Below are 922,746 nucleotides of genomic sequence, written 5' to 3' on the forward strand. Positions count from 1 at the left end.
AAGCAATGATGAAAAAAATTTCTGAAAACGAAAAGAAGAGTTTACTTAAAGTTCTAAAACAGCGGTTTGAGGAAAACCAACACAGGCACATTGGAATAAAATGGAATGACGTTGAAATTCATTTAACAAAGCAGCCCGACAAATTGTGGTCACTTAATGAGATGGAAATTACAGGAGGTGAGCCTGATGTAATCGGGTTTGACAAGAGTGAAAAGGCGTTTATATTTTGTGACTGTTCTACCGAAAGTCCCAAAGGCAGAAGAAGCGTTTGCTACGACCACCAAGCATTAGAAGCCAGAAAAGAGCACAAACCAAAAGATAGCGCAGTTAATATGGCTTCGGAGATGAATATAGAGCTTCTTGATGAAAAGCAGTACAATTATTTACAATCATTAGAGAGCTTTGATACAAAAACTTCAAGCTGGCTTAAAACTCCTGAAAAAGTTCGAAAGCTTGGAGGAGCTATTTTTGGTGATTTCAGATTCGGCAGAGTTTTTTGTTACCATAACGGAGCGGATTCTTATTACGCCGCGAGAGGTTTTAGAGGATTGATAAAAATTTAAGACAACTTAATTAATAATATTAATTTCAAAAAAGATATGTATAAGCTAATAGTATTCGCCTCGATTATTTTATTAATAATAGGCTGCATCTCAGAAAACAATAATTTAAAAGTTATGAAAAAACAAAAACCTGAAACAACGATTTCAACAAACGACAACAAACCAAGAGTAACCGGAATAGGAGGGATTTTCTTCTTCTCTGAAAATCCCGAAAAAGCAAAAGAATGGTATTCGAAAAATTTAGGACTGGAGGTAAATCAATGGGGCTCTAGTTTTGAATTTAGAAATGCAAACCGACCAGACGAAATCAACTATCTGCAATGGAGTCCCTTTAAACAAGGTGATAAATATTTTGAACCTTCAAAAAAGGATTTTATGATAAACTATCGGGTTCAGAATATCGAAGCTCTCATTAATAAGCTGAAAGAAAACGGAGTAAAAATTCTTGATAGTATTGAAGCTTATGATTACGGAAAGTTTGTACATATTATGGATGATGAAGGAAACAAAATTGAATTATGGGAACCAGTTGACAGCGTCTTTACAGCAATGGGCGGAAAGACAACCAAATAATAAAAGAAAGTTTGTAGCTCTTATTTCTGAAATTGTCTTTGGTAAAATATATAATCAGTCTTTGCTGGTTCGCCATCTGATTGCCCCACTAATAATGCAATCTGCGCACGGTGATTGTTGAGTGATTATTAGAAAATCTTTAGTTAGTTTTGACATATTAAAATCTCACTGTTATGAGACCTATACGCCTGTATTGGTTGTATATGTCTGATTTTGTGAGACCTATAAAGGAGTTAGCGGCAAGTGTAAAACGACAGTGCAAACATGAAACAGACGACTAAATATTAAACATTAACACAAGGACAAACCATTTTGACAGTTGGACAACATACAGACCATATTTCAAGCGGACAACGAGTAAGCCGACACTCATTGCCGACCCTGTGTTTTTTATTTTTTTCCCACCCGCAAGCCGACCCTTCGCAAAGCCAAAAGAGCCACTTTTTGCCAACACACAGACTGATTGACATGATTAAAAAAGTAACTTTGACTGATATAAATTTTAGATGACAAAAGAGATACAAATAGAAGATAGTTTGATTACCAAATTGACTGATCTGAAATACACTCACAGGGCAGACATTCGGGACAAGGCTTCCCTTGAAAAGAATTTCCGTGAGAAGTTTCAAGCCTTGAATCGTGTGAACTTGACTGATTCAGAATTTGAAAGACTTTTTAAGGAAATAATAAATCCGGACGTTTTTGCATCATCAAAACGACTTAGAGAAATCAACACCTTTACCCGTGAGGACGGAACACCTTTGCATTATACATTGGTAAACATCAAAGATTGGTGCAAAAACGAATTTGAAGTAATCAATCAATTACGCATCAACACAAGCAACAGCCACCACCGTTATGATGTGATTTTGCTTATAAACGGAATTCCCGTTGTGCAAATTGAATTGAAAGGTTTGGAGGTTAGCCCACGAAAAGCCATGCAGCAAATTGTGGACTACAAAAGCGACCCGGGAAACGGCTACACCAATTCATTGCTTTGCTTTATGCAGATGTTTATTGTGAGCAACCGTTCAAACACCTACTATTTTGCCAATAACAACGCTGCTCATTTCAGCTTTAATGCTGACGAACAGTTTTTGCCTATCTATCAATATGCCGGTGAGGACAACAAAAAAATCACACACTTAGACGATTTCTCTGAAAAGTTTTTGAGCAAATGCACTCTAAGCCAAATGATAAGCAAATACATGGTATTGGTTGCAAGCGAACAAAAATTGATGGTCATGCGACCATATCAGATTTATGCAGTTAAGGCAATTGTCAATTCTATTCAGGAACACAAAGGCAACGGCTTCATTTGGCATACAACAGGAAGCGGAAAAACGCTGACTTCTTTCAAAGCATCTACCTTGCTCAAAGACAATCCGAATATTGAAAAATGTTTGTTTGTGGTTGACCGTAAAGACCTTGACCGACAAACCCGTGAGGAGTTCAACAAGTTTCAAGAAGGTTGTGTTGAGGAAAATACCAACACAGAAACTTTAGTAAGACGAATGCTTTCGGAAGATTATGCCAACAAAGTAATTGTTACGACCATTCAAAAATTAGGTTTAGCTTTAGACCCAAACAACAAAAATAACTATAAAGAACGCTTACATGCGTTAAGCGACAAACGCATCGTTTTCATTTTTGACGAGTGCCACCGTTCACAGTTTGGAGAAAATCACAAAGCAATTAAAGAGTTTTTCCCAAAAGCACAGTTATTCGGCTTTACAGGAACTCCCATTTTTGACGATAACTCAACCTACAAGCAAATTGACGGAACAGTTGGTTCTTATGTAACCACTAAAGACATTTTCCAAAATTCGTTACATAATTACACTATCACTCATGCAATAGAAGATAGAAACGTGTTGCGTTTTCATATTGACTATTTCAAACCTGAAAAAAATGTAACCGTTGGCAGCACCGACCATAAAAAAGCGGTTGCAAACGCTATTCTGAAAAAACATGATGCGGCAACGCACAGCAAGCGTTTCAATGCTTTGTTGGCAACTGCTTCCATTAATGATGCCATTGAATATTACGAACTATTCAAAGAGATTCAAGCGAACAAACTAAAAGAAGATGAAACTTTTGTTCCGCTAAATATTGCTTGTGTATTTTCTCCACCAGCCGAAGGAAATAAAGATGTTCAGCAGTTGCAGGAAGATTTACAACAAGAAAAAGCCGATAATAAAGTTGAACCTGAAAAGAAGAAGAAAGCACTGGAAGCCATCATCAGCGATTACAACAAGCAATATGGCACCAACCATAGAATTACTGAATTTGATTTGTATTACCAGGATGTTCAGCAACGCATCAAATTTCAGAAGTTCAGCAATGCCGACTATCCACGCAAAAACAAAATTGACTTAGTGATTGTGGTGGATATGTTGCTCACGGGCTTTGACAGCAAATATTTGAATACGTTGTATGTTGACAAGAACCTGAAATTTCACGGACTGATTCAGGCTTTCAGCCGAACCAACCGTATTTTGAATGACACCAAACCTTATGGCAATATTTTAGATTTCCGCCAACAACAAGCCGAAGTGGACAGAGCCATTGCTTTATTCAGCGGTGAAAGTGTAGCAGAAAGAGCCAAAGAAATTTGGTTGGTTGACCCTGCTCCGAAAGTAATTGAGAAATACCAAGAAGCAGTAAAGGCAATGGAAAAGTGGATGGAGGATAAAAACATGGTAGCCGAACCGCAGGAAGTTTACAACATCAAAGGCGATGCTGCCCGTGTGGAGTTTATCAATCGCTTTAAAGAAGTGCAACGATTGAAAACGCAGCTTGACCAATACACCGACCTGAACGAAGAACAGAAAGCAAAGATTGAAAACTTAATGCCCGAAGAGCAATTGCGTTCGTTCCGAAGTTCGTATTTAGAAATTGCCAAACAACTCAAAGAAATACAACAAAAAGAAGGCGGCAAAGCACCTGAAAACATTCAGCAATTGGATTTTGAATTTGTGCTGTTTGCTTCTTCGGTAGTGGATTATGATTACATCATGAACCTGATTGCCAAATACACACAAGACACACCGAAAAAGCAGAAAATGACCCGTGACCAATTGATTGGTGTGTTGAGCAGCAGTGCCAACTTGATGGAAGAACGGGAAGACATTATTGACTATATTAAAAAGTTGGAAGTTGGTAAAGCACTCAATGAGCATGAAATAAAAGACGGCTATCAAAAATTCAAGGAAGAGAAAATTGCTAAAAGATTAACAGAGATAGCACAGAATAACGGTTTAGAATTTTCGGCATTAAACGAATTTACCAATGCAATAATTAGCCGAATGATTTTTGATGCCGACAAATTGAGTGAACTATTTGCACCCTTAGACTTAGGTTGGAAAGAACGCACCAAAAGAGAATTGGCATTGATGGACGAATTGACACCTATTTTAAAAAAGAAAGCCGAAGGGCGAGAAATATCAGGACTGAAAGCTTATGAGTAAGAACAACGAAATAAAATTGGTGCCTATTCTTAGATTTTCTGAGTTTAAGAATGGTGGAGTTTGGAAGGTTAAGCCGCTGGGTGAAGTTTTGATAAAAAACTCAACTAAAAATAAAGACCAAAAATATTCTTTGGTTGAAAGTGTTAGCAATAAATTCGGCTTTATTAAACAAGATGAATACTTTGACAACAGAATTATTGCAAGTAAAGACACTTCAAACTATTATGTTATCAATAGAGGATATTTTGCTTACAACCCTTCAAGAATTGATATTGGTTCTCTAGCCTATAAATCTGATGACAATACTTCAATAATTAGTCCATTATATGTAAGCTTCAAGGCAAACAATTCAGTAATTGACGATATATTTTTATTGAACTACTTCAAGTCAAATGAATTTTCCAAGCAGATGATTTTTGAAGGTGGTGTTAGAAATACTTTAAATTATGACAACCTTTCCCAAATTAAAGTCCCTATTACCCAATTAGATGAACAACGGAAAATAGCAGCTTGTCTTTCATCCTTAGATGAAGTTATCACAGCCGAGAGCCAAAAGCTGGAAGTGCTGAAAGAACATAAAAAAGGCTTGTTGCAAAATTTATTTTCAAAAGAAGGTGAAACGGTGCCCAAACTACGCTTTAAGGAGTTTGAAAATAGTGGGGAGTGGGTGGAGAAGAAATTGGGGGAGATTTCCGAAAATGTAATGTACGGAATGAATTCAGCATCAAAAGATTTTGATGGTGAAAACAAATATTTGAGAATAACAGATATTGATGAAAATACAAGGCTTTTTTTACAGGATTCAGTTACTTCGCCTGATGGCATATTGGAAGAAAAATACCTTTTAAAGATTGGGGATGTGGTTTTTGCAAGAACAGGTGCAAGCGTAGGGAAATCTTATCTACATCAAAAAGGAAATGATAAAGTTTATTTTGCAGGGTTCTTGATAAGATTCTCAATAAAGAATGAAATTCCTTACTTCATTTATGCTCAAACCTTAACTGAAAAATATAAAAAATGGGTATCGAAGACCTCTTTGCGTTCTGGACAACCTGGTATAAATGCAGAAGAATATAAATCCTATTCCTTTTTCGTTCCTCCATCTCTTCAAGAACAACAAAAAATCGCCTCTTGTCTTTCTTCCTTAGATGATTTGATTCGCTTGCAGGCTGAAAGAATAGAACAATTGCAACTTCACAAAAAAGGATTGTTGCAGGGTTTGTTTCCTAATCTAAATGAAGTAACAGAATGAGCGGAGTAATAAAATTTACAAACCTTACAGATATTGCCACACACTTCCGTAAGGACTTAACAGGTGATCACAGACCACTAAAAGATTTAGTGCTTTTCTTTGCTCATAATGGCACAGGGAAAACTCGCCTGTCAATGGAATTTAAAGAAGCAGGTAAAGAATACAATGCAGAAAGAGAAGTAACTAAAAGAGACACGCTTTACTTTAATGCTTTTACAGAAGACTTATTTTCTTGGCACAACGACCTTGAAAACGACACCGAAAGATATTTGAAACTTAACACCGATTCAGCATTTTTTGACGGCTTACGAGAATTGGAGTTAGATGCAAAAATTGAATCGTTTTTTCACAACTATGTTGATTTGAAATTCAATATAGACTATGAAAACGCAACAGTTCGGTTTTCAAGAAGTATCATAGTTGAAGGAGCAGAGCAAACAATTGAAAACATCAAAATATCAAGAGGCGAAGAAACACTTTTTATTTGGTGCTTCTTTTTAGCCATTTGCCAGTTAGTAATTGACAAAGACCCTTCATACAATTGGGTTAATTACATTTACATTGACGACCCGATTTCATCATTAGACGAAAATAATGCCATTGCGATAGCTTGTGATTTAGCCAACCTTCTTACCACAGAGGGCAGCGAAATAAAAACAGTAATTTCAACGCATCACAGTTTGTTTTTCAATGTATTGTTCAACGAATTTGGCAGAAAGGTTAAAAACAAGCGATACTTCCTTCATTTCAAAGAGCCAAACGATTATGCTTTGCAAGACACAGGCGACACACCATTTTTTCATCATATCGCAACAATAAGTGAACTCAAAAAGGTTGTAGAATCAGATAAAATATTCACTTATCATTTCAATGCTTTGCGTAGCATTCTCGAAAAGACCGCCAGCTTTTTCGGGTATGACAAAATTGATAAATGTATTCAAGGCTTAGACGATGAAGTTCTTTTTGAAAGAGCTTTGCAATTGTTCAGTCATGGCAAGTATTCAATTTTTGACCCTCAAGAAATGATTGGCGACAACAAAGACTTATTCAAACGAATTTTTAATGGATTCCTTGTGAAATATGAATTCCATTTTCCAGAAATATTTAATGAACCAACTCCAGCAGCAACAGCATGACAGAAAATAATCAAACACAATTAGGTAATACACTTTGGAAAATTGCAGACGAATTGCGTGGAGCAATGAACGCTGACCAGTTCCGTGATTATATGCTTTCGTTTTTGTTCTTACGTTATCTAAGTGACAATTACGAAGCAGCAGCAAAAAAGGAATTAGGAAAAGATTATCCTGTTCTAAAAGACAAAGACAAGCGAACTCCGCTTTCCGTTTGGTATGAGCAAAACGAAGCTGATGTAAAGGAATTTGAAAAGCAAATGCGAAGAAAGGTTCATTATGTAATTGAGCCATCGCATTTATGGAACAGCATTGCGGAATTGGCTAAAACCCAAAGCAAAGAATTGCTTCGCACTTTGCAAGATGGTTTTAAATACATAGAGAATGAATCATTTGAAAGCACCTTTCAAGGCTTGTTTTCTGAAATCAATTTAGATTCTGATAAACTCGGCAAGAACTACGAAGAACGAAATAAAAAGCTTTGCAATATCATTCAGAAGATTGCAGAAGGCATTAATAGTTTTAATAAACACGTTGACTACTTAGGCGATGCTTACGAATATTTGATTGGAAAATTTGCCGCAGGCTCAGGTCAAAAAGCAGGAGAATTTTATACCCCTCAAAGAATTTCAGATATACTTTCTTCTGTTGTGATACTTGACAGCCAAGACCCAAGTTCAGGCGAAAAGAAAAAGATTGAAAGAGTTTTAGACTTTGCCTGTGGTTCAGGTTCGTTATTGCTTAACGTTCGTAAGAAAATGACGGATGCAAAAGGAACAATCGGCAAAATTTATGGACAAGAAAAAAACATCACGACTTACAACTTAGCACGAATGAACATGCTTTTGCATGGCGTGAAAGACACAGAATTTGAAATTCACCACGGTGACACTTTACTCAATGACTGGGAAATTCTCAATGAAATAAATCCATCTAAGAAATTAGAATTTGATGCTATTGTAGCCAATCCACCATTCAGCTATCGTTGGGAACCAACGGAAGCAATGGGAGAAGATTTTCGCTTCAAAAGTTACGGACTTGCTCCTAAGTCAGCAGCCGACTTTGCTTTTCTGTTACACGGTTTTCACTTTTTGAGTAAAGAGGGAACAATGGCAATCATTTTACCTCACGGTGTTTTATTCAGAAGCGGAGCAGAAGAAAAAATCAGGAGAAAACTATTAGAGGACGGAAATATTGACACCGTTATCGGACTTCCTGCAAATCTGTTTTTCTCGACAGGTATTCCAGTCTGTATTTTGGTTTTAAAGAAGTGCAAAAAGTTTGATGATGTTTTGTTCATTAACGCAGTTGACCACTTTGAAAAGGGAAAACGACAAAACAGTTTACTACCTGAAAACATTGACAAGATAGTTAACACCTACAAAAACAGAACCGATGAAACTCGTTATTCTCGTAGAGTGACAATGGACGAAATTGTGAAAAACGAATTCAACCTAAATATCTCACGTTATGTAAGCACATCGTTAGACGAAGAAATAATTGACTTGAAAGAGGTAAACAAAAAACTCGTTGACCTTGACAAAGACATTAACAAAGCAAGAGAGACACATAATAAATTTTTAAAGGAATTGGGACTCCCACCAATATAAACTAATGACAAGCCCACGCTATTTGCAAGCACATTGCCAAAGCCGCACAAACCAACGCACAGACCAAAGCTTTGTCAAAGAGCTTGCAAAGCCAACGCAAGACAAAATTATTTTTTAAAAAATTCCCGACCATTCAAAAAAATAAAAAACGCAACGCACAACCCGACAGACAATGACACGGAAACTCAATACTGACAATGGTTTGCAGACACGGACGACAGAACACCAGCCGGTAACAGCGGTTTGGCGTAATGGCGGGTTCAGTGCTTCGTATGACAGTTTTGTGGTAGGTTCAAGTGTAATTCTTCGGTTGAACTTTTGTGCTAAAAATTCGCCACTGCGCCAAGCGCCAAAACATTGAAATTCAATTCCATATCGGTTCAACTGTCAGCTAAACAATTATCTAAATTAATTTGTGAGGCTGAAAAAAATTTGAATTATAATAAGCTAAAAGCAAATGTTGAATTGTGTTCAAATCTTTAAATCTATTCACTTGCTTTTTGATCTGAAGTATTCCAACGGTGTCTTTCCGGTATGAAGTTTAAAAAAACGGCTTAAGGCTTGCGGGGATCCAAAACCCAGATTGAAAGCAGTTTCGCTTACTGATTTGTTAGAAAATAATTCGCTCTTAGCTCTGTTGATGATAAAATTTTGAATGAAATAAATCGGCGGATTCCCAGTCTCCTTCTTCACCAAATCACCAAAGTAGTTCGTTGAAAGAAACAGATTTTCGGAACAATATTTTACGGTTGGTATCCCTTCTTTAAATTGTTTTTCAGCATTGTAATAATCAATTAACGTCTGTTCAAACCGAACTAAAATATCACTGTTCTCAATTTTTCTTGTTGCAAATTGCCTGTCATAAAACCGAAGGCAATACTCCAAAACAACGTCGATCAAACTAACGATAATAGTATTCTTATTTAACTTGTCCGAATTTTCCAACTCATATTTAAGAAGCTCTAAGCATTTTACAATGATTCCTCTTTCACTGGAAGTCATGTGCAGCGCTTCATTGATATGATAAGAGAAGTAAGTAAACTGGCTCATTTTATTTTCCAGAGATGTGCCGCGTAATAAGTCCGGATGAAATAGTAAAGCCCAGCCTTTTATATCAAACTTTTCGCCATTGTCTTCCACACCTCCAATTTGACCTGGAGAGACTGCAATTAATGTTCCCTCATCATAGTCATAACTTCCCATTCCGTAAGTAAGTTCTTCCAAACGATCGTCCCGCAAAAACAGAGCATACACACTAAATTTTGTACGGCTGTGGCGAATAGGTGTTACGACTGAATAAGGGATGACACTCACTAAAGGATGTAAGCCTTTAAAACCTACATAGTCTTCATAATCAGAAATATTTTCAACTTGCAAAATTTTAGTCATATACTAATTCCAATATCAGGATAAAGATAATATGAATATTCTAACAATAGGATTCAGTAAAATAGTTACAAAGTTCAGTAATCTGCATACAGCAAGCCTGAACTGAGATATTATTTTTGTATCAAATTTTAGAAAGAAAATATGCACTACAATTTTAAAGAAAAAGTTGCACTAATTACAGGTGCTGGATCAGGAATTGGACTTGCAACAGCGATTGCGTTTGCTGAAGCAGGTGCTTCCGTAGCCTTGGCTGACTTAAATAAAAACTCAGTTCAAACTGCGGTGAAAAAAATAACTAACGCCGGACATAAAGCAATTGCTATCAGTTGTGATGTAACAAACGAAGCAGAAGTTGCAAGTATGGTAGAGCAAACAGTATCAGCCTTTGGCAAACTCGATTTTGCATATAATAATGCAGGAATGCATGTCGCTGTTGTTGAAACAGCAGATGCGCTTTCAGAAGATTTTGATAAAGCCATAGCTGTTAACCTGAAAGGCATTTGGTACTGTATGAAGTACGAATTACAGCAGATGCGGAAACAAGGAAGCGGAGCTATCGTTAATTGTTCTTCACAAAGTGGTTTAGTAGGCACTGCAAATCTCGGTGCTTACACCGCAGCGAAACATGGCGTTGTTGGATTAACAAAAGCAAGTGCACTCGAATATGCTCATAGAGGTATTCGAATCAATTGTATTTGTCCAGGTACAACCGAGACGCCAATGGTTTCCAACGCAGTGGCTGACAGACCAGAACATATGAAAGCAGTTATAAATGCTATCCCAATGGGAAGAATGGGCAAAGCAGAAGAAATTGCCAGTGCTGTTCTTTGGTTATGCAGCGAAGGTGCAGGATTTATGATTGGTCAAACCGTAACGCCTGATGGAGGCTACACAGTAAAGTAAGTAAGTGAATATTTTTATTAATAAATAAAAGGAATAAAAATATGTTAGAGAATAAAGACTGGACACGCAGAACTTTTTTAAAAACTTCGGCTTCTGTAATGGCTTTACAATTAGTAAATCCATTCACCGGGTTTGCACAAAATTTTTCACCATTGAGGGAGAATTCAAATATGAATTCAAACTTAAAATCTTCAGCATTGCCAACTCGTAGATTAGGTTCTCTCGAAGTTTCGGCAATGGGCTTTGGATGCATGAGTATGCAGCATGGTTACGCTCCACGTTTAAGCAATGAAGAAACAGCAAAAGTCATCCGTGCGGCTTACGACAAAGGTGTAACATTTTTTGATACCGCGATAAACTATGGACCGTTTATTAATGAAGAATCGGTTGGGTTAGCTCTTTCTCCGATTAGAGATAAGGTGGTCATCGCAACTAAATTTGGTTACGGCTATGATGAAAACGGAAAAAATATTGGATTAAACAGTCATCCCGAGTATATAAGGAAAATGACTGAAGGTTCTCTCAAACGACTGAAAACCGATTATATTGATTTGTATTATCAGCACAGGGTTGATCCAACAGTTCCTATTGAAGATGTTGTTGGAGTCATGCAAGATTTAATTAAAGAAGGAAAAGTTCTTCATTATGGTTTATCAGAAGCAGGCGAAGCAACTATCCGCAGAGCACATGCTGTTCATCCGGTAACTGCTGTTCAAAACGAATATTCATTTTGGACTCGCGATCCGGAACATGAAGTATTACCAGCCTGCCAGGAACTTGGAATTGGATTTGTGCCATGGAGTCCGTTAGGTTCAGGTTATCTGACAGGAACAATCACCATCAACACGCCGTTTGACGATAAACTTGACCTGCGTGCGCATAGAGCACGGTTCACTGTTGAAGCGCAAAAACACAATTGGAAACTAATAGGATTACTCCAACAAATTGGGCAGCGCACTTATGCAACACCCGGGCAAGTTGCACTTGCGTGGTTATTGGCAAAATATCCATCGCTTGTTCCAATTCCCGGAACTTCAAATCCTAAACATATTGATGAGAATATCAATGCACTAAAAGTAACGCTTTCAGCAGAAGATATGGACGAATTGGAAAAAGGATTTGCAACGATAAAAGTTGAAGGTCCCCGAACCACCGAAGCACTATTTCTCAATCATGATATTGGCGCCAATCTGGGTGAAAGCTCAAAAGGTACACACGGCAAATCACCGTTACCTTCCAAAGGAAATTAATCTCAAACAGTAAGAAAATTATGAAACCAGGAAATAAAAATTTTACAACTTATAGATTGAAGGAGATAAATTATGAACAGAAGTAATTTTATAAAGTCATCAGCAGGATTAGCCGGATTTTTAACAATTGGAAAATCATTTGCAGCAACAGATTTTTTTTCTAACAGAAAAGATAATGGAACTGCTGAAAAAGATGTTCCATTGTTTTCATTGAACAACGGATTAAAAATGCCTCAGCTTGGATTTGGTACTTGGACTTTGACGGACAAACCGGATCAATATGTTCGTGAAGCAATCGAAGTTGGATTCAGACTCATTGATACTGCTCAAGGATATCAAAATGAAGCGGGAGTTTTCAAAGGAATCAAAGATAGCGGAATTGCCAGGAAAGATGTTTTCATCACCTCAAAAGTTGGACCTGATGTCATGCGAAACAGATCCGTTAAAGAATCTTTGGATATAAGTCTTGAAAAACTTGGAGGTGAATATATTGACCTGATGCTTATTCATTGGCCCGTAGTAGATCATATTCAGGAAACATGGAATATTATGGAAGAATATGTGAACAAAGGTCTTTTAAAATCAATCGGACTCAGCAATTTCAATCCGCATCACATAGATGACTTGTTGAAATATGCAAAGATAAAACCGGTACTCAATCAAATTGAAATTCATCCGACATTCTCAAATATGGAGAATACCGGTATTACATTATACAAAGATATTGCTGTTGAATGCTGGTCTCCATTAGCATCCGGAAACGACCTTGACAATAGCGTATTAAAAAGTATTGCCAAAAAATATGATAGAAGTGTTGCTCAAATAATTTTGAGGTGGGATATGCAGCGGGGATTAATTTCGGTTACCCGCTCAACAAATGTTGCTCACATGAAGGAGGATATTAATATTTTTGATTTCGAACTATCTCCCACAGATATGTCAATTATTAATGGAGTTAACATCAATCAAAGAACCAGTGCTAAGAATGATCCTGATAATTTTCCATGGTAAATCTTGAAAAACATATGAACAGACCATTTATTATTTTACACATGATTTCTTCCGTTAACGGAAAAATATTAACTGAGCCATGGCAACAAACCAAGGCTTGGGAAAATATAAAAGACACCTTTGATGAAATGTACAAATCGTTCGAAACGGATGGATGGATTTGCGGCAGAGTTACAATGGAAAAAGATTTTTCTGATGAACAACCTCAATTGATTACTCCGGATTTTGAAATATCGAGAGATCATTATGTTGGTGATAAAACGGCACAGTCTTTCGCTGTTGCCATTGATCCATCCGGTAAATTAGGCTGGACGAAAAATGATATTGGAGGAGACCATATCATCGAGATACTTTCGAATAAAGTGAGCAACGAGTATCTCTATTATTTGCAAAGAAGGATGATCTCCTATATCATCTCAGGTAAAGACAGTGTAGATCTTGTTACTGCTTTTGAACGATTATCAAAACTGTTTCCAATAAAAAGTTTGTTACTCCAGGGTGGTGGATATTTGAATGGCTCGATGTTGAATTTAGGACTTGTTGATGAGCTGAACATTGTGATGCTGCCAATTGCTGATTTAAATGAAGGACCTACTTCTTTTGAATTGGGAAACTATCAGCAATTAAATATGGTAAATGACCTTGAACTAGTTTCGGTGGATGCTAAAAATAATGGTGAAGTGCATCTGCGGTATAAAACATTAAATAATCAGATAATCCGATAAGGATTTCAATAATTGATTGGATCGATTTATAATCTATAACAATAAAAAATATTAAAATGAACAAAAGTAAAATTATTCAACTCATAATCTTTTTTATACTAACATTAAATACAATAAAAATGAATGCACAACAAAACACATCAATTGGTAATACGTTAACAGCAGAACAGCAAAGTCTGGTAAAAATTTCTGCGTTAACAGCTTCAGGTGATCTGGAATCACTTAAACAGCAATTAGCTGAAGGACTTAATTCCGGATTGAGTATCAATGAAATTAAAGAAGCATTGGTACAACTATATGCTTATTGTGGTTTTCCAAGAAGCATAAATGCTATAGTTACATTTAAAACCGTATTAGATGAAAGGAAAAAGAACAACATTACGGACGAACCGGGAAAGGAAATTGTTGTTGAAAACAACGTAGATGATAAATACGAGCAAGGCAGAATTGTTTTAGAACAATTAACAAAAGTTCAGCAGCTAAAGCCGGCTCCGGGTCTGGGAGAATTCGCTCCACGTATTGATGCATTTTTAAAGGAACATCTTTTTGCCGATATCTTCGCAAGTGATGTTCTGTCATATCAACAACGGGAGTTTGTTACGATTGCCGCACTGTCATCCATTCCAGGAGTAGAGCCCCAGTTGCAAGCTCATTTAAACATGGGAAAAAATACAGGCATTACAGAAAATCAGCTTGTTGAAGTTGCAAATCTGATTGAAAAAACTATTAATAAAACTCAGGCAAATGTTTTAAGAAAGCTTATCGGTAAAGAACCTATTCCAATTATTGAACCCGATATGATGGTGCGTATTTCAGAAATAGAAATTGTTCCTGAATTTTTTGAGGAATACAAATCCATTCTTCAAGAAGAGTCTTCTGCTTCAGTCAAAATTGAACCGGGCGTTATTGCAATATTCCCGATGTACCAAAAGGAAAACCCTTCGCAGATCAGGATTGTAGAAATCTACGCAGATAAAGATGCTTACGACTCACATATAAAGACTCCGCATTTTCAAAACTATAAAACCTCAACACTGAAAATGATAAAGTCGTTAAAGTTAGTTGATATGAACAGTATTGATAATGAAACAATTTTTGAAATCTTCAAAAAAATAAAATAGCTAATCACTAAAAAAATTAGAGAGGTGCAAAATGGAAAAGGGAAACAACTATCGGTCAAGAAGAAAATTCCTGGAACAAAGTGCTTTAGCCGGTGCCGGTTTAATGTTAGCAGGACCTTTGCAAATTTTTTCACAAACAACTAATAATAATTCGATCGTTATGAACAACATACAATCTAAAGGATATGCTGGTAAAGATGAGCACAGCAAATTGGAGCTATGGGAATTTGAAAGACGCCCTGTGGGTGATAATGATATTCTTATTGAAATTAAATACTCCGGTATTTGCCATTCCGACATTCACACAATCAGAGGTCACTGGGGAAAACAAATATATCCTCAAGTAGCTGGTCATGAAATCGCTGGTATCGTAACGGCGGTCGGAAAAAATGTTACGAAATTTAAAATCGGCGATAAGGCTGGAGTCGGGTGTATGGTTGATAGCTGTATGACATGCGAAAGCTGTAAAAATGGCGAAGAACATCAATGCGACAATAGTGCAACTGTGTTAACCTACGGAAGTAAGGATAAAACATCGCCCACAGGTATTACTCAGGGAGGTTACTCAAATAATCTTGTTGTAACAGAACATTTCGCAATCAAAATTCCAGATAGTATTGATCTGCAATATGCCGCTCCTCTGTTGTGTGCAGGTATAACAACCTATTCACCATTAATGAAAGCACAGTTCAAGAAAGGAGACAAAGTTGGTGTTTCTGGAATTGGAGGGTTAGGTCACATGGCTATAAAACTTGCAGTATCTAAAGGAGCCGAGGTATATGCGTTTACTACGTCTGCGAGTAAAAAGCAAGACATACTTTCCTGGGGTGCTAAGGAAGTAATTGTAGTCAATACACTTGATGATCTTAAACCATACAAAGCCACTCTCGACTATATGATTTCTACAATACCATATAAATTTGATGTTGCTGCTTATGCATCAGTTTTAAAACCTTATAAGAATTTTACTTATGTGGGAATGCCTGTAAACGGAGAACTGGTTATCAATAACTTTCTGATGATACGTAACAGGGTAAATTACAATGCTTCTACTATTGGCGGAATACCGGAAACGCAGGAGGTGATTGATTATTGTGCTGCAAATAAAATCTATCCGCAAATCGAGATCATTGCTGCCGATAAAATCAATGAAGCTTGGGATAAGGTGGTGAATAAAGAGGCACGATACAGATATGTAATTGATGGGGCAACATTTTAATTAATGAAATAAGTGTTTAATGCGTTCTGGTTAATTGGAGCTTTGTCTTTTTGATGAAGCTCCTTTTTTTATTGAATCTGACAACAGCAGCGGCAATGATTGTTTTCGTGAAGATTCGAAATAAAAATTTTTTAAAAAATAGTTACAATGGAAAGTTTTCAAAATCTGTGAAACAAAAATTTTGTAATTATCTTTACTTTACATGTATCGGTATATTTTAAACTAAATGCTGGTGACTTTTAAAATAGAAAAAGTATGAGTTAATATGATCGGACACTTTTCATTATTCCTGGCAGCTATTCTGGCTATTGTGTTCCTGATAATGCTGGCAAATAAAATAAAAGTAGCTTACCCTATCTTGCTTGTTGTTGCAGGACTTTTGATAAGTTTTGTGCCCGGTATACCTGTACTGCATATTGAACCAGATTTAATTTTTATCATCTTTTTACCACCGTTACTATACGAAGCTGCCTGGGCTATTTCCGGAAAAGAATTGTGGAAATGGAGACGCATCATCGGGAGTTTTGCATTTGTAGTTGTTTTCTTCACCGCTTCATCAGTAGCATTTGTTGCCAATGCTTTTATTCCTGGCTTTTCGCTCGCTTTGGGATTTTTATTGGGTGGAATTGTTTCGCCACCCGATGCCGTCAGTACAGGTGCAATTCTGAAATTTGTTAAAGTTCCCAAACGGGTATCATCAATCCTGGAAGGCGAAAGTTTGCTTAATGATGCATCGGCACTTATCATTTTTCGTTTTGCATTGATTGCTGTTGCCACAGGTCAGTTTGTTTGGTATAACGCTGCGCTTAATTTCGTTTGGATGTTGTTAGGAGGAATTGGGATTGGCTTGTTGATAGGATGGGTGTTTATGAAGATACATAAAGTCTTCCCTACAGATGCAAGAATGGATATCGTATTAACCATCGTATCACCATACATAATGTATATAGCAGCAGAAACATGTCATTGTTCGGGTGTATTGGCAGTTGTAAGTGGTGGTTTATTTCTTTCTCAAAAAAGACTTGATTTTTTAAACAGCTCTTCCCGCTTGAGTGGTATGAATGTATGGGAAGATCTTGTTTTTGTTTTGAATGGATTGGTGTTTCTGCTTATTGGACTTGAATTGCCGGAGATAGTTTCTGGATTAAAAGACATTAGTATTTTCACTGCTATTGGATATGGATTGCTGATTACATCGGTACTCATTCTTGGAAGAATTATAGCTGCATACGGGGCTTTGCTGGTAACGCTGATTATGAGAAATTTTATTACCGTGGCAGATAGCAGAAACCCTGGATTTTGGGCACCAATGATATTGGCATGGGCTGGCATGCGTGGAGTTGTTTCTTTGGCTGCTGCTTTATCCATACCTGTTTATCTTGAAAATGGTTCTGACTTTCCTCAGCGAAATTTAATTCTCTTCATCACCTTCATTGTTATTTTATGTACACTGCTGATTCAAGGTTTAACTTTACCGTATCTTATCAGGAAATCTCGGCTTCCTGATTTCAATGATCACATTTCAGAAAGCGAAGCACATAATCTCATAAAAAATGGATTGACAAATCATGCTTTACAATATTTAAAGGATAACCATAAAGAACAATTAAAGGATTCTCCCTATTTACAATTCATAGAGAGAAAATGGGAAGATCATACAAATGACAAAATAGAGCAGTCTATTACTGATGAGGGTAAATCAATTTATTTAAAAGTATTAGAACAGCAAAGACAATGGCTCATCACACAAAACAAAATGGACGACAGGATGGATGAAGATGTGATAAGAAAATATTTACTTCAAATAGATATTGAAGAGGAACGCTTGAAATTATTATAGACATTTTCAGATCAAAGATTTGATGCACTTTCAAACTACACTCCCCCCAAAAATCAATTATTATATTTTACAATATGAGTGGAAGAATATAATTCTTCATTAGGCATACCCATATAAACAGTAAAATGGATACAAAAAGCAGTAATCTGAATAAACTAATATTGAGATAGTGATGGTAATTTTGTACCAGATTAAATACTTAAAATGAAAGATGAATAGACCAAAAATACTTTTAACGATGCTTACTTCCATTGACGGAAAGATTGAAGGCGATTTTATTCACAACCACAACGATAAGTTGGGAAATTATTTCGAACTCATGAAGCTGGAAGGAAATGATGCCTGGGGCAACGGCAGCAATACTCATAAAAAATATTTCAGCGATGAATCGGTGGATTTAGTGAAATACAAAAATGTACCCATTGATTTTGAGGACAACATTCAAAGAGGTGAAAATATTTATATCGTTTCGTTTGATTCAAAAGGAAAAGTATTCTGGAAAGAGCGAACCTTGCTCTTCCCCGATGAGGTAAAAAACGATGTATTGGTGGTTACCACTAAAAGTGTAAGTCCGGAATATCTTGTCTATCTGAAAGAAAAAAATATCTCGTACATTTTTGCAGGAGAAGATACCATTGACCTGAGTACTGCGCTTGACAAATTGTACAATCTTTTTGATATAAAACATTTTGCTATTGTGGGTGGTGCTACCATAAACGCCAACTTTATCAAAGCTGATTTAGTGGATGAAATCAAAATTGTAATCGCTCCCTTTATCGATGGCAGCAGAGAACAAACTCTTGCTGAAACTTTTGACAACAGCCGAATCACCAAACAGTATGCTTTAAAGGAAGTGAGAAAATTAGAGAATGATGGTGTAATGCTTACTTATTATTTAAACACAACAATGAATAAAGAAAGAGAGTAATATGAAATCAGAAAATAAAAAATTTACAACAGAGGAATTAAAGAAGATTAATGATGCTGATGATCTTCAAATTTCTCCTTTCCGTGAAGATGGAAAAACATACGGTACGCCAACATGGATTTGGGAAGTTGTTGTTGATGGCGAATTATATGTGCGGGCTTATAACGGTGTTTATTCTCAATGGTATAATGCAGCTATAATTCAAAAAGCCGGACGAATTATTGCAGCAGGTATGACGAAAGAGGTAAGCTTTGAACCTGTGCAGGGTGAGATTAGCAAAGCAATTGATGAAGCATACAAAAATAAATATGGAAGCAGTCCTTATTTGTCGCCAATGATCAGCAATCGTGCACGTGCTGCGACTGTAAAAATTTTTCCAAAATAAACTTTATAAATTATATCTTTTTCAAGTGAGAGATGGATGAATCATTTTTATTGGAAGGTAATAAAAACAAAAAGTATTAACTCAACGAAAGGAAGCAAAGTTATGATTTTAGAAGAGAAATATAAGCTGTCTAATGGTGTTGAAATTCCTAAACTTGGTCTTGGCACCTGGTTTATAAATGATGACAAAGTAGTGCAAGCAGTAATAGATGCTGCAAGTATTGGTTATCGGCATATTGATACGGCCCAGGCATACGAAAATGAAAGCGGAGTTGGGAAAGGTGTTAAAGCTTCAGGTATTAGTCGTGAAGAAATGTTTATAACCACCAAACTTGGAGCAGAAGTAAAGTCGTACAAAAAAGCCGTTGCATCTATTAATACCTCACTTAAAAAATTGGGACTTGATTATATTGACTTGATGATTATTCATAGCCCGAAACCCTGGGCAAATTTTCTTGAAACTGAACCTTACTTTGAAGGAAACATCGAAGCATGGCGTGCATTAGAAGAAGCTTATGAAGCAGGAAAACTTCGGGCTATCGGCGTTTCAAATTTTGAAAAAGCAGATCTGGATAATATTCTTGAAAATTGTTCTATCAAGCCAATGGTCAATCAGATTCTGGTACACATCAGCAATACCCCGAAAGAACTTATACGATATAATCAAGAAAAACAAATTCTTGTTGAAGCTTATTCACCGTTTGGTCATGGAGAGATTTTTAAGAACCAATCTGTGCAGGCGATTGCTGAAAAATACAAAGTATCTGTTTCGCAGTTGGCTATCCGCTACTGTTTACAGCTTGGTTTGCTTCCTTTGCCTAAGACCTCAAATCCACAGCACATGAGAACCAATGCCGAAGTGGATTTTGTAATCTCTGATGCAGATATGTTATTATTGAACAATGTAAAGCAAATTGAAAATTATGGAGAACACAGCAAGTTTCCGGTGTTTGGTAAGGTTTAGGAAATAGAAGTGTCAGGATAATCATATTATCAAGTTTCTGTAAAACTGTTACAAAGTGCAGTAATCTGAATACGGTTTGCGCTATTGGTTGTTATTACATTTGTATTAGAAAATTAAACGATAAGGATTCTAATTATGAAAAATATATCCACTATAGCAATGATGTTCGCCGGAATCTTAATCATCACATCATTTAATTCTTTACAGGCACAAAATAAAAATATTATGGAGTCAACAATGTCAGAGAACGATATTTTCCCTAAAGGTCAGCGAGGTTCGGCTGATTATTTCACGGGAATAGTTTGGGTAGCACCTTTACTTGCTAAAGACAGCATCAACAATTTTTCTATTGGGAATGTAGTGTTTGAACCCGGTGCAAGAGCCAACTGGCACACCCATCCGCGTGGACAAGTACTGATAGTTACTGACGGTCAAGGTTATTATCAGGAAAAAGGGAAATCTGCCCAATCTATTAAAAAAGGCGATGTGATTAATATTCCGCCAGATGTTGAACACTGGCATGGTGCCTCTGCAAATAGTCCATTGGTGCATATTGCCATTACCAATTTTGAAAACAATGAGTTTGTAATCTGGTTGTCTCCTGTTACAGATGAAGAATTCAAAGAAGCAAATCAAATAAAATGAAAAAGTTTCTCTTAAACATGATATTTAATGTTTCAGTCAGCGTAACTGCACAAGTCAATCAGCAGAATAATCAAGACACAAACAGAATCCAAGTAACAAATATTATTCAAAATAATCAGGGAAAATCATGAAAAACGTAACATTAAATAACGGATTAGAAATGCCAATTCTTGGATTTGGCGTTTTTCAAATGAACGATCAGCAAGAATGCGAAAGAAGTGTACTTAATGCAATTGAAGTGGGTTATAGATCCATTGACACAGCCTCTGCTTATCACAATGAAGAAGCAGTAGGAAGTGCAATCAAAAGTAGTGGCATCCCTAGGGAAGAATTGTTTATCACTACAAAGCTATGGCTGCAGGATGGCGGATACGAAAAAGCCAAAAAAGCTTTTGAAACTTCAATTAAAAAGTTGGGTCTGGATTATTTAGACCTATATCTTATTCACCAGCCTTTTAACGATGTATATGGTTCCTGGCGTGCAATGGAAGAACTTTATCACGAAGGAAAAATCAGAGCCATTGGCGTAAGTAATTTCCGTCCCGACCGGTTGATGGATTTGATTCTTTATAATGAAGTTATCCCGGCTGTTAATCAGATTGAAACCCATCCGTACTTTCAACAAATTGAAAATCAAAAATTTCTTCAGGAGAATAACGTACAGCATGAATCTTGGGCACCTTTAGGGCAAGGGAAGTTGAATGTTCTTGGTGACGATCTGCTTCTTATCATTGCCAAAAAATACAACAAGTCTGTAGCCCAGGTGGTCTTGCGTTGGTTGATACAACGGAATATTGTTGTTATTCCTAAATCGGTTCACAAAAAAAGGATTGAAGAAAATTTCAACCTCTTTGATTTTGAATTAACAAGTCAGGATATGGAAGATATTAAAACTCTTGACCGTAACGCCAGTGAATTTAAAAATCATACTGATCCCGAAGTAGTAAAATGGTTCAGCGAGTTGAAATGAATTAACAAGACAAACTATTATGATCATACAGAAGAAATAAAAGTTTATGGTCCGCAGCAATACAGTAATTTTTATGAATGAGCCGATAAAGAGATGAATTATGAAAAAGGATGCAATTGTTTCGAACAACACACTTTTTATAGCAACGAAAGATATCAAGAACAACTTTCAAATTAATGGTATTATCCGCAAAGGAAAAAATGTATTTTCCGTCTCAAGAGAAGAGTACAGTGCAACAGCAACACTAATTGCATCATTGCTTGGTTTCTTCATGATAACACTCGACGCCGTAATCGTCAATGTGGCGCTTCCAGCAATGGGTCGCGATTTGAATGCGGGCATTTCCGGTCTGCAATGGATTGTAGATGGTTACACTTTAATGTTTGCTGCATTACTTTTATCAGCTGGTGTATTTTCTGATCGAGTTGGCGCTGACCGTGCTTTTAGAATTGGGTTGATAATTTTTGCCGTGGCTTCCGCTGCTTGTGGTTTTGCACCCAATTTGGGTTTTATGGTACTCGCCCGTTTCATACAGGGTTCAGCAGCAGCAGTAATGATGCCTTCATCCATGGCATTGATTAGCCACGCCTATCCGGACAAAGCCAAAAGAGCGCGTGCTATAGCTATTTGGGCAATGGGCGGCGGTATTGCAAGCTCGTCAGGTCCCGTATTGGGAGGAGTATTAAGCGAAGTGGATTGGCGACTAATTTTCTTTATCAATGTACCGATGGCTTTGATTGCGCTGTGGATACTAAGACGTACCCCCCAATCATCACACAAGAAACAGGCTTTCGACTGGACCGGACAAATCACTGCAATTTTAGCAATGGGTGCGCTGACCTTTGGTGTTATCGAAGGTGGAGCCATCGGGCTGACAGCACCGGTTGTAATGGGCGCTTTAACTATAGCAGTGATAGCAGTGGTCATATTTATGTTAGCTCAGAAGAGCGGGAAACATCCAATGGTACCAGCAAGCCTTTTCCAATCCCGCAATACCTTAATTTCTATCATTATTGGATTTACATTCATGGTAGGTTATTTCGGTCTTCCTTTTGTGATGAGTTTGTACTTGCAACAGGTAAGAGGATTTTCACCTCTTGCCACAGGTACGGTTTTTCTCCCTATGATGCTGATAGGCGCCCTTCTGACACCCTTTAGTGCAAGGCTGGCAGAAAAACTTGGTGGAAGAACACTAATAGCTGCCGGATTAATTTTTATGGCAATGGGATTGGTTATACTTGCTTTTGTTCCATCTTCAACACCGGTTTGGATATTGTCCGCCCTTATGACCTTGGTTGGATTAGCAGGTCCGTTTGTATCGCCGCCTATTACAGCGGTTTTACTGAACAGTGTATCCATGAATCAGGCAGGAATAGCAAGTGGGGTATTCAACACCAGCAGACAGTTAGGCGGGGCATTGGCAGTTGCAGTTTTTGGCGCTTTACTGGCTCAGCCTGGAATGTTTTTGCAGGGCGTACGGAGCAGTTTGCTGCTTGCAGCAAGCATCACAGTAATAACAACTATTATTAGCTTGAGATTGAAATCCTCTTCTAATATCGCCATAATAAACAATGAAGAATTAAAAAATTTATAAATTAAAATTCCATAATAATGAAGACAAGAAAATTAAGAGACCTGGAAGTGTCAACTGTAGGATATGGTGCAATGGGACTGAGTCATGGCTATGGTCCTATTCCTGAAAAGAAAGAAGCCTTGCGGCTTATTCGTTACGCTTATGATTTAGGCTGCACCTTCTTTGATACCGCCGAAGGATATGGTGCCGGCGCTAATGAAGAACTCTTGGGTGAAGCTTTACAACCTTTTCGTGACAAGGTAGTTATCGCTACCAAATTGCATATTAATAGTTATGCTGAAAATTATTCCAGAAAAGTACTATTTGAACAAATCAAAGAACGACTGGAAAAATCCTTACGCCGACTTCGTACCGACTATGTAGATCTTTATTACCAACACAGAGTGAATAAAAATATTCCTGTTGAAGATGTTGCTTGGTGTTTTGGTGAATTAATCAAAGAAGGAAAGATTTTGGGTTGGGGACAATCACAGGCAACGGAACAGGAGATAAGACGAGCACATACAGTAACACCATTAAGCGCCATTCAAAGTGAATATTCTATGATGGAAAGAATATTTGAAAAAGATGTCATTCCTACTTGTGAAGAATTGAATATAGGTTTTGTTCCTTTTTCTCCTTTGGCCAGTGGTTTTTTATCGGGGAAAGTGAGTGCAGATGATAAGTATGTGGGAGATGATGTCCGTCGTGTGATAACTCGGTTTAACAAAGAGAACATAGAAGCAAATCAGCCATTGTTGGATTTAATTCAACGATTTGCAGTGGAGAAAATTTCAACACCTGCACAAATTTCATTAGCATGGATGCTTTATAAAAAAGACTTTATTGTACCGATTCCTGGCTCGCGTAAAGCGGAACGTATTGAGGAAAATCTTGGTGCCGCCAACGTTGTGCTTACGGAAGTGGAATATTCAAAAATTGAAGCAGAGCTTGCAAAGATACAAATCTATGGAAACAGAACGGATGAAGATATTTCAAAATTGAGATTTATGAGATAACTAATTTATTATTAAGATCAGCAGAAAATTGATTAAAGCACAGATGTGTTTAAACTATCGTACATCAACCTTGGCAGCATTCCTGCAAAGGTCATTAAAACAATAGATGAAAGTTAGAGGAATAAAAAAATGGAAAACAATTCAAGAAGAAAATTTTTACAGCAAACAGCGTTAGCTGGCGCAGGCTTGATGTTTGCCAAGCCATTTAATATTTTTTCTCAAACCAATTATTTAACGACTATGAATAACACAGAAGAAAACACTGGTAAACGAAAATTAGGAACACTTGAAGTTTCTCCAATAGGACTTGGTTGTTTGCCGATGGTAGGTTACTACGGCAGTGGTCTCCGTGAGAAAAAAGCAATGGTGGAACTTATTCGCGCTGCCTACGAACAAGGCGTAACTTTTTTTGATACTGCAGAAGTATATGGTCCTTATCTGAGCGAAGAATATTTGAGCGAAGCTGTGGCTCCCTTCAGAGATAAAATTGTGATTGCTACAAAATTTGGTTTTGGTGTTGAAGAAAAACAACCCACTGCCTTGAACAGTGAACCCAAACATATCCGCAGAGCGGTGGAAGGTTCATTAAAAAGATTAAATACAGACAGGATAGATTTATTATATCAGCACCGTGTTGATCCTAAAATTCCGATGGAAGATGTTGCAGGAGCGGTTAAAGATTTAATTCAGGAAGGGAAGGTTTTACATTTTGGTTTGTCAGAAGCCAGCGCCAACTCGATTCGCAAAGCACACGCTGTTCAACCTGTTTCAGCAGTACAAAGTGAATATGCTGTTTGGTGGCGTGAACCTGAGACTAAAATATTTTCAATACTTGAAGAACTCGGAATTGGGTTTGTACCATACTGTCCGGTTGGTCGTGGTTTTTTAACAGGAGATATTAATGCACAACAACGATTTTTAAAACCTGAACGAAGATCAACACTACCTCGTTTTGAACCGGAAGCTTTAAAACAAAATGAACCTTTGGTTGATTTTATGAGAATCTGGGCAAAACGTAAAAATGCAAGTCCGGCGCAAATTGCTTTAGCATGGACTCTGGCACAGAAACCCTGGATAGTTCCAATTCCCGGCACCACACAGTATCATCATTTATCCGAAAACAACGGAGCTAAAAATATCAGTTTCTCTGCTGATGAGTTAAATGAATTCAATTCTGAAGTATTAAAAATAAAACTGGTTGGACACCGCGCTGATTCGTTTACAGAAAGTCAAATTGATAAATAAAGAGAAAGTCATGAAAATGAATAACATTAAAACAATATGCACGATTGCTCTTGGAGGTCTTTTGTTATTAACCGCCTGCAATCATAAAACAGAAACAAAGCAAGGAAATCAAAAGAATATGGAAACACAGGTGCCAAAAATAAGTGACTTCCCCACAGGGAAAGAGAATTCAGGATTTGCTCAATACTTTTCGGGTAAATCATGGCTTGCACAACTTACCACTAACAAGGAATTAAATGTTCCCATGTTCAATGTTACGTTTGAACCGGGTTGTCGAAATAATTGGCATAGCCACACAGGCGGACAAATATTGATTGCAGTTGGCGGTGCAGGATATTTTCAGGAACGTGGAAAAGAAGCCATTCGCATGGAACCGGGTGATGTTATAGAAATTGGTCCAAATGTAGAGCATTGGCATGGAGCAGCGCCTGACAGTTGGTTTTCACATATTGCCGTAGAATGCAACCCTCAGACCAATAAAAATACGTGGCTGGAACCGGTTACAGATGAAGAATATCAGGAAGCGGTAAAGAATATATAATTATTATATGAAAAAAATTCTTTTATTCTTTATTTTATTTTTGACTACTATATGCGTATCAGCATGTAATATTCCTAATGAAAATACTGTACAAACAGATACAATTAAAACGATGAAATTAAAAATAACAGCAGGCGATAAAATTCTTACCGCCACAATGATAGATAATGTTACTACCCGGGCATTTATGAAAATGCTGCCACTAATTCTAAAGATGACGGAGTTGCACAATAACGAAAAATACTGCAATCTGCCTGAACAGTTGCCTGGCAAAGCCGTCAAGCCAGGCACAATACACGCAGGAGATTTAATGCTTTGGGATGCCAATTATAAATGTCTTGTATTGTTTTACAAGACATTCAAAAGCCCCTACAGCTATGTAAAATTAGGCACGATAGATAATCTTGATGAACTTGAAGCCACATTAGGTTCAGGCGATATTGAATTAAGATTTGAGAAGATGGATTAAAATCGCATGCAAAAAATAATAATGACGGCTGTTGTGTATTTATGATTTTTATCCAATCCTGTCAACAGAATAAATTTAATAATAGGAACACTATGAACGAACAAGGAAAGAATACAATATTTAAAAGAGGTGAAAAATTATCTGCAGAAATCATTACAGGGAATGCGTGGCACAATAAATTAGTTAATGAAGATACCACGTACACAACCGCCATTGGCGTTGAAGAATTTGAAGCAGGGTCAAGGAATGTTTGGCACTCGCATCCAAGCGGTCAGATTATTATTGTGTTGGATGGTGTTGGCTATCATCAGATAAAGGGAGAGTCTTTACAGGTAGTAAGAAAAGGCGATGTAATAAAATGTCCGCCGGGTGTTTTGCATTGGCACGGAGCTTCAAAAGACAGCAGTGTAACTCAAATCTACATTCTTCCTAATACTGAAAAAGGATTGGCGAACTGGTTTGACAGAGTAACTGATGATCAATACAATAGTTTGTAACTATACTCTTTAAATGAAATTAATAATTTTATAAAAGCGGATAAATCAAATCACTTCAGCCAACTTGCCTTTTAACCTCAAGTGGTTGTGTTCAATGAACATAATAAAACTGAAGCCTAAATATGTTATTGCCTCAGTCAGAGTGACTCCGCTAAGTTGGAGCAGGCAGTACAAATTTGATGTTTTGTGCCTCTATTAAACTTTGGTAAAAACTTGAATCTTTGTGTCTGAAACTTGCCGGACATAAAGCCTCCAATTGTGATCAGTCAATTGTAACCAATAACACAACCCACAAAAAACAACATGATATGAAAACGAGAATTGCATATTTTATGTTTGCAGTTTTCATACTGACCTTGTGCAGTAATAAAATATTTAAATCAGATAATAATGTGAAAGCAATAACAAGCTATAACCCAACATTTAAGAGCGGGTATTCCGTTGTAAACGGATTGAAAATGTATTATAAAATTTACGATCAGGGCAAACCGTTTGTTTTAATCCACAGCGGAGGTTCAACTATCCAAACCACATTTGAAATTCTAAATATTAAATTTTAATGATTACTATGTTCACACATTTTGATGAAAGAGAAAAATTAGTTCACTATCCGGAAGACAGAAGCTTATTTGTTAATCTGAAACCGTTTGTGTTTGTTCTTCTCGGTATTGTTTTTTTAGCAACTGTGGGAGTAGCCTGGATACAATATTTATTTTTTGGTCTGCCCACAGACCCATCGCTTGCACTTTTAAATACTGCCGAAGTAAGCGTAAAAGGTTTTCCGGTTTGGCTGATACTGTGTCATTGGATAAACTTTTTCTTTTTGGTAATACTGGTAAGAGCCGGACTTTCAATATTATATGACCATCCGCGATTATATTTTAACGAAGGATGCACGCCGGGTTCTGAATGGTTGAAATTTACTCCGGTAAAAGTACCCAAAGATAAGTTATGGACTGCTAAAGATGATGCCCGTTATATAAACCCGTTTTTCGGTTTGCCCGGATATCGCCATACTGTAGGCATAGCACGAGGCTGGCATTTTATCCACGTGCCTTTTTTTGTATTAAATGGAATTGTGTTTGTTGTGCTATTATTTTTCAGCGATCAATGGATAAGAATCATCCCGACTTCATGGCAAATTATACCAGATGCCTGGAATGTATTTGTACATTATGCAACCTTCAATCTGCCGATAGAACCAAATGGTTTTTATCATTACAATGCTCTGCAGCAGCTTTCATATTTTTCCGTAATATTTATTTTGGCTCCGCTTGCAATGCTTAGTGGAATGGCTATGTCGCCTGCTATTGAAAATCGGTTTCACTGGCTGCCAAAATTATTCGGTAACAGACAAGGGGCAAGGTCTGTACATTTTTTAGTGATGCTGTCCTATGCAATCTTTTTTGTTATACATGTTACTATGGTGATTATAACCGGTTTTGTCAGAAATATGAATCACATTACACTTGGAACAGATGATCCATCAAGTACAACTGGACTTTACATTGTAATAGGTATCATTTTATTTACGATTGCTTTTTCAGTATATGCTCATTGGGTTTCCTGGAACAGACCTCGCTGGGTACAAAAAACAGATGCTTTTATCAACGGCAATTTATGGCAGAACACAATCGACAAACTGAAGCCTGTTCCTTATTATAAGAAGGAAGAGATTTCTCAATTTTTTTGGCCCAACGGAAAGCTTCCAACTTCTGAACTCTGGAAAGAGCTGGCAAAGAATAAATTCAAAGATTACAAACTTAAGATTGGCGGATTGGTTGAAAATCCAGTTGAACTGTCTCTTGATGAATTGATGAAACTTGGTAAAGAACAAAATATAACTATGCACCACTGCATACAAGGCTGGACAGGCGTAGCTGAATGGGGCGGTTTGCCGATAAGAGCTATTGTTGATCTGGTTAAGCCACACCCATCTGTTACTACAGTTGTGTTTTACTCATTCGGAGAAGGATTATACGGAGGTGTTTATTATGATACTCATACTCTGGACAATTGCCTGAAGCCAGCATCAATACTTGCATGGGAAATGAATTATGAACCGCTTACTGAAGTGTATGGCGCTCCACTAAGGCTGCGCGTTGAAAATCAGTTGGGTTATAAAATGGTAAAATGGATTGAACGAATTGAGTTTGTTGAATCTCATAAAACAGTTGGCAAAGGTTATGGAGGCAAAAACGAAGATGATGAGTATTTCGATTTGTTGGCTAGCTCATAATTATTTCATCATCAACTATTTATGACTTCCGAAAGATTGATTAAAATTAATTAGTAAAATCAAAGCAAGGACAGCTAACAGCTTCTCGGATCTTTTCCTTTTCGATATAGCTCAGGAAAAGAAATTAAATGATGGAGATAAGATTTTTCAATCTGCTAAGCATGATTTTTTAACAGCAGCAGCTTGGAGTATTTGTCAATTAGTTCAGATCTTTTCATGTTTTTATACCAGATAACTTTACAATTAAGGTTATAACGAAACAAAAATAGTTTTTAAAGAAGGATTCACGCAATACCGATTAATAGCGGGACAAGTATTTGCGTAAAGAATTATGTCAGCGGTAATTGAAGAGACTGGCTTTGAGCTATATACACTGTCAAAAGAGAAATTATGAAAAATAAAAAGTTCACTGCATTAGAACCACTTATTGGACAATGGGAATATACAATGTATAATTGTTGGTTTTTAGAAAGTATGGATACTAAAATAAAGGGATCTACAACCATTGAGTGGCTATATGATACATTTTTAACAATCCGTACTATAAAAGCAGACAAGAAGCCAAGTGATATTTGGGTTATCGGCTACAGCGACGCACAACAAAAATATCAAATGTTCTATCACGACCAACGTGGCGTTGCTCGAATTTTTAATATGACCTTTGACGGCAAAACAATTATCTTTTTAAGAGAAGACGAAGATTTTTATCAGCGAATAACCATAAAGATTGAGACAAGTAGATTACACAGTATTGCTGAGGCATCGAAAGACAAAGGCAAAACCTGGAGAAAAGATTTAGAAATGTCTTTGGTGAAGATTTAATCATAAAACAAGAAAAAACCTTACAGAAAGCATTGTAAAGTTATTGCACAATTAGTTAGTCAAAATTCTGGCATTCGGAAATTTCCAAACAAATACCGCTAACAAGGTATTGCCAAAAGCGTTTACGCGTGCTTTTTAAAAACTTTTTGATTTGTTGATAATGCAGTTTTTTCAAATACCAAAAAAAAGGGATGCTAATGCATCCCTGAAAATAATCGGTTGATTAAATTTTTATTTATCAATCAACTTTTTTAAAGACCATTTTAGTTTTTCCGCTGACAAGAGTCAATTTCATCTTATCAATTGAATAGCTAACTGTCTTTTGATCTAATGCGCTTACTACTGCTTTTTCTACCTTCATATTTTGACAACTCATAAGTGTTCCAAGCAATGCACCAAAAGAAATTTTATCGCCCGATACTGTGATATTTCCGGAAAAACTATTACAACCAGCATGCCCGTTAAATCTCATATCGGATAAAACAAATTCAAATTGCGGAGCACCTTTTTGCAGTTTCTCTTTTTTTAGATTGATGCCGGTCATTTCTTCCATTACCCAGATATCATATAAACGCAGGTCAGCAAGAAATTTTCCACATCCATCAAAGGCTTGAAATTTTTCATCAGCCGATTTTTTTGCTTCTACTCTAACTTTATATGGGAATATTTCTCCGGACATATTATCCTGGCAGTTTTCCCTGATCAGAGTAATTATAAGCTCTCCTGATTCGGATTTTGATCTGTACAAAGTTAGATCCTGATTTTTAATACCTTCAACTGATGGGGCTGAAACTGTCCATCCATCCATCATTGAAAAAACAAAGTTCTTTTCAAGATCAAGCTCTAATGTCCAGTTTGGCTCATTCCCTCTGCCAAAGAAGTCAATACCATCAACAAACTTTTTCTGGTAAAATTCAGGATTCAGTTCAGTCTTTTCTTTCATGGGCTGATCTTTATCATTGTCAATAGATTCATCAAATTTTTTCACAGTGCTCATATCTTTTTTCAACATATACTTTGCTTCAACAGAGGATTCAAATCGCTCACCGTATTCATTTAAGCGGATCAGGTTTTTAGATCCGATTAAATACAATTTATCTTCATCTGCTCCACTTAACATAATAACAGAGTCAGATTCAAAAGTCCAGCTTCCCTCATCAACCAGGGCTTCTTCATCTCTTCCTTTATAAAAAGATCTTTCCTTAAATGTATAATCATCTTTTAAGTTAAGCTGATAATCAATTTCTTCACAATCATTACAAGGGAATACACCAAGCCAAATTCCGTTTGTTATAAACTGAACCTGCTTTTGATCTGGTATGAAATCAGGACCAGATGAACATCCGATATAAACAACAGCGATAAACAGAGATAGTATAATAGTTTTTTTCATAAATGTTTTCTCCTTTAGATGAATTGTCTAAGTAATTTAAATGCTCTTTGAATAATATATACAAAAAAATCAAATATTATACCGATAAAACCTTATTGTTTAAGCAGTAAAAAATCAATTAGATATATAATCTTAGTAAAATTGGGCTTTATTGCAGGAAGAACTTACAGTGTTGAAAAATTTTTTATAACTGCTGATGTGTTGATAAAAAAACGCATCTTGTAAATAAGATGCGCTTTATCTTATTAAGCTTATGAAAGATTAAGATGCTTTAATTAATAATTCATTTTCGATTGCTTGTTTTAAGGATTCCTTTGGAAGAGCACCCACAGCCATCTTTGGCTGTCCAACTACCGGAACAAATAGTATAGATGGAATACTTCTGATTCCAAATACTGCTCCTAATTCTTGTTCTTCATCAGTATTTACTTTATAAATGTTTATCTTGCCTTTGTATTCTTCGGAAAGCTCCTCGAGTACCGGCCCAACCATTCTGCACGGACCACACCATGGCGCCCAAAAATCTATAATTGCAGGAAGCTCTCCATTAAATTTCCAATCCTGATTTTTTTCATAATCAAAAACTTTTGTTAAAAAAGTTTCTTTCGTTAACGACTCAGTCATTTATTTGCCTTTCTGTTTTATTCCTTTATTTATTTTAAAATATATTGAAGCGTATTTGTTTAAACTGCTTTAAAAACCCGCTCTAATTTTTTCTTAACTTCTTCTGCAACCGTTTTGACCTTTGGATTGTCTATTACTGCTGTCATAATCATCGGATCAAAAACCGAAACAACTGTTTTATCATCTTTTTCATAAACGATTACATTACAAGGTAAAAGCAAACCAATCTCTTCCTCAGCCTGCAGCACCTGATGTGCAAAAGGCGGATTGCAAGCGCCAAGAATAGTGTAATTCTTGAAATCAACATCAATCTTTTTCTTTAATGTATCTTTAACATTAATAGTTGTTAGAACTCCGAACCCTTCTTTTTTCAACTCTTCAGTTACTTTATCAATTGCCTGATCAAAGCTATAATCTGTTGTTTTAGAAAAACCGTATTGCATTATTTTATTTCCTCTGCTTCCTGTTTTTTATTTTTTTTAAAAATTTGTTTCCAATCAATTAACAAAAAACCGGCAGAGGCTCCATAGATAGTACTGATATATGGATTTCCGGAAATCGGGCAGCTGCCGTTGCAGCCGATATAATGATAATAAGCATATCCCGCAGTAGCGCCGGCTAAAACCGGAAAAATACGCTTTGTCCATTTCCATATTATTTCAAACCTGTTGCGTTCCAACGAACCATTCCTCCGCTTAAATTTGTAGCATTAAATCCCATTTTCTTTAGTTTAGATGCAGCATTAAGACTTCGGTTTCCGGTTTGACAGTAACAGATTATCTCTGCATCCTTAAACTTTTTCAATTCCTGTTCTTTTTCTTTTAAATCTGTAACGGGTATATGATAAGAGCCTTTAATTGAACTTTGTTTTCTTTCTCTTTCAGTTCTTACATCAAGAAAAACAACATTACGCTCTTTCTTTACCTTTGCATAAGCATCAGCCGGCGAATATTGTTTAATTGATTTTATCAGGTAAACTTTTTTACCAATATAAAAGATGATAAGAGCAATAAATACATAAAGAAATATCTGTCCTGTTGTCATAAGCTTAAAAATTAATAATTAATATGATTTGAAATTTATAAAAAAGATTCAGAGCAAGATGTGATGTTTGTTTAATGTTTGCTATTGAGCTGGATTATTATCTTTTCAGCGGGAAACAAAACACAAATTATCTAACTAAATAGACCGGAAAGGTCAAATGTTAATAATAAATCAACAAACCATCTGACAAAGAGAAGTTTTAAGCTTCTTTTATGGCTAAAAATTTATTATAGAGCCACATTAAGATTGTTGCAAGAACTCCTATTCCGATTAATACAATCCAAACTAATTCTGGCTTACCCGAAGCTTTTGATGATTGATACAACCATCCGCCGAGCGGATCACCAACAAATCTTGCAATTGCTATCGGAAGAAAAGCGTATCCTTGAAACAACCCCTGTTGACCCGGGGGTGCGATTTCAGAAATATACTCGTAGTATCTCGGAGCCTGTGTCATTTCACCGATTGCAAATGCAACTATTCCTGCCGCAATTGTTGGAATGCTGGGATATATTCCAATTATAATCCAGATTAGACTTGAGAGAGCAAAGCCAATGAGTATAGCGTTTCTTGTCGGAATGTTTTTTGTTAAACGGTTAATTGGAATTTGAAGAAGAATAATTGCGCCGCCGGCAGACCAGGATTGAACGATTTCATAAGGAGCATCAGCGCTGATAAAATCTGTTATGTAATATGGTATAATTATAAACTCCTGCCAAAAGATAATCCAATACAAAGAATAGATTAAAAGAAAAATCATAAACCGGACATTTGCAAGAACCACAAACAGATTGACAATCTTTTTCCCAAGTGATTCTACAACTTCGGGAGCTGTTCCCTTTATTTCTTTATATAAAAAAATATTTACAATAAGCATTGCTAAGCAGCTTAATGCCGAAACAACATAAACGAACTCGTTACCGAAACTGTTTCTGACAAAATAAGCTAAAGTAGGACCAATAACTGCGCCCACATTAACAAGCCAGTAATAAATAGCAAAGCCAAGGGATTTTGTTTCAGAGGTTGTGGAAACTGCAACAGTTCCTAACACAGCAGGCTTTATGAAAGAACCGCCGAATGCTGTAAAAATTAAAAATGCCATCATCAGCCAATACAAATCCATTCCATCATAAATTCCGGAAAACGCACTCATTCCAACAGAGCCAATTAAAAAATAGCCTAATGCAAGAATAGAAAATGCAACACTAAAAGCACGCCTGAATCCCCATTTGTCCGCAAGTGTTCCACCAAGTATTGGAAGCAGATAAATCAGCCCGCCAAATATTCCGGAAAGCTGCCCTGCCTCAGATTCACTAAAACCAAGTTTATTACGCATATAAATCATAAAAACAATCTGCTGACCATAGTAAGCCAATCGTTCAAACAACTCCATTCCATTTGCAACCCAGAAAGGTAGCTGGAATCCTGACTTAAGCTCTTTAAATTTGTTTTTTATATCCACTGCTATGCCTTAAAAAATTTTGTGCGCAATTTAGTTATGATGATTTATACTAACAAAGTTATTTTAATGAGTTTGTAAAGTTGATATGCTAAAATGTATATCGTCTGCCATCTTTAAATGTTATTAAGCAGATTATCTGATAAAGAAAAAAGTCAGATCAAATTATCTGAATGAAATATTTTCCGGGATTACCTTACGTGTGTTTTTTTCTTCAATGAAAATACAAAACAAGACATTTATCTGCTGCTTATCATTTCTTTACTTAAATTTTCAAGCTTAAAAAGCGGAACGATAGTTGAAGAATTCTTTAACCGATAAATTGTGTGAATCCAGTCAATCACGCTAATTGGAATTAAAAAAAATAATTTTTAAACATACAGAGGCAAAAAAAAGAATTTAATATGAAAACACACTGCAAAATATTTCTGCTTTTATTATTAACATCACAGATAATTTATTCTCAAAATAAAAATGCTGTTAATGCTGAGGTTAAAAACAGCGAAGTAAAAATTAAACTTCACAAGCTTATCGAGTTTAATGATTCCAAAGCTAAAGACGGCAACAAATTTTTAATTGCTGATATCACAATTGAAAACACATCAGATAAGAAAATAAACATGGGTTCCGAATACACTATGAGCATCACAATCAAAGATGATAAAGGCAACGAGTACCGTTCGGGTCTTAAGGGGGAAGGAATTGTTTCAACTTTTTTAACAAAGAATGAAAATGTAGAACAAAATCAAAAAGATCATACACTTGCATTCAGCGAGAACTTTCCGCCAAAAACAAAAGCAAGGTCTTTTCTTTGCGGATTTGAAGTACCCAAAGATGCAAAGATTGTTTCATTTGGTGTGAAGAAGAAAAATTTGTGGAGTGCGGTTAAGTAATTCGCAATTTTAATCTTTAGTATTTGGATTCATTTTATATCTTGACTGAACATTGAGCGTTTATCGCTTAGCATTCTCCATCCGTGCGTTTTTCATTTTTTAGAAAACAATTTTCTTTTTCCATTATTTGAAAAAATTCATTTCGTATTTAACAATTAAAAAACCACAATATTTAATTTAATCACAACATTTCAGAAGCTAATAGTGGCATAGTTTTAGAAAAAATCGGGTGCTTGATTTTTTTATTTATTTAATGTTGTTAATTGTAAAACTTTATAGAATTGGTTGTTTATGAGTCCAAAAACATTTCCAGGCGGCATTCATCCAAAAGAATATAAAGAGCTAACCGAACACCTTGCTTTTGAAACCATTCCAATACCCGGCGAAATAACGCTTCCTCTTTCTATGCATCTTGGCAAAGAAGCAAAGGCTCTTGTAAAAAAAGGAGATGAAGTTCAATCCGGACAAATGATTGCTCAGGCAGAAGGATTTGTTTCTGCTCCTGTTCACTCTTCTATTGCCGGCAAAGTTATAAGTCTTGGCAGAGAACATAATTCAAGTGGGTTTCCGAAAGATTCAATAGTGATTAAAACAAACGAAACCGTTGAATCACAAAAATTTCTTTTTACTTCCTTAAATCCCGAAACTGTTACACCTGATGAAATAAGAGAACGAGTTGCGCTTGCAGGAATTGTAGGACAGGGCGGCGCTGCATTTCCAACCTCTGTTAAACTTTCTCCGCCAAAAGATAAAACAATTGAGGTGGTAATACTTAACGGATGCGAATGTGAGCCATATCTTACAAGAGATTTTCGTTTTATGATAGAACGACCTGATGATTTGATTTCTGGATTAAAATTAATAATGAAAGCACTTGGCGTTAATCGTGGTGTAATCGGGATTGAAGATAACAAACCAGATGCGATTGAACTCTTATCAAACAAAGTAAAGTATGAGCAGGGATTGCAGGTTGTATCGTTAAAAACAAAATATCCCCAAGGTGCTGAAAAGATGCTGATTAAAGCTGTAACCGGCAAAGAAGTTCCTCCCGGTAAACTTCCAATGGATGTTGGTGCTGTGATACAGAATATCGGAACTGCAATAGCAATACACGATGCAATCGTTAAAGGCGAAGTTTTAATTACTGCAGCACTAACTGTTTCAGGTAAAGGAATAAAGAATCCCAAAAATTTAATTGTGCCTGTTGGAACACCAATTCAAGATGTGATTGATTATTGCGGCGGCGTAACTGATGATGCAATGAAAATTGTTGTAGGCGGTCCAATGATGGGCGTTGCACAGTTTGATCTTCGGGCACCGGTAATGAAAGCAACATCCGGAATTTTAGTTTTAACAAAGGATGAAGTTTCACAAAATCCTGAAACACCCTGCTTAAGATGCGGACAGTGCATAGAGGCTTGTCCATTAAACTTAATGCCGACAAAGCTTGCACGCTTTTCTCAGTTGAACAGATATGAAGATGCTGAAGGAGCAGGAATAACTGTTTGTATGGAGTGTGGAACGTGTGCCTATACTTGTCCGGCAAATATTCCCTTGGTACAGTGGATAAGATTAGGAAAACAAAAAGTATTACAAATGCAGAAAGAAAGAATTGCATCCGCCAAGTGAACCTGAGTGTTCTTAGTGTCAAAGTGGTAAATCTTTTTCACCACAAAGTCACATAGAGCATCAAGAAACACTAAGAAAGAAAATATGGAAACAACTACTACTATAGAACCAAAACAAAAAGTTTATTTTGATTTAACAACATCGCCGCATTTACACTCTAAATGGTCAACATCTAAAGTAATGTGGTTTGTTGTTGCTGCATTGTTCCCATCAATTGCTGCAGCATTAATTTTTTTCGGCTGGACACAGATATTTATCATACTTACTGCGGTTGTATTTGCAGTTGGAACAGAAGTCTCTATTCAGGTGATAAGAAAAAAACAAATTACATGGTTTGATGGAAGTGCTGCATTAACCGGACTGCTGCTTGCGTTAACTCTTCCTCCAAATTTTTCTTTATCTGCTACTGCAATCGGCTCGGTGATTGCAATTGGATTGGGAAAACAAATATTTGGCGGATTAGGTTATAACATTTTTAATCCCGCTTTAGTTGGAAGAGCCTTTTTACAAGCTGCATTTCCTGTTCAAATAACAACCTGGGTAAAACCAAATTTTTCGGTTGATTCTGTTACAAGTGCAACTCCGCTTGCTGCATTAAAGTTTGATAAGATTTTTACCGATACAACAACAATGGCTGTTGGAAATATCGGCGGCTCACTTGGCGAAACATCTGCAATTGCAGTTCTTATTGGCGGCATTTTATTAATTGCTGTTGGAATTGTTAATTGGAGAATTCCTATTTCTATGATAATCGGAATGGTTGTGTTTGGTGGAATTTTCTGGATGATTGATCCGCAAAACCCAACGCCGGTTTTTCACATCTTTGCCGGAAGTTTTCTTTTTGGTGCAATGTTTATGGCTACAGACTGGGTAACATCGCCAATTACAAATAAAGGTATGTGGGTTTTTGGCTTTGGGATTTCTCTTGTGCTTATAGTGATAAGAATTTATGGCGGCTTACCTGAAGGTGTTATGTATTCAATCTTATTTATGAATGGTTTTGTTCCTCTTATTAACAGATATACTAAGCCGACAATTTTCGGTGTTGTAAAGGAGGCTAAAAGCAAATGAAGCAGATAGCAGCAATAATTGCAGCACTAACTATTATCGGAGTAATTGCCGGCGGTTCGCTTTCGCTTGTTAATAACTGGGCTGCACCTAAAATTGCAATCAATCTGAAAGCTGAAACAGAGCGTGCAATTTTTCTTGTTCATCCTGACGGCAAAAGATATGAAGAGATTAAAAAAGCAGGATTTGAAGTTTATAAAGTTTTTAACGAAAAAGATTCTTTGCTTGGATATTCGCTTGTGTATGAAGGCAATGGATTTCAGGGTAAAATAAAACTGATGATCGGCTTAACAGAAGACTTAAATAAAACTACTTCAATTGAAATACTTGAACAATCAGAAACACCCGGGCTTGGAACTAAAATTCTTGAACCGCCATACAAAGATCAATATAATGGATTGGACGTTAATCCAGCAATAAAACTTGTAAAGGGTATAGAACCATCCAGTCCAAACGAAGTTCAATCAATAACCGGTGCAACCATCTCGTCAAGAGCTGTTGTTGCGATTGTTAACGAAGGAATTGCAAAATTGAAAAGCATTGAAAACAAAGGAGCATTAAAATGAAAAAACAAGTTACGCTCCTAAGAGAATTTACAAAGGGATTGTGGGAAATCAATCCGACCTTTAAACAAATACTTGGAATGTGCCCGACTCTTGCAGTTACAGTTTCTGCAATAAACGGAATTGCAATGGCACTGGCAACAACCTTTGTGCTTGTGTTTTCGAGCCTGATGATATCACTTGTCAGAAAACTAATTCCTAATCAGGTAAGAATAGCCTCATACATTGTTATCATCGCCACATTTGTTACAATAGTTGATCTTGTAATGAAAGCACAATTTGTGGAGCTGAGCAAAGCACTCGGTCCATTCATTCCCCTTATAGTTGTTAATTGTATAATCCTCGGAAGGGCAGAGGCATTTGCATCTAAGAATGGTCCGCTAAGATCGGTGCTTGATGCACTTGGAAACGGAGCTGGATTTTTTATTTCGCTGTTTGTTCTTGGAAGCATCAGAGAAATTATCGGGTCCAGAACAATTCTTGGATATCAGGTACTACCAGATGGATTTGAACCATGGTTAATTATGATTTTACCGGCAGGTGCATTTTTGGCGCTCGGTTTATTGATGGGTTTTGCAAATCTGTATATTGAAAGAAAAAAGAATCTTGTTAGAGAATCGCTGATTGCTCAATATAGAAGAGTAGGCAAAGAAGAAATAACTGATGAAGTATTAAAAGAAGCAGGAGTTTAAAATGGAACTGTTATTAATTTTTATCTCGGCTGCTTTGGTAAACAATTTTGTTCTCTCATACTTTCTGGGTATATGTCCGTTTATTGGAGTTTCAAACAAAACATCTTCTGCAATTTCAATGGGAATGGCTACTACTTTTGTGATGGCACTTACTGCAGTTGTAAGCTGGCTGTTGTTCAATCTTGTTCTTGTGCCGTTTAAGCTTGAGTTTTTACAAATACCATCTTTCATTTTGGTAATTGCTGCACTGGTTCAGTTTGTTGAAATGGTTATTAAAAAGGTTTCGCAGCCTCTTTATCGTGCACTTGGAATTTTTCTTCCGCTGATAACTACCAACTGTGCGATACTTGGTCTGGCATTGCTTGCTTCAATGCGCGAATATGATTTTCTGGAAAGTGTTGTGTTTGGAGTTGGCGCCGGTGCGGGTTTTACGCTTGCCCTTGTGATAATGGCAGGAATAAGAGAAGAGCTTGATTTAGCAGATGTTCCAAAACCGTTTCAAGGGGCTCCAATTACTTTAATTGTTGCAGGAATTCTTGCGCTTGCCTTTATGGGCTTTGCCGGAATGATTTAGTTTTAATTTTTTTTTTCGTCATCCTAAATTTATTGACGGATAACAATATGGAAAAATTTTATGATTCGTTTAAAATTTTTCGACTTAAGTTTGATAATAAAGGAGATAAAATGATGTCGCGAAGAAATTTCTTAAAGATTGCGGGATTATCATCAATTGCACTTGGTGCCGGGTTTACTGCAGGTAAACTTGTGAAAAGTAAAAAATCAGTTTACTTTGCTGTACATGGATTCATTCCTGCTGATGAACAAGTAATCGCAAGTATAATTACAGCATTTAAGAATAAGGTTAAATGTAATTCCGAGCCTGTTGTAATTTCTGATTCAAAGATTGGAGAGATGATAAATCGAATTGATTTGAGATCGAAAAAAGAATACTTCACTAATACCGGTTCTGTTACATACAGATTAACAAGGATAAATAAGTTAATTGATTCGGATATTATTATCAGTGACGCACATAATTCTGTTTATTCTGTTGATGATCTGAACTCTGCTTTTGAAAATATCAGAGCAGGATTAAAGTACAAAAAATCGGATATTATTTTTACTGCCGAATATAAAGAAACAGATTTTATCACTTCATTATTTAACTCTGATAAAAGAGAAGTTGTAATAGAAAATGAAAAAGGTCTGGTTGACAAAATTTCTTTAGATAAAAACTATAAAAATATTGTGATTGATGGGATGCAAGGTAAAACGGGATTGAAAATAGAAAACGGACTTGCACAAGTTCATACTTCAAGCTGCAGATACGGGATTTGTAAACATTCTATTGCAAGCGGAGTTGGAAATATAATCGCTTGTGCACCGAATAAAATTTTAATAAAAATTGTATGACGAAGTTTAGAGTTAAAGAATATGTGTAGCATTATGATTGTTATTATGTTTTCAATTACTCTTTTCATGCTGAGCTTATTGATGGATGAGGAAGGTCAGCCTAATCGTACCGTAACCTATTTCTATTGCTGTTGTAGAAAGCCGGCAGGTTAATAGTGGCATTAAACAAAAATAAAATCACTTACTCTATAAGCTGGGTGATTTTATCAACAGTTCTTTTTCTTATTGGATTTTTCATCGCAAGAAACAGCGACGATGAAATAAAAACAATTAAGCGAACACAAATTATACTTGGAACGATTGTCGAAATGCAGCTGCGGGATGCTGATGATAAAAAAGCCGATGATGCAATTTCAAAAGCTTTTGCTGAGATGAGAAGGATTGACGATCTGTTTACAACCTTTAATGATCAAAGTCCTGTATCACAAATCAATAACTCGGCAGATACAATAATTACAGTAGAACCTGAAATCTTTAATTTAATTGTTCTTTGTGATTCAATCACAAAATTATCAGACGGTTGTTTTGATGTAAGCCTTAACAATATTACGAAAGCATGGGGATTTTATACTGATGATCCTAAGCTGCCGGAGAAAGCTGTAATTGATTCTGCCTTAATACACAGCGGATGGACTAACATCAGACTTTTAGATGATAATAAGATTATTAAGCATAAAAATGCAGGGCTGAATTTTGGTGCAATTGCAAAAGGTTATGCCGTTGACAGAGCAATTAACGTTTTTAAGAAACTTGGATTAAAAGAAGCGCTGGTTAATGCCGGCGGCGAAGTAAGTGTAATAGGAAATAATTGGGCAGTAGGAATTCAGCATTCAAGAGAAATTAATTCAATCATTAAGAAAATAAAACTTAATGAGTACACAGTTGCAACTTCAGGAGATTATGAACAGTATTTTGAAGTTGATGGAGTTCGTTATCACCATATCCTTAATCCTCAAACCGGATATCCATCAACAGGATTGCAGAGTGTTACGATAATAAATAAATCAAACGCTTTTGCTGATGCACTTGCAACTGCGGTTTTTGTAATGGGAAAAGTAAAAGGAATGAAATTAATTGAATCTCTTGATGACACAGAAGTGATGATGATTGACGATGAAGGGAAAATTTATTACTCAGCAGGGTTTGAAAAATTTATTGTGGATTGATAATTGTCATCCCTTGACTCCACTCAGACTGACAGGAACAAGTGTTATACTGAGTTTATCGAAGTATGAGCTGATTTTTAATTATTGAAATAAAAATGTCATTGCAGATATTAATCCGTACTATTTGCAATTACATACAAAAACAGGAAAATAATTATGGATACAACATTAATAATTGCAATAGCCACAATGGGTGGATTAGGGTTTATCTTTGCAGGTGCATTGGCACTTGCGGATAAGAAACTACGTGTAGAAGAGGACCCAAGAATCGCTGAAATAAATGAAGTGCTGCCAAATGCAAACTGCGGCGGCTGCGGATGTGCAGGCTGTTATGATTTTGCCAGTAAGGTTGTTAATGGAGAAGTAAAAATTAATGGTTGCCCCGTTGGAGGACAGGAAGTTGTTGATGAGATTGCAAGAATACTCGGATTGGAAAGTACTCAAAGTGTAAAACTTGTTGCTCGTATTCTTTGCAACGGCGGAAATTTGGAAGCTGCAAAAAAAGAAGGAACAGAATATATTGGTCCGCAAAGCTGCGCAGTAAAAACAATTGTAGCAGGCGGAGAAAAGATGTGCTTATATGGATGCCTTGGCGGCGGTGATTGTGTTGAAGCATGTCAGTTTGGCGCAATATTTATGAATGAAAACGGATTACCTGTGGTTGTTGAGGAACTGTGTAATGGCTGTGGTCAGTGTGCTGAAGCATGTCCGCGCGGCGTAATTGAAATTCATCCAGAAGACAGGGAGTTATTTGTCTTTTGTAAAAATCATGATGATCCTAAAAGATCAAAAGAAGTATGCAGTGTATCATGCTTTGGCTGTGCAATCTGTGCGCGTAAATCTGACGGTGCAATCGAGATGAGAGATTTTCTGCCGGAAATTGATTACTCAAAATTAGACCTGAGCAAAATTCCCATTGATAAATGTAAAACCGGGGCAATAAGATTAGTGCATCCTGAAAAAGCTGCAGAAGTATTTGAGAAAGAGAATATAGAGATTAAAATTAATTGAAACTATAAAGCGGCTGGCTGAAGACAAAATGTATAAAGAAGAGTTATATGAAGATGGAATTGTAAAAGAATCCAGTAACGGATTTGCAACGGTTATTATTTCAAGCTCTGATCATTGTGAAGAATGCACCGCTAAGCTTTACTGTAAACCAGGTAATTCAAACGAACGTAGTCTGACAGCAGCTGATCCTTATGGTACTAAACCTGGTGATAAAGTGAGAATATCAATAAAGGGGAGTAAGTTAATTTCCGCATCTTTTATATTGTATGGTATTCCGCTTATACTACTGTTAACCGGATTATTAATCGGTATGAAAATTTTTGCAATCAACAAAGAACTGCTTTCAACTCTGTTATCAATTGGGCTGATTGTACTTTATATTCCGGTGGTTTTTAGTATATCAAGAAGAAAAAAACAAGATGAAGTCCGGATTAAATTAGAAATAGTTGAAAAAGAACATTCTTGAAAATTCGTGCTTTACGCACTACCCAAAATGCGATATGAAACTGATAGAAATTAATTATAAAGATATTCTGGTTGATAAGTGCTCATCTTGTGATGTTGTATGGCTTGATGCTGGTGAACTTGATGTAATTTCTAAGCTCGAAAAGGGCAAGCTTGATAAATTGTTTGGTGTTTTTAAGAAATAAAAAACACAACCAACAAAACAGTTACTGCAGCTTTAACAAACAAAGAAGAGTGCTTTTTGTGGCTGTCACGGTCGTACCGTGACAGAAAAAGTTATTTACCACTATATAAATCAATTCCAGCCATTTCGGTATTTACTTCTAAAACTGATTGGTCGTTAAACGCATAATTTCTTGCGCTTGAGTATTTGTAATCATCAGCTTTTAGCACAAGCCCGGCTTTTACAGGATTTTGATGTATGTAATTCAGTTTTGTCCAGAACATCTTTTGATCCCTTATTACTTCATCATCAAATCTCTTCATCCATAGCTTTCTTTCCTGATCATTAATCCCCATTGCTGCTTCTCTAAATAAATCCAGTAGCCTTTCGTTTTTGTCTTCCAAAAGCTTGTCAAATATTTTCCAAGCTGTGAACTTTTTGACATCTCTCATAATATCAGAGACACTTCCTGCATTATTATCAATTTCTACTATCCAGTGAAAATGTGTAGGCATAATTACATAACCTAAGACGGTAAACCTATACTTATTTCTATAATATTTGATGTTAGATAATAACATCTCGCAAAAAGCGGGGTTATTAAATATAGGAATAAACTTTACTACGGTAGTTGTAATAAAGAAAAAGTTTTCGTTTCGTAAATTATTTCTTCCTCTTCTTCCCATAGTTAAAGATAGTAAAGTCAAGGTTTATTGTCACGGTACGACCGTGACAACCAAAGAATCTTAAATGTTGGATGTTCAGTTTTCTAAAACATTAATGCATTTATTGAACATATATGATTATAGATTGATCGTTACTTTAACAGTATCATTTTCTTTGTTTCTGAAAAGACGCCGGCTTTTCCGTCTTTGCTTTGAAAATCCGAGACAAGCAACTGATAAAAATATATTCCGCTCGTCAAAGCCGAGCCTGATCGGCTTGGTAATGATGCTGTGTTGAACTCAACTTCATACTCACCAGCTTGTTTTTCTTCATTTACGAGTGTTGCAACTTCTCTTCCAAGTATGTCGTAAACTTTTAATGTAACAAAACCGATTACCGGTAACCGATAACTGATTACCGTGCTCGGATTAAACGGGTTGGGATAGTTTTGGGAAAGTGTGAAACTTTCAATGTTAAAATTAGTTTCACCCGATTTAATTGAACTTATTGGATCAATGCTCCTGTATAATCCGCCACCAATTGTTCCTGCATACATATACCCGTCTAAAGAGGATAAGAATACGTTGATATCTAAATATGGTAATCCATTATTTAATTTGGACCAGGTATATCCATCATCTAATGTGACATAGACTCCACCCCCATCTGTACCAGCATAAATGTTACCAACTAAATCCTCGCCAAATGTGTTTATCATTCCCGCTAACAATCCATTCCCAATTAAGCTGATCCAAGTCTGACCTTTATCTCTTGATAAGAATGCTCCATCATTACCAGTCCCAACATAAACATCATCATCTGAGGTTACAAAAATTGCATCCGGTATCATAGAAAAAAATGGTTCCCAAGAAGCACCATCATTGCTTGTCTTATATATACCTGATGATGTACCGCATAATAGATATTCCTCAAGGATTGCCAATTTATAAATCATCTGAGATGGTAAAGAGTAACTGATCTTAGTCCAGCTGTTACCGCCATTACATGATCTGTATAACCCAGCCCCGTAAGTTCCGGCATAAATACAATCGTTAATTATTATTAAATCTTCAAATCTTCTATATGTCATCCCAACACTTTTATCAATCCAGCTTGTGCCGTTATCTTCTGAAAAATAGACACCATCACTTGTGGCAATAAAAATATTATTATTATAATCTAATTTTATTGAACTCACTTTCTTTGTCGCCATACCCGTATAGTTCCAGGCTGAACCATTATTTACAGAGTAAAATAAACCAGTTCCCCAAGTTCCAACCCATATTGTGCTATCCATAGCTTGAGTCAGTGAAGTTATAAAACTATTTTTAATACCATTATTTATTACCTGCCAGTCGAAACCATTATTTGTAGATTTATACATTCCCCGTCCCCAATAATTACTTCCAGCATAAATATGATTATTTGAGTCAATGGTAAATGAACCCAGAAATCCTAGCTCCTGATTCATTTCAGACCAACTCTGTCCATTATTAAAAGAATAAAAAATCCTTTTGAATGCTATTGCAAAAACATAACCACTTGAATTGGTTCTAATTATATAAAACTCTTCCGTAGGTAAACCATTTGATAATTTAGTCCATGATAATCCATTGTTTGAAGATTTATAAATTCCATCTTCTGCTCCAACATAAATATCATTATTAATATTAATTGCAATTACATTTATTGAGTAATCAGATACTTTAATTGAGTCCCAGGTAGTACCCTCATCGTTGGACATATATATAAAACCGAGAGAAGTTCCTATAAAAATCTTATGCTGCGAATTTCTCGTAAAAGTTGTCATCCAAATATTGGTGAGATTAGAAGTTAAACTTTGCCACGTTTCTCCATTGTCCAGTGTCTGAAATAATCCATTTTGATTGCAAACATTTATAATATCATTTTCCATTAGAAACATCGAGTTTATACTACCGCTTGGCAAGTTAATTAATCTATTCCAAGAGATTCCATTGTCTGTAGAACGATATAGCCCATGGGCTACAGTTCCAGCATAGATAAAATTGACACTATTAATTAATAATATTGACGCAAATTCTTCAGGTATTCCATTTGTAACCAATTCCCAAGAGGCGCCTGAATCCATTGATTTGTGAATGCCGTTAAAGTAGTTAGAGATATAAATTGTACCAGAAGGTGCAAATTCAATATCTAAAACATTGGCAGCATATGGTCCGTTGCTGTGTTGCCAAAACTTTTGTGCAGATACAATTATTGAAAGAATAAAAACCATAAAAGATATTTTTATTGTGTTCACTTTTTCATTCCGTTAGAATTTAATTCGGCAGAAACTTAAGAAATTATTTTGTGAGAAGCGAGAGGTAAAAACCAATATTTGTAGCTCAGGACTCCAGTCCTGAGATTGTAGATTAAATTCCATCCTTTTACGATTTGCTCAGTTCTGGAGAACTGAGCCACTGAATGTGTTATTTAATTCCAATCTTTTTATAAATTGTAATATGCTTGACAAACATTTTCATCGCAGGAATCTTCCACATCTATATTATAACGAGGGGATTTATTTCGTAACATTTCGACTTTATGGGAGTTTACATCCTGAAGAGTTGAAAGGGTTACATATTTTACAGAAAAATCAGACCTTACATCCTGCTGATCAAAAGAAAACCAATTATATGTTAAATTACCGTTCCCTTATGATAGATTACAATACACATATCCATAAGTGCCTTTATAAATTGGAACAGGATTTTGAGTTATGTTTGCTATTACTGGAGCAACTAATGGTTTGCCGAGTACGGTAAAACTAAAGGTAACGTTCTGTGGTGAAGCAGGATAAAAACCAAAATAGCTTGAGGTATTCCAAACTTCATATACATATGTTCTTAAAGTCACGCTATTTGAATTATAATTTAAAATTTCACAAAATTTCATACCATGATTAGGTTGTGCTAATGACCAGCCGTTGGTTTCAGAACCCCTGCCCCAAACAAAATGATCATAACTAGTCGGAAAATTAATTGTCTTTCTGAGCTCATACCTCTTTACCCAATAAACTCCTGTTCCTAATCCAGACTCGCCTGAAAAAATATTTAGTTGATATAAATCTGAAGTAGAATATACTATTCCTCCGGTAGATGAAAAATGAATGAGTTGAAATGGCGTTTGTAAAAAATCTAGAGCCTTTTTAAAATTTATTCTACCATAACCATGCCTGTCGGTCCAGTTATTAGCCCCCATTTCAGGTAGCTTATCGCACGATAGTATTAATAAGTTTTCTATATCATCATTGCTCAAATCATTCCGTAATGCTAACAATAATCCAACCGAACCTGCGACTAACGGTGCAGAATACGAAGTACCGCTATTGTAAAAATAATCAGTACTTGAAGTTGTTAAAATATTTAAATTATTTGGGTATCCATAACCTTCACCTCCAGGAGCCAAAAATTTTATATGATTCCCATAATTGGAAAAATTAGAACGGGTATTTGATTTAGTTGATGATCCAACGGCTATTATTCCATGGTGATTTGCGGGATGACTGATGCCGCTTCCCAGATTATTCTCCATTGATTTAATAAATGTAATATTACTATTATAAATTGAAAACAATGCACCATATGGTTCTTCTAAAAATTCATCTGATCCATGCGAAAGACTAATTACTTTATTCCCATCGTTTTTAGCCTGAATTATCCTATCATCTAAATTATCCGAAATATCAGTAAACGAATAAGAATTAAGTGGTGAGTACCAATTTATCCCTACAATACCCCCATTATTCGGATTAGCAACGATTAATCCAGCAACCCCGGTAGCGTGTTCACTAATTGAAGATGTGTTATGCGTGGTTATTCTTCCAAGCAAATCGGGATGTGGCGCATTAGGTTCACCTCCATCTGTATTACTTGAAGTGTTTGATTCTATTATTGCAATTTTTATACTTGAATTCCCTTTTGTAATTGCCCAAGCTTCAGTGGCTCTAATATCAGCTCTTTGGTTCTGCGGGACTGCTTGATGGTATAAATACCATTGTTACCAAAATCTGTTATCTGTTGGGAAGACTTGTGAAAATATTTCTTTTAGAGAAATTAATAGAAATAAAAAAATTAAGTTAAAGTTTTTCATTTTTCCCTCTTTTTAATGATAAACATTGTTATTTGTTCAATTTAGTAAACCTTTTTTTGTTCGAACCATTTTTATTCATTATCCATAATCCTCCTTCAGATCTGTTTGTGTTAGTATAAATTATTTGTGAACCATCAGGACTAAAAGCTGGATGATTACCGATAGTTATTTTAATTAAAGTTTTTAGTTCAAGGTTTATTTTCCATATATATATATTTGTGGGGGAGTACCTTCAGAAGCAGCAAAAACTATTTCTTTTCCATCAGGAGAAATATTTAAGTCAGATAACCACAGATCAGCATTATTTGAATTAACATAAAACAAACTATCTACATTAAGTGTATTTAAATCAACACTTTTAAAAACAAAACCTTTGTAAAACCCCTGACTATAAACATTTTCATAATAATATAATCTATCCGAATTATTATCCCAGCTAGCATAACCACCAAATTTTCCAATAATCCTGGTAGTATTATTACTTAAATTATAAAGAGCAATACCGCAGTCAGGATCGCAAATAGATTTAGTATATGCAATATAATTTCCATCTTTTGACCAAGTACAGGAGAAATCCTGATATGAACTTGTTAATTGTGTTAAACTATCATTGGAAATATTTACCATTGACAAGTTCCCTTCTACAGAAACAACAATATTGTTATTACTTCCCCAAGATGGAGATGAAACATAATTCTTGCTAGAAATACTATCCAAAATATGTCCCAAATAAATACCATTTTTATCAACAAAATGAATCGCATAAATACTATCATAAAGTCCCTCAAAAACTATTTTGTGACCATCACGTGAAAACTGTGGATTGCTTTGCCAGTCAAAAATTAAATTATCATCTAGTACTTTTGGATCAGTAGTTTGACTGCAACCAATACTCACAATTAGTAAAATAAGGCTACTTGCCTTGAATATGTTTATAGTAAGAAAATGAGATGATATAAACCGAAGAAGGTGTTGGACAAGGGTTGCCATTAATATTTTATTTTCCATTATTAGCCTCTTTACATGTTTATTTAATGCAAATTTTATGCTAAATAAATAGCTGTAAAAAAAATTTCAAGCCAAAGCAAAATCTGTCGGTAAAAAATAATTTACTTAACAGGTAATTGTAACGCTACTGTAAAAAAAATATTAACTTATAAAAAACACAACCAAAAAAACAGTTACTGCAGCTTTAACAAACAAAGAAGAATGCTTTGGATATTTTTTCTTTGCCCAGCTCCATATTTTTGCTGCAACTATCATAAGAGCAATTAACAGTATTGTTGCGCCTATTGCTTCAATAACATTCATTGTCATTCCAATTTTATTGGCAAGACTTTTCCCGCTCCAGAAGACACCATAAATAATTATGAGGTGCAGCCAGTAAACAAGCAGTGATTCCCTGCTTGCATCCATTACAAAAGAATTTTTCGCTTTCGTTTTTCTATCAACAATCCAGCAGAGATAAAACAATACAAGTATATAACCCAATCGTTCAAGAAAGAAAACCGGGTTTGGCAGAATTGATGTAAATGTTTTTGGGAATAAACCCGAATAAAATAAATGACCGAAAAGTAAAACAACTAAACCCGCAATTGTAACATTCTTAATAAACTTCTCTTCTTCATTTCTTTCCCGTGCATCAACAAAATACTTTGCAAATATTCCTCCGGCCAATAAAAAGTTAAGCCACGGAAAGACCGGAAATAATGATCCGTTCAATCTGTTAAAATAATTTCCAATTACTGGATGAACATATTGATTGAAATCTATTTTCCACAACACGGGGGAAATTAATGTAACAACAACTAGAGAAGCTATTAAAAAGTAGTGGTATACTTTATCAGATTTGATCAACAATCTTGTGATAAATAAAAACAACAACCCAAATCCAATACATTGCAGAACATCAACAGCAAAAAAACTTTGTAACTGCTGCGGAGTTGATTTGTTAATGATTTTTGAAAAAGAATAGTAAGGCAGATGAAGTGCGTATCCAATCATTATTATCTGGAATATTCTCATCATCTTTTTCCAGAATGCTTTACCAAGTTTTCTCATTTCATCCAGCTTACTTCCTGTTGAAACCTGGAATGCGAATCCAGAAACAAAAAGAAATGATGGTGCAACTAATCCATTAATAAAATTGAGTGTACTAAACCAGGTTGTTTGTTTAAGTTCCGGCAAAAGAAATGCGTTAAATACGTGAACCTCAATCATAATAATGATTACAAGTCCACGCAGCAGATCTGCAGAAATGTATCTTACTTTTTCTTTCATGCCCTTCCCTTAATGGCACACGGATTTAACAGATCGAACAGATTTAAACAGATTTTTTAAACTTATTTTCAAATATCTGTCTCTTGAATTGCGGTTTCTTTCCAAAATTTAATAATAAGCCAACTTCAATTTCCGTTGCTTTTAAATAATTTAACAATTGTGCTTCGTGCTCTTCAATAATTCCTTCGGCTGCCTTCAATTCAAGAATTATTCAATCATCTACAATAATATCAGCAAAATATTCTCCAACACAATTTTCTTTAAAGTAAACAGAAATTGGCTTTTGCTTAACGCAATTCAATCCCATAGATTTTAATTCAATCATTAAAGCATTTTCATAAACTTTTTCAAGAAATCCAAATCCAAGTGTATTATAAACATTATAATAAGCTTTGATGATTTTTTCAGTTATATCATGATATTTAAACTGCATTTAAATCCGTTTTTATCCGTTTAATCTGTTCGATCCGTGTGCCATTGTGTTTTTGTTACTTAAGTTTTTCCTCAATCTCAAAAACAGGTTTAATATCCACAGGAAGAGTCTCAAGTTTTTTTCTAAGCTGCCCAATTGTTTTAGAATTAACAGCGTACTTAGCAATCAGGTCTTTAGCAGCCTGATAATTTCCCTCAGCCTGAATAGTCAGAACTAAATTACAAAGCTCTTTAAGTGCCGGATAAATTTTATCAAAATTAACTTTTACTTTTTGAGTGCTCTCATCAAAAACATAACCGCCTTTTTCTAAAAGAAAATTATAGATTATAGCATTACCTCCGCCGTGTGCTTCACCGATTCCAAAGCGCATACTTCGAAAAGCACCCGCAAGAAATGTTACCCAGATCTGATGTTCACTTTCTTTAGGATAAACACCCTTCTCTATCATAAAAATATTGTTGTACATTCCAAGGATATCTGCTTTACATTCCTCCATTGTTGAGTAAGTTTCCTTAAGCTCCTTCTTCACTTCAGTATCGCGTCCATTTACCTTAATAAAGCCGGGACCAACACCGTGAGACATTTCGTGCATTAACGTATGATTAAAGAAAGCATCAAACGTAACATACTTTAACTGATCGGAATCCAAAACAATTTCAGCAATCGGCTTTAAGAGTTTTTCAAATTTTGCCTCGTGAACATTTTTCAGCATAACTTTCTTTGATCCTTTTGCCTGTCTGACTCTTTCATCGTTTGGCAAATTGAATGCAAGTGTCTGCACTCCGGCTTTTGTATCTCCAGCAGTAAACACTTCGTTTGCAACAACAATTGGTGATTCCGAACCGCGTGTATAATTCTTATGCTTATCATCAAGTGGAAGATTTTTTTCAATATCAGTCAAATACTTTGCAAACACTTCAAGCTTTTTTGTTTCAACCGGATCCTTTATCGTTACAAAACTTTCAAACGCTGCTTTGTAATTGAACATTGCATCTTCATAAACTTCATAAGGACCAATTACAACTTCAATATTATGATCCTTCAAGTCCATCCAATCCATATCGCTTTGATAATAATCATTACTTAAAAAAGCATCAGCACGTGAAAGTAAATATTTCTTTAGCGATGGATTATCTGCAAACTCAGCTGCTTCTTTAAGAAGATTTGATGCTTTGGTTAGTTTATCCTTAAAATATTCGCTGTAAGGTATGGCAGCTAATTTTCCATCTTTTCTTCTGATTACTGTAAACTCGCTAGTAAAAGATTTTTCATCCTGTGGATTTTGCTTTATCCAGTTTTCAAACTCCTCTTTAGTCATATCTTCTGGATAGAAATTTGCACCAAGTGGTTTTTTATCTGTCCCGATAAACGGTTCGTCATCTTCAAGCCTATCAAAGGGACCGAACATAATATTAAATAGTTCAAGTTGAAGTTTAAGCTCTGGTTGTTCCGATAAAACTGACTTATTAGAGATCTTTGAAAGCAGATCAGATTTTATTTGATTGTTCTTTGAGTAAACCTGCTCAAGAAACAATTCATCAATTATTTGCGATGCGCGGTAAAGTTTTTCTAGTACAACTTTTTCTCTGTCTGTTAAAATCGTTTCATCATATTGTATTTCAACTGGAACAAATTTGGCAATCTTCTCTTTTAGCATTGTTACTTCCTCTGATTCCTTTTGTGGATTTTGGTTTTCTGTACAGGCGATCATTAATAAAAACATAAACGATGCGGCTAATAATTTTTTCATTGTAAAACCTATTAAAAATTAATTTTAAAATTGTTGGTAAATATAATTAATTGTTTAGCTTCATATTTTTTCAGCGTCATTTTTATCGCTAAAATTTTTACAAATTGTAATTTTGTAAAATCTCTTTTGAACTTTTTTACCTGCCTGGATAAAAATCTCTTATAATACCAATCAATACTTCAGGAATAATACTTGCTGTTGTTAACACATAGCTTAAACAAAAATTAGGACAAGAAACACTCTCTATTGTGTTGAATTAAACTATTTCTTTCTTTACGTTTGATTTGTTAATTATCTGTTTCACATTTTGGGTATGATATGTTACGTCAGTGTGAAAACCTTTGTTTAATTATTTTTATTTTCTCTATATTTTCAACATTATCTGCACAGGACAGCCTCTACCTTGTTGGTTCAATTACAGGTGTATCAACTGAAAAAAAAATCACCAATATTTCCAGAGTTGGCGATGTTAATGGTGATGGTTACGATGATTTTACAGTTTCCTCAAGAACAGGTAAAACAAGAAGTGATCAAGGTATTGTTCAATTATTCTTAGGCTCAGCAACACTTGATTTGATACCTGATGTTACATTCCATTATCCTTGTTGTGATACTTTGAATTATTTAGGAAATGCAAATGAATTAGGTGATGTAAATGGTGATGGATATGACGATTTTATGCTTACGGGAGGATTCGGTGATTTTGGTTTTAGCAAGGGTAAGGTATTCTTGTATTATGGCGGTGAAACAATAGATACAGTACCGGCAGCAGAATTTTATGAACCCTGGATTCAAGATGGTTTTGGTGGTGTAGTTGTGAAGTTAGATGATCTGAACAAAGACGGTTATGATGATTTTTCGATCAGTTCTACATATAATTGGGATAATGGGAAAGGGTATGTTTACTTATTCTGGGGTGGTGATACGATAACGTGGAACAAAAGTATTACTTTTACAAGTAATATAGTAAATGATTTTTTTGGAGAGAGTGTAACAAATATAGGTGATGTTAATTCTGATGGTTTTAAGGATATAGCAATTGGGGCACCCGCGGGACTGCTTATGGATGATACTAGTAAAGTCTATTTTTATTATGGTGGATTCATAATTGATACCACTAAAGATTATATATTAAATGGTGGAAGTATTTATAATATAGGTGATATAAACCTAGATAACAAAGTTGAATTTATTTTTTATAATGGTAAAATAAATATTTATTCTGGACTAGATAGCTTAATTTCATTTAGCGGGTATTTGAATAGTTCTTCATATGGGGACTTAAACAAAGATGGGTATGATGATTTTATCATTGGTAAAACTAATTATAGAAATTCAGACAGTATGATGGTTGGTGGAGCATATGTTTATTTTGGTAAACCGAATATAGATACTACATTTAATCTCTTACTTGAGGGAGAAAATAAATGGGATGAGTTTTCAAAGATTATTACTTCAGAAGATATCAATAGTGATGGATTTGATGAGCTATTTGTATTAAGTCCAAATTTCCCTGACTATACAAGTCCTAAAGGCAAAGTATATATCTATTCCAGAATAAATTTTACCGACATTAAAGATCTTCACGAAAAATCGAAACTTAACTTTCATTTATATCAAAATTTTCCAAATCCATTTAATCCTACTACGAATATTCAATTTTCAGTAAGTTCCAGGGAATACGTACAGTTAAAAGTTTATGATATTTTAGGAAAAGAGATCGCTATACTAGTAAACGAAGAAAAACCTGCAGGCAAGTACGAAGTAAACTTTAATGCAAGCAGTCTTGCAAGTGGAGTTTACATATATAAAATACAAGCTGGTGACTTTATAAGTTCTAAGAAAATGATACTTCTAAAGTAATAACTTGTCCTATCCTCTCCCCTTTTTCTAAAGAGCCTGCCCCGAACTTGTTTCGGGGGGAGGCTGGGAGGGGTTAATTAACCATACACATTTATTAAAATAAAAACATCAGTTATTTAACATTGATCCGCCGCGGCGAATTTAATACTTAATATTTTTAATACGATTCGAAAGAATCGTCTTTTTTATGTTTCACAAATCAACATTTCTTATTTGTCATTTAATTTATTTAAACGACAATTCTATCGTATAATTTTTTACAATTTGTAATTTGTGCTTAACTGTTTATATCTTTTTTACTTACCAGGAAAAAAAACAACTTATAAACTAATGATGTAATAAGGAATAATATTTGCTCGTATTAATACAACAACAAACCAATCCTTTTTCTTATTAATATTTTTATATGTATTGAATAAATTGGACTTATTGTTTACGTTTGTTGTAGAACTAATCTGTTTCTGAAGTAAAGGGATAATTTTGAAAGCCAATTATAAAAATTGTGGCACGATTGTTATCTATCTATCTGCGATTTCAAGAGAAGTTAGAGTTTTATCTCTTATGTCTTTTCACTCAACAAAAAAAATATTTTAAGACTTTGCAGGGGAGCTAATATGAAAAAATATATTATTTCTTTAGTTGTTTTCTTTTCTGTTCATTCTTACCCCCAAGAAGGTTTTTACTTACTCACTACAATGAGTGGTGATTCTGTTGGTGACCAGTTTAGTGTTGTTAGCCATATTGGTGATATTAATGCAGACGGCTTTGATGATGTTATTGTTGGTGCACCTGGTGGAGATTATGCTAAACTTTTCTTTGGTGGTACTGCTTTCGATACTATTCCTGACCTGATCTTTAAAGACTATAAACAATTAAATTGTCAATTTGGCTGTTCGATAGCAGGTGATGGGGATGTAAATGGCGATGGTTATCCAGACCTAATAATCGGTGCCAGTTCAACCTGGATTGGACCATCTTTTCCGTATCAAATTATGACAACCGGAGCTGCTTATGTTTACTTTGGTGGACCGACAATAGATACAACTGCCGATCTTACACTCATAGTTGGTGATTGGTTATCATCTACTGGTTGGTATTATGGATTTGGAAAGGCAGTCTGTATCCCTGGCGACTTAAATGGAGATGGTTATGATGATTTCGTTATTGGAGCTGCAAATGATGATTATGATGCACACGGGAGAGTTTATATTTACTTCGGTGGTACTAATGTAGATGATCAGTATGATGTGTTGCTCGAAGGGGAGGAGGTTTTTGATAATTTTGGATTTTCATTATCTGCTGTAGGCGATATAAATAATGATGGATTTAATGATGTACTTATTGGTGCTCCAATGTTTCACAATAATATCCCAAATAAAATTTATCAGGGTGGCAAAGCATATTTGGTTTATGGTGGTAATGAAATAAGCCTTAGTAATTCAATTGAGTTTACTGATGACACATCTTCATATTACTATGGTCGATTTATATCTGGACTTGGTGATGTAAATGGTGACTCAATAAATGATCTTGGAATTATGGGAGGAGAATATTTGAATGTTATTTCAGGAAATGATTTTAGTACTATCAATTCATATTACTCAGCAGGTGATATGTGGTACATAAGCAGTCTTAATAATTTAAATTGCGACGGTTTTAATGATTTTGCTTATGTGACCGATTCATTAAGAATATTTTTTGGCCAACCATTGCTTGATACAATACCAAATTACGTTTTCGATTGGGCAGAGCAAGTAAGTTATTTGGGTTTTATCAATAATGATTCAACCCCTGAGATAGCATTCACAGTTAGTGGAGGCTGGGATCCTACGGGGAAAATTTACGTTTACTCTTTTGAAGAGTTGAATAGTGTAGATGATGAAAAAGATATTAAGCTAAATAAGTATGTTTTATATCAAAACTATCCCAATCCTTTCAACCCAAGTACTCAAATTGATTTTTACCTGCCATCCTCTTCAAATGTTCAACTAAAAATCTTCAATTTATTAGGAGAAGAAATCGCGCAACTTGTAAACGAAGAAAAACCTGCAGGCAAGTACGAAGTAAACTTTAATGCAAGCAGTCTTGCAAGTGGAGTTTACATATATAAAATACAAGCTGGTGGTTTTGTTTCATCTAAAAAAATGATTCTTCTCAAATAACTTGCAAAGATATTCTGTTTTAAGGACGCATCTATTTGTTGCGTCTTTTTATTTAACCGCCTATCATAAAATAATTTTTAACAAGTTCAATTCTCTTTAAGTTTACCCTGCAAAATTCTAATTACACTAAAAGGTGGAGCAATGTCCAAACAAAAATTATTTCTTTTTTACACTTTAGTACTCTTATCATTTATTAGTTCAATTTATCCGCAATCACCGCAGAGAAAAGATGTTCCGGATAAATACAAATGGAATCTTTCTGATATGTATAAGTCTGTTGAGGATTGGAAATCCGATATTCAAAAAGTGGAAGCAGGTATAGGTAGTTTTGCTGATTACAAAGGTAAACTTGGAGTAAGCTCCCAAAACTTGCTGAATGCATTAAAATCTTACTTTGATTTTTATAAAATCTTTTCTCAGGCAGGTACCTATGCCCTTAACTTAAGCAACGAAGATGTCCAGATTTCAGAAAATCAGGCACTGCTCCAAAGGCTTTCTTCAGTAGGAACAAAATTCAGGGAAACTGCCTCATTCTTTGAACCTGAAATTTTAGATATTCCAAAAGAAACAATCGAAAAGTTTTTCAAAGAAAGACCAGAGCTTGAAACATTTTCAATATATATTGATAATATTCAAAGATTGCGTCCGCATACTTTACCCGAAAATGAGGAAAAGATTTTGGCAAGTTTCGGCTTGATCGCTGGCAATCAAAGCACTGTTTATTCAATATTTGCTGACGGCGAGAAACCAAAACCAACCGTTACTCTTTCGGATGGAAGCAGCGTTGAACTTTCGCCTGCTGCATTTACAGGAGTAAGAACGGTTGAAAACCGTATTGACAGGAAAAATATTTTTGAAACTTTCTTTAACAGCTACGGCGATTTTAAAAACACATTCGGAGCTAATCTTGTAGGAAAAGTCAAAAAAGATTGGGTGTTTGCAAAAAACAGGAATTATAAATCATCTCTCGAGTCGGCATTAAACGGTGATAATATTCCGACAACTGTTTATACTACATTGATTGAGCAGATAAATAAGAGTCTGCCAACCCTGCACAGATTTTTAGATCTTAAGAAAAAAATGCTCGGTGTTGATACATTACATTATTATGATCTCTATACGCCATTGGTAAAAAAAGTTGATATGAAGTTTACAATTGAAGAAGGACAAAAGATAATTCAGGATGCTCTTACTCCGCTTAAATCCGATTATCTTGCAACATTAAAAAAAGCCTTTAACGACAGATGGATTGACTATATTCCTACTGAAGGAAAGCGAAGCGGTGCATATTCAACAGACGGAGCTTATGATGTTCATCCATATATTTTAATGAACTGGAATAACGATTATGAATCACTTTCCACACTAACACACGAGCTCGGTCATACAATGCATAGCTTTTATTCAAATACAAATCAGCCGTTTCCGAAAGCTAATTATACGATCTTTGTAGCAGAAATTGCATCCACAATTAATGAAACTCTTCTTAATAATTATATGGTTAAAAATGCAAAGAGCGATGAGGAAAAACTCTTTCTGCTCGGCAGTTATCTGGATTTATTAAGAACTACAATTTATCGCCAGACTTCCTTTGCAGAGTTTGAGCTTGAAATACATAATAAAATTGAGCAGGGTGAGCCATTAACCGGCGATGATCTTTCCGATATTTACTATGGTATAGTAAAAAAATATTACGGGCACAATGAAGGGCATTGTATTGTTGATCCCAGTATTCAGTATGAATGGGCTTATATTCATCATTTTATGGATTATACTTATTATGTATTTCAATATTCAACTTCACTGATCTATGCAACAGCATTTGCAGAGAAGATTGTTAATGAAGGAACACCAGCGGTTGATAATTTTTATAAGATATTAAAAGGCGGCGGTTCTAAATATCCTGTTGACTTGATTAAAGAAGCAGGGATTGATCCGCTTTCATCAGAAGCATTTGATTTAACCATGAGTAAAATGAATAAAGTTATGGATGAGATGGAAAGGATATTAAAAAAGTAAAACAAACGTGCAGACCATCTTTTGGTGGTCTGCACATTTAATATTAAAACGACCAGTTAACAATCGGGAAGAACGGGAATGTACCACCTTGATTAATAATATTTATCAACCCGAATTGTATTCCGTTCATACTTCCTGCGTAGTTAACAAAACCAAGCTGCAAACCACTTACTTTTCCTTTATGATAATTAACAAAGCCCCATTGCAATCCTTCAAACTTGCTGTCTGTAAGATTAACAAATCCGGTTTGTAAACCTAAAAATCCACCATCAACAAGATTTATAAAACCATTCTGCCAGCCAACCTGGCTGCCGGTTGTTGAGTTTACAAGTCCCAAATCAATTCCGCTAACATTTCTGTTCTTTCCATATATCAGGTTTAATCTCAATCCGGTTATGGATGTGTTTTCAGGAAATATCTGAACAGGATTAAACAGCGCAAGCTGAATTGGTTTTGCCTGTGCCACTGCCGGCTCATTAAAGAATACTGCAAACACAAGTGCTAAAAATGCAATTACAAATATTTTTTTCATTTTAAAACCTATAAATAATATTTGATTCTGATACTAAACAGCTATTAGTCTTTTGGAAGTTTAAATCTTACACGCAAAACACCATCCTCAAAACTTGTAGAGATTATCTGAAACTTTCCTATTTCTTTTGTTGATGAAACGTGAACTCCACTGCAGGGACAGGCATCATAATCACCGATTTTAATTATGCGGATCGTATCGCCTGCATCATCGGGTAGCTGAGTAAGTTTAAAATTATTTATTGCTTCATCACGATGTAGAAATTCTTCTGTTACTTTTAAATCCTGCTGAATAACTTCATTTACTTTTTTGGTTATTGCTTCAACTTCTTCTTCGGTAAGATTTCTATCAAAATGATAATCGCATTTAGATTTTTTCTTTTCTATATGATTTGAAAACGATCTGCCCTTGTTAAACATTCTTACCATTGTTTGATTCAGAATATGTTCGGCAGAATGCATTTCTGGATTATAGTCTTTATTTGCCTTTACTTCGTTCAATATTACCTCAAAAATGATGTCTGAATAAAGGTTGTTCTGATTTAAACACTAATCCACCATTCCATTAGATGAGGTGTTTTGAGCTTAAGATTTTTCAAATGTTCTCCTTTTTTTTAAGGTTTCCTTTAATCCCATATCTCTTCTGAATATTTATTTCTACTTGCAAATATAATTACACTTATTTTTATCTTCGAGTTATAAAAGCATTTAATTATTAATACAATAATTTAGCAGGGATAAGAATGAACGTTCTTCAAAAAATTAAAGAAACCGTAATCAAAAAATCTAAACTTTACTATTTTGCTGCAGGAGCATTTAGTGTTCTTGTGTTGATTTATTTTTCAACAAATTTATCTTTTACCAACATTACTTACGCAAATACAGGTTCAAAAGCTGATGGTATATTTCCACAGGAATATAAAATCATTGCCCCGAAGGTACCCGACAGCTTATTTATTTTTGGCGAAAGAATTCCTTTAGAAAATTTTGAAGTTTATGAAAGAGTTGACCGGGAAATTTTAGTAAATACCTATTGGCACAGCGCAACTATACTTGCGATCAAGAGAGCAGCAAGATGGTTCCCGGTTATTGAACCTATTTTAAAGCAAAATAATATTCCAGACGACTTCAAATATCTTGCTGTTGTTGAAAGCAACTTAGATAATGTAGTTTCTCCAGCAGGAGCAACAGGTTACTGGCAGTTTATAAAATCTGCGGCTGCACAATATGGCTTGTTGGTAAATAACGAAGTTGATGAAAGATATGATGTGATAAAATCCACAGAAGCAGCGTGTAAATATCTTAACACTGCCTATACTATGTTTGGGAACTGGACAATGGCTGCCTCATCTTATAATGCTGGAACAAATGGTATAGAAAAGTGGAGCGGTGTTCAAAAAGCTGCAAACTATTGGAACCTTGTTCTCAATACAGAAACTTCACGATACGTTGCAAGGATTATTGCAATGAAGTTGATAATGGAAAATCCTGCTTACTATGGTTATGATATAAAACCAGAAGATTTATATCAACCGTTAAAATTTAAAGAAGTGGAGCTTAGTTCACCGGTAATTGATTTTGCTGATTATGCAGCATCGCTTGGTATTAATTATAAAACTCTTAAGTATTATAATCCCTGGCTGCGCGACACTTCACTTAAGAACAAAGAGAAAAAAACTTATAAAATAAAAGTACCGGCAGAAGGAAGTATAAAAATAATTAAAGAATTATAAACTGGATTTTGAAAAAGGATAAACAGCTGTCTGCAGCAGCCATTAAAAAATAAGATTATAATATCTGCTAATTTGATTCTGTAATTCAGAGATATGAATGTTTCTGGAAACCCTAATAGTTTCTTTGCCATCAAAATAGACTAAAATTGTTGGAACTGAAAAAACAGAAAGCTGACCAGATATTTCTTTAGCTTCGTTTAAATCAATATAACAGAATTGAATTTGCGTAAAATTCTTTTCAATCATTTCAATTACTTTGGGCTTTAATACTTTACAAACATTACAATCCTGTGTGCTTAAGTAAAAACAAACAGCATTGCTTGATGAGGAAATTTCTAAAAAATCTTCAAGGCTTTTAGGTGAATCAATATTCATCAGATTTATTAAATTATTGTTAACCGGATAATTATATAACCGTTTATCAAACAATTCTTTAAAATTTCAATATACTTAATAAACTTTACCTTCAAATTTAGTAATCATACACACCAAGGAAAACCAGTATGAAATCTTTTATTATTTCTGCAATAATAATTTTATTGATTATTCCTCCATCTTTTGCCTCAGATCTGAAGATGCCGAGAGAAATTAAGAAGGCTTATGATAAGAATACAAGATCTTACGATGGGAAGCCTGGAATAAATTATTGGCAAAACTTTTCGGAGTACAACATCAAAGCAGAGATTGATCCGAATACAAGGTTGCTAACAGGAAGCGAAAAAATCGTTTACCTTAACAATAGTCCAGATACACTTAAGAACATTGTGTTAAAGCTTTACCAGGATATGTACAAAAAAGGTGCGGCAAGAAACAGACAACTTAATCCTGTAACTGTAACAGATGGAGTTATAGTAAGCAAGCTAACTGTGGACAATGCTTCAGTAAGTCTTAATCCTGATGATAAAAAAATTTCTTACCAGGGGACCAACCTGATCATAAAACTTACTTCACCGCTTCCGCCGAAAGAAAACATCGCAATTGAAATTGATTGGAGTTTTGTGATTCCAAAAGGTACAGATATAAGAATCGGGACTTACGGCGAATTAACTTTTTTTGTTGGATATTGGTATCCCAAAATTGCTGTGTATGATGATATACTCGGTTGGGATTTGTTAAGCTATAATGCAGAACATGAATTTTATTTTGATTACTCCGATATTAATGTTGAAATAAAAGTTCCAAAGGGATTTGGTATCTGGGCAACAGGAATGCTGCAAAACCCAGAGGAAGTACTAAATGAACCGTACTTAGAAAGATATAGTCTCTCATTAACTTCCGACAATTTAATCAACATCGTTTCAAGATCAGATAGCGGTAAAGAGATATATAAATCTCAAAATGGATTTACAACTTTTAAATATTCTGTAAAAAATATTTCAGATTTTGCATTCGGGATGAGTGATTTTTATTTGTGGGATGGAACTAGCATTGAACTTGAACCCGGAAAAAGAGTTGGGTGTTTTTCAGCCTACAATCCTTCATCAGATTTCTTCACTCAAGCTGCAGAAATGGCTAAAAGAAGTATCGAGTTTTTTTCCAAGGAAATGCCCGGTGTAATTTATCCTTACCCGCAGATAACCGTATTTAATGGTGATGGAGGAATGGAGTTTCCGATGATTGTAAATGACGGACAATTCTCAAATAAAGTAAATGATGTTTACGTAACTACTCACGAAATTTCACATATGTACTTCCCTTTTTATGTTGGCACAAATGAAACCCGTTACGGCTGGATGGATGAAGGTATGGCATATTTTCTTCCATGGGATCTGCAGATTGAATTATCAGAATATGATCATAGAACACGCGCCGCAGTTGGATTTTCGAGGTGGGCTGGAAATGAAATGGATATACCGATGATATTCCCATCAATACTTTCCCGTGATCCACATTTAAGTATATTGAGTTATTATAAATCAGCATTAGCTTTTGAAATGCTGGAATCTGCGTTGGGAGATGAATTATTTAAGAAGTGTTTAAATGAATTTATTTCAAGATGGAATGGTAAACATCCAACCCCGTGGGATATGTTTTACACATTTGAAGATGTTGTTAATCATGATTTAAGCTGGTTCTGGAAACCATGGTTTTTTGAATCGCACATTCCTGATCTTGCAATTAAAGATGTTAAGAATGAAAACAACAAAACAAGTGTGCTTGTAGAAAATGTAGGTAATCTTCCAGTTCCAATTGATTTGACCTTAACATTTGAAGATGGGATACAAACAAAACTTACATCATCAACACTAATTTGGCAAAATGGAGATAAAGAGGTCTGGCTCGATGTTGATGTAAAATCAAAAGTTAAAACTGTTGAATTGACAAATAAAAATATTCCTGATGCAGATGTAACTAATAATTCAATGAGATTTGAACATTATAAGTAATAAAAATCAAAATAAGCATACTCTTCCAATTTCTATTAGGCTTGCTATCGGATTTAGCGCTGGTGCAATTATCGGAATTTTTGCAAAGACCTGGCAATGTGGATTTCTGTTGGAGCAGGTGCTGGAAGGGCAATTTGTGCTGGTTTAAGCCAGATGTTAAAAAAGAAAATTAATTAATAATAAAAGAGGATTGAAATAATTCAATCCTCCCAATTTCTAAATGTATATTAGTGATGATGATGTCCGCCTGGTCCGTGAACATGACCGTGTGCTAATTCTTCTACAGTAGCATCTCTTACATCCACGAGTTCTAAATCAAAATTTAAATTCATTCCGGCAAAAGGATGATTAAAATCGATTGTTATTTCATCATCATTTACTTCTATAATAGTAAAAGGCATTTGAACACCATCCGGATTACTTGCCATATATTCCATCCCGACTTCTAAAACAAAATCCTCCGGAAAATTTTCCTTTCCGACAACCTGCACTATTTGTTCATTATAATTTCCATAAGCATCAGCTGCATCCAATCTTAACTGCTTTTTTGTGCCTATCATCATTACACTAACTGCTTCCTCAAGTTTTGGTAAAACCATTCCCTTTCCGCTAATGTATGAAAACGATCCGCCATGATCAGTTGAATCTAAAACATTACCAGCATCATCAGTTAATGTAAAATTTAAGGTAACAACTTTATTTATTTCTATCGGCATTTTGTATCCTTATTGTTTTTAATTGACGCTGCATAATAGAGAAAGTGGAAAAGAAATAAAAAGAAAAATTACTAGTAAAGGTTAGAAATTAATTAAAGAAATTTATCTGATAGTTTTAGAACTATACTGAATTAGTTAAATTTGATTTGTAAAGAAACTCTGATAGTTAATAATATCCGAAAGAATTAAACTCCATTGAAAGAGTACCACAATATTAGGACTATTAACGGAAGCATTAATGTTACGGCAGCAGCCCGTTCATTATCCGAACAACCGGAAGTTAAGCGTTTACTTATTAAAGCTGAATCTTCACTTGCGTATCTAAAGATGAAATAAAATAATTGAATGAAAACTAATCTAATAAATATTATTTCAGACTCATTGAAATACTCAGATTTAAAAGAAATTAAAAGAAATTACTCTGCTCTGCTTAAAGAAGTTAAAGAGAGTAAAGAAGATATTTTAATCAGCGATGGCTATGTTTCTGTTACAAAAGATTTTTTATGCGGGGAAATAAATCAGATACTTGAAACTCAAACTCTTGAGCGGACAAAATATTATATTAAGCGATTATTGAAAAGCTTAACAGAAGAAAGACAAAGTAAAATTAATGATCTTAATCTTAACCGCTGGAAAGAATATAGCGACATAATTACGGACAGCCTGTGGATACTGGATAAACGCGATAAAACAGGTGTTCACCACGCAGGTTATTGGGGAAATTTTATTCCGCAAATTCCAAATCAACTTCTCAGAAGATATACAAAAAAAGAAGAGTGGATTTTAGATCCCTTTCTTGGCAGCGGAACTTCATTAATTGAAGCACAAAGATTGGGCAGAAATGCTGTCGGTATAGAGCTTTCAAAAAAAGTATTGAATCAGACAAGAAAAATAATTTCTAAAGAAAAAAATCAGCATTCTATTGAACTTAAATTTATAAACGGAGACAGCTCAAAAATTAATTTAAGAAATCACCTGGATGAATCAGGAATTAAGTCATTTCAATTTCAGATATTTCATCCACCGTATTGGGATATTATAAAATTCAGTAATAATAAATCTGACTTATCCAACAGTAAATCAATCGAAGAATTTATAGCTAAATTTGGAAGTGTATTAGATAATTGTCTTCCTCATCTTGATAAAAAAAGATTTGCAGCAGTTGTTATAGGCGATAAATATTCTGATGGTGAATGGATTCCGCTGGGATTTTATGTAATGCAGGAATTTTTAAAACGCAGAATGATTTTAAAATCTGTAATCGTTAAAAACTTTGATGAAACTACTGCAAAGAGAAATCAGAAAGAGCTATGGCGTTATCGTGCATTAGCCGGTGGATTTTATGTGTTTAAACACGAGTATGTTTTTGTGTTTCAGAAGAAATGAATAGATGTAATTAAAAGGTAGGCGCAAGCTTCAGCTTGCGGGATTAGGTTACAAAGTTATTAAATATTTATTATTCGTATTTGCTCAACCTGAAGGTTGAGGCTACCGTTGTTCTGATTCATTTGTAATATGAGATATAATTTTGAAATTATTGCTCAACCTAAAGGTTGAGGCTACCGTCCTTCAGGTTCATTTGTATTATGAAATATAATTTGGAAATTAATGCTCAACCTAAAAATTGAGTTTACCGTAAACAATGAAGCGAATAAGAGAAAACAAACATCGATTAGCTGCAGAAATTTACATTGGCGAAAGACCAATTGCTTTTACCTTATGTTTAAAAGGAAGGGTAAGTTATTTCACAAATGAAAGTGCATTTAAATATTTTGAAAAAGTACTATTAGAAGAATTAAAACATTATAATTGCTCTGCGTTTGTTTATTTATTTATGCCTGATCATTTGCATTTAGTGTTGGCAGGAAATGAACCAGACTCCAATATTAAAAAGTGCCTTGAGATGTTTAAACAAAAAACAGGATTTTATTTAAGTAAGAGCAAAGCAAATGTAAGCTGGCAAAAAGATTATTATGATCACATTTTAAGAAGTGAAGAAAATCTGGAAATACATCTAAAATATATACTCAATAACCCTGTTCGAGCTGGTATTGTGAACTATTGGAAAAAATATCCTTACATTGGTTCAACAGTTTATAATTTATATGAATGGGAATAGTGCAATTATTATGCGTTATTGCTCAACCTAAAGGTTGAGGCTACCGTCTTTCTGATTCATTTGTAATGTGAAATATAATTTGGAAATTATTGCTCAACCTGAAGGTTGAGGCTACCATTCTTACAGATTCTTGTAGGTGGATTTTATGTGTTTAGACACGAGTATATTTTTGTGTTTCAGAAGAAATGAATAGATGTAATTAAAAGGTAGGCGCAAGCTTCAGCTTGCGGGATTAGGTTACAAAGTTATTAAATATTTATTATGCTTATTTGCTCAACCTGAAGGTTGAGGCTACCATTCTTACAGATTCTTGTAGGTGGATTTTATGTGTTTAGACACGAGTATATTTTTGTGTTTCAGAAGAAATGAATAGATGTAATTAAAAGGTAGGCGCAAGCTTCAGCTTGCGGGATTAGGTTACAAAGTTATTAAATATTTATTATTCGTATTTGCTCAACCTGAAGGTTGAGGCTACCGTCCTTCAGGTTCATTTGTATTATGAAATATAATTTAGAAGAAATTGAAATTGAATTAAAAAAAAGATTAATCTATCCTTATAAATGGGGACAAAAACAGAACGATAACTTCGATAAACAAACAAATTTTATTTATCATACTTTTTTGTTTGAAGAACTTCTTAAAGAAATTGAATCAAGATTTAAATCTGAAAAAGAATATGATCTTTATTTCAATTACTCAATTAACCGGTGGTATAACTTCTGGTCAGCACAAGCTGTTGAAGATATATTCTGCTCGCTGCCAAACGTTAAACCAGCCCTGGATGATAAAGACAAACTGATTGACTTTACAATTCGGGGAGAGGCATTTGATCATAAAACATCAATCTTTCCGAAAAATTTTCCTTATAAAATTGATGATGCAATTAAAAAAACCGATGAATTGATTAGGTGGTTATACAAAAATCAATCACAGCAGCAGCGTAAGCATTATAAAAGCAGATTGTTTATTATTCTTTATTCTGCAGATGGGGAGCATTGGAAATTAAAATCAGAAATTGGCTGGCTTAAAGAACGAATCGAAAAATATATGCTCGGCTTTAATCCGAATTTTTTGCTTAAGTTTAATTTTGAAAAAGATAAACCAACTCTGGCAGATGTTATTTGGGCTATAAAAAAATAGTCTTGTAATTATTCATTATTTACAAAGCTGTTTAACAATTCTGTTGATAAAGTATTCGCAACGTAGGCAGGAGTAATCAAGATTCTTAAATTGTTTTGGACAATAAATACATTTTCCCGCCAATTTTGTCAAAAGAAATTTTTCTCAGACCAGCAATTTGATTGAAGTAAGATTTCGGTTTTACTATTTTCAATCAGAAAAAAATAATAAAGATTATAATTATGAGAAAAAAAATATTTTTAACCCTTTCAGTTGCTCTTTCTTTTTTTGTGCTGAGCTGTGGAGACAGCAGCAAAGACAGCTCTGATATTTCAAACAAAGATGCTTCCTCTGACACACAAAAAAGATACGGTATTAAATCAGCAGTTGTTGAATATATAATAACAGGCTCACAGGAGGGAACCAAAACACTTTACTTTGATAAATGGGGAATGAGACAAGCTGAATATACCCGTTCTGTTTTGACTGTTAGCGGATTTAGCAAACCAATAAATATTGTAAACATTATTGACGGTGATTATCAATATATGATAAACATTGATCAGAACAGCGGAACAAAAACAAGAAACCCGGTCTTAAAATCTATGGATGAATTAAAAGGTCAAAAAGGTTTTAACGAGTTTGGAGAACAGATGCTCTTAAGTATCGGCGCAAATAAAATCGGTAAAGAAGAGTTTCTCGGAAAAGATTGTGATATTTATGAAATGCGCAGTACCGGAACTAAACTTTGGGTTTGGAAATGGATTACGTTGAAATCCGAGACAAACTCAAGAGGATTGGAGATAAATGTAATTGCAACCAGAATTAACGAAGGCTCCGTTCCAAAAGATAAGTTTACAATTCCTGAAAAAATTACATTGAATGAAGTTGATCTTGATAATATTGAAAACGAAATGAGAGAAGAAAATAAATGATTTCATTTCTTCCGGTTGGCGGTGGAAATGAAATTGGTGCAAACTGTTACTACTTAAATCTTAACGGCAACGGAATTATTCTTGACTGCGGGATTCATCCGCAAAAAACAGGACTGGACTCACTTCCAAAATTTGATTTGCTTAACGATAGACCGATTGATTCCTGCTTGATCTCTCATGCTCATCAGGATCATATTGGCTCGCTTCCATTTCTGATAAAAAAATTTCCTTATGTAAAAATCATTACAACCCCGCAAACCAGAGCTATAGCTGAACTAACATTGCACAATTCTGTATCCATATTAAAAAAAGAAATTGATGATCAATCATTTGAGTTTTATTCACACGATGAAGTTGATCTTCTTATTAAAATGATTGAGTATAAAGAATATGGATATCAGTTCGAACTTAATTCATATCATCAGATTAAAAATTCTGAGGTTAATGTTACTTTTTATGATGCAGGACATATTTTAGGCTCTGCCGGAATTTTGCTGGAAAATAACAATTACAAAATATTTTATACAGGAGATATCAACCTTACCGATCAAACTATTCAGCCGAAAGCAAAGCTGCCTGAAGATAAAATTGATACCTTAATTCTTGAAACAACCTATGGTGCAACAGATTCAGATTTACTTTTAAACTGGCAGGCAGAATCACTAAGGTTTGCAAAAGAAGCAAATAAGATCCTGAATAACAGCGGATCTATTTTAATTCCTGTTTTCTCATTGGGCAAAATGCAGGAAATGTTAGCGACAATCTGGCAGTTAATACAGAAAAGGAAACTAACAACAGTAGATATTTATACAGGTGGAATTGGAACAAGAGTTAATCGTGTTTACGATTATAACAAATATGTTGTTGATAGAATTGATAAGGAGTTCGAGCTAAATTCAATTCCACAAAAAGATTATTATGAAGTTACAAATCCCGATGATTTCTTTTTAAATCCCTGCATTGTTCTTGCATCAAGCGGAATGATGGTAAAGAACACAGCATCGTACAATTTTGCTAAAAGGTTTTTAAAACAAAAAGATTCAGCTGTCTTTATTGTCGGATATATGGATCCCGAAAGCCCGGGTTATACAATAGCAAACTCAGAACAAGGCGATAAAATCTGGTTAACTGATTTTGATGAAGCAACAGAGGTTAAATGTGGGATAAAGAATTTCAAATTCTCGGCGCATGCCCGGAGAGAGGATTTACTAAGGATTGTTGATAAACTTAAACCTGATAATGTAATATTAACACATGGCGATGATGAAGCAATTGATTGGGTTGGGTCATCAATACTGAAAAAAAATAAGAGCATAAAACTTCAGATTGCAGAAGTAGGGAAAGAATTAAAAATCCTTTAATTGCGTAAGGCAATAATTGATTTTTCTTTGTATATTAAAAAAAACAAATTCAATTTCCTTGCTAAATAGGAAATAAAGATTTTCTTTCATCAAATTTTTTTTCAGGAGGAGAGCATGTCTCGTCTAAAAAAACAAGTCCAGGATAAAATAGAAGCCTGGCGCCCGCGCACAGTCCGACTTCTTAAAGAATTCGGTAACAATAAATTACAGGAAATAACAATTGAACAGGCAATTGGCGGTGCAAGAGATATCAAATGCCTTGTAACAGATATTTCCTATCTCGATCCGTTTGAAGGAATTCGTTTCCGTGGGTTTACAATTCCCGAAGTGTTGGAAAAACTTCCAAAAGTTCCTGGTGGAGAAATGCCTTATGTTGAAGGATTTTTCTTTTTCTTATTAACAGGTGATATTCCTTCTAAAGAAGATGTTGAAGAAGTTGCAGCAGAGTTTAAGAAAAGATCTTCTGTACCTAAGTATGTGTTTGATATTCTAAGAGTGATGCCTGCTGATTCTCATCCAATGGTAATGTTCTCAACTGCTATTCTTGCAATGCAGCGTGAATCTGAATTTGTCAAAGAGTATAATTCGGGTAAACTAAAAAAGAATGATTACTGGGCGCCAACTTACGAAGATGGACTAAATCTTCTTGCAAAACTTCCTGCGGTTGCTGCTTTCATATATAGATTGAAATATAAAAATGGAGATATTATTCCTTCTGATCCTACACTTGATCTTGGCGGAAACTTTGCCCACATGATGGGCATCGCAAAACCTTATGATGATGTTGCAAGAATGTATTTTATTCTACATAGCGATCACGAAAGCGGAAATGTAAGTGCCCACACCGGTCACCTGGTTGCAAGTGCTTTATCAGATCTTTACTACTCAATTTCTGCAATGACAAATGGACTAGCAGGTCCATTACACGGACTTGCAAATCAGGAAGTGTTAAACTGGCTGCATGGTGTTTATGATAAAATGGGCGGCAAAGTTCCAACCGAAGAAGAGATGAAAAAATTTGTTTGGGATACTTTGCAAAGCGGACAAGTAATTCCGGGTTTTGGACACGCAGTTTTAAGAAAAACAGATCCTCGTTATATGGCTCAAAGAGAATTTTGCTTAAAGCATTTGCCAAATGATCCTTTGTTTAAATATGTCGATCTTCTCTTCAAAGTTGTTCCGCCGATTTTGTTGGAACAAGGCAAAGCAAAAAACCCCTGGCCAAATGTTGATGCGCAATCGGGTGTTATACAATGGTACTACGGACTAAAAGAATATGATTTCTACACAGTTCTTTTTGCTGTTGGAAGAGCATTTGGTGTTGTTGCAAATATTATCTGGGATCGTGGACTTGGTTATCCAATTGAAAGACCAAAATCTGTAACTACTGCAATGCTTGAAGAAGTTGCGGGAATAAAAAGCTAGTTGTCAATAAAACAGGAATGTTTATTAATTAAGAAGTCACGGAATTCCCGTGACTTCTTTTTATATGATTATGATATTCAGAATCGTGACAGCTTAAGAATTAGACAGTAGAAAACACATCAATTAAAATCTAAATCTTGTACCAACATATCCGCCGCAATCCTGCAGATGAAAACTGCTTGGCCCTTTTATTTCATTAGACGTTCCGTTTTGTGTTTGAGTGATTGTACTTTTAGGCGTGATGAAGGCTCCCAAATTATACCCGGCATAAAACTCCCACTGAAGATCTTCCCAGGGTCTTACATAAGCGGAGGCATTAAGACCAACGCCTAATCTTGATGCAGAGTATTCATCTTTTGTTTCTGTGCCGGAAGTTGGTGTGTTAGTTTGGGTTTCGCTGTAGGATACATAGCTTGCCCATCCGCCAAGAGAATAATAAACTCGTTTATCCATTCCCAACGGGTAATAATTATATCCAAGCTTTGCCCCAAATTCTGATGAGCTGAACTCCTGAGTACCGCTTGTGTTCTCGGTTTTATCACTGCCGATACCAACACTGCCAAGAAGGTAAAGACTGGATTTTTTATTAAGGTAATAATCTATACCAAAGCCTGTTATATATTCAGATTCAGGAGTTGATAGATCGTAGTTAAGCTCATCGATTTTTTGCTTGCCTATGGTAAAATCCCTGCCCCACATAAAGTTAAGACCCCAGCAGTATTTATCATCATCTGTGTTTTGCGCATTGATTGAAGAAGCTGAAAGAAGAAAAGCGAGCAGTGAAAGAAATAGAAAATTCAGAAAAGACTTTTGCATAATGACTCCTGTTTTATTTAGAATAATTTATTAATTATTCCCCTGCCAAACGGAATACTGGCGGCTAACATAAAAAACAGAATTAAATTTTCCTATAGTACCGAAGATTTTTTTAATTACTCACATTCTTATTGTCTTAATTTATGAGTGCCAACAGCTTACCGAAGACTTAACTTTTAGTTGTTAATATTTAATCTGCATAGTCCTGCTGGATAACGATAGTCAGTCAGGCAGGCTGTAAATGATTTGATGTCATTTAATTTTTAGATCAATTCTTTTTATGTTCAATGACCGGAGCAGATAGGATTGACAAGAAATTATCTACATATCTAACGGACTTCTGACGCCTTAATAATATCTGCTAGTTCTTTTCCTAATAGCAGCGGACAAAATTAGATTTTATTGTTGTTTAGCAATTAAACAAAACTTTCTGCTTGAATTATTTAGGTCAGTTATGGATATTGAGAAAGGAAATAAGAGGAATTACCCAACAGATGATTGAGGGGGATTCCTTATAAGTATTAGTTAGGTGCTTACAAAATAATATCAGAGGAGTAATATTTTGGATACTTTTTTTTGTTATGGATACTCAGAGAGCAATAATCCAAACTATGGAGAGTCTCTATATTTTAGCAACTTCAAAAAATGTGGAAACAATTAAGGGTAGATACGATTTTCTCTTAACCTTGCTTCCCACCTTAAAATCTGCGAAAAACAATTCTCAATATTCTAATGTAATTCAATCAGCACTTGAGCAGTTCAAAACAATGTATCCAGCCGGTGTCCCACAAAATTATCAGATTGCAGTAATTAATAAACCTGAAACTTTTGACATAAACGAATTTTATTGCAACTCTTTTGTAAATGCTACCAAAAGATATTATGATAAGCAATTTGAAGAAATAAATGCTTTGAAAAAGGAAACCGCAAAGACAAAAAGAATTGGAAAATTATCCGATTCAATAAATTCAGTTCTGAACGAACTACAAATAAAATGTTCAAATTCTGAATCTTATCAAACAGCAAAAACAAAATTACGATTTACTTGATAGAGTACTTGATTTAGTAGGAGGCAGACCTTCAAATATTAATAAAATTCTTATTTCAGAAACAATGCAAAGAGATGACTTTTCTTTTCGTCCCTCAGAAAGATTGCGACAAGATGATCAAATTATTTATAAAGCGTAGTGTCTTAAGTAATACAAAAAGATTTAAAGCTGTTTTATTACACGAAGTAGCACATGCAAAAAGTAATGCGACTGATGCGACCAGAGACTTTGAAGATGAATTGACAAATATGCTAGGTGAAATTGGATTAAAGGTTATTACGACAAATGGAGAAGCAAAGAAAGGCTTTTTTAATAAGTTGTTTGGTTAAAGGCATATAACCAGCCAGCCAATCAACCCGACAGCGTATTCGCACTCAGTATTTGTATTCTAAGCTGCACTCTTGCTCTGGGCAGCAGCTTAACCACAACGCCGTTATGTGTTTAAATGAAAATGCTATCTCATATCCCTCAAGATAAAAAGAATTAATTTTTCTGTTCTGCTTTTTATTATATTCCTTAGGAAAAAATTTCATTCTCTTATAAAAGAATTTAGTACAATGAGCCTGTCTTTATTATCACTGAAAGAATTGAACGAAAAACTGCTCGCTGGCAAAGCTTCGCTTGAGCAGCACGAGATCGATGATCTACTAAATAATCTGATGATCGAATTGAATAATGCTATTGAGAATAACAATCTTAATCTGCCCGAGTTTTCGGAAGTATGGCAAAGCATTCTAAAGGGGTTAACCGATGGCGGAATCTCAGATGACTTTATGAATAATATGGATAAGGATCTGTTTTTTAAGTTTGGCAATTATCTTGCTTCTGATTCCGTTGGTTTAGATGATAAAATTACAGCAGTCATACACAGTTACCTGAATTATTTTCGCTATTCTTCCTTTCTTCAAAAAATTTACGATGAAAGAAGATGGGATTATCTTATTAAATCGCTGATAGATAAAAGCAGTTATACTTTTGATGTGATGTTTAATCAAAGAGTTGATCAGTATAAGAAGAAAAATCTTTTCAGAATAATAAAAGGCAGGCAGACAATAGATTACTCGTGGCAGAAAACATCAGAGCTTGTTTCCGCATATAGTTTATCTATTCAGAAATTATTAATTGAAATCGAAGGCGAACAAAAATTTACGGCTTTTCTTCTTGAAAACAGCCTTGATATGGCATTGCTTGATCTTGCATGCTTAACAAGCGGAATTGTAAATGTTATGATTCCTGCAAACTCAGTTTCTGAACACATTCAATTTATTCTTAATCAAACTAAATCGCCTGTACTTTTTGCAGATGATGAAAAACAGCTTGCAAAAATAAGAGCAGTAAAAAATGAAATACCAAATCTTAAAACCGTTGTTCTGATTAAAGGCAACGCCGCAGAGGACTGGGTGATCAGTTTTGATGAGTTCAAGGCACTTTCACTTCATCAGGAAAAAAGAATTTATACCAGCCTAAAACCTGATTCGCTTGCAACAATAATGTACACATCCGGCACCACTGGTGAGCCAAAAGGAATTATGTTTTCGCACGCCAATATTGTTTATAAAAGATTCTGCCGCGCAATGGCAATTCCCGTTATAAGTGATAAAGATCGTTATCTTGCTTTTCTTCCACTGTATCACACATTTGGAAGATGGCTCGAAATGACAGGTGCAATCTTTTGGGGTTCAGAATATTGTTTTATGGAAAACCCATCTGTGGAAACAATGATTGATAATATGCGTTTTGTAAAACCGAGCATTTTTATTTCAATACCAAAAAAATGGATACAGCTTTATGAATATATTACAGCACGGGTTGATGTGGAAGCAGATGATGATGATAAAATCAATTCAGTTGTTACTGATGCAACCGGTGGAAATTTAAAGTGGGGACTTTCAGCGGCAGGATTTTTACCGCCCGATGTTTTCAGATTCTTTCAGCGTTATGGTATCGAGTTAATGAGCGGTTTTGGAATGACGGAGGCAACCGGTGGAATTACAATGACGCCGCCGTTTCGATACAGAGAAAATTCACTTGGCAAAGCACTTCCGGGAATTGAAATTAAACTTGGTGAAGACGGCGAAATTCTAATACGCGGACCTTATGTTATGATAAATTATTTCGATCAGAAAAAGGAACAAACATTTGAAGCTGACGGATGGTTTGCAACCGGAGATATAATGAGAATGGATAACGATGGATTTATTGAGATTATAGACCGCAAGAAAGAAATATATAAGAACATTAAAGGCGAAACTATTGCCCCTCAGAAGATTGAAAATCTTTTTAGGGATTTTGAATTTGTTAAACAGGTTTTTCTTGTCGGTGATCATCGTCCTTTTAATACTGTGCTTATCTATCCTGATCTTAAATCTGCAAACTCGCCTTTAATTAATATGGACGAACATCAAAGGCAGGAATATTTTTCAAATGTTATAGTATCGGTAAATAATTTTCTCGCACCATTTGAAAGGATAGTTGATTTTAAAATTATCAGCAGACCATTTGATGATATACATGGCGAGCTTACGCCGAAGGCAACATATAAAAGAAGAGTAATTGAAAAGAATTTTGCAGACACTATTCAATTGATGTATGAAAAAGATCATCTGGCTCTGGGATTTGACAAATATGAAATCAAAGTTCCTAACTGGTTTTTAAGAGAGAAGGGTGCGCTTAGCCGTGACATTTCCCTCAGCTCAGATTTATTATCTATTCCAAAACTTAGTGCTTTGCTTAGTATTAAAGTGGTTGATGATGAGAAAAAAATATTTCAAATAGGTAACTATTCATATCTAATTAGAACAAAGCAATTAGATCTTCAGGATATCTTTACAAATCCTTTTTATTGGCTGGGTAATACTGGGGTGGTTGATTTTACAGGCTCAGGTATATTTCGCTGGTTCAGAAAATCAGAATCACAAAAAGAGCTTGAGTTTGTTGATCGTATTTCGGAAGTAAAGGTTAACGATACCGAAAGAGCAAAACTTAGTGAAATGCTTGAAGCAAAAGAGGTTTCTATCCCGGGACTTCATATTGCTACAGTTATGCTTCAATCAAACGACGACCAGGAGGTTGGAAAGTCTATAGAATATTTTTCTGCGATACTTAGCGATGTAAATTCCACACATTATAAATTAACTGTCGAGATTGTTTTCAGACCTAGTATCATTCAAAAGACTGAAACAAGAAGAAGGATTTTTCTTGCTGCCCTGCAGACACTTAGAAGAGAAAACTTTAAAAAATTACTAAAGCTTTATGTTTGTTCAGATAATGACTTTTTAAATAGTGAAATAATAAATGCAATTGATAACATCAGCAGGGGAGATGAAAATTTAAAGGAAATAGAAACTGTTTTAGAAGAACTAATTTCAGCAGCTGACCCTAAAACACTTCTCGACAAAACGCCGATACCTGGTTTATTTGATCTTCTGGTAAGTTATGGAGCTAACCATCCTGCAAGCTATGAAGGAATAAGAAGATTCATTTTACAGTTTGAATTATACGGTTCAATAAATGATCTGCGGCAGCTTGCACGAAAATCACGGCTGGAGTTAAGACGACTGTTTACTATCTGGCTGGGAGAAGTGCCTCGTGTTTCAATAGATCCTGAAACCGGTGAAGAATACAGATGGTCTGATGTATTAATATTTGATGAGGCAATTTCTGATAGTGATAAAAATATTTTAACCAAGGCACTTTCTGAAAGACAGATTATAAGAGAAGCAGTTTTTCTTATTTCAAACGGTGTGCTGATATCACTTAACAATATTTTACCATCGGGAATATGGATTAGTAAGTTTTCTGAAACTAAAAGAAGATCTGTATTTCGTTTGACTATTCAGACACGTTTCCTCGGCGGATTTGATATTGCAATTCACTTAAACCATACAGATAGCTCTGAAGTTATTGAAGAAGAGGGCAAATGGAAGGTTATTGCCGGTACTGATATTTTAGAAAAAAAGATCGCTGCTAAGTACGGCGGTCTTTGGGAAGATTTTAATTTGTGGACCGAAGAGTTTGTTGGTGATGAATCAATTGAGAGGTTTATGCGGCGCGAATCAAAAAGAAATGATGCGGTAACAAATGAAAAGCTAAGAAATCTTTGGAAATTTTTTGTATGGAATGCTTCTGCAGCTTATGTAAAATTTTGGAAACTTTCTGAAATGAAGACTGAGCTTGCTGAAATTAATACTGATACTGTTGTTGTTTCACAGCATGATTATCAGACTAAATGTATAATAACTTCTTTTTCCCAGAGAAGAAAATCAGAATCAGTTCTTTCTTTTGTAATGAACTTTTATGAAAAATTTGTTAAACCAGCAGAGGAAAAATATCCGCTGATAAAAAAGCCTTCTGTTTGGAACGCTGTTTTTTCAGGCATTATCGAAGCACTTGGTATTGATGAAGGTATTAATCTGATAAATAAATTCAGGAAAGAAGTTGAAAAATCTGATTTGGCTATTAAGGATAATATAACTTACCGGATTCAATTATTGATGAATAATATTAAAGAGCACGGTTATCTTCCTAAACAGCTATACTTTGCAGTTAAAAGATTTCATAGATGGTTTGAGCTCAACAAAGATGCGTCTTTATCTGCTCAGGCAGAAATGATATACGAGCTTTATGATACTTATCACTTATTTGATCTTGAAGAAAATTATCCAGCTGTAAGAGCAAGATTTTTTTTAGAAACTGTTTTTTATTCTTCATCTCAAAGGTTTAAAAATGTATTGCGCGAACTTGTAAGAAAACAAAGACACAGAAAAATTTCAAAAGAAGAATCATTAAAGCTCATCACATCACTGAACTTTGAGTTTGAGTTGGATGAGAAAGAAACATATTTTATTACCCGGCTTGGATATCCGCACCTTAAACCAACTGATTCGGCTGCACTTATTAAGATTAGATCAGAAGTTGCAGGATATCCAAATCTGGTTGTTCAGCTTCGTGACAATGATGGAAATGCTTTTACAATTAGAAATCCGGTCAGTCCAAAAGAAATCTCAAAACTATATCAGCTTTATCTTGAAGAAAATTTAAATGTTAACTTCAGACCCGAACATGAATTTCTTGTTGCTGTATCAGACAGAGGATTTATTATAGGCGGAGCTTTTTATTATCGAAGCGACGAAACAACTGTTCACATGGAAAAGATTGTAGTTTCTAATCGCTACAGAAGAAACGGAATAAGCGAAGGAATTATGAAAGAGCTGTTTAACAGAGTGAAATCAGAAAATTATAAATTTGTTACAACCGGTTTTTTCCGTCCGGAATATTTTTACCGTTTTGGATTTAAAATAGAAAGAAAATATTCGGGACTCGTAAAAGAACTTTAGTGCAGGAATAAGTATTATGAAGCTGTTGATAATATTATCTGTAATTATTATGAATCAAATATCTTTTACTCAAACAGACGATTGGGCTAATCTTAATAGATACAAACAAGAAAATTTGATTCTTGATCCGCCTTTGGAAAATGAAGACAGAGTTGTTTTCATGGGAAATTCCATCACCGAAGGATGGAAAACAGTTGATCCGGATTTCTTTACAGAAAACCAATTTATTAATAGGGGTATAAGCGGACAAACAACACCGCAAATGCTTATAAGATTCAGACAAGATGTTGTAAATCTTAAACCAAAAATTGTAGTGATACTTGCAGGTACAAATGACATTGCAGGAAACACCGGTCCATCAACACTGGAAATGATAGAAGACAATATTTTTTCAATGGCTGAGATTGCAAAGACAAATAATATTAAAGTTATTCTTTGCTCTGTTCTTCCAGTATTTGATTATCCGTGGAAGCAGGGAATTAATCCATCAGAAAAGATTATTGAACTTAATAAAAGAATAAAGACTTATTCGCAAAATAATCAATTCGTATATGTTGATTATTTTTCTGAAATGGCAGATGAAAATAATGGATTAAAGAAAGAGTATTCTAAAGACGGTGTTCATCCAAATGTTGATGGATATAAAGTGATGAAACCAATTATTGAAAAAGCCATAAATTATTTACTGCGGACAGAGCATTAATAGTCAAAACATACCTGCCGGCAGGTCGGTGTTTTTGTAATCATTAACTTCGCTTGGTAATTTTTTCGGACAGAGATTTTTTTATCTGGCGATTCACTCCTTATTTTTATATCAAACTCATTAAGTTATTCCGGAGAATAAGCAAAGAGTTTATCATAATTATTGTCTTAATATTTCTTATTTGTTATCTGCTTACATTTGCTCACCAATAACACAATCTCATAAAATAAAAATGTTGTTTGAATAGACAGACAAAAGGCATATTTTAATTTGAGCGTGTTTCTGTTTTTTTATTATAGCATAGTCACTTAATAACCCAACACTTGGAGATTGCTTATGAAAAAGTTTCTACTTTTCACTCTGCTTTTCAGTCCGCCGGTTTTCTGTCAAAATATAAATATGAACATTAATTTATCAGATGGCAGTACCATATCATTTTCAGTTAATGATATTCAACGATTAGAATTTGGAGAAGCCACAGATATAAAAGATTTTGAAAATCTAAAGCAGGTAATTGAAACATTTAGTGTTCTGCAGAACTACCCAAATCCGTTTAATCCTTCTACAACAATTACATATCTGATACCAAACACTTCAAATGTTAAAGTGTGTATTTATGATATTAACGGACAGCTCGTAAAAGACCTGCTCAATGAAACTCAGCATAAAGGAGAATATAAAATTACCTGGAACGGGACTAATGATAAAAATATTAGTGTGGTAAGCGGAGTATATATTTATACTGTTAGCAGTAATGAGCAGATAATTTCCAAACAAATGATTTTACTGAAATAAGGGAGAGATAGAAAATGAAAAAAAGTTTATCCTTTTTATTTGTAATACTGATTTGCTCAGGTTCATTTCCGCAAGCCCTTAATGTAATTAAAAAAGATGGGCAGACTCAATCAGTAAATCTCTCTGATATTAATAGCATTACCTATAGCAAAGTATCAGGCTTGTATGAACAGCAATTACCATTGAACAAATTAGTTGTTTATACTAAAACAGAGGCAAAAGATTTATTTATTCTCGGAATAGATAGTGCATTCTTTAACGAAGACAGAACCAAAATATTTTTCAAGACAACGTATGATCTTAATCAGTTTAATCTTGCCGATATAGACAGTATTACTTTTGAAGTTATTACAGATTCAACAATTTATATTACTTATGACGACAGCACTGCATCCATAATTAATCCATTTGTTGGACGGGGAGTTTCGGTTAGTTTGTCGGATGCTGATGTAATCGTTACTGCTAATTCCGGCGTTGAAAATCTTGATTATGTATTAAGCGGAATCACTTCTGACGGGATGTTTAAGATTTACTCAGATAAAAAACTTAATCTCCACTTAAACAATGTTCAAATTACAAATAACGATGGTCCAGCGATTAACATACAATCTGGTAAACAGATCTCCGTATTTCTTGAAAATGGAACGCAGAATATTTTAACCGATGGAATTACTTATTCAAATGCACCAACAGGCGAAGATCAAAAGGCAGCTTTTTTCAGTGAAGGACAGCTTGTCTTTTCCGGAGGTGGTGATCTTACAATAAACGGACGTGGAACAAATCAGCACGGACTTGTAAGTGATGACTATATTGTAATAAATCAGGGAAATATAACTATTAATAGCGCAGTTAAGGATGGTATTAATGTAAACGACGGGTTCTATATGAATGGCGGATCCGTAGATATCAAATCAGATAGCGATGGAATAGATGCCGGCGAAAGCTCTATTGAAATAACCGGCGGTACTGTTAAGGTTTTAAACACAGTCAATGATAAGAGCGCTATAAAAGCAGATGGCGTAATCAATATTTCAGGCTGTGAATTAAATATTACTGTTCAGGGAAATCAATCAAAAGGTATAAAGTCTAAACAAAACATAACACTTGAAAATAGTTCTGTTAATATAATAACTTCGGGTGGAGTTGTGCTGAAACCTTCCGGTTCCGGGTTTGACCCCTCTTATTGTACAGCTATCAAAGCTGACATGGATGTTATTGTTATTTCTTCAGATATTATAATTACCACAAGCGGTCCTGCAGGAAGAGGAATTTCTTGTGACCGAAATTTTGTTTTTAACTCCGGTTCTCTTAGTATTACTTCAAGTGGCGATGGAGCTGCATACACCAATCCGTCAGGTCAGCAAGATGCCTATGCAGGACATTGCATTAAAACTGATGGAAGTGTAATCGTTCTGGATGGAGAAATCACTCTCAGTAATTCTGGAAAGGGCGGTAAAGGAATTAATATTGATGCAAATATGCTCGTTGGAACATCAACAACTCAACCGATGATAAATATTACTACTACTGGTCAGAAGATATTTATCTCACAGAATAATTACGCAGAATCAAAAGCGATTTCTGCTGATAGCACTATAAGGATTTTTGATTGTAATATTACAATCAGTTCTGCAGATGATGGAATAAAATCGAAAGACTCTCTGATTATATATGATGGAACTATTAATATTACCCAGTCATTCGAGGGTCTTGAAACTCCCAACTTAATAATTAATGGAGGAGATATAAGCGTTAAAGCCAGTGATGATGCATTAAATACAACCTACGGTGTTGATGGAGAGTTTAATGATGGAAGTAAAATGATAATAAACGGCGGTCACATTTTTGTTAGTTCGACTCAAGCTGACGCAATTGATGCCAATGGTGATATTTATATTAATGGAGGTGTAATTGTTGCTCACGGACCGGATGCATCTGGATTTACTTTTGAGGTTGGGCTGGACTTTAATGGCGAATGTAAAATATCCGGCGGTTTTGTTGTTATTTCAGGGACAAACTCAATGCTAACACAGGCACCAAGTAGTTCTTCTACGCAACGCTCAGTTCTTTTGAAATCATTTTCAAGTCTGGCTGCCGGAACATTGTTTCATATAGAAGATTTAAACGGAAATAATTTATTAACCTTCGCACCCAACAAAAGATATTACTCAATAATATTTTCCGATCCGCTGCTTACTGCGGGATCTCAGTATAAAGTTTACACAGGTGGAACTTATAGCGGGGGAACAGTCCGCAATGGATTACACACAGGGGGAACATATTCTGCAGGAACATTAAAAACAACATTTACTCAAACGAATATGGTACAAGTTGTAAATTTTTAAAATATCTGTAAAAAATATCTTAGAAAAAATTAAACAGCCGGATAATTGAGTCCGGCTTTTTGTTTTTGAATTCATACCGATATTCGATATGTAAGCAGTATTCTACCCTGCTTTTTTTTACATTATTTTTTGATAATATATTAATAAAGAGAAATTCTCAAATCTATGCTTTTTACCGCTTACTTTTACTTTTAGCCTAAAAACATCAAATTCTGCACATTATTAAATATTATTTGCATCTGTGCTATTAAAATGATATCATTCCGATAGCAAATTTAGAAAGGTTTTTAAAATGGAAAAAGTAACTGAAAAAACAGCAGCAAAGGTGAAAGGATTTTTTATCCTGTTTGTCATTTTAATTCTTATTGTTCTTGACATATATCTTCTTGCTTACGGAATTCAGACCGAAGATTCAAACATCTTTTGGTTTTTTATTCCACTTGTGCTTATAACTTTTATTACTCTGGGTGGATTTATGATTGTTCAGCCAAACGAATCAAGAGTTCTGATACTTTTCGGTAAATATACAGGCACAATTCGTCAATCAGGTTTTTGGTGGGTTAATCCTTTTACTGTAAAAAAACATGTTTCATTACGCATCAGGAATTTTAACAGTGAAAAATTAAAAGTAAATGACCTTCACGGTAATCCGATTGAGATAGCTTCTGTTATTGTATGGCGTGTTGTAGATTCTGCGCGTGCAATATTTGATGTTCAGAACTACGAGCAGTTTGTTGCTATACAAAGTGAAACAGCAATTCGTTCGCTTGCTTCAGAATATCCGTATGATGTAAGTGATGAGGAAAAAGCTTCTTTACGCGGCACACCGCTGGAAATAGCAGATAATCTTAAAAAGACTTTGCAGGCAAGATTAGAAATTGCCGGAGTTGAGGTTATCGAATCAAGGATAAGCCACCTTGCTTATGCACAGGAAATTGCACAGGCAATGCTGAGAAGACAACAGGCACAGGCTGTAATTGCAGCAAGACAAAAAATAGTTGAAGGTGCTGTCGGTATGGTTGAAATGGCTCTTAAATCATTAAGCGATCAAAACATTGTTAATCTTGATGAAGATAAAAAAGCAACGATGGTAAATAATCTTATGGTCGCGCTGGTTTCAGAAACATCCGTACAGCCTGTAATCAATACCGGAACATTATATCAATAATAAATATGAAACCGCTTTCAAATTATATCGGTGAAGAATTGGTTTTAATACAACCTTCGCTGTTAAAACGTAGATATGAATTTAATTCATCGTCAGAGCTGTTAGCACAGATGTATTTTCCGAAGTTCTTTAGTTTAACGGCAGTTGTTGACTGCTTTGATAGCAAGTACGAAATATTTAAACCGAATTTTCTTAATTCAAAAATAGAAATCAGAAAGTATGGCAATGAATTATCTTTTGCTGTATTAACAGCCAATTTCTTTAGAACAAAAGGAACAATAGTTTTACCGAAAGGCGAAATTGTTAATCTTAAATTTGGTATGTTTAAAAAAATATGTGGAATTTATTCCGAGATGGGTGAGTTGCTGCTGGAAATAAAGAAAGTGTTTTCTTTTAAAGGAAAAGACATAGTAACCATTGTTAAACCATCGATAATCATTGATGAAAATCCATGGATAATAATGATGGTTTGGTATTTTTTAATTGAAAGCAAGAAAAGCGGAGTAGTATCTTAACGAAGAAAATTAAAAAATGGCAGAAAAGAAAAAATTTTTATTAAGAATAGATGAAAAAGTTTATGCCGCTCTTGAAAAATGGGCGGCTGATGATTTGAGAAGTATTAATTCTCAAATAGAATTTTTACTGATTGATTCGTTAAAAAAGAGCAATAGACTTAATTCAAATAATACACCAGAGGAAAAGCCCACCAAATAACCTAAAAGGCAATTTAGATGATTGCTAAAAATTGCTCGCCCTAAAAAACATTTAAAATTGGGCTTTCTTTCTTGGGTAGAGTTAATGTATTTCTTAAGTTTGTCTTAACGATTTTTTGCAGGAAATATTATGAAGCAATTAAAAATATTATTCATATTAATTATAAGCTTCTTCTACTATAGCTGTTCTTCCCTAACTTTAACTCCAGCAGAATTTGGATGGCCTTTGGAGGCAGTTTTAAAAATAGATAATCAGGGATTTGTAAAAGAAGAACGACATTCTATCTATTTCAATACAAAAGAATTATTTCTTGAAGAAATGCAAGACTCGCTTGGTTATGCCGGTAAAACGTTAAGATTAATAAGAAATAGTGAGGGCTACTATTTTATGACTGCGGTTGATTTTAAAAACGTTTATATCTTTGGTGAAGAGAAAAATTCTTTAATTCTTAAGAACACAATTCAAATAAATGAAATCGGGATGTCGGATCCTGTCTTTAACCAAAGATCTCTGTTTATAGAGCTAATTACGAATGGAAAGTCTTATCGATTAACCTCTGATGGAATACAAGGAGGAGATTAAATGACACAATTAAAATTTTTTATCAATATTTCGTTTATTGCCTTACTGTTTTCTTCAGCAGTTTTATTTGCACAATCTGATTATGAGATGGTGCAAAGCTTTAAAGAAAGAAATCTTAATTTGTCCAACAGTATTAAAGCGGCTAAAAGTCTTGAAGAGCTTGATAGCCTAAGATTAGAGATAGATAATTTCAAAAGAGACTTTGCCGCAAAAAAATTTCTGCTTGATCAAAGTCTTTATCCTGAGAACTTTTTATCTACAATTGATAACCTGACTGCATCACTTGAATTACGGCGTGATGATTTTACAGAAATTGACGTACTGAGAACTGAAGTAACAACATTAAAATCCGAAGTTGATCTGCTGAATAAAAGAAATAATGAGCTGCTTAATCGTATTAGCATTTTAGAGATACAAAAAAGAAAAGATGCTGCAACAATTGATGAATTGGAAAAACTTATAGCTGATTTAAGAATTACAGTACTAAAACGCGACCAGCTTATTTTTAGTATTGTTGATAGTCTTACTCCTAAGTTAGCCGGTGATGTCTCCTCTATGACCAAGCAGGATAAAGAACAAGTCTATTCACAGATAGAAAGAAACAATCTTCTTGCAACTATAAAAAAATCGTTAAGGGATAACAGCCGCTTTTTAGAGGTTACATCTTTAAAAGTTGAAGACCTTGATGATGTTAGAAAACAGCAGGAAAATTTCTTGAGTATGTGGAATAAAATCGGACCAAAGCTTTTAGATGTATATGCTGGTAAAAAGGAAAAATCCGCTGAGCTACAGGAAATTGATAACTTGTTAACTGTATGGGCTAACAGGATAAAAAAAGAAGCATGGGAATCTATAAACGAAGAGTTTTCTTTACACAATATAAATCTGCAGGAGTTTAACAACGGCAATGAGTTTACATCTATTCTAATAAAATATATCTCTGATGAGATTAAAAATTTTGGAATTAAGAATAAAGATGAGTCAGAGAAATCTTTTACAGCATTTACGGACAGTGTTTGGTTCAAATCTATTTCTTCAGAATGGATGCCTTATCTGTTGAACAGCAAACTTCTAACAATTGAACAAAAGGATGAGGTAGAAAAGAAAATTACTGAGTGGAAATCTGTTATGACACCAAAAGATACTTTATGGCTTTATGCTGTTGTCGGATTGGCAGTATTATTTGTTGTTGCACTCTTTTTTATTCTAAAAAAGAAAAAGGTTACTCCAGAAGTATAATTTTATTTTTGAGCCTCTGTTTCAGGGGCTTTTTTATTGCTGTAAATTATAATACTCCGTGATGGGCTTGACCATTCTTGTTCATCAGTTCATTTGCAAGTCTTAAATAGGCAACAGAGCCGGGTGATTTTACATTAAACAGCATAGTTGGCTTTCCATAAAACTCTGCTTCAGAAATCGTGGTGCTTTTAGGTATTACAGTATCAAGCATATCTGAGCCAAAGTTACTATAAAGAGCATTTTGAGTTAATCCCCATGCCTTGGTATTTTTTTCAAACATAGTAAGAAGTATTCCTTCAACAACTAATCTTTTATTAAGATTTTCTTTTACCAAGCAAATGTGATTATACATTTTTTTTATTGCAGAGATAGAAAACTGACCGGCACGGATTGGGATTAAAACAGAATCTGATGCCGCAAGAGCAACTGTTGTTAAGCCTTTTAAATATGGAGGGCAGTCAATAATTATATAATCGTAATGTTCAAGTGCGTATTGATTAAGAATATTTTCAAAGAGGTGTATGTTGCGGGTAAGCCTGCTTATCCTTTCTTCAACTTCTGCTGAGTTAATACTGCAGGGAATGAAATCAAGCATTTGTAAATCAGTATGATGAATAACAGAATCTATATGTTTAATAAAACTTATTACCTGAAATATATCTCCTTTCAGCTTTTCATTGTCAAACCCCAGCGAAACTGAGCAGGCACCGGAAGGATCAAAATCAATTAATAGCGTTTTCTTTTCAGCAATAGCAAAAGCGGCAGCAAGATTTACTGCTGTTGTTGTTTTTCCAACACCGCCTTTAGGTACTGCAACTGTAATTTTTTTGCCCATAAATTTTCCTGCTAAAGGAATATTATGTTAATTAATTGAATGTGTTATAAAATTATAATTTTACTTTGCTTAAAACAACTTTCATAATCATTAAAACACTGTGATTCTTCTCAAAAACAAAGCTGCTTAATGAAAATGAATTTATTTTCAACCGGGATTGTATTATGTTAAACCAGCTATTTTTGAAATAGAACCAGTCAGAACAATAGTGTAAAGAATAGTTGATGAGAAGAGTAATGAAAAATATCATATATGTAATTTATGCTTTGCTTGTAATAACCTTAACCTCGATTGGTTGTAACAAAAACAAATTTACAGAAATTCAGAAGAAGAAATCCATAATGAATGAAAGCAATTCAAGTTTAGATACAGCAACCTTTGGTTCGGGATGTTTCTGGTGCACGGAAGCAATTTTTGAAAGAGTAAACGGAGTTACATCGGTTATTTCAGGTTATTCCGGAGGAGCAGTTAAAAATCCTACTTATGAAGAAGTTTGTGAAGGAACAACTGGACATGCAGAATGCACTCAAATAACATTTGATCCATCAGTTATCAGTTATGACGAACTGCTTGAGATATTTTGGAAAACTCACGATCCCACTACACTTAACAGACAAGGCAATGATGTTGGAACTCAATATCGTTCGGTTGTTTTTTTTCACAACAATGAACAAAAGCAAAAAGCAGAATATTACAAGCAAAAACTTACTGATGAAAAGATATGGGATAAACCAATTGTAACCGAAATAACTAAACTTGAAAAATTTTATCCCGCAGAAAACTATCATCAGGAATATTATGAGAACAACCCTAATCAGGGATATTGTGCTTATGTCATTACTCCCAAAGTAGAGAAGTTTGAAAAGATTTTTCGTGAGAAGTTAAAGAAGTAAAAAACACTCCTATGGTGAAAAATCTTTTAGTGCTTTTTAGGAAAATATTGCAAGCGTTATCAGCTTATTAGTGAGCTTCCTTAGACTCAAACAACACAGCCTCACTTTTTTTAACAATAGATATTTCAACATATAGTTCTTAATCTGAACCTGCTATAAAAACATTTCTCACAAGGAGCGTAAATGGCAGGAAAGAAGATAGAATAATCTGTTTACATCAGTTTAATCTGTTCGATCCGTGTGCCATTTTTCTAAGAACTAAAAAAGTATTTAGTTTTTTAAATAACAACAAGAACAAGATATCGGTAAATAAGAGTATAATTATCTGTAAATATTTTCAAACAAGAAAAATCTCAGTTTCAAATACTCAGAATTCAGTGTTTTTGTTTTGCACAAAAGTTGAGCAATATGGAATATGATAATAGAAACGAAAATAGATTATCCAACTAACCATCAAAAACCACTTGTTGAAAACACATCAGCTTATTGTTTTATTGGAGAGATTGAAAGAGATTATATGGGAGGTGGGGTTTTGGTGGTGGTGAGGAATGGGTGTGATGAGGAGATAGTGGTGTGTAATAATTATAGCCCACCAATTTTTGAAAATGTTGGGACCATATCTGTTTTAGGTGAAAACGATCCATGGCAATGGGTAGATAAACAAGGAACTCCCCACACAGCAAATACAGGTGCTGTATGTAATTATGAGTTACCATCAGGTTGTGACACGGTTATATTTGGCCAGACCTATATTATGCCAAGTATCGGTGCACCACCTGTATATAATTTGCTTGATGATATGAAAGTGACGGTTTGTCTTGATAAAAATGACCCAGGCCATCATTACTGGAATTTTAGTCTTGAAAATTTTCGTGTTCCTTTATTTTCTTCTCACTGTCCTAACCAACCGCAACAATGTGGTTACATTGATTTAGGTGATGGGTCGAATCCTACACTGTTAACTCAACATATCAAGGATTGTTCTGATTATAACAAAGTTATGATAACGCTCAATTACTGGATTATTGGACCTGAAAGAATAGGAATGAAACCTTTATACAAATATTATTTTTCGACAGGCATTGTCGCTCACGAAAATGTACATGTTGAGCAAATTAAAAGACTCTTACCATTTTTCTGGAATGGTGTGGGAGGATTTGGAAGGTTGAAATCTAAAAAAATCGAAAAGAGTGAAATTTATCAATGCCCTGAAGATGCATTAATTAAAAATGAACTTGATATTAGAGATAATTTAAAATTTGACTTGGAATATTATTTTAATAATATGTCGCATTTAATGGGATACGATGTCGGAGGTCATTCTAAAGCTGAAATAGAAGCAGATAGAGTTGCATCATTAGAATATGAGAAAATAAAAGAAAGAATTATACTTTGGGCAAGTAAACAAAGTTGGTGGTGTGATCTTAGAATTATTGGTTTGTATGGTCCTCCATATTATTATGACTGTAAGTTCGTTCCGTGTAATCCTTAACAAATAAAATTTGATAACGGAGATAAAAATGAAAATTATAATTAAAATGATATTATTAATAACATTGATCTCAACAATTTCCTATGGACAAAATATGTGGTTGAGAGGCAAAATAGATCTTGGAAGTTTACATATGATGAGTAATCTTTCTGTTGATAGCATAAAACAGATTATCGTTACTGTTGACCTTGAATCTCAAAATCTTCTTTATCCTGCTTCCGTTAAGTATTTATATTATATTCAATCAGATGCAGAATTTCTATTAGATAATTTAAACTCTGAGATCGATACATCCTTATCGGTAAGTGAAAATTCTGCATACTGGTATAAAGTATATACAAATATTTTCTTTAGAGGGTTACTTGGGGATAATATGGCAGTTGAAAAAATGAAAATCATAGCAAATCATGCAACTTATTTAACGCGCTTACTTGCAATACGAACACTTGCAGAAATTGGAATTTACGATAACTATAGTTTTGTTATTGCTGGATATAATGATTCCCCTGAGTTATTCATTAACTTGCTTGCTTGGTATGGGAATGATAGCAGATATAAAGAAGAGGTTAAATCAATAATAATGAACAAAATTGTTTCATCAAGTACAACCTCACAGGTAATTATGCTTGCATATGATCTAAATATTTTTTCTAATGAGGGAACGATTTTATTAGATACTTACTTTGAAAACAATTTAGGTGAACAAAGATATGACTACTTTTTTGAATTGGGTATAATAGATAAAGATGGTCAACCAGAAAGAAGTATCTTCGCATTACAGAATGAAAACAATGACACGCTGAGAGCGAAATATTTGCCTAATCCATTCGAAGTATTGAATTATGGTTTTGAATCTAAAAGGTATATTGAACCAAGTTTTATTAATTTATTAAAACAATTGAGTATATCTGATACAAACTCACTAACATATCGCTCGAAAAAGCAATTTCTTTTATTGTTCGTACCAGCTCAACCAGATTCGTTGAAACCGACTATCGATTTATTAGATAACTTAAATAATTATGTTGATAGCGTTTTTAACTACACTTGGCTCGGCGATTTAACTTTCTCCAACGAACTCAAAAACATTTTAACCACAGCCAAAACAAACTTACAAAACGGCGACTCACTTGCTTGCAGAGTTCAGGTAAAAGCATTCCAGGATTTAGTGGATAATGTTTATAAGGACTCACTAAACACAGACCCTCGCTTTGTAACAATAGAAGGCTGGAAATTTCTTTACTGGAATGCACAATACATTTTAGACAGATTGCCAAAGCCTTAATCTTATTTAGTTAAATAGCGACTACTTCTTATCATATTATTGATTGATCTGTTTACATCAGTTTAATCTGTTCGATCCGTGTGCCATTTATTCGGCTTTATGAAAAGATATTTTCGTTAGGAAGAATAGAAAACTTTAGCGCCTTTTGTCCAAACAAAATCTCAAATAAATCCTGAGGATATTTGGAGCGCTAATGCCCTTCTCCATAAACCTTTTCACCAGCTTCAATTCTTAGCTTAAGATAATTTTGTAACGGAGGCAAAGGACACGTTGCATATTTTGTGAATACACAGGGGGGATTATAAGCTTTATTAAAATCCAGGTTAATTGTACCGGTTGAATCAGGTTTATTAACATACAAAAATCTTCCACCGCCGTAAGTTTCATCGCCGCTTGTCTGGTCTGCAATTATTAAGAAGAGTTTATCGCCGCCTTCATCCACAGCATCAATTCTGTATGTTTTTCCATCACGGTCAAATACAACTGCGCCGGGGGATTTTTCCTTATCGATTTGTCCGAGAACATTTGGAACCATAATTTCCCTGGGCGGAATGTATGCCTCAAATTTTGCTTGTATATTCCAGCTCTGATCAATTGGAAATCTCTCAACTCCATTAAAGTTTTTTACAAGCTCTGAGTTAAGATCACGTGCTCTGATGCCATACAAAGTATCTCTGATAATCAGATTAAATTTTATAGATCCAATTTGTAAAATTGTCATATCCTTTCTTTGGTCATCAATCATAATTACTTCTTTAACAGGATTGTTATTATGCAGCACCTTTATTCCATCGTTTGCTTTAAATGTTACAACAGTATCATTAAACAAAAAAGACCCTATATGCTCAGGCAGCTTGGAAGATTCAATAACAATGTCATTATCTTTTGAAGTTCCGAAAGTATTTTCGCCGGGTTTTAACCAGAATCTTCCTATAAGATTAAGCCAGCCATCATCGGCTTTTAATCTTGAAGTTCTTTTTGCATCCCATTCGTTTATTTCTTTTACATAATTTGGATCTGCTTCCGGCTTCTGAGTGCAGGAGAAAATGATATTCAGGGTAATTAGTAAAACAAAAATTCTTGACATAGATCATCTCAATTTTATTTAATCAAAAGTAATAACTTAATGTAGAAACATGCAATGCTATTCATCAATTGGAAATATAATTGTATAACTAACACCTGTTTCTTTATTCAGCGTTATTGTTCCATTAAGTTGTTTTGCTAACATAGAGACAAGCTGTGTCCCTAAACCGGCTGAATTTTCAATATCAAAATCTTCAGAAACCCCGATACCATTATCTGAAACTGTGATGTTAACTTTTTTATCAATTAGCTCCAGCGATATGGTTATTATTCCGTCTCTTTCATCTGGAAAGGCATATTTTAATGAATTAGTAACAAGTTCACTTACAATTAGTCCCACCGAAGTAGCGTTCCGGGTTGTAGTAAATACATTATCGTAGAATTGCTGCACTTTTACTTTTTCATAATTCTTAATGTATGTTAGTGAAAGAGTATCAGTTAATTGTCTTAAGTAAGCACCAAGATTAATTTTTTTAGATACTCCGCTGTCATTTAAGATTGAATACATCTGTGCCAGTGCTGTTATCCTCATTTCAATATTTTCCAGGACTTTGCTTGCCTTAGGATCTTTAATTTTATCCCGCTCAATAAAGATTAAAGATTTTATAAGATTAAAACTGTTTTTAACCCTATGGAGTAATTCTTTATGGAGCGCTTCTTTTTCAGCCGCCGCATTTCTAAGAGCAATCTCAGCATTCCTTTTTTCGGTAATATCATTAACATAACCCCAGAACTCGACGAGAGTATCATTTTTATCAAATATACCGATAATGTTTTCAAGTGTATAAATTTTTTTCCCGTTTTTAGTTATCACTTCTGCTCTAAAATCATTTAGCTTTCTTTCTTTACGAAGTAGATTTAAGAAATCTATCCTTTTTTGCGGATTGTCGTAATGTTCTACCGGATTGCTGGAAAGAAGTTCTTCAATACTGTTGTATTCCATCATTTTAACGTATGCCTGATTGCAGGCTTTTATTTTGCCCTCGGGAGTTGAAATAAAAATACCGCTTAAATCTTCTTCAAAAAACCTGCGATATTTTTCTTCGCTCTGTTTTAATTCTTCTTCGTACTTAATACGCTCTGAAATATCTCCATAGGCAACTGCAACGCCATAATCTTTTAGGGGAATTGGAGCAGCAGTAACATTTATCCAGGCTATTTCCTCATCCTTTTTAACTATACCCATTTGAACATTTTCAACAAGGCGATTTTCTTTAAGTGCGATCACACTAGCATATTCCTCAGGCAGCATAATCGATCCATTGGTTTTGATTATATACCATTCTTTGCTGTCTATCTGTCTTGAGTTCTGCTCCTGTGTTGTTATTCCAAGGAGTCTTTCAGCTTGTTTATTGCTTTCAAGTATATTGCCCGCCTGATCAGAAACGGTAATTCCAAGTGGAAACGAATCAAACAATACCTGATATTTAACAAGGCTTGTTTGCAGTGCTTCTTCAACTCTTTTTCTTTCGGTTATATCAATTGCTGTAAAAGTAACCCCAGCTGTAATATCTTCAAGATTAAGTGGTATTGAGCTTAACAGAATATTTATAATGCTGCCGTCTTTTCTTTGCCATCGTGTTTCAACAGTTCCAATTCCGTGGTTTGCAATTTGATCGTATTTAGCACTGCCAACATATTCAAATTCTTCCTGTGTCGGATAAAGGACCCTTGCGCTTTTACCAACCAACTCATCACAGGAGTAACCAAGCATAGAGCAAATTCTTTCGTTTACTTCAATAAGAATCCTGTTCGAAGTAAGTCCGAAACCAATTGGTGCGGCTTTAAATATACTTTGTAATTTATTTTTATTTTTTCTTAAAGATTCCTCAGCCAGTTTTTTTTCGTTAATATCTATATGAACACCCAAAGCTCTCAGGGGCTCCCCTTTTTTATCTCTTTCAAAAATTTTTCCCCAATTAAGAATCCACTTATAAGAACCATCTTTACATCTTAGTCTGTGTTCAACTTTTAAATACTCTGTTAAACCCTTATGATGTTTTTCTGTTTCCTTGATTACATATTCATAATCATCCGGATGAATAATCCCTTTCCAAAAATCAAGTGAACCGGAAGCTTCGTTTAGCTCATATCCAAGCATTGCAAACCAATTATCATTCCTGTAAACTTGTTGTGTTCTAAAGTTCATATCCCATAATCCGATGCCTGTACCTTCTAACGACATATTAAGTCTTCTCACATTTTCAAGCATTGTGGTATGTGCATTAAAAAGTTTAAATGCTGTTTTGATGGTTGCAAGCAGCACTGCTTCTCCGGTGTTTTTAACAAAAAATCCATAAGAAGTGATTTTTTCAGTTCTTTCTACAATTTCACTTTCGGCATGATTTAAGAAAAACACAACAGGAATTTCGCGGCTTTGAAGAATAATTTGAGCTGCTTCGATTCCATCAATTCCCTTCCCCAGATCAATGTCCATTAAAATTAAATCTATTTCTTTATTTTCTGATGCAATGACAACTGCTTCTTCTCCTTTGTATGCAATTATCACCTCATAGCCGTGTTTTTTCAGAGTATTGGCTTCTGTCATTGCAATTGTTGGTTCATCTTCAACAAGTAGAATAGTTTTTGTGGTTTTTATTATCATAAAGTTTATTGCTAAATAACGTAATCTCTTATGCCTGCTTAATTAAACCTTCTATTGAAAAATATTTGAATATCTTTACAACGCAAAAGTAATTTAATTATCGCAAATAATGTTTAAATAATTGAGATAAATTAGCATTGTTAAAAATTGATGATTATTAAAACATATCGGTTATATGGATAAAGCAGAAATAATTCTAAAAAATTATTTTGGTTTCGAATCTTTTAGAGGTTTACAAGAGACCATAATTAAGCGGATAACTGAAGAAAGAAAACATTCTTTAGTTCTAATGCCAACCGGCAGCGGAAAATCTTTATGTTATCAGATACCAGCACTTTATTTTGAAAATAAAACCATTGTAATAAGTCCGCTGATTGCTTTAATGCAGGATCAGGTTGATGCTTTAAGAAAGAAAAATGTACCGGCAGCTTTTATAAATTCTACTCTTTCAAAGCAAGAACGGGAAAAAGGGTTGGAAGATTTTTTAAATGGGAGTATCAAAATACTTTATGTAACGCCGGAAAGATTCCGTAAAAAAGATTTTGTTGAAAAACTAAAAACCGTTAAAATTGATTTGCTTGCTGTTGATGAGGCGCATTGTATTTCGGAATGGGGACATGATTTTCGCCCTGATTATTCGCGTATAGGAGAGTTCAGAAAAATACTTGGTAATCCGCTTACCATTGCACTAACAGCTACTGCCACTAAAGATGTTCAGGCAGATATTATATTAAAACTCAATCTCAAAACTGATGAAGTAAAAATATTTCATCAGGGAATTGAGCGCCCAAATCTCAGATTAGAAGCAGCAGATGTTTTTGATGATAAAGAAAAGTTAAAAGAAATTTGTTCAACATTAGAAAAATATGACGGAAGTGGAATTATATATTTTTCACTTATTAAAACTCTTGAAAGATTTTCTGAGATTATTGGTGATAAAGGATTTGAGCATGGAGTTTACCATGGTAAGCTGGAAGATAGGCAGAGAAAACAAATGCAAAGAGACTTTCTAAATGGTAAACAAAAACTCATTCTTGCAACAAATGCATTTGGAATGGGAATAGATAAAGCAGATATAAGATTTGTCATTCATGCTGAAGTTCCTTCGTCAATTGAATCATATTATCAGGAAATTGGCAGAGCAGGCAGAGACGGAAAAGATTCATTGTGTTTACTGCTTTACAATCAGGAAGACCTATACACACAAATGGAGTTTATTAAATGGTCAAATCCGGATGCGGATTTTTATTTTGCCCTTTACAATTTGTTACAGCGGGATATTGGATTGATAAACTCAAGCGGGATTGATTATTTACGTGAACAAATGAGCTTTAAAAACAGGAATGATTTTAGAATTGAAACTGCAATTGCAATGTTAGATCGTTATGGGGTAACTGAAGGAGAAATTGAACAGAAAAATCTTAAAGTTATTGAGTCTCTTCCAGCAATTTTGCTGGATGAAGATTACCTTAAAGAAAAATTATTAAACGACAATAAAAAACTTCTTTCGATGGTAAACTACTTTAGAAACGAAAAATGCAGGCGTATTTTTATTTCGGATTATTTTGGTTTTCCTGGAGAAAAACCTTGTGGCAATTGCGATAATTGTAGCTTAAATCCATAGACAAACACAAACTTTTTTGATTATAATCACAAAAAACAGTTTTTAATGTATTATTAATATCTCTGGCTTGACAAATGCGTGTCATAACACATATCTTTGACTAAAATTTAAAACAATTAATTAAAGGAGAATATTTTTATGACAATATGGAAAGTTGATCCGGCACATAGCGAAATTAAATTCAAAGTAAAACACCTTGTGGTTTCTACTGTTACAGGTCAGTTCAATTCCTTTTCCGGCACAGTTGAGTCAGAAAAAGCAGATTTTTCTGATGCTAAAATTTCTTTCGAAGCTGATGTAAACAGCATAAATACAAAGAATGAACAAAGAGACGGACACTTAAAATCAGCAGACTTTTTCGATGCTGCTAACCACCCCAAGCTTACATTCGTTTCAAAATCAATATCAAAAAAATCAGATCAGGATTATGTTGTTATTGGAGACATAACTATTCGTGGAACAAAGAAAGAGATTTCTTTGAACGTTACTTATAATGGGTCAACAAAGGGGTTTGGCGGTGTTGATGTTGCAGGATTTGAAATATCTGGAAAACTAAATCGTTTTGATTTTGGTTTACAATGGAATGCCTTAACTGAAGCTGGCGGTATTGTGGTCAGTGACGAAGTTAAGATTGAAATTTCAGCCGAGTTAAATAAGGCCTAAAAACTGCTATGTTTTCCATCAGAGCACTTGCTCTGATGGAATTAAATATCTGCCCTTAATTCTTTTTACTTACCGCTCATAAAAGTTATTCTTAAATAACACTTCACAATTTGTATTTTTAAATCAATCGTTTAATTATTTAAGGAAAATTATGAAGTACATTTTTGTTTTTCTGTTTTCTGCTGTTTCACTTTTTGCACAAGTTAAAGCAGATGATGTAAAATCGTTTACACTCAAAAACGGGATGAAAATTTTTGTTCTTGAGGATCATTCAATTCCAAATGCAAATATGTATCTGTTTTTTAAAGTCGGTTCTAGGAACGAATATACAGGTATTACCGGCATTTCACATTTCTTTGAGCACATGATGTTTAATGGTGCAAAAAAATACGGACCTAAAGAATTTGATCGTGTTATGGAAGCAAATGGAGGGTCTAATAATGCATATACTTCCGAGAACATCACTGCTTATACTGATTGGTTTCCTTCAAGCTCATTAGAAGTGATATTTGATCTTGAAGCAGACAGAATTGCCAATCTGAATTTTGATCCTAAAATGATAGAAAGCGAACGCGGTGTAATTCTTTCTGAAAGGAGCACTGGCTTAGAAAATAATCCGCTTGAACAATTGTGGCAGGAGGTGCAAGCCGCAGCGTTTATTGCACATCCTTATCAGTGGCCAGTTATTGGTTGGGAATCTGATATTAAAAACTGGACCAAGGAAGATCTGGAAAATTATTTTCATACTTATTATGCACCCAATAATTGTGTTGCAGTTATCAGCGGTGATGTAAAATTAAATGAAGTAAAGAAACTTGCAGAAAAATATTTTCAACCGATCCCTTCCGGACCAAAACCAAGAAGTCTGCACACAGTAGAACCCGAGCAAACAGGGGAAAGAAGAGTCTTCGTTAAGCGGGAAGTTCCTAATGCTTATTTAATGATTACTTATCACGTTCCACAATCAGGTACAGAAGATTATTACGCCCTTGATTTACTTAGCTCAATTTTGTCGGAAGGAGAATCTTCCAGACTCTACAGTTCGCTTGTTGATGATAAACAGCTCGCATTAGAAGTTGGAGCATTTTATTCCGAAGCATTTGATCCAACTTTGTTTTATTTATATGGTATATGCAGCGATGGTGTTAAAGCCAGTGAATTGGAAAATGCTATCCAGTCTGAGATTGATAAAATTATAAATGATGGAATTAGTGAAGATGAGCTGCAGAAAGTAAAAAACCAGAAGCTAATGTCTTTTTACAGAACTACTGAAACAATAAATGGAATGTCCAATACCATTGGAACTTATGAACTGTTTTTTGGCGATTACAAAAAAATGTTTACAGCTCCGGATGATTACAAAAAAGTTACAGCCGGTGATATTAAAAATATTGCAGTAAAATATTTTTCAAGACAAAACAGAACAGTTGGGGTGTTAAACACGGAGGAAGACAAATGAAATCCATAAACAATTATTTACTAAGTAATATTAAAAAAGATAAGAACAGAAGGATACCATCTATTATGCAGCCATTAAAACAAACTTTGTTATTCTTGCTGCTTAGTGTCAGTAGTTATTCACAGTTTAAACTTCCAGATTATAATCTCGTCCAGTTGGATAATGGTTTAACTATTTATTTAATGGAGAAGAAAGATGTTCCGATAATTTCTATTTCTGTGGTCATGGATGCCGGTGCAGTAAGAGATGGTGATTTAAGCGGGCTTTCTTCATTTACTGCGGAAGCGCTGAAATTTGGAACAAGGAAATTTCTAAAAAATCAGATTGATTCAATTTTCAATTTTTATGGTAGCAGCCTTAATACATATTCCAGATCAGATTACTCAGGTATTTCTACGCAGTTTATGAAAGAACATTTATCGACTCTTTTACCGGTACTTGCAGAAATAATTAAAGCACCTGTTTTTCCTGATGAAGAAATAGTTAAAAGAAAACAAAGATGGATTTCAGAACTTGATCAGGCAAAAGAAAGTCCAAGACAGGTTATCGGTTCATACTATAATAAACTTTTATTTGATGACTCACCTTATGGGAATCCGGTTGACGGCACTAAGAAATCAATTGAACAAATAGACAGAGCCAGAGTTTTAGATTTTTATCAGAAGAATTTTAGACCCGAAAACTGTGCAATTGCGATTGTTGGTGATTTTAATTCTAATGAAATGGAAGCTCAGCTTGTTAATGTCTTTGCTGATTGGTTTACAACTGCGCCTAAAATAATTTATGATACAAGACCTGATCAAAAAGAGCTGAAAGAACCTGTAGTTTATTTGATCAACAAAGAAAATGCAAGAGAAACCACATTTATGATTGGCGGTTTTGGAGTACCTGTGAGTAATCCTGACAAAAGTCAGATTGACGTAATAAATACAATCCTTGGAGGCAGATTTACAAGCTGGTTAAACGATGAGCTTCGTGTAAATGCCGGATATACTTATGGTGCAAGAAGCAGATTTACATCGTACAAAACAACCGGGACTTTTTATATCAGCACTTTTACGGCAAATCAATTTACTGAACCAGCAATTGATCTAGCATTAAAAACATATAACAGGCTTTTTGATAATGGAATTGATGAAAAAACTTTAGCTTCGGCGAAAAGTTATATCAAAGGACAGTTTCCTCCTAATTACGAAACTTCTGGTTCGTTGGCTGGATTTTTAACACAAAAATATATTTATGGAATAGAAGATTCTTACATCAATAATTTTGAAAAAGCTGTTGATGAAATGACAGTTACAAAAGCAAGTCAGATTATAAAAAAATATTTTCCAAAAGATAATCTGCAGTTTGTACTCATCGGTAAAGCAGATGAGATTAGAAACATTGCTAAAAAGTATGGAAGAGTGATTGAGAAAAATATCAGTGAAGACGGGTTCTAAAGTTTAAGTAAATCGAATTGGAACACGGATTAAACTAATCAAACGGATTAACCCGTGTTCCAGTTTTATAAACCTACTTGAAATAAAAAGTAATTACATCAACAAATATTTTTATTTTATTTAAAACAGGATTTTTTGTAGAAACAATTTTGTCTCCTACAATTTGATTCCATTCATTTTCAAATAAATTTTCATAATCGTAATAAAGCTGCACAGAATAGCAGTCAGATTCCAGATTTCCTTTTTCAAAAATTGCATAACCGCCATAATCCCAGTCAAAGCCCGAAAACTTAAAATGTTTTCCATTTAATTTAATCAGTTCTTTTAATTCCGTGCCAATCCTAATTCCATTATCAATTTCCCAAAGAGACTTATCACCATGAATTTCAATCCACTCAGGATATTTGAAGTTAACAGTATCGCGCCACTTAACAAAAAAGGATTGTGGAGTATCTTTAAAGAAAACGGTGCCGATAATTTTTTCAGTACCTTCACTATACCACCTTTCAACTCGTTCCGAATTATTTTTACCGGTCATTTTTATCAGCTCAGTTTCAGTTGTTTTGGAATTAAGCACCTGATTGCCGATACAAGGAGTTAGAACGAAATCACTTTTAACCTGAGCAAAAGCCGCATCAGATAAAAGGAAAACAATTAAAGCACCTAATGTTTTGAGTGAAAATGCATTGTTATATATTCTAAATCTAAAATTATACATCAAGAAATTTCTGCCTCCTTATTCCACCAACTGTTAAAGGAATTACAAAGATTATTTTTATCAAAACGACAAAAAAAGATACCGTCTAACTTAATTAGATTTTCTTTATGAATGCTAAAGTATCTGCACCAACATCTGCAAATGCCGGCATTGTTTTCAAAGGATAAAATCTCATAATTAAATTTAAGATTAGATTGATCTTTAAATAACTTTTCTGCTGATGATTTGATTTCTTCTCTTCCACTTGCAGGTGGATTAAAAGGTGAAGTGTAGTAAACTGAATCAATTGAAAATAAATTAGAAAAAACAGCAGAATTTTTATCCACCCAGGACTGGCTGAACACTTTCATCCAGGTTTTAAAATCCACCCCATTCATAATTACTTCTTTTTTGGTTTCCACTTATTTAAAAATTCAACAAACTTTTCTTTACTATAATCTTTGTCCTTTTCCAGTTCGCCGGTATTTTGTGAGTGTAATAAAGCACCGTCTTTTTCTAGCATAAAGAAATGCGGATAACCATCTATCGGCGGATATTGAGATAAAAACTTTTCATTCTTATTTTCTTTGCTGTAATTCACTTTAAGAATTATAAAGTTTTCTTCCAGCAATGATTTTACTTCTTCTGTGTTCTGCATAAAAGCATCAATTCTATGGCACCAGATACACCATTCGCCGCCGACATCGAGTATAATTCTTTTATCGGATTGCTCTGCTGCCTTAATAGTTATCTTTAGATCTTCAAAAGGATCTCTGTCCGGATCAAACTTTAAATGTGATTTATTATCCTGAGCAAATGAGTTGAGGAAGAATAACAGAAAGAAAACAAATAAAGGTTTTGAAAACATGTTGAATCCTGTTTTTATATCAAATAAAATATTTAATAACTAAAAATCCGCCTATAAGCAAAACTGTAAAAACCAGGGCAAGCCAGTTAAAATATTTATCAATAAATGACTTTATATGCGGACCGAATTTCCAGATTAAAAACGCAACGAGAAAAAATCTTGCGCCGCGGCTGATAACAGAAGCGACTATGAACATAACTAAATTAATGTTAAAAGCACCTGCTGTGATCGTGATAAGTTTGTAGGGAATTGGTGTAAATCCGGCAGTAAATATTATCCAGAAATCATATTCCTTATACATATCCTGAATTTTGTAAAATCCCTCAGGAGTAAATGATGGAATATTATTAAAGAAAAATTGTGCTATACCTGAAAATTCATTTGAAGGTGTCCACCACAAAAAATGTCCGATCACATAACCTAATAATGCACCAAGGACAGATCCAATAGTACAGTTTGCTGCAAACTTAAACGCTTTGGATTGAGAGCCTAATACTAATGCAATCAAAAGTGCATCTGGTGGAATTGGAAAAAAGGATGATTCAGCGAAAGCCAATATAAACAGGGCAATTGCCCCGTATTTAGTATCAGCCCAGTGAAGAACCCAATCGTAAAGTTTTCTAACAATTTTCATAATTGAGATCAAACTTAAATGATTTTAACCGAATTAAAAAACTGCAGATATTCTAATGGCATAATTTCTGAACATATATAATCAACTTTTGGCAAATATTGATGAAGATTTTGCAATTTTTCACGTAGCTATCTTACTGAGTTCTGATAATATTACTTCAAATGCAACATTATCAGAGGAAACAGGGGATTTTATGAATTGATTGATTGAATTTAGAAACTGTTTGACTTTGATTAAAATGTATTAAGATAAGAATTAAACTCTCTAAATGTTATATAATATACTTTTAGCTAATACCAATAGAAGTTTTATCTAAACTGTTTCTCAGCTAATTGTCAGATTTAATTTTAAATTTTTAATACATATAGCGTATTTTGTCTGAAAATTATTTTTTATATATTGTTTTCAGCTAAATTTAGTAAGCTTTGAGCATATATTTATAATCATATATATTTGATTAGGCATATTTGACAATTAATAATTTAAACTACAGACTTATGTAGTGTCGGTATTGAGCTAAACAAGTATCTTATAATTAAAAGAATCAGGGATATTTAACTAACTATATTTGATCACATAAGGAGAGAGATAAAATGAAGAGGACCTTTACATTTTTGTTGGCGGCACTAACTGTGTTTGCATTTATTAGTTGTAAGGACAATTCGACCTCACCAAACAATACTGGCGGATTTGGCGGTGGCGGAAACGGCGGCGGTGGTGGCAGTGTAACCTTTACTGTTAACCTTGCACAGGATCAGCAGCAGCAATATTTTTTTGAATTCAAACCAAGTACACCTGTGGTAATTAACACCATCACAGCAAATTGCCCAGCCGCTGGTGTTAATAATGAACAGGTAACAGATAATGGCACAACTGTTTACGATGCCAACAATCCGGCTTATGTTGGGCCAATTACTGTTCTTGCCCAAGGACAGAAATGGGATTTTTCAATTGTTGGAAAAGTGGGAAGCAGTACTGGAGCTTCATACACTTCGACAACAAGCATTACAATTCAATAATTATTAATAATCATATACGGAGAAAACAATGAAATCACTTAAGCAACTGATTATTTTGTCAGTTTTTCTTTTTCTATCCACAAATATTCTTGCTCAAACTACAGTAATGATTGGTCCAAGAATATCGGGTAATTTTAATATTTATAATGCAAAAGGACTAACCGGAAGCTGGAACGGAATCGGTGCTGGATTTGGGGCAACAGTTGATGTTACTTTTGGGAGAATGCTTGGATTGATGGTTAATCTGACCGCATTTGATATGAGAAATTTTTCTAACTCACAAACTCAAAACAATGTTACTCAAGAAACTTCTCTTAGTCTTTCTTATCTTGCAATTGATCCAATGTTTAAGATGGAGTTTAGCGGATTTTACATGACTGCTGGACCATCATTAGGTATTAAACTAAATTCAAGTGGTGAGTCAACACAATCGGCAACAGGTCAGCAGCCAGTTGTTCAACCGATGAACCCTGAAACGAAATCTATTCGTTTTGACATTGCTACAGGTATCGGATATACATTTAAACTTGCTCCTGATATGGGGCTGGGTACAGATTTTCTGGTTTATATCCCAATAACTGATACTTATAACTTCCCTGGACAAAGCAACAGCGTTCTTTCATTAAAGTTTGGCGCATCACTTAAATTTAAACTTTGATTTCCTATTTAAGACTGTTTATTTACACAAAACCCCCAAAGAAATTTCGGGGGTTTTTTTATGTAAAAAATAATCCAACTTTGTAAAAAAGACTGAATTTTTAGCTTAAATGTCTTTTTAAGCTATTTATTGTGCAAAAATTCTAATAAAATCTAATGGCACAATAACTGTCATTAAACGATCAACTTGCGGACTTACAATTAAACCTAAAGTGTTTTGTGCAACTAATTAAAAGCAATAGGATTTGTACCCGCATACCCATTGTTTTGTTACTTTTTTAATAGATTTGGGTGCCCCCAAAAACGGTTTTTTTTACTAATCACAAATAATAGGAGAATGTATGAAAGAAATTATTTCTTTCTTTTCAAATAACCTTTTAAGAAAAGGGTTATTATTTACTCTGGTTTTCACTTTTGCTGCAACAATGTTTGCACAAGAAGGTGAAAAAAAAGATATGCGTTACGGTGGATTTGCAAGATTATACAGTATGGGCGATAATCCTTACATTATTGATCCTGATAATATAAAATATAATACTGCATATTCTTCTGTTTACTCTAACTTCTTATGGGGAGATATAGGCTCATCTGCTTTTTCATCAACAGATGGTGTCGGGCAATTTGCAGCATTTAACTATAGAATAGGCAAAGAATTTACTATTGGTGCAATGCTAAGCAGAAATGATTTTTCTGCAGCAAGCATTGCTTCATTATTTGCAAATGATCTGGTTAACCAAATTAACAGCAATGTATCTGGTGCAGCCATAATTCCTCTAGACAATAATTTTGAACTTCTTGCATCATATTCGTTTGGAACTTTTGTTGTTGGACTTGGTGCCTCTTATTCTTCCACAACAAACGATTTTACTCCTGCCACAGGTACTGGTGATAAAAATGGTGCATCTCAGTTTGGAGTTAATCTTGGTATTATGGGTAAATTATCACCACAGTTTAATTTAGATGCTTCTTTCTCATTAGCTCTTCCATCAGCAAAATATACACCCGGTACTGGTAACGTAGTTGAAGCAAGCAGTACTTATATGATGGCTAATGCAAGAGGTTTTCTAAAAATTTCCAAAGTATTTACCTTGGTGCCGACTATTACCTTTGCCAATCAAAGCGGTTCATATAGTGTCGGCTCTCAATCAACAGATTTTCCATCTATGATGAGTTTCGGAGCTGGCGTTGGGTTAACATATCAGGTTGAAAATGTAATTATTTCTGGCGGACCAGCATTTATGTTTGAAAGTACTACTACACCTGCTGATTCAGGTACTCAACCAGAATTAAAAGACAGCCGGTTTGTATTTCCTGCATGGAATTTTGGTGTTGAATGGTTTTTAACTGATTGGTTAATCGGCAGAGCAGGATATGTTGCATCAACTTCTTCAGTTACAACTCAGACACCAGCATCGTCAACTACAGTCAACGAGCGTACAAGAACTAATTTTGGACGTGGTGATGTTAGACTTGGTATAGGATTCAGATTCGGAAGCTTCTCTTTAGATGCAACGGTTAATGATGAAATTTTAAGAGAAGGATTTAGAATTGTTGGCGGACCGAATAATACATTCGCTTACTTGTCGGCAAGTTTCGGCTTTTAATTATTAACAATAGGCTGTCTGTAAATGACAGCCTACTTTTAAATTTGCCAATAGTGTTTTTTTTATTAATTTTAATAAGCAAATAATTAACTAATCTAAAATAAACGTAAGGAAAAACTATGAAAAGGTTACTTTTTGTTTTCTTGATTTCAGCTCTCTGTACAAGTTTTACCAATGCTCAATTTTCCCCCAATAAACATCATTTAGGACCAAGTGTTGGATTTTCTTTTCTCGGTTCAACTCCACAGTTTGGTTTAAATTATGAGTATGGTATGGATGTAAAAGATTTTGGGTTAATTGGTATTGGCGGTGTTGTCCGTTATTGGAGTTATAGTGAAGATTATTTTTCAGGTAAATGGAAGTACACTGATATTTTGGTTGGTGCACAGGCAAATTATCATTTCAAAGTTGGAGATGGTAAATTTGATCCATGGCTTGGTGTTACATTAGCTTATGATGCCGGTTCAGTTTCCTGGGATGGTCCAGGTGGAAATAACTATTCCTCCCCGACTTATGGTGGAATGTTCTTCGGCGGTAATGCAGGTGCAAGATATTGGTTCTCACCAGCAATTGCAGTTTCTGCCAGACTTGGATTTGGTTCACTTGGTTACGGCGGATTGGACCTTGGCGTAGATTTCAAATTCTAATTTACTGAGGTATTAAAATAAAAATTATTTAGAATCTTTTAAGAGGTTGTCTCAAAAGGTATAATTGTAAGGCTTCCTAAAGTCTGACAAAAAATGATCCTATGCGACAGCCTCTTTTTTTAAATTATAATAAGAGGCATCCTCTTTTTTAATTAATTATCTTAAATACAGTGGAGAAATAATGAAAGCGTTTTCTTTTCTTTTTACAGCACTCTTTGTTTTCACAACACTTTCTTTTGCACAAAATTTTCCGAACAGAGGAACACTTGAAGTTGGAGGCAGTTTAGGTTTTTCCAGCAGTACAAGTGTTATCAATGGTCAAAGTGCAAGTAATTCTACATCAACTTTTAGAATTGAACCGTATATCGGTTACTTTTTTATAAACAGCTTTGAACTTGGAATAGAGCCTTCTTTCACAAGATCAGGGATTGGGGATTACTCTTCAACAACATTCGGAATTTATTTTGCACCATCCTGGGTGTTTAATCTGCGCAGCAATTTGTATCCTTTTATCGAAGGCAGAATTGGTTATAATTCATCTTCGACTGATGATGGTATTCCTTTAACACCGGATATTAGTTCCGGAGGTTTTGCCTGGGGATTTAAAGGCGGAATGAAATTTCAGGTTGGTAAGAGTTCTCTGATTAATTTTGCGATATCTTACGATCAGATAACAATGAATCCTAAAAGTTGGACTGGAAATAGAAACGGACAAAATATTTTTGGCGTAAATGCCGGATTTACTGTTTTCTTTACCCGGTAGATTAATTTAAAGATTTAATCCTGTTCTATAAAAAGATTGTTTGAAAATTAAAAATAATGTGGTAGCCGCAGGCTTCAGCCTGCGATATTAAGATGTAAACGCAACCTGAAGGTTGCGGCTACTTTAACAAATGTATTTTCACACAGTCCCTAAAAAGAGCAGGATTTTTTTTCGTCTATGCTCTGCCTATTTTTCCCCAGCAATTTTTTAAAGGTTTTAAAATGAAATTTGAGCGCAATGCCGGAATATTATTACATCCAACTTCTCTTCCTTCTAAATATGGTATCGGAGATCTTGGTGATGATGCATTTAAGTTTATTGACTTTTTAGAAAAAGCCGGACAAAAGCTCTGGCAGGTCTTTCCATTAGGACCAACGGGATATGGTGATTCGCCTTATCAGTGTTTTTCTGCTTTTGCAGGAAATCCAAATCTTATTAGTCCCGATAAACTAAAAGATGATAATTTGTTAAGCGAGAATGATTTGTTACATATTCCCCCGCACAATCCAAAATCAATTGATTACGGCGAGGTAATTGAGTATAAAAAATCTCTTTTAAAAAAAGCATTTAACAATTTTAAACATCATCAGGATAAATTTGATAATGAGTTTAATAAGTTTTGTAAAGACAACAAAAAATGGCTTGATGACTTTGCGTTTTTTATGTCAGCTAAAGAAGCTCATGGCGGAATAGTCTGGAAAGACTGGGATGAAGGACTTGTCTTAAGAAAGAAAAAGTCTTTGGATGAATGGAAGCAGAGATTAACTGAAGAAATTCATTATCAGAAATTTGTTCAATTTATTTTCTTCAGACAATGGCATAGTGTAAAAGAGTATGCAAATAATAAAGAGATTAAAATTATTGGGGATATGCCGATATTTATTGCATACGACAGCGCAGATCTTTGGGCAAATAAACATCTTTTTACAGTAGATGAATCAGGTAAATTAGAAACGGTTGCCGGCGTTCCGCCAGATTATTTTTCTCCAACAGGACAGCTTTGGGGGAATCCGCTTTACAGATGGAAAGAAATGGAAAAGGATGACTTTCAATGGATGCGTAATCGCTTCGAGCAGCTTTTTACAATGGTTGACATTGTTCGTATTGATCACTTCAGAGGATTCGAAGCATTTTGGGAAATTCCTGGCGATGCACTGACAGCCGAAAAAGGAAGATGGGTAAAAGCTCCGGGTAATAAATTATTTAAATCAATAAAAAAATATCTTGGAGATGTTCCCATTCTGGCAGAAGACCTTGGTGTTATAACTCCGCCTGTAGAAAAACTGCGCGATGATTTTGAATTTCCGGGAATGAAAATTCTGCAGTTTGCATTTGGAACAGGCATGGAAACTAAATTCCTGCCTCATAACTATATTCCGAATTGTGTTGTGTTAACAGGAGCACATGACAATGATACTACCCGTGCTTATTTTGAAAAAGCTAAAGTGGATAAAGATTCAGATATCTTTGATCATGTCCAAAAGTATTTGAATTATTTTGGAGATAATATTGTTTATGAATTAATCAGAGCTGCCTACGCATCGGTGGCTAGTATTGTTATTGTTCCGATGCAGGATATTTTAAATCTTGGCGGCGAATCAAGAATGAATTTCCCCGGTAAGCTTGGTGGAAACTGGATGTGGCGTTTTACGTGGGATCAGATTACAAATGATCTTCATCTGAAATATTTAGGCTTGACGAAGCTTTATGAAAGACCCCCGGCACCAAAAAAAGTTGAAGAAGTAAAAAGTGAAGCAGAATAGTTTTTTATAAGTTGATTAATTAAATGAAACTATAATTACAATATTGAATCTAAATATCAGAAAAATTAAAGGAGTATGATTTGAAAAAAGTAACATTATCGATGATTTTACTTTCAGTGCTTTTAATCGGATGCGGTAAAAGCGGTGCAAAGGATAATTTAAATTGGGAAACTAATCTTGAGACAGCATTACAAAAAGCAAAACAAGAAAATAAGGCAGTGCTTGTTAATTTTACAGGATCTGACTGGTGTATATGGTGTCAGCGTTTAAGTGATGAAGTGTTCTCTAAAGATGATTTTGAAAATTTTGCAAACGAGAAACTAATTCTGGTAAAGCTTGATTTTCCAAAAAACATTGAGCAAACTGTTGAAACGAAAATGTATAACAATAAACTTGCACAAAAGTATAACATACAGGGATTCCCGACAATTCTTTTGTTTAATTCAAAAGGAGATATGGTTCTACAAACAGGCTATCAACCTGGCGGGGCTGCTGAGTATGTTAATCATTTAAAAGGTTACTTATAAAAATGCACTTATCTTCGGGATTGTTTGGCAACAGTCCCGAGGTTCTGATTATATCTTCTCTAAAAATTTTCTGCATTAAAATATTTTCAATCTTTTACTAAATTTGTTCAACTTGAGTTTTCGTTTTAGTCAGATAAAAATTTCAAGTGTAATTATTGTTAAAATTCCTGATATCAAGTTTAGCAACTGCACATCAGTTTGCTAAAAGAGATATTACTATACAAATAAATAGAATAGAAGAAAGCAGTCATCAAAACAAAAAACAGGGAGACAGTTAAAGAGATTCTTGTAATAAGGCAGCACAATCAAATTGGCGATATGCTGTGCTCTCTTACGCTTTATAAAGGATTGAAGAAAAAATTTCCGGATGCCAGAATTACTCTTGTTGCTGCTAAAACCAATTATGAAATTCCTTTCTTTGATATAAATCCTTTTATTGACAGGGTTATTGTTTTTGATAAATCTTCATTATCGTCAATTATCCATTTTATCAAATTGCTAAGAAGCCGCAAGTATGAGATTGGCATAGTTCCTTCAACTATTGTGTTATCGAGAACATCTCATATTTTAAATTTCATATCCGGAGCTAAATTAAAAGTCGGCGTTAATTCTATTGATAAACTCCAAAATCCACTTTCAAAACTCCTTAATATTAAAACTGATTTTTTATGGAGCGGAGTTCATCAATCAATACGCAATCTTCAGATAATAAATCAAATTGGATGTGATTTATCCGAAGAGGAAATAAAAAGCATTAAAATTAATTTATCAGAATATGATTACTCTTTTGCTGATAAATTTATTAAAAAAAATTTTACGGACTGCAGTAAAATGATAATCGCATTTCATCCGGGTGCAGGAAAATCCGATAACCGATGGGATAAAGAAAATTTTGTTAGTTTGATAAAAAAAATATATGATTCTTTTCAAAGCAATATTTTAATAACGTCGGGCTGGACTGACGGCGAAATAATAAGTTCAATTTCGTCTTCTTTAAGAGAATCGGATATTAAGTTTGCAATATTGCACAATGCTTCTATAAAAAAACTTGCTGCAGTTTTATCAATTATAGACCTCTATATTACAAACGATACCGGCACAATGCATATTGCAGGATATGTTAATACTAAAATGATTTCTTTGTTTGGTCCGACTAACCCTAATGAATGGGCACCAACGGGAATAAATCATAATTTTATTAAATCGCCGACAGATAAAATTAATGATATTTCTATACAACAAGTTTTCTCATTGGTTTGTCAAATACTGACTCAAAAGAAAGATCAGGTATAATATTATGTGGATAATAATCAGAGTTATAATTGCAATTGTATTGATCACTATTTTAGAATACTATTTTGTTAGTAAGCTCAAGATTGCATTTAAAGTTCTACTATCAAGGTTCCCGATAAAAAAGCAGAAGATTTTCATCAACACTTTTTTACTTTTGCTAAATTTATATCCAGCTCTGTTGATTATTAATTCAATTTATGCCGCGATTACAAAACAGTCGCCCTGGTTTCCTGATAACTCCTTGCTGGATTATTTTTTAATTTATCCTTTCTGGTTCTTATTCATTTTAGTAATACAGCTTGTGATTTACTATTTGGTCTTTGATTTACTAAAGCTCGTTATTTTTCCGATTTACAAAAAAAATAAAGATAAATTTGTTAAATACGAATCAATAATAATTTTCATTCTTCTGCTCTTCTTTGTTGTTTATATACCGGCAAGAATTATTTACGATTACAATTCAGTAGATGTTAATCGGATTATATATAAAAAGAAAAATCTGTCAGATGGACTTAATGGTTTTAAGATAGCTTTCATTTCAGATGTTCAGGCTGATAGATATACAGATGATAAAAGGCTAAAAAACTTTATTGATGCAGTTAACAATGAAAATCCTGATCTGATACTGATTGCAGGAGATATAATTACTTCAACGCCAAATTATATTAATAAAGCTGCAGAATATATCGGAATGTTAAAAGCCGATTATGGAGTGTATTCCTGTGTGGGAGATCATGACAATTGGGCATACCGTCAGGATACAAAGAGAAGTATTAGCGAAATTACTGACGCACTTGAAAAACACAATGTTAGTATGATAAGTGATAGCTCGATTATTATTCCCGTTAATAATTCTGACATTGGAATAACCTTTATTACTAATACTTATGTTGAATCTGTTCCAAAAGATATTTTGGAGAAGCTTTCCAAATCAAATCACTCTGACTTGAAGATAATGTTGACCCATCAGCCTAAAAACGAGGTTATTAAAAGTGCCAAAGAGAACAATTTTGATTTATTTCTTGCTGGTCATACACATGGTGGGCAAATTACTTTATTGTTTCCATTTATACAGTTAACTCCAACATTGGTTGAAACAACTTTTATTAAAGGAGTTCGTTATTATGGTAATATGATGGCAATCGTTACTCGTGGATTAGGAATGTCTCTTGCGCCAATCCGATATAACTCAACTCCTGAGATTGTAATTATTACTCTTGCGAAATAATTCTCTTAAACTGTACAGAAAGTTTTTTTACTAAGAAAACTTTTTGTATCCGCTCTTCTTGTTGAAAAACAAAATCTTCTGAAAAAGGTTTTGATATAATTATCAGATTAACAAAAGCAAAAACACATTAAATAAACAAAGATTTTCACCTCTCTTGTAGTCGGGCAGCTTTGCTCAGTAATGACATATTTGATTTTTCAGAAGTAAAAAAAATACCATTTGACTTTGATTTCTTAATGAAAAATTTTATTTTAAAAATAAATTGCGTGTTAACGAGTCCATAAATGGACTCACAAATCAGAAAGGAGATGATATATGAAGTATTCATCTTATATGCTTCACAACTTCAGAAACATCCCTCAATTAAAGCATGTTTCCCCTGGAATTATCAATGCGATTGAAATTGTTGGCTCTGTTCTACCTTTTAAAACAAATAATTATGTGATTGAAAATCTTATTGATTGGTCAAATATCCCTGATGACCCGATGTTTATACTAACATTTCCCCAGTACGATATGTTAATTCCTGAGCACTTTGAAAAAATGAAATCGGTAATTAATAATGGTGCTGATAAACCAAGAATTAAAGAGGCTGCAAATGAAATCAGACGGCAGCTTAATCCACAGCCCGCCGGTCAGCTGGAATACAATGTTCCGATGATTGAGGGAGAAAAATTATACGGGATGCAGCATAAATACCGCGAGACTGTTTTGTTTTTCCCAAGTCAGGGACAAACCTGTCATGCATACTGTACATTTTGTTTTCGCTGGCCTCAGTTTGTCGGAATGGAAGATCTTAAGTTTGCATCAAAAGAAGCAGAATTACTGGTAAAATATGTAAAGAAACATAAAGAAGTTACTGATGTATTATTTACTGGTGGTGATCCAATGATAATGAGAACCAAACATCTTGAAACATATATTAGACCATTACTTGAAGCAAACATCGCACATCTTAGAAATATCCGTATTGGATCAAAAGCACTTGCTTATTGGCCGTATCGCTTTTTAACCGATGATGATGCTGATGATTTATTAAGATTGTTTGAAGATGTTAATAAAGCTGGAAAACATCTTGCATATATGGCGCACTTCAATCATCCTGCTGAACTTGAAGGAAAAGCTGTTGAAAATGCAATTAGTAAAATACTAACTACCGGTGCTGTTATAAGAACTCAATCTCCTGTTTTAAAAAACATAAATGATAATCCGAAGCTCTGGGCAGAGATGTGGAAGAAACAAGTTAAACTTGGATGCATTCCATATTATATGTTTGTTGCACGCAATACAGGTGCGCAGCATTATTTTTCAATTCCGCTTGTAGATGCCTGGAATATTTTTAGAAAAGCGTATCAATCAGTAAGCGGAATTTGCAGAAATGTGAGAGGACCGAGTATGTCCTGCCTGCCTGGTAAAGTTCAGTTACTTGGAGTTACTGATGTAAAAGGTGAAAATGTTATGGTTTTCAGAATGATTCAGGGAAGAAATCCAGATTGGGCAGCCCGTCCTTTTCTTGCAAAATATGATGAAGATGCAATTTGGTACACAGATCTGCAGCCGGCGTTCGGTGAAGAAAAATTTTACTTTACTGATGAGCTTAATCAAATACTTAAACCAGAAGAAATTGAATTTGAGCTTGAATGAAGACATATGGCATACCGTCTTTCCGATTCCTGATAGCTTAATACGGTTGACGAATTGTTCCGATAAGAAATTGAATGAGAAGGCTTTCGCTGGTAATAAGAGCATATTATTATAAGTTTCGTAGAGATGAGCAAATCTTAGTTTAATTTTCTCTGCTTGTGCCCTTCATATCGTTAAATCCAATAGAACGCGGATGACACGGATTATGCGGATTAACACAGATTAAGAATCATATTGATCATTTCTCTCTCTTAATTTGTATTTAATAAATATGCCTTCGGTAAGATTATTTTACCATTGATAAAGGAAATTCATTACAGAAAATAATTTATACTTAAATTCCCGTTTGAATTCACAAAATCATTACAAATAACTCTACAGGTTTAATATGAAGAACTTTTTCATTTCCTGCTTTGTTGTTTCGATCCTTTTGATAACACAAATCAATGCACAAGTCAGTGCAAAAATGTTTCAGTATCCGGATGTTTCAAAATCACAAATTGTTTTTACATATAGTGATGATATTTGGATCGTATCAAAAGCTGGCGGAACAGCACACAAACTTACATCTGCAAAAGGTATAGAAGCTTTTGCAAGATTTTCTCCAGATGGTTCGCAAATTGCTTTTACCGGAAACTACGACGGAAATCCGGATGTTTATGTAATGCCCTCAATGGGCGGCTTGCCAAAAAGAATTACTTATCACGGAATGACTGATCGAATTGTTGATTGGTATCCGGATGGAAAATCTTTATTATTTGCTTCAACAAGGGAGAGCGGTAAACAAAGATTCAGTCAATTCTTTAAAATTTCTAAAGATGGCGGTGCAGCAGAAAAACTTCCTTTGCCTTATGCTGAATTTGGGTCTGTTTCTCCAGATGGAAAAAAAATTGCGTTTACTACTTTATCCAGAATGTTCAGAACCTGGAAAAGATACCGCGGCGGAATGGCTGCCGATATTTATATTTTTGATCTTCAAAACAACACTTCAGAGAATATCACAAACAATATTGCTAATGATGAAATTCCAATGTGGCATGAAGATAAAATTTATTTCCTTTCGGATAGAGGTGCAAACCAAAGATATAATATCTGGGTGTATGATCTTTCAACAAAACAAAATAAACAAATAACCGATTTTGATAAGTTTGATGTTGAGTTCCCATCAATTGGCGATAATGAAATTGTTTTTCAAGCGGGCGGATTATTATATCTTCTGGATCTTACATCCGGTAAATATTCTGAATTAAAAATTAATGTTGTAACCGATGAATCAACCCTAATGTCAAGAAATGAAAATGTTGAAAAACTTATTCAGAATTTTTACGTTTCGTACAATGGCAGCCGAACTTTATTTGAAGCAAGAGGAGAAATCTTTTCTGTTCCTGCAGAAAACGGGACAGTAATTAATCTAACTCAATCGCCCGGAGTTGCAGAAAGATTTCCTTCGTGGTCGCCAAATGGAAAATATATTGCTTATTTCAGCGATCGGTCAGGAGAATATCAGCTTACCGTTCGCGATATGGAAAATCCAACCGCGGAAAAGAAATTAACTAATTTTGAATCGGGTTATCGTTATAATACTTATTGGTCACCAGATAGCAAACAGCTTGTGTTTATAGATCAAACGATGACTATAAATTTATATGATATGGATAAAGATCAGCTTAAAAAAGTTGACAAACAAAAATGGTTGTATGAAGGCGCATTAAAACAATTTTCAATCAGCTGGTCACCCGACAGCAGATATGTTTGTTATGCAAAAGATCTTGATAACAGATCCTCGGCTATTGCAATTTATGATACGAAAGAAGGGAAGATTCATCAGGTTACTTCAGGCTATTATAACGATATGTCGCCAACTTTTGATCCCGATGGAAAATATTTGTTCTTTTTAACCAACAGAAGTTTTAAACCGATTTACAGTGACTTTGACGGAACCTGGATTTATTCTAATGCAACCCAAATTGCTTCGGTATCACTAAGTTCTGATACTCCGTCTCTTCTATTTGCAAAAAATGATTCAACTGTTGTTAAGAAGGAAGAAGAAAAGAAATCCGATGATAAAAAGGGTGAGACAAAGAAAGATGAGAAAAAAGATGAATCAAAAGTAAAAGAAACAAAAATCAATTTTGATGGCTTTGAAGACCGGGTTGTTATTCTTTCACCTGAGGCAGGTAATTATAATAATTTAACCGCTGTTTCAGGCAAGGTAATTTATCATCATTTCCCGAACACAGGTTCTGCAGAAAAGAAAAAATCAATTGTTTATTACGATCTTGATAAACGGGAAGAGAAAACAATTGTTGATGATGCCGATAATTTTCAGGTTTCTGCTGATGGGAAAAAGATATTGGTATTAAAACAAAAATCATTCTCGGTTGTAGATATTGCACCTGATCAGAAGCTTGATAAAAAACTTCCGACATCACAGTTGGAAATGACAGTTGTTCCGCGTGAAGAATGGAAACAGATTTTTACCGACGCATGGCGCCTGGAAAGAGACTTCTTTTATGATAAAAATATGCATGGGGTTGACTGGAATGCTATGCGCAAGCAATATGGAGCTTTGATTGATAATGCAGTAACCCGAAGTGATGTGAATTTTATAATTGGTGAATTGATCGCTGAGCTTAATGCTTCGCATACTTATCGCGGCGGAGGGGATGAAGAACAAGCTCCGCGTAGAGCAGTTGGCTATCTTGGTATTGACTGGGAATTGAACAACGGTGCTTTTAGAATCAAGAGAATTGTAAACGGAGCCGACTGGGATACAGAAGTTCGTTCCCCTCTTTCAGCTTCAGGATTAAAAATTAAAGAAGGTGATTACATTCTTGCTGTTAACGGAGTTCCAATTGACATTACAAAAGAGCCATTTGCAGCTTTCGAGGGACTTGCAGATAAAACTGTTGATCTTTCTATAAACAACAAACCAACTTTTGATGGAGCGTGGAGTGTGGTGGTGAAGACGCTTTCAGATGAAACAAGATTAAGAAATCTTGAATGGATTGAATCAAATAGAAAAAGGGTTGATGAAGCAACAAACGGCAAAATTGGTTATATCTATGTACCTAGCACCGGACTTGATGGACAAACAGAACTAGTAAGACAGTTTTATGCTCAATTCAATAAAGAAGGATTAATTATTGATGAAAGATTTAATAATGGCGGACAAATTCCAGACCGCTTTATAGAACTGTTAAACAGAAAGCCGCTTGCATTTTGGGCTGTTCGGGATGGTGATAACTGGAAACATCCGGCTATTGCGAACTTTGGTCCTAAAGTAATGTTAATAAACGGCTGGAGCGGTTCCGGTGGTGATGCTTTTCCAGATTATTTCAGAAAAGCAAAACTTGGTCCATTGGTTGGATCAAGAACCTGGGGTGGATTAATAGGTATTACCGGTGCACCTCAATTGATTGATGGTGGAATGATTACTGTCCCGACTTTCAGAATGTACGATCCTGATGGCGAATGGTTTAAAGAAGGGCACGGTGTTGATCCTGATATCAATGTTCCTGAAGATCCGGGAAAACTTTCAAAAGGAGTTGATGTTCAGTTAGAAAAAGGTATCGAAACAGTATTGCAACTGCTGAAAGAAAATCCACCGGTTAATCCAAAACAACCGCCTTACGAGAAGAGATAGGTTTAAGTAATTTGTCAATCCGTCTGTAAAGGGCGGATTGACTTAAAATCTTATTATAAAAATATTCTGAAAAAATTATTTATCATTCAGACGCAGTAAAACTCAGTTATAAATCACATCTAATCTTCTGCTAATCAGTGTGGAAATTCTGATATAGTTAGTACAATTGATAAAGTTTTGTTTTTATAATTTACTACAGTTTTGGCCCTATAGTAACTTATCTTCTTATAAGTTTCTTACTTAGTTGACAAATCAAAAAGAGTTTTGCTTAACATCTTTCACAAGATATCTCTTAATTTTTTGAGTTGTGGTCTTTTCGAATTCAGTATCTCTTATATAAAACTTTCTGACCTGTTTATAAGTTGGCAGCTCTTTGTTAGCTTCTTTAATCGCATCTGAAATTATTGTGTTAACAAGTTCCGGCGTGATTTGTACTTTGTTTCTGCCGGAGTATTCTATAAAAGATTCTGCATCAGTTACAATTTGCACAGAAATAATTTCTGTATGTTTTTCGTCTTTTTCACCATATACAAGACACTCCTGAATAAATGGGCTGCGAATAAGGATATCTTCAATTTCTTCAGGATAAACATTTTCTCCGCTTTTAGAAATAATTACATTTTTCTGTCTGCCGTTAATATGTAGAAATCCATCCTTATCAAAAAACCCGATATCACCAGTTTTAAACCAGCCGTTTTCAAAAGCATCATCACTTAATTTTTGATTTTTATAATAACCAAGCATTACACTTGCACCCTTTACAAAAATTTCACCTGAACCATGCTCGTTTGGATTATTAATCTTTACCTCCAGTCCCGGAAGCGGTAATCCTGCAGCATTATCTTTAAAACTATATAATCTGTTTAGTGCAACGATGGGTGCTGTTTCTGTTAAGCCATAACCCTGTACAAAGTTAAAGCCGAGTTCGCGCAGTCCTTTTGCAACCTTGGGATCTGGTGCAGCACCGCCTGCAATAAATAATCTGATTGAACCTCCAAATTTTTCATGCAGTTCTTTGAACACTAATTTTTTAGATCCTTTCCAGCCGATTGATTGTAAAAAATTAGTTACAGAAACAAGCGGGGGAACAATTTTGGATTTTAATTTGTCTTCCTGAATTCCCTTATATATTTTCTTAAACATTTTATCATATAACAAAGGCACACCAAGCAGGATGGTAGCTTTAACTTTTTGCAGATCATCTACAACTGTTTTTAAAGATTGAGCATAGTGAGCAGAGCTTCCGGTATAAAGCGGGCAAAGCAGTCCGCAGGTGCATTCATATTTATGATGTATCGGAAGAACAGAAAGAAATTTATCTTCGGGAGTAATTTCTATCATACTTGTCATAGCCATAAGATTTGCAGCAAGATTTTTTTGAGTAAGCATTACTCCTTTTGCCCTGCCTAAAGAACCCGAAGTAAATATTATTTCGCAGATTGCATTTGGATCAATATAAGGCAGACGGTCAATTATCGGGTTTTGTTTTTCAATCATTCTGCTCATTGAAAATATATCATCACGGTCTTCATTAGAATCCATATTGATATAATATTTAAGATTTATAAGTGAATCTCTTTTATCCTTCATTAAAGGTTCAAAAGAATCAGAAAAAATAATCGCCTTTGCATCAGACTCGTGTATAATATTCAGCATTTCATTTTGATTGAGATTTTTATCCAGCGGCACAGCCACCATATTAAAGCACATAGTAGTAAGATATGATAATGACCATTGAACTCTGTTTTCGCTTATAATTGCGATATGGTCTCTTTCTTTAATCCCAATTTCAAAAAGTGACTTTCCAAATCTTACAACATAATTGTAAAGCTGTTTATATGTTACGCTTGTAATCGGTGTTAAATTCAAATCTTCTAATGCAAGTTTATCTGAGTATTCTTTTACAGACCTGAGAAGCATTTCCTGAATTGAATTGATATTTGGAACCTGATAAGTTGGATAATTTTTAATCATTTTAATTCCCTTTTTATAAAGTTTTAATAATAGAAACTGCGCCGCGAAGTTCATCTTTTTGATATCCGGTAGCTTTATCATCAGGATATCTTGAACTAATGATGCTTTTAACATCCGGGCTGATATTTTCATTACTGCCATGACAATTAAGACAAAGTGGCTGAACGGTAATTGGTTTTAAGTATCTTACTTTTTTAACTCCGCCTATTTCTTCAATCTCAATGAACTCTGAGAATTCAGTTAGTTTGCCGCTTGATTTTAACTCTTCAAAATAATGCAAAGCTTTACTTTCATACTTATCCGGAACACTATTTTGATTTCTGTTTTTAAATGTAACTCTTTTTATAAAAATTCCTTTCTTTACACCATAATCGTTAGTAAGAACCAGAGCAGTATCAGAACAAACATTAACGGCAGCAGCGATTCCGTGTGTTTGAATTTCTTTCACAAGAACATCTTTGAGAGATTCTAAAAATTCCTTAGCATCTTTTCTGAGTCCGTCTTTTATTTTGTCGGTTAATGCAGGCTGGGATTTATCACTACAGGCTGTAGAAATCAAAAGGAAAACAAGTAAAGCAAGCAAAAGGATTTCTTTCATAGCACTCTCTCCTGATTGTAAAAAAATATCAAATCCTCACTGTAATTTAATAATAATATAATACGATTAAGAAATATTTTTTAAGTTTGGATTTAAAATCGCTTTAATATTTTGAAAACTGGAAAACTTCTGACCCAAAAAGCAATATTCAGATTCTGGCTGCCACTGGCTATAACCTGGCTTATGATGTCCGTTGAAGGACCATATCTTTCAGCTCTTATTGCGAGACTGCCAGAGCCTGAGTTTAATCTTGCTGCTTATGGAATCGCTTTTTCTTTGGCTATGATTTTTGAAGCCCCTGTAATAATGATGATGAGCGCTTCGACTGCATTAGTTACAAATTATAAATCGTTTAAACAATTACGCCGATTTAATTACTTGCTGATTTTTCTGCTAACCGCTTTATTAAGTCTCTTTTGTGTACCTGGAATTTTTTATTTAATTACAGAAAAACTAATCGGTTTACCTGCTGAAGTTTCTCATCTTACTTACATTGCTGTTATAATTTTAATTCCCTGGCCCGGAGCAATTGGCTTCAGAAGATTTTATCAAGGGATATTAATAACACATGGATTAACAAAATTAGTGGCATACGGAACGGTAATCCGACTTACATCAATGTCGTTAACTGCTTTTTTATTTTTCATTTTTACAAATGTGCCGGGAGTAGTTGTAGGCGCAGCAGCATTATCAACAGCAGTATTATGTGAGGCGGTTGCCAGTAAAATGATGGCTTCCAAAATTGTTTCCAAAATAAAATCTGAAACTGAAGCTGTTGATTCAACACTGACACAAAAGAGTATTTTGAGATTTTATTATCCGCTTGCTCTAACTTCTTTACTTACATTAGGTATTCAGCCATTTGTTACTTTTTTTATCGGGCAGAGCAGAATGGCAATTGAATCGTTTGCAGTAATGCCGGTGGTAACATCACTTGTATTCATTTTTCGTGCTTTCGGATTATCTTACCAGGAAGTGGTAATAGCATTATCAGGTGATAATTTTATTAATCATAAAAGATTAAGAAACTTTGCAGCCAAGCTTGCAGTATTTTCTGCCGGCAGTTTAATGTTAGTTGCCTTTTCACCGTTATCAGAAATTTGGTTTAATAATATTTCCGGTCTCTCAGATTCACTTACAGTGTTTGCCAGAACTCCACTGAAAATAATGTCCTTTTTCCCCGTGCTTACGGTTTTAGTCAGTTTTCAAAGAGCTATCCTGGTTAAGGCAAAACAGACTAAACAAATTACTTATGGTACCGCTATAGAGTTTTTGGGAATAATGATAGTTGTTGCCATCAGCATAAAATATTTCTGGCTAGTAGGAGCAGTTGCAGCTACTATTGCTTTTGCAGCCGGAAGAATTGCTGCCTGCGCTTATTTGCTGATACCATCAAAAAAGGCACTGAAGCTTAATACAGGTCTTATTCAACGAGCTTAAAAATTTCGTTAAAGTCTTTCTTTTCCCTTTGTTTGTTAATTTCTCTTGGCTTTCCAATAGCTACACAAGCAGCTAAAGTATTAGGAGTTTTAACGCCAAGTATTTGCTCTAATTCATCTCTTGCAATAAGTAATCCTGATAACCAGCAAGCTCCATAACCCAAATCAAATGCTGATAGAATTAAATTTTCTACTGCAGCACCTATTGATTGAATATTCGGATAGTTTCTTAATTTGTCAACATCTTCCAGACTCAGTTCACGCCCTTTTAACAGCTCTTCAACAACGGTTTTGTATTGGCTCATCTCAACAGCAATTAATACAGGTGCATCCATAAAGAAGGTAGAAAATCTAAGTACTTTTGCCTGAGCAAACATTTTTTCTTCATTGTTCTCATGTGGAAAATAATCAAGCACTTTCTCCTGAACTATTTTTCCCATTTGGTCAATTACGTCTCTATTAGTAATTGCTATAAACTTCCAGGGCTGTGAATTATTTATGCTTGGTGCAAGTCCGGCTCTTCTTATTATTTCTTTTATATCTTCAACTGGAATTTTTTCATCAGTAAACATTCTGATACTTGCACGTTTTTCAATTACTTCTTTTAATTCCATATTAACTCTCCTGTTGATAAAATTATTGAGTTGATAATTATCATTTATATGAAAATATTCTAAATAAAACTTTGTATTTTGTTTACAAATATAACCAAGATATACATCTAATATGAACAAGATTATTTATGTATTCATTGTTATTGTTGCAGGCGTAATCTTATGGTTGTTATTAGAACCAACGTATCCCGAACATAAAAGAATATTTAACAACCATAGTGAAAGTGATACCTTAAATCCGAAAGAAAAAAATATGGAACAAAAAATCATAAAGACTGAAGAAGAATGGAAAAAAGAATTAACCCCCGAAGAATATAATATCTTAAGAGAAAAGGGAACTGAGCGTCCTTTTACTGGAAAGTATTGGGATCATTTTGAAATTGGTATTTATATTTGTGCTGCCTGCGGAGCTGAACTGTTTGCATCAGATACAAAGTTTGAATCCAGCTGTGGTTGGCCAAGTTATTTTCAGCCAATTGACAGCAGCCGGATAATCTACAAAGAAGATAGAAGCTTCGGAATGATAAGAACAGAAGTAATGTGTGCCAGATGTGGTGGACACTTGGGGCATGTTTTTGATGACGGACCACCGCCAACAGGACTAAGGTATTGTATTAACTCTGGTTCAATGAAATTCATTTCAAAGAAAAAATAATTTAAATAAAAATCATATCTTGCATCTTTTAATTTCTCAAAATATCAGAGGTTAATATTGTCTGCTACAAATAATCCGACTGTTGACCAATCAACAGCAAAACTGGGATGGAAATTTCCTAAAGATTTTTGGCTAGCTAATTTAATGGAGCTATGTGAAAGAGCTGCTTATTATGGCTTTTTCATTTTGCTTACTGTTTATCTGACTGATTTGGTTGGATTTGATGATTTATGGGGCAATACAATAGCAGGACTTTTTGCGGGATTTTTATATCTGCTTCCACCATTTTCAGGTGCAATAAGCGACAGGATTGGTTTTAAAAATGGACTAATACTTGCTTTTGGTTTACTTACTATCGGATATTTTTTCCTTGGAATAACTTACTCAAAAGTATCAGTTATTTTCTTTTTAATTGTATTGATGGTTGGTGCGTCCTTTATTAAACCATTAATAACCGGTACGGTTGCAAAAACATCTGACGAAGTAAACAGAGCAAGAGCTTTTTCAATTTTTTACTGGATTGTAAACATTGGTGCATTCAGTGGTAAAACTGTTGTCCCCTGGATCAGAAAAGGGCTTGGTCTTGAATATATTAATTTCTTTTCAGCAGGGATGTCTTTTATCGCTTTATTACTTGCTATCTTTTTATTCAGGAATCTTGAATTAAAAACCGAAAGAAAATCATTTAAAGAAATTTTAAACGCACTCATAAAAATTTTAACTAACGCAAGGCTGATTTTACTTACATTAATTGTTTCAGGTTTCTGGCTTATTCAGGGGCAGCTTTATCAAAGCATGCCAAAATTTGTTTTAAGAATGGTGGGGAATGATGCAAACCCTGAGTGGCTTGCAAATGTTAATCCGTTTATTGTAATGGTATTTGTATTGATTGTTACACAAGCAATGAGAAAAAAATCGGCAGTAAATTCAATGCTGGTAGGAATGTTTATTATGCCGTTATCTGCCTTCTCAATGTCACTGGGTCCCTGGCTGCAGGGAATGTTTGGTACCGAAATTCCGCTGCTCGGTATACTTTTTCATCCATACACAATAATGATGATAGTAGGTATTGGTCTGCAAGGTTTAGCCGAATGTTTTATCTCACCAAGATTTTTAGAATTCTTCTCATTGCAGGCTCCAAAAGGTGAAGAGGGTGTGTATCTTGGCTTCAGTCATCTGCACTCTTTCATATCTTATATTGCCGGTGGAATAATTTCCGGATTCTTATTGGAAAAATACTGTCCGGATCCTAAAACATTACCTTCGGGTTTAACCGAAATTCAGAAGGCTGCATATTATACAGATGCGCATTTAATCTGGTATTACTTTGCTGCAATTGGATTAACATCTGCAATTGCATTAATTATTTACAAGTGGTATTATGATAAAAAGGATAAACAGTTAACAGTTTAGAATCATCACGAGTGAAGCGAAGCGATCAATCAGATTGCTTCACTTCATTCGCAATGATAAAAGAAATTAATTTTTTCTCTCTTTCAATTCGGCTGCTCTGCCGCCGAGATACTTAAAGAAAAATTGTTCCATTGCACCATAAAAATCAAACCGATTTTCTTCATTTCTAAAACCATGCCCCTCATTATCCTTTACCATATACGGGACATCAATTCCTCTCTTCTTTAATGCCTCAACCATTTGGTCAGATTCATTCTTATTTACTCGTGGGTCGTGAGCACCTTGTGCAATTAACAAGGGAGCAACAATTTTATCAACATGAAAAACAGGAGAAGCATCATAAAGCAGCAAAGAATCTTTTTCAGGATTTCCTACCATTTCATAAAGCATTTCCTTCATAGGTGCCCAGTAAGGAGGGATAGAATTTTGAAATGTAAATAAGTTTGAAACACCGACATAATCAACTCCGCATGCATAAAGTTCTGGCGAAAAAGTTAAACCGGCAAGGGTTGCATAACCGCCGTAAGATCCGCCATAAATACCAATTCTTTTTGGATCAGCGATACCTTGGTTTATCAACCATTTAACACCGTCTGAAATATCATCTTGCATGGTTTTGCCCCACTGTTTAAATGATATTTCCCAGAATTCTTTTCCATAACCAGTTGATCCTCTGAAGTTCATTTGCAGTACTGCATAACCTCTGTTTGCAAGAAACTGGATTTCAGGATTAAAACCCCAGGCATCGCGCGCCCATGGTCCGCCATGTGGATTAACAACAACAGGCAGGTTTTTTGGCTCAACACCCTTTGGAAGTGTTAAGTAACCATGGATAGTAAGACCATCACGAGACTTATATGTTATCGGTTTTTGATCTGCAAGATAATCTTCGTTCAACCATGGACTTACTTCCGACAACTTTTTCAGATCTTTCTTGTTAACATCAAAGAAATAATACGCACCAAGTGATTTATCACTATAAGTTCTTACTAATAATTTATCTTCATTCTTATTAGCTCCGACAACAGCAATTTGCTTACCTGGTAATTTAGATGCTAAAAAACCATATTCATCTTCTGTTGTTTTATCAAAGAAATGATATTCCTGTTTCCATCCGAGATAAGAAGCAAATGTTATTACTTTTCGCTTCTTTGAATAACTAAGATTTTCAACATCATAATCTGGATTTTCGTACAAAACCCGGATCTCTTTATTATTTGCAATATCATACTCTACGATTGCAGCTTTATCTCTGCCAATATTTGAAGCCACGTAAAGATTTTTATTATCGAAGGTAAAAAAAATCGGGGCAAGAGTTTCTTTGAAAGTTGTTGTAATCAGAGTTTTAAATTCCTGGTCTTCATTATCACGGTAAAGAATGCTTGTGTTAACTCCATCTGTTGTGGTTGCAATTCTTAACTTACCATCGTGGTCGGTTTGCCAGCCTGTAATGTTGCCCGGATTTTGTCCGACCACTTTCATTTCTCCTGTATTGACATTAATTCGGTAAACATCAAATACCTGCGGATTGTTTTTATTTAACTGTATCAGCATTTCTGTGGGATTGTCTTCAAGATCGTCAACAATACCAGCCCGAACTTTTTCAAATGGAGTAAGATCTTTTTGATTTTTTCCATCACGATCAACCGCATATAATCTAAAATTCTCATCGCCTTTGGAATCCTGTATATAAATTATTCTGTTATTACCTTTCCAAAAATATCCTGCTACATCTCTTTCAGTTGCAAATGTTATCTGTGTTGTTTGCTCGTCTCCGATTTTCTGGATAAACACATTCATTCTGGAATTAACAGGCTGCATAAAGGATAAGTAATTTCCATCGGGTGAAATTTGAAAGCTTCTTTTTTCAGGATTTCTGAAAAAATCTTTCATTGGAATCAACGGCACTTCAGTTTGCTGTGAAAAAAGCGATAGGGTAAAAATCATGATCAGTCCTAAAATAGTTAATTGTTTCATGCTAATCTCCTTGTAGTTTTATTAAATGAATAATGAATGTTCACAAAACTCTGATTAGTAAAATATCTTTGCATATTAAAATACACAAACGGCAAATAGGATTGAACAATGATGTTAATAGAGTATGCGGGCAAAAAAAATCCGTGCAGTTTTTGCTGCACGGATTATAAAAGAATGATAACTATAGTTTAGAAGCCGAACGATAGTGCAAATATATGGTTTGAATCAAAATACTTAACAGGTACAAACGCATAATCCAATGTAAGATCAATACCGCTAAACTCTTTGAAGTTTAATCCCAAACCGAGTGTATAATTCTGAAAAATGTTTGGTGTATCATCTGTTGATTGCGGTGAAAAAAGATAACCACCTCTTACGAAGAGAATATCTTTATATGAGTATTCTGCACCAAATTTATAATCGTCATAAGTATAGTTATTGTTTTGAAAAGCTCCTGCTATCGTTACAGAATTTTCTTCGTCAAATTTGTTTTGATAAGAAACGCCAATCGAAATATCTGACGGTAATTCAGCAGTTGCTGCTTCAACTAAAAGATACGTTGGTCCTCTGTTTGAGTTGGGATCAATCGCATTAACATAAAGTGCGTTACCATCAAACTTCATTGGTGAGCCAAGATTTCTTACAACCACACCAAGGTCTAATCCTGGAACTTCCAGCATATCTCTATACTGAACACCGAAATCAAAACTGAATCCTGAAGCAGAAACTCTGTCAATAGATTCATTAATCAAATTAAAATTAGCTCCAACAGAAATTCTATCAGTTAACTGTTTTGAATAAGTTAAACCTAACACAAAGAACGTTGGGCTAATTACTCCGCCGGTTCCATCAGGCTGATCCATAGTTGTTTCTTGAATATCTCCAATACTAAAAGTTCTTATGGATAATCCAAGTGAACCAAAGTCGCCTAATCTTCCGCTTGCAGCCATATAGTTAACACTCATATCTGCCATATATGAACGATATGAAAATATAGCATTGGCAGAGTTGAGACTAAAATCAACTCCTGCCGGATTCCAATAGATACTTTCCAGACCTGTAACATTGGCAATTGTAGCACCTGACATTGCGAGGTATCTTGCACCAACCGGAATTCTTAATTCTGGTGAAGCTGAGGTACCTGCACGATTGTGACCACCACCGAATGTTTCAAAGACTGAAAAACACAGTATCAAGAGTATGAACATTATTCTTTTCATTTGAAACATAATTTCCTCCGAAATAATTAAAATTTTGTTTAAGAATGCAAGTAATTAAACTTGCATTCTTTTTTAATATCAATATGTTTTTAACATTTGCTGTTCTTGAATAATAGCCAGCTTTAAGACTTTTGTTGTTCCTAAATTCGGCATATCAATATAAACGATATAGATTCCACTGGCTACCGGATAGTTACTATCGTTTGCCAGATTCCAAGTTTCAAATTGTCCTTGTGCTGGAACATGATTAATTGTTTTTACAAGTACACCGCTTAAATCAAATATTCTGATAACAGCATCGTCTGGCAAATGACTAAAAGTTACATATTTGTTATTTGGTGCAAGCTCTCTGTATTGATATCCATAATATGGATTTGGAAACACATTGATCTTTTCAACATCCTTCTTAGCCAAATCTGTATTGCTGGTTTTTGGATCCGGAGCAGTAAATGTAAACTGGTCAGCAGCAGTATTGGCATAATTAGGTATTATAGTAAACACCTGACCATCCTGTGGGTTAAACGGCATAGATCCGCGCTGTAATGGCCACAATCCATATAGAGTTGCGAACTGATCTGCATCACCTAATAAATTTAATGATGTCAGGGTTGGGTCTGGAGTATCACTATAAGGTGTCTTCAAGAAAAACAAGTATTCTCTGTCAGCCGAGTTAGCAGTTGGCATCCAGGTAGCATCTGCTGATGGACCGCCAGCTTGCTCAACATAAGCAACAGATAATTGCTGTGGTGGATTTGCGTCAACATCCCATAAGGTGAAATATTGTTTTTCATAATCAACATAACCGTAATTTGGAGTACCACCTCTTAAATATCTATACGCTCTTTGTCCGTTATTTCGATCTGTAACGAATCTTAATTCTACAGTAACATATTGGTCGGGAGTAATGTTACTGCCGAAGAAGTCCGAACCAAGCACCAATCCTCCAAAGAATTGATCTCCACCTAATCCAGTGTAACCGGTAAACCATCTTGCTGCAGAAGGTGCAAATGACCATGTATTAATGGCAACAGGTGGACCAATAACCTTTATTATAAGTCCATCAACTATAGCATAATCATTATCACCCGCCTGATTTGTTTGACCGCTTAACTTCACTGTTCCGGTAGTAACATCTGTTACTGACCAGGTTCCATCAGTTGCAAAATCAACCCGGTATTGATGACCAGTTGTTACAGTTGGATCAACAACTAACGCAACCACGCTGCCGTCGCTATGTCCCTGGCTATGACTTACCTGAACGCTGTCTCCGACATTAGCATATAATCTATCTCCTGGTTTTGTAGTTTGCGGAGTTACTCTTTGAATCACAAATGGTGATCTTATAACGTGGAAAGGTAACAATGGTGATGGATTATAAGCATAAGCTACAACAGCAAAATAATACTCTTGTCCGTTTTTTAATTCTGCTTTTCTAATCTGATCCTGCTGAATCGCTAAATATTTAGTAAGTCCTTTATCTGTTCCACTTGCAACCAATGTTGGTATAAGTGTGCCATTGGCATCCGGAACATCATCATATATAGCAGTAACGCCGTCCACTATATCCCAGGTGCCGAGTAAAATTCCATCGGCAAGACTTGAAGAGGAAGAGGGGACTTGATAAACTTCGTATCCCTGAAAAGTATAGTTTTGACTATTGAAATTTTCAATTTCATTTATGCTGGCTTCATCAGAACCCCAGTTAAGTACAACTTCGTTAGATAAAGCGGCAACTTTAACTTTCGGTGGTTTTAATGAAGGCAATTGAAATAATTGATCAAAAACTATTTGAGCAGTGTTATCGTTTTGTTTTAAAGCTGACACACTGCCTAAATTATCCTGGCCTAATCCATAAACAATACCTAAAACTATTTGGGCTGTATCACCCAAACTCATTGTGATTGGTCCGTTTACGCACATAGTTCTTCTGTCGCCAGGACCTTCAGAAACGCCATCAATTTTGTTTGTAGAGCTTGCTGGTAGTGATGGATCACCTGCCAATAAATATGTACCATAAGGAGTAACATCAGCAACTTCAACAGGGAAAGGACTGCCGCTTGGATACCTTGGAATTGGTAATTTACCTCTCATCAAGTTGTAGAATTCGAGGGTACCATTGTAATTAAATCCAGGGTCGCTCCAGTTACCTCCGGCAGCAAAGTAGATAAAGCTACTCATTGGTTTTTGATTAATATACTTATATCCTTTTTTCCATTTGAGGTCAACAACTGCACTGTCATTTAGATTTCCTGTGAAACTTGAAGCTCCTGAAAAGAAATCATATCCAACAGCCGGAGAAGCTAATCCAAGACCTGCATAAGTAGCATCACCTGTACCTGATGTGTATGCATAACCTAAATTAAGGGTTGTATCACAACCGGCAAAGTCGTCTGATGATGTACCTACGTCCGGATCTGCCCATTGAACAATAAACATACTATCAATTGTTGCAGTAGAGGAAGATTGAGGAGTACCGGTGTAAACCATTGTCATCTGTTTATAAATTACATTACCAAGGGCACCAGAATATGCATAAGCCCAATAAACCTCTGAGATTTCAAGACCAATAGGCGGGGATCCATAGTTCGATTCAGACAGGTCATCATTATATTTAATAAATATACACTGAGATGCACCTGGAATACCGGGGATATCAACAAGGGGGTCATATAATCCATCACCATTTAAATCTTCAAATGGTGCACCTTGATCGCCATATTGTGAATTAGGGTTTCCTTTTGCAGGCCATTCCAACCAGTCTTTAGCATATTGATCTCTTATTGCTTGTATGTCTGCATCAGTTACCTGCCCAACCGGAATGCCGTTAAAAGTAGCAGCATCAGAAGATAAATCTCCGGTTAAGTAATCAGGTCTCACTCTAAATAATCTGGTTAAAGCGGCACAGCCAGTTCCATAAGTATTTCCATTAACTCTGACAACCGGGCTGCTTCCGTCATTTACCTGTCCGCCCCAGACAACTCCTTCAGCAAATATTGCTCCTATACTACTTCCATTAGGAAAGGCTCCGTTCCAGCTAGAGGCAACTACCCAATCATGGAAACCTTCTTCGGTTACCCACATTGTAACATTGTTGATGTTCATCAGACTTTGTCGAGGGTCTACCGTTGTCTTTTGAAGCGCTGGTTTTTTCCCTTTATCCTTTTCATCTCCTTTATAGTTTGCCAGCAAAGTATTTGAAGCAGTAAAAAAGGCAAAGAGAATTATTATTAAACTTAATAAATTGAGTTTTTTCATATTAAATAACCTCCGCGTAAATTATGTTTTTTACAGGATAACATTGCAATCTCCTATAAATTAAAAGTTAACCAAAATGCCAGCAACCAACTGTCTTGGAGGACCAAAGACATCAAAACCGTAAACATTAAATGCGGCTGCTCTGTTATTTAAACTTATTGCTCTGTAAAGGTCAGCAAATCTTTCAGTATACCTTGGATTAGCAATAAGAGTTTGTGCATCTGGCGTACTTAAGAATCCATCATCGTATGCGTTACCTGTTTTATCGTAAACATTTATCGCATTCTTTGTATTTAACAAATTAAAGACCTGAACATAGAGATTAAAATCAAAGTTCTCAATGTTAATGGTCTTGTCAATCCTGAGATCAAAATTATAAACCCATGGTGTTTCTGATGAGTTTATAGGTCCGTAAGGTCTTCTGCCTCTTGTATCACCAGTTCCGATTGGGGTAAGACCGCCAGTCCAGGCTGATGATTGACCCAAACCCTGCCAGGTTGAATAGGTGAAGGGATGTCCGCTATTAAATGTAAATAATAAGTTTACACCAAGTTGTTCTAATATAGGACCGCCGTCTCCTTTATCAAATCTGAAGTCAACAAAGAAAGAGCCTCTGTGAGTTTGATTGTAATCCAATGGAATTAATACAGTCGGTACGTTGCCGTTAACCTCTACTGAACCAACGCCACTGTTTGACAATGAGTTTGTGCCTTGTGCGGATGAGTAGGTATAATTTATTCCTGCACTAAATCTTTCAATTCTTCTCATCTTAAAGCCAAGCTCCAAACCTTTGGTTGTTGCAAAGTCCTGATTTGAGAAGACATTATATTTACTTCTTATAGCACCGGGTTCGGTAACCACAACTGTATATTGCAGCTGTCCTTTTATGTCCTTATAAAATAAAGTAACATCAAGAGCTGCAAAGTCTGTAAATTGATGTGATAATCCGATTTCATATTGAGTTGTTCTAATCGGGCTAGGATTATATGCAATCGGATTTGTAAATAAGTTAGCACCTTGAATCTGTTGAGCTGAGATGTAAACACCTCTGTAAGCAACATCCAAACTTGGTGACTGAACAAATTTTCCAAATTGCAAATGGAATACTGTTTTATCTGTAACCGGGAATGCAAATCCTAATCTTGGTGAGATATAACTAAATACATCACCTTTTCTGTAAGATGAATCAGGTATAGTATGATTTATCCTGTCGATATCCGGGTTTAATGGATTTTCCCATGCCCAGCTATCCATGTCAATATAATCGTATCTTAAACCGGCATTAATAATAAGATCACTAATTTCAAATCTGTCGGTTACATATCCTGAAATAAACAGTGGATGTTTGGGTGCAAATACACCATCAGCATCTGAGGTTTCATTACCGAACACGTCGAAACCATAATTATTGAAATTAGCGAACAATGTTGTTCCGATAAGAGTTGATAATGAATCTCTTGCCAAATCAGGATTATTTCTGATAGTTGACAAGAAGTTACTTGGTGATCCGTTATCCCAGCGTCTTACAGTCCAGTATTGAAAACTACCGCCAATTTTCAGGGCGTGTTTTTCTAACTGTCCTGTATATGAAGCAGTTGCGTTTATATAATTATTTTGATCTTTACGAAATCTGCTCAGGTTGGTTCCTGGTCTGTTAAACGGAAATCCATAAAAATCATATTGTGGTGGTGCTGAATAATAGTTTGCATATGTCCAGCCATGTTCTGCAGCAGCTAAGCTATCGCTGTATAGAAGAAAATTATCTTTGAAAATAGGATCATATATTTTTTCTCTGTAGTCAAAATAGCCGAGACTTGCTTCAATAAATGAATTTGATTCCAGCAGATATGTGCCCTTTAAATTTAATAAAAGACTTGATGCTTCAGTAACTTGCAATCTGTCGGAATTAAATATATTAAATATTCCATCTGTACCTTTTCCTGTTCTCCAAGTAAAAGCACCTGCCAGTCTTAATATCAATGGATTATTATCAAATAGCAGAGTTCCGTTAGTTGTATATCTGTTATTTGAATTACCAAGAATATTTGCCGCATCCCATTTCAGATACTGGTAGTCAGTCTTGGATCCTCCAAAGGTACCATAATCATAAATCTTTGTTGTATCAAGAAGAGCTCCATCCGAAAATGCTGTGGGGTTGGCATCAAAAAATTTTCTGCTGTCCCTATCAAATGTGTTTTCTGCAGACAAGAAAATTTTAAGTTTATCGGAAACAATCGGTCCGCCGGCAGTTAATACATAATTTGAATAACCATAAGAATAAGTTCCTAAAAACTTTTCGCCGGGGTATTTGCCAAAATTATCTGTTTCAGCTCTAAAAGAGAATTTATATTGATTTGTTCCTGTCTTGAACTCTGATGAAACAATACCTGCATTTGCGTTGCCAAACTCAGCAGTATAACCGCCAGCTTGAACAAGAACTTCTTGTAAAGCATCTGCAGTAACTGTTACAAGACTTCCGCCATTACGATTCAATATATTTTTTGTATCAGTTCCTTCAACAGTGTAACCAGTTTCATCTGGTCTGCTGCCACGGATAAATGTTAATCCGTTTTGAGTAACAACACCGGGTTGAATCTGTACAATAGCATTTAAAGTTCTAAGACCAAGATTTTCTACATCCTCTGGTCCAATTCTTCTTAAAGCGTTGGTTGATGTTTTATCTATCAATGGTCTTTCAGAAACAATTACAACTTCTCCGGTTGTAAGACCTGTTGGTTGCAACGTAAAATTTAGTCTGGTTGTTAAACCGGAAGTAACCAGTACATTATTAACCGTTACATCAGTATAACCGATGTACGAAGCTTTAACACTATACTGTCCGGCAACTAGGTTAGTAATTAAGTACTCACCATTAACATCAGACGCTGCGCCCAAACTAGTACCTACAACAATTAAATTTGCCCCTATCAAGGGCTCTCCCGTTTGCTGATCAGTTACCAGACCAGAAATTCTACCGGTCTGTGCAAAGGTAATGAAGCAGGCAAACAGTATTAAAAGTAAAACCTTGTAAAATCTGGGAAACATTTTTTCCTCCGTTAATTATTAACTAGTTTATTAATCATCTACTAAAACCGCATTTTTAATGCTGGCGGCAACATCATATACAACTGCTGTATATCTGCTTTTTGATGCTACATTAAGATCGAATGTAGTATTTAAAGTGTCGTTATATGATATATTAAAACTATGTGAACCAGCAGTAAGTTTTATGTACCCCTTTGCTTTACCCGTAGCAAGCCCACCGGTAAAAGTGGTTTCCGTACCGTCTATGCTAACGCTGTTAAGTACTGCATCGGGTGATCCGTTAAAAAATGCGACCCATCCGAACCCATCAGGGAACAATGCTTCCCCTTCTTTGGAATCTTTTGTTTGCCAAACGTATCTTTGATTCATGACAACAGCAGAATTTGAACTATCATTGCCGACAAGAAAAACTCTGAATTTTCTTTCTGTCGTAGCTGCAAATTTGTATGAGTTACTATTTGCACTAGCAAAATTAGCAGTAAGAGTTTTGTTTCCGGAAGTGATAGTTAGAAAACCATTCCCAGAGCCAGGAACTTCACCTCCTAAATCCGCTGAACCGAGGGACTGACCATTTAATATAAGAGACGCCAATCCAGCGCCGCTAACTAAATTGACAACCTTTATTTGACTGGAGTATTCAATACTGTCAGGAATAGGGTTGACACTAGTATCTACACATCCAGCAATAAGTAAAGCAGAAACAAAACTTATTGTAAATAGTAGTCTAGTTATGTAAGATGTTCTCATTTTACCTCCTAGTAAAATAATTTAATTTATTTGATTGGGTTGAGAAGCCTCTATTTATGATTGTGATTAATTTGATTATCATCCGACATTAAAAATTGTCACTAATGAACAACGAAGTATAATTAGGTTGATTTTATCCACCAGTGTTTTTTATTAAATAATCTTTGAGCCAAATATCAGCTCGCGATCCAAAATTTGTTATGAATAAAATCATCTTTTAAGATATTTAGCCCTCTTCTAATTGATTAAGATCAGAATAAATGCTGCAAGTTTAAGATGTGATATTTATCTAAAGTGTTTTGGCTTTGGATATTAGAAATATAATTCTGTATCAATTTAATCAAATAGAAAATCCTTTTTATAAATGAAATTAAAATTATCACTATGAAAGTCATAAAATTTATTCTTAAAGTCAATAAAAATTTCAAAAAAAATATGAATTATTTATAACTAACAAATTTATTTAAACGGGTAAGAGTTTGTAATCCATAGGACTAATGTGAGTAAAAAAAATTTAATGTATTAAACACTTTTATAAATCACAATTAGTTATTTTAAAAATATTGTAATCATAATCTTGTTAATAGTTTTAGTTCTATCCCCTGGAATGCAGGCTCAAACCGGCAAATACCGCCTATGCAGATATTACCTGCCTGCCTTGAACCAATAAGCAAACTTAAGTCTGAATGATTACTAAGTTTATATCCAAACTGTATAAAGCTCCAAAGTTTCCTGACAATTTTTCCTTCCTCGGGTTCTTTGGTCTGAATTTCGGTTACTAGTGACACGTTAAAAACTGGTGAACGTAAATATTCAATGGCTATAACATCATCATAATATTTTTCGCTGGTAGTAAGGTTTTCGGTTTGCTGATGTTCAATTACAATTTTGATTGTATTGATATCATCAAAATAAAATTTGTTTTCAATAATTGGAGTAATGTTTTTTGTATTTGTTGAAAGCTCTTCATTATATCCCAATGCTGCTATTGTAGTAAAGGATTCATTCCAATTATGAGCAGCCTGAAAGTAAAATTCCTTTAGCTGTGTTGAAATTGGATTTGAAATATTGTTTACTCTCTGAAAATAAGAGCTTGTTGGAAGCGTTTTAGTAACGCCGTAATTTGCAGTTAAAGATGTTTCATCCGAAGGATTGAAATTCACTTCTAAAGCAAAACCATCTTCATTAGATTGATCAAGCGGAGAAGGATGACGATTTAGTAATTGATAAGTATATTCTTTTCTTAATGAGGGCGATGTGTTGTAGAAAATTGTACCATCATAAGATGTAAATGCAAAATTGTCATAATGTTTGTACTCGCCAACAATTGAAAATGCATCGTAGTAAAAGTTTAAACTTCCATAAAACGCTTCTCCGATTTTCCACTCATTGTCATTAAAAATCTGTGACTGAATATCTTTATTACTCTTAAATCCATATTCAGCGTAACCGTCAAAATTCCAGTAGGATGGCTGTATTCTGAATGAGCTGAGAGTAGTTCTGGCAATGGTTTCAATCTCTGGCTTGTTTGATGCGAATGTTGTACCAAGCTTTATAAAATCAAATCCATTGTAACTTAAATCTGCTGCATGCAAAATATCTTTTCTTTCGTTAACAGAGTTTGCTGCAGAACCTGTTAATGCAGAAAGCGAGAACCCCAGATAATTTGCTTTTACTTTTACACCAAGCAGATTATTATCAATTCTGATATTTCTATCTTCATAGCTTTTTAAGATCATTCCTCTGCCGAATAATTCATAAAAGTTTCCCGCAGTTATGCTTATGCCTTTTTCAATATCACCTATATCAACAGCAAAATATTTATAAGCAATATCCGCGTAATGTACTTTCCCTCGGCTGATGGAAGGATCGGGGTCATTTGGCTGAAAGGCTTCAAATCTAAATCCCGCACTGAAAATATTTTTATTATAATCAAGTGTAAGCCAGTTCTCAAATATTTCAATTTTATTATCAATGTTATAAGAGTATTCAAGTTGATTTGAAATTCCTAATCCATCAGGCAGCAAAAACCAGCTATCCGATTGGCTATAAAGTGTTGAAGAAAAAAATATCAATAAAATAATAATTTGATAATAAGCAGAAGTTTTCATTTTAATTTTGAATTAAGTTGTATGATAGGAAAAATCCCTTGTATGATTTACAAGGGACTTTATTATTAAAATTATTTTTCAAGTAATTCCAGCAGTAATTTTTCAACCTTTATCTCATCGCCTCTCATATAACCTAAATGCGAATATACAATATTACCATTTTTATCCAGCATAACTGTATATGGCATCTGTTGGGCATAATACTTTCTGGCTACATCACTATTTGTATCAAACAAAACTGTAAAATCATAGCCCTTTGATTTGATATAGGGTTTAACTTTTGCTACTGTCTTTTCAGTATCAGTAGAAATTGCTAATAGCTTGAATCCTTTATCCTTGTATTGAGAGTAAATTTTGTTGAACTCCGCCATTTCTTCAAGACAAGGCTTACACCACGTTGCCCAAAAACTAATAAGAATCGGACCGCTTCCGGTTTCTTTATTCAGTTCAACATACTTTCCATTCAAATCAGTAAGTTTAAAGTTAGGTGCTTTTCTACCTTTAAGATCTTCTTCGCTTTGTGCAAAAATTAAAGTTGAAACGAGAGTAATGATTAGTAATACCAATAATGATCTCATCTATTTCTCCAGTATCATTTTTTTTGTTTGAACAAAACCATTTGCATTGATTTTATAGAAATAAATTCCGCTGCTTAATTTTGATGCATTGAAATCTACGCTATAAGTACCAACCGGTTTAAATTCGTTAACAAGCGCTGCAACTTTACTGCCAAGAATATTGTAAACAGATATTTCAACATTTCCGGCTTTAGCAATTCCATAGTTTATTTTTGTTGATGGATTAAAAGGGTTGGGATAATTTTGCTCAATAAAAAACTTTTTTACAGTAACAATTTCATCTTCAACAGATACAGGCATTGTTGTAGCTGTAAAATCAAGTGTTATTCTGTCGCTCGGATTCCTGAAAGTACCAACCTGAACCTGAACATTAGCCGTTCCGTTGTTATTGAGTGCCCAAACGTGGAGTGAGGTAATTAAAGTATCTCCGGGTCCTAAAGGATCAACAAAAAAATCCGGAGTAGTTGCAACGCTGTCGGTAAAAGGAGAAAAACAATTTATTCCAAAACATAAAGATGATTGCCAATCAGCCGGTAAGTTGTTGATTGTTCTTACTTCAAAAACAGTCTGCTGAAATGATGAAACATTTATTACTTCAAAATCAAAAACCATTTCTGAGCCAAGTGTGCTGTCAATAAATGTTCTGTGAACCACTACCTGAATATCCTGCGGGCTTGCTGTTTGTATTATCAAAACAGATAAGAAAAAAATCAAACTAAAAAATTTCTTCATCATATATCCTGCATTTATTAAATATTAAATCCTTGTAAAATTTATTAAGTGGAAGGAATCAGAAAGATTCCTTCCAAATTAATTTAGTCCTACTTTAAAATACTCATCTTTTTAATCTGAGAAAAACTATTTGTCGTCATTTTATAGAAGTAAACTCCGGAGGTTAAACCTGCGGCGTTAAATTCTACTTCATAATTTCCGGGCTGCTTAACTTCGTTAACAATAGTTGCAACTTTTTGACCTGTTAAATCATAAATCACAATTGAAACCAATCCGCTTTGCGGGACAGAATAATTTATTTTTGTCGAAGGGTTAAACGGATTTGGATAATTCTGACCAAGTGCAAAATCTACTGGAGTTTCCAAAACAACAGAAACAACATCACTATACTCTATACTGCCATTGTAATCAACTTGTTTTAATCTGTAATAAATTTTCTCTGTTCCTTTCAAGTCAATATTATCAGTAAAAGAATATGATTTAGATTCAGTTGTTGTACCGTTTCCTTTTACAAATCCTATAGAAATAAAGTTTTCTCCATTATAAGATCTTTCAACCTCAAATCCGAGATTGTTAATTTCTGTTGCTGTTGTCCAGTTAAGTGTTACCTTTCCAACAGAAGCTGCTGCAGTAAATGAAGTCAATTCCACCGGTAATGGAGCTAATTCATTCAAGGCGATTTTTGTCCCTTGCAGAATTTCTTTGTCATTTAGATTTTGAATAAAAGAAACCAGCTCGCAATTTTCTGCAACCCAGCTTGCATTGCGGGTAAAGTTCAAATTAATATCAACAACATTGCCAGATGAAAAGTCCAAAGCTGTTCCAAGTTGATCTGGTACCATAAGACGCTCAGCATTGTTTATCTTTGTCTGATTAAACCAGTTAAACGAAATATCTGATTCAGTTAAAGCAAGATGCAAAACCAGATTATTGTAAGAAGAAGGAATGGATGCAGTTTTAGTAACTCGTATTGTTAATGAATAATCAAGTTGATTATTTTGCCCGAAAATTTCAATCTCAAAAGCCGAGTTTTTATTCTTTCTGTTCTCATACATAGGAAGATAAACAGGATACAAACTGGTGGTGCCGCTTCCGCCTACATAGTAATTAACACCATCAAACACTGCTGTTGGATAACCGGAAATTCCGTAGTAACTGTTTCTTGCATTAGAATAATTGTTAGTAAATGAATCTCCGTTATGATATTTAATTACCCCAACCATTTTTCCATTATCAAGAAGATCGTGTGCGCCCATTGATGCTCCAGGGCAAAACTGACACCAGGTACCCGTAGCAATTTCCAGAATTACCATATCTCTGACTGTTGTGTATGTATCAAATGATTCTGTTCTCGAATCATTAGTTGGATCCATATCTCCTGAAAGATTTGTTGTAACCGTTATTTCGTATAGTTCATTTGCCAAGGCAGGTGTAAAATCAGCAAATGAAACTGTTTGCTCTTGACCAGCAGTTAATGTTACGTTAGAGCAGTCTTGTGTATATATGCTTGTTCCGTTAACTTTGATTACACAAGTTGCATTGAATGTTTCCGAGTTCAATCCAAAATTTTTTAAGATAGCTTGCGGTGTAAATGGAATTCCTGCGCTGTATTCTGGATCAACAATAATATCTTTAACCATTGCATCATGTGCAAACGGGATAAAGAGTTTGATATCATCAATATACCAGTAATTTATGTTATAAGAGTTTCCTGAAAAAAACATACACACCTGAAAGTTTGATGAACCAACATCAGGATTTGTAATAGTTATAATTTGCTCTTCCTGCATACTGCCTGTAGGATTAACCTTTGACCATACAACATTCCAGGTTCCATTGTTGGATCTGGTAGCAGCACCAACAGTATAAGAACCGCCATAATGATCAATTGAATGTTTGAACTGTAAAGTAACAGTTGTTTGTCCGGTAAGATCAACCGAAGGAGAAATAAAACGGCTGATGCCATTAAAGGTTGGTGAATAATTAAATCTTAATTCAGGAGCTGTTCCCCCTGCATTTGCACTATTAGTAGCTGTCCAATTAGCCGCCTGTGCATCGATTGTCCATCCAGCCGGCGGAAAAGAGCCAGTAAATGTAACATTTAGTAAAGTCTGAGCACTTACTAAGAAAGAAAGTAAGAACACGAAAGTAAATATTTTTCGCATATTATCCCCTGTGGATAAGTAAAAAAATAAAGTTAATTAATTTTAAGAAGCCAAAAAATTTTAATTCAATATATCCAGATAAAAAGTTTATTGTTTTGACCATTAAGAGTATTATAAAATTGAGTAAAGCCCGCTTTCTGTTTAGATAAAAGCTAAGCAAAAGCGGGCATAATGATTGTTACTTAAGCAGTAGCATTTTTCTTGTTTGTACCAGTCCGCTTGACTGAAGTTTATACAAATAAACTCCTGAAGAGAGCTTAGATGCATCAAAACTAACTTCATAAGTGCCGCCAGGTTTCTCTTCATTGATCAGTGTAATTATTTCATTTCCAAGAATATCATAAACCTTTAAAGTTGTTAAGGATTTTTCGCTTAAAGTAAAAGCAATTTTCGTTGATGGGTTAAATGGATTTGGATAATTCTGTTTCAGATCAAACACTAAAGGCAGGCTGCCTTGGTCTTCAATTCCCACAACATTTTCTGAGAGCCAATTCAAGCATCGTGATGCAAGAGTATCTTTGATTGCTTGTTCATTTATTTGTTCAAAACCTGCAACCATATAAATTACTCTGTAATTATCTGCGATTGCTCTGATACCGGCAATATCTGGTCCGTTAAAATATTGTAAGAAAGTTATTGCACTTGAATCTCTTGGACTAATTTTATCCAGCGATCTTGGATAAACAGCGTTGGCAATAATTTGAATTCCATTAGAAATAATATCACCCGGTATGCCTTTAATAATAAACAGGTTGGAAACATCAGCTACATAATTAGCATGTAAATAGTTATGATAGAAATCCTGTGCAAACTGACTGCTGCCGGAAGTTCCAAATATATCAGCGCCAAGATTTTGACCTGTAATTAATAGATTACCGCCGGCATCCAGGTAATCCTCTAATTTTGAAACTTCATTTTCAAAGAAAGCACGCTTAGCGTTACTGCTCTGCCAAACCAAAATTCCAAAATTGGATAGATCAACACCTGCTGGTTCCAATGCATTTCTGGAAACCAATCCGTATGTTCCATCAAAAACATTTTCTATTGAAGTGGTAACATCTGAGCCGAATGCAATATCTCCAGCTCTGATAACAAGAACATCTATTCCGCTGGTGGTTACAAAATTAAAACCAGTTTCTCTAGACATACCCGGATTATTCTTTGATTCAAACTCAACTGATATTTTACCATAGCCATCAGTACCTTGCGGGTTAACAACAACCTGTATTACTGCAGAATCACCAGGAATAACCTGAATCGAATCGAGTGTTCCAAAGGGAAAGGTTCCATTTGCGGTTGTAAATTCACCAGTCCAGTCGCCGGGTGCAGTAAGTGAACAGCTAATGTTATAAACATCCTGCTTCATTCCAACATTTTTAACCACTGAACTAAATGTTACCGGTGTATTATTATCAGCAATAATATCTGGGCTTTGCGGATTTATCTGTGCAACATAGTCTGGAGTAAATTCCAGCATTTCAGATTGATAGATATATTTATTGGTTTCATTTTGTATAAATGCAACTATCCTTAAACTATCCATATTTACTGCCTGTAGAAAAGCAGTGGTTGGCACATATTGTAGAATATATTCAACAGAATCACCGGGAGCGGGAATTGTTATTGTTGTTCCGTTTGCATCCGGAAGCATCTTTCTTGTAACACTGGAAAAATGCATTTCACCGTTTGTGCCCGGAGCAGTTTGGAAATAAACCATCTTTTCTGTAATGCCGACTTTAAGTTTTGTTGTAGTGAAAGTGGTATGGTCATTTGGGTCACGCAGTATTCTGACTCCAACTTCAATTAAGTTATCTGATAATGCCCTTTGCATCAAAACTATTTTAAACGGTGAAATTTCTGAGTTTCCGCTATTTACGGCATTCATCGTTGCTGTACTAGTGCTGGTAGAAACTCTTGTTCCGTTTACTATAATATCCGGAACGCCATTAACACTATAATAATTTGTTCTTATGGTATTGTCAGATTGATTTAATAGATACATAGGGTCATTAGGACCGGGCCACCAAACATGATAAATAATGTGTGATATAGTTTGTGACTGAATTAAATTTGCAACAGTGTTATTATACCATGAATTGTTAACAACTGCACAAGGTCCGCAAGACGCATTAGTAAATCTTTCAACAATTGATTTTCTATCGTAAGAATAACTGCTGAAAGCAAAACCCAATAGCAAAAGTATCAGTAATATTCTTTTCATAATTATCTCCTTTATATTGTTTGTTCATATCTTGATTAAAACGTTGAGCCCGCCTGATAAATTTCTTTGGTTTCTTTATTCTGTATAAATACTACTGTGTTAAGATTGCTTTGAATCCAGTTCTGATTAATTGCTATCTGCCTTTGGAAAGTATATGTGCCTGTCTGGTTTATTGATGCAAGAGATTCGCCTTGATTATCGGGAAGCATTTTTCTCATAACATCATAAAATTTGGTTTCGCCGTTCGATCCGGGCGGAGTTGCAAATTCTATATTTGTCTCTGTTACTACAGTGTGTAAAACAAGTTTTGAAAAATCCAGATTTGTTAAATCTTTTACTTCAACAGAAATTTCTATTATAAAATTATTTGCATTAATATTTGATTGAACAGTAATCCTGAATTGAGGGATCTTTGCCAACTCGCTTATCACTTTTGCTTTTACATCATTAGAATCAGATGGTATCGGTTTTAGCTTTCCGTTTACAACGTTTGTTGGTGCTAAGATAATTGAGTAATAGCCCATTCTTGAATTACAATCCGGACCATTAGCCAGATAAAACGGATCGACAGGCGAAGGGAAGTTTGTTGGAAATTTTACAGCGACAAGTTTACTTCTTCCGAAAGAATGATTTGTTAACTGCTCAAGTATTTTATTACTCGTTACACAAGGCACACAGCTTACATTTGCAAAATCTTCAATCAACACTACTTTATCAGCCGCATAAAGATTAAAGTTCATCTCAACAGTGCCGTTCTTAATAACATTCACATTCTGTTTTGTTATATCATACGCATCTTTTCTTAATTCTATTGTATGATTTCCAACTGTTGTTTTAATGGTATCCGGAGTTACCTTTCCTGTATTATTACCATCTAGGAATATTTGAGCATCACCAACATTTGAGAGAATCTTTATTGTCCCATATTCATTTATTACAACAGCGGGGGTTGTTGGGGGATTTGTCTGACAATTAAAAAGCAGTAAAGAAACAACAATTATTAACAATAAATTTTTCATAAATAGTTAAGCTTAGTAAATCTCTGACTGTTTTATATTTAGCAAATATAAAACTTAAGTTTTGTCTTAAAAATTGGAATTGATACAGTCATTTTCAAGATTTTTTTTACAAATATTTATTTTGAGAATGATAGAAATGACGCATTTTCAAACAATTCTTAATCTGCAGCAGCTAACCAGTAGCCGCTCATCGAAAATATTCGCGAGTCCGCCCAGGTTCTGACCTTGATAGTAAATCCATCTTTTGACACAGATACCGCCTCTGCTTTATATCTTAAATTTGAATTTTTATCAGCATCAAGCTGGGATACACTCAGAATAATCTCAGGTGTCTTTTCGAAGGGCGTGTCAAACTTAATTTCGAGAATCATGTTTCTATCACCATTATTTTTATCCAGCGAATACTCCGCAAGCGCAGGATTTACAGACCAACTGCCGCGTAGGATTGTGCTTTGGGCAAAGGTAGTAAATGAAAAAAGAATTAAAAGAAGAATTAATGAAAAATGTGTGGTCTTTGGCATAAACGTAAGTTTATAATTTGCAATAAAAATCTTTATTATGAATATATAAAATAACTAATGGCTCTGAATAATTTCTAATTAAATTTTTTATTCAGATATTTTTTTCTTCTCACTTTTCTTTAACCCTTTTACAACCTCTTCATAAGAATGATCAATCCATTCTTTCACATCACTCCAGCGGATATTTCCATCTATTATTACCGTGTTCCAATACTTCTTACTCATATGCCAGCCGGGTTGAATGTTTTCAAATTCTTCTCTTAGTTCAACAGCTTTTTCAGGATCACATTTTAAATTTATTTGTAAAGGAATTTTTTCAAGCGGAATTAAAGCAAACATTTTACCGCCGACCTTAAATACAAGTGTTTCCTCATCAAAAGGATAATCTTCTACAGCCCCTTTTTTGCTCAGGCAATATTTATGTATGGTTTCAATGTTCATTGTTCAGCTTTTAATTATTTTTACTTTACAAAAATTAAGTAAATATGATAGTTTATTTCAATTCAAGATTTCTTCATAAAGACGATGTTAAAATATCGCCTTTCGACCGTTCATTTCTTTTTGCTGACGGTGTTTATGAAGCATTAAGATCGTATAATCAAAAACTTTTTAGATTGGAAGATCATCTTAAAAGATTAAAACATAGTTTAAACGAGCTATCAATTCCTTTTTCTGATTTTAACAGTATTGAAACAATTGCTAAAGAGCTTGCAAAGAAAAACAGTATTAATTCAGAGTATTCTTTTTATGTACAGATTAGCAGAGGAATTAGTTTTCCAAGAACTCATCATTTTGCAAATAATATAACTCCAAATGTTTTTGCTTTTGTTAAACCAATTGCTGATAACAGGAAACAAATTGAAGAAGGTGTTTCAGTCGTTCTGGAAAAAGATCTTCGCTGGTTAAGATGTGATATTAAATCAACTTCTATATTACCGGCTGTCTTGGCAAGTCAAAAAGCTTTTTCGTCAGGTGCTTTTGAAGCTGTTTTGCACCGCAATAATTTATTAACAGAAGGTTCACACACAAGTTTTTTTGCTGTCAGGAATAATACTATTTACACAGCCCCGCTTTCAAACTATATTTTAGACGGAATAACAAGAAAAGTAGTATTAGAGCTTTGTAAAGATAGTCAAATAGATTTCAGTGAGATAAATATTAAAGTAGATGAATTAAAATCTTATGATGAGTTTTTTATTACCGGAACAACAACTGAGGTTACTCCAATAATTAAAATAGATGATTGGTTTGTAAATAATGGCAAACCCGGCAAAGTAACAGAAGACATTCAAAGGCTTTTTAATGTTTATACTAAAAATTTCCGATGAATAAAAAACGGGAAATATCGGCAGATGTTTTTATCCTCACGGGTGAATGGATTGATTATAATGGTAGAAACATATTAAAGCTTATCGGAACGAGTGATGAAATTGGACCGGTTGAAATTATAATCACAAACAATAAACCAGTTTTCTTCGTTGAAAACACAGCGATACTAACTCCGCTGAAAAAAAACTTTTTAAGAAAAGAAACCAGGCTTCAAAACTTCAATCGTCAGCCGGTTGATGCTATTTATTTTAATACTCAAAAAGAACTTGTCGCACTTGCCGATTCAATTCATGAATCAGAGATTAAAACCTATGAGTCAGATATAGATCCTTTACGAAGATATCTGATGGAAAAAGGAATAAACTCCCAACTAAAGGTTACCGGTACTATTGAGCAAAGAAGTTTACTGACTAGATTTATTAATCCGGTTATCGAGCCATGTACAATTAATCCGAGATTTGTTATCGCTTCATTAGATATTGAAACCGGCACAAAGTCAAATCAGCTTTATTCTATAGCTGTTCACATAACCGGAAAACAAGCAGAGCAAAAAAAGGTTTTTATGCTGGGCGAAAAACCAAAGAACTCCCCGGATTATATTTCTTTTTATGCCGAAGAAAAGGATTTGTTAGTAAACTTTTTTAACTGGTTCAAAGAAATTGATCCTGATATTATTATTGGCTGGCATGTTATCGGTTTTGATTTACTTTTTCTTGATAACAAGTGCCGCAGACTGGGGATAAGTCTTGATATTGCAAGAGCAAATGGAAGAGTTTCTATAAGACAAAGAAAACCATCAGGATATTTTATTTCTCTTACCGGAAGAGTTGTAATTGATGGTCCTGCAATGCTTAGAGCTTCATTTTTTAATTTTGAGGATTTCAAACTCGAAACAGTTGCACAGGAACTTTTAGGAGAAGGAAAGACAATCTCTCCTGATACGAAAAAAGTTGAAGAAATTGAAAGACAATTTAAAGAAGATAAAATATCTCTGGCTGAATATAATCTGCAGGATGCTGTTCTCGTCTCCGATATATTTAGTAAAACTGGTTTGATTGAATTATCCGTTCGCCGTGCTCAGATTTCTGGTTTGTTAATGGATCAGCTTGGAATGATGACTGCTGCTTTCGATCACTTATATCTTCCTAAACTGCATCAGGCTGGATTTGTAGCACCAAACCTAAAAGATATTTACATAGCCGGACACGCCCCAGGCGGATATGTAATTGAGCCGGTTCCGGGAATCTATGAAAATATTGTTGTTCTTGATTTCAAAAGTTTGTATCCATCAATTATGCAGACTTTTAAGATCGATCCTTATTCTTTACTGATGAAAGAAACAGATACGATTGAAACGCTTAACGGTTATAGGTTTTCGTCTTCATTGCATATTCTGCCTGGTTTTATAAATGAGCTGATGAAACAGCGTGATGAAGCTAAAAAGAAAAAAGATAAACAGCTTTCGCAGGCAATAAAAATTCTGATGAACAGCCTTTATGGTGTAATGGGCTCATACAACTGCAGATTTTATCATCCTGATTTGCCAAAGGCAATTACAGGAAGCGGACATAAACTTTTACTCGGAAGTAAAGAATATCTTGAAAAGAGAGAGCTTAAAGTAATATACGGCGATACTGATTCATTATTTGTTATGTTAAAAGATGTTGCCGATGAAAGTGGTGAAACACAGGGAAAAAAAATTGTTAAAGAGTTAAATCAATTCTGGAAAAACAAACTTAAGAAAGAATATAAAGTTGAATCATATCTGGAACTTCAATTTGAAAAATTTTATAAACAGTTTATTATAACTCCTGCTCGCGGTGCTGATATTGGTGCAAAGAAACGTTATGCCGGATTAGTAATTAAAGAAGACACAGAAAACATAGAGTTTGTTGGAATGGAATCTGTGCGTTCCGATTGGACTAAGCTTGCAAAGGAGTTTCAAATTGAGTTATATAAAAAAATTTTCCATCACGATGAGGTTGAGGATTGGATAAGAGAAGTTATTAAAGAATTAAAATCAGGTAAGTTTGATGATAAGCTGATCTACAAGAAAAGATTACGAAAGGAAATAATAGACTATACCAAAAACATTCCGCCACATGTAAGGGCTGCAAAATATTTGAATGAGCCAGGAGATATAATCTATTATGTAATTACTCAGCGCGGTCCGATACCTATCGAGTTAAAACATAATGATTTTGATTATGATCATTATATCGAAAAACAATTAAAGCCGATTGCTGATTCTGTTTTATCTTTACTTGGAAAAAACTTTGATGACATTGCAGGAGATGTTCAATTAAGTTTCTTTTAAAAAAACAATTTTATTTTATGCCCAGATATTTTGCTTTTCTTCGCGCCATAAATGTTGGCGGACATACAGTTAAAATGGATCATCTTAAATCTTTATTTGAAAAAATGGGATTTGTAAATGTGGAAACTTTTATCGCCAGTGGAAATGTTGTGTTTGAAGCAAAATCAAAAACTATAAATGTTATGAAAAAGAAAATTGAATCTGATTTGCATAAACAGCTTGGATATGAAGTTGCTACATTTATCAGAACAGCTGCAGAGTTAAAAAATTTAATCGAGTACAAACCTTTTGATGATTCTGAACTAAGAAACCCAACCAATACTTTGTACATAGGTTTTTTAGAATCCATTCCTTCTAAAGAAAATCAAAATAAAGTTTTTGCAATGCAGGATTCAGCTAATGAATTTCACTTCCATAATAATGAGCTTTATTGGCTTTGCAGAAAAAATTTTAGCGATTCTGGAATTACAGGATACAAGCTGGAAAAAGCCCTTGGGATGCAGACAACTCTTAGAAACTCAACAACCACGATAAAGTTTGCAGTAAAGTTTTCTTAATGATTCAAATTTTATATTTTACACAAAACAATTGATGAATTAAGCAAACATGAAAATTCTTAGCTCTTATTACAGATTGATGTGTCTTCTTTTATTCTCATTTCTCTTATTACAATGTAAAAGTGAAACTTCCATCACAAAACAGAATCTTGTAGAAATCGCATTGTCAGATACATCTAGTTTCTATTTTGTTGATGTTAAAAACTACCCGGTAAAAAACAAAACACTGCCAATTGGAATTTTTGATTCCGGAACAGGCGGTTTAACTGTAATGGATGCAATTGTAAATTACGATGGATTTAATAATCAGACAGGGAGTATTACTCCAGACGGAATTTTAGATTTCGAAAAAGAGTGTTTTGTATATTTAGCCGATCAGGCAAACATGCCATATGGAAATTATCCTTCGTTAAATAAATCGGATCTTTTATTAGAACACATTCTTAAGGATGTTCAATTTCTGTTAGGAAATAAGTATTACGAAAAGGCTTCCAATCCAGATTATAATTCGGATAAGCTTCCTGTTAAAGCAATTGTAATAGCATGTAACACTGCAACGGCTTACGGTTATGAAAAAATTAATGATTTTCTGAAATCTGCTAATCTTGATTTAAAAGTAATTGGTGTAATAAACGCCGGAGTTAAAGGTGCTTTTGAATCAATAAGAAAGGATGAAAACTGCAGCATAGCTGTTATGGCTACAGAAGGAACTGTTTTATCAAATGGCTATGTAAACGCAATAAATAAATATATAGAAGAAAATGAGTTTGTTGGCAATATACATATTTATCAGCAGCCGGGTGTAGGTTTGGCTGGTGCTGTAGATGGGATAAAAGACTACATTGATGTAAAAGCTACAACATTAAGAAGTCAGTACAAAGGACCTTCTTTCAAATTACAAAACGCAAAAATTGATAAGACAATTTTGAATCGTTACAACTTTGATTGGGATAGTAATAAAATTTTATTTAGTGGTACAAGAAATAATCCCACCGAAATTCAACTTAACTCAATAGAAAATTATATTACTTATAATGTGGTTTCATTACTTGAACAGATTAAAAACTCCAGATCAGCAAACCCGCTTAAAACAATAATTCTCGGATGCACACACTATCCTTTTTACAAAAATATTTTTGCTGATAAATTAAATGAGCTTTATAATCTAAAAGAAAATGGCAAGTATGTATATAGAGATCTAATGTATCCAACGATTGAATTGGTTGACCCGGCAGTTAACACAGCAAAAGAATTATATGAATACTTAAACAACAGCAATCTTTTTGGTGATAATAATTTGAGTAAAAGTGAGTTTTATATTTCAGTACCAAATACTTTGAATAATGATGTTAAATTAGACTCACTTGGAAATTTTACTTATGATTACAAATATGGGCGCACATTGGGAAATATTCAGGAATATATAAAACCTGTTCCCTTCAACAGATTAAATTTACACGCTGATGTGATAAAAATGTTGAAGGAAAAAACACCTCTTGTTTATAAACTTATTACTGACTTCAATCAGAAAAACAAGAAAACCGAATATTTAAGAAAAGACAATTTATTTTTATTCTAAAGGAAAACAATTTTGCAAATAGAATTTATTGGCGGTGCAAGAACTGTTACTGGTTCACAGCACTTACTTCATATAAATGGAAAAAAGATTTTGCTCGAATGTGGATTATTTCAAGGTAAGCGAAGCGAAACATACGAGAAAAATAAAAACTTTAAATTTAATCCATCTGATATTGATGCATTAATATTATCTCACGCTCACATTGATCACAGCGGTAACATACCAAATCTTGTCAGTAAAGGTTTTAATGGATTAATCTATGCAACTTCTGCAACGGTCGATCTTTGTCAGATAATGTTAAGAGATTCGGCACAGCTGCAGGAAAAAGATATTGAGTTCGTAAATAAAAAACGAAAAAAGAAAAATGAAGAGTCTCTTGATCCGCTTTATACCATTGAAGATGTTGAGCAGGCAATGCAGCAGTTTGTTGGCATTCAATACAATCAAGCGATTGATCTTTTCCCCGGGGTTAGATTTACATTCAGAGATGCGGGACATATTCTTGGTTCTGCGGGAGTTCAGTTAGAGATAGAAGAATCCGGAAATAAGAAAATTAATTTAGGTTTTTCCGGTGATATTGGAAGACCCGACTCACCTGTAATAAAATCACCCGATGTTTTACGCGATCTTGATGTTTTAATAATGGAATCAACTTACGGTAACAGGTTTCATTCTCCTGCAGAAGAAGTTGCAGAAAACCTTGCGTCTATAATCAGAGAAACAGTTGATAAAGGTGGTAAAATAATCATTCCTGCTTTTGCTGTTGGAAGGACACAAACAATAGTCTATATGCTTCATAAACTATCTGATCAGAATAGAATTCCTGAAATACCAATTTATGTTGATTCTCCGTTGGCTGTTGATGCAACTGAAGTATTTCGTTCTCATCCGGAATGCTTGGATAGGGAAACTTACAGAATATTTTTACAGGATGGAGATGATCCTTTTGGTTTTGGCAGACTCAAGTACATTAAAAAAGTTGATGAATCCAAAGAGCTGAACGAAAAAGCCGGCTCAATGATAATTATCTCTGCCTCAGGAATGGCGGAAGGCGGAAGAATTCTGCATCATCTTGCGCACAATATTTCAGATTCAAAGAACTTAATTTTATTTGTGGGCTATGCTGCAGGACACACTCTGGCACGTAAGATTATGGACGGAAATCAATTTGTGAACATTTTTGGAGAGGAGTACGAAGTTAAAGCTCAGTTTAAAAAACTGGATTACTTTTCAGGACACGCTGATCAACAGGAATTGTTGGATTATCTGCGTCTAAACTCAACAGATACATTAGAGAACATATTTTTAGTACACGGTGAAGAAGATATGGCATTACCATTTAGAGAAAAGTTGTTACAAAAGGGATATAAAAACGTGTTTTTTCCAGCTTCTGGTGAAAAATTTAAATTTTAAAAAAGAAACTTTTTTCACTTACATTTATCTAATTAAGTGTTATATTTGCCTCCTGCAAATTTGACATTTCGATTCTTCTAATATAGAAGAGTCATTTTGAAAACTAAATAATTAAAATCATAATTAAGGAGATGTGAAACTTGAAGATCACAAAGCAGTTTACCAACCGTGAAAGTAAATCATTAGATCAGTATTTACAGGAAATCGGAAAAGTTGATCTTCTTACATCGGATGATGAGATTGAACTCGCCATCAGAATTAAAAAAGGTGATAGATTAGCCCAGGAAAAATTAATAAAGGCAAACCTCCGATTTGTAGTGAGTGTTGCAAAACAATTTCAAAATCAGGGCTTATCTTTAGGCGATCTCATCAATGAAGGAAATATCGGATTGATTAAAGCCGCTGAAAGGTTTGATGAAACCCGTGGATTTAAATTCATCTCTTATGCTGTGTGGTGGGTTAGACAATCTATTATGCAGGCAATTGCAGATCAATCAAGAGTTGTAAGATTACCGCTTAACAGAGTCGGAAATCTTACTAAAATAAGCAAAGCTTACAGAGATCTTGAACAGGAATATGAGAGAAAGCCAACCACTGAAGAGCTTGCTCAGATTCTTGATATGACTTCTGATGAAGTTGCCTATGCCCTTCAGATTGCCGGAAGACAGGTATCTATGGATGCGCCTTTAAAAGAAGGTGATGATGGAAAAAATTCATTGGTAGATATTCTTCCGAATGATGAACAGCCATTGCCGGATAATAAGTTGATGACCGAGTCTTTGAAAAAAGAAGTTGCAAATGTTCTCTCAACTCTCTCAGAAAGAGAAGCAGAAGTAATAAAATTATACTTCGGAATTGATGGAGACCATTCAGCTACTTTAGAAGAGATTGGCGAAAGATTTAATCTTACACGCGAACGCGTACGACAGATTAAGGAAAAAGCTTTAAGAAATTTAAGGCAGTCAAAAAGAAGCGGCAGACTGAAAGCTTATTTGGGATAAAAAGTAATTCGTTTCAGGTTTTAAAGCCCCGATTTACCGGGGCTTTTGTTTTTTAAACTCAGAATTTTGAGATGACGTTCCTATGAATCGGGATGTCATCTATTTTAGGTTAATCTACTTTGCTAAAATCATCTTACGTGCTTGAGTAAAACCTGGTGTTGTTAATTGATAAATATAAACGTCGCTTGGAAGATTGCTTGCATTAAATTCAACTTCATAATTTCCTGCTGGTTTTATCTCATTTACTAATGTTCTTACTTCTTCACCAAGAGAATTAAATATTTTCAAAGATACTTTTCCATCATCCTTTAATGAATATTTTATTATTGTACTTGGATTAAATGGATTGGGATAATTTTGAGAAAGGAAAAACTCAAAAGGGATTCCAACTTCAACTTCTACTATATTTGAGTATTCGAATGACCCATCAAAATCTATTTGCTTTAATCTGTATTGATATTTCCCAGTTTCTAAATTCTTATCAACAAAAGAATATGCTTGGGGTTCTGTTGTTGTAACATTTCCATTTACAAAACCGATATTTATCCATTCCTCATTTTTCGTCTCTCGTCTTTCGATTTGAAATCCCTGATTATTCATCTCTGTAGCAGTAACCCAAGTAAGTAAAACATTTTCATTGATTACTTCGATAGAAAATGATGAAAGTTCTACTGGTACAATCCTGGTTGCAGTTCTGTACACCCCATCTAAATGATTCCCTGACCAAATATAGCCACTTAAATCTGTAGCAAGCCAAAATGCCCCTTGACCAGGTAATCCGTAATTTAACCATGAAATACCATTGTCATTGGTAAGATATACGTACCCCGCACTAGCATAGATATCATCATTTGAGTATACTACGAAATCAATTGGACAAGATAAGCCTGAAAAGGTATTTGTATTTAACCAATTTAATCCATCATCTGTTGTTTTATAAATCCCGCATGATCCTAACCCTGGATCATACGCACTTGCCAGAACAGAACCACCCGCCAGATAGACCAATGTAGTTACTCCAAGAAATGTATGTCTGTCCCAATTCAATCCTAAATCTGTTGAACGATATAGACCGAACCAGGAAGCAAAGTCATTTCCAAAAAACATATAGCCATTTGTATTTTTTCCAATATTCCTTGCTCCAGGATCAGTAAAATTTGTACTTTGCCAAGTAATACCATTATCAGTTGATCTATGTATGCCATAATAATTACTTGCATACATAATTCCACCAATTTCATTAGGTATTATCGTTATATCATAAAATTCATTTACTAATTTGCTGTTTAATGTATCTGCTATCTTTGCCCAATATTCACCCCCATCAGTTGATTTATACAAACCACATCCGGTATTAGGAAAACTAGTTGCTCCTATAAAAATATTTCCTTCATAATCAATAAAAATTTTGTTTATCAATCCAACTTGTAATCCATTATTTTTAAATATCCATGTCCCTCCATTATCTGTAGTTTTAAATACACCACCATTAGAACCAATGTAAATATATCCACTATCATCAGTTGCAATATCAAATACTTCTTCCCCTGCCAGCCCCATAAATTCCCACTGCGGGGTTTGTGCGAGAGTTTTATAATTTAATAATGTGGTTATCAGTATAATGAGAATCTTAAATCTATAGAGAATTAACTTATGGGGGTTAAATGATTTGTGTACAGCAAATCTTGTTCTGATTTTAGTTTCCATACCAATCTTCTCCTATATTTTATTCTAACAAATATTAAGCCTAAAACGTATCTTAAAATTATGTTAAAAATAAAGCCGTAACAAATTGTGGCGGGTAAAATGTATTATGCTTAAGAAAGAATTACAAAGAAAAAATATTTTACAAAGCCTTTTAAGTAATGTAAGCTAAATAATCGTTGGTAAAAATACTTTTAAATCGTTTTATAACAATAGAGTAATTTATTTTCTGTTTTTTGTATTGAAATAAATAAGGCGATCCAAAGACCGCCTTATTATTCTTAAATGTTGGATGTTCAGTTTTCTAAAACATTAATGCATTTATTGAACATATATGATTATAGATTGATCGTTACTTTAACAGTATCATTTTCTTAGATGAAACAAAATCACCACTTTGTATACTATATATATAAACACCACTTGGAAGATTGCTTGCATTGAATTCAACTTCATAATTTCCTGCTGGTTTTATCTCATTTACTAATGTTCTTACTTCTTCACCAAGAGAATTAAATATTTTCAAAGATACTTTTCCATCATCCTTTAATGAATATTTTATTATTGTACTTGGATTAAATGGGTTGGGATAATTCTGAGAAAGGAAAAACTCAAAAGGGATTCGAACTTTAACTTCTACTATATTTGAATATTCGAATGAACCATCAAAATCTAGCTGCTTAAGTCGGTAATTATAGCAACCATTATTAACATCGTGGTCAATAAAAGTATAGTGCCTTATTTCTGTTGTTGTTCCATTGCCATTAATAAAACCTATATTCTCCCAATCTTCATCTGTATTCTCATTTCTTACTTCTAGCTTCTCGCTTCTTTCAATCTCAAAACCCTGGTTATTAATTTCTGTTGCTGTTGTCCAATTTAGTATAACGTCATTTTCATTTACCGAAGCGGAAAAAGTAATTAGTTCTACTGGTACGGTTCTTCCTTCGGTTCTATATACACCTTCCTGATGTGCACCAGCCCAAAGATATCCGCTTGAGTCAATTGAAAGGCAAGTAACGGGATGGTAGCCCGATAGACCATAATTGGCCCATGAATTACCATTGTTAGAAGAAAGATATACCCCATCATAATTTAAACCACCTATGAAAACATAAACGTCATCATTAGTATCTAAGACAAAATCACTTGGATAATCTAGGCCAGAAATTGTATTAGTATTTATCCAATTTGAACCATTATTTGTAGTTTTATAAATCCCAAATGAACCTGATCCAGGATCATAACAACCGGTTAGAACAGAACCATCTCTTAAATAAACCATTGAACTTACTCCAAGAAATGTATGTCTTTCCCAGTTCAAACCTAAATCAGTAGAACGATAAATACCGAACCACGAAGCTAAATTATTTCCAAAAAACATATAGCCATTTGTGTTTATTCCTATATTTCTGGCTCCGGGGTCAGTAAAACTTGTACTCTGCCACATTTGACCATCATCGGTTGATCTGTAAACACCGTAATAATTACTTACATATATAAAACCACCCGGCTCATTTGGGATTATGGTCACATCTTCAAAATAATTTACAGGCCCACCATTTAATGTGTCTGCAAATCCTACCCAATTTTCTCCTCCATCAGTTGATTTATACAACCCATAACCCGGAAAATTAGCAGAACCGCATAAATATATATTTCCTGCATAATCGATAAAAAGCTTGTAAACATCTCCTATTTGTAGTCCATTATTTTTAAATTCCCACGAAGCTCCGTCATCAGTTGATTTAAAAATACCTGTCCAGGAAGCTACATAAACATTCCCGCTGTCATCTACTGCAATATCATATATTTCTTCACCTGCTAAACCCATAAATTCCCACTGCGGGGTTTGTGCGAGAGTTTTATAATTTAATAATGTGGTTATCAGTATAATGAGAATCTTAAATCTATAGAGAATTAACTTATGGGGGTTAAATGATTTGTGTACAGCAAATCTTGTTCTGATTTTAGTTTCCATACCAATCTTCTCCTATATTTTATTCTAACAAATATTAAGCCTAAAACGTATCTTAAAATTATGTTAAAAATAAAGCCGTAACAAATTGTGGCGGGTAAAATGTATTATGCTTAAGAAAGAATTACAAAGAAAAAATATTTTACAAAGCCTTTTAAGTAATGTAAGCTAAATAATCGTTGGTAAAAATACTTTTAAATCGTTTTATAACAATAGAGTAATTTATTTTCTGTTTTTTGTATTGAAATAAATAAGGCGATCCAAAGACCGCCTTATTATTCTTAAATGTTGGATGTTCAGTTTTCTAAAACATTAATGCATTTATTGAACATATATGATTATAGATTGATCGTTACTTTAACAGTATCATTTTCTTAGATGAAACAAAATCACCACTTTGTATACTATATATATAAACACCACTTGGAAGATTGCTTGCATTGAATTCAACTTCATAATTTCCTGCTGGTTTTATCTCATTTACTAATGTTCTTACTTCTTCACCAAGAGAATTAAATATTTTCAAAGATACTTTTCCGTCATCTTTTAATGAGTATTTTATTATTGTACTTGGGTTAAATGGATTTGGATAATTATCATATAATTTATTTTCTGTTGGTATAATTGGCTGTTCATTAAGTTTTGCAAGATTATTTTGTTTTGCCAAGAAAGTTGTATCAGTTTCATACCTGCCGACTGTTTTTAGAATATAAGCTCTGTTGCCGCTGTTTATGGTTGTGCTAAAGCTTAAATCTATTCTTTCAGTTGGGTACATCTCAGAATAGTTTTGATCTATGTCCGTTAGTTTTGATTTTATATCCCCATTTACGCTGTGAACAGCAGAAACTAATGGCAATTCTCTTGTTCTTGCTGTTCTTAAATCTGTTACAAAGACAAAGTAATCTAATGTTATTTCTTTATTAACTGTAATTTGAATTGTACCTGTAGGAAGATTTCTTAACTTTTTGCTTATGATGCTTCTGTTTGGTCTAAAATAAAAGTTTGTAATTGGTACTTTTTCAATAACTGTTTTTTCATTTTCACCGCTTATTTTACTTTCTTTTAGAACATTAAGTAATAAGGATGGACGATCTTTGATAATTATTGGTTCCTCGCCGCCCAACACAACATCACCATCTCCTTCGGTTGCATTTCTGGTTATTGTTATTTCATCACCAGGATAAAGTTTAACTACAACTGAATCCATTGATAACAAGTTTTCTGTTACATCTATATTGCCATTTAACATTATCCTTGCTGGTAATATACCTTTGTAGTTTATTACCTGTCCTTCATCATTCACGACTATGGTTTCATCAGGGTTAGCTCTGGTTTCAAGTAAACTAACATTATCGAACCAGGTGTGTTCTGTTTGAGGTTCGTGTATTGTTAGGTTTAATTTGTTGTTTACAGGTGTTAACGGTGTGTTAATTAAATAATAATCAGTTACATCTTTGCCGGGGGTCAGAATGGGCAAGCATTCTAAAAAGTATTGGATCTTGCTCGGTGGCAGCAATACCAACTTTAATAGTGTTGTTTTCATAATTAGTTTGTTGGTTAATATTAGCGATTGCCTGTGAGTTAGTTTTTAAGTCATTAAAACCAGGGCTATCTAACAAACAGGACACTATCGCATCCGAGAGTAAACTACCACCCCAAAGTAAAGAGGCTGTTACCCAATACTGTTCGTGCCTTCCAGTTTCATAAGTAAAGCCTAAGCCTTGTAAAGGATCATCCATTAAAATACCTGTTGGGGCAACTATTGAGTATGCACCTAGAATCAGAGTCTTAATTGCCTCAGGTCTGTTATTTGCTACTTTTGAGCCCAAATGCGGAGAACCAATAGTATAATGCTGATTTATTCTTTGAGAAAGATTATTGTCAAATTGTCTTTTCAAATGTGTTCTTGTGGTAACACCACCCATACTATATGAAATTGCAATACCAGAATTAATATTATACTGGTTTAAGTAATTCCTTAGATTCAAGCTTTGTGTTGCAGCCGTTTGCGATCCATTTAGGTTGGGTTGATAGATGTATGAATAACCAAACTCATTTTGAATCAATTGTTTTACATCTGTATTTGTAAAAACACCTCCATTGTTCATCCAGCCGTGTACTAAAATATAATTCTGACCAAAAATAAACTGAGCATAAATTATAAAACTACTTAATAAAAAAATAAATATTTTCATTTTAGTCCCTTTCTAAAATTGATAAGCAATAACTGCAAAGTTATCACCAGGATTTTCAAATGCCGTTAAATACATTTTGCCATCACCATCCCAAATAACAGATGAATAATCATATTTATCTCCTGTTCGACTTGAAATATCGTGTATTAGTTTTCCGGTTTTTTTATCACAAATTATAATTGCGCCTGAAATAAATACGACCATATCTCCATAAAACTGGGGCGGTATTCTGCTAATTGATCCCACAGTTTGATAAGACCAGACAAAATTTCCATTTGTAGCATTAATTGCATAACAAGTACGATTTAAAGTACCTGTATAAACTATACCTTCAGAAATCCTTGGCGGTGTTTCGGATGGCGCATCCATTAAATAAGTCCAGATTGAATCACCTGTCTCTTTATTAAAACAGTATAAATACCGATTGTCCGAACTTACATAAACGTTATTATTCCAAATTCCGACACCAGTTACAGAACCACCAAACTGACTTTTATCTTCATAATAAGGGATGATTTTTCTGAATATCACTTCACCAGTATATTTATTAAGACAATAAAAGTAACCATCCTGTCTATGCATCGCCCCAGTAACAAAATATAATTTCTCAGAGTTAATTTCTGGATTGAAGGAATTCTTACCAATTATTTCAGTTGACCATATTAAGCTACCGTCAGATTTCTGTAATGCAGAAATTCTATTTTCTTCAGTAACATATAAAGCAAATTCATCTGCCGCAGTTATTACCGTCCACTGAAACCCATATTTAGTCCAAATTATTGATAAGGTTTTTGGATTAATGGAATGAAGAGCTCCGCCTCGAGTGCCATTATAAATAGTGCTATCGAAAAGAGATGGCGAACCGAAAAGGTTTGTTGGGGTAACATTAACTTTACTTTTGTTACCACTAGCCTTTTCGATTTTATAGAAATTTGTAAAAGAACCATTAAAGTAAATATACCTATCATCCATAACCATCGGAGAATGTGCTGATTCTTCTAGTGGAATAATCCAAACGGCTTTTTTATAACTAGGTTCAATCGGATTATCACAGCCTAAAAGCCATAACAGCATATATATAAAAATTAATTTTGAATACATTTTGCTACTCTACTGTTCCATTTGTTTCTAAAGTAATATTTCTAATTGTTTCAATTGTATCAAACCACGGTACTGAATTGCCAGCTTCTTTATGTTTTGTTAGTTTCTCAGTAAACCTGTTCATTTTCTCTTTGTCATAAAGAAAATTTTTTAATTTATTTAATCGTTTGATTTCATCATCAGCACCAACTTCAATCGCTTTACGTTTACTATCAATATTAGACTTTGACTTCTTTGTATTGGTTCAGCGGAAAATGGAATTTGGTGTTAACTAAATAAGGTAGATTAGCTTGCATATCTAACCTCAATTCTTTTCAGTTTAGCTTCTTTAAGTTTTCGTTCTCTTACTTTCAGCTTTTCTTCAACTCTGTCAATAAGAAAATCTTCAGGTGTTAAATAAAACAACGAACTGTGAAGTCTTTTAGTATTGTAGTAATCAATATAAGATGAAATCTGTTTGCGTGCATCATCAAGATTGATTAAAGAGGTTTTCATTAAGCAGTCCTGATGAATAGTTCTATGGTATCGTTCGATCTTGCCATTACTCTGAGGATAAGCAACAGAGGTTCTTATATGCTGAAGTCCTAGAAGCTTCAGATATTCAGCAAAGTCTTTGGAAATAAACTGAGGACCATTATCTGAAATGATTCTTGGCTTTGTGCCGGGGTACTTCTCTAAAGCTCTCTGCAAGGTTAACTGAACATCAAACTGTTGCATACTTCGTCTTAGTTCGTGATGAACTATATATCGTGAGTAACCATCAATAACAGAAATAAGAAACAGAAAAGTTCCGTGATAGTTAACATACTTAATATCGGTATGCCAGTGCTGGTGAGGAGCTGTTGGCTGATCAAAGCCACCTCCTTTAGAAGATCTTTTAACTTTATTCCACCTGTTAAGTAAGCCGGCAGCTTTAAGTATTCTGTAAGTAGTAGCAGGCGAAACAGCAACAACATTATCATCAATCATCTTGTAAGTAAGGCGTCTGTAACCTTCTACGGGATGAACTTTAGCATAGACAATAATGGCTTTCTTCTCCCAGTCCAGGCACCAATGTTCCTTGGAAGTCTTTCCGTTATGGTTATTTTTTACTCCTTTCCTCTCAATCCAGGAATAATATTTACTGGAACTAATGCCTAAAAGAGGAGTGATGCCTTTAAGCGGAATATCAGTCTTGAGTCTTATGAAGTTTACAAACTCCACAACATTATCTCTTACGTCAGGTTCAACCCACTTTCTGTTCATATCTCCCCATCTATACTTTTTTTTATTTCGATGTTTTCTTTAAGCAGAAAGGCTATCGCCTCCTCACGATCTCTTAATTTAGACTGAAGCTTTTCAATCTTTTTCTGTTCCAGGGAGGTTTGTTTCTGATTAACTGATTTACTCTGAAAAATATCTTTAGCATATTCAAAGAGTTTTTTCTTCCAGTTATAGATGTCGTTAGGGTGAACCTGGTACTTTTCAGCAAGCTGGCTGATGGGAAGATTGTTTTCAAGAAGTTCTCTAAGGATAAGAACTTTCTGATCCGGGGAGTAATGTTTTCTTTCTCTTTTTGTTTCGGACATTAGAATTTCCTTTCTATTTTTACATTACACAAAATTATAAAATTCCATTTCCTTCTGAAGCGTTACATCTTCTTTATGTTTTGAATTTTAATTATAAGTTTATCAATAGTACTGGGTGAAAGTTCATAAATGATTTCATCATTTTTGTTCTTAAATACTAATTTAGTGTATTCTGCCTTGGTTGTCGGATCGGTTTCCGGTGTTGGTTCAACTATAAGATTACCGCTAACATTCCAGTCTGGTATATTGTATGTTATCGTAGATGATTGTGCAAATGAATTTGCACAGAAAAAATATGCAAATAGAGGTATAATGATTTTATATAATTGATTTTTCATATCAAGTTCCCTTATAAAATTTGATCAATATTTTACTTATTTATTGATTACAGCCCTCAAAGGATAAGTTTCCTTAATGATGTCTCTTGCCGGAGAAATTTTAATGGTACTGTCTTAGGGGGCTACTTTATAAACTGTCCATTGGTATCACCTCCTTATTTATTCGGTTTAGGATTAAAAGTTAATTGTCTTTTTCCCCCTGTTATTAAATCCAAAATCCACAATGTTCCATTTTCATACGTCCAAGAATTATTATTTACCAAATAAACCACTTTATCACGAATAGGGGAAATACTATATAAGTAATCCATTAGCTGATCAGAAAGTAGTTTTTGATTTGTGCCCAATGAGTCCATTATCCATAGACAACCTGCACTCCAAAATGTAATTTTCTTTTCATAAACATCTTGTGGACAACTGTCATCTAAAGTGTTGTTTGTTAATCTACTTATATTATTTCCGTTTTTATCCATTACAAATATTTCAGGTGCGCCGACTCCAATATATCTTGTATGAGCTATTTTATTGTTATCTATTGTCCAACTTGGCATTCTTATTTCACCTTTATTGGGATCATAGGCTATTCTGGTTTTTTGAGAACCATCTGATTTCATTTTCCAAATAAATTGCATTCCATTAGGGCTGTCGGTATTTGAATCATAAGCAATCCACTGTCCATCCGGACTCCAGCTTGGTAAAAAATTTCGTCCTTCAATCATCAATTGCATAATTGTCGTAGTATCAAATGTTTCACCATTAAATTTCATTTTAAAGATATGCCGCTCATCCCCTATTGGTACTACAAATGCTATCCATTCCCCATCAGGTGACCAAACAGGATTTAAAAGTTTATAAGGTAATATCCTGCGCATATTTGTTCCATCAGTGTTTATTAGCCAAAAACCAGATTGTTGGGAATACCATTCAATATTTTCAATATTCATTCCAATACTCTCAATAATCTCTATTTCACTTTTATTTTGTTCTTTACTATATGTGATTATTACTGTTCTTTGATCATCTGAAATTTTAAACTCTGAAATGTTTGGTAAATTTTTATATAGTTGCGGTTGATTTAGTGCAATTTTATCTTGTCTAAAAATTATCACAATAGATGATTTATCATTTGTAATATTTACTAATTTATCACCGATCCAAAAGTGATCGTTATTATTATAGTTTTGAGCTTGTACAAAAAAAGTTACAAATAAAAACAAGAATATTATTAAATTTTTCATCTTTTATTCTCCATTTTATTAAGTAGTTCTTTGGATTGAAAAAAGACTACATATTTATTAAGTTTACTCTACAAACAAAACAGCATATTGTTGTTTCAATACAACATCAATCCAAGTGCTAAGTTGTTTGTTATCTCGCCGTCAATGTGGGCAAACACATTGACGGTATTTATTTTCCAGTCATAAAAATCCTCCTTTCTTAAAAACTTTAGTATTCCCCAACTTTAATATTTCTAGGTAGGTTTGAAAAATAATTTGCTGAGTCATATGTTACTGTCAAATAATCAACGATTTTTCCATTTAATGCATCAACTTTTACAACACATGCTTTGTTTCCATCCTTCATCTGAAAAGAAACAACAGGAGTAATGAACAATGTTCTATTATCCTTAGCAACTGCAATTTTATCAGAATAGTATAAATCATTTATTAATACACTATTTGAATTCATTTTTACATCATATTTCCACACCTTGCCAGTACTTGCAAAACCATAAAGATACCCTCCCGGATCACTTATATAAATTGAATTACCATCAGGACTCATTGCTAATTTTGAAAATGCACCAACTTCAAATTCTTTGATAATTGTTTTTTTAAGTAGATCAATTACAAAAAAAGAACCATACCCTCCTAACCCTCGCCAGTTCCAAGCAGTACAAAAAAGATATTTATCGTCTTTAGATATTAAAATATCTGAGTTAGCTAATCCTGAATAACTTAAATTTTTAAACACAACTATTGAATCGACAGTTTTAAATAAGTCTAAATCAAAAATTCCAAAACCAATTAAATTATTATTAATATCATACATTGGATAATAAACTATATTATAGATATTAGCAGCGGCAATTCCTGTGTTGGTTTCCCCAATTGAAATCGTATCTTGTGTTAAGAAACTCATTGACGTTCTATCGTAAACTTGAATTCCTTTACTTCCAAAAGCAATGAGTAAATTATTATTACTATTCATTGTAAGTGCATAGTAACCGGGAAATAGTCTAATATACCGATTTATTCTTAATGGTTTTAAACCTATTTCATATAAATCATGTATGTAACTTGGCGACCCATGCCAAATTGAATATAGTCTATCGTTCTCAGGTGAAAACTCAACATTCCAAGGTGCAGCTGGAGTGGTAATTAGACTATCCATTAGCTGAAATGAGTTAGCATTATAAATCCTAAGACCTCCCTTTGTACCATCTATAGATAAGAAAATTGCTGCATTTTCTGGTAATGGTTGTAGAGGTGGAACATAGATATTTTCCAAATCATCACAAGATGCAAAGATTATAAACAGCACTGCGATGAAAATCATTCCCAAACAAATTCTGTAAAAGCTATAATATTTGACCGCGAAGAAAAATTTTTTTTTACTCATTGTGCCCTCCGAGCAGTTTTTATAAAGTAATTTTTATGCTATAAATATAATTGAAAAAAAAAATCAAATTCAAAGCCAAACAAATTGTGTCGGTAAAAAATTATTTACTTAACAGGTAATAGCTTCAAATGCAGTAATATATTTTGCTAAGCAAAGTATAACCTAATTATATCATTCATAAAAAATATTTACCGCTCATATAAAATTCCAAATAAAAACTCACTAATAAAGTAACTTTCGGCAGTTAAAATCAATCTAAAGTTTAAAAGCACTTACTTTATGAATAAACTTATATCACTTTTCATTTTAACATTCTCAACTTTTCTTCTTGCAAGCGAAGGAAGCAAGAACGAAAATAAGTCATTAACTCTTATTAAAATTGACAAAGAAATAAATATAGATGGAGTAGTTGATGATGTTTGGAATTACGCTGATTCAACAACAAGCTTTTTTCAATTAGATCCTTTTTTTAATCAGCCAACATCTGTAAAAACAGTTGCAAAAGTTTTAACAACAGATGAAGCAATTTATTGTCTAATGATCTGTTATGATGATAAAAACAACATCCAGGCAAATGCAGGCTTACACGATGCATATACAGGAGATATTGTTTCAATGATGCTCGATACTTTTGGCGACAAGCAAACTGCTTACAAGTTTGCTGTCAATGCATCCGGTGTTAAGTCCGATTCCCGAATGCTTGATGATGCACGCAACCGTGATTACAGCTGGGATGGAATCTGGGATGCCGCTTCACAAATTTATGATTGGGGTTATGTGGTAGAAATTAGAATTCCTTATAAATCAATTAAGTATGATAAAAATCTTACTGAGTGGGGATTGGACTTTGACCGCTGGCGATCTTACAATAAAGAAGATATTTACTGGTGCGAGTATGAACAAAGCGAAGGACAAAGAATTTCTAAATTCGGTAAACTTATTTTTGAAGATTTTAAACCAACAATAACCGGAATCAATTTAGAGATTTATCCTGTTGGAATTGCAAAGACAACTTATCTCGGTAATAACAAATACAAATTTGACCCTAATGCAGGCTTAGATGTTTTTTACAATCCATCCGAACGACTTACATTTTTATTTACTGCTAACCCTGATTTTGCTCAGGTGGAAGCAGACCCTTTTTCGTTTAATATAAGTCGTTACGAGAGTTACTTTTCTGAAAGACGACCATTCTTTACAGAAGGCAACGAAGTTTTTAATCCATCAGGTAAAGAAAGAAGTTCAGGTTTTTATAGCCCGTTAGAGCTTTTCTATTCAAGAAGAATTGGTAAACTTCTACCGGGCGGAAAAGAAGTTCCATTGATCTTTGGCACTAAGGCTTTTGGCAGATATGATGATTGGGAGTATGGCGGATTTGTTGCACTAACCGGAAAAGAAAATTATATATTCAACAATCAGCAGTTAACGGAAGAACAAGCTTACTTTGGCTCAGCAAGACTTAAAAAGAAGATTTTAGAAAATTCATCAATTGGTTTGCTGATGGTTGGTAAACAAACAAATGATAATACATACGGTGTAATAGATATTGATGGTGCATTTCGCGGTTCTGATTGGCAGCTTGCTTATCAATTTGCAAGATCTTTTGAAAACAGCAAGGGTGATTATGCGGCTTCTATTGGTTTTAGAAATATGAGCAAAAGCTGGGCGAACTTATTCAGGTTTAGGGCAATAGGAAATAAATTTAATATAAGCGAGGTGGGATTTGTTCCATGGAGAGGAACTCTTAATTCTGTAATTCTAACCGGACCGATATGGTATCTTGAAAGTGGTGTAATAAGAAATATGTTTTTGTATCTAGGTTCTTCAATCAATTATGAACATGCTGATCTATATACTGATTATTCAGGAGTTATTGGTTTTAATATGCAGTTTCGGGATGGATGGGGTTATGAGATTAATACTGATTTTGGTAAGAGTAAAGACGAAGGAATTTTTTATAATTCTTATAGTTTAAATTTTAGTTCCTGGTTTGATGTCTCGCAAATCTGGAGTGGAAATCTTTGGGGAGGTTATCAAAAAACTTTTAACTTTAACAGAAATTATCTTGCAGCTTATTCCTGGGTTGGATTCTCGGCTAGCTGGAAAGCACTGAATATTTTAACTGTGGGAACCTCTTACGATATGTTTATTGAAAATAATCCCGACGGTAACATTGAAGATATTACATACAATGCACGTCCGTTTTTTTCATTAACACCGATTAACAATTTAAACTTCAGGGTTTATGTTGATAATGTTTTTGTCAGATCAACAAATAGAATGGAAAGAATTATCGGCGGATTTTTATTCAGCTGGAACTTTTTACCAAAGAGCTGGATTTATCTTGCAATAAACGAATTCCGCGATAGAAGCGATGAATACGATTCAAACAACAACTTGCTTCCAAGCAGAATGCACACAACGGACCGCGCAGGAGTGTTTAAGATTAAGTATTTGTATTACTTCTAATCTCAGTTGTGCCGCATGCTAAGAAAAAAGACTATCATATAAAAAAGGGTAAAGTATGAACATTACATTAATTATTATCGTAGCGATTTTAGGAATATTTGCGATTGTATTTGTTTACTATGGAGGATTGATTAAAGTAACTTGTCGGATTGAGAAACAAGGAGGAGAAAAACTGGCATATAAACAAATGACAGGTGATTATGCAAAAAGTGCAAAGCTAATGGATGAAATTTATTATTCATTACTTAACAACTATGCTATTGATACCTGCAAAGGGTTTGGAATTTACTATGATAACCCGAAAGTAGTGGAAAAAAGTAAATTGCGTTCAGATATTGGTTGTATTGTCGAAGATAAGGACAGTTCTAAATTAACTCAGATTGCTGAAGAGTTAAGTACAAAAACATTTCCAGAAAGGTCATATATAGTTGCCGAATTCCCAAGTAAAGGAAAATTATCCATTTTGTTTGGCATAATGAAAGTATATCCTGCAATTGAAAAATATGTGGAATATAATGGTTATAAAAATGAAGGTTCTGTGATGGAAATATACGATGTTCCAAACAGGAAAATAGTTTATAGAAAAGAAATTATAGAGTAAAGAGCATGGATACAGTTGTTTCTGAAAATAACATAACAGAAATAATCTGCACAAGTGCACTGAATAAATTAAAGAGAAAAATTCCTTACGGCTGGGATTTGAATATATACAGGGGGTGCAGTCATAATTGCAAATATTGTTATGCGATTAATTCTCACGACTTTTTAAAAGAACAAGGCTTTTCAAAAGTTTTTGCAAAATTAAATATTGCCGAACTTCTTGATAAAGAATTAAGTAATCCAAAATGGAATAGAGAAATAATAAATATTGGCGGTGTGACTGATAGTTACCAAAAAGCTGAGGAGAAAATGAAAATTATGCCTCAGGTTTTGAAGGTTTTAATTAAACATAAGACACCAGCTATAATTTCAACCAAATCAGATTTAATTCTTCGAGACTTTGATTTAATTGCTGAATTGTCAAAACTTACCTATGTAAATATTGCATCAACAATAACGACAATGAACGAAGATGACCGTAAAAAGATTGAACCTTATGGCAGCCCAAGTATAGAGAGATTTAAGATGCTGAAAGAGTTTAGAAAAACTAATGTCTCTGTTGGATTACATACAATGCCAATAATTCCTTACATAACAGATAGCTATTCAAACATTGAAAGTTTATGTTCAGAAGCAAGGGCTTCTAACGTTCATTATATGCTGCCTGGAACTTTGTATTTACGAGGAGCAACGAGAAAGGTATTCTTTGAATTTATTAAAGACCAATATTCAGATAAATACGAGAATATGAAAATTCTATATAAAACAGGAGGAGCAGAAAAATCATACAAAGAAAAATTGTATAATGAGATAGTTAATCCATTACGTGAGAAATACGGAATTTCAAATAGTTATATTAAACCATTGAAAGAAAAAATACATAAAGATTGAAAAAGTACTGCGGCTCAACATCGTGAAAAAAAACATTTTGCATTCAGTGGTTTATCAAGAGTTTCAGCTCGTATCAAAAGTAGTTATAACTCGATAGTAAATCGCTTTGTAATGCCAAACGTTTCATAAACATAACCGGTTAACGAAACATTTTTTTTATGCGTCAAGTTAGTCGTTAAATGTTTATAATGTAAAGCTGTTTTTTTCTTATCCACGTGTAAATTTTGGCGACAATTAATGCATTTAACCGCCAAAACATAATTATTTAACAGCCAGTCAGTTGTACAAAATTTGATAAAATAATTTTCTAAATGGAAATTCAATAGTTTATCAAATTATAAATCAAGGGAGTTAAATAATGCCTCGAAAAATTTATTTATTAGTTAATGTAATGTTGTTTATAATCGTGTGCGAAATTTATCCGCAAACAGTTCCGCCTTTAGCTGCAAATCCTAAATATTCATTTGGTGTTCTGGTAGGATATACAAGAAATTTTGGTGTTAATGTTTCAGGAACTATTTCTGAGTTCACTTATGATATACCCTTATCAATAAGATTAAGTGCCGGCTATAATGTTAGAAATGCAGGCAATCCCTGGGATGCAAGAAAGATTTTTATAAATGATAATACAAACGGAGATCCTGATAAATCCGGACATACAATCGATTTTAGATTAGACTTTGCTGTGCCTGTTAATCTGTTCTCAATCAGGAAGTCTTTATTATATATTGGACCGCGTTACTCAATGCTGACATCAACATTTGAATTTATCGGAGGCAATGAGTTTTTTGATATTACAGCATCTCAGTTTGGATTAGGAACAGGATTAGATTTGTATTTCGGTATTAATCCGACTTTAAGTTTTGTTGTCTCAGGCGGGTTCGATTATTACTTTAGCAATAAAGTTGGCGGACACGATTCATTTTATATGCCCGATGGAACTGATATTAACGGAAGACAAGGGTACACCTACGATGATGCAGCAAAATCAGTTAATCTTCCTAAATATGAAGTAAGGTTTATGGCCGGATTAAGTTTTGGTCTTTAGTGTTAAAGTTGAGAGCCATCCTTGTAATCAGGATGACTCTCATTAAAAAATTATTTCATCAGCAGCATTTTGCGGGTTTCAACAAATTTACCTGAGGTTATTTTATAAAAATAAACACCGCTTGATAAACCTGAAGCATCAAAATTAAATTCATATCTTCCGGCTGGTTTAAATTCATCTATAGGCTTTGCAACTTCATTCCCAAGTATATCATATACTTTTAATGTTACATTACCGTTTACAGGTAATTGATAGCTGATTTTAGTACTTGGATTAAAAGGGTTTGGATAATTCTGATCCACAGAAAACCCAAGAGGTAAAACAAAATTAACTTCTATAATATCTGAATACTTGTAAGTGCCGGCAAAATCAATTTGCTTTAACCTGTATTGATATTCTCCCGTTTCTAAATTCTTATCAACAAAAGAATATGCTTGTGATTCTGTTATTGTACCGTTACCATTTACAAAACCAATATTATTCCAATCACCACTTCTCTCGTTTTTCGCTTCTCTTCTTTCAACCTGAAATCCAGAATTATTAAGTTCAGTTGCTGTAATCCAATCAAGTCTTACATACTCATTTACAATCTGCGCAGTAAACGATGTTAACTCAACAGGAATAGAATTTGAGAACGGCATAAATTTTACCAGGCCAAGCGTTGTATCATCTGCGAAATGGAAAATATGATCTTCAATTGATGCTGAATCATAAACACCCCAATCATTGTTTTGTGCATAAATCGGATCAGGTGTATTGTTATATAAATCATAAACGTTAGAGCCTTGAACATTGCCATAAATAATATTTAATCCATCATCAGTTGTATCCGGGTTTTCAATATTACCAAGATTAGGTTTAGCAGCGGGCTGTCCGCTTATTCCAACCTGAATAGTAACTCCCCACCAGTTACCATAAATTCGATTTCTGGAAATTATTGGTGCAACCACAGCAGTACCGAAGGTATTTATTCCGCTGCCGGCAGCCATAACATCAGGATTTATATTGTTATTATATATAATATTATCATGAACATAACAGGTAATTGGATTGTTGCCGGTCATTGTTATGCCGAAGCTGTTATTATAAATTTCATTAAATGCAATTTCAGATGACGAGGAAGAACCGCTAATCAAAGTTGATATGCTGATTCCGCCTGTTCTGTTAAACATACCACCGCGGATAATATTGTGTCTGATAGTTGGTGAATTATTGTTTTGAGTTCCAACAGTAATCTGATTTTTGGGGCTGGCATTCTGAGAGTTATTATTAATAAGTTCATTCCATTCAATTAACGGAGAGCTTCCGGTGGTTACATAAATTCCATACTCAAAAGTTCTTTCTATTCTGTTATGAGAAATTATTGGATTAGAACCGGATTGGAGATAAATACTTCTTCTGCATTTCCATAAATACGAATTTGATAATGTTGGACTTGCACCTGAACATCTAAAACCATAAGAAGCATACTCAATCCTTGCATAACTAATTGCACATGCAGAATCCACTGAAGGATTCAGAAAATTAAAACCATTGTATGCGCCGCCGGTTGAATCTTGAGTTAATGATGAAAATATAATTGAATCAGCCGCGGTACCAACCGCCCAAAATTTTCCGTTTATATCAAAACCGGATGTAGAACCAGAAAAGAGAACAGTTGTACCAGGGTTTATAAAAACTCTGTCATTTTCCGCAATAGTTACTTTAGCGCTAATTGTGTAAATAGGAAATGAACCGGTTACAACTCCGCCAGAATTTGCAACAAGATCATCAAGCCCCCAATTAACACTGGTATTTGGGGTTATATATTGCGCAAACATTTGTGAAGAAATTAAAATAAAAAGTAAAAATAATTTTTGCACTGGAAACTCCTTTTTGTTATTAAATATTGTTTAAGAAATTTTAGTTTTTGTCTTTGTCAAAAGTCATTTATAATAATTGTAATATAAACATTTTTTTTATACTTTGAATCAGAGCTTAAATAAATTAAAAAACCCATAACTAATTCTAATATACTTAAATACATTTACTGAGAGGTATGCATGAAAAATCTACTTACTGTTATTTCTGTTTTTCTCGTTTCATTTTTGCTCTTTACTGTTTCTGTTGATGCACAAATAAGGACAAGCTTTATAGCGGATATTGATCAACTTATTACATCTTCTGAAATTGTTGCTGAATCAAATCACTACAGCGATATGTATGATCCTGGTTATTCAGTTTATCCCGGCTTTCCAAAACAAGGGATGTACAATATATTCTCACCTAAAACAGGTGCTATTTACTGTAATCTTGATGCAGATGCTGAAATGGAAATACTATTTGGAGCAGGCGAAACTTTATATGCTGTAAACCTTGATGGTTCCGCAGTACCAGGTTGGCCTAAAACATTTACTCAATATTATGAAGTTGCCTGGGGAGTATCTTTCGGAGATGTTGATGGTGATGGTCAAGAGGATGTAGTTGTTAGTGCCGGTGGTCCGCTTGGAGGACATATCCATGCTTTCAAAAAAGATGGAACCCTGCTGGCTGGTTTTCCGGTGAGTGTTGGTAAATATGCTATGAATCCAACATTAGCAGATTTAGATGGTGATGGCGCAATGGAAATGATTATTGGCACAAGAACTAAGCAAGCATTTGTATATAAAGGTGATGGAACTGTTTATCCAGGTTGGCCCAAAATGATGGATTGGTATGTTGCTGCATCAGCAGCTGCTGGTGATGTTAACGACGATGGGGTTATGGATGTTGTAATGGAATCTCGGAATCTTTTATATGTGTGGAACAAAGACGGACAGATATTACCCGGTTTTCCTTATGCAATTATGGATTCAACTATTGGTTCTAATTCATATTCTGCTCCGGTACTTGTTGATCTTACCGGTGATGGAAAACTTGAAATTGTTTTCTGTTCACATTCTGATTCTACTAATGCAGGTGGAATTGTATATGCCGTAAAACATGATGGGACAAACCTGCCCGGTTTTCCCAAAACAGTAAATGACTGGATATACGGCGCACCAATTGTTGCTGATATAGACGGTGATTCTGAACTTGAAATAATCATCGCTGAATATGGATCTTCTCCAACACCTCAATTCTATATTTACGCATTCAATTTAGATGGAAGTATGGTATCAAACTTTCCAATGGGACCATATCACGGCACAGCAAACCAAATCCTTGTTGCTGATATAGATAATGATGGACAGTTCGAAATAATTTTTGATGAAAATGTAGTTGAAGTTACAACCGGCAGATATCGTGCTTTAAATATGGAGGGTTCTCAGGTTACAGGCTGGCCTCTTGAGTTGACTCAAAATACAAGTTTTCAACAGCCACTGCTTGGAGATCTGAATAATGATGGCACACTTGATATGGTAGGAGGCAGTTTTAATTTTGATCCAAGCAACAAGCAGGTTTTTCTGTATGTCTGGAATACTGGTCTGCCTTATAATCCGACAAAAATCGTAAATCCGATGTATCAGTTTAATCCTCAGCATTCCGGAGTTTTTGTTGATCCTTCACTTATTCCTGTTGAACTTGAATCTTTTTGGGTTGTAATAAATGGAAGTGAAGCAACTCTGCAGTGGATAACCGCAACAGAATTAAATAACTCAGGATTTGAGATTGAAAGATCAGCCGATAATATTAGCTGGGATAAAATTGGTTTTGTTCAGGGAATTGGATCCACTACAAATAAAACAACATATACTTTTGTAGATGCAAATCCTATTACCGGAAAGTCTTACTATAGATTAAAACAAATCGATTATGATGGAACGTATTCTTATTCTAAAATTATTACGGCAGAGTTTTATCAGATTATCAATTATACAATTGAACAAAACTATCCAAACCCGTTTAACCCTGCTACTGTTATTAAATATAATCTGCCCGAAGAAAGCAGTGTTCAGATAAAAATATTTAATGCAGTTGGAGAGCTCGTAAGTACGCTGGTTGATGAGATACAAAACCAAGGAAAGTACAGCAAATTATTTGATGCTTCAAATCTTTCATCTGGAGTTTATTTTGCAGTGTTAAACGCATCGTCTTTAAGCTCAAACACAAGTAAAACTGAAATGATAAAAATGTTGTATCTGAAATGATTTTTGTTTTATCATTGTTAAAAACCCGGTTCAAAATGAATCGGGTTTTTTATTTTATTTATTAAAATAATTTTAACGAAGCATATCATTCACTCATATTTTATAAATTTGTATTGTCATAAAAATCTAATACAGTCGGTACATAAATGAAAACTCATATTAAAAATGTTGTTAAAAGATCCGGTGCTATTGTTCCTTTTAATCAGGAAAGAATTTCAAATGCAATCTATCGCGCTGCGGTTGCTGTTGGCGGAAGAGATAAGTCAACTGCACAAAGCTTGTCTGAACAGGTTGTTGAACTTCTTAATCAAAAATTTCCCGAAGGCAGTGTACCGCATATAGAAAATATTCAGGACATAGTTGAAAAAGTTCTGATTGAAAACGGGCATGCAAAAGTTGCTAAGGAGTATATTCTATATCGGGAAGAAGCAGCAAAACGACGGGAAGCTGAAGGGCGATATGCTTCAAAGATTAATGAGAATATCCCCTGGCAAAAAATCTGGCGTAACCTTGATTGGGCTGTTTCACACAATCTGCATACAGTTGATCATCTGAATGAAAGAATTGCTAAAGACGAATTTCCCCATATCGTTCATGAATCTGAAGCTCTTTATGAAGATGATGTTGAGCTTGCTGCCAGTTTAATTATTGAACGACTTGATTCATTAAGAATGGTGATGATAAGCGGACCATCATCATCCGGGAAAACAACCACAACAATTAAACTTGAGCAAAAGCTGATTAAGAAGGGATTTAAGTTCAAAGCTTTAAATGTTGACCACTACTTTTTTGATCTTGAATTTCATCCCAAAGATGAATTTGGAGATTATGATTTTGAAACCCCGCAGGCTCTTGATCTGGAGCTGATCAATGAGCATCTTGTAAAGTTAAGTAACAGTGAAGAAGTGATGATTCCACATTACGATTTTAAAACCGGTACAAGAAGGTTAAATGTAACACCAATGAAACTGGCAAAAGACGAACTTCTTTTGATTGATAGTTTGCATGGACTTTATCCCTCATTTAGTAAAGATATTTCTGCTGCTGTTAAATTTAAACTATACCTTGAACCGCTGCTGCAAATGAAGGGGAGAGATGGCAGATATATCCGCTGGACAGATTTGAGACTGATTAGAAGAATGTTACGCGATTCGGTTTTTCGTGCTTACAATCCACAGCAAACTTTAGAGCATTGGCACTATGTACGAGGTAGTGAATTAAGAAATATTATTCCGTACTCAAATACTGCGGATTTTGTTATCAGCAGCGGAATGCCTTATGAAGTTCCTGTCTATGCAAACAGAATGCTTAAGCTTTTTGAAGAATGGAAAGAAAAATATATAGGTGATCCTCTTAAAGCAGATGCACTTGAAAGAGCAATCAGAGTATATGAGATGTTAAAAACTGTAACCCCCGTTACCGATGAATCCGCAATTCCGGGGGATAGTGTAATCCGGGAATTTATTGGCGGAAGCGCTCTGCAATATCATTAAGAGTATCATTTTAAAATAGTAGTCAGAGAATTATTCGGTTTAATACACTAATTTGCTGTTAACATAATATTTTTTTGAAATTTGCTTAGTTATATTTTGGAATGAGTTTTGTTAAAATCTTACGGCTGTGCTTAAAACTATTTCAATCATTATCGGAATCAGACTAAAAATGAAAATTTTTAACCGGTTAACTGTCGTTTTGTTAACAGGAATTATCTTTTTTGCTTTTTCAGATCTTAATGCCCAAAGAAGTTATTATGATAAAAGGCAGAAAAGTTCATCATTAAAAAGTTCTGCATCTGAGACATACCATTCTGTTGATAATAAATCTGTCCTGAAGAAAGATGTCGAACCTGATTTAACCTACTCTAATAACAGAATAAATAAAAGGAATGGCAAAACTTCCGATACAAGAGAATTCGATTCAGAAAATTATTTCCGGATCGATAAAAGCCGCAACTCGCTTTGGGACGGAAAACATTGGGAGGATTTCAGATTTCCGCTTAACATTTATGTAAAGGATTCCAACTCTGATTATTTTAAATCATCCTATAAAGATTATGTAAAATATGCACTTGATGTTTGGCGAAAGGCTGATGACCGGATAATGTATAATTTTGTAAAATCCATTAAGGAAGCTGATATCTCCGTTATCTTTGTTGAAAACTTGGGCGAAGAGTATGAAGAAAATTATCTCGGCTTAACAAATTATAATGTAGATAAAGACAAAATAATTGATTTTTCTAAAATCCAGATCAGCTTGCTGAAAAATGGTGATGAAAAAGTGCCGCCTGGTGAGTTGAAAGCGACAATTATTCATGAGTTTGGGCATGCGTTAGGATTAGGACACAGCAAAAACGAAAAAGATCTGATGTATCCATATATTTCACCTGAGCATACTTCAGAAATGAATTATGATGAACTTTCAACCGGAGATAAATTAGCAGTTAAAACACTTTTGGATATTAGCTTTATAAAAAACTACGTTTGGAATAATTATTAAATCTCAGTTCAAGGACATAAATAATTAATACAATATTATTCCTGTGCAGGCATTCCAAACTCTGACCATTCTTCTTTTGCTGGACCATAAACACCAGGTACTTTAAGTCCGTTTAATCTCATCACAACAGTTAATTGTGCACGATGATGAATTTGATGAGCAATTATAACTTTTAATGTAATACCTCTTTTCCACATTTCACCATACATATTATCTTCAACAGATAATGAATCATCATTCCAGTTAGAATTAATTGCAGTTATTAAATTTTCTGAAGCTTCTTCATAAGCATTAAGGATTTCCTTAGCAGTAAGCGGAACAGGTAAATTACCTTCTACTGCTTTAAATGATAAACCGGTTTGATGAGCCATTTCTCCCACTGATGTTGTAATATGCCAGGCTAACTTTCCTGCTGTTCTTACATTTTCATTAATCTTTTTAGATAATGATTCATCTGTTAGATTGCTAAATACTTTTAATGTTAATTCAGATTCAGTTTTCCAATCGTTTAGAAAATCTTGCAGTTTGTAATACATTTTTTCCTCTCTTTTTTTACCACACTTCGATGAACTCAGCGTGGCATTTGTTTTCATCCTGAGCGAAGTCGAAGGATGATCTTTGTTTCTGTCACATTTCGACTTCGCTCAATGTGACACCCATTTGTCAGTCTGAGCGGAGTCGAAGGATGATCTTTGTTTCTGTCACATTTCGACTTCACTCAATGCGACTATCACCTGTCAGTCTGAGCGAAGTCGAAGACTGACCTGTTGAATATTTATTTTAGATTATTTAGTATTTCTTTCAGCTTTGTGATATTGTCCTTCCAATCTTTTTGTTTTGTTCTTTCTTTTTCTACAATTTCCGGAGAAGCATTAGCAACAAATTTTTCATTAGAAAGTTTTTTTTCAATCCCGGCAAGTGAGCTTTCTAATCTGACTATCTCTTTTTGTATTCTTTGTTTTTCAACATCAAGATCAATCAATCCTTCAAGCGGAATATAAATTTCTACATTTCTTAAAACTGCCGAAGCACTTGCTTTTGGTTTCTGGATATTTGCATCCACGGTCAGTTCTTCAACTTTTGCAAGTTTTTTAATATAATCGATTTGATAATCTTTAACAGAGAAAGATTTTATCATTGCATTTATCTTTTTAGATGGAGCAATGTTCATTTCACCGCGAATGTTTCTTATTGCAGTAATAATATCTTTTACAAAATCCATCTCTTCATCAGCAGAGTCTTTGATTAATCTCTCTTCAAAGGTCGGATATTCCGAAGTAGAAATACTTTCGCCGACTTTCCTTTCATCAATCAGCTGCCAGAGTTCTTCTGTTATAAAAGGCATAAACGGATGAAGCATCTTTAATGCATCTTCAAAGATTGAAATTGCGCGGGTTAGTGTTGCAGATTTTATTTCTTTGTTATCAGAATAAAGTCTGTTCTTTATCATTTCAACATACCAGTCGCAGAAGTCATTCCATATAAAACTATAAATAATTTTTACTGCATTGTTAACTTCAAACTCATCCATTGCTTTGCCAAGCTGCTGCAGAGTTTTATTTAATCGAGAAATAATCCATTCATCTGCAAAATCTTTGTGCTTATCTGAAAGAGAAGAATTTAATTTTATTGTTTCTTTGTTCATCAGCAAAAATCTTCCCGCATTCCAAATCTTATTTGCAAAGTTTCTTCCAAGCTCACATTTATCTGTGCTGAATAAAACATCCTGCCCAAGCGGGGCAAGATAAATTACAGTGAATCGTAAAGCATCGGCTCCATAATCTTTAATCACATCGAGCGGATCGGGTGAGTTGCCAAGTGATTTACTCATCTTTCTTCCCTGTATATCGCGAATGATGCTTGTAAAGTAAACATCGCTAAATGGAATGTCTTTCATAAAATGCATTCCAGCCATTATCATTCGTGCAACCCAAAAGAAAATTATATCCGGTCCGGTAACAAGTGTGTTTGTAGGGTAATAATATTTTCTTTCATCATCAGTTTTAAATATTGCATGCGCCCACAGCCAGCTTGATGCCCAGGTATCAAGAACGTCTTCATCCTGTTTTAAATTTTTTGAACCGCAGTGCGGACATTGTTCCGGTGGATCGATTGAAACAATCGGTTTTTTACATTCAAGCTGGCAGTGATCATCTCCGATACAATACCAAACCGGAATTCTGTGTCCCCACCAGAGCTGGCGGGAGATACACCAATCTTTAATATTTTCCATCCAGTGGAAGTAAGTTTTTTCCCAATGTTTTGGATAAAACTTAACCTTGCCTTGCTGAACAACTTCAACTGCTGGTTTTGCAAGCTCATCCATTTTCATAAACCATTGTTCGCTCAAATAAGGTTCGATTGGAACATTACCGCGTTCAGAATATCCAACTTTATTTTGGTAATCTTCAGTCTTATGCAGTAAGCCAAGCTCTTCCATTCGTGCAACAACTTTTTTTCTTACTTCATAGCGATCCAGATTTTGAAATTCTTCCGGAACATTATTGTTTGTTGTTGCATTATCATTAAAGATGTTTATCATTTCCAGCTTGTGCCGCTGTCCCATTTCATAATCGTTTACATCGTGCGCAGGAGTAACTTTAACTACACCTGTTCCAAATTCCAGATCAACATATTCATCGGCAAATATTGGAATTTCTCTTTCGGCAATAGGCAGTAATACTTTTTTGCCGATTAGTTTTTTATATCGTTTATCATTCGGATTAACTGCAATTCCTGTATCGCCAAGCATTGTTTCGGGTCGGGTTGTTGCAACAATAACAAACTCATCAGAATCTATAGCCGGATATTTGAAATACCACAATTTGCCATTAACTGTTTTATAAATTACCTCTTCATCTGAGATTGCAGATTTATTTGCAGGATCCCAGTTTACCATTCTGTAGCCGCGGTAGATTTTTCCTTCTTTGTATAGATCAACAAATGCTTTTATAACTTCGTGATAATATTCATCATCCATCGTAAACCGCTCGCGCCGCCAATCGCAGCTGACACCGAGTTTTTTTAACTGCTGAATAATTATTCCGCCGTATTCTTTTTTCCACTCCTGGCAGTGTTCTAAAAAAGCTTCTCTTCCGATTTGATATTTATCAATCTGTTTATCAGCTAAAAATTTTGTTACTTTTGTTTCAGTTGCTATTGATGCGTGATCTGTTCCGGGAACCCAGCAAGCATTGTAACCTTGCATTCTTTTTGTGCGGATAAATATATCCTGAAGAGTGTTATTAAGAATGTGTCCCATTGTTAACATACCGGTTATGTTTGGCGGCGGGATTGCAATTGTGTAAGGCTTTTTTGTTTCGTCTATATCAGAATTAAAAATATTGTTATCATTCCAATACTTGAACCATTTATCCTCAACATCGGCGGGGTTATATGTTTTTGGAATTTCAGTAAAACTTTTTGCGGACATTTATTACTCTTTGTTAAAAATTTGAGTGCAAATATAAATAAAATAAGGATGGAATGATTTGTGACTATTTTCATTTATCTGGTCTTTTGAGAAATATAACCATTGGGAAGTTACACTTCATTAGGAAACACGAAGTCTTTAAATTTTAATTCATTTATAAAATTAGTTGGAGGAATCAGACCACTATCCAAAGAAATCAAAACAAATATCGCATTGAACGGTAACGATATTACGAATCATCTGAGCAGCAATATGGATATCAGTTTCTTTTTCTTCAAATGTTCTAATTTGTTGACCATTAAAATTTATAGTCTTTTTTAAAACCTTATCCAAGAAGAGTTGAAATTTTGGATTTTACTTTTTAGTCCAAAATAAAAATTGAATCAATCAGTATAATAGAAGATTCACTGTTTTTTATTAGCTATCAGATAACTTTGTTCTATTAAATATAGAAGCCCCTCTACAATTGAGGGGTTAAACACAGTACTTTCTCATTCTGTGGGGGTAAATGTAATGCAAATATATAATGGACATCCTACTGCAACTAGAATCTTTATAGATTTAGCAAGATATACTGTTAAATGTTAAGAATAATAAATTGATTTACCTGATCTCATACAGATAATTCGGAATTTTAATTTTAATTCCGCTAAAGGGTCCCTCCAAATCGCTCCACTGATCACCAACATTTCCTATAATTTCATATCCTTGTTGTGTCAATGCAGTTCTTGTGTTGGATTTATATTCAACAGCAGATAATTTCTCTTCTCCCGCTCTTCTTACAATTAGTGTATCAAACTTTGAATAACCTTCATAGACAAGATTTTGGAAAGTGTAATCATACTCATTGCTGAATCTGCCGGTAAGGAAAATAATTTTAATATTCCGGCTCAACAAATAGCTGTACAAATCTCTTACCTGATGAATAGCCGGCACTTTTGCATTCGATACCAATTTATCAACAATATCCTTAACATATCCAAAGCCCATTTTCTTGCTTGATTCATAATTAAGCAATGCTGTATCATCAACATCAAAAATGACAGCAGAATTTTGTTTTACCTCAACTTTACTGAATTTCATTTTTGCATCAGCAATGATTTCGTCAAGCTCTTTATCAAACAGACCATCTTCATAATAATGCTCAACTTGTTTTTTTGCAGCAGAAAGGTTTTGAAGTTCCGTTGGGCAGCACGAATAAAAAACAACGCAGGATACTGTAATAAAAATGAAAATTATTGATCTATTCATAAAAACTTCTGCTATAAATCTTTATCACTAAATGTATCACCCTGCCTGATATCACCGCTGATATATCCTTTATAAAACCACTTTTTTCTTTGTGCAGAAGTTCCATGAGTAAAAGATTCCGGAACAACGTAACCCTGCATTTGTTTTTGAATATTATCATCACCCACTGCGCTTGCTGCGTTTAATGCTTCATCCAAATCACCCTCTTCAAGTAATCCTTCCAACTTATCAGTATAATGAGCCCATACTCCTGCATAAAAATCTGCCTGAAGTTCCAGCCTTACCGAATATTGATTATACTCTTCTTCACTTAATCTTGAGCGAAGGCTCTGAACCTTATCCATTGTTCCGAGAAGATTTTGTATATGATGCCCAACCTCGTGAGCAACTACATAAGCCATAGCGAAATCGCCGGGAGCTTTAAATCTCTTCTGAAGTTCATTGTAAAAACTTAAATCAATATACAGCTTTTGATCGCCCGGACAGTAAAATGGTCCTGTAGATGATCCGGCAACTCCGCAGGCAGATTGCACGCTGCCATTAAATAAAACCAATTTTGGTTCAACATATTCTCTTCCCAAATCAGTAAAGATAGTATGCCAGACATTCTCAGTTTCAGCTAACACAACAGAAACAAAACTTGCAAGCTCTTTTTCCTCTGCTGTTTCCGAATAGTTAGTTGTAGATGACTGATCAGTAGTTTGAAGATTCTGCAGTAATGAAGAAGGATCTCCGCCCAAAAGCATCACAATAAGAATAATTGCAATTCCGCCAATACCTCCGCCGATAACTCCTTTTGACGAAAGACCGCGTCTATCTTCAACATTTGAACTTCCTTTTCTTCCCTGCCATCTCATAAAACCACCTTTGTATTTATTAAATAGAAATTCTTTTTAAAGTTTAATTTGCCATTAAAACTACATTGTAATTTAATAATTTCTGAATGATAATTGAGCGATTACGGATTAAAAATTATTTTGGATTTTTAAAAAAGAAAATCAATGGTCTTTCCAATCTTGCTGCCCATTCTTTTTCATTATGCTCTGCCCCTGGTGCATAATAATAATCAATATCCTGTCCAATTATATATCCTCTTTTAGAAAGTGCAACAGACATTCTTTGTCCTCGTATTGCTCCGTCTTCACCGTGATCAATATAAAACTTAACGTGTTTTTTTTGTCCTTGATAATCTTCAACCTGTTTTATGCTTCTATCATTATTATAATAGAATGAACTTGACATACATCCAGCCATTGAAAAAACATCAGGATGATGCCATGCGGCATAAAATGAAATCAATCCGCCCATTGATGAACCCATAATTGCAGTGTTATCTTTATCAGGCAGCGTTTTGTAAACAGAATCAATAAAGGGTTTCAGCTCGGTTACAATAAACTTTAGATAATTTTGTCCTTTTTCGCTCCAGCTATATTCATCAAGTCTTTCGGCTGTGTTATAAATTCCTACTACTATAATTTCTTTTATCTTTTTCTGTTTGATAAGTCTAGTAACTGTTTCATCAATCCGCCAATCTTTTCCTGTATATGCAGTTTTAGGATCCAGAATATTTTGTCCATCTTGCATATAAAGAACCGGATACCGTTTCCCAGATTTTTTCGATGAGCCATATCCTTTTGGCATCCAAACTACTATATCTCGTTTGTTATCAAGCAAAACCGAATAAAATTCCTTATGATACTCAACTTTGCCAATAACCTCGTCAATTTCCTGCCCGGGCTTTCTGCGTATTTTTTGCAATGCTTTTTTCCTTCAAATTGATTAACATAGATTTAATAAGAACCTAATTTTACTTTAGGGAAATATATAACTAAGATTTTTAAGTTATATCTCGTTTCATTGAAGTGTGTTTTGCACAAAACACGACATTCAATATACTCTCCTATTTATATTAAACACTTAAATGGTACGTTCCCAACGGGATTAATATAACTAAACGCAATGGTTAAGTTTAATTAATATTTTAATAATTATTTTGGGAGATTTTAATATGTACAAAGGCTTTATCATTTTTTTTACAAAGATTAGTATAGTCTTTATTTTAATAACCATGTTTAGTTGTGAGTCTTCAAACCTGCCTACCGAATTAAATAATCAAGGAACTTTAATGAAGTCATTTAATCAAGAGATCATTCAAGATGCCGCAACAACATATTCTTGGGAAACAGAATACTATAATAATGGTAATGGCAAAATTGAAGGATGGAATATAAGATCAAGTGATAGGTTTATCGCTGGATATTATTATTACGGATCTGGAACAACAGCCACAGATGAACCTCTAATGATTGTAATACATCCAAATGACTTTTATGGAGTTTTCAATAAAGTTGGGCATTTTAGTGATTTTCGTAATTATTCCTCAATCGGAGGTTGGCAGATTAGTTCATTTGATAAATACAGTTCATTTGTCGGAAATGGCAATAGGCTATATTTGTTTGCTGTTAATCATTCAAGCTATTGGGCTGCATTAATATATAATCACCCAAGTGCTGGTTGGATGATGCCGTGGTCAAATTCAGGCAACGACTGGATTGGTGGTTGGAGTAATAAACCCTGAAGATATTTTTGTTAGTGGAAAATTTAATCCCTTCGATCCAGCTAATCAACAAATATGGCTCTTAATTATAATACTCATTGGGCATCATTATTATCTTTTTCAGGTTCATGGGGATCACCTTGGAGTAATTCTGGAACTGGTGGACTAAATGGCTGGAATGTCGCAAGTGGAGATAAATATTTTACCTTTGATTTTGATGGTGATGGTTTCGATGAACTATTATGCATAAAAACACCTTGGGTTGCAATACTTAAATTCAATGGTACAAATTGGACTTGGTTATGGTCAAATAATGGCAATAATAATATATTAGGGTGGATAATGAATAATAGCGACAGGTATTCTTGTGGCAACATTATTAGGAACAATGTGAAACACGAGTTTATTATATCTAATGCATCAAGTGGTCACGCTGCAATATTTTGCTTAAATCAATCGGTCATTCAAAATTTGTGGGGAAATGCGGTAATCATTATATAGGTCCACATTACATTGATGTATTTGATCAGTATTTTGTCATTCAAGGTCTTGGTTCGAATTTTTCAAGTCTAATGGCAATCAATTTGTTTAATGCCCGAACATTGAAATTAAATGTTACTGTTGCCCAAAACGATGATAGGACTTTAGAGTAAGTTACTATTAAGAACATAGGATATAACCTATGCCTTTTTTACTTTTTGAATATGGAAATATCTTATTATTTCGTCAAAGATTTTATTGGTTGGTCTAAAACAGATCCTTTCGTTCAACAATTAATATTAAAAAACAATATAAAATCAATATTAGAGATTGGTGCAGGTGCAAATCCGACAATAAATCCAGACTTCATTCGACAAAACAATTTAGATTATACAATTAGTGATGTTGATGATTTAGAACTTTCAAAAGCTGATGGAATTTACTCTAAACTTGTAATGGATTTAAGCAAAAAGAATATTGTGTTAACTAAAAAATTTGATTTGATATTTAGCAGAATGGTTGGAGAACATATTTCTGATGCACAAACTTTTCATAAAAACATTTATAACCTATTAAATGTTGGCGGATTATCTTTTCATTGTTTTTCAACTCTTTATACTTTACCCTTTATGATTAACAGAATTTTACCTGAAAGGTTAAGTGATTTTATTTTAAATATTGTTGCTCCACGTGATGATAACAAACATGGAAAATTTAAAGCTTATTATGATTGGTGCCGTGGACCTTCAAATAAAATGATAAATAGATTTGAGAAAATTGGATACGAAATTATTGAATATGCTGGATACTTTGGTCACAATTATTACAATAAAATTCCCATACTATATAAAATTGAAGAAGTAAAATCAAAAATGCTTCTAAAATTTCCTGTCCCATTATTAACATCTTATGCTCATTTCATTTTAAAGAAACCGTAAAAATCTCTTCACGGAATTGTTTACTTGCAAGTAATTTCCCGCTTCCTAATTGGCTTATTATGTTTATTTTTTGGATTTTTGAGATACCAATTTTTAATAATCTTTTCTAAAAAACGGAGATTGATTTTATGGCAGTTATCAGATCTTTTAAAGCACTTAGACCAACGAAAGAAAAATCACAATTAGTTGCAAGCGTACCTTATGATGTTGTTAATCGGGAAGAAGCCGCGCATTTTGCCGAAGGAAATCCGCTTAGCTATTTACACATTACCAGATCAGAAATTGATCTGCCCGAAGTTAAAGATGTTTACTCAAAGGAAGTATATCTGAAAGCAAAAGAAAATCTTGCAAATATCACAAAAACTGCCCCTTTAAAAATTGATGAAAAACCACACTTCTATCTTTACAGATTAATTATGAATGGAAGAGCACAGACAGGAATTTGTGCAACTTTTTCTGTGGATGATTATGATAATGATGTTATTCTTAAGCACGAAAAAACCCGCAAAGCAAAAGAAGATGACAGAACAAATCATATTATTATAACCGAAGCACAAACCGGAGTTGTATTTCTAACTTATCGCGGAGTTAAAACTGTAAATGAGATTGTTGACAAAACTTTAAATGATGTAACTCCGGAATATGATTTTACTGCACCCGATGGAATTAAACACACTGTTTGGATTCTGCCTGATGAATACAACAATGTTATCGTTGATGAGTTTAAAAAGATAGCCAAACTTTACATTGCTGATGGACATCATCGTGCAAAAAGTGCAAGCCGTGCAAAAGAAGAAAAGATGAAATCAAATTCAAATCATACCGGCAGCGAAGAATATAATTATTTTATTGCTGTTATTTTTCCGGAAGAACAGTTAAAGATTTTACCCTACAATCGTGTTGTGTTTGATCTTAACGGATTAAGTAAAGCTGATTTTATGGATTCGGCTGCACAGAAATTCACAATTACAAAAACTGAAAACAAAGAACCAAAATCAAAAAACACTTTTTGTATGTATATTGATAAAGAATGGTTTGAGCTAAAACCAAGAGATTCTGTTTTTGCAAGCTTATCATTAGAAAAATCTGTCGGAGAAAAACTTGATGTAAGTATTCTTCAGAACTTTTTATTAAATCCTATACTTGGAATTGATGATCCAAGAACTAATAACAGAATTGATTTTATCGGCGGAATACGCGGAACAAAAGAATTGGAAAAACTTGTTGATTCTGGTAAAGCAGCAGTTGCATTTTCACTTTATCCTGTTGGATTAGACGACTTGATGAATATCTCGGATGCCGGAGAAGTGATGCCGCCAAAATCAACATGGTTTGAACCTAAATTGAGAGATGGACTTTTAACACATTTAATTTAAAACTTAGTGTCTTTGTGACTTAGTGGCGAGTTTTCTTTGCCATTAAGACTCGATGACACAAAGATTCACAAAGAAATAAAACAAAAGGAAAACATTATGGAAAAAAGAATCTATAACTTCAGTGCTGGTCCGGCAATCTTACCGGAAGAAGTTTTACTAGAAGCACAAAAAGAATTGTTTGCATTACCGGGAGTCGGAATGTCTATCCTGGAAATTTCTCACCGTTCAAAAACATTTGAAGCTATTCTGGCTGATGCGAAGGCTGGCATAAAAAATTTATTAAGTGTTCCGGATAATTATGAGATATTATTTTTACAAGGCGGTGCAAGCCTTCAGTTTTCAATGGTTCCGTTAAATTTAATGCCTCCTAAAAACAAAGCTGATTATATTTCTACCGGAAGCTGGTCCAAAAAGGCAATTAAAGAAGCAAAGAGAGTAGGAACTGTAAACATAGCAGCAACTACCGAAGAAGGTGAAGGAGATAAGAAATTCTTTAAACGCATTCCGAAACAAAGCGAACTCAAACTTGATCCGGATGCTGCTTATGTTCACTTTACATCCAACAATACAATCTTTGGAACACAATGGCAGAGCGAGCCGGAAGTCGGTAATGTTCCTCTTGTTTGCGATGCATCATCTGATATTCTTCACAAACCAATTGATGTGAGTAAATATGGATTGATATATGCCGGGGCACAAAAAAATATTGGTCCCTCGGGAGTTGTTCTTGTAATTATCAGAAAAGATTTGCTTGAAAGAAGTCAAGACTCGCTGCATACAATGCTTAATTATAAAATCCACGCAGAAAATGATTCTATGTATAATACTCCAAATACATTTGGAATCTATATTATTAAAATCGTTGCTAAATACCTTGCAGGCTTAGGCGGATTGAGCAAGATGTATGAGATAAATAAAGCAAAAGCAAAAACTCTTTATGATGCAATTGATAACAGCGGCGGATTTTATAAAGGACATTCGGAAAAAGAATCCCGCTCTTTGATGAATGTTACCTTTAATCTTGCAACTGCAGATCTTGAGAAAAAATTAATTGATGAAGCAACCAAAGCAGGATTTAACGGTCTGAAAGGTCATCGTTCAGTCGGCGGATTAAGAGCATCAATCTACAATGCCTTCCCGGCAAAAGGTGTAGATGATCTTGTTAGCTTTATGAGTGATTTCCAAAAAAGAAATAGCTAAAAAAGAAAGAACATTTAACCACAAAGTTCACGAAGAAAGCCCATACAAAGGATACCATAACATAATGACTGAGGATGGATTATCAAAAATAATAATTGGCTTAGCTATTAAAGTTCATAATAATCTTGGTCTATGAAGATGTAAAGCCTGATGTTGGATATAGATTTGATTTAATTGTAGAAAACAAATTGATTATTGAGTGTAAATCGGTTGAGACTTTAAATGATGTTCATCTTTCACAGGTATTAACATATTTAAAATTGAGTAAATACAAACTTGGCGCACTCATTAATTTTAATGTAAAGCTACTTAAAGATGGATTAAAAAGAATAATCCTCTAACTTCGTGTACTTAGAGACAAATCTTTGTGTTCTTTGTGGTTAGATTTTAACATTCGATTGCAAAGGAGTAAAATGAAAAAAGTATTAATAATTATTTTTGGTTTGTTTGCAATTGTTTCGTGCGGCAAGAAAGATGTAAAGTTTGAAGCCTTTAGTCCAGAAGCTTTTGCTTACGATCTGGGCGATAGCTGGGAAGTTAATTCGCAGGTTATGGTCAAAGGATTTCTTCAGTTTGAAAAAGACGGTATATACACCGCATCTATTAAATACTCAGTTGACTTAATAAAACCTAATGGCGAAAAAGTGCAGTCGATTTTTGCAGATGAAAAACAAGAGACAAAAGATGAGGCAATAATGGATGTTTCACTTGAAGCACAGTTTGAGCTTGATTCATCTTATCAGGAAGGCAGCTATAAAATAATTTATAAAATTCTCGACTTAAACTCCGAGAACCAAACAAATATTGAAGTTCAGCTGGAATTAATTAAATAACTCAGAACATAACTACTGCAGTAAAGTATCCCTGCTCATCACTTTCAATTTTTATATTAAAACTATGAAGATCAATTATATGCTTAACAACAGAAAGCCCGAGTCCAACTCCGCCAAGATTTCTGTTTCTTGATATCTCTGCTCTGTAAAACCTATCAAAAAGTTTTGGAATAATTTCTTTTGAAACCGGCTCACTCTTATTTGTTATGGAAAAATAAACCGCATCATTCTTATTTTTATCACACTTAATTAAAACGCTGCTGTTTTCAAGACTATACTTAATTGCGTTATCAATCAGATTAATCAATACTTGTCTTATCAGATCAGCATCAGCATTTATAACAATGTTGTTCTTGTGAGGAAACTCTAAAATTATATTAAGATGTTTCTCTTCAGCAATGCTTCCGAATCCTTCAATCAAATCAGTGATTAATTCAATCAAATTAATTTTGGTTTTGTTTAATTGAATAATTGAATTATCAAGCTTGGTAATAAAGAAAAGTCTTTCCACAATATTTATTAATCTTAAAGTTTCCTCATAACTGCTTTTAATGATTTCATGATATTGCTCCTTAGACTTTGATGATTTTAATGCGAGTTCCAACTCACCTCTTAAAATAGTTAGTGGGGTTTTCAGTTCGTGGGATGCACTGATAGCAAATTGATTCATATATTCAAAAGAGCCTTTAATCCGTGTTAACATTCGATTGAGAGTTTTTACAAGCCTTCCATATTCATCTGCATAATTTTCGCCATCAAGCAAAGTATCAAGATTAAATGTATCAATTTCATCAGTCCGTTTTATTATTTTGTCAATACGTGCTAATGCTTTAAATGAAAGAAAAGCCCCGCCGGCAAAAGAAAGAAAAAGAAAAACAGGTGCAATTATTATATAAAGACTTTCCAGGTTATCTAAAGTTTTTGAAATTGTTTCGAGCGGAAAAGCGGCAATGATCATATAATTATTCTTATCCAGATATGCAGCTCTAATCGGATATACAGACAAAGTTGTATCGTTGTAGTTAATCAGACTTAATGTATCGCTAAGCGGCTGGGCTTTAAAATAATTATTACCAAGATTGGCAGTTCTGAAGATTACTTTATCTTTGATTGACACTTGAACATAGGTGTTATTAGGGTTAAACGCCAGTGCTTCAAAAATAATATCATAAACTAATTCATCAGGAGATGAGTAAATAGAATCGGATTCAAACTCAGAAAGATTAACTTCACTTTCTCTGACAAAGCTGTAGATAGACTCAGCTTGTTTAGTCAAAGAGGTATCAAGCTCTTCCCTCATAGTTTGATTAACAAAAATATAAATTATCGTTCCCAATACTATTTCGAGCAATAGAAAAATAATGGAATACCAAAGAGTGGTTTTAAATCGTGTGCTTTTAAAATACTTTTCTAAATTTATTTGCATTGCAGCTCTTAATCATCTTTTATTAGATAACCTACACCTCTTACAGTCTGGATAATTTGTTTTTGAAATCCCTTATCAATTTTGTTTCGTAATTTGTTTATGAAAACATCTATAACATTTGTTTCGGGGTCAAAGTGAAATTCATAAATATGTTCTGATAGTCTGGTTCTCGAAATAACCCGGTTTTTGTTTCTCACTAAATACTCCAGAATTGAAAACTCTTTAAGAGTCAGCGGAATTTCCACGTTATTTCTAAGTGCTTTATGTGAATGTATATCTAAAATCAAATCACTGACTTTAAGAATATTGTTTTTATCCTGTGAGTTTCTTCTGAGAAGCGCTCTGATCCTTGCTAATAATTCTTCGAATGAAAATGGTTTGGCAAGATAATCATCTGCACCGGTATCAAGTCCGTTTACTTTGTCTTGAACAGTGTCTCTTGCAGTTAAAATCAGCACTGGAGTCAAAACTTTTCCATTCCGGATTTCTTTAAGAATTGTAAGCCCATCTTTGTATGGCAGCATCAGGTCAAGGATCATTAGGTCATATTCTTCATATAAGGCAAGCCTTAATCCCTCTTTCCCGTCAAATGCAACATCAACAGAATAATATTCTTCCTCTAATCCCTTTTTTATAAAGGATGCAACTTTCTTTTCATCTTCAACAACAAGTATTTTCATACTTAAAGTTATAAAAAAAAAGAGAGATAATACTCTCCTTTTTTTCATCAATCAATAAGCCTGCTATTTCTTATCGGCTGTCTTAGTATTCTTCTCAGTGTCTGTCTTTTTATTGTTATGCATAACTTTATGTGTTATTTCTTTTTTTTCATTTTCATTTTTGTTAATTGAGTTATGCTTTAATGTCTTATCTATCTCTTTCGCTTTCTCGGTAGTCTCAGGTTTATTTTGATGTATTTTATTGTGGTCTTGAACTGTTTTCATTTCAATTTTCTGCTCAGTTTTCTTTACATCTTTTTGATTTGTTTTGTTTGTCTGTTTATTCTGAGCCATTAAAGCAGTGTTTGCCGAAAATGCAATTAAAAGAACTGCTACTGCAAGTGAAAAGATACGTGCTTTCATTTTTTTATCTCCTGTTTTGTTTAAGATTATTAAATAAATTGTCTAAAGCTTACAGATGAAACTTAGTATTCAATTATTAAAGCAATATTAATTCCAGATTAAAAAAAATTAATGTTTAATTATTGCTTATTGTTTTTGCTCAGCATTAAAGGGATAAGACAAGATTATTTTGGTTATCAGTTGCATCCAAATTAATGATCAGAGAAAAATCCTTTCTTGCTTCTTCAAATTCACCCAGATCTACTTTTATTGTTGCACGGTTAAATAATGCTTGTCTGGAAGAAGGATCAATCCTAAGAGCTTTGTTGAAAAAGTTTAAAGCTTCCATAAGTTTTCCCTCATCTGCCTGTTTAACTCCTGCATAGTTATAGTATTTAACCAGCCTTTTTTGCAGAACAGGATCGCTATGTGCAAAATCTTTAAACTCGGGTAATGATTTCATCTTAAACTCCTTTCCTGATTTTCTGATTTAAAGCTACACAGGATTGATTAAGATATAATTAATCTAAGATTAATATCTTTTAATATTAATTATGCAAGTTCTAAGAATTGAAATGAGGTTAGAGATATTTTATAAAAATTGATTTATCAGATCTAAAACAAAACACAAGGAAATTTTAGTCAGCTGAGAATTTTAAATCGTTGGTTTCTCGAAGTATTGCGGCGGTATTAATTTTCTGCCTGAATATCCGGCATCTATACTATGATAATAAATTATATCTTCTTCATCACTTCGCCAGCATAAAAATACTTCTTCTCCATCAATCACTGCTGGAAAATCAATAAGCCCTATCTGAAATCTGGTATCTTTAAAATAGCAGCCGATCTCTTCAAGCTCGGCTAAAAACCCGTTAACATCCGAAGCTAATTTATTTATCCTTGTATCATCTTGTAAACCGGATTCAATTTCATCAGCAATTAAACGCATTTCTCTTGTTGCCTGCAATATATCCCTGACGATATTCTTAACTAACGGTAATGTTTTTCTCGCCTCGGCAGGAGTAAAATATTTTGTTTCAGTTGTCATCTGAATCCTGTGAAAAAGTTTTTGGCAAAGATACTATTTTCAAGCAAAAATAAAAGCACCCTGAATAATTATTCCTTTTATATGAGAAGGTATTCACTATCACAATAAAAATACTCAGTTTGATGATAAATTTGCTAAAGATGTTTCAGATTTTTAACAAATATTAATTCAAAAGATAATATGTCAAAATTCAATCAATCAATTATAAAAAGCTTCATCACTTACGATGAATATAAGAAACTATTTAAGAAACAGATTTCTATTGATGATGTTAATTCGCTTTCCGAAACTGATAAGGAGTTTTTTGAATATAGAAAGTTGAATTTTCAAAGATCATCAAGAGTGGAAAAAACATTTACTCCTTCTGATGAAACTAAAAAATGTTTTTTGTCTTTGACTAATAATCAAAGATGGTTTGTAATTACAGAAAGCTGGTGCGGAGATTCTGCTCAAAGTCTGCCAGTAATTGCAAGTCTGGCGCAGCTTTCCGATAAAATAGAATTCAATATCGTATTAAGGGATTCAAATCCTGAATTTATGAATCTATACCTGACAAATGGAGGAAAAAGTATTCCTAAATTAGTTGTGTTTGATAATGAATGGCGTGAGCTATTTAATTGGGGTCCGAGACCTGAGAAAACACAAGCGTTGTTCAATAAATTAAAAGAACAAGGAATAAGCAAAACAGATATCATTGCTAACATTCAGTTGTCGTATGCCAAAGACCGTGGGAAAGAAGTTGAACGGGAGATTACTAATCTTATACAAATGGTCAGCTAACATTTGGCAAATAACAATATTTTAATAACAGTGTTTTATATTAAAAAAACTCCCGCCAAAAACTTAATACTCAACTGAAATATTGCTAATTTTGATCAGTAAAAAATAACTACTGTAATTTTCGTGTTTATAGTAATTATTAGTCGTTTATTGTTTAGTAATATTATTTGAAAAGTTAACTAATTTCTACACTAACTCAGGATTTGTTATGAAAAAAGTTATTCAACTGTTTTTTGTTATTTCTCTATTTACTCAAATCAATTTATTCAGCCAAAGCCCTGTGATACAACAGATAGTCAATTCAGTAAATCAGGATTCAATTATACATTTTGTTAAAGAGCTGACAGGTGTTGTTCCGACAATGATAAACGATTCTTCACAAACAATTCTTTCCAGACATAAAAATCAGCCAGGCAATGCGCTGGCAGAGAATTATATAAGACAAAAACTGCAGTATTACGGATTGACAACAACTATTCAGTCATTCAGCACCACTGGAAAAAATGTAATAGGTACTAAAACAGGAACAGAGTTTCCTAATAAAAAATTTATTATCTGTGCGCATTATGACGATATGCCAAGTGGACTAATTGCACCCGGAGCTGATGATAACGGAAGCGGTACTGCAGCGGTTATTGAAGCAGCAAGAATTTTATCACAGTATTCTTTCCCTTATACAGTAATTTTCGCTTTATGGGATGAAGAGGAACAGGGGCTGATTGGAAGTGAACATTATGCTAATCTTGCCCAGACAAATAATGATTCTATTATTGGTGTTATCAATATGGATATGATTGCTTTTGATAGTAATAATGATGGAAATGCCGATGTTCACACAAGTTCTGTTGCTAATACAAATGAGTTAAAAGACAATATGCTTGAAGTTAATTTAGCTTATGGAATTAATCTTGATCTTGATGTTGTACCTACAGAACCCTACAGCGATCATCAGTCCTTTTTAGATCACGGTTATGGTGCTATTCTCTTAATAGAAGATGATAATGATTTTCATACTCAGTATCATACAGTAAATGATAATCTCTCTTACTATAACCAGCCATATTATATTAAAATGGCTAAGCTGGCAATAGGTACGTTTGCTACATTAGCACTAAATCTTGATGTTAAAATTATGCATACACCAATTGCTTCTAGAACGGTTTCAGAACCAATTACAACAACTGCATTTGTATCATCAGGCTTACAGATAGGTACAGGCAATCTTGCACCGAGGTTATATTACAGAACCAAACAATCAGGCGGAATTTATGGCAGCTTTACATCAGTAAGCGGTACACCGGCTGAAAGCGGTAATTATACGTTTACTATTCCGGCTCTTCCGCTTGGCACTGCGTGTCAATATTATATTGCAGTACAAGATGCAAACTCAACCATTGTTAAAACTTTACCTGTTGGAGGCAGCGGTTATAATCCTCCGGGCAGTACACCACCGCCAACTTTTTATCAATTCTTTGTAGCACCATTAAATGTTGCATTGTATGATGAGGCAAATAATATAACTAACTGGACATCAACCGGAGGCTGGAACACAACAACTGCAAAATATGTTTCTCCGCCAACGTCTTTTACAGATTCACCCGGTTCAAATTATCCTGCAAATGCAAATGCAAGTCTCAGATATAATAATCAAATTCAATTAACCAATGCACTTGGTGCAGTTTTAGAGTTTGATACACAATGGGATATTGAAGATGACTGGGATTATGGTCAGGTTCAAATATCTACAAATAATGGTACTAACTGGATTGCTTTGACGGGGCAATATACAAATCCGGGAACTGGTAGTTTTCAACCCCCCGGAGGGCCGGTTTACGATGGAGCACAATTATCGTGGGTTCATGAAACAATAGATATTTCAAACTATTCTGAGCAGCAGATTACAATAAGATTTTATTTCAGGTCTGATTATGCTATTCAGAAGGATGGGTGGTACGTTGACAATATAAAGATCTCAGTGTACAATGGTATTATACCAGTCGAATTAGTTTCTTTTTCAAGCTCGATAATTAATAACACAATTTGTTTGAATTGGATAACCGCAACAGAATTAAACAACTCTGGTTTTGATGTTGAGAAATCCACAGATAATGTTAATTGGAATAATATAGGATTTGTTAAAGGAAACGGAACCTCAACAGAAGTACATAATTATAATTTTGCCGATGAAACTCCTTTTGTAGGAACATCTTATTACAGATTAAAACAAGTAGATTTTGACGGAACTTCAGAATACTCAAATACAATTGAAGTTGTTTACGGTGTTGTTTCTGATTTTGCACTTGAACAGAACTATCCTAATCCTTTTAATCCTATAACTAACATTAGTTACAGTATTAAAGATGCAGGTTTAGTTAACATCAAGATTTATGATATTATTGGAAATGAAGTTGCGACATTAGTTAACGAAGAAAAAACTCCAGGAAATTATGAAGTTACATTTGATGCTTCGGCTCTATCAAGTGGAGTTTATTTATATACAATAAAAGCAGGTAGTTTTGTTCAGTCACGCAAGATGTTGCTGATGAAATAAATACGAAAAAAGAAAGACGCAAGAAGTTAGACGTTAAAAGGCACGAGAAATCGTGCCTTTATTATTTACTGCAGTAAATTTTTATCTCTTTGTTGAAACATAATATCTCCTTACTTACGTTTGGGTAGAATTATTCGGGATTTAATTTAAATCGAGGCTTGTATGGGAAACTTTGACACGATATTTAGCTCACTCTCTGAAAACTCACGCTCTGTTGGAGGAATAAGTTTTATGCTTTTATCCTATACTCTAATCTTACATTTCATTTACAATTTAAATCACTTAATAAATTATCTTAAAGTTTTGAAGGGGAATTAGAATGAAAAAACACAAGCTAATATTTTTATTAATTCTTGTTTCAATTTTTTTACTAATTACAAACTGCAACTCTACTGAACCACCCGATGATGAACTTAAACCCGGAAGACGTGATTATGCTTGGACTGTGGATACTTTATTGCCACCGGAATCTCATAGAACTGTGCCGTTTTTTATTTCAAACTTATGGGGCAGTTCACCTAATGATATGTGGGCAATTTGTCAAGGAGCTTCTCCGCTCATTTTATTGTGGCATTATGATGGAGCAAAGTGGTCGCTTTATCCACAACAGCTTGGCAGAGATCTTTTGGGTATTTATGGTTTTGCACAAAATGATATTTGGATTGGCGATGCTGAGAATTCAATCTGGCATTTCAATGGAAGTATCTGGTCTAAGGCTAAAAGTTTATCTTCTACCGGCTTTGATAGAGTTGGGGTAGAATGTATCTATGGTATTTCTCCAAACAATATTTATGCAGTTGGAGGTGCAGATCAATTTAATGGGGGCACTGAGTATAAAGGTGTTTTATTGCATTATGATGGAAGTGATTGGAAATTTATTGACATTCCAAATATCAGAGCTGCATTTTATAATGTAGTTAGGAATATTTTTACAAATGAGTTGGTTATCTATGGATTTAATAGCGATGTGGGGTTTCTTGATAAGCTATTTGTTTATGACGGTAAGAATTTTAAAGAAATATATTCCGAGTACAATGAACCTGGACTAAACGAAATGAATGGGGAAGTTTATGTTACTTTAGACGGGAAGATATATAAATTTAACAATGGACAATTAGATTTCTGGAAAGATTTTCCTGGAACATCTTTCTTAAATTTTAAAAGCGGAAGAAATGAGAAGGATTTTTTTGGAACAAGTATAGAAGGATTGTTACACTTCAATGGTTCTGATCTGCAAGCTATTTATAAAACCTATCCGAAAAATATCGAGTTATATCGAGTATTTATTTTAGAAAATGATATTTTTATTTCTGCTTTTGAACCCGATACTCAATTAAAGTTTATAATAAGAGGAAAATTAAAAAACTAATTATAGGAGATAAGGGAGAATTTATATACTATAACAAAAAAGGAACGGTGCGGCAACACCGTTCCCGAATGTAAATAAATATAGGCTGCTCACCTATTGGGAATAATTTATTCCTATTTTATTTACATCGAAAACTTAACTAATTGCCAGTTAAAAAAAATGAAAGATTAACAATGAAAAAACTGCATTTTTTATTTCTTGCATTAATTTTACTTATATCTTATTCAATTAATGCTCAACACATTCACTTTACAAGCCCAACAAATGGGCAAGTAAAGACAGGCTCTGGAACTGGTTCTACAGAATCTACAATACCAGTTAATTTAACCTATTATTTTCAAACCTCGGGCAATCCTAACTTAATTGGTTATTACATTAAGTTATTTCCACATCCTTATGGAAATCAGCAATCAAACCAGGGAGACGGTATTGCACAATGGTGGTACATTCCTGCCGGAACCTACACCTGGCGCATTGAATTATGGGAAACATATGTCAACCAAGGCTCTTCAAAGAAAGCTGAACAGACAATTACTTTTTATGTCAAAAACAATCTATTGTCAGTAAATAATTTTGGTGCTGGTGCAATTAATGTAGATGGACAACAACAAACCCACGGTTATACAACTCCAAAACTGACTGGTGAAATTTTGCAAGTTGAAGCCATTGATCAAATTTTTAATAATACAAATTATCTTTGGAATCAAAGTGGGATTAACAATAGTGTTTGGCAAAGAAAAGGGAAAAGTGATCCTGGGTTTTCAAATATTTACAATGCAACAACGAGAAGTTATAATTATACTGTTGCCTCAAATGACAATGGAGCACAAATTCAAGCCGCAATGCGTAAAATCGTAAAACCAAATTTTCAAAACAGTTTTGTAAGTTTAGGTAATGGCGGCGTAATAACGGTTAACAACATCCAATATAATTCTCCTACCTCTACGTTTGATGTTGTAGAGTTAAATCCAATTACTGCACAGGCAATTGGCGGACTAATTTTAAACGCAATTTATTATTCATTTGATCATTGGAGTGACGGCAGTACTTCGGCATATAAAACATTTAATCCGGGCAGCACTACAACTTATACTGAATATTATTAAGGCAAACCTTCTCGTTATGATCTTAATTTAGGTTATAACTTAAGCCTGCATACAAGTACAGTTGTTGGTGAGCCAATTACTTTATACTGGAATGAACATCCAAACACTAACGTTACCAAATATCAAATTTGGAGAAAAGAAAAATACAATGGCGTTACCAGCGATCCTCATTTGCTTGCTACTGTTAATCGGGGAACTACATCGTTTACTGATGATGATTTTTATTACACCACTATTAAGAATCAGTATATGCTTTATTATGATGTTAGACCTTATTATATAGTAGAAAACTCTTACGCCGATGCACTGTGGATGCCTGTGTTTGCAGAATATCCATTTTACAAAACAACAGATTCCACTTTAATATTATCATCCGGCTATGATAATTTTATTTCAAATTATCCTAATCCTTTTAATCCTATAACTAACATTAGTTACAGTATTAAAGATGCAGGTTTAGTTAACATCAAGGTTTTTGACTTACTTGGACAGCAAGTTGCTGAATTAGTCAATGAAGAAAAAGAAGCTGGTTACTACTCTATTACTTTTGATGCTTCAAAACTTCCATCAGGTATTTATTTATATACTATTAACTCTAGAAGCTTTATACAAACCCGTAAGATGTTGCTGATTAAATAAATACGAAAAAAGAAAGACGCAAGAAGTTAAACGTTAAAAGGCACGAGAAATCGTGCCTTTATTATTTACTGCAGTAAATTTTTATCTCTTTGTTGAAACATAATATCTCCTTACTTACGTTTGGGTAGAATTATTCGGGATTTAATTTAAATCGAGGCTTGTATGGGAAACTTTGACACGATATTTAGCTCACTCTCTGAAAACTCACGCTCTGTTGGAGGAATAAGTTTTATGCTTTTATCCTATACTCTAATCTTACATTTCATTTACAATTTAAATCACTTAATAAATTATCTTAAAGTTTTGAAGGGGAATTAGAATGAAAAAACACAAGCTAATATTTTTATTAATTCTTGTTTCAATTTTTTTACTAATTACAAACTGCAACTCTACTGAACCACCCGATGATGAACTTAAACCCGGAAGACGTGATTATAACTGGACAGTAGATACTTTGAAACCAGCTGAAGGTCGTTCAATTCCTTCGAGAATGTGGGGTGCTGATGCTAATGATGTTTGGGCAGTAGGTCTATCTTATCTTAATGCATATTGTATTTGGCATTATGATGGTAAAACATGGTCAAACTACACACCTGATCAATATATGGACCCAAGAGCAATATGGGGAACGAGTATAAACAATATCTGGATTGGAAGTACCGATGGAGCCTTTTGGCATTATGACGGTGTAAAGTGGGATAAGTTTTCAGAAACAACAATTCCAAACTATCAGCAATTTATAGTTCAATCAATGTGTGGAAGAAGTGCAAACGAAATATATGCAATTGGATTTGCGGATTCTTCAGAGGGTAATTCATTTAAAGCTATAATTATGCATTTTAATGGTGTTAAATGGGAAATAACAAATATACCATCTATAAAAAAATCTTTTAAGGAAATTTACTACGATAAAAATGATGATATTTTTTATATATCTGCCTGGGAGTTTAATTCATCTATTGAATCTATTTACAGTTTTGATGGACAAAATTTAAATTTAATTTATTCGACTGATAAATTGATATCACTAAGCAATATTGGTCAAGAAATAATATCGATAATAGACTATTCAAAAATATATAAAGTTAAATCAGGCACTATTGAATTAATAAAAGATTTTTCGGCTACAAGTTTTGCTGGATATTGTTTTGGAAGAAATGAATTAGATATTATTACGGCTAATGATGATGGTATTGGACACTTTAATGGTAATGATCTATTAACAATTTATCCTAAATGGAATATTGAACTAAATCGTATAGGTTCCATTATTTTCGAAAAAGATTTCTATTATATATGGGAAGACTCATATAAAACTTTTATTGTACATGGAAAACTAAAATAATTTAAAGGAATAATGAGTACACAAATATATTCTCCTAAAAAAGGGTAATGGTGCAGCCACACCATTACCCGGGAATGCAAATAAAATTACAGGCTACTCACCTGCTTTGGTATTACCCAATTTATTTGCATTTCTAATTTAAGAAATGGCAGTAATAATAAAAACAAAGGTACTGTTATGAAATCCCTTAAAATTTTTATTTTCACTGTTCTTTTTATTTCAGTAAGTTCTGAAATATTTCCGCAATCTTTTTATTTCACTTATTCAGGTCCAACTTCAGTTGTTGTACCTTACAATTCTAATGTTGCAACCGCTACTTATTATTTCACTTACTATAATCCAGGAAATATCACGTTAATCCGACCCAGACTCACAATTGAGTTTGATGGAACAACAATAGCCGGAGCTATTTGTGAAGGAAACAACATCTATTTACCAGGAGCGTATAGTTTTAGTTTAACACCTGGCACACATACAATAAAACTTACTTTATCTGATCTGGGGCAGCAATCAAATGATTGTACAGAAGCAAATATTTGGCAAGAAGTCGAATTTCAGGTAATTGCGTATTTCAAAGTACGAAATGAAAATATATTTGGTGGCGGTTCAATTTATGTGGATAACTACACATCGACAAAAACTTCTCCGTATGATAGAACTGCTTACGCCAGTTTTAGTTATGCTATTGGTGCTATTGATCAGGATTACGGCGGATATCATTGGGTATGGAATTCATCAGGAATAAATAATAGTAAGTGGTTGAGAGAACCAAAAAATTCCGGAGCAATAGATTATTCTTTTAATCGAAACACAACATACACAGTTCAAGCGAATGATAAAGACACAAAATTAATTGCAGGATTAAGAAAAATAGTAAAACCAAATTTTCAAAACAGTTTTGTAAGTTTAGGTAATGGCGGCGTAATAACGGTTAACAACATCCAATATAATTCTCCTACCTCTACGTTTGATGTTGTAGAGTTAAATCCAATTACTGCACAGGCAATTGGCGGACTAATTTTAAACGCAATTTATTATTCATTTGATCATTGGAGTGACGGCAGTACTTCGGCATATAAAACATTTAATCCGGGCAGCACTACAACTTATACTGCATATTATAAAGGCAAACCTTCTCGTTATGATCTTAATTTAGGTTATAACTTAAACCTGCATACAAGTACTGTTGTTGGTGAACCAATTACTTTATACTGGAATGAACATCCAAACACCAGCGTTACTAAATATCAAATTTGGAGAAAAGAAAAATACAATGGTGTTACCAGCGATCCTCATTTACTTGCTACTGTTAATAGGGGAACTACATCGTTTACTGATGATGATTTTAATTACACCACTATTAAAAATCAGTATATGCTTTATTATGATGTTAGACCTTATTATATAGTAGAAAACTCTTACGCCGATGCACTGTGGATGCCTGTGTTTGCAGAATATCCATTTTACAAAACAACAGATTCCACTTTAATATTATCATCCGGCTATGATAATTTTATTTCAAATTATCCTAATCCTTTTAATCCTATAACTAACATTAGTTACAGTATTAAAGATGCAGGTTTAGTTAACATCAAGGTTTTTGACTTACTTGGACAGCAAGTTGCTGAATTAGTCAATGAAGAAAAAGAAGCTGGTTACTACTCTATTACTTTTGATGCTTCAAAACTTCCATCAGGTATTTATTTATATACTATTAACTCTAGAAGCTTTATACAAACCCGTAAGATGTTGCTGATTAAATAAATACGAAAAAAGAAAGACGCAAGAAGTTAAACGTTAAAAGGCACGAGAAATCGTGCCTTTATTATTTACTGCAGTAAATTTTTATCTCTTTGTTGAAACATAATATCTCCTTACTTACGTTTGGGTAGAATTATTCGGGATTTAATTTAAATCGAGGCTTGTATGGGAAACTTTGACACGATATTTAGCTCACTCTCTGAAAACTCACGCTCTGTTGGAGGAATAAGTTTTATGCTTTTATCCTATACTCTAATCTTACATTTCATTTACAATTTAAATCACTTAATAAATTATCTTAAAGTTTTGAAGGGGAATTAGAATGAAAAAACACAAGCTAATATTTTTATTAATTCTTGTTTCAATTTTTTTACTAATTACAAACTGCAACTCTACTGAACCACCTGATGATGAACTTAAACCCGGAAGACGTGATTATGCTTGGACGGTGGATACATTAGTTGGTCTAAATAATCCAAGAGATAGAATGTGGGGAAGTTCTCCAAATGACGTCTGGGCAACAACTACGAGCAACTGGGCAAATTCATTTTCTCATTTTGGTGGAGGGTCATGGTTCTCGTACGGAGTTCCAGGAATAAATCAACCTAACGCTATTTATGGTTTTTCCAGCAGCGATGTTTTTGTTGGTGATGAAAATGGTAAGATATGGCGGGGGCCTAACTGGAAATTATTTGCAGAAATTACAAAAGACGGGCATAAAAATATTGGCTTTAATAATATTTGGGGAATCTCTTCAAATGATCTTTATGCAATTGGGGCTTATCCGGACACTGTTATTGGTGGGTATAATATAACGTTGGTAGCGGCACATTATTCAAATAATAATTGGTCGATATTAAATAAGAAAAACATCATTGGCATTGGATCTAAAATATATAAAGATTCTAATGATATAATTTAAATACTTACCTATAAATTAGGTGGTGGATTAACTCCTGACAGTTCTATTATTTATGAATACGATCAAGAAAATTTCAAGAAAATCTATTCTAGTATTTGGGTCGGAGGGGAACAAGCTAATATAAGCTTAATTAATAGCGAAGTTTATTTTATTCTTGGCAGTAAAATTGCCAAAAGAGTTAATGGGCAGTTCCAAACTTTTTTGCAAGTAAGTAATTCTAATTTCTATCAGCGTATTTGGGGAAGAAATTCTAAAGATATTTTTCTTTTAATGACAGATGGTTTAGCACATTACAACGGAACAGATATTCAATATTTATTTTATTTCAACAAAGTACCAAGAACTCAAATTTATGGAGTTGCCTTATTTGATAAAGATGCATTTTTTCTTGTTTATGAAAGTCAAACAGGTTTGAGTTTTGTTTATCACGGTAAACTAAATTAAGGTATAACTAAAATAAGATAGATTAGCCGACATTTCTAAACACGATTCTTTTTTAATTTAACAAGCTGACTAATGGGAAGGTCATTCTCAAGAAGTTCTCTAAGAATTAGAATCTTCTGTTCGGGTGAGTAGTGTTTTCCTTCTCATTTATTTTCAAACATAAGAAATTCCTCTTAATTTTTGTATTAAAAAAATTTAGGAAATTCCTTTTCTAACTGAAGAGTTACGGAATAACCTGCATATCTATATGAAACTTATTCTAATAAACTTTGTAACTTTAGACAGTAACAAAAAGATAATATAAACTATGGAATCAATTAAAGAAATTTTCAGAATAGGCAATGGTCCTTCCAGCAGTCATACAATGGGACCTAAAAATGCTGCGATGATATTTAAGACAAAGTTTAACAATGCCTCATCTTATGTTGCCACTCTTTACGGAAGTCTTGCAGCTACAGGGAAAGGACATCTTACTGATGCTGCAATTATTAAAGCTTTTGAACCAAAGAAAGTAACAATCGAATGGAAGCCCGAAATATTTTTACCAAAGCACCCAAACGGGTTAAAACTAGAAGCATTGGACATTGATAAAAATGTTATTGGCGATTGGACTGTTTACAGCGTTGGCGGTGGAAAGATTACAGATTTTGAATCTGACGAAACTGAAAATAAGCTTTATGATCTGACAATGATGGCAGATATTCTTGCCTGGACAAAGAAAACAGGAAAGTCTTTCTGGGAATATGTTGAATCTGTTGAGGGGGTTGAAATATATGATTACCTGCGGGAAGTATGGATGGTGATGTGTAACTCTATTAAACGCGGTATAGAGAACGAAGGTATTTTGCCAGGTGGACTGGGCTTAGCAAGAAAAGCTTCTTCGTATTTTGTTAAAGCAAAAAATTACAGCGGCTCATTAAAAGGAAAAACACTTATCTTTTCTTATGCACTTGCTGTTGCAGAAGAAAATGCAAGCGGCGGATTAATAAGTACTGCTCCAACTTGCGGGTCGTGTGGAGTTGTTCCGGCAGTGTTAAAATATTTGCAGGAAAGTTTTTCATTTTCAGATGAAAAAATTTTAAGAGCATTAGCTACTGCCGGACTCTTTGGAAACATAGTTAAGGAAAATGCTTCTATTTCCGGTGCAAAAGTTGGATGTCAGGGTGAAATTGGAACTGCTTGTTCGATGGCTTCGGCAGCGGCTACACAATTACTCGGCGGTACTCCAAAACAAATTGAATATGCCGCTGAAATGGGAATCGAACATCATCTTGGTTTAACCTGCGATCCAATTAATGGCTTAGTACAGGTACCGTGTATTGAAAGAAATGCATTTGCTTCCGAACGTGCATTAAATACTTCTACATTTGCATTATTATCTGATGGAAGACATCTGGTTTCATTTGATAAAATTGTAAAGACAATGAATCAAACCGGGCACGATTTACCCAGCATATATAAAGAAACTTCGGAAGGCGGAATGGCTTTGCTTGATATTTAACGTTTTGGATTGCTCTTAAAAAATTCCCAAATAATATCAGTAGCAGAAACATTTTTAACCGGGTTATCAGCAAACTTCCTGATTTTTTCTCCGCCCGGCCAGGAGTGACCACCTGAGAACATTTTAAATAATGTTATTTCGACTCCCTTTTCATTAATATAATTAACCTTTTGAAACAAAGAGCTGTCTGATGTTCGTATATGGACGCAATTGAAATTTTTTGCCCACATATCAATAACTTTTTCAACCGGAAGTGTTTTCATTCTGGCTGATGTATCTTCTTCTGATACGCCATTGTATGGGATATTTTCATCATTAATACTGTTGAAAGCGATAATTGATATCTCAGTTTCAGGATTACAGGAGACTGTATCAAACATTGATGCGGCAACGGGTGCGATTGCTGCAAAGTGTTCAGAAAGCTCGCAAGCCAGCAGATAACACATCATCCCGCCATTTGATAAACCGGTGGCAAAAATCTTTTTTTCATCAATCAGATATTCTGATTTTATTCTTTTAAGAACTGCATCAATAAAATCTACATCGTTAATATCGTTTTTGTCTGCATATCCGCAGCAATCCCATGTATTCCAGGTTAAAAGTTTTTTATTAAAAGAGCCGGTTCCATAAGGGTAAACAACAATGAAACCTTCTTTATCAGCTTTTTCAGAAAACTTCGTTTGTTTTGCTATTATATCCGGGTTTCCTAATCCACCATGAAATACAAAAACTAAAGGGTAGTATTTCTGAAAACTATACCCTGTTGGCAGATGAATTTTATAGAATCGATTCCTGCCATATAACATCAAAGTATCTTCAATATCCTGACTATATGAATTATATGGGATAGTTAAAAAAGTAATTAGAAAAAACAATAGGGTCTTCAAAATGATATCTCCGGATTTTATTTTAATTAACCTCAAAAGCTATGCTGAATTTTAGATCACTAAAAAATAAAAAACCCTCAGGCAGAGGGTAAAAAATACTTTGTTATGGTAAAAATTTATTGTACACCCGGGGGGACTCGAACCCCCGACCAATAGATTAAGAGTCTACTGCTCTACCAACTGAGCTACGGATGCGTGGCAAAAATAAGCAAAACCACACTTTTCACCAACGGCATTTTCCACTGTTTCTATTCTCGTTGGAGTCCTTAGCTCATAAGATTTCTGTAAGATAATTAATCTTAATTGTAATAAAGTTTAATTTTAATATGGGATTAAGTTAAGAAGCTTTTACGAAAGCTAACTGATAAATAACCGCTTTGATGAAAAATCCGGATCGCAGGTAAGATGAACACCAAGCTTTCTAAGACCGGCTTCATCTCCTGGTGAAGGTATATGTGTTAAATGAACCTCACAGCCTTCAAATTCTTTCATTTTTTCAAGAGCCATTTGTGCTGCTGGATTTGAAGTTGCACTTATACTTAATGCAATCAGAGTTTCTTCTGCATCAAGACTTACATCCTTTCCGCCTAAAACATCTTTTTTAAGATAGCTTAGTGAGTTCATTATACTTCTTGGCAGAAGATGGAGATTATCAGGAAGACCGGCAAGATGTTTTGAAGCATTTAAAATAAGACTTGCAGTGGCATGCAATATAGGTGAATTTTTTCCTGTTATTATGGTTCCATCTCTTAATTCAATTGCTGCACCGACAAAAATTCCATTATAACCATTCTTTGTTGTTTCAGATTGTTGTGCTGCTTCTCTTGCAGCTGTTACAGTTTTTCTATCTTCAACCTTAGCCCCAACATTATCCATAATCATTTCTGAGCGGTTAACTAAATCAGCTTCAATTAAACCAAGAGCATACTCGGTTATACATCTAAAATATCTTCGAATAATTTCCTGATGAGCCGCTTCTTGAACTGTTTCGTCATTAACAATCCCAAACCCAGCCCTGTTTACTCCCATATCGGTTGGAGAATTATAGAAAGAAGTTTCTCCTGTAATTTTTTCAATAATTCTTTTTAATAATGGAAATGCTTCTATATCTCTGTTATAATTAACTGTCTTCTGATTATAAGCTTCCAGATGATAATGATCAAGCATATTGACATCTTTCAAATCAATTGTTGCGGCTTCATAGGCAATATTAACTTTATGATTCAGCGGCAGATTCCAGATTGGGAAGGTCTCAAACTTAGCGTATCCTGCTTTTAATCCTCTTTTATAGTCGTGATAAAGCTGGCTAAGACAAGTTGCAAGTTTACCGCTGCCTGGTCCGGGACCGGTTACAACAACAATCGGTTTTGAGGTTTCAATATATTCATTGGCGCCATAACCTTCGGCACTAACTATTAAATCAACATCTGTGGGATAACCTTTTGTAGCTTTATGTGTAATTACTTTTACTCCTCTTCTTTCCAGCTTATTTTTAAATGCAATAGCAGAGTTTTGGTTATCATATCGGGTAATTACCACTGCCTTTACATCAAGACCCCATTCATTAAAGTCATCGATTGTTTTAAGCGAATCAACATCGTAGGTAATTCCAAAATCTGCACGAACTTTTCTTCTTTCAATATCACCAGCATAAATACACAGAATTACATCGATATTTTCTTTAAGATTTTGAAGCAGTCTCATCTTAACATTTTTATCAAATCCGGGTAATACGCGTGCTGCGTGATAATCGTAAAGAAGTTTTCCTCCAAATTCCAAATAAAGTTTGTTGTTAAATCGTTCAACTCTTTTAAGAATTTCCTGAGTTTGTTCTTTAAGATATTTTTCGTTATCAAATCCAAGTGTTCGAGGCATTTAGGTTTCCGGTATAAGAGTAATAATATTATAGATTGAGTGTTTCAATAGTCAAAAATAAAGATTTATATAAATATTCGTTATATAAAATTTAATTATAATTGGAATTTTTCTGTGATATACACAAAACAGGGGATTTGACTAATTTTTAAATCAATGGTGAGCCAAAAAAAAGACCGCAATTAAAGCGGTCACATAAAAACAATACTTTTTAACAAAACTCAGAATAATTTGCTTATTTCTTTTTTCTCTTTAATAATTGTCCTTCTCCAACGTACAAAATAAAAAGTAATAATAGCAGCAAATACAATTAATAGAATCATTATTTCCATTTTACTTTTTCTGTTAAGCAAAACTTTCCAAGGCTTCTTCTTTGTTCCGATACAGATTCAGAACACCATACAAACCAGTAATTTTAAATAAATACAAGGCTGAGGGCTGAGGAATAATGTATTTAATTTCTCCGCCTCGCTCTGCCATTTTTTTAAGTATTACAACAAGAGAGCCTAAAAAGGTTGAATCAATGTACTCACAAGAACTTAAATCTATGACTATTTTTAAATTGTTTGTAAGTATATCATAAACTAATCTGTCTTTGAATTCCTGAGCTTCTTTAAAAGTTGCTCTTGAAAAATTAACTTTTTCAATAAGCACATCGTTGATAACTTCTTTAGAATAATCTTCAAAGCCAAATAGAAAATTTTTCTTTACTTCTGTCATTTCGTGAACCACTATTATTTCCCTGTTAGTTTTTGTTATTAGTAGAAACAAATAAAAGGCCAGAGTTAATAATTGAGTTATTTTAATAAATTCCAATATTTCAATTTATCTATCTCAGTTATTGCTTATTATTAGCCAAAAGTAACTGAACCGATATGATTCAGAAAGATTACTTTGCCACATTTTGAGTAAATAATTGAATTTTAAGTATTGATCATTCTTCGTATGAACAGAAGTCTTTTGGTGATATTTCCGGCATTTCGGTCCAAAGCTCTCCTTACTAAATGCGGCTGTATTTCAATTAGTTATGTAAAAAAGAAAAATAATAAACAGTAAAAAATACGCAGCTTTTCTAATAGTGTCTGATAATCTGATAAATAATTGTGGTTTACTTTTTGTAAAAGCCCTCTGATTATATCTTATAATTGACTATCTGTATTGTATTCGTTTTTAACATAAAGAGTATTTAGAAATAAAATAATATTAAAAGGAAACAAAATGAAGAAATTCTTGATCTTTATTGTATTGTGTGCAGCAGGGTATTTTGCTTATGATTATTTCTTTGCAGAAAAAATATACTATGAGATAAATGCCTCATACAACAAACAAAGGGAGTCAGTAAGTATAGAAGGACCGGCAATAAGTCCGAGAGATTTCGCACATTATGAAGGACGGATTAAAAACATAAGTGAAAAAACTCTTAATAATGTTGTAATTGCTTATATGATTGATGCCCAGCTATCAGAGGTAACAATTGGTAAACTGGAACCGGGAGAGGTTAAAGAGTTTAAAACAAACGTTGTAATGCTGAGGCATATGGATCCGTCTCATTACTTAAAAGAGGTTACATTTGATCCTGAATAATTTAAGAAGTGTATTGTTGTATCTTTATTGAGTGTGCAATAAAAATTTTTGTTGATGGTATAATATTTTTCAAAATAGAGTAAAAGATTTTTACTGAATAAAAATTATTTCAAATAATTTTTTTATTTCTTCTTTTTATAAATAAATCTATTTACTTTACCGCAGTAAATTTTTTATCATAAAAAATTCTCTTCAGCTTTTTGTTTATGAAAAAGAAAAGAAAGTTAAAGCAGCAACAATCAAATCCAAATCAACTTTGTTTTGATTTTATTAAAGAAAATACTTCGATAAATGTTCACATACCCAAATCCTCTGCCACAATACTGAACTCACAATTTATTTCAGCAAAAAGATTGGTTATAAAGCTGGCAGAGCCTTGAACTATTGAAGTTTTAAAATAAAAAAACCATGGCAAAGCCATGGTTTTTAAGGAAATTACTCCTTTATTTTCTATTTAGTATATTCTTAATACCTTTATCAATCCACTTTTCAAGCAGAGTTAATAAATTATCGCCGGATAGTACCAAAGCCTGATTTTTAGGGCTTAAAAAGATTGTCTCGCCAACGGCATTTTCAGATTCTATTTTTGTTTTTAACCATTCAGAAAGCCGTTTTAGCCAAAGCTCTCTGTCTTTTTCTCTAACATCGCCCTCAAATACAATCAGCTCTTCTTCTTTAAATACACACCGCACTTCGTTGAATTTAAATTTTTGTCCGTCAGCTCCGAGATGATTGAATAAAGAGTTTGACAAATAATTAACTTTATATTCACCAACTGCCTGATCAATATCTCTCCATACTTTTGCTACAGGATCTTTATCCATTTTAACGGGAGGATTAACCTGACACAAATTGTATTGATTAAAAAAGAACTCAAGGAACTGAGATACTTCAAACAATCTCTGATTTGAATCAAGAGCATCCCATCTTTTACGTGAATTAGTTAATCTTTTATTTTCTGATGATGTTAAATTATTATAACCTTCTTTCACATTTTGCAAGTTAGCCCATTTTTCCAAAGGATTATCCTGGTATATCCAGCAATTTGAAGATATCCAGCTTTGTGTTTCCGAATCCAGAGCATCAGTAAAGAACGAAAAATAATTTGAATCAACAGAGTTTGTTAATTTATACTGAGCGAAAACTGATTTAATAAACTTAACTGCTTTTTTCTGATCATCAATTATTCCAACCGAGCCGATTGCTTTGCTAATAGATTCTTCTCTGATACTGCGGGTTGTAACAGAGTTTGATGTATCAAGCCAGGCTAAAAATGAAATTGGATTATCTGTTCTGCTTAATTCACCCAACATATTTATGCAGCTTAGAAGTAAATATGTTTTTAATGATGATAACTCGTAGGATTCATTTGAGGCATTTATCCATTTGGAAACCTCTTCATCCTGCAGGGATTTGGCAAGGCTTAGTCTTTTTAAAACAAACTGGATTTTATTTTGTAAGGAGGTGTCTGCGTTGTTCCAGTTTGGCAGATCAGGTGGTGAAATTGGTTTTGCTAAAGTTTTTTCAAATTCTGCTTCAAATTCATCTGTTAGTTTAGATTTTACTAAATCTTTTGTTAATTGATCTTCCACGCAGCTACCTCAACTTATTAAGTTAATATTTTTATAAAATACTTTTATTATATGTTATTTTTTGTTCTTATGATGCAATTATTATTCCACTTAGCGACTGGATTTAAGTGAAGAATTTCAAGCAGAAAAGGGAAAAAAGCACTTTATAAATAGTAAGTTGGTAAATTTTACAGCAAGATAATGTTTCCTGAAACTGTTTATCAGAAGGAAAAAGTGTTAACTTTTTTAAGTATTTTTGATACGAAAATTGAAATAATTATTGGACTTGATCCTGGAAACATTGCTGATATTTTCCGCAATTATATTTATTCTCCAGACAGTCATGTAAAAAAACAGCTTTATAAATGATGCTTTCTGCTAAGCAAAATGCGTCTGCATTTTAACAGGCTTAAAGATTATTTCTTAAGCCTATTCTATTAATGCTTGTGAAAACAACAATAATGCTTTTTCTCATTTATTTTCTTCATACTAAAAACTGATTAATTTTTTTGGAAAATAATTTTAAAAACCCTGATACAAAGTATCTTTCATCTGCAGCGGTGATAATAGCAGCCTCGCTTTGGGGAGTAGATGGAATAGTTTTACGTCCATCGCTTTATTCTTTGCCGGTTCCATTGGTTGTTTTTGTTGAAAGTGCGATAGTAGCAATATTATTAACGCCTTTTTTAATAAAAAGAATTACACCTTTGAAATCATTAACTGCCAAAGATTGGATCGCATTTGCCGGAGTAGCGCTTTTTGGCGGGGCAATAGGAACAATGGCAATTACCAAGGCACTTTTCTATGTAAACTTTGTAAATCTTTCTGTTGTTATTCTTTTGCAAAAGCTTCAACCCGTTTTTGCAATTTCACTTGCAACATTGTTATTAAAAGAAAAATTGCCAAAAGAGTTTTTTCTTTGGGCAAGCCTGGCAATAGTTGGCGCGTATTTTATGACTTTCGGTTTGTCATCTCCAAATTTATCAACCGGAGATAAAACAACAATAGCAGCATTATTTGCTTTGCTGGCTGCGTTTAGTTTTAGCTCTTCAACGGTGCTTAGTAAAAGAGCTTTAAGAAATGTTAATTATGAAATGGGTACATATCTTAGATTTTTATTTGCTGCTATTATTATGCTGGCAATTGCAACTACTACAGGTGATATTTCTAATTTAAAAGACATTACTACAAAACAAACCATTGTCTTTTTAATTATTGCTTTTACAACCGGAGGATCAGCGATATTTCTTTATTATTATGGATTAAAAAGAATTTCTGCCTCAGTTGCCTCAATATGTGAGCTTGCATTTCCATTAACTGCTGTTGTTCTTGATTATTTTGTCCATGATAATATTCTTTCGCCGGTTCAATGGATTGGTACAGGTGTTTTAATAATCAGCATTCTTAAAGTAAGCGGAATAAATATCACCCCAAGATTAAATCAAAAGAAATAGTTTATAGTTCTAATAATTCAGTTTTAATTGTTTATCAGTTTAATTGATTATCAGTTTTATAAGAAAAAATACTCCAAGAAAAGTCAATATCAAACCATATACTTTTTCAAGAAAGCTGGATTTGGATCTTATGGCAACTTTAGCACCCAGCATAGAAAAAGGAACAGAGCCGAGAGCAAGAATTACAGTAACAATCCAATCAATATGATCTAAATAAGCATGAACTATTGTTCCGGGTAAGGCAAGAAATGCTGAGACTGCAAGTGAGCATGCAAACGCTTTTTTAATCGGCTGATTCAATATGCGTGCATAACTTGGTGCCAATAAAAATCCGCCCGAATTAGCCAATAAGCCAGATATCAAACCAATAAAAAGAGTTATCAGAATTAATCTGCTGTACCAGGAAAATCGGTGCTTATTATTAAGTGATTTATCTTCTGTAGTGTTATCGGATTTTTCCTTTGGAAATAATAGAAAACTCAAACCAAAGCCGAGTACTAAAAAGCCAGTAATTATTAACAAAGGTAATGCCCCGGTATATTCTGTAAGAAATGAACCAACTATTGTTGCTGGCACACCGATCAAAATACTCCACAAAACAATTTCTCTGTCTAACAGATTAGATTTCCAATATTCAGCTGATGCAATTAATGTTCCTGGTATAGTTGCTGGAAGCGGTGCAGCAACGGCAATAAAGCCGGGAATTCCTATCAGGCTTAACATCGGTGTTGCAACTGCACTGCCGCCTTTACCGAACAGACCACCAAGAAACCCTACTACAATTCCAATAAAAAATACACCAACATAAGTAAAAAGCACCTGTTACTCCTTTTAGATTTCGTTTAGCGAATAATTATTTTCTATAATATCATAAATCGCTTTTATAATACATAAAAATTTTTGATAAAAGCATCGGGGCTTTTAAGAATTTTGAACAGCCAATCAATAATTTTTGGTTTTCAATACCACGCAGCTTTCAGATAACTGATTGAAATGCGAAATGATTGCAGCAAAATATTTTATAAGAAATAGCGATAGCTTTTCTGCTGCTTTTCATTATAACCACATCAAAGCTGATTGTATCTGAAGCAGCTGACCAAATGATCATTTACCATTCCGGTTGCCTGCATGTGGGCATAAACTATTGTTGATCCTACAAACCTAAATCCACGATTTTTTAAATCTTTACTGATTATATCCGAAAGCTCAGTTTTTGCAGGTATTTCTTTTACCGATTTGTAATTATTTCGTATTGGCTTGTTATTAACAAATGCCCAGATGTATTTGTCAAATGTTCCGAATTCTTTTCTTACTTTAATAAAAGCTCTTGCATTCTGTACAGCAGATTCAATTTTAAGTTTGTTCCGGATTATTCCCGCATCTTTCATTAAAGAATTAATTTTCTTTTTATCATATGTGGCGATCTTATTAAAATCAAAATTATCAAATGCTTTGCGGAAGTTTGCCCGTTTGTAAAGAATTGTTTTCCAGCTTAGCCCTGCTTGAAAACCCTCTAGTACGAGAAATTCAAATAACTTTCTATCATTGTGAAGAGGCTTTCCCCATTCTTTATCATGATATTTAATATATAAAGGATCGCCGGCTGGCCAAAGACATCTTGTTTTTTTATCCATATAAAAGAATCAATTAATTAACTGTTTTCAAAATAATTATTAACAGACAAAAGTTAAAAATTATTATTTAAATATTTTGTTTTTTTAATTAGTGATCTATCTTTTCTAAAAATGCTTTTACAAATTTATGTGGAGCCTCAGGATCTTTATTCAAGTATAAAGAAGGTTCGATTACTTCCAGTTCCATCAGAGCAAACTGATTTTTATGCACGCGCACAAGGTCAACCCTTGCATACAATGGTACAGAAGAAAGTTTATTTATTACATTCTTTGCTACATCAGTTATAAAGCCGGAGGCAGTTACGGGTTTAATATTGCCTCCGTGTTCTTCCTGAACTCTGAAATCATTTTCTTTTGGGGTCTTAAGAACTGAATGACTTAACTTTCCGTTAAAAAAGAATAATGAATATTCACCTTCCTCAACGATATTTTTAATGAAAGGCTGAACCATAAAATCACGCTCAGTAAAAATATTTTCAAGAATGTCAAAAGACTGCAGCAATGAATGCTTATTAAGCCTGAATGTTCTATCTGCACTTGCACTGATATTGGGTTTAATAATAATCTCTTCAGTCCCAAGCTGTTCAAAATAATTCAGTGCCTCTTTTCTGTCAAATTTATTTTTCCACAGGGTGTTAACAATCAACACTCCTTTATTCTTAAGGTCGTTAAGATAATTCTTATTCATGTTCCACTTCATCAAAGCAAGATCGTTTTCAAGATGAGTCAAAGAATTAATTTTTTGAAGAACCCGGAAAAATTTTTCCGAATCGTGCTGATAATCCCAGGTTGATCTTACAATAACTGCGTCATAATGGCTCCAGTCAGTTGCCTCATCACGCCAGGAAATTTCTTCTGCAAGCCATCCTGATTTTTTCATCGGTTCTATCAGAAGTTTATCGTAAGTAAAGAAATTCTCAAGATTATCAGTCGAAAGAAAAGCTGCTTTTTTGAGCATATATGTTTCTGTGTAGTGTGAAAGTTTTAATTGAAAATCACCAAAATTGAGTGCAGAGATTTGTTGTGCCAAATCTCTGCATCTGATATATTATTATTTAAAGATATTGTTCTTTACCATTTCATTTGAATTATATGGAGCAGGATTTCCTCCAAGATATTTATGAAACCACTCAAGATGTGCGTTATAATAAAGCGGCATCGACTTAATACTATTTGGCCAGTGCCCGTCATTCTTAAACACAATTAACCTGCTGTCAATACCCAATGATTGTAGTGTAGTAAAGTATTGTAGGCTTTGTGTATAAGGCACACGAAAATCTTTTTCGCCTGTAATTATTAGAGTAGGTGTAGAAAAATTCTGAACATAATTTGAAGGAGAATACTTAGCGTACAAATCTGAATTCCAAGGCTGTCCGCCTATATCCCAATTTACAAACCACAATTCTTCGGTAGCGCCCCACATAGATTCAAGATCGTACACTCCCATCATAGAGGCAAGACATTTGAATTTTTTTGTATGTCCCTGCAGCCAGTTCATCATATAACCGCCATAAGACCATCCCATTGCACCCATTTTATCACTATCTATATAAGGTAGTTTTTCAAGCGCCTCAGTTACTTTCATTACGTCTTCGTAAACTTTGCCTCCCCAATCTTTTGAAATTGCTTCGGTGAATTTGCTTCCGTATCCAGTAGATCCATGCGGATTAAGAAATGCAACTACATATCCGGAGCCCGGATAAATCTGCCAGTCACCGCGGTAAGAATCCATCCATTGCATTTGAGGACCACCGTGTACGTTTATTATTAATGGATATTTTTTATATTCTTCAAAGCCGTGCGGTTTAACAACGAATACATGAATTGGAACTCCGTCTGCACCATCAACCCACATTTGTTCTGCAGGTCTGATATCAACATCTTCGGATATTTTTTTATTGTAAAAAGTAATTTGAGAGTAAACTCCGCTGTTTAAAGTATATGAATATATTTCGGTGGGCTTATCAACACTGGAAAAATTTAAGAATACTGTCTGCTGATCTTTGCTGATCTGATAACCGCGGACAGCTTTATCGTCTGTAATTTTAGTAACAACTTTTGAAACAGCGTCCACTTTAAAAACCGGATTATAACCCTGAACATTTGCAGTAAAATAAATTGATTTAGAATCCGGCGACCATGATAAATCGCTTGTTGTATAATCAAACGCTTCTGTAAGGGTTTGTGTTTGTAAAGCTTTGATATCATATACCGCTACTCTGAATCTGTCTGCTTCAAATCCCGGAATAGTATGTGTTCTATAAGCGATAAAATTTCCATCGGGTGAAAAAACCGGCGTACCATCCCATGCATTATTAGCAAATGTGATGTTAACTGCTTCTTTACTTCCAATTGGAAGCAAATAAATATCTGTATTAGTTGATGCTGCAATATTTTTTTCGGGCGTTGAAACATAAGCAAGTATTCTGCTGTCCGGTGAGAATGCATACTTAGGACCGCCGCCAAGCATATAGCTACCTGATAAGACATCGCTGCTTGTTATTGTTTCATATTTTTTTTCAATCATATCGTATAAAATCAGAAAGGTCTCTTTTTCGCCTTTATATTCAGTCCAATGTCTGAACATCAGATTATCTGCAATATAAGCTTGAACAGGTCCATTTGAAGTGGACTCATCTAATTTTTTATTACAATCATTATCAACACCGCATTCAGGGAAAAGATCGGCAGTAAATGCAACATATCTATCATCGTTGGAAACTACAGGAGCTGAAATCCCGGGGTAAAAATCAGTTAGCTGTACAACCTTATCTGTTTCAAACGAATATTTATAAAGCTGCCCTTTACTTAAAAGATAAAGATCATCGGTAACAGACCAGAATGGCGAATATGCACCAGGTAATTTGTCAGTTATGCTTATAAGCGATGAACCGTTTTTATTCATAACATAAACAGTGTTTATTGTTTTAGCTGCAGGCAGATCGTATTCGGTTACAGAATAAGCTATTCTTTCACCTGAGTTTGAAAGAACAGGACTGCCGACTGATTTGATTTTGTAAAATTCTTCAATAGTAAACGGTTTCTTCTGTGCATTTAATCCGGACATAAATAAAATGAACAAAAGAAATAGAGTTGTGCTTTTCATCGTAACTTCCTTTCATAGATATATAATATAAATTGATTCATAAAATGAATAATTAAATTCAATGTTTTATAATTGGTATTCCAATAGATGCACTTGGCTCAGTAATTTTTAGAAGATCAGCGATTGTCGGAGCTATATCAACAATATAAACAGGCGTATTTATTGTTTGTGCAGGAATATTCCACCCATAAAAAATTATTGGGATATGTGTATCGTAGCTGAAAATTGTTCCGTGTGAAGTTCCTGTTTTCTTATAGTCTGGTAAATAACCCGGCTGCAGATCATAAGCAATATCTCCGGAGTAAGTCGGATGAAATCCATTTACTGTAAGATTTTTTTGATCCCTTGAAGCAACCTGTGTATCCAGATAATCTCTTGTAAAAATTGATGTCAGTTGAGGAAAAGTTTCTCTCATATATTCAACCAATTCTGTCCGGATTAACTGCAAATTAAGTTTGTTGTTTCTGATTAAATCATGATTTAAAAATATCTGTCTGTTTGAATGATCAGCAATTATTTCAGAACTGCCGAATGTTCGCTGAACAAATAATTTAATTGAATCAGAAAAAGCTTTATGATTTAAGTCGCCAACAGGCACTCTATTATCACGAAGATATGATTGCGTTTCAAGTGCAGCATGATCCGCGGTTAAAAACAATAAATAATTTCCTTTTCCAACCTGTGCATCAATGGCATTTAGAAAGTCAGCAATTTGCCGGTCGAGTTTAATGTAATTATCCATAAGCTCATAAGAATGAGTTCCAAATTCATGCCCGATTATATCCGGTGTAGAAAAACTAACTGCTAAAAAATCTGTAACATCGCCTTTGCCGAGATTTTCGCCTGCAAGAGCCGATATTGCAAGATCATTCAATATCTGATTGCCAAACGGAGTTGATATCAATCTGTAATAACGCTCTTTGTGCTCTACCTTTTCAAAAGAATGAGGAAAAGAAGTTTTTCCTTCATTAAAAAGATCCGGTTCATAAGGTGAATCATCCGGCGGATTGATTTGATAATTAGTTTCCGGTAAAGACAACTCCCACTTCTTTGTTAAGTATAGATCGGAATAATTTTTATTGTTAAAATCTTTTACCCATTGAGGCAATTCTGAATGGTAGTAAGTAGAGCTGATAAACCTGCCGGTTTTACCATCGTACCAGAAAGCCCCATCGGGCATATGCCCGCCCGGCAGAATAGCAGAACGGTCTTTTATTGAAACTGAAATGACCTTTGATTTGCCGTTAGTTGCAAGCTTCAATTGATCGGTTATGGTTGTAGATAATAATCTTCTTGGTGATCGTTGTCCGTTATCATTATCGCAGCCGACACTTTGTTCATTTGGGTCACCGACGCAGTTGATTGTTTTTTTCAGAAATTTATCATACCAGCTATTACCAATTATTCCATGATAAAACGGCGTTGTTCCGGTATAGATAGATGCATGCCCTAATGCTGTGCTGGTTGCTTCATAATTATAATGTGCAAATGTAAAGTTAGAGCCGTCATTTAGTAATCTTTTAAATCCATCGTTACCATAAAATTGATAGAAGCGGTAAAGATATTCGTATCGCATCTGATCCACTACAATACCGACAACTAATTTAGGGCGCTCAATATTTTGTGAAAAAACCGGTATAGAAAAGAGTACAATAAGAAAAACTGTAGAAAAAATTTTTTGAACTTTCATTATGAGACCCTAATTTTTTTAATAAACAATAACTTTTAGAAGTAATATTATTACAAAAATAAAAATTTATTTACTTAAATAGGTCTTTTTATTTGAGTTCATTAGAAGTCAATCAAGCAAGAAGTATTTATTTGTTCTTTTTTACTTGTTAATTATACATTGTAAATTGTTATATGAATTTTATTCCGTCATATAAAAAACTTTTGCAAAAAGGAGAGCTGCAAAAAAGAGTTGAGCTTGCTTATAATGATTTAATTTCCTGTACTTGCTGTCCGTTAGATTGCAAGGTTAACAGAATCGAAGGCGAACTTGGGATTTGTGTAAGCGGATATCTGCCGATTGTTTCTTCTTACACACCGCATTTTGGCGAGGAACCTGTTTTATCGGGAAAGAAAGGTGCTGGAAATATTTTTTTTGGTAACTGTAATCTAAAATGTATTTATTGTCAAAATTTTGAGATCAGTCAGAATTATAAATCAGAGCGTTTGCATCAGGTAAGTCATGAAAGACTTTCAGAAATAATGCTTGAGCTGCAGGGGAAGGGCTGCCACAATATCGGACTTGTTTCTCCAACTCATTTTTCATCAACTATTCTAAAATCAATTTACCTTGCTGCTGAAAAAGGACTTAATCTCCCAATCATTTACAATACAAATGGATACGATTCTGTAGAAATACTTAAGCTTTATGATGGAGTAATTGATATTTATCTGCCCGATATAAAATACGGGAATAATGAATATGCAAAAAAATACTCACATGTTGATAATTATTTTAAGTACGCAAAGGAAGCAATCAAAGAAATGTTCAGACAGGTTGGTGATGAGCTTGTTTATAAAGATAATGTTCTTGTGCGCGGATTAATTATCAGACACCTTGTTCTGCCGAATGATCTTTCCGATACCGAAAAAGTATTTAAATTTATTGCAGAAGAACTTAGTCCAAATGTTCATATTTCTTTAATGTCACAATACTATCCAACCAACAAAGCTTATAAAGATATTTTATTAAACAGAATATTAAGATATTCAGAATATAAAAGAGCCTTGGAATTGCTTGACAAATACGGTTTGTGCAAGGGATGGATTCAGGAAATGGAAAGCCCTTCTAATTATCTTCCATATTTTAATCAGGATAGGGTAAATCCTTTTAATAATTGATCAAGATTTTTTTACTCAGTTAAAAATATTAATGAAGATTTATATTCATTTTAAATCTTCTTCTCCTAATTTTTAGTTGTGGAATTAATTAAGTTTCTTTAATAACTATAAACAGAAGTTCGGGAGATAAAATTATGAGCAGAAAAGTTGAAGTAGCCGGGATAATGGGCCCGGTATGGTTTATTGGCTGGTTGTTTACAATTGGATTTTTAAAACTCACATTTTTTAAAGGTCTTTTAGCGTTAATCATTTGGCCATATTATATCGGTGATTTTCTTTCAGGCAAGATTATGTAAGAATGATAGAGTTCAGCTGGTTGTTAAACAGATACCGGCACTTGAATTTATTTGTAGAATAACAATAAAAGTTTACCTACTTATCCATCCACGCTTTGAATGCGGAAGATCTCTCAACACTTACGAGGGCTTCAACATCTTTTGGTTCCTGAGGGTTTAATTCTATTTTTATTCGTGAACGTGAATAAGGAATCATATTTTTGATTGCATTAAGAGCTACTATCATTTTTCTGTTTATGCGAAAAAATCTTTCCGGGTCTATTATCTCCTGAAGTTTATCAAGAGTAAAATCAACAGGGTAAGTGCTGCCGGATAATGTTGTAAGAAAAACATTTTTTTCCATTGCAAAGAAATAAGCAACCTCTTCAATTTCTACTTTCTTAATCTTTTGTCCATATTGAATTAAAAATCTTTTTTTAAAGTTGATTTCTCTGCTCTGAATATTCTTAATTATTTCTTCATAATCCATCAAGTAAGAAGTCTTGATACTTTTGAACTTATTCAGACTATTATGCAGCTCCTCTTTTCTGATAGGCTTAAGCAGATAATCAATGCTGTTTAGTTTAAATGCATTGATAGCAAACTGATCATAAGCAGTAGTGAAGATAATCGGTATATCAACAGTTACTTTTTCAAATATTGAAAAACTTGTGCCGTCTTCCAGCTGAATATCAAGAAAAATTAAATCCGGTTTGTTCTGTTTAAGATATCTGATCGATTGCTCAACAGAAGTAAGCACTGCAGAAATTTCAATTGATGGATCAATTTCATGGATTAGCTCTTCTAATCTCTCAGCAGCAAGCTTTTCGTCTTCGATTATTATTGCTTTCATTTTTATTCTATCAGTATTTAGAAAGATAATTTTCTTTTAGTTTGAAAAGATAAAGTTTTTACTCCGGTTTTATAATCGGAATTTTTGCAATGTATTCTTTTTCAGTAACAGAATATTGCGGAGGAATTTTACTAAGTAATTCATATCGTTTGTTAAGATTACTTAATCCTATACCTTTAGAATCAGCATTGTTGATCTTTGGCTGTAGATTATTTACAATAATTAAAAAGTCTCCATCAGTATAAATTTTTATTTTCAGCGGATTATCAGAGGAAGCTTTGTTATGCTTAAAAGCATTCTCAATTAATGTCTGTACAGTAAGCGGAGGAACCAAACACTTAAGCATAGACACATCTACGCTTATTTCCAGATCAATTGCATTTTCAAATCTGATTTTCTGAAGAAACAAGAATGATTTAGCGAAATCCAGTTCCTCTCTTAATTCAACAACCGGTTTTTCTATTACATCAAGTGTGTACCGGTAAACCGAAGCAAACTCATCCAGAAAAATCTGTGCTTTATCTGTGTCTCTTTTTATAAGTGATGACAGAACATTTAAACTGTTAAATAAGAAATGTGGACTTAACTGATTTTTCAGTGTTTCAAATCTTATCTGCGAATTTTCTTTTTCAAGTCTTTCTGCCATAAGCTGTGACTTTCGGTTTCTGCTAAACCAGGAAATTGCTTCTATAACGCTTACAATAATGATATTAATTACAGCAGTAATAAGTGAATTATTAATTAAATTCTTAATCAATCCATCTTTGTAATGTATTAATGCTTCGTTGATTATTGCACTTATTGAACCGATTACAGCTCCTAAAAAAACAGTCAGAATTAGTTCAGAAGGAATTCTCGGAATAAGTTTGTCGGGTAGCTTAAATATTGTATCAAGTTTGTTTATTAAAAGGATGTCAAGAAATATCAGAATAAGAGCATACACAAAACTGAATGCTGTTCCAAAAGCAAGTCTTGTTAAAAAATTTAACACACCAGAAACTTCGATAAATCCTGTAGCATAGTTGTAGGTGATGATTATAAGCTGTACAAAAAATGCAAGCAGCAGAATGCCCAGGATAGTATGTTTATTCAATTTCATTTTCACACTTCAAAATTCGTTAAAAAGGAATTAAAATGCTTAGCATTTCAATCTTTATTTATTTGTTCATCTGTTTGCTCTCTCAAACAAAAAAAAATTTCATTATACCATGCGATTAATTTTGGGAAGTAATAAATCACGAAGGCTCAATCCTCCCTGCACTGCAAACACTAAATAAAGCAAAACAAAAAGTCCATCCAAAATACCGGTAAACCAGAATGTTGAGGGAAAACTGCTGACAAATATCATAAAAGCATAAAGCTGGATAACATAGAATAACCGCCCAATTATCAGACATCCAATGTTAAATGAGTATCTCTTAATGTTGAAGGCGGAGAGAAATTGTAAGTAAGCGAAACAAATAAAGAATGATCCGAGAAAAATTGAAAAAAATGGATCAATAGGCGGATTATTAATAATGCGGTTAGAGCCGATAAAAAAGAAATACATAACAGCTGCAGTTGTATCCCATAATCCGCTTACAAAAAAAATAACTGCTAAAGGTTTTAAGTTATTATTATTCATTTAGTTCTAGTTTTTCAATTTGATAATTTTAATAAACCGGGAGTATTTATACTCCCGATATGTTTTATGTTTTTTTAAAAAGACAAAGCTAAGCCAAGTCCAACAGAAACATAATTAAGGTTAACAGATGTAATCTGATTTGAAATTTCAATATCTCTGTATAAAGAACGATATCTGACGCTCGGCATCAAACTTAATCTATCAAAGATTGGAATTACAATTCCAGCATCAGCCTGCCATCCTATCCCATGCCCTGAATCACTTATTATCTGCCCATCAGAATTTTCAACTTCAATGTGATTGAATATTCCACCCAGCCTAACCAAATAAAACAAACCTGTTTCACTTATTGGATGAACAAATTGAAAACCAAAAGTGTAACCGGTTTCTTCAAAATCTATATTGGTGCCAGCAAAAGAATTATCAGCAGAAAATTTATTCCATCCCCATCCGGCATAAGCAGCAAGATGCGGCATAAAACGATAAGCCACAGTACCTTCAAATCCTACCCCTGTTTTAATGTCCGTATCCACAAAATTTTCGGTGGAGAAAGAAGCTCCGCTTCTCAATTCCAGGTTCCAACGTTCTTGTGCAGATAAGTTATAAGGTATCCATATTATCATAAGGATAATGATTGTTAAAATTGTCTTTTTCATAGTATTTCTCCTTTTAGTTTTTAAAAAGTTATTTAAAGTTCTGATTCAAATTTATAGGGTAAGCCAAGTGTATGGAAAAAATAGGAGATGAGCCTGTCTGAACAGTGGCTGAATCAGTAAAATACTATGACGAAAAATCGGATTTAGCAGATAGAAAATTTTTTAAATAACTTTTATTGGAATCCTGCAAAGAAAATAGAGAATTAAGTAATTGCTTATTTTAAAAGGTTTCATTGTGGTGTTTAATTTTTGGTAATTTAATTTTACCAGATAACATCTCCGACAGCTTTCTTTAAGTTATAACTGCTGATAATTGCATCATAAACTGCCCGCAGATACTGCAGCTGTGCTTGTTCAAATGAGTTTTCAGAGTCAAGCAGATCAAGGTTTGTTACTACTCCATTTTTATACTGCACATTTGCACGATTGATAGATTCCTGAGCATAGCTGACCTGAATTTTAGTTGTGCTGATTTTATTTAACTTTGTTTTAAGATCTTCTACTGCCTGCTGAACTTCGGAGGTAATATCATTTTTAATTTGCAGAGTATGTGTTTCAGAAACTTTTATATTTGCATCTGCTTCTTCAAGACTTGCAGAGGTTCTGAAACCATTAAAAATCGGAACACTCACTCCAATTCCTGCCGCCCAATTACCTCTTAAAACATCAAGATTTGGTATATAGCCATTCTTCAATCCATAAGAAAAATTAACATTCAAAGATGGCATATTGCCAAGGCTTGCAATTTCTTTTATAAGATGAGTATTGTTTTCCTGATCAAGTGCCAGTTTAATTTCAGGTCTCTGCTTAAAAGCAATTTCTAACAACGAATCTTTATTTACAAAAAATTGATTCAAAGAAAAGTTTCCCTTTAGTTTTGTATCCGATTCATAAGGTATTCCGGTTAATTTTTTTAATTGAACAATTTGTTTATCAAGCAGATTTTGTAAATCAAGTTTTTGATTCTCTGCGTTTGATATTCTAACTTTTGTTGTGAGGACATCAAAATCTGTTGCACTTCCTGTTTCAACTTTCTTATAAGTAAACAAAAGATGATCATTAAGATTTACGATATCAGTATCCTTTACTGCAATGCTCTTTTCTAAAAGTAAAATTGAATAAAATATCTGAACTGTTTGAAAAGCAAGAGCCGATTTCACAAGGTCAACATTATCAATTTCTGATTGCTTTAACGATTTAGTAAAATCGATCAGCGCATCTCTTTTCCCAAAATCATATAATGTGTGAAACAGAGAAACATTAATATTATAGTTATCTGCTGGAAATAACTCAAATTGTTCTGAACCAAAAGCTATTACAGGCACAGGTCCAATGCGTGAATAAGAGGCATTAACATCTATAACCGGATAAAGACTGCTTTGCTGTTCTTTTATCTTAGCTTCGGCAACATTGATTTTTTCTTCTGCCTGTTGAATTAAGGGATAATTATTTATTGTTAAATCAATTACATTTTTTACTGTTAAGGAATCCTGCATGCTTTGGGCATTTAGAATCTGAAGACCAGCAATAACCATCAATAACAATCTTAGCATTTTATATTTAACTCCATAATAATATCTATTCTAAAATATCAACTCTTTCTCTATTCCCTGATTTTTTATAACGAAGAAACAATAAAGGAATAATTATCAATACAGTAATAAACGCAGCGGCAAGAAAATCATCTGCAATTCCCTGAACAAATGCCTGATTAGAAATGTGTTGCACAATTAGTGCTTTTGATCTTGACATCATTTCAGCTCCGGTGCTTCCTGTGCTCTGTTGAACAAAATGATTTACATTAGTAACTGTCTGCTTAAATACAAGTGAATTTTGATTAACAGATTCACCAAATAATGCGGTGTGAAAAATTACTCTTCTTGTAAGCCAGGAACCAAGAATTGCAACCCCAAAGCTGCCTCCTATCTGTCTAATTGTGTTAAACAAACCGGTTGCCTGAGCCATTTTAGCTCTGGGAACATTATTAATTGCCATTGTATTAAGCGGGATGAACATAAACCCAAGTCCAAATCCCCTGATAATAAGCGGGATCATTATATCGTTGTATTCGGTGTATATTGAAAGATCTTTATACAAGTATGTACTGATAAAGGTCATAATGGTTCCAATAAATATCAAAATCTTCGGATTCATTTTATCAGCAAGCTTTCCGATTATTGGAGAAGTAATTCCCTGAATTATTCCAACCGGAAAAAACACAAATCCAGCCTGAAGAGCAGTATAACCGAGAGAGTTTTGTAGATACAACGGTACAAGAAAGGTGATTCCGAAAAAACCAAGTCCGAATATAAACATCATCAAATTAGCTAATCCAAAATTTCTGTTCATCAAAAGTCTTAGCTCAACAATCGGATGTTTTACTGTTAGCTCGGCAGTAATAAAAATTATAAATGCTGCAAAAGAAATAGCAAAACAACTTAATATAAAATTGGAAGTCCAGCCGCCGGTATTCCAGGCTGCATTACCATCTGATAAAGCAAGTAAAAGAAAAACAAGAAACAACGTCATTGATATAAACCCAACAATATCAAAATCGCGGGTTTGTTCGGTTTTGTATTCGCGTTGAATAATCAAAGTTGCAACTAAGCCAACAATACCAACCGGTACATTGATATCAAAAATAGTCTGCCAGCTGAAAGCATCTATCAGGTAACCACCAAGCATAGGTCCAAGCGATACAGAAGCCGCTGACGCAATTCCCCAGAAACCCAAAGCCATACCTCTTTTTTCAGGAGGGAATTCTCTCGTTACAATTGCCATCCCTACCGGCATAATAAATCCGGCACCGGAACCCTGAAGGATACGGAATATAATCAACATGTTTTCATCAGTAGAAAGGCTGCACAACAAAGAGCCGAGCGTAAATAAAAATATTCCGAGGAAATAAGTTTTCTTGTATCCCAAATGATCTGCAACCCAACCAGAAGAAGGAAGCACAACAGCAAAAATTAATAAGTAACCTGTTATCACCCATTCAACTTTATCTACACTGATTCCGAATGCTGCCATCATTTTTGGCAGAGCAACATTAACAATAGTTGTATCAAGCACTGCCATAAAAGTACCGATCATTACATTGGCAAGCACAAACCATTTATAGGATGGATGCTGATCCAGCGCAGAAAGTTTAGTACTAAAACCGTTTTTGGTATTGTTTCCCATTTAATTTTTCAGCTTAATTTTTATCTCAACTGACATTCCCGGCAGCAGTCTTATCTTTTTATCTTGAACCATATTACCATTTTCATCAACCGGATAAATTGAAATTCTGATCGGAACTCTTTGAGTGATTTTTGTAAAATTACCAGATGCATTTGCCGGAGGAATTAAAGAAAATTGTGATGCAGTGTTCGATCCCATTAAATAAACTTTACCGGCAAATTTTTGGTCGGGATAAGTATCTACAGTTATCTGAACTGTATTGCCATTTTCTATAGAAGCAAGTTTTGTTTCTTCAAGATCAGCAGTTACCCAAATATTATTTACATCAAACACAGTGTAGATTGGCTGACCAGGTTGTACAACATCTCCCTGCAGCACCCATCGTTTGCCAATTACTCCATTTAATGATGAAGATACCACAGTGTTAGTTAGTTGTGTCTTTATTACATTCAATCTGGCAGCAGCAGATTTTAGATTGGACTTGGCAAGCTCATATTTTGCCTTTGCCTGTTCTAAAGAATGAAATGCATTATCAAACTTTTCTTTTGATATAATATTACTTTTGAATTGGGATTCGGCTCTGTTAAAATCTTCCTGAGCTTTAGCAAGATTTACCTTCTCAAGATTTATATTTTCTCTTGAAGTAGAAAGAAGAGCTTCAGCCTCATTTTTCTTAGCATAAAGATCGGCTGAATCAAGAGTTGCAAAGATATCCCCGATTTTAACAGTATCACCTTCATCGTAATTTAAAGAAGTAATTCTGCCAAGTATTTTTGAGCTTACAGTTAATTTATTAGCATCAATAAATGCATCATCAGTTGATACAAACCCAAGCTGAGCCTGATACCATCTCCAGGCAAATACTGCCGCAATTGCAATTACTATGAATGGTATAATAAATCTTTTCTTTGTGTAAAAACCGTGAGACTGATCTGCATTGCTGTTTTTAATATCAGCACTGTTGCTTTCATCATTAGAGCTTATCTTTTCATTAACTTTATTTGCCATTAGTCCGACTCCCGTTATGCTTTAATACCTTCTAAAAAAACTTTTATGAACAAACCTGATTCCTTTTTTAACTGTTTAACGAAAATTTTATCATCACTTCTGCCTTTCAGTTGACGCAGAACTCTGAACCTTAATCCCTGAAGTATATGCAGAATTAATTCCGATACATCGGAAGGGAGTGCTTTTTTAAATTCACCTTTACTTTTACCTTCTTTAATTATACTATCAATAAGCTTCAGTTCCTGATAGTGAAAATTTTCAAACAAAGATTTATAAATTGATTTGGTATTTGTAAATGAATGAACATTTAACATTCTTAGGTTTAATAACTCTTCAAAGAACTCTAATCTTTTTTCGACATAAAGGGCAATTTTTTTAGAGGCAGCGGTATTTTGTTTAATAGTTTTTTCAATTGCCTTAACAAATTCATCCTGTTCGTGCTGAATCACTGCCCGGAACAGATCTTCTTTTGCAGGGAAGTAGTAATAAAGGGATGCTTTGCCTAACTCAACATCTGAGGCAATTTCATCCATTGTTGCTTTGTTAAATCCAAATTGTGCAAAGCGCTCTCTTGCTGCTTTAAGGATAGCCTGCTCTTTCTCTTTTGTTTTGTTCATATTTTTTAACCTTCGACTGATTTACTTGAACGGTCGAAAAAATAATTTAAAAACAATGTATAAGTCAAACTCAGATATATGCTAAATATCTCACTATGATTTAGAGCAAAGGGAGGGAAAGAAAGGAAATATATTACTCGTACTCTTCAAAATATCTCGGATAAACTTTATCGGGGTTGTATTTTATAAACCTATCCATTGCTGATTTCTCAAAGACAATTCAGTTAAAAGAGTAAAAATTTATTTAGAACTTAACTGTCAATTAACAAGACTAACATGTGGTGGATGTATAATAATATCAGGTTAGCTGAGTATGAAATAAATATTGTGCATTGTAATAAGTTAATGTAAGAACTAACCGAAGATGGAAAACAAATAAACAAACTTGCTATTAATTCAAAGATGAAAACAAATATCATCTGACTCAAACCAAATGTAAGAGATTGATAATCAGGTTCTTTAAACATTCTGAGATCACTTATTTCTAAAAGGATATTAATTATAAATCGTGAACGTATTGTTTATTTATTGTAATATCCCGTCCAATATTTTTGGTATATAATTTTTATCCAAATTTCTGTGAAGAGGAGAGGTTGTTTTTTTATATGGAACTGCCGGTTACTAACTAATAAAAATTCTTACTTCTTTCAAGCATTTCAATAAATGGGATTTTGGGTCCGCGGCAGATAAATACTACCATATTGTTTTCATCAGGCGATACATACTCGTTATTAAACTCACCCGGAAAGAGCTCAACAGTATTAAACAATTGGTTAAGGTCACTATAAGCATCCGGACTGTCAATTTGAAGAAGGATATCTCCGTCTAATCTGTTCTTACTCCACAAATAATAATTATTATGCGAGCTTGCAGCAGGTGGAAGATTATAATCTTTTCCATACAACTCAATTGCCCCGGCTTTACCATAATTCCCCGCAGCAACAATTGTACGCTTTTTATCTGCTTCTGATAAGCTGTTATAGGCAGTAATAACAAGTTTTGCTTTTTCTTCCCAGCCAATTCTATCGGCGAGAAGTTGAGGCAATGGCGGCTTCTTTCCTCTTTCAATCTCAGTATTGAAACCAAGAAATTCTGTGTACTCTTTGACTGTTTCGTAATTAAAGTAAGGCAATATTATCGGCAGTGCTAAAGCTAATCCAATAAAAAGAAAAATTATAACAACATATTTTAACCACAATGCACTAAATCTGTTTGTGATATTTGAAAAAAATAGTGCACCTCCCGAAAATACAGCAGGATAAGCAAATGCAAGCCGGTCTGATCTGCTGGTACCGGAGAACATCATAAAAAGAAATAATCCAACAAACAAAATAGATAGAAACCGGAAATCCTTATACCGCTTTGAAAATAGAAGATAGAAAGTTCCAGCTAGCCAAAACGGAACTGTGGTTGGAGACATTTGCATTATTTGTCCAATTATAAAATCAAGCGGCGGTGTGTAAACATTTTTGTATAAACTTATATTTCTGTAAAACTCTAACGATGGAAAACCGTTTATGATCTGCCAGATAATATTGGGTAAAATAATCAAAGCAGTTAGTATGATACCGAAAGCAAACCATTTGTTAAATAACAATTTCCATTTGCCCCCTGCAGCCAAAGCAATTACAACAGCTACAATAAAAATTACAAATGTATGTTTATTCATTATGCCGAACCCCACAACAATTCCGGCGTACGGCCAGAGTTTTACGCTGTTGGATTTGATTATTTTCACGATTGTCAGTAAAAGTAAAACAGCAAGTAAAAGTTCGAATGCATTCATTGAATAAAATCCACCAGATGCAACTGTTACTGGCATTGCGGCAAAAGAACAGGCAGCAAGTAATTGTGCGAATTTATTCCCACCGATTTCTTTTGTCAGGATGCCAGTGAAAAAAACTGCCGCAGCTACTGTAAGAGCAGGCAGAATTCTGATTGCATATAAAGAATCACCAAAGAAAAACTGATAAATTGTCAGTAAGAACGGAGCTAGCGGCGGATGATCAACATAACCGAAAGCCGGATTGTTTGCACAGGCAATGTAATAGAATTCATCAATAAAATATCCGTAGCCTTTTGTGAATGTGGAAAGATAAATTATAAGGAATGTAAAAGTACTTACAAAATAAAGATGCCTTTCTCTTAAAATTGATAATTTTATTTTTTCAAACAAGCTTTTCATAAATGATATTGATAATATTAGAAAACGTAGAGGAAATTAATAACTGCAAAATAGTATTAAGTATTTATTATGATAAATGGTATCTGGAATTTTCAAACGGATTACTGTTCGGCTAAAATATAGATAATAATAATTTATTGATATCCTATTTGAAGGAAATAATACTGGAACAGAAAGCGCCTCAGTTTTTATACTGCTGCATTATTAATAAGCAGTGGTAAAAAAAGATTTTATAATAAGATTCTCCTTGTTAAGACTTTAGAGTTTCTTCCAGTATCTATTATATAATACGAATAGCAGGGTTAATGGTAGAAAACATTAATACTGATAATTAAACTGAGTGGCACAAATCAACCGCAGCCCCATCTTACAAATATTATTACCACTTATCCATAAATCCATGCACACACATTAAATAGAAAATATTTTTGGAGCGTCTTCTTCTTAAAATCTTGTTGAGCATACAAGAAAAAATGCACATGTAATATTTCTGCCGGCAGATGTTTTTTCTGTTCGTATTCTTAAAAATTTAATCTCCTGTTCTGAAGACAAAACTATTATTAAATAACTAATTAATTGTATTAACGTAATTCATAAAAGAGGCTAAGATGAAAAAGTTAATGAAAATAGGGGCGATAGTAATTGGGGGGCTTGTTGTGCTGGTAATTTCCGGTTCAGTTTATTTTACTCTAACATTTCCAAAGGATGTTCCTGTTATCAATGTGAAGGTTGTTGCAACACCTGAAAGGATTGAAAGAGGAAAGTATCTTGCAAACAGTGTGGCAGTTTGTATAGATTGTCATTCAACCAGAGACTTCACAAAATTTTCAGGACCGGTTGTGCCCGGAACTGAGGGTATGGGCGGTGCAATCTTTGGAGAAGAATCAGGTTTACCCGGTACTGTGCCGGTAAAAAATATTACTCCGGCAGCATTAGGAAAATGGTCTGATGGCGAAATAATCCGTGCATTAACTTCCGGATTAGACAAAGATGGTAAGTCATTATTCCCGATTATGCCGTATGAGAATTATCATACAATGTCGGAAGAGGATCTTTATTCAGTTGTTGCATATTTACGGACTCTGAAACCAATAGAAAATGAAGTTGGTAATAAGCAGCTTGATTTCCCGTTAAACTTTATCGAAAAAACCCTACCAATTGAAGTTTATAAACCGTTAAAATCTCCTGATAAATCTGATATGAAAGCTTATGGAAAATATCTTGTAACTTTAGGAGCCTGCATTCACTGCCATACACAATCTGAAGATGGTAAATTAGTTGAGGGAATGGAATATGCAGGCGGTGGTGAAGTAAAATTTCCATTTGGAATTATTCGCAGTGCAAATATTACTCCTGATGTTGAAACCGGAATTGGTTCCTGGACGAAAGAAGTATTTATTCAGCGATTTAAATCAATGGCTTCCGATCTGGCTAAGAATATGGCAGTAAAGCAAGGTGATTTTAATACAGTAATGCCTTGGACTATGTATGCTAATATGACTGAAGAGGATCTTGGAGCAATCTATGAATATTTACGCAGCATTAAACCAGTTAAGAATGCAGTAGAAAAGTTTTCTCCGTTACTAGCAAAAAAATAAACATAGGGTGGATTTTATAATTAGATGATTTTAGCAGCAGCATCTGTTATATAGTATAAGAAAGATAAATTGATCTTTGAAAAATTGTTAATAAAGGTGGAAGTGAATTAGTAGTTTGAACCTTGATCAAAAATTTGCCGAGTATTTATCCCGGTTGTTTTGTTTTGCAGTTATAAATTTTGGTTGAAGTTTGTTTAACTACAATAAACACTAAGATTTTCCTTTCATTAATTATTATTTCCTTTCTTCACTAACAGATGGCGGACTGCACAAATAAAAATTAAGTTTCGATTGAACGAATAACCATTAATTAAAAGGAGCACACAATGAAAAAATCTTTAGCATTGTTGTTTGCGCTTCTTGTAGTAACTACTCTTAAAGCACAAGTAACAGAATTCCCGGATGAAAAAAAATCTGCTATTGTTGATAACCTCACCATTGGAATAAAATCAGAAAACATCGGTCTTCACACCAGTTCAGCATTTGTAATGTATGATCTGATAAAAGAATCATATATTCAAAGCAGTGATGCAAATAAGGCAATGATTCCTCTTTTAAAAGTATTAAACGAAGGAAAAACAGATGATGAAAGAATAGCCGCTGCATTTGCATTATATCAGCTTGGCAACCCAATCGGGATTTATCAATTGCGGGGAGTTGCTGTTTTTGATAATAACCATAGAGTTTCTGAGATATGTAAAAACCTTTACGTTACTTATCACAAACTGCATGGAACAGAATATTTAATAAGCTTATGATCTGCTGAAAAATTTATAATCCTCAATTGCAGCCGGGTAAATATCCTGGCTGCTTTTTTTACTGCTGATATTTTTTTCTTCTTAATCGTAAATAAATGAATAAAGTTTGATGTATTCTGCTAATCCTTCAAAACTATTTTCAGTATAATTTCCTTTCAGGGTTCTGAAATATTCTGTTAAAAGAAAAATCTAATATGTAACCCTTTCCATTGTCTTTAATCATTAAATCAATCCGTCTGTAATAAGTTAATTGAGAACATACTAAAACATTCTTATGTTTCACTTAGAAAAATTCAGAGAGGTATATGATGCAAAAGGCTTTAATAATTGTTAACAATAAAAACTCTGCAAATAATAAATTCGGCGAATCAATTGCCCAGTTTCTTTTGCACCGAGGATTGACTGCTGAACTGATACCAATAAATAATTTTGAACCTCGTAAGCTTGAGGAAGTAGATTATCTATTACTAAGCGGCTGGAAAAGCAGATCACTGTTTTCTATAAGTAAGCCGGACAGCGAATGGATGGATTTTGTAAATAACCTTCCAAGCTTAAATGGAATTAAGACCGCGGTTTTTAATGTTTCTAAATTGTTTTCCGGCAGGATGTTTAAGCGAATGAAAAAATATCTTAATGGAAAAACAAACAAAGTTGATTTTGAATTTAAGTCTTCAGACGGATCTTTATCTATTTCTGATAAGCTTACACTGAATGAGTTTATTGGATAACCGGATTTATTATACCTTAAGATTTTATTGTTGCTTGATGTGAAAACTATTTATGTATTTTACCTCTTGCCAGTGAAGCAAAGATACCCAGAAAACATAAAACGCTGAAGAATATAAAAGCTGTTCGTAAGCTGATTAAAAATGCATCCTGATTTGCAGCACTTATCTTTTCACTGCCGATGAAAACCGATATAATTATTATAACAATTCCCATCGAAAACATTTGTCCAATCATTCTCATTGATGCTAATGTTGATGATGCAACTCCATAATATTCGCTTTCAACCGAGCTCATAATTGCATTAACATTTGGTGATGAGAACAATGCAAAGCCAAACCCCATCATTGCAAGATTACCAACGATAATAAAGTAACTTGTTTCTTTTGTAAGAAAACAGAAAATAATTAGTCCGAATGTCAGCAGTCCCATTCCAACCGATGCAACATATCCCGGTTCGGTTTTATCTGATAGTTTTCCGGATATTGGTGAAAACAATGCCTGCATTACCGGCTGTGTAATTAATATAATTCCGGCATCTTCTGGATTTAACATCTTAACACTTTGAAGATAAAAGCTCATTAAAAAACTAATTGCAAAAGTTGCACTGTAATTTATTAAAGCTGCTGTATTAGACATTGTAAATGTTTTGTTGCTGCGAAACAGAAGTATATTAAAAATAGGATATGCAGTTTTTGATTCAACAGTGTATAATACTACAAAAGAAAAAATGGAAACTGCTAACAGAAAATATCCAGCAGGCTTAGGAAAGAATGAAACAGATATCATTAATAAAATGATTGAGAGAATATAAATAGCTGCGCCCCTGTAATCATATTTGTTATCTTCAAATTTCTGCCACTCATGTTTAAGATAAATTGCATTGATAACAATAAGGCAGACACCCAGCAAAGCGTTTAAATAAAAAATTCCGCGCCAGCTTACATTTTGTGTTATCAAACCGCCAAGAAACGGTCCGGATGAAAGTCCGGTATAAACCGCAGAGGTATTTATTCCGAGCACCCTGCCGCGTTGTGATAATGGAAAAACACTAACAAGAATTGCAGTTGAACAACTGAAAATAAATGATGATCCAATACCTTGCATAACCCTGAATACAAGAAGCATTATTGTGCTAAAAGAAACTGCACTTAATATTGAGCCTGATGTAAAGAGAATAATACCCCATTTAAAAAATTTTGTTCTGCCGTAAATATCTGTCAGTTTACCAACAGGCAGTAACAATGCCGCGGTTGTTACAATATATGCAGTTGATAGCCAGCTGAGAAGTAAAGCATTTGCATTAAACTCTTCGCCAATAACCGGCAGGGCAATATTTATAGAAGAACCCATGAATGCAGTCATAAACGAAGCAAGTGTGGTGATCCACAAAATAAGCTTGGAAGGCGGGTTGTCGGAAGCTGCTATCATTTATTAAGACAGATTATAATTCGTATTGTTCCAGCAGTTAAAAACAGAATGATAACCCAAATATAATGCATTTTAGTTTTATTGGATAAAAATTCTTAATTAAACAAAAATAAATTGTTCAGTTAGAGTTTGAGTTTAAAAACCAACTGCTACTCCAACATGTACTATTGGCTCCCACTTCTTAAATGGAGAATTTTTATCCTGTAAGACATCAAATAAAATCTCAGCATAAGCAGTTGCATTTGAACCAATTGGCTGTCTGTATCCTGCGCCAAGCAGTACAAACGGAACCCACACTCTTTCGGACTCATATTTTTGGCTTAATTGATTGTAGGTATGGTGTTCATAGTTTGTAAATGCAAATTCTGCGTGCAAATATCCAAGTGGAACCGGACTGTATCTCATAAACAAACTTCCGCCAAAGTTATGATAAGTAAAATTTTCTCTGTTCTTATAATTTTCTTTTATAAAAGAATAATGAGCCTTGAGCCCGGATGAAAACTTAGAGCTGAAATTATATCCTATCATAGGTTCGGCACTAATAAGAATATAGTCGTTCCAAACATTAGCTCCGACATTACCGCCAAAATACCAATTGCCGGCTTTGGATGCGGGTGTATTGCTTAGCATAGTAGCTGAATAATCTTCTGCAAAATTAAGTGAAGAAGAAAAACAAAGAACAATGAAGAAAGAGAATGTAATTGTTTTTTTCATAAGACAACCTTCCTTTAGCTTAAATAATTAATAATAATCGGATGTGTAAAACTAACACTTAATCAAATAAATTAAAGCGGTTTAGGTAATTTTATCAAAACTGCATTGGCAACTTTGTTTTAAAAATCAGCAGACATATTTTTAGAATAACAACATAAGAATTATCTTTTTGCAAAGACAAATTTAATTATTAAATCAGCTTTATATTCTCAATTATTTTTATATAGGAAATTTTTATGGGAGCTTTAGAAAATGTTCTAACTCAAATTAGTGATATTCTTTGGGGTTATCCGCTTATTATTCTTCTTTTCGGTACACATATTTATTTAACTATAAGATTGAAGATAATTCAAAGGTTTATCGGAAAAGCAATAAAGATTTCTTTGGGCAGAAGTAAAGAGGGAAGCGGGGATATTAGTCAGTTTGGGGCATTAACCACGGCACTTGCAGCAACAATTGGTACAGGAAATATAGTTGGCGTATCGACTGCAATTGCAGCAGGCGGACCTGGTGCTGTTTTATGGATGTGGCTTACAGGTGTCTTTGGAATATCCACAAAATACAGTGAAGCATTGCTCGCAGTTAAATACAGAGTTAAAATGGCGGATGGATCAATGGCTGGCGGTCCTATGTATGTTCTTGAGCGCGGATTGAATATGAAATGGCTTGCTGTTTTGTTTGCTGCTTTCACATCAGTTACTGCTTTTGGAATCGGTAATATGGTGCAGTCCAATTCTATTTCAACTTTAGTGTTTGAAACTTTTAATATACCGATGTGGATAACAGGAATTATTTTAACTGTTTTAACTGCTGTGGTTATTATCGGCGGAATAAAATCTATTGCAACTGTTTGTGAAAGACTTGTTCCTTTTATGGCGATAACCTATTTGCTCGGCTGTTTGATAATTCTTGCAATGAACATTGGAGGAATTCCGAATACAGTTATGCTGATATTTAACAGCGCATTCAGCGGGCATGCTGTTGTTGGTGGATTTGTTGGTGCAGGAATGAAAGAAGCAATAAGATTTGGAATCGCACGCGGGTTGTTTTCAAACGAATCTGGTTTGGGCAGTGCACCTATTGTAGCAGCAGCAGCACAAACTAAGAACCCTGTTAGACAGGCGCTGGTCTCTTCAACCGGTACATTCTGGGATACTGTTGCGGTCTGTGCAGTAACTGGATTAGTAATTGTAAATTCAGGCGAATGGTTGAAAGGACTTTCAGGAGCAGCATTAACCAAACAGGCATTCAGTGATTTTCAGATAATTGGTCCTATTGTTTTAACTTTAGGACTGTTAACCTTCGTCTTCTCAACTATACTTGGCTGGTCTTACTATGGCGAGAAAGCTGCCGAATATCTTTTCGGAAACAAAGTTGTAAAACCTTACAGATATCTTTGGGTGATTTTTGTAATGATTGGCTCTGTGATGTCTTTAAATATAGTGTGGACTTTTGCAGATGTAACTAATGCTTTAATGGCAATACCAAATCTTGTTTCATTATTACTATTAAGCGGAGTAATCGTAAAGGAAACAAAAAAATATTTATGGAACGGAAATATTGAAGAGGAAGGGGAATAATAATTTTAAATTTTTGTCAACGAATAAATAATTTTTTTAAAAGGCTTTCAGGCATTGATTGGTAAAGCAAACTATTTAAAGATAATTACTGGCAACTATTTTATTTTTCCTCCTGACTCATCAACTGCTCAAAGAATTCCATATTTGGTGAATCAGAATTTGATATAATAATTTTAATAATTGCAGTAAGCGGAACAGAAAGCAGCATACCAACGATTCCCCAGATATAACCCCAAAGCAGAACTGAAAGTAAAATCAAAAGTGGATTTAAGTTTAATCTTTTTCCAATAATCATAGGTTCAGCAACATTAAATGCAAGTGTTTGAATTCCAATCAGCACCAATAACACCAAAAGAACAGCACCAAATGAATCAAACTGTACAAGAGTAAATAAAACAGGAAATATCAATGCAGCAGCAGAGCCAATTGTAGGAATGAAATTAAATAGAAAAACGAATAATCCCCAAACGATTGGGAAGTCAACCCCTATCAAGCCCAAAACAATAGTAGTAATTAAACCCGCAGCAAGATTAACTCCCACTTTTGCGATTATGTATCGCTGTATTTGATTAGTTATTTTGGTAAAAGTATCCTCAAGCTGCTGAATGCTCAGTTTCTTTCGATTATCCGGCTCATCAGCAGGTTCTGAACCATCAACTGACTCAGCATTTTGTTTAATATCTTTTTTTATCTCATTAAATCCTGAATAGGCTTTTTTAAAAACATATCTGCGTTCAATTGCATTGTAGATGGTTTTATTTCCTGAAAGAACAAATACAAAAAAGAAAAGCACAAAAAGCACGCTTCCGAGCAATGAAAAGGTAGATGAAAACAATTCGCTTAAAATATCTTGTAAGTTTAACGACTTAATTAAATTGTCGAATGAAAACTGTGTAAAGAATTTATCTGTAATTCCTAATGAAACAGCAGCATTTCTGATAAGACTGCTTAGCTTATCACCATAGAATGGCAATCCATCAGCAAATTGAAAGAATGAATCAACTACAATTCTTCCTATACCATAAAGCATAAAAAAAGTAATGGCAAGATCAATTAGAATAATTAAGAACATCGGAATCTTTTTTTTGGTTAGCCAGTTATTGAAAGGTGAAAATACAAAGAAAAGGAAAACCGCAATTAAAAGAGGGATGCAAATATGACTTAACTCTTTTAATACTATTCCAATTACAACTAAACCAATTACAACGATGAAGAACTTTGTTACTCCATCAAAACTTGTTTTATTTGTCATAATAAATTCATTTATCTTAATCCAACAAAAATGATGGATGATTTATAATAATTAATTATTACACGGTAACATACAGGTGATATTACACGGTGTTATCGCTGTTATTTAATTAATCCGCCAGGGGTTTGCGGTGTTGATAACAAATATTCAAAAAGCTCCCAGCGTTTTTTCAGATTATCAACTGTTCCGCCATTACTTTCAATATAATTTTTTACAATATCATATCCCAGATTATAGTTGATCACATAACTTCTGTAAGTTTCAATAAACGAAACATATTTATCAGCACTCTCTTTTGTTCGTAAAGAGTTTTTCTGCAGCCATTCAACGGTTTGATCACGGTTCCACTTTTCATTTAGATAATTTCTTGCTGCCTCATTTCCTGCATAAGAAAAATTCTTTTGCAGATCGAGAACTTTATAATAAAGATCAGCTTCATCAGAATTAATTCCGGCTATCGGAAACAAAATCTCTTTTTCAAATTTTATCCTTTCATTTCCGGGGAATGCCATTGCGATACCATAATTAGCTGTTCCTTCTGCAATTAGTGATTGCGGAGAAAACAGAACATAAACTTTAAACTCAACCCAATTTCTTCCGTTTGAAAGCTTTTGCTCGAGTAAAGTATTATAAACGTGATGTCCGGGATAACCTTCGTGAGATGCAAGATCAACCGCGCGGTCAATAAAAACCGGCAGGTCGGTATTTACTTCTATCAAACTGAAATAATTTCCTTTGTACCAATTATATGCTCCCCAGGGCTTGTCTTTTACATATTCTATTTTAAAAGATTCCTGTTCAGGTAATTTTATATAATTCAAAGTTCTTATTCTGCATTCTTTAATTGCAGCATCAAAAACATTTTTAAGTTTATCTGCAGGAATGATAAATTTCATTTTAAAATCATTTAATCGTTTTACAACATCACCTTTACCGGGTAATATATTATCGAGTTCAGCTATTGCATCCTGGAAATACCCGTCATTATGAACAGGTGCCTCAGTATCATATAATGCTTTTGTTTCCATATCAAAAGGAAGTACAACACCGTTTAACATATTAATATAAGTTTTACAGGCAAGCATCTGTTTGTAAAGATATCGAAATCTCAATGTTTCAAGTTCCGTAGCTTTATATGCACCCAGAGATTCTAATTCATTTAATATCGCATCAGTTTTTGAGGATAATTCATTAAACGCTGTTGAATCAAATTGTAAATTTGTTTTTAAACCAGAACGCCATTCTTCGGGCCCATAATAAGCATCAACAAAATCTGAATCATACTGCCCGATATTAAGAACAAGTTTTACATATTCTTCTGCAATTGAATTCATCTTTAATTCTAAATCACTTTGAATTATTGGTTCCTTGCGCTCGCTGCAAGAAATAAAAATTATTGTTGTAAGTAATATGAAAAATATTTTATTCATTTTATTTCCTTAATTATTCTAATATCAGGACTAATGATTTAATTCCAGTTACATTTATTGAAATCAAATTATTTTTTACCTCATAAATTTTTTCACTTATAATATCTTTAGCATTATTAATTTTATATACTGCTGGTAATTTCAGTTCAACATCTTGTTTGTAAATGCTTTTATTTAATATTACTAAAATTCTTTCATTCATATCCGATCTTAAATAAGCATAGATATTTTCATCAGCCTGTAATGTTAAAAAATCTCCGTATCTCAGAGCAGAATGTTCTTTTCTAATGTGAATCAGCTTACTAACATCTTTGAGAGTTTGTTTTTCATATTCGTTAAGCTCATCATTAAATCTCATCATTCTTCTGTTGTCAGGATCAGCGGCACCAGTCATTCCGATTTCATCTCCGTAATAAATAATTGGAATTCCTGGAATTGTCAGCAGGTAAGCTAAATGTAATTTAAGTTTATCATAACTTTCCGGATTATCAACCTGCGGTGGATTTGTCCATCCGATCTCTATTGCCTGTCCGTCATTTATAGCAAGATCACCATCAGCATAAGCCATGTATCGAATCTTATCATGACTATCCATTATATTGCCCATCAGATTATTATATCCGAATACCTGAAATGATTTTTGCATTTGATAATCAAGCAATTTGAAGGAAGCATTATCATCTAAAAAAGTAGGAATAGCAGCATCGTAAAGATTAAAATTAAACTGTGCGTTTAATTGTCCGTTATTAACATAAGATGCAATCAGATCAATTCCGCCGAATGTTTCACCAATTTGATAAATTTCTTTTTTCTCAGGGATTGAAATTTCTCTTTTAAGTTTTGATGTTAATAATCTCCAGTATTCATTCGGAACATGCTTAACGGCATCGTGACGAAATCCGTCAGCGCCGGTAACTTTTAGCCACCACACCGCATTATCTGTCATAAACTCAAGCGCTTCAAAAGAACTTACATAATCAAACGAAGGCATATAAGGTTCGAACCAGGTGGTTAATCTATATTCATCCCACAAACGCAAGTTTAACCTTCCGTTAGGTAAATTGTAATTACCGAACCAATCCCGGTGATCTTTCCACATCCAGTGCTCTTTGTGAACATGATGAGCAACATAATCCAAAAACACACTTGATTTTTTTTGATGTGCAAGATCAATAAATTTTTTAACAAGATTCATATCGCCAAAATGTTCTTCGACTTTGGTTGAAGAAACAGGCCAGTATCCATGATAACCAGTGTACCAGCGATGCGGTGCAGGAAACTCTCTGTAAGCATTATTAGTATTATCTACAATTGGAGAAAGCCAGAACGCATTTATTCCGAGCTGCTCAAAATAGCCTTCTTCAAGTTTGTTGATTAATCCCTGCAAGTCACCACCCTGATAATTAGCTTGGGTAAAAAGTGAATCGTGATTAATTGGAGCATCGTTAGATGTATCTCCGTTACAAAAACGATCGATCATTAAATTATAGATTATATTATCATTCAAAGTATGAATATCGGAGTTTCCGGCAATAACCCCATTGTGCAATTGAACTGTTTGTATATTGCTGTGTTTTCCCATTCTGTTAACAGCAAGCCGTATATAATGATTATCTATGAGCATTTTCCCTTTTACTGTTAGACTGATCTCTCTTCCATTCAGCTTTATCAATTCTTTGGGAAATAATTTATTGTCAAAAAGAACAACCAGACTTTCATCATCAACGAAGTTACTTCTATCGCTGTTTTCAAAATAAAATTTTAAGACAATTTCATCTTCCTTTTTTTCTGCTCCGGTGATGTGAAGAAACATTTTATCAATTGCAGGCTCTTCAATTATTCGTACTGAATTAAAATCACCCATTCCATTTGATACTTTAACCGGGTTTGCAGGATCAACAACTTCTTTTCCATCAATAAAGAATTTATATTCATATCTGCCAGGATCCAGAGGTATTTCAACTTCAAACACTCCATCACCGTTTGTATCTTTCATTGGTAAGCCTTGACGATCCCAGCTGTTGAATTGTCCGAACAGATTGATCTGTTTTTCTCCGGATTGGGGTTTATATGTAAAGAGATATTTTTTAGTCTTTATCAGTTTTACAGGCAGCTGATACGTTTCTCCATTATGCTTAAATGAAATCAATTCTATTCCTGAAAAATTATCTTTCGGGGTAAATGAGACTTCATTTAATGAAGCATTATATTCTACATAAATATTTTTGTTGGAAGTAAACTCTATATTATAACTATCTGAGTAAAAAATATCGCTTATCAATACTTTTGTTGTTTGTTCCTGTAATAGATTTACGGGTTGGATCAAATCATAAATTGGCTGTGAGGAAACAGTTGAATAAAAGAAAATTAGCGCGATTAAAATATTTCTAACCATTTTATTATCCTGGAATAATTGCTCAATTGTTTCGTTGATGAATGCTGAACCTGAGATTTATTGATGCTGTTTTTTGTAACACAAATTTACAACAAACAGATCAAATGTTTTAGTGGGAAAAGCTGTGATTATTTCAATTCGCTAATGTCATCAATAAAGTAACAGTAATTATGTTTTTTCATTCCGATCTTTGAGTAGTAATCAATTACAGACGGAGCAGAAAGTAATATGAGTTTTGCCTTCGGTGTTGCTTTTTTTGTTTCTTCAACAAGTTTTTTTCCGATTCCCATTTTCTGATACTCTACGTTAACTGCAAGATCAGAAAGGTAAGTGCAGTAAACAAAATCAGTAATTGATCTTGCAACCCCAATTAATAACCCGTTTAATCTTGCGGTAACAATTAAATTTGCATTGTTGCACATTGTTGTAATTCTTTGCTCATCATCAACGGGTCTTCGCTCGGCAAGAGTGCTTGATTTAAGCACTTCAATAAATTCATCAGGGTCAAGAAATCGTTCAATTGCATAATTTATTTTATCCATAGTAACTCCATAAATAAAAAAAGCGAAGAACAATTGCTTGTGCTTCGCTCTAAACAAATTTAAGTAATCTTATTTTAGAACAGCATCTTTTGCTGCTTTAGCTATTCTGAATTTCAATACTTTTTTTGCAGGGATAACCATTGTTTCACCGGTAGCAGGATTTCTTCCCATTCTTTTCTTTCGGTTAACAACAACTAATTTACCTAAACCAGGTATTGTGAATGCCTTCTTAGCTTCTTTGTATGATAAAGCTACGAGCTCATCTAAAAACTGACCAGCTAATTTTTTTGTAACACCGGTCTTCTTTGCCATGTGGTCAAGAATTTGGCCTTTGGTCATTGGTTTTACTGCCATAAATAGCCCTCTCTTTTAATTTATGAATGAAGTTAAATTACAAAGCGAAAATAAATATATTTTTTCTGAAAAGAAAAGAGCCGCACTAAATATTTTAATGTAATGTTAAAGCCTAATAAACACTGAGTGAAACAGAACCCCATGTTAAGTGTTAATTACTGCTTTGTTGAGGTGAAGTTAATTCTTTATTTTGATGTTAGTAATTTTTAGCAGATTATCTTCTTTATGTATAAAAGAATTGCAATCCTTTTTTTGATGATTCAGTTTTATCCGGCTGCACAAGTTGTTGATTCTCTTGAATCAAAAGTTAAAATAATAAATGATACTGTTTTTACTGTTCAGGATTCAGTTTTATTAAATGATTCTCTGCTTGCTTCTGTCAAGAAGGATTTAATTATTCCTTTACACTCTTCAACATTATCTGACAAACATTTTATTATCAGTAATAACCAGATTACTCACAATGATTATAAATATACCGGGGATTACCTGAGATTATTCCCTTTTAACTTTATAAAAGATTTGGGATTTACCGGGCAGCCTAATGAAACTTTTCTTTATGGAGTTGGCAATAGTTCTATCAGCTATTTGTTGGATGGAATATCAATAAATAAAACTTTTTCAAATTCGTTTAACTTGAATATGATTCAAAGTGAAGATATTGATTCGATTGAAATTATTCCGCTGCCAAGAGGATTTTTATATGGTGCAGATAATAATCCGGTTAGTATAAATTTTATAACAAAAGATTCTGTAAGACTTCAGCCTTATTCAAGATTAAGATATTATCAGGGCGCAAACCGCAATCTGATGCTCGATGGCAGCTTTGATGTCCATTTAATGAAAAGATTAATTGGCTCATTCTCAGTTACAAACAGAATACTTGACAGAACTTATAAGGCAACCGATTTCTCAATATGGCAGGGAAAGTTTAAACTTAAATATCTTTTATTAAACGATATTAACATTATAGCTTCATACAACATAACAGATTACAAAGCCGGTTACAGCGGCGGAGTTAATGTTGATAGTATTTTATCTCTAGGGAAAAATCCAGATAACATAATGTATGACTTCCGTACTGCACCTGTGTTGTATCCTGATGGAAAAATAAGTGTGTTAACCCATTTACCGAGATTAAGAGTTTTAGCAGCTCCGGTTAACTGGCTAAAGACAGATGCAAGTGTTTTTTATTTTTATAATGATTATGATAAAAAGACAAATGATAGAGAATATGCAGAGACTAAAACTTTTGGTTTTAATATCAACAATAAAATTAATCACGGTGTGTTTAATCTTGATATAAATCTTGATTATGAAAAAAGTAAAATCTCAGCAACTGATACAATTACACAAATCCCATTAAGTTATCTGCTAAAACAAAATTTTAACAACCTATCCGCCGCAGTTGCTTTTTCCTTAAATATTGACAGCGTAGCTATTCCATCTATATTTTATAAAATATCTAAAAACAGTTTAGATTATTCGAGGTTTGATCAACAAGAAAACATAGAAAAATTAAGTAATGGTGTTGGTATAGATGTGTTGTTTAACTTAAAGAAATCTTTAGCTGTTTATATAGGGGCTTCATATTTAAGACCGGATAAGACATCTTCTTCAGGGTTTTCGTTTATTGAAGCGGGGTTAAAATATTGTTCAGATATTTTTACAGGCGAAGTTAAATACTTCCTGAATGAATATACTTATTCAAAGTATATGTGGAATCATATTTTCAGCTCTGGAAACTTAAATGGATTTTCCGGAAGTATTAAACTTAATTATAATGTTTTTCTTCTTGAATCATCTTTATCTTTTTACTCTGCAAACAATAATCACACTATAAATGTTCCCGACTTTCAAACGCAAACCGGATTATATTATAAAAGCATTTTATTTAAAGATAATCTTAACCTTAAGACTGGTTTTGTTTTTTATTACACTGGTAAGAATAAAGTCTTCACTTATGAAAATGGTTTACTTGAAGTTCCATCATCATATAAGCTTGATTTTACACTTGTTGGTGAGATCCAAAAAACTGCAATAGTGTATTTTACTTTAGAGAATGTGTTTGATAATGATTTTTATATAACGCCTTACTATCCAATGCCTGAAAGAAACATAAGATTTGGTGTAGCCTGGGAAATGTTTAATTAAAAATGGAACACGGATCGAACTGATCAAAACGTATTAATCCGTTTAAATCAGTTGCATCAGTTAAATCCGCGTGCCATTATATCTACAAACTCAGCATCTCTTTAAACTTAACAGCCTGTCTTCTTGAAACTTCGATTTTATGTCCACCTTTAAGCTTAGCCAATAATCCGCCGTTTAGCCATGGCTCGATACTCTCAACCCATTTAAGATTTATAATATGTTTTCTGCTTGCACGGAAAAACGACTTGTTATCTAATCTTTCATCAAGATAATTTAATGTGCGTAGTATAAGTGGTTTATTGTCATCAAAAAATAACCTTACATAATTACCTTCAGATTCAAGCAATCTCACTTTTTCTAATTTTACAAACCAGCATTTATCTCCGTCTCTAACAAAAACCTGATCATCGGCAGTAAGGATTTCCTGAGCAAGAGTGTGTGATTTTTCTTTTCGTCTTCCCTCAATAAGTTTTTTTATTGATTCTGCAAGCCGTGATGGTTCGATTGGTTTTAAGAGGTAATCAAGTGCATTAAACTCAAAAGCCTTTAAGGCATATTCATCATAAGCCGTAGTGAAAATAACTTTTGGTACATTATCAAGTTCCTCCAGAAGCTCAAATCCATTTTTACCCGGCATCTGAATATCCAGAAAAATAACATCGGGGTTAAGTTCTGATATTTTATTGTGTGCATCATCTGCGTTTACTGCTTCGCCGATTACTTCAATTTCTTTAAATGGCTCTAATAATCTGATTAATTCAGTTCTTGCTAATCTTTCGTCATCAATTATTAATGCTTTCATAATCTTGTATCTCCTGATGGAATTTTAAGTGTTGCTAAAACTATATTTTTGTTTTCATTACTTAAAGACAATGATGCTTTTTCTCCATATAAAAGAGAAAGCCTTTGTTTAGTATTACTAATGCCAAAACCCTGAGAAATTTTTAAAGCAGTTTCATTAAACTGCCCGTTGTTTCTTATTTGAATTATTAATGTTGATTCATCAGTAGAAGCAGTAATATCAACCTCTCCGCCTCCGGTTAATTTTGAAATTCCGTGCTTAATTCCGTTTTCAACCAATGTCTGAACCATCATCGGCGGAATTTCAACCCTGTCTGCAGAGGGAGTTGAGCTGATATTATATTGTAATCTTTCTTCAAATCGGATTTTTTCCAGATCAAGATAATCTCGAATGGTTTTTAATTCATCAGAAAGAGGCACTGTTTCGGTTCTTTCAATTCTTAGAGTATATCTCATAATGTTAGAAAGTTTTGTAATTGCATCTTTTGCTCTTTGTGGATCTTCTTCAATCAAGGCTCTAATACTGTTCATTGCATTAAACATAAAATGAGGATTTAACTGAGCCTTTAATGTCTTAAGCTCAAAATCTTTTACAGCTGCCTCAAAAATTAGAGTTTCAATCTCAGCTTTTTTGGAATTTTCAAAATAGTGAATGGCAAAATAAATAAGCGACCATACAAGCATTATACTTGTTAAATTAATTATACTTACTGCGATGGAAGCTGTTAAATGTTGAGCATCTTTTTCAACTCCAAGTAAATAACCAGTGAAAAAAACAGGTATATAAATTATTAAACCGGTTATAAAGCTGCCAGTGATAACCCTTGGTGCAATTTTTCTTAATGGTAAAACAGACCAATTATTCTTCTTTATATAATAACGATAAAAATGAGATGCTGCTAAACCGATAATTCCCAGTGTCATCCATAAAACTATTCTGTTGAATGTGATTGATTCAAACGAAGAAATTATCAAAAGATTTACAACAGTGAATAATCCCCAGCCGGAAACCTGAGTTATCCAATATAGATTTTTTCTTTTCAAAATATTTATTGTCTTATATAGATTTTCAGTCTGATATTTTTTTAAGCCAAGCTTTGTTTTAATTACTGCAGTATCCATTTCAAATATAATCTTAACAAAATTAAAATAGAATCAGGTTGTTCCTGTGCCGAAACTTATAGGTTGAATAGCTTATAACAGGAACCTTTTTTATGATTGGTAAAGAAATGTGATAGAAGGGAAATATATAAACAATGAAAAAATTTCTTGTGTCAGTCTGTACCTGTGAAAGACTGATTAAATTTAACGCCACACTTTGACTATGCAAAGTGCAACTAACCAAATCTGCATTTTCATAGAATTTGTCAGGAATAAAAATGTTGAGCTCAGCAATCCTTAATACAACCCAAATGAATTGACCAAAAACTTTACTGAATATTGGTTAATAACAATTATAATTCTCTAAAAAAATTTCCTTAAAGATTATTTCACAAGGAAATTATATCATTATAGATTATGAAAGCCATCAACAGAAGCAGAAGAACTAATCCTGTATTTTGTATTGCCGCTTTGATCTTAATAGGTATTTCCCTCTTGATTATAGCTTCAATTATTATCATTACTAAATGACCACCATCTAAAACAGGGAACGGCATTATGTTAAGTATTGCAAGGCTAAGACTTAGCAGTGCAAGAAAATATAAGAAACTTGCTATACCCGAATCTGCGGACTTTGCAGCAATTTGTGCAATCTTAATCGGTCCGCCAAAAGCTTTTTTAACTTCAATATTACCCGAGAAAACTTTTCCTATCATCTGAAAAGTAAGTGCTGTTAATTTCTCAATATCTTTCCAGCCATAATAAATAGATTCAAATGCTCCGTAGGTTTGCATTTTTGTCTCGCCCATAAGTGTTGTAAAAAGAACAACTCCTATTTTTGAATCTTCGCCGGGTGTAACCGCGATGTTAATCTCTTCGGATTTACGTTTAACTACAAGCTGAATTTCTTTCCCTTTATTTGCAGAAATTAATTCAGTTGCTTGTTTTGTTGAGTAGAGTGGAGTTCCGTTTAAACTTAGCAAAATATCACCGGTTTGAAGTCCGGATTTTTCTGCTGGTGAATCTTTTAGAACATCACCAATGCCAGGTTTTTCTCCTTGTGGAATCAGGTATTGAGATATGCTTTCATCTTCGGGAATTAATTTTCTATCAATTAAAAGATTTTCTGTCTTGCCGTTACGTTCCAACTTAACATTTAAATTTTCACCAATTGTATTGATAAAAATATTTGAGCGAAGTTCTTCCCAATTGTTAATTTGTTTTCCGTTAATACTTAATATCTTATCTCCGGATTGGAATCCAGACAATGCTGCAGGGCTACCTTCTTCTACAAAAGCAATTGTTGTAGTAGGTGTTATTGGTTTTCCATGGAAAAAAATTGCTCCCCAGAATATTATCCAGGAAAGCATAAGATTCATAAAAACGCCAGCAGTAATGACAAAAATTTTTGCCCATAATGGTTTTGCGCGGAATTCGTAAGGCTGTGGTTCCTTTTCAACAAAACTTGTATCCATACTTTCGTCAACCATTCCTGCTATTTTAACATATCCTCCGAGCGGTAATAAACTTAATCGGTAATCTGTATTTCCTTCACCATCAAAATCTTTTGGCAGTTCACCGAATGAAAATCCGGATTTTCTATTCCAACCGAACAATCTTTTTCCGAATCCAATAGCAAATACATCGGCACGCATACCGCATAACTTTGCAGCAGCAAAATGTCCAAACTCGTGAATGAAAACCAAAATGCCGATTGTAATCGCAAAATAAATTATGTAATCCATTTTATTTGTAAACTCCTTAAACTAAGTCTTTTTATTATTTCGTTTTTTAAAATTGGTTCCGGATGCTTGATTCCGGATACTCGATACTTGATTTAAAATCATTTATCACTAAATGACTAGATTGAACTGATTGTAGAAATCAATTTATCTTCTTTTCTAAGATTTAATTTTAATAATTTCTTTTACCAAAACCTTCAACAATGTTTGATTTTGTTGATTTACTTGATCTTCTAATTTGACTGCCTTCTTCAAACAATTCAAACTTTGGCAAATTCAAAGTTATTTTATGAATACCAATCATAATTTCTTTTGCCAATTGCAAGATTTCCAAATCTTTATAATTTATTTTACTACCATAATAAATCTAAAATTTAATATAGCTTCAAGTATCTCGTATCCAGCATCTATCATCCAGCATCCAGAACAAACTCTCTTGTTTTTCTATCGCACTCAAAAATTATTTCAATATCAGGTTCGGAGTGATTTTCAATGTAGTTCAGTGCTTTTTCTATCAAATAAGGTATTTGAGAAAATTTGATCATTCCTTTTAAAAACTTATCGACAGCAACTTCATTTGCTGCATTTAAAATACAAGGTGTTGTTCCACCAGTTCTTATTACATTATAGGCTAATTTTAAGCACTCAAACTTATCAAAATCAGGCTCAAAAAACGTAAAGTTATTTATTGCCGGCAGATCCGTACGCTTAAAATCATTTTTTAATCTTTCCGGAAATGTAAGCGCATATTGAATCGGTAATTTCATATCCGGCAGACCAAGCTGTGCTTTAATTGATCCATCAACAAACTGAACCATAGAATGGATTATTGATTGCGGATGAATAACGACACTAATTTTTTCGACAGGTAAACCAAATAACCATCTTGCTTCAATAACTTCAAGTCCTTTATTCATCATTGTTGCGGAATCTATAGTAATTTTATTTCCCATTTTCCAGTTAGGATGGTTAAGCGCTTCATCCAAAGTGGCTGTTTCAAAAAATGTTTTTTCTTTATTTAGAAAAGGTCCGCCGGAAGCAGTTAAAATCAGCTTTTCAACTTCGTTTAGTTTTTCTCCAATCAGACATTGGTAGATTGCTGAATGCTCCGAATCAACTGGAATTATCTCGGCATTATTTTCAAGAACAAGTTTTGTAACAATTTCTCCAGCAACAACAAGAGTCTCTTTATTAGCCAGCGCAATTCTTTTTCCGCGTTTTATAGCTTCCAGCGTTGGCGCAAGTCCTGAAAACCCAACAATGGAGCCAAGCAGTACATCATAATCTCTTTCTGCAGCAGTATTTAATATTTGATCATAACCTGAAAGAACCTCACAAATATTACCGACATTAGATTTTAACTCCTTAGCTTTGCATTCATCAGTTACAACAACAAACTCAGGGTTAAACTCTTTTATTTGTTGTTCAAGTAAATCTATCCTTGAGTTAACAGTTAATCCGATAACACTGAATCTATCAGAAAAATTACGGATAACATTAAGAGTATTAACACCAATTGAACCGGTTGAGCCTAATATAAAAACTTTTTTCATTTGCTAAGAATTTGAATGCAAAAGTACCAAAGAATGATTTGTTTAGCAATTAAGACTTGTTTGGGTGTGATATACTTTTGGTTAATAAAAAAGCCAATCACTTCTGTGTGACTGGCTTTTAACAAATTTATCAGCTTACGCTAATACGTTACACTAATACGTTACATTAAATGTCTGAACACCATCAGCTGTAGAGGTAATTACTGTGATTTTAACAGTATGAGCTTTACCTGTTTGTGATGTAACATATTCAACAAGATAGCTGTTTGCAAGAGCGCCGGCAACTGGAAGATCCTTTAATGATAAACCGGTTGCATCGTAAGGTATGAATTTAATAGTACCGCCGGTGCAGAGTGAAACCTCCCAAGGTCTTTCGTTATATTGATTCCAGCTGGAATAAGTTGTATCAGCACTATAAATAGTGTGAATTGTTGCCTTGCCGCTGAGTAAACTGCAAGCTTGTGCATTTGTCCAATGTATTCCATCCATATTCTGAGTTGGTTCATCGGTAAATAAAACCATGACACGCTGAGCTCCTGGTCTCCAGGAATAAACTGAATCTGCAAAAAATGCAGCCATTACACCGTTTTCATCTCCTGCATAACCAAAGTTAAGTGCTCTGTTATAAAGGTTAGCGCTATCAGGTCCTGAAAAACCTTCGGTTCTATAGGTACCAGTAGAATGATTTAAGTAAGTGCTAAGTTTTTGAGCAGTGGTAAAATTAATTCCGCCATTAATATCGCCGCTTACAGAAAAACCAACCACTGCAAATTTTACATCAAGTCCGCTTGCCTGCAAGAAATTTGCAAATTCAATTATACTTGCAGCAACTGAATCAGCTTCCTGATCCATACTACCTGAGTTATCAACTAAAAACACCACATCTGCAGTAAGAATATTGCCTGATCCAACTTTTGTTACTTTCAATCCTTTTACAACTCCATCTTCTTGTATAAAAAGATTAGAGCTTTGTGGACTTGAAGAATTATAGTTAAATACAATTGGTTGTTGTGTTGTAGGATCAAGCAAGCCGAGAAGGTTTAATTTTATTCTGTTACCAGCAGCAGTAAATGTTGCAGACGGCAAAACATTGTTTTTTGTCGGTGCCGGTACTGTTACACCTGATGGATCAGCGGGAATATCGGAATTATCTGCAGGTGTTTCAGCAGAATCGCAAGAGAAATAGATTATTGATGTAAATGAAAAAAGTAAGATCAAAAATAATTTACGCATGTTATTTAATCCTTTTAATTGTTGATAGTTATTTAGTTATGAAATAATACTCAATTCTGATTTCCAAATATAAAACTGAATTGTCTAAGTAAAAATTACTTTAAGCGATAAAATTTCACACAATGGTTTTGTTAATAAATGTTATAACAATATTAGTAAGTTTATTATTAGAACATTATTTAATAACAAAGATTATTCCATTTGATTTTTCGTAGGAGCAGGAATTATTTATTTCTTTTTAGCTTCTTTTTGACAAGATATAATTGGATATTAAGACAAAATGCAGGTCAGAAGTAGGATTTACAATCTACTATTACAGATTTAGCCGCTAATTATTAGTCTCATTTTAATATTTTGAAACCAATCAACTCATTAATGAAGATGATTTTTTACCAATGGTTGAAAATATGCACGGGCTAATTAGTGGAATGTATGTAATACAAAGTAAAATAAAATATCCCCGAAGAGGTAGAACAGAATGAGATAGAAACTAAAGTCTTAATGATGAATGTAATAAAGCCGCAATGGATGTAATTACGAAAATAAAATTCACTCCCGGAATTAAAGACAACAAACTTGTAAAAGCAGAAGTAACAATTCCCGTTATGTTTAAGTTGTCTTAAATACAAATAGAACGCAGATTGAACTGATTAAACGGATATTAATGGATTTAAATCAGTTCTATTCAGTTACATCCGTTAAATCAGTGTGCCATTGTTCTCAAATATTACAGACTTGCAGAAACATTTCTTCCCTTGAATGCTTGTTATTAATTGCTATTTTTAGATTATGCTAAAGAAAATTCTTATAACTTTATTTTTGCTTTTTCCTCTACAAGCTCAGCAAAACCAAATGGATCAAAATCTGTTTATGCTTGCTGAGAGCTATGAACAACAAGGTGATCTAAACAAAGCGGTTGAGATAATTGAAAACCTTAATCAAAAAGATCCGAATAATGTTCAGTTCTTTAATAAACTTAACACACTTTACCTTCAGCTTAAAAAATATAACGAATCAGTTTCATTGATTGAAGCCAGAATTAAACTGTCGCCTCAAGATATAAGTCTATATGGAATGCTCGGTTCCACATATTACACATCAGGCGATCATGTAAAAGCTTATAAGGTTTGGGAAGATGCTATTAATCAGTTTAAGTCCAATCAGATGGCTATTCGGATCATTTCCAACTACGCAATTGAAAAGCGTGATTTTGAAAAGGCTATTGAATACCTGAGTCTTGGCAAAAAGTTATCAAAAGATCCATATTTATTTTCTTATGATCTTGCAGAACTTTATCAGATTACAATGCGATATCGTGAAGCAGCAAACGAATACTGCGGACTTATAAAAACTAATTCTTCACAATATCAGCAGATTGAAAGCAGAGTTCTTTCATATTCTAATAAACCTGGTGCGCTTGATGAAACAATTGAAGTAGTAAGAAAATTTAAGAATGAGAATATAAATTTCTCTCATTTACTTGCAAGGTTACTGATTGAAAAAAAATTATTTAATGATGCGTTTGATATTTATAAAGAAATAGATAAAAAAGGAGATAATCAAGGAATTGAACTCCAATCTTTTGCTGACTTTGTATATCGTGATGGTACATTTGAAACTGCATTAAATGTTTATGAATATATAATAGATAACTTTAATAATGAACAAATAATTCCACCGGCAAAACTTGGTTACGCAAAATCACTCGAGGCATTATTTATAAAAAAATTTAAATCTGATAATCCGGAATGGAAGACATACTTTATTCCGGTTGCTGCTAAAGAAAGTGATGTTCAGCCTGTTATTGATGCTTATAAAGAAATAATAACTATTTACAACCATTCTGAAGTTGCAATTGAGGCTAATCTAAGGATAGGGATTCTTTATGAATACTATCTTAATAACAATGAAAAAGCAAAAGATTATTTTAACAACATAACAGAAAACTATCCTGCGTCGAAATTCGTTTCACTCGCTCTGATTGAACTTGGAAATATCTCTATACGAAAATCCCGACTGGATGAAGCAGAAAAATATTTTCAATCAGTTGCAAATCTCCCCAGGGTAAACCAGGATGACAGAGGTTTTTCAAATTATATGCTTGCACGGATATATTCATTTAAAAATGATTTTGAACAAGCCAGACAAAAGCTGTTTACCGTGATGGATAATCTTAAAGACAATATAGCAAATGACGCAATTGAGTTTTCAATTCTATTGAACAATGCAAAAAATGACTCGTCTAATTTATCACTGTATTGTAAAGCAGAATATTTAACCGAACAGCAAAAATTTGATGAGGCAAAAATTATTTATGATCAGCTTGCTCAAAACCCGCAGGCTTTTATGTTTCACTCATTGGCAAAGATGAGAAGTGCAGAAATGCAGATTGCAAATAATGATTATTTAAATGCTTTATCAGCACTTAGTTTAATTGTTGAGGAGGCAGAAAAAAATATTTATTCTGATAAAGCTTTATATTTGCAAGGCAGAATTTATCAGTTTGGTTTTAAGAATAACGACAAAGCAATAGAATCATACGAGAGTCTGCTTATTAAATTTCCAAGGTCACTTTACCTTGATGCAGCAAGACAAAATATAATTGAATTGAAGAAAAAAATTAGTTAGGATAAACAATGTCTAAAAAACCGGGACAAAAAATAGTTAAGTGTTCTTTCTGTGGAAGAGATGGAAATGAAGTCGGAAGTATGATTGCAGGACCCGATGTTTATATTTGTGATATTTGTATAGGAAGCAGTGTTGATATTCTTAAGAACAACTTAGCGGCGGTAGCAAATCAAAAACAAAGTAAATGGACAAAACACTCCCCGGAAACTATTAAGAAAGCACTTGATGAATATGTAATTGGACAGGAAAGAGCTAAGAAAGTTTTAGCTGTTGCTGTTTATAATCATTATAAAAGAATTGGATCCAGAACAACTTTTTTTGAGCTTGATGATGTTGAAATTGAAAAGAGTAATATTCTTTTAATCGGACCAACCGGCGTTGGTAAAACATTACTTGCCCAAACTCTTGCTAAAACTCTGGATGTTCCGTTTGCAATTGCTGATGCAACAACTTTAACAGAAGCAGGTTATGTTGGCGATGATGTTGAATCAGTTCTTGTTCATTTATTACAAGCTGCTGATTATAATTTAGAGCGGGCACAAAAAGGAATTGTTTATATCGATGAGATAGATAAGATTGCGCGCAAAAGTGAAAGTACATCAATAACTCGTGATGTATCCGGTGAAGGTGTACAGCAGGCATTGTTAAAAATATTAGAAGGCACCATTGCCGGCATTCCTCCTAAAGGCGGAAGAAAACATCCTGAGCAAAGTTTAATTAATCTTAACACAAAAAATATACTGTTTATTGTGGGCGGTGCTTTTGATGGAATAGATAAAATTATTGCAAAAAGATTGAATGAAAACAGAATGGGTTTTTCTTCAGACTTAAAAGAAAAAACAAAAGATGAAGACCTTGTTTCACTTATACAGCCCGAAGACTTGTTAAAGTTTGGTTTGATTCCTGAATTAATTGGCAGACTTCCCGTTGCTGCTCCGCTTCATCAGCTTACAAAAGAAGCAATGCGTAATATTTTAACCGAGCCAAAGAACGCTATAATCAAGCAGTATAAAAAACTGTTTTTAATGGAAGGTGTTGAACTTGAATTTGATCCTTTTTCTCTGGATGCAATAGTTGAAAAGGCAATGGAAAGAAAAACCGGTGCACGCGCATTACGTTCTATTGTCGAAAACTTTATGCTTGATATAATGTATGATCTGCCTGCTAAAAAAAATATAGAAAAATGTATTATCACCAGAGATGTAGTTGAAAAAAACTCAGAACCGATATTTATAAAATCAGATGCTAAGTCTGCCTGATTGATACTAAGAAAGTTATTCGTGCTTGCCGCTGTTATAGCGAAATACAATCTTTTTATCTGGTTATCAGATTGCTTCTTTGCCGGCATTTGCGTTCAGCGATTTTTATTGTAAGATGAAAAACATAATTATTTACATATCTCTGCTGTTCATTTTATTTTCAGCTCAGTTTTATTCTCAAAACAAAATTTTTATCCCGATGGATCTTAGACAGACAGATCATCTTAAAGCTTATGGGATTACTTTTCACGCATTGGAGAATGGCTTAAAAGCCGACTGGCTGTTAAACTATCGGGGCGGTTCTTTTTTAATTGACCAGTCAGATAAAGTAGTTTCAGAGTGCCTGATAGAAGAAGTGTACTTTGAACAGATAAGTCTTGCTCAGGCTTCGCTGATTTATTCTGAAGTTCAGAGTGAAGACAACAATATGGATGTTGTAAGATTAGAAAAAGCGCCAAAGATTGCTGTTTATGTGCCGCCGGGGTTTTCACCCTGGGATGATGCTGTTACTCTTGCACTGGAATATGCCAAGGTAAAATATGACAAGGTTTGGAATGATGAAATCCTTCGAGGTGATTTGGAAAAATATGATTGGCTGCATCTGCATCACGAAGATTTTACTGGACAGTATGGCAAGTTTTACGCAAGTTTCAACAATGCACAATGGTATATTGATCAGCAGATTATGTATGAAAATAATGCGAAGAAAAACGGATTCAATAAAGTTTCTGAGATGATGAAAGCTGTTTCTTTAACGATAAAAAATTTTGTTGGACAGGGAGGATTTTTATTTGCTATGTGCAGCGCAACAGATTCTTATGATATATCTCTTGCAGCAGAAGATGTTGATATTTGTGCACCGGTTTTTGACGGTGATGCTGCTGATCCTGAAGCACAAAGCAAACTGGACTTTTCTAAAACTCTTGCTTTTAGTGATTTTAAATTAGAAATGAATCCGTATGTTTATGAATACAGCGATATTGATATTCAGCCTGTGGAAATTGGGTTACAACAAAATGATTACTTTACTTTATTTGAGTTTTCCGCCAAGTATGATCCCGTACCGACAATGTTAACACAAGACCATGCAAACGTAATTAAAGGTTTTATGGGACAAACAAGTATGTTCAGGAAAAACCTGATTAAAAATTCAGTAGTAATATTAGCAGAAAGACAAGGAACCAATCAGGTTAAATATATTCATGGAAATTTCGGAAGAGGAACATTTACTTTTTATGGCGGTCACGATCCTGAAGATTATCAGCATGTAGTAGGAGACCCGCCGACTGATTTAAGTTTATACAAGAATTCACCGGGATACAGATTAATACTAAATAATATTTTATTTCCTGCAGCAACCAAGAAAAAACAAAAGACATAAAAAAATGAATCTGATGTCTGTTATCCAGTAATGTGTTTTTATAATAAGCTGCATCAGTGCAGAGTTTATTCTGCCTGTTACTTGTTAAAATTATTTGGACTTGTTCTTTAATCATTTCCTCAGATTGAAGATCAAGCTGCAGAGAGTTATAGAGAGTATAGAAAAATGAAAACCATAAAAATTAAAAACAGTAGTAAAGAAATTACAATTGGAAAGATAGTCTGCGTTGGGAGAAATTATGCTGAACACGCTCAGGAACTTGGTAACAAGATTCCGGAGAAACCTGTTGTATTTTTAAAAACAGTTACATCTGTTATTTATTCAGGAGATAAAATTGTATGTCCTTCGTATTCAAATGATATGCACCATGAGACTGAGCTTGTACTGCTGATTGGGGAAGCGATCAAAGATGCTGATCTTGAAACATCTGAAAAAGCAATTACCGGATATGGAATTGGTTTGGATATGACTTTGCGGGATGTTCAATCGGAGCTTAAAAAGAAAGGATATCCCTGGACAACTGCAAAATGTTTTGATACTTCTACTGTACTTTCAGAGTTTATAGAAAAAACTTCTTATCAATTAACCCTTGAAGAAACCATTTCATTAAAAGTAAATGGTGAATACAGACAAAAAGATCAATTAAGTAAAATGCTTCATAAACCTGCAGAGATCGTTCAATACATTTCCTCTCTGATGAAACTTGAGTTTGGTGATTTGATTTTTACTGGAACACCTAAAGGAGTAAATAAAGTTGTAAGCGGTGATAAATTAACCGCTGAACTCAATGGATTATTAAAACTTGAATGCTCGGTAAGATGATTATTTATTCAATTCTGACAGGGCTTTTCTTATAAGCTCTTCTAAGGAGTAATTTGGATTTTCAGAAAGCAGATCTCTTATAACTTTATCACTTATTTGTCTTTGATAACCCAGCGTAGATAACGCTGCAACAGCTTCTTCTTTTGCTGATGATACTTTTACTTCTCCATCAGCTTTAATTGAGTCAACCTTATTTCTTAATTCCAGAACAATTCGTTCTGCAGTTTTTCTGCCGATGCCGGGGATAGCAATAAGTCTTGAAATATTTCCATTGCTGATAGCTTCTTTCAAATCATCAACAACAATACCCGATAATATCCCCATACTTACTTTAGGTCCAATGCCGCTAACAGAAATTAAAAGCTCAAACATATCTTTTTCGGATTGGGTATAAAAACCAAACAGAGTAATAGAATCTTCTTTGACATTTGTGAAAATAAAAAGTGAAACAGATTCTTTTTCAGAAATCTTTTCAAATGTGTTAACAGATATGTTTACAGAATAACCAACACCATTAACATCAAGCAAAATCTGTGTGGGTTTTGATGAAATTATTTTTCCTGTAAGATAGCCAATCATATCTTATTCAATAACTCTTTCCGGATATGCTTCAATAAAGGATTTCCAGTCTTTTGTTTTTTTTAATGGGATCTTTTTCCTGAAAGCGTGGCAAAGTGCAATTGCAAGTGCATCACTTTCATCAACTTTAATTTTTTCTGATTTAATATTAAGTAAAGTTTTAATCATATATAAAACCTGATCTTTGCTTGCAGAGCCTTTTCCCACAACTGATTTTTTTACTTCCCGGGGTGAATACTCGCTGGTAGGAATATTATTATGCAATGCACATAAGATTGAAACACCTCTGGCATAACCGATCTTCATTGCTGATTGAACATTCTTTCCATAAAACGCAGTTTCAATTGCAAACTCATCAGGCTTATGGCGTTTAATAATTTTGCCAAGTTCTTTGTAAATAATTTCCAAGCGATATGGTATTGGTTTATCAGATGGAAGGTTAATTGATCCGCTGGCGATTTTTAAAAAACTGTTATTGGTATATCTGATAACACCATAACCGGTTATTCTTGTCCCCGGATCTATACCTAAGATGATCATAAAGCAGTGTTAAACTGGTTTAAAAATAAATTCCCACATGTGTGGGAATAAAAAAGTTTTCTGAAACTCAGAAGTTTATTCGATAAAATCAGCGTTGGAGTAAACATTCTGCACATCATCAATATCCTCTAATACTTCAATAATTTTCATCGCTTTTTCAGCATCCTCTCCTTTTACCTCAATCAGGTTTTTTGCAATCCACTGGAGTGATGCATTTTCAACAGTAAAGTTTTTTTCTACAAGCGCTCTTCTAACAGGTTCAAATGATTCAACTGAAGTTTGAACTTCAAAAAAATCATCCTGAGTTGAAAGGTCATCTGCTCCTGCCTCTAAAATTATCTCCATAACATCATCTTCATTTTTACCTGCAGCAGGCATTGTGATTATACCTTTTCTATCAAACATCCAGGCAACCGAACCGGTTTCACCCATTGAACCGCCATGTTTGCTAAATAAATGTCTTACCTCTGCAACAGTTCTGTTTTTATTATCAGTTGCAACTTCAACCAAAATTGCGATTCCAGCCGGTCCATATCCTTCATAGGTTAATTCGTGATAGGTTACTCCCTCAAGTTCGCCGGTAGCTTTTTTAATAGCACGCTCAATATTATCCATTGGCATATTCTGTGCTTTTGCATTATCAATTGCTAAGCGTAATCTTGGGTTACCCGCAGGATCTCCGCCCGCCCGTGCAGCAATTGTAATTTCTTTAATAAGCTTTGTAAAAATTTTTCCTCTTTTAGTATCGAGAACAGCTTTTTTTCTTTTTATTGTTGCCCACTTTGAGTGTCCTGACATCCCAAATCTCCTAACTTTCTTTTTCTGATAGTCTTAAATCTTTTAATCTTAATTGGGGATAGGTTCTGCTATCCCTGACAGTTTTATCAATTGTATATACAATATCAACACTTGTATTTTTTTTCAGGAACAAATCTAAATACTCACGCATATTAAAGCCAATAGCATCAAATACCTTATCACTGTTTTTTTGTTTAAAACTTGCCATAATATGGTTATTACCAACTATCCGCGCGGTGTTACTTAATTCAACATTTTCAGTAAGAAAAACCGGTCTCATATTCTCTGGACCAAATGGTGCAAACTGATCAAGAATTCGTAAAAACTTTGGAGTGATATCAGAAAATTTGATCTTTGTATCAATTAAAACCTCCGGCAGAAGGTCGTCTTCATTTATAGATTCTTTTACTATCTGATTAAATTTATCTTTAAACTCCTGAAGTTTATCTAACTCAACTGCCAATCCTGCTGCAGCCTGATGACCACCAAAATGGATGAGCATGTCTTCACATTTTTGAAGTGCTTCATAAATATTAAAATTGGTTATACTTCTGGCAGAGCCCTTTGCAATTCCATCAATGGTTGTCAGCATAATTGTTGGTCGGTAATATTTTTCAACTAATCTTGAAGCAACGATACCAATAACTCCCGGATGCCACTCTTCCTGATGTAATACAATTGCAAGTTCGTTATCAAAATCAACCGAATTTTCTACAAGCTGAAGTGCATTATCAAAAGTATCGACATCAATTTTTCTTCTTTCATAATTTTCAGATTCCAGAACTTTTGCCATTGTTCTTGCTTCATCAATACTTTCGCTAATTAACAATTCAACTGCTCTTCTGGCATCACCTAATCTGCCGACGGCATTAATCCTTGGTGCAATTGTAAATACTATTTGTCCGGAATTTAAATTACCGGTCTGCAAACTGCTGGATTCTATCAACGCTAATATTCCCGGTCGCGGGTTTGTATTTATTTTATCTAATCCTTCTTTAACCAGTATTCTGTTTTCATCAATTAGCGGAACGATATCAGCGGCAGCGGCTAGTGCAACAAGATCAAGATATTTTAACGGCATTTCTCTTTTACCGATTTTTTCGGCAACTCCCTGAGCTAACTTAAAAGCAACACCGGCACCAGATAAATAATCAAACGGATATTGGCATTGTGGTTTAAGCGGATCTAATACTGCTAGCGCATTTGGTAATTCATCTTTTGGCTGATGATGATCGCAGATTATAACATCCATCCCTAATTGATTTGCATAATCAGTTTCTTCAATTGCTGTAATACCACAATCTACTGTAATAAGCAGTTTAGCATTATAGCTGGATTTTATTGCATCAATACCTTCCTTTGATAATCCATAACCTTCGTTTAATCTTCTGGGGATATAAAAATCAACATTTGCACCCAGCTTTTGTAAAAACATATAGAGCAATGCTGTAGCGCAGGTTCCATCAACATCATAATCACCATAGATACAAATCGGATGATTTTCGGTAAGTGCCCGTATAACCCGCTTTGCAGCATTTTCCATACCGTTCATCAGGTATGGATCGTGCAATGAATCTAAGGAAGGTCTGAAAAAATTTTTTGCTTGAGTGAAAGTTTTGATCTCTCTGAAGAATAGTAGTTTAGCTAAGACTTCGGAAATGTTTAGTGAGTCAGCAATATCCTTTAATGAATTTATGTCTTCAACTTCTCTGATTTTCCAGCGTTTATTTAACATAAAAGAATTAATTATATTTTATAAGAACACATCAAATAAAACAATCCTGTAAGCCGAATTTTGTAACCCCGACAATTAGTCGGAGCGGCAATTATTTATCTTACTTTACCGTTACCGATAAAGTTTAGCGGTCCACCCAAAAATCCAACCAGCAATTAAGCATTAGTTCAAAGCGAACAACTTTGTCCCGATGAATCGGGAAGATTTTTTTACTTGACCTTGCTTCAGGTGTGGTTTGCAAAGCACTTAACATTACTGTTAAGCCGGTGAGCTTTTACCTCGCCTTTTCACCTTTTCCCTGAATTACTTCAAGGTAGTTTATTTTCTGTTGCACTTTCAGTCGAAAATAGATTGCTCCATTTACGCCCGGGTGTTACCCGGCACCTTGTTCTGTGAAGTTCGGACTTTCCTCCCACCGGCAAACCGGAGAGCAATTGCCCGGATTGAATTATTTGATTATTCTTTAAATTTGAACCGGCATCTCTGCCAATTCAGCCAATTACAAAGTGATAGTTATTGAATATGATTTAATGAGAATTTTAACTGACGGAATATAATAAAATTATTACGATTTTTTCAGATTAAAAATGATCTAATCTTTATTTCCTGTAACATCATCAGCAATTTCCTGAGATATCAAAATCCTTCCACAGTATTCACAGGTAAAAATCCTCACATTTCTTCTTATTTCAAGTTGTCTTTGTGAAGGAACAATGTTATGACAACCTGAACAAGCAGATCTTTTTACAGTTGCAACAGCCTTGCCTCTTTTTGCTTTACGGATTCTGGTATATAATGATATATCTGGTTTGGTAACCTGTCCCTCAATCTTTTTTCTTTTTTCAAGCAGTATTGTTTCTTCTTCCTTGTTAGCCTTTATTATCTCCTCAAGGTCGGCTTGTCTTTCAGTCAATTCTTTCTGAAGTTCTTCGAGTTTTGGCTCAACTTCCTCAACCTGATTGGTAAGAGTTTTACTCAAATCTGCCAGAGTATCATTCTCAGCTGTTAATTTCAATATCTGTTCTTCTGAATGATCAATCTCTTTAGTTAAAGCATCGTATTCTTTATTGTTTCTGACCTGATAAAGCTGTGCCTTAAATTTTTTCTGGCTTTCTTTAAGTTTTTCAATTTCTTCTTCGTTGTGCGCTCTTTTATTAATTGATTCGTGCTGCTCAGTTGTTTTATTCTTTATTTCATCTGTTAATTCGTTAATCTGACTTTCAAGGCTGTTTACCATTCTTGGCAGATCACCTCTAAGTTCTTCAAGTTTATCTAATTGATCATCTACTAATTGTAACTGGTAGAGAATTTTTAATCTGGTATACAATTTTTGGCTCCTTAGTTATTATAAAAAACTATTGGGTTAGTTGAACCCTTATATTTAAAAACTTTTATTTTCTCTGAAATAGATTTTTCGATTTTAATCTTTATTGCTTCAAGTGAATGGATTTCTGTTTCATAATGCCCGGCATCTATTAAAAGGATTTTATTTTCAGCATCCTGAAAAGTATGATATTTAATATCTGCGGTTATAAAAGCATCAGCACCAGCTTTAATTGCAGTCTCTAAAAGCTCGCTTCCTGAGCCGCCGCAAACAGCAACCTTCCTGATTTTGGATTTTAATCCTTTGGAAAATCTGAGATTTTTAATCTTCAATGATTTTAATATCAGATTTAGAAATTGCTTGTCTGATAATTCCTTTTCCAAATTCCCGATTACTCCCATTCCATGATTTGAATCCTTATTGGCAAGTACATAAACATCAAAAGCAGCTTCTTCGTATGGATGAACTTTTTTCATTGCAGCAACAACTTTATCTACATCGAATGAGTTTACCAGAACTTCAAGCTTTACTTCTTCTACCGTTTCCAATTTATTTTTTAATCCAACTTTTGGATTTGATTTATCCGATCCCTTGAAAGTTCCGACACCAACAGTTCTGAAACTACAGTTTGTATATTCACCTATAATACCAGCTCCTGCTTCGTGCATTGCGTCAGCAACTTTATCAGCGTATTTAACGGGAACAAAGATGGAAATTTTGTTTTGATTTGATGAGAGGTTAAACAGAAATTTCTGATTTTTTAGTCCGAGTTTTTTAGCAAGCTGAAAACTTACACCGTCTTTTGTAAAATCCAGATTTGTATGAGCAGAAAAAAGGGTAATATCTTTTTTTATCAACTTTTCAACGATCTTCGAATGTTGATCTTTTCCGACATCGATTTTCTTTAATGGTCTGAAAAGTAAAGGATGATGGCTAATAATAAGATTGCATTTTAGTTTTATCGCTTCGTTAACAACATCTTCGTTAACATCTAAACAAAGTAGAATGTTTGATACTTCTCTTTGTAACGATCCAACCTGTAAACCAACATTGTCCTTTTCCCAGGCTATGGATTTAGGTGCCCAGTCTTCTATAATTTTTGCAATACTTTCACATCTCATAAAATCAAAAAAAAATGCACCCTTTTTTGGCTTGGGTGCATTTCTTAAAATTTTCTGGTCTTCGCATTCAGACCGCAAGGGTCATTTTTAACGAGGAATTTTAATTTTTTCGGGTTTAATCTTCTCATATTTAAGTGTTGAAATATATATCTATCCGATCTAATAAACAATTTTTAATTGCTTTAAATCAAGGCTCCACCCATTTTCCATCTTCTTTTATCAGTTTAACTAATTCATCAACAGCATTATTTGCCGGAATATTACGTTTTACAATATTTTTTTCCCGATAAAGAGTAATTTTATCAACTCCAGCTCCAACATAACCATAATCCGCATCAGCCATTTCTCCAGGACCATTTACAATACAACCCATAATTGCAATCTTTAATCCTTTCAGATGTTCTGTCCGTTTTCGAATCATCTCAGTTGTTTCCTGCAAGTCAAATAAAGTTCTGCCGCACGAAGGGCATGCAATATATTCTGTTTTTGATATTCTTTGTCGTGCTGCCTGCAGTATATTGAATAATAACCTGTTAATTATTTTTTCTTTGGTTTCAGATTTTTTAATAAAACTTTTTACATAAACACCGGAATTTTCAGATTTTATCTCATCAACAGATAACCAGACACCATCACCAAAGCCATCAATCATTAATGCTCCAAAATCCGTTGCTGAATAAAGCTGCAGATTTTCAGATGTTATGTTGAGATAATCCCGTTTAATTATTATCGGATTCTGAACATCATTTAATAACAAATCAAAAAGCACTCTGCGCTGCTCAGCCATTCCTGCAAGGTTTTTTGTTTCCAGACTAAGCACAACAGTTTTATCATTTTTTACTTTATCTAAAAAGGATTTTGAAGAATCATCGATAGTCATTGAAACAAAATTCAGCTCGCTTGATTTTACAGCAGCATTCAGGAATTGTTGTGCAGTATAGATTGGATAGCTGTTATAAGTGTTCTTCAAATCTTTCCATATCTCAAAATCATAAATTACATTTAAGCCATTCGGACAATCAAATGGCAGAATATTTTTTTTGAGATATATTAAATCAGCCGCTGTATCTGATAGATTCCATTTATCACTTTGTTCATCATAAGTGTATCCAATATCAATTAAATCTCTTTGTGAAGAAATTTTTCTTGAACTGTAATCGGCAACAACTCTTGGAACATTGCCATGCCCGATTGATAGAACATTAAATGACTTTCTTTTATTATAATTGAAAGGGTCGATAGGTGATTCATCAATTTCTTTAATAGGTTTATGATCATCTCTTTTTTTATATCTGTTTGCAATAGCAATTGCAACCGGTGCTTCAAATTCAGGATCTTCTGTTAAAGAAACACGTATAGTATCTCCGATTCCATCTTCGAGTAAAGCTCCTATTCCAAGTGAGGACTTTATTCTCCCGTCCTCTCCGCCGCCGGCTTCTGTAACGCCAAGGTGAAGCGGATAGTTCATTTCTTCAGCTTCCATTTTATTTATTAATAATCTGTAAGCCTGAACCATAACCTGCGGGTTGCTTGCTTTCATTGAAAGAACGATGTTGTGGAAGTTTTCGTCTTCGCATATTCTTAAAAATTCTAATGCAGATTCAACCATTCCGAGCGGTGTATCGCCATAACGACTCATAATTCTATCTGACAAAGAGCCATGATTTGTTCCGATACGCATAGCAGTGCCGTACTCTTTGCAAATCTTTACAAGCGGAGTAAACCTTTCTCTTATTCTGTCAATCTCTTCCTGATATTCAACATCTGTGTATTCAATCAGATCAAATTTTTTTTTATCAATATAATTACCGGGGTTAATGCGTACCTTCTCAACAATTCGTGCAGCCATTTCGGCAGCATTTGGAGTAAAATGAATATCTGCAATCAGCGGGACATTATAACCGCGTAAACGAAGTTCCTTTTTTATTTCCTCAAGATTTTTTGCTTCGTTAATACTTGGAGCAGTTATTCTTACATATTCGCATCCAGCTTTTACCATTCTGATTGTTTGCTCAACTGTTGCAATCGTATTCATAGTATCGGTTGTTGTCATTGATTGAATGCGTATTGGATTATTTCCTCCGAGCGGGATATTTCCTATAAAAACTTCTCTTGTAGTATATCTTGAGTATTTTGTTAAGCTATTACAGTAATGTTTTATGTTCTTTACAATTTCTTCCATAGTATTTTCTTATTTTTATAAACAAAGCAATTATTAAATCAATTTAGTTCTGTTTTAAATATAAAAATAATTCAGCCTACACTAAAAGCCTTAAATCATGTGTCTTAATCTTATTATATTTGGATATGCGAATCTCAGAATCGAAAATAGAAGAAATAAGAAACTCAGTAAGTATTGTTGATGTAATATCAGAATATGTTCAATTAAGAAAACGCGGAAAAAACTTTGTAGGATTATGTCCGTTTCATAACGAAAAAACTCCATCATTTACTGTTACAGAAGAAAAGCAGATATTTCACTGTTTCGGATGTCATACAGGCGGAAATGTTTTTAAGTTTCTCATGGAATACAGAAAAATTTCTTTTATTGAAGCAGTACAGGAAATTGCGGAACAGCAGGGCATTGAGATTAGTTATGATGATGAAGGTTACAACGAGAAGCAATCCGAACAGGAAATTCTGTACGATATAAATACTGAAGCTGCACGATATTTTTTTAATAATTTATTAAATGATCAGGAAGGCGAGGCAGCCAGAGAATATTTTAAAAACCGAAATCTCAAAATTCAAACAATGCGGGCATTTGGTTTAGGCTATGCAATTAACGGATACGAAAATCTTGTAAACTTTCTCAAAGAAAAAAACATCGATCTTGAAAAGGCATTACAACTTGGATTAATCGGACAATACAAAGACGGAAGAATCTATGATAAACTGCCGGGAAGAATTATCTTTCCAATCTTTTCACCAAACGGAAGAGTGGTTGCTTTTGCGGGAAGAAAATTAAGAGAAGAAGATACCGGCGGTAAATATATAAACTCGCCAGAATCCTTAATTTATGTGAAAGGCAGAATTTTATACGGACTATCGCATGCTAAAGATGATATAAGAAAACTTGATAAAGCAATTATTGTTGAAGGTTATATGGATTTAATCTCACTTTATCAGGCAGGAATTAAAAATGTTGTTGCAGTTTCAGGCACAGCATTAACAGACGATCAGGCACAATTGCTTTCACGTTACACTAAAAATGTTGTTCTTTTGTTTGATGCAGATGCAGCAGGGATAAAAGCATCAATGAGAAGTATCGAAATTTTGCTTAAGCGGAATTTTGATGTTAAGATTTCTACACTGCCAAAGGATGAAGACCCGGATTCTTATGTGAGTAAATTTGGCAAAGAGGCTTTTGAAGAAATTATTAAACGTGCAGAAAATTTTCTTGAATATCAGACTTCATATTATGAAACACAAAAAATGTTTGATGATCCAACTAAGATGGCAGGTGCTATTCGCGAGCTTGTAAAACCAATTGCTCTTGTTGACGATGAACTTAAAAGAAGTCTTTTAATCAGAAATATCTCAAGAAAATTTAATCTTAGAGAAAAACTTTTGGAGAGTGAATTAGATAAAGCATTGGAGTTTCAGAGAAAACAGAGCAGAATTCTATCCCAGAGGATCTTTAAAGATGAAGAGATTCCTAAAGAAGGATTGATTGTAAAGGAGAGAGTTAAAATTCCGCTGCACATTTACAACACTGAACGAGAATTGATACGATTATTATTTGAAAACAATGAAAAGATAATTGAATTGGTTATTGATAATATTCAGGCAGAGGATATTCTTCTTGATATCCATAAAAAAATATTTGAAATAGTTTATTTTGAGTTTGAGAATAGAGGTAGTTTAAACTCAGCCGACTTAATGAATTTATTTGATGATGAAACTCAGATATATTTGCGTGAACTTACAATTGAAAAATATTCGTTAAGTGATAATTGGGAAGATTTTTATCTTTCAGAAAGCAAGGAAATAATAGATAAAAAGTATGCTGCAGATATTATAATTAAGTATAAACAAAGCCATTTTGATATGCTGATAGCAGCAAATGTTAAAGCACAGGAAAACGCTGAGGCTGAAGAAAGATTAATTGAGCTTATGAAAGAAAAACAAGAGTTGGAAAAAAGAAAGAAAGCTGTTCGTAAAGAATTTGAAAAAGATTAAGTCTTTAAATAAACATCAATAATTTTAAATGGAACTAAATTACAGACAAGCAAAAACCGGAAAACTAATGATAGATATCCTGCCCGATAAGTGTGACTTTTGCGGATGCTGCGTTGGTGTTTGTCCCGAAGATGCAATTGAATTAAAAGAAGCCGAAATCTATATCATTGATGAGCGATGCACTAATTGTGCAAAGTGTGTTTGGTCCTGTCCGATTGAAGTTATTAAGTTTAATAAAAATGGAGTCTTGTTCTGACCAGCGAAAAACTGTGTGATCTGTGTTATCAGCGTTCAATCAAATCGCAATAGCACGCGGATGACACGGATTTAACGGATTAACACAGATTAAAAAAATGAAAAATGAATACGATATAATTGTAGTCGGTGCAGGTCCAGCGGGAAGTATGGCTGCAAGATTTGCTGCCGAGCAAGGCGTTTCTGTTTTAATGCTGGAAAAAGACAGAGATGTTGGCTATCCTGTCAGATGCGGCGAAGCAATCAGCAAAGCCGGTGTTGAGGAGTTTATTCCAATTGATGACAAATGGATTGCAGCAAAGATTAATAAATTTTCTTTTAATGCACCTGATGGAAGTGAAGTAATTGTTGAGTTTGGTGATGCAGGTTATGTTCTTGAAAGAAGAAACTTTGACTATGAACTTGCAAGAACCGCCGCAGAAGCCGGAGCAGAAATATTAACCCGCGCTTATGTGAATGATCTGTTGTTTGATAATGACAAGGTTAGCGGTGTGAAGTACGAACTCAAAGGTGAACAGAGAGAAGTGAAATCAAAAATTGTAATTGCGGCTGATGGTGTTGAATCACGTGTTGGAAGATGGGCAGGACTAAAAACAGTTACAGATTTTCGTGATATGGAAAGTGCTGTTCAAATAACTGCAGCAAATATTCCTGTTGATCAGAATACGCTTTATTTTTACTTTGGTCAGGAAGTTGCACCAAACGGATACTTTTGGATTTTTCCGAAAGGCAGTAATAAAGCAAATATAGGGCTTGGTATAAGCGGTTCTGTTAATAAGAAAAAGTATGCTCAATACTATCTTGATGACTTTATGAACAAACACTATCCTGATGCACCAATACTTACTAAAATTGCCGGCGGAGTTCCATGTTCAATTACACTCGATAAAATTTCTGCACCAGGAATTATGCTGGTCGGCGATGCAGCAAGACAGGTTAATCCATTAAGCGGCGGCGGAATTGCTAGCGGAATGATTGGCGGTAAGATTGCAGGAACGATTGCTGGTGAAGCAATCAAGCAGAACAAACTTGATCATATATTAACTTATGATAAAGTATGGAAAGACAGGCTTGGCAAACGCCACGAAACTTTTAACAGAATTAAAGAAGGCATTTACAATTTTTCTGATGATAAGTTTAACAGTATTGCACATTCAGTTTTAAAAATTCCAGTTGAAAAAAGAACACTTGGCAAAGTGTTTACAACTGCGTTAATTAATAATCCATCCTTGCTTGTTGATATTGCAAAGGTGTTTGTGGTTTAGCAAATAGTTTTTTATTGACATTGCAAATCCAGCTTCTTACATTACAACAGCTAATTCCTTTAACTGAAATGTAAGTTCAAAACTTTCTTCAATTGGTTTTGCTGTTTGTATAATAACATCAGAATTGATTTGTGGAAGATATCCAATTACTGATGATCTTACCTGGCAGGTGTTAACCAGAATATTTTCAATCTTAGAATTTCCGTTTATTTTGTAATGGCTCAAAAGATTGCTTAAATAACCCGAACATTAACAAGTGGAATAGACTGTCAGGTAACGAATTCAGAGTTTCTATTAAATTAATCTGCTTAATGATAAGTTTGAATAATTTCTTTTGTGTTATAGATTAAAACAAATTATTATATTTCAGATGCTAAGAAATAAATATGATTAATGCCTTCTAAAAAAAATAAAGAAGTAAAATATCCCAAAGAAACAAAGCCAAAGGCAGCGTTTCTATCTGGTATAAGACAAAAGAAACTTGTAACCGAACCACAGGATAAAGTACTATGTGATATAGCATCAGTATTTGAAGACCAGTTTCATTATTTACTTTTTATAAAAGGTGATGAACTGGAAATATTTTATTCACCGTCTGTAAAAAAAATTACCGGATACTTGCCTTCAGAGCTAATTAAAAAAGACTCGCTTGGCAGAGAATATGTTTATCAGGAAGATATTTCAGAAGTAAAAAAGAGGCTTCATAAAATTGAATCCGGAAAAATTCCCAGCCTTAAATTGCTCTTTAGATTTGTAAGAAAAGATGGTAAAATCATTTGGCTGAAAGAACAGATAAGATCTGAAAGAGTTAATGGCGGTATTATTTTGAAGGGTCTGGTGGTTGATGTTACCGAGTTTAAAAAAGCAGAGAATGATTATGGTGAGATTATTAATAACCTTTCAGAAGAAATAACAGCCAGAGATAATTTTCTTTCAATACTTTCTCACGATTTACGTGCGCCGTTTTCAAGCATACTTGGGTTTACCGAAATCCTTCTTAATGAATCAGCTTTGACTGAGGCAGAGCGCGCAGAATATTTAAATTATATTAATGATTCTTCAAGCAATCAGCTGAGACTGGTAAATTATCTGCTCGACTGGTCAAATCTGCAAACCGGAAGAATGAATCTTGATCCACAGCGTGTTCAGGCACAAAGTCTTGTATTTAATTGTATATCCGCACTTACCGGTATAGCAATGAGAAAAAATATTGATATCAGGGTTAATGTACCCGAGTCTTTATTTTTAAAAGCAGATGAAAGACTGATGATACAGGTTATTACTAATCTGGTTAGTAATGCTATAAAATTTTCTGAAGAAGGTAAAACAATCCGTATTTCTGCTGATAGATTTAATAATGAGCTTGTGGAATTTGTAATCAAAGACGAAGGTGTCGGCATACCCGATATTTATCAATCAAGAATATTCAGATTTGAGAAGATGTTTTCTACCAGAGGTACAAAAGGTGAAAAAGGCACCGGACTTGGATTATCGTTAGTTAAAGAGATAATAGAAAGACATAAGGGGCAGATTTGGTTTTACTCTAAAGAAAAAGTTGGCAGTGAATTTCATTTTACTGTGCCAAGCTCAGAGAATACAATACTATTGGTTGAAAACAATAAAAGTGATTTTATTAAGATTGAAAAGATTATTAGAGAAAATTATTCTTCGTTTAAGTTTATAGGTGCTGATAATGGTTTTGAAGCAATAAATGTTGTCTTAAGACAGCAGCCTTCATTAATTATTTCATCCCACGATTTACCGCTTATGAATGGTGTACAGTTTGTTAAATCAATTTTGCGCGGTGATAAAAAGTTTTACTCTCCTATTATAATAATGATTGATACGCGCGATGAAAATTTAATAAAAACTTATCATGATGTTGGTGTAAGAACTGTTATTTCTAAACCGGTAGATTTAAGGATTGTCAATCGCGAAATATCAATTGCTCTTAATTAATCTGTTGAATGGAATAAATTTTATTTACAAATAATAATTAGAGGTAGTATAGATGAATCTTGCTGTAATTGGAACCGGATATGTTGGATTGGTATCAGGGACTGGCTTTGCTGAGACAGGCAATAACGTAATTTGTGTTGATATTGATGAAAAGAAAATTGAAACTATGAGAGAAGGGCAAATACCTATTTATGAACCCGGGCTTGAGGTTTTGTTTTTAAGAAATATTGTTAAAAAGAGATTATCCTTTACAACCGATTTAAAAGATGCAGTTCGTAATTCGGAGATCATATTCCTTTGTCTTCCAACACCGCAAGGCAATGATGGTGCTGCTGATCTTAAATATGTGCTTAAAGTTGCTGATGACATTGGACTGTTCTTCAAACAGGAACCAGAACTTGGGTTTAAAGTAATTGTTAACAAAAGCACTGTTCCGGTTGGCACAAGCGACTTGGTACGGAATGCAATAAGAAAACACGCACCCGGTTTTGATTTTGATGTATGTTCAAATCCTGAGTTTTTAAGAGAAGGAATTGCAGTTGAAGATTTTATGAAGCCGGAAAGAGTTATTGTGGGAACCAGTAATGATAAAACAAAAAAAACAATGGAACAGCTTTATGAACCATTTTTACGCACTGGTAATCCTGTTTACTTTATGGATGAAAAATCTGCTGAGATGACAAAGTATGCAGCTAATTCTTTTATTGCAATGAAAATTTCTTTTATGAATGAGATAGCACGGCTTTGTGAATTAACTGGTGCACAAGTTGACTCAGTCAGGTTAGGCATTGGATCAGATTCCAGAATTGGGAAAAGATATTTATTCCCTGGTATTGGTTACGGCGGTTCTTGTTTTCCTAAAGATGTCCATGCTCTTGTTAATACCGCAAACGAGAAAAATTATGACTTTAAGATTTTAAAATCTGTAATTGATGTAAATAAAGAACAGGTTAAACACTTCTTCAGGAAAATTTTAAAACACTATAAAGATGACCTTAAAGGAAAACATTTTGCAATGTGGGGATTAGCATTTAAACCAAATACAGATGATGTCCGTGAAGCACCGGCTCAGTATCTTATCAAACTTCTGCTTGCTTCGGGTGCAACTATTACTGCATACGATCCGGAAGCAAACAATACTATGAAATCTGCTCTTGGCGATATTATTACTTATGTTGAAACATCTGATGAAACATTAAAAGGTGCTGATGCTCTGATTGTTGTTACTGAATGGAAAGAGTTTAGAAATCCTGATTTTGAGTTGATTAAAAAATCCTTGAATGCACCCGTTATTTTTGATGGAAGAAATCTTTACGACTTGGAAAAATTAAATGAGATGAAGTTTACTTATTATTCTATCGGAAGAACTGATATTATAAATTAAAGTTTTTTTGAAAGTTAGCTATGCTTAATCAACCTGATTTGTCTTCATTAAATAAAGGCGATTCAATCGATCATTTTTTGCTTGTTAAAAAGTGTGAAATAAGATTAACAAAAAACAACAAAGAATATCTTTCGCTGGAACTTGGTGATAAAACAATCAGCTGTCCTTCAAATCTGTGGGAGGATGTATCTGGGTTCAAATCAATTAAGAATTCTTTAACTGTTGGTGATATTGTAAAGATTGAAGGCTCAATGGATGAATATCAGGGGGGTGCACAGATTAAAATCGAAACGATTCGTTTATCAAAACAAAGCGATAATGTATCCCACACAGATTTTCTTCCCAAATCTTTACGCGATCTTAAAACAATGAAAGGCGAGTTCTTATCCAGATTAGAAAAAATCACAGATACTAATCTTAAACAATTAATGAAAAACATTTTTTCTGATGAAAGATTTGAGAAATATACTCTTGTTCCTGCAGGAAAAATGTGGCATCACAGCTATATAAGCGGATTGATTGAGCATACTTTAGAGATTATAAAAATATGCGAACTGATGAGTGATATTCATCCGGAGATTAACCGTGATCTGCTTGTGTGCGGTGCAATGCTGCACGACTTTGGAAAAATTGAAGAGCTTACTTATGAACCGGTTTTTGAATATACCGATAAAGGCAAACTGATTGGACATATTGTAATAGCTGCAATGATAGTTAATGATGAGATAAATAAAATTCCTGACTTTCCCGAGAACTTAAAAAATAATATACTGCACTTAATCCTTAGCCATCAGGGTAAACTTGAATATGCTTCACCTGTTGTTCCTAAAACACTTGAAGCAATTACTCTCTATCAGGCAGATGAACTTAGCGCAAAAGTTAACGCATATAAAAATGTGATCAATAATGAAATTAAACCAGGAACAAACTGGACAAAGTTTATTTCATTAGCTGGAACAGATATACATTCGCATGGCATAAAAAGCCAATCGGATGATACCAAAAAAACCTTATTTGACTAATCTTTAATTAAAGGAAGAATCATGAAAAAAAATCTACACTTGTTATTTTTTCTTTTTCTCATTGTTATTGGGGCAACTGTAATAACCTCTGCTCAAACTGTAGATGAGTTATTGAGTGAAGGTGATGGTTATGTAGAAAAGTTTGATAATCCAAATGCTTTGGAAACATATTTAAAAGCTGAAAAGATTGCTCCAAATAATTGGGAGGTTTTATGGAGAATCAGCCGTGCTTATGTAGATATCGGTGAGAAGATGCCGGACAAAACTGATGCTCAAAAAGATGAGCGTGAAAAAACATATAAAAAAGCTTTAGAGTATGCCGATAAATCTGTTAAATTAGCACCTGGTCAATCAATTACTTATGTCCGAAGAGCAATTGCTAATGGAAGAATAGCACTTTTTGAAGGAGTTTTTTCTGCAATCGGAACAGTTAAAGATGTTAAAGCAGATTGCGAAAAAGCTATTCAACTTGGTACCGGAGGAAATTATGTTCAGGCACTTGCACATTATGTTTTAGGAAGAACTCACCTTAAGGTTTGCGAGAAAGCTTATCTTGTCAGATTACCACTTGGACTTGGATGGGGCGATACAGAAGAAGCAGTTAGGCTTTTAGAAACTGCAGTAAAGCTTAAACCAAATTTCAGAATGTTTTTGTATGAATTAGCTAAAGCTTATATTGAAGAAGATGAATATGATAAAGCTAAAGAGACTTTAAAGAAGGTTGAAAAAGCTCCCAAAGCACACGAAGATGATGATCAGGTTTTAAATGATGCGAAAAATCTTTACGAGAAAATTAAGAACAAATAGTTTTAAGTTTTAATAGGTTGTCTGTCTTAACAAAATGAATTTTTTTCTATTGTCAGGACACCTAACACTATATTTAATTTTTGGAAGCTTAATGTGAATTTTAATCAGACTTTTTTGAACAAACTCTCTGAAGCAAAGAAAATAGTTTTCTTTACTGGTGCAGGAATATCAGCTGAATCCGGTATTCCAACTTTTAGAGGTAAAGATGGAATCTGGAAAAAACTTAAGCCTGAAGAGCTTGCCAACTTTAATGCATTTATGAAAAATCCACAGATGGTGTGGGAATGGTATAATCATCGCAAAAAAATTATTCATGAAGCAAAACCTAATGCAGGACATCTTGCCATTGCAGAAATGCAAAACCTTTTTGATGAGGTAACTGTCGTTACACAAAATATTGATAATCTGCATCACCGTGCTGGAAGCAAGAACATTTATGAGCTGCACGGAAACATTGAAAGAAATTACTGCATCAATTGCAGAACATTTTACAACGAAGAATTGGATTTTTCTAACGGAGTTCCTAAGTGTAAATGCGGCGGATTGATCAGACCAGACGTTGTTTGGTTTGGAGAATTTCTTCCGGAAGATCAATTTACAGGTGGAGAAAAAGCTTCTGTTTTATCCGATGTGTTTTTTGTTGTTGGAACTTCTGCGGTTGTTTATCCTGCTTCCGGATTGGTTCACGCAGCAAAACATGCGGGTTCCTTTATTGTTGAAGTGAATATCGAACAAACAGAGATTTCTTCTGTTAGCGATGAATCATTTTTTGGCGAAGCCGGAAAAATATTACCGGAGATAGTTAATCAGATTAAAAAGGTTAAGTCTATCAGATAATAAATGACTATTTCTTTTTAGGTACTATTATGCTCAGAACTGCTGTAAAAACAACTGCACCGATAATTGACCAGATAATAGGATAATCAATTCCGCGGATATTTATTGTCCACAAATCTGGAAAATTAAATTCACGCGCAAGTATAGTTCCAATATAAGCGCCGATAAATCCCACAACAATTGAAATAATACAACCGCCGCTTTTAAATCCTGTTATGGAACGACCGATACCGCCGGTAATGCCGGCAATTACAAGTAAAAGTATTATTTCAAACATATTAAACCACTTGAATTTTAATGCAATGATAAAATAGTTTTAATTCAGATAAAATTCTTGTATTATTTTGGCAGAAATATTTGTTCAATTTAGTTTTAGTACAGAAAAGTTAGTATGAATCGAAGACGTTTTATTAGAAATATATCGCTGATATCAGCAGGGTTTCTTTTCATAACTGAAAAAATTCAAGGTAAAGAACCGCCTGTATTTTCAGAATACAAGCCTGATCCTTCTCTATGGAAAGAAGATGAAATTAATATTGCATGGATTGGTCATTCAACAGTTCTGATTAATTTTTTTGGAACTACAATTTTAACCGACCCGGTTTTTTATGAGAGAATCGGAGTGAGTATATTTGGAATGACATTCGGTCCAAGCAGATTTACTTACCCCGCGTTAACAATTGATGAAATCCCTAAACCCGATATAATTCTTCTTTCGCATGCTCATATGGATCATATGGATTATGAATCACTTGATACAATTACTAAAACATTTCCAGACCAGATTGATTGTATTACTGCTTACAACACAGCAGATGTTGTAGCAGAACTTAAATGGAAATCACTTCAGGAAATTGATTGGGGTGAAGAAACAGAGCTGCTGAGAATAAAATTTAAAGCTAACGAGGTAAAACACTTTGGCTGGCGTTATCCCTGGGAAAAAGATCGTTCGAATGGTTATATGCAGGATGGAAGAAGTTATAATGCAGTGATAATTGAAAAGGATGGAAAGAAAATTTTATTCGGAGGCGATACTGCTTATCACGAATTATTTAAACCATTGAAGAATGAAAATATTGATATAGCAATTATGCCGATTGGCGCTTATAATCCCTGGAAAAAGAATCATTGTAATCCTGAAGAAGCACTAATTATGGCTGAAGAACATATTGGTGCAAAGTATTTTATTCCGATCCATACAAAAACTTTTAAACAGGGTATGGAGCCTATTGAGGAACCTTTAGCCTGGTTAAATGAATCTGTCTCAAAGTATAAGATCAATCTTGCACTGGATGATATTGGAAAAACATTTACACTTTCCAATCTTTAGGCAGCAAAAAATATTATTTGTATGAAAACAATTCTTGAGTTAAAGAATCAATTTATATCTGATACAGAATCTCAATTAAAGGAATTAAAATATTTTCAAGCTTTAACGGATTATCAGCTAAACTGGAAAATATCCGGCGATAGCTGGAGTATTGCCGAATGTATTGATCATCTTTGTGTTACAAATAAATTATACATTGATGAGTTTGAAAAACAGTTCTCTCAAAAACAGATTAAAGCTGATTGTTCTAAGACATCTGTTAAACATAGATTCCTGGGCAGATTTATAATTAAATCAGTTGATCCGGACAATCTTAAAAAAATAAAAACATTTCCTGTTTTTCAACCCTCGGGCAGTAACCACACTAAAGAGGTCCTTACACGATATTCTGATCTGCAAAATGAATTTATTAATCTCTTAAGCTCTGTTAAAGATTTAGATTTGAACAAGTATAAAATGTCTTCTCCGGCATCAAAACTTATTAAAGAAAATTTTTGTGATGTTCTTGAGATTATTCGTTTACACGATAAAAGACATTTCCTGCAAGCAAAGAGAGTTATAGATCATCCCAACTTTCCAAGAGAATAAATGAACAAGTTAGAAAAAGGCTACATACAGATTTATACCGGCAATGGTAAGGGAAAATCCACCGCCGCAATCGGGCAGGCAGTCAGAGCTGCCGGATATGGACTTAAAACATACATCGCACAATTTATGAAAGAATATCCATACAACGAGTTGGAAAGCTTAAAACATTTAAGTGAATGGATAACAATTGAACAATTTGCCGGAGATGATTTTGTTTACAGAAAAGAATTACCAAATATCATCGAAAGAGATAAGGCTAAGAGAGGATTGGAAAAAGCAAGGTCTAAAATGCTTAGCGGCAAATATGATTTAATTATTCTTGATGAAATTCTGGTTTCAATTCATTTTGGATTGTTCACAGATGAAGAAGTTTTAACATTTATGAAAATGAAACCTGAAAATGTTGAGTTGGTTCTTACAGGGCGATACTGTCCGGATAACATAATCGAAGCCGCCGACCTTGTAACTGAAATGAAAGAAATAAAACATTACTATCTTGATGGCATTCTTGCAAGAAAAGGAATTGAGTCATAATCTTTCTCAGTGAATCTCAGTGATTGCTCTGAGGTTCTCAGTGTTATAATTTTTTCACTGAGTATCTCATAGAAACAAAGATGGAATTTCACAAGAAACTATTATTGAAGCTTGTTCAGTGTGTCCGGTAAGTGCTCTTCAAGTTAATAACCCGGATGAGAAACAACTGGTTCCTTAACATAAGAAGGAAAATCAAAATTGAGCAACAGCTTTGGGAAACAAAACTAAAGGTAGGTGCAACAACAAGAAATTGTAAAACAACAAATAAACTTTTAAAAACAGCACAACAAACAACACAAAAAGATGAATAAAGAACTGACAATAACAACAAGCATTGAAATAATTGCTGACAAAGCAAAAGTTTGGGACGCTTTGACAAACCCCGAAAAAATAAAAATCTATCTTTTCGGGACGGAAACCTTGACAAGTTGGAAAACGGGAAGCGAAATTATTTTCCAAGGCGAGTATCAAGGACATCAATACAAAGACAAAGGAACAATCCTTGACATCAAGACAAACGAATTTTTGCAATACACTTATTGGAGTGGTTTTTCGGGACTTGAAGACAAACCCGAAAACTATTCAGTAGTAACATACAAACTTGACACAGCAGACAACAAAACTTTGCTGACATTGACACAAGCAGGTTTTGCAAACAAAGAAGCTCAACAACATTCGCAGACAAATTGGACGAACGTTTTACAACAAATAAAACAACTGACAGAAGAATAACCGCAGCTAACATCGTATTGGCAATAGGTGAGCTGAACAGCTTCGTATCAACGGAAATGCTAAATTCAGCTTTTGTTCTTTGTATCAACAGTAGTGCTGAAAATCCCGCCCATCGCCAATACGCGGCACGTTAGCAGTCAGGCTATGACGACACAATAGAAATGATATGACACCAAAGGAAACTCTACAAAAATGAAGCGTAAACAAATTTACCTATTGATTGGTCAAAAAGGGAGTGGGAAATCTTTCATTGGAAACCTTTTTGAAAAAAACTTTGGGATAAAATTCATTCGTGTAGAAGATTGGGCAAAGAGAATTAAGAAAGAAAGGGCTGTTGACAATGAAGAATACTTGATGCAAGTTTTTGACGAAATTGAAAAAGGCGTTAGGAATTGTTCAAAGGAATCAGACAAACTTGTATTTGAATCAACAGGATTAACCCAATATTTTGACAGAATGATACAAAACCTAAGTCGGGATTTCAGAGTAACTACTATTGGAGTTTATGCAGACAGCAAAACCTGTTTGCGCAGAGTAAAATCCAGAGACCAAGATATTCACATCAATGTTTCTGATGATCAAGTCTTTATGATAAATGAAAAAGTGAGACAAAGAAACTATAAATCTGACTTTTTAGTAATTAATGAGAATAAAAGCAAAGAAGAGTTAATCAATGAAGTTGCTAAAATTGTTAGAGCGATTGAAATGTAAATCCCAACTAAAAGTCCGAACCGCTAACAAGGTATTGCCAAAAGCGGGGGTGACGAACTTCTATGAAACTTTTGTGCTTAACCGAACATTAGTTTTTCAAATGAACAGTAGTGCAGAAACGCTCCGCCTTCGGCAATACCCGAAACCGTTATATCTCAATTCATTGATGCCCATCATCCCTCCAAAGGAGTCGCTCGGACAGCTTTTAACAGGCAGAATACCTTAATAATTGCTTAACAGTTTTTATAAATCATCGAATGGATTTTTAATTTTAGATAATTGTGAACTACTAATCTGTGTATAAAGAAGTGTTGTTTACCTGCAGTAAAGTTTCAAAATAAAATTAAAATTATTATAATTGCGGTAAACAATAAGTTGTGGGTAAGTTTAGAAAGACACCCAAACCGACAAAAGAACCGTTTAAAATTGTAAATTTGCCGAACTAACAAATAAAGACTTCTTGAAAGTAGAGCAGAACATATCAAGACTTAAATACCTGCTGACATTGTACAAAATGACAGTAGAAGACTTGCTATTGTCTATAAGTGAAGGACTTAAAAAACCATTAACCAAAGACGACATTTTTTCTAATGAGATAAACGTTAGTCACTTAAAACGAATAGACAAGGTATTTAACAAAGGACTTCACTACTATTTAGACCCAAAATCTCCAGAAGTTTCGAAAGATGCTAGCATATTCTTCAGAAAAAATAGGTTTGGGATAGAACTTAATATTGGTGCAAAAAAAATTGTAAACCAATTCGAAGAATTTAAAATATCGCTTTCAGCGATTTCAAAATTAGCTGAGATAAATATTGACAGGTCTTTGCCAGTCTTTTCAGTACAAGACGATCCTAAAGTTGTTGCAATTAAAATCAGAAAAGAGTTATACCCTGTTTTTAACCCGATGCCAAAAGAGTTTTTACGAGCATTGATTTCAAAATTTGCCGAAAAAAATATTTTGGTTTTTGAGTTTGTAGAAACTTGGAATAAAAAAGAGAAGGCGAATATTGACGGCTTTTTTCTTGCACCAAATGTAATTGTTCTTAAGCGGCAACAATCTTCTTTCAGAAGAGAGATTTTCACTCTTATACACGAGTTAGGACACTACTTGCTTAACGAAGAAGAAATTGAAGAACTTGACATTTCAAACTTCGCCAATAACAAACTTTCAGCCATTGAAAGATGGTGCAACGACTTTGCATACTATTTCTTGGCAGGAGAATACAATAAAGCATTTGAACAAATTGACAAAGTTGACGGAACAAATGACTATCACTTTGAATTGATTGAAAGCATTTCAAAGCATTCACATTTAAGCCAAATTGCATTATTTACAAAACTTCTGTTTCAGAAAAAAATTTCTCAAAGTAACTATAATACAATAAAAGCTGACTTTGACGAGCAATACAGATTACGTCAAGAAAAAGAAAAGAAACAAAAAGAACTTGATAAATTGAAGGGAATTCAAAAAGGTGGCTCAACTCCCAAACCTATGAACTCACCATTGCTAATATCAACCATTCAGACAGCTTTTTATGAAGGTGTAATAAACGAGTATGATGTTTGTAAAATGCTAAATATTTCACCTGATAAATTAGAAAACTATTTACAATGAAAGTAGTAATCGACACAAATTCGCTCTTGTCGTTGGTTCGTTACTACTTACCATTTGACAAAAAAGGAGTTCTATTTCAATTCATTAAATCTAAAATCGAGAACGGTGAAATAATCATTATAGACAAAGTTCTTGATGAATGCACTTATAATTCAAAAGGACTTGTTCTTTCCAAACTACCATATCTAAAGGACAAAACCTTTTTGAAATCTTCAAAAGTTCCTTATAAAACTGACAGCTTACTTGTTCCAAATACAAGACAGTTCTTTCACCAGTTAAATACTGTATTTGTAAACTCGCCAATTAGAAGAAAACTGACAAATGTAGAATTTGAAAATCAAAAGAACTCGTTTATTAAAAGTGCCGATATGAAACAAGTGATTTTGTCTTTGAATATAAAAAATCAAGGCGAGCAGGTGATTATAGTAACAGAAGAAACAGAAAGCAGTAACGATAACAAACTCTTCCAAAAGATACCTGCGATTTGCAAAGTGTTAGAAATTGAAACGATGACTTTGCCTGAATTAATTGCAAAATATGACGGTATTGACATTGACTTCCAATAGAAAACCTACGCACAACAAGGTATTGCCCAAAGCGGGGGTGACGAACTTCTATGAAACTTTTGTGCTTAACCGAACATTAGTTTTTCAAATGAACAGTAGTGCAGAAACGCTCCGCCTTCGGCAATACCCGAAACCGTTATATCTCAATTCATTGATGCCCATCATCCCTCCAAAGGAGTCGCTCGGACAGCTTTTAACAGGCAGAATACCTTAATAATTGCTTAACAGTTTTTATAAATCATCGAATGGATTTTTAATTTTAGATAATTGTGAACTACTAATCTGTGTATAAAGAAGTGTTGTTTACCTGCAGTAAAGTTTCAAAATAAAATTAAAATTATTATAATTGCGGTAAACAATAAGTTAGGCAACATTGCTAAACAGACCGGACAACAAAACGAATGACACATCTGCGGCAGACTATTTCACGGTAATTTGACGCAGAAGACAGAAAAACAAAAGGCCGACCCTTCAGAGATTTTTATTTGATTTTTGCCGACACACAATTTTTTGTCATAGTTTTTGAACCCACGCTTCCTTTAGCATATTTACAGGTTAGTTTTTAAAATGCGTAGGAAAAATTACGCATTTTAAAAACTTGCTCCGCACCACCTGCAAAAGAGCTAAAGCCCACTGCACAATCAAAAACATACGCCAAAAAAATCGCCCACCCGCCAATGAATGACGTTGTTAATAATTATTCTTTGACTGTAATGTACAATTTGTTACTTTTGGACATAAAATGTCAAGTCAAATGGTTTCAAGTTGAAAAATATAGCGGAAATAATCAGAGAACTAAGAGAGCAAAACGGACTATTGCTTCGACAGGTTGCTGCAGAAATAGAAATTGACCAAGCTCTTTTAAGCAAAATTGAACGTGGAGAGCGAATGCCGACAAAAGATCAAGTTATTCGTTTGGCTAAATTTTATAAGGTTGACCCGAATGAATTTTTGATTGCGTTTATAAGCGATAAACTTGTTTACGAATTGCAGGACGAAGAAGTAGCTTTAAAGGCCATGCAAGTAGCCGAGAAGAAAATAAACTATATAGCTAAAAAGAAAAATGGCAAATAAAAAACTCATAGAAAAAATTGCCAATGAGTTGCCGAGCCATTATGCTGACCGGCTTGGGTTGAATTATGCCAAATCTGTTAATCAGGAACACAAGAAAACAAACGGACAGTTTTTTACTCCGATTGAAATAGCCGGACTGATGGGAACATTCGCTGAATCTCGTCAAAGTTCTCTCAGAATACTTGACCCCGGTTGCGGCACAGCTATTCTGACATGCGCATTAATAGAATCACTTGCAGAGAGCAATAAAAAATTGAAGGAGATTGAATTAATAGTATATGAAACCGACAAAGCATTAATTCCATACACAAAAGAATCGATTGATTATTTGAGAAGTTGGTTAAGTGAAAAAAATATTGATTTTAAATCTGCGGTTCATACAAATGATTTCATTCTTGAAAACGCAGATTGCTTAACAGATAATGGCAACTTGTTTTCACAGACAATTGAACCGTTCGATATTATTGTTTCAAATCCTCCTTATTTCAAATTGCCGATTGACGACAAACGGGCGATTGCTGCAAAAGCAGTTGTTAACGGCCACCCAAATATCTACGCTATTTTTATGGCAATTTCCGCGAGATTACTGAAAGAAAACGGCCAACTAATATTTATTACACCGAGAAGCTACGCTTCCGGGAGTTACTTCAAATTATTTCGTGGGTATTTTTTCAAGATAATTGAAATTGATAAAGTGCATTTGTTTGTTTCCAGAAAGGACACGTTCAACAGAGATAAGGTATTACAGGAAACAGTAATCATAAAAGGCACGCGAAAGGAAAAAACAAATCCGAAGCACAAAGTAAATGTTTATTCATCACATGGGTTAAAAGATATTGATTCTCCAATAATCAAATCTTTCACACAAAAGGAATTGATTGATCTCAATTCAAATGAAAAAATATTGTACCTACCCACAAGCGATTCAGATGAAGTGATTTTGAATGTTTTTAAAAATTGGAATGGAAACTTGAATAAATACAATATTCAGATTTCAACCGGCCCTGTCGTTGCGTTCAGATCAAAAGAGTATTTACATGACACATATCAAAACGGAACAGTATTTTTAGCTCCACTCTTTTGGCTACATAACGTAAAGCAAATGGTCTTGGAATGGCCGATGCCAAAGCCCGAAAAAGGACAATATGTAAGAATACAGGATGAATCAAAGTCTATTCTCATTCCAAATAAAAACTACGTTCTATTGAGGCGCTTCAGTGCTAAGGATGATAAAAGCAGATTGGTCGCAGCTCCGTACTTTTGCAATTTCATTGAAGCAGAATATATCGGGGTAGAAAACAAGGTAAATTACATCTATCGTCCGAAAGGTCATTTGGAACGAAACGAGGTAATTGGGCTTTGTGCTTTATTAAACAGCAGTTTATTCGATTCGTATTTCAGAATTTTTAATGGAAATGTAAATGTGAGTGCAACAGAACTCAGGGAAATTCCACTTCCACCGCTCGAAATGATCAAAGAGATTGGCAACAGCATTATTCTTTCCAATGATTTTTCGGTAGATAACGCCAACAAAATAGTAAGTGAACAATTTGAATTTACACCAGCAATAATATGAGCAAACTTGACGAAGCAAAAAAGATACTCAAAGAATTAGGGCTGCCAACAGCGCAGCAAAATGAAATATCTGCATATACATTGTTGGCACTCTGCGGTATTAAGCCACGTGATAGTTGGAGTAAGGCTACTCGTAAAAGTTTAAAGGTTACCAAAGGAATTATGGCGTTTGTCCTTGATGTTCACAAAAAAGAGTACGCTCCAAATACAAGAGAAACATTTCGCAGACAGGTTTTACATCAATTTGTTCAGGCACGAATTGCTGACTATAATCCCGACAATCCAAAACTCCCTGTAAATAGCCCGAATGCTCATTATGCTATTACTAATGAAGCTCTGGAAGCCATTCAAGCCTTTGGAACAAAGAACTGGAAAAAAGCTGTTGAGAGATTTAAAGCAGAAGCCGGAGAATTGGCGAAGCGATATAAAAAAGAAAGAAAACAAAACCTGATTCCCGTAAAACTTAGTAACGGCAAGACTATTAAACTTTCATCAGGAAAACACAATGAAGTTCAAGCTGCCATCGTACATAATTTTGCAGCAAGGTTCGCTAATGGCGGATCGGTTCTTTATTTGGGAGATACAGCGAAAAAAGATTTGTTCGTGGATGAAAAGAAGTTGAAAGAATTAGGAATACCGATTGACCAGCACAGTAAACTGCCAGACGTTGTGATTTATGATGAGAAGAAAAATTGGTTGTTCTTGATTGAAGCGGTTACTTCACATGGGCCGGTTTCTCCGAAACGACTTGTTGAGCTGGAAGAATTTCTGAAAGACTGTAAAGCCGGGAAGATTTATGTAACAGCATTTCCCGATTTCACCGAATTTAAAAAACACTCCAATAATATTGCCTGGGAAACGGAAGTATGGCTGGCTGATACGCCAGACCATATGATTCATTTCAATGGCGATAGATTTATGGGGCCAAGGTAGAATTTAAGAACAATAAAAACAATTAAAGGGTATGTGGCCAGTATTAATAGGATTAGGGATAGGGGCGTTAATAGCAAGTGCTTTTTCAGATGAAGAAGAACCTCCTAAAAAAAGAAGGAGAGGCACAACCCGTAGGACAAAGAAGAAGATCTTTATCAGTTTTGCAATTGAAGACAAGAAGTACAGAGATTTTCTTGTTTCACAAGCTAAGAATGAAAGAACTCCATTTTCTTTTGTTGACATGTCGGTAAAAGAACCCTGGACACAAAAAATTTGGAAAGAGAAGTGTAGAGAAAAAATTCAGAAGTGTGATGGAATGATTGTCTTGCTAAGTAAAAATACGTGGCATTCAAGTGGCTCAAGATGGGAAATAACCTGTGCGAAAGAGGAAGGCGTTCCGGTTATTGGAATGCATATAAAGAAAAATGATAAAGGTGCGAAGCCGCCCGAACTTAACGGAAAGAAAGTAATTGAATGGTCATGGGATAATTTGGATGAAACAATTAGCAAATTTTAAATGAGATTATTTATCTGCAATAGGAATACTGACAAAATAGCAACAGAGAACGTCATCAAAGATTTGTTCGCTGTGTCAGAAAATTCTATAGCAATTCTTCAAGAAACTGAACACGTTGAAAATTGGAAAACTCTTGTAGAAAAGAAAATGCAAGAATCGGATTTTATTGTTTTCGTAATTGGAGCCGATACTTTTGCAAGTGATCAAGTCAAGTGGGAATATGCAAAAGCGAAAAGCTTGAATAAGCAGATTGTAGGTATTAAACTCTCGACAGCATCAAAAGAATCAATATTATTCTGCCAAGGGTTTCAAGTATTTGAAAAGGTTGAACAGTGTTTTAAATTCCTTTCAAAAACATTTGAAGACGATAGAAAACTGAAATTCGAGCAATATAAAATGATGGTAAGCTCAACAGAGAAGGTGACTGAGAGCAGAATGAAAGTTAATAACCTGTTTTTTACAATTACGTCCTCCATCCTCTCGGTTGGATTTGTTTTGGGTAAAACATTCGGATTTACTATTGCAGCTACAATAGGAATGATTGTTTTAACGGCATTATCACTTTTAGTATCATATTTCTGGGAGAAATTAATAGATTCTTACGGCAAGCTCAACACTGGTAAATTCAAAGTGATCGATAAGATTGAAAAACAACTTCTGGACGAACATGTTTGAGGATGAATGGAAAATTCTTACAGAGGAAATAAAGTACGAGCCAAACACAAGAACCGAAACGAAAGTCATAAAATATTTCAGAACATTTATAATAATAGTTGGAATATTTGAATTGCTTTATCTCGGCTATCATCTATATCAGTTAATCCCCAAATGTTATTGTTAATTAAAACCAAATAAATATGGCAAACAAAAGAGTATTCGTTGCATTTGCAATAGAAGATGAAACAACTAAAATCCTATTCACGGGTCAAGCTAAAAACGCAAAGGTTCCTTATGAATTCGTTGACATGTCAGTCAAAGAACCATTTGACGAAAAATGGAAAACAAATTGCAGAACAAGAATTAAAGGCTGTGATGGATTCATTGCATTAGTTTCTAAGAACACTAAAAAAGCAGCGGGTGAATTGTGGGAAATCGATTGTGCTAAAGAAGAAAAAATTAAAATGTTGGGTATTTACATTAAAGAAGCAACTTATGCGGACAAGCCAGACAATATGACTGGTGTAAATTGTAAAGAGTGGACTTGGGACAATGTGAAAGAATTCATAGAATCCCTTTGAATTTTTGTCATACTTTTTGTGCCGACACACATTTAGCACATTTGCCTCCTCGTTCCTGCGGGGCAAAAGAGCTAAGCCAACCCGCAAACAAAAAGATATGCCAAACGCCAACGCACAGTGACAAGAAAAAATCAAATAAAATCTCTCCCACCGCACTTTTAAAGACAGGTGGACAAGAATGTAAAATGACCGAACAGACCAAGCAGGACATAAGCAACGATTGCCTAACAGCGCACTGGCGCAATAGCGGGTGTAGTGCATATATGAACAGTAGTGCAATTAATAAACATGGCGCGTCTAGACAGGTTAGTGTTTCAAAGCCGCTACTGCGCCAGTGCGCAAAGCGTTATGTGTCAGGCAACGAGCGACTGTGCAAACAACAATCGAACAAACTAATTAGACGAATATGTCGATAACAAGACAAGATGAACTTATCGGAATGAAAAAAGCAAGTGAAGCAGTTGCTTTGACTTTGAAGGAAATGCGGAACTATGCTAAACCCGGTATGACAACAAAGCAATTAGACAACTATGGAGCAAAAATTCTGTCATACTTTGGTGCAAAATCAGCACCTTATTTGACCTATGGTTTTCCAGGTTGGACTTGTATTAGCGTTAACAATGAATTTTGCCACGGTATTCCGTCCGAAAGAAGAATATTACAAGAAGGCGATTTAGTGAACATAGATGTTTCAGCAGAACTTAACGGTTTTTGGTCGGACAATGGAGGTTCGTTTGTTCTTGGACAAGACATTAACCAACATCAAAAACTAATAGACGCTTCGCAAGAAATTTTACATAAAGCAATCTATAACATTAAAGGTGGTGTCAAAGTCGCTGACATCGGACACATAATGGAAACGGAAGCAAAGAAGAGGGGATTTAAAGTTATCAAAAACCTTGGAGGGCACGGAGTTGGTGGAAGTTTACACGAACAACCAGACGAGTTAATGAATTATCGAAACCGATTTGACCAAAGACGATTTAAGAAAAATTCAGTAGTAGCAATTGAGACTTTTATTTCAACATCTTCAAATTATGCAATTGAATTAAAAGACGGTTGGACTATGGTTGGTAACAAAGGTGGTTTTATGGCACAACACGAGCATACAATTGTGGTAACTGACGGGAAACCAATAATTCTAACTGAGATGAATGGAATATGGAATTAAAAACTGCCCGAACACATAACACGGGTTTTGCGTCAGGCGGGGTGACGTGCAAACTTGGAGCTTTGTGCTACTATTCAAGTTCAGTGCTGGTTGACAGTTTAGTGCTTCGAAATCCGCCACTGCGCCAAGCGCCAAACCGTTATATCTCAATTCATTGATGCCCATCATCCCTCCAAAGGAGTCGCTCGGACAGCTTTTAACAGGCAGAATACCTTAATAATTGCTTAACAGTTTTTATAAATCATCGAATGGATTTTTAATTTTAGATAATTGTGAACTACTAATCTGTGTATAAAGAAGTGTTGTTTACCTGCAGTAAAGTTTCAAAATAAAATTAAAATTATTATAATTGCGGTAAACAATAAGTTAGCGGTCATTGTAAAACGACAGACAAACAAAGAAAATGAGTATAGAAAACCTTAGACAGTTCATAAAAGAAAAAGCTGAACAATTCGGTGCCAAGACTGACAACGAATTTAATAAACCTTACGTTGAACGCAACAACACTGGACAAGAAGCTTTAAAAGACAACGGAGCATATTTTGGTTTTATTCATCCAGAAGAAGAAGCTTCGGGACCATTTCACGACTTTTCATTAACTATATTTCCAAACGACCAAGATCAACCTTGGTTAGTTTGTTTGGGTATTGGTTCTAGTGGTTTCAAAAATGACTACGAACTTGCAACTTATCCAGGACTTAGACGATTATTTTCAAAGCTGATTGATGAAAGGGGATTTTGTAAATCTGACTTTTCAGACATAGAAACTAGTCTACCAAAATCAATCACTGGCAGTCTAGATTTACAGCACATAAAAAACACAATTAAAACTTACACCAAAGTTTTACCAGCTTGCCAAATTGTTGATGACCCGGAAAGCGAAGAAGGCAAGAAAACAATTGCTGCATTTGTAGCTGGTTACGCAAAGCTTCGAGACTGGCCTTCAAACAAAGACCACCGCAAAGCTATTTCAGAAGCTTTGGAACCTTTCCTTAAAGCAGAGACAATTGATGAAGCAGAAGAAATAAAAAATCTTTTGAACGAAAGAAAATATATTGTACTTCAAGGACCTCCCGGTACTGGGAAAACAAGAACAGCAAAAGAAGTTGCAGAAAAAATTAAAGCCAAAACATTTTTTACCCAGTTCCATGCAGAGACAAGTTTTTCGGATTTTATTTTTGGTATTCGGCCAGACTTAAACAATAAAGAACTTAGATACAAAGAAAATTTGGGGAGTTTTACAGAAGCTTTGAAGTATGCGAAAGACCACGAGAATGAAAAAGTTCTTTTGATAATTGACGAAATAAACAGAGCAAATCTTTCGAATGTTTTAGGCCCTATTTTCTATTTGTTTGAACACAAGATGGACAAATCCAATGTTGAAATTGAAATTTCTACTGGTTTCAAGATTAACAAACTCCCAGATAATTTTTCTGTAATCGCAACTATGAATACAGCTGACAGAAGCTTGGCGGTAGTTGACTTTGCATTGCGTAGACGATTTGCTTGGTATTCATTAAAACCAAAGGCAATTAAATCGAACCAATTTTTCAAAGAGGATTTTGCAAGAATTCAAGAGATATTTGATTGGTATGCTTCAAGCACTGAATTAAACTTACAACCCGGTCAAGGCTACTTCATTGCTGACTCCGAAGAAGAAATGAAAAATCGTATTCGATATGAAATATTCCCACTGGTTAAAGAGTATATTCAAGAAGGACTATTACGAAATGCTAAAGAAGAGTTTAACAACTATTTCTCGACAAGAATAAATCTATCTCTTTTCGAATGACAAAGCCATTAGATGTTTTTTGTGAAATCCCTTGCTTAACTGAACAATCAAAAAAGTTGAGTGGAATTGCTTTACAAAAAAAGTGGTTTAAATCAGCAGATAAAAGAATAATTGGTCAATATCTCCAGAAATTTATAGACTACAACTCCGAGCAATTTAATTTTCTTGGTGTTCAACCTTATATAATTGGCTCAGACCAAAGCACTGCACTAACATTCCGTTCATCTGGTTTCATTGGCTCTATTCCATTAAGAGCTTCTGACACGGGAAAGCAAATCGGTGATTTTGTTGTTATGCCCAGGTTTACCGGACGTGACAGATTTGAGGACTACATCGAAATTCTAAACCTACTTGGAACTGAAATTAGCCCAGAGGTAATTGATAGTTTACCATTAGCATCAGGTAAGAATTTCAGACCACCTTTATATTTGGAGGCCGCAAAATTCATAGCAGTCCTTGAAAAACTGACAATAAGACCTTGGAGAAAGTTTGACAATATTGAAAAGGTTTCAAATCAGCCTACTGGTCAAATTAATTGGACAAAATATATCAATAACGAATATAAGGTAGAAAATAGGTTGAGATTTCCGGCAAGGAAAAATGTTTTAAGTGAGTTCCATACCGAATATTCTGAAATTAGATATGTCTTTGACATTTGTAAAAGTGAACTACTTTCAGCCAATACACCACAGAGAATTAAGAACACTTTGCGCACAAAATTGAGTTTTCTTGAAGAACGTTTATATCATCATAGACCCAAAGTAACCAACAAAATCGCTATCAGGTTCTCCGACAATCCTACTGTGAAAACTTGCAAGGAACAAGCTAATAGAATTTTAAACTTTAACCTTGTAGACAGTACTGCTTGGCGTGTTGACTTTTCAGATGTATTTGAAAAATTCGTTCAATACATTTTCAAAGCAGTTGCTAAAGAGACTGGAGGAAAATTATTTGCAAATTTCAAATTCCACTCGCGAACTTCTAAGCATTATTCGTGGGAACTAAAACACATTGAACCAGACGCTATTTATCAAAAAGATAACTTATTGGTATTCATAGACGCCAAATACAAATCAAACCTTTACAACAAGTTTGACAATAGCGAAGTCCTGAAAGACGACCACAGACACGATTTACACCAAATTATGGCTTATACTTCTTTTAGCAATACAGACTTTAAATATGGATTCCTTTGTTATCCATCGGACCAATTAGAATTGGAAACAATAAAATACAAGAACGTAATTAACGAAGTAAAAAACACAGTTTTAATAATGGGAATTTCATTAAAAAAAGACAGTATCAATGAAGCAAAGCGACTACTGACAAATGAACTTAACGAGCTTGAAAGAAGAACAACGACCCGGTAACACGGGTTTGGCAAAAGTGGCGGTTCAGTGCTCCGCAGACACATTTGTGGTTAATCAAAGTTTGGTTCTCCGCATCAACTTTTGTGGTGTATTGACAGTTTTGTGCTCGGAACCCCGCCCGAACGCAAAGTCCAGAATCGTTAGCTGCAAGCTTAAGTGACAGACTGCTTCACGAAAATATTATTAACTAAATAACGAATGTTTAATTAGACATAAAAGGCAGAAGTTTATGAAATCAGTAGCCCGAAAATATCCTGTTTTAACCTTCTTCACATTATCTGTTCTAATCTCCTGGGCAGGCTGGGTTCCTTATGCTGCTTCAAAATCAGGATTGTTGAATCTAAATATTCCATCCGAAATTATTTGGCTTGCAGAATTTGGACCATCACTTTCTGCAATAATTATTTCGGTATTAATTTATGGAAAGACTGACACTACAAGTTTACTTAAACGCCTTCTGATATGGAAGACAAGTATTAAATGGTATTTCTTTGCTATAGTGGTTACTCCAATTTTAATTTTAGCATCAATTGGAATTGATATTTTATTGTTCAATACAACCTATGACTTTTCGCTATTGAGTCAATGGGATACCAACTTTATTAATCGAACGGAAGCTTTTACTCCTTCAATGGGACTTATTACTCAATTAGTTTCCTTTATGCACACAGGGACTTTTGCAACAGGACTTGTCTTTTTAGTATTAGCTTTAACCAATGGCGGACTTTCGGAAGAGATAGGCTGGCGTGGATTTGCGTTAAGTAAATTTCAGGACAAACCATACAACTTTTTAGTTTCAAGTTTGTTCGTTGCTTTATTATGGGCATTCTGGCACACAGGAACACTATTTTGGCAAACAGTGTTTACATCTACTTTTTCAGAAGGAATTTCATTTGCAGCAGTCTATCTTTTTCAATATCTGTTACTCGTAATTCCTTTGTCAGTGCTATATACGGTTTTATACAATGGGACAAATGGAAGTATTCTTCTTTCAATAATATTACACGCCTCTTACAACATTTCAATTTCCATATTTGCAACAGCTCTTCCAAATTTCCCAATGATAATTTTAGTTGTTTTGCTTTGGATCTTTGCTATTTTACTGACAATTATTTTATGGAAAAAAAGTAAATACAACAAGACATATCCCAATGAAACTAATGAAGCCAGCCGCTAACACGGGTTTACCTTCGGTGCTGCTTCGCGGTTGCGTCAAGCGGGCTGATCCTGTAAAGCGGGACAAGTTGTGCAAACTTGGAGCTTTGTGCTACTATTCAAGTTCAGTGCTGGTTGACAGTTTAGTGCTTCGAAATCCGCCACTGCGCCAAGCGCCAAACCGTTATATCTCAATTCATTGATGCCCATCATCCCTCCAAAGGAGTCGCTCGGACAGCTTTTAACAGGCAGAATACCTTAATAATTGCTTAACAGTTTTTATAAATCATCGAATGGATTTTTAATTTTAGATAATTGTGAACTACTAATCTGTGTATAAAGAAGTGTTGTTTACCTGCAGTAAAGTTGCAAAGTAAAATTAAAATTTTTATTATTGCGGTAAACAATAAGTTGGTGGCAACTCTTAGGCGACAGCACTAACATCAATCAAAACATACAAAAATGGCAGATTTTGAAAAAGCATATAAAACAATAATGGCATTTGAAGGAAACAATCACAGACAAGAAATGGAAGACACCAACATTCTTCTTTGCTCTGACTGTTTTCGTGATGAAGGGCTAAAAATCGATGCTTTCAAAATCGGAATTGACAACAAAGACAAATGCCCAAAGTGCAATTCAACCAACGGACACAAATTGACAAAAGGGTTAGTTCAGGACTTGTGTTATAGATTTTTTGTTAGAGGCACAATTCTTAAACAAGAATATGGTGGTGCACCTTTAATTCAATTTAATCAGCAACACTTCAATAAAACCGATATAGATGTTTCTCCTTGGCTTGTAGACGATGTGAAACTAATTGAACAAGCAGGTGAAATAGGAATGTTTTATTACGGTCCAAGATTTTGGATGCTTGGAGAAGTTGAGCCTTTGAAGTCGCTTCAAAATGAGAACGAACGAAACGAAATAGTTGAAAAAATTCTGACCACATATCCCATTAGAGAACTTACAGACAAAGAATATTTTTATCGGGTAAGAGTAAATCCTAAAATTTCGCACAACTTCAGTGAGTATGACACTGCACCTGATGAGTTTTTAGGTAAAAACAGATTTGACGATATTGGTTTCCCTGTTCTTTATGGCTCTCCTGACTTAGAACTTTGTCTCCACGAATGTCGGACAACAGTTGAAGACAATCTTTTTGTGGCTAAATTAGTGCCGACACATAAACTAAAAGTGCTTGACTTGTCCACATTACTTGATGAGGAAAATATAACGGAATTTGAAAGTATTGACATTGCTATTCATTTTCTGTTTTTGGCAGGCAAACATTCATACAACATTTGCCGACAAATTGCACTCAAAGCAAAGGAGAAAGGTTTTGACGGAATAATTTACCCTTCCTATTTTAGCTACATTAGGACAGGTGCGTTTCCGTTTGAAACCATTTATGGAATATCAATAAGGCGTATTCCTCAATTAAAGGATTACGCACAATCACAAAGCATTCCAAACTTGGCTCTGTTCGGACGACCAGTGAATGAAAAAAAAGTTACAGTTGACTGCATAAATAAGATTGTAATAAATAGAGTTGGTTACGACATTACTTTTGGACCAGCATATCACAAAGCTTATGAAGAAGAATCAGATGAACAAGACAGTAAATAGAAATAGAGCAGCCACCAACAAGGTATTGCCAAAAGCGGGGCTGAACGGCTTCGATTGGACATTTGTGCAAGGTTCAACAGCAGTAATTCTATTGAACTTTTGTGCTAAAAATCCGCCACATCGCCAAGCCGAAAAACGTTATAGCCAATGCTAAAGGACGGACAGACCAAACATAAAATGACAGACGAAATGCCAACCGCACATTCAAGCACATTTGGTTGCCCCAACGCACGGGCGAACGCTTCGCAACCAAAAGAGCTTGAATTTTGCCACCGCACGACAACGATAATATTAACAAAATGATTTTAAACATTACGACCACTCATAAACCAGCGACCGACTTAGGTTATTTGCTACATAAGCATCCCGACAAATTTCAAACTTTGGAATTATCAGTTGGTAAAGCTCATGTGTTCTATCCTGAAAAAAGTGAAGAGAAAACAACTATAAGCGTTTTGCTTGACATTGACCCTATTGACATGGTTCGTGGAGCAAGAAATTTGGGTGGTGACGGCTTTGCTCTTGGACACTATGTAAACGACCGACCTTATGTTGCATCCTCATTTATGAGTGTTGCTTTATCAAAAGCGTTTTCATCTGCAATGAATGGAAAGTGTAAAGACAAACCCGAGTTGGTTGATGTCAAACTTCCATTTGAAGTTACTATTGCGGTTATTCCTGCACCAAAAGGTGGAGAAATATTAATTCGCAAATTCTTTGAGCCGCTTGGCTACAAAGTTGAATTAATAAGACATCAATTAGATTCTAAATTTCCTGAATGGGGCGATAGTAAATATTTCACTTTAAAGTTAAACCATACAATAACCACAAAGGAATTGTTATCTCATCTTTATGTTTTAATTCCAACTTTGGACAACGACAAACATTATTTTGTAAGTGAAAATGAAATTGAAAAACTTTTGCAAAAAGGTGAAGGATGGCTAAAAGAGCATCCTGAGAAAGAACAAATAATTAGGCGTTACTTAATCAATTTAAATTCCTTATCGAGACAAGCCCTTGAAAGATTAAGTGAAGGCGAAGAAATTGGAGACTTAAGCGATGAGTTAGTTGAAAAAACAGAAAAGCAAAAAAGAAAAGAAACATTACACGACAAACGAATAAAACTTGTCGCAGAGAAAATAACCGAATCAGGAGCAGAACGTGTTTTGGATTTAGGTTGTGGAGAAGGAAAATTAATCAGACAATTGATAAAACAAAAACAATTTTCTGAAATAGTTGGAATGGACGTTTCTTACAATGAATTAATTAAAGCCAAGGAACGATTACATTTTGAAGAAATGTCCCCGAAACAAAAAGAAAGAATTAATTTGTTTCAAGGCTCATTAACATACAAAGACCAACGATTGGAAGGATTTGATGCAGCAGCAGTTGTTGAAGTCATTGAACATTTAGACTTAAACAGGTTAAAGGCATTTGAAAGAGTTCTATTCGAATTTGCTAAACCTAAAACTGTTGTCCTGACAACTCCAAATCAAGAGTTCAATGTAATGTGGGACAAATTAGATGCTGAAGAAATGCGACATGATGACCATCGTTTTGAATGGACAAGAAATGAATTCAGAGAATGGTCAAACAAAATTGGAGAAACATATAATTATAAAGTGGAGCTTTTCCCTATCGGAGACGAAGTAGAAAACATAGGAGCTCCTTCACAAATGGCAATATTTACTTATGGAAATTAAAGTACCCGAATTATCGCTTGTTGTTTTAATTGGTGTTTCGGGTTCAGGAAAGAGCAGTTTCGCCAAAAAACATTTTAAACGAACAGAAATATTATCTTCTGATGAATGCCGTGCATTGGTTTCGGATGATGAAAACAGTCAGTCAGCAACAAATGATGCTTTTGATGTTTTGTATTACATCGCTGGCAAACGATTGAAAAGTGGTTTGCTAACAGTTATTGATGCCACAAATGTCCAAAAGGAATCTCGCAAAGGACTAATTGAATTGGGAAGAACATATCATTGTTTGCCTGTTGCTATTGTTCTTGATTTACCTGTAAAAGTTTGTGAAGAAAGAAATCAAAGCAGACCAAACAGAAATTTCGGAGGACATGTAATTCGTCAGCAAAATCAGCAATTAAAGAAATCAATTAGAGGATTAAAGGACGAAGGTTTTAGACAAATATATGTTCTGAAATCACTCGAAGAAGTTGATGCAGTTCTTGAAATCAAAAGAGAGAAACTTTACAACGATAAAAAAGATGAAACGGGTCCATTCGACATCATTGGCGATGTTCACGGATGTTTTGACGAATTGCAAGAACTTCTTTTAAAATTGGGTTATTCAGTAAAGAGAACCGATGAAACTGCAAATAATTTTGGCTTTAGCGTTCTAGCTCCTGAAAACAGAAAAGTAATATTCGTTGGCGATTTGGTTGACCGTGGCCCTGATTCACCAAGTGTTTTGCGTTTGGTAATGAGTATGGTTAATTCAGGTGTTGCTTTTTGTGTTCCTGGCAACCACGACTTGAAATTACAGAAATACTTAAATGGAAAGCAGGTTCAATTAAAGCACGGATTAGAAGTAACAGTTAAACAACTAGAAACTGAAACTGCACAATTCAAATCAACTGTAGAGAAATTTCTTTATGGATTAATCAGTCATTACGTATTTGACAATGGTAAATTGGTTGTTGCTCATGCTGGTCTTAAAGAAGAAATGCAAGGTCGTGGCTCAGGGGCAGTTCGTTCATTCTGTATGTATGGTGAAACAACAGGAGAAATTGATGAATTTGGTTTACCTGTAAGACATAGTTGGGCAAAAGAATATCGTGGGAAAGCAAAAGTTGTTTATGGACATACACCAGTTCCCGAAGCAGAATGGTTAAATAAAACTATTGACATTGATACCGGCTGTGTGTTTGGCGGTAAGTTAACAGCTTTACGTTATCCCGAAGAAGAACTAGTTTCTGTAAAAGCCAAAATGGTTTATTGCGAACCTATACGACCAATCAACTTTAATGAAAATCAAAACAAACTTAGTTCGCAACAAGAGTATGACGATTTATTAAATATTGAAGATGTTATTGGTAAACGTATTGTACAAACAAGACTTAGAAATAACATCACCATTCGAGAAGAAAACTCTATTGCAGCATTGGAAATAATGAACCGATTTGCAATTAACCCGAAATGGTTGATTTATCTTCCACCAACAATGTCGCCTTGTGCGACAAGCGATATTCCTGAATATTTAGAACATCCTGCCCAAGCTTTGAATTACTACAAGAAGCGTGGAATTGAAAAAGTTGTTTGCGAAGAAAAGCACATGGGTTCAAGAGCTGTATTGGTAATTTGTAAAGACGAAGAATCAGGAACAAAACGTTTTGGAGTTCAAAATGAAGGTATCGGAATTTGCTATACAAGAACAGGAAGAAACTTTTTCAACGATGCTGAAATTGAAAAGGAATTTGTTGGAAGAGTAAATCAATGTTTGACCAAAACAAATTTCTGGAAAAAATTCAACACAGACTGGGTTTGTTTAGATGCTGAATTAATGCCTTGGTCTGCAAAAGCACAAGCTTTGCTAAAAGACCAGTATGCAGCAGTCGGTGCAGCCGCTGGTGGAGCTTTGCCTGAAGTTGAAAAGGCTTTACAATTAGCTTTTGACAGAGGAATAAAAGATGCTTTACCTTCTTTGGAAAAATTTGCGGTAAAGAATAATGCGATTTCAAAATATGTAAAAGCATATCAAAACTATTGCTGGACAGTTGACACTATTGACGATTATAAATTAGCTCCGTTTCATATTTTGGCAACCGAAGGACAAGTTCACGTTGACAAAACAAATGAATGGCACATGGAAAATATTGCAAAAATCTGCAAGGGTGACACCAAACTATTTATGGCAACACCGTACAAAATTGTTGACCTTAACGACCAGACAAGCTATGACGAAGCTGTAAACTGGTGGATGGAATTAACTAAAAAAGGCGGAGAAGGAATGGTTGTAAAACCGTTCGACTTTATTTCTACAGGGACAGAAGGACTTTTACAACCTGCTGTGAAATGTAGAGGAAGCGAATATCTAAGAATTATTTACGGACCCGAGTACGACCTGCCTGAAAATATTGAAAGACTAAAAAACCGTGGACTTTCTAGAAAACAATCTTTAGCAATTAGAGAATTTGCTTTAGGCGTTGAAGGACTGGAACGGTTTGTGAAAAAAGAACCATTAAGACGAATACATGAAAGTGTTTTTGGAGTATTAGCATTAGAAAGCGAAGATGTTGACCCACGATTATAAGCCAACCCTTCGCAGTCATACACATTGGCAAGCCATACAATGCATCCGCACTGACCAAAGCTTGCCAAAGAGTATGCCTGCCCAACTGCAGGGTGGAAAAGAAAGCACTGGCTATAACATCGGTTTGGCAAAAGGCGGGGTTTCGTGTTACAAAGACAGTTTTGTGGTTAAACAAACATTAGTTTGCCAAATCAAGTTTTGTGGTAAAAGTCCCGCCCTTCGGGTAGCTGCAAAAACGTTGGGCGTAATTTTATATCTGAAAATCAAATATTCTTAACTTATCAAAATTCCAATAAATGGACGAACCGCATAACAATATTGAAATTGTCAAATCACTTTATGAAGCTTTTGCAGCAAAGGAAATAAACAAAATCTTGGATTTACTGCATGAGAATGTTGAATGGGGAGAACCTGATAACCCTTATAATCCTGCAGGAGGAACAAGACATGGGCACAAAGGGTTTTTAGAATGGATAGCCATCGGAAAAAAAGCAGAAGAAGTTTTGGAGTTGCACTTGGAAAGATTTCTAACTGACAATAACTCTGTTGCAGTTAGTGGACGTATGATATGTAAGGCTCTTAAGACACAAAAAATATACAAATCAGATTTTGTGCATATAGTCGTAATCGAAAATAAAAAAATTAAAAAGTTCCAGGAATATTTTGACACATATATTGCTGGTGAAGCTTTCAAATAAATTCGACAAAAAAACTACGCCCAACATCGTATTGCCAAAAGCGGGCTGAACGGCTTCGTATCAACGGAAGTACTAAACTCAACTTCTGTTCTTCGATTGAACGACTGTACTAAATATCAGCTACTACGCCAAGCCGCATACCACTAAGTAAATGCGGGCGACAACACAGTTAATAAGATGAAAGCAGTTTACTTTAATATTTTTGTATGAGTTTTTTGAGGAAATGAGAAAATTATGAGAATAGAAAAAATTATCCATAACAAGAAGCAATATCTTGACTTATTGCTATTGGCAGACGAGCAAGAGAATATGATTGATAGATATTTGGAAAGTGGCGATATGTTTGCGTTGTATGATAACGACTTGAAGACAGTTTGTGTTGTTGTAGAGATAGACAAAGAAACCTGCGAATTGAAAAACATAGCGACATATAAAAAATATCAGCGTAAAGGATATGCTAAAACATTGATAAAATTCGTCTCAGACTATTACAAAGACAACTATAAAACAATGCTCGTTGGTACAGGTGAAACTCCTGCAATATTGTCATTTTATGAAAGTTTAGGATTTGAGAAATCGCATTTTATCAAGAATTTTTTTACCGATAATTACGATCATCCGATGTTTGAAGACGGAATACAACTGATTGACATGGTTTATCTGAGAAAGAAATTATAAACGCCAGTTACGAACATTTAAGCGATGTAAGACTGAAAATAAAATTAGTTGTAAGATGAATCGAATTAATATTATTGCACTTGGCGTGTGAGATATACAAAAATCCGTAAAGTTTTATCGAGTAGGATTGGGATTTCAAACTAAGGGAATTGAAGATTGTCCGAAAGTTATCATTTTCAACACTTTTGAGACATAGTTTGAATGTATCCACTAGATTTATTAGCACAAGATATTAACGAATCAAATCCACCTAAAATTGCACAAGGTTTTAGTTGAATGACTTTAGCGTTCAATCTGAAAAACAAACAAGAAGTTCACGAAACGATTGAGTTGGCTCGCAAAGCAGGTGCAACTATCGCAAAAGAACCTCAAAAAGTTTTTTGGGGAGGTTACATGCTTATTTTGCCGACTCTGACATCTATTTTGGGGAAGTAGCATATAATCCTATTGTTCCTTTTGACAAAAATGATATTCTGCAAATACGATAAATATGCCAGCGGGTAATTTGCGGTATAGTCGATTGCTGGATTAGTGCGTATTCAAGCTGTTGTAGCCCGTATCAAAAGTAGTTGTAACTTGATAGGAAGGTGCTTCGAACTCGGCAACTAACCATACCAGTACCCGTTAGCGACAGGTATCTGCTGAAAACTCTGATAAAGTATTAAAAAGTAAAAAAATGTTTGAAACATTGATTTGCCACATAAGTTAGAAAATTATTTAAAGAAGGAACTGGTGTGATATAGTTGGAAGGCAGAGTTTTTAACTTTGCCTTTTATATTCACATTTTTCTATTTTAAGCACACTTAAAATAATAATTAGAAGAACTTAAATGGTTAATATCTCTCAGGAAGACTATCTGACGGCAATTTACAGAAACCTTGATAATGACGGTGAAGTTAAACCAAACTTACTGGCTGAAAAGTTGGAAATATCCAATGCAGCAGTTACAGATATGTTAAGAAAACTTTCGCGGGATGGTTTTATTGATTACAAAAAATACAAAAGTATTAAGCTTACTGATGATGGTGAATTTTATGCAAAAAGTATTTTGAGACGCCATAGGTTATGGGAAGTATTTTTGCACAGAACACTTGGTATGAGCTGGGATAAAATTCATGATGAAGCCGAAAAGCTTGAACATGCTTCATCTGATGAGTTGATCAACCTGCTGGAAGAATTTTTAGGCTATCCGGAAATAGATCCACACGGTTATCCTATCCCTGATAAGAGCGGAAAAATTAAAGATTCAAAAACAGTTGTTGCAATTACAGAGTTGGATAAAAACGATTCTGCAAAAGTTGTCCGGGTAAATGACGATGTAAAAAATCTGTTATCCTATATAACCAACATTGGGATCAATCTGGGTAAAGAGATTAAAATAAAAGATAAACTGGGTTTTGACGGTTCGGTACTAATTAAGATTAATAGAAACGATGTAAATCTAAGTAATAAAGTTGCATCAAATATTTTTGTAGAAAAGATTAAATAAGTAAAGACATGAATGAACCAATAACACTTTTAATAATCGGCATTGCAGTAATTATTTTTATTACGATGTTATTTTATCCTGCAAAAGGAATAATTGCAAAAGTCAAACGATCAAAAATTGCAAGTAAAAAAATATTAATAGAAGATGCATTAAAGTATTTATATAACTGCGAATATCATCAGATTGTCTGTACTTTAAACGGTGTTGCAGGTAATCTTTCAATTTCAGCTGATGATGCCACTGATATTATTTCTAAGCTGGAAGCACTTGGATTAGTAAATGCAAAAAAGAACGAATTAGTTTTAACCCCTGACGGAAGATCCTATGCGCTGCGTGTTATTCGTGTTCATCGTTTGTGGGAAAAATATCTTGCCGATGAAACAAGTGTTTCAGAAGATGAATGGCACATTAAAGCTGAAGAGATTGAACATACATTAAGCCCTGAGCAGGCAAATCAGTTGGCAGCACAAATTGGTAATCCTGTTTTCGATCCGCACGGAGATCCAATCCCTTCTGCTAAAGGTGATTTACCTTTAAGAAGAGGTAAACTTCTTACCGAAATGCAGGCAGGTGAGTTCGCAAATATTATTCACATTGAAGATGAGCCTTATGCAATTTATTCACAGATTATTGCCGAAGGATTATATGCTGGTATGCAGATAAGAATGTTATCAATTACAGATAGACGAATTAAATTTATTGCGAACGGAGAAGAATGTGTACTATCACCTTTAATTGCAAAAAATATTACCGTGGGAATTATAAAACTTGAAAAACAAATTGGAGAAAATTTTAAAACACTTTCTTCACTTAAAGTGGGAGAAAAAGGTACAATACTTGGGATAGCCAAGTCTTTGAGAGGTCAGCAAAGAAGAAGATTGATGGACCTCGGTATAGTACCGGGAACAAAAATAGAAGCCGAACTTGAAAGTTTAACAAATGATCCTATTGCTTACAGAGTAAGAGGAACAATTGTAGCTTTACGTAAACAGCAGACTGATAGAATATTTATTGAGAATAATGAGGTTGAAAATTGAATAAGTTAGAAATGAGTAATTGTGCTAATTGTCCTGTGCATAATATGGGCAATCTGAAAAAGCTCGGGATTGATATGAGCAGTTTCGATTTTGTGGTTGCACTTGCAGGAAATCCGAATACCGGTAAAAGCACTGTTTTTAATTACCTTACCGGCTTAAGACAGCATACTGGTAATTGGCCCGGTAAAACGGTTACTAGAGCTGAGGGTGGATTTGAGTTTAATGATAAAAAATTTAAACTAGTTGATCTGCCGGGTACATATTCACTTCTATCTACAAGCACCGATGAAGAAGTTGCACGTGATTTCATTTTATTCGGGCAGCCGGATGTTACAGTTATTGTTGTTGATGCTACAAGATTAGAAAGAAATCTGAATCTTGTTTTACAAATATTGGAAATAACTGATCGTGCAGTATTGTGTCTTAATCTTATGGATGAAGCAAGAAGAAATGGAATTAATATTGATGACAGAACATTAGCCAAAGAACTTGGTATTCCCGTTGTTGTTACTTCGGCTCGGCAGGGTGAGGGTATGAATGAATTGTTAAATATGATTTCTGATGTTGCTTCAGGTAAATATGTTTGTAAACCATACAGGATTAAAAGCAGCTCAAAAGAGCTTAATACTGCGATTGAAAAATTAAGTAATGAAATTGAAAAAGAATTTTCCGGGTTACCAAATCTCCGGTGGGTTGCTTTAAGATTACTTGAAGGAGATCAAAGTATTATGGATGCAATTCGAAATGGCGATTTGGGTAATCTTAAAAGACAAGAACTTGCAAGTATAGAAAATGAATAGAGAATATTTATTACATAACTCCGAATACTCAAAGAAATGCAAAATAAAAGTATTGAGTGATGATGCTGAAAGAACAGCCAAAATATTTTGGAAAACAATATGAATAACGGTGAATTAAGAAAAGAATCGATCTTGGTAACAGCAAATAATTTACGCTGGGAGGTTGGAGATAATCTTCACGATACATTGATGGAATCTATTTATGAAAATGCTACTTCAATTGCTAATAAAGTTGTAGAATATCCGGATAAAAAACAGGCATTTAGTTTTGATAGAACTTTAGACAAAATCTTAACCAGTAAATATCTCGGTTTTCCGATTATGTTTTTAATTTTAGCTGTTGTTTTTTGGATTACAATAGTTGGTGCAAATTATCCTTCTGCTTTAATTTCTTCGGTCCTTGTTGACAGCTTACATCCAATACTCAAAAACTTTACAGATTCATTTATGCCTTGGTGGTTAAGCGGTGTGTTAATTGATGGAGCATATCTTGCTATGGCTTGGGTTGTTAGTGTAATGCTTCCGCCTATGGCTATATTTTTTCCGGTTTACACTTTATTAGAAGACTTTGGATATTTACCCCGTGTTGCATTTAATATGGACCCGCTTTATAAAAAAGTAGGAGCTCACGGAAGACAGGCACTAACTATGGCAATGGGATTTGGATGTAATGCCGCAGGTGTAGTTGCCACAAGAGTAATTGATTCCCCGCGTGAAAGACTGATTGCAATAATTACAAATAATTTTTCATTGTGTAATGGAAGATGGCCGACACAAATACTGATTGCTACAATTTTTATTGGAGCTGCTGCTCCTGCTTATCTGGCTGGAATTGCTTCTGCTGCTGCTGTTGTTTTTATTGCAGTTTTAGGGATTACATTCAGTTTAATTGTTTCATGGGGATTATCAAAAACATTATTAAAAGGCGAGGCATCAGCTTTTAGCCTGGAACTTCCTCCATATCGTCCGCCAAGATTGTTGCAAACACTTTATACTTCTCTTATCGATAGAACAATTTTTGTTTTGTGGAGAGCAGTTGTATTTGCATTGCCAGCAGGAATGGTTATCTGGCTGGTAGCTAATATTACAGTAGATGGAATTTCTCTTGCAGATCATTTTATAAACTGGGTTAACCCGGCTGCTTTTATCTTTGGACTTAACGGAGTAATTATTCTTGCTTATATAATTGCTATTCCTGCCAATGAAATTGTAATACCAACTGTATTAATGCTGACTGTTGCTAACCTTGGTTTAACCAATCTTGGCGGTGGTAGCGGGGTAATGTTTGAGTTAGATTCTGCTGCTGATACTGCACAAATTCTCCACGCCGGCGGTTGGACATTATTAACAGGAATCAATCTGATGCTTTTCAGCTTGCTTCATAATCCTTGCTCAACTACTATCTATACAATTTATAAAGAAACTAAAAGTGTAAAGTGGACTGTTATATCAACCTTTCTCCCAATACTATTAGGATTAACTGTTACTTTCTTTGTTACTCAGTTATGGAGAATATTTTTATAGTTAATTAAAAAATTAAAGGGACTGTTTTTATGCGTATTCTTTCATGGAATGTTAATGGCATTCGTGCAATACAAAAAAAAGGGTTTGTTGATTGGTTTTTGACTGAAGATCCTTACATACTTTGTTTGCAGGAAACTAAAGCTGCACCTGAACAACTTTCTGAAGAACTGTTAAATATAAACGGATATAAATCATATTTCACTTCTTCCAAAGTTAAAAAGGGCTACAGTGGTGTTGCAATCTACACCAAACAAGAGCCGATTAAAGTTGAGCATGGTTTTGGCATTCCAAAGTTTGATGATGAAGGAAGAATTATAATAGCGGATTACAAAGATTTTGTTTTGCTTAACATTTACTATCCAAATGGAAAGATGAATAAGGAACGATTACAATATAAAATGGATTTTTATGACGCATTTCTGAAATATGCAAATAAGCTGGTTAAGAAAGGAAAAAATCTTGTTATTTGTGGTGATGTTAATACTGCACACAAAGAAATTGATTTAGCCAGACCAAAAGAAAATTCCAATGTATCCGGATTTCTGCCTATCGAAAGAGAATGGTTGGATAAGTTCATTTCAAATGGTTATCAGGATACTTTTAGAATGTTTAATGACGAACCGGATAATTATACTTGGTGGGATCAGTTAACACGTGCCCGCGATAGAAATGTTGGCTGGAGAATCGACTACTTTTTTGTGAGTGATAATTTTAAGAATAATGTAAAAGATGCTTTTATTATGCCGGATGTTATGGGGTCAGATCACTGTCCGGTTGGAATTGACATTAAGCTTAAATAACAGTTCAGAATTTACGCCACAAATTTGTGTACTAAGCAGCAGATAATAATCTGAAAAGTGAAAGATAAGAATTACTTTTTTGAGTGTTAATCACCGACAATCTGCACAAGATTGATTAAAAATTGACATAATTCTAAAATAATTACAGTAATCTGTTCCGAAAATAACTAATTTTCTTATATTATAGTTAGAATAATACGGCACTTTAATTGTTGTAATTATTAGGTTTATTGTTTTCCTTATAAAGTGTAATTTCTTAAAATTAACAGTCAGGAGTAAATGAGATCTAAATCTCAAAAACTGCAATTAAGGCTCACAATTGAATTTGCATTGTTCTTTATCGTAGTAGCAGTCTTCATCTTTGTATATTTTACCAGAAAATTTGAAGACCAGATAAACGAAAAATATGCCTATAAAGCTGATGTGTTTATCAACTTTTTTAAACAAAGCCCGAGTTCTTTTACTGATAAAGAGTTTACTGATAAAGAAGCGATTTCTAATTTACTTCAATTAAATGGGGCAGTTTATTTAGTTATTGAAAAACCCAGCGGAGAAGTATTAGATGCCATTAACTTAGATATTGCTGAAAATAACCTTTATGTACTTTCTAAATCTCAGAAGGAAGGGATTTCTCAGGACGAAAAAGTGTATCGAGTTGCACTGCCTGTTGAGAGGGAGAAAGTTACCGGAAAAATCTATGTTGGATTTGATTCGGGCGACGATGCGCATAAGATTCTTAAAAATCGAATGTTGACTGCATTATTCAGTTTATCAATTCTGATGGCTGGGATAGTTTTCACTTATTTCTTAAGCTCGATTTCTTTCCGACCTTTAGCAAAAATATTTAAAGCACTTGACTCGGCAAATATTTCTGCAGAACTAAAAGGCAAAAAGATCAGCAAAAAAAATGAGTTGAGAGTTCTTGAAGACCGTGTTAATATTCTGCTGGGTGAACTTGATAGATCAAGCGGTGAAGTTGAATCATTAAACAAAAAACTACACGATGTATTCAAAGACAAAATTGCAGAGTTAAATTTTGAAATTAACCAACGAAAGAAAGCTGAAATCCTGCTTCAAAAAAGCGAAGAACAATTCAGACTTGTATTTCAGAACGCTCCTATCGGTATAGTTATTATATCTACAGAAGGGAAAATTATAAGTGTTAACAGATCTTTTTGTAATACTGTTGGGTTTGAACGTGATGAAATAATCGGGGTTCCTGTTAAATACTTATTTGAAAAAAATGACCTCGAAGGTTTTGATATAGAATCACTTGAATATAATGGAAAACCAATTGCCGATATCCACACAGAAAAAACTTTGTTAAAAAAAGAAGGAAAAGAGATTAATGTTATAGTAAAATTAGTTTCGGTTCTGGATGAAAAGAATAAAGTTAAACATTATGTGATGCAGCTTTTAGATATCACTGAAATAAAGAGAGTTCAGCAAGAACTTGTTGAAGCACTAAGGAAAGCTGAAGAATCCGATAGATTAAAATCAGCCTTTCTTGCGCAGATGTCACACGAGATCAGGACTCCGCTTAATGTTATCCTGACTTCAATACCATTGCTTGCTGATGAAATCTCGAGCAAGGACGAAGAATTGAAAATTATTCTTGATTCTGTTAAAAGTGCAGGAAGGCGGTTACAAAGAACAATAGATATGATATTAAATATGTCTTCTGTTCAAAGCGGAAATTACAAACCAACTTTTGAAAAATTTGATTTAATAGAAGATCTTAAAAAGTTGATTAATGAATTTAAATCCTTAAGTGACGATAAAGGACTTGAGTTGAAGTTTACTCATTCAATAGTTAATTCATTAATTGTTGCTGATAGATATACTGTAAATCAGATATTTCAAAACCTGATTAATAACGCAATTAAATATACATTAAAAGGTTATGTTGAGGTATTTGTAAGATATGAGAATAATAATAAAATAAGAGTTGAAATACGTGATAGTGGTATTGGAATGAGTGAAGAATACCGTAAAAAATTATTTACACCTTTTTCTCAGGAAGATGTTGGATACAAAAGAGAGTTTGAAGGAAATGGATTAGGATTAGCATTAGTAAAAAAATATGTGGAGTTAAATAAAGCTGAAATTAACGTTGAAAGTGAAAAGAGTATCGGGTCTGTTTTTTCTGTTACATTTGATCTTAGTGTTAATTTTGAAAATGACTCTCAAATCAAAAAGTATTCTCAATATCAATAAACTGATAAAATATCTTACCGTAAAAAAATTATTCCGCTTATCTGTAATTCTTAAAATATTATATTTGTAGCACCGATTACTAAAATTCACTTTAAATTTTTAGAAGTATAATTACTAAAACTATACAAACAGAATCTTATAATTGAGTATAAATTAATATGAGTAAATACAGGATAGTCTCTTTTTACAAATATGTAACTATTGATGATCCGGAAGCTTTAGCAAAGAAACACCTTTCCTGGTGTATTGAAAACGAACTTAAAGGAAAAGTTTATCTTGCTAAAGAAGGAATTAATGGTTCGATATTTGGTAATAATAACAAAATAGAAAAATATAAAAACCACTTATCCCTCTATCCGATGTTTTCAGACATTTGGTTTAAAGAAACACCAACTGATGAAATAGCTTTTACTAAAATGCACGTCAGAGTAAAATCAGAGATTGTTAATTCAGGGTTAGAAAGCACTTCACTGGAGCATACTGCACCAAAAATTACACCTGAACAATTACTGAAATTTTATGAAGATAAAAAAGATTTTATAATTGTTGATGCACGAAACTGGTACGAAAGCAAGATCGGGAAATTTAAAAATGCTATCACACCACAGATAACTCATTTTAGAGAGTGGCCCAAGGTTGTTGAGTCATTAAATCAATACAAAGACAAAACAATTATTACGTACTGCACCGGCGGTATAAGATGTGAAAAAGCATCAGCGTATATGAGAGAGCAGGGCTTTAATAATGTTTATCAGATTGACGGCGGTATTTTAAACTATATTCAGAAATTTCCAGATACTTACTGGCAAGGCGGTATGTTTGTATTCGATGACAGGAGAGTATTTGAACCAAATACAAAAGAAGAACTTAAATATACAGCAAACTGCCACTTTTGCGGCAAGCCGACAGCATATCATATTAATTGTCATAATCTTGATTGCGATAAAATTATTGTATGCTGCCATGAATGTAAGATTATAAATGAATATTGCTGCAGTGATAAATGCAGGGCAAGTTCAAATAAAAGAAAAACCTTTTATGGATAAGTTTATATTTATGCGTCTCTGCCTTTAATAATCAGATGCAAAGACGCATAATTACAATTACAAAGAATTACTTTTTCCAATCAGCTAATAATTTTTTCATGTTTTCAAAATCAAAAGGCGGATTTTTCAATCTGCTGCCGAAATCAATTGCTTTTTCCATTGTAGAAATTGCCTCAGATTTCTTATTCATCTTTGCATAATATTGTGCCAGTAAACTCATATTAGAATAGTTCTGAGTAATCAAAGTAGATGCCTGAATCCAGTTAAAACCTTCATCAAGATTTATATTTTGCTGCAAACAGTAATTTGCTGCTGATGAAAGTGTTCGCCAGTCAACGGTATTGCGGGCGTTTTGCAAAACTAAATCCTGAGTGTTGATATTGATTTTAAATGGAACTTTAAGTTTTTCCCAAATCAAATTTACAATTGCAGAATTATCTGTTACATCAGTAATTGTAAATGCCATTCGTTCAGTGAAGGGATTTGATTCGGGTTTTACTTTTATTCTTAATACTTCTTTATCCGGATTAAAAGCCGGACTATCATCAACCTTTGTATCTTTGCTAAAAATAATTTCCCACTCATTTTTATTTGGTATTGTGTGGATACCGTAAGTCCCTGCCGGTAACTCAGTTCCATTAATATTTACTGCTTCAGAAAAAGTAATTGTTGTTGCTTCATTTGCACCAGTTCTCCAAACCTGTCCAAAAGGAACAAGTTCGCCCCAGATTACCCTTTCCTTAACACCTGGTGAACTGTAATCAATTGTAATTTTTGTAATACCCACAAACTGAGAAACAGTTGCATCCGGACTTGGACGTGGTGTTTTGAAACCTTGTGCATATACTGAGAGTGTCATTACTGCCAGTATAGACAACACAAATAAGATTTTTTTCATAAATGTCCCTTCCTTTAATTTATATTTTGAACGATTAGTATGGATTAGTTAATTTCAATACCAAGTTAATTATCATTTTTTATTTATGCAATTCAATGGATAACGAGTTTAAAAAAGAAATTGAACAAAGTCTGAAGAAATCAAAACCTCACACCAAAGTTGATGAAATTAAAAGATGGATCCCGAGCATTATTATTCTCCCGATTGCAATTTATTGGATATTGAATAGGGGAGAATATGGCTTACTGGATAATATTGATCTTGTAATTCACGAAGCAGGACATCTTTTCTTTAAATTTTTTGGAAAATATATCTACACTCTTGGCGGAACTTTAATGCAGATAATTCTTCCTTCAATTATTTTCTTTTATTTTTTCAGAAGCGAGTACAGAACCGGGATGCAGTTTTCATTGCTCTGGCTTGGACAAAATTTTATTAACATATCTGTTTATGCTGCTGATGCCCAGGCTCAAAGATTACCTTTGCTTGGCGGAAACAGAGTTTATCACGATTGGCATTACCTGCTTGGTGAAATCGGATTGCTTCAGTATGATGCTGAAGTGGGATATTTATTTTTCGGAATTGCAATTGCAATTTTTATTGTTGTGATAATAATGCCTCTAATTACTCAAAATTAAATATTATCTTTTGCCTCAAAAAATTAACGGATATTAATTGAAAAAGATTTTTCTTCTATTATTATTAATAATTATTCAAAATAATCTGTTTGCTCAGCAGGATACTGTAAAAACGTTTTTCCCAAACGGAAAACCCGAAGCGATTGTGGTTTATAATGGCGATCAGCGGCAGGGAGAAGCTTTATTTTACTGGGAAAACGGTAATCTTAAAGAGAGAAGAAACTATGTGAATGACAAAGTGTTTGGAACGGTTACTGTATATTATGAAAATGGAAAAATAAAGGAACTATATAGTATTGAAGATGGAAAAAGAGATGGACCCGCAGCTTATTATGATTCACTTGGTAATGTAGTCGAAGATGTGATCTTTGAAGATGGAGTAAGAAAAGGACAGGAGTTTTTACTTGTTGGTGAATATCGGGAAGAAGATTATCAGAAACTTTTAGCAGAATGGAAAGAAAGACAAAGCAATAAAAAGAAAGATGCCAACGAACTTAATCTTCCACCCATTGAAGATGATAAGATAAATATGGATGATGATCCTGCATATCTGCTTAGCCCGGAAATTATGCCTGAGCCGATTGGAGGAATGCATACTATTTACAAAAGACTTGTTTATCCAATCGAAGCGAAAAAGAATAAAATAGAAGGCACTGTAAAAGTGATGGCTTTTATTGAAAAGAATGGCGAAGTCTCTTCTGCTCAGGTTGTTGAGGGCATTGGTTATGGTTGTGATGAGAATGCAAGACTATCGGTTTACTACACAAGATTTAAACCCGGGCTGCAAAAAGGCAAAAGAGTTAAAGTTCAGATGATAATACCTGTTGAGTTTAAATTAGATGGTTCAAAGGAATAAGATTTTATATTAAATAATCTTAAATCTTAATTCTGCTAAAACTGATTTGATCGTCTCATTCAGATTTGTGCTTTTGATTTTATAGTTATTATATTCTCTTCTTACCGGATAGTATTTCCTTTGATTATCAAACTCATTTATAATATTTGAACTACTCATTCCTGCCATTTTTCTCATCCTTTTGTCATCATCAGCTATCGGATAAATTTCAGATATAAGCTGATTCATGGAATCCTCAAACCGTGTAGAAAAATTTATTTCGATAACAGGATTCTGTAGTACAGGGAGCTGAAAATCGTATTGTTTATCAACATTCAGAAATTTACAAAGTGAGTCATAGATCATGATTGTTCCATTTGCCTTTCCTTCATAAGAATATCCTGCAATATGTGGCGTAGCAATATCCGCTCTATCTAATAATTCCAGGTTTACTTCCGGTTCATTTTCCCAGACATCAAGAACAGTAATTATTTTTTTATTTCTAAGGGTTTCAATTAAATCATTGTTGTTTATTACTGCTCCGCGTGAAGTATTAATAAGAATAGTGTTTTCTTTAAGTTTGTCAAGCTTATCTTTATTGATGAGATGCAAAGTACTATCAATACCGCTAAGATTTAATGGAGTATGAAGGGTGATAATATCACATTTAAGGATTTCATTTAGCGAAACAAATTTTCTTGGATCTCCGCCTCTTTCAAGCGGCGGATCGTTTAAGAAAACTCTCATCCCAAGAGATTCTGAAAAATGTGCGACTTTGCTGCCAACATTACCTACCCCAACTATTCCGATTGATTTATCTTTAAGGTTAAAATTAAATTTAACACTTAGATAAAAAAGTGAAGCAACAACATATTCAGCAACAGAAAAAGCATTACAGCCCTGTGCATCTGCAAAAGCAATTTTGTTTTTTTTAAGATAATTCAAATCAACATGATCTGTTCCGATTGTTGCAGTACCGGTAAATTTTATATTAGTATTTCTAAGTAAGCCTTCATCAACCTTAGTGATAGATCGAACAATAAGAATGTCAGCATTTTTTAGAAGTTGATTTGAAATAAAACGTCCGGGAACAGTTTCAACGATTCCTAAATGGCTGAAAGCTTTTTCGGCAAACAAAATATTTTCATCAATAATAATTTTCAGCATATTTTTTTAGTTCTGATCTATAATAACAAAATTTTTAATTGGGATTTGCACATATTCAAACTATTTTTGCAAACCAATTAAGTCAACAAAATTAATTTACATGTAAAAACAAATTGTTTTTCCTAAAATAAGGATTTTCTGATGCTAAGCAGACTTTTACAACCTGAAATCCAGTCTCTGATAGAGGAGAGACAGCTTAGCATTCTTAAAGAAATTCTTTTAGAGTGGACTCCAGCCGATATTGCTGAACTTCTTATTGATCTTCCAGAAAAAGACCGGGTTATCATCTTTCGTTTGCTTTCTAAAGAACTTGCTGCTGATACATTTGAGTATATGGATTTTGATACTCAGATGGAATTGCTGAAGCTAATGGGTAAAGAAGAAAGCGCCGTTATCCTGAACGAAATGGATCCCGATGACCGTACCTGGTTGTTTGAGGAATTACCGGCATCTGCTGCCAAACAATTACTTCAGCTGCTTTCACCTGATGAAAGGAAAATTGCAGTACAACTGCTCGGATATCCGGAAAATTCAGTTGGAAGGCTGATGACGCCTGATTACATTGCCGTAAAACCTTCATACTCAATCCAGGAAACTTTAGACTACATACGCGAACACGGACAAAACAAAGAAACATTAAACATAGTTTATGTTGTTGATGAAAAAGGAAAGTTGATTGATGATATTAAGATAAAAGATTTTCTTCTTGCACCATTAAATCAAACAGTATCTGATTTGATGACAGAAAACTTTGTTGCATTACATGTTTATGATGATCAGGAAACTGCTGTTGAAGCATTTAAAAAATATGATAGAGTTGCTTTGCCTGTTGTAGATAGAGCCGGAATTCTGATAGGAATAGTAACTGTTGATGACGTATTTGACATAGCTGAAGAAGAAGCAACAGAAGATATGCACAAGCAGGCAGCTATGGAAGCTCTTGATGAACCTTACTCTTCGATTCCATTATTAGAGATGATAAAAAAACGTGCCGGCTGGCTGGCAGTTTTATTTCTGGGAGAAATGTTTACGGCTTCAGCAATGGCTTTCTTTGAAGACGAAATAGCTAAGGCAGTTATACTGGCAATGTTTGTTCCGCTGATAATTTCCAGCGGCGGTAACTCAGGTTCACAAGCGGCAACGCTTGTAGTACGTGCAATGGCACTTGGTGAAGTTACAATTAAAGACTGGTTTTTTGTTATCAGGCGCGAACTTATAACAGGACTGACATTGGGTTCTATATTAGCAGTTATTGGCTTTTTAAGGATTTTTGTCTGGCAAATGGCTTCGCATATTTATGGAGAGCATTGGTTCTTTGTTGCGCTTACTGTATCTACTTCTCTGGTTGGTGTTGTAATGTGGGGTACAATTACCGGCTCAATGCTTCCGTTTATATTAAAAAAATTTGGTTTTGACCCCGCATCATCTTCTGCACCGTTTGTTGCTACTCTTGTGGATGTTACAGGATTAGTAATTTATTTTTCAGTAGCAATTTTTATACTAAGCGGCAGACTTTTATAGAGAAGTTTGCTGTTTTCCTGGTAAAATATTAAGAATCGTAAACTTATTATTTTTATATTTACACCGTTATAAATTATCCAAAAAGTAATAATGTGAGTAAGAAAAAAATAACAAAAGGAATAATCTTAGCCGGCGGCTCAGGTTCAAGATTATATCCGATAACAAAAGTTTACAGCAAACAATTAGCATTAATTTATGATAAGCCGCTTATCTATTATCCCCTTTCTATCCTGATGCTCGGAGGAATAAAAGATGTTTTAATTATTTCGAATGAAGAAACAATACCATTATATAAGCAGTTATTTAACAGCGGTAACACAATAGGAATGAACATACAATATGCAGTTCAACCAGCACCAAATGGAATTGCAGAAGCATTTATAATAGGAGAAGAATTTATTGGTGATGATAATGTTTGTTTGGTTCTTGGTGATAACATCTTTTACGGCGATTTGACTTTTTTTTATGAAGCAATAGAAAAAAACACCGGTGCTACAATTTTTGGTTATCAGGTAACAGATCCCGAAAGGTATGGGATAGTTGAGTTTGATAAACAAGGAAAGGCAATTTCAATTGAGGAGAAACCATTAAAACCTAAATCACAATATGCTGTACCCGGACTTTATATTTACAACAGTGATGTTGTAAATATTTCAAAAAATTTAAAACCTTCTGCTCGCGGTGAGCTGGAAATCTCCGATGTAAACCGAATATATCTTGAAAAAGGTGAGCTATACGTAGAAAAAATAGGCAGAGGAATTGCCTGGCTGGATACAGGAACGCCAGAAGCACTATTACAAGCATCAAACTTTTTTGGAGTAATTGAAGACAGACAAGGATTAAAAGTAGCTTGTATTGAGGAGATTGCTTTTAATAAAGGATTTATAAATAAAGAGCAGTTTAGAGAGTTAACTAATTCGATTCCTAAATCGTTATATAAAGATTATCTTGAAAAAATATTGAAAGAGGGATAAGTAATTGGAGGTTATAAAAACAGAGTTTCCCGGTTTATTTTTGATCAAACCTAAAGTATTTGGTGATATAAGAGGATACTTTTTTGAAAGCTACAATAAAGATGTCTATCATAAAGCTGGAATAGATTTCCATTTTGTTCAGGATAATATTTCTAAATCAAAAAAGAATACTATAAGGGGACTTCATTATCAGATTGGCAACAAAGCACAGGGTAAATTGTGTCAGGTAATCTCTGGCAAAGTGCTGGATGTTGCAGTAGATATACGATTTGGTTCACCTACATTTGGAAAATATTTTGCTTCAGAATTAACTGAAGAAAATCACACCCAACTCTGGATTCCGCCCGGATTTGCTCATGGCTTTTCTGTTTTATCAGACGAAGCAATTTTTTCATATAAATGTACTGAACTTTATTGTAAAGAACTCGAAAGAGCAATTTTATACAATGACCAGCAGCTGAACATTGATTGGAAAGTTAACGCTCCGCTTGTTTCTGAAAAGGATTTACAGGCAAAGTTATTCAAAGAAATCAATAAAGACTTCATCTATTAATTTGTATTCAAAAAGGAAATTATATGCAAGTTCCGTTGTTAGATCTTAAACTTCAATACCAGTCATTAAAAAAAGAGCTTGATGAAGCTATTATAAAAGTAGCTGAATCACAGTACTTTATTCTTGGACCTGAAGTAACAAGTATGGAAAAAGAATTTTGCAGCTATCTTGGCTGTAAACATGCACTTGGTGTTTCATCCGGTACTGATGCTCTTCTATTAGCTCTGATGGCTGTTGACATAAAACCCGGTGATGAAGTTATCGTACCAACATATTCATTCTTTGCAACTGCTGGAGTTGTTTCAAGATTATTTGCTGTTCCGGTTTTTGTTGAGAACGATCCTGTTACATTTAATATTGATCCAAAAGACTTTGAAAGAAAAATTACTGCAAAAACAAAGGCTGTAATCCCTGTTCATCTTTATGGTCAGAGTGCTGAGATGGATGAAATAATGAAGATTGCAAAATCTCATAATCTTATCGTTATTGAAGATGCTGCTCAGGCAATCGGCACACAATATAAAGATGGAAGATTTGTTGGAACAATAGGTGATATCGGATGCTTTTCATTTTTTCCCAGCAAGAATCTCGGCTGTTATGGTGATGGAGGCTTGATTACAACTAATAATGATAAGCTCGCAAAAATCCTTACTATTAAAAGAGTGCACGGCGGTGAACCTAAATATTATCACAAAGTAATCGGCGGTAATTTCAGAATTGATGCTTTACAGGCAGCAGTGTTGAGAGTTAAACTTCCACATTTGGATAAATGGTCTGAGAAAAGAAGACAGAATGCAAATCGCTATACACAATTATTTAAGGACGCCGGCCTGGCAGAAGAAACAGGAAAAACATCCTTCGATTCTAAAAATAAAGTGTTGCTGCCTAAAGCTGTTTATGATTTAGCAAGTGTGAAAAATTATCATATCTACAATCAATATATCATCAGGATTGAAAACAGAGATGCTGCGAGAGAATTCTTAACTAAAAATGAAATCGGAACAGAAATATATTATCCGGTTCCTTTTCATTTACAGGAATGTTTTAATGAGCTTGGTTATAAAAAAGGAGATTTTCCCGTATCAGAATTTGCGGCAGATAAATCCTTAGCTTTACCAATATTCCCTGAGTTAAGTGATGATCAACTTGTGTATGTAGTTGAAACTTTAAAAAAGTTTTTCAATAAGTAAAAGTATCTTATGTTAAAAAAGATATTTCTGTCACTGCTATTTAGTTTTATCACATTTGCACAGGTGGTTTATGAGCCGCTGCACAAAGATATTTATTCATTCCTCGCAAGACTTAGCCAAAAATCTGTTATTGAGTTTAACGATCAGATAAGACCTGTTAGCAGAAAATATATCGCTCAAAAACTAATTGAAGTTACCGGAAAATCTGATAAACTGACTTCATTGGAGAAGGATGAATTAGACTTTTACAGCAAAGATTTTCGTTTTGAATTTGATCTGCTGAAAAATATTAAGGAAGATTCTTCAGGAATTTTATTTTTCAGATATGATAAATCAGAAAGATTAAGGCTATTCAGTTTTAATAATAATTTCTTCAGATTAAATATAAGCCCGATACTTGGTTTACAAATTGGTACTCGTGACAATGAAAAGCTAACCCATATATGGAATGGAATTGCCACTTACGGCTACATTGATAAATATATCGGGTTTAGTTTTGATTTCAGAGACAATACTGAAACCGGTAAAACAATAGATAAGTTAAAACAGTTTACACCAATAACAGGCGTCGAAGCAAAATCGGATTTAACTACCCCGGTTTTTCCTCCGGATAAAATGGAGTATAGTAAAATAAACGCTGTAGTTGCAACTGAATGGGATTGGGGATCGTTTGCAGTTGGTAAAGATTTAATGGAGTGGGGTTATGGTAAAAGCGGATTGCTGGTTCTATCACAAAAAGCTCCCTCATTCGGATTTATAAGATTGGATGTTAAACCTGTTGATTGGCTCAGGTTTAATTATTTGCACGGCTGGTTATCATCAACAGTATTGGACTCTAACACAATAATTCATAATCTATCAGGCGGCATCAGTTTTTCATTTATTGATAAGTTTATTGCTTCCCACACATTGACAGTTACACCACTAAAAGGATTGGATATTTCACTTGGAGAATCGATCGTTTATGATAAAAAGCTTGAACTTTTATACTTAATGCCAATAATGTTTTTCCGGTTAGCAGATCATCAGCTAAGCCATCAGTTAAACGCTGCCGGAAGCAATGCGCAAATGTTTTTTGGAATAAGTTCAAGGGGTAACATAACAAATACTCATTTGTACGGAACATTATTTATTGATGAAATAACAATCAGCGGTTTATTTGATTCATACAAACAGCGTAATCAATTTGGGTTTACTCTTGGTGGTTCGGTTACTGACTTGCCGATAGAGAATCTGACTGCAACAATTGAATTCACAAAAATATATCCGTTCGTTTACCGGCATTATATTCAAACAACAGATTATCAAAGCTCTGGATATTTGCTTGGTCATTGGATGGGACACAATTCTGATCTGATTTATGGATCACTCAACTATAGATTTATAAGAGGTCTGCAGGCTACAGTATGGGCTCAGTACATCCGTAAAGGTGAAAACGGAAATGTTCAGCAGCAGTACATTATTCAGCCGCAGCCGCCGTTTTTATTTGGCTTGCGAAAAAACTATTCTTACTTTGGAGCTGAAATAAAGTATGAATACACACACGAATTGTTTGGAAAATTACAATATCAAAGGACAAATTCTTCTTTGCAGCAAGATGATTTAAGTTTTGCTGATAAAGTATTAAATGAGTTTTATTTCTCAATTTATTATGGTTTATAATTTTGATAAATGACTTGAAAAATAAAAAGACTTACATTGCCGGTCATAATGGTATGGTTGGCTCAGCTATTTATAAAGTGTTGGTATCATCCGGTTATAAAAACATTGTTACCAAAGACTTCTCACAATTAGATTTAAGAAACCAATCAGATGTTTTAAAATTTTTCGAGACAGAAAAACCGGAAGTTGTTATTATTGCTGCAGCAAAGGTTGGTGGAATATTAGCTAACAATACTTATCGAGCAGAATTTATTTATGATAATCTGATGATAGAATCAAATCTTATTCATTCATCTTACTTAAATAAAGTTGAGAAACTTGTTTTTCTCGGAAGTTCGTGCATTTATCCAAAACTAGCTCCTCAGCCTTTGAAAGAAGAGTATTTGCTTACTGACACTCTTGAATTTACAAATGAGCCTTATGCAATTGCAAAAATAGCCGGAATTAAATTGTGTGAAAATTATTATCGTCAGTATGGATGTAATTTTATTTCTGCAATGCCGACTAATCTCTATGGACCAAACGATAATTTTAATCTTGAGACTTCACATGTTCTTCCGGCACTTATAAAAAAATTCCATGAAGCAAAAGTAAAAAATGAAAAGGAAGTTGTAATCTGGGGTTCAGGCAAGCCTCTTCGTGAATTTTTATTTGTAGAAGATCTTGCTGGTGCGATTTTGTTTTTAATGGAGAATGTAAACTCAGAAGATCTTTATGGAAAAGGAATCACTCATTTAAATATCGGAACCGGAAAAGATATTTCTATTAATGATCTTGCAAAAATGATAGCTGAGATTATTGGATATAAAGGCAGTATTAATCACGATACATCAAAACCGGATGGAACTCTTCGCAAGCTTCTGGATGTTTCGCGGATAAATTCACTAGGGTGGCGGTATAAGACTGAACTGCAAGATGGAATTGATAAGACTTATAACTGGTTTTTAAGTAAATTTGCTTAGTGAATAGAACACGGATTGAACTGATCAAAGGGATTTTCACGGGTTAGAAAATCAATTTAAATCGGTTTTATCAGTTAAATCAATGTCCCATTATTTTAATCAAAAGTTGAAGATATGAAAAGAGCATTAATAACAGGAATAACAGGACAAGATGGAAGCTACTTAACAGAAATCCTTCTTGAAAAAGGATATGAAGTTCACGGAATTATCAGGAGAAGCAGCTCTTTTAATACCGGAAGAATAGATCATCTTTACAACGATCCTGAAATTCTTAATAAGAAATTGTTTCTTCATTACGGCGATCTTGTTGATACAAGCAATCTGAACAGATTACTTGAAAAAATTCAGCCTGATGAAATATATAATCTTGCTGCACAAAGTCATGTTAAAGTTTCGTTTGAAGTTCCTGATTACACCGGACAAGTGGATGCACTTGGCACGCTAAGATTCCTGGATGCAATAAGAGAAGTAGGATTAAGAACAGTAAAATTCTATCAGGCATCAACAAGTGAATTGTATGGTAAAGTTCAGGAAATTCCACAAACTGAAAAGACGCCTTTCTATCCTCGTTCACCGTATGGCGTTGCAAAGCTTTATGGTTTTTGGATAATTGTAAATTATCGCGAAGCTTACGATCTGTTTGCCTGTAACGGAATTTTGTTCAATCACGAGTCACCGAGAAGAGGTGAAACATTTGTAACCAGAAAAATTACTCGTGCTGCATCCAGAATTGCAGCCGGGATGCAGCAAAGTATTTCGCTTGGAAATCTTAATGCTAAAAGAGATTGGGGATATGCTCCTGAATATTGCGAAGGAATGTGGAGAATACTTCAGTATAAGCAAGCTGAGGATTTTGTTCTTGCAACCGGTCAAACTAATACCGTTAGAAAATTTGTTGAACATAGTTTTAATCACCTTGGAATTGAGTTGGAATGGAAGGGAAAAGGAATTAATGAAAAAGGTGTTATCAGCAGTGTAGATTTCAACAAAGCCAGAGCTTTGATTGATTACAGAAAAAACTCTAAGTTTTATAAATATGATTTTACCACAAAACTTAAGAAGGGCAAAGTTGTTGTTACGGTTGATAAAAATTATTACCGACCTACAGAAGTTGATTTGTTGATAGGCAATCCGTTAAAAGCAAAAAAATTACTTGGCTGGAAAGCAAAAACAAAGTTTGAAGATCTGGTAAAGCTGATGATAAAATCCGATATGGATAAAGTGTTAAAAAGAGGATTTTAGATTCTGTGTTAAATCTTTATCAAATCAAATTTATAGCCTTTAGATTTTAGATTTTTGATAAGTTCTTCAAGTCTGTTATAAAATTTATCGGTTCGTTCAGGGCTTGTTCCGAAATGGATTAGAATATTTGTCCCGTTTAATCCATATTTATTTTCGAAGCTGATAATACTGTTAAAGATTTCGTCACTTGAACGATATTGTTTCCCCATCGAAGGAATTGTATAATCTGCGTTTGAAATGATTCCCGGAGTAAAATTGATTATCTTTATACCAATTTCATTTGCCCAGACAGATATCGTATCGTTATACCATTCATAAGGAGGAAGAAAAATTGAAGATTGACTTTTACTTACTCCAGCTTGATCTAAAGCCCTATAATTATTTTTCAGATCAGTTAGAAATTCTTTTTTTGTGATCAATGTGGAATCCCTCTTTTCCCAATCTGCATATAACAAATGTTTGTCCGAATGAGGACCGACATAATGACCATCGTTTTTCAATTCTTTTATTAATTCAAGATGAGATCTTACAAAATTTCCTGTAAAGAAAAAGTTTGCCTTAACATTTTCATCTCTTAAAGTTTTCATTATAATTTTTGCACCGTCATCAAATTCGTGTGCACTGAAAATAAGATGCACTTCTTTTTGTGTAGTATCGGTTTTAATAATTCCGCCATGATTGATAACAAAACTATCATAAGATTTATTCCCTTTGTTCTGAAGCGCTGACAAGTAGTAAGTTAAGCTTGCTGTTCCATCCATTGTTGGTTCATTAGTTGAGTAATCTCCATAATCATCGTGATAAACAACATAATTGTTTTGAAATTGTTCATATTCATCCGGGCTGTAAAGCTGTATCCCAATAAGTTTATTATAGATAGTTGCGTAAACCGGACCATCAACCAGCCCGCCAGTAATCGGATAATTATAAAGATGTGTAAAAGCAGAATGAGGATCAGATGGATAATCACCATTTGCCGGCAATCCGACTATCATACTTGTGCCCCACGGATTACATCCAAACAGCCAATCGCGTAATGAAGCTTCCATTTCAAGATAGTCTTCATTACCCGAAATCTCATTATACAATCTGCATTGAGTAAGTATTGCGGAAACTAAATTATTAGAACACCAGATAAACGGGATACCTATTTGGAACGGATTATCAATACCGCGCTGATAAACTGAATCAATTCCTCTTTTCATAAACGATAAAAAAATTTCTTTTGAAGCATTAAGATCATTCTCAGCCAACAAGTAATGACCAAGATTAACGAAAGGATACCATTGATAATGCCTTGCAGTATCAGCTCCCATCCACGGGGTAATCTGCTCGCTTACTCCAAAATTAATTGCATCAGATAAATAATTATCATCACCCGAAACATTAAATAATTGCACAGCAGCAAGTTCCATATCATCAACAAAGTTATCTTCTTCATAAAAATAAGGTGATACACAAGGTGCCGTCTGGCAAGCTCCGGGATTGTTCTTTCCGGTTATATACGCATCTTTAGATTTTTGATAAAATGTTTCAGACAATTCAGGATAATATTTACCAAGCAATTCTGCGGCTAAAGAAAACACAGAAGAAAACTTGCCTGCAGTTGAAGCAAGTCCCGTTGCCCTGTTCTGATATTTAAAAACTCCCTGCGGCTTTCCGGTTGCAAAATAAACAGGTCTTTCCAATCCTTTTCCATAACTTGTTGTATCTTCAGTTGGCAGTCTAAATCCGCGATGATCTCTGTCATCAGCAATCTGATTAAACATAACATCTTTTTCGGGATTCATTTTCATCAGCCAGTCAACTCCCCATTTTGCTTCATCAAGAATATCAGGAATTCCATTTGAAGCCTTGTTTCCATCTTTGTCATACTTATCGCCAAATGCTTCCGGATTTTTTGAATATGCGAATAACATCTGATAAGCTGCATTTGCAGATGTTGTAACATACTGCAAGTAATCAGAAGCATCGTGCCAGCCGCCGACAACATTGATAAAAGTTGAATCAAGCGCCGGATGATAAATTATAAATCCATCGTGAGTGTGACAGGAATCTTTTAAAAAGGGATTGTAACCACATCTTTGCTGACGCATATAGTTGAGCAGAAAATCAGCAGTTCCGTTATACACATCATCATCAATTCTGAAAGAAGGGGATTTAATTCCATTGCATTCGATATAAAACGCGCCTTGTATTTCAAACTCAGAAAAATCTAATCTTGCTGTTGAATTAAAAGACCATTGCGTACCGAAAGATTTTATTTTATTCGATGTAAAAACTATCTGCTCTGTCAGCGCATCCTTTATTGAAAAGTTTTCAGGTAATTTAAATTCTTTGCTGATAAAGACTGCAGCTTTAATTGATTTAGTTAAATAGCCAAGTTGGTTTATTCTTATCCAGCTCTTTTGGTCCTGCGGATAATTATTTACTATTATAAAAAAGAGCAGAAGCAAAATGATTTTTTTCATATCAAATAAATGTTTTGTTGCAGTTAAATTACAAAAGAAGCTGCATTATTCCTTAAACAAAGCATAATTTGTTTTTGCCTTCAGAAAGATTAAAGTTAATTTTGTAATAAAATATTATTGTACTATGCAAACAGAAATTTTTGCTCAAATTTAAATACCGGAGGTTTTATGTTCGACTCTAATTATAAATTTACTTGTGTTGAAAGATTTTTAAAGTATGTGAAATACGATACTCAATCTGATGAAGATTCCACTTCGTTTCCATCAACTGAAAAACAAAAAATTCTTTCAAAAGATCTAGCTGAAGAATTAAAGCAGATTGGATTAAAAGATGCACATATGGATGAATGGGGTTATGTAATGGCAACTCTTCCATCTAACACAAATAAAAAAGTTGATCCAATTGCTTTTATCTCTCACGTAGATACATCACCAGCTGTATCGGGAAAAGATGTTAAGCCAATGATAAGAAAAAATTATCAGGGTGGAGACATTAAACTTGAACATGGCGGCTGGGTAATTAAAGTTGATGAAAATCCGTATTTAAAAGAAGTGATAGGATACGACTTAATAACAACTGATGGTTCAACGCTGTTAGGCGCTGATAATAAAGCAGGTGTTGCTGAAATTATGGATGCAATCAATTATCTGTTAACTCATCCTGAAGTAAAACATGGCGATATCAAAGTATGCTTTACACCGGATGAAGAAGTGGGAAGGGGAACTGAAAAGATTGATCTGAAAAAACTTGGTGCAAAGTATGCTTATACTATTGATGGATCATGCAGAGGCGAACTTGAAACAGAAACTTTTTCTGCAGATGCTGTTGTAATAAAATTCTTCGGAAAAAATATCCATCCCGGTTATGCAAAAAATGTGATGATAAACTCTATTAAAATTGCATCCCGTTTTATTGAAAAACTTCCTAAGGATAGTCTTTCACCTGAAACCACAGAAGGACGTGAAGGTTATGTTCATTGCGGTGCTTTTAACGGGAATGAAGAATTAACAACATTGAAATTTATTATTCGTGATTTTGAAACACCAAAGCTTAAGGAGTACGAAGAATTATTAAAGAAAATTGCTGAAGATACAGTTAAAGAGTTCCCAGGTTCAAAGCTTGAGTTTCAGGTAATTGAGCAATATAGAAATATGAAGGAAGTTCTCGACAATCATAAACACGTTACTCAATATGCTATAGAGGCAATGGAACGACTTGGAATAAAACCGATTATGCATCCGATTCGCGGAGGTACGGATGGTTCTCGTTTATCTTTTATGGGATTACCAACGCCAAATATTTTTGCCGGTGAGCAGAGTTTCCATTCGCAGATCGAATGGGTTGCGGTTCAGGATATGGAAATGGCTGTTAAAACAATTGTTGAAGTTGCAAAAGTCTGGGAAGAAAAAGCTTAGGAAATTTGAAGATAATTGTTGCGCGATTTTTATAGGTTAATATCTGCTCTTATTAATCAGAAAAATCTGAAGAACTTGAAGTTATCTATTGCAGAAAAGCTGAATAATTTGACTTAGTCTTTTGTTAATTAAAATTCTTATAGAAACTTTCTTGATGAAAACTCAAAAGAGAAATGATTCAAATAACATAACAGACAGCCGGCTCCCAATCCCCAGCCGACCTCCGGAGTTAATGGCGCCTGCCGGAGACTGGACGATGCTGCGTGCAGCAGTAAATAACGGTGCTGATGCAGTCTATTTTGGTTTGGATAAACTAAATATGCGTGCAAAAGCAAAAAACTTTACTCTTGATGATCTGAAAGAACTTACTTCTTACTGCAAAGAAAATAATGTTACTACATACCTCACATTAAATACAATTGTTTTTGAAGAAGAACTTGAAGAACTTGAAGAAATAATTGTTGCAGCAAAAGAAAACAAAGTAGATCGAATAATCTGCTCTGATCTAGCAGCGGCTGACTTATGTTTTAAACATCAGATGCCGTTTTGTATCTCAACTCAAAGCTCAATTTCAAATTCACTTGCTGCTGATGTTTATAAAAGAATGGGTGCTGTAAGAATAGTTCTTGCGCGTGAATGTTCACTTGAAGAGATAAAAAAAATTCGTAAAAAGACCGATCTAGAGATAGAGACTTTTATCCATGGAGCAATGTGCATTGCAATAAGTGGAAGATGTTTTATGAGTCACCATCTTTTTGGTAAGAGTGCAAACCGCGGTGAATGTGTTCAGCCGTGCAGAAGAGAGTATGAAGTTTATGATTCCGCTGCAAAAAAATCACTTCTCATTGGTGAGGATTATGTAATGTCTCCACAAGATCTTTGTACAATCGAATTTATTGATAAGTTGATTGAAGCGGGCATTGACTCTTTTAAAATCGAAGGGAGAAAACGGGCACCTGAATATGTTGCAAAGTCTGTATCTGCATATCGTCAGGCTATTGATCTTTACTTTGAAGGAAAGCTTACCGCTGCAAAGAAAAAAGAGTTGCTTACAGAACTTGAAAAAGTTTATAACCGAGGTTTTTCATCAGGATTTTATTTCAGTGTCCCAAGCTCTGAAGAATATGCCGGAGTTGAAGGAAGTAAAGCGACGACCAGAAAATCTTATGTTGGTAAAGTTCTTAATTACTTTAAAGAAATTGGGATTGCACATATACTGATTGAATCAGGTCAGATAAAAATTGAAGATGAGTTGTTGATTATGGGCGAAACTACCGGAGTTCTTGAACTTAAACTTGAAAAAATTGTTGTTAATGATAAAGAGGGTCAAACTGCAAATCGCGGCGATGAAGTTACTTTTAAAACTCCTTCATTGGTAAGGAGAAATGATAGAGTGTATTTGATTGAACAAGTCGTTTAGAAAATACTAGAGTCTTAAAACAGAATTATTTGAAAAGTAAGTTGTAATTTTTATACTTATTAAGTGCTGTGTGCCTTTGCAAGTTTAGATTATTTTTCGCTTTACCCAAAAGCGTATTCCAATTACCAGACTAAATGATATAACAGCAGGGAGAGCGATAAATAAAAGTCCTAAACCCGGAGTGTTTTTCCCGGTTGCAGGATCATAGTTAAAGCAGGAAAACAGATTATTTGGAGTTGGTAAACGATAGGTGGGTGAAAAAACATTGTTAATACTGCTGATCAATAAGCTAATTTCTTTTTCATTTCGGAGTCCGATTAATTTTTTAGTTATGTAACCATCTGAATTTACGCCAACCAAAAGTGCATCATGATCAAATTGTTTAATTTCATCGTTCCATACCGGATTAAATCCAACAGAAGCATTAAGCTGATTAATGCTGTCGGTTATAGCAAATTGCCAATGTTCGTTATCATTTAATTCAATCCGCTGTGCCATCAACTTCATATCTTTTAATGAATCAAGCGGATCAAAACTAATTACTAAAACATAATAGTTTTTGTTTCTGCCGGAAGTGATATGTTGTAGATTTTCCATCAACTGAAAAAGTAAAGGACTGCATACACCTGTGCATCTGGTAAAAATCAGTGCAACAATTAATGGTCTTTTAGCGGCAAGCTGATGCAGATAAATATCTTCTCCGTTTATTAGTTTTAACGGAGCATTTGATATACTATCATAAATATTGGTTTCTTCACTCCAAGCAGGTGTTTGAGATTGAACGATACTGACCGCGGCAAAAACAAAAATCAGGAACGAGAAAATAAAATGCTTAAACATCTGTTAGATATATTTACAAAAAGAATTAAAATTCCAACCAGATAAACTGAAGCAAAAGCAGCGCCTATAGTTGCAAGTAATTTAGCACTTGTAAATGCATCGGGATAGTCGCTATATCTTCTTGGTATAGAATCAGCGCCGCCTACATAGAAAGCTAATAAAAAGCCTATCCCGCCCACTACAATAAATAAAAGTTTAAGTGTGGAAAACCTGTCATTAGTTTTACTATTAGTATATTGTTTAGAAAACCAATAAAAGAAAGCAAGACTAAAAAGCACATTTCCCAAAGCATTGTATGTATGGAAATGAGCAGGCACCCAAAGTGTATTATGCAAAACAAAATTATTTGAAATAGTAGCATCAATAACAGCGCCTATTCCTCCAATTACCCAACCGACTACTCCGATGAAAAATAAAAGATTTGGTAATGACCAATTAATTTTTTTCCGAAACACTGAAACAATAACACTAAATACAGTTACTCCTGCTGCCGGTAAGCTGGCTGAGTAAGATGCAATCTGCCCGATAATCTGAAATCCTTCAGGCTGAACAAAATCCATATACAAGTGATGGAAAAATGCTGTCAATATAAAGATCAAAGTAAAGTTCCAGGCTAATGCAACATACCAGGTAGTTTTCCATTTTGGCTGACCGCTTATCTCTGAGAACAATTCATATAAAATTGCCAAACCCAGGTACAACATCTCATTAGCGAGTGTATGTCCGAAAAAATAGGTTAGATTTTTCATCAACAGCGCATCATTCACAAAGCTGCCGTTTGAATAATACTCTGAAAAAAGTAAAACCAACAAAACCACGGCTGCAATTAAACAGGTAATTATACCAACCAGACTTATCATTGAGATCAAAACAAAAGGAGGAGTTTCAACTTTAGGATTTTTTTTAAAATGCTGCCATGCAAACACCTGAGGTATCGAGTATTTTTTTAACAATGCTGTAACCATACTTAAACACCAAATCAACCAGCCAACGCCAAAAGTTGTTAGTGAAAATAAAAATAAAGGTGTTGCCCAAGCACTCCACATTATTTTAAATGGCAGAGGATAAAGAAAAGTCCAACCGGCATGAAAATTTCCAATAAGTGTCGAAGTCCATAACATTAGTATGCCAGCAATTGTTAAAACCAAAGCCAGCAGATTTGCCAAATAGCTTGTTTTAACATATCGTTCCATAATAAAGTTTATCCCCGCCATTCCCGCAACAAACCATATCCCAATCATAGTAAGTCCGTGAATGGTCATATCAGTATAAAAAGTGACAGGGGATAAACTAATAACCGCACCTTGGTTTAATCGCATGATAATGCCAAGTATAATGCTTAATACGAACAACACCAGTATAGTTATAATCCAAAAAGCTGTATTTTTTTTTAATAAAATGTTTTCCATAATAATCTCATTTAACAATAAAAGAAGTTTTCATCACCTGATGCGCCATTCCGCAATATTCCAGACAATATACATCATAATTGCCAGGTTCGGTAAATTTCCAACGCAGTCTGTTGACATAACCAGGCATTGCCTGGGTTTGAGCAATTAATTCATTTGCAGAGTTATAAATTGCAAAGCCATGATTTACATCAAAGCTTGTAACTCTAAACTCTACTAACTCATCAACCGGAATATCAATTGAAGTTTCACCAGTTGGATTATCAGGATTTATTGCTTGATTAGACATTATAAAATAAAATTGCTTTGAAGCCACATGGATGATCTTTGCGGGTTGTTCATCTGCAAAAATAAAGTATGGTGATTTCGGAATTGTAATTGATGCAAATATTGCCAATACTATAAACAGAATCAGTATAAACCAGAACCGTTTTTGTAATGCATTCTGCATACCGTTTTGAATTTGTTCATCTCTTTTTGATGACAGAAATACATAAGTAAATATAATTATGATAATTCCTGTTAGAATGAGAAATAACAATAGAAGAGAATTCTGCATAACTAATTAGAATATAAATTCAAATAAAATTGTGGATGATTTAATGACATTGTGTACAAACATATCGAAATTTTTAATTCGGACAAAATTGTCTGGAAATAGAAAAAGTGTTATATGACTAAAATCATTTTATGATTTGCCGAAAAGCTCTAAGTGTTAGATTAATCACGAAAAGTTTAATTGGTGTTATAAATACAGAAGTAACTTACACTATATTTAAACTAATAGAAGAAGTATTTATCAAAATAAACAGATGAAACAATTACAAACTTTTGCAGAAAAGGCTATTGCATTTAACCAAGATTTAAAGTATTCAGGAAAACTCCCTGATGATTTTCAAGTGTTGAATCCATTTTTAGATAATCCGGAAACAATGCAGGTAATGCAAAAATTTTATTATAAATTTTATAATGATAACAAACAGAGGAAATTTATTATCGGAATAAATCCAAGCAGACATGGGGCAGGCATTACAGGAGTACCCTTTACTGATACAAAGCGCCTGGAATTAGTTTGTGGTATTCCGATGCGCTCGGCTTACAGTCATGAAGTTTCCTCAGTTTTTATGTACGAAATGATTGAAGCATTTGGCGGAGTGAAGAACTTTTATAAAAATTTTTATATCAATTCACCTTTCCCTTTAGCAATAGTCAGGAAAACAAAGAACGGGAAGTGGCTTAATGTTAATTATTATGATGATAAAAATCTTTTTGATAGTGTGAAAGATTTTATGATTGCCTCACTTAAAAAACATATTAATCTTGGATTGGATATAACAAAGGTTTTTATATTGGGAAAAAAAAACGCTGACTTTATTCAGATAATAAACAAAGAACAAAAAATGTTCGGAGAGCTGATTGTGCTGGAGCATCCAAGGTTTATTCAACAGTATAAATCGAAAGAAAAACAGTTATATATTGATAAATATATTTCAGCATTAAAAAGATAAGTTAAGTTAGTTAAACAGTTAACAGGCAAATGTTTTCATCAGAAGAACATATCATATATACGATTGGACATTCTACACATAGTATAGATGAATTTGTAAAAATGCTAAGACACTTTAATATTAAATATTTGATTGACATTCGCAGTTTTCCCGGTTCAAGGAAATTTCCGCACTTTAATAAAGAAAATTTGGAAATAGCATTAAAAGAAAACGGAATAAATTATACACATTTAATAGAATTGGGTGGAAGAAGAAAAGTTCAGAAGGATTCTAAAAACATTCGCTGGCATAATGATTCTTTTCGCGCTTATGCTGATTACATGGAAACTGAAACTTTTGAAAAAGGAATAGCAAAATTAGAAGCTATTGCATCTAAGCAGACAACTGCCTATATGTGTTCTGAAGCCCTTTGGTGGCGGTGTCATCGTTCAATGGTCTCTGATTATCTAAAAGTAAAAGGCTGGAAAGTCTTGCACATTATGGCTGAAGGAAAAGCAGAAGAACATCCTTATACATCACCAGCACGGGTTGCAGGAAATCGGGTTTTTTATTCAGAAGAAAATTTATTTGACAAATAACTTCTATTATCATGAAAACTAAATTTAAAATAGGTGATCACGTCAGTTGGAACTCAGAAGCTGGAAGAGTTTACGGAACGATAATAAAAGTGCACACAAAAGACTTTAATTACAAAGGTTATACTCACCATGCTTCAAAAGATGATCCGCAGTATGAAATCAAAAGCGATAAGTCTGATCACATCGCCGCTCACAAAGGATCGGCACTTACTAAAAAGTAAGATTACTCTGATAGTTTCATAATTATTAACCTGAGTTATTCAGAATGATTATAATATCATTCCAAACTTGTTTCGGAGTTATGTTTTTCAATTTTAAAATGCATAAATAAACCTGTTCTGAAAATAAATCATAAATCAGGACTCAGGATAATGCTTAAATAAGCTCATTTAGTAAAAGTATATTTTTATCTGATATTTTTGAATCAAAAAAGTCTTACAACAATGAAAGAAGATATGTTTTATATAAACCGATGTGAGGCACTCGGAAAAGCAGCTGCAAAAAAAGGCAATTCACCTGTTGGTGCTGTTATTATAAAAGATGATAAAATAATAAGTGAGGCTGAGGAAGCTGTGAAAAGCAAAAATGATATTACATGTCACGCAGAAATTGAAGCAATCAGAATTGCGATTAGAAAATTAAATTTAACCGATTTATCCGAATGTATTTTATACACTTCTCACGAGCCTTGCATTATGTGTTCTTATGCGATAAGATATTATAAAATTAAAAAAATAGTTTTTCTGAATGCTGTGGATTATCTGGGCGGAACAACATCTTCAATGGCTTTGCTTAAATCTGATGATGTGCCACCTAATTGGGGAAAACCACCGCAGATAGTGCATCTTAAATCAGATTCTTAGTAATTCACCTTCGACAATTGGAATGGTTTTATAAATAATTTATTAACAGAAATCCTGATGAACTGTTGTTAATGTAAATTCGAATTGGTCAAAACTCATCCTCGAGTCATGTAAATTTCTGCATGCAAAAGAATGCCTGATTATTTAAAATAAAAATTATCAGGCATCTAAAATCATATTTGAATCTTAATTAAACTAAACTTGCATCCAGGCTAATTGGAAGGCTAAGTGCTTTACTGATCGGGCAGTTTTCTTTAGCAGCATTAGCAATTTCCAGAAATTTTTTCTGATCAATGTTTGGAATCTTTGCCTTTACCGTTAAATGAGAACCAGTTAGCGCAAGTTTTTCCGGATCCATAGTTACTTCTGCATTTACATCAATTGAATCAGGTGTAAATCCATTCTGACCAAGAATAAGACTGAATGCCATTGCGAAGCAGCCTGCGTGAGATGCTGCAAGTAGTTCATCCGGATTGGTTCCAGCTCCATCTTCGAAACGAGTCTTGAAAGAGTATTGATGATTATTCAGAACTTTACTCTTTGTTGTTAAGGTTCCTTTTCCTTCTTTCAAAGAACCGTTCCAAACAGCATAAGCATTATGTTTTTTCATGATTATTATCCTTTCATTATTGTTAATATTCAATTAGTACACATTATCAAGTTGTAATAATTAGTAAGTTATGCTCTTTTAATTATGTTGAGAAGAGTTTCATTTGTACTCAACGGCAACATAATAATTTAAGTAAAGAAAGAGAATTGTATTTCTTGAGTTATCTCACAATCATTTGATCCGATAACAAAACCTGTGAAGTAATCCACATTGAAAATACTTTTTACTGTTTGTGAGTCAGAAAAATTTTAGATAGATAATTAATTGTATATTAAATTCAGATTATAGAGATGTATAATTAATAATTTTTAAAAGCTGAACAATGAAAGTAGAAATATGGTCGGATGTAATATGTCCGTTTTGTTACCTTGGCAAAAAACATTTTGAAAAAGCTTTGGAACAATTATCATTTAAAGAAAAAATAAAAGTGAAATGGAAAAGTTTCCAATTGGACCCTTCGCTGCCTGCTGAAGGACTTTCTGTTTCAACAACCGAGTATTTAATTAAACACAAAGGGATGCCTGAGCTGCAGATTGAAAGTATGTTCGATTATCTTAAGCAAAAAGGATCAGAAGTTGGAATTGATTTCAGACAGGATATTTCTATACAGGCTAATACTTTCAGGGCACATCGTCTGATTCATTTTGCTCAGGAAAAAGAGAAGGGAAATGAGATTGAAGAATCTTTATTCAAAGCTCATTTTTCTGATGGCAAAAATATTGGCAGCATCAGCGTCCTGGAAGAGCTTGCAGAAAATATTGGGCTGAATAGAACTGAAGTTATAGCATTATTAAGCAGCAACGAGAAAACAGAAGAGGTGATGAAAGATATTAAAGAAGCTCAAGCTTTAGGTATTCATGGAGTTCCGTTTTTTGTGATTGATAAAAAATATGGAGTTTCAGGTGCACAGCCTGTTGGAACATTTGTAGAAGCCTTACGACAGGCTTATCAGAAAAGTAAGACTGAATTTGATATCATGGACAAACAAAGCGATGGTGTTTGTGAAGAGGATAACTGCAGTATATAGAAAAAATTAATTCGATAAATTTGTTTTAAGTCAAATGAAAATTGTTTTTAATACTGTAGCTTAGAGTAACTGCAATTACTATGATCAGCAGTTCAGATCAATTAAAATAATTTGGAGTTTTAAATTTTTACACTTTACCAGTTTCTTGTTATAGTTCATATATTATCTGCCATACTTGGGATGGGACCCGGTTTTGTTATGATTTACATCGTAACAAAAGCAGCTAATATGACTGAATTAAAGCATGCATATTTTATCCGGAACAGACTGCATAATTTTGTAATGGTTGGCGGTACTCTTCTGCTTCTTTCCGGTTTGGGATTGGGATTTGTTAATCCTTATCTGTTTAAAGCAGCTTGGTATATAATAAGTTTAATTCTATTCATCATTGCACTAGCTTTCGGTCCAATCTTATTAACACCGCGATCAAAACCGATTAAAGAGTTGTTGAAATATTATAATGGTGATGAAATTCCTGAAGAATATTATGCGCTTTCAAAGAAGTTGTTCTTCTATGAAAGAATTGAGAACCTGATTTTCATAATCATAATCATACTTATGGTACTTAAGCCATATTAAAAATCAATTTTATATTTGATATTAATTAACTGACAAAAAAATTTTTACATAAATAATCAGATTGAAAAAAATGAAATCAAATGAAGAACTTGATGTAAGAACGCTTATTCCGATTAAAAGACACGAGCTGTTATTAAAAATATTCAAAGAACTGCCAGTCGGTGAAAGCTTTATCTTTATTAATGATCATGATCCCGTACCATTATTTTATGAATTTCGCTCAATCCATGGCGATGTTGTCGGCTGGGAATATTTGAATCGCGGCGGAAGAGAATGGAAGGTAAGGGTTACTCGTACTGAAGCTTCAAAAGAACGTGAGATGAAAAATGTTGCAACGCTTCTTGATCTTCGCAAAGCTGATAAAAAAGAATGGAAGCAGATTGTATTCCATCGCTATGGTATGATGGAAGAGGGAACCACAATGGAACTGGTTGCAAAAGAAGATATGAAGGAAATTGAAAACATTTTTAAAGAAAAGTTTGAGGGTAGATATAGCTGGATATCTAAAAGTAAATCTTCCGATGAATTTGTAATTCATATTAGAAAAGAAGATAACAGTGGTCTTGGAGATACCGGTTACTCAGTTGTAAATGAATTTGATGTGCGCCCTTATCCGCCTTCTGAGCGGCACGAAATGTTTTACAAAGCTTTTGCAGATATAAAACCGGGCGAAGCATTTGAATTTTTTAATGATCACGATCCTAAACCATTGTATTATCAGATGGAAGCCGAGAGTAAAGAGCCTTTTAGATGGGAATATTTAGAAAGCGGACCTGATGTCTGGAAAGTAAGAGTTATCAAGATAAAATCAGAATAATATGTTTTAATCAGTTGGAAATTCAATCGTTCAATCATTCATCATATTATTTAGAAATAATATTTAGCGGATTGCGAAAAATTGTTGTTATGTTCATTCCAAACTGAGCAAAAGTCGTCCTTAATTACTTTCAGTGTCTTGTTTGGATTGGAGTCAAGATGGTAAGATTATTAATTATCAACCGTCAGCTATGCCTTTGGTAACACTCTCCGGTTTTAATCAGTAATAATTTTTCAGGAGTTGCTTTAAATATTTTTAAGATCATAATTAATTTTTAGATTTGAAAAAATATTTTTAAATATTTTTGGTGGCTTTGAGATTAAAAGAATTATAAAGTAGAGGTTACAATTGCTTTGCATTTATCATGAATCAACTGATCCATATTTTAATGTTGCTGCAGATGAATATATATTAAAGTATATTGAAGAAGATTGCTTTATGCTGTGGCGCAACGATAACGCCATTATCGTAGGTAAATTTCAGAATACACTTTCAGAAATAAATTATGAATATGTCAAAGAACATAACATCTCAGTTGTACGAAGACTATCCGGCGGCGGGGCTGTTTATCACGACCTTGGCAATCTGAATTTCTCTTTTACACAATCAGGTAAGGATACCAGTTTATCAGATTTTGAAAAGTTTACCAGCCCTATTATTGAAGTTATAAGAAGTCTTGGAATAGATGCGCGCTTTGAAGGGAAAAATGATTTGGTGATTGATGGAAGAAAATTTTCAGGAAATGCAGCACACATTTACAATAACAAAATCTTACATCACGGAACTATTCTTTTTGCTTCTGAAATGAGAAATATTAGTGAAGCATTGCGGATTAACCCGGTAAAATATATTGATAAAGCCGTGAAGTCCATTCCTAAAAGAGTTACAAACATTTCCGAGCATTTAAAAACTAAAATCAGTCTTGAAGAGTTTACTAAGAAATTAATGGATTATGTTCTCGCAAATTATCCGGATGCACGCCTTTATAAATTTACTGAAGATGATAAAATAAAGATTCAAAAGTTAAGAGATGAAAAGTATGCAACTTATGAATGGAATTTTGGGAAATCGCCTGAATATAATTTTAAAAAGTCAGTACGCACAAAAGGCGGCTTGCTTGAAATGAATCTTGAAGTAAAAAACGGAATTATTGAAAAAGCAAAAATCTTCGGTGATTTCTTTTCTGAAAAAGGAATCGAGGACATTGAACATGCTTTAATAAACATACATCACGAAGAAAAAAACTTAAGAGATATCTTATCTAAATATCCGATTGAACAGCACTTTCGCAGCATCAATATTGATGATCTGATTGCTGCTATGTTTTGATGTCTGTATCGTCACAACTCAAAGAAGTAATTTTAATTACTTTAGACTAAATCTCAGCATTGTGTTTCTTAATCATTAGAATGATAAAAATGCTAATAGCTGAGAAAATATTTTTGGGATATCAGAGTCTAACAGAAATAGAGTTAAAATCTATTTTCTGAAATTAAAATTATTATAAGGAGTTGAAGTTATGTTTCTAACAAAAATATTAATCGAAGAAATTCAACAGGAAGCTGTTAACACAAAAAAAATGTTAGGGCGTGTTCCTGCTGAAAAATTTGAATGGCGTCCTCACGAAAAATCAATGACTTTAAAACAACTGGCGGTACATACAGCTAATTTATCCAGACGACCGGCTCAGATTATCACCACTAAGTATCTGGATATGGCTGATAGCTCAATTAAAAAACCAGAAGTAAATAGTACTCAGGATTTATTAAAAGAATTTGAAGAAGGAACCAGCCAATCCATTGATGCTTTAACTTCAGTTAGTGATGATGATTTAAATGTAAATTGGATTATGCGAAGAGGCGAGCATATTATAATAGATACTTCTAAAGCTGCTGCTATTCGTAATATGGGCTTGAGTCATCTTTATCATCATAGAGCACAATTAAGTGTTTATCTTCGGTTGTTAGATGTTCCTGTTCCCGGAATGTATGGGCAAAGCGCAGATGATAAATTGCTGGTTAAAGGATAAAACGTATTTAGATATTAAAAATATCCTTAATGATTTGTTTAATAAACTGAAGTCGTTATTAAAATTAAATAGAGTCAGATAATGAATAATAGATTTGATCATATCAGACAAAATGAATTATCAGAAAAATTTCACGCATTACATCATAGTGATGAAATGCTTGTGCTGCCAAATGCATGGGATTGTGCTTCTGCAAAGATATTTGAAGTTGCCGGATTTAAGGCGATTGCAACAACGAGTTCCGGTATATCCTGGTCCTGCGGATACAAAGATGGTGAACACATTCCGCCGGATTTAATGATTGAGGTTATAGACCGTATGTCGCATTGCGTTAATATTCCTCTTACTGCTGATATTGAAGCAGGATACTATGGAAATGATCTTGATAAATTTTCAGAGTTTATCGGAAATGTAATTAAAGCTGGTGCAGTTGGGATTAATCTCGAAGATGGTGATTCTAAAACCAAATCAATGATTAATATTAATCTTCAGATAAAAAAAATAAAATCAGTTAAAGAAGTTGCTAAACAAAAAGGAGTTAATTTATTTCTGAATGCCAGAACGGATGCAATTGAGCTGGTACAGGGAGATTTAAAAACTAAAATTAAAGCCTGCATTGAAAGAGCTAAAGCATTTGAAGAAGCGGGTGCAGACGGGATATTTATTCCTTTTGTAAAAGAAATAGAAACAGTTGAAGAATTAAAAAAGGCAATCAGACTGCCTTTAAATATTCTGATTAATGATACGGTAAAAATTGACGAGCTGAAAAAATTAAAAGTAAACAGAGTTAGTGTCGGCGGTAAACCAATGTTAGCTTCTCTGAATATACTCAAAGTAATTGCAACTGAATTACAGTCTGGTAATAATTGGAACTCACTTTTTGTAAAAGATCCGAATTATTTAGAAGTGAACAAATGGTTTGTGTGAATTTAACTTAATAAAGATCATTTTGATTTTACCTGCTTTTAAAAACAAATTAATTTATGAAAAAATCAAAATAAATTTTTGATTCCAGTTATTGCGATCTGCAGTCCGACACAAAAAATAAGAAAAGCAATAAAACGATTTGCAATTGTTTGTCCTTCATTACCTAATCTTCTAACTATATTCTTTGTATGTCCATAAAGAAAATATATTAAGATGCACATTACAATGATTGCTAAAAGCATTGCTGCATTATTAATCAGATAGCTTAACCAGTCTGCATTTGAGCTATGTGCGCTTAGTGTGAAAAGCACGGAGATAGTTCCGGCTCCGGTTGTAATCGGAAAAGTGATAGGATAAAAAAGTTTATCTTTTACATTATTGGTATAGTTGTTATTAGTAAGACTTTCTAAATCTTTTGCCTCGGTTTTAGTGTTATCACGTGAAGAGAGTGACTCCCAACCTAATATACAAATCACAATGCCGCCGGCTAATTGTATTACAGGAATTGAGATACCGAATAACTCAAGTATCCATCTACCGGCAAATAAAGCTACAACACAAATCGAAAAAGCATAAAGGGCAATTTTTTTTACCGCAGCTTTTTTGTCAGAGTCCGGAAGCTGTGACAGATATGGATTAACAATTAAAGCTGATCCAATAGGATTAATAACAGGAAACAACGCAACAATACTTATAAAAAGCATATTAATAAATGTATGAACATAGGTTAACATATTATCTCATAGTTTTATTTAAAGTTACTGATTGTTTGTGTTTTTTCATCAAGCACATTCCATACTTTTTTATGTCTGAAAGAAATTATTAATAAATATTTTTAATTAATCCAGATTGTTCTGAGTTAATTAAAAAAAATATTTTTATAAACATTTTATCTTTATCACTAAATGAATAAGTTAACATCAAAACTTATTTTACAATTTATATAATTCAGAAAGCATTATGAAAGCAGTTCGTTTTGTAGGGGTAATTAAACCTTTAAAATTGCAGGAAATCCCAATCCCTGAAATAAGGAAGCGCGACATTTTAGTGAAAATAAAAGCAGCAGGCATTTGCCATTCTGATGCGCATTATCGTGCAGGAATTTCACCAGTGAGTTTTACTCCGCTAACATTAGGCCACGAAATAGCCGGTATAGTGGAGAAAACGGGCGAAGAAGTTACAAATGTTAAACCCGGAGATAGAGTTTGTCTTCATTATCTTATTACCTGCGGTGATTGCTATTACTGTTCAACGGGCAACGAGCAATTTTGTAAACAAGGTAAAATGATAGGACATCATACAGATGGAGGTTATGCAGAATACATTGCGGTTCCATCACGTAATGCAATTCATCTTCCGGATGTAATTCCATTTGAACAAGGAGCTACTTTGATGTGTGCTTCTGCTACTGCCTATCACGCTTTACTAAAAAGCAGAATAAAACCCGGTGATAAAGTTGCAATATTTGGTGTTGGCGGTTTGGGGCAATCTGCGATACAGCTTGCAAAAGCTTTTGGTGCATCAATGGTATTTGCAATTGATATTGATGAAAAGAAATTGAAACTTGCTGCTCAGTATGGTGCTGTTCCGATAAACGGAAAAACAACTAATCCTGTTGAAGAGATTAAAAATTTAAACGCAAATAAAGGTGTTGATGTTGCAATAGAAATGATCGGATTAATACAAACACAAAAACAAGCTCTGCAATCTGTTGGTCCAATGGGACGAGTGGTGCTCGTTGGTCTTTCAAATAAAAATCTTTCTGTAAATACTTACAGCGAAATACTTGGGAATGAAGTTGAATTAATCGGCTCAAATGATCATCTGTTGCAGGAGCTTCCTAAACTGATTGATTTTGCAGCAAAGAAAATGCTTGATACTTCACAAATTGTAAGCCGGACTATCCCATTGGATGAAGATGCTATTAATGATACACTTGATGCTTTAGAAAAGTTTGATGCAGGAGTAAGGACGGTCATTGTCCTTTAACAGTTTCCTGAAAACTAATAGTACTAAGGGGATGGATGTCAATCTTCAATTGTATTTGTTTGCAATCAATTAAAAATATTTCCGATTCTGATAATATTAGTAATAATATTTAATTTGTTTTTTTATGTCTGATAATTCTCCTATTGATAATAAACCAAAGCGGCGCAGTTTAATTCTTGTTGCGTTAATGCTTACTATGATGCTGGCAGCAATGGACTCAACCATTGTTTCAACTGCTATTCCGCATATTGTATCTGACTTGGGTGGATTTACAAAATTCTCCTGGGTGTTTTCAATTTATCTGCTTGCACAAACAGTTACTATTCCACTCTATGGAAAGTTAACTGATCTATTTGGTCGAAAGAAAATTTTAATTTTTGGAATCAATGTTTTTTTAATCGGATCAGCCGCTTCTGCTGCTTCATGGAATATTGAATCACTTATCCTATTCCGCGGAATGCAGGGACTTGGAGCCGGTTCTATTATGGCTACAGTAAACACTATTGCTGGTGATATTTATACAGTGGAAGAAAGAGCAAAAATTCAGGGATATCTTTCAAGTATCTGGGGAATAAGCGCTATCGTAGGTCCTGCCCTTGGCGGTGCATTAGCAGAGTATGTGAACTGGCGCTGGATTTTTTTAATTAACCTTCCGATAGGTGCTTTATCAATTTATTTTATCACTACTTTTTTCAAAGAGAAAATTGTACCTGTAAAACCTGTTATTGATTATAAAGGAGCTGTTCTTATACTGGTTACCTTAGCTCTGTTATTTATTTATTTACTCGAAGGCGGACAGGCGTGGTCATGGATTTCTTTTCAGAGTTTTGGTCTTCTTATAACAATTCTATCATTAACGATCTGGACTATTAATTCAGAAAGGAATACAGCCGATGCAATTATGCCGCGATGGTTATGGAAAAATAAAACATTAGCTTTTACTAATCTTGCTATGGCCGGTATGGGAATCGTGATGATGGGACCCGAAACTTTTCTGCCAACATTTGCACAAACTTCACTTGGAATCGGAACCATTGCATCGGGTTTTATATTGGCAAGTATGAGCCTTGGCTGGCCCACTTCTTCGGCACTTTCAGGAAAATTGTATATGCGGATTGGATTCAGAGATACTTCAATTATTGGAGCAGTTCTTGTTCTTATGGCGTTTGCCGGATTTCTTTTTATTCCGGCACCTCAGCCTGTTTATTTACTGGTTATAGATCAGGTTTTGCTCGGTGCAGGGTTTGGTTTGCTTTCAACACCTTCTTTAGTTGGGATTCAATCAATGGTTGCATGGCAGCAGAGAGGAGTAGTAACAAGTGCTAATATGTTTTCAAGAAATCTCGGACAGAGTCTTGGTGCTGCAATCATTGGTGCAATCTTCAACAATTCATTCTTACAGCAGATGAAAAATAAACCATCAGATATTCCTGATTCTATAAAAGATATTATCGGAACATTCCATTCACCCAATTTAGCAGAATCATCTAAAGAGTTTTTGCGCGGGGCTATAAATACATCTATGCAGAATGTTTATCTGGGACTTGTCTTGTTTACATTGCTTGTTATTCTTTGTCTTTATGTGGTTCCTCAAAGAAGTGCAAAAGATAAAACACTTATTGATACTGGCGGATGATTTTATTAGTCTTTAACTGAAAGTGCAGTAAGTATTTTCAATAATAAACTTTTCATAGTCTCTTTAGAATTATTGGTAAACATCAATCTAATAACAATTAGTCTTTTCAAAATAAAATAAGCCCGCTTCTTCTTTAATTGTAGTCTTATAGATTTATCAACTCTTCAGTTTTTCCTAAAAATGAATTCTTGTTTACTTCCGGTGTTTTGCTATCAAATCAAAATCAAAACCTGCTCGACTTAAAGCATTCTTAGCCGCTTGCAATGCAAAGTCAGCTTTGTTATGCGGATGTACAGGTACCTCAGTAGTATTTTGTAACTGCTCAAGCAGATTTTGTGTTTCAGCCTCTGTTAACTTTTCACAAACATCATACATACCGCCCGGTTCTTCTTCAAGTAAATCATGTTTTTCCATTATATGCCGGATTACTTTTATGACATCGTGAGTTGGCGGCACAACCATCAATGCAGTTAAAGCACCATGATCCAAACGAAGCTTTGCCTGCAGAGGTAAAGGGACATTATTATTTGCTTTTTGTGCAGCCGGAAAAAGTATTTTCTCTTCCATTTTTATGTGCTTTAATAATCCTGTCCGGAATTGATGATAAAGCTCAGCATCTACTTCGTTTGGATTTTCAGTTGCCTTATCAAACAATGATTCAATTCTTCTGTGGTCAGTTGTGAAATAGTTATAAAGTGGTTTGTTCATCTTTCCTTAAATACATTTAAATAATTTTTAAATAATCTGCTACTCTTAAGTATATATTATCTGCAACAAAATTCTTTTTTCATTATTAAGAACTTACTGATTGATGCTGAATAATTCTAAGATAGAAATATGTTGAAAAATATCTATTTATTTGTAAGTTGCAGAGTTAGATAAATAATCATCGGTTTTAAACTATTCTTTTTAGAAACAAAACACAAAATCAATAATTATATATGAAGTATTCAAAAGCAAAATCGTTAAAAGAGTTTTCAGTTAACGGAACAAAGTATAATTACTGTTCCTTGAAAAATCTTAAAACAGGGGATGTAAATCATTTACCATTCAGTATTCGAATTCTTTTAGAAAATGTGCTTAGAAATTATGACGGGTTTAGCATAACAGATGAACACGTAGAAACATTGTTAAAATGGACCCCAGAAGCGGTTGATAAAGATATTCCTTTTATGCCCGCACGAATTTTAATGCAGGATTTTACAGGAGTGCCGGCTGTTGTTGATATGGCTTCTTTACGTTCTGAGTTTGTACGACATGGAAAAGATGGACAGAAAATTAATCCAGCCATACCCGTTGATTTAGTGATTGATCATTCAGTCCAGGTGGATTATTACGGAACTGATTATGCATACGATAAAAATGTTGAGCTGGAATTTGAAAGAAACAAAGAGCGTTACGAGCTGTTAAAATGGGCACAAAAAGGATTAAACAATTTTACTGTTGTTCCTCCGGGAATGGGGATCTGTCATCAGGTAAATTTAGAATATCTTGCTAAAGGTGTTATTGCAAGAGATGGCTGGCTCTTTCCAGATACTTTAGTTGGTACCGATTCACATACGCCGATGGTTAATGGTATCGGTGTTATTGCCTGGGGTGTTGGCGGTATAGAAGCAGAAGCTGCAATGCTTGGTCAGCCGATTTTCTTTACTTGTCCGCAGGTAGTTGGTTTAAAACTTACCGGTGATATTCCAAATGAATGCACCGCTACTGATTTGGTGCTTTCAATTGCAAGACTTCTTCGGGATACCGGTGTAGTTGGAAAGTTTGTTGAAGTTTTTGGAGACGGCTTAAAACATCTGACAGTTACTGATCGTGCTACTATTGGTAATATGTCGCCTGAGTTCGGCTGCACGGTAACTTATTTTCCTATTGATGATAGAACTTTAGAGTATATGCATTCTACCAACCGTTCTGAAGAGCAAATAAAAATTGTAGAAAAATATTGCAAGGAAAATCTTCTTTGGAGAACCGGAAATGAAGACATCAAATATTCTTCAATAGTTGAGCTGGATTTATCAACATTAGAGCCAACGGTTTCCGGACCTAAACGACCACAAGATAAAATACTTGTTAAAAATTTAGAGAAAAAATTTAAAGAGATTTTAAAAACTGAGTTCAGCCGCGAATATCAGCCTAAGAATGAAAGAGCTGAATATGCAATGCTCATTGAAGGCGGTTCAGGTACAGAGTTTACTTTGGGTAAAGTACCAATCAGCGGAGAAACACATTCACAAGTTATTCTTGACGGCAGCCATCTTCACTCGGTAAGGATAAAAGAATCGAACAGAGAATTTGTTCTTAGCGATGGCAGTATTGTAATTGCAGCGATAACAAGCTGTACAAATACTTCTAATCCTGCGGTAATGGTTGGAGCGGGGTTGCTTGCAAGAAATGCTATCGAAAAAGGATTGAGAACCAAATCCTGGGTAAAAACTTCTTTAGCTCCGGGATCAAAAGTTGTTACCAAATATTTAGAGCGCTCGGGTTTGAATGTTGATCTTGAAGCTTTACGTTTTCATACTGTTGGTTATGGCTGTACATCTTGTATTGGTAATTCAGGACCGCTTCCACCTGCTATAGCTACAGCAGTTGATAAGGGTGAATTGATTGTTGCTTCTGTTCTATCAGGAAACCGTAACTTTGAAGCAAGAGTTCATCCACAGGTAAAAATGAATTTTTTAATGTCTCCAATGCTTGTAGTTGCTTATGCTTTAGCAGGCAGGGTAGATATAGATTTAATTAATGATCCAATTGACTTTGATCCAAATGGTCTGCCAGTTTATCTCAAAGATATTTGGCCTTCAAGAGATGAAATTCAAAAGACTATCAGTGACTGTATGAAGCAAGATGATTTTCAGGAAGTGTATGATGTTATTTTTAACGGCTCAGCAGATTGGAAAAATCTGAAGGTTAATCTTGATCAGAATTTTGAATGGGATCTGAACTCAACTTATATCAGGGAAGCCCCGTTCTTCGAAAATTTAAAAGCCACACCTGACCCCGTTACGGATATTAAAGATGCAAAAGTACTTTTGTATTTAGGAGATTCTGTTACAACCGATCATATTTCACCTGCCGGATCTTTTAAAGAAACTTCAGCCGCAGGTAATTATTTAATCAGCAAAGGAATTTCTAAAGGAGATTTTAATTCTTACGGTTCCAGAAGAGGAAATCACGAAGTAATGATGCGTGGTACATTTGCAAATGTAAGAATTAAAAATAAAATTGCCGATAAAGAAGGCGGCTTCAGCCGATATCTTCCAACAGGTGAAGTAAAAAATGTTTTTGATACTGCGATGGAATACAAAAAAGATAATACGCCGTTAATTATTCTTGCCGGTAAAGAATATGGTTCGGGGTCTTCACGTGACTGGGCGGCAAAAGGAACTTTTCTATTGGGGGTAAAAGCAGTTATTGCGGAAAGTTTCGAGCGTATCCACCGAAGTAATCTTGTAGGAATGGGTGTTGCACCATTAGTGTTCACAGATGGTCAGAATGCTGTATCATTAGGTTTAGATGGTACTGAAACTTTTAGTATAAATGGTTTAGCTGATAATTTAAAACCACATAAAATTTTAGATGTAAAAGCAATTCATTCTTCGGGAAAGGAAACTAAATTTAAAGTTGAGGCAAGATTAGATTCAGCAATAGAAATAGAATATTATAAGAATCAGGGTATTTTACAGTATGTGCTAAGAGAGTATTTGAAGAATAATTAATTCTTATCGCCGCGGGTTCACGAATAGTAAAACAGTTAGTGCATTCGCGGCTGTATTTTGTCTTTTAAATTTTATTTGTTACTGATTTGTGAACAGATAAAACTATTTATGCGATCTCGGTTCCTATAGTTATTTAATCAGATTGTTTTTTTCTTTCGTATATAGTTCTACAGCTTCATTAACAATTCTATATGCTTCTTCTTTGCCGATAAACTGTTCTACAACAACCTGCTTGTGTTCAAGTTTTTTATAGTCCTCAAAAAATCTTCTTAACTCAATAACTGTATGCGGAGGTAATTCTGAAATATCATTTATATAATTAACCGCCATGTCATTATTTGCAACAGCTATTATTTTATCATCCTGCTCGTTATCATCAAGCATATGCATTACACCGATAACCTTTGACTCGATAATGCATAAAGGGTCAACATCAATTGAGCATATTACCAGAATATCTAAAGGATCTTTATCATCACAATAAGTTTGAGGAATGAAACCATAATTTGCAGGATAATGTACAGACGAATAAAGGACTCTGTCCAATCTTAATAAACCGCTTTCTTTATCCAATTCATATTTTCCCTTTGAGCCTTTTGGAATTTCAATTATTCCGTTTACTGTTTTTGGCACATCTTTGCCGGGACTAACATTATGCCATGGATTAAATGATTGTAGATTCATATTCGGTACTTAGTTATATAAACAGCAATTGAACTATAATGAATATCGGTAATAAGATAATAATAGAAAACTTAAACATATAACTGAAAAAATCAGGCATGTTAATATTGTTTTCTTCTGCAACAGCCTTTACCATAAAATTAGGTCCATTCCCTATGTATGTCATAGCACCAAAAAATACAGAGGCTGTCGAAATTCCTTTTAACAGAATTTCAGGAATTCCTGCAACCAAAGTTCCTTCTGTTATTCCGAGTCCTAATGCAAGCGAATGAAATGTAACAGCAGTTGGTGTATTATCCAGAAAGCTGCTTAATAGTCCGGTATAATAATAAAACTGTTCAACTGATTGGATTCCAAGATGTTTTGCATTTATTTCAAGATAGAGCAGCGCCGGAACCATCGTTATAAAAATACCGAGGAATAAATAAGCTACCTCTTCTATCGGATGCCAGGTAAAATTATTTGAAGTCCTTAGAAGTTTTGGTGTAAATAATAATGACAGATAAGCCATTAATAGAATAAATGCCTCACGAACGAATTTGAAATAAGGATTAATGTTTATGAATGAAAGATATTGCTCATTGATGAAAGCAACTGCAAGAACAACTCCGGCTAAAAAAATAAAATTTCTTTTACCTTCAATTTTTATCGGGCGGATATCTGTTTTATCGCTGACAATAGCTGAATGTGGCTCTTTCTTATAGTAATGAGAATCAACAAAAAAGTAAATAATAAGCAATAGTAAATTTGTAATGAACCATTCAGGTACCAAATGAAAAAACCATGTAAACGGTGCTCCTCTTAAGTACATCATAAACAGCGGCGGATCACCAAGCGGAGTTAATAAGCCGCCACAGTTGGCAACAATACCGATAAAGAATAAAATTGTGTGAATCTTGTATTTTCTTTCTTTATTTGTCTGGATGACCGGACGAATCAATAGCATCGCAGCACCTGTTGTTCCCATAAATGAAGCAAGCACAGCACCTATTCCTAAAAACAAAGTATTAATTTTTGGTTTAGCTTCAATATCACCGGTTAAAAGTATTCCGCCGGTTATAGTAAATAAAGCACCAAGTAAAATTAAAAACGGAACATAATCGAAAATTATTGCATGTTCTAGTTCGTGTGTAAATCCATTTAGCAGTAAATAGATTAAAACAGGAATGCTTAAAATAATAGCGACCAAAAGTTTGTTACGGTTTTTTTCCCAAAAGTGATTCCAGAACAAAGGGAAAAGGGCAATTGATAAAAGCATTAAAACGAACGGTAAAATACTTAACAATGGTATTTCGACATTTGATGTGTGTTCCATAATAATCTTTCGAGAGTATAAATGATTTAAAATTCAGGCGGTAACTTAAAAAAATAATTATTAAAAATTATTCCAGCTTATCACAAATCCTATTATTCTTTATAAAATTTTACTTGCTTTGATAAGCCTGTTCAAATCAGTATTTTAAGCCTCAAAATTTCACAAAAAACAAAAATTGTTTAGAAAAAAAGTTATGAGATTAAGTAAATATTTTGTTCCAACACTTAAAGAAGTTCCTAATGATGCTTTAGTAGCAAGTCATATTTTAATGTTAAGATCAGGAATGGTCAGGATGCTTTCTGCAGGAATCTATTCTTTTCTTCCACTTGGATATCGTGTAATCAGAAAAATATCCGAAATTATCCGCGAAGAAATGGATGCAATTGGCGGACAGGAATTTCATCTGCCCGCACTTAATCCAAAAGAAGTTTGGGAAGAGACGAATCGTGTTGCTGCTTTTGGTGATACTTTATTTCAGGTAAAAAATCGTGAATATGTTTTAGCTCCAACCCATGAAGAGATTATGACTTTTCATGCACGCAATGTTGTTAAATCTTACAAAGATATGCCGCAGATCTGGTATCAGATACAGACTAAATTCAGAAATGAACCGAGACCAAGAAGCGGTGTTATCCGGGGGCGGCAATTTCTGATGAAAGATGCCTATAGTTTTGATACGAGCTGGGAAGGTTTGGATAAGTCCTATGATCTGCACGATAAAGCTTACAGAAAAATATTTGATCGCTGCGGATTAAAGTATTTTGTTGTTGGCGCATCAAGCGGTGCTATGGGTGGTACCGGCTCCGAAGAATTTATGGTTAAATCCCCGGCAGGTGAAGATACGGTTGCTTACTGCAAATCCTGTGGTTATGCAGCAAATGTGGAAGTTGCCAGCTCAAGAGTTGATGGAGTTGAAAGAGATAGTGAAAGTAAAAGTGTTTTTGAAATTTCTACACCAAATGTTAAAAGTATTGATGAGCTTTGTGAATTCTTAAAGATTGATGAAACACAATGCGCAAAATCAAGAATATATATCCACAACGAAAAACCAATTTTGGTTTTAATGCTCGGTAATGATGAAGTAAACGAAACTAAATTAGAGAAAGAGCTTGGTGGTGCTGTACGCCCGGCTCATCCTGATGAACTAAAAGAAATTTCAGGAGCTGATGCAGGTTCAATTGGTCCTGTTGGTTTTAATGGAAGAATAATAGCTGATAATCGTTTGAAGAATGCAAACAATATGTTCAGCGGCGCTAATAAAAATGATTTTCATATTGGCGGAATAGATTTTATTCGAGACATACAAAATGTTGAATACGCAGATTTAAGAATAGTAAAGTCAGGTGAAGGATGCCCCGATTGCGAAAGGCTGCTTGAAGTTTTTCCAGCGATTGAACTTGGGCATATATTTAAACTCGGTACTAAATACTCAGACTCAATGAAAGCTCTTTTTACAGATGAAAAAGGCGAAGAGCATCCGATAATTATGGGAAGCTACGGAATAGGCGTTGAGCGTGTTATGGCTTGTTCTATTGAACAGAATCACGATGCAAATGGAATTATCTGGGATAAAGCTATCGCACCGTTTCTTGTTCATTTAATTGGATTGAACTTAAAGAAGCAGGATATAGTTGATACCTGTGAAAAAATTTATAATGATCTTAATCAAGAAAGAATAGATGTTTTATTTGATGATCGCGATGTAACAGCTGGATTCAAATTTAATGATGCAGATCTGCTTGGTATGCCCATTCAGATAGTAGTAGGTGAAAAAAAGCTTAAGGAAAACAAATGTGAAATAAAGATAAGAAAAACGGGTGAGAGATTTGATATAGTGTTAAATGAGCTGCAAAATAAAATTAAAGAATTATTACAGTAACAGTATTCATTGATCATATAAATTGTAAAACTCTGGCGGGTTATACTATAGCTTGTAAATTATAGCTGAGTAAAAAAGAAATCGTAAGAATTCAAATAGATAGAAAAAAATTTTTTAATATTAACTTAAGAAATTTGAAAACTCCGGTACCTGAAAAATTTTGGCTGCCAATAATTTCCCTCCTTATAATCTTTGGAGTATCTTTCGGATATTCTCAAACAAACGATCTGGCGGGAATTAAATTCAATTCCAAAAATGTATCCAAACATCAGAAAACATCAATTTTTCTGAATGAAGGAAAGCCATTAGAATTAAGTAATTCTTTTTACATCTCTTTCGATATTTCTTTTTGGGACTTTAAGAGATTTGGACCAATACTCAGAATTGAAGACGAAAAAGGAAATGAAATACGGGTAGTCTATGTACCATTTAAAAACAAAGATACCTCGTACATACAAATTACAGAACCATTTAATAAAACATCTTTAGAGATTAAAATCCCCCGAAATGAACTGACAAGAAACAGATGGTTTAATTTTAAATTGGAAATTGATCGAAAAGATAAAATTTTAAGAGCATACTGGAGTAATAATTCCATAGATAAAATTAATTATCCGATAAAAAATCAAGATCAATTTAAATTTGTTTTTGGCATAAAGGATTTAAAAGACTTTAGTGATTATGATGTGCCGGCTATAGCTGTAAAAAATATTATAATTAGTGAAAATGATAAGATAAAATATCAGTGGGAATTAAACCCTTTTAAGGAAAATCCTTTATACGATAGATTTGAAAATATTAAAGTGACAGTCGTTAATCCTGTTTGGATTTATCAGGATCATCAGAAGTGGAAACACATTACTGATTTTTTTATATCTGACTCACTGCTTAATTGTTTAGGCGTTGCATTTGATTCAGTTAATTCACGTCTTTTTATTGATCGTAAAAGCGATTTGCTGATTTATAACCTCATATCGGGTAAAGATTCTGTTATCAAATATGATTCGATAAGTCCGGGTTATTGGAATGAATTGTTTTATGATGACAGCAATCAGGTCCTTTACTCATTTATGAATGGAATGGGTCAGGTTTCTGTTTTCGATTTAAGAGAAAAGAAGTGGACGGTAATTGATTATTCAAGAAACTATAGCGGACATTATTTTGGCAGTGCAAAATTTATCTATCCCAAAGGAGGTAATCTCTATTTACTTGGTGGTTACGGATGGTATTCTGTAAAAAATGATTTATTCAAATACAACTTTTATCTAAAAAAATGGGAAAAGATTAACCTGAAAAAGAATGAAATGAACCCGCGTACATGGTTTGCATTTGGTAAGGGTTTTAATGAAGGGGAATATTTAATTTATGGCGGACTTGGAAACAAGTCGGGAAAGCAGGAAGATGGATTTAATAATTTAAATGATTTTTTTCTGCTTAATCTTAATGACTTAACTTTAAAGAAATTAAAATATCCCGAAGGACAAAAAATAAATTATGTTGTTTTGGCAAATTATCTTTACTTGAATAAAAAGATTCCACAGTTTATTTCTTATCAAAAACTGATGAAGATGATTATTTTAATATTTATTTAAATAAAATGAATCTCAATACAGGAGCCATATCCAGGATCAAAGATAACTTTTGGAGCTCTCGAACCGACAAATGGGTGTATCATTATCTGCATTACAATAAATCAACTAACGAATTTATATCTGTAATATTTGATTCTGCAAAAGTTGAACTGTATTCAATCAGCTATCCGCCAATCTCTGAAACTGCTGAACTATACACTGAAAATAATGATTCGGGGGAAAATAATTTTCTCGTGTTCCTTATTCCAATATTCATTTTAATTGCCGGCACAACAATTTTTGTTTTTCTGAAAAAAGGAAAATTAAATACTGGCGTTTCAGAAGCCGCTAATAGAGAAGTAAGCTATAATTTTATTGTCAGACGGAATAAAAATTCAGTTAATCTTTTTGGTGGATTATGGATTTATGATAAAGATGGAAGTGAAATTTTCCAATCACTTTCTCCTAAGCTTAAGGAAATATTCTTATTGATATTATTAAGAAGTTTAGGCAATCATCATAGCGGAATTACATCTGAAGAACTTTCTTCGATCATCTGGCCCGATTCTTCTCCCGAAAGTGTTAAATCAAACAGAGGGGTGGCAATTAACAGGCTTAGAAAAGCATTGTCATCAGTTGAAGGTATAGACCTGGAATTTTCTGAGAAGCTATGGATTATTAGATTCAGTAATGGTGCAGGCTGTGATTATTTAGATTATTTAAAATTAAAAACCAATAAACAAAATATTAATGAATTCAAGGATGAATCTTTTCAAACAATATCAAATATTTTCGGCGGCGGTGAATTTTTAAAAGGAATCAGTTACGACTGGCTGGATTCCATAAAATTTGCAATCAATAATGAAGCAATAACATTTCTTAAACAATATTTTGATGACAATGAAATATTTCAGGATTTTGATAATCGTATTAAACTATGTGATATAATATTATTATTTGATTCAGTAGAGCAGGAAGCTATCAAATTGAAGATAAAAACTTTATCCGATATCGGAAGACATCACATTGCTAAAAATTCCTTCAACTTATTTGTTGCCGAATATAAAAGATTGTATGATGAACAATTTCCTCTTTCTTTTGAAGAACTAATCAAATCTTAAAAAATATTTTTAAATTAACCGGAAATTAACCCCTTTACTAACCTTGCTGTTAACCCTTAGTCCTTTTATTTACATCTGAAATTAAAATTACTAAGGATAAACGGGAAGTCCCCCAATATTCTTTTTCTCCAGCCTGGGGGACTGGAGAGTATAAAATGGGATTAATAATGATATCAAAAAAAACAAAAACTAAACTCTGCCCACACTGCGGTAAGCCAATCAGTATAAATGCCTTAAGATGCAAATGGTGTAAGGTTTGGCTTGTTATGGTGTGAATGATGTTGAAAATTGTTCATACCATTTAAAAGTAGAGTATTCAGTTTAAATAAAATTTGCATTCCAATAACAAATGTTAGTGAAGGAACTTTTATAGTTGTAAGAATTAGAAAATTCACTAAGCAATAATATTGCAGAGCATCAAAACGAGTCCTTGCTTTTATAAAAGCATTAAAAATTTTCCTTAGTTAATCAATTCCAATCATTTCTCTATTATATTCTACACCCGCTCAGGTATAATTTCTTAGAAAACTCTTGTATTTATACCCATACAGGTATATTTCAGCTCCTGATAAATATAATTACACTCGTAAAGGTATAAAATGAGCAAGCTATCAAACTTTGTAAAAGAAAAAAGAGAAAAATAGATTAACAATAGTAGGATAATGGGGAAATTATATTTTAAAACCACCTGTTGAGCAATTTCCTGAGATGCCCGAAGTAGAGGATTTAACAATGTATCCTTCAGAATTATTAGGAATCAAAACAGCAGAACATTTATTGATCAAATTAAGATCTGGTGAACTTGCATATATCAGTAAAAGATTTGACAGGTTAAAATCTGAAAAACTTCATCTTGAAGATATGGCGCAAATAACCGAGATGCTAACAGCAAGAAAATACAGCAGTCCGATGGAAAAAGTTGGAAAAGCAATCTTAAAACACTCTGATTATGCTGGTAATGATGTAATAAGATTTTTTCAATTAACATTATTTTGCTTCATAACTGGCAATGCTGATATGCATTTAAAGAATTTTTCTTTATTAAAAAATTTAGATGGAAAGATAATACTTTCGTCTGCTTATGATTTACTATCAACAAAAATTCTTTACAAAGAATTGATTGAACAGAGATTGGATCGCTTAAAATAACCTGAGACGCATCAAGATCATTGAGGACTTGATTGATAAATTTATTAGTTTCTGATTGGAAAAACCGAATAAAATGAATTTATTAAATCCCAATACACCTTTAATAGAAATATTTGATGATCTCTTTACAAAAAAGCAAATTCGAGTTTTTGTAAAGCGTGAAGATCTTACAGATCAGTATATCTCTGGTAATAAGTGGTATAAACTAAAATATAATTTGATTGAAGCTGAGAAACTTGGCTTTAGAACTCTTCTTACATTTGGTGGTGCTTTCTCAAATCATATTCACGCCGCAGCAGCCGCAGGGAAAAAATTTGGTTTCAAAACTATCGGAGTTATAAGAGGAGAAGAGCATCTGCCGTTAAATCCTACCCTGTCATTTGCTAATGAAAATGGAATGTATCTTGAATACATTGATAGAGCATCTTACAGAAAAAAATATGATCATGAATTAATCCAAAAATGGAAAAATAAGCATGGTGATTTTTATTTAATCCCCGAGGGCGGATCAAATCATTTGGCTGTAAAAGGATGTGCTGAAATAATATCATCAATAAATATAAAGTTTGATTATGTATGCTCTGCCTGCGGTACCGGAGGGACATTAGCAGGTTTAATACTGGGTCTTAATAAAAATGCATTTGCATTAGGCTTTTCTGTACTAAAAAGCGGTGAGTTTTTGAATCAAAATATCAGCTCTTTTCTAAAATACTTTGATGCTGATGATTTTAAGAACTGGAAGATAAATTTGGATTTTCATTTTGGCGGATATGCAAAGGTAACTAAAGAACTTATTGAGTTCTGCAATATTTTTTTGAAAAAACATAATATAACTATCGAACCAATTTATACCGGTAAAATGTTTTATGGATTATTTGATCTGATTAAAAGAGATTATTTCCCAACGAATTCTTCAATTATCGCAATTCATACAGGCGGATTACAGGGGTTGGAAGGCTTAAAATTCAGAAAGAAGATATAATTCCAAAAAGTTATTACAATTTTCAAAAATATATTAAACCTTAAAAGCAGGTTGATTGATATTTTATTAGATTAACCACTGAAAATTTTAAGTTTTAACTTTATTGAGTTTTATGGATTCTGATATAGTCCTGATTGCAATTACTGATATTGATTTATTAAAAATTCTCGAAAAAGAGTTAGCCACAAAAAAATATACAGTATTAACTGCTGAACCTGATCAGAGATTATTTGATTCTATTTCTGCTAAAGCACCTTCTGCTCTGGTATTAGATATAAATCTTATAAATAATAATTCAAGAGTTGAGCTTGCTGACAGAATAAAAAAGATATATGACCTGCCGATTATTTTTCTTTCCGATTCTCCTGAAGAAAAAATATATGAACAAGCCAGACTTATTAATCCAACAGCATTCTTTTCTAAACCTTTTGATTCTAAAAACATTACAAGAGCAATTGAGCTTGGTATTAACAATCACAGGTTCCATAAAGAGATTGCAGATATTAAGAACAAATATGAGCTAGTCATTAGAGCTGCTAATGCCGGAGTTTACGAAATTGATCCTATAACTTTGGAAATTGATGCGGATGAACAGTTTATCAAAATATTTGGATATACAAAAACTGAAGTTAAAGAGCTTGGCTGGGGCTCTTTAATGCCTATTGAAGATTTTAATAAAAAGAAAGAGCTTCTTAGTGATTTACTACATGGCAAAATTGGTTCATATTGTATTGAACATAGAGTTATTAAAAAAAATGGCGAAATTGCCTGGGCTGTTTCCAGCGGGTCTCTTTCAAAAGATTCTAACGGCAAATCAAAAATAGTTGGAACACTTACAGACATTACAGAGAGAAAAATTGTAGAAGAAAAATTAAAAGAATATTCGGAAGAACTTAAACAAAGAAATTCGGCAAAAGATAAATTCTTTTCTATTATATCGCACGACCTTCGGAATCCGTTTAATTCACTTTTAGGATTTTCTGAGCTGCTTGCCAATAATATTGAAGACCTTACTGAACAAGAAATAAAAGATTCCGCAAAGAGTCTTAACCGCACGGCAAATCATTTATTTAACCTGCTTACAAACTTGCTTGAGTGGTCGCGGCTACAGACAGGTAATTTCCTGATGGAGAAAACAGATTTTAGTTTAAGCACTATCATAAATTACATTCTTGATGTTTACTCTAGCCCAATTTCTGAAAAGCAAATAAACATTATTAAAGAAACCGATTGTGAAATAAATCTTTTTGCAGATAGAAATATGATTGAAGCTGCAATAAGAAATGTTATTTCAAATGCAATTAAATACAGCAATATTGGCGGAACAATAAAAGTTGGATGCAGAATTAATGATAATACTGCAGAGGTATATGTAGAAGATAATGCTGTTGGTATTGCGATTGAAGATCAGGAGAGATTATTTAAGATTGATAGACAGTTTTCAACTGAAGGTACTAACTGTGAAAAAGGAACCGGCTTTGGATTACTGCTTGCTAAAGAACTTTTAGGAAAAAACGACGGCTCTATAAAATTTACTAGCACAATAAATGTTGGTTCAACATTTATAATTTCATTGCCGCTTACTAAATAATTAAAATACTTTTATCCGGGATTTATATGTCTGAAAATCAAACTGCACAACAAACAACAGAAACTGCAACGGCAAAAAGCATAATTAGAGAGTTAACTCAGCCATTTAAGGATTTATTTAAAGCTTCAAGAGCATTGTGGGGAATTAATCTATCCTATCTTTTAGAAGGAATAACTTACTTTGGTGTGGTTGGGTATCTGGTTATCTACTTTACAGATTTTATTAAACTGGATGATATCAGAGCCGGACAAATGGTTGGATTTCAAACAGCTGGTATTACACTTGCAATGTTATTCCTTGGCGCAACAGTAGATTGGATCGGTGTAAGAAAATCACTTCTGTACTCTTTGGGTTTTATGTTAATTGGAAGAGTATTCCTTACACTTGTACCCGATATTACTTCCAATACCGGATTATGGTCATCAGCGCATCTGATAGCAATGCTTGGTTTGTTAGGAATTATACTCGGTTATGGAATTTATCAGCCGGCATGTTATGCAGCAGTTAAACAGTTTACTAACGAAAAAACTGCTGCGATGGGTTATGCAATGTTATATGCAATCATGAATCTTGGCGGATTTCTTCCGGGAATTATTGCCCCGCCAATCAGACAATCTTTTCAGAACGATAGGGAAGGAATGCTTGCTGTTATGTGGGTGTATGTTGGACTAACTGTTTTGGGAATTATTATTGTTGCAGTAATTTTAACTAAAAAGACCATTGAAAAAACAATTCTTGAAGTAAGTGTTGAAACCAAAGAAAAAATAGAAGCAGATAAAAAAGAAGAAGAAGAGAAATCTTCCAAAGAGAAAATTCTTTTTTATCTTAAGAATTTTCCGATTAAAGATGCAAGATTTATGTATTTCATTTTTATACTTATTCCTGTTCAAACATTATTTGCACATAATTGGTTAACACTCCCAGTATATTATAAACGGGCGTTTACAGGAGTTGTATCTGATAATTTTGAATTCTTTACCAACTTCAATCCCTTATTAATTTTCATTCTTACTCCGATGGTTGCAGCATTAACAGTAAAACGCGATACTTATAAAATGATGATCTTGGGAACATTTGTAATGGCATTTCCAACATTCATTCTTACGTTAGGTCCAACAATTTTTAATGTTTTTGCCTTTTTGATTTTGATGACAATCGGAGAAGCAATGTGGCAGCCAAGATTTTTACAATGGGTTGCAGAAATTGCACCTAAAGGAATGACCGGTATTTATATGGGAATCGGTCAATTTCCCTGGTTCTTAACTAAAGTTGTAACCAGTTTGTATTCAGGCTGGTTCTTGATGACATACGCACCGGATGGCATACCGCCGGAACAAATGAATACAGAAACTATGTGGTTTATATACGGCTGTATTGCAATGGTTAGCACTATTGGATTATTATTAGCCCGTAAATGGATGATGAAAGGATTCAAGGTTAAACACGAAGGGTAAAGGTTTAATGAAATAATGGAATTGTGGAATTGTGAAGTTTTGAAATATATGAAAAAGAAATTTTATAAAATCTTTATATGCATATTATTTCTGATTTCTGCCGGATGTTCAACAGTTTCCTATGAGACTATCTATCCGACACTTATTGATGGAAAATATGATAGTGAGTTTCCGTACAAATCTACCTCTGAAGAATTAAAAAAAATAAGCGAAACGATACAACGAATTAACACTACTGCTTTCTACAAAATTTATATTTTTCATCAGGAAGAAAATATCACGGTTGAAGATCTAAAGAGCATTAAACTTTCTCAAAAGGCGGAAAGGGAATTAATTGCCGATAATTCTGCTGCCGGAACCGCTGTTGTTCTTTACTCTTCAAACGGCAATGTTGCTTTACTCACTTGTGCTCATACACTTACATTTAAAGATACAGTTTATTCTTTTCGATTACAGGATAACGGCAGCTATTCACAATATCTCGAGTCGATTCTTATTAAAGAAAAACAGGTTATTTATGTTGCAGGTTTTCCTGAAGGAAGCCAGCTAGACATTCTCGCGATAGATGATGAGACTGATCTTGCATTAATTGGTAAAAGTTATGGAGCACAGCAAAAAGTTTTCTATCCGGTTTTTAACTATCCTTTTGGAAATGCAAAAGAAGTTGAGTGGGGAACTTTTGTTTATTTGCTCGGATATCCGATTAATTATAAGATTATTACTAAGGCAATTGCCAGCTATCCTAAAAAAGAAGGTGACGGTTCATTTTTTGTTGATGCAGTAATTAATCCTGGATTTAGCGGAGGACCTGTACTGGCTATTCGTGATGGTGTTCCAAACTTCGAGTTAATTGGAATAGTTCAGTGGGTTCCTGAGGAAGAAGAAAGTCTTGTTTATCCTCAAAAATTAAACAGCCATTCTGTTTATAATCCTGTGGTTCCATATAAAGGCGATTTGTTTGTAAAAAAACATAAATCAATACGATATGGAATTGCTAAAGTTATTCCTGTTGAGAACATATTAAAATTTATTCTTTCTAATAAAACAGAGCTGAATAAAAAAGGCTTTTACATTTTCGAATAGAAAATTTTTTTTGTTTTAGTAACTTTTTCTCCTTTCTGAACGTCTTATTTATTAATACCGATATTGAAATGAAAAAAGAAATTGAGCAAATATCTTTAAAAATTGTCTGTCCTGTTTGTAATAAATCAATCTCAGAAATATGGATAGCAAAAATGGATTCAGTAATTGGGATTAGATATGCTTACATCTGCTGTAAGTGTGATCATTTATTGAAGATTTCTAAGGAAAGATTTTCTGACAGTTCAATTAATTCATTAATCACTATTCAAGAATAATGCTTCCGCCTATACAAATATCATCTTTGTAAAAAACAGCAAACTGACCGGCGGCAATGCCAAGATCTTCTTTTTCCAGAGTAACAAATCCTTTGTCATTATTTACTTCAAGGCTGCATTGATAAGATTTTTCACCGTGTCTTATTTTTACTCTTAATCCATTGTTAGGTGGAGTATCATTTATTATCCAGTTAAATTTTCCAACCGAAAAAGTTTTTCGAGCACGCTCAGTTAAATTTTCCCGCGAAATATAAATGATATTATTCTGAACATCTTTCCTAACAACAAACCAAGGACCGCCACCTAATCTTAAACCCGAGCGCTGACCGATTGTATAAAAGTAATATCCTTTATGTTTGCCCATTACTTTACCGTTGTCAATATCAATGATATCTCCTTCAATTTCTCCAAGATGATGTTTGATAAAATCAGTGAACTTAATTTTTCCCAAAAAACAGATTCCCTGACTGTCTTTCCGCTTCATATTTGGCAGATCATATTTTTCTGCTAATGCTCTTATTTCTCTTTTAGTAAAAGAGCCGACAGGGAACATTGCCCTGCTTAACTGGTTTTGAGTTAAGTATGCAAGAAAATAAGTTTGATCTTTTACCGGATCGGGTGAAGTTTTTAATAAATACTGATTGTTCACTTTTTCGGCTTTAGCATAATGCCCTGATGCAACCTTTTCAAATGAATTATCAATTTTGTTAAGAAACTGTCCGAACTTAATTAATCTATTGCAGAACATATCGGGGTTGGGTGTTCTTCCTTCTTTGATTTCAGAAATTGTGTAAGAGACCACAGAATCCCAATACTCGTTTTGCATATTGATAATTTCAAGCTGTGTATCAGCTTGTTTACAGACTGCCCGGGCAAATTCAAGATCCTCTTCCCAGGGGCAATCACCAAGAAACGAAAACTCATCCTGCAGCCAAATCTTAAGATAAAAAGCAGTTACATCGTATCCTTCATCTTTCAAAATACGAAGAGCAACAGAACTATCAACTCCACCTGAAAGCAGAACAGCAACTTTCATTTTACTTTTTTACTCCGTTTGACCTTTACTGCTTCTAATTTACCAATCACATCATCATAGATTTTTTTATCAACTGTGCTCAGAATTATTGTAATCAGTTTATTGGAATTTATCATCCTGTCAAAAAATCCGATACAAATTTTATTTTTCCCATCGCAAACTTTCATTAAACCTCTGTATCTGGCATCAAAAATACCTCCGGTTAAAGATTCAATATCTTTGAAATAAATAGTTATTGTTTTTCTTCTGAAGATAAACTCAGAACAGATCATCTTCTGCTCATCAGCTTCTATTTTGTATGGTACCAGTTTATAAAAAATAAAATAATTTTTGTTTATGTAGTAAAGCAGAAATAATGAAATTATAAATGGAAGCAGCAATAATAAATTATTATCAAGATTAATTGCCAATGATACTAAGTAGAAAACAAGTAAAACAGACACAACAAGATTTGCGTACCGGTAAATAAGCTTCCAAAACCACGAGTAAGTATAAACTTGCATAAACTTTTATAATCTTTTTAATCAAATTTACTCAAGAGAATATAAAGGTTAAAACGAATTGTGCAGAAATAAGAAAGGGCTCATCAGAGCCCTTAATTATCAATTAAAGTTATTTGTCAATTAATCTCAGCTCCAAGACCTTTAATCTGATAAATTGTTACTGGTCCTGTAACCGTTGATGGATCAAAAGTAACGCCTTGTTCTGCTGCTACGTGCTCATAATACTCTAACGCTTCTTCCTTTGTGAGATTTATTTTATAAACAGTTCCTTCTACAACTGCAGTTTTTCCCTTCGCTTCAACCGGAAATACAATATCTCCGTCTTTAACTTTTATTTTGATTTTCTGATTTTCAGCATCACTTTTTAATTCCATCCAACACCCAGCCATTGAGCAAACATCAAGAATTTCGCCTTCTACCAGAACTGTTTTGTCAATAAACTCCTCAGGGTTTGCCAATATTTTTGAAATACTGGTTTTGTCTTTAAGAGTAATTTCTCTTCCTAATTTTTCTGTTTGTGAAAAAGCAGAAAAAGAAGTTATCATTATCAGAAATAAAATTAGTTTATTCATATCATCTCCTTTTTTGATTAAAATTTAACAGTAATTTTATCTTTAAATTCTACTTTAATACCTTTAGTGTCTCCGACAATTTCTTTGAACTCTTCCATTGATTCAGGTTTTTTCTTTTGCAGGTTTTTCATTACTTCTTTGTTTTTTATTAATTCAGAAAAATCTACCTCAAGCAATGTTATGGTATTACCTTCAACAAAGGAAGCATCAGTTTCATTAATATTATTATTAAAGTTAATAAAAGTAGAAATCTTCAGTCCATCAAACATACCGGTTAATTTTTCAAGCTCCTGATTATTAAAGGTTGAATCTTCATATTCAGAAGTATCTTCTACATCATCGCTGCTTTTATGTTGTGGCTTCGGAAAATCAACTTCTAATACAGCGGGATTTCCTTTTGAAAATTTAAATTTTATAAAATCATTATCTGTAGTTGTATCTTCAGATTCTGCAGTATTTTCTCCGAAAGGAATCTTGTCTTCGGGACTTGGGTTTAGTTTGATTTTATTAATGTCTGTAAATGAATAAAGGGCTTTAAAACCTTCATAACCCGGAATTGAAAATTTTTCGCCCGAAACATATTTAACATCTTCTCCAAAATCAGAGACTCTTTCTTTTAATATGTCTTCATTAAACATATTAAACTCTTCTGTTTTAGCGGAGTCAAAAGCTGCAATAAATTCTTTCATCATGTTAATAAATTCAGTTTTCATCAAAACAGTTTCTTCAATTGTTCCGCTTCCATCCTGATTAAGATTTACTTTGGTATCAACCTGCAAACAGCCGCTGAATAATGTAATTGTAATAAGTCCGGCTAAAACAAATTTTATTTTTTTCATAATATTCCTTTATAAAAGATTACTTGCTAATTCAGCTAATTCAGAACGCTCACCTTTTTCAAGATTAATGTGAGCATATAATTTTTGTCCTTTAAATCTATCAATAAGATACGAAAGTCCATTCGATTGTCCATCAAGGTATGGATGATCAATTTGATAAACATCGCCCGTAAAAACAATTTTTGATCCTTCACCAGCACGTGTGATAATTGTTTTAATTTCATGCGGAGTAAGATTTTGTGCTTCATCAACAATAAAGAAAATTCTTTGCAGGCTTCTGCCTCTAATGTAAGATAACGGTTCTATTACCAGCTTTTGATCTTTAACCATAGTATCAATTGCGGTATGTTGTTTATCGTGTTCAGGAAACTGATCCTGAATAACTTTTAAATTATCCCATAAAGGCTGCATATAAGGTGCAAGTTTGCTTTCAACATCTCCCGGCAAAAATCCAATATCTTTGTTGCTTAAAGGAACTATTGGACGGGCAATAAAAATCTGCCGGTAACTTTTTTTAACATAAAGTGCGGCAGCTAATGCAAGTAATGTTTTACCTGTGCCGGCTTTACCTGTAAGGGAAACAAGTCTTATTTCCGGATTTATCAAAGCATCAACTGCAAATGTTTGTTCGGCATTTCTTGGGGTTATTCCATATACAGTAGTTTTATCAATCTTAATCAGTTTTTCCCGGGTTGAGTTTAAATGAGCCAATACTGATCTGAACTGATTTTTTAGAATGAAATATTTGTTAGGAAATGCTTCGCCGTTTAGTTTCTTTAAAAGTTTATTGGAGTTTACTTCATACGGCGGATGAAACAAATTTAAAAGAACATCGTCATCAAAATTTTCAATTATAGCTTTTCCGCTGTAGAGTTCTTCGATACTTTTTACTCTGTCAGTCGTATAATCTTCGGCAATTATCCCAAGAGCCTTTGCTTTCATCCTGAGGTTTACGTCTTTTGTAACAAGTATAACCTGAGATTTGTTTTTTAATCTATTCTGCCATTCGTATGCAACACTTAAAACACGATGATCCGGTGTATCATCAATGAAAACATCGCGTATAGCTGGTGAAATTCCTTTAGAGATAGCAATACGCAGTTTTCCTCGCCCTTTGCCCATCGAAATGCCGCCATTAAACAAAGCCGATCCGGTTATTGAATCAAGAGTTCGTGCAAACTGACGGGCATTCAGATTGATAACCTGACTTCCGCGTTTAAATTGATCAAGTTCTTCTATTACAGTTAGAGGTACGATTACATTATTTTCCTGAAACATATTTATTGATTCTGCATCGTGCAAAATTACATTTGTATCAAGGACAAAAGTTTTTGGTTCTTTTTTTGTTTTAGGAGTTTTTTTTATCGGCATAATAATATGATTGATTTAATTTAAAAGTGAAGACCACGATTAAAAGGTTGGGTATATTGTAATTGATTGTTGTAAAACTGTTGCTCAAAACAGCAGATGATTCCGTTTTTTTGATTTATATGCAAAAATCTGAAATTGGATTATCAATATCAATTGATATTTAATCGAAAAATTTACTATCAGAAGCCCTTAGATACCGGAATTGTTATTAAAAACTCTGTTCCTTTATTAATTTTACTTTTAACTTCAATATTCCATTTAAGTATATCAATCAGATCTTTTACAAGTACCAGTCCTAAACCAGTTCCGGCTTCGCCCATAGTTCCCCTGCCGGTCTGCATTTCGCCAAGTAAAAAAATATTTCTTAACTGGGATTCGTCAATTCCGATACCATGGTCTTTAATCGAAAGGGTGTAATGGTCATTATTATCTTTTACAGAAATAATTATTTCACTCAATGAATTTGAAAACTTGATTGCATTATTTATCAGATTGCCGATAATAGTTTGTATCATAAATTTATCTGAGTTAACAACTATTTCGCTAGAAAGGTTAGTAACTATTTTTATCTTTTTGTTTTGTGCAGATTGCAGATATGGAGTTATTGCTGATTCAATTACATCTGATAAAATAAGCTCTTCCGGATACATTTCGATCTTTTGATTAGATAGCCTTGCCCATGTCAAAAGATTTTCAAGTAGTACTATAAGATTCTTTGATGAAACATTCATCTGGCTGACAATTTCTTTTTTATCTGAGTTGCTTAATCTGTCAAAATCGTGTTCCAGCAAATCTGAAATGTTAACAAAAGCTGCAATGGGATTTCTTAAATCGTGTGCAATTATTGAGAAGAACTTATCTTTTGTTGCGTTTAAGTTTGCAAGCTCATCATTCTTTTGACTGATTTGCTTTCTTTGAATATTAACTTCTTCGTGTTTTATGAATAATTCGTTTCTGGTTTTAAGAATATTATTTCTGTTTCTTAAAAGCACCCAGATAAAAATAATTGATGCCACAGTAAACAAAGAAATGATCAATGCAATTATTCTTTGAAAATCTATAATTTTCTTTTGCAGTTCATTTTCAACTTTCAATATCTCTGATTCACTCTCAACTTTTTTCAACTCATTTTTTGTTTTTATATCAGCTATCATCTTAGTGTTAGATATGGTAAATAAACTATCACTGATTGTTTTATACTTTTGATGATATTCAAAAGCGTCTTTATAGTTTCTTTTCTTTGCGTATAAAGATGATAATCTGCCATAGATTACACTTAGATCAGTTAGCGAATTTAGTTCCTCAGAAAATTTCAATGCGGACTTAAAGTATTCTTCAGATTGATCAAGCTTATTGGTTGTTAAGTAGAAATGTCCAAGGTCAGTAAGTGAATGGATTATCTCAAGTTTAAAATCGGTTTTTTCAGCGAGCAGCAAAGATTCCTTAAAATATTTTTCAGCTTGATTATTGTTTTGCTTTTCAAGTTCAATTTTTCCCAAGCTGGAGTATACCCATATTAAACTTTTTGTGTCATTGGAAGCTTTGGAATTTTCAAGAGCTTTTTTAAGATACTCCTCAGCCTTTACATGGTTTTTTAATGTTAAATACACCTCTGCAATATAACTTTGAAGTAAAGCTATTACGGCTTTGTTATTTTCATTAACTGTTTCTAAAGCCTCAAGATAATATTTTAAACTGTTGTCAAGATCGCCGTTATTATCATAAGTAACACCAATATTAAGAAGGGTATTAACTATTGTTTCATTATCGCCGACCTTTTTTGCATAATCGAGCGAGTAAAAGAAAATCTTAAATGTTTGTTCAACATTACCTTTCAGATTCTGATTTATTGCCTGCGAATTAAAAACTCTAATCAAACTCAATGAATCTTTAAGTTCTTCATAAATTGGTATTGCTAATTCATATTGTATGTCAGACTCTGCTATTTTGCCAAGATGCCATAATGCTACACCTTTGTTAAAATATGCATCGGCAAGACTCCACTCTTCATCAGATTCTTTTGCAAGTTCAATCGCTTTATCAAGATATTGAAGTGCTTCATTAGGATTCTCAGATGATAAAAAATATCCGGCTTCTATTAATAGCTTTATCTTCTCTTTTCCTTTTGCAGTGGATAAAAGAGTCTTCAATGAATCAATTTCTGACTGAGTGAAAACTGTTGCAGATGAGATGAAGAGAAATATTAAGATTGTCAGAAAGAATATTTTAGTTTGATTAATAAGACCCAAAATGCCGCCAATAATTCTCTATGAAATTATTTTTCTTTATTAAATTCTTAAAAGATTATTATATATTTACAGACAAAAATAACGATGCCTTTGCTCAAAAACTATTTAATACTAGCTGTTGGAAATTGAAGATTAGCCGCTTTAGGAGTGGCTATTTTTTTAAATTGAGTTTTTATTATCAGGAATTATGAATTGTAATTGAAAATATTTAATAGAATTATGGCTAAACAAAAAACAAAAGCAAAACTGATACTTGAAGATGGAAGTGAATTTTACGGATTTAGTTTTGGATATGAAGCAAATACCAACGGAGAAGTTGTTTTTAATACCGGAATGGTTGGTTATCCTGAAACAATGACTGATCCGTCGTATAGAGGACAAATCCTGGTTTTTACTTTTCCAATGATTGGAAATTACGGAGTTCCGCCCAAAGAAAAAGAATATGGGTTATTAAAGAATTTTGAATCTGATATTATCCAATGCCGTGCTGTAATAGTTTCAGAATATTCTTTTAATCATTCGCATTGGAGTGCAGAGAAATCTTTATCCGATTGGATGATTGAAGAGAAAATTCCGGGTATTTATGGAATTGATACAAGAATGCTTACAAGAAGGTTAAGAGATAAAGGAACAATGCTTGGTAAAATTGTAATTGATGAAAAAAGTAAAATTGAATTTCAGGATCCGAATCAAACAAACCTTGTAAGCGAAGTTAGTGTTAAAGAAGTCGTTGAATATAAAGCCGGCAAACAAAAAATTATTCTCGTTGATTGCGGAACAAAGAACAATATAATCAGAGCTTTTCTTGGAAGAAATATTACAGTAATTCGCGTTCCTTATGATTATGATTTTACTAAAACTGATTCAAATGGAATTGTAATTTCAAACGGTCCAGGTGATCCAAAACTCAATAAAGTTACAATTGCTAATGCTAAAAAAGCTATGGAACTTGGTAAGCCAATTCTTGGAATCTGCCTTGGTTCTCAGATTCTTGCACTTGCCGCAGGTGCAAATACATACAAATTAAAATATGGTCATCGCGGTCATAATCAACCCTGTAATGAACTTGGTACAAAGCGATGCTACATCACTTCGCAAAATCATGGTTATGCAGTTGATTCGAAAACTTTAACTGAAGACTGGCGTGAATGGTTTATCAACGATAACGATGGAACCAATGAAGGAATAATTCATATTTCAAAACCTTTTTTTGCATCTCAGTTTCATCCGGAAGCTTCTCCAGGACCAGATGACAGCGAATTTATTTTTGATATGTTCGTCAGAGCATTAAAATAAACCCGCTCAGCGGCTTTCTGCGTATTGCAGTGTTTTTATATTTAAGGATTATCACAGTGGGATTGAATGAAAAGAAACAGACTTACACTTAGAAAGAAAGATCTATGATCAAAAAAGGAAAACCTAAAAAAGTTTTAATACTTGGCAGCGGCGCCTTACAAATCGGCCAGGCGGGCGAGTTTGATTATTCAGGCTCACAGGCAATTAAGGCTCTTAAAGAAGATGGAATAACAACAGTTCTGGTTAATCCGAATATTGCAACAATTCAAACTTCAGAAAATTTTGCTGATAAAGTTTACTTTGTTCCGATTAAAACCGATTTTGTTGAAAAGATAATTATTAAAGAACAGCCCGATTCTATCTTATTACAATTTGGCGGACAAACGGCACTTAATGTTGGTGTTGATTTATATGACAAAGGAATTTTAGAAAAATACAACATCAAAGTTCTTGGAACTCCGGTTGATACAATTAAAGATACTGAAGACAGATTGCTGTTTGCTGAACGAGTTTCGGAAGTTGGATTAAAAGTAGCACGAAGTAAAACAGCTATAAGCGTTGATGATGCTGTAAAAGCTGCAGAAGAAATTGGTTTCCCTGTAATGGTTCGTATTGCTTATGCTCTTGGCGGATTAGGTTCTGGGATTGTGAACGATAAAGAAGAGCTGATTGAAAAAGCAAAAAGAGCATTCTCTTTTACAAATCAGATATTGATCGAAGAATCATTATATGGCTGGAAAGAAATTGAGTATGAAATTGTTCGGGATAAGTATGATAATTGCATTACTATCTGCTCAATGGAAAATATTGATCCGATGGGGATACATACCGGAGATAGTGTTGTTATCGCACCGGTTCAAACGCTTTCAGCAAAAGAAAATTTTAAACTTCGCTCAATTGGTATAAAACTAATACGTCATCTTGGGATTATCGGCGAGTGCAATATACAATATGCACTTAATCCAAACTCGGAAGATTACAGAATAATAGAAGTTAATGCCCGATTGAGCCGAAGCTCGGCACTCGCATCAAAAGCTACAGGTTATCCTCTTGCCTTTATTGCAACAAAACTTGCACTTGATTATGCACTGAATGAAGTTGCAAACATTATTACTCAAGAGACCTCAGCCAACTTTGAACCTACTCTTGATTATGTAGCGTTAAAATTTCCACGCTGGGATTTACAAAAATTTCAGCAAGTAAGCACATTGCTTGGCTCTGAAATGAAATCAGTCGGCGAAGTAATGTCTTTAGGAAGAAGCTTTGAAGAAGTTTTACAAAAAGCAATTCGTATGCTTGATGTTGGTATGAATGGATTTGTTGGTAATAATATTAGTTTTAACGATCTCGATAAAGAATTATCCGAGCCCTCGGATAAAAGAATTTTTGCAATTGCTCAGGCTTTACAACAAGGATATTCTGTTGATAGAATTCACGAGCTTACAAAGATTACAAAATGGTTTTTGTATAAGATGAAAAATATTGTTGACCTGCAAGAGGAAATTGCTGGTAATGATATTACATCAATTGATTTTGGTTTAATGAAAGAACTAAAACAAACCGGATTTTCTGATATTCAAATTTCACAAGCAACAAATACAAAAGAGCTTGAAGTCAGGTCATATCGAAAATCATTAAATGTTATCCCTGTTGTAAAACAGATAGATACAATGGCGGCAGAGTTTCCTGCACAAACAAATTATCTTTATTTAACTTATCACGGAGTTGAAGATGATATTCATCTTGGAGAAAAAGATCAGATTGTTGTTTTGGGCAGCGGGGCTTATCGGATTGGTTCATCTGTTGAGTTTGACTGGTGTTGTGTTAATGCTGTTAATCAGGTAAATAAAAGCGGTTTTAAATCCATAATGATTAACTGTAATCCCGAAACTGTAAGCACCGATTATGATATTTGTGATAAGCTTTATTTTGAACAACTAACATTTGAAAGAGTCCTTGATATTTATGATAAAGAAAATCCAAATGGAATAATTGTTTCTATGGGAGGTCAGGTTCCCAATAATCTTTCAGTAAAACTGCATAATGCAGGAATAAAAATCATAGGCACATCTCCAGAGCAAATTGATAATGCAGAAAGCAGACATAAGTTTTCAAAAATACTTGATGAAATTGAAGTTGATCAGCCTGAATGGAAAGAAGTTACAAAGCTGGATGATGCAAAAACTTTTGCTGAAAAAGTTGGATATCCTGTCTTAATCAGACCAAGTTATGTGCTTAGCGGTGCTGCAATGAGTATTGTGCTTACAGAAGACGAACTTGAATTTTATCTGAAGAAAGCAACTGAATTAAACACAGAACATCCGGTTGTTATTAGTAAGTTTATTACCGATGCGCGAGAGATTGAAGTTGATGCTGTTGCAAATGGAGGCGAGCTGTTTTGTTATGCAATATCAGAACACGTTGAAAACGCCGGTGTTCATTCAGGTGATGCAACTCTTGTTCTGCCGCCGCAACGTACCTATCTTGAAACAATGCGTAAAGTAAAAATAATTACAAAGAAAATTGCCAGAGCATTAAAAATAACCGGGCCTTTTAATATTCAGTATATTGCAAAAGATAATAAGGTAAAGGTTATAGAATGTAATCTCCGGGCATCAAGAAGTTTTCCTTTTGTTTCAAAAACGCTGAAAATTAATTTTATAGAAATTGCAACAAGATTAATGCTTGGTGAAAAAGTACCGCACATTGATAAATCCTCATTTGATCTTGATTATGTCGGGGTTAAAGCTTCACAATTTTCTTTTACAAGATTAAAAGGCTCTGATCCGGTTACAGGTGTAGAAATGTCGTCAACAGGAGAAGTTGCTTGTCTTGGAGATGATTTTAACGAGGCATTTTTAAAAAGTCTTTTTGCAATCGGACAAAAAGTTCCAACGAAAGGAGTGTTGCTTTCTACTGGTACTCCTAAAAATAAAGCTGAACTTATTGATGAGCTAAAAGCCTTACAAACAATGGGATTAGAGTTTTACGGTACAAAAGGCACTTCCGATTTCTATAAAGAAAATGGTAGTATAGATATTAAAGTGCTGTTTCGTCCGCTTGATAATCAGGAACCCAGTATATTAAGTTATATGGCAAATGGTAAGATTGATTTAGTTATTAACATTCCGAAAACAACTGAAAAAGTTGAACTGGATAGCGATTATATTATCAGACGAAAAGCAGTTGACCTTAATATTCCGCTTTTTACAAATATTCAGATAGCTAAAAGATTTGTTAAAGCATTAAAGAACTATACACTCCAAACTCTTCCGGTTAAGAGTTGGGATGAATATGAGTAAAGACTATTTAAAGTACTTTTAACCTTAAGCCGCGGGTTTGCCTAACCTTTGACAATTAGCTGAAAAGATATTCTTATTTTGAATAAATGTAATTATGCAGCACCTCAACAGTTGTTCTGCAATGATGAAGATCAATTTCAAGAAGATCACGAACAGAAAGCACTCCGGCAAGCTTCTCGTTATCGATTATCAGAATGTGTCTGATCTTTGCCTCTTTCATTTTTGCAAGAACTGCTTCGGTTGATTCATCAATTTTTGCCACAATAAGATTAGTGCTCATTACATCACTAACCAGGGTTGTGTTTAAATCTTTTTCTTTGGCTATAACCCTTTTAACTAAATCCCGTTCTGAAAAAACACCAACTAGCATATCATCTTTCATAACAGGAACAAGTCCAACACCTCTGTTAGCCAGCTTGCTTACAGTTTCTTTTACGGATGAATCAGACTGGACTGTAAAAATTTCACGTCCTTTTAAAATCTCTCTAATTGATTCCATTTTCAGCTCCTTGTAAAAAATGATAGTTATTTAAAGCGAAAGTAAAAAAATATTTGACATTTACAAATTATTAATGAGCCCTAAATTGTATGATTTTGAAAAGGGAAAAAAATGCGGTATTCTTTAGATAGTTAATTGAAATAATCAAATCTGAATCAGTATTTGCAAATGTTGGGTTTTTCAGATGGGCAATAAAGTAGTTAATAAAATAAGATCATAGGGGATCCAGATTTATTAAATTTCGGTTCTTCTTATAAAATCTTCGATCACTTTATCAGAAGAATTAACCAATTCCTCAGGTGTGCCGGTAAAATAAATAACTCCTTCGTGCATCATTGCAACTTTTTTTGCAACATTTTTAACGCTGTACATATCGTGAGTTACAACAATAGAAGTAACCTTCAATTTATCAGCAAGGTCTTTAATTAAATGATCTATTGAGTCTGACATTATAGGATCAAGCCCGGTAGTAGGTTCATCATATAAAATATAGTTTGGGTTTGTTACTAATGCACGAGCCAATGCAACTCTTTTTTTCATACCGCCTGAAAGTTCTGATGGTTTTAAATTAAGAATACCGGTTAAACCGACAAGCTCTAATTTTTCATTTACAATTTTTAAAATATCATTCTTTGTATATCCGTTTTTGGACTCAACAAGCGGCAGGGAAACATTTTCAAATACTGTCATTGAATCAAAAAGAGCAGAGCCCTGGAAAAGAAATCCGAAATTTTTTCTAAGCTCGTACAATTCTATTTGAGAAAGATCAGATACAATTTTACCCTCAACTTTTACAAACCCATAATCCGGCTCTAATAATCCTACAATGTGTTTTATTAAAACGCTTTTCCCGCAGCCGCTTCTGCCGATAATAACAATTGTTTCACCGGCTTCAATTGAAAGATTAACGCCTTGTAAAACTTTTTTGCTTCCAAAGCTTTTTTGTAAATCATTTATTTCAATCATAAAACTATTTTTGTTAACCGAACAAAAATAAATAAAAAGTATTATTTATAATCAGATTATTTTGCAGTGGAATGACTAATCTAATTTTTAATTAGTCTCAATCATTTATTGTTCATTATTTCTTAATTTGTCATATTCAATTTTCAAAATGTATTAAGGTAAAAATATGTTTAGAAAAGTCGTTTATATTACAATCTTTATATTAACAGCCGCATTTAATCAGGCTCAGATTAGATTTCCATCTTATTATTCACAGAATGATATGGAATTTGCAACTCCGGGAACTATCCTGTTCAGCTTGGGAGGGTACAGTAATCCTGCAATACTATCCTTTACAGAACAACCGAACTTACTTTTTACCTGGAATGATCTTAATGCAGATTTTAATGATTTCAATAATTACAGCTTGTTTGCTTCTATGCCATATTTTGGTTTTAGTATGGTTGATAGAAAAGAAAGTGGTTATTCAATAACAGATTACAAAATTTCTACTGCTTTCGGTTCTTCGTCTTTTAGTTTTGGTTTGGGTTATGGCTGGTCTTCCGGCGATATAATTCATTTTGACAGATCCAATGTTCTGACAATCGGGACAATATACAGACCTGTAAACTTTTTATCATTCAGCTTAATCGGAAATCTTCCGGCAAATAATGAGCGGGAAGGAATTATTGGAGTAGGATTAAGACCGTTTGGTAATTACAATCTTACTTTGTTTGGAGATTATCTCTTTACTCAGGATACTATTCCTGAAAATGTTAATTGGAGTGCAGGTGCAATTTTTGAACCGGTTGATGGGCTTAGAATTATCGGGCGTTACTTTGAAGCTAAAGCTTTTAATGTTGGAGTTCAGCTTGGTTTTGGAGCATTAGGTATATCAACAATAACTCATTTTAACAACGATGCAAAGCACTCTTACAATACTTATGGAATCAGACTCGGTGCAAGAGACAGAAATCTTCTGAATGTATTTAAAAGTGATAATTCTTTTGTTGAAATTAATCTGGCAGGAGGACTAAAATATCAGAAATTTAAATTTTTTGATAACTCTAATACTTTATTCAATATAATTGAACAGCTTGATGCCGTGATTAAGGATAACTCGGTTTCAGGTATTGCTATTAACTTGTCAGGTGCAAACATCAACAAGGAAATGCTTTGGGAGTTGCGCGAAAAATTAAAAGAGATTAAATATTACGGTAAAAAAGTTTATGTGTATGTTGATCGTGCAGGAATTGAATTATATCATTTTGCTTCTGTTGCTGATAAGATTATTCTTGATCCGATGGGAACTATTTCTTTAGAAGGATACCTGATGGGCAGAACCTTTTTTAAAGGCACACTTGATTTACTTGGACTTGGATTCCATGAACTCAGATATTTTAAGTATAAGTCCGCTGTAGAAAGTTTTTCACGCGAAGATTTTAGCGATGCTGACCGCGAGCAAAGGCAGAAGCTTGTTGATGATAATTTTAGCTTGGCTCAACGGGATATTTGTGAAGCAAGAAAGTTTTCTACTTCTTATTTTAACGAACTTGTTGATAGCAACGGTATATTTTTACCTGATGATGCAATAAAATATAAACTTGCCGATACACTTGCACGCTGGAGCGATATTTCTGAGATTATTAATAAATATGAAAAAGAAAATAAAAGTCTTATCAATGCCGGTTCACTTGATGAATTTGTATTACCGGATGATTATTGGGGTCCAAAACCTAAAGTTGCGTTAATTTATGCTATTGGCGGAACAAGTATGGACGATGGAATTAAGGCTTGGTCTCTTGTTAAATATGTTGAAGATGCAATAAATAGTAATAATGTTAAAGCGATCGTTCTTCGCGTAGATTCACCGGGCGGTGATGCACTTGCGGCTGATCTTATTGCTGAGGTTTTAAGAAAGGGGAAAGGAAAGAAGCCAATCATTGTTTCGCAGGGTTATGTTGCAGCATCCGGCGGTTATTGGCTTTCTATGTATGCAGATACAATTGTTGCAGCCCCAAATACAATAACTGGTTCAATTGGCGTTATCGGTTCTTTTATTTTCAATAAAACTCTTAAACAGAATATTGGGTTATCTACAGACTTTGTTAAAAAAGGAAAGTTTGCTGATCTTGGTTTTGGTGCTGTACTTCCTTTGATTGGCATATCATTACCCGACCGTGATTTTTCTGATGATGAACTAAAATTATCTGAAACTGTTATCAAAACAATGTATAAAGGTTTTGTTGATAAAGTTGCTTTAGGCAGAAACAAATCATTTAATGAAATTGAACAAATAGCACAAGGAAGAGTATGGTCCGGCAGTGATGGATTAAATAATGGTCTTGTTGATGTCCTTGGCGGGCTTGATACTGCAATTAAAATAGCCTTACAAAAATCAGGATTATTAAACAAAGAATATGAAATTATCCAATTACCAGAACCTGGCTGGTTTGATCTTAGCTCTTTGTTGCCTGATATTTTTAGAATTAAACAAAAAGTAAGCGAAGATCAGTTTATTAGAGATCTGAAATTTCGATTGCAGTATAATGGAATACCGATGCCGCTGCTGCCGATAGATTTTATTGATGATAATATGATAATAAGAGAGTAATAATTTTATCTGCACTGATAGAAGAATAACATTGTTTCTTTCTGACTCTGTTAAAGAGTGTTCTTCATCAGACTTTAAATCAATATAACTTTCTTACTCTTAATTAATATTTTCTTAACAACTCGATAACTAATGGTATTGCACCCGCTGCCCATTCAGAATTTTTAAGTGCAGATAATAATTTTTCTATCGGAAATCCGGCTGGGAGTTCATCTTTATCACGCAAATCATAAAAAACATGATGAACACCTTCTAAAATAAAAACGGAGTCTGATTTCTTTGTTAGTGTTTCAAGAAGCGGTTTAATTGATTGTTTGCCAAGTTTAATAAGTCCTTCTGCAGCTATCCAGCGGATACCTACTACGTCATCTTCTAAAGCCTGAATTAACAGCGGTATAGCAATCGCGTCTCCTATCTCCGCCAATGTTTTTACAGCTTCCCAACGATAGATATGTTTGGGATAAGAGACAAACTCTGCCAAATAATCTATTGAGTCTTTTCCTATCTTAACTAATTCTTCACGCGCTTTTTGTCTTTCCAAACCATTATTGCTTTTCAGACTACTGATCAGTTTCTTTATTTCTGTGTCTTTTATTTTTTTACTTTTGTTTTCCATTACTTAACCTTTAATAATTTTAGTTTTTGAATTTAATATCACGATGATCTAATATCTTATAGATTTTTACTTTTAAAAAATCAGTTATTAAAAAAGCAGCTAAAGCGTATCCCCATATAAATAAAGCCAGTTCCCAGGAAATTGGAGAAATAAACAATCCATACACTGCAACTAAAGTAGCAAGAATTTTTGTAATAACAGCAGCCCAAAACATAGTTGCACTTGGTTTGATTGACCAAAAAGGACCGCGTGTTCTCGTCAGAAAGATTGTTAAGTGACCTGCAATTGCCAGTTTAAGAAAAATAAAAGTCTGGATTGATTCTTTTGACAATCGTAGTACCTCTTGTCCAATATAAAATATTCCGAAAGAGCTGACAACTCCAATTAAACCCAGGAAAGTAGCCATACTCAAGATAATTCTCATATCCCATTTTTCCGGTTCATTGGAATACTTTACATTATCAAAAGCAATAGCCATTATTGGTGCATCATTAAATAATGCAAGAAGCACAATCATTACAGCAGTTACAGGATAAAAGTTAAACACAATTATTGTCAGTGCAATAAAAAACAGAACGCGTATGGTTTCAGTTATCCTGTAAATTGCAAAACTATTCATCCGTTGAAATATTTTGCGGCTTTCTTTTAATGCATCAATTATTACCGAAAGACCCGGCAGAGTTAGAACAATTGCGGCGGCTGATTTTGCTGCATCGGTTGCTCCTGCTACTGCAATTCCCACATCAGCTTTTTTAAGTGCCGGAGAATCATTTACACCATCGCCTGTCATTCCAACTATGTGTTTTGTTTCCTGAAGCAGCTCAACAATTTTGTATTTATGTTCAGGAAAAACCTGAGCAAAGCCATCCGATGTTTCAATAATTTTAATTGCCTCTTTTTCTGGTTTATCTATAAATGCAGAAGCTTCCTGAATATTAGTTTTCAGATTTACTTTTTTAGCAATTTGTTTTGCAATGGCAGTATGATCTCCGGTAATCATTTTAACTTTAACTCCCAAATCAAGTGCAGCTTTAATTGTTTCAGCAGAATCATCTCTGGGCGGATCAAACAGAGGAACCAAACCAACATATTCCCACTTACCTTGCTCATTAGTCTTTGCTGTGCCCAGTGTTCTGAAACCATTTAATGCAAATTCATCAACCTGTTTATTGATAAGCTCAGATGTTTTTTCTTTTTCAGAGTTTTCTAACAAAGCTAATATTACCTGAGGTGCTCCTTTAGTAATTTTAAATACTTTATTACTCTTATCTGATACAGTTACTTCGCATCTTTTTATTACAGGATCGAAAGGTATGAATTCTTTTATTTCATAAGATGATAATTTACCTGCCAACGTGCCAGCAGATTTTACTTTTTGTATAATGGCACTGTCAATAGGATCTTTATCTTCCTCTCTTGATGCAAGTGAAGCAAAAAGTAAAACATCATCCGAAGTAAAGTTTCCGAATGATTTCACATCAGCAAGAGTTAGCTTGTTTTTAGTAATAGTGCCGGTTTTATCTGAGCAAAGAATATCCATTCCTGCCATTTCTTCAATTGCAACCAGTTTGCTGACAATTGCTTTTTTCTTTGCTAAGTATGAAGCTCCAACTGCCATTGTAACAGATAATACCGCAGGCAATGCAACAGGAATAGCCGCAATTGTTAATACAAGACCAAACTGCAGCGTATCTAAAAATGATTCGTGTCTGTAAAATGATACTAAAAAAATTATTGAGATTATAAAAGCAGCAAGAATAATTAAGTAGTGACTGATTTTTATAATTGCTTTTTGAAAATGACTTATTGTTTTCGCCTCTTCGACAAGCTTAGCAGTTTTACCAAAAAAAGTGTTTAGTCCCGTTGCAACAATTACACCATCCATCTCACCCTGTTTTACTACTGAACCTGAATAAGCAATATCAGTTTTATGTTTTTCCACCGGCAAAGATTCACCGGTTAAAGCAGATTCATCAATTGAAACATACTCGCCTGAAAAGAGTTTTGTATCAGCAGGTACAACATCTCCCAATCTTATTCTGACAATATCTCCCGGGACAAGCTCTCTTGCAGGTATGCTATTCCAATTTCCATTTCGCTTAACCCGCGCATTAAGAGCAAGCCTTTGTTTTAGCAGACTTATTGCATCATCCGCTTTATATTCCTGCCAAAAACCAACGATGGCATTTAATAAAAGCAAAGCAAATATTATCCAGAAGTCCTCCCAATGCTTGATTATTGCAGAAAGAATAGCGGCAAATTCGATCATCCAGGGAATCGGACCCCAGAAGTAACTTAGAATTTTTAAAAGTGGATTTATCCGTTTTTCTTCAATCTCGTTAAAGCCGTATAGTTGAATTCTTTCCTTTACAGATGATTCAGAAATTCCGGAATCACCGGATTCAAATTTTTTAAATATTTCTTCAACAGAAAGATTTTTCTCCTCCTCATTATTTAAAATTTCCTTTTTCATTTATCTTATCCTTTCTAACAATATCTACAAGTAATAATCTGAGCGCAAATTTTTAGTAATATTTTTTATTGATACTTTTAATTATAGAACAAATTAAAAAAATACTATTAAATCAAGGTAAAAAGTCAATTGAAATTTAAATATGTGATTTCACTTGTAATATAGAGATGAAAAATAAAATGATTGGTGAATAATTATTCTCTTTACATCACTTAGCGAAAATTTCTTTTCATTCAAAGACAATAATTCAATTTTGATAAAAATAATAAACAGTATTTGAGTAAAATTATGTTTGAAAGAACTGAATAATTTTCGTTAGTGTTGTTCAAATTGTTTTTTCTGCGAAAATTAATGACAAGAAAGAAATCATAAACAAAGAAATAATAGAAGAGATAAAATCCGAAATAGAAAGACTCAAAAAATTAAAATAGTGTTTATGTCATTCAATTCAACCATGCAGGTAAGAAGTCAATAGATTAAGTAAATGTTCTTAATAATATTTTATTTTGAAACTAAAAGAATTATCTGCCGCTGTTTTGATTCCGAACTAATTCAGATACTGAGTGAATTCAGAAGTATCCTTGATTAGTCCGGAATAACAATAACTAAAATTTTTCAGAAACCTCTATTTAAAATCAGATCTATTTTACTTCATCAGGACCATCTTGCGTGTTGCTGTAAAATTGCCTGATTTAATTGTGTATAAATATACTCCCGAAGTTAGAGCAGAAGCATTGAATTTAATTGTATGCTTTCCGGCTTCCATAAAATCATTAACAAGTGTTGCCACTTCTGATCCGAGTATATTATAGATTTTTAATGTTACATTATCATATTTTGCAAGCGCAAAAGAAATTTCTGTTTCAGGATTAAATGGATTTGGGAAATTCTGTGAAAGAGAATATTCCTTAACAATACTAAAGTCAACCTCAACAGCATTAAATATTTTTACGCTTCCGTCAAAGTCAGTTTGTCTTAATCTGTAAAAAGATTTTCCTTCAACAGGATTCACATCAGTAAAGCTGTATGATGATCTCTCTGTTGTTGTTCCTTTTCCGGCAACAAATCCTATTTTTTGCCAGCCGGTATTATTATTAACAGATCTTCTTTCAATATCAAAACCCAGATTATTTGTTTCGGATGCTGTAATCCAGTTTAATAGAACATCATTGCTTTGCGGGATAGCAGTAAACAAGCTTAGCTCTACAGGCACAATTCCGTAAATAAGAATTCCAATATCATCAACATACCATCCATCTCTGTTAATTGAACCATCTGACTTTAGTTGAAATTGCAGTTTAACCTGATTGGAATTATAATTAGATAGATCCATCATTTCATTTACCCAGGTAGATTGTGTTCCGCTATAGACTGGCTGACCAGATGGTTGGAATGAACCGCTGCCGGATTTTGTATAATTTCCGGAAAGCGGAAAGAATGTACTTCCATTATTTGAGGAAACTTTAACCTGTCCATAATCCCATCCGGATTCTATATCGTATTTTGTCCAGAAAGATAATTTTGGGTAGTTGTTTGCACTAAGATCAATTGAGTTTTTTAACGTCATGGTTACAGTTGCACTGTTTGCATAATTTCCACTCTTACTATCTGTAAAAGATGTTGGAGCGGAGTGATAAGAAAGTGTTGTTGCTTCCCATTTCGGACTAGAAGTTGGTGCACTTGTAATATCCCATAATAATGCAGGATCATTTGTTGAATCAGCAAATGCTAAAACGGGTACACCTGTAATAAAACTTAATGTATCAATAAACATTGGTATTCCGGATGAATATATTGTCAAAAACATCTTAACCTGAATATCAGCTTGAATAGTTTCTCCAATAGTAAAAGCAAAATTCTGATTATTGGTTACTGTTGTTCTTGCAGGAACATTTCCAATATTGATTGTACCTGTAAGTACAGTGATAAGCGGGTTATCTGAACTAAGTGACAAAGTAATATCAGATGCGTTGCTTAATCCTTTGTTTTTCAACTTCGGAATAATCAGTTCAACATTATCTCCCGGATTAAAATACTGTTGTGTAAAATGTGAATTAACCGGCTGAACAAAATCACCGGCAACATAAGCATAATATATATTTGGCATTAAGTTCTCGATTGCTAACGGAAAAATTTCAGGTTGACTTGGCCAGAAACCTGTACTCCCAACTTCAGGAGTCATTGCAAATATTTTTCCGTGATTTAATACTGTATCACCATCATAGAAATAATCATCACTGTTACCGCGTGTAGGGTATCCAACTGTTTGCTGATCAGTTCCGTATTCGTAACCATTATAAGCTGTCATATCGCGGGCAAATTCGCGAAAGGTTGCTGAATCAGGAGTTTCCATCACTAATGCACCATAAGGATAAATTAATAAATTGCTGTAAGTATGATAATTAAGGGCATTTTTAATATATCGTGAAGCTAAAAATTCTTTAAGATTAGCTGTCTCCGGTTCAGAAAATGGAGCAGTTCCTCTGTATGTATCACTTGATGGTGATGTGCTTGATCCTCCGTTTGGTGCATTCCAATAAGCATAAGGTCCAAAATTTCTGTTAAGATCTACACCATAACTTCCGCCGTTATTCTTTCTGTTTTTTCTCCACATTCCACCGCCGCCTGGATTTGTACTTCTGTTATATTCATATCCGTCGGGGTTTAATACAGGAATAAAATACATTTCTCTGTTATTAACAAGGTATTGAATAGAAGGATTTGTACTATAATTTTCAAGCAGATAGTACATAAAATATATCATCTGCATCATACTTTGAGGTTCACGTGCATGTATAAGTGCTGTATAAAGTATTTCAGCTTCATCTTCATCAATATCCGGATTATCAGATATCTTAACCATATACATTGGTCTGTTTTCAATTGTGCTGCCGATTGAAGTTTTAGCAGTAATAAGGCTCGGATATTTTTGTCTCATACTATCAAGATGGGCAATAACTTCTGTAAGAGTGTAGAAACCACCCATCGAACCAAATCCAAAACCTTCAACTCCATATCTTTCTTTACTATCTTTAATGAACGAAGCTTTTTCAGATTCAGTAAGTGAAGGAAGTTTTGAGTAATAATCGAACCAGTCATCTATTAATACTTCGTAGCTGAAACTTGTCATCTGAAGTTTATGAAAATCATCCTCACTTAGAAAAACAGTAATTGCATTATCTTTTGTAAGGTAAGGATGGTCGAATTGCAAACCAATATTCTGAAGTTCTGCAATATCCTGCAAGGTTTGAATTTTAATTTTAACTTCTTTATAGTTTTGCGGCAGAGCAACGGTAATCAATAAAAATGAGAACAGAAGAACCAGTTGATATTTCATTTTGCACCTTTGAAGAAAATGATTTATTAGTAATTCTAAATTACAAGATATTTTTTTAATACTTTATATCTTTGTTAGAACATTTTTTTAAGTGATGATACTTAAAACCGCTATTTTTATAATTGTAAATTAAGGAGTTAATTATGAGTAAGATAACCGTTTATGAAAAGCCAACCTGTACTACTTGCAGAAGAGTAGCAAAAGCTTTTTCGGAACAAGGTATAGATTTTCAGAAAGTGAATTATTACATCAAACCATTCAGTAAACCGTTGTTAAAATCTTTACTGAAAAAGATGAATATGAAGCCTTTGGAATTACTTAGAACTAAAGATGAATCATATAAGAAATTGAAGAATACAATTGAAAAACTTTCTGATGATGAAGTTCTAAATCTTATGATAGAAAATCCTGACTTGATTCAAAGACCGATTGTTGAAAAAGGTGATAGGGCAATTCTTGCCAGACCGCCTGAAAGAATAAAAGAGCTTCTCTGAATAGTGAATTTATTCCTTTTCTTTAAGTAAGATCTCTTTGGATTTATTTAATTCAGTAAGCCAATCATCAGAAGGTTTGGGATATTCCAGTTTTAATTTTTCCAGAGTTTCAACAATTATTTCGCTTACAACTAATCGGGTAAACCACTTCTTATCAGCCGGAATTACATACCAGGGCGCAAAGTTCTTACTCGTGGCATTTATTGCATCCTCATAGGCTTTATGGTATTCGTTCCAAAACTTTCTTTCATTGATATCATCAGCAGAAAATTTCCAGTGCTTAGCCGGATCTTCAATTCTTTTTAGAAATCTTTTCTTTTGTTCGTCTTTAGAAACATTCAAAAAGAATTTTAGTACAATAGTTCCGTTTTCATGAAGATACTTCTCAAAATCATTTATTTGTTCATATCTTCTTTGCCAGATTTTATCATCCACAAGTTCAGACGGAATCTGTTGATTCTTTAGCAGATTATGAACCTTAACCACTAATACTTCTTCATAGTGTGATCTGTTAAAAATTCCGATTCTGCCTCTTTCAGGAAGTGCTTTATTAATTCTCCATAAATAACCGTGGTCCAGTTCTTCTTTAGATGGCTGTTTAAAAGAATAAACTTGTGTCCCTTGTGGATTAAGACCGCTCATTACGTGTTTTATCGTACTATCTTTTCCTGCAGCATCCATTGCTTGAAAAATAAGCAGCAACGAATACTTGTTTGAAGCATAAAGTTTATCCTGAAGTTTAGTCATTTTATCAATATTTTTCTTTAACAGTCCTTTTGCATCGTCTTTGGATTTAATACCAGAGGTGTCATTTGTGGGATAAGCAGAAAGTATAAAATTACTATTTGCTTTTATAAGATAATCTGATGTTTTCATTGTTTGTCCATTTTTATTAAAACTAACAAAATCTCAAAATTCTTTTACAAATTAAAAAAATTTAGCCTTAAGACTAAACAAACTTTGGTTTTATCCGATAATAGTAAGAATGATTTTTAGGGACTCAAACTAGTGCTGTTTGATAATGAGACGTTAAATATTTTTTACTATCGCAATAATTACACGCTAAAAATGACTGAAAAGTAAAAAAAAGGTGATAAAGATATGTTTTCAATCATTCAATATTAAAAAGATACTTGGCATAAGTGTTGTCAAAAATATATGGTTTTGTTAGCAAAATATTTAATTCCAATACATAGAAGTGACAGATAAAATTAATAAAAGTATATCAGAAATATTACCTGATTTTTTCAGCAAAAAACAGGTTGATGAGTTCGTTTACATCTTCAAAGCTTCATTAGAAAGTAAATCAGATACAGAGATATTTCAGCAGGAAAATTCACTTGATTTAAAAATTGAATCAGGACTAAGCTACAGATCGCAAATTGATCTATTGGTTACTTTTGCTGAAAATAAACTTGAGCGGGAAAAATTCCTTTCTTTACTTCTTTATTTAGCCCAGGCTTCAATTACTAATGGAGAGTTTTCGGCAGCAATAGATGTAAATGAAAAGATTATTAACCTTACCAAAGAAGACCGCAACATGACAAATCTTGCTGCAAATGCTCATCTTTTAATTGGTGAAATTTACAGCAGACAAGCAAGCTGGCAGAATTGTCTTGAAGCAATCAACATAGCAATCGGATTGTTCTCTTCAATAAATGATATTAAAGGCATTGCAAAGTGTGAGAATTTACTTGGAACTGTTTATGGCGATCTTGGTGATATTCAGAAAGCTGTTGAGAACTTTGAATCGGCACTTGAAAAATCAAATGACGAATTAAACTATACCCAAAAGGGAAAAATCGAAATTAATCTCGGTATTGTTAAAAGCATTAAAGGGCTTTTTGATGAAGCACTTGCCTATTTTAAAAGAGCACTTATTAATTACGAAAAAGTAAATGATAAAAAGCGGGTCGCTGAAATTCATCAGAATATTGGTATGGTATATTTTAAAAAAGGCGAATATAAACTCGCTCTTAATGAATTTGATGAAAGTCTTGCTCTCGGAATTGAAACAAACTATCAACAGCAGATTGGGATTGTATATCTTAGCAAAGCTTCAGTTTATTCAAGTTTAAATGATTATTCGCTTGCAAATGCTTTTGCCGATAAATCACTTGAAGTATCACATAAGCTAAATGATAAGCTTACAATTGCAGATGTTTATAAAATAAAGGGGATAATTCAGAAGAATGTTTCTAACTTTTTGCTCGCAGAAAATTATTTGTTAACCAGTATGCGATTGAATGATGAAGCAAGCAATCAGTTAAATCTTGCAGAAACATATCAGGAGTTAGGACTATTGTATAAACAGATGGATAAAGTTGAAGAAAGTAAGAAGTATTTAAATCTTGCAATGAAGTATTTTAAAGAAATCAATTCAGAAACAGATATAGCATCTATCCAAAAATTACTTGGTGATTTTTAAAAAATAATGCCTGCAATAAAACAGGCATTATTATTTAATAAAATTATTATCACTTACCGAAATCAAATCCCTTTAAACTTTCAAGACTTCCGAAACTTGGCAATGCAATTGCAGCAACTACCAGACCTATAACAAAATAAACTATTATCGCAATGATTATAACAACTATAAGATAACCTACAAGTTTATCCTGTGGTGTTTCTTTAACTATCTTTAATCCTAAGTACATCAGGTAAAGAGAGTACAAACCTAAAATCCCAAGAATTCCTAAAAATGGAATAATATTGAAAATTCCGGCTATCCAAAATGCAGTGTAGGAATATACGGCTACCTTTAATGATGCATCCATATTTTTTGTAGAACCGAAGGATGGTGCAAGAGCATCAATGATAAAGGCAATTAGATAAACCCCCGCAAGATTAAGAACATAATATAAAACTGCATAGATCAATCCGCTTGTAACCGGAATTTTAAATGATCCAAATGGACCCAAAGATACTCCGATTAATGATTGTCCGATAAAAGTTGCAACAACAGGAATCAGTGCAAGTATCAGCGCATACTTTGTAAAAAGATCAGAAGTTGTAGTTTGTTCATTCTTTATTACTTCCCATTCAGTTTTTGGTGTAATAAGAATATTTTTAGCACGTTCAACAAGATTCATATTTGTACTCCTATAATTATTTGTTTAATGCGTACCAGTGACTAATAATAATTACTGTTCGACTCCAAAATCTTTCCAGCTTTCAAGTTTACCAAAATCAATCATCTCTGCAGCAGCTTTAATTTCATTCATACTAACATTATTTCCATTTGCCTCCACTACAAATCTTTTAGCTACCAGAATATTTAACTCTCCATACTGACTCTGTTTATCGTATTTTTCGTAAGCTTTGTTTCCTTTGAAGGTTGTTGTTTTTTCATAACCAGTTTCATTTTCTTTATCAATATCAACCATATACCAGCCATACGCAGCCAAACCTGATAAGCCTGAAATGTTTCCTAAATCTGTAATCTTAAGATCAATTGACTTATTACCTTCTTCGTCAGAATAATCTGCATTTGCAGTTGAGATATTCATTCCCATTGTTCCAACTTTTTCGCCTTCAATATTGGTTCTCTTTAGATTTGCAATAGCTTCTGGTAATAATGCCTTTAACTCTCTAAAGTCCACAGGATTAACTTTTTTACCTTCTGTAAATCCTTCTGACACATCTTTCATTTTATCGGTAAACTCTTCAAGATCCTTGGATTTATTAGCAATTTCGTCTATCGGAGATTCTTTCTTTTCACCGCAGCTAAAAAAAAGTGATGTAAAGAAAATGAGCAAATAAATATTCTTTTTCATGATTACTCCTGTTAAATAATTAAATACTGTTTCAAAATTCATCAGACAAACCCATTGTTTGATTGGTATGGAAAACTAAGAAAAATACTTCATCATCACAATAAGATTATTTGTTTTAAATTGTTTAACAAGCAACAATTAACATTTTTAAAATGTAATCATTTAGTTATTTGTTGTTAAATTAAAGTTATTAAAAAAATATTTAATTTTCTTAAAGGATTTGTATGATAAGTAAAGAACTACTTAATATTTTATGTTGTCCGGAAACAAAAGCAGAGCTTATACTTGATAATAACACTTTAGTTTCTGTTGATAAAAACACCAGAAGAAGATACCGGATAGAAGACGATATCCCGATAATGCTGATTGATGAATCAGAGCAGCTTAGTTTAGAAGAATGGACTAAGATTATGAAAAAATATGGAAAAGAAACATAATCTTTAATCAGCAAGTCTTTAATAGAAATTAAAACTTTAAAAGAAATTTTTTTTTATCTGAACAGCTGAAAAATTAATTTATCTATATATGGATCCAATAAATATTATAATTGGTTTAAACATCATTGCTACTTTTAGTGCAAATATCGGAGCTGCAAAACAGGGTGTTAAAGAGAAGGTGGGTGTTTTTAAAGATAAACCCAATACTTATCTTCAGACATTACCGCTTTTATTATCAACGATAACCCTTGTTGTTCTAATTATTAGTCTATTTCAAGTCGGAACTTTGGAATACAAACAGGAAAACCAAATAACAAGAATATCAGGATTGGTTTTTTACCTGTTCTTTTCCTGGGTGCAAATATGGTCTGTTAAAGTGCTGGGTGAAAATTATTCACAGGATATTGCTATCAAAAAAGACCACAAATTAATTACTAATGGTCCATTTAAAATTGTAAGACATCCTCAATATCTGTCTCAGTTTTTAATGGATATCGGAGCTGCAGTTGCTACATTAAGTTTTATACTTGCACCGATTGCACTGATTCAGATCCCATTTTTATTTATGCGTGCGTCATTAGAAGATAAACTTCTTGAAAAGCATTTTGGTGAAAGTTTTAAGTATTTTAAAAAGAAGACAGGACAGATTTTTCCTTTTATCAGATAATGTTTGTGATGAAATATTTTCTATTCATTTTAATAATAATATTCTCTTACTTATCCTATGGGCAGGATGGTAATAATGTTTTAATTGTTACAAAAGATGGAATGAAAAATATTCCCGCTTATATAAGAGAAGGAACTGTTTATTTTTCTCTTAAAGATTTTGCGGATGCGCTAGCTATCAATTACTACTATAATGAAGATGTACAAAAAATCGAATTGAAATTTGATGGATATTCTTTAAAGGCTTCTGCAAAAAATCCATTCTTTGTATTAACGGAAAGAAATACAACTACACAAACCGTATTTCAGCTTCCAACATCAACATACCGTATAAATAATAAAGTATTTGTTCCGCTTAAATATAGTTTAAGTTCTTTATCGCTTGCTTACGGAAAAGATTTATCGTTTGAAGCTCCAAATAAAATTCTTATCGGTAAAGTAAAGGAAGAGATAACATCTACAGAAACAAAAGGCAATTTTAATATTACCGGAATTGTGCTGAATGAAAAAGCAAATGGAACTTTAATCAGAGTTAAATCCAATAAAAGAATTCCCTCTTATCATAGTGCCTTTAAAAATAATGTTCTTACGTTAATATTCAGAAAGGTTAATGTAGATGCAGCAGGAGTTAAGTTTATAGGTGAAGAAGGAGTAGTTAAGAAAATAGATGCAAAAAATGTTGGGAGTGATGCGGTTTTTGAAATAACAGTCAGTAAAGAATATACAACCAACGAAGTTATTAATATTGAAAACAGCAATGATCTTCAGATAACGATTCATAATAAGTTGTTTAAGAAAAATGAAACAGCTAACAGATTAAAAGATAAGTGGGAATTTGATGTAATTGTTATTGATGCGGGACACGGCGGTAAAGATGCTGGTGCAATCGGTGTAAATGGTGTAAAAGAAAAAGATATAAATCTTTCAATTGCTCTTAAACTCGGGAAGCTGATTGAGAAAAACATGAAAGATGTAAAAGTTATTTATACAAGAAAGACAGATACTTTTGTTGATCTTTACAAGCGTGGTAAAATTGCAAATGAAAATAATGGAAAACTTTTTATCTCAATTCATTGTAATTCAACTCCTAAAAAACCAACTGACGCAAATGGATTTGAAGTTTATCTGCTTCGCCCCGGCAGAACAAAGGAAGCTATTGCAATAGCTGAGTTTGAGAACAGTGTTATCCAGTATGAGGAAAACCCCAACCGATATGAAAAACTAACTGACGAAAATTTTATTCTCGTTAGTATGGCACATTCATCTTATATGAAATACTCAGAAAAATTTGCGGAGTATCTGCATAAAGAATTTGACAAGCACCCAAGCTTAAATTCACGAGGTGTAAAACAAGCAGGTTTTTATGTTTTGGTTGGTGCTTCAATGCCAAGTGTACTTATTGAAAGCGGATTCCTTTCCAACTCAAACGATGCAAAACATTTGAGTACTGATTCCGGACAGCAAAGATTTGCTGAATATGTCTTTAGCGGGATTAAAAAATACCGCGAGAGTTATGAGCTTGAAATGCAGAGTGAATAAAAAGACTCGATTTAATAATTTTATTATAGTCTATTTATTTAATGTAATTGAATTTTATCTCTGTTTAATACTCATTATATTATTTCGGAATTGTACAACAAATATTGATGGAAAATTTTCATGAAGATTTTTACCGGATTTATTATTGTTATCTCATCGGGCTGCTTTTTTATCTCCTGCCATAGTGAAGTAGTTTTTCCTGGCCCTGCTCTTGGATTAGGATTAAAAGCTCATACCTGTACTGAAGCATGGATTGAAATTCAAATTGGAAATAATGATAAGACTGATAATATTTATCTGAAAAAAGATGGTCAGATTATTAAAACAATAAGAATGGGTCAGTCGGACAGTGTTATTTATTTTGATGACTTAATGCCGAACACAAGTTACAAGTTTGATGCGTTAACCTATGTTGATGGAAAAGAGTTAAACAGCAATCCACTAATTTTTACAACGTTAGATACAACTAGTCATAACTTAATCTGGCAAACTTTTTCTTTTGGAGAGCATAGCAGCAGTGTGTTATATGAAGCAGCTATAATTAGTGAAAACAATATTTGGGCTGTTGGTGAAATCTATTTAAACGATTCACTTGGCAATCCAGATTTTGAGAAGTATAATGCTTTAAATTGGAATGGGTTGAGCTGGGATATGTATAGAATCCCATATACTTATCAAGGATCGGATTACAATCCGATTCAATCCGTTTGTGCTTTTAATGCTAATGATGTCTGGTTTGGCGGAAATGGTATTATTCATTGGAATGGTACGGAATTTAAACCGGTAACAATTCCAAGCAGTGTTTGGGATGGCTATAGAATAAAAAAAATTTGGGGAAAAAGCAGCGATGATTTATATATTGTGGGCATTAAAGGAAGCATTGCTTATTACAACGGTAATAGCTGGTCAAAAATTGAAAGCGGCACTACATCTAATCTTATTGATATCAGAGGTACACAAGATGGAAAAACAATTTGGGTTTGTGGTGTTAACAATGATCATGGAATTTCAACATTATTAAGAATTAAAAATGGTATTTCTCAAATAGTATTTGAAGGCTCGAGCAATACACGGAACAACGGATATTATGTGGGACCAGTAAGCAGTCTTTGGTGCGATAATGATTACAGAGTTTTTTTAATGAATTGGAGCGGAATTTGTTTACAAAGAAATTGTGATAAACTATTTTTAGAAAAACAGATTGCCACTTTTGGTAATTTAGGTTTGAGTATAGATGGTTCAGCTTATAATAATGTTTTTACTTGTGGTCAAAGGTTTATTGGTCACTGGAATGGAGTTAGTTTTGTAAAATACGAGGAACTATCAGCTTCGCTAAGAACACTTATGAGTATTAATACTAAATCTAATATCCTATGTTCAGTTGGTTTGGATTATAATGGACCAGTTTACTCTAAGGCAGCAATTATTTTAGGCAGGCAGTAAGATTAGTCAGAAACTCTTACTTCATTTGGCAATTCATTAATATCATCTGGCTTGATAGGGAAGTGTTGTGAAAGAATTTTTCCGGCTTGCTCAATTCCGTTGATTATTCCTTTACAATATTCCTCTTGCTTAAAACTGTTTTTTATATCTTCAGCTATTTCATCCCAAACAGATTGTTTAACTTTTTCATTAATTCCTTTATCCGCAAGTATGCAGAACTCTTTTGCTTTAAAGATTATAAATATCAGTATTCCTGTTGCCTCTGCTGTTTTACCAATCTTTGCTGATACAAATTCCTTTTCTGCAAGTCTTCTTACAGATTTTGTCCTTTCTGACCAGCTTCGCTTTTCTTTAATAGTAATTACAATCTCACCGGAGGTTTTCTTTTCAATCTCTCCAATTATTGTAGATATACTTTTCAGTTCTTCTTCACTTAAGTATTTATAGATAAAATTCTTTGACATTTTATATAATTCAAAATCTTCGTTTCAAAATTCAAAAGTATTAGGTTAAAATCAAATTGAAAAAATGGAAGAAAAAAAGACTTATTGAAGACAGAAAGAAAAGGAGTTCTATGGAAAAATTATTCGGAGGTTAAATGTTGAATAACAAGATATCAAAACTTTGTCTAACTATTATATGTTTTTAATTCACGTCACGCTTCGAATACTCTTAGCGTGACAGTTAAGATTATCTTTGAGACGATTTGAGATTAAAAAATTATTTTTTCAATACAGTGATATTACCACCTGAGGTTATCGCAACTAACGGATTTCCGCCTTTATTAATATTTGCATCAATTTTAGTATCACTAAGTTTTATAACTTCATTTAAAGTTAAATTACAATCAATGTCGCCGCCTGATGTTTTTAATTCTGCTTTAGCGTTAAAATCAGCCGGAAGTTTAATATCAATATCCCCGCCGCTTGTTTTTAATTCGATACCTTGATTGAAACCAGTGTATTCTAATTCAATATCTCCACCTGAAGTATTTGCATCAATCTTTGCATTATTGCAGAAAAGATTTATATCTCCGCCAGAAGTTCTGGCTGAGAAATTTCCCTCGAATCTATCGCCCCAGATATCACCACCGGATGTCTTTAATTTAATATCACCATTAACACCAGCTACTTTAATGTCTCCGCCGGAAGTATTTGCATAAACATTAAAACTGGAAGGAACTTTAATTTCAAACTTCAGATTAATACTAGAAAACCAGTTCCAGCCGCTTTTTCTTTCTGCTTCAATTGTTACCTCTTCAGATGTTGCATTAAAAGAAAAATCAAATTTTTCCTCAACATTTTTGTTACCAAGAACTTTAACATACACTTCAGCTTTGTTCCAGGGAGTAATTTGTATATCTCCGCTGCTTGTATTCAATAAAATCTTTTTGCCAGCCGCGATATTAAATGACTTTTCTTTGATCACTCTTTCATCACCATATCTTAAACTTGCAAAGGAGAAATTAAGAGCAGTGACACTCAATAGAATTATTGCTGTTATTGCTTTAATGTTGGATTTCATGTTTATCTCCTGATTTTTTTACTGATCAAAAGTAAGATTTAACAATTAGCAGAAGAACAAATTATTTGTAACCGGCAATATTATCTGACTAAAGGAAACAGGGACAGATAATTCAGATTGATATTATTGGCTGTTTTATTATCAGAAGAATTTGATATTAGATTTAATTATTTTCTTTCGTGATATCTGATGAAGAAACGAATCCAATAACCCCGTGAGTTAACAAGAAAAATGGAAGGATTAAAATAAATAAATCTTTAACAGGAGGCAGCTTTGATTGATAAGCAGGAATAAACTGAATACTAATGATAATCAGGATTAACATTATAAAAATAATACTTAAACTATTAGATAAAACTTTGTAAAATATTTTAAAATAAGCTTCAGGATTTTTGATTTCTTCTTTTTTCATTAAAACAGGGCGCAAGGCAATTAAAGCAAGCGCTGTTATTCCTTTAGGTCCCATCAATGCAATTGAAATAATTGTGGTAAAGCCGACAAATATTTCCATCAAAAACGCAAGGCGAAGATTCTTATATTTCATTAAATCTGACCCCGGGTTTATAAATTATTCCGCGGTTTTCATGTCCGTTCATCCTTACAGTAATTGGCTGATCAAATCTGAGATGTCTTGTATAAATCATCTCCTCTGAAGCGTTTTGTTCAGAGAGCCATTGCCAATCAATAAATGAATTGTTATCAGTATTCACAGTAAAATATCCAACCCTAAACGAAGTTAAGTTCTGAAAAAAGTGAGAGCCTTGTGATGGTTCAACGGCAAAATCTTTAAAGCTGGATTCCACAATAACCGAAGCACCAGATATTTGATCCCACTTTACCGGGATTCCGAGCCAAGGATCAAGCGTGCCCCATCTGCCGACTCCAAATAAAATATAAGGTCTTTTTTCAGAAAGAAGTTTTGCGTTCAACTTACTAATTTCCAAAACTACCTCGTTACTTTTTGCACGATTAAATTTTTCATAATCAACAACAATAATATCCATTAAGCCTGTAACAGCTCCATTGCCAAGCACCTGTGTGCTGTAACAAATTGTTTCATCTTTTTTTATTTCACCTATTACCAGTTCTTCACTTTCACGGCTAAGAATCATTGGTCTCATCTGAAGCATTGCAAACTCTTTCCTTTCGCCAGCAGGTACTTCCAGATTAACTGCAAATTCAATTTCGATCGGAGTGCCCATTCCCCATGAACCAAAATCAAGAAGCAGATCAAGAATTTCGGGTAAAGGAAAAAGTTTGTGCTTAAGTATTGGTGCAAATGTAACTACTCTTATACCATCGCGTGAAAGTCCATCAAAAACTGCTTCATCTTCAGATGAATAAGTTGAACCAACAGAGAATAAAGTTCCGTCTTTCTCAGAATCGGATAAATCATAACTTCTGACGAGCTGGTCTTCTATGCTTTCCGGATGATGCTCAAGTTTTTTGTTCAGATCAAGTGCATAGAATTTTTGCTGAGCAGTTTTTAATGTTTCCTTAGTTGAAAAAAACTGAAGCATGTGTTTTGGATATTTTGGACAAAACCTTATACAATTACCGCCATCAACAACTGTTTTTCCGAGACCAAGAGCTGCCTGTGCAATTCCATCACCTGGCTTTTGTGGTCCGGTTGGATAAAAATTATATGACTTTGCGACGCCTGCAAAATCCGGATAAAATCTCTCCTGTCGTTTTGCGCCAACTAATCTTTGCACTACCACAGCCATCTTTTCTTCTTCTAATCGGTATGGTGATGATTTTATATAATCCTTTGCTCTTAAATGAAAAGTTGAAGCATATACACTTTTTATTGATTGAAGCAATTCATCTAATCTAATCTCAATATCCGGATTGCTGTTGGGTATCATATAAGTTTCGTAAACTCCTGCAAACGGCAGAAACTGTGAATCTTCCAATAGACTTGATGAACGCACAGCAAGCGGGCAATGTGTTATCTCCAAAAACTCTCTAAGTTTATTTGTTATTTCTTCGGGAAAGATTTTTGAATCTACAAACTTTTGTGTTAAGGTTAAATCATCAATTTCTGTAATTGCAAAATTTTCGAGTTTGTTATCTGTGATAAAATGATCAAAGACATCTGTACCAATAACAATTGCCGAAGGTACGCTGATTTCCACCCCATCAAACTTATGCTTAAGGTTATAATTTGTAAGCAGTATATTTATAAAGCCCAGTCCTCTTGCTTTACCGCCTAATGAGCCTCCGCCAATTCTTGCGAAACTATTTTTGGTATCGAAAATATCTTTATTGAAATCCAGAATAATTCCGCTTTGCTGTAGTTTTCTGTACTCCTGAAGTGAAGTCAGCAGTCTGTCACGCAATCCTTGCACTGATCCAAAATCTGTAACTTTGTGAGGTCTTAATTCATGTGCAAGATAAAATTCAGTTCTTGCTTTGAGCCATTTAGAAAAATGATTTCTTGAGGCATGGTAAACAAGACTTTCATCCGGAATTCGTTTCAACGCTTCTTCTAACTGTGATAAATTTGAAGCTCTGAAAACTTCCTTTCCATCATTGTTTATAAAAATAAAATCACCAAAACCAAAATTTTGAAGCATGAACTCTCTTAATTCCTGAAGTAATCTTGGTGAGTTTTTGTGGACGAATGCCGCATCTATCTGATAGGCTTTTTCGCGGAAGCTGTCATCGCTTGATTGAAGTAAAATCGGTATGTCCTTATGCTGTGCTTTTACTGCACGGGCAAATTTAATTCCAGCTTCAGGATCTTTAACTCCGTTATGCTTAAAATTTATATCGAGAATTAAACCAAGTACGTCTTGTTGATATTTTTCATAATACGACCATGCATCTTCGTAATTTGTGCAAAGTAAAATTTTAGGACGTGCACGCATACGCAAAAATTTATGTGTAAGATTTATGCCTTCTTTTATCAGCCGCTGTGATTGTTTAAATACTTCTGTATAAATTATCGGAAGGTAAGATGAATAAAATTTTATATTATCTTCCACTACGATTATCGATTGAACCCCTATATTTTTTGTATCGTTTTCAACATTGACTCTATCCTCGATATATTTAACAATTCCTATTAATAAACGGTAATCGCCGTTCCAGATAAAAATTCGTTCAAAAATCGAAGTATCATAATTAGTTGTTAATTCTTTTCTTTCACGGTTATCATAAGCAAGCAAAACAATCGGCAGGTTTATGCCTGATTTTCTAACCATTCTTGCAAACTTTACAACGTGCATATCCTCTATATGTAAAGTAGTAATTATAAGATCAAACGTATTTTCGGTACTAAGCATTTCCAAAGCTTCTTCACCTGTGGTAACATGGATAAGTTCAGGTGCAAAACTCAAGTTAAGAGATTGATATTCTTCCCGCACCAATTCATAAAGTCGTCCATCTTCTTCAAACAAGTAATTATCATAAATGCTGGAAACTAAAAGAATCTCGCGGATTTTATACCGCATTAGCTTCTGGAATTTTTTTACTCTCGAATTTAATACATCTTCAAAACTGTGCTGTTTAACTTTAGATGATCTGTTCTCCATAATACTTTCGGATGAGAATGTTTAATTGATAACTAAAATATAATAATTAGTTAATTAGAATTCAGTAACACTTTATTGAAATACTATAATAAGAGTATAAAGAAAAATTGTTGATAAATTCATCCCGAACTGTTTTTGAAATCATAACAACAAGATTCTGAAATATTCCGCCTTAACAGACAGAATGATATCCCTTGCTTTTTTCTGATAATAGTATTTGATGGACTAAGTTTAACTATGTCTTACAGAAATTATATCGCCATCTTTAACAACATAATCTTTTCCTTCAAGCCGCCACTTGCCGATGTCCTTTGCTTTTGCAAACGAGCCTGCTTCAACAAAATCATCGTAGTGCACAACTTCTGCACGGATAAACTTTTTATAAAAATCTGTATGGATTTCTCCTGCGGCTTCTTGTGCAGTCATTCCTTTTTTTATCGTCCAGGCACGGCACTCGTCTTCACCAACAGTTAAAAATGATTGCAAACCAAGCAGATCATAAGCTTCTCTGATCAGCTTATTCAGAGCAGATTCTGTAATTCCATAATCACTCATAAAGACCAGTGCATCTTCATCAGAAAGATCCGCCATTTCTTTTTCAATCTGCCCAAAGAATGATAGCGCTTTTGTGTTATGCCCGAGCTTATGTTTTACAAGTTCGTTCATATATTTTTCTGTATCGTTTACCTGACTTTCACCAAAGTTTAAAGCAATCAGCATAGGCTTGATGGACAAAAGCTGGTAAGTTTTTAATATCAGCAGATCTTCTTTGGGAAAATGATGATCACGCAAAGGTTTTTCTTCCTGCAAAAGTTCGTTGCACTTTTCAAGCACCGGGACTTCACGCTTTAATTTTTCATCCTGAGTTTTCAGGATTTGCTTTTTAATCGTTTCAAGTCTTTTCTCAACAATTGCCAGATCGGATAAAATAAATTCGGTTTCAAATGAATTAATATCGCGCATCATATTTATAGAACCATCAGGATGAGGAACAGCATCGTTATCAAATAATCTTACAACCTGAACCAGTGCATCATTTGTTTTAACTTTTGCTAAAAAATTTCCTGTAAACTGTGTGGAGCCTGAATCACCTTTTTGCAGACCGACAACATCAACAAATTCAATTATGGCATTAACTTTTTTCTTTGGGTTAAACATCTCGGTTAATTTATCTAATCGTGTATCAGGTACTTTTACAACAGCCTGATGAGATTCTGATTTTGCCAATTCAGATGGATCGAAATGTGTTTTTGTTATTGTTTGAAAGAGAGTTGATTTTCCTGTAAACGGCAATCCAACAATTCCTATTTGCATTTATTCCTCTTAGTTCTTTTTTCTTAATGATTATATGCAAATATACAAAGATTCTCTGCTTAGTTTTGTTTAACCTTTGTTCTCTGATGTCGTGATGAGCCTGTCCGGGTGTAACTTTTACTTTGAATGTCAGTCTTCGATAAGTTTAGACTGACAAATTAAATTGCTCTTCGTCTTTCTTGACATTCAAAATATCAAATTTTATCTTGCGGTAGAAATTAAAACAATAAAATCTTGAACAAAGAACTTACATATAACAACTTTTCATTTACTGCTAATCATACCTGGCCTTGGCGCCGCTAATCTTTTACATACTCTAAAAATCCGTTACATTTTTTAACACTTAGTTAACACTAATTATCTATTCAATAATTTATTATATAAGGAGTGCTCTATGAGTGCATCAAAAAAGATTCTGTTAGATGAATCCGAAATACCGCAAAACTATTACAACATTCAGGCTGATATGCCTAATCCAATGCTTCCGCCGCTACATCCCGGAACAAAGCAGCCAATTGGTCCGCAGGATCTTGCTGCATTATTTCCAATGGAATTAATTAAACAGGAAGTATCACAGGAAAGATATATTGAAATTCCGGATGAGATAAGAAAAATTTATAAACTTTATCGCCCAACTCCGCTTTACCGTGCTTTTGAATTAGAAAAAGCATTAGACACACCAGCCAAAATTTATTATAAGTATGAAGGTGTAAGTCCTGCAGGATCACACAAACCAAATACTGCGATTGCTCAGGCATATTATAACAAGCAGGAAGGTATCAAAGGGTTGACAACCGAAACTGGTGCAGGGCAATGGGGCAGTGCATTAAGTTTTGCTTGCCACAAGTTTGGATTAAGCTGCGAAATATATATGGTAAAGATAAGTTATGATCAGAAACCTTACAGAAAAGTTATGATGAATACGTGGGGCGCTACTGTAATTGCCTCACCAAGCAGGAATACAAATTCAGGCAGATCAATTTTAGAACAAGATCCAAATTCTCCCGGCAGCTTAGGTATTGCAATTTCTGAAGCAGTCGAGAGAGCTGCATCCACTGAAGGGATAAATTATGCTTTGGGTAGTGTGCTGAATCATGTTCTGCTTCATCAAACTATAATTGGGCAGGAGGCAATAAAGCAATTAGAGATGACAGGAGATTTTCCGGATATTGTTGTTGCACCGTTTGGCGGCGGGTCAAACTTCGCAGGAATCGCTTTTCCATTCTTGCGATATAATTTTCAGGAAGGAAAAAATGTTCGCTGTATTGCTGTTGAACCTGCATCCTGTCCTAAACTTACAAAGGGAGAATTCAGATATGACTTTGGCGATACAGTTGGATTAACTCCGCTTATTCCAATGTACACACTCGGTCATACATTCGTTCCGGAACCAATTCACGCTGGCGGATTAAGATATCACGGAGCTGGTGCAATTATAAGTCAGCTATTAAAAGATAAACTGATTGAAGCATCTGCTATTCCGCAATTAGAATGTTTTGAAGCAGGAGTTAAGTTTGCTCAGACCGAAGGAATCATTCCTGCACCAGAAGCTACACACGGAATTGCTCAAGTTATCCGCGAAGCACAAAAAGCTAAGGTTGAAGGAAAACAAAAAACTATTTTATTTAATCTTTGCGGACACGGTTACTTTGATATGGGGGCTTATCAGGCTTACTTTAATGGGGAATTAGTTGATCACGAATTAACAGAAGAAGAACTTTATTCTGCATTACGAGAATTAGATACACCGGTTTCTGTTTAGTTATTATTTTATAGATGACATCTTTTAAAAAGATGTCATCTTTCTATTAAATATTTATACTTTATTTAGTCACGCTTTCCTTCCTTAATATTTTATATATTTCGTCATACAAAAACGATAACATTTATGAGGGCAAAATGAAAATACTTAAAATATTTGCACCAATAATCTTGCTTGCACTTACTGTTTACTATTGCAGTACTGTTCCAATTACCGGGAGATCTCAGTTAAATCTTATTTCATCAAATGAAATGAATGCAATGAGTTTTCAGCAGTATGATGAATTTTTAAAACAGAATAAACTCAGTTCGAATAAAAGCGATGTTGATATGGTTAAAAGGATCGGGGCAAAAATTCAAAAATCTGTTGAAACTTATTTTGCCCAGCATAATTTGTCTAATGAACTTGATGGTTATCAGTGGGAATTTAATCTTGTTGAAAGCAATGAAATAAATGCCTGGTGTATGCCCGGTGGAAAAGTAGTTGTTTATACAGGTATTCTGCCGGTTGCAAAAGATGAAACTGGTTTAGCGGTTGTGATGGGACACGAAATTGCTCATGCTGTTGCTCAGCACGGGAATGAAAGAATGAGTCAGGGATTGTTGCAGCAGCTTGGCGGTGTAGCGTTAGCAATTGCATTAAAGGATCAGCCTGAAACAACTCAAAATATTTTTATGGCGGCTTATGGAATCGGAAGTACAGTCGGTATAATGCTTCCTTTCAGCAGAACACACGAAAGTGAAGCTGACCATCTGGGGCTGATATTTATGGCAATGGCAGGATACAATCCAAACGCAGCTGTTGATTTCTGGACAAGAATGGCTGCTAACAGTCATGGTACGCCACCAGAATGGCTGAGTACACACCCTTCAAACGAAACAAGAATTGCTGATATTAAAAAACTTTTACCCGAAGCTTTAAAATATTATAATCCAAATTAGTTTATCAGATGATACCCAATATTAATTCAATAGTTGAGATAATTCAGCTAATGCTTGCACCGGGAATAATGATTTCTGCGTGCGGACTTTTACTGCTTGGTATGAACAACAAGTACTCACTTGTTGTAAACAGAATAAGATTACTTAATGAAGAAAGAAGAAAGACTATTCACAGATCTGATAATTCGGATTTTAAACCTTATGAAAATCTCCGCTTGGAAAGCATATCAGTTCAGATTTCTAAATTAGTTTACAGAGTTAGTATTGTCAGAAATGCCTTTTTATGTTATACAATAGCCGTTGCACTGTTTGTTCTTACATCGCTTTCTATTGGTGTTGGTTTTTTGTTTGATATTACAAAATTAAATTCACTTATAACTGTTGAATTTCTGCTTGGGATGCTCTCGGTATTATTTGGAGTTATTTTTGCAGCTTATGAAACTTATAAAGGTTACGAGATAGTAAATTTTGAAGTTAAGATTGATGAGTAAGTTTTATTAACCCAATTCTTAAAAAAGAATTGGGTTAATAGTTAAAACCTTTGGAAGCTTACATAATTAAAATCATTATCGCCTTCTGCACGTGCAATCTGTTTTCTGCTTCGTCAAAAATTACAGAATTTGGTGAATCAGCAACCTCGTTTACTACTTCATCGCCACGATGCGCCGGTAAACAGTGCATAAATAAATAATCTTCTTTAGCGTGTTTAATCAACTTTGGATTTACCTGATATTTCATAAATTTCTTTCTGCGTTCAGCAGCTTCAGATTCCTGGCCCATACTTGCCCAAACATCTGTATAAACAATATCAGCATTTTTAACTGCTGCAACAGGATCTTCTAGAATTTCGATTTTACTGCCCATATATTTGGCAGACTTTTTAGCATTATCAACAATTTCTTTATTTGGTTTGTAACCGGAAGGAGAAGCAATTGCTATATTCATTCCTACCTTTGAACAGCCATTTAACAGACTGTGAGCCATATTGTTACCATCACCAATATAGGCGAGTTTTAATCCCTGCAGTTTGCGTTTCTTTTCTAAAATAGTAAATAAATCAGTTAGAACCTGACATGGATGAAGAAGATCTGTTAAGCCATTAATAACTGGAATGCTTGCATACTTTGCCAATTCTATAACATCTTCATGTGCAAAAGTACGGATCATAATTCCGCTTAAATATCTTGACAAAACGCGGGCGGTATCTGCAACGCTTTCACTTGTTCCAAGCTGAAGATCATTTGGTCCAAAGTACATCCCGATCCCGCCGAGTTGATAAATACCTACTTCGAAAGAAACCCTTGTTCTTGTTGAGCGCTTTGTAAAAATCATTCCAAGAGTTTTTCCTTCCAGCAAGCGATGCGGCTCTCCGGAATACAGTTTTTCTTTTAATGATTTGCTCACATCAAAAATTTCATAAATTTCTTCAAGGGTTAGATCAGCAATAGAGATTAGATCTTTGCCCTTCATATTAATTGCCATAAGTACTCCATTTTATTTTTTGATTTAAATTCACTGATAAATTAAAATTCAGATATTAAAAACTCAGAACTAACTATTTGCTGTTTACAACCCGCGTTCCGCAATTATGGTTTCCAAGCATAGTAGAGTCGGTAATGACTGTCTCTTTTCCGCCATTCTTAACAAAATGAATTGCGGCAAGGATTTTCGGTCCCATACTTCCATCAGGAAATTCCCCATTATCATAATATCTCTGTGCTTCATCAGCGGTAACGATATCAAGAGCCTGCTGATCTGGTTTATGAAATTTTAAATAAACTTTCGAAACATCTGTAAGGATATAAAAAGCTTCTGCACCAATTTCTTCTGCAAGCAGTGCTGATGCATAGTCTTTATCAATTACAGCCTCGACACCGTAAAGTTTTTTATCTTTTCCAAGATAAACAGGAACACCGCCTCCTCCGGAAGCAATAACAATATTACCTTTATCAACAAGGCTTTTAATAACTTTTCTGTTCAGTACATCAATTGGTTTAGGTGAAGGAACAACTCTTCTCCATCCGCGTTTCCTTGGGTCTTCCTTAAAAACAAAATTGTTTGCCCTTGCTAAAAGTTCAGCTTCTTCTTTCAGATAAAATGCACCTACCGGCTTTGTTGGATTTGAAAAAGCAGGATCATCTTGGTCAACCAAAACCTGTGTTACTACCGTAATAACATTTTTTTTGATTTTGTGTTCACGTAAGATATTAATCATCTGTCTTTCAATCATATAGCCAATTCCGCCTTGTGAATCGGCTACACAAATATCAAGTGGCATTTTGGGTATTTTATAACTGTTATAACCTGCTTCATTGCGAAGCATGATATTACCGACCTGCGGTCCGTTACCGTGAGTAATTACAATATTATAATCTTCCCTGATAAGATTAATTAGATTTATGCAAGTGTTATAAGTGTTTTTTTCCTGTTGCTGGATAGTGCCAATTTCATCTCCCCTGAGAAGTGCGTTTCCTCCAAGAGCAACAACAGCAGTTTTTTTCATAAAGAACTTTTTAGATAGCTTTATTTACAAAGTATTTTAAAATTGATGTGTTAACTTAAACAAGGTAAATTTCAAATAAAAAATAATTTGTTTTTTTGCATTTAAGTGATAAAAATGAGCGGTCCTGTTAACAAATTTTCTGATGAATTTCTTAAACCTAATAATATGATTAGGTTATATGCTACCGGTGCATTTCCAATGGCAGATGAAAAAACAGGTGCTATCGAATGGTATTTGCCTGAAATAAGGTGCATAATTCCTTTAGATAGTTTTAATGTTCCCCGCTCTGCAAAGAAAGAAATTGAAAAACAAAAATTTGAAATAAAATTTGATTCGGATCCACTTTCGGTTATAAGAGGATGTGCAGACCGTGAACATACCTGGATTTCAGAAAAACTAATTGAGGCTTATATAAGATTGATAAAACGCGGTCATCTGCATTCAGTTGAAACCTGGCAAAACAATGAATTGGTCGGAGGTTTGTATGGTATTACGTTTCGCGGAGCTTTTTTAGGTGAGTCAATGTTTTCAAAAGTATCTCAGGCTTCAAAAGCTGCGCTTCTAAAACTTATTTATCATTTAAGGGAGAATGATTTTGTTCTGCTTGATGTTCAATATATGACTGAACACTTAAAGATGTTTGGCGCTGTTGAGATATCTCTCGAAGATTATCGTGCTAGATTATTGGAAGCATATCAGCGTCCCTGCATGTTTTAATTGGAAATCTGATTTACTTCTGAATTACTGATATAGTTTCTTACTTTATTAATAAGATCTTTTTTAGCAAATGGCTTTGACAGATAATCATTAAATCCTGAATTAATGAACTTCTCTCTGTCACCAACCATTGCATGTGCTGTAACTGCAATAATTGGTATTTGTTTAAACTTAGGGTTTTCTCTGATTATTCTGAGCACATCAATACCGCTTGCACCTTTACCAAGACTGATATCCAACAGAACTAATGAGTATTCATTTTTGTTCATCAACTCCATGCCTTCTTTATCAGTTGAAGCTGACTCTATTTCAACCTCTCCTCTTAAAAACAGTTCAACAATTTTTCTTGAAGAAAAATCATCATCAATTACCAGCACTTTCTTGTTCCTGCCGATTTTTTGTGGAAGATCGTTTTCATCTGGCAGATGGTTATTTGTCTTGTTATTTGAAGATGATTCTTCAACCGGAAACACAACTGTAAATGTTGAGCCTTTCCCTTGTTCGCTTTGCAAAGTAATGCTGCCTCGCATTTTCTCAGTAAACTTTTTCGCTATAGTTAAACCAAGACCAGCACCTTCAAAATATCTGTTATAACCTTCACTAACCTGTCTGAACTCTTCAAAAATTGTTTCCTGATCTTCTTTTGCTATTCCGATTCCTGTATCAATAATGTTTATCATAGCATAGGTGCTTCCATTACTATTGATAACATTAAGTTCAATTGTAATCCCGCCCTTATCAGTGTATTTAACAGCGTTATTAATTAGATTAGAAATAATTGAATGAAACAGTCTCTTATCCAATCTTGCCAGCACTATATCGGACTCGATTTTCGATTTAATATAAAGATTTTTCTTCTGAGCAGCTGGAATGAATAAGTTTATAATATCACTGGTCTCTTCTGCAATATTCAACTCATTATAATTAACCTGAACTTTATCAGCCTCTACTTTTGAAAGATCAAGAATAAGATTTAGTGTTTCAAGAAGTCTTTTACCGCTGCTCATAATTGTAGAGATCATTTCATTCCACTCCTGGTGGTCAATCTCTGTTTTAAGAATTTCGGTATAACCAAGAATTGCAATAAGCGGTGTTCTTAATTCGTGGCTCATATTAGCAAGAAAGTTGGATTTTAACTTGCTCATTTCTTCAGCAGTTTCTTTAGCCTCAATCAGTTCTTTTTTAGTAATCTCACGCTCTATAACAGCACCTAAATTTGCTGCGGTCGTCTGAAGTGTGGAGATTTCACTTTCACTCCAGACTCTTTCTGATTTACAATAGTCAAAGCCGATAAAACCCCAAAACTCTTTTTTAACCATGATCGGAACAATCAAAATAGATTTGATTTTTTGAATTGACAATAAATCACGCAATTCCGGTTTAAGGTCTTTTATAAGACTGTTTATTGTACCGCCGGTTTTTAAAGTCGGATACCACTCTTCAAACATTGGGAAATAACTTAGGTTTTGCAGATCAGGATTATTTAATTCTGAACTGAAGTTACCATTTGTCCATTCAAATTTTTGACTCATTAAATACTTGGATTTTTCTTCATCAAAATCATTTTCGAAAATATAAACTCTGTCAATATCTGATGATTCACCTAAAGATTTCAGTGTATTCTTGATAGCAATATCAAAATCTCTTTCAGTTAAAAGTATGTTTGCAGCTTCCGCAATACCTTTAAAGAGATTTTTCTGATTAAGAAGTGTGTGCTCAAGTTCTTTTTGTAAGGTAATATCTTTAAGAGTACCAATTGTAGCTTTCTTATTCTGATAGTTAATTACTCTGGCGCTCATATTAACAAATACTCTGCTGCCGTTTTTATGCAGCATCCGCCACTCATAAGATGCAGGTGTAATTTTACCTTCTTGTCTTAACTTATAATTTCTTTTTACAAGTTCAAGATCTTCAGGTGCAACAAACTTAGTAAATGGCTCTCCTACAATCTCATCATTGATGTATCCAACCATTTTTTGAAAAGCACGATTTACAAAAGAAACCCTTCCATCAACTATCAGAAACACGCCATCCTGAATGCTGTCTATTAGTGTCCGGTATTTTTCTTCGGACTGAGCAAGCTCGGTTTCAGCTTCTTTTCTGCTTGTTATATTACGGCAGGAAAAAATCAATCCATAAGGAGATCCGTCGATTGATTTCAAAACTTCTTTTTGTATCTCAAACAGAGCCTGTTTGCCGTTAATATTTTCAAAAGTATATTCTTCCGGACCGGTATTTTGAATGAAAATCTTTTTAAAGCTTAAGAATGCCCGCTCTTTATCCTTTTGAGCAACAAACATCAAAAAACTTTTTTGTCTTATCTCTTCAAAACTTGAATAGCCTGAAATCTTTATTCCTATTTCATTAAGAAATACTATCTCACCTTTAAGGTTGGTTATTGCAATTATATCAGGAAGAGTAGCAATTAATTTTCTATAAAGTTCTTCACTTTCCTTTAATGCAGATTCAGTTTGTATTCTGCTGGTAATGTCGGTGATAAATCCTTCCAGAGCTTCTATCTTGCCTTTGCGTGAAAACTGGGCGGCACCTTTTTCCCAAACCCATTTTTCTCCGGCATTTTTTGTTCTGATTCTGTAGACAATCTGATACGGTTCTTTATTTCTAACTGCTTCTCTGACTGAAATAAAAACATTTTCTTTATCTTCAGGATGAATAAGTTCAGCATAGGTAGCAACTTTATTTTGAATCAGTTCATCAGGTAAAAATCCGGTAAGCTCAATAGACCCCTGGCTGACAAACTCCATAATCCAATCAGAATTGTACTTGCGTATATATGCCATTCCCGGCAAGTTTGACATCAGATTAGATAAGTACTTTTCACTTTGAAGAAGCTTTGCTTCGGTTCTTTTTCTTTCAGTAATGTTTCTTAAAATTGCCTGGATTCCTATCAGTGAATCTTTTTCCCGGATAGGAGCTGCTCTTAATTCATAAGTGAATATACTTCCATCTTTTTTTATAAGATCAGTTTCAAATATCGGTACATCTTTCCCCTGAATTATCTTTGTAATATAAAATGCAGATGAAACAGCCGATTTAGTAGTCAGCACTTGTGAAGAAAATATGTTTTGTCCGATTAATTCTGATCTGGTATAACCAGTTTCTACTTCAAATAAATGATTCAGCTCCAGCACTTTGCCATGCGGGTCCAGAATAATTATAATATCAGCAGCTTTATCAAAAAGTAAATGATATCGCTCTTCGCTGCTTTTTAATAGATTATGGGTTCTGGTTCTTTCAATAGCAAGCGCAATTTGGTCGGATACATAGATCAAAACATTTAGATCTCGGGTACCAAGTCTTATCGCTTCGTTGTATGACTGGACAACAATTACTCCTATTGTATTATCACCAATCTTTAGCGGTACGCCAATCCAATCAAGCGAGTCAGTACCATAAAGATCAACTTCACCGGCATCAACAAGTTCTTTAAATATTTTTTGATCAACGTGTAGCGGGTTTCCATTTCTTAATACATATTCGGTTAAGCCTTTTCCGGGCGGAGCAGTTTCATAAGGCTCATCAAATTCATCAACCATATAAGGAAAGCTTAACAGATTGCTTTCTTTATCATAGATTGCAATGAACAGGTTTTCGACAGGTAAAATATCGCCAAGTGATCTATGTATTGATTTATAAAGATCATCAAGATTTTCATTATCAATAACCGCTCTTGATATTTGATAGAGTGCTTTTTCAAGAGTTTCAGAGTTTTTGAATCCGCTGATTTCTTCTTTTACAGCAAGATAGTGTGTTATCTGATCTTCGGAATTTTTAACAGGTGAAATTGAAACTAATTCCCAGAACAGATCCCCATTCTTTTTTTTATTCAGTAATTCTCCCTGCCACTCTCTGCCGCTGGAAATTGTTTCCCATAATTGCTGATAAATATTCTCATCAATTTTACCCGACTTAAGTATTTGAGTGCTTTTCCCGATTACTTCTTCGGCAGTGTAGCCTGTTACCTCTGTAAATCGCGGATTAATGTATTCAATAATTCCATTGATATCTGTAATAATAACAGTTGATTTACTCTGCTCAACAGCAGTTGATATTTTAGTTAATTGTTCTTCTAAAAGTTTATGTTCAGAAATATCTAAACCAATTGCCTGATATTCAAAATCATTTGTTGATTTTTCATTGATCTTATTTATTGTCCATTCAATCCAGAAGACCGAACCATTTTCAAGTCTTAGCGAATATTGTTTTTTTAAATCGTTGGTTGGCGATTCAATTGAAACAGATTTTTCAAGTTCCGGAGTATCTATAAAAAACTTAGAGCCATAAATGTTTTCCTTTGTGGAATGAAAGAATTTTGAATAGGCATAATTAACAAAAAAGATTGTGCCGTCTTTTCTGAAACGACATAGTAAAACGGGAAGTTCATCTGCAATTATCAGATGATCCTGAAGATTTATGTTTTCCAATTTTCTGTTTGAGTTTTCACTCGAAAAGGTTTTGTCGTTTTTCAAATCAATTTCTTATACTTTCTTTAAAATCCCTTTGTTTTAGCATCGTAAAATTTGCAAGATTCATTCCAGAGAATAATATCTTTCATCGCTTAAAGGCTTGGATTTTCTTTTAATAATCGTGTTTTTCTCTAAAAATATTAGATTAGAAGTGCAAATTATTTGTAAAAATAACCGATGATTTGAGAATGTGAATATTTTTTTACGATCAAGAAGTATCAGCCCGGCAACAATTACCAGGCTGATTGAAACAATTATGCTTTAATTAGTATCAATTCTTTCTGTGGTGTGGAAATAAACTTGCATCCATCTTTTGTAAGATAAACTTCTTCTTCAAGTGTAGAAACCCCATAACCTTCAACAGGCAATCTTGGTTCAATTGTAAAAACCTGGTGCTCTTCGAGTTTTAAAAATGGAGTGTTGCCGTACTTTTCCCAGCGGGGAAATAATCCCGCGCCGCCATCGTGCACTTCTTTTCCAACCTGATGACCAAGTCCGTGCGGATATTCCGGATAACCATTTTCTGTAATATAGTTTCTTGCAATGTCATCCATTTCAACTCCGATAACGCCTGGTTTTATTGCATCTGCAACTTTTTGTATTGCATCACGAATAATATCAAATCCTTTTTGCACCGCAGCAGGAGCTTTTGTTTCGTCATCCTTCAGAACATACCACGTTCTCTGAAGATCGGAACAATAACCTTTATACTTAATTCCAAAGTCCATATTGATCAAATGACCTTTTTCAATTTTCCTGTCTGTTGGTCCTGAATGCGGATTTGACGGATTTGGTCCGGTAAACACTGCGGGGCAGGTTTCTTCATCCCAGGCTAAACCAAATCCCTTTCCTTTTGTTATCTTTAATACATAATCAGCTATATCCTTTTCACTAAGTCCGGGTTTTATGTAATTAGTAACAGCATCAAATATCTTCAATGTTTCATCAACAGCTTCCTGCATTATAGTTAATTCTTTATCAGATTTTCTGCCGCGCAAGGCTGATATTATTTCTTCTGAGCTTACTATCTTATTTTCATATCCGGTGCCTTTAAGATACTCCGTTAGTAAAGTGTACATTCCGTGAGTAAGTCCATCAGCAAGAACTGAGTTAACAGAATAATTTATTGCAATAGTCTGCGGATTTTTTTTCTTTACATATTCTATAAATGGATCTTTAAATGATTTAAGATATCCGATAATATTTTTGTAAACACCAGATTTAACAAAGTTCTCAAGTTCCATATCTCCAACAATTGCGGTTGTATCACCGTCTTTGTTAATTATAAATGCAGATTGCCAGGTAGAGTGGTCACCGACAATCATATCCATAATCGGATCTTTACTAACTTTTGTTTCACGCACAAATGTAACCCACATATCAATATTTTTTTCTTTTAAAATATCAACGGCTTGAGAAACTTTTTCCTTAATTATTTCAACGGACATTTTAACCTCACTTAAAAAATGATAAAAAATTTAATCAACAATTTATTCATTGATAGTAATAAATGTTATAAATTGAAGAACAGACTAAGCAATAATTTTTTTAGTTTAAAATCATTAACTGAAAAATAGATTGTTACTGATGCAAACTCAAACAAATAAAATTAAAGCTATTTATTTAAAAAGAGCATTTACATTTTTGTGTAAATTACAGAGTCTTCCAATATTCAAAAGGTAATTTTATCGAGCTGTATAACAATGAATCTAATATACACGATGATCCTTGGATAACAACATTAAACAGAATAGTTGCATTTGGTTGGGATAAAAAAGTCTTCCAATTGTACAACAATCAACCCAAACTATTATACGATTTTTCTTCCACATCAAAATCAACATCAAGTTTATGGGGTAGAAGTATTAAAGATTTATTTTTTGAAGTTTATGGTGGATTGGGTCATTATAATGGAGATAATATTCAAATACTATATCCCATTAATAAAACATTTTACATTATGAATTGCATACTTTTTGAAAAAGGAGGCATTCATTCTTTACTACGAATTTGAAAATTTTAAGTTTTATGTTTTAAGAGGTAAAATAAATTAAATTAAATCAAAGAGGTTAATGCTATAAAAACTTGGAGCAGCGTTTGCACCACCGCTCCTTAAAGAAAAAGCGGTTAAGGTTGGCACCCTGTAGAATCCTTTCTGACTCCTGCTTTTTTAAGATAAGGACATAAAGCAGTTAATATTTTTGCAGCAAAAAAAACATATACCCCAATTATTTAGGGAATTACTGTTTTTCTTCCTAATTTTGCCACACAAAAAGTATTGATTTTATCACTAAATGCTAAATGCAACAGAAAAAAATGTCGGGGGAAAAAGTTCTATAAAGTCTGAAAATAATCTTGTCTTTACTGTTATTTAATTAAAAATATTCTTAAAAAATTAATTCATCTTTGATGAACAAAAAATAAACAGAGGTCTTTATGTCAGATTACACAAATAAACTATTAGCAGAAGTAAAAGCTAAAAATCCTGCCGAACCAGAATTTCATCAGGCAGTTGAAGAAATAATGGGATCACTCGAGTTGGTATTACAACGTCATCCCGAATACCGTTCAATGAAAATATTAGAGCGAATGGTTGAACCTGAAAGAACAATTATTTTCCGTGTTCCTTGGGTAGATGATCAGGGAGAAGTTCACGTTAACCGTGGTTATAGGATCGAAATGAATTCGGCAATCGGACCCTACAAAGGCGGGATTAGATTTCACCCCTCAGTAACGCTCGGTATTTTAAAATTCTTGGCATTCGAACAAGTATTTAAAAACTCACTAACAACACTTCCAATGGGCGGCGGTAAAGGCGGTTCAGATTTTAATCCAAAGGGAAGATCAGATAATGAAATAATGAGATTCTGTCAGAGTTTTATGAACGAGTTGTTCAGACATATTGGTCCTGATACTGACGTTCCTGCCGGTGATATTGGTGTTGGTGCACGCGAGATTGGATATATGTTTGGACAATATAAAAGAATTAAAAACGAGTTTACCGGTGTACTAACCGGTAAAGGAATTAATTGGGGCGGATCACTTGTAAGACCAGAAGCAACCGGATTTGGCGTGGTTTACTTTGCTCAGGAAATGTTAAAAACCAAGAAACAAACTTTTGATGGTAAAACCGTAGTAGTATCTGGATTTGGTAATGTTGCCTGGGGAGCTGTAAGAAAAGTTACAGAGCTTGGAGGTAAAGTTGTTACACTTTCAGGTCCCGATGGTTATATTTATGATCCTGATGGAGTTAAGGGTGAAAAGATTGATTATATGTTAAAACTGCGCTCAAGCAACAAAGATATTGTTGAAGATTACGCAAAAGAATTTAAAGTAAAATTTGTCCCTGGTAAGAGACCCTGGGAAGTTAAATGTGATGTTGCTTTACCATGTGCAACACAAAATGAATTGAACGAAGAAAATGCAAAAGACCTTGTAAAGAATGGATGTATGTGTGTTTGCGAGGGTGCAAATATGCCTACAACTATCGAAGGATTTAAAGTGTTTACAGATGCAAAAATTCTTTATTCACCAGGTAAAGCTTCTAATGCCGGTGGTGTTGCAACATCTGGATTGGAAATGACTCAAAACTCTATGAGATTACCATGGAGCAGCGAAGAAGTTGATAAACGCTTACACGAAATTATGGTACGTATCCATGATACTTGTATTAATACAGCGGAAAAATATGGAACTCCCGGAAGCTATGTTAACGGTGCAAATATCGCTGGTTTCCTTAAAGTTGCAAATGCTATGCTGGATCAGGGAGTTGTATAGTAATTAACAATTGATAATTAAAAATTAACAATTAAGGCGATTCGAAAGAGTCGCCTTTTTTTATTTCTACACCAATATTTTTCTACGTCATTTCTATCTCTTAAATTTTTTCAACAAGTAAATTTTTATTGTCAGCTTAATTACCTTTTACCTGACACTAATTGTAAGTTAAATTGTTTATTGTGTTTTGGATTTTTTTTCTAATTTTTTTTTCTATCATATAAGTACAATAATTGTTATAAGAAAGCATAGGAGGAACAAAGGGATGCTTAAAATAAATTATTTGTTTCTAAGTTTGTTTTTAATTGCTTTGTTTGTTTTAACTATTAGCTGCAATACCACCGAACCAACCGATAACATTAAACCCGGAAGAAGGGATTATACATGGAAGGTGGATACCTTGGACATTCCGTTCACGACATTGCAGAGAATTTGGGGAAGTTCACCAGACGACGTATGGGCAATTGGACCCGGTGGTGACAAAGATAAAACCATATATCATTTTGATGGCAAAAAATGGAAGACGGATGGAATATCAAGACCACTAGCCCCTACTTCAATTTTTGGTTTTGCACCTGATAATGTTTGGATAGGTGGAAGAGGCGGTGAGATTTGGCATTTTAATGGATTTAATTTGAGCAAGATTTTTACAATGAACATTACTGGATACAACTTTTATGGGTTTGAAAATATCTGGGGCGATGCTATCAATAATGTATATGCAGTAGGCTATGCTGAAGATGGTGTAACATATAAAGGGATTATTGCTTTGTATGATGGCGTTACCTGGGAAAATTTAGATATACCTATAATTAAGAATTCATTTATTAAAATACAACGCGGTATTAAATCAAATAATAATTATTTCATTCTTGCTTATCGTTTCGAACAATTCGCAGAAGATACATCTTATATATACGAATTTGATGGATTAAATCTTAACAAAATATATCAGGGAATCACTACTACACAAGAATTAGCTGAACTAGCCTGTATTAACGGTAAAATATATATACGTGAAGGCTATAATATTTTTGAATATAATAATAAAAAATTAGACTTATTGTTTAAACTACCTGCGGAAGCATCAATATCAGGTAGAAATATTAAAGATATTTTTCTTGCAAAGATAGATGGAATTGCACACTATAATGGTAGTGATATCCAATATTTGTACCATTTTGGTAATAATATTTCATTAAGTGGTGAAGTGATATTTGATAATGAAATATTCTTTTTAGCTTATGATTTTAATAACTCATTAAATTTGGTGTTTAGGGGTAAACTTAAATAAGCATGAAAACTTTTATGTGAGAAGAATTTAGTGTCGAAAAAATTATATAATATTGTTAAAAGAAGGTTGTACTATGGTTAAAAAGAAAATAGAATACGTTTTATATTTAATTGTTTTTATTCAATTATCTGGTTGTACTTATAACGTTAGTAGATACGATTTTGATGCCCCTTTAACTTTTTATGACAGAGTAAATGAATTATGTTATCAGCAAGAGGTTAATATAGTCACCGATGATAGTAGCTTCTATTTTGGGACCAATTTTATTATTTCCGACAGCACTTCATCTTTCTTTAACATAAATACTGGAAATGAAAAAATAATTTTAACCCAATCTATAAATTACTTGGCATTTAAAAGTCACTCCTATGGTCTATTAAAGAATGCTACAGCGGGTGCAATCGCTGGTGTAGGACTAGGTTTGTTTTTAGGACAATTTTCTGAAAGTTTATTTGGTAAAAAACAGGAGGTTCCGGCACTATTATACGTTCCAATAGTTGGAATTGCTGGGGCTGTAATTACAACAGCTATTATATGGGTTCTTGGTAATGAAGTAATAATTAAATTTGAATGAAAAATCAAAGAGAAATTCATGAAAAAGTTCTTGTTATTACTAATATTTTTTAATCTTACTATTTTTTCAAATTTATTCGCACATGGACAGGGTGTGCATCAACATATGGTTAGACAAGCATATGAGGTTTTAAAAACTATTTATGGTGGCGACATTCCAATATTGCAAGATCATGTGGGTTTTAATGAACAGGGAACAATTGTTTTTGATCCCGGCAATTTATTGGTAATTGGTGCTTACAGGGAAGATGAAGAGGATGCAGTATACTGGAATTATGGACAACCAGGTGGCTTTGCTGTGACAAATACACACTTTTATGAACCTGATGGTGGTGAGAACTGGCACTTTGTTGTACTAGGGGCAACTTATGAAAATGCATATCAAAAAGCACTAAAGTATATTTACGGTGGGTATGAATTGCGTGTCCCATATCCTGGTGCTTCTATCATCGAATGCTATGATGCTCCTACAAATTTATTTGAATGGTATAAAAATGGCAGTATCTACTATAAAGGATTTATTGATATGACAGTACCTGCTCATGTACATGGGGATAGACATTGGCCAGATTTAGATACATATGAAGAATGGATGAATAACCCGACAGTTTATAATAATTATACAGCAAGCACTGGTTTATCTCAGGGTAATATATTTGATCTTAGTAATTAGGGAGTGTAAATAATTCTGTGTAAACGGTTAAAGTAAGAAATTAGTTAAGTGCTGTGAAGCCCCGATTTTCATCGGGATAAACTCCGCGGAACAGCAGTTAACTTGGCGAAAATCTGTTAAGGGTTTTCAAATTTTAAAAACTAATTACTTTTAACTATTATCCAAAAGGAGATTTACACAATGGAACTAACTCCCGAAATGATCGAGCAGCTTAATTCCCTTTTACCCGACACTAATTGTAAGTTAATTTATTTATTGTGTTTTGGATTTGTTTTCTAATTTTTTTTTCTATTATATAAGTACAATAATTGTTATAAGAAAGCATAGGAGGAACAAAGGGATGCTTAAAATAAATTATTTGTTTCTAAGTTTGTTTTTAATTGCTTTGTTTGTTTTAACTATTAGCTGCAATACCACCGAACCAACCGAGGAGCTTAAACCCGGAAGACGTGATTATGTTTGGTCAGTAGACAGTGTTGATTATGATACTCTACCTGGAAGAATAGAATTATATTCAATCTGGGGTAGTTCTCCAACAGATGTTTGGGGTGCAGGATTTTCAGAAGATGTAAGAAATTGTCTTTGGCATTATGATGGTGAAAAATGGAACCGTGCGGTATGGAATACTCCTATAACTGAATTTGGTAATGGTTCTAAAAGTGTTGGAGGGGTTTGGGGAACGGCGCAAAATGATGTATGGGCTTTTGGAGGAAGATTATTTAGCAATCCTGAAAGAGTTGAACCCTTTATAATGCATTATGATGGAAATCAATGGAAAGAAGTAATTGGACCTAAGGACCAAATGCCAATTGGCTTTAGAGATATTTACGCACTTAGAAAAGATCATTTTTGGATATCGTCATCTGATTTTGTAAGTGAATATAAAGATGGAATCTGGAAAAAATATTTTATTGGTGAAAATTATATTATTCAGTCCATAGAGGGAATTGGTGCCAATGTTTACTTAATAGCATATCCTATAGGTATAGACTCTTTATTTCTAATGAAATTAAATGGAAATAAATTCACAATAGTTGATAATACGTCTCTATTTGGACAAGGAAAATTTGGACATCTTGCTTTAACATTTATGGAAAAGAAAGTCATCACTGCGGACGACTATGGGATTTATGAAGCAGATGTAAGCGAAGCTACTATTCTTTATAATTCATGGAGTACCATTGTCAGTACATCATCAGTAGGATTCGCAAATTCTTTATGGTTATCTAATAAAAATATTTGGTTGGTAGGAAATTATATATATCCCTATCACTTCAACGGAACGAATTGGAAGGAAATAGATATTTATTTGGGAAATAATCAACAATCAGAAAATGTTTTTTGGGGTATTTGGGGAGATGGTAATGAAATTTTTATTGGGGATACTGAAAATAGTGTAGTGTATCACGGTAAATAATTTAAACTAAACGTTTAAAACAAAACAGGAGAAATAGCCATGAAATATTCTATACAAATTCTGCTAATCATTATTGTGCTACTTTCGTCAGTTGGATATTCACAATATGGTTATTGTAATGATGGACAAGGAAATGATAATAATCCTTGCGGCCTTCCGGAAGGGAATTATCAGATTAGCAATCATAAATGGTATAAGTCAGAATTAAAATATTTTTACGTAAATGGAACTAATGATATTGAGAGTGATTTGGAAAAACAAGCTTTTGAGGCTGCATTTGATAAATGGGCGGAAGCTGTTCCATTTGATTTTGTAGAAGTATTAAGCCAGAATGAAGCGGATATTAAAATTGTTTATTTGGCTTATTCGGATTTTTCCGAATTAATGGGACATGAAACAAGTGCATATGCCCTAGCTTTTCAACCTGAAAATGACTGTAGAGGATTGTTAGCGCTAAATGATGGGATGAGATTTTCTTTGGAAATGAATCCTTCTGTAACGCTTCAGAAGGAAATGGAATTTTATAATTTTGTGTAATGTAAAAATAGAAAGGAAATTCTAATGTCCGAAACAAAAAGAGAAAGAAAACATTACTCCCCGGATCAGAAAGTTCTTATCCTTAGAGAACTTCTTGAAAACAATCTTCCCATCAGCCAGCTTGCTGAAAAGTACCAGGTTCACCCTAACGACATCTATAACTGGAAGAAAAAACTCTTTGAATATGCTAAAGATATTTTTCAGAGTAAATCAGTTAATCAGAAACAAACCTCCCTGGAACAGAAAAAGATTGAAAAGCTTCAGTCTAAATTAAGAGATCGTGAGGAGGCGATAGCCTTTCTGCTTAAAGAAAACATCGAAATAAAAAAAAGTATAGATGGGGAGATATGAACAGAAAGTGGGTTGAACCTGACGTAAGAGATAATGTTGTGGAGTTTGTAAACTTCATAAGACTCAAGACTGATATTCCGCTTAAAGGCATCACTCCTCTTTTAGGCATTAGTTCCAGTAAATATTATTCCTGGATTGAGAGGAAAGGAGTAAAAAATAACCATAACGGAAAGACTTCCAAGGAACATTGGTGCCTGGACTGGGAGAAGAAAGCCATTATTGTCTATGCTAAAGTTCATCCCGTAGAAGGTTACAGACGCCTTACTTACAAGATGATTGATGATAATGTTGTTGCTGTTTCGCCTGCTACTACTTACAGAATACTTAAAGCTGCCGGCTTACTTAACAGGTGGAATAAAGTTAAAAGATCTTCTAAAGGAGGTGGCTTTGATCAGCCAACAGCTCCTCACCAGCACTGGCATACCGATATTAAGTATGTTAACTATCACGGAACTTTTCTGTTTCTTATTTCTGTTATTGATGGTTACTCACGATATATAGTTCATCACGAACTAAGACGAAGTATGCAACAGTTTGATGTTCAGTTAACCTTGCAGAGAGCTTTAGAGAAGTACCCCGGCACAAAGCCAAGAATCATTTCAGATAATGGTCCTCAGTTTATTTCCAAAGACTTTGCTGAATATCTGAAGCTTCTAGGACTTCAGCATATAAGAACCTCTGTTGCTTATCCTCAGAGTAATGGCAAGATCGAACGATACCATAGAACTATTCATCAGGACTGCTTAATGAAAACCTCTTTAATCAATCTTGATGATGCACGCAAACAGATTTCATCTTATATTGATTACTACAATACTAAAAGACTTCACAGTTCGTTGTTTTATTTAACACCTGAAGATTTTCTTATTGACAGAGTTGAAGAAAAGCTGAAAGTAAGAGAACGAAAACTTAAAGAAGCTAAACTGAAAAGAATTGAGGTTAGATATGCAAGCTAATCTACCTTATTTAGTTAACACCAAATTCCATTTTCCGCTGAACCAATACACTTCAAACGCTGTAGATTTATACTATGTTGCTCTACATGAGATGGGACATGTTTTGGGTTTATGTCATTCAAATAATACCAGTACTGTTATGCATTATGAATATGGAAGCAGTAAAAGAAATTTACATTCTTATGATATTACTGGCATTAGACAAATATATGATGTGGTAAAGGTAAAAAATGAATTTAAAAATCCAGGTGGTTCATTAGCGAATGGGGGTATAATAAATGCTGAAGTAAATCCAGGGGTTTATAAAGATTTTAATACGGATGGTTTACCAAATAATGAAAAATCTTTTGGTTTTAATAAAAATTCACAAAGGCGATTTGAAGCTAAAGAACAAACTTTTCAGAATTTAGATAGAAAGTTTAATCCTTTCCAACAAAATAATGGAGGATGGATTTTAAATGATGTTACTGTTTTGGGATACAATCAGGTTCTTAATACTTCAGTAAATACAGGGACGTATAAAGCCAGATATCGATATAAAACCAATATAGGATTAAATGCAATAACAGAGTTTAATGGAACAATCCCTACTGGAATAACTATAAGCCAAATATATCAATATGAAAATGGTTCAATAATGGCACCTTCACCATATCAACCAAGTGGAAGTAGTATAAATTACAACTTTTCCTACTGGACAGATGATTTTACAAAAGATAATCCAAGAGTAATTACACCAACCGACAACCAAACTTATACAGCACTCTACAAATACCCTCATCATTCAAACACTGGTTCATTTGTTAACAGCGGTCAGCGTAAAGTAATTCGATCTGAGGATGGATACCTACATCTTGTTTATGAGAGTATGGGTTATGTTTGGTATGAAAGAAGCACAGACAACGGCGCAACCTGGCATATAATGAATGGCGGTAAACCAATTGATAAAAATCCATCCAAATCTCCTTCTATAGATTTTTATTATGGCTATCAAAGACTTATTATAGTTTATCAAACCTGGGCAGAAGATTATAATGAGTTTGCAGCTATTAAAGCTGCTTGTTTTAAATTAGGTGAATTAGAATTTACCACAACGGTAGAACAAAGTTATCTTAGTACATACTCTGAAGTAAATTATAAGCCGGTTGTAGGTTATGCCAGCAATGATAATATTGCTGTTGCCTGGGAAGATTATGGCGTTTGGGTTTTAACCGGCGTGCTATCTTTTAGTACAAACCAGATAATCTGGAATAATATTATCGGAGTAGATAATAATAACAGTGATAATATAAATCCAACTATTGCAGCTTACAAAACAACACCAGGCACAGCAACATTTCACTTAGCGTGGCAGAGCAATTACAGCACTATCAGATATTGCAACTTAACCGAGCAAAGCAAAGGTTCTTTCCTGGTTTTTGCAGTAGATCAGGTTTCACAGGGCTGCGGTTTTCCTGTTAATTATTATCCTTCGATAAATGTTTCAAATTCAAATGATGTACAGCTTGTTTGGATAGGTACGCCTTATTATGGCTCCACTTACAGAAAAGCTTTATCAAGAAGCAGAACCACAAACTGGAGTTCTTCGTTTGCCTAGTATGGCAATAATGTTGAAAAATTAAAAACAGCAACTTTTAGTTTTAATATAACCGGTTTGCCTACTTCATCGTTAGCTATAAGATTAAAAGTAAATAATAATCTCAAACCACAATATGCTGCAGCTGTAATTAAATCCGATGAAAGCGTACTTTTAAAAAATAATCCTATTGAGTTAAACTTATCCGGGACAGAAACAGTTAAGGAATATTCTCTTGATCAGAATTACCCTAATCCATTTAATCCAAGCACAACCATAAAATTCCAGATACCCAAAGATGGTTTTGTTTCAGTCAAAGTATATGATATACTCGGTAATGAAATCACAACTCTTATAAATGAAGAAAAATCATAAGGAAGATATGAAGTTATCTTCAATGCAAGTTCGCTAGCAAACGGAGTGTACATATATAAAATCCAGTCTGGTGATTTTAATAGCTCAAAGAAGATGATACTTATCGAGTAATGTTCAATTAACAACTTACAATGCTCAAAATTTAATTTCTAAATTTAAGATTGAGCACTGAACATTTAACATTTTTGAGGCGGTCTTGGGATCGCTTTTTTTATTGAAACAATTTTTGACTTTAGATGATTTTGGTACAGAGGTTAATGCATTTATTTATACGCTATGGAAAATTGTGGAGTAATTTATAAACAGATATTAAAATGACTTTAATATCACATACATAAAACAGGTCTTATCAAAAACCTTCGAGATTTTAGATCATAATCCCGAAGGTTAAAAAGAATTCTTAAACACTCTGAATATTATAACCGCCGCTAAATAAAGAACTGAGCATTGTCCATAATGCAGCAAAGAAAATTATCATTAAAACAATTACAATAAGCATCATAATAAGTGCTGCCTGTGCCCACGTTTTTTTACTTGGATGAGTACTATCACTAAATGCCCAGACAAACATCATAATAATTCCAACAAGCGGAATTGCCTGAATGATAAAAGTAATTAACCAATCTCCAATTGTCATTGGTTTATAATTACTGTTAAAGCCAGTATTTAAAGAATCCATCTTACCTCCTAATGTTATGTTATTATTTGAAAGTAATATATCCCTTTGCAAAATTAGACTTAATAAGTTTTAGTGACAACAAAAGAAAAATAAAAATTACCGAACCTTCATAATTTTCAATAGTTAACTATCATAAAATATTATTCTTAAAATTGGGAAAAGCTTTTCACTTTTATTCTTCAGATTTAAAAATTCCTGTTGATTTTAGCTTCATTAATTCGTTTTTAAGCTTATTTGCTTGGTATTATTATTGGGTAAATCTTATAACTTAAAACTATGGAATTCAATCAAAACTTAACGGATTAAAAATGGAAAGAAAAAAAATAACGATTGATGGCAATGAAGCAGCTGCATATGTTGCATATAATACAAACGAAGTAATTGCTATTTATCCAATTACGCCTTCATCAAATATGGGTGAGTGGTGCGATGCTTGGTCAGCAGTTAATAAGAAAAATATATGGGGAATCGTTCCTTCTGTAAGCGAATTACAAAGTGAAGGCGGTGCATCTGGAAGTGTACATGGCGCATTACAAACTGGTGCCTTAACTACAACATTTACAGCATCACAAGGGTTGTTGTTAATGATTCCGAATATGTTCAAAATAGCCGGTGAGTTAACTTCAACAGTATTTCATGTTTCCGCTAGATCAGTAGCTGCCGCAGCACTTTCAATTTTTGGCGATCACTCTGATGTTATGGCAACACGTTCAACAGGATTTGCGTTGTTGTCATCCAATTCTGTTCAGGAAGTAATGGATTTTGCTTTGATTTCGCAAGCTGCAACTTTAGAGGCTCGTGTTCCTTTTATTCACTTCTTTGACGGATTCAGAACTTCGCACGAAGTAATGAAAATTGAAGAGTTGACAAAAGCAGATATGCAGGCTATGCTTGATGAAGACCTTATCTTTGCACATCGCAAACGAGCATTAACTCCTGATAATCCGGTTATGAGAGGTACAGCTCAAAACCCTGATGTTTATTTTCAGGGCAGAGAAACTGTAAATCCGTTCTATATCGCCTGTCCGGCAATTGTTCAAAAACAGATGGATAAATTCGCCAAGCTAACAGGTCGTCAATATCACTTATTCGATTATGTCGGTGCACCAGATGCAGAAAAGATTATTGTAATGATGGGCTCCGGAAGTCAGGCTGCTGAAGAAACTGTAGAATTCTTAGCTGCAAAAGGAGAAAAGGTTGGTTTAATTAAAGTAAGATTATACAGACCATTTTCTGTTGATCACTTTATTAATGCACTGCCCAAAACTGTAAAATCAATTGCTGTTCTGGATAGAACAAAAGAACCTGGTTCAAGCGGTGAACCGCTTTACCTTGATATTGTAAATTCAATATCAGAAAAATATATGGCTGGCGAATTGCAGTTTGCATATCCCAAAATTGTAGGCGGAAGATATGGATTATCTTCCAAAGAATTTACTCCTGCAATGGTTAAAGCTGTGCTTGATAATTTATCCAAAGAAAAACCTAAAACACATTTTACAGTCGGAATTATAGAAGATGTTACTAACAGTAGTTTGGATTTTGATCCAAAATTTTCTGTTGAATCTGAAGAGACTTTCCGCGGTAAATTTTATGGACTTGGTGCAGATGGTACAGTTGGTGCAAATAAAAATTCAATTAAGATTATCGGTGAAGGAACTGATTATTTTGCACAGGGTTATTTTGTTTATGATTCAAAGAAATCAGGTTCAACCACTGTATCTCATTTAAGATTCGGACCGAAAGAAATAAAATCAACCTACCTGATTAACAAAGCACATTTTCTTGCTTGTCATCAGCAGGTATTTTTAGAACAATGGGATATGCTCAAAGAAGCAAGTGAAGGCTCTACATTTTTATTAAATACAAAGATTGATAAGGAAAATGTTTGGGATTCATTACCTGAAAAAGTTCAAAGGGATCTTATTGAAAAGAAAATGAAATTCTGGATTATTGATGCTTACAAAGTTGCCGAAGAAACCGGAATGGGCGGAAGAGTTAATACAATTATGCAGACCTGTTTCTTTGCAATATCAAACATCTTTCCTCAGGAAAAAGCAATTGATCTGATAAAAGATTCAATTAAGAAAACTTACGGTGCTAAAGGCGATAAGATCGTTCAAATGAATTTTGATGCTGTTGATAAAACACTTGCTAATCTGTTCGAAGTTCAAGTTCCAAATAAAATCACCAGCAAAATAAAGATGCAGCCGCCTGTTTCCGGCAATGCACCTGATTTTGTTAAAGAAGTTACAGCAAGAATTATTGCAGGCGAAGGTGATCAATTACCGGTTAGCAAAATGCCGATTGACGGAACCTTTCCGCTATCAACAACAAAATGGGAAAAGAGAAACATTGCCCTTGAAGTACCTGTCTGGGATAAGGAAATATGTATTCAATGTAATAAATGCGTTATCGTTTGTCCGCATGCTGCTATACGTGCTAAAGTTTATGAAGAAAAAGATCTTAAAGGAGCACCTGAAACATTTAAGCACATCAGTTTTAAGTCTAAAGATTACGGCGACAATATGCTCTACTCGTTACAGGTAGCAGTAGAGGATTGTACTGGTTGTGAGCTTTGTGTTGATGTTTGCCCTGTTAAGAATAAAAAGGAAACTAAGTTAAAAGCAATCAATATGTCTGAGCAGCTTCCTATACGCGAGCAGGAAAGATTGAATTGGGATTTCTTCTTAAATATTCCTGAACTTGACAGAAGAAAAATTGCAGTTTCTAAAGTTAAAGATTCACAATTCTTAGAACCGCTGTTCGAATTTTCAGGTGCTTGTGCCGGCTGCGGTGAAACTCCGTATGTAAAGTTAGTAAGTCAGTTATTTGGTGATAGAACAATGGTTGCAAACGCCACAGGATGTTCATCTATTTATGGCGGTAATTTGCCAACAACACCTTGGGCAGCAAATAAAGATGGACGCGGTCCTGCCTGGTCTAATTCATTATTTGAAGATAATGCAGAGTTCGGTTATGGATTCAGATTGGCTGTTGATAAACACAATATGCAGGCAAAAGAACTTCTTAAATCACTATCTGCAGAAATAGGTAATGATCTTGTTGATGCCCTGATTAACTCACCGCAAAAGGATGAAGCTGATATTTATGAACAAAGAGAAAGAGTAACGGCTTTAAAGAAAAAATTAGAAGATATGCTGAATGCAAAGTCTAATGGTAAAACCAGCGAAGTCAAGCATTTATTAAGTCTGGCAGATTATCTTGTAAAAAAATCTGTTTGGATTATGGGTGGTGATGGCTGGGCGTATGATATTGGTTATGGCGGATTAGATCACGTGTTAGCTTCGGGAAAAAATGTAAACATTCTTGTTCTTGATACAGAAGTTTATTCAAATACCGGCGGTCAGTGTTCTAAATCCACACCAAGAGCTGCAGTTGCTAAATTTGCCGCTGCTGGTAAACCTGTTGCAAAAAAAGACCTTGGTTTGATGGCTATGACTTACGGAAATGTTTATGTTGCTAAAGTTGCAATGGGTGCAAATGATCAGCATACATTAAGAGCATTTCTTGAAGCAGAAGCTTACGATGGTCCGTCATTGATAATTGCTTACAGCCATTGTATAGCTCACGGAATCAATATGGGCACTGCAATGCAAAATCAAAAAGCTGCTGTTGATTCCGGCTACTGGCCCCTATTCAGATATAATCCTGAACTTGAAGCTGAGGGAAAGAATCCTTTTAAAATGGACTCAAAAGGTCTGAAGATTAATCTTAAAGATTATGCTTATATGGAAACAAGATACAAGATGCTTACAAAGTCTCATCCACAGCTTGCAGAACAACTGATAAAAGAAGCTCAGGATGATGTTATAAGAAGATGGAAAGAATATGAAAGATTAGCAGCTTACGATCCGCAAAAAACAGAAGCAGGTGCATAGGCTGATTATATATTAAGAAGGAGTTAGAGAATTAAGTTGCTTTAACTCCACTTATTTCCAAATAATAAAGAAGAAATTATTAAGGTAAAAACAATGGATATATCAACAACATATTTAGGATTAAAATTAAAATCGCCCATCGTTTGTTCAGCAGGTCCGTTATCTGAAAAAGTTTCTAATATACGTGAAATGGAAGATGCAGGTGCGGGTGCAGTTGTTCTATACTCAATTTTTGAAGAACAGATTGAACATGAGCAGCTCGAATTAGTTTATCATACAACAGCACATTCAGAAAGTTTTGCTGAAGCCACATCTTACTTTCCAGAGCCGTTTGAGTTTAAACTTGGTCCGGAAGAATATCTCAATCACATCCGAAAGGCAAAAGAAGCGGTTAACATTCCAATCATTGCAAGTTTAAATGGCAAATCTATTGGCGGATGGACTGATTACGCAAAGAAGATAGAGCAGGCAGGAGCCGATGCACTTGAACTGAATATTTATTTGCTTCCAACCGATCCCAGAAAGTTCAGCGCAGAAATTGAAAAAACATATATAGATATCGTTAAAGCCGTCAAATCAACAGTAAAGATTCCTGTTGCAGTTAAAATGCATCCGTTCTTCAGTTCAACAAGTTATATGGCTTCGCAGTTATGTAATGCAGGTGCAGATGGATTGGTTTTATTTAATCGCTTTTATCAACCTGATATTGATCTCGAGACACTTGATGTTGTTCCAAATGTAATATTAAGTACTCCAATGGCAATGAGACTTCCATTAAGATGGATTGCTATGTTATATGGACGTATTAATGCAGATCTTGCTGCAACAAGCGGGATTTACTCTGCACAGGATATACTCAAAATGATTATGGCGGGTGCAAAGGTTACTATGATGCTTTCTTCGCTGTTAAAATTTGGAATAGGACATGTTGCAGATGTAACCACTAATCTAAAAACCTGGATGAAAGAGAAAGAATACGAATCAATTGATCAAATGCGCGGAAGTATGAGTTATATGAAGGTTGATGATCCTGCAAAATTTGAAAGGGCAAATTATATGAAAGTTCTTCATTCTTATAAATAAAAATTATTTATCACGCTTTGATAAAACAAGTGTGATATTGTATTGTATCCATTGCCGGATGATGCTCAGAGGAGAATCCTGATCGAAACCGAAGCAGAATGTGAATTAACCGGCAGTGGATTTTTTATTTATGGCTTTATGTTTACAATTTACGAGCAACAACAACAACTGTTTTTAAAGTTTCCACAATTCCTGAGTTGTCATTAAGAGCCTCCAGAAATACAATATAAATTCCTATTCTTAATGCTCTTTTATCATCATCCAGTCCATCAAAAATTACAGAGCCGCTTGAACCGCTTGCCTGATTGTTTAAAAGAGTTCTGACTAATCTTCCTTTGCTGTCAAATATTTTTATTCTTACCTGTGAGATTGCTTGTGTTAAATTGTAGTTTATGATTGTGAAATCCTCAAATCCGTCATTATCAGGCGAAAAAGGATTTGGGTTCAGGGATATAGTCGCTGATTGATTAAGGTTTTCAGCAAATATACTGTTTTGCAATCCTGGTGTACCGCCAAGCAGAGCAACACTGGTACTCCAGTTAAGCGGATCGTTGGCATTAAGTGATGGGCTTATTCTTTCTAATGATTTGTTTTTTGTTGAAGCTATATTTTGATTATGCCATTTGGGATTATAAAAAACAGAATCAATAACATTATTTCTAACATCTTTTAATAGTATCAGCTCTCCGGTATTAACTAATCCAAGACTTGATTGATTTAGTATGTTTTTGTTTTCTGTTCCAATTAAATTATAAAACTCCACAGTTGTTGAATCAGCAATTAAAAGAAAATATTCTTTAGGAGGAATTAAAAAACTTGTTTGAGAAAGTTTGAAAAAATTTCCGTTTTCATCTTCAATTTTCCATCCTCCAATGTTAATGCTATCATAACCTATATTATAAAACTCTATAAACTCGCTGTTAAAATTTTCAGGGTCATACATTATTTCGTTAATGATCAAATCGTTTCTTTTATATGCAGGAATGTAGATGAATGAATTTTGTTTTCCCGGTGTGCTTTTATTTATATCTAATGAAGTTGCCCAATTTAAACTATCATTTGTCAGACCATTAAGAGAAATTCTTTCAAGTGAATATCCTTTAACATTACCCCAGCTTGAGCGGTAAAAAAGGCTGTCAATTATACCATTTCTGAAATCGTAAACAACAACTCCGTCTGTAGTATTACCAAGACTGCCGAAGTTTGAATAAAATACTTTTACAGCAACATCAGGATATGCACTGTTAAAAGAAGTATCTTTAGCAATCACGAAAAGTTCATCGGAGGCAACAAAAAGATTTTCATTGGTGATAAAACTTTTAACTGGAGTAGTTAGCACGTCACTTATCATCCAGTCTTTTAAATTTACTGAATCACCGCTAATGTTTATCAGTTCAACCCATTCAGGTTTTCCATCGGCTGGATTGTACATTATCTCGTTTATTTTTACTATATCCTGTGCATAACCAGGCTCAATAGATTTTTCATAATAATTGTTTAAAGTATCCTCATCCTGTTGATATACTACTCTGACTGCCGTTAAAATCTTTTTTTGCAGATTAGTAATCTTAACTGTTGAAGCAACTGTTATTGAATCACCGGATAAAAGGTTTTGCTGATTAACTGAAGATAAAAGCATATCAACAATATTGTTTGAATCAGAATCAATATAAAATTCAACATAAAAACTTTGAACTGTTTGATTGCCATTATTTTTAATTTTAGCTGTTAGCGAGATATCATCTCCGGCTGCAGGAAATCTTGGATTATAAGAAATTCCTGTAACAGACAGATCAAATTCCTTTGGTGCTATACTATTAATTCTTCCAGGTGTGCTTTGCTCAATATCATAACTGCTTGCCCAGTTAAACTGATTATTTGAAGAATTTGTAACCGAGATTCTTTCAAGTGAAAATCCGTTTGTGCCGCCCCATTGATTTGAATAAAAAACAGAATCAATAGTAAGTCCGCGGTTATCTCTTATCACTACTCCGTCACGATCGTTATTAAAAGAAGGCAGCGGAATTTTTAACAAATCTGATGGAATAAATCTATGATAATTAAACACTGATGAATCTTTGGTTAGCAGAACATATCCCTTTGGCGGAATTAACAAATTGTTTTTAATTGCTGCCTTAGCCGGAGTTGTGATTACATCCCAAATGGACCAGTCTTTTAAATCTATTTCTACATCAGTGTTATTGAAGAGTTCAATCCATTCCGGTTCACCGCCTAAAGGTGCAAACATTATTTCATTAACAACAACAGACTGATTTGGATAACCTGGCTCAATTATTTTATACTTAAAATTATCAGATGTATCCTGATCCTGACTATAAATAGCTTTGATAAAAAATGCTTTTCTAAATCGCAAATCGTTTGCAGTATAATTGAATTGATATGTGCTTGAATCATTTACTGATAAAGTTAAATTGGATATTGCTTCTATGAATAAATCTGGTATTGAATCAAGGTCTGAATCCTCATAAAGTTCAATTGAAAATATGGCAATATTTTTTCCGGTATTTTTTACAAAAGCTGAAAGTGTGATATTATCTCCAAGCAAAGGATATATTGGATTAAAAATTAAATCTGTTACTTTAATATCATAAGCTTTTTGTGTTATTGAATTAAAATCACCCGGAGTAGCTTTACTAATATTAATACAAGCAGCCCAATTTGCCGGATTACTGCTTAAACTATCCGCAGATATTCTTTCTAAAGATTTTCCACCGGTATTTCCTCCCCAACCAGGCAGATAATAAACTGAATCAATTATAAACCCCCGGTCATCTTTAATAACAACTGCATCACCTGTGTTATTAAGAGATGGAATATTTGCTTTAACAATTTGTGAAGGCACATTATAGAAATTTAAAATTGAGGAATCTTTTGTTATTACAATAAATGATTCCGGTGCAATAAATATATCTGTTCCGGTTATTGTTGTTGTCGAAGATGCATCAGAGAGTTTCCAGTTTTTTATACTTATAGATTGACTAGTCCTATTAAAGAGTTCAATCCATTCAGGTTCATTTGTTGAAGGAGCATACATAATTTCATTTATAACGATGTCATTATAGATATTGCCGGTGGGATAAACATTAAACTGTTTGATTAACAAATTATCTGCTGTGTTCTGATCTTTAGAAAAACTGACTCTTGAAATAATTTGATAATTACCCGCAGAGAGAGAACTAAGAATTACAGAAACAATTACAGAATCGCCTGGTAATAAATTAGAATAATCCTGATAGAATATTCTTTCACTTAATTCCGGAATAGAATCCTTATTCATATCATTATACAATTCGATGGAATAATTATCTGCCAAAAGAACCCCGTTGTTTTTAACTTTAGCAGCAATTGTAACATCATCCCCGCTGATTGGAATTGAAGGTGAAAACATCAGCGAATATAAACTAAGATCATAATTAACCGGTGTAACTGAGTTAGTAAAACCAGGAGTTCCATTGATTACTAATGAATTAGTCCAATTTGTTTGGAGTGAATCCCGATTTAATAATATCTTTTCATCGGATATGGCAGTGGGATTATTGGCAGAGTAAAAATAAAAATCTACAGTATCATTGCTTACAGTTAACAGCCATAAAGGTCGGTTTGTTGTATTAGCCATGCCGGATGAGCCAAAAGAATTATCGGATATCTTTAAAATCAAAGCACTTGGCGGAACCAATCCATTATAAATTCCAGTGGCGATATCGTAATCATTTTCAAAAATAACCGCAAAAGAATTTGGCGCTAATATGGTACCAAATCCTGCATCTGTAATCTGATCGGCTGTTGATGTATAGTATTTAATCTTGTAAAAACTTAGGTCAACACTTTCAGTTGAGCTTAAATTATATATCTCGATAAATTCATTGTTTCCCGAAGTTGGTGCAAACATTACTTCAGAAAAAATTAGCATAGTATCTGTTTGCGGTAAACTTATAGTAGCTGACAGGGCAATAAGTAAACTGATTTTTTTTAACATTTTAACCCCGAAAAAAATAGACTGTTTTTTATTTTTTCTTTGGTCTTAGTTCCTTGGAAGCCAATACTTCAAATAATTTAGTTGGCATTAGTTTTAATATTTTAGCACCAATTGTTAATTGCCAGGGAAATTCGATTATACGTTTATCTTTTTTTAATCCTTTAATTATAATCCTGCTGGCTTTTTCGACACTCATTAAAAACGGCATTTCAAATTCATTTTTATCTGTCATTGCTGTTTTAACAAAACCGGGTTTAACAGTAATAACTTTAACATTATATTTTTTTAGTTCTATCCGTAAGCTTTCTAATAAGATTGTTAACGCCGCTTTACTTGCCGCATAAAATCCACTTTTGGGAAAACCCTTTACATCTGCCAGACTAGATACACCAACGATATAGCCTTTTTTTTGTTTTATAAAATAAGGCAATAGTTCTTCGATAAAGTAAACCGGACCGAGAACATTTGTATTGAAAGTTATTTCAGCTTCAGATGAATTAAAATTCAGAACACCCAATCTTTCAGAAACTCCTGAGTTAAGTATTGCAATATCAATTTGCCCAAAATCTTCTTTGATTAATTTTACTGTATTATAGACTTCATCTTTTGAAGTAACATCACATTTGTAATACTTTATTTGGGATGTATCACCAATTTGATCAACTAATGATTTTAATATATCTGTTCTTCTGGCAACTAACGCAAGTTTTGCACCCTCCATTGCCAAATCTTTTGCAAGTTGATAACCAATACCCGAAGATGCACCGGTTAATAGAACTACAAAGTTTTTAAAATTCATTTGCTTCTTTTTGTAATTTTTACAAAGCAAGTAATTGAATTAAGAGATTAAAATCAACCAGATAGTAAATAAATTTTACAGGAAAGATTAAAAGTGGAAATTAAAGCAGAAAAATCGTTTCTTTAAAAAGAATTTTTACCATATATTTTGGCACGCTAATAGCAAAAATTATTCCAATGACAATAGATAAAATATTTGCAATAAATGATGTTTTGGTAAGGGATGAAATAGTAGAAATTCCCTTTTCCTGTGATTTAAAGAAATGTAAAGGTGCCTGCTGCACTTTGGATAGTGAATTTGGTGCGCCAATCAGAAAAGACGAAGTTGAAGAAATTGAGAAAGTTCTTCCAGTAGTTAAAAATTACCTGGCACAAAAGAATATTGACGAAATTGAAACAAGAGGATTTTACGAAATTAATGACGGTGAGATTTTAATAAACAGTATTAATAATAAAGACTGTGTGTTCTCTTACTGGGAAAATGGTATTGCCAGATGTGCTATAGAACGCGCTTATTTTGACGGTAAAATAAATTACAGAAAACCAATTTCCTGTCATCTGTTTCCAATTCGGGTATCAGATTTTGGAGGAGATGTATTACGTTATGAAAAGTTCAGCGAGTGTGCACCGGCACTTGAAAAAGGAAAAGAAGAAAATGTTACTATTGTAGAATTCTGCAAAGATTCTTTAATAAGATTATACGGAGAGCAATGGTACAATAAACTTATGAATTATACAGGTAAATAAAATGCTTTCACTCAGTCAACGACTAGCTCAAACACAAAAACTTTCGCCACAACAAATTCAGTATCAGAAACTGCTACAGCTTAATACCCTGGCTTTAGAACAGCGCATAAAAACTGAACTTGAAATGAATCCTGTGCTTGAAGAGGAAATGGAAATGAATCTTGAGCAGAATGATAAGGAAAAAGATTCTGATACAGAATCTGAAATAGAAGACGAGTACTCTGATAAAGATAATGAAGAATTTGCTTTGGAAGATTATATGAATGATGATGATTTTGATCATGAAAGAATCAACCGAAGCCCTGATGAAGAAATTTATCAACCGCTTGCGCCACAAAGAGAAACATTAAGTGAGTACTTAACAGAACAACTTAGAATGCTTAATCTTAGCGAAAATCTTTATATCCTTGGTGAAGAAATAATCGGTAACCTGGATGAAGACGGATATTTGAAAAGAGAACTATCAGAGATTCTTAATGAACTTGAAATGTTTGAACACATTAATATTGAACCTCAGACTGCTGAAGATTTGCTTAGACGAATCCAAAAATTTGATCCGATTGGTATTGCCAGCAGAAATTTGAAGGAATGTCTAATTGTTCAACTTCAGGAGAGTAAATCTGATCCCTACAACAAATATCTTGCAATTAAAATGCTTGAAGATCATTATGATGAATTTACAAAAAGAAGATTTGATCTTATCAGGCAAAGAATGAATATGACTGATGAAAGTTTGAAAGATACTGTCGAACTGATCCAGACAATGAATCCAAAACCAGGCGAAGGTAATATTTCATCAATGGAAATGAATCAGGTTACACCTGATTTTATAGTTGAAAAAGTAGATGAAAACTGGGTGATTACTCTTAATGATAAAAGTATGCCTTCAGTAACGATCAGCAAACAATATTTGGAAATGTTTAATTCCAATAAAAGATTAAAAAGAAACAACCGGGAAAAAGAGACTTATAAATTTTTAAGGGAAAAATTTGAATCTGCAAAATGGTTTATTGCCTGCATCCAGCAGCGACGCGAAACATTGATGAAAATTATGCGTGCAATCCTCGAAAGACAGTACATGTTTTTTGAAAAAGGTCCAAAGTTCCTTAAACCTATGATATACAAGGATATTGCTGAAGAAATTCAAATGGATATTTCTACAATAAGCAGGGTTGTAAATGGTAAATATGTTCAAAGCCCGATGGGAATACACGAATTGAAATATTTCTTCAGCGAAGGATTATCAACAGATTTTGGCGAAGAAGTATCCAACAAACACATTCGTGAAAGATTAAAAGAGATAATAGAACACGAAAATAAAAAAGCACCTTTTAGTGATGATAAACTTGCAGACTTATTGAATGCTGAGGGTATCCACATTGCAAGAAGAACTGTTGCAAAGTACCGCGAGCAATTAAAGCTGCCCGTTGCACGCTTGCGTAAACAGATGATTTAAATGCTGTATTTCTGGGATGTTGTTGCTTTAATTTTTCTCTTTGCACTTTATGGACTAGTACATTCCGTGCTTGCATCAGAAAAAATTAAAATTGCTTTTAAAAAACTATTCGGAAAATTTATAGCTTTTTACAGATTGTTATTTAACATCTTTGCGTTGCTGAGTTTATATTTTATCTGGGAAGCAGCACCCCATCCTTCATTACAGATTTATCAATTACCCCCGCCTTACGATTATCTTGTTTTAATTCCGCAATTAGCAGCAATGGCAGGAGTGATATGGTGTTTTAAGTATATCAGTTTAAAAGAATTTATAGGAGTGAATCAAATAGGCAGGTTAATAAACAATGAATACTCTGAAAATGAGCTTGATGAAAGATATACTTTAAGAATAAAAGGACCTTATAAATACAGTCGTCATCCGATATATTTTTTTTCAATCTTATTTTTGTTGTTCAGAGCTGAAATGAATTTGTCTTATCTCACAATGTTCATATCGTTTACAGCCTATTTTTATATCGGCTCGTATTATGAAGAAAAAAAATTGGTTAGGCTTTTTGGTGATGTTTATTCAAATTATCAGAAAAGTGTACCAAGAATTTTTCCAATTAGATTAAAATTTCCATCAAAATAAATTTGGAGTTCATTAGTAGTAATATTTGTAACTGACTTTTATTTGCTTAGCAAGTATTACTCCTTTTTTTTTATGTTGTCCAATTTAGAGGGTACAGTTCATATTGTTAAATTTGTATTGATTAAATTCAGGAATAATTAATTATGAAACAAAGATTAAAATCAACAACAATACTTGGTATTATACACAATGGTGTTGCCGCACTTGGAGGTGATGGACAGGTTTCTTTGGGTAACACTGTTATGAAACATAATGCAATGAAAATTAGAAAAATAGCAAACGGAAAAGTACTTTGCGGTTTTGCAGGTGCTTCGGCAGATGCTTTTACACTTATGGAAAGATTTGAAGACAAGCTTGAACAATACCGCGGAAATGTTAACCGTGCTGCAGTTGAACTTGCAAAAGACTGGCGAACAGATAAATTTTTGAGGAAACTTGAAGCAATGCTTGCCGTTATCTCTAAAGATACTGCACTTGTTGTTTCAGGAACCGGAGATGTTATTGAACCTGATGATCAGATTGTCGCAATTGGTTCGGGCGGAATGTATGCACTTGCTGCTGCGCAAATGTTAAAAAAACATAGTCAGTTATCAGCAAAAGAAATAGTGCAGGAATCATTAAAAACTGCTGCTGAAATTTGTATTTACACAAACGATAAAATTAATGTAGAGGTCATTGATTGATTATGGAAAATAAATCCTTAGAGAAAAATATTAATACTCCTTCAGAAATAGTAAAGGAGTTAGATAAATTTATTATCGGACAGACAGAAGCTAAACGTGCTGTTGCTATTGCAATCCGTAATCGTTGGAGAAGGCAGCAAGTAAAAGATGTACTGCGTGAAGAGATTATGCCAAACAACATAATACTTATAGGACCAACAGGTGTTGGTAAAACTGAAATTGCAAGAAGATTAGCCAGATTATCCCAAGCACCTTTTGTAAAAGTTGAAGCTTCAAAATTTACCGAGGTTGGATATGTGGGTAGGGATGTTGAATCAATGGTGCGCGATCTGGTAGAAGTTGGAGTTAATCTTGTTAAAGCAGAAAAAGCTTCGGAAGTTCAAACCAAAGCTGAAAAACTTGCAGATGAGCGAATACTTGATATTTTAATTCCACCGGTTAAAAAAAATCAAACAACTACTGTTGTTCAGGAAGGTGAAGAACAACAAGTAAGCGAAGATGAGAATGAAGCTTATCAGAATAAAAAAACTCGTGAATGGATGCGCGAAAAAGTTAAAAGTGGTGAAATGGATGATAAGATGATTGAGTTTGATTCTCAGGCACAGTCTTCAATTGGTATGCAGGTTTTGGGTCCTTTTGGTATGGATGATATGGGGATTAACATTCAGGAAATAATGGGCAGCATCATGCCGAAAAAACGAAAGAAAAGAAAAACTACTGTTAAAGAAGCCCGGCAAATTCTTGCGCAGGAAGAGATGCAGAAACTGATTGATATGGATGCTGTTCAGAAAGAAGCAATTGAACGAGTCGAAAACTCAGGAATGATTTTTATTGATGAAATAGATAAAGTTGCCGGCGGCGGAAAAGCTCAGGGTCCTGATGTTTCCCGCGAAGGTGTTCAGAGGGATCTTCTTCCAATTGTTGAAGGCTCAAACGTAAATACTAAGTATGGTGTTGTTAGAACCGATCATATCCTGTTTATTGCTTCGGGTGCATTTCATGTTTCAAAACCATCAGATTTAATTCCTGAGTTACAAGGACGATTTCCTATCAGGGTTGAATTAAACAGCTTATCTGAAGATGACTTTATTCAGATATTAACTACTCCACAAAATGCACTGCTTAAGCAGTACAGCGCTTTGCTTGAAACAGAAGGTGTAAAATTAAACTTCAGTAAAGATGGAATAAAAGAAATAGCGCGCATCGCAACAGAAGTAAATGAACAGGTCGAAAATATCGGTGCCAGAAGATTACACACAATTCTTACAACTCTGCTGGACGAAATACTTTTTGATGTACCGGATAAAATTCCATCAGACACAGTAAAAATTGATGCGAAATTTGTAAAAGATAAACTTGAAAAAATCGTTAAGGACAGAGATTTAAGTAAATTTATTTTATAATGTTTGAAAGCCCCTTTTTTAAGGGGTTTTTTATTTTACCTGGAGTTAATATGAGTAAAGTTTTGTTTGCTGCAGTTCTGATATTAAATACTTTTTTAGTCTTTGCACAATCTGAATTTACTACTTCAATAAATGGAACTATAATACATACCATTATAAATCCCGATGCAAAAAAAGAATCAGAAAATGGAATTTACTGGTGTAAGTATGATATAAAAGAAGTTACTGATGAAATGCGGAAACTTGTCAATTTCAGTTTTTATGAAAATGATAAGCTCTTGTTCACGATGACTGATATTCCTGGTTCTGATGTTGATATATCTAATTCTGGTAATATTGTTTTTTACGATCATTCTTATCACTTCAATAGAAAACTAAAAATTCATTTTTATTCAAAAACAGGAAGCAAACTAACAGAACTTGAATTAATAAATGCAAATCTGTTTGGGTTTTCATTATCAGGTAATCTGTTTGGAGCTGGTTCACCTGATGGAATTCAAATTATATCTGTTAAAGATTTGTCTGTTCAAAGATATCCCAAAGGGTTTCAATTTGCTGTTTCGGAGGATGATAAATTAGTTGCAATTGCATCTGAAGATAAGATTGAGGTTTTTAATAAAGGATTACTGATCAAATCAATCAATACTGGGTTTAAACATACCCGCAAAGTCATCATATCCACTGTAAATGATCTTATTGCTGCGATTGATAAAAGAAACCTGAAAGTATATTCTATATCTGATGGTCATATTAAATTTTCATATACTTCAGAGGTTAATAAATCTAACAGGGACTTGAAACTAATTGATAACAAAATTGCGCTTGGAGTTCACATCCGTACAAAAACTAAATCACAAGGCGAATTGATTTCATTTGACCAGCAGGGTAACATACAAGAATTGCAGACCGGGCAAAGCAGATACCTGAGTAAATCCAATGTTTATAAATCCTCTAATGAAACAGACACCTATGATAATATTCCCTGGCCCTTTTCTCCGTTCGATAGTATGCGTACTATCTGGAATCATTACGAACAACATATGGGCGGTTACGGATCAGGATATTCATATTTGCATCAAGGGCTTGATATTATTACGCCAATAGCTGAACCAACTTATGCTGTCAGAGGTGGAGTAGTAAAATGTGTTTTAACCACTGGCGGTTATATTTACTGGCGATTATCAATTTGCGATTCAAATACTCAGGATAGATCAAATGGTTGGCTGTATGCTCATTTAATCGAGAACACTATACAATTTGATGTGGGAGATACAGTTGAAGTGCACGACTATCTTGCAGATATAGTTGAGTGGACTTCCGAATGGGGGCATATACATTTTGTTGAAATAAATGATTCGGGATTTGTCTGGTTATATGATGATAACGAATGGGGAATTAATTTTAATCCATTACTTGCTTTAACACCAGTTAGTGATGAAACAAAACCTGTAATTGACGATGTTTTTCCCGATCAGAAATTTGGTTTTTGTACTAATGAAACGAGTAACTATTTACAACCTGACTCATTGTCTGGTGAGGTGGATATTATTGTAAAAGCATTCGATTATGCCGGAGATTCTGAGTGGCAGCAGCCTGCATTTAAAATTGATTATTGGATAAAAAGAATACCCGATGATCAGATTATTGTTCCGCGAAAAATGGCTCATATATTAAATCACTCATATCCGTTTTATTCGGGAGATAATTTTGAACCTTATGCAGCTGTAATGTATAAAAGAGATGATATTTTAACCCCGACAACTTGGATGAGTACAGTAAGGAACTTCCATCATGTTATTACAAACAGTGATGCTGATTCACTAATCACACTTGAAGAAAGAAATAATTCGTTAAATACTGCGGATTATTATGACTCTGAATACAGAATATATGTTGAAGCATTTGATCAGTCCGGCAATTCAACAATCGATAGTATGGATGTGTATTTTAAAAATGGAATTTCTTCTGTAGATGATAAGAGTATTCCAAATGAATTTATTCTTTACCAAAATTTTCCAAATCCATTTAACCCATCAACAAAGATAAAATTCTCAATCCCGAATTCTACAAACCCAAAAAGTAACAGAGGTGATGAGTTAGTAACTTTGAAAGTATATGATATACTTGGAAATGAAGTAGCAACACTTCTAAATGAAGTAAAGACAGCAGGCAGTTATGAAGTAGAATTTAATGCAATTGGTGGATTAAATACAGGCGGAGAGGTTTTCAGTTTGTCAAGCGGAATTTATTTTTATAGAATAACAGCCGGTAATTTAACCCAGGTCAAAAAGATGCTGCTGCTTAGATAATATATGTATAATCATCTTATCAAATAGTTTGTCCGAGAGAAAAAAATAAAAAAAATATCAACAATTTTATTGACCAAACCAAAATAAATTATAATATTAGCGAACCGATGGAGATATCTTAAATTCATTCAATGAACAGTTATTTTTTTGAGGACTGAAGCGTCTTAGAAAATAATTAGCATATCCCTGTTGATAATTTCATTAAAAAGAAGGTTCTAAACAATTAACTAACTATCATTCCAAAATTCGTTGAGGATATAATGAATACATATCTACGTAAACCATTCTCAGTAATTATCGCTCTCCTGCTGATGAGTTTTTCATTTGCTCAGAAGCCGCCAGTCGTTTCATCATTGCAGATAGTGCCTGATGAAACCGAAGCTACTTTTGTTAAAAATAATATGAGGATTAATCAGGAAACCGGAGTTCCTGTAGCCCTTTACAAACCTGATTATCTGGTAGCAAATGATTCACCAGAAAAAATGGCGCGGCAATTTCTTAAAGAAAACCATGACCTTTTTAAGTTTTCACCTGATTTATCTGAACTAAGATACCTGACTACCAGAGAAACTCCTGTCGGATATCATGTTCACTTCGATCAATACATCGGACAGTATCCGGTTTTAAATTCAAGAATAAATGTTACAATAAGTAAGAACAACCGGGTAGTGTTTGTTGCAAATGGTTCAAAGGTAAATTATAATACAAAAGTTACAAACGATCTTGAAAGGATTAATATCAGTTCAGAACACGCATTAATTATAGCAAAGGGATATTTAGGAATAAAGGGTGCAATCAACTTTGAGAAAAGTGAACCAGGGATTTATTATAACAAAGGAACCTTTAGACTCGCTCAGGTTGTAACGATTGTACCATCAGAAGAATTATTTGGTGAATGGCAGGTTTTAGTTGATGCACAGACAGGTGAGGTTTTCAGAGTTGAAGATGTTGCCTGCTATGATGACCCGATAAAATCAAAACCAGAATTGGCTGAAGGAAGCGGATATGTATTTGCACCTGATCCGATTACTCACGCAAGAACAACTTACGGCTCAACAGGATTTGTAGATAACAATGATGCAGATTCTGACTCGCTGACTTTTCACAGAGAGTTAAAAGCATTACGCGATATTACTTTTGAAAGCGGTGCATATATTTTGAAAGGTCCTTGGGCAGAGATAAGAGATTTTGAAGCACCTTTCACAGGACTGCATACAAATCCAACAACAGATTTCTTCTTTACAAGAAGCCACGATTCTTTTGAAGCAGTTAATGCTTACTACCATATTGATAATGCGATGAGATGGATTAACGACACTCTTAGCATACCATTACATCCGTTTCAATATACCGGCGGTATCAGATATGATCCCCACGGATTAAATGGCGACGATAATGCACATTACATACCAAGCACCGGTCAGATTGCCTGGGGTGATGGCGGTGTTGATGATTGTGAAGATCCGGGTGTTATTCTTCATGAACTTGGTCACGGACTTCATGATTGGTTAACAAATGGTTCTCTATCACAGATTCAGGGCTTAAGTGAAGGATGCGGTGATTACTGGGCAAGCTCGTATTTAAGAAGTACAGGATATTGGACGCCCTCAGATCCTGCTTATAACTGGGTTTTTATATGGGATGGACATAATCCTTTTTGGGCTGGCAGAATAACAAACTACGGTGCTCACTATCCAGAAGGATTAACCGGGACTATACATACTGATGGTCAAATGTGGGCTTCTTCTTTAATGTCTATTTATGACTTGATAGGAAGAATTCCTACTGATAAAAACTTTCTTGTAGCACTTTCTATGACTAATAGTGGTTCTAATCAACAAGATGCAGCTAATGCATTTATAGCAGCCGACCAGCTTAATTACGGCGGCAGTAATCTTGTTCATATAATTCCTGTTTTTGCAGACAGAGGTTATATAGCAGGACCCGTAACTGCAGATTTTATGGCAGATGTTACTGTTGGTAATGCACCGTTAACTGTTCATTTTACTGACTTATCTATCTCTCAGCCAAATCCAATTACTTCCTGGGAGTGGGATTTTAATAACGATGGAGTTGTTGATGCTACTGATAAAAATCCAACCTGGGTTTATACTGATTTTGGATTTTATACCGTTAAGCTTACAGTTTCTGATGGTTCTTATTCCAGCACTAAGACCAAAACAAATTACATAAAAGTTACTGATCCAAATGTTGTTGAGTGGTGTAATGAATTTAATAATTTAAGTAACTGGACTATTGTTGGACCGCTTGGTATGACAAACTGGACAGCAAATAATTCAGCAAATGCCGGAGGCACTTCACCAGAATTAAGATTAGGCTGGTCTCCATCATTCAATGGAACATCGAAAATTAGATCTTCAGTAATTAATTTGCCTGATAATCAAGTAGTGTTCTTTTCATTTAACTATTACTTCGATTATTATTCAAGTCCAAGCGGAACAGTAACTGTTGATGTAACTTACGATGGCGGAACAACGAGTACATCATTGTATAATCAGGTAAATGCAACAGGTAACGTTGGACCGCAGTTGTTTACAGGAAATTTTACAACCCCTGCATCAGGCGGAGCAAATACACAAGTGGAAATTACTTTTTCAGGAAATTCTTTTAATTATGATTATATATACTGGGATAATTTGTGCCTGCAATATATTATTCCGGTTGAGTTAACATCGTTTACAGCTTTTGCAATTGGAGCTGATGTTGAACTTAACTGGGCAACAGCCACAGAAACCAATAATCAGGGATTTGAAATTGAAAGAATGAGTGAAAATGGAAAGTATGAAAAAGTTGGATATGTTGCCGGATACGGAACCACAACAGATGCAAAATCATATTCATTTACTGATTCTAAATTGAGCGAAGGAAAATATAATTACCGGTTAAAGCAGTTAGATTATGATGGCACTTATAAATACTCAAATGAAGTAAATGTTGTAGTTAATCTTCCGCTGGAATACTCCCTTGTACAAAACTATCCAAATCCATTTAACCCAAGTACAATAATAAAATACTCATTAAAGGATGATGGAAAAGTAACATTAAAAATATTTAACTCTCTTGGTGAAGAAGTAAGAACACTTGTTAGTGAAATTAAACCAGCAGGAAATTATGAGGTTGAGTTTAATGCTTCTGATCTTCCAAGTGGAATTTATATATACAGTATGCAATCTGGTAATTTTGTTTCATCTAAGAAGATGATACTTTTAAAGTAATGATCAATCAACAATGATTATTGCTCAATAACTGATAAACATATTCAAAAACATTGAACATTAAAAATTCAACATTTAACATTAACAGGCGGTCTTTGGATCGCCTGTTTTATTATAGGAAACAAAATCATTACTGGTTAAGCAGTAGAACTTAAAGTCTTTTTACCAATGATAATTGAGCTTACATTAACTATAAAGTTTTTGTAATAAATATTACCTTTGCAAGAAATTATGCATTTAACTATCAATCAGTTTTAGAAGTAAATACTGAAATGGGCGGAGTTGATTTGTATTGTTGTAAATAGTTTTTCTATCACAGTACGACCGTGACAGCCAATTGAAAGTTATTAAAGATCACTATTTGAGTAAGTTTATTTTGTAATACTTTTTATGTCATCACGAGTCCCGAGAACCTGCCTGCTTACAGGCATGATTGTGACGAAGTGATCTGCAAAATTAGAGATTGCTTAATGTGGTTTTACCATACTCGTAATGACTGAGAACATTTGTTTATTATCAACAAATAAATATTTCTTTACTTTCCAACTACTATTTCTTAAGTTTATTGCAGTAATACATTATAAGAGGGTTTGTTATGAAAAAGTTTGGCTTGCTTTTTTTTGTTGTTCTTTCTTTAACATTTTCTTCTCAACTTTCTGCTCAAAATGTTTCTCCGCATTTCTCCGAATTAAAAGGAATGGAGGATGCTCAGGGTAATACACATCTGTTGTATAGGATATACAGTTACCAGATTTTACAACCATTCGGTTTTTATGAAGATAATTCTTTGTATCACTTTGACCTCGGAAATCAGAAAGATACTTTATTTATTCGAGAATCCGGCAGTAATATCTCTGCTCATATTTATATAGATGATTATAAAATTATAGACTTTAATCCAATACATTATATTTTTGCAGGCACTGTGTGCGGAATGGAATGTTCTCCATTTGCGTTTAATTCAGAATATGGAATAATTTTTAATAATGGTTCGTGGGGTAATAGTGAAAAAATAGATTATGCAAAACAAAAAGATTGTATTTATTATGGTTTAATCGCCTGGGATATAGACTCATCAATTACGAGCATTAAAAGTTATGATGGAGGTTTATCTTGGGATACTCTGTCATCCAATAAAGTGTTTGTTTCTGTTAATCCATTTGACAATGAAATGTCATTTTACATTAGTGATATAAATTCCACTGTTTATAAATCAACAGATGAAGGCAAAAATTTTTTCATATGTGATACTCAATATACTCATTCAAATCCTGCACCTAACTTTTACTATGATACTGATGAATCTCACATTTATAGATCTTCATCAAAAAATACATATCCAGGTATATATTATTTATCAATTTCGGATAACAAAGGCGAACCATTTTCTTGGCAAATAAAGTATGAAAGTATCGATCCGATTTTTATAACAATAGATGAATACCAATCTGGTGCAATTTATTTAGCTGATGGAAATAAAATTATGTATTCATCAGATTATGGAAATACATTTAATCTATACAAAGAATTAGATAAAAAAATCATAGGCATATTTAAAAAGCCAAATTCTAACAAGCTATACGCTGCAACTAAATATAACCTATATGAGATAACTAATAATAGTATAACTGTAATCAAATCATTGCCGATTCCAGCTGAGGCTTTAGACTTCTATCCATTACAAATCGGAAATAAATGGTTTTATGAAAGAATTAATTACTCGCTTGATTGGATAACTGGAAATACAATTATTGATACAAGCTATTTTCAGCGCAGTGTTATAGGATTAGAAAACAAACCAAACGGAAAGAAGTATTATAAAATTGATGACTATGATTTTTACAATAAAGTACAACTTGTAAATTTTGAGAGGATTGATTCGCTTACTGGACTGGTTTTTAGATATGATTCAACTTTAGATTCAACAAATTTTGAATGTATCATCGATGATCTAATGGCAGAGAAAGGAAATCAAATTAACACTTCAAGATTGTATTCATTTTATAATCCCATTGGAATGATTTTCGAAAATGAGGACTACTTTAATGATTGGAGTTCTTACAGAAAGAGAAATGGTTTTTCAACTGGTAGTTTAGGCGGTGATTATTATTCCTTAACTCAAGGTATTGGATTGGATTCTGTTTTTGTTTCATTAATAGATGCTTTTGATGCACATATAGATATTAAAGGTTGTGTTATAGATGGAATTGTTTACGGCGATACAACATTAACAGATATCATTGTGTGTTTTGATAGTTCCCCAACCAGTTATAATCTAAACCAAAACTATCCAAACCCATTTAACCCGGCTACAAAAATTACCTGGCAATCTCCATTAGCTGGTCATCAAACATTAAAAGTTTATGATGTTCTTGGTAATGAGGTTGCTACACTTATTGATGAATTTAGAAATGCAGGAATTTACGAAGTTGGTTTTGACGCATCAAAGCTTTCAAGCGGAGTTTATTTTTATCAGCTAAAGGCTGGAGATTACCTTAACACAAAAAAGATGTTGCTGATAAGATAATTGAGCGTTGAACATTCATCATCCATCTATCAATAAAAAGGCGATTACTTGATCGCCTTTATTGTTAAACTTTCTCATCATAAGGACAGTGTCTGCATCCGCTACCACAGCAATAACCCCGTTTAAGTAAAAACTCAGCAGTTAAAACAGCTAGTCCGGTATCAGGATCAAAGTAAATATCATTGTGTTGCTCAATTGCTTCTTTATGAAGTCTGATTATCTCATTATAGTTTGGATAATTTTTGTTAAGCCGGGATATAGTATAAAGTTTTTCTTTTGTTATTTGTTCAGTCATAAATAAAATATTTTATCAAGTAATAGCCAAATATATAAAAGAGTTTATTGTGTTTTGGTAAACCGCAAATAATTAATAATTCCCGTTCGTCAATTGTAAGGGTTATCTATAATAATAAACCATCTTTGCGCTTAATACATAAATATATTTGGTACAGAAAAAAATCTTTAGAGAAGTATATGTATAGATTAAAATTATTATCAGCTCTTATAATTATCTTTTCCTGCAGCTTTTCAATTGCACAACAGGATTCTTCTAAATCAACTGATGATTGGGATTGGCATTGGAAGTGGGATGAATGGAAAGATTGGGAAAATTGGGACTTTGATTTCGATTTCGAACAGACACACCCTTCAGTTTCTATGCAATATGGATTAGCAAATATTAATAGAACCGATATTAAATCTAATTTTGTTAACCCTAATCTATTTGAACTAAAACTTGGATATACTAAAGAAAGTAATACTTGGGATACTGATTATATCAATAGTCATAGTTTTAAATATGTTTATCTTTCTAATACATCAAACAAACTTACTGGTAAAGAAGCTGCTGGTTCAGAGATAGAATCTGATATGTGGAGATTTGGATTTGGCAGATTACACGGGTATGGATATAAGCTCGGCGAGAGCTTTGCAATTATTCCGTATTATTCTTCTACACTTAATTGGTCAAACATTGATTTCAGATATCCTGAAAATCAAGCACTCATTAACAGCGATGATATTGAAAAACTAAATCTGTATGATAAATCATTTAGATTTGGAACAAGCAGTGAGGGAGGAATTCGTATTAAATTAATTGATAACCTGATACTGGATGCAGGATATGAACGATCCATTGTTTTTCAAAGACATCTATTCTGGAAGTGGGCGGGCAGCGGATTAATCGAGTCAGCAGCGCAAGGACTACTCGACGGGTTTATCAATAAAATATTTAAATCTTCACCTTCAGCAGGACCAATTGTAAACTTTTTGCTTAAGAATGCGCTTGCGTATGGGATTTATGAATTAAGACAAGAGAAAATGAACTGGCCATTTAATAGTGAAGCACCAATTGCATTCGATCAATTTAAATTTGGCGTATCGGTTGTGTTTTAATTGGATTTAAAACTTCAAACCCAATTCCGAAAGAAATCGGGTTTGAATTTGTATTATATGGAAATATTCCTGATTTACTTTATTACTATCATCTTCTTTGTTTGAATAAAAGAACCTGATACTAGTTTGTACAGATACATTCCACTATTCAGATTACTTGCATCGAAATTTATTGTATGAACTCCGGCTTCTTTAATTTCGTTTAACAACTCTACAACCTGCTCGCCAAGTGCATTATATATAACTAATTTTACCTGACCAGCTTCCGGAATTGAATATTTAATAGTTGTAAAAGGATTGAACGGATTTGGATAATTCTGACTTAACTCGTATTTGACAGGTGAACCAAGATTCACTTCTATTGTCTTTGAGTATTCATACTTTCCATCATTATCAATCTGTTTTAATCTGTAATGGTGTTTTCCTGATGAGAGATACTTATCCTCGAAGTAATAATATTTGGGTGAATTGCTGTTACCATTTCCTTGAACGAATCCTATCATTGTCCAACCATTTTTATCATTCTCAGAAAGCCGATGTATCTCAAAACCATAATTGTTTACTTCTGTTTCTGTAGTCCAGTTCAATTTAATTGTTGAGCCGATAACCAGAACAGAAAAAGAGTTAAGCTCTACTGGCAACGGATTTGATACCTCTTGACCAATTGTTATAACTGGTTCAATAGCTGCAAAACTGCGAACACGAACATCATCATAATAGACTGCCACATTTCCATAATTCTGAAGACAGAAACCCCCGGTTAATACATCACCTCCGTCATTGGTAGGACTTAATATTAGAACATCATCTAAGTAAAGACTGATTGTATTACCATTTGCTACAATTTTATACTTGTAGTATTGATTAACATTGTAGTTATTTGACGTTACGGCATTAATAAATCCATTGTCGTTATAGTATTTTCTCAAAAACAAATCGTTTTGAGTTTCACCACGAAGTAATGTTATATATCTATTACCGTTACTTGTATACCGGAAGCCTATTTCTGGTGTACAAACATTATTAGCATCTTGAGTTAACTTAACTTTTGTTTCGAAAACGAAATTACCAAAACTCAAATCGGTTGTTCTAAGAAAGTTGTTATGAGAAAGGGAAGCACTTCTCAAACTAAGTACATTGCTGCCTTCATCTTCGACGATTTGTACAGTAACTCCATTTACAATCCATTTAGCAGGGTCAGGTTCCCAAGCAGATGTGTTCCAGTTAAGTAATCGAATCCATGTTCCACTTGTTGAGAAATATCCTCTGTTCGTTGGAGTATTTTTTGCTTGACGCACCATCATATCCAGATAGTTATATGCTTGTGTTGAGTGCGAAGACTTATAATTTGAAACCCAACCGTAATTCAGAGACATACCCCATAGTGCGGTTCCAATTTCATATGAACCTTTAAAGTTATTTGGTTGTATTAGTCCGTCAGATGTAACCAGTCGGTAAGAAAAGAATGCATTGTGATTAATATAGTTATGAACATACATATCTATATTCGGATAATTGGTATCAGTAAGGAAATGCCAGGCTTGCTCACCATATGAGAGATAATCATAGGAGTTATCTCTCTCATATAGCATACGCACTGCAATCATAAACCACTGTTGATGACATTCATAAAATTCACCTGAGGGCGTTGGAGAAGTCCAGGTCAAACCGCCATTGTTTGAAACCCATCTGTTAATCAAAATCCAGTCTATATTGTCCCTGACTTTAGTTAGATAGGAAGCGTCTCCTGTCACATCATAAGCTAAAAGAACTCCAAAATCTCTTTTTAGATGATCCTGTACACCACTTTGTCCAGTCCATCCACCAGAACTTTGTGTAAAAGTATTTACATAGTTTACTATTATTCCTCTGGACTCATCTGCTAAAGTTGTATTTCCATAGATAGTGAATGCTTTGCATGCATTTGCTAATCCCTGTAATGCGAGACTGTAATCTGGTGCAGTAGTTGGAGTACCATAAGTATTCTTCACATATTCATAAACATTTATCAAATCATCATAACATCTCATTGCCAGAGTCGGATTACTAACTCTAAAATATTCGTATCCTAGTGCTAAATTGGATAATACTAATCCGTAACAATAAATAGGTTCTGATGATAATCCAGTCACAGTGCCATTTGTATTTATCTGAGTATCCATATAATCGAATTCGTCTTCAATCTCATTATCTAACGATTCAATAGGCCAGCCATTTTGTGCTTTGATTATTGAGTAGTATAACGCTCCTTCTTGCATATGCATTGAATATTTCCAATCATGGCTAGCATATCCGCCCCAGTATTCCAATGTATTACTTCCTGAATTAAAGTCATCAAAGAACATAAAGGTATTTGTACCGTTGCTTACTGAAGTAGCTAATGAGTTTCCATAATATAAAAATATTGAATCGCCTGTTGTTGGTATGCTTTGTACCTTTACCCATATTACTGCCTGATGTGATGTCGTATCCCAGACTTCTATCCAGAATGGTATTTCTGTAGTTCCGTTACCTGTTGTAATTCTTATATCACTGCCGTCACTATTTGCATTTTGAAAATCAAATGCAGGATTAAGGTTGCTTAAATCAATTTTTACCTGATAATCAGTTAAAATAGAATTACTGTTATTAGTGATTGTAATTTCTCTTCTGTAGTCCCAATTATTAAGCCACGACTGGGCGTTAAGTGTTGTTATTATACTTGAAATAATTCCGACACTAAAAAGAAATAAGTAAAAGTTTTTTCGCATAGCTATCCTCAACCATTTAATTTTTTATTTGTTGTTTTAAATTCATAGGCAATACAAATAGAGATTGTAAGGCAGAAAAACTAATAATAAATATTATAGTAATAATAATTATTAGTGAAGTAATACTATAAAGAAGCGTATTTTTCATACTTCTAAGAAAATGCTCTCCTAACATTTTTTTATAAGTACTATTATTTGAATTCTACTAATTATAGAAATTAGTCTGATTGTTCAGGAAGGATAGTGAAAAATAGTTTAAGCTGCTCTCTCCCTGATTTCTAAGTTCCAATGTACAAAAATATTTTGATGAATACATTATTAAGAAAATATTTTTTTCCTTTTTTTGAGTTTAAACAGAAATACTGCATCTAAAATATAGATGTTTAATTAGACTATACTTTATTATCACCGATAATTGACTTTTGACAAATATTTAAACTGAATTTATTTTAAACAAATCTTTTAAAAATCTCAGTTAGTCTTTATTTCAGATTTTTTTTGAACAGGTTGTTAATTTAGGGCTGTAGTAATAATCGTTAAACAGCATTGTCTGAGTTTAAATATTTTGCTTAAGAATGCGCTTGCGTATGGGATTTATGAATTAAGACAAGAGAAAATGAACTGGCCATTTAATAGTGAAGCACCAATTGCATTCGATCAATTTAAATTTGGCGTATCGGTGGTTTTCTAAAAAGCAGTTTTGTTTGAATATTAATTTCTTTTAATTAAGCAGCTTATTTCAGCAGAGTCATTTTTTTGGATTGTAAAAAGGAAGTTATTCCATTTGAAATCTCTATCTGATAAATATAAATGCCGCTTGAAATATTTTTATCTGAAGAGAAAATATTAAACTCAATTTGATTTATACCAGCACTTTTATAATCATCTAATATTTCGCAAATAAAGTTGCCAAGCAGATCGAAAATTTTAATTTTCACGTTACCTTCAATTGGGGAGTGCCAGCTTATTGTTGTGCCGGGGTTAAACGGATTTGGATAATTCTGATAAAGCTCAAACGAAGTAATACTAAAGTTAAAAGTCAAAATGTTTGAATATGCTGTCTGACCATCGTTGTCTATTTGTTTCAACCTGTATTTTATATCACCATTTACTTTTGGCGGGTTATCTGTAAAGGTGTAGTATTTTGGTGAGTTAGAAGTTCCATTTCCGAAAACAAAACCGATGTTATTCCAGCCTGTATTATTTGTTTGCCGCTCAACTTCGAATCCATAATTATTAATTTCAGTAGCAGTATTCCAGTTTAACACTACATTTGAACCTATTATTTTTCCTGTAAATGAAATAAGTTCAACAGGAAGTGCCTCATTTATAATCTTGCTAACCGGAATTTTCCCAAATCCATTACGAAAATCAAGCTCACCATTTTCAGACCCATATATTCTTGCCAATGTTCTAGCTGAATCAAAACTAACATCAAGCGTATTTGAGATAAATGCGATTTGCCCTGCTATATATCCGTTTGCATAACTTGAAAGGTTTGTGCCGGTTATAGGATCAATAGAAAAAAACTCAAGCTTATAAGCAGTTTGATTCGAATCAATGCCTGCTCCTGTAATTACAACAGGTGAAGAGACAACATCACCGAAGAAAGTCTGAATGTGATCATTACTGCCGGCTGGCATAACTAATCTTACCGTTGGATAATTTGGTGCTAATCTGATTCCTGTTGAAAGTCCGGTTGTTGATCTGATAATTAAATCAAAGTCATTCCCAATTGCATAATCAAAACTTTCTTGAATATTATTCTGCAGTAATATTATTTCGCCCGGAAATGGTATAGAGTTGTAACTGGTATAACCAATTTGAAATGCAGTTTTAACATTACTATCATGCGAGCCGCCAAGCCCTGATATTATTACTTTATCAATCTGTTGTGAATACAGGTTGATTTGTATTAATAAGAATATAACAACAATACAGAAATTTAATTTCCGCATCATTTTCCCTTCGTTTAATCCCAGTTAATTGAAAGCGCACTAAATTGTGCTGCTTCCTAAACTTATTATCGAAGAGAATACAAAAAATTTTAGAGGTGTTTAGAAACAAAAAATGTCTTAGTTTATCTCTAAACCAGAACTATTATCTGAAAGTAATTTTAATATTTACAATCTCTGAAGAACTTCCGGTTCTGACCGGCGGACCCCAGGTACCGGCACCAGAAGAAACATAATAATGTGTATTACCTTTTTTAAGATAGCCCCAGCTAAGTTCATAAATCAGGTTTGTGATAATATTTGCAGGCCAGATTTGTCCGTGGTGTGTATGACCTGAAAGCTGCAAATCAATTCCATTTTGTTCAGCTTGTTCAAGTTTAACTGGAGTGTGATCTAATAAAATTTTTGGGTAGTTGTGGTCCAGATTTTTTATGATTTCAGATAGACTCTTTCTTTCTTTACCGGTAAACTGTTTCATTGAAACGTCTTCTCTGCCGATTATATAAAAACTGCTGTCTATTAATACATAAGAGTCCAGTAAAAATTTTATCCCGAATTGTTCAGCATACTTATCAGAGGATTTAACTTCATTGATAAATTCATGATTGCCGTTTATTGAATAAATACCATACTTAGGTTTTAATCTTCTAAAAGATTCACCAATTCTTCTCTGATTTAAAATAAAAGCATTATCATCAACAATATCACCTGCAAGTAAAATTATATCAGGGTTTAGAGAATTCATTTTGTCAACAATTTTTCTAAGCAGTTTTTCCCCGTCTATCGGTGAAAGGTGAATATCCGAAGCCATCACAACATTTAGTTCAGATAAATTGCTATTGCCTTTAGGAAGTGAAAGCTCAAGATCTTTTATTTTAATATCATGCTTATTCTTGTAACCAAGAAAAACAATCAGGCTTACTAGCAGTATTACAATTATTGCTGTGATTTTTTTTACAGACTCATAATTATTTATAATTGACTGAGGAAGAAAACTGAACCAACCATTAAACAATCTTAAGACATCAAGTAAAAATAAAGTCAGAATAAAATAAACAAAAAAAGCAAACCATAGAGCGCCGATTACTAGAATTATATCATACAACAGCGACGGAAGAACTTTATATAAAAGTTTAGCTAAAACATATCCATAGGCTATAAAGACAAATAAAAATGCATAAGGAATTTTTAGATATGAATAAGCAGCTAAAACCTGCCAGCCTCTAATAAAAATATAATAGTTTAGTGTTGTGTAAACTGTAAAAAATATGATAAAGAATAATGCCATAGTTCTGTTTTATTTTTGACGTGCAAAATAGTGATAATAATTCAGTACAAGTACCGTTGATATCACAAAGATAATATTGCTTTTTAATTTTTCAGCAGAAGATAATGTTTGAATTATTTACTGTTTTTGTGTTTGTGATATTAATACTTGGCTCTAAGTGTGTTATAACATAGGTTTGAATAAACAAAACTGAATATTAAAAAGGATAAGAGATGGAAAAAGAAGTTTACAGATCTGAAGACAGGGGAAAAGCAAATCTCGGATGGCTGAATACGAAATACAGCTTTAGTTTCGCCGATTATTATAATCCAAAGATGATGCACTTTGGAATGCTTCGGGTTTTAAATGATGATATTATTAACCCTGCAATGGGTTTTGGAACTCATCCGCATAACAATATGGAAATAATTACAATTATAACTGATGGGCAGCTTGAACATAAAGACAGTATTGGGATGGGCTCGGTAATTTACAAAGATGAAGTGCAGGTTATGTCTGCCGGGTCAGGAATTACACATTCCGAATTTAATCCGTCAGAAGAAGAAAGAGTTAATCTTTTACAGATATGGATATTTCCTAAAGAAGACAATATAAAGCCAAGGTATGATCAGAAATTGTTTTCAGCAGTTGAAAGAAAGAATAAACTTATTCCTGCTGTTTCCGGATATAAAAAAGAAGGTTCGCTTTATATCCATCAGGATGCAGAGATTTATCTCGGCAGTTTTGATAAAGGAAAAACTATTAATTATAAACTGAACAATACTGAGCATGGTGCATATGTTTTTCTGATTGAAGGAAATATAAAAGTGCTTGATGAAGATTTGTTTAGACGTGATGCAATCGGAATAACAGAACAATCCGAATTTACTATTGAAACAGTTGAAGAATCTTATTTTATAATTATTGATGTTCCGATGAATTAAGCAATACTCTTTTCATCGTCTGGCTGGCTGTAATTAAAAATTCTATAACTATTTCTTTTTTTAATTTCATAATAAAATAAAGTAATGACAGGCAGATGCTGAATATATTTAAAGTAACCGCCAATCGGATTTAAGTGATAAAGCGGGATTAAAAATGCATACATCAACAATGAATATTTAGGACTAAAGACAAGCGGTAATATCATCCATGTAACATACCACGGAAATTGTGTGGGGCTGATAAGAAATGCAACAGCAACTATGATTACAATTTTATTCATCAAGTCATGATTATTATTTGCTGGTTTACGGATTAAAAGGAATGCTGTTAAAATAATTATCCCGACAATTATCCATCTTGCAATGCAATCAGCACAAACATAATAGATTTTAAAAGTATCTGTGAACAAGATAATTCCGTCTTTAAGCAGAGTATAAAATGCAGCGTTGTTAATCCAGTTTGATGCATATTTAATAAAACCCTGATTTTCATCTATTCCTGCACGTAAAACAGGAATGAAAATAATAATTAGAAATAACCCAAACACAGCAAGATTAGCTGCCAGTTTTATTTTTCGATTAAAATATTTTCTTAAGAACAATGGCAGCAGCAATATTGGCCATAGTTTGAAACCTACTGCAAAAGAAAGGGTTACCATTGAAACAAGATGTTCATCTTTAAGATAATAATAGATGGAAACTGCTACGAATAACAATGTAAAAAGATCATAGTGAGCTGAGTTAAAAAACTCGTGAAGTACAATTGGATTAAGCCAGTAAATAGCAGCGAAGGAATATGGAAGTTTCAGCTCTCTGAGAATTCGGAAAATAAAAAAGAGAAGAAAAATATCTCCTACTAACAATATCAGTTTCCATCCGGTTAAACTCCACGGATATAAATAGTATGAAAATGCAAAAATTATCTGAGACAAAGCAGGATAAAGCGTCCTGATTTTAGGATACTTTATTTTGTTTATAACTTCACCGGATTCTTCAGAGAGTTTTAATATCTGTTTTGGAACTTCGGGATTTTTATCAATCACTTCCTGCGGGCTGAATACATAAGGATTATATTCATTAGCTGTTACAGCGCCATCCCAGAAGTATCTGTAAAAATCATCTTCAAGTATTGGTGAAGAGGGGATAAGGATTAATCTTGCAAATAATCCGGTAAAAATTATCCAGGCTATCCAGCTTTCTTTAAATGGAAGTTTTGTGATATTTATGATAGCAATGAAAAAAAGTAATCCGATTAAAATTCTTTGTAAGACAAATGATATTTTTTGTGAGTCAGTAGGCTGTGCATCATAGGTTAATGTATGAGAGACAAAAAGAATATAAATGGCATAAAGAATAACCCCAAAACCTAAAAGAATAAATAGAAGTTTAGCACGGGCAGATTTAGCTGAACTATTAATCAGACTTTTCATAAGCTATTAGCACATCACTTAAATCAAGCAGATATATTTATTAGAGCGTTTGTCATATAAACAATAAACTAATAGTTCAAATAATTTTAAACTGCTTTCGTTTATTAATTTATTAAGCAAACATAACAATTATATAATTTAATAACCCTTAACAGATTGGCAGCGATACTGATAATTGGGATAAAAACAGGTTCTCAAATAATTGAGAACCTGTAAAAAGTTTAAACAATCTTTCGATTTGTTATTACTATAGAAATTCTATCTTTCAGACAAGGTAATACTAACTTCGTGCTTTACATTATTTCTGATGATTGTTAATTTAATTTTATCTCCGGGTTTATGCTGCTTTAAGTAATTAGAATATTCGGTAAGATTCTTAACAGGCTTTTCCTCAAATCCTATAATCACATCACCCTTTTGCAAATTAGCATTTGCAGCAGGTGAGTTATCTGCTACATCAGCAATTTTAACACCTTCGCCTGTGAATGTAAAATCAGGCATTGCACCAGTACTTGCATTACGTTCGCCGGTATTCTTTTTTGTTGTGGAATTAGTTTCGCCCTGGGTACCAGTAAAAGGCATTGGCTCAGTTCGATCAGCTAAATATTCTAAGACCTCGCGTGATATTGCAGCAGTCTTTAATAACCCTTCAGCATCTATTTTATCTGCTTTATCTTCAGGTGAATGGTAATCGGATTTAATACCGGTATAAAATAGCTGAACTCCAGGAATTCCTTTTTCAATAAATGCTGTTTGATCACTTGCATCCAAATCCTGTGTAACTAACTCTGTAGGAACTCCGGTTGTAAAATTAGCACCCATAAAAATAAATTTCCATTCGCGTGCGGTATTAGTATTAAGCACCATTAATTTGTTACCAAATAATCTTCCAACCGTATCAAGATTAAGTACGGCAAATATTTTTGCAGCCGGATATTTTTTATAATTAGCAACAAAATATCTGCTGCCGATCAATCCGGCTTCTTCAGCAGTGAAAGCAATAAAAATTATTGTTCTGGCTGGTTTAAGTGACTTGCCAAGACTCTTTGCCAATTCGAGTAGAACAGAAACACCGCTGGCATTATCATCAGCACCATTATGGATTTTTCCCTCGTTTCCTTTTTTAACATCTGGCCAGCCAAATCCAAGATGATCATAATGAGCTGAGATAACAACTGCTTCGGATAAGTCAGGATTTGTTCCTGGAATTATTCCAATAATATTTTTTAGGCTGATATTTTTTTTATCGAGTACATCCTGTTTCCAAGATTGGAAATAAGTAGCATCATCGCTACCTGGTAATAATCCGTACTCTTCAAATTTTTTTGCAATATACTCTGCTGCTATATCTAATTCAGGGGTACCAATTCCTCGTCCTTTTAATTCATCAGAGGCAAGAAATTTTACTGTCTCCATCATTCTTTCTGCTGAGAATACAGGCTCTAATGAAGCAAGTGCTTTTCTGGTTTCTAATTTAACTTCAATATTGCTGTCAGTAGTAACAATGTTTTTAAACATCGGAGAATTAATAACCGGCCAGACTCCTTTTTCAATATTTGAAGGTTCGCTTCCATTAAAAGCCAAATAACTATATTTGGCATAATGCGGAAGTTTAGCATTAAGTCCTTCAACAGCTGAATTATTTCCGATTGTTAATAAAGTTATGACTTCTTTTATATTATTAGGATTGGTAACAGAAATGTAGAAACTATTATCATCTGAAGAAATTTCTCTCTTTCCGAATTTAATTCCATTATTAAGAATCTCTGAATTATATTTTTTTAACTCACTATTAACCACAGAATTAAATTTATTGTTCATACCGAGAAGCAGAACAGACTCATTAGCAGGAAGCTCTTTTATTTCATCCGGCGATTTTACAGAAAATTTATTTTCATTTCCTTTAATCCATAATTCTGCAAAATCTTTATACTGCTTATAATGTACATCTTTCTGATCAGGTAAAATTATTACAGATTTTTTAGAACCAAATGCTTTTGTAAAAGTTGGTGGTGATTCTCTTGGGTCTAATTTTCTCATCAAATCAAATTCCGGATCAATCAAAATTTTAAGAGGTGCAGAATCAACTGTAAAATTATATTTAGTTTCTTTTTCATTCATCTCAACAGTTTCAGTTTTTGTTCCATCTTTAGTAACAATCACAACAGGCACATCTAAATAAAAAACATCTTCAGGCTGGATTTGTTTGAGTGTAAAAGAAACATTGTTTGAGCCTCTGACTGAATTTACCTGAACATCTTCCAAAGCTAATTGAGGAGCGCCGGTGCGATTAACCCATTGATCAAAAAACCATTTCAAATCTTTTCCGGTAACTTCTTCAAATGCTTTTCTGATATCATCGAAAGAAGAGCGCTTAAATTTATTATTGCGGTTAAAAACCTGAAGGCTTTTAATAAACTGCTCATCTCCGACCTTTCTTCGAAGCATATGAAACATCATTGAAGTTTTTCCGTAACCAATTGCTTCGCTTGGCGGATCAAAACGTGATGAGAACTTTGAAAGAGGAAAATCATTTTCAGGAGTAACATAATCAGTAAATTTTTGCAAAGTTTCACTGCGGTATTCTACAGCTTGTCCGCGCTGCTCTTTAATAAGATGATCAGCCATATAAGCAGTAAGTCCTTCGCACCAATTACCAGATTTGAAATCTACATAAACAGAATTGCCCCAATAATTGTGAAGCAGTTCATGCGGATAAGATGAGTGTAGAATAAAAGGCAAGCGAATAATCTTTTCACCAAGCAGTGTGAATGAAGGCATTCCATATCCTGTTTCCCAAAAATTTTCCACTAACGCAAATTTTGTATAAGGGAATGGTCCTACAAGTTTGCGGTACATTTCCATGTATTGGGCAGTTGCTTCAAGATACTTATTTGCTAATGTTTCATCCGGAGTTCGTAAAAAAGCATAAGCTGTTACACTTCCCATAGGATAATCGTATTCATAAAATGGTGCAGCAATCAAAAATATTTCTTCCTGAGGAGTCGGAGATTCCCACTTATCAATATGTTGTCCGTTTTTCTTTTCATCAATGATTCTTGTACCGACTGATACCGTTTTCCAATTATCCGGCAGTGTTGTAGTTAAGTTGAATGAAACCAATTCATCACTAAAATAAGGAACCCAATAAGTTGAACCGGCAAGATAAACTCCTCCTTCCCAGATTATCCCTGGTGATTCGCTGAAACCTCGAGCATAATTTTCTTTACTTTGTTTAACAGGTGATTCAATCTTGCCTTTATATCTAAGAAATAATTTCAGATCGCCGGAAGTGTTTGGAGGAAGTTTAATTGTATAAACATTTAATTTGAGATCACTTTTGGTTCCGGAATCATCTAAGTCCATACCAATATCTTCTGCATCAACCAGCTTATCGAGTTTAGTAATCATTTCAGAAGGTTCAACTGATAATGCATTATGAAGTTTAAACTGAAGTCCGTCTTTAACCAATGATTTATCAATCGTTACTTCATCGGTAACTTCCAGTAAGGACATATCAGGTTTTATTACAACATTTAATTCGTGATGGATTAATGGACTTTGAGCGTTTATTGTTACTGCAAACAATACAAAAAACAAAATATTTTTAAACATAGCTGTTCCTTTTATAAACTATCATAAGAAATAATTTATCACATAATGAACATCAAAATTATTCATCATCTTTAACAGGCTTAATAACAAATGATAAATCAACTTGTTCATCGCCTCTTAGAAGTGAGAATGACATTTGTTCATCCCAGTTTTTAAATTGCAAATATTTTTTTAGCTGAGTTGAGTTTTCAAAAGTCTTTCCATCTATCGAAAGAATAACATCATTTCGTTTCAAGCCGTTTTCAAATGCAATTGTTTTTGGCATAACTCTTTCAACCAAATATCCGCCATCCTGAGGTTCATCTTTTATACTGAATCCGAACGCGGGATACAGTTCTTGTTTTACTTCTTTGACTCCCCAGATAAAATCTGCATAACTTTTTACAACAATTTTATAGGGAGTTTCATCTGACATCATAAGCATATGAGGATTTGAATGTTTTTCCTTTTCCTGCATTCCTTCTTTATGAGGCATATCAGTTTTATTATCATCTGTTTTTTCTTTCTTTATCTCTTTTCTGATCTGCATCATACCTTCTTCTTTGTTTTTTTCCGGAATATCAACCGGAACAACAGATGCGAATGAAAGGCTGCTTCTTTTTTGAATAATTTTACCGATACCGTTATTATAAATCACGTGTCCGCTTCCGGCTAATAAAACAACAGTAGCTTCGGGATATTTTTCAGCAGTTCTTATTGCGCCTTCACCCATTGCTGCATCCCAAAGACTTTGAGCAGGATACATATTATTAAATTGATCCGGCATTGTTGCATCCATTCCCTGCATCAAAACTTTTATCAAAAATTTATGTTCAATGTCAGTTGTATCTATTTTAGGGATAGCTTTAAGATCATCTTCAGTAAGGCTGGCTACACCGCTTCTTCCGATTTTAGAAGTGTACTTTTTCTCAGTATTAACTCCGTACATCGGAATATGTTTTTCTCTTGCGTAATCGAAAATGGCTTTGTAATAACGATAATTATGACCCCAGGTAGTTAAATAATCTGTTTGTTCCATAAATGTATTTGGATCAGTTTTACCACTGACCCAATTTGCAAGTGCTTCATCTTGTTTTGGATTATACATTTCAAGAGCAAGAACAACAGGTTTACCTGCTTCATACAAGCCTTTAATTACATTCAGTTCAACATCGTGATAAAGCTGATTTGTATGAGATTCACCAACCATAACAATACGATAATTTTTAAGTTCCGAGATCATATCATCATAAGTAATCTCTTTGCCAGCCTTTGTATCAAATATTTTATTTAGTTTAACCATACAGAAATCATATTTACGGTTACTGTCGCCAATTGGTAATCTTTCAGAATCGAAATCCTGAGCTATACCCGAACCTATTAAGAAAAACAATAAAACAAGTATTGTCAAAGCTTTCATACCATTCTCCTTTTAGTAAAAATAAAAAAATCTAATTATCAAGTTTCAAAACTTTTATTTGATGATTATCCAAATCAGCTATCCATAAATAACCAGCATGCACCAAAACGGCTGCAGGTCTGTTTAGTTCGTTTATTCCGGAGCCTGCTTTTCCATTTCCGGCTATTGTTGTAACATTGCCTTTAGTGTCAATCTTCAGAATTCTGTGAGTTCCCATATCAGCAATATAAATATTTCCGTTATCGTCAACAGCTATTCCATGAGGAGTATTAAGAGTGTCATTTAATCTAACGGTCTCAACAGTTTTGTATGGTATTACTTTCCGGATTAAGTTGCTTCCGGCATCAGCAACAAAGATATTTTCACCATCTGATACAATATCAATTGCATATACAAAAGAAGCTTCATCATACTTACCGTCATCATTACCTGATTTTCCGCTTCCGGCAACAGTAGATATAATACCATCTATTATTTGTCGCACTCGTGAGTTACCGATATCAACAACATAAACTCCGCCCTCCTTTCTTAAAATCACTGCGTGGGGGGAATTGAATAAGGCAGAATCTGAATTACCATCCTTAAAACCTTTTTCGTTTGGAACTCCGGCTAAGGTGCTGACAATAAATTCTCCGTTTTTGTTTTTTGTAATAGTTCTGATAAGATTAGCTCCTGCTTCAGCAACATAAATAATATCATAAACGCTGTCATACGCAACACCATGAGGAGAATTAAATTCAGCTTCTGAAAATAAACCATCGCGATAACCTTTTTTATCCGGACTGCCGGCAATAGTTGTAACTTCTCCTTCAAGTGTAACTATCCGGATAGCATGATTATTTATATCAGCAAAAATCACAGAGTTATTTTTATATGGTGCTAACCGGATTGGTTTATTTAACTCAGCATCTTTTCCATCTTTAAAACCAGCTTTACCGGAACCTGTAATAATTTGCAATGAAGAATTTTGACCTGATATGTTCAAGGTAAAATATGTTAATGATATGATTAGATAGAGGACTATTTTTTTCATATTGTCATAAAAAAAAGTTTATAAATAAATGTTTTTGTTATAGAAATAAAATGTCTGATTATCTTTTTAAATTCATTGTGAAGAAATTATTAGTGTCTGAAAACTGAAACTGCTGCGCCGGTAATAAATGCGATGAGCCATCCTATATATGCTATCCTTATATAATTATAAAAGCCCTTAGAAATAGATGTTTCACTTCCAAATTTTATTCTGAATCTGATCAAAAGAACGAATACTATTATCATTAAAAGCAAACCAGTGTAACCTACAATACCATGTAATGTAAAATAAGTTTGAGTTGCACCGATCATCATAAAACTTGTAGCTATAATATCTGAGATAATTGCAATAGTAATAAATACAAGCACTCTGGTTGAAGCCCGCTTTTCTTTGCTTTCATATACCATAAAAAGGGTGTAAAAAATCAGTGCCAGATGAACAAACAATATTCCGATTTTAATAATATCAGCCATAAATTTTCTTTCTTGTAGTAGTGTAATAAATATTAATTTTTACTTTGAATTACGATACTAAATATAATTAAAATTACTAATTACTACAGAATTTGAATTGTCTGAAAGGTCACAATAACAGATAAGATAATGCGACAGTATAATCTCTTTTTGACGGATAATGAATTACCTCGAAAAGAAAATCATCAAAGATTTTAAAACCAGCTTGATATGAAATATAATTTTCTTTCTTATCAACAAATTTAAATGTTTTAACATCAAATAACGGATTTGTTTCTTGTGTATAAAACAAACCAAGTACAGGATCCGAAAAAATTAGAAAATCCACTCCTGAAAACAGTTTATAAAACTGAAAAGCAGTAAACCCAACATTGTTAGCATTGTTATTAATTTTTTGATTAAGATGGACATAGAATAATGAATAATCAAAACTTTCATAGTCTTCAGAAATAGCAAGCAGTTTTCTTTGTCTTAATTGGCTGTTAACCCTCAAAGTAACACTGCTAACAAACATTCCTGTAACCATGCCCACAGCAGCGGGCTGAATAAAAAGATTCCGGTTGCCGAAGAAAATTCCGCCAAGTTGAAAATCATAATCAGATTTATGTTTCCAGATTAAAAACCCTGATGGCAAATAATCATAACGAAAAGGTGTCCATCTTCCAACTGCAAAAGTGCTGAGATTTTCAGATTCATCTGTACTTTTAATATAGCCGGCAAAAGCATAAAGATTAAAAGGTCCTGATAAAAAAGTTCCGGCACCAAAGCGTTTATTTGTTTTTTGTTCAACCCGTCCGCTTCCGATCACAGCCATTGGGGTAAGAAAATCCAGATTATATTTTGCTGCTATGTAATAAGATTTTAAATCAGAATGTACATAAGGACTTATAGTGTGACCTGCCTGATAACCGTTGTAATATTCAAATCCAATCCGTAACCAAAGTTCTTTAAAGGGACGATATGTAAATCTTGAGAATAAGATCGTATTGTATAAAGAAGTGTCAATAATATTATCAACAGTTCCGCCTAACTCAAACTGATATCTGTCATCATCGCTGAATGGAAAAACAACCGCACCTGCTGATATTTGTCTTACACGATATTGATTAGCGTTATCCAATCCATTATTAATTAGTGAAAGAAAAAGTGTTTTATCCCTTTGGTTTTTTTTATAAAAATTGAATGCAGATATATTTTGGTTTGCTGAATTCATAAAAGAAAGCTGGAACTTCCATTGATCAGGCGAAGGAGGACCAAAGACTGAATACCTTATATCAGAATTGTGTTTTAGGTTGTTTTGATGTGATAACGAATCAGCATTTTTATTAACCTCATTTTGGGCAAATGAAATAGATTCAATACTGCCCAAAACAAGGGAGAAGACGGCGATAAAAATTTTAATTCTTTTAAAAACTTTTTTTTTCAACAAGTTCAGATGAATTTTAAATAATAAAAAAGATTAAAATATCTTTCAATAAATATTATTTATTTTGGTCCAATATTGAGAGATGAGATATCCATCAAATATGGCGATAATGTTCTTACTCCAGGTGCTTCGTCTCTGCTTGATGAAAATGTAAGTAATTTTCCATCGGGAGAAATTGCCGGAAACCCATCGAATGCATTGCTGTAAGTTAAACGGATTTTCTCGCCTGTTCTTATACTCATTAAATAGATTTCGAAATTAAAAGGCGGCAGTACACGAACATAAGCAAAGTGATCTCCATCCGGTGCAGGGAACGGCGCCCAATTTGTGCCCTCATCGAATGTAAGCTGTTTCAGATTTGTGCCATCATCTTTAATTGTAAATATTGTCATCGGCGTTCCCCGTTGACCTTCATTTTCACGGAGCCAGGCTCTGTAAAGAATAGTCTCGTTATCATTTAAATAAAACGCACCGCCTTCCTGCCAGTCATCAGTAAATGTAATCTGATGTTCACCTGTTCCGTCAGAATTCATTTTCCACAAATCACACTTCCCATCAATTTGTCTGGCAAATAAAATTTTCTTTCCATCCGGTGAAACAGAAACTTCAGCATCATAATATTGATTGTTAGTCAATCTTACTACGTTTCCTCCGTCAAGATCGCTTGTATATAATTCTGCTCCTGTCGGATAATCTTTTGGATTTGACCAATTACCTTTAGGTAAGTCTATATTGTCTCTTGTTGATGTCCATATTAATTTTTTACCGTCAGGGAAATAAAATGAACACGCATCTTCACCAATAGAATTAATTCTTTTAATATCTGTCCCATCAATTTTTAAAGTATAAACCTGATGAGATGAATCATCTTCAAACTTAGCATTTCCAATAAGACTTTGTCCATCGGGCGAAAAGTAGAATTCAGCACCATTGGGCACATTTGGTATTTTCCACACTTTGAATTCTTTATCCGCTTCTTTCTTTTCTTCACTCTGAGCGTTAACCAAAGAAGTGAAGCTAAAAACTGTGAACAAAATTAAAAGAGTTGTTTTACAAGTTTTACTGATATAAGTAATCATTTAACACTGCTCCTGTTATATCTTTATTTAAGAAAAAATTATAATTGAAGTTGTACAGAAAACTGTGATACATTCCCGAGGTTTTCAAAACTAATATATGCGTAGTCAAAAGCAACCCTTTGATTACCAACAGGAATATTAACACCTAAGCCTAATGCCCATTTTTCTGTATCATAATTTATTTTATATCCTGCTCTTACAAAAACTGTTTCTGTCCAGGATATTTCGCTGCCTATATTAAAGCGTTCATTATTGTCATTAAGATGAGTTCCTTCAGCAGCTAAAGTAAGGCGATAATCTTCTGATTGAAATACAGATTCAATGCTTCCTCCGACAACATCCATTGAAAGACCGGCTCTGAAAATCAGAGGTAAGGGATATTCCTGAGTTGCTAATCTTGCATCAGGATTGTAATTGCCGACAAAAGACTGGTTTATATCAGCAATAGTAATCAGATCGCGCCCATCAAGCTGCATAGTACCGCCAAAATTGGAAATTGCCATCCCAATTATAAGATTATGAAATCCGGTTTTTAGATAAGAACCAATATCAAACGTAAAAGATGAAGCCTGAACATTGTACAGATTCTGCACAACATATTTAACCGATACCCCGACAGAAAATCTGTCTGTTAATTGTCTGGCATAAGATAGTCCTATTGATAAATCTCTTACATCGTAAAATATTCCGGTTCCATCCGGGCTTGAAACAGTGGTAACTTCTTGTTCGCCTGTATTAAGCATAATTGCCTGAATTGCAATAAAGTCCGAAAAAGAAACTGGAATAACTATTCCGGCATAATCATGTGAAATATCTGCAAACCATTCTGAATGAGTAAAACCTATAATTGGACGATCCAGATTTGCTATACCGGCAGGATTCCAATAGATAGTGCTAATATCATTAGCAACAGCTGTAAACGAGCCGCCCATTCCCATGGCTCTTGCACCAACACCGATTTTAAGGAATTGTGCTGCAGCAGTGCCAACCTTTGAAAATCCTCCTGCAAAAACAGAAACCGGCAAGATTATTAAAATTATTATTATCAATTTCTTCATAAACATAACCTAAAATTTCAATTAAGCGGTAATTTATTTTATCACTAAAAATTTTCCTACGTGTTGTGTTCCGTCAGGAAGCTTAACAACAAACACGTAAAGTCCATAAGCAATGTACTGATCGTTATATGTTCTAAGATCCCAAAAATCAAATCCCCTGTTATCGTTATGATAGATCTCATTAACAAAATCACCAGCCACAGTGTAGATTGAGATTTTACATTCGTTAGGCAAATGATTGAACATTAATCTTTTACCGAATTGTGAAGTTTCATATTCATTAGAAACGATGTAAGGATCAGGGACTGCTCTTATCTTACTTAAATCTATATTTTTTGAATCAGTATATCCAGCCTTCTTTGTTGAAAATTCATATCTGATTTCTTTTCTGAATGGTTTAAATGTTCTTATTGTAAATTGATCGCCTTGTGTAGGAGCAATAGCTATCTGATTCACAGTGATCCCATCAGCATTGATATAAGTATCCGGCTGATTATTCGTTCGTAGAACTAAGCCTGTTACAGTGGTATCGCTTGTAATGGGGTCAATCTCATATTTTTCAAAATTCAACATATCAGGATATCTCTCATAAAATCCGAAACTGCCGGCTGAATATGCGTTTCCACCGGGGATTAAATCCCATCCAAGCCTGCTATAATAGAACTTCCGGTATTCTTCCCAGGGTGCTTTAACTGCAAATTCAATCAACAATGTATTTTGGCTTACATCAATTGGATTATTTGGATCTGTAACAACTTCAACTTTTAAGGGTAAGTGATAGATTATTGTGTCATACAAAATGCCTGTAAAGTAATCATAAAGCTTTGCACTCAATCCACCTATTGTATCAATAGTAATTCTGTAATCGTCAATTGTATAAACTTCTTCCTGAGCTGTCTGTTGATCGCCAATGTATTTAGGAACTGGTTTTGTTGACCATTGAAAAGTCGAGGTATCTTCGTTTACCAAAGTCCACCCTTCAAAAGCTACACCTGATGGAGTATTAATAGCAACTAATCTGAATCCATCAGTAATGGGGAGGTTATCTTTTGAATCATCTGAAAATAAATGATGATCCAGAAGAATAGTTGTATCGCGGGTAACAGCATTAATTCTGTATAGATTAAGACCCAATACGTAGTTTGTATCAGAGCCGGTAACTTCAAGTGTAGAATCAACAAAAGTAACAACATAATCATCACCGGTGATTGAATCAGGTTCTACAATTTCTATTGAAACAAATCCCTGACAAACACCTCCGATAGGAGGGAATGAACCTTCGGGAGTTAAAGTAGGTGAAAAATCAGGAGGCTGAAAATTTTGAGGTCTTACGCCTGGGACAACAGAAACAGTATTGCTTTCTAAAATAGAGTTGCCAAGAGGAGACTGATATGATTGTTCTAAACTATCAGGGTGTTGATTTCCTTTATCGTATGAGGTAACGCAGTACCAGTATTCCACACCATTCAACAGATTTTTATCTGTATAGCTATGTTTAATGCCCGAATCGTCACCGAGCCACTGATTAAAAACAGGATCAGGGCCTTTTATGTTATCAATCAAATCAAAAATTTTAATCGGTTTATATCCAATTACTTTTCCAAATTGATCAGTAATCGGAGTTCCCCATGTTTTACCGAGATTATCGCTTCTGTAAATCTTATAACCTTCAAAGTCTTTCTTACCAGTTAAAACATCCTTTGAATCTTCGGCAGCAGAATCCCAAAATAGTTTTACTTCTTTATCACCGGCAACTGCCCTTACAATGGGAGTTTTAGGTGGACCGGAGCCCTGGAAAGCTCTTTTAGATAATTGCTGCAGCATTCTCATATTACTCATTAAATTTGTAGTATCCGGCTGATTAGGGATTGTACCTGAATTACCCATTACTAATCCAACTGCAGAATTAACAGTTTCACCGGGGTTTAGTGTAAAAGGTCCTGTCATAATAAAATAATTAATTGCAGCACCTTGAGGGAAATATTTATTTAAGCTGTCAGGGTCAGTAGTATCCATCCGCCGATCAGAGCCGTGGAAGTATGCAGACGGTACCATCAGATTAGGATTGTTTGGATTGCTGCTAATAATTGCCCACATTTCTTCATCCATTTTTGGTGCAAACTCCCGGCTGAAATAATGAAAATCTGTTACACCCATATTTTTAGGTGTTTCCAGAATATTAAGTCCGACAATTCCTAATTCTGTTGGATCAGTTGCCCAGGCGCCGTCTTTAGTGTTGTTTTTATCATAGATATAAACAAAATCTCCGTTTTGGTGTCCATCATTTGGGTTTGAATCAATGATATTTATATAATCTGCATTATCAAAATCAGGTCTGAAAATAGCATAGTAGCCTAAGTAAATACTATCTAAAACATTACTGCTGGTATTTCGTACTGTGTAGCTCCAGATTAACATATCTTCTGCATAAGGTCTTCCATAAGAGTAAGCAGTTTGTTCTACTTCTATTCCTAAGGGTCCTTGAGGATTAGAATTTTCCTTATCATCAAAGACACAATAAATATCTCTATCGGAAACAAACTCACCGACTACTTCATTTCCGAAATTTGGAGATTCTGGATCTATATCAATTCGATATTTACCGGGCCAATGTCGTTCATTTGGGGTTTCAATCCAGTTTCCACTGTTATCAAAATATCCTTTTGGCCAGGTTTCTGGATTATCACTTAAAGCAAGAAAAGGTGTTTCATCCGGCGGGGCGGCTTTTACATCACCGGAAAATAATTTTCCTCTTGAACCATCTTTAGGTGCCCAATCGTATTTATCTGACGGACCGCCAACAACTGATGTTATTACATTATTTTTGGAAGCAACAACTAATCCTAAACCATAACAATATTGAATTACATCAGAAGCATCCTTAGGCCAGCGGACTGATTCGTTAAAATATTCATGAAAGTTGGATAAGATACCATAATTGCCAAGGTAATTAGCAACCTGTCCTCTATCCATAATTCCCAAACCGCGTTCAGAACTGGAAATTACTTTCGTTAATTTTTTTAATTGTTCGGGTTTAAGATCCTTATGACAACTGATGCAGTTATTTTGAGCAAACAGTTTATCGGAAGATAAACTAACAATTAAACAGAAAAATAATATCTTGAATAAAACTCTAAACATATAAATTCTCCGGTTACCATATTATTTGTATTCCAGTAGTAATAGCCCGCGGTGGACCGACATTAGCGGGGTTATGATTAGCATCGGGTGAAGATCCAACTAAACCTGGTTCACCGCTGTCAAACGGCTTTCCGGTTCGTGAATATACAAATAGAACATTTTCATTGTTGAACAAATTGGTAATTTCCCAAAACCAGGCAATAGAAAAAAATGAAACAGGAAATTGTTTTTGCAGTCTGAAATCAAGTGAAGAAGTCCAGGGTTTTCTCTCAGAATTAATATCAATCCTAACTGTGGGATCAACATACGGAGTATAAGGCAGCCCGCTGCTTGCCCTGAATATTAAATTAAAATTCAGGTCTGATAATATTCCATGATCTTTGGGAACATAAAAGCTGAAGTTGGCTGCAAAATTATGGCGTTGATCAAAATCAAGGAAATACTCCTGATGTGGAATTTCTTCCTGTGTATATGCATTAAGATAACCACCGAGCGGCTGTGAATTATTTCCTTTAGCGATCATATAAGTGTAATCAACAGAGCCTGAAAAATAATCCGCAAATCTTTTCTTAATAGTTAAGTCAATTCCTTTAACGCTTGCATAATCTGAATTGTAGAAAATAACATAATCTCTTGAAAGATAACTTACCTGAAGTGTTGAGAGCAAATCAGTAATATCCTTATACCATGCAGTTATATCGAAAGCCCAGTTATCTCCAAGCTGATGTTTAAGCCCTGCTTCAAACGAAATAGTTTTTTGTGCTTTGACAGTTGGATTTCCAATCAGTGGAAGAGATGTAGATAAGTCTTTTTTTATGTTGTAGTACAGAGCATTGTAGTTAGGATTCTGGAAAAAGTGTCCGTAAGCAAAATGTAAAACCGATTGCTCTGTTATTGGAAATGCTAATCCAATCCTGGGGCTGAATGCATATTGTGGTTCTACTGCAACTTCTTTTGAAGGAATGAAATTATTATTCTGGTCAAATTCACCAAATCGTCTGATATCAGGCCACATAGTTGCTTCAGGATTTATATAGTCCAGTCTTACTCCAACATTAACAATAAGATAATCATATTCAATTTTATCCTGAATATAAGCAGAAAATTCTGTTGGCGATTTTGAATAAATATCTTTAAAGTTAGCTCCTGAAGGCCATGGAGCAGATTCTTCATGAACATCAATTTGATGTTTTATTATTTCTAATCCGCTTTTAAATTGATGATAATTGCCAGCCTGCCAGGTTGCGTCAAGTTTTCCTCTGTATGTTAAAGTTTTGTTATCAGCATATCTTGAATCATCACCATCAACATAAAAATATACTGATTCACCGGTTCTGCCGATGATATAATCTTCAGGACGTTTATTGCCAACTTGTGTTAATGAGTTATTTTCAAATCTTGATAGATTAACTGTATAAAATAAACTCTGGTTAACTGTATGTGTTGCGTTTAAAATTTGTCTGTTCGATTTAATTGTAGTATGTGTCTGATGATCGCTTCTGTATTTCCATGGATGACTGTAACCTTGTTGTTTTATATTTGTAAACTGGCTTGATAATCCGAATTTAAGTGTTGGTAAAACAAAATAGGTTAGCTTACCAAAACCATCAATAGAAGTATTATACCCATGCGGCAGATAACTGTCTTTATTAAGTGAATAACCTGAAATGAAAAAAGTTAAGTCAGATAAAACAGGACCGCTTAAAGAAGCCCTAAGTTGTCCGGGTATTCCAATCCAGGCTTCATCAAGTACGCTGGTTTCATGATATTGGTATAAATCCTGCACTCCGGGGAAAGCATTTGCCTTTCTGTACTTAGATTTTTCTAAAGTAGGAGTAGTGTATTCTATTCTTCCCTTTAAATTTTTGCCGCCATCCTGAGTTGTAATATTAACAATGCCTGACATTGCGTCACCGTATTCTGCGTTAAAAGTACCGCTGATTATCACCATTTGGTTTATCGCATCTTTATTAAAATTATTATTTGTTTCACGATAAAGCGGATCTTCCATCTTAACACCATCTACCATATATGAAATCTCAGAAGTTCTTCCACCTCTTACATGAAGATCACCGTTTGCATCAAGTGTAAATCCCGCTTTTGTTGTTAAAATTTCGGTGATGCTGTTGACAGGCATATTTACAATTTCATCGAATGTAACAGTTGATTGTTTGGAAGTTTCATCTAACTGAACAAGAGGGCGTTCAGCAGTTACAATAATATCTCCTTCAAGTTGAACAGAAGCAGATTCCAGATTAAAATCAATTTGTGTTGTTAGGTCTGCAATAATTTGAACGTTGTCCACAGTAATACTTCTGTACCCAACCATTGACGCTTTAACTGAATATCTTCCCGGTGTAATATTAATTATAAAATATTGACCATTAATATCACTTGCAGCACCTATAGTAGATCCAATGATTACAATGTTACAACCCGGGATTGGTTCACCAGTAACAGCATCTCTTACAATACCGGCTATCTTTCCCGTTGTACCGGCTTGTAAATTAGATACCGGTAAAAATACAGTAGTAAAGAAAACTAAAACGAATATTCTATATACTCGTTTGAATGATATATATCTTCTCACGTTTAATGTCATTTTAACTGTTAAGGTTTTAAAATTTTTTAAAGAACGCCCTATAAACTTTTAATAAAATTAAGGTGCTGACCTGATCAGGCAGCACCTGTTTTTTATAGTAATAAATTATTTCACTTTCATAATTCCTTTACATCAAATGAACAGGAATTATTTAAGCATTAACATCTTTTTGTTTATGACTACATTATTTGTTTGCAGTGAATAAATATATACTCCTGATCTAACCTGATTTCCTGCATTATTTAAACCATTCCAGCTTACACTATACTGTCCTGCTGATTGAAATTGAGAAACAAGAGTTTTAACTCTTTCACCTAAAATATCATAGATTATCAGTGAAACATTTCCTGCTTCTTTAATATTATAAATGATACTGGTTGAAGGGTTAAATGGATTAGGATAGTTTTGTGCTAAATAAAATTCTTCAGGTAGAGCAAAATCATATTTATCATCAATGGATGTAGTTGACTGAAGTTGTTTTATAACAATATTATCAAAATATCCCGGGATACCGCTGCTGCTTTGCTGAAAAGCATACAAGCCGAAACTTCCGGATGTGTTTCTTGTTGATGTTGTATCAACTATCGGACAGCCTGCTAAAAGTTGTCCGTCAAAATAACACCAGAAACTTGTTTCATTTGCACTTGTGTTTCTTACTTCTATCTTCATTTTATGCCAGCCCGAAACTGTAGGGAATAATCCCGGATTATCAACTCCTTTGAAATCTTTATTGAATAAAGGAAGAAAAGTATTCGGATCAGATTTACGTCCTGAAAAGTTGATTCTGTCATTGGTATCAAAATCTGCTCTTAGTTTATAAAAATCTTTACGTGTAGTATCAGCATAAACAACCAGTCCGGTATAAGCAGATAATGGCTCGTTAACATAACAATAAACATCAGCCTCAATAGAATAATTAGCTAAAGTAAAATCTCCGTTAAGAGCAGTAGCAGAACCGGTAAAAGAGCCGTCTAAATCCTGCAGATGACCTAAGAAATTTCCACCGCCAGTTAAAGCAGAAGGTGCATTTGCCATTGGTGCAGCAACAACAGTTTCTTCAGGCAAACCTGTGCTCGGATTTGGATAATAAAACCATCCTGCATTTGCTGTACCTGATTCGAAATCCTCCGAATAAAGTATGGTTGGAAGTTCTTCAACAACAATATTATCAAAATATCCCGGGATACCGCTGCTGCTTTGCTGAAAAGCATACAAGCCGAAACTTCCGGATGTGTTTCTTGTTGATGTTGTATCAACTATCGGACAGCCTGCTAAAAGTTGTCCGTCAAAATAACACCAGAAACTTGTTTCATTTGCACTTGTGTTTCTTACTTCTATCTTCATTTTATGCCAGCCCGAAACTGTAGGGAATAATCCCGGATTATCAACTCCTTTGAAATCTTTATTGAATAAAGGAAGAAAAGTATTCGGATCAGATTTACGTCCTGAAAAGTTGATTCTGTCATTGGTATCAAAATCTGCTCTTAGTTTATAAAAATCTTTACGTGTAGTATCAGCATAAACAACCAGTCCGGTATAAGCAGATAATGGCTCGTTAACATAACAATAAACATCAGCCTCAATAGAATAATTAGCTAAAGTAAAATCTCCGTTAAGAGCAGTAGCAGAACCGGTAAAAGAGCCGTCTAAATCCTGCAGATGACCTAAGAAATTTCCACCGCCAGTTAAAGCAGAAGGTGCATTTGCCATTGGTGCAGCAACAACAGTTTCTTCAGGCAAACCTGTGCTCGGATTTGGATAATAAAACCATCCTGCATTTGCTGTACCTGATTCGAAATCCTCGCTATAAATTATCTGAGCATAGAAATCAGTCGAAAGAAATAGTATAAATAGTACGTAGAAAAGTAAAACATTACCTCTCCTCATAGTAACCTCCGATTAGTTAAATAGTTTAAGCAATAATATCAAAATTTAATCTTCGTGTCAATAAAAATTATGTGATATCTCAATGATGCAAAATGAGTTAGTAATAGTTCAACTCCAGCAAAGTTGAGTTAAGTATAGTTGATCAATAATATAAGTAACTGAGAGATAACCATCTCTTTATCAACAGCAAAATATTAAATCAAATACAATTCAATATAAAGGTTTTCTGAATAACAGATGATGTTATAAATAACAAATAGCTTTTGATTTATTACACTATCGTGTTACAAGAATCCATGAGAAAGAAGAGTCTTTTCCAAAAAAATAATTGGTAAGTCTATTCTTTATAGTATTTGGGTTAAAGAGTAATTCATATCTGAAGTATCTGAATTCATCCATCGAATGGTGAAAGTAATATGAAGCCATTTCCGGTACCCCGATAGAAGTAAAATGCTTTAATGATTTGTTTTTATTTATCATTAATTCATTGCTGCTGAAAAATGGTGTGTCAATGATGTGCACTTCTCCATAGGTTTTAGAGATCAAAAAAAGCTCTTTCAGTAGCCTATCCAGCTTCTTAAAGTAGGGCAAAGAAGAGTTGAGTATTATTAAATTAAAAGTATCTGTCGGAAGTGATGATGTTAAGATATCTCCGTGAATAAAGTGGACATTCTCACGGTTAAAAAGCCGGGCAGCTTTTTCAAGCTCTGTAATAACTATATCTATTCCAAAATATTCATGATCAAATTCTTTAGCAAGCTGACCTATCAGCCAGCCGTTGCCGCAGCCAACATCAAGAATATTAAGTCTTTTACTTTTTTTTGAAAGATAATCTCTTAATCTCAAAAATGAAGTGGTACGGATTTCCCATTCTGATTTATGAGGATTTCTTTGCGAAGCATAAGGCAGCAGCTTTACTTCGTCATCATTATAAATTCTCTTATCCTTTTTTAGATATACAGAAAACACTTTTTCTAAAGAAGGATCTACATCTGGTAACTGAATTATACCATTTGAATTCTTCTTTTTCTTTAAATCATCAAGTATCATTAAATAAAACTATCTTTTTAGCAAAGATAAGAATGATATTTTACAATAAGTGCATTAAGAAGCACCTAATTAAGTATTTTGCGGGCAGGAAAACAGAAATCATTTCCGTATTTTTGTATATCAGATTTTGGAAATTTTCTATTCTGAAAAAGAAAGAGAGGAATGATGGAAAAGATATTATTATTGGGCGCTGAGGCTATTGCACAAGGCGCTATTGATGGGGGAATGTCTGGTATTTACGCATATCCCGGAACCCCATCCACTGAAATAACTGAATATGTTCAAAATAACAAAATTGCAATTGAAAGAAATCTGCACAGACTTTGGTCTGCAAACGAAAAAACAGCAATGGAAGCCGGACTTGGAATGAGTTATGCCGGTAAACGTGCAATGGTTTGTATGAAGCATGTTGGATTAAATGTTGCTGCTGATGCTTTTATTAACTCGGCTATTACAGGAGTTAATGGCGGTCTGATTGTAACAGTTGCTGATGATCCTTCAATGCATTCATCCCAGAACGAACAGGATTCCCGGTTCTTCGGAAAGTTTGCTATGATACCAATCTTTGAACCTTCAAATCAACAGGAAGCTTACGAAATGGCTTATGAAGGGTTTGAATTGTCTGAGAAACTTAAAGTGCCGGTTTTACTGAGAATAACAACCAGGTTATCACACTCCAGAGCTGGTATTGAAAGACGACCTTTGAAACCGGAAAATAAATTAAGCTATCCACAAGATCCGGTTCAGTTTGTTCTGCTGCCCGCAAATGCAAGAAAAAGATATAAGGGTTTGCTTGGTCTGCAATCTTTAATGGAGCAGAAATCAGAGCAGTCATCGTTTAATACTTATTATCCTGCCAGAAATAAATCAATAGGAATTATTGCCTGCGGAATTTCATTCAATTATCTGATGGAAAATTTTCCTGACAGAATGTTTCCTAATCCTGTTTTACAAATTGGTCAATATCCATTACCGTTCGAAAAAATCGAGAAGATAGTAAATGAGTGTGAGCAAATTATTGTATTAGAAGATGGTTATCCTTTTGTAGAAGAAATGTTAAAAGGATTTTTAGATCGAAGTAATAAGATCAGAGGAAGGCTGGATGGCACAATTCCGCGTGACGGAGAATTGAATCCTGATTTAGTTGCAAAAGCTCTCGGCAAAGAAGTAAAGTCGGGTATGAAAATACCTGCAATTGTAGCCAATCGCCCGCCTGAACTTTGTGCAGGCTGCAGCCATCGTGATATTTACAATGCACTTAATGAAACAATGAAAGAGTTTGGCAAGCAGAAAGTTTTTTCTGATATTGGATGCTATACCCTTGGCGCTCTTCCACCCTGGAATTCAATTAATTCCTGTGTTGACATGGGTGCATCAATTACAATGGCTAAAGGTGCAGCAGATGCCGGTGTTCGTCCGTCTATTGCTGTAATTGGCGACTCTACTTTTACTCATAGCGGAATGACTGCTCTGCTTGATTGTGTTTTTGAAAACGCTCCTGTTACCGTAATAATTTCCGATAACGCAGTTGCAGGAATGACTGGAGGACAAGATTCACCGGCAACAGGTAAACTTGAAGAAATATGCATTGGACTTGGTGTGAAACCAGAACACGTTAGAATACTTACTCCATTGCCAAAGTATCACGATGAAATGGTGAAGATACTGCGGGAGGAGATTATGTATGATGGTGTGTCTGTAATAATTTCAAGAAGAGAATGCATTCAAACTGCAAGCAGAACCAAACGTGAGCAGAAAGCGAAAACAGAGGAGGTTGTTAAATGAAATCAGATATAATATTATCAGGAGTTGGGGGACAGGGAATCCTCTCAATTGCAGCAGTGGTTGGGATGGCTGCTTTAGAAAACCAGCTCTACTTAAAACAAGCTGAAGTGCATGGAATGAGTCAGCGAGGCGGAGCTGTTCAATCTCATTTAAGAATTTCAGAAAGAGAAATTGCTAGTGATCTTATTCCTCAGGGCAGTGCAGATATAATAATTTCTGTTGAGCCGATGGAATCTTTGCGATATCTGCCGTGGTTATCTGAAAATGGATGGCTTGTTACTAATTCAACACCGTTTGTTAATATCCCTGATTATCCTGACTTAAATGAATTACTTGCTGAAATTGAAAAACTGCCGAAAAAAATTGTTCTTAATGCTGATGAAATTGCACGCCAAATAAAATCACCAAGATCATCAAATATGGTTATACTTGGTGCGGCATCTCCATTTATTGATATTCCTTATCAATCACTTGAAAATGGAATTAGAAAAATCTTTGAGAGAAAAGGTGAGAAAGTCGTTCAGCTAAATATTGACGCATTAAATGCAGGAAGAGATTTTTCGATAGCAAATAAAAAGTAATTTAGTTTTTAATGCTTAGTCGCAGAAAATTTACTCTGCGACTTTGCATTTCAGTATAGTAAACAGCTTTTAAGATTTTGCCCATGCTTCTACATCATCAGCTTCCTTAGGAATAGGTCGTCCAAGTACTTTATATCCAGTTTGTGTAACTAAAATGTTATCCTCTATTCTTATCCCGCCAAAATCTCTATACTCTTCAACTTTATCATAATTAATAAAGTTTTTAAACTTCTTTTGAGATTTCCAAAGGTCTATAAGTTCGGGAATAAAATAAATCCCTGGTTCACAGGTAAACACATATCCTGGTTTAAGTTCTTTACCTAATCTTAAATAAGCTAATCCAAATTGATTGCTCCTTTTGGTGATATTATCATATCCGACATAATCCTCGCCAAGATTTTCCATATCGTGAACATCAAGCCCCATCATATGCCCTAAGCCGTGAGGCATAAATAAAGCATGAGCACCGGCTTTAACAGCCGAATTAAGATCGCCCTTCATCAAACCTAACTGAGATAAACCGGCAGCAATTATTTTGGCGGCAGTCAAATGGACATCAATATGTTTTACATCCGGTTTAATCATATTTATTGCATTTTTTTGTGCGGTAAGCACTATCTCATAAATCTCTTTTTGCTTATAAGAGAACTTTCCGCCAATAGGAGTCGTTCGTGTAATATCACTGGCATAATGCAGCAGCGATTCTGCACCTGCATCACAAACTAACAGATCACCTTCTTTTAATACATTTCCATGATAATGATTGTGCAGAGTTTGTCCGTTTTTAGAAACAATAGAATGGAATGAGACTCCATTTCCAATTGAAAGTGCAATACCTTCAATTGCACCTGCGATATCTCTCTCGATAACTCCGGGTTTTGCCATACGCATAGCAGTTGTATGCATCTGATAAGCAATTTCCATCGCATATTCTATTTCAGCAATTTCTTCTTCAGCTTTTATTGATCTTTGTGCAACCACTGCTTCAATTAATTTTTTAGAAGACTTATTTTTTAACCGATTTGGATTTTCATCAAGCAGGTCGGATAGTTTAAGAATTTGTTCAGCTCTGTAAGGCGGCAGAAAATGGATTTTGGATTGTTTTTTCTTTTTTGATTTTAAGAATTTTTTCAACTCATCAACTGGTTTTGAATACTCTATCCCTGTTAGTCCGGCAAGTTCTGCAAGTTTTGGCTGAGGTCCCATCCAAATAGTATCTTCAACTGTAAACTCATAACCAAATAAATATTCTTTGTTATCATCAAGATCAATCAGTCCGGTTATCCCCGGGATATCAATTCCAAAGTAATAAAGAAAAGAGCTGTCTTGTCTGAACTTATAGGTATTGCCGGCATAGTTCATTGTTGCTTCATCATTACCAGGGAAAAACAAAATTCCGTTTTTAAATTTATTCTTTAACTCGTTTCTTCTATCAATATAAACCTGTTTATCAAACATAAGTCACCTTAAAATAATTATTACAAATATGTTAATGTAAAATTATGTAATAATTAGATGGATTTCCAGAATGTGTTTTGTCATTTTAACCTGATCAGAATAAGAGGCAATTAGAAAAAAAGGCAGCCTCCCCTTGGCTGCCTCAATAGATATATTAAGAGTGTATTAACTTTCCGTTTTGTCTCACTGCAAAATGGCTTGTTGAACTATCAACCTTAAACTGAGCAATTAACTCCTGCAGATTTAATGTTAATCTGTTCAGGTCTTCCGAAGCGTGTGCAATCTGCTGTAATCCGCTTGCACTTTGCTGTGTTACACTGCTAATTGATTCGATGTTTTTACTTATCTGCTCAGCAGCGCTGGATTGCTCTTCGCTTGCGGCAGCTACCTGTCCTATAACATCTGCAACTTTATTATTTTCAATACTTATTTCATTTAATACTATACCAACCTCTTCTGTAAGCTTCATTCCAAGTTCAACAGCAGTTTTAGCTTCAATCATTGATTCATCAGCATCTTTAGCTTCTCTTTGAATCATCTTGATCATATCAGCAATTTCCTTTGTTGCTTTAGTAGTACGTTCAGCAAGTTTTCTAACCTCATCAGCAACAACAGCAAATCCTCTGCCTTGTTCGCCAGCTCTTGCAGCTTCAATTGCAGCATTAAGAGCTAAAAGGTTGGTTTGATCTGCGATGTCATTTATTACCTGTGTTATTTCTCCTATCTGATCTGTTTTTTGCGTAAGCGAAGAGATAATTCTTCCAGTGTTTTGTGCGGAGTTAACAATTCCGTTTATACCTTGTTTTGTTTCTTCGATTTTAATAGTGCCTTTTTTTGCAGTTTCAGTTGATAGTTTAGAGCTCTCAGACGCAACAGAAGCATTCTTAGAAGTTTCAAGAATTGTTTTGGTCATTTCTTCAACAGCACCTGCAACTTCGGTAGCCTGCGATGATTGTTCCTGTGCACCAGCAGCCATCTCTTCAGTGGATGAACTTATCTGATTTGCTGCACTTGCTGTGGCTTGAACTGCTTCGGTTACCTTAATAATAGTATCTCTAAAATGGCTGACAACATTATTAAAACCTGAAAAAAGCTTTGTTACTATTTCATCTTTGTTCTCACAATTTAATTTGACATTAAGATCTCCTTGCGAGAATCTCTCCATCTGTGCAAGTATTTCTTTTGTGTTGTTCAGTAAATATTCTTCTTTAGCTTTAGATGCTCTTTTTTCCCTTTCTGCCTCTTGTGCAGCTTTCTCAGCAATTATGCTTTTATCTTCTATTTCTTTCATCGAGTTACGGATGTTTTCTACCATAACATTAAATGAATCCGCTAAATTTCCAATTTCATCTTTTGACTTGATCTTTAATAGCGGATAATCCATCTCTCCCTTTGCAAAATGATCCGCAGCGGCAGATAACTTTGTTAGAGGTCTGGTAATAGATTTTGAAACTATAATTATAACTGCTAACAATAAAAATGTTCCTACAATACATAAGACAACTAATTTTTTGATTAATGAATCAAGCTCATCTGTTAATTTATCAGGGTAAGTTACTGCTATTGACCAGCCATTAAGTGGAATAGAAGCATAATATATACAATTGACTTTATCATCTGTTTCATCAGTATAATTATACTTAGTAAAACCACTTTCTCCCTTTATCATCTTAGCAGCCACTTGTTCCAATTGCGGCGATTTTATAGACTTTGCTAAATCAAATAATGTTGAGCGCATTATCTTTTCACTATTTGGATGCGTAATTAACCGCCCCTCTTTTGAAACTAAAAAGCCATAACTGGATTCCAGTTCTTTATTTGTTGCTACAACCTGATCAAGCCATTCTAAAGAAATATCTGAAGTAATGATGCCTATAATCTTTCTTGTGCCATTTATTGTTTTAAAGATTGGAACAGAGAAAGTGGACATTAATGCATTTCCACCACCTTCATCATAATATGGTTCACTCCATATAGCCTTACCAAGTGATTTTGGTATTTTATACCAATCAGCACTTGGATAATTATAAGATTCGGTTGCAAGCGAAGATATCTCTAAGCTGCCAGAAGATTTATATACATAAGGAGCTAAATATTTCTTTTCTTTGTCAAACATGTATGGTTCAAATGCAATGGTAGCGCCATAAATTGCATCGTTTTCACCAACCATTATCTTTAGTATTTCGATAAGCTGGTTTTCAGAATAAGAAAATTTTTCAATAAGATTTGCAATATTCTGAGGAACCCTTTCAACTGAAACTAATACTGTTTCAACCTGATTTATTTTTTTTTGTGTGAGGTTTTCAGCTGTGTCTTCAACCTTCTTCTCAATAATTGAGCTTGTAACATTATAGTTATATAAAAATATAATTAAGAAGATAATTGAAATGCTTAAAAATATTGAGGTTACTATTTTAAATGATAGTCCGGTCTGTGGTCTTCTAATAGTCATGATATCGTTCCGTAGATTAAGGAGTTTATTATAATACAAGTAACTTGATTAACTGCATGTTTTTGTAGCTGATAATAACTTTGCCGTCCATTTTTGATTTTAACTAAGGATACTAAAAATTCCATTTTAACATTACTCTTATTCTCACTTCTGGAGTAATTTTGCCAGCAATTCTTAATTATTCTTTCTATTGGTTTCTAAAATTATCTCGTCATCAAAAAAAAACTATTTGTGTAAATTATTTTCTGCAATACTAATAGAATGTTTATTGTAACTTATTTGTCCAAGACATTTAATAAGAGCACTATTTCATTATTTTTCGTATTATTTCAAAAGAAGTTAACTCTTAATAAACTTAATAATTATTGTAATTTGATCAGGAGAAGTGCAGATCAAAAAAAAAGGCAGCCTCCCCTTGGCTGCCTCAATAGATATATTAAGAGTGTATTAACTTTCCGTTTTGTCTCACTGCAAAATGGCTTGTTGAACTATCAACCTTAAACTGAGCAATTAACTCCTGCAGATTTAATGTTAATCTGTTCAGGTCTTCCGAAGCGTGTGCAATCTGCTGTAATCCGCTTGCACTTTGCTGTGTTACACTGCTAATTGATTCGATGTTTTTACTTATCTGCTCAGCAGCGCTGGATTGCTCTTCGCTTGCGGCAGCTACCTGTCCTATAACATCTGCAACTTTATTATTTTCAATACTTATTTCATTTAATACTATACCAACCTCTTCTGTAAGCTTCATTCCAAGTTCAACAGCAGTTTTAGCTTCAATCATTGATTCATCAGCATCTTTAGCTTCTCTTTGAATCATCTTGATCATATCAGCAATTTCCTTTGTTGCTTTAGTAGTACGTTCAGCAAGTTTTCTAACCTCATCAGCAACAACAGCAAATCCTCTGCCTTGTTCGCCAGCTCTTGCAGCTTCAATTGCAGCATTAAGAGCTAAAAGGTTGGTTTGATCTGCGATGTCATTTATTACCTGTGTTATTTCTCCTATCTGGTCAGTTTTGTTTGTTAATGAAGAAATAATATGAGCTGTATTCTGTGCAGAGGCAACAATTTTATTCATACCGTAAATTGATTCTTCAACTTTTTTAGTTCCTTTCTGACCAGTTTCATTAGCAAATTTAGAGCTCTCAGCCGCAACAGAAGCATTCTTAGAAGTTTCAAGAATTGTTTTGGTCATTTCTTCAACAGCACCTGCAACCTCAGTTGCCTGCGATGATTGTTCCTGTGCGCCTGCAGCCATCTCTTCAGTTGATGAGGATATTTGATTTGCAGCACTTGCTGTTGCCTGAACTGCTTCTTTAACTTGATTTAATACTCTGCTTACTGAATCTCCCATTGTATTAAGGCTGTTTACAATAAGCTGATGATCACCTTTAAATCTGGAAGTTATTCTTGGTGTAAAATCACCTTCAGCATATTTCTCTATAAGTTTTGCACTTTCTTGTATTGGTAATATGACAGAGTCAAGTACATTATTAAATCCGTTAATAATCTCTTTATAAGCACCATCAAAAGATTTTGCATCGCCTCGTTTGTTTAATCTGCCTTCCTGTCCATCAATTATAAGTTCATTTGTTACTCCGCTTAGCTCAGTTATTTTGGATCTAACACCTTCATAAGAATCAATTGCACCTTGCGATTTAACTATTATATTATCAACAGTTTTTGCAAGATCTCCCATTTCATCTTTGCGGGTTAATTTTAATTGTTCTGTTTCCTTAACAGCTTTTAATGAAGCATTACCGACGGCTAATGCATCTAAACCACTGCCAAGATTTGTTATGCAGCTTTTTTCTAACTGAGCAACTCTATCCATAACTGATTTAACCGGCTTGGTTATACTTATTGTAATAAGATATGACATAACAACCACGAATATTATTGCTATTATACCAATGATAAGTGTTAACATAATTACTCTGTCCGCGGTCTTATCTGCATCAGTACCTAAATCATTAACAAGTTTGTTTTGATAATCAGTCATTTTTTTTACAATATCAAAATATTTAGTTTGTGCAGTTCTGAATTCACCAAACAGCATTTCTACAGCAAGGCTGCGGTTACCATTTTTTAAATGATTCAGCATTTTACTTCTTGCCTGAAAGTAATCGTTCTTTCTAACGTCCTGAAGATTAGCAATTATTCTTTTACCTTCTTCTGAATTAATTGTTCTGGTTAAAGAGTCAACACGAGCATCAACCAAGTCCTTACCCGCATCAAGTCTTTTTAATTCTTTTGCAATTTCTTCAGGATCGTCGAGAATAAATGCATTTCTGATCGCTCTCGAATTATCATTTATCATATCAATAATATCATTTGCCCAAATTGTTTTAGGAAATCTATCTTTAATAACAACGCTCATATCATCGTTTAGTGCATTGAGATTTACGATACTTAATACATTTAGAATAAGGATAACCAAAGCCGCAACCCCAAATCCCAAAGCCAAGCGAAGTCCAATTTTCATGTTATTTAACATTCTTTTTTTCCATTTTAAATTTTGTTAAAGAACTAAGCAGCAGTTTCAATCTGCTTAAATTCTTCAGTTGATAAAATTTTATTTAAGTCAAGCAGAATTAAAAGTCTGTCTTCTAATTTGCCGATTGATGTAATGTATTCACTGTTTACTCCTCCAACCATTTCAGGCGGTGCTTCAGTAATTTCTTTTGGAATGCGTAGTACTTCACATACCTCATCAACAATAAATCCTATTGTCTGATCTTTAAGTTCAACAACTACAATTCTTGTATTTTTACCGTGGTCTTTTCTGATCATACCAAGTTTTACTCTTAGGTCTATAACAGGTATTATTCTGCCTCTAAGGTTAATAACACCTTCTATAAACACAGGAGTATTGGGTACCTTAGTAATCTGAGACATTTTGTTAATCTCCTGAACACTAAGTATGTTTACCCCAAATTCTTCATCACCGATTTTAAAGCTAACCAGTTGAAGTAATTCTTTCTGGTCTTTCTTGTTTTCATCTATGTTTGCCATTATTTCCTCTTAAGATTTTATTAATTACAATTAGCTAAACCAAAATGTGTTCCATTAACATTATCGAAAGAAACTGGACTTTGTTTACAGATGAGTATTATTTTGCTCTGTTTTGAATGGGTTATTGGTAAATCACTACTAATAATTGTCCGATTGAAATTATAATATTAAACTATTGGTTAATATTAACATCAAAACATTCAGCCAGACATTAAAAAAAAGTGATTTTTTTCGATAATGAAATATGATGAGGAGATTTATTTGCTTTTGAATTCACTTATCATACATTTGTAAAGATAAAAGTACAAGTCATCAAAATAATTTTAGTAAGCTTATGAAGTTTCAGGAGAATATCAGCGCACTTAAATCAGAGGCAATCTTAAAAAAAATTCAAAATGTAACTGTCTTACCGCCAATACCAAGGGTTTTACAAGAGATTTCTCAATTGTTCAACGATCCAAGTATATCAGCCCGAAAAATTGAAGTACTGATTGAAAAGGATCCGTCATTAACCGTTAGGGTTTTATCAATTGCAAACTCGCCATTATTCGGATTAAGAAGAAGCGTTACTAACATCGGTTCTGCTGTACTAATTCTTGGTTTCCAGGAAATAAAATCAATTGTAACTTCTATTAAAATGGCTTCAACATTAAAAATGAAATCAGATAAATATTTTGATCCCGATCAGTTTTTGAATCATTCTCTGATAACAGGGATATTGACTCAAAGGATGTCGAAAGATCTTGGATTTAATTTTAATGGTGATGGTTTTACTGCTGGAATCCTGCACGATATTGGAATTGTAATTTTACATGAACATTTTCCGCAAGAATTTTTACAAATTATAGAATGTACTTCCCAAAAAAACATTTCATTTCTTCAGGCTGAATATGATGTAATTGGCTTATCTCATCAGGAAATAGGTGAATTTCTTGCTGATAAATGGTCTTTACCATCCGTCTTATCAGATGTATTACGATTTCATCATAGACCTGGTTATTCAAAAGAAAACAATTTTTTAACATCAATTTTACATTTGGCAGATTATGCAGTAAGTATTTATGAACCTGATAGTGTTCTTTGGGATTCAAATTATATTTTTGATGATGCTGCAGCAAGTGTGCTTAACTTTTTATCAACAGATGAATTGAATGATTTTATTGAAGCGTATAGAGAAGATTATTTTGAGTTATCTAAAACCAAGTTGATTTAATTGCAGTAAAAAGTTTCTATATGTTTAATCTTCGTTCTGATTAAGGTAAAATGTTTAAAGAAGTAGAACTCTTTTGATCTGACCTTACTGAGTCTTAAAAATAATTTCCTCTAAAAAATCCGTTACAGGTTTAAATCAATTATTGGATTTAGCTGGGTTGTTTAAAATGCTGCTTAACAATTGATGTAGATCTTTTTGAACAAATGGTTTTGAAATATATTTATTAAAACCTTTTAATAGAAATTCTTTCCTGTCAGACTCAGCAGCAAAAGCAGTTATAGCTATAGCTGGGATATTTTTATAATAATCAATTTTTCTGATTTCCTGCAAAAGTTGAATGCCATCCATACCAGCACCTAAATTTATATCAAGCATCAAAATATTATATTGTTTAACAGCCACAAGCTTAAGAGCCTCGGTTGCATTATATGCAGTTTCAACATCATAGCCGGCTTTTAATATAATACTTACAAATTGCAGTGCAACAACATCATCTTCAACATAAAGTACTTTAGGTTTTTCTGATGCTCGCTTTTTAGGCAGAAGCTTTGGTTCAGGTTTTATAGCTGCTTTTGTAGAAACCGGAATTGAAGCATCAGGTTTTAAAGGTAATGTTATAGTAAATGTTGTCCCATTATTTTCCTCGCTAGATAGAGAAATGTTTCCGGATAACAGTTCTACATATTTTTTTGTAATAGTTAAGCCTAAGCCTGTACCCTCAAATGATCTGTTAAATCCTTCACTTGCCTGTCTGAATTCCTGCCAGACTAAATTTTGTTTTTCAACTGGTATTCCGATTCCTGTATCTATTACTTTAATAATTAAAAAGTTTTCTTTATCAGTCAGCAATTTTTCTGCTTGTAGCGTAATGCTGCCATTTTTAGTAAACTTAACCGCATTACTTATAAGATTGTTCAATATATCTTCAAGTAATTTTGGGTCAGTAATTGTTTTTAAATCATCTTCTTTTAGTACTGTTATAATTTCTGTGTTGTTTAATTTAGCAGAGCTTGAGTAAAATGCCTCCAGATTTTTTAATAATATATTTATATCAGTTTCTTTTAATTTTAAATCTATCTTATCAAATTCAATTCTGGTGATATTCAAAATCTTATTAAGTGTATCGGTTAATCTTTTAGAAGATTTTAAAATCTGGTTTACAAATTCTTCTTCGGGTGTATCCTTCAGATTTTCCTTTAATATTTCTGCAAAACCAAGTATTCCAACAAAAGGCGTTCTCAATTCGTGACTCATATTTGCGAAGAAGTAAGATTTAAGCTTATTCATTTCTTCAGCTTTTTCTTTTGCAAGAATAAGTTCTTCAGTCATCTTCTTCTGTTGAGTAATGTCTTCATTAATAGCAAGGAATCTGAAAATTTCATTGTTTTCATTTAATAGAGGAGATATAGAAGCCGATTCCCAGTACAATTCACCGTTTTTCTTTTTATTGTAAAACTCTCCGCGCCATTCTTTACCGCTCAAAATTGTCTGCCACATTTGCTGATACTCAATTTTGGGTTTTGTGCCACTGGAGAGTATCCTTGGATTTTTTCCTATAACTTCATTAAAAGTATAACCAGATACTTCTTCAAACTTCGGATTTACATATTCTATATTGCCTTCAAGATCAGTTATAACAATTGAAACAGGACTTTGTTCAACAGTTCGAGAAAGATTTCTTAATTGGTTTTCTGCAAGTCTTCTTTCAGTTACATTACTTAATGTTCCTAACATTCTGACTGCAGTATTATTTTCATCTTTAATTATTGCTCCGCTTTCTTCAAGATAAATGAAAACTCCTTTTTTATGCCTGAACCTATACTCTGCCCTGTATTTTTCACCCATCGAAATAGATGCTTTACGTGTTCTAACTACATAATCTTTATCATCCGAATGCACATAATTATAGAAATCCTTAGAAACATCTGTAAGAAACTCGTGGTAAGGATAACCTGTAACCAGTTCGATTGCACCAGCCCATTTAATTTCTCCGTTTAATAAATTATAATCATAGATTATTTGTCCGGTTTGTTCTGCAGTCAGACGATATGTTTCTTCACTGCTTCTGATTATATCTTCAATTTTTTTCCGCCCAGAAACATCATTTGCAAGTACTATACGGGCTTCTTTACCTTTAAAATTTAAACTATGAGAAAATATTTCTACAAAAAAGATTTTGCCGTCTTTGCTTTTATGTTTCCAATATCCGGATTGTTGAATTTTCTGATCAGAAACAAAAATATAAGAGTCAAGTTTATCAAATTCATCTTCAGGTCTTATATCATATAAAGTCATAGAAAGGAATTCTTCTCTCGAATATCCGTATTTGAATACTGTAAAATCATTAACTGCCAGAAATTGAAGTGTATGTTTATCATATACAAACATTGGCTGAGGATTGTTTTCAAACAAGTATTTGTAGTTCTGTTCACTTTCTCTTAAAGATTCTTCAATCTCTTTTCTTTCAGTGATATCTCTTATTGTAACAAGATCAGCAAAGGAACCTTTAAAATTTATTTTAGTACTCGCTGTTGATATCCACTTTTTCTGCCCTTTGGAAGTTCTTATCTCATATTCACTGATTATTGGTTTATCAGAATTTATTACTTGTTTTATTACTTCTAACGCTTTTTTAGCATGTTCTTCAGGCATAAACAGAGTTATGTTTTGTCCGATCAGATTGACAGTTTGATCAACATCAACAAGCTGATGACAAGCTGAATTTGCAAATAATGTGATACCATCAGGATTTAAGATCAATATCGGATCAGCATTATTAGTAACTAAATCATTAAACAGTTTAGCGCTTTCTTTTTCAAGATTACTTGCTTTAATTCGTTCAGTAACATCGCGGCTGATTAATACCAATCCATTTACAGCTTTGTTATCAAGCATATTAATACCGATTGTTTCCAGATAACAAAAAGACTTGTTTTTACAAATTGCTATAAATAATGTCGGTTTACCTAAATTATCACCTTGAGCTACTTTATTAAGTTCATCTTTGGCTAATTCTTTATAATCATCGCTTACAAACTCAATTGGTTCACGCCCAATCATTTCGGACTCATCATAGCCAAGAGTCTTTTTAACAGAAGGGTTTATAAATGTAATCAATCCGTTTTTATCAGTTATAATTATTAAATCGGCAAGGCTGTTAATGATAGATCTATAGCGTATCTCGTTAGCTTGCAGAGCATTCTGCATTATGACAAAATCTGTGATATCTCTAATTGTTATAAATATAAACGAATTATTAGAAAAACTAATAATTTCGCCCGATAGTAACACAGTAACAATTTCACCATTCTTTCTTCTGAATCTGGTTTTAATATTACTAATATAACCATCAGTCTTAATGGTATTTAAAATTGTTACTCTATCAGAGTTATCTGCCCATAATTTTATGTCAGATGATATTTTACCGATAATATCTTCTTTTTGATAACCAAGTAATTTTTCAAAGCCTAAGTTTATATCAACGATCTTTTCTGTTTTTAAGTCGGTTAAGCTTATTGAATCAGAAGCAGAATTAAAAAGTTTCGAAAACTTAGTGGTAGTCTCAATCAACTGCTTTTCTTTCATCCGGTCAATTGTCTGATCTCTGAAAACAAGTACAACACCAATAATATTTCCGGTGTCATCTATAATCGGAGAGGCGCTGTCAGCGATTGGAGTTTTGGTTCCGTTTTTTGAAATTAGCAAAGTATGATTAGCTAAACCAACTATAATACCATTTCTGATAACAGAATCAACTGGATTTTCAACAGGAAGATTAGTGTCCTCGTTAACGATATTAAAAACTTCTGTTAAGTGTTTACCTTTTGCTTCTGTTTCTTTCCAGCCTGTTAATTGCTCTGCAACATTATTCATATTTACCACAATTCCAGAACCATCTGTTGTAATTACTCCATCACCAATACTATAGAGTGTTGTTCGGAAAAGTTTCTCTCTCTCTTTCAGAGTATTGGTCATGAAAATATTTTGTTCTTGCTCTGTTAAAATTTTACCAATAAGCAAAGTAACCAATGGAAATACAACAATAACTGCAAAAGAAATTTTACTAAAAACTTCAGGCGGAATTTGTATAGGCAATGTAATAGTTAGAATAAGCATTATAATATGCACGATAAGACTAAATGCAATAATCAATATCAGATTAAATTTTTCACTAGGTTTACTCTTTTGTCTGTATTTGTAAAAAAACAGTCCAACAATTAAGGCAGATAGAATTGTAAGAATTCCCATCTTTATTCCGGCACCTCCAATACTCAATCTATAAACAATTGGTAAAGCAGCTGAAATTATTCCGGAGATAGGACCAAAGAAGAATGTACATAGTCCCACAACTATTGTTCGCCCATCAAAAAAAAGCCCCTCCTCAAGTCTAAAGGGATATAACATTCCAATTATTGCTGTAATTCCAAATAATAAACCCTGTGTAATTTTAGCAATAAGACTTTGTTTTCTTAATCTAGCACTAAAAAAGCCTGAAATAGTACTTAATGTTATCAGGATAGTTAGGTTGTATAACAGTTCAGAAAAAACCATAATAATTAGCTGGGAATGAAAAGTTTAATTTTTTTAATAAAACATAAGTAATTACTTTATGTCTTATATTATCGTAAAATATTAGTCTTAATTGAGAAGTTCCTTAATAATTGTTTTCTATTTGAGCATCTCAAATAAACTCTTGTTACTAAATAGAGCTTACAAAACCAAACATAACAATACATTATAATTTGTCAAATTTAAGTAACTTAAATATAACCTCAATTTTCAACTTAATCCTCAAAGGTAATACAGGGTAAGCTGGTTCAGAAATAATCTTTCATAGATATTATCTAACCAACATTAAATATCCCTTTCAGCAGTTTGTGTAATTCTCCTTGTGTAAATGGTTTTGAGATATAGTAATCAAAGCCCTTTGTTAAAAACTCATTTTTATCTGACTCTGCTGCGTATGCAGTTATAGCTACAATCGGGATAGTTCTATAATAACTGTTTTTTCTTATTTTCTGCATAAGTTCCAAACCATCCATTCCGCTGCCAAGATTAATATCGAACATCAGTGTGTCATATTCTTTAATAGCAGTTTTTTCCAGGGCTTCTTTTGCACTGAAAGCGGTTTCTATATCGTAACTGGTTTTTAATACAATCTTAATAAACTCAAGAGCAACAACATCATCTTCTACATAAAGTATCTTTGGTTTTTCCGATGTTCTCCTTTTGGGCAAAAATTTTGATTCGGGTTCCTTTGGTGCTTTTTTAATAATCAGAGCGGGAGCAGAAAGATTTAGTGGTAATGTTATTGTAAAAGTAGTCCCTTTATTTTCTGAACTAAATAAAGAAATACTTCCGGATAATAGTTCAACATATTTTTTTGTAATAGTAAGTCCTAAACCAGTACCCTCAAAAGTCCTGTTAAATCCTTCGCTGACTTGCCTGAACTCCTGCCAGATTAAATTTTGTTTTTCCTCAGGTATGCCAATTCCTGTATCTTCAACCTTTATCTCAACAAATAAATTATTATCAGTCATTATTCTGGCAGCATAAAGATTTATTGATCCATTCTTGGTAAACTTAACTGCATTACTAATAAGATTATTGATTATATCTTCTAAGATTTTGGCGTCAGACTTTATTTTAATGCTGTCTTCTTTAGTAACGGTAGAAATAATTGTATTGTTGCTTTTTGCAGAGCTTGAATATAAAGCTTCAGCATTCCTTAAGATTTTAATAATATCGAACTCAGTTATATTAACTTCAACTTTGTCAAACTCCAGTTTTGTTACATTTAATATTTTATTCAATGTATCCGTAAGTCTTTTAGATGATTTTAATATCTGTTCTGCATATTGTCGTTCAGTTGAGTTGCTCAATAAATCCTTAAGTAACTCTGCAAACCCAAGTATTCCTACAAAAGGTGTTCTTAATTCGTGACTCATATTTGCAAAGAAGTACGATTTAAGCCTTACCATTTCTTCTGCTTTTGTTTTTGCATCAGTAAGCTGATTAATTAATTGTTTTCTATCAGTAACATCTCTGATTATACTAAGAAGCATTGCTTCTTTATCCTTTGGTTCAATAAAAGAATTTGTAAACTCTGCCCAGATTTTTTGCCCATTTTTTAGATAAAGTTCGGTGTCAAATTCATTTTTAATAGTTCTATTTCTAAAACGGTCTTTGTATGCTAACAGTGCATGATCGTTATCGGATATAATATAAGAAACATTTAAGGAGCGCCCGATAAGTTCCTCTTTTTGTAATCCAAATAATTTGCAATAAGACTCATTGACATTTATTATTATCCCATTTTTATCAACCAGTCTCATTGCATCAATTGAGTTTTCCCATATAGCTCTGAATTTTTCCTCAGACTCGGTTATTTCTGTTAATAAAATTTTTCTATCGGTTATATCTGAAATAAAACCATTCCAGACAATGCTTCCGTCTGATTCTAAAGTAGGAGTGGAGTGTCCTTCTAACCATCTAATTCCTTTTTTGGGATGAATAATTCTGAACTCAATAAACCAGTCAGTCATCTCTTCAGCTGACTTTTGAATACTTCTGCTGATATTTTCTGCATCGTCTTTATGTATTCTTTTATAGAGAGAAACAGCATCCTCTTTAACCTCTTCCTGGGTTATATCCCATATCTGCATCCAGGTATCACTTACATAAGGCATAGAGATTTTTTTGTCAGGGGTTAATTTAAACGTACATAAGCCGCCGGGTGCTGTTTTTGCTATCCTGCTTATCTGCTGTTCCAGTCTGAATTTTTCAAGTAATTCTTCTTCAACTTTCTTTCGAAAACTAATGTCTCTTAAGTTTACAACTATTGAATTCAGGTTTGGATCAGAAAGTAAATTGCTGAAGATGCCTTCTACCCAAATGTAATCACCGTCAAAGTTTTTGAAACGGTATTCAATAGTTTTGATTTCATCAGGGTCTTTTATCAGTTCAGCGATTACAGTATTAATACCTGTCAGATCATCAGGATGTATTATTTCATCAGGATGCGGGAAAACATTTTGATTTAACGGATATCCTGTAATTTTCTTGGCTGAAGGGCTGATATATGTTGGTAAACCATCAGCGGTTAAAAGCACAATTCCATCCGGTGCATTTTCAATTAATTTCTGATAATAAAGTTTTGTATTTATAATTTCTTGCTCTGCTTTTTTCCTGTCCGAAATATCCCGGGTTATACTAAGTATATGCAGTTCGTTATTTAATTCAATAAGTGTGGCGGACATTAAACCATCTTTAATGGTGCCGTCTTTTAATCTGAACTTTGCTTCAAAATTCTCAACAGAATTTGTTTTAAGAAGTAATTCAACAAGCTTGTGTCTGCTATTTATATCTGCCCATATATTAATTTCTGCTGAGGTTTTGCCTATAACTTCATTTTCTTTATAACCGGTTAGCGAAGTGAATCCATTATTTATTAAAATATATTTTCCATCAGAAAGACGATTTATATTGATAGCATCCGGATTGGTAATAAAAGCCTTCCTGAACCGCTCTTCTGATTCTTTTAATTCTTTTTGGGCTTTCTTTTGTTCAGTAAGATCACTGAAGAAGGATTGATAAGTTCCATCAGGCATTTGTTTAGATATCATTTCGATAGTAATCTCTGAACCATCTTTTCTGCTTATTGTTCTTTCGGTTCTCCAGGTTTCGCCTCTTCGCAAAGCATCGTAACGCAAAGGATTTGTTTCTAGCACATCTTTTGAAAAAAGATCCTTCATATTCATATTCAAAAGTTCTTCACGTGTATAACCTGTTAAATCGCTTAGCCTTTTGTTAACCGTAATAAAATTGCCTGCTTTATCTCCATGAACAAATCCATCTGGTGCAAATTCTATAAGCATTTTAAACTTTTCTTCGCTGGCTTTCAGGTTTTCTATAATTGTTTTTCTTTCAGTAATATCTCTGACAAATATCAGGATGCATGTTTGACCATTGATAACAATTATTTCACCTTGTAAAAGCCCTGCAAACTTCTCACCACTTTTTCTTTGACCTGTTGCCTCCAGGTTTCTGATCTTTCCGTGTGATTTAATTTCTTCAATCAATTTCTGTCGTTCTTCCGGATAAAACCAAAGACCCAATTCTAAAGTTGTTCTTCCAATAAGCTCTGCTTTTTCATAACCAAACATTTTTTCAAACCCGTCATTACATTCCAGAAGCAAGCCCGAATCTAAATCAGTTAAACTAATTGAATCGGCAGAGGAGTTAAAAATCTTAGCTAGCTTTTCATTGCTTTCGAATAGGATCCTTTCTTTGGCTCTTTTTTCTGTTTGATCTCTGAAGACTAAAACAACTCCTTTTAATAAATTGTTTTCATCTGTAATAGGTGCAGCACTATCAGCAATAGGGATTTCTTTACCAGATTTGTTGATTAATATTGTATGGTTTGAAAGACCTACCACTTTTCCTTCGGATATAACTTGTTCTACAGGGCTGGGAATGGATTTATTGGTGTCTTCGCTAACAACATTAAATACTCTGTTTAATGGTTTTCCACTTGCTTCAGTCTCTTTCCAGCCGGTTAGTTTTTCAGCAACGCTGTTCATATTTGTTATTAAACCGTTTTTATCTGTGGTTATCACAGCGTCGCCTATACTATAAAGAATTGTTTTAAATTCTTTTTGAGAATCAGCTAATTGTTTTTCTTTAATGAAAAGCCCTTTATACAATTCGCTCTGTCTGTTCTTTTTGATTAATATTAAACCTACCAATATCAAGAGAAATGAAAGCAGAATTATTGAGGAGATTGTGAACACCTCAAAATTCAAATCCTTCATTATAAATTCGTAATTAACTTTTGACAAAATAAACGAATTTGTGCCAGGGATTGAGTCAACTTCGGCAATCACTCTTTGGCCTAAATAATCATATCCTTCCACAAGTTTATCTGCATTTAAAAACCCGCGGGTTAAGATACTAGCTGTATCTTTTAGCGAAATAGAAATTGAGTGTGGAAACTTATTAGATAATAGTAATGGCGAGATTATTTTTAATGAATCATTGACTTTTTTAAACAAAAAAGTTTCAGTTTCTAAATTGTGCATATCAAAAGTCTCAAGAACCGGAAAAACAAACTTTTCAGGGTTGTTTCTCTGAACCAAGACAGCAATTACTTTATTATTTTCAATAATAGGTGCGAAGATATCAAGTGTAAGTTGTCTTTTTGAATTATGATAGATGTCTCTTTTAACTATTGTGCGGGAATCTACAACTTCTTTGATAATCTTCTTTGATGATGCCCTAAACTCTTTAAATGATGAATCGAAGCTTATTAAAACATTTCCGTTTGTATCTGAAAATACAATATCATTATACTCATGATTAACTTTGATTGAAGTTAAAGTGCTTATGATAAAGTTGCTGGCTTGCTTATCAGAAGGATTGGCTAATACTTTTTTAAATTGAGATAAAACCGGTTGGGTGGTTGACATAAAATCAACTTCAATTATTCTTTCTTTATACCAGCGAAGTATTTCAGCAGTTTTAGTTTTATTTATTGCTGATAGACGTTGATAGTTCTGTAACCTGATTTTTTCAGCTTGATAGTTATAGTATTGAAATATTATAAATACAATCAGGATTGAGGTTATAACTATTACAGATATTTTAGTTATTCTGTTTTTGTAAAAATCATTAATAAATGTCATAAACTATAAAGTCTCAGTTCTAAAATTTATTCTTTGACAACGTATTAAGTAAAAGGAATCAATAGCTAATCCTATGCCAAAATTTTGAAATGAAAGCAAAAAACAAATCAAGGATTAAACACTAAATTTTTCATTGAATTCAGGTTTCGGGTTTATAGAAATTATTAGTATCGAAAAATTGGTTTTAAATGTAAGAAAAGATTGCAGTTCAAATAAGAAAAGGGATGCCGAAGCAATCCCTTTTTGTGTGTGTTAATTCTTTTAATAATCGATTTAATAAAATCTATAAAACTACTCTCATTAAGATTATCGTGTATAATCTGGAATAGTTTAGTATCAGAAAATTAATTTATCAACTACTGATTATAAGGTCAGTTTCTTTTCCTTATCATCATTATAAAAAAGAAAACAAATGCCTGAAGTAAAATAATTGTTGCCCCGCTTGGCACATCAAGATAATATGAAACCCATAAACCGATCAGTGCTGTAACAGTTCCGGTTATTATGGAAAGTAATGTCATTTTGCTAAAAGATCTGGAAATTAATCTGGCAGCAGCAGGAGGAATAACCAGGAATGCTGCAATCAAAACAATACCGACAACTTTAATAGAAACAACAACTGTTACAGAAATTAAAATGCTTAACAAATAGTCATCAAGGTCAACAGGGATGCGGTCTGCAAGAGCAAGTTCTCTGTCAAAGGATGAGTATGCCCATCGTTTCCAGAATGGAAACAAAAGTAAGGTGATAATAATTAAAACAGCGGGGACAAGTATATCAGTAATCGTTACTGACAGAATAGAACCAAATAAATAATTAAACGCATCACTTGAATATTGTCTTTTAAGAAAAATAAAAATTACTCCAAGTGCCATTGATACGGAAAAGAATATGCCAATAGTAGTATCACCCCCAAGATTGGTTTTATCTTTTACCCAGGTGATACCGATAGCAACTAAAATAGTAAATGGTACTGCAGTCCAAAGCGGTTCCTGATTAAGCAGAACACCAAGTGCAACCCCGCCGAAAGCCGCATGCGCCAGACCGCTGCCAAGAAAGCCTAATCCTCTTTGTACAATAAACACACCGTAATAACCCGAAAGAAATCCTACAAGTACACCTGCTATCAAAGCACGCTGCATAAACTCTATTGAAAAAACCTCAAACATCTTTTAGTTTAATTTAAAATTTTATTTTTATGAATGTGCCCAATATGACCAAATGCAAATCGTAAATTCTGCTCACTTAAGGATTCTGCCGGAGGACCAAAGCTTACCTGTTTACGATTTAATAATAAAACAAAATCAGAATGATGGTTAGCAACATGCCAGTCGTGTGTAATCATAAGAATTGTAGCACCGGATTTTTGCTGATATGACTCAAGCAGATTATACAGATCAGCTTCACCTATTGCGTCAATGCCTGAAGCTGGTTCATCAAGTACGACAAGTTTTGGTTTCCTTACAATGCTGCGTGCAAGACATACTCTTTGTAATTCACCGCCTGAAAGTTCTGAAAGCGTTCTGTTTGCAAGTTTATCTGCATTTACAAGTGATAATGCCTCCAGTGCTTTTTTTCTGTGTTCGGCTTTTATCATCCAAGTCCATCTTCTTGTAATACCGGATAAAACAAGTTCAATCGCTAAGGCAGGAAAAGATCTATCCATTGTTTTGATCTGAGGAACATAACCAATTAATGAAGGATCAACTTTATCCGGGTTGTTTCCGAAAATTTTTACATCACCATTTGTATATTTAACCAATCCTAATAGTATTTTCATCAAAGTTGATTTACCGGCACCGTTCGGTCCTACAATCGATACAAAAGAATTTTCAGATACAGTAAGATTAATATCTTCCAGTACTTTTATTTCGCCATAGTTAAATGATAAATTATTTATTTCAATTACCGGAATCACTTCAATGCATTCTTAATAATTTGAAGATTATGCAAAATTATTTCCTCATAACTCGTTCTTCCTTCAACTCCGCCGATCGGATCCAGTTCGTACTCTTTGATTCCAGAGGATTCAGCCAAAACTTTAGCCGGCTTATCGCTGTGCTGCCTGTTTGTAAAGATAGCTTTTACATTTTCCCGTTTAACCAGTTCAATTAAATTTTTAATATCCTTTGGTGTTGGCTGACTGCCGGGCGCCACTTCCAGTGAGCCGGCAACTTTGAAATTATATCGTTCAAAGAAGTAACTATAAAAAGGATGAGAAGTAAAAACATTCCTGAAGTTTAATGAATCAGTTTCATTTTTAATTTTCTGATCAAGCCTAATTAGTCTTTCAGCAAACTTTTCAGCATTTGAATTGAATGCGGCTTCGTTTGTTGGATCAAGTTTCAATAATTCTTTTAAAAGTTCAGGAATCATAGCACGAACGACATTCGGGTCTGTCCAGAAATGCGGATCAACTCCCATATTTTCCATCTCATTATCATCTTGTGTATGTGAGTGAAAATGTGGAATCCTTATATCAATTATATTTTTGGGGGGGACTAAAGAAAGCAATTCGATTTTATTTACTGCAATAATTTTTGCTGCCCAGCCGTCCAATGTTTCTGAACCGTAGAAAAAAGCTCTGGAGTTTTGTATTGATTGAAAGTCAGACGGAAGCATTTCGTAAGTATGTGGATCAGCACCAGCTGGAAGTATTGCTATTACAGAAAATCTGTCTCCGGTTAACTCTTGAATAATCGCTTTGAATGGATAAATTGTTGTAACTATTTCAGATTTCTGTTCTTGTTTAGAACATCCCGGAACAATGAAAAAAAGTAACAGAATAAAAAGATATCTTTTCATTTTTTCTTTTTGATCAACTCTTTTTGCCTTCTGAACATAAAGAACAAACCTGCTGCAACAAAAGGGATGCTGAGTAATTGACCCATATTTAAAAATAAGTTTTGTTCAAAAGGTGATTGATTCTCCTTAACAAATTCAACAAAAAATCTGAATCCAAAGATCAGAACAAAGAATAATCCGAACAGGTATCCTTGTTTTGTTTTTTTATCTGTCTTTGAATAAACAAAATACAAAATGAAAAATGATATAAAGTAAAAAATTGATTCATAAAGTTGTGCTGGATGGCGCGGGATATCATCAACCCTTATAAAGATAAAAGCCCAGGGTAAGTTTGATGCTTTACCTATAATTTCAGAATTGAACAGGTTGCCTAAGCGAATCAAAGCACCGCCAAGAGCAACTACAATTACTAATCTGTCTAAAATCCAAAGCATCGATTTATCTTTTTGCTTCTTTGTAAGGAGATAGATTGAAGTAATTATTCCAATTGCTGCACCGTGGCTTGCAAGTCCGCCTTCCCATACTTTTATAATTTCAATTGGATGAGATAAATAATAGACCGGATCGTAAAACAAACAATGCCCAAGTCTTGCACCTATTACAGTTCCAAGTATTACATAAATCGAAAGTTGTTCAAGGTCAGACTGAGGTTTTTTTTCATTCTTAAAAATTCTGGAAAGGATGATAAACCCAAATACAAATGTTGACGCAAATAGTAATCCATACCAGCGGAGTGAAATGGGACCAAGCTTAATAATTTCAGGACTGACATTCCAGAAAATTGATGCAAAGTTCATTTTTATTTTTAAAATGTTTTAGATTGCTTGTAAATATAGTTTGATGACTTGAGGGATGCAAAGTTAATAATTAACTGAAAACATCCTGAGAAATTAATAATGTATCTACTTCTCTAAATGTATGTTCTTATAAAAATCTGATCGTTTAAAAAAGCAAGAACCACCGAAGTGACTCTGCAGTCCTGTTCGTAATTTATAGTGCCGGTTAAAATCCTGAATAAAGAAAAGAAAGGGTGTGATAAAACCGAAAGTAATTTTTTCTCAACTATTCTTCTTTCCTTCTCCTTCCGCCGCCCTTCTTTGTTTTATTTTTATCAGCATCTTTTGCAAGTTCAACACATTCTTCAAATGTAAAAGAAGAAGGTTCACGATCTTTAGGGAGTTTCACATTTTTTTTACCTGCTTTAAGATAAGCACCCCATCTGCCATTAAGGATTTGATATTCCGGATCTTCATCAAAAACCTTTATAAACTTTTCTGAGTCAGATACTCGCTTTGCTTCAATTACAGTAATAGCTTCTTCTTCATCTATTGTGTAGGGATCGTATTCTTTTTTTAAGGAATAAAATTTTCCATCGTGTCTTAAATAAGGTCCAAATCTGCCAATAGCTGCAACTATCTGTTTATCCTCAAACATTCCGACAACTCTGGGCAGTTTAAATAATTCTATTGCTTCCTCAAGTGTAATTTGTTCTAGTTTCTGATCCTTTCTTAAACCGGCATATTCAGGCTTTGCATCGGGATTATTTGTATCTGTTAATTGAGCAACAGGACCAAATCTTGCGATTCTGACTGAAACTGTTTTATTTGTCTTTGGATCTATTCCAAGTATTCTTTCACCGTTTACACGTTCAGAAGTCTCAGTAGTATGCTCAACCTTTTTATGGAAAGGATGATAAAAGTTTTTGAGCATTTTGTGATAGCTCATTTTTCCTTCAGCTATTTCATCAAGTTCATCTTCAATCTGAGCAGTAAATTGATAATCCATAATTTGAGGAAAATGCTGAATGAGAAAATCAGTTACAAGCATTGCAATGTCTGAAGGGAAAAGCTTGCCTTTATCAGCTCCAAAGATTTCTGTTTTTGTTTCGCTGCTGATTTCTCTTCTCTTATTTAGAGTTAAGATCTTATAAGACCGATCAGTGCCCATTCTTTCTTCTTTATTTACATAACCGCGTTTTTGTATCGTGCTTATCGTAGGCGCATAGGTAGATGGTCTGCCGATACCAAGCTCTTCTAATTTTTTTACAAGACTTGCTTCAGTGTAGCGCGGTGACGGTCGGGTATATCTTTGTGTGGCGGTTACTTCTTTCATCTCAAGTTTTTGACCAGCTTTTAATGGAGGAAGAACTGCATCAGAACCATTATCTGAATTTTCATCATCGGTATCTTCAAAATAAACTTTTAAAAATCCATCAAACTTAATTACTTCGCCTTTTGCAGTAAGAACATCATCGAGCCCGGTAATTTTAATTTTAGCAGTTGTTCTTTCAATATCAGCATCACTCATTTGTGAAGCTATTGCACGTTTCCAGATCAGTTCATATAAAGCTTGCTCTTCTTTTGGTCCGCTTATTTTTTCGATGTTAAAATCAGTTGGGCGTATTGCTTCGTGTGCTTCCTGGGCTGACTTTGATTTTGTTTTGAACTGTCTTTTTTGATAATAGTCTTTTCCATAATTCTGTTTGATTGTCTGTTCAGCAGCATTAAGTGCAAGATCAGAAAGAACAACAGAATCTGTACGCATATAAGTTATCTTTCCAGCTTCATATAGTCTTTGTGCGAGCAGCATTGTGCGTGATACTGAGTAACGTAATTTTCTTGCAGCTTCCTGCTGTAAGGTTGAGGTTGTAAATGGTGCAGCAGGTGAACGTTTAAAAGGTTTTTTCTCAACACTCTCAACAATAAAATCTGAAGCAGAACATTTCTTTAAAAATTCTTCAGCTTCTTTTTCTGTAGGCAAAAATCTTGCAAGCTCAGCTTTAAGATTTGTTTTATTACCCTTTTCATCTTCAACAATAAAATTTGCTACAACTTTATAACGGGATTCAGGTACAAATGAATCGATTTCTCTTTCTCTTTCAACAATTAATCTGACAGCAACCGATTGAACACGACCGGCAGAAAGTTTGGATTGTATTTTCCGCCATAAAATTCCTGATACTTCAAAACCAACTAAGCGGTCTAATATTCTTCTTGCCTGTTGTGCATCAACAAGATTATAATCAATCTTTCGCGGATTCTTAATTGCATTTAGGATTGCAGATTTTGTTATCTCACCGAATACAATTCTTTTGATTTTATCTTCTTTAAGATCCAGAGCTTCTTTCAAGTGCCAGGAGATTGCTTCACCTTCACGGTCTTCGTCAGTTGCAAGCCAAATTGTTTCAGCTTTTTTAACAAGTTTTTTTAAATCAGTTACAACTTTCTTTTTATCTTCGGGGATTTTATAAAGCGGTTTGAAGTTATTTTCAATATCAACACCCTTGTTCTTTTTCTCAAGATCGCGTATATGTCCGAAGCTTGATGCAACTAAAAATTCTTTACCTAAATAACCTTCAATTGTCTTTGCTTTGGCTGGAGATTCTACTATTACTAAATTTTTTGCCATTAGTTCTACTTAATAATTGAAAAAACGCTTGCAAATAAACCGATAAATAAAATAAAATTCAAAGTAAATAGTTGAGCCAGATCATTTTATTAATAGTTTCATCATTTTTGTAAATAGAATTTTCTTAATATTTGATATGTAAATCATAATATTTGATTGTTTTGAACATAAAATTTATTCTAAAAAAAATATTACAAATTTTAGCAGTGCCATTTATTCTGCTGATTAAAATTTATCAGTTGTTTGTTTCACCGCTTTTCCCATCTTCCTGCAGATATTCTCCTACTTGTTCTCATTACACTGTAGAAGCATTAAAAAAGTATGGATTATTTAAAGGCAGCTGGCTTGGAATAAAAAGAATTTTGCGGTGTCATCCGTGGGGTGGAAGCGGCTACGACCCGGTTCCTTAGATTTGTGATTTGTAATTTTATTTAATGTTACACTGAGTTTGGTAAAGTGTAACAATTCAATTAACAGTAGCCGGTTATCGGTAATTCGGATACGGAAAAATTTTGTAACTAAACTAAAATTGATATTACTTTAAGTGTAAGTAATGGCGAAAAATAAATCAGTAAAAAAATCATTCGGTACAAGATTGTTAAAATTCTTCAAATGGATTTTAAAATTTGCAATACTGTTTTTTATTGTTTCAATTCTGCTCGTTTTTTCGATGAGGTGGATAAATCCTATTACCAGTTCAATAATGATTCAAAGACAAATTGCAGGATTTTTGAAAGGCGATTTTGAGTTGATACACTACAATTGGGTAAACTATAATAGTGTTTCCAGGTATATGCCGATTGCAATTGTAGCCGCAGAAGATCAGAACTTTCCGGATCATTTTGGCTTTGACTTTAAACAGATTGAAAAAGCACTTAAAGAAAACAAGCGCGGCAGAAGAGTTCGTGGTGCAAGTACTATTACTCAACAAGTAGCAAAAAATCTTTTTCTTTGGGAAGGGAAAAGTTTTATTCGAAAAGGTATCGAAGCTTACTTTACAATATTAATAGAGCTGTTGTGGGATAAAGAACGAATTCTTGAAGTGCATATGAACATTGCTGAAATGGGAGATAAAATTTTTGGTGTCGGAACGGCGAGTGTTTTATATTTTAAAAAATCTCCTTCAAAATTAACAATCAATCAGGCTGCATTATTAGCGGCAATACTACCCAACCCAAGAAAGTATTCTGTTTTAAAACCAAGCGGTTATATCAGAGGCAGACAAAACTGGATAGTTAGGCAAATCTATTCACTTGGCGGACCAAATTACCTGGAAAACATTTAGTCAGAAAATTTTTCATCTTAAACTTTCTTCTTCTTTTAAGGTAAATAAAAACCAATAAAATCCGATAATGAAAGAAAAATGTCTTCATTTTATGGATTTCAGTCAAATAGAATTACAAGAAACTGAGCAAATAGATGAATTAATTGAATTAAATGCAATTAAATTTAGAAAACTAAAGCATCAGTACCTTAAAGGCTATCTCAAAAAGAACGAAACCTATCTGGACTATTTAAAGACAGGTTCACGCCATTTTGTGTTCCAGCTGCCCGATGAAATTAATGAGATTTTTATTCCTAAAGAAAATTCATCATTTTTTTGGCTGTTAGAATCCCCAACACTTTTAGCTTGTGAAAAATATTTTAATGAGAATTCAAACAGCAGAAATTCAGACAGCCTTGAGTTAAAGAAAAATTTTACAAAGTGGGCAATTAATTCTGATCCAAATCAAAAAAGAATTTTTGCCTCGATTACTCTTAAATCTTTTAAAGATTTCTATAACAGCCCAACATTTATTGATCTGATTTATTATGCCTTGGTTTTAAATTTTGAAGATTCAATCCGGGATCATCAGAAAAGCATTAACTATTTAGTTAAAGCACAGGAGCAGCTTAATGAAACAAGTATAGAACCTGCGGTAAAGAAAGAAATTGAATATTTGATTTTGTTATATAAAGCCTTTGCACATATTGCTTTGGCAAATTTTGAAGAAGCTGCAGAAGAACTGAACTATGCCATTGATATAAAAACTAATGGCATTAACGCAAAATTTTATTTTGCTTACGTATCTGCACTTCAAAAAAGAGATGATTTTACAAAAGGTTTACTTAAGGATATTCTTGATTATGATATTAAAAGGATAAACTATGCTATTGAAAGCAGCAGCATAATATTACTCAATTACTTTATGACAAATCCGGTATTTCCGAATATTGGCGAGTATATCGAGTTTTCAACTCTCAGCGATTATATTCTAAAAGATCTAATTGAGTCATCAATTGATTCCAATAATTTAATCAGGACGATTGTGCCAAGATTAAATAATCTGAAAAAGCTTGATTATGATGAATACTACAGCGACGAAGCAAGATCTGCAATTAAATTTTTATATGATGTTTGTGAAAACTATTCACAGGATAACTCGTTTTATACTAATATGATTTCTGGGAGTATAAATAACAAATTACACGGACTTCTTGATAGTGTAACTGAAAACATAAAAGAAAAACTTTATGAAAATTATTATAGGATAATGAGTTTATTCGAAAATACAATTGCAGAAAGTGAGAAACTTATTGAACAGTACAGTAAAGAAGTTGGAGAGATAAAATCCGGATTGTTGAAAAGATTAGCAACCTCCATCGAGCAAATAGAAGATTATGTGAAAGATGCTTTATGGGAAATTGAAGAACGTAAAAAAAATCTTAATTTTCAACCAAAGTATGATCCGGCAGTAACTTTTAGAAATTCGATGAGTTATAATGTGCTTGTTTCAATCATTGTGTTTATTATCGGCGGCATAGCGGGATATTTTAACAGTTCAGATTATTTTGAAAATGATTTTTATCTGATGCTTGGCAGAATTATCCTGACCGGAGTTAAATGGTCATCATTAACTTTTGTTATTGGATTCTTTATATCAGGATTTATATCCGGATTGGTAATTTTTGATAAATCAAATGAAAAACAACGGCTTGAAAAACGGACACTTGAACTGCAGAAACAAAAAGAAATAAGTATTGATATCTTAAAGAAAGAAGCTGAACAAAAACAAAAAGCACTTTCAGAAGGATATCTTGAAAGAATTGAATCACACAAGAATAAGATAGAAGAGACAAAAAAAGAAAAGGCAAATCAGGAAGTTGTTTTGAAAACAGAAGCTGATGAAAAACTTCAACCATATATAGAAAAACTCAAACCTCTTTATAATAAGTAACGCTGGCTATAATTAGCCAAGTTCATAAATACATTCAGTAATCCCGCCTAAATAATTCGTTAATCATAAATTATTAAACTGATTAAGTGGTATAGATGTTGGGTTTGCAGGGCAAAAAACTCTGCAGATGATGGAAGAAATTTTAATACCTGATAATTTACTGAGCTATAAAAGCGAAATTTTTAATAAGATTTATCCGGATTTTTTTGTAAGAAATATTTACAGAGAACTAAAAAACCGGATTCACGAATTATGCTATGTTCCTGTTTGGAATAATAGTCTTAACTCTGTAGAACAGTGGGATGAACAAAAAACTTCCGTAAACAGATTTGATTGGTTAAGAAAATATAATCTGATACTTCCTGAATCTAATGAAGCATTAAACCGAATTAAGTTAACTGGTCAATCATTTCTGAGTGTAAAGGAATCTGCTGGTCTAATCTCCCAGATATTATTTGAGACAAAATCAGTAGTAATTAATGAACAAAATGTTTTGGTAAAAAGTTTTGCTGATTCATCTTTAACTTATGCACAATGGAAACAGACAAGTGCGGGAAATGATTCAATTCATATTATTGATCCCTTTGTTAATCATCTGATTGGAACAAAACCAGCAGGACTAAAATCAGTTTTACTGCATGGTAGTCTTGCTGATGGTTTATTAAAACCCGGCTTTAGTGATTTTGATGTCCATTATGTAATAGATTTTTCTTTGCCCCCGGATAAACTTGTTGATTTGATGAGATGGATATTTTTATCCAATAATTATTTGCTGAACTATAATCCTTTTATGCATCATGGGCCAATGTTGGTTCTTGAAGATGAATTAGCTTTTTGTTCAGAAGCTGCTCTACCAAGTACAGTTATAGAAAATGGAGTCTGGTTAATCGGCGGAGTAAAGGAAATCCGGTATGCAAAAAACGATTTTGAGCTTGTTGAAACATTTAGACAGTTCCATGATTTTTTTGCGAATAAATTTCGTAAAGCTGAAGATATAAAATCTATTTTTGATGTAATCTGGTGGGTGGCAACTGCATTATTCCTTCCATTGTTAAATATACAATTACTTAATAAAAAATCTTTCTGGAAGAGAGATGTTCTTATAAACAAAAGTAAAATTCCTGCACAGTTTTGCGATATCATCGATCAGCTTACAATGATCAGAAACCGGACAAGTGAATATGTTTTAGCCAGAACAGCCCTGCCGTTAGAATCTAAGTATGATGTGTTTCCTCCGGGTTATGTACTGAATAAGTTTAAAAATCAATTTCAGTTAAGATCTGAAGAAGTTAATTCGCTTGGCATTACTGATGAACTAATTCAAAAAGTTAGAGAGTATTATCAGTATTGTGCAGTAAATGCAGTTGAACAAAATAAAATTAACTTCCGGGAAAAAGGTTATGATTTTGAAAAAGTAAATAATAACTGGATAAAGGAAGTTTGTGAAATACCCGAGAAAATTCCAATTGATAAATATCAGGAAGTTAGAACAGAATTTCTTGAAAGATGTAAATTAAACAAAAATGTAATTGCAGTTTATGAATTTGGATTGATTGGCTGTCCGGGATTATCAGATTTGGATTTTCTGGTTGTGCTGTCAGATAATTATTACGGAATACCATCAGAGTTATTGATAAGCAGTATGAGTTTAGAGTTTGCTGATGTAATGAATCATGATCCTGTTTTTGTTTCAAAGTCGCAAATAAAAAATTTTGGAGTTATAAGCCCTATATTCTATTACAATCAGATTTTTGGAGATAGTTTACATATTCCTGCTACCACAGATTTTAACACTGATTTACAGGAGATATGTTTTACTATTCAAAACATAACTAAATATCCTTCAGATCTGATTGCCTTATCTAAACAAAGAAAAATCAGATGGAAAACTCTGCTGGCGTTTTTAAATAGCTTTAATCATGTAAAAAAAACATTATCACTTTCTACAGATGATATACCGTTATCAGTACAGGAATGTATTGATCTTAATGCGGCAATAAGGAAAAAATTTAGCAGTGGCAAATGTACCATAGAAGATCTTAACCTGGCATTTGAAAAAATGATCGATGCAAGTATAGATGTGATTTTATTTTATCAGCAATACTGGGAAAACAAATTTCCAGGTCTTAGATCGTTCAATGAAAACAATGATTTTTATGATTACAAAACTGAAGTATATAAGGCAGTAAATGATACAGAAGAAATTATTCCGGCACTGCCCTTATCACTTAGTATATTTTTAGAACTTACACAAAGTATTAATTATGAAGAAACAACATATTTTGAAAGTAAAAATCTAATCAGCTTTAATAGCTTTCTTTCAGAGTATAATAAATTAAAACAGAACTATCTGTTAAATGAATTAAGCAAAGGAAGAAGAATAAGCAGTTACATTACACCAAACAGAGTAATTGAAGAATACTTATCCAGATATTGCAGCGCAGAATTATTATTAAATGAATCAAATGACTTTGAATATAGCACACCAATTCTGTTAATAATTAACTGTGAATCACAAAATACCTTTAACTCTTTGGAAGTCCTTAAAAAAATCAAGCCTCAAAAGTTATATGTTTATATCAATCAGGATGGTTTACAAAAACTATCTGAAAATAAAAATCTAAGATCGTTATTAAAGATTTTGTTAAATATAGATTGGGAATGCCAGTTAAAAACAAAAATCATAACAAATGAAACTGATTCGATAAATTATATCCCGGATTCACTTAACTGGTTTTTTGAAGATGAAGAGTTCGGTGTTATTTGGGAATCAAGAAACCTTACTGAAACAGAATATTTTTATTCAACCGAAACTCTATTACAGAAACATCAAACTGATGAAAATATCTTTGGTATTTCAAGCATTGATCACATGGTCTTTGATTCAGTAAAAAGAAACTCGCTGAATCTGTTCATAAATAACTCAACTAAAATCTTTGGAACATGGAGAAGCAGATGGAAGTTATTTGATGATGAGATGTCAGAATTCCCACATTTTATTTCTGATGAATCTTTTTACAATAATATGTTTGCAAAAGCTGAATTAGATTCAGTTACAAATAATCTATTTAATGCCTACTGTAATGCGCCAAATTCATTTTTTGTTAAATGGAATTTTAGTGCTCTGACAAAAAATAGCTCAATGATTTTAATAACTAAGAAAAATTCTGCAACTGAATTGAGTTATCTAACTTCTGATTATTCTTCATTTAGAATAAGTAATAAACTAAGTGCTGAAAGAATTGCACAGTATTTTTTTCCTGATAAAATACAAGTACTTATTTATAAATCAGAGATAGCTATATCAATGAACAATTTAGTTTTTGCAAAGAATTTGTTACACATAATTTTATCACTTGATAAGAATAATGTTGATGCATTAAACAATCTTGCAGTTATAGAAACAATGGCAGATAACTATGCAGCAGCAATTGATATTCTTAAAAGAGTTATTTCTACAGACCCTGCCAATGAGGTTGCAATTGATAATCTTATAATTATAAAAGATATCTTAGCTGAAAAACAATTATCAATCGGACAATTAGACAAATGATAAATCCAATAGATGTTTCAATGAAGAATCAAATTATTACTTTATTACAAAAGTTAAATCCCGTTTTACTCAGTAATCATCCAGAGCCAAAACAAAATGAAAGTCCGGCAGCCCTGACCAGAGAATTAAAGCTGCTGTATAATCAGATTAAAAATGTAGTTATTGTTCGTCTTGATGCGATTGGTGACAGTCTGCTTTTTGTAAATGCAATGAAACAAATTAAGGAATTATTTCCTCAGGCAGCTATAACATTTGTATGTTATAAAGAAACAGCAGAAATCATAAGTCGGAGTCCTTATATTGATGTTCCGGTTTATCTTGATCGGAAAAAATTAGAGGTTGATAAAAATTACAGAGAATCAATTTATACTGCATTAGGAAATTATTCGTTTGATGTACTTATTAATCCGTTATATTCAAGAGAGTTTTTTTCCGAAGAAATAGTATATTTTATTAATGCTGAACTTAAGATTGGTTTCAAGGGTGATGTTTCCAATATCTCACCGTTGTTATTGGGTAAGACTAATAACTGGTATGATATTTTGCTGGAAACTGAAAACACAATTAATAAATTTGAACTTTATAGAAATGCCGAACTGGTTAATTTATTAGGCGGCAGCAATAACCCCAATAATCTGCCCGAACTATACACTTCTCAGGAAGATTCCGAATTTATTTTAAAATTTATTTCAAATTACGATCTAAAAAATTATGCTTTGGTTTTTCCCGGCTCAAAAGGTGGTAAGAGCTCGATCAAATATTGGGGTTCAGAAAAGTTTGCTGCAATTATCGATTTTATACAGACTGATTTGAAATTAAAAGTGGTATTACTCGGCGGTACGGATGAGGAGCTGATTTGCAGTGAAATAATTTCTTTATGCAAAACACAGCCAATACTTCTGCAAGGTCAGTTTTCTTTATGGAAATCTGTTGAGCTATTAAGACACGCAAAATTTTATCTCGGCTCAGATACCAGCATCGCTCATTTTTCTGCCGCATTGGAAATTCAAACAATTGTTTTATTAGGCGGCGGGCACTTTAAAAGATTTTTTCCATATCCGGATCAAAAACATGTTAAAGCAATTTATAAGGAGCTTAGCTGTTTTAATTGTAATTGGAAATGTACTCAGGAAACAAACAGATGTATAGAAGATATTTCTGTAAATGATGTTAAACGAATATTAAATTCAATAAAAATTGAAAATGTTTCTGATAAAGAATCAAATAATAAAACTAAAAACATAAATCTGGTTTTTAATACAGGAAGTAAACCCAAGATAGATCTATTACTGCCTAACGGCAATATGCATTCTTGGCATTTAAAAGAAGCATGGGTAGTAAACCTCAGAAAGCATAATCTATTAAATAGAGCTTTTTACACAGATTCAAATAACTACCAGCATTTTTTTGATTATCTGAAAAAAGGCACAAACTCTGATTTTATTTTTGCCCTCGGCGGTGATCATCATTTGTTTTATTTACACGACTCTCAACAGAAGATCGAACTTTGGCATAGATACAAAAAGAGCAAAGTCTGTTATTCTTATGAAAGTACAATTGATTCTGAATACAATTTTTATAAGAACAGGGCAGAAAATGCGTCCAGGGTTTTTACACATTTTTTAGTTGCTGATGAAAAAGATATTCAATTTTATAAAGAAAGAAATAATAAAGCAGCCTGGTTTCCGCAATTTGTTGATGAAAAATTTTTCTTTAATAATAACCCATTTGATAAACGAATTAACAAAGTATTCTTTAAGGGGAAACTTTGGAGTGAATATAAACAAAGACAAAGGATTATTGATTCACTTATTAATGTTAAGTCCATCGAACTTTTAGATGGATATATTAATAATAGTGAGTTAGTAAGTAATTACAATAAGTATAAAGCAGTAATAAATCCGCCGGGAGTATTTGGAGGATTTAATGTCAGAACATTTGAAGCATTATCTTCTGGAAATCTTTTATTCCAATTTTTACCAGAAAACAGACCACTTAATAATGGTTTGTTCAAACACTTTGAGCATCTGATATATTTTAATCCAAAGGATACTACAGAAATTGTAAATCATATCTTTGATTTTTTAAGCGATACTGAATCATATAAAACAATTGCTGAAAATGGTTGTAACGAAGTCTTAAACTATCATACTTTAGAAAAAAGATTACAAACACTTCTTGATTTTGTAAATCTGAATAAAACTCCTGAATATCCTGACTATGGATTAGCAGATGAAAAAGTTAAAGACAATAAAACTTCAGTTAATCAAAAAGATAGGATTGAAGTAAACTCAGAAATTAAATTATCAGCGATAGTATCGGTTTATAATTCTGAAAGATTTATCGAAGACTGTTTAATAGATCTTGTTGAACAAACACTTTATAAAAAAAATCAATTAGAAATTATTTTAGTAAATACAGGCTCTCAACAAAATGAAGATATTATAATTGAAAAGTATTTAAACTTATATAAAAATATCAAATACATTAAAGTTTCGGAACGAGAGACAATTTACTCAGCCTGGAACAGAGGTATTAAAGCTGCTTCAGGTAAGTATTTAACTAACGCAAACACTGATGACAGACATAAAAAGGATGCTCTTGAAATAATGTGCAAGTTTCTTGATTGCAATAGTGATGTTGATGTGGTTTACGCAGATCAGTATATAACTACTAATGCTAAAGATTCGTGGGAAAAAAACAGCAGTAAGCATCAGCAGAAATGGTCTTCGTTTGATAAAGACCTAATACTATTTGGATGTTTTATTGGGCCCCAGCCAGTATGGAAAAAGAGTTTACACGATAGATTTGGCTTGTTTAACGATCAGTTAAAAGTTGTAGGTGATTATGAGTTTTGGTTAAGGATAAGCAGAGATGCCAAGTTTTATCATCTGAAGGAAACCCTGGGTATTTATTATTATTCACCTGATAGTGCAGAACATAGAGATGATAGTGTTACTAAAACTGAAAATAAAATGATTCAGGAATATTATTTAGCTCAATATATTTCTTCAGCAGTTGAGATTGAGAAACTTAGAAAGAAAATAAAAACGATTGATCTAAATAAAGTTAATGATGAGTATGCAAAGAATAGCGAAGAGCTGCTTTCAAAAAGAGAAAAGGGGATTCTGCTTGAAAAGGAAATGGATTATTATTTAAATAGCATAAAAGAATTAAGCGAGGCTGAAATAACTCAATTAGCTAAGCACTATCTGCAGGAAATGGAAAAATCTGAATCAATATTAAAAAAGGAGTATTATCAGGAATCGATTAATATAATTCTTGGCTTTTATTATTTAGATAACTATCGCCTGCAAGATTCTAAAAATTGTTTTGAGAATATTCTGGATATAAATAGTTTTTCCTCGCCTGCCTGTGAAGGTTTAGGTAAAATATTTATGCTCGAATCGGATTTAAACTCAGCCAAGACCATGCTTGAATGGGCAGTTAAAAATAATCCACAAAATCTTAATGCAATTGAAGCTCTAAAAACAGTTAACCAGAACTTATCATTAGCTGATGATCACAATTCACTTTTTGAAAATAAAACATTTACAGTTGAGAGCAAAGGTTAGCTAATGTCAACTTTAAGTTTATGTATGATAGTAAAGAACGAAGAGAAACATCTTGAACGGTGTTTAACTTCAGTAAAAGATGTTGCTGATGAAATAGTTATTGTTGATACCGGTTCTTCAGATAAAACAATTGAAATAGCAGAATCCTTTAACTCAAAAATTTTCCATTTTAACTGGATAAATGATTTTTCTGCTGCAAGAAATTTTTCACTAAGTAAATGCAAGAGTGATTGGATACTTTATCTTGATGCCGATGAAGAGTTGAATCCTGATTCGGTTGATGAAATTAATAGATTAAAAAAATCCCAGCCTGCTGCCGTCTATTGTAAAGTTATTAGTCAGGGCACAAATACTATCAACGGAAGTATATTCAAATATCCAAGGTTATTTCCAAATCTTCCCGGAGTTCAGTTTACCGGAAAAGTACACGAGCAAATAATTGATTCACTAAAAAAACTAAAACTACCTGTTATTGAATCAAACATTGAAATAATTCATTATGGATATACAACTAACGAAGAAGAATTGAAAAAGAAGAAAGAACGAAATCTTTCACTTCTTTTATCGGCAGTCAGTCAAAAATCTAATGTTTATGAAAGATTAAAACTTGTTCAAACTTTAATTTCATTAAACAAATTAAATGAAGCTGAAAGAGAATTAAATAAGCTGATAAAGTTTAAAGATCTGAAAGGTGAAAACCGTGGTCTTGCTTTTTTTTATTTCGCTTCTGTAAAATATGAGCAGAATGATTTAGACTCTGCATTTAGTTATGGCTTAAAGGCAGTACAAATACTTAATCAAAAACCAGAGTTAAATTATCTTCTTTATTTAATTCAACTGCGTAAAAACAATTTGACCGAAGCATTGCAGTTTTTAAGATCATCAGCCATTACTAATTTAAAGTTGTTGGATAGCCCAATGTCATTCAATAATGAAAATGTTTTAGATCAGATTGATCTTTATCTAAGGGCTATTAATCTTAGTTATAAAATGAAAGACTTTAAAAGTGCAGAAGTATATCTTGATTGTCTATCAGAATATTTATCTGCAAGTAAGAATATTGAAAAAGAGATAATGTTATCTGAATTAAGTGAATTGTTCTTAAAGTTTTCTGATAAAATAAAAACAATTGAATTTGTTTCGGCTTGTTTTAATTCTGTTCACATGCTGCAGATTACAGACATAATAAATAATTGTAATAATGATTGTATAGTTAAAAATATATTTGAGCAGCTTTTAATAAAATATCCTGATTCATCTGTGCTATATAAAAACTTAGCGTTGTTGTACACTGATTCAGAACCATTAAAATCTATTTTTTTGTTTCAAAAAGCGTTGGAGATTGAAAAAGAACCGCAAACATATATTCATCTTATATCGGTTTATATTGGTTTGAATGATCATAACAAAGCAGCCGAAACATTTTATTTACTTAAGCAGGAATTTTCCAAAAATGTCCAAATCAGCCCGCAAATAAACATTTTAGAAAGAAAACTTACCGCAATACTTACATAAAAAGATACTACAATACTCTTACAAAAAATATTTTTTAGCATCCACTAAACAAATTTAACACTCCTACGATAATCTAATTGAACACAAAAAGTTCTTTAAATAAACTAAATTAACAAACAATCAGGCAAGGATGCCTGATTAAAACAACACGGAGGTTCTATATGTCATTTCTAATTAACACCAACATGGATGCACTAAGTGCATACAACGCGTTAGCAAAAGTTAATGCTCAAACAACAAAAGCTCAGTTACGTTTAGCTACAATGAAGAAAATTAACTCTGTAGCCGATGATACATCTGGTTATAAAGTTGGAAAAGAGCTGGAAGCTGATAACTTAAAGATGAAAGCTCAGTTGAATAACATTTCTTCTGGTAAGAACTGGTTATCAACTGCTGAATCTGCTTTGTCGCTGGTTAACGACAAATTAAATGCTATTGTAGCAAAACAGGAAGACGCTAAAGATCCTATAAAAGATCAGGGAAGTCTTCAAAAAGATATCAAAGCAATTGCCGATGAAATAGATAGCATTCTTAATAATACCAAGATCAATGGTCAGGATGTACTTGCATCAGCAGCAGCATCTTTCGGTATTGGTTCTTCAGTTTCTGTAAATGTTGGAGTATCACTTGATTTGACAACACATCAGGCTGCTCTTACAGCATTACAAGCTGGCGATGCAGGCTCAGTTACTCAAGACATTACTGCATTCCAAACAGCAGTAAAGAGTACCTTGGGTTACATTGGTAACAATTTACAGGTATTTGATTCAAGAGAAGAATATATAACTTCTTCAATTGCAAACAATACTGCTTTGATCTCCAAATTATTTGATGCTGATATGGCAATGGAGCAATTAAATGCAACTAAAGGTCAGATTGGATCCCAGATAGGAACAGCAATGTTAGGAACTCTTAACATAGCTCCACAAGGACTCCTTTCATTATTCAGATAAACTTTAAATAAGTAACTGGGTGTTACCCCGGGGTTAAACCCCGGGGGATTTTTATAAAAGAACTGGGAAAATAAAATGTATCAAGCTGCTGTGCTAAATAAAAGTAAAATTAATCCTTATCTTGCAGATCAGATTCTGAATGCTACACCAGAACAGCTATTGTTAAAAGCTTACGATTATGCAGTTGTTCATTCTGAAAAAAAGGATATGATAAAAACCAATCGTGCAATTCAGGTTCTTACCGGATTTCTCAGATTTGATGATGAAAGCTATTCCGAGCTTTCGCAGCGTTTGTTGAGATTGTATCAGTTTTGTGAAGAACAAACCAGAAAAAATAATTTTGAAATAGTTACAAAGATTTTATCAGAACTTAGGGAAAGCTGGCTTAATGCTGTCCAAAACAAACAGGTTGCGTAATGGCTTATGATCTTTTAACAACTTCGGGCATTAATTCGTTAGTAAATTCCTATATCAATAGTGAAAAATCTAATCGTATTTCCCCTTTAGAAGTCAGAAAGACAAAGTACACAAAAGTTTCTAATATTTATTCCGGACTGCTTACTAAAGTTGATGCTCTCAAAAGTAAAATGAACGCTTTAAAAGCTACCGGAACATCATCTGTTTTTGCGGCAAAAAAAGCTGTTTCAAGTAATACTACTGCAGTTACAGTTAGTGCAGGACAGGCAGCACAAAAAGGAAATTTTTCACTTCGGGTAAATCAACTGGCAAAAAATGATCTTATAGTTTCTTTAGATAAAGAATCAAACGGCTTTTCGTCAATTACAACTCCTGGCACATATTCGTTTACTATAAAAAGTGGAGATGGCGAAGGCGGACAGTTTTACAGTAATGTATCATTAAATCTTAATGAAAGTGATTTTACAAACGGCAATATTACCTTTGATGCACTTTCTAAAAAAATATCTAAAGCAATTAATGATGATAAAGCAGAAGTATTATCTGATTCAGTTTCGGGGAGTTCAATTTCTTCAGGAACATTTAAAGTTAACTTAAACGGAACCGAAACAACAATAAATTATTCTGCTGGAACTTATGAAGAAGTAATTGATAGCATAATCTCTCAATTGGAAAAAGTTTCAGGTTTAACAGCAGAAAAAGTATTGGATGGATCAAACGTTAAACTAAAATTTACAGTTACCGATTCATCTAAATACATTTCGATTGGTGATGATACCGGTACATTATTATCCGAGTTAGGTGTTTCTGTAAATAAAGAAAAAGGTGCTTCGGGTATTGTAAGCGCCACATCTTTTTCTCCGGCAACCGGATTATCGCAAATTTCTTTGACTGCTAAGAATTCGGGCTCAGGTTTTAAAATTGAAGAAATATCTGATACAGCTGGAAATATTTTATCAGAGTTTGGATTAAATCTTGGAACAAACAGAACCGCATTTGTTCAGAATGAAAGCGGTGAAGATACTGCTGGTTTTGTTTACAATCTTTCTTCACTTAATTCAAGGATTAATTTTAATGGTTTGAACATTGAGAGAAATTCAAATACAATTTCAGATCTTGTTTCGGGTGTTACAATAAATCTTAAAGCAGTTATGTCTGAAGATGATACCGACATAAATGTTGATGTTACTAATGATGTAAATTCAGTTAAAGGTAAAGTTGAAGAGTTTATCTCTGCTTTTAATGATATTTATACTTATATAAAAACAAACTCAACATCAGTAGATGGAGTAAGAGGAGCGTTGCTTGGTGATGCATCAGCATCATCTCTACTAAGTATATTAAATTCGACTGCTTATTCTCAAATTAGTGGTCTTGGAAGCAATACAATAAATTCTCTTTCAAAAATGGGGATTACTTTTAACGCTAATACTGGATTATCAATTACTAATTCCTCACAGCTTACAAATGTACTGGAAGATAATATTCTAGAAGTTGAACAGCTGTTTGTTTCTGAAAATGGTGTCGCTTCAAATCTATATAACAAGCTTCAGCCATACACAGGTTCAGCAGGATATCTTACCACCAGAAAAAATTCATTGGATAATAATATAGAGTCGATTAATGATTCGATTACACAAGCTCAATCAAAAATAGACAAACGAGCAGAAGCCTTAAGAATGCAATACATTCAGCTTCAAAGCCAATTAAGTGAATTACTTGCATCAGTAGGAAATTTTAGTTCTGATATTTGGGGTATATGATGAAAAATATTCATTCCACACTTAATGAAGTAAAAATTATTGAAGATATTCTTGAAGAAGTACTGTGTGACCTGGAAAGCTTAACAGAAGATAATTTTGATTTAGTCTTAAAATCTGCAAAAGCAAAGATGGCTGAGGTAGATCAGAAAAGATTAGAAAACAAAGTAAAATTACAGGATTTTAATCAATCAGAAAAAATTGTACAATTGGCTAAACTTATTCCAGAGAAATTCGATAATGTCATAAAAGATTGGGCAGATAAGCTCAAAGTGGTTCAGAAGGAAATGGAATTAATCCAGAACCAGAAAAAAATTACTATCTACAACAGGTAAGATTATGGAAATAAGAAAGATATTATCATCAGTTTATAACAATGATGATAAGTTTAAATCAGCAGCAGGAAAAAATCCTGAAGTATCAAAAAAAGATAAAATAGAAATATCTGAACAGGCAAAAGCTTTGCATAATACATCAGAAATAAAAAATTTGAGTGAGATTCAGAAAAAAATTGAAAGTGGATTTTACAATTCTGAAGAGGTTTTAAGTAAAGTAGCCGATGCAATTTTAAAAGAAATCGGTAAGTAAAACTATTTACCGATTTTTATTTTCCCGCCTCAATACTTCATTTATTTCTTTTAATATTTTATATTGCCTTTAAACAATTTCTGTTTTAAAAAACTTTTACGTAAAGCATGAGTAATTCTGACATACTCAACAACAAACTTCAATTGCTTGGTAAACTTTCAGCCAGTCTGGTTCACGAAATCAGAAATCCATTGTTCGCTCTTAAACTTAATCTCGATTATCTCTCACAAATGAGATTACATGTTTCAGATGACGCTGCTGAAAGCATTCAATCCTGCTCCGAGGCTACAGACAGATTAATGTTTTTAATACAGAATTTTTCTGATTTTTCTAAAAAACAAAGTCAGGAATCAGAATTGTGTTCAATAAATGATATAACTCAGATTGCAGTTAATATTATGCAAAGTAACGCCTGCATAATTAATATGTATATCGAAACTGAACTTCAGCCAAATCTTCCTTACATATATTTTCAGAAAGACAAATTACTTCAGGTTTTTCTTAACCTTCTTACAAATGCTATAGAGGCAGAGAATACTAAAAATACTATTTTCGTTAGAACTTACATGGATGATTCTGATAGTGAAAATACTATTTACTGGGAAATTGAAGATAACGGTATTGGGATTAAAGAAGAAAACAGAAATAGAATATTTGAGGATTTTTATACCAGTAAAAAGCAAGGGACTGGATTGGGTTTAAGCGTGTGTAAAAAAATATTGAATGAATATAATGCTAAACTGGATTTTACAAGTAAATACAGACAAGGTTCTAAGTTTTTTATCAAATTTAAAACAAACAATGAAAATTTATGAGTAACAGAATAATTATAATTGATGATGATGAACTTGTCTGCAGAACATTGCAGCGGGTATTATTGAAATTTGAATATCAAGTTGAGTATTGCTTGGATGGAGAAAGAGCTGTAGAAAAAGTGAAAGATTTTGAACCTGATCTGATTTTACTTGATATTTATCTGACGACTGTAAATGGTTTGGATTTGCTTCAGGAATTTCAAAAGCAGTTTTTTAATATTCCTGTTATAATGATTACCGGTTACAGCGATGTTAATATAGCCGTTAAAGCAATGAAACTTGGTGCATATGATTTCCTGCTTAAACCTGTTGATATTGATCAATTAAAACTTATTGTTGAAAAAGCATTTTCCAATATAAATCTTAAAGCTGAGGTTGATAAACTTACTGCAATTGTTAAAGATGATGTACTTACTAAAGAGTTCTTTGGAAAGAGCAGTAAAATAAAAAGGATTGTTTCATCTGTTGAAAAACTTGCAAAAAGTATGGATACAACTATCCTTATTGATGGAGAAAGCGGCACTGGTAAAGAAATGATTGCAAGATTTATTCATCAAAATAGTCCCAGATCTAATGGACCATTTATTCAAATAAATTGCTCAGCCATTCCAAGAGAATTAGCTGAGAGTGAATTGTTCGGGCATGAAAAAGGTGCTTTTACAGGTGCACAGCAAAAGACCAAACTTGGTAAATTTGAACTTGCCAACAGTGGTACTATTTTACTTGATGAAATCGGAGAATTATCTCAGGACTTACAGGTAAAACTATTACGCGTTCTGCAGGAAAAGAAATTTTATCGCGTAGGCGGAGAGCGTGAAATTAATATTGATGTACGGGTACTTGCAGCAACTAATAAAAATCTTGAAGAAGAAGTGAAGAAGGGAAATTTTAGAGAAGATCTTTTTTACAGATTAAATGTTGGTACTGTTACTATTCCGCCATTGCGCGATAGGAGGGAAGATATTCCAATTCTGGCTTATGCATTTCTAAATGAGTTTTCATTAAAATTTGATAAAAAGATAAAACGGATAGACCCTGCTGCGCTTGAGATGCTGCAAAACTATTATTGGAAAGGTAATATAAGAGAGCTTAGAAATGTAATGGAAAGAGTTACACTTCTTCTGGAGGAAGATGAATTAAAAGACAGGCATTTCCAGTTCTTAATCCCGCAGGGGCAGACTGAAATTAAACATAGCAAAGATGAATTTATACTCAAGATTCCTTCCAAAGGAATTAAAATAGAGGTTGTTCTCAGAAAGCTTATCGAAAACACATTAAAAATAACGGACGGTAATCAGGTTAAAGCTGCTAAAGTTTTAGGACTATCACGCTCAAAACTTAGATATCGGATGGAACAACTTGGTATTGAGGTTACAAGAAAAGTAACAAGTTAAAAACTCTTTTTTAAATAACTGCTTTTATTATAGATAATTGTTCAGTCTTGTTGTTAACTACTTTATGCAGTGTTGCATCTGAACAATATTAAGCCTTTGCAAAACAATTATTCTGAGTCATTATTTCATACATATAATCCATTAGAATAAACAGCAAGCAGACTCCACACCGAAAAAAGCCCATCAAGCAAAAGAGTAAAACAGGCTAGTACTTTACCTTATAGAGATTGCTGTTCAATGTAAGACAGATGAAGCAGCAAGAGGTTTTATTTTTAGTTAAAATGAATAGTCCCTTGCATTCAGGTCCTGAATTGTTTTGCACAGAAAAGCTAAGACTTATTTGTTGTTGGGAATTTATGTAAAAAAATCATTCTGATATCTTGGAAATTGCTCTAATCCAGCAAAACTGATTAATTGCTAAAACTTTTGCTTAACAATTATCACTTTTTTTCGATAATAAAAAAAAGATATAAAGTAAAAGGAACTATTATGAAAATTAAACAATTATTGATTTACACTTATACAATTGCACTTTTTTTGCTATTAAGTTCACTTGCATTTTCTCAAAACACACCATCTGAAGACGAAGATTATCTTGCCTTTGCCACAACTATGCCTGAACTAAAAGGTGGAATGCCGGAATTAGTTAAAAAGATAAATTATCCAAGCATCGCAAAACAAAATAGAATCGAAGGAAAAGTTTTTGCAATGGCTTATGTTGATGAAAAAGGTAATGTAGATAAAGTAAAAATCATCAAAGGATTAGGTGCCGGGTGTGATGAAGAAGTATCAAGAGTATTAAAATCTTCCAAGTTTAGCCCCGGTCAACACGAAGGTAAAAACGTTAAGGTAAAAACAACTATCTCCGTTATGTTTAAACTTAATTAGGATAATTAAGATGAAAGTATTTAAAAATATTTCATTTAGGGTAAAAATTCAGTTTCTGCTATTAATAATTGCAGCAATTTCAACAATTCTGATATTTAGCGATCTATACCATTTTTTTCAGCTTTCAAAGATTAGTGAGAAACTAAATAAAGAAATAATAGTAGCCAATGAAAACCTGAATGAGTTTAAATTAGAATTTCAAAATCTACAATCACAGTTATTAAAATTTTCAATTCCTGGTTTTGAAGACCAATTTGATGCAAATTTTCAGGAAGTTGATAAAAGCAAAAAACAGATTTTAAAAATTGTTACACAGATTAAGGATTCTTCTCTTACAGAAATTTTTGGTGATCACGCAAATAGTTTTGGAAGTATAATTAATGAATTCTTTGGTCTTGTTGTAGATGGAACTCTTAGTGCGGCAGCAATGAAAGATTATGAAATGGCTTCTTTTATTGCAACAACTTCAGGTGAAGAAATAAGAAAGAAATTTGAAAAAGAAGTAAATGAAGTTGCCGAAAATCTGAACTCTCAAAAAACTAACCTTGAAGCCGAAGTAGGCTCTATTATGGCAAGAACTATTGCTTTCATAATAGGTGGAATGATTTTAGGCACATTAACTTTCCTAATAACATTCTTTAAAATAATTCCGCAGATTATCAAACCTGTAAATCAATTTCGGGAATTACTAAGTCAATACTCACTTGGTAATTTTCAGAACAGGATTGAACTAAAAAGTAACGATGAATTTGGTCAGATGTCTTTAATGCTTGATAAACTATGCGATTCTCAGTTAGAAAAAATTGAAGCCGCAGAAAAAATTGCCAAAGGTGATCTGGAAGTAAAAATTAATTCTCTTTCAGAAGATGATATTCTGTCTAAAAGTTTTGAAAAGATGATAAATAACCTGAAGAAACTTGTAATTGAAATTAACTTCTTAACCACCGCATCAGTAAAAGGCAATAGCAATGCAAGAGGTAATACAAAAGAATTCGAAGGCGGGTATAAAGAAATTGTAAAAGGAATGAACGAAACTCTTGATGCAGTATATGAACCGGTTAATGAAGCGATAGTTGCACTTGAGAAAATTGCATCCGGCGATTTTACGGTTAAAATATTAAAAACGTATTCCGGTGATCACGAAAAAATTAAAGATTCCATAAATTATGTTACTCAATCATTGGGAAAGACATTAAATGAAGTATCTTTGGCTGTAGTGGCAACAGCAAGTGCTGCAAATCAGATAAGCAGCAGTACTGAAGAAATGGCTGCCGGAGCTAGTGAACAAAGTACACAAACTACTGAGGTTGCTGGCGCAATTGAAGAAATGGCAAAAACTATTTTTGAAACTACAAAGAATACTACAAGAGCTGCTGAAGCGAGTAAAAAAGCAGGCGAGGTTGCTTTAGAAGGGGGAAAGGTTGTAGATGAAACTATTAATGGTATGATAAGAATTTCTGAAGTTGTTAAACAGAGTTCCGACACTGTTATGGCACTTGGTAAAAGCAGCAGTGAAATCGGCGAGATAATACAGGTGATTAATGATATTGCCGACCAGACGAATTTACTTGCATTAAATGCGGCAATTGAAGCTGCCCGTGCTGGTGAACAAGGCAGAGGTTTTGCAGTTGTTGCGGATGAAGTTAGAAAACTTGCTGAACGTACTACTAAAGCGACACAAGAAATTGCACTAATGATCAAACAAATTCAGAAGGATACTGATGGCGCTGTTAAATCAATGAAACTTGGAACTGATGAAGTTGATAATGGTAAATTATTAGCCGAAAAAGCCGGAGGATCGCTTAAAGAAATTATTGCTGGTGCTGAAAATGTTGCTGATATTGTTACTCAGGTTGCAGTAGCAAGTGAAGAACAATCGCGCACTTCGGAACAAATTAGTCAAAACATTGAGCTTATTAATAACGTAACTAATCAGAATACGATCGGTGTAAAACAAATTGCTCACGCTGCTGAAGAACTTAACCAGTTAACAGCTAATCTGCAAAAACTTATATCAGGATTTAAAATTGACAAAGTTTTTGAAACCAGATCATCTTTGGTTAATGCTGAAAAAGAATCCTGGATAAGCGTATAATGACACGATAAAAATTTTTATGAGACCGGTATAAATAAATTCAGCTAAAGCAGCAGTAATACCTGATTAAATATAAACAGGGTGCTCAAATTCTTGAGACTCACAGCAGCCATAAATGTTACATACTAAAAAGTAAATCCAAGTAATTATTCTGAATACAATAATTATTGCCCAAGAATAATTATTAAAAATTTTAATTGGATGATTATGTGCACAAATAAAGTTATAAAAAATCCATTCACACTAAAGAATGAGATTAAATTTTATTGATGGGATATTTAACAAAAAGAAACTTTGTGATGATAAGTTTTCATTTGGCTAATATTATTCATTTATTCAAAAAATTATTTATAATTTGATTAAAAACGAAGTAAATCTGTCGGCATTATAATTGAAATTTTTATCAAAAAATTATAAACCAAATTAAAATTAAATGGTAAGTGAAACAGAAAATAAGCAGGGAATTATAAATCTGATATCTTCCGGAGAATCTGAAAAATTAACTGATCTGCTCTACAGTCTTTCTTATAATGATGTTGATGAGGAAATAATCAAAAGTATTGTCCCTTTAATACTTCAGGGAAATAAATCCGTTAGAAATGCAGCATCAAACTTTTTAATTCAAAACCGTAATCAGGTAATTCCTGAATTGGTTATAGAACATATTAGCTCCGACAATATTTCAATCAGAAATCTTGCAGGGGAGATACTCCTTAAAAAAGGTTCAGATTCAATTCCGGCAATAAGTTCTTATATCCCAAATCTGAATAATGATGACGATATAAAGTTTCTTGTAGATATTCTTGGACTGATTGGGGATAGGAGGACTGAAGATTTAATTACACAAATTCTATGCAGCAATAAAAATGAAAATGTAATTGTTGCCTGTATAGAAGCATTAGGGAATATTGGAAGCGAAAAAGCTGTAAAACATATAATACCTTTTTATGACCAATTAGAAGTACTTAAACCAGTTGTAGTAGAGGCAATTGGCAAAATAGAAACATCAGAATCCTTGAAGTTTATTGTTGGAAAATTTAATTGTGAAGACGAACTGCTTCAATTTACTATGATTGAAAGCCTTGGACAAATAGGTGATCAGGATACCTTTTATTTCCTCCTATCTAAGATTAATGAGCTTAAGGGAGCTTTAATATGGCCATTATTAGAATCCATTTATAAACTAAAAACAAGATATGATCTTGAAGTTCCCTTTGATGAAAAGATTAAAAAATGTGTGCTTGATACAATAGTTAGTTCTGAACCGAAATATCAAATAGCTGCGGCTCATCTGGTAAGTGTTTTTGATGATCCTGAAATTCTCTTTGCTTGTTTGTCTATTTATGGAATGGATATGGAGCTGGATGAATTACTTTATAGAAAATTTATGGAGAATAAAGAAATAATTATTTCGAAACTGTATAATGCAATTGACAATTCCAATGAATATGTCGCATCAATTCTTGAACTCCTAAATAATATCGCTCAGGATGATTCTGCTGTAATCCAGGGGTTAACCACACTCGATAAAAGAAGATTAACTGAAGCACTTTCAAATTGTCTGACAAATCCAGATGAAGTTGTAAGGATTATAGCTGCCGAATTATTATTTGCTGTAGATACAGAGACGGCATTGCTATTTGTTGATACAATGACAGTAGATGAGAATTTTTGGAATCGAATCAGAATTCTGGATGTTCTTTCTGAAATTGATCATCCTCAGATAACAGAGTCAATTGAAAAACTTGTTAATGATCCCGAAGAGATGGTAAGAGAAAAAGCAAGAGAAATTTTACTTCGAAAACAATTTTTTATCAATTAAGTAAGAAAGAGAATGCATCAACTTAGCCCAAAGGATAACTTAATTGGTCAGCCGCTAACAGGATTAGCTGGAGTAAAACTAAACCTTTCTTTGAAAAGTTTCGAGACCTGGCGAAAATATATTTATGATAGTACAGGGATATATTTTCAGGATACTAAAAAGTATTTGCTGGAAAGCCGTCTGCATAAGCGTATTACACATCTGGGTTTAAAATCATTTGAACAATATTTTGATTTTGTAAAAACAAATCCTTCAGGCACTTCTGAAATAAAATATCTTTATGAAGCCATCACAATCAATGAAACATTCTTTTTCAGAAATCAGCCTCAGCTGGACGCCCTTGTTTCAACAGTGCTGCCGGAAATTATTGCTTCAAAAGAAAAATCAGGTAGAGAAAAAATCCGTATTTGGAGTGCAGCTTGTTCAAGCGGTGAAGAGGCATATTCAGTTGCAATGATGATTCAGGATATTATTAAACCAAAATATCCCGCAATAGAATTTGAGATAATCGGCACAGATATAAGTAATTCAGTAATTGACACTGCAAGAAGAGGCAGCTATAAAGAATATTCTGTAAGGAACACACCTGTTTATTACCTGAAGAAATATTTTAAGACAAACGGAACATCTTTTGAATTGGATCCAAAAATAAAAAGTATGGCAAGTTTTAAACTGCTTAATCTTTATGACGATATAAGTATGAGAACGATGATTAATTTTGATATAATATTCTGTGCTAATGTACTTATCTACTTTGATCAGGCTTCAAAGACAAAAGTAATAAACCATCTATATAATTCATTATATAAAGATGGATATCTTTTTATCGGTTACTCAGAAACTCTACATGGGATTTCAAGAGCATTTAAGCTAACAAGTTTTCCTAAAACAATAGGATACAAAAAGGAGTAAAATCAAAATGAAGAAAGTAGTTCTTGTTGCAGATGATTCACCTACAATAAGAAAATTTGTTTCAATCTCTTTAAAAGTTAAAGGTTTTGAAATAATACAGGTAGCTGATGGAATGCAGGCTTTGGAAATATTACCATCTGAACCGGTTGATCTTATTATAACAGATCTGAATATGCCAAATGTTGATGGATTTGAATTGATTAAAACAATCAGATCAAATAAAGAGTACAGCGAATTGCCGATAATTATCCTTTCATCACTATCCACTAATGAAGAAATTGAAAGGGGAATGCAATGCGGTGCAAATGCATATTTACTCAAACCTTTTGATTCCAAAAGGGTTTTATATGAAGTTTCTAAATTTTTAAACTAGAGGAAAATTATGGCACTAAAATTTTTAATTGTTGATGATTCGCAGACAATGCGCAGAATCGTGGTAAACTCATTGAAAAATCTCGGCTATGAAGATTTTGTTGAAGCTTCCGATGGTAAGGATGCGTTACTTAAACTTTCTGCTGATGAAACGATAAACTTTGTGATAACTGATTGGAATATGCCGGTGCTTTCTGGTCTTGAATTAATTAAAGCAATACGGTCAGATGCCAAAATGGGTAATACACCTGTTTTGATGGTTACAACACGCGGAGTTAAAGATGATATAATCGAGGCTCTTAAAGCAAAGGTAAATAATTATGTGGTAAAACCGTTTACACCAGCTATTCTTCGTGATAAAATTGATCAGATATTAGCAGCTACAGGAGGAGGTAATTAAATGATGAGTGAAGAAAATATGACACAGCTTTTTGAAAAACTTAATGATCTTAAAAAAGTTTTTTCTTATGGAGAAAAACTTATACCTGTTATCCATAGTCTTGGCGAATTTATGAAGGAGACAGTTCCTTTACTTGAGAACATTAATCAATCAATAGCAGAAAGCACAGCTAAGATTCCGAAAGCAACTAATCAGATTCAAAGTGTAACAAGCGCTACAGAAATGGCTACCACAGAGATTTTAGATCTTGTTGATGTGCTGAATAATGATTTGATTGATATAGAAAAAACAATGCTTGATGTTTTAGTCAAGGAAAAAGATAAAGAAGACTTTTTAACAAGCCTTGTTCCTATGCTTAATAAAGAAAATGCTGAATTGTTTATTGATGATTTTCTATCAAAAAACAGCAGTGCTGAAAAACTTGGCGAGTTGCTTTTGCAAGTCGGCAAAATGAAAAATGATTCCAATAATATTGCAGTCTCTTTACAGGTGCAGGATATTACGGCTCAGCAATTAGCAACAGTAAATCATTTAATCGAATCGGTTCAGGAAAAATTGTCTGCATTGATAGAAGATTTTGACAATACAAAAATTCTGGATAATCACGAGATAAATTTACCTGATAATGCATCATTCGATCCGAATGCAAGGTATTCAAAATCTTCGGTACCACAGCAGGAAGTGGATTCAATTTTTAATAAAAACTCACAAAAAGCGTCTCAAGCAGAAATAGATAAACTTTTTAGTTAGTATGGCAAAAATAAATCAAAACCCAATGCTCATCGATCCGGATATGAAGGAAATCGTTGAGAGTTTTATAGTTGAAACAAAAGAAATTCTGGAAAAGCTGGATGTTGATCTTGTTGAAATGGAAAGAAGACCTGACGATAATGAATTACTTAACAGCGTCTTCAGACATTTTCATACTATCAAAGGCACTTCTAGTTTTCTGGGATTAGATAAGCTTACCGGAGTAACTCATAAAGGTGAGGATATCCTTAATAAGCTGAGAAAAGGCGAAGTGATTTTAACTTCAGGCATTATGGACGCTTTGCTGAATGCTTTTGATAAAATGAAATCATTACTTTATAGTATTGAAGAATTTCAGAATGAAGATGTTGATGTTAAAAACACAATTAAAGAATTAACCAATTTAATTTCAGCTCTTGAAAATGGCGAGACAATAACCGAATCAAAAAAGACTGTTAAAAAATCAAAGAAAACGAATAGTAAATCTGAATCAGCTAAAACAAAAAAGAACAAGAATGAAAGTATTAAGCAGGTAGAATCAGAAGACGAAACAGCATTACTTCAAGTAGCTGAAGAAGAAAAAGAACCAGAACAAGAGCTTACCAAAACTGAACTAAAAAGTTCAGATGAAAATAAATTAAAACCAGAAACTGCTAAGAAAGTAGAAAATTCAATTCGTGTTGATGTAGAAAGACTTGATGAGCTTTTAAATATTGTTTCAGAATTAGTACTTGGCAGAAACAGACTGGCTCAGGTAAACTCCGAATTTGCACTTGAAAATGAAGGTACAAGATTTTCGCGGGATCTGTTTGATGTAACCAAACAGATTGATCTGATGACTAATGAATTACAGCTTGTAGTAATGAAAACAAGAATGATCAAAATCGGGAAAGTGTTTAATAAGTTTCCCCGACTGGTCAGAGATTTGTCAAGAGAAGCAAATAAGCAGATAAACATTGTTATTAAAGGTGAAGAAACTGAATTAGATAAAACTCTCATAGAAGAAATTAATGATCCTCTGGTTCATCTTGTAAGAAACAGTGTTGACCATGGTATTGAAACTCCTGAAAAAAGAAAAGAATTGGGTAAAGATCCTGCAGGAACATTGACACTTTCAGCAGAACACGAAGGAAATAATATCATCATTACAATTGAAGATGATGGAAAAGGAATTGATCCTGAGGTAATTAAAAATAAGGCTGTTTCCAAAGGTTTAATTTCGGTTGAAAAAGCAAGAGAACTATCTAAACAAGAAATTCTTAATTTGATTTTTTTCCCTGGTTTTTCTACTGCTGAAGTTGTAACTAATATTTCCGGACGAGGCGTAGGCATGGATGTAGTAAAAACAAATGTTACAAAATTGCGCGGGATAATTAATATTGATTCTACTACCGGTGCTGGAACAAAAATTATTGTCAAACTGCCTTTAACACTCGCTATTATTCCCGGAATGATTGTCAAAGTCAGAAATCAGTCTATAGTAATTCCCTTGAATACAGTGTTAGAAGTATTGCGCGTTCATCGTGAAAATATTCATTCAATTAATCAGAGACCTGTAATTAAAATGCGGGATAGTGTACTGCCGCTGGTTTCTGTTGAAAAGATTTTGTTTGGGAATGAAGAAAAAGACGACAATAAAATCTGGCAGTATGTTGTGGTAGTCGGAATAGCTGAAAAGAGATATGGAATTGAGGTTGACGGTTTGGTAGGACAGAAGGAAGTTGTTATTAAATCCTTAGGCAACTACTTTGGTAAAATACAGGGTATTGCCGGCTCAACTATTATGGGTGATGGCTCTGTTGTGATGATTGTTGATATAAACGAATTACTGAATATCGCCGAAGTATAGAGATGCAAAAAAAGATCAAAGCATTGGTTGTAGATGATTCTGCTTTTATGAGAAAATCTCTTTCAATGATGCTTGAAAGCACCGGAGAAATTGAAGTAATTGCTACAGCACGCGACGGTCAGGAAGGTGTTGAAATGGTTAAGACTAAATTTCCTGATATTGTTACGATGGATATTGAAATGCCGAGGATGGATGGATTAACTGCTCTGGAAAAAATTATGAAAGAGTTTCCTACTCCGGTTTTAATGATAAGTTCTCTTACAACTGAAGGGGCTAAAGATACAATAAAAGCTCTGGAGCTTGGAGCAGTTGATTTTATTCCTAAAGAACTTTCTTATGTTAATGTTAATATAATAAAGATTAAAGAAGATCTTATTTCAAAAGTAAAAGCTATTGTAAACCAGAGATCCCTCAGTCTTAGATTACAGCGAATCCAAAATCTAAAAATAAATAAGAGACCAGTTAACACGAATTCTACTGAATATATTTCAAAAGCAATTCCTAAGATTGGGTATAAAGCAGTTGCACTTGGTGTCTCAACAGGCGGTCCTATGTCGTTACAAAAAGTCATTCCAAAACTTGCTGAAAACTTTTCTGTACCGATGTTTATTGTACAGCATATGCCCCCAAAATTTACTAAATCACTTGCCGAAAGATTAAATGGATTAAGCTGTGTTGAGGTTAAGGAAGCTGAAGATAATGAGATTGTAAAAGCAGGGGTAGTATATATAGCTCCCGGCGGTATGCATATGAAAGTTGAAAAGAATTCTTCAAATACCAAAATTGTAATCAGTGAACATCCTTCAGATACACTTCACCGTCCATCGGTTGATGTGATGTTAAACTCGGTAATACAAACCTATGGTAAATATGTATTAGGAGTAATTATGACTGGGATGGGCAGAGATGGAGCTGATGCTATAAAAGAATTGAAAATCAAAGGTGGATACTCGATAGCACAAGATGAAGAAACCTGTGTTGTATATGGAATGCCAAAAGCCATAATAGATGCTGGATATGCAGACTCGATTGTACCTTTAGAAAAATTAGGAACAGAAATTAATAAGGCTGTAATATGAACAATATGATGGAAGAAGCTATGTTTAATTCTATAACTTCTAAAAACAATAAAAGAAAATCCAAGTTAATAAAAGCTGAAGATGTTCAATTATCCGGCAGTTCAAAAATACATTTTGAAGAAGATCACGCTGAAGGAATAAAAATTGTTCTTACTAAAGATGCCGATAACAATATTAAAGAAATTAAATTTATCTGCGCCTGTGGACAGACAAAATCTATCACATTAGACTACTCTGAGTAATAACTTACAACTGTTTACTTTTAGCCAACCAAATACATCTTTCCTTTAATATTAAGCAAATCTAAAACATTTCTGACTGGTATTATTCTTGTCTTAATGGATATAAAAAAAAGATAAGAAAATGCAGCCATCGGGTATTAAATCATTAGAAAAATTTATTGATTACTGCTCACTTAAAAACAAAGTGATAAGCAAAAATATAGCAAACATCGGTACTGAGAATTATAAGAGAGAAGATGTTTCCTTCAAAGAAGTGCTGAACAATCTTGGCAGCATGAAAGCAACAAATCCAAAACACATCAAACTTCAGGAAGACAATCAACTACAGTTTGAATTTTCAAAAGATAAATCTCTTGATAATGCTTCAGGTGTTAATAATGTTGATATTGATAAAGAAATGTCTGAGTTAGCTGCTAACTCAATTCAGTTCAGATTTGCTTCAAGAAAGATCGGAGATTATTACAGGGGCTTACAAAATGTAATTAAAGGCGGAGGTAAATTATGAAAATAGGCGATAACTTTTTGGGATTCGGTATCAGTTCAAAAGGTTTAAGTATTCAACGTAAAAAGATGAACCTGATTGCAGAAAATCTGGCAAACGGAAACACAGTGAGAACTGAAGACGGAAAACCAATCAACAGAAAAGTTTTAAATGTCAAACAAAAAGAAATGCCATTTAATACCGCTTTTAATGATATGAAAAGCACAATAAAACTTTCAACAACCAATTCAAATCATATTTCCAATCCCGCAGCATTTGAATTTCAGAATCCTCAGAATAACGGATTGGAATTCAATATTCAGGAAGATAAAACACAAGGCGATATAGTTTATATGCCTGAACATCCGGATGCAAACGAAGATGGGTATGTTCAGCTTTCAAACATAAATACTATAAACGAAATGATTGATATGATTGCAGCAACAAGAAGCTACGAGGCAAATCTTACTGCTTTCAACTCATCAAAACAAATGGCAAAAGATTCATTGGATATTTAGGAGAATATAAATGGCGGTAACTATGAATTCAATCGGAAATTATTCAGCATATAATTTTAAGACAACAAATGCTGGTAAATCATTTACTAAACACCCAACTTCAATAAAACCGGAAGAAATCAATAACGAAGAAAAAAAATTCTTTGCCGGGATGTATCCAGCAAAGCAAAGTGAAATAATGGAATATTACTATTATGAAAAATCCGGACGAATGAACGGGATTGCTGTCGGAACAAACATAGACAGGAGAGGATAAAATGGCTATTGAATCAATTGGTGTAAATCTTCCATCGTTAATTATTAAACAAGAAGCTAAGAAAACCCCGGCAGCAGAGTTTGGAAATCTGTTAACTGATTTTATCGGAGATGTAAATAAAGCTCAGCTTGATTCTTCCAAAGCAACACAAAGTTTTATTAATGGTGATGAAATTGAAATCCACGAAGTGATGATTGCAGGCGAAAAAGCAAAGACAAGTTTAGAACTGTTAATGGAAATCAGAAATAAAACCATTGATATGTACCGCGAATTAACAAGAATGTCTGTTTAAATTGATTTAGTATTATGAGTAAAAAACCATCAGATGCAATAGCAGGGCTGTTAAACCAACTTTCATTACAACAGAAAGTGATTATTGGCGGCTCGGTAATTTTAACTACAATATTATTAATTGTTCTCTTTACATTTCTTAACGAACCATCATACTCGCCATTGTATTCCAATATGACTTCTGATGATGCTTCAAAAGTAATAGAATTTTTAAACTCACAAAAAATTCAGTATAAAATTGAAGATAATGGAAAAACAATTCTTGTTCCTAAAGATAAACTTTATGAAACCAGGCTTAATCTGGCTGGCAAAGGAATACCAACATCAGGGACAATCGGTTATGAACTTTTTGATAAAAGCACCATGGGGATGTCTGAGTTTATGCAAAAGCTAAACTACAAACGCTCACTTGAAGGCGAGCTATCTAGAACAATCCTTGGAATAAATGGAATTGATGGCGTAAGAGTTCATATTGTGTTTCCTGAAAGAACAATTTTTCGGGATGAGCAAAAGCAACCTACTGCTTCTGTTGTTCTTAAGTTGAAAGACAATTTTGCTTTGCCCAGAACAAGTTCACTTGCAATAGTAAATCTTGTAGCAAGCGCAGTTGAAGGGCTATCAACCAATGCTATTACATTAATTGATACAAAAGGAAAACTGCTTTGGAAGGAAGATGATGAAAACTCAGTCTCGTTTTCAAGCACTAAACAATACGAAATAAAAAATTCTGTTGAAAGTTACCTTGTTCAGAAAGTTCAGACTATGCTGGATAATATTTTAGGATACGGCAATGCAATGATTCAGGTTAATGCAGATCTTAATTTTGATCAGGTAGAAAAAACAATGGAAACCTATGATCCTGAACAACAGGTAGTTGTAAGCGAACAAAGTTTGGTTTCTAATAATGCAGGCAAAAGTATAAGTGATACATCTGCACAGAATAGTCAGAGCAGTACAACAAATTATGAGATTGGAAAAACAATCGAGCGAGTTGTACAAGGAAGCGGAAATATTACCCGTTTAAGTGTTGCTGCAGTTATCAATGACATTCCGAAAGAGGTTCAGAAAGGAGATCAGAAAGAAATTGTTTTTGAACCCCGCTCTCCCGAGCAATTGAGAAAATTAGAAGACCTTATTAAGAATGCTGTAGGATTGGATCCTGAAAGAAATGATCAGATCTCATTAGTTAATCTGCCATTTCAGACTACAACAACCTCTGATTTTGTAGAGGAAAATTCAAACTGGTTTGAAGATTCAGATGGAATATCCAATCTGATTTTGGTGATAATAGCTATTATTGGTGCTATCTTCCTGCTTAGAGGATTAATGTCTAAACTTAAAAATGAACAAATATTTATTGGCGGAGTTAATTCAGAGCTGGCATTACAAGCTCCTATCTCTGAAATAGCTTTGAAAAGTAAAAAAGCACCTCAAATACTTACAGAGATGAAAAAGAAAAAAGAACTTTTGCCAATTGGAGATATTGAAGACGAAATATCTGATGAAGCGATCAACAAGAAAAATCGTCAGGAAAAAATAAGCAACTATGTCTCAAAAAATCCTACCGAGGCGGCTAAACTTATAAATGCATGGTTACACGAGGATGAATAGTATGGTTAAAACAGAAGAAAAAGACAGAGAAAGAGAAATTTCGGGTGTTCAAAAAGCTGCTCTGCTTTTAATTGCACTGAATATAGAAACAGCATCTGCTGTGTTTAAATATCTTGACCCCGAACAGGTTGAAAAAATTTCTGCTGAAATAACCCGGGTTAAAAATATCCCTTCTACAACAGTAGATAAAATTATGCAGGATTTTTATGATATGGTTACTGCCCGCGAGTATGTGCTCGAAGGAGGGCTTGAATATGCACAGGCAGTTCTGGAAAAATCTTTTGGTCCGCAGAAAGCAATGGAGATTATTGATAAAGTTAAAACTCTGACAACACTTAAAGGTTTTGATGTACTTAAGAAGGCTGAATCAACACAGCTAGTTAATTTTTTAAGCAAAGAACATCCGCAAACAATTGCATTAATACTTTGTCATCTAAGTCCTGATCAAACGGCAGAAGCACTTAAAGAATTACCCGAGCCTTTCAGATCGGATGTAGCCTACAGAATTGCAACACTCGGAAAAGTTTCTCCGCAGACTTTAAAACAGATAGAACGAGTTGTTGATGAAATGGCAGGATCATCAATGAGTCAATCAGTTAGCAAGATTGGCGGCACCAAAACTCTTGCAACAATTTTAAACCGGTTAAATGTTTCGATGAGCAAAGACATACTGGATAAAATGGATGGACACGATAGTGAAGTTGCTCTGGAGATAAAAAGGTTAATGTTCTTGTTTGAGGATATAATAAATATTCAGGATAAAGACATTCAGAAAATACTTAAAGAAGTTGATAGAAAAGATCTTGCACTATCTTTAAAAGTTGCAGATGAAAAATTGAAGAATAAAATATTCTCCAATATGTCTGAACGAGCTGCAGATTTGTTAAAAGAAGAACTTCAGTTTATGGGTATGGTTAAACTTAAAGAAGTTGAAGTTGCACAAGCTAAAATTATTGATATTGTTAAAAGTCTTGAAGAAACAGGAGAGATCTCAATAAACCTTCAGGGCAGCAAAGAGGATGTGTATGTCTGATGTTATTAAGATAAACAGAAGACCTACAAATATTGTTGCATTTTCAGAATCAGCGTCTGTTTTTCATACTTCAGCAGAACAGGAAAAAGAAAACCATCAGATAGCTCTGCATAATCAATACACAAAAGGGTTTAGTGACGGTCAAAAAGCAATAAAAGAAAAAATTGAAGCTGAGTATAATCAAAAACTACTGCTTAAATATTCTGATCTGACTAATCTGATTTCGGAGCTTAACGAAAAAGCTCAGCATCTTGATAGTCAGTTTGAAGAAGTTGTAATTGCGGTTTCTTTTCTGCTTGCTGAAGCAATTATTAAAAAGGAAATATCCAAAGAGTCTATTATTAAACAGGTTCTTGAAGAAGCATTAAGAAAGGTTATCGGTGCAAACGAAATTCTTGTTCGGCTAAATCCTGCTGATTATCAATCAATAATTGAAGATGAGAAATCATTTCAGTTAAAAGATTCTTTCTCTCATATAAAATTCGAAAAAGATGAAAGGATAGAACAAGGCGGATGCTTTATCGAAAGTGAAATTGGAAATGCTGATGGACGTATTTCTTCTCAGTTAAATGAATTAAAAAGAAAATTTGAAGCAGCAATAAACTCTGATTGAAATAAATGAACCTATCCGAGCAATACATAGAAAAATACTTAAGTAAAACTGCTAATTCAGACCTGATAAAACTAAATGGCAAGGTTACCGATGTTATTGGGCTGGTGATTGTTTCAGTTGGACCAAATGTTTCGCTGGGCGAAGTTTGCACTATTGTAAATAAAAATGGGCAGGAAGTCTGTAAATGCGAAGTAGTTGGTTTTAAAGATGGTAAAGTTCTTTCTATTGCATTAGGCGAAGTACACGAAATTTCACCCAAGTGTGAAATCATTGCAAGCGGAAGAAATTTTTCTTTCGGAGTGGGAAAAGAATTGCTCGGAAGAGTAATTGACGGACTTGGCAATCCGATTGATGGAAAGGGTGAAATAAAACTTACATCTCTGCGCTCATTGCATAGAGAACCGCCTAATCCGCTTGAAAGAAAAAGAATTGATACTGTATTGCAAACAGGAGTTAGGGCAATTGATGGATTGTTAACAGTAGGAAGAGGACAAAGAATCGGCATTTTTGCCGGCAGCGGCGTTGGTAAAAGTGTAACACTCGGAATGATTGCCAGAAATACTGATGCTGATGTAAATGTAATTACTTTAATTGGTGAAAGAGGAAGAGAAGTAAGAGAATTTATTGAAAAAGATCTTGGCGAGGAAGGATTAAAAAAATCTGTTGTTATTGCAGCAACAAGTGATAAGTCTGCTCTAGTAAGAATTAAAGGTGCATATCTCGGAACAACAATCGCAGAATACTTTCGTGACCTTGGAATGGATGTAGTGCTGATGATGGATTCTGTAACAAGATTTGCAATGGCACAAAGAGAAATTGGATTGACGATTGGTGAACCGCCGACAACTAAAGGTTATACTCCATCAGTTTTTGCAGCACTTCCTAAATTATTAGAACGGGCTGGCACAACCGATTCAGGATCAATTACCGGTTTATATGCTGTGCTGGTTGATGGCGATGATATGACTGAGCCGATTGCAGATGCTGTAAGATCAATTTTGGATGGACACATAGTACTGTCCCGCAAACTTGCAAACAGCGGACAGTTTCCTGCAGTTGATCCGCTCCAAAGTGTAAGCAGGGTTATGCCTGATATAATTACCAAACAACACCGCTACAGAACCATTGTGTTTAATGAAATTCTTGCTAGTTACAGAGAAGCTGAAGACCTTATTAACATTGGTGCTTATGTAAAAGGAAGTAATCCGCAGATTGATCATGCATTGAATAAGATCGGACAAATAAAAGCATTTTTAAAGCAGGACATATTTGAGTCATCAGATTATAAGTCAACTTTAAAACGATTATCAGAAATAATAGAAGTGTAAAACTATACGATGTCAAAATTCAAATTCAAATTCGAATCAGTAAAAAATGTTAAAGAAGCTTTTGAAAAAAAAGCACAGAAGGAATTAGCACAAATTGACTTGTTTATATCGAAGCATGAAGATATAAAACAAAAGCTGATAGTTGAAATAAACCAGCTCAGAAATTCTGCTTACAAAAGGAAAATGAATATAAGTGAGCTTCAGTTTTTAGACGGATATGATTCTGTACTGCGGCAGCAGGTAGATATGCAGACAGAAGTAATTAAACAGCTTGAGAAAAAGCGTGCAAAGAAAATTGAAGAAGTAATAATAAAGTCAAAAGAAAAAAAGATATTGAACCAGCTGGAAGAAACTCATAAAGAAAATTTTATTAAGGAAGAAAATTCTATAGAGATGAAATACTTTGATGAGATTGCGGTTCAGAATTTTAACAAGGTGAGAAAATGAAACAGGGATTGTTGTACGGAGGTACATTTGTATTTGTATTCGTGATTGTAACCGGATTGCTGATTTATCTGAATTCTTCTTATGAAAATATTTTTCAGTTTAACTTTGGACCTAAACAGGAGGCACAACTAAAGGACTCAACTTTTACTACACAAACTGAACCAGTTGAAGATGAAATTCCTGAAGATTCGAGTGCAGTTAAAGACAGTGTACTGCTCTCAGGTATTGGTGAAGTTGAAAAAATTGATTCGGTTAATACAGGGTTAAAAACAGATTCTGAAAATATTTTATCCAAAAATGCTAACGAAAACAGAGCAGTTAATAATGACAAAGGACAAAATTATTCTGTAACCGGACCACTGGGTCAATCGAATGAAAATCCTCAAACAAATAAAGATTTTTCAAACAGCACTGAATACAAAGACTGGATTCAGAAAGTAACCAGGATTTATTCTGCACTTGAACCTAAAAAGGCGGCTAAAATAATTCAGACTTATTCCGATAATGTAGCAAGAGATATTTTATATAATATGAATAAGAAGACAGCAGCGAAGGTTGTCTCTGAATTTAGCCCGGAAACAGCAAACAGAATTTTTAGGTTTGAATAATGTTCATTAATTCTATTTTTTTACCCAAAGCTATATCCGATCAGAAATTGACTGATACAGCAGATAATAGCATTGGAAATTTTACTCATCTGTTTTCAAATGTATTCAGATTTGTTAAAGACGGACAGGAAAACTCCGCTCCAATTCAACTTTGTCAATCTGAAGAATCATCTGTAGAAAATCCACAAAATGAATTATTAAAAGTCTCTCTGCTGGCTGATAATAAGATTGTTAGAGAAAATTCCAGCATTTCAATGATTGTCTCCATGTTTATGTCTCAGTTCAGGCCTGGGGAAAAAGCGCCGCAAATAATAGAAAGTGGTAAAGTTAAAACATCTGAGCATACACCTAAGTATTTTTCATTGAGTAAAAATGATTTGGTAAAAGAAATAAAAAATCTTTTTAATTCTTTGGATGATATTGATGTGAGTCAATCAGGAAATGCTGAGATATTGTTATTGGCAAGCGGAATTTCTATTCCATTAAACATTGAAAAATCTAATTATAGTGAAATTGAAAACCTTGTTGTAAATCAAATCAACACTAAAAGTGATTTTAAATTCTCTATCCAAATCGGAAATCAAAAACTTACATTAGATGTTGAACCAGTAATTGAAGAAAAAAGCCTATCAGTATATCCTGTTGAAATTGTTACAGATGATGCTGATTCTGATACAAACGAGATTATCCGGATTGAATCAAAAGAAAATAATATAAATCAGATTAATCAAAATAATACAAAAACCGGAGGCACATCTCAGCCCCAATTACAGGGCTCAAAACAAGCTTTGGATAATTTGGATGTTAAGACAGATATAGATTGGTCAAAAGTTCCGGAAACTGATGATAATAAGATTATTAATAATAGTACCGATGTTGATGATGAAAAGATTATTGTTCAAAATCAGACAACAGTAAAAAACAGCAGTAAAATTGTTATACCTGATTCTGCTAAACAAAACAATGAACCCGGATTATTAGCTAAAGATGTTTCTTCATCGTTAGATATGGTTAAACCCTTGCAGGTAACTGATAAATCTGATAATCTAAACACAATGTCAGCTGATAAAAGCGATAGCAAAGTAGTTATTAAGTCAGATCAAAAAATTAATTCTGGTTCTGTTAACTCTGCCGGCGTGGATAAAAGAAGTGAACTTAATATTCTTGCAGAGGAAACTGATCTGAAAGAAATTAAAATTGATACACCCAAATTTGTTAAAAATAGCAGCACAAATTCCAAAATAAATCAGGAGATAAAACAAAATTCTGATTATAAAGCACCAGTGTTTAAAGAAACTGATATTTCCTCAAATCATATTGAGCTAAAACCAAAATCTTCAGCAGGTATTATTAATTCTGTTAAACCAAAGAATGATAATAAGATATTTTTACAGCAGGAATTGGCTGCCGAAGAAAACAATGAAATAATTAAACCGGAATTATCAATTAAAACTGAAGTTAAAAACCTTACCAATCATGCTGAGACTAAAGATAGACCGGTTGAGAAAGTAACAAATTATACTCAGCCGCAGAAAGCCGGGAATTATAAGACGACAATTAAAGTTTCTAAATCACCTGAGGTTAATATTAAAAGCGAAACAACAGGAGATCAGAAAACAATAGTTAAAAATTCAGATACTGCTTCTTTACAAGTGGAAGAAACAAAATCTACTAAAAAAAATAATTCTGATGTAAGAATTTTAAGTGAAGAAGCTGATGAAACACAGCAAAAACCTTCTGTTGTTAAAGAGAATACTCAACAAACAGATAAATCTGCAATCATAAAAGAAAAACAGAATAATGAAGTTAAGGATCAGAAAGTTGGTAATGATCTTACTAAAGTAAAGAGTGCAAAAACTCCTGAAACAAAAACTGCTTCCAATGAAAATGAACACCGTGCTGTTAAAATAAACTATCGTGAGCGTAGAGTTTATTCTCAGATCCCAGAGCTTAAAATAATAAGTGATGAAAATACAGATAAGAATGCTGTGCAAAGTAAAATGCCGTCTGAACCAGTAGTAAAAGAAACAACCAGGAATACAGATGAAGTTGGAAAACAGCTATTAAGCAATCCAGAAATCAGACAGAAAGATGAAAAACAGGTTTGGGTTAAAGTAAGTGTAGAGAAAAATGAAACAGAAAATTCATCAGAGTTAAAGAAGAGAAGTGATGTTCAAAACAAAATTTCATTTGATGCGAAAGAAGTAAAAAAAGAATTCTCAGCAAATGGTAATCAGGATTATGAATCACAAAAGAATCCACAAGCAAAACAAGAAGCTATATCAGTTGAAAGAGTACAAAACACAGAAGTCAGTGAAAGTTTTAAGCTTAACCAATCATCAATCAATGATGATAATGTACTGCAACTGAAACCAGAGCAGAAAACTGAACAACTTCACTTCAAATCAGAAATAAACAGCGAGACTATAAAGCATAATACCAGAGCGGCTGAGATGATTGAAAAAATTAAAGTGATTTCATCAAGCGAAATGGTTAAAGAAGTTTATAAAGTAATTGAAGCTAATGAAAAGCAATCAGTTGTGTTGAAATTAGTTCCCAGAGAGCTTGGTGCTATAAAGGTTACTCTCGATACAATTGAGAACGTTTTAACTGCAAAAGTAGAAGTTGAAAATGAAACCGTTGGACAGATTATCAGAAATAATGTTGAACAATTAAGACAAAATCTTCTTCAAAGCGGTGTTCAGGTTAATTCAATTAGCATCACGTATAACTCTTCGCAGCAAAAGCAGCACGGATTTAATAATCAGAAAAGAAAGAACAATCCTTATCAGCAGGAAAACAATATTGATGAAGCTGAGGAAGCAGTTATCATAAAAAAAATGGGTTATAATACTTACGAATATTTAGCATAGGTGATAAAATGTATGATGGAATAACAAGTGTAAACAGTGGATATGGTACCGGAAGCTTAGCCGGAAAAACTTCAATGGGAAAAGAAGATTTCCTGAAGCTTATGCTAGCTCAGTTAAAGAACCAGGATCCATTAAGTCCGATGGAAGGAACTGAGTTTGCTGCACAATTAGCACAGTTTACCTCACTTGAGCAGTTAATCAATCTGAACAAGGCAATGGATACAAGTATAAATGCAGATTATTTCTTATCTCAATCTATAAATAATACGCTTGCAGCAACATTGATTGGAAAAGAAGTTAAACTTAATGTGAACAGTTTCCAGAATATCGGTGCAGAAAATGTTACCTTAGGATATAATTTAAGTACAAAAGCAAGCAGTTGCTCGGTTAAAATTTACAATGAAAGCGGGAAGTTGGTCAAAACAATTGAACCCGCACCAAAAAATTCAGGTGACAATAAACTTATTTGGGATTTTTACGATAATGATGGCAACAAGGTACCCGAAGGTAAATACACCTTTAAGGTAGAGGCAAAGGATTCAAAAGATAAACTGATTTCATATTCAGATTTTGTTCTTGGTAAAATTGATGGAGTAAAGTTCACCGAAATGGGCACTATGCTGGTTGTTGGCGGAGCAAACTATTACTTGTCAGATATTATGGAAATTTATAACCCTAATGAAGGATAAAACATATGCCGGAAATTAATGGAATAAGTGTTCCGTTTATTCCCATAGGCGATTACAACGGAACGACTCCCAGGATCAAAGGATCCAAGGATAGTTTTGAAGCGATCTTCCAGAAAGAGCTTGAGAAAGTTAAGTTCTCATCACACGCTCTTAAAAGGCTGGAAGAAAGAAACATCGAACTAAGTGATGCAGAGATGCTGAAAATTAATACCGCTGTTGATAAAGCAGAATTAAAAGGAGCAAAGGATTCACTTGTTATGATGAATGAAACAGCTTTCATAGTCAATATTCCAAACAGAACAGTTGTTACTGCTCTGCCGATTGCAGAAAGTAAAGAAAATGTTTTTACGAATATTGACAGCGTAGTTTTTGCAGTTTAGAAATTAAATATTAATTAACTATGGGCGGGACCTTTTAAGGACGCCCGGTTCAACTGACTGACTGAAGTTGAACGATTAGAAATAAAACCTTAGGAGGTTAAAATGTCTCTTATAAATTCTCTCTTCTCCGGTGTTTCCGGACTTCGTAACCATCAGGCAATGATGGACGTTATCAGTAACAATATTGCTAACGTAAATACAATAGGTTACAAAGGTTCACGCGTTACCTTTAGTGACACGTTTAATAAAGTAATCCGTTACGGTTCTAACCCTACAGAAACCGGCGGCGGAACTAATACTTTTCAGATTGGTCTTGGTATGAAAATGAACTCGGTTGATCGTAACTGGACACAAGGCACATTTGAAGGAACAGGTACAACTACAGACCTTGCATTACAGGGAAAAGGATTATTCGTTTTAGAAAATAACGGCGAAAGATTTTACTCCAGAGCCGGTGCATTTATTTTTGATGCTGCCGGAAGATTAGTAAACAGCCAGAATGGTGCAATAGTTCAAGGTAAAGTTGCAAACGATGAAGGACAAATTCCTCCCGGAAACTATCTTGAAGATATTATTATTGATTCTAACTTAAGATTACCTGCGGTTGCAACCACAGATATTTCCTGGGGCGGTAATTTGGATAGCTCTTCAAGTATGACAAGATCTGAATTATATCTGCAAACTGGTAATATCAATTCAGCTATGGCAGTTGGTGATTCAATTACTGATTCGAATACAATTTATGATGAAAACGGAAATGCTTATACTTTTCAGGTAACTTATACTAAAACCGCAGCAGATACTTATGATATGCAGTATCAATTATTAGATTCAAGCGGTGCTGCAGTAGTTGGACCAACAACTGCTGTAGTTGTGTTTGATCCGGTAACCGGGGATATGTTAACAATAAACGGTGCTGCACCTGCCCCGATTGGAATTACAAATGCAACTTTAGGAATTAATTTTTCTTTTGATCCTACTGCTGTTACGCAAGAAGCAAATTCAAATTCATTAGCTTCTAATGTTGATGATAACCGGGACCCAACGATCGTAACCGGCTCAGTAACTATTTTTGATTCCTTGGGATCAGCTCATACATTAACTCTGAAGTTTACAAAAACATCTAATAACAACTGGAACTGGAGCTGCAGTATTCCTGCTGCAGATGGTACTTTATCAGGCAATACTGGAACGATTTCATTTAATCCTGATGGTTCGATAAATGCAATTTCACCTAATCCTCCTGTTGTAACCTTTACCCCAACAGGCGGTGCAAGTTCACAGAATATAGTATTGAATCTCGGTGATAACTTTTCTGGAGTTACACAAACTTCTTCAAGCTCGGTTGTATCAGCCTTAACACAAAACGGTTCATCTGCTGCTTCATTATCAAACATCAATATTGACCAATATGGTTATATTGTTGGTGTGTTCTCAAACGGACAATCAAGACAGCTTGCGCAGATACTGCTTGCAACATTTCCGAACTTGAACGGATTGATAAGCATTGGCGATAATATGTTTACTGTTTCAGCAAATACCGGTGATGCATTGATCGGTGCACCAGGTGAATCAACCGGAACTACAATTCAATCCGGTGCGCTTGAGCAATCTAATGTAGATCTTTCTGAAGAGTTCACAAGAATGATTGTATCTCAAAGAGGATTTCAGGCAAGTGCCAGGATAGTAACAGTATCCGATACTTTATTACAGGAAATAACAAACTTAGTAAGATAGTAGATAAGAGATAGTAGTTAATGAAGGGAGCCGTAACAGCTCCCTTTTTTATTTTAATAGTGTTTGAAAACAGACGATACTTGAATTAGTCTGCAAAAAAAATCCCTCTAATTTTCTACAATCAGAGGGATGTGAAAAATACAGGTGTATAGTTACTTGACTAAAACCATTTTCTTAATATCCTGAAATTTCTGACCATTAATTCCGTTTGCAGTTATTTTGTAAAAATAGATACCGCTGGTCAAATGTCTTTCTCCTTGATCCATTGCATTCCAATTAACAGTATAATTTCCTGCTGTCATCTGTTCATTAATAAGTGTTACTAACTCTTGTCCCAATATGTTATAAATAACAAGCTTAACATCAGATTCAACAGCGAGTGAAAAATTAATTTTTGTAGATGGATTAAATGGATTTGGATAATTCTGACTTAACACAAAGTCAGCAGGTAAAACTGCATTATTCTGCTGCTCAATTATGCCGGTCGCAAATTGCTCCAGATAAGCCAGGCTTAATATGTGTTTCATTCCAACTGATCCAATTACAGAGCCTGCACCAGTAGAAGTATTAATACTGATAATATCATTCAACTCTGAAGCTAATCCAATTACGCCATAAAGATTATTGTTCTCATCAAAAACAATATCGTTAGTTTGTTTACCCAGTCCTGTATGACCAACTATTGTTGTATCACCAGTTGAAATATTAACTTTAAAGATTGCATCTTTGTTGGGTAAATTAGGAGCGCGGGAAGTTGCCCAAAGTTCGTTGGTTACAGGATTAAAAGTTATTCCCAGATATGAACCTGTTGCATTTACCAGAAAATTTGATGAGCCATTTGTTATATCAAGAGTGTACAAATCACCTGTTCTTGTTATTCCATATAAAACTCCTGCTGTATCAAATGCGATTGATGTCATTGAGGGAATATTAAATGTAAACAGATGATGAGCATTGCCACTTCCGGCATTTAATTTTAATAGCTTAGCATAGGAAGCTTCAGAAACGATTCCATATAATTTACCATCAATCGGATTTATTGAAACACTTTTAACTTCATCAAATAAGGTTGGACCAATGAGAGTTCCGGTGCCGGTTATTGGATCAACAGTTAAAAGGTTACCGCTGTTTTGAACTCCTGAAGACGCATAAATTGTTTTTTCTGTAACAGGGCTGATAGCATAACCGTTCCCGGTTAGTTGTATTCCATTGAATTCTGTATCATTTGAACTTATAGGATACACCACATTAAAATTTCCAGTTGAAGATGGAGAGAATTGAAATTCTAAAATAACTGAATCCAAAGAGGGAACAGTTACTGGAAATGAAAATGAAGACACAAAATTAAAATCTCCAAAACTTGCTGGGATATTTGTTATGATCAGATTCTGAGTACCGAGATTTGCAACACTAACGGTTTTAACAGTACTATTTGTTCCTTCCTCTACATCACCGAAATCAATCAGATCAGGATTTACAAAGGCAAATACTCCGGGACGTAATCCTATAGCAAAATCACCAATCATTACATTTCCATTTTTATGAATATTTCTGATAGATACGAAAGTATTTTGTAAAGCATAATCCTTACTGTTTGGGTTTGTATTCCAATCAAATCTTTTATTGTTTGTTGAACCCGGAAATGGATCGCCGGCATCGCCCCGGTTTTGATTATTATTCAGATTTCGTAAACCATCTGCCTGTTCAAGATCTACCAGATAACGATTTTCATTTTGATTGCTGTTTTGTGACTCATCAACATGATAGATTAAAAATCCTGAGTTCGGAAGATTAATATCAAATCCGGTTTTTTGTCGGTTCTCAATTAAAAAGTATTGGTTAGTGATCGTACTATTGCGCCACATTCTGTAAACCACCGGATTTTCCTCAACATTAAGAACTGAAAGTGAATCCTGATACGAAGTAAAATTAATCGGTGTTATCCAGCCGAGCTTAATCTTACACCAAGCACTCATTTGGGATGGAGTTTGTGGTGAAGAGCCATTTCCTCCCCAGGCACCACCAGCCATAAGACACCAGTTTCCTATACCTTCCGAAGAATAGTCTGTATCGTATAGATCAGGTAATCCAAAAATGTGTCCATATTCATGAGCAAACACACCAATTTCAATAAGTGAACCGCTGTTATTATTTCCACCATTACGTTCCGGCATAATTGCATAATCTCCATCAATTATAACGTTTTTGCCAGAAGCCGGATCAATATCATTTGTTGTAAAAGCCTGATTGCTGTAATTTTTGAAGTTCCATCTATGTGACCAGATATTACTGGCACCTGCTTCTGCACCTGCACCGGAATGAACAATAGCAATAAAGCCAATATGTGGTTTACCGGTGCCATCATAATACTGAATGTAATCAGCAAAATTAAGAGTTGGATCAGCAGCTTGCAGCAACTCCCATACAAAACGTGGTCCGCCGTTTGTGCCCATTCCGTTATTTGAACCAACATAATCTTCAAGCGTACGAGGCAGTGTGTACCATCCTTTTGCATCACCTGTAAAAAGAAGTTGACCGTAAGATATTTCTTGATAAAAATCAGTAATAGTTCCTGTAGGATTTGGTCCATCGTATAATTTAGATTGGAATTCCTGTTGAGTAAAATAGCCTGAAAGATTAGTGTATTGTCCCAACAATGTAAGAGCATTTACAGTATCAGTTGCTAATGTAGATTCCGGTAATAATCCTTGTGCAACTTTTTCTCTCAATAGTTTTCTCTCCTGAAACTTTTCTGCATAAAATCCTTTTGAATATTCCTTTTGAATCATTTTATGAAATTCTTTGACATGTGAAGGAACTGTAACACCTTTTTGAGGTGAAACTTGTGCGATAGAATTTGTAAAGAAAAGAAAAGATAAAACAAGTGCTGCATTAAAGATATTTTTATTCAAGGTATCCTCTAAAGAATTAGTTAGATGATTAAATTTTATGTTAAAATTAAATATTTGAAGTTTATGATACAATAAAAATTTTATGCTAAATGAAAAGATAGTTTAAATGTTTTGTTTCCTGAAGAAGATGTAGATGTACTTTCCGCTTGATTAATAATCAAAGATTTAGAAATGAAATTGTAATTGTAATTTAATCAGTTGTGCAACACTAAACTTTTGAACAATATATAATTGAGTATTCTTCATTCCGAACCAACTAAAATGTATCTGAGTTTTTATTCATCATTTTACTCATCTGAACAATATTAACCACTAAAAGCTTTGAATAATGAAATATTTATCGATTTCTGTCAAAATCTCTAGTGGCATATCGGTTGTAAAAAGATAAACACTATGGCAGAAGAAAAAACACAAATAGTTCCTGAATTAATTAAAACAGACAAATCATCGTCAATGTTCAAATCTAAATTTTTAGTAATCGGTTTACCGGTTTTTATTGTACAATTAGTAGCCGTGTATTTTATTACAGCTAATATACTGCTTTCAAGTTATAGCAAATCTGCTTCCGAAACAAATGATGAAAGCAATGTGAATAAGAACGAACAAACCAAACAAGAAAGTCCGGGTAAAGAAAGCGAGCGCGATCTAAGTAAAAATGCAGCAGGGCTCATTTATTCATTAGATGATTTGATAGTAAATCCTGCAAATACAAATGGAAAAATGCTGCTGCTTGCCAGTGTTGGTCTTTCAGTTGAAACTGAAGAATCCAAAAAGACACTTGAAGAAAAACAGGTAATAGTTAAAGATGCAGTAATAAGTGTTTTATCTAGTAAAAATGTCAATCAACTTGGCAGTGCAACATACAGAGATACACTAAAGACTGAGATATTAAAAAATCTAACAGTACAATTACCCGGCTCAAAAGTTAATAATGTTTATTTCAGCAAATTCATAATCCAATAAGAATTAAATATGTCTGAAGTTTTATCACAATCCGAAATAGATGCGTTGTTAAAAAGCGGTGGCGAAGCACTTCCGCAAATACAGGTAGAAGAGGAAATAATTCCTTATGATTTCAGATTACCTAACAGAATATCAAAAACTCAGTTAAGGACAATCAGAAACATTCACGAAAACTTTGCAGAAAGCCTAAGCTCATTTTTAGTAACAAAACTTCAAACAGTAGTAAATATTAAAGTAAATACTATTGATCAGATTTATTATTCAGAATATGTCCTTTCGGTTTCTAATCCTGCGTGTCTTTACACTTTCCATATAAAGAATACAGATATTAAGGGAATACTTGAACTCAATACAGACTTAGCTTTAACGCTTGTGGATAGACTTCTTGGCGGTAACGGCTCTAGTAAAAAGCAAAGCAATAATATTACATTGATAGAACAAAAAGTATTGAGTGTTATTGTTGAAAAAGTTATGGGTGATCTTAAAAGGACATGGCAGATCATTGAGAACATGGATTTTATTGTTGATCACTTTGAACCTGATATTGATTTTGTTCAATTGACTTCACCAAACGAATCTGTTTTGTTGATCTCATTCGAGTTTTCATTTGGTGAAGAATCTCATTTGATGAACATTTGTTTTGCAACTTTTGCTTTTGATGCAATACTGGCAAAAATGTCATCACAAAAATTATCTTCATCAATGTCATCAAGAAATCAGGGTAAACCTACAAAAGAATTAATCAGCCGGCATTTAAATCAAACTTATGTTCCGGTTACTGTTGAGCTTGGTACATCCGAAATTTCAATCAAAGATCTAGCTGATCTTAAAAAAGGGGATGTAATAGTACTTGAAAAGAAAATTCATGATGAACACATCATTAAAGTTTATAACAAAGTTTTGTTTCTTGGGCATCCTGGAATTTCAAATAATCATAAAGCAATTAAGATCACAAAAAGTTTAATCGGAAAAAATTCACTTTAAGGAAAGTTTGCTATGGAAGAAATATTTAAGCAAAACGCAGAAAATCAAAACAGTACCAAAAATGTGCACAACACTAAAGTAATTAGCGAAGCTGAACTTCCCGAATTTGAAGAATCGAGATTCAGCGGAAATGATTCGATGGAAAAATTAAACTTTCTTAAAGATTTGCAGTTAAGTATTTATATCGAGCTGGGTAGAACCCAGATGCAAATTAAAGAAATACTTGAGCTTGAACGTGGTTATGTTATCGAACTTGATAAACTTGCAAGTGAACCCGTTGATATATTTGTTAATAACAAGAAAATTGCCGAAGGTGAAGTTGTAGTAATTGATAAACATTTCGGAATAAGAATAGTTAATCTTGTTGATGTTAACAGCCGATTAAAAGGACTGTAATAATGTCTTTTTTCGATATTATTAAACTCATATTACCACTCTTAATAATAAGCCTGATGCTTTATGGTTTACTTCTTTTTGTTAAGAAGTATTCATTCAAACGTGGTGGAAAATCATTACAGAACATTAAAGTACTTAGCAATCAGATGATTATGCCAAAAAAATTCTTATCTGTTGTGCGGGTTAAAGATAAACTTTTAATTCTTGGTATAAGCGAGAACAGCATAAATCTTCTTAAAGAAATAGATGCAGATGAATCTGATCTTATTGATGAAACACATACTGTTCATAATCAGGGATTTACTGATTTGTTCAGGAAATACATAAACAAATGAAATTAAAAAATCTTATAACAATAATTTTTATTCTCTTTGTATTTGCCTCTGCTTTAAATGCACAGCAAACACAAAGCTTATCATTCCCTTTACCCAAAGTTGATATACAGGTAGGAAACTCCAATAACGGACAGGATGTATCCGTAACACTGCAGATATTGTTGTTGATGACCATTCTTGCGTTGGCGCCGTCTATTATGATAATGACAACTGCATATTTGAGAATTATAATTGTGTTCCATTTCCTTAAAAGTGCACTCGGTACCCAGCAAATGCCTCCTGGACAACTATTAGCCGGAGTTGCACTTTTTATTACTTTTTTTGTGATGGCGCCGACGTGGAATAAAGTTAATGAAGATGCTCTTAAACCTTTAATGGATGAAAAAATAACTACTGAAGAAGCATATAACAAAGGTATTGAACCGATAAGAGAATTTATGTTTAAACATGTTAGAGATGAAGATCTTGGTTTGTTTATATCACTTGCCAATATGACCCGTCCAAACAACCGGACTGAATTACCAACTTATGTTGTAATCCCTGCATTTGTATTAAGCGAACTTAGAACCGGATTTATAATCGGATTCTTTTTATTCATCCCATTCTTAATGGTTGATATGATAATTGCAAGCATACTTATGTCTATGGGTATGATGATGGTTCCGCCAATGCTTGTATCACTCCCATTCAAAATACTTTTATTCATTCTTGTTGATGGGTGGAATTTAATAGTTGGATCAGTAGTAAGGAGTTTTGGATGACAGAAGAATTACTTATTGAGATTTTAAAAGATGCGTTTACAACTGCGTTTATAATTTTATTGCCGATACTTGCTGTTGCAATGATTGTCGGAATTATGGTTTCAATTTTTCAGGCAGTTACATCAATACAGGAAATGACATTAACATTTGTACCGAAAATATTTTTAACAGTTCTTACAGTTGTTGTACTGCTCCCATGGATTATAGACAGGCTTACAACTTTTACTGAAAAGTACTTTACTATGTTTATCACTTTGGTAAGATAGCAATGTTTGGAATAATAGATTTTATAATAGTATTTTTAATCTTTGTAAGGATATCTACTGCATTAATTGCAAGTCCAATATTTGGCAGCAGATCAGTACCCGCATTACCAAAAATATTTCTATCACTTGTAATTGCATACATTGTTTATTTAACCATAGATAGAAATGCGATAGCTTCAGTTCCAACTGGCTGGATGCTGGTTATACTTTCTTTCAAAGAAGCCGTTACAGGACTGATAATCGGATTTATGCTTCAATTTGTTTTCTGGGGAGTTTCGTATGCAGGAACGTTAATCGGTTTTGATATGGGATTAACAATGGCAGAAGTCTTTAATCCAAGCTCTGATGAAAGCGGAAATGTTATTGGCGAATTTTTATACTATGGAGCTTTGATGATCTTCTTTTTAATAAACGGACATCATTACATAATTAGTTCCATAAAACATTCATTCTCTGTAGTGCCGCTTGGTAAGTTTGTAATCAGCAAACCTGTTTTTGATTTGATAATTATCTACTCTGCATCAGTTTTTATTATAGCTGTTAAAATTGCTTCTCCTATAATAGTTTCTTTTTTTCTTGTACATATTGGCGAAGGTATTGTTGCCCGGATCATTCCTCAGATGCAGGTATTTTTTGTAACGCAGCCATTAAAGGTTGGTATAGGTGTAGCGATGCTGGGTGCTATTACACCGCTGTACATTTATGTTATTAAAAATCTTCTACAGGATTATGAAAATAAATTATACAGCTTAATTGCTGCAATGGGAGCTTAATAATGGCTGAGTACGATGGCAAAGAAAAAACCGAACAACCAACCGGTAAAAAATTAAGCGATGCAAGAGACAGAGGACAGGTTGCTAAAAGTCGCGAGGTCAACTCATTAGCAGTTTTTTCAACTGGATTTATTGTGCTTTATTTGTTTCAGGGATTTATCGGCGGAAGAATCAAATCTTTTACCGTTTCAATATTTGATTCACTTGATACATTCCCAAACAGGCTGGCAATGATATCTCATTTTATGACTGACTGGTATATATTCTTTGCAATTACACTCGCTCCTGTTGTTGTCGGTTTGATTGTAGTAATATTTGCTGCTAATATTTCGCAGGTGGGCATTAAGCTAAGCCCAAAAGCACTTAGTATTAAATTTGATAAACTCAATGTAGTAAATGGAGTAAAAAATCTTATCTCTGCAAAGTCTTTTTTTGAGCTGATTAAATCAATTGTTAAACTAATTGTTACGGGTGGATTTCTCTATTATGTTCTTGATGATCTTATCTCATCAGCAACTCAGCTTGAATCATTCAGCATCAACGAGATACTGATATTTATGCTTGATGCAGCCTTTGATCTTATCTGGAAAATCGGGCTTGTATATCTTGCAATTGCTGCTGCTGATTTTGCTTGGGAAAAATATAAGTTCAAAAAAGACATGATGATGACAAAAGAAGAAGTTAAAGAAGAATGGAAACAGACAGAAGGCGATCCGCATGTAAAATCAAGAATAAAAAAATTGATGTACGAAGCTTCAAAAAGAAGAATGATGAAAGACCTTCCGACTGCTGATGTTGTAATTACAAACCCTACACACTATGCAGTTGCACTAAAATATGATATGAATAAAGATGCAGCACCTGCAGTAATTGCAAAAGGTGTTGATGAGCTGGCACAGAAAATTAAGGAAGTAGCTAAAAAGCATGATATCCCGATTCAGGAGAACAAAGAATTAGCACGAGCTTTGTATAAAATGTGCGATGTTGGTGATAAAATTCCGGGCTCATTGTTTAAAGCTGTGGCAGAAGTGTTGGCTTATGTTTATAATCTTAAAAAATCTAAAAAGAAATCTATCGTTTAATTTATTATGGGAATCTTCGGCAGAAATACTGATATAGTTTTAGCATTTGGATTGATCCTAATGCTGGGCTTAATGCTGATACCGCTTCCTCCTGGATTTCTTGATTTCTTTTTAGCACTAAGTATAACAGTATCAGTTTTAATTTTTGTTGTGTCATTATTTATTCAATCACCGCTCGACATATCTGTATTTCCGGGATTGCTTTTAATTTCTACACTTTTCAGATTATCACTTAACATTAGCTCAACAAGATTGATTTTAATTGATGGATATGCCGGCAAAGTGATTGAGACTTTCGGACAGTTTGTAGTAAGCGGCAATTATGTGGTAGGATTTATAGTTTTTATTATCCTGCTCATTGTTCAGTTTATGGTTATCGTAAAAGGTTCGGGGCGTATTTCTGAGGTTGCCGCCAGATTTACTCTTGATGCAATGCCAGGTAAGCAAATGGCAATTGATGCTGACCTTAACACCGGGTTGATAACAGAAGCAGAAGCAAGAAAACGCAGAGATAATATTTCAAGAGAAGCTGAATTTTATGGTGCAATGGATGGTGCTGGTAAGTTTGTTAAAGGCGATGCAATTGCAGGATTGATAATAAACGTTATAAATATTGTTGGTGGTTTTATTATTGGAATAGGACAGCGTGGTTTAGAGCTAACAGATGCACTACAACAGTACACAATTCTTACAATTGGTGATGGATTAGTTTCGCAGGTTCCGGCACTATTGATTTCTACGGCAGCAGGTATGGTAGTTACAAGAAGCGCTGCAGGTACTCCGCTTGATACACAAATAAAATCCCAATTACTTACAAATCCCCGTGTGCTTGGTATTGTTGCTACAACAGTTGTAATTTTTTCATTGCTTCCCGGAATGCCGACTATTCCTTTTATAATGATTGGAGTTACTCTCGGTGTTACTTCGTTTATAAAAAATAAACAGAAAGCAAGCGAAGCAACAATAATTGAAGATGAAATTTCAAGTTCTGAAAAAGGTGAAGAAGTAGTTGAACAGTATTTGCAAGTAGATCCTATTGAGATTGAAATTGGCTATGGTCTTATTAGTCTTGTTGATGAATCGCAGGGTGGAAATTTATTTAACAAAATATCTACAACAAGAAAATTTATTGCACTTGAATTTGGTGTTTTGATTCCGCCCGTAAGAGTAAGAGATAACTTACAGCTTTCGCCAAATGAATATATTATAAAAATAAAAGGAAACATTGCCTCAACTTTCGAGATACATCCAGATAGATTTCTTGCTATGAATCCTGGTGAAATTGAAGATAAGATCGATGGAATACCGACTAAAGACCCCGCCTTCGGATTGCAAAGTTTTTGGGTAACACGTGAAGAAAAAGACAGGGCAGAATTGTTAGGATTTACTGTTGTTGATGCAATATCAGTTCTTTCAACACATTTACAGGAGACACTGAAAGAAAACTTTGATAAAATATTAAGCAGACAGGCTGTTAAACAACTTCTTGAGAATCTTAAAAAAGATTATCCTGCAGTTATTGAAGATATATCCGCTGATGTTCTTCCGCTTGGAACAATACAAAAAGTACTGCAGAATTTATTGAAAGAATTAATACCGATTAAAGACCTTGTTCAGATAATTGAAGCGTTGATTGATTACTCAAAAGTTACAAAAAACATCGATGTGTTAACTGAGTATGTGCGGCACTCACTTAACAATACAATAGCAAATCTTTTTAAAGATGGAAACGGAATTATCCATGCTGCAGCTATAAGTGAAAAACTTGAGGCATATATAACAGCATCTTTTCAGAACCAAAAGGATGCAGTACAAACACTTGGATTAAATCCGGTTATGCTGTCAGACCTTAAGAATAAAATGCAGATGATTGTAAGTAAATTTGATTCACTCGGCTATAAACCAATCTTTATTACATCTGCTACTATTCGCCCGTATTTTTACAGACTTATTAATTCATCGTTTCCGACCGTTGCAGTATTATCTTATACAGAACTACCTTCACAAATTGAAATAGAATTTATTGATAACCTGGAGCTGACAAATGCATATTAAAAAATACAAAGCATCATCGCTTAAAGAAGCAACTCAATTAATGAAAGATGAACTTGGAACCGAAGCGTTGATTCTGGGAACACGAATCGTTCATGATGAAAATGATAAGAGATTGAAACTTTATGAAATAACTGCCGGTTATGACAAGTTTGAAGTTGCGGCTGAAACAAAAGAAAAAGCAGCAAAACAAAATCTATCTAAAGATATTTCCTTTGCTGATGAAATGAAGAAAATGACCGAGCATATTTATCAGCAGAACAAAGCACAGAAAAACAAATCACAGGAAGCCAAAGTAAGCAGTGCTTATAATGCAACAGATAAAATACAGGCGAATGAAAGAAAAACAGAAAACGATACTCAATCGGATAGCAGGCTGAAAGAGATTGTTAAGAATCTTACTGAAAAAGAAATTCATAAAGCTGTTGTTGTGTCAATAATGGATCAGTTAAAAAAGTATAAAAGCTTTTTAACAAAGGATAATCTTGAAAACTATGTTCAGACTTGTCTCAGTTCGTTAATACTTACCAAAACTTTAGACCTGAATATTAAGAAACAACATAAAGTTGTTGCGCTTGTTGGTCCTACCGGAGTCGGAAAAACAACAACCATTGCCAAGCTTGCATTGATAGCTAAAATAATTCACAAGCTTGACGTCGGCTTAATTTCTATTGATACATACAGACTTGGTGCTGTTGATCAGCTTAAAAGCTTTGCAGACGTAAGTCATACAGATTTTTTAGTTGCATATCAGGCTTCTGAAATGCCAGCATTGATGAAGAAGTTCGCAAAAAAGGATATTGTATTTATTGATACTGTAGGTCGTAATCAGAAAAATGAAGCACAGTTAAAATCAAATCTTGATTTTCTTTCTTCGGTAAAAGTTGATGAAACATTTCTTGTTTTGTCTGCTACCAGTTCAACAAGAAACCTTGTAGAAATTGCAAAAAAATTCAAGCTGTTTAATTACAGCTCATTTATATTCAGTAAGATAGATGAAGCTGTTGTTCATGGTAACATTATCAATCTTGTAACCAAGACCGCAACTCCTGTATCGTTTTTAACAAACGGTCAAACAATCCCGGATGATATTATCTCGGCTGATAAAGATTATCTTGCAAATTTAATTTATACAGGTCAAGTGAGATCGTGACCGGACAGTTAGACAGAATAATTGAACTTGAAAAGCTATATAATAAAAATCATAAAAGTTCTTCGTTAAAAAAGATTGCTATAGCATCAGGTAAAGGCGGAACAGGCAAGACTTTTTTTGCTGCTAATTTTGCCTATCAACTTTCTTTATCAAAAAAAGTATTGCTGATTGATCTGGATTTTAAACTTGCCAACATTCATCTGCTTTTCAATTTACATCCGCAAAAAAATCTTGCAGAATATTTTGAGTCAAAGAAATTATTTGAAGATGTTATCACTAAGTATAATTCAAATCTACATCTGGTTTTGGGTGATACAGGCTTTTCTGAAAAATCATCCCCCTCAGCTTCGCAGATTTATAAAATGCTTGAAGACATTGAAAAACTTTCGGATAAATACGAGTTTATTTTGTTTGATCTTGGTGCGGGAATCAGTAATGAAAATATTTATCTGCTGCAGCAATCGGATATTAAAATAATAGTTGCCACACCTGAGCCAACAGCTTTGATGGATGCTTATATGGTGATAAAGCAGCTTATCAGCAGCTCAGCAAAAGAAAATATATTAGTAACAATTAATAGAGTTGTTGAACCGAACGAAGCAGATCAAGCTTTCGATAATCTAAGAACGGCTGTCAATCATTTCCTGAAAGCGCGAATAGAATTTCTGGTTAGTATCCCCGAATCAGCGCAGATTCGAAAATCAATAATCGAACAAAATCTGTATTCAGCAAATCAGAAAACAGATAGGGTTATTAAGTCGTTTATCTCTGCAGACCACAAGATTAGCAAAATTAATCAAGTGTTTAATATTAACCATCCTTCTTTTGAACCGACATTATAAAGCATAAAAAACAGCTTCTATTCTCAATTATTAAACTTTTATTAAAGCGTCAGTAGTGGTACAGGGTTTGCCTAAATCACAGCAAAGGTGAATGAATGAATAAAATACTTATACAATTCGGATTACTTGTCTTTTGTTTTGCACTGATATTTTTCAGTCAAAGAGGTATGCCGCTGCAGGATGTTGTTCTAAAATCTTTTATTGTTTTTGTAGCATTTACAATTGTTCTTTCTGTAGTGGCTCTGTTTGTATTAAAAATGGTAAACAAAAACGAGACTCTAACAACAGTAGATTCAAAAAAAAGTGAGTAAAGAATAATGAATAACAACGCTGAACTCTGGTCTAAATACAAAAAGAATCCTACTCCGATTTTAAAAAAGCAAATCATTATGAATTATGTAAATCTTGTTCATTATGTAATTCATCATTCAAAATTTGCTTTAAATAATATTCTGGATGAGCGCGATTACTTTCAATACGGTATTGAAGGATTGAATGAAGCGATTGACAGATTTGATCCTGACTACGGGACTAAATTTGAAACCTATGCAATACAGAGAATCCGCGGAAAAATAATTGATGAGCTTAGGAAACTGCAAAGTAAATATAAAAACGATTCTAGTGAATCATCAATTGAATCATTTTATACAAATGTATCTTTAACCAAATCCCCTGATGATGAAGATGGTTATACACTTGGTGAGATTATCTCAAATGAAGAGGAATCAGTATCAACAACAGTGGAAAAAAACGAAATGAAAGAATTTTTAATGAATGCGATTAAGGAACTGAATGAAAGAGACAGACTGCTGCTTAGTTTATACTATTTTGAAAATCTTAACTACAAAGAAATTGCAGAGCTGTTGAAAATTACAGTGTCAAGAGTTTCACAAATCCACTCAAGAATAGTTAAAGAATTAAAATCCAAGCTTCTGGTATTAAATGATTAATCAATACGAGAATATTGAAGTGTTAAAGGAGAGAAGTAAAAGGCTTCTTTCGGGGATAAGAAATCTACCTTCAGCTCCGTTTATTATGGTAGAAGTTTCAAAGATGCTGGATAGCCCACGAACCGGTGCTTCAGATCTTGGAAGACTTATCAGCAAAGACCAGGCAATGGTTGCAAAGATTCTAAGTGTTGCCAACTCTCCGCTCTACGGGCTGCCAAGAAGAGTTTCAACAATTGAGTTTGCAATAGTAATTCTTGGTTTTGATCATATAAAGAATATCGTCATAGCTCTCTCTATGATGGAAGCATTTAAAAGCAAAGAAGATAAGAGCTGGAACAGAAGAAATTTCTGGCTTCATTCATTAATTACTGCAAGTGCTGCAAAAAGAATTGCTGATGATCTTGGTTATAGAAAATCAGGCGAAGCTTTTACTTGCGGGCTGCTTCACGATTTAGGCATATCAGTTATACAAAGATATTTTTATGATAGCTTTAAGCAGATAGTATCACTTGTTAATGAGCAGCAAATAAGGTTTATCAATGCTGAGGTTAAAATACTCGGTATTTCACATCAGGAAATCGGACAGTATCTGATCGAAAAGTGGAACCTTCCTTCATCACTTGGCAACGCAATCCTTTATCATCATAATCCATCTGAATGTGAAAATGAAAAAGAGATGGCAGCAATAGTACATCTAGCTGATTATATGACACAAAGATTTATGATGGGTGAACTAAGTTGGGATGAGAATTATGAATTAGACCTGGAAATTATAGATATTCTTAATCTTGGTGATCGGGATTATTTAGAAAGTTTTATTCAAAGTTATGAACAATTATTCCGTGTTCAGATAGAATCAATTAAATTCTAATGAGGAGAAAATGTTAACCGAAATTCAAGACATACAGACGAAACGAGAGAGGACAGAAAAAGTACTTTCCAGTGTTGTAAACCTTCCGGTTGTTCCAAAGATAATGTTTGAAACAATTAAACTCTTGGACAATAAATACACAACTGCCGGCGAGTTAAATAAAGTAATTTCAAAAGATCAGGCTTTACTTACCAAGATATTAACTATTGCAAATTCCCCGCTTTATGGGCTTCAGAGAAAAGTTACGACAATAGAGTATGCAATTTTGGTTTTGGGCTATCGTGAGCTAAGAAATATTATTTCAGCTCTTTCTGTTGCTGAGGCATTCCGAAATAAAACTGATAAGTATCTCAACTCTAAAGAATTTATGCTGCACTCATATTTAACCGGTACTGCTTCAAAGAAACTTGCTTCAGATATTGGATATAATAATTCCGGCGAAGCTTTTATTGCCGGGTTCCTGCACGATATTGGGCTATCTGTTATGCACAGGTATTTGCATTCAAGTTACATCAGTATAACTGAGTTAGTTGAAACTAAGGGGGTTCCTTTCAGAGATGCAGAATTAGATGTTTTAGGCATGACACATGATCAGATAGGATATTTCTTATTGGATAAATGGAACTTTCCGAAAGAAATTTCTGAACCGGTTTTAACTCATCATAATCCTCCTGAGTCAAACTCTGTGCTTGGTGCCATTGTTAATCTTGCAGATTATATTACCAACAGATTAAAACTTACAAACGCACCCTGGGATGACGATGTTAAACTGGCGCAGTTTACAGCTCGAAAATTTAGTCTTGAACGGGAGATTGATGTAGCAGTTTTTATAGATGGATATAAGGATATTTTCTGGAGTCAAATTGAATTTGTAAGGTTTTTAAGTTGAAATTATTGAAAGAAAATAAGCGGGAGTATCAGCCGTTTCTAAGCTCAGTTGAACAGCTTGAAAAATCATCTAACGGTCAATACAAAATAAAAGTTAAAGCCAATCTGCCGCTTTCTAAAGAACAAATATCTGTTCTTTCAGGTGGAAATCTGAAAATTGACTTGTTATCTTTTGCACAAAAAATCAATTCACTTGGTAATTCCCAGTTGGTTGTTGATGCTTTTAAATCGGAAGCAAAAAAACTTTCTTTTTTTGGGATCACAGAAATATTTTCAATTGATGATAAAACAAACGAGTGCATTCCTCTTAGTGATAAAGCCGATCAGAAACTTTACTTTTATGTTAAGAACTTTTTAAAGAATGGAATACTTGACTGGATAGCTGAATCCAGAAATCCAAAATTTCTTCCCTGGGATGTTGATGCAAAAGCTGCACAATCCGGCTTAAATTGTTTGGTTGTTCCAATATTCAGTAACAGCAGATTTGCCGGTGTTCTGACTGCATTAACTAATCTTAAATATTTAAGCGAAGATTCATTTGAGTACAGAACATTGCTTACTATTCTTAATCTGACTTATGCCAAGCATGAATTTCTTAAGTTAAAAGATGAACTGAATAAAACTTATTCTGAATATCAGATTCTGCAATCCAAATTGTTTAATGATTTTAAGTTTACAGCAATCGGCGAACTGACAAGTAAAAGTATTGAAGAAATCGGATCACCGTTACAGGTGATTTTAAGTTACACTGATCTGATCCAGAAAGAATATCCGGATCTGGATTCAGAAGCAGCCGAGTTTATTAAAAGCAAAGTGCACACAATAAAAGAAATTCTTGATAGACTTGGGAACTTTATTAACAACAGTGATAATAGACCAAAACTGTATGCTTGTTCAATCAATACTGCAATCAGTGAGTTTTACAAAGTTATCGAACATAGTTTAAAAGCAGATTCTTATGAGTGTGTTCTTGATCTTGAAGAAAGTATTCCATCTATACTTAGCAATTATAACATCCTTAAACAAATACTTATTAATGCTTTCAGCCTGATAAATCCATTACGAGGAACCGGTGGCGGAATGATTGTTCAAAGCAGGTATAGCAATGAAACTATTATTGTTAAAATGCTTTTTACTGATACTATTGATGAATTATCTAATGAAGAAAAAGAATTTGGACTAAACATCCTTAAACATCTTATGAATAAACACGAAGGTGATTTTAGAATTAATAATGATAAAAACTCAGGAACAAGCCTGATCTTTTCGTTTCCGCTTAAAAGAAAAATGAGAGAATAAAATGCTTGATATTTATTTTATTATAAAAATTGTTTTAGCTGCACTCGGGCTGTCAGTTGCCGGGATGTTCTTGTTAAGAAGAATCAGCTCTGATAAAACAAATGGGCAATCCCTTAAACACAATATATCATTGATAAGAAAAGAAAAACTATTGATTCATACTGACAAAAAGCTTGAAAAGAAAAGACAGCGCTTGTTAAAGAAAAGCAGATCGTTTAGAAATAAAAGTCAGAGTGATTTGATAAATAAATCAAAGAAACTTGGTATATCAACAGGTGAGATGATTCTGGCTTCAAAAATTCAGATGAGTCTGGATTAGTAAAGGAGAAAAAAAGATGATAAAAGGAATTTACCAATCTGCACGCAGCCTGTTGGCAGCTAATAAAAATATGGAAAGAATTTCCGGCAATCTGGCAAATCTTAATACTGTTGGTTTTAAACGCGAAGGTTTATTTACTGAAATACTTAAATCTGCAGGACAATCCGAGGTTAGAAGTTCTGTTGATACTTCTCAGGGAGATATTTATGAAACTTCCAACCCGCTTGATTTTGCAATATCAGGCGAAGGTATGTTTACTGTAAGAACTGCAAATGGTTATGAGTTTACACGTAAAGGTAATTTCAAAATTTCTGACGACGGATTTCTTGTTGAGGAAAACGGTAATCCGGTGATGGGAAGAGATGGAGATATAAATTTACTGGAATATCTCAACGGTCAGCAAACTGATATTAAAGTTTCGGCAAAAGGAGAGCTTAGTGTTAATAATGTTCATGTTGCAGATCTGCTGATTGTAAAAATTGATGATTATGAAAAAAGAAAAATGGGATTAAACTTTAGCTCAACACAGGATATAAAAGATTTTGCATTAGAGAATGAGTTTTCGGTAAGGCAGGGATATTTAGAAGAATCAAATGTTAACCCGATGATTGAACTTGAAAACATGATAAGTATCTCGAAGGATTATGAAACAGCTTATAAGATGGTAACCTATCTGGATAGCTCACTTGAAAAAACAAACGACCTTGGTAAAATTTAAAAGATGAAACAGAGGATAACATGAGTAATAGAGCCTTAAGAACAGCAGCCTCAGGTATGTATGCACAACAGCTTAATGTTGAAGTCATATCGAACAATATGGCAAATATGAATACAACAGCATTTAAGAAAAACAGAGCTGAGTTTCAGGATTTAATGTATCAGGAAGTAGTTATTAATACGGTTAATTCAACAACACCTGGCGATCGCAATTCAGGAACAGGAGTAATTCAGGTTGGTAATGGAGTAAAACCTGCATCAACACAAAAATCTTTTTTGCAGGGCGATATTACTGCAACCAGTAATCCGCTTGATGTTGCTATACAGGGTGAAGGGTTTTTTCAGGTTAGAAAAGTTGACGGAACTATTCTTTACACCCGTGACGGCTCATTCAAGTTGAATGCAGAAGGGAACCTTGTTACTGCCGGCGGATATTTGCTTGATCCTGAAATTTCATTGGATGAATCATCTGTCGGTGTAATTATAGGCAGAGATGGAACTGTTGAGCTTCAGCAATCAGATGGAAATAGATTTCCCGTTGGAAATATTCAGCTCGTTAGATTTTTAAACCCCGGCGGATTACTTGCACTTGGCGATAATCTTTATGGAGAAACTCCGGAGAGCGGCAGACCAATCCTTGGAAACCCTGGCTTTGATGATTTTGGAGAATTACATCAGGGATATCTTGAAGCATCAAACGTTGATATAGTTGAAGAGATGGTCTCAATGATAACTGCACAGCGGGCTTACGAACTTAACAGCAAAACAGTTAAAACTGTAGAAGATATGATGACAATGGCTAATAATCTAAAAAGATAGGTGGTGGTATGAAGTTTCTGTTTTTCATATTGTTTTGTATGTCAGCTTTTTCTCAAACTTTTGAGAATGAAGTTAGAAATCACTTAATGATGAGCTTCCCGCAATATGAAAATATTGAAGTGTATTTAAGTAAAATCTCTTCATCAGATGAAAAAATAATAATTGATAAAACACGCCCGGTTAGCCTGAGCAGAGGAATTGCTCTTATTCCAATAATTGCTGCCAAGGGATTGAAAACAGGTAAATCAGTTTTTTCCGTTAAAATTAAATTAATGCAAAAAGTATTTATTGCAGCAGATGATCTTGAAAAACACAAAGCTCTTTCGAAGCAGACTTTAGTTGAAAAAACTATCGATATAACAAATATAAACGGCACTCCTGTAAGTACAGATGCTGTAATAGATCAATACCGGACAAAATCCTTTGTTCAAAAAGGTGAAATATTATTTGATGAAAGAATTGAGAAAATCCCCTTGATTAGTATAGGTGATAAAGTTGATGCAGAAGTAAGAGCAGGCAATGTTACTGTTAGAACTGAAGCTGTTGCCAGACAAAACGGTGGCAACGGAGATCTGATTGAAATTGTTTCATCAGGAAATAAAATTATTAAAGCAAGAATTATAGATGCAAACAAAGTGATAGTAGAGTAAAGTTATGAAAAAAATATTTTTAGTATTAATGCTTACCACTGTGGTTTCATATTCGCAAAATATGAGACAAAATTCTTTTTATTCGCTGTTCTCTGATCAGAAAGCTGCTTATGTAGGCGATGCAATCACAATAATTGTTGTGGAGTCGTCGCTTGCAACTAATAAAGCAAAGACAACAAGCGGTAAGGAAAGCGACCTGAGTTTCGATTTAGGTGGTAAAGTATTAAAAAATGATGTGCCGGAAATAAATGTTGGTATTAACTCCGGTAATAAATTCAGCGGAGCAGGTTCAACAGAAGCATCAGGGGTTATTCAGACTAAAATCAGTGCAACGATAGATTCTGTTTTGAACAATGGAAATCTTGTTATCCGCGGCAGCAAAAAAATTGTTATTAATGGCGAAGAGCAATTGATTAACATAAAAGGTATTGTAAGAACTTCGGATGTTAGAGCAGATAACTCAGTATTATCCTACAATATTTCTGATTCTGAAATAACTTTTGAGGGAAGCGGATTGATTGATGACGCTCAATCACCGGGATGGTTGACAAAATTTTTACATTGGATCTTTTAAGGTGATTTATGAAGCATCTTAATAATTTTATAATAATAGTTTTACTTTTTAGCAGTTTAGGTTATCCGCAAAGAATAAAAGATATTGCTACAATTTCCGGAGATAATCAGGAACAGGTAATCGGATATGGTCTTGTAGTTGGATTAGCTGGAACAGGCGACAGCTATCGCACCCAGTTTACAATGCAGTCAATTACTAGTATGCTTAAAAGATTTGGAATCACCGTTCCGCAGACAGATGTAAAAACAAGAAACGTTGCAGCAGTAATGGTTACTGCAAATCTTAATTCTAATTATAAACCCGGTGCTAAGTTTGATGTAACGGTTTCATCAATGGGAGATGCAACAAGTCTTTTAGGCGGTACTTTACTAATGACTCCTCTTTCCGGAATAAGCGGCGAAGTTTATGCTTTTGCTCAGGGTCCTTTATCAATTGGCGGATTTGATTATAGAACATCCACCGGAAACAGAGTTGCAAAAAATCATTCTTTAGCCGGAAGAGTGCCGCAAGGTGGAATACTGAAAAATACCCTTAATGCTCCTTTAACTACAAATAAGATTGTCAGCATCTATTTACGAATGCCTGATATAACAACTTCAAATAACGTTGCACAATCTATAAACGCTGTATTCGGTGATTCTGCTGCAATTCCAATTGATGCTTCAGAAATACGAGTTAATGTTCCTAACAACAGACAAAATAACTATATAGGATTTCTTGCCGAGCTTGAAGCTTTAACAGTGCAAACTGATTATATTGCTAAAGTTGTACTAAATGAACGTACCGGTACTGTTGTAGCCGGAACAAATGTTCAGATCAAACCAGTTTCAATCACTCACGGTAGTTTAAATATCACAATAGAAAACTATCCGATTGTTTCACAGCCGGGTCCATTTTCAAGCGGAACAACTGCAGTTGTAAACAACTTAGTGCCTTATGCAGTACAGGATTCAACAAATACAATTGCAATTTCCGGCGCATCAAATGTTCAGGAAGTTGCCAGCGCACTTAATTCATTAAAAGTATCGCCAAAAGAAATAATAGCGATATTTCAGGCTTTGAAAGAAGCAGGAGCTTTAATTGCAGAATTAGTTATAATATAAAATGAATGAGATTGGATTAAAAATAACTAACGCACAAAAGCATATTCAGGTTACACCTGATTCAAGAAATTATTCTGTCTCAGAAAAACAAAGACTTGCTGAAGTTTCAAAGCAATTTGAAAGTCTGCTTACTACAATGATGCTTAAGAGTATGAACCAGACGACTGGAAATGGATTGTTTGGTGAAAATAGTTTTGGTGGTGATTTTTTTGATTCGATCTTTCAATTTGAGATTGCAAATCAAATGTCTAAAGGAACAGGACTTGGAGTTGCCGAACAAATATACAGGCGTTTGACCGGTGAAGGTTTTTCACCAGAGATTTCAAATCCGAAATTAAATCCGGTAGAAAAACTTTCTAAAGTTGAGGTTCAACAAAACACTCAGGATATAGGTCCTGTAAAACCATCAATTCAGTCTCTTAACAGGCTAAGCAAATACGATGAAATTATTAACTATGCTTCCGAAATGTATGGTGTTGATAAAAATATTATTAAATCGGTTATACTGGCAGAATCTTCTGCCAAAGAAAATGCAGTTTCATCAGCAAATGCAAAAGGGTTGATGCAGATAATTGACTCAACTGCCAAATATTTGGGTATTAACAATGTTTTTGACCCAAAAGAAAATATTATGGGTGGAGCTAAATATTTGTCCGAACTTCTTCGAAGATATGATGGAGACCTGAAGTTTGCTTTAGCAGGATACAATGCTGGTCCCGGTAATGTGGACAAATACAATGGAATTCCGCCTTTTAGTGAAACTCAAATTTATGTAAAACGGGTTATTGGTTATATTAAAAATTTTGAGGAGAACTCAAATGTATAATGATCAGATTTTAAAACTGAACAATGAGCAAATTGAAAATCTTGATAATTTATTGTCTGTGCTTAAAAATTTGCAGACAGCAATTGTACAAAATGATCTTGAGAAAATTGAATCTACAATTGAACAGGAAGAGAAAGTTTTAAACCGAATTAAACTTTGTGAAGAAAAAAGATTTGATACTCTTAAAACTTTATTAAATCATTATGGAATTAAAGCAGAAAAAACAGAAGCACTTGATGAACTTGCAAAGGTGATTTTAACAAGTGACCCTGAAGCGTATCAGGAATTTAGTCAGATGCGGTCAAATCTTCTAGAAAAAGTGAAGGAAGTTTTATTAATAAATCAGCAGAATGAAATTATTATTAATAATTCTCGAAAGTTCATACGCGATCTGATAAAAAGTGTTCTTGGAAGCAGGAAAGAAAATTTTTTTGATAGAAAAATTTAGAGCTTAAAATGGCACTAACTAAAATATTTGACATATCATCACGAAGTCTTGCTGTTTACAGACGTGCGCTGGAAGTTACTTCGCATAATATTGTAAATGCAGCTAATGAAAATTACTCAAGACAAAGAATTATTCTCGAAACGGAAATTTCCAATCTGACTGCTGGAGTTGTATGGGGCAATGGAGTTAAAGTTGCTGATGTTCAGAGAATGCGTGATAAATTGGTTGATGCTCATATTATAAGTACTAATCAAAAATATTCGGATAGCAGCAGACAGAATGATTTAATCAGACAAGTAGAAGATCTTTTTTCTGAACCCTCTGATCTGGGTTTATCTAATCTTATGACTACTTTCTTCAGCAGCTTTAATGAACTTGCAGTTTCACCAAACTCATTGCCTTTAAGAACTAATGTGCTAAATGCGGCTACTAATCTTTCAGCCAAGGTAACATCTATAAATCACTCAGTAACAAGTTTAAAAGGTGATATCAAACAGGAGTTTCAGCAAAAAGTAAATCAAGTTAATACCCTTTTAAACCAGATTCATCAGATTAATTACGAACAGTTTTCCAATGCATACAATGGTGTTCCGGTTAATGACCTGTTAGACCGGCGGGATGCCTTGGTTGATCAATTAAGCAAACTTGTAAACATTACAGTTGTTTATGATAATACCAATTCAGCAGTTATATCAATCGGAGGGGCACTTGCTGTTGATAGAATGCACTCTGCAGAATTTATTGCTGAAGAAAATAACGGTAAGTTAAATCTTAGAGTTAAAGATGGAAGCTATCCTGTTGTTCTTACAGGAGGTGAACTGAATGCATTATCAAATGTGTATTCAAAAAAGATTCCTGCTTATCAGCAAAAGCTGGATTCCGTTATCAATAAACTTGTTGAAGCAGTTAATGCTGAACACATTCAGGGCTACACAATAAGTGATCCGCAGAAAACCGGACTCAATTTCTTTGATGGTTATACGAATGGAGAATTGGTTGTAAATTCAGAAATAGTTAATGATCCAAATAAAATAGCAATTTCTTTGGATGGAACAGAAGGAAATGGTGAAATTGCTTTACGAATTGCGCAGCTAAACGATGTAAAACTTTTGAATGGAAACACTCTGCAGGAAGCATATTCTGCATTAATAAATAATATCGGTAATGATGGTATGCTTCAGAATAATTATGCTGATGCAAACCAGGTTGTTCTTGATGAATTGGCTCAGCTTAAAGCGTCTCAGTCTGGTGTATCAGTTGATGAAGAAATGACAAATGTGCTTAAGTTTCAGCGAACCTATGAAGCATCTGCAAAATTAATTATGATCGCAGATGATATGCTTAAAACAATTCTGGAGATGGTATAAAATGCGTATCAGTGATTTAATTATTTCCAATAACTACATAGGAAATACAAATAAAATAAAAGAAAGAATGTCAATTCTTAACAAACAGATTGTAACAGGCAAAAAGATAAGCAGACCTTCCGACTCGCCTGTAAGCACTTCAAGACTTATGAGAATTTCAGACCAGTCAGGTCAGCTTGATGCTTATAAAAACAATATAAAAACCAGTTTAGCATTTATGGATGAAACAATTTTTGCAATGGAGTCTATACAGTCAGAAGTTATGAATATTGTTGGGAAGCTTACTGATTTGCAAAATCCCATCAATCAGAATAATCTGGAGCTTTATGCGGATATGATTGATAAATCATTAAATATAATTCTTGAAACAGCTAACACAAAATCTGATGGAAAATATGTTTTTGGAGGAACAGATTACTCTGATAAACCATTTAGTATTTCGGCTGATAATCAATCTTATCAGACTAATACAGATACAAGCGGCAAGATAAATGTCAGATTTTCTCAGAGTGTAGTACACAATATTAATCTATCAGGATTAGAACTTTTCGGAACCAAAATTTCCAACAACGGATTTTTCGATAGAACTGCTGCTGTTGGCAGTACAACAAACTCTTCATTAACGATTTATGATAATCTTGGTAATCAGTATTCATTAAATACTACTTATCAAAAAACAGCGGATAATACATATCAGTTTACTTATGATATATTGGATGGAACCGGAACAACAGTATTTTCAGCACCGCCGGCAGCCAGAGAACTTGTATTCAATCCACTCAATGGAAATCTAGTTTCTATGGATGGCTCAACATCTAATCTCAGTTTTGAAGTAAATATACCTGCAAACAAAATTCAGTTTACTATGGATTTTAAATCTTTATCAGAAAGCAATTCTGCAACTTCAGTAAGTTTAAGCGCTAACCAGCCAACTGATATTTTTAATACACTTAAGCAAATAAGTGACAGTTTAAGAAATGGTGTTGTACCGGATAATAATATGATCGCTTCTGTAGAAGGTTTTAATTCAAGATTAACATCTTTACAATCAGAAGTAGGAAACAGGATTAATCAGATATCAACAATTGAAAATATGCTTACACAACAAAGTTTTAATTTGCAGGAACTTGCTCAAAAGGAAGATGGTGTTGATATAGCCAGAGCACTGGTTGATTTGCAGAACCAAAATTACTTGCTTCAGGTAACACAAAAACTTGGAGCAATGATTTTACCTAATACCTTGCTGGATTACTTATGATAAAAAAGTTCGGAACAATAAATGGTTTTATCTTAGGTGTATTATCAATTTTTGGTGCATTCCTGCTTGAAGGCGGATCAGTTAATGCTTTGTTTTTAATTCCGCCGATTATAATAGTATTTGGTGGAACATTTGCTGCAGTTATCATTGGTTTTGGATTTGAAAATTTTAAGAATATGTTCAGACTCATTAAACTAGCATACTTTCCACAAAAGTTTGAACCTAAAAGGATTATTAATCATATAGTTCAGTTTTCGTATAAGGCACGAAAAGATGGTTTACTATCTTTGGACAGAGATATAAATAAAGTTGAGTTTTTCTTTTGTAAGAAATTACTGCGTAATGCTGTTGATGGTACAGATCCGGATTCATTATTGGATATGGCTGAGCTTGAAATAAAAGCGGTTCAGGAAAGACATTACTCTAATATATTTATTTTTACAAAAATGGGCGGTTATGCCCCAACGATGGGAATACTTGGTACGGTTATGGGTTTGATAATGGCTCTTTCTCATGCTGGTGCCGATCCCAATTCTTTAATTAAAAGTATTGCTACTGCATTCATCGCAACGCTATGGGGTGTATTTAGTGCAAACTTAATTTGGTTACCAATTGCAGATAAACTTAAAAAATGTCATCAAGAAGAGAAACAAATGATGGAACTTTCTTTACAAGGAGTCTTGGCATTACAGAGTGGAGACATCCCGGCAATGGTCAAAGCAAGACTAATAAGCATGCTGCCGCAAAAAGATCAAGAGAGCATGTTTCCGCAAAGAGAGTTCGGAAAAATTTTAAGATAGATGAGTTTGAAGAATCACCTTTTAGCGAGAGTGGTGAAAAAGACCGTTATCTTATTACCTATGCAGATTTGATTACTTTACTGCTTGGGCTGTTTATATTATTATATACGGCTTCAAATCTGGACGTGCAAAAGTATGAAAAAATGGTTAATGCTATCGGTAATGTTTTTGGTGGTGAACATAAAACAATAAAGATTTTTCCCGAGAAAGAATTACCGGTTACAACTCCTTTGACGAGTCTTAAGTCCGAAATTGCTAACTTGATTGAAAAAAATAATTATTCCAGTTCAATTAAGCTGGAAGAAAATTCCAGAGGCGTAACAATTCATATTCTGGAAGATATTGTGTTTCCATCCGGCAGCGCAGAACTTAAAAAAAGTTCAAAAATCGTATTGCAGCAATTAGCCGCAATTATTAGAAGACTTCCGAATGATATAAGAATAGAAGGACATACTGATAATGTACCGATTAACACACCTCAATTTCCGTCTAATTGGCATTTATCAGTCTCCCGTGCATTAAATACGGCTTACTATTTGATGACAGAACAAGGTTTGGACCCTGAAAAACTTTCGATTGTCGGTTACTCAGAATACAAACCGTTAGAATCAAATCAAACATCGGATGGTAAAGCTGCAAACAGAAGAGTAGATATAGTAATAATTAAATAGTTAAGGGTTATGAAAATTAAAACACAGCAATTTGGCGATATCGAGTTTAATGAAGAACTTATAATTTATTTTGCCGAAGGACTTTTTGGTTTTGAACATCTCCACAAATATTTGCTGATCAAAACAGATGAAGAACTTTTTTATTGGCTTACTTCTGTTGAGCAGCCGGAAATTTCTTTTCCGATGATAGGGATCAGAGTTATTGACGAACATTATCCCTCAGTTGAAAATAATGAGGCTTTTGGCATCGTTATTCTTAACCGGAATCCAAAAGATGTTAAGGTAAATCTTAAAGCACCGGTATATATTAATCAGGACTCTAAGAGCGGGTTTCAGAAAATTATCGATAGTGATAAATATCCTATCGATTACAATCTTTTTATCGAAGAAAAATAAAGTTGAAAAATGCTAATACTAACTAGAAAACTTAATGAAGAAATTAAAATTGGCAGCGGTATTACTGTAAAGATTATTTCAATTTCAGATAACACTGTTAAAATCGGTATTGATGCTCCGCAAAATATTCAGATTGTCAGAACTGAATTGTACGATAAGGTTAAGGAAAGCTCGCTGCAAGCTGCTAAATCAATTAAAGAAAAGCCAGCGGGATACACTAAACTTAAAATTAAAAAAATCGACTAAAAATAATGAAATCTAAATTACCCTTTATATTGATAATTGATGATTCTGATGTTACACGAGCATCATTAACCAGAGTCTTTGATGAATACAATTGTCAGACTGAAAGCTGTGAAGATGGTTTATTTGGAATTCAGAAAGCCCTTGAAAAAAGACCAGATGTGATGATTCTTGATATTCTTATGCCAAACCTTGATGGAATAAAAACTTTGCAGATAAAAAAAGTGATTGATGATCTTAAAGATATTCCTGTTTTAATACTTAGCGGTAACATAAATAAAAGTAATATGTTTGCTGTAATGGAAAATGGTGCAGACAAAGTTCTGATTAAACCGTTTAATGTTGATGAGCTTGTTGGTGCAGTTAACGAATTGCTTGGTTATAAACTTGAGCAGAAAATCAGTGCTGATTATCAGTCAATTGATTTTAAGGATGATGTTGTTTCTGAACTTCAGAAGATTTTTATTAATTCATTTGTTTCACAGAAAAAAATTATTGTGGATAGTGTAAACCGAAGAGATAAAAATAAACTGAGAGTTGTTTGTCATCAAATAAAAGGAGTTGGAAAAACTGTAGGATTGCCCGAGGTAACCGATATTTGCAGAAATCTTGAGTTTAATCTTACTTCTGATAAAGTTGATTGGAACTTTATTATTAAGCAATGCGAAAAAATGTTTTCTCTGATACCTAAAACTCAAATGGAATTAAAAGGGGAGGATTAAATGTTTGTAATTGTAGGTGTAATTGTTGTTACTGCTGCCGTAATAGGAGGTTTTGTACTTGCAGGTGGAGATGTGATCCTTTTAATTCAACCGGCAGAATATGTTGTTATTATCGGAGCTGCTATTGGTAGTTTATTAATTTCTGCCCCTGTTGGTGTTATCAAAAAAATTATTAAAACAATTCCAAGCATTTTTAAATCTCATGCTTATTCAAAAGAAGATTATCTTGAATTGCTTAAAGCTTTTAACGATCTTTTTTTACTTGCACAAAGAGAAGGACTTCTTGCAATTGAAAAGCATGTTGAATTGCCTGAAGAAAGCGATATTCTTTCTAAGAATAAAAAGTTTATAAATAACGATCTTGCAAAAACTTTTTTCTGTGATACAATGAAAGTTATGCTTTCTGGTGGTGTACCGCCCCACGAACTGGAAAATTTAATCGATGCTGAAATTGAAACTCTTGAAGCTGAAACTAAACCGGCAATTAATGCAATAACAAAAATGAGTGATGCGTTTCCTGGTCTTGGTATTGTTGCAGCAGTTTTAGGTATTATTGTTACAATGGGCTCAATTGATGCTGGTGCAGTTGCAGTCGGACATCATGTAGCGGCTGCTTTAGTTGGAACATTTCTCGGTGTTCTTTTAGCTTATGGATTTGTAGGACCATTAGCAACAAATATGGAAGTAGCGCTTGAAGAAAAGATGAGATATCTTGAAACTATTAAAACCTGTGTTGTTGCCTATGCAAAAGGTAATCCTCCAATTATTGCAGTAGAAATTGCCAGAAGAACTATATTTACAGATGAAAGACCGACTTTTAGTGAACTTGAAAATTATATGCGAGGAAAAACTGAATAGATGCTCGGGGATAAAGAAAATATTATTGTTGTTAAAAAGATAAATAAACACAAAGGGCATCACGGCGGTGCCTGGAAAGTTGCCTATGCTGATTTTGTTACTGCAATGATGGCTTTGTTTATTGTACTTTGGGTTTTAGGACAAAGTGAAGAAGTTATAAAAAATGTAGCTGGATACTTTAAAGATCCTATTGCATTTTCTGATAAAATGAAGGGGATATCTATTATTGAAGGCGGAGTATTTGAATTGCCTTCAGACAAAGCGAAAGAAATAATAGACAAAGTAAAACAAAGGGAACAGGAAATCGAAAGATTGAATGCAATGAAAGATTCAATAATCAGCAATTTATCTTCTAACAGTGATTTTGCTTATCTGATGGATCAGATTAAAATAGAAATTGCAAATGAAGGATTAAGAATTGAAATGATAGAATCCAACGATGCTGTTTTTTTTGAAATAGGGACATCAGAACTCAGAGAGGATGCTAAAAAACTTCTTTATGAATTAAGTAAGAATCTTAAAGCGATACCCAACAAACTGATAATTGAAGGTCATACTGATGCCAGACCTTATCCAAATGATGGAAGAGGCTATACTAATTTTGAATTAAGTGTTGATCGTGCAAATTCTGCAAGAAGAGTAATCGTTGCAAGCGGGCTGGACCCGGTACGTATTGATGAGATAAGAGGATATGCCGATACAAGATTACTTGATAAAAAAGATCCTTTTAATCTGGTTAACAGACGAATAAGTATAATTATTAAATTTGCTACCGAGGCACCACAATGAAAAGAATAATCATTGTTGAAGATGACAGAATAACCCAGCAGTTTTATTCAATGTTTTTTAATAAGAATGGTTTTAATGTAACTGTTACTGATGACGGAGATAAAATATTAGATACTTTATCAAATGAAGAAGTCGGATTAATTTTGATGGATATAAATCTAAGTAATACTTATCTTAACGGTGTAAAAACTGATGGAATTAAACTTGCACAGATTATTAAATCTAATGAAGAATTTAAGAATATACCGGTTGTTTTAGTTACTGCATATTCATTATCAAGTCAAACTAATAAATTGCTGAACGAAACCAAAGCAGCTGATATAATAACAAAACCTATTTTAGATTATAACAAATTTTTAAATAAAATTAATACTTTAATTACAAATTGACTGAAAAAGAAAAAGATAAAATACTTGTTGTAGAAGATGAACGCGATACAAGATATATTCTTGAAAAACTGCTTACTAAAAATAACTTTGAAGTTCTTACAGCTAATAATGGACAGGAAGCTCTGGTTGCATTAGAATCCTTTCACCCAAAAGTTATACTTGCTGACTGGACTATGCCGGTTATGGATGGACTTGAGCTTTGTAATCAGATTAAAGGTAATGAAAATTATAAACTTATCTATTACATTATTTTAACTGCAAGAACTTCTTTAAGAGATAGAGTAACCGGACTTGATGTAGGAGCAGATGACTTTTTAATGAAGCCTATTGAAAATCAGGAGCTTATTGCAAGAATTAAATCTGGTATTAGAATATTCAATCTTCAAAGAGAACTTAAATCCATTGAGCACACAAAAGCAATAATAGAGCTTGCCTGCACTATCGGACATAAAATAAACAATCCTCTAAGCAGTCTGAAACTTGCGGTAAATGATCTGAAAGAAAATTTATCAGATAAAGCCACAGAACAAACAGAAGAAGATTTTCAGATTATCCAGCAGGCAATGGAAAGAATACAAACATTTGTTCAGCAGCTTACCAAGTTAGAAAATCCCGAAATAATAGATTACACTGATCAAAGTAAAATGATCAAGTTTGATTGATTTTCTGAGCTAAATTTTTCCTTAAGTTTTTCGATAATGTAGTGGAGAACTGGGAAAATGCTGAAAAAAATTGAAAATATCGCTAATGCAAACGAGCTGAAGGGCAATAATCGCTATTCGGGCGGCAGTAGTTCGTTATCTGTAATTAATGGTAATAAATCAAACATTTCTGACTCACTCAGTTTTTCGTCAGCTTTTAAATATTTATCCAGCCTAAAGTGGCAGTTAAAATCCTTAGAACACAACAGTAACGATGAATTCACTATAGAGTTTATAGTGGATAAATTACTATTTAAAACAAGAATAAGTATTAACGACAATAAAACATCAGATATTAATTACAGTATTACAAACGGGGCTGTAGTCAGCACTTCTGAGCATAAATATGATGTTACAATTTCATTTGATTTCGACCCGCAGGTCTTTTCTGAAGCACCTACTGCTTCATCAACAGAGTATTTAAACTGGTTGTTTGAAAAATTTGTCTCGTACGATAGTATTTTATTAAAAAATTCTAATGACCCGGAAATAAATTCATTTTTTTTGGATGGGGCAGAAAAAAAACTTCAGTATGAACTATCTCTGATTCATAGAAATATTATTTCTTTTGTAGAGAAAGTAAGCGGAGAAGTAATAACAAATCATTTGCGATACTTTTCACCGGACAGTAGTAATAAAAAAATTATCAAGATATTGAATATCAATGTTAGATTATAAAGAAGTAACCGCTCTTGATAATACTGCTATTCAGCAAGATATCATTCCAATAAATGTTTTGGCAGAATCTAAGCCGATTATTGTTATCAATCGGACTAACGCAATTGTTTTTTCAAATCAGGCAGCTCAGATTTCTTTTGGCTTAAACAATATTTCAAACATATCACAACTTCAGGCGGATATAAACTTCGCTAAAATCTTATCAGATTTTTTTGCCAGCAGTTATGCAAATATCAATATAAATGTTAACATACAAAATTTATCTGAATCTGCATCTGGTCAATACAATGCTGAGATTGAAAGAATTGAAATTGATAATACACAATATCTGCTTATAGTTTTTCATCATACTGAAAAAGAAATTATTCTTGAAGACAGGATTAATTCTATTCATGCAGCTATAGAATTTGCAAGCATTCCCTTGATGACAATCGACTCGAAAGGTAAGATATCATTTTTATCGCATTCAATGGAAGAGATTTTAGGATTTGGGATTGAAGAACTTTACGAAAAATTTTTCTGCACTCCGTTAGAAAGTTTTTTGTCAAAGGCTGATCTGCTGACAGCTGAAAGAGCGTTCTTCCTTAAACAAAACTGGGTAAAAATTATTTCGTTAAAAGATAAAGGAAAATTAAGGTTTAAAGAACTTCGGTTAACACCCTTTTTAACCCCGAATGCCGATTCGAATGCATTTATGCTCATTGCGCACGATATAACCGATTATATTCAGAAAAACTTAATTGCTAAAGAATCTGAAAATAAACTCAAATCAATAATCAACAATATCCGTGATCCATTATTTATAATAAAAAGAAAAAATGACAAGTTTTATTTTGAAAACGGAAATAACAGTTTTTTCAGAGTATTCAATCTTGAAAAATCTGGTATTATAAATACAGATATTAAAACAATTTTTACTGAAGGGATTCTTAGAAATATCCTTAAAAACAGTGAAATGATAATTAACGAGTCGTTACCTTCATTTGAGTTTAAAGAGAAATTTAATCTTATTCATTACAGTTGCAAAATTACATTAATGGATATAAGTAATGAGGATGAATCTTATGTGATGATTAGTTTTAATAACATAACTGATCAGCAGAATTATCAGACCAAAATGAAAACTGCATACGAAAAAGAAGTACAGCTTAATATGCTTAAAACCTCTTTCATTGAAAATATGTCACATGAGATCAGAACACCATTTAATGCAATTTCCGGATATGCAGATATCCTGGAGGAAAGTATAAAAGCCGGAGACTATCAGAATGTTTCTGAACTTTTAAGTCTTGTTAAAGATGTAATGTCTCGTGTTGCCCATCTGTTTGATCACATTATTGATATGTCTGAAATTGAATCGGGTGAAGTTACATTCGATTATGTCTATTTAAATTGCAATCAGGTTCTTAAATCTGTTGATAGTAAACTTAAGAATACTGCCAGACTCAAGAATATTGAACTGTTGACAGAACTTTCTGAAGAAGAGGTTATTATTAAGACAGACTGGGTTAAGCTTGAAAAAATTATATATGCCGTGGCAGAAAATGCAATAAAATATACTATGATTGGGAAAGTAGTACTTCGCTCATTTATTTTTAACAACTTTGCTTATATAACAGTTACTGATACGGGCGAAGGAATGAATCAGGAAGATATAAAGTATTTACTTGAACCATTTTCACACGAAGAAGATGCTTACTCAAAAAGATGTCAAGGTGCAGGATTAGGTTTAGCAATTGCAAGTAAACTGACTAAAATGATGGGTGGACTTTTTGAAATTGTCAGCAGAAAACAAACCGGGACAAAAATTACTCTTATTTTTCCACTTGTTAAGATAGGGTATTAGTCTGGGTCTTGCTGTGAATAATATTAGCCTTAAGTGTTTATTTAAACACACTTAATTTCAAAAAGAGATAAGTCTCATAATTTCTACTATAATCCATTCATTTAAGCGTCATATTTGCCAGTTTTTTAAGTCCATTACGAGACAAAAATAATATTGTGCTGGCATTTAACTTGCCACTTGAGTTCAGTTCTTTTCTTTGGTTTATTTAATTGTGTTTTGATTAAGTTATATCAAAAGGATGCATGCAAAAAACAGATAGTTAATAATTTATTAAATACAATTATCTATTGAGATGAATAAAGAAGAAAATATTTCTTCAAGTTTTTTTGCAAATCCTCATTTTGCATTCTATAGAATATCATCAAACGGTTATCCAGTCTTTGCAAATCAGACATTAGTAAGAATGCTTGGTTTCAGTTCCCGCGACGAATTTATTAAATCATTTAAGGAAAATCCCCAGTTCAGAGAGAATTTTTCTATTTCGAAATATCAGGAACACCTATTAAAGATTAATAATACAGATGGAGTTGAATCAAGATGGCGTAAAAAGAACGGAAGGATTGTTGTTGTAACCGAGTATATACAAAAATATTTTGATCCAACTGATGGCAGTATTTTTTATGATTGTATAGCAGAAGATATTACCGAGAAAAAAATAATTGATGAATTGATGAGCGATGTTATTGGGAGAGATTATGCAATTATCAAAGCCTTGCCGGATATTTTATTTATTTTATCTAATGACGGAAATTTTACTGATTATAAAACAGGTAACAATTCAGGTTTCCCGATATCACCAGATTACTTTGTCGGTAAAAGTTTATGGGATGTCTTCCCTCAGCAGATTTCAGATGACCTTTATAGAACAATAAAGGAAACACGCTTAAATGGACAATTAAGTACTTATGATTTTCAGATGCCCGGACAGTTTGGCTCAAAACATTATGAAGCAAGAGTAGTTAAGAGTCATCAGAATGAAGTTTTATTATTGCTGAGGGATGTTACTAATCAGAAACAAAATGAATTACAGATACTCAAGATTGCAGAAGATCTTAGACAGATAAATGATACTAAAGATAAATTTGTTTCCATTATTGCCCATGATGTTAAAACCCCAATCGTTGCACTTATCGGTTATGCTGAAATTCTTGCAGAAGACATTGAAGAATTACAGAAATCTGAGATAAAAGAATTTGCTTCAAGTATTGTAGAGATTTCTAAACAGACAATTGGATTATTAACTAATCTTCTTGAATGGAGCAGACTCCAAACAGGCAGAATAGAATTTCATCCAGTACAGATGAATGCATTTAATACTGTGGAAAATTCAATATCATTACTTGCATCCAATGCTGAACAGAAAAATATTAAGATAATTAACGAGCTTGATAAAGACACTTATATTTATGCTGATGAAAATATGATGCAATCAGTTTTTAATAACCTCTTAACCAACGCAATTAAGTTTACGAATAGAAATGGTGAGATAAATGTAACATCTGATAAGTGTGAGGATATGATTTGCTTTTCTGTTAAAGATAACGGTGTTGGTATGGATGCTAAACAGAAAACTTTACTGTTTGAAATGAATAAGAGTTTTACTACTCCTGGTACGACAAACGAAAAAGGCTCCGGACTTGGTATGATATTATGCAAAGATTTTATCGAAAAACATGGTGGTAAAATATGGGTTGAAAGTTCTGTTGGAAATGGATCTGAGTTCTTCTTTACTGTACCTGCCTCAGTCAACTATTATTCAGTAAAAGAATCCATTTTGTAAAAATAATTACATTCGGAAGATTTTTCCTGAGAATCGCCTGAAGTTATTGGCAGAAAGAGAAAAACAGCTAAATTTTCTATCAAAAAGATGGATGATTTAGTTTTTATACACTTTCAATTCATACCTTAAAACACACAATTTAATTAACTTCTGGCATAAAAGTGGCTAAAATGAAGAAATTAAATAGGTTGAAACCCAGTATAATAATTCAATTTTAGAGTTTTAATTTTTTAAGTAATTGCGATTTTGAAAACTACCGAACCTCAAATAATAAATTCTTTTAATAGTATCAGTTACAATAAACTTCTGCAAAATGCGATCTCCGTAGCTTTTTACAGGTGTGAAATAATTAATAATCAATTGATTAGAAAGTTTGATGAGAAAATTGTTGAGCTAACTGGTTACACAGAAGATTATTTTAATAATGAATATGATTTGTGGAATAATAATGTACACGAAGAAGACTATGACTTGGTAAAATGTGAACAAGAAGAGATTTGGACAAAAGATAATATTGAACTTATTTATCGCTGGAAATGTGCCGATGGGCAATACAAATGGTTCTTGGATAAATCAGAGCTTATTAAAGATGTTGATGGAAATCCAAAAGAAATTTTTGGGTTAATAGTGGATATTAATGAAAGAAATCGTGTAAAAAAGGAATTTGAAACTAACCGGTTATTTACTCAGAAAATTCTTAAAACAATCCCAGGTATCTTATTTATCATTGATTTAAATAAAGACAGAATAATCTATTCTAACTTTCCTGAGTTTAAATTCCTTGGATATAACGAAGAAGAAATATTACAACAGGGCGAAAAAATATTTTCAGAGATTATTTGCCAGGATGATAAACCGAAGTTAATTAATCTTCTGTCTGAGCTTAATGCTCTGCCAGACGGCACTGTCAAAGAAACAGAAATAAGAATCAGAGATAAGGCTGGCAAGTATTTTTGGTTTCTCGTTAAAATAACAATCTTTAAACGTGATGAAACAAATAAAGCAGCACAATTAATAGGGCTGCTCGAAAACAAACATAAGGATAAGATCGTTAAAGATAAACTTGAAGAAAGTGAACAGAGCTATAAAAATCTTTTCAACACAATCAGTGATGCAATATTTATTCAGGATTATGATTGGACCTTTATTGATGTAAACGACGGGGCAGTTTCATTTTTTGGATATACCCGTGAAGAACTGATAGAGAAGAACCCTGAATTTATCAGCAGCGGGGATGAGAACGACATTGATGAGATAAAAAGAAAGTTTGAATTTGCTAAAAGTAATGTTTCACAAAAAATTGAATTTGTCGGTAAGAAAAAAGACAAAACAAAAATCTTCACTGAAGTTCAGATTTTTAAAGGGATTTATTTTGGCAAAAATGTGATAATCGCACAAATGCGTGATATAACGAACAGAAAAAAATCTGAACTAAAAATGCAAGCTGCGCTTTCTGATAAGAATGTTTTATTGAAAGAGGTACACCACAGAGTAAAAAATAATTTACAAGCAATGATCTATCTTATTGAAATGCAGATAGATAAACTTGAAGATAAAAATGTTGAAATGTTTCTGCGGGAATTGCAGGAACAAGCCCGAACTATGTCGTTAGTCTATGAACAATTATATCAATCTGACCACCCAGCAAAGATTGATATGGAGAATTACCTTAAAAGCTTAACCTCTCATGTCTTTCAGGCATTTGCCTCCGGCAGAGAAATTATTTGTAATGTGGAAGCAGAAAATGTTATTCTTAATGTAGAAGCCGCAATGCCCTGCGGACTTATTGTTAACGAACTTCTTACGAACTCATTAAAATATGCTTTTAATGATTTAACAGATGGAGCAGCTAAACTCAATGTTAAACTAAGCAAAAATAATAACCTGATTGAAATAATAGTGATGGATAACGGTAAAGGAATACCCCAAAATTTTAATTGGGAAAATACGGAATCACTCGGGCTTAAGCTTGTTAACTATTGGGTCAAATATCAATTAGCCGGCTCAATAGAGCTTGATACAACTTCCGGAACAAAGTTCAATATAAAATTCGAAAATGTCTGAGATTAATAATTATAAAAAAATATTAATTGTTGAAGATGACGCAATTGTAGCTTCGCAGCTTCAGAGAATAGTAGATTCATTGGGATATACAGCATTAAATCCGGTAGCTACAGGCACTGAAGCTGTTAACCTTGCTCTGAAGGAAATTCCTGACCTTATCTTGATGGATGTTAAATTAAAAGGTGAATTAACAGGAATTGAAGCAGCAGATCTTATTCATACAGAATCGGAAATTCCCGTGATTTATTTAACTGCGTATGCTGACCAGGAAACTATCCAGAGAAGCAAAGACAGAGGAACTTATGGATTTCTGACCAAACCTGTGCGTGATAAAGAACTTGGGGCAATGATTGAAACAGCCATTTATAAATCTTCTACAGACAGATCATTAAAACATTTCAATCAACTGCTTAAGGCTATTAGAAGTATTGATAAACTGATTGCAAGAGAAAGCATTCCTGAAAAATTACTTTATGAAGCGTGTTCAATTCTTGTTAATTCAAAAGATTATTTAGCAAGCTGGATCAGTTATGAGCAGGAACCTGCTTCAAATCCCATGGTGTTCTCAGAAAAATTTAAAAAATCTTTCAAAGGCGGAGTTACAAATCATTTTATTAAAAAAAGGATTCAAAGTGTTATAGAAAAACCTTTATCAAAAAATGAATTTACCTTATTTAAGGATGATGAAGCTCTTAATCTTGTTGATAAATTATTTACTGATCACAACATAAAACAGCCGGTTGTTCTTTTATGCCCTATGATGGTTAAAGAAAAGTTTTTTGGATTTATTGTCATTATTTCCAAGGAGCCCTATGGTTTTGATACAGAAGAAATTGAGCTGCTTCAAACATTAGGTGAAGATATTGCATTTGCATTAAACAGTATTGAAATAGAAAAAGAAAGAATTTTAGCAGAGCAGGCGCTTAGTGAAAGAGAATCTTATTACCGGTCTCTATTACATAGTATGCACGAAGATATTTTAGTGATTGACAGGGATTACAATATTATTGACGCAAATAATTCTACTCTTAAAACAACTGGTTTTGCTACTTCTGAAATAATTGGCAAAAAATGTTATAAGATATCTCACGATCTGGATATGCCCTGCTGCGAAGCCGGAATTAAGTGTGAGCTGCAGAATGTTTTTGATAATGGTCTTCCAAAACTTGTAAGACATATTCATAAAAAAATCGATGGTCAGCCAGTTTATGTTGACGTATTGTTTTCGCCGTTAAAAGATGAAACAGGAAAAGTTACCAAAGTAATTAAGTCAATCCATGATGTAACTGATCTATTAGCTACTCAGGAAGCCCTTCGGGAAAGTGAAGAAAGAATCAAACAAATTGCTGATAATGTTGATATTGTATTTTTTACCCTTAACAGCGATGAAAGTGGAGAGAAAATAACTTACTTAAGTCCGGCTTTTAATCGCCTTTGGGGTATGGATAAAATGAAAGCTCTCGAAGATTCAAAAAACTGGCTGGATACAATTTATCTTAAAGACAGAAAAAGATTATTAGAACTGATAAGTAAAATTCGTCTTTCAGATAATCTGATTGGAAATATTGAATACAGAATAGTTAGACCTGACGGAAGCACTCGATGGATCAACTCAAGATTAAAAGCAATTTCAAAGAATAGTAAATCTTCAGTTAATATTATTGGAATTGCTGAGGATATAACTGACAGAATCTTGACAGAGAATAAATTAAAGAAATCAGAACAAGCCTATAAAAATCTTTTTGATAATGCTCATGATCCGATTATTATCTTTGAACCAGAAAGAGGAATAATACTAAACACTAACACAAGAGCCTGCGAAGTTTATGGATTAGAAAAAATTGAATTAATAGGAACATCATTTTATGCTCTTTGCAGCGATAAGCAGGAATTATACAAAAAAGTTGCTGATGCTGCGGATTTAGTTGATGTATCAACATTTGAAATTGAGTCATTAAGTAACAATGGAAAAAAAATACATCTCGAGGTAAATATATCACCGACAGATTATCTTGGACAAAAAGCAATTATTGCAGTTAACCGGGATATTTCATTCAGAAAGAATGCTGAAAAAGAATTAAGGTTCTTATCTGAAATTGTTAAACAAAGTCCTGCCTCAGTTTTATTGACTAATACTGATCTGGTTGTTGAATATGTAAATCCAAAATTTGTTGATCTTACAGGCTTTACAGAAACTGAAGTTATCGGGCAGAAAGTTAATTCTGTTAAACCACTTGCAGGTCAGAATTCAGAACAAATATGGTCTATTGTTAAAGAAGGCAATATCTGGATGGGTGAAGTGATGAATGTTAATAAAGATTTGCAATCATACTGGACTTCACTTATTATTTCTCCGATTATAAATGAAAAAGGAAAAACAATTCATTTTCTTTTAATTGAGCAGGATGTAACACAGCAAAAAGAATTAGAATTAGAATTAAAAAATGCTTTGAACAAAGCAAAGGAAATAAACAACTTCAAAACTCACTTGTTAGGCAATCTTAATCATGAAATAAGAACTCCAATGAACTCAATTATCGGTTTCTCTCAGATTATCGCAGAAGAAGCCAAAGATGAAGATGTAATTGAGATGTCCAACAAGATAATTAAATCGAGTTACAGATTATTAAATACTCTCAATTCTATTATTGAACTATCTGACCTTGAGTCGGAGAGATTAAAAATAAATAGAACTGATATTAATGTTTCTCATTTTGTAAGATATTTGGATTACAGTTACAAGAGCATTTCTGCTGAAAAAAATCTTTTCTTTGAAGTTGATATAAAAGATGAAGATATAATAATACAATCTGATGAAAAACTTTTAGAGCAGATATTCCGTAATCTGATTGATAATGCAGTTAAATATACAGAGAAGGGCGGCATAACAATTACTGTAAACCAAATTGAAGATGAAAAGAAGAATCTTAATTGTTTTATATCTGTTAGAGATACAGGAATTGGAATATCTGAGAAAAATAAAAATGTGATCTTTGATGCTTTCAGACAACTAAGTGAAGGTGCAACTAGAAAATATGAAGGTACAGGACTTGGACTTACAATAGCTAATAAAATGGTTTCTCTTCTTGATGGAAAATTAAATGTTGAAAGCAAAGAAAATGTCGGTTCTGAATTTTCTGTAATACTACCTTTTAATACAAATAGCAAAAAAAGCAGCAGCGTAATTAAAAATCCATTTGAAGTTGATTTTCAGATTGATAGCAGTTCGGCAAAAGTACCGCACTTACTGATTGTGGAAGATTATTTAATGAATGTTGATATCATGAAATATTTCTTAAATGATATTGCAACAATGGATACCACTACTAATTACGAAGAAACAATAGCCGCAATAAAAGATTCAGAGTACGATATTATACTTATGGACATAAACTTAAAAGATAGCATCGGTGGAGTTGAATTAATGAAAGAGATTAGAAAAATTAACCGTTATAAAAATGCCCCTATCATTGCAATTACCGGTTATACATCATCGATGGATCAAGAAATTTTTATGCAGGAAGGATTTACTGACTTTTTGGCAAAACCGTTTAATCAGAAACAGCTTAAGGAAATAATACTGAAAAATCTATCATAAAAACCAACAAATAACTTCATTAAGTATTTACCGATTTTTTCGATAATTAATTCATAAACCAATATGAATTGGCTAATGTATTATTAAAATAAGTCCATTTTTTAAGAACATTATTTTGTAATTAACCGCTTATATATTTCAAATAAAAGATGGTAATTCAGAAAAGATAAATAAAAAAAGAAATCTGTACACGATGCCCAAAAAAATTCAGATACGATTAATAATTCTGATTCTAGTTATATCATTTTTTTATGCTATATCAGTAATTTATTTAAAGACAAAAGAAACATCATTTCTCAATGAAATTTCTGTTGAAAAAAAATCAACTCTCAATTCAATTATAATTGACTATTTAACTCAGCCAAAATATAAAATTGAATTTATTCCGGAAAGAAAACTAACCGCAAACAATCTGATTGGATACATAAACAGTGGAAAATTCATAGTAAAGGATTCAATAATACAGATTCAATCAATACTTGATAATATTGCCAAATCAACAAATTCGACACTAAAGTTCATTACAAAAGATGAACTTAAAATAATAAAGGAAAAAACCGGGCCACAGTATATCAGAGCAATTTTTGAAATTGAAAATGACAAAGGATCATTAAAACATATTTTAGTTGTAGAAAAGGAATCAGAAGTTTTAACAAATAAATCTCTAGGACTAAGCAGTGAGTATATAGAACTTGGGTTGATTTTTTTGGGATTAATAATAGTTATAACTCACGTGATTTTTTTTCAGTTTATTAAACCATTATCCATAATCATAAAAAGTATCAGAACTAACAAGTTACAGCCACTTCAAAAATTTGAAAACAGTAAAAACGAATTTGGTGTTTTAACAAATCTTATAAAGGACTTTTTTGAACAGAGAAAATTACTTGAAGAGGAAGTTAAAGTAAGAAAAATAACACAGGAAGAACTTGAAACACTTAATGATGAGCTTGAGAAAAGAGTTGTTGACAGGACAGAAGAACTTGCCGTAACAAATCTGGAGCTTCAGAAAGAAAGAGACCAGACAAAAAAATATCTTGATATTGCAGGTACAGTTATCGCGCTATTAGACCGTGATGGCTACATACAATTGATTAACAAAAAGGGCGATGAAGTATTAGGCTATAAACCAGGTGAATTGGTCGGGAAGAACTGGTATGATACCTGTTTGCCTGTTTATGAAAAAGAAAAGCAGATAAAGTTGTTTTCAGATGTAATCAATAATAAACAGGAACCATTTAACCAGCTGATTATTGATGTGGAAACCAAAGGGAAAGAAATACGAACTCTTATTTTTCATATAACATTTCTGATGAATAAAGATAAGAACTATAAGGGTGTTTTGTTTTCTGCTGAAGATATAACAGAGCTAAAGCAAAAAGAAAAAGAATTAATTGAGGCTAAAGAAAAAGCAGATGAATCAAATAAACTAAAATCAACTTTTCTTGCAAATATGAGCCACGAACTAAGAACACCAATGATCGGTATCCTTGGATATTCAGATTTATTGGTTAATGAATTGGAAGATGATAAGTATAAAAAAATGGCAAGTGCAATTTATGAGAGCGGGCAAAGGTTAATTGAAACTTTGAATATGATACTGGATTTATCGCGTTTAGAAGCAAATAAACACAACATAGATTATCAAATAGTAAATGTAAACTCTTTAATTAAAAATATTACATTCCATTTTGAAGCTGCTGCTAAAAAGAAAAATCTTTTCCTGAAAACTTCTTTTCCTTCAATTGAAATTATGAGCAGAACTGATCCGAGAATGCTGAGAGATGTTTTTAATAATCTGATTAATAATGCGTTGAAGTTTACAAATAAAGGCGGAGTATTCGTAAGCCTGGAATTGTTTCACAGGGATTTTATAGTATCTATTAAAGATACAGGTATTGGAATTACTGAAGAAAATCTTGGGCTTGTATTCGAAGAATTTCGTCAGGTATCAGAAGGATTAGGCAGAGGTTTTCAGGGGACAGGGCTGGGTTTAACAATTTGTAAAAAGTATGTTGAACTTCTTGGTGGTCAAATATCAATCAAAAGCACACCGGGTAAAGGGTCAGAATTTACTTGTCAGTTGCCTCTCTTTTCTTATAGTACAGATGAAGAGGCAGTAAGAAATGAAGCAAATCAAATGTATGCTGATACTGCAGAAAAAAAATCTTCAGAATCAAGAATAGATAAAAAGATACTTATCGTAGAAGATGATTTGACATCAAGAGAAGTAATAAATCTTTTTTTGAAAAATCTTTATAAAGTTATATTTGCTGAAGACGGTGTAAAGGCAATTGAAATTGCAGAGAAAGAAAAATTTGATTTAATTTTAATGGATATAAATTTGGGTACAGGTATTACGGGCATTGAGGTTATGGAAAGAATAAGAAAAATTGCAGGATATGAAAAAACTCCGATGATTGCTGCAACTGCATTTGCAATGTTAGGTGATAGAGAAAAATTTTTATCAATTGGATTTAATCATTATATCTCCAAACCATATATTAAAGCTCAGCTTACAAAACTGTTGAGTGAAGCGCTAAAGAAGTAATTACTAAAATAATTCCCCATTAGTTTCAACTCTTAAGGCAAAGTAATATTGTCGATATATACCTGGCTTTACTTTTTACCTAACCTTATAATTACAGAAGTAAATTAATGCCGACAAATTTTGAAAGAACAACAAAATATTTTTGAATAAATGGATTTTATCTGGTTTAATTTTTGAAACTGATATAATGTATTTGAAAAGGTAAACCATGAAAATTTTCAGCTTTTTATCAGCACTAATTATTGTAATTGTTTCATCAAATGTTTTTTCACAGCCGGTCAGTTTTTCCATATCTGTTGAAGAATCACTAAGAACAATCAGTCCTTATATTTACGGCACTAATCAATTATTAACTGAAGAAGAACATTGGGGTGCATTAAGACAGGGAGGTAACAGACTGACAGGATACAATTGGGAAAATAATGCTTCCAATGCCGGAACCGACTACTTAAACTCCAGTGATAACTATCTTACCTGGATTGCAGGCATACAAAATGAATCTGAGCCCGGAATTGTTACTACAACATTCAGAGATAAATCAATTGAATTAAACGCATACTCACTAATTACACTTCAGCTTGCTGGTTATGTTGCAAGGGACAAAAAGGGTACTGTCTCACAGCAGCAAACAGCACCTTCATCCAGATGGCGAACTGTTAAATTTGAAAAAGAAAGTCAATTCACGCTACAGCCGGATACTTCAGATTCTTTTGTTTATATGGATGAATATTTAAACTTTCTTGTTGATAAATTTGGTATGGCAAATACATCAAGCGGAATAAAAGGCTACTCGCTGGATAATGAACCCGACTTGTGGAATTTGACACATCCAAGAATTCATCCTTTACAGGCAAAATGTGTTGAGATAGTTCAGAAAGCAATTGATGCAGCAACTGCTGTGAAAAATATTGACCCTTATTTGGAAATTTTCGGACCGGTTCTTTATGGATTCAATGGTTATTATAATTTTCAATCAGCTGAAGACTGGGATTCTTTACGCGCCGGAACAAACTATCAATGGTTTATTGATTATTATCTTGATAGAATGAAACAGGCTGAAATCTCTTCAGGAAAAAGGCTGCTTGATGTTTTAGATATTCATTGGTATCCTGAGGCAATGGGCAATAACAGAATTACACAAGCAAATGCCAACACAACCGCTGACAAACTTGCCAGAGTACAGGCGCCGAGAACTTTGTGGGATAATAACTATCAGGAAAACAGTTGGATAGCACAATGGTTCAATTCTTATTTACCATTAATACCCAGATTAAAACAATCCATTGATCAGTTTTATCCGGGGACTAAACTTGCATTTACTGAATTTTCCTATGGCGGAGAAAATGATATTACAGGTGCAATTGCAATAGCAGATGTATTGGGAATATTTGGCAGGTATGATGTTTATCTCGGAACATTCTGGCAGCTTGATTCTCCTTCAGACTATATCTCATCAGCTTATAAAATTTATAGAAATTACGATGGAAATAATTCAACATTTGGCGATTACTATGTATCTGCTTCAACAAGTGATAGCGTAAGTACATCTGTTTATGGTTCACTGAATGATGAAGGAAATGAGATACATTTAATAGCAATAAATAAAAATCTAAATGAAAATGTTGAAGGCAATTTTTCGGTTTTATCCCAGCAAAATATACAAAGCGGGCGTGTATGGAAATTAGACGGTAATAGCCCGCTGATTGCTGAGATTGATCCAATAGCCAATATTGTAAATAATAGTTTTACCTATACCTTGCCATCTGGCTCTGTTTGTCATTTCGTTTTACAAACAGGTGTAGTGAGTATAACAGAAGAATATACTGTACCCGAAAATTATTATTTGACTGCATATCCAAACCCATTTAATCCATCTTGCAGGATTGAATATAATGTTCCGATTAATTCTAATTCCTGCCTTAATATATTTTCTGTTACCGGTGAATTATTAAAAAGCTACACTGAGCTTTCAGGTGCAGGATATTTATTGTGGGATAGTTCAAATAGAAATGGAGAGAAAATATCCAGCGGAGTTTACTTTGCCGTACTTAACAGTAATGGCAAAATACTAACAACCCGTAAACTAGTCTTGATGAAATAAATGAATTTGCGGAGAGACAGGGATTCGAACCCCGGAAGGACTTGCATCCTTAACGGTTTTCAAGACCGCCGCATTCAACCACTCTGCCATCTCTCCGAATTATTTATCAGGCTCTTAAACGCCCTTCCCCCTTTGTAGGATTTAATTTGCTTTTCTCTTTCAAATGCAGTTGTTCTGGACGAATAATTTTCAACATAAATTAACGACCAGGGTGCATAAGCTTTTGTTGATACAACTTTTCCTAAATTATGCTCATCAATTCTTCTTTTAAGATTTGATGTACATCCTACATAGAATCGTTCTGGTTTTTGACTCTTTAATATATAAACAAAATACATATTAAGACCGCCGCATTTCCCGCCTAAGGCGGGATAAACAACCTTTACCCCGCAATTATGCGGGGACTCTGCCATCTCTCCGAATTATTTATCAGGCTCTTAAACGCCCTTCCCCCTTTGTAGGATTTAATTTGCTTTTCTCTTTCAAATGCAGTTGTTCTGGACGAATAATTTTCAACATAAATTAACGACCAGGGTGCATAAGCTTTTGTTGATACAACTTTTCCTAAATTATGCTCATCAATTCTTCTTTTAAGATTTGATGTACATCCTACATAGAATCGTTCTGGTTTTTGACTCTTTAATATATAAACAAAATACATATTAAGACCGCCGCATTTCCCGCCTAAGGCGGGATAAACAACCTTTACCCCGCAATTATGCGGGGACTCTGCCATCTCTCCGAATTATTTATCAGGCTCTTAAACGCCCTTCCCCCTTTGTAGGATTTAATTTGCTTTTCTCTTTCAAATGCAGTTGTTCTGGACGAATAATTTTCAACATAAATTAACGACCAGGGTGCATAAGCTTTTGTTGATACAACTTTTCCTAAATTATGCTCATCAATTCTTCTTTTAAGATTTGATGTACATCCTACATAGAATCGTTCTGGTTTTTGACTCTTTAATATATAAACAAAATACATATTAAGACCGCCGCATTTCCCGCCTAAGGCGGGATAAACAACCTTTACCCCGCAATTATGCGGGGACTCTGCCATCTCTCCGAATTATTTTAAGAACAAATTTGCGTGGCAAATATAATCATACTTGCTGTTTCTGCAAACTCATTTTAGCTATCTTTACAGCATTAAAATCCTATAAATGCTATGACTACAAATGAATTAATCCCATTTCTTAGATGCCTTTCTATGGAAAGTTCAGCCATTATTAAACAGTATTTCAGAACTGATTTGGCAGTAGATAAAAAAGCTGATGATTCTCCGGTTACAATTGCTGATAAAAAAGCTGAAGAGAAAATGCGGTTACTTATCCAAAAGGAGTTTCCTGTACATGGAATAATAGGGGAGGAGTTTGGTAATGAAAATGCTGATGCAGAATATGTTTGGATATTAGACCCGATTGATGGAACAAAAAGTTTTATATCAGGTGCTCTAAGTTTTGGAACTCTAATTGCTTTGATGCACAAAGGAGAACCTCTCATCGGTGTTATAAATCATCCGATCTTAAATGAATTTTTAATCGGTGATAATAATTCAGCCTGGCTTAATGATAATTTAGTTCGTTTGCGGGACTGCAGTTCAATCTATGAAGCTGTACTTCTTACAACAGATCACTTTAATATTGGTGAGTATCAGGATCAAACTAAATTTGATAAACTTGCAAGACAGGTTAAGCTTTACAGAAATTGGGGAGATTGTTACGGTTATTATCTCTTAGCAACTGGCTATGCAGATATAATGATTGATCCCATTATGAGCGTTTGGGATTCTATGGCTGTGATACCAATTATTAAAGGCGCGGGTGGAGAAATAACAGATTATAAAGGTAATGATCCTGTAACAGGAAATAGTATTGTCGCTTGTAATAAACTTATTCATTCGGGTGTGATAAAAATGCTTAATGATTAACTAATAAAAGATATAGAAAATCAGAAGTGTTAATACTGCCGAGAATAATGTTAAATATCTTATCTTTGATTTATTGAATAATACAATTGCAGTGATAACCCATAGTGCAAAAATTAGTAGTTCTGCCGCGGAGAATAATCTATCAATTGAAGGAACATATTGATTTATAAATCCATTTTTATAAGTTAGATAGAGTGGGTTTATCAAAGCAATTAGAGTAAGAAATATTATTAAAAAGATTATGATAAACTTTTTTGTTTTAATGTTTTTATTAAAACTTTCTAATCCTGTCCTGACTGCGAATACTAATCCGCCGTACAAAAAGAAAAATTGAAGTATGTTGACCACAATCGGAATCTTTCCAAAGAAAGTTATTTGAACATATTTCTTGTCAGGTATGGAGATGATATTATCTTTGTAACGGAGTTCAGCATAATACTGCAGTTTAGTTTCCGGCTTTTGTTTTGGCAGAATACCTGTTAAAAGAAAATTATCTTTTAATAATTCTTTTGAAGTCCAGATAGAATCATAGTTAAGTTTATAAAAATACTTCCCGGTTAATTCTTTTAAATCAGATCTGATTGAAAAAATATAATCATCATTTTCATAGCAAACCTTTTCGAATCTGTAAGATACTTTCTTACCTTCAATTCCAATAGTTCCTGTAATTGGATAATCAGCAGAAGTTATTTTGTTCATGTAAGAGATAATGAACACAATTACGATTGAACTGATCCAGAGTATTAGAGATTGTTTTTTCATTAAAGCAATAATTTCTTTTAGTAAATTTAAAAAGAATAGCTTGGTATGAAAAGTAAATAAAAAAGCCCCTGATAAATAGGGGCTGAAAAAATTGTAAATTGAACCTCAGAAAGAGGTGCCAATTTTAAATCGAATGTTTACAAATATTTTTGTGAAACCAAAATTACCAGAATCCAATCTTGAAAGACTTGCTGATGGACCTATTGAGAAAGCACTGAATCCCCATCCTTCCATTATCTTTTGAACTAAGATGTTAATGTTGTATTGAGGTTCACGATATTTACTGCCCGGCATCCCATCAAAGCTAAAATCAAAAGTGCTTCCGGCAAGCGATGCTTCTCTTAAAGATAAACCAAAATGCCATTCATCAAGATACTGTCCGAAATAAAATCTGCCTCGGGTTGACCCAAGTATTGATACTGGATATCTAAATTCCCAATTAAGGAAGGACTGCTCGTTATCTATAATTCTTGCCTGATACTTCACAGTTGAATCAGGATTAAGAACTGTTGCTCCTTCAGATTCATCAAGGTATCTTCGCTTCCGTTCATTGCCAATTTCAGTAGTTGCCTTTAAGTAACCAAATTCGAAGAAATTGCCAAATGGAATTACATAGGTAACCTGAAATCCTTCACTTACTATCAGGTTGTTATGATTTTGGCTTTTAACAGCCTCTATCATTGCATCAATATGACTGAATATACCTGCCTTTACCCCAAGTATGTGGAAATTAACTTCCATCATATTTGTTTCAAGAGCTCCTGAATATGGAGTTCCGATACCAAGCGATAAACCCACATCCTGTTTTAATGATAATCCTAATCTTTCACCGCCCTGCAACTGAAAGAATGGATTTACATATCCCATTGTAGGAGAGATCTGAAGTTTTGTCGGTGGCTGTGCAACTTTGTTAATCCTGATTTTTTGAAATACCCTTGTAAATACACTTCCGTAATTAATATCCTCTTCAAGGTTTAATTTGAAAGGATAAGTTATTACTCTTGCTCTTAATTCAGGTGGGATAGCAAGAAAAGGATATAATGCGCTTTTAATTGAAATAGTTTGATTATTAGCATCTCTCAGATCGACTACTATTTCTGCCTTGGGATCAGGAGGATCAATAAAGAGAGCATCCTGAATTTTTATAAACAAGCTGTCGTCAAGTGGCTCCATTTGGTAATATCGGATTTGCTCTTCTTCTTCCTGGGCAAAAACAGAACTTAATCCTGTAATAAATACAGTAGTTAAGAATACTAGAAGTAATTTAGATGCGTTCATTTTTATTTGTATACCATAAATAATTAATTAGAAAACTCTGTAAAGAAGAATGAATCTCCTACTTGAATTTTGTCTTTTGATATTTCGTCAAAAACATTAAAGAAAAAGTTAACTTTATATCTGCCATCAGCTTCGCGTAAACCGCCGTTTTTATCAAGCCAGGAATCAAAAGCATTTTCGGTATTAGCAATTTTTAGCGAAACATTATAAATCAGATTTCCATTGCTATCTTTTATTGGGCCTGTAACAGATATTGGTCCTGTATATGTAACTTTAAGCTGATCAGGTCTTTGATCTATTATTGTAACTTTAAATACTGTTATTCTTTGAAGTTCTTTTACATATATATTAGCAGCGTTCATTTTCGTTGTAACTCTTTCAATTTTCACTTCAGGCGGTTTGTTTGGCAGAACTTTTATTCTTTCTTCCTGCGATCCGAATTTCAACACCACTTCAGTTTGATCAGTCAAATCAAATCGTTTTTCCTGTCCAGCAGGAACTGTTACAATTGGTGTATTTAAGTTTTTAGGATCATAAATGCTTGCCGGAACTGTTCCGGTGTTGCGTGCAATATTCCAGGTGTATTGTATAAATGTTTGCTTTACAGATATTGGAGACTGAAGAAGAGTTTGCTCTTCAACCTTCTCTTCTTTCTTTTGATCTGGCGGCAGCGGTGGAACATAATCTTTTAACACTTCAAGTTTTTTGTTTAATACAGCTAATTGTTCGCGCATTTGTTCATTTTCTACAACAACATTAGGATCAATTTTGATAGAAAAATCTATTCCAAGTGCATAAAGAGAATCCAATACTGAAATAAGAGAATCTCTAACAGATTTGCTTACAGTTTCTTCTTCTAATGCAACTCTCCGCAAATCAAGATCAGCCCCTTTTAAAGCAAGTACAGTAATTACGAATATGTATAACACCTGATAGATAACAAATTTACTATCTCTGTTTTTATTTAACATTTTTTTTCTTCTTTATTTCTTTACAACTATTGCTTCTAAATGTTTTAAACTGGCAAGAGTTTTTTCATCACTCAATGAATGAGAAGCCTGATTTATTGAATTTGCCAGGGTATTTAGTTCTGAAATTTTTTGAGAACTTATGCCTTCATATTGATTAATTTTATCAGCTAGTGCACCAATCGCGTTGAAATTGACTTTCATTATTTCACTTAGTTTTGCAGACTGCTCAACAAGCATCTTGAACTTTTCAACCTCTGCTAATGACAGATCAGTTCCAGAGCCAAAACCGGTGCCGGGCTGATTTAACTGCTTAAGCAGATTTTTGGAATTTTCAACCTGAATTCTTGAAAAATATTTTTCTTTGATATCAGAAACGTGATTAACTATTGTCTGAAACTCTACTCCAAGCTGGTCAAGAACAGGTTCAAACAGTTTACCAAGAGCTAATACTATTAGTGCCTTTATTTCAAAAGGTACTGATAAACCTAAAAATACTTCTTCACCAAGTTTAATGCTTATTAACAAAATAGCCGCACCTATCAAAGGTAATGCAGTTGCAATACTATCGATAATACTTGTATAAGAGTTAACTATTCTGTCAATTGTACCACTGGCAGGGGTTCTGATAATTTCAAGTTTAAGTTTATTGTAAGCAAAAAAAGCTAATAACACAAATAGCGAATATGAAACAAGAGGAAGCCACCAGAATCTAAAAGGTTCTACATCACCTGTTACAGGCTGCCAACTTGGAAATAATGCTTTTGCAATATCTATAGTTATGTTTCCTAATATTGGTACTTCTGAAAGGTCGAGATAAAACGAGATGATTAGAGCTATTACTGAAATAATAGCTGGTTTAATCATAACTGTAAGTTTAATTTTTCTTACAGCTGATTTTGTATATTCTTCTAATTCCAGTTCCAGTTCGTTATTTGCTATATCCGGATTCAGAAGATTTTTTGTTATGTTTTCTTTTGGTTTTGTTGGTGAATTTGACATCAGTCTCCTCAATTATTTCAATTAATAAACTTTTATAACAATTATCATGTAAATAAATAACCAAAATTGTATCCTATATTGGCAATTATCATACCAGTTAAATAAATTTAACTTCCGGATACAATATTACTAACACTAAGAGCTTTGTTCGTTATATAATGAAAACATTTATTTTACTGCAAATACTAAAATTTTACTTTACCCGATTATATCTCAATTATAAAAATATTTAATTCATTTATAATTTTTTATACTTCCTCAAAAAAAAATTAAAAAAAAAAAGAACAACATTGAGCATTAGGTTAAAAATTCTTTACAGGTATGTAATAATTACCTTTGTAAATGACTAACATTTTAGGTAAAGAGTATGGTACAACAATTTTTTTTATCTTCGCATAAGTGAATTAAATTTCCCTTATATCAAAATGAATGTAAAATACCCAAGGTTACTAGAAATAAATTCAAGAGTTTGGATTAAAAAGTTTGGTGCAAAGGCAACCTTAGCTGATGTGCCTGACTCGCAAATAGATTTTTGGAAATCAAATGGTTTTGATTTGATATGGTTAATGGGCGTATGGACTAATAACAAAAGTGTTATTGCAGAATATTGTTTTGAACCTGAGCTAATTAAATCTTATACTGAAGCTCTAAAGGATTGGCGAAAAGAAGATGTAATCGGATCACCATATTCAATTGATAAATATGAGGTTAATAGTATTCTTGGTACAAAAGAAGATCTGCTCAATTTTAAAAAGCGATTGAACGAAGCAGGAATATTATTAATACTTGATTTCATATCTAATCACTTTAGTGCTAAATCATCTTTGATCTGGACGAATAAAGAAATATTTCTTCCTGCTGATGAGCACATCTTTAAAAATGATCCATATACTTTTTATCCATCGCCAGCAAATGATAATGAATATCTTGCTCACGGAAGAGATCCCTTATTCCCTCCCTGGAAAGATACAGCTCAAATTAATTTTTATGAACCTGAAGCAAGAAAGTTTCTTGCAAACATTCTTTTGGAGCTTACAGAACTATGTGATGGTGTAAGATGTGATATGGCGATGCTTCCGCTTAATAATATTTTTTACAATACCTGGATCGGTGTTTTAAAAAAGTATGGATATGAAAAACCAGAAAAAGAATTTTGGGAAGAAGCAATTGCTCAAGTAAAAGCTAAACGAGTTGATTTTCTCTTTATTGCGGAAACTTACTGGGATCTTGAGTGGCAGCTTCAAAAGCTTGGATTTGATTTTACTTATGATAAGAAGTTAACAGATAGGCTTGTTGGAGGTAATGTACAATCAATTCATAATCATTTACAGGCAGAAGAAGATTATCAGAATAAATCAGTCAGATTTTTGGAAAATCATGATGAAGAGCGAGCAGTTGTAAAATTAGGAAGAGAAAGATCACTTGCTGCTGCGGTTATAGCTGGCACTATTCCCGGGATTGCTTTATATTTTGATGGACAGTGTGATGGTAAAAAGATTAAGTTGCCTGTTCAGCTTGGCAGAGAACCTGAAGAAAAACAAGATGAAAAAATCAAAGAGTTTTACAGAAAACTTTTTAACATTACTAAGGAAGAAATATTTAAAAACGGAAAGTGGAAATTTTTGGATACAAACCCGGTAGCACAATCCGATTTTACTAATGAAAATTTACTTGCATGGGAGTGGCGATTAGATGATGATTTAAGAATCGTTGTTGTAAACTATGATAGTATTACTTCGAGATGCAGGTTAAAGTTTGATATTCCTGCAAAGCAGGATGAGATTGTGTTAAAAGACCTGATTAATAACAATACATACAAACGATCTCTAAAAGAAATATCTGAAAAAGGTTTATTTGTTGAGTTGAAGTCTTTTCACAGTCATATTTTTCAGATAATTTAGAATTAGCTAAGAATACCTGGAATAAATTTCTGCCTGAAAAATCTTTTTCTTTTTATAAATCAATAATTAAGTTAGTGCAACCAAAAACATAAATTGACATCTTACTGGATAGAATATGGCAAAAAAAACAAGTAACTCTAACAGAGAGCGAAAAACCGGAAAAAAAGCTGTTGAAAAAAAACCGCTTGTTGATCCTAAAACTAAAAATTTAATCTGGACCGTTATAACAATAATTGTTTTGTTAATATTTTTTATTGTAAACAATACAAGAAATGAACCGGAGGAAGGACCGTATCCTCCTGATTATAATCCTCAACAATTAAATAATTCTGAAAATTAGATAAAGGACAAACTATGATAATAAAAATGTTCGTTGGTTTAATACTGCTTATTAACTCAGTTACAGTTAATAATTCTGTTGAATATTCTAAACTATCAAAGACAGATGATTTATCAGTTATTATAAATCTTATTGATCGAAAGGCACCAGATTTTTCTTTGAAATCTGTTGATGGCAAAGTAGTTAAGTTTTCTGATTTTAAAAATAAAATCGTGATAGTTGATTTTTGGGCAACTTGGTGCCCGCCCTGCAGAAGAGGAATTCCGGATTTAATCTCCATTCAGAATGAATTTAAAAATGATGTTGTAATTATTGGTATTTCACTTGACGGAGATAAGACAATTAAAGATGTTCCGGGATTTATTAAAGATTATGGGATAAATTATCCTGTTGTGTATGGAGATGAAAAGACGGTTATTGCTTATGGCGGCATTGAAGCAATTCCTACTTCTTTTGTGATTGATAAAAAAGGCAATATAGTTGATCAGCACGTTGGTTTGGTTGATAAAAATGTTTATGTAAATAAGATAAAGGAATTACTTAAGAAGAAGTAATCACCAGTATTTAAAAATAAAAAATCCTTATTCATAAAAAACGAATAAGGATTTTTTTTGATCCGTTTTGTGAAGTGAGAAATTTTATAAACCATCTCTTAAAAATCTTGGTTCTTCCAATGTAAGCATTACAGAAATCCTGTGTGAATCATCCAATCTCTCAATAGCAGACTCATTAAATCTGGCAAATGAATAATCAATATTCAGTTTAGGTAATTTAACACCGGCGCCAACTGTAAATTGTTTAACATCGTTATAACCGCCTCTGATATATATGAGATTTTTGAATGTATATTCAAATCCTGCATGCATATCAAAACTAACCGGACCTAAATTAAAGTTGGAAGCAAATTGTCTGTTTTCAAACCTAATATCAAAATCTAATGCAGGCATTAAATAACCACCCAAAAATTCAGCTACTTTATAAGCTGCGCCAATTTTAAGAGTAGGTGAAACAAGCTCGTTTCTACCTGTATTCCACGCTATCAAAGTAGTGGTTGCATCCTGCAGGTTTGCGCCAAGAAAGAGATTTTCCATTGGGATATAATAAGCTCCTACATCAAAACCTATTCCTGTTGCACCAAACTCTGCCAAGTCTCTTCTTATAATTTTTGCATTAACTCCCCAATAAAAATCCTCTGATTGTCTTTTTGCAAATGTAAGATAAAAAGCCCAATCCTGGTTGCTGAATTCAGTAATTCTGGAATAGTCTAATCTATCATCATTTATATCAATAATGCCATCGCCGTTTGCATCAATAAGAGCATTTCTCGTATCTGGTATTCCATCAACACCCAATCTCATTGCACTTACTCCAAAACTCATATCACCCTGAAATGGAATAGCAACTGAACCGTAATCATAATTTACAAGATTTCCGAATTGCTCCGAATGCATCAATGCAAGCTGTGGATAATTCAGGTTTGCAAGCCCTGCAGGATTGTAATAACCGGATGTAACATCATTAGCAACAGCAACAAAAGCCCCTCCCATACCAAGAGCTCTGCCTCCAACGCCAAGCGCCATAAACTCACCGGCGTATTTTGCAATTACTGTTTGTGCATTTATTGTTGAAGCAATAAAAAGTAATGATGAGATTATTAAAAATGATTTTTTTAGCATATACTAAATCTCCTGTCAGCAAAGGTTATAAACTTGGTTGAGAAAATTAGCAATCTACGTGTTAATGTCAAGGCTAAATTATTTAGAGGAAGAGCTTGTCTTCAATCTGAATACAAAAATATTTCAAAAACTTTCGCTGATTGACAATTATTACTTTACTTTTCCCTGATTAGCAACTGCTGCTGCAGCTTTTGCTATTTCTTCCTGATTGCCAAGATAATAATTTCTTATTGATTTTAGGTTTGAATCCAGTTCATAAACTAAGGGAATTCCTGTCGGAATATTCAGTTCCACTATATCCTTTTCAGAAACATTATCAAGATATTTTAATAATGCCCTCAGACTGTTCCCGTGTGCAGTTATCAATACTTTTTTACCTGATTTGACCATTGGTGAAATTGTATTTTCCCAATAGGGAACAAAACGTGCAACTGTATCTTTTAAACATTCTGTTAATGGAAGTTCATTCTCTTTCAATTCGGCATAACGTGGATCTTTGCCAGGGAATCTGTCATCACTTGTTTCTAATGCCGGAGGTTGAATATCATAACTTCTTCTCCAGATTTTTACCTGATCTTCTCCGAATTTTTGTGCTGTTTCTGCTTTATTTAATCCTTGCAGTGCTCCATAATGTCTTTCGTTTAATCTCCAGTTACGGATAACAGGAATCCACATTAAATCTAATTCATCAAGAGTTATCCACAATGTTCTGATAGCCCTTTTTAATACCGATGTATAAGCGATATCAAATTTATATCCTTCTGATTTCAGAACCTGTCCGGCTTTTTTTGCTTCATCCAATCCTTTTTCAGATAGATCAACATCTGTCCAGCCGGTAAAGCGATTTTCTTTATTCCAGCTACTTTCACCATGACGCAGCAAAACTACTTTATACATTTTATCTCCAGATTTTAAGTTTAAATTTTAAGCTGTTAATCAAAAATACGGAATGATGTTCGAAGTAAAAAAATGTTTAACAATCAGAAAATAATTATTAAACCTTTGCAGTAATAATTAAATGACCTTGCTGACGTAAAGTAAACCTGTTCCGGAGAGGTATTACACAAAGACTCTGATACAAGTAATATCAACTGAGTAAAATCATAACAGAATTATACAGAGAATGTAAATTGTACGGATAATACAGAGCATATTTTATCTGTTAACATATAGTGTCAAATCAAACTGAAACTCTTAAGAATCAAAATACCTGCTGAAATTGTAAAGACAGATCCAAGTGTTGTTATCATAATAATGTTTCCTGCAAGTTTGGAATTTGCCCCCATCGCATCAGCCATAACAAAACTTGCTATTGCGGTTGGACAGCCGAAAACAATAAACAATATCCCAAGGTCGTTGCCTCTGTATCCGTAAAAATATGCAATAAGAGTTAATATTGACGGCAGTAAAATTATTTTTATTGTTGATGCTGTAAAGGCAAGTGTTGAAGCTTTTTTGAGATTCTCCAGATTCAGCGATCCGCCGATTCCAACAAGTGCAAGTGGTAAAGCAAGTTCTGCAAAATAGTTACCTGTTGATTCTAATAATGCAGGCAGTTTTAATTTGAAAAAAGAAATTGGAAGAGAAACGAGAAAGGCAAGTATAAGCGGGTTTAATAATATTTCAAGTGTAATAGCTCGCATTTTAATTTTTCCCTGATGCTTCGGAACAGTTAAAACAATTACCGCAAGTATATTGTAAACCGGAAGCAAAAAAGCCAATACCAATGTAGCTTTACCTAAAGCTTCTGCACTGAATAAATTAGAGATAATTGCAAGTCCAACAATAGCATAGTTGCCCCTGAAAGCTCCCTGAATAAATGCACTTTTATCTTCGGGTCTTTTTATAAACGGGATAGTGCCGAGCCAGATAATGATATAGGTAAGTATAGTTCCAAGTATAATAAAAATTATTTGGTCAGCATCAAAAACTTGTGTCATGTCTAATCGTGCAATTTCCAGAAAAACGAAAACAGGTAATGATATCTGAAATACAAACTTTGCTGTTACATCAACAAATGCTTCATTAATTATTTTTAGTTTTCTGGCAAGATATCCTACTGCAATAATCAGAAAGACTGGTGCAACAATGTTTGCGGTAAATACAATATTATCAAACATTTTTTATGCTTTAAATTAATTGTTTTTTAGTGATTCAATAAGTGATTTAAACTTTTCAGGTACCTGAACAAGTTTATTGGTGTTATAATCAAAGAAAGCTATACCGGTTTTAACACGCGCAATTTCTTTTCCATTTGATTTATTAGTTATTTTAAAAAAGAAATCGCATCCTGTTTTAATAAAGTTATCAACTGTAACATCAAATACAAGAATATCGCCATGATATCCTTGGGATTTATACTGAATTGCAGCATCAAACATTATTATTCCTGCGCCTTCAGTATCAACTTCACTATATCCCCAGTTTTTAAGGAATAATATTCTTGCCTCATGAACCATTGATAAAATTGAATCATTACTTAAGTGCCCGGCAAAGTTTACATCATAAACACGGACAGAAATATCTGTTATAAATAGAAACTTGCCCGGCAAGTCAATTCTGATTCTCTGCATTGAATCCTCATAATTTTTTTTTGCAATGTAAAAATAAAGAAAAGGGAATAATGATTTAGTAAAAAATATAGTTTATCAGACTTCTGGAAAATTATTCTTAAAATTAAAAAGCTGGGAATGCCATTCGGTTTAAAAAAGAAGAATTACCACAGTCTCGCGTTATTTTGAATCTGTTATCAGTTAGGATTTGCTGTTTATACTATTTGATAAACTGTAATTGGATTAGGAACTCCTTTTATTGTAATATCATCATGATTTATAGGTTCATTTTCCAACGCTACTCGTTTGTAAACTTCATCTGAAATAAGAATGACAGAGTTAAGCTCTTTGTTTATCTGTTCTAATCTTGCAGCAATGATTACAGGTTGTCCGGTAACAGAATACTGTTTTCTCTCGCTGGTACCAACATTTCCTGTAACAACTTCACCGGCATTTATTCCAATTCTGATAACTGTATCAGGAAGCAATCCTTTTTCATTTCTGCGTTTAAGTTCTTTATAGATTTCGAGAGAAGCATTAACAGCTGATTGGCAATCATTTTTGTGTTCAATTGGTGCACCGAATATTGCCATTAATCCATCACCCATAATTTGATTAACTATACCTTTATGTTTGTTTATAATTTCAATCATAAAAGAAAATACGTTGTTTTGATATGCAATGATTTCTTCAGGCGATTTATTCTGGGCAAAGATTGAAAAATTTCTTATATCAATAAACATTATTACAGCAAATCTAGTGCGGCTTTGAACTTCATAATGATTCTCTACAAGCTCATCGACAATTTCCCTTGATATCTGTTGACCGAATAATTTTTGAATTTCATTTCTTTCGGATTGAGCTTTGTAGTATTTCAATAAACCTCTTTTTATATGAACAGTAATTAATCCTGCTGTATGTCCTGAAATAAACAATAATGCAGCTGTTCCGATATGTATTGGAAAGATTGATAAGGAATCAAAAACTTCCGAAGGTCTACTGGTTAAATACAAAGCTATTATAATATACTGTAAAGCCGCCATAGTGCCTGAAAATAAACAGAGTTTAAAATCAAGTTCTAACGCACTAAGCATTATTATTAAAAAGTAGAGAAGTGAAACAGGCGTAAAAAGCGGATACATTGATGGTAAATTGAATGAGTAGATTATAAGAACAACACTGGGGATACTTATTTCAGTAAAGGCATTGATATATCTTATTAATATAAAAGCTTTTACCCCGTATTTATTCCATTTTTTTGCGGCGCGGCTTACAAAGATTGCTCTTACAAATATTACAGCAAGAATAAGAAGAGTAATTTCAATTGTGATTGAAAATTGAGAAACATCTTTAAAGTGTTTTGCAAAAGCAATTGATAACAGTAAAACAACAATAATCAGGAAACCAATTATTCCTGCAAGAACTTTTGAACGGAAGCTTTCGTTAGAAATTATTTCTTCTGTAAAAATTTCTTCAAAGATTTTCTCATTAGTATTTTTCATTTAGTCTGATAATTATTCAAAACCAAAAAATGATCCTTATTTAAATTTTATTTTCAGTGAATCAATTCACTTTCTTACAAACTTGTAAACCTTAGTTTATATAAAAATAAACCATAGAAAATTGTAGTAAAAAAACTGAATGATGAAATTTAATAAATAACCTGAATAAATCTCTAAATGTTTCAAACTCAGTTATCAGAAATATTGTTTTTTTATGGTGTTTGAGAAACTGCAAGTTTGTTTTTCTTTGAATCTTACTATTGGGGCTATGAATCCAATAAATTTGTTGTTAAACACTTCTCTCAAGTTTTCAAATATCTAACTATCCGTGCCAAATCTGTTTAATAATTTTCAAACAATTAAAAGCATCTGATTATAATATTAGATTTATCAATCTCAAAATTACACTTGAGAAAATCAGTTAAGTAATTCAGCTTAAATATTTTAATGTTTCAGTTTAAGTTTCAGATATTCACCGATTAATATTGCTGTTGGATAGGTTACTTCTTCTTCTTTTTTATCGTGCAATTTCAGATATGCAGCAAATATTGCAGAGTCAAATTACCTATCAGCAGGTTTAAGCCTTGTATAAGTTCGCCTTCTCCAGTCCGATGAATGCGCACTACAGTTTCAAAGAAATATATATCGGCAAGCTCCCGAGTTTCTTTGCCAGATTTTCTGACAGCAATAGTTTTTTCATAAGCATTTTTATATAATCTTCATAAGTTTACTGCACCATATAAAAACATAATTTACATTATGGGATTTAATCGCTTTAATAGCTGTTTTAACAACCAGCCATCTATTTCATCGCAATGAACGGAGGCACTGCTGCCTAATAAAAATATATTTACTAATACCAACAAAGAATTTTTCAAAATAAACTAAAGACTTGGTCTCTTAAAAAATCCTTTCATAATATCAACTCTCACTTAACCTAAAATAACTCAGATTAAATCATTGAACTATTGACAAAATTTATTTTTTTTTGCATACTCAAAATGCATGATCAACGAACATTTGTGTATAAAATCCCTCCCGGCTGAAAGCTCCGTCAATTCTCAGTAATAGGTTATTCATAAATATTCTTAGCCCTCCACCTGCACTCCATTTCATATCTGAATGTAAAGTTAATAAATCCCAAGCAGGTGCAACTCTGCCAATTTCTCCAAAAACAGCAAACTGCAGCCAGTGAACATTTAGCCCTTCTGTAACCGACCAATAACCAAAAGGATTCCAGTCAATGATTTGTCTATATTCTGCCCCGTAATAGATAGCAGCTCTGTCATTAAATCTTCCCTCATAAAAAGCACGCAAACGATACCTTCCGCCGAGATAAGCTCCGGTGTAAGGAGGAGGACGATGATATTGTTTGATTTCATTTCCATTTAGTTCTGTCCCAATCACATCGTAACTGTTCCAGGTAAGAGTGTTGATAGTCCAAAAACTTAATGCCAGTACTTTTGGAAGCGATTTTTTATCAGAAATAATTTCGTGAAGAGGCAGATACCATCTTAAATCAGTTTCTACAACGCTCCAGGGTGTCATTGTATTAAACCAACCGAAGTCTCTTCTGAAAGCAAACTTTTGAAAGCTACCACGTGTTGGATTAACATAAAAATCAGTGTTTTCTCTCGTTAATGCAAATTCAATTCCGTTTGTAGCTAATGAAACTCTCTTTCTGTAAAATGGTTTTATATCAATGAAAGTTCTACCGCTTTTGAAAGGGTTCCAATGAGTTCCCCCCATCTCACCGGATTTTAAAATTCCGTTTTCAAGTTTGGTTGAAAAATATACTTCATCTTTACCATGTCCAACAGGAAGCAGAAATCTGAATTTAATTTCGTACCATTGATCATAACCACTTGCTTCTATGTAGTCATTCTTATCCGATTCATTACTACCTGCTCGAAATTGTGGATCACTCCCAGGTGGAGAGTTCGGCGGATCTTTGTAAATATTTATAACGCCAAAGTATCCGCCAAGTAAGTCGGGGGTTATATAAATTCGCGGATAAAATGGCAGATAAAATTCTCTGAATTGAATAAACCCGTATTTAGTCCCGTTTGTGCTTATCAGACCGCCCGCATAAAGAGACATATTACTCTGCGATAGACCTTGAACTCCAATAAATCCACCAACTGCCCAGCCAAATATTTCGCTGTAAAGTGCAAATGGCAGGGCAGAAACTGTAACATTGGATATTTCTATCTCAGCAGAGTCTCCTTCAGTGGAATTAGTTTTGTAATGACTTTTTTGTGAAGATAAAGAGTCGGAAACTGCTTGTGCGTTTACTTCCAAAGCAAAACAGACAGCTAATATTAAAAAATAATAGATCATACTTATTTAAAATGTTAGTTTGTATTAACAGTATAATTGGTTAAGATAATATTCTGATATGCTGCAACTATACCATTTATTCGTAACAATCACTCTCTTCCACAATATGCTCCACACCATTAGATTCAAGATGAGTAATGGGTGTTTCGTTCATCAGTTTTCTTAAAGTATTTTTTAATTTCATTGATTGAATAAATAGATCATGTTCGGGAACAACATTTTCTGAATGCATTGGACTTTTGAAAAACAGCGACATCCATTCTTGAATACCCTTCATATTACTGCGAAGTGCCAAATCTGCAAAAAGAATAACATCAAGCATAATTGGTGCAGCAAGAATTGAATCGCGGCATAAAAAGTTAATCTTCAATTCCATTGGATAACCGAGCCAGCCAAAAATATCAATATTATCCCAGCCTTCTTTATTATCTCCGCGGGGAGGATAATAATTTATTCTAACCTTATGGTAGTAATCAGAGTAAAGTTCTTCGTAGAGTTCCGGCTGTAATATTGAATTAAGGACTGATAATTTACTTTCTTCTTTTGTCTTGAATGAGCCGGGGTCGTCAAGAACTTCACCGTCTCTATTTCCTAAAATATTGTTAGAAAACCAGCCGTTTAATCCCAGCAGCCTCATCTTTAACATGGGTGCAATAACAGTTTTTATCAGCGTTTGACCAGTCTTAAAATCCTTTCCAGCAACCGGAACGTTCATTTCGTTTGCAAAGTCAACTATTGCAGAAATATCAACACTTAAATTTGGCGAACCATTAACATAGGCAGCTCCTTCGGCTACTGATGCAAAAGCATAAAGCATACTTGGAGAAATATCTGGATCATTATTAATCATTCCACTGATAAAATTCTCTTTTGTCGAATGAACTTCCTTCTGTTCAATATAAGTTTCTGTACTGCCTGCCCAAATAACCACAATCCGGTCGAGAGAGTTTGTTTTCTTGAAAGACTGAATATCCTCTCTTAATTGCATCATTAAATCATATTTGTTTTTACCGGTTTTGATATAGCTGCCTTCTAATCTTTTTACAAAATTATGATCGAAGACTCCCCGCATTGACTTTATAGATTTTAATTCATCGGCAACATTGTTTAGATCAGTATCATTAAGTACCTTGGCATATTTAGCTGCTTCCAGAGAATTTTCATCTCTGATATCCCAGCCGCCGAATACTAAATCCTCGATTGCAGTAAAAGGTACAAAATCTTTAATGAATGGGAAATTATGATCAGACCTTTTCCCGATTCTGATTTTTCCCAATTGGGTTAATGAGCCAACGGGACGAGCTAAATTTTTTCTGATTGCAAAAATGCCGGCTAAAAAAGTTGTGGATACAGCTCCATTCAGTCCAACAATCAGAACGCCCAATTTGTTATCTGGTTTTTCAATTTTATAAGCTTCCATTTTATACTCCTATCTGTATTTTGTTAAAATATTCTTTAGTTCAAGCTTTCTAATAATTCAGGTAATTTTGTTATTGAATCTATTTTATAATCTGCACTACCATTGTCTGGGGGTGCATTCCAGCCTTTGTTCTGAACCCAGACAGTAAAACAACCGATTGCTTTTGCCGGAATAATATCATTTTCATAAGAGTCACCGATCATTATTGTTTCTTTTGGATCTGCTTCCAGATCATTCAATGCAGTTTTAAATATTTGTTCGTTAGGTTTTCTTACTCCGAGTTTTGTAGAATCAATGACAGAGGAAAAATATTTTTTTAGAGATAGTTCCTGCAGAACTGTTTCAAGATTGCCATAGTAATTGGAAATTATTCCAAGTGAATATTGCGGCTTCAGATTTTCAAGTAATTCTTTAGATTTAATTATTGTAGTAATGACGTGTCTATAGCAATACTCACTCAGTTCATATACAATAAAACTGAAGTACGATGGCAGAAAAAAATTGTTTTGCAGATATTCCAATTGATAAAACAATTGTTTCTCTAAGGTTTGTTTCAGGTTAAATTCAGGCTTTATAATATTCACTATTTTTCTTTCAGAATAGATAAATGCCTGTCTTAGATTTTCTTTTGTAACCGGTATATGGAAATGGACATAGGTCTCCCAAAATAATTCACTCCAGTGAATCCCATCTGTGTCGAGGGTTCCGCCAAAATCAAACAATATAGTTTTCATCAATTAACACCTTATTAATTTCTTTTTTAGTATTTCTTTTATCTGTAAACACCATTAAAAGTAAACCGATCATTATCCAGAATAATTCCCTTATTCTGTTAACCAGCCCTATATAAACGCCTAATAAAGGAATAAAATTCAATAACTGCAGAGTTAGGTAAAGACCGCCTTCTTTAACTCCGACTTCAAAGGGAACAATGAATAGAAGATTTGAAATAATAGATGCGCCCGCATTAATTAATAACGAATCAAATAAAGTCGGCGAATAACCAAGCGCAATCAGAATGAAATAAAACTCAAGAGTGCCTATCAGCCGGGATAGTAATTCAAAAATATTAGCTGCTAAAAAACTACCCGGGCGGTTGTTTAATAATTCCTTTATGTTCTTATCAACATCATTTAAGAATTCCTCTTTATCACGGATAGTTCCGTTAAATTTTTTTAGCAGCGGTAGTTTAACAATAAAGTAAGCAAATGATTTTGTTACACCATTTTTATATCCTTTGATAAAGAAATAAGCAGCAGCAAGAAATACTGCAAGACAAACAGTTATAATTAAGTATGCTGTTCCGGAAACAGGCAGCCAAAAATATATCGCGGCTATTGCAGCTATCCAAAATAAAAATGACGATAAGAAGTGAAGCATCAGATATGAAATCGTTACAGAAAGCGCCCTGTTTAAACCTAAATGTTTTTTTAGTGCAATTACTTTATAAGGTTCACCGCCAAGATGAAAAAACGGAGTCATATAATTCAAAGCATAACTGCTTATTGTAATGGAAAACAAATCAGAAAAAGAAATTCTCTTATCGTTTATTATGTAATTCCAAGCAACTGTATTGAAGAAATATATGAACAGCCAAATCCCTATAATCAGAGCAAAATACCAGCCGGTTTTTTGAATATTATCGATGATATTATTTATTCCGAAATCCCAGATGAGATAAACAAAAAAAGCAAAGCCTAAAATGAACAAAATACTTTTTGTTTTATTTTTCATTTTAACTCTTAACATCGTACAACTCAGATGATCTTAAACATTCATTCAATAAGTAAACAGACTGGTATGCCTCATCAATCCACTGCACATTTTGTTTCTTTTTATCAACCGCATCGAAGAACTCAGAAAACATTTTCACATAAAGCGCTGAGTAATGTGATTTTTCTGATGCATCCGGAACAACCAATTCTTCGGTTATATCTGCAGAAGTTTTCAACATCTTATTACCGCTCTGATAAAACAAGCTTCCGTTTGAACAAACTGCTTTTGCATCATTATGCCTTTTATCTGCTGCCCAGGTAACTGTTATTTGTGCAATACCTTTTTCTGATTCATAAATTACTGCCGCAGTATCTTCAGATTTATAATTTGAATGACTAAGGGTTGTTAAGTGTGAAGATATTTTAATCGGTTTACCAAACATCCAGTTAACCAAATACAAGTAATGGATTCCTGTGTCAATTAAAACTCCGCCGCCTTCTGTTTGTGCTGATGTTCGCCACTTGTTAAGTGTGGATTTTAATCCGGTATCTGCTTGCAGGCGGAAAACATTAAATTGGGCAAGTACTTTCTTGGATGCACTTTGTTCATCTATGAATTTTTTAAAATTTATCCATACCGGAGAATATTTATACTGATGACACGGTATAAAAATATTTCCGCTTTCAAGAAGCATCTTTTGTATTTTTTCAGCCTCACTTAGATTAAGAACGAAAGGTTTTTCACATATAATATGGAGATTGTTTTCAATGCTTTTCTTAATTATATCAAAATGAAATTCCGGGGGACAGGTTATATCTGCAAAATCAATTTTTTCATTGTTAATTAGTTCATCGAATGTAGTGTAGAATTTTATTTCAGGAAAATTTCTTTTGTTCTCTTTATAGTTTTCAATTACAGGTTCAACCGCTGCAACAATTTTTGCCCTGTCTTTTATATTGTCATTTTTATATGCATCAAGATGATTTGTTTGCGCAATATTACCGAATCCTATTATAGCTCCATTAAGCATAGACGTTCTCCACATTTAATCTTTTTGCTTTATCAAGTATTTCCTGCGAGTTCTGCTCGTGTTTATATACTACCCATATAAGCAGGATATTCAGTATTGAAATTTCAAAAATGAAATACAGCTGCAAATAACCGGTAAGTATTGATAAGAAAAGAACCATCATTCTTGTATTAGTTGTAAGGATATTATAATACTTAATAAGTTTTTTATTCTTTTCACTGAACATTTTCTGTATTTCAGCAGGCAGTTGATCGGGAAATTGTCTGGAAACAAAAGTGATTAAGTTTATAGATTTTTTAGAGAAGTATTCCTGTTCAATCGTATAATTTATATAGACTCTCATCAGAAATTTTTTAATGAAATGCTTTCGCCAGCTAAGTTCTTCGTAAAGCAATTGAAGCTCATTAGATTTTACAACTTCACTTTTGTTTTCACCAAAAACCATATAGAGATAATAATTACGATAATAGTCTGCCATAGCAGATTGTAAAGAGTGGCTGATACCGGCGATTATTGCAAGCAGAAAAATAGTGTACGAACTTCCGGACTCTATTAACCTGAAGCATAAATGAATGTAAATACTAATAAACCATAAATTACCTCCGAAGCCGTCAAGTATTCTTCCATACATACTTTTTCTGTCAGTCATTCGTGCAAGCTGTCCATCGGCACTATCTAATGCTTCGGCACTGATAAGCATTAAAATACCGATCATATTTATCATAAGATTGTTATAATAAAAAAGATGTCCCGCGATTACTCCGATAAAGATGCTTAATATTGTAACAGCATTTGGAGTCATTCCAATTTTCTTAGAGCCGAGTGCAATTAAATAACCAAGCGGTCTGTAGAAAATTTTATCCAGCAGTTCTTCGGTTTCTCTCGATTTAAATGTATTGTCAATTTTTGATTTGAGCTGAGACATATTCAAAAACCTCTTCCATTATTTCTATTCCTTCTTCAGCAATATCCTGAGTAATTACCAAAGGAGGGTTTATTCTGATATCAGGATTATAACCCATAATTATCAATCCACGCTTTAAACATTCCTGAAAGATCATTTGAGTGTATTTCTTATCCAATTTTTCATTACTGTTTTTATTCTTAGTCAGTTCAATACCAATCATTAACCCTTTACCGCGAACATCAGAGACGAAATCGAATTTCTCCTGAAATGCTTTTAATCTTTCAAGCATAAATGCGCCAACCTTTGCAGAGTTTTCAACCAATCCATCTTCGATGATTATTTTTAATGTTATATATGCCGCTGCCGATGCAATTGGATTTCCACCATAACTTGAGGAACTGCCGGACGGATTTGCAAATGGTTTTGCATTAATAATTTCTTCGTTTGATAGTAATCCCGTCATAGGAAATCCGCCGCCAAAACCTTTTCCAATTGTTATTATATCAGGGACAATATCATCGTGCTGACATCCGAACATTTTTCCGGTTCTTCCAAAGCCTGTAATCATTTCATCAACAATTAATAATGCTCCGATTTTATGCGCTGTCTTTTGAAGTTCTGCTAAATATCCTTTTGGCGGAATCACATTTCCATTAGTGCCTTGTATTGGCTCAACTATAAAAGCTGCAATTTGATTTGTGGTTTCATATCTGATTTTATCTTCAATAAACTTTACACATCTAAAATCACAGACAGGTAATGTTTCATTGAAAGGGCAGTGATTACAGTTTGCATAGGGTGTAGAAAATGTACCAACAGGCAAGGGACCTAATCCATTTTTAAATGTATCACTAAGTAAACCCAATACACCCATTGTCTTTCCGTGGAAACCGCCCCAGAAACTTATAAACTCATATTTTTTAGTATAAGATTTTGCAAGCCGTAATGCAGCTTCAACAGCTTCTGCACCGCTGCTGTAGAACTGACTTCTGTTTAAATCACCCGGACTTACTTCTGCTAAAAGTTCAACAAGTTTTGCTCTAGATTCTGTAGTAAAACTACCCACATGGATTTTAGCAAGCTGGTTGGAAAGATATTTGACATACTTTGGATGATTGTATCCCAGACTCGCAACGCCTACGCCGGCAAAAAAATCAATAAATCTGTTTCCGTCAATATCTTCAACTAAAGCACCTTCTCCTTTTGCTGTAACAATTTTTGAAGATGTTGCGATTGTTTGAGTTCCGGGTGCAATAAACTTTTGTTCTTCATTAAATATCTTTAACGAATTACTGCCCGGTATTTCAGTTTTTATTAGTGAATACTTTTTTGTCTTTTTAGTTTTGGTTAACATAATCTAATACCTTTCTATGAATTAATTTTCCAATAGCTTCAGCAGCTTTATCTCTAACCGGTGCAAAACTTGGCCAATCATTAACATCAATAACAGAAATTGATCCTGTTGGTGAGATAATAACATCACCGCCAAACACATCCAGCCCTAAGATTTTTGCTGATAAAAAAGCTAATTTTTTAAGTTTATCCACATCAAATGGAATGTGATTATTCCCATTCAGATAATACCAATAGAAATATTCTTCCTCATTTATACCATAAAACTTTATAGTATCACCCGGCAAATGCTCCTGAATAATTGCATTTTTAATTCCTCTTCTGATAAACTCTTCTAATGTGGTTAAAAGTTCTCCTTTCGAATAGATGAGAGTAACATCTTCTTTATGTTCAGCATGAACATCACCTCTTTTGAGCCAAAGTTTTTTTGCACCGAATAGACCGAAGTAATCTTCTGAGATATTGCTATCATTTAAAAAAATACTTTTGGGAAACGGAACTTTGTGGTCTGTCAGCATTTTTATCATAGTAGTTCTGTATGAGTTTAATGAAGCAGTTGGAGAGTTTATAATAAATCTCCCTTCCGATTCTAATTCTTTTAGCTTTGATAATCCGGTAATGCCTTGAGCCATTGAGAAAATATAGTCTTCCTCAATTCCGTAGGTTTCAATAAATGATTCATCGTAAATTGAAACTTTATGACCGAATGTCTTTAATACTTCTGCTGTTATGTTCAGTATTAAAGAATCGTTTGTAATATGATTTGGTGAATAAAGCTCTTTTCTTTTAACACCTGCAAAATTTAGTCTCATAATTTTTTATGCTTTGGTTAGTAAGTCTTTTACATTTTGTTACAATAAATTTTAATTTCTTTAAGCCCTTATGTTCAAACAATTAACTGCTAAAAAACTGATACATTTATATATCTATCCGGATTTTCTTTAATATCATTTATGAGTTTGCTCATATCAATTATCAATTCACTTAAATTCAAATAAAGTCTCTTATCGTTTAATAATCCATTAACAATTGTGCTGTCCTGGTTAGCTGATTTAAGTACAATATTCAACTGATCTGCAGAGCTGTTAAGATTATTGTATAAGGAATCATTTGTTAACAGTTTTCCCAACGTTCCTTTTCCGTCGTTTAAGTTATCACCCAGCAACTTCAATTCAGTAATTGCTGATGAAAGGTTGTTATATAACTTATCATCAGTTAAAAGTTTATTTAACGATCCGTTTTCATTTTGAAGTGATGTAAGAGTGAAATCAATTTTATACAGGATATGATTAAGTTTATCAATCAGGTCGGAATTATTAATCAGTTTCCCAACAGTGCCGTTTCCTTTAACTATTGCCTCAGTAATATCTTTTATATTCTCAAGTGTTTTATTAAAATTTTCTATCCCTGGTTTTAGATTTTCCGAAATGTTATCAATTGAAATGACTTGTTCCTGCTCAATAAATGAGTTATCCGGAATAATATTTTCATCAGGACTGCCGATTTTTATATCAATAAATTTTTCACCAAGAATTCCTATGCTTGTAATTCTGGCTCTTGAATCCATCCTTATCTTACTTTTATACTCAGTTTTTATTTTCAGTTTGATTCTTATCTCAGCTTTTGAATGTACCATAAGAAATTCGATATCATCAATTTCACCAATTTTATAACCGCCCAATGTAACCGGGGCACCGTTGACCAAGCCCGCAGTATTATCTAGCTTGATAAAAAGATTATATGTACTGGAGAAAAGGAAATTGTTTGTGCCTATTAAAACGCTAAAAATTAATAGGATTACAATGCCGATAAAAACTGTAAAACCTATCTTAAGATTATTACTTTTTTGTCTATGCTCTCTCATAAAGTTCTGCTTTAATTTTGTTTGATGTAGATTCATCGTAGTAGATCTCATAAAAGAAATCTTTTATAAACTGATTATTTGATTGAAGTATTTCTTTAACACTTCCAGAGAGCACAACTTTCCCTTCGCTGATAACACTTAAAACATCGCCGATCATAATTGCATCATTTAATATATGAGTAACAATTACTGATGTAGTTCCTGCTCTTTTTAATTTCTTAATGAGATCCAGAATTGCTTTTGAATTAATGGGGTCTAATCCGGTTGTAGGCTCATCAAAAAGAATTATCTTTGGGTCTGTTGCAAGTGCCCTCGCAATTGCTAAACGTTTTTTCATACCGCCGCTTAGTTCGTCCGGATACATGTTTTCTGATCCGTTCAGATTAACAAATGATAAAATTTCTTTTACTTTTCTCTTTATTTGTTCTTCACTTTTATCTGTAAAATAGGAAAGGAAGTAAGCGGTATTTTCAGCAGTTGTTAAAGAATCAAAAAGTGCATTTCCCTGGAAAACAAATCCGATTTTTCTTCTGATAGCCAGAATCTGCTGCTCATTTAGTGTTGTTATATCTTTTCCATCAATAATAACTTTGCCTTGATCGGTTTGCAGTAATCCTAAAATCACTTTAAGAATAGTGCTTTTTCCTGCTCCGCTTGGACCAAGAATTACATGCACACTGTTTTTCTCTACATTAAGAGAAACATCTTCAAGTATAAGCCTTTCATCAAATCGTAAAGATATATTCTGCAGCTTGATCATTTTTACATAATCTCCCAGACAACTTTTGTAAAGATGAAATCCAGAAACAACACAACTATTGATGAAGTAACCACTGCGTTAATTGAATTTTTACCAAGATTAGTTGTTCCGCCTTTTGTTATTAGTCCGTAATAGCACCCTATACTGGCTATGAAAAAGGAAAAGAATACCGGTTTTATTACACCGACAAAAATATCTTTAAACTGAAGCACGTTTATAGCAGTATTCCAGAAGTAGGCAAGGTCTATATGAAAAGTAGAATTTGTAACCAACATTCCGCCGATAATTCCTGACATATCTGCAATCATTGTTAATGGAAGAAACATTATTAGTGCGGCAATCACCCGAGGTACAATAAGTTTTTCGACTGGATTTAAGCCAAACGCGCATAATGCATCAATTTGTTCGCTTAATTGCATAGCGCCGATTTCAGATGCATTTTTTGCACTCGTACGTGCAGCAAGTAAAAGACCGGTTATAACTGGTCCAAGCTCTCTGATCATTCCTAATGAAATCGTACGGCTGATAAGCATAGCTGCACCGAACTTTTCAAGATTATGACCGGTTTCAATTGCTAAAATTACACCGGAGAAAAGACCGCCGAGTGAAACAAGAACGAGAGCTTTTGTTCCTATCAGATACATTTCACTTAAAACTACATCAAGGTTTTTTCTTACTGTTGGCATTAATTTAAATATGTCAATAACTAACAGGGTATAATCCTGTAACTTCTTAATTTTATCTAAGAATGATTTTTGAAAACTCGTTTTTGAATCAACTAAATTCATCATTCAATTTCACTTAAATATGATTCGGCTGCTTTAATATCTGAAATATGATCAACATCAATAATTTTTGAGAAACGGAAAGTTTGAATCCGGAATCCTTTTTTGATTAGAAAGCGTAAAAAATTCCGAAGCCGATTCGTATCAGCCTCAATTGCCTCTTTAATTTCTTTTCTGATTTCTTTTCTGAAGAGATATAATCCGCCTGTAACAAATTCAAAGTTTTCTGCAGTGTCATAAAAATCAACCACACTGCCATCTTCATCAAGTTTTATATAAAGTGGTTTTTCATCATCAATAAAATCAGTTGAAGCTACTATCACATCAGCATTGGAAACATTCATCCCGAATTCAATGAAGGATTTAAATTCATTTTCTCTGAAAATAGAATCTGTTGCAGCAATCAAAAAAGGCGGAGTAAGATATTTTGATACTTCTTTTAAGCTGTGGAAAGAGCTTATTGTATCCTTGACTAATAAATTAATTTTATGAGAACTATCATATTCATTAAGATATAATTTAAGGTCTTTAGAATTTTCGTTGATAATACAGTTTATCTTATTAATTCCACAACTGAGCGCTGATTCAATAATCCATTGAATTAATGGTTTACCGTAAATTGAAATCATTGGTTTAGATGGCTGAATTCCTTCAGCTTTGAGTCTTGAGCCTTCGCCGGCGGCAATAATTCCAAAATCAAGTTTTGCTGTTAAATTTTTACCTTTTTTCATCATAATTATTATTTCTTTTTTCTAAATATTTCTTCTTCATTATCTTAAACAACTTCCTGAATAGTAAAATAAAAATCAGCTCCTTCCTGGGGTTGGGCGAGATTGAGATGCTGCTCTCTATCAAGCAGATATCTTAATCCAATTCCGCCAGCTATTTTAAAATCATTTAAATTAGATTCTGGAAATCTTTGGCAGAACCTGACTGACACCAACGGATGCAGATGCACTAATTCTTCATAATAAGGATCTTCTGTATTCTGCATGAATAGCCCATAAGTTTTATCCAGATATTTTCCCAGCAGATAGCCTCGCATCATTTGATGATTGCCAAGTTTCAGCAACATTTGAATCGGAACATAGCTGGCTGCGCTGCCAATTAAAGTGTTCAAAGCTAAAACCTGTTGCTTTGTAATACCGATATTGTAACGAACGTATAGATCAAACCTTAAAAAATTAACATCAACGCCAGCTAGCTTATTAAAATAGAGTTTACTCATATCGGCAAAGATTTCTTCGGTTGGACAGAACAAACTAGCCCGCAGAACATAAATCACTTCCCAACCCAGGCTTGATGTTGTAACAGCTAACGAACCGAGCAGATCACCTTTAACAATAACACAATTTGAATCATCATCTGCATGCTCGAATTTTTCAGACCAGAAGTAAGTACCGATGTAAATATTATTTATCTTCGAGAAAAGAAAATCAATCTTAATTCTACACTTATTGTAAATAACATCTTCTTTTACTTTTGTAACCAGATCAGGTACAATTCCCAAAAACTCATATGGTGAATAGTAATGTGATACTTCAGGATCAAAGCGGTAATTATTATCTCCGTAGAATCGGTTTATCCTTACACATGTCTGCATTTGTTTTTTTGTAGAATAAGTTCCATATCCGTCAACGATATCTTGGGATCGCTTGAGATTATACGGGGTTGGATAATTATAATATATAAAAGCATCACCAATTGCATAACTTGTGTTAGGTAAATAAAAAAATACAGGAACAAGGTAAAACCCGTCTTTACTCGTTTTTACACTTTCATCTATTGTTTTACTAAACGATTCACTTCCGACAAAGAGTAAGCCGTTAACTTTTATAAAAAATATGATCATGTTTTTTTTCATTACAAAAAGGTTTATTTCTACTGACCAAAAATTTCTTCTTTACGAAGTCCTTGTAGATCCGGTTTTATTATATCTTTATATTTTTCTTTTTGTTCATCGTTCAATTGTTTTTCAATTTTTTTCTTCAGGTCTTTTATTTTAGATACTCTGTCATCTCTTCCTCTTTTAACTTTTATCTTTTCAAAGAATCCTGGTTCATCATCATTCATTACTCTTTTTTTCAAATCTTCAATTATCCGTTTATCTTCATCAAGTATTGATTCAATTTCTGTAACATTCTTTTTAATTGAATTGTATTGTGAGTCATTTAATGATAAATACACTTTCACTTTTTCCACTTCAGTTAAAGAAATTTTATCTTGTGCAGATAAAAGAGCAGTAACTGTTAATAAAATTGAAACTAAAAATATTTTGGTATTCATTATTTTTCCTTTTTTGTTTGTATATAATTATTAATTGCCCATATCGTAGTTGTAATTATCAACCAAAAAACTGTCCTGAATATCATTGCATACACACTGTGTATAGAAACCACTGAGTCAAAGAGATATAGCAAACTAATAGTAATCAATATGCTGATATGAAATAGAGAAATGACAGCAGAATTTCTTAACGCGTTTATGTGCTGCTGTAATATTTGAACCCCAACATAAACTCCGGTTATCCCCATAATAATATTATAGATCAGCAGGGGAGTAAAAACAACATATTCCGGAACAGATAATCCCAAGAGAACACGCGACCCTTCTATAAGGGAAAATACACTGAAGATTATTGCAGCTATTGCAATAATTATGTTTACATTTTTCTTCATTTAATTTATTCTTTTTTCTTTAACCTTTACTCTCGATTGTATTCTGATTTTATATTGAGTGTTGTATATAGAACCTGACAGCAGAATTAGCATCCTGAGTATCAGGGTAATATTTATATTCACCATATCTTTCATAAAGTAAAAAATCCAAACCAAGCGATGTTTTTGAATATAATTTGTGGGTAAGTCCTACATTAAATAATCCTACAAATTCTTCACTTTCTGCTCCGCTAAGAGTATGTATCCAATATCTTTTGTAGATGGCATAAAAATCGCCCAACGTTATGAAAGAAAGTTTAAACCCTACTTTACCGCTTGCGCCGGGTCCAATGTTATAATCTTTTCCATATTCAACAGCATATTGCGAATTTGTTCCTCCCATAAGAATAGTAGAAACACTCAAATAATTTTGCAAGGATATTGTTGGGGTTATCGGTATTTTATTTATTATTTGTCCTGATATACTTGATGCAGAAAGTTTATAAACGGTATTAATATGAATATCGACCTCTTTGTAAATTCCAATTGTATTCTTTGAAGTGTTGAATATTTTAATGTCATTGTCCCAGAGTACACCGCTGGCAAATATTCCAACAATATTATCATCAGCAGTTAAATTTATTTCAGTCCGCAAAGAGAAATAATCGAAGGGTTTGTTATGACTTTTAACATCAAATTGGTTACCATAATTTAAATCCGCTCTTAGGAAAGCATACATTCTGTTGTTGTTAAATTTTCTGCTGAAAAAAACATTGTGAGCTCCGAAGGAAATTACAGCATTGAAATCATGATTATTTTCTTTAAAACCAGACTTCCACATATCACCTCGTATTAGGCGGTTAAATCCCTTCATCGGATCAATAAGTGTTGAAGAAAATTCTCTTAAAACTCTTTCAAAACCAGTAGTACTTTCATCGATAATCAGATCAGAAACACGAAAAGAAATTTCACCAAGGATAATTCCCGTGACTGGAGTATTGATTATATCATTGTAGGATGGTGGTTCATTCTCCATAAAATACTCCCACATTAAGCTTCCGACAAAAGCATAGGGTGCAGATTCCCAAAAACTTAATCCATTTGATCGCGCCGCATTATAATAATTTGAACCATGATACGGATGCCAGAACTGATTAGTTAAATATCCGTCTGCATCCCATTCAAAACCATTTTTAAAATTTTCTTTTATCGAATTCCAGCTAATTGCAGACCAGCTTTCTTTGGTCAAATATCTATGAGTTGCCCAAACACCTAAGTTTAACCCTACTATCTCAACAGCAGGCAGCCAGTAATTTTTTTCTACCTGATTCAGCATAATAGAATTAGATGTATCAGCATTATTTGAATAAAAATCAGATAAACCCGAGGGCAGATATTCGTTGTTGGTAATTTGTGCCATCAAAGATGTTAAAGAAAACAAAATTATATATAGAGATACAACAGTGCTTCTTAATAATCTTTTTTTGTCCGGAATTGCTAAGCTTAATATCTTTAACCCGAATGATCTTATAATATTTTGTAAATTTACGTTCATTGATACCTTACCTTTTATTGCTTTTAATAATCTGATTAAATATGATTTCCGGCTGTTCAAAAGAACAACCGGAAAACTTACCAGTTGAACTTTTTACATTAATTGAAATAGTATCTTGCTGTTAACTGCGTTGTCGTATTTATTAACATATCGGTTTCTTCAACAGGTATATCTCTTGAAAGCTGTAAATCAAAGTTTAGATTCTGCTTTATTCCAAGACTGAATTTTTCGAAAAGAAAATAATCTGCACCCAGTACAAAACCGAACGTTACGCTGTTTTTAGGATCTGGCTCTACTGTATAATATCCGGCATTCTGTTTTATACCATAAATTGCTTCAATACCAAGATAAGGTGTAAGCTTATCCATATTAAAATGGTACATACTACCCAATCCGAATCTTAGATCATAACCATCAAGTTTTGTTGAGCCAGCAGGTGCATCTTCACCTAGGAATTCTAGGTTTACCCCAGTTATTAAATTCACTGAGAATTGATCAGAAAAATAGTACTTGAACAAGAAATTAGGTGATGAAGTTATATCATCTATACCAACGCCAAATTTACCTGCTCTGCCAGTTTGCGAAAACATATTCGTGCTAAAGAATATCAGCATTGCTGCAAAGATTATTGATTTCGTTTTCATTTTATTACTCCTTTTGTCTTTGTTTATTGTTTTTACAAGCTCTAAATAAGTATTATTAAGAGTTTGTGTTTTGTTTAGTTTGAATAAAAATATTTATTAATTGCGCACTCCATGTAAAAATCTAATACCCTGTTACTCAACTTTTTTACTAAATCTCATAGAACTAATAACTAACAGTAAAGCACCCATTCCAAATAAAATTAATACCTCTAACCACAAGGATGAAATACCTATTCCCTTTAATACAACACCTCTTAAAATTGTAATGAAGTACCGCAATGGAATTGCGTAAGTTATGTATTGGAAAAACTGCGGCATGTTTTCAATTGGAAATGCAAACCCTGACAAATAAATCATTGGCATCATTACAGCAAAAACCGAAGCCATCATTGCCTGCTGCTGTGTCTTAGAAATTGTTGATATAAATAAACCTATTCCTAAATTCGACAAAACAAAAAGAAATGCGGCAAATACTAAAAACAGTTTATTCCCACGCACCATTATTCCAAACCATTGTGTCATAATGACCATCACAATTACTAATATCACAAAGCCAATAAGCGTAAAGGGAATCAGTTTGCCAAGTAAGAGCTGATATGTTTTAACCGGTGTAACGATCAACTGTTCCATAGTTCCAATTTCTCTTTCTCTTACAATTGCCATTGACATTAGTGAAATTGTAGAGATCATTAATACAAGACCGAGAATACCTGGTACCATAAATATTCTTGATTTCATTTCTGGATTGTACCATACTCTTGGTTCAGGAATTATTGAGCCGCTTAACGGACCTTTGATTCCCAAATTATCTTTGGTTTCCAGGATCAGATTTTGTGAAAATTTTGTTGTTACACCTTGGATATATCCAAGTGCTATAGAAGCCTTACTTGCATCTGAACCCTCAAATATTGCCTGCACCGGTGCTGGTTGATGTTTATTGATTCTTTTTTCAAAATCTTTAGGAATTATTATAGAAACAAGAGTTTTACCGTCATTTAGTAGGTCTGTTATTTCGTCATAATCTTTAGCATAATAATCAATCTGAAAATATCCAGTTTCTAAAATACTTGTAATATAATTTCGGCTAGATTCTGTTTTATCCTGATCTAGAATGGTTGTATGAACTATGTCAACATCCATATTTGCAGCATATCCAAGAAATATAAGCTGTAAAATCGGGGCCATAAAAATTATCACAAGCATCTTTTTATCTCGTTTTACCTGTAATAATTCTTTTATGATAAAATGATAAATAGTTTTCATATTATTTTTTACCTCTGGATCTTTTATCAATAATTGTTGCTAAGGTTATAAATATTGTTCCGAATATCCCTAAATAAATTAACTGCTCCCAGAATGCCGATACCCCTGCACCTCTTAACAGAATTGCTCTTAGAATTACCACATAAAATTTTGCAGGAGTAATATTTGTAAGTACCTGAATTACGTTAGGCATCGTTTCAATAGGGAAAATAAATCCAGATAAAATGAACGACGGAAGCAGTGATGTAACATTTGCTGCCTGAAATGCTACTTGCTGTGAATCAGCAACAGTTGAAATGAAAATTCCCAAACCTAATGCAGCAAAAAGAAAAACCATTGTTGCAAACAAAAGCAGGAAAATGTTACCTTTTATCACAATTCCAAAAAGCACATAACCAGCAGCAAGAACAATCGTTGCATTTATTAAAGAAATAAAAATGTATGGTATTGTTTTACCGAGTATAAATTCAAGAGATGAAAGCGGCGAAACATTAATTTGCTCGATTGTTCCTCTTTCTTTTTCTCTGACAATCGATAGTGAGATAGAAATTACTGCCGTAACAATTAAAATCATCCCCATTAAACCCGGGATAAGAAACTTTGTTGATTGTAATTCTGGATTAAACCAAAACCGCGGCTGTAAGTCTATAGGCATGTATATATTTTTACCATGAACAGCCAGGTATTCTTTTGTTAATCCGATTGAATAAGTATAAGTAGCTGCGTTAATATAATTCTGTATAACACTTGCTGTACTTCCATCTACACCATCAATCAAATATTGAACTTTAACATCCTGTTTAGACATTATTTTTTTTGAAAAATCGTTTGGAAATACAATTACAGCCTGAACAACTTTTTCGTCTAAGAGTCTTTTTATTTCATCACTGTCTTCTATATAAGTTACAAGATCAAAATAATCTGAGCTAATTAATCCGTTTATATAATTTCTTGTGTAATCCGATTGATCCTGATCATAGACAGCAATTTTTATATGTTTAACGTCAAAGTTTATCGCGTAACCAAAAATTATTAACAACACAACCGGGAAAAAGAAAATGATGAATAACATCCTTGTATCTCTTCTAAGTTGTTTTATTTCTTTTTTGGCAATTGCAAATATTCTGCTGAGCATTTTATTTATTATCCTTTTCAATTAAATGAATAAAAACATCTTCAAGAGTTGGAATTATTCTTTCAATACGCTTAATCTTTATTCCGTTCTGTTCATAAAGTAATCGGGTAATATTCTTTTCGGTAATTGTATCATCATTTAAGATTACGTGGATATAATTTCCAAATATTGATGTTTCGCCAACCCATTTTTCTTTTTCAAGTATTTCCAGACTATCAACAACTCTGTTGCTTTCTATTTCAAGAATCGGGTTTTTTATGTAGTTAGTTTTTAGTGCTTTTGCATTACCCTGTGCCACTAATCTGCCAGCGTTAATAAGAATTATATCATTGCAAAACTCTGCTTCATCTAAGTAATGGGTAGTAACAAGAACAGTTGTTCCGGCATCTGAAAGGTCATTTATTAAGTCCCAGAAATTTCTTCTCGAAACCGGATCAACTCCACTGGTAGGCTCGTCAAGAAATACTATTTTTGGTTCGTGAATTACAGCAGTGCCAAGTGCGAGACGCTGTTTAATTCCACCGGGTAAAGATGCAGTAAGCATGTTTTCCATATTTTCCAGATTAGCAACCTTTAACACCCATTGTTTTCGCTCCTGATATTTCTTTCCATCAAGCCCATAAACTCCAGCATAAAACCTGATATTTTCAGCTACTGTGAGATCATTGTAAAGAGAGAATTTTTGTGACATATATCCAATATGCCTTTTTACCATTTCTGGATCATTCTTAATACTATAGCCGCCTACCATCGCATCACCCGAAGTTGGTTCTAATACACCAATTAACATTCTGATGGTTGTAGATTTACCGGCACCATTAGCACCAAGGAAGCCGAATATCTCACCTTGTTTAACATCAAAATTGATGTTATTAACAGCAGTAAAATCACCGAATTTTTTGGTCAGATTATTTACTTCAATTGCTTTCATCAGAAGATATTCCTTCCTAAAGATTTTAATAAATTGGTTTTTGAAATCTGGTAATCTACCTCGGCTGTTTTGAGATTTGTCTCAGCCTGCAGCTTTAGAGATTCAGCATCAATTAAATCTGTGCTTGAAGCGATTTGTAGATCATATTTTTCTGCTGTTATTCTGTAATTTTCTTTTGCCTGTTCTAAAGCAATTTTGTTTACAGAAATTTTTTCCTCATTTCTAAGTAAGTCCAAATAATTTTTTTGTACTTCCATTTGAATATTTTCCCTTAACTGGTCATAATTTGTTTCAAGCTGTATCTTAGTCTGCTCAGCCTGTGAGACCTTGGAAGATGTTTTTCCCCAATCCCAGAAGTTCCAGCTTAAGGTTACTCCGACATCCCAGTTATTATTGAATTCATTTACAGCAGGTTGATATCTTGGGTTAGGGTTACTATAATAATAATTGCCTGAAAGATAAACCGAAGGATAAAGCTCAGACCAGGCGGCTTTAATATTTTCTTTACTTCCTTCTATTCTAAATGATAAAGACTTTAATTCATTCCTATTACTTAAAGCTTCGCTCAAAAAATCCTTTTCATCAAATTCAATCGAACTAAGTTCATTTGGGTTAACAACTACATTAGTCTGAGAGTCCAGTTCAAATCCCAACGCTTTATTAAAAGCCATCTTCGAAATGTTCAGATTATTTATAGCATCAATCAATATTAATTTTGTATTTGAATATTGTACCTCGAGTTTTAAAACATCATTATTTGATACTAATCCCTGCGAATAAAAATTCCTTGTGTCATTAAGATGATTTTCAATCTGTATTAAGGTTTGTTCTACTACTTTTTTTATTTCCGTGGTCTTGTAATAATTCCAGAATGCGGTTTGAATTCCAAATGCCGTCTCATTTTTTTCTTTTGAATAGTCATATTCTTCCGCCTTCAGATTATATTTTGCAGCATTTCTTGATGATAGCAGTTTGAATCCTGTAAACAAAGGCTGTGAAAAGCCGATCTTAAATGTGTAATTATCATAAATCGGATCAGCTATTCTAACAGTCGAAGGCGAAAAGGGTAATGTTACTTCAAATGCAGGAATGTTATCACTGAGTCTTGTATAATTACCCAAAACATTAAACTGGGGTAAAAACATACTATTTACTTCCGACAGTTTATAATCGGCACTATTGGTTTTTGCACCTGCTATTTTCAAGTCCTTGCTGTTTTCTAAACCAATTCTGATACTTTCTTCTAATGTCAACAGCTTCTGCTGTGCCAGTAATGAACCAGTAAACAAAATCAGCATCATTATTTTCTTCATTTTTTTACCTTATTCTTTTTCTTTAATTCTTTATTTGTTCATAAAATGTATAAACACATTCTCCAGTGAAGGAGTTATAATTCTTTTATCAATTTCGGCTATCGAATTCTTCTCAAAGAGATCTTTGATAATCGGATAATCTTGTTCATAATCGTTTACCGCAACATTCAGTCTGTCACCATACATCTGAACTTCATAATTTGTTGATGCCTTTACCACGTTATATGCAGTTCTAACAGGATTACAAACAATCTCAATTACCTGCATGTGCATAGAATCCTTAACATTTTTTGGTGTATCACAACTGATAATTGAACCTTTATCCATTAAAGCTACTCTGCTGCATCTTTCTGCTTCATCCAGATACGGTGTTGTCATAAAAATTGTTACTCCGTCTTTCAGAAGATTTGAGAGAATTTTCCAGAAGTCCCTTCGGGATACAGGATCAACGCCGGTAGTTGGTTCATCAAGAAAAATAATTTTGGGTTTATGGATTAGTGTGCAGGCAAGTGCAAGCTTTTGTTTCATTCCACCAGATAGTTTATCAGCCAATCTGTCCCTAAAAGGAGTTAATCTTGTGAACTCAAGCAGTTCATTTCTTCTTTGTTCAAAATTTTTAACTCCATGTATGTCTGCAAAGAATTCAATATTCTCATCAACTGATAAATCACCATACAATGAAAAGCGCTGGGACAAATATCCGATTTCATCTTTAATCAGATTTTTTTGAGTCAATAAATCGTGTCCAAGAATTTCTGCATTCCCTTCATCCGGATTCAGCAATCCAACTAACATTCTCATTGTTGTAGTTTTGCCGGCGCCATCTGGTCCAACCAATCCGAACATTTCCCCCCTGTTTACATCATAACTAACACCATCTACGGCAATTAATTCGCCGTATTTCTTTTTAAGATTTTTTATTTTAATTAGAGGTTCCATCTTTCATCTTTCAGATTTTATAAATACACCTCAGCGTCTGCGGGCATACCAGATTTCAAGTCAAATTCTTTATTCGGCACTTCAATTTTTACAGCAAAAACAAGCTTGGTTCTCTCATCTTTAGTCTGGACATTTTTAGGAGTAAACTCTGCTTCCGGTGAAATAAACGTAACCCTTCCCTCGTATTTCTTTTCCGGATATGTATCAACGGTTATAACTGCTTTCTGACCGAGTTTAACCTTGCCAAGTTCAATTTCAGATACGTAGATTATCAGTTCTACAGTTGACAAATTAGAAACTTTTACAAGTGATGACATTGGTGTAACAATTTCACCCGACTCAACAAAATTTTTAACTATAAAACCATTCAAAGGTGAGATTATAAAACTATCTTTTATATTTTTCTTAAGAAGGCCTACCATTGCTTCGGCTTTTTTCAGGTTGCCTTTTGCCTGTTCAATTTCTTCAGGGCGGAAGATTCTTTTTACCTTTTTTAGATTCTCTTTAGCAGAATTAAATTGAGCTAAATTTATTTCATATCGCGACTTCATGTCTTCAAATTGTTTATCAGAAATTGATTTACTTTGCCACAGTTGTTCGTAACGTTTAAAATCTTTCTGAGCATTGTTATAATTAATTTCACTCTGCCTCATCATTTCTTCTGCTTGTTGTATATCTTCATTTCTGGCACCTTTAAGCATTAATTCAAGCTGAGCTTTTGCAATCTGGACTCCAGCCTCTGACTGAGCAAGTTGATAATCCAATGCCTCATGATCTATTGTCATTATAGTATCTCCGGCATTTATCAACTGCCCTTCACTATAAAAAATCGTTTCTACTTGACCTGCATTGCGAGCACTTATTAACACATTTGTTGATTCAATTGTACCGGTACCGTATAAAGAAGATGTGTTTTCCTCGTTGCTGCATCCAGTTAAAGCAACAGTTAATAGTGCCGCTGTTACTATTTTAATTATTTTCATTTTACTACCTCTATTTTATTTATTAATATTTGTTTGCCTTTTTTTGTTAAAATTCCATTTAGTAATAGGTTAAACGATTGTCTGAATAACCCTTCGTATGATTGTTGGGACTCAATTTTTGATTTTGATTGAACAATGTCGCTCAATGCAGAATTAAACACCCGTATAATGATTTCATCTGGAATTTCTAAAATCAGTTGTTTCTTCTTCCCAAGTTTTAACAGGATCTTTACTAACGGGATGATACGACTAGTTCTGAAATTTACGATAAACTCAGCCAGATCAGGGAAGTATTTATTCAAGTTCTTGATTGATGTCTCATTGAAAACAGAAAAATACTTTTCAATGATTTTGGATAGCTCTACAAACATTTCTACAATAGTAATCTGGGATTGAATTATTGAGACAAAATTTGTGTATGCTTCACTTAGTTGGTGAATCAATACTGTTCTGATTATTTCTTCCTTTGTTTCAAATCTCTTGTAAATCGTTTTCTTACTTATTCTAAATTTTAAGGCAAGTTCATCAAGTGAAAAGTTTCTAAAGCCGTGGAAAATGAATTGATTGTTCAGATAAGTAATGATTTCATTCTCTGATTCTAGAGGATTGTTATTTATAAAGTTTTTGTTTTTCATTTTATATTAATAGTTAGTTAGCGTTCACTAATCATTCAATTAAAAAATATAAAAGCTTATAAAAGAATTAATTTTTCCAAGATTTTTAATATATTTTTTCCTCTGTCGGTCAATTGAAAGCTAAAATTACTCAGCCTCCATTCCATGACTATAATTCTAATAGTGCCGAGAATTATGCTCAGTAATTCATAATTATCAACATCAACTAGTTCTCCTGAACTTTTTGCATTATCAAGTATTACTTTAAGAAGCTGCTTACGTTTCTGAATTATAAAAACCAGCTTTTTCTTCAATATGTCGCTCTGGTTGTACATTTCCTCAGAAATAAGAACTGAAGTCATTTCAGGGTTCTTTTCAAGAAATTCAAAGTGAAAAAGAACAAATTGCCTAATTTTTTGCTTTGCAGATTTTGCAGCAGCAATATTCTTATTTAACAATTCATCAAATTCGAGCATTCTGTTAAGTATCCCTAGAATAATATCTTCTTTATTTAAAAAATGTCTGTAAATTGCCGGTTCGCTAATCTTAACCCGCTTTGCGATCTCTCGTATTGATAAAGCTTCATAGCCACCGGAATGAATTATCTTGATAGCTTCATCAATTATCATTGTTTGTCTTTCTTCGGTTGTTAATCTTGACATAATTACTTTCAATAAATTAGTTAACACTCACTAACAAAAATAATGAAATAAAAACAATTGTCAAGACCTCTATTCTAAATATTTTATTTTGTGATTGTTATCAAGGTTACTAAGATATACAATAACGTTTTTGATTAGTAGAGTTTATTCCTAGTATAAGGATAAATTATTTCATCAGTCTATTTTCTTGCTAAATCTTAAAGCGCTTAATGTTAAAATTCCCACACCCATTCCCAAAAGTATCAAAGTTTCAAACCATAATGACGAAAAACCGGTTCCTTTGAGAACAATACCATGAAGAATAGTAATATAATATCTTAACGGAATGAGATAGGTTATATACTGGACTGTTTGTGGCATGTTCTCGATTGGAAATGCAAATCCAGACAGATAAACCATCGGCATCATAACTGCAAATACCGAAACCATCATAGCCTGGCTTTGTGTTTTTGATATTGTTGAGATTAATAAACCCCAGCCAAGATTGGATAGAACAAAAAGTAATGAAGCAAAAAGCAAAAACAATCTGCTTCCGCGTATAATTATCCCGAACCATTGCGTCATTATCACCATTACGATTAACATAACCACAAAGCCGACAATTGTGAATGGAATAAGTTTGCCGAGAATAAGCTGATAAGATTTTAAGGGTGTAACTATCAACTGCTCAAGTGTCCCGATTTCTCTTTCTCGAACAACAGCCATTGACATAAGCGATAAAGTAGATATCATTAGTATCAATCCCATAATACCGGGCACCATATAATTTCTGGTTTTCATTTCAGGATTGTACCAAACTCTAACTTCAGGAACAAGTGAACCAGCAATCGGAAGTTTCATCCCATATTTATCTCTTATATTGTTAACAATCTTTTGTGAATAACGATTTGTTACTGCTTGAATATATCCAAGTGCTATGGATGATTTGTTGCCGTCAGAGCCTTCAAACAATGTTTGAATTGATACAGTTTCGCGTTTATTTAATTCCTTCTCAAAATCTTTTGGGATTACAATCGTTACGATTGTTTTAGCTTTGTCAATCAGTTCAGTTACTTCATCATAACTTGATGCATAATAATCAATTGAAAAATATCCTGACTTTTCAAAGCTTCTGATAAACTCTCTGCTGGCTGGTGTTTTATCCTGATCAAAAATTGTTGTGTGAATGATTTCAACATCCATATTTGCTGCATAACCAAGAAGTATAAGTTGTAAAATGGGAGCGATAAAAATTACAGCCATCATTTTCTTGTCACGCTTTAGCTGAAGCAGTTCTTTAATTATAAATTCATATATCGTTTTCATTTAATATCTTCTAATTATTTTATGAAACCTTTAAGGTTTTAGTTTTTATCATGCTGCTTTTGCTTTTCTATCAACCAGTGTTGCAAGTGCAATAAATATTATTCCGAAAATCATCATATAAATTAGCTGTTCCCAGAAAGCCGATAGACCGACACCTCTTAATAAAATTGCCCGAAGTGTTACTACATAAAATTTTGCCGGGGTAATATTTGTTACCCATTGAATTACTGTTGGCATGCTTTCGATAGGAAAAATAAATCCTGATAATATCAATGAAGGTAATAACGCTGCTATGTTTGCTGCCTGAAAAGCAACCTGCTGCGAGTCAGCAACACTTGATATAAAAATTCCAAGTCCAAGAGCTGCAAACAAAAAAATAAAAGTGCTCAGCAGCAGTAAAAAGATGCTGCCCTTTATTGCTACACCGAAAAGAATGTAACCTGCAAGTAGTACAATAGCCGCATTGATTAATGAAATAACTATGTGTGGAGTTGTCTTTCCTATAATTAGCTCAAATGATGAAAGAGGGGAAACATTTATCTGTTCGATTGTTCCTCTCTCTTTTTCTCTTACAATTGATAATGAAACCGAGACAACAGCAGTTATAATTAAAATCATTCCCATCAACCCAGGTATTAAAAATTTTGTGCTTTCAAGTTCAGGATTGAACCAAAACCTTGGTTCAAGATTTATTGGAACATAGAATTGTTTTCCTGTTGCTGCCAGATATTCTTTTGTAAGCTTTAATGAATAATTAATTGTTGCAGCATTAACATAATTTACAATTACATTTGCTGTGTTTCCTTCAACTCCATCCACCAGATATTGTACTTTAACTTCTTCTTTGTTGTTTAATTTTTTGGATAAATCATTCGGGAAAACGATAACAGCCTGAACAATTTTTTCATCAAGTAATTTTTTAATCTCAGCATCGCTGTCGATGTAAGTAACGAGTTCAAAATATTCTGAGCTGATCAATCCGTTTATATATTCACTTGTGTACTCTGATTTATCCTGATCATAAACAGCAATTTTAATATGCTTAACATCAAAGTTGATTGCATAACCGAAAATGGCAAGCAGTACAACGGGGAAAAAGAATACTATAAAAAGCATTCTTGTATCCCGCTTCAGCTGCTTAAATTCCTTTTTTATAATTGCATAAATTCTATGAAACATTTGTTTTGTCCTTTTCTAACAAATGTATAAATACATCTTCCAGTGTCGGCACTATCTTATCAATTCTCTGAACTTTGATTGAATTCCTGTTTGTTAAAACATCAATAACGTCAATTTCAGTTTTTGAATTATCTTTTAATATTATATGAATGTAATTACCGAATATTGATGTTTCACCGACCCAATCTTCTTTTTCCAGTATTTCCATACTATCAACAATTCTGTCAGATTCAATTTCAAGTATAGTGTTTTTGATATAGTTGGTTTTTAATGCTTTTGCATTTCCCTGTGCAATCAATCTGCCGGCATTTATCAGAATTATATCACTGCAGAATTCAGCCTCGTCTAAGTAGTGAGTAGTAACAAGCACAGTAGTTCCACCAAAGGATAATTCGTGGATCAAATCCCAGAAATTTCTCCTTGATACCGGATCAACTCCGCTGGTTGGCTCATCAAGAAAAACAATTTTAGGTTCGTGTATAACGGCGGTTCCTAATGCAAGTCTTTGTTTAATTCCGCCCGGCAACGAAGCCGTTAATAATTTTTCCTTTCCTTTGAGATCTGCAACTTTTAAAACCCAGTTTTTTCTTTCCTGATATTGTTTTCCTGTAAGCCCATATACTCCTGCAAAGAAGCGGATATTTTCTTCAACTGTAAGATCATTGTATAAAGAAAATTTTTGCGACATATAGCCGATTTGTGTTTTCACTTTATCCGGTTCTTTCATAATGCTGTAACCGCCAACAATTGCATCACCCGATGTTGGTTCAAGTATTCCGGTTAACATTCTGATTGTAGTTGATTTGCCTGCACCATTAGCACCGAGAAACCCGAATATTTCTCCCTTGTTTACATTGAAGGATACATTATCAACTGCAGTAAAGCTGCCGAATTTTTTTGTAAGATTATTTACTATGATACTGTTCATTTTCAATATTCAGAACTCTGGAATCAGGACTCAGTTTTTGAAATTACTTTGGAGTATGAATAGGGCAGCTTACTTACTTCCTCTAAGATATTCATAGCATCTTTAACATCGCAATATTTAAGATCATTTGATAAAATCAAGTAATATCTGCACTCTTCAAGTGAGCTGTGAGCAATATTTAGAAGTCTTGATTTTTCCTTGTTACTCCACTTTTTATAGCTTTCCGCAATGTTAGCTGCAATTGAAATAGCTGCTCTTCTGAATTGTGAAGCTAATCCGTAAACTTCTTCATTCGGGAATTCTTTGGTTAATTTATAGACAGTCAGCACGAATAAATGTGCCTTTTGCCAAACGACTAATTCGGTAAAACTTTCTGTTGATTTCTTTTCCATTTAAAATCCTCTTAATTCTTATTTTAAAATTCTGTGTCCTGAGTTCTGACACCTGACTCCTGACTTCTGGCTTCTCAATAAATCTTTCTCCCCACTGTTAAATCCAGTTTCACTTTTGCAAGATGATATTCAATCAATGACGAAGTGAGATTAGTTGCTGCCTGAAGCTCAGAGACCTCTGCATCAATCAAATCGGTACTTGTAGCTAATTGTTCTTTATATTTCTCAGTTATAATGCGGTAATTTTCTGATGCCTGTTCCAAGCTAAGTTTGCTGACACCCGCTTTTTCTTTCGATTTAATTAAGTTCAGATAACTTTTATAGACTTCAATTTCAATGTTGTCATTCAGCTTTTCAAGCGAAGCCTGAGTTTGAACAGAAAGTTCTTCAGCCTGAGTAGTTTTAGATAAGGTTGATCCCCAATCCCAAACATCCCAGCTTAAAGTTACGCCAACATCCCAAGTATCATTCCATTTGTCAGTAAGCGGCTGAAATCTTGTATTAGGATTACTGTAATAATAATTGCCGGATAAGTAAACACTTGGGAACCAGCCCGATCTGGCTGAAGTAATATTTTCTTCAGCGGCTTTCAATTTATAAGATAATGATTCAATCTCGTTACGATTTATTTTTGCTTCCTTAATAAGTTCTTCGGGATTATAATTTATGTTCTGAACTTTTAATTCATCAGTAACAACTTCTGTTTTCGTTTCAAGCGGAAGTCCCAGAGTTTTATTAAACACAGCCCGCGTAACTTCCAGATTGTTTTCTGCTTCAATCAATTGCAATTGTGTGTTTAAATACTGTACTTGTAATTTAAGATAATCATTCTGAGTTGTCAGACCATTCTCAAGAAAGTTTTTTGTATCCTTAAGATGATTTTCGATTTGTCCCAGACTTTTCATTAAAAGATTTCTTATTTCATTAGCTCTGTAATAATTCCAGAATATTGTATGGATATTCATAACAGTCTCATTCAGCTCTTTTGAATAATCGGATTCAGCTGCATTGAAATAATACTCTGCTGCTTTTTTAGATGATAGTAGTTTGAGTCCTGTAAATATTGGCTGTTGGAGTGATAGCTTTAAATAATAATTATTTAATACCGGCTCAGATATTTTTATTGGCACAGCAGAAAACGGAGTGATAACTTCGAACGGAGGAACATTATCACTTAAACGGGTATAGTTTACTGTAAATTTAAACTGCGGAAGAAACATCGAATTAACTTCAGATACCTTTGCATCAGAACTTTTTAATTTTGATTGAGTAATTCTTAAATCTTTACTGTTCCTAAGCCCCAGCTCTATACTTTCCTGCAGTGTTAGTTTTTGCGCTTGTGAATAAAGAGATGATATTATCATTATGCTTAATAATACTATTTTTTTCATTGCTTATCCCTTTTAGGATGTTTTACTAATCAAGTGAATAAAAACATTTTCCAGTGATGGTGGAATGACTCTATGATCATGTATCTCAACACAATTATCAACAAGAAGTTTTTCAAGACTTTCATATTGTTCGTCATAATTTTGAACAGTTACATTAAGTCTGTCTCCATACATCTGAACCTCATAGCTTGTATTAGTTTTTATGATATTGTAAGCAGTACGGCTTGGAGAACATACGATTTCAACTATTTGTCCACCGAGTGATACTTTAATATTCTTTGGGGTATCCCAGCTTATTATTTTACCGTTGTTCATCAAAGCGATTTTATTGCACCGCTCAGCTTCATCAAGATATGGAGTTGTCATAAAGATTGTTATTTCTTCTTTAAGAAGATTAGAAAGTATCTTCCAGAAATCTCTTCTCGAAACCGGATCAACTCCAGTTGTCGGTTCATCAAGAAAAATAATTTTTGGTTTGTGAATAAGAGTGCAGGCAAGAGCAAGCTTTTGCTTCATTCCACCGGAAAGCTTATCGGCAAGTCGATTTCGAAACTGAGTCAGTCTTGTAAACTCAAGTAGTTCATTTCTTCTATCTTTATATTTTTTAACCCCATGTATATCTGCAAAAAACTCGATGTTCTCATCAATCGTCAGATCTCCATACAGTGAAAATTTTTGTGATAGATATCCAACCTGCTCTTTAATTTTATTTTTTTGAGTTCTTATATTATAACCAAGAACCTCAGCACTTCCTGAATCAGGATTTAATAACCCAATAAGCATTCTGATAGTTGTTGTTTTTCCAGCTCCATCTGGTCCCACAAGTCCAAACATTTCACCTTTCTCAATAGAGAGAGTTACATCTTTAACAGCCTCAATGCTTTCGTAAGATTTTTTCAGGTTTTCTATTTTAATAACAGAGTTCATAATTCATCCTTTGTCTAGATGTATGTCTATATGATTGCAGGTTTTCATACATTCAAACAATCATTCAATCGTGCTGTGTTAGAACGATAGTGGCATCAGCAGGCATGCCGGGTTTTAAATTATAATTATCGTTTGCAATCTTGATCTTTACTGCAAACACAAGTTTCGTTCTTTCGTCTTTAGTCTGAATATTTTTTGGAGTGAATTCGGCTTCGGGAGAGATATAAGTAACTTTCCCTTTGTAAACTTTGTCCTTAAATGCATCAATAGTAATCCTTGCTTCCTGCCCGAGTTTAATGTAAGCAAGCTCTTCGGTTGATACATAGATAAGCAGTTCAACAATATCAAGATCTGATACTTTGAAAAGCGAAGACATAGGTGTAACGGTTTCTCCACGTTCAACAAATGTTTTAACAAGAAAACCATTGATTGGTGAGACTACATAACAATCTCGGATATTTTTCTTTAGCAGTTCAACTCCTGCAATTGTTTTATTAAGATTTGCCCGTGCTTGTTCAATTTCTTCAGGTCTGAAAATCTTTTTAACTTTATCAAAGTTTTCTTGTGCAGATTTTAGTTGTGAGCTCATCAATTCAAATTTTGCAGCAGCATCCTCAAATTGTTTTAGAGTAATTGACCGGGAGTTATATAAATTCTGCATCCGATTCTTATCCCTTTCAGCAGTTTCAAAATTTACTTTAGCCTGATTCAGGTTTTGTTCAGCGAGGCTGATGTCTTCAAGTCTGGCACCTTTTAACATAAGATTTAACTGTGCTTCGGCAGCATCTTTTGCAGCTTGTGCCTGAAGTAGCTGGATATCAATTTGTTCGTGATCAATGATTAGAACAGTATCATCGGCATTTACTTTTTCGCCCTCAAGAAAATTTACTTTAATAATACTGCCCGAAGATTTTGAACTGACAACAATATTGGTTGATTCGATTGTACCTGAGGCTTCAATTGATTCAAGTTTATTATTACTTCCGCAGCTTGTTAAAATAACTGTAAGCAGTGCAGCCGGGATAAAACTAAATATTTTCATTTGATTTCCTTATTAAAAATTTTATCAAATTGTTTATTACCTTTTTCAGTAAGTATTCCGCTAATAACTATTCTAAGAGTGTATTGTGCAGCTTCGGAAAGTGAGAAACTATTATTAACGGTAAAATCCGGATTAACAACATGCCTGACAGCACCCACCAGGACATTCATAATAATTGCCGTCGGATAGTCGATAAAAAATCCTTCTGATTTTCCCTGTTCAATTACTTTGGTGATATTTTCAAACATCATTTTAGTTCTGAACTCATCAATTTCAATGAATAACTCAGGATAATATTTCTTCAGCTCTTCTATTCTTCTGGGTGAAACTTTTTGTGTGGCAGAAGCAAGTATATTTAAAAGGTCACCGAGCTTTTCGATGGCATTTCTGTTACTGTTTAATTTAGGAACGATTTTATTTTTTATTTCGTTCATAAAATGTCTGACAATCGCAATAAGCAAATCGTCTTTTGATGGAAAGAACTTATAAATTGTCTTTTTGCTCATTCCAAGTTCAGCGGCAACCTCATCCATTGTGGTTTTATAAAAACCATCTTTAAAGAATTTTTCTTCTAACTTCTCAATAATTTTGTTTTGCATATTTAGATCTCTAAGGAAACTATTTTCGTTTTTCTGGTTTCCAATATATTGTTTTTACTTTCAGTTGTCAAGTGATAGAAAATATTCTGATGAATTGTTGCCTATAATCAAACTAGTTACAAAATTTGTACATCAATAAAAAAGAGAGGGTGATATGAGGGTAATTTTAATTTTAACTTTTTTTTCAATTCTTACTTTTACTGCTAATTCCCAAACAAAAATAGAATCTGATATTGAAACAGCATTAGTAAATGCAAAAAAAGGTGTTTATTGGGCTTTATCCAATTTACAGGGGAAAAAAGTAAAAATTGATAAGTTGATCGTTAACGATGATAAATTAATTTCAAAAGTTAAGGTCAGTAAAGAAATTAATGGAGTGAAAATAGAATCTACGGGCTATTTTCAAACTAATGAAGTGAGTATTGTTCTATATAAATCCAGTGAATCCCTTATTAAAGATGGATATATTAAAAAAGGAGAACTCGAATTATATAACGAGGAAGATCAATAATTTTTTCTTACGACATATTGACTTAGGTGAAAATTTTTAGTAATCTGTAATAGTTATTACATCAACTTATAATATTGTAACATAAATTACAGATGAACGAACAAAGACTTGTAAACCTTTTTATAGAAGTTGCCAGGATAAATGCACTATCAGGCAGCGAAAAACCCATTGCTGATTTTATTAAAACATTTCTTAGTAAGCTTGGTTATCAGGTTGAGGAAGATGATTCAGGTCATCTAACTAACAGTGATACAGGTAACCTTATTTGTAAGATTGGAACTGGCGGTGATTTCGTGTTGTTATCCCACATGGATACTGCCCGTCCGACTAAGGATGTTAAGCCAATTATTGAGAAAGATAAAATTACATCTTCAGGAGATACTGTGCTTGGAGTTGATAATCGAGCTGGTGTTGCTGCTTTACTTTTTACCTTAGAAAAAATCGCTTTAGAAAAGATTCCTGTTAAAGATTTTACAGTTGCATTTACAACTTGTGAAGAAACAACCCTTTTTGGATCAAAAAATCTTGGTGTAAATGGAAAGATTAAACACGGGTTTATTTTTGATTCAGGTTACCGTCCTGGAAATTTTATTTATGCTGCCTGTGGTTCAATCGGATTAACAATTAAAGTAATCGGCAAAGCCTCGCACTCGGGTATCTCACCTGAAAAAGGTATCAATTCTATGCAAGTTGCTGCTAAGGCAATTAGTCAGTTACCGCTTGGTAGGATTGATGAAGAAACTACAATGAATATTGGATTGTTAAAAAGCGGTTCAGCAGTAAATGTGATTCCTGAATTAACAGAACTTGAGGGCGAAGTTAGATCTTTTAATCTTAAAAAAGCTGAAGATAATTTTAATCTGCTTGTAAACATCTTTAAATCTGAGGCTGAAAAAGTTGGTGCAAAAGTAGAAGTAAATCATTTTTGGGATTTTTTACCCTATACAATTCCGGAAAACGCATTCGTTTATAAAGAAATTATAAGAGTGCTTAATAAAGTTGGATTAAAGTCGAATCCAACAATTTCTCTCGGAGGCAGCGATGCAAATTCATTAAATGGCAGAGGAATAGAATCAGTAAATATTGGAATCGGAGCACAAAACCCTCATTCAAATGAAGAGTTTATTTATATTGAAGATCTTATAAAAACTGCAGAAATAGCTTTAGAATTAGTTAAGAAAGAATAATATGAAAAAAATAACACTAAGTATTATTATAATAATATTAACCTCTCAGTTATATTGTTCTCAAACTAAAGGTAAACTTGTAATCGTTGGCGGAGTACAAACTACAGAGATTGTAAAAAAATATGTTGAACTTGCCGGTGGTTCAGATGCAAAAATTATTGTTATTCCAAATGCCGGATCAGACCCTGTTTATTGGAGTGAAGTTCAGGTTAAGGAATTTAATGATCTTGGTGCACAAGCGCAGTATCTGCTTTTTACACGAGAGACAGCAGATGATAAATCCAATTTAGAAAAGATGGATTGGGCAAATGCAGTTTTCTTCCTTGGTGGTGATCAAAGTATTTTAACTCATGATATGCTTGGGTCAAAACTGCTTCAGAAAGTTTTTGATATTTATAACAATGGCGGAGTTGTTGGCGGCTCAAGTGCAGGTGCAGCAGTTATGAGTGAAGTAATGATTACAGGAAATGAATTAGTAAACAAAGATTCATCAGTTTCTTTTGTTACAATCGAAAAGGGGAATGTAGAAGTAAAAAAAGGATTTGGATTCCTTAAAAATGCAATTGTTGATCAGCATTTTATAAAGCGTAAAAGACATAACCGTACTATTTCAGCTTTAATTGAACATCCGGATTTATTTGGGATTGCTATAGATGAATCAACTGCGATTGTTGTTTACCCCGATGAAACTTTTGAAGTGATAGGTAATAATCAGGTTTTGGTTTATGATCCAACAAACGGAAAAAATATCAGAGAAGACAAAAACGGAAATCTTGGTATTACAAATATGCGGTTACAGGTTTTAATCAACGGCGATAAGTTTGATATGAAAACTAAAGAAGTTATTAAATGAGCGAAGCAAAAAAGAAATTTAAGTTTAAAGTACCAAATACTTACTTGTTAATTTTTTCATTGCTTGTTTTAATCGCAGCGATGACTTGGATAATTCCCGGCGGGCAATATGAGCGGGCGATTGTAAATGGGAGAGAAGTTGTTGTTCAGAATTCGTTTAAATATGTTGAAAATAATCCCCAGGGTTTTTTGGCACTGTTTATTGCGCCGCTAAAAGGATTTGTTGAAGCAGGTTTAATTATCGGATTTATCTTATTTGTCGGAGGTGCATTTAATGTACTGGCAAAAACCGATGCAATTAATTCATTAATTAGTAAACTGGCAAGAGCGCATAAAGATTCAAAGCTGCTGCAAAAGTTATTCATTCCTGTTATTATGTTAATGTTCTCAATTGGTGGCGCAACATTTGGGATGAACGAAGAGATAATTCCATTTGTTTTAATTATTGTGCCTATTTGTTTAGCTCTTGGTTATGATTCGATAATTGGTGTTGCAATTCCGCTTGTTGGGGCACATGTTGGATTTGCAAGTGCATTCTTGAACCCATTTAATGTTGGTATTGCGCAAGGTATTGCAGATGTTCCTTTATTTTCAGGAATCGGTTACAGATTTATTAGCTGGGCTGTATCTACAACCGTAGCTATTTTTTTTCTGTTGTGGTATGTCAATAAGTTATCTAAAAATCCTAAAATAAGTCCAACTTATGAAATGGATGAGCAAAGAAGAAAAGGTGAACATTTTGATACTATATACAATAATAATAATCATTTCTCTACCAGACATAAAGCAGTATTAACTGCATTTGCCCTTTGTTTAATTTTAATTGTGATTGGTGTTATTGAACTTGGCTGGTACATTGAAGAGATTTCTGCTGCGTTTTTTATTATGGGCGTTGTGGTAGGAATCATCGGCGGGCTTAAAGTTGATGAATTTACAAAAGCATTTATTGATGGAGCTAAAGACTTAGTTGGAACTGCACTTATCGTTGCTCTAGCCAGAGCAACATTGGTAATTTCAAGAGATGGGCAAATAATAGATACGATCTTATATGGTCTTTCTCCTTTTATTGAATCATCTTCACCCATCTTCGCTTCACAGAAAATGTTTGTTGTCCAAGCAATTATTAATTTCTTCGTTCACTCCGGAAGCGGACAGGCTGCACTTACTATGCCGATAATGGCTCCGCTTTCAGATTTAGCAGGAGTATCAAGACAAACAGCTATTTTAGCTTTTCAGTTTGGAGAATATACGAACATAATTATTCCAACTTCTGCGGTAACGATGGGTGCGCTTTCAATGGCAAAAGTTCCGTGGGAAAAGTGGGCAAAATGGGCGCTTCCATTGATGGTAATACTTTTTATTTTAGGATTTATTTTACTGATTCCGCCAAACTTAATTGGATGGCAATGATTTTAATTAATTAAATAATCTTTTACTAAATAAATAAGAGGTGAGTTATGAAGAATCTATCAACAATTCTTTTGATTGTGGTACTTCTATCTACTATTTCCATACAAGAAACTTATTCACAAGAGACATATAGTACTGGTACAATGAAAGTACGAGTTGATGCCTATGGTGCAATGAGATTTTGGACTATTGAAGGTACCGATACAGTGCAGCATATAAATCGCACAAATGTTTTAGTTGCAGGAAATCCAAACGAGGTTTTAGATTATTATAATGATATTGATACAGAAGTGCCAACTACTCTGGAGACCAATCCTTTAATAAGTGATTATGAAATTTCAGGTACTTATAATAATGCTTACTCAGAGCTACCGCCAAATGTTTTAGTTGAACAACACGTTTATGGATGGCAGGGGGGTAAATATGCGTTGATAAAGATGATTGTTAAGAATAATGAAGCATCTGCTTTACCAACAATTGTTGGTTTAGATATTGTTCAGTATGTTGATCTAACCTGGGAGAATGATCATGTCTTTTGGGATGCCAGTAATCTAATGCTGGTTCAGTTTGATTCTCATTATGTAGGAATAAAATATTTATCTGAAGCTGTTACTTCAGCTCAGGTTTTGGGTTGGTATGATGGATATTCTAGTGACGATCCAACAACTTATGCTTATTTAACCGAAGGAACTTTTGATACCGATACTCTAATTACCACTCCTGATGGATCTGTTTCTTTTTTGGCTGGCGAACAATTAACATTGCAACCACAGGCATCCAGAACTGTTTATATAGCAGTTTCATTGGGTGCTGATGAGTCTGAAATGCATGCTAATATGCTATTAGCACAGCAAAAATATAATCAGATTGTTTCTGTTGAAGCAGATTACAATAATATTCCGGCAGACTTTGTATTGGATCAAAACTATCCAAATCCTTTCAATCCATCAACAAAAATATCATTCGGATTGCCAGAGAGATCAAATGTTGTTTTGAAAGTATTTAATGCATTGGGACAACAGGTTGCAGAACTTGTTAACGAATCACTTGAAGCCGGAACTTACTTATATAATTTTGATGCATCAGCACTTACATCCGGAATCTATTTTTATTCTTTGCAAACAGATGCCGGAGTTGTTACTAAAAAGATGACACTAATAAAATAAACCTACTCATTTATGCAGTACTGAGTAATAATCAGTACTGCATTAAATTATTTTTGAATGGATCGATACAAAGAAATAAAAGAGCAGATAGTCAGCAAATACAATTCGCTACCCAAAAATCATCGTAAGATTGCTGATTACTTTATTAATAACTTTGACAAAATCCCTTTTCTTAATGTTCAGGATTTATCTTGTGCAACAGGTACAAGTGTTGCATCTATTGTCAGGTTTTCTCAGCGCGCTGGTTTTAAAGGATTTAATGAATTAAGAGATGAGATCACCGGCTCACTGCGAAAAGAACTTAGTAATAAACAAATATTTCCTCTTATTGAAAAGCATAAAATAAAAGAAGACCTTTTGACAGAGGTTGCAAATCTTGATATAAAAAACATTAACGATACACTTAATCTTATTGAACGAAAAACTTTCGATTATGTAATTGACAGAATACTTAAATCAGAGAGAGTGTTTACAGCCGGGTTAGGAATATCATATCTTCTGGCAGAAATACTTGCTTATCAACTTACTCAGGTTGGGGTTAGTTCAAGTATTCTTAATCACACACACACAGTATTTAATGAAAATATTTTATTTCTAAATCCTAATGATCTGTTAATGGTTTTTTCATTTCCGCCTTATTCAAAAGAAACAATTGAAGCAGCTAAATTTGCACAAGAGAGAAAAATTGATGTAATTGCTGTTACTAATCAGCCTGCTGCACCGGTTACTTTTTTCAGCAAAGCAAATCTTTTGGTAAAAAGTGAAAATATGCTGTTCACAAATTCTTTTGCCGCAATTTCTGTTTTGATTAATGCTTTAGCAACTGCCTGCGCAATTAAAGACAGACAAAGAGCTAAACGAATTTTAAAAGAATCCCAGGAAATAATGATTAATCAAGACCAAGTAATTATTGAGAGTAAACAATGAAAAAAATTATATCCTTAATTCTGCTGCTTCCGTTTTTTATCTATGCAGGTACAACCGGCAAGTTAGCAGGTACAATTAAAGATGCTCAAACAGGGGAACCTTTAGTTGGAGCGAATGTCATCATCGAAGGCACAAATTTCGGTGCGGCTACAAACCTTAATGGTGAATATGTCATACTTAATATTTCTCCGGGCAGATATAATGTTAAATTCAGTTTTATTGGTTATGAAACAATTGCTATGCAGAATATAGTAATTGTGGTTGATCAAACAACACTTCTTCAGGTAGAGCTGAATCCCCAAACCATACAGGTTGATGAGATCGTTGTTACTGCAAGAACTCCGCTTATTCAAAAAGATGTTACGGGCAGTATTTCTGTAATAACCAGAGAAGAAATTGATGCACTGCCGGTTTCCACTTTTACAGAATTGCTTTCTTTACAGGCGGGTGTTACTGGTAGTGGTTCAAATTTACACGTTCGCGGCGGCAGATCTAATGAAGTTGCTTATATGATTGACGGAACAATAGTAGTTGATCCGCTGCTTGGCGGGCTTGCAACCGATATTAATAATGATGCTATACAGGAGATGAGTTTACTAAGCGGTACTTTCAATGCTGAATATGGAAATGCACTAAGCGGAGTTGTTAACATTGTAACCCGCGATGGATCAGATAAATTCTCCGCTAAACTGGAAGCAAGAACAAGCGAGTTTGGTGTTGATCGTTACACTTCATTGCACGAAAACAGAATCAATGGAAGTATAAGCGGACCTATTGTTTCACCTGAATTTAATTTTTTCCTTTCTGGCGAGCTTGATAAACGCGGAAGCTATCTTCCATTTGGTTATAATGATACAAAATCCTTTTTTAGCAAACTTACTACCAATGCAATTCCATTTGTAAAAATCTCGCTATCTAACCGCGGCAGTGTTGGTAAAAGACAAAATTACAGTCATTCATATAAATATATCCCTGAGCAATATCTTCGCAAAAGAACAGATAGTTGGCAGAGTACATTAGGGCTGACTCATACTATTGCAAACAATTTGTTTTATGATGTAAAAATTTCTTATTTCAATCAGGGATATTATTCCGGAATTGATAAGGATACAGCAGATTACCTTGCTTCAAACGATACTGAGTACTTTGAAGAATACGGTACCGGATTTGAATTTTATAAACGGTCTGATCCGCCGGAATTGTATGACAGCCGCTCTGGAACAGCAGATTTTAAAGCTGATGCAGTATGGCAAATGGGATCAATGAATGAAGTAAAGTTTGGAGCAGCATTTAAGAAACACTGGTTAAAATTATTTTATGTTTATGATCCCAAGAGAAATTTTCCTTATTTAAATGATTACCATACTCAGCCGTTTGAAGGTGCTGCTTATATTCAGGATAAAATCGAGCTTCCGTATCTTGTTATTAATATTGGATTGCGGTTTGATTATCTGAATTCTAATGTAAAATTCAGAAGTAATCCTTTAGATCCTAATTCTATGGTTACTGTTAAATCCAGATCACAAATATCACCAAGATTTGGAATTGCACATCCGATATCTGACAGAACCAAACTGCATTTTTCTTACGGACACTTTTTCCAGAATCCGGATTTTGAATACTTGTTTGAAAATAGCCAGTATGATCTTAATGTAAGGGAGCCGTTATTTGGTCAGCCGAATCTTGATGCACAAAGAACAATCTCGTATGAAGTAGGACTATCACATCAGTTCTCAGATAATGTTGCAATGAATCTGACTGCTTATTACAGGGATATTACCGGTTTGATTGGCACCAGATATTACTTTCCGTTTGTTGATGGAAGATATACCGGTTATACACTTTATGTTAATGAAGATTATGCAAACATAAGAGGATTTGAGCTGACTGTTGATGTAAGACCAAACAGATATTTTTCTGGCGGACTTACATATACCTATTCAATTGCAAAGGGCAGTGCTTCATCAGAAACAGAACAATATCCTGGTACAGAAGAATCAACACAATTATATTATCTTGATTTTGATCGCACACATGTTTTTAATGCAAGCGGAACATACACCATTCCTAAAGACGATGGCCCGATGATATTTGATACTCCTGTATTCGAGAACATGGATTTCAGTCTAATTTTTAAAGCAAGTTCAGGAGCACCATATACTCCATCGGGCAGAGATATCGGATTTGTTGAAAAGAATTCATTACGTCAGCCGGGTCTTTATAATATTGATTTGATGATCGGGAAAGAAATTGAGTTCTCAAATAGTTTAAGATTAAGATTGTTTGCAGAAATTCTTAATCTGACTGATCATAGAAATATTTTATATGTATATGGCGATACCGGCGATCCAAGTTTTACCTATGTAGGAGGCTATTCAAAAGAATATATGCAGGATCCTTCTAATTTCGGACCACCGAGATCAATCAGATTAGGTTTTACATTAAGGTTTAATTAAAAATTCAAACTTAAGGTTTTAAGATGAAGAAAGTTTTTTATTTGTTATTTCCACTGCTTCTGTTGATGCAGATTAATCTCTTATCACAAAGTGATAAAAAAAGCTTTGAGGATAAAGAACCTTTAAGCAAGATATTAAGGATTCAGGATAGAGCAGGGGGTGTACACAATGCAAGCAATGTCGGTTTGTTTTTTGAAAACCGCGGCAAGCTTTACCCCAGAAGAATCACTCAAGGACCTTCCGGTGAATTTCCGATAAACAGCGGTAAACATTATATATATAGAATTAATCAGTACGTTGGAATTCCCGGTAATGTTATACAGGGAAGATTTACAACCAATGAAGAATGGGAAGCAGCCTATGGTTATCACAACAGTGATACTGCAAGAATAGCATTTAGTGATGATCCAAATTCATGGCATCCGCAGTTTGGATGGCCCGTTAAGGATGGAAATGGAAATGATGTTGTATTATCTGATCAGGATAGTTATTGTGTCTATAATGATAGCGGTAATACAGTAAATATTCTTGGAATACAAATGGCACAAATTGGTTATGCGTATGGTTCTAACTTTGCAAAAAATATGCTTTTCTTTAAATATGAAATAACTAATACTAGTCAAAATAGTTATAATGACCTTTACTTCGGACTTCATAATGATATTGATGTAGGAAATATAAGCGGCGGCGATCCGGAATATGCTGATGATAAAGTAGATTTTATTAAGGAAAAGAATCTGATATATTTTTATGATGACGGACTTTCAAATGAATGGCCTGATGGTAAAACAGGATTTTTCGGAATTATGTTCTTGAAAACTCCGGAGGTTAATGGAACTGAGCTTGGATTAACAGATTTCCACTACATGCTTTTTAATGATGATGAGATTGCTGATAAAGATACAATTCAATATGGATTTATGTCCTCAAGCAGAAGTCTTTATAATTCACCTGTTGGTGGAAAATATTTTCACGTTACTGATCCCAATAATATCCATTTTGATAATCCTTCTTTAATACCTGCTTCCGGAATGGATATACTTGCACATATGTCTTCTGGACCTTATACATTAAATCCAGGTGATACATTAGTGTTTTATACAGCTATAGTTGCCGGTGAAACTTACGATGAACTGATACAATCAGCTAACACCGCACAGTTTGCAATGAATAACCAATTTGATTTGGCAAAACCCCCTAGCCGTCCAAATTTATCTTCTGTTGATGGAGATTTTAAAGTTACACTTTACTGGGATGATTCGGCAGAAAAATCTATTGACAAGTTTTCTGGTTATGATTTTGAAGGATACAGATTATATAAAAGCACAAACAGAGGTTTAACCTGGAATAGAATTGCTTCGTTTGACCTGAAAAATTCAGTCGGAGCAAACACAGGTTTACAATATTCTTTTGTTGATACAAATGTAACCAACGGTTTCGAATATTGGTATTCAATTACAGCATACGACAAGGGCAGTAATTTATTTGAAAGCCTTGAAAGTCCAATAGGAAACACACTTGCTGCAGTTAATACAGTATCTGCTATTCCGCGCTCTGAAGCTATTGGCAGAACGCCTGTAACTCCGATTGATGTAGTTAATTTAAATACAGGTAGTACTAATTTTATCCTTAATGCTTCTTCAATTGATGATGAATCACTTGCTGGCAATCAATACAAAACAACATTTGAATTTGTCCCGCGTATTGAGTTTGGTGATCTCAAAACGAATGTTACAGTTACTATTACTGATACAGCAGCAACAAAACCATATAAATATGCAATTGAATTTACTTCGGAAACTAGTTTTGATCTTAGGAATGTTACACTTGATGAAATTATTAGAGAAAATTATCCATATCAATATGGCGGAAGAAGTCTTACAATAACTGGTCATGGATTAAGAGTTATTATGGTGGATTCTGTTGGTACCCCGGCTGAATTCAGACCACAGGCTGGCGATATTATAACAATAAACTTTTCTCTGAGTACAATAAGGAATAATAATCAGACTGTTATAGATAAAAGATCTTATCAGATTGATCAGGTTATAACTTCAACTGATGGCGTTTCACTTCAAATAACGCCGCCTGATATTATTCAGAGTATCTCAAGAGTAGGCGGAACTGATAATGTTGATATGACTTTTGAAGTAGTAGATGAATCTTTAGTTAAGAATACTGTGTATATAGCATCTGTTGAAGCGAGTGGAAAGATTAACAACAATGGTTTTGTTTTACTTTCTGTTTCAGGAACAAGCATTTCACTCGATACACTTTTCAGCGGCGATACATTTACGTTTGACGGAATTGAAGGCAAAATTGTGTTTCCATCTGGTTCACCTCCATCAGCAGGCAATAAGTTTTCGGTTGAAACAGTTAAACCTGTAGTTCTAAGTATAAAAGATTCTTATGCTTTTAAAATTGCAGGTTCAAAGGTTGATTATCAGCAGATGAAAAGTGAGATCAGCAAAATTAAAGTTGTTCCAAACCCTTATGTTGTATCATCTTTATGGGAGCCGGAGTTTGGTGAGTTAAGAAGAGAGCCTTTACGTCAGATTCAGTTTATTAATCTTCCACCTGAATGTACTATCTATATTTTTACTGTTGATGCTGATCTTATAAAAACTATTTATCATAATTCTGGCACCGGTACAGAAGCATGGGATTTACGTACAGAAGGCGGAAGAGAACTTTCAGCAGGGATGTATATTTATGTTGTTAAGACTAAAGACACTGAATTCAAAGAACGATTTGCAATTATAAAATAATCTGAAGCAGGAGTATAAAATGAAGAAATTATTAATATTAGTTTTATTTGTTATCAGCTTCGGAGAAATTTATGCCCAGAATCCGAATCTTGGTACTGCAGGAGCACAATTTTTACAAATACCCGTTAGCGCACGTACAGAAGCTATGGGCGGTGCTGTTGTTGGGCTTGCTGATGATGCATCTGCTGTTTTCTGGAATCCGGCAGGTATTGTAAAAGTAAATAATGTTCAGGCTCACTTTTCTTATATGAACTGGTTTGATCTTTTTGATTTTAATGCTGCATCAATAGTATATAATGCCGGAGATTTAGGAACATTTGGTGCAAGTATGGTTCTTTTTACTACCGATGAAATGGAGATAACAACTGAAGAAAATCCTAACGGAACCGGAAGATTTTTTGATGCGGGTGATCTTGCTTTTGGAATCTCTTATGCAAGATATCTAACTGATAGATTTAATGTCGGTATTACGATAAAGTATATCAATCAACAGATTTGGAACGAATCAGCTTCGGGATTTGCATTTGATATTGGTACTCAATACAGGCTGGATTTTCAAAATCTTACTATTGCTATGTGTATGACTAACTTTGGTGCAGATATGAAGTTTGATGGACCTGATCTTGATTTTATTTATCGTAAAGATAATGACTTCCCTTTAAGCAGATTGGTACCAAGCAGATTGAATACAGAAGAATTTCCATTACCGTTAGGTTTTCAGGTAGGTATTGGCTTTGATGTATTTGAATACGATTTTGTAAAAATGCGCGGTGCAATTGATGTAACTCATCCAAATGATAATGCTGAAAGGGCACACTTCGGAACTGAATTTTCTTTTTATGACAGGTTCTATGTACGTGCCGGATATAAATATAATTATGATGACCAGGATTTTTCATTTGGTGCCGGTGCCAATGTTCCCTTAGGAAGTTCAGCTGTATTTTTTGATTATGCATATTCTGTTTATAATATTTTACCAAGTGTACATCGTATCTCGTTAAACGTAAGTTTCTAAAATGAATTGTAAAATATTTATTTGTCTTTTTGTTTTACTGCTGCCATTCAGTATCTCAAAACCCTGTACAACTGCTGTTGTGTCAGGCAAAGCTACTGATGATGGAAGACCGCTTTTACTTAAAAACCGGGATTCTGATTTTTTACAGAACAGATTGGTTTATTTCTTTGATGGTAAAATCAGATTTATCGGATTAGTTAATTCAGCTGACAAAGAAAATAATGAAGTATGGAGTGGATTTAACGAAGCCGGATTTGGTATTATGAATTCAGCATCATACAACCTTAAGATAAATGATACAACAAAAATATCTGATCTTGAAGGAAAGATTATGAAGCTTGCACTTGCTGGCTGTAAGACTTTATCAGATTTTGAAGCGCTTCTTGATACACTTCCTAAACCGCTTGGTGTTGAAGCAAACTTTGGCGTTATTGATGCTGAAGGAGGAGCAGCATATTACGAAGTAAATAATTTTACATTCATTAAATATGATGCTAATGATCCAGCAGTTGCACCCAATGGTTATTTGATTAGAACCAATTATTCATTCGCGGGAAAAGAAAATAAAGGCTATGGTTATATCAGATACAAAACCGCATCTGATTTATTCTCAAATAAAATTAAAAATGGGAAGATTAATTTTAGGTTTTTAATAAATGATGTTCCAAGATGTTTGATCCATTCATTAACAGAAACTGATCTTTCAAAAAATCTTCCGGATGAATCGGATAATAAGTATGTTTTTTTCAGGGATTACATTCCCAGATACTCAACCACTTCTGCGATTGTTGTTCAGGGAGTTAAAAATAATCAAGATCCATCACTTACAACTATGTGGTCTATTCTTGGCTTTCCGCTTACATCAGTTGCTATTCCTGTTTGGCTAACCAATGATGGCTCGCTTCCAAAAATTTTAATTGCTGATGAAACAGGAAATGCTCCATTATGTGATCTTGCATTGAGTTTAAAGAATAAAGTTGTATCTGAACAAAACGATGCAAAAGAAAATTATCTGAATCTTTCTGCATTGATGAATAAAAACAATACAGGCATTAAGCAGAAGCTGACTGCAATAGAAGAAAAAGTATTAAACAAAGCTGAGGAAAAAATATCACACTGGGAAAAAACAAAATTTGACAGCAACGAAGCAAAAGAATTTTATGAATGGATTGATAAAGATATTTATCCTCAGATAAAAAGTAAGTTTTCAATTAATTGATCAGCTGTGAAATCACTGATAAAAACATACTGCATTGCCATTCTAATCTGTATCTTCACGCTTAATCTTGATTTTAGTCTTTTTGCTCAGGGTTATATTTGTGCTGTTGGCGGCGGCTCTGAAGATTATAATAATTGGAGCGATGCACCGTATGGCTGGGTAGTTGAAAAATCGGACAGCGGTAAAATTATTATTCTTGGTGCGGATGCAGGCGTTACCACATGGCTTCCGACATATTTTATGTCTCTTGGTGCAGACACTGCTTACAACAAAACCATCCCATCTAAAACAGTTGCAAATCTTCAGGAGACTTATGATGAGATAGTTAATGCCAAAGCTGTTTTTATCCGCGGTGGTGATCAATGGGATTATGTAAGAATGTGGAAAGGGACAAAAACTGATTCAGCAATTCAATTTGTATTTAATAATGGCGGAGTAATTGCGGGCACAAGTGCCGGCGCGGCTGTTCTTGGCGATGTTGATTTCAGCGGACAAAACGGCTCAGCTTATTCTGATGAAGCTTTGCTTAACCCGTTTTACAGCAGAATGAAGTTTGAAAGTAATTTCCTGAATTTTGTTCCTAACGTTTTGTTCGATACACATTTTACAGAAAGAGGAAGACAAGGCAGATTGATAGCAATGCTTTACAACCAGCATTTTAATTCAAATAGAGATTTAATCGGTGCTGGTATAGATGACAGAACAGCAATTTGTATTTCTCCCGATGGAGTAGGCGAAGTAATGGGCAGCGGTGCAGTTTCATTTTATTATAAAGATAATCTTACTCAATACTCAGATTACAATTCGGGTAAATACACAATTGAAAATTTATTCTGTCACATACTTACTAAAGGATGGAAGTATGACCTTGTAAATAATCAGATAGCTTTCATTCCGGTTTCAGCAAAAGATGTTGATATTAATTATCCATGGTTCTATTCGCAGACAAATATTTCATTAACAGGTAGCAGCAATATTTCATCTCATCTTAATAATCTTGCCATATTTTTAAGCGAAGTGAACAGTGAAAAAGTTTTACTTATTACTCATCCGGGTTTTAGCAATTCATCATCTATAATTACAGATTACCTAAGTGCAAATAATTTTGATTATAATGTTCTGAACATTACTACCGCTAACCTTAATGATGCCTCTGAAGCAGTAAAAATAAATGAATCAACCTGTTTTATATTTGCAGGCGATTCACTGAATGTGCTGAGCTATCTTAATCAGCCTGGTGGAGTAGTTAATGCTGCATTCTATAATCAGCTCACAAATAATACTCCCGTTTTCTTCTTTGGCAACAGCAGTAAAGCAGCCGGGCATTTTTATATTGGAAATACTGATACTGATATGTATGCGTCTTACCGCGGAAAGATGACCATAAATGTAGGGTTATTTATCTTTCCCGAGTTGATTTATCAACCGCTGATTTATGATAACCCGGATTTTTATGAAAACCGGACAAGCTCTGTTTTATGGGGATTGATGCGTAACAGAAAACGAATCGGAATTTATTCAAATGGAAATGATAAGATTGATATCAAATCATCTTCAACAAGCAACTCGATCAGTGGAAATGTTCAGATTCCATTTATAATTGTTGATGCAAGAGGTACTACAAAAGTTGATTCTTCAACTTACCGGGCAAGCGGAAGCATAGGACCAAGACAGATAGCTGCACTGAATAATTTAAGAATCTCTTTAACAAATTATTCAAATATCAATTACCTGCTTGAGACTGGTAAATTTGATTTTATTACGAATATTGAAAATGAAAATATATCTCAGCTAACTCCTGAAGGATTTGAATTGAATCAGAATTATCCGAATCCGTTCAATCCCAAAACTACTATAAGCTGGAATTTAACTAAGCCTGATAAAGTAACTCTTAAAATATTTGATTCACTCGGAAGAGAAATAATTACACTGATTGATGATTATTATGAATCAGGATTTCATTCTTCAACCTTCAACACGAATTCTAAATTTTCAAGCGGTGTTTATTTCTATCGCTTATCAACTCAAGATTATTCTGTAACTAAATCAATGGTATTGTTAAAATGAAAAAACTTCTATTCTTATCTCTTCTGCTTGTTAGCTGCCATAACTTTTCTCAGGAAGTTTTAACTCCACTCCAAAAGTCAGAATATAAAAAGCTCACTACTCACACAGAACTTGCTGAATTTATAAAAGAAGCCGATGATAGATCAGAATTGATTAAAGCTGAAGTTCTGACAAAGTCACCCGAAGGCAGAGAGCTTTATGTAGTTTGTTTTTCTAAAGATGAGTTCGGTAAGGATAAATCAAAAATCAAAGTTTTAATATTTGCACAACAGCATGGCGATGAGCAATCTGGTAAAGAAGGCTCTTTGTTATTGATAAATGAACTGCTCAAAGCTGAAAACCATTACTTGTTTGACAGAATAGATTTTGCATTAGTCCCGCAAATGAATCCTGATGGTTCTGAAAAGGATAAAAGACGAAACGGAAATGAGATGGATCTTAACAGGAATCATTTGATTCTTACTGAGCCGGAAGTTATTGGACTGCATAGACTGTTTAACAAATATTTATTTGAAGTAACAATGGATGTTCACGAATATTGGCCGTTTGGTAAATCATCCAGAAAGTTTGGTTATCGCGAAAACTATGATGAAACAATCGGTGCAATGACCAACATTAATATTTCTGAAAAACTGAGAAAGCTTTCATACGAAAAATATCTGCCGTTTGTATTTAATTTTATCTCCCAAAATGGCTATTCTGCATTTCATTATTTACCAGGCGGTTCCTCAGGAAGTGAGTATCTGCGTTACAGTACGTTTGATATAAACGATGGCAGGCAGAGTTTTGGAATCCAGAATACATTTTCGTTAATTCAGGAAGGATTGAACGGCGAGAATAGCAGTACTGATAATATTGAACATCGTGCAAAAGGACAAATGACAGGAATGATTGGACTGCTTAAGTTCAGTTATGATAATAAAGATGAAATAAAGAAACTTGTTGCTGCTGAAAGAGAAAAACTTGAAGAGAATAAAATTGATAGACCTGTTGCGATCCAGCTCAATCATTTTTCCGATGGAACTGAACTTAAATTAGATCTTGTTTCTTACAGCACTGGGAATGATACAGTTATTACTGTTAAAGATTTCAGATCAGTTGTTAGATCGCTTTATGATGTTGAAAGACCAAAAGGATATTTGATTCCGAAAAGTTTAAAAGAAATAATAGATTGGGCTGACAGACATGAATTGAAATATCTCGGTTACAACAAATCTGTAGAAGATAAAATTGAACAATACTTTATTACCGGTATTGACTCAATTGATTTTGAAGGTGATATGGTCGTTAATCCCGGAGTGATGAATACTGATATTACAAATCAGATTAATCCAACCGACTATATTTTTATTCCCGTCAATCAATTGCGAAATAACATGATCGTTATTGCTCTTGAACCAAAATCACAGCTTGGTTTGGCAGCTTATAAGCAATTTGAAGATCTGTTAAAAAGTGGTGCAAATTATCCAATTCTAAGAGTAGTGGATTAAAAAAATGTATATTATTGCGAGTGATTTATAAAGCGAAACAATCTGAGAAACTAAGAAAGTAATTGTTGAGTGTTTAAGTAATCTATAGTTTTTGAATGAGAATTATTTGTACATACTCGATTAAATATATCAATCGTTTCAGCGGGCTATAATATTTTTTTTTCTTAATATTTAACGGAGCTGTTTTGTAAAAAAAATTATTAGGAGAAGAAAAATGAATGTAATTGTTTTAGGCTCGGGTTTAATTGGTTGTCCGATGGCGATAGATCTTGCAAATGAAAAATCATTCAACGTTACTGTTGCAGATATAAGTCAGAAGAATCTGGATAAAATTCCCAGGCATCTTCCAATAAAAAAAATCCGCAAGGATTTTTCAGATCCCAAAAATCTAAAGTCATTAATAAAAAATAATGACATTGTATTAAGTGCAGCTCCGGGCTTCATTGGCTTCAGATTGCTCAAAGAAATTATTAAAGCTAAAAAAAATGTTGTAGATATTGCTTTCTTTCCGGAAGATCCGTTTACTCTTGATAAGCTTGCAAAACAAAATGATGTAACAGCAATTGTAGATTGCGGGGTTGCACCGGGCATGAGCAATCTTCTTTCGGGTTATGTCAATTCAATTTTAGATGTTACAGAAACTATTCTGATTTATGTCGGCGGCTTGCCTGTTGTGCGCGAATATCCTTATGAATATAAAGCAGGATTTTCACCAATCGATGTTATCGAAGAATATACTCGACCAGCCAGATATGTTGAAAACGGTAAGCTTGTTGTTCGTCCAGCACTTTCTGATGCAGAGCTGATTTATTTTGATGAAGTCGGAACACTTGAAGCTTTTAACAGTGACGGTTTGCGTACATTGGCTCAAACATTAAATGCTCCCAATATGAAAGAAAAAACCCTTCGCTATCCGGGGCATATTGATAAAATTAAAGTTCTTCGTGAAAGTGGTTTTTTTAATCAGCAGGAAATTGAAGTTAAAGGAGTAAAAATTAAACCTGTTGATTTCACATCAAAACTTTTATTTCCACTTTGGGAATTAAAAGCAGGTGATGAGGAATTTACAGTGATGCGAATTGTTATAGAAGGAGAAAAGGAAACGAAAAAAATCCGCTATATTTATAATCTGCTGGATAGACACGATAAGAAAACAAATGTTCACTCAATGGCGAGAACAACAGGTTACACAGCAACAAGCATCGTAAGGATGTTGGCAAAAGGTCTGTTTGATCAAAAAGGAATTTGTCCGCCAGAATATATCGGACAAAATCACGGTTGTGTTGATTTTATATTGAAAGAATTGAAAAATCGTGGAGTAATCTATAATCAAATAATAGAAAATATTGGTTAATAAAATTGAATCATTCACTTAATAAAACTCCAATAATAAAACTTGCTAATTATCCAACTCCTTTAGATGAAGCCAAACGATTAGCAGTTAAAATTGGTTTATCAAAACTTTTTATTAAACGGGATGATTTAACAGGGCTTGCCGGCGGAGGAAATAAAGCTAGAAAACTCGAATATGATTTTGCAGAAATTGTTAACGGCGGTTATGATGTTGTTCTGACAGCAGGAGGAATTCAATCCAATCACGCAAGAATGACCGCGGCGGCTGCACGTAAACTTGGACTTGATGTTAAACTTATACTTGGCGGAGCAGATTTTGAAATTGCAAAAGGAAACTTCCTTCTTGATGTTTTATGCAATGCGGAAATTAGATATTTAGTTGATGATGATGCAAATACAAGTCTGGAAAGTGAAATGAAAAGATGGTCTGATGAGCTTTTAATTGCTGGCAGAAAACCTTTTGTAATTCCAATTGGCGGCAGTACCGGACTTGGCGCTCTTGGTTATGTTAAAGCTATGGAAGAACTATCTTATCAATGTAAATATAGTAATGTGCAGATTATTTTAGGAGTTGGCTCTTGTGGAACTTTTGCCGGGACGATTTTAGGTACAAAGATTTTTCTTCCTGAAGCAAGAGTTATTGGTGTTAGTGTTTCAAGAACTTCTGAAGCAATCAAAAAAAGAACTGCAGAACTATTACAAGAAAGTGCTGAGTTGATAAATTTTAATTTAGATGATCAAATTTCAATTGAATGTTATGACGAATTTCATGGCGAATATGGAATTATTACTGAAACAGGAAGACAAGCAATTAATGATGCTGCTAATCTTGAAGGAATTTTACTTGATCCGATTTATACAGGTAAAGTGATGGCAGCATTGATTGATCTGACGAAAAAAAATATTATTGATAAAAATATTCCTGTAGTATTTATACATACAGGCGGAATGCCGATTATTTTTTCCTTTGAAAATGATTTAAGTAATACAATAAATTGTAAAAAGATTTATAAATAAGAGTTTAGAATATTTTGTAATCTTTGTTTAATTACCACGACTCTTAAGTCGTGTGCTCTATAAAACTAATTGCTTGGCTCTAGCCAAAATTGTTCTAGTTATTTGGCTGTGAAGCTATTATACTTTTTTCTTTTACCGCTACCTAAAGGTCCTGGCTATTAATAGAAAATAAAAGAATATTTAAAAATGACAAAACAGACCTCTTTAATTATTTTATTTTTCGTTATTACTTTATCATTTTCATTTTCACAAGATGTAAAAGACATAGACAAAGAAAAAGTAAAATCACTGATCATTCAATTCAACGATAAAGATCCCTGGATCAATGGAGTGGCGATCAATGAGCTTGTAAAAATTGGTGAGCCGGCTGTTGATGATTTAATATTGGCTTTGCAGGATAGTAATGAAAATGTTCGTTGGTGTTCTTCAATAGTATTAGAGAAAATTGCACCCAACGGGAAACAATCAATTCCGTTTCTCATTGAAGCATTGAAAGATCAAAATCCGAATATTCGCTGGTGCTCTGCTTTAACTTTATCAAAATATAAGTCTGATGCTTTATATTCAATTTCATCACTACAAAAACTTTTGTTTGATGAGGATTATGATGTAAGATGGGCAGCATATATCGCGCTTTCCAAAATTAATAAGAACTCACTAAACATAATTCCGGATTATTCAGACAAAATAAATATTATCGAAAGATTAACTCCAGAATTAATGAGCAAATTAAATGTTCCAGGAGTGTCAATCTGTATAATTCAAAAAAACAAAATTGCTTATTCAAAATCGTTTGGTGTAGCTGATGTAAATACCGGAAAGCAGGTTGATGAAAATACAATGTTTGAAGCCTGCTCAATGAGTAAACCGGTTTTTGCATTGTTGATTTTATATTTGGTTGAAAAGAGTATTATTGATTTGGATAGACCACTATTCAATTATCTTCCGGAATTATTTGTTAGTGATGACGATGATTATTCAAATCAAATTACAGCCAGAATGATTTTAGCACATACAAGCGGTATGCCTAACTGGAGAAAAGGGGATGAAGAGCGAACTCCGCCGGTCCCTTTGTATTTTAAACCGGGAACAAGATTTAATTATTCAGGTGAAGGGATTTATTATTTACAGCGCGTATTGGAAAAAATTACAAATCAATCTTTAGAAAATTATGCTAAAGAAAATCTATTTGATAAGATAGGATTAAACTCAACAAGTTTTGTGTGGAAAGAAAAATATGATAAGCAAATAGCAACAGGGCACAATGCTGAAGGTAAGTGCAATGAAAGGAAAAGATATCTTCACAGTAATGCTGCTTATACACTTTACACCACATCTGCTGAATACTCAAAGATTATTTTAGAAATATTAAAAACAAATGGTGGTACCGCAGAATATTTTTTAACTAAAAACTTTATTGATGAAATGTTAACACATCAAGTTCGTGTTGATACTCGTGAAGTTATTGATAGACCTGGTAGAAATTTTGGATTATTTGCATATCGCGGTTTGGGTTGGGCAATTGATTCAACAATAACCGGTGACGTGATTTATCATAGCGGAGCTAATCAGACCGGATTCAGATGCTACTCTCAGTTCAGTCCAAAAGATGGAAGCGGAATTGTAATTATGACTAACAGTGAAAATGGAAATGAACTATGGCAAAGAGTAATAAAAGAAATTGGTGACTTGTAAAAAAATATTAAATGAATAAAAAGACTGCTTAACAAATTGTAAATGATTATATCTGTTCTGATCTGTTCAATCAGTTTAATCTGTGTGCTATTTAATTGAAAGATAAAAAATGAAAATTGAAAAAATAGAACTGCATCATATAAAAATGGAACTCGTTTCACCTTTCACAACATCAATGGGAACTGAGTACGATGAAGAACATATTATTGTTCGTGTTGATGGAGAAGGATTAACTGGTTGGGGAGAAAGTGTTGCCGAAGGAACTCCATTTTACTCTTATGAAACGGTTACAACAGCGTGGCATATTCTTCAGGACTTTTTAATCCCATCTATTCTTGGTAAAAATATTTCTGGTATAGATGAAGCAATTAAATCTTATGAAAAAGTACGCGGACACAGAATGGCGAAAGCAGGACTTGAAGCAGCTTTGTGGGATTTGTTCGCTAAATCAAAAAACATTTCCCTTTCAAAAATGTTGGGTGGAGTTAGAGATAAAGTTGATGTTGGTGTAAGCATCGGAATTCAATCTTCAGTTCCTGATCTTATAAAAAAGATTGATGGTTATCTTGCTGAAGGTTATAAAAGAATTAAAATAAAAATCGCTCCAGGAAATGATATTCAATATGTAAAAGCTGTAAGAAAGGAATTCCCGGATATTTTATTTCAGATTGATGCAAACTCTGCTTACGAATTGAAAGATATAGATCTGTTTAAAAAAATGGATGATTACAATTTGCTATTGATCGAACAGCCGCTTGGATATGAAGATATTTATGATCATTCAAAACTTCAGAAAGATCTTAAAACTCCAATTTGTTTGGATGAAAGCATCCATTCGCTTGATGATACACGCGCAGCAATCGAACTTGACAGCTGCAGAGTAATAAATATAAAACCAGGTCGTGTTGGAGGATTTACTGAATCAAAACTTATACACGATTATTGTGCGGATAAAAATATTCCTGTTTGGTGTGGAGGAATGTTAGAAAGTGGAATTGGGCGAGCAGGAAATGTTGCTCTTGCTTCATTGCCTAACTTTACTTTGCCGGGAGATATTTCTGCAAGTAAACGTTATTACAAAGAAGATATTGTTGAACCGGAATTTCTTGTTAATAAAGATGGAACAATGGATGTTTCAACCAAACCTGGAATCGGTGTTGAAGTTAATATGGAAATACTGGAAAAGGTAACGGTTAAGAAAAAAGAAAATATATATTAGCAGAATTATTCGTTTATATGAAGTATTATTTTTTCAATCTTTAATTTAACATCAGGAATATCACGAATAGCAGTATCCCAGATAATATCAAGATCTAATTCATCATACATATGTATTAAGATATTTCTAATAGCCTTCATTTTCTTCCATGGCAATTCAGGATAATTATTTTTTAAGTCTTCGGAGATTCTGTTAGAAGCTTCACCTATAATCTCAATTTTTCTAATTACTGCTTCCTGGAGTATCTCATCAGAATAAAAACTGTCCTTTGTTTTATTGTTAATAAATTTTGCAATGCTATTACAAGCGTTCAGAATATCAATTAAAGATGATTTATCACGAGGTATAGATAACCTTATGATTATTTAAAATCATATTCTTTCTAATATCATTTTTACTTCTTTTGATAGCATTTTTAGAAACAATGTCAACTTCTCTTCCAAATAGTTTTTTAAACTCTTCCTGTATATCAATAATATCAAAAAGACTGATTCCAGATTCAGGAATAAACTCAACTAATAAATCTATATCACTTTTATCGTTAAAATCATCTCGTAAAGCAGAACCGAATAGAGCCAGTTCGTGAATCAAAAAGCGTTTACAGATTTCCCTAAGTTTGTCTTCAGGTATGCTGATGTTGTTTACCGTCATAATAAATTTTTTTGGTTTACTAAAACTTATAAAATGTTTTCATATTACTCTTAACCAAAATATAGTAAAAATATATGTAAAGATGTTGTCTTAGTAATAATTTGCATACAAAAAAATATTTTACTTGAAGGTATTTCATAAAGTAAACAGTGCTGCAAACAAGATATTATTGAACCGGAATTTGTTGTTAATAAAGATGGAACAATGGATGTTTCAACCAAACCTGGAATCGGTGTTGAAGTTAATATGGAAATGCTGGATAAGGTAACGGTTAGGAAAAAGGGATATTAATCTTTATTAATATTGTGTTCTAATTCTTCGGTCAAATTATTTACAAACAATTCAACTTGCTGTTCATTACCAAGCAAATCCTGTAGAGTAATTTTGCTAAGCAGGTTATCAAGAGTTGACTGGACTGTTTTCCATAAAGAGCGGATTGAACAATCAATTGAATGAGTGCAGATATTTTCTACTCCTGCGTGAAGATCACAAAAAGAAGATTCATATAATTTTCCACCAAGTGCAGTTAATACATCTCCAACAAGAATATCGTTTGGAGTGCGTGAAAGTTTGTATCCGCCTGTTTGTCCGCGTGAGCTTTCGACAAATCCTGCAAGCCTGAGCAGGCGCAAAATTTTTCCCACGTTTGCTTCAGATAGTTTTTCCTGTTCACTCAGTTCGGGAATAGTCATTCCTTTTTCAGAATCACTTTTCCCGATCCTAAGTAAAAGTCTTAAACCATATTCTTCTTGTGAACTAAATTTCATTTTCTACTCTTATTATCATTGCGAGGACGAAGAGATGAAGCAATCTATCAAACGGATTCCTTCGCCCGATTAATCTGTACTCGGAATGACTTATTCTTTAAACAAAGGAATTTTTGATCCGCATTGTTTTGCATACATTACTTGAGAAAACTGCTCCGGAGTGATTGATGGACCCTTACCGGAACATTTTTCATTAAACACTCTTTTTACATTAACAGCAATTTGCTCAGCAGTATATCCTTCAATATCATATCTTGGGAAAAAATGAATTAACTCTCCATTCTCAAACAAAGCAATGCTTGGTGATGAAGGTGGAAATCCTTTTATTTGTTCCCTTATATAATCAACTGCATCTCTCTCTTGTCCGGCAAAACTTGTGTAGAGTTTATCAGGAATAACATCGTTCTGTAAAGCAAGAGAGATACCAGGTCTTGCACTTCCTGCTGCACATCCGCAAACAGAATTAATAAAAATCAAAACAGTTTTACCTTCATTATTCTTTATGGCGTTATTAACATCTTCGGGTGTTAATAATTCTTCAAAACCTACAGCAAGTAGTTCATCACGCATCGGCTGAACTGCTTCCTGATCATAGATTGGTGGACGTGAACTTATATTAAACATTTGTGCTCCTTTTTTTAAGTATTATAAAAATTTTATAAAAATCCGATTAGAATTATTTCTACATAAAACCTAATTCAACTTTTGCTACTTCAGACATCATATCTTTATCCCAAGGCGGACTCCAGACTACATCAACCCGTGCATTTGTAACTTCCGGAATAGTTTTTATTTTCTCCTGAACCTCGGGCGGTAGAGAGCCTGCAACCGGACACATCGGTGAAGTCAAAGTCATCTTTATATTTACATTATGGTCATCATCAATTGCTATCTCATAAATCAATCCTAATTCAAAAATATCAACAGGAATCTCAGGATCGTAGCAGGTTTTTAAAGTTTGGATTATTTTTTCTTCTAATTCTTGTTTTGTAATAGTATGCATCATTTATTTCCTTATAATCGTAAAATTATTGTTTCACTGCTCAATCGTTTCATTGCTGTTAACAAAGGAACAGTAAAACAACAGAACAATGAAATTATTCCGTTACCACTTTTTCATTTTTATTGTGCAATGCACTTATCATAGTATGCCATGCAAGTGAAGCACATTTAACTCTTGCCGGAAACTCTCTGACTCCGGCAAAAACAGCTAATTTTCCTAGGTCATCAATATCCGGATTATCACCAAGCTTATCGGTTACCAATTCATGGAATTTTTCAAAAACATTTTCTGCTTCTTCAATAGTTTTACCTTTTAATATAGAAGTCATCAATGAAGCTGATGCTTTTGATATAGCACATCCTGAGCCTTGAAAAGAAATATCTTCAATTATTCCCTCATCATTTACAATCAGGAAAATATTAATATTATCACCACAAAGAGGATTATAACCTTCTGCAAAGTTTGTTGCATGTTCAATTGCTCTAAAATTTCTTGGACTTTTGTTATGATCCAGAATAACTTCTTGATAGAGTTCTCTTAATTCCTGTTCCATTATCCGAAAACCTCTAAAATTTTTGTAAGCCCTCGGACAAGAACATCAACTTCTTCTCTTGTATTATATAAACCAAATGAAGCACGTGAGGTAGCAGGAACATTAAATCTTTTCATCAGTGGCTGAGTGCAATGGTGTCCAGTTCGGATTGCGATACCTTCAAAATCTAAGAATGTACCAACATCGTGCGGATGAACATTTTCTAAATGAAATGATAACACACTGATTTTTTCTTTAGCTGTTCCGATTATTCTTAAACCTTGTAAATCGGAAACGGCATTAGTTGCATAATTAAGCAGTTCATTTTCGTAATGAGCTATATTCTCAAGTCCGATTTTCTGTACATATTCAATTGCGGCGCCCAGCCCGATAGCACCAGCGATATCAGGTGTTCCGGCTTCAAATTTATGAGGCAGTTCATTATATGTAGTTTCTTCAAATGTTACTTTAGAAATCATATCTCCGCCGCCTTGATATGGCGGCATGTTATCTAAATGATTTACCTTACCGTATAAAATTCCGATTCCTGTTGGTCCATAAAGTTTATGCCCTGAAAAAGCAAGGAAATCGCAATCAAGTTCCTGAACATCAATCTTGAGATGATTTACTGCCTGTGCAGCATCAAGCATAACAGGAATATTATATGAGTGTGCAAAATCAATTATTTTTTTTACGGGATTAACAGTTCCGAGTGAATTAGAGGCATAAACAACTGAAACAAATTTTGTCTTTTCACTTATTAACTTTTCATATTCTTCAAAGATAATCTCACCCTCATCATTTATCGGTATGACTTTGAGTTTTGCTTTTTTTTCAGCACACAGCATTTGCCAGGGAACGATATTGGAATGATGTTCCATTGTGGAAATAATTATTTCATCACCTTCTTTTATATTTTTCTTTCCATAAGATGATGCGACAAGATTTATAGACTCAGTAGTTCCGCGAGTATATATTATTTCATTTTTTCCAAGAGCATTAATAAAGTTTTTAACAATTATTCTTGCACTTTCAAATTCTTCAGTAGCTTCCTGGCTTAATGCATGTACACCACGATGAATATTTGCGTTATACTTATTGTAGTAATTATTTGTTTTATCAATTACATAAAGAGGTTTTTGTGTGGTTGCTGCGTTATCCAGATATACTAATGGCTTACCATGTACTTTTGTTTTTAAAATAGGAAAATCATTTCTGATTTTTTCTACATCGTACATTTTATTATTTATATTAAAAACAGCATCAACTTTGATATCCATAACGGACTTTCTATTGATTAAACCTTTTTGTGATTATTTCTTCAAGATAATCTCTTAAAGCAGGAATTTTTATTGATGTGATTACATCACTTGCAAATGCATGTATTAAAATCGCAGTTGCTGATTCTTCACCGATCCCGCGCGATTTAAGATAGAACTTAGCCTCATCATTTAATTTACCAATTGTAGCACCATGAGAGCATTTAACATCATCAGCAAAAATTTCTAATTGAGGTTTTGTATTCATTATCGCTTCATCGGATAAAAGAATTGTGTTGTTTTCCTGAAAAGCATTTGTTTTTTGTGCATCCTGACGAACCATTACTTTTCCGTTAAACACTCCTTTAGCTTTATCCTGCAAAATTCCTTTATAGTGCTCGTAGCTGTTACAATGAGGTTTTGCATGATCAATCATTGTATGAGCATCGAAAAGCTGTTCATTGTTGATCATAAACAAACCATTAAGCATACATTCACCGCCTTCATCATTAAATCGCGCATTAAAATCATTACGGGATATTGCGGCACCAAGTGAGATTAAATGCGAAGCAAAATTACTGCTTCTTTCCTGATCAACTTCCATTCGGGCAATATGAAAAGCTTTACTGCTTTCTTCCTGAAGTTTTGTATGATCAACAACCGCACCTTCATCTGTTACTATTTCCGTTACTGCATTTGTGAAGTAAATATCATCTTCATCTGAAACATAATGTTCAATAATAGTAACCTGAGAATTTTTACCAGCAACAAAAAGATTTCTTGGCTGTGTTATAATTTTTTTATCATCTGCTTTTGTGTAGAAAACAACATGAATTGCCTCTTCAACAACTTTTCCATCGGGCACATAAACAAAAGCACCATCCTTAATAAACGCTGAGCTTAATGTTGTGAAAAAGAAGTCTTCATTTTTTGCGTAACTGCCAAGATGCTTTTTCACAATTGGGTTGTTGTTTTTTAATGCTTCAGCAATACTTTCTACAACAACTCCTTTGGGAATGTCAGTAAGTTTTGATAGTTCCGGCGAGTACGAGCCATTTACAAAAACTAATAAACTGTGCTCAAGTTTATCAAATAAGAATTTTGAAATTACTTTAGGAGATATTTTTGTTTTATTATAATCTGAAAAGAAACTGTGATTTAATAACGAAGTGATATCCGTGTATTTCCATTCCTCATCTTTTAAAGTAGGGAAGTTAAGCTTTTCAAAATTATTGATAGCATTTTTTCTAAGTTGATGGAACTCTGAAGTTTTTTCTCCATTAAGTGATTCTTCAAATTCAGCAAACTGTCTGATGAAGTATTGGTTTATGTCTTTAATTTCTTTCATTATTCTATTTCTGATATTTTTATGTCAATACAAAGCAATAAATGATTACGCATTTATAACTTCTGCCTTATCGTTTTTAATCCAATCGTAACCTTTTTCTTCAAGCTCTAAAGCTAATTCCTTGCCGCCGGATTTCGCAATTTTACCTTGATATAAAACATGAACATAATCAGGGACAATGTAATTCAACAATCTTTGATAATGCGTTACCACAATAGTAGCATTATCTTTTCGTTTTAACTTGTTAACCCCGTTGGCAACAATTCTTAAAGCATCTATATCTAAACCAGAATCAGTTTCATCAAGAACAGCAAGAGTCGGATTTAACACAGCCATTTGAAAAATTTCATTTCTCTTTTTTTCTCCACCCGAAAATCCCTCATTAACTGAGCGGCTTAAAAACTTCTGATCGAGTTCGACAAGCTTGCTTTTTTCTCTAAGCAATGTTAAAAACTCCATTGCATCAAGTTCTTGTTCACCTCTGTATTTGCGAATTTCATTGACGGCTGTTTTTAAAAGATTTGTGTTGCTTACTCCCGGAATTTCAACCGGATACTGGAAGGCAAGGAAAACACCTTCTCTTGCCCTGTCTTCAGGTGAAAGTTCCAAAAGGTTTTTACCATTATATATGATCTCTCCTTGCGTAACTTCAAATTCTTCTCTGCCAGCAAGTACAGAGGCTAAAGTGGATTTACCCGAACCATTCGGTCCCATAATAGCATGGACTTCTCCGGCATTTACTTTTAAGTTAATTCCTTTTAATATTTCGTTTCCTTCAATCCTGGCGTGAAGATTTTTTATTTCTAACAGCATTTTATTTCCTTTTAATTCTCGATTTCTTTTTTAACATAACACTTAGTAAGTAGAAGTGTAACTGACATCCTTAGTCAAGTTATGAGTGACCTTGATATTTATCCAACACTGCCTTCTAAACTAATGCTTAATAATTTCTGTGCTTCAACTGCAAACTCCATTGGGAGTTCTTTAAATACTTCTTTACAATATCCGTTTACGATCAAACTAATTGCATCTTCGGTCGAGATACCTCTTTGGTTAAGATAAAATATCTGATCTTCACCAATTTTTGATGTTGTTGCTTCGTGCTCTACCTGAGCAGTTGGATTTTTAATTTCCAGATACGGAAATGTATGTGCACCGCATTTATCACCGAGCAATAGAGAGTCGCACTGTGAAAAGTTACGTGCATTTTCAGCTTTCCTGGTAATCTTAACTAATCCTCGATAGCTATTCTGACTTCTGCCTGCAGAAATACCTTTTGATACAATTGTGCTTTTAGTATTCTTTCCAATGTGAATCATCTTTGTACCAGTATCAGCCTGCTGCATATTATTTGTAACAGCTACAGAATAGAACTCGCCAACAGAATTATCACCTTGAAGAATACAACTCGGATATTTCCAGGTAATTGCTGAACCGGTTTCAACCTGAGTCCAGCTAATCTTAGAATTAACCCCTCTACAGGCACCACGCTTGGTAACAAAATTATAAATTCCGCCTTTACCATCTTTATCTCCGGGGTACCAGTTTTGCACAGTTGAATATTTTATTGTTGCATTATCAAAAGCCACCAATTCAACTACTGCAGCATGTAACTGATTTTCATCTCTCATCGGAGCAGTACATCCTTCCAGGTAACTAACATAAGCGCCTTCATCAGCAACAATTAATGTTCTTTCAAACTGTCCGGTATTAGCTGCATTAATTCTGAAATAGGTTGATAGTTCCATTGGACATCTTACACCTTTAGGCACATAAGCAAATGAGCCATCACTAAACACGGCAGAGTTTAAAGCTGCATAATAGTTATCAGTAATTGGAACTACACTATTCAAATATTTTTGAATCAGCTCAGGATGTTCTCTGATTGCTTCGGACATTGAACAAAAAATAATTCCTAATTCATTAAGCTTTTCTTTAAATGTTGTAGCAACTGAAACAGAATCAAATACTGCATCAACTGCAACACCAGCTAAAGCTTTTTGTTCTTCTAATGATATTCCTAATTTTTTGTAGGTCTCAAGTAATTCAGGGTCAACTTCATCAAGGCTGTTGTATTTAGGCTGATTTTTAGGTGCTGAATAGTAAGAAATATCCTGATAATCAACTGGTGGAAAAGTAACGTTTGACCATTTTGGTTCTTCCATTGTAAGCCAGTGACGATAAGCTTTTAACCTTCTTTCAGTCATCCATTCAGGTTCATTTTTTTTTGCTGAAAGCTGGCGGATTGTGTCCTCATTCAAACCCTTTGGCAGACTATCAGTTTCAATATCAGTTACAAAGCCAAATTTATACTCTTTATTTGCTAATTCTTCAATTTTTTGAGTTTCTGTTGTGCTCATTTAATCTCCGTTAATGCAAAATATTTAATTATTGCACAGTAAACCTATTTAATCTGTACAAAAAAGTCAAGATTGATATTTTAGATGTGATTTGAAAAAAGACAGTAAAGAGAAGAGCTTAAAATAGATTTTAAATCAAAATAATCAGATTGAAAAGTATTATAAAAAGATGCTGTTTGTTTTTAACAGATTAGTAAACAAAACAGCTGCTTAAAAACTGAGAAAATGATTCAGTTCATTGTTTTTAAAAAATTATTCAGCTAAAAAATGTATTTTCGTAATAGAATTTTCAAAAATAATAACATTAACCACCCCCGTAGCTCAGTGGATAGAGCAGAAGTTTCCTAAACTTTTGGTCGGAGGTTCGATTCCTCTCGGGGGTACAAGCTGCTAACAATATCATAAACAGATTCTAATTTATAAGTTGGTTCAATTTCAAGATTGCCATTCAGATACAATCTTACTCCTGTAGAAACAAGCGCAGTATCAACTCCGAGTTTATTTCCCATTAAAATATCTGTTTCAAGTCTATCGCCCAACAACAAAGTATTTTTAAGATTATTGTTCAGGATATTTCTTATCTCCTGCATCATAAATTCAGAAGGCTTGCCAAAATGCAATTCAAGTTTTTTGTGTGTTCTTTTTTCAAGTGCAGAAATTGTTGAACCTGCATCAAGAACTTCACCGCCTTCAACCGGACAAGTATCATCGATATTTGCCGCAAAAAATCTTGCTCCATTTTCTAATGCTTTAGCAGCAATTTCCAGTTTTTCATAATCAAGTGTTCTATCTAAAGTAACGATTAAGATATCAACTTCATTTGATTTATCGGTGAATACCATTCCGGCGCTAATCAACTCTTTTATAAAGATTTCTTCGCCAATTGCAAAGAATTTTTTTGAAGGAAAATTATTTGTCAGATATTTTTTTAAAACTAATGTTGAATTAATAATTTCATCTTTATCAATATTTAGTCCCCAGCTTTTTAGGAACTGAAAGTACTCTTCAATTGTTCCGGTTGTTTTGTTTGATATGAAAAGTATTTTTTTACCGAGCTGCTTAAGTTTATTTATTGTTTTATCTGCACCGGGGATTATTTCGCTGCCCCGATAAATAGTTCCGTCAAGATCAAAGATGAAAGTATTATATTTTTCAATCATTAGTTTACTTTAAAATTTTTTTGCAAAATAGAATTGATAATCACTTTACAATCCAAGTTCTCTTTTCATTAATTCCAGAGATTGAATTATTGAGTGAGGTTTATAGCCTAATTCACTCTGCGCTTTTATTGTTATTAGCCCTGACTTAAGCGGTCTTCGTGCAGGCTGATTAAGAGCTTCAGTTTGAATTTTTTTGATAAGATGTTTATCCAGATTAAAAAACTCTGCAATTATCATTGTAAAATCGTATCTGGATAAAACTTCGCTTCCGCCTATGTTATAAATTCCCTCTTTACGTAATTCAATAACTTTGTTTATTGCCTGAACCAAATCATCAATAAAAGTTGGATTATTAATCTGGTCATCAACAATTCTTATTTCTTTTCCTGCTCTTACAGATTCTACTACCCATTTTACAAAATCTGAGCGGCTGTGTTTCGCAGTACCATACAGTACATTAGTTCTTAGAATAGTGTTTTTAGTTCCGCTGATTTTTAAAACATTTTCGCTTGCTAATTTAGTTCTGCCGTAATATCCAAGCGGATTTGGAGTATCATTTTCGGTATAAGGACCATTTTTCCCATCAAAAATATAATCGGAAGAAATGTGAATGATATGTGAATCAAGAACTCTTGCGGTTTCGGTTATATACTCAACGCCTTTAACATTAATCTTCCAGGCAGTTTCTCTTTCAGATTCAGACTTATCAACATTTGTATAAGCTGCTGCATTGATGATAAAATCAGGGCAAAAATCATAAATAATTTTTTTCAGCTCATTTCTGTTAGTGATATCTGCCTGAATATAATTCTGGTTTTTAAATACAAAATCACTTTCGATTGATGATGCCAGCAGTTCGACATCTTTAAGTGTGGAATAAAACTCAAATAATCGCTGCCCGAGCATTCCATTAGCGCCAGTTATAATTATTCTTCTCTTTATAAAATCCTTTAAGATCATTAGTACTCAAAACTTAGCTGCAACAAATAACTCCGAATTATAAATCGCCTGTTGTAAGGAAAGGCGAACATCGTTGTTTCTAATATAATTATAAAAGAAAGCTGACCCAAAAACATCGCCGCAGCCAACTGACAGCACCTGCTCTAATTTATTAGCTGCAATAAAAAACGAAACAGCTTCTTCATTATTTTTAATGTAAACTTTTGCCCCATAACTACCTTTGGTAACACATAAAACTTTTACTCCAATATCAAGCAACTTAATAGCAATATCTATTTCAGAATCTAAAGGAAGCAGAGTAAAAACTTCTTTTTGATTGACTTGAACAACATCTAAACACTTAGCCCAATTTTCAAATTCTGGAATTAGTCTGAAGTTTCTTGATTGGTTTTCATCAAGTCCTCTTGATAAAGTGTGAACATCCATAAATATTGTTCCGTAAAATTTCTTGCGGATATCTTTTAGCTGATCAAGAGTAATATCAAAACCTGTAATCATATTTATTAAAATACCATCAAAGCTGTTGTAATCGGATAAGGTGATATTTAAGGGTTGATTTATATTTTCATATTTTTCATTTCTTTCTTTACCTGGCAGATGTTTCAGGTTTACTCTTGAAATCTTTTCAATCTTGTTTAATAAAGAAATGTTTACCTTGTCAAATTCGCTTTCAAAATAATGAAAAGTTTCATCATCAAAGCAAGAACACAAAAATATTTCATCCTCTGTGTTTTTAATTTTATTCAAGGCATAGATGGTATAGAAAATTCCACCAGGGCTTTTTCTTATAGAAAAGCCATCTTCAATAACATCAAATACTGAATGTCCAATAACCAGTAATCTCATTTTTTTGTTCATTTAATAATCAAAGTTACTATTGATTTTAATCAATCTGAATCACAGGTGCAAAACAACTGTCAGTATTTCTTCTAATTTCAATCAAAATCCTATATATTTGAAGTCAATAAACTGAAATATAGAAATGAAAATAGGAATTACCTGTTATCCTACATACGGCGGCAGTGGAGTTATTGCTACAGAGCTTGGTAAAGAACTTGCATTGCGTGGTCATGAGGTTCATTTTATTAGTTATGCTCTTCCATTCCGATTAACAAAATACATTGATAATATATTTTTCCACGAGGTTGATACAACCAGCTATCCATTGTTCGAATTTCCATTTTATGCTCTTTCACTTGCCAGCAAAATGTGTGAAGTAGCTGAGTTTGAAAAACTGGATTTATTACATGTTCATTATGCAATTCCTCATGCCATCTCTGCTTTTTTAGCTAAACAAATTGTTAAGAACAAAAAATTAAAAGTTACTACAACATTGCACGGAACTGATATTACTTTGGTAGGATTAGAACCTTCTTTTTTGCCTTTAGTTAAATTTAGTATTGAGCAGAGTGATGGTGTAACTGCTGTATCGCGGTTTCTTAAAGAAAAAACTCAGACTAATTATTATATAGAAAAAGAAATAGATATAATTCCGAATTTTGTAGATACTGAAATATTTAAAAAAGTATCTATTGATGATTGCTCATTTAGAAAGCGGATTGCACCTCACAATGAAAAGATTTTAGTTCACACTTCCAACTTCAGAGTAGTTAAGCGGGTCAATGATGTTATAAAAATTTTTAATTCAGTACAAAAAGAAATACCATCTAAGTTGTTATTGGTTGGCGATGGACCAGACAGATTTGAATGTGAAAGACTTGTAAGAGAATTAAATCTTACTGATAATGTTAAGTTTCTTGGCAAACAGGATGGTTTGGTTGAAATCTTAAGTTCATCCGATTTATTTTTAATCCCATCACAATCAGAAAGTTTTGGTTTAGCAGCTCTTGAAGCAATGGCTTGTGGTTTACCTGTAATCAGCTCCAGCGTTGGCGGATTGCCTGAGCTTGTTAAACATAATGAATGCGGTTTTATTTCTGAAATTGGAGATACTGATCGAATGGCTAAATACAGTCTTGATCTTCTTACAAACGAAAAGAAATACGAAGTATTCTCACAAAATGCACGCAGCCGGGCTGTTAGTAAGTTTGATAAATCAATTATAGTTCCTATGTATGAGGAACATTACAAAAAAATATTAAGTGTATAAAATGATTATCTATTGTGCCGGTCCGATAAAAGGCAATACAGAATATAGAGACAACTATTCTAAAGTTGTAGAAATTGTCGAATCATTAGGGCATACTGCTCTTTCTGAAATGAGTAAGAAATTTCTTTCTTCCATTCCTCTCAGTCCAAAACAGATTTATGCCAGAGATATGAAATGGCTTGAAGGAAGCAAGTTAATGATTGCAGAGATTTCAGGTCCAAGTCTTGGAGTTGGATTTGAGATTGCGTATTCACTTTTTGTAAAGAAGATAAATGTATTGGCTGTCTATAGCTCTGAGGCACCAAATTTATCTTCGATGATATTAGGCTGCAATAATCCAAAGCTTCTTATAGCCAAATACACTGACTCTGATGATTTGACTAAAGTAATTAATGATTTCATCCTCAAAAACGGAAGTAATTGAACGAAAAAGATTTTATTGACAAGACTGTTATTACAATTCAATCCTACGGTCTTAAAAGATTCCCATCGGATTTTTATGATCCCGCTCATCTTATAAAAATCTCTATCCCGGTTAAAACACTTATGTTAGGAAAAGAATTTTTTGGCACTCATCAAGTGCTAACAACAGATGGTGCTCTGATCTATCAGGCTGAAACATTGAATGAAGCAAGATTTTTTATTTATAGCTCGGTTAACAGAAATGGTATAACCCATTTGCCTGAAGACAAAAACCTGATTGATCAAACAATCAAAGAGTATCATCATTATCTTGATGGTTTGATTTCTATGATAATATCCGAATATAAAAAAGCATTTCCGGGAGGAAAGGATTCATTATCAGTTTCAAATAAGATTTTCCAGAAATTAAATATTATCAGGTACTGATGACTGTTGAAGTTTCTGACAGAATATATAATTACATCTCTGCTCTTTATGGTAGAGAATCTGCCGATAAATATCTTGTCTTTATTAAAAGGGAACCAACACAATATATAAGAGTAAATACTTCCAAAATCAGTAGAGATGAGCTTTCATCTATCCTCGTTAAAAAATATCAGATAAAAACAGAACAAGTAAATAATTTTGAAAATGTTTTAAAAGTATCTGAAGGGCAGGATAGAATCGGGAAAACTATTGAGCATATACTTGGATTTTATTACATACAATCTTTATCATCAATGCTGCCGCCGCTGGTTATTAATCCTGATCATAATGATATTGTTATGGACCTTTGCGGGGCACCGGGTTCAAAATCCACTCAACTGGCTGAACTTATGAATGGCAAAGGAACTTTAATAATAAATGAAGTTGATAATGAAAGGATTAAATCTCTGGTCTTTAATCTGGAAAGGATGATAGTAATTAATGCTTCTGTTATTCATTCTAAAGGTGAAGTATTAAGCAAGATTTATAATAATTATTTTACAAAAGTATTAGTTGATGCACCCTGCAGCGGATTGGGTATTATACAAAAAAAAGGTGAAGTGAATAAGTGGTGGTCACTTGATCATGTTCAAAGATTGCAGCAGCTTCAAATCAGATTACTTGTTTCTGCAATTAAAATGGCAAAAGCAGGTGCTGAAATTGTTTATTCGACTTGTACTTTATCAGTTGAAGAAAATGAAATGGTTATTGATAAAATTCTTGAAAAGTATCCTGTTAAACTCGAACAAGTAAAATTACCAGTACCAACACATCAGGCATTTACTGAATATGATAATTTCAAATTTAATCCTGAATTGAAAAAGGCAGTCAGAGTGCTGCCCTGGGAAATTGATTCTGACGGCTTCTTCCTTGTTAAAATGATAAAGACTGATAAGACAGATACGAATGAGAAGGGAGCACTTCACCAGACTGATTATAAAATTGTTGAAAGTAACCATAGAACAATAAAACCATATTTGGATTATGTAACAGAACATTTTGGAGTAGATAAAAATACGCTGGATAATTATAGATTTATTTTCAGAGGCAAGGATATTTTTTTTGTAACAAAAGACTGGCATGATGAAAATATCGGATTGTTTAATAGAATTGGTTTGAAGTTTGGCACATTGGATAAGAAGGAGCGTATAACTTTTAATTCCCAAGCTGCTCAGATTTTAGAAAAACATATATCTAAGTTTATCTATCACTTAAAAGATGAAGACGAACTTCATAGTTATATAACCGGATGGAAAATAAAGGATGCTGATATTCCGTTAGGGCAGTATGTTGTAAAATATAATAACTGGATGCTTGGAACTGCTGTTATGACAAATGAAGGTTTAAAGAGCAGATTTCCGCGGACAAAAAGAACACAGCGTTTTGATTTCTGATTTATCTCAGATAAATCATTTTTTTTGTTTGACTAAAATTACTCCCAAAATTTAAAGATGCCCCGTCTATTTGCAGTCTGTATAGATAAACTCCCGAACTCAAATTAAACTGGTCAATATTAAAGTTTACCGTATGTAAGCCAGCATTCTGATATTTATTTACTAAAACAGCAACTTCTTTTCCAAGCACATCATATACTTTTAAGCTAACAAATTGTCTGCTTCCTAAAGAATACCGGATGTTTGTTGCCGGGTTAAACGGATTAGGATAATTTTGAAAAAGTATAAAATCGTTTAACAATATTTCTTCATTGTTTATATCAGTAGAGGTAACTGGTGAAATGCTTAGTATTCCTTTATCCGGAATTACATTTAATAAAACCTTTCTGATCGAATTTTCTAATATAGTTGGCAATGTATCTATTTTTGTGTTTTGCTGAACTCTTACATAATGCCAGCTCTCAGGAATCTTTACATAAGCAGTTAAAGGATAATTATAAATTTCATTATCAAGATTATCGGTAACATTGATTTCAATTAATTGACTGTTAGATGTTAATATCTGATATTCGGCTGCTTCGCGCTGTTTTATATATCGGGTAATATTTCCGACAGTTTCAACCCATATTTCTTTGTTTAATGATTTTACTTCCAGCCAATCGCATAACCATCCGAGCCATTCATTTGTTACCGGTTCATAAATTCCGTTATTAATTAAAGATTGTAATTCATTGAATGGAACAACATCATGAATTATTATCATTCCCCATTGCTTTTTTGTAACAGCATTACCAAACCAATTAATAAAAGAATATAATTCATCCAGATCGTCATCAACAAAATTTCTTGGCATACTGAACTCAACAACTTTTGCTTTTAAACTAAACCAATCATTTCCGAAAAGAACTGAGTCGTTTGCAGTCTGCCCGAGTGTTCTGCCATTTTCATAAAATAATTTTGCAGCAGAATCAACTAAAGAGTTGTGCAGTGTATAAGGGTAATTAAGTGAAATACATTTTTGGAAAGGAATTTTCTGTTCAATAAATACTTTTGATTGATACAATTCATATAATAAGGTTCCAGGAGAATTAATATTTCCCCAATCAAGATTTGGAAGTGTATCATGATTCATTGTATGAGAACCAACTTCATGTCCATCGGCGGCAATCATCTGAAAATCACTCCAACGTCCGTATCTCCAGATTAACGGCTGATTATCTTCTGCAAGATAAGGCGGTAACACATAAAACGTGCCCTTAAAACCATATTGGTTTAACAACGGTCTCACATTAGTGCTATGGGTTAGCAAACCATCATCAAATGTTAAACTGAAAGCAGCTTTTTTGTCATCAGCATAGTTAGAAAAGGTTAATGCTCCATAACCTTGTGAATATATTATTCTGGATACGGCGAAGAAAAGTATTATTAAATATCTGATCATCTTAAAATAAATTTTACATGTAAAGATACATCTTAATAAAACATTTTACCCAGCTGAATGTATTATTCAGATAATATTATATTTGCTCGTGATTATTCACAAATACTTCTTTAAATATTTTCCGGTCCACGAATTGATATTTTCTGCGATCTCTTCAGGTGTTCCGGCAGCAACAACTTCTCCGCCTTTATCTCCGGCTTCGGGACCAAGGTCAATTACATAATCAGCGCATTTAATTACATCAAGGTTATGTTCAATTATTACAACAGAATTATTTCTTTCTAAAAGTAAATTAAAACAATTAAGCAGTTTGGAAATATCATGAAAATGCAGACCCGTTGTTGGCTCATCGAAGATAAAAAGTAAATGTCTTCTATCTCTTTGTGCAGTTAAGTAAGATGCTAATTTAATTCTTTGAGCTTCGCCGCCTGATAGTGTATTTGAAGGCTGACCAAGTTTTATATAATTTAATCCTACATCTGCAAGCATTTGCAATAGTCTTGTAATTTTTTCCTGTCCTTCAAAAAAAGTCAAAGCTTCATCTACAGTCATATCCAGTACATCAACAAGATTTTTTCCTTTATAAGTAATCTCTCTTATTTCTTTCTTATATCTTGTTCCGTTACAATCATCACATTCAAGATACAGATCAGCTAAAAACTGCATCTCAACTTTTATATAGCCGTCACCCTGGCAAGTTTCGCATCTTCCGCCGGGAACATTAAAAGAAAAATAACCGGGTTTATATCCTCTTGCTTTTGCCTGATGAGTTGATGCAAATAATTCTCTGATTAATTCAAATGCTTTAATATAGCTGATAGGATTAGATCTTGGAGATTTGCCAATCGGAGACTGATCAACAATAACAACATCATCAATGTATTCGCCGCCTTTTATTTCATCATACTTTCCTACAAAAGACGGAGCGTTACCAAGATATTTTGCAAGCCCTGCATAAAAAATATCATGTATTAGCGTACTCTTGCCCGAACCACTTACTCCGGTTATCACAACAAATTTGTTTAAAGGGATTTCAACATTAATATTTTTAAGATTGTTTTCTTTTGCCCCGATTATTTTAACAGATTTAGTTTTCTTCTCATTTCTTTTTTCAGGTAGCGGTATTGAAAGTTCTCCGGCTAAATATTTACCGGTAATGGAATTTTTATCTTGAATAATTTCGTTGTAATTACCAATTGCAACTATTTCACCACCCTCAATTCCAGCTTTAGGACCCATATCAAAAATAAGATCAGCTTCTTTCATCATTTCAGCATCGTGTTCAACTACCAGAATAGAATTACCAATATCTCTCAAATCCTTCAATATTTTAATCAGTTTAGAATTATCCCTGGGATGTAAACCAATACTCGGCTCATCCAAAACATACAATGTTCCAACAAGAGCAGAGCCGAGAGAAGTTGCAAGATTAATGCGTTGGGATTCACCACCCGAAAGAGTATTACTGTAACGGTCAAGTGTAAGGTATCCAATGCCTACATTATTAAGAAATGTAAGTCTTTTAATAATTTCACTCAAAATTCTTTCAGCAACTTTAAGATCGTAATCCGAGAGTTTTAGATTATTAAAAAATTCAAGTGATTTTTCAATCGGCATCTGAACAACTTCGTGAATAGACTTATTATCAATTTTTACCTGAAGTGCTTCTCGTCTTAACCGGGATCCTTTGCATGCAGGGCATAATGTATAACCGCGGTATCTGCTTAACATAACCCTTACATGAAGTTTATAAGTTTTTCTTTCAAGTTCTTCAAAGAAGTGATCAAGTCCTTTATATTTTCCAAATCCTTTTCGAATCATGAAAAGCTGTTCCTCGGTTAATTGCTTATAAGGAATATGAATCGGAAATTTATAATCGCGTGCACATTGAATTAAATCTCTTAAATATGAACTATACTTAGCACCTTTATAAGGTGCGATAGCTCCATCAGCAATAGTAAGATTAGGATTTGGAATTACCAGATTCATATCAATGCCGATAACTTTACTGAATCCCTGGCAAACCGGACAAGCACCAAATGGATTATTAAATGAAAAAAATCTCGGCTCAGGTTCTTCGTATCTTACACCGCAGCATTCATAAAACTTATTGAACTCCTGTTGTTCACCGGTATCAGCATTAATGATTACAATTCTGTCTTTTCCTTCTTTAAAAGTAACTTCTATTGAATCAGATAATCTTTCTCTAACCTCGCCTTTAGTAATTTTAAAACGATCAACAACAACTTTAATATCTTTCTTATTCTTTGGCAGCTTCGCCTGGTCTTCATTAAGATCTACAAATGTATTATTAAAGAAAACTCTGAAAAAACCCCGCTTCTTTAACAATTCAATTTCATCCTTTACAGAGCTTCCTTCGAGTCCATTAATAGGAAAAGCTAGATAAAACCTTGTACCATCCTGCTGTTGTTCGAGCCACTCTGCAACAGTTCCTGTAGTAGCTTTCTTTACTTCTTTGCCGCAATGAAAGCAGATAGTTTTTCCAATTCTTGCGAACAATAATCTGAGATAATCATAAACTTCAGTTGTAGTTCCGACAGTTGATCTTGAATTACGTGATCCGGTTTTTTGTTCAATTGCAACTGCAGGTGATATCCCCTGAATAAAATCTACATCTGGTTTATTCATTCTTTCGAGAAACTGTCTTGCATAGGATGAAAGACTTTCAACATATCTTCTTTGTCCTTCTGCATAAATAGTATCAAATACCAATGATGATTTTCCGCTTCCGCTTACTCCGGTAAAAACCACAAGTTTATTCCTTGGAATCTCGAAAGAAAGATTCTTTAAATTGTGCTCGCGTGCACCTTTAACAATTATTTTCTTTTCTTTTACTGATTTAGAGTTTGGCATAATGATTTGGTTAAGACGCAGGAGTTACTGTTATTATTCAGTTATTAAATTCAGAATAAATACACCCGGCAATTATTTATTATTCTCCAGAGCTTTAAGCTCTAAAATTTTATCATCAAGAATTTTAATTTTTTCATTTAGTTCAATTATCTTTTCGTCAAGAACCTTTTCATATTCTTCTTTATCCCAGTATCCGCGTTCCTCAAAATAGCTTTTAAACAGCCAATTATGTTTTAAGGCTTCCATATTTTCAGCAAGTCTTGAAGCTGAAGTTTTAGCATCTTCGCTAACTGTAACAAGGTTATTAAGAATTTGATTTAGTGTTTTTCCTTCTTTCCCTTTATCCGATACAAGTGAACCAAGTAATCCTTTACCTTCTGAAACACCGACCAGAACAGTATCCAACCGTGCTACCAGAGTATTAACATTAGTAACAACATCAGAAACACCTTTACCAAGTTCATCAAAAAGAGAAACGACACCTTTCAATTCATTAGTCAAAGAAACGAGGCTTTTATCAGCTGACTTAGTAAGTTCGGAAGCAACAGAATAAAGTTCATCATCATTAATAATTTTACCAAGGGTTCCATCTCCCTGATTAACTTTATAAACTATCTCAGCCAGATTTTTTGTCATATCTTTTGTATAAGCCATAATTCCCTGAGTTTCTCCGATAATATCAGCAAAACTTAAAGGCTCTTTAGAAAGAATTGTACCTTCATCCTTTATTTCACCTGCTTTTTCTGAGCCCATTGTTATTACAACAACTTTATTACCAACAAGTCCCTCAGTTTCAATACTTGCCTGCGAATCTGTTTTTATAAATCTTTTGATCTCTTCTTTTATTCGCATTGAAACTTCTACTCTGCCGCTTGTACCGCTTACAATATTTATACTTTTAACTGCACCAACATCAATACCCCCGAATCTTACCGATGCGCCATTCCGTAAACCTTCAGTATTTTTAAAGTAAGCCTTTATTGTAAATGTTGATGAAAAAAGCTGACCTTTATTACCTAAAAGGAAGATTAAAACAACTAACAAGGCGCTTCCTAAAAAGATAAAAATTCCAAGCTTTGCATTTGCAAGATTTTTAAACATTAATTTCTCCTGTTATGCTCTTGTATAATTTCATTACTAAAGAAATTTCTTAAAAATGGATCTTGTGATGACTTTAAATCTGCAATACTTCCTTCTTTCATTATAACTCCGTCGTTAAGCATAATGGCTCTGTCAGCAATAATTTCTGCACAAAGCAAATCGTGTGTTACAATTATTGAAGTCATCTTTAAAGATTTTTGTAACTCAAGAATAAGTAAACTAATTTCTTTTGATGTAATTGGATCAAGACCAGTAGTTGGTTCATCATAAAACATCAACTTAGGATCTATTATTATTGCTCTCGCCAGTCCGATCCTTTTTTTCATTCCGCCTGAAAGTTCCGAAGGCATTTTATCAATAGCTTCTTCAAGTGAAACTTTTTCCAAAACTGATTTAACTTTTTCTAATCTTTCTTCGGGTGTAAAATTAAAATGCCTTATCAATGGAAATTCCAAATTCTCTCTAACCGTCATTGAGTCATAAAGTGCGGCTCCCTGAAATAAAAATCCAAAATCCTTCCTCAGATCATTAAGCTGTTTCAGATCCATTGCAAGAACATCTTTACTGTCAATAAAAATTTCACCGGAATCCGGTTCCATCAATCTTACAATACATTTTAACAAAACACTTTTTCCGGTTCCGCTTTGTCCAAATACAACCATATTTTCACCTTCTTCAACTGTCAAAGACACATTTCGAAGGACACTAAGTGAATCGAATGATTTAGAAAGATTTTTTATTTCAACAACTTTATTCATAATAAACGATTAAACTGTCGGCCATAGCCACAATGTAATTTTAACCAGAACCATATCAAAAATTAAAATCATTAAAGACGAAACAACAACGGCAGTAGTTGCTGCTTTACCAACACCTTCAGTTCCGTTAGTTGCTGTATAACCTTTATATGAACCGACAATTCCTACAATAAATCCAAATGCAAAAGTCTTTAACACACCGGGTATTGCATCGCCAAATGTAACTGATTTAATAACTGAATCAATGAAGTATTGATAAGTCATATTCTGCACAAGAACGACAGCAATATAAGCGCCTAAGAAAGCTATAAATATAACATACACAGTTAAAATTGGTAAAATAAAAGTGCATGCAAAAACTCTTGTTACAACCAGGTATTTATAAGGGTTAACACCTGAAACTTCCATTGCATCAATCTGCTCTGTAACTCTCATCGAACCTAATTCTGCTCCGATTCCTGAGCTTACTCTGCCCGCAAAAATTAATGCAGTAATAACCGGTGCAAGTTCTCTCACAATAGAAATCCCAACAGCGCCGGGGAGAAATGCCTCAGCACCGAACCTGACCATTACAGGATGCATTTGCATAGTGATTACCAGCCCGATTATAAATCCTGTAACACTAACAATAGGCAAAGTTTTAATTCCAAGTTCATCCATATGTTTTCTGATTTGCTCAACTTCATAAGGCGGAACAAAAATCTGTTTAACAAACTCCCATTGGAATTGCCACAAGCCGGCAATCATGATAAAAAAATCATTAAGCTTTTTATCAAATGCGCTTTTTCTTGTTGTTTTATTTTTTGAGTCTGTCATTAGAGTTATGGATTGTATCAATTAATTCTTGATTTTCATATACCAAACTAAACAAATTCCTGAAAAGTTTTTAGGGCAATAATGATAGTGTGCAAAACATCAAAAGCTTACATAAAAGCATTTTCGTAATGTGTGATTTGCGGATTATTTTCTGAACCAAGTATAATCGCAATAACATCAAATCTGCAGTCAGCCTCTTCTATTTCATTATCAAAGAGATATAATTCTGCAACTTTTTTAATCTGCTGGATTTTCTTTTTGGTAATTGCATATTCTGGCTCACCATACTCAAGAGTCTTTCTTGTTTTTACTTCAATGAAAACAAGGGTTTCTCCGTCCATTGCAATAATATCAATTTCACCATGACTGAATTGGTAATTCCGCTTTAATATTTCAAAACCTTTTTCTAACAGATATTTTGCTGCTATCTCTTCACCTTCTTTACCAAAATCCTTTTTACTTTTTTTAGTCATTTCAGATCAAAGTCAAACGTTGTTTGGTAATTATTTTCATAAATCTTTTTTAAAAAAGTCTTTCTATGCAGATTGCAGGCGCCATAGTTAAGAATTGCACTGATATGATACTTTGTTGGATAACCTTTATTGTTTTCCCATCCATACTCGGGATACTTTGAAGCAAGTTTAATCATAATTCTGTCTCTTATTACTTTTGCAATTATTGATGCCGAGGCAATTGATAAAGATTTTGAATCTCCTTTAACAATTGGAATAATTTCTGCATCCGATTTAAAAATTTTATTACCATCAACTAAAACCACATCAGGTTTATGTTTCAGCTTTTCAACTGATCGTTTCATTGCAAGCAGTGAAGCATTTAAGATATTTATCTCATCTATTTTTTTATTTTGAATAACTGTATAAGAATACGAAATGGAATTCCTTTTTATTACATCAAACAATTCATCACGTAATGACTCATTAAGTTTTTTAGAATCATTAATTCTGTCATCATAAAAATCTTTTGGCAGAATAACGGCAGCAGCTACTACCGGTCCTGCAAGCGGTCCTCTTCCTGCTTCATCTGTTCCTGCCAGAATTGTTTTTGAATTCAGTAAATATTTATTGTCAAAGTTCTTCAATTACCTAAATAAATTGCTGTCAATCCGATGACCATATTTAATTTTAATAAGTTACTGGTTAATGCAATATCTGTTGCTTTTTTTTGCAAAAGATTTTTTATACATACCACAAAAACCGGATTTACAAATATCATCACAATTACAAAAAATTCAATTTTATATATCTGAAAAACAAAGGGATAAAAAGTAAATGCAATTAAGATAATAATCAGTATAGTGGCTAATTTTTTCGCTGATTGAATACCATATCTTATTGGAAAAGTAATAATATTTTGTTTTTCATCGCCATCAATATCCTGAATATCTTTAACTATTTCTCTAATTAGATTGATGAAAAATGCAAAAAGAGCCGGAATGACAGCAGCCTCAGGATTTTTAACTACAAAACCTCCGTAAATAAATGCTAATCCGGTTAATATAGCTACAGTAATATTTCCAACAAGAAGTATTTTTTTAAGATAAGCAGAATAGATGTAAAGTAAAGAAATTGAAAACAGTACTATTAAAAAAGATGATAGTGATAGATAAGCAGCTATTATTGCCGCAATTGTGTTTAAAAGAAAGTATTCAAACTTTGCTTCTGTTTTTGTAAGTCTGCCCGTAATTAATACTCTATCTGGGTGTGCTGTTTTATCAGTCTCAATATCAAATAAATCATTAATTACATTTCCTGCTGCGGCAGTTAAAGCAGCCGCAAGTGATGCGAGTAATATCAAACTTATTTCTGCTGGATTTTCCTGAGAAATTAGCATTGAGACCACTACAACACAAAAAGTAATTGCAGCATTAAACAGCCGGGTAATTTTAATATATGCCGAAAATTTCTTTAACACTGTCATTAAAAAATTATATTACTGTTACAAATTAATTGAAGCAGTAATGATATAGAAATAAATGAGTAATTTATTTCAAATACTTGAATTATTTATAGTAAAATGGAACGCGGATTGAACAGATTAAACTGATGTAAACAGATTAATCAATCTTCTGTTTATCAATCGCACTATTTGTAAGAAATGTTTTTAAAGTAGAGTAAGGCTAAGACTTAAAGTAATTTGATTGAGAATAGTCGGGTAATAATTTTTTTGATGTACGAATTAGAATTCATTTAAAATTCCAAAATGGATTTTGCCATCACTGAATGAATCATCTTTTCCTAATGCATAACTTACCCTAAGCACACCAAGTCCTGTTTCAATATTTAATCCTAATCCAAAACCATAAAGAAAATCTTCTTGTTTACTGATATTTTTATCTGCTTGTTCAGGTCTTAAATAGTATCCGGTATCAAAAAATAAAAAGCCGTAAGATCTTCTGGTAAATAGCGCCCGGTATTCCAGATTAGACCAAAAAATTCTTGAACCCAAAAACTGATCTTCTCTGTATCCTCTTAAAGTGTTAGTGCCTCCTAATCTAAACAGATCGCTGTTCTCAAAGCTTGAAGTTCTTAATTCTTTACCATTAACACCAACTGCAATAACTTGTTTTGAAAATAATTCGTAGAAGAAATAAAAACTTACTGCAAATCTTTGCAGATCAACTGATGTATTAGTTGTAGCAGTAATGTATTCAGCCGGACCGTTAATTTTTTTTCTGGTATAGGAGTAAGTATTGATGAACATAAGCCCTTCGGTTGGCGAATACGGATCATCTCTGGTATCTATTTTAAGATTTGCACCTGTAGTTAGATAAGATGAATTAAATATTGTGAAAACAGGTATTGTTCTTACAGTAGGAACAACACTTTCTGTGCTGATAACCAGACCGGCAGAAATGTTTTCAGTTGCCAGATAATCAATAGAACCCTCAATTCTTCTTTGGACATAAGTTGAATCCTGTATCCTCTGATATAAACCGGCATTTATATTTACAGGAAAATTTAACAGCCAGGGTTCTAAATACCTTAAATCAAGTTCCTGAGAATTACGATCATATTTATTCCATTTGAGCGATACGCCTCTGCCTGTTCCGAATAAATTTCTTAAAGATATATTTACAAGTCCGGTTACATAACCACTCGACTCATTTTTTCCGGGAGGAATGTAGCCGATTATTCCATCAAAGTTGTTTGTGTTTTTCTCTTTTACATTTAAAACTAATACTCCCTCATTTTTAGAGTTAATATAAAATTGCGGGACAGGCACTGGTTCAAAAAATCTCAGACGGTTTAGTCTTTTCGGAAATTCTTCTATTTTTTTTTGGTTATAGGGTTCAGTATCATCCAACCTTAGCTCTCTTACGATTACATAATCCTTTGTTGAGGTATTACCGGTAATATCAATTTTATCAATTTTACTTATGCTGCCGCTTTCAAGTTTCAAATTGATATCTGCAAATCTTTTACCTTCAGATGAATCATTTAATAACTGCACTGAATTTATTTTGATTTTTGCAAAAGGAAAGCCGGTATTTTCAAAATCAATAAGTATTTCATCAATAATTTTTTCAATATCATTTTTATTAAATACCTGACCTTCAAGAAATCTGAATGGCTCATAGTATTTATTTAATAATGTTGAGTCATCAGTTTGGATATTAATTTTATTTACAAGTGTTGGACTGTCTTCACTTATAATGATTTTAATATTAAACTTTGTTGAGTCATTCGGGGTTAAAACCTCTGCGCGGTTGAAATCAAAAAAGTAAAAACCATTGCTTAATAAATTTGTTGAGATTCTGTTTTTAACTGAATCAATTATTCCTTCAAAGTAATTCTGATTTAATGAAAGTTTTGACCATTTGAAATAAGTATCGTCATCAAATTCTTTATTACCATCAATTACAAATGAGTTTAACTTTTGTGATTGTAAAGAAGAAGTAAGAAACAACAGAAATATTAAACTAAATTTCGTGAGGCGAGTCATCTATTATCTTTGCTTTTTTCCCAACTGAACTTATGTGCACCTGATTTATAAAATTTTCTATCTCATTTACTTCTACTTCTGCTACGCTTAGCTTAGATGCATTCAATCCTGCTAATGCAGTTGAAAATTTTAGTGTTTCCTCAAAAACTTCCGATCTTATCCAGTTAAAAACAAGTCCGGCAACAAAGCAATCACCGCATCCTGTCGAATCTGATTCAGAGATTTTTATTGGCTGTATTTTATAATGATAATCAAAATTTGATGCATAGAATTCTTTATCACCATTTGTTAAGAAAGTTCTCTTAATGTTTTTATCATTGCAATAAGTCAAAAACTTACGGACATCATTTTCAGTTTGAAGATTAATATTAAGACTGGTTTTTATCTCATTAAAATTATTATGGAGCATAGTTGGTGAAGCTTCAATACAATCATTTAAATGTGAACCATAGGTATCACAAACGGAGATTTTATCATATTTATTTGCAAGCTTTATTCCAAACGGAATAATTGAATCAGTAGATTTACAAGGTGAACTTCCTGAAAACACCACTACTTCACAATTCTGAATCATCTTATCAAGCTTCGATTTGAATTCATCAGCTTCTGCTTCTGTAATTTCAGGATTTTGTGAAAAGAAAGTAGAGACCTGTTTTTCTTTTTCTGCGATGATTACAGCCGCATGTCTTGTTTCTGATTTTGTCTGGATGTATGTAAACTCAAGTCCGGAATCCTTTGCAATCTCTCTGAATAATTTCCCATTAGTACCGCCGGAAAAGAAGAAGTTAAATGAATTGACTCCGAATATTTTTAACTGACGGCTTACATTTAAACCTTTGCCGCCAAGTGCAGTAGAACTGGAATTACAATGATTAATTGAACCAAAATTAATTTTATTAAATAAAAATCGTCTCTCAAGCAGCGGGTTTAGTGTTACAATCAATATCATAATGAAAAACCAAGGAGCTTAAAAAATATTAATATCTATATCTGTATAAATCTCCGGTTAAAGGTGTAATTAACCTATAATCTCCAAAACCTGTTTGATCTAAAAAGACAAAACTTCTGTTAAGCTCATAATATTCCCACACCTCATAAGGTTTTGAATCATACTCAAAAGGATGCCTGTCAATATTATTTGGTGCTCCAAGAATAATATAAACCATACCTCTGTCTGATTTCCAGCCTTCTATATAGCTGGAAAAATTTTCATTAGTGTAGGCTACTCTCCTGAAATATTCATCTAGAAATTCATTCTCATCATTATTGGGTGATGGGTCTTTCTTCTTCCAGAACTCTAAGAATCTTTTTGTTTTTTCTTGTACCGTTTCACCGCTTTGCATGTAATCAAGCTCAGCAGGTGTTGCAATATAAAGTGTCTGAGCAATAGCTTTATCAATATCAGTTATAATTGCAGGCAAACCCTTCCAATGAGAAAAGAATATTTTACTTGTTTTGTCTATTACTTTTTCTGTGGAATCCGAAACGGAAATTGATAGAGTGTAAATTCCCAAATCGAATGGAAACTCTTTAAAAGCATATAAAATCTGATTTGCACCCGATTTAATGTTCCTATCTTCAATTTCTTTGTGTACTAATGTGTTCTCAGAACTGAGTACGGTATATTCAAAAGTCAATCTTGAATCAATAGTATCTTTCAGATAAAGCTCAAAGTAAAATTTTACTCTATCTTTAGATGATGGGATATTTCTGCTAACATTTGGAATTATCTCATTTTTTGTCTGAGCAGGTTCTTTAGTGGATATAAAGAGGATATCACTTAGTGAAATATTTTTATCGTAAGCTTTGACTGTAAAACTATTCTCACCGAATGCTTCTTTTCTGGAATCTTTATCCTCAAGCATTGTCCTTATAAAATAATTACCCGGTGCTAATTCAAAAGAGCGCTTGCTTAAATTATAATTTTCTTTTGAAGTTGCGATATTGTAATCAATTACATTTATCGTTTCATTCCAGGTTTTCTCTACAATTAACTTTTTCTTCGAGCTATCAAGCACTGATGCTGTTACCGAATACTTAGCAGTAAAGCCCTGATTTGATTTAACGAACTGAAGATTTTTATACGGCACCTGAATAAAAATATCAACACGGGATGTACTGCCGGAGCCAGAGTAAAAGTTAACAAAGTCCTGATAATAGGTCGGCTCCAATAGTTGTTTTTGATTGATAGTGGGATCTTTTCCCTGCGCTGAAAGGCTAATATTAAGGATAATAATAAATACAATTAGACTAAAAAATTTCATCAGGAATTCCTTTCTGATTGCAATAAATTGCCGTACAAATCATACTCATCGCAATCGTTAATAACAATATCATAAAATTTACCAATTTCAAGCTCATTATCTTTTGCCGGTATTAAAACTTCGCCATCTACTTCAGGAGCATCGCGGTAAGAGCGCCCTATATAAAACCCGCCTTCAATCGAATCGATCAGTACTTTTAATTTCTTCCCAATAAATGTTTCATTTTTTTCAAGCGATATTTCTTTCTGAATCTCCATCAAAATACTTTTTCTATTTTCTTTCTCTTCTTCCGATACAGGATCACCAAGAATAAAACTGGCAGTATTTTCTTCAACGCTAAATGTGAAAGTACCTATCCTGTCAAATTTTTCTTTACGTACAAAATCGCAAAGTTCTGTAAAATCTTTTTCGGTTTCGTTTGGATAACCGGTAATAAATGTAGTTCTTATTGTTACATCAGGAATTTCAGTCCGTAATTTATTAAGCAATACTTTTGTTCTTTCAGCGGTTACTCCTCTGCGCATAGATCTTAAAACATCATCTGAAATATGCTGTAACGGTATATCAACATACTTAAGAACTTTAGGATTTGTTTTTATTTCCTCTATCAGTTCATCAGGGAAGTGAGATGGATAAGCGTACATCAATCTAATCCATTCTATTCCATTAATCCCGCTCAGTTTTCTTAACAGATCAACAATACTTTTTTTGCCATAAATATCTTTGCCATAATCTGTTGTATCCTGAGCAATTAAAATTAATTCCTTAGCACCGTTTTTTGCAAGAAACTCAGCTTCGCTGAAAAGCTCTTCTATCGGTTTGGATTTATGCAGCCCGCGCATAAGCGGTATTGCACAAAAAGAGCAGGGATGATCGCATCCTTCAGAAATTTTTAAGTAGGCAGTATGAGATGCAGTTGTTAACAATCTTTCACCGAGCAGTTCTCTTTTAAGATTGCCGCCAAGTTCTTTGATTATTCCCTCATAATTTTCAGTTCCAAAATAAACATCCACTTCAGGAATCTCTTTTAACAATTCATCTTTATATCGTTCAGATAAACAGCCGGCAACAATAACTTTTTTTATAATCCCGCTGTTTTTCATTGCTACAGCTTCAAGAATAGTATTGATAGATTCTTCTTTTGCTAATTCAATAAAACCGCAAGTGTTGATTATTACTGTATCAGCTTTGTTTGGATCTTCGACTAATCCGATTTTATTAAGCTGAATTTGTTTCATTAGTCTTTCTGAATCAACTGTATTTTTTGAACAACCAAGAGTTATTACAGATACTTTGTTAGTCATAAATAATTATTTCGATTTCATCAAACCAAATATGTTAAATACAAATAAATTATTGGCGAAGAGAATAACAGCGAATCAAAGCGGTCAAATATTCCTCCGTGTCCCGGAATCAAGTTTGATGAGTCTTTTACCCCTGCATCACGCTTTATCAGAGATTCAACAAGATCACCGATTTGACCAAATGTTCCGATTATAAATCCAATTATTATTACATCTTTAATTGTTAAAAAATCAAGTACCAAATATTTTGCTGATATCATTGTAAGTATTGCAAAGACAAATCCGAATACTGCGCCTTCCCAGCTTTTCTTGGGACTTACTCTTAAAAATAGTTTATGTTTACCGAGTGCTGTTCCTCCAAAAAAAGCTGCTGAATCACAAATCCAGATTGCTGCAAAAACAGTAATTATCAGATATGCACCATTAATATATAATCCGGTTGACACCGGATAAAACTCCCTGATACCAACAAGAGCACTTCCGAACAAACCGAAATAAAATATTCCTAATAATGTAGAACCAAGATTAAGTATTGCTGAATCATAATTTCTGAATAATTCAATTATCAGAAGAATTATAAAAACAACAATTAAAAAATGGTACTGACTAAAAAAGTGGCTGTATTGATTAAGAATTAATATTATTACAGAAATTAATCCCGGATATACATTTGCATTGGCATTTTTCTTTTTAGCCATAACAGCATATTCATAAAATGAAATACCGGTAATTATCAAAACAAAGCTTAAAAAATAAACTCCGCCAAAGTATGCCATTAACAAAAGCGCTGGTATAGCAATTACTGAAACTATTATTCGAATTGCAGTATTACCTAATTTCATTATTCGTCATTATTTAATTTAGAGTCATTAAGTTGTTTAATATAATTAACAGCCGATGATACATCTTTGGTTTTTACCAGTAACTTAATAACTGCAAGGTCTCCTGTTGCTGGAAAGCTGCTATCCTTTTGTGACAGAATGTTTGTTTCTATTCCTGCACTTTCAAGAGTATCATTTAACATTTGTACATCATAAAGCTGATCGGATGTATAAACGATTACCCATTCCTCATCTATCAGTTCTGGTACTAAAGATACATTGCAGTCGGGACAGACTTTTATGCCTTCCTTATATTCATATCTGCAATTTGGACAAAATGGCATTTTTGTTTCTCCTATGTTGTTCTTTTTAAATAGTATTTATTTATTAAAACGATTAAAGCTGCAAATAAAATTACAAGTACAAAAAACATCATTACATAAGAACTCAGTTCGTTCTGATTAACAGCCGGGTCTGATTTAATTAATTCCTCATCACCAACTGTATGATACAGAATTACAGCCGAAAAATTATTTAAGAAATGAAGAAACATCGGAACTAAAAGAGTTTTGCTTTTATATGCAGCAAATCCAAAAAAGAAACCTAATACAAATAAAGGTATCAGTCCATAAGGATTTGCATGGAAAAGGCTGAAAAATAATGCCGTTATACCTGCAGCGATATATTTTCTATATTTTAATTCAAAACTTCGTTGTATAAAACCCCTGAACATTGCTTCTTCCGATATTGCTGGCACAATTGCAATAACTAAGATAACCAGCAGCAATTCAAAAACATTTGAAGCTTCTAAAAGATTTTTATAGGTTTTTTCAACCATATCATTCAAAATATCGAAGAAAGATTTTACAGAATTGAAGAATGACAAGTTCTTTGCAAGTATATCAAAAAAATAGTTTTGTATGTAGAGATAAACCTGCAAAAGCGGTGTAAGTATAATCATACCTAAAGTAAAAAATCCGGTCTCAATTAGTTTTGGTTTACGAATGCGGATAATTTTACCCACATCATTATAAATCCATTTTGCAAATAGCAGCGCAGGTAATAAAATAAACAGAATCTGTCCAGCCATTGTCATCAGGCGCAAATTATTAACCGGAACTGCCTCAAGGTTCATTCCAAGTATTAATATTGTTAAAAATCCGCCAACAATCTGATATAATAAAAATCCTCCGGCTAAACCAATAAATGCTGCTGCAACAGGTGAAATGGTAAATACCAAATCGTCATCCGGATCATACCCGGGTTGATTTTCTTTTGCAGTTTCAACTAATTCTTCAGAATCTTTATCAGGTCCGTGTTCGTGTTCTTCGTTTTTTTCTAAGTTATCCATCAGTATTTAAATATGAAATGATTATTTATGAATAAAATTACAGATATAAGAAGTGACCTTCAAATATAATTTGCGTGAAGTAACTAGGGTTTATCAGCTAAATTTTTAACATGCTTAAAATGTTTATTTGTGTACTTTAATCTAAAACCAGACTATTAATCTGCTAAAACTTTGGCTCTGTTGATTAACTCAGCATTTTTGTTTTTGGCTTCGGCTTATCAATGGAGTCGTAATATTTATTTCCTTTTTGTTTGACAATGCCGGGCGTGAATTATATTGACTCAACCTCTGGTTTAATTCATAATTAATCAAGTAACAACAGAAGTAAAAAATTGTGAGACTTCCGGGGAATTGTTGTTATGCTCACCACGAATCAGTTTTAACACTGAAATGATAAAAATCAATTAAAGAAATATTTGCGAAAATATTTTTTAGATATAAGAAAACTTTATTATTTTTTAAACGCTTGATATAGAAAATAGGTATTCATGTTCGGGTTCGTAAATACAAAAGTAAAACAAAAATATTTGGACAATAATGATCTTTTGATCAATCGAAAAAAAAGGGAAAGAAAATTTAAATTTATTTTTAGCTTACTGGCTTTTGCAATTCTTAATCTTGTTCTGTATTTGCTTACAAAATCATACTAATCAAAATTTTAAGTCCTGGTGTTTATGCAAAATAATAATGTGTATATAGAAACGTATGGCTGTCAGATGAATGTAGCTGATACTGAGATAGTTCTTGGAATTTTAAAAAAGCAGGGTTTTAACGTAACTGATAAACCTGAAAATGCTGATGTTATTCTGCTTAATACCTGCAGTGTTAGAGACAATGCAGAACAAAGAATTTATGGCAGAATTGGTAATCTGAAAACATTAAAACATAGTAAACCAGGATTAGTTTTAGGAATACTTGGTTGTATGGCTGAAAGACTGAAGAAAGATTTAATTGAAAATAAAAAAGTTGTTGATATAGTTGTTGGACCCGATGAATATAGAAGATTGCCCGAATACATAGATGTTGCTTTCAATGGTGATAAAGGAATCGGGGTTAAACTATCCCGAACTGAAACTTATGATGATATAGAACCATATCGTGAAGATGGGCTTTCTGCCTGGATTTCGGTAATGCGCGGCTGTGATAAGTTTTGTACATTTTGCGTAGTGCCATTTACACGCGGAAGAGAAAGAAGCCGTTCACTTTCATCTGTAGTAACAGAATTAGAAGAGCTATCCAAAAGAGGATTTAAGGATGTTTCATTGCTTGGACAGAATGTAAACTCTTATTTGGATGATAGAAATGATTTTGCTGATCTGCTTGCTGCTGCCGCAAAAGTTGATCCTGCAATGCGGATAAGATTTACTACTTCTCATCCACAGGATATTTCTGATAAACTGCTTAATACAATTGCTGAATATCCAAATCTTTGTAATTATATCCATTTACCTGTTCAATCAGGATCAAACAGAATTTTAGAATTGATGAATCGAACTTATACAGTTGAACACTATCTTAACATTATTGAAAAAGCGAAGAAGATTATTCCCGGTGTAAGTTTTTCAACCGATATAATCTCCGGTTTTCCAACAGAGACCTGGGAAGATCATCTTGCGACAATTGAAGTGATAAAGCAGGTTAGATATGATGGTGCTTATATGTTCAAATACTCGCCGCGTGAAGGAACAAAAGCATACAAAATGAATGACGATGTTCCTGAGGATGTTAAATCGAAAAGACTTCAGGAGATTATAGACTTACAGCAGCAAATATCGTATGAAAAAAATCAGGAATTGATTGGTAAGGAAGAAATTGTTTTAGTTGAGGGATTCAGTAAAAAGTCCGATGAGTTTTTTTCCGGCAGAACAGATACAAATAAAGTTGTAATAGTTCCTGTCAATGAAAAGATTAAAGTTGGTCAATACATAAAAGTCTGTATTAACAAAGCAACCTCAGGTACATTATTCGGAAACTATCTTTCTCATATTTACCCGGAAAAAGTAGGTGTTGCTCTTACAGTATAAACAGACTAATTTGCATTGAGTTTTTTAGTTTGTTATATCATTTATGAAAAAGAACATTTCGGTATTTCTTATAATATTTTCTTTGCTGATGCTTTCAAAAAGTTTTGCGCAGGAAGTTGATATTGTTCCTTACTTAAAAAAAGTTGAGCAGGGAAGTATTGAGGAAGTAAAATCTGAATTACTGAGTCTTAAAGTTGATTACCCAAAAAGTGCTAATCTGATATTTCTCGAAGCTGTGTTAACAGAAAACGGGCAGGATGCCGTTGCTCTCTATCAAAAGATAATTGATAACTATCCCAAAAGCAGATATGCTGATGCAGCATTATATAGAATATATTCTTATTATTTTGCTCTCGGCTTGTATAATACCGCTGATAAGCAATTTGAAAGACTAAAAAAGGAATATCCTGAATCACCCTATATAAAAATGGTAGATGTCAACACCGTTAAAAAAGATGATGAGGAAAGTTCAAACCAAATTGAAAATCTCAAACAGCAGAATGATTCGGAACAGGAATTTTCATACACAATTCAGGCAGGAGCTTTTACAAATTCTGCAAATGCATCCGGTTTGAAAAAAGAAATTGAAAATGCCGGTATGGTTTCTTTTATAAAAGAAAAAAATGTTGCTGGAACAGTTTTTAATGTTGTTTACGTTGGTAAGTTTTCTTCACGAAAAGAAGCTGAAGATTTTCTTCCGATTGCTAATACAAGATTTAAAATTAATGGACGAGTTACAGAGATAAATCAGTGAATATCAAGTTTTTAGGCACAGGCTCCGGCTTAACTTCTCTTGAGCGTTACCATTCATCATTCTTAATTACCTCATCAAATTATAAATTCCTTGTCGATTGCGGAGATGGTATTTCAAAAGCATTGCTTAATCAGAATGTAAATTTCGATACTATTAATTCTATAATTATTTCTCATTTGCATGCTGATCATTTTGCAGGATTACCATCATTACTTACTCAGATGAAATTGAATAACAGAGAAGAAAAACTATCAGTTTATATTCATAAATCTGATAAAGAATTTTTAACTCAGTTTATTCAGCATTCTTATTTGTTTTTTGACAGATTATTATTTGAATTAGAAATAATTCCATTTTCCGAAGAAGAGAATATTTTTTTAACAAATAAATTTTCTTTTTTATCTAAACGCAATTCACATCTTGATAAATATCGCGAAAATAAAACTTCAGTCGCCTTAGGTTATACTTCGCTTAGCTTTTTATTCCTGGATCACGAAAATTCTGTAATCTACACTGGAGATGTTGGCAGCGATAATGATTTGTATTTATTTGAGGATAAGGTTGATTGGTTCATCACCGAAATCACTCATGTGAGCCTTGCAGGTATTATAGGTTTGATTGAGAAAAAAAGTGCAAAAAAAATTATTCTTACGCATCTTGATAAACTGTCTGATAAAATTATAGTTGATCTGAAAAAACATTTTGATACTGACAATGAAAAGACTGATATCTTAATTGCCGCCGATGGGTTTGAATTAAATCACTATAGTTCAAACTGTCTTTAATAAATTCTCTTAATCTGTTATATTTGGCATACAGTTTTTACAAAATGGCAGATATATTTAACTATGACCCGCGAAGAGTTCAAAACCAGAAATGGGATAATTGGTAAATCCAAGGAAATTAATGATCTGATTGATATTATTATGCAGGTTGCAAAGTCCGATATTTCAGTACTGATCTTTGGTGAAAGCGGAGCAGGTAAGGAAGTATTTGCAAAGGCAATTCATGAGTTTTCTAACCGTTCAAACAAACCGATGATCTCTGTTAATTGCGGTGCAATCCCTGAAGGTATAATTGAAAGTGAATTATTCGGACATGTAAAAGGTTCGTTTACAGGTGCAGTTGATTCACGTAAAGGATATTTTGAAATTGCTAATAACAGTACCTTATTTCTTGATGAAATTGGCGAACTGCCCTTAACAACTCAGGTTAAGCTTTTAAGAGCAATCGAAACTCAGGAATTTATGAAACTTGGTGCTGAAACTGTTACTAAGGTAGATGTAAGAATTATTGCAGCAACTAATAAAGATTTGCAAAAAGAAGTTGATGCAAGAAGATTCAGAGAAGATTTGTATTTCAGATTGAAGGCAGTATCGCTTAATATACCGCCTCTTCGAAAGAGAAGACCGGATATTGAAGAGCTTGCTAAACATTTTGCAAAAGTTTATTGCATCAATAACAAGATTGATATTCCTGATTTTACAAACGGTGCATTGGAAATATTAAAAAATTATTCATGGCCCGGTAATATTCGTGAGTTAAAAAATACAATCGAAACCTCAATAGCGCTTAACCGTAGTAAAACAATTACAGAAGAAATGTTATCAGATCTGACATCAGAATTTGTTGATTATAATGAACAAAGAAATCTTCCTGTATTCTTAAAAAAATCTCCCGAAGATGTTGATAGAGAATTAATGTATCGTGCTTTATTTGAGATTAAGAAAGATATTCTGGAATTGAAAGATCTGATTGTTCATCGTTTTAATGTAGAAGATTACAAAAAAGATTCTGATGGCGAGGATGTGCTTTCTATCAGAGAACTTGAAAAGGATGCAATTATAAAAGCATTAGACAGAACTAAAGGAAGCAAACGGAAAGCTGCCCGGCTTCTTAACATCAGTGAAAGAACTTTATACAGAAAACTTAAAGAATATGATATTAACGAAGCGTAAAAAAAGTGTGGGCTTGTTTTACACAGTTTATCCGCTCTTGTTTGTAGTGATAATTGGGATTAATTTTACTGGGTGCTGTGTTTATTCTTTTACCGGTGCCTCAGTTCCGGAGCATTTAAAATCTATTGCAATACCAATTGCAGATGATAGAAGCGGTTCTGGTGAACAAGGACTTAGAGAAAGCTTAACACAAAGCTTAATACAGAAGTTTATTGATGATAATACTTTACAGGTTGCTGAAAGAACATCTGCTAATGCATTATTAGAATGTTCAATTGTTTCGCTTGGTTATGCTCCTGCTATTGTTTCTGCCGGTGAAAGTATTGCTACAATGAGAGTTACTATCGGTGTAAAAGTTATTTATCGTGATCTTGTTAAACGTACGACTATATTTGATAAAACATTTACAAAATATAGCGATTATCCTGCAAGCGGCGGAATTAACGAAAGAAAAGAAGCACTTGAAAAAGCAATTGACCTTATTAGCGAAGATATTTTATTAGATACAGTTTCAGGCTGGTAAAAAAGGAATTATAATAAAATGGATCAAATAGTATTAATCGGTTATTTCCTTTCACTAACTATACTTTTTGTTTTTGGTCTTCACGGTTTTGTAATGATTTTCTATCACTACAAATACGGGCACAAAACTCCGGTGCCGAAAGATAAATTAACTGAAGATTCAATGGTTACAATTCAATTGCCATTGTATAACGAAATGTATGTGGTTGAAAGATTAATTAACTCTGTTTGTCAGATTGATTATCCAAAAGATAAAATGGAAATTCAAGTCCTTGATGATTCAAATGATGAAACAACTTCGATTGTTGCAAAAGCAGTTGAAGAAAAGAAAAAAGAGGGATTTGATATTTCGCATATAAGAAGGGGATCAAGAGAAGGGTTTAAAGCAGGTGCACTTAAAGAAGGAATGAAAATAGCTAAAGGGGAGTATATCGCAATATTTGATGCAGATTTCATTCCACAAAAAGAATTTCTAAAGAAAACTCTTTCTTATTTTACTGATGATAAAGTCGGAATGGTTCAAACAAGATGGGAGCATTTGAACGGTGACTATTCCATAATCACAAAAGCTCAGGCTCTTGCTCTTGATGGACATTTTGTAATTGAACAAAATGTAAGAAACAAGTCAGGATTTTTTATAAACTTTAACGGTACCGGCGGTGTATGGAGAAAAAAATGTATTGAGGAAGCCGGTAACTGGCATGCTGATACTTTAACCGAAGACCTTGATCTTAGTTATCGTGCACAATTAATTGGATGGCGTTTTGTTTTTCTCAAGGACTTTACTTCGCCTGCTGAACTTCCTGCAGAAATAAATGCATTAAAGAATCAGCAATTCCGATGGACAAAAGGTGCTGTCGAAACCGCAAAAAAAATACTTCCACTTGTATGGAAATCAAAAATACCTTTACGGGTTAAGCTTCAATCAACTTTTCATTTAACTAATAATCTTGTGTTTCCATTTATTCTTCTGGCTGCAATCTTAAATGTTCCGCTTATATTTATAAAGAACAGCGGTTCACATGAGGCTTACTTTGCAATTATGTCATTATTTGTGATGGCTTCTGTCAGCTCATTTATGTTTTATCTATACTCACAAAAAGAAATCAGAACGGATTGGAGAAAGAAGATTGTACTATTTCCGCTGTTTCTTGCTGGCAGCATGGGGCTTGCTGTTAATAACTCCCGAGCAGTTTTTGAAGGATTGATGAACCGAAAAAGTGAATTTGTAAGAACCCCAAAGTTTAAACAGGAAAGCGATAAAGATTCCTTTGCCGGGAACAAGTATTTGAGTAAAAAAATCGGTTTTTCAGTTTATGTCGAAACTATATTAGCTGTTTATTGTCTGATTGGACTTTTTTCATCAATTTATTTCTTAGAGTTAGCATCCATTCCTTTTCAGATTTTATTCTTTTTAGGATTTGCGTTTATGTCTTATACATCAATTAAACACACTTTATCGACGAAATAAATAAAATGAGCAGTAATTCATACGATGTATTTAATCAGAAGGTTAGTTTAATATACGAGTATGACAACAAATCACCTTTGTTTGCTCGTGTAGCTGATATAGAATTGGAAAAAAACAATATTGATGAAGCAATACAGATATTAACTGAGGGCTTAACACATCATCCCGGTTTTTCTGTCGCATACTTTCTTCTTGGCAAAGCACATACTCTTAAAGGCAATTACGGACAGGCACTAAAATATGTTAAAAAGGGAAGTGAACTTATTCACTCATCAAAGTCTTTTGATTATTATCTTAGGGAAATTGATGCAATAAAAAAACAGAGACAATTATTTAATGTATCACGCTGGGCTGATACTGCAAATGAAAACTTTTATAACCAGCCTTCGACAGTATCAAATCATACCGAAGAGAAAAAGAGCTCAGAATCTATTGAGGAAACACTAAACAAACTTACTGCGGAAATTGATGGCGCATCAGCTCAGATTAAGGAAGCAAAAAAACAAATATCTGCCACTCGTTCAAAAGATTATTCTAAGAATGATCTAATCATTTCAGAAACTCTGGCTAAGATTTATGTAACTCAGGGAGAGTTCAAAGAAGCAATTACTGTTTATAAAAAATTAAAAGTCAAAAGTCCTGATAAAGAAGCTTACTTTGACTCAAAGATTTCAGAGCTTAACGCAAAACTTAGTAATTAGTTAATTCTATTTTACTGCATCTGTTTTTATTACCTTTGTATAATGATTGATACATCAAAAAAACTGGTTTTACCCAAAAAATTTTATATTCGGTCTGTTCTTGCAGTGGCAAAGGACTTGCTTGGTAAACTGCTGATAAAAACTGAAGGTAAAAAATTGTTGGCTGGTCGGATTGTAGAAGTGGAAGCTTATGATGGAAATATTGATCAGGCTTCACATTCGTTTATAGGTAAAACAAAACGCAATGAAGTTATGTTTAATACCGGTGGTTGTTTGTATGTTTATTTTACTTATGGTGCACACTTTTGCAGTAATGTTGTTACAGGAAAAAAAGGCTACGGTAGCGCTGTTCTTATTCGTGCTGTTGAGCCATTAGCGGGAATTGACTATATGATTATTAACAGATTTAACAGAGAATTAAAATCAGAAAAGGAATTGTATAATCTTACAAGCGGACCAGGCAAAGTTTGCAAAGCATTTGGATTTGACAGCTCGTATTCAGGTATGGATTTAACTAATAGTTCAGTTTATTTATTAGATCAGCCTAAATTAAATCAGAAGAAAATTGGTATTTCAAAAAGAATAGGAATAACCCGCTCTGTTGATTTTCCCTGGCGGTTTTTTGAAATAGGAAATCCTTATTTATCAAGATGAATAGAAGTCCTGAAAATATTTTGATTGTTAGAACAGATCGAATTGGTGATCTTGTTTTAACTTTACCTTTAGCAGGATTGATAAAAGATAAGTATCCTAATGCAAGAGTATGTTTCCTTGTCCGTGATTACACAAAGAGTTTAGTTGAAAATCATCCTTTTATTGATGAAGTGATTGTTCTTAAACAAAGTAGAAATAATGTAGTCTTTTTCGAAAACTTAAATCTTATAAAATCAAAAAAGTTTGATACTTGTATTGTTGTTTATCCGGTTTTTTTAATTGCTTTGATTTTATTTTTTAGTGGAATTAAATCCAGAATTGGAACCGGCTATAGATGGTATTCGTTTTTGTTTAATAAAAAAATGTATGAACACAGAAAAAATGCTGAACATCATGAGCTTGAGTATAATGTTAATCTTCTTAATAAAATTAATATTAAAAATAATGTTGATGAAAAAAACGTAAGATATGATCTTAATGTTGATAAAAGTTCTTTAAATGCTGTAGAAAAAATTTTATCTGATAGTCAAATTGAATTATCTAAAACGTTTATAGTTGTACATCCAGGAAGCGGCGGAAGTTCATTGGATCTTCCTTCAATCAAATTTGCTCAGCTTGTCAAACTTTTAACAGAAGACGGGCAGCAAATTCTTATAACCGGGACTAAAGAAGAGAAAACACTTTGTGAAGCAGTAAAAGCTGATTCAATAGCAGTTAACCTTGCTGGCTTATTTAATCTTGAAGAATTAACTGCATTGATAAGTTTATCATTTATGTTTATTTCAAACTCAACAGGACCGATACATATTGCTGCGGCTTTGAATAAATATGTAGTTGGATTTTATCCCAAAGTGATCTCCTGTTCTAAAGAAAGATGGGCGCCATACACTTGTAAAAAATTGATCTATGAACCATCAATTGATTGTAATAACTGTTCAATTGAACAATGTAAAAAGCTTAATTGCATGGAATCGATAGATATAAACAAAGTATTTACCGATATTAAAAATGTTCTTAATAAAAATCCGGAGAAGTAAATGAGATACTTTTTGAATATATATATATTAATTATTCTTATCATCGGAACAGGTGTTTCTTTAGAAGCACAAAAGAAAGATGAATTCCGAAAAGTTGAGAATAACGCTTTCCGTCAAGGTGAAAAACTTACTTTTGATGTTAAATATGGTTTCGTTACAGCAGGGATTGCATCATTTGAAATTCCAGCAATAAAAAAAATGTCCGGCAGAAATACATATCATGTTACTTTTGAAGTTAATACCGTTCCTTCATTTGATGGATTTTTTAAAGTTCGTGATAGATATGAAACATACATTGATGTTGAAGGGATATTTCCCTGGAGATTTGAGCAGCATATACGGGAAGGAAAATTCTCCCGCGATTTTTCAGCTTTTTTTGATCAGCGAAAAGGTAAAGCTAAAACAAGTGAAGGACAATATGATATTCCAATATACGTAAATGATATTGTTTCAGCATTCTTTTTTGCCCGCACTCTGGATTACTCAGGGTTAAAAGTCGGAGATAAAATTCCCCTAAAGAATTTTTATAAAAACAAAGTTTACGATCTTGATGTCGTTTATCACGGAAAAGAAACAATTGAGGTAAAAGCTGGTAAATTCGACTGTATCATTGTTGAACCGCTTGTTCAGGAAGGCGGATTATTTAAAAGTGAAGGCAGTATAATGATATGGTTGACAGATGATGATGCCAAATTACCTGTTAGAGTAAAAACCAAAGTTGTGGTCGGGGCAATAGATGCAGACTTAACTGGTTATCAGGGTGTTTATGGTAAATTAACTTCCAAAAGAAAATAAAGTAAGCTTTTATTAGTACATAAATACCTAATAATAATTCAGACAGTAATTAGTTCTTTAAGTTGAGAGGGGAACTTTGTACTTTCGAATTGGAAAAAATTAATTCAAAAGGTGGATTATATTATAACCTTTTTATAGCTTATAGTTGGAAATTAAACTCTTACAAGCTATTTCAATTAAGACAAATAGTTCTTAAAAAGTAAATATTCAATTAAACTATTCCTTAATTTTTTATAGGAGGGCTCGCTATGAAAAAACTTGGATTACTTATTTTGTTTTTTTCCCTTTTTATAAGCTTTGGACTAAAAGCACAAGAACTTAACAATGCTGGTTTTGAAAATTGGACCGATGGTAATCCAGATTATTGGACCCTAAATGATGAAGGAGGGGATTGTGTATTTAGTCAAGTTGCTGGTGAAGAAGGTTATGCTTTAAGAGCTGAAGTTATCACAAATGGCAGTGGCTTTGATGGAGAATTTTCTCAAATTGTTTTAGATATTGTTGAAGGGCAATCTTTTGATTTTTCGATCAGGGTTAAAGGAACGAATAATGTAACAAATGCTTTGAGATTTTGGTGTACTTGGATGAACGCAAGCGATGTTAATTTAACATCCACCAACATTCAACCCACTACATATTATTCAACTACCACAAATTGGACAACATATTCAATCATTGGTGCGATAGCCCCTCCTACTGCTGTTAAAGTTAAATGGGGTATTCGACTTTATGGTCTCCAGACAACCGATTTTGATTTTGGAGGAAATCTCCCGGTGGAGCTAACCTCATTCTCTGCAACTAAAATTGGTAAAAATATTAAATTGATTTGGAATACAGCCACCGAGATTAATAACTATGGATTTGAAATCGAACGTTCTGTTGTAAAGGGCGAATGGACTAAAATTGGTTTTGTAAATGGTAATGGTAACAGCAACTCCCCAAAGTACTATTCTTTTCTCGATAGTAAAGTTAGCGATAGCAAGTATGCATACCGCCTTAAACAAATTGATAACGATGGGCAGTTTGAATACTCTAAAGTAATTGAGATTGAAGTGAGTGGTGTTAGAGAGTACGAGTTAACCCAGAACTATCCAAATCCTTTTAACCCAACTACAACAATACAGTACATTCTTCCCCAGGCAGGAATGGTTAAACTATCACTTTACAACATTCTCGGAGAAGAAATCAGGACATTTGTAAACGAGATGAAAGAAGCAGGCACACATACAATAACGATTAATGCGGATGACTTGAACAGCGGAATGTATATTTACAAAATTGAAAGCGGTTCTTTTGTTCAGGCACGTAAGATGACAATAGTTAAATAAAAAATAATATTAATATCTTGATGTTCAATTAAGATTTAACAAGGGGTCTTGAAAATAGGAGTTAGCAGGGATCTTTACAGAAAATGATGTTGGTTTCTATATCAGGAGAATAAGTATTTAATCTTATAATTTCTTGACTGACTTTTACTTTTTTTGTTTATACACTGCATTCACTTTTACTATTTTTATTCAATTTATTATACCGGAGGTTTAGTATGAAAAAACTGCTTTTATTATTTATCTTTCTTTTACCGCTCAGTCTTTCTTACGGTCAACTTTTAGTAGAGGACTTTGACTATGCTGTTGGTGATTCACTAATTTGGCATGGATGGACTAAACATAGCGGCACTGCTTCAGCAATACTTGTTCAATCAGGAAGTTTAATCTATACCGGATATCCTTCTTCAGGAATCGGAAATCATGTAGATATCGAAGGCGGTGCTGGTTCACGTGAGGATGTTAATAAAGGAATTGATTCAATTTCTTCGAACGGAGATGTGATCTATTATTCTTTTCTTGCAAATGTTACTTCTGCATCTGCAACAGCGGATTATTTTATCCATATAGGAAACCGTGTTTCTCCAACTTCATTTACAACATTTTCAGCACGACTTTTTGTTCAGGATGTTTCCGGTAATCTTAGATTTGGATTAAGCAATACATCTACTGTTACAATGGGAACAACCGATTTTGCTTACAATACAACATATCTTGTTTTTGTTAAATATACAATTAATACCAGTGGTGCTGATGAGTGTAAACTATGGGTATTTAATTCTGGAGTTCCAGTTGATGAAACAGCAGCAGGTACACCAGAGGTTCTCAATGCTTCCACAAACGGGCAGGATATTATTGATGCGATCGCTTTAAGGCAAGGAGGTCAAGCTTATAAAGTATCGGTTGATGGAATCAGAGTTTCAACCCAATGGGCTGATTTAGTAATTCCTGTTGAACTTACTTCATTTTCTGCAATAACCGATAACAATAATGTGTTATTAAACTGGTCAACGGCTACAGAAACTAATAATTCTGGTTTTATTGTTGAGCGCAGATCAACTAACTCAGACTGGCAAAGTATTACATTCGTTAACGGTAATGGAACAACAACCCGTGCTCAGAAATATTCTTATGTTGATAGAAACTTAGCTGAAGGAAAATATTATTATAGATTAAAGCAAGTTGATTTTAACGGTTCGTTTGAATATTCAAACATTGTAGAAGCAGTAATCCTGTCTCCAACAAAATTTGAATTATCACAAAACTATCCAAATCCTTTTAATCCGAGCACTACAATTTCTTTCACTATACCGCAATCAGGTAATGTAAAACTTTCAGTTTATAACCTGCTCGGGCAGGAAGTCCAGAACTTAGTTAATGGATTTACTGAGGCTGGAAACCACACGATTAATTTTGATGCTAAAAATCTTAATAGTGGAATTTATCTTTATAAACTTGAAGCAAATGGATTTGTTCAAACCCGAAAAATGACGATGATAAAGTAATCCTGTGAAAAATGATTCAGTATTATTAAACTGAGTTTGTTCAAAATATTTAATCACTAACCCCGCTTAAAATAATGGCGGGGTTTTTTATGATTGCTGCAAAAATTGCGTTGATGATAACTATATTTTCAATTATCTTTAATAAAAGTAAAACTATCAATATCAATCATAATGTTATGCTGAAAAATTTATTATACTTAAGCGTAATGATTTCAATAATTTCTGCCTGCGGTAGTCCGGACTTACTAACCAATCTTTCTGATAATGAGTGGAAGGTGATTTCAATTAGGGGAAAAGATATTAATCCCGGTAACCAGCCGAAGAATTTTCCTACTTTAAATTTTGGAAACAACAATAAACTTTTTGGATCGACTGGTTGTAACAGGTTTATCGGATCTTTTAAAGCAGATAAAAATAATATTTCTTTAGAGCCGGGCGCAGTTACAAAAATGTATTGTCAGGATAGTCCTGAAGAAGCTTTCTTATCTGCAATAAAGCTGGTTAAAGAATTTAAGCTCGAAGGAAATACTCTAACTCTGTTAAACAGATCAGAAAAAATAATGACATTAATCCCGCTCAAAAAATAGATTATCCAACAAACAAAACTTTATTAGCTAAAAAAATAATTTACCTTCAGTGTTGTGTAATATTTTTTTGTAAGTAAATCAAATTACTTATCAGGAAGCTGATTTAATTAAAACATAGTTAACAAATTATTTAAATGTTATTTTTGATACAAAAAAAAACTATTCTTTTCAATAATTAAATCTAAGGATATCAAAATGGCTGAAGGTATTCTTGATAAGGCTAAATCACTTACTGATTCACTAAAAGATAAAGTTACTGGATTGAACGAATACATGCTTGAGAGTGACAAAAACGAAATAATTAATCTGTTTAAAGATAAAGGAATGAGCAGGATTGATGAGATTTTTGAAACTATAGAACATTATAGAAGTGTTTTTGTTGATGCCGGTTATCAGATTGGAGGTATTAATGCTTCTTTAGGACTTCCACCGGATATTACAATTGCTTTTAAGTTTTTAGGTACAATTGATCTAGAAAAAAGAAAAATTGTCTTGGAAGAAGCTGAAGAAAATAAACTTATAATTATTATTCTTGAAAGTCTGTTTAAAGCAAGTGATTTTAGTGAAAAAATAAAAGTAGGAGAGCTGACACTTAAAACAATAAATGTTAAGCTGGGTTTAATACCAGCCATTAGTATTGTATTAGGATAATAAATATGGATTTCATTGAGAAGGAAATAAAAAAAATTGAAAAGATAATTGATAAGATATTTCCAGCAAGCATTAATCTTGATACTATCAGACAACAGTTAAAATTATTTTATACTGGAGTTAAGATACCAGTTTTGGATAGACCCTGTACAGTATCGGATGGCATAATACAGATAAATCCAGAAATATTTGATAGTTTATTGAAATTACATTTTGAAGCCGCTGAAGCTGGGAGATTAATGAAGTTTGTTCCTGCATCGGGAGCAGCATCAAGAATGTTCCAAAAATTATTACCAGTTTTGAATGAAAGCAATGAACTTGATATGGATTCATTAAAAAAACTGGCTGAAAACGACAATAACTATAAAGCAGTTTATGATTTTCTTATAAATCTTAATCAGTTTGCATTTTATGAGGATATTAAAAATATATTAAATGTTAATGATGAAGAGTTAAATGAGAGTATATTAAATCATCCAATTAAAATTCTTAAAACATTACTTTTTGAGCCCGGTCTTAACTATTCCTCAAAACCCAAAGGTGCAATAAAGTTTCATAAATATGAAAATGAAAACAGAACTGCTTTTGAAGAGCATATCTATGAATCATTAAACTACGTTTTAGACAGGGATAAACAAGTTAAGATTCACTTTACAATCTCAGAAGAACATCAAAGCCTCTTTACAAAAATTATTGATGAACTTAAAGATAAGTTGAAAAAAGATTTTAAATTAGTCCATAGCCACTCATTCCAAAAAAAATCTACAGATACTGTTGCTGTGAATGAAGACAATGAAATTCTTTTGGATAAAAACGGAATGATCATAATGCGTCCTGCCGGGCATGGTGCTTTAATTGAGAATTTAAATGATCTCAACGCAGATATCGTAATTATAAAAAATATTGATAATCTGTCTGTTGAACCGCTTAATGAAGAAACAATCTTATTTAAAAAGTTATTAACTGGATATTTAATACAAATTCAGAACAAGGTGTTCCAATATTTAAGAATACTTGATGGTTGTAATCCTGAAACAGTTGATCTTGATGAGATAATCAGTTTTTGTAAAGATAATATATTTATTACTACTCGTAGTGACTTTGACAGTTATTCCAATGCTGAAAAGGTTAATTATCTTATAAAAAAATTAAACCGCCCCGTAAGAGTTTGTGGGATGGTAAAAAATGAAGGTGAACCAGGCGGCGGACCATTTTGGGTTAAAGATGATGATGGAACTTTATCTTTACAAATTGTTGAGCAAGCCCAGATTAATTTCAATGATGAACAACAGAAAAAGATTTTTACAGGATCAACTCATTTTAATCCTGTTGATATTATTTGCGGATTACGAGACTACAAAGGAAAGAATTTTAATCTTCTCAACTTTATCGATCACCAAAGCGGAATTATAACTAAAAAATCCAAAGATGGGATTCAATTAAAAGCTCTGGAATTGCCCGGATTATGGAATGGTGCTATGGCTGATTGGATTACAATTTTTATCGAGGTACAGATTTCAACATTTAGTCCTGTGAAAGAAATTAATGACCTTTTGCGAAAGCAGCATCAGAACTGATTCTTTGAAATTTTGATTATCCCACAAATAATGCCGGAAAAAATGCGCATGTAATATTTACATTTTTACTGGTAAAACATTTCATTTTATTTATGAACTAAACAAATTCTGAGCATTTTCCGATAATCTAAGTGGCATCAAGCTTGTAATTTTAACCAGTCAAACTTTTTTTAGAAAGGAAGAATTATAATGGGATTTACTGAAATAGGAGTAATTTTATTTTTAGTTGCGCTTTTAGCTTTTGGATTTATTAATTCAAGAAAAGTATCTCAGGAGTTAAAGAAATTAGGGGCAGATAAATAATTATCTGCACCATTTTAATTTCGTTTAATTATTTGGGTTGATTCACCTCTGCCAATTATTACTGCGTTAGCGATGTTGTTAAACAAACCAACTTCTACAACACCGGGCTGCATCTTTATTTTCATTTCTAACTCAAAAGGATTTTGTATTTCGCCTAAGTTTAAATCAATTATATAATTTCCTGAGTCAGTTAAAAAAACATCACTATCTTTCTTTCTTAATACAGGTTTATAACCTAAATCAATAAATTTATTTAATAATGATTTATAACCATACTGAACAACTTCAACAGGCAATGGAAACTTTCCTAATGTCTTAACAACTTTTTTTGAATCAACTATCCATATAACCTGTTTAGAATTTGAAGCGGCTATCTTTTCAAATAAAAGAGCTCCGCCCCCACCTTTAATTCCATTAAGATTATAATCAACTTCATCTGCACCATCAATAGTTAAATCAATATAATCAACCTGGTTAAAATCAAGAATTTTTATACCTAAACTATTGGCAAGCTCAGTGGTTTGTTTTGAAGTGGAAATACATTCAACACTAAGCCCTTTATTTACTAATTCAGCAAGTTTTTGAACCAAAAAATAAACAGTTGAACCAGTGCCCAATCCGAGTGTCATTCCGCTCTTAATAAATTCAATAGATTTTTCTGCTGCAAGTTGCTTTTCATTCATAAATTTTTATTTGTAATGAATTAAATCTTTAACAATCGTAATTTAGTAATAGAAATAATAAAAATTCTAATACATAATTGATTCGTTAAATTAAAGGAGGAGTTATGCATCATTATGATCCCATCAGTGAAATTCAGGATTATTTAGTTTTTGGTGAATATGGGGACGTTAATCCATCTATAACAGATTCATCCACTTACACTTTTCTGAATCCGCAAACTATGAATGAATTGTTTGAACAGAAAATTGAAGGTTGTTTTTTATATTCCCGTCATTGGAATCCGACAAACAAGTATCTTGCTGATGCTCTTTCTAAACTTGAGGATTCTGAAGCAGCAATTGTAACTTCATCGGGAATGGGTGCAATTTCCTGTGTTGTTTTACAACTTTGCAACAGCGGTGATGAAATAGTTTCAAGTAGAACAATTTACGGCGGAACCTATGCATTCTTTAAAAACTTTTTACCAAAGTTTGGAATAAAAGTAAAATTTGTAAACACTCAGGAATTATCTGCGGTTAAAAAGGCAATCACAAAAAAAACCAAATTGATTTATTGTGAATCTATTAGTAATCCACTGTTAGAAGTAGCTGACATTCCTAAACTGTCTGAGATTGCAAATGAAAATGGAATCAAACTTGTAATTGATAATACTTTCAGTCCGGTTATTATTTCACCTATTCGTTTGGGCGCTCATATAGTTATTCATAGTTTAACAAAGTTTATAAATGGAACTAGCGATTGTGTTGCTGGTTGTGTTTGCAGTTCAAAAGAATTTATTTCACAGTTGACTGATATAAATTCAGGTGCTTCAATGCTTCTTGGACCAGTGCTGGATAGTTTTCGTGCTGCATCAATTATGAAGAACTTACACTCACTTCATATTAGAATAGAAAAACATAGTGAAAATGCTTTATACTTAGCAGAAAATTTTCAGAGGCTTGGGTGTAAAGTATTTTACCCTGGTCTAAAATCACATAAAGGACATAAACTGCTGAAAAAAATAATGAACGAAGGATTTGGCTATGGCGGTATGCTGGCAATCGATGCCGGTACATCGGAACAAGCTAATAAAGTGATGGAAAATATGCAGAAAGAGAAAGTAGGATATCTTGCAGTCAGTCTCGGTTACTTTAAAACATTATTCTCTTCTCCCGGGCACAGTACATCTTCAGAAATTCCGGAAGAAGAAAGAAAAGCAATGGGATTATCTGACGGACTTGTACGAATATCGATCGGTTTGGATAATGATATCAAAAGGACATTTAAGAGAATAAAAAAATGTTTTAGTGAAGCAGGATTGTGCAAGTAGTTATATTCTAATTGTATCTACGAATAAACATAACAATCAAACATAAGAGGCGGATATATGAACAAGTTATCAAAAAATAATTTGAATGATTATTGGTTAGCCTTTATGATGTAGGTCTTTTATTATTTCAAAAAACTTTTTACTTATTAAAGCCCGGTCAAAAATTTTTATTAATGTTAGATCGGGCTTAATTTTTTCAAAGTCGTTAAAAAAGTTCTGACAGGGATCATTATATCCGTACATCATTCCTGAATTTGCTGATTCAATTATTTGTTTTACTTCACTATTATCATCTCCAAAGGCAATAATAGGATTGCCAGTCCGCAAAGCTTCAAATAATTTACCAGGTACATGGCGAGGTTCGGATGCACATACTAAAAGTATATCTGCCTCGTATATTTGCTTTATCATTTCGTGATAAGGCAGGAAACCTAAAGTTTCAACTTTGTCAAGCAAACCAATTTCTTTAAGATAATCTAGAACAATTGGGTCAACAGTTCCGATAAATCTTATCTTAAAATTACTGCCGCTATCATTCTTATCTTTTATTTGTTTCCAGAAATGTTTTGGGTTCTGATATGCAAATAAATTACCGGCATGTAAAATTACAGTTTCATTCTTCTGAGATACTTCTTTTTCAGCAGGGCGATTTGCAGGCAGACCTTTAAAATCATCTTCATCATATCCCCAATACAATACATTTGTTTTGTTTTCTAAAAACTTATACTTATTCAGATAATCATTCTCGGTTGATTTTGTAACAAATACAACTTGTTCTGCATTTAACAAAACAGATTTTTCAAAATGACTGTCAATCTTTTTTGTAATAAGACTTCTCTTTAGATTTTTGTAATAAACAATATCAACCCACGGATCAATTAAAACCGGTATATGCGGTAAATTAAACTTTCTGCTTAATTTTTGTCCAATAAGATGTGAACTATGCGGAGGTCCGATTGAAACAATAATGTCAAACTTTTCTTTAACATAAGCTTTTTTGGCTGTTCTATATGCGGTAAAATTCCAGCCTACTCTGGCATCGGGAATAAATAGATTCAATCTTATCCAAAGTGAAATTCTATGAGTTAAGCTTTTATTTTCTGTAGAGATTGTTTCAGATGCGATCAGTTTTTCGTTTTTCTTTTTTCCAATAAACTTTCTGTAAATGTTAAATGGTTCCAAAGCGTTGGATTTAAAAGTAATCCAGGCAGGATCAACTTTGCTTAATAAACTTTCGTCTTTTTGAGTAAATGATTCTTCCTTAACTGTTAGAATTATCGGCTCAATCTCATCTTTTGGAAGATGTCTGATAATATCCAAAGGCCAATGAAGCGAAGCCTTTCCGGAAGGGGGCCAAAAATATGAGATGAATAGAACTTTTTTCATTTTGATTTCAAAGATGATTTAAGGTTCAGTTTTTATGTTTAAGATTTTTTTTGCCATAAGTTCATGAATAAATGATTCTATAAGAATTAGTTAGAGCTAAATTTTATCATAAACATTTAATAAATAGTAAGCGATGGTTAAACTAATAATCTTATTATTCCATATATTCATTTCAAATTTATTGATTTATACATTTAATAAGAAAGTGATTCATTATCTAAAGGTTTACTATTTTTGCAGAGGTAATTTTTTAAAAACAGTAATTATTATAACTATGTTGAGGATATAATGAGTTTGAATTTTAAAAACCTTCAGAAGTTTATTGTAGTGGGCGACAGAGTCTTAATCAGACCGCAAGAAGATTCGAACAAAACCAGCAGTGGATTGTATCTTCCAGCAGGTGTAGCTGAGAAGGAAAGAATTCAAAGCGGTTATGTAATAAAAGTAGGACCAGGTTATGCTACATCAGCACAAAATGAAGATGAACCCTGGAAACAGAATGAGGAACAGGTAAAGTATATTCCGCTTCAGGCAAAAGAAGGAGACCTTGCTATATTTTTAAGAAAGGAAGCCTTTGAAATTGAATTTGAGAAAGAGAAGTTATTAATCGTACCAAACCCCGCGATTTTATTGCTAATCAGAAATGATGATTTCCTGGTGTAGTTCTTAGAAAACCAAAACTGCTATTGCAAATAGAAATGAAGATGCAATTACTAATTTTGTAATTATTGAAAAATCATTTCTTCTTTCTTTTGCAAATACACTTCCGTAATTAAAATCAACAACGTGAGAATCGTTTAATAAAACTTGTTTCATAATTATCGATTTATTTTTTGTTAGCGTTTGAATGACACAATTATTTAATATCATTCAACTGAATAGAAAGATGCAAGAATTATGCTAAACTTCAGTTCAAATATTCCAATCGAATATAGATTAAAAACAGGGTGGTAGTGATGAATTGTAAGTGGTTAATTTTCAGACGACATTTCAGACGAATAAAATGTCCAATCCTACAATAACTGACCTAATCCTCTCGTATCTTTTTTAACCTTCTTTGAAGGGTTCTTTCGCTTACTCCAAGTATAGAAGCTGCTTTCCGAACATTGTTATTTAATATCCCCATTACATTAATAATATGTTTTTTTTCTGCTTCTTCAAGAGAAACTAAGATTTCAGATTTTTTCAGTTCATTTTCAACTATCTCTGTAACTTTGGGTATTTCAACCACCTCTAATCTTTGATTATCCTCTGATTGAACGACAGAATTAAAAATAATATTTTCAAGTTCTCTTACGTTGCCAGGGAAAGGATAATTTCTTAATTGAGCAATAGCTTCTCTGGTTAAGCCTAAAACATTTTTATTGTAAGTTTTATTAGCAACTTTAATAAGATTGTTTGAAAGTAAAATTACATCATTTCCTCTTTTTCGTAATGGCGGCAAACTTATGTGCCCTCTGTTAAGGCGATAATAAAGATCTGCTCTGAAATTTCCCTTGTTAACTGCATCAACAAGGTCTCTGTTGGTAGCCGCAATAATTCTAATATCCAGTTTTACCGGATTGGAACTTCCGATTTTAAATATCTCATTGTATTGAATAGCCCTTAAGAGTTTTCCCTGAAGCTCTTTCGGTAGCTCACCTATCTCATCTAAAAAAATGGTACCGCCATTTGCAGCTTCAAAATATCCAATTTTATCATTAGTGGATCCGGTAAAAGAGCCTTTCAGATTACCGAACAATTCACTCTCAAACAATGAGTGTGAGATTGAGGCAAGATTAACAGCTACATAAGATTTGTTTTTTCTTGGAGAAAGATCATGAATTTTTTTTGCAATCAAATCTTTTCCAGTACCAGTTTCCCCAACAATTAAAATAGTCTCATTTGTTGGAGCGAATATTTCAACAAGATTGAAAACTTTACGCATTGCATCGGAATCAGTAATGATGTTGGAAAATTTATTTCCATCAACGGCAGTTACTGGAGAATCACCTCTTAAAACATCCCTTTCTTTTTCAAGAAGTTTATAACCGATTGCACGCCTTATCGTCAGAAGCAATCTATCTGTATCAGGCGGTTTAATTATAAACTCATAAGCCCCGAATTTTATTGCTTCAAGTGCGATATCTTTGTCATCAACTGCTGTTACAACAATTACCGGGATATTAGGATATTCGGGAGTAATTTGTTCTAACAGTTGTAAACCACTCATCTGAGGCATATAAATATCAAGAAGAATCAAATCAATCTTTTGAGTTTTTAAGATCTCTTTTACATTCAATGGATTTGATTCAGTTATTACATTTGAATAACCTTCTTGGTTAAGAATGCTTTTTAGCAAATCTAAATAAGCTAATTCATCATCAACTAATAATATTGTTTCTTTCAAAATAAAAACTTTCTTATTTCTTTAAATGTAAGAATAATGGAATGAATATTCCAGAATTGAAATATGTTTAAAAAGCCCAGTTAAATTTTACTCGAACCAAGAAACGATCTCAAACCCACCGGTGCCAGGGAAAAACGGAGGAGAAGCAACAAGAAACCGATCATCATATTTATAACGTTTTGCAAAACCAGTTGCAATGCTGCCACCACTTCCAATAGTACCAACTGCTCCTCTGGTTTTCTGAATAATTCCACCGACCAGATTTATATTTCCTCTAAATTTTTTACCACCGATCGGAGAATTACTATTATAGTTTTGAACACTGAAACCACCTTTTTCGCAATAGATTGACGCCTGGATGTTTATATCACTGCTGTTTGGTTTATTATCAGCTATAATTACATTATTTTCAGCACAAATACCAAGCAAATCTGTAGAATTAGGATTCTGTTTTGGATCTTTATTATAAACCAAGTCATCATCTAAATAAATTGTCCCCTTACTGCTTCCTGTAGATAGCGTACTATTACAAGCTACAGTGTATTGTCCCTTTACAGTTCCTTTAATACGAACAATAGAGTTTTTAGCAAATATCATTCCGTTATTTGCTGCTGTCGGAAGATATACAGTTGTGTAAGAAGCACTGTAGGAGTACTTATATTTTAATGAATCGTTAACAAAATATAAATAAACTGTATCTTTACCTGAAAACTTTAATCCATCTTCATCTGCAAAGGCTTCCAGCTCATCAACAGCATCTTTTGGTAAAGGCAAATCAACCCCAGACTCATAACCGCCTAAGAAATATGGTTTATGTTTATTCTTATTTTTGCTTTCATAATATTCAACATTTTTTAAGCTGCTTGCTTTGCCAAAAAATACCGGGCGATAGGCAGCTCTTAAAACATCTTGTGTGTGAAATGGACCCCAAACTGTATCAGTTCCATTCCACCAAATTGTTCCTCCTTCACTTACTGAGTAATAAGCAAATTTAGAAAACTTACTTGGTGAAAGAGTAACTATTACTGAACTGCTTGCACCATGGTAAGTTCCAGTAGAAGTGATTTTGATAATTTTTTTATATCCACCGCTATTTTGAACGGATACATTCAATGTTCCACCCGAGAAACTTTTATTTGAGTAACCATCTTCCCAGGTAGGATCAATAAATATCTGGTTAGAGGCAAGATTGGCACCGCTAACCGCGATGTTGTGTGCAATCATCTCACTATAGTAGTTTACCATATTACCAACTGAGTCAGTTGAAATACGACCAAAATTTTTAATTGCAACCATAAACAAAAGTGTAAAACCAATTATGGTTATAAATGTTGCTTTGCCCGCCATATTCTTTACCTGTTCCTTAAATTTCTTGATACCATTCTGATTTGACGCCAGAATGCTTTTGAATATTTCTGATCATAGGCATCAGTATTCTCAACTGTTAGGTTTATTTCAATTGATACTATGCCGCCATTTATACCAATTGGTGGTCTAAGAGTATCACCAAGAGCATCAAAAAAGACAAGCCGGAATTCTGTAATTCCTAAGTTTGCACTTTTATGCTGTTCTCCATTTAACACTCTATATAACAATCGGTCTCTTGGATTGGCAGTTGAGGATAGTTCCGATGTTGAGCCTAAATAATAATGTAATGAATCAACATTCCCATCAGAATCAATATCTGAATAAAACTTAATTTCAGATGAATCAGCATATAAAATTGCCTTGGTTGGATCCGGAATTAATGTCCAATCAGCACAATAACCTATCTTTCTAAAATCATATTCTATTATTTGAGCAGCGATAGCAAGATTTTGCTGTATTGTTAATTCACCGCTATTATTATAAGTCTTTTCAGTAATAGAATCGCTAAATCTAAAAGCGATTGACATTAAGACTCCGCCAATTATAACTGATCCCAGAATATCAAGTATTGTTGTAAATCCCATATTATCCTCTATCTGAAATGCCAGTAACTATAAATTGTTGACATCCTGATTGTGTCTTCCATTGATTCACTGGTTACGGTAATATCCATTTTTTTATGCCAGGTTCTTTTTCCCACTTTCACTTCAGGATTAGCTGCTTCGACATAATAAACCTCGCTGTAAACATCAAATTCTGCCGAAGGTAAATGTGTATAACGATGATGAAAACCATTATAATCATCAAAATCATCAAAAGTAGCACTTGAATCTTTTATTTCCCCTGCATTACGACCGAGAGGATAATTTGTGAGTGAAGAGCAGTCTGCAACTCCATTAGCCACAGTATTTGCATCAAAAGCTTTTTTACTTGCTTCCTCAATAAGTGATGTAGCCAAAGAAACAGCAAGTAATCCTAGTTTGGAATCCTGCATAACAGAATCGTTTACAAGAATAAAATTATTCATCTTCAGAATTGTTAATGATAATATTAACAATGCTCCAATACTAAAAAGCGTTTGACCAGTATTCATAAATTTAACCCTAAGTTGTCTCATTTGTATCAAACATCATGCAATTTAAAATCTCTTAGTGATACAGGATAGGTTTATTAATTAGAATTTTTTTTAGTTAGAATTTTAATCGGGAAAAAATTTACATCTGATCAGTAAATTTTACCTCAGAAACGTTGAAAAATATTAATTTTAAGCGACAAATATTTCGCCTAAAATAATACTTTACTCACAGTAAACTGATGAGAGTATTTTTGTATGCTATAAACAACAAAGAAATAAATAAAAGCATTGAACAAAAAGAAATTAAAGCGGCAAAATTTGGTTTTTAAAAACAATAGATAAGATTACTATTAGCAAGGTTAATACACAATAATAATTATTAAGTTTTTATATGGACAGTAAATACTTTTTAATTATTCAACCTGCATCCCATAAATTTTTTCTAACAAATTGGAGAGTGTCCTTTTCTCTGAATTCGTTAGGGCAGATGAAAAATAATTACCTAACACCTTCACTTCAGGATGCACTTGATTTAGAAGTTTAATTCCTTTTTCAGTTATCCGTGACATTGAAAGCCGTTTGTCTTTTTTTGAATTAAATCTCTCGACTAATTTGGCTTTGATCAGATTATCAATAATTCTAGTTACATCTGGTGCAGGTTCAATCATTCTGCTAATTATATCAAAGCGTGGATGACCTTCGGGATAGATACCTTTTAAAATTCTTAGAACATTATACTGCGGCATTGTTAATCCGTACTTACTCATAACTGCTTCGTACTTTGAGCGAAGAAAATAAGCAGTAACCAAAAGGTTTAACAGTACTTCCTGATTAAGATCTTCAAACTTGTCTTGTTTAAGCCATTGTTTAAGTTTTTTGCCCATCTTAAATAAATATTTTGTTTGTGTTATAACACCAAAGTTAATGCTATCTCATATTAATAAAAAGAGGTTTAATATGATTTTGTATGAAGTTTGTTTATTTAAGTAAAGGAATACAGCGGTGATGATGTATTAGAATAAAATAAATAAAATAATGGAATAGCAAATAATGGGATAATGATAATCGTTGATGTTTAATGATTATAATTAGGACTTTAAAACTCCGTCAATCCATCTTAAAATTTGCATAGCTTTCTCTAAGCATTATATTTACTTTTGATTTCAAAAATTTGTTGACAAAATAAAGTTTATGATTTTTCTTAATCCCGCTGTTTTATTAGGATTATTGGCTGCTTCAATTCCTATTATCATTCACTTGTTCAATCTTAGAAAACTAAAAAAGATTGAATTCAGCACACTTGTTTTTTTAAAGGAATTACAAAAAAATAAAATCCGGAAAATAAAACTTAAACAATGGATCTTACTTGCTCTAAGAGTTTTGATTATTTTGTTTGTGGTTTTAGCTTTTGCCAGACCGACATTACAATCAATACAGATAGGCGGAACAACTTCAGCTGCTAAAACTACTGCAATATTTATACTTGATGATACATTCAGCATGTCAGTTGTTGATCAAAAAGGATCATATTTTAATCAGGCAAAAGAAATTATTAAACAGATTATATCACAGCTTCAGGAAGGAGATGAAGTTGGTTTGATATTGGTTTCAAATAATTCATCTGAAAGTAAAATGACTTCTGACTTTTCAGAGTTTATTAAAAACCTTGATATACTTGATTTATCATATTCAACAGGCGATTTGAACACTTCAATTATAAAGGCTGCTCGACTGATTTCTGAAAGTAAAAATTTTAATAAAGAGATTTATATTTTATCTGATTTTCAGAAAAATAAAATTACAGATGAAATAACCCATAATGATTTAAGTGAATTGTTAAACGAAAAAGTCCGCCTTTATACTTTTGACATTGCTGATAAAGAAGTGTTTAATCTATCAGTTGATGAACTTAAGATTAATAATCAGATATTTGAAAAAGATAAAACAGTTGAATTTTCTGTAACTATTACCAACAACTCTGAGCAGGATATTAACAGTGCAGTGGTTTCACTTTTCATGAATAATGAAAGATCAGCACAAAAAAGTTACGATGTTAAAGCAAAGCAATCTGTAATAGTGAATATTGAGGCAGCTCCTAAAACAAGCGGCTTTGTTGATATGGTTGCAGAGATTGAGACTGATGAAGTCGAACAAGATAACAAGCGGTTTACAAGTATCTTTATTCCTGAAAAGATATCAGTTGGATTATTTACAGAAAGCCAAAATGATTTGACATTTGTTAATCTTGCTTTACAAACAACCGGTGAAAGTAAATATCAGATTGAAAGGAAAAATACTAATCAATTAACTACTCAGCAGTTAAGCAAATATCAGGTAATAATTATTTCTACTAATGCAATATTAAATGGTATTGAACAAATCAGGGATTATGTTAGCAGCGGCGGAGGACTGATTTTATTTCCTGCTTCAATTCCTGATGTTAGTTCATTCAACAGAACATTATCAAAGCTTAATCTGGGTAATTGTCAATCAATTGTTGGCAATGTTGGCGGAGATGAACTAAGAATAAAATTTGATAAGACTGATTTTAATCATCCGATGTTTCAGAACATTTTTAAGAGTGATGATAAAAAGAAATATGAATCACCTGAGCTTAACGCTTACTATAAATTGGCAAAGACTGGTAATCAGATAATTTCATTAATAGATGGCTCATCTTTTCTAAATGAGATAAAAATTGAAAAAGGAAAAGTTTTTGTTTTTAATTCTGCTCCGGTTCTAAGCTGGTCAGATTTTCCGATGAAAAGTATTTTTGCTCCTATGATAAATAAATCTGTTGTCTATCTTGCAGCAAAAGAAAGAGAGCAAAATATTTTTCTTGCCGGCGAGCAGATTAGTATCAACCTAAAAGGATCGAATCAGCTGCAAATCAAAATTGTTAAACCGGATAAATCAGAAGAGTTTATTAATTTGAATGATAATTCAGCAAAAGATTATTTAGTATATTCAAATACCAGCCTGGCAGGTAACTATAAATTTTATTCCGGTGATAAACTGATTGATGATATTTCTGTTAATACCGATCCAACTGAGTCAAAGACAGACTATGCAGATAAAAAAGATTTTGAGGATTATCTTTCTCAGATAAAATTTAACGGAGTTTATACTTCGATTGGCAAAGAAGAGAACATTTCTCAAAAAATTATGCAGGCAAGATTTGGATCAGAACTTTGGAGATATTTTTTACTCGCTGCTATAGTTTTAGCACTGCTTGAAATGACAATTGCAAGAAATACAAAAAAAGAATTGGAAGGAATTAAAAACGATTAAATTATTGCGAGCAGACTTCGACAAAGCAATCTTTAACATTCAATAGATTGCTTCACCCCCGATGAATCAAGGTTCGCAATGACAATCAAAAGAAAAACACTTTATGATAGACATTATAAAAAAAAATATTGAGCGGGCAATGCTCGTTTCTATTGATAACAAAGAATTTAGTAAAGAAGTTGTTGAAGAACATCTTAACGAACTTGAAGAACTTGCGAGCACTGCCGGTGCAGAAACTGTTTTCAAGATCATTCAAAGTAAAGCACGAATGGATCCGGCTTATTATATAGGCAAAGGTAAGGCAGAAGAACTCGCACAGCTTATTGAACTAAATGATATAAACATAATAATATTTGATGATGACTTATCGCCTGTGCAAGCCAGGAACCTTGAAAATCTTTTCAATCGAAAAGTAATTGATAGGAGCGGACTTATACTTGATATTTTTGCATCCAGAGCAAAAACAAAAGAAGCAAAAACTCAGGTTGAACTTGCACAGCTTCAATATATGCTGCCACGATTAACCAGAGCTTGGACGCATTTATCAAAACAGTATGGCGGAATCGGAACTAAAGGTCCGGGTGAAACACAGATTGAAACTGACAGAAGAATTATCAGAACCCGAATAACACATCTTAAGGAAAAATTAGCTCAGATCGAATCTCATCGTTCAACACAAAATGCCGGAAGAAAAAATACAACAAGGATTGCATTAGCTGGTTACACTAATGCCGGTAAGTCAACATTGTTTAATCTGCTTACAAATGCAGATGTTTTTGCCGAAGATAAATTGTTTGCAACACTCGATTCAACAACACGTAATCTTGAAGCTCACGAAACAGAGAGAATAATTATTACTGATACTGTCGGCTTTATCAGAAAACTTCCTCCGCAGCTTGTTGCATCATTCAAAAGCACATTAAGTGAAGTTCGTGAAGCCGATATTATTTTTCATATAATAGATGCTTCTCATCCTTTTTATGAAGATCAGTTAAAAGTTGTTGATGAAACTTTAAGAGAATTTGGAAGTAAAGACAAGCAGGTAATCAAAATATTTAACAAAATAGATCTGATAAAAGACAAAGCTAAAATTGATTTTATTCGTAACTCGCATAATGACTGCTTGATGATTTCAGCTAAACGAGGAATAAATATTTCGCTGTTAAAAGCCCGACTTAACGAAATTGTTGAAAACACTTTTGTCAGTGAGAAAGTTATACTTGGTTTGAACGAATCTAAAAAAGTATCTCAGATACATTCACTGGCTGAAGTTCTTAAAACAGAATATGATGAAGATGGAATAAAGGTCCATTATAAAACAAGTAAACAAAATGCAGACAAATTAAAGAAGATTATTTATGGCACTTAAAAAACTTATTGTTGATGGTAAATCACTTACACTTGACAAAATAGAATTTTTCTTAAACGAAAATCCGATTGTAACACTTTCAAGTGATTCAAAGAAAAAAGTAATTAAAGCCCGCAGGCTTATAGATAAATGGGTTAATGAAGGTAAAGTAATTTACGGAGTTACAACTGGCTTTGGTGAATTTGCCAATGTTTCGATATCAAAAAAAGATATTGAGAAACTTCAGGAAAATTTAATTATCTCACACTCAACTGGAGTTGGCGACCCGCTTCCACCGTTCATCGTTAAGATAATGATGCTGCTTCGTGTTAATGCACTTGCAGGCGGTCACTCAGGTATCCGTTTGGAAACTCTTGAGCTGTTAATTGCAATGATGAATAATAATATTATTCCAGTTATCCCTTCACAAGGCTCTGTTGGGTCAAGCGGAGATCTTGCACCCTTATCTCATCTTGTTCTTGCAATGATTGGCAAAGGCGATGTGCAGATTTATAATGATGTAATGAAAGATGATCAGCATAAAATTAAAGTTGTAAATTCTCCTGATGCACTAAAAAAGTTTGGACTAAAACCTGTTAAACTTGGAGCTAAAGAAGGTCTTGCTTTAATCAACGGCACTCAAATGATGACAGCTTTTGCATCATATATATGTATTGAAGCAAGAAAACTAAAAACAATTGCAGATATTGCCGGAGCACTTTCGCACGAAACTTTGCGCGGAACTGATAATGCTTTTGATTTACGAATACACAAGCTAAGACCATTCGCGGGGCAGATTGCTGTTGCAAAAAATATTCTTGCAATGATTAAAGATAGTGAAATTCGTGAATCACACAGAGAAAATGATCCGCGTGTTCAGGATTCATATTCAATTCGCTGTATTCCACAAATTCATGGCGCTTCAAGAGATTCGATTGATTATGTTTGTTCACGGGTTGAGATAGAACTTAATTCTGTTAATGATAATCCACTGATCTTTCCGGAAGATGAAGCTCATCTCGAAGGCGGAAATTTTCACGGACAGCCAATGGCACTTGCACTTGATTTTATGGCTATTGCATTATCCGAATATGCGAATGTTTCTGAACGCAGAACTGAAAGAATGTTAAACGGTTCACTGAGCAGTCTGCCAAGATTTCTAACAAAGAACGGCGGACTTAATTCCGGTTTGATGATTGCACAATACACCGCTGCTTCGCTTGTGTCTGAAAATAAAGTTCTTGCTCATCCAGCAAGTGTGGATTCAATTCCAACTTCTGCAAACCAGGAAGATCATAATTCTATGGGTTCAATCTCTGCAAGAAAATGTTATCAGATATTAAAAAATGTTCAATCAGTTTTATCGATAGAAATTCTAACAGCTTGCCAGGGATTGGAATTCCACAAACCGATGAAGTATGGAAAAGGAACGGAAGCTGTTTATAAACTTGTCAGAAAATCTGTTCAGCCGGTGTTAAATGATCGGATTATTTATAAGGATATTGAAAAGATAAGGGGATTAATATTGACTACCGATTTCTTAAGAGAAGTTAAAAAAGTTGTTGAATTAAATTGATCAAAGGATATAATTAATGAAAACATTTTTATTAACATTTGAACATGGTCCGAATTATCAATCAGAAAAAAGTTTTCATAATCAGCAAAATTGGGAAAATCATTCACGATTTGCTGATAAACTTTTTCTTCAGCATAGAGTTACAATGTGCGGAGCTTTGAAAGATGAGTCAAAGGTTATTGTTGTAGCCAATGGAAAAAGCGAAAGCTCAATTAGAAATCTTTTTAAAGATGATCCTTTTGTAAAAAATGGAGTTTTAATCCTGACACATGTTGATGAATGGGAGCTTTATCTGAACCCTGAGCAGATTGATGAGTAGAAGTGCAGATAATATTGATATCGATGTAATTGGAACAATGTCAGGCACTTCCTTAGATGGACTCGATATATGTTTTGTGAATTTTAAACTCGATAAAAATAATTGGGCTTATAAAATCCGCATAGCAGAAACAATTGAATATGATAACTCTATTAAAGATAAGTTAGCAAGTGCTCATCTGATGGATGCATTATCATTTTCAAAACTACACTTTGATTACGGAAAATATTTGGGCAAAGAGATAAAAGAATTTATTGATAAACATTCAATTGAACCCAAATTAATTTCATCTCACGGTCAAACTATTTTTCATCAGCCGGAATCAGGATTTACAACACAGATTGGCAAAGGCGCTTGTATAGCTGCAGAAACAGGTATAGATACAGTTTGTGATTTCCGTTCGACAGATGTTGCACTTAAAGGCAACGGAGCTCCATTAGTACCGATTGGTGATAGATATCTTTTTTCAGGATATGATTACTGCCTGAACCTTGGAGGATTCTCTAATATTTCTTTTGAAGATAATGATAAACGGATTGCTTATGATATTTGTCCAGTAAATTTTATTTTGAATTATTATATGAAGCAAAAAGGGAAAGAGTTTGACAAAGACGGCGAGACAGCAAGAAGCGGTAAAATAAATACCGAGTTGCTGAAAGCACTGAACTCAATTTCATATTATTCAAAAGCAGGACCCAAATCTCTTGGCAGGGAAGATGTTGAGAAAGAATTTATTCCATTAATTGATTCGTTTAATTTGACAGTTAAAGATATACTGAGCACATATTGTGAACATATTGCATTTCAGATTGGAAGAGAAATTAAACGGGGAAAAGTTTTAATTACAGGCGGTGGAGCATTTAATAAATTTCTGATTGAACGAGTGCAAAACACTGCTCTACAACACAATTATCTGCTACCTGATGAACAAACTATAAATTTCAAAGAAGCCTTGATCTTTGCATTTCTTGGAGTTTTGTATAATTACAATTTAATAAACTGTTTATCATCTGTAACAGGTGCTAAATCAGATTCGATATCAGGTTCACTTTATAAAGCAGTATAATTATCTCATTTTAAACAAAGCCGCTAAAGATTATTCGTAATAATCAATCTTGCATCCACATCCATCCCATTTGCGCTCGTAATAATCAAGGCGTTCCTGAATAAATGAATCAGCTTCTTTTATCGAATTCATTTTTCTCAATAAAACTTCCTTATTAAAAGTAATTTCCTGAATAAACAGAATACCATTATATTTTAATAAACGGATGCTGTCAGAAAGGTAAGTGTTCTCCTCTCTTAAAATCTCTGCGCTCTTTAGCAAAAGCTCGAGTTCGCGGTCTTCAATAATAATATATTTTGAATTTAAGGCTTTTGAAAATATTTCTTCAATTGTCATAACGAAAATAATTTTATTCTATTTGATGGTTATTTGTGATAAAAGTTGCAGAAAAAAATTACTGTGAATTTACTACTAAAACAGGGCAGGGCGCATTGTTAAGAATTCTTTCAACACGAGGTCCGAGATAGAGTTTATCCGAACCTGGTCTAACAGCAGTTCCGAGGATGATTAAATCAGAATTACTTTCCTTCGCCATTTTTAGAATGACTTTGTCAGGTTCTTCACCAATTTTTATTTCAGCAAATGAATTAACATTAAAAGATTCGCCTAACTTTTTCAATTCTTCTACTGTCTGATTAGCAAAAGTCAATCTTCTTTCTCTAAGACTGCCTTCAATATCCAAAGCTGAATAACCTTGCTTGCTTTCAACGACATTTAAAATGTGAACCTGATCTTGTTCGAGATATGCAATTCCAAATGCAACTTCGGCTGCATGCTTTGATGCTTTGCTTCCGTTAGTGGGGACTAAAATACTGCAAGGCTTCCAATCCTCAGATATTTCACTTCTCTGAACAACAATGCTTGTGCAAGGAGATAACCTGACAAGATTATCAACAATAGGATTAAACAACATATCCGAATTTTTATTTCTTTCAGTTGCACCGACTATCAGAAGATCATAATCTTTTTTTACTTCCTCAAGAATACTTTCGAGCGGATTGCTGCTTACAACAACCTTTTTAGTAACCGGCATTTGAGTAAAAAACTCTCCAAGCATATTAAGATATTGCATACTTGCAGCTTTTTCTTCTTCACTTGAAATAGTAAAGAGTGTAACACTTAAATCAGTTTTTCTGCTTAGTCTTTCCAATATTCTGGCTTCGATTAGCTTTGTTGGGGTTGACTGATTAACTGCTCTTGTTCGGACAGGAAGAAGTACGCGATGAATCTTATTCAAAATATTGTCTTTTAACTTCTCTTCCTTTTCCAGTCTTTTTATTTCTGCTTCCTCAATCTTAACGTGCTTTAAAGTCCATCTGAGCATAAACGGAGCCATTAGAGAAGTAACTACCGACATAATTATAATTAGAGAAAAAATTTCTTGTGAGATAATTCCCACAGATAATCCTATCGTAGCAATAATTATTTGAATCGCACCACGGGCATTTAAGCCGGAGCTAAATGATAAAGCTGTCCAATGATCGCTCTTTCCATATAAACGTGCACCAAGATAAACCCCGGCTATCTTACTTACTGTTGCTATTGCTATTAATCCAATACCAATAATTAAAAGCTCGGGTTCTAACAAAGGGGTAAGATTTACTTTTAATCCGGCAGCAGCAAAAAATATTGGTGCAAAAATTCCAAAAGTAATGCTTTCTAATCTGTCTATTGATTCTTCAGGAATAGCGGGTATCCGTGAAAATACAATGCCGGCAACAAAAGCTCCAAGCACAGCTTCTAATCTTAAAGACTGGGCAATTGCTCCGAGTCCTACACTGAATAAAATCAAAATTGTTAAAATTTTATATTGACTTTGGATTGAGTTCTGTGCAAAACTGATAGTTTTTGCTGCAATCCATTTGCCGGCAACAAAACTTACTGAAATAAACAGCGCAACTTTTCCGATAGAGAATAAAACATTTTGTGCAGTTATTACTCCAAATTCTATTAGTCCAAGTACTATTGATAAAACAATCCACGCGGCAGTATCATCTATCATCCCGGCAGCAATTGTAATTTGACCGATATCTCGTCGGATTAAATTTAAATCAATTAATACTTTTGCAATTACAGGTATTGATGAGACTGAAATTGCAGTTGCAATAAACAAAGAAAAGACAATTCTTTTTGAAGGATCAATTAATAACGAATCGGGTATTAGGAAGCAAAATCCAAATCCAAGAATCAATGGTAAAATCAAGCCGCCTATAGCAGTTCCAAAAGCTTTTTTAGAATGATGCTTAATCAGAGCAAGGTCAGTTTCGAGACCTGTTATCAATAACAGCAGCATTGCTCCAATTAAACTTACAACTTCAAGCAGGTTTGTTCCATCTATTGACTTAACGGACATAAAATCCGAAAATCCCGGGATTGCCCCAAGCAGCGAAGGACCTAAGATAACACCCGCCAGTATTTCACCAATTACACTTGGCTGTCCGACTTTTAAAAATATCTCACCAAGTATTCTTGCAAAAAGCAGCAGCAAGAAAAACTGAAAAAGCAGATATAAAATATCGTTATGAAATGATGCTTCAATCATTTGGTTTTCTATCAAGCCTTTAATTTAGTTTTATTAATAGATTAAATCGAAATAATAATTATTGAATTTAAGATGCAAAGTAACTAAAAGAACTAATATAATAAACGGAGGTAAAGGCTGGTTTAATCACTTATTCTTATCAGTTAAAAAATTAAAAGAATATGAATGTTAAATATTTCACTTCCATTTTACATTTAGCTAATTTTGATGAGTAAAATAAAGAGATTTTTGAATTAATAAGAGAAAAATCAGGAGTAAAAAATGACAACAATAATTGATGTTTTTGGACGGGAAATTTTGGATTCAAGAGGTAATCCGACTCTGGAAGTTGAGGTTGTTCTTGATAGCGGAGTTATTGGCAGAGCGGCTGTTCCCAGCGGCGCTTCAACCGGCGAACACGAAGCAGTTGAATTAAGAGACGGCGATAAGTCCAGATATAATGGTAAAGGTGTTCTTAAAGCAGTTGAAAATGTTAATGAAAAAATTGCAGATCATATAATAGAATTTGATGCAACTGAACAAGCTGCTATTGATAATATGTTAATAGAATTGGACGGAACAGAAAATAAAGGAAACCTTGGAGCTAATGCAATGCTTGGTGTTTCACTTGCATGTGCAAAGGCATCTGCCGAAGCTTTAGGATTATCATTATACAGATATATCGGAGGCGTTAATTCGCGTACACTACCGGTTCCGATGATGAATATTCTTAATGGAGGAAAGCATGCTGATAATAATGTTGACTTTCAGGAATTTATGGTAATGCCATTTGGTGCACCGAGTTTTAAAGAAGCTTTAAGAATGGGCGCCGAAACTTTTCACGCATTAAAATCTGTTTTAGTAAAAAAAGGTTATAATACTGCTGTTGGTGATGAGGGAGGTTTTGCACCAAATCTTAAATCCAATGAAGAAGCAATTGAGGTTATTCTTGAAGCAATAAATAAAACTGGCTATAAGGTTGGAACAGATATGGGCATAGCTTTAGACCCGGCAGCAAGCGAATTTTTTATTAGAGAAAAAAACGCATATCATTTATTTAAATCTGCTCCTAATCAACTAATACCGATTGAAAAAATGGTTGATTACTGGGCAAATTGGGTTAGACAATACCCGATTGTATCAATTGAGGATGGCTTAGCTGAAGATGATTGGGAAGGCTGGAAATTATTAACTGAGAAAATCGGAGGTAAAATTCAACTTGTAGGCGATGATTTATTTGTAACTAACACAGATAGACTTGCTAAAGGAATCGAGCTTGGTGTTGCAAATTCAATTCTGATTAAAGTAAATCAGATTGGAACATTAACTGAAACTCTTGATGCAATTGAAATGGCAAAGGTTGCCGGTTACACAAATGTTATCAGTCATCGTTCTGGTGAAACTGAAGATACTACAATTGCTGATATTGCTGTGGCAACCAATGCAGGTCAGATTAAAACCGGTTCAGCTTCCAGAACTGACCGAATTGCAAAATACAATCAGCTTTTAAGAATTGAAGAAGAGCTTGATTCAACATCATTTTTTCCGGGACTGGCAGCATTAAACTACAACGGTTAAATTCATTGTGTTTAAGGCTGGTCTTTTTGTTATTACCTGACAATAAAGACTATGAAGAATTTAATGTACTCGATTCCGAAAGAGAATTTACGATTTAGAAATTCTTTTAGCTTCAGAAGTCTTTTGCTGCAAAGAAGGCGATTATAACAGTAATACTTTATGTATCGTTTCATATACAAGTATGGATGTCAAATAAATTAACTTTTAATAAAACATTATTATTTCTAAAAATATTTATAAACAACTAAGAGATTAATATGGTTATTAACTATCTGGAAAACAGTAAACAAATTATTAAAAAAAATAAAATTGAATTTGTTGACCTGAAAGCAATAGATTTATCTGGAAGACTTCATCATATAACTCTTCCTGTTTATCCTGATGTTCTGGATAAACTGATAAGTGAGGGGGTAGGGTTTGATGGCTCCAGTTACGGATTCAGAAAAGTTGAAAACAGTGATATGATTTTAATACCTGATCTTTCAACCGCAAGAATTGATCCTTTCCGCGAAGCACCAACATTAAGTTTTTATTCTCATATTGTTCTTACCGATGAAAAGAGAAGTCCGTTCAGTCAGGATGGAAGATATCTTGCGAAAAAAGCTGAAGAGCTTTTAAAGAAAACAACCGGTGCAGATAAATCTTTGTGGGGACCTGAATTTGAATTTTATATCTTCTCTAAAGTTGAATATGATACAAGAACAGAATCCTCTTTTTACCGCATTGAAAGCGGAGAAGAGTTTTACAAAAAAGGCTATCACGCTGCAAATCCTTTTGATGAATTTGATGACTTTAGAGATGAAGCTTGTAAACTCTTAAGAGCACAGGGAGTGGAAGTAAAATATCATCATCACGAAGTTGGTGAAAAGGGACAGCAGGAAATAGAAACTTATTTTAGTGATTTATTAACAACCGGCGATAACATTGTAACAGCTAAATATATACTCTTCAACTATGCTAAGCAAAAGGGGCTTAACATTACCTTTATGCCTAAACCAATGTTTCAACAGGCAGGCAACGGAATGCATCTGCATTTCTATCTTACTAAAAAAGGAAAGAATGCGTTTTATAAAAAAGGTGAGTATGGAAATATAAACGAACTAGGAAGATATTTTATTGGCGGAATGTTAAAGCACGGACCGGCACTTGCTGCGTTTACTAATCCAAGTACTAACTCTTATAAAAGATTAGTCCCGGGATTTGAAGCACCTGTTGCATTAACCTATGGGCAGGGGAACAGGGCAAGTGCAATAAGAATTCCAAAATATATTTCTAATCCTGATGAAACAAGATTTGAATACCGTCCGCCTGATGCTACTGCAAATCCATATTATTGTACTATTGCAATGCTACTAGCTGGTATTGATGGTGTTGTTAATAAAATTGATCCGGTTAAAGAAGGATATGGACCAATTGATAAGAATTTTCTTGACCCAAGCTATACTGAAAAGATTCATTTTCTTCCAAGGAATCTTGAAGAAGCTCTGGACGCTTTGGCAGTTGATAATGATTTCTTAAAACGCGGTGGAATTTTTACAGATGAACTGCTTGATCAATGGGTCAAAATAAAAAATGAAGAAATTCATTCTATAAACACTATGCCACATCCGTTTGAATTTAAGATGTATTTTAATCTATAAATAGATTTCTTTTCTTCGATTTAACTGCCCGTTAATTACAAAGTTAACGGGCTTTTTTTTGCTTTTTATAATTTATTATTGATATGTGCGGTTGGTATTCTTAAAGAAGTTTGGTGATTTACACTTTTTAATATTTATTTGTACCCATATGTTTACTGAAACAGTTTAAGACAAAGTCGAAGGGTAGTTTTTACTCAAGATTATAAATCTGAAAAACGCTCTTAAATTACTATAAGAACTCTTAAAGTTTATCACCTTAAATTCTCAAATAGTTTATCAATAGAATATTTATTTCTTTTCTCGTTTAAAAAGGTTACTCGAATTTTATTTAACTATGATTAAATATTATTTCAAATTACTGTTTATCCTTATGTCGTATATTGGTGAGTTAAGCGCAGTTCTTACCGCATTTCTTTGGTCCGGTACTTCATTAGCATTTTCATCTGCTACTGAAAAAATTGGTTCACTTCAGGTAAATATCAGCAGATTATTGTTAGCGTCAGCCTTTCTTATTGTAACAATATTTTTGATGGGTTATAATTTTAATCTGTCTGAATCTCAGTTTGTTAATCTGATTATAAGCGGTGTTATTGGTTTAGTAGTAGGTGATTCATTTCTGTTTAAAAGTTATCAATTAGTTGGTGCACGGATTAGCATGCTGCTAATGTCCCTTTCGCCGGGAATGTCTGCTATCTTAGCATTTGTATTACTCGAGGAGCGAATAACACCGGTAGGTGTTTCAGGTATTTTTATAACAATTGCAGGAATAATGCTTGTAGTTCTTGAAAGGAATAATGGATCAAAATATAAAAATTCCAGATTAGGGATAATTTATGGTTTTATTGCTGCACTTGGGCAGGCAACAGGATTGATATTTGCAAAGTATGCGTTTGATGAAGGATATCTAGCTGCATTTGTTGCTACCTTCGTTAGAATATTTTCGTCTGTTCTGATCATTCTGCCGCTGGCATTTTTGTTTAAAAGATTTAGTAATCCATTAACTATGTTTACTAAAAACAAATCAGTATTCGGTTCAATATTTTTAGGGACAATCTTAGGTCCCTATTTGGGAATTACATTTAGTTTAATATCTATTGAATATACAAAAGTTGGAATTGCTGCCACACTTATGGCAACTCCACCTATAATTATGCTTCCAATGGTAAGATATCTTTACAAAGAAAAATTATCATGGCGTGCTATAATAGGTGCTTTAATTGCAGTTGTTGGTGTTGGTTTGATGTTCTTAAGCTGAGAAATGTTATAAGGTTAAAATAATAACTTGCTTTTTAGGTTGTACAAAAAGTAGTAGGCTTTAGCTTGTACAAAATTTACAAAGTTGCTGAATTAAGGACGCTGAGTTTTTATACTCTTTGTTAACTAAATACCTTCTTAACCTTTCAATATTTTTTTAAAGTTACCTCAGTTAGTAAACAACGGAGTTTTCAATCAGAAATTTAAAAAGACAGACTAAATATTTCTTCTTATTTTATAACATAAAACAGGTGGGATAGTTTCTCAATTCCCACTTCAATTCCAATCACATATTTAAGTACAGAAGCAGCAGCTTCAAGATTTAAACCCACAAGCAATTTTACATCTGAATGGTATGATACAGCTTAAACCATTTAGATCAGTGAGTTTCAGGTTTAAGATTTGAGTGAGAAAAATTTTAGGATATAGTAAAATCCGCTTGTGTGATTAGTTACAACTTTTAAGCTTATTTAGATTAAATAAAAATAAAAGATTATATTTGTTCAGTAAACTGTTAAAAAAAAGATAAGTTATGAATAAAATAAGTATCAGAAACGGAATTTTTGCGTTTCTTTTAGTGTTAGTTTTAATGCCGATTGGGCATGCATTAATGGTCTTAAATGATGAACTATTAGCAGATCAAAAATATATTGGAGCTATCGCTTTAGGCTTTTTAGGAATTGTGCTGCTCATTTCTGGAATAAAAATAAAATCTAACGAAACCACTGCTACAATACTTGGATTTTTAGGAGCAATTCTGGTATGGACTGGTTGGGTGGAATTCTCGTTTATGTGGATTGCGGAGAAAGAAAATGTTGCCAATCTGGTTAAAGGCGATATTATCATTACAAAACGAGAATATCTCGTAATGTTATCATCACTGGGTATTTTAATGACTATGACATTTTATTTCCTGTTTACAAGAACTAATTGCACTTTTTTTATCTGGTTTCAAAAAGTGTTTGGATTCAGAGAAGATATCCTGACACAAACAGGCTATAAAAAACCAAATGCAGTAGTAGTATTTGGAGAAACAATTATGATTGTCTGGTTCTTCTATATTCTCTTATTAATTGTTTACGATGATAAAATTGCCGGCGACCATCATTGGGCAACTCTTGTTGCTGCATGGGGTTCATTGCTCTGGTCTATCTATTTGATTAACCGGCTGTTAAGAATTATGTCATTTGATTATGCAATACGCTATGCAGTTCCAACTGTTGTTATTTTCTGGAATTTCATTGAGATCGTTGGTCGCTGGGGTTTATTTAAAGAAATTTGGGTACATCCTTTAGAATACTTGTTTGAAGTTTCTCTGTTCTTTATTTCGTTGGCAGTGCTTTTATTTTTCATTATAAGAAATCCTTCTTTTAACAGAGATCGAAAGATGACGACTTAAAGTATTTAATTTTTTTCTTCTTTCTTTTGTACTAAAACCACTTCTTTGTTGTTATTAATCTTGGATTAAAATGACAAAGAATTTGGTTTTTAAAACTTAATCTCATTACCAGAATTAAAACATATTTAGCACTTCAGTTGATTAAATATATTTTAATAATTTCCTCACATATTTCTGTCATTTCCGATAATTACAGAAGATACAGATGCACTTAATAGAAAAAAGGATTGTTACACTTCTATTTAATAATATTGATAAATCAGTTATCAAAATGCTGTGTTATTGCTGAAAGTTTGACAAGAGAAAAGTTATAAAAGATTTATGGAATATCAGGTAGTCAGGGTCAGATGATATGTTCATCACTGCGAAAATTTTCTCTGCATCTTAATATTTCACACCAGTCTAAAATGAGCTATAAGTCTGTTATTTGTTTAATCCCGACAGTGTTAATTCTATATTCTCCCTATTCGTTTCAATCAAAAGTACAGAGAAATATATTTGATGTAATTACAGCGCTATTTCGCCGCGTTCATTAGTTCTGATCTTAACTACATCATCAACAGTGGTTATAAATATTTTACCATCGCCCGGGTTATCAGTTTTTGCATTTTCCTGAATTGCTTTAACAACTGCTTCAGCCAGCTTATCATCTACAACCACTTCAACTTTTGTACGAGGAACAAACTCAACTTTTTCATAAATCACTTTATCATCAGCTGATTTTGCTCTGCCTTTTCCAAAACCAATTATTTCAGAAATTGTAACTCCGGGTAATCCTTCAATCTGTTGAAGAGCTTCAATTACTTCCAATAATTTGATTGGTCTGATTATCGCTTTAATCTCTTTCATTTTTAGGTCCTGCAAAATTGATTAATGTAATTTAATTACAACGTGAATTTAAAGAATAATAAGCAATAAATAGTATTATTCTAATAAGTTCTGAATAGCTGGAGAGTATTAGATTTTATCTGATTATCCTCTTGTGAATAAAGCATGACAATATTTTTACAATTCGCTGACAATTGAGCATAAACAACTTTCTAAATTTCCACAAGACCAATTAGAGATATAGAAGTGAAAACAAAAATAATTTTAATTGTATTATTCTTGATTGCCAATCTATTCCCTCAGGTTAGAGAAATTAAATCAATTTCTTTCCTCAGCCAGGGTGATTTTGAAGTTAATTTCTCAACGAGTCTCGGTGCGGCATTTTCTCGCTATCATTCAACTAATACAGACAAGTCTTTTAATTTTTATGATTCGACCTACTCTACAAACACATATAGTTCTGACCATTCCGGCAGAGATTTTCTATTTTTATTAAGTGCATCAATTGGTTATTATTTTATTGATGGATTAAGCTTTGAACCAGAGTTAGAAATTAACTTGATTAGTTCTGATGAAATTTCAGTTTCAATATTAGCTAATCTTACTTACAATATTAGAACTTCGAGCAATAAAGTTATTCCTTATATAAAGCTTGGCTATGGATTGGGTAACTATTTAACCGATTACAATTATTATGGTGGTTCATCTGATAATTCTCTGGACACAAAAGTATTTAATGCTGCCCTCGGTATTAAGCTGGCACATAATCCGGGGTTAGTAATGCGACTGGAATTAAATTATAAATCCTATAGTAATGTTAACTCATACTCATATAGCAATTCATATAGTCAGACATCAACTGAAACAGAATCGGGTATAGATGCTCTTTCAATTGCGTTCGGATATTCAATATTATTTTGAAAATAATTAGAGAGGACAAAAGTGAATAATATTCGAAATTTTATTAATTCAATTTCCTATCAGTCTATAATTATACTGATTAATATTGGATTAATTTTGCAAACCGCATGCGGAGATTCGAGGATCGGAAGAATATTACAACCGCCTGAACAATTTGAACCAATTAAGGGATCGGAGGATTTACCATACTTAAAACTACATATGCAAAATGGAGATCTGTATGTGTTAGAAAATTGGTTAATAGACACCGATGCTGATACTGTTAATGGTAAAGGTAAACTATTTAATCTAAGCAGAGAGCTGATTGCTGAAAATAATTATAAAGTACCGATGAAGGATATTGTTTTGGCTGAGACAAATAAAATCAATTCTACTGGCAGTGGATTACTTGCTGCTTTAACAATAATTACAGGAGTATTTACAATTATTTGTATTGCTAATCCGAAAGCTTGTTTTGGCTCCTGCCCCACTTTTTATACTTTTAATGATGATGATTACATTGTTCAAACTGAAGGATTTTCATCAAGTATTTTACCATCTTTAGAAGAAAGAGATCTGGATGCGTTATACAGAGTTAAACCGAATAACCGGAATTTTTCAATTCAATTACGAAATGAGGCATACGAAACACACGTAATCCGATCGGCTAATTTATTAGCATTACAAAAACCAGATAATGGAAGGGTATTTTCTACTAAAGATGGAAAGTTTTATCAAGCAGTAAATTTAAGAGAAGCAAATTCGATTGTTGCTCCGGAAGGAAATATATCAGAAAAGCTTTGTTCGTTTGATGGAGTTGAAAGATTTAGTAATGCTGATTCGATTAATTTAGCTGAAAGGGAAACTATTGAAGTTGATTTAGATATTCGCGGATCAAACAATCCCGGAATTGTTATTGCCGCACGACAAACATTACTTACTACTTTTCTTTTTTATCAGACATTAGCCTATCTCGGATCAACTGCCGGAGATTGGTTAGCTAATGTTGAGCGCAACGGGGCACAGTTCAAATCCCTTCTGGAAAATCCGCGCTCAGTTCTGGGTAATATTGATGTATTGATGCAGAATGAAAAAGGTGAATGGGAAAAAGTTGGTGAAGTTGGTGAAACTGGTCCGATTGCTACTGATATTAAAATAGTTCCATTAAACAAGAATATTTATCGTGGGTCCGAAAGTTCATCATCAAAGATAAGATTGAGAATGGCTAAAGGACTTTGGCGGATAGACTATCTGGCAATTGCTGATATTGGCAATGAAGTTAAACCAGTAATGATTCCTCCAACTTCTTCAACACCTTCATCTTTTGATAATAGTAATATAGTTGAGTTGCTTACTAATCCGGATTCTGTTTTGATAACATATCCGGGAAATGAGTATTTTCTTAATTACATATTACCTGAAGACTATGATAATTATGAATTATTTATGGAGAGTCAGGGTTATTATCTTGAATGGATGAGACAGGAATGGTTAGGAGAAGAAAACCCTGATAAAGTTTTTCAAATGCTATTTAATCCACAACAATTTTATAAAGATCTTGCACCTCAGTTCAAGAATATTGAAGCTGAGATGGAAGAAAAATTTTGGAGCAGCAAATATGTTTTACCATAATAAATTACTTTACCTTTTGGCAATTATATTTCCAATTATTTTTTTGGGATGTGCAACTAGTTATGCGCCAAACGGATGGCTGTCTGAAGCAGAAGATATACCTACAAATATTTACGGCGGATGGATTACAATTGTTACTAAGCCCAATAACTTACAAACTGAAGAAACTTCCATGCAATACAGCGGTGAATTTATTTCAGTTGACAGTACAACAATCTACTTACTTTACGATTCAGTCTATCAAATTCCTAAAAATATTATAAGAAATAGCACTCTTGAATTATATCAAAAGAAAACAAAGAGTTACTCAGCTTGGACAATTCTGGGTACACTAAGTACTATTTCAAATGGGTTTTTCCTGGTAGTTACTGCTCCGTTATGGCTTGCAGTGGGAATTCCAGTTACAATTAGTGAATCGTCAAGAGATAATTATGAAATGGAATATCCTGATGATGCATATTGGAATGAAGTGAAGCAATTTGCAAGGTTTCCACAAGGAATTGACAAAGCTGACTTAAACCAAATTAAGCTTTATTCGAATTTTGAGGAATAGGATATAAAAATCATTCTGAATATTAATATTCATTTCACAAACTTATATCCTGCTTTATGAATTGTTAACAAGTGTTTTGGATTTGAATGATCATCTTCTATTTTTTTCCGAAGGTTCATTATAAAGTTATCAACTGTTCTTGTTGAAGGATAGTTTTCATATCCCCATACTTCATCAAGCAGTTTGTTTCTGTCAATTACTTCACCCTCTCTTTGAACAAAATACTTAATTACTTTGTATTCCAGTACAGAAAAATCAATCGGCTTATCGCCTTTTTTTGCTTCCTGTTTTTTGAAATTAAAATAAACATCATTAAAAAAGTATTCTTCTATCTCTGGTTTTAATTCATGAGGACGTCTTAATAATGCTTTTACTCTTGCAACAACTTCTCTAAGACTGAAAGGTTTTGTTACATAATCATCAGCACCAATTTCAAGACCTATAATTTTATCAATTTCCTCTTTCTTTCCTGTTAACATTAAAACCGGAGTGCTGATTCCGTTTTTTCTCAAATCTTTACAGATATCAATTCCATTTTTATCCGGCAGGATTAAATCAAGAATGATAAGATCAAAACTTTCATGCATTGCTTTATCGAATCCCATCTGACCTGACATTGATGTAGTTACCTGAAAGTGTTCTTCTGAAAAAGTTTCTTCGAGTCCTTTTAAGATAGCCGGATCATCTTCGATAATTAATAATTTTTTCATCTCGCCTCCTTAATGATTAAATATTCCTATTACCAGACAGACTATTGCTCTATTTTAAAATACAATGAAAAGCTGCTTCCTTTATTTAATTCACTTTTAATTTCGATTCTGCCGCAATGCTCATCCATAATATGTTTAACAATTGCAAGACCAAGACCGGTGCCTTCTATTTTTCGGTTAATATCATCTTTTAATCTTACAAAAGGTTCAAAAACATTTTTTAAATTTTCAGAAGAAATTCCACATCCATTATCAATTACCTCTACAATCGCACAGTTATTAACTTTTGCAACTGAAAGGATTATTTTACTTTCTTCGCAAGAGTATTTAGAGGCGTTAGTAAGTAAATTCAAAATAGCTCTTTCAACAGCCGCTTCGTCAGCAAAAATATTTATAGTGTCATCGTTAATTATAAGCTCTAACTTTTGTCTCTTAATCATAAACTGATACTGAACTGAATTAACAGCTTGATGAATAACCGGGATCAGATTGATTCGGGATTTATGATAAGTCTGCATTCCTTTTTCGATTTTAGCATAATCCAGAATATTATCAATAAGTCCGTTAAGTTTTTTGCTCTCACCGTTTATCACCTTCAAATAAAACTCAGATTTATCTTTTGCAGGCAATTGATGGTTTTTCAACTTTTCAGTAAAAATTTTTATTGAGGTGAGAGGATTTTTAAGTTCGTGAGTAATAGTTTGCATAAAAAACGATTTTAATTCATTCAACTCTTCGAGACGTTCAGCTTCAAGTTTCTGGCGAATAAGATCTTCTTGCAATAAAATCCTGTCAATCGCAAGTGCGGCAGCAACAGTAACAGTACTTAGTAAGTCAATATCATCTTTATAATATCTTGTTCCAGCTTTTTTTTCACCCATAACTAAAAATGCATGAATAATTCCTGTAGGTGATTTAATTGGAAATACGAGTGTCATTCCCCATCTTTTAAAAACTCTGACATCAGCTGATTCGATGTTTATGCCTGCTTCTACTTTATCACTTACCGCAACAGGAAGGACAAGATTGTTTTTCAGTTTTTCTGTGTCAAACCTGATACTTCTGCCGCGAAGCAATTCAAATCCTTTGTCAGAAATAATTCTGATTTTTGAATCAGATTTATCGAGAATAAAAAATCCAATTTTATCTGATGGAATTAAATTGGTGGTATTTTTAATAATCAATTCTGCCAGTGAATTTATATCGTAGATATTTTTCATTTCTTCAAAAAATCTTTGCTGTTCTTTCCGGTAATCATATTCAATTCTGAAAAATCTTTTATCCACAAACTTTTGAATAAGATTTTTAGCTGGTTGAAGCAGAGCAACTGTTGCAATTGCTGTAAGAACAGTTGGTACAGCAGGATTTAAATTTTCAACGAAAAAAGTAATTACAGATGTAAGTAACACATAAGTGATAATTATTGCAAAGAGCACAACAGTATAAACAAAACTTCTTCTGATAATCAGATTAACATCCATAAGATGATACTTAACTATTGCGATACTAAAGGTAATCGGAATAGCAGTAAGAAATATCAAAATAACTGATTCAGGTAAAAGACTGTGTTCAAGAAAGAAAAGCGGGATAACCCAAAAAATTATAAAACTGAATGGTCCGATAAAATATCCAAGCAGCAGCCATTGGAGACGTTTTCTTTCATCTATCTCTTTTGATGACCTGTAAGCATAAATACAAATTGAAATTGCGATCATAATGCAGGTAATTAAAAACAATCTGAAAAAAGAATCGAAGAAAACAACATAGTATCTGATGTATTCGAAATCTCCGCCAAGAGTAGCTTTAAGAAAAAGGTAGCTAAGTATTATTGAATTGGCGAGAGCACTAAAATAAAAATACCAAAGAATATATCTCATTCGCTTTACTTTTTTCTTGGCGAATGATGAAGTAAAATGAATAAACAGGACCGGAGTAAGGCTGTAAATAAACAGCCAGATTATTCTGCTAAGGTAACCATAAAACTCAAGATTATATGTTCCGGCTGTTATTACAATAACCACTCCCAGACTAATACTTGCACGATGAAATAATCTGGCAGAATAATTTTCCGGGGATCTGATTCTTACAAACATCGCAATACTTATATAAATCAAACCCACAACTGCAATAATTATGAGAGTAAAGAGGTTGTAATAATTTGTTAGCTGAACTGAAGCAGATTTTATCTGATTATCAGTTTCGATTTTAATATTAACCGTTTCACCAATTCTTTTGCCGTCAAGATAAAGTTCTAATTCTTCCCAGTCATTAAACTGAAGATTATCAACAGACAAGAGAATACTGCCATCTTTTATACCGGTTAAATTATCATCTACATTAGTAATAATAAGATGACTGTCACTGTAATTTAATTCAAACGGCAGATTTGGTTTCAGGACATTAAGGTAGAACCCACCAACACAAACAAGTATAATTATTATCTCGATAAGTAAAAGTGCAGACTTTTTGTTAAGTGCACTCTTCATTTTACCTCCTTAATATAAAGGATTAACTCTGGTTACCTTATTGAGTAAAAAGATGCTGCTAAGAAATTAAGTTTTAAATCTTTTAAGTGCAATAAGGCTTTTCAAAATATTTAACTTTACTGGAGGCTTGAAGTAATTAATCAGCACCGGCTGACGATTTTTATAGTTTATTAATAAATATCTGTTATTTATATAATTTCTTATACCTTACTTAATCCTGATGGTATATAACTGATAACACTTGATTCAGGTTTTAATATGTTTCTTCGCATTGATTTAGCTTTTTTCCTTGCTTCCATATTCATTTTTAGAATCAGTGCAGCAATTCTTATATACGATACTAATACTCTTCTGATAATATTCTTCAGGCTTGTAGTTTTTGTAAACAGATTTACAAACCCTGCTTCAAGCTCTGCTTTTGATAAACCGGCAGATTTAAAATATGCAATGCTGCAGGGTGCACTGAATTTAGTTTGTCTGAATTCGTAATCATCGAAATAGTTTTCTAAAATATTTCCATCTGATTTCAGACCTTCTGCCATTGCGGTGCCGGGGATAGGAAAATAAATATGCACATACGGAACTTCAATTTTATTTTCCTGAAAAAAAGAATACACATTGTCGAAAGTGAATTCATCATCTTCATCCAAACCAAGCATAAAGAATGCACCAATGTGAATTCCGGCATTATGTATTCCCTTAACTTGTCTGTGGTAATAATCAACATTCATAGGTTTATTCAACGGAAGTTCTTTAATCAATTTACCATCCTTAAGGCGGTAAGTTGGCTGAATGATATAAACTTTCTTTTTCATATTATAGATTCTGAAAACTTACCCGTCATAAATGAATGAAAATAAAGAATTAAATGTCATGAACTTGTCAAAGTGTTGTAAAAACTCATTATTAAAATGCTCTAATCAGATGAAGTTTGTGATGGTTATTTGAGCTACACAGGATGAACAGGAAGGCTCATATATTCATTAATTCACATTGATTTTTCCTTAAATGAACAAATTATATTCTGCTTACCCGAATTATAATATTGGTTAACTGAAAAAAATCTGATGAAGTACTTATCAGATATTTTCAGTCAAATGTATTTTATTACTCGATAAATCAGTGATACGGCACTTTTTTACAGCATCATGACAATTCCTTGACAACTGCTTATAATCAGAATGTTAGATTTCTTACAGCAAAAATAAATCCGGCTTAATGAGATAATTCATATTGAACAAAAAAACACAATGAGGTTAACACATGTCAAGAACATACTTTTTCGTTATATCGTTATCTTTTTTATTCGTATCAATTGCATTTGCACAGACTGATACAATCACTATTCTCCACATAAACGATACCCATTCTTGTTTAGCACCATTAGGACCAAGAACTGCTGGATTAGCAGGGACACAAGGTGGAATAAGTCGCGCAGCTTCTATAATCGGTATGACAAAAATGACCGAGCAGAATGTTCTTACTCTGCACAGCGGTGATGCTTTTGTCGGTGACTTTTTCTTTAACAAATTCTTTGGTGTTGCTGAGTTTCAGTTAATGGCATCTTTAGGTTTTGATGCAATGGCTATAGGAAATACGAGTTTGATTTAACTCCCGCAATACTTGATACAGCTTTAAGAAATTCATTTCCTCCAGGTTCCGGGTTCGCATTTTTATCTTCAAATCTTATTCTTGATGATCCGCAGGTGCAGCCATTAAAGGATTACATCTTTCCTTATACTATCATACAATATGGCAGCACTAAGGTTGGAATATTCAGTCTTATTACACCGGAGACAAATTATTTTTCACTTCCTTCACCAGCAATAGTTGATACAAATATTGCAGCTACAGCAATGGCAATGCTGGATACACTTACCAGTAAAGGCTGCAATTTAATTATTTGTCTATCTCATCTTGGAATCCTGTACGATCAGGATTTAGCAGCAAACATTCCTGGTATAAATATTATACTAAGCGGGCACGACCATTTAAGAACAGATGCACCGGTAGAGGTTACTGATCCGCTTGGAGGAACGACTTACATTGTCCAGGCTGATGCATTTTACAAATGTATTGGTAAAATGAAAATTGCAGTTTCGGGTAATAATATGGAATTAATAAATTATACTTTGATAGACCTTGATGAATCTGTTCCTGAAGAGCCAACTGTCAAAGCAGTTGTAGATGGACTAATGACTGAAATCGAAAACACCTGGGGACCTGTTTATTCTCAGCAGATTGGAACTGCTACAGCCTTCTTTGAAGAAGTTGCCACAAATCTCGGTGAAGATGGAGCACACGATACACCTATTGGAAATATTGTAACTGATGCTTACAGATGGAAGACTGAAACAGAAATCGGAATTACTGTCGGCGGATTGACTGCACAGCCAATTTATGAGGGTCCGCTTGTTGCCGCTGATGCTTTTAGAGTTGTAGGTTATGGTTTTAATGAAGTCAACGGACTTGGATACAGGATTGTTAAAATAAAACTTACCGGTGCTGATCTTATTGCGGGATTAGAGTTCGGACTTTCAAATGCTGAATACAATGATGAACTACTCCCACAAGTTTCAGGTATGAGCTATTCATATAATTTGGAAAATCCGGTTGGTCAAAGAATTGTATGGGTAAAAGTTGGAGATATCCCGCTGGATCCGCAGACGGTGTATTCTATAACTACCAATGAATTCCTTTATTATGCATTAGGCAACCCTTTTATAATCGGAACAAGCATCAATATTATAGATCCATACCTATACACTGACTCATCAGAATTTCAGGTATTATCAGAATACATTATCAATAAGCAAACAATTTCACCGGAATATAAAGGAAATGTAGTAACAGATTTAGGATCAATTGATAACGGAACAACTCCAAAAGAGTTTAGACTTGAACAGAACTATCCCAATCCGTTTAATCCGACTACGAAGATAAGTTGGCAATCATCGATAGGCAGTTGGCAAATATTAAAAGTATATGATGTGCTTGGTCGTGAAGTTTCGGTACTTGTTAATGAATATAAACCTGCGGGAAAATATGAAGTCGAATGGGATGCAAGCAGTGTATCAAGTGGTGTGTACTTCTACCAGTTGAAAACTAACAGTTATGTTGAAACCAGGAAAATGATTTTAACGAAATAGTGCCAAATGATATCTGAGGTAGAATAAAACAAAACTACAAGTCAGATTGTGATAAACTAATATATTGGGTGACCACTTCTGACACAACATATTAAATTATTTGAAGAGTCATATTATTACTGTGCCATATTCTTGGTGTTGTACTGATAAGAAAACCGGACTAATGAGCAAACTTAAATAATAAAGTAAAAGATATTGTTGAGATATTAAAATTACTCGTTGTTGAAAATATAAACCCAGCATTGTTATTAGTTTGATTCAGCTGATAAAATAAGTGAAAAATCTTATGGTAAATCAGGAGAATATTTAATGAAAATTTATAAAACTGTTTACTTTGTGTTTATAATGACATCAGAAATTTTACTGCCGCATTCACAACATGTTCATCAATATATCGTTACTGAGGCTTATCAGCTACTGGTAAACCAATTAGGCGGAATCATATTTGATATGAATGAACACATAGGTGGAATTGGCTCAGAATTTTATGGAGATTATGCATGGCAGAAACCTTTTATTAGTACAGGTGCCTGGCGAGAGGATATTGAAGACCCAATATTCAATTATGATTTTGTTTTTGTTCAGGGTGTAAATATTGCATTAGTAAGTATCACACACTTTTGGGATGCTGATGATGGTGATCTAACAGAAAATCTTTTTCCCATTGTACTGCCGTTTCCTCCATATCCATCATTTAACATCGGACCATACGAAAATGCTTATGATAAATTGTTAAGATATTCAAACGGTGATTGGGTTTTATGGTTCCCTGATTCTCTTTGGTGTGTAAATAAGATAAATGGACATCAACTGGTTATCATACCTGATATAGTTACACCTCCAGCAAGATTCGGAATACCTCTAAAATATTTTTCAATTACCGAATTCTATAAGTACCATGAAATGAATTTACTTACAGATCAGAGCGGAGAATATTTCGTGTTTGATCTTAATACACTTCAATTCATTAACCCTGAAGAAGCACCCGAAATCGTAGTGACAAATAACATTCGAGATAGAATAGCATGGGAAGTGCTTGGAAGAATGTGTCATCTTTTAGCCGACCAAAGTGTTCCTGCACATACTCACAGAGATGAGCATGGTTTATTATCCGATAGTTATGAAAACTGGATGGGTGGTTCAAGTCAACCTTACCTTCAATGGAATTCTTCCAACGCAGGAAATTATATCAACCCGTATACAACTGATAATGATCCATTACACTTTTTGATTTACACGATGCAGCAGCAATCAGATCATTTTGGAAGCAATGGACCTGATGAAATTGGAAATGGAAATAATAATTTATTCGGAAACTCAAGATCGCAGGAATTAGATTTTCTTAATTCGTTAAACATTTCGGGTTATGGCGATCCAACTACATGGAACGGACCGTGGAGCAATACAAATCTGGAAAACATTCGGGATAAAACTTTTCCTTATGCTATTCGTGCAACTGCGGGTTTGCTTTTCTGGTTTGCGATAGAAACAGGGCTAATAACTTCAGTACCGGATGAGCAATCTGAGGTTCTGAATGAATTCATTCTAAAACAAAACTACCCCAACCCTTTTAACCCAAGTACAAAAATTAGTTGGCAGTCACCAGTAGGCAGTCATCAAACTTTAAAAGTTTACGATGTACTTGGTAATGAAGTTGCTACACTTGTTAATGAATATAAACCAGCAGGTAGTTATGAAGTTGAGTGGGATGCTAGTGCATTCCCAAGTGGTGTGTACTTCTATCAGTTGAAAGCTGAAAGTTTTGTTGATACAAGGAAAATGATTTTAATAAAATAGCTATACATATGAAATTAATAATGAGAAGAGGTTAAAATGAAAATGATATTAACAACAGTATCTATCTTGATTCTGATTCTACTGGAAACAAAAGTAATTTATTCACAGGAACAATATCAGGTGTTCAGGAACTCTATTAATACGATAAATCAAAGATTGTTAGGAAATGAAGACAGTACTCTTAGTAAAGTTATTTCATTCATAAATCCCGAAGGAAAATTAGTACCTAATAATTCGTTTATGGACAATTGGTTTTTGAATGATCTTACCTTTCAAAAATGGAATGGTGTAAACTGGATAAACGATTCAAATGTTGTTTTCACTTACAATGAATACTCTTTAATCAGTGAGGAACTGGATAAAGACTGGGTAGGCTCTCAATGGGTTGAAATTCTTAAACATCTTTACGATTATAATTCATCTCTGAATTTAAACCAGGTGAAATTACAATACCTATCAGGCAGTGTATGGACTGATTCATTAAAAAGTGTCTATAACTATAATTCCTTTGGTCAGGTTTCGACCATCACTACTTACGATTGGGATAATAATTCCTGGATAAATTACCAACTGATGACAGCTACATATAACAATAATCAGCTTGCTCAAGAGGTTTATAAGTTATGGGACGGAATAGGCTGGGAAAATTCGGAACGAAATGTTTACACTTATACAGATAATAGTCTTTCAATATCAGTTTCTTTCTGGATATTCGGAACCTGGATTAATGTATTAAAGCTGGTTGCGAATTACAATCAATCCGGGTATTTGAGTGAAATTTTATTACAGTATTGGAACCCTTTTGGTGGTTGGGAAAATATAACTCATCTGCTATTCGCTTATGATCAGAATAATAATATAGTGGAAGGATTGTGGCAGGACTGGGACTCAGGATCAAGTTCATGGATAAACTACTCCCGTACTACAACTACGTACCGTTCTGTTAATATTCCTTTAAATGATTTAACAGAATTATGGTCTAACAACAACTGGTATATCAATTCCCTTTGGACATATGAATATGACGGAAATTCAAATTTGACTCACAGGATTTATCAGATTTGGAACGGCACATGGGTTAACGATAGTAGACAAATTCTTTTATACACAACAACAGATGTTGATAACGAAGAGATTAATCCTTTAGTTTTCTCTTTGTATCAAAACTACCCCAACCCTTTTAACCCAAGCACTAAAATTAGGTGGCAGTCACCGGTAGGCAGTCATCAAACTTTAAAAGTTTACGATGTGCTTGGTAATGAAATCACAACTCTTGTTGATGAATATAAACCTGCAGGTAGTTATGAAGTTGAGTGGGATGCACGTGATCATCCAACTGGTGTTTATTTCTATCAGTTGAAGACTGAAAACTTTTTGGAAACTAAAAAAATGATTTTAATCAAGTAACTAATAAACAAGAAAATTGATGGAGGATTAAATGGAGTATAAAATGTATTTGTATTTGTTTTGCAGCTGTCTTCTTTGGACGCTATCAACAAAATATTTTGATGCCATCGCACAACAAGGTTGGATTAGCCAAACTCCTAAGCCTCAAGGAAGTCATCTTTTATCTGTCTGCTACAGAAATGAAAATGATATCTGGACAGTGGGAAATAACGGAGTGGTTTTGAACTCAACCGATAGTGGATATAATTGGAATTTAAGTACCATTAATCCTAAATGTAATTTTTTTAGGATCCAATTTGTAAATGAGAATTTCGGGATTATTTGTGGGAGAGAAAGAGAATATGAACCTAGTGCTTTGATTAAGGAATATGGTATCATTCTGACAACAGCAGACGCTGGTATATCTTGGACTAAAAAATTTAAGGTAAGTGATTTACTGCAAGATGCATTCTTCTTCGATCAAATGAACGGTTGGGCAGCTGCTGACTCTGGTAAAGTGTTTAAAACTACAGATGGAGGAAACAGTTGGATTAAATACTATTGTGGAGCAAATGTTTGGCTACAAGAAATTTATTTTTCTGATTTATTGAACGGATGGTGTGTAGGCTATGGAAGCGGAGGAGGTGTTTACAAATCTACAGATGGTGGAGCAACATGGATAAACGTAACACCATTATATCAAGCCTATTTCCATTCTTTGAACTTTATTAACAAAAGCACTGGTTGGGTTTGTGGAACCGAAATATTTAAAACAACCGATGCAGGTGTAACCTGGCAGCAGTTAACCACATCAGGAGGAATGGAATCATTTTCTGATATTTACTTCATTGATGAAAATGTGGGGTGGCTACTGTGGTCTAGCTCTTTTCCTAATCCAATTACCTCTATTTCTAAATCTACAGATGGTGGACTTAATTGGTCAGCGCAGAAAGATAGTGTAAATACGAGTAATTTGGAATTTACGAATGCAAATCTCGGTTGTGCTGTTGGATCCTGGGGAACCATTGAGACAACTTTAGACGGTGGTGAAAATTGGGCACTGAAGACTGAATGGTTATCCTTCTCATTGAACAAAGTTGACTTTCCTTCCTTAGAGATTGGGTTTGTAACTGCTCGCAAAGGTTCAGGTACTTCAGCTACTTTCTATGTGCTTAAAACCACTGACAGTGGAAGTAACTGGATAATCTCAGATAGTACCACAGATTCCTGGTTTCTGGATTTGGATTTTGTAAATGAATCTACCGGATGGATTGTTGGAGTTAATTACTTGACTTACGAAGGTACCATCCGCAGAACTACCGATAATGGTAATACTTGGGTGAATCAATATTCATTTCCCGGACATGGAATTTCTTCTATACAATTTATAAACAATTATTATGGTTGGGCAAGTGTTGGCGGTAATAATGGTGAGTTACTTTTTACAACAAATGCCGGAGAAAATTGGAACATAGTATCAACAGGATATTCATTTAATCCGGCAAAAATATGTTTTATTAACCTGGATGTTGGATGGGTCATTGGCTATTCAAGCAATGCAGCAAGAATAATAAAAACGACTGACGGTGCTCAAAGCTGGATAGATGTTTCACCTCAGAACCTTCCCGATCTTTTATACGATATTGATTTTATTAATGAACAGACTGGCTATGTAGTTGGTGAACATGGCATTGTCATAAAAACTACAGATGGTGGGAATATATGGAACCAAATTTCGCCCGACCCTTGGCCATTGGGTCCGGCATTTACCTCAATACAATTTGTAAATGAAAACTATGGATGGATTCTGACTGATGAAATTTACAATTCTTTAGGTTCATCGTTATTCTGTACAACAGATGGTGGATCTAGTTGGGATTTACAGGCCTTTTTACCCGGAACTAGAAGTTCAATTTTCATTTACGATCTAAATACTGGTTGGTATGTCGCTGGTAATAATATTGCTGGAGAACCAACGATTGGATTTGTTTACAAAACTACTAATGGCGGAAGTACATTCATAGAAAGCAATAATTTTACCAATCAATTCCCTAATAATTTTTTATTATTTCAAAACTTCCCAAACCCATTTAATCCAAGAACTGTAATCAGTTATCAGTTACCAGTAAGCAGTAATATTAAATTAAAAGTTTTTGATGTGCTTGGTAATGAAATTGCAACACTCGTTGATGAGTATAAATCAGCAGGTAGTTATGAAGTTGAGTGGGATGCTAGTGTATTCCCAAGTGGTGTGTACTTCTATCAACTTCAATCAGGAAATTTTAATGAGGCTAAAAAAATGATTTTAATGAAATAACTATTAACTCAGGAGGCATAATGAAACATTTAATTAAACTCTCTGTTCTAATTTTAATCTTCCACTATGATATATTTCCACAAGAAGAGTGGTTCTGGCAAAATCCATTACCTCAGGGTAATCACATCCGGGATATCATTGCCCTTGATGAAAATAATATAGTCGCTGGAGGATTATCAGGTGTTCTTACTAAATCTACGGACAGCGGATTAACTTGGAATATTTCTTATATAAGTGAAAATATTTTTTTTGCAAATTTAAAGTATTTCGACTCGGTTAATTATTTGTTTGCCCTCGCTTTTGATTTATCTCTTAGCGGAACAAAATTGTATAAATCAGAAGATATAGGACTCAGTTGGGATTCAACATTTACTTTCAACAATTTGTATATAACTGATTTAGATAAAAATTCTGAAGACGTCTTTTACGCAATCGGAAGTTCTGGTAAAATATTTAGATCTACTGACAGCGGATATAACTGGCAAAATATTTCTTCACCTACAAATAAAAATCTAAGTGGTATACAATTTTTTGATGATCAAAATGGTTGTATCATAGGAAATGACGGTTTAATTCTGAGAACTTCTGATAATGGAGAGAATTGGTCAATCGTGCAGTCTGGTACAAACAACGATATAGCTGCTATAGATTTTTTCGATTCAATGAATGGAATAGCTGTAGGACAAAATTGGAATCAATCAGAAAACACTATTCTTAAAACGACTGATGGTGGTCTGGTTTGGACAAAAATTGCGGTATCCGATACTCTACAAGAACTACTTGACGTTGAATTCATCGATTTACAAAACATTATGATCGTTGGTGGTAATGATGATTATTTTGGTGGAAGGGAGCCAATCGCTCTACGATCCAGCGATGGTGGAGAAACCTGGACAGATTTATCATTCCAATTTCTGAGAGGACTTAATAGCATATCATTTATTAATTCGAACAATGCAGTTTGTGGTGGTTTTGCAGGTGGAATTTATAAAACTAATGACTCAGGCAATAATTGGATTAGATTAAGCAGCGGATTTTTTCCATCATTTACGGATATCAGCACTTTTGACTCTTCAAGTTTTTATACAGTCGGTACAGATTTTTATGAAAACGAAACAATATTACTACATACAGATAATGGAGGGGAGACCTGGATAAAGAAAAATTCTCCGTTAATTTATTCCACGGCAAGCATTGATTTTTTAAATGAAAATTATGGAATGATCATTGGTGATTATCTTATATTCTATACAGAAGACGGATGTAGTACTTGGCACCAAGGTACCATTCCTCCTAATATTTATTTGAATGACGTGGAAATTATTTCAAGCAACAAAGCATTCTTATCAGGATATCAAGGAACATTATTAAAGTCCACAGATGGTGGATCTAACTGGTTTTCAGTCAATAGCAATACAAGCGGGAATTTAGAAAAAATAATATTTAAGGATCAGTCAAATGGAATTATTATTGCCAATGCAGGGTCATCAATTATTACCACAGATGGTGGAGATAATTGGAATCCAATTAATTTTAGTTTTGGATGGTTATGGAATGGAACATTCTTTGGAAATAGTAACATCGCTTTATCGGGATCAGGTGGAAAAATTTATATATCAAAAGATGCGGGACAAACCTGGAATGAAAAAATAGTTGCAGGCTCTGGTACATATATATCAGGAATTGCTTTTAAGGATCCATTAAATGGTACCGCTGTTGGAGAAACAGGCTTAATATTATATACAACTGACGGAGGAGATACCTGGAATCAACAGTTCAGCCCTACTTTAATAGACTTTTATGATATTAGATTTTCAGAGAATAATAATGCTGTAGTCATAGGAGAAGAAGGTGTAATCTTAGGTACAAAAAAAGGAATTCAAATTGTTCATGTAGAAGATAACATAACAAATTCATTGCCAAATGATTTTTTTCTAAAACAAAACTATCCCAACCCGTTTAACCCAAGCACTAAAATTAGTTGGCAGTCACCGGTAGGCAGTCATCAAACTTTAAAAGTTTACGATGTACTTGGTAATGAAGTTGCAACACTTGTTAATGAATATAAACCAGCAGGTAGTTATGAAGTTGAGTGGGATGCTAGTGTATTCCCAAGTGGTGTGTACTTCTATCAGTTGAAAGTTGAAAATTATATTGAGACGAAGAAGATGATTCTGTTGAGATAAAATCATATTGAAATAAAATTTATAAAAGAAAGATTCATAAATGAAATCTTTGTACAAAATCATCGCCATCAGTCTAATATCGGGTTCACACTATTTTTCTCAAACTCTCGATTCACTTCCTGTTATTTACGTTCCTGGAATAATGGCTTCTCCGCTCTACGATGATATTAATAATAATAACCAGTTGGCTCCAGATGAGAAAGCCTGGTTCGGTCCTCAATTTATCACTCATTGTCTTTGGTTGAAGACAAATGGAATTGATCCGGACGGGAACTACAATATCAAAGTTGCACCTTTGCGAAATGATACTGCAAACACGCTCAGAGATGAATTGCTTGATGTACCCATGGATTTATTCAAAGGATTTTTTGATAATATGGAAGCTAATGGATATCTCCTTGATGACTATGATGATAATCATAATGAAGGAGAAAATTTATTTTGCTTTACTTACGACTGGAGAAAAAATAATTCAACGAATGCAGAACTTTTATCCTTTTTTATTGATAGTGTAAGAAACTGGACAGGTATCAATCAGGTTAATTTAGTTGGACACAGTATGGGTGGAATTGTTTCCAAAACTTGTATAAATAATTTCGATAAGTTCAGAATAAAAAATATAGTATTCATTGCAACTCCAAATCTCGGTGCACCTGAAGTATTAACAGTAATGTTAAAAGGAAAACTTTTTGAGTGGCTTAATTTTGTTAATGAAATTGAATGGCCAGTAACAAGATCATTAGCAAGAAATCTTCCGTCGTGTTATCAGTTAATTCCCAGTTCCAGCTATTTTGATTTATCATTTAATAATGGTGTTTCTACTGATATAGATATATATACACAATGTTTTCAAATACCTGGTGGTAATTATTTAAACTACTCGGAACTTATTAACTACCTCCGTGATTATGAAACTTGTCTTTTGGGAATTGAGACATTAAATGACGGGCTACTCGATGCATCAGAAATATTCAAAGAAAATATAGATACTGTTGATTTCGGTCAGATAAATGTTTTCAATATAGTTGGACACAACCAACTAACCATTGGAAAGAATACGATAATTACTGGTGGTTTCCCCACATATTGCAATTCGGTTGAATATTCCCGAAATCTGAATGGAGATTTTACGGTTCCATTGCGCAGTGCAGAGTTAATTAATGGTAAAATTTTTGAACACACTTATTATGTTTCCAACATAAAACATCACGAACTGCCGGGTTCTCAGGAAACGCTTGAAATTCTGTTAGGTGTTTTTAGTAATCCACAGATAACAAATTTTCCTGAATTCGCTTCTCCACCACCAAGTTATAAAAATTTGATAGTAAATGTTATTGATGAAACCAGTACTCCAAATTCATTTTATCTATCTCAAAATTTTCCAAATCCATTTAATCCTTCAACAACGATTATATATTCATTGCCTCAAACAACAAATGTTTCTTTAAAAATATTTGATGTTCTTGGAAAAGAAATCGTTACGCTGGTTAACGAAGAAAAACCTGCTGGCAGCTATGAGATTGTTTTTTCACTGGGTAAAATCGTAAGTGGTCCATATTTCTATCAACTTAAAACAGATTCATTCACTGAAACAAAACATATGCTTTTAATAAAGTAAAAATAACTTTTACAAATTCATGACAATTCTCAGAAAAAGGATGATTGTTAAAAAACTATAATCGCATAGCGATAAGATAGATATGTGAAGGTAAGCAGATATCTTATCAATTTTAATTTAATGATCAATCAAGGTAATAAAATGAAAAAAATATCAACAATCCTTTTTGTATTGATTTCTTTACTATTTACTTACTGTGATGAAAGTGAACCAGTTGTTGGCTCAAAAGACGATACTTCTATTCCAAATCTGTCATTTGCAGTGGACACTACTTATCTGGATTCACCTAATAGCAGGCTGGTTGCAAAAGGAACTGTAAAGAATAAAAGCAGCTCACAAGTAACCTCTCCGTGGTATGTTGAGTGCCAGTTTTATACCAACTCATCAAAGACAACAAAACTTGGAGGAAACTATACGCAGATTGGAGTTCCACTTGCTAAAAATGAATCCACATTCTGGACCATCACTTACTCTTCCTCAAATGTGAATGTAAATGATTATCCGAATTTTGCTGTTGGAAATCTTAGAGGAATTTATAAATGAATTTAGTTAGTTTGTTTTTAAGGGAGACTTAAAAATGAAATTTTTTATTTATCTATCAATTATTTTTTCGATTTTAAATTTAACTCAGCAGAATAATTTATCAGCTCAAACTCAGCAATCTGCTGACAGGGTTAATCAACTCTATCTCGAGTTAGGTGGAAATGGTCTCATTTATTCCGTCAACTATGAAAGATTTTTATCAGATAATTTCACTATAAGAGGAGGATTCGGTATTACACCCGGGATAATTTTCGCCGAGGGTACTTTCATTCATATTCCATTTACAATAAGCTATCTCATCGGTGGTGTGTCTTCAAAATTCGAAGCTGGTTTAGGTGCTACTTACTTTTCAGGAACTGATGTTGAGATTTTTGGTCTGCCTGCTGGCGATCAATCATTAATTTTTATGACCGGTGTTATTGGATATAGATACACGAGCCCAGCCGGTTTTGCATTCAGAATCTTTTTTACTCCACTGTATAGTAAAGAGTCTGATCCTGATTTTATTCCAACAGGCGGACTGAGTTTTGGTTTCCTGTTTTAATTAACAATTAATCAAATGGAGGTAAATATGCTTTTAAGATTTTTTATATCGCTCCTAATTATATCAATTCTCAATTTAGGCGGCTGTTATTATTCGGCTGTGATGAACAAGGAAGAATTAGATAAAGGTAATTATCAATTAGATTTTAATGAAGAACTTTTCTGCACAACTAATGATTCTACAAGATATCATTTTGCGCCCGGGAACTTTTCAATCTCTAATGATTCACTTTTTGGAAAAGGAGCAATCGAGAGTCTTAGTCCCATTATTCCGTTTAAGGGTTCAATTCCAATAAAAGACATTACCAGCTTTGAACAAAAAAAATTTAATAATGGAGCAACCATCGGTCTAGTTGCTGGAGTTATTGTTGTAGGAGTGAGTGTGTTCACCTTAAGAATATTATCTGAATTCGAAGTCAATTAACACAATAGAAAGGAGCAATCGTCAAATGAAAAACATTATTAAGAATTTTATCTTTTTACTTTTTTTTACTGTTTTTTTAATTGGATGCTCAACAGTTGAAAGACTTTATCTTCAGGATGTTGAAGTTACAGGTCCAATAAATCAATCACCTATTCATATTTCAGATAGTACTGATACACCCTCTGTTTCTTTTTCGATGCGATTTGCATATAATCCTCAAAAAGAAGTAAAAGCAAAAACTGAAGGAACACCTATGGTAAATTCTCAGGGATTTTATCAGGTAGATACTATTTATCACAACGATGGAACTATTTCATATGAAAAAACTCCAGGTGTAAACAATTATCCCTATAAAGGACAAAACCTGACTTGGTCTTTCGCTAATGTTACTGCAGGATTAGATATCGATTTCAAAGTCAGTCGCAACTTCGCACTTTTTGCAGGAGTCAGTTATGCCAGCGGTAACGATAAATCACTATGGGGAGGTTCGGGTGGAATAGGATTATTTGGAGTAAAAAACGGAATGGCTTACCGGCTCGATGTTGGATTGCATATTCAAAGCATTTCTTACGATGCAAGTACTATAGCTGAAGTTAAAACAACTGCTTTGTGGGGTCCCTCCTATGATTATGTGATGTTTTATCATGATATTGATCAGGAAACCTATTTTGATCCGTTTATAAATTTTACATTCAATACAGCAAAACATAATTGGCTGCTGAATATTTTTATAAACGGTGGTTATAGTGTTCAATCATTATTAGACTTTCAACCACAAACAGTTGATTACGATTGGTTCTTTCTTCCTCCTTTTGTATTTAATGAAACAATTACTAATGACTATCGGGGAGAAACATCCGCAGGGTTCGTCCACTTTACCCCAGGGATTTATTTCAATTTCAATGAGTATAGTAGATTACTAATTGGTGTACGAGTGTTTTTGGAAACTAGATTAAATAAGTCAACTGAAAATTTATTTATTCTGCCAATGATGCAGGTTGATTTTACGTTATAATAATTCGAAACCCTGAATATGAAACAGATGATTAAAATATTAGAAAGAAATTATTTTTTTTCGACAATTGATTAATTATTGATTACTAATCTTATATCCTAATTCAAGAGATTATGCAATGAGAATGCGCGAGTGGGCATTCCTCAAAGCTTAAACTATTTCAGTTCCGCAAATTGAACCAATCCAAAATATGCTTCTAAAGTCAGCTGAAAATATTTAATCAAGCTAGCTATGGAGGATTTAACAGATTACCCGATTTCAAAGCCACTTATTCAGATTTGTAATGTTCCTGTTGATAAAGGACTGGTTCAATGAGATATTCTGAATATCACTCACGATTCTGATTCATTTACAGAAGAAAGAAAAATGCTTTTATTGCTGACAATGGGGAAAATGTTTATCCGGAACAAGTAGAAGATTTAATAAGCCGCAATCAGTTTGTGCTCGAATTGATGGTTTATGGTGAGAAAGATGAAAAGCACGATGAGAGAAAAACAGCTTTTGTTGTTCCTGACACAACAGCGTCATTGAACACTTAACAAAAAATAGAATAGAGATAACACCAGAGTTGATTACCAGATTATTACAGATGCAGTTAAAGAAACAAATAGCCAACTGTCAGCCTTCAGGCAAATTAAAAAGTTTTATATTTAAAAGAATGAACTGGAAAAAACGACTACGCAAAAAGTTAAAAGATACGTGGTTAGTATTGCAGTAACACAGAACCAATAAATGGAAATTTTTTATAAGACTGAAAAACACGAAGATCAGATAGATACCTGTGTTTTTCTTGCATCAGATGAATCGAGATACATTACTGGTCAAGTTTTTTCCTTAAATGGTTTAGAGACGAGAAATAATCTGCTTTATATATCACCCCTGACGGGGTTTAATCTTTTATTTCTCTGTATCCAACTATAAATATTCAATCGCTATGGGATTAGTAACAAAAAAAACAAGGAATGAGTATATGAATGCTCTGTTAGGGGCAAAATATTTCTAAAAAAATTTGACCACCAATAAGCAAAGATCCATAGGGACTAAATAGTCTTTCATTAAGCAAACACTCTTACATACATTTTACTTATAGCAGACAATTACAGTTTCTTCATTAATTAAGTTTCTATTGAATTCAATTCAATATTAACAATATTATGGAGGCACAATGTTTTACTCAAAATCAATCGCAGTGGTTCTTTTCGCATTACTTTCATTCTTTATCTTTGTTGATGAAAACTCTGCTCAATCATCAGCCACAAAGATGAAAGATTTAAGCGAGAACACAATTGCAAGTCTCATACAGGGTTTAAACTCTGATAACGATGGATTACAATCAAGCTGTGCTTATCAGCTTGGCGAGTTAGGAATAGAAGATGCTGTTATTCCATTACAGAGAGTTTTGAATAATGACGAGTCTGAATCGGTAAGAATAAGTGCAGCTTTGGCACTGTTCAAAATCGGAACACCAAAAGCAATCTTCTCAGTTAAACAAGCCGGAAGGTTCGATGAAAGTGATCGGGTAAGGAGACTTTCATCTATTTTCTATTTGGCTTATCTGGATCAATTAGAAGAAAATGAAAATCAAATTGAGGAAAAAGGATGGCTTGCAAGGAAAAATTAAATTGCCTGGAAAACTAACTGAGCCTGCATTCGTTAAGTGCAGGCTTTTTTATTTCTGGACTACAAATTTTTATTATACTCCAACAGCTCATTATCAATTTTTCACTGCCGCTCAATTATAATATTTGCAGAAAAACCAATCAATAAAGAATAACTAAAAAGTTCAACCAAAAGTAAAAAAGTAGTAATAGTCGTTGTGGTTAGTTTGGGAGGGATTTGATAAGAAAAGCAATCTTCCATCTGTATGAAGGCTGGAAACTTAATATCTGCAATAAAAACTCCACAATAATAATTCAAATCCCTCAGAGAGCAAATGGACTTTTTTAAGCATTAATAATTCTACCATCTTCTAAATAAATTATTCTATCAGCATATTCTTTCAAACGCAGATCGTGGCTTACAACTATCACACATTTATTTTTTATTTTCGCATAGGCATTAAGCAGTTCAATAATTATTGAACCATTTTCTGTATCCAAACTTGCGGTTGGTTCATCAGCCAAAATCAATTCGGCATTGTTTGCGATTGCTCTTGCAACCGCTGCTCTTTGTTTTTCTCCCTGGCTCATTGCAGTTGGAAGTTTATCAGCGAGATACTCGATATTCAATTCTCTAAAAATATTTTCTGCAATTCTTCTGGCTTCTCTTTTACTTTTGGAAGCAAACTTTAGAACAAGTTCAACATTTTGCAAAGCCGTAAGTGAATCAATCAAAAGAAAAGTCTGAAAAATAAATCCTAATCTTTCAGCTCTGAGCTTTTGTAATTCTGAAACTGAATAAGATTCGATTGGCTTATGAAACAAATTAATTATACCATTTGATGGTTTAAGAAGTCCGGCGATTAGTGTAAGCAGCGTTGTTTTTCCACTTCCGCTTGGACCGAGAAACAAAACAAGCTCACCATGTTTTGCTTCAAAGGTAATATCTGTTACTCCAACTGAAGAATGCTCATTTATCCTATATGACTTACTCACATTTTGAAGTGATACAATATTTTCATTTTCATCTTTCATAAAACACTTCCAGCGGATAAATTTTTCTCAATCTGCTTAATGCAATGATAGAACTCAGGACACCCATCAACAAACCAACTATCAGCACTATAAGAATTTGTGATAGAGTTGTAATCGTACTTACTTCCGGAGAAAGTTTTTCAATAATTGATACAAGCGGAAAGTAAAGTATTAAACTTAGTCCTCCTGAAATCAAACTGATAAATACAGCCTGCTGAATAATTAATTTAGGCAGAAATCCTGAAGGCGAACCAAGAATTTTCATTACTGCAAAATCTTTTTTCCTTTCAAGGATGTTGATTGAAAGTATAAGGCTCAAAACTGTAGTTAACACTATTGCGCCGAGTGAAGCAACAGCATAAAGTATTGGAAGAAATCCCGATTCCATTTCCTTGATATTATTTTCAAGAAAATCATTGTGGTTATAAACCACAGAGCCAGCAATTAATTCCTGAATTTCTGCTGCTGTTTCGTTCACATCACTTCCATTTTTCAATTTAACCAGATAACAAGTAACGATTCCCGGAAAGCCCAACAGCGATTGCGCTTCTGCAAGCGTTGTAAAGGCATATTGAATAACAAACGCATTTGTGCCGCTGCTAATTCCACAGACTTTCAATGTGTCTTCGAGAATAATAAGTTCATCTCCGACATTAAATCCATTATTTAATGCAAAAGAATTATCAAGTACAATCTCATTATCAGCATTAACATTTTTTCCTTTGATTAGTTTCGGTGGTCCGCCAAGTCCAGTTTCAATATCATAACCAGCTAAAAAAATAGTTGAACGTTTTCCGCTGTTTTTAACAGTAGTTAGCAAAAGCAAAGCCGGCGACACCTCTATTACGTTTTCATTCTTTTTGATTCTTCCGGTTTGATAAGCTGAAAGAATCGAAGTGCCTCTCAAAATATTTGTCGAATTTCTCTGAAGTACCCACAAATCAACTTTATTCTCGCGAATGTATTCAACAGATCCATCAGCAACTCCTTTATAAATTCCGAAAAGAAAAAGCATAAGTATCATACAAAGTGCAATTCCAATAACTGTAAGAATAAATCTCGTTGGATGATTGAGTAATATTTTTATTGTATAAAACATGATTATGCGAACATTTTAACTTCTCTTACAAGTTTCGTTGAAAATTTTTCAAATATTTCCTTCAGATTTTTTCCTGTGATAGTTAACCCATGATTTTTTAGTCCTACTGCCGTTGAAACAGGATTATCCGTTCTGCTGATCAGATCCAAAACTTCCTGGGCAAGTTCAATTGTTCCGCAAGGATAATTTTGTCTTGTACAAAAAACTCCGTTTATCCATGCATGCACATGTATTATTGCACCAATTTCCGGAAATGTTTTATAAATCATAGAATGTTCAACTGCATCAACAGAAACTCTTGCTTTCGGATTAAAATTCGACGGCATACTTAATATTGCTTCACGATTATTGTAATCGAAATCTTTAACAAGTAAAATATCTTTCCCTATTATTTGAAGATTAGATTTATCCACTCCTCTTCCTGTCATCCAAAACGTATCATTACTCAATTCAGGAATTCTTTCTCTTGCGCTCAGATTTCCGTAGCTGGCTCCTGTTATTCCATAAATTTTGTAAAGCTGTTTCATTTGCGATTCAGTTAAAAATTCTTTTAACGGAAAAGGTAAGGGTAAAACTCCGAGCTTATCCAATACCTTTCCATAGTGACTTATCTGTTTAGTGATTTCACTTCCGTTCCAGAATCTTTCAGGGAGATCCTGAACAAATTTATTATCTGTAGCAAAGTTTGAACTGATGATCGGTTTTATTTTCTCATAAATTTCATCCGGATTAAAATAGATTCGATAAAAACCTGCTTCGGGTGTGGTGAAAAAAGTTTCCAGGTTCGGAGCAATATATATTAAAAGATTAGACAACGATTTTACCAGTGCATTATATGAAAGAACTTTTATCTTATCTTCTTCTTCTGCAGAAACATTTCCTGATATAAAAGTTATTACAAATAGTGAACGTGATTTTCTTCTTACCGATTTCGGGTCTTCGATTGTTGTAAAATTCAAAGCATAATTTGATTGTTCAGTTGTACCTATAATTTGATCGCCCTTCCTGACACAGCCATCCATCAGAGATTCAAGAAGATTTTCTCTGAAAGTATTTGAATCATTTCTGACTACTGCAAATTTCATGGTAATTCTCCTTCTGATTAGGAATCTTTTTATTATTATCTCTCTCTATCATATCTGAAAAAGTTTCTCTTCTCCTTACTATTTTGCAATTTTCTCCGTTGATTGAAACAATTGCTGGTTTGTTAAAATTGAATGAAGACTCAAGAGTGTTGAAATAAGCACCTGTATCCATAAGAGCAAGGATATCTCCTTCATTTACTTTTGGAAGCAATTTGTTTTTGTAAACAAGATCAGAAGCAAAACAACAGGGACCAGTAACTGTTACTTTTTCTTGCGGGTTTCTTTTAAATTCATTACATAGAAACATCTCATGATATTCGTAATAAGTCGGCATTGTTATGGTTCCCAAACCGCCATCTGTGATGAGCCATTTTTTTCCGTCACGAATCTTTACCCGATAAACTTTTAAAAGCAGAAATTGTGCTGGACTTACAATACATCTTCCCGGTTCAAAAAATATCTTTGGTGATTTTGATCCGAAGAAACCCATAACCGATTTGTTAATTTCAGTCATGTAATCTTCGAACGAATAAAATTTCTGATTTCCAAATTTCAGTTGATATCTACTAACAGCCTGATATGCCAGCATTTCAAACGAAGACAATTCTCTTGTAGTCATTGAAGCGAAACCACCACCGACATCAATTATTTCAATTTCTAATCCAAGTGATTTTATTTTTCTGAAAAGCGGATATAATTTCTTAACTACTTTGTTGAACGATTTAGGATTCCTGATCCCAGTTCCGATGTGAAAATGAATTCCTCTGAACTTGAAATTAGGATAGTTCTCAATGATTTTAAGTGCTTGAATAATTTCTCTTTCATTTAATCCGAATGAGCAGGATTTAGATCCGGTAGCACTGCTTTTGCTTAATCCCTTTGGAATGAAATCCGGATTGACTCTTAAAAGAAGATTTACTTTAGAAGAACTTGAATCGGGTATTTTTGTAAGGCTAAGCAGTTCACTTATTGAATCAATAACGATCAGACTAACTTTACTTTTAATACAGTTGAAAAGAAACCGATCGGTTTTACAAGGACCATTGACAATTATTTCAGATGGATCAAATCCACTTTTTAGTGCGAGTTCGAGTTCAAACTCGGTCATAACTTCAGCAGAAAGTCCGGCGAGTTTAACAGCCTCAACAACTGCTGGAACGGAATTACATTTGAATGGATAGTAAACAGAGGAATTTCCGTTAAAAATTCTTAAAGAATTATTCTTAAATTTTTCTACATTGTCAGTGAGCATTTTTTCATTAAGAATGTACAACGGGGTGCCATACCGGCTTGCTAAATCAATCAGCTTAAATTTGTTAAATTTTAATTCGCCAGAAGAATCATAACTCAAGTTCCAATCTTCCGGATTTAATATTTTTTTTCCCGTTGACATTAAGGTTTAATTGTCCTTTCTCTATTGTAAATATGATATAAAAGACCAAGAGAAATGTCAGAGAATTGTCAGCAGGTTGTAAAAGGTTCAGTTACTGATATTTTTGAAATAGACGAGGAATTCTTTATCTCTTTTTAGACCGAGTCTTTCGGCAAGCGATATTATAGTTTTGTTTTCATCATACATCCAGGTAGTTTCTAAAGATCTGAATTTTCTTGCAATCTCAACTGTTGCATTGAACAGAAGATGCTTTACCCCGGAATTCCGGAAATTCTTTTTTATTCCGATTGCAAATACTATCGCTTTATTAATCTTCTTTCTCTTGAATAAAAATTTAATGTAATTACTAAAACTTTTCTCGCCTTTAAATCTTTTTAAAAGAGGATTTATATCAAGAACAAAATGAACAGCAGCCACTGGTTCACCTTTATATTCAACAAACTGAAGTAGATCAGGTGGAGTAACAAGCTTGAGGTGTTTTGAAGCAAACGCATATTCCTCATTACTTACCGGAGTAAAATGCCAGTTATCCGAAAATGCATCGTTAAAAATATTTCTGAGATGTTCAAGATCCTGTTCCTTATTTTTTTCATTAAAGCTTCGAACTGATAAACTTTCCAGTTCAAGATTGAGTGGCTTTGGGAAATGATAATTCAGATAACTATCAGAATTTGGATTTGACCGTGTATGAAGTGTTTCTAATAACTCGAAACCATTTTCTTTTAGTAAAGAATGATAGTACTCAGGATTATAAGTTTGAAAAAAAGTTACAGGATAATCATATTTATCTAACAGTAAACCAAGCTCTGAGTATAGATTTGGATTGAATGGTCCTTCGATTCTCCGGATGCCTTTATTCCGGCAAAATTCTAAAATTACTTTAAATAAAGTTCTGACAGCTTGTGGATTATTGTATGATTCGAAGAAGCCGAAGAAAGCTGTTCTCGTACCAGATTTATCACAATAACTTTTATTAACTGAAAGAAAGATTCTTGAAATAACTTCATTACCAGAATAGCAGTTGAATAAATCGATTGTAGCAAATTTGAAGTATGGATTTCTTCGCGGATCTAAAACTTTTACCAGTTCGGATTTTATTGGTGCTACCCAGTTTTTATCATCTTTATAAATTTTAAACGGAAGAGTTATAAAATCTTTCAGTTCTTCACGTGTTGATACTCTACTAACTCTGTAAGACATTTTCCTTCTTTCTTAATAATTTTTTCAACTACGTATTTATTATAAATAAAAGAAAGATCCTTTTCATGAAGCCGGTCAGCAAATGTTTTATGAGGGATGATCTGGTCAGAAAGTATCTCCGGTCGTTCACGGGGAACAAGTAAATTTCTGTAAGTAATAACAGCTCCATCCATTGCAACTCTGATTGTCTCTTTCAACAAATTCTCAAATACATCTTCCGATATCCACTCAAATATATTTGAGAAATTGAATTTTGATATAGATCCATCCGGAAGCTGTCTGAAGTAATTGTCACAACTGTCAGTTATGATTTGTATTCTGTTCAATCTGCTTTTTATAATCTCAAAATTTTCTTTTCGCAGATAGTATGGAAGACATTCTTCATTGTGATTACCGAGCAGAATATATCTCAGAAAATAATTTTGTTTAATCGGCAATTCGGTCAATGCTCGCTTCGTTTTTTCAGCAAAATGATTTCCAAATGAAAAATCTTCTTTGAGGTATTTGAAGAATGCTTTGTCAAATAGCAAGCTCATCGTTCTTCTGCTTAGCAAAACTTTGGTGAAAAGTTTCCATCGCAAGGTATTCCACTTTCTTTCATACAAATTCACTCTTTCATCTTTGTCTTCGATTTCAAAAAACTTTTTAACTGTTCTTTTAGTTACCAGAAGTCTCATAAAATTTCTTAACAGCCTCATATAATCTTCGTATCGTCCGCAGTGAATAATCCCGCGTTCAATTTTATCAATGTTCTCATTCCAGTATTGATATGCTTCCTCAGATAAAGAATATTTTAATGAATTATAAATTTTTTTTCTGCTTTTAGATTTTTGTACTCCAACGAACTCGAGCACTTCTTCATACGTTAAAAATTTAAATGCTGCAACTTTTAGTTCAAGTAAATAATTCTGATAAGGATTCAAATCCAATGCGATAACAGATTTTGGATCATCAACTAAAAAAGTTAGCAGGTTGCAGCCGCCTGATGTAACTGAGAAGACTACATCATCTTTCTGAATATTGAAAGCCTCTCTGTCAATCTGAGGATCTTCCCAGCATTGTGAATACAGAACTTTACTGAAAACTTTACTCTTTTTTTGTTTGGAAGATTTTGGCAATCCGATTTTTGTATGGACAATTCCCCAATCAATAACTGCCGGAATTCCGATTAATGCAGTTAATAAAAATGATTCGGTAAAATAACCTGCCACAAATCCAGGAATGAATAAAATAAAGAGTGCATTATGTCTTACTCCATCTTTATTCAAATAGATTTTTGGTTTTGTTTTTGCAAATTGTCTTGCACTTTTTATTGAAGGAATGAGTCTCGGAACTTTTTTCAAATAATCGGAATAACCTTCAGTATGAATTTTATGGAATGACCGTTCTTCATACTTAATTAGCTGGATGTAATGTATATAAAACAATATCGGCATCAGCAATCCTGATATTGGAAGAAACAGACTCAAAACAGTTAACGCGAGCAAATCAGAAAAATAAATCGGATTTCTGACAAACAAATATGGACCAGATAAAATAATTGAATCACTCTGAACTTTAAATGACATTACAGTTTTGGAAGAAAGCAGACTTCCAGCCCACATTCTCAAAACGGAAGCCAGTACCATTAATAATGCAGCAAACAAATAAGCATATTTTGAATACTCTTCAATGCCAACTGATCGAAAAATAAAAATGTAGTTTGAAGGGAAATCAGCAAAAAGTATAATTGAGATAAGACAGGTTATAATCACAATTGAAAATGAAACGAATATTCGGGCTTCAAATTCAATCTGATTTATTTTTTCCTTGAGTTTCATTGTACTGATTCCTAATTGTTTGAAATAACATTTAAAACAGAGTGTAAAACTTCAATGCCAACACACTTGCTGTTTATTAACTCACCATCAGACGATAATAATACTCCATCCTGATAATTAAATTCAATATTCTTCACCTTGTGCAGCTCAAAAGCATCAAGATCAATATGTTTTCCGGAATAAATTTTTGAGAAGCTGATATACCTTTGTGATAACGGCATGTCTTTAATTACAAGCACATCGAACAAGCCATCATCAAGTAAAGCATTCGGAGTTAACCTCATTCCACCACCAGTAAACTCACCGTTTGCAATAACAACTCCGATAATTTTTTCATTAATAGTTTTTCCATTAATGAGTATTTGTAATTCATCAGCTTCGTAACTGAATAAAGTTTTTACAGCTTCGAAACCGAAAGCAAATTTTCTCAGGATTTTTTTTGTTTTAGGTGAGATTGTTTTGTTTATAGATCCACCTATCCCAACCTGGAATTCATTTAGAAAATATTTTGGTAAGTAGTTATCATTAAAATGGATTTTACCGATATCAATCGATTTTGTAGGATTTTCTTTAATTAATTTTACCTGAGATGAAAGGTCTGCTGGTAATCCAAGACTTTGAGCAAACCCCTGACCCGTACCAAATCCAATTACACCAAGTGCTACATCCGGATTAATATAAATTCCGTTATGAAAAAAACCATTAATTACCTGGTTAAGTGTTCCATCTCCACCAACTGCGACAATAGTTTCACTACCATTTTCTATCGCTTTTTGTACGAATGAAGTTGCATTTGATTCGGATGTCGTTTCAGAAAAGATATATCCATCACCAAAATAAAATTTTATTTGATGCAGCAACTTTTCTTTTTCTTGCTTTGTTCTCCCACCGGCTGAAGCAGGATTAAATATGATTTGTATTTTTTTGTTGGACATTATTCCTTTTCTCCTGCTTAATTGTATATAGAAGTCAAGACTCAGATGTCATGAAAAAGTCAAAGAGTAGTAAAAGATTTTTTGAATAATTAAAAATATATTGAACATGATTTTTTAGAACCAGAAGCTAAAAATGCGTGCACTGTTCCGGTTGGCGATTCACAGGAAAGATGAGTGCCATTCTCTATCTTTAAAAACTTTTACATCCGCTGATTCCACTTTAAGACCAGTCTCTATTTTACCATCAACAGCAATGAGCAGCGGAAGATCTGTTTTAAGATTTTCGATTTCAAACCGTACACTGTTGCCTTTAAGCAAATCCTAACCTCGGTTTGCATCGTATTGATTGAATTGTCCAGCTAACTAATGATAAAGAATCCAAGATTATCAGCAGAACTTTTACAATTGAATGACAATTCTCTGACAAAAGATGTTTGTTAAATAACTACAATTACATAGGCTAAGATGGATCTGTGAGAGTTAAGCAGATATCTTAACAGTTTTATATTAACAATCAATCGAGGTGATAAAATGAAAAAAACAGCAGCAATACTTTTTGCAGTGATATCATTACTATTAACTTCCTGTGAGGAAAATAATGAATCAGTTGTTGGCTCAACAAGCGATACTTCTATTCCAAATCTGTCATTTGCAGTTGACACTACTTATCTCAATGCCGCAAATAACCAGTTGGTTGCAAAGGGAACCGTAATAAATGCTGGTAACTCAAAGGTAACCTCTCCGTGGTATGTTGAGTGCCAGTTTTATACCAACTCATCAAAGACGACAAAACTTGGAGGAAACTATACACAGATTGGAGTTCCACTTGCTAAAAATGAATCAACGTTTTGGACAATCACTTACTCTTCCTCAAATGTGAATGTAAATGATTATCCGAATTTTGCTGTCGGCAATCTCAGAGGAATTTATAAATGAATTTAGTTAGTTTGTTTTTATAGGAGACTTAAAATGAAAAATAATCAATTGCTGATTATTTGCATTTGCTTGTCTTTATTTTGTAATTATTCATTATATGGACAGAACCAAGAGACTTCAACTAATGGAAAAATAAAATCTAACAGTTTATATTTCGAAGCATTTGGTAATGGCTTATTATATTCTATCAACTATGAACATCTTTTTACAGATAATATGGGCGGCAGAATAGGATTTATGTATTTGCCTTCGTTAAATGTAGTAATTTCTTCTACTAAAGACTTAATTACTATTCCACTTATTTTTAATTATTTCATTGGTGAAAATCATAAACTTGAATTAGGCGGCGGCATCGTCTATGTATCTGCTGGTGAAGTTAATTCTTTATTTGGACTAATGAATGATGATCGTGGAGTATCGGCAGTAATCGGAACCGCAGTTGTTGGGTATAGATATCAGCCAAGAAACAGTGGCTTCTTGTTCAAAATTGGTTTAACTCCTTTTTTTAATAAGCGAGGCGCTATTATTTCGGGTGGAGTTAGTATTGGTTTTAACTTTTGAGATAATGATAACTTTAAGAGTTAAGAATATAATTCAATTTATTAAATCAAATATTATTCAACAAACTGCTTCAAAGTAATATGTGCCGTATCCACAGTTTATTTGAGTGAAGTAATATTAAAAAAGATGATATTATTTAGATAAATAATTTCTTATTTGGCAGAGTAAGGTAACTTAAATATTTAAATGTAAGTTTGTAACAAATTAAAAGTTTTTATGAAGTCAGCGGCGAATAAAAAGGTTTATATCGTCTTATTTTTTTGCTTCAGTCATTCATTTAGTTTTTTTGCTCAGTCTGATTCCTCCAATCGTGCAGAAACTGAGGTACTTCCAATTTTAAGTTACGATACTGATACCGGATTTGGTTATGGAGCTAAGGCTTTTCTTTATAACAAATTTAACATTCAGGAAAGCTTTGATTTAATTCTCTTCAACAGCACAAAGGGGGAACAATGGTATAAAGTTGTTTTTTCTTTACCTGATTTTGAAACCAGACAAGGTACAGAATTTCCATTTGCATTGGATTTAATATTTGAATACGATAAATGGAAGAAATATAATATCTATTATTACGGAAAAAGTCCTTTTGAAAAATCAAATCAGCAAGTTGAATACAATGATAAGTGTGTTTATGAGTTTATTGAAGCAAGAGTCCTGTTTAATCTTGCTCTGAGAAAAGATATAACAGGCTGGTTTGGGATAAAGTTTAATTCAGTTGCATCATATAATTATCAAAGAGATAATGGAATAGATACTACATTAATAGTTGAGAATATCTTTTTAGAAATTCCTTCTGTAAAATATTTATCAGCTAACATAAATTGTAAGTGGGATACAAGAAACAGTTATATTAACCCTTCAAATGGATATGTATTGGAAATGGAACTTGAGTTTGCACCTGATATTTTTAGTGGAAATAATTCTTTTTTCAGAGAGGCATTTATTATTAGATATTATCAGAATATATTATTTGAAAATCTTGTTCTTGCCGGCAGAGCGATGGAGCAGATTTTAATCTCTGAAACCGGCTCGTCACCATTTCTTGCAATACCGGTAGGCGGAAACAATACACTACGCGGTGTTTCAGTCGATAAGTTCAGATTCAAATCTTTATTGCTTTTTAATAACGAATTAAGATATCAGTTCTGGTGGCGTTTTGGTTTAATTACCGGACTGGATATCGGGCATGGATCAAATAAAAATCTTTATACTGAAAAAAGAATTGACTGGATTATTACTCCTGTTATCGGACTTCGTTTCTTTATGGATAATTTTATTGTAAGAGCTGATGTTGGTTTTTATAAAAACGATATCGGCTTTTATCTAAATTTCGGTCACATTTATTAGAAATTTTTAAATCCAATAAGTTTGATCTCGCTTATATTTTTTTGAAGCAAACTGATATAAAATAATACTTATTTATTCAGCACATTTTGATATACACTATAATCATGCTCGCTAAAACAAACAAAAATTATTTTCTCTACAGAGTCTTTCTTCTCTAAAAATATTTTTACTTCAGCTGCTGCAATCTTTGCTGCTCTTTCCAAAGGAAAACGATAAACACCTGTGCTGATTGCAGGGAAAGCGATCGTTCTGATTTTATTTTCAACTGCAAGCTTTAAAGAATTGTTGTAACAGTTTGCGAGTAATTTATCTTCATTATTATTTCCTCCATTCCAAACGGGACCAACCGTATGAATAATAAACTTTGCCGGTAGATTGAATCCGGGAGAAATTTTTGCTTCACCTGTTTTACATCCGCCAAGTTTTCGGTTGAACTCTAATAATTCTGGTCCTGCTGCACGATGAATTGCACCATCAACACCGCCGCCTCCAAGAAGTGAAGTGTTTGCTGCATTAACTATAGCATCAACTTTTAGTTTGGTGATATCTCCAAGCAGAATCTGGATTTTGTCTTTCATTTGTTTGAAATGCTTATATATAAAACCCCTCTTGTAGAGGGGCTTGATGAAACTTCAAATTCCCATCTCTTTTTTTACTTCAGAAAATTTTTCAACAGCAAAATCTAAATCTTCTTTTGAATGTGCTGCAGAGATCTGAACACGGATTCTCGCTGTTCCTTTTGGTACGACAGGGAAGAAGAATCCAATTACATAAACACCTTTCTCAAGCATCTTTGCAGCCATTGTTTGAGCTAATACTGCATCACCAAGCATAATCGGTACAATAGGGTGAATTCCTTCTTTAATATTAAATCCTGCGGCTTTAATTTTTTCTCTGAAATATTTTGTGTTCTCTTCAAGTTTATCTCTTAATCTTGTTGTGGAACTTAACATATCGAAAACTTTTAACGATGCAGCAACAATATTTGGAGCTACAGTATTTGAAAACAAATATGGTCTGGAGCGTTGACGAAGCAGATCAACAATTTCCTGTCGTGCTGAAGTATAACCGCCGCTTGCACCGCCAAGCGCTTTACCGAGTGTTCCGGTAATGATGTCAACTCTTCCAGCAACATTGTTGTGCTCGTGTGTTCCTTTACCGTGTTTACCCATAAAACCAACTGCGTGTGAGTCATCTACCATCACCATTGCATCGTATTTATCTGCAAGATCACAAATTTCATTTAGTGGAGCTATAAATCCATCCATTGAAAAAACACCGTCAGTAGCAACTAAAATATTTCTTGCATTATTTGATTTTGCTTCTTTAAGTTTTTCTTCAAGATCGTTCATATTGCAATTTTTATAACGGTAACGCTGAGCTTTGCTTAATCTTATTCCATCAATTATACTTGCGTGATTAAGTTCATCGCTTACAATTGCATCTTCCTCGCCGAGTAAAGTTTCAAACAATCCGCCGTTTGCATCAAAGCAGGATGTGTAAAGAATAGTATCTTCCATTCCAAGAAATTCAGAAATTTTCTTTTCTAATTCTTTGTGGATTTCCTGAGTGCCGCAAATAAATCTGACTGAGGACATTCCAAATCCCCATTTATCAAGGCTGTCTTTTGCTGCCTGGATGATTTCCTTATTATCAGCCAATCCCAGATAATTATTGGCACACATATTTAACACTTGCTGACCGGTTGTTACTTTAATATGTGCACTTTGCGGAGTAGTGATTATTCTTTCTTTTTTGTAAAGACCTTCCTTTTCAATTCCTGAAAGAATATCCGAGTAATGTTTTTTTGTTTGCTGTTTCATAATAATTCCTAAGTTTTAAAAAGAATTGAAGAACACTGCAAAATTAAGTGCAAAAATTGTTTTTAACACTGATAAAATAATAAACTAAGAGATATTAAACTTATCTGATTATTTTTTTAATTTGTAATGCAATTTTTAATAATCATTGTTCGTATGAATCGGTATTGCAGATTGTGATGAGATTACACTCCCTTCAATTTCCCTAATTAGATTTTGGGGGTGATGAGTTGATGATTTTAATAATATAACATCAATTAGAAAGCAATTAGACCTGACACCGTATCACGCAAAATATTTTGCATACGAGCTCACAAAAAAAATATCTTCTGATAATGTTCAGAAATTTGCTTCTACACTGCTTGATGCACAAGTTGACTTGAACCCTCACCAGGTGGAAGCAGCTTTATTTGCTTTCCGATCACCGCTCTCTAATGGTGCAATCCTAGCTGATGAAGTTGGATTAGGAAAAACAATCGAGGCAGGTTTAGTTATTTCTCAGAAATGGGCAGAACGAAAAAGGAAAATTCTGATTATTGTTCCCTCAAATCTTCGTAAACAATGGAATCAGGAACTACAAGATAAATTCTTCTTGCCTTCAATCATTCTTGAAACAAAATCATTCAATAATTTTATCAAAGAAGGTAAGTTAAATCCGTTTGATCAGACGTATATCATTATTTGCTCATATCAGTTTGCCAGAAAACAAGAAGCTTATATAAAGCACACTAAATGGGATTTGGTTGTTATAGATGAAGCTCACCGTTTAAGGAATGTTTATAAGCCTTCAAACAAAATAGCGAACTCAATTAAGTCTTCAGTTGCTGCCTGTCCTAAAATTCTTCTAACCGCCACACCGCTGCAAAATTCTTTATTGGAGTTATATGGGCTTGTCAGCATAATTGATGAATATTCATTCGGAGATCTGAAAAGTTACAAGAATCAATACTTAAGACTAAATGATGATTCTATTTATGATGAACTTAAATCAAGACTGAAACCTGTTTGTATTAGAACTCTTAGAAGACAGGTGCTTGAATATGTAAGGTATACAAACCGCATCCCGATTACACAGGAATTTTATCCAACTCCGGAAGAGCAGAAGCTTTATGAATTAGTATCTGATTATTTGCAGAATGAAAAACTGTATGCCTTACCTCCAAGCCAAAGATCATTGATGACTTTAGTTTTACGAAGATTGCTTGCGTCATCGACTTATGCAATCTCTGGAACATTAGAGGCTTTAGCTAATAAGCTGGATACCATAATCACTGAACAGTCTGCTGAAAATAATCAGCTTGAAGAGAACATCTCGGATAACTATGAAGAATTTGATGAATTAAAAGATGAATGGACAGAAGATGAAGAGGGTGATGAAGTAAAAGTTTATACTCCTGAAGAAATAGAAGAGATGAGAGACGAGTCAAATAAGCTTAAAGAATTTTTTAATCTTGCTTACTCCATCAAGAAGAATTCTAAGGGTGAAGTTTTACTAACGGCACTAAAACGGGGCTTTACCGAAGCAGGAAAATTAGGGGCAAATCGTAAAGCTATTATCTTCACTGAGTCAACACGAACACAAAAATATTTATTTGAACTGCTTGAGCAGACAGAGTTTGCAGGAAAAATTGTATTGTTCAATGGTTCCAATAACGACCAGAAATCCAAGGCGATCTATAATCAGTGGTTTACGAAGTATAAAGGAACAGACAGAGTTTCTGGTTCTAAGAGTGCGGACATCAGAGCTGCAATAATTGATTATTTCAAAGATGATGCAGAGATTATGATTGCTACAGAAGCAGCGGCTGAGGGTGTTAACCTTCAATTCTGTTCACTTGTAGTAAATTATGATCTTCCCTGGAATCCACAAAGAATTGAACAGCGAATCGGAAGGTGTCACAGATACGGACAGAAGTATGATGTGGTTGTTGTGAACTTCCTGAACAAAAGTAATGCGGCAGATCAAAGAGTTTATCAATTGCTGTCTGAAAAGTTCAAATTATTTGAAGGTGTATTCGGTGCAAGCGATGAAGTGCTCGGAGTGATTGAATCGGGAGTGGATTTTGAAAAACGCATTGCAAGCATATATCAAAATTGCAGAACAGTTGAACAGATTGAGTTAGCATTTGATGAATTGCAAAAATCATTTGAAGAACAAATAGATGAAACAATCAGTAGAACAAGACAACAATTACTTGAAAACTTTGATCAAGAAGTTACAGAAAAGTTAAAAGTCAACCTTAAAGCAAGTCGAGAGTATTTATCAAAATATGAAGAGTGGCTATGGGATTTAAGCAGATATTATTTGGCAGATTACGCTCACTTTGATAATAAAGAATATTCTTTCTATCTAAAGAGCAATCCCTTTCCAGAGGAAATAATTCACCCTGGACCCTACCGAATTGGTAAAGATATAAATGATGCAAACATATACCGCATTGGACATCCGCTTGCGCAAAGAATAATAAATGAATGCAAAAGAAACCAAACTGATAATGCAGAAATTATATTTGATTATTCTGGAGTGCCTGATAGAAAAATTACAATTCTAGAGCCCTTCATTGGTAAATCAGGATGGTTATCGCTATCACTTTTATCAATATCTTCATTTGAAACTGAAGAACATTTATTGTTTTCAGGAATAACCAATGATGGAATTGAATTAGACCAGGAAGCTATTTCAAGAATGTTTACCCTGCCAGCACAAATTGTTCAGACGCCCATTTATGAATCTCAGGAAGTTCTGCGAATAATAAACCAAATCAGAGAGAAACTAAAATTGGGTATTATGCAGACTAATGCTGAAAGGAATTCGAAATTTTTTGACCAGGAAATGGAGAAGCTTGATGATTGGGCTGAGGATAAAAAGAATAGTCTGGAGATTGAGTTAAAAGACTTGGATAAAGAAATAAAACTCTGTAAAGCAGAATCAAAGAAGATTCTGAATCTTGAAGAAAAGGTTGCAATGCAAAGGCAAATAAAGGAAATGGAAAAGAAGAAAAATGAATTACGATTGGAACTATTCAAATCCCAGGATGAAATAGATAATGCGAAAGAAAACTTAATAAATGATATTGAAAAAAGATTAAAACAGAATACTGTTTTAGACCAATTATTTTTAATTAAATGGAGTTTAATCTAGGAGGAATTATGAATGATAATCCTGACCAGGAATTATTAACAAGAATTTCTGATAAAATCCAAGGCGCAGAATTATTCACACCTGATGATCTTGAAACTTTTCGAACAAAAATTTTGAACAATTCAATGACAACAGAGGATCTTATTTTATATTTAGAAAATAAAATTATACTGGACAATCAACCTAATGGGGGTGGTAATGAGTAAATTACAGAGCATTAAGTTGGAATCCTTAAAAGGAGCTACGAACGAAATTGTTATTGATTTTGAGCCCAGAACAAATCTAACAGTTATTTATGGTGAAAATGGAACTGGCAAGACATCTATTGTTGATGCTTTTGATATAGTGTGTAATAATAAAATTGGTTCTTTAGAGACAAAAAGTGTTGGAACTCAGAAAGGAAAATATTTAATTGCTTTAAGAAAAAGAAGACAAGATTTTAAGGTATCATTACAGTATCATCATAATCAATGGCAATCGAGTCTTGGAAATAATTTTCAACCAACTACAATAGGCCCTGATAATAAACCCCGAGTTTCAATTTTATGGAGAGAAAAAATTCAGGAGTTTATTTCAGCACAACCTAATAAAAGATATGAAGCGATTAAATCATTTATTGAAACACCCAAATGTGAAAGAACAGAAAATCTTATAAATGAACTTAAGAAATCAAATGAAGAAAATTTAGAAAATTCCACAAATGCTTTGGTGGAAGCCGAAGAAGCGCTCAAAAACCTTTGGCAGTTGGAAGGTCAACAGAATGATGATTATCTAACTTGGGCCCAAAGTAAAATTTCACGTAGTACTGAAGAATTAGAAAGCGAAATATCCCGTTATAAAAATATTATAGAATTAACTTCTTCGACTAAATCTAAAAAACAGATATTTGACAATACAGTTAATTCTGTTACTGAGGTAGCAGAGTTATTTAATGCTACTAATCGTGAGTTCGAAAATAAAGCTGTTGGGATGGAGCAAAATATCTCACTTTTGATTGACTTGTTAAATGATGCGGAAAAATATATAGAGCTTACTAATGTTTTAGAAAATTGTCCAGTATGTGAACAATCTGTACAAAGGGGTGACTTGTTGGAACGAGTTAAGAGCAGACTAACTTCAAAAAGTGATTTAGTTATATTAAAAAACGATCTGATCAGACTTGAAGGGAGAAAAAATTCAGCTCAGACTCAATTACAAAGATACCAGGATGATTATATTGAATCTGCAAGTAAACTATATCGATCAGTTAGAGATTTTACTCCTCAAGAATTAGTCGATAATCAATTCCAAATATCAGAGTACTCTGCCTTAGATGAATCCTCACAAAATACAATTGAAGAAAAAATAGAAGTAACATCTTCACTTTTAACGAAAATTGAAGAATCAATAACATTGATGAATAATAAAAAAGATGAATTGATCGCGAATAAGAATCAGATAAACGCTATAACCAACCATCTAAACACTATTGAACAAAAGAGGAATACTGCTGAACATTTGGCATTGATGAAAAATAAGATTACTGAATTATATGATATATTTGTTGAAGAACGACAGCTCTATGTAAAAAGATTACTTGAACTTATTTCAGATGATATTGATAGAATGTATTCTAATATTCATCCAAATGAAAATATTGGCAGGATTAAACTTACTCCCGAACGACGTGCTTCAATAGAACTAAAAGCTATGTTTGAAAATCAGGATGATATTTTACCACAAGCCTACTATAGTGAATCGCATTTAGATACTCTTGGTATATGTCTATTCATTGCTCTAGCAAAACTTTTCCGCGACGAAGACACTATATTGATTTTTGATGATGTTATTACATCTGCTGATCAGATTCATCTTACAAGATTCTTAAGAATGTTGGAGGGTGAACTTGGACATTTTCAACACACAATAATTACAACTCATTACCAGGTGTGGAGGGATAAATATAGATATGGTGGAGGAAATAACGTACAGACAGTTGAGCTACTAAGATGGACTTTTGATAGAGGAATAAGACATACCAAAACAAAGTTGTACATTGAAGAGTTGAATCATTATCTTAGCCAAGAACCAATGGATAAACAAATTGTAGCTTCCAAATCTGGAATTTTTCTTGAGTTAATTTTAGATAATTTAGCTTTGATGTACAGATGTAAACTTCCAAGAAAGGCCGATCCATTTTACACCTTAGGTGAGTTTATGGGAGCATTTGACTCAAGTTTGAAAAGAAGATTGAAGGTTGAAATTGTTAATGAGGGGGACACTAACCAAGAAATTCAACTAGCCTCCTGTTTTAATGTGCTTCCAGAAGATAGTCAACTTCGTAATGAGGTAGGGTGCCACTTTAATACTATTGGCGAACATTTCTCTGAAGATGATATTCGTATTTTAGCTAATAACACAATCACTTTTGCTGATGCACTAATTTGCGCTGATTGTGGCGAGTTCCCCTACAGAAAACGATCAGGGAGTTATTACGAATGTGGTTGCAGCAAAAAGCGATTACATCCTTTTGCCGATTAGAGAGTAGTGACTTAATACTTCTAAAGAAAATTTAATTTAATTAGAGAGAAAAGTAAATGAACCTTAAAAAAATTGAACCTGAAGATTTCTCTGCATTTCAAAAAGAAATTGAAAAAATTCGAAATACAGTTGACAGGACATTAAATCTGTCCTGGTTTTATATGTATGCTCGCTTCAGGATGACCCAAGGAGAATTTCAAAGTACATTCAGTGTTGATGGTCGTAATGATGGTGGAATTGATTGTTATTTCAAAGAAGGTAATACTTTTTATATCATTCAATCAAAGTATCACATTAAGAGTCAGAAAGAAAGTTCTGCTAATATAAAACAAGAACTACAAAAAATTGAAAAAACAATCGTTGCTGAAAACACTAATAAATCTGCTGAAGAGTTTATTAACGGTTTACGTAGAGAAGTAAAGAATGATAACTTTTACCTGGAAATAATATGGCTCACTACCAATGAGATTACTGAAAAGGTTAGGGCTGAATCACAAGAATACTTGGATAAAATTTTAAGTAATCGAAGTTGGGAAATAAATGCCGAGATAAATTTTATTGATCGATTTGCACTTGAGGGAGTTATTTATGATATAAAACACGGCTATGTTCCCCATACAGGTAAAAAGTCTCTGAAAATTGAAGCTGGTGAATATATGAAGATAGGTAAGGATCGAAATAATATTGAAGGAATAGTATGTAACATTAAAGCGAAAGAAATTTTAAGCTGGTTTAATTCCGCAACTGATATCAATACATTTTTGCAAAAGAACGTGCGTGAATCAGTTGGAGATAAATCGACAATCAATAAAGCCATTCGAAGAAGTTATAAAGAAGATCCTACATTATTCTGGTATAAACACAATGGAATAATTGTTTTTGCTGATTGGATCGATATAAATGCACAGAATACAGTCATCAGCATTAGAAATCCTCAGATAGTAAATGGCGGGCAAACAGTGACTCAACTTTATAAAGCATTTGATGAGGATAGAAACTCAAATAATCCAACAAAGTTACTGGTAAGGATTTACAGGTTACCATATGAAGATGCAGAAACTTACAAAAGGAGTATCGACATTATCGCGGCACTCAATACTCAAAATAAAATTAAATCATCGGATCTTCATTCGACTGATCCTCGCCAGGTTATGTTGGAAAATAGACTTGATGAACTAGGTACAAGTTACAGATATTATCGTAAGCGAAGTGATCAGGGAAAAATTTCAAGTCCGAATAATATTTTTATGACGAAATTAGCATTGTATTATTATGTATGTGAGTATCGAAAGCCAGATGAAGGAATTGCGGGAGAGATTGAAACATTTTTTGAAGAACAAAAAAGATATGATGATTCATTCCCCGCATCATTAATTAAAAAACCCTTATCAAAAGGCGTGGATCATATTATATATAATTATGTGGAATGCTGGAATTTACATTTCTTAATCCATAGACATTTTTCCTGGGAAATAACCAAAAAGCAAGAGGAATATTTTTTGTATGTGTCCTGGTATTTATTAGTTGATATATACCAGCAGATTCAGAATTGGAAAGAAAAAGTATACACAGGAACAGGCAGGGAATGGCTTGAATTTATTGATAGTCCAGAGTTTAGAAATGGAATAATAAAATATTCAAAGTTGCGTTATAATATTTATATGAAGATGCTACCAAAACGTGAATTGGAGCCAAGAAATTTTTATAAATCTGTTGAAGGACGTAAAAAATTTCTTTCAAATTCAGGTAACATTAATCAATTCAAATCATTATTAAAAAAATCTTATGAGTTATTTAGAAAGCACAACCAATATTAGAATACTATGAACCACAAACCCAAACTTGAATTAACCTGGATTGGCAAAGACGAGCAGCCAAAGCTTGAACCGCGCATTTTAATTGAAGATCCAGAAAAGTCCTACGGTGATAAGAATAGTGAAAATATGCTAATTTATGGTGATAACCTCTTAGCTCTTAAAGCTCTTGAACAGGATTTTACTGGCAAGATAAAATGCATATATATAGATCCTCCATATAATACAGGGAATGCATTTGAGCATTATGATGATGGAGTGGAACATTCTTTATGGTTGAGCTTGATGAAACCTCGTCTTGAAATTCTAAAAAATTTATTAAGTGAGGACGGTAGTATATGGATATCCATTGATGCTGATGAAAGTCACTATCTTAAAGTTCTTTGTGATGAAATCTTCGGACGAAATAACTTTGTTGACGAAGTAATTTGGCAAAGAGCATTCTCGCCAATAAACTTGAAGAAAACGCTTTCAAGAAGTCACGACGCTATTTTGGTATATAGTAAAAATAGTTATGGTTTTAATCTAAATCAGATTCCGAGACGTGCAGAACAATTAAAAAACTATAAAAATCCAGATGAAGATCCGAGAGGGCTGTGGGCATCTGGTGGAATTGATGTTGGTCCAATTGTCCCATCGCAAGTCTATGAAATTATCACTCCGAGTGGTCGAAAAGTATTACCACCTGATGGTTATTGTTGGAGATTCAAAAAAGAAAAATTCTTAGAATTAGTAACGGATAATAGAATTTGGTTCGGCAAGAATGGGGATAATGTTCCTAGAATTAAAAGGTTCTTATCTGAAGTCAAAGAAGGTGTTACGGCAATGACATTATGGTTAAGAGAAGAAGTTGGCGACAATCAAGAAGCTAAACGTGAAGTCAAACAAATTATCGAAACTGATGTCTTTACTACCCCTAAACCTGAAAGACTATTACAGAGAATTTTAACTCTATCTTCCAATAATGGCGATTGGATTCTAGATTCATTTCTTGGTTCTGGCACAACTTCGGCAGTAGCACATAAAATGAATCGCAGATGGATTGGAATTGAGTTGGGCGACCATTGTCATACTCATTGTATTCCTCGTTTACAAAAAGTTTGTGACGGCGCTGATCAGGGTGGTATTTCTGAGGCTGTTAATTGGAAAGGCGGTGGTGGTTTCAAATACTATTACCTTGCACCGAGCTTACTCAAGCAGGATAAATATGGCAACTGGATAATAGAAGAAAAATATAATGCTGATATGCTTGCAGCGGCAATGGCAAAGCATAATAACTTCAACTATCAACCAAGCGAAGAGGTTTATTGGAAGCAAGGACAATCAACAGAGAAAGATTTTATTTATACAACAACTCAATTTATTACTGTTGAAAAATTGGATCATATTCACGAAGAAATGCAGCCTGACGAAAGCTTGCTTATTTGCTGTAAGAAATTCTCCAAACCCTGTGAAAACAGATATTCAAACATCACAATTAAAAAAATACCACAAATGCTTTTAGGCAAGTGTGAATTTGGCAAAGAAGATTACAGCTTAAATATTATCTCAATGCCGAGAAATGAAAACGAGCCTGAGTTTGTTCCCAAAGGACCGGAAAAGAAAGCAAAGAAAACAGAAAAGGACAGCAGTCCTGGTTTATTTACAAATGAAGACCAGGTGTAACAATGTCATCAAAGAAAAGTCTTTCCAAAAATATTTATAATGACATAAAGCAGGTTATTGACGATGCCCGGAGCAGAAGTTTTCGTGCAGTTAATTTTCTAATAGTAGAAGCCTATTGGAATATAGGGCGTTTAATTGTAGAAGAGGAACAAAAAGGAAAAAAGCGGGCAGAATACGGCAGTTATCTGATAAAAGAATTATCGGAAAGATTAACAAAAGATTTTGGAAGGGGATTTACGGAGAGTAATATCAAGTATTTTAGATTATTCTACTTGAGTTTTCCAATTCGTCACGCATTGAGTGACGAATTGGAACATTCAAAACTCCACGCATTGAGTGGAGAATCTGTTACTTCAAAACAGGTAATTCCTCACGCAACCCGTCACGAATCTATTGAACTAAAAAATTATCTTCGTCCGGAACTGAGCTGGACTCATTACCGTATCTTACTCAAATTAGAAAAAGAAAAAGCCAGATTATTTTATATGAACGAAGCTGCAAACTCTAATTGGAGCACAAGAGAACTTGATCGTCAGATTAATTCTCTCCTCTTTGAACGCTTATCATTAAGTAAGAATAAAAAAGCAGTTTTAAGGATGGCAAAAAGAGGTCAGATAATCAATAAACCAAATGATTTAATTAAAGACCCCTATGTACTGGAATTTCTTGGGTTAGAAAACCGTGAAAAATATTATGAAGCAGATTTGGAAAAAGCATTGATAGACCATTTGCAAAAATTTTTATTGGAGTTAGGTAAGGGTTTTTCTTTCATTTCCCGTCAGAAGAGAGTTACACTCGATAGCGAGCATTTTTATATTGATCTTGTTTTTTATAACCGGCTAACTAAAAGCCATATACTCTTTGATCTTAAAGTCGGAAAATTAACTCATCAGGACATAGGTCAGATGCAGATGTATGTGAATTATTTTAATAGAGAAATCAAATTGAAAGAAGAAAATGAAACTATCGGCATAATACTCTGTGCAGAGAAGAATAATGCAGTCATCAAATATACTTTGCCGCCGAAGCAGAAACAGATTTTTATTTCCAGATACATCCCGTATCTGCCTACCGAAGATGAGCTAAAGAATGAGATAATGAAAGAAAAATTGAATTTTGAAACCAGGTCAAATTATTTAAAGGGGAAGCGGTGAGCAATAATACATTATACATTCGCAACAGATTAAGTTTAAGAAAGCCACAGGAAGACAGCTTATTTATTCTAACTGAATTAGCGGACAGGCTTGAACTAAAAAAGAATTGTAATCTTGAACAGGAATTAGAAAAAGTAAAAAGCTCTTATCCAACCTGCACGGACTTTGAAAGAAATTTTCCTTCAATATGTTTTGCTCTTGCTACTGGTGTTGGTAAAACCCGTTTAATGGGTGCGTTTATTGCTTATCTTTATTTAGAAAAGAAAATTAAAAACTACTTTGTGCTTGCACCAAATCTCACCATCTATAATAAACTGATTACAGATTTTTCTGATTCATCACATCCGAAATATGTTTTTCAGGGAATTGGCGAGTTTGTTCATAACAAACCAGTCATTGTAACTGGTGATAATTATCAATATGCAAAAACACTTTTTGATCAATTTGAAATAAGAATAAATGTATTCAATATTTCCAAGATAAATGCTGAGACCAGGGGTGGAAATATACCGCGTATAAAGAGGCTCTCAGAATATCTTGGCGAATCTTACTTCGAATACCTTGTTGGTTTAGATGATTTAGTGCTGCTGATGGATGAATCACATCATTACCGCGCTGATAGAGGTATGGAAGTGATAAATGAATTAAAACCGATTCTTGGATTAGAGCTAACTGCCACACCACAGGTTGAAAGAGGCAGCAATACAATAAAGTTTAAGAATGTTGTATATGAATATTCGTTGGCTAAAGCAATTCGTGATGGTTTTGTTAAGGAGCCAGCAGTCGCTACACGAAAAGATTTTGATCCGAGCAAGTATCAAGTAGAAGAATTGGATCGAATCAAACTTGAAGATGGCATTCGCATTCACGAGGACACAAAAGTTGCGTTAGATATTTACTATCGTGATAGTAAAACAAAGTTAGTAAAACCTTTTGTCCTGGTTGTAGCTAAGGATACAGACCACGCCACTCAGCTTCGGCAGCTTATCCAATCAAAAGCATTCTTTGATGGCAGATATGCAGATAAAGTAATGGAAATCCACTCAAGTCAACGTGGAGAAGAAAAAGAAGAGAACATTCAGCAGCTTCTTTCATTAGAAGACCCAAACAATAAAATAGAAATTGTAATTCACGTTAATATGTTGAAGGAAGGTTGGGATGTAACAAACCTTTATACAATAGTACCTCTGAGAACAGCAGCTTCAACTACTTTAAGAGAACAGACCATCGGCAGAGGATTACGTTTACCATTTGGCAGAAAAACCGGATCAAAAAAAGTAGATACTTTGACTATAGTATCACACGATAAATTCCAGGAGATAATTGATGAAGCAAATAAACCAGACTCAATTATTAAACAGGAAAATGTTATCGTAATTGATGAGCTAGAACTCGGAAGACCAAAAGAAGTTGTTACTTCCACTTCAAGTTTTGAAAGACATATTCAGGAAGAAGAGAAAAGAATTGAAGCAATAGTTGAACCTGAAAAGAAGCAGGAAGAAAAATTAAAACTTGAAATTAAAAAAGATATTTACACTACCATCCCAACCCTTAATACAGCAGTAAGAAATGTAACTGATCTGAAACAAGAAGAAGTGAGAAAAGTTGCTGTAGATAATTTCAAACAAAGGATAATGAGTGATCCTCAGCAATCAATGTTTGTTGATGAAAGAATTAAGGAATTCACAGACCATTATGATGCGGTTGTAGATGAATTCACTAAAAATTTAATTGAAATCCCTCGTATTACAATCCAACCAACAGGAGTAATTAAAACAGGATTCAAAGATTTTGAACTTGATACGAACTTCCTGAATTATCAACCCGTATCTGAAGAAATATTAAGGAAGACTTTGCGCGAGCAGGAAATTGATATTATTGCCGGCAATCATTTTGGAGGGATTAAAAATGATTCACCTGAAAATTTAATTGTCAACGAATTAATAAACTATCCAGAAGTTGACTATGATGAACAAGCTGAGTTTTTATTCAGGCTTGCTAACAGTGCAACTAATAAATTCAGACAGTATTTGAATGAGGGTGATGTAGAGAGTGTAGTGCAATATCATAAATCTGAAATTGGAAGGTTCATCTATCAGCAGTTGATGGAACATTTTTATGTAGAAGCTCCGGAGTTTGAAAAACCTGTTATTGATGTAAAAGCTTTTACAAAGATTGAGGATCACAATTACTCAAAATATTCTCAGGACCAGATATACGATTATAAAGAAACAGTCAATCCAACCTCAGCAATTCCAACGAAGATATTTGCAGGATTCAGAAAAGCGTATCATCTGCTTTATAAATTTGATTCAAAAACAGAGAAGGATTTTTCAATAATTCTTGAACAAGATAACGATGTTGAAAAATGGTTAAGACCGGCACACAATCAGTTTAGAATATATTGGGCGCATAATTCAAAACAATATCATCCTGATTTTGTTGTGGAAAGTAAGGATTCAATTTTCATTATAGAAACAAAAAAACAAGACGCAATGAGTGATGATGAGGTTAAAGATAAAGCAAGAGCGGCACTTGAATATTGTAAATATGCCTCTGAATATACTTCTGCTAATGAAGGGAAGCCCTGGAAGTATGTTTTAATTCCACATAACGCTGTGCAAACGAATATGAGTTTTAAGCATCTGGTTGAGCAGTTTGAAAGAAGTTAATATTAATTCTTAAAGTATATTATCAATATATTGATTGGATACAGATTAGATTTATTTTGTTATTATATTCTTTTGCATTAGCTATATCATTATCTAGTTCTTCGGGTGGGAAGTTAAAAACAGAAACATTATAGTTGCCGAGCAGTTCCATAAATGTTTTTTTAGAATAACCTGCAAGTTCTGCTGCCTGTCCCAGGGAAAGTTTCCCGGATTCATATAATTTAGCAGCAAGCAGAGTAACTGTTTCTTTAGGAGAAAGATCAAATTTATCAGGAAGATGTATTGTTAATGTTTTCATAACAGTTCTAAAATAAGGAAATTCACATTCAATTTCACCTCTATACCAATTTCATTATTTGTAAGCCGCCAATAATTTTCATTAGCAATTTGGAAGTGATACTATTTACCGTAGAACCAAATGTTCTAGATACTGCTTGCCCCTTTGGGGGATACCGGATACCAGATAATGATAGTCTCCTAATCGTTTCTCTTCCTGCCTTTGATTAGTTGATTTAGCAAATCCATAACAATAAGCGATCATAATCGAAAAATCTTATAAGAATTTGTGATCGTAATCGAAATATCTTATGTTTGAGACCAGAATTGAGGATAAAAAAATGATTAAAAGAGAAATTCAGGATTCAATCGAATCCAGACTGTTCAAGGGAAAACTCATCGTAATTTATGGTGCAAGGCAGGTCGGTAAAACTACTCTTATAAAAGAGATTGGTAGAAAATTTTCTGACCAGGAAGTTTATCTCAACTGTGATGAGCCGGATATAAGAGAGCTATTAATTGATGCAACCTCAACAAAACTTAAAAATGTTGTTGGACAGAAAAAACTTGTATTAATTGACGAGGCTCAGCGAGTAAAAAATATTGGCATCACGTTAAAACTTTTTGTGGATGAATTAAAGGGTGCTCAGGTAATTGCAACCGGTTCATCAGCATTTGAATTATCAAATGAAATCAATGAGCCATTAACAGGAAGAAAATTTGAATACTCTCTTTATCCATTATCAATGAGAGAACTGAGTAGTGAATTTGGTTGGCTGGAGACAAATAGACTTTTGGAAGAGCGAATACTTTATGGTATGTATCCGGATGTTGTTCTCAATCCTAATGAAAAGAAAAATCTGTTAAAATATCTGACACGGAGTTATCTTTTTAAAGATGTATTAAGCTATCAGGGGGTTCGTAAACCTGAAGTGCTGGATAAACTTTTGCTTGCTCTTGCTGCGCAAATTGGAAGCGAAGTTTCTTATAATGAGTTAGCAGGAACTGTCGGGATAGATAAAGATACCATAAACAAATACCTCGACATTCTTGAGAAAGCATTTGTTATTTTCCGTCTGCATCCGTTTAGTCGAAGTGTCAGAACGGAGATTACGAAGATGAGAAAAGTCTATTTTTATGATACCGGGATTCGGAATGCACTTGTTTCAAATTTTAATTCGCTTGCTTCAAGAAATGATAAAGGAGCTTTGTGGGAAAATTTTTTGGTATCTGAGAAGCTTAAAATGAATTCTTATTTGAATATTGATGCAAAAACATTTTTTTGGAGAACGTCACAGCAACAGGAAATTGATTACATTGAAGAAAAAGAAAATAAATTATTTGCTTATGAGTTTTCCTGGAATGTCAATAAGAAAAAGAAAATCCCGCTTACTTTCCTGAAAGCTTATAGTACGAAAGAATCTGAAATAATTACTAAAGAAAATTATGAGAAGTTTTTGGGTATTGTTTAGAGCAAATTTAATGTCAGAGTAGATATTTGTCATCCCTGACTTTTTTGTTGCCTGATTTTCATTTCACTTCTAATTCAATTTCAATATTTTTGAATCGCCAATAATTTTTTGAGCCAGTGGCTCATCAGCCTTTGGCTGAATTAACTAACAAACATTAAGGGATACTATGTACCGCAGAACAAAATGTTCAGGGTGTGAGAAAACTACATCCAATCCAAAATAACTTTTCCCGAATTACCCGATTTCATAATTTCAAAACCTTCTATGTAATCATCAACCTTATAACGATGAGTAATGATTGGACTAATAGGTAAACCGCTTTGAACCATTGCCTGCATCTTGAACCAGGTTTCAAACATCATTCTACCATATATACCACGGATAGTTAATCCGTTGAATATAACTTTTCCCCAGTTGATGCCAGCTTGTTCAGGAAGAATGCCGAGTAATGCAATCTTACCTCCGTGATACATTACATCAATCATATCGTTGAAAGCATGAATACTGCCGCTCATTTCCAAGCCGACATCAAAACCGCCAACCATTCCAAGTTCTTTTACAACATCAGATAGTTTTTCTTTTGTTACATCAACAGCTCTTGTAACTCCCATTTTTTTTGCAAGCTCTAAACGATATGGATTCATATCAGTGATAACAACATTTCTAGCACCTGAATGTCTTACAACTACTGCCGCCATTATTCCGATAGGACCAGCTCCAGTAATAAGTACATCTTCACCAAGAACATCAAATGATAATGCTGTATGAACTGCATTTCCAAGCGGATCAAATATTGAAAATATTTCTTTCGGAAGTTTAGGATCGCAATGCCAGATGTTTGAAACAGGAATTACGAGATATTCAGCAAAACATCCGGGACGATTAACTCCAACTCCTTTTGTGTTCGGACAAAGATGACCTCTTCCTTCACGGCAATTTCTACAGGTTCCGCAAACAATGTGTCCTTCTCCGCTGACAAGTTCACCAACTTTTACATCGTGAACGTTGCTGCCAAATGCTTCAACAGTTCCAACATATTCGTGTCCGACATGCATTGGAACTGGAATAGTTTTTTTTGCCCATTCATCCCAATTATAAATGTGAATATCAGTACCGCAAATTGAAGTTTTGTGGATTTTTATAAGTACATCATTTGGTCCGTATTCAGGAACAGGAACTTCATCCATCCAGATACCGGGTTTAGCATATTTTTTAACGAGGGCTTTCATTTTTTTCATGGTAAGGTCCTTAGAGATATGAATTATAATAATGGTTAAACTTTTTTAAAATATCTAACCAAAATTAGAGATTAGGTAAGAAATCAACAAAGAAAAAATCTAAAAATAAAATTCAGAGATAAATCAAATAATTGAAAATAGAGCAAACTCTCTGTTTAAAAACGATCCTTTAATATTTTGATGCTGACTGATTTGTTTTTCGATAAGGTCTGAGTTCAAATCGTTTACAAAAGCTACGCTTTTTAACCATTCAATTTCGTCTTTTGTAACAAGTTTATTAACACAAGCTAAACTAATCGCATCCTGAAGGAAAGAGGTTGCTATACTTTTATCCGAGAAAACAATCGGGTCGGAATCAATATATTTGTTTGTGAGAAGATTTCTGATTGTTTCTTCAAAAAAATCTGATGCGAATCCTAATTTTTCTGAAATAGTCTTTAACATTTCCTTTTCTTTTGAGCTTAATTCTTTATCAAGCCTGGCGGTTATTAATAAGCCTTTTAGGTAATTGCTTCGGTCAATTAAGGGTATGTTCATTTCATCCTATAAAATAAGTTTTAGATAGTAGAAATAATCAATGTAGCCTCACAACTATTATGCCTTCAAATTTTCTATTACTAAAATATCATTTTTTATATAAAACGCTATGGAAATATAAATCTCATTGATTCTGCACACAAAAATCATCTCAAATCAGATAAAAGTTCTAATCAATTTCTAATTATAAGGCACTGGCTAAAGTTTTCTTAACTTCCCTCGAATATATATGGCTTAATTTTTCAGTAAAGATAAATAACTGGTAAATGCTCAGTAATAATTTATATGAGAGATTGAAAAATTTTCCGTTTTTTTTGGCATAATAATCATTCCTGTAAGAAAAACATCCTTGATAACTCAACATTTTATGGATTAAAACGATAGTTAATTAGATAAGTTTAAAAATTAATGTGCGTTTAATATCCAATTCAAACTAAATTAATATTAATAGTTGGAAACAGATGAATGCTGCCAAAAATAAAAAACATAGAATCATTTAATCCGACTTCCAATCTGATTCCTATCCAACCACAGTCTAATAACGGAATAGCTCATGATCCGGTCATAAAACAAATTCTTGAATGTTTTCCTGATCCTGTTTTGATTCTTGATAAAGACAGGCAAATAGTTACTTATAATGATAAAGCAAAAAATTTTTTTAATCATATAATTACAATTGATGTAGCAGCAAAAAAAATTGGTGAAGCACTTGGATGTGTGTATGCTTTAAGAAAAAAAAATATATGTGGTGAAACTGAGTATTGCTCTCGATGTGGTGTAAATAAAACTTTTTCTGATGTATTAATAAAACCAGGAAATTATGAGAATGAATTTGCGATAAAAGTGAATAATAATGGGCTTGAAACAACAATTGATTTTAGAACTTATATCTCAAATCTGAATTACGAGGATAAGGAATATGTAGTTCTGTCAGTTAAAAGTCTTGAAAGTGAAAAACGCAGGGAGCTTTTAGAAAGGATTTTTTTTCATGATGTATTAAATACAGCTTCAATTATTTTTGGTATATCTGGTATGATCTCCGAGGCTGATATTAACAAAGATCTGGAAAGATATACTGTAATACTTCAGAATATTTCTGAGCAGTTAATTCAGGAAATTCAGGCTCAAAGGGATTTAATCAATGCCGAAGCAGGCAATTTAATTATCTATCCTGCAGTAGATACAGTAAAAGATATTCTTGAAAAAACTTATCAGCTTTATCAGGATAATATTCTTACCAAAGGAAAAGAATTTGTTTGTGAATATCCCGAGGATACATTAATAATTGAAACTGATCATCATTTTATAATCAGATCTTTGGGTAATCTTATAAAGAATGCTCTTGAGGCAATCAATCCGGGCGGTAAAGTTTCTTTAACTGCAAAAGATTACGGCGATAATGTCCGTTTTGTTGTTTCTAATGATGGGGTTATTCCAAAGCATATTCAGCTGCAGATATTTAACCGCTCATTTAGTACCAAAGCAAAAAAGGGAAGAGGCATTGGTACTTACAGTGTAAAACTATTGATTGAAAATTATCTTAAGGGGAAAGTAAGTTTTATTTCAGATGAAGAAAATCAGACTAAGTTTATAATCGAATTACCTAAAAAATTCTCTGAGTAAGTATTTTCCTGCCGCAGCCTTCAAACCAATTTAATCTTGCTTCATTTATCATAAGTAGTTGACTAAATTTCATCAAAATTATTTTAAGTCTGGATAAAGTATATCTAAAATAAAATAGTAGTATTTTTAAATCATTAGATAAATAATTTTTCCAAAATTTTATACTGGAGTTAATCATGAGTTACCGGATTGAAAAAGATACAATGGGTGAAATTCAGGTACCTGCAGATAAATATTACGGCGCACAAACTGCAAGATCGTTAATGAATTTCAAAATAGGCGGAGATAGATTTCCGCGTGAACTTATTCGTGCTTTAGGTATTCTCAAAAAAGCTGCTGCATTAACCAATAAAGAACTCGGCACTCTTCCTTCAGACAAAGCTGATCTAATTGTAAAAGCTGCAGATGAAGTAATTGAAGGCAAACTTGATGAACATTTTCCTTTAGTTGTCTGGCAAACCGGCAGCGGTACACAAACCAATATGAATTCAAACGAGGTAATCTCAAATCGTGCAATAGAACTAGCAGGTGGTGAAATGGGGAGTAAAAAACCAATTCATCCTAACGATGATGTCAATAAAGCTCAATCATCAAACGATACTTTTCCAACAGCAATGCACATCGCAGCAGTAGAGGAGATTCATAGAAGATTAATTCCGATGGTTACAAAACTTCGTGATGCACTTGCAGCTAAAGAAAAAGAATTTAAGGATATAATTAAAATCGGCAGAACTCATTTGATGGATGCTGTTCCATTAACACTTGGTCAGGAATTCAGCGGATATGTTCAAATGTTATCAAATGGTCTGGATAGAATCAATGCCTCGCTGCCAAGATTATATGAATTAGCTTTAGGAGGTACTGCAGTTGGAACAGGGTTAAACACTCATCCTCAATTTGCAGTTAAATCCGCTGAACACATTGCAAAAATTACAGGTAAAAAATTTGTTACAGCTCCAAATAAGTTTGAAGCATTAGCAGCACACGATGCACTTGTTGAGTTTAGCGGAGTATTAAAAACTCTTGCTGCTTCTTTGATGAAAATAGCAAACGATATAAGATTTCTTGGTTCAGGTCCGCGCTGTGGTTTAGGTGAACTTAATCTTCCTGAGAATGAACCCGGCAGTTCAATTATGCCCGGCAAAGTGAATCCAACACAAAGTGAAGCTTTAACAATGGTTTGTGCACAGGTGTTTGGAAATGATGTGGCTGTTAATTTCGGCGGTGCAACAGGACATTTTGAACTTAATGTTTTTAAGCCGGTAATAATTTTTAATGTCCTTAACTCAATAAGATTAATTTCTGATGCTTGTGAAAGTTTTACAGATCATTGTGTGGTTGGAATTGAAGCAAACATTATCAACATTAAAAAACATCTTGAAAATTCTTTAATGCTTGTTACTGCATTAAATCCGCACATTGGTTATGATAATGCTGCTAAAGTTGCAAAGAAAGCTCATAAAGAAAATACAACATTAAAACAAGCTGCGATGGACCTTGGTTTACTTACTTCTGAGAAATTTGATGAAGTTGTGAGACCGGAAAAAATGGTTGGACCTGGAAAGTAAGTTAATCCTTACACAGAGTTCCACAGAGGAGTCACAGAGAAACACTGAGTTAAAATTAGAGATTCTGATCAATTAACTAGTCGAATTATCGGATGTGCGATTGAAGTACATAAAAATCTTGGTCCTGGTTTGCTTGAATCAGTTTATGAAGAATGCTTGTGCCATGAATTAAGTGAAAATAATATTTTATTTGAAAGACAAAAACCTGTTTCAATTAATTATAAATCTATAAAATTGGATGCTGGTTATAGGATTGATATTCTTGTTGAAAATTTAGTAATAGTAGAATTAAAATCTATTGATGCACTGGCTCCGATTCATACTGCACAAGTTCTTACATATTTAAAGTTTTCTGAAAAGAAAATTGGTCTTCTGATTAATTTTAATGTAACACGACTTAAAGACGGAATAAAAAGATATGTATTATAATTCTCTGTATTTCTCGGTGTAAGGATTTTTGATGAAAAACTGGAACGGAATAATATCCTTACTTCTTGCCTGTATTGAGTTTTTGTTACTCTTTAATTTGCTGGTGTTTGTTAAAAAAAACAGAGTAAACGTAATAGCCTTAATTATGATTACTTTACTCGCTGCTTATCAGACAATGGAATTTTTAATGTGCCAGATTGAGTTACAAAATTCATTTTATCCATACTTTGCTTTCATAATTATTTCGTTTTTACCGCCATTAAATCTGATACTTACTCTTTCACTTACTCATAATCCTGCTCTTACATTTAAAAGCTGGTTAATTTTTCTTCCGGCAATTTTATTTTCAATTTATTACTCGTTTGTAATTCCAGAATTTGAAGTAACAAGCTGCACTGTAATATACGCAGCTTATCATTATCCGCTTGGAGATCTTTTCGGATTCTTTTATTACCTGCCTATTCTTATCTCTATTATATTTTTAATTGTGTACATCAGAAAACATCAGGAAAAAAAGAAAAGAATAATCGGTAGGATTTTATTATCTGGAAATATTTTTATCAGTCTGCCAGTGCTGCTGGGATTTACTTTAATGTATTTTAATAATTACTCAATAATATCTTCGATAGAAAGTATAATGTGCAAGTTTGCATTTGTTTATGCACTTTGTCTTACAATTATATGCTTATATAACTCTCCATTTAATGAGGAACGAAACTATCTTAAACTTTTTTCCGGATTCAAATAACAGATATGTAATAACAGATTATCTAGCTATTTTGCTTAAGAAATCAGATTGTATAATGGGCAAGCAAGTGGATAGATGAATATTGCGGAAGTGTCTGAAAGAATGTTAATCCATACTCTGCTCCAACACTGATCTTAAATCCTTTCAGATCAAAATTCCTTAAATCATATCCCACTGAAATTGAAAGTACGATCCCATAATCCCAAACATCAGTATCGCTAAATGTGCGGTCATTAAGAGCTAAGAATCCTACACCTTCTTCAAGAAAAATTTTACTATCAAAATATTGAGTTGTAACTCCCTTTAATGACATTCCCAATAAATATGGATTATAAGGCTGCTTGGTATTTGGTAACAGTGCATTAAAATCTTTAACAAAAACAAAGCTTAATCTCGGAAAGACTTCCTGAAAAATCGGGAAATCTGCCTCTGCAAAAAGACTGGCTGTAAATCCGCCCACAGAAGTAGAGTTGCCTTTAAATGAACCGCCGCCAATAAAACCACCGACACTGAAATCAGTCTGAGAAAACGCGGTATATGAAAATATTATTATTGCTGACAAAAAGATTTTTAGTTTCAAGAACATTCCTTTAATTTTTAATAGCTCTAAAATAGTTTCATATAACAGAAAACAAAAGGAAGAAAAATGGAAAAAGTTCTCTATCATTATAAAGCTATTGTAGTTGACGTTTATGATGGCGATACCTGCACTGTTGATATTGATTTGGGTTTACATACCTGGATTAAAAAAGAAAAAATAAGACTAAGCAGAATAAACGCACCGGAAATAAAGGGTAAAGAAAGAAATGACGGATTAAAAAGCCGTGACTTTTTAAGAAGCATTATTTCAGGAAGGGAAGTGTTTATTCAAACTATAAAAGATAGAAAAGAAAAGTTCGGCAGATACCTTGCAGAAATCTGGTTTGAGGATAACAAAGGAAAGTTCATTAACATAAATGATAAAATGGTGAAAGAGGGCTTTGCCGTCTATAAAAATTATTAAGGAAAAAATTATGACAAGAAAATCAGAAATAAAATTTGTTGTTGAAATTGATGAAAAAAAGATGCCCGAAAAAATTATGTGGCAGGCTGATGATGCCGAGTTTGAAGGAATGAAGGAAGCAAAAACAATGATGCTTTCTTTGTGGGATAAGCAGGATAATCTTACACTTGGAATTGATCTGTGGACAAAAGATATGCTGGTTGATGATATGAATATGCATTTTTATCAGATGATACTTAAACTTGGCGATACATACAGAAAATCTACAAGCAATAATGATACTGCCAAAATGTTTGATGATTTTGCCAGTAACTTTGCAGCTAAGATTAAGCTGTTTGAAAAGAAATAGGTCTTAAAAAATCTGAGTTTACAGGAAGAGAAATTTCAAATTCAGTTCTTAAGAAAAATTTATTGTTTGTTGAACTGATTGTTACTGACCATTTGGTTTAAGAGAGATAAAAAATCTGTTTGAAATTTTTATGCAGTGATTATTTGGTTAAAATAAAAAACCCAATTTATTCAGCAAATTGGGTTTGATAAAAAATCGAAAATTAAAATTCATTCATCGAGTCATCCTCAATGTTTCGTTTCTCTCTGTCCCTCTCTTTATTTCCGTTACCCGGATTTAAGCGGTAGCTTACACCAAGATATGCGACCCGTGATTCCATTTTTCTGTAGCTTGATGTAAAGAAGTTATTCCCGAAAGTTTCAGAATCCATTTTACGCGTATTAAAAATATCGCTAACTCTGAATGTAACAGAAAGTTGCCCGTCTAGAAAATCTTTCTTTACTGCGAAGTCGGCTGAAAATAGTTCTTTAATTTTTCGCTGAGCTGTAAGAATAGGTGAATTATAATTTGCATTTATCTGAAAATTAAAATCCTTTGACAACATAAAAGTAGTATTAAGTTTACTTATCCAGCTGTTATCATTGGTAGAAATATCCATTCCATCAAACTTAGTATTAAAATATGAAAAGCTTCCGTTAATCCTTAACCAGTCAACCAATGGAAGAGAAGTTGTTAATTCAATACCATAAGAACTGCTCTTTGCCAGGTTTCGCCAGGTTGTTTCTGTAACGCCATCATCCCGCAGTGTTGTAAAGCTTGTAATAACATCATTGGTATATTTGTAAAAGAAGGATGATGTTAAAGCGATCTTGCCGAAGAATTTTGAATAACCGAGATCAAATGAATTAACATATTCGGGATTAAGCTCTGGATTACCATATTGAATATTTAAAGAATCTGATCTATCAACATAAGGATTAAGCATATTATTCCAGGGTCTCTGAACTCTTCTGCTGTAACTTAGTTGAACTTCCATATCATAAGGTAAGCCCTGAACAAAATGAATAGTTGGATACAAAGCAAAATAGTTTTTATTAAACTTTATAGAAGTAGTCAATTCACTTCCGTCAATATTAGCCTGCTCGGCTCTAAGTCCTAGCTGATACTGAAATTTATCAATGTTGTTTGAGTAGATCCCATAAGCAGCATAAACTTGTTCATTGTAATTAAAATTAGTTTCTCGTAAAGGATTGTTTATCCAATTTCCTGAAGATGAATTGAAATCAAGGTAATTGTTTTTGGAATTAAGATCCTGCAGATTGATTTTAAATCCGGTCTCAATTCTGCCAAAGCCTTCGATCGGATTTGTATAATTCGATTGAATTGTCCAGCGTACATTTGAATTACTTGAAATACCTTGTTGAAGATTTTCATTTAATGGATCAAGATTCAGATCAAAATTCTTTTGAGTAATATTTTCCTCACGGCTCATTCTATTTTTACCCAGAATTACATCAGCAGTTAACTCAGCACCTTTTTGTTCAAATGTTCTTCTGTAACTGAATGAATAACTGTTTCCGTTCATATCCCTGTCAGAATCACTGTATCTTTCGAAATAACTATTCAATTGATTTAAGTGATTTAAATTTGAATTCGAGTTTCTATTATCACCGCCAAAACCAAAATCCCTGAACCTGTAAGTAAAAGTAAAAGTGCTAAAATCATCGTAGAGATAATCAAAGCCAGCAGAAACATTATGTGAACCGAATTTGAACATTCCATTACTTAATGTGCTCAGATAAGACAAACTATTATTGATATTACTTGTTCTTAGGGAATTTCCTTCATTTCTGCTGCGCGATAGTCTGTTATCATACGAGCCGAAAAAATTGAAGTAAGGTGTTCTGTAATTAAGATTGATGGATGAATTATATTTATCCTTTGTTCCAACATTAACACTAATATTTCCATTTAATCCGCCGTCAATTCTTTTTTTGAGGATAATATTTAAAATGCCCGAAGTTCCATCGGGTTCATATCTTGCAGAAGGATTTGTTACAAGCTCAATTGATTCAATCTGAGTTGCCGGTATGCTGTTTAAAATATCACTGTTGCTTGCTCCGACAAGAGTGCTTGGTTTCCCGTCAATTAGAATAGTAATGTTCTGATTTCCCCGGTAACTTACATTTCCATCAAGGTCAACTGTTACAGATGGAATGTTACCCACTACATCAACAGCAGAACCGCCCGTACTGGTTAAATCCTTATCAACATTTATTACTTTTTTATCCAGGTTATTAATTACCATTTCTTTTTGACCGGTTACCAAAACATTTCCAAGCACTATTGATTGTTCATCAATGGTAATTGTTCCAAGATCAACTTCTGCTGTCCTTGGATTAATTCCTATACTGTCAATAAACCTTGCTGCGTAACCTATATATGAAACCTTGATATAGTATTGACCAAAAGGCAGGTTTTCTAATTTAAATTTTCCATCTTTATCAGTTATAGTTCCATTTACCATTGATGAATCCTTAACACTGAATAATACAACATTGCCATATTCAATAATCTGGTTTGTTTGAGCATCAATTAGTTTTCCGGTAATCTTGCCGTTTGATACCGCGCCCGGAAAATTTCTTCCTGTTTGATTTTGCGAGAGTGTGATAGAACTAAATATAATAGATATAACAACTGCTGCTTTAATAAAATTCATATACGATTTAACCATTTCTAAATTTTTAATTACCATTTCAAAATTAGACAAAAAAATCCAATATAAGGTTTAACAACAATCACAGTTAAACACTTCTAAAAAGAGATATAATACAGAAGCATTTGTTTAAAGAAGTTAACTAGCTCTTAACCATCTGAATACCTCAGACCATTTTGGCTTTTTACCTGTAAGTAAGATTCCGATTCTATATATCTTTCCGGCAAGTTTGAATATTCCTAATAAAACCAAGACATTTATTACTATAGAAAGTATTATCTGCCAAACCGGTACTTCTACCAAAATCATTCTTGCTGGCATTACTATCAGCGAAGAAAAAGGAAACAGTGATGCAACTACTGCAAACAGAGTTTGTGAGTTTGATTCCATACTTAGTGCAATAAAAAATGGAATCATTATCAGCATCATTAAAGGCCAGATACCCGATTGTGCATCTTGTGGATTGTCAAAGATTGCCCCTACTGTAGCATATAATGCTACATAGGTTATTAATGCAAGTCCATAGTTAAACAGAAAGTATAGAATATATTCTATACTCATCTGCGGCATAAATTCCGGTGGAATCAGAAACCAGCTTGTAGTGATTAGTAAAAGAACCGGGCTCAGCCAAATAGCCATTTGGATTAATTCAATTATTACAGTACCTAATATTTTTCCGGCTAATAATTCTGTGCTGCTTGCCGATGAGAGGAGTACTTCTACAATCTTGTTGTTTTTTTCTTCTACTACTGCATTCATAGTCATTGAGCCTGAGAACAACAAAGCCATATAAAGTAAAAACGAAAAAAGCACCATTGCAATCCTGTTACCGTAACCTTCCTGAGCAATTTTTTCATCAGAAGTAATTCTGAATCCGCTGATATCCACATCTTTTCTTGCAAATTTTATTTCGTCTTCAGTTAACTGTTTGCTGGCAAAATAGATTTCGATCAAAGCTTTATTTATAGAGGGTTTTATCTTGTAAAATAAGGCAGAGTTATTCGGATTATAAGAATAATAGCTAACCTCTTTTGATTGAAGAGCAGAAGAGGGAATAAAAACCAATCCTGTAATGCGCTGATTCAGTAAATTAGATTTATGTTCTTTGAGCTTTTCTTCAAACTGGCTTAACTCAACTTTTTCAGTAAATGATGTCAGATCACCGGATTTGAAAGCATCGGTATTAAAAAGTTCGTTCTGAACTTTGTTTAGTATTTCACCTGAATCTGAAACTATTATCAAATCTGATTTTTGTTCTCCTGCCATTGACTGAATAAAATACTGAATTGAAAAAACCAATATCATAAACAAGGGTACAAGCAGAGTCATTATTATAAAAGACTTACTGAAAAGTTTTGTCTTTAATTCACGTTTTATTATTGCAAGTGTTCTTCTATTGAACATCTTATGATTCCTTTCCGGCAAGTGAAACAAAAATTTCGTGCAGCGAAATCTCATCTACATTGAATTTCTTTATTACAATGTTGTTTTCAACAAGAAGTTTTAACAATTGCTGATCAGTATGGTTATCCTTTAATCTGATACCGGTTGAATTCCCAAAATTTTCTATACTTTCAATCAGATTATTATTTTTTAAGAAAGAAATATTTCCGCTGTAACTTAGACTAACATTTCGGCTGGCAAATCTGGATTTTATATCGCTCAATTTTCCATTTAAAATTATTTTTCCCTTATCTATCATTGCGATTGAATCGCACATTTTTTCTGCAAACTCCATAAGATGAGTTGAAAAGATCACTACTTTTCCTTTTTGTTTCATCTCAAGAATTATTTCTTTTATAATATTTGTATTGATAGGATCAAGCCCGGCAAATGGTTCATCGAATATAAGGAAATCCGGATCGTGCAGGATTGTTCCGATAAACTGCACCTTTTGCTGATTACCTTTTGAAAGGTCTTCCACTTTTGAGTTTTTTCTGTCAGCCAGATCAAATTTATCAAGATATTCTATTGCGGATTTAAGAACCTCCTGTCCTTTTTTCCCTTTTAATTCAGCAAGAAATAAAAGCATATCAATTACTTTCATCTTCTTGTAAAGTCCTCTTTCTTCAGGCAGATATCCGACAATATCTTTGAAGTTTTGTTTGGTTTTTTCTCCTTTGAATAAAACTTCTCCTTCATCAGGGAAATAAATATTAAGTATCATTCTGATGGTAGTTGTTTTACCGGCGCCGTTTCTTCCGATAAGCCCAAACACTTCACCATCTTCAACTGAAAATGATGCTTTATCAACTGCTGTTAAACTATTAAACCTTTTGGTAAGGTCTTTAACTTCCAATACATTCATTATTTGTCTCAAAAAATTTGAAATGCAATTTAATTACTCAAAAGTTAACAACTGCACCGTTTAAGTAAAATTTTATCCGCTTAAATAATTTTAATTGAAGTGATAATAAAGGAGTAAATATTCAGTTCTTAAAAAATGATCTCTGCAGACTTTGCATGAAAAATTCATTTCATGCAAAGAGTGCAAAGAAAAAAGATTTGACTAAGTTTATAATATTTTCACCCAACTTAAACATTAATCTGAATATCCTTAATGTTCGCTTCTTCCACTTTCTTTAATGACTGCTCAAGATCATCAATAAGATCATTTACATTTTCAATTCCAACAGAAATACGGACTAATCCGTCTGTAATTCCACCTGATAATCTTGCTTCTTTACCCATAGTAAAGTGCGTCATACTTGCCGGATGCTGAATTAAACTTTCTACTCCGCCCAGACTAACTGCAAGCTGAAATAATCTTACTGTGTTCATCATAACTCTGCCTGCTTCGATACCGCCTTTAAGTTCAAAGGTTATCATTCCACCGGGACCTTTGTGCTGCTTTAATCCGGTATTGTATTGAGGATGAGATTTCAATCCCGGATAGCTGATCGATTCTACAAGAGGGTGTTTCTCAAGCCATTCAGCAATTGTTTGTGCATTTTCACAATGTCTTTCCATCCTGATTGCAAGAGTTTTTAAACCACGATGGACAAGAAATGAATTGAATGGGTCAATAACTCCGCCAATCTGATTTAAGGTCTTTCGGAAGTGTTGATAAGTTTCTTCATCTTTAACAACAATAATTCCCCCGACAACATCAGCATGACCGTTTAAGAATTTTGTTAAACTATGCATTACCACATCAGCACCGAAAGCAATTGGATTTTGTAATGCAGGACTCATAAATGTGTTATCAACAACTACTTTTGCATTAGCTTTTTTAGCAATCTTAGAAATTTCCTCAAGGTCAGTAATGCAAAGAGTTGGATTGCCGGGAGTTTCAACATAGATAACTTTTGTGTTAGGTTTAACTGCTTTTCTAACTTCATCAAGATTTGAAGTATCAACAAAAGTAGTTTCAACCCCATACTTTTTCATAATTGTGTTTAACAAAGTTGTTGTTGGTCCGTAAACTGCAGATGAACAAACAACATGATCTCCGGATTGTGTTAAAGCTGCAAAGATTGTATGAACAGCAGCCATTCCGCTTCCGCATCCTAATGCTTTATGCCCGCCTTCAAGCTCAGCAATTGCATTTTCCATAGCTTCAATAGTCGGGTTCAACAATCGTGTGTAGATATAACCCTTTTCTTCACCAGCAAAAAGTGATGCTCCATGTTGAGCAGACTTAAATTTAAAAGTAGAAGTTTGATAAATTGGCGGAACCACCGAACCGTGCTCATATTCATCAATGCCGGAATGGACGCACTTTGTCTGAAAATCTGTTTTTTTATGATCTTTCATATCTTTTCCCGTTATAAGTTTAATAAAATACTACACAAAATTAGGTAAAATTATTGAAAGGGAGGGAATGATTTTTAGAATCACATTTAATTAACACAAAAAATTCATAATAAATTAACTTGTTAATTACTGGTTGATAATTCAGAATTAAAATATTCTGTTGCAGGTTCGGTACCCGCTCTTGTTTGCTGAGTAATTAAACTATAACACAAATCATTGTTTAAAATGCAATAAGATTTTGATAGTAGATAGAAATTGTTAAAAACATTAATGTTCCTGATGTTTATCATAATTCTACAGGCAGCCGGAATTACTTAAAAAAATATTTTCCTCAAACCATTTCTGTTTACTAAATTTCTGCAGCAGAAAATTTACTTTTAAATTGAATGAAATCATTTTAAATATTTATCTAATCATAAACAGCGGTATTGTAGAAGCTTTCAAAGTTGTTTCTTATGAGATGGAGGGTGGAGATGATAGAAAAATTGAATTTCTTAAATCACGAGTGAAAGAAGATTATAAGAAAGCTGTTGTGTTTGATGCCCCGACAGATAAAAACGGTGAGTTTATGAGTTATAACAAATTTCATAAACTTGAAAAGCGCGGACTGCACTTTCAGTTATTCGAGGATATATTTCAGAGTTTTAATGTTGCTGAAAACCCGCTTATTTGTGTTACGCCTGTAGTAGATGGCGAGATTTATTCAGAATAGAATATCTGATTGTTTAGATAATGCAATTATTCAGTTATGATTTAAATAAAGTATAAAAATCAGTTTAACATATAATTATCAACATATTGGATATGAAAATTTTTTTCGCAAAACCGATAATAATATCAGTTACAATAATTTTTTTAGGAAGCTCAGTGTATATAATTGATAAATCAAAAACTAGTACAAAAGACCAAATAGAGTATCAATCAAAACAAAATGAACTTGATAAGTATTACTCTGATAAAAAACTTGGTGCATTTACAGAAAATGGAAAAACTTATTTCAGACTATTTACTCCAAATGCTGAAAAAGTTTCGCTTGTAATTTTTGATAAAGTTGATGATGCAAAGGGCAAAGAATATGAAATGACACGGGATGAAAATGCTGTGTGGGAAGTTGCACTTGATGAAGAGCTTTATGAAAAATTTTATGGGTTTAATGTAAAACATAAAAACAAAGATGCTGTGTTTTGTCTTGACCCTTATGCAAAAGCAGTTGCAAGTTATAATACATACTTTACTCCAAGAAAAGGGATTATTATAAAAGACAATAACTATGATTGGCAGAATGATAATTGGGTACAAAGAGACTGGCGTGATATTATTGTATATGAAATGCACATCAGAGATATGACGGAACATTCTTCATCCGGTGCAGCACAAAGAGGAACTTATCAGGGGTTAATCGAAAAAGGTAAAACCGGTGGAATAGATTATATTAAAAATCTTGGTGTAAATACTATAGAACTTTTACCATCACAGGAATTTGCTAACGTAGAAATCCCATTTAAAGATTCATTGAAAGGAAAATTTAATACCTGGAATCCTTATGAAAGAAATCATTGGGGGTATATGACTGCTGCATTTTTTGCACCTGAATCATACTATGCTGAAAATGTCCGTAAAATTGAAATGAATAAATGGAGCGGAGCAGATGCAAAAGCAGTTTCTGATTTTAAGGATATGGTTAAAGCATTTCATAAAGAAAATATAGCAGTTATAATGGATGTTGTTTACAATCATCTTTCTGAATATGAATTCGGTAACCTGAAAGAAATTGATAAAGAATATTATTTTAGATTAAATCCTGATGGCAGCTATTGCGAAGTAAGCGGCTGCGGAAACGATCTTAGGACAGAAGCTCCGATGTTAAGAAGACTGATTGTTGAAAGTGTTTTATACTGGATGAAAGAATATCATATTGATGGTTTCCGGTTTGATTTAGGAAGAATGATTGATTGGCAGACAATTGAAACAATAATTTATAATGCAAAAAAAATAAATCCAGATGTTGTTTTTGTCTGCGAACCATGGGGCGGCGGATATGATCCAAATGGATTTTCTTTGCGCGGATGGGGTGCCTGGAATGACCAAATAAGGAACGGGATAAAAGGTGAAAATCCAATTAACGGACATGGCTGGATATTCGGAAACTGGTATGGAAATAATTCGCCGCAGAGAATTAAAAGTTATGTTAACGGAACTTTAACAAAAGACAGTTTGGGGTTATTTCAAAAACCCGGTCATTCAGTAAATTATCTTGAATCGCACGATGGTTATACATTTGGTGATTTTATCAGGATTGGACTTGGTGATGTTAAACCGGATGAAATAATTAAAGATGTTGATGCAAATGCAAAACTTACTCAAACTCAACTTAAGCTAAATAAACTCGGTGCTTTATTTTTGCTTACATCACGCGGAATGATTATGATTCATAGCGGACAGGAATTTGCCAGAAGCAAGGTTATCCCTCTGACAAATCAAAATGATCCTAATCGCGGAATGATTGATCACAACACCTATGATAAAGATAATGAAGTGAATTATATTAATTATAACCACACTAAACTTAACAGCGATTTGTTGGATTATTATAAAGGATTGATTGAGCTTAGGAAAAAATATAAAGCATTCAGAAAGGCTGAATATGATGATGTTAAGTTTATTTCAGTTAAGGAAAATGATTTTGCTCTTTGTTATGAATTAAATTATGAAGATGAACAATTTATTGTTTTGTTCAATGCACACCCATTAAAAGAAGTAACATTTAATCTGCCAAAAGGGAAGTGGGAAGTTCTGGTAAATAAAGACAAAGCTGGTACAAAAGCTTTGAACATTGTAAACGGTATAATTACAATCCCAACCACTGCAGGTTTAGTATTAAAAAAGAAATAATTTGAAATCAATATGTGGAATATTAGTTGACAGTAACTGATAACAATTACATTTAATCTTTGTGTAAACCTTTTTGCAAAGACTTTTCAATTGCAAGTTTAAAACTGGTTATATTAACCGGTTTGTGAAAAACATACTCTATTCCCAATTCAGTATAATCATTAACAGTTGATCTGTCAATATCACTGCTCAAAACAATAACCGGCGGTTTACCTTTAATGTTGGACTTCTTTAGTTCGATAACAAATTCATAACCATTCATTACAGGCATTGCATGATCAGTAATTACAAGTGCAGGTGGTGATGAAATAATTTTTTGCAAAGCTTCTTTACCATCTGAAGCTACTTCAACATTATATTCAGGAGAAATATTTTTTAATATTTTTGAATAAAGTAATCGATCAGTCTTATTATCATCAACTATTAAGATATTTGAAGATGCTATCGGCAGGGTAAAGATAAATTCTGTTCCAACACCAAATTGACTTTTTACAAAAATGTTTCCGTCATGTTTATCTATAATTTCTTTAACTAATGTTAAACCAAGTCCGCTGCCTTTTTCTCCGGCGGTTCCCTCTGAAGTAAATTTTGAATCAACATTAAAAAGTTTCGGAATATCTTCTTCTTTTATGCCGATGCCGGTATCTTTAACTGTAAATTTTAAAAATCTTGAGTTCTCTATAGTTTCATAGAAAATCTTAACTGACCCGCCTTTATTTGTAAACTTAATTGCATTTGAAATAAGATTATTAAATAACTGATTTATTAAACTTTTATCTACAAATAAATATATTGGGTCGGTTACTAAAGAAGTAACTTCAATCCCTTTCTGAATAGCCATTCCTGATAACGCATTTATCGAATCAATAATTATTTTTGATATGTCGAGTTTTTGAGGTTCAAATTTGATTCTGCCGGTTTGTAATCTTGTCCAATCCAATAAAGAATTAACTAATGCAAGCATAGAACGAGATGATTCCTGAATATACTTTATATATTGCTTTTTTTCATCTTCAGACAATTCATCATCATTTGCAAGAAGATCAGTAAATCCAAGTATTGAACTGAACGGCGTTCTTAAATCGTGAGATATAATTGAAATAAACCTATCTTTTGTTTCGTTAAGTTTAATAAGGTTCTGGGTTGATTTCTTAAGCTCTTCTTCGGCTCTTTTCCTGAATGTTACATCGCTTACTAAGCCAAACATTTTCAATATTCTTCCTGTACCGGAACGTACAAGGTTAACTTTTGCCCTTACCCATACGATATTTCCCTGCCGGTTAATAATTCTAAACTCGAACTCACCTGAAAGTTGTATTCTGCTTTTAAGCAGATTTGCCAGTTTTGGTTTGATAGCAGGAAAATCATCAGGATGTACAGATTTTAAAATAAGTTTTGAATCTGTCAGAAAATCTGTTTGTGTATAACCAATTACTTTTTGAATTGATGATGTGCAAAATATTGGTCTGAGTGTTAAACCTATTCTTTCATAAGTAAATAAAAAATCATCAATGTTCTCGGTAATATTTCTGTATTTTTCTTCGGATTCACGGATTGCTTTCTGAGTTCTGATTCGTTCTGTAATATCTCTGGCAATAATCACAATGTAAGATAACTCATTACTTCGGAAAGAGCGCACCGAAAACTCCGTATGTATATTACTGCCGTCTTTTTTCTTACCAAGAAAATCAAAACGCGAAGGCACGTCTTTTTTTCTTTCAAACATCCTAAAGTACTCGGCTACTTTAATTATATCATCGTTTGAAGAAAACTCAATCAACTCTTTATTTAACACATCTGTATTTTTATCATATCCAAATATGTTTGCAAATGCATCATTAGCTAATATTATTCTTCCTTCAATGCTTAATGCAATTCCGTCAAAAGCATTATTGACTATGGAAGTAAATAAATTAGATTCATTTATTTTATCTACATTTTCGGATATGTTTGTAAAAAAGCAGATAAAAGAACGAATATGATTCTCATTTTCTTTACTCGGATGGAATATGCCATTAAACAGAAGGATTTCCCCTAACTTGTTTATCAGCGGTAATTCTATTTGTCTGGTTTCTTCTCCTAAAAAACCTCTGAAATCAAAAATATTGTTTTCAATATAATGGCGGTCAATTAAATCATAAAAACTTTTGGACATTAACTCTTCTTCAGTATATCCCAAATACTTTTGAAAAGCTGGATTAGTAAAGATAATCATCCCATCCTGATCAACATTAGCGATCATAACGGGAGCTTTAGTAATAATATCTCTGAAACTTTTTAATGATAGTTTTAGTCCTTCTTCAAAGGTTATCTTATCACTTATATCTATACATTTAACTAAAATTCTTTTTGTAAAATCATCATAATAGGTAAAGTAAGTTTCGTAAGTTTTTTTCTCTTTATTTCTGTTAAAGTAAGAGATAACAATTTTGTGCAGCCCTTTTTCATTAAGTTTTATTCTTAAAGAATCGAGAAATGAAGGTGATAATATACTTACAGCATTGTATGCCTGATTACCTGTTGCTTCATCCTTGGTTAATTCAAATAATATAGCAGAGTTATCATCCCAGAATTCAATCTTATTTTCAGCATCAATTACAAACACACCTTCATTTGTCTGTTTAGAAAGAGTATGATATATCTCAAGTTTACCAACATCATTGTAAAGATTATCAATTTCTCTCTCCTGAGCAGTTATATCTTTGAAGAAAATATAAATAAAGGAAATATCTTTTTTATAGTTTTCCTGCGGAACGAAACGGCAGTCAAAAACTTTTTTAATTCCTCTTAACTCATAAGATATTTTTTCGTTTACAACAATCCTGTTTTTTCTGGAATACTCAAGATATTCCTTTACAATGTTTGAAGTTTCTGAGTCGAATAAACTTCCGATTGATGCAGTTTGAAGAAGATTAGGGGGTATGTTAATATAATGCAGTATATTCTTTGAAAAGAATTGGATTCGTTTAAGCCTGTCAACAACAAGAAAAAAATCAGAAACATTATGGATTGCATTATCAATAAAATCATTTCTGATAGCGGTTTCTTTTTTAGTTTTCTCAAGGATTTTTAAATCCTCAAAAATTACAATACCTCCGATAACTTCATCAGAATCATATATCGGTGCGGCTTTAATTATCAGATGGATTAAACCGTTGGATTTAGTATCAACAAGATCAAATTCTTTTTCAAATGAGATTCCCCCTAGTATATCATTTAGTTCTGTTCCAATAGGAAAATGATTTAATAAATCTTTGTCAAAAATGTTTGTACCAATAATGTTTGATGGAACTTCGAATCCATATAAAAGTTCTAAATCAAAAAAAGCTTTATTAACAAAATCAATCTCACCACTTTTATTAAATGATAAAATAGCAATAGGTGCGCTATCAATTAAGTTTAATGTTTTGTTTTCCACAGTTTAAATTTTAAAATAATTTTTGATAGACATAAATTATTACCAATTGAACATAATTTGCCGATAAAAGCGTTTCTAACTTACAGTAATTATAATGCCATTATTGAGAAAATTTTGTTTATAAAATGTGCTTTTTTATAATGACAGCATAACAATTTTATTGCTATTCGTGTCTCGTTTTGGGTTAATGTATTGTTATATAGTTAATCAAAAAAGAGATTGTAAAAATATTATATTAAATTAAAAACTAATTCAGATAAAATTAATTAAATTTGCCAATAAGATTAGGAAAAAAATGTTTTCAGTTACTCTCCAAAAAATTGGCAGCACAACACTGAATTTCTTTCAGGAATTTGGTCAGATTTCCAACTTGTTTTGGGGTATTTTCAAAAGTTTCCGGCAGATTCCTAAAAGCAAACGATTGATACTTTATCAAATGGAACACATAGGTGTAAACTCACTTCCATTAGTTTTGATAATTGCCATCTTTACCGGGGCAGTTTCTGCCTGGCAGGCTGCTTATCAATTGAAAGGAATAGCTCCACTTTCTTTTCTCGGCGGCGCAACAACAAGAGCAATCATAACTGAATTAGGACCCGTTTTAACGGGCATTGTAATTGCTGGAAGAGTTGGGGCTTCAATTGCTGCTGAATTGGGGACTATGAAAGTAACTGAACAAATTGATGCACTTGAAACTATGGCAATTAGTCCTGTCAGATATTTAGCTATGCCAAGATTTTTAGCATCTGTAGTAATGATGCCGATCTTAGTTGTTTTTGCAAATACAATTGCAGTATTAGGAGCTTATATAGTTTCAAATTATTTCTTAGGAGTTTCATTCGCAGTTTTTTTTAATTCGGTAAACAGATTCTTTAATTTTTCAGATCTTGTTTCGGGATTGATAAAAACAGTTTTCTTCGGGGGAGTAACTGCTTTGCTTGGATGTCATATAGGTTTTAAAACTACTGGTGGCGCTGAGGGTGTTGGATTAGCAACCATACGATCATTTGTTTTATCTGCAGCCTTGATATTAATTCTCGATTATGTGCTGTGGATGCTGATATTTTAATAATAATGTATATAAAACTTAAATAATAAAATTAAAGTTATACTCTAAACAAATAAAATTCTGATAACCTCCAATTAAATGGAAGGAACTAATAATGGAACAAATTAAATATATTATCAAAGAACGGGAAGAGAAAATTGTATTGCCCGAAAAACTTGGCTTCGGTCAGATATTTACCGATCATGTTTTTGAAATGGATTATAACCCTAAAAAAGGCTGGCACAATCCAACAATAAAACCAATTGAATCTTTACCAATGCACCCTGCAACTTCTTTTATTCATTATGGACAAACGATTTTTGAAGGCATGAAAGCATTCAAAACTATTACTGATGAAGTAGTAATATTTCGTCCTGATGTTCATATTCAGCGGCTAAATAATTCTGCAAAACGTATTTGTATGCCCGAAGTAGATGTAGATTTTGTTGTGGAAGCATTAAAGGAGTTGGTTGCTATAGATAGCAATTGGATACCCGCTAACAGAGGAGAAGCACTTTATATAAGACCATTTATGTTTGGTACTGATCCGGCACTTGGTGTAAGACCATCTTTTGAATATAAGTTTGTTATTGTGTTATCTCCTGTTGGTGCTTATTATCCTGAGGGATTTAAGCCAGTTAAAATCTTAGTGCAGGATGATTACGTTAGAGCAGTTAGAAAAGGATTAGGAGAATGTAAAACTGCAGCTAACTATGCAGCAAGTTTGTTAGCAACACAGGAAGCCGCTAGAAAAGGCTTTACTCAGGTTTTATGGCTTGATGGTGTTGAACAGAAATATTTAGAAGAGGTCGGCACGATGAATATTTTTGTTAACTTTAAAAATGAAGTTGCTACACCAAATTTAAATGGCTCGATCTTACCAGGAGTAACCAGAAGATCAGTCATTCAGATATTAAAAGAATGGAAAATGAATATTGTTGAAAGACCAATTTCGATAGATGAGGTAATTTCATCTTATGAAAAAGGAGACTTGCTAGGAGTTTTCGGAACTGGAACAGCAGCTATAATTTCTTCTGTTGGATGGCTTACATATAAAGACAAAAATATGATTCTTAATAACGGTCAGTCCGGAGAACTGGATACCAAATTATTTAATGAACTAACAGGAATACATCGCGGCGAAAAAGAAGATGAACACGGATGGATATGTAAAGTTGAAAAAAAAGATGTTGCAATTAGCTGATCATTAATTTTCAATTAATAAATAAAGAGGCATCAGCAATGTTGGTGTCTCTTTTTTTATATAAGAAAAGCACTTTCTTACTGATATTTTCTAATCTTGACAAATACCAGTTTATTATTGCACTTTAGATACGGTTAATATTTTTTCTACCAATTCCCTCCCCCAAATTTTTTTTAAATATCCCTTGACAAGTGAACATTTGCACACTATATTTGAAGTAAACAAATGAGCACTATTTATGAAAAAGAAATTAACTGAACGTCAAGAGAAAATTTTTATTTTCATTCAAGAATACCAACAAGAAAATGGTTATCCGCCGACTTTACGAGAGATAGGAAGAAAGTTTGATATTTTATCAACTTTCGGGGTAAAAAGACATCTTGAAGCATTAACTAAAAAAGGTTATTTAAATATTTTAAGTAATGCAAGCCGTGGCATAAGTATTAATAAAAATGAAATTGAATCGATGGAAGTTATCAATTATCAAGAGGTGAATAATAAATTTAAAATTCCAATAATAGGCAGAGTTGCTGCCGGTTCACCAATAACTGCTGAAGAAAATGTTGAAGGCTCGATTGTTATTGATCCGGCTTTTATAAAAAAGGATGAAGATTCCTTTGCACTAAAAGTAAAGGGTGATAGTATGATCGAAGCCGGAATATTTGAAGGGGATCTTGTTGTAATATCTCCAAAAGCACCTGTAAAAAACGGAGATATGATAGTTGCTCGCCTTGAAGATGAAGTAACAGTAAAAATTTATGAGAATAAAAGTAACATAATAAAATTGATTCCTCAGAATAAAAGCTATCAACCGATAATAGTTAAAAATAAAAATGAGTTTTCAATTGTAGGTAAAGTTACTGGCGTTATCAGATGGATAAATTAATAGGAGATGAAATGAAAACTGAAATATTTAAAACAGCTATTAAAAACAGAAATAGATTACAGTTTTTATATGGTTTAAATGAGTTCTTAATTGAACCATACTATTTAATGACTGAAAAAAATGGTAATAAAGTAATTTATGGAAAAGTTTCTGGCTCAAGTGAAATTAAAAAGTTTGCGTATAACAGGATTGCAAATATCAGAGTGCTTGATAAACGAAAATTTTCACCAATTATTCCGATAATACCAATGGCTTCATAAGGAGGAAAAAATGAATAATGATAGAAGAAAAGATGTTGATATGCTGATTGAAGAGTTCTGGAAAAAAGGTTATTTAACTTTGTTTCGCAAGTTTGGAACTTATTTACCGGAACCAACGGCAATTGGCGGATTTGAAGTTGATGCAATAGCTAAGTATAAAAATACTCTGGCTATCGGAATTACTTTAAGTGATCAGGAATTTAATGATCCTGTAGCGATTAAAAATAAACTTGCTTATCTTGCCAATCGCCACTTAAAAGGATCAAATAAAAAAGTGCAGCTTTTTGTTGGAGTTACATTACTAAATTTAAAAAATGCCAGAACTCTTCTTACTGAATTAGATGTTGATACAAAGAAGAACATAAAGCTATTTCAGATAAGTTATAGAGATAATATTTCATCCTATGAGGCTAAAAAATCTGAAAAAGTTTTGTTTTCTTGATTGTGATTTATACTCATAGTTTTAATAAACTGATAAATACAATCGTGGCGCTATAAAATCCGGTTTGTTTAAAAGGTCATCCCAAATAGCATATATTTTTTACTATTCTACCAGCTATTTTTCGCCTGCCAATTAGAATCACTAAGTGTAAGTTACCTTGACATTCAGGCAAGGTAAAACTAATTTTACACGCTAAATCAATAATAGGAATTGAATTTGCTGAAGAAGAACTCCATTAAGGATAAAAATATTCAGGAAGAGCTAAAAAAATCAGGTGATATTCCGCGTCACATTGCAATCATAATGGATGGTAATGGGAGATGGGCAAAAAAAAGAGGACTACCGAGAGTTGCCGGACACAAAAGAGGCGTTGATACAGTTAAAGAAATTGTAGAAGCTTGTGCAGAAATTGGGGTGAAGTTTTTGACTCTCTACACTTTTTCTACTGAAAACTGGAAAAGACCCAAAGATGAAGTATCAACACTAATGAGACTTTTACTTAAAAGCCTTAAAGACAGGGTTAATGAACTAAATGAGAATGATATCCGTCTTAAAACCATCGGAGATTTGGATGCATTACCAGCCGAAGTTCAAAAGCAGTTAAAAATTGATATTGAAAGAACAAAAAACAACAAAAAGATGGTATTAAATCTTGCTTTAAGTTACAGCGGAAGATGGGAATTACTTGAGGCAATAAAACAAATTTCAAAACTTTCGGCAAATGGAAAAATTACTGAACAGGATATTGATGAAAAGTTTGTATCTTCTTTCCTAACAACTAAGGACATTCCAGACCCTGATTTAGTCATTAGAACCAGTGGTGAATTCAGAGTTAGTAATTTTTTACTTTGGCAAATAGCTTATTCTGAGTTTGTAATTACAGAAACATTTTGGCCCGATTTCTCTGAATATGATTTATATGATGCAATTAAAGTATTTCAGAAGAGAGAAAGAAGGTTTGGCAAAGTTAGCGAACAAATAAAAAAGAAGTAAAGGAAAAAAGGTCCGAAGAATGTTCATTTCCTCCCTAATCAGATCTATAAAATATTTTTTAATAATTTCATTTATATTTTTTAATATAAGTTTAACTGCTCAGCAAAGGGAAACATACAAGGTTCTTGGAATTTCTGTTGAGGGTAATAAATCTTCAGATGTAAGTACAATAATTGTTGCTTCAGGATTAAAAATTGGTGATGAAGTACAAGTTCCCGGAGATAAAACAATAACAGCTATTAAAAATCTATGGGCACTTAATATTTTTTCAGATGTGCAAATAGTAATTGATAAAAAAGTAAATGAGGGTGTTTTTCTGATAATAAGGGTTAAAGAATATTCGCGGCTTGAAAAGGTTGTAATTGAAGGGAATGATGAAATTGATGAAAGTGATATAGAAAAGAAAATTACTTTTTTAAGAGGCGCAATTCTTAAACCGCAGGAAGTTGCAAAACTCGTCCAGAGGATAAACAGTTTATATGAAGAAAAAGGATATTTTAATACTATAATAACTCCACTATACTATAATTATTTTACTGCTGATACTATCGGAGAAAATGTTTTTGTAAGATGGAGAAATGTTTCTGATCTTGCAGATGAATATGAACTTAAATATAGCGGGAATGAGGTTAAATCGTCCAATCTTATAAATAAAATTAAAGAGAGATTGTTGTTGAAGCTTCTTATTAAAGAGGGAGAAGAAGTAACGGTTCGTGAGATTTCTTTTAATAATAATGAAGCTTTTGATGACAGCGATCTGCGTGATGAGATGGATGAAACTTCTGTAAAGAAATGGTGGAAGTTTTGGGGCGGAGGAAAATTTGACCCTAAAAATTATGCTAAAGATAAAGAGCTTATAATTAATTTTTATAAGAAAAACGGTTACAGAGATGCGGAGATTTTATCAGATTCTTTAATCTATTCTGATGATAAAAAAGATTTGCATATTGTTATGGATGTTTATGAAGGACCACAATACAAACTTAGAAATATTATCTGGGAAGGTAATACAGTATATCCTGCAAATGTGCTTTCTGAAAGATTGGACTTTGCTCCTGGTGATGTATATAACCTGGAAAAATTTGAACAAAATCTTAGAGGAAACGAAAAACAATCTGATGTATCTGCTCTTTATTTGGATAACGGCTATCTTACCTTTAATCTTCAAACAAAAGAAACAAAGGTTGATTACGATTCTATTGATGTTACAATAAGAGTTGAAGAAAGAAATCAGTTTAGAATTGGACGGGTTGATATTTATGGAAATGATAAGACTAAGGATAAAGTAATTCGCCGTGAATTATATGCCATCCCGGGTGATTATTTTAATCGTGGTTTGTTGTTTAGAAGCGTACAAAATCTTGCTAATCTTCAGTATTTTAGCGTGGAACAGTTGTATGGGCCAGAAGGAATTACAACAAAATTATCTAGTGACAGCACAGTTGATATTGGTTTTAAAGTTGAAGAAAAATCAAGTGACTATTTAAATGCATCTGTTGGCTATAGCGGAAGTTTTGGTTTTAGTGGTGCTATTGGTGTAACTTTAACCAACTTTTCAATAGCCGAGCCATTCAAACTCGGCGGAGGGCAGGTTCTTAGTTTTAACTGGCAGTTTGGTGTTGGTAGTTTATACCGAACATTTACATTAGGATTTACTGAGCCCTGGATGTTTGATACTCCTACTTCTGTTGGTGTAGAAGTTTTTGATACCAGACAACAATATGTTTATGATTTAAGACAGTCAGGCGGTACTTTAAGAGTTGGTAGAAGATTAAAATGGCCGGATGACTTTTTCTATGTTCAGGGAAGATTCAGATATCAGTATAATAATGTAATAGAAGGACAAAGATATTATCGTGAAGGTAAAAGTAATCAGTTTTCTATTGGGGCACTTATCACACGAAGAAATATTGATAATCCGATTTTCCCATCAATTGGTTCATCGTTAAAATTAGATATTGAGCTTTCAGGAAGTGCTATACTCCCCGGTGATGTTGACTATCTTAAAATAGGATTTACTGCTGAATGGTATCGTAGATTGTTTAATTCAAACCGGATCACTTTATATACAATTGCAGATTTAGGTTATATTGATGAAATAGTTGCAGGCACAAACATTCAGCCATTTGAATATTTTTATATGGGCGGTAATGGACTTATAATCGCTACAACCTCGCTGAGAGGTTATGACGATCGAACAGTAGGACCTATTAATCCAGCAACCGGGCAAGTTATTGGCGGTAAAGTGATGGCTAAATTTGGGGCTGAAATCAGATTGTCAGTTATACAAGAACCAATACCTTTATGGCTGTTAGCATTTGCAGAAGCAGGAAATGTTTTTGAAAGTTTTCAGAAAACAGATATTTTTGACCTCCGAAGATCTATTGGTGTTGGTGCAAGATTGTTAATAAACCCAATTGGTCTTATAGGTTTTGATCTTGGTTACGGCTTCGATCGTAAAATTACTGATGGAAAAGATCCTGAATGGCTTTTCCATTTTCAATTTGGAAAAGGTTTTTAGTTAAAAAAAATAATTCATTAAAAAGACGAGGAAAAGTAGTGAAAAATTACATTTTAGTATTTACGCTTATTGTTTTAAGTTCAATTTCATTTTCGCAATCTCAATTAAAACTTGGTTATATAGACTCTGAAGTAATACTTACACAATTTTCTGAAGCAATAAAAGCTCAAGGTGATTTGGATGCATTAACTAATAAATATTCTGCTCAGATTGATTCAATGACACTGGCGTATCAACAAGCAATTGCTGATTATCAGAAACAAGCTGAAACGATGACAGATGCAAAAAAGACAGAATTTCAACAGAAAATTGTTATGATGGAACAAAATCTTGTTGAATTCAGACGTGCTAAATTTACACAAGGCACTGGTGAGATATATAAAAAGCAGGAAGAACTGTTTTCTCCGATAAAAGCTAAAATCTATGCTGCAATCGAAAAGGTAGCTAAAGAAGAAAGTATGCAGTTTGTTTTTGATAAGAGCGGAGATATTATTTTACTTTATGCCGACTCAGCTTTTGATATAACATTTAAAGTTTTGGACAGACTTAGAAGAGGAAATTGATTTTATTAAGTGATAAAAGTTCTCTCCATAAATTTTTGGAGAGAACTTTATTGTTTTATTTCACATCTTTAGATAAGTTAAATTAACACAGGTCCGCAAATGAAAAAGATATTTATAACTTCCATTTTTATTCTTCTTTCTTCGATCTCTTTTGCACAGCTTAAAATAGGTTACATTGATTCTGATACAATAATGGATCAACTGCCGGATGTTCAGGATGCAAGACAAAAACTTGATGCTTTGATACAAGAGTGGCAAGGTGAATTAAATAAGATGGAGAATGAATGGAAAACCAAGTATGACGATTATGAAAAACGCAAGCTGATAATGAGTGATCAAACGCGCGCCGAAACTGAAGCTGCACTAGTGCAGCTAGAAACTCAGATGGCACAATACCGTGAAAAGAAATTTGGTACTAACGGCGAACTTTTTCAAAAGCAGGATGAGCTTATGAAGCCTGTACAAAATAAGATCTTTACTGCACTAAAAGAATTAGCTGAACAGGAGGATTTTGATTTTGTTTTTGACCGCAGCGGCGACATAATGATACTGTTTGCAAAAGATAAATATGATTTGACTTCTAAAGTTTTGGATAGGCTTAAACTGAAATAAAGCGGATGAAAATTAGTATCAGTGAAATTGCTACTTTAACCAACGGAAAAATATCCGGGGATAATTCTGTTTTAATAAATAATGTAGCAAAGATTGAAGAAGCTGTTAAAGGCGATCTTACTTTTCTTTATCTGCCGTCTTATGAAAAATTTTTCGCTGATACAAAAGCAAGCGCTATAATTGTTAAGTCTGGATTTAATAAAACCCGTAATGATATTACATATATTGAATGTGATTCACCCGATAAAGCTTTTTTTGATATCGTCAGAAAGTATTTTACTCCAAGAATAAATATTTCTGGTATTGACCCTTCAGCATCTATACATCCGACAACCAAACTTGGTAAAAATGTATCCATCGGGAAATATACTGTAATCTCAGCCGGCTGCACAATTGGCGATGATACAATAATACTTCATAACTCAACTATAATGGATAATACAAGCATCGGAAATAATTCAGTTATCTATTCGAATGTCAGTATTAGAGAAAATAGTATCATTGGAAACAATGTAACAATTCATAATAATTCAGTAATTGGAAGCGATGGCTTTGGCTATAATACAAATGAAAAAGGCGAGTATATCAAGATTCCACAGATAGGCAATGTAATTATTGAAGACGATGTTGAAATCGGTTCTAATGTTTCTGTTGATAGAGCAGCTTTTGGTTCAACTGTTATTAAACGGGGCTGCAAGATTGATAATCTTGTTCAAATAGCGCATAATGTTGTAATTGGTGAACACTCTGTTCTCTCAGCCCAGAGCGGGATATCCGGCAGTACAAAAGTTGGCAATCATTGTATTCTTGCCGGTCAGGTTGGATTAGTAGGACATATTGAACTGACAGATAATGTTGTTATCACTGCACAATCAGGAGTTTCTAAATCTATAAATAAGCCAGGCTATTATCTTGGTTCACCGGTTAGAGATATAAAGACTGCTCAAAAATTAAACGCTCATGTTCATAACCTACCAAACTATGCACAAAAAATAACTGAACTACAGATAGAGATTAATAAGCTTAAAGAAAAGCTTGGTTGATTTATATTCACTATGCAATCTTACTTCAGATTGTATTTCGTCAGCTATCTTGCTATTTTTTCATCAATTTTATAAAAAAATGGAAGAATAATGGTAGAACTTCAGAGAACTATCTCGAAACCAGTTTCATTGAGTGGAATTGGTTTACATACAGGTACTGAATGTACAATGACTTTTAAACCCGCACCAATTAATTCCGGGATAAAATTTATCCGTGTTGATCTTGGTGGAAATCCGGAAATACCTGCAATTGCAGATAATGTTGTTGATATTTCCAGAGGTACAACAATTGGAATCGGTGAGGCAAAAGTTTACACAGTAGAGCATGTTTTAGCGGCAATAGCCGGTCTCCAAATAGATAATATTAATGTTGAGCTTGATGGTATGGAACCTCCAATCGGTGACGGCAGCGCAATATCCTATGTTAATGCTTTATTGGAAGCAGGAATTGAGCAGCAGGATGCCCCTAAGGATTATCTTATTATTGATGAAACAGTAATGTATTCAGATGCTGCAAGACAGGTTGACATTGTTGCTCTTCCACTTGATAAATATAGATTAACAGTTATGGTTGATTATCAAAATCCTGCTCTTGGCAGTCAGCATACAGGATTGTTTGATCTTGACAAAGAGTTTGTTACAGAGTTTGCATCTGCAAGAACTTTTTGTTTTCTAAGTGAAGTTGAGGATTTAGCTGATCAGGGTTTAATAAAAGGCGGCGATCTTGATAATGCAGTAGTAATTGTTGATCGTCAGTTAAATCAGAAGCAGCTTGATGACCTTGGAGCGCGGATTGGTATTAAAGATAAATTTATATTGGGCGAAAAAGGAATTTTAAACAATAAAGAACTTCGTTATAAAAATGAACCGGTAAGACATAAACTTTTGGATTTAATCGGCGACCTTGCATTAATCGGTGTGCCAATTAAGGCTCAGATTCTTGCAGCAAGACCGGGACATAAAGCAAATGTTGAATTTGCAAGACAAATAAGAAAACTTTATCAGCAGAAAAAGCTTGTAAAGAAATTTCAGTTTGTCAAAAAAGAAGGTGTTGTATTTGATGTTAATGCTATCAGCAGAATACTTCCGCACCGATATCCGTTTTTATTGGTTGATAAAATAGTTCATCTTGAGGTTGAGAAAAAAGTAATTGGAGTAAAATGTGTTACAGTAAATGAGCCTTTTTTCCAGGGACATTTTCCAGGGCAGCCGGTAATGCCTGGTGTTTTGATTATTGAAGCAATGGCTCAGACAGGTGGAATTCTGTTACTGAACTCGCTTCCTGATTTTGAAGAAAAGCTGGTTTACTTTATGCAGATTAACAATGCAAAATTCCGCAAACCGGTTGTGCCCGGCGATCAATTGTTTTTAGAAGTTGAATTGCTGCAGAAAAAATCCAAGATATTTACAATGGCTGGTAAAGTTTATGTTGATGATTTGCTTGTAGCTGAAGCAGATTTTATGGCTGGCATTGTTGACAGACCAAAGAAAGTTGAAGAATAAATGAATAATATTCATCCTACCGCTATTGTAAGCAGTAAAGCTAAGCTTGGTGATAATATTACTGTTGCACCTTACGCTATTATTGAAGAAGATGTTGAAATTGGAAATGATTGTCAGATCGGACCATCGGCAGTTATTTACAATGGTGCAAGAATTGGGAATAGAGTTAAAATAAAACAGTCAGCTTCTATTGCGCATGTTCCGCAAGACTTAAAGTTCGAAAACGAGCCATCATATTTTTATATAGGTGATGATACAGTAATTCATGAATTTGCAACAATGCACAGGGGTACGAAAGAAACAGGATTTTCAAGAGTTGGAAACAGATGTTTGATTATGGCTTATTCACATGTAGCTCATGATTGTGTTGTTGGTGATAATGTTATTCTTGCAAACGGAGTTCAGCTTGCTGGACATGTTCAAGTGGATGATTGGGCTATTTTAGGAGGAATGTGCGGCATTCATCAGTTCTGTCATATTGGTAAGCACGTTATGATGAGTGTTAACTCTGTAGCGGTTAAAGATGTTCCGCCATTTGTTCTTTGTGGAAGAGCACCAATGAAGTTTGAAGGATTGAATGTAGTTGGTTTAAGAAGAAGAGGATTTAGTAATAATGATATTGAAGTATTAAAGAAAGCTTACAACTATATTTATAACTCGGGATTAAATGTATCCGAAGGACTTGTAAGAGTTGAATCGGAATTATCAGATAATAATTATGCTGCAGACATAATATCTTTTGTGAAATCAAGCAAAAGAGGAATTATTGGGAAATGAATTGGAAGTTCCTTAACTCAGGTTTGAACAGCGGCAGTTTCAATATGGACTTTGATCTGTTTTTGACTGAAAATATTGAACCAGATAATGTGTATCTGAGATTATACCAGTGGCATCCTTACTGTATCTCATTAGGAGTTAATCAATCAGAGGATGAGATAGATCTTAAAAAAGCAAAGTATAATATGGTTGATGTTGTTCAAAGACCAACTGAGGGTAGTGCATTTATTCACGCAATGGAATTAGCCTTTTCAGTTATCTATACAATTTGTAATAGTATTTCTAAAAAAAATTTTGTTGATGAAATCAATACGGCACTTAGAAAAGGATTGATTTTATTTGATTCAAAGTTAAGTGCGATTGAAATCAGGAGTAACATTTCAAACTCTGATGAATTTCATAATGATAAGATCGGCAATGAGTTTTCCACCAAGAGTGAAATATATCTTAATGATAAAAAGCTTGTAAGAAGCACCCGAAGAAGATTTAATAATGTAGTTTTACAGCAGGGATCAATATTATGCGGGAATTATTATCAGAATATTATTGAGTATCTTAAAATTAATGACGATCAGAAAAAAGAAATATCAAATGAAATTGGAGCAACAACTGACCTGCAGCGAGAACTAAAAAAAGATATTGATTACAACAGACTAAGTATGTCTGTTAAAAAAGGTTTTGAAAAGCATTTCGATTGTAAATTTGAAGAAACGGAACAGACCGAACTTGAAATTAGTTTTATTTCCTGAAAAGTTTTGTTATTTATTACTTCCCACTTATTGAAAACAAATGAATCTCTTAATAAAAATAATAATTTTAATCAGCATACTTTTAACCACTGAGAACTTTTCCCAGATAGAAGTTCAGTCGTTTCTTGAAGGTGCAAGAATTACTGATATAAAACAGGAAGGAAACTACTTGTGGGTTGCAACGTACGGACAGGGTATTTATCAATATTCACTTAAAGATGGTAAATGGACAAACTATTCAAGTAAAACCAGTAACCTTGAAAATGATCTTTTCCATTGTGTAGCTGCAAGTAAAGATTTTGTCTGGGCAGGTGCTAGTGAAGGTTTGTTTATCTATTCTAAAAAAACAAAAAAATGGACTAAGAGAAAATTTGCTCAAGGTGGTGAGTTTGGTAACTGGATTAGAAGTTTGACCTTTGATGAAAAGAAAAACAGATTATGGATTGGAAGGTTTAGAAATATTACTGTATTTGATGTAAAAACAAACAAGTTTACTGACTATAATCGTGTTCAGAATGGTGATGAAAAAACAAACAACTTTAATACTATTTCGTTTGAAGGTGATAGTGTTGTATGGTTTGGTGCAGAGTCAGGTGTTCATAAATTCTTAAACAAACAAAAAATAGATAATAAATCAGCCTGGTCTTATTTTAAAAATAGCGGACGTAACTTTAATGCAGAAGGATCATCAGTCTCAGTTACTGATTTTATTTTTATGCCTAAGGAAATTTGGTTTGCTACAGATGAATTTGTTACAAAGGAACAACCTGATTATAATCCCGGCGGTATTTATATCTGGGATAGAAAATTAAAATGGGATAGGATTTCAAAATCAAACGGACTTGGAGGGAATGGAATTTATTGTTTAACAAGAACCGGAAATTATATCTGGGCTGCTGTTTACGAATTTAAAAAAAATGAAAAGGAAGAATACGGTAAAGGATTGTATCTGATTAATCGTGTAACAAAAAAAGTAACACCCATTGATCTGGCAGAACTGAAACTCACTACTTCAAATATATTCGCACTCTATTTTGATGGAGTAAATCTGTGGATTGGAAGCGCAGAAGGACTAATTAAACTTAAAGTTGCAAATTCATTTGCTAAACTTCAAAAATAAGGTTTTTCTATTTCAACAAAATAAAACTAAGTAAGCTTAAATCAATTATTTACATTTCCCTCATATCTTGATGACAACTACTGAATAAATTTCAACTATGTTTTCATTGAAAATCTCTTAAAGGTGCTAAAATGAAAACAGGAAATAAATCAGTTTTATATTTGTCAGTATTATCAATAGTCTTTTCACTTATTGGATGTGCAATAGAGGTAGAGCAAACCATCTATTTAGGTGATGTAAAGGTTGATGCACCAATAATTACACCACCAACACATTTAAATATTAATAAAGAAACTGGTGATATAACCATCTCTCCTCGTTTTTCGATATTGACAAAAAATCATAAAATTATCTCTTCAACCGGTGGACGATATCAACATACTATAAAATTTAATGATAGTGTTTATTATAAGCCAAAGTATAAAAACCTCGTTTGGCAATCTTACAAATATACTGCGGGGTTAGATTTGGATTTCAAGTTATCTAAAGGAGTATCTTTATTTGGAGGTATGAATTTATCAGGTGGAGATGATATAAACCTGCTGGGGGGAAATATTGGAATTGGATTTCATACACACAATGTAAACCCAAATGTAAGATTTGATTTTGGCGCAACAATTCAAGAGTATAGTTTTGATGCTTTAACTATTGTTCGTACCAGAACCAGTTCTATCTGGGAGACAAAGGAATATATTTCATTTTACGCTGATAAGGGGGTAGTTACAAATATAAATCCATTCGCTACATTAACTATAAATTCATCGTATGATTCAAGTTTTATAAACTGGTATATTACCGGAGGTTATTTTATGCAAAATCTTTTGGGATATGAACCGGGCAGCTACAGCTATCCGCTTTTCCTCTTACCTCCTTTTTTCGGAAGCTATACAGAGGTTGATAAACGATCAGACTTATCAGCTGGATTTCTGTATTTCAATGCAGGTATTGCTTTTAATCTTGGGCAGTATTTCAGATTAGTTGTTTCAGCTAAAATGGTAAATGAAGTGTCAATAACAGGCGGAACAGAATTTTTATTTATGCCATCAGCACAAATTGATTTTCAGTTATAATTGGAATTTGTAGTTTAACAAGCATACGGCATCTAAACTATTACTTAAGATAAAATAGAGTGCTGATATTACTCCCTTCATTCCTGCTTTTTACCAATTTTTTTTATAACTATTTTTAAACCAGATTTATTAACTATTCTGGTTTATCAATGAATAAGATTTCTGCAAAGAGATTGTTACAATTAAAGAACAACATAAAAGGTAAACGTATTGCTATAGTTGGCGATATGATGCTTGATATATATTTCTGGGGTGATGTTAAAAGGATTTCGCCCGAAGCACCCGTCCCTGTGCTTGAAGTGGAGAATGAATTTTACAGATTTGGCGGGGCAGCTAATTGTGCATTAAATATTAATACTTTAGGCGGTATAGCTGAACCGATAGGTGTTATTGGTTATGATAATTACGGTGCAATTTTTAATTCATTATTAAACGAACAAAAAATAAATCGTAATGGAATAATTGAAGATGACTCAAGACCGACAACAACTAAAACAAGAGTAATAGCGGATAGTCAGCACATAGTTCGTATTGATAAAGAAAATAAACAGGTCTTGAATAAAACTATTCAAGGTAAAATTTTTGATTATATAAAAAGTTTAATCAAAAATCTCGATGGAATTATTTTGCAGGATTATAACAAAGGGGTATTATCAGCTCCAATGATTAAACAGCTGATTAAACTTGCCAATAAAAGTAATATAATCATTACAGTTGATCCAAAGTTTAATAATTTTTTTGAATACAAAAATGTAACCGTTATCAAACCTAACAGAAAAGAAGCTGAAGATATACTTGGAATAAAAATAAAAACTGATGTAGATATTTCTGTTGCAGGAAATACTTTATTAAAAAAACTAAACGCTAAAAATGTTTTGTTGACTCTTGGCGAAGGCGGTATAGCTGTTTTTGAAAGAGGCAAACCGGAAATGAGAATGCCGACAAAAGCAAGAAAAGTAGCTGATGTATCCGGTGCAGGTGATACTGTTATTTCTACATTAACTATTGCGCTTGCAGCAGGAGCAAATATTTATGAAGCATCTTTCCTTGCAAATTATGCCGGAGGATTGGTCTGCGAAGAAGTTGGAATTGTTCCTATTGAAATTGATAAACTGTTTAATACAATTATCAGAGAAAATAAATGAACAGTATTAAATCAATTGAAGAATTGAAAGAAATCCGTAATCGGTTAAAAGTGACAAACAAAAAAGTTGTATTTACAAACGGCTGTTTTGATTTAATTCATTCCGGACATGTTGATTATCTTGTTAAAGCAAAAGAGCTGGGTGATATTCTTATTGTTGCCTTGAATTCGGATCAATCAATTAAACGGATTAAAGGAGATAAAAGACCAATCTTAAAACAGGAAGAAAGAGCTTTTATAGTTTCCAATCTTAAACCCGTAGATTATGTAACTTTTTTTGATGAAGATACTCCTGCAGAAATTATTAATGAATTACTACCAGATATATTGGTTAAAGGTGCAGATTGGTCTATTGATAAAATTGTTGGAAGAGATATAGTTGAGGCTAATGGCGGCATAGTAAAAACAATCAGGTTTGTAAATGATCAATCTACTTCAAAAATTATTCAACTTATAAAAGACCGCTTTTAAGATCAGTGAAAAAAGAAAAGTTACAGCAAGAGGGGAATAAGATAATCGGCAGAGGAAGAAAAACTTTACGATACGGTGTGAATATTTTCATTTTTACATTTCTGTTTATTTTCATGCTCTTGATGATTTTTTTTGGAGTCTCTCAAACATCTTTCTTTAAAAGCTGGCTTCGTGATTTTGTAATTGAAACGGTTAACGATGAAATAAATGGAAAACTTTCAATTGGCGAAATTGAAGGTACAATATTTACCTCGTTGATAATTAAAAATGCTACTTTATCTACTTTGCAGAATGATACGGTAGTTTCTGCCGACAAGATTGAACTTAGAACAAGTCCGTTGAAAATTTTGTTCAAAAATATTTATGTAAGAAAATTTGAACTGAAAAATGCACGTATCAAATTAGTTGAAGAAGAAGATGGCGAATTAAATCTTCTCAAAATATTTCCATCATCAGATGAACCGGAAGATACAACTAGCTCTGAGTTTCCGTTTACCATTGAAGTTGCAGATTTTGCACTTACGAATGTTGATTTTTCTATGCAGCATTTTGATAAAGTTGGAAGTACCACTTCTTATCCGGATATCAACACCAGTGATTTGAGAATAAAAGATCTGAACTTAAGGTTTAATGCATTTGCTGATCTTAATAAATACAATTACAGACTGACAATAGATGATTTTTCTTTTTCACCGAACTTTGATGTTTTTCAATTAAAGAGTTTTTCAGGAACATTTTTAATCACTCCTAATCTTGCAGGTATAAATAAACTTCGGTTGAAAACTAATGAGTCTGATGTTGAAATTAATGCAGCTGTTTTAGGTGTGGATTTCCTGAATAACTTTTCTACCGAGTCGTTAGCTGAAGCACCAGTCAGAATAAGTATGGATGCGGTAAATTTAAATTTTGCAGACTTCTCAACATTTATTCCTGCAATGAGTATGCTCAACGGTTCAATTGCAGCACAAATAGAAACCTCTGGTACTTTAAGTGATTTGCAAATTAAAAATCTGGAAGTTCTTTATAATAATACAAGGTTGACTGGAAAAGCAAATCTTAAAAATCTGCTTGATGTTGATAATATGTTTTTTGATGTAAGTCTTAATGATTCTTATCTCGACCCTTCTGATCCAAATAAACTGCTGGCAGGTTTTGATTTGCCCGAATTTAATATGCTTGGTGTTGTTAAGTTTGATACTTTAAGTTACAAAGGCGGTCCGCTAAACTTTAATTCAAAGTTTGCACTAAAAACTGATTTGGGTAATCTTTCAGGTGAAGCAAAGTTAGATTTAAGACCTGTTGATATGTTATACGATATTAAACTTAAGACCTCAAAGCTTGATTTGTCTTCATTTATTTCTATTCCAACAAGCTTTAATTCGGATATAACAATAAGCGGAGCCGGTTTTGACCCAGACAAAATGAAGATGGAATTAGCCCTTGATGCTGGTTCATCAGTCTTCGGAGGCAGCTTTTTACAGGATTTGAAAATTAATTCCAAAGCTGAAAATGGCTTGATAACTTCTTCAATGTATTTCAGTGGAGATTCAAGCTCTGCATTACTTAATGCGGATATTGATTTTACTAATTCTAATGATCCTTCTTATGAAGTTAAGGGCAGAATAAGTGAAATTAATCTTGCCAGACTGCTTAATAACTCATCACTTCAATCAGATATTAGTCTTTCGTTTGATGTAAGCGGGCAGGGATTTAATCCCGATAGCATTGATTTGTTTTTAGTTACTGATATACAGAATACAGCATTTATGGATTTTAAGATTGACAGTACGCGTTTAATTCTTGATGTAAGAAGAAATGATAATGGAAACAAAATTGTAAATCTTATTTCTGATATTGCTGATTTTACGATTAATGGCGATTTCAAATTAACAACTTTGGGGAGTGTGTTTTCGAGGGAAGCAGAAATATTGAACAAAAATATTACAGAAAGATATTTAAGCGTTTTCGATGATGACTCAGTTAGCCTTGAAATAAATACTTCAGTTGAAAATAATTTGGATGAAAAACTGCAGGACTTTGCGTTTACATATCTTTTGGATTTTAAGGAGTCAGTAAAAATAGCTTTCGGTAACAATACTGTAGAATTGGATGGTTTGATAAGCGGTAAGATAAGCAGTAAAGATGAACAGCTTTTATTGGATATGGATTCTGATTTTGGATATTTGAAATTTCTGACTAACACAGATGTTTATTTTCTGATCAACACATCGTTGGATTTTAATTTAAGTAATAGTTTTAACCTTAACGATAAGGATATTTTGAATGCTGGTTTGAAGTTAACCTCAGACCGTATTTATGCTGGCAGTAACTTTTATAACCTCAATGCTGAATTAGATATTGATAACAATAAGGTGACTTCCAGAATACAAATGGATTTAGAAAAGAACTTAAAGACAGATATAACTGCTAATCTTAAAGTTGATGATCAAAAATTAATTCTGGAGCTACCCGCATTACAAATTATTTATAATGCATTAGAAGTTAAGAACAGCGGCAACATACAAATCGCTTACCGCGATAAAGTAATTACATTTGATAAATTTCTTTTAGATATAGCAGGTGCTGAGCTTGAAATCTCAGGTGAATCAGGATTTGAAGGAGATCATAAGGCTAACATCACATTAAAATCACTTGAAGGTGAAAAAGTAATAAATGGTTTATTGGCAAAAAAAACCGAAAGGAAAATTCAATCAGATATAAATTTATCAGGATCACTTACAGGTAATTTTTCAGATCCGGTTTTTAGTATTAATGCTTCAGTAGAAGACATTACTTATGGCAATAGTAATTTCGGTTCACTCTTTTCGGTGTTTGATTATGAAAATAATTCATTAAATACAGATATAAGACTTCTCGATTCAACTCTTGATTATAATGATCCGGCACTTTCTATAAGCGGATATATTCCGTTAAACCTCTCATCTGCAGCAGATAGTGTTGATAGGTCTGAGAGGTCTATCAATCTGTCAATTGAATCAGATGAATTTAATCTAAGCTCGTTAAAAGATATTATCCCTTTTGTTCAGTTTAACAAAGGCAAGCTGGAAACTGAAATTGATTTATCCGGAACATTATCCCAACCGATAGCAATGGGATATTTTAGTATTAATGATGCATCATTTAAAGTAACTAATAATAATCTTGATTATGATTTGCGGACAAAAGTTTGGATTGATGATGAAGATGTTACTATTGAAAATATTGAGCTGAAGAATTCTTCAGGAACTTTAAACGGAGGTACTTTAACAGGAAACGGATTTGTTAAATTAAAAGAATTTAAACTTGATTCTACCTTTCTATCTTTTACAGGCGATTTAAAAGTATTAGATCAGATTTCAAAAACCGCAAGTCCCATTATTTATGGCGATGTTGCCATCAGAATACGCGATGCGGTTACATATTCCGCAAATAAAAATACCTCTTATCTAAATTTACCAATTGATGTTACAACTGCTGATTTAATTGTTCCGTTAAGCAGTTCAGCTTACTCAAGCTCGTCTGGATTTATTTATAAATATGAAGAACAAGATATCCTCCGTGATCAGCTTGAGTCTGAGCTTGATAGTATAATTTCTGCACGAATTAAAAAAGATAGTATTAACAGTAATACTGCAGCTTCAACTAAATTTAATTACACTGTTGATATCAAGCTGGCTACAGAAGCGGAGATTGTGGTTATTTTGTCTAAAGAGCTTGACCAAAAGTTTGTAGTAATGCTTGGTGGCGATTTCTTTTTGCAGTCATTTGGAGGCAAGCAAAAATCCGGTGGCGAACTTACTCTTTTACCAGGGTCAACTTTAAGTTTTATTAAATCATTTGATGCTGCTGGTAATATTAAATTTGATAAAATTGATGATCCCATTGTAAACATAACTTCAACTTATAAAGATTACTATTTGCCTCCGGGCAATAATGCCGGACAAAGCGAACAAGAAGTTGCTGTAAAGATAAAACTAAAAGGTCCTCTGAGTGAACTAAACAAAAACTTTATTTCTGATGAAGATAATGTTGGGGTTTATATGGGCAGGCAGAATATTGATGAAGACAAGAAAGACCCTAGTAAGAATGTTACAGATGCAATGTTTTTTATTTTACAGGGTAAATTTCCAAATGATGAAAACGTAACAGAACAGGACAAAAATCTTTTTGCTTCTACTGCAACCTCACTTGCTGGCTCGTTAATAGGAAGCGTTTTAAATCAGTATTTTAGCGATTATGTGAAAGGGTTTCAATTGAGGCAGACTGCTACAGAAACAAAATTTAATTTAATTGGAAAAGCTGGTAAACTTAGATATGAAATTGGAGGATCAACCGAAGTGCTTCAGGATCTTAGCCGCGCTAATATAAGACTTGAATACCCGTTAACTCAAAGATTCCAACTGCGGCTTGAGAGAAAGGAATCTGAAAATGAATCTTCTTCGTTTAACAATCCGTTATTTTTTGAAGGCGGACTTAAATACAATTTTGAGTTTTAATGAAAAAAGAATTAAAAGCGTTTTTTAACCGCAATCAGAGCAGAGGTTATAAATCAAAAGATATTTCGAAAAAACTTGGTTTTATCTCCGAGTATGAATATGCATCTCTGAAGGCTGCAATACACAAACTTGAAGAAGAAGGTTTTTTGATAAAAATTGGTAAACGATATCAGCTTAATAAAGTACCGCCAACTAATAAACTTACAGGCAGATTAGAGATTAATAAAAATGGTTATGGTTTCGTAATTATCAATAATGGGAACAATAATGATATTTTTATTTCTTCGGGAAACTTAGGTGCTGCACTTGATGGTGATATAGTTGAAGTCGAATTATTTGCCAAACAAAGAGGAAAAAATCTTGAAGGGCAGATTATAAGAATCATCAAAAGAAAGCGGAAAGAATATGTTGGCAAGCTAAATAAATCCAAATCATTTTATTTCATTTCTCCTGATGATCCAAATATCCACAGAGATATTTATATCAATAAAACCCGTCTTAAAGGGGCTAAAACAGGTGACAAAGTTGTTGTTGGAAATTTATCCTGGGATAGTTCTATGCTTAATCCGGAAGGAGAAGTAATTGAAGTTTATGGAAAAGCCGGCTCTGTTGATGCTGAGGTTTTTTCACTTTCAAGGGAGTTTAATTTAAGATACAAGTTTCCTAAATCAGTATTAACTGAAGCAGATGAAATATCAGCTTATATTTCTGAAGATGAAATTAACAAGAGAGTTGATTACCGCGATAAGAATGTTTTTACTATTGATCCTGATGATGCTAAGGATTTTGATGATGCGTTATCAATTGAAAAATCTGAAAACGGGAATTATTCAATTGGGATTCACATTGCAGATGTTTCTTATTATGTAAAAAAAGGTTCGGCTCTTGATCAGGAATCAAGTTCCAGGGGCAACAGTGTTTATTTCGTTGGTAAAGTTATTCCAATGCTGCCGGAAAAATTATCTAATCAGATATGCTCACTGATTCCAAACAAAGACCGGCTTACTTATTCTGTAATTGTAAATATAACACCAAGAGGCAAAATAGTTGATTATAAAATAGCCAGGACGATAATCAATAGTAAAAGAAGATTTACCTATGAGGAAGCACAAAAAATTATAGAACAAGGTAATGGAGCATTTTCAGAAGATTTGCTGTTGCTTAATAAACTTGCACAGCTGCTCAGAAAAAAAAGAATGCGCGAAGGTTCATTTGATTTTATTTCTCCTGAAGTAAAATTCAAACTGGATGAGAATGGAGTTCCTGTTAGTATTGCAATAAAACAGTCTCTGGAAAGTAATATGCTTATTGAAGAGTATATGCTTCTTGCTAATAAAATTGTAGCTTCTCATATTTCATCAGATAAACAGGGGGCAGTTAAGCCATTTGTCTATCGGGTTCACGATTTACCAGATAAAGATAAAATCATCGAGTTTTCAAGATTTGTAAAAACACTTGGATATTCTTTCGATCCCAATGCTTCAGCTAAATCAGCAAGCTTTCAGAATTTATTAAATCAGATTAAAGGTAAAGAAGAAGAAGCATTAATTAATGAGTTAGCTATCCGCTCAATGGCAAAAGCGGTTTACTCGACACAGAACATTGGTCATTATGGTCTTGGGTTTAAATATTATACTCATTTCACTTCGCCTATCAGAAGATACAGTGATTTGATTGTGCATAGATTGTTGTTTTATTATCTTAATAATAAAGCGGGCGAAATTTATTCGCTTCCACAGTTGGAAGAAATTTGCGACAATATATCTGCAACTGAAAGAAATGCTGTAGAAGCAGAGCGATTCAGTGTTAAAATAAAACAGATAGAATATTTGAAGAATCATTTAGGCAATGAATTTTCAGCTATTATTTCTGGCATTATTAATTTTGGAATTTTTGTTAAACTTACAGACATACTTGCAGAAGGATTAATAAGATTACGGGATTTGGATGATGACTATTATGAGCACGACGAAAAAAAATATGCTATCATTGGAAAGAGAACCAAAAAACAATATCGTTTAGGTGATAAAGTACTTGTTAAGCTTATTCGTGTTGATGAGGAACGATCGGAATTGGATTTTATAATTGTTGATTCAAAGGATTAAAAAATGAGACCACTCAAAATACTTTTGACTGTTGTTCTGTTTTTTTCAACTACATTGTTTGCGCAGTTTGGAAAAAACAAACTGTATATCAAAGATTATGATTGGTATTATATACAAACTAAACATTTTGATATTTACTTTAATCAAGGCGGTGAAACACTAACCGAGTTTGCAGCAAAATCTGCAGAGGATGCTTTGACATCAATACAGAATGCTTTTAATTACAGGGTAAATAGCAGAATCACTTTAATTATTTATAATTCACAAAATGAATTTCAGGAAACTAATGTAATTGATGAATACGTTACTGAAGGTGTTCAGGGTTTTACTGAACTGTTCAAAAACAGAGTTGTTGTTCAGTTTACCGGTTCATATAAACAATTCAGACATCTGATTCATCACGAACTTGTTCATGCTGTTATGAATGATATGTTCTATGGCGGATCAGTCCAGAATATAATAACAAATAATATTTCTCTTCAGTTTCCTTTATGGTTTAATGAGGGTCTTGCAGAATATGAAGCATTAGGATGGGATGTTGATACTGACATGTTTATCCGTGATGCCGCTGTAAATGAGTATTTGCCTGAGATAAACAGATTAGATAATTATTTTGCCTATCGTGGCGGTCAGTCAGTTTTTTACTATATAGCAAATAAATACGGAACAGAAAAAATTGGAGAACTGCTTAATAAAATTAAAGGTGTCGGCAATGTTGAAGAAGGATTTAAAGCAACTCTTGGAATAGATATAAAAGAACTTGGGCAAAGATGGAAGAAAGAAATTAAAAAAACTTTTTGGCCTGATGTTGCATTAAGAGATGATCCAGTTGATTTTGCAAAACGTTTAACCTTTCCCGAAAAAGATAAAGGGTTTTATAATACTTCTCCAACGCTTTCGCCACAGGGGGATAAAATTGCATTTATTTCAAACAGGGATTATTATTTCGGTTTGTACATTATGGATGTATTAACTGGAAAAACAATCGGTCCGCTTGCAGAAGGAAATCAGACCCCTGATTTTGAAGAGTTAAATATTTTAACACCGGGTTTAACCTGGTCGCCTGACGGAAATAAAATAGCAATATCCGCAGAGCATAGCGGTTTTGATGTTATATACATTTTTGATCTTGAAGAAGATGAAAGAGAAACATTGAAATTTGATTTGGAATCTATCGAAAGTGTTACCTGGTCAAACGATGGAAAATATCTGGCATTTGTAGGTCAGACTTCAAAGCAGTCCGATATTTATATATATAATTTTGAAACTAAAGAGCTTACGGATCTTACAAATGATATATTCAGTGATTCAGATCCTGCATGGTCGCCTGACGATAAAGCGATCTATTTCGTTTCTGATAGAGGTGATTATCTTGATGTAAGTAATATTGATAAAGATTTTAAAATTTCAGAACATAATTACTCACAAAAAGATATTTACAAACTTAATATTTCCGATAGAGAAATTTTTAGAATAACTGATCTGCCGTTTAGCGATGAAACTTCTCCTAAAGTAGAAGCTAACGGAGAAAGACTGATTTTTATTTCAGATATTAACGGTATAAACAATATCTATATTAAAAACTTATCTGCTGATGAAAAATCAATCAAAGTTACAGATATTCCAATTATCCCTATTACAAATTCAATTAGCGGATTATATCAATTATCTTTATCCAAGGACAGTAAAAAGCTGGTCTTTTCATCTCTATACGAATCTGTATTTAATCTTTTTATGCTTGATAATCCATTTGAGCCTAAAACACAATTAGATACTCTTAAGCCAACTCTCTACATTTCCAAACTGGAAGAAAAGCGAAATGTTAAGACTGATGAAAAAATTGTTAAAGATACATTGGTTGCACAAACCAGTGAAAAAGAAGTAAATAAAGAGGAGCAGATAAAAATATTTACAGGAGATGTAGTAGAATCAGATACTACATCAAATAAAAACTCAAATGATTATTCAAAATTTATTTTTGGTACATCTGATACTAATAAAGAAAAAGTATATGCAAATGACTCATTGTTTATTCCAAAAAATAATCTTGATGAAAATGGTAATTATCTTGTTAATAAATATAAAATAACCTTCGGACCTGATCTTGTTTATGCAAATGCTGGCTATAGTACATTTTATGGATTAATTGGAACTACTGTTTTAAGTTTTAGCGATGTACTGGGTGACCACCGTTTAATTGGTGTAACTGGTTTACAGATTGACCTTAAAAATTCTGACTATGGTTTAGCGTATTACAACCTTAGCGGCAAGATTAAATATGGTATTCAAGGTTTTCACACTGCAAGGTTTGTTAACATCATTAGAGGAAATTATATTAATTTTTTCAGATACAGAAGTTATGGCATTTCATTATCAGCATCATTGCCTCTTAACAGATTCTACCGTTTGGAAGCCGGCTTAGGTTGGCTTAATGTGCGTGGAGAAAACCTTGATGATCTTTCCGATCCGCTTGATGAAGCATCGTTTATTGTACCTTCATTGGCTTATGTACACGATAATATTATGTGGGGATATACTGCTCCAATTCAGGGAACCCGTTATCGGTTTGAAGCTTATGGAAATCCGGGACTTGGAAATAAACGATTAAGCTTTTATACATTAAGCGGAGATTACCGAACCTATCTAAGATTCTGGACAGATTATTCATTTGCCATTAGATTTTCAGGAGGATATTCTGGCGGTGAAAATGCACAAAGATTTTTTATGGGTGGAATAGAAAACTGGATAAACCGTTCATTTGCAACAACAGAGATCCCTATAGAATCTACAAGCGATTATGCATTCTTAACTGCTGTGTTACCATTAAGAGGATATAATTATTCAGAACGTATCGGCACCAAATATTTGCTTATGAATTATGAACTGAGATTTCCTTTAATCAGGTATTTGATTCCGGGTCCTTTACCAATCTTATTTAATAACATTATTGGTGTTGCATTTATTGATGCCGGTGCCGCTTGGGATAATACAAGTAAGCTGCAATTGTTTAATAGAGATTCAGATGGTTATTTTAGAAGTAAAGATTTACTTATGGGTACTGGTGTAGGTGCTAGAGTATTCTTCCTTTACTTTTTACTTAGATTTGATGTTGCCTGGGCTTATAATTTTAATCACTTTTCAGACCCAATATTCTATTTTTCAATCGGTGCTGATTTCTAATCAGCACCAACTGCTATTACTCTTTATTTTTGGTTTTTGAATCAGATTTCTTCTCTGAACCTGCCTTATTACTGATGTCTTGATTGTTAGTTTTTGAATTTCCGGTTGAGGTATTATTAGAGTTTTTATAATCTGTTTGATAAAAACCGCTTCCCTTAAAAATTGGACCGGCACCTGCACCTATTAATCTTTTTATCTTACCTTTACAAACAGGACAGATTTTTAGTGGCTCGTCTTTCATTGATTGAAAAATTTCAAATCTATGTCCACATTTAGTGCATTTATATTCATACGTTGGCATTTAAAACTCCTAAATTTTGGATGCGAAAAATAATGATAAATTACTGAATGTTCTATAAATTTAAACTCATAAAAAATATTATTAAGGGATATTGAATTGAAAAAAATATTGTTGATCTGTTTTCTATCAGTAATATTGATTTCCGGTTGTCTTAATTATAATCAAAATACTATAATCTATCCTGATGGTTCTGGTGAAATGCAGATTAATTACTGGATGAAGTATTCCGACTCAAGTTCAGTTTCAACAATATTGAATCTGGAAATTTTTAATCCTGATTCAATAAGAAAAGAGTTTGCTTCTGATTTTACCACCATTCAAAATATCACTTCCTATTCTGATTCAACTGATTCAACAATACGGGCAGATATAAATATAAAATTTAACCATGTAGATTCACTGAATACAATCAAAGCTTTTGCTCAATCAAAATATCATTTAGAAGATGGTGCATCTGGTCAAAAGATATTTTCACAGTTTATACCTCCTATTGCTACCGGATTTGGAATTGAAGGAAGTAAATACCATATCACATATTCATATAATATACGGGGTGAAATTATCACTCATAACGCAACTAATAAGGCTGGAAATAATTTAACTTGGTCATATTCACTTGATGAAATTGGACGTGGAAAAACAATATCAGTTACTTTTAAGCCATATAAACTTAAAGAAACCCCTAGGTGGATTTACATCTTGGCTGGAAGTGTATTATTGATGGTAATTTTTTTCCTGATTAAGAAGAGAAAAGATTAGTCAAAAGTATTTCTTAAATATCAAATTTATTGACTTAACAAGCCCCATTGGTTATATTTGACGCCTATTTAAAAAATAAATTGAGTTTACAAAGTGTCATCAGATGGATTCTTGATTTTTGCAGGCAACTCAAATAAGCAATTAGCGGAAAGAATTGCTGAATCCATTGGTGTGCCATTAGGTATTCTTGAATCAAAGCGATTTAGTGACGGGGAAATTTGGGTTAAATATGGTGAAAACATCAGAGGCAGAGATGTATTTTTGATTCAATCAACAAATCCTCCGTCTGATAATTTGGTTGAATTACTTATTATGCTTGATGCAGCAAAAAGAGCATCGGCAAAAAGAATTACTGCTGTTATTCCATATTTTGGGTATGCCAGACAAGATAGAAAGGATCAGCCCCGGGTTGCAATTACTGCTAAACTAATGGCTAATCTAATTACTTCGGCGGGTGCCGATAGAGTGATGACAATGGATTTACATGCTTCGCAGATCCAAGGTTATTTTGATATTCCGATGGACCATTTATATGGATCATCCATATTTCTAAATTATCTTAATAATCTTTCAGATAATTTGGTTGTTGTATCTCCTGATGTTGGAGGCATTAAAATTGCCAGAGCGTATTCAAAAATGCTTAACTCAGGTTTAATTGTAATTGATAAAAGACGTCCCAAAGACAACATTACTGAAGTTATGAATATAATTGGTGATGTAGAAAACAAAGATATATTGTTAGTAGATGATCTTATAGATACTGCCGGAACTTTTGTTAACGCTACAAAAGCATTGAAAGAAAAAGGAGCTAATAGAATATTTGGAGCTATTACCCATCCTTTACTTTCCGGTCCGGCGTATGAAAGAATAAATAACAGTCAAATAGATAAACTATTTGTTACTGATACAATTGATTTTGATGAAAATAAATGTGAACGAATTATAAAAATTTCAGCAGCACCTTTATTTGGTGATGCAATCTTAAGAACATATAAAAACGAATCAATCAGTTCATTATTTAATATAGATAAAGGTTAATTTAGACCCGGAGATAAAATGGAGAAAGTAATATTAAACGCAAAGAAAAGAACCAAAATTGATAAAGCAGCTAGAAGTTTATTACGCAGAGAAGGAAAGATACCAGCAGTATTTTATTCAAAGCACCACGAACCTATTCCTGTTGAAGTTGAAGAAAGATTAGTAAATCCTATGGTTTTTACATCAAAGACACATCTGATTACGCTTAATGTGGATAAAGACATGGAGCTTGAATGTATCATTAAAGATGTTCAGTTTGATCCTGTTACAGATAGAATAGTACACGTGGATTTTTTAGGTTTACAAAAAGACGAAAAGATTCAATTGGAAATACCAGTTCAATTAGTTGGAAGTGCTATTGGAATTAAAGAAGGCGGAGTTCTTCAGCATATTCTTCATAAAATACTTATTGAATGTTTTCCTTCTGATATTCCTGCACATATTGAAATTGATATTACAGATTTAAAACTTGGGCAGGCTATTCATATATCAGATTTAAAGCCTGAAAAATATACAATACTTAATTCCGAGGAATCGATGATTGCTTCTGTAACACATCCAAGGGTAGAGAAGGAAGCAACCCCTGTTGTTGAGGAAGGTGCAGAACCTGCAGAACCTGAAGTAATTGCTAAAGGTAAACAGGATAAAGAAGAATAGTTTTAGTGCGCATTATATTTGGTATCGGAAATCCTGGTTCACGCTATCAGTTAAACAGACATAATGCAGGATTTTTGTTAACCGATTTTTTTGCAATACATAACTCATTAAGATTTGCTTCTTCTAAGTTTGATTGTCAATACTCAGAAGGGGAGATTGATAATAATCCATTTGCTTTAGTTAAGCCAACTACTTTTGTAAATTTAAGTGGTATAGCTTTGAAGCAATGCTGTGAGCATTATAAAGTTGACTTAGAAAATGTACTAATCCTTGTTGATGATATTAACTTAAATTTTGCAGAAATAAGGATTAGAAAATCTGGAAGCGATGGTGGACATAATGGACTTAAATCCATTATCTATCATTTGAATACCGATGAAATCCCAAGACTTAGAATTGGTATAGGAAGTATTTTTGATGAAGGTCATTTATCTGATTACGTTTTGTCAGATTTTTCAAAATCGGAATTTTCACAATTGATTAAATCATTTGAATTTTGCTCTCAGTTAATTGAAAGCTTTATTACAGGTGGTTATGATAAAATGCTTTTTACTTACAGTCAGTTAAAAAATCAGAATAATAAAAACAAAGAAACAGAATAAACATTCAGTAAGGAGTTAACTATGGATTTAATTTTTCATATTATACCATTATTTGGTGTTTTAGCATTATTATACACATTTTGGAAATCAAGCTGGATATCAAAACAGGATGCTGGCACAGAAAAAATGAAAGTTATTTCCAGTCATATTGCTGAAGGTGCAATGGCATTTTTAAAAGCTGAGTATAAGGTTCTTGTAGTGTTTGTTATAGTAGTTGCAGCACTTTTAGCTTATAGTGGTTCTAATACAGTTAACTCATCTCCTCTTGTTGGAATATCCTTTATCGTTGGAGCTTTGTGCTCTGCTTTAGCGGGTTTTATAGGTATGAGAGTTGCAACCAAAGCAAACGTGCGAACAACTCAGGCTGCGAGGATTAGCCTTGGTAAAGCCCTGGAAATTGCTTTTGCAGGCGGTTCCGTTATGGGTCTTGGTGTTGTTGGTTTAGGTGTGTTAGGATTAGGCAGTTTATTGTTTATTTATGGTGATACTTATGGTTTATCTGATGTTGATAGTCTTACTAAAGTGATTACAATTATTACAGGATTTTCTTTTGGTGCTTCATCAATTGCTTTATTTGCTAGAGTTGGAGGAGGTATTTATACTAAGGCTGCTGATGTTGGTGCGGATCTGGTAGGAAAAGTTGAAGCCGGAATCCCCGAAGATCACCCGCTTAATCCGGCTACAATTGCTGATAATGTGGGTGATAATGTTGGTGATGTTGCTGGTATGGGAGCAGATCTGTTTGAATCTTATGTTGGATCTATTGTCAGTACAATGGTTCTTGGAGCTGCGTTTTTTTTAATTCCGGAATTTTCAAATAATTTTAACGGGCTTGGTGCTGTTTTATTACCACTTGTTATTGCCAGTGTTGGAATTATTGCTTCGATTGTAGGTACTTTTTTCGTTAAAGTAAAAGAAGGCGGTGATCCTCAAAAGGCACTCAACTTTGGAAATATTGTTGCAGGAATATTAATGATGATCTCTTCCTGGTTTATAATTAAATGGCTTTTACCCGAGAGCTGGTATTATCAGGATCCCCTTTATCAATGGGCTGATCCTGTAAAAGGTAATCTTTATACTTCAACAGGAATCTTTATTGCAACAATCGTTGGCATTATTACAGGTGCATTAATTGGAATGATAACAGAGTTTTATACTGGAAGCGGAAAAAGCCCGGTGCTTGGAATTGCAAGACAATCAATTACAGGTTCAGCTACAAATATAATTGCTGGTTTAAGTGTTGGGATGATGTCAACTGCGCTTCCAATTCTTGTTTTAGCATTTGCAATTATTCTGTCCTTTAATTTTGGCGGTTTATATGGAATTGCTATAGCTGCTGTTGGTATGCTTTCAATTTTAGGAATTCAACTTGCTGTAGATGCTTATGGTCCAATCTCGGATAATGCCGGAGGAATTGCAGAGATGTCTGAACTTCCAAAAGAGGTTAGATCAAGAACTGATAAACTAGATGCGGTTGGAAATACAACTGCTGCGATTGGTAAAGGTTTTGCTATTGGTTCAGCAGCACTTACAGCGCTTGCATTATTTGGTGCATATATGACTGCTGCGAATATAAAAACTATTGATATTTCTAAATCTGAAGTAATGGCTGGTTTATTTGTTGGAGCAATGATTCCTTTGTTGTTTTCAGCAATAGCTATGCAGGCTGTAGGCAGAGCTGCAATGGCTATGATTGAAGAGGTTAGAAGACAGTTTAACTCAATTCCTCAATTAAAAGCTGCTTTAGAGGTAATGAAGAGGAATCATGGTAAAGATCAATCGGACTGGAATAAAGAAGATGTTGATATTTTTGAAGATGCACATGGGAAAGCTGAATATGGAAAATGTGTTGAAATATCCACAAAGTCAGCAATCAGACAAATGGTCTTTCCGGGTTTATTGGCGGTTATTGTGCCGGTTTTAACCGGATTTCTTGGAAATAAAGAAATGTTAGGAGGACTGATTGCTGGGGTTACTGTATCAGGTGTGCTGATGGCAATTTTTCAGGCAAATGCCGGTGGTGCTTGGGATAATGCAAAAAAGATGTTTGAAGAAGGAATTGAAGTTAATGGACAAAAATATTTTAAAGGCTCAGATGCCCATAAAGCTGCAGTTGTCGGTGATACTGTTGGCGATCCATTTAAGGATACCTCAGGTCCATCATTAAACATTTTATTAAAACTTATGTCAGTAATTTCACTTGTTATTGCACCATTAATTAAGTAATTTTTATTAGATAAAATTAGAATATTTTTAAACCCTGCTCTTGCTATTGAAAGACATAGCGAGAGCCTAAATGCCCATAGGGAGGTGATTACAGATGAGAACAGGTGTGTACGAAAGTGCCATTCTTATTAATGCTGCATTAGATGATCAGCAAATCGAAGCAATTCTTACCAAAATTAAAGATTTCATCATTTCTAATGGCGGAACTATCCGCGAAATTGAGAATTGGGGTAGAAAACGTCTTGCATATCCGGTAGCAAAAAGCAAAATAGGATACTATGCAATTTACAGGTTTGACGGTCCAAGAGATATGATTGCAAAACTAGAAAGAATTTATTTATTGGATGAGCAAGTACTAAGACATCTTACATTAAATCTTAGTAATGAAGCACTGGAACAGCTGGAAAAAAACAAATCTCTTTCAGCTGCACTAAAAGAAGAAATAACATCTGAAATAGCAGAAGCTCCGATTGCTTCAGAAGAACCGGATGTTAATAATGAAGAAAATGATAACTAACAATAATTTGATTTAGTTTGGAGGTTTACAAATGGCTGATTTGAAAATGCCGGAAATAAATTATGTGATTGTAGCTGGTAATCTTACAAAGGATCCTGCTTTTAGAGAAACTACTAACAGAACACCTGTTGTAAATTTTTCAATTGCTTCAAATAGAAAATTTAAGGATAGTTCTAATCAATGGCAGGAAGATGTTTGTTACATTGGAGTTGTTGCCTGGAATAAACTTGCTGAAAGCTGTAGAGATAGATTAAGAAAAGGATCTGCTGTGCTGGTTGATGGTGAGTTGCAAAGCAGGAGTTGGAAATCTGATGAAGGACATAACAGAAGTGTTGTTGAAATCAAAGCCAGAAGAATACAGTTTTTGAATAAAAGACTAATTGGTTCTGAAGAAAATGGTGTGATTGAAGATGATGAACCTAGTATAGCTGTTGATGATTCGATTGACTATACTGAAGATTCTTTTGATAAGTTTTTATCTGAAGAAGAATCAAGTTTAATTAAACAAACAGGTAGTGGAAATGAAGAAAGAAATTAAAACTAAAAAAGTCTGCAGATTTACTCAAAGTGGAATCAAATATATTGATTATAAGGATGTAAAACTTTTGCAGAAATTTATAACAGAGCAAGGTAAGATTATTCCTAAAAGAATAACCGGCACCAGCTCTAAGTATCAACGTGAACTTGCCATTGCAATAAAGCGAGCAAGACACATGGCATTATTGCCCTACGTTTCTGATACTGTCAGATAGTTAAAAAAAGTTGGAGTAAAACAATGAAAGTTATTTTAAGACAAGACTTCGAGAAGCTGGGTAAAATCGGAGAGGTTGTTGATGTTAAGGGCGGTTTTGCAAGAAATTTTCTCTTTCCCAGAGGTATTGCATATGCTGCCTTAAAGGGAAATATTAAAGCACTCGAAGAAGAGAAAAAAACCGTTGAAAAAAGAAATCAGCAGGAATTAAAAGCTGCCGAAGAATTTGCTGCTAAACTGGAACCAGTTTCTATTACTATACCTGTTCAGGTTGGCGAAGAAGATAAGATATTCGGTACTGTTACTACTCAAATGATTGCTGATGCACTTAATGAAAAAGGTCATAATATTGATAAGAGAAAGATTGAAATTGAAGAACCAATTAAAGCACTTGGTATTTACGGTGTTAATTTAAAACTTCATCCAAGTGTTAGTGCCAAGATTAAAGTATGGGTCGTTCGGGAATAGTTGATGACTTTTTTAAATTAAAAATGGGAATCCAACCGGATTCCCATTTTGTTTTTAAAATAAAAACAGAACTATCTTGCCTTAACTTTCTTCTCGGATATCATTTTTGCAATATGAGCAGTGCCCTTTTTATTGATAGTTTTTATTGCATTAGCAGATAATTTTATTGTTACATATCTATTCAATTCCTGCACCCAAATGCGTTTTTTCTGCAGATTAGGTAAAAATCTTGTTTTAGTTTTATTATGTGCGTGTGATATTTGATTTCCTGTAGCCGGACCTACACCTGTTACTTGGCATCTTCTAGCCATTTCCTAAACTCCTTAATTATTCTTTCTATTTTAGAGCCGTAAATATATAAAAATCATACTTAAAAACTAAAATTTTAATGTACAATTTTGCATTGATCCTCATCAGATTATTGAAAAATCCTGATTTTCTTCTTGATTTTAATTTACAGAAGCCTATTTTAGCAGTGAATTATCAGACTTATAAAAAATTAAATTTGTCGTTACTACGTTAATCGAAATCGCTGATCATTTTGTAAATCTTCAGACCAGATAAGAAGGAAACTATACATTTTAATTTTGAATAAGTCTTATTGTAACAACTCTTAAAGTTTAATTGAACTATGGAATATTTTGAACTACACCCCAAAAATCCTCAGGTTAGATATATTAATAAATCAGTAGAGGTTCTGAAAAGAGGAGGAATTATAATTTTTCCTACAGATACCTATTACGGGTTAGGATGTGATTTATTTAATCATGATGGAATTGAACAAATCTTATCAATTAAGGGAGAAACAGATTCAAAGTTGTTCAGCTTTATCTGTTCTGATCTTAAAGATATTTCAAAATATGCAAAAGTTTCAGATTACTCTTACAGAACAATGAAACATCTTTTACCAGGACCTTATACATTTATTCTGCCTGCTGCAAAAGTAATCCCAAAAAAATTCTTGAGTAAGCGAAAAACAGTAGGCATAAGGGTACCTAAACACAATGTTACGCTTCAGATAGTTAGAGAATTAGGTAATCCGATTATCAGTACAAGTGCAACAACAAGGCTTGGCGATCCATTATTTGATCCATTTGAAATTAAGAATATTTTTTACGCAAGAGTAGATTTAATGCTTGCCTCTGAAAATACCGGATTTGAACCATCAAGTGTTATTGATTTAAGCGGCGACGAACCAGAGATTATAAGAGAAGGCGCCGGTGATGTTAGTTTATTCAGATAGTTTTTTATCTAATTTCTTCTATATACCTGCGATGAAGATGCCTGTTGCACAGGTGTTAGAATTATTTCATTAATATTTACATTATCAGACCTTGTTGCACAAAACAATACAGCTTCTGCTACATCATCAGGTGAAAGCGGAGTGATGCCTTTATAAACATTATCAGCCTTTTCGGTATCACCATTAAATCTAACTTTACTGAATTCAGTATAAACCATTCCCGGATCTATACTGCTTACTTTAATACCTTTATCTAATACATCTAACCTGAAAGATTGTGATAATGCTTTAACAGCAAATTTTGTAGCCGAATAAACATTTCCGAAAGTATATACTTCATGTCCAGCTGTAGATCCAATGTTTATTATGTGCCCAGTTTGTCTTTCCACCATTTGAGGAACAATAATTCTTGATACATTTAGTAACCCCTTGATATTTGTATCAATCATCTCGTTCCAATCAGTAAGTTTACCGGTATAAAATTTATCCAATCCCCTAGCTAAGCCGGCATTATTAATAAGAATATCAATTTTTTTCCAGTCATCTGAAAGTTTATTATACATATTTTCAACATCTTCATAATTCCTCACATCTATTTTACTGCAAAGTGCTTTTATGTTATACTTTTGTTCAAGTTCATTAGCAAGATCTTTTAATCTTTCTTCTCTGCGGGCAGTAAGAATTAAATTAGCTTTAAGTTTAGCAAACTCTACAGCACAAGATTTACCAATACCAGATGATGCTCCGGTTATAAAGACAATTTTTCTCTCAAGATTTTTCATTTTAAGTCCTGTTTAGTTATTAAAATACACCAGATAATTTGTCTCCGCATATTTTACATTTGTTGCCTTTCAGATTTACCAAATTAACCTGATGCCAGTTTCTTTTTATTAAAAGGGAATTACAATTTTTGCAATATGTAGATTGATTAATGGAATCGTGAACATTACCCAGATAAACATATCTTATTCCCGCTGATATAGCAATACTTTTTGCTTTTGTTAAAGTTGTATGTGGAGTTGGTATTTTCCCCATCATTTTAAAATCCGGATGAAATGCAGTAAAATGTATTGGAACCTCATCACCAAGATTATTTAATATCCAGTCGCACTCTTTTTTGATTTCATCATCTGAATCATTTTCGCCGGGAATTAAAAGTGTTGTTATTTCAAGCCAGACATCTGTATCGTTTTTAATCCATTTAAGAGTATCAAGCACATAATCAATATGTGAATAAGTATTTTTGAAATAAAATTCTTCAGTGAATGCCTTTAAGTCAACATTGGCTGCATCAATATTTTTATAAATATCTTTCCTTGCTTCTTTATCAATGTAGCCGGCAGTAACCATAACCGATTTAATATTTTCTTGCCTGGCAATATTAGCAACATCAATTACAAATTCACCAAATATTGTAGGATCATTATAGGTATATGCTATGGATGGAGTTCCGTATTTTTTCGCAAGCAAAACTACATCTTCGGGTGAAGCAATTATTGAATTTGAATCATCAAGCTTTGCCTTACTTGTTGTCCAATTTTGGCAAAACTTACAGCCGAGATTACATCCAGCAGTACCAAAACTTAAAATTTTTGTTCCAGGATAAAAATGATTTAACGGTTTTTTTTCTATTGGGTCAATTGCAAAACCTGTTGGTCTGCCGTAACCAACTGAATAAAGTTTTCCATTTATATTTTGTCTGATGTAGCAAAAACCTGCCTGACCGGGACCTATCTCACAATACCGCGGACAAAGTGTACACAACAACTTGTTGTTTTTACTTTCTTCCCACCATCTTGCTTCCATAAGATTCTGATTTTTCATTTTATAATACTTCAAATCTTAACCAGTTAGCTCTGCTTTTTTCTGAATAAGGCGCACCTGCGGTAAAAATAATCAGGTCACCTTTCTTAGCTAAATTTGATTCAAGGATTAATTCTTTTGCATCATCTATTTCAATTTGTTCTTTATTAATTTGTTCACAGTATATTGATGTAACACCCCATCTAAGGCAAAGATTATTCATAGTGTTAAAGCTGTTTGATATTGCAATAATTTTTGCATCAGGTTTATACTTTGAAATGATTTTTGCGGTCCTTCCTTCAAATGTAAAAACTACTATTGCCTGAGCATTAATTTGCCGGCTAATATCAACAACAGCTTTGCCCACTGAATCAAAAAGTTTTTCTTTAAGATTATCAGGAGAAATAAAATATTCTGAAATTTTATCCTCAGCATGTTGTTCAGCTTGAATAACAATATCGTTCATTATCTGAACTGCTTTAACCGGAAATTTTCCAACTGAAGTTTCACCGCTTAACATAACAACATCAGTCCCATCCCAAACTGCATTTGCAACATCTGATGCTTCTGCACGAGTTGGTATGGGTGAATTGATCATTGATTCCAGCATTTGAGTAGCAGTAATTACTAACTTACCAAAAGCATTGCATTGTTTGATAATTGACTTTTGTAAAACCGGAATCTGCTGTGGCGGAAGCTCAACCCCAAGATCGCCCCGGGCAATCATAATTCCATCAGCAGCCGTAATTATTTCATATAGATTATCAACTGCTTCTTTCTTTTCTATCTTTGCAATTACCGGAATCTTCTTTTCTTTTTTTGCCAGCCAATCTTTTAGTTCCAAAACATCATCGGCACTTCTTACAAATGAAAGAGCAATGTAATCAACCCTGTGTTTGATGACGTATTCAAGATTCTCATAATCTTTTTTGGTTATTGATGGAGTAGATAATTTCATTCCCGGCAGATTCATCCCTTTATGCGATGTCAGAGTGCCACCGTTTACAACTTCGCATAATACAGATTGTTTAGTCTTTGATTTTATGACAAGTTTTATCAATCCATCATTTATAAAGATTTCATTTCCGACTTCTGCATCATTAACCAACTCTTTATATGATGTTGATATTATTTTTTCATTACCGATAACATCGTCAATAGTAATTTCAATTGAGTTTCCATTTTGCAGCTCTATGCTTGTTTTCTCAAGCTCGCCAATACGGATTTTAGGTCCTTGAAGATCAATTAAAACAGCAAGCGGTGATTTTTCCAAAGAACAAGCTGAGTGTATTGAGCCGAAAATATTTTCCAAAAAATCATAAGTGCAATGAGATAAATTTAATCTTACACCGTCAATCCCTGAACGAATGAGTTCGCTTATCATTTCAACAGTATTAGTAGCTGGTCCTAATGTTACAAGAATTTTTGTTTTTGCAATTAAATCCTGATCATTTAACATTATTTGATACTTCTCCTGTGCTTTATTACCGGTTTTTTCTTTTTGCTTTTTGTTGATTTCGGTGTTTTTCGTTTTATTTCTTTTTCATTATTGTTTGATTTTACTGCACGCGACTTTTCATATAATGTTTTAATCTTTTTTTCAACCAGATAAAAAACTGTTCCCTCTTTATATCCATCGTCTGATTTCTTTCCAGCTTTAACACCGGTTAAGATTTCAATTCCTTCTTCAACTCTTGAGATTGGATATATATGAAAAATATTCTTTCTAACTGCATCGATAATATCTTCACGAAGCATCAGATCATTGATATTTTGAACGGGAATTATAACACCCTGATCACCTGTTAATCTATTAAGTTTACAAATATCATAAAATCCTTCGATCTTCTCATTTACTCCGCCGATTGGTTGAACATCACCTTTTTGATTAAGCGAACCTGTTACAGCAATTGATTGTTTGATAGGCAAACCTGATAGAGTTGACAGTAATGCAAATATTTCTGTACAGGATGCACTATCTCCATCAACCATACCGTAAGATTGCTCAAATACAAGATTAGCATTAAATGACAGGGGTTGATCCTGCCCAAATGTTTCTTTGAAATATCCTGAAATTATTAAGACACCTTTATTATAATGTCTGCCGCTCATTCCAGCTTCACGCTCAACATTAATAATGCTTCCGCTACCCAGTGAAACAGTAGCTGTAATTCGTGTTGGTCTGCCGAAGGAATAAAAATCAGCATTGTAAACAGCCAATCCATTAATCTGTCCGATTCTTTCACCTTCCGTATCTATAAGAAGAGTTTTGTTTTCAAACATTTCAGTCACTTTATCTTCAAGCATTCCGTGTCGTTCACGTGTAAGCTGATAAGCTTTTTCTACATGCGCAGACGACACAATATTAAAACCATCATCTGCTGCCCAAAAACTTGCTTCACGTGCAATATCAGCAATCTTAGAAAAGCGCAAAGTTAGTTTATTTTGGTTGCCGGCTATTATTGCACTAATTTCCATCAAATGTGCAATTGCTGATTTATCAAACTCTTTAAGTTTTTCTTGCTTGATTAATTTTTTAATCACTTTAGCGTATTCGTTAAGGACATTATTTTTCCGGTTGATCTCATAATCAAAATCGGCTTTTACTTTGAACATCTTTTTGAAATCATATTCATAATCAGACAAATAAGCATAAACAAATTGATTACCGATCAGAATTACCTTTGTGTATATATCAATCGGCTCTGGTTTTAAGGAGGTTGATGCCATAGATAAAAGATAGGGCGACTCACGAATTTCAAGTTTATTATAAGTAAGAATTCTTTTTAAAGTTTTCCATACGCCCGGTTCTTCAAATAAGTGCATTACATTTAATACAAGATATCCGCCGTTAGCTTTAAGTATAGAACCTGCTTTTATGTTTGTAAAATCGCTGTACCAATTACCTTTGCCATCATTAACACGTTCAATATTTCCGAAAAGATTTGAAAATGTCGGATTAGTTTCAACTATTATCGGACACTCATTTGTTTGTGAGTTATCAAGAATAATATTGAGATCATAATCCCGAAAATAATCAATCATTAAACCTTCCTGAGTAACATCACCCTGTGGTTTAATCCCCTTAAAGATTTGGAGATTATCAAGAATATTTTTCTGAATCGTATTTAAATGTTCTACAATTGAATTAGAATTATATTTTTCTTTTAATCCCTCGATAATTCCCAGAACAATTACCTCAGCACTTTCCTTTTCTAATTGCTGAAGTTTTTCCTGAAACTCCTGACTGATCTTTAATCCTTTTTTGAAAATAATCTGAAGTTTTTGCTGATGTTCTCCATATTCGTTTATGATTTTTTGAGCATTCTCTTTAGAAATTTTATTCTGTTTAATAAGCTCATCAAGCTGAAAAACCGGTACTGGCTGCCCTTCAACTAGTGGAACAATATCTGGTCTTATCTGATCACCAACCCTTATTTGACCTAACGAAAAACCTTTTTCTCTAAGCTCAGCATCAAAGGCATTTAGCAATTCTTCTTCTTTTAAATTATACTCATCAATAATAATTTTTCTTCTTGAAAGATATAGTTCGCTTTCAAGTGCTATGGGAATTCGTTGTTTTAATACTTCAATAGCTGAGTTAAGATCTTGCTTAAATTCTTTAGCCTGACCTTTAGGGAAAATTAAAAGTAACGGCTGATCCGGATCAGTAAAGTTATTAATATAAGCGTAATCATAAAGCTTTGGGCAATCACTGCTTATTTTTTCCAGCATTTGCTTAATCGTAGTAGCTCTTCCTGAGCCTGATAGACCGGCAATATAAATATTGTACCCCGGACTTCTTAAATCGATACCCATACGAATTGCTTTTAACGCACGTTCCTGACCAAGTATTCCCTCAATGGGGTCAATATCCTCTGTTGATTCAAACTTAAATATTTCAGGATCACACTTCCAGCGTAATTCTTCAGGTTTTAGTTCTTTATGTCCGATTGATTTATGTGAAGCCATATTTTGCCTGCTGATTTTAGAAGAGAAATAATTCATTATTATTTTTATATTGTAAACTAAATAAACTAAAATCGAATTTCAAAGATGAATCTTGACAACATTAGGACGTTATTTCCTTATATAAATAATGAAATAATTTATTTTAATCATGCAGCAACTGGTCCGTTTTCAACTTTACTTGTTAATGCAATCAATAAAGTCTTAAAAGAAAAAAGTGAAAAGCATATTGATGACTTTGATTCTTTTAAGGTAGTTGCAGCTGAAACTAAATCTATTATCGCTTCAATGTTAAATACTGTTCCGGAAAGAATAGCATTTACAGATAATACTTCCAACGGATTTAATTTTTTAGCTCAAAGCATACAGTGGAAAAAGGGAGATAGAATACTATTAAACGATATTGAATTTCCAGCAAATGTTTATCCCTTCTTAAATCTAAAGCGAATTGGGGTTGAAGTAGATTTTGTAAAATCAGATAATGGAAAAGTTACTGCAGAAATGATAATTGATGCTATTAAACCTGATACCAGGCTTATCTCGGTTAGCTATGTTCAATTTCTTTCGGGTTACAGAATAGATTTAGAAAAAATAGGAGCACACTGCAGAGACAAAGATATAATATTTTCTGTAGATGCTATTCAGGCTTTAGGTGCGGTTAGCTTAGATGCTGCAAAATGCAATATTGACTTCCTTTCCTGCGGTACTCAAAAATGGCTGCTCGGATTTCAGGGGCTTGCATTTATTTATTTGAATGAGAAACTGCAAAAAAGAATAACTCCTTCAAATGTAGGATGGTTATCTGTAAATAATGCCTGGAATCTTTTGGATTATCAGATTGATCTTAAAACAACTGCTGATGTTTTTCAGGGCGGAACTATTAATGCACTTGGAGTTTATGCTCTTAATACTTCCTTAAAGTTATTTAACGATTTTGGTTTTATTGAAGTAGAAAAAAGAGTTTTAGAAAATTCAAAATATTTTCTTGGTAAGCTTGCTTCAATTGGAATTAATGGCTTACTTTTAAATAGTAAAGAAAGTGAATTAGCCGGAATAGTTACAGTAAAAATTCAAGATCCGGATTTAGTTATTAAGAAACTTGAACAAAATAAAATTATTTGTTCTTTAAGAGAAGGTATGATAAGATTTTCGCCGCATTTTTATAATAAATTTGATGAGATTGACAGAGTGGTTGATGTATTACAAAAAAATTAAATGACCTAATAAAACGAAAGGTATTAATATGAAAATAACAATGAGCTTTATACCCTTGCTAATATTATTTTCTTTTATTATTTCAAACAGATTAAATGCACAGGATAAAAAAGAGGAAGTAAGGATTAGTCCTAAAGCTGAATTGATGCAAACGATAGGCTTTACTGATGTTAAGATTATTTATAGTCGTCCGGGAGTTAAAGGAAGAACTATCTGGGGAAAACTCGTTCCTTATAATGCTGTTTGGCGTGCTGGGGCTAATGAAGCAACAAAAATAATTTTCTCTACAGATATTATTGTTGAAGGAAAAAATCTGAAAAAAGGTTCATATAGTTTTTTTGCGATTCCCGGAAAAAATGAATGGACACTGATCTTTAATAAGGTCGCTGATCAATGGGGTGCTTTTGAATATAATGAATCTGAGGATGCACTTAGAATAAAAGTCAAACCGCAAAAAGGTGATTGGGAGGAGTGGCTTGCTTACACAATAACAAAAACATCTGATAAAACTGCAGTGATAAAATTAGAGTGGGAAAAACTTAAAATACCTTTTAAGATAGAGGTTAAAATATAGATTTGGATTATGAGTCCTTCCAGCTAAAACTGGAAGGACTAAATTATTATTTCCGGATTATATCTAATAATTCATTTGTCTTTTCTTCCATTAACAAAACATCTCCTTTAGATTCAACATTCAGCCTGATTATTGGTTCAGTGTTAGACATTCGGAGATTGAATCGCCAATTATCATATTCAATACTTATTCCATCAGTTTTATCTACTTTACCACCGGTATATAACTTCTCTATCTGTTTAATTTTGCCGGCAGGATCGGATATAGTTGAATTGATTTCTCCTGAACAGGGATAATTTGCAATCATTTCTTCTACCAGATCACTTAGAGATTTATCTTCTTCAGACATCAATTGCATTATCAGAAGAAAAGGAACCATTCCGCTGTCTGAATATGAGTTATCTCTAAAATAATGGTGAGCAGACATTTCACCTCCGTAGATCGAGTTAACTTCACGCATCTTTTGTTTAATAAATGCATGACCACTTTTGGATTGAACAGGAATACCTTTACTATTTTCAACCACATCAATCGTATTCCAAACAAGTCTTGGATCATGTACAATTTTTTCACCGGGAAATTTTTTTAAGATAGATTTTGCAAGTAAACCAACTATATAATATCCTTCGATGAAATTTCCTTTTTCATCAAAGAAGAAACAACGGTCATAATCACCATCCCATGCAACCCCAAGATCAGCATTATTTTTTAATACTGAATCAATAGTTGGTTTTCTGTTTTCGACCAAAAGTGGATTAGGAACTCCATTCGGAAAGTGAGAATCAGGATCATTAAATAGTTTTATCATTTTTATTGGTAATCGTGGTTCAATTGCATCCAATGCTAACCCGGCGCATCCATTACCAGCATTAACAACTACTTTAAATGGCTTTATTTTTTTAGGATCGTAAAACTTTGAAAGATTATTGATAAAAGCATTCATTACATCAAGCTCTTCAATCTTACCTTTAGTAGCGGATTTTTCTCCAAGATCATTCTTTAGTATCATTTGCTCAATTACATTTAAGCCGGAATCATATCCAACCGGAACAGAATCCTTTTTCACGAATTTCATTCCGTTATATTCGGGTGGATTATGACTTGCAGTTATCATAATTCCGCCGTCAGCATTTAAAAACGGAGTTGAAAAATAAATCATCTCAGTTCCACATAATCCTATATTGACTATATCTGAACCTGCATCAGTTAAACCATCAACAAGTGCATTGCATAAATCCAAAGAAGAATGCCGTACATCATATCCAACAACAATTTTTTTTGCACTTATATATTTTGCAAAAGCTCTTCCGATTTTATATGCAAGATCAGGATTTAGCTCCGAAGGAACTTTACCTCTAATATCGTATGCTTTAAAGCCATTTAATTTTTCCATTTCAGATCCCATAAATAATGAAGAAATAATACTTAAAATATCAGGTGCTTTTGTGAAAAGAAAACCTGATATTTGTTTTGCAATTTAAGAAAATAGCTTATACTGCACTAAAGTATTTTTTAAGGTATTTATTTTTCATTGGACTTTTTGAAAATCACTGATTAGATTCACCCAACAAATTTTATGGAGATAGTTATCGAAACTTCTGATACTATTAAGTGGCACTTCGCTAAATGTAATAATACAAGATGCAATTCAATTTTTCTGGTTCATCCTGATGAAAAGCCGGGCGATCTTGGATTTATCTGTCCTGATTGCAGCCGAAAAGTTCATACTTCGCACATTGTTCAATGTTCAAGCTGTAGAACAATATTAAATTTTGTAAGAGCTGCACCCAACGAAGAGAAGGTTGTTTTTTCAGTTCCTAAATGTTCTCATTGCATTGGAACAATTGAAGATGAATGGGAGATTGAACCGCTTTATTTGCCGGATTCATACATTTAGTAAAGGTCTTTTTTATATAGATTTTGATATTAAATCAAAATCTTATTTACAGCCTATCCTTTTATGTAACCATTCATAATTTGTTTGGAGCATAAAAGGATTTTTTATTTAATCTTTGAATCGCTTTTTAGTTAATAATCTATAAAAATAATAGGATGTAGCTATGAAAATTCGTTTCGGAATGCTTACTGAAAAGTTAGCAATTTTTGTTGTTCTCTTAAGTATGATTTTACAGGTATCATCATTTGCTCAGAATGCAAACTGGATGAATCTTGATACAGTTAAAGCCGGCAGATTTGATACTGGAAGGATGTGGACTTTTGAATATCCACCGCTGGATTACTTTAACCAAGAATATAATTTCAAACCCGATGAAACCTGGTTTAATCATGTCAGAATGTCTGCATTAAGATTTGCAAATTATTGCTCAGCTTCTTTTGTTTCTGCCGATGGTTTGGTAATGACAAATCATCATTGTGCCAGACAAAGTATTACTCAGGTAAATAGAGAAGGTGAAGATCTGCACGCAAATGGTTTTATTGCAGAAACTCTTCAGGATGAAAGACCTGTGCCTGGTTTATATGTTGATCAGCTCGTTTTATTTAAAGATGTAACCGACGAAGTAATAGATGCGATGAATGAAGGTAAAACTAATGAAGAACGATCTAAGATTGAAAATGAAATTATTGATAAGATAGAACAGAGAGAAGCTGCAGCAACAGGTCTTACTGTTTCTGTAACACCCTTATATAACGGCGGAAGATATTCACTTTATGGATATAAGAGATATACAGATGTCAGATTGGTTTTAGCTGCTGAAGATCAGCTTGGATTTTTTGGAGGCGACCCCGATAATTTTACATATCCAAGGTTTAATTTAGATTGTTCATTCTTCAGGGTTTATGATGAAACTGGAAAGCCGCTTAAAACTGAAAATTATTTTAAATGGAGTGAAAACGGTCCTGCGGTTGATGAGCCGGTTTTTGTAGTTGGAAATCCTGGTAGTACAAATAGACTGAATACTGTTGCACAGTTAGAATATGCAAGAGATATTCAATATCCCAGAACACTTAGTTTGCTGTCAACCTTATCTAATATGTATAAAGATATGCTGAAAAAAGATCCAAGCCGTAAAGCTGAACTTGAAGACAGGATTTTTGGTTTTGAAAATTCAATAAAAGTTATTAATGGAACATTAAAAGGATTAAGAGATCCTGAATTAATGCAAAAGAAAAGGGATTTTGAAAAGAATTTTAAAAATGCAGTTAATGCTGATCCAGAATTAAAACAAAAATACAGTGATTTGTGGGATAAAATTTCAGATATCCGAAAACAGCTTACGGACATTTCAATTAAAAACTTTGCATTATCAATGAACAACAGATTTACAACTCCACAGTACTTCTTTATTGCTGATCAGATAATTGAAATTGCAAATGAATTGAAAAAGCCCGAAGCAGAAAGAGATGAACTGTATGTTGGCGATGAATTAAATAATACTTTGGAATCTTTGATACCTGCAGATTTTGATTATAATATGAACAATGCTCTTCTTGCAAAAAAAATTGAAGCATTAGAAGAAGCTTTTGGCAGTGATGATCCTGTTGTTAAAAAATTTACAGGCGGGAAAAAAGGACAAGAAGCAGTACAATATATTCTGTCGCATTCCAAAATAACAAAACTTGATGATATAAAAGCCTTATTAGCTAAAGGTGCTGATGAAGTTTTAGATTCAGATGATCCATTTATTTATTTATTACGCAATACAAAAGAAAAAGCCGATGAGTATTCTTCAAAAAGTAAAGAGCTTAGTGAGATTGAATCTTCCTATTCTCAGAAATTAGGAGAAGCAGCATTTGCTGTTTATGGTACTTCTATTCCACCTGATGCAACATTTACTTTGAGAATTGCAGATGGAGTAGTAAAAGGATATCCATACAATGGAACAACTGCACAGCCTTTTACAACATATTATGGCTTATATGATCGGTTTTATGGACAAGAAGGAAAATTCCCTTGGAATTTACCAGACAGATGGTTGGCTCCACCAACAGAGTTTGATCTTTCAACTCCATTGAACTTTGTATCAACAAATGACATCGTTGGCGGTAACTCGGGCAGCCCTGTTATTAATCAAAAAGCAGAGATTGTAGGTTTAGCTTTTGACGGAAATATTGAAAGTCTGTCGAGTAATTTTATTTATACAACAGAACAAAACCGGTCAGTTTCGGTTCATTCATCAGGGATGATGGAAGCTATTGATAAAATCTATAAACTAAACAGGGTTAGTGCAGAATTAAAAGCCGGAAGGATTGTTAATTAGCTTTATACTTATGCTCAAAAAAAAGCCCCGAATTTTTCGGGGCTTTATATTTTCAATTAACTTATCTTCTATTTTGCAAGTATCATTTTCTTAATTGAATTGAAATTCTGTCCATCAATTCCGTTTGCATCCAATCTATAGAAGTAAACACCGCTATTTAAATTTGAAGCATCAAAAGATACAGTATGTGTGCCGGCAGTAAAATTACTATTTAGTAACTCTGCAACCTGCTCGCCTAATAAATTATAAACACTAAGTTTTACTTTCGAATCTATAGCTAACCCAAAAGTAATTTTTGTTGATGGGTTGAATGGATTAGGAAAGTTCTGAGCAAGATTAAACTCTACAGGAGCAGTAACTTCAACATTTATAATTTTTGAATACTCAAACTTACCATCGAAATCAATTTGCTTTAGTCTGTAGGAATAATTTCCATCGACTAAATTTTTATCAACAAAAGTATAATTATGGATTGCTGTTGATGTTCCATTGCCAGTAATAAAAGCAACATTTGCAAAATCACTGCCATTAAAACTTCTTTCAACTTCAAAACCATTATTATTTGTTTCAGTAGCAGTTGACCAGCTAAGTGTTACATTACCATCAATTACACTTGCAGTAAAGCTTGTTAATTCAACCGGAACCACTGAATTTCCGTTTAGTCTAAATGCCATATCATAATATGGAGCATCGCCAACACCACAAGTGGCTACTCTGGGACTCCAGCTTGAGCAAGATGTACTAAATCCGCCACCCGGATTCTGCCAAACAGATGGATTACCCACTTGAGTATGTTCTGTCCAGCCGAATTGCCCGCCAACTGAGAAATCCATGTTTCCCTGAAGTGAAACCCAAAAAGTACCGGAGCTTAACTCAATTGGAGTTGTGAATGTAATTGTTAAAGAACCTGTTGCTGCACCATCAGAAGGAACCACATTTAATAATTCAGCAACTACACTGCCAGGTAAACCAGCATTGTTTTGATAAAACCATACATTTGCAGAAGCTACCGGACCAGTACCATTCCAATATGTTCCAACTATTTCCATAGAAGTAATCGACCAGGTTTCACCAGATGGTACCACAAAATCATCCGCTGCCTGATTATCAAAAGCATCATTAGATGCTTCGAAATTTTGAGATGAAAAGGCATTTGTACCAATTCCAGCCATCTGATCATAAAGAACAGCGTCTGAGGGAATAGTATTAATAGACTTTGTTTGACCAAACAATGTTGGCGAGTTTTGTGCAAAGATAACTGTGTTAATTGCACAAAACATCAAAAGAACAGAAAGAGATTTGAACATAAACAACTCCTTAACATTAGTGGATTAGTAATTATTATAATCAGAAGATTCTGATTTCTAAAATTAAGATTGTAAAAAAGAAATTTTATTGCAAGTATTTATTTAATTATTTCTGCTTTATACTTTCAAATAAATATATTTCTTTACAATTTCCGTATGAAAAAATAATAATATTGTTATGAAATGCCCTGCATGTAAATATGATATGATCATTTTGGAGCTCAATAAAGTTGAGATTGATTACTGTACCAACTGTAAAGGGATTTGGTTAGACTCAGGTGAGCTTGATTTACTATATCATAATTCTAACTTAACAATTGTTAGTGAACTATTTGCAAAAAGCAAAAATAATTCAGAACATAAAATAAGATGCCCAGTTTGTATGAAAAAAATGGAAAAAGTTGAATTCGGACAAACCAGAATTCTTTTAGATAGATGCAAAAACAATCATGGATATTGGTTTGATAAAGGTGAGTTAAAATCATTATTGGAATCAGACCTTGAAAGCAATTCTGAATTAATTGAATTATTCAAAGAGATTTTTGGTTAGTAAGAAGTAAAGACTAATGAGAAATATTGCTATAATATTAAGAGCCGGTTTCGTAATGAAAATATTGAGATTGTGGAATAATCAGCTTTTATCAGACAGAATAAGGTTTTCTGTCTTTTGATTATTAGAATAGTTTTCAGAAGTCTGTAACAGTTAAAAACATTTTTCAAATTAATCGGAGGCAGTAATGCTCTACTTTATTATTTTCATAATTATCATCCTTTTAATAGGAATGTATTTTGTTTCCATTTATAATTCACTTGTTGGACTGCGTAACAGAGTCAAGAATGCCTGGTCGCAGATTGATGTTCAATTAAAAAGAAGACACGATCTTATTCCTAATCTTATCGAGACAGTAAAAGGCTATATGACACACGAGCGCCAGATTATGGAAAACATAACAAAGTATCGTAGTCAGGCAATTGATGCAAATACTGTTGGAGAAAAAGCTGCTGCTGAAGGTCTATTAAGCGGTGCGCTCGGACAGCTGCGTGTGCAGGTTGAAAATTATCCTGATTTAAAAGCCAATCAGAATTTTTTGGCATTGCAAGAAGAATTGACCTCAACTGAAAATAAAATTTCTTTTGCACGTCAAGCATATAATGATCAGGTTCTTTTTTTTAATAATAAGATTCAGATGTTTCCTTCCAATATTATTGCCGGAATGTTTTCATTTAAAGAAGAGGAATTTTTTGAAGTTGAAGACAAAACTGAAAAGGAAGTTCCAAAAGTTAGTTTTAATTAATCAAAGCATTTAACAAGTATGTGGGAGCTTATACAAGCTAACAGAAGAAAATCTGTTTTCATCTTTTTTGGAATGGGTTTATTATTACTTCTGATTGGATATATCTTTGGAAGTTTTTATAACCCCGAATCCGGCGGATATATTGGTCTATTCTTTGCAATAGTTCTTTGGGCTGTTCTTTCAACAATAAGTTATTTTGCCGGTAGTAAAATTATTCTTGGTATTAGCGGCGCAAAAGAAGTTACAAAAGAAATTCATCCGCAGTTGTTCAATGTTGTAGAAGAGATGAGGATAGCGGCTAACTTACCTTATCAACCAAAGATCTATATAATATCTGATGCTGCACCAAATGCATTTGCAACTGGAATAAAACCAGAAAATTCTGCTATTGCTGTTACTGCAGGTTTACTCGGTCAATTAAACCGTGATGAACTTCAGGGTGTTGTTGCCCATGAAATGTCTCATATACTTAACAGAGATGTTTTGTTAATGACGTTTGCAGGCATGATGCTTGGTGCAATCACATTAATGGCTGATATATTTACACGCAGTCTTTGGTTTGGAGGAAGCGGTTCACGGTATAAATCAAGGTCTTCAAATAAAGGCGGAGGACAGGGACAAATCATTATACTTGTGTTAGCTGTTATTCTCGCTATTCTTGGACCAATAATGGCTCAATTACTTTACTTTGCGATTTCGCGTAAGAGAGAATACCTTGCAGATGCTTCTGCTGTAAGATTAACAAGATATCCTGAAGGTTTAGCTGCTGCCCTTGAAAAAATATCTGCATCTCATCTTGATCTTAAAACAGCCAATAAAGTTACTGCTCCGATGTATATAGTAAATCCTCTAAAGAAAACAGGGATGCAGATTGCAAACTTAACCAGTACGCATCCCCCTATAACAGAACGTATCAAAATCTTAAGAGCAATAAATCAGGGAGTTAACTATTCAAATTATCAGGCAGCGTTCAGTCAAGTAAAAGGTACACGCTCACCTGTGATTCCACTTTCAGGATTATCTGACAAGACAAATTTATCAGCAAGAACATCAGAAAGCAGTATTGGTGAAACTGATGAAGCACTTAACACAAAAAGGGAAGTCGGTGATCTGATGATGAAACTTAATGAATATAAGTTTATAAGTTGTACTTGTGGTCTGAAACTTAAAATTCCGCCGCAATTTAATAATGACAAAATTACTTGTCCCAAGTGCGGCAGAATTCATACAATAAATTTATGATTAAGGTGTGTTGAAGATTTTTGATACAAATAATAAATGCCTAAGTAATTAGATCTATTTATTATACTAACTAATGTTTGTAACCTTCAACTTTTGAGATGCAGTTACGGCAAAAAGTGCTTCCTTTAATATCTACTTCTTCGATTCCTGGCGATGAGTGCATTACACAATCCCAATCAATACAATGACGCAGCCCGTAACAATGCCCTAATTCATGAAGAAATTCCTTAATAGTTCGTTCCAATAAAAGATTATCATTAGAAATTCCGGAATAAAATTCCTCATGTAAACGGCAGACAGACAGAAGAGCATGCTTCCCATTTAGCTGTGCTTCTCCAAAAATAAATGTTAACACCGGAACAAAAATATCAACATCAGTTAACATGATTATTTTACCATCAAGATTATCGGTAAGCTTTATGGCTTCTGCTATTATTTGTGTAGAAAAGTATTGTTTGCGATCAACAGAAAAAAAATCATCAAGATTAATATTCAGGTCAACAATGTGAATTTTTGCTGAGAATCTTTTTGTTAATTCTGTTATAAGATTTTGCAAAAGCAAGTTGTTGTAAAATCTGAGTGGAGCGAGAAAAATATCCATCAATAATCATTTTTGCTGAGGTTGTACTTATTAATTTTATTGTAAAGTGTAACCCTGTCAATCTCAAGTATCTGTGCAGCTTTAGAAATATTCCATCCATTTTCATTTAATGTATTCAGAATAAACCTCTTTTCCATAGAGGCAAGGCTTTTTATCTCACCGTTTAATGCTAAATTATTACTTGAAAGATGGAAGGGAAGGTCTTCAACCATAATAGAATTAGTTTTACCGACCACCATTGCTCTTTCTATTGCATTTTCCAATTCTCTTACGTTTCCGGGCCAATTATAATTCATCAAAAAGTCCAGTGCTTCTTTAGAAACGGTTTTAACTTTTTTATTCATAGCTGTTGAAAACTTTTTTATAAAAAAATTAACAAGTAAAGGAATATCATCTCTTCTTTCACGCAAAGGCGGAATAACGATTGTAAAAACATTTAGTCTATAGTACAGGTCTTCTCTGAATTTACCAGCTTTAACAAGCTCCTCCAACGGTTCATTTGTAGCAGTGATTACTCTGAAATCACTTTTTATTAATTCATTTCCGCCAACTCTGTTAAATTGCTTTTTTTCAATAACTCTTAATAGTTCAACCTGCATCTTAGGAGAGATAGAGCCTATTTCGTCAAGAAAAATCGTTCCTCTGTCAGCCATTTCGAATTTACCTTTTCTTTTGAACTGAGCGCCTGTAAAAGATCCTTTTTCATGTCCGAACAACTCGCTTTCAAGTAGAGTCTCTGATAAAGCTCCGCAGTTTACTGTAATAATCGGAAAATATTTTCTGCTGCTGTTTATATGCACTGCTTTCGCAATTAATTCTTTTCCTGTACCGCTTTCACCCCTGATAATAACAGTTGTATCAGTAATTGCAACGCTGTAAACAAGTTCGTAAACTTTCCGCATCTGATAACTCTCACCAATCAGGTTATCAGGTTTAATTATTTCATCAATACTTTCTTTTAACTGAATGTTTTCAATTTTCAATGCTCTTTGTTCAAGTGCTTTTCTGACAGTATGAGCAAGCTCATCGGGATCAACTGGCTTTGTTATATAATCAAAAGCGCCATTTTTAAGTGCTGTAATCGCAGTCGGTACTGAAGCAAAAGCAGTTATCAGAATTACAAGTGCATCTTTATCAATCTCTTTAACTTTTGATAACAGATCAAGTCCACTCATACCCGGCATTTTCATATCAACGAGCAGAACATCATATTTTCCCTTTTCAAATTTTTGTAAGGCAGTTTCACCATCTTCAGCGGTTTCAACCTCATAATTATCTTCTTCAAACCAGTGAAAGAGAGATTCCCTTACTATTTTTTCATCATCTACTACAAGTATTTTTTCTCTTTTAGCCATAAATATTTCTCTTAACAAAGTTGTTTGTTTTGTGGTAATGTAATTTTAAATGTTGTTCCCTCAGATGAAGTTTTTTCAACTTCAATTTTGCCGCTATGATTGGCAATAATTCCATAAGCAACAGCAAGACCTAATCCGGTACCGGAAGATTGTGTTTTAGTTGAATAAAATGGATCAAAAATATGCGGAAGGTCATTATCGGCAATTCCTGTTCCTTCATCTATTACCCTAAGAATGACATTACTTTTTTCTGTAGTTAAATTAATTGTAATTTTTCCGCCGTTAGGCATTGCTTCGATAGAGTTTATTAATAGAGAAATTAATGCCTGCTGAATTTTATTTGCATTGCAGTACACTTCGATTGGTTCATCAGGATAATCTCTAACTAAAGTAATACCATTAATCTCAAGATGATGGTTTATTACTGTAACACTGTGGTAAATTATTTTTAACAGATTTTCTTTTGCAAATTCATCACGTTCAGAATGAGAGAAAATCAGCAAGTCTTTCACAATTTGACCGCAGCGGGCAGATTCGTGTGAGATCAATTCCAGATATTCAATAATTTTGGAATTCTCAGAATTGTTATCTGAAGACTGCAATTTTTTTGTTATCAGTTTGCTGTAGGTTAAAATTCCTGCAAGCGGATTATTCAGCTCGTGTGCAACAGTTGCAGAAAGTTTTCCAAGTGAAGCGAGTTTTTCAATTTGATTTACCTGATTGTAAATATTTTTAAGTTCTTCTGTCTTTTCATTTACTTTGTCATTCAGAGTTTCTGACCAGTTTTTAATTTCTTTATATGCTTCAGCAAGATTTTTTGACATTTCATTAAATCTGCGGGCTACTTGTCCAAGCTCATTTTTAGCCTGTATCTGAATTCTATAATCTAAATTTCCGTTTCCTACAGCTTCAATTCCTTCTTTAATTATTTTTAGTGGTTTATTAACCAGAACCGTTATAAAAAATCCTGTGGAAAGTGAAATAACAATTATCAGAAACACTGAAGCAAAAATTACTTTAGTTCTACTCTCCTCGATGATTTTATCAAGTGAATCTAACGAAACACCAACATCAAGAACACCCAGAATATTAACATTTTCCGGATGAGCATGACAATCAGCATTTGAGCAGTCAGGTTCATTCATAATTGGATTGATAAGACCAAGCACACGTTTATTTTCTGAATTCTTATATACTCTGATTTTATCTTTATTTGCCAAACTTTGCAGCGGCACAGAGCTGTTATGACAGACAATACAAGCCTCTGCTTTCAGATCGACTTTTTTCAGAATTTCCGAAGTATCTGTTGAGTAACTAATTATGCCTTGTTTGTTGTAAATGCGAATTTCTTCAACTCCCCTTAAAGTGCGAAGAGTATTAATTATTGCATGAACCTCTTCGGGTCGGTCTAGCAGCATATCATGGCGAGTTGATTTTTTTATTATTTCGCTTATGTTGTAGGAAGTCTGAAATCTTGAAGCGGTCAAATAATTATTCAGATTATTTAAAATAAAGTACGTGTAAACTGAAAGAAGGATTATCAGAATAGAAGAGAGGGAAAAGATGAGTCGAACACTTAGTTTGTTAAAGACTTTTGGTTTCATATAATCTGTTAACCTTGTTGCTCAAAGTTAGATAATACTTTAAATATTTACAATCTACCTGATGTTTAATAATGGTATTAGAAATGCAGATGTTTATTAGATAGTGTAAGATATTTATTACTTAACAGAATTGTGAAAATTATAATAAATATTCTTATAAGTTTAAGGAGTTTAAAATATTCAAATATTTTTTTCTGCCGATAAGTTGATGAAGAAACTTAATTTGGGTCCCGCCATCCATCATTGTTTCGCCAACAGCAGGAACCTTTGTTTTAATTTCTTCTATAGCTCTGATAGCTTTAGAGTGGATGATATTCCATTGTTCCTGATTTAATCTGGAATTAAGAACTTCTGATTGATTAGCACCCATAATAGCAAACCATTGTGATTTTAACGGGTTATCTGCAGGGTCACCAACCTCATTGTAGATTATGAAGTTTATTGGGGAAGTAATATTAAAACTTCCCCAATCACCATTAAATTGTATTATCGGCTGATCCATAGAAATGCTTTTCCTGCATTCACAAACAATTGTTGAGTTTACACTATCAATAAAACTTTTCCAAATGGGATTAATACCAAGATAAAATGTATTAGCACATATCTCCTTAGCAATAAGATTATTTCTTAAATATATGATATTGGTTTCATACTTAATGCTCTGTAGTTTATTGAAGATTGCATTTACAGCATTTACTATTCCGCCCAGCTTTGTTTCGTTTTCATCAGAAAGATTTCTGATAACTTTGTCAAATGGACAGTTTTCGCAATCAAAATTATTATCACATAATTTGTAATCAATAACTCCTGAGGTCATCCAGATGCACTTTAGCATCTCATATCTGTTTGATTTCAACTCAATATCACTATTCATATTATTAACTTATTGTTATTGGTTCTGTTTTAGCGATGTCTTTTTCATTAGTTGAATGTTCATGTTCTTCGTCAATAAAAACAGCAAAGTATTTTGCTACCATTCTGAAAGCGAATATTGCAAGAACAATGAGCATCAATGTAATACTGATTTCATCAAATGATGGAAAATAACTTACCCCTGAAGATGCAGCTAATCCTGTTATACTAACATTTATTCTGTTCAGTATAAGTCCTGAGATTACACATATTGAGATTATGTACAACCATTTTTTATCTTCTCTTAATTTTTTATAACTGAGCAGGTAAATCGGTACAATAGTGCCGAGTAATATTTCCAGGTAGAAAAGATATGTTTCAGTTGATGGAACAGTTAATAAATATAACTTACCATTATCAATAAAATCATAAATCTTTAACAATAAGCCCGCTATTAAAGCTATTAAAACAGCAAAGGCAGCTCCTGATAAAATATTCATTTTTAAACCGGTATTCTGAAAACCTTCTTCTTTTGTCAAACCTCTGGCGATTAAAAATGATTCAAAAATTATCATCGATAAACCTGCGGCAATACAAGAAACATAAAAATGAACCGGCAATAAAGATGAATACCATAATGGATGTAATTTCCCGGGAACTATCAGATATAAAGAACCAAAGGATGATTGGTGAAGTGTTGAAAATAAAACACCAATTATAACAACCGGGATTGAAATCGCTTTAAGAATTTTAATTGGCGCTTTTATATTGAACTTTTCAAGTACAACCGGGGCAAATTCTAATAACAGTACAGTGGAATAACAAATTAAGCACCAGGTAATCTCAAACATTACAGAGTGAATGTTCCACATATAAAGCGGATGATAAAAGTGTTCCGGCCTTCCGAGATCAACTATTAACAAGCAGACAACAACTGAGTAACCTAAAAAGGCAGTTAGAATTGCCGGTCTTACTAGTGGTTCATATTTATGTAAGTTGAAGATGTGAACAGTTGCGGCAATAGTAAAACCGGCAGCAGCTAATCCAACTCCGATAAAATCAAATCCTATCCATAAACCCCATGGAACTGTATCCTGCAAATTAGTTGTTGCGCCTAATCCTTGTGTAAACCTAAAATAAGTTGAAAATAAACCAACTATAACAATTATAGCCGAAGTTATTTTCCAAAAAGTAGGTCTTAAGATTTCATTTATATTAATATTCTTAATTTTCATTTTTACTTCTCTCTTCTTTAGCAATTTTATTTTTCCTTTTAGTCAGCCAATACATTCCGCCTAAGAATATGCCGCCGCCGACAACTACAGATGGAATTTTTTCCATTGCTCTTTTTGTAAACTCAGGCATTGCTTCTTTTGGTAGTTCAGGGATGTAGCCTAATTGTTCAAATGGTACCGGTGAAAGAACCAGCACATGACCTCCGCCTGCTTCTTCAAGTCCGTATATATGCTGATAGTATTTATCAGGATTTTCCTGAAGTCTTCTTTTGGCAATTGCAATCAGTTGATCCATATCTCCGTATAAAGTTGCTTCATTAGGACAGGATTCTGCACAAGCTGGTATAAGCCCGTTACTGACACGCTCAGCGCACATATTACATTTTCTGATGCGGGGAGTTGTTGTTCCCCATTCGTAACGAGGAATTTTATGAGGGCAAGCCTGCATACAATATCTGCAGCCGATACACTTATCAGCATCATAAACTACAGCGCCTGTTGTTGTTTTTGTTATTGCACCGACGAGGCAAACTGATTCGCATGCCGGTTCGTTGCAGTGCATACACATTTTTCTTGCATATAAATCATCATATTGTTCGATTACATTAAATGTATTATCTGAGAGATGATCCTTTAGAAAATCTTCACTTGTTTTCGGAAGATTATTAGCTTCTTTACACGCATCATAACAGGAACCACATCCTATACAAAGCGTTACATCAAATAGTATTCCTTTTTCTTTTAACATTTGCTTTACCTGTAACTATAATGAGAGAAATTCTTTTTCAAAATCACTTGTACTTTTATCAACTAATGAATAGAGCATATCGTTAGATAATGTACCTCCATCAAACATAGTTTCGCCAGCTAATTCTGGTTTAAGTGCATGTGTGTCTAAAAAACTTTTTAATTTCATGTATTCTTTTTTAATCCAATTAACAGCATCATTTCCTGAGAAAAACTTTTCCCGATTCTCAGAAAAATCTTTTGAAAGTAACTGAACTCCCCAGTTTTGGTACGGATCAGAAATATTTTTGCTTATAATATCTGAGTTAACTGATTGAACGGTACCGCTAACAGGGGATAGAAATTTTACTTTATTATTTCCATAAGCGCCTTCAAATAAAATGTCTCCGCGCTTAATCGTTTTTCCTACAAAGGCACTGTTTAATATTGTTAATGTGCCCAATGCGTTAATTCCGAATTCATCAATTCCAATATTTACTAATCCGTTTTCATCCTCTTTAAGCCAGGTATGTCCTTTTGAAACGAAAGTATTTTGAGGAATAATAAATCTGTTTTTCTCAAACATTGATAAATCAAATTGGGAGAATGATGGCTCAAACGCAGGATGATATTTCCCCTGAAATTTTAGTACGACGAGATCAACTAAAACAAAAAATAAAAATGCTGTCAAAACAAAAATCGCTACCATAGTATTTCCTTTTTTTATAATTCACTTTAATTTTTTATTGATTTTTAGTTGAGCTATCATCTTCTGTGATATTCTCACTATTGTTAGTTTCTTTTGACTTTTCGTCATCGTGCGGCTGCCCGCCGTCATACATTGTTTCGCTTGCAAGCTTAAGTGTAGGATCAAACTTTGACGCAAAGGGTTTTGAAACTTTATTTTTCTTATATGAACCTGAAGCTAATGGGTCAATTACAAATCTGACTAATAAATCAACCCCGATAAAAACTGCAACTAATACTATTAAAAATGTAAGCATTTTGAACTCCTGTTATTTTAATTTGTGCTACTAATAAGGCAACTAACATACCATTAGTTTTTGTTTTTTTATCATCTCTCTATCTTCTTAAGATATAAAGAGTTAGAGCATCAGCGTTGTAATATTATACTATTGTCGTTGCTAAAAGTGTAAATTATTTCAACAAAGCACTATTGAATAATTCTACAATTTTCTCAACTATTCTGAAATTAAATGTCGAAAAAAATTGAATAACTGGTTTCATTAATTTCTCATAATTGAATAGGATGAAACAGTCCGATACTATTTAATTAGCATCAATTATTTTATCGCAAAACTGATATCTATAAAGAATTTCTTATTGCCATATTTTCTCTATCCTTAAAAAAAGTATAAAATGTTTGCCACTATTGATAACTATTAGAAGTTAACGATTATACATTACCCTGTTTTTTGCCTCTAATTATTGCGATATCAACAAAAATCAAATAATTATATTTTTCAAAAATTATTTTCGGAATGGCACAAAATTGTATTTAGAAAAGCAATTATTTTAATTTGTTTTGAAAACATTTATATAAATCTTGAAAGGAATAAAAAATGTCTGGCAAAAGTCGCCGAGATTTCCTTAAAAAATCTGCTTTTGTTGGGGCAGGAATAGCCGGGCTTTCCACCTCATCCGCTAAAGCAGGTCCTAAAAATATTTTATCCGAAGATCGAATGGGTGTTTTAGTTGATACGACTGTTTGTATTGGCTGCCGTCAGTGTGAGTGGGCTTGTAAAGAAGCTCATGATTTACCCGCAGGTGATCTTGAGTCTTACAAAAATCGTGATGTGTTTGATAATATGAGAAGACCTGATCATACTGCATTAACCGTTGTTAATGAGTATTCGCCGGGCAAAAATTCAAATCTTCCTGTTGATGTAAAAGTTCAATGTATGCACTGCGATCATCCTGCCTGTGTATCTGCTTGTATTGTTGGTGCATTTACCAAACATGAAAATGGCGCAGTAACCTGGGATACTGATATGTGCATTGGCTGCCGATATTGTATGGCTGCTTGTCCGTTTCAGATTCCTGCTTTTGAATATGACAAAGCATTGAATCCAAAAATTATGAAATGTGATTTCTGCTATGACCGTACAAAAGAAGGGAAGCTGCCGGCTTGTGTCAGCATCTGTCCGGTTGAAGCCCTTACATACGGAAGCAGAACAGAGCTTATCAAAATTGCCCGTGAGAGGATAAAGAGAAATCCGGATAGATATGTTGATCATATTTTTGGAGAATATGAAGTAGGTGGAACATCATGGTTGTATCTGGCTGGTAAAGATTTTGCAGAACTTGATTTTCCTAAACTTGGAAATAATCCTGCACCGGGGGTTTCGGAATCAATTCAACATGGAATATTTGCATACTTCGTTCCACCGGTTTCTTTATATGCTCTTTTAGGCGGTATAATGTGGATTACAAAACGCCGCAAAGAACTTGATGAGGAGGAAAAATTATGAGTCACGATTCTTACAATCCAGTACCGATAAAACGTAAATATTTTACTCCGGGAGTAATTGGATTGATTGTTATTGCAGTAAATGGATTAATCTTTTTAATGGGCAGATTTTTCTTTGGCATTGGAGCAGTTACAAATCTAAATAATCAATATCCCTGGGGCTTGTGGATTGGAGTTGATGTGGCTGCCGGTGTAGCGCTTGCTGCCGGTGGGTTTACTACTGCGGCTTTGGGTCATATTATTCATAAAGAAGAATATCACGCAATTGTTAGACCAGCACTTCTTACAGCAATGTTAGGCTATACATTTGTTGCTCTTGGAGTGTTTGTTGATATCGGAAGATGGTATTTTATCTGGCATCCGCTGATTATGTGGAATGGTAGTTCAGCCTTGTTTGAGGTTGGTATTTGTGTTATGATTTATCTGACAGTTCTTTACATCGAATTTTTACCAATAGTTACTGAAAGATTTATCGGAAAAGTTAATCTTCCCGGATTTCTTTCAGGATTAAACAAACCTGTTGATAAACTTTTAAGAGCCCTTGATCGTGGTCTTTCAAAAACAATGTTCATTTTCATTATTGCCGGCGTTGTACTTTCTACACTGCATCAATCTTCATTAGGAACATTAATGATTATCGCAGGTCCAAAGATGCATCCGCTATGGCAAACACCGATACTGCCTTTGCTCTTTTTACTTTCTGCAATTTCAGTTGGGTTTCCAATGGTTATTTTTGAATCTTTAATTGCTTCAAGATCATTAGGGCTAAAACCTGAGATGCATGTTCTTTCCAGATTAGGTTCAATGATTCCGCCTTTGTTGGGAATTTATTTAGCATTTAAGATCGGCGATATGTTTATACGCGAAACTTTTGTTTACTTAGCCGAATTTAATACCGCAAGTGTTATGTTTACAATTGAGGTGCTGTTTGGAGTAATAATTCCATTAAGAATGCTTTTATCTACTAAAGTGCTGAAATCGCCGCTGTTTCTTTTTATTGCATCTTCTTTAGTTGTATTTGGTGTTTTAATAAACAGGATAAACAATTTTGTTGTAGCCTACACTCCGCCGTATTCTTCAGACTCATATTTCCCGTCGTTCGGTGAAATTTCTGTTACACTCGGGTTTGTAGCAATGCTTGTACTTGCCTACCGGTTTATTGTTCTTAATTTTCCGGTTATCAGTTTACCAGGAAAGACATCAGCACCTAAAACAAAATATACGATAAGGGGAATAAAATGATGAAGAAAATAATTACTCTTTTATTGGTCTTATTTATAATAATTACGATTAAACCCCAGCAAAATCCGGGTAAAAATCATTCTAAGTTAAATATCGAGTGCAGTACTTGTCACATTTGTGATGTTCCAACAAAAAAGGATCCGTGTCTTGTTCAGTGTCCGCGGGAGAAAATAAAAACTGTATATCAAAAACCCGAACAAACTCCGGAGTTAATCACCATAAATCAGCTGAGTGATAAATACGGTCCGGTTTATTTTTCTCATAGAATTCACGCACAAATGTCCGAGATGAGCGGCGGCTGCGAAACCTGCCATCATCATAATACTTCAGCCTCAATTCTCAGATGCAGTAACTGTCATTCATCGTCAAGAAATCGCGAGGATGTTAGTATCCCTGATTTGAAAGCTGCATTTCATAGACAATGTATGGATTGCCACCGTGAATGGAGTCACGATAATGGGTGTAATACTTGTCATACACTTAAAAAAGATTTGAAAAACGGAAAGCAGGACAAAAATATTCAGAAGAAATATGCTGGAAAAAATCATCCTGTAGTTTTAGAACCAACCAAGTTAGTTTATGAAACAAATTCTGATAAAGGTAAGATTGTAACATTCTATCATGACGATCACACGAAAAAATTTGGATTGAAATGTACAACCTGTCATAAACAAGAAAGCTGTACAAAGTGTCACGATGTTAATAGAAAAGAAAATAATAAACCTATTAAAGTAATTTCAAAGAAAACTTTTGAAGATCAGCATAAGAATTGTATCAGTTGTCATAAGAAAACAGAAAGCTGCAGCAAATGCCATAGTAATAAAGTACTTGAGCCATTTGATCATGCTAAGAAGACAGGCTGGCCCTTGAATAAATATCATATCAACTTAACTTGTGTAAAGTGTCATGGCACAGCCCAGCCTTACAAAAAAGTTGATAATAAATGTTTGAGCTGTCATAAATCCTGGCTTGATGGTAAATTCAAACACTCAGTAACCGGCTTACAACTGGACGAAATTCACATTGAGTTAAGCTGCGAAGACTGTCATAGCGATAATAATTTTGCAGTTAAGCCAACTTGCAGCAGTTGTCACGATGATTATAGTTTCCCGAAACAAAAACCAGGAAAGGTTATTGGTAAAAAATAGATTTTGTCTGCAGGAATAAATTAAAATTCCTGCAGTATCTTATAAATATTTATCAGACTGTAAATTATAAATGTTTAAGAAAATTGGTTTTCGTTTAATCTTTGCTGTTGCTTTTACTTCATTAGTAATAATCGGGGTGTTTGCTTTTTTTAATGTTCAAACTCAAAGCAACAACTTAACTGCAGAAGTTGAACGGCATGCAAATCAGTTAAGTGAAACAGTTGTATCTAGTACAAGGGTTGATATGATGCTCAATCAAAGAGACAGGATACAGCAGATTATCAGTTCAATCGGGGCACAACCGCATATCAGGGATGTAAGGATACTGAATAAGATTGGTGAAATAATCTATTCATCTGATCAAAACAGTATAAATAAAATGGTTGATAAAAATGCTGAAAGCTGTTATGCATGTCATGCAGAAGATAAACCACTTGAGCAAATCTCGATTACTGAGCGGACAAGGATATTTAAACTAAATCCTGATTCGGCAAGAATAATTGGGATCATAACTCCTATCTATAACGAAACATCCTGCTGGACGGCTGAATGTCATGCGCATCCAAGTGATCAGAAGGTGCTGGGCGTTCTGGATATATCAATCTCTTTGGCAGAGGTTGATAAAGAAATTTTAAGATCAAAAATTGAAATAGTAATATTTGCTTTTGCTGCCGTTTTAATTGTGGGTTTAATTATTGGTTTATTTGTTAAAAGATGGGTTTCAAATCCGGTTAATGATCTTTTAAGTGCAACACAACAAATAAGCGCAGGTAATTTGAATTACGCAATTAAAGAAATCAGCAGCGATGAAATTGGTAAGCTTGCTTCTTCTTTCAATAATATGACAAAAAAATTAGCTGAAGCACGTTTACAATTATTTCAATCGGATAAAATGGCATCTTTGGGCAGATTAGCTGCAGGTGTTGCACACGAAATAAATAATCCTTTAACAGGTGTACTTACTTACAGCAGTTTTTTGCTTAAAAGGACTAAAGATAATCCTGAATTTCAGGAAGATCTTAAAGTGATCGTAAGAGAAACAATCAGAAGCAGAGAGATTGTTAAAAGCCTTTTAGATTTTGCTAGACAGTCAGTACCAAAAAAGAATCCGGCTGATTTGAACGATGTTGTTGATAAAGCGATTTCAGTTGTTGAAAATCAATTATCAATCAAAAAAATAAAAGTAGAAAAAAAGTTAGAAGCAGATATTCCTAAAATAACTATTGATTCAAATCAGATGGAGCAGGTATTTATCAACTTGTTTGTAAATGCCGCCGATGCTATGGAAAAGAGCGGAGGAATAATTACAGTTGCAACACAATTAATTTCTTTGGCACCTTTCGGTACAACTCAGATAAAAAAAGCAGCCTGCAGAAAAAGACATAATCTGATAGATAATGAATTTAAGATTGGTGGGTTACCGGCAATCAAAGTAAAAGTTGTTTCTGATAATAATGAAGGAATAGTCCATATTGATCCGGTTTACGGAAAGCATTACAATAATTATAACGTTGGGTTTAAAATAAATAAAAATGCAAAGTTTGTTTGTCCGGAATGCAGCGTTTCACTGGTGCAGGAAGATAAGTTATGTCCTAAATGCGGGGCACCTATACTTGTATTTGATTTAGGACCCGAAGGTATTTATGAAGTTTGCTCTTCTGAAAACAGTGATTGGGAAAAATGGGATTATATTGAATCAGCCGGAACACAGGAATATGTTGAAATAAAAGTTTCAGATTCCGGATGTGGAATCAGCAATGAAGACCTTCACAAAATCTTTGATCCTTTCTTTTCAACAAAAGGACAAAAGGGAAACGGACTCGGGCTTGCTGTAATCTGGGGTATTGTTGATAATCATAACGGAACAATTTCTGTGGATAGTGAAATAGGAAAAGGTACAACATTTAAAATCAGGCTGCCTTTAACTCAACAAAGATGATTAAATGAATAAAACAGCTGATATATTAATTATAGATGATGAACAGGTTATAATAGATGCTGTATTAAAGATTTGTGCGCTTGAAGATTATTCAGTTGATTTTGCTATTGGTACAAAAACCGGATTGGATAAAATTTCTAAAAACTTTTATCCGGTTATTATTTCTGATATAATGATGCCTGATGGCGATGGATTTCAGATACTTGATGCTGTAAATAAATCTAAAAAAGATTCTGTTGTTATAATGACAACAGGATTTTCTACAGTTGAAAATGCAGTCAATTCACTTTATAAAGGTGCATTGAGTTTTATCCCAAAACCATTTACAGTTGATGAACTGTTAAGTGTTTTGTTCAGGGCAAAGAATTATATAAAAATAATAAGAGAAGAAAAATCTTTTTCGCCGCAGCAAAGGGATAAAGAATTAATTTATGTTACTTGTCCCGCAAAATATCTTCGTCTCGGAAATTCAACCTGGATAAATCAGGAAAGAGAAGGAAGTGTTTTTATTGGTATATGCGATATCTATATGAAAGCAATTGAATCAGTAAATAATATTGAGATGTTGCAGCCAGAGGATGAATTAATACAGGGAACTGGCTGTGCATCCTTGACAAGTAATGATGAAAGGATCCACAAAATTCTTGCACCTTTATCAGGAAGAATTATTGAAGTAAATAATAGTGTTATCAATAATCCATCCTTGCTGGAAAAAGACCCTTACTTCGAAGGCTGGTTATACAGGATAATACCAGCTAATTTGGATTATGAAATTAGATATTTAATACCTTGTAGTTCAGACAGGTTGTAATAACAGAAAAAGAAATTAAAATTTATACTTTAGGAGATACATTATGCCACTTTTCATATTAGCTATTGTCATTTTTATAATTGCTGATATTTTAATCCGGATGGTAAGCAAAAGAATGACAGAGCAAAAACAGAAAAAAGAACGTGAACAGGTTCTTCAGGAAAGTTTAAAGCTTGATTTTTCAAGTGAGGCTACAACATTAAAGCGGGCACAAGTTGATAATCCAAAAGCAAGAATACTATGTGTGGATGATGAAGAAGTAATACTTGGAAGCTTCAGAAAAATACTTGTGCTTGATGGTTATTCTGTTGATACTGTAGAAAACGGTCAGGAAGCACTTGGTTTAATTCAAAAGCATCATTATGATTTTGTGTTTACTGATCTTAAAATGCCGATGATGGATGGTGTTGAAGTTTGTAAATCAGTAAAACATCTTCGCCCCGATATTGATGTAATAATTATTACCGGCTATGCATCAATCGAAACAGCGGTTGAAACTATGAAATATGGTGCTTTAGATTATGTGGAAAAACCATTTACAGAAGATGAGCTGATTGAGTTTGTTAGAAAATCATTAATAAAGAGACAGGATAAAATTCAAAAGCAGTTAAAACCCAAAGTGCATATTACTCATTTACCTGCTTCAGATGATTTTATACAAGGTGAGTTTTCAATTCCAGGTGGTGTTTTTATTGCAAAAAATCATACCTGGGTTAGTATGAATCAGGAAGGAATTGCAAAAGTGGGTATTGATGATTTTGCATTAAAATTAATCGGAAAAATTAGCTCATTAGAATTACCAAATTTGGGTATGACCATAAAAGCCGGTCAACCGTTGTTTACGATTAAACAAGGAAACCGTACTGTAACATTTAATTCACCGGTTAGCGGAAAGGTTGCTCAGGTAAATACTCTGCTGCAGGATAATCTTGATTCGCTGGATATTACTCCTTATGAACGTAATTGGGTATGTGCTCTTGATGCGGAAAATCTTGATAGTGAGATAAAAGAAATGACCATTGGAAAATCAGCCGTGTCTTTCTTTCAGGATGATATTGAAAAGTTTAAAGTAATGTTTATGGATTTATTAAAATCTGAAAAAAAATCGGATGAGTATCTTGAAGATGGATTGTTTATCGGACAGTTAGCCGACCTTACTGATGTAAACTGGAATAAAATTATTGCTGAGTTTTTTGTAAGATAAGAATAAAGCAGCCTTCGGGGTTTAATATAACCCCGAGGGCTTATAATTTAATTAGTATTCATCATTTTTCTTTTTATCATTTCTTTTGCTTCAGCTTTGATCTCAATTTTTCCAGCTTGCTTAAAATGTAAAGTAACTTTTCCCTGGTAATTTTTTGGTATATCTGTTTTTAATTTCATCAGCATTACATGATGAGCACCGGGTTTAAGTTCAAAAATTGATTTTGATGGAATCACGATAAAGCCGACTTCACGCATTCCCATCATATCATTGCCTGCATCATAAGTTTCATGAATTTCCACTTTGCCTGCCGGTTCAAACTCAACTTTAAAAAGTGTATCAGCTTTATCAGAATTATTTTCAATTTTAAAATATAATCCGGTTGTTTGTCCCTTTGCACTTATTCTCATCCAGGGATCTGTAATTTTTATTTTATCAGATGGATAAGAAAAGATTATCAGAAGTGCAATTAATATTTTCATTTATTTTCTCCTTATCTCATTTAAAATTCTTATATGTATTAGATTCTTTGTTAAATAATCATTGATATTAAAATATCAGGACATCAAAATAAAACAAAAAAATATCAATCAGCCAAGTATTTAATATCTTCAATAAGCATATTTAAATCTGCAGTACTGCCCTTATAATTGGCGCGCAATTTTCCATTCTGGTCAATCAAGGAAATTCTATCCGTATGAATTACATTGTAACTAAGTGTTCCATCATCATCGTAAGTTGAATCAGCCGGTATAGCTACTATATCAAACTTTAACATAACTTCATTTGTATTCTTTTCATCACCAGAAAGAAAAGACCAGGTACTAAATGATAAATCCCTTATCTCTGCATATTTTTTAAAAATAGATGGAGTATCTCTCTTCGGATCAAAAGAAATTACGACAAACCTTACTCTGTCTTTCACATTATCAGGCAATCGCTGTTCAACCAAACTCATATTATGAGTTGTCATCGGGCAAATATCAGGACAATGTGTATAGATCATTGTAAACAATGTGATTTTATCTTTTATAATTTCGGGAAACTCAACCTGAATACTATCCTGATTGAAAAAAGTATTTTGAGTTCTGAAAATATCCTGCTCCAAAGGAAATCTTTTATCACAACCTGAACAGATAGTTATAAAAGATAACAGAATAATAATCCAGAATATTTTTGATTGATTTTTCATTTTTTGAAATAATTATTTGAATTGTGTTAACCAACTTATAGAAATAAGTTACCTTAAAAAAGTGAATTAAATGGTAATGATAAGTTTTAGTTCGTGTAATTAGTGACTAATATTTTGCTGCAAATTATTACTAATTTTAGACCAATTATTTTTAAAAATCAGGATGTAATATGAATGATATGCCGAAAGAGGAATTTCGTAAAGCTGGTCATCAATTAATTGATTGGATTGCTGATTATATGAACGACATTGAAAAATATCCGGTACTTGCGCAAGTAAAACCTGGTGATATTACAAAACGGATTCCTCACAGTCCGCCCGCTAATGGAGAAAAAATTGAAAAAGTTTTATCCGATATTGATAAAGTTCTGATAGATGGAATTACTCACTGGAATCATCCGGGATTTATGGCGTACTTTAACACTACATCAAGCGGTCCTGGTATTCTTGCAGAGCTTCTAACTGCTGCTTTTAGTTCAAACGGCATGTTGTGGAAAACATCGCCAACAGTAACTGAAATGGAAAAATCTATGATGAACTGGTTCCGTCAAATGGTTGGATTACCTGAAAATTATTGGGGAGTTATTTATGACACTGCTTCAACAAGTTCAATGCATGCTATTGCTTCAGCAAGAGAACAACTGAATTTAGCGTTTAGAGAGAAAGGTGCTGCCGGCAGAAAAGATCTTCCGAAAATAATCCTTTATTGTTCTGAGCAAGCTCATAGCTCGATTGATAAAGGAGCTCTCCTTCTCGGAGTTGGATTGGATGGTATCCGTAAAATCCCTGTCAATGAAAAATTTGAAATGATTCCAGAAAAACTTGAAGAAATAATAAATGAAGATATTAAAAAAGGTAATAAACCATTTTGTGTAGTTGCAACAGTCGGAACAACATCAACAACAAGTGTTGATCCGGTTGAACAGATTGCAAATATTGCAGAAAAATATAATTTGTGGCTGCACGTTGATGCAGCTTATGCAGGCGTAACAGCAATGATACCGGAAATGAAATGGGTATCAAAAAGCTGGGAGCGTGCTGATTCAATCGTAATCAATCCGCATAAATGGATGTTTACTCCGCTTGATTTAAGTATTTTATTTACAAGAAAAAAAGAAATATTAAAAAGAGCTTTTAGCCTTGTGCCTGAATATTTGAAAACTGCACAGGATGGTGAAGTTGATAACTTAATGGATTATGGATTTCAGTTGGGCAGAAGATTCCGCTCTCTTAAGCTTTGGTTTATAATCCGTTACTTCGGAGTTGAAGGAATTGCCAGCAGATTAAATAATCATATTAAGTGGGCAAAAGAACTTGAAAATAAAATTAATGGAGATAAAGATTTTGAGTTGATTGCACCGGTTCCGTTTTCGACGGTGTGTTTTAGATATAATCCCGGCAATAAAACTGAAGCTGAATTAAATGTGATTAACGAAAAGCTTTTAGACAGAATAAACTCTTCGGGAAAAATATTTCTATCCCATACCAAACTTTATGAAAAGTTCGTTATCAGATTAACGATTGGCGGTATAAGACATGAACATAAGCATATTGAAAATGGGTGGGAATTAATTAAAACAACAGCGCGCCAATTAAAATGATTAAACAAATTATTATGGATTAAATATATGGATTCACTCTTACAATTTTCATTACTTGCATTTACTTCTCTATTTACAATGATCAATCCATTGGGTGTTATTCCTGTTTATAATACACTAACCGAAGGTATGACATCAAAACAAGCTGCTGCAATAGCATTTAAAGCTACATCAACTGCACTGATTGTTCTTTTGCTCTTCACATTCGGGGGAAATATGATTTTCAATATTTTCAATATATCTGTTAATGGACTTAAAATTGTCGGCGGAATTCTGTTTTTCTATTCAGGCTATGATATGTTGAGAGGTAAACTTACACGTATAACTTCTGATAATGAAAAAAATGAAGAAGCTATAAAAAATTTTGCAATAGCTCCGCTTGGAATACCGATGATTACTGGTCCGGGAGTTATTACTATTTCTATCGTTTTAATGAATGATGCACCTGACTTTACTCATAAATCATTGCTGATTGTATCAATTTTATTTGTTATGGGCATAACACATATTATACTTTTAAGCTCTAGAAGAATTTTAGGTTTTCTTGGAGAAAGCGGCAATAAAGTACTAACCAGAATAATGGGACTGATTGTTATGGTTATAGCAGTCGAACTGTTCTTCAGAGGATTAAAACCAATTATTCAGGATATTCTGAACATTCACTAATATTTTGTAACCATTTTCAGTTATGATCATCTTACTTCAGAAATATTTTAATCTTTTATCAAAGGGAAAAAATGGCAGTTAAAAAAGCATTCGTAAAACAATTACAAGGAATCACATTTACAGGAAAAACTGATTCAAATCATTGGATAACAATGGATGGACCTGAAAATTTTTATGGCAGCAATGCAGGTATTCGTCCAAAGGAATTAATTTTACTAAGCCTTGCCGGCTGCACTGGTAGTGATGTAATTGCAATCCTGCAAAAGAAAAAAGTTAAGTTAGATAATCTTGAAATTAATATTACAGCAGAGCAGCAGGAAACTCATCCTCAGGTTTACACAAAAATACACATCGAATTTTTATTTTATGGAAAAGATATAGCCGAAAAAGATGTTGAAAGGGCAATAGAGTTATCTCAGAATACTTATTGCAGCGTAACTGCAATGCTTCAGAAATCTGTAGAAATAACTCATAGTTATAAAATCATCAAAAGTGAATAGAGTTTTACTGAAGTGATTAAGATCGGAATGGTGGATTTTGGAATGATGGAAGATCAGATTTTATTCTTATAAAATTCCGTTACTCCAAAATTCCATCACTCCATTTCAACAGAACTACATTATTAAAATCAGCTTTTCTGATATAAACCTATTGTATTTCCTTCAGAATCATTAAACAATGCATACCAGCCCATTGCAGGAATAACTGTTCTGGTTCTTTTAACAGCTCCGCCGTTTTCTTTTGCTTTTTTCAGTATTGATTCAATATCCGGAATGTTGACGTGAAAAATTGTTGAATCTCCCTTAATAACTTCATCAACTCTTCTTAATCCTACCATTGTTCCCTTATGATTATTAAAAAGTAAATAATCATGACCGAATGGTCTGAAATCCCACCCAAGTACTTTCTGATAAAACTCTTTGGATTTATTTAAATCTGTTGTAGGAATTTCGCAATGTGCGATTAAATGATCTGCCATATTTGTCCCTTAATAATTTTGAGATTTGTTTGTAAAAAGATAATTCTGCTTAATTATTATTACAAATTATTTGAAGCAATTATTTAATAAGTGTTTAAAAGATTTATTTGTTTATTTAACAATTTTCGAAACCTCTTTAAATACCGGGGTTCCGCAAACTTCGAGAAGTTCAAACAAAATTGATTCTGTGGTTGTAATTTCAGCACCAAGTGTCCGCATTCTGTCCAGAGCAATTTGGTAATCAATTTCTTTGCGTGAAGAAGCAGCATCTGCCGCAAGATCAACCTGAAAATCATTAGCAATTAAATCTAATACAGTTTGCTGAACGCAAACATGAGATTCTACTCCGCAAACAACTATTTGGCTTAATTTATTTTTATAAAATTCTTCGAAAAGATTTTCGGCACCTGAACAGCTAAAACTCATTTTTTGATAAGCCGTATAACCAGAAAGTTCTTCCAAAATTTTGGCAGAAGTTGGACCCAAACCTTTTGGATACTGTTCAGTAAAATAAATAGGTAATTGCATTGCTTTAAAACCCTTAATCAGCTTAACTGTATTTTCTAATACTGATTCATAATTTCTGATAACAGGAAGAATGCGTTCCTGCAAATCAATAATCAGAAGTGCAGTAGTTTCTTTTTTAAGTATAATTGGATTTCTTCTCATAGTTCTTTTCTTTCACTTGTAAATGCGATCCCGATTTATCGGGAGAAGCAATCTCAAACTTTAAACCAAAGATTGCTTCGGTTGATCGCCATCGCAATGACTTTTATTAATCTTAAACTTGAACTTTTAATAAATCTCATCCATTCCATATTTACCGCATGAATACATCATTAAAATAGATGCAAGGTCTATTAAGGATTTCTTTTGTTCATCTGCGTGAATTACGAGATCATAAACTTCAGCCATAAATTGGAAGTTACTAAGAATCTTTTTTAGCTCACGATGAGTAGGTGAACCATGCCAGTTTGCAACCTGTTTTACAAGAACTTTTTCATATCGTCTTAAAAAATCTCTGAACGAAATTAAATGAGTTGCATTTGCGTGGCGCGGATGACAGATTACAATTAAGTCATTGAAATAAGTATCCCATTTTTTTGCAAGCTTCTGATTTCTGGTATCCATTACAAATCTTGCCTGCTCTAAAGTAAACTCAGCTTTAGTAGTTACTTTAAATTGCGGAATGATCGCATAACCATCATAACTGATTTCATCATCATCTTCATCATAATATTTCCATCTTTTAAGAAGTTGATTTGGCGTATAAATAGTAACCACTTTATCAAGTGAGCTATCGGTTACAATAAATTTTCTTTGCTGATAATTAACAACAGTAAACCAGTGTTCCCAGTTATCAACGCTTAAAACGCAGGGATATCCTTTCTTTAGCTGTTCGATTAAGACTTTTATTGCGTCATCGGGCTTTTCACGACGGAAGTATTTCATCTTACAATTATAAAACTTAGCTGCTTTAGCTAAACCAATCTCATCTGTTCCATACCACCAGGTACTGCCGGCTTTTATTCCGATTTGATTCTCACTTTCAAATCTGCCAAGCATTACGAGTGCATATTTAAGAGCAAAAGGTCCACACTGATATTTAAACGGTTGGGGATAGAAACTCATTTTTACTTATAAGAATTTTTAGAACAGTGCAAACATTGTCAAATGAAGTTTTTTTTACAAGTGATTTTGGCTATTTTTTAGTATGAAAGAGAAAAAAATTAAAGTTCTTGTTCTTTACAACGAAGCTCACCCCGAGTTTTACCAGAAACCAACAAAACCAGCCCCAGAGCTTGATTTTAAGTTGTATTTTGAGGTTGAGACATTAACCCCGATGGAAGAGTATGAGATTATAGTTAAAAAGCTAAGAAGAGTTGGTTTTGATGCCTATGCATTAAATATCAAAGATGATTTATCAGTCTTTTTGAATGAGGTAAATAACAGCCAACCGGATGTAATTTTTAATTTTGTCGAAATATTTAAAGAGAAACCCCGTTTAGAAATGAATTTTGTCGGTCTTTATGAGCTGTTAGGCATCCCTTATACTGGCGCACCTGCAATAACCCTTGCAAATTGCCAAAGTAAATTTCTTACTAAAAAACTGCTTAACTATTATGGGATTAAAACCGCAGAATTTCATTTGTTTAAGAAAATTCCTGAAAAGCTAAATGTTGAAGTCAAATATCCTGTAATAGTAAAACCAGCTTACGAAGATGCAAGTGTCGGAATTGAAAATGAATCTATTGTTTATAACAATGAAGCACTGTTAAAAAGAATTGAATATATCTTTAAGCATTTTAATCAACCTGCATTGATAGAAGAATTTATTGAAGGAAGAGAGTTTAATGTTTCTGTTATGGGTGATCTTAAACCAAAAGTTTTACCGATAAGTGAAATTGATTTTAGTAAAATGCCGGATCATCTGCACAACATTGTAAGCTACCAGGCAAAGTGGGATCCGCACCATGAATCATATCATAAAACAATTCCAATTTGTCCGGCAAAAATTTCTAAAAGTTTGGAAGAAAAACTTAAACACACAGCAATCTCTGCTTTTAAGATTATGGGTACAAGAGATTATGCACGAGTTGATATGCGTGTAACAAGCGATGAAGAAGTATATGTTCTTGAAGTAAATCCAAATCCTGATTTAACAGAAGGTGCAGGGTTTATGCGCTCTGCACACGCTGCAGGATTAAGCTACTCACAGGCATTAAAAAAAATTGTTATGCTGGCTTATGAAAGAGGGAAGGGAGCGAAGTAAGTAGTTTGTAGTTGGCAATCAATTGACAAAATATTAGTGACTATGAAGTGAAATTTGAATTATTCCACAATAGTTTTTGTTAGTATTTTTAGATTCTTGAATGATGTTTGTTCTAATGTCATTGATTAATAGTTGAAAGAGCATTCATGAAAAAACAATTATTTTATTTTTTAATAGTATTTATTTTATCAACAAATATATTACTACATAGTCAACAGCAAGTTAAAATTCCTTGGCCTACTTTAGCCGATTCACCCTGGCCCACACTGCGTGGAGATATGCAAGGTACAGGCAGATCAGAATACATTGGACCCAGAACAAATAATGTTATCTGGAAAAAAGATATGCCTCTTGGTGTAATATATGGGCCACTTATTGGTTATGATAATAATTTATATATGGGTTCAAGAGCGTTATCATTGGATACGGTAAATTATTTTTACTGCCTTGATAAAAACGGAAATAATAATTGGATATTTGAAACTGAAACTTACTTAGCAAATAATGTTGGACCTTTGCTTGGTAGTGATTCATCTGTGATATTTGGCGGAGCACACGAAAAATTATACAAAGTAGATTTTTATGGTAATGAAAAATGGTATGTTTCCCGACTTCCTATCGGTGTAATAAATTTTACTCAATCAATAGACAGATTAGGGAATATTTATATTCCCACAAATGATACAATATTTGTTATTTCTCCAGTGGGTAACATAGTAAAAAAAATTCCGTGGTTTGGAATTTATTGGAGAGGAATTTGTTTTTCTCCTTCAGGCGATACAATGTATTTTAAGGATGAGAACAAACAAGTTGGATGGGCTGGCGCATTAAAATCTACTAATTTAGATGGAAATATAAACTGGAGTTTTAATCCGGGCATTATTAATTGGGGTTTACCACTTATTGATAATCAAAATAATATCTATATCTTAGGCAGAGATACAGTATTAAGCCAAAACTTTTTATTTGCAGTTTCTTCTTCAGGTAATATTAAATGGAAATATGAAATCGTAGGATTTAATAAATACACAGCTCCAACAATAGATAAAAATGGAAATATCATATTTCATGCATTTATTGATGGAACCCGGGAGTATCAAACTGCAATTATATCCCTTGATTACAACGGTAATGAAAACTGGACAACTATTTTAGATTTTGAAAAAGATACATATCAAAATTGGATTGATCACGAATTGGTATGTGACGCGGAAGGAAAAGTCTATTTTGGTACAAGTATAGCTTCATACTTTGGCTGTATTGATACAGATGGAACAATTCTTTGGATATTGGATATGGGAGATTTAGAATATGATTCGTGTCCAGCTATAGGTTCAGATGGAACATTGTATATTGGTGCGCATATAAGTTCAACATTTCCATATCACACTCAAAATCTAATTGCAGTAAAAGATAGTCCTAATTCAGTCTCGGATTATGCAGTAGTTACTGAATATTATCTCTATCAAAACTATCCTAATCCATTTAATCCAAGTACGATTATAAAGTATTCATTAAAAGACGAAGGAAAGGTTTCAATAAAAATATTTAATTCTCTTGGTGAAGAAGTAAGAACATTAGTAAATGAGATAAAACCATCAGGAAATTATGAAGTAGAATTTAACGCAAGCGATTTATCAAGCGGAATTTATTTTTACTTAATGCAAGCTGATAATTTTGTTTCTTCTAAGAAGATGATAGTAATTAAATAGTGCCACATGTTACCCTTGAAAATTAAATTTAACAAAAAACCCGATCCATTAATGAATCGGGTTTTTTAATCTTAAAATTTATCTAAGCTTTTACTTTTTGTAGTGCTGGTACTTTGTGTTTTATAAGTTCATAAACGCCAAACATTACACCGCTAAAGAATAAATCACCAATAAGTGAATTCTGGAAAAATGGAATTGCTGCGATGTAGCTTTCCATTAAGCCTGCTGCGGTTCTTGGATATAAAGTACCAAGTGCCCAAACACCAAAGTTAGTAATTACAAAGAAGCTGACTGAAGCTGTAAGTGAAGCAAGCAAAACATTTTTTACAGAAACCTTTTTAAGCATTACAACTCCAAGTAATACAATTACTGCAAGGCTTATATAAACGATAAATGCAAAAGGATAAAATCCAATTATTGCATCAGTAAAAAGAATTGCTAATAATGGAATAGCAAACGCAAATGCTTTTTTATTATAATGTGCGCCTCCAAATAAAGCCATAGCTGCAATTGGTGCAAAGTTCGGCGGATGTGGAAGTAATCGTACAAATGCTGCGATGCTAATCATCAGTGTAATTACCCAAAAGTTTGATGTGCTCTTTTCCATTTGGTTAGTCATTGTTTTTCCTTTCTGTTAAAATCTCAAGAAAAATATTTCTTTTATAATTGTTTCAAAGATAAAGGTTTAATAATTAAAAATTAAAAAAAAAATTGATTTAAAGCATTAAATGATTTTTTAACTTATTGATTATCGTGCTTAATTGATGAATAATAATCAAGTATTTGTTTTTCTTTATACAATTGTTTCATTTTAATAATACAATCAGCGCACAGGCAATCGTCATAGATTTCCTTAATAAACATCATCTCTGCATTGTTAAGTTGAACTGCAAAACATTGACACTGAGTTATGTTTCCGGGTTTGCATTCAAATGATTTTCCGCACTTGGGGCAATGCTTTATCTCGTACTTAGTGCTATTTAACATTTTTCAACATTATCTAATGAAATTTTATCAACATTAAATAAAATCTGCTTAGAGTTTATGATTGCCCCTTCAATTCCAGTTTTAAACTTATTTTTATTTACATAAAAGATAAAATCTGAAAAACCAATCTCCTTATTTTGATAGATAAATTTATTGTCTGATAAGACAATCCCATTTTTTTTGGCAATTCTTAGAATATCTTTTAACATAAAAACCTCTACATATTTTTATTTAATAAGCGTCATCTTCCTTGAGGATATAAATTCCTGGTTACCATTTGTAATACTGAGAATGTAAATGTAAACACCACTTGATAAACTGCTTGCATTAAAATCAACTGAATAATTTCCTGCAGATTTAAACTCATCTACTAACTTTGTAATTTCATTTCCAAGTACATCATAAATTTTTAGAGATGTTTGTCCGCTTACAGGCATTTGCCAGCTAATCTTGGTAGTTGGATTAAACGGATTAGGATAGTTTTGATTTAGCAAAAATGAAGTTGCAATAAAATTATCATCAATTGATGAAGGTTGAGTGTTATATTTAAATAGTAATCTTCTTGGTGCAACACTTGCTTGATATGTTCCTTTTACTGTGTAAGAACTATCGAGAATACTGAGAGTTCCATTAAGAATAAAGTTTTTTGCATCCAGTACAAAGTGTTGTTTGGTTACATAATCAAATGCATAGCCATAATAATAATTGTTTGGATATACAGATGATAGTACAACGGAAGCATTAGTGTTGGTTAAGTCAAATTTTACAATATCATTCAGATATGAAATGAAGAAAATATTGTTACTGTTTTTATCTACAAAAATATCTTTGCCGAATCCATAAAAAGAAACGCTGTAGTTTTCAACTTCCTGGTATGTTGAAACATCTATTTTAAATATTTTGCCTTCTGTTTCATCTCCAGGACAGCCGATCAATAAGTAACCATCATTCGAAATCGCAAATGATGATGGATCTTTTTTAACTGTAATTGTTGCAATAACAGAATCAACTGCAGGATCGATAACTGAAACTGTGGAATCGGAACCTCCGCCCCAAACACTTGTATTTGCAACAAAAACTTTATTATTGTGGGCTATTATTTCTTGTGGATAAACTCCTACAGTAATGTTTTTAACAAAAGAAAAATCATTAAGATTTAAAACAGAAACATTACCCACTGATCCGTTGGTTAAATAAATTTTATCATTGGTTATTGCAAGAGAGTAAGGATTTGTTCCGACTGTTGCAGAACTTATAACTGTCCCAAGTGTATCAAGTTTATATATTTTTCCGCTGCTTCCATAACTGCCTTGCTCAGTTAAGTAAAGATAACCTTCATGATAAACCAGTCCATCAGGATACAAGCCAATATTACCCGGTGAAAATATGCTTTGTATAAAATTACTCGATTGGTTATCATATAGAGATAACATTGATGAGCCGGTACTAAAGCCACCTTCTGAAAGCACATAAACTTTACTCAATTGCTGAGCATTTAAACTAAATGCAATCAAAATATACAAAACGAACGTTAAAAGATTCTTCATAGCACTCCTTTAATAATTTATTGATAATGTTAAAAAGTAATTTCTTAATGGCATTGGGTATCCCGATATAGTTTGGTAATCGGCATTTGTAATATTATTTACTTCAAGTTTTAGTGTAGATGCGATTTCCCAAAATTTTAATTTGAATGAGATATTTCCATCCAAAATATTAAATGATTTCATTGATTTTATATTTTCAAAATCAGAGAATCTTTTTCCAGTATGTGTGTAGAAAAAATTCAGACTAGCTAAATTGTAATCTATCATTAAGCCAAGTTTTACAGCTTGCAATGGCAGGTAGGGTAAATATTTATCTTTTGATGGATCACCGGAAAATGATTCATTTGTTTTTTTTGAATTGATAAGATTTAAGCCTGAGTTAAATCTTATATTAATTTGCTCGTTTAGTTTTTGATTTATAGAAATATTAATCAAATAATTATTTGATTCTGATGATGCGATATTTATTGGCGCCCACAGCAAATTCCTTTGAGGTATCCACATAATTTTATTCTTGGCGTTTATATGTGTGTATGTAAAATCGAATTGTATCGGTATAAAAAAAACAATCCCGCTTGTAAAACCGGTCTCAAAGTTAAAAGATCCTTCAGGTTTAAGATCAGGATTGCCAGATTCTTTCCAGTAAAGATCATTAAATGTTGGTGCTCTAAAATTATTACCAACATTCGCTCTTATATTTAAATCGATTTTTTCAAAAGGCTTGTAGTTTAATCCGATCTTAGATGTCAAAGCATTCTTTTTAAGATCAGAGAAATGATCGACACGGACTGATGAAAATAACTTAAGATTATCAAGAGCACTGCTGCCTGTGGATATAAATAGAGCGTGTTGATTTCTTCTTGAATTACTTTCTACTTCATTACTTTTCAATTCAGCATAAGCAAAACTGTAACCGGTTATAAGATCAAAATTTGTAAACTTTAGTTGTAATTCAGGTGCAAAACTTGCAACAATATTTTTATAATTACTATTTGTTACAGGTTTAATTTGATAGTTCTGCAAGTTATTCTGAAAGTTAAAATTCCCTTTAAAAATAACCTGATCAGAAAATATTTTTTCAAATGAAATTATATTATTCCAGTTTTTATCTTTTTGATTGGTTTTTGATGGAGGTGCCCCGGTTTCAATTCCCGGTACCTGTTTATTTTGATACGAAAATGTTGAATAAAAATTTATTTTGTTTGTGTTATTAAAAAATAACTGCGAATTTATTCCAAAATCATAAAGATTATAAGCGGCATTTTCCCGATCTTTTAACTGTGAAGTGCTGCCGTTATTAAAATAATACTCAAAGTTTCCATCTGATTTTTCGTAATCATAAAATACATTGATGTTAAAATTGTTAAGACGTTTGTTAAAAGTTAGTCCATATCTTGAAGTATTAAATGAGCCTAAACCAACATTTGCTTTAACATTAAAATTATCATCATTATAAAATGGGTTTTTATAATTAGTAATAATATTGATTGTGCCGCCTATAGCTTCACTTCCATAGATCGAGCTCATTCCATTATTTACAATTTCTATTCGTTCGATATTTTCTTTAGGAATAAGTGATAAATCTATTTGCCCATTCTGAAATGAATTTATTTTTACTCCATCAACCAGAATTAAAGTATGCTCTGCTCCTAATCCATTTAAAGAAATTGTTTTTAATGTTGGAGTTGCGCCGTAAGATTTGATATAAACGGATGATGAATTATTTAAGATTTCAGGTAAACGATTGCCATTAAAATTATTAATTAATTCAGCATCAATAATTTCAATTTTATTTGGTGAGCTTTTTAAATCAGTATTAAACTTTGTAGCTGTAACAATAATATTGTCTAACTGATACGTTTTTAAAGTATCATTCGATTGGCAAAAAGAATTGCCTGATAACAAAAACAAGGATGTAAAAAAAAGACAGCTTATCTTTTTTCTCACTGAAGTTACTTCTGAAAACATAAAAATGAATTTAAAACCATTAACTTTATTAAAGTAACTTCGCGGAATTAAGTTGAGATAAAACGATGAGGAATAAGAAGAAAATCGTTAATCTTGCCTTTTACGCGAAGGTGATTGATTAAATAATTTGCGGCAGGTCTCCTGGCTTTTAACAAAATGCTTAATGTTAAGTACTAAATGTTCAATGTAACTCATTGAGCATTTAAGATTGAAAATTTAACATTGCAACAAAGTGCTATTTACAGTTGCGCGACAGCGCCGGAATTTCCGCCTGAGGCGAAGCACCGGACTTCCCTATAATTTCCCTTGCTCAAAAGTATTGAGTGGGACACCGTAAATTCTGTTCAAAGAACGTGTACAAAAATACACTTAAATTTTTTGCGGTTCAAATAAAATAAAAAATTTTGCAAAAGTACTTTTTGTGATAACTTTTTTTTTCTATGTTGCAATTAAGTTTTGGTGTCATTTAATAAACATCTTTAATTTCGAATGTCTCTGATTAAATCTTTATATTTCTTCTTAGAACAATCTTACTGTAAATCATTCAATATCAACTTTAAGTTAATAACAGCTAATGATCAATCTTCATTTAAAAGGAGCTATTAATGGGCTGGGTATTCAAATTTATTGAGTCATCTATTGGTAAAAAATTTATGATGGCACTGACCGGAAGTTTTTTACTGATATTTTTACTTATCCATTTAATTGGAAATCTTACGTTATTTTTTGGTGCTGATGCATTCAATGCTTATGTGTTAGCTTTGGATGCAATAAAACCTCTTATTCGTGTTATCGAGATAGTTTTACTTGCAGCATTTGTTATTCATATTCTTAATGGAACAAGATTATGGATCTCTAATAAAAAAGCCAAAGGACAACGAAATCAAATTAACGGATCTCCTCAAAATAGTGATGTTTTCTCCAGAACTATGTTCTTAACCGGATCAATTATTTTCATTTTTCTTGTTATTCATCTTGGTACATTTTTTTGGAGATTTAATGTTTCTGATCCAATGGAGTTAGCGGATAAACATCAGTATTATGATATGGTTGTCTATTTTTTTAATATTTGGTGGTACGCTATTCTATATGTAATTGCTATGATTTTACTTGGTTACCATCTAAACCATGGATTTCAATCAGCATTCCAAACCTTTGGCTGGAATCATAAAAAATATATGCCATGGGTAAAAAAGATTGGAACTGTTTATGCAATTATTATGGCTTTAGGATTTGCCGCAATGCCGCTTTATTTTTTATTAGGAGGAGGTAACTGATGATAAAGCTTGATTCAAAAATTCCATCCGGTCATATTTCTGAAAAATGGACTAATCACAAGTTTAATATGAAACTTGTTAACCCGGCTAACAAAAGAAAATTTGAAATTATTGTTGTTGGTACCGGATTAGCCGGCGCATCTGCTGCTGCATCACTTGGTGAACTTGGATATAAAGTTAAAGCTTTTACTTTTCACGATAGTGCTAGAAGAGCACACAGCATTTCTGCACAAGGAGGTATAAATGCTTCTAAAAACTATCAGAACGATGGAGACTCCACCTACAGATTATTTTATGATACAGTAAAAGGAGGAGACTTCAGATCAAGAGAAGCAAATGTTTACCGGCTTGCAGAAGTAAGTGGTAATATTATTGATCAATGTGTTGCACAGGGCGTTCCTTTCGCCAGAGAGTATGGCGGAGTGCTAGATAACAGATCATTCGGCGGTGCACAGGTTTCCAGAACTTTTTATGCAAGAGGACAAACGGGACAGCAATTATTACTCGGTGCAGTTAGTGCACTTAACAGACAGATTGATAATGGTTCGGTAAAACTTTTTACACGAAGAGAAATGCTTGATTTAGTAATTGTTGATGGAGCTGCAAAAGGAATTGTATGTAGAAATCTTTTAACAGGAGAAATTGAAAAGTATGCTGCACATGCTGTTGTTCTTGCAACTGGTGGTTATGCTAACGTTTTCTTTTTATCCACAAATGCTATGAACTGTAATGCAACTGCTATATGGCGTGCACATAAGCGCGGTGCGTTCTTTGCAAACCCTTGTTTTACTCAGATTCATCCGACTTGTCTTCCATTACATGGCGATTCACAATCAAAACTTACTTTAATGAGTGAATCCTTGCGCAATGATGGTAGGGTTTGGGTATCAAAGAAAAAAGGTGATATGCGTAATCCAAATGATATTCCCGAAGATGAAAGAGATTATTATCTTGAAAGAAAATATCCTTCATTCGGAAATCTTTCCCCAAGAGATATTTCATCCCGTGCTGCTAAAGAAGTTTGTGATGAAGGAAGAGGAGTAAAAGGCGGACACGCTGTATATCTGGATTTTAAAGATGCTATTAACAGACTTGGCAAACATGTTATTGAAGAAAGATATGGAAATCTTTTTGAGATTTATGAAACAATTACAGGCGAACATCCTTATGAATATCCGATGATGATTTATCCCGCACCGCATTACACAATGGGCGGTTTATGGGTGGATTATAATCTGATGAGCAATGTACCCGGATTATTTGTACTTGGCGAGGCAAACTTTTCGGATCATGGCGCAAATCGTTTAGGTGCTTCAGCATTAATGCAGGGTCTTGCCGATGGTTACTTTGTCATTCCTTATACAATGGGTAATTATCTTGCTGGTGATAAACCAGCATACGTAAATACAGATCATCCGGAATTTGATAAAGTTGCAAATGGTGTTAGAGATTTAACTAACAAACTTTTGTCAATTAAAGGAAAAAGAACTGTTGATGATATCCATAAACATCTTGGCAGAATAATGTGGAATAAAGTTGGAATGGCTCGTAATGAAAAAGGACTAAAAGAAGCTGTTGATGAGATAAGATCATTAAAAACTGAGTTCTGGAAAAATGTAACTATACCGGGCAGCGGTGATGATGTTAATCAGACTCTTGAAAGAGCAGGCAGGCTGGTTGATTATTTCGAATTAGGTGAACTTATGGCTATCGATGCACTCGAAAGAAATGAATCTTGCGGTGGACACTTTAGGGAAGAATATCAGTTTGAAGACGGTGAAGCCAAGCGTAACGATGAAAAATATTCTTATGTTTCTGCATGGGAAATGGCAGGAGATAATAAATGGAATCTTCACAAAGAATCTCTCGAATTTGAATATGTAAAACCAGCGATAAGGAGTTATAAATGATGGAAGCAAAGAAATTAAACCTAACATTGCAAATTTGGCGACAAAAAAATTCTAAATCTGTCGGCAGCTTTGTTGAATATAAAGTTCAAGTTTCACCCGATGCTTCATTTCTTGAAATGCTGGATGAAATTAACAACGAGCTTGAAGCTAAAGATCAGGAGGCAATACATTTTGAAAGTGATTGTCGTGAAGGAATTTGCGGTACCTGCGGACTTGTAATTAACGGGAGACCACATGGTCCGTTACAAAAAATTGCAACCTGTCAGCTTCATATGAGAAACTTTAAAGATGGAGAAACAATTTGGGTAGAACCTTTCAGAGCTAAGGCTTTTCCAGTGATCAAAGATTTGATGGTAGATCGTTCAGGTTTTGATAAAATTCTTCAAGCCGGAGGATATGTTTCTGTTAATACTGGCGGTGTGCCTGATGGTAATTCGATTCCAATTTCAAAAGATCAGGCAAGTCTTGCAATGGATGCTGCTGCCTGTATTGGTTGCGGGGCTTGCGTAGCTGCTTGTAAAAACGCTTCTGCAGTTCTATTTGTTTCAGCCAAAGTTTCACAATATGCATTGCTTCCTCAAGGGCAGCCAGAGCGTTACCGCAGAGTCGAAAGAATGGTAAAGGTAATGGATGAACTTGGATTTGGGAGCTGCACTAATACTTATGCCTGCGAGGCTGAATGTCCTAAGGGAATTTCTGTGAGCAACATTGCAAGAATGAATCGTGAATATGTTTTAACAAAGGTGAAATCCAAAGAAATTGTAGATTAGATATTACAATGTTAATGTAACAGGCGATTCAAAAAAATCGCCTGTTTGTTTTGAAATACAAAGTGTTATCATCAATTTATCGAATTTCTGATAATACTCTCGCAAATATCTAAAATTACAATCATACCTTAAAAATTATCTGTTTTATTCAGTTTATTGTTAAATCTTAGTTTCCCAAATTGATCTTATTCCACTCTCAATCATCTATTTCCATAATCAGGGCATAGCCATATTCAGGATTTTTTTATATTTTTACCAACCAATCAAACTGAAAGATAAAAAAATGTTTGAAAATGAAATAAAATTCATAAGTGATTTTACCCTGAATAAAGTAAAGGAACTTGGTTCTTTTATTACTGTTGATAAGATACTTGCAACTGATATTCACCCTTCTATTAAAAAGTATGTGGAAGGAGAAGTTGATTATCTAATTTATGAGGATCGTAAAAAACTGATTGAGAATTCCTTATTTGATTATTCCGGAAAAGAAATCTCAAATTATTTTAATCTGATTGGAACAGAGATAAAGAAAACCAAGAAAATTTCTTATGAAGATATTAAAAACATAATACTGCAAGCTGTATCGTTTAATGCTAATTATGTTGCTCGTCCAAAATGGTCGTTATCCAAATTGATTTTTGGCAATAACAAATCAGTCTCTGTCAATGAAATCCAACTGATGTTTAATTATACTTATTACTACGAATATCTGAACAATGTCTTTCTTGCATATTTATCCAAGAAAAAGATCTTAAATGTTTCAGTAACTGAGTTTGAACTGATAGTCAATAAAATTGACCGTGAACTTTTTATGTTACATCAAAGTAAACTTGTAGATAACGCACTTTATGCAATTGCTGATTATTTCAGTATTGGCGGATTAAACAAGTCTTCTGTTGCAATTGAATCAGTTGAACACTTCTTAAAAGAAAAAAATCTTACTGAGCTCATATTTAAATTGAAAAGAGGTTATGCAAATACCGGTAAAAAGAAAGCTGACATAGATGAGGTTAGGAAAGTTCTCTATTCAACCTTGAATATTGATTCTATATTTGTTGAAGAAACAGAAAAAGAAGAAAAATTATCAGATGATAAACATTTTGAAAATCCTTTAGAAAATGAATTTACACCAGATGAGTTTATGGATGATGACGAAAGCATTAAAGAAACTGATATTCAGAATGTAGAAACAACAGAAAGTTCTGATCTTATTGATGAAAAATTAGATGTCGAAATAACTCAAAGTACAGATGAATCTCAATTTGTTGTTGCTGAGGATGAAAAACAAGACGAAATAAATGAAACTCAAATACCGAATATGATTCCAGATGATGGAATTAAAGATGAAAAGACTCTGGATCAGGTTGTTGTATTAAATGAAGAGTATAAAGAAACTGTTTTTGAAGATAAAAGTGAAGCAATAAATAACGATCTTGAGAAGATTGAATTAATGGAACCTGTTAAGGAAGAATCTATTACAGAGGAAGAAATGTTATTTAATCTTACTGAAGAGATTGATAAAGTTAATAATGAAGAAATAATAATTCTAGATGATAAAGAACAGGAAGATCTGCTGAACTTTTATGATAATGAACTTGAAATTTCCATAGATGATGATAATGATAAATTAAAGAAAGATCTTGAATCTGGTAATGAAACTGAAATTGATATAGAAACAACTGAACTAAACCTTGAACATGAATTGGAAATTAAAGAAAATCAGGATGAGGGTATAGCTATTGATAAAATTGATTTTGAAAAAGATCTAGCTCCTGCTATATCCGAAGAAAAAGAAGAACAATCAGATACTGCTTATAAATCAAAACTAAAAAGCAAATCTGAAGATATTTTCAGTTATTTATCAAAGAAAGAAATAGATAAGATCATAAAAAATCTTTTTAATTCTGACAGCGAAGATTTTGCTAATACTGTTGAGAAAATGAGTGAATGCAGCAATTACGATGAAGCAAGCAGAATACTTGATAATGTTTTTAAATATGCAAGAATTAAACCCCATAGCAAAGAGGCGGCGATGTTAAAGGGTGCTGTAGCAAAGTTTTTTAATGTTGATATTTAATGTTTATTGATTTTGCTCAAATTGAAGTTAGTTCTGGTAAAGGCGGGGATGGCGCAGTTACTTTTAGAAGAGAAAAGTATGTACCCAAAGGCGGTCCTTTAGGCGGAAATGGTGGACGAGGCGGCAGTGTTATTTTTGAAGCCCACTCTAATCTTTCTACTCTTTTAGATTTCAAATACAAAAAAAAATTCTTTGCCGGCAATGGACAACCAGGTGGTAACTCACTTAAAGATGGCAGGAATGGAAAAGATGTAATAATAAAAGTTCCAACAGGAACAATTGTTAAAGATGCTGAAACTGATGAAATTATTTTAGACTTATCAGAAAATGGTGTTCGAAAAGTTTTATTTAGTGGTGGTATTGGTGGTAAAGGAAACAGTAACTTTGCTACTCCTACCCGCAGAACACCCCGTTTTGCAACAAATGGTAAACCCGGTACTTATGCCAAATTAGTACTTGAGTTAAAACTTATCGCAGATGTTGGATTAGTTGGATTTCCAAATGCAGGTAAATCAACATTGATTTCAAAAATTTCTGCAGCTAAGCCCAAAATTGCAGATTATCCATTTACTACTTTAGAGCCAAATCTTGGCATTGTTAGTTACAAAGATTTTCAGAGTTTTATTGTTGCTGATATTCCCGGAATAATTGAAGGTGCCCATCAAGGAAAAGGCTTAGGATTAAAATTTTTACGACATATCGAAAGAACGAAAATATTACTTTTTCTGATTGATATTACATCAGAAGATTATCTGAAAGATTTTAATACATTATATAATGAATTAAAAAAGTACAGCAAAAAATTAGTTGAAAAACAAATAATTGTTTCATTCTCAAAATCAGATCTTATTCCAGAGAAAGAAATACATAAACTAAACAAGATAAAATTTAAGAAAATCAAAACTCCAACTTTTATTTTCTCATCAGTAACAGGGCAGGGGCTTAATCAACTGCTTGATGTATTATGGGAAACATTGAAGCATCAGCAATAACCCAAAAAATTTGAAATTTAGGCTCAAAGAATTATATTTACGGCTCAAATTTGGCGGGGTAGCTCAGTAGGTTAGAGCAGTGGAATCATAATCCACGTGTCGGGGGTTCGAATCCCTCCCCCGCTACAATATTAAGGAGATATATTTATGTATACTTTGTTAGTGTTGATAGCAACAATTGCCGCCATTCTTCTGATTGTTATTGTTTTACTTCAATCAAGTAAAGGTGGTGGATTAGCCGGAACATTTGGCGGTGCCGGAGGAATGGGTACTATGTTTGGTACGCGCAGAACAGCAGATTTCTTAAGTAAGGCTACATGGTGGTTAGCAGGTGCTTTAGCTGTTATTGCATTGTTAGTAAATTTATTCTTTTTACCCGGACAAACTACAGCCGAACAAAGGAGTATTATTCAGGAAAGTGGAAGACAGAATGTTCCTACACAGCCTACTCTTCCGCCACAAAATTTACCACCTACAAACTAATAATCATTTTTTATCAGCTCCGGTTATTGATCGGAGCTGTTAATATTAAGTTCCGAGAGAACATCTACAATTTGATCTTGAATGTCTCTGTAATATCCCCAACCGCCTTTTGTAAACTCAAACATAATTGTAACTATATAATCTTCACCATCTGGAGCAGTAAAATATCCTGCAAGCCCTGAAACACCGTTTAGTGTACCAGTTTTACCTCGAAAATTATTTTCTGCAAATGTCCCAGTCATTCGCCCTCTAAGTGTTCCATCTACACCAGCAATGCTAAGTGAATTATAAAATGCATCGAAATGATTGAGATCAAAGTACATTTTTTCCAGCACACCGTTAACTGATAAAGGAGTTACTTTATCAGAGCGTGATATTCCGGAGCCATCAACGATTTCTGTCCCGTTAAAATATATATTGTTATCTTTAACAAACTTTTGTATTGATTGCTGAGAATAGAAAGAATTACCTTGTTCTCCGGTCGCTTCAGCTCCCAGAGTTTTAAATAAACACTCAGCCAAAAAGTTATCGCTGTGTTTATTTATCAATGCGATTAATTCATTAAGAAAGATTGACTTTTGAGAGATAAGAATTGATTTATCAGGAGTTTTACCTTTCTGAGGATTTCCGCCAACTTCAATACTATTTTCTTTTAATTTTGTAAAAAGCCGGTTAGCTGCAAATAACGCAGGATCTTTTGCCATTTCAGTAACATACCTGAATCTTCTCCTCATCTTTTTTCGGGTAACTGTTTTGTTTCTATCCAATACTAATGCAGATATAGGAGGAAGTTTTATGTTTGAACCCTCACCTTCAATCCAGTCTTCACGGGTATAAATATTATCCAGATAGGTATCATCACCAATTATATTTCCGGTTATCTTATTAATTCCTTTACTGCTCAATTCATTAACCATTTCCTGCAGATCAAAATCGCTGAATGTAGAATTTCCATACCCTTTTATATAAAGATTTCCATTGATTACTTTATCAGAAATATTTGTATCATCGGTAAGGAGTTTGGTTGATAACTGATGTTCTTCTCCCATTATTGTAAGAGCTACGGCAGTTGTAAATAGTTTTGTTAATGAGGCGGGTGTCATCTGTTTTTTTTCGTTAACAGAAAAAATAGTGTCCTGACTTAGCGGATTATAAACGATAATGCCGCTTATAGTATTTGCAGGGAGTGAAGCGAGTATTTTGTTGATTCTGTCAACCGCTTCTTCTTTAGAAATACAATAGAGCAGATTAGTCAACAGCAAAAAGAATAGTATTTTTCTCTTCATATCTTACTAAAAAAAATTATATTTGCACGTTAATTTAAAAGCAAAATCCATGTTTTCTTTACAAATATAAAGATAAAGATTTCTGGATTTTATATCTCAGCAAAATCATTATTAATAAAGAAGGTAATTGATGGCAAAAATATCAAAGTCGGTAAAGGCATATCAGAACAGTGATTTCATGTCTTCTTCAGATGGCAGAACAATAAGATTGATTGCAGAATATCTTGAGCCTCAGGCAAGATTTAAGAAACATAAAATAATGGATACTATAGTGTTTTTTGGTTCAGCCAGATTAAAATCAAAAAAAGAAGCACTGACAGACTTTAATAAGATTAAAAATGCTAATCCTAAATCAACACCTAATTTTGCAAAAGAATTACGAAAAGCACAACAAGGTCTGGAAATGTCGCGCTATTATGAAGATGCAGTTGAGTTGTCAAAAAGATTAACTCAATGGTCTATGAATCTTGAAACAAGCGCAAACAGATTTATTGTTTGTACTGGTGGCGGACCTGGAATTATGGAGGCTGCAAATAAAGGTGCTAAAAAAGCCGGCGGCTATTCGGTTGGATTAAATATCAGCATTCCGTTTGAACAATTTGTTAATCGCTATGTTACTAAAGAATTAAGTTTTGAATTTCACTACTTCTTTATGAGAAAATTCTGGTTCGCATATCTTTCAAAAGCTTTTATAGTTTTTCCCGGTGGATTTGGAACATTTGATGAACTGTTTGAAATTTTAACTTTAGTTCAAACTGAAAAGATCAGAAAAAAATTAGCTGTGGTAATTTATGATGAAAAGTACTGGAAAAGTGTTGTAAACTTTAACGCATTGATTGAAAATGGTTTAATAAGTGAAGCTGATCTTAAACTATTTCACTTTTGCAACGATATAGATACAGCATTCAAAATTGTAAAAGAACATCTTGAAAGAAATTTCTTAAAGGAAAAAGAACCAGCAGTAATTGAACCAAGAATCCATATAGGATAAAGATATTTACATTGTAATTATTGGTAGAAAATGGCAAGGACTAAACCTTTTGAGAATTATGTTGGTGAATATGAAGAGTGGTTTAATAAATTTAAATTTATTTTTGAATCTGAACTGAATGCCGTAAATCATTTTATTCCAAAAGATAGAAAAGGTATTGAAATTGGTATTGGAACAGGAAGATTTGCAATTCCGTTAGGTATAAGAGAAGGGGTAGAACCTTCAGAAAGTATGAGAGAATTCTCATTGAAAAAGGGTTTGAAGGTTTATAATGGTATAGCTGAGAACCTGCCTTTAGATAATGACAGTTATGATTTTATTTTAATGGTAACTACAATCTGTTTTATTGATGATGTTAGAAAAGCATTTTTTGAAGTGAAAAGAGTTGTAAAGTCCGGGGGTTACTTTATTATTGGCTTTATTGATAAAGGCAGTCCGCTTGGTAAAACTTATGAGAGTTTTAAAAACTCGGATAAGTTTTATAATCAAGCAACTTTCTACACTGCTGATGAAATAAGATTACTATTGGAGGAAACCGGATTTATAAATATTCATTTTGTTCAAACAATATTTGGAGAGTTATCAGAAATAAAAAGCATTCAACATTATAAATCTGGATACGGGGAAGGCGGTTTTGTTGTAATTAAGGCTGAGAAATGATTTTTTAATAGAGTGAATTAAACAGAAAAAAAAAGTCTCACATATTGTGAGACTTTAAACTAAAATTAGATCATCTGATTTTCGGGACGCTGAGCACGCCTCTGAGCTTTTATTCTTTCCATTCTTTTCTTAATAGAAGGTTTAACAAAAAATGTTCTCTTCTTATATTCTTTAAGCACACCAGAGCGTTCATATTTTTTCTTAAAACGTCTAAGAGCTTTATCAATGGATTCGTTATCGCCTATTTGAATACCGACCAATTATATCACCTCGCTTTGTTCTTCCTGGTCTGTTTGTGGTTTATTATATGATTCAACTAATTTTTTATTACCAGATTTCTGAAACTCCACAGAAATCGATTTTTGTCCGTTTGAAAGAACTTCTTTGGATACTACTTTACCAAAGTCATTCCAGTTTTCATGAAAAATTGTTTGTCCGATTTCGTAACTGTTTTTCGGTGAATAGGTAACACAATCTTCATTTTCAATCCCATCGAGTGAAATCTTTTGTACAACAACATCTTCGGTCATATCAATAACCATAGTTTGTTTACATTTTTTACATTTTGCCCAGCGCTTATTATCTTCACCGGCAACTTCACCCGTCAATTCCATCTTTCGAACAGTACCACATATACTGCAGAAAGCCTCTACATTTTTAATTTTTGCCATAATACACCTACTAATCAATTATGCGAGTATCAAAATTATCAAAATCTACCTGATAATGCAAGAATTTTGACACATTAAGTTTTTGAAGGCGGAGTAGTGACTAAAACCGGTATTTTTGAGTATCTAATCACTTTTTCTGCAACACTTCCCAGCAAAGTATGTAAAATTCCGGTCCTTCCATGCGTAGCGATAACAATTATATCAATCTTTTTTTCCTGTGAGTATTTGATAATTTCTTCATAATCGATGCCTTTGCGAATAACTGATATTATTTCAAATTCTCCATGTTTTTTAATTTTCTTGATACATTCATCAAGATGTGCTTGTGCATCGGCATTAATTGACTTTATAATTTTATCTCTTGAGAGATCTAAAGACCTTATTGCAAGAATTGGAGGGATTTTTTCTAGCACATGCAGTACATGCAGTTTTGCTCCATATTGCTTTGTAAGATTAATTGCATACTCTGACGCAGTTAATGATGTTTTGCTGAAATCAGTTGGGAGTAAAATATTTTTGATCTTAAACATATAGTGAACCTCATTTGTTTATTGGCTGCAAAAAAATTTTTTAATTGTATCAGAGCTACTGTTTGAAACAACCGCACAAATATTTGATTCTATTTTTGTTAAAACTGAAACACGATTATCTGATACTTTTATATAGCAATTCCCCTCATCAAGATATTTTATGAAATCATCATTAAGTGTGATAATATGGTTATCATATAGATAAGACTCATCTATCTGATATATATATACCAGTTCATTATTCTCTCCTGTGTAAACAAGATTAGCAAAATTTTTTCCGTGTTCTTCAGATATAAAAGCTCCTGATAATATCCACTTTGGAATTTCAGGAACAATAGCATTGTAATTAACTGCTTTATCATGAAAGAATTTTAAAACTTCTTTAAAGTCTGAAGTGTTTATCTGAAGATCCAACTTTCCCTGAAGAATCAGATTAAAATTATTCTGCGCCTGAACGAGCAGATTATTCTCTCCAACCTGCTCAATATCAAAATCCTTTTTTTCAACAAAGTCAGCTCTATTCATAACTATCAGCGCAATTGCGAAAACAATAACTAACGCAGTAGCAAATACAAAGGCAGGTTTTTCAAATATATATGAACGGGATTTATTAGCTGACTTATAAACATTTAATCCTGAATTGGTGTGTTTTAAGATTCTTTTACGGACATTTGTTGGAGCTTCATATTTAATTACATTTTCTTTTACCAAACTTTTAACCAATAGCTGAACTTTATACTCAATTGCAAAATCACTTTCAGCTTCAATTTTCTTTTCTACTTCTTCGATAAGCTCATCTTTTATTTCTCCATCAACAAAAGCTGCAATATGATCTTTTTTTATTTCAGTCATATTGTAGCTCCAGGATTTTTCAGATTGTCTTTTTCTGCAGAATATTTTTTTAATTTAACAAAAAATATTTTTCTTGCACGATATAATCTCGATCTGACAGTTCCAACAGGTACATCAACAAAATCAGCAATTTCATCGTAATTTTGTCCGAGAATATCTTTTAAAATGATTACAATTCTGAAATCATAAGGTAAGGATGAAATTATTTTCGAAAGTTCATCCTTCCGAAGGTTATAATTTTCTACTTTCAGGATATAATCTTGAGTAAGTGATGGCTTGATACTTTCATATAATTTTTCAATTTCTTCATAATTAACCTCATCGGATTTTTTTGTTTTCTTCCAGTAAATACTTGTATAAGTATTTCGCATAATTCTGAATAACCATGCTTTGCAGCCGATTCTTTCATCAAGTTTTTCCCAAAACCAATATGCCCTCCTGAACGTTTCGATAAGCAAATCACTACCATAGCTGCTGTTTCCTGTTATTCTACATGCAAAATCATATAATTCATCTATATGCGGAATAGCTTTGCGTTGAAATTCTTCATTAAGTTTTTTCTCTTCGGAGGTTATTTTTGTAAACGGAAAAGCGAGCATAATTTACCAATTGCTTCTGATTATTTTTTGTAATTATAAAAATATAAGTTCACTAATCAAAGATTCATTTTATAATAAGACCATTACCTTCGGGTTTTCTATCATCATCAATTTTATATAAAAAACCATTTATTACTATGTATTCAATTTTATCATCCTTTTTGATTACGAAATTTGCAATTTCACCAATATTGATTGTAGTATCAATTTTGTTTTTTAATGCAATGTTTAATAAGGATTCAGAAAACTTTTCATCGGGCAGCTTGTTCACAAGAACTGTAGAATATCCTTTTGAGTAAAACTCATTGCAGTCAAGCTTTTTTAATTCCTTTAATGAATACACTTTTTTATCATATACTTTTGCTCGTTCGATCGAATATCCATTAAAATCATGATCCTCATAAGCATAAAAAACAGAAAGATCTCCAAGATCAGCAACCTGAGAGCGGTAGAAAATTTTATTTTTTTTCAACATCTCAAATTCATCACGATTAACAGCGATATCAACTTTAATTTTTTCCTTCCCGATATACATCGTAAGGTTTCTTAAAAGCATATCAAATATATATTCACCATTAAACGGAATTGAATCATAGATTCCTGGGCTTGTGTTAACATAACTTTCTTCAGCAATAGATTTAAACGCAGAAAGCAGAGCTATAAAATTTAATTTTCTGATAAACTGTTTTTCGGGATCATCTTTCCAGCCGCCGGATTCAATAAGAATTGTACTAGTACCCCATTTCTGAAAATTATCTCCGAATGCTCGTGGTTCATGTTCATCATCATACTTGGCAATATGACCGGGAATAAATTGTGAAAGAACATTGTACATATTTCCAATAAGTTTTACAGCGTTATTCCTAACGCTGTTAAATTCTTTTTGATGATTATATGCAGGTGCCAGAAAACTGATTGATGCTGTTTTGAAACTGTTTCCGACTGAGTATCTGTGTCCCTGATCGTGTAAGTTAAAACCAAAATCTGCTTTTAGGCTATCGAAAACGCTTTTTAGCACAATTGCTTCAGGACTTTGCTGCCTGATTGCATCACGATTCAAATCAATATCATAAAAATTCCTGCGTCTGAATCTTTCTGCTCCATCTGGATTTACCATCGGCAAGAAATAAAGCGTAACTTTTTCAAATAATGAATTACAAAAATCTTTGTTTGCAGAATCATTAATAAAATTAAAGATATCAAACAATGCTGCAGTTGCTGTAGGCTCATCACCATGCATTTGAGACCACATAAAAACTTTTATTTTTCCTTTACCGATGGTAATGAGATTCAGACTTCTTCCTTCAGCAGATTTTCCTACAATTTTAACCTTAAATCCGCTTTTATTTTTTAGTTTATTTATCAGCGGTACAATATCAGCATGTTTGAACCTTCTGTGAACAAGAGATTTTTCTTTGTATCGTTCGTAAGACTGATACAGATAATTTTCGAAATCATAATTTTGCGGCATAACTATTTCTGTTATTGTTATTAATAATATTATGAGGAATGTTTTCATTTTTAATATTTTTGACCAGTCAACTAAATGAATTTATATCTGAAGGAAAATTTACAATGCCTGATAACAAATTGAAAATAAATTCTTTTTTACCGCAGTTCAATTTAACCGGTACAGATGGAAAAATTTATTCATCTGAGGACTTTGCTGATAAAAATATTTTGGTTGTTGTGTTTAGCTGTAATCATTGCCCTTATGTGCAGGCTTATGAAGGACGAATGATAGATCTACAAAATGAATTCAAAGATAAAGGGGTTCAGATTGTTGCAATCAATTCAAATGATGATTATAAATATCCTGAAGACTCATTTGATGAGATGAAAAAGCGGGCTGATGAAAAACATTTTAACTTCCCTTATCTAAGAGATGAAACTCAGGAAATTGCTAAAGCATTCGGTGCATCACATACTCCGCAGATCTTTCTTTTTAATACCGAAAGGAGATTAAAATACGAAGGAAAGATTGATGATAATTGGCAGGAACCGGACAAAGTTCAGAATCATTATTTGCGTGATGCAATATCAGAGGTACTTTATGAAAAAGAGGTATCTGTTCCTGAAACCTTTTCAATCGGATGTACAATTAAATGGAAGTAAACGCGTTAATACATCAGCCCAAGATTTAGAGTAATAAAAAATCCCTGGATTTCTGTTTTCATTCTACCTTCAAGACTTTCGACTCCGCCATTCAAAATTTTTGAGTAGTAATATCTGATATTAATACCAATCAAACTGGATTTATCAAGTCCAAAGTTTGCGCCCAAACCGAAGTATCCACCGAGAGCGTACTTTGCCTGAGCTTTTCCGAATGAATTAAAAAACTCTTCTTTATAAGGTGTGGTAACAATAATTGTCGGACCAACACCAGCACTTAAATAAGGACGCAAATTATCAGCAATAGTATTTTCAAAAACTCTGTAATGAACGCCAACATTTATTGGTGCCTGAAAAACTCTGTTCTTTTTTCCAATAGTATGAACATTTCCCCAAAAATCAATGTATTCAAACTCCCGATCATCTTTTGTCTCTGCAAAAGAAATATCAACAAAGGCAGTCCATTTTAAATCAAGCTGCTTACGAAAGAAAGTTCCAAGTCCAAAACCAGCATCACCAATCATTATATCCACTCCCCATGCATTTAATGGGAAAACTTCAGGCAGCTTAGGCGGAGCTAATTCACCGATGTGTTGTGCAAAACTATTTTGTTGTGCAAACATCAATAATATAAAAGTAAAAAGTATCCCGATTCTTTTCATTCGCTTAATAATATTCTTATTTTTCTTATATTAAAATAATTATTGATTAGACAATATCAATGTATTTATATATCATTTTATCTTTTATTACAGATAAATGCAGATAAAATTCTGTTTATTAGTCTTTAAGATAAATAAATAAGAATTGTGTTTAGTTCTGAATTTTAAATTAAAAACAAAAAGTGATTTTAAGTAAAACTAAAACTGATGGTATTGATCCTGACTTGTTGATTGATGAATATATTCAGCAGCAAAAACTAAATCAGGTTTTAATAATTGTTCCGACTAACCGTAAGATACGATATCTAAAACGTGAACTTATAACAGCCTCACCAAATAAAGCTGTTTCTTTAATGCATCTCTATACACTTTCTACTTATACAGCAAAATTATTTTTTGAAAATGATCTTAAAAGAAATAAAGTACTTGGTGAAGCTTCCGGAGCTGTACTGCTAAACAGGGCTTTTGCTGAAACTGATCTGAAATATTTTTCAAGTTATATTGATGGTATTCCAAGTGGTACACTTGATAGAATTAAAAATGTTATTAATAAGTATAAACTTAATGGTATAAAACCAGAACAGCTTATAGAAGAATCTCATAAACTTTCAGGATCAGAAAAACTGAAAGCAGTTGACATTGCAAATGTGTACAATAAATATCTTCAATTATGTGTTAACCTTAATGTGTATGAAGATGGAGATGTTTATTCGGAACTGCTAAAATTTGATTTAAATAAATTTGAAGAAAGATTCAGAACTTTTTTCCCGGAAGTTAATCTCGTAATTGTAAATGGATTTGATGAGTTTACAATTCCAGAGATTGAAATAATCAACAACACAACAAATCTTAACGATCTGAAGCTATACGTGTTGTTTGATTATTATAATTATAATCCATCATTGTTTTCGCATCTTGATGAATGTTATAGAAATTTTTCTGTAAAAGGCTTTTCCGAAATAAAAGATACTTCACAGGCTGGTTTTACATTTTTCAGACAAGTATTAAGAGAAAAACTATTTACCCTTGCAGATAAAAGTCAAACCAGGAAGTCCGAAGTTGAAGTTATAAAAATAACCGGACAGACTCCTGAAGATGAGATTACACTTATAGCAAAAGAGATTAAATCGTTAATACTTGATCACAAAGCCGATGTTGGCTCAATTGCAGTAGCATTTAATCTAATTTCTGATCATTCAAATCTTATAAGAGATATTTTTACCCGGTATGGTATTCCTTTTAATCTGACAGACAGATTTCCGTTGAGTGAATCCCAACCTGTCATTTCTATTATAAATCTGCTTGAAATATCTGAGAATAATTTTTATTACAAAAATATTTTTCGTGCATTAACCGGAAGATGGATAAAAAATAACGAGATAGATCTTTCAAATCTGCTTAGAGTTTCATCAAACTTAAAGATCATTTCCGGCTATAATAACTGGATTGATCTGATTGACAGAGCATTGGAAGAATTAAAATTATCTGATGAAGATGATGAGAATAACTTATTACCTGCCGGTCTTTATACTAAGGCTAAAAGTGATATTGAAAAAATCTATGAGCTTGTTGGAAAATTCAGAGATAAAAAAACCATTTCAGAATTCAGGTCAGATTTTAAACAGCTTGTTTTTGATTTACATATTCCGGAAAGATTAGTCAATGATCATCCTGACTCAGTAGAGAAAAATGTTAAAGCAGTAACAACCTTGCTTCAAATATCCGATGAATTATTCAGCTTGCTTAGCCAGGAACTTGGTGACTTAACAAAATATCCGCTGGGATTTTTTATTTCACAATTAAAGACAGCTCTTCAGTTTACACGTTACAATATTAAAGAAAGACATTCAAGCGGAGTGCTTGTTACTTCAGTAAACGAGTTACGCGGTTTATACTTTGATAATGTTTTTATCGGCGGAATGGTTGATGGTGAATTTCCCACAAGATATCAGCCGGAGATTTTCTTTTCTGGTTCGTACAGAAAAGATGAGTATAAACATATACTTGAAGAAAGATATCATTTCTATCAAACATTATCATCTGTTAAGAAAAGAATTTATCTCAGTTATGCTAGAAACAGCGAGCGAAAAGAGTTTACACCTTCTTCGTTTTTAAATGATTTTACAAGAATTTTTAATCCAATTGAGAAAAGCACAATTGACTATGAATCATTGATTTATAGTAAAATGGAACTGCTGATGAAGGCTTCAACATTGATGAAAAAAGGTAAGGAGAATGTTTTATCTGATTCAGGTATTAATACTGAACAACTTAAACAAAGCATAGAAATTGAAAGAATAAGAAATGATGATCCGTTCGGTGAAAGTGAATATACAGGTTTTATTGGTGAATCATTAACTGATGAAGAAAAAAAGAAATTGCTCGAACAAAAAGAAAAACAATTTTCTGCATCTCAGTTAGAAGAATATGCAAAATGTCCGTTTCAATATTTTCTTAAGAGAATTCTCTTGCTGGAAACCATCGAAGAACCAAGTGAAGAAATCGAAGCTTTTGAGCTTGGCAGTTTGGTTCATTCAATCTTATATGAATTTTATAAAACTATTAAAGAGAAAAATATTTTACTTAAAAATTGTAACGACAAAACATTCAAGATTGCTGAAAAAATTATTTTTGAAGTTGCTGGAAAAAAAGTTGATAGATTAAATCTTCAATCAACACCGGCATTTTTTGAAAGAGAAAAAATATTTGGAATTGCTGGTAACAAACAAAACTCCATTCTTTATAGGTTTTTAGAAACTGAGCGCAATAATGAAGGTAGTTATATCCCTCAATACTTTGAAATTGCATTTGGAAGCTTTAATAAATCAGTGCCCGAATATGAAGTGAATGTTAAAGACGTTAAAATAAGAGGCAAGATTGACAGAATTGATCTGGATGAAGAGAATGAAAAGTATAAAGTAATTGATTATAAATTAAGCGGAAAAAAACCAACAAAACCTGATCTTGAATCGGGTATATCTCTTCAACTGCCAATTTATCTTTACGCTTCCAGAGTTTTGATTCAGGCTCAGTTGAATAAAGAATTAATTCCTGCTCAGGCAGTTATTTATTCTTTAAAACTTAAAAAAGGAGAATTTGGTGAAAAGATTATTCATATTTCCAACAAACGAAATATTGAAGAGAACGAACTGATCGAATCAAACAAAGAATTAATCAGGATTTGTAATGAGGTGATTCCGCTTTATGTAGATAAGATATCCAAAGGGATATTCAATCTTTCATCTCTGGAAAACAGAGAAAGCAAAGTATGCAAATATTGTGATTTCAGATCCATTTGCAGAATTCAGGAAGTTAATTGATAAATTGTAGTGTTGAATTATATTCGCACTAATTATTTTAGTAAATAATAAATAAAAATTCAGGAACTAATATGAAAAACTTAATCGTAGCTGTTTTGATGCTTGTAACACAATTTGCTTTTGCACAAAGTGGTAAAGAAAGTTGTATCCTTGGTAAGACAGCACAATTCAATCGCTTAAAGAAATTAGCGGAAATAAATTATCCAGGCGATCCCAAGTATGATGTAAAATATTACAAACTCGATCTTACTATAAATCATACACTGCAGACTATTTCCGGAAACATAACCTGTAACGCAAAAGTGGTACAATCTAATGTAACAGAAATTTATTACGATTTTATAAACTCAATGATTGTAGATTCTGTTTTGTTTAATGGGAACAGTGCTTCTTTTTCAAGAGGAACAAACACAGTTATTATTCAGACAAATACAACATTAAACCAGGATGATGATTTTACAACAATTGTTTATTACCACGGAACACCGGCTTCAGGTGGTTTTGGAAGTTTTAAATTTAGTTCACAGGGCGGTAATCCTTTAATTTGGTCTTTAAGCGAGCCATACGGTGCAAAAGATTGGTGGGTTGTTAAAGATACTCCTGGAGATAAAGCAGATTCAGCTGATATCTGGCTTACAGTAAGCACATCTTTAACCCCAGTTTCAAATGGTAATTTAATTGATGTTGTGAATAACGGAAACGGCACACACACATATAAATGGAATGTCAGCTATCCGATTGCACCATATTTAATATCATTGGCAATAACTAATTATGCACTTTACACAAACTATTATCATTACAGCCCTGCGGATTCTATGCCGGTTACTCATTATTTATATCCATCGAGTTTAAATGCAAATATCCCGCAATTGAATAAAACGCCGGGTATGATTGAAATTTTTGCTGAAAGGTTTGGAGAATATCCGTTTATTAATGAAAAATACGGACACGCACAATTTGGCTGGGGCGGGGGAATGGAACATCAGACAATTTCTTCAATGGTAGGTTTTGGCGATGGATTGATTGCTCATGAATTAGCGCATATGTGGTATGGTGATAACATAACTTGTAAAGATTGGCACCATATATGGCTTAATGAAGGCTTTGCAACAATGGGTGAGGGACTTATCTATGAAGCATGGAACGGAAAGTCTGCATACGATAACTATATTGCTGATGAAATGTATTTTGCAAAATTTGCAACCGGTACAATCTATGTGCAAAATATTTCTTCTGAATGGGAAATTTTTGATTCATACAGAACTTATTCAAAAGCTTGTGTAGTTCTGCATATGTTAAGAGGCATCGTTGGTGATTCAACATTTTTTAATATACTAAGAACTTATTCTTATCATCCGAGTGTTTCCTACGGTAATGCAGTTACAGAGGATTTTCAGGCAATAGCAGAAAGTGTTTCAGGACTGGATTTAAATTACTTCTTCCAACAATGGATTTATGGCGAAAACTTTCCAAAGTATTCGGTTGTATGGAGCAAAAACAGTCTTGGCGGTAATTTATATGATCTTGCATTAAAGATTACGCAGAATACAAATACAAATCCGTCTTTTTTTACAATGCCAATACAAATTAAAGTAAATTCATCTGTTGGAGATACAATAATTACAGTTTTTAATAATGCACAAGAACAAAATTTTAATGTAACAGTTGCAAATGAACCAACATCAATAACGATTGACCCTGGTAATTGGATATTAAAAAACATTAATTCTGTTGTTGTTGGAATTGAAGATGAAATACAACCACAAACATTTTTACTTGAACAGAATTATCCTAATCCGTTTAATCCGGCTACTAAAATAAAATTCAATCTTGCTTCAAATGAATATACCACATTAAAGGTATATGATATTATCGGGAAAGAGATTGCAACATTAATTAATAATCAGATGAACGAAGGGCAGTACGAAGTAACTTTTGATGCAAGTAATCTGCCAAGCGGAGTTTATATTTATACTCTTAATGCAGGCAGTTTTAATGAGACAAGAAAAATGATATTGATGAGATGATATAGAGTTTTATTATCAAAACTATCTTTGAATCGCTTTCATTTTTTACAACAAAAAAAATCCTGCGCTTAAAAAACGCAGGATTTTATTTTTAAATTCATTCTACTCTTAGTGAAGCAGTTTTAATATTCTATCAGGTCTGATTGAACCAAGTAATTTTATCGGTTGTGAAAACGGAATATCTCTATCCCACGAAAAGAGAGTAATAAAAGCTTCACCAATTACGGCATTACGGGGAACAAAGCCCCAAAATCTGCTATCCAGACTATCATCTCTGTTATCGCCCATCATAAAATAATAATCTTTCTTAAATGTATAAGAAGAAACCGGGATGTTGTCTATAACAACTGTATTGCCCTTAATCTCGACAACTCTTTTTCCAAATTCCCTGTCTATTGTTGTTCTCCATTGTTCGACATTATAGATATTTAATGGTATTATCATCCCTTTTTTCGGGACTACAAGCGGACCATAATTATCTTCATTCCAGGGCATTCCTTTTGGGAAGATTCTTGGTTCAACATAACCTTTTTGAATTGGTCTAAGATACTTGATATACGTAGGTCTCCAGAATTCCTTTCCATTTACATAGACAACTTTATCTTTTATTTCCACAGTATCACCGGGTATCCCGATACATCTTTTTACGTAGTTTACATTTTTCTGAGTTGGTTCAAGCTTATCGCGGTCACCGGGATATTCAAATACAACTATATCTTTTGGCTGTGGCTCTCTAAGAGCTGGCAATGTGAAATAAGGAAGTTTAATTTCGGTAAACCAAATATATTGAGGCGAACTTGAGCCGTAGATAAATTTATTAACAAGAACAAAATCACCGACAAGAATAGTGTTTTCCATTGAGCCCGTTGGGATTCTGGTATTTTGGACTATAAATGTTATAATAAAAAGTGCCGCTATTCCTGCAAAAGCCAGTTGACGAAAAAACTCCGCAATTTTACCTGCAAGTGTAGTTGGTTTTGGTCTTTCTTTTTTTCTAAACAGTTTCTTCAATTTTTCTAAAAAAGACAATTTATTCTCCTAAAAAGATTGTTCAAAAGTAAATTAAATGTTTATCCTAAAAATTAACACAATATTGAAAGTAAAAATACAATTTTAATTGGATAATACTTGTTTCAATATATCATTAACAAGTTTTGGATTGGCTTTACCCTTTGTTTCTTTCATTATCTGCCCGACAAAAAATCCAAAGACTTTTTCTTTCCCTGATTTATAATCTGATACCTGTTCAGGATTTTCAGCCGTAATCTTTTTGATGATTTCAGATAATTCCTCAGGATTAGAGATTTGTACAAGATTTTTTTCTTTCACAATTATTTCAGGATCAGAATTACTATTCAACATTTCAGCAAAAACTTCTTTAGCTATCTTACTGCTTATGGTGCCTTCTTTAATAAGATTAATCAATTTTCCCAGATTATCAGGTGAAATTGTAAACTCTGCTATGTTTAATTTTTTGTCATTTAATACTGAGAGAATATCACCGGTCAGCCAGTTACTTGCAAGTTTGTATTCATCAGTTACAGCAACAATTTTTTCATAATAATCAGCGAGCTCTCTGTTATTTGTGATTATCTCTGAATCATATAGTGGTAATTTGAAATTATTAACAAAACGTTTCAGTTTTTCATCGGGTAATTCAATAAGAGATGACTTTAATTCTTTTAGCCAATTATTATCAATTTCAACCGGCAATAAATCCGGATCAGGAAAATACCTGTAATCGTGTGCTTCTTCTTTGCTTCTCATTGGATAAACTTCATTTGCATCTGCATCCCAAAGCAATGTTTGCTGAGTTATCTTTTCTCCGTCTTCAATCAATTCAATCTGTCGTTTAACTTCGTATTCAATAGCTCGCTCAACATTTCTAAATGAGTTCATATTCTTAATTTCAGTTTTAACACCTAATTGATTATCACCTTTTAGCCGGACAGAAATGTTTGCATCACATCTAAGCGAGCCTTCTTCCATATTTCCATCACAAATTCCAAGATACTGTACTAATTGTTTGATCTTTGTTAAATATAAATAAGCTTCTTCGGAGGTTCTAATATCCGGTTCACTTACAATTTCGATCAATGGAACTCCAGACCTGTTTACATCTATTAATGTTGAAGAACTGAGATCGTGAATTGATTTTCCAGCATCTTCCTCAAGATGAATCCGGGTAATTCCGATTTTTTTTAACTCAGAATCTTTTGGATGTATTTCAACAAACCCATTTTCACAAATCGGCTCTTCATATTGTGAGATTTGATATCCTTTAGGAAGATCAGGATAAAAATAATTTTTGCGTGCAAAAACTGAATGGCTATTAATTGTACATTTTGCTGCAAGCCCCATTAAAACAGTAAACTCAACTGCTTTTTTATTTAGCACTGGCAGCACACCGGGATGACCAAGACAAACCGGACAAGTATTACTGTTTGGTTCATCACCAAATTTTGCAGAGCAGCCGCAGAATATTTTTGTATCAGTTAGAAGTTGTGCGTGAACTTCCAACCCGATAACTGCTTCGTATATTGGATTCATAATTTAATTGTAGCTTGTATTAACAAATATAAATATGTTGTTATTTATATAGAAAGATTAAAAACCTTCATTTTTTTAAGTTAAATATTTACTGATTAGTTTAAAGTGTTTAAGATAGGTTAAAATCATGTGCTGGATAAATGATTATGGGGTATAAACTAAAATTTCTATAAGTACATTAAAATGTGTTGCAATTTAGATTTTAATAAAATAGTTTAAGCTCAAAGACAAGATTAATTAATTCTGAAAGTTGTAAATGTATAGATTACTGCTACTACTGTTTCAGATTTTATATTTGTTTCTATTCACCAATTGCCGTGAAGAAATTTTGACTCCGGGAAATGATGCCGGCAATGTCAATGATCCAATTCAGGATAATAAAACCAACTATTACAGTTTAATAATCTTTGCAGAAGATTTAACCACTGATATTACTGCAATTACAAACTTTAATCTTAATACTACAAAAACCCTGCTCACTATTACAGATTTTGAAGGCGGATCGGTTTTATTTACAATCAGAGATAAAAAAGGTATTTCACTATATAGGTTCTCTGCTGAATCTGAAGTAAAAAATGAATTAAGGAAGATGACCAATGGTATTCCGGACAAGGTTGAACTAAATTTCCAAAATTTTTCAGGTAAATTGAAATTTTCGCTTTCATATTTTAATGAATGATCTTTGCTGACTTTTGATAAAATATTTTAAAAATTATTTAATGAGCATACTATCCTTTCCCTAAAAAACAGATTATCTCAGAATCTATTTATTTTGATTCCCAAACAAACACCAATACTAAAATGGATTCAGGTTTACTATTGGACGGTTCAAAATGACAATAACAACGATTTTAAACAGATCGTTTTTAATTATATACTGAATGCAGAGATGTTGTCAACAGTTTTCTGTTTTAATAAATTTATTTATACAAAAAGGGGTTTCTTTATTTATATTTGCTTGTGTTATAAATAGATTCTTAACTATGAAAAAAATGATTATCATCCTATTTCTTCTTGGAAGTCTGGAATTTGCCTTTGGACAGATAGCCTCTGATTATTTTCCGGAGCAAACTGGTTATAAATGGAATTATGAATTAATTCCGCTTGATTCTTTAAACAACCGGGTTGATTCTTTAAAATTTTATGGTATAGATTCTTTTTATGTTGAAGCACCTTTTAATGGAAGAGATTCAAAAATTGTTCTTACTAAAACCGGGGCATTGAATACAATAAACATCCAGCCTTTTATAGATTCACTTTTTTACAGTTTTAGCGGCTCAAATGGATTTGAATATTTTGACCCGAATTTATTATCAGGACTGCTCGGTAATCTGGATTCAACATTAGGAGTAAACTTCCTAAGTTTCTTTAATTCCTTAAAAGGCTGGTATTCATATTACAGATTTGCAAGCACAGTAAATCAGGAGTATGTAATTTTCAGCAAGGACACAATCATAGCTGTTAATTCAGTTAATTACCCGATCAGGTTTCAATTAATTGGTAAAAGATTAAGTGATGAAATAATAAGCACTGATATAGGGAGTTTTACTTGTAAAAAGTTTTTACTTGAGAGACGACTCAGTTATACACAGCTTATTCCGATCATAATTAAATTATTTGGAGTGGAAGAAACTATCTGGCTGGCACCTTCAAACTGGAAAGTTAAAAGCTATATTCCCTCAACTCATTTAAATTTGTCTTGGATTAATGGTCCTGTTTTTACAATACCTGGGCTGGAAACAAACATCAAAGATCAAATAACTAATGTTGATGATAAGTCTGTTAAGCCATTGATGTTTGAGTTATATCAGAATTATCCAAATCCATTTAACCCGTTAACTAAAATAAAGTATTCATTGCTGAACTCTGAGTTTGTTTTGTTAAAGGTATTTGATATTCTTGGTAATGAAATCAAAATATTAGTAAGTGAAATAAAACCTGCAGGCATACACGAAGTTGTGTTTGAGGCTGAAAATAATTTAGCATCAGGAACATATTTTTACGAGTTAAAGGTTGGCGGTCAGGTTAATTCCAGAAAGATGATTTTAATCAAATAATACTATAATATATTTGTGAAATAATTTAAAATATTTAATTCCACGTTAGAGGGGTGATTATGAAAAATCTAATTTTTAATACAGATAATTCAATTATTGAAATTCCAACCAGGGATCAAATTGATGAAAGATATAAGTGGAATCTTTCAGACATTTATACAACTGATGTTCAATGGGAAAATGATTTTAATTGGGTTAGTGATAATATTGTTAAATATAAAACTTTTGAAGGACGTCTTAATAATTCGTCTGATCTTTTAGCCTGCTTAAAATTTGATGAAGAAGTTGGTATTAAACTGGAGCGTTTAAATCTGTATGCTATGCTCTCAAAAGATAGTAATATGCGTGATACAAGATATCAGAGAATGGATGGAAGATACAAAAGTCTTTATGCACAGATACTTACTGCAAGTTCGTTTATAAAACCGGAAATATTAAGGATTGATGAAAATAAAATTACTGAGATGTTAAATAGTAATGCTGAGCTGAGGGTTTATAAACATTGGTTTGATGATTTGTTAAGATTCAGAAAGCATACCTTAGATAAAGAGCAGGAAGAACTTCTTGCTATGGCTGATGAAATTACACAAATACCTTATAATACATATTCGTTATTTACTAATGCTGATTTGGAATTTCCAAAAGTAATTGATGAAGATGGAAATTCAGTTGAGATTTCTCATTCGCGTTATTATGCTGCTTTGTATTCAAAGGACAGAACATATCGTGAAGATGCATTCAAGGCATATCTATCTGTTTACCGGAAAAATGCAAACTCTTTAAGTGCCTTATTTAATGGAAATATTAAAACTAATATTTTTTATGCAAGAACAAGAAAATATAAATCAGCAAGAGAAGCTGCATTATTTAGAAACAATATTCCTTTATCGGTTTATGATAATCTGATAAAATCTTTAAGCGATAATATGGAACCTATGTATCGCTGGGCTTTACTTAAGAAAAAATTATTAAAGATCGATGAGCTTCATCCTTTTGATGTTTATGTAACTGTATTTGATCCCAAGCTGGAAAAGAAATATCCATACGACCAAGCTGTAAAACTTGTTCTGGATTCCTTAAAAATAATGGGTGATGATTACTTAGGATCTTTGAACAAGGCATTTGAGAACCGCTGGATTGATGTTTATGAAACCAAAGCAAAAAGAAGCGGGGCATATTCATCTGGAACAACTTTTGGGGTGCATCCTTATGTACTTTTAAACTGGACTGATCTGTTAAATGACGTATTTACTCTTGCTCACGAAATGGGGCATAATATGCACTCCTATTATACAGGCTTAACACAACCATATATTTACGCTAACTATTCCATTTTTCTTGCAGAGGTTGCATCTACATTTAATGAAAATCTGCTGCTCGATCATCTGATAAAGATTTCTGAAACATCAGATGAGAAATTATTCTTACTTGAAAAATATCTTAATAACATAACAACAACTGTTTACAGACAAGTTATGTTTGCGGAGTTTGAAATGCTGACTCATTCCAAAGTAGAGAATGGAGAAGTTCTTACTCCGGATATACTTTGTAAACTTTACAAAGATGTTTATCAGAAGTACTGGGGTGATAAAATGATTGTTGATGAAGAAGAATCTTATACCTGGGCAAGAGTACCACACTTTTATTATAATTTTTATGTCTATCAGTATGCAACAGGATTTGCAGCTTCAGAAGCTTTAGCAGCAAAAGTAAAATCTGAAGGAAAACCTGCAGTTAATAAGTATCTGGATTTTCTGAAAGCAGGCAGTTCAGATTATCCGATAAATATCTTAAAAAATGCTGGCGTTGACATGAATTCGCCGGAACCGATTTTAACGGTAACAAAAAAAATGAATCAGATAATTGATGAAGTTGAAAAATTAATTTAAACTAATTTGAGAAAGCAATGAAGGTATATTCAAAAACAGAACTAAACTCTTATAGTCAATCACTTACTTATGACGATATAAGCCTTATTCCTACACAGATTTCAAGAATAAAATCCAGAACAGAAGCCTCTACTAATTGTAATTTTTTAGGACTTAAACTAACTGTACCGGTAATTTCCAGTCCGATGGATTCTGTAACAGGAATTGAAATGGCAAAAGAACTGACAAAGCTGGGAAGTCTTGGCATTATAAACAGATTTGATTCTTCTTTGGATGCAGTGTTGAACGCAAAGAATGGAAAGGGTATAAAAGCTGTTTCAATCGCACTGAATACAGATTTAAAAACAATAGAAAAAATTGCCGAAAAGAAATATTTAATTTGTATTGATACAGCAAATGCCAATAATAAAGAGGTGCTTAAGAAAACTGAAGCGATAAAAAAGAAATTTGATGTAAAAGTTATAGTAGGAAATATAGCTCACGGTGATAGTTTACATCAGTTAGAAAATGCCGGAGCTGATGCTGTTAGAGTTGGAATAGGCAGTGGAAGTGTCTGTACAACTTCAATCCAAACAGGTATTGGGATTGGACAGGTTTCATCGCTTCTGAATATCTGCTTCTCAAGAGCTCAGAAAAATTTGAAAATTAAAATCATTGCCGACGGCGGAGTGAAGAGCCCCGGCGATGTTGCTAAGGCAATTGCGCTTGGTGCTGATATAGTTATGCTTGGCAGAATGCTTTCCGGAACAAGGGAAACTCCTGGTGAAGTAATTAAGTACAATGGACAACTCTGGAAAAAGTATCGCGGCTCAGCATCCTTTGGAGTAAAAATGAGAAATGAGTTTATTGAAGGTGAAGAAACAATGGTTGCATACAAAGGCGCTGTTAAAAATGTAATTGATGGAATTTCTGACGGACTTAAAAGTTCTATGAGTTATATGAATTGCCTTAATTTAAATGAATTACGAAAAACCGAAACTTTTGCAGTATTAAGCAACAGCTCATTTTTAGAAAGACTACCGCGAATTTAATTATTCAAATGCCGGGAGAGGAATTTTTAGTAATGTTTTTAAAATGAATCTTCCGGTATTAAAGTTTACTGTTCTTAAGTCTAAGTGAATTACTTATTACAGATACTGAGCTAAGAGACATTGCTAATGCAGCAAACATTGGATTAAGCATTCCTAATGCAGCAAGGGGAATCCCGATTACATTATAAATAAATGCCCAGAAAAGGTTTTGTTTAATAACGCTGATTGTTTTGTTGGAAAGTTTTATTGCTTTTAAAACGCCTTTAAGATCACCGCTTAATAACACAACACCGGCGCTTTCAATTGCAACATCTGTCCCTGTACCAATTGCAATTCCTATATCGCTTTGTGCCAATGCAGGGGCATCATTTATACCATCACCAACCATAACTACTTTTTTATTTTCAGACTGCAATTCTTTTATCTTTAATAATTTGTTATGAGGCGTAACCTCTGCAAAATATTTTTCAATTCCAGCCAGTGCTGCAATTTTTTTTGTAGTGTTTTCGTTATCCCCTGAAGAAAGAACAGGAGTTACATTAATCTTTTTCAACCCGTCAATTACTTCTTTTGAAGTTGGTTTAATTGAATCAACTACAGTTACGAATCCTTTCAATTCTTTTTCAACAGCTAAAAAAATTATGGATGTATTCTTTATATTTTCATTTGATAATTCTTTAGAAAACCGTTCAACTGAAATCTTATTTTCCTGCATCAATTGAGCGTTACCTGCAAGAATAACTTTATTGTTGATTTTTGCAATTAGTCCTTTGCCTGATCTGTTTTCAAACTCTTCTGTTTCATAATAATTAACATCTTTATCAGCGGCATAGTCTATAACAGCTTTTGCAAGCGGATGATCGGATCTTTTTTCGAGTGAAGCTAAAACTGAGAAGAATTCTTTCTCAGAAATTCCATCAAAAAAGAAATTTTTTATCGAAAGCTTACCTTCGGTTAAGGTGCCAGTTTTATCAAAGACAATTGTATCTGCTCTGTGCAGTTCTTCAAGACTCTCACCGTCTTTGAACAATATCCCATTATGTGCAGCTTTTCCCATTGCAACTATCAGCGCTGTTGGAGTTGCCAAACCAAGTGCACAGGGGCAGGCAATTATCAAAACAGCAACAAAATTTATTAAAGCAATACTCAAATCTGACTGGGCAAATACTAACCAATAAATAAAAGTTAAGATTGCTATGATAATAACTGAAGGAACAAAGATAGATGCAACTTTATCTGCAATATTTTGTATAGGCGCTTTTGATCCCTGAGCGTCTTCAACAAGTTTTATAATATGACCAAGCACTGAGTTCTTTCCGATATCGGTGATTTCAAATTCAAAGTATCCGTTAGTGTTTATAGTACCGCCGATTACTTTTGAACCGATGATTTTTTCTACCGGCACACTTTCACCGGTTATCATTGATTCGTCAATTGCTGATGAACCGGAAATAATTAAACCATCGGCTGGGATTTTTGCCCCTGGCTTAATTATAATTATATCACCGGTTTTTATTTCGCTTAGTGGTTTTTCAATTTCAAGATTATTCTCTTTTACAAGTGCTGTTTTTGGCTGCAGCTCAAATAGTTTCTTTATTGCTGTACCTGTCTTTGATTTAGCTTTTGCTTCAAGCCATCTTCCTAATAATATTAAAGTAATTATCACTGCAGTCGTATCAAAATAAACATGGCTGATGTTTTGATGATGTGGAAACATTTCTGGAAAAAGTGTAACCAGCAGACTATATGTATAAGCCGAACCAGTTCCAACAGCTACCAGAGAATTCATATCAGCAGTAAAGTGCTTAAGATTTTTCCAGAATATTGAAAAAAATCTTCTGCCGGATATAAATATAACCGGAGTAGTAAGAATGAGTAGAATTTTGTTTATCTGTTCAGCATTTAAATGATTATTCAGAAAAAAATCTTCCCACATTATACCCATATTAATAATTGCAATGGGTATTGTCATAATGATTGAAAAGATAAGATTCTTTTTTAACTCCAGTTGATAATCAGTATTTGATGTTTTTAACTCAGTTTCCGGTATTTCTTCTTTAGTTGTTTCAGTAATATCAAGTTTATATCCAGCATCTTCAATTTTTGCAGCAACATCTTTCAAATCAACCAATTGAGGATCATAATCGAATGAAACTTTTTCTGTTGCCAGATTAACACTGACATTCTTTATTCCCTCAACTTTAGAAACTGTCTTTTCAACTCGGGCAACACAGCTTGCACAAGTCATTCCTTCAACCGGAAGTGATATTTTCTTTACTTCGATCATTATCAATTAATTATTGAATTACTGTATAACCTGCTTCAGTTATCGCTTCTTTTATCTGGGATTCACTTACTTTCTTTTCATCAAATTTTACAATTGCTTCACCGATTTTTACATCAAGACTATCAACATCAAGTTTTTGTATTTCTTTCTTTACTGCCATTACACAATGATTACAGCTCATTCCATCAATTTTAAATGTTGTTTCCATTATTATTCCTTTTTATAATTTTTCTTCGAATCAAATATACTAAAGAATATTTTTTAGGTGATGATTGGAATAATATCTGTGATTTGCATAACCGGAAAATTCAATAAAAGCAAATCGGCATTACTTGGTTTTGGGAGGTTGTTTTTTATCAGAAATTTTGGTTTGAGTGTGTGGATAATTATTACTTGCCGGCTTGAATATTTCAAACTTGTTTTTTTTCTTTTCAGCAATTGTAGGTTCACGTGTCAACGATTTATCTGGACTAAAACTATCATCTGTTTCGATAGACTTTTTAATTAAAACAGAATCCTTACTGGCTTTAGTAATCTCTTTGCTAACATCTTCAGAAGATATTTGCTTTTTTGTGTGGACTAATTGCTTCCGTCTTCTATAGGTAAAATAGGTGGTTACAAGAATGACCAGGCTTATAACTGTAAACCCAAGAAATATAAGTTGAATGATTTCAATTAATTGCATTATTATTTCCTATCCGCTAGCGATACCGACAATCATCTTGCCAAAATCAGCAATCTTTTATTTCGTTTTCCTTAAAATAACAAAGATCTTATATAAATTTCCTTTTCAATGTGAGAGAAAGTCTTAGATAATTCAAAAACGATGCACTTTCTAATATATTATAAAATAAGCATTTAAGTTGGATTTAGCTCAAATCTTTAATATTTTTTGCCTCCAAAAAAATTACTGTCAGAAAAATAGGTTTAAAATGACAAAAGCTGATATTGTAGATAGAGTTGCAGCAGGCACAGGGCTGACAAAACTTGAAACTGAGGCAATTATTGAAGGATTCTTTACTACTGTGATTGAAGCATTGAAAGAAGGGAAAGGCATCGAAATTCGTGGCTTTGGAAGTTATAAGGTTAAAAAGAAAAATGCCAGAACTGCCAGAAATCCAAAAACCGGTGAAAAGGTTTTTGTTGATGAACATTTTGTTCCTACTTTTAAGTTTTCTAAAGAATTTAAAGAAATCGTTAAAACCGGTCTTGCCGATAAATTATAAGGATATGTTTAATGTCTAAGTTTTGTAATCAATGCGGAAGTAAATTAGAAATAAATCATAAGTTTTGTCCGGAGTGTGGTGCTAAAATAGCTTTTAATAAAAACTCTAAATCCGGAGCTGATAACAATCAAAATATTTCTACTGTCAATGGAAAAACTTTAAATCCAAAAATTATTTACGGAGTTTTAATTGGCGGTATTGTTGTAATTGCAGTTATTATGTTTTCATCTGGAATGCTGGATTCTTCAAGTGGAGTTGTAAGTTCTGTTAATCAAAATGAACAGCAGGAAGTAACTAATTCGGGTGTAAATCTGAATAGTCTGCAGGCGATCAACGAGCTTGAAGCAAAAGTAAAGCAAAATCCGGATGACCAGCAGAGTCTTCTTGAACTTGCACATTTAAAGAATGATTCAGGTTTGTTTGAAGCTGCAATACAGAATTACAAAACATATCTTGAAAAAAATCCTGCCGATGCCGATGCAAGGGTAGATATGGGAGTATGTTATTTTAACTTAAGAGATTATCCAAATGCAATTAAGGAGATGGAAGCGGCACTAAAGTATGTGCCTAATCATCAGATAGCTCACTTAAATTTAGGAGTTGTAAATTTATCTGCGGGTAATCTTTCAAAATCAAAAGAGTGGCTGCAAAAAGCTTACGATCTAAATCCGACAAACGAGATCGGGCAAAAAGCAGAACAGTTATTGAAAAATCATTGATTAATATCTTAAAAGGAGAAGAATAATATGCCTTGTGGTAAAAAAAGAAAACGCCATAAAATGTCAACACACAAAAGGAAAAAAAGACTAAGAAAGAACAGACATAAAAAAAGAGTAAGATAATCCTTTACGTTTGATTTGCGGGCGGAGAGTTTTTCTTCGCCTTGTTTTTTGCAGTAAAGATATAAGCCAACTTAGCTCAGCTGGTAGAGCAAATCATTCGTAATGATTAGGTCGCCGGTTCGAATCCGGCAGTTGGCTCTTCTTTTGGGGGGCTTTAAAACTAATCCTCATTTGCTTTTCTATTTATACCTTCAATTACAACACTATCAGGTTATTATTTTCATTAGAACAAAAACTATTGACAATATCAGATTTTAATTGCTAATTACTATTAGAAAGATAATTGGTTTGTTAAGCCTATTTATTTTTCATTAACATAATTAGAAAAACAACTAAGCTTATAGAGGTGTAAAATGAAAAAGATAATTTTCATTTGTCTATTATTATTCATCTCGGGCTGTAAAGTTTTTCAACCCGAAGAGTCAAATTTTGTTCCTCCTTCTCTTATTAAGCAATCAGAACTGCCTCCACTTCAATTGTTAAACTTTCTGGATAGTTATGAATTCACCTGCGAGATGAGGGTAAATTGTTGTGGAGATGTGGTAAATGCCAAGATACTTACAACCAGCGGAGATGCTGAATGGGACTCGCTTGCCTGTCTCTCAATATTAAACTGGAAATACACTCCAGCTATCTACGAAGGACGTGCAATTGAACTTACTATTAAAAGAAGGGTTAGAATAGTAATTGAAGAACCTCAATTCTATTCACTTGCAGAAATTGAAATCCAAAATTACCATAAAGCAGATTCTGTTTATAAAGCATTGCTCGCAGGTGCTGATTTTGCCTGGCTCTGTATTAATTGTTCTTGTAGTCAATCAAAAGAAAGAAATGGTTTGCTTGGAAGAGTTAATATAAATTACTTTAACAATGAAATAAAAACTCAGATAGCAGCTCTGAAAGAAGGTGAGTTTACTAAACCGATCGTTTATGGTGAGCATTATATTATTTATAAAAGACTGGAGTAAAATAATAAATCATTTTTCTTTTTTAGGTGCTTACAGTGTGTTGTTTAAGAGAATTGTTGAAAATCCTAAAATTACCAGATACTAAAGTAGCAGAAGATTAATGGTTTGTTCATTATCGCAAAAAATTCTATTGAATAATTAAATCATCAAAATCATATTGAAATAAATCTTACTATTCTTTCTTATTCAACAGTTGGCTTTTTAACGGAATGCTTCTGCAGAGAAATATTTGTGTAATGATTTTGAAGTATTAAGTATCTGAATAATATTATTACAAGTAATAATCTGACAGAATCAACCGACATTTTGTTAAGTAATTGTAATTGTTCTTCTGCGGCTTAAATCATAGGAGAGTTAAATTCAGTTAACAATTAAGCTACAATTACGGTTTTTTAAGATGTCTATTTCCTAACAATAACAAAGATATAGCAATTCCGGCTGCAATTAAGTTTATGATACTGCTATTGCTTATAAGTTTATTAAGTATAAAATAATCCTGTATTAAAGAGTAAATAATATAGGTCAATAAAAGGAGTACTCCATAAAAAATATAGTTTCTGTCCTGTTCGAATAAAGCAATAGCAACAATAACAGAAGCAGAACTTAAGGCAATACAAGTAATAATTAGCAGAATCAGGATTATATAGCTATAATTAATATCAATCAGTATTTCAGAGTTATTTATCATAGCAATCAAACCACCAATACCTCTAATTAAACCAAACATAAATATGATTAATGAAGCTGAGCATAAATACCGACATTTCTTTTTTATATTCATAATGTCTCTTACTTAGGTTAAATATTTGTAAAATAGTTTTCGGCTGTATTAAAAAGTTATACAACCATTTTGTGTTAAAAAGATTTCCGGTTTGTTAGCCTCCAAACAAACCGGATTGATGTATTATATAAGTAATCTTATATCTACATCTTAATAATTTCCGGTAATCTAAAATTACCGGATATCTGTACAGGGTAATTATTAAACCAAACCCTTCCACCAGTAGGGTGTGGGAGTTTATAATTCCTGCAAATTAATAAAATAGTCAAGCTCAGATGAGTCAGAATCAGTAATGATTGATTTTCCATTTTTGGTTATCAATGCAACAATTGACCCTTTCTTCCACTCTCCTGTTTTTTCTTTTATAATAGTGTAAAAAGTTTTTCCATCATACATTGCATTGATTACTTCTTCTTTGGTCCAGGTGTAGCCCGCACCAATTTCTGTTCCCATATCATGATGTACTTTTAAATAAGCAATGGAATTTTTGATCACTTCATTTTCGTACCTGATTGCAGAGATAAGGAAATCTGCCCATTTAGTTATCTTGAATCCTGCTTGTATGTTGTAATCAACTTTAAACATTTTGACTCCACTCCTAATGTTAAATGAATTACTACTGTTCATTTTTTCATACTACAGTTGCAATAAATTTTGTCTGTTTCTCTGAATTGCTTACATCAGCATTCATATATTATATATCACATCTGCAGTAACAGATTAAAAAAATTATTAAAGAACCTATGTAATTCTAAAAGGTTGTTAAGAGAAAAGCATTAGTACATGTACTAACGAATTTATAGTGAAAAGTGCAATTTCAAACAGTTTTATATCTGAAATTAGGATGCAATTTTGCGAATTTGATTTTGGTAAAGTAATCGAAATAGAAAATCCGAAAAAATCCCGGATCATTTTTAGGTTGATTGAACAACTTTGTAATTCATTTTTGGATTATTCTCACTGAATATTGAAAAGAAAACAGCTAACAATAACTGAAATGCCAAATTAGTGTAAAACAATACTAATCCCTGATAATCGCCATTCAAGTATATCAATAGACTTGCAACAGATGTAATCATATAAAATGCAAGTACAAGACGAACGATATTAATTTTTTGATTATAGTGAAGATCTATTATAATTCTATAAATTGCTCTGATTGCTATTAAAGTATGAATGATAAGAAGAATGATATTTAAGTTGCTGACGAAATAAACCAGCGAATAGGCAAGTATAAAAACAAAAATCTCAATTTTACTAATCTTGAATGGCTTTGAGCGGTCAACGTTTATTGTGTAAAATAAGATTGGTGCAAATATAACAGCAATCAACTCATTCTCAACTGGTAGTATTGATATGACCAGAGATGTAAGTGGGTCACATATACCAAGAAAAAGGAAAAAATAGAAAAGATTAGTTTTAAATTGTCTGAATATTGGAAGTATCCAGACAACCATAGAAACATATAAAATTAGTAATGCCAATTTCATGTTTTAATCTGGACAATTAGGTGGACACTTGTTCCCAGTTTCCAGGGTTTTATTTTCAGTTGATAGTGATAATACTTCTTTACGTTGTTCTATATTAACAGCTTCAGATTCATCAGTACTTTGTTTATTCAATTTACTGTCAGTCAATAATTCTCTTACCTTCTTAGTGCCGTAAACAGTAAATACATCAGAATCACTATAATCTGCTTGTTCAGGAAAAATCAGTTTACGATTATCGTCGAGAATAATAAGCTGTCTATTTATTAATCCGAACATAATAGTTGTATTAGTTTTGTCCAACAAATTAATAAGATGATTCGAATCCATTTCAACAGAATAGATTACATTTCCGAATAGTTCATTGGCTTCATCAGTTGTATAAAATTTTCCTATTTTGGATCCTGGAGTACAACTGAAAAATAAAAGAGTCAGAGGGATAAGAACGATTAAATAATAATTTTTATTCATTGTATTACCTTTCATAAATTATGACAAAGATTTTAATTGCATCATATAACATTTTCACTATTTCTTTTTGAAAAATACAGCATGCCGCATTTTACAAGTTCTATTTGAGTCTTAGTGTCAAATTTTCTTAATAAGTTCGATCTATAATAATCAATTGTCTTTTTACTTAATGACATTTTTTCTGCCATTTCTTTACTTGTAATACCTTCCATTATCATTTTAAGTATTTGCTCTTCTCTGAAGTTAAGATCAATTAAGTGTTTTGTTTCTTCACTGAATTTTTTCTCATAATTCTGGAATAATGAACTGAGTGAAGCATCGTTCCAGTTTTTGCCAAAATATTTTTCTCCATTACTCACTTTTGAAATCGCATACACTAATTCCTCATCCAATATGTTTTTGTTAACTAATCCCATTCCGCCTGATTTAAGTACGTGGTAAACATATTCTTCAGTATCATACATAGAAAGAAATAACGCTTTAGTATTTCTATCCCGTTTAAGAATCTCTTCCACTGCTTGTATTCCGGTAAGCTCAGGCATAGCAATATCAGTAAGAACAATATCGGGACAATTATTAAAATATTTTTCTATCAGGTCTTTTCCGTTTTCAGCTTCAGCGATAACATGGTACTCTTTATGTTCTTCCAAAAGCTTAATAATACCTTGTCTGAACAAGGTATGATCATCTGCTACTAATATTTTAATTGTTGCTGTCTTCATTTGTCATCAATACTTCAATTGGAAAAGCTGCAATTATTATTGTCCCGCTGTTATTTGAAGAATCAATTTGAAAACTGCCTTTAAGTTTTTCAACACTTTCCTGCATGTTCATCATTCCAAGACCATCAGAAATATATTTTTCATTTAGCAGTTTTTTGGGTTTAAATCCAATCCCATCATCAGAAATAAACAATACCAGCGCAGTCTCTTCAAAAAACAGATTAATTGTAAATGATGTAGCTTTTGCATGTCTTATCATGTTATTAATTGACTCCTGAATAACTCTGAAAATACATATCTCAATATTTTTAGGCAAATGCAATGGCTGTTCAGGAAACTGTAATTGATATTTATACTTACCTTCGCGTGCAACATTATTACACATTGATCTTACAACAGTTTCTAGACCAAGCTCTTCAATATTCAAAGGTTTTAAATTATGAGCAAGCTCTCTTACATCTTTTAATGTAGAATCAAGAATATTAATTGTTCTGTAATATTCTTCTTCAATTAATCCAGAATTCAAAAACTTTTTATAGTTATTAACATTTAGTTTAATCAATAATAAATTCTGGGCGATTGAATCGTGTAATACTCTTGAAAGCCGGTTTCTTTCTTCTTCTATTACTTTTTGTAAATGTGCAGAAGAATTTCTTAAAAGATTTTGATAGTGAGTCATTTGCCGATCATATTCCTTCTGCTCGGTTGTATCCCAAAAATAAAGTTGTGCCATGCCAAGGAAGGATATACCGTGAAAATTAATATCATAATATCTGTCATTTATTTCCAGAGGAAGGATAAAAGATTTATCATTATTTATTATATCTGCTATCTGCAGATCAATTCCGGATATAATTGAATTAATGTAACTCTCATTTATCTTAAGATAAGTAAATCTGTTTTTAGCAGATTCATTCAAATTAATAATTAAACCATCCTGGCTAATTCTGACAATAGGATTCGGGTCAAGTTCTGAAAACATAGAAAGAATTTTTTCTGTTGTTACCTCAAATTGCTTTTTATCTTTCTTATGTTTTTTGATCATCGGGATGTAAATGCCTTTATATGAAATATAGATAATGGCAAGAACAAGAATAAAAATAAGTATAGATATAAAAACCGGATTGTACGTACTAGGAAATGATTTTAGATAATCATTAAACTCAGATGAATTTTGGATTAATACTAACAAAATACTTTCTTTATTATTAAATCATAAATTGAGCTAATACTAAATACAGTTTATAACATAATATTTCAACTTCTCATATTTTCTGATTGCCTGCTGTGTAATCCAAATACAAAATTTAACTTCTGATCCAGTCTTACTTAAAAAGATAATTCTCTTAGGTGAAAAATTTTTAATCTTTTTCTTGACTTTCGGTAAAATTTTCCATTATTTTGGGGTGTAGTGGGGAAAAATGTGGAAGATTAATTAAAAAGGAAATGTTTAGAGGTCAATTTACATATTCAATGGACTCTAAGGGCAGGATTGCAATTCCTGCTAAACTTAGAAAACACATATCTGCCGAAGCAAATGAAACGTTTGTGATGACCAGAGGTCTGTCTAATTGCATCGATTTGTATCCTTTAGACGAGTGGGTGAAGATTGAACAAGCATTGCTTAATCTTAACTCGTTTCAACCGGATGATGCAAGATTTATTAGAATGTTCGTTCAATTCGCTTCAGAAGATGTAATGGATGTTCAATCTAGAATAATGATCCCACCAGCGCTTATTAGTTATGCAGCAATTGAAAAAGAGGTTTTGATTTTAGGTGCTTTGAAAAAAATTGAAGTCTGGAATCCAAAAGTATATGAAGATTATCTTAGCCAATCGCCGCAAACTTATGAACAGATTGCAGCAAAAGTTATGGCAAGTAAATGATAGAGCATCATATTCCTGTGATGCTTTTTGAAAGTCTGGACCTTTTAATAACTGATCAATCAGGTGTTTACTTTGATGCGACACTTGGTTTTGGAGGACATACAACTGAAATTCTCAAACGGCTGACTAATTACGGGAGAATTGTAGCAGCCGATGTTGATACAGATGCGTTTGAATATTCACAGAAAAAATTTTCAAAAGAAGATAGAGTTAGTATTTACAATTTTAATTTTTCATTTATTGATGTGATTACAAAAATAGAATCATTAAAATATTTCGATGGTGTAATTGCTGATCTTGGTGTTTCATCATTTCAACTTGATAATCCTGAATCCGGATTTACTTTTCGTGCTGATGCACCATTGGATTTACGAATGGATAAGACAAAAGAAATTACGGCTGCAGATATAATTAACAGCTATAGTGAAGAAGATCTTGCTGACATTCTTTTTAAATATGGCGAAGAGAAGAATTCCAGGAAAATAGCGCGAAGTATAGTTCAGAAAAGACTGTTAAAAAAAATTGAAACTACAAGAGATATTACTGAAATAATTAGTGAACTGGTTCCTGAAATCTATCTCAGAAAATCTTTAGCAAGGATATTTCAGGCTTTAAGAATATATGTTAATGATGAACTTGGTAACCTTAAACTTTTTCTGGAAAACTCTGTTAACGTATTAAAAAAGGGAGGAAGGATTGTTGTTATCAGTTATCATTCTCTTGAAGATAGAATTGTTAAAGATTTTTTCAAAGGTGAAACAGTAGTAAACCTTAGTCCAAAAGAAGATCCTCTTGGACTGGTAAAAAGAGAAGCCAGATTAAAACTGATAAATAAAAAACCAATTGTTCCATCTGAAAACGAAATTAAAAATAATTATCGCGCCAGAAGTGCTAAATTAAGAGCAGCTGAGAGATTATGAAGAAAAGCTCTAAACCAACATTGCTGCTTGTATTAATTTTACTTTTAATAGTAACTGTCTTTGCTTTGTTAAATGTTGGTGTAAAACTTAAATATGAACAGAAACTGCTCTTAAAAGATAAGGCTGAAAAAATTATTAAAACTGAAAATCAGAAAAAAATAAAACTTACAGCTGAGTATCAAACAGTTACTGCTGAAGAAAGAATTGTTAACATTGCAAAATCTGAACTTGGAATGATCAGAAATACTGAGAATCCCGTTACTATTAAATTCGATAGTAAAAAACTTGAAGAAAGCCTGGAAACTTTAACTCAAAAATATGAACAATAATCGTGCTCTATTTGTAATACTGGTTTTACTGATCATCTTTATCACTTTGGTGGTAAGGTTAGTAAACATTCAGATACTTAAATCTGAAGAGTACTCTTATAACGCACAAAAGCAGCAGACCAAATTAGAAACCATTCAGGCTGAAAGCGGATTGATCTATGATCGAAACAATATTCTGTTAGTTTATAATCGTACTGATATCTCTTTTTATGCTGATTTACGGATGCTGAAACAAAAAGATAAAAATGATATTGCCCGCTTGTTTGCAAAAAAGTTTAATAAAAGTGTTAATTACTATCTGAACTTGTTAAAGGGAAATAAAAAAACTGTTACAATCGAAAAGAAAGTACAATCTGAATTAGCAGAATCACTGAAGAAAATAAAAAAAGATGGATTTTTCTTCCGTGAAGAATCTTCTAGAGTAAACCACTATAATAGTCTTGCATCCCATATTCTGGGATATATTAGCAGTGATGGACAGTATGTGATGGGTATTTCTGAGTACTTTAAAGAAGATCTTAAAGGTGTTGATGGTTCAAGGTTAGTTCAAAGGGATGCACTTGGTCGCATTGTAACTGTTGTTGATGAAAGTATTACGCCAGCAGTATCAGGCGATCATTTTTATCTTACAATTGATAAGAATTATCAGCAGATACTGGAAGATGAAGTTAGAAAAGGAATTAAAGATTATTCAGCCGTTTCAGGCACAGCAATAATGATGAATCCAAATACCGGTGAAATACTTGCACTTACAAATATCGAAGATTATGACCCGAATGAATATTGGAAAGCTAATGATTTTCAGAGAAGAAACAGAGCAATAACAGATACTTATGAACCCGGATCTACATTCAAATCTTTTACTTTAGCATCATTGCTCGATCAAAATCTTTGCAGGCTCGGTGAAACGCTTAATCTTGAAAACGGCAAGTATAAATTAAATTCTGTAAACATAAGAGATACTCATCCATTTAATAAACTCAGTGTTGCAGGAATATTTGAGCAGTCCAGCAATATTGGATTTGCTAAACTTGTGCAGAGAATTGATAATGAAAGATTCTTTAAATATTTACGCGGCTTTGGATTTGGAAACACAACTTCCATTACTTTGCCGGGAGAAACATCCGGGAAACTCCGCAAACCGAATGAGTGGTCAAAAGTCTCTAAAACATATCTGTCTTTTGGTTATGAAGTTTCTGTTACTCCAGTTCAAATGGCAGCAGCATATTGTGCTCTTATAAATGGCGGTGTTTTATACGAACCTCAATTAGTTCAAAGACAAATTTCTGCAAATGGTGAATTAATAAACGAGTTTAAACCGAAAGAAATCAGAAAAGTAATTTCAGAAAAAACATCTGAAGTTATAAAAAATCTTTTAGGTGATGTAGTTAATAATGGTACCGGAAAAAAGGCAAAATCTGATCTTATTACTATTGGTGGTAAAACTGGCACATCACAAAAACTTGTTGATGGAGTTTATTCGAAACAGCATTATAACTCTTCATTTGTTGGATTTTTTCCGGTTGAAAACCCACAGGTTGTTTGTCTGATACTAATTAACTCTCCCGATCAAGGGAAATATGGTGGTTTAGTAGCTGCACCAATATTTAAGAATGTTGCTGAGAGGATAGTTCAAACAGATAACGAAAAATTTCAACAATATCTGAATCCAAATTCTTCATTAAAACCAAAATTTGTTGAAGAAAAACAAGATGATTTCAAGAAGCAGGAATTAAAACATAAATCAAAAAATATTAAAGAAGTAAAATTATCTTCAAATAATAAAATGCCTGATCTGATCAACTGCCAGGTTAAAGATGCAATCAATGTACTTACAATGATGGGCATTAAGTATAAAATTAAAGGCTCAGGTGTAGTTGTTTCTCAAAGCATCACTGCAAATAAGAAATTAATTGGAGATGAGATTTGTTATCTGGAATGTGCTGAATACTTTGTTAAAGGGGCATCGTTTTAATAATGGAATTAACACAGTTGATAAATAGCGTAAGCTCAATTCAGATTACAGGAAATGTTCAGCGTAAAGATGTTGCTGATATTGTTTATGATTCAAGAAAGGTACAAAAGAATTCAGTTTTTGTTGCTATTAAGGGATTTAGTAATGATGGTCACAGATTCTTGCTGGAGGCTATAACTAAAGGAGCGATTGCAGTTGTTGTTGAAAATAATGAAGCATTACCTGATGATTTAATAACTCATTCTCAGATTGCCAAAATACTTGTTAAAGACAGCAGAAAAGCCCTGGCTGAATTATCAAAAGGATTTTATAAAAATCCTACAAGCACTTTAAAGTTAATTGGAATAACAGGTACAAATGGAAAGACTACATCTGCTTTTATTTTGAAAAACATCTTTCAAAGTAATGGATATAAAAGCGGACTGATCGGAACTATCGCAAATTATATCGGTAATGAAAAAGTTGACTCAAAATTAACAACACCGGAATCGAATGACCTTAACAAAATGTTTTACGAAATGATTCAAGCCGGCTGCGAATATGCGGTAATGGAAGTTTCATCTCATTCATTAGTGTTAAACAGAGTATATGGTTTAGATTTTAAGACAGCAGTGTTTTCAAATATAACTTCTGACCATCTGGATTTTCACAAATCATTTGATGATTACCTTAAGGCAAAGAAGATTTTATTTGATAACCTAAACAGCAATTCGTTTGCAATCATTAATAAAGATGATAAAAACTCCGGGCAGATTGTAAATGATTCCAGGGCAGAAGTTTTTACTTATGGAATAAGCGATGGATCAGATTTTAAAATAAAAAATATAATTTACGATTTAACAGGAACCGATTTTACTATTACTCATAAAAATGTTGATTATAAAATTCACACTTCATTAATTGGAGTGTTTAATGCTTACAATGCAGCATCTGCATTTGCTGCAGCTCTTTGTTTAGGCTTTAGTACTGATAAAATAGTAAAAGGGATAGAATCAGTTCCTCAGGTTCCGGGAAGATTTGAAGTTTTAGGTAAAGGAAAGAAAAAGATTATTGTTGATTATTCACATACTGCTGATAGCCTTGAAAAAGCACTGCAAGCAATCAGAGAAATAGTAAAAGACAAAAAACAAGTTGTAACAGTTTTTGGATGCGGCGGTGACAGAGATAAAACTAAAAGACCGCTTATGGGAAAAATTGCAAGTGAGCTTAGTGATAAAGTATTTGTTACATCAGATAATCCAAGGACTGAAAATCCAATTTCAATTATTGAAGATATTAAAAAAGGAATTTCCAAAAATAACTTTGAGATTGAACAGAACAGGGAAGAGGCGATTAAAAAAGCTATTCAAAATTCTAATGAGAGTGCAGTAGTTTTAATTGCAGGTAAAGGACACGAAAGTTATCAGGAGATAAATGGAGTCAGAAATCATTTTTCTGATCAGGAAGTAGCATTAAAGTATTTAGTTTGATGAAAAGAACATATTTAAATATTAAAGATATTTTTAACATCCCGACAGCAGTGATCCACAATCCTGATGTGTTTAAAACTATTTATAATGTTTCAATTGATTCAAGAACTGTTAAAAAAAATACTTTGTTCATTGCAGTTAAAGGTCAAAGATTTGACGGGCATAATTTTATAAATGAAGCTGTAAAAAAAGGTGCGGTTGCTGTAATAGTAAATGAAAATAATTTTAAAAACTTAAGTGAGATTGATATTCCGGTTATAACCGTTAAGGATACAACAAAAGCTTTAGGAGACATTGCAAAAATCTGGAGACTGAAGCTTAAAACTAAAATAATCGGAATTACCGGAAGCGCTGGCAAAACAACAACAAAAGAGATTCTTGCAGCTTTGCTTTCTGAAAAATTTAAAGTGAACAAAACAATTGCAAATAATAATAATCACATAGGAGTGCCGCTGACAATACTGAGCACTAACGAAAAACATAATATCCTTGTTGCGGAGTTAGGAACAAATCATTTTGGTGAAATACCATATACAGCCTCGATCTTAAGTCCTGACTTTGCACTGATTACAAACATTGGCGATTCGCATCTCGAATATTTTAAAAACCGCAAAGGAGTTTTAAAAGAGAAATCTGCATTATTTAATGAAACAATAAAACGTAATGGAAAAGTATTTATAAACAATGATGATAAACTGCTGAAAGAGATTGGAAAGAAAATAAAAAGTAAAGTATCATTTGCTTTGGATGAAAAGGCAGATTATAAAACAAAGATTTTAGGATACGATAAATCCGTAATGCCGCATATTGTAATCAAGAATAAGAAAAAATTATTTGATGCAGTTTTACCGGTTATTGGCGAGAAAAATGTATTAAACTTTACTTCAGCATTTGCAATTGCATCTGAACTTGGTCTAACTGATTTACAAATAAAAAATGCATTAAAGAAAGTAAAAACTTATAGAAAAAGATTAGAAGTTAAGAATTATAGAAAATTTACTCTAATCAACGACACTTATAATGCAAACCCTGATTCAATGAGATCTTCATTTGATGTATTAAATAAGATTCAATCACGCAAAAGAAGAATTGCAGTAATCGGTGATATGTTTGAACTCGGAAATGAATCAAAAGCCAAGCATTTAGATCTTGCAGACTTAATTAATAAAACACAAACTGATGAAATTTACTCGATTGGTAAAATGATGAAACTGATGGATAAAAAGCTTAATGGTAAAACGAAAACCCATCAGCATTTTACACAGCGGGAATCATTAAAAAATATTTTAAAAAAAATTGATATTACTGATTCTGCAATTTTGATTAAAGGTTCACGCGGAATGAAAATGGAAGAATTTGTTTCAGTAATTGAAGACAGAAAAAAATAATGCTTTATTATTTATTTGAATACATAAATAAAACTTTCAATCCTCCGGGATTTGATATTTTCAGATTCTTAACATTCAGATCTGCACTTGCAGCGATAACAGGATTGTTCCTGGCATTTTATCTGGGTCCCAAGATAATTAAAAGATTACAGGCTCATCAAATCGGTGAGGCTAAAAAAGCAGATGGTCCGAATTTTCACTGGTCAAAAGTTGGAACACCTACTATGGGAGGAATGATCATCATATTATCTGTGGTTATTCCGGTTTTACTCTGGGGAGATTTGAAAAGCATTTATATTATTTTAATTCTTGCCGGAACTATCTGGCTTAGTCTGGTGGGTTTTTTGGATGATTATTTAAAAGTAATTAAGAAACTTCCAAATGGATTAATTGCTCGTTATAAATTATTAGGACAGGTTTTTATTGGATTAGTTGTTGGATCGGTAATTTATTTTTCACCTGAGTTTAATGGATATAGTACTTTAACAACAGTACCATTTCTAAAAAATGTTAATCTGGATTTTTCATATCTGTACATCCCGTTGGTTGTGTTTATAATAACTGCAACTTCAAACGCAGTTAATCTAACCGACGGATTAGATGGACTGGCAACAGGAGTAATTGTAATTATAATGATTGCCCTTGCTTTGCTTTCTTACTTCAGCGGTAACCTAATCTTTGCAAACTATCTGAATATAATTTATTTGCCGGGCTCAGGCGAATTAACAATTTTTATTGCCGCACTTGTTGGTGCAGGATTGGGATTTCTTTGGTTCAACTCGTATCCGGCGCAAGTATTTATGGGTGATACAGGATCGCTTGCATTAGGCGGAGCTTTTGGAATTATTGCTGTGCTGATTAAGAAAGAATTGTTTATCCCAATTCTTGGCGGAATCTTTTTTATGGAAACTCTATCGGTTATCATTCAAAGACTTTACTTTAAATACACAAAGAAAAAGTACGGCGAAGGAAAAAGAGTTTTTAAAATGGCTCCGATTCACCATCACTTCGAGATGGTTGGATGGGCTGAACCAAAAATTGTTGTTCGTGCTTATATAATAGGAATAATACTTGCAATCATAACTTTGGCTTCATTTAAGATAAGATGATAGAAATCAGAAATAAAAAAATATCAATTATTGGTGCTGTAAGAAGTGGAATTGGCGCTGCTAAGTTATCAAAACAACTTGGTGCAGTTCCATTTGTAAGCGATTCCGGTTCAGAAAATAAATTAAAACCATCAATAGAAATTTTAAAAAACGAAAGAATTGATTTTGAAATTGAAAAACACTCTGATAGAGTATTTAATTGTGATATAATGATTGTTAGTCCGGGTGTACCTTCTGATTCAGAAGTTATTAAAAAAGCCAGGGCAAGAAATCTGAAAATTATAAGTGAACTTGAATTTGCTTCAGCATTATGCAGAGGAAATATAATAGGTATAACCGGAACTAACGGTAAAACTACTACAACAAGTTTATGCGGTTATCTTTTTAATGAATGTGATAAGAAAACTTATACTGCCGGTAATATCGGTTTAGCTTTTTCAGAAGTGGCTGATAAAGTTAATGAGAATGAATTTGTTTCTTTAGAGATATCAAGTTTTCAGCTTGATCTGATAGAGAACTTTAAACCAAAAGTTGCAATGATACTGAATATTACTCCAGATCATTTAAATAGATATGAAAACAGCGTTGAGAAATACGCAAAATCTAAATTGAGAATATTTGAGAATCAGAATGAAGATGATTTTCTGATCCTAAACAAAGACAGCGATTTGTTAAATCAGTATTTCACTAAAGCAAAAAGTAAGATTTTCTTTTTCTCAACTAAGAAAAAAGTTACTAACGGATGTTATCTAGAAAACGATGAGGTAAAATTTCTGAGAAATGATGTAGTTGAGTTTAGCTGCAAAGTCTCAGATATAAACATTAAAGGTGAACATAACATACAAAATGCAATGGCGGTTATAATTGCAGCTAAAATATTTGAACTTAATCATGAAAAAATCTTAGAAGCGTTAAAATCGTTTAAGGGTGTTGAGCACAGATTGGAATTAGTAAGAGAAATTGCAGGGATTAAATTTATAAATGATTCCAAAGCTACCAATGTCGATTCTGTTGAAGTTGCATTAAAGAGTTTTGATGAGCCGATATTTTTAATTCTTGGCGGGCAGGATAAAGGAAATGATTATTCAATGATTGAAGATCTTGTGGTAAAAAAAGTAAAAAAAATATATGCCATAGGTTCATCGGCAGAAAAAGTTTTTAATTACTTTCATCGCAAAGTTAAAACAGAAATAAAAACTGATTTTAACGATGTTGTTAATGCTTCTTTAAGCGAAGCACGAAGTGGGGATGTTGTTTTACTTTCTCCGGCTTGTGCAAGTTTTGATATGTTTGATAATTATGAACACCGCGGAAAAATTTTTAAGGAAATTGTAAATAGTAAATGAAAAAATTAGCTGTCATAGTATTTTTCGCAACTCTTAGTCTTATCCTGATCGGGTTGATAATAGTTATGAGTGCAAGCAGTACTTATAGTGCAACTAAGTTTAACAACTCATTTTATTTATTTAATCAGCATCTTTATAAAGTTTTGTTTGGCATAGCTATGTTGATTGCATTTAGTTTTATTCCATACGAGTGGTATAGAAATGTAAGTAAACCAGCAGTTATATCAGCAGCTTTACTTCTTTTAATTACACTCATTATAGCTCCACAGGTAAAAGGTTCTGGGCGCTGGCTTAATCTTGGATTTACAACAATTCAGCCGGCAGATATTGCAAAGCTGGTACTTATAATTCATTTGGCTTTTTTACTAGAAAAAAAGAAAGAATATGTAACAGAATTAAAAAATGGTTTTTTGGCTTTGCTTAGTTGGGTGTTCATCTTTGTTGTATTAATATTTTTTCAACCAAATGTCAGTAATGCTTTATTAATTACAGTAGTGTCATTAACTATGATATTTGTGGGCGGTGCAAGGTTAAAACATGTTTTGGTTTCTTCTCTTGTGTTATTAGCCAGTGCGGGAGTCTTTATGATGTTTTTAACGCACTCAAGAAAAAGAATTTTAAGTTTTATTCATTCGTTTGGAGAAAACGGACAATTAGCTCATCAGGTCAAACAAGGAATTATTAGTCTTGGCAGCGGCGGTTTATTTGGTATAGGAATCGGCGGAAGCAGACAAAGTAATCTATTTTTACCAGAATCTTATGGCGATTTTATTCTTGCAATTCTTGGTGAAGAAACTGGATTTGTTGGTGTAATAGTAGTTTTGTTTTTATATCTGACATTATTTACTGCGGGTATTTTAATAGCGAAAAAAACAAAGGACAGGTTTGGTCAGATGCTGGCTTTTGGAATATCATATTCAATAATTATTTATGCTTTTGCTAATACAGCAGTTGCAACCGGAGTAGTGCCGACAACTGGATTTCCGCTGCCATTTATAAGTTATGGCGGTACTTCAGTTGTTTTTTTGTGTATCTCAATTGGAATCCTGATTAATATAGCTATTAACAATTACTTGCTGGAAAAAAACAAACTCAAATCAACAGATACTAATTCGTATAACAAAACAACTTTAGCAGTTGAGGAAATAAGATAATGAAAAGTACAACTCCATATAGATTTTTATTTGCCGGAGGAGGTACTGGCGGACATCTATATCCTGCAATTGCTGTTGCGAATGAGATTAAAAGAATTAAACCAGAATCAGAAATAATTTTTGTGGGTACGAAATCAAAAATTGAAGGAAAAGTTGTTCCGAAGTTAGGATATGGTTTTAAATCGATATGGATAAAAGGATTTTCCCGAAAATTTAATTTTGAGAATTTAATATTCCCGCTAAAACTTTTTGTCTCGCTGATTCAGTCGGTAGTTATTTCTTTCAGGTTTAAACCAAAGGTTGCAATTGGTTCGGGCGGTTACGTTGCCGGTCCAGCTATCTGGGGCGCATCAGTACTTGGTGCAAAAATTATTTTAATGGAATCAAATAGTTATCCAGGAATTACAACAAGACTTTTGGAAAGATATGCAGATGAATTGCATGTTGCTTTTGAAGATTCGATAAAATATTTGCGAAAACCAGAGAAGGTTAAAGTAACAGGTAATCCTGTAAGAACAGAACTCGGTTTAACTAAGAAGGAAGAAGCAAAAAAATATTTTGGACTGGATGAAAACAAGAAAACTATTCTTGTACTTGGAGGAAGTTTAGGTGCAGCGTCTATAAACGAAGCGATTGCTGGTTGTGTGGAAGAGTTAGAAAAAAAATCATTACAAGTAATCTGGCAGACAGGAAAGAATTATTATCATAACTATAAAAATATTAACTTTAGTTCCGTGAAAATTCTGGATTTTATTGAAGACATGGACAAAGCTTACTCAGCTTGCGATGTTTTGGTTGCCAGAGCTGGTGCAACAACAATAGCTGAGTTAACCGTGCTTGGAATTGCTTCAATATTAATCCCTTCGCCCCACGTCGCGGAGAATCACCAATATTATAATGCTAAGTCTCTTGAAGATAATGATGCTGCTGTGCTTATACAGGACTCTGATGTAAAAAATATATTACATAATAAGATTATTGAAATTGCAGGTGATGAAAAGCAGTTAAAAAATTTAAGTGAAAATGCAAAAAAGCTTTCCAGACCGGAAGCTGCAAACATAATTGCAAAGAGTGCAATTAATTATGTGTTAAGTGTATGACGGATGAACAATTAAAAAATAAAAGTAAGTTTAAATACAATATGTCGTTTTACTATCAGTCAACAATTATTTACTTCATTGTTTTTATAGTTTATTTGTTGATAAGAGGACAGTTTGTAGAAAGCTCATATACTTTGATTATGCATGATCCAATTATTTATTTACTTGCTTTTATTGTTGTAGTTGCAATGATTGCTTTGTTGTTTAACATATATCGAAACAGATTTATTGAATTTAGCAGGGAAGGATTGATCTTTAGTGATCGCTTTGGTTCAAAGCTTATTAATAAAAGTGATATTAATATTATTAAGATAGGTAAAGACAGAAGATTTGATAAATCTAATCCATTAAAATTTATAAGGATTAAAATTAAATCAAGGATCAGACCGATTATTGTAAGACCAAGTGATTATGAAAATGAAAATGAATTAGTTAAAAGATTTCATCAACTTAAAACTGAAATTGAAAAACCATAAATGTTTAAGAATATTAAAAAAATTCACTTCGTTGGAATAGGCGGAATAGGTATGAGCGGAATTGCAGAGATTCTGTTCTATCAGGGTTTTAAAATTTCGGGCTCAGATAAATCTTTAAGTGAAGTTACAGATAGACTGCAAAAAATTGGAATCACTGTTTATGAAGGACATTCAGCTGAAAATCTGAAAGATGCTGATGTATTGGTTTATTCTTCTGCTGTTTCATTTGATAATCCGGAAATCAAAGCAGCAATCGCAAAAAAAATTCCGGTAATTAAAAGATCTGAAATGCTTGCTGAGACAATGAGAGTGAAATATGGAATCGGTATTGCAGGAACACATGGTAAAACTACAACAACTTCAATGGTAGGTTTAACATTAACTGATGGTGGAATTGATCCTACAATTATTGTTGGAGGAAAACTCAGCAGTCTGGGCGGAACGAATGCGAGATTAGGGAAGGGAGAATTTATTGTTGTTGAAGCTGATGAATTTGACAGAACATTTTTAAAACTTACTCCAGTTATTGCTGCACTTACAACTTTGGAAAGTGAACATCTTGATACTTATAAAGATCTGGATGATATAAAGGGAGCGTTTACTGAATTTGCAAATAAAGTTCCGTTTTACGGATTTGTTACTCTTTGTATTGATGAACCAGCGCTTAGAGAAATAATGCCGAAAATTAACAAGAAAATAATTACCTATGGATTAAATACCGAAGCAGATGTTCGTGCTGTTAATATAACTCATAGCGGGTTTACAAGTTCATTCAAAGTAGAATATTTTGGAAAGGAACTTGGTGAGATAACATTGAAAATTCCTGGTAAACATAATATTAAAAATTCACTTGTGGCAGTTGTAATTGCAAATGAACTTAGTGTTGATTTTAAAATTATTAAATCATCTTTAGAATCTTTCTCAGGCGTTTTCAGAAGATTTGAAGTTAAATATAATAAGGAAATTCTGGTTATTGATGATTATGCACATCATCCAACTGAAACAGAAGCAACGTTAAAAGCCGTAAGAGATGGATGGAACAGAAGGTTAATAGCTGTTTTTCAGCCGCATCTTTATTCACGTACAAAAGATTTTTATCAGGAGTTTGGTAAAGCATTTCTTAATTCAGATGTTTTTATTTGTACAGATATTTATCCGGCAAGAGAATTACCGATAGAAGGAGTAACTGGTGATTTAATCGCAACATCAGCAAAGGAGTTAGGTCATAAAAACGTTCATTATGTTGCTGATAAAAAAGAAATACCTGGATTTTTAAATCAAATTAAAAAAGATGGTGATATAATAATTACAATGGGTGCCGGTGATATCTGGAAGTACGGAGAGCAGTTAATAGCAATGCTCAATTAAGTGTTATGAAAAAAGATTTTGGAAAATTATTAAGTGTTATTCTTTTATCGGCGATCGTTGTTTTAACAACTTATTTATCTCTTGTTACCTACAGTAAAAAAGGAAAAGAGGATATAAAAATGATAAATATTTTCGGAAATAAATTACTGAACAAAGATATATATATGCGTTTTGCTAATATAGATCAGATATCAGTTAATGATAACATAAATCTAAACATTATTAAAAAAAGAATAGAAGAACATCCCTACATTGCAAAGGCTGAGGTAAAATCTGATGGACGCGGCAATGTTGATGTTAGGATTAAAGAAAAAGATATTTATGCAATACTGCTAACAAAAGCAGAACCGTTTTTTGTTACAAGTGATTTTGAATTGTTAAAGATAATGGAACATACAACCTATTCTGATATTCCTGTCATAAGTAATTTCAGATTATCAGAGAAACCTGTTCCGCAAAAATTGTACAAAACGGAAGATATTATTGAAGCATTTAAAATAATTGACGCAGCTAAAATTACTGATACAGACTTAGCAAAAAGAATATCGGAAATAAATCTGAAAAACGGCGGTGATGTTGTACTCACGTTTTCAGGAGTTAATTATCCTGTTGTTTTCGGAAGAGGAAGTGAATCAAAGAAGATGATTTATCTTAGTTTAGTCTGGGAAAGAATTAATAACTTAAAGGGTGCTTATCAGAATACTGAGTATATAGATTTAAGATTTAATAACGAAGCTTACATTGGAAGCAGAGAAAATACAGGTTTGATTTAATGGAAAAAGATATTCTGGTTGGATTAGATCTTGGTACAACAAAAGTTTGCGCAGTAATTGCAAAAAAAGTTCCTGAACAAAACAGAATTGATGTACTTGGATTTGGTATTGCTCCTTCTGAAGGATTGCATAAAGGATTGGTTGCCAATATTGGTAAAACCGCTGAGGCAATTAAAACAGCTATGGATATTGCTGCTAACAGAGCTGGGTTTGAAGTTACAACTGTAAATGTTGGTGTTGCTGGCGAACATATTACAAGTATGCGCCATAGAAATTATGTAACAATCAATCGTGCAGAAAAAGAAATTATAAAGGAAGATCTTGATAGATTGGAAGCTGATGTCAGAACAATCAGCATTCCGGGTGATAGGCAAATTCTTCATATTATTCCCGAAGAGTTTTCAATTGATCATCATGCTGGAATTGAAGATCCGATTGGTATGTCAGGTTCAAGATTAGAAGCAAGCAATCATGTTGTACTTGCATCAATTCCGGCAATGGAAAATATAAGAAAGTCAGTTGAACGTGCCGGCTTTCAGGTTCAGGATTATATCCTACAGCCGATAGCTTCCAGTGCATCAGTGCTTGAAGAAAGCGAGAAAGATCTTGGAATTGCTTTGATTGATATCGGAGGCGGAACAACTGATATTGCGATCTATCATAAAAAAGCGATTAAACATACACGGGTAATTGGTGTTGCCGGTAATCAGGTTACAAATGATATACGTGAATCACTCGGTGTTATGACAGATGAAGCCGAGAGGTTAAAAAGAGAATATGGCTATGCAAGTGAAAATGCAATTATAAAAGATGAAGATATTTTAATTAAAGGTGTCGGTGCAAGAGGAAATACAAAAATTCCTATCAGCTTACTAACACAAATTATAAGTTTAAGAATGAAGGAATTATTTACTCTTGTAGATAATGAATTACGAACTGCAGGATTTAAATCAAAGATTAAAGCAGGAATTGTACTTACCGGTGGGGGATCATTATTAAGAGGCGTAACAGAATTAGCTGAGGAAGTTTTTGGACTGCCGACAAGAATTGGCGTCCCGCAGGAGCTTGGCGCCGGATTGTCAAATGAAATTGAAAGTCCGGAGTTTGCAACTGTTGCCGGATTGATAAGAGGAATACCTGGCGGCAAATCAAGTGAGTATAAAGGCTTGATTAAAAAACAGAAAGATAAATCGCAAGGGCGGTTTATTATGACACTTAAAAAAGTTAGAGATTTTTTTAACGAATTATAAAATCATATTTAGGAGGACCTATGTCGCGATTTGCAACCATCGATAGAGAAAAACCGATGTCAGCAGTTTTAAAAGTTGTTGGTGTTGGCGGTGGTGGCTGTAATGCCATCGAAAGTATGATAACACGCGGATTAAATGGTGTTGAATACATTGCTGTAAACACAGATGCTCAGGTATTAAGAAGCAGTACGGCAAACTTAAAAGTGCAGGTAGGTAATTCAATTACCAGAGGCTTGGGCGCTGGTGCTGATCCTAACATCGGAAGAAAATCTGCTGAGGAAGATCGCGACCAAATTGCAGATGTTTTATCAGGAAGTGATATGGTTTTTATAACTGCCGGTATGGGCGGTGGAACCGGAACCGGTGCTGCTCCGGTGATTGCTTCAATTGCTAAAAGTATCGGCTCTCTTGTAGTTGGTATTGTTACTAAACCTTTCAAATGGGAAGGTAAAACAAGAATGATAAATGCTGAAAAGGGAATTCAGGAATTGAGGCAGCATGTTGACAGCTTGATTGTAATTCCTAATGAAAGATTGTTAAGTATTCTTGATAAATCTTCTAATGTATTTGCTGCCTTTGATAAACCAAACGAAGTA

Annotated in this window: 800 protein-coding genes, 5 tRNA genes, 1 other RNA gene, 1 pseudogene and 1 riboswitch (1 of these 808 only partly in view); of the genes and pseudogenes, 486 read left to right on the forward strand and 321 right to left on the reverse strand. The window is 33.5% G+C overall.

Going from position 1 to position 922,746, the window contains the following annotated elements; all coding sequences use genetic code 11:
* The first annotated feature begins 5 nt into the window (after window positions 1–5).
* From ROY99_03165 to ROY99_03190, 6 genes are all read left to right on the forward strand, one after another.
* Window positions 6–563: a DUF4256 domain-containing protein gene (locus ROY99_03165; GenBank protein ID MDT3695365.1), complete on the forward strand. Its 558-nt coding sequence runs from the start codon at window positions 6–8 to the stop codon at window positions 561–563.
* Between the two features lie 114 nt (window positions 564–677).
* A complete protein-coding gene (locus ROY99_03170; GenBank protein ID MDT3695366.1) occupies window positions 678–1,136 on the forward strand; it encodes a VOC family protein in 459 nt (152 codons plus the stop codon).
* 506 nt (window positions 1,137–1,642) lie between these two features.
* Complete coding sequence (locus ROY99_03175; GenBank protein ID MDT3695367.1) at window positions 1,643–4,606, forward strand: type I restriction endonuclease subunit R; 2,964 nt, start codon at window positions 1,643–1,645, stop codon at window positions 4,604–4,606.
* On the forward strand, window positions 4,599–5,858 hold the full coding sequence (locus tag ROY99_03180) for a restriction endonuclease subunit S (protein ID MDT3695368.1): 1,260 nt from the start codon (window positions 4,599–4,601) through the stop codon (window positions 5,856–5,858). Before ROY99_03175 ends, ROY99_03180 begins: the two co-directional genes overlap by 8 nt.
* Window positions 5,855–6,994 carry an AAA family ATPase gene (locus ROY99_03185; GenBank protein MDT3695369.1) on the forward strand — a complete coding sequence of 380 codons (1,140 nt, stop codon included), beginning with the start codon at window positions 5,855–5,857 and terminating at the stop codon, window positions 6,992–6,994. The genes ROY99_03180 and ROY99_03185 overlap by 4 nt, the downstream gene beginning before the upstream one ends.
* A complete protein-coding gene (locus tag ROY99_03190; protein MDT3695370.1) occupies window positions 6,991–8,601 on the forward strand; it encodes a type I restriction-modification system subunit M in 1,611 nt (536 codons plus the stop codon). The genes ROY99_03185 and ROY99_03190 overlap by 4 nt, the downstream gene beginning before the upstream one ends.
* 489 nt (window positions 8,602–9,090) lie before the next feature.
* On the opposite strand, the gene ROY99_03195 is transcribed toward ROY99_03190, so the two are convergent.
* Window positions 9,091–9,990, reverse strand: coding sequence for a helix-turn-helix domain-containing protein (locus tag ROY99_03195; GenBank protein MDT3695371.1), 900 nt, complete (start codon window positions 9,988–9,990; stop codon window positions 9,091–9,093).
* A gap of 141 nt (window positions 9,991–10,131) precedes the next feature.
* On the opposite strand from ROY99_03195, the gene ROY99_03200 reads away from it, so the two are divergent.
* The 21 genes from ROY99_03200 (at window position 10,132) to ROY99_03300 (ending at window position 30,355) form a co-directional block, all read left to right on the forward strand.
* Window positions 10,132–10,893, forward strand: a complete 762-nt coding sequence (locus ROY99_03200) for a glucose 1-dehydrogenase (GenBank protein MDT3695372.1) — start codon at window positions 10,132–10,134, stop codon at window positions 10,891–10,893.
* 41 nt (window positions 10,894–10,934) lie between these two features.
* A complete protein-coding gene (locus ROY99_03205; protein ID MDT3695373.1) occupies window positions 10,935–12,143 on the forward strand; it encodes an aldo/keto reductase in 1,209 nt (402 codons plus the stop codon).
* 72 nt (window positions 12,144–12,215) lie between these two features.
* Entirely contained in the window at window positions 12,216–13,154 is a 939-nt protein-coding gene (locus tag ROY99_03210) for an aldo/keto reductase (GenBank protein ID MDT3695374.1), read from the forward strand.
* 14 nt (window positions 13,155–13,168) lie between these two features.
* On the forward strand, window positions 13,169–13,879 hold the full coding sequence (locus ROY99_03215; protein ID MDT3695375.1) for a dihydrofolate reductase family protein: 711 nt from the start codon (window positions 13,169–13,171) through the stop codon (window positions 13,877–13,879).
* 56 nt (window positions 13,880–13,935) lie between these two features.
* Entirely contained in the window at window positions 13,936–15,000 is a 1,065-nt protein-coding gene (locus tag ROY99_03220) for a carboxymuconolactone decarboxylase family protein (protein ID MDT3695376.1), read from the forward strand.
* Window positions 15,001–15,031: 31 nt separating this feature from the next.
* On the forward strand, window positions 15,032–16,219 hold the full coding sequence (locus tag ROY99_03225; GenBank protein ID MDT3695377.1) for an NAD(P)-dependent alcohol dehydrogenase: 1,188 nt from the start codon (window positions 15,032–15,034) through the stop codon (window positions 16,217–16,219).
* 265 nt (window positions 16,220–16,484) lie between these two features.
* Window positions 16,485–18,059 (forward strand): Na+/H+ antiporter, encoded by a 1,575-nt coding sequence (locus ROY99_03230; GenBank protein ID MDT3695378.1) that lies wholly within the window; start codon window positions 16,485–16,487, stop codon window positions 18,057–18,059.
* 211 nt (window positions 18,060–18,270) lie between these two features.
* Window positions 18,271–18,987 carry a RibD family protein gene (locus tag ROY99_03235; protein MDT3695379.1) on the forward strand — a complete coding sequence of 239 codons (717 nt, stop codon included), beginning with the start codon at window positions 18,271–18,273 and terminating at the stop codon, window positions 18,985–18,987.
* Window position 18,988: 1 nt separating this feature from the next.
* Entirely contained in the window at window positions 18,989–19,372 is a 384-nt protein-coding gene (locus ROY99_03240) for a DUF2255 family protein (GenBank protein ID MDT3695380.1), read from the forward strand.
* A gap of 102 nt (window positions 19,373–19,474) precedes the next feature.
* Window positions 19,475–20,335, forward strand: a complete 861-nt coding sequence (locus tag ROY99_03245) for an aldo/keto reductase (protein MDT3695381.1) — start codon at window positions 19,475–19,477, stop codon at window positions 20,333–20,335.
* A gap of 135 nt (window positions 20,336–20,470) precedes the next feature.
* Window positions 20,471–20,980, forward strand: coding sequence for a cupin domain-containing protein (locus ROY99_03250; GenBank protein MDT3695382.1), 510 nt, complete (start codon window positions 20,471–20,473; stop codon window positions 20,978–20,980).
* 127 nt (window positions 20,981–21,107) lie between these two features.
* The gene (locus ROY99_03255) at window positions 21,108–21,950 is read left to right on the forward strand and encodes an aldo/keto reductase (protein ID MDT3695383.1); all 843 of its coding nucleotides are present in this window, start codon (window positions 21,108–21,110) and stop codon (window positions 21,948–21,950) included.
* A gap of 100 nt (window positions 21,951–22,050) precedes the next feature.
* Window positions 22,051–23,544, forward strand: a complete 1,494-nt coding sequence (locus ROY99_03260; protein MDT3695384.1) for an MFS transporter — start codon at window positions 22,051–22,053, stop codon at window positions 23,542–23,544.
* Between the two features lie 17 nt (window positions 23,545–23,561).
* Window positions 23,562–24,542 carry an aldo/keto reductase gene (locus ROY99_03265; GenBank protein ID MDT3695385.1) on the forward strand — a complete coding sequence of 327 codons (981 nt, stop codon included), beginning with the start codon at window positions 23,562–23,564 and terminating at the stop codon, window positions 24,540–24,542.
* 129 nt (window positions 24,543–24,671) lie between these two features.
* Window positions 24,672–25,787 carry an aldo/keto reductase gene (locus tag ROY99_03270; GenBank protein MDT3695386.1) on the forward strand — a complete coding sequence of 372 codons (1,116 nt, stop codon included), beginning with the start codon at window positions 24,672–24,674 and terminating at the stop codon, window positions 25,785–25,787.
* A 118-nt stretch (window positions 25,788–25,905) separates the two neighbouring features.
* Window positions 25,906–26,328, forward strand: coding sequence for a cupin domain-containing protein (locus ROY99_03275; GenBank protein MDT3695387.1), 423 nt, complete (start codon window positions 25,906–25,908; stop codon window positions 26,326–26,328).
* Between the two features lie 7 nt (window positions 26,329–26,335).
* Window positions 26,336–26,797, forward strand: a complete 462-nt coding sequence (locus ROY99_03280; protein MDT3695388.1) for a cyclophilin-like fold protein — start codon at window positions 26,336–26,338, stop codon at window positions 26,795–26,797.
* A gap of 92 nt (window positions 26,798–26,889) precedes the next feature.
* Window positions 26,890–27,294, forward strand: a complete 405-nt coding sequence (locus ROY99_03285; protein MDT3695389.1) for a cupin domain-containing protein — start codon at window positions 26,890–26,892, stop codon at window positions 27,292–27,294.
* A 308-nt stretch (window positions 27,295–27,602) separates the two neighbouring features.
* On the forward strand, window positions 27,603–27,854 hold the full coding sequence (locus ROY99_03290) for a hypothetical protein (protein MDT3695390.1): 252 nt from the start codon (window positions 27,603–27,605) through the stop codon (window positions 27,852–27,854).
* A gap of 8 nt (window positions 27,855–27,862) precedes the next feature.
* Window positions 27,863–29,533: a molybdopterin-dependent oxidoreductase gene (locus ROY99_03295; GenBank protein MDT3695391.1), complete on the forward strand. Its 1,671-nt coding sequence runs from the start codon at window positions 27,863–27,865 to the stop codon at window positions 29,531–29,533.
* Between the two features lie 390 nt (window positions 29,534–29,923).
* Complete coding sequence (locus tag ROY99_03300) at window positions 29,924–30,355, forward strand: hypothetical protein (GenBank protein MDT3695392.1); 432 nt, start codon at window positions 29,924–29,926, stop codon at window positions 30,353–30,355.
* A 238-nt stretch (window positions 30,356–30,593) separates the two neighbouring features.
* On the opposite strand, the gene ROY99_03305 is transcribed toward ROY99_03300, so the two are convergent.
* From ROY99_03305 to ROY99_03330, 6 genes are all read right to left on the reverse strand, one after another.
* Window positions 30,594–31,748, reverse strand: coding sequence for an META domain-containing protein (locus ROY99_03305; GenBank protein MDT3695393.1), 1,155 nt, complete (start codon window positions 31,746–31,748; stop codon window positions 30,594–30,596).
* A gap of 261 nt (window positions 31,749–32,009) precedes the next feature.
* Window positions 32,010–32,372, reverse strand: a complete 363-nt coding sequence (gene trxA / locus ROY99_03310) for a thioredoxin (GenBank protein ID MDT3695394.1) — start codon at window positions 32,370–32,372, stop codon at window positions 32,010–32,012.
* A 59-nt stretch (window positions 32,373–32,431) separates the two neighbouring features.
* Window positions 32,432–32,815, reverse strand: coding sequence for a DUF302 domain-containing protein (locus ROY99_03315; protein MDT3695395.1), 384 nt, complete (start codon window positions 32,813–32,815; stop codon window positions 32,432–32,434).
* A complete protein-coding gene (locus ROY99_03320; protein ID MDT3695396.1) occupies window positions 32,815–33,051 on the reverse strand; it encodes a hypothetical protein in 237 nt (78 codons plus the stop codon). Before ROY99_03320 ends, ROY99_03315 begins: the two co-directional genes overlap by 1 nt.
* A complete protein-coding gene (locus ROY99_03325) occupies window positions 33,027–33,416 on the reverse strand; it encodes a rhodanese-like domain-containing protein (GenBank protein ID MDT3695397.1) in 390 nt (129 codons plus the stop codon). Before ROY99_03325 ends, ROY99_03320 begins: the two co-directional genes overlap by 25 nt.
* A 199-nt stretch (window positions 33,417–33,615) precedes the next feature.
* Window positions 33,616–34,878, reverse strand: coding sequence for an MFS transporter (locus tag ROY99_03330; protein ID MDT3695398.1), 1,263 nt, complete (start codon window positions 34,876–34,878; stop codon window positions 33,616–33,618).
* Between the two features lie 401 nt (window positions 34,879–35,279).
* Here ROY99_03330 and ROY99_03335 point away from each other — a divergent pair, with 401 nt between their 5' ends.
* The 11 genes from ROY99_03335 to ROY99_03385 all read left to right on the forward strand — a co-directional run bounded on the left by ROY99_03335 (window position 35,280) and on the right by ROY99_03385 (window position 43,960).
* Window positions 35,280–35,768, forward strand: a complete 489-nt coding sequence (locus tag ROY99_03335) for a hypothetical protein (protein MDT3695399.1) — start codon at window positions 35,280–35,282, stop codon at window positions 35,766–35,768.
* A gap of 291 nt (window positions 35,769–36,059) precedes the next feature.
* Window positions 36,060–37,397, forward strand: a complete 1,338-nt coding sequence (gene rsxC / locus ROY99_03340; protein ID MDT3695400.1) for an electron transport complex subunit RsxC — start codon at window positions 36,060–36,062, stop codon at window positions 37,395–37,397.
* An 84-nt stretch (window positions 37,398–37,481) separates the two neighbouring features.
* On the forward strand, window positions 37,482–38,468 hold the full coding sequence (locus tag ROY99_03345) for an RnfABCDGE type electron transport complex subunit D (protein MDT3695401.1): 987 nt from the start codon (window positions 37,482–37,484) through the stop codon (window positions 38,466–38,468).
* Window positions 38,465–39,031, forward strand: coding sequence for an FMN-binding protein (locus ROY99_03350; GenBank protein ID MDT3695402.1), 567 nt, complete (start codon window positions 38,465–38,467; stop codon window positions 39,029–39,031). Before ROY99_03345 ends, ROY99_03350 begins: the two co-directional genes overlap by 4 nt.
* The gene (locus ROY99_03355) at window positions 39,028–39,720 is read left to right on the forward strand and encodes an electron transport complex subunit E (GenBank protein MDT3695403.1); all 693 of its coding nucleotides are present in this window, start codon (window positions 39,028–39,030) and stop codon (window positions 39,718–39,720) included. Before ROY99_03350 ends, ROY99_03355 begins: the two co-directional genes overlap by 4 nt.
* 1 nt (window position 39,721) lies before the next feature.
* The gene (gene rsxA / locus ROY99_03360; GenBank protein MDT3695404.1) at window positions 39,722–40,294 is read left to right on the forward strand and encodes an electron transport complex subunit RsxA; all 573 of its coding nucleotides are present in this window, start codon (window positions 39,722–39,724) and stop codon (window positions 40,292–40,294) included.
* Window positions 40,295–40,341: 47 nt separating this feature from the next.
* Window positions 40,342–41,133 (forward strand): NusG domain II-containing protein, encoded by a 792-nt coding sequence (locus ROY99_03365; protein MDT3695405.1) that lies wholly within the window; start codon window positions 40,342–40,344, stop codon window positions 41,131–41,133.
* 155 nt (window positions 41,134–41,288) lie between these two features.
* Window positions 41,289–42,299 (forward strand): FAD:protein FMN transferase, encoded by a 1,011-nt coding sequence (locus tag ROY99_03370; protein MDT3695406.1) that lies wholly within the window; start codon window positions 41,289–41,291, stop codon window positions 42,297–42,299.
* A gap of 156 nt (window positions 42,300–42,455) precedes the next feature.
* Window positions 42,456–43,310: an RnfABCDGE type electron transport complex subunit B gene (locus ROY99_03375; protein ID MDT3695407.1), complete on the forward strand. Its 855-nt coding sequence runs from the start codon at window positions 42,456–42,458 to the stop codon at window positions 43,308–43,310.
* Window positions 43,311–43,338: 28 nt separating this feature from the next.
* Window positions 43,339–43,776, forward strand: a complete 438-nt coding sequence (locus ROY99_03380) for a SoxR reducing system RseC family protein (GenBank protein ID MDT3695408.1) — start codon at window positions 43,339–43,341, stop codon at window positions 43,774–43,776.
* Between the two features lie 34 nt (window positions 43,777–43,810).
* On the forward strand, window positions 43,811–43,960 hold the full coding sequence (locus ROY99_03385) for a zf-TFIIB domain-containing protein (protein ID MDT3695409.1): 150 nt from the start codon (window positions 43,811–43,813) through the stop codon (window positions 43,958–43,960).
* 91 nt (window positions 43,961–44,051) lie between these two features.
* Here ROY99_03385 and ROY99_03390 read toward each other — a convergent pair whose 3' ends face one another.
* From ROY99_03390 to ROY99_03420, 7 genes and pseudogenes are all read right to left on the reverse strand, one after another.
* The gene (locus ROY99_03390) at window positions 44,052–44,624 is read right to left on the reverse strand and encodes a transposase (protein MDT3695410.1); all 573 of its coding nucleotides are present in this window, start codon (window positions 44,622–44,624) and stop codon (window positions 44,052–44,054) included.
* A gap of 131 nt (window positions 44,625–44,755) precedes the next feature.
* The gene (locus ROY99_03395) at window positions 44,756–46,885 is read right to left on the reverse strand and encodes a T9SS type A sorting domain-containing protein (GenBank protein MDT3695411.1); all 2,130 of its coding nucleotides are present in this window, start codon (window positions 46,883–46,885) and stop codon (window positions 44,756–44,758) included.
* Window positions 46,886–47,280: 395 nt separating this feature from the next.
* Window positions 47,281–48,456, reverse strand: a complete 1,176-nt coding sequence (locus ROY99_03400; GenBank protein MDT3695412.1) for a S8 family serine peptidase — start codon at window positions 48,454–48,456, stop codon at window positions 47,281–47,283.
* A 456-nt stretch (window positions 48,457–48,912) separates the two neighbouring features.
* Entirely contained in the window at window positions 48,913–49,614 is a 702-nt protein-coding gene (locus ROY99_03405; protein MDT3695413.1) for a hypothetical protein, read from the reverse strand.
* Between the two features lie 252 nt (window positions 49,615–49,866).
* Window positions 49,867–50,997, reverse strand: coding sequence for a heparan-alpha-glucosaminide N-acetyltransferase domain-containing protein (locus ROY99_03410; GenBank protein MDT3695414.1), 1,131 nt, complete (start codon window positions 50,995–50,997; stop codon window positions 49,867–49,869).
* A 43-nt stretch (window positions 50,998–51,040) separates the two neighbouring features.
* Window positions 51,041–51,430: pseudogene (locus ROY99_03415) on the reverse strand (GxxExxY protein).
* A 55-nt stretch (window positions 51,431–51,485) separates the two neighbouring features.
* Complete coding sequence (locus ROY99_03420; GenBank protein ID MDT3695415.1) at window positions 51,486–53,180, reverse strand: peptidase; 1,695 nt, start codon at window positions 53,178–53,180, stop codon at window positions 51,486–51,488.
* Window positions 53,181–53,498: 318 nt separating this feature from the next.
* Here ROY99_03420 and ROY99_03425 point away from each other — a divergent pair, with 318 nt between their 5' ends.
* From ROY99_03425 to pepF (ROY99_03435), 3 genes are all read left to right on the forward strand, one after another.
* On the forward strand, window positions 53,499–55,043 hold the full coding sequence (locus ROY99_03425) for a T9SS type A sorting domain-containing protein (GenBank protein ID MDT3695416.1): 1,545 nt from the start codon (window positions 53,499–53,501) through the stop codon (window positions 55,041–55,043).
* 614 nt (window positions 55,044–55,657) lie between these two features.
* The gene (locus ROY99_03430) at window positions 55,658–57,205 is read left to right on the forward strand and encodes a T9SS type A sorting domain-containing protein (protein MDT3695417.1); all 1,548 of its coding nucleotides are present in this window, start codon (window positions 55,658–55,660) and stop codon (window positions 57,203–57,205) included.
* A 141-nt stretch (window positions 57,206–57,346) separates the two neighbouring features.
* Window positions 57,347–59,224 carry an oligoendopeptidase F gene (gene pepF / locus ROY99_03435; protein MDT3695418.1) on the forward strand — a complete coding sequence of 626 codons (1,878 nt, stop codon included), beginning with the start codon at window positions 57,347–57,349 and terminating at the stop codon, window positions 59,222–59,224.
* Window positions 59,225–59,267: 43 nt separating this feature from the next.
* Here the strand turns inward: pepF (ROY99_03435) and ROY99_03440 are convergent, their stop codons facing one another.
* Together ROY99_03440 and ROY99_03445 are read right to left on the reverse strand one after the other, a co-directional pair.
* Window positions 59,268–59,756, reverse strand: coding sequence for a hypothetical protein (locus ROY99_03440; GenBank protein MDT3695419.1), 489 nt, complete (start codon window positions 59,754–59,756; stop codon window positions 59,268–59,270).
* A 44-nt stretch (window positions 59,757–59,800) separates the two neighbouring features.
* Window positions 59,801–60,256: a hypothetical protein gene (locus ROY99_03445; protein MDT3695420.1), complete on the reverse strand. Its 456-nt coding sequence runs from the start codon at window positions 60,254–60,256 to the stop codon at window positions 59,801–59,803.
* Window positions 60,257–60,498: 242 nt separating this feature from the next.
* Here ROY99_03445 and ROY99_03450 point away from each other — a divergent pair, with 242 nt between their 5' ends.
* Window positions 60,499–61,488 carry a lytic transglycosylase domain-containing protein gene (locus tag ROY99_03450; GenBank protein ID MDT3695421.1) on the forward strand — a complete coding sequence of 330 codons (990 nt, stop codon included), beginning with the start codon at window positions 60,499–60,501 and terminating at the stop codon, window positions 61,486–61,488.
* 42 nt (window positions 61,489–61,530) lie between these two features.
* Here ROY99_03450 and ROY99_03455 read toward each other — a convergent pair whose 3' ends face one another.
* Window positions 61,531–61,917: a thioredoxin family protein gene (locus ROY99_03455; protein MDT3695422.1), complete on the reverse strand. Its 387-nt coding sequence runs from the start codon at window positions 61,915–61,917 to the stop codon at window positions 61,531–61,533.
* Between the two features lie 74 nt (window positions 61,918–61,991).
* Here ROY99_03455 and ROY99_03460 point away from each other — a divergent pair, with 74 nt between their 5' ends.
* Both ROY99_03460 and ROY99_03465 read left to right on the forward strand, forming a co-directional pair.
* On the forward strand, window positions 61,992–63,875 hold the full coding sequence (locus tag ROY99_03460; GenBank protein ID MDT3695423.1) for a M1 family metallopeptidase: 1,884 nt from the start codon (window positions 61,992–61,994) through the stop codon (window positions 63,873–63,875).
* Window positions 63,859–64,023: a hypothetical protein gene (locus ROY99_03465; protein ID MDT3695424.1), complete on the forward strand. Its 165-nt coding sequence runs from the start codon at window positions 63,859–63,861 to the stop codon at window positions 64,021–64,023. Before ROY99_03460 ends, ROY99_03465 begins: the two co-directional genes overlap by 17 nt.
* A gap of 79 nt (window positions 64,024–64,102) precedes the next feature.
* On the opposite strand, the gene ROY99_03470 is transcribed toward ROY99_03465, so the two are convergent.
* Window positions 64,103–64,591: a peptidylprolyl isomerase gene (locus ROY99_03470; protein MDT3695425.1), complete on the reverse strand. Its 489-nt coding sequence runs from the start codon at window positions 64,589–64,591 to the stop codon at window positions 64,103–64,105.
* Between the two features lie 195 nt (window positions 64,592–64,786).
* Between ROY99_03470 and ROY99_03475 the strand changes: the two genes are divergently transcribed.
* The 7 genes from ROY99_03475 (at window position 64,787) to ROY99_03505 (ending at window position 71,550) form a co-directional block, all read left to right on the forward strand.
* Window positions 64,787–64,927, forward strand: coding sequence for a hypothetical protein (locus tag ROY99_03475; GenBank protein MDT3695426.1), 141 nt, complete (start codon window positions 64,787–64,789; stop codon window positions 64,925–64,927).
* A 9-nt stretch (window positions 64,928–64,936) separates the two neighbouring features.
* The gene (locus tag ROY99_03480; protein MDT3695427.1) at window positions 64,937–65,977 is read left to right on the forward strand and encodes a DNA methyltransferase; all 1,041 of its coding nucleotides are present in this window, start codon (window positions 64,937–64,939) and stop codon (window positions 65,975–65,977) included.
* Between the two features lie 256 nt (window positions 65,978–66,233).
* Window positions 66,234–66,710 carry a transposase gene (locus ROY99_03485; GenBank protein MDT3695428.1) on the forward strand — a complete coding sequence of 159 codons (477 nt, stop codon included), beginning with the start codon at window positions 66,234–66,236 and terminating at the stop codon, window positions 66,708–66,710.
* Window positions 66,711–67,208: 498 nt separating this feature from the next.
* Window positions 67,209–67,850 carry a hypothetical protein gene (locus tag ROY99_03490; GenBank protein MDT3695429.1) on the forward strand — a complete coding sequence of 214 codons (642 nt, stop codon included), beginning with the start codon at window positions 67,209–67,211 and terminating at the stop codon, window positions 67,848–67,850.
* A 221-nt stretch (window positions 67,851–68,071) separates the two neighbouring features.
* The gene (locus tag ROY99_03495; GenBank protein MDT3695430.1) at window positions 68,072–68,764 is read left to right on the forward strand and encodes a hypothetical protein; all 693 of its coding nucleotides are present in this window, start codon (window positions 68,072–68,074) and stop codon (window positions 68,762–68,764) included.
* On the forward strand, window positions 68,761–70,125 hold the full coding sequence (locus ROY99_03500) for an MBL fold metallo-hydrolase (GenBank protein ID MDT3695431.1): 1,365 nt from the start codon (window positions 68,761–68,763) through the stop codon (window positions 70,123–70,125). Before ROY99_03495 ends, ROY99_03500 begins: the two co-directional genes overlap by 4 nt.
* Window positions 70,126–70,239: 114 nt before the next feature.
* Window positions 70,240–71,550, forward strand: coding sequence for a citrate (Si)-synthase (locus ROY99_03505; protein MDT3695432.1), 1,311 nt, complete (start codon window positions 70,240–70,242; stop codon window positions 71,548–71,550).
* A gap of 123 nt (window positions 71,551–71,673) precedes the next feature.
* Here the strand turns inward: ROY99_03505 and ROY99_03510 are convergent, their stop codons facing one another.
* Window positions 71,674–72,366 carry an outer membrane beta-barrel protein gene (locus ROY99_03510; protein ID MDT3695433.1) on the reverse strand — a complete coding sequence of 231 codons (693 nt, stop codon included), beginning with the start codon at window positions 72,364–72,366 and terminating at the stop codon, window positions 71,674–71,676.
* Window positions 72,367–72,947: 581 nt separating this feature from the next.
* Here ROY99_03510 and ROY99_03515 point away from each other — a divergent pair.
* The 11 genes from ROY99_03515 (at window position 72,948) to ROY99_03565 (ending at window position 86,297) form a co-directional block, all read left to right on the forward strand.
* Window positions 72,948–73,415, forward strand: a complete 468-nt coding sequence (locus ROY99_03515; GenBank protein ID MDT3695434.1) for a hypothetical protein — start codon at window positions 72,948–72,950, stop codon at window positions 73,413–73,415.
* A gap of 113 nt (window positions 73,416–73,528) precedes the next feature.
* Window positions 73,529–73,744 (forward strand): hypothetical protein, encoded by a 216-nt coding sequence (locus ROY99_03520; protein MDT3695435.1) that lies wholly within the window; start codon window positions 73,529–73,531, stop codon window positions 73,742–73,744.
* 228 nt (window positions 73,745–73,972) lie between these two features.
* A complete protein-coding gene (locus ROY99_03525) occupies window positions 73,973–78,751 on the forward strand; it encodes a GNAT family N-acetyltransferase (protein ID MDT3695436.1) in 4,779 nt (1,592 codons plus the stop codon).
* Window positions 78,752–78,767: 16 nt separating this feature from the next.
* On the forward strand, window positions 78,768–79,454 hold the full coding sequence (locus ROY99_03530; GenBank protein MDT3695437.1) for an SGNH/GDSL hydrolase family protein: 687 nt from the start codon (window positions 78,768–78,770) through the stop codon (window positions 79,452–79,454).
* Window positions 79,455–79,790: 336 nt separating this feature from the next.
* Window positions 79,791–80,249 (forward strand): T9SS type A sorting domain-containing protein, encoded by a 459-nt coding sequence (locus ROY99_03535; GenBank protein ID MDT3695438.1) that lies wholly within the window; start codon window positions 79,791–79,793, stop codon window positions 80,247–80,249.
* A gap of 14 nt (window positions 80,250–80,263) precedes the next feature.
* Complete coding sequence (locus ROY99_03540; protein MDT3695439.1) at window positions 80,264–82,594, forward strand: carbohydrate-binding domain-containing protein; 2,331 nt, start codon at window positions 80,264–80,266, stop codon at window positions 82,592–82,594.
* A gap of 292 nt (window positions 82,595–82,886) precedes the next feature.
* On the forward strand, window positions 82,887–83,762 hold the full coding sequence (locus ROY99_03545; GenBank protein MDT3695440.1) for an SPFH domain-containing protein: 876 nt from the start codon (window positions 82,887–82,889) through the stop codon (window positions 83,760–83,762).
* A 5-nt stretch (window positions 83,763–83,767) separates the two neighbouring features.
* Window positions 83,768–84,277 carry a hypothetical protein gene (locus ROY99_03550; protein MDT3695441.1) on the forward strand — a complete coding sequence of 170 codons (510 nt, stop codon included), beginning with the start codon at window positions 83,768–83,770 and terminating at the stop codon, window positions 84,275–84,277.
* Between the two features lie 16 nt (window positions 84,278–84,293).
* Window positions 84,294–84,476, forward strand: a complete 183-nt coding sequence (locus ROY99_03555; GenBank protein ID MDT3695442.1) for an Arc family DNA-binding protein — start codon at window positions 84,294–84,296, stop codon at window positions 84,474–84,476.
* A 129-nt stretch (window positions 84,477–84,605) separates the two neighbouring features.
* Window positions 84,606–85,058, forward strand: a complete 453-nt coding sequence (locus tag ROY99_03560) for a hypothetical protein (GenBank protein ID MDT3695443.1) — start codon at window positions 84,606–84,608, stop codon at window positions 85,056–85,058.
* The gene (locus tag ROY99_03565) at window positions 85,059–86,297 is read left to right on the forward strand and encodes a hypothetical protein (protein MDT3695444.1); all 1,239 of its coding nucleotides are present in this window, start codon (window positions 85,059–85,061) and stop codon (window positions 86,295–86,297) included. It abuts the gene before it with no gap.
* Window positions 86,298–86,343: 46 nt separating this feature from the next.
* Here the strand turns inward: ROY99_03565 and ROY99_03570 are convergent, their stop codons facing one another.
* Window positions 86,344–87,132: a ParA family protein gene (locus tag ROY99_03570; protein MDT3695445.1), complete on the reverse strand. Its 789-nt coding sequence runs from the start codon at window positions 87,130–87,132 to the stop codon at window positions 86,344–86,346.
* A gap of 236 nt (window positions 87,133–87,368) precedes the next feature.
* Between ROY99_03570 and msrA the strand changes: the two genes are divergently transcribed.
* From msrA to ROY99_03585, 3 genes are all read left to right on the forward strand, one after another.
* The gene (msrA, locus tag ROY99_03575; GenBank protein MDT3695446.1) at window positions 87,369–88,025 is read left to right on the forward strand and encodes a peptide-methionine (S)-S-oxide reductase MsrA; all 657 of its coding nucleotides are present in this window, start codon (window positions 87,369–87,371) and stop codon (window positions 88,023–88,025) included.
* A gap of 415 nt (window positions 88,026–88,440) precedes the next feature.
* On the forward strand, window positions 88,441–89,517 hold the full coding sequence (locus ROY99_03580; GenBank protein MDT3695447.1) for a hypothetical protein: 1,077 nt from the start codon (window positions 88,441–88,443) through the stop codon (window positions 89,515–89,517).
* A 28-nt stretch (window positions 89,518–89,545) separates the two neighbouring features.
* Window positions 89,546–90,802, forward strand: coding sequence for a hypothetical protein (locus ROY99_03585; protein ID MDT3695448.1), 1,257 nt, complete (start codon window positions 89,546–89,548; stop codon window positions 90,800–90,802).
* 190 nt (window positions 90,803–90,992) lie between these two features.
* On the opposite strand, the gene ROY99_03590 is transcribed toward ROY99_03585, so the two are convergent.
* Together ROY99_03590 and ROY99_03595 are read right to left on the reverse strand one after the other, a co-directional pair.
* Entirely contained in the window at window positions 90,993–91,889 is an 897-nt protein-coding gene (locus ROY99_03590) for a DUF1684 domain-containing protein (protein MDT3695449.1), read from the reverse strand.
* 57 nt (window positions 91,890–91,946) lie between these two features.
* Window positions 91,947–94,493 carry a PAS domain S-box protein gene (locus ROY99_03595; protein ID MDT3695450.1) on the reverse strand — a complete coding sequence of 849 codons (2,547 nt, stop codon included), beginning with the start codon at window positions 94,491–94,493 and terminating at the stop codon, window positions 91,947–91,949.
* A gap of 175 nt (window positions 94,494–94,668) precedes the next feature.
* Here ROY99_03595 and ROY99_03600 point away from each other — a divergent pair, with 175 nt between their 5' ends.
* From ROY99_03600 to ROY99_03615, 4 genes are all read left to right on the forward strand, one after another.
* Entirely contained in the window at window positions 94,669–96,117 is a 1,449-nt protein-coding gene (locus tag ROY99_03600; protein MDT3695451.1) for an ATP-dependent DNA helicase RecQ, read from the forward strand.
* Window positions 96,118–96,255: 138 nt separating this feature from the next.
* A complete protein-coding gene (locus ROY99_03605) occupies window positions 96,256–96,780 on the forward strand; it encodes a YceI family protein (protein ID MDT3695452.1) in 525 nt (174 codons plus the stop codon).
* A 151-nt stretch (window positions 96,781–96,931) separates the two neighbouring features.
* The gene (locus tag ROY99_03610; protein MDT3695453.1) at window positions 96,932–98,239 is read left to right on the forward strand and encodes a pitrilysin family protein; all 1,308 of its coding nucleotides are present in this window, start codon (window positions 96,932–96,934) and stop codon (window positions 98,237–98,239) included.
* Window positions 98,236–99,681, forward strand: a complete 1,446-nt coding sequence (locus ROY99_03615; GenBank protein MDT3695454.1) for a pitrilysin family protein — start codon at window positions 98,236–98,238, stop codon at window positions 99,679–99,681. The genes ROY99_03610 and ROY99_03615 overlap by 4 nt, the downstream gene beginning before the upstream one ends.
* Before the next feature lie 73 nt (window positions 99,682–99,754).
* Here ROY99_03615 and ROY99_03620 read toward each other — a convergent pair whose 3' ends face one another.
* The 4 genes from ROY99_03620 to ROY99_03635 are packed head-to-tail and all read right to left on the reverse strand — an operon-like array spanning window position 99,755 to window position 101,880.
* Entirely contained in the window at window positions 99,755–100,399 is a 645-nt protein-coding gene (locus ROY99_03620; GenBank protein ID MDT3695455.1) for a hypothetical protein, read from the reverse strand.
* A complete protein-coding gene (locus ROY99_03625; GenBank protein ID MDT3695456.1) occupies window positions 100,399–100,800 on the reverse strand; it encodes a hypothetical protein in 402 nt (133 codons plus the stop codon). Before ROY99_03625 ends, ROY99_03620 begins: the two co-directional genes overlap by 1 nt.
* Window positions 100,779–101,246 carry a thioredoxin family protein gene (locus tag ROY99_03630; protein MDT3695457.1) on the reverse strand — a complete coding sequence of 156 codons (468 nt, stop codon included), beginning with the start codon at window positions 101,244–101,246 and terminating at the stop codon, window positions 100,779–100,781. The genes ROY99_03625 and ROY99_03630 overlap by 22 nt, the downstream gene beginning before the upstream one ends.
* A 19-nt stretch (window positions 101,247–101,265) precedes the next feature.
* Window positions 101,266–101,880, reverse strand: coding sequence for a YqaA family protein (locus ROY99_03635; GenBank protein ID MDT3695458.1), 615 nt, complete (start codon window positions 101,878–101,880; stop codon window positions 101,266–101,268).
* A 593-nt stretch (window positions 101,881–102,473) separates the two neighbouring features.
* Here ROY99_03635 and ROY99_03640 point away from each other — a divergent pair.
* The 11 genes from ROY99_03640 to ROY99_03690 all read left to right on the forward strand — a co-directional run bounded on the left by ROY99_03640 (window position 102,474) and on the right by ROY99_03690 (window position 116,671).
* Window positions 102,474–102,899, forward strand: coding sequence for a hypothetical protein (locus ROY99_03640; protein MDT3695459.1), 426 nt, complete (start codon window positions 102,474–102,476; stop codon window positions 102,897–102,899).
* Window positions 102,900–102,927: 28 nt separating this feature from the next.
* Window positions 102,928–103,557: an outer membrane beta-barrel protein gene (locus ROY99_03645; protein ID MDT3695460.1), complete on the forward strand. Its 630-nt coding sequence runs from the start codon at window positions 102,928–102,930 to the stop codon at window positions 103,555–103,557.
* Between the two features lie 340 nt (window positions 103,558–103,897).
* Window positions 103,898–105,160, forward strand: coding sequence for a hypothetical protein (locus ROY99_03650; protein MDT3695461.1), 1,263 nt, complete (start codon window positions 103,898–103,900; stop codon window positions 105,158–105,160).
* A gap of 119 nt (window positions 105,161–105,279) precedes the next feature.
* Window positions 105,280–105,807, forward strand: a complete 528-nt coding sequence (locus ROY99_03655; protein ID MDT3695462.1) for a hypothetical protein — start codon at window positions 105,280–105,282, stop codon at window positions 105,805–105,807.
* 181 nt (window positions 105,808–105,988) lie between these two features.
* Window positions 105,989–106,570 (forward strand): outer membrane beta-barrel protein, encoded by a 582-nt coding sequence (locus tag ROY99_03660; GenBank protein ID MDT3695463.1) that lies wholly within the window; start codon window positions 105,989–105,991, stop codon window positions 106,568–106,570.
* 188 nt (window positions 106,571–106,758) lie between these two features.
* A complete protein-coding gene (malQ, locus tag ROY99_03665) occupies window positions 106,759–108,333 on the forward strand; it encodes a 4-alpha-glucanotransferase (protein MDT3695464.1) in 1,575 nt (524 codons plus the stop codon).
* An 80-nt stretch (window positions 108,334–108,413) separates the two neighbouring features.
* The gene (locus ROY99_03670; protein ID MDT3695465.1) at window positions 108,414–108,860 is read left to right on the forward strand and encodes a thioredoxin family protein; all 447 of its coding nucleotides are present in this window, start codon (window positions 108,414–108,416) and stop codon (window positions 108,858–108,860) included.
* 318 nt (window positions 108,861–109,178) lie between these two features.
* A complete protein-coding gene (locus ROY99_03675) occupies window positions 109,179–110,153 on the forward strand; it encodes a glycosyltransferase family 9 protein (GenBank protein ID MDT3695466.1) in 975 nt (324 codons plus the stop codon).
* A 4-nt stretch (window positions 110,154–110,157) separates the two neighbouring features.
* Complete coding sequence (locus ROY99_03680) at window positions 110,158–111,381, forward strand: metallophosphoesterase (protein MDT3695467.1); 1,224 nt, start codon at window positions 110,158–110,160, stop codon at window positions 111,379–111,381.
* A gap of 315 nt (window positions 111,382–111,696) precedes the next feature.
* A complete protein-coding gene (locus tag ROY99_03685; protein ID MDT3695468.1) occupies window positions 111,697–113,025 on the forward strand; it encodes a lysine 2,3-aminomutase in 1,329 nt (442 codons plus the stop codon).
* Between the two features lie 388 nt (window positions 113,026–113,413).
* The gene (locus tag ROY99_03690; protein ID MDT3695469.1) at window positions 113,414–116,671 is read left to right on the forward strand and encodes a PDZ domain-containing protein; all 3,258 of its coding nucleotides are present in this window, start codon (window positions 113,414–113,416) and stop codon (window positions 116,669–116,671) included.
* Window positions 116,672–116,923: 252 nt separating this feature from the next.
* Here the strand turns inward: ROY99_03690 and ROY99_03695 are convergent, their stop codons facing one another.
* Both ROY99_03695 and ROY99_03700 read right to left on the reverse strand, forming a co-directional pair.
* Window positions 116,924–118,645 carry an AMP-binding protein gene (locus tag ROY99_03695; GenBank protein ID MDT3695470.1) on the reverse strand — a complete coding sequence of 574 codons (1,722 nt, stop codon included), beginning with the start codon at window positions 118,643–118,645 and terminating at the stop codon, window positions 116,924–116,926.
* A gap of 13 nt (window positions 118,646–118,658) precedes the next feature.
* Complete coding sequence (locus ROY99_03700; protein ID MDT3695471.1) at window positions 118,659–119,243, reverse strand: DUF3365 domain-containing protein; 585 nt, start codon at window positions 119,241–119,243, stop codon at window positions 118,659–118,661.
* Between the two features lie 111 nt (window positions 119,244–119,354).
* Here ROY99_03700 and ROY99_03705 point away from each other — a divergent pair, with 111 nt between their 5' ends.
* Window positions 119,355–120,683 (forward strand): hypothetical protein, encoded by a 1,329-nt coding sequence (locus tag ROY99_03705; protein MDT3695472.1) that lies wholly within the window; start codon window positions 119,355–119,357, stop codon window positions 120,681–120,683.
* Here ROY99_03705 and ROY99_03710 read toward each other — a convergent pair.
* Window positions 120,667–121,296 carry a nitroreductase family protein gene (locus ROY99_03710; GenBank protein ID MDT3695473.1) on the reverse strand — a complete coding sequence of 210 codons (630 nt, stop codon included), beginning with the start codon at window positions 121,294–121,296 and terminating at the stop codon, window positions 120,667–120,669. The genes ROY99_03705 and ROY99_03710 overlap by 17 nt on opposite strands.
* A gap of 112 nt (window positions 121,297–121,408) precedes the next feature.
* On the opposite strand from ROY99_03710, the gene msrB reads away from it, so the two are divergent.
* Entirely contained in the window at window positions 121,409–121,951 is a 543-nt protein-coding gene (gene msrB, locus ROY99_03715; GenBank protein MDT3695474.1) for a peptide-methionine (R)-S-oxide reductase MsrB, read from the forward strand.
* A 57-nt stretch (window positions 121,952–122,008) separates the two neighbouring features.
* Window positions 122,009–123,364, forward strand: coding sequence for an MFS transporter (locus ROY99_03720; GenBank protein ID MDT3695475.1), 1,356 nt, complete (start codon window positions 122,009–122,011; stop codon window positions 123,362–123,364).
* A gap of 66 nt (window positions 123,365–123,430) precedes the next feature.
* Here the strand turns inward: ROY99_03720 and ROY99_03725 are convergent, their stop codons facing one another.
* The 13 genes from ROY99_03725 to ROY99_03785 all read right to left on the reverse strand — a co-directional run bounded on the left by ROY99_03725 (window position 123,431) and on the right by ROY99_03785 (window position 143,396).
* Complete coding sequence (locus tag ROY99_03725) at window positions 123,431–125,341, reverse strand: S9 family peptidase (protein MDT3695476.1); 1,911 nt, start codon at window positions 125,339–125,341, stop codon at window positions 123,431–123,433.
* Between the two features lie 188 nt (window positions 125,342–125,529).
* Window positions 125,530–126,570 carry a PorV/PorQ family protein gene (locus tag ROY99_03730; GenBank protein ID MDT3695477.1) on the reverse strand — a complete coding sequence of 347 codons (1,041 nt, stop codon included), beginning with the start codon at window positions 126,568–126,570 and terminating at the stop codon, window positions 125,530–125,532.
* Between the two features lie 69 nt (window positions 126,571–126,639).
* Complete coding sequence (locus tag ROY99_03735; GenBank protein ID MDT3695478.1) at window positions 126,640–129,816, reverse strand: T9SS type A sorting domain-containing protein; 3,177 nt, start codon at window positions 129,814–129,816, stop codon at window positions 126,640–126,642.
* Window positions 129,817–129,876: 60 nt separating this feature from the next.
* A complete protein-coding gene (locus ROY99_03740; protein ID MDT3695479.1) occupies window positions 129,877–132,861 on the reverse strand; it encodes a TonB-dependent receptor in 2,985 nt (994 codons plus the stop codon).
* 30 nt (window positions 132,862–132,891) lie between these two features.
* On the reverse strand, window positions 132,892–133,608 hold the full coding sequence (locus ROY99_03745) for a hypothetical protein (protein ID MDT3695480.1): 717 nt from the start codon (window positions 133,606–133,608) through the stop codon (window positions 132,892–132,894).
* 569 nt (window positions 133,609–134,177) lie between these two features.
* On the reverse strand, window positions 134,178–135,719 hold the full coding sequence (locus ROY99_03750; GenBank protein ID MDT3695481.1) for a DUF6029 family protein: 1,542 nt from the start codon (window positions 135,717–135,719) through the stop codon (window positions 134,178–134,180).
* A gap of 71 nt (window positions 135,720–135,790) precedes the next feature.
* The gene (locus tag ROY99_03755; GenBank protein MDT3695482.1) at window positions 135,791–136,297 is read right to left on the reverse strand and encodes a TlpA disulfide reductase family protein; all 507 of its coding nucleotides are present in this window, start codon (window positions 136,295–136,297) and stop codon (window positions 135,791–135,793) included.
* Window positions 136,298–137,032 carry a T9SS type A sorting domain-containing protein gene (locus ROY99_03760; protein MDT3695483.1) on the reverse strand — a complete coding sequence of 245 codons (735 nt, stop codon included), beginning with the start codon at window positions 137,030–137,032 and terminating at the stop codon, window positions 136,298–136,300. It abuts the gene before it with no gap.
* 86 nt (window positions 137,033–137,118) lie between these two features.
* A complete protein-coding gene (locus ROY99_03765; protein ID MDT3695484.1) occupies window positions 137,119–139,194 on the reverse strand; it encodes a T9SS type A sorting domain-containing protein in 2,076 nt (691 codons plus the stop codon).
* 178 nt (window positions 139,195–139,372) lie between these two features.
* Window positions 139,373–141,415, reverse strand: a complete 2,043-nt coding sequence (locus ROY99_03770; protein ID MDT3695485.1) for a T9SS type A sorting domain-containing protein — start codon at window positions 141,413–141,415, stop codon at window positions 139,373–139,375.
* Window positions 141,416–141,450: 35 nt separating this feature from the next.
* Window positions 141,451–142,434 carry an Omp28-related outer membrane protein gene (locus ROY99_03775; GenBank protein MDT3695486.1) on the reverse strand — a complete coding sequence of 328 codons (984 nt, stop codon included), beginning with the start codon at window positions 142,432–142,434 and terminating at the stop codon, window positions 141,451–141,453.
* Between the two features lie 158 nt (window positions 142,435–142,592).
* Window positions 142,593–142,955 (reverse strand): H-type lectin domain-containing protein, encoded by a 363-nt coding sequence (locus ROY99_03780; GenBank protein MDT3695487.1) that lies wholly within the window; start codon window positions 142,953–142,955, stop codon window positions 142,593–142,595.
* Window positions 142,956–143,042: 87 nt separating this feature from the next.
* Window positions 143,043–143,396: an MmcQ/YjbR family DNA-binding protein gene (locus ROY99_03785; protein MDT3695488.1), complete on the reverse strand. Its 354-nt coding sequence runs from the start codon at window positions 143,394–143,396 to the stop codon at window positions 143,043–143,045.
* Window positions 143,397–143,440: 44 nt separating this feature from the next.
* Between ROY99_03785 and ROY99_03790 the strand changes: the two genes are divergently transcribed.
* From ROY99_03790 to ROY99_03815, 6 genes are all read left to right on the forward strand, one after another.
* The gene (locus tag ROY99_03790) at window positions 143,441–144,283 is read left to right on the forward strand and encodes an aminotransferase class IV (GenBank protein ID MDT3695489.1); all 843 of its coding nucleotides are present in this window, start codon (window positions 143,441–143,443) and stop codon (window positions 144,281–144,283) included.
* Complete coding sequence (locus tag ROY99_03795) at window positions 144,280–146,601, forward strand: DNA polymerase II (GenBank protein MDT3695490.1); 2,322 nt, start codon at window positions 144,280–144,282, stop codon at window positions 146,599–146,601. Before ROY99_03790 ends, ROY99_03795 begins: the two co-directional genes overlap by 4 nt.
* A gap of 17 nt (window positions 146,602–146,618) precedes the next feature.
* The gene (locus ROY99_03800; GenBank protein MDT3695491.1) at window positions 146,619–147,158 is read left to right on the forward strand and encodes a DUF1697 domain-containing protein; all 540 of its coding nucleotides are present in this window, start codon (window positions 146,619–146,621) and stop codon (window positions 147,156–147,158) included.
* Window positions 147,159–147,321: 163 nt separating this feature from the next.
* The gene (locus tag ROY99_03805) at window positions 147,322–148,737 is read left to right on the forward strand and encodes a hypothetical protein (GenBank protein MDT3695492.1); all 1,416 of its coding nucleotides are present in this window, start codon (window positions 147,322–147,324) and stop codon (window positions 148,735–148,737) included.
* 12 nt (window positions 148,738–148,749) lie between these two features.
* Window positions 148,750–150,150 (forward strand): MBL fold metallo-hydrolase, encoded by a 1,401-nt coding sequence (locus ROY99_03810; GenBank protein MDT3695493.1) that lies wholly within the window; start codon window positions 148,750–148,752, stop codon window positions 150,148–150,150.
* 140 nt (window positions 150,151–150,290) lie between these two features.
* Window positions 150,291–151,151, forward strand: coding sequence for a sigma-70 family RNA polymerase sigma factor (locus tag ROY99_03815; protein ID MDT3695494.1), 861 nt, complete (start codon window positions 150,291–150,293; stop codon window positions 151,149–151,151).
* 114 nt (window positions 151,152–151,265) lie between these two features.
* Here the strand turns inward: ROY99_03815 and ROY99_03820 are convergent, their stop codons facing one another.
* The 10 genes from ROY99_03820 to ROY99_03865 all read right to left on the reverse strand — a co-directional run bounded on the left by ROY99_03820 (window position 151,266) and on the right by ROY99_03865 (window position 162,657).
* Window positions 151,266–152,858 (reverse strand): T9SS type A sorting domain-containing protein, encoded by a 1,593-nt coding sequence (locus ROY99_03820; GenBank protein ID MDT3695495.1) that lies wholly within the window; start codon window positions 152,856–152,858, stop codon window positions 151,266–151,268.
* A gap of 349 nt (window positions 152,859–153,207) precedes the next feature.
* Window positions 153,208–154,836, reverse strand: coding sequence for a T9SS type A sorting domain-containing protein (locus ROY99_03825; protein MDT3695496.1), 1,629 nt, complete (start codon window positions 154,834–154,836; stop codon window positions 153,208–153,210).
* A 349-nt stretch (window positions 154,837–155,185) separates the two neighbouring features.
* Window positions 155,186–156,376 carry a T9SS type A sorting domain-containing protein gene (locus ROY99_03830; protein MDT3695497.1) on the reverse strand — a complete coding sequence of 397 codons (1,191 nt, stop codon included), beginning with the start codon at window positions 156,374–156,376 and terminating at the stop codon, window positions 155,186–155,188.
* Window positions 156,276–157,028 (reverse strand): hypothetical protein, encoded by a 753-nt coding sequence (locus tag ROY99_03835; protein MDT3695498.1) that lies wholly within the window; start codon window positions 157,026–157,028, stop codon window positions 156,276–156,278. The genes ROY99_03830 and ROY99_03835 overlap by 101 nt, the downstream gene beginning before the upstream one ends.
* 12 nt (window positions 157,029–157,040) lie before the next feature.
* Window positions 157,041–158,129: a PQQ-binding-like beta-propeller repeat protein gene (locus ROY99_03840; protein ID MDT3695499.1), complete on the reverse strand. Its 1,089-nt coding sequence runs from the start codon at window positions 158,127–158,129 to the stop codon at window positions 157,041–157,043.
* A 285-nt stretch (window positions 158,130–158,414) separates the two neighbouring features.
* Entirely contained in the window at window positions 158,415–159,374 is a 960-nt protein-coding gene (locus ROY99_03845; GenBank protein ID MDT3695500.1) for an IS3 family transposase, read from the reverse strand.
* Window positions 159,371–159,697 carry a transposase gene (locus tag ROY99_03850; GenBank protein MDT3695501.1) on the reverse strand — a complete coding sequence of 109 codons (327 nt, stop codon included), beginning with the start codon at window positions 159,695–159,697 and terminating at the stop codon, window positions 159,371–159,373. Before ROY99_03850 ends, ROY99_03845 begins: the two co-directional genes overlap by 4 nt.
* 62 nt (window positions 159,698–159,759) lie before the next feature.
* Complete coding sequence (locus ROY99_03855; protein ID MDT3695502.1) at window positions 159,760–160,035, reverse strand: hypothetical protein; 276 nt, start codon at window positions 160,033–160,035, stop codon at window positions 159,760–159,762.
* Window positions 160,036–160,190: 155 nt separating this feature from the next.
* Window positions 160,191–161,273, reverse strand: coding sequence for a hypothetical protein (locus ROY99_03860; protein ID MDT3695503.1), 1,083 nt, complete (start codon window positions 161,271–161,273; stop codon window positions 160,191–160,193).
* 208 nt (window positions 161,274–161,481) lie between these two features.
* Window positions 161,482–162,657: a hypothetical protein gene (locus tag ROY99_03865; GenBank protein ID MDT3695504.1), complete on the reverse strand. Its 1,176-nt coding sequence runs from the start codon at window positions 162,655–162,657 to the stop codon at window positions 161,482–161,484.
* A gap of 279 nt (window positions 162,658–162,936) precedes the next feature.
* Here ROY99_03865 and ROY99_03870 point away from each other — a divergent pair, with 279 nt between their 5' ends.
* The 4 genes from ROY99_03870 (at window position 162,937) to ROY99_03885 (ending at window position 167,665) form a co-directional block, all read left to right on the forward strand.
* Window positions 162,937–165,126: a DUF5916 domain-containing protein gene (locus tag ROY99_03870; protein MDT3695505.1), complete on the forward strand. Its 2,190-nt coding sequence runs from the start codon at window positions 162,937–162,939 to the stop codon at window positions 165,124–165,126.
* A 55-nt stretch (window positions 165,127–165,181) separates the two neighbouring features.
* Window positions 165,182–165,727, forward strand: a complete 546-nt coding sequence (locus ROY99_03875) for a GyrI-like domain-containing protein (protein MDT3695506.1) — start codon at window positions 165,182–165,184, stop codon at window positions 165,725–165,727.
* 5 nt (window positions 165,728–165,732) lie between these two features.
* Window positions 165,733–166,617, forward strand: a complete 885-nt coding sequence (locus ROY99_03880) for a radical SAM protein (GenBank protein MDT3695507.1) — start codon at window positions 165,733–165,735, stop codon at window positions 166,615–166,617.
* A gap of 358 nt (window positions 166,618–166,975) precedes the next feature.
* Complete coding sequence (locus ROY99_03885; GenBank protein MDT3695508.1) at window positions 166,976–167,665, forward strand: hypothetical protein; 690 nt, start codon at window positions 166,976–166,978, stop codon at window positions 167,663–167,665.
* A 50-nt stretch (window positions 167,666–167,715) separates the two neighbouring features.
* Here ROY99_03885 and ROY99_03890 read toward each other — a convergent pair whose 3' ends face one another.
* Window positions 167,716–169,527 carry a right-handed parallel beta-helix repeat-containing protein gene (locus tag ROY99_03890; GenBank protein MDT3695509.1) on the reverse strand — a complete coding sequence of 604 codons (1,812 nt, stop codon included), beginning with the start codon at window positions 169,525–169,527 and terminating at the stop codon, window positions 167,716–167,718.
* A 180-nt stretch (window positions 169,528–169,707) separates the two neighbouring features.
* On the opposite strand from ROY99_03890, the gene ROY99_03895 reads away from it, so the two are divergent.
* The 3 genes from ROY99_03895 to ROY99_03905 all read left to right on the forward strand — a co-directional run bounded on the left by ROY99_03895 (window position 169,708) and on the right by ROY99_03905 (window position 174,270).
* Window positions 169,708–171,774: a T9SS type A sorting domain-containing protein gene (locus ROY99_03895; protein MDT3695510.1), complete on the forward strand. Its 2,067-nt coding sequence runs from the start codon at window positions 169,708–169,710 to the stop codon at window positions 171,772–171,774.
* 146 nt (window positions 171,775–171,920) lie between these two features.
* Window positions 171,921–173,267 carry an ATP cone domain-containing protein gene (locus ROY99_03900; protein MDT3695511.1) on the forward strand — a complete coding sequence of 449 codons (1,347 nt, stop codon included), beginning with the start codon at window positions 171,921–171,923 and terminating at the stop codon, window positions 173,265–173,267.
* A 169-nt stretch (window positions 173,268–173,436) separates the two neighbouring features.
* Window positions 173,437–174,270, forward strand: a complete 834-nt coding sequence (locus tag ROY99_03905) for a matrixin family metalloprotease (GenBank protein MDT3695512.1) — start codon at window positions 173,437–173,439, stop codon at window positions 174,268–174,270.
* Window positions 174,271–174,305: 35 nt separating this feature from the next.
* On the opposite strand, the gene ROY99_03910 is transcribed toward ROY99_03905, so the two are convergent.
* The 5 genes from ROY99_03910 to ROY99_03930 form a co-directional block, all read right to left on the reverse strand.
* On the reverse strand, window positions 174,306–174,806 hold the full coding sequence (locus ROY99_03910; protein MDT3695513.1) for a DinB family protein: 501 nt from the start codon (window positions 174,804–174,806) through the stop codon (window positions 174,306–174,308).
* Window positions 174,807–175,045: 239 nt separating this feature from the next.
* Window positions 175,046–177,703, reverse strand: a complete 2,658-nt coding sequence (locus ROY99_03915; GenBank protein ID MDT3695514.1) for a valine--tRNA ligase — start codon at window positions 177,701–177,703, stop codon at window positions 175,046–175,048.
* A 603-nt stretch (window positions 177,704–178,306) separates the two neighbouring features.
* Entirely contained in the window at window positions 178,307–178,954 is a 648-nt protein-coding gene (locus ROY99_03920; GenBank protein MDT3695515.1) for an HAD family acid phosphatase, read from the reverse strand.
* Window positions 178,955–178,965: 11 nt separating this feature from the next.
* A complete protein-coding gene (locus tag ROY99_03925; GenBank protein MDT3695516.1) occupies window positions 178,966–179,811 on the reverse strand; it encodes a neutral zinc metallopeptidase in 846 nt (281 codons plus the stop codon).
* A gap of 115 nt (window positions 179,812–179,926) precedes the next feature.
* Complete coding sequence (locus ROY99_03930) at window positions 179,927–180,712, reverse strand: alpha/beta hydrolase-fold protein (GenBank protein ID MDT3695517.1); 786 nt, start codon at window positions 180,710–180,712, stop codon at window positions 179,927–179,929.
* A 367-nt stretch (window positions 180,713–181,079) separates the two neighbouring features.
* On the opposite strand from ROY99_03930, the gene ROY99_03935 reads away from it, so the two are divergent.
* The 7 genes from ROY99_03935 (at window position 181,080) to ROY99_03965 (ending at window position 186,338) form a co-directional block, all read left to right on the forward strand.
* Entirely contained in the window at window positions 181,080–181,532 is a 453-nt protein-coding gene (locus ROY99_03935; GenBank protein ID MDT3695518.1) for a hypothetical protein, read from the forward strand.
* 54 nt (window positions 181,533–181,586) lie between these two features.
* Complete coding sequence (locus ROY99_03940; protein ID MDT3695519.1) at window positions 181,587–182,012, forward strand: hypothetical protein; 426 nt, start codon at window positions 181,587–181,589, stop codon at window positions 182,010–182,012.
* A 203-nt stretch (window positions 182,013–182,215) separates the two neighbouring features.
* Window positions 182,216–182,929 carry a hypothetical protein gene (locus ROY99_03945; protein MDT3695520.1) on the forward strand — a complete coding sequence of 238 codons (714 nt, stop codon included), beginning with the start codon at window positions 182,216–182,218 and terminating at the stop codon, window positions 182,927–182,929.
* 128 nt (window positions 182,930–183,057) lie between these two features.
* Entirely contained in the window at window positions 183,058–184,305 is a 1,248-nt protein-coding gene (locus tag ROY99_03950; GenBank protein MDT3695521.1) for a DUF1015 family protein, read from the forward strand.
* A gap of 96 nt (window positions 184,306–184,401) precedes the next feature.
* Window positions 184,402–185,505, forward strand: a complete 1,104-nt coding sequence (gene serC / locus ROY99_03955) for a 3-phosphoserine/phosphohydroxythreonine transaminase (GenBank protein MDT3695522.1) — start codon at window positions 184,402–184,404, stop codon at window positions 185,503–185,505.
* A 125-nt stretch (window positions 185,506–185,630) separates the two neighbouring features.
* Window positions 185,631–185,846, forward strand: coding sequence for a GxxExxY protein (locus tag ROY99_03960; GenBank protein MDT3695523.1), 216 nt, complete (start codon window positions 185,631–185,633; stop codon window positions 185,844–185,846).
* Between the two features lie 72 nt (window positions 185,847–185,918).
* The gene (locus ROY99_03965; protein MDT3695524.1) at window positions 185,919–186,338 is read left to right on the forward strand and encodes a hypothetical protein; all 420 of its coding nucleotides are present in this window, start codon (window positions 185,919–185,921) and stop codon (window positions 186,336–186,338) included.
* 1 nt (window position 186,339) lies between these two features.
* Here ROY99_03965 and ROY99_03970 read toward each other — a convergent pair whose 3' ends face one another.
* The 5 genes from ROY99_03970 to ROY99_03990 all read right to left on the reverse strand — a co-directional run bounded on the left by ROY99_03970 (window position 186,340) and on the right by ROY99_03990 (window position 189,873).
* Window positions 186,340–187,764: an ATP-binding protein gene (locus ROY99_03970; GenBank protein ID MDT3695525.1), complete on the reverse strand. Its 1,425-nt coding sequence runs from the start codon at window positions 187,762–187,764 to the stop codon at window positions 186,340–186,342.
* 8 nt (window positions 187,765–187,772) lie between these two features.
* Complete coding sequence (locus tag ROY99_03975) at window positions 187,773–188,492, reverse strand: response regulator transcription factor (GenBank protein ID MDT3695526.1); 720 nt, start codon at window positions 188,490–188,492, stop codon at window positions 187,773–187,775.
* A 15-nt stretch (window positions 188,493–188,507) separates the two neighbouring features.
* Window positions 188,508–188,846 carry a hypothetical protein gene (locus tag ROY99_03980; GenBank protein ID MDT3695527.1) on the reverse strand — a complete coding sequence of 113 codons (339 nt, stop codon included), beginning with the start codon at window positions 188,844–188,846 and terminating at the stop codon, window positions 188,508–188,510.
* A gap of 145 nt (window positions 188,847–188,991) precedes the next feature.
* A complete protein-coding gene (locus ROY99_03985) occupies window positions 188,992–189,288 on the reverse strand; it encodes a hypothetical protein (protein ID MDT3695528.1) in 297 nt (98 codons plus the stop codon).
* Between the two features lie 192 nt (window positions 189,289–189,480).
* Window positions 189,481–189,873 (reverse strand): DUF2203 domain-containing protein, encoded by a 393-nt coding sequence (locus tag ROY99_03990; protein MDT3695529.1) that lies wholly within the window; start codon window positions 189,871–189,873, stop codon window positions 189,481–189,483.
* 180 nt (window positions 189,874–190,053) lie between these two features.
* Here ROY99_03990 and ROY99_03995 point away from each other — a divergent pair, with 180 nt between their 5' ends.
* The 10 genes from ROY99_03995 to ROY99_04040 all read left to right on the forward strand — a co-directional run bounded on the left by ROY99_03995 (window position 190,054) and on the right by ROY99_04040 (window position 202,291).
* On the forward strand, window positions 190,054–190,653 hold the full coding sequence (locus ROY99_03995) for a thioredoxin family protein (protein ID MDT3695530.1): 600 nt from the start codon (window positions 190,054–190,056) through the stop codon (window positions 190,651–190,653).
* Between the two features lie 208 nt (window positions 190,654–190,861).
* Entirely contained in the window at window positions 190,862–193,204 is a 2,343-nt protein-coding gene (locus ROY99_04000; protein MDT3695531.1) for a M28 family peptidase, read from the forward strand.
* Between the two features lie 319 nt (window positions 193,205–193,523).
* Window positions 193,524–194,573, forward strand: a complete 1,050-nt coding sequence (locus ROY99_04005) for a hypothetical protein (GenBank protein MDT3695532.1) — start codon at window positions 193,524–193,526, stop codon at window positions 194,571–194,573.
* A gap of 173 nt (window positions 194,574–194,746) precedes the next feature.
* The gene (locus ROY99_04010; protein ID MDT3695533.1) at window positions 194,747–195,679 is read left to right on the forward strand and encodes a hypothetical protein; all 933 of its coding nucleotides are present in this window, start codon (window positions 194,747–194,749) and stop codon (window positions 195,677–195,679) included.
* Between the two features lie 171 nt (window positions 195,680–195,850).
* The gene (locus ROY99_04015; GenBank protein MDT3695534.1) at window positions 195,851–196,318 is read left to right on the forward strand and encodes a T9SS type A sorting domain-containing protein; all 468 of its coding nucleotides are present in this window, start codon (window positions 195,851–195,853) and stop codon (window positions 196,316–196,318) included.
* 319 nt (window positions 196,319–196,637) lie between these two features.
* Window positions 196,638–197,663 (forward strand): hypothetical protein, encoded by a 1,026-nt coding sequence (locus ROY99_04020; GenBank protein MDT3695535.1) that lies wholly within the window; start codon window positions 196,638–196,640, stop codon window positions 197,661–197,663.
* A gap of 177 nt (window positions 197,664–197,840) precedes the next feature.
* Entirely contained in the window at window positions 197,841–199,427 is a 1,587-nt protein-coding gene (locus ROY99_04025; GenBank protein ID MDT3695536.1) for a T9SS type A sorting domain-containing protein, read from the forward strand.
* A 319-nt stretch (window positions 199,428–199,746) separates the two neighbouring features.
* Entirely contained in the window at window positions 199,747–200,346 is a 600-nt protein-coding gene (locus ROY99_04030) for a hypothetical protein (protein MDT3695537.1), read from the forward strand.
* A gap of 201 nt (window positions 200,347–200,547) precedes the next feature.
* Window positions 200,548–200,790: a hypothetical protein gene (locus ROY99_04035; GenBank protein MDT3695538.1), complete on the forward strand. Its 243-nt coding sequence runs from the start codon at window positions 200,548–200,550 to the stop codon at window positions 200,788–200,790.
* Window positions 200,791–201,097: 307 nt separating this feature from the next.
* Window positions 201,098–202,291 carry an L-serine ammonia-lyase gene (locus tag ROY99_04040; protein ID MDT3695539.1) on the forward strand — a complete coding sequence of 398 codons (1,194 nt, stop codon included), beginning with the start codon at window positions 201,098–201,100 and terminating at the stop codon, window positions 202,289–202,291.
* Here the strand turns inward: ROY99_04040 and ROY99_04045 are convergent.
* The 4 genes from ROY99_04045 to ROY99_04060 all read right to left on the reverse strand — a co-directional run bounded on the left by ROY99_04045 (window position 202,288) and on the right by ROY99_04060 (window position 205,785).
* Window positions 202,288–203,178 (reverse strand): PHB depolymerase family esterase, encoded by an 891-nt coding sequence (locus tag ROY99_04045; protein ID MDT3695540.1) that lies wholly within the window; start codon window positions 203,176–203,178, stop codon window positions 202,288–202,290. The two genes, ROY99_04040 and ROY99_04045, sit on opposite strands and share 4 nt — an antisense overlap.
* Window positions 203,179–203,300: 122 nt before the next feature.
* Window positions 203,301–203,373: transfer RNA gene (locus ROY99_04050), tRNA-Lys, on the reverse strand.
* 162 nt (window positions 203,374–203,535) lie between these two features.
* Window positions 203,536–205,053 (reverse strand): DUF1846 domain-containing protein, encoded by a 1,518-nt coding sequence (locus tag ROY99_04055; protein MDT3695541.1) that lies wholly within the window; start codon window positions 205,051–205,053, stop codon window positions 203,536–203,538.
* A 345-nt stretch (window positions 205,054–205,398) separates the two neighbouring features.
* Window positions 205,399–205,785, reverse strand: a complete 387-nt coding sequence (locus ROY99_04060; protein ID MDT3695542.1) for an STAS domain-containing protein — start codon at window positions 205,783–205,785, stop codon at window positions 205,399–205,401.
* Between the two features lie 486 nt (window positions 205,786–206,271).
* On the opposite strand from ROY99_04060, the gene ROY99_04065 reads away from it, so the two are divergent.
* Both ROY99_04065 and ROY99_04070 read left to right on the forward strand, forming a co-directional pair.
* Complete coding sequence (locus ROY99_04065) at window positions 206,272–206,637, forward strand: hypothetical protein (GenBank protein MDT3695543.1); 366 nt, start codon at window positions 206,272–206,274, stop codon at window positions 206,635–206,637.
* Window positions 206,638–206,843: 206 nt separating this feature from the next.
* Window positions 206,844–207,017 (forward strand): hypothetical protein, encoded by a 174-nt coding sequence (locus tag ROY99_04070; GenBank protein MDT3695544.1) that lies wholly within the window; start codon window positions 206,844–206,846, stop codon window positions 207,015–207,017.
* A gap of 63 nt (window positions 207,018–207,080) precedes the next feature.
* Here ROY99_04070 and ROY99_04075 read toward each other — a convergent pair whose 3' ends face one another.
* Window positions 207,081–208,229: a hypothetical protein gene (locus tag ROY99_04075; protein MDT3695545.1), complete on the reverse strand. Its 1,149-nt coding sequence runs from the start codon at window positions 208,227–208,229 to the stop codon at window positions 207,081–207,083.
* A 180-nt stretch (window positions 208,230–208,409) separates the two neighbouring features.
* Here ROY99_04075 and ROY99_04080 point away from each other — a divergent pair, with 180 nt between their 5' ends.
* Together ROY99_04080 and ROY99_04085 are read left to right on the forward strand one after the other, a co-directional pair.
* Window positions 208,410–208,577: a hypothetical protein gene (locus ROY99_04080; GenBank protein ID MDT3695546.1), complete on the forward strand. Its 168-nt coding sequence runs from the start codon at window positions 208,410–208,412 to the stop codon at window positions 208,575–208,577.
* 140 nt (window positions 208,578–208,717) lie between these two features.
* Window positions 208,718–209,662 (forward strand): EamA family transporter, encoded by a 945-nt coding sequence (locus ROY99_04085; protein ID MDT3695547.1) that lies wholly within the window; start codon window positions 208,718–208,720, stop codon window positions 209,660–209,662.
* A 39-nt stretch (window positions 209,663–209,701) separates the two neighbouring features.
* Here ROY99_04085 and ROY99_04090 read toward each other — a convergent pair whose 3' ends face one another.
* The 5 genes from ROY99_04090 to pafA form a co-directional block, all read right to left on the reverse strand.
* Window positions 209,702–210,481: a sulfite exporter TauE/SafE family protein gene (locus ROY99_04090; protein MDT3695548.1), complete on the reverse strand. Its 780-nt coding sequence runs from the start codon at window positions 210,479–210,481 to the stop codon at window positions 209,702–209,704.
* 248 nt (window positions 210,482–210,729) lie between these two features.
* A complete protein-coding gene (locus ROY99_04095; GenBank protein ID MDT3695549.1) occupies window positions 210,730–211,296 on the reverse strand; it encodes a DNA-3-methyladenine glycosylase I in 567 nt (188 codons plus the stop codon).
* An 88-nt stretch (window positions 211,297–211,384) separates the two neighbouring features.
* Window positions 211,385–212,326, reverse strand: coding sequence for a hypothetical protein (locus ROY99_04100; GenBank protein MDT3695550.1), 942 nt, complete (start codon window positions 212,324–212,326; stop codon window positions 211,385–211,387).
* A 21-nt stretch (window positions 212,327–212,347) separates the two neighbouring features.
* Window positions 212,348–214,402 (reverse strand): S9 family peptidase, encoded by a 2,055-nt coding sequence (locus ROY99_04105; GenBank protein MDT3695551.1) that lies wholly within the window; start codon window positions 214,400–214,402, stop codon window positions 212,348–212,350.
* Between the two features lie 58 nt (window positions 214,403–214,460).
* Entirely contained in the window at window positions 214,461–216,092 is a 1,632-nt protein-coding gene (gene pafA, locus ROY99_04110; protein MDT3695552.1) for an alkaline phosphatase PafA, read from the reverse strand.
* A 173-nt stretch (window positions 216,093–216,265) separates the two neighbouring features.
* Between pafA and ROY99_04115 the strand changes: the two genes are divergently transcribed.
* Both ROY99_04115 and ROY99_04120 read left to right on the forward strand, forming a co-directional pair.
* The gene (locus ROY99_04115; protein ID MDT3695553.1) at window positions 216,266–217,252 is read left to right on the forward strand and encodes a radical SAM protein; all 987 of its coding nucleotides are present in this window, start codon (window positions 216,266–216,268) and stop codon (window positions 217,250–217,252) included.
* A 134-nt stretch (window positions 217,253–217,386) separates the two neighbouring features.
* Window positions 217,387–217,548, forward strand: coding sequence for a hypothetical protein (locus ROY99_04120; protein MDT3695554.1), 162 nt, complete (start codon window positions 217,387–217,389; stop codon window positions 217,546–217,548).
* A gap of 76 nt (window positions 217,549–217,624) precedes the next feature.
* Here ROY99_04120 and ROY99_04125 read toward each other — a convergent pair whose 3' ends face one another.
* The 9 genes from ROY99_04125 to ROY99_04165 all read right to left on the reverse strand — a co-directional run bounded on the left by ROY99_04125 (window position 217,625) and on the right by ROY99_04165 (window position 227,653).
* A complete protein-coding gene (locus ROY99_04125) occupies window positions 217,625–218,380 on the reverse strand; it encodes a LytTR family DNA-binding domain-containing protein (protein ID MDT3695555.1) in 756 nt (251 codons plus the stop codon).
* 58 nt (window positions 218,381–218,438) lie between these two features.
* Window positions 218,439–219,479, reverse strand: a complete 1,041-nt coding sequence (locus ROY99_04130; protein ID MDT3695556.1) for a histidine kinase — start codon at window positions 219,477–219,479, stop codon at window positions 218,439–218,441.
* A gap of 102 nt (window positions 219,480–219,581) precedes the next feature.
* Complete coding sequence (locus ROY99_04135) at window positions 219,582–220,004, reverse strand: hypothetical protein (GenBank protein ID MDT3695557.1); 423 nt, start codon at window positions 220,002–220,004, stop codon at window positions 219,582–219,584.
* 74 nt (window positions 220,005–220,078) lie between these two features.
* Window positions 220,079–220,660 carry an outer membrane beta-barrel protein gene (locus ROY99_04140; GenBank protein MDT3695558.1) on the reverse strand — a complete coding sequence of 194 codons (582 nt, stop codon included), beginning with the start codon at window positions 220,658–220,660 and terminating at the stop codon, window positions 220,079–220,081.
* A 263-nt stretch (window positions 220,661–220,923) separates the two neighbouring features.
* Window positions 220,924–222,213: a TolC family protein gene (locus ROY99_04145; protein ID MDT3695559.1), complete on the reverse strand. Its 1,290-nt coding sequence runs from the start codon at window positions 222,211–222,213 to the stop codon at window positions 220,924–220,926.
* A 25-nt stretch (window positions 222,214–222,238) separates the two neighbouring features.
* On the reverse strand, window positions 222,239–223,843 hold the full coding sequence (locus ROY99_04150) for a DHA2 family efflux MFS transporter permease subunit (protein ID MDT3695560.1): 1,605 nt from the start codon (window positions 223,841–223,843) through the stop codon (window positions 222,239–222,241).
* Window positions 223,844–224,851 (reverse strand): HlyD family secretion protein, encoded by a 1,008-nt coding sequence (locus ROY99_04155; protein MDT3695561.1) that lies wholly within the window; start codon window positions 224,849–224,851, stop codon window positions 223,844–223,846.
* Between the two features lie 14 nt (window positions 224,852–224,865).
* A complete protein-coding gene (locus ROY99_04160; protein MDT3695562.1) occupies window positions 224,866–225,468 on the reverse strand; it encodes a TetR/AcrR family transcriptional regulator in 603 nt (200 codons plus the stop codon).
* A 625-nt stretch (window positions 225,469–226,093) separates the two neighbouring features.
* The gene (locus ROY99_04165) at window positions 226,094–227,653 is read right to left on the reverse strand and encodes a glycosyltransferase family 39 protein (GenBank protein ID MDT3695563.1); all 1,560 of its coding nucleotides are present in this window, start codon (window positions 227,651–227,653) and stop codon (window positions 226,094–226,096) included.
* A 608-nt stretch (window positions 227,654–228,261) separates the two neighbouring features.
* Between ROY99_04165 and ROY99_04170 the strand changes: the two genes are divergently transcribed.
* The 3 genes from ROY99_04170 (at window position 228,262) to ROY99_04180 (ending at window position 230,737) form a co-directional block, all read left to right on the forward strand.
* On the forward strand, window positions 228,262–229,251 hold the full coding sequence (locus ROY99_04170; GenBank protein MDT3695564.1) for a hypothetical protein: 990 nt from the start codon (window positions 228,262–228,264) through the stop codon (window positions 229,249–229,251).
* A gap of 326 nt (window positions 229,252–229,577) precedes the next feature.
* Window positions 229,578–230,009: a hypothetical protein gene (locus ROY99_04175; protein MDT3695565.1), complete on the forward strand. Its 432-nt coding sequence runs from the start codon at window positions 229,578–229,580 to the stop codon at window positions 230,007–230,009.
* A 308-nt stretch (window positions 230,010–230,317) separates the two neighbouring features.
* Window positions 230,318–230,737 (forward strand): hypothetical protein, encoded by a 420-nt coding sequence (locus ROY99_04180; protein ID MDT3695566.1) that lies wholly within the window; start codon window positions 230,318–230,320, stop codon window positions 230,735–230,737.
* A gap of 46 nt (window positions 230,738–230,783) precedes the next feature.
* Here ROY99_04180 and ROY99_04185 read toward each other — a convergent pair whose 3' ends face one another.
* Together ROY99_04185 and ROY99_04190 are read right to left on the reverse strand one after the other, a co-directional pair.
* On the reverse strand, window positions 230,784–232,166 hold the full coding sequence (locus tag ROY99_04185) for an MFS transporter (protein ID MDT3695567.1): 1,383 nt from the start codon (window positions 232,164–232,166) through the stop codon (window positions 230,784–230,786).
* A gap of 135 nt (window positions 232,167–232,301) precedes the next feature.
* Window positions 232,302–232,880, reverse strand: a complete 579-nt coding sequence (locus ROY99_04190; GenBank protein ID MDT3695568.1) for a hypothetical protein — start codon at window positions 232,878–232,880, stop codon at window positions 232,302–232,304.
* A gap of 236 nt (window positions 232,881–233,116) precedes the next feature.
* Between ROY99_04190 and ROY99_04195 the strand changes: the two genes are divergently transcribed.
* Window positions 233,117–234,460: a sodium:alanine symporter family protein gene (locus ROY99_04195; GenBank protein MDT3695569.1), complete on the forward strand. Its 1,344-nt coding sequence runs from the start codon at window positions 233,117–233,119 to the stop codon at window positions 234,458–234,460.
* A 100-nt stretch (window positions 234,461–234,560) separates the two neighbouring features.
* Here the strand turns inward: ROY99_04195 and ROY99_04200 are convergent, their stop codons facing one another.
* The 5 genes from ROY99_04200 to ROY99_04220 form a co-directional block, all read right to left on the reverse strand.
* Entirely contained in the window at window positions 234,561–235,712 is a 1,152-nt protein-coding gene (locus ROY99_04200) for an AI-2E family transporter (GenBank protein ID MDT3695570.1), read from the reverse strand.
* 101 nt (window positions 235,713–235,813) lie between these two features.
* Entirely contained in the window at window positions 235,814–237,142 is a 1,329-nt protein-coding gene (locus tag ROY99_04205; protein ID MDT3695571.1) for a hypothetical protein, read from the reverse strand.
* Window positions 237,143–237,155: 13 nt separating this feature from the next.
* Window positions 237,156–239,537 (reverse strand): alpha-amylase family glycosyl hydrolase, encoded by a 2,382-nt coding sequence (locus ROY99_04210; GenBank protein ID MDT3695572.1) that lies wholly within the window; start codon window positions 239,535–239,537, stop codon window positions 237,156–237,158.
* Between the two features lie 128 nt (window positions 239,538–239,665).
* The gene (locus ROY99_04215; protein MDT3695573.1) at window positions 239,666–240,079 is read right to left on the reverse strand and encodes a GNAT family N-acetyltransferase; all 414 of its coding nucleotides are present in this window, start codon (window positions 240,077–240,079) and stop codon (window positions 239,666–239,668) included.
* A gap of 69 nt (window positions 240,080–240,148) precedes the next feature.
* Window positions 240,149–240,433 (reverse strand): HU family DNA-binding protein, encoded by a 285-nt coding sequence (locus ROY99_04220; GenBank protein MDT3695574.1) that lies wholly within the window; start codon window positions 240,431–240,433, stop codon window positions 240,149–240,151.
* 225 nt (window positions 240,434–240,658) lie between these two features.
* On the opposite strand from ROY99_04220, the gene ROY99_04225 reads away from it, so the two are divergent.
* Window positions 240,659–242,587: a putative porin gene (locus tag ROY99_04225; protein MDT3695575.1), complete on the forward strand. Its 1,929-nt coding sequence runs from the start codon at window positions 240,659–240,661 to the stop codon at window positions 242,585–242,587.
* 82 nt (window positions 242,588–242,669) lie between these two features.
* On the opposite strand, the gene ROY99_04230 is transcribed toward ROY99_04225, so the two are convergent.
* From ROY99_04230 to ROY99_04255, 6 genes are all read right to left on the reverse strand, one after another.
* A complete protein-coding gene (locus ROY99_04230) occupies window positions 242,670–243,389 on the reverse strand; it encodes a response regulator (protein ID MDT3695576.1) in 720 nt (239 codons plus the stop codon).
* Window positions 243,386–244,510 carry a histidine kinase gene (locus ROY99_04235; protein ID MDT3695577.1) on the reverse strand — a complete coding sequence of 375 codons (1,125 nt, stop codon included), beginning with the start codon at window positions 244,508–244,510 and terminating at the stop codon, window positions 243,386–243,388. Before ROY99_04235 ends, ROY99_04230 begins: the two co-directional genes overlap by 4 nt.
* A 368-nt stretch (window positions 244,511–244,878) precedes the next feature.
* Window positions 244,879–246,234: an RIP metalloprotease RseP gene (rseP, locus tag ROY99_04240; protein MDT3695578.1), complete on the reverse strand. Its 1,356-nt coding sequence runs from the start codon at window positions 246,232–246,234 to the stop codon at window positions 244,879–244,881.
* Between the two features lie 169 nt (window positions 246,235–246,403).
* On the reverse strand, window positions 246,404–246,565 hold the full coding sequence (locus ROY99_04245) for a four helix bundle protein (protein ID MDT3695579.1): 162 nt from the start codon (window positions 246,563–246,565) through the stop codon (window positions 246,404–246,406).
* Window positions 246,566–246,641: 76 nt separating this feature from the next.
* The gene (locus ROY99_04250; protein ID MDT3695580.1) at window positions 246,642–247,784 is read right to left on the reverse strand and encodes a 1-deoxy-D-xylulose-5-phosphate reductoisomerase; all 1,143 of its coding nucleotides are present in this window, start codon (window positions 247,782–247,784) and stop codon (window positions 246,642–246,644) included.
* Window positions 247,785–247,937: 153 nt separating this feature from the next.
* Window positions 247,938–249,017, reverse strand: coding sequence for a VWA domain-containing protein (locus ROY99_04255; protein ID MDT3695581.1), 1,080 nt, complete (start codon window positions 249,015–249,017; stop codon window positions 247,938–247,940).
* Window positions 249,018–249,806: 789 nt separating this feature from the next.
* Between ROY99_04255 and ROY99_04260 the strand changes: the two genes are divergently transcribed.
* The 4 genes from ROY99_04260 to ROY99_04275 all read left to right on the forward strand — a co-directional run bounded on the left by ROY99_04260 (window position 249,807) and on the right by ROY99_04275 (window position 255,107).
* Window positions 249,807–251,645, forward strand: coding sequence for a tetratricopeptide repeat protein (locus tag ROY99_04260; protein MDT3695582.1), 1,839 nt, complete (start codon window positions 249,807–249,809; stop codon window positions 251,643–251,645).
* Window positions 251,646–251,653: 8 nt separating this feature from the next.
* A complete protein-coding gene (clpX, locus tag ROY99_04265) occupies window positions 251,654–252,904 on the forward strand; it encodes an ATP-dependent Clp protease ATP-binding subunit ClpX (GenBank protein MDT3695583.1) in 1,251 nt (416 codons plus the stop codon).
* 115 nt (window positions 252,905–253,019) lie between these two features.
* Complete coding sequence (locus ROY99_04270; GenBank protein MDT3695584.1) at window positions 253,020–254,285, forward strand: asparagine synthetase B; 1,266 nt, start codon at window positions 253,020–253,022, stop codon at window positions 254,283–254,285.
* A gap of 165 nt (window positions 254,286–254,450) precedes the next feature.
* On the forward strand, window positions 254,451–255,107 hold the full coding sequence (locus ROY99_04275; GenBank protein ID MDT3695585.1) for a fumarylacetoacetate hydrolase family protein: 657 nt from the start codon (window positions 254,451–254,453) through the stop codon (window positions 255,105–255,107).
* Here ROY99_04275 and ruvA read toward each other — a convergent pair whose 3' ends face one another.
* From ruvA to ispG, 8 genes are all read right to left on the reverse strand, one after another.
* The gene (gene ruvA / locus ROY99_04280) at window positions 255,108–255,686 is read right to left on the reverse strand and encodes a Holliday junction branch migration protein RuvA (GenBank protein MDT3695586.1); all 579 of its coding nucleotides are present in this window, start codon (window positions 255,684–255,686) and stop codon (window positions 255,108–255,110) included. It lies immediately after the preceding gene.
* Window positions 255,687–255,689: 3 nt separating this feature from the next.
* Window positions 255,690–256,226: a crossover junction endodeoxyribonuclease RuvC gene (gene ruvC, locus ROY99_04285; GenBank protein MDT3695587.1), complete on the reverse strand. Its 537-nt coding sequence runs from the start codon at window positions 256,224–256,226 to the stop codon at window positions 255,690–255,692.
* A gap of 75 nt (window positions 256,227–256,301) precedes the next feature.
* Window positions 256,302–257,024 (reverse strand): YebC/PmpR family DNA-binding transcriptional regulator, encoded by a 723-nt coding sequence (locus ROY99_04290; GenBank protein MDT3695588.1) that lies wholly within the window; start codon window positions 257,022–257,024, stop codon window positions 256,302–256,304.
* 10 nt (window positions 257,025–257,034) lie between these two features.
* On the reverse strand, window positions 257,035–258,759 hold the full coding sequence (gene recJ, locus ROY99_04295) for a single-stranded-DNA-specific exonuclease RecJ (protein MDT3695589.1): 1,725 nt from the start codon (window positions 258,757–258,759) through the stop codon (window positions 257,035–257,037).
* A gap of 33 nt (window positions 258,760–258,792) precedes the next feature.
* Window positions 258,793–259,209, reverse strand: an RNA gene (gene rnpB, locus ROY99_04300) — RNase P RNA component class A.
* A 142-nt stretch (window positions 259,210–259,351) separates the two neighbouring features.
* The gene (locus ROY99_04305) at window positions 259,352–260,086 is read right to left on the reverse strand and encodes a C4-type zinc ribbon domain-containing protein (GenBank protein MDT3695590.1); all 735 of its coding nucleotides are present in this window, start codon (window positions 260,084–260,086) and stop codon (window positions 259,352–259,354) included.
* Between the two features lie 11 nt (window positions 260,087–260,097).
* Window positions 260,098–261,204 (reverse strand): Nif3-like dinuclear metal center hexameric protein, encoded by a 1,107-nt coding sequence (locus ROY99_04310; protein MDT3695591.1) that lies wholly within the window; start codon window positions 261,202–261,204, stop codon window positions 260,098–260,100.
* Window positions 261,205–261,391: 187 nt separating this feature from the next.
* Window positions 261,392–263,386, reverse strand: coding sequence for a (E)-4-hydroxy-3-methylbut-2-enyl-diphosphate synthase (ispG, locus tag ROY99_04315; GenBank protein ID MDT3695592.1), 1,995 nt, complete (start codon window positions 263,384–263,386; stop codon window positions 261,392–261,394).
* 125 nt (window positions 263,387–263,511) lie between these two features.
* On the opposite strand from ispG, the gene dnaG reads away from it, so the two are divergent.
* From dnaG to ROY99_04330, 3 genes are all read left to right on the forward strand, one after another.
* Window positions 263,512–265,386: a DNA primase gene (dnaG, locus tag ROY99_04320; GenBank protein ID MDT3695593.1), complete on the forward strand. Its 1,875-nt coding sequence runs from the start codon at window positions 263,512–263,514 to the stop codon at window positions 265,384–265,386.
* A 28-nt stretch (window positions 265,387–265,414) separates the two neighbouring features.
* Window positions 265,415–265,642 (forward strand): 4Fe-4S binding protein, encoded by a 228-nt coding sequence (locus ROY99_04325; GenBank protein ID MDT3695594.1) that lies wholly within the window; start codon window positions 265,415–265,417, stop codon window positions 265,640–265,642.
* A gap of 97 nt (window positions 265,643–265,739) precedes the next feature.
* Complete coding sequence (locus ROY99_04330) at window positions 265,740–266,906, forward strand: NAD(P)/FAD-dependent oxidoreductase (protein MDT3695595.1); 1,167 nt, start codon at window positions 265,740–265,742, stop codon at window positions 266,904–266,906.
* 36 nt (window positions 266,907–266,942) lie between these two features.
* Here ROY99_04330 and ROY99_04335 read toward each other — a convergent pair whose 3' ends face one another.
* Complete coding sequence (locus tag ROY99_04335; protein ID MDT3695596.1) at window positions 266,943–267,131, reverse strand: hypothetical protein; 189 nt, start codon at window positions 267,129–267,131, stop codon at window positions 266,943–266,945.
* Window positions 267,132–267,299: 168 nt separating this feature from the next.
* Between ROY99_04335 and ROY99_04340 the strand changes: the two genes are divergently transcribed.
* The 5 genes from ROY99_04340 to ROY99_04360 all read left to right on the forward strand — a co-directional run bounded on the left by ROY99_04340 (window position 267,300) and on the right by ROY99_04360 (window position 272,915).
* On the forward strand, window positions 267,300–268,865 hold the full coding sequence (locus ROY99_04340) for an ATP-binding protein (protein MDT3695597.1): 1,566 nt from the start codon (window positions 267,300–267,302) through the stop codon (window positions 268,863–268,865).
* Between the two features lie 52 nt (window positions 268,866–268,917).
* Window positions 268,918–270,249, forward strand: a complete 1,332-nt coding sequence (locus ROY99_04345; protein ID MDT3695598.1) for a UDP-glucose/GDP-mannose dehydrogenase family protein — start codon at window positions 268,918–268,920, stop codon at window positions 270,247–270,249.
* A 20-nt stretch (window positions 270,250–270,269) separates the two neighbouring features.
* Entirely contained in the window at window positions 270,270–271,271 is a 1,002-nt protein-coding gene (locus ROY99_04350; protein MDT3695599.1) for an HD domain-containing protein, read from the forward strand.
* Window positions 271,272–271,292: 21 nt separating this feature from the next.
* On the forward strand, window positions 271,293–272,078 hold the full coding sequence (locus ROY99_04355; protein ID MDT3695600.1) for a tetratricopeptide repeat protein: 786 nt from the start codon (window positions 271,293–271,295) through the stop codon (window positions 272,076–272,078).
* Window positions 272,079–272,192: 114 nt separating this feature from the next.
* Window positions 272,193–272,915: an NAD-dependent deacylase gene (locus ROY99_04360; protein MDT3695601.1), complete on the forward strand. Its 723-nt coding sequence runs from the start codon at window positions 272,193–272,195 to the stop codon at window positions 272,913–272,915.
* Window positions 272,916–272,922: 7 nt separating this feature from the next.
* Here the strand turns inward: ROY99_04360 and ROY99_04365 are convergent, their stop codons facing one another.
* Window positions 272,923–273,192, reverse strand: a complete 270-nt coding sequence (locus tag ROY99_04365; protein MDT3695602.1) for a GlsB/YeaQ/YmgE family stress response membrane protein — start codon at window positions 273,190–273,192, stop codon at window positions 272,923–272,925.
* A 114-nt stretch (window positions 273,193–273,306) separates the two neighbouring features.
* Between ROY99_04365 and ROY99_04370 the strand changes: the two genes are divergently transcribed.
* The 31 genes from ROY99_04370 (at window position 273,307) to ROY99_04520 (ending at window position 306,006) form a co-directional block, all read left to right on the forward strand.
* A complete protein-coding gene (locus tag ROY99_04370) occupies window positions 273,307–274,245 on the forward strand; it encodes an MBL fold metallo-hydrolase (GenBank protein ID MDT3695603.1) in 939 nt (312 codons plus the stop codon).
* A gap of 21 nt (window positions 274,246–274,266) precedes the next feature.
* Window positions 274,267–274,833: a DinB family protein gene (locus tag ROY99_04375; protein ID MDT3695604.1), complete on the forward strand. Its 567-nt coding sequence runs from the start codon at window positions 274,267–274,269 to the stop codon at window positions 274,831–274,833.
* A complete protein-coding gene (locus tag ROY99_04380) occupies window positions 274,834–275,367 on the forward strand; it encodes a cob(I)yrinic acid a,c-diamide adenosyltransferase (protein MDT3695605.1) in 534 nt (177 codons plus the stop codon).
* Window positions 275,368–275,522: 155 nt separating this feature from the next.
* On the forward strand, window positions 275,523–275,678 hold the full coding sequence (locus tag ROY99_04385) for a hypothetical protein (protein MDT3695606.1): 156 nt from the start codon (window positions 275,523–275,525) through the stop codon (window positions 275,676–275,678).
* Window positions 275,671–276,099, forward strand: coding sequence for an SRPBCC domain-containing protein (locus ROY99_04390; GenBank protein ID MDT3695607.1), 429 nt, complete (start codon window positions 275,671–275,673; stop codon window positions 276,097–276,099). Before ROY99_04385 ends, ROY99_04390 begins: the two co-directional genes overlap by 8 nt.
* A gap of 192 nt (window positions 276,100–276,291) precedes the next feature.
* Entirely contained in the window at window positions 276,292–276,810 is a 519-nt protein-coding gene (locus tag ROY99_04395) for a shikimate kinase (protein ID MDT3695608.1), read from the forward strand.
* Between the two features lie 514 nt (window positions 276,811–277,324).
* Window positions 277,325–278,428 (forward strand): ImmA/IrrE family metallo-endopeptidase, encoded by a 1,104-nt coding sequence (locus tag ROY99_04400; GenBank protein MDT3695609.1) that lies wholly within the window; start codon window positions 277,325–277,327, stop codon window positions 278,426–278,428.
* The gene (locus tag ROY99_04405) at window positions 278,425–278,994 is read left to right on the forward strand and encodes a DUF4411 family protein (protein MDT3695610.1); all 570 of its coding nucleotides are present in this window, start codon (window positions 278,425–278,427) and stop codon (window positions 278,992–278,994) included. The genes ROY99_04400 and ROY99_04405 overlap by 4 nt, the downstream gene beginning before the upstream one ends.
* Window positions 278,995–279,759: 765 nt before the next feature.
* Window positions 279,760–280,068, forward strand: a complete 309-nt coding sequence (locus ROY99_04410; GenBank protein ID MDT3695611.1) for a helix-turn-helix transcriptional regulator — start codon at window positions 279,760–279,762, stop codon at window positions 280,066–280,068.
* Window positions 280,058–281,644: an N-6 DNA methylase gene (locus tag ROY99_04415; GenBank protein ID MDT3695612.1), complete on the forward strand. Its 1,587-nt coding sequence runs from the start codon at window positions 280,058–280,060 to the stop codon at window positions 281,642–281,644. The genes ROY99_04410 and ROY99_04415 overlap by 11 nt, the downstream gene beginning before the upstream one ends.
* A complete protein-coding gene (locus tag ROY99_04420; GenBank protein MDT3695613.1) occupies window positions 281,641–282,576 on the forward strand; it encodes a BsuBI/PstI family type II restriction endonuclease in 936 nt (311 codons plus the stop codon). Before ROY99_04415 ends, ROY99_04420 begins: the two co-directional genes overlap by 4 nt.
* Window positions 282,577–282,607: 31 nt before the next feature.
* Complete coding sequence (locus tag ROY99_04425; protein MDT3695614.1) at window positions 282,608–283,093, forward strand: TIR domain-containing protein; 486 nt, start codon at window positions 282,608–282,610, stop codon at window positions 283,091–283,093.
* Entirely contained in the window at window positions 283,094–283,768 is a 675-nt protein-coding gene (locus tag ROY99_04430) for a TIR domain-containing protein (GenBank protein ID MDT3695615.1), read from the forward strand.
* Between the two features lie 182 nt (window positions 283,769–283,950).
* On the forward strand, window positions 283,951–284,331 hold the full coding sequence (locus ROY99_04435; GenBank protein ID MDT3695616.1) for a hypothetical protein: 381 nt from the start codon (window positions 283,951–283,953) through the stop codon (window positions 284,329–284,331).
* Window positions 284,332–284,737: 406 nt separating this feature from the next.
* Entirely contained in the window at window positions 284,738–285,502 is a 765-nt protein-coding gene (map, locus tag ROY99_04440; protein ID MDT3695617.1) for a type I methionyl aminopeptidase, read from the forward strand.
* A 403-nt stretch (window positions 285,503–285,905) separates the two neighbouring features.
* The gene (locus ROY99_04445) at window positions 285,906–287,294 is read left to right on the forward strand and encodes an AAA family ATPase (protein ID MDT3695618.1); all 1,389 of its coding nucleotides are present in this window, start codon (window positions 285,906–285,908) and stop codon (window positions 287,292–287,294) included.
* Window positions 287,291–288,664 (forward strand): hypothetical protein, encoded by a 1,374-nt coding sequence (locus tag ROY99_04450; GenBank protein MDT3695619.1) that lies wholly within the window; start codon window positions 287,291–287,293, stop codon window positions 288,662–288,664. Before ROY99_04445 ends, ROY99_04450 begins: the two co-directional genes overlap by 4 nt.
* 229 nt (window positions 288,665–288,893) lie before the next feature.
* Window positions 288,894–289,841 (forward strand): CPBP family intramembrane glutamic endopeptidase, encoded by a 948-nt coding sequence (locus tag ROY99_04455; GenBank protein ID MDT3695620.1) that lies wholly within the window; start codon window positions 288,894–288,896, stop codon window positions 289,839–289,841.
* Between the two features lie 440 nt (window positions 289,842–290,281).
* Complete coding sequence (locus tag ROY99_04460; GenBank protein MDT3695621.1) at window positions 290,282–291,448, forward strand: RES family NAD+ phosphorylase; 1,167 nt, start codon at window positions 290,282–290,284, stop codon at window positions 291,446–291,448.
* Window positions 291,429–291,602 (forward strand): hypothetical protein, encoded by a 174-nt coding sequence (locus ROY99_04465; protein ID MDT3695622.1) that lies wholly within the window; start codon window positions 291,429–291,431, stop codon window positions 291,600–291,602. Before ROY99_04460 ends, ROY99_04465 begins: the two co-directional genes overlap by 20 nt.
* Before the next feature lie 145 nt (window positions 291,603–291,747).
* Window positions 291,748–293,151: a 3' terminal RNA ribose 2'-O-methyltransferase Hen1 gene (locus ROY99_04470; GenBank protein ID MDT3695623.1), complete on the forward strand. Its 1,404-nt coding sequence runs from the start codon at window positions 291,748–291,750 to the stop codon at window positions 293,149–293,151.
* Window positions 293,141–295,717, forward strand: a complete 2,577-nt coding sequence (locus ROY99_04475) for a polynucleotide kinase-phosphatase (protein MDT3695624.1) — start codon at window positions 293,141–293,143, stop codon at window positions 295,715–295,717. The genes ROY99_04470 and ROY99_04475 overlap by 11 nt, the downstream gene beginning before the upstream one ends.
* A 296-nt stretch (window positions 295,718–296,013) precedes the next feature.
* Window positions 296,014–296,415, forward strand: a complete 402-nt coding sequence (locus tag ROY99_04480; protein ID MDT3695625.1) for a nuclear transport factor 2 family protein — start codon at window positions 296,014–296,016, stop codon at window positions 296,413–296,415.
* 234 nt (window positions 296,416–296,649) lie between these two features.
* Window positions 296,650–297,093 carry a GNAT family N-acetyltransferase gene (locus ROY99_04485; protein ID MDT3695626.1) on the forward strand — a complete coding sequence of 148 codons (444 nt, stop codon included), beginning with the start codon at window positions 296,650–296,652 and terminating at the stop codon, window positions 297,091–297,093.
* A gap of 829 nt (window positions 297,094–297,922) precedes the next feature.
* Window positions 297,923–298,582: a metal-dependent transcriptional regulator gene (locus tag ROY99_04490; GenBank protein MDT3695627.1), complete on the forward strand. Its 660-nt coding sequence runs from the start codon at window positions 297,923–297,925 to the stop codon at window positions 298,580–298,582.
* 8 nt (window positions 298,583–298,590) lie between these two features.
* Complete coding sequence (locus tag ROY99_04495; GenBank protein MDT3695628.1) at window positions 298,591–299,619, forward strand: metal-dependent transcriptional regulator; 1,029 nt, start codon at window positions 298,591–298,593, stop codon at window positions 299,617–299,619.
* On the forward strand, window positions 299,616–300,419 hold the full coding sequence (locus ROY99_04500) for a FeoB small GTPase domain-containing protein (GenBank protein ID MDT3695629.1): 804 nt from the start codon (window positions 299,616–299,618) through the stop codon (window positions 300,417–300,419). The genes ROY99_04495 and ROY99_04500 overlap by 4 nt, the downstream gene beginning before the upstream one ends.
* A gap of 99 nt (window positions 300,420–300,518) precedes the next feature.
* Window positions 300,519–301,943, forward strand: coding sequence for a nucleoside recognition domain-containing protein (locus ROY99_04505; GenBank protein MDT3695630.1), 1,425 nt, complete (start codon window positions 300,519–300,521; stop codon window positions 301,941–301,943).
* Between the two features lie 29 nt (window positions 301,944–301,972).
* Window positions 301,973–302,743 (forward strand): exodeoxyribonuclease III, encoded by a 771-nt coding sequence (xth, locus tag ROY99_04510; protein ID MDT3695631.1) that lies wholly within the window; start codon window positions 301,973–301,975, stop codon window positions 302,741–302,743.
* A 279-nt stretch (window positions 302,744–303,022) separates the two neighbouring features.
* Window positions 303,023–304,960, forward strand: a complete 1,938-nt coding sequence (locus ROY99_04515; GenBank protein ID MDT3695632.1) for a PAS domain-containing sensor histidine kinase — start codon at window positions 303,023–303,025, stop codon at window positions 304,958–304,960.
* A gap of 158 nt (window positions 304,961–305,118) precedes the next feature.
* A complete protein-coding gene (locus ROY99_04520; GenBank protein ID MDT3695633.1) occupies window positions 305,119–306,006 on the forward strand; it encodes a rhodanese-related sulfurtransferase in 888 nt (295 codons plus the stop codon).
* Window positions 306,007–306,073: 67 nt separating this feature from the next.
* Here ROY99_04520 and ROY99_04525 read toward each other — a convergent pair whose 3' ends face one another.
* Window positions 306,074–306,904, reverse strand: a complete 831-nt coding sequence (locus tag ROY99_04525; GenBank protein MDT3695634.1) for a DUF2911 domain-containing protein — start codon at window positions 306,902–306,904, stop codon at window positions 306,074–306,076.
* A 95-nt stretch (window positions 306,905–306,999) separates the two neighbouring features.
* Between ROY99_04525 and ROY99_04530 the strand changes: the two genes are divergently transcribed.
* Entirely contained in the window at window positions 307,000–307,542 is a 543-nt protein-coding gene (locus ROY99_04530; protein MDT3695635.1) for a hypothetical protein, read from the forward strand.
* Between the two features lie 37 nt (window positions 307,543–307,579).
* Window positions 307,580–308,398: a TonB family protein gene (locus ROY99_04535; protein ID MDT3695636.1), complete on the forward strand. Its 819-nt coding sequence runs from the start codon at window positions 307,580–307,582 to the stop codon at window positions 308,396–308,398.
* Between the two features lie 9 nt (window positions 308,399–308,407).
* On the opposite strand, the gene ROY99_04540 is transcribed toward ROY99_04535, so the two are convergent.
* On the reverse strand, window positions 308,408–309,544 hold the full coding sequence (locus tag ROY99_04540; GenBank protein ID MDT3695637.1) for a 4-phosphoerythronate dehydrogenase: 1,137 nt from the start codon (window positions 309,542–309,544) through the stop codon (window positions 308,408–308,410).
* 141 nt (window positions 309,545–309,685) lie between these two features.
* On the opposite strand from ROY99_04540, the gene mgtE reads away from it, so the two are divergent.
* The 7 genes from mgtE to gmd all read left to right on the forward strand — a co-directional run bounded on the left by mgtE (window position 309,686) and on the right by gmd (window position 317,648).
* Window positions 309,686–311,065: a magnesium transporter gene (mgtE, locus tag ROY99_04545; GenBank protein ID MDT3695638.1), complete on the forward strand. Its 1,380-nt coding sequence runs from the start codon at window positions 309,686–309,688 to the stop codon at window positions 311,063–311,065.
* Between the two features lie 92 nt (window positions 311,066–311,157).
* Entirely contained in the window at window positions 311,158–312,039 is an 882-nt protein-coding gene (gene rfbA, locus ROY99_04550) for a glucose-1-phosphate thymidylyltransferase RfbA (protein ID MDT3695639.1), read from the forward strand.
* Window positions 312,040–312,043: 4 nt separating this feature from the next.
* Entirely contained in the window at window positions 312,044–312,592 is a 549-nt protein-coding gene (gene rfbC, locus ROY99_04555; protein MDT3695640.1) for a dTDP-4-dehydrorhamnose 3,5-epimerase, read from the forward strand.
* Between the two features lie 23 nt (window positions 312,593–312,615).
* Window positions 312,616–313,782 carry a DegT/DnrJ/EryC1/StrS family aminotransferase gene (locus tag ROY99_04560; protein ID MDT3695641.1) on the forward strand — a complete coding sequence of 389 codons (1,167 nt, stop codon included), beginning with the start codon at window positions 312,616–312,618 and terminating at the stop codon, window positions 313,780–313,782.
* 9 nt (window positions 313,783–313,791) lie between these two features.
* Window positions 313,792–315,444, forward strand: a complete 1,653-nt coding sequence (locus ROY99_04565) for a hypothetical protein (GenBank protein ID MDT3695642.1) — start codon at window positions 313,792–313,794, stop codon at window positions 315,442–315,444.
* 14 nt (window positions 315,445–315,458) lie between these two features.
* A complete protein-coding gene (locus ROY99_04570) occupies window positions 315,459–316,406 on the forward strand; it encodes a GDP-L-fucose synthase (GenBank protein MDT3695643.1) in 948 nt (315 codons plus the stop codon).
* A gap of 114 nt (window positions 316,407–316,520) precedes the next feature.
* Window positions 316,521–317,648: a GDP-mannose 4,6-dehydratase gene (gene gmd, locus ROY99_04575; protein MDT3695644.1), complete on the forward strand. Its 1,128-nt coding sequence runs from the start codon at window positions 316,521–316,523 to the stop codon at window positions 317,646–317,648.
* An 8-nt stretch (window positions 317,649–317,656) separates the two neighbouring features.
* Here gmd and ROY99_04580 read toward each other — a convergent pair whose 3' ends face one another.
* Entirely contained in the window at window positions 317,657–320,119 is a 2,463-nt protein-coding gene (locus ROY99_04580; protein MDT3695645.1) for a glycoside hydrolase family 9 protein, read from the reverse strand.
* 168 nt (window positions 320,120–320,287) lie between these two features.
* On the opposite strand from ROY99_04580, the gene pepT reads away from it, so the two are divergent.
* Window positions 320,288–321,535 (forward strand): peptidase T, encoded by a 1,248-nt coding sequence (pepT, locus tag ROY99_04585; GenBank protein MDT3695646.1) that lies wholly within the window; start codon window positions 320,288–320,290, stop codon window positions 321,533–321,535.
* A 154-nt stretch (window positions 321,536–321,689) separates the two neighbouring features.
* Complete coding sequence (locus ROY99_04590) at window positions 321,690–322,955, forward strand: peptidase U32 family protein (protein MDT3695647.1); 1,266 nt, start codon at window positions 321,690–321,692, stop codon at window positions 322,953–322,955.
* 84 nt (window positions 322,956–323,039) lie between these two features.
* Here the strand turns inward: ROY99_04590 and ROY99_04595 are convergent, their stop codons facing one another.
* The 3 genes from ROY99_04595 to ROY99_04605 are packed head-to-tail and all read right to left on the reverse strand — an operon-like array spanning window position 323,040 to window position 325,763.
* Window positions 323,040–323,795, reverse strand: coding sequence for a hypothetical protein (locus ROY99_04595; protein MDT3695648.1), 756 nt, complete (start codon window positions 323,793–323,795; stop codon window positions 323,040–323,042).
* Window positions 323,765–325,204 (reverse strand): cbb3-type cytochrome c oxidase subunit I, encoded by a 1,440-nt coding sequence (locus ROY99_04600; protein ID MDT3695649.1) that lies wholly within the window; start codon window positions 325,202–325,204, stop codon window positions 323,765–323,767. The genes ROY99_04595 and ROY99_04600 overlap by 31 nt, the downstream gene beginning before the upstream one ends.
* Before the next feature lie 7 nt (window positions 325,205–325,211).
* A complete protein-coding gene (locus ROY99_04605) occupies window positions 325,212–325,763 on the reverse strand; it encodes a hypothetical protein (GenBank protein MDT3695650.1) in 552 nt (183 codons plus the stop codon).
* A gap of 253 nt (window positions 325,764–326,016) precedes the next feature.
* Here ROY99_04605 and ROY99_04610 point away from each other — a divergent pair, with 253 nt between their 5' ends.
* From ROY99_04610 to ROY99_04625, 4 genes are all read left to right on the forward strand, one after another.
* A complete protein-coding gene (locus ROY99_04610) occupies window positions 326,017–326,712 on the forward strand; it encodes an SMUG2 DNA glycosylase family protein (GenBank protein ID MDT3695651.1) in 696 nt (231 codons plus the stop codon).
* A 29-nt stretch (window positions 326,713–326,741) separates the two neighbouring features.
* Window positions 326,742–327,290: a DUF488 domain-containing protein gene (locus ROY99_04615; protein ID MDT3695652.1), complete on the forward strand. Its 549-nt coding sequence runs from the start codon at window positions 326,742–326,744 to the stop codon at window positions 327,288–327,290.
* Between the two features lie 11 nt (window positions 327,291–327,301).
* On the forward strand, window positions 327,302–327,511 hold the full coding sequence (locus ROY99_04620; GenBank protein ID MDT3695653.1) for a DUF2945 domain-containing protein: 210 nt from the start codon (window positions 327,302–327,304) through the stop codon (window positions 327,509–327,511).
* A gap of 198 nt (window positions 327,512–327,709) precedes the next feature.
* On the forward strand, window positions 327,710–328,153 hold the full coding sequence (locus tag ROY99_04625; protein ID MDT3695654.1) for a nucleoside deaminase: 444 nt from the start codon (window positions 327,710–327,712) through the stop codon (window positions 328,151–328,153).
* A gap of 190 nt (window positions 328,154–328,343) precedes the next feature.
* Here the strand turns inward: ROY99_04625 and ROY99_04630 are convergent, their stop codons facing one another.
* Window positions 328,344–328,763 carry an OsmC family protein gene (locus tag ROY99_04630; protein ID MDT3695655.1) on the reverse strand — a complete coding sequence of 140 codons (420 nt, stop codon included), beginning with the start codon at window positions 328,761–328,763 and terminating at the stop codon, window positions 328,344–328,346.
* Window positions 328,764–329,085: 322 nt separating this feature from the next.
* Here ROY99_04630 and ROY99_04635 point away from each other — a divergent pair, with 322 nt between their 5' ends.
* The 6 genes from ROY99_04635 (at window position 329,086) to ROY99_04660 (ending at window position 334,142) form a co-directional block, all read left to right on the forward strand.
* A complete protein-coding gene (locus tag ROY99_04635) occupies window positions 329,086–329,790 on the forward strand; it encodes a DsbA family oxidoreductase (protein MDT3695656.1) in 705 nt (234 codons plus the stop codon).
* 150 nt (window positions 329,791–329,940) lie between these two features.
* Entirely contained in the window at window positions 329,941–330,369 is a 429-nt protein-coding gene (locus tag ROY99_04640; GenBank protein MDT3695657.1) for a DUF2269 family protein, read from the forward strand.
* Window positions 330,370–330,439: 70 nt separating this feature from the next.
* The gene (locus tag ROY99_04645; protein ID MDT3695658.1) at window positions 330,440–331,186 is read left to right on the forward strand and encodes a DUF2249 domain-containing protein; all 747 of its coding nucleotides are present in this window, start codon (window positions 330,440–330,442) and stop codon (window positions 331,184–331,186) included.
* Between the two features lie 348 nt (window positions 331,187–331,534).
* Entirely contained in the window at window positions 331,535–332,515 is a 981-nt protein-coding gene (locus ROY99_04650; protein MDT3695659.1) for a lipoate--protein ligase, read from the forward strand.
* A 190-nt stretch (window positions 332,516–332,705) separates the two neighbouring features.
* Window positions 332,706–333,215 carry a DinB family protein gene (locus ROY99_04655; protein MDT3695660.1) on the forward strand — a complete coding sequence of 170 codons (510 nt, stop codon included), beginning with the start codon at window positions 332,706–332,708 and terminating at the stop codon, window positions 333,213–333,215.
* An 81-nt stretch (window positions 333,216–333,296) separates the two neighbouring features.
* Window positions 333,297–334,142 carry an isocitrate lyase/phosphoenolpyruvate mutase family protein gene (locus ROY99_04660; protein MDT3695661.1) on the forward strand — a complete coding sequence of 282 codons (846 nt, stop codon included), beginning with the start codon at window positions 333,297–333,299 and terminating at the stop codon, window positions 334,140–334,142.
* A 65-nt stretch (window positions 334,143–334,207) separates the two neighbouring features.
* Here the strand turns inward: ROY99_04660 and ROY99_04665 are convergent, their stop codons facing one another.
* Window positions 334,208–334,876 (reverse strand): MarC family protein, encoded by a 669-nt coding sequence (locus ROY99_04665; GenBank protein ID MDT3695662.1) that lies wholly within the window; start codon window positions 334,874–334,876, stop codon window positions 334,208–334,210.
* 226 nt (window positions 334,877–335,102) lie between these two features.
* On the opposite strand from ROY99_04665, the gene ROY99_04670 reads away from it, so the two are divergent.
* Window positions 335,103–336,131 (forward strand): zinc-binding dehydrogenase, encoded by a 1,029-nt coding sequence (locus ROY99_04670; GenBank protein ID MDT3695663.1) that lies wholly within the window; start codon window positions 335,103–335,105, stop codon window positions 336,129–336,131.
* A 124-nt stretch (window positions 336,132–336,255) separates the two neighbouring features.
* A complete protein-coding gene (locus ROY99_04675; protein MDT3695664.1) occupies window positions 336,256–337,767 on the forward strand; it encodes an MDR family MFS transporter in 1,512 nt (503 codons plus the stop codon).
* 192 nt (window positions 337,768–337,959) lie between these two features.
* Here ROY99_04675 and ROY99_04680 read toward each other — a convergent pair whose 3' ends face one another.
* Window positions 337,960–338,475: a hypothetical protein gene (locus ROY99_04680; GenBank protein ID MDT3695665.1), complete on the reverse strand. Its 516-nt coding sequence runs from the start codon at window positions 338,473–338,475 to the stop codon at window positions 337,960–337,962.
* Window positions 338,476–338,708: 233 nt separating this feature from the next.
* On the opposite strand from ROY99_04680, the gene acnA reads away from it, so the two are divergent.
* A complete protein-coding gene (gene acnA, locus ROY99_04685) occupies window positions 338,709–341,489 on the forward strand; it encodes an aconitate hydratase AcnA (protein ID MDT3695666.1) in 2,781 nt (926 codons plus the stop codon).
* 129 nt (window positions 341,490–341,618) lie between these two features.
* Here acnA and ROY99_04690 read toward each other — a convergent pair whose 3' ends face one another.
* Both ROY99_04690 and ROY99_04695 read right to left on the reverse strand, forming a co-directional pair.
* Window positions 341,619–342,173 carry an inorganic diphosphatase gene (locus tag ROY99_04690; protein MDT3695667.1) on the reverse strand — a complete coding sequence of 185 codons (555 nt, stop codon included), beginning with the start codon at window positions 342,171–342,173 and terminating at the stop codon, window positions 341,619–341,621.
* A 13-nt stretch (window positions 342,174–342,186) separates the two neighbouring features.
* Entirely contained in the window at window positions 342,187–343,488 is a 1,302-nt protein-coding gene (locus ROY99_04695) for a sodium:proton antiporter (protein ID MDT3695668.1), read from the reverse strand.
* Between the two features lie 193 nt (window positions 343,489–343,681).
* Here ROY99_04695 and ROY99_04700 point away from each other — a divergent pair, with 193 nt between their 5' ends.
* The 9 genes from ROY99_04700 to ROY99_04740 all read left to right on the forward strand — a co-directional run bounded on the left by ROY99_04700 (window position 343,682) and on the right by ROY99_04740 (window position 354,593).
* Window positions 343,682–345,367 carry a proline--tRNA ligase gene (locus ROY99_04700; protein MDT3695669.1) on the forward strand — a complete coding sequence of 562 codons (1,686 nt, stop codon included), beginning with the start codon at window positions 343,682–343,684 and terminating at the stop codon, window positions 345,365–345,367.
* Between the two features lie 134 nt (window positions 345,368–345,501).
* A complete protein-coding gene (locus ROY99_04705) occupies window positions 345,502–346,959 on the forward strand; it encodes a hypothetical protein (protein MDT3695670.1) in 1,458 nt (485 codons plus the stop codon).
* Between the two features lie 5 nt (window positions 346,960–346,964).
* Window positions 346,965–348,059, forward strand: coding sequence for a hypothetical protein (locus ROY99_04710; protein ID MDT3695671.1), 1,095 nt, complete (start codon window positions 346,965–346,967; stop codon window positions 348,057–348,059).
* A 675-nt stretch (window positions 348,060–348,734) separates the two neighbouring features.
* Window positions 348,735–349,208 carry a HipA domain-containing protein gene (locus ROY99_04715; GenBank protein MDT3695672.1) on the forward strand — a complete coding sequence of 158 codons (474 nt, stop codon included), beginning with the start codon at window positions 348,735–348,737 and terminating at the stop codon, window positions 349,206–349,208.
* A 73-nt stretch (window positions 349,209–349,281) separates the two neighbouring features.
* Window positions 349,282–350,190 carry a pyridoxal-phosphate dependent enzyme gene (locus tag ROY99_04720; protein ID MDT3695673.1) on the forward strand — a complete coding sequence of 303 codons (909 nt, stop codon included), beginning with the start codon at window positions 349,282–349,284 and terminating at the stop codon, window positions 350,188–350,190.
* 112 nt (window positions 350,191–350,302) lie between these two features.
* On the forward strand, window positions 350,303–351,781 hold the full coding sequence (locus ROY99_04725; protein ID MDT3695674.1) for an ATP-binding protein: 1,479 nt from the start codon (window positions 350,303–350,305) through the stop codon (window positions 351,779–351,781).
* Between the two features lie 26 nt (window positions 351,782–351,807).
* Window positions 351,808–353,235, forward strand: coding sequence for an MFS transporter (locus ROY99_04730; protein MDT3695675.1), 1,428 nt, complete (start codon window positions 351,808–351,810; stop codon window positions 353,233–353,235).
* Between the two features lie 48 nt (window positions 353,236–353,283).
* Window positions 353,284–354,318, forward strand: a complete 1,035-nt coding sequence (locus tag ROY99_04735; protein MDT3695676.1) for a serine protease — start codon at window positions 353,284–353,286, stop codon at window positions 354,316–354,318.
* 68 nt (window positions 354,319–354,386) lie between these two features.
* Complete coding sequence (locus ROY99_04740) at window positions 354,387–354,593, forward strand: hypothetical protein (GenBank protein MDT3695677.1); 207 nt, start codon at window positions 354,387–354,389, stop codon at window positions 354,591–354,593.
* On the opposite strand, the gene mnmA is transcribed toward ROY99_04740, so the two are convergent.
* From mnmA to ROY99_04770, 6 genes are all read right to left on the reverse strand, one after another.
* The gene (gene mnmA, locus ROY99_04745; GenBank protein ID MDT3695678.1) at window positions 354,580–355,629 is read right to left on the reverse strand and encodes a tRNA 2-thiouridine(34) synthase MnmA; all 1,050 of its coding nucleotides are present in this window, start codon (window positions 355,627–355,629) and stop codon (window positions 354,580–354,582) included. The two genes, ROY99_04740 and mnmA, sit on opposite strands and share 14 nt — an antisense overlap.
* Window positions 355,626–356,132, reverse strand: coding sequence for a hypothetical protein (locus ROY99_04750; protein ID MDT3695679.1), 507 nt, complete (start codon window positions 356,130–356,132; stop codon window positions 355,626–355,628). The genes mnmA and ROY99_04750 overlap by 4 nt, the downstream gene beginning before the upstream one ends.
* Before the next feature lie 116 nt (window positions 356,133–356,248).
* Complete coding sequence (locus tag ROY99_04755; GenBank protein MDT3695680.1) at window positions 356,249–356,704, reverse strand: DUF4920 domain-containing protein; 456 nt, start codon at window positions 356,702–356,704, stop codon at window positions 356,249–356,251.
* A 17-nt stretch (window positions 356,705–356,721) separates the two neighbouring features.
* Window positions 356,722–357,543, reverse strand: a complete 822-nt coding sequence (locus tag ROY99_04760; protein ID MDT3695681.1) for a hypothetical protein — start codon at window positions 357,541–357,543, stop codon at window positions 356,722–356,724.
* A gap of 9 nt (window positions 357,544–357,552) precedes the next feature.
* Window positions 357,553–358,914, reverse strand: coding sequence for a PhoH family protein (locus ROY99_04765; protein ID MDT3695682.1), 1,362 nt, complete (start codon window positions 358,912–358,914; stop codon window positions 357,553–357,555).
* A gap of 179 nt (window positions 358,915–359,093) precedes the next feature.
* On the reverse strand, window positions 359,094–361,064 hold the full coding sequence (locus tag ROY99_04770; GenBank protein ID MDT3695683.1) for a tetratricopeptide repeat-containing sensor histidine kinase: 1,971 nt from the start codon (window positions 361,062–361,064) through the stop codon (window positions 359,094–359,096).
* 318 nt (window positions 361,065–361,382) lie between these two features.
* Here ROY99_04770 and carA point away from each other — a divergent pair, with 318 nt between their 5' ends.
* Window positions 361,383–362,459, forward strand: coding sequence for a glutamine-hydrolyzing carbamoyl-phosphate synthase small subunit (gene carA, locus ROY99_04775; protein MDT3695684.1), 1,077 nt, complete (start codon window positions 361,383–361,385; stop codon window positions 362,457–362,459).
* Window positions 362,460–362,563: 104 nt separating this feature from the next.
* A complete protein-coding gene (gene carB / locus ROY99_04780) occupies window positions 362,564–365,761 on the forward strand; it encodes a carbamoyl-phosphate synthase (glutamine-hydrolyzing) large subunit (GenBank protein MDT3695685.1) in 3,198 nt (1,065 codons plus the stop codon).
* 73 nt (window positions 365,762–365,834) lie between these two features.
* Here carB and ROY99_04785 read toward each other — a convergent pair whose 3' ends face one another.
* Window positions 365,835–366,260 carry a CBS domain-containing protein gene (locus ROY99_04785; GenBank protein MDT3695686.1) on the reverse strand — a complete coding sequence of 142 codons (426 nt, stop codon included), beginning with the start codon at window positions 366,258–366,260 and terminating at the stop codon, window positions 365,835–365,837.
* 234 nt (window positions 366,261–366,494) lie between these two features.
* Window positions 366,495–367,226: an ABC transporter ATP-binding protein gene (locus tag ROY99_04790; protein MDT3695687.1), complete on the reverse strand. Its 732-nt coding sequence runs from the start codon at window positions 367,224–367,226 to the stop codon at window positions 366,495–366,497.
* A gap of 166 nt (window positions 367,227–367,392) precedes the next feature.
* On the opposite strand from ROY99_04790, the gene ROY99_04795 reads away from it, so the two are divergent.
* Window positions 367,393–369,819: a S49 family peptidase gene (locus ROY99_04795; GenBank protein MDT3695688.1), complete on the forward strand. Its 2,427-nt coding sequence runs from the start codon at window positions 367,393–367,395 to the stop codon at window positions 369,817–369,819.
* 103 nt (window positions 369,820–369,922) lie between these two features.
* Here ROY99_04795 and ROY99_04800 read toward each other — a convergent pair whose 3' ends face one another.
* The 3 genes from ROY99_04800 to ROY99_04810 form a co-directional block, all read right to left on the reverse strand.
* A complete protein-coding gene (locus ROY99_04800) occupies window positions 369,923–370,435 on the reverse strand; it encodes a HEAT repeat domain-containing protein (protein ID MDT3695689.1) in 513 nt (170 codons plus the stop codon).
* 19 nt (window positions 370,436–370,454) lie between these two features.
* Window positions 370,455–372,908, reverse strand: a complete 2,454-nt coding sequence (locus ROY99_04805; GenBank protein MDT3695690.1) for a plasma-membrane proton-efflux P-type ATPase — start codon at window positions 372,906–372,908, stop codon at window positions 370,455–370,457.
* 646 nt (window positions 372,909–373,554) lie between these two features.
* A complete protein-coding gene (locus ROY99_04810) occupies window positions 373,555–376,245 on the reverse strand; it encodes a M14 family zinc carboxypeptidase (protein ID MDT3695691.1) in 2,691 nt (896 codons plus the stop codon).
* A 143-nt stretch (window positions 376,246–376,388) separates the two neighbouring features.
* Between ROY99_04810 and ROY99_04815 the strand changes: the two genes are divergently transcribed.
* Complete coding sequence (locus ROY99_04815) at window positions 376,389–376,739, forward strand: Spx/MgsR family RNA polymerase-binding regulatory protein (GenBank protein MDT3695692.1); 351 nt, start codon at window positions 376,389–376,391, stop codon at window positions 376,737–376,739.
* Window positions 376,740–376,748: 9 nt separating this feature from the next.
* Here ROY99_04815 and ROY99_04820 read toward each other — a convergent pair whose 3' ends face one another.
* Window positions 376,749–377,615, reverse strand: a complete 867-nt coding sequence (locus tag ROY99_04820) for a polyphosphate kinase 2 family protein (protein MDT3695693.1) — start codon at window positions 377,613–377,615, stop codon at window positions 376,749–376,751.
* 322 nt (window positions 377,616–377,937) lie between these two features.
* Here ROY99_04820 and ROY99_04825 point away from each other — a divergent pair, with 322 nt between their 5' ends.
* Window positions 377,938–379,167: a tetratricopeptide repeat protein gene (locus tag ROY99_04825; GenBank protein MDT3695694.1), complete on the forward strand. Its 1,230-nt coding sequence runs from the start codon at window positions 377,938–377,940 to the stop codon at window positions 379,165–379,167.
* A gap of 49 nt (window positions 379,168–379,216) precedes the next feature.
* On the opposite strand, the gene ROY99_04830 is transcribed toward ROY99_04825, so the two are convergent.
* Window positions 379,217–379,831, reverse strand: a complete 615-nt coding sequence (locus tag ROY99_04830; protein ID MDT3695695.1) for a Yip1 family protein — start codon at window positions 379,829–379,831, stop codon at window positions 379,217–379,219.
* A gap of 51 nt (window positions 379,832–379,882) precedes the next feature.
* Window positions 379,883–380,515 (reverse strand): hypothetical protein, encoded by a 633-nt coding sequence (locus ROY99_04835; GenBank protein ID MDT3695696.1) that lies wholly within the window; start codon window positions 380,513–380,515, stop codon window positions 379,883–379,885.
* A 224-nt stretch (window positions 380,516–380,739) separates the two neighbouring features.
* On the opposite strand from ROY99_04835, the gene ROY99_04840 reads away from it, so the two are divergent.
* From ROY99_04840 to ROY99_04855, 4 genes are all read left to right on the forward strand, one after another.
* Window positions 380,740–380,952 carry a hypothetical protein gene (locus ROY99_04840; GenBank protein MDT3695697.1) on the forward strand — a complete coding sequence of 71 codons (213 nt, stop codon included), beginning with the start codon at window positions 380,740–380,742 and terminating at the stop codon, window positions 380,950–380,952.
* Window positions 380,953–381,040: 88 nt separating this feature from the next.
* Entirely contained in the window at window positions 381,041–381,619 is a 579-nt protein-coding gene (locus ROY99_04845; GenBank protein MDT3695698.1) for an isoprenylcysteine carboxylmethyltransferase family protein, read from the forward strand.
* Between the two features lie 8 nt (window positions 381,620–381,627).
* Window positions 381,628–383,157: an N-acetylmuramoyl-L-alanine amidase gene (locus tag ROY99_04850; GenBank protein MDT3695699.1), complete on the forward strand. Its 1,530-nt coding sequence runs from the start codon at window positions 381,628–381,630 to the stop codon at window positions 383,155–383,157.
* A 120-nt stretch (window positions 383,158–383,277) separates the two neighbouring features.
* Window positions 383,278–384,600, forward strand: coding sequence for a hypothetical protein (locus ROY99_04855; protein MDT3695700.1), 1,323 nt, complete (start codon window positions 383,278–383,280; stop codon window positions 384,598–384,600).
* 2 nt (window positions 384,601–384,602) lie between these two features.
* On the opposite strand, the gene ROY99_04860 is transcribed toward ROY99_04855, so the two are convergent.
* From ROY99_04860 to ychF, 5 genes are all read right to left on the reverse strand, one after another.
* Window positions 384,603–385,064, reverse strand: a complete 462-nt coding sequence (locus tag ROY99_04860) for a TPM domain-containing protein (protein ID MDT3695701.1) — start codon at window positions 385,062–385,064, stop codon at window positions 384,603–384,605.
* Window positions 385,065–385,320: 256 nt separating this feature from the next.
* Window positions 385,321–386,124 (reverse strand): DUF4097 family beta strand repeat-containing protein, encoded by an 804-nt coding sequence (locus tag ROY99_04865; GenBank protein MDT3695702.1) that lies wholly within the window; start codon window positions 386,122–386,124, stop codon window positions 385,321–385,323.
* A gap of 163 nt (window positions 386,125–386,287) precedes the next feature.
* Window positions 386,288–386,668 carry a hypothetical protein gene (locus tag ROY99_04870; GenBank protein ID MDT3695703.1) on the reverse strand — a complete coding sequence of 127 codons (381 nt, stop codon included), beginning with the start codon at window positions 386,666–386,668 and terminating at the stop codon, window positions 386,288–386,290.
* Window positions 386,658–389,663: a PEP/pyruvate-binding domain-containing protein gene (locus ROY99_04875; GenBank protein ID MDT3695704.1), complete on the reverse strand. Its 3,006-nt coding sequence runs from the start codon at window positions 389,661–389,663 to the stop codon at window positions 386,658–386,660. Before ROY99_04875 ends, ROY99_04870 begins: the two co-directional genes overlap by 11 nt.
* Window positions 389,664–389,894: 231 nt before the next feature.
* On the reverse strand, window positions 389,895–390,977 hold the full coding sequence (gene ychF, locus ROY99_04880; GenBank protein ID MDT3695705.1) for a redox-regulated ATPase YchF: 1,083 nt from the start codon (window positions 390,975–390,977) through the stop codon (window positions 389,895–389,897).
* Between the two features lie 394 nt (window positions 390,978–391,371).
* On the opposite strand from ychF, the gene ROY99_04885 reads away from it, so the two are divergent.
* The 3 genes from ROY99_04885 (at window position 391,372) to ROY99_04895 (ending at window position 394,171) form a co-directional block, all read left to right on the forward strand.
* Window positions 391,372–392,739, forward strand: a complete 1,368-nt coding sequence (locus ROY99_04885; protein ID MDT3695706.1) for a TrpB-like pyridoxal phosphate-dependent enzyme — start codon at window positions 391,372–391,374, stop codon at window positions 392,737–392,739.
* Window positions 392,740–392,876: 137 nt separating this feature from the next.
* Entirely contained in the window at window positions 392,877–393,680 is an 804-nt protein-coding gene (locus ROY99_04890) for a M48 family metallopeptidase (protein ID MDT3695707.1), read from the forward strand.
* A gap of 8 nt (window positions 393,681–393,688) precedes the next feature.
* Window positions 393,689–394,171 carry a DUF2721 domain-containing protein gene (locus ROY99_04895; protein ID MDT3695708.1) on the forward strand — a complete coding sequence of 161 codons (483 nt, stop codon included), beginning with the start codon at window positions 393,689–393,691 and terminating at the stop codon, window positions 394,169–394,171.
* 58 nt (window positions 394,172–394,229) lie between these two features.
* Here ROY99_04895 and argF read toward each other — a convergent pair whose 3' ends face one another.
* Window positions 394,230–395,162: an ornithine carbamoyltransferase gene (gene argF / locus ROY99_04900; GenBank protein ID MDT3695709.1), complete on the reverse strand. Its 933-nt coding sequence runs from the start codon at window positions 395,160–395,162 to the stop codon at window positions 394,230–394,232.
* Between the two features lie 73 nt (window positions 395,163–395,235).
* Window positions 395,236–396,183: a carbamate kinase gene (gene arcC, locus ROY99_04905; GenBank protein MDT3695710.1), complete on the reverse strand. Its 948-nt coding sequence runs from the start codon at window positions 396,181–396,183 to the stop codon at window positions 395,236–395,238.
* Between the two features lie 114 nt (window positions 396,184–396,297).
* On the opposite strand from arcC, the gene aat reads away from it, so the two are divergent.
* Window positions 396,298–396,900 carry a leucyl/phenylalanyl-tRNA--protein transferase gene (gene aat, locus ROY99_04910; GenBank protein MDT3695711.1) on the forward strand — a complete coding sequence of 201 codons (603 nt, stop codon included), beginning with the start codon at window positions 396,298–396,300 and terminating at the stop codon, window positions 396,898–396,900.
* Here aat and ROY99_04915 read toward each other — a convergent pair.
* Together ROY99_04915 and ROY99_04920 are read right to left on the reverse strand one after the other, a co-directional pair.
* Window positions 396,897–401,390 carry a PAS domain S-box protein gene (locus tag ROY99_04915; GenBank protein MDT3695712.1) on the reverse strand — a complete coding sequence of 1,498 codons (4,494 nt, stop codon included), beginning with the start codon at window positions 401,388–401,390 and terminating at the stop codon, window positions 396,897–396,899. The genes aat and ROY99_04915 overlap by 4 nt on opposite strands.
* Before the next feature lie 251 nt (window positions 401,391–401,641).
* A complete protein-coding gene (locus tag ROY99_04920; GenBank protein MDT3695713.1) occupies window positions 401,642–402,835 on the reverse strand; it encodes a Xaa-Pro peptidase family protein in 1,194 nt (397 codons plus the stop codon).
* A 988-nt stretch (window positions 402,836–403,823) separates the two neighbouring features.
* Here ROY99_04920 and gdhA point away from each other — a divergent pair.
* From gdhA to ROY99_04970, 10 genes are all read left to right on the forward strand, one after another.
* Window positions 403,824–405,164: an NADP-specific glutamate dehydrogenase gene (gene gdhA, locus ROY99_04925; GenBank protein MDT3695714.1), complete on the forward strand. Its 1,341-nt coding sequence runs from the start codon at window positions 403,824–403,826 to the stop codon at window positions 405,162–405,164.
* A 265-nt stretch (window positions 405,165–405,429) separates the two neighbouring features.
* The gene (locus ROY99_04930; protein MDT3695715.1) at window positions 405,430–406,458 is read left to right on the forward strand and encodes a hypothetical protein; all 1,029 of its coding nucleotides are present in this window, start codon (window positions 405,430–405,432) and stop codon (window positions 406,456–406,458) included.
* 73 nt (window positions 406,459–406,531) lie between these two features.
* The gene (locus ROY99_04935) at window positions 406,532–407,032 is read left to right on the forward strand and encodes a hypothetical protein (protein MDT3695716.1); all 501 of its coding nucleotides are present in this window, start codon (window positions 406,532–406,534) and stop codon (window positions 407,030–407,032) included.
* A 162-nt stretch (window positions 407,033–407,194) separates the two neighbouring features.
* Window positions 407,195–407,704: a hypothetical protein gene (locus ROY99_04940; GenBank protein MDT3695717.1), complete on the forward strand. Its 510-nt coding sequence runs from the start codon at window positions 407,195–407,197 to the stop codon at window positions 407,702–407,704.
* 340 nt (window positions 407,705–408,044) lie between these two features.
* Complete coding sequence (locus ROY99_04945) at window positions 408,045–409,121, forward strand: hypothetical protein (protein ID MDT3695718.1); 1,077 nt, start codon at window positions 408,045–408,047, stop codon at window positions 409,119–409,121.
* 39 nt (window positions 409,122–409,160) lie between these two features.
* Window positions 409,161–409,658, forward strand: a complete 498-nt coding sequence (locus tag ROY99_04950; protein ID MDT3695719.1) for a matrixin family metalloprotease — start codon at window positions 409,161–409,163, stop codon at window positions 409,656–409,658.
* A 24-nt stretch (window positions 409,659–409,682) separates the two neighbouring features.
* Window positions 409,683–410,009, forward strand: a complete 327-nt coding sequence (locus ROY99_04955) for a transposase (protein MDT3695720.1) — start codon at window positions 409,683–409,685, stop codon at window positions 410,007–410,009.
* Entirely contained in the window at window positions 410,006–410,965 is a 960-nt protein-coding gene (locus tag ROY99_04960) for an IS3 family transposase (GenBank protein ID MDT3695721.1), read from the forward strand. Before ROY99_04955 ends, ROY99_04960 begins: the two co-directional genes overlap by 4 nt.
* Entirely contained in the window at window positions 410,955–412,562 is a 1,608-nt protein-coding gene (locus ROY99_04965; GenBank protein ID MDT3695722.1) for a matrixin family metalloprotease, read from the forward strand. The genes ROY99_04960 and ROY99_04965 overlap by 11 nt, the downstream gene beginning before the upstream one ends.
* Before the next feature lie 57 nt (window positions 412,563–412,619).
* Complete coding sequence (locus tag ROY99_04970) at window positions 412,620–412,916, forward strand: hypothetical protein (protein ID MDT3695723.1); 297 nt, start codon at window positions 412,620–412,622, stop codon at window positions 412,914–412,916.
* Window positions 412,917–413,316: 400 nt separating this feature from the next.
* Here the strand turns inward: ROY99_04970 and ROY99_04975 are convergent, their stop codons facing one another.
* Window positions 413,317–413,595: a hypothetical protein gene (locus ROY99_04975; protein ID MDT3695724.1), complete on the reverse strand. Its 279-nt coding sequence runs from the start codon at window positions 413,593–413,595 to the stop codon at window positions 413,317–413,319.
* 308 nt (window positions 413,596–413,903) lie between these two features.
* On the opposite strand from ROY99_04975, the gene nifJ reads away from it, so the two are divergent.
* Together nifJ and ROY99_04985 are read left to right on the forward strand one after the other, a co-directional pair.
* Window positions 413,904–417,497, forward strand: a complete 3,594-nt coding sequence (gene nifJ / locus ROY99_04980) for a pyruvate:ferredoxin (flavodoxin) oxidoreductase (protein MDT3695725.1) — start codon at window positions 413,904–413,906, stop codon at window positions 417,495–417,497.
* Between the two features lie 93 nt (window positions 417,498–417,590).
* On the forward strand, window positions 417,591–418,580 hold the full coding sequence (locus ROY99_04985) for a dihydroorotate dehydrogenase-like protein (protein ID MDT3695726.1): 990 nt from the start codon (window positions 417,591–417,593) through the stop codon (window positions 418,578–418,580).
* A 142-nt stretch (window positions 418,581–418,722) separates the two neighbouring features.
* On the opposite strand, the gene ROY99_04990 is transcribed toward ROY99_04985, so the two are convergent.
* Window positions 418,723–422,577 (reverse strand): lamin tail domain-containing protein, encoded by a 3,855-nt coding sequence (locus ROY99_04990; protein MDT3695727.1) that lies wholly within the window; start codon window positions 422,575–422,577, stop codon window positions 418,723–418,725.
* Window positions 422,578–422,605: 28 nt separating this feature from the next.
* Window positions 422,606–423,376 carry an SDR family NAD(P)-dependent oxidoreductase gene (locus ROY99_04995; protein ID MDT3695728.1) on the reverse strand — a complete coding sequence of 257 codons (771 nt, stop codon included), beginning with the start codon at window positions 423,374–423,376 and terminating at the stop codon, window positions 422,606–422,608.
* A 176-nt stretch (window positions 423,377–423,552) separates the two neighbouring features.
* On the opposite strand from ROY99_04995, the gene ROY99_05000 reads away from it, so the two are divergent.
* The 8 genes from ROY99_05000 to ROY99_05035 all read left to right on the forward strand — a co-directional run bounded on the left by ROY99_05000 (window position 423,553) and on the right by ROY99_05035 (window position 436,369).
* Window positions 423,553–424,122, forward strand: coding sequence for a DUF3109 family protein (locus tag ROY99_05000; protein MDT3695729.1), 570 nt, complete (start codon window positions 423,553–423,555; stop codon window positions 424,120–424,122).
* A 1-nt stretch (window position 424,123) separates the two neighbouring features.
* Entirely contained in the window at window positions 424,124–425,578 is a 1,455-nt protein-coding gene (rpoN, locus tag ROY99_05005; GenBank protein ID MDT3695730.1) for an RNA polymerase factor sigma-54, read from the forward strand.
* Window positions 425,579–426,211, forward strand: a complete 633-nt coding sequence (locus ROY99_05010) for a hypothetical protein (GenBank protein MDT3695731.1) — start codon at window positions 425,579–425,581, stop codon at window positions 426,209–426,211.
* Window positions 426,212–426,354: 143 nt separating this feature from the next.
* The gene (hslV, locus tag ROY99_05015) at window positions 426,355–426,894 is read left to right on the forward strand and encodes an ATP-dependent protease subunit HslV (protein ID MDT3695732.1); all 540 of its coding nucleotides are present in this window, start codon (window positions 426,355–426,357) and stop codon (window positions 426,892–426,894) included.
* 2 nt (window positions 426,895–426,896) lie between these two features.
* Complete coding sequence (gene hslU, locus ROY99_05020) at window positions 426,897–428,297, forward strand: ATP-dependent protease ATPase subunit HslU (GenBank protein ID MDT3695733.1); 1,401 nt, start codon at window positions 426,897–426,899, stop codon at window positions 428,295–428,297.
* Between the two features lie 50 nt (window positions 428,298–428,347).
* Window positions 428,348–430,606 carry a T9SS type A sorting domain-containing protein gene (locus tag ROY99_05025; protein MDT3695734.1) on the forward strand — a complete coding sequence of 753 codons (2,259 nt, stop codon included), beginning with the start codon at window positions 428,348–428,350 and terminating at the stop codon, window positions 430,604–430,606.
* A 260-nt stretch (window positions 430,607–430,866) separates the two neighbouring features.
* Entirely contained in the window at window positions 430,867–433,842 is a 2,976-nt protein-coding gene (locus tag ROY99_05030; protein MDT3695735.1) for a PKD domain-containing protein, read from the forward strand.
* 595 nt (window positions 433,843–434,437) lie between these two features.
* Window positions 434,438–436,369 (forward strand): T9SS type A sorting domain-containing protein, encoded by a 1,932-nt coding sequence (locus tag ROY99_05035; protein ID MDT3695736.1) that lies wholly within the window; start codon window positions 434,438–434,440, stop codon window positions 436,367–436,369.
* Window positions 436,370–436,433: 64 nt separating this feature from the next.
* Here the strand turns inward: ROY99_05035 and ROY99_05040 are convergent, their stop codons facing one another.
* Window positions 436,434–436,664 (reverse strand): DUF5522 domain-containing protein, encoded by a 231-nt coding sequence (locus ROY99_05040; GenBank protein MDT3695737.1) that lies wholly within the window; start codon window positions 436,662–436,664, stop codon window positions 436,434–436,436.
* Between the two features lie 179 nt (window positions 436,665–436,843).
* Here ROY99_05040 and ROY99_05045 point away from each other — a divergent pair, with 179 nt between their 5' ends.
* Complete coding sequence (locus ROY99_05045) at window positions 436,844–437,764, forward strand: hypothetical protein (GenBank protein ID MDT3695738.1); 921 nt, start codon at window positions 436,844–436,846, stop codon at window positions 437,762–437,764.
* 74 nt (window positions 437,765–437,838) lie between these two features.
* Here ROY99_05045 and ROY99_05050 read toward each other — a convergent pair whose 3' ends face one another.
* From ROY99_05050 to ROY99_05060, 3 genes are all read right to left on the reverse strand, one after another.
* On the reverse strand, window positions 437,839–440,514 hold the full coding sequence (locus ROY99_05050) for a DUF2341 domain-containing protein (protein MDT3695739.1): 2,676 nt from the start codon (window positions 440,512–440,514) through the stop codon (window positions 437,839–437,841).
* 734 nt (window positions 440,515–441,248) lie between these two features.
* Window positions 441,249–442,475: a T9SS type A sorting domain-containing protein gene (locus ROY99_05055; GenBank protein ID MDT3695740.1), complete on the reverse strand. Its 1,227-nt coding sequence runs from the start codon at window positions 442,473–442,475 to the stop codon at window positions 441,249–441,251.
* Window positions 442,476–442,614: 139 nt separating this feature from the next.
* A complete protein-coding gene (locus ROY99_05060) occupies window positions 442,615–443,757 on the reverse strand; it encodes a metallophosphoesterase (protein MDT3695741.1) in 1,143 nt (380 codons plus the stop codon).
* Window positions 443,758–443,969: 212 nt separating this feature from the next.
* Between ROY99_05060 and ROY99_05065 the strand changes: the two genes are divergently transcribed.
* Window positions 443,970–444,680 carry a pirin family protein gene (locus ROY99_05065; GenBank protein ID MDT3695742.1) on the forward strand — a complete coding sequence of 237 codons (711 nt, stop codon included), beginning with the start codon at window positions 443,970–443,972 and terminating at the stop codon, window positions 444,678–444,680.
* On the opposite strand, the gene ROY99_05070 is transcribed toward ROY99_05065, so the two are convergent.
* The 12 genes from ROY99_05070 to ROY99_05125 all read right to left on the reverse strand — a co-directional run bounded on the left by ROY99_05070 (window position 444,677) and on the right by ROY99_05125 (window position 464,873).
* Complete coding sequence (locus ROY99_05070) at window positions 444,677–446,110, reverse strand: glycosyltransferase 87 family protein (protein ID MDT3695743.1); 1,434 nt, start codon at window positions 446,108–446,110, stop codon at window positions 444,677–444,679. The genes ROY99_05065 and ROY99_05070 overlap by 4 nt on opposite strands.
* 258 nt (window positions 446,111–446,368) lie before the next feature.
* On the reverse strand, window positions 446,369–449,725 hold the full coding sequence (locus ROY99_05075; protein MDT3695744.1) for a M20/M25/M40 family metallo-hydrolase: 3,357 nt from the start codon (window positions 449,723–449,725) through the stop codon (window positions 446,369–446,371).
* A 58-nt stretch (window positions 449,726–449,783) separates the two neighbouring features.
* The gene (locus ROY99_05080; GenBank protein ID MDT3695745.1) at window positions 449,784–451,124 is read right to left on the reverse strand and encodes a ChaN family lipoprotein; all 1,341 of its coding nucleotides are present in this window, start codon (window positions 451,122–451,124) and stop codon (window positions 449,784–449,786) included.
* 31 nt (window positions 451,125–451,155) lie between these two features.
* Complete coding sequence (locus ROY99_05085) at window positions 451,156–452,157, reverse strand: SMP-30/gluconolactonase/LRE family protein (GenBank protein ID MDT3695746.1); 1,002 nt, start codon at window positions 452,155–452,157, stop codon at window positions 451,156–451,158.
* Window positions 452,158–452,246: 89 nt separating this feature from the next.
* Entirely contained in the window at window positions 452,247–452,630 is a 384-nt protein-coding gene (locus tag ROY99_05090; protein ID MDT3695747.1) for a hypothetical protein, read from the reverse strand.
* Between the two features lie 109 nt (window positions 452,631–452,739).
* The gene (locus ROY99_05095) at window positions 452,740–454,056 is read right to left on the reverse strand and encodes a hypothetical protein (GenBank protein MDT3695748.1); all 1,317 of its coding nucleotides are present in this window, start codon (window positions 454,054–454,056) and stop codon (window positions 452,740–452,742) included.
* Between the two features lie 59 nt (window positions 454,057–454,115).
* Window positions 454,116–455,135 carry a hypothetical protein gene (locus ROY99_05100; protein ID MDT3695749.1) on the reverse strand — a complete coding sequence of 340 codons (1,020 nt, stop codon included), beginning with the start codon at window positions 455,133–455,135 and terminating at the stop codon, window positions 454,116–454,118.
* Window positions 455,136–455,173: 38 nt separating this feature from the next.
* On the reverse strand, window positions 455,174–456,193 hold the full coding sequence (locus ROY99_05105) for a PorV/PorQ family protein (GenBank protein MDT3695750.1): 1,020 nt from the start codon (window positions 456,191–456,193) through the stop codon (window positions 455,174–455,176).
* 33 nt (window positions 456,194–456,226) lie between these two features.
* The gene (locus tag ROY99_05110) at window positions 456,227–459,334 is read right to left on the reverse strand and encodes a hypothetical protein (protein MDT3695751.1); all 3,108 of its coding nucleotides are present in this window, start codon (window positions 459,332–459,334) and stop codon (window positions 456,227–456,229) included.
* A gap of 13 nt (window positions 459,335–459,347) precedes the next feature.
* Window positions 459,348–461,936 carry a TonB-dependent receptor gene (locus ROY99_05115; GenBank protein ID MDT3695752.1) on the reverse strand — a complete coding sequence of 863 codons (2,589 nt, stop codon included), beginning with the start codon at window positions 461,934–461,936 and terminating at the stop codon, window positions 459,348–459,350.
* A 147-nt stretch (window positions 461,937–462,083) separates the two neighbouring features.
* Window positions 462,084–463,823, reverse strand: coding sequence for a FlgD immunoglobulin-like domain containing protein (locus tag ROY99_05120; protein ID MDT3695753.1), 1,740 nt, complete (start codon window positions 463,821–463,823; stop codon window positions 462,084–462,086).
* A gap of 276 nt (window positions 463,824–464,099) precedes the next feature.
* Window positions 464,100–464,873: a class I SAM-dependent methyltransferase gene (locus tag ROY99_05125; protein ID MDT3695754.1), complete on the reverse strand. Its 774-nt coding sequence runs from the start codon at window positions 464,871–464,873 to the stop codon at window positions 464,100–464,102.
* A 165-nt stretch (window positions 464,874–465,038) separates the two neighbouring features.
* Here ROY99_05125 and ROY99_05130 point away from each other — a divergent pair, with 165 nt between their 5' ends.
* A complete protein-coding gene (locus tag ROY99_05130) occupies window positions 465,039–466,658 on the forward strand; it encodes a thiamine pyrophosphate-dependent enzyme (GenBank protein ID MDT3695755.1) in 1,620 nt (539 codons plus the stop codon).
* Entirely contained in the window at window positions 466,655–467,239 is a 585-nt protein-coding gene (locus ROY99_05135; protein ID MDT3695756.1) for an indolepyruvate oxidoreductase subunit beta, read from the forward strand. The genes ROY99_05130 and ROY99_05135 overlap by 4 nt, the downstream gene beginning before the upstream one ends.
* Window positions 467,240–467,308: 69 nt before the next feature.
* On the opposite strand, the gene ROY99_05140 is transcribed toward ROY99_05135, so the two are convergent.
* From ROY99_05140 to ROY99_05155, 4 genes are all read right to left on the reverse strand, one after another.
* Window positions 467,309–468,697 (reverse strand): aminopeptidase P family protein, encoded by a 1,389-nt coding sequence (locus tag ROY99_05140; GenBank protein ID MDT3695757.1) that lies wholly within the window; start codon window positions 468,695–468,697, stop codon window positions 467,309–467,311.
* Window positions 468,698–468,851: 154 nt separating this feature from the next.
* Complete coding sequence (locus ROY99_05145) at window positions 468,852–471,149, reverse strand: methyl-accepting chemotaxis protein (GenBank protein ID MDT3695758.1); 2,298 nt, start codon at window positions 471,147–471,149, stop codon at window positions 468,852–468,854.
* 436 nt (window positions 471,150–471,585) lie between these two features.
* A complete protein-coding gene (locus ROY99_05150) occupies window positions 471,586–473,646 on the reverse strand; it encodes a methyl-accepting chemotaxis protein (protein ID MDT3695759.1) in 2,061 nt (686 codons plus the stop codon).
* A 32-nt stretch (window positions 473,647–473,678) separates the two neighbouring features.
* Window positions 473,679–474,164: a chemotaxis protein CheW gene (locus tag ROY99_05155; GenBank protein MDT3695760.1), complete on the reverse strand. Its 486-nt coding sequence runs from the start codon at window positions 474,162–474,164 to the stop codon at window positions 473,679–473,681.
* A 334-nt stretch (window positions 474,165–474,498) separates the two neighbouring features.
* Here ROY99_05155 and ROY99_05160 point away from each other — a divergent pair, with 334 nt between their 5' ends.
* On the forward strand, window positions 474,499–475,377 hold the full coding sequence (locus ROY99_05160) for an HDOD domain-containing protein (GenBank protein MDT3695761.1): 879 nt from the start codon (window positions 474,499–474,501) through the stop codon (window positions 475,375–475,377).
* Between the two features lie 135 nt (window positions 475,378–475,512).
* Here the strand turns inward: ROY99_05160 and ROY99_05165 are convergent, their stop codons facing one another.
* From ROY99_05165 to topA, 7 genes are all read right to left on the reverse strand, one after another.
* Window positions 475,513–479,928, reverse strand: a complete 4,416-nt coding sequence (locus ROY99_05165; protein MDT3695762.1) for a PAS domain S-box protein — start codon at window positions 479,926–479,928, stop codon at window positions 475,513–475,515.
* Window positions 479,929–480,221: 293 nt separating this feature from the next.
* Window positions 480,222–485,060 carry a PAS domain S-box protein gene (locus tag ROY99_05170; protein ID MDT3695763.1) on the reverse strand — a complete coding sequence of 1,613 codons (4,839 nt, stop codon included), beginning with the start codon at window positions 485,058–485,060 and terminating at the stop codon, window positions 480,222–480,224.
* A 371-nt stretch (window positions 485,061–485,431) separates the two neighbouring features.
* Window positions 485,432–486,229 (reverse strand): metal ABC transporter permease, encoded by a 798-nt coding sequence (locus ROY99_05175; GenBank protein MDT3695764.1) that lies wholly within the window; start codon window positions 486,227–486,229, stop codon window positions 485,432–485,434.
* A gap of 8 nt (window positions 486,230–486,237) precedes the next feature.
* Window positions 486,238–486,978 (reverse strand): metal ABC transporter ATP-binding protein, encoded by a 741-nt coding sequence (locus ROY99_05180; GenBank protein MDT3695765.1) that lies wholly within the window; start codon window positions 486,976–486,978, stop codon window positions 486,238–486,240.
* The gene (locus ROY99_05185) at window positions 486,975–487,865 is read right to left on the reverse strand and encodes a metal ABC transporter substrate-binding protein (GenBank protein ID MDT3695766.1); all 891 of its coding nucleotides are present in this window, start codon (window positions 487,863–487,865) and stop codon (window positions 486,975–486,977) included. The genes ROY99_05180 and ROY99_05185 overlap by 4 nt, the downstream gene beginning before the upstream one ends.
* Window positions 487,862–488,662, reverse strand: a complete 801-nt coding sequence (gene lgt / locus ROY99_05190) for a prolipoprotein diacylglyceryl transferase (GenBank protein MDT3695767.1) — start codon at window positions 488,660–488,662, stop codon at window positions 487,862–487,864. The genes ROY99_05185 and lgt overlap by 4 nt, the downstream gene beginning before the upstream one ends.
* Before the next feature lie 265 nt (window positions 488,663–488,927).
* Window positions 488,928–491,273: a type I DNA topoisomerase gene (topA, locus tag ROY99_05195; protein ID MDT3695768.1), complete on the reverse strand. Its 2,346-nt coding sequence runs from the start codon at window positions 491,271–491,273 to the stop codon at window positions 488,928–488,930.
* A 197-nt stretch (window positions 491,274–491,470) separates the two neighbouring features.
* On the opposite strand from topA, the gene yidD reads away from it, so the two are divergent.
* The 37 genes from yidD (at window position 491,471) to ROY99_05380 (ending at window position 532,335) form a co-directional block, all read left to right on the forward strand.
* Window positions 491,471–491,683 (forward strand): membrane protein insertion efficiency factor YidD, encoded by a 213-nt coding sequence (yidD, locus tag ROY99_05200; GenBank protein MDT3695769.1) that lies wholly within the window; start codon window positions 491,471–491,473, stop codon window positions 491,681–491,683.
* Window positions 491,684–491,826: 143 nt separating this feature from the next.
* Window positions 491,827–492,558: a monofunctional biosynthetic peptidoglycan transglycosylase gene (gene mtgA, locus ROY99_05205; protein MDT3695770.1), complete on the forward strand. Its 732-nt coding sequence runs from the start codon at window positions 491,827–491,829 to the stop codon at window positions 492,556–492,558.
* Window positions 492,559–492,625: 67 nt separating this feature from the next.
* Window positions 492,626–494,491 carry a hypothetical protein gene (locus ROY99_05210; protein MDT3695771.1) on the forward strand — a complete coding sequence of 622 codons (1,866 nt, stop codon included), beginning with the start codon at window positions 492,626–492,628 and terminating at the stop codon, window positions 494,489–494,491.
* 130 nt (window positions 494,492–494,621) lie between these two features.
* Window positions 494,622–498,044 (forward strand): hypothetical protein, encoded by a 3,423-nt coding sequence (locus tag ROY99_05215; protein ID MDT3695772.1) that lies wholly within the window; start codon window positions 494,622–494,624, stop codon window positions 498,042–498,044.
* A complete protein-coding gene (locus ROY99_05220; GenBank protein MDT3695773.1) occupies window positions 498,041–501,619 on the forward strand; it encodes a glycosyltransferase in 3,579 nt (1,192 codons plus the stop codon). Before ROY99_05215 ends, ROY99_05220 begins: the two co-directional genes overlap by 4 nt.
* Before the next feature lie 3 nt (window positions 501,620–501,622).
* Complete coding sequence (locus tag ROY99_05225) at window positions 501,623–503,134, forward strand: glycosyltransferase (protein MDT3695774.1); 1,512 nt, start codon at window positions 501,623–501,625, stop codon at window positions 503,132–503,134.
* A 161-nt stretch (window positions 503,135–503,295) separates the two neighbouring features.
* A complete protein-coding gene (locus ROY99_05230) occupies window positions 503,296–504,087 on the forward strand; it encodes a flagellin (protein MDT3695775.1) in 792 nt (263 codons plus the stop codon).
* A gap of 75 nt (window positions 504,088–504,162) precedes the next feature.
* Window positions 504,163–504,504 carry a flagellar protein FliS gene (locus ROY99_05235; protein ID MDT3695776.1) on the forward strand — a complete coding sequence of 114 codons (342 nt, stop codon included), beginning with the start codon at window positions 504,163–504,165 and terminating at the stop codon, window positions 504,502–504,504.
* The gene (gene fliD, locus ROY99_05240; protein MDT3695777.1) at window positions 504,504–506,267 is read left to right on the forward strand and encodes a flagellar filament capping protein FliD; all 1,764 of its coding nucleotides are present in this window, start codon (window positions 504,504–504,506) and stop codon (window positions 506,265–506,267) included. The genes ROY99_05235 and fliD overlap by 1 nt, the downstream gene beginning before the upstream one ends.
* Window positions 506,267–506,599, forward strand: a complete 333-nt coding sequence (locus tag ROY99_05245; GenBank protein MDT3695778.1) for a hypothetical protein — start codon at window positions 506,267–506,269, stop codon at window positions 506,597–506,599. Before fliD ends, ROY99_05245 begins: the two co-directional genes overlap by 1 nt.
* A gap of 4 nt (window positions 506,600–506,603) precedes the next feature.
* Window positions 506,604–506,852 carry a hypothetical protein gene (locus ROY99_05250; protein ID MDT3695779.1) on the forward strand — a complete coding sequence of 83 codons (249 nt, stop codon included), beginning with the start codon at window positions 506,604–506,606 and terminating at the stop codon, window positions 506,850–506,852.
* Between the two features lie 107 nt (window positions 506,853–506,959).
* A complete protein-coding gene (locus tag ROY99_05255; GenBank protein ID MDT3695780.1) occupies window positions 506,960–507,667 on the forward strand; it encodes a HAMP domain-containing sensor histidine kinase in 708 nt (235 codons plus the stop codon).
* Window positions 507,664–509,061 carry a sigma-54 dependent transcriptional regulator gene (locus ROY99_05260; protein MDT3695781.1) on the forward strand — a complete coding sequence of 466 codons (1,398 nt, stop codon included), beginning with the start codon at window positions 507,664–507,666 and terminating at the stop codon, window positions 509,059–509,061. Before ROY99_05255 ends, ROY99_05260 begins: the two co-directional genes overlap by 4 nt.
* 489 nt (window positions 509,062–509,550) lie before the next feature.
* Window positions 509,551–509,949: an energy transducer TonB gene (locus ROY99_05265; GenBank protein MDT3695782.1), complete on the forward strand. Its 399-nt coding sequence runs from the start codon at window positions 509,551–509,553 to the stop codon at window positions 509,947–509,949.
* A gap of 10 nt (window positions 509,950–509,959) precedes the next feature.
* Window positions 509,960–512,044, forward strand: coding sequence for a methyl-accepting chemotaxis protein (locus ROY99_05270; GenBank protein MDT3695783.1), 2,085 nt, complete (start codon window positions 509,960–509,962; stop codon window positions 512,042–512,044).
* 433 nt (window positions 512,045–512,477) lie between these two features.
* Entirely contained in the window at window positions 512,478–513,866 is a 1,389-nt protein-coding gene (locus tag ROY99_05275) for a hypothetical protein (GenBank protein ID MDT3695784.1), read from the forward strand.
* 12 nt (window positions 513,867–513,878) lie between these two features.
* The gene (locus ROY99_05280; protein MDT3695785.1) at window positions 513,879–514,778 is read left to right on the forward strand and encodes a protein-glutamate O-methyltransferase CheR; all 900 of its coding nucleotides are present in this window, start codon (window positions 513,879–513,881) and stop codon (window positions 514,776–514,778) included.
* Between the two features lie 7 nt (window positions 514,779–514,785).
* Complete coding sequence (locus tag ROY99_05285; protein MDT3695786.1) at window positions 514,786–515,151, forward strand: response regulator; 366 nt, start codon at window positions 514,786–514,788, stop codon at window positions 515,149–515,151.
* Between the two features lie 9 nt (window positions 515,152–515,160).
* Window positions 515,161–515,550, forward strand: coding sequence for a response regulator (locus tag ROY99_05290; GenBank protein ID MDT3695787.1), 390 nt, complete (start codon window positions 515,161–515,163; stop codon window positions 515,548–515,550).
* A complete protein-coding gene (locus ROY99_05295) occupies window positions 515,551–516,300 on the forward strand; it encodes a hypothetical protein (GenBank protein MDT3695788.1) in 750 nt (249 codons plus the stop codon).
* Between the two features lies 1 nt (window position 516,301).
* Window positions 516,302–518,149 (forward strand): chemotaxis protein CheA, encoded by a 1,848-nt coding sequence (locus ROY99_05300; protein MDT3695789.1) that lies wholly within the window; start codon window positions 516,302–516,304, stop codon window positions 518,147–518,149.
* A 2-nt stretch (window positions 518,150–518,151) separates the two neighbouring features.
* Window positions 518,152–519,228, forward strand: coding sequence for a chemotaxis response regulator protein-glutamate methylesterase (locus ROY99_05305; GenBank protein ID MDT3695790.1), 1,077 nt, complete (start codon window positions 518,152–518,154; stop codon window positions 519,226–519,228).
* Entirely contained in the window at window positions 519,225–519,470 is a 246-nt protein-coding gene (locus tag ROY99_05310) for a hypothetical protein (GenBank protein ID MDT3695791.1), read from the forward strand. Before ROY99_05305 ends, ROY99_05310 begins: the two co-directional genes overlap by 4 nt.
* A gap of 121 nt (window positions 519,471–519,591) precedes the next feature.
* Window positions 519,592–519,975 (forward strand): flagellar basal body rod protein FlgB, encoded by a 384-nt coding sequence (gene flgB, locus ROY99_05315; GenBank protein ID MDT3695792.1) that lies wholly within the window; start codon window positions 519,592–519,594, stop codon window positions 519,973–519,975.
* On the forward strand, window positions 519,972–520,469 hold the full coding sequence (gene flgC, locus ROY99_05320; GenBank protein MDT3695793.1) for a flagellar basal body rod protein FlgC: 498 nt from the start codon (window positions 519,972–519,974) through the stop codon (window positions 520,467–520,469). The genes flgB and flgC overlap by 4 nt, the downstream gene beginning before the upstream one ends.
* A 10-nt stretch (window positions 520,470–520,479) precedes the next feature.
* Window positions 520,480–520,725, forward strand: coding sequence for a hypothetical protein (locus ROY99_05325; GenBank protein ID MDT3695794.1), 246 nt, complete (start codon window positions 520,480–520,482; stop codon window positions 520,723–520,725).
* Window position 520,726: 1 nt separating this feature from the next.
* Complete coding sequence (fliE, locus tag ROY99_05330) at window positions 520,727–521,017, forward strand: flagellar hook-basal body complex protein FliE (protein MDT3695795.1); 291 nt, start codon at window positions 520,727–520,729, stop codon at window positions 521,015–521,017.
* Window positions 521,018–521,031: 14 nt separating this feature from the next.
* Window positions 521,032–522,627: a flagellar basal-body MS-ring/collar protein FliF gene (gene fliF, locus ROY99_05335; GenBank protein MDT3695796.1), complete on the forward strand. Its 1,596-nt coding sequence runs from the start codon at window positions 521,032–521,034 to the stop codon at window positions 522,625–522,627.
* Between the two features lies 1 nt (window position 522,628).
* Window positions 522,629–523,660: a flagellar motor switch protein FliG gene (fliG, locus tag ROY99_05340; GenBank protein MDT3695797.1), complete on the forward strand. Its 1,032-nt coding sequence runs from the start codon at window positions 522,629–522,631 to the stop codon at window positions 523,658–523,660.
* Window positions 523,653–524,273 carry a FliH/SctL family protein gene (locus ROY99_05345; protein ID MDT3695798.1) on the forward strand — a complete coding sequence of 207 codons (621 nt, stop codon included), beginning with the start codon at window positions 523,653–523,655 and terminating at the stop codon, window positions 524,271–524,273. The genes fliG and ROY99_05345 overlap by 8 nt, the downstream gene beginning before the upstream one ends.
* 5 nt (window positions 524,274–524,278) lie before the next feature.
* The gene (fliI, locus tag ROY99_05350) at window positions 524,279–525,601 is read left to right on the forward strand and encodes a flagellar protein export ATPase FliI (protein MDT3695799.1); all 1,323 of its coding nucleotides are present in this window, start codon (window positions 524,279–524,281) and stop codon (window positions 525,599–525,601) included.
* Window positions 525,602–525,610: 9 nt separating this feature from the next.
* The gene (locus ROY99_05355) at window positions 525,611–526,048 is read left to right on the forward strand and encodes a flagellar FliJ family protein (GenBank protein ID MDT3695800.1); all 438 of its coding nucleotides are present in this window, start codon (window positions 525,611–525,613) and stop codon (window positions 526,046–526,048) included.
* Window positions 526,045–526,656, forward strand: coding sequence for a hypothetical protein (locus ROY99_05360; protein MDT3695801.1), 612 nt, complete (start codon window positions 526,045–526,047; stop codon window positions 526,654–526,656). Before ROY99_05355 ends, ROY99_05360 begins: the two co-directional genes overlap by 4 nt.
* Window positions 526,656–529,529: a flagellar hook-length control protein FliK gene (locus tag ROY99_05365; protein ID MDT3695802.1), complete on the forward strand. Its 2,874-nt coding sequence runs from the start codon at window positions 526,656–526,658 to the stop codon at window positions 529,527–529,529. Before ROY99_05360 ends, ROY99_05365 begins: the two co-directional genes overlap by 1 nt.
* An 8-nt stretch (window positions 529,530–529,537) precedes the next feature.
* Complete coding sequence (locus ROY99_05370) at window positions 529,538–530,218, forward strand: flagellar hook capping FlgD N-terminal domain-containing protein (protein ID MDT3695803.1); 681 nt, start codon at window positions 529,538–529,540, stop codon at window positions 530,216–530,218.
* Between the two features lie 5 nt (window positions 530,219–530,223).
* Window positions 530,224–530,598, forward strand: a complete 375-nt coding sequence (locus ROY99_05375) for a TIGR02530 family flagellar biosynthesis protein (GenBank protein MDT3695804.1) — start codon at window positions 530,224–530,226, stop codon at window positions 530,596–530,598.
* Window positions 530,599–530,700: 102 nt separating this feature from the next.
* Window positions 530,701–532,335, forward strand: coding sequence for a flagellar hook-basal body complex protein (locus ROY99_05380; protein ID MDT3695805.1), 1,635 nt, complete (start codon window positions 530,701–530,703; stop codon window positions 532,333–532,335).
* Window positions 532,336–532,487: 152 nt separating this feature from the next.
* Here ROY99_05380 and ROY99_05385 read toward each other — a convergent pair whose 3' ends face one another.
* Entirely contained in the window at window positions 532,488–535,247 is a 2,760-nt protein-coding gene (locus ROY99_05385) for a M6 family metalloprotease domain-containing protein (GenBank protein MDT3695806.1), read from the reverse strand.
* Window positions 535,248–535,640: 393 nt separating this feature from the next.
* Here ROY99_05385 and ROY99_05390 point away from each other — a divergent pair, with 393 nt between their 5' ends.
* The 42 genes from ROY99_05390 (at window position 535,641) to ROY99_05595 (ending at window position 577,130) form a co-directional block, all read left to right on the forward strand.
* Entirely contained in the window at window positions 535,641–536,210 is a 570-nt protein-coding gene (locus ROY99_05390) for a flagellar basal body-associated FliL family protein (GenBank protein ID MDT3695807.1), read from the forward strand.
* Window positions 536,211–536,219: 9 nt separating this feature from the next.
* Window positions 536,220–537,194: a flagellar motor switch protein FliM gene (fliM, locus tag ROY99_05395; GenBank protein ID MDT3695808.1), complete on the forward strand. Its 975-nt coding sequence runs from the start codon at window positions 536,220–536,222 to the stop codon at window positions 537,192–537,194.
* Window positions 537,195–537,206: 12 nt separating this feature from the next.
* Entirely contained in the window at window positions 537,207–537,590 is a 384-nt protein-coding gene (gene fliN / locus ROY99_05400) for a flagellar motor switch protein FliN (GenBank protein MDT3695809.1), read from the forward strand.
* 2 nt (window positions 537,591–537,592) lie between these two features.
* The gene (locus tag ROY99_05405; GenBank protein MDT3695810.1) at window positions 537,593–537,925 is read left to right on the forward strand and encodes a flagellar biosynthetic protein FliO; all 333 of its coding nucleotides are present in this window, start codon (window positions 537,593–537,595) and stop codon (window positions 537,923–537,925) included.
* Entirely contained in the window at window positions 537,922–538,686 is a 765-nt protein-coding gene (gene fliP, locus ROY99_05410) for a flagellar type III secretion system pore protein FliP (protein MDT3695811.1), read from the forward strand. Before ROY99_05405 ends, fliP begins: the two co-directional genes overlap by 4 nt.
* Complete coding sequence (locus ROY99_05415; GenBank protein MDT3695812.1) at window positions 538,683–538,952, forward strand: flagellar biosynthetic protein FliQ; 270 nt, start codon at window positions 538,683–538,685, stop codon at window positions 538,950–538,952. Before fliP ends, ROY99_05415 begins: the two co-directional genes overlap by 4 nt.
* A 2-nt stretch (window positions 538,953–538,954) precedes the next feature.
* Window positions 538,955–539,725: a flagellar biosynthetic protein FliR gene (gene fliR, locus ROY99_05420; GenBank protein MDT3695813.1), complete on the forward strand. Its 771-nt coding sequence runs from the start codon at window positions 538,955–538,957 to the stop codon at window positions 539,723–539,725.
* Window positions 539,726–539,727: 2 nt separating this feature from the next.
* On the forward strand, window positions 539,728–540,807 hold the full coding sequence (gene flhB, locus ROY99_05425) for a flagellar biosynthesis protein FlhB (GenBank protein ID MDT3695814.1): 1,080 nt from the start codon (window positions 539,728–539,730) through the stop codon (window positions 540,805–540,807).
* Between the two features lie 6 nt (window positions 540,808–540,813).
* Entirely contained in the window at window positions 540,814–542,862 is a 2,049-nt protein-coding gene (gene flhA, locus ROY99_05430; protein ID MDT3695815.1) for a flagellar biosynthesis protein FlhA, read from the forward strand.
* Window positions 542,852–544,012 (forward strand): flagellar biosynthesis protein FlhF, encoded by a 1,161-nt coding sequence (flhF, locus tag ROY99_05435; protein MDT3695816.1) that lies wholly within the window; start codon window positions 542,852–542,854, stop codon window positions 544,010–544,012. The genes flhA and flhF overlap by 11 nt, the downstream gene beginning before the upstream one ends.
* The gene (locus ROY99_05440) at window positions 544,009–544,854 is read left to right on the forward strand and encodes an AAA family ATPase (GenBank protein MDT3695817.1); all 846 of its coding nucleotides are present in this window, start codon (window positions 544,009–544,011) and stop codon (window positions 544,852–544,854) included. Before flhF ends, ROY99_05440 begins: the two co-directional genes overlap by 4 nt.
* 95 nt (window positions 544,855–544,949) lie before the next feature.
* On the forward strand, window positions 544,950–545,165 hold the full coding sequence (locus tag ROY99_05445; GenBank protein ID MDT3695818.1) for a hypothetical protein: 216 nt from the start codon (window positions 544,950–544,952) through the stop codon (window positions 545,163–545,165).
* A gap of 6 nt (window positions 545,166–545,171) precedes the next feature.
* The gene (locus ROY99_05450; protein MDT3695819.1) at window positions 545,172–545,804 is read left to right on the forward strand and encodes a sigma-70 family RNA polymerase sigma factor; all 633 of its coding nucleotides are present in this window, start codon (window positions 545,172–545,174) and stop codon (window positions 545,802–545,804) included.
* Complete coding sequence (locus tag ROY99_05455; protein ID MDT3695820.1) at window positions 545,797–546,675, forward strand: HDOD domain-containing protein; 879 nt, start codon at window positions 545,797–545,799, stop codon at window positions 546,673–546,675. The genes ROY99_05450 and ROY99_05455 overlap by 8 nt, the downstream gene beginning before the upstream one ends.
* 10 nt (window positions 546,676–546,685) lie before the next feature.
* On the forward strand, window positions 546,686–547,564 hold the full coding sequence (locus ROY99_05460) for an HDOD domain-containing protein (protein MDT3695821.1): 879 nt from the start codon (window positions 546,686–546,688) through the stop codon (window positions 547,562–547,564).
* Entirely contained in the window at window positions 547,561–548,862 is a 1,302-nt protein-coding gene (locus ROY99_05465) for a HAMP domain-containing sensor histidine kinase (GenBank protein ID MDT3695822.1), read from the forward strand. Before ROY99_05460 ends, ROY99_05465 begins: the two co-directional genes overlap by 4 nt.
* A gap of 1 nt (window position 548,863) precedes the next feature.
* Window positions 548,864–549,181 (forward strand): hypothetical protein, encoded by a 318-nt coding sequence (locus ROY99_05470; protein MDT3695823.1) that lies wholly within the window; start codon window positions 548,864–548,866, stop codon window positions 549,179–549,181.
* A gap of 16 nt (window positions 549,182–549,197) precedes the next feature.
* Entirely contained in the window at window positions 549,198–549,899 is a 702-nt protein-coding gene (locus ROY99_05475; GenBank protein ID MDT3695824.1) for a flagellar hook basal-body protein, read from the forward strand.
* A 20-nt stretch (window positions 549,900–549,919) separates the two neighbouring features.
* A complete protein-coding gene (gene flgG / locus ROY99_05480) occupies window positions 549,920–550,717 on the forward strand; it encodes a flagellar basal-body rod protein FlgG (GenBank protein MDT3695825.1) in 798 nt (265 codons plus the stop codon).
* Window positions 550,718–550,725: 8 nt separating this feature from the next.
* Entirely contained in the window at window positions 550,726–551,367 is a 642-nt protein-coding gene (gene flgA, locus ROY99_05485) for a flagellar basal body P-ring formation chaperone FlgA (protein MDT3695826.1), read from the forward strand.
* A 4-nt stretch (window positions 551,368–551,371) separates the two neighbouring features.
* Complete coding sequence (locus ROY99_05490) at window positions 551,372–551,941, forward strand: flagellar basal body L-ring protein FlgH (protein ID MDT3695827.1); 570 nt, start codon at window positions 551,372–551,374, stop codon at window positions 551,939–551,941.
* An 8-nt stretch (window positions 551,942–551,949) separates the two neighbouring features.
* Window positions 551,950–553,044 carry a flagellar basal body P-ring protein FlgI gene (locus ROY99_05495; protein ID MDT3695828.1) on the forward strand — a complete coding sequence of 365 codons (1,095 nt, stop codon included), beginning with the start codon at window positions 551,950–551,952 and terminating at the stop codon, window positions 553,042–553,044.
* Window position 553,045: 1 nt separating this feature from the next.
* Window positions 553,046–553,870, forward strand: coding sequence for a transglycosylase SLT domain-containing protein (locus ROY99_05500; GenBank protein ID MDT3695829.1), 825 nt, complete (start codon window positions 553,046–553,048; stop codon window positions 553,868–553,870).
* Window positions 553,863–554,318 carry a flagellar export chaperone FlgN gene (gene flgN / locus ROY99_05505; protein MDT3695830.1) on the forward strand — a complete coding sequence of 152 codons (456 nt, stop codon included), beginning with the start codon at window positions 553,863–553,865 and terminating at the stop codon, window positions 554,316–554,318. The genes ROY99_05500 and flgN overlap by 8 nt, the downstream gene beginning before the upstream one ends.
* A gap of 8 nt (window positions 554,319–554,326) precedes the next feature.
* A complete protein-coding gene (flgK, locus tag ROY99_05510) occupies window positions 554,327–555,685 on the forward strand; it encodes a flagellar hook-associated protein FlgK (GenBank protein ID MDT3695831.1) in 1,359 nt (452 codons plus the stop codon).
* A 1-nt stretch (window position 555,686) separates the two neighbouring features.
* Window positions 555,687–556,943, forward strand: coding sequence for a flagellar hook-associated protein FlgL (gene flgL, locus ROY99_05515; GenBank protein ID MDT3695832.1), 1,257 nt, complete (start codon window positions 555,687–555,689; stop codon window positions 556,941–556,943).
* The gene (locus tag ROY99_05520; GenBank protein ID MDT3695833.1) at window positions 556,940–557,743 is read left to right on the forward strand and encodes a MotA/TolQ/ExbB proton channel family protein; all 804 of its coding nucleotides are present in this window, start codon (window positions 556,940–556,942) and stop codon (window positions 557,741–557,743) included. Before flgL ends, ROY99_05520 begins: the two co-directional genes overlap by 4 nt.
* Entirely contained in the window at window positions 557,629–558,414 is a 786-nt protein-coding gene (locus tag ROY99_05525; GenBank protein ID MDT3695834.1) for an OmpA family protein, read from the forward strand. The genes ROY99_05520 and ROY99_05525 overlap by 115 nt, the downstream gene beginning before the upstream one ends.
* A 9-nt stretch (window positions 558,415–558,423) precedes the next feature.
* Window positions 558,424–558,810 carry a flagellar assembly protein FliW gene (gene fliW, locus ROY99_05530; GenBank protein MDT3695835.1) on the forward strand — a complete coding sequence of 129 codons (387 nt, stop codon included), beginning with the start codon at window positions 558,424–558,426 and terminating at the stop codon, window positions 558,808–558,810.
* A gap of 9 nt (window positions 558,811–558,819) precedes the next feature.
* Entirely contained in the window at window positions 558,820–559,056 is a 237-nt protein-coding gene (gene csrA, locus ROY99_05535; GenBank protein ID MDT3695836.1) for a carbon storage regulator CsrA, read from the forward strand.
* A gap of 5 nt (window positions 559,057–559,061) precedes the next feature.
* Complete coding sequence (locus ROY99_05540; protein MDT3695837.1) at window positions 559,062–559,775, forward strand: response regulator; 714 nt, start codon at window positions 559,062–559,064, stop codon at window positions 559,773–559,775.
* Entirely contained in the window at window positions 559,776–560,633 is an 858-nt protein-coding gene (gene motA / locus ROY99_05545) for a flagellar motor stator protein MotA (protein ID MDT3695838.1), read from the forward strand.
* Complete coding sequence (locus tag ROY99_05550) at window positions 560,634–561,422, forward strand: flagellar motor protein MotB (GenBank protein ID MDT3695839.1); 789 nt, start codon at window positions 560,634–560,636, stop codon at window positions 561,420–561,422. It begins immediately after the preceding gene.
* Window positions 561,419–561,811 (forward strand): response regulator, encoded by a 393-nt coding sequence (locus ROY99_05555; GenBank protein ID MDT3695840.1) that lies wholly within the window; start codon window positions 561,419–561,421, stop codon window positions 561,809–561,811. The genes ROY99_05550 and ROY99_05555 overlap by 4 nt, the downstream gene beginning before the upstream one ends.
* Window positions 561,808–562,473, forward strand: coding sequence for a response regulator (locus tag ROY99_05560; GenBank protein MDT3695841.1), 666 nt, complete (start codon window positions 561,808–561,810; stop codon window positions 562,471–562,473). Before ROY99_05555 ends, ROY99_05560 begins: the two co-directional genes overlap by 4 nt.
* Window positions 562,474–562,530: 57 nt before the next feature.
* On the forward strand, window positions 562,531–563,190 hold the full coding sequence (locus ROY99_05565; protein ID MDT3695842.1) for a hypothetical protein: 660 nt from the start codon (window positions 562,531–562,533) through the stop codon (window positions 563,188–563,190).
* Window positions 563,177–565,036 (forward strand): PAS domain-containing sensor histidine kinase, encoded by a 1,860-nt coding sequence (locus ROY99_05570; protein ID MDT3695843.1) that lies wholly within the window; start codon window positions 563,177–563,179, stop codon window positions 565,034–565,036. Before ROY99_05565 ends, ROY99_05570 begins: the two co-directional genes overlap by 14 nt.
* A gap of 292 nt (window positions 565,037–565,328) precedes the next feature.
* Complete coding sequence (locus ROY99_05575) at window positions 565,329–566,816, forward strand: PAS domain-containing sensor histidine kinase (protein ID MDT3695844.1); 1,488 nt, start codon at window positions 565,329–565,331, stop codon at window positions 566,814–566,816.
* A gap of 246 nt (window positions 566,817–567,062) precedes the next feature.
* Window positions 567,063–568,880, forward strand: a complete 1,818-nt coding sequence (locus tag ROY99_05580; GenBank protein MDT3695845.1) for a PAS domain S-box protein — start codon at window positions 567,063–567,065, stop codon at window positions 568,878–568,880.
* Window positions 568,873–572,478, forward strand: coding sequence for a PAS domain S-box protein (locus tag ROY99_05585; protein ID MDT3695846.1), 3,606 nt, complete (start codon window positions 568,873–568,875; stop codon window positions 572,476–572,478). Before ROY99_05580 ends, ROY99_05585 begins: the two co-directional genes overlap by 8 nt.
* A 193-nt stretch (window positions 572,479–572,671) precedes the next feature.
* Entirely contained in the window at window positions 572,672–575,029 is a 2,358-nt protein-coding gene (locus tag ROY99_05590) for an ATP-binding protein (protein ID MDT3695847.1), read from the forward strand.
* Window positions 575,030–575,237: 208 nt separating this feature from the next.
* Window positions 575,238–577,130: a glycoside hydrolase family 44 protein gene (locus tag ROY99_05595; protein MDT3695848.1), complete on the forward strand. Its 1,893-nt coding sequence runs from the start codon at window positions 575,238–575,240 to the stop codon at window positions 577,128–577,130.
* A gap of 9 nt (window positions 577,131–577,139) precedes the next feature.
* Here the strand turns inward: ROY99_05595 and ROY99_05600 are convergent.
* From ROY99_05600 to ROY99_05615, 4 genes are all read right to left on the reverse strand, one after another.
* Window positions 577,140–577,226 (reverse strand) — tRNA-Ser (locus ROY99_05600).
* Window positions 577,205–577,543 (reverse strand): GIY-YIG nuclease family protein, encoded by a 339-nt coding sequence (locus ROY99_05605; GenBank protein ID MDT3695849.1) that lies wholly within the window; start codon window positions 577,541–577,543, stop codon window positions 577,205–577,207. Before ROY99_05605 ends, ROY99_05600 begins: the two co-directional genes overlap by 22 nt.
* Entirely contained in the window at window positions 577,513–577,866 is a 354-nt protein-coding gene (locus ROY99_05610) for a GIY-YIG nuclease family protein (GenBank protein MDT3695850.1), read from the reverse strand. The genes ROY99_05605 and ROY99_05610 overlap by 31 nt, the downstream gene beginning before the upstream one ends.
* Window positions 577,836–578,189 (reverse strand): GIY-YIG nuclease family protein, encoded by a 354-nt coding sequence (locus ROY99_05615; protein MDT3695851.1) that lies wholly within the window; start codon window positions 578,187–578,189, stop codon window positions 577,836–577,838. Before ROY99_05615 ends, ROY99_05610 begins: the two co-directional genes overlap by 31 nt.
* Window positions 578,190–578,297: 108 nt before the next feature.
* On the opposite strand from ROY99_05615, the gene hisN reads away from it, so the two are divergent.
* Entirely contained in the window at window positions 578,298–579,059 is a 762-nt protein-coding gene (hisN, locus tag ROY99_05620; protein MDT3695852.1) for a histidinol-phosphatase, read from the forward strand.
* Here the strand turns inward: hisN and ROY99_05625 are convergent, their stop codons facing one another.
* The 4 genes from ROY99_05625 to ROY99_05640 all read right to left on the reverse strand — a co-directional run bounded on the left by ROY99_05625 (window position 579,060) and on the right by ROY99_05640 (window position 583,069).
* The gene (locus ROY99_05625) at window positions 579,060–579,821 is read right to left on the reverse strand and encodes a hypothetical protein (GenBank protein ID MDT3695853.1); all 762 of its coding nucleotides are present in this window, start codon (window positions 579,819–579,821) and stop codon (window positions 579,060–579,062) included.
* A gap of 105 nt (window positions 579,822–579,926) precedes the next feature.
* Window positions 579,927–581,099 carry a hypothetical protein gene (locus tag ROY99_05630; protein ID MDT3695854.1) on the reverse strand — a complete coding sequence of 391 codons (1,173 nt, stop codon included), beginning with the start codon at window positions 581,097–581,099 and terminating at the stop codon, window positions 579,927–579,929.
* 23 nt (window positions 581,100–581,122) lie between these two features.
* A complete protein-coding gene (locus tag ROY99_05635) occupies window positions 581,123–582,070 on the reverse strand; it encodes a hypothetical protein (protein ID MDT3695855.1) in 948 nt (315 codons plus the stop codon).
* Window positions 582,071–582,082: 12 nt separating this feature from the next.
* Window positions 582,083–583,069, reverse strand: a complete 987-nt coding sequence (locus ROY99_05640; GenBank protein ID MDT3695856.1) for a hypothetical protein — start codon at window positions 583,067–583,069, stop codon at window positions 582,083–582,085.
* Window positions 583,070–583,494: 425 nt separating this feature from the next.
* On the opposite strand from ROY99_05640, the gene ROY99_05645 reads away from it, so the two are divergent.
* The 3 genes from ROY99_05645 to ROY99_05655 all read left to right on the forward strand — a co-directional run bounded on the left by ROY99_05645 (window position 583,495) and on the right by ROY99_05655 (window position 585,864).
* Window positions 583,495–584,970 carry an alpha-amylase family glycosyl hydrolase gene (locus tag ROY99_05645; protein MDT3695857.1) on the forward strand — a complete coding sequence of 492 codons (1,476 nt, stop codon included), beginning with the start codon at window positions 583,495–583,497 and terminating at the stop codon, window positions 584,968–584,970.
* 115 nt (window positions 584,971–585,085) lie between these two features.
* The gene (locus ROY99_05650; GenBank protein MDT3695858.1) at window positions 585,086–585,310 is read left to right on the forward strand and encodes a hypothetical protein; all 225 of its coding nucleotides are present in this window, start codon (window positions 585,086–585,088) and stop codon (window positions 585,308–585,310) included.
* 14 nt (window positions 585,311–585,324) lie between these two features.
* The gene (locus tag ROY99_05655; protein ID MDT3695859.1) at window positions 585,325–585,864 is read left to right on the forward strand and encodes a TlpA disulfide reductase family protein; all 540 of its coding nucleotides are present in this window, start codon (window positions 585,325–585,327) and stop codon (window positions 585,862–585,864) included.
* 84 nt (window positions 585,865–585,948) lie between these two features.
* Here the strand turns inward: ROY99_05655 and ROY99_05660 are convergent, their stop codons facing one another.
* The 38 genes from ROY99_05660 to ROY99_05845 all read right to left on the reverse strand — a co-directional run bounded on the left by ROY99_05660 (window position 585,949) and on the right by ROY99_05845 (window position 623,674).
* Window positions 585,949–586,986 carry a PorV/PorQ family protein gene (locus ROY99_05660; protein MDT3695860.1) on the reverse strand — a complete coding sequence of 346 codons (1,038 nt, stop codon included), beginning with the start codon at window positions 586,984–586,986 and terminating at the stop codon, window positions 585,949–585,951.
* A 150-nt stretch (window positions 586,987–587,136) separates the two neighbouring features.
* Window positions 587,137–587,883: a 2,3-diphosphoglycerate-dependent phosphoglycerate mutase gene (gene gpmA / locus ROY99_05665; GenBank protein MDT3695861.1), complete on the reverse strand. Its 747-nt coding sequence runs from the start codon at window positions 587,881–587,883 to the stop codon at window positions 587,137–587,139.
* A gap of 278 nt (window positions 587,884–588,161) precedes the next feature.
* Window positions 588,162–589,106 carry an AEC family transporter gene (locus ROY99_05670; protein MDT3695862.1) on the reverse strand — a complete coding sequence of 315 codons (945 nt, stop codon included), beginning with the start codon at window positions 589,104–589,106 and terminating at the stop codon, window positions 588,162–588,164.
* A gap of 15 nt (window positions 589,107–589,121) precedes the next feature.
* Window positions 589,122–589,559, reverse strand: coding sequence for a thioesterase family protein (locus ROY99_05675; GenBank protein ID MDT3695863.1), 438 nt, complete (start codon window positions 589,557–589,559; stop codon window positions 589,122–589,124).
* Window positions 589,560–589,753: 194 nt separating this feature from the next.
* Complete coding sequence (locus ROY99_05680) at window positions 589,754–591,040, reverse strand: adenylate/guanylate cyclase domain-containing protein (GenBank protein MDT3695864.1); 1,287 nt, start codon at window positions 591,038–591,040, stop codon at window positions 589,754–589,756.
* 996 nt (window positions 591,041–592,036) lie between these two features.
* Window positions 592,037–593,380 carry a BamA/TamA family outer membrane protein gene (locus ROY99_05685; protein MDT3695865.1) on the reverse strand — a complete coding sequence of 448 codons (1,344 nt, stop codon included), beginning with the start codon at window positions 593,378–593,380 and terminating at the stop codon, window positions 592,037–592,039.
* A 76-nt stretch (window positions 593,381–593,456) separates the two neighbouring features.
* Complete coding sequence (locus ROY99_05690) at window positions 593,457–594,800, reverse strand: inositol-3-phosphate synthase (protein ID MDT3695866.1); 1,344 nt, start codon at window positions 594,798–594,800, stop codon at window positions 593,457–593,459.
* 35 nt (window positions 594,801–594,835) lie between these two features.
* Window positions 594,836–595,534, reverse strand: coding sequence for an HAD family hydrolase (locus tag ROY99_05695; GenBank protein ID MDT3695867.1), 699 nt, complete (start codon window positions 595,532–595,534; stop codon window positions 594,836–594,838).
* A complete protein-coding gene (locus ROY99_05700; protein ID MDT3695868.1) occupies window positions 595,515–596,534 on the reverse strand; it encodes a lysylphosphatidylglycerol synthase transmembrane domain-containing protein in 1,020 nt (339 codons plus the stop codon). The genes ROY99_05695 and ROY99_05700 overlap by 20 nt, the downstream gene beginning before the upstream one ends.
* 1 nt (window position 596,535) lies before the next feature.
* Window positions 596,536–597,546 (reverse strand): Gfo/Idh/MocA family oxidoreductase, encoded by a 1,011-nt coding sequence (locus ROY99_05705; GenBank protein ID MDT3695869.1) that lies wholly within the window; start codon window positions 597,544–597,546, stop codon window positions 596,536–596,538.
* Window positions 597,539–598,471, reverse strand: a complete 933-nt coding sequence (locus tag ROY99_05710; protein ID MDT3695870.1) for a CDP-alcohol phosphatidyltransferase family protein — start codon at window positions 598,469–598,471, stop codon at window positions 597,539–597,541. The genes ROY99_05705 and ROY99_05710 overlap by 8 nt, the downstream gene beginning before the upstream one ends.
* Window positions 598,446–599,807 carry an aspartate aminotransferase family protein gene (locus tag ROY99_05715; GenBank protein ID MDT3695871.1) on the reverse strand — a complete coding sequence of 454 codons (1,362 nt, stop codon included), beginning with the start codon at window positions 599,805–599,807 and terminating at the stop codon, window positions 598,446–598,448. The genes ROY99_05710 and ROY99_05715 overlap by 26 nt, the downstream gene beginning before the upstream one ends.
* On the reverse strand, window positions 599,791–600,618 hold the full coding sequence (locus ROY99_05720; GenBank protein MDT3695872.1) for a hypothetical protein: 828 nt from the start codon (window positions 600,616–600,618) through the stop codon (window positions 599,791–599,793). The genes ROY99_05715 and ROY99_05720 overlap by 17 nt, the downstream gene beginning before the upstream one ends.
* Before the next feature lie 89 nt (window positions 600,619–600,707).
* On the reverse strand, window positions 600,708–601,670 hold the full coding sequence (locus tag ROY99_05725; GenBank protein ID MDT3695873.1) for an MlaD family protein: 963 nt from the start codon (window positions 601,668–601,670) through the stop codon (window positions 600,708–600,710).
* On the reverse strand, window positions 601,657–602,430 hold the full coding sequence (locus ROY99_05730; protein ID MDT3695874.1) for an ATP-binding cassette domain-containing protein: 774 nt from the start codon (window positions 602,428–602,430) through the stop codon (window positions 601,657–601,659). The genes ROY99_05725 and ROY99_05730 overlap by 14 nt, the downstream gene beginning before the upstream one ends.
* 2 nt (window positions 602,431–602,432) lie before the next feature.
* Window positions 602,433–603,221, reverse strand: a complete 789-nt coding sequence (locus tag ROY99_05735; protein MDT3695875.1) for an ABC transporter permease — start codon at window positions 603,219–603,221, stop codon at window positions 602,433–602,435.
* Window positions 603,218–603,946 carry a sugar phosphate nucleotidyltransferase gene (locus ROY99_05740; GenBank protein ID MDT3695876.1) on the reverse strand — a complete coding sequence of 243 codons (729 nt, stop codon included), beginning with the start codon at window positions 603,944–603,946 and terminating at the stop codon, window positions 603,218–603,220. The genes ROY99_05735 and ROY99_05740 overlap by 4 nt, the downstream gene beginning before the upstream one ends.
* Window positions 603,947–603,990: 44 nt before the next feature.
* The gene (locus tag ROY99_05745; GenBank protein MDT3695877.1) at window positions 603,991–605,079 is read right to left on the reverse strand and encodes a hypothetical protein; all 1,089 of its coding nucleotides are present in this window, start codon (window positions 605,077–605,079) and stop codon (window positions 603,991–603,993) included.
* Between the two features lie 17 nt (window positions 605,080–605,096).
* Complete coding sequence (locus ROY99_05750; GenBank protein MDT3695878.1) at window positions 605,097–605,501, reverse strand: hypothetical protein; 405 nt, start codon at window positions 605,499–605,501, stop codon at window positions 605,097–605,099.
* Window positions 605,501–605,893 (reverse strand): hypothetical protein, encoded by a 393-nt coding sequence (locus ROY99_05755; GenBank protein ID MDT3695879.1) that lies wholly within the window; start codon window positions 605,891–605,893, stop codon window positions 605,501–605,503. The genes ROY99_05750 and ROY99_05755 overlap by 1 nt, the downstream gene beginning before the upstream one ends.
* 49 nt (window positions 605,894–605,942) lie before the next feature.
* Window positions 605,943–607,427, reverse strand: a complete 1,485-nt coding sequence (locus ROY99_05760; protein ID MDT3695880.1) for a DUF3943 domain-containing protein — start codon at window positions 607,425–607,427, stop codon at window positions 605,943–605,945.
* Between the two features lie 98 nt (window positions 607,428–607,525).
* The gene (locus ROY99_05765) at window positions 607,526–608,071 is read right to left on the reverse strand and encodes a hypothetical protein (GenBank protein MDT3695881.1); all 546 of its coding nucleotides are present in this window, start codon (window positions 608,069–608,071) and stop codon (window positions 607,526–607,528) included.
* Between the two features lie 132 nt (window positions 608,072–608,203).
* Window positions 608,204–609,334, reverse strand: a complete 1,131-nt coding sequence (locus ROY99_05770; protein MDT3695882.1) for an ABC transporter permease — start codon at window positions 609,332–609,334, stop codon at window positions 608,204–608,206.
* Window position 609,335: 1 nt separating this feature from the next.
* Window positions 609,336–610,469, reverse strand: a complete 1,134-nt coding sequence (locus tag ROY99_05775) for an ABC transporter permease (GenBank protein ID MDT3695883.1) — start codon at window positions 610,467–610,469, stop codon at window positions 609,336–609,338.
* 1 nt (window position 610,470) lies between these two features.
* Window positions 610,471–611,400 (reverse strand): ABC transporter ATP-binding protein, encoded by a 930-nt coding sequence (locus ROY99_05780; GenBank protein MDT3695884.1) that lies wholly within the window; start codon window positions 611,398–611,400, stop codon window positions 610,471–610,473.
* Window positions 611,400–612,713, reverse strand: coding sequence for a TolC family protein (locus ROY99_05785; GenBank protein MDT3695885.1), 1,314 nt, complete (start codon window positions 612,711–612,713; stop codon window positions 611,400–611,402). Before ROY99_05785 ends, ROY99_05780 begins: the two co-directional genes overlap by 1 nt.
* 30 nt (window positions 612,714–612,743) lie before the next feature.
* Window positions 612,744–613,652, reverse strand: a complete 909-nt coding sequence (locus ROY99_05790) for an ABC transporter ATP-binding protein (protein MDT3695886.1) — start codon at window positions 613,650–613,652, stop codon at window positions 612,744–612,746.
* A 17-nt stretch (window positions 613,653–613,669) separates the two neighbouring features.
* A complete protein-coding gene (locus tag ROY99_05795) occupies window positions 613,670–614,635 on the reverse strand; it encodes an efflux RND transporter periplasmic adaptor subunit (GenBank protein ID MDT3695887.1) in 966 nt (321 codons plus the stop codon).
* Window positions 614,632–615,270 carry a TetR/AcrR family transcriptional regulator gene (locus ROY99_05800; GenBank protein ID MDT3695888.1) on the reverse strand — a complete coding sequence of 213 codons (639 nt, stop codon included), beginning with the start codon at window positions 615,268–615,270 and terminating at the stop codon, window positions 614,632–614,634. Before ROY99_05800 ends, ROY99_05795 begins: the two co-directional genes overlap by 4 nt.
* A 56-nt stretch (window positions 615,271–615,326) precedes the next feature.
* Window positions 615,327–615,911, reverse strand: a complete 585-nt coding sequence (locus ROY99_05805; protein ID MDT3695889.1) for a TetR/AcrR family transcriptional regulator — start codon at window positions 615,909–615,911, stop codon at window positions 615,327–615,329.
* Window positions 615,912–616,085: 174 nt separating this feature from the next.
* Window positions 616,086–617,216, reverse strand: a complete 1,131-nt coding sequence (locus ROY99_05810) for an ABC transporter permease (GenBank protein ID MDT3695890.1) — start codon at window positions 617,214–617,216, stop codon at window positions 616,086–616,088.
* A gap of 48 nt (window positions 617,217–617,264) precedes the next feature.
* Window positions 617,265–618,395 (reverse strand): ABC transporter permease, encoded by a 1,131-nt coding sequence (locus ROY99_05815; protein ID MDT3695891.1) that lies wholly within the window; start codon window positions 618,393–618,395, stop codon window positions 617,265–617,267.
* Window positions 618,385–619,323 carry an ABC transporter ATP-binding protein gene (locus ROY99_05820; protein MDT3695892.1) on the reverse strand — a complete coding sequence of 313 codons (939 nt, stop codon included), beginning with the start codon at window positions 619,321–619,323 and terminating at the stop codon, window positions 618,385–618,387. The genes ROY99_05815 and ROY99_05820 overlap by 11 nt, the downstream gene beginning before the upstream one ends.
* Before the next feature lie 23 nt (window positions 619,324–619,346).
* Window positions 619,347–619,715, reverse strand: a complete 369-nt coding sequence (locus ROY99_05825) for a four helix bundle protein (GenBank protein ID MDT3695893.1) — start codon at window positions 619,713–619,715, stop codon at window positions 619,347–619,349.
* A 74-nt stretch (window positions 619,716–619,789) separates the two neighbouring features.
* Window positions 619,790–621,106 (reverse strand): TolC family protein, encoded by a 1,317-nt coding sequence (locus ROY99_05830; protein ID MDT3695894.1) that lies wholly within the window; start codon window positions 621,104–621,106, stop codon window positions 619,790–619,792.
* A gap of 12 nt (window positions 621,107–621,118) precedes the next feature.
* Window positions 621,119–622,033 carry an ABC transporter ATP-binding protein gene (locus tag ROY99_05835; GenBank protein ID MDT3695895.1) on the reverse strand — a complete coding sequence of 305 codons (915 nt, stop codon included), beginning with the start codon at window positions 622,031–622,033 and terminating at the stop codon, window positions 621,119–621,121.
* A gap of 64 nt (window positions 622,034–622,097) precedes the next feature.
* Window positions 622,098–623,075, reverse strand: coding sequence for an efflux RND transporter periplasmic adaptor subunit (locus ROY99_05840; protein MDT3695896.1), 978 nt, complete (start codon window positions 623,073–623,075; stop codon window positions 622,098–622,100).
* Window positions 623,072–623,674 carry a TetR/AcrR family transcriptional regulator gene (locus ROY99_05845; GenBank protein ID MDT3695897.1) on the reverse strand — a complete coding sequence of 201 codons (603 nt, stop codon included), beginning with the start codon at window positions 623,672–623,674 and terminating at the stop codon, window positions 623,072–623,074. Before ROY99_05845 ends, ROY99_05840 begins: the two co-directional genes overlap by 4 nt.
* Before the next feature lie 154 nt (window positions 623,675–623,828).
* Between ROY99_05845 and ROY99_05850 the strand changes: the two genes are divergently transcribed.
* The 16 genes from ROY99_05850 (at window position 623,829) to menC (ending at window position 646,026) form a co-directional block, all read left to right on the forward strand.
* Window positions 623,829–624,185: a hypothetical protein gene (locus ROY99_05850; protein MDT3695898.1), complete on the forward strand. Its 357-nt coding sequence runs from the start codon at window positions 623,829–623,831 to the stop codon at window positions 624,183–624,185.
* Window positions 624,186–624,277: 92 nt separating this feature from the next.
* Window positions 624,278–625,372 (forward strand): M20/M25/M40 family metallo-hydrolase, encoded by a 1,095-nt coding sequence (locus ROY99_05855; GenBank protein MDT3695899.1) that lies wholly within the window; start codon window positions 624,278–624,280, stop codon window positions 625,370–625,372.
* 1 nt (window position 625,373) lies between these two features.
* A complete protein-coding gene (locus ROY99_05860; protein ID MDT3695900.1) occupies window positions 625,374–626,225 on the forward strand; it encodes a cyanophycinase in 852 nt (283 codons plus the stop codon).
* Window positions 626,222–627,634 (forward strand): YfcC family protein, encoded by a 1,413-nt coding sequence (locus ROY99_05865; protein ID MDT3695901.1) that lies wholly within the window; start codon window positions 626,222–626,224, stop codon window positions 627,632–627,634. Before ROY99_05860 ends, ROY99_05865 begins: the two co-directional genes overlap by 4 nt.
* Window positions 627,635–627,681: 47 nt before the next feature.
* Window positions 627,682–628,800: a T9SS type A sorting domain-containing protein gene (locus ROY99_05870; GenBank protein ID MDT3695902.1), complete on the forward strand. Its 1,119-nt coding sequence runs from the start codon at window positions 627,682–627,684 to the stop codon at window positions 628,798–628,800.
* Window positions 628,801–628,857: 57 nt separating this feature from the next.
* Complete coding sequence (locus ROY99_05875; protein ID MDT3695903.1) at window positions 628,858–629,727, forward strand: MurR/RpiR family transcriptional regulator; 870 nt, start codon at window positions 628,858–628,860, stop codon at window positions 629,725–629,727.
* Window positions 629,724–632,183, forward strand: a complete 2,460-nt coding sequence (locus ROY99_05880) for a TonB-dependent receptor (protein ID MDT3695904.1) — start codon at window positions 629,724–629,726, stop codon at window positions 632,181–632,183. The genes ROY99_05875 and ROY99_05880 overlap by 4 nt, the downstream gene beginning before the upstream one ends.
* Window positions 632,184–632,206: 23 nt before the next feature.
* Entirely contained in the window at window positions 632,207–634,951 is a 2,745-nt protein-coding gene (locus ROY99_05885; protein ID MDT3695905.1) for a hypothetical protein, read from the forward strand.
* 19 nt (window positions 634,952–634,970) lie between these two features.
* Window positions 634,971–635,966, forward strand: coding sequence for a PorV/PorQ family protein (locus tag ROY99_05890; protein ID MDT3695906.1), 996 nt, complete (start codon window positions 634,971–634,973; stop codon window positions 635,964–635,966).
* 1 nt (window position 635,967) lies between these two features.
* Complete coding sequence (locus ROY99_05895; GenBank protein MDT3695907.1) at window positions 635,968–637,185, forward strand: hypothetical protein; 1,218 nt, start codon at window positions 635,968–635,970, stop codon at window positions 637,183–637,185.
* Window positions 637,186–637,191: 6 nt separating this feature from the next.
* Window positions 637,192–639,252: a Type 1 glutamine amidotransferase-like domain-containing protein gene (locus ROY99_05900; GenBank protein MDT3695908.1), complete on the forward strand. Its 2,061-nt coding sequence runs from the start codon at window positions 637,192–637,194 to the stop codon at window positions 639,250–639,252.
* The gene (locus ROY99_05905; protein ID MDT3695909.1) at window positions 639,249–640,742 is read left to right on the forward strand and encodes a M14 family zinc carboxypeptidase; all 1,494 of its coding nucleotides are present in this window, start codon (window positions 639,249–639,251) and stop codon (window positions 640,740–640,742) included. Before ROY99_05900 ends, ROY99_05905 begins: the two co-directional genes overlap by 4 nt.
* Before the next feature lie 214 nt (window positions 640,743–640,956).
* Complete coding sequence (locus tag ROY99_05910) at window positions 640,957–642,096, forward strand: saccharopine dehydrogenase C-terminal domain-containing protein (GenBank protein ID MDT3695910.1); 1,140 nt, start codon at window positions 640,957–640,959, stop codon at window positions 642,094–642,096.
* 5 nt (window positions 642,097–642,101) lie between these two features.
* Window positions 642,102–643,112, forward strand: coding sequence for a D-cysteine desulfhydrase family protein (locus ROY99_05915; protein ID MDT3695911.1), 1,011 nt, complete (start codon window positions 642,102–642,104; stop codon window positions 643,110–643,112).
* Window positions 643,113–643,298: 186 nt separating this feature from the next.
* Window positions 643,299–644,807: a serine hydrolase gene (locus tag ROY99_05920; GenBank protein MDT3695912.1), complete on the forward strand. Its 1,509-nt coding sequence runs from the start codon at window positions 643,299–643,301 to the stop codon at window positions 644,805–644,807.
* A 109-nt stretch (window positions 644,808–644,916) separates the two neighbouring features.
* Window positions 644,917–646,026 (forward strand): o-succinylbenzoate synthase, encoded by a 1,110-nt coding sequence (menC, locus tag ROY99_05925; GenBank protein MDT3695913.1) that lies wholly within the window; start codon window positions 644,917–644,919, stop codon window positions 646,024–646,026.
* Window positions 646,027–646,031: 5 nt separating this feature from the next.
* Here the strand turns inward: menC and ROY99_05930 are convergent, their stop codons facing one another.
* The 10 genes from ROY99_05930 to sufB all read right to left on the reverse strand — a co-directional run bounded on the left by ROY99_05930 (window position 646,032) and on the right by sufB (window position 653,946).
* Window positions 646,032–646,391, reverse strand: coding sequence for a DUF86 domain-containing protein (locus ROY99_05930; protein ID MDT3695914.1), 360 nt, complete (start codon window positions 646,389–646,391; stop codon window positions 646,032–646,034).
* Complete coding sequence (locus ROY99_05935) at window positions 646,363–646,677, reverse strand: nucleotidyltransferase domain-containing protein (GenBank protein ID MDT3695915.1); 315 nt, start codon at window positions 646,675–646,677, stop codon at window positions 646,363–646,365. The genes ROY99_05930 and ROY99_05935 overlap by 29 nt, the downstream gene beginning before the upstream one ends.
* Before the next feature lie 287 nt (window positions 646,678–646,964).
* Window positions 646,965–647,444, reverse strand: coding sequence for an Rrf2 family transcriptional regulator (locus ROY99_05940; protein MDT3695916.1), 480 nt, complete (start codon window positions 647,442–647,444; stop codon window positions 646,965–646,967).
* Between the two features lie 90 nt (window positions 647,445–647,534).
* The gene (locus tag ROY99_05945; protein ID MDT3695917.1) at window positions 647,535–648,068 is read right to left on the reverse strand and encodes a BrxA/BrxB family bacilliredoxin; all 534 of its coding nucleotides are present in this window, start codon (window positions 648,066–648,068) and stop codon (window positions 647,535–647,537) included.
* A gap of 58 nt (window positions 648,069–648,126) precedes the next feature.
* A complete protein-coding gene (locus tag ROY99_05950) occupies window positions 648,127–648,450 on the reverse strand; it encodes an iron-sulfur cluster assembly protein (protein ID MDT3695918.1) in 324 nt (107 codons plus the stop codon).
* A gap of 91 nt (window positions 648,451–648,541) precedes the next feature.
* A complete protein-coding gene (locus ROY99_05955; protein ID MDT3695919.1) occupies window positions 648,542–649,000 on the reverse strand; it encodes an SUF system NifU family Fe-S cluster assembly protein in 459 nt (152 codons plus the stop codon).
* Window positions 649,000–650,217, reverse strand: coding sequence for a cysteine desulfurase (locus ROY99_05960; GenBank protein ID MDT3695920.1), 1,218 nt, complete (start codon window positions 650,215–650,217; stop codon window positions 649,000–649,002). Before ROY99_05960 ends, ROY99_05955 begins: the two co-directional genes overlap by 1 nt.
* 52 nt (window positions 650,218–650,269) lie before the next feature.
* On the reverse strand, window positions 650,270–651,586 hold the full coding sequence (gene sufD, locus ROY99_05965; protein MDT3695921.1) for a Fe-S cluster assembly protein SufD: 1,317 nt from the start codon (window positions 651,584–651,586) through the stop codon (window positions 650,270–650,272).
* A gap of 45 nt (window positions 651,587–651,631) precedes the next feature.
* Entirely contained in the window at window positions 651,632–652,399 is a 768-nt protein-coding gene (sufC, locus tag ROY99_05970; GenBank protein ID MDT3695922.1) for a Fe-S cluster assembly ATPase SufC, read from the reverse strand.
* A gap of 98 nt (window positions 652,400–652,497) precedes the next feature.
* Entirely contained in the window at window positions 652,498–653,946 is a 1,449-nt protein-coding gene (gene sufB, locus ROY99_05975) for a Fe-S cluster assembly protein SufB (protein ID MDT3695923.1), read from the reverse strand.
* Between the two features lie 310 nt (window positions 653,947–654,256).
* Here sufB and ROY99_05980 point away from each other — a divergent pair.
* Window positions 654,257–654,329, forward strand: a tRNA-Arg gene (locus ROY99_05980).
* A gap of 58 nt (window positions 654,330–654,387) precedes the next feature.
* Window positions 654,388–654,723, forward strand: a complete 336-nt coding sequence (locus tag ROY99_05985) for a hypothetical protein (protein ID MDT3695924.1) — start codon at window positions 654,388–654,390, stop codon at window positions 654,721–654,723.
* Between the two features lie 428 nt (window positions 654,724–655,151).
* On the opposite strand, the gene rfbD is transcribed toward ROY99_05985, so the two are convergent.
* Together rfbD and ROY99_05995 are read right to left on the reverse strand one after the other, a co-directional pair.
* The gene (gene rfbD / locus ROY99_05990; GenBank protein ID MDT3695925.1) at window positions 655,152–656,066 is read right to left on the reverse strand and encodes a dTDP-4-dehydrorhamnose reductase; all 915 of its coding nucleotides are present in this window, start codon (window positions 656,064–656,066) and stop codon (window positions 655,152–655,154) included.
* A 6-nt stretch (window positions 656,067–656,072) separates the two neighbouring features.
* Window positions 656,073–656,924 (reverse strand): PfkB family carbohydrate kinase, encoded by an 852-nt coding sequence (locus ROY99_05995; protein MDT3695926.1) that lies wholly within the window; start codon window positions 656,922–656,924, stop codon window positions 656,073–656,075.
* A gap of 124 nt (window positions 656,925–657,048) precedes the next feature.
* On the opposite strand from ROY99_05995, the gene bshA reads away from it, so the two are divergent.
* From bshA to ROY99_06015, 4 genes are read left to right on the forward strand one after another with little or no spacing between them, the layout of a single operon-like run.
* The gene (bshA, locus tag ROY99_06000; protein ID MDT3695927.1) at window positions 657,049–658,176 is read left to right on the forward strand and encodes an N-acetyl-alpha-D-glucosaminyl L-malate synthase BshA; all 1,128 of its coding nucleotides are present in this window, start codon (window positions 657,049–657,051) and stop codon (window positions 658,174–658,176) included.
* 1 nt (window position 658,177) lies between these two features.
* Entirely contained in the window at window positions 658,178–658,600 is a 423-nt protein-coding gene (locus tag ROY99_06005; protein ID MDT3695928.1) for a nucleoside 2-deoxyribosyltransferase, read from the forward strand.
* Entirely contained in the window at window positions 658,597–659,025 is a 429-nt protein-coding gene (locus tag ROY99_06010) for a hypothetical protein (protein ID MDT3695929.1), read from the forward strand. Before ROY99_06005 ends, ROY99_06010 begins: the two co-directional genes overlap by 4 nt.
* Window positions 659,025–660,458 carry an RsmB/NOP family class I SAM-dependent RNA methyltransferase gene (locus tag ROY99_06015; protein MDT3695930.1) on the forward strand — a complete coding sequence of 478 codons (1,434 nt, stop codon included), beginning with the start codon at window positions 659,025–659,027 and terminating at the stop codon, window positions 660,456–660,458. Before ROY99_06010 ends, ROY99_06015 begins: the two co-directional genes overlap by 1 nt.
* A gap of 1 nt (window position 660,459) precedes the next feature.
* Here ROY99_06015 and ROY99_06020 read toward each other — a convergent pair whose 3' ends face one another.
* The 15 genes from ROY99_06020 to ROY99_06090 all read right to left on the reverse strand — a co-directional run bounded on the left by ROY99_06020 (window position 660,460) and on the right by ROY99_06090 (window position 677,151).
* The gene (locus ROY99_06020) at window positions 660,460–661,899 is read right to left on the reverse strand and encodes a polysaccharide deacetylase family protein (protein MDT3695931.1); all 1,440 of its coding nucleotides are present in this window, start codon (window positions 661,897–661,899) and stop codon (window positions 660,460–660,462) included.
* Between the two features lie 96 nt (window positions 661,900–661,995).
* Window positions 661,996–664,773, reverse strand: a complete 2,778-nt coding sequence (uvrA, locus tag ROY99_06025) for an excinuclease ABC subunit UvrA (protein MDT3695932.1) — start codon at window positions 664,771–664,773, stop codon at window positions 661,996–661,998.
* Window positions 664,774–664,845: 72 nt separating this feature from the next.
* Complete coding sequence (locus tag ROY99_06030; GenBank protein ID MDT3695933.1) at window positions 664,846–665,874, reverse strand: MlaD family protein; 1,029 nt, start codon at window positions 665,872–665,874, stop codon at window positions 664,846–664,848.
* Window positions 665,874–666,632, reverse strand: coding sequence for an ABC transporter ATP-binding protein (locus ROY99_06035; GenBank protein ID MDT3695934.1), 759 nt, complete (start codon window positions 666,630–666,632; stop codon window positions 665,874–665,876). Before ROY99_06035 ends, ROY99_06030 begins: the two co-directional genes overlap by 1 nt.
* A gap of 9 nt (window positions 666,633–666,641) precedes the next feature.
* A complete protein-coding gene (locus ROY99_06040; GenBank protein ID MDT3695935.1) occupies window positions 666,642–667,448 on the reverse strand; it encodes an ABC transporter permease in 807 nt (268 codons plus the stop codon).
* Window positions 667,449–667,555: 107 nt separating this feature from the next.
* Window positions 667,556–667,921, reverse strand: coding sequence for a YraN family protein (locus ROY99_06045; protein MDT3695936.1), 366 nt, complete (start codon window positions 667,919–667,921; stop codon window positions 667,556–667,558).
* A complete protein-coding gene (locus tag ROY99_06050; GenBank protein MDT3695937.1) occupies window positions 667,918–668,547 on the reverse strand; it encodes a ribonuclease HII in 630 nt (209 codons plus the stop codon). The genes ROY99_06045 and ROY99_06050 overlap by 4 nt, the downstream gene beginning before the upstream one ends.
* On the reverse strand, window positions 668,544–669,380 hold the full coding sequence (locus ROY99_06055) for a geranylgeranylglycerol-phosphate geranylgeranyltransferase (protein ID MDT3695938.1): 837 nt from the start codon (window positions 669,378–669,380) through the stop codon (window positions 668,544–668,546). Before ROY99_06055 ends, ROY99_06050 begins: the two co-directional genes overlap by 4 nt.
* Window positions 669,381–669,644: 264 nt before the next feature.
* The gene (locus tag ROY99_06060) at window positions 669,645–671,411 is read right to left on the reverse strand and encodes a BamA/TamA family outer membrane protein (protein MDT3695939.1); all 1,767 of its coding nucleotides are present in this window, start codon (window positions 671,409–671,411) and stop codon (window positions 669,645–669,647) included.
* Complete coding sequence (locus tag ROY99_06065; GenBank protein ID MDT3695940.1) at window positions 671,389–672,360, reverse strand: PfkB family carbohydrate kinase; 972 nt, start codon at window positions 672,358–672,360, stop codon at window positions 671,389–671,391. Before ROY99_06065 ends, ROY99_06060 begins: the two co-directional genes overlap by 23 nt.
* Window positions 672,361–672,388: 28 nt before the next feature.
* Entirely contained in the window at window positions 672,389–673,675 is a 1,287-nt protein-coding gene (locus ROY99_06070; protein MDT3695941.1) for a GWxTD domain-containing protein, read from the reverse strand.
* The gene (gene rimO / locus ROY99_06075; GenBank protein MDT3695942.1) at window positions 673,675–674,979 is read right to left on the reverse strand and encodes a 30S ribosomal protein S12 methylthiotransferase RimO; all 1,305 of its coding nucleotides are present in this window, start codon (window positions 674,977–674,979) and stop codon (window positions 673,675–673,677) included. Before rimO ends, ROY99_06070 begins: the two co-directional genes overlap by 1 nt.
* 20 nt (window positions 674,980–674,999) lie before the next feature.
* Window positions 675,000–675,821: a phosphatidate cytidylyltransferase gene (locus ROY99_06080; protein ID MDT3695943.1), complete on the reverse strand. Its 822-nt coding sequence runs from the start codon at window positions 675,819–675,821 to the stop codon at window positions 675,000–675,002.
* The gene (locus tag ROY99_06085; protein MDT3695944.1) at window positions 675,821–676,144 is read right to left on the reverse strand and encodes a hypothetical protein; all 324 of its coding nucleotides are present in this window, start codon (window positions 676,142–676,144) and stop codon (window positions 675,821–675,823) included. The genes ROY99_06080 and ROY99_06085 overlap by 1 nt, the downstream gene beginning before the upstream one ends.
* A gap of 11 nt (window positions 676,145–676,155) precedes the next feature.
* A complete protein-coding gene (locus tag ROY99_06090; GenBank protein ID MDT3695945.1) occupies window positions 676,156–677,151 on the reverse strand; it encodes a CPBP family intramembrane glutamic endopeptidase in 996 nt (331 codons plus the stop codon).
* 689 nt (window positions 677,152–677,840) lie between these two features.
* Between ROY99_06090 and miaB the strand changes: the two genes are divergently transcribed.
* The 15 genes from miaB (at window position 677,841) to ROY99_06165 (ending at window position 692,712) form a co-directional block, all read left to right on the forward strand.
* Window positions 677,841–679,175, forward strand: coding sequence for a tRNA (N6-isopentenyl adenosine(37)-C2)-methylthiotransferase MiaB (miaB, locus tag ROY99_06095; protein ID MDT3695946.1), 1,335 nt, complete (start codon window positions 677,841–677,843; stop codon window positions 679,173–679,175).
* A gap of 43 nt (window positions 679,176–679,218) precedes the next feature.
* Window positions 679,219–679,929 (forward strand): SPOR domain-containing protein, encoded by a 711-nt coding sequence (locus tag ROY99_06100; protein MDT3695947.1) that lies wholly within the window; start codon window positions 679,219–679,221, stop codon window positions 679,927–679,929.
* Entirely contained in the window at window positions 679,926–680,714 is a 789-nt protein-coding gene (locus tag ROY99_06105) for a ribonuclease Z (GenBank protein MDT3695948.1), read from the forward strand. Before ROY99_06100 ends, ROY99_06105 begins: the two co-directional genes overlap by 4 nt.
* Before the next feature lie 63 nt (window positions 680,715–680,777).
* A complete protein-coding gene (locus tag ROY99_06110) occupies window positions 680,778–681,887 on the forward strand; it encodes a sigma-54 dependent transcriptional regulator (GenBank protein MDT3695949.1) in 1,110 nt (369 codons plus the stop codon).
* A gap of 13 nt (window positions 681,888–681,900) precedes the next feature.
* On the forward strand, window positions 681,901–682,410 hold the full coding sequence (gene lptE, locus ROY99_06115) for an LPS assembly lipoprotein LptE (GenBank protein ID MDT3695950.1): 510 nt from the start codon (window positions 681,901–681,903) through the stop codon (window positions 682,408–682,410).
* 18 nt (window positions 682,411–682,428) lie between these two features.
* Window positions 682,429–683,880 (forward strand): glycosyltransferase, encoded by a 1,452-nt coding sequence (locus ROY99_06120; protein ID MDT3695951.1) that lies wholly within the window; start codon window positions 682,429–682,431, stop codon window positions 683,878–683,880.
* Window positions 683,881–683,885: 5 nt separating this feature from the next.
* The gene (locus tag ROY99_06125; GenBank protein ID MDT3695952.1) at window positions 683,886–684,581 is read left to right on the forward strand and encodes a hypothetical protein; all 696 of its coding nucleotides are present in this window, start codon (window positions 683,886–683,888) and stop codon (window positions 684,579–684,581) included.
* Between the two features lie 42 nt (window positions 684,582–684,623).
* Window positions 684,624–685,235, forward strand: coding sequence for a DNA-3-methyladenine glycosylase (locus tag ROY99_06130; GenBank protein ID MDT3695953.1), 612 nt, complete (start codon window positions 684,624–684,626; stop codon window positions 685,233–685,235).
* On the forward strand, window positions 685,232–686,272 hold the full coding sequence (locus tag ROY99_06135) for a glycosyltransferase family 9 protein (protein ID MDT3695954.1): 1,041 nt from the start codon (window positions 685,232–685,234) through the stop codon (window positions 686,270–686,272). Before ROY99_06130 ends, ROY99_06135 begins: the two co-directional genes overlap by 4 nt.
* The gene (locus ROY99_06140; GenBank protein ID MDT3695955.1) at window positions 686,273–687,067 is read left to right on the forward strand and encodes a DUF3108 domain-containing protein; all 795 of its coding nucleotides are present in this window, start codon (window positions 686,273–686,275) and stop codon (window positions 687,065–687,067) included.
* 248 nt (window positions 687,068–687,315) lie between these two features.
* Entirely contained in the window at window positions 687,316–688,395 is a 1,080-nt protein-coding gene (locus ROY99_06145) for a T9SS type A sorting domain-containing protein (GenBank protein MDT3695956.1), read from the forward strand.
* 215 nt (window positions 688,396–688,610) lie between these two features.
* On the forward strand, window positions 688,611–689,897 hold the full coding sequence (locus ROY99_06150; GenBank protein ID MDT3695957.1) for a T9SS type A sorting domain-containing protein: 1,287 nt from the start codon (window positions 688,611–688,613) through the stop codon (window positions 689,895–689,897).
* Between the two features lie 74 nt (window positions 689,898–689,971).
* Window positions 689,972–690,484: an META domain-containing protein gene (locus tag ROY99_06155; GenBank protein ID MDT3695958.1), complete on the forward strand. Its 513-nt coding sequence runs from the start codon at window positions 689,972–689,974 to the stop codon at window positions 690,482–690,484.
* Window positions 690,485–690,679: 195 nt separating this feature from the next.
* Window positions 690,680–691,135, forward strand: a complete 456-nt coding sequence (locus tag ROY99_06160; GenBank protein MDT3695959.1) for a hypothetical protein — start codon at window positions 690,680–690,682, stop codon at window positions 691,133–691,135.
* A 5-nt stretch (window positions 691,136–691,140) separates the two neighbouring features.
* Window positions 691,141–692,712 (forward strand): DUF4301 family protein, encoded by a 1,572-nt coding sequence (locus tag ROY99_06165; protein MDT3695960.1) that lies wholly within the window; start codon window positions 691,141–691,143, stop codon window positions 692,710–692,712.
* Window positions 692,713–693,029: 317 nt separating this feature from the next.
* Here ROY99_06165 and rpiA read toward each other — a convergent pair whose 3' ends face one another.
* Entirely contained in the window at window positions 693,030–693,698 is a 669-nt protein-coding gene (rpiA, locus tag ROY99_06170; GenBank protein ID MDT3695961.1) for a ribose-5-phosphate isomerase RpiA, read from the reverse strand.
* Between the two features lie 104 nt (window positions 693,699–693,802).
* On the opposite strand from rpiA, the gene ROY99_06175 reads away from it, so the two are divergent.
* Window positions 693,803–695,008 carry an aminotransferase class I/II-fold pyridoxal phosphate-dependent enzyme gene (locus ROY99_06175; GenBank protein ID MDT3695962.1) on the forward strand — a complete coding sequence of 402 codons (1,206 nt, stop codon included), beginning with the start codon at window positions 693,803–693,805 and terminating at the stop codon, window positions 695,006–695,008.
* A gap of 96 nt (window positions 695,009–695,104) precedes the next feature.
* Here the strand turns inward: ROY99_06175 and ROY99_06180 are convergent, their stop codons facing one another.
* The gene (locus tag ROY99_06180; GenBank protein MDT3695963.1) at window positions 695,105–696,394 is read right to left on the reverse strand and encodes a glycosyltransferase; all 1,290 of its coding nucleotides are present in this window, start codon (window positions 696,392–696,394) and stop codon (window positions 695,105–695,107) included.
* 288 nt (window positions 696,395–696,682) lie between these two features.
* Between ROY99_06180 and ROY99_06185 the strand changes: the two genes are divergently transcribed.
* On the forward strand, window positions 696,683–697,057 hold the full coding sequence (locus tag ROY99_06185; GenBank protein MDT3695964.1) for a co-chaperone GroES family protein: 375 nt from the start codon (window positions 696,683–696,685) through the stop codon (window positions 697,055–697,057).
* Window positions 697,058–697,060: 3 nt separating this feature from the next.
* Here the strand turns inward: ROY99_06185 and ROY99_06190 are convergent, their stop codons facing one another.
* The 6 genes from ROY99_06190 to ROY99_06215 form a co-directional block, all read right to left on the reverse strand.
* Complete coding sequence (locus tag ROY99_06190) at window positions 697,061–697,210, reverse strand: hypothetical protein (GenBank protein MDT3695965.1); 150 nt, start codon at window positions 697,208–697,210, stop codon at window positions 697,061–697,063.
* A 211-nt stretch (window positions 697,211–697,421) separates the two neighbouring features.
* Complete coding sequence (locus ROY99_06195) at window positions 697,422–698,783, reverse strand: sigma-54 dependent transcriptional regulator (GenBank protein ID MDT3695966.1); 1,362 nt, start codon at window positions 698,781–698,783, stop codon at window positions 697,422–697,424.
* 87 nt (window positions 698,784–698,870) lie between these two features.
* The gene (locus ROY99_06200) at window positions 698,871–700,130 is read right to left on the reverse strand and encodes a hypothetical protein (protein MDT3695967.1); all 1,260 of its coding nucleotides are present in this window, start codon (window positions 700,128–700,130) and stop codon (window positions 698,871–698,873) included.
* 5 nt (window positions 700,131–700,135) lie between these two features.
* Window positions 700,136–700,735, reverse strand: coding sequence for a hypothetical protein (locus tag ROY99_06205; protein ID MDT3695968.1), 600 nt, complete (start codon window positions 700,733–700,735; stop codon window positions 700,136–700,138).
* Window positions 700,736–700,743: 8 nt separating this feature from the next.
* Complete coding sequence (locus tag ROY99_06210; protein MDT3695969.1) at window positions 700,744–701,244, reverse strand: hypothetical protein; 501 nt, start codon at window positions 701,242–701,244, stop codon at window positions 700,744–700,746.
* 395 nt (window positions 701,245–701,639) lie between these two features.
* Entirely contained in the window at window positions 701,640–702,110 is a 471-nt protein-coding gene (locus ROY99_06215) for a hypothetical protein (GenBank protein ID MDT3695970.1), read from the reverse strand.
* 307 nt (window positions 702,111–702,417) lie between these two features.
* Here ROY99_06215 and ROY99_06220 point away from each other — a divergent pair, with 307 nt between their 5' ends.
* The 5 genes from ROY99_06220 (at window position 702,418) to ROY99_06240 (ending at window position 708,826) form a co-directional block, all read left to right on the forward strand.
* The gene (locus tag ROY99_06220) at window positions 702,418–704,517 is read left to right on the forward strand and encodes a BatA domain-containing protein (protein MDT3695971.1); all 2,100 of its coding nucleotides are present in this window, start codon (window positions 702,418–702,420) and stop codon (window positions 704,515–704,517) included.
* 103 nt (window positions 704,518–704,620) lie between these two features.
* Complete coding sequence (gene hflX / locus ROY99_06225; protein ID MDT3695972.1) at window positions 704,621–705,886, forward strand: GTPase HflX; 1,266 nt, start codon at window positions 704,621–704,623, stop codon at window positions 705,884–705,886.
* Complete coding sequence (gene hutH, locus ROY99_06230; GenBank protein MDT3695973.1) at window positions 705,876–707,441, forward strand: histidine ammonia-lyase; 1,566 nt, start codon at window positions 705,876–705,878, stop codon at window positions 707,439–707,441. The genes hflX and hutH overlap by 11 nt, the downstream gene beginning before the upstream one ends.
* Window positions 707,442–707,457: 16 nt before the next feature.
* The gene (locus tag ROY99_06235; protein ID MDT3695974.1) at window positions 707,458–707,760 is read left to right on the forward strand and encodes a hypothetical protein; all 303 of its coding nucleotides are present in this window, start codon (window positions 707,458–707,460) and stop codon (window positions 707,758–707,760) included.
* Window positions 707,753–708,826 (forward strand): anhydro-N-acetylmuramic acid kinase, encoded by a 1,074-nt coding sequence (locus ROY99_06240; protein ID MDT3695975.1) that lies wholly within the window; start codon window positions 707,753–707,755, stop codon window positions 708,824–708,826. Before ROY99_06235 ends, ROY99_06240 begins: the two co-directional genes overlap by 8 nt.
* A gap of 30 nt (window positions 708,827–708,856) precedes the next feature.
* Here ROY99_06240 and ROY99_06245 read toward each other — a convergent pair whose 3' ends face one another.
* Together ROY99_06245 and ROY99_06250 are read right to left on the reverse strand one after the other, a co-directional pair.
* Window positions 708,857–709,162: a hypothetical protein gene (locus tag ROY99_06245; protein ID MDT3695976.1), complete on the reverse strand. Its 306-nt coding sequence runs from the start codon at window positions 709,160–709,162 to the stop codon at window positions 708,857–708,859.
* A gap of 58 nt (window positions 709,163–709,220) precedes the next feature.
* Window positions 709,221–711,368 (reverse strand): cation:proton antiporter, encoded by a 2,148-nt coding sequence (locus tag ROY99_06250; protein ID MDT3695977.1) that lies wholly within the window; start codon window positions 711,366–711,368, stop codon window positions 709,221–709,223.
* Window positions 711,369–711,629: 261 nt separating this feature from the next.
* Here ROY99_06250 and eno point away from each other — a divergent pair, with 261 nt between their 5' ends.
* From eno to ROY99_06270, 4 genes are all read left to right on the forward strand, one after another.
* Window positions 711,630–712,925 carry a phosphopyruvate hydratase gene (gene eno / locus ROY99_06255; protein ID MDT3695978.1) on the forward strand — a complete coding sequence of 432 codons (1,296 nt, stop codon included), beginning with the start codon at window positions 711,630–711,632 and terminating at the stop codon, window positions 712,923–712,925.
* A gap of 257 nt (window positions 712,926–713,182) precedes the next feature.
* Window positions 713,183–714,565, forward strand: coding sequence for a type I glutamate--ammonia ligase (gene glnA, locus ROY99_06260; GenBank protein MDT3695979.1), 1,383 nt, complete (start codon window positions 713,183–713,185; stop codon window positions 714,563–714,565).
* A gap of 370 nt (window positions 714,566–714,935) precedes the next feature.
* Complete coding sequence (locus ROY99_06265) at window positions 714,936–715,820, forward strand: DMT family transporter (protein MDT3695980.1); 885 nt, start codon at window positions 714,936–714,938, stop codon at window positions 715,818–715,820.
* Window positions 715,821–716,351: 531 nt separating this feature from the next.
* Window positions 716,352–717,218 carry a hypothetical protein gene (locus ROY99_06270; GenBank protein ID MDT3695981.1) on the forward strand — a complete coding sequence of 289 codons (867 nt, stop codon included), beginning with the start codon at window positions 716,352–716,354 and terminating at the stop codon, window positions 717,216–717,218.
* A gap of 507 nt (window positions 717,219–717,725) precedes the next feature.
* On the opposite strand, the gene ROY99_06275 is transcribed toward ROY99_06270, so the two are convergent.
* On the reverse strand, window positions 717,726–718,067 hold the full coding sequence (locus ROY99_06275; GenBank protein MDT3695982.1) for a P-II family nitrogen regulator: 342 nt from the start codon (window positions 718,065–718,067) through the stop codon (window positions 717,726–717,728).
* A 225-nt stretch (window positions 718,068–718,292) separates the two neighbouring features.
* Between ROY99_06275 and ROY99_06280 the strand changes: the two genes are divergently transcribed.
* From ROY99_06280 to ROY99_06290, 3 genes are all read left to right on the forward strand, one after another.
* The gene (locus tag ROY99_06280; protein ID MDT3695983.1) at window positions 718,293–718,967 is read left to right on the forward strand and encodes a hypothetical protein; all 675 of its coding nucleotides are present in this window, start codon (window positions 718,293–718,295) and stop codon (window positions 718,965–718,967) included.
* Window positions 718,968–719,063: 96 nt separating this feature from the next.
* Window positions 719,064–720,578: a hypothetical protein gene (locus tag ROY99_06285; GenBank protein ID MDT3695984.1), complete on the forward strand. Its 1,515-nt coding sequence runs from the start codon at window positions 719,064–719,066 to the stop codon at window positions 720,576–720,578.
* Window positions 720,565–721,131 carry a hypothetical protein gene (locus ROY99_06290; protein MDT3695985.1) on the forward strand — a complete coding sequence of 189 codons (567 nt, stop codon included), beginning with the start codon at window positions 720,565–720,567 and terminating at the stop codon, window positions 721,129–721,131. Before ROY99_06285 ends, ROY99_06290 begins: the two co-directional genes overlap by 14 nt.
* Before the next feature lie 29 nt (window positions 721,132–721,160).
* On the opposite strand, the gene ROY99_06295 is transcribed toward ROY99_06290, so the two are convergent.
* From ROY99_06295 to ROY99_06305, 3 genes are all read right to left on the reverse strand, one after another.
* Window positions 721,161–721,841: a response regulator transcription factor gene (locus ROY99_06295; GenBank protein MDT3695986.1), complete on the reverse strand. Its 681-nt coding sequence runs from the start codon at window positions 721,839–721,841 to the stop codon at window positions 721,161–721,163.
* Window positions 721,842–721,882: 41 nt separating this feature from the next.
* Entirely contained in the window at window positions 721,883–724,327 is a 2,445-nt protein-coding gene (locus ROY99_06300) for an ATP-binding protein (protein MDT3695987.1), read from the reverse strand.
* A 200-nt stretch (window positions 724,328–724,527) separates the two neighbouring features.
* The gene (locus ROY99_06305) at window positions 724,528–725,142 is read right to left on the reverse strand and encodes a hypothetical protein (GenBank protein MDT3695988.1); all 615 of its coding nucleotides are present in this window, start codon (window positions 725,140–725,142) and stop codon (window positions 724,528–724,530) included.
* A 448-nt stretch (window positions 725,143–725,590) separates the two neighbouring features.
* Here ROY99_06305 and ROY99_06310 point away from each other — a divergent pair, with 448 nt between their 5' ends.
* The 12 genes from ROY99_06310 (at window position 725,591) to ROY99_06365 (ending at window position 740,926) form a co-directional block, all read left to right on the forward strand.
* A complete protein-coding gene (locus tag ROY99_06310) occupies window positions 725,591–725,938 on the forward strand; it encodes a hypothetical protein (GenBank protein MDT3695989.1) in 348 nt (115 codons plus the stop codon).
* Between the two features lie 95 nt (window positions 725,939–726,033).
* Window positions 726,034–727,476 (forward strand): 5'-nucleotidase C-terminal domain-containing protein, encoded by a 1,443-nt coding sequence (locus ROY99_06315; protein MDT3695990.1) that lies wholly within the window; start codon window positions 726,034–726,036, stop codon window positions 727,474–727,476.
* A 309-nt stretch (window positions 727,477–727,785) separates the two neighbouring features.
* Window positions 727,786–729,273, forward strand: a complete 1,488-nt coding sequence (locus tag ROY99_06320; protein ID MDT3695991.1) for a T9SS type A sorting domain-containing protein — start codon at window positions 727,786–727,788, stop codon at window positions 729,271–729,273.
* Window positions 729,274–729,309: 36 nt separating this feature from the next.
* On the forward strand, window positions 729,310–730,680 hold the full coding sequence (locus ROY99_06325) for a T9SS type A sorting domain-containing protein (GenBank protein MDT3695992.1): 1,371 nt from the start codon (window positions 729,310–729,312) through the stop codon (window positions 730,678–730,680).
* A gap of 31 nt (window positions 730,681–730,711) precedes the next feature.
* Window positions 730,712–732,976 (forward strand): YCF48-related protein, encoded by a 2,265-nt coding sequence (locus ROY99_06330; GenBank protein MDT3695993.1) that lies wholly within the window; start codon window positions 730,712–730,714, stop codon window positions 732,974–732,976.
* Window positions 732,977–732,996: 20 nt separating this feature from the next.
* Window positions 732,997–735,162 carry a YCF48-related protein gene (locus tag ROY99_06335; GenBank protein ID MDT3695994.1) on the forward strand — a complete coding sequence of 722 codons (2,166 nt, stop codon included), beginning with the start codon at window positions 732,997–732,999 and terminating at the stop codon, window positions 735,160–735,162.
* A 40-nt stretch (window positions 735,163–735,202) separates the two neighbouring features.
* The gene (locus tag ROY99_06340) at window positions 735,203–736,780 is read left to right on the forward strand and encodes a T9SS type A sorting domain-containing protein (GenBank protein MDT3695995.1); all 1,578 of its coding nucleotides are present in this window, start codon (window positions 735,203–735,205) and stop codon (window positions 736,778–736,780) included.
* 141 nt (window positions 736,781–736,921) lie between these two features.
* Window positions 736,922–737,323 (forward strand): hypothetical protein, encoded by a 402-nt coding sequence (locus tag ROY99_06345; GenBank protein MDT3695996.1) that lies wholly within the window; start codon window positions 736,922–736,924, stop codon window positions 737,321–737,323.
* 34 nt (window positions 737,324–737,357) lie between these two features.
* Complete coding sequence (locus tag ROY99_06350; GenBank protein ID MDT3695997.1) at window positions 737,358–737,867, forward strand: hypothetical protein; 510 nt, start codon at window positions 737,358–737,360, stop codon at window positions 737,865–737,867.
* A 27-nt stretch (window positions 737,868–737,894) separates the two neighbouring features.
* Window positions 737,895–738,290 (forward strand): hypothetical protein, encoded by a 396-nt coding sequence (locus ROY99_06355; protein MDT3695998.1) that lies wholly within the window; start codon window positions 737,895–737,897, stop codon window positions 738,288–738,290.
* Window positions 738,291–738,315: 25 nt separating this feature from the next.
* Complete coding sequence (locus tag ROY99_06360; protein MDT3695999.1) at window positions 738,316–739,305, forward strand: hypothetical protein; 990 nt, start codon at window positions 738,316–738,318, stop codon at window positions 739,303–739,305.
* A 1,165-nt stretch (window positions 739,306–740,470) separates the two neighbouring features.
* Window positions 740,471–740,926, forward strand: a complete 456-nt coding sequence (locus ROY99_06365; GenBank protein ID MDT3696000.1) for a HEAT repeat domain-containing protein — start codon at window positions 740,471–740,473, stop codon at window positions 740,924–740,926.
* Between the two features lie 322 nt (window positions 740,927–741,248).
* On the opposite strand, the gene ROY99_06370 is transcribed toward ROY99_06365, so the two are convergent.
* The 8 genes from ROY99_06370 to ROY99_06405 form a co-directional block, all read right to left on the reverse strand.
* Window positions 741,249–741,938 (reverse strand): ABC transporter ATP-binding protein, encoded by a 690-nt coding sequence (locus ROY99_06370; protein ID MDT3696001.1) that lies wholly within the window; start codon window positions 741,936–741,938, stop codon window positions 741,249–741,251.
* Window positions 741,928–743,037: an FtsX-like permease family protein gene (locus tag ROY99_06375; GenBank protein MDT3696002.1), complete on the reverse strand. Its 1,110-nt coding sequence runs from the start codon at window positions 743,035–743,037 to the stop codon at window positions 741,928–741,930. Before ROY99_06375 ends, ROY99_06370 begins: the two co-directional genes overlap by 11 nt.
* 2 nt (window positions 743,038–743,039) lie before the next feature.
* Window positions 743,040–744,122, reverse strand: coding sequence for a class II aldolase/adducin family protein (locus ROY99_06380; protein ID MDT3696003.1), 1,083 nt, complete (start codon window positions 744,120–744,122; stop codon window positions 743,040–743,042).
* On the reverse strand, window positions 744,097–745,515 hold the full coding sequence (locus ROY99_06385) for a hypothetical protein (GenBank protein ID MDT3696004.1): 1,419 nt from the start codon (window positions 745,513–745,515) through the stop codon (window positions 744,097–744,099). Before ROY99_06385 ends, ROY99_06380 begins: the two co-directional genes overlap by 26 nt.
* An 87-nt stretch (window positions 745,516–745,602) precedes the next feature.
* On the reverse strand, window positions 745,603–746,715 hold the full coding sequence (locus tag ROY99_06390; protein ID MDT3696005.1) for a hypothetical protein: 1,113 nt from the start codon (window positions 746,713–746,715) through the stop codon (window positions 745,603–745,605).
* Entirely contained in the window at window positions 746,673–748,535 is a 1,863-nt protein-coding gene (locus ROY99_06395) for a DUF3419 family protein (GenBank protein ID MDT3696006.1), read from the reverse strand. The genes ROY99_06390 and ROY99_06395 overlap by 43 nt, the downstream gene beginning before the upstream one ends.
* Window positions 748,536–748,546: 11 nt before the next feature.
* Window positions 748,547–749,470 carry a diacylglycerol kinase family lipid kinase gene (locus ROY99_06400; protein MDT3696007.1) on the reverse strand — a complete coding sequence of 308 codons (924 nt, stop codon included), beginning with the start codon at window positions 749,468–749,470 and terminating at the stop codon, window positions 748,547–748,549.
* Between the two features lie 159 nt (window positions 749,471–749,629).
* Window positions 749,630–749,788 carry a hypothetical protein gene (locus tag ROY99_06405; GenBank protein MDT3696008.1) on the reverse strand — a complete coding sequence of 53 codons (159 nt, stop codon included), beginning with the start codon at window positions 749,786–749,788 and terminating at the stop codon, window positions 749,630–749,632.
* 213 nt (window positions 749,789–750,001) lie between these two features.
* Here ROY99_06405 and ROY99_06410 point away from each other — a divergent pair, with 213 nt between their 5' ends.
* From ROY99_06410 to ROY99_06420, 3 genes are all read left to right on the forward strand, one after another.
* Window positions 750,002–750,406 (forward strand): hypothetical protein, encoded by a 405-nt coding sequence (locus ROY99_06410; protein ID MDT3696009.1) that lies wholly within the window; start codon window positions 750,002–750,004, stop codon window positions 750,404–750,406.
* A 33-nt stretch (window positions 750,407–750,439) separates the two neighbouring features.
* Window positions 750,440–750,967 (forward strand): hypothetical protein, encoded by a 528-nt coding sequence (locus ROY99_06415; GenBank protein ID MDT3696010.1) that lies wholly within the window; start codon window positions 750,440–750,442, stop codon window positions 750,965–750,967.
* 216 nt (window positions 750,968–751,183) lie between these two features.
* The gene (locus ROY99_06420; protein MDT3696011.1) at window positions 751,184–752,314 is read left to right on the forward strand and encodes a BamA/TamA family outer membrane protein; all 1,131 of its coding nucleotides are present in this window, start codon (window positions 751,184–751,186) and stop codon (window positions 752,312–752,314) included.
* Between the two features lie 68 nt (window positions 752,315–752,382).
* On the opposite strand, the gene ROY99_06425 is transcribed toward ROY99_06420, so the two are convergent.
* Both ROY99_06425 and ROY99_06430 read right to left on the reverse strand, forming a co-directional pair.
* Window positions 752,383–752,892, reverse strand: a complete 510-nt coding sequence (locus tag ROY99_06425) for an O-acetyl-ADP-ribose deacetylase (protein ID MDT3696012.1) — start codon at window positions 752,890–752,892, stop codon at window positions 752,383–752,385.
* Window positions 752,893–752,946: 54 nt separating this feature from the next.
* A complete protein-coding gene (locus ROY99_06430; protein MDT3696013.1) occupies window positions 752,947–754,137 on the reverse strand; it encodes a glycine C-acetyltransferase in 1,191 nt (396 codons plus the stop codon).
* 391 nt (window positions 754,138–754,528) lie between these two features.
* On the opposite strand from ROY99_06430, the gene ROY99_06435 reads away from it, so the two are divergent.
* The 7 genes from ROY99_06435 to ROY99_06465 are packed head-to-tail and all read left to right on the forward strand — an operon-like array spanning window position 754,529 to window position 767,101.
* Window positions 754,529–757,276 (forward strand): SNF2-related protein, encoded by a 2,748-nt coding sequence (locus ROY99_06435; protein ID MDT3696014.1) that lies wholly within the window; start codon window positions 754,529–754,531, stop codon window positions 757,274–757,276.
* Window positions 757,277–757,284: 8 nt separating this feature from the next.
* Window positions 757,285–757,482, forward strand: a complete 198-nt coding sequence (locus ROY99_06440; GenBank protein MDT3696015.1) for a hypothetical protein — start codon at window positions 757,285–757,287, stop codon at window positions 757,480–757,482.
* Window positions 757,475–759,796: an AAA family ATPase gene (locus ROY99_06445; GenBank protein MDT3696016.1), complete on the forward strand. Its 2,322-nt coding sequence runs from the start codon at window positions 757,475–757,477 to the stop codon at window positions 759,794–759,796. The genes ROY99_06440 and ROY99_06445 overlap by 8 nt, the downstream gene beginning before the upstream one ends.
* A 56-nt stretch (window positions 759,797–759,852) precedes the next feature.
* Window positions 759,853–761,613: an AIPR family protein gene (locus ROY99_06450; GenBank protein ID MDT3696017.1), complete on the forward strand. Its 1,761-nt coding sequence runs from the start codon at window positions 759,853–759,855 to the stop codon at window positions 761,611–761,613.
* 6 nt (window positions 761,614–761,619) lie between these two features.
* Window positions 761,620–763,275, forward strand: a complete 1,656-nt coding sequence (locus ROY99_06455; protein ID MDT3696018.1) for a site-specific DNA-methyltransferase — start codon at window positions 761,620–761,622, stop codon at window positions 763,273–763,275.
* 2 nt (window positions 763,276–763,277) lie between these two features.
* On the forward strand, window positions 763,278–764,429 hold the full coding sequence (locus ROY99_06460; protein ID MDT3696019.1) for a PDDEXK nuclease domain-containing protein: 1,152 nt from the start codon (window positions 763,278–763,280) through the stop codon (window positions 764,427–764,429).
* Complete coding sequence (locus tag ROY99_06465; protein MDT3696020.1) at window positions 764,426–767,101, forward strand: DEAD/DEAH box helicase family protein; 2,676 nt, start codon at window positions 764,426–764,428, stop codon at window positions 767,099–767,101. Before ROY99_06460 ends, ROY99_06465 begins: the two co-directional genes overlap by 4 nt.
* A gap of 22 nt (window positions 767,102–767,123) precedes the next feature.
* On the opposite strand, the gene ROY99_06470 is transcribed toward ROY99_06465, so the two are convergent.
* On the reverse strand, window positions 767,124–767,399 hold the full coding sequence (locus ROY99_06470) for a UPF0175 family protein (protein ID MDT3696021.1): 276 nt from the start codon (window positions 767,397–767,399) through the stop codon (window positions 767,124–767,126).
* Window positions 767,400–767,718: 319 nt separating this feature from the next.
* Between ROY99_06470 and ROY99_06475 the strand changes: the two genes are divergently transcribed.
* Window positions 767,719–768,849, forward strand: a complete 1,131-nt coding sequence (locus ROY99_06475) for an ATP-binding protein (protein MDT3696022.1) — start codon at window positions 767,719–767,721, stop codon at window positions 768,847–768,849.
* Window positions 768,850–769,052: 203 nt separating this feature from the next.
* Here the strand turns inward: ROY99_06475 and tdh are convergent, their stop codons facing one another.
* On the reverse strand, window positions 769,053–770,087 hold the full coding sequence (gene tdh, locus ROY99_06480; protein ID MDT3696023.1) for an L-threonine 3-dehydrogenase: 1,035 nt from the start codon (window positions 770,085–770,087) through the stop codon (window positions 769,053–769,055).
* A 123-nt stretch (window positions 770,088–770,210) separates the two neighbouring features.
* Window positions 770,211–770,624: a hypothetical protein gene (locus ROY99_06485; protein ID MDT3696024.1), complete on the reverse strand. Its 414-nt coding sequence runs from the start codon at window positions 770,622–770,624 to the stop codon at window positions 770,211–770,213.
* Window positions 770,625–771,089: 465 nt separating this feature from the next.
* Between ROY99_06485 and ROY99_06490 the strand changes: the two genes are divergently transcribed.
* The 4 genes from ROY99_06490 (at window position 771,090) to ROY99_06505 (ending at window position 774,992) form a co-directional block, all read left to right on the forward strand.
* A complete protein-coding gene (locus ROY99_06490) occupies window positions 771,090–772,247 on the forward strand; it encodes a HAMP domain-containing sensor histidine kinase (protein ID MDT3696025.1) in 1,158 nt (385 codons plus the stop codon).
* 176 nt (window positions 772,248–772,423) lie between these two features.
* Window positions 772,424–773,815, forward strand: coding sequence for a class II fumarate hydratase (gene fumC, locus ROY99_06495; GenBank protein ID MDT3696026.1), 1,392 nt, complete (start codon window positions 772,424–772,426; stop codon window positions 773,813–773,815).
* Window positions 773,816–773,869: 54 nt separating this feature from the next.
* Window positions 773,870–774,244, forward strand: coding sequence for a GxxExxY protein (locus ROY99_06500; GenBank protein MDT3696027.1), 375 nt, complete (start codon window positions 773,870–773,872; stop codon window positions 774,242–774,244).
* 31 nt (window positions 774,245–774,275) lie between these two features.
* Complete coding sequence (locus ROY99_06505; protein MDT3696028.1) at window positions 774,276–774,992, forward strand: hypothetical protein; 717 nt, start codon at window positions 774,276–774,278, stop codon at window positions 774,990–774,992.
* A gap of 43 nt (window positions 774,993–775,035) precedes the next feature.
* Here ROY99_06505 and ROY99_06510 read toward each other — a convergent pair whose 3' ends face one another.
* Window positions 775,036–775,572, reverse strand: coding sequence for a hypothetical protein (locus ROY99_06510; GenBank protein ID MDT3696029.1), 537 nt, complete (start codon window positions 775,570–775,572; stop codon window positions 775,036–775,038).
* A 66-nt stretch (window positions 775,573–775,638) separates the two neighbouring features.
* Between ROY99_06510 and ROY99_06515 the strand changes: the two genes are divergently transcribed.
* Window positions 775,639–775,995: a thermonuclease family protein gene (locus ROY99_06515; GenBank protein MDT3696030.1), complete on the forward strand. Its 357-nt coding sequence runs from the start codon at window positions 775,639–775,641 to the stop codon at window positions 775,993–775,995.
* Between the two features lie 10 nt (window positions 775,996–776,005).
* Window positions 776,006–776,344 carry a gliding motility protein GldC gene (gldC, locus tag ROY99_06520; GenBank protein MDT3696031.1) on the forward strand — a complete coding sequence of 113 codons (339 nt, stop codon included), beginning with the start codon at window positions 776,006–776,008 and terminating at the stop codon, window positions 776,342–776,344.
* A gap of 202 nt (window positions 776,345–776,546) precedes the next feature.
* Here the strand turns inward: gldC and ROY99_06525 are convergent, their stop codons facing one another.
* The 4 genes from ROY99_06525 to ROY99_06540 all read right to left on the reverse strand — a co-directional run bounded on the left by ROY99_06525 (window position 776,547) and on the right by ROY99_06540 (window position 782,756).
* Complete coding sequence (locus tag ROY99_06525; protein ID MDT3696032.1) at window positions 776,547–779,054, reverse strand: TonB-dependent receptor; 2,508 nt, start codon at window positions 779,052–779,054, stop codon at window positions 776,547–776,549.
* Window positions 779,055–779,138: 84 nt separating this feature from the next.
* Window positions 779,139–780,404, reverse strand: coding sequence for an ABC transporter permease (locus tag ROY99_06530; protein MDT3696033.1), 1,266 nt, complete (start codon window positions 780,402–780,404; stop codon window positions 779,139–779,141).
* 1 nt (window position 780,405) lies between these two features.
* Window positions 780,406–781,308 (reverse strand): ATP-binding cassette domain-containing protein, encoded by a 903-nt coding sequence (locus ROY99_06535; GenBank protein MDT3696034.1) that lies wholly within the window; start codon window positions 781,306–781,308, stop codon window positions 780,406–780,408.
* Between the two features lie 227 nt (window positions 781,309–781,535).
* Window positions 781,536–782,756 carry an aminotransferase class I/II-fold pyridoxal phosphate-dependent enzyme gene (locus ROY99_06540; GenBank protein ID MDT3696035.1) on the reverse strand — a complete coding sequence of 407 codons (1,221 nt, stop codon included), beginning with the start codon at window positions 782,754–782,756 and terminating at the stop codon, window positions 781,536–781,538.
* Between the two features lie 382 nt (window positions 782,757–783,138).
* On the opposite strand from ROY99_06540, the gene ROY99_06545 reads away from it, so the two are divergent.
* Window positions 783,139–783,468, forward strand: a complete 330-nt coding sequence (locus ROY99_06545) for a hypothetical protein (GenBank protein MDT3696036.1) — start codon at window positions 783,139–783,141, stop codon at window positions 783,466–783,468.
* 92 nt (window positions 783,469–783,560) lie between these two features.
* Window positions 783,561–785,648: an alpha-amylase family glycosyl hydrolase gene (locus ROY99_06550; GenBank protein ID MDT3696037.1), complete on the forward strand. Its 2,088-nt coding sequence runs from the start codon at window positions 783,561–783,563 to the stop codon at window positions 785,646–785,648.
* Window positions 785,649–785,700: 52 nt separating this feature from the next.
* On the opposite strand, the gene ROY99_06555 is transcribed toward ROY99_06550, so the two are convergent.
* Entirely contained in the window at window positions 785,701–789,066 is a 3,366-nt protein-coding gene (locus tag ROY99_06555; protein MDT3696038.1) for a PAS domain S-box protein, read from the reverse strand.
* A 295-nt stretch (window positions 789,067–789,361) separates the two neighbouring features.
* Here ROY99_06555 and ROY99_06560 point away from each other — a divergent pair, with 295 nt between their 5' ends.
* The 20 genes from ROY99_06560 (at window position 789,362) to ROY99_06655 (ending at window position 815,253) form a co-directional block, all read left to right on the forward strand.
* Complete coding sequence (locus tag ROY99_06560; GenBank protein ID MDT3696039.1) at window positions 789,362–790,135, forward strand: ABC transporter permease; 774 nt, start codon at window positions 789,362–789,364, stop codon at window positions 790,133–790,135.
* 94 nt (window positions 790,136–790,229) lie between these two features.
* Entirely contained in the window at window positions 790,230–791,318 is a 1,089-nt protein-coding gene (locus ROY99_06565) for a branched-chain amino acid aminotransferase (GenBank protein MDT3696040.1), read from the forward strand.
* Between the two features lie 238 nt (window positions 791,319–791,556).
* Window positions 791,557–792,204, forward strand: a complete 648-nt coding sequence (gene lexA, locus ROY99_06570; GenBank protein ID MDT3696041.1) for a transcriptional repressor LexA — start codon at window positions 791,557–791,559, stop codon at window positions 792,202–792,204.
* Between the two features lie 11 nt (window positions 792,205–792,215).
* Entirely contained in the window at window positions 792,216–792,464 is a 249-nt protein-coding gene (locus ROY99_06575) for a hypothetical protein (protein MDT3696042.1), read from the forward strand.
* A gap of 10 nt (window positions 792,465–792,474) precedes the next feature.
* Window positions 792,475–792,906, forward strand: a complete 432-nt coding sequence (locus ROY99_06580) for a hypothetical protein (protein ID MDT3696043.1) — start codon at window positions 792,475–792,477, stop codon at window positions 792,904–792,906.
* A gap of 216 nt (window positions 792,907–793,122) precedes the next feature.
* Window positions 793,123–793,899, forward strand: coding sequence for an isoprenyl transferase (locus ROY99_06585; GenBank protein ID MDT3696044.1), 777 nt, complete (start codon window positions 793,123–793,125; stop codon window positions 793,897–793,899).
* A 19-nt stretch (window positions 793,900–793,918) separates the two neighbouring features.
* A complete protein-coding gene (gene bamA / locus ROY99_06590; GenBank protein ID MDT3696045.1) occupies window positions 793,919–796,420 on the forward strand; it encodes an outer membrane protein assembly factor BamA in 2,502 nt (833 codons plus the stop codon).
* A 38-nt stretch (window positions 796,421–796,458) separates the two neighbouring features.
* Window positions 796,459–796,983, forward strand: a complete 525-nt coding sequence (locus tag ROY99_06595) for an OmpH family outer membrane protein (GenBank protein MDT3696046.1) — start codon at window positions 796,459–796,461, stop codon at window positions 796,981–796,983.
* A 99-nt stretch (window positions 796,984–797,082) separates the two neighbouring features.
* Entirely contained in the window at window positions 797,083–797,595 is a 513-nt protein-coding gene (locus tag ROY99_06600; protein MDT3696047.1) for an OmpH family outer membrane protein, read from the forward strand.
* 5 nt (window positions 797,596–797,600) lie between these two features.
* Window positions 797,601–798,638 (forward strand): UDP-3-O-(3-hydroxymyristoyl)glucosamine N-acyltransferase, encoded by a 1,038-nt coding sequence (gene lpxD, locus ROY99_06605; protein MDT3696048.1) that lies wholly within the window; start codon window positions 797,601–797,603, stop codon window positions 798,636–798,638.
* Window positions 798,639–798,728: 90 nt separating this feature from the next.
* Complete coding sequence (locus tag ROY99_06610) at window positions 798,729–800,141, forward strand: bifunctional UDP-3-O-[3-hydroxymyristoyl] N-acetylglucosamine deacetylase/3-hydroxyacyl-ACP dehydratase (protein ID MDT3696049.1); 1,413 nt, start codon at window positions 798,729–798,731, stop codon at window positions 800,139–800,141.
* Window positions 800,142–800,918 carry an acyl-ACP--UDP-N-acetylglucosamine O-acyltransferase gene (gene lpxA / locus ROY99_06615; protein MDT3696050.1) on the forward strand — a complete coding sequence of 259 codons (777 nt, stop codon included), beginning with the start codon at window positions 800,142–800,144 and terminating at the stop codon, window positions 800,916–800,918. It abuts the gene before it with no gap.
* Window positions 800,915–801,667, forward strand: coding sequence for a hypothetical protein (locus ROY99_06620; protein ID MDT3696051.1), 753 nt, complete (start codon window positions 800,915–800,917; stop codon window positions 801,665–801,667). The genes lpxA and ROY99_06620 overlap by 4 nt, the downstream gene beginning before the upstream one ends.
* Before the next feature lie 40 nt (window positions 801,668–801,707).
* Window positions 801,708–802,787 (forward strand): hypothetical protein, encoded by a 1,080-nt coding sequence (locus ROY99_06625; GenBank protein ID MDT3696052.1) that lies wholly within the window; start codon window positions 801,708–801,710, stop codon window positions 802,785–802,787.
* 131 nt (window positions 802,788–802,918) lie between these two features.
* Complete coding sequence (locus ROY99_06630) at window positions 802,919–803,857, forward strand: hypothetical protein (GenBank protein MDT3696053.1); 939 nt, start codon at window positions 802,919–802,921, stop codon at window positions 803,855–803,857.
* 149 nt (window positions 803,858–804,006) lie between these two features.
* Window positions 804,007–805,002 carry a D-glycero-beta-D-manno-heptose-7-phosphate kinase gene (gene rfaE1, locus ROY99_06635; GenBank protein ID MDT3696054.1) on the forward strand — a complete coding sequence of 332 codons (996 nt, stop codon included), beginning with the start codon at window positions 804,007–804,009 and terminating at the stop codon, window positions 805,000–805,002.
* Entirely contained in the window at window positions 804,999–805,472 is a 474-nt protein-coding gene (gene rfaE2 / locus ROY99_06640; GenBank protein ID MDT3696055.1) for a D-glycero-beta-D-manno-heptose 1-phosphate adenylyltransferase, read from the forward strand. The genes rfaE1 and rfaE2 overlap by 4 nt, the downstream gene beginning before the upstream one ends.
* Window positions 805,473–805,477: 5 nt before the next feature.
* Window positions 805,478–809,968: a hypothetical protein gene (locus ROY99_06645; GenBank protein ID MDT3696056.1), complete on the forward strand. Its 4,491-nt coding sequence runs from the start codon at window positions 805,478–805,480 to the stop codon at window positions 809,966–809,968.
* Window positions 809,968–812,073 (forward strand): ribonuclease R, encoded by a 2,106-nt coding sequence (gene rnr, locus ROY99_06650; protein ID MDT3696057.1) that lies wholly within the window; start codon window positions 809,968–809,970, stop codon window positions 812,071–812,073. Before ROY99_06645 ends, rnr begins: the two co-directional genes overlap by 1 nt.
* Before the next feature lie 3 nt (window positions 812,074–812,076).
* Window positions 812,077–815,253 (forward strand): peptidase MA family metallohydrolase, encoded by a 3,177-nt coding sequence (locus ROY99_06655; GenBank protein MDT3696058.1) that lies wholly within the window; start codon window positions 812,077–812,079, stop codon window positions 815,251–815,253.
* 16 nt (window positions 815,254–815,269) lie between these two features.
* Here ROY99_06655 and ROY99_06660 read toward each other — a convergent pair whose 3' ends face one another.
* Window positions 815,270–815,554 (reverse strand): FmdB family zinc ribbon protein, encoded by a 285-nt coding sequence (locus ROY99_06660; protein ID MDT3696059.1) that lies wholly within the window; start codon window positions 815,552–815,554, stop codon window positions 815,270–815,272.
* Between the two features lie 96 nt (window positions 815,555–815,650).
* On the opposite strand from ROY99_06660, the gene ROY99_06665 reads away from it, so the two are divergent.
* The 9 genes from ROY99_06665 (at window position 815,651) to rplI (ending at window position 822,572) form a co-directional block, all read left to right on the forward strand.
* On the forward strand, window positions 815,651–816,313 hold the full coding sequence (locus tag ROY99_06665; GenBank protein ID MDT3696060.1) for a hypothetical protein: 663 nt from the start codon (window positions 815,651–815,653) through the stop codon (window positions 816,311–816,313).
* Window positions 816,314–816,424: 111 nt separating this feature from the next.
* Entirely contained in the window at window positions 816,425–817,351 is a 927-nt protein-coding gene (locus ROY99_06670; protein MDT3696061.1) for a ribose-phosphate pyrophosphokinase, read from the forward strand.
* A gap of 18 nt (window positions 817,352–817,369) precedes the next feature.
* Window positions 817,370–818,008: a 50S ribosomal protein L25 gene (locus ROY99_06675; protein MDT3696062.1), complete on the forward strand. Its 639-nt coding sequence runs from the start codon at window positions 817,370–817,372 to the stop codon at window positions 818,006–818,008.
* A gap of 5 nt (window positions 818,009–818,013) precedes the next feature.
* On the forward strand, window positions 818,014–818,610 hold the full coding sequence (gene pth / locus ROY99_06680; protein MDT3696063.1) for an aminoacyl-tRNA hydrolase: 597 nt from the start codon (window positions 818,014–818,016) through the stop codon (window positions 818,608–818,610).
* Window positions 818,611–818,631: 21 nt separating this feature from the next.
* On the forward strand, window positions 818,632–820,836 hold the full coding sequence (locus tag ROY99_06685; GenBank protein MDT3696064.1) for a sodium-translocating pyrophosphatase: 2,205 nt from the start codon (window positions 818,632–818,634) through the stop codon (window positions 820,834–820,836).
* Window positions 820,837–820,930: 94 nt separating this feature from the next.
* The gene (gene rpsF, locus ROY99_06690; GenBank protein ID MDT3696065.1) at window positions 820,931–821,353 is read left to right on the forward strand and encodes a 30S ribosomal protein S6; all 423 of its coding nucleotides are present in this window, start codon (window positions 820,931–820,933) and stop codon (window positions 821,351–821,353) included.
* Window positions 821,354–821,384: 31 nt separating this feature from the next.
* Entirely contained in the window at window positions 821,385–821,891 is a 507-nt protein-coding gene (locus ROY99_06695; protein MDT3696066.1) for a single-stranded DNA-binding protein, read from the forward strand.
* A complete protein-coding gene (gene rpsR / locus ROY99_06700) occupies window positions 821,875–822,105 on the forward strand; it encodes a 30S ribosomal protein S18 (protein ID MDT3696067.1) in 231 nt (76 codons plus the stop codon). Before ROY99_06695 ends, rpsR begins: the two co-directional genes overlap by 17 nt.
* 23 nt (window positions 822,106–822,128) lie before the next feature.
* Entirely contained in the window at window positions 822,129–822,572 is a 444-nt protein-coding gene (gene rplI / locus ROY99_06705; protein MDT3696068.1) for a 50S ribosomal protein L9, read from the forward strand.
* Window positions 822,573–822,643: 71 nt separating this feature from the next.
* Here the strand turns inward: rplI and rpmB are convergent, their stop codons facing one another.
* Entirely contained in the window at window positions 822,644–822,883 is a 240-nt protein-coding gene (rpmB, locus tag ROY99_06710; GenBank protein ID MDT3696069.1) for a 50S ribosomal protein L28, read from the reverse strand.
* 320 nt (window positions 822,884–823,203) lie between these two features.
* Between rpmB and ROY99_06715 the strand changes: the two genes are divergently transcribed.
* The gene (locus ROY99_06715; protein ID MDT3696070.1) at window positions 823,204–823,815 is read left to right on the forward strand and encodes an L-threonylcarbamoyladenylate synthase; all 612 of its coding nucleotides are present in this window, start codon (window positions 823,204–823,206) and stop codon (window positions 823,813–823,815) included.
* Window positions 823,816–823,823: 8 nt separating this feature from the next.
* Here the strand turns inward: ROY99_06715 and ROY99_06720 are convergent, their stop codons facing one another.
* Genes ROY99_06720 through ROY99_06735 form a run of 4 tightly spaced genes read right to left on the reverse strand, consistent with a single transcriptional unit; the run spans window position 823,824 to window position 829,590 of the window.
* Window positions 823,824–824,597 (reverse strand): SDR family NAD(P)-dependent oxidoreductase, encoded by a 774-nt coding sequence (locus tag ROY99_06720; GenBank protein MDT3696071.1) that lies wholly within the window; start codon window positions 824,595–824,597, stop codon window positions 823,824–823,826.
* Window positions 824,598–824,616: 19 nt separating this feature from the next.
* Window positions 824,617–825,639, reverse strand: a complete 1,023-nt coding sequence (amrS, locus tag ROY99_06725) for an AmmeMemoRadiSam system radical SAM enzyme (GenBank protein MDT3696072.1) — start codon at window positions 825,637–825,639, stop codon at window positions 824,617–824,619.
* 1 nt (window position 825,640) lies between these two features.
* On the reverse strand, window positions 825,641–827,077 hold the full coding sequence (gene pyk / locus ROY99_06730; GenBank protein ID MDT3696073.1) for a pyruvate kinase: 1,437 nt from the start codon (window positions 827,075–827,077) through the stop codon (window positions 825,641–825,643).
* Entirely contained in the window at window positions 827,077–829,590 is a 2,514-nt protein-coding gene (locus tag ROY99_06735) for an ATP-binding protein (protein MDT3696074.1), read from the reverse strand. The genes pyk and ROY99_06735 overlap by 1 nt, the downstream gene beginning before the upstream one ends.
* Before the next feature lie 84 nt (window positions 829,591–829,674).
* On the opposite strand from ROY99_06735, the gene ROY99_06740 reads away from it, so the two are divergent.
* Entirely contained in the window at window positions 829,675–830,802 is a 1,128-nt protein-coding gene (locus ROY99_06740) for an aminotransferase class V-fold PLP-dependent enzyme (GenBank protein ID MDT3696075.1), read from the forward strand.
* A gap of 28 nt (window positions 830,803–830,830) precedes the next feature.
* Window positions 830,831–831,376, forward strand: coding sequence for a DUF2911 domain-containing protein (locus tag ROY99_06745; protein MDT3696076.1), 546 nt, complete (start codon window positions 830,831–830,833; stop codon window positions 831,374–831,376).
* 46 nt (window positions 831,377–831,422) lie between these two features.
* On the opposite strand, the gene ROY99_06750 is transcribed toward ROY99_06745, so the two are convergent.
* On the reverse strand, window positions 831,423–832,769 hold the full coding sequence (locus ROY99_06750; protein ID MDT3696077.1) for a phosphomannomutase: 1,347 nt from the start codon (window positions 832,767–832,769) through the stop codon (window positions 831,423–831,425).
* 183 nt (window positions 832,770–832,952) lie between these two features.
* On the opposite strand from ROY99_06750, the gene ROY99_06755 reads away from it, so the two are divergent.
* Both ROY99_06755 and ROY99_06760 read left to right on the forward strand, forming a co-directional pair.
* Complete coding sequence (locus ROY99_06755) at window positions 832,953–833,273, forward strand: hypothetical protein (protein MDT3696078.1); 321 nt, start codon at window positions 832,953–832,955, stop codon at window positions 833,271–833,273.
* A 163-nt stretch (window positions 833,274–833,436) separates the two neighbouring features.
* On the forward strand, window positions 833,437–835,596 hold the full coding sequence (locus ROY99_06760; GenBank protein ID MDT3696079.1) for a S46 family peptidase: 2,160 nt from the start codon (window positions 833,437–833,439) through the stop codon (window positions 835,594–835,596).
* Between the two features lie 68 nt (window positions 835,597–835,664).
* Here the strand turns inward: ROY99_06760 and ROY99_06765 are convergent, their stop codons facing one another.
* Window positions 835,665–836,903 carry a T9SS type A sorting domain-containing protein gene (locus ROY99_06765; GenBank protein MDT3696080.1) on the reverse strand — a complete coding sequence of 413 codons (1,239 nt, stop codon included), beginning with the start codon at window positions 836,901–836,903 and terminating at the stop codon, window positions 835,665–835,667.
* A 178-nt stretch (window positions 836,904–837,081) separates the two neighbouring features.
* Here ROY99_06765 and ROY99_06770 point away from each other — a divergent pair, with 178 nt between their 5' ends.
* The 3 genes from ROY99_06770 to ROY99_06780 all read left to right on the forward strand — a co-directional run bounded on the left by ROY99_06770 (window position 837,082) and on the right by ROY99_06780 (window position 839,440).
* Window positions 837,082–837,453, forward strand: a complete 372-nt coding sequence (locus tag ROY99_06770; GenBank protein ID MDT3696081.1) for a zf-TFIIB domain-containing protein — start codon at window positions 837,082–837,084, stop codon at window positions 837,451–837,453.
* Window positions 837,454–837,640: 187 nt separating this feature from the next.
* Entirely contained in the window at window positions 837,641–838,198 is a 558-nt protein-coding gene (locus ROY99_06775; protein MDT3696082.1) for a LemA family protein, read from the forward strand.
* Between the two features lie 18 nt (window positions 838,199–838,216).
* Complete coding sequence (locus ROY99_06780; protein ID MDT3696083.1) at window positions 838,217–839,440, forward strand: M48 family metallopeptidase; 1,224 nt, start codon at window positions 838,217–838,219, stop codon at window positions 839,438–839,440.
* A 70-nt stretch (window positions 839,441–839,510) separates the two neighbouring features.
* Here the strand turns inward: ROY99_06780 and ROY99_06785 are convergent, their stop codons facing one another.
* From ROY99_06785 to ROY99_06820, 8 genes are all read right to left on the reverse strand, one after another.
* Window positions 839,511–840,041: an archaemetzincin family Zn-dependent metalloprotease gene (locus ROY99_06785; protein MDT3696084.1), complete on the reverse strand. Its 531-nt coding sequence runs from the start codon at window positions 840,039–840,041 to the stop codon at window positions 839,511–839,513.
* Window positions 840,041–841,396: a sigma-54 dependent transcriptional regulator gene (locus tag ROY99_06790; protein MDT3696085.1), complete on the reverse strand. Its 1,356-nt coding sequence runs from the start codon at window positions 841,394–841,396 to the stop codon at window positions 840,041–840,043. Before ROY99_06790 ends, ROY99_06785 begins: the two co-directional genes overlap by 1 nt.
* A gap of 11 nt (window positions 841,397–841,407) precedes the next feature.
* On the reverse strand, window positions 841,408–842,883 hold the full coding sequence (locus ROY99_06795) for a HAMP domain-containing sensor histidine kinase (protein MDT3696086.1): 1,476 nt from the start codon (window positions 842,881–842,883) through the stop codon (window positions 841,408–841,410).
* A 271-nt stretch (window positions 842,884–843,154) separates the two neighbouring features.
* Complete coding sequence (locus ROY99_06800; GenBank protein MDT3696087.1) at window positions 843,155–843,874, reverse strand: hypothetical protein; 720 nt, start codon at window positions 843,872–843,874, stop codon at window positions 843,155–843,157.
* Window positions 843,875–843,878: 4 nt separating this feature from the next.
* Complete coding sequence (gene hybB / locus ROY99_06805; protein MDT3696088.1) at window positions 843,879–845,087, reverse strand: Ni/Fe-hydrogenase cytochrome b subunit; 1,209 nt, start codon at window positions 845,085–845,087, stop codon at window positions 843,879–843,881.
* Complete coding sequence (locus ROY99_06810) at window positions 845,077–845,835, reverse strand: 4Fe-4S dicluster domain-containing protein (GenBank protein ID MDT3696089.1); 759 nt, start codon at window positions 845,833–845,835, stop codon at window positions 845,077–845,079. The genes hybB (ROY99_06805) and ROY99_06810 overlap by 11 nt, the downstream gene beginning before the upstream one ends.
* A gap of 15 nt (window positions 845,836–845,850) precedes the next feature.
* Complete coding sequence (locus ROY99_06815) at window positions 845,851–846,522, reverse strand: hypothetical protein (protein ID MDT3696090.1); 672 nt, start codon at window positions 846,520–846,522, stop codon at window positions 845,851–845,853.
* Window positions 846,523–846,556: 34 nt separating this feature from the next.
* Window positions 846,557–846,817: a hypothetical protein gene (locus ROY99_06820; protein ID MDT3696091.1), complete on the reverse strand. Its 261-nt coding sequence runs from the start codon at window positions 846,815–846,817 to the stop codon at window positions 846,557–846,559.
* Between the two features lie 579 nt (window positions 846,818–847,396).
* Here ROY99_06820 and ROY99_06825 point away from each other — a divergent pair.
* The 6 genes from ROY99_06825 (at window position 847,397) to ROY99_06850 (ending at window position 854,648) form a co-directional block, all read left to right on the forward strand.
* Complete coding sequence (locus tag ROY99_06825; GenBank protein MDT3696092.1) at window positions 847,397–848,305, forward strand: 4Fe-4S dicluster domain-containing protein; 909 nt, start codon at window positions 847,397–847,399, stop codon at window positions 848,303–848,305.
* Complete coding sequence (gene hybB, locus ROY99_06830) at window positions 848,302–849,546, forward strand: Ni/Fe-hydrogenase cytochrome b subunit (protein ID MDT3696093.1); 1,245 nt, start codon at window positions 848,302–848,304, stop codon at window positions 849,544–849,546. Before ROY99_06825 ends, hybB (ROY99_06830) begins: the two co-directional genes overlap by 4 nt.
* Window positions 849,543–850,694, forward strand: coding sequence for a cytochrome c3 family protein (locus tag ROY99_06835; GenBank protein MDT3696094.1), 1,152 nt, complete (start codon window positions 849,543–849,545; stop codon window positions 850,692–850,694). The genes hybB (ROY99_06830) and ROY99_06835 overlap by 4 nt, the downstream gene beginning before the upstream one ends.
* 70 nt (window positions 850,695–850,764) lie before the next feature.
* Window positions 850,765–852,633: an ATP-binding protein gene (locus tag ROY99_06840; protein ID MDT3696095.1), complete on the forward strand. Its 1,869-nt coding sequence runs from the start codon at window positions 850,765–850,767 to the stop codon at window positions 852,631–852,633.
* Window positions 852,634–852,637: 4 nt separating this feature from the next.
* Window positions 852,638–853,444: a response regulator gene (locus tag ROY99_06845; protein MDT3696096.1), complete on the forward strand. Its 807-nt coding sequence runs from the start codon at window positions 852,638–852,640 to the stop codon at window positions 853,442–853,444.
* Between the two features lie 43 nt (window positions 853,445–853,487).
* Window positions 853,488–854,648, forward strand: a complete 1,161-nt coding sequence (locus tag ROY99_06850; protein ID MDT3696097.1) for a response regulator — start codon at window positions 853,488–853,490, stop codon at window positions 854,646–854,648.
* A gap of 47 nt (window positions 854,649–854,695) precedes the next feature.
* Here ROY99_06850 and ROY99_06855 read toward each other — a convergent pair whose 3' ends face one another.
* Both ROY99_06855 and ROY99_06860 read right to left on the reverse strand, forming a co-directional pair.
* Window positions 854,696–855,130 (reverse strand): copper chaperone PCu(A)C, encoded by a 435-nt coding sequence (locus ROY99_06855; GenBank protein MDT3696098.1) that lies wholly within the window; start codon window positions 855,128–855,130, stop codon window positions 854,696–854,698.
* A gap of 104 nt (window positions 855,131–855,234) precedes the next feature.
* Complete coding sequence (locus ROY99_06860) at window positions 855,235–855,840, reverse strand: SCO family protein (protein ID MDT3696099.1); 606 nt, start codon at window positions 855,838–855,840, stop codon at window positions 855,235–855,237.
* A gap of 170 nt (window positions 855,841–856,010) precedes the next feature.
* Between ROY99_06860 and ROY99_06865 the strand changes: the two genes are divergently transcribed.
* The 3 genes from ROY99_06865 (at window position 856,011) to ROY99_06875 (ending at window position 858,607) form a co-directional block, all read left to right on the forward strand.
* On the forward strand, window positions 856,011–857,441 hold the full coding sequence (locus tag ROY99_06865; protein ID MDT3696100.1) for a pyridoxal-dependent decarboxylase: 1,431 nt from the start codon (window positions 856,011–856,013) through the stop codon (window positions 857,439–857,441).
* 27 nt (window positions 857,442–857,468) lie between these two features.
* A complete protein-coding gene (locus ROY99_06870) occupies window positions 857,469–858,107 on the forward strand; it encodes an NAAT family transporter (protein MDT3696101.1) in 639 nt (212 codons plus the stop codon).
* A gap of 71 nt (window positions 858,108–858,178) precedes the next feature.
* Window positions 858,179–858,607, forward strand: coding sequence for an OsmC family protein (locus ROY99_06875; protein ID MDT3696102.1), 429 nt, complete (start codon window positions 858,179–858,181; stop codon window positions 858,605–858,607).
* Window positions 858,608–858,735: 128 nt separating this feature from the next.
* On the opposite strand, the gene ROY99_06880 is transcribed toward ROY99_06875, so the two are convergent.
* From ROY99_06880 to ROY99_06890, 3 genes are all read right to left on the reverse strand, one after another.
* Window positions 858,736–859,086, reverse strand: coding sequence for a VOC family protein (locus tag ROY99_06880; protein ID MDT3696103.1), 351 nt, complete (start codon window positions 859,084–859,086; stop codon window positions 858,736–858,738).
* A gap of 111 nt (window positions 859,087–859,197) precedes the next feature.
* Window positions 859,198–859,755, reverse strand: coding sequence for a hydrolase (locus ROY99_06885; protein MDT3696104.1), 558 nt, complete (start codon window positions 859,753–859,755; stop codon window positions 859,198–859,200).
* A 126-nt stretch (window positions 859,756–859,881) separates the two neighbouring features.
* Window positions 859,882–860,718, reverse strand: coding sequence for a hypothetical protein (locus ROY99_06890; protein ID MDT3696105.1), 837 nt, complete (start codon window positions 860,716–860,718; stop codon window positions 859,882–859,884).
* An 82-nt stretch (window positions 860,719–860,800) separates the two neighbouring features.
* Between ROY99_06890 and ROY99_06895 the strand changes: the two genes are divergently transcribed.
* Window positions 860,801–861,859, forward strand: a complete 1,059-nt coding sequence (locus ROY99_06895; protein MDT3696106.1) for an ATP-grasp domain-containing protein — start codon at window positions 860,801–860,803, stop codon at window positions 861,857–861,859.
* Between the two features lie 146 nt (window positions 861,860–862,005).
* Window positions 862,006–863,571 carry a T9SS type A sorting domain-containing protein gene (locus ROY99_06900; GenBank protein MDT3696107.1) on the forward strand — a complete coding sequence of 522 codons (1,566 nt, stop codon included), beginning with the start codon at window positions 862,006–862,008 and terminating at the stop codon, window positions 863,569–863,571.
* An 82-nt stretch (window positions 863,572–863,653) separates the two neighbouring features.
* Here ROY99_06900 and ROY99_06905 read toward each other — a convergent pair whose 3' ends face one another.
* The 5 genes from ROY99_06905 to ROY99_06925 form a co-directional block, all read right to left on the reverse strand.
* Window positions 863,654–864,190 (reverse strand): DUF6580 family putative transport protein, encoded by a 537-nt coding sequence (locus tag ROY99_06905; protein MDT3696108.1) that lies wholly within the window; start codon window positions 864,188–864,190, stop codon window positions 863,654–863,656.
* 122 nt (window positions 864,191–864,312) lie between these two features.
* Complete coding sequence (locus ROY99_06910) at window positions 864,313–864,558, reverse strand: cysteine-rich CWC family protein (protein MDT3696109.1); 246 nt, start codon at window positions 864,556–864,558, stop codon at window positions 864,313–864,315.
* Window positions 864,552–864,767, reverse strand: coding sequence for a hypothetical protein (locus ROY99_06915; protein MDT3696110.1), 216 nt, complete (start codon window positions 864,765–864,767; stop codon window positions 864,552–864,554). Before ROY99_06915 ends, ROY99_06910 begins: the two co-directional genes overlap by 7 nt.
* A gap of 18 nt (window positions 864,768–864,785) precedes the next feature.
* Entirely contained in the window at window positions 864,786–866,105 is a 1,320-nt protein-coding gene (locus tag ROY99_06920; protein MDT3696111.1) for a T9SS type A sorting domain-containing protein, read from the reverse strand.
* Window positions 866,106–866,114: 9 nt separating this feature from the next.
* Window positions 866,115–868,052 (reverse strand): TonB-dependent receptor, encoded by a 1,938-nt coding sequence (locus ROY99_06925; GenBank protein ID MDT3696112.1) that lies wholly within the window; start codon window positions 868,050–868,052, stop codon window positions 866,115–866,117.
* A 134-nt stretch (window positions 868,053–868,186) separates the two neighbouring features.
* A riboswitch (cobalamin riboswitch) is annotated at window positions 868,187–868,424 on the reverse strand.
* A 254-nt stretch (window positions 868,425–868,678) separates the two neighbouring features.
* On the opposite strand from ROY99_06925, the gene ROY99_06930 reads away from it, so the two are divergent.
* The 7 genes from ROY99_06930 (at window position 868,679) to secG (ending at window position 875,582) form a co-directional block, all read left to right on the forward strand.
* Window positions 868,679–869,350, forward strand: a complete 672-nt coding sequence (locus ROY99_06930) for a succinate dehydrogenase cytochrome b subunit (protein MDT3696113.1) — start codon at window positions 868,679–868,681, stop codon at window positions 869,348–869,350.
* Window positions 869,350–871,260: a fumarate reductase/succinate dehydrogenase flavoprotein subunit gene (locus tag ROY99_06935; GenBank protein ID MDT3696114.1), complete on the forward strand. Its 1,911-nt coding sequence runs from the start codon at window positions 869,350–869,352 to the stop codon at window positions 871,258–871,260. The genes ROY99_06930 and ROY99_06935 overlap by 1 nt, the downstream gene beginning before the upstream one ends.
* Window positions 871,257–872,030 (forward strand): succinate dehydrogenase/fumarate reductase iron-sulfur subunit, encoded by a 774-nt coding sequence (locus tag ROY99_06940; GenBank protein MDT3696115.1) that lies wholly within the window; start codon window positions 871,257–871,259, stop codon window positions 872,028–872,030. The genes ROY99_06935 and ROY99_06940 overlap by 4 nt, the downstream gene beginning before the upstream one ends.
* A gap of 283 nt (window positions 872,031–872,313) precedes the next feature.
* Window positions 872,314–874,107 carry a hypothetical protein gene (locus ROY99_06945; GenBank protein MDT3696116.1) on the forward strand — a complete coding sequence of 598 codons (1,794 nt, stop codon included), beginning with the start codon at window positions 872,314–872,316 and terminating at the stop codon, window positions 874,105–874,107.
* Entirely contained in the window at window positions 874,107–875,099 is a 993-nt protein-coding gene (gene obgE, locus ROY99_06950) for a GTPase ObgE (protein ID MDT3696117.1), read from the forward strand. The genes ROY99_06945 and obgE overlap by 1 nt, the downstream gene beginning before the upstream one ends.
* A 52-nt stretch (window positions 875,100–875,151) precedes the next feature.
* Window positions 875,152–875,225: transfer RNA gene (locus tag ROY99_06955), tRNA-Met, on the forward strand.
* A 21-nt stretch (window positions 875,226–875,246) separates the two neighbouring features.
* Window positions 875,247–875,582 carry a preprotein translocase subunit SecG gene (secG, locus tag ROY99_06960; protein MDT3696118.1) on the forward strand — a complete coding sequence of 112 codons (336 nt, stop codon included), beginning with the start codon at window positions 875,247–875,249 and terminating at the stop codon, window positions 875,580–875,582.
* A gap of 23 nt (window positions 875,583–875,605) precedes the next feature.
* Here secG and dacB read toward each other — a convergent pair whose 3' ends face one another.
* Complete coding sequence (gene dacB / locus ROY99_06965; protein MDT3696119.1) at window positions 875,606–876,868, reverse strand: D-alanyl-D-alanine carboxypeptidase/D-alanyl-D-alanine-endopeptidase; 1,263 nt, start codon at window positions 876,866–876,868, stop codon at window positions 875,606–875,608.
* A 130-nt stretch (window positions 876,869–876,998) separates the two neighbouring features.
* Between dacB and ROY99_06970 the strand changes: the two genes are divergently transcribed.
* Both ROY99_06970 and ROY99_06975 read left to right on the forward strand, forming a co-directional pair.
* On the forward strand, window positions 876,999–877,859 hold the full coding sequence (locus ROY99_06970) for a TIGR00730 family Rossman fold protein (protein ID MDT3696120.1): 861 nt from the start codon (window positions 876,999–877,001) through the stop codon (window positions 877,857–877,859).
* Between the two features lie 30 nt (window positions 877,860–877,889).
* A complete protein-coding gene (locus tag ROY99_06975) occupies window positions 877,890–878,519 on the forward strand; it encodes a class I SAM-dependent methyltransferase (GenBank protein ID MDT3696121.1) in 630 nt (209 codons plus the stop codon).
* A gap of 65 nt (window positions 878,520–878,584) precedes the next feature.
* Here the strand turns inward: ROY99_06975 and rpsU are convergent, their stop codons facing one another.
* From rpsU to ROY99_07005, 6 genes are all read right to left on the reverse strand, one after another.
* Entirely contained in the window at window positions 878,585–878,779 is a 195-nt protein-coding gene (rpsU, locus tag ROY99_06980) for a 30S ribosomal protein S21 (GenBank protein MDT3696122.1), read from the reverse strand.
* Entirely contained in the window at window positions 878,780–879,190 is a 411-nt protein-coding gene (locus tag ROY99_06985) for a hypothetical protein (protein MDT3696123.1), read from the reverse strand.
* Window positions 879,191–879,264: 74 nt separating this feature from the next.
* Window positions 879,265–879,720, reverse strand: coding sequence for a universal stress protein (locus tag ROY99_06990; GenBank protein MDT3696124.1), 456 nt, complete (start codon window positions 879,718–879,720; stop codon window positions 879,265–879,267).
* Between the two features lie 18 nt (window positions 879,721–879,738).
* Complete coding sequence (locus tag ROY99_06995) at window positions 879,739–880,572, reverse strand: hypothetical protein (protein ID MDT3696125.1); 834 nt, start codon at window positions 880,570–880,572, stop codon at window positions 879,739–879,741.
* On the reverse strand, window positions 880,569–881,171 hold the full coding sequence (locus tag ROY99_07000) for a sigma-70 family RNA polymerase sigma factor (GenBank protein MDT3696126.1): 603 nt from the start codon (window positions 881,169–881,171) through the stop codon (window positions 880,569–880,571). The genes ROY99_06995 and ROY99_07000 overlap by 4 nt, the downstream gene beginning before the upstream one ends.
* Before the next feature lie 64 nt (window positions 881,172–881,235).
* Window positions 881,236–882,690, reverse strand: a complete 1,455-nt coding sequence (locus ROY99_07005; GenBank protein MDT3696127.1) for a M14 family zinc carboxypeptidase — start codon at window positions 882,688–882,690, stop codon at window positions 881,236–881,238.
* A gap of 56 nt (window positions 882,691–882,746) precedes the next feature.
* On the opposite strand from ROY99_07005, the gene ROY99_07010 reads away from it, so the two are divergent.
* Entirely contained in the window at window positions 882,747–883,286 is a 540-nt protein-coding gene (locus ROY99_07010) for a thioredoxin family protein (protein MDT3696128.1), read from the forward strand.
* Between the two features lie 5 nt (window positions 883,287–883,291).
* Here ROY99_07010 and ROY99_07015 read toward each other — a convergent pair whose 3' ends face one another.
* A complete protein-coding gene (locus ROY99_07015) occupies window positions 883,292–883,945 on the reverse strand; it encodes a hypothetical protein (protein ID MDT3696129.1) in 654 nt (217 codons plus the stop codon).
* A 182-nt stretch (window positions 883,946–884,127) separates the two neighbouring features.
* On the opposite strand from ROY99_07015, the gene ROY99_07020 reads away from it, so the two are divergent.
* Window positions 884,128–887,265, forward strand: a complete 3,138-nt coding sequence (locus ROY99_07020) for a PD-(D/E)XK nuclease family protein (protein ID MDT3696130.1) — start codon at window positions 884,128–884,130, stop codon at window positions 887,263–887,265.
* Window positions 887,266–887,336: 71 nt separating this feature from the next.
* On the forward strand, window positions 887,337–889,295 hold the full coding sequence (locus ROY99_07025; protein ID MDT3696131.1) for a M1 family aminopeptidase: 1,959 nt from the start codon (window positions 887,337–887,339) through the stop codon (window positions 889,293–889,295).
* 108 nt (window positions 889,296–889,403) lie between these two features.
* On the opposite strand, the gene lepB is transcribed toward ROY99_07025, so the two are convergent.
* Together lepB and gatB are read right to left on the reverse strand one after the other, a co-directional pair.
* A complete protein-coding gene (gene lepB / locus ROY99_07030; protein ID MDT3696132.1) occupies window positions 889,404–890,324 on the reverse strand; it encodes a signal peptidase I in 921 nt (306 codons plus the stop codon).
* 84 nt (window positions 890,325–890,408) lie between these two features.
* Entirely contained in the window at window positions 890,409–891,845 is a 1,437-nt protein-coding gene (gene gatB / locus ROY99_07035; GenBank protein MDT3696133.1) for an Asp-tRNA(Asn)/Glu-tRNA(Gln) amidotransferase subunit GatB, read from the reverse strand.
* 256 nt (window positions 891,846–892,101) lie between these two features.
* Between gatB and ROY99_07040 the strand changes: the two genes are divergently transcribed.
* The 4 genes from ROY99_07040 to ROY99_07055 all read left to right on the forward strand — a co-directional run bounded on the left by ROY99_07040 (window position 892,102) and on the right by ROY99_07055 (window position 896,822).
* A complete protein-coding gene (locus tag ROY99_07040) occupies window positions 892,102–892,524 on the forward strand; it encodes a hypothetical protein (GenBank protein MDT3696134.1) in 423 nt (140 codons plus the stop codon).
* A gap of 304 nt (window positions 892,525–892,828) precedes the next feature.
* A complete protein-coding gene (locus ROY99_07045; GenBank protein ID MDT3696135.1) occupies window positions 892,829–893,902 on the forward strand; it encodes a T9SS type A sorting domain-containing protein in 1,074 nt (357 codons plus the stop codon).
* A 59-nt stretch (window positions 893,903–893,961) separates the two neighbouring features.
* Entirely contained in the window at window positions 893,962–895,791 is a 1,830-nt protein-coding gene (pepF, locus tag ROY99_07050; GenBank protein ID MDT3696136.1) for an oligoendopeptidase F, read from the forward strand.
* 17 nt (window positions 895,792–895,808) lie between these two features.
* Window positions 895,809–896,822 carry a guanosine monophosphate reductase gene (locus tag ROY99_07055; GenBank protein ID MDT3696137.1) on the forward strand — a complete coding sequence of 338 codons (1,014 nt, stop codon included), beginning with the start codon at window positions 895,809–895,811 and terminating at the stop codon, window positions 896,820–896,822.
* A gap of 58 nt (window positions 896,823–896,880) precedes the next feature.
* Here ROY99_07055 and ROY99_07060 read toward each other — a convergent pair whose 3' ends face one another.
* The 3 genes from ROY99_07060 to ROY99_07070 form a co-directional block, all read right to left on the reverse strand.
* Window positions 896,881–899,109 (reverse strand): heavy metal translocating P-type ATPase, encoded by a 2,229-nt coding sequence (locus ROY99_07060; GenBank protein ID MDT3696138.1) that lies wholly within the window; start codon window positions 899,107–899,109, stop codon window positions 896,881–896,883.
* A 10-nt stretch (window positions 899,110–899,119) separates the two neighbouring features.
* The gene (locus ROY99_07065) at window positions 899,120–899,317 is read right to left on the reverse strand and encodes a cation transporter (GenBank protein MDT3696139.1); all 198 of its coding nucleotides are present in this window, start codon (window positions 899,315–899,317) and stop codon (window positions 899,120–899,122) included.
* Window positions 899,318–899,437: 120 nt separating this feature from the next.
* Window positions 899,438–899,794 (reverse strand): hypothetical protein, encoded by a 357-nt coding sequence (locus tag ROY99_07070; protein ID MDT3696140.1) that lies wholly within the window; start codon window positions 899,792–899,794, stop codon window positions 899,438–899,440.
* A gap of 247 nt (window positions 899,795–900,041) precedes the next feature.
* Between ROY99_07070 and ROY99_07075 the strand changes: the two genes are divergently transcribed.
* From ROY99_07075 to ROY99_07090, 4 genes are all read left to right on the forward strand, one after another.
* Window positions 900,042–900,335 carry an HU family DNA-binding protein gene (locus ROY99_07075; protein ID MDT3696141.1) on the forward strand — a complete coding sequence of 98 codons (294 nt, stop codon included), beginning with the start codon at window positions 900,042–900,044 and terminating at the stop codon, window positions 900,333–900,335.
* Window positions 900,336–900,346: 11 nt separating this feature from the next.
* Window positions 900,347–901,054, forward strand: coding sequence for a tetratricopeptide repeat protein (locus tag ROY99_07080; protein ID MDT3696142.1), 708 nt, complete (start codon window positions 900,347–900,349; stop codon window positions 901,052–901,054).
* Between the two features lie 188 nt (window positions 901,055–901,242).
* Window positions 901,243–901,315: transfer RNA gene (locus ROY99_07085), tRNA-Thr, on the forward strand.
* 215 nt (window positions 901,316–901,530) lie between these two features.
* Entirely contained in the window at window positions 901,531–902,145 is a 615-nt protein-coding gene (locus ROY99_07090; GenBank protein ID MDT3696143.1) for a peptidylprolyl isomerase, read from the forward strand.
* A 382-nt stretch (window positions 902,146–902,527) separates the two neighbouring features.
* Here ROY99_07090 and ROY99_07095 read toward each other — a convergent pair whose 3' ends face one another.
* The 6 genes from ROY99_07095 to ROY99_07120 form a co-directional block, all read right to left on the reverse strand.
* Complete coding sequence (locus ROY99_07095; GenBank protein ID MDT3696144.1) at window positions 902,528–902,926, reverse strand: hypothetical protein; 399 nt, start codon at window positions 902,924–902,926, stop codon at window positions 902,528–902,530.
* Between the two features lie 237 nt (window positions 902,927–903,163).
* A complete protein-coding gene (locus ROY99_07100; GenBank protein MDT3696145.1) occupies window positions 903,164–903,511 on the reverse strand; it encodes a hypothetical protein in 348 nt (115 codons plus the stop codon).
* A gap of 329 nt (window positions 903,512–903,840) precedes the next feature.
* Window positions 903,841–904,416, reverse strand: coding sequence for a hypothetical protein (locus tag ROY99_07105; GenBank protein ID MDT3696146.1), 576 nt, complete (start codon window positions 904,414–904,416; stop codon window positions 903,841–903,843).
* Between the two features lie 3 nt (window positions 904,417–904,419).
* Window positions 904,420–904,884, reverse strand: a complete 465-nt coding sequence (locus tag ROY99_07110; GenBank protein MDT3696147.1) for a hypothetical protein — start codon at window positions 904,882–904,884, stop codon at window positions 904,420–904,422.
* A 41-nt stretch (window positions 904,885–904,925) separates the two neighbouring features.
* Window positions 904,926–905,606 carry a response regulator transcription factor gene (locus ROY99_07115; GenBank protein MDT3696148.1) on the reverse strand — a complete coding sequence of 227 codons (681 nt, stop codon included), beginning with the start codon at window positions 905,604–905,606 and terminating at the stop codon, window positions 904,926–904,928.
* The gene (locus ROY99_07120) at window positions 905,587–906,798 is read right to left on the reverse strand and encodes a sensor histidine kinase (protein MDT3696149.1); all 1,212 of its coding nucleotides are present in this window, start codon (window positions 906,796–906,798) and stop codon (window positions 905,587–905,589) included. The genes ROY99_07115 and ROY99_07120 overlap by 20 nt, the downstream gene beginning before the upstream one ends.
* Window positions 906,799–907,052: 254 nt before the next feature.
* Here ROY99_07120 and mraZ point away from each other — a divergent pair, with 254 nt between their 5' ends.
* The 15 genes in view from mraZ to ftsZ are tightly spaced (at most 20 nt apart) and all read left to right on the forward strand, a layout consistent with a single transcriptional unit that may run on beyond the window.
* Entirely contained in the window at window positions 907,053–907,493 is a 441-nt protein-coding gene (gene mraZ / locus ROY99_07125) for a division/cell wall cluster transcriptional repressor MraZ (GenBank protein MDT3696150.1), read from the forward strand.
* Window positions 907,490–908,413 carry a 16S rRNA (cytosine(1402)-N(4))-methyltransferase RsmH gene (rsmH, locus tag ROY99_07130; GenBank protein ID MDT3696151.1) on the forward strand — a complete coding sequence of 308 codons (924 nt, stop codon included), beginning with the start codon at window positions 907,490–907,492 and terminating at the stop codon, window positions 908,411–908,413. The genes mraZ and rsmH overlap by 4 nt, the downstream gene beginning before the upstream one ends.
* A complete protein-coding gene (locus ROY99_07135) occupies window positions 908,410–908,742 on the forward strand; it encodes a hypothetical protein (protein MDT3696152.1) in 333 nt (110 codons plus the stop codon). Before rsmH ends, ROY99_07135 begins: the two co-directional genes overlap by 4 nt.
* Window positions 908,732–910,717, forward strand: a complete 1,986-nt coding sequence (locus tag ROY99_07140) for a penicillin-binding protein (GenBank protein ID MDT3696153.1) — start codon at window positions 908,732–908,734, stop codon at window positions 910,715–910,717. Before ROY99_07135 ends, ROY99_07140 begins: the two co-directional genes overlap by 11 nt.
* A 2-nt stretch (window positions 910,718–910,719) precedes the next feature.
* Window positions 910,720–912,186, forward strand: coding sequence for a UDP-N-acetylmuramoyl-L-alanyl-D-glutamate--2,6-diaminopimelate ligase (locus ROY99_07145; protein ID MDT3696154.1), 1,467 nt, complete (start codon window positions 910,720–910,722; stop codon window positions 912,184–912,186).
* The gene (gene murF, locus ROY99_07150) at window positions 912,186–913,574 is read left to right on the forward strand and encodes a UDP-N-acetylmuramoyl-tripeptide--D-alanyl-D-alanine ligase (protein ID MDT3696155.1); all 1,389 of its coding nucleotides are present in this window, start codon (window positions 912,186–912,188) and stop codon (window positions 913,572–913,574) included. Before ROY99_07145 ends, murF begins: the two co-directional genes overlap by 1 nt.
* Window positions 913,574–914,683: a phospho-N-acetylmuramoyl-pentapeptide-transferase gene (gene mraY / locus ROY99_07155; GenBank protein ID MDT3696156.1), complete on the forward strand. Its 1,110-nt coding sequence runs from the start codon at window positions 913,574–913,576 to the stop codon at window positions 914,681–914,683. The genes murF and mraY overlap by 1 nt, the downstream gene beginning before the upstream one ends.
* Entirely contained in the window at window positions 914,680–916,029 is a 1,350-nt protein-coding gene (murD, locus tag ROY99_07160; protein ID MDT3696157.1) for a UDP-N-acetylmuramoyl-L-alanine--D-glutamate ligase, read from the forward strand. The genes mraY and murD overlap by 4 nt, the downstream gene beginning before the upstream one ends.
* On the forward strand, window positions 916,026–917,183 hold the full coding sequence (locus tag ROY99_07165) for an FtsW/RodA/SpoVE family cell cycle protein (protein ID MDT3696158.1): 1,158 nt from the start codon (window positions 916,026–916,028) through the stop codon (window positions 917,181–917,183). Before murD ends, ROY99_07165 begins: the two co-directional genes overlap by 4 nt.
* The gene (murG, locus tag ROY99_07170; GenBank protein ID MDT3696159.1) at window positions 917,183–918,283 is read left to right on the forward strand and encodes an undecaprenyldiphospho-muramoylpentapeptide beta-N-acetylglucosaminyltransferase; all 1,101 of its coding nucleotides are present in this window, start codon (window positions 917,183–917,185) and stop codon (window positions 918,281–918,283) included. The genes ROY99_07165 and murG overlap by 1 nt, the downstream gene beginning before the upstream one ends.
* Complete coding sequence (locus tag ROY99_07175; GenBank protein MDT3696160.1) at window positions 918,280–918,759, forward strand: hypothetical protein; 480 nt, start codon at window positions 918,280–918,282, stop codon at window positions 918,757–918,759. Before murG ends, ROY99_07175 begins: the two co-directional genes overlap by 4 nt.
* Window positions 918,760–920,127, forward strand: coding sequence for a UDP-N-acetylmuramate--L-alanine ligase (gene murC / locus ROY99_07180; protein MDT3696161.1), 1,368 nt, complete (start codon window positions 918,760–918,762; stop codon window positions 920,125–920,127).
* A gap of 5 nt (window positions 920,128–920,132) precedes the next feature.
* Window positions 920,133–920,900 carry a cell division protein FtsQ/DivIB gene (locus tag ROY99_07185; GenBank protein MDT3696162.1) on the forward strand — a complete coding sequence of 256 codons (768 nt, stop codon included), beginning with the start codon at window positions 920,133–920,135 and terminating at the stop codon, window positions 920,898–920,900.
* Window positions 920,900–922,150 carry a cell division protein FtsA gene (gene ftsA, locus ROY99_07190; GenBank protein MDT3696163.1) on the forward strand — a complete coding sequence of 417 codons (1,251 nt, stop codon included), beginning with the start codon at window positions 920,900–920,902 and terminating at the stop codon, window positions 922,148–922,150. Before ROY99_07185 ends, ftsA begins: the two co-directional genes overlap by 1 nt.
* A 20-nt stretch (window positions 922,151–922,170) precedes the next feature.
* Window positions 922,171–922,746, forward strand: partial view of a cell division protein FtsZ gene (ftsZ, locus tag ROY99_07195; protein MDT3696164.1) — the 5' portion only. Its footprint extends 711 nt past the window's final position; 576 of the gene's 1,287 nt are visible here — the first part of the coding sequence; it begins with the start codon at window positions 922,171–922,173; the stop codon falls past the right edge of the window.

The sequence above is a fragment of the Ignavibacterium sp. genome, from assembly GCA_032027145.1.
Classification (GTDB): domain Bacteria; phylum Bacteroidota; class Ignavibacteria; order Ignavibacteriales; family Ignavibacteriaceae; genus IGN3.

Bases quoted from the DNA above. Each gene is read 5' to 3' on its own strand.
- ROY99_03165 (MDT3695365.1), top strand. From the start codon at position 6: ATGATGAAAAAAATTTCTGAAAACGAAAAGAAGAGTTTACTTAAAGTT.
- ROY99_03170 (MDT3695366.1), top strand. From the start codon at position 678: ATGAAAAAACAAAAACCTGAAACAACGATTTCAACAAACGACAACAAA.
- ROY99_03175 (MDT3695367.1), top strand. From the start codon at position 1,643: ATGACAAAAGAGATACAAATAGAAGATAGTTTGATTACCAAATTGACT.
- ROY99_03180 (MDT3695368.1), top strand. From the start codon at position 4,599: ATGAGTAAGAACAACGAAATAAAATTGGTGCCTATTCTTAGATTTTCT.
- ROY99_03185 (MDT3695369.1), top strand. From the start codon at position 5,855: ATGAGCGGAGTAATAAAATTTACAAACCTTACAGATATTGCCACACAC.
- ROY99_03190 (MDT3695370.1), top strand. From the start codon at position 6,991: ATGACAGAAAATAATCAAACACAATTAGGTAATACACTTTGGAAAATT.
- ROY99_03195 (MDT3695371.1), bottom strand. From the start codon at position 9,990: ATGACTAAAATTTTGCAAGTTGAAAATATTTCTGATTATGAAGACTAT.
- ROY99_03200 (MDT3695372.1), top strand. From the start codon at position 10,132: ATGCACTACAATTTTAAAGAAAAAGTTGCACTAATTACAGGTGCTGGA.
- ROY99_03205 (MDT3695373.1), top strand. From the start codon at position 10,935: ATGTTAGAGAATAAAGACTGGACACGCAGAACTTTTTTAAAAACTTCG.
- ROY99_03210 (MDT3695374.1), top strand. From the start codon at position 12,216: ATGAACAGAAGTAATTTTATAAAGTCATCAGCAGGATTAGCCGGATTT.
- ROY99_03215 (MDT3695375.1), top strand. From the start codon at position 13,169: ATGAACAGACCATTTATTATTTTACACATGATTTCTTCCGTTAACGGA.
- ROY99_03220 (MDT3695376.1), top strand. From the start codon at position 13,936: ATGAACAAAAGTAAAATTATTCAACTCATAATCTTTTTTATACTAACA.
- ROY99_03225 (MDT3695377.1), top strand. From the start codon at position 15,032: ATGGAAAAGGGAAACAACTATCGGTCAAGAAGAAAATTCCTGGAACAA.
- ROY99_03230 (MDT3695378.1), top strand. From the start codon at position 16,485: ATGATCGGACACTTTTCATTATTCCTGGCAGCTATTCTGGCTATTGTG.
- ROY99_03235 (MDT3695379.1), top strand. From the start codon at position 18,271: ATGAATAGACCAAAAATACTTTTAACGATGCTTACTTCCATTGACGGA.
- ROY99_03240 (MDT3695380.1), top strand. From the start codon at position 18,989: ATGAAATCAGAAAATAAAAAATTTACAACAGAGGAATTAAAGAAGATT.
- ROY99_03245 (MDT3695381.1), top strand. From the start codon at position 19,475: ATGATTTTAGAAGAGAAATATAAGCTGTCTAATGGTGTTGAAATTCCT.
- ROY99_03250 (MDT3695382.1), top strand. From the start codon at position 20,471: ATGAAAAATATATCCACTATAGCAATGATGTTCGCCGGAATCTTAATC.
- ROY99_03255 (MDT3695383.1), top strand. From the start codon at position 21,108: ATGAAAAACGTAACATTAAATAACGGATTAGAAATGCCAATTCTTGGA.
- ROY99_03260 (MDT3695384.1), top strand. From the start codon at position 22,051: ATGAAAAAGGATGCAATTGTTTCGAACAACACACTTTTTATAGCAACG.
- ROY99_03265 (MDT3695385.1), top strand. From the start codon at position 23,562: ATGAAGACAAGAAAATTAAGAGACCTGGAAGTGTCAACTGTAGGATAT.
- ROY99_03270 (MDT3695386.1), top strand. From the start codon at position 24,672: ATGGAAAACAATTCAAGAAGAAAATTTTTACAGCAAACAGCGTTAGCT.
- ROY99_03275 (MDT3695387.1), top strand. From the start codon at position 25,906: ATGGAAACACAGGTGCCAAAAATAAGTGACTTCCCCACAGGGAAAGAG.
- ROY99_03280 (MDT3695388.1), top strand. From the start codon at position 26,336: ATGAAAAAAATTCTTTTATTCTTTATTTTATTTTTGACTACTATATGC.
- ROY99_03285 (MDT3695389.1), top strand. From the start codon at position 26,890: ATGAACGAACAAGGAAAGAATACAATATTTAAAAGAGGTGAAAAATTA.
- ROY99_03290 (MDT3695390.1), top strand. From the start codon at position 27,603: ATGAAAACGAGAATTGCATATTTTATGTTTGCAGTTTTCATACTGACC.
- ROY99_03295 (MDT3695391.1), top strand. From the start codon at position 27,863: ATGTTCACACATTTTGATGAAAGAGAAAAATTAGTTCACTATCCGGAA.
- ROY99_03300 (MDT3695392.1), top strand. From the start codon at position 29,924: ATGAAAAATAAAAAGTTCACTGCATTAGAACCACTTATTGGACAATGG.
- ROY99_03305 (MDT3695393.1), bottom strand. From the start codon at position 31,748: ATGAAAAAAACTATTATACTATCTCTGTTTATCGCTGTTGTTTATATC.
- trxA (MDT3695394.1), bottom strand. From the start codon at position 32,372: ATGACTGAGTCGTTAACGAAAGAAACTTTTTTAACAAAAGTTTTTGAT.
- ROY99_03315 (MDT3695395.1), bottom strand. From the start codon at position 32,815: ATGCAATACGGTTTTTCTAAAACAACAGATTATAGCTTTGATCAGGCA.
- ROY99_03325 (MDT3695397.1), bottom strand. From the start codon at position 33,416: ATGACAACAGGACAGATATTTCTTTATGTATTTATTGCTCTTATCATC.
- ROY99_03335 (MDT3695399.1), top strand. From the start codon at position 35,280: ATGAAAACACACTGCAAAATATTTCTGCTTTTATTATTAACATCACAG.
- rsxC (MDT3695400.1), top strand. From the start codon at position 36,060: ATGAGTCCAAAAACATTTCCAGGCGGCATTCATCCAAAAGAATATAAA.
- ROY99_03345 (MDT3695401.1), top strand. From the start codon at position 37,482: ATGGAAACAACTACTACTATAGAACCAAAACAAAAAGTTTATTTTGAT.
- ROY99_03350 (MDT3695402.1), top strand. From the start codon at position 38,465: ATGAAGCAGATAGCAGCAATAATTGCAGCACTAACTATTATCGGAGTA.
- ROY99_03355 (MDT3695403.1), top strand. From the start codon at position 39,028: ATGAAAAAACAAGTTACGCTCCTAAGAGAATTTACAAAGGGATTGTGG.
- rsxA (MDT3695404.1), top strand. From the start codon at position 39,722: ATGGAACTGTTATTAATTTTTATCTCGGCTGCTTTGGTAAACAATTTT.
- ROY99_03365 (MDT3695405.1), top strand. From the start codon at position 40,342: ATGGAAAAATTTTATGATTCGTTTAAAATTTTTCGACTTAAGTTTGAT.
- ROY99_03375 (MDT3695407.1), top strand. From the start codon at position 42,456: ATGGATACAACATTAATAATTGCAATAGCCACAATGGGTGGATTAGGG.
- ROY99_03380 (MDT3695408.1), top strand. From the start codon at position 43,339: ATGTATAAAGAAGAGTTATATGAAGATGGAATTGTAAAAGAATCCAGT.
- ROY99_03385 (MDT3695409.1), top strand. From the start codon at position 43,811: ATGAAACTGATAGAAATTAATTATAAAGATATTCTGGTTGATAAGTGC.
- ROY99_03390 (MDT3695410.1), bottom strand. From the start codon at position 44,624: ATGGGAAGAAGAGGAAGAAATAATTTACGAAACGAAAACTTTTTCTTT.
- ROY99_03410 (MDT3695414.1), bottom strand. From the start codon at position 50,997: ATGAAAGAAAAAGTAAGATACATTTCTGCAGATCTGCTGCGTGGACTT.
- ROY99_03420 (MDT3695415.1), bottom strand. From the start codon at position 53,180: ATGAAAAAATTATTAGCCGCATCGTTTATGTTTTTATTAATGATCGCC.
- ROY99_03425 (MDT3695416.1), top strand. From the start codon at position 53,499: ATGTTACGTCAGTGTGAAAACCTTTGTTTAATTATTTTTATTTTCTCT.
- ROY99_03430 (MDT3695417.1), top strand. From the start codon at position 55,658: ATGAAAAAATATATTATTTCTTTAGTTGTTTTCTTTTCTGTTCATTCT.
- pepF (MDT3695418.1), top strand. From the start codon at position 57,347: ATGTCCAAACAAAAATTATTTCTTTTTTACACTTTAGTACTCTTATCA.
- ROY99_03440 (MDT3695419.1), bottom strand. From the start codon at position 59,756: ATGAAAAAAATATTTGTAATTGCATTTTTAGCACTTGTGTTTGCAGTA.
- ROY99_03450 (MDT3695421.1), top strand. From the start codon at position 60,499: ATGAACGTTCTTCAAAAAATTAAAGAAACCGTAATCAAAAAATCTAAA.
- ROY99_03460 (MDT3695423.1), top strand. From the start codon at position 61,992: ATGAAATCTTTTATTATTTCTGCAATAATAATTTTATTGATTATTCCT.
- ROY99_03470 (MDT3695425.1), bottom strand. From the start codon at position 64,591: ATGCCGATAGAAATAAATAAAGTTGTTACCTTAAATTTTACATTAACT.
- ROY99_03480 (MDT3695427.1), top strand. From the start codon at position 64,937: ATGAAAACTAATCTAATAAATATTATTTCAGACTCATTGAAATACTCA.
- ROY99_03485 (MDT3695428.1), top strand. From the start codon at position 66,234: ATGAAGCGAATAAGAGAAAACAAACATCGATTAGCTGCAGAAATTTAC.
- ROY99_03490 (MDT3695429.1), top strand. From the start codon at position 67,209: ATGAAATATAATTTAGAAGAAATTGAAATTGAATTAAAAAAAAGATTA.
- ROY99_03495 (MDT3695430.1), top strand. From the start codon at position 68,072: ATGAGAAAAAAAATATTTTTAACCCTTTCAGTTGCTCTTTCTTTTTTT.
- ROY99_03500 (MDT3695431.1), top strand. From the start codon at position 68,761: ATGATTTCATTTCTTCCGGTTGGCGGTGGAAATGAAATTGGTGCAAAC.
- ROY99_03505 (MDT3695432.1), top strand. From the start codon at position 70,240: ATGTCTCGTCTAAAAAAACAAGTCCAGGATAAAATAGAAGCCTGGCGC.
- ROY99_03510 (MDT3695433.1), bottom strand. From the start codon at position 72,366: ATGCAAAAGTCTTTTCTGAATTTTCTATTTCTTTCACTGCTCGCTTTT.
- ROY99_03515 (MDT3695434.1), top strand. From the start codon at position 72,948: ATGGATACTCAGAGAGCAATAATCCAAACTATGGAGAGTCTCTATATT.
- ROY99_03520 (MDT3695435.1), top strand. From the start codon at position 73,529: ATGATCAAATTATTTATAAAGCGTAGTGTCTTAAGTAATACAAAAAGA.
- ROY99_03525 (MDT3695436.1), top strand. From the start codon at position 73,973: ATGAGCCTGTCTTTATTATCACTGAAAGAATTGAACGAAAAACTGCTC.
- ROY99_03530 (MDT3695437.1), top strand. From the start codon at position 78,768: ATGAAGCTGTTGATAATATTATCTGTAATTATTATGAATCAAATATCT.
- ROY99_03535 (MDT3695438.1), top strand. From the start codon at position 79,791: ATGAAAAAGTTTCTACTTTTCACTCTGCTTTTCAGTCCGCCGGTTTTC.
- ROY99_03540 (MDT3695439.1), top strand. From the start codon at position 80,264: ATGAAAAAAAGTTTATCCTTTTTATTTGTAATACTGATTTGCTCAGGT.
- ROY99_03545 (MDT3695440.1), top strand. From the start codon at position 82,887: ATGGAAAAAGTAACTGAAAAAACAGCAGCAAAGGTGAAAGGATTTTTT.
- ROY99_03550 (MDT3695441.1), top strand. From the start codon at position 83,768: ATGAAACCGCTTTCAAATTATATCGGTGAAGAATTGGTTTTAATACAA.
- ROY99_03555 (MDT3695442.1), top strand. From the start codon at position 84,294: ATGGCAGAAAAGAAAAAATTTTTATTAAGAATAGATGAAAAAGTTTAT.
- ROY99_03560 (MDT3695443.1), top strand. From the start codon at position 84,606: ATGAAGCAATTAAAAATATTATTCATATTAATTATAAGCTTCTTCTAC.
- ROY99_03565 (MDT3695444.1), top strand. From the start codon at position 85,059: ATGACACAATTAAAATTTTTTATCAATATTTCGTTTATTGCCTTACTG.
- ROY99_03570 (MDT3695445.1), bottom strand. From the start codon at position 87,132: ATGGGCAAAAAAATTACAGTTGCAGTACCTAAAGGCGGTGTTGGAAAA.
- msrA (MDT3695446.1), top strand. From the start codon at position 87,369: ATGAAAAATATCATATATGTAATTTATGCTTTGCTTGTAATAACCTTA.
- ROY99_03580 (MDT3695447.1), top strand. From the start codon at position 88,441: ATGATAATAGAAACGAAAATAGATTATCCAACTAACCATCAAAAACCA.
- ROY99_03585 (MDT3695448.1), top strand. From the start codon at position 89,546: ATGAAAATTATAATTAAAATGATATTATTAATAACATTGATCTCAACA.
- ROY99_03590 (MDT3695449.1), bottom strand. From the start codon at position 91,889: ATGTCAAGAATTTTTGTTTTACTAATTACCCTGAATATCATTTTCTCC.
- ROY99_03595 (MDT3695450.1), bottom strand. From the start codon at position 94,493: ATGATAATAAAAACCACAAAAACTATTCTACTTGTTGAAGATGAACCA.
- ROY99_03600 (MDT3695451.1), top strand. From the start codon at position 94,669: ATGGATAAAGCAGAAATAATTCTAAAAAATTATTTTGGTTTCGAATCT.
- ROY99_03605 (MDT3695452.1), top strand. From the start codon at position 96,256: ATGACAATATGGAAAGTTGATCCGGCACATAGCGAAATTAAATTCAAA.
- ROY99_03610 (MDT3695453.1), top strand. From the start codon at position 96,932: ATGAAGTACATTTTTGTTTTTCTGTTTTCTGCTGTTTCACTTTTTGCA.
- ROY99_03615 (MDT3695454.1), top strand. From the start codon at position 98,236: ATGAAATCCATAAACAATTATTTACTAAGTAATATTAAAAAAGATAAG.
- ROY99_03620 (MDT3695455.1), bottom strand. From the start codon at position 100,399: ATGTATAATTTTAGATTTAGAATATATAACAATGCATTTTCACTCAAA.
- ROY99_03630 (MDT3695457.1), bottom strand. From the start codon at position 101,246: ATGTTTTCAAAACCTTTATTTGTTTTCTTTCTGTTATTCTTCCTCAAC.
- ROY99_03635 (MDT3695458.1), bottom strand. From the start codon at position 101,880: ATGAAAATTGTTAGAAAACTTTACGATTGGGTTCTTCACTGGGCTGAT.
- ROY99_03640 (MDT3695459.1), top strand. From the start codon at position 102,474: ATGAAGAGGACCTTTACATTTTTGTTGGCGGCACTAACTGTGTTTGCA.
- ROY99_03645 (MDT3695460.1), top strand. From the start codon at position 102,928: ATGAAATCACTTAAGCAACTGATTATTTTGTCAGTTTTTCTTTTTCTA.
- ROY99_03650 (MDT3695461.1), top strand. From the start codon at position 103,898: ATGAAAGAAATTATTTCTTTCTTTTCAAATAACCTTTTAAGAAAAGGG.
- ROY99_03655 (MDT3695462.1), top strand. From the start codon at position 105,280: ATGAAAAGGTTACTTTTTGTTTTCTTGATTTCAGCTCTCTGTACAAGT.
- ROY99_03660 (MDT3695463.1), top strand. From the start codon at position 105,989: ATGAAAGCGTTTTCTTTTCTTTTTACAGCACTCTTTGTTTTCACAACA.
- ROY99_03675 (MDT3695466.1), top strand. From the start codon at position 109,179: ATGCTGTGCTCTCTTACGCTTTATAAAGGATTGAAGAAAAAATTTCCG.
- ROY99_03680 (MDT3695467.1), top strand. From the start codon at position 110,158: ATGTGGATAATAATCAGAGTTATAATTGCAATTGTATTGATCACTATT.
- ROY99_03685 (MDT3695468.1), top strand. From the start codon at position 111,697: ATGAAGTATTCATCTTATATGCTTCACAACTTCAGAAACATCCCTCAA.
- ROY99_03690 (MDT3695469.1), top strand. From the start codon at position 113,414: ATGAAGAACTTTTTCATTTCCTGCTTTGTTGTTTCGATCCTTTTGATA.
- ROY99_03695 (MDT3695470.1), bottom strand. From the start codon at position 118,645: ATGATTAAAAATTATCCAACTTATCAGGTTCCAAATATCAATTCAATT.
- ROY99_03700 (MDT3695471.1), bottom strand. From the start codon at position 119,243: ATGAAAGAAATCCTTTTGCTTGCTTTACTTGTTTTCCTTTTGATTTCT.
- ROY99_03710 (MDT3695473.1), bottom strand. From the start codon at position 121,296: ATGGAATTAAAAGAAGTAATTGAAAAACGTGCAAGTATCAGAATGTTT.
- msrB (MDT3695474.1), top strand. From the start codon at position 121,409: ATGAACAAGATTATTTATGTATTCATTGTTATTGTTGCAGGCGTAATC.
- ROY99_03725 (MDT3695476.1), bottom strand. From the start codon at position 125,341: ATGAAACAATTAACTATTTTAGGACTGATCATGATTTTTACCCTATCG.
- ROY99_03730 (MDT3695477.1), bottom strand. From the start codon at position 126,570: ATGTTTCAAATGAAAAGAATAATGTTCATACTCTTGATACTGTGTTTT.
- ROY99_03735 (MDT3695478.1), bottom strand. From the start codon at position 129,816: ATGAAAAAACTCAATTTATTAAGTTTAATAATAATTCTCTTTGCCTTT.
- ROY99_03740 (MDT3695479.1), bottom strand. From the start codon at position 132,861: ATGTTTCCCAGATTTTACAAGGTTTTACTTTTAATACTGTTTGCCTGC.
- ROY99_03745 (MDT3695480.1), bottom strand. From the start codon at position 133,608: ATGAGAACATCTTACATAACTAGACTACTATTTACAATAAGTTTTGTT.
- ROY99_03750 (MDT3695481.1), bottom strand. From the start codon at position 135,719: ATGAAAACTTCTGCTTATTATCAAATTATTATTTTATTGATATTTTTT.
- ROY99_03755 (MDT3695482.1), bottom strand. From the start codon at position 136,297: ATGAGATCATTATTGGTATTACTAATCATTACTCTCGTTTCAACTTTA.
- ROY99_03760 (MDT3695483.1), bottom strand. From the start codon at position 137,032: ATGATGAAGAAATTTTTTAGTTTGATTTTTTTCTTATCTGTTTTGATA.
- ROY99_03765 (MDT3695484.1), bottom strand. From the start codon at position 139,194: ATGCGAAAAATATTTACTTTCGTGTTCTTACTTTCTTTCTTAGTAAGT.
- ROY99_03770 (MDT3695485.1), bottom strand. From the start codon at position 141,415: ATGAAAAGAATATTACTGATACTTTTGCTATTGGGTTTTGCTTTCAGC.
- ROY99_03775 (MDT3695486.1), bottom strand. From the start codon at position 142,434: ATGAAAAATTTATTGTTAATAATTGTTGTTTCTTTACTGCTTTTTAAT.
- ROY99_03780 (MDT3695487.1), bottom strand. From the start codon at position 142,955: ATGCCAAAGACCACACATTTTTCATTAATTCTTCTTTTAATTCTTTTT.
- ROY99_03785 (MDT3695488.1), bottom strand. From the start codon at position 143,396: ATGAACATTGAAACCATACATAAATATTGCCTGAGCAAAAAAGGGGCT.
- ROY99_03790 (MDT3695489.1), top strand. From the start codon at position 143,441: ATGATAGTTTATTTCAATTCAAGATTTCTTCATAAAGACGATGTTAAA.
- ROY99_03795 (MDT3695490.1), top strand. From the start codon at position 144,280: ATGAATAAAAAACGGGAAATATCGGCAGATGTTTTTATCCTCACGGGT.
- ROY99_03800 (MDT3695491.1), top strand. From the start codon at position 146,619: ATGCCCAGATATTTTGCTTTTCTTCGCGCCATAAATGTTGGCGGACAT.
- ROY99_03820 (MDT3695495.1), bottom strand. From the start codon at position 152,858: ATGGAAACTAAAATCAGAACAAGATTTGCTGTACACAAATCATTTAAC.
- ROY99_03825 (MDT3695496.1), bottom strand. From the start codon at position 154,836: ATGGAAACTAAAATCAGAACAAGATTTGCTGTACACAAATCATTTAAC.
- ROY99_03830 (MDT3695497.1), bottom strand. From the start codon at position 156,376: ATGAAAACAACACTATTAAAGTTGGTATTGCTGCCACCGAGCAAGATC.
- ROY99_03835 (MDT3695498.1), bottom strand. From the start codon at position 157,028: ATGAAAATATTTATTTTTTTATTAAGTAGTTTTATAATTTATGCTCAG.
- ROY99_03840 (MDT3695499.1), bottom strand. From the start codon at position 158,129: ATGTATTCAAAATTAATTTTTATATATATGCTGTTATGGCTTTTAGGC.
- ROY99_03845 (MDT3695500.1), bottom strand. From the start codon at position 159,374: ATGAACAGAAAGTGGGTTGAACCTGACGTAAGAGATAATGTTGTGGAG.
- ROY99_03850 (MDT3695501.1), bottom strand. From the start codon at position 159,697: ATGTCCGAAACAAAAAGAGAAAGAAAACATTACTCCCCGGATCAGAAA.
- ROY99_03855 (MDT3695502.1), bottom strand. From the start codon at position 160,035: ATGAAAAATCAATTATATAAAATCATTATACCTCTATTTGCATATTTT.
- ROY99_03860 (MDT3695503.1), bottom strand. From the start codon at position 161,273: ATGAAAAATTTAATAATATTCTTGTTTTTATTTGTAACTTTTTTTGTA.
- ROY99_03865 (MDT3695504.1), bottom strand. From the start codon at position 162,657: ATGAGTAAAAAAAAATTTTTCTTCGCGGTCAAATATTATAGCTTTTAC.
- ROY99_03870 (MDT3695505.1), top strand. From the start codon at position 162,937: ATGAATAAACTTATATCACTTTTCATTTTAACATTCTCAACTTTTCTT.
- ROY99_03875 (MDT3695506.1), top strand. From the start codon at position 165,182: ATGAACATTACATTAATTATTATCGTAGCGATTTTAGGAATATTTGCG.
- ROY99_03880 (MDT3695507.1), top strand. From the start codon at position 165,733: ATGGATACAGTTGTTTCTGAAAATAACATAACAGAAATAATCTGCACA.
- ROY99_03885 (MDT3695508.1), top strand. From the start codon at position 166,976: ATGCCTCGAAAAATTTATTTATTAGTTAATGTAATGTTGTTTATAATC.
- ROY99_03895 (MDT3695510.1), top strand. From the start codon at position 169,708: ATGAAAAATCTACTTACTGTTATTTCTGTTTTTCTCGTTTCATTTTTG.
- ROY99_03900 (MDT3695511.1), top strand. From the start codon at position 171,921: ATGAAAACTCATATTAAAAATGTTGTTAAAAGATCCGGTGCTATTGTT.
- ROY99_03905 (MDT3695512.1), top strand. From the start codon at position 173,437: ATGAAAATTTTTAACCGGTTAACTGTCGTTTTGTTAACAGGAATTATC.
- ROY99_03910 (MDT3695513.1), bottom strand. From the start codon at position 174,806: ATGTATTACAAACTGCAAGATTTTCTAAACGATTGGAAAACTGAATCT.
- ROY99_03915 (MDT3695514.1), bottom strand. From the start codon at position 177,703: ATGTCCGCAAAAAGTTTTACTGAAATTCCAAAAACATATAACCCCGCC.
- ROY99_03920 (MDT3695515.1), bottom strand. From the start codon at position 178,954: ATGAATAGATCAATAATTTTCATTTTTATTACAGTATCCTGCGTTGTT.
- ROY99_03925 (MDT3695516.1), bottom strand. From the start codon at position 179,811: ATGAGATGGCAGGGAAGAAAAGGAAGTTCAAATGTTGAAGATAGACGC.
- ROY99_03935 (MDT3695518.1), top strand. From the start codon at position 181,080: ATGAAGTCATTTAATCAAGAGATCATTCAAGATGCCGCAACAACATAT.
- ROY99_03940 (MDT3695519.1), top strand. From the start codon at position 181,587: ATGGCTCTTAATTATAATACTCATTGGGCATCATTATTATCTTTTTCA.
- ROY99_03945 (MDT3695520.1), top strand. From the start codon at position 182,216: ATGGAAATATCTTATTATTTCGTCAAAGATTTTATTGGTTGGTCTAAA.
- ROY99_03950 (MDT3695521.1), top strand. From the start codon at position 183,058: ATGGCAGTTATCAGATCTTTTAAAGCACTTAGACCAACGAAAGAAAAA.
- serC (MDT3695522.1), top strand. From the start codon at position 184,402: ATGGAAAAAAGAATCTATAACTTCAGTGCTGGTCCGGCAATCTTACCG.
- ROY99_03965 (MDT3695524.1), top strand. From the start codon at position 185,919: ATGAAAAAAGTATTAATAATTATTTTTGGTTTGTTTGCAATTGTTTCG.
- ROY99_03970 (MDT3695525.1), bottom strand. From the start codon at position 187,764: ATGCAAATAAATTTAGAAAAGTATTTTAAAAGCACACGATTTAAAACC.
- ROY99_03975 (MDT3695526.1), bottom strand. From the start codon at position 188,492: ATGAAAAAAAGGAGAGTATTATCTCTCTTTTTTTTTATAACTTTAAGT.
- ROY99_03980 (MDT3695527.1), bottom strand. From the start codon at position 188,846: ATGAAAGCACGTATCTTTTCACTTGCAGTAGCAGTTCTTTTAATTGCA.
- ROY99_03985 (MDT3695528.1), bottom strand. From the start codon at position 189,288: ATGAAATCATTACCCGAGTTTAAAGATTTTGCACATAGCGATCCTGTT.
- ROY99_03990 (MDT3695529.1), bottom strand. From the start codon at position 189,873: ATGACAACTGAAACAAAATATTTTACTCCTGCCGAGGCGAGAAAAACA.
- ROY99_03995 (MDT3695530.1), top strand. From the start codon at position 190,054: ATGTCAAAATTCAATCAATCAATTATAAAAAGCTTCATCACTTACGAT.
- ROY99_04000 (MDT3695531.1), top strand. From the start codon at position 190,862: ATGAAAAAAGTTATTCAACTGTTTTTTGTTATTTCTCTATTTACTCAA.
- ROY99_04005 (MDT3695532.1), top strand. From the start codon at position 193,524: ATGAAAAAACACAAGCTAATATTTTTATTAATTCTTGTTTCAATTTTT.
- ROY99_04010 (MDT3695533.1), top strand. From the start codon at position 194,747: ATGAAAAAACTGCATTTTTTATTTCTTGCATTAATTTTACTTATATCT.
- ROY99_04020 (MDT3695535.1), top strand. From the start codon at position 196,638: ATGAAAAAACACAAGCTAATATTTTTATTAATTCTTGTTTCAATTTTT.
- ROY99_04025 (MDT3695536.1), top strand. From the start codon at position 197,841: ATGAAATCCCTTAAAATTTTTATTTTCACTGTTCTTTTTATTTCAGTA.
- ROY99_04030 (MDT3695537.1), top strand. From the start codon at position 199,747: ATGAAAAAACACAAGCTAATATTTTTATTAATTCTTGTTTCAATTTTT.
- ROY99_04040 (MDT3695539.1), top strand. From the start codon at position 201,098: ATGGAATCAATTAAAGAAATTTTCAGAATAGGCAATGGTCCTTCCAGC.
- ROY99_04055 (MDT3695541.1), bottom strand. From the start codon at position 205,053: ATGCCTCGAACACTTGGATTTGATAACGAAAAATATCTTAAAGAACAA.
- ROY99_04065 (MDT3695543.1), top strand. From the start codon at position 206,272: ATGAAGAAATTCTTGATCTTTATTGTATTGTGTGCAGCAGGGTATTTT.
- ROY99_04070 (MDT3695544.1), top strand. From the start codon at position 206,844: ATGAAAAAGAAAAGAAAGTTAAAGCAGCAACAATCAAATCCAAATCAA.
- ROY99_04080 (MDT3695546.1), top strand. From the start codon at position 208,410: ATGTTTCCTGAAACTGTTTATCAGAAGGAAAAAGTGTTAACTTTTTTA.
- ROY99_04095 (MDT3695549.1), bottom strand. From the start codon at position 211,296: ATGGATAAAAAAACAAGATGTCTTTGGCCAGCCGGCGATCCTTTATAT.
- ROY99_04105 (MDT3695551.1), bottom strand. From the start codon at position 214,402: ATGAAAAGCACAACTCTATTTCTTTTGTTCATTTTATTTATGTCCGGA.
- pafA (MDT3695552.1), bottom strand. From the start codon at position 216,092: ATGAAAGTTCAAAAAATTTTTTCTACAGTTTTTCTTATTGTACTCTTT.
- ROY99_04115 (MDT3695553.1), top strand. From the start codon at position 216,266: ATGAATTTTATTCCGTCATATAAAAAACTTTTGCAAAAAGGAGAGCTG.
- ROY99_04120 (MDT3695554.1), top strand. From the start codon at position 217,387: ATGAGCAGAAAAGTTGAAGTAGCCGGGATAATGGGCCCGGTATGGTTT.
- ROY99_04125 (MDT3695555.1), bottom strand. From the start codon at position 218,380: ATGAAAGCAATAATAATCGAAGACGAAAAGCTTGCTGCTGAGAGATTA.
- ROY99_04130 (MDT3695556.1), bottom strand. From the start codon at position 219,479: ATGAAATTGAATAAACATACTATCCTGGGCATTCTGCTGCTTGCATTT.
- ROY99_04135 (MDT3695557.1), bottom strand. From the start codon at position 220,004: ATGAATAATAATAACTTAAAACCTTTAGCAGTTATTTTTTTTGTAAGC.
- ROY99_04140 (MDT3695558.1), bottom strand. From the start codon at position 220,660: ATGAAAAAGACAATTTTAACAATCATTATCCTTATGATAATATGGATA.
- ROY99_04145 (MDT3695559.1), bottom strand. From the start codon at position 222,213: ATGCTAAGATTGTTATTGATGGTTATTGCTGGTCTTCAGATTCTAAAT.
- ROY99_04150 (MDT3695560.1), bottom strand. From the start codon at position 223,843: ATGGGAAACAATACCAAAAACGGTTTTAGTACTAAACTTTCTGCGCTG.
- ROY99_04155 (MDT3695561.1), bottom strand. From the start codon at position 224,851: ATGGCAAATAAAGTTAATGAAAAGATAAGCTCTAATGATGAAAGCAAC.
- ROY99_04160 (MDT3695562.1), bottom strand. From the start codon at position 225,468: ATGAACAAAACAAAAGAGAAAGAGCAGGCTATCCTTAAAGCAGCAAGA.
- ROY99_04165 (MDT3695563.1), bottom strand. From the start codon at position 227,653: ATGAAAAGCTTGTTTGAAAAAATAAAATTATCAATTTTAAGAGAAAGG.
- ROY99_04170 (MDT3695564.1), top strand. From the start codon at position 228,262: ATGAAAAAGTTAATGAAAATAGGGGCGATAGTAATTGGGGGGCTTGTT.
- ROY99_04175 (MDT3695565.1), top strand. From the start codon at position 229,578: ATGAAAAAATCTTTAGCATTGTTGTTTGCGCTTCTTGTAGTAACTACT.
- ROY99_04180 (MDT3695566.1), top strand. From the start codon at position 230,318: ATGCAAAAGGCTTTAATAATTGTTAACAATAAAAACTCTGCAAATAAT.
- ROY99_04185 (MDT3695567.1), bottom strand. From the start codon at position 232,166: ATGATAGCAGCTTCCGACAACCCGCCTTCCAAGCTTATTTTGTGGATC.
- ROY99_04190 (MDT3695568.1), bottom strand. From the start codon at position 232,880: ATGAAAAAAACAATTACATTCTCTTTCTTCATTGTTCTTTGTTTTTCT.
- ROY99_04195 (MDT3695569.1), top strand. From the start codon at position 233,117: ATGGGAGCTTTAGAAAATGTTCTAACTCAAATTAGTGATATTCTTTGG.
- ROY99_04200 (MDT3695570.1), bottom strand. From the start codon at position 235,712: ATGACAAATAAAACAAGTTTTGATGGAGTAACAAAGTTCTTCATCGTT.
- ROY99_04205 (MDT3695571.1), bottom strand. From the start codon at position 237,142: ATGAATAAAATATTTTTCATATTACTTACAACAATAATTTTTATTTCT.
- ROY99_04210 (MDT3695572.1), bottom strand. From the start codon at position 239,537: ATGGTTAGAAATATTTTAATCGCGCTAATTTTCTTTTATTCAACTGTT.
- ROY99_04215 (MDT3695573.1), bottom strand. From the start codon at position 240,079: ATGGATAAAATAAATTATGCAATTGAACGATTTCTTGACCCTGATGAA.
- ROY99_04220 (MDT3695574.1), bottom strand. From the start codon at position 240,433: ATGGCAGTAAAACCAATGACCAAAGGCCAAATTCTTGACCACATGGCA.
- ROY99_04225 (MDT3695575.1), top strand. From the start codon at position 240,659: ATGTATAAAAGAATTGCAATCCTTTTTTTGATGATTCAGTTTTATCCG.
- ROY99_04230 (MDT3695576.1), bottom strand. From the start codon at position 243,389: ATGAAAGCATTAATAATTGATGACGAAAGATTAGCAAGAACTGAATTA.
- ROY99_04235 (MDT3695577.1), bottom strand. From the start codon at position 244,510: ATGGATACTGCAGTAATTAAAACAAAGCTTGGCTTAAAAAAATATCAG.
- rseP (MDT3695578.1), bottom strand. From the start codon at position 246,234: ATGGATTACATAATTTATTTTGCGATTACAATCGGCATTTTGGTTTTC.
- ROY99_04250 (MDT3695580.1), bottom strand. From the start codon at position 247,784: ATGAAAAAAGTTTTTATATTAGGCTCAACCGGTTCAATTGGTGTTAAT.
- ROY99_04255 (MDT3695581.1), bottom strand. From the start codon at position 249,017: ATGCGTAAATTATTTTTGATCTTACTTTTTTCATTTACATCAATAATC.
- ROY99_04260 (MDT3695582.1), top strand. From the start codon at position 249,807: ATGCTAAAGAAAATTCTTATAACTTTATTTTTGCTTTTTCCTCTACAA.
- clpX (MDT3695583.1), top strand. From the start codon at position 251,654: ATGTCTAAAAAACCGGGACAAAAAATAGTTAAGTGTTCTTTCTGTGGA.
- ROY99_04270 (MDT3695584.1), top strand. From the start codon at position 253,020: ATGAAAAACATAATTATTTACATATCTCTGCTGTTCATTTTATTTTCA.
- ROY99_04275 (MDT3695585.1), top strand. From the start codon at position 254,451: ATGAAAACCATAAAAATTAAAAACAGTAGTAAAGAAATTACAATTGGA.
- ruvA (MDT3695586.1), bottom strand. From the start codon at position 255,686: ATGATTGGCTATCTTACAGGAAAAATAATTTCATCAAAACCCACACAG.
- ruvC (MDT3695587.1), bottom strand. From the start codon at position 256,226: ATGATCATCTTAGGTATAGATCCGGGGACAAGAATAACCGGTTATGGT.
- ROY99_04290 (MDT3695588.1), bottom strand. From the start codon at position 257,024: ATGTCAGGACACTCAAAGTGGGCAACAATAAAAAGAAAAAAAGCTGTT.
- recJ (MDT3695589.1), bottom strand. From the start codon at position 258,759: ATGTTAAATAAACGCTGGAAAATCAGAGAAGTTGAAGACATAAATTCA.
- ROY99_04310 (MDT3695591.1), bottom strand. From the start codon at position 261,204: ATGAGATGTGAAAGTATTGCAAAAATTATAGAAGACTGGGCACCTAAA.
- ispG (MDT3695592.1), bottom strand. From the start codon at position 263,386: ATGGAAGAAATTGTAAAGAACATAAAACATTACTGTAATAGCTTAACA.
- dnaG (MDT3695593.1), top strand. From the start codon at position 263,512: ATGCGAATCTCAGAATCGAAAATAGAAGAAATAAGAAACTCAGTAAGT.
- ROY99_04325 (MDT3695594.1), top strand. From the start codon at position 265,415: ATGGAACTAAATTACAGACAAGCAAAAACCGGAAAACTAATGATAGAT.
- ROY99_04330 (MDT3695595.1), top strand. From the start codon at position 265,740: ATGAAAAATGAATACGATATAATTGTAGTCGGTGCAGGTCCAGCGGGA.
- ROY99_04340 (MDT3695597.1), top strand. From the start codon at position 267,300: ATGCCTTCTAAAAAAAATAAAGAAGTAAAATATCCCAAAGAAACAAAG.
- ROY99_04345 (MDT3695598.1), top strand. From the start codon at position 268,918: ATGAATCTTGCTGTAATTGGAACCGGATATGTTGGATTGGTATCAGGG.
- ROY99_04350 (MDT3695599.1), top strand. From the start codon at position 270,270: ATGCTTAATCAACCTGATTTGTCTTCATTAAATAAAGGCGATTCAATC.
- ROY99_04355 (MDT3695600.1), top strand. From the start codon at position 271,293: ATGAAAAAAAATCTACACTTGTTATTTTTTCTTTTTCTCATTGTTATT.
- ROY99_04365 (MDT3695602.1), bottom strand. From the start codon at position 273,192: ATGTTTGAAATAATACTTTTACTTGTAATTGCCGGCATTACCGGCGGT.
- ROY99_04370 (MDT3695603.1), top strand. From the start codon at position 273,307: ATGAATCGAAGACGTTTTATTAGAAATATATCGCTGATATCAGCAGGG.
- ROY99_04375 (MDT3695604.1), top strand. From the start codon at position 274,267: ATGAAAACAATTCTTGAGTTAAAGAATCAATTTATATCTGATACAGAA.
- ROY99_04380 (MDT3695605.1), top strand. From the start codon at position 274,834: ATGAACAAGTTAGAAAAAGGCTACATACAGATTTATACCGGCAATGGT.
- ROY99_04385 (MDT3695606.1), top strand. From the start codon at position 275,523: ATGAGAAACAACTGGTTCCTTAACATAAGAAGGAAAATCAAAATTGAG.
- ROY99_04390 (MDT3695607.1), top strand. From the start codon at position 275,671: ATGAATAAAGAACTGACAATAACAACAAGCATTGAAATAATTGCTGAC.
- ROY99_04395 (MDT3695608.1), top strand. From the start codon at position 276,292: ATGAAGCGTAAACAAATTTACCTATTGATTGGTCAAAAAGGGAGTGGG.
- ROY99_04400 (MDT3695609.1), top strand. From the start codon at position 277,325: ATGACAGTAGAAGACTTGCTATTGTCTATAAGTGAAGGACTTAAAAAA.
- ROY99_04405 (MDT3695610.1), top strand. From the start codon at position 278,425: ATGAAAGTAGTAATCGACACAAATTCGCTCTTGTCGTTGGTTCGTTAC.
- ROY99_04415 (MDT3695612.1), top strand. From the start codon at position 280,058: ATGGCAAATAAAAAACTCATAGAAAAAATTGCCAATGAGTTGCCGAGC.
- ROY99_04420 (MDT3695613.1), top strand. From the start codon at position 281,641: ATGAGCAAACTTGACGAAGCAAAAAAGATACTCAAAGAATTAGGGCTG.
- ROY99_04425 (MDT3695614.1), top strand. From the start codon at position 282,608: ATGTGGCCAGTATTAATAGGATTAGGGATAGGGGCGTTAATAGCAAGT.
- ROY99_04430 (MDT3695615.1), top strand. From the start codon at position 283,094: ATGAGATTATTTATCTGCAATAGGAATACTGACAAAATAGCAACAGAG.
- ROY99_04435 (MDT3695616.1), top strand. From the start codon at position 283,951: ATGGCAAACAAAAGAGTATTCGTTGCATTTGCAATAGAAGATGAAACA.
- map (MDT3695617.1), top strand. From the start codon at position 284,738: ATGTCGATAACAAGACAAGATGAACTTATCGGAATGAAAAAAGCAAGT.
- ROY99_04445 (MDT3695618.1), top strand. From the start codon at position 285,906: ATGAGTATAGAAAACCTTAGACAGTTCATAAAAGAAAAAGCTGAACAA.
- ROY99_04450 (MDT3695619.1), top strand. From the start codon at position 287,291: ATGACAAAGCCATTAGATGTTTTTTGTGAAATCCCTTGCTTAACTGAA.
- ROY99_04455 (MDT3695620.1), top strand. From the start codon at position 288,894: ATGAAATCAGTAGCCCGAAAATATCCTGTTTTAACCTTCTTCACATTA.
- ROY99_04460 (MDT3695621.1), top strand. From the start codon at position 290,282: ATGGCAGATTTTGAAAAAGCATATAAAACAATAATGGCATTTGAAGGA.
- ROY99_04465 (MDT3695622.1), top strand. From the start codon at position 291,429: ATGAACAAGACAGTAAATAGAAATAGAGCAGCCACCAACAAGGTATTG.
- ROY99_04470 (MDT3695623.1), top strand. From the start codon at position 291,748: ATGATTTTAAACATTACGACCACTCATAAACCAGCGACCGACTTAGGT.
- ROY99_04475 (MDT3695624.1), top strand. From the start codon at position 293,141: ATGGAAATTAAAGTACCCGAATTATCGCTTGTTGTTTTAATTGGTGTT.
- ROY99_04480 (MDT3695625.1), top strand. From the start codon at position 296,014: ATGGACGAACCGCATAACAATATTGAAATTGTCAAATCACTTTATGAA.
- ROY99_04485 (MDT3695626.1), top strand. From the start codon at position 296,650: ATGAGAATAGAAAAAATTATCCATAACAAGAAGCAATATCTTGACTTA.
- ROY99_04490 (MDT3695627.1), top strand. From the start codon at position 297,923: ATGGTTAATATCTCTCAGGAAGACTATCTGACGGCAATTTACAGAAAC.
- ROY99_04495 (MDT3695628.1), top strand. From the start codon at position 298,591: ATGAATGAACCAATAACACTTTTAATAATCGGCATTGCAGTAATTATT.
- ROY99_04505 (MDT3695630.1), top strand. From the start codon at position 300,519: ATGAATAACGGTGAATTAAGAAAAGAATCGATCTTGGTAACAGCAAAT.
- xth (MDT3695631.1), top strand. From the start codon at position 301,973: ATGCGTATTCTTTCATGGAATGTTAATGGCATTCGTGCAATACAAAAA.
- ROY99_04515 (MDT3695632.1), top strand. From the start codon at position 303,023: ATGAGATCTAAATCTCAAAAACTGCAATTAAGGCTCACAATTGAATTT.
- ROY99_04520 (MDT3695633.1), top strand. From the start codon at position 305,119: ATGAGTAAATACAGGATAGTCTCTTTTTACAAATATGTAACTATTGAT.
- ROY99_04525 (MDT3695634.1), bottom strand. From the start codon at position 306,904: ATGAAAAAAATCTTATTTGTGTTGTCTATACTGGCAGTAATGACACTC.
- ROY99_04530 (MDT3695635.1), top strand. From the start codon at position 307,000: ATGGATAACGAGTTTAAAAAAGAAATTGAACAAAGTCTGAAGAAATCA.
- ROY99_04540 (MDT3695637.1), bottom strand. From the start codon at position 309,544: ATGCTGAAAATTATTATTGATGAAAATATTTTGTTTGCCGAAAAAGCT.
- mgtE (MDT3695638.1), top strand. From the start codon at position 309,686: ATGCTAAGCAGACTTTTACAACCTGAAATCCAGTCTCTGATAGAGGAG.
- ROY99_04560 (MDT3695641.1), top strand. From the start codon at position 312,616: ATGCAAGTTCCGTTGTTAGATCTTAAACTTCAATACCAGTCATTAAAA.
- ROY99_04565 (MDT3695642.1), top strand. From the start codon at position 313,792: ATGTTAAAAAAGATATTTCTGTCACTGCTATTTAGTTTTATCACATTT.
- gmd (MDT3695644.1), top strand. From the start codon at position 316,521: ATGAAAAGAGCATTAATAACAGGAATAACAGGACAAGATGGAAGCTAC.
- ROY99_04580 (MDT3695645.1), bottom strand. From the start codon at position 320,119: ATGAAAAAAATCATTTTGCTTCTGCTCTTTTTTATAATAGTAAATAAT.
- pepT (MDT3695646.1), top strand. From the start codon at position 320,288: ATGTTCGACTCTAATTATAAATTTACTTGTGTTGAAAGATTTTTAAAG.
- ROY99_04590 (MDT3695647.1), top strand. From the start codon at position 321,690: ATGAAAACTCAAAAGAGAAATGATTCAAATAACATAACAGACAGCCGG.
- ROY99_04595 (MDT3695648.1), bottom strand. From the start codon at position 323,795: ATGTTTAAGCATTTTATTTTCTCGTTCCTGATTTTTGTTTTTGCCGCG.
- ROY99_04600 (MDT3695649.1), bottom strand. From the start codon at position 325,204: ATGGAAAACATTTTATTAAAAAAAAATACAGCTTTTTGGATTATAACT.
- ROY99_04605 (MDT3695650.1), bottom strand. From the start codon at position 325,763: ATGCAGAATTCTCTTCTATTGTTATTTCTCATTCTAACAGGAATTATC.
- ROY99_04610 (MDT3695651.1), top strand. From the start codon at position 326,017: ATGAAACAATTACAAACTTTTGCAGAAAAGGCTATTGCATTTAACCAA.
- ROY99_04615 (MDT3695652.1), top strand. From the start codon at position 326,742: ATGTTTTCATCAGAAGAACATATCATATATACGATTGGACATTCTACA.
- ROY99_04620 (MDT3695653.1), top strand. From the start codon at position 327,302: ATGAAAACTAAATTTAAAATAGGTGATCACGTCAGTTGGAACTCAGAA.
- ROY99_04630 (MDT3695655.1), bottom strand. From the start codon at position 328,763: ATGAAAAAACATAATGCTTATGCTGTTTGGAACGGTTCTTTGAAAGAA.
- ROY99_04635 (MDT3695656.1), top strand. From the start codon at position 329,086: ATGAAAGTAGAAATATGGTCGGATGTAATATGTCCGTTTTGTTACCTT.
- ROY99_04645 (MDT3695658.1), top strand. From the start codon at position 330,440: ATGAAATCAAATGAAGAACTTGATGTAAGAACGCTTATTCCGATTAAA.
- ROY99_04655 (MDT3695660.1), top strand. From the start codon at position 332,706: ATGTTTCTAACAAAAATATTAATCGAAGAAATTCAACAGGAAGCTGTT.
- ROY99_04660 (MDT3695661.1), top strand. From the start codon at position 333,297: ATGAATAATAGATTTGATCATATCAGACAAAATGAATTATCAGAAAAA.
- ROY99_04665 (MDT3695662.1), bottom strand. From the start codon at position 334,876: ATGTTAACCTATGTTCATACATTTATTAATATGCTTTTTATAAGTATT.
- ROY99_04670 (MDT3695663.1), top strand. From the start codon at position 335,103: ATGAAAGCAGTTCGTTTTGTAGGGGTAATTAAACCTTTAAAATTGCAG.
- ROY99_04675 (MDT3695664.1), top strand. From the start codon at position 336,256: ATGTCTGATAATTCTCCTATTGATAATAAACCAAAGCGGCGCAGTTTA.
- ROY99_04680 (MDT3695665.1), bottom strand. From the start codon at position 338,475: ATGAACAAACCACTTTATAACTATTTCACAACTGACCACAGAAGAATT.
- acnA (MDT3695666.1), top strand. From the start codon at position 338,709: ATGAAGTATTCAAAAGCAAAATCGTTAAAAGAGTTTTCAGTTAACGGA.
- ROY99_04690 (MDT3695667.1), bottom strand. From the start codon at position 342,173: ATGAATCTACAATCATTTAATCCATGGCATAATGTTAGTCCCGGCAAA.
- ROY99_04695 (MDT3695668.1), bottom strand. From the start codon at position 343,488: ATGGAACACACATCAAATGTCGAAATACCATTGTTAAGTATTTTACCG.
- ROY99_04700 (MDT3695669.1), top strand. From the start codon at position 343,682: ATGAGATTAAGTAAATATTTTGTTCCAACACTTAAAGAAGTTCCTAAT.
- ROY99_04710 (MDT3695671.1), top strand. From the start codon at position 346,965: ATGAATCTCAATACAGGAGCCATATCCAGGATCAAAGATAACTTTTGG.
- ROY99_04720 (MDT3695673.1), top strand. From the start codon at position 349,282: ATGAATTTATTAAATCCCAATACACCTTTAATAGAAATATTTGATGAT.
- ROY99_04725 (MDT3695674.1), top strand. From the start codon at position 350,303: ATGGATTCTGATATAGTCCTGATTGCAATTACTGATATTGATTTATTA.
- ROY99_04730 (MDT3695675.1), top strand. From the start codon at position 351,808: ATGTCTGAAAATCAAACTGCACAACAAACAACAGAAACTGCAACGGCA.
- ROY99_04735 (MDT3695676.1), top strand. From the start codon at position 353,284: ATGAAAAAGAAATTTTATAAAATCTTTATATGCATATTATTTCTGATT.
- ROY99_04740 (MDT3695677.1), top strand. From the start codon at position 354,387: ATGAAAAAAGAAATTGAGCAAATATCTTTAAAAATTGTCTGTCCTGTT.
- mnmA (MDT3695678.1), bottom strand. From the start codon at position 355,629: ATGAAAGTTGCTGTTCTGCTTTCAGGTGGAGTTGATAGTTCTGTTGCT.
- ROY99_04750 (MDT3695679.1), bottom strand. From the start codon at position 356,132: ATGCAAGTTTATACTTACTCGTGGTTTTGGAAGCTTATTTACCGGTAC.
- ROY99_04755 (MDT3695680.1), bottom strand. From the start codon at position 356,704: ATGAATAAACTAATTTTATTTCTGATAATGATAACTTCTTTTTCTGCT.
- ROY99_04760 (MDT3695681.1), bottom strand. From the start codon at position 357,543: ATGAAAAAAATAAAATTTGTTTTAGCCGGACTTATTACAATTACATTA.
- ROY99_04765 (MDT3695682.1), bottom strand. From the start codon at position 358,914: ATGCCGATAAAAAAAACTCCTAAAACAAAAAAAGAACCAAAAACTTTT.
- carA (MDT3695684.1), top strand. From the start codon at position 361,383: ATGGCTAAACAAAAAACAAAAGCAAAACTGATACTTGAAGATGGAAGT.
- carB (MDT3695685.1), top strand. From the start codon at position 362,564: ATGATCAAAAAAGGAAAACCTAAAAAAGTTTTAATACTTGGCAGCGGC.
- ROY99_04785 (MDT3695686.1), bottom strand. From the start codon at position 366,260: ATGGAATCAATTAGAGAGATTTTAAAAGGACGTGAAATTTTTACAGTC.
- ROY99_04790 (MDT3695687.1), bottom strand. From the start codon at position 367,226: ATGATTGAAATAAATGATTTACAAAAAAGCTTTGGAAGCAAAAAAGTT.
- ROY99_04795 (MDT3695688.1), top strand. From the start codon at position 367,393: ATGTTTAGAAAAGTCGTTTATATTACAATCTTTATATTAACAGCCGCA.
- ROY99_04800 (MDT3695689.1), bottom strand. From the start codon at position 370,435: ATGGAAAACAAAAGTAAAAAAATAAAAGACACAGAAATAAAGAAACTG.
- ROY99_04805 (MDT3695690.1), bottom strand. From the start codon at position 372,908: ATGAAAAAGGAAATTTTAAATAATGAGGAGGAGAAAAATCTTTCTGTT.
- ROY99_04810 (MDT3695691.1), bottom strand. From the start codon at position 376,245: ATGAAATATCAACTGGTTCTTCTGTTCTCATTTTTATTGATTACCGTT.
- ROY99_04815 (MDT3695692.1), top strand. From the start codon at position 376,389: ATGAGTAAGATAACCGTTTATGAAAAGCCAACCTGTACTACTTGCAGA.
- ROY99_04820 (MDT3695693.1), bottom strand. From the start codon at position 377,615: ATGAAAACATCAGATTATCTTATAAAAGCAAATAGTAATTTTATACTT.
- ROY99_04830 (MDT3695695.1), bottom strand. From the start codon at position 379,831: ATGAATCTTGTTGAACGTGCTAAAAATATTCTTATTACACCAAAAACT.
- ROY99_04835 (MDT3695696.1), bottom strand. From the start codon at position 380,515: ATGAAAAAGAATATTTATTTGCTCATTTTCTTTACATCACTTTTTTTT.
- ROY99_04840 (MDT3695697.1), top strand. From the start codon at position 380,740: ATGATAAGTAAAGAACTACTTAATATTTTATGTTGTCCGGAAACAAAA.
- ROY99_04845 (MDT3695698.1), top strand. From the start codon at position 381,041: ATGGATCCAATAAATATTATAATTGGTTTAAACATCATTGCTACTTTT.
- ROY99_04850 (MDT3695699.1), top strand. From the start codon at position 381,628: ATGAAATATTTTCTATTCATTTTAATAATAATATTCTCTTACTTATCC.
- ROY99_04855 (MDT3695700.1), top strand. From the start codon at position 383,278: ATGAAGATTTTTACCGGATTTATTATTGTTATCTCATCGGGCTGCTTT.
- ROY99_04860 (MDT3695701.1), bottom strand. From the start codon at position 385,064: ATGTCAAAGAATTTTATCTATAAATACTTAAGTGAAGAAGAACTGAAA.
- ROY99_04865 (MDT3695702.1), bottom strand. From the start codon at position 386,124: ATGAAATCCAACATTAAAGCAATAACAGCAATAATTCTATTGAGTGTC.
- ROY99_04870 (MDT3695703.1), bottom strand. From the start codon at position 386,668: ATGAAATATAAGAATCTTCGCCTTGCGTTTTTGATGGAAATATTTGTC.
- ROY99_04875 (MDT3695704.1), bottom strand. From the start codon at position 389,663: ATGGAGAACAGATCATCTAAAGTTAAACAGCACAGTTTTGAAGATGTA.
- ychF (MDT3695705.1), bottom strand. From the start codon at position 390,977: ATGCAAATAGGAATTGTTGGATTGCCGTTTACAGGAAAATCAACTCTC.
- ROY99_04885 (MDT3695706.1), top strand. From the start codon at position 391,372: ATGAGTGCATCAAAAAAGATTCTGTTAGATGAATCCGAAATACCGCAA.
- ROY99_04890 (MDT3695707.1), top strand. From the start codon at position 392,877: ATGAAAATACTTAAAATATTTGCACCAATAATCTTGCTTGCACTTACT.
- ROY99_04895 (MDT3695708.1), top strand. From the start codon at position 393,689: ATGATACCCAATATTAATTCAATAGTTGAGATAATTCAGCTAATGCTT.
- argF (MDT3695709.1), bottom strand. From the start codon at position 395,162: ATGGCAATTAATATGAAGGGCAAAGATCTAATCTCTATTGCTGATCTA.
- arcC (MDT3695710.1), bottom strand. From the start codon at position 396,183: ATGAAAAAAACTGCTGTTGTTGCTCTTGGAGGAAACGCACTTCTCAGG.
- aat (MDT3695711.1), top strand. From the start codon at position 396,298: ATGAGCGGTCCTGTTAACAAATTTTCTGATGAATTTCTTAAACCTAAT.
- ROY99_04920 (MDT3695713.1), bottom strand. From the start codon at position 402,835: ATGTCCGTTGAAATAATTAAGGAAAAAGTTTCTCAAGCCGTTGATATT.
- gdhA (MDT3695714.1), top strand. From the start codon at position 403,824: ATGTCAGATTACACAAATAAACTATTAGCAGAAGTAAAAGCTAAAAAT.
- ROY99_04930 (MDT3695715.1), top strand. From the start codon at position 405,430: ATGCTTAAAATAAATTATTTGTTTCTAAGTTTGTTTTTAATTGCTTTG.
- ROY99_04935 (MDT3695716.1), top strand. From the start codon at position 406,532: ATGGTTAAAAAGAAAATAGAATACGTTTTATATTTAATTGTTTTTATT.
- ROY99_04945 (MDT3695718.1), top strand. From the start codon at position 408,045: ATGCTTAAAATAAATTATTTGTTTCTAAGTTTGTTTTTAATTGCTTTG.
- ROY99_04950 (MDT3695719.1), top strand. From the start codon at position 409,161: ATGAAATATTCTATACAAATTCTGCTAATCATTATTGTGCTACTTTCG.
- ROY99_04955 (MDT3695720.1), top strand. From the start codon at position 409,683: ATGTCCGAAACAAAAAGAGAAAGAAAACATTACTCCCCGGATCAGAAA.
- ROY99_04960 (MDT3695721.1), top strand. From the start codon at position 410,006: ATGAACAGAAAGTGGGTTGAACCTGACGTAAGAGATAATGTTGTGGAG.
- ROY99_04965 (MDT3695722.1), top strand. From the start codon at position 410,955: ATGCAAGCTAATCTACCTTATTTAGTTAACACCAAATTCCATTTTCCG.
- ROY99_04975 (MDT3695724.1), bottom strand. From the start codon at position 413,595: ATGGATTCTTTAAATACTGGCTTTAACAGTAATTATAAACCAATGACA.
- nifJ (MDT3695725.1), top strand. From the start codon at position 413,904: ATGGAAAGAAAAAAAATAACGATTGATGGCAATGAAGCAGCTGCATAT.
- ROY99_04985 (MDT3695726.1), top strand. From the start codon at position 417,591: ATGGATATATCAACAACATATTTAGGATTAAAATTAAAATCGCCCATC.
- ROY99_04990 (MDT3695727.1), bottom strand. From the start codon at position 422,577: ATGTTAAAAAAAATCAGTTTACTTATTGCCCTGTCAGCTACTATAAGT.
- ROY99_04995 (MDT3695728.1), bottom strand. From the start codon at position 423,376: ATGAATTTTAAAAACTTTGTAGTTCTATTAACCGGTGCATCTTCGGGT.
- ROY99_05000 (MDT3695729.1), top strand. From the start codon at position 423,553: ATGACAATAGATAAAATATTTGCAATAAATGATGTTTTGGTAAGGGAT.
- rpoN (MDT3695730.1), top strand. From the start codon at position 424,124: ATGCTTTCACTCAGTCAACGACTAGCTCAAACACAAAAACTTTCGCCA.
- ROY99_05010 (MDT3695731.1), top strand. From the start codon at position 425,579: ATGCTGTATTTCTGGGATGTTGTTGCTTTAATTTTTCTCTTTGCACTT.
- hslV (MDT3695732.1), top strand. From the start codon at position 426,355: ATGAAACAAAGATTAAAATCAACAACAATACTTGGTATTATACACAAT.
- hslU (MDT3695733.1), top strand. From the start codon at position 426,897: ATGGAAAATAAATCCTTAGAGAAAAATATTAATACTCCTTCAGAAATA.
- ROY99_05025 (MDT3695734.1), top strand. From the start codon at position 428,348: ATGAGTAAAGTTTTGTTTGCTGCAGTTCTGATATTAAATACTTTTTTA.
- ROY99_05030 (MDT3695735.1), top strand. From the start codon at position 430,867: ATGAATACATATCTACGTAAACCATTCTCAGTAATTATCGCTCTCCTG.
- ROY99_05035 (MDT3695736.1), top strand. From the start codon at position 434,438: ATGAAAAAGTTTGGCTTGCTTTTTTTTGTTGTTCTTTCTTTAACATTT.
- ROY99_05040 (MDT3695737.1), bottom strand. From the start codon at position 436,664: ATGACTGAACAAATAACAAAAGAAAAACTTTATACTATATCCCGGCTT.
- ROY99_05045 (MDT3695738.1), top strand. From the start codon at position 436,844: ATGTATAGATTAAAATTATTATCAGCTCTTATAATTATCTTTTCCTGC.
- ROY99_05050 (MDT3695739.1), bottom strand. From the start codon at position 440,514: ATGCGAAAAAACTTTTACTTATTTCTTTTTAGTGTCGGAATTATTTCA.
- ROY99_05055 (MDT3695740.1), bottom strand. From the start codon at position 442,475: ATGATGCGGAAATTAAATTTCTGTATTGTTGTTATATTCTTATTAATA.
- ROY99_05060 (MDT3695741.1), bottom strand. From the start codon at position 443,757: ATGGCATTATTCTTTATCATATTTTTTACAGTTTACACAACACTAAAC.
- ROY99_05065 (MDT3695742.1), top strand. From the start codon at position 443,970: ATGGAAAAAGAAGTTTACAGATCTGAAGACAGGGGAAAAGCAAATCTC.
- ROY99_05070 (MDT3695743.1), bottom strand. From the start codon at position 446,110: ATGAAAAGTCTGATTAATAGTTCAGCTAAATCTGCCCGTGCTAAACTT.
- ROY99_05075 (MDT3695744.1), bottom strand. From the start codon at position 449,725: ATGTTTAAAAATATTTTGTTTTTTGTATTGTTTGCAGTAACAATAAAC.
- ROY99_05080 (MDT3695745.1), bottom strand. From the start codon at position 451,124: ATGAAAGCTTTGACAATACTTGTTTTATTGTTTTTCTTAATAGGTTCG.
- ROY99_05085 (MDT3695746.1), bottom strand. From the start codon at position 452,157: ATGAAAAAAATAGTCCTCTATCTAATCATATCATTAACATATTTTACC.
- ROY99_05090 (MDT3695747.1), bottom strand. From the start codon at position 452,630: ATGGCTGATATTATTAAAATCGGAATATTGTTTGTTCATCTGGCACTG.
- ROY99_05100 (MDT3695749.1), bottom strand. From the start codon at position 455,135: ATGATTACTTATATCAGTAAAACTTGTAAAACAACTCTTTTAATTTTG.
- ROY99_05105 (MDT3695750.1), bottom strand. From the start codon at position 456,193: ATGAAGAAATTGATAATAATAATTTTAATAATCTTGCCGGTTTCTGTT.
- ROY99_05110 (MDT3695751.1), bottom strand. From the start codon at position 459,334: ATGTTTAGAGTTTTATTCAAGATATTATTTTTCTGTTTAATTGTTAGT.
- ROY99_05115 (MDT3695752.1), bottom strand. From the start codon at position 461,936: ATGACATTAAACGTGAGAAGATATATATCATTCAAACGAGTATATAGA.
- ROY99_05120 (MDT3695753.1), bottom strand. From the start codon at position 463,823: ATGAGGAGAGGTAATGTTTTACTTTTCTACGTACTATTTATACTATTT.
- ROY99_05125 (MDT3695754.1), bottom strand. From the start codon at position 464,873: ATGATACTTGATGATTTAAAGAAAAAGAAGAATTCAAATGGTATAATT.
- ROY99_05130 (MDT3695755.1), top strand. From the start codon at position 465,039: ATGGAAAAGATATTATTATTGGGCGCTGAGGCTATTGCACAAGGCGCT.
- ROY99_05135 (MDT3695756.1), top strand. From the start codon at position 466,655: ATGAAATCAGATATAATATTATCAGGAGTTGGGGGACAGGGAATCCTC.
- ROY99_05140 (MDT3695757.1), bottom strand. From the start codon at position 468,697: ATGTTTGATAAACAGGTTTATATTGATAGAAGAAACGAGTTAAAGAAT.
- ROY99_05145 (MDT3695758.1), bottom strand. From the start codon at position 471,149: ATGACTATTAGAAGACCACAGACCGGACTATCATTTAAAATAGTAACC.
- ROY99_05150 (MDT3695759.1), bottom strand. From the start codon at position 473,646: ATGTTAAATAACATGAAAATTGGACTTCGCTTGGCTTTGGGATTTGGG.
- ROY99_05155 (MDT3695760.1), bottom strand. From the start codon at position 474,164: ATGGCAAACATAGATGAAAACAAGAAAGACCAGAAAGAATTACTTCAA.
- ROY99_05160 (MDT3695761.1), top strand. From the start codon at position 474,499: ATGAAGTTTCAGGAGAATATCAGCGCACTTAAATCAGAGGCAATCTTA.
- ROY99_05165 (MDT3695762.1), bottom strand. From the start codon at position 479,928: ATGGTTTTTTCTGAACTGTTATACAACCTAACTATCCTGATAACATTA.
- ROY99_05170 (MDT3695763.1), bottom strand. From the start codon at position 485,060: ATGACATTTATTAATGATTTTTACAAAAACAGAATAACTAAAATATCT.
- ROY99_05175 (MDT3695764.1), bottom strand. From the start codon at position 486,229: ATGTTTGAGGTTTTTTCAATAGAGTTTATGCAGCGTGCTTTGATAGCA.
- ROY99_05185 (MDT3695766.1), bottom strand. From the start codon at position 487,865: ATGAAAAGATATCTTTTTATTCTGTTACTTTTTTTCATTGTTCCGGGA.
- lgt (MDT3695767.1), bottom strand. From the start codon at position 488,662: ATGAACTTTGCATCAATTTTCTGGAATGTCAGTCCTGAAATTATTAAG.
- topA (MDT3695768.1), bottom strand. From the start codon at position 491,273: ATGGCAAAAAATTTAGTAATAGTAGAATCTCCAGCCAAAGCAAAGACA.
- mtgA (MDT3695770.1), top strand. From the start codon at position 491,827: ATGGCGAAAAATAAATCAGTAAAAAAATCATTCGGTACAAGATTGTTA.
- ROY99_05210 (MDT3695771.1), top strand. From the start codon at position 492,626: ATGAAAGAAAAATGTCTTCATTTTATGGATTTCAGTCAAATAGAATTA.
- ROY99_05215 (MDT3695772.1), top strand. From the start codon at position 494,622: ATGGAAGAAATTTTAATACCTGATAATTTACTGAGCTATAAAAGCGAA.
- ROY99_05220 (MDT3695773.1), top strand. From the start codon at position 498,041: ATGATAAATCCAATAGATGTTTCAATGAAGAATCAAATTATTACTTTA.
- ROY99_05225 (MDT3695774.1), top strand. From the start codon at position 501,623: ATGTCAACTTTAAGTTTATGTATGATAGTAAAGAACGAAGAGAAACAT.
- ROY99_05230 (MDT3695775.1), top strand. From the start codon at position 503,296: ATGTCATTTCTAATTAACACCAACATGGATGCACTAAGTGCATACAAC.
- ROY99_05235 (MDT3695776.1), top strand. From the start codon at position 504,163: ATGTATCAAGCTGCTGTGCTAAATAAAAGTAAAATTAATCCTTATCTT.
- fliD (MDT3695777.1), top strand. From the start codon at position 504,504: ATGGCTTATGATCTTTTAACAACTTCGGGCATTAATTCGTTAGTAAAT.
- ROY99_05245 (MDT3695778.1), top strand. From the start codon at position 506,267: ATGAAAAATATTCATTCCACACTTAATGAAGTAAAAATTATTGAAGAT.
- ROY99_05250 (MDT3695779.1), top strand. From the start codon at position 506,604: ATGGAAATAAGAAAGATATTATCATCAGTTTATAACAATGATGATAAG.
- ROY99_05255 (MDT3695780.1), top strand. From the start codon at position 506,960: ATGAGTAATTCTGACATACTCAACAACAAACTTCAATTGCTTGGTAAA.
- ROY99_05260 (MDT3695781.1), top strand. From the start codon at position 507,664: ATGAGTAACAGAATAATTATAATTGATGATGATGAACTTGTCTGCAGA.
- ROY99_05265 (MDT3695782.1), top strand. From the start codon at position 509,551: ATGAAAATTAAACAATTATTGATTTACACTTATACAATTGCACTTTTT.
- ROY99_05270 (MDT3695783.1), top strand. From the start codon at position 509,960: ATGAAAGTATTTAAAAATATTTCATTTAGGGTAAAAATTCAGTTTCTG.
- ROY99_05275 (MDT3695784.1), top strand. From the start codon at position 512,478: ATGGTAAGTGAAACAGAAAATAAGCAGGGAATTATAAATCTGATATCT.
- ROY99_05280 (MDT3695785.1), top strand. From the start codon at position 513,879: ATGCATCAACTTAGCCCAAAGGATAACTTAATTGGTCAGCCGCTAACA.
- ROY99_05285 (MDT3695786.1), top strand. From the start codon at position 514,786: ATGAAGAAAGTAGTTCTTGTTGCAGATGATTCACCTACAATAAGAAAA.
- ROY99_05290 (MDT3695787.1), top strand. From the start codon at position 515,161: ATGGCACTAAAATTTTTAATTGTTGATGATTCGCAGACAATGCGCAGA.
- ROY99_05295 (MDT3695788.1), top strand. From the start codon at position 515,551: ATGATGAGTGAAGAAAATATGACACAGCTTTTTGAAAAACTTAATGAT.
- ROY99_05300 (MDT3695789.1), top strand. From the start codon at position 516,302: ATGGCAAAAATAAATCAAAACCCAATGCTCATCGATCCGGATATGAAG.
- ROY99_05305 (MDT3695790.1), top strand. From the start codon at position 518,152: ATGCAAAAAAAGATCAAAGCATTGGTTGTAGATGATTCTGCTTTTATG.
- ROY99_05310 (MDT3695791.1), top strand. From the start codon at position 519,225: ATGAACAATATGATGGAAGAAGCTATGTTTAATTCTATAACTTCTAAA.
- flgB (MDT3695792.1), top strand. From the start codon at position 519,592: ATGCAGCCATCGGGTATTAAATCATTAGAAAAATTTATTGATTACTGC.
- flgC (MDT3695793.1), top strand. From the start codon at position 519,972: ATGAAAATAGGCGATAACTTTTTGGGATTCGGTATCAGTTCAAAAGGT.
- ROY99_05325 (MDT3695794.1), top strand. From the start codon at position 520,480: ATGGCGGTAACTATGAATTCAATCGGAAATTATTCAGCATATAATTTT.
- fliE (MDT3695795.1), top strand. From the start codon at position 520,727: ATGGCTATTGAATCAATTGGTGTAAATCTTCCATCGTTAATTATTAAA.
- fliF (MDT3695796.1), top strand. From the start codon at position 521,032: ATGAGTAAAAAACCATCAGATGCAATAGCAGGGCTGTTAAACCAACTT.
- fliG (MDT3695797.1), top strand. From the start codon at position 522,629: ATGGTTAAAACAGAAGAAAAAGACAGAGAAAGAGAAATTTCGGGTGTT.
- ROY99_05345 (MDT3695798.1), top strand. From the start codon at position 523,653: ATGTCTGATGTTATTAAGATAAACAGAAGACCTACAAATATTGTTGCA.
- fliI (MDT3695799.1), top strand. From the start codon at position 524,279: ATGAACCTATCCGAGCAATACATAGAAAAATACTTAAGTAAAACTGCT.
- ROY99_05355 (MDT3695800.1), top strand. From the start codon at position 525,611: ATGTCAAAATTCAAATTCAAATTCGAATCAGTAAAAAATGTTAAAGAA.
- ROY99_05360 (MDT3695801.1), top strand. From the start codon at position 526,045: ATGAAACAGGGATTGTTGTACGGAGGTACATTTGTATTTGTATTCGTG.
- ROY99_05365 (MDT3695802.1), top strand. From the start codon at position 526,656: ATGTTCATTAATTCTATTTTTTTACCCAAAGCTATATCCGATCAGAAA.
- ROY99_05370 (MDT3695803.1), top strand. From the start codon at position 529,538: ATGTATGATGGAATAACAAGTGTAAACAGTGGATATGGTACCGGAAGC.
- ROY99_05375 (MDT3695804.1), top strand. From the start codon at position 530,224: ATGCCGGAAATTAATGGAATAAGTGTTCCGTTTATTCCCATAGGCGAT.
- ROY99_05380 (MDT3695805.1), top strand. From the start codon at position 530,701: ATGTCTCTTATAAATTCTCTCTTCTCCGGTGTTTCCGGACTTCGTAAC.
- ROY99_05390 (MDT3695807.1), top strand. From the start codon at position 535,641: ATGGCAGAAGAAAAAACACAAATAGTTCCTGAATTAATTAAAACAGAC.
- fliM (MDT3695808.1), top strand. From the start codon at position 536,220: ATGTCTGAAGTTTTATCACAATCCGAAATAGATGCGTTGTTAAAAAGC.
- fliN (MDT3695809.1), top strand. From the start codon at position 537,207: ATGGAAGAAATATTTAAGCAAAACGCAGAAAATCAAAACAGTACCAAA.
- ROY99_05405 (MDT3695810.1), top strand. From the start codon at position 537,593: ATGTCTTTTTTCGATATTATTAAACTCATATTACCACTCTTAATAATA.
- fliP (MDT3695811.1), top strand. From the start codon at position 537,922: ATGAAATTAAAAAATCTTATAACAATAATTTTTATTCTCTTTGTATTT.
- ROY99_05415 (MDT3695812.1), top strand. From the start codon at position 538,683: ATGACAGAAGAATTACTTATTGAGATTTTAAAAGATGCGTTTACAACT.
- fliR (MDT3695813.1), top strand. From the start codon at position 538,955: ATGTTTGGAATAATAGATTTTATAATAGTATTTTTAATCTTTGTAAGG.
- flhB (MDT3695814.1), top strand. From the start codon at position 539,728: ATGGCTGAGTACGATGGCAAAGAAAAAACCGAACAACCAACCGGTAAA.
- flhA (MDT3695815.1), top strand. From the start codon at position 540,814: ATGGGAATCTTCGGCAGAAATACTGATATAGTTTTAGCATTTGGATTG.
- flhF (MDT3695816.1), top strand. From the start codon at position 542,852: ATGCATATTAAAAAATACAAAGCATCATCGCTTAAAGAAGCAACTCAA.
- ROY99_05445 (MDT3695818.1), top strand. From the start codon at position 544,950: ATGAATAAAATACTTATACAATTCGGATTACTTGTCTTTTGTTTTGCA.
- ROY99_05450 (MDT3695819.1), top strand. From the start codon at position 545,172: ATGAATAACAACGCTGAACTCTGGTCTAAATACAAAAAGAATCCTACT.
- ROY99_05455 (MDT3695820.1), top strand. From the start codon at position 545,797: ATGATTAATCAATACGAGAATATTGAAGTGTTAAAGGAGAGAAGTAAA.
- ROY99_05460 (MDT3695821.1), top strand. From the start codon at position 546,686: ATGTTAACCGAAATTCAAGACATACAGACGAAACGAGAGAGGACAGAA.
- ROY99_05470 (MDT3695823.1), top strand. From the start codon at position 548,864: ATGCTTGATATTTATTTTATTATAAAAATTGTTTTAGCTGCACTCGGG.
- ROY99_05475 (MDT3695824.1), top strand. From the start codon at position 549,198: ATGATAAAAGGAATTTACCAATCTGCACGCAGCCTGTTGGCAGCTAAT.
- flgG (MDT3695825.1), top strand. From the start codon at position 549,920: ATGAGTAATAGAGCCTTAAGAACAGCAGCCTCAGGTATGTATGCACAA.
- flgA (MDT3695826.1), top strand. From the start codon at position 550,726: ATGAAGTTTCTGTTTTTCATATTGTTTTGTATGTCAGCTTTTTCTCAA.
- ROY99_05490 (MDT3695827.1), top strand. From the start codon at position 551,372: ATGAAAAAAATATTTTTAGTATTAATGCTTACCACTGTGGTTTCATAT.
- ROY99_05495 (MDT3695828.1), top strand. From the start codon at position 551,950: ATGAAGCATCTTAATAATTTTATAATAATAGTTTTACTTTTTAGCAGT.
- ROY99_05500 (MDT3695829.1), top strand. From the start codon at position 553,046: ATGAATGAGATTGGATTAAAAATAACTAACGCACAAAAGCATATTCAG.
- flgN (MDT3695830.1), top strand. From the start codon at position 553,863: ATGTATAATGATCAGATTTTAAAACTGAACAATGAGCAAATTGAAAAT.
- flgK (MDT3695831.1), top strand. From the start codon at position 554,327: ATGGCACTAACTAAAATATTTGACATATCATCACGAAGTCTTGCTGTT.
- flgL (MDT3695832.1), top strand. From the start codon at position 555,687: ATGCGTATCAGTGATTTAATTATTTCCAATAACTACATAGGAAATACA.
- ROY99_05520 (MDT3695833.1), top strand. From the start codon at position 556,940: ATGATAAAAAAGTTCGGAACAATAAATGGTTTTATCTTAGGTGTATTA.
- fliW (MDT3695835.1), top strand. From the start codon at position 558,424: ATGAAAATTAAAACACAGCAATTTGGCGATATCGAGTTTAATGAAGAA.
- csrA (MDT3695836.1), top strand. From the start codon at position 558,820: ATGCTAATACTAACTAGAAAACTTAATGAAGAAATTAAAATTGGCAGC.
- ROY99_05540 (MDT3695837.1), top strand. From the start codon at position 559,062: ATGAAATCTAAATTACCCTTTATATTGATAATTGATGATTCTGATGTT.
- motA (MDT3695838.1), top strand. From the start codon at position 559,776: ATGTTTGTAATTGTAGGTGTAATTGTTGTTACTGCTGCCGTAATAGGA.
- ROY99_05550 (MDT3695839.1), top strand. From the start codon at position 560,634: ATGCTCGGGGATAAAGAAAATATTATTGTTGTTAAAAAGATAAATAAA.
- ROY99_05555 (MDT3695840.1), top strand. From the start codon at position 561,419: ATGAAAAGAATAATCATTGTTGAAGATGACAGAATAACCCAGCAGTTT.
- ROY99_05565 (MDT3695842.1), top strand. From the start codon at position 562,531: ATGCTGAAAAAAATTGAAAATATCGCTAATGCAAACGAGCTGAAGGGC.
- ROY99_05570 (MDT3695843.1), top strand. From the start codon at position 563,177: ATGTTAGATTATAAAGAAGTAACCGCTCTTGATAATACTGCTATTCAG.
- ROY99_05575 (MDT3695844.1), top strand. From the start codon at position 565,329: ATGAATAAAGAAGAAAATATTTCTTCAAGTTTTTTTGCAAATCCTCAT.
- ROY99_05585 (MDT3695846.1), top strand. From the start codon at position 568,873: ATGTCTGAGATTAATAATTATAAAAAAATATTAATTGTTGAAGATGAC.
- ROY99_05590 (MDT3695847.1), top strand. From the start codon at position 572,672: ATGCCCAAAAAAATTCAGATACGATTAATAATTCTGATTCTAGTTATA.
- ROY99_05595 (MDT3695848.1), top strand. From the start codon at position 575,238: ATGAAAATTTTCAGCTTTTTATCAGCACTAATTATTGTAATTGTTTCA.
- ROY99_05605 (MDT3695849.1), bottom strand. From the start codon at position 577,543: ATGGCAGAGTCCCCGCATAATTGCGGGGTAAAGGTTGTTTATCCCGCC.
- ROY99_05610 (MDT3695850.1), bottom strand. From the start codon at position 577,866: ATGGCAGAGTCCCCGCATAATTGCGGGGTAAAGGTTGTTTATCCCGCC.
- ROY99_05615 (MDT3695851.1), bottom strand. From the start codon at position 578,189: ATGGCAGAGTCCCCGCATAATTGCGGGGTAAAGGTTGTTTATCCCGCC.
- hisN (MDT3695852.1), top strand. From the start codon at position 578,298: ATGACTACAAATGAATTAATCCCATTTCTTAGATGCCTTTCTATGGAA.
- ROY99_05625 (MDT3695853.1), bottom strand. From the start codon at position 579,821: ATGAAAAAACAATCTCTAATACTCTGGATCAGTTCAATCGTAATTGTG.
- ROY99_05630 (MDT3695854.1), bottom strand. From the start codon at position 581,099: ATGAACGCATCTAAATTACTTCTAGTATTCTTAACTACTGTATTTATT.
- ROY99_05635 (MDT3695855.1), bottom strand. From the start codon at position 582,070: ATGTTAAATAAAAACAGAGATAGTAAATTTGTTATCTATCAGGTGTTA.
- ROY99_05640 (MDT3695856.1), bottom strand. From the start codon at position 583,069: ATGTCAAATTCACCAACAAAACCAAAAGAAAACATAACAAAAAATCTT.
- ROY99_05645 (MDT3695857.1), top strand. From the start codon at position 583,495: ATGAATGTAAAATACCCAAGGTTACTAGAAATAAATTCAAGAGTTTGG.
- ROY99_05650 (MDT3695858.1), top strand. From the start codon at position 585,086: ATGGCAAAAAAAACAAGTAACTCTAACAGAGAGCGAAAAACCGGAAAA.
- ROY99_05655 (MDT3695859.1), top strand. From the start codon at position 585,325: ATGATAATAAAAATGTTCGTTGGTTTAATACTGCTTATTAACTCAGTT.
- ROY99_05660 (MDT3695860.1), bottom strand. From the start codon at position 586,986: ATGCTAAAAAAATCATTTTTAATAATCTCATCATTACTTTTTATTGCT.
- gpmA (MDT3695861.1), bottom strand. From the start codon at position 587,883: ATGTATAAAGTAGTTTTGCTGCGTCATGGTGAAAGTAGCTGGAATAAA.
- ROY99_05670 (MDT3695862.1), bottom strand. From the start codon at position 589,106: ATGTTTGATAATATTGTATTTACCGCAAACATTGTTGCACCAGTCTTT.
- ROY99_05675 (MDT3695863.1), bottom strand. From the start codon at position 589,559: ATGCAGAGAATCAGAATTGACTTGCCGGGCAAGTTTCTATTTATAACA.
- ROY99_05680 (MDT3695864.1), bottom strand. From the start codon at position 591,040: ATGAAAAATACTAATGAGAAAATCTTTGAAGAAATTTTTACAGAAGAA.
- ROY99_05685 (MDT3695865.1), bottom strand. From the start codon at position 593,380: ATGATCTATTATTTTTTAATATTAGCTGTCTGTTTTGCTTTGGAAGTA.
- ROY99_05690 (MDT3695866.1), bottom strand. From the start codon at position 594,800: ATGGAAGCTTATAAAATTGAAAAACCAGATAACAAATTGGGCGTTCTG.
- ROY99_05695 (MDT3695867.1), bottom strand. From the start codon at position 595,534: ATGAAAACTATATTGTTTGATTTTGGCGGAACCCTCGACACAGATGGG.
- ROY99_05700 (MDT3695868.1), bottom strand. From the start codon at position 596,534: ATGAAAAATAAAACAAAAAGTATTTTGTTCATTTTAGGCTTTGCTTTT.
- ROY99_05705 (MDT3695869.1), bottom strand. From the start codon at position 597,546: ATGCTTAATGGAGCTATAATAGGATTCGGTAATATTGCGCAAACAAAT.
- ROY99_05710 (MDT3695870.1), bottom strand. From the start codon at position 598,471: ATGTCTCAGCTCAAATCAAAAATTGACAATACATTTAAATCGAGAGAA.
- ROY99_05715 (MDT3695871.1), bottom strand. From the start codon at position 599,807: ATGTTAACCAAAACTAAAAAGACAAAAAAGTATTCACTAATAAAAACT.
- ROY99_05720 (MDT3695872.1), bottom strand. From the start codon at position 600,618: ATGAGACTAAATTTTGCAGGTGTTAAAAGAAAAGAGCTTTATTCACCA.
- ROY99_05725 (MDT3695873.1), bottom strand. From the start codon at position 601,670: ATGAGAGAGCATAGACAAAAAAGTAATAATCTTAAGATAGGTTTTACA.
- ROY99_05730 (MDT3695874.1), bottom strand. From the start codon at position 602,430: ATGATCAAGCTGCAGAATATATCTTTACGATTTGATGAAAGGCTTATA.
- ROY99_05735 (MDT3695875.1), bottom strand. From the start codon at position 603,221: ATGATGAATTTAGTTGATTCAAAAACGAGTTTTCAAAAATCATTCTTA.
- ROY99_05740 (MDT3695876.1), bottom strand. From the start codon at position 603,946: ATGAAAAAAGGTAAAAATTTAACAGCAAAACTTGATTTTGGAATTATT.
- ROY99_05745 (MDT3695877.1), bottom strand. From the start codon at position 605,079: ATGAAAAAAAACATGATCATATTTTTTATAAAAGTTAACGGCTTACTC.
- ROY99_05750 (MDT3695878.1), bottom strand. From the start codon at position 605,501: ATGAATACCAAAATATTTTTAGTTTCAATTTTATTAACAGTTACTGCT.
- ROY99_05755 (MDT3695879.1), bottom strand. From the start codon at position 605,893: ATGAAGAAAAATGTAAACATAATTATTGCAATAGCTGCAATAATCTTC.
- ROY99_05760 (MDT3695880.1), bottom strand. From the start codon at position 607,427: ATGAACGTAAATTTACAAAATATTATAAGATCATTCGGGTTAAAGATA.
- ROY99_05765 (MDT3695881.1), bottom strand. From the start codon at position 608,071: ATGAAAACGAAATCAATAATCTTTGCAGCAATGCTGATATTCTTTAGC.
- ROY99_05770 (MDT3695882.1), bottom strand. From the start codon at position 609,334: ATGAAAACTATTTATCATTTTATCATAAAAGAATTATTACAGGTAAAA.
- ROY99_05775 (MDT3695883.1), bottom strand. From the start codon at position 610,469: ATGCTCAGCAGAATATTTGCAATTGCCAAAAAAGAAATAAAACAACTT.
- ROY99_05780 (MDT3695884.1), bottom strand. From the start codon at position 611,400: ATGAAAGCAATTGAAGTAAATAATCTGACCAAAAAATTCGGTGATTTT.
- ROY99_05785 (MDT3695885.1), bottom strand. From the start codon at position 612,713: ATGAAGAAAATAATGATGCTGATTTTGTTTACTGGTTCATTACTGGCA.
- ROY99_05790 (MDT3695886.1), bottom strand. From the start codon at position 613,652: ATGGAACCTCTAATTAAAATAAAAAATCTTAAAAAGAAATACGGCGAA.
- ROY99_05795 (MDT3695887.1), bottom strand. From the start codon at position 614,635: ATGAAAATAATTAAAATAGTAACAGCGGCACTATTAACTGTTGCTTTA.
- ROY99_05800 (MDT3695888.1), bottom strand. From the start codon at position 615,270: ATGAAAAACAAAAACTTTATAAATAACAATCCTCTAGAATCAGAGAAT.
- ROY99_05805 (MDT3695889.1), bottom strand. From the start codon at position 615,911: ATGTCAAGATTAACAACCGAAGAAAGACAAACAATGATAATTGATGAA.
- ROY99_05810 (MDT3695890.1), bottom strand. From the start codon at position 617,216: ATGAAAACGATATATGAATTTATAATTAAAGAACTGCTTCAGCTAAAG.
- ROY99_05815 (MDT3695891.1), bottom strand. From the start codon at position 618,395: ATGTTTCATAGAATTTATGCAATTATAAAAAAGGAATTTAAGCAGCTG.
- ROY99_05820 (MDT3695892.1), bottom strand. From the start codon at position 619,323: ATGAACAGTATCATAGTAAATAATCTTACAAAAAAATTCGGCAGCTTT.
- ROY99_05825 (MDT3695893.1), bottom strand. From the start codon at position 619,715: ATGGAAAAGAAATCAACAGAAAGTTTTACCGAATTAGTCGTTTGGCAA.
- ROY99_05830 (MDT3695894.1), bottom strand. From the start codon at position 621,106: ATGAAAAAAATAGTATTATTAAGCATAATGATAATATCATCTCTTTAT.
- ROY99_05835 (MDT3695895.1), bottom strand. From the start codon at position 622,033: ATGAACTCTGTTATTAAAATAGAAAACCTGAAAAAATCTTACGAAAGC.
- ROY99_05840 (MDT3695896.1), bottom strand. From the start codon at position 623,075: ATGAAAATATTTAGTTTTATCCCGGCTGCACTGCTTACAGTTATTTTA.
- ROY99_05845 (MDT3695897.1), bottom strand. From the start codon at position 623,674: ATGCAAAACAAAATTATTGAGAAGTTAGAAGAAAAATTCTTTAAAGAT.
- ROY99_05850 (MDT3695898.1), top strand. From the start codon at position 623,829: ATGAGGGTAATTTTAATTTTAACTTTTTTTTCAATTCTTACTTTTACT.
- ROY99_05855 (MDT3695899.1), top strand. From the start codon at position 624,278: ATGAACGAACAAAGACTTGTAAACCTTTTTATAGAAGTTGCCAGGATA.
- ROY99_05860 (MDT3695900.1), top strand. From the start codon at position 625,374: ATGAAAAAAATAACACTAAGTATTATTATAATAATATTAACCTCTCAG.
- ROY99_05865 (MDT3695901.1), top strand. From the start codon at position 626,222: ATGAGCGAAGCAAAAAAGAAATTTAAGTTTAAAGTACCAAATACTTAC.
- ROY99_05870 (MDT3695902.1), top strand. From the start codon at position 627,682: ATGAAGAATCTATCAACAATTCTTTTGATTGTGGTACTTCTATCTACT.
- ROY99_05875 (MDT3695903.1), top strand. From the start codon at position 628,858: ATGGATCGATACAAAGAAATAAAAGAGCAGATAGTCAGCAAATACAAT.
- ROY99_05880 (MDT3695904.1), top strand. From the start codon at position 629,724: ATGAAAAAAATTATATCCTTAATTCTGCTGCTTCCGTTTTTTATCTAT.
- ROY99_05885 (MDT3695905.1), top strand. From the start codon at position 632,207: ATGAAGAAAGTTTTTTATTTGTTATTTCCACTGCTTCTGTTGATGCAG.
- ROY99_05890 (MDT3695906.1), top strand. From the start codon at position 634,971: ATGAAGAAATTATTAATATTAGTTTTATTTGTTATCAGCTTCGGAGAA.
- ROY99_05895 (MDT3695907.1), top strand. From the start codon at position 635,968: ATGAATTGTAAAATATTTATTTGTCTTTTTGTTTTACTGCTGCCATTC.
- ROY99_05905 (MDT3695909.1), top strand. From the start codon at position 639,249: ATGAAAAAACTTCTATTCTTATCTCTTCTGCTTGTTAGCTGCCATAAC.
- ROY99_05910 (MDT3695910.1), top strand. From the start codon at position 640,957: ATGAATGTAATTGTTTTAGGCTCGGGTTTAATTGGTTGTCCGATGGCG.
- ROY99_05920 (MDT3695912.1), top strand. From the start codon at position 643,299: ATGACAAAACAGACCTCTTTAATTATTTTATTTTTCGTTATTACTTTA.
- menC (MDT3695913.1), top strand. From the start codon at position 644,917: ATGAAAATTGAAAAAATAGAACTGCATCATATAAAAATGGAACTCGTT.
- ROY99_05935 (MDT3695915.1), bottom strand. From the start codon at position 646,677: ATGACGGTAAACAACATCAGCATACCTGAAGACAAACTTAGGGAAATC.
- ROY99_05940 (MDT3695916.1), bottom strand. From the start codon at position 647,444: ATGAAATTTAGTTCACAAGAAGAATATGGTTTAAGACTTTTACTTAGG.
- ROY99_05945 (MDT3695917.1), bottom strand. From the start codon at position 648,068: ATGTTTAATATAAGTTCACGTCCACCAATCTATGATCAGGAAGCAGTT.
- ROY99_05950 (MDT3695918.1), bottom strand. From the start codon at position 648,450: ATGATGCATACTATTACAAAACAAGAATTAGAAGAAAAAATAATCCAA.
- ROY99_05955 (MDT3695919.1), bottom strand. From the start codon at position 649,000: ATGGAACAGGAATTAAGAGAACTCTATCAAGAAGTTATTCTGGATCAT.
- ROY99_05960 (MDT3695920.1), bottom strand. From the start codon at position 650,217: ATGTACGATGTAGAAAAAATCAGAAATGATTTTCCTATTTTAAAAACA.
- sufD (MDT3695921.1), bottom strand. From the start codon at position 651,586: ATGAAAGAAATTAAAGACATAAACCAATACTTCATCAGACAGTTTGCT.
- sufC (MDT3695922.1), bottom strand. From the start codon at position 652,399: ATGCTGTTAGAAATAAAAAATCTTCACGCCAGGATTGAAGGAAACGAA.
- sufB (MDT3695923.1), bottom strand. From the start codon at position 653,946: ATGAGCACAACAGAAACTCAAAAAATTGAAGAATTAGCAAATAAAGAG.
- rfbD (MDT3695925.1), bottom strand. From the start codon at position 656,066: ATGATCTTAAAGGATTTTATAAAGAGAAGAATAATTATAACTGGCGCT.
- ROY99_05995 (MDT3695926.1), bottom strand. From the start codon at position 656,924: ATGAACAAAAAAATGAGATTACTGGTTATTGGACATTCAGTATTTGAT.
- bshA (MDT3695927.1), top strand. From the start codon at position 657,049: ATGAAAATAGGAATTACCTGTTATCCTACATACGGCGGCAGTGGAGTT.
- ROY99_06005 (MDT3695928.1), top strand. From the start codon at position 658,178: ATGATTATCTATTGTGCCGGTCCGATAAAAGGCAATACAGAATATAGA.
- ROY99_06015 (MDT3695930.1), top strand. From the start codon at position 659,025: ATGACTGTTGAAGTTTCTGACAGAATATATAATTACATCTCTGCTCTT.
- ROY99_06020 (MDT3695931.1), bottom strand. From the start codon at position 661,899: ATGATCAGATATTTAATAATACTTTTCTTCGCCGTATCCAGAATAATA.
- uvrA (MDT3695932.1), bottom strand. From the start codon at position 664,773: ATGCCAAACTCTAAATCAGTAAAAGAAAAGAAAATAATTGTTAAAGGT.
- ROY99_06030 (MDT3695933.1), bottom strand. From the start codon at position 665,874: ATGTTTAAAAATCTTGCAAATGCAAAGCTTGGAATTTTTATCTTTTTA.
- ROY99_06035 (MDT3695934.1), bottom strand. From the start codon at position 666,632: ATGAATAAAGTTGTTGAAATAAAAAATCTTTCTAAATCATTCGATTCA.
- ROY99_06040 (MDT3695935.1), bottom strand. From the start codon at position 667,448: ATGACAGACTCAAAAAATAAAACAACAAGAAAAAGCGCATTTGATAAA.
- ROY99_06045 (MDT3695936.1), bottom strand. From the start codon at position 667,921: ATGACTAAAAAAAGTAAAAAGGATTTTGGTAAAGAAGGTGAAGAGATA.
- ROY99_06060 (MDT3695939.1), bottom strand. From the start codon at position 671,411: ATGACTCGCCTCACGAAATTTAGTTTAATATTTCTGTTGTTTCTTACT.
- ROY99_06065 (MDT3695940.1), bottom strand. From the start codon at position 672,360: ATGATATTGATTGTAACACTAAACCCGCTGCTTGAGAGACGATTTTTA.
- ROY99_06070 (MDT3695941.1), bottom strand. From the start codon at position 673,675: ATGAAATTTTTTAGTCTAATTGTATTTATTATTATCCTTAATATTAGC.
- rimO (MDT3695942.1), bottom strand. From the start codon at position 674,979: ATGACTAACAAAGTATCTGTAATAACTCTTGGTTGTTCAAAAAATACA.
- ROY99_06080 (MDT3695943.1), bottom strand. From the start codon at position 675,821: ATGAAATTAGGTAATACTGCAATTCGAATAATAGTTTCAGTAATTGCT.
- ROY99_06085 (MDT3695944.1), bottom strand. From the start codon at position 676,144: ATGCCATTTTGTCCAAATTGCAGATATGAATATAAGGAAGGCATAAAA.
- ROY99_06090 (MDT3695945.1), bottom strand. From the start codon at position 677,151: ATGGATAACTTAGAAAAAAACGAAGAACACGAACACGGACCTGATAAA.
- ROY99_06100 (MDT3695947.1), top strand. From the start codon at position 679,219: ATGAAAAAGAACATTTCGGTATTTCTTATAATATTTTCTTTGCTGATG.
- ROY99_06110 (MDT3695949.1), top strand. From the start codon at position 680,778: ATGACCCGCGAAGAGTTCAAAACCAGAAATGGGATAATTGGTAAATCC.
- ROY99_06120 (MDT3695951.1), top strand. From the start codon at position 682,429: ATGGATCAAATAGTATTAATCGGTTATTTCCTTTCACTAACTATACTT.
- ROY99_06125 (MDT3695952.1), top strand. From the start codon at position 683,886: ATGAGCAGTAATTCATACGATGTATTTAATCAGAAGGTTAGTTTAATA.
- ROY99_06130 (MDT3695953.1), top strand. From the start codon at position 684,624: ATGATTGATACATCAAAAAAACTGGTTTTACCCAAAAAATTTTATATT.
- ROY99_06135 (MDT3695954.1), top strand. From the start codon at position 685,232: ATGAATAGAAGTCCTGAAAATATTTTGATTGTTAGAACAGATCGAATT.
- ROY99_06140 (MDT3695955.1), top strand. From the start codon at position 686,273: ATGAGATACTTTTTGAATATATATATATTAATTATTCTTATCATCGGA.
- ROY99_06145 (MDT3695956.1), top strand. From the start codon at position 687,316: ATGAAAAAACTTGGATTACTTATTTTGTTTTTTTCCCTTTTTATAAGC.
- ROY99_06150 (MDT3695957.1), top strand. From the start codon at position 688,611: ATGAAAAAACTGCTTTTATTATTTATCTTTCTTTTACCGCTCAGTCTT.
- ROY99_06155 (MDT3695958.1), top strand. From the start codon at position 689,972: ATGGCGGGGTTTTTTATGATTGCTGCAAAAATTGCGTTGATGATAACT.
- ROY99_06160 (MDT3695959.1), top strand. From the start codon at position 690,680: ATGGCTGAAGGTATTCTTGATAAGGCTAAATCACTTACTGATTCACTA.
- ROY99_06165 (MDT3695960.1), top strand. From the start codon at position 691,141: ATGGATTTCATTGAGAAGGAAATAAAAAAAATTGAAAAGATAATTGAT.
- rpiA (MDT3695961.1), bottom strand. From the start codon at position 693,698: ATGAATGAAAAGCAACTTGCAGCAGAAAAATCTATTGAATTTATTAAG.
- ROY99_06175 (MDT3695962.1), top strand. From the start codon at position 693,803: ATGCATCATTATGATCCCATCAGTGAAATTCAGGATTATTTAGTTTTT.
- ROY99_06180 (MDT3695963.1), bottom strand. From the start codon at position 696,394: ATGAAAAAAGTTCTATTCATCTCATATTTTTGGCCCCCTTCCGGAAAG.
- ROY99_06185 (MDT3695964.1), top strand. From the start codon at position 696,683: ATGAGTTTGAATTTTAAAAACCTTCAGAAGTTTATTGTAGTGGGCGAC.
- ROY99_06190 (MDT3695965.1), bottom strand. From the start codon at position 697,210: ATGAAACAAGTTTTATTAAACGATTCTCACGTTGTTGATTTTAATTAC.
- ROY99_06200 (MDT3695967.1), bottom strand. From the start codon at position 700,130: ATGGCGGGCAAAGCAACATTTATAACCATAATTGGTTTTACACTTTTG.
- ROY99_06205 (MDT3695968.1), bottom strand. From the start codon at position 700,735: ATGGGATTTACAACAATACTTGATATTCTGGGATCAGTTATAATTGGC.
- ROY99_06210 (MDT3695969.1), bottom strand. From the start codon at position 701,244: ATGAATACTGGTCAAACGCTTTTTAGTATTGGAGCATTGTTAATATTA.
- ROY99_06215 (MDT3695970.1), bottom strand. From the start codon at position 702,110: ATGGGCAAAAAACTTAAACAATGGCTTAAACAAGACAAGTTTGAAGAT.
- ROY99_06220 (MDT3695971.1), top strand. From the start codon at position 702,418: ATGATTTTTCTTAATCCCGCTGTTTTATTAGGATTATTGGCTGCTTCA.
- hflX (MDT3695972.1), top strand. From the start codon at position 704,621: ATGATAGACATTATAAAAAAAAATATTGAGCGGGCAATGCTCGTTTCT.
- hutH (MDT3695973.1), top strand. From the start codon at position 705,876: ATGGCACTTAAAAAACTTATTGTTGATGGTAAATCACTTACACTTGAC.
- ROY99_06235 (MDT3695974.1), top strand. From the start codon at position 707,458: ATGAAAACATTTTTATTAACATTTGAACATGGTCCGAATTATCAATCA.
- ROY99_06240 (MDT3695975.1), top strand. From the start codon at position 707,753: ATGAGTAGAAGTGCAGATAATATTGATATCGATGTAATTGGAACAATG.
- ROY99_06245 (MDT3695976.1), bottom strand. From the start codon at position 709,162: ATGACAATTGAAGAAATATTTTCAAAAGCCTTAAATTCAAAATATATT.
- ROY99_06250 (MDT3695977.1), bottom strand. From the start codon at position 711,368: ATGATTGAAGCATCATTTCATAACGATATTTTATATCTGCTTTTTCAG.
- eno (MDT3695978.1), top strand. From the start codon at position 711,630: ATGACAACAATAATTGATGTTTTTGGACGGGAAATTTTGGATTCAAGA.
- glnA (MDT3695979.1), top strand. From the start codon at position 713,183: ATGGTTATTAACTATCTGGAAAACAGTAAACAAATTATTAAAAAAAAT.
- ROY99_06265 (MDT3695980.1), top strand. From the start codon at position 714,936: ATGTCGTATATTGGTGAGTTAAGCGCAGTTCTTACCGCATTTCTTTGG.
- ROY99_06270 (MDT3695981.1), top strand. From the start codon at position 716,352: ATGAATAAAATAAGTATCAGAAACGGAATTTTTGCGTTTCTTTTAGTG.
- ROY99_06275 (MDT3695982.1), bottom strand. From the start codon at position 718,067: ATGAAAGAGATTAAAGCGATAATCAGACCAATCAAATTATTGGAAGTA.
- ROY99_06290 (MDT3695985.1), top strand. From the start codon at position 720,565: ATGTTTTACCATAATAAATTACTTTACCTTTTGGCAATTATATTTCCA.
- ROY99_06295 (MDT3695986.1), bottom strand. From the start codon at position 721,841: ATGAAAAAATTATTAATTATCGAAGATGATCCGGCTATCTTAAAAGGA.
- ROY99_06300 (MDT3695987.1), bottom strand. From the start codon at position 724,327: ATGAAGAGTGCACTTAACAAAAAGTCTGCACTTTTACTTATCGAGATA.
- ROY99_06305 (MDT3695988.1), bottom strand. From the start codon at position 725,142: ATGAAAAAGAAAGTTTATATCATTCAGCCAACTTACCGCCTTAAGGAT.
- ROY99_06310 (MDT3695989.1), top strand. From the start codon at position 725,591: ATGTCAAGAACATACTTTTTCGTTATATCGTTATCTTTTTTATTCGTA.
- ROY99_06320 (MDT3695991.1), top strand. From the start codon at position 727,786: ATGAAAATTTATAAAACTGTTTACTTTGTGTTTATAATGACATCAGAA.
- ROY99_06325 (MDT3695992.1), top strand. From the start codon at position 729,310: ATGAAAATGATATTAACAACAGTATCTATCTTGATTCTGATTCTACTG.
- ROY99_06330 (MDT3695993.1), top strand. From the start codon at position 730,712: ATGGAGTATAAAATGTATTTGTATTTGTTTTGCAGCTGTCTTCTTTGG.
- ROY99_06335 (MDT3695994.1), top strand. From the start codon at position 732,997: ATGAAACATTTAATTAAACTCTCTGTTCTAATTTTAATCTTCCACTAT.
- ROY99_06340 (MDT3695995.1), top strand. From the start codon at position 735,203: ATGAAATCTTTGTACAAAATCATCGCCATCAGTCTAATATCGGGTTCA.
- ROY99_06345 (MDT3695996.1), top strand. From the start codon at position 736,922: ATGAAAAAAATATCAACAATCCTTTTTGTATTGATTTCTTTACTATTT.
- ROY99_06350 (MDT3695997.1), top strand. From the start codon at position 737,358: ATGAAATTTTTTATTTATCTATCAATTATTTTTTCGATTTTAAATTTA.
- ROY99_06355 (MDT3695998.1), top strand. From the start codon at position 737,895: ATGCTTTTAAGATTTTTTATATCGCTCCTAATTATATCAATTCTCAAT.
- ROY99_06360 (MDT3695999.1), top strand. From the start codon at position 738,316: ATGAAAAACATTATTAAGAATTTTATCTTTTTACTTTTTTTTACTGTT.
- ROY99_06365 (MDT3696000.1), top strand. From the start codon at position 740,471: ATGTTTTACTCAAAATCAATCGCAGTGGTTCTTTTCGCATTACTTTCA.
- ROY99_06370 (MDT3696001.1), bottom strand. From the start codon at position 741,938: ATGAAAGATGAAAATGAAAATATTGTATCACTTCAAAATGTGAGTAAG.
- ROY99_06375 (MDT3696002.1), bottom strand. From the start codon at position 743,037: ATGTTTTATACAATAAAAATATTACTCAATCATCCAACGAGATTTATT.
- ROY99_06380 (MDT3696003.1), bottom strand. From the start codon at position 744,122: ATGAAATTTGCAGTAGTCAGAAATGATTCAAATACTTTCAGAGAAAAT.
- ROY99_06385 (MDT3696004.1), bottom strand. From the start codon at position 745,515: ATGTCAACGGGAAAAAAAATATTAAATCCGGAAGATTGGAACTTGAGT.
- ROY99_06390 (MDT3696005.1), bottom strand. From the start codon at position 746,715: ATGTCTTACAGAGTTAGTAGAGTATCAACACGTGAAGAACTGAAAGAT.
- ROY99_06395 (MDT3696006.1), bottom strand. From the start codon at position 748,535: ATGAAACTCAAGGAAAAAATAAATCAGATTGAATTTGAAGCCCGAATA.
- ROY99_06400 (MDT3696007.1), bottom strand. From the start codon at position 749,470: ATGTCCAACAAAAAAATACAAATCATATTTAATCCTGCTTCAGCCGGT.
- ROY99_06410 (MDT3696009.1), top strand. From the start codon at position 750,002: ATGAAAAAAACAGCAGCAATACTTTTTGCAGTGATATCATTACTATTA.
- ROY99_06415 (MDT3696010.1), top strand. From the start codon at position 750,440: ATGAAAAATAATCAATTGCTGATTATTTGCATTTGCTTGTCTTTATTT.
- ROY99_06420 (MDT3696011.1), top strand. From the start codon at position 751,184: ATGAAGTCAGCGGCGAATAAAAAGGTTTATATCGTCTTATTTTTTTGC.
- ROY99_06425 (MDT3696012.1), bottom strand. From the start codon at position 752,892: ATGAAAGACAAAATCCAGATTCTGCTTGGAGATATCACCAAACTAAAA.
- ROY99_06430 (MDT3696013.1), bottom strand. From the start codon at position 754,137: ATGAAACAGCAAACAAAAAAACATTACTCGGATATTCTTTCAGGAATT.
- ROY99_06440 (MDT3696015.1), top strand. From the start codon at position 757,285: ATGAATGATAATCCTGACCAGGAATTATTAACAAGAATTTCTGATAAA.
- ROY99_06445 (MDT3696016.1), top strand. From the start codon at position 757,475: ATGAGTAAATTACAGAGCATTAAGTTGGAATCCTTAAAAGGAGCTACG.
- ROY99_06450 (MDT3696017.1), top strand. From the start codon at position 759,853: ATGAACCTTAAAAAAATTGAACCTGAAGATTTCTCTGCATTTCAAAAA.
- ROY99_06455 (MDT3696018.1), top strand. From the start codon at position 761,620: ATGAACCACAAACCCAAACTTGAATTAACCTGGATTGGCAAAGACGAG.
- ROY99_06460 (MDT3696019.1), top strand. From the start codon at position 763,278: ATGTCATCAAAGAAAAGTCTTTCCAAAAATATTTATAATGACATAAAG.
- ROY99_06470 (MDT3696021.1), bottom strand. From the start codon at position 767,399: ATGAAAACATTAACAATACATCTTCCTGATAAATTTGATCTTTCTCCT.
- ROY99_06475 (MDT3696022.1), top strand. From the start codon at position 767,719: ATGATTAAAAGAGAAATTCAGGATTCAATCGAATCCAGACTGTTCAAG.
- tdh (MDT3696023.1), bottom strand. From the start codon at position 770,087: ATGAAAAAAATGAAAGCCCTCGTTAAAAAATATGCTAAACCCGGTATC.
- ROY99_06485 (MDT3696024.1), bottom strand. From the start codon at position 770,624: ATGAACATACCCTTAATTGACCGAAGCAATTACCTAAAAGGCTTATTA.
- ROY99_06490 (MDT3696025.1), top strand. From the start codon at position 771,090: ATGCTGCCAAAAATAAAAAACATAGAATCATTTAATCCGACTTCCAAT.
- fumC (MDT3696026.1), top strand. From the start codon at position 772,424: ATGAGTTACCGGATTGAAAAAGATACAATGGGTGAAATTCAGGTACCT.
- ROY99_06505 (MDT3696028.1), top strand. From the start codon at position 774,276: ATGAAAAACTGGAACGGAATAATATCCTTACTTCTTGCCTGTATTGAG.
- ROY99_06515 (MDT3696030.1), top strand. From the start codon at position 775,639: ATGGAAAAAGTTCTCTATCATTATAAAGCTATTGTAGTTGACGTTTAT.
- gldC (MDT3696031.1), top strand. From the start codon at position 776,006: ATGACAAGAAAATCAGAAATAAAATTTGTTGTTGAAATTGATGAAAAA.
- ROY99_06530 (MDT3696033.1), bottom strand. From the start codon at position 780,404: ATGTTCAATAGAAGAACACTTGCAATAATAAAACGTGAATTAAAGACA.
- ROY99_06535 (MDT3696034.1), bottom strand. From the start codon at position 781,308: ATGAATGTATTGGAAGTTAAAGACCTTACCAAAAGGTTTAATAGTTTA.
- ROY99_06540 (MDT3696035.1), bottom strand. From the start codon at position 782,756: ATGAAAGATCATAAAAAAACAGATTTTCAGACAAAGTGCGTCCATTCC.
- ROY99_06550 (MDT3696037.1), top strand. From the start codon at position 783,561: ATGAAAATTTTTTTCGCAAAACCGATAATAATATCAGTTACAATAATT.
- ROY99_06560 (MDT3696039.1), top strand. From the start codon at position 789,362: ATGTTTTCAGTTACTCTCCAAAAAATTGGCAGCACAACACTGAATTTC.
- ROY99_06565 (MDT3696040.1), top strand. From the start codon at position 790,230: ATGGAACAAATTAAATATATTATCAAAGAACGGGAAGAGAAAATTGTA.
- lexA (MDT3696041.1), top strand. From the start codon at position 791,557: ATGAAAAAGAAATTAACTGAACGTCAAGAGAAAATTTTTATTTTCATT.
- ROY99_06575 (MDT3696042.1), top strand. From the start codon at position 792,216: ATGAAAACTGAAATATTTAAAACAGCTATTAAAAACAGAAATAGATTA.
- ROY99_06580 (MDT3696043.1), top strand. From the start codon at position 792,475: ATGAATAATGATAGAAGAAAAGATGTTGATATGCTGATTGAAGAGTTC.
- bamA (MDT3696045.1), top strand. From the start codon at position 793,919: ATGTTCATTTCCTCCCTAATCAGATCTATAAAATATTTTTTAATAATT.
- ROY99_06600 (MDT3696047.1), top strand. From the start codon at position 797,083: ATGAAAAAGATATTTATAACTTCCATTTTTATTCTTCTTTCTTCGATC.
- lpxD (MDT3696048.1), top strand. From the start codon at position 797,601: ATGAAAATTAGTATCAGTGAAATTGCTACTTTAACCAACGGAAAAATA.
- ROY99_06610 (MDT3696049.1), top strand. From the start codon at position 798,729: ATGGTAGAACTTCAGAGAACTATCTCGAAACCAGTTTCATTGAGTGGA.
- lpxA (MDT3696050.1), top strand. From the start codon at position 800,142: ATGAATAATATTCATCCTACCGCTATTGTAAGCAGTAAAGCTAAGCTT.
- ROY99_06620 (MDT3696051.1), top strand. From the start codon at position 800,915: ATGAATTGGAAGTTCCTTAACTCAGGTTTGAACAGCGGCAGTTTCAAT.
- ROY99_06625 (MDT3696052.1), top strand. From the start codon at position 801,708: ATGAATCTCTTAATAAAAATAATAATTTTAATCAGCATACTTTTAACC.
- ROY99_06630 (MDT3696053.1), top strand. From the start codon at position 802,919: ATGAAAACAGGAAATAAATCAGTTTTATATTTGTCAGTATTATCAATA.
- rfaE1 (MDT3696054.1), top strand. From the start codon at position 804,007: ATGAATAAGATTTCTGCAAAGAGATTGTTACAATTAAAGAACAACATA.
- rfaE2 (MDT3696055.1), top strand. From the start codon at position 804,999: ATGAACAGTATTAAATCAATTGAAGAATTGAAAGAAATCCGTAATCGG.
- rnr (MDT3696057.1), top strand. From the start codon at position 809,968: ATGAAAAAAGAATTAAAAGCGTTTTTTAACCGCAATCAGAGCAGAGGT.
- ROY99_06655 (MDT3696058.1), top strand. From the start codon at position 812,077: ATGAGACCACTCAAAATACTTTTGACTGTTGTTCTGTTTTTTTCAACT.
- ROY99_06660 (MDT3696059.1), bottom strand. From the start codon at position 815,554: ATGCCAACGTATGAATATAAATGCACTAAATGTGGACATAGATTTGAA.
- ROY99_06675 (MDT3696062.1), top strand. From the start codon at position 817,370: ATGGAGAAAGTAATATTAAACGCAAAGAAAAGAACCAAAATTGATAAA.
- ROY99_06685 (MDT3696064.1), top strand. From the start codon at position 818,632: ATGGATTTAATTTTTCATATTATACCATTATTTGGTGTTTTAGCATTA.
- rpsF (MDT3696065.1), top strand. From the start codon at position 820,931: ATGAGAACAGGTGTGTACGAAAGTGCCATTCTTATTAATGCTGCATTA.
- ROY99_06695 (MDT3696066.1), top strand. From the start codon at position 821,385: ATGGCTGATTTGAAAATGCCGGAAATAAATTATGTGATTGTAGCTGGT.
- rpsR (MDT3696067.1), top strand. From the start codon at position 821,875: ATGAAGAAAGAAATTAAAACTAAAAAAGTCTGCAGATTTACTCAAAGT.
- rplI (MDT3696068.1), top strand. From the start codon at position 822,129: ATGAAAGTTATTTTAAGACAAGACTTCGAGAAGCTGGGTAAAATCGGA.
- rpmB (MDT3696069.1), bottom strand. From the start codon at position 822,883: ATGGCTAGAAGATGCCAAGTAACAGGTGTAGGTCCGGCTACAGGAAAT.
- ROY99_06715 (MDT3696070.1), top strand. From the start codon at position 823,204: ATGGAATATTTTGAACTACACCCCAAAAATCCTCAGGTTAGATATATT.
- ROY99_06720 (MDT3696071.1), bottom strand. From the start codon at position 824,597: ATGAAAAATCTTGAGAGAAAAATTGTCTTTATAACCGGAGCATCATCT.
- amrS (MDT3696072.1), bottom strand. From the start codon at position 825,639: ATGAAAAATCAGAATCTTATGGAAGCAAGATGGTGGGAAGAAAGTAAA.
- pyk (MDT3696073.1), bottom strand. From the start codon at position 827,077: ATGTTAAATGATCAGGATTTAATTGCAAAAACAAAAATTCTTGTAACA.
- ROY99_06735 (MDT3696074.1), bottom strand. From the start codon at position 829,590: ATGGCTTCACATAAATCAATCGGACATAAAGAACTAAAACCTGAAGAA.
- ROY99_06740 (MDT3696075.1), top strand. From the start codon at position 829,675: ATGAATCTTGACAACATTAGGACGTTATTTCCTTATATAAATAATGAA.
- ROY99_06745 (MDT3696076.1), top strand. From the start codon at position 830,831: ATGAAAATAACAATGAGCTTTATACCCTTGCTAATATTATTTTCTTTT.
- ROY99_06750 (MDT3696077.1), bottom strand. From the start codon at position 832,769: ATGGAAAAATTAAATGGCTTTAAAGCATACGATATTAGAGGTAAAGTT.
- ROY99_06755 (MDT3696078.1), top strand. From the start codon at position 832,953: ATGGAGATAGTTATCGAAACTTCTGATACTATTAAGTGGCACTTCGCT.
- ROY99_06760 (MDT3696079.1), top strand. From the start codon at position 833,437: ATGAAAATTCGTTTCGGAATGCTTACTGAAAAGTTAGCAATTTTTGTT.
- ROY99_06765 (MDT3696080.1), bottom strand. From the start codon at position 836,903: ATGTTCAAATCTCTTTCTGTTCTTTTGATGTTTTGTGCAATTAACACA.
- ROY99_06770 (MDT3696081.1), top strand. From the start codon at position 837,082: ATGAAATGCCCTGCATGTAAATATGATATGATCATTTTGGAGCTCAAT.
- ROY99_06775 (MDT3696082.1), top strand. From the start codon at position 837,641: ATGCTCTACTTTATTATTTTCATAATTATCATCCTTTTAATAGGAATG.
- ROY99_06780 (MDT3696083.1), top strand. From the start codon at position 838,217: ATGTGGGAGCTTATACAAGCTAACAGAAGAAAATCTGTTTTCATCTTT.
- ROY99_06785 (MDT3696084.1), bottom strand. From the start codon at position 840,041: ATGGATATTTTTCTCGCTCCACTCAGATTTTACAACAACTTGCTTTTG.
- ROY99_06790 (MDT3696085.1), bottom strand. From the start codon at position 841,396: ATGGCTAAAAGAGAAAAAATACTTGTAGTAGATGATGAAAAAATAGTA.
- ROY99_06800 (MDT3696087.1), bottom strand. From the start codon at position 843,874: ATGAATAGTGATATTGAGTTGAAATCAAACAGATATGAGATGCTAAAG.
- hybB (MDT3696088.1), bottom strand. From the start codon at position 845,087: ATGAAAATTAAGAATATTAATATAAATGAAATCTTAAGACCTACTTTT.
- ROY99_06810 (MDT3696089.1), bottom strand. From the start codon at position 845,835: ATGTTAAAAGAAAAAGGAATACTATTTGATGTAACGCTTTGTATAGGA.
- ROY99_06815 (MDT3696090.1), bottom strand. From the start codon at position 846,522: ATGGTAGCGATTTTTGTTTTGACAGCATTTTTATTTTTTGTTTTAGTT.
- ROY99_06820 (MDT3696091.1), bottom strand. From the start codon at position 846,817: ATGCTTACATTTTTAATAGTATTAGTTGCAGTTTTTATCGGGGTTGAT.
- ROY99_06825 (MDT3696092.1), top strand. From the start codon at position 847,397: ATGTCTGGCAAAAGTCGCCGAGATTTCCTTAAAAAATCTGCTTTTGTT.
- hybB (MDT3696093.1), top strand. From the start codon at position 848,302: ATGAGTCACGATTCTTACAATCCAGTACCGATAAAACGTAAATATTTT.
- ROY99_06835 (MDT3696094.1), top strand. From the start codon at position 849,543: ATGATGAAGAAAATAATTACTCTTTTATTGGTCTTATTTATAATAATT.
- ROY99_06840 (MDT3696095.1), top strand. From the start codon at position 850,765: ATGTTTAAGAAAATTGGTTTTCGTTTAATCTTTGCTGTTGCTTTTACT.
- ROY99_06845 (MDT3696096.1), top strand. From the start codon at position 852,638: ATGAATAAAACAGCTGATATATTAATTATAGATGATGAACAGGTTATA.
- ROY99_06850 (MDT3696097.1), top strand. From the start codon at position 853,488: ATGCCACTTTTCATATTAGCTATTGTCATTTTTATAATTGCTGATATT.
- ROY99_06855 (MDT3696098.1), bottom strand. From the start codon at position 855,130: ATGAAAATATTAATTGCACTTCTGATAATCTTTTCTTATCCATCTGAT.
- ROY99_06860 (MDT3696099.1), bottom strand. From the start codon at position 855,840: ATGAAAAATCAATCAAAAATATTCTGGATTATTATTCTGTTATCTTTT.
- ROY99_06865 (MDT3696100.1), top strand. From the start codon at position 856,011: ATGAATGATATGCCGAAAGAGGAATTTCGTAAAGCTGGTCATCAATTA.
- ROY99_06870 (MDT3696101.1), top strand. From the start codon at position 857,469: ATGGATTCACTCTTACAATTTTCATTACTTGCATTTACTTCTCTATTT.
- ROY99_06875 (MDT3696102.1), top strand. From the start codon at position 858,179: ATGGCAGTTAAAAAAGCATTCGTAAAACAATTACAAGGAATCACATTT.
- ROY99_06880 (MDT3696103.1), bottom strand. From the start codon at position 859,086: ATGGCAGATCATTTAATCGCACATTGCGAAATTCCTACAACAGATTTA.
- ROY99_06885 (MDT3696104.1), bottom strand. From the start codon at position 859,755: ATGAGAAGAAATCCAATTATACTTAAAAAAGAAACTACTGCACTTCTG.
- ROY99_06890 (MDT3696105.1), bottom strand. From the start codon at position 860,718: ATGAGTTTCTATCCCCAACCGTTTAAATATCAGTGTGGACCTTTTGCT.
- ROY99_06895 (MDT3696106.1), top strand. From the start codon at position 860,801: ATGAAAGAGAAAAAAATTAAAGTTCTTGTTCTTTACAACGAAGCTCAC.
- ROY99_06900 (MDT3696107.1), top strand. From the start codon at position 862,006: ATGAAAAAACAATTATTTTATTTTTTAATAGTATTTATTTTATCAACA.
- ROY99_06905 (MDT3696108.1), bottom strand. From the start codon at position 864,190: ATGACTAACCAAATGGAAAAGAGCACATCAAACTTTTGGGTAATTACA.
- ROY99_06910 (MDT3696109.1), bottom strand. From the start codon at position 864,558: ATGTTAAATAGCACTAAGTACGAGATAAAGCATTGCCCCAAGTGCGGA.
- ROY99_06915 (MDT3696110.1), bottom strand. From the start codon at position 864,767: ATGTTAAAAGATATTCTAAGAATTGCCAAAAAAAATGGGATTGTCTTA.
- ROY99_06920 (MDT3696111.1), bottom strand. From the start codon at position 866,105: ATGAAGAATCTTTTAACGTTCGTTTTGTATATTTTGATTGCATTTAGT.
- ROY99_06930 (MDT3696113.1), top strand. From the start codon at position 868,679: ATGGGCTGGGTATTCAAATTTATTGAGTCATCTATTGGTAAAAAATTT.
- ROY99_06935 (MDT3696114.1), top strand. From the start codon at position 869,350: ATGATAAAGCTTGATTCAAAAATTCCATCCGGTCATATTTCTGAAAAA.
- ROY99_06940 (MDT3696115.1), top strand. From the start codon at position 871,257: ATGATGGAAGCAAAGAAATTAAACCTAACATTGCAAATTTGGCGACAA.
- ROY99_06945 (MDT3696116.1), top strand. From the start codon at position 872,314: ATGTTTGAAAATGAAATAAAATTCATAAGTGATTTTACCCTGAATAAA.
- obgE (MDT3696117.1), top strand. From the start codon at position 874,107: ATGTTTATTGATTTTGCTCAAATTGAAGTTAGTTCTGGTAAAGGCGGG.
- secG (MDT3696118.1), top strand. From the start codon at position 875,247: ATGTATACTTTGTTAGTGTTGATAGCAACAATTGCCGCCATTCTTCTG.
- dacB (MDT3696119.1), bottom strand. From the start codon at position 876,868: ATGAAGAGAAAAATACTATTCTTTTTGCTGTTGACTAATCTGCTCTAT.
- ROY99_06970 (MDT3696120.1), top strand. From the start codon at position 876,999: ATGGCAAAAATATCAAAGTCGGTAAAGGCATATCAGAACAGTGATTTC.
- ROY99_06975 (MDT3696121.1), top strand. From the start codon at position 877,890: ATGGCAAGGACTAAACCTTTTGAGAATTATGTTGGTGAATATGAAGAG.
- ROY99_06985 (MDT3696123.1), bottom strand. From the start codon at position 879,190: ATGGCAAAAATTAAAAATGTAGAGGCTTTCTGCAGTATATGTGGTACT.
- ROY99_06990 (MDT3696124.1), bottom strand. From the start codon at position 879,720: ATGTTTAAGATCAAAAATATTTTACTCCCAACTGATTTCAGCAAAACA.
- ROY99_06995 (MDT3696125.1), bottom strand. From the start codon at position 880,572: ATGACTGAAATAAAAAAAGATCATATTGCAGCTTTTGTTGATGGAGAA.
- ROY99_07000 (MDT3696126.1), bottom strand. From the start codon at position 881,171: ATGCTCGCTTTTCCGTTTACAAAAATAACCTCCGAAGAGAAAAAACTT.
- ROY99_07005 (MDT3696127.1), bottom strand. From the start codon at position 882,690: ATGAAAACATTCCTCATAATATTATTAATAACAATAACAGAAATAGTT.
- ROY99_07010 (MDT3696128.1), top strand. From the start codon at position 882,747: ATGCCTGATAACAAATTGAAAATAAATTCTTTTTTACCGCAGTTCAAT.
- ROY99_07015 (MDT3696129.1), bottom strand. From the start codon at position 883,945: ATGAAAAGAATCGGGATACTTTTTACTTTTATATTATTGATGTTTGCA.
- ROY99_07025 (MDT3696131.1), top strand. From the start codon at position 887,337: ATGAAAAACTTAATCGTAGCTGTTTTGATGCTTGTAACACAATTTGCT.
- gatB (MDT3696133.1), bottom strand. From the start codon at position 891,845: ATGAATCCAATATACGAAGCAGTTATCGGGTTGGAAGTTCACGCACAA.
- ROY99_07040 (MDT3696134.1), top strand. From the start codon at position 892,102: ATGTATAGATTACTGCTACTACTGTTTCAGATTTTATATTTGTTTCTA.
- ROY99_07045 (MDT3696135.1), top strand. From the start codon at position 892,829: ATGAAAAAAATGATTATCATCCTATTTCTTCTTGGAAGTCTGGAATTT.
- pepF (MDT3696136.1), top strand. From the start codon at position 893,962: ATGAAAAATCTAATTTTTAATACAGATAATTCAATTATTGAAATTCCA.
- ROY99_07055 (MDT3696137.1), top strand. From the start codon at position 895,809: ATGAAGGTATATTCAAAAACAGAACTAAACTCTTATAGTCAATCACTT.
- ROY99_07060 (MDT3696138.1), bottom strand. From the start codon at position 899,109: ATGATCGAAGTAAAGAAAATATCACTTCCGGTTGAAGGAATGACTTGT.
- ROY99_07065 (MDT3696139.1), bottom strand. From the start codon at position 899,317: ATGGAAACAACATTTAAAATTGATGGAATGAGCTGTAATCATTGTGTA.
- ROY99_07070 (MDT3696140.1), bottom strand. From the start codon at position 899,794: ATGCAATTAATTGAAATCATTCAACTTATATTTCTTGGGTTTACAGTT.
- ROY99_07075 (MDT3696141.1), top strand. From the start codon at position 900,042: ATGACAAAAGCTGATATTGTAGATAGAGTTGCAGCAGGCACAGGGCTG.
- ROY99_07080 (MDT3696142.1), top strand. From the start codon at position 900,347: ATGTCTAAGTTTTGTAATCAATGCGGAAGTAAATTAGAAATAAATCAT.
- ROY99_07090 (MDT3696143.1), top strand. From the start codon at position 901,531: ATGAAAAAGATAATTTTCATTTGTCTATTATTATTCATCTCGGGCTGT.
- ROY99_07095 (MDT3696144.1), bottom strand. From the start codon at position 902,926: ATGAATATAAAAAAGAAATGTCGGTATTTATGCTCAGCTTCATTAATC.
- ROY99_07100 (MDT3696145.1), bottom strand. From the start codon at position 903,511: ATGTTTAAAGTTGATTACAACATACAAGCAGGATTCAAGATAACTAAA.
- ROY99_07105 (MDT3696146.1), bottom strand. From the start codon at position 904,416: ATGAAATTGGCATTACTAATTTTATATGTTTCTATGGTTGTCTGGATA.
- ROY99_07110 (MDT3696147.1), bottom strand. From the start codon at position 904,884: ATGAATAAAAATTATTATTTAATCGTTCTTATCCCTCTGACTCTTTTA.
- ROY99_07115 (MDT3696148.1), bottom strand. From the start codon at position 905,606: ATGAAGACAGCAACAATTAAAATATTAGTAGCAGATGATCATACCTTG.
- mraZ (MDT3696150.1), top strand. From the start codon at position 907,053: ATGTTTAGAGGTCAATTTACATATTCAATGGACTCTAAGGGCAGGATT.
- rsmH (MDT3696151.1), top strand. From the start codon at position 907,490: ATGATAGAGCATCATATTCCTGTGATGCTTTTTGAAAGTCTGGACCTT.
- ROY99_07135 (MDT3696152.1), top strand. From the start codon at position 908,410: ATGAAGAAAAGCTCTAAACCAACATTGCTGCTTGTATTAATTTTACTT.
- ROY99_07140 (MDT3696153.1), top strand. From the start codon at position 908,732: ATGAACAATAATCGTGCTCTATTTGTAATACTGGTTTTACTGATCATC.
- ROY99_07145 (MDT3696154.1), top strand. From the start codon at position 910,720: ATGGAATTAACACAGTTGATAAATAGCGTAAGCTCAATTCAGATTACA.
- murF (MDT3696155.1), top strand. From the start codon at position 912,186: ATGAAAAGAACATATTTAAATATTAAAGATATTTTTAACATCCCGACA.
- mraY (MDT3696156.1), top strand. From the start codon at position 913,574: ATGCTTTATTATTTATTTGAATACATAAATAAAACTTTCAATCCTCCG.
- murD (MDT3696157.1), top strand. From the start codon at position 914,680: ATGATAGAAATCAGAAATAAAAAAATATCAATTATTGGTGCTGTAAGA.
- ROY99_07165 (MDT3696158.1), top strand. From the start codon at position 916,026: ATGAAAAAATTAGCTGTCATAGTATTTTTCGCAACTCTTAGTCTTATC.
- murG (MDT3696159.1), top strand. From the start codon at position 917,183: ATGAAAAGTACAACTCCATATAGATTTTTATTTGCCGGAGGAGGTACT.
- ROY99_07175 (MDT3696160.1), top strand. From the start codon at position 918,280: ATGACGGATGAACAATTAAAAAATAAAAGTAAGTTTAAATACAATATG.
- murC (MDT3696161.1), top strand. From the start codon at position 918,760: ATGTTTAAGAATATTAAAAAAATTCACTTCGTTGGAATAGGCGGAATA.
- ROY99_07185 (MDT3696162.1), top strand. From the start codon at position 920,133: ATGAAAAAAGATTTTGGAAAATTATTAAGTGTTATTCTTTTATCGGCG.
- ftsA (MDT3696163.1), top strand. From the start codon at position 920,900: ATGGAAAAAGATATTCTGGTTGGATTAGATCTTGGTACAACAAAAGTT.